Source organism: Pedobacter sp. G11 (assembly GCF_003860265.1).
Taxonomy (GTDB): domain Bacteria; phylum Bacteroidota; class Bacteroidia; order Sphingobacteriales; family Sphingobacteriaceae; genus Pedobacter; species Pedobacter agri.
The window spans coordinates 3,552,683-4,469,129 of the sequence record NZ_CP034190.1 but is presented as its reverse complement, the minus strand read 5'-3'; the positions used below and the strand labels follow the sequence as shown (position 1 = coordinate 4,469,129).

At 38.0% G+C, this 916,447-nt stretch carries 762 protein-coding genes, 5 tRNA genes, 2 other RNA genes, 1 pseudogene and 2 riboswitches; of the genes and pseudogenes, 347 read left to right on the top strand and 423 right to left on the bottom strand.

Going from position 1 to position 916,447, the window contains the following annotated elements; translation table 11 throughout:
* Positions 1-35 precede the first annotated feature (35 nt).
* The 6 genes from EA772_RS19220 to EA772_RS19195 all read left to right on the top strand — a co-directional run bounded on the left by EA772_RS19220 (position 36) and on the right by EA772_RS19195 (position 14,058).
* Complete coding sequence (locus EA772_RS19220; protein WP_124914575.1) at positions 36-8,312, top strand: Ig-like domain-containing protein; 8,277 nt, start codon at positions 36-38, stop codon at positions 8,310-8,312.
* Positions 8,313-8,372: 60 nt separating this feature from the next.
* Positions 8,373-9,344 carry a type IX secretion system membrane protein PorP/SprF gene (locus tag EA772_RS19215; protein WP_124914574.1) on the top strand — a complete coding sequence of 324 codons (972 nt, stop codon included), beginning with the start codon at positions 8,373-8,375 and terminating at the stop codon, positions 9,342-9,344.
* 44 nt (positions 9,345-9,388) lie between these two features.
* Positions 9,389-11,350 carry an OmpA family protein gene (locus EA772_RS19210; protein ID WP_124914573.1) on the top strand — a complete coding sequence of 654 codons (1,962 nt, stop codon included), beginning with the start codon at positions 9,389-9,391 and terminating at the stop codon, positions 11,348-11,350.
* Positions 11,351-11,512: 162 nt separating this feature from the next.
* Complete coding sequence (locus EA772_RS19205; RefSeq protein ID WP_124914572.1) at positions 11,513-12,574, top strand: AI-2E family transporter; 1,062 nt, start codon at positions 11,513-11,515, stop codon at positions 12,572-12,574.
* A 14-nt stretch (positions 12,575-12,588) separates the two neighbouring features.
* The gene (locus EA772_RS19200; protein ID WP_124914571.1) at positions 12,589-12,948 is read left to right on the top strand and encodes a PleD family two-component system response regulator; all 360 of its coding nucleotides are present in this window, start codon (positions 12,589-12,591) and stop codon (positions 12,946-12,948) included.
* A 105-nt stretch (positions 12,949-13,053) separates the two neighbouring features.
* Positions 13,054-14,058: an LLM class flavin-dependent oxidoreductase gene (locus tag EA772_RS19195; protein WP_124914570.1), complete on the top strand. Its 1,005-nt coding sequence runs from the start codon at positions 13,054-13,056 to the stop codon at positions 14,056-14,058.
* Between the two features lie 10 nt (positions 14,059-14,068).
* On the opposite strand, the gene EA772_RS19190 is transcribed toward EA772_RS19195, so the two are convergent.
* The 3 genes from EA772_RS19190 to EA772_RS19180 all read right to left on the bottom strand — a co-directional run bounded on the left by EA772_RS19190 (position 14,069) and on the right by EA772_RS19180 (position 15,685).
* A complete protein-coding gene (locus EA772_RS19190) occupies positions 14,069-14,764 on the bottom strand; it encodes a DUF421 domain-containing protein (protein WP_124914569.1) in 696 nt (231 codons plus the stop codon).
* Positions 14,765-14,930: 166 nt separating this feature from the next.
* Positions 14,931-15,341, bottom strand: coding sequence for a heme-binding protein (locus EA772_RS19185; protein WP_246833995.1), 411 nt, complete (start codon positions 15,339-15,341; stop codon positions 14,931-14,933).
* 143 nt (positions 15,342-15,484) lie between these two features.
* On the bottom strand, positions 15,485-15,685 hold the full coding sequence (locus EA772_RS19180; protein WP_116167999.1) for a hypothetical protein: 201 nt from the start codon (positions 15,683-15,685) through the stop codon (positions 15,485-15,487).
* 407 nt (positions 15,686-16,092) lie between these two features.
* Here EA772_RS19180 and EA772_RS19175 point away from each other — a divergent pair, with 407 nt between their 5' ends.
* Complete coding sequence (locus tag EA772_RS19175; RefSeq protein WP_124914568.1) at positions 16,093-16,632, top strand: hypothetical protein; 540 nt, start codon at positions 16,093-16,095, stop codon at positions 16,630-16,632.
* A gap of 8 nt (positions 16,633-16,640) precedes the next feature.
* Here the strand turns inward: EA772_RS19175 and EA772_RS19170 are convergent, their stop codons facing one another.
* On the bottom strand, positions 16,641-17,360 hold the full coding sequence (locus EA772_RS19170) for a DUF481 domain-containing protein (protein WP_124914567.1): 720 nt from the start codon (positions 17,358-17,360) through the stop codon (positions 16,641-16,643).
* A 123-nt stretch (positions 17,361-17,483) separates the two neighbouring features.
* On the opposite strand from EA772_RS19170, the gene EA772_RS19165 reads away from it, so the two are divergent.
* From EA772_RS19165 to EA772_RS19150, 4 genes are all read left to right on the top strand, one after another.
* A complete protein-coding gene (locus tag EA772_RS19165; RefSeq protein WP_124914566.1) occupies positions 17,484-18,338 on the top strand; it encodes an SDR family oxidoreductase in 855 nt (284 codons plus the stop codon).
* 28 nt (positions 18,339-18,366) lie between these two features.
* The gene (locus EA772_RS19160; protein ID WP_010601067.1) at positions 18,367-19,191 is read left to right on the top strand and encodes an ion transporter; all 825 of its coding nucleotides are present in this window, start codon (positions 18,367-18,369) and stop codon (positions 19,189-19,191) included.
* 366 nt (positions 19,192-19,557) lie between these two features.
* Positions 19,558-20,910, top strand: coding sequence for a putative sensor domain DACNV-containing protein (locus EA772_RS19155; RefSeq protein WP_124914565.1), 1,353 nt, complete (start codon positions 19,558-19,560; stop codon positions 20,908-20,910).
* A gap of 157 nt (positions 20,911-21,067) precedes the next feature.
* The gene (locus EA772_RS19150; protein ID WP_124914564.1) at positions 21,068-22,426 is read left to right on the top strand and encodes a PAS domain-containing protein; all 1,359 of its coding nucleotides are present in this window, start codon (positions 21,068-21,070) and stop codon (positions 22,424-22,426) included.
* Positions 22,427-22,716: 290 nt separating this feature from the next.
* On the opposite strand, the gene EA772_RS19145 is transcribed toward EA772_RS19150, so the two are convergent.
* Positions 22,717-24,801: a hypothetical protein gene (locus tag EA772_RS19145; RefSeq protein ID WP_124914563.1), complete on the bottom strand. Its 2,085-nt coding sequence runs from the start codon at positions 24,799-24,801 to the stop codon at positions 22,717-22,719.
* Between the two features lie 77 nt (positions 24,802-24,878).
* On the bottom strand, positions 24,879-25,130 hold the full coding sequence (locus tag EA772_RS19140) for a hypothetical protein (protein ID WP_124914562.1): 252 nt from the start codon (positions 25,128-25,130) through the stop codon (positions 24,879-24,881).
* A gap of 189 nt (positions 25,131-25,319) precedes the next feature.
* On the opposite strand from EA772_RS19140, the gene katG reads away from it, so the two are divergent.
* Positions 25,320-27,596, top strand: a complete 2,277-nt coding sequence (gene katG / locus EA772_RS19135) for a catalase/peroxidase HPI (protein WP_124914561.1) — start codon at positions 25,320-25,322, stop codon at positions 27,594-27,596.
* A 170-nt stretch (positions 27,597-27,766) separates the two neighbouring features.
* Entirely contained in the window at positions 27,767-27,949 is a 183-nt protein-coding gene (locus EA772_RS19130) for a hypothetical protein (RefSeq protein WP_124914560.1), read from the top strand.
* An 89-nt stretch (positions 27,950-28,038) separates the two neighbouring features.
* Here the strand turns inward: EA772_RS19130 and EA772_RS19125 are convergent, their stop codons facing one another.
* Together EA772_RS19125 and EA772_RS19120 are read right to left on the bottom strand one after the other, a co-directional pair.
* The gene (locus tag EA772_RS19125) at positions 28,039-32,865 is read right to left on the bottom strand and encodes a chemotaxis protein CheB (RefSeq protein WP_124914559.1); all 4,827 of its coding nucleotides are present in this window, start codon (positions 32,863-32,865) and stop codon (positions 28,039-28,041) included.
* Positions 32,866-32,869: 4 nt separating this feature from the next.
* Positions 32,870-34,399, bottom strand: coding sequence for a GAF domain-containing protein (locus EA772_RS19120; RefSeq protein WP_124914558.1), 1,530 nt, complete (start codon positions 34,397-34,399; stop codon positions 32,870-32,872).
* Between the two features lie 280 nt (positions 34,400-34,679).
* Between EA772_RS19120 and EA772_RS19115 the strand changes: the two genes are divergently transcribed.
* A complete protein-coding gene (locus tag EA772_RS19115) occupies positions 34,680-35,453 on the top strand; it encodes an SDR family NAD(P)-dependent oxidoreductase (RefSeq protein WP_246833994.1) in 774 nt (257 codons plus the stop codon).
* A 1-nt stretch (position 35,454) separates the two neighbouring features.
* On the opposite strand, the gene EA772_RS19110 is transcribed toward EA772_RS19115, so the two are convergent.
* Entirely contained in the window at positions 35,455-37,272 is a 1,818-nt protein-coding gene (locus EA772_RS19110) for a glycoside hydrolase family 15 protein (RefSeq protein ID WP_124914557.1), read from the bottom strand.
* 148 nt (positions 37,273-37,420) lie between these two features.
* Positions 37,421-38,512, bottom strand: a complete 1,092-nt coding sequence (gene mnmA, locus EA772_RS19105) for a tRNA 2-thiouridine(34) synthase MnmA (protein ID WP_116168011.1) — start codon at positions 38,510-38,512, stop codon at positions 37,421-37,423.
* Between the two features lie 475 nt (positions 38,513-38,987).
* On the opposite strand from mnmA, the gene EA772_RS19100 reads away from it, so the two are divergent.
* Positions 38,988-41,273, top strand: coding sequence for a GH92 family glycosyl hydrolase (locus EA772_RS19100; protein ID WP_168187603.1), 2,286 nt, complete (start codon positions 38,988-38,990; stop codon positions 41,271-41,273).
* A 144-nt stretch (positions 41,274-41,417) separates the two neighbouring features.
* On the opposite strand, the gene EA772_RS19095 is transcribed toward EA772_RS19100, so the two are convergent.
* Positions 41,418-42,605 (bottom strand): DUF1624 domain-containing protein, encoded by a 1,188-nt coding sequence (locus tag EA772_RS19095; RefSeq protein WP_124914556.1) that lies wholly within the window; start codon positions 42,603-42,605, stop codon positions 41,418-41,420.
* 440 nt (positions 42,606-43,045) lie between these two features.
* Between EA772_RS19095 and EA772_RS19090 the strand changes: the two genes are divergently transcribed.
* From EA772_RS19090 to EA772_RS19015, 17 genes are read left to right on the top strand one after another with little or no spacing between them, the layout of a single operon-like run.
* A complete protein-coding gene (locus tag EA772_RS19090; protein WP_124914555.1) occupies positions 43,046-43,654 on the top strand; it encodes a DUF4255 domain-containing protein in 609 nt (202 codons plus the stop codon).
* Entirely contained in the window at positions 43,651-44,745 is a 1,095-nt protein-coding gene (locus EA772_RS19085) for a hypothetical protein (protein ID WP_124914554.1), read from the top strand. The genes EA772_RS19090 and EA772_RS19085 overlap by 4 nt, the downstream gene beginning before the upstream one ends.
* Positions 44,746-44,763: 18 nt before the next feature.
* A complete protein-coding gene (locus EA772_RS19080) occupies positions 44,764-46,542 on the top strand; it encodes a phage tail sheath C-terminal domain-containing protein (RefSeq protein ID WP_168187602.1) in 1,779 nt (592 codons plus the stop codon).
* A gap of 3 nt (positions 46,543-46,545) precedes the next feature.
* Positions 46,546-47,976, top strand: coding sequence for a phage tail sheath C-terminal domain-containing protein (locus EA772_RS19075; RefSeq protein ID WP_124914553.1), 1,431 nt, complete (start codon positions 46,546-46,548; stop codon positions 47,974-47,976).
* Between the two features lie 21 nt (positions 47,977-47,997).
* Positions 47,998-48,432 (top strand): phage tail protein, encoded by a 435-nt coding sequence (locus EA772_RS19070; protein WP_124914552.1) that lies wholly within the window; start codon positions 47,998-48,000, stop codon positions 48,430-48,432.
* Positions 48,433-48,437: 5 nt separating this feature from the next.
* Positions 48,438-48,893, top strand: a complete 456-nt coding sequence (locus tag EA772_RS19065; RefSeq protein WP_010602701.1) for a phage tail protein — start codon at positions 48,438-48,440, stop codon at positions 48,891-48,893.
* Between the two features lie 5 nt (positions 48,894-48,898).
* On the top strand, positions 48,899-49,060 hold the full coding sequence (locus tag EA772_RS22170; RefSeq protein WP_157259010.1) for a DUF5908 family protein: 162 nt from the start codon (positions 48,899-48,901) through the stop codon (positions 49,058-49,060).
* A 2-nt stretch (positions 49,061-49,062) separates the two neighbouring features.
* Positions 49,063-49,785, top strand: a complete 723-nt coding sequence (locus EA772_RS19060) for a hypothetical protein (protein ID WP_124914551.1) — start codon at positions 49,063-49,065, stop codon at positions 49,783-49,785.
* Between the two features lie 3 nt (positions 49,786-49,788).
* Positions 49,789-51,516 (top strand): type VI secretion system tip protein VgrG, encoded by a 1,728-nt coding sequence (gene vgrG / locus EA772_RS19055; RefSeq protein WP_124914550.1) that lies wholly within the window; start codon positions 49,789-49,791, stop codon positions 51,514-51,516.
* A 2-nt stretch (positions 51,517-51,518) separates the two neighbouring features.
* Complete coding sequence (locus tag EA772_RS19050) at positions 51,519-51,794, top strand: PAAR domain-containing protein (RefSeq protein ID WP_010602704.1); 276 nt, start codon at positions 51,519-51,521, stop codon at positions 51,792-51,794.
* A gap of 2 nt (positions 51,795-51,796) precedes the next feature.
* Positions 51,797-52,216 carry a GPW/gp25 family protein gene (locus EA772_RS19045; protein WP_124914549.1) on the top strand — a complete coding sequence of 140 codons (420 nt, stop codon included), beginning with the start codon at positions 51,797-51,799 and terminating at the stop codon, positions 52,214-52,216.
* Between the two features lie 3 nt (positions 52,217-52,219).
* Positions 52,220-55,528, top strand: coding sequence for a hypothetical protein (locus EA772_RS19040; RefSeq protein WP_124914548.1), 3,309 nt, complete (start codon positions 52,220-52,222; stop codon positions 55,526-55,528).
* Positions 55,529-59,464, top strand: coding sequence for a hypothetical protein (locus EA772_RS19035; protein WP_124914547.1), 3,936 nt, complete (start codon positions 55,529-55,531; stop codon positions 59,462-59,464).
* A 12-nt stretch (positions 59,465-59,476) separates the two neighbouring features.
* Positions 59,477-63,142 (top strand): hypothetical protein, encoded by a 3,666-nt coding sequence (locus EA772_RS19030; protein WP_124914546.1) that lies wholly within the window; start codon positions 59,477-59,479, stop codon positions 63,140-63,142.
* 35 nt (positions 63,143-63,177) lie between these two features.
* The gene (locus tag EA772_RS19025; protein WP_124914545.1) at positions 63,178-64,635 is read left to right on the top strand and encodes a contractile injection system tape measure protein; all 1,458 of its coding nucleotides are present in this window, start codon (positions 63,178-63,180) and stop codon (positions 64,633-64,635) included.
* Positions 64,602-65,981, top strand: coding sequence for an ATP-binding protein (locus EA772_RS19020; RefSeq protein WP_210405053.1), 1,380 nt, complete (start codon positions 64,602-64,604; stop codon positions 65,979-65,981). The genes EA772_RS19025 and EA772_RS19020 overlap by 34 nt, the downstream gene beginning before the upstream one ends.
* Before the next feature lie 3 nt (positions 65,982-65,984).
* Positions 65,985-70,124 (top strand): DUF4157 domain-containing protein, encoded by a 4,140-nt coding sequence (locus EA772_RS19015; RefSeq protein ID WP_124914544.1) that lies wholly within the window; start codon positions 65,985-65,987, stop codon positions 70,122-70,124.
* Positions 70,125-70,133: 9 nt separating this feature from the next.
* Here EA772_RS19015 and EA772_RS19010 read toward each other — a convergent pair whose 3' ends face one another.
* Positions 70,134-71,129 carry an N-acetylmuramoyl-L-alanine amidase gene (locus EA772_RS19010; protein WP_124914543.1) on the bottom strand — a complete coding sequence of 332 codons (996 nt, stop codon included), beginning with the start codon at positions 71,127-71,129 and terminating at the stop codon, positions 70,134-70,136.
* A 487-nt stretch (positions 71,130-71,616) separates the two neighbouring features.
* Here EA772_RS19010 and EA772_RS19005 point away from each other — a divergent pair, with 487 nt between their 5' ends.
* From EA772_RS19005 to EA772_RS18990, 4 genes are all read left to right on the top strand, one after another.
* Positions 71,617-72,693: a glycoside hydrolase family 76 protein gene (locus EA772_RS19005; protein WP_246833993.1), complete on the top strand. Its 1,077-nt coding sequence runs from the start codon at positions 71,617-71,619 to the stop codon at positions 72,691-72,693.
* Between the two features lie 9 nt (positions 72,694-72,702).
* Positions 72,703-74,127: a glycoside hydrolase family 125 protein gene (locus EA772_RS19000; RefSeq protein WP_124914542.1), complete on the top strand. Its 1,425-nt coding sequence runs from the start codon at positions 72,703-72,705 to the stop codon at positions 74,125-74,127.
* A 156-nt stretch (positions 74,128-74,283) separates the two neighbouring features.
* Positions 74,284-75,471 carry a GAF domain-containing sensor histidine kinase gene (locus tag EA772_RS18995; protein ID WP_124914541.1) on the top strand — a complete coding sequence of 396 codons (1,188 nt, stop codon included), beginning with the start codon at positions 74,284-74,286 and terminating at the stop codon, positions 75,469-75,471.
* Positions 75,468-75,659: a hypothetical protein gene (locus EA772_RS18990; protein ID WP_029204424.1), complete on the top strand. Its 192-nt coding sequence runs from the start codon at positions 75,468-75,470 to the stop codon at positions 75,657-75,659. Before EA772_RS18995 ends, EA772_RS18990 begins: the two co-directional genes overlap by 4 nt.
* Here EA772_RS18990 and EA772_RS18985 read toward each other — a convergent pair whose 3' ends face one another.
* A complete protein-coding gene (locus tag EA772_RS18985; RefSeq protein ID WP_124914540.1) occupies positions 75,660-76,013 on the bottom strand; it encodes a nuclear transport factor 2 family protein in 354 nt (117 codons plus the stop codon). It lies immediately after the preceding gene.
* Positions 76,014-76,173: 160 nt separating this feature from the next.
* Between EA772_RS18985 and EA772_RS18980 the strand changes: the two genes are divergently transcribed.
* Positions 76,174-76,572: a hypothetical protein gene (locus EA772_RS18980; RefSeq protein WP_124914539.1), complete on the top strand. Its 399-nt coding sequence runs from the start codon at positions 76,174-76,176 to the stop codon at positions 76,570-76,572.
* 1 nt (position 76,573) lies between these two features.
* Here EA772_RS18980 and EA772_RS18975 read toward each other — a convergent pair whose 3' ends face one another.
* Genes EA772_RS18975 through EA772_RS18955 form a run of 5 tightly spaced genes read right to left on the bottom strand, consistent with a single transcriptional unit; the run spans position 76,574 to position 83,738 of the window.
* A complete protein-coding gene (locus EA772_RS18975) occupies positions 76,574-78,817 on the bottom strand; it encodes a DUF4838 domain-containing protein (protein WP_124914538.1) in 2,244 nt (747 codons plus the stop codon).
* A gap of 3 nt (positions 78,818-78,820) precedes the next feature.
* Positions 78,821-80,758, bottom strand: coding sequence for a YaiO family outer membrane beta-barrel protein (locus tag EA772_RS18970; protein ID WP_124914537.1), 1,938 nt, complete (start codon positions 80,756-80,758; stop codon positions 78,821-78,823).
* Positions 80,715-82,175, bottom strand: coding sequence for a glycosyltransferase (locus EA772_RS18965; protein WP_124914536.1), 1,461 nt, complete (start codon positions 82,173-82,175; stop codon positions 80,715-80,717). Before EA772_RS18965 ends, EA772_RS18970 begins: the two co-directional genes overlap by 44 nt.
* Positions 82,162-83,331, bottom strand: coding sequence for a HEAT repeat domain-containing protein (locus EA772_RS18960; protein WP_124914535.1), 1,170 nt, complete (start codon positions 83,329-83,331; stop codon positions 82,162-82,164). Before EA772_RS18960 ends, EA772_RS18965 begins: the two co-directional genes overlap by 14 nt.
* A gap of 23 nt (positions 83,332-83,354) precedes the next feature.
* The gene (locus EA772_RS18955; protein ID WP_010602578.1) at positions 83,355-83,738 is read right to left on the bottom strand and encodes a response regulator transcription factor; all 384 of its coding nucleotides are present in this window, start codon (positions 83,736-83,738) and stop codon (positions 83,355-83,357) included.
* A gap of 423 nt (positions 83,739-84,161) precedes the next feature.
* On the opposite strand from EA772_RS18955, the gene EA772_RS18950 reads away from it, so the two are divergent.
* Together EA772_RS18950 and EA772_RS18945 are read left to right on the top strand one after the other, a co-directional pair.
* On the top strand, positions 84,162-85,379 hold the full coding sequence (locus EA772_RS18950; protein WP_124914534.1) for a sterol desaturase family protein: 1,218 nt from the start codon (positions 84,162-84,164) through the stop codon (positions 85,377-85,379).
* Entirely contained in the window at positions 85,369-86,061 is a 693-nt protein-coding gene (locus EA772_RS18945; RefSeq protein WP_124914533.1) for a lysoplasmalogenase, read from the top strand. The genes EA772_RS18950 and EA772_RS18945 overlap by 11 nt, the downstream gene beginning before the upstream one ends.
* A gap of 315 nt (positions 86,062-86,376) precedes the next feature.
* Here EA772_RS18945 and pbpC read toward each other — a convergent pair whose 3' ends face one another.
* Both pbpC and EA772_RS18935 read right to left on the bottom strand, forming a co-directional pair.
* Positions 86,377-88,755 (bottom strand): penicillin-binding protein 1C, encoded by a 2,379-nt coding sequence (pbpC, locus tag EA772_RS18940; RefSeq protein WP_124914532.1) that lies wholly within the window; start codon positions 88,753-88,755, stop codon positions 86,377-86,379.
* A gap of 169 nt (positions 88,756-88,924) precedes the next feature.
* Positions 88,925-94,516 carry an alpha-2-macroglobulin gene (locus EA772_RS18935; protein ID WP_124914531.1) on the bottom strand — a complete coding sequence of 1,864 codons (5,592 nt, stop codon included), beginning with the start codon at positions 94,514-94,516 and terminating at the stop codon, positions 88,925-88,927.
* 302 nt (positions 94,517-94,818) lie between these two features.
* Here EA772_RS18935 and EA772_RS18930 point away from each other — a divergent pair, with 302 nt between their 5' ends.
* Positions 94,819-95,241 carry a nuclear transport factor 2 family protein gene (locus tag EA772_RS18930; protein ID WP_010602289.1) on the top strand — a complete coding sequence of 141 codons (423 nt, stop codon included), beginning with the start codon at positions 94,819-94,821 and terminating at the stop codon, positions 95,239-95,241.
* Positions 95,242-95,283: 42 nt separating this feature from the next.
* Here the strand turns inward: EA772_RS18930 and EA772_RS18925 are convergent, their stop codons facing one another.
* On the bottom strand, positions 95,284-95,688 hold the full coding sequence (locus EA772_RS18925) for a hypothetical protein (protein ID WP_124914530.1): 405 nt from the start codon (positions 95,686-95,688) through the stop codon (positions 95,284-95,286).
* Between the two features lie 87 nt (positions 95,689-95,775).
* Positions 95,776-98,340 carry a type I DNA topoisomerase gene (gene topA / locus EA772_RS18920; protein ID WP_124914529.1) on the bottom strand — a complete coding sequence of 855 codons (2,565 nt, stop codon included), beginning with the start codon at positions 98,338-98,340 and terminating at the stop codon, positions 95,776-95,778.
* Positions 98,341-98,943: 603 nt separating this feature from the next.
* Between topA and EA772_RS18915 the strand changes: the two genes are divergently transcribed.
* Positions 98,944-99,423 carry a glutathione peroxidase gene (locus EA772_RS18915; RefSeq protein ID WP_246833992.1) on the top strand — a complete coding sequence of 160 codons (480 nt, stop codon included), beginning with the start codon at positions 98,944-98,946 and terminating at the stop codon, positions 99,421-99,423.
* A 194-nt stretch (positions 99,424-99,617) separates the two neighbouring features.
* Here EA772_RS18915 and aqpZ read toward each other — a convergent pair whose 3' ends face one another.
* From aqpZ to EA772_RS18900, 3 genes are all read right to left on the bottom strand, one after another.
* Positions 99,618-100,325 carry an aquaporin Z gene (aqpZ, locus tag EA772_RS18910; protein WP_124914528.1) on the bottom strand — a complete coding sequence of 236 codons (708 nt, stop codon included), beginning with the start codon at positions 100,323-100,325 and terminating at the stop codon, positions 99,618-99,620.
* A gap of 256 nt (positions 100,326-100,581) precedes the next feature.
* Positions 100,582-101,418 (bottom strand): MBL fold metallo-hydrolase, encoded by an 837-nt coding sequence (locus tag EA772_RS18905; RefSeq protein ID WP_124914527.1) that lies wholly within the window; start codon positions 101,416-101,418, stop codon positions 100,582-100,584.
* A gap of 45 nt (positions 101,419-101,463) precedes the next feature.
* Positions 101,464-101,907: a MarR family winged helix-turn-helix transcriptional regulator gene (locus EA772_RS18900; protein ID WP_116168028.1), complete on the bottom strand. Its 444-nt coding sequence runs from the start codon at positions 101,905-101,907 to the stop codon at positions 101,464-101,466.
* 170 nt (positions 101,908-102,077) lie between these two features.
* Between EA772_RS18900 and EA772_RS18895 the strand changes: the two genes are divergently transcribed.
* Positions 102,078-103,307, top strand: a complete 1,230-nt coding sequence (locus tag EA772_RS18895) for an MFS transporter (protein ID WP_124914526.1) — start codon at positions 102,078-102,080, stop codon at positions 103,305-103,307.
* On the opposite strand, the gene EA772_RS18890 is transcribed toward EA772_RS18895, so the two are convergent.
* Positions 103,304-104,320: a LacI family DNA-binding transcriptional regulator gene (locus EA772_RS18890; RefSeq protein ID WP_124914525.1), complete on the bottom strand. Its 1,017-nt coding sequence runs from the start codon at positions 104,318-104,320 to the stop codon at positions 103,304-103,306. The genes EA772_RS18895 and EA772_RS18890 overlap by 4 nt on opposite strands.
* Before the next feature lie 340 nt (positions 104,321-104,660).
* Between EA772_RS18890 and EA772_RS18885 the strand changes: the two genes are divergently transcribed.
* The 5 genes from EA772_RS18885 to EA772_RS18865 all read left to right on the top strand — a co-directional run bounded on the left by EA772_RS18885 (position 104,661) and on the right by EA772_RS18865 (position 110,505).
* Entirely contained in the window at positions 104,661-106,490 is a 1,830-nt protein-coding gene (locus EA772_RS18885; protein WP_124914524.1) for a glycoside hydrolase family 2 protein, read from the top strand.
* A gap of 178 nt (positions 106,491-106,668) precedes the next feature.
* The gene (locus tag EA772_RS18880) at positions 106,669-108,147 is read left to right on the top strand and encodes a glycoside hydrolase family 30 beta sandwich domain-containing protein (protein WP_124914523.1); all 1,479 of its coding nucleotides are present in this window, start codon (positions 106,669-106,671) and stop codon (positions 108,145-108,147) included.
* Positions 108,148-108,167: 20 nt separating this feature from the next.
* Positions 108,168-108,992 (top strand): SDR family oxidoreductase, encoded by an 825-nt coding sequence (locus EA772_RS18875; protein WP_124914522.1) that lies wholly within the window; start codon positions 108,168-108,170, stop codon positions 108,990-108,992.
* A 25-nt stretch (positions 108,993-109,017) separates the two neighbouring features.
* Positions 109,018-110,187, top strand: a complete 1,170-nt coding sequence (uxuA, locus tag EA772_RS18870; RefSeq protein WP_124914521.1) for a mannonate dehydratase — start codon at positions 109,018-109,020, stop codon at positions 110,185-110,187.
* An 81-nt stretch (positions 110,188-110,268) separates the two neighbouring features.
* A complete protein-coding gene (locus EA772_RS18865; RefSeq protein WP_124914520.1) occupies positions 110,269-110,505 on the top strand; it encodes a hypothetical protein in 237 nt (78 codons plus the stop codon).
* Here EA772_RS18865 and EA772_RS18860 read toward each other — a convergent pair whose 3' ends face one another.
* Positions 110,506-111,666 (bottom strand): DUF4185 domain-containing protein, encoded by a 1,161-nt coding sequence (locus EA772_RS18860; RefSeq protein WP_124914519.1) that lies wholly within the window; start codon positions 111,664-111,666, stop codon positions 110,506-110,508.
* 171 nt (positions 111,667-111,837) lie between these two features.
* On the opposite strand from EA772_RS18860, the gene EA772_RS18855 reads away from it, so the two are divergent.
* The gene (locus EA772_RS18855) at positions 111,838-112,923 is read left to right on the top strand and encodes a metallophosphoesterase (protein WP_124914518.1); all 1,086 of its coding nucleotides are present in this window, start codon (positions 111,838-111,840) and stop codon (positions 112,921-112,923) included.
* On the opposite strand, the gene EA772_RS18850 is transcribed toward EA772_RS18855, so the two are convergent.
* Positions 112,924-114,066 carry a HAMP domain-containing sensor histidine kinase gene (locus EA772_RS18850; protein ID WP_124914517.1) on the bottom strand — a complete coding sequence of 381 codons (1,143 nt, stop codon included), beginning with the start codon at positions 114,064-114,066 and terminating at the stop codon, positions 112,924-112,926.
* 158 nt (positions 114,067-114,224) lie between these two features.
* Here EA772_RS18850 and EA772_RS18845 point away from each other — a divergent pair, with 158 nt between their 5' ends.
* The gene (locus EA772_RS18845; RefSeq protein ID WP_010601747.1) at positions 114,225-115,697 is read left to right on the top strand and encodes a glycoside hydrolase family 130 protein; all 1,473 of its coding nucleotides are present in this window, start codon (positions 114,225-114,227) and stop codon (positions 115,695-115,697) included.
* 71 nt (positions 115,698-115,768) lie between these two features.
* Here EA772_RS18845 and EA772_RS18840 read toward each other — a convergent pair whose 3' ends face one another.
* Entirely contained in the window at positions 115,769-118,039 is a 2,271-nt protein-coding gene (locus EA772_RS18840; protein ID WP_124914516.1) for a glycosyltransferase family 4 protein, read from the bottom strand.
* 137 nt (positions 118,040-118,176) lie between these two features.
* Here EA772_RS18840 and EA772_RS18835 point away from each other — a divergent pair, with 137 nt between their 5' ends.
* Positions 118,177-118,947, top strand: coding sequence for a Ku protein (locus EA772_RS18835; RefSeq protein ID WP_124914515.1), 771 nt, complete (start codon positions 118,177-118,179; stop codon positions 118,945-118,947).
* Between the two features lie 84 nt (positions 118,948-119,031).
* On the opposite strand, the gene EA772_RS18830 is transcribed toward EA772_RS18835, so the two are convergent.
* Positions 119,032-120,150: an alpha/beta hydrolase gene (locus EA772_RS18830; protein WP_124914514.1), complete on the bottom strand. Its 1,119-nt coding sequence runs from the start codon at positions 120,148-120,150 to the stop codon at positions 119,032-119,034.
* A gap of 143 nt (positions 120,151-120,293) precedes the next feature.
* Between EA772_RS18830 and EA772_RS18825 the strand changes: the two genes are divergently transcribed.
* Complete coding sequence (locus EA772_RS18825; protein ID WP_010601743.1) at positions 120,294-120,662, top strand: STAS/SEC14 domain-containing protein; 369 nt, start codon at positions 120,294-120,296, stop codon at positions 120,660-120,662.
* Between the two features lie 17 nt (positions 120,663-120,679).
* The gene (locus EA772_RS22165; protein ID WP_157258963.1) at positions 120,680-120,832 is read left to right on the top strand and encodes a hypothetical protein; all 153 of its coding nucleotides are present in this window, start codon (positions 120,680-120,682) and stop codon (positions 120,830-120,832) included.
* Between the two features lie 225 nt (positions 120,833-121,057).
* Here EA772_RS22165 and EA772_RS18820 read toward each other — a convergent pair whose 3' ends face one another.
* The gene (locus tag EA772_RS18820; protein ID WP_124914513.1) at positions 121,058-121,423 is read right to left on the bottom strand and encodes a response regulator transcription factor; all 366 of its coding nucleotides are present in this window, start codon (positions 121,421-121,423) and stop codon (positions 121,058-121,060) included.
* A gap of 146 nt (positions 121,424-121,569) precedes the next feature.
* Between EA772_RS18820 and EA772_RS18815 the strand changes: the two genes are divergently transcribed.
* The 4 genes from EA772_RS18815 to EA772_RS18800 all read left to right on the top strand — a co-directional run bounded on the left by EA772_RS18815 (position 121,570) and on the right by EA772_RS18800 (position 125,233).
* A complete protein-coding gene (locus EA772_RS18815; protein ID WP_124914512.1) occupies positions 121,570-123,780 on the top strand; it encodes an ATP-binding protein in 2,211 nt (736 codons plus the stop codon).
* Positions 123,781-124,200, top strand: coding sequence for a response regulator (locus tag EA772_RS18810; protein WP_010602583.1), 420 nt, complete (start codon positions 123,781-123,783; stop codon positions 124,198-124,200).
* A gap of 85 nt (positions 124,201-124,285) precedes the next feature.
* Positions 124,286-124,870 (top strand): biliverdin-producing heme oxygenase, encoded by a 585-nt coding sequence (locus EA772_RS18805; RefSeq protein ID WP_124914511.1) that lies wholly within the window; start codon positions 124,286-124,288, stop codon positions 124,868-124,870.
* 183 nt (positions 124,871-125,053) lie between these two features.
* On the top strand, positions 125,054-125,233 hold the full coding sequence (locus EA772_RS18800; RefSeq protein ID WP_010602585.1) for a hypothetical protein: 180 nt from the start codon (positions 125,054-125,056) through the stop codon (positions 125,231-125,233).
* Between the two features lie 326 nt (positions 125,234-125,559).
* Here EA772_RS18800 and EA772_RS18795 read toward each other — a convergent pair whose 3' ends face one another.
* On the bottom strand, positions 125,560-126,594 hold the full coding sequence (locus EA772_RS18795; RefSeq protein WP_124914510.1) for an HmuY family protein: 1,035 nt from the start codon (positions 126,592-126,594) through the stop codon (positions 125,560-125,562).
* Between the two features lie 23 nt (positions 126,595-126,617).
* On the bottom strand, positions 126,618-128,696 hold the full coding sequence (locus tag EA772_RS18790; protein WP_124914509.1) for a TonB-dependent siderophore receptor: 2,079 nt from the start codon (positions 128,694-128,696) through the stop codon (positions 126,618-126,620).
* Between the two features lie 101 nt (positions 128,697-128,797).
* On the opposite strand from EA772_RS18790, the gene EA772_RS18785 reads away from it, so the two are divergent.
* Entirely contained in the window at positions 128,798-129,730 is a 933-nt protein-coding gene (locus tag EA772_RS18785; RefSeq protein ID WP_124914508.1) for a helix-turn-helix transcriptional regulator, read from the top strand.
* Positions 129,731-129,753: 23 nt separating this feature from the next.
* Here the strand turns inward: EA772_RS18785 and EA772_RS18780 are convergent, their stop codons facing one another.
* The gene (locus tag EA772_RS18780; RefSeq protein ID WP_124914507.1) at positions 129,754-130,770 is read right to left on the bottom strand and encodes a LacI family DNA-binding transcriptional regulator; all 1,017 of its coding nucleotides are present in this window, start codon (positions 130,768-130,770) and stop codon (positions 129,754-129,756) included.
* A 156-nt stretch (positions 130,771-130,926) separates the two neighbouring features.
* Here EA772_RS18780 and EA772_RS18775 point away from each other — a divergent pair, with 156 nt between their 5' ends.
* From EA772_RS18775 to EA772_RS18735, 9 genes are all read left to right on the top strand, one after another.
* Positions 130,927-132,279 carry a Gfo/Idh/MocA family protein gene (locus EA772_RS18775; RefSeq protein WP_124914506.1) on the top strand — a complete coding sequence of 451 codons (1,353 nt, stop codon included), beginning with the start codon at positions 130,927-130,929 and terminating at the stop codon, positions 132,277-132,279.
* A 99-nt stretch (positions 132,280-132,378) separates the two neighbouring features.
* Positions 132,379-133,491, top strand: coding sequence for an MBL fold metallo-hydrolase (locus EA772_RS18770; RefSeq protein ID WP_124914505.1), 1,113 nt, complete (start codon positions 132,379-132,381; stop codon positions 133,489-133,491).
* 57 nt (positions 133,492-133,548) lie between these two features.
* Positions 133,549-133,911, top strand: a complete 363-nt coding sequence (locus tag EA772_RS18765) for a hypothetical protein (protein ID WP_124914504.1) — start codon at positions 133,549-133,551, stop codon at positions 133,909-133,911.
* Positions 133,912-133,955: 44 nt separating this feature from the next.
* On the top strand, positions 133,956-134,753 hold the full coding sequence (locus EA772_RS18760) for a hypothetical protein (protein WP_124914503.1): 798 nt from the start codon (positions 133,956-133,958) through the stop codon (positions 134,751-134,753).
* Positions 134,746-135,666: a tRNA (adenosine(37)-N6)-dimethylallyltransferase MiaA gene (gene miaA / locus EA772_RS18755; protein ID WP_124914502.1), complete on the top strand. Its 921-nt coding sequence runs from the start codon at positions 134,746-134,748 to the stop codon at positions 135,664-135,666. Before EA772_RS18760 ends, miaA begins: the two co-directional genes overlap by 8 nt.
* 120 nt (positions 135,667-135,786) lie before the next feature.
* Complete coding sequence (locus EA772_RS18750; protein ID WP_210405052.1) at positions 135,787-136,317, top strand: hypothetical protein; 531 nt, start codon at positions 135,787-135,789, stop codon at positions 136,315-136,317.
* A gap of 154 nt (positions 136,318-136,471) precedes the next feature.
* Complete coding sequence (locus tag EA772_RS18745) at positions 136,472-137,014, top strand: hypothetical protein (protein ID WP_029204472.1); 543 nt, start codon at positions 136,472-136,474, stop codon at positions 137,012-137,014.
* A 96-nt stretch (positions 137,015-137,110) separates the two neighbouring features.
* Positions 137,111-137,641, top strand: coding sequence for a DUF3347 domain-containing protein (locus EA772_RS18740; protein WP_124914501.1), 531 nt, complete (start codon positions 137,111-137,113; stop codon positions 137,639-137,641).
* 133 nt (positions 137,642-137,774) lie between these two features.
* Positions 137,775-139,064 carry a citrate synthase gene (locus EA772_RS18735; protein ID WP_124914500.1) on the top strand — a complete coding sequence of 430 codons (1,290 nt, stop codon included), beginning with the start codon at positions 137,775-137,777 and terminating at the stop codon, positions 139,062-139,064.
* A 65-nt stretch (positions 139,065-139,129) separates the two neighbouring features.
* On the opposite strand, the gene EA772_RS18730 is transcribed toward EA772_RS18735, so the two are convergent.
* The 5 genes from EA772_RS18730 to EA772_RS18710 all read right to left on the bottom strand — a co-directional run bounded on the left by EA772_RS18730 (position 139,130) and on the right by EA772_RS18710 (position 144,304).
* Positions 139,130-140,257 (bottom strand): DUF3667 domain-containing protein, encoded by a 1,128-nt coding sequence (locus EA772_RS18730; protein WP_124914499.1) that lies wholly within the window; start codon positions 140,255-140,257, stop codon positions 139,130-139,132.
* Positions 140,258-140,274: 17 nt separating this feature from the next.
* Complete coding sequence (locus EA772_RS18725) at positions 140,275-141,660, bottom strand: nucleoside permease (protein WP_124915092.1); 1,386 nt, start codon at positions 141,658-141,660, stop codon at positions 140,275-140,277.
* A gap of 174 nt (positions 141,661-141,834) precedes the next feature.
* Positions 141,835-142,449 carry a bifunctional nuclease family protein gene (locus tag EA772_RS18720; protein WP_029204471.1) on the bottom strand — a complete coding sequence of 205 codons (615 nt, stop codon included), beginning with the start codon at positions 142,447-142,449 and terminating at the stop codon, positions 141,835-141,837.
* Between the two features lie 65 nt (positions 142,450-142,514).
* On the bottom strand, positions 142,515-143,483 hold the full coding sequence (locus EA772_RS18715; protein WP_010602644.1) for an electron transfer flavoprotein subunit alpha/FixB family protein: 969 nt from the start codon (positions 143,481-143,483) through the stop codon (positions 142,515-142,517).
* A gap of 83 nt (positions 143,484-143,566) precedes the next feature.
* Complete coding sequence (locus EA772_RS18710) at positions 143,567-144,304, bottom strand: electron transfer flavoprotein subunit beta/FixA family protein (protein WP_124914498.1); 738 nt, start codon at positions 144,302-144,304, stop codon at positions 143,567-143,569.
* A gap of 130 nt (positions 144,305-144,434) precedes the next feature.
* Between EA772_RS18710 and EA772_RS18705 the strand changes: the two genes are divergently transcribed.
* Complete coding sequence (locus EA772_RS18705; RefSeq protein WP_124914497.1) at positions 144,435-144,770, top strand: tetratricopeptide repeat protein; 336 nt, start codon at positions 144,435-144,437, stop codon at positions 144,768-144,770.
* A gap of 53 nt (positions 144,771-144,823) precedes the next feature.
* Positions 144,824-146,041 carry a chromate efflux transporter gene (gene chrA, locus EA772_RS18700; protein WP_124914496.1) on the top strand — a complete coding sequence of 406 codons (1,218 nt, stop codon included), beginning with the start codon at positions 144,824-144,826 and terminating at the stop codon, positions 146,039-146,041.
* Between the two features lie 69 nt (positions 146,042-146,110).
* Here chrA and dnaB read toward each other — a convergent pair whose 3' ends face one another.
* The gene (gene dnaB, locus EA772_RS18695; protein ID WP_124914495.1) at positions 146,111-147,676 is read right to left on the bottom strand and encodes a replicative DNA helicase; all 1,566 of its coding nucleotides are present in this window, start codon (positions 147,674-147,676) and stop codon (positions 146,111-146,113) included.
* 360 nt (positions 147,677-148,036) lie between these two features.
* Between dnaB and rlmB the strand changes: the two genes are divergently transcribed.
* The gene (rlmB, locus tag EA772_RS18690; protein WP_124914494.1) at positions 148,037-148,810 is read left to right on the top strand and encodes a 23S rRNA (guanosine(2251)-2'-O)-methyltransferase RlmB; all 774 of its coding nucleotides are present in this window, start codon (positions 148,037-148,039) and stop codon (positions 148,808-148,810) included.
* Between the two features lie 63 nt (positions 148,811-148,873).
* Positions 148,874-149,622, top strand: a pseudogene (locus EA772_RS22340) (DUF5995 family protein).
* Here the strand turns inward: EA772_RS22340 and EA772_RS18675 are convergent.
* The gene (locus tag EA772_RS18675) at positions 149,619-150,710 is read right to left on the bottom strand and encodes a mannose-1-phosphate guanylyltransferase (protein ID WP_010600697.1); all 1,092 of its coding nucleotides are present in this window, start codon (positions 150,708-150,710) and stop codon (positions 149,619-149,621) included. The pseudogene EA772_RS22340 and the gene EA772_RS18675 overlap by 4 nt on opposite strands.
* 14 nt (positions 150,711-150,724) lie before the next feature.
* Entirely contained in the window at positions 150,725-151,693 is a 969-nt protein-coding gene (locus EA772_RS18670; protein ID WP_124914491.1) for an SIS domain-containing protein, read from the bottom strand.
* A 91-nt stretch (positions 151,694-151,784) separates the two neighbouring features.
* On the opposite strand from EA772_RS18670, the gene recQ reads away from it, so the two are divergent.
* From recQ to EA772_RS18655, 3 genes are all read left to right on the top strand, one after another.
* On the top strand, positions 151,785-153,974 hold the full coding sequence (gene recQ / locus EA772_RS18665; RefSeq protein ID WP_124915091.1) for a DNA helicase RecQ: 2,190 nt from the start codon (positions 151,785-151,787) through the stop codon (positions 153,972-153,974).
* A gap of 110 nt (positions 153,975-154,084) precedes the next feature.
* A complete protein-coding gene (kdsA, locus tag EA772_RS18660) occupies positions 154,085-154,897 on the top strand; it encodes a 3-deoxy-8-phosphooctulonate synthase (RefSeq protein WP_124914490.1) in 813 nt (270 codons plus the stop codon).
* A 1-nt stretch (position 154,898) separates the two neighbouring features.
* Entirely contained in the window at positions 154,899-155,615 is a 717-nt protein-coding gene (locus EA772_RS18655) for a YqjF family protein (protein ID WP_124914489.1), read from the top strand.
* 235 nt (positions 155,616-155,850) lie between these two features.
* Here the strand turns inward: EA772_RS18655 and EA772_RS18650 are convergent, their stop codons facing one another.
* Both EA772_RS18650 and EA772_RS18645 read right to left on the bottom strand, forming a co-directional pair.
* A complete protein-coding gene (locus tag EA772_RS18650) occupies positions 155,851-157,737 on the bottom strand; it encodes an OmpA family protein (RefSeq protein WP_124914488.1) in 1,887 nt (628 codons plus the stop codon).
* A 39-nt stretch (positions 157,738-157,776) separates the two neighbouring features.
* A complete protein-coding gene (locus EA772_RS18645) occupies positions 157,777-158,400 on the bottom strand; it encodes a 7-carboxy-7-deazaguanine synthase QueE (protein WP_116168067.1) in 624 nt (207 codons plus the stop codon).
* Between the two features lie 106 nt (positions 158,401-158,506).
* Here EA772_RS18645 and EA772_RS18640 point away from each other — a divergent pair, with 106 nt between their 5' ends.
* Positions 158,507-158,842 carry a Rieske (2Fe-2S) protein gene (locus EA772_RS18640; protein WP_116168068.1) on the top strand — a complete coding sequence of 112 codons (336 nt, stop codon included), beginning with the start codon at positions 158,507-158,509 and terminating at the stop codon, positions 158,840-158,842.
* Positions 158,843-158,970: 128 nt separating this feature from the next.
* Here the strand turns inward: EA772_RS18640 and EA772_RS18635 are convergent, their stop codons facing one another.
* The 4 genes from EA772_RS18635 to EA772_RS18620 all read right to left on the bottom strand — a co-directional run bounded on the left by EA772_RS18635 (position 158,971) and on the right by EA772_RS18620 (position 164,280).
* The gene (locus EA772_RS18635) at positions 158,971-159,852 is read right to left on the bottom strand and encodes a bifunctional 5,10-methylenetetrahydrofolate dehydrogenase/5,10-methenyltetrahydrofolate cyclohydrolase (protein WP_124914487.1); all 882 of its coding nucleotides are present in this window, start codon (positions 159,850-159,852) and stop codon (positions 158,971-158,973) included.
* An 83-nt stretch (positions 159,853-159,935) separates the two neighbouring features.
* Positions 159,936-161,723, bottom strand: a complete 1,788-nt coding sequence (gene lepA / locus EA772_RS18630) for a translation elongation factor 4 (RefSeq protein ID WP_116168070.1) — start codon at positions 161,721-161,723, stop codon at positions 159,936-159,938.
* Positions 161,724-162,142: 419 nt separating this feature from the next.
* Positions 162,143-163,567 (bottom strand): MATE family efflux transporter, encoded by a 1,425-nt coding sequence (locus tag EA772_RS18625; protein WP_124914486.1) that lies wholly within the window; start codon positions 163,565-163,567, stop codon positions 162,143-162,145.
* A 293-nt stretch (positions 163,568-163,860) separates the two neighbouring features.
* Entirely contained in the window at positions 163,861-164,280 is a 420-nt protein-coding gene (locus EA772_RS18620; RefSeq protein ID WP_168187601.1) for a thioesterase family protein, read from the bottom strand.
* A gap of 393 nt (positions 164,281-164,673) precedes the next feature.
* Here EA772_RS18620 and rpsO point away from each other — a divergent pair, with 393 nt between their 5' ends.
* Together rpsO and pnp are read left to right on the top strand one after the other, a co-directional pair.
* Entirely contained in the window at positions 164,674-164,958 is a 285-nt protein-coding gene (rpsO, locus tag EA772_RS18615) for a 30S ribosomal protein S15 (protein ID WP_010600685.1), read from the top strand.
* A 177-nt stretch (positions 164,959-165,135) separates the two neighbouring features.
* On the top strand, positions 165,136-167,271 hold the full coding sequence (gene pnp / locus EA772_RS18610; RefSeq protein WP_010600684.1) for a polyribonucleotide nucleotidyltransferase: 2,136 nt from the start codon (positions 165,136-165,138) through the stop codon (positions 167,269-167,271).
* A gap of 139 nt (positions 167,272-167,410) precedes the next feature.
* On the opposite strand, the gene EA772_RS18605 is transcribed toward pnp, so the two are convergent.
* From EA772_RS18605 to EA772_RS18560, 10 genes are all read right to left on the bottom strand, one after another.
* Entirely contained in the window at positions 167,411-168,133 is a 723-nt protein-coding gene (locus tag EA772_RS18605) for a LytTR family DNA-binding domain-containing protein (RefSeq protein WP_124914485.1), read from the bottom strand.
* Between the two features lie 141 nt (positions 168,134-168,274).
* On the bottom strand, positions 168,275-168,934 hold the full coding sequence (locus EA772_RS18600; RefSeq protein ID WP_124914484.1) for a hypothetical protein: 660 nt from the start codon (positions 168,932-168,934) through the stop codon (positions 168,275-168,277).
* An 11-nt stretch (positions 168,935-168,945) separates the two neighbouring features.
* Positions 168,946-169,404, bottom strand: coding sequence for a hypothetical protein (locus EA772_RS18595; RefSeq protein ID WP_010600680.1), 459 nt, complete (start codon positions 169,402-169,404; stop codon positions 168,946-168,948).
* A 59-nt stretch (positions 169,405-169,463) separates the two neighbouring features.
* Entirely contained in the window at positions 169,464-170,516 is a 1,053-nt protein-coding gene (locus EA772_RS18590; RefSeq protein WP_124914483.1) for a cellulase family glycosylhydrolase, read from the bottom strand.
* Between the two features lie 466 nt (positions 170,517-170,982).
* A complete protein-coding gene (locus EA772_RS18585; protein ID WP_124914482.1) occupies positions 170,983-171,552 on the bottom strand; it encodes a hypothetical protein in 570 nt (189 codons plus the stop codon).
* Positions 171,553-171,563: 11 nt separating this feature from the next.
* Positions 171,564-172,241, bottom strand: a complete 678-nt coding sequence (locus EA772_RS18580; protein WP_124914481.1) for a hypothetical protein — start codon at positions 172,239-172,241, stop codon at positions 171,564-171,566.
* A gap of 53 nt (positions 172,242-172,294) precedes the next feature.
* Positions 172,295-173,035, bottom strand: coding sequence for a hypothetical protein (locus tag EA772_RS18575; protein WP_124914480.1), 741 nt, complete (start codon positions 173,033-173,035; stop codon positions 172,295-172,297).
* Between the two features lie 76 nt (positions 173,036-173,111).
* Positions 173,112-173,786: a hypothetical protein gene (locus EA772_RS18570; RefSeq protein ID WP_124914479.1), complete on the bottom strand. Its 675-nt coding sequence runs from the start codon at positions 173,784-173,786 to the stop codon at positions 173,112-173,114.
* A gap of 39 nt (positions 173,787-173,825) precedes the next feature.
* Positions 173,826-174,572 (bottom strand): hypothetical protein, encoded by a 747-nt coding sequence (locus EA772_RS18565; protein WP_124914478.1) that lies wholly within the window; start codon positions 174,570-174,572, stop codon positions 173,826-173,828.
* Positions 174,573-174,779: 207 nt separating this feature from the next.
* On the bottom strand, positions 174,780-175,442 hold the full coding sequence (locus EA772_RS18560; protein WP_124914477.1) for a hypothetical protein: 663 nt from the start codon (positions 175,440-175,442) through the stop codon (positions 174,780-174,782).
* A 385-nt stretch (positions 175,443-175,827) separates the two neighbouring features.
* Here EA772_RS18560 and EA772_RS18555 point away from each other — a divergent pair, with 385 nt between their 5' ends.
* The 6 genes from EA772_RS18555 (at position 175,828) to EA772_RS18530 (ending at position 183,980) form a co-directional block, all read left to right on the top strand.
* On the top strand, positions 175,828-177,879 hold the full coding sequence (locus EA772_RS18555; protein ID WP_124914476.1) for a histidine kinase: 2,052 nt from the start codon (positions 175,828-175,830) through the stop codon (positions 177,877-177,879).
* A 422-nt stretch (positions 177,880-178,301) separates the two neighbouring features.
* Entirely contained in the window at positions 178,302-178,973 is a 672-nt protein-coding gene (gene rpe / locus EA772_RS18550; protein ID WP_124914475.1) for a ribulose-phosphate 3-epimerase, read from the top strand.
* Positions 178,974-179,047: 74 nt separating this feature from the next.
* Positions 179,048-181,468 (top strand): TonB-dependent receptor, encoded by a 2,421-nt coding sequence (locus tag EA772_RS18545; RefSeq protein WP_124914474.1) that lies wholly within the window; start codon positions 179,048-179,050, stop codon positions 181,466-181,468.
* Between the two features lie 54 nt (positions 181,469-181,522).
* Positions 181,523-181,723 carry a hypothetical protein gene (locus EA772_RS18540; protein ID WP_124914473.1) on the top strand — a complete coding sequence of 67 codons (201 nt, stop codon included), beginning with the start codon at positions 181,523-181,525 and terminating at the stop codon, positions 181,721-181,723.
* A gap of 165 nt (positions 181,724-181,888) precedes the next feature.
* Positions 181,889-182,962 (top strand): 3-phosphoserine/phosphohydroxythreonine transaminase, encoded by a 1,074-nt coding sequence (serC, locus tag EA772_RS18535; RefSeq protein WP_124914472.1) that lies wholly within the window; start codon positions 181,889-181,891, stop codon positions 182,960-182,962.
* A gap of 67 nt (positions 182,963-183,029) precedes the next feature.
* Positions 183,030-183,980, top strand: a complete 951-nt coding sequence (locus tag EA772_RS18530) for a D-2-hydroxyacid dehydrogenase (protein WP_210405051.1) — start codon at positions 183,030-183,032, stop codon at positions 183,978-183,980.
* A 67-nt stretch (positions 183,981-184,047) separates the two neighbouring features.
* Here EA772_RS18530 and EA772_RS22160 read toward each other — a convergent pair whose 3' ends face one another.
* The 3 genes from EA772_RS22160 to EA772_RS18520 form a co-directional block, all read right to left on the bottom strand.
* Positions 184,048-184,194, bottom strand: a complete 147-nt coding sequence (locus EA772_RS22160; protein WP_168187600.1) for a hypothetical protein — start codon at positions 184,192-184,194, stop codon at positions 184,048-184,050.
* Complete coding sequence (locus EA772_RS18525) at positions 184,175-184,693, bottom strand: hypothetical protein (RefSeq protein ID WP_124914471.1); 519 nt, start codon at positions 184,691-184,693, stop codon at positions 184,175-184,177. Before EA772_RS18525 ends, EA772_RS22160 begins: the two co-directional genes overlap by 20 nt.
* 246 nt (positions 184,694-184,939) lie before the next feature.
* Positions 184,940-185,719 (bottom strand): S-adenosyl-l-methionine hydroxide adenosyltransferase family protein, encoded by a 780-nt coding sequence (locus EA772_RS18520; RefSeq protein ID WP_010602258.1) that lies wholly within the window; start codon positions 185,717-185,719, stop codon positions 184,940-184,942.
* 103 nt (positions 185,720-185,822) lie between these two features.
* Here EA772_RS18520 and EA772_RS18515 point away from each other — a divergent pair, with 103 nt between their 5' ends.
* The 5 genes from EA772_RS18515 (at position 185,823) to EA772_RS18495 (ending at position 189,551) form a co-directional block, all read left to right on the top strand.
* Positions 185,823-186,782 (top strand): PhoH family protein, encoded by a 960-nt coding sequence (locus tag EA772_RS18515; RefSeq protein ID WP_010602257.1) that lies wholly within the window; start codon positions 185,823-185,825, stop codon positions 186,780-186,782.
* A 50-nt stretch (positions 186,783-186,832) separates the two neighbouring features.
* Complete coding sequence (locus EA772_RS18510; protein ID WP_124914470.1) at positions 186,833-187,111, top strand: hypothetical protein; 279 nt, start codon at positions 186,833-186,835, stop codon at positions 187,109-187,111.
* A gap of 109 nt (positions 187,112-187,220) precedes the next feature.
* Positions 187,221-188,165, top strand: coding sequence for a phosphoribosylaminoimidazolesuccinocarboxamide synthase (locus tag EA772_RS18505; RefSeq protein WP_010602255.1), 945 nt, complete (start codon positions 187,221-187,223; stop codon positions 188,163-188,165).
* Positions 188,166-188,200: 35 nt separating this feature from the next.
* Positions 188,201-188,578, top strand: a complete 378-nt coding sequence (locus EA772_RS18500; RefSeq protein ID WP_010602254.1) for an STAS domain-containing protein — start codon at positions 188,201-188,203, stop codon at positions 188,576-188,578.
* A gap of 67 nt (positions 188,579-188,645) precedes the next feature.
* Positions 188,646-189,551: a ribonuclease Z gene (locus EA772_RS18495; RefSeq protein WP_124914469.1), complete on the top strand. Its 906-nt coding sequence runs from the start codon at positions 188,646-188,648 to the stop codon at positions 189,549-189,551.
* Between the two features lie 77 nt (positions 189,552-189,628).
* Here EA772_RS18495 and EA772_RS18490 read toward each other — a convergent pair whose 3' ends face one another.
* The 3 genes from EA772_RS18490 to EA772_RS18480 form a co-directional block, all read right to left on the bottom strand.
* Positions 189,629-190,582, bottom strand: coding sequence for an MlaD family protein (locus tag EA772_RS18490; RefSeq protein ID WP_010602823.1), 954 nt, complete (start codon positions 190,580-190,582; stop codon positions 189,629-189,631).
* A 173-nt stretch (positions 190,583-190,755) separates the two neighbouring features.
* Entirely contained in the window at positions 190,756-191,532 is a 777-nt protein-coding gene (locus EA772_RS18485; protein ID WP_010602822.1) for an N-acetylmuramoyl-L-alanine amidase, read from the bottom strand.
* A 14-nt stretch (positions 191,533-191,546) separates the two neighbouring features.
* Positions 191,547-192,410 carry an N-acetylmuramoyl-L-alanine amidase gene (locus EA772_RS18480; protein ID WP_010602821.1) on the bottom strand — a complete coding sequence of 288 codons (864 nt, stop codon included), beginning with the start codon at positions 192,408-192,410 and terminating at the stop codon, positions 191,547-191,549.
* Between the two features lie 74 nt (positions 192,411-192,484).
* Between EA772_RS18480 and EA772_RS18475 the strand changes: the two genes are divergently transcribed.
* From EA772_RS18475 to trxA, 4 genes are all read left to right on the top strand, one after another.
* Positions 192,485-195,163, top strand: coding sequence for a putative LPS assembly protein LptD (locus EA772_RS18475; RefSeq protein WP_124914468.1), 2,679 nt, complete (start codon positions 192,485-192,487; stop codon positions 195,161-195,163).
* 3 nt (positions 195,164-195,166) lie between these two features.
* A complete protein-coding gene (locus EA772_RS18470; RefSeq protein ID WP_124914467.1) occupies positions 195,167-196,420 on the top strand; it encodes a competence/damage-inducible protein A in 1,254 nt (417 codons plus the stop codon).
* Between the two features lie 47 nt (positions 196,421-196,467).
* On the top strand, positions 196,468-197,811 hold the full coding sequence (locus EA772_RS18465) for a dihydrolipoamide acetyltransferase family protein (protein WP_124914466.1): 1,344 nt from the start codon (positions 196,468-196,470) through the stop codon (positions 197,809-197,811).
* A gap of 173 nt (positions 197,812-197,984) precedes the next feature.
* Complete coding sequence (gene trxA, locus EA772_RS18460; RefSeq protein ID WP_124914465.1) at positions 197,985-198,281, top strand: thioredoxin; 297 nt, start codon at positions 197,985-197,987, stop codon at positions 198,279-198,281.
* A gap of 149 nt (positions 198,282-198,430) precedes the next feature.
* On the opposite strand, the gene pdeM is transcribed toward trxA, so the two are convergent.
* The 4 genes from pdeM to EA772_RS18440 all read right to left on the bottom strand — a co-directional run bounded on the left by pdeM (position 198,431) and on the right by EA772_RS18440 (position 204,750).
* Positions 198,431-199,069: a ligase-associated DNA damage response endonuclease PdeM gene (gene pdeM / locus EA772_RS18455; protein WP_124914464.1), complete on the bottom strand. Its 639-nt coding sequence runs from the start codon at positions 199,067-199,069 to the stop codon at positions 198,431-198,433.
* Between the two features lie 99 nt (positions 199,070-199,168).
* Positions 199,169-201,646, bottom strand: coding sequence for a ligase-associated DNA damage response DEXH box helicase (locus EA772_RS18450; protein WP_124914463.1), 2,478 nt, complete (start codon positions 201,644-201,646; stop codon positions 199,169-199,171).
* A gap of 453 nt (positions 201,647-202,099) precedes the next feature.
* Positions 202,100-203,698 (bottom strand): ATP-dependent DNA ligase, encoded by a 1,599-nt coding sequence (locus tag EA772_RS18445; RefSeq protein WP_124914462.1) that lies wholly within the window; start codon positions 203,696-203,698, stop codon positions 202,100-202,102.
* Positions 203,695-204,750 carry a ligase-associated DNA damage response exonuclease gene (locus EA772_RS18440; RefSeq protein WP_124914461.1) on the bottom strand — a complete coding sequence of 352 codons (1,056 nt, stop codon included), beginning with the start codon at positions 204,748-204,750 and terminating at the stop codon, positions 203,695-203,697. Before EA772_RS18440 ends, EA772_RS18445 begins: the two co-directional genes overlap by 4 nt.
* Positions 204,751-204,905: 155 nt before the next feature.
* Between EA772_RS18440 and EA772_RS18435 the strand changes: the two genes are divergently transcribed.
* Positions 204,906-205,517: a SatD family protein gene (locus EA772_RS18435; protein ID WP_116168499.1), complete on the top strand. Its 612-nt coding sequence runs from the start codon at positions 204,906-204,908 to the stop codon at positions 205,515-205,517.
* Complete coding sequence (locus EA772_RS18430; RefSeq protein WP_124914460.1) at positions 205,517-206,227, top strand: DUF3307 domain-containing protein; 711 nt, start codon at positions 205,517-205,519, stop codon at positions 206,225-206,227. Before EA772_RS18435 ends, EA772_RS18430 begins: the two co-directional genes overlap by 1 nt.
* Positions 206,228-206,489: 262 nt before the next feature.
* On the opposite strand, the gene EA772_RS18425 is transcribed toward EA772_RS18430, so the two are convergent.
* The 7 genes from EA772_RS18425 to EA772_RS18395 all read right to left on the bottom strand — a co-directional run bounded on the left by EA772_RS18425 (position 206,490) and on the right by EA772_RS18395 (position 215,661).
* Positions 206,490-208,661 (bottom strand): S9 family peptidase, encoded by a 2,172-nt coding sequence (locus EA772_RS18425; protein ID WP_124914459.1) that lies wholly within the window; start codon positions 208,659-208,661, stop codon positions 206,490-206,492.
* 94 nt (positions 208,662-208,755) lie between these two features.
* A complete protein-coding gene (locus tag EA772_RS18420; RefSeq protein ID WP_039842112.1) occupies positions 208,756-209,439 on the bottom strand; it encodes a hypothetical protein in 684 nt (227 codons plus the stop codon).
* A gap of 22 nt (positions 209,440-209,461) precedes the next feature.
* Complete coding sequence (locus tag EA772_RS18415; protein WP_124914458.1) at positions 209,462-210,238, bottom strand: enoyl-CoA hydratase/isomerase family protein; 777 nt, start codon at positions 210,236-210,238, stop codon at positions 209,462-209,464.
* A 1-nt stretch (position 210,239) separates the two neighbouring features.
* Entirely contained in the window at positions 210,240-212,327 is a 2,088-nt protein-coding gene (locus EA772_RS18410; RefSeq protein ID WP_168187599.1) for a ComEC/Rec2 family competence protein, read from the bottom strand.
* A gap of 4 nt (positions 212,328-212,331) precedes the next feature.
* Positions 212,332-214,329: a helix-hairpin-helix domain-containing protein gene (locus EA772_RS18405; protein ID WP_246833990.1), complete on the bottom strand. Its 1,998-nt coding sequence runs from the start codon at positions 214,327-214,329 to the stop codon at positions 212,332-212,334.
* 22 nt (positions 214,330-214,351) lie between these two features.
* Positions 214,352-215,152, bottom strand: a complete 801-nt coding sequence (locus EA772_RS18400) for a hypothetical protein (protein WP_124914455.1) — start codon at positions 215,150-215,152, stop codon at positions 214,352-214,354.
* 173 nt (positions 215,153-215,325) lie between these two features.
* Positions 215,326-215,661 (bottom strand): MerR family transcriptional regulator, encoded by a 336-nt coding sequence (locus EA772_RS18395; protein ID WP_010600781.1) that lies wholly within the window; start codon positions 215,659-215,661, stop codon positions 215,326-215,328.
* 118 nt (positions 215,662-215,779) lie between these two features.
* Here EA772_RS18395 and alaS point away from each other — a divergent pair, with 118 nt between their 5' ends.
* Both alaS and EA772_RS18385 read left to right on the top strand, forming a co-directional pair.
* Entirely contained in the window at positions 215,780-218,395 is a 2,616-nt protein-coding gene (alaS, locus tag EA772_RS18390; protein WP_124914454.1) for an alanine--tRNA ligase, read from the top strand.
* 388 nt (positions 218,396-218,783) lie between these two features.
* Positions 218,784-219,383, top strand: coding sequence for a hypothetical protein (locus EA772_RS18385; RefSeq protein WP_124914453.1), 600 nt, complete (start codon positions 218,784-218,786; stop codon positions 219,381-219,383).
* Between the two features lie 36 nt (positions 219,384-219,419).
* Here EA772_RS18385 and EA772_RS18380 read toward each other — a convergent pair whose 3' ends face one another.
* Positions 219,420-219,926, bottom strand: a complete 507-nt coding sequence (locus EA772_RS18380; protein ID WP_124914452.1) for a hypothetical protein — start codon at positions 219,924-219,926, stop codon at positions 219,420-219,422.
* Between the two features lie 120 nt (positions 219,927-220,046).
* Positions 220,047-220,661 carry a hypothetical protein gene (locus EA772_RS18375; protein ID WP_124914451.1) on the bottom strand — a complete coding sequence of 205 codons (615 nt, stop codon included), beginning with the start codon at positions 220,659-220,661 and terminating at the stop codon, positions 220,047-220,049.
* 141 nt (positions 220,662-220,802) lie between these two features.
* Between EA772_RS18375 and gatB the strand changes: the two genes are divergently transcribed.
* The 5 genes from gatB (at position 220,803) to EA772_RS18350 (ending at position 226,971) form a co-directional block, all read left to right on the top strand.
* A complete protein-coding gene (gene gatB / locus EA772_RS18370) occupies positions 220,803-222,257 on the top strand; it encodes an Asp-tRNA(Asn)/Glu-tRNA(Gln) amidotransferase subunit GatB (protein ID WP_124914450.1) in 1,455 nt (484 codons plus the stop codon).
* A gap of 2 nt (positions 222,258-222,259) precedes the next feature.
* A complete protein-coding gene (locus EA772_RS18365; RefSeq protein WP_124914449.1) occupies positions 222,260-223,372 on the top strand; it encodes a TlpA disulfide reductase family protein in 1,113 nt (370 codons plus the stop codon).
* Positions 223,373-223,475: 103 nt separating this feature from the next.
* On the top strand, positions 223,476-224,165 hold the full coding sequence (locus EA772_RS18360) for a response regulator transcription factor (RefSeq protein WP_124914448.1): 690 nt from the start codon (positions 223,476-223,478) through the stop codon (positions 224,163-224,165).
* 215 nt (positions 224,166-224,380) lie between these two features.
* Positions 224,381-225,103, top strand: a complete 723-nt coding sequence (locus tag EA772_RS18355) for an RluA family pseudouridine synthase (protein WP_010600789.1) — start codon at positions 224,381-224,383, stop codon at positions 225,101-225,103.
* Positions 225,104-225,180: 77 nt separating this feature from the next.
* Positions 225,181-226,971, top strand: coding sequence for a chloride channel protein (locus tag EA772_RS18350; protein ID WP_124914447.1), 1,791 nt, complete (start codon positions 225,181-225,183; stop codon positions 226,969-226,971).
* Between the two features lie 178 nt (positions 226,972-227,149).
* Here EA772_RS18350 and EA772_RS18345 read toward each other — a convergent pair whose 3' ends face one another.
* From EA772_RS18345 to EA772_RS18300, 10 genes are all read right to left on the bottom strand, one after another.
* Positions 227,150-228,556, bottom strand: coding sequence for a sigma-54 dependent transcriptional regulator (locus EA772_RS18345; RefSeq protein WP_124914446.1), 1,407 nt, complete (start codon positions 228,554-228,556; stop codon positions 227,150-227,152).
* 304 nt (positions 228,557-228,860) lie between these two features.
* An RNA gene (rnpB, locus tag EA772_RS18340) (RNase P RNA component class A) lies at positions 228,861-229,238 on the bottom strand.
* 58 nt (positions 229,239-229,296) lie between these two features.
* Positions 229,297-229,719 carry a cytochrome c gene (locus EA772_RS18335; RefSeq protein WP_010603317.1) on the bottom strand — a complete coding sequence of 141 codons (423 nt, stop codon included), beginning with the start codon at positions 229,717-229,719 and terminating at the stop codon, positions 229,297-229,299.
* Between the two features lie 84 nt (positions 229,720-229,803).
* Positions 229,804-230,454 (bottom strand): SCO family protein, encoded by a 651-nt coding sequence (locus EA772_RS18330; protein ID WP_124914445.1) that lies wholly within the window; start codon positions 230,452-230,454, stop codon positions 229,804-229,806.
* Between the two features lie 108 nt (positions 230,455-230,562).
* Positions 230,563-231,018 (bottom strand): hypothetical protein, encoded by a 456-nt coding sequence (locus EA772_RS18325; RefSeq protein ID WP_124914444.1) that lies wholly within the window; start codon positions 231,016-231,018, stop codon positions 230,563-230,565.
* A 10-nt stretch (positions 231,019-231,028) separates the two neighbouring features.
* On the bottom strand, positions 231,029-231,979 hold the full coding sequence (locus tag EA772_RS18320; RefSeq protein ID WP_124914443.1) for a transporter: 951 nt from the start codon (positions 231,977-231,979) through the stop codon (positions 231,029-231,031).
* The gene (locus tag EA772_RS18315) at positions 231,969-232,979 is read right to left on the bottom strand and encodes a cytochrome-c peroxidase (protein ID WP_246833989.1); all 1,011 of its coding nucleotides are present in this window, start codon (positions 232,977-232,979) and stop codon (positions 231,969-231,971) included. The genes EA772_RS18320 and EA772_RS18315 overlap by 11 nt, the downstream gene beginning before the upstream one ends.
* Positions 232,980-233,007: 28 nt before the next feature.
* Positions 233,008-233,778, bottom strand: a complete 771-nt coding sequence (locus tag EA772_RS18310; protein WP_124914442.1) for an MbnP family protein — start codon at positions 233,776-233,778, stop codon at positions 233,008-233,010.
* A gap of 321 nt (positions 233,779-234,099) precedes the next feature.
* The gene (locus tag EA772_RS18305; RefSeq protein ID WP_124914441.1) at positions 234,100-234,528 is read right to left on the bottom strand and encodes a hypothetical protein; all 429 of its coding nucleotides are present in this window, start codon (positions 234,526-234,528) and stop codon (positions 234,100-234,102) included.
* Positions 234,529-234,719: 191 nt separating this feature from the next.
* Positions 234,720-236,456, bottom strand: coding sequence for a phospho-sugar mutase (locus EA772_RS18300; RefSeq protein WP_124914440.1), 1,737 nt, complete (start codon positions 236,454-236,456; stop codon positions 234,720-234,722).
* A 342-nt stretch (positions 236,457-236,798) separates the two neighbouring features.
* Between EA772_RS18300 and EA772_RS18295 the strand changes: the two genes are divergently transcribed.
* Positions 236,799-238,112, top strand: a complete 1,314-nt coding sequence (locus tag EA772_RS18295) for an aspartate kinase (protein WP_124914439.1) — start codon at positions 236,799-236,801, stop codon at positions 238,110-238,112.
* 318 nt (positions 238,113-238,430) lie between these two features.
* Positions 238,431-239,588, top strand: coding sequence for a diaminopimelate decarboxylase (gene lysA, locus EA772_RS18290; protein ID WP_124914438.1), 1,158 nt, complete (start codon positions 238,431-238,433; stop codon positions 239,586-239,588).
* Positions 239,589-239,658: 70 nt separating this feature from the next.
* On the opposite strand, the gene EA772_RS18285 is transcribed toward lysA, so the two are convergent.
* From EA772_RS18285 to EA772_RS18275, 3 genes are all read right to left on the bottom strand, one after another.
* Entirely contained in the window at positions 239,659-240,510 is an 852-nt protein-coding gene (locus EA772_RS18285) for an SDR family NAD(P)-dependent oxidoreductase (RefSeq protein WP_124914437.1), read from the bottom strand.
* An 89-nt stretch (positions 240,511-240,599) separates the two neighbouring features.
* Positions 240,600-241,433, bottom strand: a complete 834-nt coding sequence (locus tag EA772_RS18280; protein ID WP_124914436.1) for an SDR family NAD(P)-dependent oxidoreductase — start codon at positions 241,431-241,433, stop codon at positions 240,600-240,602.
* Positions 241,434-241,515: 82 nt separating this feature from the next.
* Entirely contained in the window at positions 241,516-242,427 is a 912-nt protein-coding gene (locus EA772_RS18275; protein WP_010600950.1) for an AraC family transcriptional regulator, read from the bottom strand.
* Between the two features lie 198 nt (positions 242,428-242,625).
* Here EA772_RS18275 and fabF point away from each other — a divergent pair, with 198 nt between their 5' ends.
* The gene (gene fabF / locus EA772_RS18270; RefSeq protein WP_124914435.1) at positions 242,626-243,876 is read left to right on the top strand and encodes a beta-ketoacyl-ACP synthase II; all 1,251 of its coding nucleotides are present in this window, start codon (positions 242,626-242,628) and stop codon (positions 243,874-243,876) included.
* On the opposite strand, the gene EA772_RS18265 is transcribed toward fabF, so the two are convergent.
* The gene (locus EA772_RS18265; RefSeq protein ID WP_124914434.1) at positions 243,877-244,527 is read right to left on the bottom strand and encodes a YceH family protein; all 651 of its coding nucleotides are present in this window, start codon (positions 244,525-244,527) and stop codon (positions 243,877-243,879) included.
* A 233-nt stretch (positions 244,528-244,760) separates the two neighbouring features.
* Between EA772_RS18265 and EA772_RS18260 the strand changes: the two genes are divergently transcribed.
* From EA772_RS18260 to EA772_RS18245, 4 genes are all read left to right on the top strand, one after another.
* Positions 244,761-245,384 (top strand): (2Fe-2S)-binding protein, encoded by a 624-nt coding sequence (locus tag EA772_RS18260; protein WP_124914433.1) that lies wholly within the window; start codon positions 244,761-244,763, stop codon positions 245,382-245,384.
* Complete coding sequence (locus EA772_RS18255) at positions 245,381-246,364, top strand: xanthine dehydrogenase family protein subunit M (RefSeq protein WP_124914432.1); 984 nt, start codon at positions 245,381-245,383, stop codon at positions 246,362-246,364. The genes EA772_RS18260 and EA772_RS18255 overlap by 4 nt, the downstream gene beginning before the upstream one ends.
* Before the next feature lie 2 nt (positions 246,365-246,366).
* Entirely contained in the window at positions 246,367-248,493 is a 2,127-nt protein-coding gene (locus EA772_RS18250; RefSeq protein WP_124914431.1) for a xanthine dehydrogenase family protein molybdopterin-binding subunit, read from the top strand.
* 84 nt (positions 248,494-248,577) lie between these two features.
* Positions 248,578-249,624 carry an NAD(P)-dependent alcohol dehydrogenase gene (locus EA772_RS18245; protein WP_124914430.1) on the top strand — a complete coding sequence of 349 codons (1,047 nt, stop codon included), beginning with the start codon at positions 248,578-248,580 and terminating at the stop codon, positions 249,622-249,624.
* Positions 249,625-249,701: 77 nt separating this feature from the next.
* Here the strand turns inward: EA772_RS18245 and EA772_RS18240 are convergent, their stop codons facing one another.
* The 4 genes from EA772_RS18240 to EA772_RS18225 all read right to left on the bottom strand — a co-directional run bounded on the left by EA772_RS18240 (position 249,702) and on the right by EA772_RS18225 (position 253,126).
* Positions 249,702-251,315 (bottom strand): S8 family peptidase, encoded by a 1,614-nt coding sequence (locus tag EA772_RS18240; protein ID WP_124914429.1) that lies wholly within the window; start codon positions 251,313-251,315, stop codon positions 249,702-249,704.
* Between the two features lie 151 nt (positions 251,316-251,466).
* Positions 251,467-252,063, bottom strand: a complete 597-nt coding sequence (locus EA772_RS18235) for a DUF4142 domain-containing protein (RefSeq protein WP_124914428.1) — start codon at positions 252,061-252,063, stop codon at positions 251,467-251,469.
* A gap of 58 nt (positions 252,064-252,121) precedes the next feature.
* Positions 252,122-252,571, bottom strand: coding sequence for a GNAT family N-acetyltransferase (locus EA772_RS18230; RefSeq protein ID WP_124914427.1), 450 nt, complete (start codon positions 252,569-252,571; stop codon positions 252,122-252,124).
* Positions 252,572-252,634: 63 nt separating this feature from the next.
* On the bottom strand, positions 252,635-253,126 hold the full coding sequence (locus EA772_RS18225; RefSeq protein WP_124914426.1) for a YajQ family cyclic di-GMP-binding protein: 492 nt from the start codon (positions 253,124-253,126) through the stop codon (positions 252,635-252,637).
* Between the two features lie 76 nt (positions 253,127-253,202).
* On the opposite strand from EA772_RS18225, the gene EA772_RS18220 reads away from it, so the two are divergent.
* The 3 genes from EA772_RS18220 (at position 253,203) to EA772_RS18210 (ending at position 256,986) form a co-directional block, all read left to right on the top strand.
* Entirely contained in the window at positions 253,203-253,910 is a 708-nt protein-coding gene (locus EA772_RS18220; protein ID WP_124914425.1) for a hypothetical protein, read from the top strand.
* Between the two features lie 128 nt (positions 253,911-254,038).
* Complete coding sequence (ppk1, locus tag EA772_RS18215; RefSeq protein WP_124914424.1) at positions 254,039-256,099, top strand: polyphosphate kinase 1; 2,061 nt, start codon at positions 254,039-254,041, stop codon at positions 256,097-256,099.
* Complete coding sequence (locus EA772_RS18210; RefSeq protein WP_124914423.1) at positions 256,099-256,986, top strand: exopolyphosphatase; 888 nt, start codon at positions 256,099-256,101, stop codon at positions 256,984-256,986. The genes ppk1 and EA772_RS18210 overlap by 1 nt, the downstream gene beginning before the upstream one ends.
* On the opposite strand, the gene EA772_RS18205 is transcribed toward EA772_RS18210, so the two are convergent.
* The 5 genes from EA772_RS18205 to EA772_RS18185 all read right to left on the bottom strand — a co-directional run bounded on the left by EA772_RS18205 (position 256,977) and on the right by EA772_RS18185 (position 261,983).
* Positions 256,977-257,336, bottom strand: a complete 360-nt coding sequence (locus tag EA772_RS18205) for a DUF5655 domain-containing protein (RefSeq protein WP_124914422.1) — start codon at positions 257,334-257,336, stop codon at positions 256,977-256,979. The two genes, EA772_RS18210 and EA772_RS18205, sit on opposite strands and share 10 nt — an antisense overlap.
* 1 nt (position 257,337) lies before the next feature.
* Positions 257,338-258,063: a 6-phosphogluconolactonase gene (pgl, locus tag EA772_RS18200; protein ID WP_116168141.1), complete on the bottom strand. Its 726-nt coding sequence runs from the start codon at positions 258,061-258,063 to the stop codon at positions 257,338-257,340.
* A gap of 100 nt (positions 258,064-258,163) precedes the next feature.
* Positions 258,164-259,678 carry a glucose-6-phosphate dehydrogenase gene (gene zwf / locus EA772_RS18195; protein ID WP_010600934.1) on the bottom strand — a complete coding sequence of 505 codons (1,515 nt, stop codon included), beginning with the start codon at positions 259,676-259,678 and terminating at the stop codon, positions 258,164-258,166.
* Between the two features lie 28 nt (positions 259,679-259,706).
* The gene (gndA, locus tag EA772_RS18190) at positions 259,707-261,122 is read right to left on the bottom strand and encodes an NADP-dependent phosphogluconate dehydrogenase (RefSeq protein WP_124914421.1); all 1,416 of its coding nucleotides are present in this window, start codon (positions 261,120-261,122) and stop codon (positions 259,707-259,709) included.
* Between the two features lie 102 nt (positions 261,123-261,224).
* Positions 261,225-261,983 carry an ROK family protein gene (locus EA772_RS18185; RefSeq protein WP_124914420.1) on the bottom strand — a complete coding sequence of 253 codons (759 nt, stop codon included), beginning with the start codon at positions 261,981-261,983 and terminating at the stop codon, positions 261,225-261,227.
* A 165-nt stretch (positions 261,984-262,148) separates the two neighbouring features.
* On the opposite strand from EA772_RS18185, the gene EA772_RS18180 reads away from it, so the two are divergent.
* The 8 genes from EA772_RS18180 to EA772_RS18145 all read left to right on the top strand — a co-directional run bounded on the left by EA772_RS18180 (position 262,149) and on the right by EA772_RS18145 (position 274,539).
* On the top strand, positions 262,149-263,369 hold the full coding sequence (locus EA772_RS18180; RefSeq protein ID WP_124914419.1) for a sterol desaturase family protein: 1,221 nt from the start codon (positions 262,149-262,151) through the stop codon (positions 263,367-263,369).
* Positions 263,370-263,886: 517 nt separating this feature from the next.
* Positions 263,887-267,222 carry a SusC/RagA family TonB-linked outer membrane protein gene (locus EA772_RS18175; protein ID WP_246833988.1) on the top strand — a complete coding sequence of 1,112 codons (3,336 nt, stop codon included), beginning with the start codon at positions 263,887-263,889 and terminating at the stop codon, positions 267,220-267,222.
* 12 nt (positions 267,223-267,234) lie between these two features.
* On the top strand, positions 267,235-268,812 hold the full coding sequence (locus EA772_RS18170; RefSeq protein ID WP_124914418.1) for a SusD/RagB family nutrient-binding outer membrane lipoprotein: 1,578 nt from the start codon (positions 267,235-267,237) through the stop codon (positions 268,810-268,812).
* 27 nt (positions 268,813-268,839) lie between these two features.
* Entirely contained in the window at positions 268,840-270,462 is a 1,623-nt protein-coding gene (locus tag EA772_RS18165) for a DUF5689 domain-containing protein (RefSeq protein WP_010603237.1), read from the top strand.
* Positions 270,463-270,593: 131 nt separating this feature from the next.
* A complete protein-coding gene (locus EA772_RS18160) occupies positions 270,594-272,006 on the top strand; it encodes a calcineurin-like phosphoesterase family protein (RefSeq protein ID WP_124914417.1) in 1,413 nt (470 codons plus the stop codon).
* Between the two features lie 3 nt (positions 272,007-272,009).
* Entirely contained in the window at positions 272,010-272,900 is an 891-nt protein-coding gene (locus tag EA772_RS18155; RefSeq protein ID WP_124914416.1) for a glycerophosphodiester phosphodiesterase family protein, read from the top strand.
* Between the two features lie 16 nt (positions 272,901-272,916).
* Positions 272,917-273,819 carry a glycerophosphodiester phosphodiesterase family protein gene (locus EA772_RS18150; RefSeq protein ID WP_124914415.1) on the top strand — a complete coding sequence of 301 codons (903 nt, stop codon included), beginning with the start codon at positions 272,917-272,919 and terminating at the stop codon, positions 273,817-273,819.
* A gap of 27 nt (positions 273,820-273,846) precedes the next feature.
* Entirely contained in the window at positions 273,847-274,539 is a 693-nt protein-coding gene (locus tag EA772_RS18145; RefSeq protein ID WP_124914414.1) for a GDSL-type esterase/lipase family protein, read from the top strand.
* 92 nt (positions 274,540-274,631) lie between these two features.
* Here the strand turns inward: EA772_RS18145 and EA772_RS18140 are convergent, their stop codons facing one another.
* Entirely contained in the window at positions 274,632-275,081 is a 450-nt protein-coding gene (locus EA772_RS18140) for a hypothetical protein (protein ID WP_124914413.1), read from the bottom strand.
* A 78-nt stretch (positions 275,082-275,159) separates the two neighbouring features.
* Complete coding sequence (locus tag EA772_RS18135) at positions 275,160-275,936, bottom strand: LexA family transcriptional regulator (RefSeq protein ID WP_124914412.1); 777 nt, start codon at positions 275,934-275,936, stop codon at positions 275,160-275,162.
* A gap of 134 nt (positions 275,937-276,070) precedes the next feature.
* Between EA772_RS18135 and EA772_RS18130 the strand changes: the two genes are divergently transcribed.
* Positions 276,071-276,421, top strand: a complete 351-nt coding sequence (locus EA772_RS18130; RefSeq protein WP_010603233.1) for a GIY-YIG nuclease family protein — start codon at positions 276,071-276,073, stop codon at positions 276,419-276,421.
* Between the two features lie 169 nt (positions 276,422-276,590).
* Here EA772_RS18130 and bla read toward each other — a convergent pair whose 3' ends face one another.
* The 3 genes from bla to EA772_RS18115 all read right to left on the bottom strand — a co-directional run bounded on the left by bla (position 276,591) and on the right by EA772_RS18115 (position 283,257).
* Positions 276,591-277,448, bottom strand: coding sequence for a subclass B3 metallo-beta-lactamase (bla, locus tag EA772_RS18125; protein WP_124914411.1), 858 nt, complete (start codon positions 277,446-277,448; stop codon positions 276,591-276,593).
* Between the two features lie 44 nt (positions 277,449-277,492).
* Positions 277,493-280,666 (bottom strand): peptidase MA family metallohydrolase, encoded by a 3,174-nt coding sequence (locus tag EA772_RS18120; protein ID WP_124914410.1) that lies wholly within the window; start codon positions 280,664-280,666, stop codon positions 277,493-277,495.
* Positions 280,667-280,806: 140 nt separating this feature from the next.
* Entirely contained in the window at positions 280,807-283,257 is a 2,451-nt protein-coding gene (locus EA772_RS18115) for a transglycosylase domain-containing protein (RefSeq protein ID WP_124914409.1), read from the bottom strand.
* A gap of 141 nt (positions 283,258-283,398) precedes the next feature.
* Here EA772_RS18115 and EA772_RS18110 point away from each other — a divergent pair, with 141 nt between their 5' ends.
* Entirely contained in the window at positions 283,399-284,277 is an 879-nt protein-coding gene (locus EA772_RS18110) for a polyphosphate kinase 2 family protein (protein WP_116168156.1), read from the top strand.
* Between the two features lie 46 nt (positions 284,278-284,323).
* Here EA772_RS18110 and EA772_RS18105 read toward each other — a convergent pair whose 3' ends face one another.
* The gene (locus EA772_RS18105; RefSeq protein WP_168187598.1) at positions 284,324-285,565 is read right to left on the bottom strand and encodes a serine hydrolase; all 1,242 of its coding nucleotides are present in this window, start codon (positions 285,563-285,565) and stop codon (positions 284,324-284,326) included.
* 263 nt (positions 285,566-285,828) lie between these two features.
* On the opposite strand from EA772_RS18105, the gene EA772_RS18100 reads away from it, so the two are divergent.
* The 6 genes from EA772_RS18100 (at position 285,829) to EA772_RS18075 (ending at position 289,923) form a co-directional block, all read left to right on the top strand.
* The gene (locus tag EA772_RS18100; RefSeq protein WP_124914408.1) at positions 285,829-286,419 is read left to right on the top strand and encodes a DUF6580 family putative transport protein; all 591 of its coding nucleotides are present in this window, start codon (positions 285,829-285,831) and stop codon (positions 286,417-286,419) included.
* 114 nt (positions 286,420-286,533) lie between these two features.
* The gene (locus EA772_RS18095; protein WP_124914407.1) at positions 286,534-287,475 is read left to right on the top strand and encodes an ABC transporter substrate-binding protein; all 942 of its coding nucleotides are present in this window, start codon (positions 286,534-286,536) and stop codon (positions 287,473-287,475) included.
* A 13-nt stretch (positions 287,476-287,488) separates the two neighbouring features.
* The gene (locus tag EA772_RS18090) at positions 287,489-288,175 is read left to right on the top strand and encodes a Sir2 family NAD-dependent protein deacetylase (protein WP_010601436.1); all 687 of its coding nucleotides are present in this window, start codon (positions 287,489-287,491) and stop codon (positions 288,173-288,175) included.
* Positions 288,165-288,890, top strand: coding sequence for a diphthine--ammonia ligase (locus tag EA772_RS18085; RefSeq protein WP_124914406.1), 726 nt, complete (start codon positions 288,165-288,167; stop codon positions 288,888-288,890). The genes EA772_RS18090 and EA772_RS18085 overlap by 11 nt, the downstream gene beginning before the upstream one ends.
* A 127-nt stretch (positions 288,891-289,017) precedes the next feature.
* On the top strand, positions 289,018-289,515 hold the full coding sequence (locus tag EA772_RS18080) for a YMGG-like glycine zipper-containing protein (RefSeq protein ID WP_116168161.1): 498 nt from the start codon (positions 289,018-289,020) through the stop codon (positions 289,513-289,515).
* Between the two features lie 75 nt (positions 289,516-289,590).
* Positions 289,591-289,923, top strand: coding sequence for a Dabb family protein (locus EA772_RS18075; RefSeq protein WP_124914405.1), 333 nt, complete (start codon positions 289,591-289,593; stop codon positions 289,921-289,923).
* Between the two features lie 348 nt (positions 289,924-290,271).
* Here the strand turns inward: EA772_RS18075 and EA772_RS18070 are convergent, their stop codons facing one another.
* Positions 290,272-290,523 (bottom strand): hypothetical protein, encoded by a 252-nt coding sequence (locus EA772_RS18070; RefSeq protein WP_124914404.1) that lies wholly within the window; start codon positions 290,521-290,523, stop codon positions 290,272-290,274.
* Positions 290,524-290,542: 19 nt separating this feature from the next.
* Positions 290,543-291,250 carry a DUF3291 domain-containing protein gene (locus EA772_RS18065; protein WP_124914403.1) on the bottom strand — a complete coding sequence of 236 codons (708 nt, stop codon included), beginning with the start codon at positions 291,248-291,250 and terminating at the stop codon, positions 290,543-290,545.
* A gap of 114 nt (positions 291,251-291,364) precedes the next feature.
* Between EA772_RS18065 and EA772_RS18060 the strand changes: the two genes are divergently transcribed.
* The 8 genes from EA772_RS18060 (at position 291,365) to EA772_RS18025 (ending at position 297,608) form a co-directional block, all read left to right on the top strand.
* Positions 291,365-291,841 carry a GAF domain-containing protein gene (locus EA772_RS18060; RefSeq protein ID WP_124914402.1) on the top strand — a complete coding sequence of 159 codons (477 nt, stop codon included), beginning with the start codon at positions 291,365-291,367 and terminating at the stop codon, positions 291,839-291,841.
* 13 nt (positions 291,842-291,854) lie between these two features.
* Positions 291,855-292,460 (top strand): DNA-3-methyladenine glycosylase, encoded by a 606-nt coding sequence (locus tag EA772_RS18055; protein WP_124914401.1) that lies wholly within the window; start codon positions 291,855-291,857, stop codon positions 292,458-292,460.
* Positions 292,461-292,514: 54 nt separating this feature from the next.
* A complete protein-coding gene (locus EA772_RS18050; protein ID WP_124914400.1) occupies positions 292,515-293,003 on the top strand; it encodes a pyridoxamine 5'-phosphate oxidase family protein in 489 nt (162 codons plus the stop codon).
* A 65-nt stretch (positions 293,004-293,068) separates the two neighbouring features.
* Positions 293,069-294,364 (top strand): kynureninase, encoded by a 1,296-nt coding sequence (gene kynU / locus EA772_RS18045; RefSeq protein ID WP_124914399.1) that lies wholly within the window; start codon positions 293,069-293,071, stop codon positions 294,362-294,364.
* Between the two features lies 1 nt (position 294,365).
* Positions 294,366-295,226, top strand: coding sequence for a bestrophin family protein (locus EA772_RS18040; protein WP_124914398.1), 861 nt, complete (start codon positions 294,366-294,368; stop codon positions 295,224-295,226).
* Positions 295,226-296,128, top strand: a complete 903-nt coding sequence (locus EA772_RS18035) for a histone deacetylase (protein WP_124914397.1) — start codon at positions 295,226-295,228, stop codon at positions 296,126-296,128. Before EA772_RS18040 ends, EA772_RS18035 begins: the two co-directional genes overlap by 1 nt.
* Before the next feature lie 23 nt (positions 296,129-296,151).
* On the top strand, positions 296,152-296,835 hold the full coding sequence (locus EA772_RS18030; RefSeq protein WP_124914396.1) for a pseudouridine synthase: 684 nt from the start codon (positions 296,152-296,154) through the stop codon (positions 296,833-296,835).
* A 38-nt stretch (positions 296,836-296,873) separates the two neighbouring features.
* Positions 296,874-297,608: a hypothetical protein gene (locus tag EA772_RS18025; RefSeq protein ID WP_124914395.1), complete on the top strand. Its 735-nt coding sequence runs from the start codon at positions 296,874-296,876 to the stop codon at positions 297,606-297,608.
* Between the two features lie 86 nt (positions 297,609-297,694).
* On the opposite strand, the gene EA772_RS18020 is transcribed toward EA772_RS18025, so the two are convergent.
* The 3 genes from EA772_RS18020 to EA772_RS18010 form a co-directional block, all read right to left on the bottom strand.
* A complete protein-coding gene (locus tag EA772_RS18020; RefSeq protein WP_124914394.1) occupies positions 297,695-299,050 on the bottom strand; it encodes an MATE family efflux transporter in 1,356 nt (451 codons plus the stop codon).
* Positions 299,051-299,169: 119 nt separating this feature from the next.
* Positions 299,170-299,796 carry an RNA-binding domain-containing protein gene (locus EA772_RS18015; RefSeq protein WP_010601420.1) on the bottom strand — a complete coding sequence of 209 codons (627 nt, stop codon included), beginning with the start codon at positions 299,794-299,796 and terminating at the stop codon, positions 299,170-299,172.
* Between the two features lie 6 nt (positions 299,797-299,802).
* Positions 299,803-300,288, bottom strand: coding sequence for a DUF4442 domain-containing protein (locus EA772_RS18010; RefSeq protein WP_010601419.1), 486 nt, complete (start codon positions 300,286-300,288; stop codon positions 299,803-299,805).
* A gap of 332 nt (positions 300,289-300,620) precedes the next feature.
* Here EA772_RS18010 and EA772_RS18005 point away from each other — a divergent pair, with 332 nt between their 5' ends.
* The 3 genes from EA772_RS18005 (at position 300,621) to hemF (ending at position 303,180) form a co-directional block, all read left to right on the top strand.
* On the top strand, positions 300,621-300,833 hold the full coding sequence (locus EA772_RS18005) for a hypothetical protein (protein ID WP_029204312.1): 213 nt from the start codon (positions 300,621-300,623) through the stop codon (positions 300,831-300,833).
* A 99-nt stretch (positions 300,834-300,932) separates the two neighbouring features.
* Positions 300,933-302,162, top strand: coding sequence for an MFS transporter (locus EA772_RS18000; protein WP_124914393.1), 1,230 nt, complete (start codon positions 300,933-300,935; stop codon positions 302,160-302,162).
* 124 nt (positions 302,163-302,286) lie between these two features.
* Entirely contained in the window at positions 302,287-303,180 is an 894-nt protein-coding gene (gene hemF / locus EA772_RS17995) for an oxygen-dependent coproporphyrinogen oxidase (RefSeq protein WP_124914392.1), read from the top strand.
* A 183-nt stretch (positions 303,181-303,363) separates the two neighbouring features.
* On the opposite strand, the gene EA772_RS17990 is transcribed toward hemF, so the two are convergent.
* From EA772_RS17990 to gyrA, 3 genes are all read right to left on the bottom strand, one after another.
* Positions 303,364-304,509 carry a lipopolysaccharide assembly protein LapB gene (locus EA772_RS17990; protein ID WP_124914391.1) on the bottom strand — a complete coding sequence of 382 codons (1,146 nt, stop codon included), beginning with the start codon at positions 304,507-304,509 and terminating at the stop codon, positions 303,364-303,366.
* 108 nt (positions 304,510-304,617) lie between these two features.
* On the bottom strand, positions 304,618-305,706 hold the full coding sequence (locus EA772_RS17985; protein WP_124914390.1) for a lipopolysaccharide assembly protein LapB: 1,089 nt from the start codon (positions 305,704-305,706) through the stop codon (positions 304,618-304,620).
* 25 nt (positions 305,707-305,731) lie between these two features.
* Positions 305,732-308,323: a DNA gyrase subunit A gene (gene gyrA, locus EA772_RS17980; RefSeq protein ID WP_124914389.1), complete on the bottom strand. Its 2,592-nt coding sequence runs from the start codon at positions 308,321-308,323 to the stop codon at positions 305,732-305,734.
* A gap of 281 nt (positions 308,324-308,604) precedes the next feature.
* Here gyrA and EA772_RS17975 point away from each other — a divergent pair, with 281 nt between their 5' ends.
* Positions 308,605-309,816, top strand: a complete 1,212-nt coding sequence (locus tag EA772_RS17975) for a TCR/Tet family MFS transporter (RefSeq protein ID WP_124914388.1) — start codon at positions 308,605-308,607, stop codon at positions 309,814-309,816.
* 2 nt (positions 309,817-309,818) lie between these two features.
* Here EA772_RS17975 and EA772_RS17970 read toward each other — a convergent pair whose 3' ends face one another.
* Both EA772_RS17970 and EA772_RS17965 read right to left on the bottom strand, forming a co-directional pair.
* Positions 309,819-310,571, bottom strand: coding sequence for a hypothetical protein (locus tag EA772_RS17970; protein WP_124914387.1), 753 nt, complete (start codon positions 310,569-310,571; stop codon positions 309,819-309,821).
* A gap of 41 nt (positions 310,572-310,612) precedes the next feature.
* Positions 310,613-311,965 carry a PhoH family protein gene (locus tag EA772_RS17965; protein ID WP_124914386.1) on the bottom strand — a complete coding sequence of 451 codons (1,353 nt, stop codon included), beginning with the start codon at positions 311,963-311,965 and terminating at the stop codon, positions 310,613-310,615.
* A gap of 723 nt (positions 311,966-312,688) precedes the next feature.
* Between EA772_RS17965 and EA772_RS17960 the strand changes: the two genes are divergently transcribed.
* Complete coding sequence (locus tag EA772_RS17960) at positions 312,689-314,872, top strand: FUSC family membrane protein (protein WP_246833987.1); 2,184 nt, start codon at positions 312,689-312,691, stop codon at positions 314,870-314,872.
* On the opposite strand, the gene EA772_RS17955 is transcribed toward EA772_RS17960, so the two are convergent.
* From EA772_RS17955 to EA772_RS17945, 3 genes are read right to left on the bottom strand one after another with little or no spacing between them, the layout of a single operon-like run.
* Entirely contained in the window at positions 314,869-315,309 is a 441-nt protein-coding gene (locus EA772_RS17955) for a hypothetical protein (RefSeq protein WP_124914384.1), read from the bottom strand. The genes EA772_RS17960 and EA772_RS17955 overlap by 4 nt on opposite strands.
* 3 nt (positions 315,310-315,312) lie before the next feature.
* Positions 315,313-316,308, bottom strand: coding sequence for a PorP/SprF family type IX secretion system membrane protein (locus tag EA772_RS17950; RefSeq protein WP_124914383.1), 996 nt, complete (start codon positions 316,306-316,308; stop codon positions 315,313-315,315).
* Positions 316,308-318,695 (bottom strand): gliding motility-associated C-terminal domain-containing protein, encoded by a 2,388-nt coding sequence (locus tag EA772_RS17945; protein ID WP_124914382.1) that lies wholly within the window; start codon positions 318,693-318,695, stop codon positions 316,308-316,310. Before EA772_RS17945 ends, EA772_RS17950 begins: the two co-directional genes overlap by 1 nt.
* Positions 318,696-319,148: 453 nt before the next feature.
* On the opposite strand from EA772_RS17945, the gene EA772_RS17940 reads away from it, so the two are divergent.
* Positions 319,149-319,559: an organic hydroperoxide resistance protein gene (locus tag EA772_RS17940; RefSeq protein ID WP_010601836.1), complete on the top strand. Its 411-nt coding sequence runs from the start codon at positions 319,149-319,151 to the stop codon at positions 319,557-319,559.
* A gap of 59 nt (positions 319,560-319,618) precedes the next feature.
* Here the strand turns inward: EA772_RS17940 and mgtE are convergent, their stop codons facing one another.
* From mgtE to EA772_RS17925, 3 genes are all read right to left on the bottom strand, one after another.
* Entirely contained in the window at positions 319,619-320,968 is a 1,350-nt protein-coding gene (gene mgtE, locus EA772_RS17935; protein ID WP_116168184.1) for a magnesium transporter, read from the bottom strand.
* Between the two features lie 73 nt (positions 320,969-321,041).
* Complete coding sequence (corA, locus tag EA772_RS17930) at positions 321,042-322,163, bottom strand: magnesium/cobalt transporter CorA (RefSeq protein WP_168187596.1); 1,122 nt, start codon at positions 322,161-322,163, stop codon at positions 321,042-321,044.
* 1 nt (position 322,164) lies between these two features.
* Positions 322,165-322,776, bottom strand: coding sequence for a WbqC family protein (locus EA772_RS17925; RefSeq protein WP_124914381.1), 612 nt, complete (start codon positions 322,774-322,776; stop codon positions 322,165-322,167).
* Positions 322,777-322,814: 38 nt separating this feature from the next.
* On the opposite strand from EA772_RS17925, the gene EA772_RS17920 reads away from it, so the two are divergent.
* Complete coding sequence (locus tag EA772_RS17920) at positions 322,815-323,687, top strand: lysophospholipid acyltransferase family protein (protein WP_124914380.1); 873 nt, start codon at positions 322,815-322,817, stop codon at positions 323,685-323,687.
* Between the two features lie 4 nt (positions 323,688-323,691).
* Positions 323,692-324,705 carry a glycosyltransferase family 2 protein gene (locus EA772_RS17915; protein WP_124914379.1) on the top strand — a complete coding sequence of 338 codons (1,014 nt, stop codon included), beginning with the start codon at positions 323,692-323,694 and terminating at the stop codon, positions 324,703-324,705.
* On the opposite strand, the gene EA772_RS17910 is transcribed toward EA772_RS17915, so the two are convergent.
* A complete protein-coding gene (locus EA772_RS17910) occupies positions 324,698-325,420 on the bottom strand; it encodes a TlpA disulfide reductase family protein (RefSeq protein WP_010602804.1) in 723 nt (240 codons plus the stop codon). The two genes, EA772_RS17915 and EA772_RS17910, sit on opposite strands and share 8 nt — an antisense overlap.
* A gap of 13 nt (positions 325,421-325,433) precedes the next feature.
* Positions 325,434-325,850, bottom strand: coding sequence for a type II 3-dehydroquinate dehydratase (aroQ, locus tag EA772_RS17905; RefSeq protein ID WP_124914378.1), 417 nt, complete (start codon positions 325,848-325,850; stop codon positions 325,434-325,436).
* A gap of 133 nt (positions 325,851-325,983) precedes the next feature.
* Between aroQ and xerD the strand changes: the two genes are divergently transcribed.
* Positions 325,984-326,883 (top strand): site-specific tyrosine recombinase XerD, encoded by a 900-nt coding sequence (gene xerD / locus EA772_RS17900; RefSeq protein ID WP_124914377.1) that lies wholly within the window; start codon positions 325,984-325,986, stop codon positions 326,881-326,883.
* Between the two features lie 10 nt (positions 326,884-326,893).
* Here the strand turns inward: xerD and prmC are convergent, their stop codons facing one another.
* Entirely contained in the window at positions 326,894-327,748 is an 855-nt protein-coding gene (gene prmC / locus EA772_RS17895) for a peptide chain release factor N(5)-glutamine methyltransferase (RefSeq protein WP_124914376.1), read from the bottom strand.
* Between the two features lie 81 nt (positions 327,749-327,829).
* Between prmC and ribD the strand changes: the two genes are divergently transcribed.
* Genes ribD through EA772_RS17875 form a run of 4 tightly spaced genes read left to right on the top strand, consistent with a single transcriptional unit; the run spans position 327,830 to position 331,236 of the window.
* The gene (gene ribD / locus EA772_RS17890; protein WP_124914375.1) at positions 327,830-328,882 is read left to right on the top strand and encodes a bifunctional diaminohydroxyphosphoribosylaminopyrimidine deaminase/5-amino-6-(5-phosphoribosylamino)uracil reductase RibD; all 1,053 of its coding nucleotides are present in this window, start codon (positions 327,830-327,832) and stop codon (positions 328,880-328,882) included.
* Positions 328,883-329,749: a DMT family transporter gene (locus tag EA772_RS17885; protein ID WP_124914374.1), complete on the top strand. Its 867-nt coding sequence runs from the start codon at positions 328,883-328,885 to the stop codon at positions 329,747-329,749.
* Complete coding sequence (locus EA772_RS17880; protein WP_010602810.1) at positions 329,736-330,350, top strand: YigZ family protein; 615 nt, start codon at positions 329,736-329,738, stop codon at positions 330,348-330,350. Before EA772_RS17885 ends, EA772_RS17880 begins: the two co-directional genes overlap by 14 nt.
* Before the next feature lie 25 nt (positions 330,351-330,375).
* Positions 330,376-331,236 (top strand): nucleoside phosphorylase, encoded by an 861-nt coding sequence (locus EA772_RS17875; RefSeq protein ID WP_124914373.1) that lies wholly within the window; start codon positions 330,376-330,378, stop codon positions 331,234-331,236.
* A gap of 39 nt (positions 331,237-331,275) precedes the next feature.
* Here EA772_RS17875 and EA772_RS17870 read toward each other — a convergent pair whose 3' ends face one another.
* Both EA772_RS17870 and EA772_RS17865 read right to left on the bottom strand, forming a co-directional pair.
* Positions 331,276-331,671, bottom strand: coding sequence for a DUF1398 domain-containing protein (locus EA772_RS17870; RefSeq protein WP_116168196.1), 396 nt, complete (start codon positions 331,669-331,671; stop codon positions 331,276-331,278).
* Positions 331,672-331,675: 4 nt separating this feature from the next.
* The gene (locus EA772_RS17865) at positions 331,676-332,722 is read right to left on the bottom strand and encodes an aldose epimerase family protein (protein ID WP_124914372.1); all 1,047 of its coding nucleotides are present in this window, start codon (positions 332,720-332,722) and stop codon (positions 331,676-331,678) included.
* 75 nt (positions 332,723-332,797) lie between these two features.
* On the opposite strand from EA772_RS17865, the gene EA772_RS17860 reads away from it, so the two are divergent.
* The 3 genes from EA772_RS17860 to EA772_RS17850 all read left to right on the top strand — a co-directional run bounded on the left by EA772_RS17860 (position 332,798) and on the right by EA772_RS17850 (position 336,040).
* The gene (locus EA772_RS17860) at positions 332,798-333,949 is read left to right on the top strand and encodes a galactokinase (protein ID WP_124914371.1); all 1,152 of its coding nucleotides are present in this window, start codon (positions 332,798-332,800) and stop codon (positions 333,947-333,949) included.
* Between the two features lie 48 nt (positions 333,950-333,997).
* Positions 333,998-334,528, top strand: a complete 531-nt coding sequence (locus tag EA772_RS17855; RefSeq protein WP_124914370.1) for an RNA methyltransferase — start codon at positions 333,998-334,000, stop codon at positions 334,526-334,528.
* A gap of 231 nt (positions 334,529-334,759) precedes the next feature.
* Positions 334,760-336,040, top strand: a complete 1,281-nt coding sequence (locus EA772_RS17850; RefSeq protein ID WP_124914369.1) for an OmpA family protein — start codon at positions 334,760-334,762, stop codon at positions 336,038-336,040.
* 163 nt (positions 336,041-336,203) lie between these two features.
* Here EA772_RS17850 and EA772_RS17845 read toward each other — a convergent pair whose 3' ends face one another.
* Positions 336,204-337,502, bottom strand: a complete 1,299-nt coding sequence (locus tag EA772_RS17845) for a DEAD/DEAH box helicase (RefSeq protein ID WP_124914368.1) — start codon at positions 337,500-337,502, stop codon at positions 336,204-336,206.
* Between the two features lie 339 nt (positions 337,503-337,841).
* Between EA772_RS17845 and EA772_RS22155 the strand changes: the two genes are divergently transcribed.
* The 3 genes from EA772_RS22155 (at position 337,842) to EA772_RS17840 (ending at position 339,421) form a co-directional block, all read left to right on the top strand.
* Positions 337,842-338,003: a hypothetical protein gene (locus EA772_RS22155; RefSeq protein ID WP_010600296.1), complete on the top strand. Its 162-nt coding sequence runs from the start codon at positions 337,842-337,844 to the stop codon at positions 338,001-338,003.
* 7 nt (positions 338,004-338,010) lie between these two features.
* Positions 338,011-338,082: transfer RNA gene (locus tag EA772_RS22150), tRNA-Met, on the top strand.
* A 316-nt stretch (positions 338,083-338,398) separates the two neighbouring features.
* The gene (locus tag EA772_RS17840) at positions 338,399-339,421 is read left to right on the top strand and encodes an LD-carboxypeptidase (RefSeq protein ID WP_124914367.1); all 1,023 of its coding nucleotides are present in this window, start codon (positions 338,399-338,401) and stop codon (positions 339,419-339,421) included.
* Positions 339,422-339,435: 14 nt separating this feature from the next.
* Here EA772_RS17840 and EA772_RS17835 read toward each other — a convergent pair whose 3' ends face one another.
* Positions 339,436-340,752 carry a hypothetical protein gene (locus EA772_RS17835; protein ID WP_010600294.1) on the bottom strand — a complete coding sequence of 439 codons (1,317 nt, stop codon included), beginning with the start codon at positions 340,750-340,752 and terminating at the stop codon, positions 339,436-339,438.
* Positions 340,753-340,946: 194 nt separating this feature from the next.
* Positions 340,947-341,381, bottom strand: a complete 435-nt coding sequence (locus EA772_RS17830) for an Hsp20/alpha crystallin family protein (RefSeq protein WP_010600293.1) — start codon at positions 341,379-341,381, stop codon at positions 340,947-340,949.
* A 67-nt stretch (positions 341,382-341,448) separates the two neighbouring features.
* Here EA772_RS17830 and EA772_RS17825 point away from each other — a divergent pair, with 67 nt between their 5' ends.
* On the top strand, positions 341,449-341,937 hold the full coding sequence (locus EA772_RS17825) for a thioesterase family protein (protein WP_010600292.1): 489 nt from the start codon (positions 341,449-341,451) through the stop codon (positions 341,935-341,937).
* Between the two features lie 22 nt (positions 341,938-341,959).
* On the opposite strand, the gene folB is transcribed toward EA772_RS17825, so the two are convergent.
* Entirely contained in the window at positions 341,960-342,328 is a 369-nt protein-coding gene (gene folB / locus EA772_RS17820) for a dihydroneopterin aldolase (RefSeq protein ID WP_124914366.1), read from the bottom strand.
* Between the two features lie 111 nt (positions 342,329-342,439).
* Here folB and EA772_RS17815 point away from each other — a divergent pair, with 111 nt between their 5' ends.
* From EA772_RS17815 to EA772_RS17800, 4 genes are all read left to right on the top strand, one after another.
* Positions 342,440-343,630 carry an acyl-CoA dehydrogenase family protein gene (locus EA772_RS17815; protein ID WP_124914365.1) on the top strand — a complete coding sequence of 397 codons (1,191 nt, stop codon included), beginning with the start codon at positions 342,440-342,442 and terminating at the stop codon, positions 343,628-343,630.
* A 34-nt stretch (positions 343,631-343,664) separates the two neighbouring features.
* A complete protein-coding gene (locus EA772_RS17810) occupies positions 343,665-344,045 on the top strand; it encodes an SRPBCC domain-containing protein (RefSeq protein WP_010600289.1) in 381 nt (126 codons plus the stop codon).
* Between the two features lie 153 nt (positions 344,046-344,198).
* Positions 344,199-344,879 carry a hypothetical protein gene (locus tag EA772_RS17805; protein WP_124914364.1) on the top strand — a complete coding sequence of 227 codons (681 nt, stop codon included), beginning with the start codon at positions 344,199-344,201 and terminating at the stop codon, positions 344,877-344,879.
* Positions 344,880-344,920: 41 nt separating this feature from the next.
* The gene (locus EA772_RS17800) at positions 344,921-345,133 is read left to right on the top strand and encodes a hypothetical protein (protein ID WP_116168206.1); all 213 of its coding nucleotides are present in this window, start codon (positions 344,921-344,923) and stop codon (positions 345,131-345,133) included.
* Positions 345,134-345,165: 32 nt separating this feature from the next.
* On the opposite strand, the gene EA772_RS17795 is transcribed toward EA772_RS17800, so the two are convergent.
* From EA772_RS17795 to mutS, 4 genes are all read right to left on the bottom strand, one after another.
* Entirely contained in the window at positions 345,166-345,771 is a 606-nt protein-coding gene (locus tag EA772_RS17795) for a thioredoxin family protein (protein WP_124914363.1), read from the bottom strand.
* Positions 345,772-345,778: 7 nt separating this feature from the next.
* Positions 345,779-346,246 (bottom strand): TlpA disulfide reductase family protein, encoded by a 468-nt coding sequence (locus EA772_RS17790; protein WP_124914362.1) that lies wholly within the window; start codon positions 346,244-346,246, stop codon positions 345,779-345,781.
* Between the two features lie 106 nt (positions 346,247-346,352).
* A complete protein-coding gene (locus tag EA772_RS17785; protein ID WP_124914361.1) occupies positions 346,353-346,859 on the bottom strand; it encodes a C40 family peptidase in 507 nt (168 codons plus the stop codon).
* A 68-nt stretch (positions 346,860-346,927) separates the two neighbouring features.
* Entirely contained in the window at positions 346,928-349,540 is a 2,613-nt protein-coding gene (mutS, locus tag EA772_RS17780; RefSeq protein ID WP_124914360.1) for a DNA mismatch repair protein MutS, read from the bottom strand.
* A gap of 324 nt (positions 349,541-349,864) precedes the next feature.
* Between mutS and EA772_RS17775 the strand changes: the two genes are divergently transcribed.
* A complete protein-coding gene (locus tag EA772_RS17775) occupies positions 349,865-350,179 on the top strand; it encodes an HPF/RaiA family ribosome-associated protein (RefSeq protein ID WP_116168211.1) in 315 nt (104 codons plus the stop codon).
* Positions 350,180-350,254: 75 nt separating this feature from the next.
* On the opposite strand, the gene EA772_RS17770 is transcribed toward EA772_RS17775, so the two are convergent.
* From EA772_RS17770 to EA772_RS17755, 4 genes are all read right to left on the bottom strand, one after another.
* Positions 350,255-350,995 carry a menaquinone biosynthetic enzyme MqnA/MqnD family protein gene (locus tag EA772_RS17770; protein WP_124914359.1) on the bottom strand — a complete coding sequence of 247 codons (741 nt, stop codon included), beginning with the start codon at positions 350,993-350,995 and terminating at the stop codon, positions 350,255-350,257.
* A 42-nt stretch (positions 350,996-351,037) separates the two neighbouring features.
* Positions 351,038-351,661: a histidine phosphatase family protein gene (locus EA772_RS17765; protein ID WP_124914358.1), complete on the bottom strand. Its 624-nt coding sequence runs from the start codon at positions 351,659-351,661 to the stop codon at positions 351,038-351,040.
* An 81-nt stretch (positions 351,662-351,742) separates the two neighbouring features.
* Positions 351,743-352,936: an aminofutalosine synthase MqnE gene (gene mqnE / locus EA772_RS17760; RefSeq protein ID WP_124914357.1), complete on the bottom strand. Its 1,194-nt coding sequence runs from the start codon at positions 352,934-352,936 to the stop codon at positions 351,743-351,745.
* 209 nt (positions 352,937-353,145) lie between these two features.
* Positions 353,146-353,640: a lipocalin family protein gene (locus EA772_RS17755; RefSeq protein ID WP_124914356.1), complete on the bottom strand. Its 495-nt coding sequence runs from the start codon at positions 353,638-353,640 to the stop codon at positions 353,146-353,148.
* 122 nt (positions 353,641-353,762) lie between these two features.
* Between EA772_RS17755 and EA772_RS17750 the strand changes: the two genes are divergently transcribed.
* The 4 genes from EA772_RS17750 to EA772_RS17735 all read left to right on the top strand — a co-directional run bounded on the left by EA772_RS17750 (position 353,763) and on the right by EA772_RS17735 (position 359,534).
* The gene (locus tag EA772_RS17750) at positions 353,763-354,878 is read left to right on the top strand and encodes a PLP-dependent aspartate aminotransferase family protein (RefSeq protein ID WP_124914355.1); all 1,116 of its coding nucleotides are present in this window, start codon (positions 353,763-353,765) and stop codon (positions 354,876-354,878) included.
* Between the two features lie 479 nt (positions 354,879-355,357).
* A riboswitch (SAM riboswitch) is annotated at positions 355,358-355,468 on the top strand.
* 290 nt (positions 355,469-355,758) lie between these two features.
* Positions 355,759-357,090: an O-acetylhomoserine aminocarboxypropyltransferase/cysteine synthase family protein gene (locus EA772_RS17745; RefSeq protein WP_124914354.1), complete on the top strand. Its 1,332-nt coding sequence runs from the start codon at positions 355,759-355,761 to the stop codon at positions 357,088-357,090.
* Between the two features lie 35 nt (positions 357,091-357,125).
* The gene (gene metX, locus EA772_RS17740) at positions 357,126-358,184 is read left to right on the top strand and encodes a homoserine O-acetyltransferase (RefSeq protein WP_124914353.1); all 1,059 of its coding nucleotides are present in this window, start codon (positions 357,126-357,128) and stop codon (positions 358,182-358,184) included.
* A gap of 105 nt (positions 358,185-358,289) precedes the next feature.
* Positions 358,290-359,534 (top strand): homoserine dehydrogenase, encoded by a 1,245-nt coding sequence (locus tag EA772_RS17735; protein WP_124914352.1) that lies wholly within the window; start codon positions 358,290-358,292, stop codon positions 359,532-359,534.
* An 82-nt stretch (positions 359,535-359,616) separates the two neighbouring features.
* On the opposite strand, the gene EA772_RS17730 is transcribed toward EA772_RS17735, so the two are convergent.
* Positions 359,617-360,387 carry a queuosine precursor transporter gene (locus EA772_RS17730; protein WP_010600273.1) on the bottom strand — a complete coding sequence of 257 codons (771 nt, stop codon included), beginning with the start codon at positions 360,385-360,387 and terminating at the stop codon, positions 359,617-359,619.
* 145 nt (positions 360,388-360,532) lie between these two features.
* On the opposite strand from EA772_RS17730, the gene EA772_RS17725 reads away from it, so the two are divergent.
* The 7 genes from EA772_RS17725 (at position 360,533) to EA772_RS17695 (ending at position 367,725) form a co-directional block, all read left to right on the top strand.
* Complete coding sequence (locus EA772_RS17725; protein ID WP_124914351.1) at positions 360,533-361,759, top strand: multidrug effflux MFS transporter; 1,227 nt, start codon at positions 360,533-360,535, stop codon at positions 361,757-361,759.
* A 158-nt stretch (positions 361,760-361,917) separates the two neighbouring features.
* On the top strand, positions 361,918-363,063 hold the full coding sequence (locus EA772_RS17720) for a methionine aminotransferase (protein ID WP_010600271.1): 1,146 nt from the start codon (positions 361,918-361,920) through the stop codon (positions 363,061-363,063).
* 21 nt (positions 363,064-363,084) lie between these two features.
* Positions 363,085-363,888, top strand: coding sequence for a nitrilase family protein (locus EA772_RS17715; RefSeq protein ID WP_210405050.1), 804 nt, complete (start codon positions 363,085-363,087; stop codon positions 363,886-363,888).
* Between the two features lie 65 nt (positions 363,889-363,953).
* A complete protein-coding gene (locus EA772_RS17710; RefSeq protein ID WP_124914350.1) occupies positions 363,954-364,988 on the top strand; it encodes a N(4)-(beta-N-acetylglucosaminyl)-L-asparaginase in 1,035 nt (344 codons plus the stop codon).
* Between the two features lie 47 nt (positions 364,989-365,035).
* Complete coding sequence (locus tag EA772_RS17705) at positions 365,036-365,908, top strand: YegJ family protein (RefSeq protein WP_124914349.1); 873 nt, start codon at positions 365,036-365,038, stop codon at positions 365,906-365,908.
* 12 nt (positions 365,909-365,920) lie between these two features.
* A complete protein-coding gene (locus EA772_RS17700; protein ID WP_124914348.1) occupies positions 365,921-366,661 on the top strand; it encodes a copper homeostasis protein CutC in 741 nt (246 codons plus the stop codon).
* 539 nt (positions 366,662-367,200) lie between these two features.
* A complete protein-coding gene (locus tag EA772_RS17695; RefSeq protein WP_124914347.1) occupies positions 367,201-367,725 on the top strand; it encodes a hypothetical protein in 525 nt (174 codons plus the stop codon).
* 520 nt (positions 367,726-368,245) lie between these two features.
* Here EA772_RS17695 and EA772_RS17685 read toward each other — a convergent pair.
* Positions 368,246-368,830 (bottom strand): Crp/Fnr family transcriptional regulator, encoded by a 585-nt coding sequence (locus EA772_RS17685; RefSeq protein WP_124914345.1) that lies wholly within the window; start codon positions 368,828-368,830, stop codon positions 368,246-368,248.
* Positions 368,831-368,836: 6 nt separating this feature from the next.
* Entirely contained in the window at positions 368,837-369,823 is a 987-nt protein-coding gene (locus EA772_RS17680) for a D-alanine--D-alanine ligase (RefSeq protein WP_124914344.1), read from the bottom strand.
* 211 nt (positions 369,824-370,034) lie between these two features.
* On the opposite strand from EA772_RS17680, the gene EA772_RS17675 reads away from it, so the two are divergent.
* The 5 genes from EA772_RS17675 to EA772_RS17655 all read left to right on the top strand — a co-directional run bounded on the left by EA772_RS17675 (position 370,035) and on the right by EA772_RS17655 (position 373,456).
* Entirely contained in the window at positions 370,035-370,805 is a 771-nt protein-coding gene (locus tag EA772_RS17675) for a PASTA domain-containing protein (RefSeq protein WP_010603403.1), read from the top strand.
* 6 nt (positions 370,806-370,811) lie between these two features.
* Complete coding sequence (gene mltG, locus EA772_RS17670) at positions 370,812-371,867, top strand: endolytic transglycosylase MltG (protein ID WP_124914343.1); 1,056 nt, start codon at positions 370,812-370,814, stop codon at positions 371,865-371,867.
* On the top strand, positions 371,867-372,280 hold the full coding sequence (locus EA772_RS17665; RefSeq protein ID WP_124914342.1) for a thioesterase family protein: 414 nt from the start codon (positions 371,867-371,869) through the stop codon (positions 372,278-372,280). Before mltG ends, EA772_RS17665 begins: the two co-directional genes overlap by 1 nt.
* A 3-nt stretch (positions 372,281-372,283) precedes the next feature.
* On the top strand, positions 372,284-373,273 hold the full coding sequence (locus tag EA772_RS17660; protein ID WP_010600901.1) for a YihY/virulence factor BrkB family protein: 990 nt from the start codon (positions 372,284-372,286) through the stop codon (positions 373,271-373,273).
* Between the two features lie 95 nt (positions 373,274-373,368).
* Positions 373,369-373,456: transfer RNA gene (locus EA772_RS17655), tRNA-Ser, on the top strand.
* Positions 373,457-373,602: 146 nt separating this feature from the next.
* Here EA772_RS17655 and glmS read toward each other — a convergent pair.
* The 9 genes from glmS to EA772_RS17610 form a co-directional block, all read right to left on the bottom strand.
* On the bottom strand, positions 373,603-375,441 hold the full coding sequence (gene glmS, locus EA772_RS17650; protein ID WP_124914341.1) for a glutamine--fructose-6-phosphate transaminase (isomerizing): 1,839 nt from the start codon (positions 375,439-375,441) through the stop codon (positions 373,603-373,605).
* Between the two features lie 26 nt (positions 375,442-375,467).
* The gene (locus EA772_RS17645; protein ID WP_124914340.1) at positions 375,468-375,764 is read right to left on the bottom strand and encodes a hypothetical protein; all 297 of its coding nucleotides are present in this window, start codon (positions 375,762-375,764) and stop codon (positions 375,468-375,470) included.
* 525 nt (positions 375,765-376,289) lie between these two features.
* Complete coding sequence (locus EA772_RS17640; RefSeq protein WP_010600898.1) at positions 376,290-376,718, bottom strand: hypothetical protein; 429 nt, start codon at positions 376,716-376,718, stop codon at positions 376,290-376,292.
* A gap of 113 nt (positions 376,719-376,831) precedes the next feature.
* Positions 376,832-378,766: a nucleoside-diphosphate sugar epimerase/dehydratase gene (locus EA772_RS17635; protein ID WP_124914339.1), complete on the bottom strand. Its 1,935-nt coding sequence runs from the start codon at positions 378,764-378,766 to the stop codon at positions 376,832-376,834.
* Between the two features lie 28 nt (positions 378,767-378,794).
* A complete protein-coding gene (locus EA772_RS17630; protein ID WP_124914338.1) occupies positions 378,795-379,856 on the bottom strand; it encodes a GNAT family N-acetyltransferase in 1,062 nt (353 codons plus the stop codon).
* 25 nt (positions 379,857-379,881) lie between these two features.
* Positions 379,882-380,919, bottom strand: coding sequence for a GNAT family N-acetyltransferase (locus EA772_RS17625; RefSeq protein ID WP_124914337.1), 1,038 nt, complete (start codon positions 380,917-380,919; stop codon positions 379,882-379,884).
* 30 nt (positions 380,920-380,949) lie between these two features.
* Positions 380,950-381,453 carry a GNAT family N-acetyltransferase gene (locus EA772_RS17620; protein ID WP_124914336.1) on the bottom strand — a complete coding sequence of 168 codons (504 nt, stop codon included), beginning with the start codon at positions 381,451-381,453 and terminating at the stop codon, positions 380,950-380,952.
* Complete coding sequence (locus EA772_RS17615; protein WP_124914335.1) at positions 381,450-382,409, bottom strand: hypothetical protein; 960 nt, start codon at positions 382,407-382,409, stop codon at positions 381,450-381,452. Before EA772_RS17615 ends, EA772_RS17620 begins: the two co-directional genes overlap by 4 nt.
* 21 nt (positions 382,410-382,430) lie before the next feature.
* Positions 382,431-383,234 carry a phytanoyl-CoA dioxygenase family protein gene (locus EA772_RS17610; protein WP_124914334.1) on the bottom strand — a complete coding sequence of 268 codons (804 nt, stop codon included), beginning with the start codon at positions 383,232-383,234 and terminating at the stop codon, positions 382,431-382,433.
* A 311-nt stretch (positions 383,235-383,545) separates the two neighbouring features.
* On the opposite strand from EA772_RS17610, the gene EA772_RS17605 reads away from it, so the two are divergent.
* Complete coding sequence (locus EA772_RS17605; RefSeq protein WP_168187595.1) at positions 383,546-384,184, top strand: DapH/DapD/GlmU-related protein; 639 nt, start codon at positions 383,546-383,548, stop codon at positions 384,182-384,184.
* A gap of 27 nt (positions 384,185-384,211) precedes the next feature.
* Here the strand turns inward: EA772_RS17605 and EA772_RS17600 are convergent, their stop codons facing one another.
* Entirely contained in the window at positions 384,212-384,649 is a 438-nt protein-coding gene (locus EA772_RS17600; RefSeq protein ID WP_124914332.1) for a glycosyltransferase, read from the bottom strand.
* 161 nt (positions 384,650-384,810) lie between these two features.
* Here EA772_RS17600 and EA772_RS17595 point away from each other — a divergent pair, with 161 nt between their 5' ends.
* Positions 384,811-385,164, top strand: a complete 354-nt coding sequence (locus EA772_RS17595; RefSeq protein WP_124914331.1) for a hypothetical protein — start codon at positions 384,811-384,813, stop codon at positions 385,162-385,164.
* A gap of 186 nt (positions 385,165-385,350) precedes the next feature.
* On the opposite strand, the gene EA772_RS17590 is transcribed toward EA772_RS17595, so the two are convergent.
* Both EA772_RS17590 and EA772_RS17585 read right to left on the bottom strand, forming a co-directional pair.
* Positions 385,351-385,743, bottom strand: coding sequence for a response regulator transcription factor (locus tag EA772_RS17590; protein ID WP_116168244.1), 393 nt, complete (start codon positions 385,741-385,743; stop codon positions 385,351-385,353).
* Between the two features lie 41 nt (positions 385,744-385,784).
* On the bottom strand, positions 385,785-386,549 hold the full coding sequence (locus tag EA772_RS17585; RefSeq protein ID WP_124914330.1) for a DeoR/GlpR family DNA-binding transcription regulator: 765 nt from the start codon (positions 386,547-386,549) through the stop codon (positions 385,785-385,787).
* Between the two features lie 157 nt (positions 386,550-386,706).
* Between EA772_RS17585 and EA772_RS17580 the strand changes: the two genes are divergently transcribed.
* The 5 genes from EA772_RS17580 to EA772_RS17560 all read left to right on the top strand — a co-directional run bounded on the left by EA772_RS17580 (position 386,707) and on the right by EA772_RS17560 (position 393,320).
* Complete coding sequence (locus EA772_RS17580; protein WP_168187594.1) at positions 386,707-388,302, top strand: glycerol-3-phosphate dehydrogenase/oxidase; 1,596 nt, start codon at positions 386,707-386,709, stop codon at positions 388,300-388,302.
* Positions 388,303-388,319: 17 nt separating this feature from the next.
* Positions 388,320-389,810 (top strand): glycerol kinase GlpK, encoded by a 1,491-nt coding sequence (gene glpK, locus EA772_RS17575; RefSeq protein ID WP_124914329.1) that lies wholly within the window; start codon positions 388,320-388,322, stop codon positions 389,808-389,810.
* A gap of 33 nt (positions 389,811-389,843) precedes the next feature.
* Positions 389,844-390,575 carry an MIP/aquaporin family protein gene (locus EA772_RS17570; RefSeq protein WP_010600884.1) on the top strand — a complete coding sequence of 244 codons (732 nt, stop codon included), beginning with the start codon at positions 389,844-389,846 and terminating at the stop codon, positions 390,573-390,575.
* Between the two features lie 114 nt (positions 390,576-390,689).
* The gene (locus tag EA772_RS17565) at positions 390,690-391,409 is read left to right on the top strand and encodes a 3'-5' exonuclease (protein ID WP_124914328.1); all 720 of its coding nucleotides are present in this window, start codon (positions 390,690-390,692) and stop codon (positions 391,407-391,409) included.
* A gap of 3 nt (positions 391,410-391,412) precedes the next feature.
* A complete protein-coding gene (locus EA772_RS17560; protein WP_124914327.1) occupies positions 391,413-393,320 on the top strand; it encodes a DUF294 nucleotidyltransferase-like domain-containing protein in 1,908 nt (635 codons plus the stop codon).
* A 61-nt stretch (positions 393,321-393,381) separates the two neighbouring features.
* Here EA772_RS17560 and rplT read toward each other — a convergent pair whose 3' ends face one another.
* From rplT to EA772_RS17520, 8 genes are all read right to left on the bottom strand, one after another.
* Positions 393,382-393,726 carry a 50S ribosomal protein L20 gene (rplT, locus tag EA772_RS17555; protein ID WP_010600881.1) on the bottom strand — a complete coding sequence of 115 codons (345 nt, stop codon included), beginning with the start codon at positions 393,724-393,726 and terminating at the stop codon, positions 393,382-393,384.
* Between the two features lie 72 nt (positions 393,727-393,798).
* Positions 393,799-393,999 carry a 50S ribosomal protein L35 gene (rpmI, locus tag EA772_RS17550; RefSeq protein ID WP_010600880.1) on the bottom strand — a complete coding sequence of 67 codons (201 nt, stop codon included), beginning with the start codon at positions 393,997-393,999 and terminating at the stop codon, positions 393,799-393,801.
* A 29-nt stretch (positions 394,000-394,028) separates the two neighbouring features.
* Positions 394,029-394,598 (bottom strand): translation initiation factor IF-3, encoded by a 570-nt coding sequence (infC, locus tag EA772_RS17545; RefSeq protein ID WP_051691975.1) that lies wholly within the window; start codon positions 394,596-394,598, stop codon positions 394,029-394,031.
* A 16-nt stretch (positions 394,599-394,614) separates the two neighbouring features.
* The gene (gene thrS / locus EA772_RS17540) at positions 394,615-396,540 is read right to left on the bottom strand and encodes a threonine--tRNA ligase (RefSeq protein ID WP_124914326.1); all 1,926 of its coding nucleotides are present in this window, start codon (positions 396,538-396,540) and stop codon (positions 394,615-394,617) included.
* A gap of 224 nt (positions 396,541-396,764) precedes the next feature.
* Complete coding sequence (locus EA772_RS17535; RefSeq protein ID WP_124914325.1) at positions 396,765-397,673, bottom strand: hypothetical protein; 909 nt, start codon at positions 397,671-397,673, stop codon at positions 396,765-396,767.
* Between the two features lie 198 nt (positions 397,674-397,871).
* Positions 397,872-398,609, bottom strand: a complete 738-nt coding sequence (locus EA772_RS17530; RefSeq protein WP_010600876.1) for a (Fe-S)-binding protein — start codon at positions 398,607-398,609, stop codon at positions 397,872-397,874.
* Between the two features lie 26 nt (positions 398,610-398,635).
* Positions 398,636-399,943 (bottom strand): MFS transporter, encoded by a 1,308-nt coding sequence (locus EA772_RS17525; protein WP_124914324.1) that lies wholly within the window; start codon positions 399,941-399,943, stop codon positions 398,636-398,638.
* Between the two features lie 65 nt (positions 399,944-400,008).
* Positions 400,009-401,901 (bottom strand): ATP-dependent DNA helicase RecQ, encoded by a 1,893-nt coding sequence (locus EA772_RS17520; RefSeq protein WP_124914323.1) that lies wholly within the window; start codon positions 401,899-401,901, stop codon positions 400,009-400,011.
* 72 nt (positions 401,902-401,973) lie between these two features.
* On the opposite strand from EA772_RS17520, the gene EA772_RS17515 reads away from it, so the two are divergent.
* On the top strand, positions 401,974-405,201 hold the full coding sequence (locus tag EA772_RS17515; RefSeq protein WP_168187593.1) for an amidohydrolase family protein: 3,228 nt from the start codon (positions 401,974-401,976) through the stop codon (positions 405,199-405,201).
* Positions 405,202-405,410: 209 nt separating this feature from the next.
* Here the strand turns inward: EA772_RS17515 and EA772_RS17510 are convergent, their stop codons facing one another.
* The gene (locus EA772_RS17510; protein WP_124914322.1) at positions 405,411-407,606 is read right to left on the bottom strand and encodes a radical SAM protein; all 2,196 of its coding nucleotides are present in this window, start codon (positions 407,604-407,606) and stop codon (positions 405,411-405,413) included.
* Between the two features lie 268 nt (positions 407,607-407,874).
* On the opposite strand from EA772_RS17510, the gene EA772_RS17505 reads away from it, so the two are divergent.
* On the top strand, positions 407,875-408,591 hold the full coding sequence (locus tag EA772_RS17505; protein ID WP_124914321.1) for an FG-GAP repeat protein: 717 nt from the start codon (positions 407,875-407,877) through the stop codon (positions 408,589-408,591).
* Positions 408,592-408,678: 87 nt separating this feature from the next.
* Here the strand turns inward: EA772_RS17505 and EA772_RS17500 are convergent, their stop codons facing one another.
* A complete protein-coding gene (locus EA772_RS17500; protein ID WP_124914320.1) occupies positions 408,679-409,869 on the bottom strand; it encodes an NAD(P)/FAD-dependent oxidoreductase in 1,191 nt (396 codons plus the stop codon).
* 254 nt (positions 409,870-410,123) lie between these two features.
* Between EA772_RS17500 and EA772_RS17495 the strand changes: the two genes are divergently transcribed.
* From EA772_RS17495 to EA772_RS17475, 5 genes are all read left to right on the top strand, one after another.
* Positions 410,124-411,263, top strand: a complete 1,140-nt coding sequence (locus EA772_RS17495) for a 5-(carboxyamino)imidazole ribonucleotide synthase (protein WP_124914319.1) — start codon at positions 410,124-410,126, stop codon at positions 411,261-411,263.
* 59 nt (positions 411,264-411,322) lie between these two features.
* Positions 411,323-411,805: a 5-(carboxyamino)imidazole ribonucleotide mutase gene (gene purE, locus EA772_RS17490; protein WP_124914318.1), complete on the top strand. Its 483-nt coding sequence runs from the start codon at positions 411,323-411,325 to the stop codon at positions 411,803-411,805.
* A 136-nt stretch (positions 411,806-411,941) separates the two neighbouring features.
* Positions 411,942-412,661, top strand: a complete 720-nt coding sequence (locus EA772_RS17485) for a TIGR04255 family protein (RefSeq protein WP_124914317.1) — start codon at positions 411,942-411,944, stop codon at positions 412,659-412,661.
* Positions 412,645-413,100 (top strand): hypothetical protein, encoded by a 456-nt coding sequence (locus tag EA772_RS17480; protein ID WP_124914316.1) that lies wholly within the window; start codon positions 412,645-412,647, stop codon positions 413,098-413,100. Before EA772_RS17485 ends, EA772_RS17480 begins: the two co-directional genes overlap by 17 nt.
* Entirely contained in the window at positions 413,100-413,486 is a 387-nt protein-coding gene (locus EA772_RS17475; RefSeq protein WP_124914315.1) for a hypothetical protein, read from the top strand. Before EA772_RS17480 ends, EA772_RS17475 begins: the two co-directional genes overlap by 1 nt.
* A 17-nt stretch (positions 413,487-413,503) precedes the next feature.
* On the opposite strand, the gene EA772_RS17470 is transcribed toward EA772_RS17475, so the two are convergent.
* Positions 413,504-414,067: a YqgE/AlgH family protein gene (locus EA772_RS17470; RefSeq protein WP_124914314.1), complete on the bottom strand. Its 564-nt coding sequence runs from the start codon at positions 414,065-414,067 to the stop codon at positions 413,504-413,506.
* Between the two features lie 46 nt (positions 414,068-414,113).
* Between EA772_RS17470 and pdxH the strand changes: the two genes are divergently transcribed.
* The gene (gene pdxH, locus EA772_RS17465) at positions 414,114-414,764 is read left to right on the top strand and encodes a pyridoxamine 5'-phosphate oxidase (protein ID WP_124914313.1); all 651 of its coding nucleotides are present in this window, start codon (positions 414,114-414,116) and stop codon (positions 414,762-414,764) included.
* A gap of 203 nt (positions 414,765-414,967) precedes the next feature.
* Here pdxH and EA772_RS17460 read toward each other — a convergent pair whose 3' ends face one another.
* The 6 genes from EA772_RS17460 to EA772_RS17435 form a co-directional block, all read right to left on the bottom strand.
* Positions 414,968-415,909, bottom strand: coding sequence for a DUF1735 domain-containing protein (locus EA772_RS17460; protein WP_124914312.1), 942 nt, complete (start codon positions 415,907-415,909; stop codon positions 414,968-414,970).
* Between the two features lie 18 nt (positions 415,910-415,927).
* A complete protein-coding gene (locus tag EA772_RS17455; protein WP_124914311.1) occupies positions 415,928-417,535 on the bottom strand; it encodes a SusD/RagB family nutrient-binding outer membrane lipoprotein in 1,608 nt (535 codons plus the stop codon).
* Positions 417,536-417,545: 10 nt separating this feature from the next.
* Entirely contained in the window at positions 417,546-420,644 is a 3,099-nt protein-coding gene (locus tag EA772_RS17450) for a SusC/RagA family TonB-linked outer membrane protein (RefSeq protein ID WP_246833986.1), read from the bottom strand.
* A gap of 1,090 nt (positions 420,645-421,734) precedes the next feature.
* A complete protein-coding gene (locus tag EA772_RS17445) occupies positions 421,735-422,577 on the bottom strand; it encodes a DUF1735 domain-containing protein (RefSeq protein WP_168187592.1) in 843 nt (280 codons plus the stop codon).
* A gap of 19 nt (positions 422,578-422,596) precedes the next feature.
* On the bottom strand, positions 422,597-424,189 hold the full coding sequence (locus tag EA772_RS17440; RefSeq protein WP_246833985.1) for a SusD/RagB family nutrient-binding outer membrane lipoprotein: 1,593 nt from the start codon (positions 424,187-424,189) through the stop codon (positions 422,597-422,599).
* 11 nt (positions 424,190-424,200) lie between these two features.
* Positions 424,201-427,308, bottom strand: coding sequence for a SusC/RagA family TonB-linked outer membrane protein (locus tag EA772_RS17435; protein ID WP_124914308.1), 3,108 nt, complete (start codon positions 427,306-427,308; stop codon positions 424,201-424,203).
* A gap of 636 nt (positions 427,309-427,944) precedes the next feature.
* On the opposite strand from EA772_RS17435, the gene EA772_RS17430 reads away from it, so the two are divergent.
* The 3 genes from EA772_RS17430 to EA772_RS17420 all read left to right on the top strand — a co-directional run bounded on the left by EA772_RS17430 (position 427,945) and on the right by EA772_RS17420 (position 431,632).
* Positions 427,945-428,841, top strand: a complete 897-nt coding sequence (locus EA772_RS17430; RefSeq protein WP_210405049.1) for a 3-hydroxyacyl-CoA dehydrogenase family protein — start codon at positions 427,945-427,947, stop codon at positions 428,839-428,841.
* A 31-nt stretch (positions 428,842-428,872) separates the two neighbouring features.
* The gene (ruvB, locus tag EA772_RS17425) at positions 428,873-429,895 is read left to right on the top strand and encodes a Holliday junction branch migration DNA helicase RuvB (protein WP_010600741.1); all 1,023 of its coding nucleotides are present in this window, start codon (positions 428,873-428,875) and stop codon (positions 429,893-429,895) included.
* Positions 429,896-430,123: 228 nt separating this feature from the next.
* Positions 430,124-431,632, top strand: a complete 1,509-nt coding sequence (locus tag EA772_RS17420; protein ID WP_010603007.1) for a bifunctional GNAT family N-acetyltransferase/carbon-nitrogen hydrolase family protein — start codon at positions 430,124-430,126, stop codon at positions 431,630-431,632.
* Positions 431,633-431,691: 59 nt separating this feature from the next.
* Here the strand turns inward: EA772_RS17420 and EA772_RS17415 are convergent, their stop codons facing one another.
* Positions 431,692-431,898 (bottom strand): hypothetical protein, encoded by a 207-nt coding sequence (locus EA772_RS17415; protein WP_010603006.1) that lies wholly within the window; start codon positions 431,896-431,898, stop codon positions 431,692-431,694.
* Between the two features lie 136 nt (positions 431,899-432,034).
* On the opposite strand from EA772_RS17415, the gene queG reads away from it, so the two are divergent.
* Positions 432,035-432,970 (top strand): tRNA epoxyqueuosine(34) reductase QueG, encoded by a 936-nt coding sequence (gene queG, locus EA772_RS17410; RefSeq protein ID WP_124914307.1) that lies wholly within the window; start codon positions 432,035-432,037, stop codon positions 432,968-432,970.
* A 70-nt stretch (positions 432,971-433,040) separates the two neighbouring features.
* On the opposite strand, the gene EA772_RS17405 is transcribed toward queG, so the two are convergent.
* Positions 433,041-434,906, bottom strand: coding sequence for a M1 family metallopeptidase (locus tag EA772_RS17405; RefSeq protein ID WP_124914306.1), 1,866 nt, complete (start codon positions 434,904-434,906; stop codon positions 433,041-433,043).
* A gap of 41 nt (positions 434,907-434,947) precedes the next feature.
* Positions 434,948-435,901, bottom strand: a complete 954-nt coding sequence (locus EA772_RS17400; protein ID WP_124914305.1) for an exonuclease domain-containing protein — start codon at positions 435,899-435,901, stop codon at positions 434,948-434,950.
* Positions 435,902-436,084: 183 nt separating this feature from the next.
* Between EA772_RS17400 and EA772_RS17395 the strand changes: the two genes are divergently transcribed.
* Positions 436,085-438,058: a transglutaminase domain-containing protein gene (locus EA772_RS17395; RefSeq protein ID WP_124914304.1), complete on the top strand. Its 1,974-nt coding sequence runs from the start codon at positions 436,085-436,087 to the stop codon at positions 438,056-438,058.
* A 1-nt stretch (position 438,059) separates the two neighbouring features.
* Positions 438,060-439,967, top strand: coding sequence for a DUF3857 domain-containing transglutaminase family protein (locus EA772_RS17390; RefSeq protein WP_124914303.1), 1,908 nt, complete (start codon positions 438,060-438,062; stop codon positions 439,965-439,967).
* A gap of 142 nt (positions 439,968-440,109) precedes the next feature.
* Here EA772_RS17390 and EA772_RS17385 read toward each other — a convergent pair whose 3' ends face one another.
* Entirely contained in the window at positions 440,110-441,558 is a 1,449-nt protein-coding gene (locus tag EA772_RS17385; protein ID WP_124914302.1) for an SDR family oxidoreductase, read from the bottom strand.
* Between the two features lie 216 nt (positions 441,559-441,774).
* Here EA772_RS17385 and EA772_RS17380 point away from each other — a divergent pair, with 216 nt between their 5' ends.
* A complete protein-coding gene (locus EA772_RS17380) occupies positions 441,775-442,560 on the top strand; it encodes a murein L,D-transpeptidase catalytic domain family protein (RefSeq protein ID WP_124914301.1) in 786 nt (261 codons plus the stop codon).
* On the opposite strand, the gene EA772_RS17375 is transcribed toward EA772_RS17380, so the two are convergent.
* Positions 442,557-443,000 (bottom strand): hypothetical protein, encoded by a 444-nt coding sequence (locus tag EA772_RS17375; protein WP_124914300.1) that lies wholly within the window; start codon positions 442,998-443,000, stop codon positions 442,557-442,559. The two genes, EA772_RS17380 and EA772_RS17375, sit on opposite strands and share 4 nt — an antisense overlap.
* Positions 443,001-443,162: 162 nt before the next feature.
* Between EA772_RS17375 and topB the strand changes: the two genes are divergently transcribed.
* Positions 443,163-445,013 carry a DNA topoisomerase III gene (topB, locus tag EA772_RS17370; protein WP_124914299.1) on the top strand — a complete coding sequence of 617 codons (1,851 nt, stop codon included), beginning with the start codon at positions 443,163-443,165 and terminating at the stop codon, positions 445,011-445,013.
* Here topB and EA772_RS17365 read toward each other — a convergent pair.
* From EA772_RS17365 to EA772_RS17345, 5 genes are all read right to left on the bottom strand, one after another.
* Complete coding sequence (locus EA772_RS17365) at positions 445,010-445,423, bottom strand: response regulator (RefSeq protein WP_124914298.1); 414 nt, start codon at positions 445,421-445,423, stop codon at positions 445,010-445,012. The genes topB and EA772_RS17365 overlap by 4 nt on opposite strands.
* A gap of 128 nt (positions 445,424-445,551) precedes the next feature.
* Positions 445,552-447,465, bottom strand: coding sequence for an AAA domain-containing protein (locus EA772_RS17360; RefSeq protein WP_124914297.1), 1,914 nt, complete (start codon positions 447,463-447,465; stop codon positions 445,552-445,554).
* A gap of 65 nt (positions 447,466-447,530) precedes the next feature.
* Complete coding sequence (locus EA772_RS17355; protein ID WP_116168275.1) at positions 447,531-447,914, bottom strand: DUF3037 domain-containing protein; 384 nt, start codon at positions 447,912-447,914, stop codon at positions 447,531-447,533.
* Positions 447,892-448,683, bottom strand: coding sequence for a HipA family kinase (locus tag EA772_RS17350; protein WP_124914296.1), 792 nt, complete (start codon positions 448,681-448,683; stop codon positions 447,892-447,894). The genes EA772_RS17355 and EA772_RS17350 overlap by 23 nt, the downstream gene beginning before the upstream one ends.
* 107 nt (positions 448,684-448,790) lie before the next feature.
* A complete protein-coding gene (locus tag EA772_RS17345) occupies positions 448,791-448,979 on the bottom strand; it encodes a hypothetical protein (protein WP_010601447.1) in 189 nt (62 codons plus the stop codon).
* Between the two features lie 102 nt (positions 448,980-449,081).
* Here EA772_RS17345 and EA772_RS17340 point away from each other — a divergent pair, with 102 nt between their 5' ends.
* Genes EA772_RS17340 through EA772_RS17330 form a run of 3 tightly spaced genes read left to right on the top strand, consistent with a single transcriptional unit; the run spans position 449,082 to position 450,435 of the window.
* On the top strand, positions 449,082-449,462 hold the full coding sequence (locus EA772_RS17340) for a hypothetical protein (RefSeq protein ID WP_010601448.1): 381 nt from the start codon (positions 449,082-449,084) through the stop codon (positions 449,460-449,462).
* 39 nt (positions 449,463-449,501) lie between these two features.
* The gene (locus EA772_RS17335; RefSeq protein WP_124914295.1) at positions 449,502-449,705 is read left to right on the top strand and encodes a KTSC domain-containing protein; all 204 of its coding nucleotides are present in this window, start codon (positions 449,502-449,504) and stop codon (positions 449,703-449,705) included.
* Positions 449,698-450,435, top strand: coding sequence for an endonuclease (locus EA772_RS17330; protein WP_124914294.1), 738 nt, complete (start codon positions 449,698-449,700; stop codon positions 450,433-450,435). The genes EA772_RS17335 and EA772_RS17330 overlap by 8 nt, the downstream gene beginning before the upstream one ends.
* A gap of 197 nt (positions 450,436-450,632) precedes the next feature.
* Here the strand turns inward: EA772_RS17330 and idi are convergent, their stop codons facing one another.
* From idi to EA772_RS17310, 4 genes are all read right to left on the bottom strand, one after another.
* Positions 450,633-451,157 (bottom strand): isopentenyl-diphosphate Delta-isomerase, encoded by a 525-nt coding sequence (idi, locus tag EA772_RS17325; protein WP_124914293.1) that lies wholly within the window; start codon positions 451,155-451,157, stop codon positions 450,633-450,635.
* 6 nt (positions 451,158-451,163) lie between these two features.
* On the bottom strand, positions 451,164-452,000 hold the full coding sequence (locus tag EA772_RS17320) for a squalene/phytoene synthase family protein (RefSeq protein ID WP_124914292.1): 837 nt from the start codon (positions 451,998-452,000) through the stop codon (positions 451,164-451,166).
* Between the two features lie 2 nt (positions 452,001-452,002).
* Complete coding sequence (locus tag EA772_RS17315; protein WP_010601454.1) at positions 452,003-452,890, bottom strand: MerR family transcriptional regulator; 888 nt, start codon at positions 452,888-452,890, stop codon at positions 452,003-452,005.
* Between the two features lie 137 nt (positions 452,891-453,027).
* The gene (locus tag EA772_RS17310; protein ID WP_010601455.1) at positions 453,028-453,306 is read right to left on the bottom strand and encodes a hypothetical protein; all 279 of its coding nucleotides are present in this window, start codon (positions 453,304-453,306) and stop codon (positions 453,028-453,030) included.
* Between the two features lie 295 nt (positions 453,307-453,601).
* Here EA772_RS17310 and EA772_RS17305 point away from each other — a divergent pair, with 295 nt between their 5' ends.
* From EA772_RS17305 to EA772_RS17265, 9 genes are all read left to right on the top strand, one after another.
* Positions 453,602-454,342: a LytTR family DNA-binding domain-containing protein gene (locus EA772_RS17305; protein WP_010601456.1), complete on the top strand. Its 741-nt coding sequence runs from the start codon at positions 453,602-453,604 to the stop codon at positions 454,340-454,342.
* Positions 454,343-454,441: 99 nt separating this feature from the next.
* The gene (locus EA772_RS17300; protein WP_124914291.1) at positions 454,442-455,521 is read left to right on the top strand and encodes a sensor histidine kinase; all 1,080 of its coding nucleotides are present in this window, start codon (positions 454,442-454,444) and stop codon (positions 455,519-455,521) included.
* Positions 455,522-455,679: 158 nt separating this feature from the next.
* On the top strand, positions 455,680-456,420 hold the full coding sequence (locus EA772_RS17295; protein ID WP_124914290.1) for a LytTR family DNA-binding domain-containing protein: 741 nt from the start codon (positions 455,680-455,682) through the stop codon (positions 456,418-456,420).
* A gap of 117 nt (positions 456,421-456,537) precedes the next feature.
* Positions 456,538-456,900, top strand: a complete 363-nt coding sequence (locus tag EA772_RS17290) for a two-component system response regulator (protein ID WP_010601459.1) — start codon at positions 456,538-456,540, stop codon at positions 456,898-456,900.
* Positions 456,901-456,910: 10 nt separating this feature from the next.
* Entirely contained in the window at positions 456,911-457,540 is a 630-nt protein-coding gene (locus tag EA772_RS17285) for an autotransporter outer membrane beta-barrel domain-containing protein (protein WP_124914289.1), read from the top strand.
* Positions 457,541-457,703: 163 nt separating this feature from the next.
* Positions 457,704-459,077, top strand: a complete 1,374-nt coding sequence (locus EA772_RS17280) for an exonuclease domain-containing protein (protein WP_124914288.1) — start codon at positions 457,704-457,706, stop codon at positions 459,075-459,077.
* 157 nt (positions 459,078-459,234) lie between these two features.
* Positions 459,235-459,588, top strand: a complete 354-nt coding sequence (locus EA772_RS17275) for an MmcQ/YjbR family DNA-binding protein (RefSeq protein WP_168187591.1) — start codon at positions 459,235-459,237, stop codon at positions 459,586-459,588.
* A gap of 81 nt (positions 459,589-459,669) precedes the next feature.
* Positions 459,670-460,086, top strand: coding sequence for a VOC family protein (locus EA772_RS17270; RefSeq protein WP_116168286.1), 417 nt, complete (start codon positions 459,670-459,672; stop codon positions 460,084-460,086).
* Positions 460,087-460,104: 18 nt separating this feature from the next.
* A complete protein-coding gene (locus EA772_RS17265; RefSeq protein WP_124914286.1) occupies positions 460,105-460,533 on the top strand; it encodes an SRPBCC domain-containing protein in 429 nt (142 codons plus the stop codon).
* A gap of 69 nt (positions 460,534-460,602) precedes the next feature.
* Here EA772_RS17265 and EA772_RS17260 read toward each other — a convergent pair whose 3' ends face one another.
* Both EA772_RS17260 and EA772_RS17255 read right to left on the bottom strand, forming a co-directional pair.
* The gene (locus EA772_RS17260; RefSeq protein ID WP_124914285.1) at positions 460,603-461,046 is read right to left on the bottom strand and encodes an NUDIX domain-containing protein; all 444 of its coding nucleotides are present in this window, start codon (positions 461,044-461,046) and stop codon (positions 460,603-460,605) included.
* Positions 461,033-462,019: a cation diffusion facilitator family transporter gene (locus EA772_RS17255; protein ID WP_124914284.1), complete on the bottom strand. Its 987-nt coding sequence runs from the start codon at positions 462,017-462,019 to the stop codon at positions 461,033-461,035. Before EA772_RS17255 ends, EA772_RS17260 begins: the two co-directional genes overlap by 14 nt.
* 112 nt (positions 462,020-462,131) lie before the next feature.
* Here EA772_RS17255 and EA772_RS17250 point away from each other — a divergent pair, with 112 nt between their 5' ends.
* Positions 462,132-463,328, top strand: coding sequence for a pyridoxal phosphate-dependent aminotransferase (locus EA772_RS17250; RefSeq protein ID WP_010601467.1), 1,197 nt, complete (start codon positions 462,132-462,134; stop codon positions 463,326-463,328).
* A gap of 206 nt (positions 463,329-463,534) precedes the next feature.
* On the opposite strand, the gene EA772_RS17245 is transcribed toward EA772_RS17250, so the two are convergent.
* Positions 463,535-464,779: an ABC transporter permease gene (locus tag EA772_RS17245; RefSeq protein ID WP_010601468.1), complete on the bottom strand. Its 1,245-nt coding sequence runs from the start codon at positions 464,777-464,779 to the stop codon at positions 463,535-463,537.
* 199 nt (positions 464,780-464,978) lie between these two features.
* Between EA772_RS17245 and queA the strand changes: the two genes are divergently transcribed.
* A complete protein-coding gene (gene queA, locus EA772_RS17240; protein ID WP_124914283.1) occupies positions 464,979-466,028 on the top strand; it encodes a tRNA preQ1(34) S-adenosylmethionine ribosyltransferase-isomerase QueA in 1,050 nt (349 codons plus the stop codon).
* Between the two features lie 74 nt (positions 466,029-466,102).
* Positions 466,103-466,768, top strand: coding sequence for a 2-C-methyl-D-erythritol 4-phosphate cytidylyltransferase (locus EA772_RS17235; protein WP_124914282.1), 666 nt, complete (start codon positions 466,103-466,105; stop codon positions 466,766-466,768).
* Positions 466,769-466,864: 96 nt separating this feature from the next.
* Here the strand turns inward: EA772_RS17235 and EA772_RS17230 are convergent, their stop codons facing one another.
* The 6 genes from EA772_RS17230 to EA772_RS17205 all read right to left on the bottom strand — a co-directional run bounded on the left by EA772_RS17230 (position 466,865) and on the right by EA772_RS17205 (position 469,962).
* A complete protein-coding gene (locus EA772_RS17230; RefSeq protein ID WP_010603502.1) occupies positions 466,865-467,023 on the bottom strand; it encodes a lmo0937 family membrane protein in 159 nt (52 codons plus the stop codon).
* Positions 467,024-467,193: 170 nt separating this feature from the next.
* The gene (locus tag EA772_RS17225) at positions 467,194-467,415 is read right to left on the bottom strand and encodes a DUF2795 domain-containing protein (RefSeq protein WP_010603503.1); all 222 of its coding nucleotides are present in this window, start codon (positions 467,413-467,415) and stop codon (positions 467,194-467,196) included.
* An 85-nt stretch (positions 467,416-467,500) separates the two neighbouring features.
* Positions 467,501-468,049, bottom strand: coding sequence for a cob(I)yrinic acid a,c-diamide adenosyltransferase (locus tag EA772_RS17220; RefSeq protein WP_124914281.1), 549 nt, complete (start codon positions 468,047-468,049; stop codon positions 467,501-467,503).
* An 81-nt stretch (positions 468,050-468,130) separates the two neighbouring features.
* A complete protein-coding gene (locus EA772_RS17215) occupies positions 468,131-468,889 on the bottom strand; it encodes an ABC transporter ATP-binding protein (RefSeq protein ID WP_116168293.1) in 759 nt (252 codons plus the stop codon).
* 55 nt (positions 468,890-468,944) lie between these two features.
* Entirely contained in the window at positions 468,945-469,235 is a 291-nt protein-coding gene (gene gatC / locus EA772_RS17210; protein ID WP_124914280.1) for an Asp-tRNA(Asn)/Glu-tRNA(Gln) amidotransferase subunit GatC, read from the bottom strand.
* Position 469,236: 1 nt separating this feature from the next.
* Entirely contained in the window at positions 469,237-469,962 is a 726-nt protein-coding gene (locus tag EA772_RS17205) for a 1-acyl-sn-glycerol-3-phosphate acyltransferase (RefSeq protein WP_010603426.1), read from the bottom strand.
* A 218-nt stretch (positions 469,963-470,180) separates the two neighbouring features.
* Between EA772_RS17205 and trpS the strand changes: the two genes are divergently transcribed.
* The 4 genes from trpS to kdsB all read left to right on the top strand — a co-directional run bounded on the left by trpS (position 470,181) and on the right by kdsB (position 472,968).
* Entirely contained in the window at positions 470,181-471,179 is a 999-nt protein-coding gene (gene trpS / locus EA772_RS17200) for a tryptophan--tRNA ligase (RefSeq protein WP_124914279.1), read from the top strand.
* A gap of 89 nt (positions 471,180-471,268) precedes the next feature.
* Entirely contained in the window at positions 471,269-471,883 is a 615-nt protein-coding gene (locus EA772_RS17195; protein ID WP_010603424.1) for a deoxynucleoside kinase, read from the top strand.
* Positions 471,884-472,000: 117 nt separating this feature from the next.
* Positions 472,001-472,195 carry a DUF5808 domain-containing protein gene (locus EA772_RS22330; RefSeq protein WP_124914278.1) on the top strand — a complete coding sequence of 65 codons (195 nt, stop codon included), beginning with the start codon at positions 472,001-472,003 and terminating at the stop codon, positions 472,193-472,195.
* A 5-nt stretch (positions 472,196-472,200) separates the two neighbouring features.
* The gene (gene kdsB / locus EA772_RS17185; protein WP_124914277.1) at positions 472,201-472,968 is read left to right on the top strand and encodes a 3-deoxy-manno-octulosonate cytidylyltransferase; all 768 of its coding nucleotides are present in this window, start codon (positions 472,201-472,203) and stop codon (positions 472,966-472,968) included.
* 63 nt (positions 472,969-473,031) lie between these two features.
* Here the strand turns inward: kdsB and EA772_RS17180 are convergent, their stop codons facing one another.
* Entirely contained in the window at positions 473,032-473,985 is a 954-nt protein-coding gene (locus tag EA772_RS17180; protein ID WP_124914276.1) for a bifunctional helix-turn-helix transcriptional regulator/GNAT family N-acetyltransferase, read from the bottom strand.
* 88 nt (positions 473,986-474,073) lie between these two features.
* Here EA772_RS17180 and EA772_RS17175 point away from each other — a divergent pair, with 88 nt between their 5' ends.
* The 8 genes from EA772_RS17175 to EA772_RS17140 all read left to right on the top strand — a co-directional run bounded on the left by EA772_RS17175 (position 474,074) and on the right by EA772_RS17140 (position 485,352).
* On the top strand, positions 474,074-474,637 hold the full coding sequence (locus tag EA772_RS17175; RefSeq protein WP_124914275.1) for a DUF3575 domain-containing protein: 564 nt from the start codon (positions 474,074-474,076) through the stop codon (positions 474,635-474,637).
* 48 nt (positions 474,638-474,685) lie between these two features.
* Positions 474,686-475,225, top strand: coding sequence for a hypothetical protein (locus tag EA772_RS17170; protein ID WP_124914274.1), 540 nt, complete (start codon positions 474,686-474,688; stop codon positions 475,223-475,225).
* Between the two features lie 51 nt (positions 475,226-475,276).
* Entirely contained in the window at positions 475,277-476,548 is a 1,272-nt protein-coding gene (locus EA772_RS17165; protein WP_124914273.1) for a hypothetical protein, read from the top strand.
* 70 nt (positions 476,549-476,618) lie between these two features.
* Positions 476,619-477,077: a hypothetical protein gene (locus EA772_RS17160; protein ID WP_124915081.1), complete on the top strand. Its 459-nt coding sequence runs from the start codon at positions 476,619-476,621 to the stop codon at positions 477,075-477,077.
* A 285-nt stretch (positions 477,078-477,362) separates the two neighbouring features.
* Positions 477,363-478,979: a CTP synthase gene (locus EA772_RS17155; protein ID WP_124914272.1), complete on the top strand. Its 1,617-nt coding sequence runs from the start codon at positions 477,363-477,365 to the stop codon at positions 478,977-478,979.
* Positions 478,980-478,999: 20 nt separating this feature from the next.
* Positions 479,000-480,799 (top strand): membrane protein insertase YidC, encoded by a 1,800-nt coding sequence (gene yidC / locus EA772_RS17150; RefSeq protein WP_116168305.1) that lies wholly within the window; start codon positions 479,000-479,002, stop codon positions 480,797-480,799.
* Positions 480,800-481,104: 305 nt separating this feature from the next.
* Entirely contained in the window at positions 481,105-483,966 is a 2,862-nt protein-coding gene (locus tag EA772_RS17145) for a prolyl oligopeptidase family serine peptidase (protein ID WP_124914271.1), read from the top strand.
* A gap of 114 nt (positions 483,967-484,080) precedes the next feature.
* Positions 484,081-485,352 (top strand): nucleoside recognition domain-containing protein, encoded by a 1,272-nt coding sequence (locus tag EA772_RS17140; protein WP_010602040.1) that lies wholly within the window; start codon positions 484,081-484,083, stop codon positions 485,350-485,352.
* A gap of 75 nt (positions 485,353-485,427) precedes the next feature.
* Here the strand turns inward: EA772_RS17140 and EA772_RS17135 are convergent, their stop codons facing one another.
* The 3 genes from EA772_RS17135 to EA772_RS17125 all read right to left on the bottom strand — a co-directional run bounded on the left by EA772_RS17135 (position 485,428) and on the right by EA772_RS17125 (position 488,823).
* Entirely contained in the window at positions 485,428-485,670 is a 243-nt protein-coding gene (locus EA772_RS17135) for a hypothetical protein (protein ID WP_010602041.1), read from the bottom strand.
* 101 nt (positions 485,671-485,771) lie between these two features.
* Positions 485,772-486,212, bottom strand: coding sequence for a PaaI family thioesterase (locus EA772_RS17130; RefSeq protein ID WP_116168308.1), 441 nt, complete (start codon positions 486,210-486,212; stop codon positions 485,772-485,774).
* Positions 486,213-486,366: 154 nt separating this feature from the next.
* Positions 486,367-488,823, bottom strand: coding sequence for a TonB-dependent receptor (locus EA772_RS17125; RefSeq protein WP_124914270.1), 2,457 nt, complete (start codon positions 488,821-488,823; stop codon positions 486,367-486,369).
* 199 nt (positions 488,824-489,022) lie between these two features.
* On the opposite strand from EA772_RS17125, the gene EA772_RS17120 reads away from it, so the two are divergent.
* From EA772_RS17120 to EA772_RS17085, 8 genes are all read left to right on the top strand, one after another.
* Positions 489,023-489,409 (top strand): MerC domain-containing protein, encoded by a 387-nt coding sequence (locus EA772_RS17120; RefSeq protein ID WP_124914269.1) that lies wholly within the window; start codon positions 489,023-489,025, stop codon positions 489,407-489,409.
* Positions 489,410-489,633: 224 nt separating this feature from the next.
* Entirely contained in the window at positions 489,634-490,260 is a 627-nt protein-coding gene (locus tag EA772_RS17115; protein WP_124914268.1) for an ABC transporter ATP-binding protein, read from the top strand.
* Positions 490,260-491,465 carry an FtsX-like permease family protein gene (locus tag EA772_RS17110; protein ID WP_124914267.1) on the top strand — a complete coding sequence of 402 codons (1,206 nt, stop codon included), beginning with the start codon at positions 490,260-490,262 and terminating at the stop codon, positions 491,463-491,465. Before EA772_RS17115 ends, EA772_RS17110 begins: the two co-directional genes overlap by 1 nt.
* Positions 491,465-491,908, top strand: coding sequence for a hypothetical protein (locus tag EA772_RS17105; RefSeq protein ID WP_124914266.1), 444 nt, complete (start codon positions 491,465-491,467; stop codon positions 491,906-491,908). Before EA772_RS17110 ends, EA772_RS17105 begins: the two co-directional genes overlap by 1 nt.
* A complete protein-coding gene (locus EA772_RS17100; RefSeq protein WP_246833983.1) occupies positions 491,905-492,354 on the top strand; it encodes a hypothetical protein in 450 nt (149 codons plus the stop codon). Before EA772_RS17105 ends, EA772_RS17100 begins: the two co-directional genes overlap by 4 nt.
* Before the next feature lie 11 nt (positions 492,355-492,365).
* Complete coding sequence (locus tag EA772_RS17095) at positions 492,366-492,803, top strand: Fur family transcriptional regulator (RefSeq protein ID WP_124914265.1); 438 nt, start codon at positions 492,366-492,368, stop codon at positions 492,801-492,803.
* A gap of 108 nt (positions 492,804-492,911) precedes the next feature.
* Positions 492,912-492,985, top strand: a tRNA-Arg gene (locus tag EA772_RS17090).
* 100 nt (positions 492,986-493,085) lie between these two features.
* Positions 493,086-494,285, top strand: a complete 1,200-nt coding sequence (locus tag EA772_RS17085) for a DUF763 domain-containing protein (protein ID WP_124914264.1) — start codon at positions 493,086-493,088, stop codon at positions 494,283-494,285.
* A gap of 457 nt (positions 494,286-494,742) precedes the next feature.
* Here EA772_RS17085 and EA772_RS17080 read toward each other — a convergent pair whose 3' ends face one another.
* Positions 494,743-496,209 (bottom strand): glutamate synthase subunit beta, encoded by a 1,467-nt coding sequence (locus tag EA772_RS17080; protein WP_124914263.1) that lies wholly within the window; start codon positions 496,207-496,209, stop codon positions 494,743-494,745.
* A gap of 3 nt (positions 496,210-496,212) precedes the next feature.
* Complete coding sequence (gltB, locus tag EA772_RS17075) at positions 496,213-500,712, bottom strand: glutamate synthase large subunit (protein ID WP_124914262.1); 4,500 nt, start codon at positions 500,710-500,712, stop codon at positions 496,213-496,215.
* A gap of 425 nt (positions 500,713-501,137) precedes the next feature.
* Here gltB and ffs point away from each other — a divergent pair.
* Both ffs and fsa read left to right on the top strand, forming a co-directional pair.
* An RNA gene (ffs, locus tag EA772_RS17070) (signal recognition particle sRNA small type) lies at positions 501,138-501,237 on the top strand.
* Positions 501,238-501,321: 84 nt separating this feature from the next.
* Positions 501,322-501,981, top strand: a complete 660-nt coding sequence (fsa, locus tag EA772_RS17065; protein WP_010602758.1) for a fructose-6-phosphate aldolase — start codon at positions 501,322-501,324, stop codon at positions 501,979-501,981.
* A gap of 108 nt (positions 501,982-502,089) precedes the next feature.
* Here the strand turns inward: fsa and EA772_RS17060 are convergent, their stop codons facing one another.
* Both EA772_RS17060 and EA772_RS17055 read right to left on the bottom strand, forming a co-directional pair.
* Positions 502,090-502,596, bottom strand: a complete 507-nt coding sequence (locus EA772_RS17060; protein ID WP_124914261.1) for an HAD-IIIA family hydrolase — start codon at positions 502,594-502,596, stop codon at positions 502,090-502,092.
* A gap of 89 nt (positions 502,597-502,685) precedes the next feature.
* Positions 502,686-503,984 (bottom strand): sugar MFS transporter, encoded by a 1,299-nt coding sequence (locus tag EA772_RS17055; protein WP_246833982.1) that lies wholly within the window; start codon positions 503,982-503,984, stop codon positions 502,686-502,688.
* A gap of 373 nt (positions 503,985-504,357) precedes the next feature.
* On the opposite strand from EA772_RS17055, the gene EA772_RS17050 reads away from it, so the two are divergent.
* Positions 504,358-504,430: transfer RNA gene (locus EA772_RS17050), tRNA-Lys, on the top strand.
* A 169-nt stretch (positions 504,431-504,599) separates the two neighbouring features.
* Here EA772_RS17050 and EA772_RS17045 read toward each other — a convergent pair.
* The 25 genes from EA772_RS17045 to EA772_RS16925 all read right to left on the bottom strand — a co-directional run bounded on the left by EA772_RS17045 (position 504,600) and on the right by EA772_RS16925 (position 523,301).
* A complete protein-coding gene (locus EA772_RS17045; RefSeq protein ID WP_124914260.1) occupies positions 504,600-505,643 on the bottom strand; it encodes an NAD(P)-dependent alcohol dehydrogenase in 1,044 nt (347 codons plus the stop codon).
* A gap of 231 nt (positions 505,644-505,874) precedes the next feature.
* On the bottom strand, positions 505,875-506,423 hold the full coding sequence (locus EA772_RS17040) for a hypothetical protein (RefSeq protein ID WP_124914259.1): 549 nt from the start codon (positions 506,421-506,423) through the stop codon (positions 505,875-505,877).
* Complete coding sequence (locus EA772_RS17035) at positions 506,423-507,136, bottom strand: energy transducer TonB (RefSeq protein WP_124914258.1); 714 nt, start codon at positions 507,134-507,136, stop codon at positions 506,423-506,425. The genes EA772_RS17040 and EA772_RS17035 overlap by 1 nt, the downstream gene beginning before the upstream one ends.
* An 11-nt stretch (positions 507,137-507,147) precedes the next feature.
* Positions 507,148-507,903, bottom strand: coding sequence for an energy transducer TonB (locus EA772_RS17030; protein ID WP_124914257.1), 756 nt, complete (start codon positions 507,901-507,903; stop codon positions 507,148-507,150).
* A gap of 258 nt (positions 507,904-508,161) precedes the next feature.
* On the bottom strand, positions 508,162-508,788 hold the full coding sequence (locus tag EA772_RS17025) for a hypothetical protein (protein ID WP_124914256.1): 627 nt from the start codon (positions 508,786-508,788) through the stop codon (positions 508,162-508,164).
* A 9-nt stretch (positions 508,789-508,797) separates the two neighbouring features.
* Positions 508,798-509,949 (bottom strand): hypothetical protein, encoded by a 1,152-nt coding sequence (locus EA772_RS17020; RefSeq protein ID WP_124914255.1) that lies wholly within the window; start codon positions 509,947-509,949, stop codon positions 508,798-508,800.
* A gap of 33 nt (positions 509,950-509,982) precedes the next feature.
* On the bottom strand, positions 509,983-510,804 hold the full coding sequence (locus EA772_RS17015; RefSeq protein ID WP_010600668.1) for a hypothetical protein: 822 nt from the start codon (positions 510,802-510,804) through the stop codon (positions 509,983-509,985).
* Between the two features lie 8 nt (positions 510,805-510,812).
* Entirely contained in the window at positions 510,813-511,259 is a 447-nt protein-coding gene (locus EA772_RS17010) for a hypothetical protein (RefSeq protein WP_124914254.1), read from the bottom strand.
* Positions 511,256-512,224: a hypothetical protein gene (locus EA772_RS17005; RefSeq protein ID WP_124914253.1), complete on the bottom strand. Its 969-nt coding sequence runs from the start codon at positions 512,222-512,224 to the stop codon at positions 511,256-511,258. The genes EA772_RS17010 and EA772_RS17005 overlap by 4 nt, the downstream gene beginning before the upstream one ends.
* A 14-nt stretch (positions 512,225-512,238) precedes the next feature.
* Positions 512,239-512,811, bottom strand: coding sequence for a YcxB family protein (locus EA772_RS17000; RefSeq protein WP_124914252.1), 573 nt, complete (start codon positions 512,809-512,811; stop codon positions 512,239-512,241).
* 47 nt (positions 512,812-512,858) lie between these two features.
* Positions 512,859-513,497 (bottom strand): hypothetical protein, encoded by a 639-nt coding sequence (locus EA772_RS16995; RefSeq protein WP_124914251.1) that lies wholly within the window; start codon positions 513,495-513,497, stop codon positions 512,859-512,861.
* Positions 513,498-513,648: 151 nt separating this feature from the next.
* Complete coding sequence (locus EA772_RS16990; protein WP_124914250.1) at positions 513,649-514,590, bottom strand: hypothetical protein; 942 nt, start codon at positions 514,588-514,590, stop codon at positions 513,649-513,651.
* 50 nt (positions 514,591-514,640) lie between these two features.
* Positions 514,641-515,711, bottom strand: coding sequence for a DUF6688 family protein (locus tag EA772_RS16985; protein ID WP_371683157.1), 1,071 nt, complete (start codon positions 515,709-515,711; stop codon positions 514,641-514,643).
* A gap of 1 nt (position 515,712) precedes the next feature.
* Positions 515,713-516,507: a hypothetical protein gene (locus EA772_RS22260; RefSeq protein WP_124914248.1), complete on the bottom strand. Its 795-nt coding sequence runs from the start codon at positions 516,505-516,507 to the stop codon at positions 515,713-515,715.
* Positions 516,508-516,538: 31 nt separating this feature from the next.
* On the bottom strand, positions 516,539-517,441 hold the full coding sequence (locus EA772_RS16975) for a hypothetical protein (RefSeq protein ID WP_124914247.1): 903 nt from the start codon (positions 517,439-517,441) through the stop codon (positions 516,539-516,541).
* Positions 517,442-517,569: 128 nt separating this feature from the next.
* Positions 517,570-518,412: a toxin-antitoxin system YwqK family antitoxin gene (locus EA772_RS16970; RefSeq protein ID WP_124914246.1), complete on the bottom strand. Its 843-nt coding sequence runs from the start codon at positions 518,410-518,412 to the stop codon at positions 517,570-517,572.
* Positions 518,412-518,774 (bottom strand): hypothetical protein, encoded by a 363-nt coding sequence (locus EA772_RS16965; protein WP_124914245.1) that lies wholly within the window; start codon positions 518,772-518,774, stop codon positions 518,412-518,414. The genes EA772_RS16970 and EA772_RS16965 overlap by 1 nt, the downstream gene beginning before the upstream one ends.
* A gap of 148 nt (positions 518,775-518,922) precedes the next feature.
* Complete coding sequence (locus EA772_RS16960; protein ID WP_124914244.1) at positions 518,923-519,582, bottom strand: hypothetical protein; 660 nt, start codon at positions 519,580-519,582, stop codon at positions 518,923-518,925.
* On the bottom strand, positions 519,579-520,220 hold the full coding sequence (locus EA772_RS16955; protein WP_124914243.1) for a hypothetical protein: 642 nt from the start codon (positions 520,218-520,220) through the stop codon (positions 519,579-519,581). The genes EA772_RS16960 and EA772_RS16955 overlap by 4 nt, the downstream gene beginning before the upstream one ends.
* A 103-nt stretch (positions 520,221-520,323) precedes the next feature.
* Complete coding sequence (locus EA772_RS16950; RefSeq protein ID WP_124914242.1) at positions 520,324-520,836, bottom strand: murein L,D-transpeptidase family protein; 513 nt, start codon at positions 520,834-520,836, stop codon at positions 520,324-520,326.
* Positions 520,837-520,883: 47 nt separating this feature from the next.
* Positions 520,884-521,630 (bottom strand): DUF2931 family protein, encoded by a 747-nt coding sequence (locus tag EA772_RS16945; protein ID WP_124914241.1) that lies wholly within the window; start codon positions 521,628-521,630, stop codon positions 520,884-520,886.
* 4 nt (positions 521,631-521,634) lie between these two features.
* Positions 521,635-521,943: a hypothetical protein gene (locus EA772_RS16940; protein WP_124914240.1), complete on the bottom strand. Its 309-nt coding sequence runs from the start codon at positions 521,941-521,943 to the stop codon at positions 521,635-521,637.
* Between the two features lie 12 nt (positions 521,944-521,955).
* Positions 521,956-522,531, bottom strand: coding sequence for a peroxiredoxin (locus EA772_RS16935; RefSeq protein ID WP_124914239.1), 576 nt, complete (start codon positions 522,529-522,531; stop codon positions 521,956-521,958).
* Between the two features lie 15 nt (positions 522,532-522,546).
* Positions 522,547-522,981, bottom strand: a complete 435-nt coding sequence (locus tag EA772_RS16930; protein ID WP_124914238.1) for a hypothetical protein — start codon at positions 522,979-522,981, stop codon at positions 522,547-522,549.
* 17 nt (positions 522,982-522,998) lie between these two features.
* On the bottom strand, positions 522,999-523,301 hold the full coding sequence (locus tag EA772_RS16925; protein ID WP_124914237.1) for a hypothetical protein: 303 nt from the start codon (positions 523,299-523,301) through the stop codon (positions 522,999-523,001).
* A 193-nt stretch (positions 523,302-523,494) separates the two neighbouring features.
* On the opposite strand from EA772_RS16925, the gene EA772_RS16920 reads away from it, so the two are divergent.
* From EA772_RS16920 to araA, 4 genes are all read left to right on the top strand, one after another.
* Positions 523,495-523,719, top strand: a complete 225-nt coding sequence (locus EA772_RS16920; protein WP_010600649.1) for a CDGSH iron-sulfur domain-containing protein — start codon at positions 523,495-523,497, stop codon at positions 523,717-523,719.
* A 212-nt stretch (positions 523,720-523,931) separates the two neighbouring features.
* On the top strand, positions 523,932-525,632 hold the full coding sequence (locus EA772_RS16915) for a ribulokinase (protein WP_124914236.1): 1,701 nt from the start codon (positions 523,932-523,934) through the stop codon (positions 525,630-525,632).
* Positions 525,629-526,327, top strand: a complete 699-nt coding sequence (locus tag EA772_RS16910) for an L-ribulose-5-phosphate 4-epimerase (protein WP_010600647.1) — start codon at positions 525,629-525,631, stop codon at positions 526,325-526,327. The genes EA772_RS16915 and EA772_RS16910 overlap by 4 nt, the downstream gene beginning before the upstream one ends.
* A 405-nt stretch (positions 526,328-526,732) precedes the next feature.
* On the top strand, positions 526,733-528,223 hold the full coding sequence (araA, locus tag EA772_RS16905; protein WP_116168341.1) for an L-arabinose isomerase: 1,491 nt from the start codon (positions 526,733-526,735) through the stop codon (positions 528,221-528,223).
* Between the two features lie 115 nt (positions 528,224-528,338).
* Here the strand turns inward: araA and EA772_RS16900 are convergent, their stop codons facing one another.
* The 16 genes from EA772_RS16900 to EA772_RS16825 form a co-directional block, all read right to left on the bottom strand.
* Complete coding sequence (locus tag EA772_RS16900; protein ID WP_124914235.1) at positions 528,339-529,355, bottom strand: zinc-binding alcohol dehydrogenase family protein; 1,017 nt, start codon at positions 529,353-529,355, stop codon at positions 528,339-528,341.
* 127 nt (positions 529,356-529,482) lie between these two features.
* Positions 529,483-530,271: an SDR family oxidoreductase gene (locus tag EA772_RS16895; RefSeq protein ID WP_010600644.1), complete on the bottom strand. Its 789-nt coding sequence runs from the start codon at positions 530,269-530,271 to the stop codon at positions 529,483-529,485.
* A 97-nt stretch (positions 530,272-530,368) separates the two neighbouring features.
* Positions 530,369-532,672 carry a DUF5703 domain-containing protein gene (locus EA772_RS16890; RefSeq protein ID WP_124914234.1) on the bottom strand — a complete coding sequence of 768 codons (2,304 nt, stop codon included), beginning with the start codon at positions 532,670-532,672 and terminating at the stop codon, positions 530,369-530,371.
* Between the two features lie 27 nt (positions 532,673-532,699).
* Entirely contained in the window at positions 532,700-534,127 is a 1,428-nt protein-coding gene (locus tag EA772_RS16885; protein ID WP_124914233.1) for a sialate O-acetylesterase, read from the bottom strand.
* Between the two features lie 80 nt (positions 534,128-534,207).
* Positions 534,208-536,193, bottom strand: a complete 1,986-nt coding sequence (locus EA772_RS16880) for a glycoside hydrolase family 127 protein (RefSeq protein WP_246833981.1) — start codon at positions 536,191-536,193, stop codon at positions 534,208-534,210.
* Positions 536,194-536,328: 135 nt separating this feature from the next.
* On the bottom strand, positions 536,329-539,745 hold the full coding sequence (locus EA772_RS16875) for a glycosyl hydrolase (RefSeq protein ID WP_124914231.1): 3,417 nt from the start codon (positions 539,743-539,745) through the stop codon (positions 536,329-536,331).
* Positions 539,746-539,848: 103 nt separating this feature from the next.
* The gene (gene fucP, locus EA772_RS16870) at positions 539,849-541,141 is read right to left on the bottom strand and encodes an L-fucose:H+ symporter permease (protein WP_124914230.1); all 1,293 of its coding nucleotides are present in this window, start codon (positions 541,139-541,141) and stop codon (positions 539,849-539,851) included.
* 117 nt (positions 541,142-541,258) lie between these two features.
* Positions 541,259-541,699 (bottom strand): MaoC/PaaZ C-terminal domain-containing protein, encoded by a 441-nt coding sequence (locus EA772_RS16865; RefSeq protein ID WP_010603407.1) that lies wholly within the window; start codon positions 541,697-541,699, stop codon positions 541,259-541,261.
* A 242-nt stretch (positions 541,700-541,941) separates the two neighbouring features.
* Positions 541,942-543,033 (bottom strand): Gfo/Idh/MocA family protein, encoded by a 1,092-nt coding sequence (locus EA772_RS16860; protein ID WP_124914229.1) that lies wholly within the window; start codon positions 543,031-543,033, stop codon positions 541,942-541,944.
* Positions 543,030-544,268, bottom strand: a complete 1,239-nt coding sequence (locus EA772_RS16855; protein ID WP_124914228.1) for an extracellular solute-binding protein — start codon at positions 544,266-544,268, stop codon at positions 543,030-543,032. The genes EA772_RS16860 and EA772_RS16855 overlap by 4 nt, the downstream gene beginning before the upstream one ends.
* Positions 544,261-545,424 (bottom strand): CaiB/BaiF CoA-transferase family protein, encoded by a 1,164-nt coding sequence (locus EA772_RS16850; protein ID WP_124914227.1) that lies wholly within the window; start codon positions 545,422-545,424, stop codon positions 544,261-544,263. The genes EA772_RS16855 and EA772_RS16850 overlap by 8 nt, the downstream gene beginning before the upstream one ends.
* Positions 545,425-545,742: 318 nt before the next feature.
* A complete protein-coding gene (locus tag EA772_RS16845; protein WP_124914226.1) occupies positions 545,743-546,894 on the bottom strand; it encodes a CaiB/BaiF CoA-transferase family protein in 1,152 nt (383 codons plus the stop codon).
* Positions 546,891-548,051, bottom strand: coding sequence for an ABC transporter substrate-binding protein (locus EA772_RS16840; protein ID WP_124914225.1), 1,161 nt, complete (start codon positions 548,049-548,051; stop codon positions 546,891-546,893). Before EA772_RS16840 ends, EA772_RS16845 begins: the two co-directional genes overlap by 4 nt.
* Positions 548,052-548,101: 50 nt before the next feature.
* Entirely contained in the window at positions 548,102-550,570 is a 2,469-nt protein-coding gene (gene galB / locus EA772_RS16835; protein WP_246833980.1) for a beta-galactosidase GalB, read from the bottom strand.
* Positions 550,571-550,612: 42 nt separating this feature from the next.
* A complete protein-coding gene (locus tag EA772_RS16830) occupies positions 550,613-551,716 on the bottom strand; it encodes a glycosylase (protein WP_124914224.1) in 1,104 nt (367 codons plus the stop codon).
* Complete coding sequence (locus EA772_RS16825; protein ID WP_124914223.1) at positions 551,717-554,470, bottom strand: family 78 glycoside hydrolase catalytic domain; 2,754 nt, start codon at positions 554,468-554,470, stop codon at positions 551,717-551,719. It lies immediately after the preceding gene.
* A gap of 275 nt (positions 554,471-554,745) precedes the next feature.
* On the opposite strand from EA772_RS16825, the gene EA772_RS16820 reads away from it, so the two are divergent.
* Positions 554,746-555,519, top strand: coding sequence for an IclR family transcriptional regulator (locus EA772_RS16820; RefSeq protein ID WP_124914222.1), 774 nt, complete (start codon positions 554,746-554,748; stop codon positions 555,517-555,519).
* A 97-nt stretch (positions 555,520-555,616) separates the two neighbouring features.
* On the opposite strand, the gene EA772_RS16815 is transcribed toward EA772_RS16820, so the two are convergent.
* The 21 genes from EA772_RS16815 to EA772_RS16715 form a co-directional block, all read right to left on the bottom strand.
* The gene (locus tag EA772_RS16815) at positions 555,617-557,791 is read right to left on the bottom strand and encodes an amylo-alpha-1,6-glucosidase (RefSeq protein WP_124914221.1); all 2,175 of its coding nucleotides are present in this window, start codon (positions 557,789-557,791) and stop codon (positions 555,617-555,619) included.
* 59 nt (positions 557,792-557,850) lie between these two features.
* Positions 557,851-559,440, bottom strand: a complete 1,590-nt coding sequence (locus tag EA772_RS16810) for a sodium/solute symporter (RefSeq protein WP_124914220.1) — start codon at positions 559,438-559,440, stop codon at positions 557,851-557,853.
* A 328-nt stretch (positions 559,441-559,768) separates the two neighbouring features.
* On the bottom strand, positions 559,769-560,854 hold the full coding sequence (locus tag EA772_RS16805) for a Gfo/Idh/MocA family protein (protein ID WP_010603118.1): 1,086 nt from the start codon (positions 560,852-560,854) through the stop codon (positions 559,769-559,771).
* Between the two features lie 112 nt (positions 560,855-560,966).
* Positions 560,967-563,555, bottom strand: a complete 2,589-nt coding sequence (locus tag EA772_RS16800; RefSeq protein ID WP_246833979.1) for a right-handed parallel beta-helix repeat-containing protein — start codon at positions 563,553-563,555, stop codon at positions 560,967-560,969.
* Between the two features lie 58 nt (positions 563,556-563,613).
* Complete coding sequence (locus tag EA772_RS16795; RefSeq protein WP_124914219.1) at positions 563,614-564,489, bottom strand: sugar phosphate isomerase/epimerase; 876 nt, start codon at positions 564,487-564,489, stop codon at positions 563,614-563,616.
* Positions 564,490-564,495: 6 nt separating this feature from the next.
* Positions 564,496-566,016: an acetylxylan esterase gene (locus tag EA772_RS16790; protein ID WP_124914218.1), complete on the bottom strand. Its 1,521-nt coding sequence runs from the start codon at positions 566,014-566,016 to the stop codon at positions 564,496-564,498.
* Positions 566,013-567,149, bottom strand: coding sequence for an exo-alpha-sialidase (locus EA772_RS16785; RefSeq protein WP_124914217.1), 1,137 nt, complete (start codon positions 567,147-567,149; stop codon positions 566,013-566,015). The genes EA772_RS16790 and EA772_RS16785 overlap by 4 nt, the downstream gene beginning before the upstream one ends.
* A 131-nt stretch (positions 567,150-567,280) precedes the next feature.
* Positions 567,281-567,946 (bottom strand): DUF3826 domain-containing protein, encoded by a 666-nt coding sequence (locus EA772_RS16780; protein ID WP_124914216.1) that lies wholly within the window; start codon positions 567,944-567,946, stop codon positions 567,281-567,283.
* Positions 567,947-568,050: 104 nt separating this feature from the next.
* On the bottom strand, positions 568,051-570,789 hold the full coding sequence (locus EA772_RS16775) for an alpha-L-rhamnosidase (protein WP_246833978.1): 2,739 nt from the start codon (positions 570,787-570,789) through the stop codon (positions 568,051-568,053).
* Between the two features lie 170 nt (positions 570,790-570,959).
* Complete coding sequence (locus EA772_RS16770) at positions 570,960-573,725, bottom strand: glycoside hydrolase family 2 TIM barrel-domain containing protein (RefSeq protein ID WP_124914215.1); 2,766 nt, start codon at positions 573,723-573,725, stop codon at positions 570,960-570,962.
* A complete protein-coding gene (locus tag EA772_RS16765; RefSeq protein ID WP_246833977.1) occupies positions 573,725-575,182 on the bottom strand; it encodes a sialate O-acetylesterase in 1,458 nt (485 codons plus the stop codon). Before EA772_RS16765 ends, EA772_RS16770 begins: the two co-directional genes overlap by 1 nt.
* A gap of 175 nt (positions 575,183-575,357) precedes the next feature.
* Positions 575,358-577,190: a six-hairpin glycosidase gene (locus tag EA772_RS16760; RefSeq protein WP_124914214.1), complete on the bottom strand. Its 1,833-nt coding sequence runs from the start codon at positions 577,188-577,190 to the stop codon at positions 575,358-575,360.
* Positions 577,191-577,531: 341 nt separating this feature from the next.
* Positions 577,532-578,458: a glycoside hydrolase family 43 protein gene (locus EA772_RS16755; protein ID WP_246833976.1), complete on the bottom strand. Its 927-nt coding sequence runs from the start codon at positions 578,456-578,458 to the stop codon at positions 577,532-577,534.
* Positions 578,459-578,699: 241 nt separating this feature from the next.
* Positions 578,700-580,100, bottom strand: a complete 1,401-nt coding sequence (locus EA772_RS16750; protein ID WP_124914213.1) for a glycoside hydrolase family 140 protein — start codon at positions 580,098-580,100, stop codon at positions 578,700-578,702.
* 3 nt (positions 580,101-580,103) lie between these two features.
* Positions 580,104-583,265, bottom strand: coding sequence for a DUF6298 domain-containing protein (locus EA772_RS16745; RefSeq protein ID WP_124914212.1), 3,162 nt, complete (start codon positions 583,263-583,265; stop codon positions 580,104-580,106).
* 234 nt (positions 583,266-583,499) lie between these two features.
* Positions 583,500-585,131, bottom strand: a complete 1,632-nt coding sequence (locus EA772_RS16740; RefSeq protein ID WP_124914211.1) for a polysaccharide lyase — start codon at positions 585,129-585,131, stop codon at positions 583,500-583,502.
* Position 585,132: 1 nt separating this feature from the next.
* Positions 585,133-586,788 (bottom strand): polysaccharide lyase family 1 protein, encoded by a 1,656-nt coding sequence (locus EA772_RS16735; protein WP_124914210.1) that lies wholly within the window; start codon positions 586,786-586,788, stop codon positions 585,133-585,135.
* 384 nt (positions 586,789-587,172) lie between these two features.
* Positions 587,173-588,159, bottom strand: a complete 987-nt coding sequence (locus EA772_RS16730; RefSeq protein WP_124914209.1) for a hypothetical protein — start codon at positions 588,157-588,159, stop codon at positions 587,173-587,175.
* 47 nt (positions 588,160-588,206) lie between these two features.
* A complete protein-coding gene (locus EA772_RS16725; protein ID WP_124914208.1) occupies positions 588,207-590,102 on the bottom strand; it encodes a RagB/SusD family nutrient uptake outer membrane protein in 1,896 nt (631 codons plus the stop codon).
* 10 nt (positions 590,103-590,112) lie between these two features.
* Positions 590,113-593,274: a SusC/RagA family TonB-linked outer membrane protein gene (locus tag EA772_RS16720; RefSeq protein ID WP_124914207.1), complete on the bottom strand. Its 3,162-nt coding sequence runs from the start codon at positions 593,272-593,274 to the stop codon at positions 590,113-590,115.
* 525 nt (positions 593,275-593,799) lie between these two features.
* Positions 593,800-594,468 carry a DUF3826 domain-containing protein gene (locus EA772_RS16715; protein ID WP_246833975.1) on the bottom strand — a complete coding sequence of 223 codons (669 nt, stop codon included), beginning with the start codon at positions 594,466-594,468 and terminating at the stop codon, positions 593,800-593,802.
* 349 nt (positions 594,469-594,817) lie between these two features.
* Here EA772_RS16715 and EA772_RS16710 point away from each other — a divergent pair, with 349 nt between their 5' ends.
* Positions 594,818-595,687 carry an AraC family transcriptional regulator gene (locus EA772_RS16710; RefSeq protein ID WP_124914205.1) on the top strand — a complete coding sequence of 290 codons (870 nt, stop codon included), beginning with the start codon at positions 594,818-594,820 and terminating at the stop codon, positions 595,685-595,687.
* A 146-nt stretch (positions 595,688-595,833) separates the two neighbouring features.
* Here EA772_RS16710 and EA772_RS16705 read toward each other — a convergent pair whose 3' ends face one another.
* The 7 genes from EA772_RS16705 to EA772_RS16675 form a co-directional block, all read right to left on the bottom strand.
* Positions 595,834-596,766, bottom strand: coding sequence for a dihydrodipicolinate synthase family protein (locus tag EA772_RS16705; RefSeq protein WP_124914204.1), 933 nt, complete (start codon positions 596,764-596,766; stop codon positions 595,834-595,836).
* A 49-nt stretch (positions 596,767-596,815) separates the two neighbouring features.
* Positions 596,816-598,384, bottom strand: coding sequence for a sodium:solute symporter (locus EA772_RS16700; protein WP_246833974.1), 1,569 nt, complete (start codon positions 598,382-598,384; stop codon positions 596,816-596,818).
* Positions 598,385-598,635: 251 nt separating this feature from the next.
* On the bottom strand, positions 598,636-602,124 hold the full coding sequence (locus EA772_RS16695) for a malectin domain-containing carbohydrate-binding protein (RefSeq protein WP_124914203.1): 3,489 nt from the start codon (positions 602,122-602,124) through the stop codon (positions 598,636-598,638).
* Between the two features lie 46 nt (positions 602,125-602,170).
* Positions 602,171-604,984, bottom strand: a complete 2,814-nt coding sequence (locus EA772_RS16690; protein ID WP_124914202.1) for a glycoside hydrolase N-terminal domain-containing protein — start codon at positions 604,982-604,984, stop codon at positions 602,171-602,173.
* A 3-nt stretch (positions 604,985-604,987) separates the two neighbouring features.
* Positions 604,988-606,580, bottom strand: coding sequence for a glycoside hydrolase family 28 protein (locus tag EA772_RS16685; RefSeq protein ID WP_124914201.1), 1,593 nt, complete (start codon positions 606,578-606,580; stop codon positions 604,988-604,990).
* Between the two features lie 15 nt (positions 606,581-606,595).
* Positions 606,596-608,149 carry a glycosyl hydrolase family 65 protein gene (locus EA772_RS16680; RefSeq protein ID WP_124914200.1) on the bottom strand — a complete coding sequence of 518 codons (1,554 nt, stop codon included), beginning with the start codon at positions 608,147-608,149 and terminating at the stop codon, positions 606,596-606,598.
* Positions 608,149-610,893 (bottom strand): hypothetical protein, encoded by a 2,745-nt coding sequence (locus EA772_RS16675; protein WP_124914199.1) that lies wholly within the window; start codon positions 610,891-610,893, stop codon positions 608,149-608,151. The genes EA772_RS16680 and EA772_RS16675 overlap by 1 nt, the downstream gene beginning before the upstream one ends.
* A 332-nt stretch (positions 610,894-611,225) precedes the next feature.
* Between EA772_RS16675 and EA772_RS16670 the strand changes: the two genes are divergently transcribed.
* The 5 genes from EA772_RS16670 (at position 611,226) to EA772_RS16650 (ending at position 615,362) form a co-directional block, all read left to right on the top strand.
* Positions 611,226-611,990 (top strand): SDR family NAD(P)-dependent oxidoreductase, encoded by a 765-nt coding sequence (locus EA772_RS16670; protein WP_116168383.1) that lies wholly within the window; start codon positions 611,226-611,228, stop codon positions 611,988-611,990.
* 25 nt (positions 611,991-612,015) lie between these two features.
* Entirely contained in the window at positions 612,016-612,870 is an 855-nt protein-coding gene (locus EA772_RS16665; protein ID WP_124914198.1) for a fumarylacetoacetate hydrolase family protein, read from the top strand.
* A gap of 1 nt (position 612,871) precedes the next feature.
* Positions 612,872-613,201 carry an L-rhamnose mutarotase gene (locus tag EA772_RS16660; protein ID WP_124914197.1) on the top strand — a complete coding sequence of 110 codons (330 nt, stop codon included), beginning with the start codon at positions 612,872-612,874 and terminating at the stop codon, positions 613,199-613,201.
* A gap of 9 nt (positions 613,202-613,210) precedes the next feature.
* Entirely contained in the window at positions 613,211-614,032 is an 822-nt protein-coding gene (locus EA772_RS16655; RefSeq protein ID WP_124914196.1) for an amidohydrolase, read from the top strand.
* A gap of 160 nt (positions 614,033-614,192) precedes the next feature.
* Complete coding sequence (locus tag EA772_RS16650; protein ID WP_124914195.1) at positions 614,193-615,362, top strand: alpha-hydroxy acid oxidase; 1,170 nt, start codon at positions 614,193-614,195, stop codon at positions 615,360-615,362.
* A gap of 393 nt (positions 615,363-615,755) precedes the next feature.
* On the opposite strand, the gene EA772_RS16645 is transcribed toward EA772_RS16650, so the two are convergent.
* Entirely contained in the window at positions 615,756-616,904 is a 1,149-nt protein-coding gene (locus EA772_RS16645) for an aldose epimerase family protein (protein WP_124914194.1), read from the bottom strand.
* Positions 616,905-617,035: 131 nt separating this feature from the next.
* On the opposite strand from EA772_RS16645, the gene EA772_RS16640 reads away from it, so the two are divergent.
* From EA772_RS16640 to EA772_RS16630, 3 genes are all read left to right on the top strand, one after another.
* Positions 617,036-617,707, top strand: coding sequence for an HAD family phosphatase (locus EA772_RS16640; protein ID WP_124914193.1), 672 nt, complete (start codon positions 617,036-617,038; stop codon positions 617,705-617,707).
* Position 617,708: 1 nt separating this feature from the next.
* A complete protein-coding gene (locus tag EA772_RS16635; protein WP_116168390.1) occupies positions 617,709-618,398 on the top strand; it encodes an NUDIX domain-containing protein in 690 nt (229 codons plus the stop codon).
* Between the two features lie 175 nt (positions 618,399-618,573).
* A tRNA-Lys gene (locus tag EA772_RS16630) sits at positions 618,574-618,646 on the top strand.
* Positions 618,647-618,769: 123 nt separating this feature from the next.
* On the opposite strand, the gene EA772_RS16625 is transcribed toward EA772_RS16630, so the two are convergent.
* The 4 genes from EA772_RS16625 to EA772_RS16610 form a co-directional block, all read right to left on the bottom strand.
* Positions 618,770-619,198: a hypothetical protein gene (locus EA772_RS16625; protein ID WP_124914192.1), complete on the bottom strand. Its 429-nt coding sequence runs from the start codon at positions 619,196-619,198 to the stop codon at positions 618,770-618,772.
* A 66-nt stretch (positions 619,199-619,264) separates the two neighbouring features.
* Complete coding sequence (locus EA772_RS16620) at positions 619,265-619,846, bottom strand: hypothetical protein (RefSeq protein WP_124914191.1); 582 nt, start codon at positions 619,844-619,846, stop codon at positions 619,265-619,267.
* 527 nt (positions 619,847-620,373) lie between these two features.
* Positions 620,374-620,586: a hypothetical protein gene (locus EA772_RS16615; protein ID WP_124914190.1), complete on the bottom strand. Its 213-nt coding sequence runs from the start codon at positions 620,584-620,586 to the stop codon at positions 620,374-620,376.
* Positions 620,587-620,763: 177 nt separating this feature from the next.
* Positions 620,764-623,169, bottom strand: a complete 2,406-nt coding sequence (locus EA772_RS16610; RefSeq protein ID WP_124914189.1) for a TonB-dependent receptor — start codon at positions 623,167-623,169, stop codon at positions 620,764-620,766.
* Between the two features lie 215 nt (positions 623,170-623,384).
* Between EA772_RS16610 and EA772_RS16605 the strand changes: the two genes are divergently transcribed.
* The 4 genes from EA772_RS16605 (at position 623,385) to EA772_RS16590 (ending at position 626,530) form a co-directional block, all read left to right on the top strand.
* Positions 623,385-624,362 (top strand): Gfo/Idh/MocA family protein, encoded by a 978-nt coding sequence (locus EA772_RS16605; RefSeq protein WP_124914188.1) that lies wholly within the window; start codon positions 623,385-623,387, stop codon positions 624,360-624,362.
* A gap of 111 nt (positions 624,363-624,473) precedes the next feature.
* A complete protein-coding gene (locus EA772_RS16600; protein ID WP_124914187.1) occupies positions 624,474-624,824 on the top strand; it encodes a hypothetical protein in 351 nt (116 codons plus the stop codon).
* A gap of 480 nt (positions 624,825-625,304) precedes the next feature.
* A complete protein-coding gene (locus tag EA772_RS16595) occupies positions 625,305-625,814 on the top strand; it encodes a PPC domain-containing DNA-binding protein (protein ID WP_124914186.1) in 510 nt (169 codons plus the stop codon).
* A gap of 68 nt (positions 625,815-625,882) precedes the next feature.
* On the top strand, positions 625,883-626,530 hold the full coding sequence (locus EA772_RS16590) for a phosphatase PAP2 family protein (protein WP_124914185.1): 648 nt from the start codon (positions 625,883-625,885) through the stop codon (positions 626,528-626,530).
* Here the strand turns inward: EA772_RS16590 and EA772_RS16585 are convergent.
* Positions 626,527-627,135, bottom strand: a complete 609-nt coding sequence (locus EA772_RS16585) for a Crp/Fnr family transcriptional regulator (protein ID WP_124914184.1) — start codon at positions 627,133-627,135, stop codon at positions 626,527-626,529. The two genes, EA772_RS16590 and EA772_RS16585, sit on opposite strands and share 4 nt — an antisense overlap.
* Positions 627,136-627,336: 201 nt before the next feature.
* Here EA772_RS16585 and EA772_RS16580 point away from each other — a divergent pair, with 201 nt between their 5' ends.
* Positions 627,337-628,002 (top strand): HAD family phosphatase, encoded by a 666-nt coding sequence (locus EA772_RS16580; protein ID WP_168187647.1) that lies wholly within the window; start codon positions 627,337-627,339, stop codon positions 628,000-628,002.
* Between the two features lie 49 nt (positions 628,003-628,051).
* Here the strand turns inward: EA772_RS16580 and EA772_RS16575 are convergent, their stop codons facing one another.
* Complete coding sequence (locus EA772_RS16575) at positions 628,052-629,224, bottom strand: aldose epimerase family protein (RefSeq protein ID WP_246833973.1); 1,173 nt, start codon at positions 629,222-629,224, stop codon at positions 628,052-628,054.
* A gap of 225 nt (positions 629,225-629,449) precedes the next feature.
* On the opposite strand from EA772_RS16575, the gene mgrA reads away from it, so the two are divergent.
* Entirely contained in the window at positions 629,450-630,439 is a 990-nt protein-coding gene (gene mgrA / locus EA772_RS16570) for an L-glyceraldehyde 3-phosphate reductase (protein ID WP_124914182.1), read from the top strand.
* A gap of 120 nt (positions 630,440-630,559) precedes the next feature.
* Positions 630,560-631,501: a cation diffusion facilitator family transporter gene (locus EA772_RS16565; protein WP_124914181.1), complete on the top strand. Its 942-nt coding sequence runs from the start codon at positions 630,560-630,562 to the stop codon at positions 631,499-631,501.
* 72 nt (positions 631,502-631,573) lie between these two features.
* On the opposite strand, the gene EA772_RS16560 is transcribed toward EA772_RS16565, so the two are convergent.
* From EA772_RS16560 to EA772_RS16530, 7 genes are all read right to left on the bottom strand, one after another.
* The gene (locus EA772_RS16560; RefSeq protein ID WP_124914180.1) at positions 631,574-632,752 is read right to left on the bottom strand and encodes a DUF3095 family protein; all 1,179 of its coding nucleotides are present in this window, start codon (positions 632,750-632,752) and stop codon (positions 631,574-631,576) included.
* A gap of 103 nt (positions 632,753-632,855) precedes the next feature.
* Positions 632,856-633,050, bottom strand: coding sequence for a hypothetical protein (locus tag EA772_RS16555; RefSeq protein WP_124914179.1), 195 nt, complete (start codon positions 633,048-633,050; stop codon positions 632,856-632,858).
* 103 nt (positions 633,051-633,153) lie between these two features.
* Positions 633,154-633,474 carry a hypothetical protein gene (locus EA772_RS16550; RefSeq protein WP_124914178.1) on the bottom strand — a complete coding sequence of 107 codons (321 nt, stop codon included), beginning with the start codon at positions 633,472-633,474 and terminating at the stop codon, positions 633,154-633,156.
* 171 nt (positions 633,475-633,645) lie between these two features.
* Positions 633,646-633,942, bottom strand: coding sequence for a Dabb family protein (locus tag EA772_RS16545; protein ID WP_010602555.1), 297 nt, complete (start codon positions 633,940-633,942; stop codon positions 633,646-633,648).
* 49 nt (positions 633,943-633,991) lie between these two features.
* Positions 633,992-636,691: a DNA ligase D gene (gene ligD / locus EA772_RS16540; protein WP_124914177.1), complete on the bottom strand. Its 2,700-nt coding sequence runs from the start codon at positions 636,689-636,691 to the stop codon at positions 633,992-633,994.
* 10 nt (positions 636,692-636,701) lie between these two features.
* Entirely contained in the window at positions 636,702-636,875 is a 174-nt protein-coding gene (locus EA772_RS16535) for a DUF3606 domain-containing protein (protein WP_010602552.1), read from the bottom strand.
* A gap of 100 nt (positions 636,876-636,975) precedes the next feature.
* A complete protein-coding gene (locus tag EA772_RS16530; RefSeq protein WP_168187589.1) occupies positions 636,976-638,088 on the bottom strand; it encodes a glycosyltransferase family 87 protein in 1,113 nt (370 codons plus the stop codon).
* A 412-nt stretch (positions 638,089-638,500) separates the two neighbouring features.
* Between EA772_RS16530 and EA772_RS16525 the strand changes: the two genes are divergently transcribed.
* Together EA772_RS16525 and EA772_RS16520 are read left to right on the top strand one after the other, a co-directional pair.
* Complete coding sequence (locus EA772_RS16525) at positions 638,501-638,722, top strand: DUF3606 domain-containing protein (RefSeq protein ID WP_010602550.1); 222 nt, start codon at positions 638,501-638,503, stop codon at positions 638,720-638,722.
* An 8-nt stretch (positions 638,723-638,730) separates the two neighbouring features.
* Complete coding sequence (locus tag EA772_RS16520; protein WP_124914175.1) at positions 638,731-638,931, top strand: hypothetical protein; 201 nt, start codon at positions 638,731-638,733, stop codon at positions 638,929-638,931.
* A gap of 38 nt (positions 638,932-638,969) precedes the next feature.
* Here EA772_RS16520 and glgX read toward each other — a convergent pair whose 3' ends face one another.
* The 5 genes from glgX to EA772_RS16495 form a co-directional block, all read right to left on the bottom strand.
* Positions 638,970-641,096 carry a glycogen debranching protein GlgX gene (gene glgX, locus EA772_RS16515; protein ID WP_124914174.1) on the bottom strand — a complete coding sequence of 709 codons (2,127 nt, stop codon included), beginning with the start codon at positions 641,094-641,096 and terminating at the stop codon, positions 638,970-638,972.
* A gap of 139 nt (positions 641,097-641,235) precedes the next feature.
* Positions 641,236-642,366, bottom strand: coding sequence for a serine hydrolase (locus tag EA772_RS16510; RefSeq protein ID WP_124914173.1), 1,131 nt, complete (start codon positions 642,364-642,366; stop codon positions 641,236-641,238).
* 36 nt (positions 642,367-642,402) lie between these two features.
* Positions 642,403-642,795 (bottom strand): VOC family protein, encoded by a 393-nt coding sequence (locus tag EA772_RS16505; RefSeq protein ID WP_124914172.1) that lies wholly within the window; start codon positions 642,793-642,795, stop codon positions 642,403-642,405.
* A gap of 204 nt (positions 642,796-642,999) precedes the next feature.
* Positions 643,000-643,734, bottom strand: coding sequence for a competence protein CoiA (locus EA772_RS16500; RefSeq protein ID WP_246833972.1), 735 nt, complete (start codon positions 643,732-643,734; stop codon positions 643,000-643,002).
* Between the two features lie 24 nt (positions 643,735-643,758).
* Complete coding sequence (locus EA772_RS16495; RefSeq protein ID WP_246833971.1) at positions 643,759-644,088, bottom strand: hypothetical protein; 330 nt, start codon at positions 644,086-644,088, stop codon at positions 643,759-643,761.
* Positions 644,089-644,582: 494 nt separating this feature from the next.
* Between EA772_RS16495 and EA772_RS16490 the strand changes: the two genes are divergently transcribed.
* Positions 644,583-646,694, top strand: coding sequence for an HRDC domain-containing protein (locus EA772_RS16490; RefSeq protein ID WP_124914170.1), 2,112 nt, complete (start codon positions 644,583-644,585; stop codon positions 646,692-646,694).
* A gap of 16 nt (positions 646,695-646,710) precedes the next feature.
* On the opposite strand, the gene EA772_RS16485 is transcribed toward EA772_RS16490, so the two are convergent.
* A complete protein-coding gene (locus EA772_RS16485) occupies positions 646,711-647,211 on the bottom strand; it encodes a hypothetical protein (protein WP_116168415.1) in 501 nt (166 codons plus the stop codon).
* A gap of 180 nt (positions 647,212-647,391) precedes the next feature.
* Between EA772_RS16485 and EA772_RS22140 the strand changes: the two genes are divergently transcribed.
* The 6 genes from EA772_RS22140 (at position 647,392) to EA772_RS16455 (ending at position 653,395) form a co-directional block, all read left to right on the top strand.
* Positions 647,392-647,676: a hypothetical protein gene (locus tag EA772_RS22140; RefSeq protein WP_168187588.1), complete on the top strand. Its 285-nt coding sequence runs from the start codon at positions 647,392-647,394 to the stop codon at positions 647,674-647,676.
* Between the two features lie 356 nt (positions 647,677-648,032).
* Positions 648,033-648,377 carry a hypothetical protein gene (locus EA772_RS16475; protein ID WP_124914169.1) on the top strand — a complete coding sequence of 115 codons (345 nt, stop codon included), beginning with the start codon at positions 648,033-648,035 and terminating at the stop codon, positions 648,375-648,377.
* A 164-nt stretch (positions 648,378-648,541) separates the two neighbouring features.
* Positions 648,542-650,887 carry a TonB-dependent receptor gene (locus tag EA772_RS16470; RefSeq protein WP_210405047.1) on the top strand — a complete coding sequence of 782 codons (2,346 nt, stop codon included), beginning with the start codon at positions 648,542-648,544 and terminating at the stop codon, positions 650,885-650,887.
* Between the two features lie 40 nt (positions 650,888-650,927).
* Positions 650,928-651,638, top strand: coding sequence for a DUF4625 domain-containing protein (locus EA772_RS16465; protein ID WP_124914167.1), 711 nt, complete (start codon positions 650,928-650,930; stop codon positions 651,636-651,638).
* Positions 651,639-651,648: 10 nt separating this feature from the next.
* Positions 651,649-652,137: a DUF4625 domain-containing protein gene (locus EA772_RS16460; RefSeq protein ID WP_124914166.1), complete on the top strand. Its 489-nt coding sequence runs from the start codon at positions 651,649-651,651 to the stop codon at positions 652,135-652,137.
* A 19-nt stretch (positions 652,138-652,156) separates the two neighbouring features.
* The gene (locus tag EA772_RS16455) at positions 652,157-653,395 is read left to right on the top strand and encodes a YncE family protein (RefSeq protein ID WP_124914165.1); all 1,239 of its coding nucleotides are present in this window, start codon (positions 652,157-652,159) and stop codon (positions 653,393-653,395) included.
* 39 nt (positions 653,396-653,434) lie between these two features.
* Here the strand turns inward: EA772_RS16455 and EA772_RS16450 are convergent, their stop codons facing one another.
* A complete protein-coding gene (locus EA772_RS16450; RefSeq protein ID WP_124914164.1) occupies positions 653,435-654,121 on the bottom strand; it encodes a DUF4142 domain-containing protein in 687 nt (228 codons plus the stop codon).
* 162 nt (positions 654,122-654,283) lie between these two features.
* Here EA772_RS16450 and EA772_RS16445 point away from each other — a divergent pair, with 162 nt between their 5' ends.
* Entirely contained in the window at positions 654,284-654,649 is a 366-nt protein-coding gene (locus EA772_RS16445; RefSeq protein ID WP_124914163.1) for a response regulator transcription factor, read from the top strand.
* Positions 654,650-654,678: 29 nt separating this feature from the next.
* On the opposite strand, the gene EA772_RS16440 is transcribed toward EA772_RS16445, so the two are convergent.
* The 3 genes from EA772_RS16440 to EA772_RS16430 all read right to left on the bottom strand — a co-directional run bounded on the left by EA772_RS16440 (position 654,679) and on the right by EA772_RS16430 (position 659,748).
* A complete protein-coding gene (locus tag EA772_RS16440) occupies positions 654,679-654,933 on the bottom strand; it encodes a hypothetical protein (RefSeq protein ID WP_124914162.1) in 255 nt (84 codons plus the stop codon).
* 197 nt (positions 654,934-655,130) lie between these two features.
* Positions 655,131-656,564, bottom strand: coding sequence for a SusD/RagB family nutrient-binding outer membrane lipoprotein (locus EA772_RS16435; protein ID WP_124914161.1), 1,434 nt, complete (start codon positions 656,562-656,564; stop codon positions 655,131-655,133).
* Between the two features lie 10 nt (positions 656,565-656,574).
* Positions 656,575-659,748, bottom strand: coding sequence for a SusC/RagA family TonB-linked outer membrane protein (locus tag EA772_RS16430; protein WP_124914160.1), 3,174 nt, complete (start codon positions 659,746-659,748; stop codon positions 656,575-656,577).
* Between the two features lie 336 nt (positions 659,749-660,084).
* Positions 660,085-660,188: riboswitch (SAM riboswitch) on the bottom strand.
* Between the two features lie 91 nt (positions 660,189-660,279).
* Here EA772_RS16430 and EA772_RS16425 point away from each other — a divergent pair.
* The 3 genes from EA772_RS16425 to EA772_RS16415 all read left to right on the top strand — a co-directional run bounded on the left by EA772_RS16425 (position 660,280) and on the right by EA772_RS16415 (position 665,273).
* A complete protein-coding gene (locus tag EA772_RS16425) occupies positions 660,280-661,584 on the top strand; it encodes a peroxiredoxin (protein WP_124914159.1) in 1,305 nt (434 codons plus the stop codon).
* Positions 661,585-661,910: 326 nt separating this feature from the next.
* Positions 661,911-664,625, top strand: a complete 2,715-nt coding sequence (locus EA772_RS16420) for an outer membrane beta-barrel protein (RefSeq protein WP_124914158.1) — start codon at positions 661,911-661,913, stop codon at positions 664,623-664,625.
* Positions 664,626-664,919: 294 nt separating this feature from the next.
* Positions 664,920-665,273: a response regulator gene (locus EA772_RS16415; protein WP_124914157.1), complete on the top strand. Its 354-nt coding sequence runs from the start codon at positions 664,920-664,922 to the stop codon at positions 665,271-665,273.
* Between the two features lie 79 nt (positions 665,274-665,352).
* Here EA772_RS16415 and EA772_RS16410 read toward each other — a convergent pair whose 3' ends face one another.
* Positions 665,353-667,842 carry a PAS domain S-box protein gene (locus EA772_RS16410; protein WP_124914156.1) on the bottom strand — a complete coding sequence of 830 codons (2,490 nt, stop codon included), beginning with the start codon at positions 667,840-667,842 and terminating at the stop codon, positions 665,353-665,355.
* Positions 667,843-667,944: 102 nt separating this feature from the next.
* Positions 667,945-668,484 carry a hypothetical protein gene (locus tag EA772_RS16405; protein ID WP_124914155.1) on the bottom strand — a complete coding sequence of 180 codons (540 nt, stop codon included), beginning with the start codon at positions 668,482-668,484 and terminating at the stop codon, positions 667,945-667,947.
* Between the two features lie 240 nt (positions 668,485-668,724).
* Between EA772_RS16405 and EA772_RS22135 the strand changes: the two genes are divergently transcribed.
* Positions 668,725-668,895, top strand: a complete 171-nt coding sequence (locus tag EA772_RS22135) for a hypothetical protein (protein WP_168187587.1) — start codon at positions 668,725-668,727, stop codon at positions 668,893-668,895.
* A gap of 48 nt (positions 668,896-668,943) precedes the next feature.
* Here the strand turns inward: EA772_RS22135 and EA772_RS16400 are convergent, their stop codons facing one another.
* Complete coding sequence (locus EA772_RS16400) at positions 668,944-670,020, bottom strand: calcium:proton antiporter (protein ID WP_124914154.1); 1,077 nt, start codon at positions 670,018-670,020, stop codon at positions 668,944-668,946.
* 27 nt (positions 670,021-670,047) lie between these two features.
* Positions 670,048-672,396 (bottom strand): mechanosensitive ion channel family protein, encoded by a 2,349-nt coding sequence (locus EA772_RS16395; RefSeq protein ID WP_124914153.1) that lies wholly within the window; start codon positions 672,394-672,396, stop codon positions 670,048-670,050.
* 366 nt (positions 672,397-672,762) lie between these two features.
* Between EA772_RS16395 and EA772_RS16390 the strand changes: the two genes are divergently transcribed.
* Positions 672,763-673,122: a response regulator gene (locus tag EA772_RS16390; RefSeq protein WP_246833970.1), complete on the top strand. Its 360-nt coding sequence runs from the start codon at positions 672,763-672,765 to the stop codon at positions 673,120-673,122.
* Between the two features lie 170 nt (positions 673,123-673,292).
* Positions 673,293-674,930: a glycosyltransferase family 39 protein gene (locus EA772_RS16385; protein WP_168187586.1), complete on the top strand. Its 1,638-nt coding sequence runs from the start codon at positions 673,293-673,295 to the stop codon at positions 674,928-674,930.
* A 123-nt stretch (positions 674,931-675,053) separates the two neighbouring features.
* Here the strand turns inward: EA772_RS16385 and EA772_RS16380 are convergent, their stop codons facing one another.
* Positions 675,054-675,248 (bottom strand): cold-shock protein, encoded by a 195-nt coding sequence (locus EA772_RS16380; RefSeq protein ID WP_010602952.1) that lies wholly within the window; start codon positions 675,246-675,248, stop codon positions 675,054-675,056.
* Between the two features lie 218 nt (positions 675,249-675,466).
* On the opposite strand from EA772_RS16380, the gene EA772_RS16375 reads away from it, so the two are divergent.
* Positions 675,467-675,736, top strand: coding sequence for a DUF3072 domain-containing protein (locus EA772_RS16375; protein ID WP_010602951.1), 270 nt, complete (start codon positions 675,467-675,469; stop codon positions 675,734-675,736).
* A 135-nt stretch (positions 675,737-675,871) separates the two neighbouring features.
* Here the strand turns inward: EA772_RS16375 and EA772_RS16370 are convergent, their stop codons facing one another.
* Entirely contained in the window at positions 675,872-676,570 is a 699-nt protein-coding gene (locus EA772_RS16370; RefSeq protein WP_246833969.1) for an RNA polymerase sigma factor, read from the bottom strand.
* A 323-nt stretch (positions 676,571-676,893) separates the two neighbouring features.
* Between EA772_RS16370 and EA772_RS16365 the strand changes: the two genes are divergently transcribed.
* From EA772_RS16365 to EA772_RS16345, 5 genes are read left to right on the top strand one after another with little or no spacing between them, the layout of a single operon-like run.
* Positions 676,894-677,988 carry a glycosyltransferase gene (locus tag EA772_RS16365; protein WP_124914149.1) on the top strand — a complete coding sequence of 365 codons (1,095 nt, stop codon included), beginning with the start codon at positions 676,894-676,896 and terminating at the stop codon, positions 677,986-677,988.
* A 13-nt stretch (positions 677,989-678,001) separates the two neighbouring features.
* Positions 678,002-679,024 (top strand): glycosyltransferase, encoded by a 1,023-nt coding sequence (locus EA772_RS16360; protein ID WP_124914148.1) that lies wholly within the window; start codon positions 678,002-678,004, stop codon positions 679,022-679,024.
* The gene (locus EA772_RS16355; RefSeq protein WP_124914147.1) at positions 679,021-680,085 is read left to right on the top strand and encodes a glycosyltransferase; all 1,065 of its coding nucleotides are present in this window, start codon (positions 679,021-679,023) and stop codon (positions 680,083-680,085) included. The genes EA772_RS16360 and EA772_RS16355 overlap by 4 nt, the downstream gene beginning before the upstream one ends.
* Entirely contained in the window at positions 680,078-681,106 is a 1,029-nt protein-coding gene (locus tag EA772_RS16350; protein WP_168187585.1) for a glycosyltransferase, read from the top strand. Before EA772_RS16355 ends, EA772_RS16350 begins: the two co-directional genes overlap by 8 nt.
* The gene (locus EA772_RS16345; RefSeq protein WP_124914145.1) at positions 681,099-681,932 is read left to right on the top strand and encodes a glycosyltransferase family 2 protein; all 834 of its coding nucleotides are present in this window, start codon (positions 681,099-681,101) and stop codon (positions 681,930-681,932) included. Before EA772_RS16350 ends, EA772_RS16345 begins: the two co-directional genes overlap by 8 nt.
* A gap of 92 nt (positions 681,933-682,024) precedes the next feature.
* Here the strand turns inward: EA772_RS16345 and EA772_RS22325 are convergent, their stop codons facing one another.
* Positions 682,025-682,987 (bottom strand): carboxypeptidase-like regulatory domain-containing protein, encoded by a 963-nt coding sequence (locus EA772_RS22325; protein ID WP_246833968.1) that lies wholly within the window; start codon positions 682,985-682,987, stop codon positions 682,025-682,027.
* A 747-nt stretch (positions 682,988-683,734) separates the two neighbouring features.
* Between EA772_RS22325 and EA772_RS16335 the strand changes: the two genes are divergently transcribed.
* From EA772_RS16335 to EA772_RS16310, 6 genes are all read left to right on the top strand, one after another.
* Complete coding sequence (locus tag EA772_RS16335; protein ID WP_124914144.1) at positions 683,735-685,279, top strand: cryptochrome/photolyase family protein; 1,545 nt, start codon at positions 683,735-683,737, stop codon at positions 685,277-685,279.
* A 125-nt stretch (positions 685,280-685,404) separates the two neighbouring features.
* Positions 685,405-686,514 (top strand): Gfo/Idh/MocA family protein, encoded by a 1,110-nt coding sequence (locus tag EA772_RS16330; RefSeq protein WP_124914143.1) that lies wholly within the window; start codon positions 685,405-685,407, stop codon positions 686,512-686,514.
* A gap of 123 nt (positions 686,515-686,637) precedes the next feature.
* Positions 686,638-687,057: a putative quinol monooxygenase gene (locus tag EA772_RS16325; protein WP_124914142.1), complete on the top strand. Its 420-nt coding sequence runs from the start codon at positions 686,638-686,640 to the stop codon at positions 687,055-687,057.
* A gap of 777 nt (positions 687,058-687,834) precedes the next feature.
* The gene (locus EA772_RS16320) at positions 687,835-689,607 is read left to right on the top strand and encodes a mechanosensitive ion channel family protein (RefSeq protein WP_124914141.1); all 1,773 of its coding nucleotides are present in this window, start codon (positions 687,835-687,837) and stop codon (positions 689,605-689,607) included.
* A gap of 191 nt (positions 689,608-689,798) precedes the next feature.
* Positions 689,799-690,632, top strand: a complete 834-nt coding sequence (locus EA772_RS16315; RefSeq protein ID WP_124914140.1) for an AraC family transcriptional regulator — start codon at positions 689,799-689,801, stop codon at positions 690,630-690,632.
* 150 nt (positions 690,633-690,782) lie between these two features.
* Positions 690,783-691,574 carry an SDR family oxidoreductase gene (locus tag EA772_RS16310; RefSeq protein ID WP_124914139.1) on the top strand — a complete coding sequence of 264 codons (792 nt, stop codon included), beginning with the start codon at positions 690,783-690,785 and terminating at the stop codon, positions 691,572-691,574.
* Between the two features lie 313 nt (positions 691,575-691,887).
* Here EA772_RS16310 and EA772_RS16305 read toward each other — a convergent pair whose 3' ends face one another.
* Positions 691,888-692,625 (bottom strand): DUF92 domain-containing protein, encoded by a 738-nt coding sequence (locus tag EA772_RS16305; RefSeq protein WP_124914138.1) that lies wholly within the window; start codon positions 692,623-692,625, stop codon positions 691,888-691,890.
* A 211-nt stretch (positions 692,626-692,836) separates the two neighbouring features.
* On the opposite strand from EA772_RS16305, the gene EA772_RS16300 reads away from it, so the two are divergent.
* Together EA772_RS16300 and EA772_RS16295 are read left to right on the top strand one after the other, a co-directional pair.
* Positions 692,837-693,217, top strand: coding sequence for a nuclear transport factor 2 family protein (locus EA772_RS16300; protein WP_124914137.1), 381 nt, complete (start codon positions 692,837-692,839; stop codon positions 693,215-693,217).
* A 363-nt stretch (positions 693,218-693,580) separates the two neighbouring features.
* On the top strand, positions 693,581-694,024 hold the full coding sequence (locus tag EA772_RS16295) for an SRPBCC family protein (protein ID WP_124914136.1): 444 nt from the start codon (positions 693,581-693,583) through the stop codon (positions 694,022-694,024).
* A gap of 557 nt (positions 694,025-694,581) precedes the next feature.
* Here the strand turns inward: EA772_RS16295 and EA772_RS16290 are convergent.
* Entirely contained in the window at positions 694,582-694,779 is a 198-nt protein-coding gene (locus EA772_RS16290; RefSeq protein WP_029204463.1) for a hypothetical protein, read from the bottom strand.
* Between the two features lie 528 nt (positions 694,780-695,307).
* On the opposite strand from EA772_RS16290, the gene EA772_RS16285 reads away from it, so the two are divergent.
* The 4 genes from EA772_RS16285 to EA772_RS16270 all read left to right on the top strand — a co-directional run bounded on the left by EA772_RS16285 (position 695,308) and on the right by EA772_RS16270 (position 699,769).
* Positions 695,308-695,538: a hypothetical protein gene (locus tag EA772_RS16285; protein ID WP_010602621.1), complete on the top strand. Its 231-nt coding sequence runs from the start codon at positions 695,308-695,310 to the stop codon at positions 695,536-695,538.
* Positions 695,539-695,850: 312 nt separating this feature from the next.
* A complete protein-coding gene (locus tag EA772_RS16280; protein WP_010602622.1) occupies positions 695,851-696,633 on the top strand; it encodes a 2Fe-2S iron-sulfur cluster-binding protein in 783 nt (260 codons plus the stop codon).
* 12 nt (positions 696,634-696,645) lie between these two features.
* Entirely contained in the window at positions 696,646-697,626 is a 981-nt protein-coding gene (locus EA772_RS16275; RefSeq protein ID WP_124914135.1) for a xanthine dehydrogenase family protein subunit M, read from the top strand.
* 13 nt (positions 697,627-697,639) lie between these two features.
* Positions 697,640-699,769, top strand: coding sequence for a xanthine dehydrogenase family protein molybdopterin-binding subunit (locus EA772_RS16270; protein ID WP_124914134.1), 2,130 nt, complete (start codon positions 697,640-697,642; stop codon positions 699,767-699,769).
* A 121-nt stretch (positions 699,770-699,890) separates the two neighbouring features.
* Here the strand turns inward: EA772_RS16270 and EA772_RS16265 are convergent, their stop codons facing one another.
* The 8 genes from EA772_RS16265 to EA772_RS16230 form a co-directional block, all read right to left on the bottom strand.
* Positions 699,891-701,051 (bottom strand): NAD(P)/FAD-dependent oxidoreductase, encoded by a 1,161-nt coding sequence (locus EA772_RS16265; RefSeq protein WP_246833967.1) that lies wholly within the window; start codon positions 701,049-701,051, stop codon positions 699,891-699,893.
* A gap of 19 nt (positions 701,052-701,070) precedes the next feature.
* Positions 701,071-701,829 (bottom strand): AraC family transcriptional regulator, encoded by a 759-nt coding sequence (locus EA772_RS16260; RefSeq protein ID WP_124914133.1) that lies wholly within the window; start codon positions 701,827-701,829, stop codon positions 701,071-701,073.
* Between the two features lie 450 nt (positions 701,830-702,279).
* Positions 702,280-702,816, bottom strand: coding sequence for a DUF3347 domain-containing protein (locus EA772_RS16255; RefSeq protein ID WP_124914132.1), 537 nt, complete (start codon positions 702,814-702,816; stop codon positions 702,280-702,282).
* A gap of 2 nt (positions 702,817-702,818) precedes the next feature.
* Positions 702,819-705,266: a zinc-dependent metalloprotease gene (locus EA772_RS16250; protein ID WP_124914131.1), complete on the bottom strand. Its 2,448-nt coding sequence runs from the start codon at positions 705,264-705,266 to the stop codon at positions 702,819-702,821.
* Between the two features lies 1 nt (position 705,267).
* Positions 705,268-706,698: a RagB/SusD family nutrient uptake outer membrane protein gene (locus EA772_RS16245; RefSeq protein ID WP_124914130.1), complete on the bottom strand. Its 1,431-nt coding sequence runs from the start codon at positions 706,696-706,698 to the stop codon at positions 705,268-705,270.
* Positions 706,699-706,702: 4 nt separating this feature from the next.
* Entirely contained in the window at positions 706,703-710,308 is a 3,606-nt protein-coding gene (locus tag EA772_RS16240; protein WP_246833966.1) for a SusC/RagA family TonB-linked outer membrane protein, read from the bottom strand.
* 44 nt (positions 710,309-710,352) lie between these two features.
* Entirely contained in the window at positions 710,353-711,492 is a 1,140-nt protein-coding gene (locus tag EA772_RS16235; protein ID WP_168187584.1) for a FecR family protein, read from the bottom strand.
* 61 nt (positions 711,493-711,553) lie between these two features.
* Positions 711,554-712,156, bottom strand: a complete 603-nt coding sequence (locus tag EA772_RS16230) for an RNA polymerase sigma factor (RefSeq protein WP_124914128.1) — start codon at positions 712,154-712,156, stop codon at positions 711,554-711,556.
* 846 nt (positions 712,157-713,002) lie between these two features.
* Here EA772_RS16230 and EA772_RS16225 point away from each other — a divergent pair.
* Entirely contained in the window at positions 713,003-714,121 is a 1,119-nt protein-coding gene (locus EA772_RS16225; RefSeq protein ID WP_124914127.1) for a Gfo/Idh/MocA family protein, read from the top strand.
* 787 nt (positions 714,122-714,908) lie between these two features.
* Here the strand turns inward: EA772_RS16225 and EA772_RS16220 are convergent.
* From EA772_RS16220 to EA772_RS16185, 8 genes are all read right to left on the bottom strand, one after another.
* Entirely contained in the window at positions 714,909-715,175 is a 267-nt protein-coding gene (locus EA772_RS16220; RefSeq protein ID WP_124914126.1) for a helix-turn-helix domain-containing protein, read from the bottom strand.
* 354 nt (positions 715,176-715,529) lie between these two features.
* On the bottom strand, positions 715,530-716,330 hold the full coding sequence (locus EA772_RS16215) for a PRTRC system ThiF family protein (RefSeq protein ID WP_124914125.1): 801 nt from the start codon (positions 716,328-716,330) through the stop codon (positions 715,530-715,532).
* The gene (locus EA772_RS16210; protein ID WP_168187583.1) at positions 716,327-717,037 is read right to left on the bottom strand and encodes a PRTRC system protein B; all 711 of its coding nucleotides are present in this window, start codon (positions 717,035-717,037) and stop codon (positions 716,327-716,329) included. Before EA772_RS16210 ends, EA772_RS16215 begins: the two co-directional genes overlap by 4 nt.
* Entirely contained in the window at positions 717,021-718,133 is a 1,113-nt protein-coding gene (locus tag EA772_RS16205; protein WP_124914123.1) for a hypothetical protein, read from the bottom strand. The genes EA772_RS16210 and EA772_RS16205 overlap by 17 nt, the downstream gene beginning before the upstream one ends.
* 49 nt (positions 718,134-718,182) lie before the next feature.
* The gene (locus tag EA772_RS16200; RefSeq protein ID WP_124914122.1) at positions 718,183-718,401 is read right to left on the bottom strand and encodes a PRTRC system protein C; all 219 of its coding nucleotides are present in this window, start codon (positions 718,399-718,401) and stop codon (positions 718,183-718,185) included.
* 17 nt (positions 718,402-718,418) lie between these two features.
* Positions 718,419-718,955, bottom strand: coding sequence for a PRTRC system protein E (locus EA772_RS16195; protein WP_124914121.1), 537 nt, complete (start codon positions 718,953-718,955; stop codon positions 718,419-718,421).
* Between the two features lie 255 nt (positions 718,956-719,210).
* The gene (locus EA772_RS16190; protein ID WP_124914120.1) at positions 719,211-720,296 is read right to left on the bottom strand and encodes a DUF932 domain-containing protein; all 1,086 of its coding nucleotides are present in this window, start codon (positions 720,294-720,296) and stop codon (positions 719,211-719,213) included.
* Positions 720,297-720,333: 37 nt separating this feature from the next.
* Positions 720,334-720,744 carry a single-stranded DNA-binding protein gene (locus EA772_RS16185; RefSeq protein WP_124914119.1) on the bottom strand — a complete coding sequence of 137 codons (411 nt, stop codon included), beginning with the start codon at positions 720,742-720,744 and terminating at the stop codon, positions 720,334-720,336.
* A gap of 826 nt (positions 720,745-721,570) precedes the next feature.
* Between EA772_RS16185 and EA772_RS16180 the strand changes: the two genes are divergently transcribed.
* The gene (locus EA772_RS16180) at positions 721,571-722,233 is read left to right on the top strand and encodes a DUF429 domain-containing protein (protein ID WP_168187582.1); all 663 of its coding nucleotides are present in this window, start codon (positions 721,571-721,573) and stop codon (positions 722,231-722,233) included.
* A gap of 211 nt (positions 722,234-722,444) precedes the next feature.
* On the opposite strand, the gene EA772_RS16175 is transcribed toward EA772_RS16180, so the two are convergent.
* On the bottom strand, positions 722,445-722,924 hold the full coding sequence (locus tag EA772_RS16175; RefSeq protein ID WP_124914117.1) for a hypothetical protein: 480 nt from the start codon (positions 722,922-722,924) through the stop codon (positions 722,445-722,447).
* 341 nt (positions 722,925-723,265) lie between these two features.
* On the bottom strand, positions 723,266-725,233 hold the full coding sequence (locus tag EA772_RS16170; RefSeq protein ID WP_124914116.1) for an ATP-binding protein: 1,968 nt from the start codon (positions 725,231-725,233) through the stop codon (positions 723,266-723,268).
* A gap of 264 nt (positions 725,234-725,497) precedes the next feature.
* On the opposite strand from EA772_RS16170, the gene EA772_RS16165 reads away from it, so the two are divergent.
* The 3 genes from EA772_RS16165 (at position 725,498) to EA772_RS16160 (ending at position 726,951) form a co-directional block, all read left to right on the top strand.
* On the top strand, positions 725,498-725,731 hold the full coding sequence (locus EA772_RS16165) for a hypothetical protein (RefSeq protein WP_124914115.1): 234 nt from the start codon (positions 725,498-725,500) through the stop codon (positions 725,729-725,731).
* A 39-nt stretch (positions 725,732-725,770) separates the two neighbouring features.
* The gene (locus EA772_RS22130) at positions 725,771-725,923 is read left to right on the top strand and encodes a hypothetical protein (protein ID WP_158549862.1); all 153 of its coding nucleotides are present in this window, start codon (positions 725,771-725,773) and stop codon (positions 725,921-725,923) included.
* 317 nt (positions 725,924-726,240) lie between these two features.
* On the top strand, positions 726,241-726,951 hold the full coding sequence (locus EA772_RS16160; protein ID WP_124914114.1) for a class I SAM-dependent methyltransferase: 711 nt from the start codon (positions 726,241-726,243) through the stop codon (positions 726,949-726,951).
* Between the two features lie 49 nt (positions 726,952-727,000).
* On the opposite strand, the gene EA772_RS16155 is transcribed toward EA772_RS16160, so the two are convergent.
* Positions 727,001-727,771, bottom strand: a complete 771-nt coding sequence (locus EA772_RS16155) for an NIPSNAP family protein (RefSeq protein WP_124914113.1) — start codon at positions 727,769-727,771, stop codon at positions 727,001-727,003.
* A gap of 348 nt (positions 727,772-728,119) precedes the next feature.
* Here EA772_RS16155 and EA772_RS16150 point away from each other — a divergent pair, with 348 nt between their 5' ends.
* Complete coding sequence (locus EA772_RS16150; RefSeq protein WP_124914112.1) at positions 728,120-728,713, top strand: RNA polymerase sigma factor; 594 nt, start codon at positions 728,120-728,122, stop codon at positions 728,711-728,713.
* 100 nt (positions 728,714-728,813) lie between these two features.
* On the opposite strand, the gene EA772_RS16145 is transcribed toward EA772_RS16150, so the two are convergent.
* Positions 728,814-729,176 carry a response regulator transcription factor gene (locus tag EA772_RS16145; protein ID WP_124914111.1) on the bottom strand — a complete coding sequence of 121 codons (363 nt, stop codon included), beginning with the start codon at positions 729,174-729,176 and terminating at the stop codon, positions 728,814-728,816.
* A 774-nt stretch (positions 729,177-729,950) separates the two neighbouring features.
* On the opposite strand from EA772_RS16145, the gene EA772_RS16140 reads away from it, so the two are divergent.
* Positions 729,951-730,322 carry a response regulator gene (locus tag EA772_RS16140; RefSeq protein ID WP_124914110.1) on the top strand — a complete coding sequence of 124 codons (372 nt, stop codon included), beginning with the start codon at positions 729,951-729,953 and terminating at the stop codon, positions 730,320-730,322.
* A 213-nt stretch (positions 730,323-730,535) separates the two neighbouring features.
* Here the strand turns inward: EA772_RS16140 and EA772_RS16135 are convergent, their stop codons facing one another.
* Entirely contained in the window at positions 730,536-731,291 is a 756-nt protein-coding gene (locus EA772_RS16135) for a DNA-formamidopyrimidine glycosylase family protein (protein WP_124914109.1), read from the bottom strand.
* A 1,804-nt stretch (positions 731,292-733,095) separates the two neighbouring features.
* On the bottom strand, positions 733,096-733,926 hold the full coding sequence (locus tag EA772_RS16130) for an LCP family protein (RefSeq protein ID WP_124914108.1): 831 nt from the start codon (positions 733,924-733,926) through the stop codon (positions 733,096-733,098).
* Between the two features lie 1,062 nt (positions 733,927-734,988).
* On the opposite strand from EA772_RS16130, the gene EA772_RS16125 reads away from it, so the two are divergent.
* Entirely contained in the window at positions 734,989-735,495 is a 507-nt protein-coding gene (locus EA772_RS16125; protein WP_124914107.1) for an RNA polymerase sigma factor, read from the top strand.
* Positions 735,496-735,828: 333 nt separating this feature from the next.
* Here the strand turns inward: EA772_RS16125 and EA772_RS16120 are convergent, their stop codons facing one another.
* Complete coding sequence (locus EA772_RS16120) at positions 735,829-737,262, bottom strand: DNA/RNA non-specific endonuclease (protein WP_246833965.1); 1,434 nt, start codon at positions 737,260-737,262, stop codon at positions 735,829-735,831.
* 335 nt (positions 737,263-737,597) lie between these two features.
* On the opposite strand from EA772_RS16120, the gene EA772_RS16115 reads away from it, so the two are divergent.
* Entirely contained in the window at positions 737,598-738,143 is a 546-nt protein-coding gene (locus EA772_RS16115) for a putative glycolipid-binding domain-containing protein (RefSeq protein ID WP_124914106.1), read from the top strand.
* Positions 738,144-738,368: 225 nt separating this feature from the next.
* Here EA772_RS16115 and EA772_RS16110 read toward each other — a convergent pair whose 3' ends face one another.
* The 3 genes from EA772_RS16110 to EA772_RS16100 form a co-directional block, all read right to left on the bottom strand.
* A complete protein-coding gene (locus EA772_RS16110) occupies positions 738,369-738,551 on the bottom strand; it encodes a hypothetical protein (protein ID WP_124914105.1) in 183 nt (60 codons plus the stop codon).
* A 312-nt stretch (positions 738,552-738,863) separates the two neighbouring features.
* Positions 738,864-739,226 (bottom strand): response regulator transcription factor, encoded by a 363-nt coding sequence (locus EA772_RS16105; RefSeq protein WP_124910851.1) that lies wholly within the window; start codon positions 739,224-739,226, stop codon positions 738,864-738,866.
* A 393-nt stretch (positions 739,227-739,619) separates the two neighbouring features.
* On the bottom strand, positions 739,620-742,007 hold the full coding sequence (locus tag EA772_RS16100; protein WP_246833964.1) for a carboxypeptidase regulatory-like domain-containing protein: 2,388 nt from the start codon (positions 742,005-742,007) through the stop codon (positions 739,620-739,622).
* Positions 742,008-742,446: 439 nt separating this feature from the next.
* On the opposite strand from EA772_RS16100, the gene EA772_RS16095 reads away from it, so the two are divergent.
* The 4 genes from EA772_RS16095 to EA772_RS16080 all read left to right on the top strand — a co-directional run bounded on the left by EA772_RS16095 (position 742,447) and on the right by EA772_RS16080 (position 745,957).
* Positions 742,447-742,926 (top strand): hypothetical protein, encoded by a 480-nt coding sequence (locus tag EA772_RS16095; RefSeq protein ID WP_124914103.1) that lies wholly within the window; start codon positions 742,447-742,449, stop codon positions 742,924-742,926.
* 198 nt (positions 742,927-743,124) lie between these two features.
* On the top strand, positions 743,125-744,003 hold the full coding sequence (locus EA772_RS16090; protein WP_168187581.1) for a carboxypeptidase-like regulatory domain-containing protein: 879 nt from the start codon (positions 743,125-743,127) through the stop codon (positions 744,001-744,003).
* A 165-nt stretch (positions 744,004-744,168) separates the two neighbouring features.
* Positions 744,169-744,771, top strand: a complete 603-nt coding sequence (locus tag EA772_RS16085; RefSeq protein WP_124914101.1) for a hypothetical protein — start codon at positions 744,169-744,171, stop codon at positions 744,769-744,771.
* 169 nt (positions 744,772-744,940) lie between these two features.
* Positions 744,941-745,957 (top strand): DUF6438 domain-containing protein, encoded by a 1,017-nt coding sequence (locus tag EA772_RS16080; protein ID WP_124914100.1) that lies wholly within the window; start codon positions 744,941-744,943, stop codon positions 745,955-745,957.
* Positions 745,958-746,074: 117 nt separating this feature from the next.
* Here the strand turns inward: EA772_RS16080 and EA772_RS16075 are convergent, their stop codons facing one another.
* Positions 746,075-746,515, bottom strand: a complete 441-nt coding sequence (locus EA772_RS16075; protein WP_124914099.1) for a hypothetical protein — start codon at positions 746,513-746,515, stop codon at positions 746,075-746,077.
* Between the two features lie 454 nt (positions 746,516-746,969).
* On the bottom strand, positions 746,970-747,791 hold the full coding sequence (locus tag EA772_RS16070; RefSeq protein ID WP_124914098.1) for a DUF1963 domain-containing protein: 822 nt from the start codon (positions 747,789-747,791) through the stop codon (positions 746,970-746,972).
* A 942-nt stretch (positions 747,792-748,733) separates the two neighbouring features.
* Between EA772_RS16070 and EA772_RS16065 the strand changes: the two genes are divergently transcribed.
* Positions 748,734-749,774: an IS110 family transposase gene (locus EA772_RS16065; protein ID WP_124914097.1), complete on the top strand. Its 1,041-nt coding sequence runs from the start codon at positions 748,734-748,736 to the stop codon at positions 749,772-749,774.
* Positions 749,775-749,995: 221 nt separating this feature from the next.
* On the opposite strand, the gene EA772_RS16060 is transcribed toward EA772_RS16065, so the two are convergent.
* Both EA772_RS16060 and EA772_RS16055 read right to left on the bottom strand, forming a co-directional pair.
* Positions 749,996-751,075 (bottom strand): GNAT family N-acetyltransferase, encoded by a 1,080-nt coding sequence (locus tag EA772_RS16060; RefSeq protein WP_124914096.1) that lies wholly within the window; start codon positions 751,073-751,075, stop codon positions 749,996-749,998.
* Positions 751,076-751,244: 169 nt separating this feature from the next.
* Positions 751,245-751,667: a helix-turn-helix transcriptional regulator gene (locus tag EA772_RS16055; protein WP_124914095.1), complete on the bottom strand. Its 423-nt coding sequence runs from the start codon at positions 751,665-751,667 to the stop codon at positions 751,245-751,247.
* A gap of 893 nt (positions 751,668-752,560) precedes the next feature.
* Between EA772_RS16055 and EA772_RS16050 the strand changes: the two genes are divergently transcribed.
* On the top strand, positions 752,561-752,833 hold the full coding sequence (locus tag EA772_RS16050) for a hypothetical protein (RefSeq protein WP_124914094.1): 273 nt from the start codon (positions 752,561-752,563) through the stop codon (positions 752,831-752,833).
* 38 nt (positions 752,834-752,871) lie between these two features.
* On the opposite strand, the gene EA772_RS16045 is transcribed toward EA772_RS16050, so the two are convergent.
* The 16 genes from EA772_RS16045 to EA772_RS15970 all read right to left on the bottom strand — a co-directional run bounded on the left by EA772_RS16045 (position 752,872) and on the right by EA772_RS15970 (position 769,074).
* Entirely contained in the window at positions 752,872-753,573 is a 702-nt protein-coding gene (locus EA772_RS16045; protein WP_124914093.1) for a sulfite exporter TauE/SafE family protein, read from the bottom strand.
* Positions 753,570-753,998, bottom strand: coding sequence for a FixH family protein (locus tag EA772_RS16040; RefSeq protein WP_124914092.1), 429 nt, complete (start codon positions 753,996-753,998; stop codon positions 753,570-753,572). The genes EA772_RS16045 and EA772_RS16040 overlap by 4 nt, the downstream gene beginning before the upstream one ends.
* A 64-nt stretch (positions 753,999-754,062) precedes the next feature.
* Positions 754,063-755,442 carry a cytochrome c oxidase accessory protein CcoG gene (gene ccoG / locus EA772_RS16035; RefSeq protein ID WP_124914091.1) on the bottom strand — a complete coding sequence of 460 codons (1,380 nt, stop codon included), beginning with the start codon at positions 755,440-755,442 and terminating at the stop codon, positions 754,063-754,065.
* Complete coding sequence (locus tag EA772_RS16030; protein ID WP_246833963.1) at positions 755,429-756,388, bottom strand: cbb3-type cytochrome c oxidase N-terminal domain-containing protein; 960 nt, start codon at positions 756,386-756,388, stop codon at positions 755,429-755,431. Before EA772_RS16030 ends, ccoG begins: the two co-directional genes overlap by 14 nt.
* On the bottom strand, positions 756,375-756,557 hold the full coding sequence (locus EA772_RS16025) for a hypothetical protein (RefSeq protein WP_124914090.1): 183 nt from the start codon (positions 756,555-756,557) through the stop codon (positions 756,375-756,377). The genes EA772_RS16030 and EA772_RS16025 overlap by 14 nt, the downstream gene beginning before the upstream one ends.
* Positions 756,558-756,560: 3 nt before the next feature.
* Positions 756,561-758,702, bottom strand: coding sequence for a cytochrome-c oxidase, cbb3-type subunit I (gene ccoN, locus EA772_RS16020; RefSeq protein ID WP_124914089.1), 2,142 nt, complete (start codon positions 758,700-758,702; stop codon positions 756,561-756,563).
* A gap of 73 nt (positions 758,703-758,775) precedes the next feature.
* Positions 758,776-758,955: a cbb3-type cytochrome oxidase assembly protein CcoS gene (gene ccoS / locus EA772_RS16015; protein WP_124914088.1), complete on the bottom strand. Its 180-nt coding sequence runs from the start codon at positions 758,953-758,955 to the stop codon at positions 758,776-758,778.
* Positions 758,952-761,336, bottom strand: a complete 2,385-nt coding sequence (locus EA772_RS16010; RefSeq protein WP_124914087.1) for a heavy metal translocating P-type ATPase metal-binding domain-containing protein — start codon at positions 761,334-761,336, stop codon at positions 758,952-758,954. Before EA772_RS16010 ends, ccoS begins: the two co-directional genes overlap by 4 nt.
* A gap of 13 nt (positions 761,337-761,349) precedes the next feature.
* Positions 761,350-762,723 (bottom strand): oxygen-independent coproporphyrinogen III oxidase, encoded by a 1,374-nt coding sequence (gene hemN, locus EA772_RS16005; protein ID WP_246833962.1) that lies wholly within the window; start codon positions 762,721-762,723, stop codon positions 761,350-761,352.
* The gene (locus EA772_RS16000; protein WP_124914086.1) at positions 762,696-763,124 is read right to left on the bottom strand and encodes a lactate dehydrogenase; all 429 of its coding nucleotides are present in this window, start codon (positions 763,122-763,124) and stop codon (positions 762,696-762,698) included. Before EA772_RS16000 ends, hemN begins: the two co-directional genes overlap by 28 nt.
* Before the next feature lie 196 nt (positions 763,125-763,320).
* Positions 763,321-764,352: a response regulator gene (locus tag EA772_RS15995; RefSeq protein WP_124914085.1), complete on the bottom strand. Its 1,032-nt coding sequence runs from the start codon at positions 764,350-764,352 to the stop codon at positions 763,321-763,323.
* Positions 764,353-764,362: 10 nt separating this feature from the next.
* The gene (locus EA772_RS15990) at positions 764,363-765,565 is read right to left on the bottom strand and encodes a PAS domain-containing sensor histidine kinase (protein ID WP_124914084.1); all 1,203 of its coding nucleotides are present in this window, start codon (positions 765,563-765,565) and stop codon (positions 764,363-764,365) included.
* A 56-nt stretch (positions 765,566-765,621) separates the two neighbouring features.
* Complete coding sequence (locus EA772_RS15985) at positions 765,622-767,403, bottom strand: hypothetical protein (RefSeq protein WP_124914083.1); 1,782 nt, start codon at positions 767,401-767,403, stop codon at positions 765,622-765,624.
* 189 nt (positions 767,404-767,592) lie between these two features.
* Positions 767,593-768,048, bottom strand: a complete 456-nt coding sequence (locus EA772_RS15980) for a pyridoxamine 5'-phosphate oxidase family protein (protein WP_124914082.1) — start codon at positions 768,046-768,048, stop codon at positions 767,593-767,595.
* A 298-nt stretch (positions 768,049-768,346) separates the two neighbouring features.
* Positions 768,347-768,736: a hypothetical protein gene (locus EA772_RS15975; RefSeq protein ID WP_124914081.1), complete on the bottom strand. Its 390-nt coding sequence runs from the start codon at positions 768,734-768,736 to the stop codon at positions 768,347-768,349.
* 158 nt (positions 768,737-768,894) lie between these two features.
* Entirely contained in the window at positions 768,895-769,074 is a 180-nt protein-coding gene (locus EA772_RS15970) for a universal stress protein (RefSeq protein WP_124914080.1), read from the bottom strand.
* 228 nt (positions 769,075-769,302) lie between these two features.
* Between EA772_RS15970 and EA772_RS15965 the strand changes: the two genes are divergently transcribed.
* On the top strand, positions 769,303-769,668 hold the full coding sequence (locus tag EA772_RS15965) for a hypothetical protein (protein ID WP_124914079.1): 366 nt from the start codon (positions 769,303-769,305) through the stop codon (positions 769,666-769,668).
* A 5-nt stretch (positions 769,669-769,673) separates the two neighbouring features.
* Here EA772_RS15965 and EA772_RS15960 read toward each other — a convergent pair whose 3' ends face one another.
* The 6 genes from EA772_RS15960 to EA772_RS22125 form a co-directional block, all read right to left on the bottom strand.
* Positions 769,674-770,885 (bottom strand): DUF3570 domain-containing protein, encoded by a 1,212-nt coding sequence (locus EA772_RS15960; protein WP_124914078.1) that lies wholly within the window; start codon positions 770,883-770,885, stop codon positions 769,674-769,676.
* Positions 770,886-770,900: 15 nt separating this feature from the next.
* Positions 770,901-771,131, bottom strand: a complete 231-nt coding sequence (locus EA772_RS15955; RefSeq protein ID WP_124914077.1) for a DUF4266 domain-containing protein — start codon at positions 771,129-771,131, stop codon at positions 770,901-770,903.
* Between the two features lie 2 nt (positions 771,132-771,133).
* Positions 771,134-772,027: an FAD:protein FMN transferase gene (locus EA772_RS15950; RefSeq protein WP_246833961.1), complete on the bottom strand. Its 894-nt coding sequence runs from the start codon at positions 772,025-772,027 to the stop codon at positions 771,134-771,136.
* A 45-nt stretch (positions 772,028-772,072) separates the two neighbouring features.
* Positions 772,073-772,501: a thioredoxin family protein gene (locus EA772_RS15945; RefSeq protein ID WP_124914075.1), complete on the bottom strand. Its 429-nt coding sequence runs from the start codon at positions 772,499-772,501 to the stop codon at positions 772,073-772,075.
* A 593-nt stretch (positions 772,502-773,094) separates the two neighbouring features.
* Positions 773,095-773,451 carry a cytochrome b/b6 domain-containing protein gene (locus tag EA772_RS22480; RefSeq protein ID WP_124914074.1) on the bottom strand — a complete coding sequence of 119 codons (357 nt, stop codon included), beginning with the start codon at positions 773,449-773,451 and terminating at the stop codon, positions 773,095-773,097.
* Positions 773,452-773,607: 156 nt separating this feature from the next.
* Entirely contained in the window at positions 773,608-773,847 is a 240-nt protein-coding gene (locus EA772_RS22125; protein ID WP_168187444.1) for a hypothetical protein, read from the bottom strand.
* On the opposite strand from EA772_RS22125, the gene istA reads away from it, so the two are divergent.
* Positions 773,776-775,350, top strand: a complete 1,575-nt coding sequence (gene istA, locus EA772_RS15935; protein WP_371683154.1) for an IS21 family transposase — start codon at positions 773,776-773,778, stop codon at positions 775,348-775,350. The two genes, EA772_RS22125 and istA, sit on opposite strands and share 72 nt — an antisense overlap.
* Before the next feature lie 11 nt (positions 775,351-775,361).
* Positions 775,362-776,093: an IS21-like element helper ATPase IstB gene (istB, locus tag EA772_RS15930; RefSeq protein ID WP_124910880.1), complete on the top strand. Its 732-nt coding sequence runs from the start codon at positions 775,362-775,364 to the stop codon at positions 776,091-776,093.
* A gap of 307 nt (positions 776,094-776,400) precedes the next feature.
* On the opposite strand, the gene EA772_RS15925 is transcribed toward istB, so the two are convergent.
* From EA772_RS15925 to EA772_RS15885, 9 genes are all read right to left on the bottom strand, one after another.
* Positions 776,401-777,657, bottom strand: coding sequence for a HAMP domain-containing sensor histidine kinase (locus tag EA772_RS15925; RefSeq protein ID WP_210405045.1), 1,257 nt, complete (start codon positions 777,655-777,657; stop codon positions 776,401-776,403).
* On the bottom strand, positions 777,654-778,331 hold the full coding sequence (locus tag EA772_RS15920; RefSeq protein WP_124914073.1) for a response regulator transcription factor: 678 nt from the start codon (positions 778,329-778,331) through the stop codon (positions 777,654-777,656). Before EA772_RS15920 ends, EA772_RS15925 begins: the two co-directional genes overlap by 4 nt.
* A gap of 76 nt (positions 778,332-778,407) precedes the next feature.
* Positions 778,408-778,989, bottom strand: a complete 582-nt coding sequence (locus EA772_RS15915; protein WP_124914072.1) for an HD domain-containing protein — start codon at positions 778,987-778,989, stop codon at positions 778,408-778,410.
* A gap of 234 nt (positions 778,990-779,223) precedes the next feature.
* Positions 779,224-780,258, bottom strand: a complete 1,035-nt coding sequence (adhP, locus tag EA772_RS15910; protein ID WP_124914071.1) for an alcohol dehydrogenase AdhP — start codon at positions 780,256-780,258, stop codon at positions 779,224-779,226.
* Positions 780,259-780,284: 26 nt separating this feature from the next.
* Positions 780,285-781,253, bottom strand: coding sequence for a universal stress protein (locus tag EA772_RS15905; protein WP_124914070.1), 969 nt, complete (start codon positions 781,251-781,253; stop codon positions 780,285-780,287).
* 437 nt (positions 781,254-781,690) lie between these two features.
* A complete protein-coding gene (locus tag EA772_RS15900; RefSeq protein WP_124914069.1) occupies positions 781,691-782,992 on the bottom strand; it encodes an NRAMP family divalent metal transporter in 1,302 nt (433 codons plus the stop codon).
* Between the two features lie 30 nt (positions 782,993-783,022).
* Positions 783,023-785,545 (bottom strand): cation-translocating P-type ATPase, encoded by a 2,523-nt coding sequence (locus EA772_RS15895; protein WP_124914068.1) that lies wholly within the window; start codon positions 785,543-785,545, stop codon positions 783,023-783,025.
* Positions 785,546-785,863: 318 nt separating this feature from the next.
* Positions 785,864-786,073, bottom strand: a complete 210-nt coding sequence (locus EA772_RS22475; protein ID WP_371683171.1) for a helix-turn-helix domain-containing protein — start codon at positions 786,071-786,073, stop codon at positions 785,864-785,866.
* A 207-nt stretch (positions 786,074-786,280) separates the two neighbouring features.
* Positions 786,281-786,844 (bottom strand): HdeD family acid-resistance protein, encoded by a 564-nt coding sequence (locus EA772_RS15885; RefSeq protein WP_124914067.1) that lies wholly within the window; start codon positions 786,842-786,844, stop codon positions 786,281-786,283.
* Between the two features lie 304 nt (positions 786,845-787,148).
* Here EA772_RS15885 and EA772_RS15880 point away from each other — a divergent pair, with 304 nt between their 5' ends.
* Positions 787,149-787,628 (top strand): universal stress protein, encoded by a 480-nt coding sequence (locus tag EA772_RS15880; RefSeq protein ID WP_124914066.1) that lies wholly within the window; start codon positions 787,149-787,151, stop codon positions 787,626-787,628.
* 474 nt (positions 787,629-788,102) lie between these two features.
* Here the strand turns inward: EA772_RS15880 and EA772_RS15875 are convergent, their stop codons facing one another.
* From EA772_RS15875 to EA772_RS15855, 5 genes are all read right to left on the bottom strand, one after another.
* The gene (locus EA772_RS15875) at positions 788,103-789,578 is read right to left on the bottom strand and encodes a L,D-transpeptidase family protein (protein ID WP_168187580.1); all 1,476 of its coding nucleotides are present in this window, start codon (positions 789,576-789,578) and stop codon (positions 788,103-788,105) included.
* Positions 789,579-789,679: 101 nt separating this feature from the next.
* Positions 789,680-790,402 carry a TIGR00730 family Rossman fold protein gene (locus EA772_RS15870; protein ID WP_124914064.1) on the bottom strand — a complete coding sequence of 241 codons (723 nt, stop codon included), beginning with the start codon at positions 790,400-790,402 and terminating at the stop codon, positions 789,680-789,682.
* A 190-nt stretch (positions 790,403-790,592) separates the two neighbouring features.
* Positions 790,593-790,832 carry a DUF2892 domain-containing protein gene (locus EA772_RS15865; protein WP_124914063.1) on the bottom strand — a complete coding sequence of 80 codons (240 nt, stop codon included), beginning with the start codon at positions 790,830-790,832 and terminating at the stop codon, positions 790,593-790,595.
* 403 nt (positions 790,833-791,235) lie between these two features.
* The gene (locus tag EA772_RS15860; RefSeq protein ID WP_124914062.1) at positions 791,236-791,613 is read right to left on the bottom strand and encodes a hypothetical protein; all 378 of its coding nucleotides are present in this window, start codon (positions 791,611-791,613) and stop codon (positions 791,236-791,238) included.
* 161 nt (positions 791,614-791,774) lie between these two features.
* The gene (locus EA772_RS15855; protein ID WP_124914061.1) at positions 791,775-792,647 is read right to left on the bottom strand and encodes a universal stress protein; all 873 of its coding nucleotides are present in this window, start codon (positions 792,645-792,647) and stop codon (positions 791,775-791,777) included.
* Positions 792,648-792,948: 301 nt separating this feature from the next.
* Between EA772_RS15855 and EA772_RS15850 the strand changes: the two genes are divergently transcribed.
* On the top strand, positions 792,949-794,052 hold the full coding sequence (locus EA772_RS15850; RefSeq protein WP_210405044.1) for a hypothetical protein: 1,104 nt from the start codon (positions 792,949-792,951) through the stop codon (positions 794,050-794,052).
* A gap of 229 nt (positions 794,053-794,281) precedes the next feature.
* Here EA772_RS15850 and EA772_RS15845 read toward each other — a convergent pair whose 3' ends face one another.
* Positions 794,282-795,334 (bottom strand): universal stress protein, encoded by a 1,053-nt coding sequence (locus EA772_RS15845; RefSeq protein WP_124914060.1) that lies wholly within the window; start codon positions 795,332-795,334, stop codon positions 794,282-794,284.
* A 34-nt stretch (positions 795,335-795,368) separates the two neighbouring features.
* Between EA772_RS15845 and EA772_RS15840 the strand changes: the two genes are divergently transcribed.
* The 3 genes from EA772_RS15840 to EA772_RS15830 all read left to right on the top strand — a co-directional run bounded on the left by EA772_RS15840 (position 795,369) and on the right by EA772_RS15830 (position 799,289).
* Positions 795,369-796,247, top strand: coding sequence for a universal stress protein (locus EA772_RS15840; protein WP_124914059.1), 879 nt, complete (start codon positions 795,369-795,371; stop codon positions 796,245-796,247).
* A gap of 334 nt (positions 796,248-796,581) precedes the next feature.
* Complete coding sequence (locus tag EA772_RS15835) at positions 796,582-798,234, top strand: PAS domain S-box protein (protein ID WP_168187579.1); 1,653 nt, start codon at positions 796,582-796,584, stop codon at positions 798,232-798,234.
* Positions 798,231-799,289, top strand: coding sequence for a response regulator (locus tag EA772_RS15830; RefSeq protein WP_124914057.1), 1,059 nt, complete (start codon positions 798,231-798,233; stop codon positions 799,287-799,289). Before EA772_RS15835 ends, EA772_RS15830 begins: the two co-directional genes overlap by 4 nt.
* A gap of 260 nt (positions 799,290-799,549) precedes the next feature.
* On the opposite strand, the gene EA772_RS15825 is transcribed toward EA772_RS15830, so the two are convergent.
* Complete coding sequence (locus EA772_RS15825; RefSeq protein WP_124914056.1) at positions 799,550-799,957, bottom strand: Hsp20/alpha crystallin family protein; 408 nt, start codon at positions 799,955-799,957, stop codon at positions 799,550-799,552.
* A gap of 373 nt (positions 799,958-800,330) precedes the next feature.
* Between EA772_RS15825 and EA772_RS15820 the strand changes: the two genes are divergently transcribed.
* A complete protein-coding gene (locus EA772_RS15820; RefSeq protein ID WP_124914055.1) occupies positions 800,331-801,167 on the top strand; it encodes a universal stress protein in 837 nt (278 codons plus the stop codon).
* A 63-nt stretch (positions 801,168-801,230) separates the two neighbouring features.
* A complete protein-coding gene (locus EA772_RS15815; RefSeq protein ID WP_124914054.1) occupies positions 801,231-801,479 on the top strand; it encodes a hypothetical protein in 249 nt (82 codons plus the stop codon).
* Between the two features lie 291 nt (positions 801,480-801,770).
* Here the strand turns inward: EA772_RS15815 and EA772_RS15810 are convergent, their stop codons facing one another.
* Both EA772_RS15810 and EA772_RS15805 read right to left on the bottom strand, forming a co-directional pair.
* Entirely contained in the window at positions 801,771-802,070 is a 300-nt protein-coding gene (locus EA772_RS15810; protein WP_124914053.1) for a hypothetical protein, read from the bottom strand.
* 174 nt (positions 802,071-802,244) lie between these two features.
* Positions 802,245-803,084 (bottom strand): universal stress protein, encoded by an 840-nt coding sequence (locus tag EA772_RS15805; RefSeq protein ID WP_124914052.1) that lies wholly within the window; start codon positions 803,082-803,084, stop codon positions 802,245-802,247.
* 343 nt (positions 803,085-803,427) lie between these two features.
* Here EA772_RS15805 and EA772_RS15800 point away from each other — a divergent pair, with 343 nt between their 5' ends.
* Positions 803,428-805,266 carry an LTA synthase family protein gene (locus EA772_RS15800; RefSeq protein WP_246833960.1) on the top strand — a complete coding sequence of 613 codons (1,839 nt, stop codon included), beginning with the start codon at positions 803,428-803,430 and terminating at the stop codon, positions 805,264-805,266.
* 797 nt (positions 805,267-806,063) lie between these two features.
* On the opposite strand, the gene EA772_RS15795 is transcribed toward EA772_RS15800, so the two are convergent.
* Genes EA772_RS15795 through EA772_RS15785 form a run of 3 tightly spaced genes read right to left on the bottom strand, consistent with a single transcriptional unit; the run spans position 806,064 to position 811,990 of the window.
* Complete coding sequence (locus EA772_RS15795) at positions 806,064-807,200, bottom strand: efflux RND transporter periplasmic adaptor subunit (protein ID WP_124914050.1); 1,137 nt, start codon at positions 807,198-807,200, stop codon at positions 806,064-806,066.
* Positions 807,201-807,202: 2 nt separating this feature from the next.
* Entirely contained in the window at positions 807,203-811,531 is a 4,329-nt protein-coding gene (locus EA772_RS15790) for a CusA/CzcA family heavy metal efflux RND transporter (RefSeq protein WP_124914049.1), read from the bottom strand.
* A 60-nt stretch (positions 811,532-811,591) separates the two neighbouring features.
* The gene (locus tag EA772_RS15785; RefSeq protein WP_124914048.1) at positions 811,592-811,990 is read right to left on the bottom strand and encodes a hypothetical protein; all 399 of its coding nucleotides are present in this window, start codon (positions 811,988-811,990) and stop codon (positions 811,592-811,594) included.
* A gap of 173 nt (positions 811,991-812,163) precedes the next feature.
* Here EA772_RS15785 and EA772_RS15780 point away from each other — a divergent pair, with 173 nt between their 5' ends.
* On the top strand, positions 812,164-813,228 hold the full coding sequence (locus EA772_RS15780; RefSeq protein ID WP_124914047.1) for a nitronate monooxygenase family protein: 1,065 nt from the start codon (positions 812,164-812,166) through the stop codon (positions 813,226-813,228).
* Between the two features lie 464 nt (positions 813,229-813,692).
* Here EA772_RS15780 and hxlA read toward each other — a convergent pair whose 3' ends face one another.
* On the bottom strand, positions 813,693-814,325 hold the full coding sequence (gene hxlA, locus EA772_RS15775; RefSeq protein ID WP_116170546.1) for a 3-hexulose-6-phosphate synthase: 633 nt from the start codon (positions 814,323-814,325) through the stop codon (positions 813,693-813,695).
* A gap of 39 nt (positions 814,326-814,364) precedes the next feature.
* Positions 814,365-814,970 carry a 6-phospho-3-hexuloisomerase gene (gene hxlB / locus EA772_RS15770; RefSeq protein ID WP_246833958.1) on the bottom strand — a complete coding sequence of 202 codons (606 nt, stop codon included), beginning with the start codon at positions 814,968-814,970 and terminating at the stop codon, positions 814,365-814,367.
* Positions 814,971-815,167: 197 nt separating this feature from the next.
* On the opposite strand from hxlB, the gene EA772_RS15765 reads away from it, so the two are divergent.
* Together EA772_RS15765 and EA772_RS15760 are read left to right on the top strand one after the other, a co-directional pair.
* Positions 815,168-816,025, top strand: a complete 858-nt coding sequence (locus tag EA772_RS15765) for an AraC family transcriptional regulator (protein WP_124914045.1) — start codon at positions 815,168-815,170, stop codon at positions 816,023-816,025.
* 117 nt (positions 816,026-816,142) lie between these two features.
* The gene (locus EA772_RS15760) at positions 816,143-816,838 is read left to right on the top strand and encodes a family 16 glycoside hydrolase (RefSeq protein ID WP_124914044.1); all 696 of its coding nucleotides are present in this window, start codon (positions 816,143-816,145) and stop codon (positions 816,836-816,838) included.
* Here the strand turns inward: EA772_RS15760 and EA772_RS15755 are convergent.
* Positions 816,825-817,394, bottom strand: a complete 570-nt coding sequence (locus EA772_RS15755) for a Crp/Fnr family transcriptional regulator (protein WP_168187578.1) — start codon at positions 817,392-817,394, stop codon at positions 816,825-816,827. The genes EA772_RS15760 and EA772_RS15755 overlap by 14 nt on opposite strands.
* Before the next feature lie 274 nt (positions 817,395-817,668).
* Here EA772_RS15755 and EA772_RS15750 point away from each other — a divergent pair, with 274 nt between their 5' ends.
* Genes EA772_RS15750 through egtB form a run of 5 tightly spaced genes read left to right on the top strand, consistent with a single transcriptional unit; the run spans position 817,669 to position 821,478 of the window.
* A complete protein-coding gene (locus tag EA772_RS15750; protein WP_124914043.1) occupies positions 817,669-817,890 on the top strand; it encodes a tautomerase family protein in 222 nt (73 codons plus the stop codon).
* Between the two features lie 39 nt (positions 817,891-817,929).
* On the top strand, positions 817,930-818,322 hold the full coding sequence (locus EA772_RS15745; protein WP_124914042.1) for a DUF4440 domain-containing protein: 393 nt from the start codon (positions 817,930-817,932) through the stop codon (positions 818,320-818,322).
* Positions 818,306-819,292, top strand: coding sequence for a zinc-binding dehydrogenase (locus EA772_RS15740; protein WP_246833957.1), 987 nt, complete (start codon positions 818,306-818,308; stop codon positions 819,290-819,292). Before EA772_RS15745 ends, EA772_RS15740 begins: the two co-directional genes overlap by 17 nt.
* A gap of 14 nt (positions 819,293-819,306) precedes the next feature.
* Complete coding sequence (locus tag EA772_RS15735) at positions 819,307-820,302, top strand: L-histidine N(alpha)-methyltransferase (protein ID WP_124914041.1); 996 nt, start codon at positions 819,307-819,309, stop codon at positions 820,300-820,302.
* A 9-nt stretch (positions 820,303-820,311) separates the two neighbouring features.
* A complete protein-coding gene (gene egtB / locus EA772_RS15730) occupies positions 820,312-821,478 on the top strand; it encodes an ergothioneine biosynthesis protein EgtB (protein ID WP_124914040.1) in 1,167 nt (388 codons plus the stop codon).
* A 293-nt stretch (positions 821,479-821,771) separates the two neighbouring features.
* Here egtB and EA772_RS15725 read toward each other — a convergent pair whose 3' ends face one another.
* Together EA772_RS15725 and EA772_RS15720 are read right to left on the bottom strand one after the other, a co-directional pair.
* Positions 821,772-822,896: a catalase family protein gene (locus EA772_RS15725; RefSeq protein WP_124914039.1), complete on the bottom strand. Its 1,125-nt coding sequence runs from the start codon at positions 822,894-822,896 to the stop codon at positions 821,772-821,774.
* 131 nt (positions 822,897-823,027) lie between these two features.
* Entirely contained in the window at positions 823,028-824,185 is a 1,158-nt protein-coding gene (locus EA772_RS15720) for a zinc-dependent alcohol dehydrogenase (protein WP_124914038.1), read from the bottom strand.
* Between the two features lie 579 nt (positions 824,186-824,764).
* Between EA772_RS15720 and EA772_RS15715 the strand changes: the two genes are divergently transcribed.
* Both EA772_RS15715 and EA772_RS15710 read left to right on the top strand, forming a co-directional pair.
* Entirely contained in the window at positions 824,765-825,130 is a 366-nt protein-coding gene (locus EA772_RS15715) for a response regulator (protein WP_124914037.1), read from the top strand.
* 585 nt (positions 825,131-825,715) lie between these two features.
* Entirely contained in the window at positions 825,716-826,063 is a 348-nt protein-coding gene (locus EA772_RS15710; protein ID WP_168187577.1) for a PleD family two-component system response regulator, read from the top strand.
* Positions 826,064-827,563: 1,500 nt separating this feature from the next.
* Here EA772_RS15710 and EA772_RS15705 read toward each other — a convergent pair.
* The 23 genes from EA772_RS15705 to EA772_RS15595 all read right to left on the bottom strand — a co-directional run bounded on the left by EA772_RS15705 (position 827,564) and on the right by EA772_RS15595 (position 873,351).
* Positions 827,564-828,529 (bottom strand): DUF4886 domain-containing protein, encoded by a 966-nt coding sequence (locus EA772_RS15705; RefSeq protein WP_124914035.1) that lies wholly within the window; start codon positions 828,527-828,529, stop codon positions 827,564-827,566.
* 74 nt (positions 828,530-828,603) lie between these two features.
* Positions 828,604-829,734 carry a glycosyl hydrolase family 28 protein gene (locus tag EA772_RS15700; protein ID WP_168187576.1) on the bottom strand — a complete coding sequence of 377 codons (1,131 nt, stop codon included), beginning with the start codon at positions 829,732-829,734 and terminating at the stop codon, positions 828,604-828,606.
* A 145-nt stretch (positions 829,735-829,879) separates the two neighbouring features.
* The gene (locus EA772_RS15695; protein WP_124914033.1) at positions 829,880-831,070 is read right to left on the bottom strand and encodes a glycoside hydrolase family 88 protein; all 1,191 of its coding nucleotides are present in this window, start codon (positions 831,068-831,070) and stop codon (positions 829,880-829,882) included.
* Between the two features lie 153 nt (positions 831,071-831,223).
* A complete protein-coding gene (locus tag EA772_RS15690) occupies positions 831,224-835,288 on the bottom strand; it encodes a hybrid sensor histidine kinase/response regulator transcription factor (RefSeq protein ID WP_210405043.1) in 4,065 nt (1,354 codons plus the stop codon).
* A 163-nt stretch (positions 835,289-835,451) separates the two neighbouring features.
* Entirely contained in the window at positions 835,452-837,650 is a 2,199-nt protein-coding gene (locus tag EA772_RS15685) for a glycoside hydrolase family 3 N-terminal domain-containing protein (protein ID WP_246833956.1), read from the bottom strand.
* A gap of 2 nt (positions 837,651-837,652) precedes the next feature.
* Entirely contained in the window at positions 837,653-838,420 is a 768-nt protein-coding gene (locus EA772_RS15680; protein ID WP_124914032.1) for a hypothetical protein, read from the bottom strand.
* Positions 838,421-838,433: 13 nt separating this feature from the next.
* The gene (locus tag EA772_RS15675; RefSeq protein ID WP_124914031.1) at positions 838,434-841,160 is read right to left on the bottom strand and encodes a sugar-binding domain-containing protein; all 2,727 of its coding nucleotides are present in this window, start codon (positions 841,158-841,160) and stop codon (positions 838,434-838,436) included.
* Between the two features lie 183 nt (positions 841,161-841,343).
* Complete coding sequence (locus EA772_RS15670; protein WP_124914030.1) at positions 841,344-843,128, bottom strand: glycoside hydrolase family 2 protein; 1,785 nt, start codon at positions 843,126-843,128, stop codon at positions 841,344-841,346.
* A 9-nt stretch (positions 843,129-843,137) separates the two neighbouring features.
* Positions 843,138-845,126, bottom strand: coding sequence for a glycoside hydrolase family 97 protein (locus EA772_RS15665; protein ID WP_124914029.1), 1,989 nt, complete (start codon positions 845,124-845,126; stop codon positions 843,138-843,140).
* An 8-nt stretch (positions 845,127-845,134) separates the two neighbouring features.
* A complete protein-coding gene (locus EA772_RS15660; protein ID WP_246833955.1) occupies positions 845,135-847,189 on the bottom strand; it encodes an alpha-galactosidase in 2,055 nt (684 codons plus the stop codon).
* A gap of 11 nt (positions 847,190-847,200) precedes the next feature.
* Complete coding sequence (locus EA772_RS15655; protein ID WP_124914028.1) at positions 847,201-848,790, bottom strand: DUF4832 domain-containing protein; 1,590 nt, start codon at positions 848,788-848,790, stop codon at positions 847,201-847,203.
* A 321-nt stretch (positions 848,791-849,111) separates the two neighbouring features.
* Positions 849,112-850,509: a sialate O-acetylesterase gene (locus EA772_RS15650; RefSeq protein ID WP_124914027.1), complete on the bottom strand. Its 1,398-nt coding sequence runs from the start codon at positions 850,507-850,509 to the stop codon at positions 849,112-849,114.
* Positions 850,499-852,202 (bottom strand): sodium:solute symporter family protein, encoded by a 1,704-nt coding sequence (locus EA772_RS15645; protein WP_246833954.1) that lies wholly within the window; start codon positions 852,200-852,202, stop codon positions 850,499-850,501. The genes EA772_RS15650 and EA772_RS15645 overlap by 11 nt, the downstream gene beginning before the upstream one ends.
* Before the next feature lie 2 nt (positions 852,203-852,204).
* A complete protein-coding gene (locus tag EA772_RS15640; RefSeq protein WP_124914026.1) occupies positions 852,205-854,493 on the bottom strand; it encodes an FAD-dependent oxidoreductase in 2,289 nt (762 codons plus the stop codon).
* 134 nt (positions 854,494-854,627) lie between these two features.
* Positions 854,628-855,662, bottom strand: coding sequence for a LacI family DNA-binding transcriptional regulator (locus EA772_RS15635; protein WP_010599841.1), 1,035 nt, complete (start codon positions 855,660-855,662; stop codon positions 854,628-854,630).
* A 277-nt stretch (positions 855,663-855,939) separates the two neighbouring features.
* Positions 855,940-857,679, bottom strand: a complete 1,740-nt coding sequence (locus EA772_RS15630) for a RagB/SusD family nutrient uptake outer membrane protein (protein ID WP_124914025.1) — start codon at positions 857,677-857,679, stop codon at positions 855,940-855,942.
* An 8-nt stretch (positions 857,680-857,687) separates the two neighbouring features.
* Entirely contained in the window at positions 857,688-860,804 is a 3,117-nt protein-coding gene (locus EA772_RS15625; protein ID WP_168187574.1) for a TonB-dependent receptor, read from the bottom strand.
* A gap of 78 nt (positions 860,805-860,882) precedes the next feature.
* On the bottom strand, positions 860,883-862,562 hold the full coding sequence (locus tag EA772_RS15620) for a RagB/SusD family nutrient uptake outer membrane protein (protein ID WP_124914023.1): 1,680 nt from the start codon (positions 862,560-862,562) through the stop codon (positions 860,883-860,885).
* A 10-nt stretch (positions 862,563-862,572) separates the two neighbouring features.
* Positions 862,573-865,404, bottom strand: coding sequence for a SusC/RagA family TonB-linked outer membrane protein (locus EA772_RS15615; protein WP_124914022.1), 2,832 nt, complete (start codon positions 865,402-865,404; stop codon positions 862,573-862,575).
* Between the two features lie 447 nt (positions 865,405-865,851).
* Positions 865,852-867,417, bottom strand: coding sequence for a DUF4832 domain-containing protein (locus EA772_RS15610; protein WP_246833953.1), 1,566 nt, complete (start codon positions 867,415-867,417; stop codon positions 865,852-865,854).
* A gap of 39 nt (positions 867,418-867,456) precedes the next feature.
* Positions 867,457-868,680: a SusE domain-containing protein gene (locus tag EA772_RS15605; protein WP_124914021.1), complete on the bottom strand. Its 1,224-nt coding sequence runs from the start codon at positions 868,678-868,680 to the stop codon at positions 867,457-867,459.
* A gap of 57 nt (positions 868,681-868,737) precedes the next feature.
* The gene (locus EA772_RS15600; RefSeq protein WP_124914020.1) at positions 868,738-870,381 is read right to left on the bottom strand and encodes a RagB/SusD family nutrient uptake outer membrane protein; all 1,644 of its coding nucleotides are present in this window, start codon (positions 870,379-870,381) and stop codon (positions 868,738-868,740) included.
* An 18-nt stretch (positions 870,382-870,399) separates the two neighbouring features.
* Entirely contained in the window at positions 870,400-873,351 is a 2,952-nt protein-coding gene (locus EA772_RS15595) for a TonB-dependent receptor (protein ID WP_246833952.1), read from the bottom strand.
* Between the two features lie 394 nt (positions 873,352-873,745).
* On the opposite strand from EA772_RS15595, the gene EA772_RS22255 reads away from it, so the two are divergent.
* The 3 genes from EA772_RS22255 to EA772_RS22315 all read left to right on the top strand — a co-directional run bounded on the left by EA772_RS22255 (position 873,746) and on the right by EA772_RS22315 (position 874,513).
* Positions 873,746-873,937, top strand: a complete 192-nt coding sequence (locus EA772_RS22255) for a hypothetical protein (RefSeq protein WP_124914018.1) — start codon at positions 873,746-873,748, stop codon at positions 873,935-873,937.
* Between the two features lie 100 nt (positions 873,938-874,037).
* Entirely contained in the window at positions 874,038-874,199 is a 162-nt protein-coding gene (locus EA772_RS22320; RefSeq protein WP_246833951.1) for a sigma factor, read from the top strand.
* Positions 874,200-874,339: 140 nt separating this feature from the next.
* A complete protein-coding gene (locus EA772_RS22315) occupies positions 874,340-874,513 on the top strand; it encodes a hypothetical protein (protein ID WP_246833950.1) in 174 nt (57 codons plus the stop codon).
* A 206-nt stretch (positions 874,514-874,719) separates the two neighbouring features.
* Here EA772_RS22315 and EA772_RS15580 read toward each other — a convergent pair whose 3' ends face one another.
* A complete protein-coding gene (locus EA772_RS15580; RefSeq protein WP_124914017.1) occupies positions 874,720-875,523 on the bottom strand; it encodes a hypothetical protein in 804 nt (267 codons plus the stop codon).
* 41 nt (positions 875,524-875,564) lie between these two features.
* The gene (locus tag EA772_RS15575; RefSeq protein WP_124914016.1) at positions 875,565-876,035 is read right to left on the bottom strand and encodes a nuclear transport factor 2 family protein; all 471 of its coding nucleotides are present in this window, start codon (positions 876,033-876,035) and stop codon (positions 875,565-875,567) included.
* Positions 876,036-876,254: 219 nt separating this feature from the next.
* Here EA772_RS15575 and EA772_RS22310 point away from each other — a divergent pair, with 219 nt between their 5' ends.
* Genes EA772_RS22310 through EA772_RS15565 form a run of 3 tightly spaced genes read left to right on the top strand, consistent with a single transcriptional unit; the run spans position 876,255 to position 878,103 of the window.
* On the top strand, positions 876,255-876,830 hold the full coding sequence (locus EA772_RS22310) for a hypothetical protein (RefSeq protein ID WP_246833949.1): 576 nt from the start codon (positions 876,255-876,257) through the stop codon (positions 876,828-876,830).
* Positions 876,831-877,379, top strand: coding sequence for a sensor histidine kinase (locus tag EA772_RS15570; RefSeq protein ID WP_246833948.1), 549 nt, complete (start codon positions 876,831-876,833; stop codon positions 877,377-877,379).
* Positions 877,369-878,103 (top strand): LytTR family DNA-binding domain-containing protein, encoded by a 735-nt coding sequence (locus EA772_RS15565; RefSeq protein WP_124914015.1) that lies wholly within the window; start codon positions 877,369-877,371, stop codon positions 878,101-878,103. Before EA772_RS15570 ends, EA772_RS15565 begins: the two co-directional genes overlap by 11 nt.
* A 618-nt stretch (positions 878,104-878,721) precedes the next feature.
* Here the strand turns inward: EA772_RS15565 and EA772_RS15560 are convergent.
* On the bottom strand, positions 878,722-879,297 hold the full coding sequence (locus EA772_RS15560; RefSeq protein WP_124914014.1) for a hypothetical protein: 576 nt from the start codon (positions 879,295-879,297) through the stop codon (positions 878,722-878,724).
* A 501-nt stretch (positions 879,298-879,798) separates the two neighbouring features.
* Positions 879,799-880,074: an AlpA family transcriptional regulator gene (locus tag EA772_RS15550; RefSeq protein ID WP_124914013.1), complete on the bottom strand. Its 276-nt coding sequence runs from the start codon at positions 880,072-880,074 to the stop codon at positions 879,799-879,801.
* A 293-nt stretch (positions 880,075-880,367) separates the two neighbouring features.
* On the opposite strand from EA772_RS15550, the gene EA772_RS15545 reads away from it, so the two are divergent.
* The 4 genes from EA772_RS15545 (at position 880,368) to EA772_RS15530 (ending at position 883,242) form a co-directional block, all read left to right on the top strand.
* Positions 880,368-881,486: a hypothetical protein gene (locus EA772_RS15545; RefSeq protein ID WP_124914012.1), complete on the top strand. Its 1,119-nt coding sequence runs from the start codon at positions 880,368-880,370 to the stop codon at positions 881,484-881,486.
* 87 nt (positions 881,487-881,573) lie between these two features.
* Complete coding sequence (locus EA772_RS15540) at positions 881,574-882,170, top strand: hypothetical protein (RefSeq protein WP_124914011.1); 597 nt, start codon at positions 881,574-881,576, stop codon at positions 882,168-882,170.
* 109 nt (positions 882,171-882,279) lie between these two features.
* Positions 882,280-882,708 carry a MauE/DoxX family redox-associated membrane protein gene (locus EA772_RS15535; RefSeq protein WP_124914010.1) on the top strand — a complete coding sequence of 143 codons (429 nt, stop codon included), beginning with the start codon at positions 882,280-882,282 and terminating at the stop codon, positions 882,706-882,708.
* Between the two features lie 147 nt (positions 882,709-882,855).
* A complete protein-coding gene (locus tag EA772_RS15530) occupies positions 882,856-883,242 on the top strand; it encodes a hypothetical protein (RefSeq protein ID WP_124914009.1) in 387 nt (128 codons plus the stop codon).
* A gap of 66 nt (positions 883,243-883,308) precedes the next feature.
* On the opposite strand, the gene EA772_RS15525 is transcribed toward EA772_RS15530, so the two are convergent.
* The 3 genes from EA772_RS15525 to EA772_RS15515 are packed head-to-tail and all read right to left on the bottom strand — an operon-like array spanning position 883,309 to position 888,519.
* Positions 883,309-884,670, bottom strand: a complete 1,362-nt coding sequence (locus tag EA772_RS15525) for a RagB/SusD family nutrient uptake outer membrane protein (protein ID WP_168187573.1) — start codon at positions 884,668-884,670, stop codon at positions 883,309-883,311.
* A gap of 11 nt (positions 884,671-884,681) precedes the next feature.
* Complete coding sequence (locus EA772_RS15520; protein ID WP_124914007.1) at positions 884,682-887,951, bottom strand: SusC/RagA family TonB-linked outer membrane protein; 3,270 nt, start codon at positions 887,949-887,951, stop codon at positions 884,682-884,684.
* Positions 887,944-888,519 (bottom strand): TlpA disulfide reductase family protein, encoded by a 576-nt coding sequence (locus EA772_RS15515; RefSeq protein WP_124914006.1) that lies wholly within the window; start codon positions 888,517-888,519, stop codon positions 887,944-887,946. Before EA772_RS15515 ends, EA772_RS15520 begins: the two co-directional genes overlap by 8 nt.
* A gap of 664 nt (positions 888,520-889,183) precedes the next feature.
* Here EA772_RS15515 and EA772_RS15510 point away from each other — a divergent pair.
* The 4 genes from EA772_RS15510 (at position 889,184) to EA772_RS15495 (ending at position 892,172) form a co-directional block, all read left to right on the top strand.
* Complete coding sequence (locus EA772_RS15510; protein WP_124914005.1) at positions 889,184-889,447, top strand: helix-turn-helix domain-containing protein; 264 nt, start codon at positions 889,184-889,186, stop codon at positions 889,445-889,447.
* Between the two features lie 95 nt (positions 889,448-889,542).
* Complete coding sequence (locus EA772_RS15505; RefSeq protein WP_124914004.1) at positions 889,543-890,274, top strand: LytTR family DNA-binding domain-containing protein; 732 nt, start codon at positions 889,543-889,545, stop codon at positions 890,272-890,274.
* A 238-nt stretch (positions 890,275-890,512) separates the two neighbouring features.
* Positions 890,513-891,619 (top strand): sensor histidine kinase, encoded by a 1,107-nt coding sequence (locus tag EA772_RS15500; RefSeq protein ID WP_168187572.1) that lies wholly within the window; start codon positions 890,513-890,515, stop codon positions 891,617-891,619.
* Entirely contained in the window at positions 891,609-892,172 is a 564-nt protein-coding gene (locus EA772_RS15495; protein WP_124914002.1) for a hypothetical protein, read from the top strand. Before EA772_RS15500 ends, EA772_RS15495 begins: the two co-directional genes overlap by 11 nt.
* A gap of 347 nt (positions 892,173-892,519) precedes the next feature.
* Here the strand turns inward: EA772_RS15495 and EA772_RS15490 are convergent, their stop codons facing one another.
* The 6 genes from EA772_RS15490 to EA772_RS15460 form a co-directional block, all read right to left on the bottom strand.
* Complete coding sequence (locus tag EA772_RS15490; RefSeq protein WP_124914001.1) at positions 892,520-893,203, bottom strand: hypothetical protein; 684 nt, start codon at positions 893,201-893,203, stop codon at positions 892,520-892,522.
* A gap of 801 nt (positions 893,204-894,004) precedes the next feature.
* Positions 894,005-895,093 (bottom strand): toll/interleukin-1 receptor domain-containing protein, encoded by a 1,089-nt coding sequence (locus EA772_RS15480; RefSeq protein WP_124913999.1) that lies wholly within the window; start codon positions 895,091-895,093, stop codon positions 894,005-894,007.
* Between the two features lie 73 nt (positions 895,094-895,166).
* Positions 895,167-896,423, bottom strand: a complete 1,257-nt coding sequence (locus tag EA772_RS15475; RefSeq protein WP_124913998.1) for a response regulator — start codon at positions 896,421-896,423, stop codon at positions 895,167-895,169.
* Between the two features lie 3 nt (positions 896,424-896,426).
* On the bottom strand, positions 896,427-896,876 hold the full coding sequence (locus EA772_RS15470) for a hypothetical protein (RefSeq protein ID WP_124913997.1): 450 nt from the start codon (positions 896,874-896,876) through the stop codon (positions 896,427-896,429).
* Complete coding sequence (locus tag EA772_RS15465) at positions 896,873-900,346, bottom strand: tol-pal system YbgF family protein (RefSeq protein WP_124913996.1); 3,474 nt, start codon at positions 900,344-900,346, stop codon at positions 896,873-896,875. Before EA772_RS15465 ends, EA772_RS15470 begins: the two co-directional genes overlap by 4 nt.
* A 423-nt stretch (positions 900,347-900,769) precedes the next feature.
* Positions 900,770-902,131 carry a DUF4236 domain-containing protein gene (locus EA772_RS15460; RefSeq protein ID WP_124913995.1) on the bottom strand — a complete coding sequence of 454 codons (1,362 nt, stop codon included), beginning with the start codon at positions 902,129-902,131 and terminating at the stop codon, positions 900,770-900,772.
* 167 nt (positions 902,132-902,298) lie between these two features.
* Here EA772_RS15460 and EA772_RS15455 point away from each other — a divergent pair, with 167 nt between their 5' ends.
* Positions 902,299-904,062 (top strand): UvrD-helicase domain-containing protein, encoded by a 1,764-nt coding sequence (locus EA772_RS15455; RefSeq protein ID WP_124913994.1) that lies wholly within the window; start codon positions 902,299-902,301, stop codon positions 904,060-904,062.
* A gap of 436 nt (positions 904,063-904,498) precedes the next feature.
* On the opposite strand, the gene EA772_RS15450 is transcribed toward EA772_RS15455, so the two are convergent.
* Complete coding sequence (locus EA772_RS15450; protein ID WP_124913993.1) at positions 904,499-904,720, bottom strand: cold shock domain-containing protein; 222 nt, start codon at positions 904,718-904,720, stop codon at positions 904,499-904,501.
* A 388-nt stretch (positions 904,721-905,108) separates the two neighbouring features.
* Here EA772_RS15450 and EA772_RS15445 point away from each other — a divergent pair, with 388 nt between their 5' ends.
* Together EA772_RS15445 and EA772_RS15440 are read left to right on the top strand one after the other, a co-directional pair.
* Positions 905,109-905,741 carry a Crp/Fnr family transcriptional regulator gene (locus tag EA772_RS15445; protein WP_124913992.1) on the top strand — a complete coding sequence of 211 codons (633 nt, stop codon included), beginning with the start codon at positions 905,109-905,111 and terminating at the stop codon, positions 905,739-905,741.
* Between the two features lie 163 nt (positions 905,742-905,904).
* The gene (locus tag EA772_RS15440) at positions 905,905-906,552 is read left to right on the top strand and encodes a Crp/Fnr family transcriptional regulator (RefSeq protein WP_124913991.1); all 648 of its coding nucleotides are present in this window, start codon (positions 905,905-905,907) and stop codon (positions 906,550-906,552) included.
* Between the two features lie 45 nt (positions 906,553-906,597).
* Here EA772_RS15440 and EA772_RS15435 read toward each other — a convergent pair whose 3' ends face one another.
* Positions 906,598-907,053 carry a RadC family protein gene (locus tag EA772_RS15435; RefSeq protein ID WP_124913990.1) on the bottom strand — a complete coding sequence of 152 codons (456 nt, stop codon included), beginning with the start codon at positions 907,051-907,053 and terminating at the stop codon, positions 906,598-906,600.
* Positions 907,054-907,071: 18 nt separating this feature from the next.
* Between EA772_RS15435 and EA772_RS22390 the strand changes: the two genes are divergently transcribed.
* On the top strand, positions 907,072-907,200 hold the full coding sequence (locus EA772_RS22390; RefSeq protein WP_256369996.1) for a hypothetical protein: 129 nt from the start codon (positions 907,072-907,074) through the stop codon (positions 907,198-907,200).
* Positions 907,201-907,352: 152 nt separating this feature from the next.
* On the opposite strand, the gene EA772_RS15430 is transcribed toward EA772_RS22390, so the two are convergent.
* Positions 907,353-908,075, bottom strand: coding sequence for a hypothetical protein (locus tag EA772_RS15430; RefSeq protein ID WP_124913989.1), 723 nt, complete (start codon positions 908,073-908,075; stop codon positions 907,353-907,355).
* 182 nt (positions 908,076-908,257) lie between these two features.
* On the opposite strand from EA772_RS15430, the gene EA772_RS15425 reads away from it, so the two are divergent.
* On the top strand, positions 908,258-908,710 hold the full coding sequence (locus tag EA772_RS15425) for a GNAT family N-acetyltransferase (RefSeq protein ID WP_124913988.1): 453 nt from the start codon (positions 908,258-908,260) through the stop codon (positions 908,708-908,710).
* A 171-nt stretch (positions 908,711-908,881) separates the two neighbouring features.
* On the opposite strand, the gene EA772_RS15420 is transcribed toward EA772_RS15425, so the two are convergent.
* Both EA772_RS15420 and EA772_RS15415 read right to left on the bottom strand, forming a co-directional pair.
* Entirely contained in the window at positions 908,882-909,619 is a 738-nt protein-coding gene (locus EA772_RS15420) for an AAA family ATPase (protein WP_124913987.1), read from the bottom strand.
* Between the two features lie 182 nt (positions 909,620-909,801).
* Positions 909,802-912,546 carry a DUF5695 domain-containing protein gene (locus EA772_RS15415; protein WP_124913986.1) on the bottom strand — a complete coding sequence of 915 codons (2,745 nt, stop codon included), beginning with the start codon at positions 912,544-912,546 and terminating at the stop codon, positions 909,802-909,804.
* Between the two features lie 684 nt (positions 912,547-913,230).
* On the opposite strand from EA772_RS15415, the gene EA772_RS15410 reads away from it, so the two are divergent.
* Positions 913,231-916,314: a beta-L-arabinofuranosidase domain-containing protein gene (locus tag EA772_RS15410; RefSeq protein WP_124913985.1), complete on the top strand. Its 3,084-nt coding sequence runs from the start codon at positions 913,231-913,233 to the stop codon at positions 916,312-916,314.
* Positions 916,315-916,447 lie beyond the last annotated feature (133 nt).

Below are 916,447 nucleotides of genomic sequence, written 5' to 3'. Positions count from 1 at the left end.
CGAATGTTACGGTAACAGTAGATCCTATTGCGATCGTGGCTAACGGTGATTCAGGTTCTGCAAATGGTTTCACTGGTGGTACTGCTGTACCAAACGTATTGGCAAACGATACTTATAATGGTGCACCAGCCAATTTAACTGAACTGACACTTACACAAGTTTCCACAACGAATACAGGTGTAACTTTAGATCCTGCAACAGGTGCTGTTAATGTAGCACCAAACACGCCTGCCGGAACTTACACGGTGGTTTATCAGGTTGAGGACAAGCTGAACCCTGGTCAGACCAAACAAGCTTCAGTAACGGTAACCGTAAATGCACCAGTAATGAATGCCAATACTGATACCGGTACAGCCAATGGCTTTACCGGAGGAGTTGCTGTTCCGAATGTGTTGACAAACGATACCTATAATGGTGTGAGCCCTGCAAGTTTGGCAAACGTAACCTTAACACAGGTTTCGGCAACCAACCCAGGCTTAAGCTTAGATCCGGCAACCGGTGCAGTAAACGTAGCACCAAATACACCTGCCGGTACTTATACTCTGGTTTATCAAATTGAAGATAAACTAAACCCTGGCCAAACCAAACAAGGTACTGTAACCGTTACGGTTGGCGTTCCTGCAATAGCAGCAACAGATGATGCTGCCGCTATAAACGGAATTTCCGGTGGTACTGCAATCGCAGATGTATTGGCTAACGATACTTACAATGGTGCTGCAGCAACACTTACAAACCTCAACATCACACAGATTTCAACAAGCAATCCGGGTGTTACTTTAGAGGTAGCAACAGGGAAAATCAATGTGGCTGCGGGCACTCCAGAAGGAACGTATATGCTGATTTATGAAATACAGGATAAACTAAATCCTGCCAATGTTGATAGAGCAACTGTTACGGTTACCGTAACAGCGGCGCCAATGGTTGCAGTTGAAGACAATGGTACAGTGAACGGATTTACCGGAGGTTTAGCAGTTCAAAATGTATTAACAAATGATCTATTTAATAACACACCTGCAACTACCAATGGTGTAAATATTAACCAAATTTCCACACAAGCCGGCATCCAGTTAAATACTACAACCGGTGCAGTAACGGTTCCAGCCGGTACACCTGCCGGAAATTATGTATTGGTTTATAGCATCACTGATAAAATTAATACAAATGAAGTGAGACAGGCCAATGTGTTGGTAACAGTAGCTGCGCCAGAGATGGCTGCGAATCCAGATAACGGCGCTATAAATGGCGTAAATGGTGGTGTAGCAATACCAAATGTATTGACTAACGACACTTATAATGGCATTCAAGCAACTACAGGAACGGTGACATTGGCTCAAATCACAACGACTAATCCAAATGTAAACTTGAACCTCGCAAATGGTGAAATCAGTGTAAATTCAGGAACAAAAGCCGGTACTTACGTAGTTACCTATGATATCATTGACACTTTAAACCCAACCTTAACTCAGCGCACAACTGCTACTGTTGTAGTCGATGCGCCAATAATGACCGCCATCGGCGATACAGGTTCGGCAAATGGTTTCATTGGTGGGGTAGCAGTTCCGAACGTATTGGCAAACGATATGTACAATGGGTCTCCTGCTACCATAAGCTTAGTAAATATCAAAGAGATTTCATCAGCTAACACCGGAGTGAAATTAGATCCTGCAACAGGTGCTGTGAATGTTGCAGTAAATACACCAGCCGGAACCTACAATCTGGTTTATGAAATTGAAGATAAAGTAAATCCTGGTTCAACCAAACAAGCTACTGTAGTGGTAACTGTTGGAGCACCAAATTTAGTTGCTTCAAATGATGCAGGTGCTGCAAATGGTTTTGCTGGCGGAACAGCTGTTCCGAATGTATTGGCGAATGACACATACAACGGAGCAACTGCAACTTTAACTAATATCAATTTAACAGAAATATCAAGTGATCAACCAGGGGTTAAATTAAACGTAACAACTGGCCAGGTAACTGTTGCAGCAAATACACCGCGTGGCACTTATAATTTGGTATATCAAATTGAAGATAAACTGAATCCAGGATTAACTAAACAGGCAACTGTAGTGGTTACCGTAAATGCACCAGTAATGGTTGCCAATGCAGATAATGGAGCAATTAATGGAATTACAGGCGGCGTGGCTATTCCGAACGTATTGGTTAACGATACTTACGATGGTGCGCAAGCTACCTTGTCTACTGTTAGCTTAGTTCAAAATGCTACAACAGACACGAACGTGAGCCTTGATGTGGCAACCGGTGAGGTTAAAGTAAATCCAAATACAAAAGCGGGTACCTATGTAGTCACATATGAAATTGTTGATCGATTAAATCCAGCATTAACTCAAAGTACCACGGCTTCTGTTACGGTTGACGCTCCGGTAATTATCGCTAATGGCGATACAGGTTCTGCAAACGGTTTTGTGGGGGGTGTAGCTGTTCCAAATGTATTGGCAAACGATATGTATAATGGCTCGGCGGCTACTTTAACAAACGTTAACCTTAAACAGATTTCAACAAGTAATCCAAAAGTTCATTTAGATGTAACGACAGGGCAGGTGGTAGTAGATCCAAATACACCAGCCAACACTTACACCGTAATTTATGAAATTGAGGATAAGATAAATTCAGGATTAACTAAACAAGCAACAGTAACAGTTACCGTAAATGCCGCAACAATGGTGGCATATGAGGATACTGGTTCAGCTAATGGTTTTACTGGTGGTGTGGCTGTTCCAAATGTATTGGCTAACGATAGCTACAATGGAGCACCTGCAACTTTAAGCAATGTTAATCTTTCAGAAATATCATCTACCAATACAGGAGTTAAATTAAACTTAACTACCGGAGAAGTGATGGTAGATCCAGGTACAGCTGCTGGAACCTATAGTCTGGTTTATCAAATTGAAGATAGCCTAAACCCGGGTACAACTAAACTTGCTACAGTAGTGGTTACTGTAAATGCACCAATAATGGTTGCTGTTGCAGATAACGGGGCAGTAAATGGTGTAACCGGTGGTGTCGCAATTCCTAATGTTTTGGTTAACGATACCTACAATGGTGGTCAGGCTACTATTGCCAATGTAACTTTATCTCAGTTTGCTACAACTGATCCAAAAGTTACCTTGAACATTACTAATGGCGCAGTTAGTGTAGATCCCGCAACAAAATCAGGTACTTATGTAGTTACTTATGATATCATTGATAAGTTGAATCCAACATTAACACAACGCACCACAGCAACGGTTGTAGTTGATGCACCAATAATGGTGGCTAACGCAGATATTGGTTCTGCGAATGGTTTCACTGGCGGAACAGCTGTGCCAAATGTATTGGCAAACGACTCTTACAATGGTGGACCAGCAACTTTAACTAATGTCAACTTAACGGAAGTATCATCTACTAACCCTGGTGTTAAATTAGACTTAACTAGCGGCGCAGTAATTGTTGAGGCAAATACACCTGCCGGTACCTACAATCTGGTTTATCAAATAGAAGATAAAATTACTCCAGGTATAATCAAAACGGCAACTGTTACCATAACTGTTGGTGCACCGGTAATGACAGCTGCAGACGATGCAGGTGCTGCAAACGGATTTACAGGTGGTACCGCTGTCGCCAACGTATTGGCTAATGATACCTATAACGGGGCGCCTGCAAGTTTAACCAATGTTACCCTTACCCAAGTTTCAACAGGTAACACCGGCGTTAAATTAAATACTGCTACGGGCGTAATCACTGTTGATGCGAATACTAAAGCAGGTACTTATAATCTGGTTTATACTATCACAGATAAACTTAATCCAGCTTTAACCGAGCAAGCTACCGTAATAGTTACAGTTAACGCACCAGAAATGATTGCAAATGCAGATAATGGCGCAGTAAATGGCTTAGCTGGTGGCGCTGCAATCACGAACGTATTAACCAATGATACCTATAATGGTGCTGCAGCTACTTTAGCAAATGTTAAGTTAACACAGGAATCAACAACTGATCCTAAAGTTACTTTAGATGTGGCAACAGGAACGGTTAATGTTTTACCAAATACCAAAGCTGGTACTTATACAGTAGTTTATAAAATCGAAGACCTATTAAATCCGGGTGTTACAAAAACAGCAACGGCAACAGTTGTAGTGAATGCACCTGTAATGGTTGCAACCGCTGATAACGGTACAGCAAATGGATTTACAGGTGGTACGATAGTAGAAAATGTATTGGCAAATGATACCTACAATGGTGCACCTGCAACTTTAAGTAATGTTAAATTAACACAGATTTCAACAGATAATCCGGCACTTACTTTAGATGCGGCCACTGGAAAAGTTTCGCTTGCGCCTAATACACCTGCAGGTACTTACACATTGGTATATCAAATCGAAGATTTTTTAAATCCTGGATTAACCAAAACTGCCAGTGTAACTGTAACAGTAAATGCCCCTGTTTTAGCTGCGAATGCTGATTCAGGAACTGCAAATGCTTATGCAGGTGGTACAGCTGTTGCAAATGTATTAGCGAACGATACCTATAATGGCAACCCTGCTACCTTAGCGAATGTTACTTTAACACAAGTATCTACCAGCAATCAGAATGTAACATTAGATACGACCACAGGAGCGGTGAAAGTTCAGCCAAATACACAGGTTGGAACTTACACATTGATTTATAAAATAGAAGATAAGTTAAACCCTGGTCAGACTCGAGATGCTACAGTAACTGTTGATGTTTTGGCTCCGGTGATGGTTGCCAATGCTAATACAGGAAGTATTAACGGTTTAACTGGAGGTGCAGCAATAGCTAATGTACTGGCAAACGATACTTATGATGGTGCACCTGCAACACTTACCCAGGTTAACCTTTCTCAGGTATCAACAAGCAATCCTAACGTTACTTTAAATGCCACTACAGGTGCTGTAAATGTATTGCCAAATACGCCTGCAGGAACTTATACTTTAGTATACAGAATTGAAGATAAATTAAACCCTGGTCAGTTTGTAACGGCTACTGTAACGGTAATAGTAACCGCACCAGATTTGATCGCTACCAGCGATACGGGTTCTGCAAATGCTACAAATGGTGGAACAGCCGTAGATAATGTATTGGCCAACGATACCTATAACGGAGCACCTGCTACATTAGCAAATGTAAATTTAAGCCAGGTTTCAACAACCAATCCGCAAGTTACTTTAGATGTAACAACAGGTAAGGTAAATGTTGCACCAAATACGCCTGCCGGAGTTTATACAATCACTTATCAAATTGAGGATAAATTAAATCCTGGTCAGACGAAAACGACCAGCGTGACGGTAACGGTAACTTCAGGTACAATACTGGCTAATGATGATAGTGGAACCATAAATGGCGCTGTTGGAGGAACAGCCTTAGCAAATGTTCTGGCAAATGATACCTACAATAATGGCGTTCAAGCCACTATCAATAATGTAACGATTGTACAGTTATCAACTACAAATAGTAAGATCAGCATCAATCCGTTAACAGGAGCGGTAAATGTTTTAGCTGGAACATTGCCTGGAACTTATACCTTGCAATATCAGATTACGGATAAACTTGATGCTGCCAAATCATCTACGGCAGTAGTAACCATTACTATCCAAAATTCTGCACCAATAGTAACTGCACCAGCGATTACAACCAATGAAGATACACCAGTAAATGGAAAAATCACCGCAACGGATGCTGATGGCGATCCATTAACCTTCACTTTGGTAACGCCGCCAGCACATGGTACTTTAGTATTGAACCCTGATGGAACTTACACTTATACACCAAATGCAGACTATAACGGAACAGATAGTTTCGTGGTAACTGTAAGCGATGGTAAGGGTGGAACCACTACGGTTACTATTAATGTAACGGTGACTGCAGTTAATGATGTGCCAGTGGCTACCACACCAGTGAATGTAACTACCACTAAGAACACACCAGTTACCGGTAAAGTTACTGCGACTGATGTGGATGGCGATCCATTAACTTACTCAGTAGGTACACCACCTGCTAACGGTACAGTTGTGGTTAACCCAGATGGAACATTTACTTACACACCAAACAATAACTATAGCGGAACAGATAGTTTCACAGTAGTTGTAAGCGATGGAAAAGGTGGAACAACTACGGTAACAGTTAATGTCAATATCGCACCAACTAATGTTGCACCAGTAGTCACCGCACCAGCGATTACGACCAATGAAGATACACCAGTAAATGGAAAAATCACCGCAACGGATGCTGATGGTGATCCATTAACGTTCACTTTGGTAACACCTCCAGCACATGGTACTTTGGTATTGAACCCTGATGGAACTTACACTTATACACCAAATGCAGACTATAACGGAACAGATAGTTTCGTGGTAACTGTAAGCGATGGTAAGGGTGGAACCACTACGGTTACTATTAATGTTACGGTGACTGCAGTTAATGATGTGCCAGTGGCAACTTCACCGGCTATTACCACGCCAATGAATACACCTAAAACCGGTGTTGTAACGGCGAGCGATGTTGATGGTGATTCATTAACTTTCACCGTGAGCACTGCGCCAGCGCATGGAACAGTTGTGGTGAATGCTGATGGAACTTATACATATACACCGGCAATCGGTTATACTGGAACAGATTCATTTACCATTACGGTTAGCGATGGTAAGGGTGGAACCACGACAGTTACCATTCCGGTTACAGTTACATTGGTTGCTGCACCAACCTTACGCTTAACAAAAGAAGCAACCAATACGGTGAGCAAAGTTGGTGATGTAATTAACTATAACATTATCGTAACCAATACTGGTAATGTAACCTTAACAAATGTAGCTGTTGCTGATGCAGGCGCCGATGCTGGATCTATTATTCCGGCAAGTGTAGCCAGTCTGGCACCAGGTGCGAGTGTTACGGTTACCGCCCGTCACACCGTTACTTTAACTGAAGTTAACAATGGTTCGTTTAGTAACCAGGCTAGTGTTACAGCGAATACTCCAGGTGGAGGAACCATTACCAAAGAGAAATCTGATAACCCTGCTACACCAGCCGTTGACGATGCAACGGTTACCGTGATCAGCCCTGCTTCAACCATTGCTTTGGTTAAAACAGGAACTGCAAGTGCAGATGGCAATAGCATTACTTACAACTTCAGTATTAGAAATACAGGAAATGTAACGTTGCATGTAATCACACTCGTAGATGCCAAACTGGGATTAACCAGAACCCTATCTGGAAATCTTGCTCCTGGAGCTTCGGCAACTGAAAGCTTCACTTATCAGTTAACCCAGGCAGATAAAGATGCCGGAAGTGTAACAAATACGGCAACGGTAACGGCCAGAACACCTGCTAACCTTCCGGTGAGCGATGTTTCGGGAACTGCAGAAAATAACGATACACCAACCGTAACCAACTTTAGCGTAAACGGTGCCATTGCATTAGTTAAAACGGCAACGTTTGATGGAAACAAAGTAACCTATACCTTTACCATTAAAAATACTGGTCCGGTTACTTTAAACACCATTACCTTAACCGATGCGAAATTGGGCTTAAACAATAAAGTCATTACAGTAGCAAATGGCTTGGCTCCAGGTGCGATCACCACTGCTGTAGAGGTTTATACTTTAACTCAAGCCGATAAAGATTTGGGAACAGTAACCAATACGGCAACTGTTAATGCTAAAACTATCGGTGGTGCTAACGTGACTGATGTTTCTGGTACGCTGGAAAACAATAACACACCAACGGTAATCAGTTTCCCTAAATCACCAAGAGCCGTTAATGATGATGGTGGTATTGTTTCAGGTTCACCAAAAACAATCATCGTGTTGGCGAATGATGATCCAGGTAACTCAACATTCGATAAGCTAACGGTTGAAATTGTAAGTCAGCCTAAGAATGGAAAAGTGGTGGTTAATGCTGATGGAACCATTACTTATACTGCCAACCCGGGATTCACTGGAGAGGACACCTTCACTTACCGAGTAAAAGATGCTTACGGATATTACACTAACGTGGCATCGGTAACTTTAACAGCAACATTTGTAAACATTTCAGTACCGAACTTATTTACACCAAATGGTGATGGAATAAATGATGTATTCGAGATCAGAGGATTGAATCAATATCAATCTAACGAATTACAAATTGTTAACCGTTGGGGTAATGAAGTGTTCCATGCCAAAGGTTACCAAAATAACTGGACAGGTGAAGGACTGAACGAGGGAACTTATTATTACCTACTGCGTGTTAAAAAAGCGGGAAGTGATGAGATGGAAGTATTTAAAGGATACATCACATTAATCAGAGCATTTAAAAATTAAGATAAGAGGCTTAGGGAAATCAGGCATCAAAATCTGATTTCCCTTTTAGATATTAAGACGATGAAGAAATTATTATTGTTAGTAGGCTGTTCCATTTTATGGTTTGCAAAACCAGTTTTTGCTCAACAGGATGCCCAGTATAGCCAGTACATGTTCAACGGCATTTACATTAACCCGGCTTATGCAGGTTATAAAGAGGTTTTGAATGTGCACAGTTTTTACCGTAGCCAATGGACGGGCATCACCGGAGCGCCGAAAAGTATGTCGCTTGCTGTTGATGCCATTGCCAACAGTGGAAATGTGGGTTTGGCACTTCAGGTATCAAGTGATAAACTTGGTGCACAAACCAACCTGGCCGTTTATGGTAACTATGCTTACCGGATTCGTTTAAACGATGATGGTAGCTCGAGACTGGCTTTAGGTTTAGGCGTAGGGATGGCGCAACTGGGTATTGATGGTTCACTGTTAAACCCGAACGATCCGGAACCATTTCAACCGGTAGGTGTTCAAAGCACTATTGTACCAGATGCAAGGGCAGGTGTTTATTTTGCAAATGATAAATTTTATGCAGGTTTCTCTGCTGATAACCTGATTGCCACTTACATCAATATTGATCGTTATGCATTTATTCCTCAACCAAAGCCGCACTACTATTTAACAGCTGGTGCTTTGTTTCCAGTCAATCAAGATTTTCAGGTAAAACCATCCTTCCTTTTGAAAGATGACCGGGGCGGACCAACCAGTTTAGATGTGAATGCTTTCTTGTTGATCAAAGAGTTTTTATGGGTGGGTGGATCTTATCGTACAGGAGTGAAACTTTATGATAAAAGCTATTTACAAAGAGACCTTACACCAAGGAACTCGGCAGTTGCTGCCATTCAAATTTTTCCTACAGAAAAATTAAGGATTGGTTATGGCTATGATTTTTCAATCGGCCCGCTGCAAGGTTACAGTGGTGGAACACATGAGATTTCAATATCATATTCTTTCATCAAACCGAACATCAGACTGGCCACCCCTCGGGTTTTTTAAGCCATAATAAATTAGTAATTTTGGGATCTATCCAACAATATATAATGAAGAAAATTTTACTGAGTTCATGCTTCTCTTTATATTGTTTATTTGCAGTGCAAATTGATGCGAAAGCACAATATGTGTTAAAAGATGCAGATAAGCAATACGAACTTTATAACTACGCTAAAGCTGTAGATTTATACGAACAAGCTTACAAAAAGAAAGAAAGTTTGCATGCTGCAGAGCGTTTGGCTGCTGCCTATGCTTATATGAATGATTATAAACAGGCAGAAAGCTGGTATGCCATTGCATCGAAAATGTCGGGAAGCAAACCAGAAAATATTTTGGGTTATGCAAAAGCACTGCAGAGTAATTCTAAATACAGCGAAGCCAAAGTCCAGTATCAGGCTTACATCGACCAGAAAAAGGATGTGACTGAAAGGCAAAAAGATGTTTGGCTTTCTTCATGTGATTCGGCAGTAAAATGGATGAAAAACCCTAAAAAAGTTGAATTGATAAATGAGAAAGCGTTAAACAGCACTCAGTCTGACTGGGGCGCTACCACTTATCAAGGTGGGGTAGTTTTCACTTCAGACCGAACCAATACCGATTTTGAATCAAAAGAAAGTTCTCCTTTTTTAAAGTTCGATGGTGCTAAAACACCTGATAAGAAAATTTACGGGTGGACTGGAAATGGCTATCTGAAATTATACATCAAGCCATCTCCAAAAGATAGTTTGGCCTTGTTCCCAATTAAAACCGGCACCAAATATCATGTCGGTTCTGCCACTTTTACGGCCGATGGAAATACCATGTATTTCACCATGACGCCAATTCCTGATGATCTGGAAAAAGTGAAAAATAAGCCGAGTACGGTAAATGTAGAAATTTACAGCAGCACAAAAGGGGCCGATGGAAAATGGAGTGAACCGGTTGCTTTTCCTTACAATGATGTAAATAAATATTCTGTTGGTGATCCATTTATTTCAACCAGTGGAACCAGTCTTTACTTTACTTCGAACATGCCGGGCGGTAAAGGTGGTACTGATATTTATGTTTCTTTAAAAACTGATGCAGGCGAGTGGGGAAAACCAATTAATCTGGAAGAAATTAATACTACTGGTAACGAACGCAGCCCGGTTTTTGATGCCAATAATAACTTATTTTTCGCCAGTGATGGTTATGTGGGTATGGGTGGATTGGATGTTTTCAGGGCATTAAGAGATGGTGCCGGCATCGGCAAAATTGAAAACATGGGTTATCCTTTCAATTCTCCTCAGGATGATTTCGGCTTCAGCTTGAATGAAAAAGGAGGCATTGCTTATCTTTCATCAAACCGCAACAATGGTTTAGGTAATGATGATATCTATAGCATCGATCAAAAAATGATTATTGCTTTCAAACTGGAAGGAACAGTGTTCGATAAGAAAACCAATCAGCCTATTCCAAATGCATTGGTAACACTTGCAAAAGTAAATGGTGGAACAGTAAAAACGGAAGCTGATGAAGATGGAAATTATCAATTCAATCTGGCAGCAGAAACGGAATACAATGTAATCGGGGAGAAGACAAACTACCGTTCAGATAGTGAGAACCTGGCTACCATCGGATTAAAAACATCAGAGGTGTTAAAACAAGATTTACATTTAGAGCCTGTCGAAATCAACAAAGCTATCAGATTGGAAAATATCTATTACGATTTCGATAAATGGAACATTCGTCCGGATGCAGCTGTCGAATTAGATAAACTTGTTAAAATCATGTTGGATAATCCAACCATTTGGATTGAACTTGGCTCGCATACCGATAGCCGTGGTAAAGATGCTTACAACTTATCATTATCTCAAAAAAGAGCGGAATCTGCAGTTCAGTACATCATCTCAAGAGGTGTAAACAAAAACAGAATTACTGCCAAAGGTTATGGTGAAACTCAATTGTTAAATAAATGTGCCAACAATGTTCAATGTAGCGATGCTGAACACCAGTTGAACCGAAGAACAGAATTCAAAATCGTTAAGCAATAATTAAAATTAAGGATAACAAATAGATTTATTTTTTATTGCCCCTGATGAAAATCAGGGGCATTTTTCGTTTGATCAACATTGTAATTTCAGTCCTTAAACAACGCCGTGATTACGATTGGATTTACTGATAAACATTTTAAGCTTTTCCATGTTAATTGAGGCATGGATAAACTTCAACTAAGCGTTTATATACTTTTACTAATTGCGCTAATTTTTGGAATACTTTACTTTGCGAGCTCATTTCTTATTCCATTAGCATTGGCCGCAGTTTTCTCCATGCTTTTCATCCGTCTGAGTAATTTTCTCGAGTCTAAAAAAATCAATAGGGCAGTAGCGTCACTAATTTGTATATTGATTTTCGTTGCTGCCATTGGTTTAATTGTGGGGTTATTGTACTGGCAAATGGGCAGTTTGACTGAGAACATTGATGAAATGAAATCAAGATTAACCAACATGATTCAGGATGTGCGTTCGTGGCTGAATCAAAGCGTTGGTATTGATAAAAATCAACAAAAAGAAATTATTAAACAGGGTAACAGCCAAACCGGTGCAGTAATTGCTGGCTTTGCCGTAAACCTGGCAAGTATTGGGGTAAGCACCATTTTAGTCTTGGTATATATGTATCTGTGCTTATATTATCGGGCACACATTAAAAATTTTATTTTGAAACTGGTTCCAGATAACCAGGAAGATAAAACAGCGCATATTGTGCATGAAAGTGGTTTAATTGCGCAAAAATATCTAAGTGGTTTAGGTGCAATGATCGGGGTACTCTGGGTAATGTATGGCATTGGTTTTAGCATTGTGGGTGTAGAAAGTGCGATCTTTTTCGCAGTGCTTTGCGGCATATTAGAAATTATTCCCTTTGTTGGAAACCTGACGGGAACGAGTCTGACTGTTTTAGCAGCAGTGGCGCAGGGAGGAGATTCGAAAATGATTATCGGCGTATTAGTGGTATACGCCGTTGTGCAACTGGTACAAACTTATATTTTAGAGCCGCTAATTGTAGGCGAACAAGTAAATATTAACCCCTTGTTTACCATCATGGCAATTGTTGGGGGCGAGTTTGTTTGGGGCGTTGCCGGGATGATTTTGGCCATTCCACTATTGGGTATTGTGAAGATTATTTGTGACCGTGTCCCTGTTCTTCAGCCCTACGGTTTTCTCATTGGTCCGGCAAAACCTGTAGTTAGAAAAAGTAATATATTTAAAAGAAAAGCATAGTTTATAAAATAGACATGAAGAAAAAAATACTTATCATAGATGATGATAATGACTTGCAGGAGATTTTTCCGCTGATGTTTCAGCACAAAGATTACGAGTTAAAATCGTTATTTGATGTGGAGCACATAGATCAGGTTATTAAAGATTATCTACCTGATTTGATCCTGCTTGATATCTGGATTGGAAAAATTGATGGCAGAGTAGTCTGTAATTATTTAAAGAGTCATGCAGATACTGTTGACATTCCCATTCTGCTCATTTCTGCTGTAGAGATTGATATTGATGATGTGCATTGCCAGCCCGATGCCATTATGCAAAAGCCATTTGAAATGGACGAATTGATCAGCACAATGGATGAGCTTTTGTCTGAATAGCCTCAGCAATATCTTTGTATAATCAAGGTCATATAATCGGGAAAGCAATACATGTCATCCATTTAAAGGATATTTTTGTGCTTTGATATTATACAAAGCCGTAACATGGATACCAGCACTTTAAAACATATTCCTTATTCAGTTCTCGATCTTGCCACCGTTTTAGATGGCTATACCGCTGCCGATACTTTTAAAACCAGTTTGGAAATTGCCCAACAATCTGAAGCGTTGGGTTACAAACGTTATTGGTTTGCAGAGCACCACAACATGGCAGGTGTAGCCAGTTCGGCCACAGCCATTCTTATTGGATTTATTGCCGGTGGTACCAAAAGCATTCGGGTAGGTTCTGGCGGAATTATGTTGCCCAATCATTCGCCGCTTATTGTTGCTGAGCAGTTTGGCACTTTAGCATCGCTTTATCCAAACCGTATCGATTTAGGCTTAGGCAGGGCACCCGGCACCGATCAGGTTACGGCGATGGCCATCCGCGGCGAAAATTTCCATGCTGCACATAATTTCCCCAAAGATATAGATCGTTTACATCAATTGTTCTCTGCCGATAATGCAGGATCAAAAGTGAGGGCCATTCCTGGTGAAGGATTGGATATCCCGATTTGGGTGTTGGGATCGAGTACTGACAGTGCGAGGTTAGCTGCCGAAAAAGGTTTGCCTTATGCCTTCGCCAGTCACTTCGCACCGGCACTATTTGAACAAGCCGTTTCTATTTATAAAAATAATTTCAGGCCATCTGAATTTTTGGATAAACCTTACGTAATGGCTTGCGTAAATGTAGTTGCTGCTGATACGGATGATCAGGCAGAATTGTTATCGAGTTCTGTGAAAAGAATGTTTTTGGGTGTAATTACAGGAAGAAGAGAACGTTTAAAGCCACCTGTTGAAAACATCAATTCTTATTGGGATCAGCTGGAAAAAGAGGCTGTAGAGCAGATGCTTTATTATTCTTTCATTGGAAGTAAAGAAACCATCAAACTCAATTTATCGGCATTTGTTTCCAAATTTGGTGTAGATGAAATTATGAGTACTTCGCATATTTATGATCATGAGGCGAAACTGTACTCCAATAAATTGTTTGCCAGCATTTTTGAATAATCTGTAGATCTTACTTTACCCGGTAGTTGTCTATAGCGATTACCCACTCATCGTGGCCGCATATTCCGCATTTAAGAGGTGCCTTTGTTTCCACATGGTCTACATTTCCACAGAAGGCGCACGCATAATGTTGATCTGGTGATGGTGTTTTGGTTTTATCGGCAAATAGTGCTGGCAAAATGGGTAAGCCATGGCGTACCTTCTCATCGGGATAAAAATAAATGCTTAAGGTGCCTGATGTTTCCAAAATAGCTGTTTCTACCTGGCCAAGATGCGAGATACTTTGTTGTCTCATTTCAGCAAAAAATTCATCTTGTGCCAACGCTTCTTTTTTAAATTCTTCAGTATTAAAGCGTCCGTCTTTGATCAGGTAAACACATTTGCCCTCAATCAAGTCGTCTAATTTTTCATTTTTAGCAGTAAGGTAGGTGGTTAACCGATAGGCACCTACAATAATGAAAAATATAATGACCGGTACCAGCAGGCCGATTTCTTTGTAAAACATCGGGTCGCCGGCTGCAGAACCTAAGCTGATAATCACCACCAGTTCGAAAACGGAAAGTTGCCTTACACCACGTTTCCCTAAAAGCCTTAAGCCAATAAGGATGATGAAATACATGATGAAAGTGCGGATTGCAATTTCCAGCATAAATTCCCAGTTTTCCTCTCCAATGAAGAAATTTTTCCAGTCGATGTTTAATATCATAGCCTAATTTATAAGGCTATAACAACCAGATCTGGAAAACGATTTGAGAATTAAGATAATTTTTATTTGGATGGCCTATTACGCCAAAATAATTCCAGATTGGAAACCTGGATTGTTGAATATTCGACATGCCTTTCAAAACATGTCGAATAGTTAAACGGAATGTTTAATATGATTTTAAAGCTTCTGAACCTGCAGTTGCAACTTCATGATCTTGATCAACCGTTCCGCCTGAAACGCCTATAGCACCGATGATGGTACCGCTTTCATCTTTCAATACTACACCGCCTGGAAACGTGATCAGGCCACCGTTTGAATGTTCAATATTATATAAGGGTTGTCCTGGTTGCGATAATTTTCCAATTTCTCCGGAATTCATATCAAAGAAACGGGCAGTTTTCGCTTTTTTTATCGAGATATCGATTGATCCCAGCCAGGCATTATCCATCCTGTGAAATGCTTTTAAGTTCGCACCTTCATCTACAACAGCAATGTTCATGGGTACACCAATTTCTTTTGCTTTGGCCTTAGCGGCCGACGATAATTTTTCTACAATCTCTAATGTTAAACTCATCATATTTATCTTGGTTAAGTGTATTTGATTAACATTATTCGCTGCTTATTGTTCTGATTATGAATGGTATTTAATATTCCAGATCAGAGTATTGATCAAATTCTTTTGTAAAAAAAAATCTCCGATAATTAAACCGGAGATTCATATTAAGCTTTAACTCTTTTCACTTTTCCTTCTGCTTTTTCAGGAATTTGAATCGAAAGAATGAGGTCGATGCTTTCTGAGTTTGTTTCATAGTCAGCAGCTATTTTTTCCCATCTCTTAAGCTCAATTTGCAGGTTTTCAATTTCTTTACCTAAAGATTCTATTTTGCTCTGAATTGATTTTCTAACGTTCGTATTTGCCATAACACAAAATTATGATTTGAATATTAATTTGATGTAGGTTGATCATTTTTTAATGAAGATAATTTACATTTCCACTGTATTTCAGTAAGTTATCCCTCTGTCGAATTTTCAACATTCCTGGCCATCAATTGTGAATATTTTTATGTACTGAAATACAGGAAGAACCATTCTCCAAACATTGATTTAGCTGGGATGATTTTGTTGCGAAAGCGCAAAATGTTAAATTTACGGTTCGAAGAATACGGATGAAGTATTCAACGATTAGGAACCGAACAATTTTTACTTTGCAACTCTCTATTTTATCTTTTCAGGAGGATCATCCCTGTGTCCTTACTGATCTTCGTTTCTATATTGCCGAAGCTGCGCATTATATTATGGCGCTAAATTTTCAGCAAGAATTCGAATTATTGTATATTGATTTAACGGCAAAACCTGAACACAAACCCGGAATTGTAGGCTTGAAACTTATTCGTGATGCAAAGAAAACCATGCATCCAAAAATTTATGATCATTTGGCCTTAATTAACATTTCTTCCGTTTGTGCGGCAACTATCAATGCTCATGGCAAGGATAAAGTACATCAGGATAAAAGTATGTATCCCGCTCAAGCAGAATTAATGGTAATCGAAGGCTGTATGGACGACTATGAAGCGTTTAAAAAACACTTATTGCCTGTGTCTCGGCAATTTTTATTACGCCCCATACATACCGAATGGAACACGATTTTAACAGCATTTGATTTCTTTCTGATGGATGGTGTTTGGGAAGCCGTTAGTTTTGTAGGCGAAATGCTGGCAAAGCATAAAAATGATGGCGGTGTCAGTCATGCACAATTATTTGATCAGCTTTGTAAGCAAGACTTTTATGCAATGTTGTGTGCTTCAATGGAAAACTTTTTAAATCAGCGTTATCCATTAAGTAAAGAAACATTAAAACTTAATTTTTAGAATCCTGATTAAAAGTATTTATCCAGGCTTAGTCCGTAGGTGAAATTTAAGTTTTCTCTACCGGTAATGTTTAATCTGTTATAGTTTAGGGCAGTGGTTAAACTAATCCACTTTCTAAGTTTTAGGCCAATCGTGGTCGACGACCGGATAATATAATCGCCCCGTCGTGAAAAGGAATTTTGTAAGAAATGGCTTCCATCAATGGTAATGATCTCTTTTACAGCGAAATGAAATTGAAGCCTAAGCGAGTTACGCAAGGTGTTATAACTTTCACCCACCACCAGGCTACTTTGATCGAATAAAACTCCATTGCTGAGGTTAATGTAAGCATTGGACTCATCTAAAAAGCTATAAGCGATTCCACCGCCTGCAAGTAATTGGTTTTTTAATTTCAGTGAATAACTGGTATTATAATTCACCAATCCCCAGTAATAGAAATGCTCTGGACCTTTAAATAAATTAAAGTTTAGTGTAGTAGAAAAATCGTTGTTGCTTAAACTTTTGTTTTGCTTTCCGTACAGCCAGCTGGTGGTGGAGTTTAGAACGAACGTTTCTTTTTTCATCCCGAAATTTAAACCGTTGTTGAGCAAATAAGCCCGCTGATCGTTTGTTCGGTTGATTGATCCTGTGGATGATAATAAAATATGGTAGTTTGTACTGTCGCTATATTGTGCATTGGCAGATAAATAGCAAAGGATCGTGAATAAGAAAAGTACAAATTTCTTCATATTAAGTTTAACACAATTACAACAAGTATGTTTAAGCAATCCATAAAAAGTACTTCTACGGTTATAAAACTTTGATCGCTGTTAAAATGTTATCGGTGGAAGATTATTTGATTAAACGTTATCATGATGAAAAAGCAAAAGACTCCAGCCAAGCAAAAAAAGCAACCCGGTATAGAATCAAAAATGAATCCCGCTCCGGAAGTGATTAAAAGTACCTATAAAGGCGCTGGCAAATTGATTGATAAAGTAGCGTTGATTACCGGAGGTGACAGCGGTATTGGAAGATCAGTTGCGGTACATTTTGCAAGGGAGGGTGCACAAATTGCGATTGTGTATTTTAATGAAGAGGGTGATGCAGAAGATACTCAAAAAATGATCGAACAGGAGGGAAGAACGTGTTTACTCATTAAGGGCGATGTGAAAAAGCCTGCTTTTGCCAGGAAGGCTATCAAGCAGGTTGTGAAGCAATTCGGTCAGCTTAATATTTTGGTTAATAATGCTGGCATTCAAGTACCACAAAAAGATCCTAAAAAAATTGATGATAAACAGCTGGAAGATACTTTTCGAACCAATATTTTTGGTTACTTCTATTTTGCTCATGAAGCCCTCGAGCATCTTCATCCGGGCGATAGTATCATCAATACTACATCGGTAACAGCTTACCGTTCATCGCCTAACTTAATTGATTATTCCTCAACTAAAGGAGCAATTACTTCCTTCACCCGTTCACTGGCAACCAATTTGGCCAAGTCGGGTATCAGGGTTAATGCTGTAGCACCCGGCCCCGTTTGGACACCACTTATAGTTTCTACTTTTGACGAAAAAAAGATTAAATCATTTGGTTCAGAAACCGCAATGGAAAGGGCAGGACAACCTTCAGAAGTTGGACCTGCTTACGTATTCCTGGCTTCAGCGGATGCATCATTCATAACAGGTCAGGTTATCCACGTCAATGGAGGAGAAGTGGTGAATGGCTAATGTGATTGCAAATCATTAATTTTACATCATGAAACCAAAACCATCTGAGCATTGGCGTTTTCGATTGCATGAAGTGATTTACGAATCAAACACACGTGCGGGAAAAGCTTTTGATGTTGGGTTACTGATTGCCATCTTTACCAGTATTATGGTGGTGATGCTGGATAGTGTGGTGAGCATACACCTAAAATATGGCGCATTATTCTACAAGCTGGAGTGGATATTTACAGGGCTATTTACGATTGAATATATCTTGAGGTTAGTTAGTATTAAGCAACCGATCAGGTATGTGTTTAGTTTACTGGGGATAATCGATTTAATTTCCTTATTACCTTCCTATTTGAGTATATTCTTTATCGGCGCACAATCGCTATTGGCTTTTAGGGCCTTAAGGCTGCTTCGGGTTTTCAGAATTTTCAAATTAGGTGAATTTTTAAGCGAAATCAATTTCCTTACACAGGCTTTAAAAAACAGCTTCAGGAAAATCAGCATTTTTCTGTTAACTGTACTCACCATTACGGTGATTTTAGGATCGATAATGTATCTGGTAGAGCAGAAAGAAAATGGTTTCTCCAACATCCCTGAAAGCATTTACTGGGCTATTGTAACCATCACTACAGTTGGTTATGGTGATATTTCTCCAATCACACCAATGGGGAAATTTGTTGCATCGGTTGTGATGCTGATTGGTTATGCGATCATTGCTGTTCCGACCGGAATTATTACACATGACATTGCAGTTGCAGCAAAATCAAAAAAGGAGATGCCCGAATCTTGTCCGAGCTGCAGTTTAGAAGGTCATGATGCCGACGCACTTTTCTGCAAGCACTGCGGCTCATCTTTGTTTAGATAATTGGTATTTATCTGATAAGAAATTTAAACAAATAATGCTCATCAGGTTTATTCTGCTTCACATTAAACAAATGTCCTTAATTGTTTGTATATTAATCAAGTTGAGCAGATTATCATGGTGCCATGCATTCCCCGGTAATGTATTAAAGAAGTTAGAAATTTAGGAAGCCATTCCTTTTTTCAAGATGCACAGATTTATACGGGGTAAAAAAGTAACGCCATGATAGCTGCATAACACTCTATCCCCACAATATTATACCAGGCATCAGCTGGTAAATAAAAAACATAAAACTTCCTGTGATAAAATTTAACAATCGGCTCGAAAAACTATTCAACTGCTCGGGTGTTTTATATTAAATCTTATCCTTTGGAAAATTCACGTCCCCAAGATCTTGCCTTACTGGTTCAAAATAAACTGAGATTGGCCAAAAACAGAACGACAGTTCCGGATATAGGTATTTTGGAAGCGCTCTTCGATTGCCTGTTCTTTTCGAGTATGTGCAAAGAAGAAAGTGATCTGATTCGGGTAACGGTAACGTTCATTGATCCCTCGAATCCTGACCCTACACCACCCAAGATAATCGTACCTGAAAGATGGAGCTTCGTTGCCTTCGAGCGGCCTATTGCCATGAGCACAAAATCTTTAGCTAAACTTTCTAAAGCAGCCGATCCGTCGTGCTCCTCGCTGGCCGTTTATTACAATGAACAAGGACAACTTTTTGTATGGGGCATGATAGACCAGGCGATGCATTATCAAAACTTTTTAAATTATGAGTCTGATACGCACTCTGAGCAACCTGGGCTTTTTCAGGTGGCTGTGAGCGACATTGGTACGCTCCATGTTTTGTTTGATTACGAACTTCTGGCTACGCTGAAACAAAACGTTTTGGTGAAGCGCTATCTGGATGTACTTACCATCGGGCCAATCTCAAAAATTTTAAAGAAAAATGCCGAGCTGCTAAAACTTAATATAAAAGAATATCTTACCGAGGCTTATCCTGAAGAAGCCTATGAAGATTGGGAAGAATATCTTGATGGACTTTGGATTCAAACCTTTTCGAGGTTGCTGCTGAAAATACAGAACTATCAACATGGCGGCGCAATACTCATTGCCGATGATCATGAAGACCTTGATATTAAATACAAAATTCACTACCAGCGTCTAACTAACGCAATGATTGCACATGCACGATCTGCGATTGATAACTTTTTTTTCGAACGTACGATAGATGAACAGCTCGAGGCTGGGAGACGTTCCATCAACAAGCGCCTATATCAACATGAAGCCTTGTCGATTAACACTAAAAAAGGAACTGGTGATGAGATTAGCGGAGCAATCAGCTTCATCGCTTCACAAAGCTGTGTTGATGGTGTGGTGCTTTTCGATAGAAATATGGTAGCCAATGGCTTTGGTACTGTACTTAGGGCTAAACGGATGCCACGTAAAATTTATGTTTCTGCTACCTCAACAGCATCATCAAAATCACTTACTGCTGATGATCCAAAACATTACGGAACGCGGCACAGATCGATGATTGCCTATTGCTGGAATCATCCAAACGCCTTAGGTTTGGTTATTTCACAAGATGGTGAGATCAGGGTATTTTCTAAAATTGAAGATAAATTAATCATGTGGGAGAACATTAAAACACAGCAATACATGACAAACAAATCTCAGCGGCAGAAAACTCAAATGCTTAAACCTAGTGGTCAGGCTTAATATTATGCCAACAGCTTAATCATTAGAAATAATCTAAATATGATTTGCTTTTTTTAGCGGATAATTTCATCAAAATACGATAAGTTTATATTTACATTCCTTTGCCGCTTGACATCAGTTTTACCAAAGCAGAAAAATAGCAGGCATAAACTTTAATATGATGAAAGTAAATGAACTATGGCTTAGCCGTGATGAAAGCACCAGATTAGCTACACTAAGCCGCTACAAAACCGTGTGCAGTCCTTCTGAACATGCGCTCGAAGATTTTGCGCAACTGGCTTGTGAAATATTTGATTTGCCCATGTGCCTGATTTCACTGGTAGATCAGGATAAGGTTTATCTAAAAGCATGTGTCGGTTTTACGGGATTGAAATCGCTACCCCGCACCGAATCGCTGCTTGGCCGGTTGTTGCCATCAAATCAAGTTACAATCGTGGATAGCCATGAAGAAACCCTTCAATTTTCCGGCTTACTAAATACTACTATTCTTTTTTGTGCCGGAGTGGCGCTTATCACACCCGATGGACATAACATCGGCTCCCTTTGGTTGATGAATGATCAGTCTACTGATTTTGAGTTAAAAAAACAATCTTTACTGATGAAGTTCGAACAGGTTCTTATCGATCGGATGGGCTTGTGGCTGGTTGCAGCTGAAGATGCAGCGATGCGGATACAGAATGTTAAACTCGTTTCAGAAAACGAAAGGGTAGTAGAGAAAATTTCGCACCTCATGGATTATCACCAGGAGATTTCAAATGCAAATAATGTACTGGAAGGTGTACTGGATAGCTTTGAAATGATTTTTCAGCAGGCACCCATCGCTATGGGTATTTGTTCGGGTGCTGATAAAAACATCTGGCAGGCAAATGCCATGATGGAGAAAAGTTTTGGAATAAATATTGTCGGCCAGCGGCTTCACCATTTAATCGTGGAAATAAACGGCGATGACTTCGAAAAGGTGGTGAACGATACTTACCAGCAGGCGAAACCTTTCCAGGCCAAAGAAGCAAAACTATTCATTGATTTGCCTGGTGAAAAAAAACATATCTATGCAAATTTATCGTTGCAACCTGTAGGCAGGATGGGAGATGAGCCGGATAACATCATGTTTATTATTGATAATGTGACCGAACAGGTATTCGAAAAACAGGTAATGGAAGAAGCAAATAATGTTTTGATTAACGCCATTGAAGATACTGACATGGGATACACCATTGTAGAGTTTGCCACAGGAAACATGAATGCGAATGCTAGGTTGAAACAAAACTATGGATATGCCCCGTTTGAAGCATTCAATTACGATGATTTGTTTGCTGCAATGCTGCCGGAATATAGAAGCGCTATTAAGGCTGCGGTAGAAAAAGCAATCGTAAACAGGAGTATCTATCAATCTGAATACCAGGTGCGCTGGCGTGATGGCTCAGTACACTGGATACGAGGTTATGGAAAACCCATCTACGATGCGAATGGTAAAGCCTCCCACATTATAGGTTTCAATAAAATTATTTCGAAATAGAACATTTATGATGTTCATTACGGGTACATATCTATTGGTTATTTGAGCTAAGTAATTTTGAGTTGGATAGCAACATTGCCATTTCAAACTGTGAGCATAAGCAGCGTTCGCAGAAAAAAATATTTAAAAAATGAGAAAGCCCCAAATTTCTAAGGGGCTATAAATTTTTGTTTTATCGACATCCATCTTTAAAACTAAACCAAACAAACTATATACCTAGACAACCAGATCTAAATATTGTTTTAAAAAAAAATAAATTTTCTAGATCGCCCTGCTGTTTTTGTTGATGATTACTGATCTAACCAAATCATTTGCGTAAAAGCTCCATTGGCTGCCACGTCCCAGGCTTCAACCCGAACCCATTTACGTCCGGCAAGCTTAACAGGCCAACTGAAAGTTTTCTTACCAAAGCTTTGCGTATCATTAAGGTTGATACGCTGGTGATAGATTTCTTTTCCATCACCTGATACAATATCAACAAAGTTTAATGGGAAGGTCCATTCTAAAGCCATGTTGATATTTGCGGTTCCAGCGGAAGTTAGCTTTAATGTTTCTCCAGATTTTTTGCCATTGATGCTGAAAGAAGGAATAAGCACTTCACCGGTAGAAACGAAAAATTTTCCCTTCCGCATGGCATCTAAAACACTTTGCCAGCCATGTTCATAGTTTGGCAAATTCGGCAACTCCAGATAATTTACGTTGAGGTGGGCATACATTTCGTTTTGATGGGTAATGGTAAAAATATCTGCTTCAGAGATGACATGTTTTCGAAGCCCCCAATTCGCCATATCATCGCCTAATTTTAAAACCCGTTGGCTTAAAGTTGGAATAGATAAATCTGCTGGAATGGCTTTCCAGGCGGCACCAAGAAAAGTTTCTGATTTAAAAAAATCTTCATCTTTATAAGCGTCCGGATAACCCGTTGAGGCTTTTGTACGGGCATGGGCTGTCCAGGCCAAACCTTTCTCCAGCTCAAGCAACTTTAACATTTCCTCTTTATTTCCTACGTGATAAACTTTTCCCAGTTTCGGATCGTCGACTACAAAAGATTCATTTGGTTTACGCGACATCACCCAATACACTGGCTTCGGAAAAAATGCCAACCAATGTCCGCCATAGAAGTTGTTCGCTTCTTCACCTGGCAAAAGCAGGAATTTACTGTCAGATAATCTTTTGGTTTGTTGAAATAAAGCACCCAGTTCTTTTAAGCGATCATTGTCGGGGCCTTTTGGATGCCCCGGCCCATGGAACTCTGCAAGTTTTACAATGTCCAAACCATGTTTTTTAAGCACATCAACAAATTCTGGCTTTTCCGGTACAGGCTTTCCAGCCAGTACCACATCCGAAATAAATTCATTATGAAAATGTGTAGCCATTGTTTTGTAACCAGGCACTGCTTTATATGAATCATTGTGTGTAAATTTCTTTACCTGCGCTAAAGCGGAAGTTGCATTGCCCTCATCCAGCAGGCAAAAGAAGTTTAACCTTTGTTGGGTTTTAGGGGGTGCATTAAACCAAGGTACGTATCTATTGTCGCCATAAGGATCCTGACGAATGCCCATCCCAAAACCTGGAATAAGTTTATGGAAGTTCTGGCCATACCAGGTAAATTTAAGGTTAAAGGCTTCATCCAAAGGATAGAAATACTGATGTGGCGCTGGAAATAATGCCAAACTTCCGCCAGGATTTTCACCAATGATGGTTCTATATTTAACTTCCAGGTTCCGGCTGGTATCTGTGGCAGATGGAGTAACCTGTTGCATCTGATCCTGAACATTTGCCCAGGCCATTGTTTTCCAAGTTGCTTTCTTGCTCACCAATCCGGCATCGTAAAGAATAGCTGTGGAATCGATTTCAGTTGACAATACCGCTGCAACATTGAAAAGTGGACTTCCATTGTAAAAAGTAATTTCAACATTTCCTTTGAAACGATCGGCATGAGCACCATCAATAGTTAATATAGTCTGCTGTCCATTGGTTCTTACGCTGGCATTCTGTTTACTTATTGTAACCGGATAGGAATGGAAAGGCTTTTTAGGAACGCGATCGAAAAATACATCCCAGCCACCACTTGATGGGCTTAGTGAGCGTTTGCCGATAGTAAGTACAAACGCAGGATCTAGATCAGATCCGATTTCTTTAAATATTTTTCCTTTAGCCAGCTGGATACTCTTAAGCATCGCATGATCATTTTCCAGATCGATAAGCATTTTGCCCGTTTGGTTGTTGCCAGCTGGCCAGGTCAAGGTAATAATCTTCTGATTAATGCGAACTTCAGATCCGTTTTTTTTAAACCCTGAGAGATCGACTTTTGATTCTTGTGCACCTGCATGTAGCGCAAAGAGAAATACATAGGTTAGAATAATTTTTCTCATAATAATTAAAAATAGAGAAAATAATTACCCCATTACCTTAGCTAAAGTAAAAATGATGATAGGTGTTTGAATAAGTTCTAAATCGATTTATCTTCCCCTTGCTCGTACCTGCCTTCCCCATATTTATCTTCATGAACGATAAGCGACTCTGGAGCAGCGCCGGCATTATTTGAGCCCGTTCCTGAAATTTTTGGAGTACTTAATATGTCGTTGTTATTTTGTTCGGGATGTTCTTCTACTGAAGTATTTCCTAAAGCCTTCTGGCTTAATTCTTCCTGGTCGTTTCTATCATTTTCCAGTTCAGGATTCTTGTTATCTGTATCTATCATAGCTATATTAATTTATTGAAGAACAACATTTCAAAATTAAAGTTTCGGAAAAATGTTATCTGGTAATAGATTTTGGCTATTGAAATATAGAATTAAATGATTGGGATTATCGCTATTAATCTCCTAATTTTATAATACTATCAAAACACATGGTTTGGGCATTTGTTCAGCCTATAAATATTTTAACTAATGGAAAAAGACTCAAACGACATCAGCAAATGCCCTTTTCACAATGGTAGCATGAAGCAAAATGTAGGCGGTGGCGGTACCCGAAACCGCGACTGGTGGCCAAATCAATTAAAGCTCAATATTTTACGTCAACAATCTGCTTTATCTGATCCGATGGATAAAGAATTTAACTATGCAGAAGCCTTCAATAGCCTTGATTTGGAAGCTGTTAAAGCTGATTTACATGCTTTAATGACCGATTCTCAGGAATGGTGGCCGGCAGATTTTGGTCATTATGGTGGCTTGTTTATCCGTATGGCGTGGCATAGTGCCGGTACATACAGAGTAGGCGATGGCCGGGGTGGTGCAGGTGCAGGCTTGCAACGGTTTGCGCCTTTAAACAGCTGGCCAGACAATGTAAGTCTTGATAAAGCAAGAAGATTACTTTGGCCGATTAAACAAAAATATGGTCGCAAAATCTCCTGGGCAGATTTGATGATCCTGACCGGGAATATTGCCCTCGAATCAATGGGTTTTAAAACTTTTGGTTTTGCAGGTGGCAGGGCAGATGTTTGGGAAGCAGACGAATCTGTTTATTGGGGATCAGAAAAAACGTGGCTTGGAGGCGATGTTCGTTACGCTCATGGATCAGACGGTGTTTCTGAAAGTGGTGGTGTTTTAGTAAGTGATGATGATGCCGATGGCGATGTGCACTCCCGTAATCTGGAAAAACCACTTGCCGCAGTACAAATGGGTTTAATTTATGTAAATCCTGAAGGTCCGGATGGTAATCCAGATCCGGTTTTAGCGGCAAAAGATATCCGAGATACTTTTGGTCGCATGGCGATGAATGATGAAGAAACTGTGGCATTAATTGCCGGAGGACATACATTTGGTAAAACACATGGAGCAGCCTCATCAGATCATGTAGGTAAAGAACCTGAAGCTGCGGGAATTGAAAGTCAGGGATTTGGCTGGCATAACAGTTACGGTTCTGGAGCGGGGAAAGATGCCATTACCAGTGGCCTTGAAGTAACCTGGACAACCACGCCAACGCAATGGAGCAACAATTTTTTTGAGAACTTATTTGCATTCGACTGGGAGTTGAGCAAAAGCCCGGCTGGCGCACACCAGTGGGTAGCTAAAAATGCTGATGCGATCATTCCGGATGCTTTCGATGGTTCAAAGAAACATTTGCCAACAATGCTTACCACGGATTTATCGTTGAGATTTGATCCTGCATATGAAAAAATATCCAGAAGATTTTTGGAAAATCCTGACCAGTTTGCTGATGCATTTGCGAGAGCCTGGTTTAAGCTTACGCACCGCGATATGGGTCCAGCGGCCCGTTATCTTGGGCCAGATGTTCCTCAGGAAGAATTATTGTGGCAGGATCCGATTCCAGCGGTGAATCATGCCTTGGTAAATGAAGCTGATGCAGAGGTATTGAAATCTAAAGTGCTGCAGTTAGGCTTAAGTGTTTCTGAACTAGTAGCTACTGCCTGGGCTTCGGCTTCTACTTTCAGAGGATCTGACAAACGTGGTGGTGCAAATGGTGCCCGTATTCGTTTAGCGCCTCAAAAAGATTGGAAAGTGAACAATCCTGCACAACTGCAAAAGGTATTAAACATACTGGAAGGCATTCAGAACGATTTCAATACTTCACAATTAGATGGAAAACAGATTTCTCTTGCCGATTTAATTGTACTTGCTGGCTCAGCAGCAGTTGAAAAGGCCATCAGCGATGGTGGTTATGCTAACAAAGTACCGTTTACTGCCGGTAGGATGGACGCCGCTCAAGATCAGACTGATGTGGAATCGTTTGGTTATCTGGAGCCACAAGCAGATGGTTTCAGAAATTATAGCAAAACAAAATATACCGTTTCTACTGAAGAATTATTAATAGATAAAGCACATTTACTTACCTTAACTGCGCCAGAATTAACCGTGCTGTTAGGTGGGTTGAGAACATTGGATATCAATTTTGATGGTTCAAAAACTGGTGTTTTTACCCACAGGCCAGGCCAGTTGAGCAATGATTTTTTTGTGAATTTGCTTGATATGAACACTGCATGGAAAGCACTTTCTGATGACAAAGAAGTATATCTGGGAAGCGATCGTAAAACCGGGCAGCCAAAATGGACCGCAACCCGGGCTGATCTGGTATTTGGTTCAAACTCAGAGTTAAGGGCAATTGCAGAGGTTTATGCCAGTTCGGATGCGAAACAAAAATTCGTAGATGACTTTGTTAAGGTTTGGACTAAAATCATGAATCTTGATCGGTTCGATTTAGCTTAAAATATCTTAACCTATAAAAAATGGCACCTTTTTGGGTGCCATTTTTTTTCTGTAGTTACTGATATTGCAATGGCTGAACGATGTCTTTCAGCAATATTACAAACCAAATTAAAATTGTAATAAACATTTCATTGCCATAGCTGTTAAAAATATAGTTCAACCTATTAGCTATGGATATCAATAAAGAAAATTATCACAATAACAGTCAGGAAAACGAATCAACAGTTCACCAAAACAATAAAGAGCAGAACCGCACTATTAGCGGCATAAATGATATCAGCAGATCATTCTGGGACGAGATTAATAACGAAATCAATTCGAATGATGTTCCCCTCTGGAGAATGTGGCGGTAGATTAGCGCTTGTTTTTATAAATAATAAAGGCCGATGCTTATTGTAAGTCATCAGCCTTAATTCGAATTTATGATGTTGTAGTAAACCTTTTATAGAGGTAACTCGAACCAAAATTCTGCACCTTTATTTTCTTCACTGTCCACTCCGATTTTTCCATTATGGCGATCGATGATTTCAGCGGAAATATATAGGCCTAAGCCTAAGCCGGAGAATAAGTGAGAAGACTCTTCCACTCTAAAAAATCTATCAAAAATATACTCAGACTTATCTTTGGGAATTCCGATACCGAAATCACGAACGGAAACTCTTAAAGCATTTTCCTTTAGCTCGGTTTTTATAACAATTTCATTAGCGTGTGGTGAGTATTTGAGTGCGTTAGACAGAAAGTTTGATACCACCTGCTCAATTCTATTTTTATCTGCATGCACCACCACATCCTTCTGAATATTCATGGTTACAGAATGATTCCCTAAACTTCCCTGCAAGCCATCAACAGATTCTTCAATCACTTCATTGATATTAAAGTTAGAAAAAGTGAAAACCATTTTACCTGCCTGAATCCGTGTTACATCTAATAAATCATCAACCAAAGATGTAAGTTTGCCGATCTGTTTGGTTGCCTTATCAATAAAGCCAGAAATATGTTCAAACTTTTCTTGCTGTGCCATTTTTAAAGCAAACTGCAAATAACCTTTAATACTGGTAATCGGGGTTTTTAATTCATGGCTGGCAATACTCATAAACTCATCTTTTTTGTTCATGAGGTCTTTAGTTGCTTTTTGAGCGATCATTAAATCGGTTACCTCGAAAGCGAAAAATGCAACACCATCAATTGCGCCACTATCTGAAAATACCGGGTTTAAAATGATATCAAACCAGCTATCTTTTGTTTTTCCTGTTTTCTCGTCCTTTTGCTGCAGTTTGTAAGAGTTAGCAACAAAGGTTTCTCCTGTTTGAAGTACCTTTTGCTCAATACTAATCAGCTCCTGGGTTTCGAACTGCGAACCATCTTTTAGCTGCTTTTTGCCAATATAATCACTTCCACCATCGAACTGAATAAAAGCTTCGTTTACAAATTCGTAAACAAGATCTTTCCCTCTCCGGATACTGATCAAAGCAGGTGCTTTTTTGAAAATGCTATAAAATTCGTCCTGTTGTTTTTTAATGAGTTTTTGAAGTTCAGTTCTCCGCTTCTCATTGTGCTTTTGCTTGCTGATGTCGATAATGTACGACACTGCATCTTTGCGATCTTCGTCGTCTAAAATTGCCGAACCCACCAATACATCAATGGTTTTGCCACTTTTGGTAATATATTGTTTTTCAAACGGCGGGCAGAAACCCTCATTTTTCACCAAATCTGCTGAGATCTTGCTAATTGGTAAAAAATCTGGAGGAGTAATGTCACCCCATTTAATTAAACCATCTTCCAGGTCTTTTGTGGTATAGCCCAGCATCTCAATAAAAACTTTGTTCGCCGTTTCAATTCTGCCGGTTTCCACATCAGAAAATATCATCCCAATTACGTTTGAATCAAATATTTTCCTGAATTTTTTTTCAGTAGAATTTAACTTTGTTTCCGTATCTATGAGTACAGTAATGTCAAGTATGGAGCCTACCATTCGGTACGGAATGCCGTTATCATCTAATAAAATGCTGCCACGATCGAGAATGGTAGCGTAACTTCCGTCTGCTTTTTGTAAACGATATTGTGAGGTCCACTGCGTTTCGGCATTATTGATGGCCTCATAAACACTATCTTTCACACGCTTGCGGTCATCAGGGTGAATGGTATCAAAAAAGAAAGAAATATTCTGGTTGTCCAGATTATTTTCATAACCAAACATCGTAGCGAAATTATCGTTTCGCCACATGGTGTTGTTCGCCAGGTTCCAATCCCAAATGGTATCATTTGTAGCTTTTGATACCAGGTTGAAACGTTCTTCGCTTTCAGAGAGTTTAACCGTACGTTCCAGAATTTTTTGTTCCAGTTCGGTATTTAGTTCCTTTAAATTTTCTCTGGTTCCAAGCAGTTCGTTATAGTTGCGTTTTAGTTTTTCTTCTGATAGTTTTTGTTTGGTAATATCCGTAATGGTTGCAGCAAATCCATCAGCCATTTTAACGGCAACAATTTCAATCCAAACCTTATCTGCCAGTTTAAACTCGAATTGTAGCGGCGTGCCTTTTTCCACTACACTAATGTATTTATTGAATAAATTACCTTCAGAAATTTCAGGAAGGTGTTCGAGCATTTTACCATTCAAAAGTTCTTTATGCTCTTTTTTAAGAATTCTTAATGAAGCATCGTTAAATGACAAACATTCAAAATCAGTAATAAAATGATGTTTATTTCGAACAGCTTTAAATGCAATCACACCGTTTAAACTGGCATTAAATACACCACTAATGATATTGCTCAATTCGGTAAGTTTCGAAATATCGACAAAAGTAACCACTACACCATCCGTTTTTTTATCTTTTCTGATGTAGGGCATAATGCGCATCAAACTGCTATTGCCGTTTTTAATTTGAACTTCTTTTTCTACAACATTACCTGTTTTTAAAACCGATTGGATATCGACGTTGAGATTTTCTGCCTTGATGTTGTTTGAAATGTGTTCAATGGAACGGCCAATATCAGCTTCAATCAAATTAACCATGCTGATTGCTGCAGCATTAAATTTCCGGATGAACATACCCGAATCAACAAAAATCTGCCCGATATCGGTACTCCGGAAATAATTATCTAAGTCATCGTTCAGTTCAATTAATTCCTTAATTTTTACCTGGTGCTCTGTATTTAGGGTATGTAATTCCTCATTCAGCGACTGAAGTTCTTCATTGCTTGATTGCAACTCTTCATTGGCAGAAAGCAATTCTTCATTGGTAGACTGAAGCTCTTCATTCGTAGTCTCCATCTCCTCAACGGCCAACTGCAGGTTATTCCGGGTTTCATTCAGTTCAGCCTCCAGCTCAAAAATGTATTCGTTTTGGTCGCCATCATGGTAAGCCACCATACCCAAATCATCCTTATCTGGAATAGTTTCCAGGGTACTTTCGCCAAAAATAATCATGGTAGAACCACTGGTATTCTTCTTTTCGGGCGGCTGTATAGAGATATTCAGATAAGTTTCTTTATTTCTATTCGCAAATCTAACACGTTTAAGATGAGTGCTTTTATTATCTTTCCAGGCTTTCCTTAATGCGGTATTCAAAATAATCGAAATTTCTTTCGGAACCATTTTTAAGATGTTGAGCTCAATTTTATCTTTTGGTAATGATAGAAACTGCCGGTAGTCGCCTATGGCATCTTGCATGATGTAAGATTTATCTACATATATGCCCACATAACCCAAATCCCGTGTTAGAAACTGGTTGAAAGATTTTTCAATCGGGCTAACAGAAAAATCATTAGCATGAGCATTTTTTTTATCCTGAACTGAGAGCGATCTCGAGCCCGTATTATAGGTGTTGTAAGTAGAATAATTGATTGTTCCAGTTTTCTGGTAAATCTTCCATTTGCTCGAAACTTCTGTTAATCCGGCTTTTAATGATGATGCTGTTTCACTCGAACCCAACATTAAGTAACCGCCGGATACCAGAGAAAAGTGGAAAATAGACAGGATTTTTTCCTGCAAAATGCTATTAACATAAATAAGCATGTTGCGGCAGGTTACCATATCATTTTTGATGAATGGCGGTGATTTAATCACATCATGTTTAGCAAAAACTACCTGTTTACGTATAGAAGCAACAACGCCATAAAATTTGCCATCCTGAGCAAAATATTTTTTGAAGTATTTTGCCGGAATCTCTTTACTAATATTTGATGGGTACTGGTTTCTTGAGGCAATTTCGATACTTTTCTCGTCGATATCTGTAGCGAAAATTTTAATGTCTATTTTCTTTCCTGATTTTGCAACACTTTCATTTGCGATAACGGCAACGGTATAAGCCTCTTGCCCGGTGCTACAGGCACAAACCCATATTTTTAAAGTATCACCGTCTGATTTTTGTTCAACGATGCGAGCAATCTGATCTGCAAATGCTTCAAAAGCGCCTTTATCCCTAAAAAATTTTGTAACACCTATTAAGAAATCCTGGCCCAGGATCGCCACTTCCTTTTGATTGCTTTTTAAGAAATGAACATATTGATCGAGCGTTCGAATATTATTTTCGTTCATTCTTCTGCCAATCCTTCTAATGATGGTTGGTGTTTTGTACAAGTTAAAGTCGTTTCCGCTTTGCAAATGAACCATTTTGAAAATTTCATCTAAAAGCTGCTCGTTTATTTTGCCATTTTCAAGTACTTTAATCGGCTCTTCATTTACATAATTGAAAAGTTCCTGATGCATTTCAGGAGCAGATAAAACATGATCGACATTGCCTGATGAAATGGCACTGTTAGGCATCCCATCGAACTTTGCGGTAGAAGGTTCCTGTGCGATAACCATTCCACCATATTCTTTTATGGCTTGAATACCTTTGGTACCATCAGTTCCCGTTCCGGAGAGAATGATTGCGATTGCTTTCTCTTTTTTATCTTCTGCCAGTGTGTACAAGAAGTGATCGATAGCGGTATTCGGAGCCTTAATTTGCGACTTTTCTGCCAGTTTTAGTCGGCCCTGGCTTACCGTCATTAGTTTGTTGTTGGGGATAATGTAAACACAATCCTGCTGAATGGCCATGTCATTTGCGGCTTCGAAAACCTTCATGTGGGTATGCTTGGCTACGAGCTCAACTAAAAGGCTTTTATAATCGGACGACAGATGCTGAATAACCACAAATGAGAAACTCGCATTTGTAGGCATATGATCAAAAAATTCATGTATGGCTTCTAAACCACCCGCCGAAGCTCCAATTGCAACAATGTATTTATCGTATCTTTTTGACGTCGCTTTAGTTACCTGATCAGTCATTCGTTTAGTTGTAAATTTGTTTCGCCTTAAATTCAAATAAGAAGTTTCTTAATGATTCGGCCATTTCAATTTCAGTTTTTTTCCAATCATCTGATTGGCCATAAATGGTTTGCATCCAGAGTTTAAATGAGTTACGGGGATGGTAGTTTACCCCATCTTTCTCAAATGTAATTGCCTGGTTCGGATCACCTCCCCACTTGATATTCTGAATAACCTCCGGTCTGAAACAGAGTAAGAAGTCACCTTTTCCGGCATCTATAGGGATGGCCAGCAATCCGCTTGCAACATTTGGATATGCTTTTGCTTCCTCATAAGTTTCGCCTAAATTCTGACTTGTAAATATTTTATTTATTCCTTTTCCTTCCAGCCACAGCGTCAGGTTTTCCAGTTGATCCATTTCTGGCACCATTCCGGTTGTTTTAATTTTCCCATTCAGGCTTAATGCCGCACCATTAGCATTAAACAACGAAAGCAGGTTTTGGTTTTCATCAGAAAAGATTCCTTTCATGATATCATCTTCAGCATAAATTAAGTCTGTAACTACCGTTCGTTGTTGTAGCAAACGGGCACTACTTATTAATTCTTCATGTTTGATAATGGATGAAATGCGATAAGATATTTCCAGGCTTAACCAATCAAAGATAGAACGGCTTTCGATGCTCAAATATTTGCTGGTAATATGATGGCAGGAAATTAAACCCCACAAAACACCATCAATAACCACACGTATTGACATCGAGGCTGTTACGTTCATATTGGCCATGTATTCCAAATGCACCGATGCTACGCTACGCAAATTACAGTCTGATAAATCTAAAAAACCATTGGTTATTGGATTAATTACGGGGAACAGCTTGATGGTTTTATAATTTCTGTTAGGGATTAACCTGAATGGGTTTTTAAGGTAAAGTGCCCTGGCTTGTTTCGGTACATCAGAAGCAGGAAAGGTTTGCCCCAGATAACTTTCCAGCTCTCCGGTTATTTCTTCGGCGATAACAGTTCCATTCCAATTTTTATCAAACTGATACATGCGGATGCCATCAAAGCCTGCTATTTTTCGAATTTCTTTAATACTGGCTTCACAGACTTCCTGCAGGTTATCGGTACTCTCCAGGGTAGAAATAAACGACCTTACGCCTTGAAATACTTCGGTAAAACTGCGCTCTGGCTCTTCATCAATTTTCTCTATTTCTAAAATGACTAAATCCTTTTTTACATGCGCAAGAATATTTACCGGAACAGTAGCTGTAGCAGAAACTAATGGAAATTGAAATGGTAAACGGGTTCTTATACCTTTATTAATTTCAAGTTTAAATCGGCTCAGGTCTTCTGCGGATACATAATCTTTAAAATTCGTTCCGATACTTTCTTTCGCAGATTTTGCAATGATCGCCTCTACATTTTCGCTCACCTGAATGATGTCAAGTGATGCAATTTCCAGAACGATCAGAAATCCGAAATCTTGTATCGAGTTGGTTTGATGAATGGCAAGATTTCCGCAAAATTCTGCGTCGTAGTTTTTATTTTGACTCATTTTAAGTTTTTATGCATTTCAAATTCCAGCAGTAACTAACCATTTATTTACTATTGAGAATATACAATTGAAAGGAGACATTGTAATCGCATAATAGAAATAGGGATCAGATTATCCAAACGCATAAAAATATACAAAACCGAAGTAAAAACCATTTTTTATAACGAAAATGCTACTCCTTTTGGGTGCTAAAAGGTCAATACATCATTAACCTGAGGCAGTTAGTTTTATATCCGTTAAAACATTCTCAGCTAAAATAACTTTATTCTTAAAAAAACTTATGATGAATCGTTTCGAAAATAAAATAGCATTAGTTACAGGAAGTAGTCAGGGAATAGGCGAAGCCTGCGCTTTACGTCTGGCAAAAGAAGGCGCAGACATCATTCTTAACGGGCGTAAATTTGACGAAAGAGGCGAGGAATTAATTGCGGAAATTGAAAAGATGGGTAGGAGAGTTAAATTTTTAGCTGCGGATGTAAGCAAAACTAAAGATGTAATCAAGCTTATTGATGATGCAGTAGCCGTTTTTGGATCGCTTGATATCCTTGTGAACAATGCGGGCCTGGAAAAGAAAGCCGATTTTTGGGAAGTAACCGAAGAAGATTACGACATCGTAATGGATACCAATTTAAGAGGCGTTTTCTTTGGCATTCAGGCTTTTGTAAAATATTGTAAAAGGGAGAAAAGAGCCGGTACAATCATCAACATGAGTTCGGTACATGAAGAAATTGTGTTCCCACATTTCTCGGCATATTGTGCAAGCAAGGGTGCCATGAAGATGTTAACCCGAAATCTGGCAACCGAATTGGCACCACTGAATATCAGGATTAATAATGTAGCTCCCGGAGCGGTGACTACACCGATAAATCAGGATCTGTTAAATAATAAGGAACAGTTAGAGAAATTGTTGGACAACATTCCAATGAGAAGAATGGGCAAAGTTGAAGATGTTGCTGCGGTAGTTGCTTTTTTAGCATCAGATGAGGCTGGTTACGTTACCGGATCGACATATTTCGTAGATGGCGGCTTAACCTATCATTACGAAGAACAGTAAGTTAAAGCTTACTTGTTCTTCGCCCGATCTGTTTGTTCAATTCAACCGCTGCACTAATTAAAGCCAGGTGCGTAAATGCCTGAGGGAAATTACCTAGATGCTCGCCTTTTTTACCAAGTTCCTCACTAAAAAGAAGCAGGTGATTGGAATACCCAATCATCTTTTCGAAGTTTTCCACTGCCCGTTCTACTTCTCCACTTTTGGCTAATGCTTCAATAAACCAAAACGAACACATGTTAAACGTACCTTCCTCTCCATCTAAACCATCAATTTTGGTCATGCCGTTATTATAGCGGTAAACCAGTACATCTACTAAAAGTTCTTCATCAATGGCTTTTAAGGTAGATAGCCAGCGTGGTTCAATAGGTGAAATGAAATGCGTAAGTGGCATTAGCAGAACGCTTGCATCAACATGTTCTGCACCCTTATACTGCACCCATGCGCCTCGTTTTTCATTCCAAAAGTTATGATAGATGTCGTTGTAAATATCGCTTCGAACCTGATGCCATTCGTTCTCCGGATAAGGGAAGGAGCGGTGTTCAGCAATCTTTATTGCCCGGTCCATGGCTACCCAACACATTAACCGGGTGTGCAGAAACTCTTTTTTCTCACTTCTGATTTCCCAAATACCATGATCAGGTTTTTTCCAGTTCTTAATTACCTGAACAATCTGTTTCTCTATCAACGTCCAGAATTCATAGGTAATAGGCTTATATGATTTATTATAGATGTAGATGGTATCGATCAGCTCACCGTAAATGTCAATCTGTAATTGCGTAGCCGCCTCATTTCCAATTCTTACCGGCTTTGAAGCACGATAACCTTCCATGTGTTTGAGTTCTTTTTCATGGAGTTTGGGATTTCCATCAATCTGGTAAACCAGTTGCAAATCAATTTTTTGACAAAGGTTAAAGATCCAGTCGATAAATGCCGTTGCTTCATCAAAGAAACCTAGTTTCAAAAATGCATACATGGTAAAAGCAGCATCACGAATCCAGGTGAAGCGATAATCCCAGTTTCGATTTCCGCCAATCGCTTCGGGCAAACCAAAAGTAGGTGCGGCTACAGCAGAGCCAAACTCGGCAGACGTAAGAAGTTTAAGTGTAATCGCCGAACGCCGTATTAACTCGCTATATCTTCCATCATAACTTGTTTTATTAATCCATTTTACCCAAAAATCTTTAGTTTGATGGTAGGCATCCTGCTGATAAAATTCCAGTTCTTGTCCTTGATGATCTTCCGGTAAAAATTCCAGAACGATCGTAGCCACTTCAGTTTCGTTCAGGGTAAACTCAGCATAACCATTCTTTTTTCTAACGGTAAGGGGTTTGTCCGATAACATCTTGATCTGAAGTTTTTCTTCGGCAGATGTAAATCTGATTTCTTTTTCAAGGCATTCAACCTCGTGATCACTTTCTGAATAACCAAATCGCGGTACACAACTTACCTTAAACTTTATACTTCCTCTAACTGTTTTAATTTGCCTTACAATAGCACTAGTTAGTGTTTTATTTCCTTTTTGAATTGGCATAAAATCGGTTAGTTCAGCTATTCCAGAATCAGAAAAATATCTTGTTAATAAAATTGCTGTTCCAGGTAAATAAAGTTGCTTGCTGGTGAAATTCTTCAAATCAGGTTCTACTGCAAAAAAACCTCCACGCTGTGAATCCAACATTGTAGCAAATACAGTTGGCGAATCAAATTTGGGCGCACACATAAAATCGATTGATCCCTGTAACGAAACCAACGCTACGGTTTTAAGGTTTCCGATAATTCCGTAATTTTCTATAGGTTGAAAGGGCCTGCGGCTATGATTCATGGAGTATTGCTTTTAAACTTTCATTTATAAAGGAAATTTTAAAGCTTTTTGTTTGATGAACTACAGAATAGGTTAGCGCAATATAGAATATGCAGGCAAAAAAAAATCCCAACCGATTGGTTGGGATGTATGTTATCTGCTAGAATACTTAAACCAGGAATCCGCCTCCTAGTAAATCGTTGCCTTCATAAAATACGGCCGATTGGCCGGGAGCAATCGCTGATACATTGTGATCAAAAACCACACGCATCCTGTCTTTTTCCTGAACGATGGTACTTAACATACCAGCATCTTTGTAACGAATCTTAGTAATCACATCGTTCATTGGCTCTTCAATGCTAGCATATTTGATCAGGTTAATATTACGAACCATGGCTTCTTTACGCTCCAATTCTTCGGCTTTGCCTAAAACAACGGTATTGCTTTCCGGTAAAATTTGAGTAACAAACATCGGTTCGCCAAAAGCAACGCCCAAACCTTTACGCTGACCAATGGTATAAAAAGGATAACCTTTATGTTGCCCTACAACCATTCCATTACTTAAAATGAAATTTCCGCCGGCAACCTTATCTTCTAAATCTTCAACTTTATGTTTCAAGAAAGCCCTGTAATCATTATCAGGAACAAAACAGATTTCATAGCTCTCTGATTTTTTTGCCAGTTCTTCCTGTCCCATATCTAAAGCCATTTGTCTGATCTCTGATTTCGCAAAACTGCCCAAGGGGAATTTAGTACGAGAAAGGTTTTCCTGAGAAACACCCCAAAGCACATAAGATTGATCTTTGTTTTCGTCTTTACCTTTAGAAATTACATAACGGCCACTATCTTGCTGGCGAATGTTTGCATAATGCCCGGTAGCAATAAATTCACAATCCAGTTTATTGGCACGTTTTAACAATGCTTCCCATTTAATGTGTGTATTACACAAAACACAAGGATTTGGTGTCCTTCCTGCTAAATATTCATCAACGAAATTATCAATTACATAATCGCCAAATTCATCGCGAATATCTAAAATATAATGTGGGAAACCATAATTTACAGCAAGTGTACGGGCATCATTTATACTATCTAAAGAACAACATCCGGTTTCTTTGCTGCTACCGCCGGCGCTGGCATAATCCCAAGTCTTCATGGTTAAGCCAATAACTTCATAACCTTGCTCATGCAACATTACAGCTGCTACCGAACTATCAACCCCGCCACTCATGGCAACCAGAATTCTACCGTGTTTACTCATTTTAAAATAATAGGATGCAAAAATAAGGTTTATTTACCTGAAATTATTTAAAGCAAGTCAGTTACTTGTAAAAAGCGAAAGTGAGTTCTGTTGGAAAGCAGAACCAGCATTGTTATTAATGTTCGTCCAGCTTTTCGCTCATACGCCTGCAGGCCTAAGGCTCATGGGCCGGTATCCGCTTCAATCTGGTTTAGCGCACCTAAAACGGTGCAATAAACTTTCAACCGTTGCAATCGTCTTTCGAGTTTTGGTTTTTCATCGGAACGCGGCAATCTTCTTTAGTAAACGATTGTGCAATGAGATTACTTCAATCGATGAAAAATCGATTTCGCAAAGGCGGGTAGCGTGGCTTATATTATTGCAACTTTGTATTTTTTATGTTGGTTAAACGATTTAGTCAAAGTTTATATGCACATTCGCATTTTAATTAATACCTTAGAATTTTAAAACAAAATACAATCAATTTTTTCAGAATATGATTAAAAAAATTATCCTGCCTTGTCTTCTTTTGTCATCATTCGTGGCATCGGCGCAGCAGAATTTGGTCCAATATGTTAAACCAATTATTGGAACATCGAAAATGGGACATACCTACCCAGGGGCAACTGTTCCTTTTGGCGCAGTACAATTAAGTCCTGAAACAGATACTTTATCTTACGAAGTAAATGGAAAATACAATGGTGATGTTTACAAATACTGTGCAGGTTATAAGTATGAAGATAAAACCATAACGGGTTTCAGCCATACGCATTTCAGCGGAACCGGTCATTCGGATTTAGGCGATTTCCTGATTATGCCTACGCAAGGAAAACTGCAGTTAAATCCAGGTACTGCCGATAACCCTAAAGCAGGTTACCGGTCAGCCTATTCACATGCCAATGAAAAAGTTGAAGCTGGTTATTACAAAGTAAAACTTGATGATGATAACATCACAGCCGAATTAACAGCGACCAATCGTGTTGGTATGCATCAGTACACTTTTCCTAAATCAGATCAATCGCATATCATTTTAGATTTGATGGCCGGAATTTATAATTATGAGGATAAAACGGTATGGACTTACGTTCGTGTGGTTAACGATACTTTGGTAACCGGTTATCGCCAAACCAATGGATGGGCAAGAACCAGAACGGTTTATTTTGCAATGAGTTTCTCAAAGCCATTTAAGAGTTATGGCAGAAAAAGTTATGATGCTAAACAGGCTTACCGCGGTTTTTGGGGCAAGTTTAACCAGGATCAAAACTTCCCGGAAATTGCCGGTAAAAAGCTTAAAATGTATTTTGATTTTGACACACAGGAAGGGGAGAAAGTGAAAATCAAGTTTGCTTTATCGCCGGTGAGTCAGGAAAATGCTTTGCAGAATATGCGTACCGAAATATCAGGTTGGGATTTTGAAAAAGTGAAAACGCAGGCTCAAACCACCTGGAACAAAGAGTTAAATAAAATCCAGGTTAATACATCAAACAATAATAAAATTAATTTCTATACAGCGCTATACCATTCGTTCATCAATCCAACTACCTATACCGATGTGAATGGTGAATACAAAGGTTTAGATCAGGGCATACACAAAGCTGAAGGTTTTACCAATTATACCACATTTTCTCTGTGGGATACTTATCGGGCCCTGCATCCTTTCTTTAACATTATGCAGCCAGGGCGAAGCAATGATATGGTGAAATCGATGATGGCGCATTACGATCAAAGCAGCCTGAAAATGTTGCCGATTTGGTCGCATTATGCCAATGATAACTGGTGTATGAGTGGTTATCACAGTGTTTCGGTTTTAGCTGATGCGATTATTAAAGGCACTTATAATGGCGATGCCAACAAAGCTTTAGATGCCTGTATAACAACTGCGAAACATCGCGACTATGAAGGAATCGGTTATTATATGGATAAAGGATATATTCCTGCTGAAAGAAGTGGCGTTTCTGTTTCCAATACGCTGGAATATGCTTATGACGATTGGGCGATTGCACAGCTGGCGAAGAAACTGAACCGTATGGATGTATATAATGAGTTTCTAAAACGTTCAAATAATTGGAGAAATAATTTTGATAGTGCTTCAGGTTTTATGCGTCCGCGTTTGGCTGATGGTAGCTTCAAAAAAGCTTTTGATCCAAAGGATACGGAAGGACAGGGTTTTATCGAAGGAAATAGCTGGAACTATAGTTTCTTCGTTCCACATGATCCGGCTTCTTTAGTTGAGGTAATGGGCGGCAAAAAGAAATTTGCAGCTCGCTTGGATTCATTGTTTAGTATGCACTTGCCGGATGAGTTTTTTGCCCATACGGAAGACATTACACGAGAAGGCATTATTGGTGGTTACGTTCACGGAAACGAGCCGGCACATCATGTGGCTTACCTTTACAACTGGACAGACGAAGTGTACAAAGGTCAGGCTCAAATCCGCCACATTTTAAATATGCAATACAAACCCACTGCCGATGGTTTGGGTGGAAATGATGATTGCGGCCAAATGAGCGCCTGGTACATGTTTTCGGCAATGGGATTCTATCCGGTTGCACCAGGTTCTGATGTATATTCATTAGGTAGCCCATTGGTTAACAATGCTGTAATTAATTTAGAAAACGGGAAAACATTTACCGTTGAAGCGATTAAGCAAAGCGATAAAAATGTTTACGTTCAAAAGGTTTTACTGAATGGAAAAGAAATCACCAACCATCAAATTAAACATGCTGATATTACCAATGGAGGAAAGCTTACATTTTACATGAGCGCAAAACCTAAAAAATAATATTTCAAATCATCCCGATTGAGGTATCGAACCGCTGGCATTTGTCAGCGGTTTTTTTTTGATTTATGCATGATCTTTGTTTTACGGGGATATTGCAATTCCTCGTCGATTTATACTCATGGCATACTATCATTAATTTCAATCTTAAACATATCTTAGCCACCACTGCTTATGTGTTTCCTTGTATTTTTTAAACCATTTGCAGGGTAAATACAGCGCTATGATAACAGCAATCCAAATCACATAAACCATGGTCAAACTAAATCCAAAATCACTTGGGCGAAACCAAAACGGAACCTGAACAATTTGCTCGTTGGTAAAGCCTGTAGCATAAAACGCAATGACTAAAATGGTGTGCAGAAGGTAGAAGTGAATCACATAGTAGAAAAAAGGCACTGCTCCATAAACAGATGTAATTCGGCTGAACCAAGTGCTCATCTTCTCTGTGAAAGCCAGAAATAACATGGCAGTTCCGATGGTCATGGCGGTATATTGCAATGAAGGTGGGTATTTACTCACGTTAAAAAATGACAGTAGATTTTTGAAAAGATCATCGTATTCTTTCCTCGGAGCAGGGTCGCCGTACAAATTTATGCATCTCAGGAAAAGGAATAGAAAAATAGTCAGCGAGCCAGTAATCATCAAATTTTGTTTCCTGATTTCTGTAGAAAATCCTTGTTTATACCATGCACCAATGCCGTAGCCGAGGAACATAATTCCCGTCCAGGGTAAGATGGCATAAAATACCCCAAGTAAATGATCCTGATTTAAAGGAACAACTGTTCCAAAAGCGGTAAAAAATACTTTAAGTAGCAAAGCCAAACCTTCACCTTCAGGTGGCGGGAAGAGGTTCAAAATGTTATGTCCAAAGACGATTATCAAACCAATAACTAAAACAGCTTTATGGGAAATTTTGCTCATTAAGCCCAATAAGATCATGCTCCAGCCAATTACCCAAATTACCTGCAAAATTACAAAGTTGTAAAAGGGATTAAAGGTTAAGCCAAGTGAAATGATAACGATTTCGACCACAATCAGCCAGGTGCCACGCTTAAAAAGAAAAATACTTGCTTTTGCAGGTGTTTTATGCTGTGACGATAGGTATGCAGATAGCCCAGACAAGAAAACAAAAATCGGAGCACAAAAGTGGGTGATCCATCTTGTAAAAAACAAAATACCTGTTGTTGTCTGTGGATCAAGTGGATTAGCGGTCATCGCTTCGATGTGAAAAAAATCGCGGGTATGGTCAAGTGCCATAATGATCATTACGATACCGCGGAGAATGTCTATCGACAATATACGCTTCGATTGGAGGGATGAATCAATATTCATGATAATAGGTCTTCTAGCCTAAATATAGCAATTCAATTTTTGGTCTTCTCTCTCTCAACTACTTTATCTAAACTTTAGGTTTAAAAAAAATCAATTTTGAGATAAATTGTAGTTAAAGTAATACTTTTAAAATGCTGATAAATAGATGTTTAGTGGGTTGTTTCGTTTTTTAAATTTTAACTTCTTGAATTCTGAAAGAATATTTTGCCCGTTTGAAAGATCATTCTTAATAGGAATATTCTTTCAAGTTGTTGATAACTAATGTTTTAATAGGTCGGAGTAATGGTTAAAACATCGCAGATATATTAAAATTTGACGATTTTGAATGTTTTCTTGGGTTGATAACTTTTTTTGAATTTGTTAATAACTATTGCTGATTTCGTTTATAAGTTTATGATAATCATTTACTTAATCGTCTAACCTGGAATATTTTTTTGTCTATGATTAATACCGCTCTAGATTTTCTTTCAAAAGAAATTAATAGTAATCTGAACAATATTGCCGGAACAACCAATGAAGATTTTATTGTTGTTTCAAGTATTGTTTACGACGGTAAATTAGCAATCCCTGACAAAACTTTAGGCTTAACGCTGATGAACATTGAAGAAGACAGGGTGGCTAAAGATCAGCGGATAACAGTACGGAATATGCAGGGCGATATTGAAACCAGAAATCCGGACATCTACCTTAATCTATTTGTTCTTATTTCAGCAAACTTTCATTATGAAGAAACTGAGTCTCCGCGACTGGATTATTTGGAAGGATTAAAAAGACTTTCACAAGTCATTTCATTTTTCCAAGGTAAAAGCGTGTTTACGCAAGCAAATTCTCCTTTACTTGCACTTACTGATAACAAAATCGAGCGATTGAGTGCGGAGCTTTTTAGTTTCAATTTCGAGCAAATGAACCATTTCTGGAGCATAATCGGACATAGTTATTTGCCATCTGTATTGTACAAAATCCGGATGTTAACCATTCAGGAAAATGTACAGTTAGCGCCCGACGGAATAATTGAAAGTATTGCATTACAAACTAAAACAAGATCATGACAGCCTATCGTAAATTATTTTCGGTTAACGTACTTCACAACTACTACGAAGATAGTTTGTGTCAGGATCTGGATTTTATACCGGCCAACAGTTCGCGGATACTCATGCGAAACCAACGTTGGATATACAAGGCGTTTGATACCGGCTTTAACCTGATTTGCGAAACTGATCAAGATCAAAAAGCGAAAATCAGAATAGGGGAAAGCAATTTGTACTTCGGAATTGTGTTAAAACAAGCCGCTAAATTTTTAGCCATTACCAATTTAAATGAAGCCAATCCCCAGAAAAACTTCTTAAGTAATAAAAAGATTTACTTAACAAATAATGGCTTAAATAAAAATCTTAAATACAGTATTCTCGATGCGATTACAGGTGATTTATTCAACTTTAATTTCGATTTGCCAGAACATGAGGAAGTCACTTTAAGATTGAAAACTGTATTGAAAAACGATTTGATAATTGAATACGATAGCAATGGAGCACCCATATCAAGTCCGTACAAAATCAAAAAAAATATTAATGAAACCTTTGGAAAGTTAATTGATCTTTCAAAACTACCAGACGGACTTTACATCATCTCCGTTAAAAATGCTGCTGATTCAGGAAATGAGTTATTAACCTATAAAGTTTTTAAAAGCGCCGAACTTCAGTCGCAAGCTACCTTTGGCATTTTGCATATCAGCATTCCAGCCAGTGAGGAGATTGTAGAAGAAACGAAATTTTCAATCAGTTTTACCAGGAAAGAAACTTTTTGGAAATACTATGTAATCAATCAAAGTGGTATCGATTTGGAAGATTTCGATCTTTTTGTAAAGGATAAAAGTACAGATGGCCATCCGGTTTACAAGAATTGCACTTTCGCTGGAAAACCAGTTCCAGCAGATGACCACGATCCCATCAATAAAATAGCTGATGCACCCATTGTATTATTCAAAAGCAATATAAAGATTCCGTTTTTCGAGAAAGTAAAAACCGGCTTGGAGCTGAGTAAGAAAGATGGTGCAACTGAAGTGATTCTTTCCAAAAATTTACCTAATCCAATGCCAGAAAAGCAGGCGGGCGAAGAGAGTAAAGTTTATGTATATGTTTAATAAATAAATCATTAAGATATGGCGCTGACATATAAACATCCAGGGGTGTATGTTGAAGAAATTTCGACGATTCCTCCTTCCATTGCCCAAGTAGAAACTGCGATACCAGGCTTTGTTGGTTATACGGCAAAGCGAGAGAAAAATGGAATCCCGTTTGATGTTAATGTGCCACAGCGTATTACCTCTTTACTGGAATTTGAGCAATATTTTGGCACTGCGTATCCAGAATTACTGGAAATCACTATCGAAAACCCCGAAAATGGCTCAGCGCTACCAAAAATTGTGGTTACGCCAGCAATAACTTTATCTGGCTACTTGCTTTATTACCACGTAAAAATGTTTTATGAAAACGGAGGTGGCCCATGTTTCATCGTTTCTATCGGGACGTTTAAAGCTGTGCCTGAGCTGGATAAAGCAGAGTTAAAAACCGGATTGGATGCCTGCGAAAAGGAAGATGAGATAACCTTGCTGGTAATTCCTGAAATTGTAGGTTTATCTTCTTCCTCCCAGATAAAGGAACTAAATGATGCCATGCTTGCCCAATGCGCTAGGCTGCAAGATCGGTTTGCCATCCTTGATGCACCACAGGCAAGCCTGACCACGCCAGTTTTGGTGGCTGATAAGTTTAGGAACGACTTTATCAGCTCAGATAATTTAAAATATGGTGCGGCTTACTATCCACAAATACAAAGTGGTGCAGTCTACAACCGTACCGCTGATCAAAATATTTTCATTGCAAGAGATAACCGCGGCGGTGACAATGCAGGTATTTATAAATCTGCAGGAGATACTAAAAAGCCAATTACCGATGTGGTTAAACCTGCAGCACAAGTATCTGTTGCAGCAACTACAAAAATTACGATAGAGACCGTCCCAACGGAAAATCAATCAATTAGCATCTCAGGCATTAGCCTGACATTTGGAACTAGTGGAATTGCAATCGACGGTAACACAACGGCGACAGCAAAAAGTTTAAAGGATGTGATTAATGCGCATAATGACCTCAAGTTGTTTGTCAATGCTCAGTTATCAGGCAAAGTAGTTACCATTACGGCTTTAGAAGCAGGGGCTACAGGAAATAATATTTCAATTGTGTATGACCCAAAAGGAGGTGCAATTGCTTTAAAGCTGGATTCCCCAACTTTAACCGGCGGTTTCGATAATGTAGATTTTGTTTTATTCAATCAGATTAAGGCTGCGCTAAACGCATTTACAGTTCCACTTTATCCATCCGGTATGATGGCAGGTGTGATGGCTAGAGTTGATAACGAACGCGGGGTGTGGAAAGCGCCTGCGAATGTGAGTGTAAGAACGGTAGATAAACCTGTAGTGTCCATAAGTGATGAAGATCAAGACTATTTAAATGTTGATCCAACCGGAGGTAAAAGTATCAATGCCATTAGGAAATTTGCTGGAAGAGGCACTTTGGTTTGGGGCGCCCGTACGTTGGCGGGAAACGATAATGAATGGCGATACGTTCCGGTGCGGAGACTCTTCATCATGGTAGAGGAAAGCATTAAAAAGGCAACTGAGTTTGTGGTTTTTGAACCAAATGATGCCAAAACCTGGTTGAGGGTAAAAACCATGTGCGAAAACTTTCTGAATCAATTGTGGCGACAGGGAGCCCTGGCCGGCGCAAAGCCGGAACATGCTTATTTCGTTAACGTTGGTTTAGGCATCACCATGACCTCACTCGATATTCTGGAAGGCAGGTTAATCATCGAAATTGGAATGGCTGCGGTGCGTCCGGCAGAGTTTATTATTTTAAAATTCTCTCATTTATTAGCAAAATCTTAACAAATGGCAAAGAACTATAAAACCCCAGGCGTTTACATTGAGGAAATCAGTAAACTTCCTGCATCTGTTGCTCCGGTTGAAACGGCTATACCAGCTTTTATGGGGCGAACAGAAATTGCTAAAGATGAAAATGGAGACGATATTTTTCCAGCGGTTGATAAACTTCCTACACCCATCCGGATTACTTCATTTTTAGATTATCAAAAGTATTTTGGCGGAGCAAAGTCTGAGGCTGATGTATTTAAAACAACGGGTTTACCAACTATTCAGGATGTAATTGTTGATGCCAAGGTGCAAAACAGAACCATTACCTGCAATGCCAGAAAAGAATCGGTAAGTGGAATGTACATGTATTATACTTTGCAGCTGTATTTTGGAAATGGTGGCGGACCCTGTTATATCATATCTAGCGGAAGCTATACAACAGATTTTGATAACCCGGAAGGTATTGCTTGTTTGGATGCAGTAGCAAAGGTTGATGAGCCGACATTACTAATCTTTACAGATAAACATAAAAAGAATACAGGTTCAAAATCGGGATATAAAGATTTGTATGATAGCGCTCTGGCTTTGTGCAATAAGCTGCAAGATCGCATTGCCATTTTCGATGCCTGGAAGCTGTCATCAGTTCCATACGATGATGCTAAAATTATCAGGGATGATTTAGGCACTGCCGATTTAAAATATGGTTGCGTTTATTATCCATGGTTACAGAGTACACTGAACTACGGTTACAACGAAAACGATATTCTCATTAAACACAATGGGGCTTATGATGGAAAAAGTTTATCGGCCATCAAAGCGATTGACCTGAATACCTACCGGCTTATAAAAGCAGAAATTGATAAAAATTTTATTGATTTGCCTCCATCGGGGGCCGTAGCTGGTGTAATGGCCCGGGTTGATAGTAACCGTGGCGTATGGAAGGCACCGGCAAATGAAAGTTTGAGGATGGTTACTGGCCCGTCGCTTAAGGTAACTGCCGAACAACAGGAAAATTTAAATATCGATCCGACTACAGGAAAATCAATTAATGTAATTCGATTTTTTACAGGTAAAGGAACGCTGGTTTGGGGTGCAAGAACCCTGGCAGGAAATGATAATGAATGGAGGTATATTTCTGTACGGCGCTTTTACAATTTTGTGGAAGAGAGTATCAAGAAAGCTACTGAATTTGTGGTATTCGAACCTAACGATGCAAATACATGGCTACGGGTTAAAGCCATGTGCGAGAATTTCCTCAATCAGTTATGGCGGCAAGGTGCATTACAAGGAGCAAAGCCAGATGATGCATTTTTTGTTCGAATCGGATTAGGCATTACAATGACTACACTTGATATTCTGGAGGGGAGGATGAATGTCGAAATTGGCATGGCCGTGGTTCGTCCTGCAGAATTTATCATTTTGAAATTCTCACATAAATTACAAGAATAACCTATTATAAATCTAAATATTATGGCAAATAATTATCCATTGCCGGTTTTTCACTTCCAGGTGGAATGGGGCGGCTCAAGAATTGGCTTCACGGAGGTTAGTGGTTTAACGGTAGAAACGCAGGCAATCGACTACCGTGAAGGTAGCTCGCCGGAGTATCATGTCACCAAAATGCCTGGTATGCAGCAATATACAGCAATATCAATGAAAAGAGGTATCACAAAAGGTGATAATGAACTTTTTCAATGGTTTAATACGGTAAGCTTAAATAAAATCGAGCGCAGAGATTTAACCATCAGCCTGCTTAATGAAAGCCACGAACCTGTTGTGGTTTGGAAAGTACGAAACGCCTGGCCTTCAAAGGTTGATGGGCCAACGCTTAATTCTACCGGGAACGAAGTGGCTATAGAAACGGTAGAACTTGCGCATGAGGGTTTAAGTATCGAATTTACTTAGCAGTTATGGTTGCGAAATATCCTCCGGTAGGTTTTCATTTCTTGCTTCGGATTGAAGGACTTGAACTTCAGTACCCGGGAATGCCGGATATCGGTTTCACAGATGTTACAGGTTTGGAAGCGAATATTGCGACAGAGGAATATAAAGAAGGTGGTGAAAATCGCTTTGCGCATAAACTACCAACGGCAATCACCTATAGCAACCTCACCCTTAAACGGGGCATGCTGATCGGTTCTTCAGCGATGAAGTGGTTTAAGGAAAGCGTCGAATCTTTTACGTTTAAACCCAGAGACATTACATTAATCCTTTTAAACGAAGACCATACGCCGCTGCAGGCCTGGAATTTTGTAAATGCCTACCCAATAAAATGGGCTGTTGAAGGTTTTAATGCCCAACAAAACGGAATTGTAATTGAAAGCATTGAATTTGCCCATCAGTATTTCAGACGAATTGATATTTAAAGATTATGCCAGTAGAAATAAGAGAGCTCAATATTACAGCCACGGTTACCAATAATGTTGCCGGCTCGGTGCAGGCAAGTCCGTCCGGACAAACAGCTACCGACCGGAAAATGAAAAAAGCACTAGAGGAATTAAAACAACAGATTAAAAATAAAAACGAAAGGTAATTATGGCACTTAGTCAGCTTTTTGGAGAACTTGGGAATTTAGAAAAACTCATAATTGATGTGTATACCACTGATAATTTTTCGGGTTCGCCTGTAGAAAGTTTTAAGGTTTTGTACAACCCAAATACTTATTTTATAGAATACAAAAACGAGTTAGATAACAGTGCCCCAGCCAATGCTGCAGATAGTGTTGGTCAATTTAAATCTTCTAGAGGACGGGAATTAAAGCTTGATTTATTGTGGGATGCGACTTCAGCATCTTATTCAGGTAATTCTGCTTTTCAATCTGATATTCAAAGGGATAAAACCGTACATAAGGTCATAGAGAAATTCATAGATACCTGTTTTAAAATTAAGGATGATACTCACCAGCCAAACTATTTAAAAATTCATTGGGGGGAATTAACTTTTCAGGGTATGCTCACTGCAGTAAAGGTTACATATACTTTGTTTGATAATACTGGTAAGCCTTTGCGGGCAAAAACAGACTGCACTTTTACCAGCTACACCTCTTTGGTGGAACAATCAAATGAACTGCAAAGAAACTCTCCGGATTTAACACACTACAGAAATGTTGAGGGCGATAGTCCTTTGCCATTGATGACATACAACATCTACAAAACGGATCGATATTATTTGGAAGTAGCTAGAGCGAACAAAATAAATAACTTCAGAAAGTTGCAACAGGGACAGCGTATTTCCTTTCCACCGATTGAAAAATTTTAAGATATGCCACAAAACACGGGAGTGCAGTCATTAAGTATCAAAATCGGAGGCCAGCCATTGTCTGATGCAATCGGAATATTGGAAATTGTGATAACCAATATTGTGAATACTATTCCTAAAGCCCGAGTGGTTGTAATGGATGGAAGTGCTGCTGCACAAAATTTTGAATTAAGCAATGGTGCCGATTTCGTTCCCGGTGCCGAAATTTCAATTTTAGCCGGTTATGATGGTAAAGATGAAGTGGTTTTTACGGGTTTGATTATCAGTCAGATGATTAAAGCTAATGAAGAAGGCAGCATCCTGGAAATAGAATGCAGAGACAAGTCGATTAAACTTACTGCCGGTAGAAAAAATAGAATTTGGGAAGAAGTGAGTGACGGAGATGTGATCGAAGAAATTTTAAGCCAAAGTGGACTCACTTATGATTTAAATGATCTTCAATTAAAGCATAAGCAACTCATTCAGTTTAATTGCAGCAATTGGGATTTCATAGTTACCCGAGCTGAGCTTAATAGTGCCTTGGTTATTGCAGATGCTGGAAAATTATCCATCGCCGGACCTGATGTGAATCAAGCGATAGCAGCAACATATACTTATGGTATTGATATTTATGATTTTGAGGCACAGATGGACGCCAGGACACAATACCCGGAAGTGATTACACAAAATTGGAATTACACCAATCAAGAAATTACAGAAAGCTCCTCAAATGCTAAATCTTTGCCACAGCAGGGGAATTTTTCTGGAGATCAGTTGGCAGAAGTTCTCGGATGGGAAAACAGCAGCTCCTTTCATTCAGGTAATTTGTCAGCCGAAGAATCAGCAGAATGGGCGACGGGACAACTGTTTAGGAGCAGGCTCAACCGGATAATCGGAAACTTTAGGGTTTTAGGCGATAATAAGCTTAAGCCAGGAATAATTGTGGAATTAAAAGGAATCGGCGATCGATTTGGTGGTAAATGCCTGGTAACAGGTGTTATTCATTCTTATTCTGGCGAGGCCGCCTGGTACAGTCACGTACAGTTTGGATTGGACAAAGCCCTTCATCATTATAAGTTTGATGATGTGGTCGAAAAGCCAGCTACCGGAATTATTCCGCCAGTAAACGGTTTGCAAATCGGTATTGTAACGCAGCTGGAAAAGGATCCTGAAGGCGAAAGCCGGATTAGGGTGAGGCTGCCTACAGTTGAAAAAAACGGAGATGGTATTTGGGCAAGGTTAGCCATGGTTGATGCCGGCAAAGATCGTGGTTGGGTTTGGAACCCTGAAATTGATGATGAGGTGATTATCGGTTTTATCAATGATGATCCCCGGGATGCAGTGATTTTAGGCAGGTTATACAGTAGCGCACATCCGCCTCACTTGCCATATCAGGATGACAACCATGAAAAAGGGTTGAAGACGAGAAGTGGCATTCAGATATTGTTCAATGATGAGAAAAAGATTGTCAGCATTGAAACACCTGCTGGAAACAAATTTACACTCAGCGAAGATGAAAAATCAATTACCATTGAAGATCAAAATGGGAATAAAATACAGACTAACGATAGCGGTATCACCATTGAAAGTAGTAAGGATTTGAAGATAAAAGCAAAAGGCGATATCAAAATAGAGGCAACCAATATATCAGTATCCAGTAATGCTCAACTTAAGTTAGAAGGAAGTAGCGGAGTTGAATTGAGTTCCTCGGCGATTACAAAAGTTAAAGGAAGTATAGTTCAAATTAATTAGAGATGCCAAATGCAGTAAGAACAACGGATGTTACCAATCATGGCGGTTTGGTAACAGGTCCTGGAGTACCAACCGTGTTAATCGGAGGCATGCCAGCTACAGTTATCGGCGATATGCATACCTGCGTGATACCACCACCAGGGCATATACCAGCCAGTCCGTTTGTAGCGGGCAGTGCAACGGTAATGATTGGCGGCAAGCCTGCGGTAAGAACCGGAGATGTATGCGGCTGTGGAGCGTCTGCCGTGGTAGGTTGTCCTACGGTAACTATTGGATAAGTATGGAAACAGAAAGTAGCTTTTTAGGAAAAGGTTGGGCTTTTCCGCCAAAAATTAACAAGTATTCAGATACAAATCGGTTTGCAACAAGCATGGCAAGTGAGGTATCGGATATTAACCAGAGCCTTGAAATATTATTTGGCACCGCCGTTGGAGAGCGGGTAATGCAGGCAGAATATGGCTGCAATATGGATGATATGTTATTTGAGCCAATAAATGTAACACTGGTTACCCGGATTACTGAACGAATCAGAAGGGCGATAATCTATTACGAACCCCGGATTAAACTAGATAAACTCGATGTATTTAAAAATGAAGAGCTTGGAATGATTAATCTGGTTGTGGAATATACGATTAGAAGCACCAATACGCGGAATAACATAGTTTATCCATATTATTTGAACGAAGGAACAAACCTTTAAACGATGAATAAAAACTGCAACAAAAATAGCGCACCAAGAAACGGCACTAACCGTTTAAATCGTTTGCCCAAAGCCTTGGATGCTTCTTTTGTTGCCATTGATGAACGAGATAAAGCGGCCCTTTATCAGTTCGCAGATCGTTTAAGTGCTTATGTGAATTATCATTATTACGATGATGTGGCGCATCAAAGCAACTGGAAGACAGTTTTTAACATCGATGAAATTAGGGATGATGGTTTGACCGAGCCACATCTGGCGCTTTTTGATGCATTTTTAGATCTTTATGCTATTGCACAGCAAGATCTTAATCAATTTACAGCCAAACATCTCGATTATTTTTATGAAACCGTTCTGGGTTTTGAGAAGAAAACTGCCTCGCCCGACAAAGTATACTTAACCATTGAACTGGCTAAACACATTTCGCAACATGTGTTAAAGGAAAAAACTGAATTTAAAGCTGGAAAAAACAGTGATAAAAAAGAGCAGTTCTATAAACTGCTTTCTGAATTTAGTTTTAGCCAGGCCAGAGTGGGTAGTTTGAAATCGATTCTGGTTGATCCTACTGAAAAATGCAACATCTGGATTTCGCCTGTAGCAAATTCAGGAGACGGTATTGGGGGAGAGATGATTAATCAGGATGGAAGCTGGGAAGCATTTGGTACCAAGCAACGAACAAAAGGAAATATCGGCTTTGCTATCAGCTCACCGCTATTTCGGCTTGCTGAAGGTCAACGCAAAATTATCATCCAAATCAATTATGCCGCAGGTAATAGCATAATACCAACGCTCACAAAAGCAAATTTTAAAGCTTTGGCTAGTGCGGAGAAAGGATGGGAAGAAATTAGTATAGATTCAGTTCGTCTCACAGGTAAATCCTTTCAACTGGTTTTGCTTGCGAACGAAAGCGTTCAAAAAATTATCGATTATAACCCAAAACTTCATGTAGAGCCGTACTCAACAACTTATCCTGTAATCCAAATAAAGCTGAATACAGCTGATGGACTTTATGAATCATTAATGTTTGCACCATTAGAAAATATCCAAATAAAAACTGATGTAAAAGGTGTTAAAAATCTTTTGGTTCAAAATAGTTTGGGTAAACTCGATGCTTCGAAGCCGATGGAAATTTTTGGGTCGATACCAACCATTGGTGCTAATTTCTATATTGGTAGTACTGAGGTATTTCAGCAAAAACTCTCCAGCTTAAAACTCAATTTTGAATTTTTGAATTTGCCGGCCATGGCATTCAATAATTATTACAAATCATACGCTGAACCGGCAAAATTATTTGAGTTTCTGCCTATCGTGACGGTGCAAAATGCTTCATTGGCATCGTCTTCCGATAAAAAAGAGCCCGCTTCACAAATGCAAAACGAGTCAGCCAAATCTGTAATAGATGTTCAACCAGTTTCGAAAACACTAAGTGCGAATGTTTCAGTTGGCAATCTCTCAACGCAAATGTATAGTGTAATACCTAAATATTGGCAGCAGCAAGAAATCCAGAAACTCTTCAGTAACTATGTAAATAACTCCAGTTTCAAAGGCGAAATTACTTTCTTAGATCACAGAAGTTGGATTTCGCTAGCGCCAAATACACCTCAGAAAGTTAATCTTTTTGGTGCCGGGGATTCCAGTGCTCCAATAGCTCAGTTCAATGCCGATATCAACATTCCCAACGAACTGGCAGCAGATTATAATACCGATGCAGGAGCAGGTTACGATCTAAACACAGAACGTGGCTTCCTGAAGCTGCGGTTTACAGATGGCAAATTCGGACATGCAGACTATCAATTAGCCTACAGTCGTGCCATTTTAAATAATATAAAAGAAGATTTATCAAGCATTGAACTGCCCAATTCCCCATACACGCCGCTTATTCACAATTTAAGTTTGGATTACACCGCAGAAGCTCAAATAGCTTTAACTGCTTCAGCCTTTTCTTCCGGTAATCAAATTCATAAATTATTCCATATTACACCATTTGGTCAGGCTGAAGTGCGGCCAACTCCAGACGAGGGTTCGGCTTATTTATTGCCAAAATTACAAAATGAAGGAGAGTTGTATATAGGGCTGGTCGATGCCATTGCGCCTCAAAATATCAGCTTGCTGTTTCAGGTAAGTGAAGGCAGTTCAAACCCTGACTACAACAAAGCCATTGTGAAATGGTCATACCTTCATGATGATACCTGGAAAGATTTCGAAGATGAAGCTATTCTTCGGGAACAAACAAACGGTCTTTTAACCACTGGAATCATTACTTTAAGGATTCCAGCAGGGGTGAATAGTACCAGTACCTTAATGCCTGGTGGCTATAGCTGGCTCCGGGCAAGCGTAGAAAAAGATGTACTGGCAGTTTGTGATATCATATCAGTTACCGCTCAGGCTGCCGAAGCACAATTCAATTCATACGACGATGTGATTCCAGAAAAGCTTTCCATTGAACCCGGAGTAATTAGTAAATTAAGAGAACCAGACGCCGCGGTTAAAAAAATAGCACAGCCTCTTGGTTCATTTGATGGCAAGCCAGCAGAACAAGGTAACGATTATTATTTAAGGGTTAGTGAAAGACTTCGGCACAAGGGTAGAGCCATCACATTGTGGGATTATGAGCGCTTGATTCTGGCTCAGTTTGCTGATGTTTACACCGTAAAGTGTATTGGCCATACCATTTTTAATGGCAATGTAGCCAGCTATAATGCTTTGTCGCCTGGTGTTGTTACCATTATTGCTGTTCCGGATATTTCAATTTCGAACGCTCCAAATCCACTGCAACCTAAAGTATCGAAAAACACGCTCAATGAAATTAAAAACTTTGTGAATCAGAGAAAATCATCCTTTGCGCAAGTGCAAGTGCATAACCCAGTTTACGAACAGATCAGGTTGCATTTTCATGTTAAGTTGAAGGATGGTTATGCAGATAATATTTATTTGCCACTTCTTAAAGAAAGCATAAAGTCATTATTGGCACCTTGGATAAATAATAGTGCTACCCAGCTCGAGTTTGGCGGTAAGATCGAAAAGTCGACACTGATATATCAATTAGAAAAGCTGAGCTATGTAGATTATATCACCTGTTTTAAAATGTATTTGATCAGACCGGCCGGGTTAGAAGATATATCAACAAAAGATATAGAACGAGCTGAAACTGCAACAGCTGCAAGCATTTTGACATCTTTTCCTGATCACAGCATCGTCAATATAAAAGATTTGCCTGGTGTAAAAAATCCTGATTGTTCATGTGCTGATTGCGATGACAATGTGATCAAATCAAGTAAACAATTTGTTTCTTTAAATGAATGTGGATGTAATTAAATGAGCAACTTAACAACCATATCAAAAAATGATTTGCCATTGGAAAGCATGCGGTTTGACAGGCTTCGGGAAATCGGTTTGAAAAGGATTCAGGAACTGAGCAAAACCATCTGGACAGATTATAACTTGCATGATCCTGGGGTGACTACACTCGAAGCACTTTGTTATGCGATTACTGATTTAGGCTACCGGCTTACTTTTGACATAAAAGATTTGCTTGCAAATGATCCGGAAACTGAAGGCGATGTTGATTTCAAGAATTTCTTTACTGCAAGGCAGATTTTACATAATGCACCTGTTACCCTAAAAGATTTTCGTAAGCTGTTAATGGATGTTGCGGTGGTGGCTGATGGGGAAATACTTGGGATCAAAAACGCCTGGGCATTGCCTTCCACAGATTCAGAGATGAAGCTCTACGTAGATAAGGTTAAAGAAAAACTTGATTATTTCCCAACCGTAACGGATGAAGATGGTTTTTTTATAAAAGGATTATATAATTTTTTATTGGAGTTTGATCAATCCATTAAACATGGCGATTTAAATTCAAATGCACTATCCGGAACCTATATCGTCCGCGACTTTACCGACCCATTGTTAAATGGAGTGGAAATAAAAATTAATGTTCATTTTTCACGTTGGGACGAGCCTGAAATCGACTTTCAAAATGATACATCCATCATCACTGCAATTAAAAACCTAAAGATTGAGTTTGATGAAATGCCAACTGGTTATTTGTTATGGAACAGCAACGAACCGAACTCAACTGTAGCACTAAAAGGCATTAAAACCATTTCAGGAGTTCCGGTAGATATTCCAGAGTTAAATCTATTAGATAATTTGATTAATCATTTCATTTTTGAAGATGCCGGTGGGATTTTACAGCGCTATAAAGCTAAAATTAAAATTATTAACAGCATTATTAGCAAGGCAGATGATCGTTTAAATGATAGCCGGCCGCTTTGCGAAGACTATTTCAACTCCAAGGCATTAAAGGTAGAGGAGATAGCCATTTGCGGCGATATCGAAATTGATCCTTTTGCTGATGCGGCGACTGTTGCTGCCAGAATTTATTTCGAAATTTCAAAATTTCTTTCTCCCGAGGTTTATTTCTACAGCTTGCCTGATATGAAAGCAAAAGGGAAGTCGACAGAAGATATTTTTGAAGGACCAGCTTTAGAACATGGCTTTATTGATGATGATGAACTAAGTGCATCTGCACAAAGGTGTACTATCCGCGTGAGTGATATCATTCAAATCATCATGAATACTGAAATCGATGGCAAAAAGGTTGTACGTTCTGCCAGCGGTTTACAACTGGCTAATTTTCCTGAAGATGATGATGGTGCGATTGCGCAAAAAAGTGTTAAATGGTGTCTATCGCTGGCAGTTGATCAGTTTTACGTGCCTAGGCTATCAACTATTGCTTCAAATTTATCTTTTTATAAGAACAGCCTTCCATTCGCTTTCGATCAGGATGATATGCAGCTGAAATTGAACGCTTTATTTGCAACAGCAAAAAAACGCTACCCGGCAAATGCGGTGTTAGACAAACCTTTACCAACTGGAAATTGGCGGGAAACAACAGATTATAGTTCCATTCAGCAAGATTTCCCATTAGTATATGGTGTTGGAGCTGAGGGTGTTCCCAACCTGCCAAAAGATGAAGCAGCCCGCCAGGAACGATTAACCAATGTAAAACAATTTAAGGGTTTCCTCTCTTTTTTCGATCAGTTGCTATATGGCTATCTTCAGCAAGTAAACGGCTTAAAATATTTATTTAGTTTAAATCAGGAGCTTGATGAGTATGATCAGCCATTACTTAATAAATCTTATTTCAGCGAGTCACTAAATGCAATACCAAATGAGGTGGTGCCAAATGCGCAAGATCAGCAGATATTTACGCCAGATTACGCAACAAAACTACAAGGTATTACCGAAACTAAAGGGGAATTTGAAGAAAGAAAAAACCGTTTCCTAGATCATTTGCTTGCCCGGTTTTGCGAGCAATTTAGCGACTATGCACTAATAGCCTATACCATTGATGGCCAAAAGGCAGGAGCTGAGTTAATAATAGATAAGCTATCATTCTTAAATGCCTATCCTGAGATTAGCAGTAATCGTGGCAAGGCTTTCAATTATAAAAATGAACTTTGCTGGTATTATGAAAATATTTCGGGTTATGAAAAACGCATCACATCACTTTTAGGTATTGATCCGAAAAAACCAGAATGTTTGTTTTTTTCTCCGGCATTCAGAATTATCAACGGCCTAACAGATTGTAGTATAGAAACCAAAGTTGGGAGTAAGGTTTATTTCCAGGGCACTCGGAGCCATGCTAATGTAGCGGCTGCGAAACTGGAAATGGAAAAGCTAATCAGTGCAGGCGTTCTTCTTAATAATTACCAAATTGTTGAAGGAAGTGTAGCGGGTAAATTCAAGGTAATACTTTTTGAAGACCGGGTTGCCCGTAAATCAATCGCCTGCAGCAAAAGTTTGAACTTCTCTATCACAGCAGCCAAAACATTAATTAAAGATCATATTGGCTTGTGCTATAATGAATTATGTAATCATGTTTTAGCAAGTCGAAAAAATTTAACACCTCCAATTAGAAATTATTTTGAGATCATCACTCATGAGGTAGACGCCACTTCTGTGCCTAGTTTACACAAGGTTAAATACCAACTGTTCGATAAACCAAAGGGAAATCAGGACAGAAAGATAATCTTTAAAGGAATACTTGAAGGTCCGGAGGTTCAAGGTATTGATGAAGCTGAAAAAATCAGCAATACCGAAATGAGTCTACTTTGGAAGTTTATCAAATTCGCTTCAGATGAAGATTATTACCGTTTCGAGCCACAAAATTCCATAAACTATGAACCTAACTACCATTTTGAAGTTTTCGATACCTATGGCAATACGGTTGGCGATCATCAGGGTAAAAATTACAATCAGCCATTAGCTGAAATAATCGAAGATAGCCCTTATTCAAAGCACTTTAAAATAATCAATTCTGCATCAAATAATGGTACCTACACCGTAAATAATACAGTTGCCACCGGTGCAAATATCAAAATTGAAATTGACGAAATACTTCCGAGCAATTTTCCTGATGGGAAAGTTTATTTTACGGAAACCTTTGCAGTCATAATACATGAGAACGGTCGAGAACTAACTGTTAATAATATTGATCTCACTTCCAGAATCAGTGCAGGCAATTCGTTAACATTCGTGATTTCGCCGGTTGTAATGGTCGATTTTAATGTGATAAAAATCGACTATCAAGGCAATAAAACAGTTATTGTTTCCTCTATTGCCTTGGATAAGGTAGACGGTTCTAAGATTTTATTTTCCAGGGTTTTTGATATAAAAAGTATTACTCCAAAAACAATCGTGATAAAGGCTGAACAAGAGAAGAAGGCGGTGCTAGATATGGTTAAATTTTTTAACGATACTTTTATTAACCGCGAAGGAATTCATTTGATTGAGCATTTGCTACTGCGGCCTAAGAACAATCTTGATAAGCTACTTAATATTCATACTGATGTTGACTGCGAAAGCTGCAAAATCACTGATACCTACAGCTTCGTAATGACAGCGGTGATGCCTTATTGGCCTGATCGTTTTAGAGATCGTAATTTTCGGGCTTTTATTGAGAAAACCTTACGCGAAGAAAGTCCGGCACATATTGCAATGAATATTTGTTGGGTAAGCCCTTTGCAGATGGATCAATTCGAAAAAGCTTACAAAAACTGGCTTATTCAAATTAATTCGGTCAACACAGACGATACTGAAAGGGTAAAAGCCCTTGAAGATTTTATAGAAATTATCCAGAACCTCCGAAGTGTTTATCCTTCAGGAAAATTGCATAGCTGTAATGAAAACGAGGTTCAAAAAAATACGCTAGTTCTCAATCAAACCAACATTGGCATTTTTTAATTACTCTGAGCTATGGAACTCATCAACACCACCACCGTTTTCGAAGAAAATCAAGTGTTAACTGCGGGGCAGTTAAATACGATGCAAGATTTCCTGTTGCAGGAGAGCAGACTCACCAGAACCAGATTAATTGGGCGTGGAATAGCTTACGGACTCGAAGTCGAGGTTAATGAGCATGTTGTTACAATTACTAAAGGCGTGGGTGTAAGCTCCTGGGGTTTCTTGATTTCTTTGGGAGAATGTACACTTACACATTACAAAGAATATAAACTCCCTGATGGCTTAATCTATCCATATTTTATGGATACCACTGGGAATGATGTTCCACTAATTGAGTTGGTGACCGGAGAAAATGCCCTGGTTAGCGGTGCCAAGCCAATAGATTCCGGGCTGATTTTAAGTAATTATATCGTACTGTTATTTCTCGAACCGGCAACTAAAAATTTACAAAGTTGCCTGGGTAAAAGCTGCGATGACTTAGGCATTGAAAAAACTTTTACAGTCAGGAAATTATTGGTTACCAAAGAAAATTTAAACAAAATTAACGTCGCAAATGCGAACCGCGGCGGGGCAATTTATCCTGGGTTATATCAGCTTGAAACGATAAATTATCCAAGGGCGCTGGTTACTTCTGTTGAAGCAAAGAGTTATGCAGATTTAATAAATTGTTATTTGAGTCCAGTAGCGGCAATTTTAGGCGATTTATTAAAACAACTGGAAACAATCTATAATGAGCTTCCTGTTTTACAAAAGAACTTTCCTGATTTGGATTTTGCTGCTGTAAATTCCATTTGGGAAAACAAATTAGTTACACTTTCTGCTAAATACCTCAGCGGCAAAGGTTACGGATTTCAATATATCTACGACGCTTTTGAGGATGTCATCAAATCTTATGAAGAACTTCGTTGTGCAGTCATGAACTTGAATAGTTCAACCTTGCCAAATGCTGATGCCTTTCCGATGCATTTAATGCTTGGTGTAAAAGATTGCCCGCCATCGCTTTTTCGTCAGGAGTTCGAATATTCGCCAATCTTTAATCAATATCAAGACTGGAATAGAAAAGTAATTTCCATTTTTGGGAGAACTGTAGCTATGCTGAATGGCTATTTGGATCCGGCTGAGGCAAACAGTAAAAATGGTGTTTTAGCAACTCCCAGCAAAGAAAAATGGCAAAACCTAAGTAAGCGGGCATTTCCGGTTTATTTTGATCCGGCAAATACAGCGTTCGAAAAATTTTGGAATGAATCAAACTGCCATGGATGTGACAATGGTAAGCCGCTAAGTTACCACTATCAACTACCAATAGAGGCACAAGAATACGCCTTAGGCAAATTGGCCGCACCGCTATATTATAATTTCAATGACCAAAATTTCTTTCGGTTGGAAGGCCATTTAGGCATGGATCATACCTCTGCAGTAAAACAATACGATCGATTGCAAAAGAGATTCAATTTGCCGTTCAGGGTACGATCGATATATATGGGTGTAGATGGAGAAATGGAAAGCAGTTGTCGTTATCCTGATCTGGATTCACAATACCTAGCCTGGCGCAATCTTATGCTATATTACCTGAACAACTTAATTAAGTACGGCAATATGGCAGAGCGTATGGCGGGGAAATTTGATGATGTTGTTAACGCCGCAAAAGATGCCTTTGATAATGTAATGGGCAATGATAAACAAGAAAATGTTGAGCCAACAGCCTCAGCAACTGCTCCACCGAGTACAGGTAGCAATAGACTTAAAACCTTTACAACACTGAATAAAAATTTCGTGAAGTTCGGAACGGTTTCGGAAAAAATTAATCGAACCGATTATGCAAAAATTACAACGATTAAGGTTAGGGCCGAAGATGCTCAAAATGAAATCGAAAAAGATGTATTGAACTGGATTGCAAGGTTAAATGAAAATATTGAAGACATTATTTTACTGTTACCACTTGAGTTTTCTAGTTTTAAAGAAGCTGATTTTAAAAAACGCTATGTAGGGTTTCTTGATTTATATGTTGATGCAATGAAAACCCTGGTCAACATAATCAATAAAGAAAAAGAGCGGGAATTACTTTCTTATCTAATGATTGGAAGTTTAATTCATAGAGCCTTAAATGTGCTCATGATGCGCCCATACGTAACTATTGGCACACTGACTGACATTAGGGATCGAAGAAACAGTAGTATAAAGGTTAATAAATCGTTGTCTGAGTATTTAAACGATCAGGCTGTTGAACATTTGGCTGGGGCAGAGCGGGGGAATACATTGTTGCTGCTCTACCATACAGGTAAAGAAAATGAAATTATTACCAGGTTGCCTGTTACACCAGGAACTAATAAGTTCGAAAAATTAACTGAATTGAAGCTGGCAGAAGATGCCATACACGCCACCTACAAGCTCAGACTCCAGGGTATTAAAGATGCAGTTGCTGAAAAAAATGAAAACATCAAACGGGCAGAGGTTGAAACAGAAAAAGCGCTTGAAGTTAAAGTTGCTGAAGTTAAAAATCGTGTGGTATTAACTGATGTTCAACTTAAAAAAGCCGAAAATGACCTCAACTCAGAATTTATGGTTCGAAAACGAAGTTTGCTTAGAACAACCAATAGTGAAACCATTGCTAAAGCTGAAGATTCACTCAACAAAGAATTTACGGATAAGATTAGTGTTTTACGCAAGAGTGCAGAGAAGGATGAGGCGAAAGAAATTAACGAAGTTTCAAAAGCATTGAAGCTTGATTTAGATCATAAACGTAAAGTTATTACTGAGGAAATTGATAGTAAGGTAAAAGAAGAAGCCGAAATTCAAAAAGAATATCAGAGCCGCCTGGATTTACTTGGTATAAAACGTAAAACTGTTGAGGAAGAGAAAGATGATGTGCCTGAAAAAATTACTTTAACATCTAAAAGAAAAATTCGCGATCGATTTATCAACGATTTTGAGCGTAAATTCAATAAGGAATTCGATACACTGGTAGAAAAAAATAAAGACAGCGGGCTTAAAAATTTAGGAGCTAACGTAATTGCCGATTTCACGGTTTATGAAGATGACAGCTGTTACGCTTGCGATACAAAAAATGTTAAGCATAAAGAACTGACGCCTTTGGCAATGCCAATTTCCAGAATCGTAGCCTACAATCAAAATAAGGAAACGATTTCTAAAGTGCAGATTTTAAATAATCTATACAATCCTGATTTTTTCGAAGTAGTGATTAATGCAGTGCCAAAATTCGGTTCCATTAAGTTCGAAGATGAGGTTTACGAACCCATTCCTAATAAGAAAGGGCAGGTGTTGGTTTATACTTTAGACCCGAAAAGATTAGATAAAAAATCTTTGACCCAAATGGTTGTGTTGGATGAATTTGATTATTTGGTAATTGAAAAAGAGAGCGGAAAAGAAATTGGAACATCCAAGCTGAGTTTTTTCATCGCCATTGGAAGCATAAGCAAGCAAGAATATGAACTAAGCGGCCGTGTGGTAGGCGTAAAGACGTTTACAATTACAGCCTACCAGGATAAAACTTTGGTTAAATCGCAATCATTTACAGGTTTATATTACAGCATGTTGCTACCGGCTGGAGATTATCAAATTACAATACTCCCAAGCAATACGCAATATCAACAGCAAACCAAAGCCGTAACCATTGGCGATCAGGATAATATCGCTGATTTTGCATTTGGTAAAATATAAATACGATGGGGAGCCACATTATTCAGACGCAGAAAATGATGCTGACTATCGAGCGTCAGCAGGATTGGGACATCGTTCAGGCGAAGATTGGCGTCTTTTGCAATCAGGAATTGCCGGCTCTGTTTGATGCTATATTCAATGAAGTTGCTGTTAATGATAGTATTCGCATCGATAAATTAACCCTCAATCTTGGAGATGTTCCCTTGGATAGATTGGAAGAAATAATGAAAGAACAAATCCTATCACAAATGTTTAATCAATTGAAAGAATATAAGTTAAGTAAGATTACGAAAGATTTTACTTCAAATAATGAGCAGCTTCAGCTATTTAAGAACGCAGGTAAGTTCACCCGCAGGTCGTTGCTGAATAGCAGTAGAGTGTCTGATCAAATTGAAACCCATATCAACGATTATGAAGCTTTGGTTTTTTACTGTGAAACCGGTTTAAAACCTTGGTGGATTACGGCGGCATCCCATTTTAAGCCGGCTGATATTCTGTTAGATATTTACAAATACAATTCTGTATTGTTTATACAATTTGTTAACTCCATTAGCAATGATTTTGTTGTCTACAATCGCCTAAGGCACCTCATTCATAAATCAATATTTTTCACTCAATATTTAAGCTTCGATAAAAATAATGATTTCTTAGTTTTCTTTAACTCTAATATCACGCCATCGTTGTATCAAAAAATGGTAGATTTTCGGCTGGCAGACATCAGCATTTCTAAAGACGAAATGCCCGATCAGCAGTTTCAGGATTGGTTAATTTTCTTTCTAAAGAAAAATCCATCGTTCAGGTCTGAAATAAGTACGATCTTGAAAACTTACACGGCGAAACGCAAAACAACCAAAATCCAGAATAAGCAATTCGATGGGTTATCAGGTTTTTTAGCTACAATTGAAGGAACGATCAGTGAACCATTAAACGGTAACATGAAGAAATCAAGAAAAGTTCCGTTAAGGAAACAGCAAAATGGAAAACTATTGCTTGAATCACTCATGGTGGAGAATGCGGGATTAGTAATTATTCATCCGTTTATAAAGCCGCTATTCGAAAGATTAGAATGGCTAGATGGAGATGCTTTTAAAGATGATCGCTCTCAGCAAAAGGCCATTGTTTATTTGCATTATTTGGTTTATGACAATTATCCTGAAGACGAGAGTCAGTTGCTGTTGAATAAAATATTATGTGGTGCAGCCATTGAAACAGTAATTAGTCTCAATGATATTATTTTTTCTGAGGATGAATTGAGTGAGGCAGATGAATTAAAAAAAGCTGTTATTGTTCATTGGAATGCATTGGGCAAAAGTTCGCCGGCTGCATTGATAGAAAACTTTTTCAAAAGAAATGGAAGCTTAAGCTATAAAGATGGTAACTGGAACCTCAATATTGAGCGGAAAGGAATCGATATTTTATTAGATCGGTTACCATGGGGACTTACAATGATAAAATTGTCATGGAACAAACATTTGATACAAGTAAATTGGTAAAACCGGGTTTACAAGCTAATGCAGCAGCTATCCAAACTGAACTCATTTGGTTTGAACAAGTGTTGCAACTTCGCAGTGCCATAAATTTCGGCAATGTACCCGCGGGCACTTCTATTTTTGATGTCCACCCACCTGATTTAAGTGCCTATCCTTCTAAGTATGCCGAATTTATCGCTCAAAATCAATTGAATTTCGAAGAACGATTGTTATTGTTTCTGGCAATGGTGAGTCAGGTTAAGCCCCAGTGTCTGGATATTTTTCTAGTTCAAAACTCAGCTACGGGCCAAATATTTACAGAGTTTGGTGGGAGGAAAGGCAATGTTTTTAGTGGATTTTTACCTACCGCAGAAACATTTTTATTTATCATCGCTGCAGATGATTTAGCGCTTAGATTTGATTTGTTAAGACTTTTCGATGCCAAACATGCGCTTTTTGCTTTGGATATACTGGAATATGAACCCCTTCCACCTGGTGAGCCCGTTTCAAGTATTCCGCTTCATATTAACAAAAATTGGTTTGAAGAATTTACAACCGGAGAAAGGAGCAGGCCTCGATTTTCAACAGAGTTTCCGGCACAGCTAATTGAAACTCAAATGGAACCTGATGATTTGGTTTTGCCGGCACATATTTTAGATCAGCTTGAATTAATTGATGCCTGGCTGGCACATAACGAGACAATGATGAATGAATTTGCCCTGAAGCGAAAATTAAAGCCGGGTTTTAGGGCATTGTTTTTTGGTCAGCCTGGAACTGGTAAATCTCTCGCGGCAGCTTTGTTGGGGAAAAAGCATGGTTTTCCAGTTTATAGAATTGATTTAAGCCGCATTGTAAGTAAATACATTGGCGAAACTGGTAAAAATCTATCAAAGGTTTTTGATGCCGCTGAAAACCAGCAGTGGATATTATTTTTCGATGAAGCAGACGCACTTTTTGGTAAGCGCACCAATGTGAGTGATGCCCGCGACCGCTACGCTAACCAGGAAACCAGTTATTTGTTGCAGCGTATAGAAGATCACAATGGACTGGTTATTCTGGCTAGTAACTTTAAACAAAACATTGATCAGGCATTTTTACGCCGGTTCCAATCTATTGTTGAATTTCCAATTCCACAAGCAGATCAACGTTTAAAGCTTTGGAAACAAAGTTTTTCTAAATTGACCAAGTTAGAATCAAAAGTAAATCTAAATGAAATAGCCAATAAATATGAACTTTCTGGTGGTGTTATTATCAATGTAGTGCGATATGCTACTTTGAAAATGCTTAAAGACGAAGCTGCCGAAATTAGGCAAAAAGATATTTTAGAAGGAATAAAGATTGAGCTTAAAAAATCAGGACGGACAATGTAAACTATGGGCGCTGCGTTGGCATATAGCAATCCATCACTTAAGTCGGTTACACATAACCGACCCGGCGCCAGCTGTATTCAAGCGAAGCTAAAGATTGGAGCTGTTAATGATCCTCAGGAACAGCAAGCCGATCAGGTGGCCGAAAAAGTGATGCGGATACCTTCAAATGCCGGTTTTGTGATGGGAGGAATAGGTACTGGTGCCGCCATGAATGTCCAGCGCCAATGCAAAAATTGTGGGAATGAAGAAAAAATCTCCCGTAAGGAAGAAGAATTAATAGGAATTGATCAGCCTGAAATTTTACAAGCTAAAGCCGGAGCGTCATTGGCCAGTGGAGGAACTGCTCCAGGAACTGTTCAATCTGGAATTGCCTCAACCAAAGGTGCTGGCACTAATCTTCCAGCTCATGTCAATTCTGATTTGGGCGGTAAAATGGGTGCTGATTTTTCTGGCGTAAAAATTCATGATAATGCCCATGCCGCAAAAATGACGGCTCATGTAAATGCCAGGGCTTTTACAGTAGGTAACGATATTTATTTTAACAAGGGAGAATATAATCCGAATTCATCGGGTGGGAAATTCTTGCTGGCGCATGAACTTACACATACTATCCAGCAGGGTGCAACTGTGCAGCGTAAAACTGAAGAAAAAGAAAAGGTTTTGCGCAAAGTTGAGGAGACAGAAAAAACAGATCGCTGTGCTTGTAGTGATGAAATAGTGCAGCGTTGGGATCTTGGTGATTGGCTAGCTGAAAGTGCCTGGGAAATTGTAGAAGAAATTGCCCCGGCAGAGTTTGTTCAATTACTTAGGGAAATCAGCAGCAAGGGTATTCTTGGCTTTTTACGAGAGAAACTCATGAAGAGTTTAAATCACCTGTTCGATAGATTTCCTGCTGTTGGCAATTTTGTAACCAATTTAATTTCGGTATTCTCACTGCTTTATGAGCGGGTTTCAGTTATTATGCAGGCACTAATTGCCGGCGATTGTGCACCATTATTGGCGGCTGTAACGGAACTTAAGAACGTAATTACCACTATTGCTACCGATGCATGGACTGGATTAACTGATTTTGTGAGGCCTATCGGCGATTTCTTCTCTGGTTTATGGGGCGCTTTTGGTGCACCTGTAGTAGATTGGCTCGGACAAACAGCAAGTGATGTTTGGGTTTGGATGCAAGGCATTGGCCAAAGAATCTGGGATTGGACTTTGCCCGTGCGTGAGTATGGCGCCATGGCATGGGATTGGGTAAAATCAACGCTGGGTATTGGCGCCGATAGTTCTGGCGCTGAAAATTCCAACGGCATGATGCAATGGGTAACAGGCAAAGCCGAAGAAGCTTGGACAGGAATAAAAGAAACCATTCGTCCGGTTATTGAGCCCGTACAGCAAATTGCTGAAAAGGTTGTGCGTATTTTGCCACTTAGCGCCATCATGAATTTGCGTGATACCGTGTCTAATTTTGCATCGGGTGTAAATGGTATGGCAGCTGCCATGGGCGATGATGGATCAGGAATAGCGGCACAGGCGCAACAAGCCTCTTTAAGAGATATCATTCTTCCTGCAGTGCAAACAAAAGTTGTTGAGGTACAGCAGGGAATTGCTAATGCAGGTTTATGGGTGGCTGAAAACGTTGGCGGTTTTGTTAATCAGATTACAGGGTTTTATAATTCTATAGCTTCAAGTTCTATATTTTCTTCCGCGGCACCTGCAATCGCATGGATAAATGATACTGCTTTAGGTTTGGGCAATTGGGTTCAGACTGGCGTGGTTAATTTATTTAATCTGGCCAGCAGCGGCTTGGGTTATTTAGCAGGTTTCATTACCCCGATACTTAATGCTTTGCAGCGAATCGTAGATACCATTGGCGATTTAGCTGGCAGGGCGGGGGATTTTATCTTAGGGCCATTTATGCTTATCCCTGAATGCATTCGAACCCCAATAAAAAACTTTCTGATTGAACAAATTCTGAATAGAATCCCACTTTTTAACCAGATTATGGCGATCGGCGATGTTTGGGCAAGAGCACAACAAATCGTCATGACGATCCTTTATCAGGTTTTTGTTGATGGCAATTTGCCGGGCGCCATGTGGACCTTCTTCAGGGAATTGTTAAGTCTGGTCGGCATTCCTCCAGAATTAGTAGTTTCAATTTTAGCTAATGCTTCTCAAGCAGTGGTCGATATTCTGGGAAATCCGGTCGGATTCTTCATTAATCTGCTTAGCGGTTTACAGCAAGGCTTTAGTCAGTTTTTTGGAAACATCGGCACGCATTTATTATCGGGTGTGGTAAACTGGCTAACCGCTGAAATGCAGGCGATGGGTATTACACCGCCAACTGATTTCTCTTTCGGATCAATATTTAGTTTCATCCTTCAGATATTAGGTGTAACCATCGACAATATTTTCAATCTGTTAGCAACTAGAATCGGAGAGGAAAGGGCGCAGCGTTTACGTGGAATGTTGGATATGGCTACCGGGGCCTGGAGTTTCGTAGCCGATGTGGTTGAGCGTGGGCCTGCAGCGATTTGGGAAAGAATTCAGGAACAGTTGAGTAACCTTTGGGATACCGTAATCGGAAATATTGTAACATTTATAAACGAGCGGATCATGGCGCAGGCAACAGCCTGGTTATTAAGCATGCTCGATGTTTCCGGAATTATGCCTGTTGTAAATAGTATTTTAGCGATATATCGTGCCATTCAAAGTTTTACCGAATATTTTGTGCCTATCCTTCGGATCATCAATCAATATGTAACCATGCTGGCAGATGTTGCCCGAGGTAATATTGCAGGAGCAGCGAATTTTCTGGAGAGTATCTTAGCGAACTCTTTACCGATTATGATCGGCTTCTTAGCTAACCAGTTTGGGTTTGGAAGAATTGCCACCCGCATGCAGGAAATATTAGAATCGGTGAAAGCCCGAATAGATGCTGGGATTTTATGGGTAATAGATCAGGCGATTAGGATAGGGGGAGCAGTTATGGATGCAGGAAGAGCAGCTGTTGCGGCAGTTAGAGAATGGTGGCATGCAAGAGTGAATTTTAGAGGTGGTGATGGACAAGAACATAGCTTATTTTTAGATGGATCTGAGAATAATGCGGTTCTAATGATTCAGAGTGAGAGAATGACATTTGTCGAGTTTATAAATGGAATTACCGACCATCCTAGTAAAGCACAAGCCAGAGCAAAGGCAACACAAATAGATGATTTAAAAAGAACAAAAACCGAAGGAGGTAAGCAATTGACAGATGAAGAACTGCTTACGGCTTTACCTGCTAAGCTCGTAGAGCTTAGAGATATTATAGCTCCAATGCTTGGGGGTGCAGCTATGCAAAGCGAAGATCCTATCTATACTCCTGGTAATCAAAGCACCGGTGGTTTCGCTATTAGCATGACTGTTACTCGTCTTACACATGCTGTCCCACCATCTGGTAGAGGAACAGCGCCCACATCCAGCAATGCAGGTACAATATATGACATTTTGAACAACAGGAGAACGGGTGAAGGCGGCGCAAGCTATTATATCAAAGGTCATTTATTAAATCAAGAGCTCTTTGGAAAAGGAATTTGGTCTAATATGACGCCATTATCAAGGGCAGGTAACGCTCAAATGGAACAGCAGGTAGAAAATAGGATGCGAAGAGCTACTGAAGCAGGGGATTCACTTACCGTTACTGTCGAACCTCTTTACAACGATAGAGGAAATAAAGCCAGCCTAAAAAATAGCATTGATGAGCAAGAACCCGATCCCATAAAAAGTGATTTGAAAAAGCAAATTATTGATGCGGAAAACTTTGTTCCAACAGCAGTGCATGTGGAAGCCAGAAGTTTAAGCCACAGCAGTAGCTTTAGCTTCAGCAGTAACATTTCAAATCCGATAGCTCAAACAGCAAATGAGTATAACTTAGGGCCAACGCCAAGGCCACCAGTTTCTAATGTTTCCAATAGTACCGATGCAGAATTAAGTGCCAGTGGCTTATCGCAGAGGGAAATAACTGCAATTTTAGCAAGACGATCAGCAGTAATCGGAGGAACAAAACGTGTTCGTTTCGCTTCCTGGGATGAATTTGAAGTTGGCCTTGGGTTAGCCTCTAAAAGGGCTATAAGGGCAAAAGAAAGAGCAGGGATAGTTAACCTGTATTAAATATGCGCCTTAAAACCTCAAAAACTCTTTTTTTACCCATCTGTTATCAGCATTTATTTTGCTCCAACCGTTATTCTCATCTCTAATAAATACTTCCTGGCCTTGGGTTAATGAAGCAACTTTAGGAAAAGTATTTCCAGCTCCGCTACGCACATTTAGAGTCGAGGCGTTAACCGTAGCACGGGTTACAGGCTTGGTATAAGCGCCATTTACCCAATGTTCTTGCGAACCAGATATCTTATACCAGCCATCTTTTTCTTTATAAACACGAAGAATTGAACCCAATAAGGCTGGTTCTCTATCGTCAGCTTTTTTTGCTTGCGAAGTTGCTGCTTCTCTGATATTTAAAGTGTCTGCGGTTACATAAACATATTTTAAAACATCAGTGTTCATTGTCGAAACGGAAGGAATAGTAACACCGTTTAGCGCTGCACTTACCAAAGGCAGAAAATTTTGCTCGCAATCATTTACTTTGTTTCCTCCAAAAAAGTTTGTACCCGGACATGTTTTATTATTCTTTGTTCCATTATTTCTAACGCCGCTGCTCAAATCAAACCAATGGTGATAGACAATTTTATTGCTGTTAACTTCAATTCCGAATTTCTTGCAGAGTGCAGCTGTCATTCTGATAATTGTATCTTTATGTGCAGCGGTCATGGTATCTTTCCCCTTATCAAAATTGCCAACATGTTCCATACAAACCGAATTCGAATTAAATCCTAAGATACATGCAGGAGTTTTCTCCATACTTCTGCCGGTAACAATAGAGCCATCAGCAAACGTACTGAAATGCTGCCCGATGTCGGCCCATCCGTTTTCGCCGACATGGTAGGCTTTCATATTTTTTTGCATTTCGAATTGGTTATTTCCTTTAAACTGAATATAACTCGGGCTCCAGGTATGATGCTGTTGGATGTACAAGATGGTTCGTGCAACACGTAAGTTAGCAAGCCAATTTTCAAATTCATCAATGCTCATTAAATTAAAGCCAAATTTAGTTGTCATGGTGGTTTAAGTTTTAATTGGTTAAGTGGCAAAATCAAGCAAAAGAGAGGTAATAGGGAAGTGTCGTATAGCGCCAACTAAATATAAGTAAATATTTTTGATAACTTTTTAATTATCAGATATTTACTTGATTTTAAGTAGTTTTATGATGGCTATTAACTTTGAAATAAGATTTAACTCAATCTGCTGTACAGGTCTGAACAATGATCTTTTAAACGAAAACCAATTTAATTTTTTTTCGATAATATTTTTTATGTCTCATAATATAGGCTTAGGTAAGTTATGCTCAATAGAAACGTTTTTTGTAATAAATTGAATAGATATTGGAAAATCGATTTAGGAATGCTTTAATTGGCTTTTCGATTTTGATATGATAGAAATAATATTAATATTTGTTTAGTTCTAACCAAATATCAAAGTCGAAATTAGCCATGTAGAAATAGTGTAGATGCTATCGCATGAGCTTTTGAATATTATTAATGTTTAAATGCGAGGTACACTTAACTTTTTGCTCAGCCTGTTATCAATCTTTTTGTTTACAGATTATGCGCTTGCACAACCAGCGCAAACTGAATATTTGAAAAGAATAGCCATCATTGAAAAAAATATCAATCAGTATTTTAGGGTAGCAGATAAGGCACTTTATCTGGAAACTATTGGCAAACATGAAAAGCCGTACTCTTATCTGTGGCCATTATGCGCCTTAATACAAGCCACTAATGAAACGGAAGCGCTTGGTAAACCGAAAATGATGGAGCCAGTCATTTCAGCAATTAACCAATATTATACCACTGAAAAACCTGCACCTTCGTACCAGTCTTATATAGATAAAAGCTCCAGATTTTATGACGACAATCAGTGGATCGCCATTGCCTATCTGGATGCTTATCAGAGAAACAAAGATGTAGACTATTTGGATAAATCAAAAGAGATTTATAAATGGTTATTAACGGGTTATGATAAAAAAGCTGGTGGCGGCATTTATTGGCAAGAGGATAAGAAAACATCAAAAAACACCTGCTCAAACGGACCTAATATTTTAATCTCTTTACAATTTTACAAAATTACCGGGGATAAAAAATATCTTGATACTGCGCTGTTGGTTTACAATTGGACAAATAAAATGCTTCGATCTTCAGAAGGTATATTTTATGATGCGATAAATGTCGAAAATCTGAAAGTTGATTCAGCTACCTATACTTACAATACCGGTACAATGCTTCAGGCTAACGCATTACTTTATCAACTCACCAAAGAAGATAAGTATTTAAAAGAAGCAAAGTTTATTGCCGCTAATGCTGAGCGGCATTTTTACAAAAACAATAGGCTTGGCGATCATTACTGGTTCAACGTTGTTTTATTACGCGGATATTTAGAATTATTTAAAGTTGAGAAAGACGCAAAAAGATTAGCGTTTTTAATTAAAGATGCTGAAAGGATCTGGAAAGACGAACGTGATGAAAATAATTTGCTCGGAAAACAAAAAAATAAATCATTGATTATGCAGGCAGCTATGTTGGAATACTACGCCCGCCTGGCAAAACTAAATTTAACCAAATTATAATCACACATAATGAAAAGAAGAACATTCATACAAAACACGGGTTTATTGGGCGCCGGGGTACTGGCTTCCAAATTTTCACTGGCGGGAGAATTGCTTCCTGATTTTCCGGTGGTAAGAGTAGCTGCAGGTAAAAGACATTTTCAGAGTAAAGCAGTAGATGCGGCAATTAAAACCTTTCAAGCCAAAGTGAAAAATCCGGAGTTGGCTTGGCTTTTCGAAAATTGCTTCCCAAATACGCTGGATACTACGGTATATTATGAAGAGAAAAACGGGCGGCCAGATACTTACGTAATTACCGGAGATATTGATGCCATGTGGCTTCGCGACAGTTCGGCGCAAGTTTGGCCATACCTGCAATTTGTTAATGAAGATGAACCACTCAAAAAACTAATCGCTGGCGTTATTATCCACCAAACCCAGTGCGTTTTAAAAGATCCTTATGCAAATGCTTTTTATGGCGATCCGAATAAAGTAGGTGAATGGAAAACCGATAAAACGAAAATGCAAGCGGGTGTGCATGAACGCAAATGGGAGATAGATTCATTGTGTTATCCTGTTCGTTTAGCCTATCACTATTGGAAAAAAACTGGCGATAAAACACCATTCGATGCTGACTGGAAAAAGGGCATTGAGGCAACATTAAAAACGTTTAAAGAGCAGCAGCGCAAAAATGACAGAGGACCTTATCATTTTCAGCGTGAAACCACACAACCAACCGATTCGCTGCCAATGGCAGGATATGGTTTTCCTGTAAATCCAGTAGGTTTAATTTGTTCTGCTTTCCGTCCGAGTGATGATGCAACTATTTTTCCGTTTTTAATTCCTTCTAATTTCTTTGCAGTTTCGAGTTTAAAGCAGGCAGCAGAAATGATAAAGGCTTTACAACCTGACAAAGCATTGGAAAGCAGCTTACTAAATCTTGCGAATGAGGTGAGTGCTGCATTGCAGAAACATGCAATTGTAAACCATCCAAAATACGGTAAAATTTACGCTTTTGAAGTTGATGGTTTTGGAAGTACTTATTTAATGGATGATTCCAATGTACCAAGCTTATTAAGTTTGCCATATCTCGGCGCTATGAAAGTTGATGATCCAGTTTATCAGAATACCAGGAAGTTTGCCCTTTCGAAGGATAATCCATATTTCTTTAAAGGTACTGCTGCTGAAGGGATTGGCGGTCCACATGTTGGGCAGGATATGATTTGGCCAATGAGCATAACCATGAGAGCTTTAACTTCAAAAGATGATGCCGAAATAAAATATTGTATTGATACCTTGCGAAAAACACATGCTGGCAAAGGTTTCATGCATGAATCATTTAACAAAGATAACCCGGCAAACTTTACCCGTGCCTGGTTCGCGTGGTCTAACACCTTATTCGGAGAGTTACTCTGGAAAACCTATCACGAAAAACCAGCGCTACTAAACTCCTAATATTATGCCCAGATTAGCAATAACCTGGGCATAATTGTTTAACATATGCTAGAGTTTCGGCAAAGAATGCTGTTATTGTAAAACAAATGTTAGAAGATAAATGTCTATTTCTTTCAAAAATTATTTTTTGTAAATTGTGCCATATTATCCCAAACATTGCAACACGATAACAACAAAATTCCTTTCGATTTCGAATCGATTAACAAAATTCCAGCGATAGCAAACATCTTGCAGATTGTTTGTAATACAACCGGCATGGGTTTTTCTGCTGTGGCACATGTAACCGTCGATAAATGGATAGCTTGTGCTGTGAATGATAAAATTGATTTCGGCCTGAAGCCAGGTGGCGAATTAAAGTTAGAAACCACCATTTGTAACGAAATCAGACAGCACCAAAAAATTGTGGTCATTGATCACGTTGCTGAAGATGAATTATTTGCCAATCATCATACACCGTTATTATACGGATTTCAAAGCTACATTTCAGTACCAATCGTATTAAAAAATGGCTCATTTTTCGGTACGCTTTGCGCTATCGATCCCAAACCTGCCCAACTTAACAATCCAAATACGATTGATACGTTTAAGATGTTTGCCGATTTAATTGCGTTCCATTTAGATGCATTAGAGCAGTTGGCTCTTTCAGAAGAACGATTACAGGTGGAGAAAGAAACATCAGAATTGAGAGAGCAGTTTATAGCCATTCTAGGGCATGATTTACGTAATCCGTTGAATGCCGTTTCAAATAGTGCGCAGCTTTTGGCTCGTTTCAATCTCGATGACCGGACACAAAAACTGGTGAAACTTATTAAAGATTCATCATTCAGAATGAATGGTTTGATTGAGAATATGCTTGATTTTGCCAGTGGCAGGTTAGGTGGTGGTATTAATATTTCTCCAACACCTGATGAAGATCTGGAGAAAGTGCTTTATCAGGTTGTGGAGGAAATTCATGCCATCTCTCCTGATAAAAAAATGAAATTAAATTTCGACTTTGAGCATCCTGTAGCTGCAGATGGAAAGCGGATCGCCCAGCTTTTTTCTAATTTACTTGGGAATGCATTAAGTTATAGTCCTCAAGACTCCGTAATTGAAATTACTGCTTCTACCAATGAAGAAGAATTTAACCTTTGCGTAGCAAATCCTGGTAAAAAAATTCCTGAAGCAGCCATGGAGCGGTTATTTCAGCCATTTTCTAGAGGGGAGGTCGAGCCCAACCAAAAAGGGCTGGGACTAGGTTTGTATATTTCTGCAGAAATCGCAAAAGCACATGGTGGAACATTAGATGTAAGCTCAAACGAAGAGAAAACTTGTTTTACACTTACTTTGCCAACTTTAAAATGATGGTAAGCGATAAAATGCCAACATCTGCTCTGCTCGAAATTAAAACAGGCGATCAAATTTCCAAAGATTCCATTCACGGAACAGTTTCAAAAATTGAAATTCAGGAAACTGATGAATTTCTTCAATTTATATTCAGTTTGGAAGGTGCTCAACAAATCGTGGTTAGAAAATTAAAACAAGTTTGTTAACTATAATATCGGCCTTGGATCAAATATCACCTGAAATGATTTGATGCGGTCATTTTCAATTTTATACCATCCAGCTGAAAATATTGTGCTTTTACCCATATTAATATCATACCACAACGAAACATCATTGCCATCGACAAACAGCTTTTTAACATCATATTTGAATTTCATCTTTTTCATGTCTTCCATATAAACATCGGCACCTCTACGTTCGCCCATTACACCTTTAAAAATCATGTCATCAGCAAGTTGCTCGCGGGCAGCTGCAAAGTTTTCAGCATTTAAAGCATTAATAAAGTCTCGAACCACAACCTTTGAATTGTGTTCGTCTAAGTTTTGAGTCTGTATTGCCATAATTTATCTTTTGAAATTATATTTAGCATTTTCATAGATTAACAAGTTCGTATTGCAAAGTGTTTGTGTAAAGAAATATGGTGTTTCATGTAAAATTATCATTTAGGAAATGTTCAATATTTAGCTTTGCAGCTTAGTTATTTAAACGCTTACTATTTGAATGAACGCTTACACTTCTTTTGTAAAATCTATTTCTACTGATCCAACTGCTTTTGAAAAGCATATTTACTTTTATTTAAGGATGGAACTGGCACTTTGTAAGTTTCAGATTTGTAAAGATTTATCAACCTATGAAACTTTGAAACTGGAATATAAAAGTAAATTTTCCCTATTAACCAATCACATCGTCGAAATCTCTTCTTCCAAAGCAAAAGAATTAAATTTAGATGCGGTTAATCAAGATTTACTTATCCTATTGCAAAATGATATTTTAAACAGTGGTTTTGACAAAATAGAACTAGATGCTCAGCTCGAAAAGCTGATTGAAATTTTTAAAACAATTTCTTCAACTCCCACGCTTAACGTTATAGATCCTAAGGTTTTAAGCCTTTCTGCTTAAATTAATTTACTTCAATTTCATCACAAAATAACCAGGGTTTCTTATTGGGATAATCTCTCCATTCTGGTAATTTACTTTGGTTGGTCGCTTTAACTTTAATATACCTTGCCTTCGTAGATTTTTTAAAATCTAGAGTCAGTCTATGGGTTTGCTTATCATAGTTTTCTATTGGGCTCGGTTGTATCAATTCGCTCATAGGTTGATAAACTTTATGATCAGTTGAAACAGAAATCATAATCTTGTTTGGCAGAAATGCCCAATGTCGTTGATCTTCAAGAAAACCGACTATAACCTGATTTGTGTTTTGAATGCTTCCCAGATCGATCACAACTTCCATGTCATTTCCTAACCATCCTAAATAATTATATTGAAAATTTTGATAGCCTCTCGAACCATCAGTTAATGTCTTGGTTCCTTTAGCCAAAAAATCAGTATTAAATGGAGTTAGCGCTTCAACATTTTTGTTGGTCGCTAAATGCAATAGCGGACCATCATTGAAAATTTTTTTCCATTCAGATTGATAATCGTCAATGGTAAAACCATCTTCAGAAAGCTGCTTGATTCCAAGTTGTTTGGCAGAAGCAATAAATCTTGATACTTTTTGTTCAAAACCAGGCCGCACTTTCCAGTTTTTCCCATTGGCGGTAAAAACTCCATGCTTTTCTAAACCGTAAAAACGGGCTTGCTGGAGAACAGCATATTCTAAAGGTAGCCTTTCAATTAAAATTCTATTCAATATAACCGGATCATTTCTAACCGCTTGTTCTGCCTGATCTAAAATACTACTGTAATGATCAATCTGTTCAGGTGTTAACCAGGTTTTCCACTCAGCAGATGGATCACCGTAAATATCTAAAATTCTATTCGATGATATTAAGTTTTTCTCCAGGTCAGCTACATAGGTTAAGATGTTTGGAGCTGCTTTTCCATAATAACTTGCCAGGAAGTTCTTCTTTTCTGCTTCTATATCTAAAATTGGGTTCCAGCTTAGTTTGGCTAGTAAGTAGGATTTTAAAGCTGTAAACTCACCAGTGGAGGCTTCACTACCTTGTATAAAAACGCCTTTAACATGATTGGTAGCGAAAAATTTCATGTTCTCTTGCAGCGTGTTTAGATTTGGGAATGGACTCACATAATTGGTGAACTGAACAACATAATCCCAAATCATTACATTGTCGCAAATAGTCGACCAACCTTTTAAATCGTTTTTGAAACCATTTGCTCTTGTGTTATTTTCAATAGGTTTCGATCTATCCAAATCAATTGTGGAAAGCATGATGCTAACATTTTTTAAAGGTTTAATTCCCACAGGAGGATGTTTTGAATAGAGATACGCCAAAGTAGAAATGGTTTGATCAGGAAAATTTTTCGCTACTTTGTTTACAAAACTGATTAGTGAGCCTTGTGGTCCGCCGAATTTTTGATCAGTAGCATTACACGCATCGCAGGTACAAAATCCAAAGCCATCATTCTGGCTAACCGACCAATATTTTTTTTCAGGATGAGCGGTGATTTCCTTTTTTAAGTTTTCAACTGTAATGCGATAGACATCAGGATTGCTTAAACACAGTTGAGAGGTTTTTCGATCTCCATTTACCAACGCATAATATTCAGGATGATCGTGGAAATACAGTTTTGCTGGTACCAATTTGTCAAATGTATGTCCCCACAATCCCCATTCATCTTCTAGTAACTGAAGTTTATGCCAGTTCCGGTATTGCTCGTTATATTGATCAGGATAATAAACTTGCCTGAACTTAAACTGTGGTTGTTGTAAATCGTTTATTGCTGAGAGTTTGATATTTGTTTGCTGCGGAATAAATTCGTGGTCAGCAGTATACATTTTACAACCCAGATAATGATCGAGGAAATGATAAACGCCGTATAAAGTTACCTGTTCATTCTGCCCATAAATAAAAATTTTATTTGCAGCTGTTTTAATTAAAAATCCATCATTATCGAATTGCTCATCAGAATGATTACGGTTGGTATTGCCAATAACAATTTCGAATTCTTTGGCCTTTAAATGATCCTGTACAATTGGAAGATCAGCCTTAGAAATTTTATCGATATATGATTTTAATACATCTGCAGCTTTTCGTTCTAGATTTGTAGCCCGTTTGCTAACTATAATCTGATAATTAGATTTGGCATTTTCAACCAAATTTATTTGGGCATAAGATTGATTGAGCATGGCAAATGCAATTATAGTTAAACTTATTTTCCATCCTAAAAATCCCATCATTTTTTAAAATTTATGTTGGAAAGAAATCTGTGCATCAAACTCATTCCTTTTTCTTCCGGGAATGTATTCCTGATTATTCCAGGTGCCGAACAAGCCAAGAATATTTCTTTTCCATAATGTACGCTGGTAACCCAATGTAAAACGAATGGATTCCAGATTTAAGCGTTCGGTGATGGCAAAGTTCCTGCCTCTGTCATCTGGAGAGAAACCATAGCCGGCAATTGCGGTAAAATAATCATCTGCAGATTCGTTGATTAAATATCGGCCAGATAGCACATAAGAGGCTGCCAATCGTTCACCATTTGGTGTAATAAATGTTTTTGCATTTATCCAAAAACTGCCGAAATACTTGCCTAATCCAGCTGTAACACTATAATAATTTAAATAGCTATTTAAATATCTTACACCCATTTCTGCTTCCCAACTTTTGTTGAACGGCAAAAAATAGGAATAAGCAAATTTAAATTTTGGAAAAATGATAGCATTTGAATATGCCAAATTGATGTAAGAATAACCAGTATGATGAGTAGGATAGGATTCGACTTCAAACTGATAACCCTTTGCATCTCTTCGATCTGCATAGTTTACCCTGGCAATTAATGATCCGCCTTTTTCTGTTCGCATGTAATATGCACTGTACAAATTCCAGGGTTTCCTGCCTTCTTGGTCAAAAGCGGTGATTCCATAATTTAAGCCAATTCTATTCTGCCTGGTTAAGGTATACAAATCATCATTGATCATTCTTATTTTTTCATCTTGAGGATATTTTTCAACCAAGGTTTTGGAAAGTTTATAAGCATTTTGATGATCACCATGTTCCTGAACGACACTCAGTTTCTTTAGCTGAAGACTTTGAGGATTATCGTAATATGCAACACCCTCATCAATGTATCGAATTGCATGATTTCTTTCACCTTTAGCAATAGATAAATTGATCAGTTGATTGCGGGAAAACGTATCGGTAGGATAGTTGACTAAAATCTTTTCATAACTTTTGAAAGCGTTCAGAGAATCTTGCTGTTGGAGCTGATCTTTGGCTTTTGAATATAAGATATCTTTATACAAAACTGCGATTTTTGGATCTCCTGGTTTTAGCCTTTTCAGGTTTTCAGCAACCCTTTCGGCTTGATCATATCGCTTCATCATTCTTAATAAATCGGCTTTACTTAATGAAATTTCAGTTTTACCGTTTCGCTCCAGCGTTTCGGCATAAACCAATGCTTTTTCATAGTTCTTTTTCTGAATATTTAAATTGTAAAGTGATGCTAAACTTTCGGTATGATTAGGTTGCTGGGCAACTACCTTTTCATATTCCATTATTGCTTTTTCGATTTCATTCTGCTTCTTATAATCCCTTGCGGCAGTTAGGTGGGCCTCAACATAAAGATTTTTAATGGCAGAATCATCAGGGTATTTTTGTGATAATTTTTGCCATGCCACATCCGCAATATTATAGTCTTTTAGTTCATATAACATGGATACATTCTTTAACTCCATTGATTTTTCTCCAGGATAATATTTTAGATACTGCCCTGCATATTTTAACGATTGAGTTAAATTTTTATCCTGATAACTTAAATTAACAAGATAATTCAGTGCATCCTTTTGATTGGGTTTTTGTTTCAAAACCATGTTCAATTCTTTTTCAGCTTCATCATTTCGGTTAGTTAAAATATATAGCCTTCCTAAAAGTACCCGGATGTCTAAATATCGAGGGCTAATTGCTAATCCTCTCTTAGCCAATTGAATGGCTTTAGGATAGTTTTTATTGATATTCGTTTCCCTAATTGCCTGTTTTAAAAGATCATCTGATGATATTTTTTGGGCAAAGGAAATATTTATATTGAGGCACATTAATAACAGGAGCCCAATTTTAAAAACTTTTGAGCGGTACATATTATAATTTCCTTTGTTCATAATTTGATAATTTGTTGTTTCCATTTTTAAAGCCGCTTCTTGTCATAATTCCCCAGTGCAATTTTCTTCCGGTTAGGAAAAACCAGTTTCCGCGTATAGAAAAGAATAAAACCAAAGGATGGTAAACGAGAGGCTCAATAATCGCTGCTGCGCAGAGCTTTAATACTTCTGATTTTTTCTGGTATTTCATTCCGGTGATTTCGTCCCACAAAACAGAAATAATGGTAATCATCACAGAGAATGAATAAATAAAGACCAGTAAAGCAATAGCATAAGGCCAGGTAATTTGTCCGGTAATGATGATGTAGATGTAATAAATAATGCCGCCAAATTCCAAAATGGGAGCAAGCCATTCGAAAAATACCCAATATGGGAAGGAAACCAAGCCAAAAATCTTGTACTTTGGATTTAGAAATACTTTTTTGTGGAACCAAAGGGTTTGTGCCAAACCTTTAGTCCAACGCGTTCTTTGCTGTGCATAAACACTGAGTGTTGATGGGACTTCTGTCCAGCACATGGATTCAGGAATATACTTTACTTTATATTTCTTTTTATTGTCTTCCATGTAAACCCGCATACGTGTAACCAGTTCCAGATCTTCTCCAAAAGATGCATGACTGTAGCCTCCGGCTTTCAACACAATTTCCTTGTCGAACAACCCCAAACCGCCTGATACGAGCATTAGCCCATTAATTCGAGACCAAGCCATTCTGCCCATTAAAAAGGCCCTAATATATTCCAACTCCTGAAATAAAGGCAAAAACTGTTTGGGTACCTTAACTTTTTTAAGGAATCCATTTTCTACTTCGCATGAGTTGCTGATTCGTATTACCGCACCAGTTGCAATTACACGGGTTTTCTCCTCCACGAAAGGTTTCACCATCTTAAGTAAAGTATCTTTATGCAAAATACAATCGATATCGGTACACAAAAACAGGGGATAAGACGCCGCATTAATCCCTGCGTTGGATGCATCAGCTTTGCTTTTTCCATTTTCCTTATCTATTACCATCAGTTTGGCATAAACCGGATTTGTAGACTTGTAAATTTTCTTTACTGGCTGCGTCACAATTTCCTCATGATACGCAAAATCAACTTCAACCAACTCATACTCATCAATAAGCTGTTGCAAAGAATCATCAGTACTTCCATCATTAATTACAATGACTTCAAATTTTGGATAATTCAAGGATAATAAAGTATGTACGCCATTTCGAATAACTTCTCCCTCGTTGTACGCGGGCGCTATGACCGAAATTCCCGGCGTATATTGTGAAGCCAACAGAGAATCATAACTGATAAAGCTGTTTTTTCGGCGATATTTTAAAATTTCTATGATACTAAATATGATGAGCATGAGATACGTAAACATGACGAAAATTCCGTAGTAGAATATTCCATGTTCAAATGTAAATCTGATGCCTTCTTTAACGTACTCCATGTAGCCTGATTAACGGGTCTTCAAAATGTTTAATAATTGCTTTTTGTTCTTCATCTAAATCTTTAAGGCTGGCTAGAATTTTCTCTTTAAGCGCAGTTGGATGTGACATGATTGCCGCTGCAGCACTTTTGAGAATTGTATAATGATCAGCTTTCAAAAACTTATCTTTTAAAAAATGAAGAGCGCTACCACTTGCGATTTCTCCGAGGGCCAATAAAATCTGAGTTTTATTTGGGTTGCGTTCGGTAGGATATATGGAAATTAGTTTTTGTTCAGCATCTTCCGCATCGAGAACACCTAAAGCGCAGATGGCTTCGCTTCGTAATTGCTCATTCTTGTTAGATAACAGTTTAATTAAGTCAGGAATAGCTTCAAATTGTTTGTAGTGAAGAAGCAGTTTGATACTTAAAATGACTATAGTCTTGTTTTCACTCGAAAGAAAATCGGCAAAATTAGGAACCACCGCATGTTCTGATTTTGTGATGGCGTCGAAGAGTAAAATCTGATGCCAGTTGCTCAGTTCTTCTTCTTCATTTTTAAGAAAATTAAACGAAGAATTGGTTTGAAGTTTTAATAATGCAGCATAGGCTTCAACCCGAACATCTAAATTTTTGTTTACTAATAACGGCTGAATAGTATCAGCAGAATTGTAATCATTAATATCCTGTAATTCTTTAAGACCCTGGGCTTTTGTAAACCAAAAAACACTTTTTAACTTGCTTAATGTGATCTCATTAAGCTTTAAATTAAAATAGGTAGCGGTGATAAGCCGGGTAATGTTACCCGTTAAATTATGCTTAAAATAAATAAGTAGTCGTACCAAAACATTTTGGAATATGACGCTTCTGTTTTTAAATTCATTGAGTTTTTTTACAGTTTCCTGGAGCTCATTTTCTGGCATCTCTTCAATCGAATCGTACATGAGCAAGTGATCATTTAGTTCTTCCAAAATCTGGTTTTCAGCTTCATATGTTTTACGCTGGTCACTTTGCCTCTTAGTTCGATTGTAAATAATATAAGTTAGCGTAAGAAAAATGGCAATAACAGCCAGTATACTTACAATAACAGCTATTTGAATTAGTAGCGGGTAATTGAAGAGGTTTATCTTCAAAATACTTAAACATAGCTTACCCGACAGATCAAAATTGTTCTGCATAAAAGATGATATTTAATAAGGGTTTAAGCCGCTGTTTTATTAAGCTGGATGAGTTGCTTGATTTTAGCCAATACAACATTAATTGAAAACGGTTTTATAATGTAATCTTGAGCGCCAATGGCGAGTACGTCAACAATTACATCATCAGCAGTTAAAGAAGAAAGTACCACAACAGGGGTTTCGTGATTGTATTCTGATTTTTTAATGTTCATAATTAATTCTACACCTGCTACATAAGGCAACATAAGGTCTGTAAGAATTAAATCATACTTGTTTTTTTTGATTTTTTCTACGGCTTGCATTCCATCAAAGGCGACATCAACATCCATATTTTCTTTAGATAATCTAGATTCTAGGAATTTGTTGATCAGGATTTCGCTATCAACGATTAAAACTCTGTCTCTCATATAAATTTAATTTTAGGTAAATGTTTTGAGATCGATAAATAAGATAGACAACTAAAACGTTTTTTCAAAAGCTATGCCTAAAAAATTTAAGAGTGGAACTTTGTAGGTTTAAAAAGTCAATTTGGGCAATTTAAGTAATTGAAAATTAGTTTTTTAGATTAATGGGTTAAACTGTTGATGTTATAGGTACGAAACGGAGCAAGATTCAAAACTGTATAAAATTTAAAACCATCTATCAAATGTCTGTGCGTGCCAATCTTTATAATTATTCTAAATAGCTATGTTAAATAGGATTTTTTTTGCAGTATTTAAATCGTTTAGATCACGAACAACTATTTAATATTGAGATAAGATATTTTGGGTATAATCCTGAAATTTTCTTATATTGATACTTCTAACCAAATATATTATTGTTTATTTTCTATGAAAGTAGATTATATCGCTTTATCTGTACCGGTGTTTTTTATTCTGATCGGGATAGAACTTGCATACAATTTTTATAAAAAGTTTAACTATTACAGATTAAACGATAGCATCTCTAATTTAAGCCAGGGTATAGGACAGCAGCTGACTGGCATTTTTATGAAGACAGCTTTGTTTTTTGGCTATAAATACATTTTCGAACACTGGCGAATATTCGAGATGCCAAAGTCGGTTTGGGTGTGGATTCTTCTTTTTATCGGTGTAGATTTTTTTTATTATTGGTTCCACCGGATGAGTCATCAGGTGAATGCACTTTGGGCAGCACACATTGTACACCATCAATCAGAAGAATATAATTTAACAGTTGCTTTACGCCAAAGTTGGTTTCAGGGCTGGTTTAGTTGGGTTTTTTATTTGCCGTTGGCATTTTTGGGTTTTGATCCAATTATGTTTTTAACTCTAAGTTCTTTTAATACACTATACCAATTCTGGATTCACACCCGAGCCATTAAATCGCTTGGGTTTTTAGAGTATATTTTTAATACACCTTCACATCACCGCGTTCATCACGGCTCAAATCCCAAATACATTGATAAAAACCATGCCGGTACGTTGATCATTTGGGATCGGTTTTTTGGAACTTTTCAAAAAGAAGAAGAAGAGGTTTATTACGGCATCACTAAACCCCTGGCAAGCTGGAATCCTGTTTGGGCAAATTTGCATTACTGGGATGATTTGATTAAAACTGCTAAGAGATCGCCTAAAATCACCGATAAGATTAAGGTTTTTATGAAACCTCCAGGCTGGTTTCCTCAGCATTTGGGCGGGTTCCAACATGCACCGGAAATTGATGAGCAGAATTATAGAAAATACAATCCTGAATATCAATCAAAATTGACTGGATATGTTTTGGTACAATTTATAATTGCATTGGCCGCTGGTTCCATCATATTATTTTCATACACAAAAATGGAGCGCTTATTAGTTATTTCAGGGGCCGCTTTCACATTGTGTACGCTAACTGCATGCGGTGCTCTTTTAGATCGGAAATCATGGCTTGTTAAGTTCGAATATTCTAGATTATTACTTAGTTTCCTATTAATTCTAATGCTAAAACTGCCGGTCGGCTATCAAGTTATATTTGCGGGCATGCAGTTAATATCCGTAATTTGGTTCTTCAATTTGAAAAAGGACAACCCACAACACAATGAAAACTAAATTATTCTCATTTATTTTTGCCGTCGTTTTTATTATTCAACTTTATGCCGAAACCGATGGTAACATTCAATTGCGTAATTTTTCTAAACCACTCATCGCGATTACGCTTTTAGCCTGGCTTTATTTTAGCACCAATCTAAAGGGAAGATTTCATAAACGCATCTTTACAGGTTTATTATTTGCGCTTGCCGGAGATGTTTTTTTGATGTTACAAACCAGTAATAATAGTTTTTTTACTTTCGGATTGATTGCATTTTTACTCTGCCATATCTTTTACATAAGGGCTTTTATTTTAGATCACAAATCGAATCCTGGACTTAAAAACAGTTTTTTTCTATGGGTTGTTGGGGCTTTGATTATATTTTGCGTTGGTTTATTCTTCTATCTCCAGCCGTTTTTAGGAAGCATGCAATTTGCGGTATTACTTTACGCTATTATCATCACATTTATGGCAATAATGGCTGTTAACCGATATGGTAAAGTTAATATTTTTAGCTACAAACTGATTTTATATGGTGCGCTATTTTTTCTCTTATCAGACAGTGCATTGGCCGTAAATAAATTTGCACAACCCATCCCGCAAAGTGGTGTGTTAATTATGGCCTCCTATATGATCGCCCAGTTTCTAATCGTTTATGGAACAGTAGAACGGAAATTATTGGTAACCAGAACGGAGATTTAAACGCTTCAAAGTTTTTTGGAAAGCAATGTTCTGCGGTAATCGGTTGTGATAGTCCTGCTATGTTGCAATCTTTTAAAAACATCCATTCTGCTGGGGTACGAAGTATCTGTTTAATAGCATACAGATGACAGGAACCGCTAAGCTTTTGCTGTTTAAAAGTATTTCCACTTTATCAGGTTTATTAAGTTCAGGATATCGCAAGAAATTTAATATGATATCGGTCATCAGTAAAAAAATCGACAGCTGTGAAGTGGGACGGCACAGCAAATTCGCACTTATTGCCATCTGTTTCAATAAGGGAAAACAACAATTTCTTTAGTTTTTCTTCTGCTCTTTGTCCATTACAGTAAAAACCTGCACTAATCTTTCGCCGTTTTCATCTACCAATGTTAAAGTATGCTTTCCGGGCATCGGGCTGATCGCGAACTGATGATAATTGGTAGTTGTTGCAATGTATTCGTTGTCAATGTGCCAGTATATTTTAGCGTTTTGATTGCGATGTGCTGCATTTAGAACTACTTTTCCTCTTGTTCCATCCAACTCTAATGGGATATAAACCACAGCGGCGTTTTTAGGGTATATCAATTCCATCACATTATTTCCGCCAGAGGTTTCACAACCAGGCATAAACGGAGGCAGACTCCTGTAGTCACTGTTTTTAATTTTATAATAATATTCCATTGCCGGTGGCAAAATAAACCAATTGCTGTGTTGCATGTTGGTCACGCTTTCACACTGATCAGTCACCCGATAGGTTCCGGTTTTATCCAAATGAATCAATTTATGGTAGGGACAAGCCGCGGTTTTTTCGCCTGCAGTTGGTACCATTTCATCGATAATCACCGGACAATTTTCGCCTGCTTTATAGCCACTTTGTTTGCAAACTTTCAGTTTTTTAAGTTTCGTTATCGGAGTTTCGAACCATTTTCCATTAGGTAACAGCTTAAAGATATCGAACAAAACAGGAGCAGCCGCCTCGATACCAACGAGTCCCGGACGACCTTCGCCATCGGCATTACCAACCCAAACACATACCACATAATTCGGAGTTAATCCAATCGCCCAGGCATCGCGAAAGCCGAAACTTGTTCCTGTTTTCCAGGCCACCCGCTGCGACGAGGAAAACTGTTCCCATAAACCTTCATCGCCGGGCCGCATCACTTCTTCCATTGCATTAAATGTTGCCCAGATTGAACCATGATCTAAAAACGAATTTCTTTGATAGTTTTTTTCTTCTTGTTTTTCAGAAGTAAAATAAGAGGCTGGCCTGTAATCTTCAGGGTTGTATAAGCCTTTATAGGTATTAAAATGGTTCAGTGTGCGAACCATACCCATATAAGTATTCGCCAAATCCCACATAGTTACTTCGCTGCCACCCAAAATTAATGATAATCCGTAGTGATCTGCAGGCTGGTTTAATGTGCCAATGCCTATTTTTTTTAGTTTATCATAAAACCGCTCATATTTATACTGTTGCAACATTTTTACTGCCGGAATATTTAATGAGCGACTTAAAGCCTTGTCAGCCGAAATAGCGCCATCATAGCCCAAATCGTAATTTTGAGGAGAATATCCTGCAATCTGAGTCGGAATATCTGGCACTAATGTATGAGGTAAAACAAAACCATCATTAAGCATACTGGCATACAACAATGGCTTAAGCGTACTTCCCGGACTTCTCGGAGCCTTAATCATATCTACATGGCTCTGTAAATCAGTAATTTCTGGTTGATAGACATTTCCAACATAACTTACAACCGAGCCGTTTTTAGCATTTAAAACCAAAGCAGAAATATTGTTAATGTCATTTGCTCTGTAGCGGTTATTGAATCGCTTTAAAATGGAATTAATTTTAATCTGTAAATCTTCATTTAAAGTTGATTTTATTCTGGTTGAATTGATTTCCAGACTTGCTCTTTCGGCTTTAAAACGGTTGAGCAGATGTGGTGCATTTTGCGGCAACGGAAGCGGTTTACCAGGAACAGGTTCAAGTTTAGAAAGATTGGCGGTTGATTGGTCGATATAACCAAGCTTCGCTAATTTGTCCAACAAATCATTCCTTTTTTTAATTAAACGTGTAGCGTTTTTGCCAGGGTGAACCAGTGAGGGACTATTTGGAAGAACAGCTAAAGTTGCCATTTCTCCCCATGAAAGCGTATTGGCATCGCGGCCATAGTAGCGCCAGCTTGCCGCCTCTAAGCCTACCACATTACTACCGAAGGGAGCATTGGCTGCATATAAGCCCAAAATTTCCGCCTTCGAATATTTAACTTCCAATCGCAAGGCCAGCAGCATTTCTAATAATTTCTGCCATATGGTTCGATCTTGCTTTCTAGATAAACGAATGACTTGCATGGTTAACGTACTGCCACCGCTAACAACACTTTTTGCTTTTAAATTTTGCCGCATCGCTCTACTCATCGCCAGAAAATCAATCCCGAAATGATGATAGTAGCGTTTATCCTCAAACGCAATGATGCAATCTTTAAATTTTACCGGAACGCTGTCAGCTACCGGGAAGCGCCATTGACCATCGCTTGCTATAGCTGCACTTAATAGATTTCCATTACTGGCTTCGACTACGAAAGACGTTGGGGATTTAAAGAGCTTTGATGGGAGTAGAAACAGAAACACCAGAAGCAATGCAACGCAGCAAATGTCAGAAATAGGGAATGCTTTTGGTGTATTGTTCATCGATTATTATTTCTTGCCTACGTTTATACACTCAAGAATCATTATAAGATTGCTTCGTACCTCGCCGTGGTGTGTATAACGGTCGTCATTTGCGAGGTAAGAAACAATCTTTATAATTCTCTGTATTAATGATTTTTATCGATTTTAATTAATGTAAAAACTTTATATCCTATCTCACCACCTGAACCCACTTACCACCCTGTGTTGCAGAAATATCATTGTTATACATCGCTTCGCATTGAACAGCTGATAAATAATATCGGCCCGTATAAGAAGCGTTCAATAATACTTTATAAACTAGGCTTTCATTTTCCCTGATATTAAAGTATGTGAAAACCCTATCATCTCTAATATCCTGATAAGTAAATGGTGATGATGCTAGAATACTTTGATTATCATTTACCCTTGTATTGATAATTTCCCAGCCGGATGGGAAGATTTGTGTCAATGCCATTTGCTCGTAATAACCCATTCTTCCCGGATTTTTTACCGTTACTTCAGCATAAAAATCTGTTCCTTGTTTTAAGGTTGTTGGATCTAGAATTGTGCCATTTAAGCGCTTGTAGGTAACGTTCATATCTAAAACATCTGGTCTGTTTGGCAAGAAGTTATTTTGACCTGCTACTGGCTGTCCTTCCAAAACCAAACGGACAAATAGTACTTTGTTTCCGTTATTGGTAACGGATGCCGTGTTGCCTTTAAAGTTTACAGCTGTGCTATTTAGATATTGATTTGAATTCACCGGCGCCGATTTTCCATCCAGCATATACTGGTATTGCAATTTATTTGATGACTGATTCGAACCACAAAACTTCCCGATGGCTAATAAACTGTAAGCTGTTGTCTGTGTACTATACCAGGTATCTTCACCAAGTTTTGCTGCCAAAGGCTGCAATAAACTAGCTGCTTTAGCTTTTTGGCCTAATAGGGTAAGGGTTTCCAGAATCATTGCGCCATCACGAACATCTGATCCATAGGTTCCGCCAAGCTGTTTATAAGGTTGAATGGATGTTTCTAACCCGCTAATCATATTTTGCGCAACGCTGTTTTGTCCTGCCAGTTTATAAGCCGCTGCCAAACGCCATTTTGCCGCCACAGAAAGATATTCAAAGGCTTTCAGGCGGTTCATTGCTGCCATTTCAGGTTTTTTGGCCAAGGCAAGCATGTATAAACGGTAAGCTTGAGATAGATCTCCGCCATAAAAATTATTGCTATTTGGCGCCCAGTTTGCCGCCTTCGTTTTTTGGTAACGCAACAATTCATCTAATAATCCCACAGGTAAGGTGTATCCTGCATTTTGTGCTTCCACCAGGAAATGACCTGCATAATTACTTCCCCATTCATCAGAACTTCCTTCACCTGGCCAATATGATAGTCCACCATCCGTAGTCTGGAAGCCTTTCAAACGTGTAATTCCAGCCTTGATATTTGATTCGGCTTTTGCTTTTTGTTGCTCAGTTAACGGACTCAATCTATCAAGAAACAATTGCGGGAAAACGCTTGAAGTAGTTTGCTCCACACATCCGTGAGGATATTGAATTAGATAACTCAATCGTTTGCCCAGGTTAATTGCAGGAATTGAAGAAACCTCGAGCGACCCACTATTTGTACCGGTCATGCCAATAGGCTGGTAATTCACCGACCACTTGGTATGTGGTTGCACCGTTGCAGAAACTACATTAGTAATATAAGGATTTGGATTTCGGATATCCATTTCCACATCGTAATCTGTTCTTTCGCTGCCACTTTGTGCAATTACTTTCACTTTGGCAATGCCAACTTTGTCAGGTGCTTTCACTTCAAAGTAAGCCATTTGCTCTCCGGTTTTTTGATAGTAAAGCTGCTGTTTATTGGTTCCTTGTAAGATTAAATTATTGGCCTGGAGCTGAACCGAAACATTTTTAAGGTTATTTTCCGTTGCAAAAACCGTAACAGGTAAAGTAAAAGTTTCTCCAGGACCGATTACCCTCGGCAGTGTTGCCAAAACCATTAAAGGCTTTTTAACCTGAACAGATTTTTCGGCAAAGCCATAAGCAGCGTCTTGTCCGGCAACCACCATGGCTCGAACAGCACCAATATATTGTGGTAATTTAAATTTGTGTGTTTTACTTTCGCCTTTGCCTAACGTAAATGGTCCCATAAATTTAACCACTGCTTTGAAACGATTTGCTTTGGCAGGGTTTAAGTTTTTATTGATACTTCCATCTCCACCAATGCTTAGGATGCGTTCCAGGTTACCGCCCCAGGCGCCTAATACGTAATCAAATAGATCCCAGGTTTTTACGCCCAAACCTTCTCGGGCATAGAATGCACCATGAGGATCTGGTGTTTTAAAGCGTGTTAAATCTAATAAGCCTTCATCTACCAAAGCGATGGTATACGTCATCGCCTTGCCGTTTTGCTCAGCAATAGTGATAGAATTTTCCGTTTCAGGTTTGATTTTATCCAACATTTTAATGGTTGGCTTTAAAATCGTTTGAGGGTCTTCGACCGAAATTGGGATCGCACCATACATCCTGATTGGCAAATCGTTAACGGTTTGTGCATGAGGCTGCAACAGCGTAACGTTCGCGAAAACGTTTGGAGCCATTTCTTTTTCTGCCTTAAATTTATATTGTGTTTGCCCAGCCTTAGTATCAACCCAGAAAGTTTTTAAAACCCTGCTTCCGTTTTCAATTGAAATTAACGCTCTTCCATCTTTACCCGTCGGGATGGTCAATGTAATGTCTTCGCCAACCGTAAATTTTTCTTTATTAGCAGTAAATGACAACATGGATGCCTCGGTAGGATTTGCACCTTGCTCACGCTGAGCCCAACCTGGCCAGTCTACATATACTGATTTTCCGGTGACGTGTCCGCCATTTAAATCACGAACAAGGATGAGGTAGCGTCCCCATTCTGGTTCATCAATTCTTAAATTCCAGCTACCTTTACCGTTTGATAAATTAACCTGATGTGTTTCAACCAGTTTATTGTATTGGTTTTGGGTGAAATTTGCATAAGTGTATTGATCATCTTGTTCCCACCACCAACGCCACTGTGTTTTATACACTTCTAACTGAACTGTTTTGCTTCCACTTAACAGTTTTCCATCAGTATTTACATTTACAATTTCAATTTTATGATCTTTTCCGGTTACCAGCCTGCCGCTTAGCTTATCTCCCTTTGCCGGACGAATACCTAAATAGCTGCTGTAAACATGATATGGAATACTGAGATTATCGATGCTGAAATTACCTCCAGGTTCAAAAACCTTTGTGGTAAAGTTTGCTCGCAAAACGCCTGGAGCAGTGTTATTTTCAATGAGGTTGGTATTAATTTGAGCAGTGCCAGCTCCATTTAAAGTTCCTTCGAAAATGGTTTTAACCTGCGACTCAAAACTTACTGTTGGATTATCAAAACTGAAACCCTCGAAACCTTTAAACTTAGTTTCAGTGGTGTTTAAGTTTACATCAACCTTTGCTTTTAAATTTTGTGCCGGCGTACCAAAGAGCCATTTTGCTGATAGGGTAGCAGGTGATGTTCCAGCACTTAGATACGTTCTGTTACCAACGTTAAAATCGATTTTCAAACGGTTTGGCATCACCGTTTCGATTTTTAATGTTTTAGTAAATGTTGCGCCACCGGCTTTTACTTTCGCCATCCAGTTTCCGGTAGGAGCAGTATTTTCTGTTGCCGTTTTGAAACTATAGAATCCGTTAACTGGTCTTCCATTAATTAACCGTTTATAAAGCTGACCTTTTGGATTATAAAATTCCATGGTGACAGGATAATTTGCAGGAAGCTTTTTCAGCTTATCTTCTAAAATAAAGGATACAAATAAACTATCGCCTGGTCGCCACACGCCGCGTTCGCCATATATAAAACCCTTAAGCCCACTCTGCACCACATCTCCGCCAACATCGAAACGGCTTAACGGTAAAGAACTGCCATCATCTAATTTTAAATAACCTCGTTCGGAACCATTTTTGGCAATCAGTAAAAACGGTTGGCGTTTCAAATCAAATCTGGCAAAACCATCTCCATCTGTTTTGGTGGTAAAGATAATTTGCTTTTGGTAATCCATAAGCTCTAAACTTACACCACTCATGGGTTTTGCGGTAAGTAAATCCGTAGCAACAATCAGCATGCTGTTATCGTTGCCGCGTTTCGCAACCAAACCAATATTCGATGCAATTAAATTTCTGCTTGCCCAACGTTGATTGGTGTAAAATGAAGGTGTGCAGGGATTATCTTTATCTGACCAGCGATAGTTTTGAGGATAATAATTATTGTATCGTTGCCAAAAATCATCATCTTCATCAATTTTTTCTCCGTAATAGCCACCTTCTTCATCATAGTAACCTTCTCCATCATCGGTAGCTTTTTCATCATTTGCTTTACAATTGTATGCATTATATTCTTGCCTAAATGCAATCGTTACCCGATACATTGCTCCGGGCTCGGTTCGGATCATCTTATCTAAATCCAATGTAAATCGGTTTTTCTTGTGCAGATTCAAGGCTTTATCCTCATCCAGACGAACTGTTTTCTGCAAAATTGGTTTGGCTACCCTACGCAACTCGTTTGCATCTTTATAACTATTGGTTTGAAAAAACTGAGGAATATTATTTTCGTAGATTTTAATTACAGTAACATCAACAGCCTTTAAATTGATGGCTTCGAAAGGTAAAACCAACTTACCAGAATTTGGCAAAATGGTTCCGCCTCCAGCAATAGTAACAGCAGGAAGTTTATCTTCGAAAACCAGATTAGCAGTTTTTCCTCCTGATAAAGTTTTTCCGTTAATATTTTCTACTCCGCTGTTCACGTTTAAAGTATAGTCGCCCTTTAATTCTTCGGCTGCGTAAACTTTTACCTGGCTGGCGTCAATGGTATAACGTAAATCGCTCAGGTTGCCTAATGAAATCATTCCAGTTAAATCCTGACCAACTCCAATAGGCTCCGAAAATTGCACTAAAGCATAATCTTCTTCACCCTGGATGGCCTTCATATCCAAAATTTCAAATTTATTTAAAGCAGGAATTCTAACATCTTCTTCACCTTTTTGTTCAGCATCGATGGCATCACCATCCCAATCAATTTTTAAAGTCTGGTCAGCGCCTTTCTTTTTTATACTATCTATGGTAAATTTGGAGATGTTTTTTGCAGGGTCATGTTGCCATTTAATTCTTAATTTCTGATCGAAATCAAGCTCGATTATCTTTTCAATTTTTGAGGTTTCCTCTACATCCGCGGTAGCTACTTCTCCAGTGAGTTTCATATAATCAAGGGAAGTATTGTTTTGAGAAACCAGGCCATTTTGAGAAAGCATAACGCCGGGTGTAATTACTTTAAATTCGAAGTCAAAATCCTCCAAACCTTTTTCTGTAGCAGAAACTTCTGATAATTTGAAAGATGCTTCATATTCCTTGCCGGATTTCAAATTCTCGTCAGGTCGAAATTCTACTGTTTGTGGATCTATCCAGTAAGTTTTTCCTGAGATAGAAGGCGAAAAATCGAATAGGTCGCGAGAATCGGGTTTACCTAAATCCTGCATTCCGGTAGCGGCGTTAGCCAGATGCACACGGATGTAACTCTTTTTTGAGATTGTGCCAGAAGTGTAGGCCTCGATATATTTCGCATAAGCCTGATTATCTTCATTCGATTTTTTCTTTCGATTGAAATAAAAAAACAATAAAGCTGCGATCGAAGCCGCTAATAAAACGATAAAAATAAATTTCTTTTTGGATGATGATTTGTAGGTAGAGGGTTGTTCCATTTTTGAAATTCTGATTAGATGTGATTCAAAATAAACTAAAAATCCCGTTAAAATAAACTATGTTGAAAATTAGCCTGTTGTGGGGATTTTGATTTATAATACTAAACCTATTGATTTTCTAATGGATATTTTGCGTTAATGTATATCTGTTTATAGTTTCCTTTTTTTTGCTGGTTCTTATCTATTATTTGTATTTGGCAGGGAAGTGATGCTGATCAAAAATAGCCCAATGAGCAGGTTTTATATTTGTTCCTTTGCAATGATTTGGATAAGTTTACAGATCAATCCCAATTCAACCAGATATGATTAAGAAACTATTGATTTTTTCAAGCCTGATTTTAACAGTTAATATTGGTTTTGCGCAACAGACAGATGTAGCGGAAGCAGTAAACCGGCTAACTAAGCTGATGATCTCTCCGGATAGTTTAGCGCTGAACAAGTTGGTATTGAATGATTTAAGTTATGGGCACTCGAGTGGTAAAGTAGAAACCAAGCAGGAGTTTATGCATGCATTGCTTTCTGGGGCTTCAGATTTTGTTGATATCAACTTAACTGATCAAAAGATCATCGTTCAAAATAAAACAGCTTTGGTGCGCCACACCTTAAATGCAAAAACAAATGATAAGAATATTCCTGGCACTGTAAAGTTACATGTTTTGCTAATTTGGAGTAAGGAAAAAGCTGGATGGAAGTTGTTGGGAAGACAGGCGGTTAAAGTGCTTTAATTGTGTTGTACTTTTTGTGTTCTACGTTTCCAAACTTATACACTACTTTATCATAACTCCAGGCCGGTTAACCAATGGAATTTTTATCAAATTGGAGTCAATAATACTTTCAGGAAGAAAGATGAATTTTTTGTCATAAATGGTAGAACCAATATAATAGCTTAACCAGTATTCATTTGTTAGGCCGAAAACTTCAGGGTCAATAGCCTCAACGCCTTTAAAATCATTGGCTTCCATATCGCCAATGAAATGTCTTAAAACAGATGTTTTAACTTGTTTGCCATCTTTCTCGCCATAACCTTTTGAACTAATTAAAACGTTTGTAATTGGCTCATTTTTTAGGTTGACTAGGTAAACCGTCCAGTTTTTCACTTCAGGAGTTTCACTCATGAGCACAACAGCCATTCCGATATCTTCTACGGTATTTTCTGGTAAATCTGCTTTCATTTTGACAGGGATAAAAGAGCAAAAAATAAGGATGATGAATTTCGATTTTTAAACAATAAACCTTAAATCCTTATTCGTTGTTCAAAATTACTTCTTCTTGGCTACAGCCTTTTTCGCTGCCGGTGCTTTCTTTTTTGCAGGCGCTTTTTTCTTTGTTTCAAAAGCATTCGGCACTTGCTCAACAATCATCTTTTTGATTACTTCCAAATCAACATCAGCCAACTCTTCAGCGGTATATTTTTGCTTTGTTACCTCGTTATTTCTCAACTTCAGCATCAATTTACCGAAACGAATAAAAGGTCCCCAACGGCCATTTTCAATTGAAATTTTTTCCGCATCCCAAACTTTAATGAATCGGTTAGCTTCTTTCTCCACTTTTTTACCAATCAAAGTCTCAATATCTGATTGTGTCAAATTATCGAAATCGTAACCCTTTGCCGGGATATTTATAAATAAATCGTTCCATTTAATAAACGGACCGAAACGTCCTTTTCCTTTCGTTACACCCAAACCTTCGTAATAGGCAATAGGCGCATCCGCATCCATTTTTTCTTGTATAATCTGAACTGCCCGTTCATAAGTTACCGAAAGTGGCTCTTCATTTTTAGGAAGTGAGATAAAGGCTTCTCCCCATTTCACATACGGGCCAAACCGGCCCACGCCAACCATTACTTCTTTGCCTTCAAAATCCGGCAGTTGCATCGGCAGCTTGAACAGTTCCAAAGCATCATCTAACTGAATAGTAGCAACCGATTGATTACGCATTAAACTTGCATAACGCGGTTTTTCTTCCTCATCGAGCTCACCAATTTGAACCAGCGGACCGAATTTACCAACTTTTGTATATACGTTTTTACCAGAAGCAGGGTCAACACCGAGCAAACGTTCGCCAGTAGCACGTTCTGCGGTTTCAAGAGTTGTTTCTACCTCAGTGTGGAAAGGGCTATAAAATGAGTGTAGCATTTTAGTCCACTCTTGCAAACCTTGCGCAATCTCATCAAATTCTTTTTCCACCTTCGCAGTGAAATTAAAGTCAACGATTCCTTTAAAATGTTCAACCAGGAAATCATTCACCACTTCGCCGATATCTGTTGGGAAAAGTTTTTGCTTTTCAGCACCTGTAATTTCTGATTTTGTGTTTTTTGTAACCTTTCCATCAGCTAAAATGATCGCTGTAAATTGGCGTTGTTTACCATCTCTATCTTCCTTAACAACATAGCCACGATTTTGAACCGTAGAAATGGTTGGGGCATAAGTAGATGGACGTCCAATGCCCAATTCTTCTAATTTTTTAACTAAGCTGGCTTCTGTATATCTTGCCGGCGGACGAGAGTAGCGCTCCGTAGCCTGCATTTCTTTTAAAAATAATTCTTGTCCCTTGGCTAATGGAGGCAAAATAGAACCGCCTTCTTTTTCATCACCTTCTTCATCATCAGTAGATTCTAAATAGACCTTTAAAAAACCGTCAAATTTTAATACTTCACCTTCAGCAACTAAATACTCTTTTCGTGTTGAAGCGGTAATCTGTGCAGTTGTTTTTTCAAATAGAGCCTCGCTCATTTGTGAGGCAATTGAACGTTTCCAGATCAGGTCATATAAACGTCTTTCCGAAATATCCCCGTCAACCGTGTGGCGATCAAAATAAGTAGGGCGGATGGCCTCGTGAGCCTCCTGAGCACCAGCCGATTTTGTTCTATAAACCCTCTGCTGGTGATATTTCTCTCCGTATGCTGATTTAATTTCGGCAGCAGCAGCAGTTAAAGCGGTTTCCGATAAGTTTACCGAATCGGTTCTCATATAGGTAATTTTACCGGCTTCGTATAAGCGTTGTGCAACCTGCATGGTTCTCGCCACCGGAAAACCTAATTTCCTTGAGGCTTCCTGTTGCAAGGTAGAAGTGGTAAAGGGTGCCGCCGGATTGCGTTTCGCAGGTTTGGTTTCTAGACTGGTGATGTCAAACTTGGCATTTGAACAATCCTGTAAAAATTTCTCGGCATCAGCTTCGCTTTCAAAACGATGAGGCAATTCTGCTTTTACAATCTCTTTACCTTTACCTGTAGAAAATTGTGCCGTGATTTTATAGGCAGCAGCTGCATTAAAGTTTTGTACTTCTCTTTCTCTATCAACAATTAAGCGCACTGCAACAGATTGTACACGACCAGCAGAAAGCGATGGTTTAACTTTTTTCCACAATACGGGTGAAAGTTCAAAACCCACTAACCGATCTAAAACCCGGCGAGCCTGTTGTGCATTAACCAGGTTGTAATCAATACTTCGTGGACTATCAATCGCCTTTAATATGGCAGGTTTCGTAATTTCATGAAAAACAATACGTTTGGTTTTCTCTTGTTTTAAGCCAAGCGTTTCAAACAAATGCCAGGAAATGGCTTCTCCCTCACGGTCCTCATCGGATGCTAGCCAAACCATTTCGGCTTCCTTTGCAAGTTTTTTTAATTCAGCTACGAGCGCTTTCTTATCTGCCGGAACTTCGTATTTCTGTGCGAAATCATTCGCAATATCAATCGCCATATCGCCTTTAGCCAAATCCCGAATATGGCCATAGCTCGATTTCACAAGGAAATCTTTGCCTAGATAGCCTTCTATAGTTTTAGCTTTTGCGGGTGACTCTACGATTAATAAATTTTTGGCCATGAAATAACGATTTTGTGCAAATAAAGCTATAATTAAAGTATAAAACCAAACGTGAACAGAATTTTATACAAATTTTTTTTCAAAATCTCGTCAAATTAGATGCGGTTTTGATGCCTTAATCTGTATTTTTTATAGTTCTTAAATTTTTGGAAAGCAATTTCAATGGTTTTAATTTCAGGCTTTGTCCCGCCCTATGTTTCAAATCCTCAACCTCGTACCTCGGTTTCCGGGTTTTTCACGCGGTCGGGTTTAGGTGGCCAGTGTAGTTAGGTTACAACAGCTGCAAGGCGTCTACCTATATAACCACTAAAAACGAAAACGCTTATTCGTTACAAGTTCGAATAACTGCTTTTGAAAAACTGCATGGGGTAAACTAAACCCGATTGTACGGATGCCATTTTTCATGGCAGGAGGGAAAGCGGGGCTATGATTGCCGATGCAGATATTGCGTTCGTTTCCTAATATCAATACTTTAATGAGCTATTCATCATTTTAGCATTTAATTTACAATCAAAACCTGTGGAGAAAACTATTTGTGCATATATTCGTATATAAAAAGAAAAAACAATGATCAGCACAATTTTAATTCTATTAAATTTTTTGATGCCTACGCCGCCAAAAAATGTTTACGATTTTAGCTTTAAAACTATCGATGGTAAAGAGGTAAAACTTTCGAAGTTTAAAGGGAAGAAAATTTTAATCGTTAATACTGCCTCTAAGTGTGGCTACACGCCACAGTACGAAGATTTGGAGAAACTTCAAAAACAATACGGCAAAAAGGTAGTGTTAATAGGGTTTCCAGCCGGAAATTTCGGCGGACAGGAGTTTTCTACTAATGCAGAGATTAAGGAATTTTGCACAGGAAAGTACAACGTATCTTTTTTATTAGCAGAAAAAAGCAGCGTTAAAGGTGATGATATCAGTCCTTTATTTAAATACTTAACTTCGCAAACCAATACCGAAGAACAAGGTGATATTAAATGGAACTTTGAAAAGTTTTTAATCAACGAAAAAGGGGAGTTGGTGCATCGCTTTCGCTCAAAAACAAAGCCGATGGATGAAGCAATTGTAAAGAATCTATAAATAGGCTGGAAGATGCGAGATGTAAAATGGAATAATTTTCTCTTGCATTTTCAAAAGCAAAAAAGGTAAGATGAATTGGATTTATTTTCAATTCATTTTACCTTTTTTTTTAAATTGAGATTTCGTGAGTATGGATGCCTAAGATTTTTTTAAATCCTGTCATCCAATTTACATCATCTTTTTCACATCTTCAGTTAGTTTTTCTCTAAAACAGTTTTCCAAACCACAGCGCTTAAAACTGCGCCAACAACCGGCGCTACGGCAAACAGCCAGATTTGTTTGATGGCTTCGCCGCCTGCTAAAACCGCAGGACCTATACTACGTGCCGGGTTCACAGAAACACCTGTAATTTTAATTCCAACAATATGGATCAGTACCAATGAAAGGCCAATGGCTAAACCAGCGAAACCACCGTTGATGTTTTTTGTTGAGGTAGCACCAAAAATTACCAGTAGGAAGATAAATGTAAAAACTGCTTCAGCAACAAAAGCTGCAGTAGAATTGTATTCTGCTAAGTAACCTTTGCCCCAGCCGTTAGAGCCTAAAGCCCATTCTTTCATCTCGAAGTTTTCCTGGTTACTTACGATTAAATAAAGTAAGCCCGCTCCTGCAATTGCGCCTAAAACCTGAGCAACAACATAATAAGCTGCCTCGCCAGCTTTCATTCTTCCGGCCACAACCATACCAATTGAAATTGCAGGGTTAATATGGCAACCCGAAATGTGACCTATTGCATAAGCCATTGCCACAACAGATAAACCAAAGGCAAAAGAAATTCCCAGTAAACCTACACCGGTTGTACCATTGTCACCGGCAATTACTGCGCTACCGCAACCCATTAAAACTAATACTAACGTGCCCAGAAATTCGGCACTGAATTTTGAGAATTTACTCGTCTCCATGTTATTTTTTATTAAAGATTAAAAAACAATAGGGGGAGATTTGCTGCAAATGTAAATGAAATATTACAATTTAAAAAGTCGGCATTTATTAACAAGAAACTGTTCAGCTCGAAAACTTGATGGAAAAAGAAAGGGGCTTAAACCTTAAGCCCCAAATAAACCAAACAAACTATTTATGAAGTAATTATATAACCAACATCTTCAAAAAATGTTTGAAAATATTTTACCGTTTAGCAATTTTCTTAATAATAAATATCTAGAAGAGGTTTAATTGATCTGGCTGATACGATGCAGGATCGAACTGATAAGTAGGGATTGCTGTGCTACTTTTACTTACATAGAACACCTCGGTCTCCTGGTATCGCGAAGCTACTTTAACAAAAGTATCGCCGGCTACATTTTTGAAAATACTTTCAACTAAGTCAGGGTCATTATTATCTTTCGATAAATGACTCAGCAACAAATGACTCATAAATGCAGGTTTGTGATTTTGGAAAAGTTCCAAAGCCTGTGTATTACTCAAATGCCCGTGTCCGCTGGTTATCCTTCTTTTTAAAAAGTATGGATAACTGCCATTGGCTAACATTTGTGTACAATAATTTGCCTCTAAAAATGCAGCGTGGCAGGTTTTGAATTGGTTGATTAACCGGTCGCAAACCGAACCAATATCTGTAAAAACACCTACTTTAACGTTATTACATTCAACCGTAAAACTATAAGGATCTGCAGCATCGTGGAATTTAGAAAAAGCAAAAATGTTAAGACTTCCTATTTTGATTTGCTGTGAGTGCGAGATCGGAAAAATGTTTTCTTCGTTTAATATGAGTCTGCTGCTTTTGTATGTTGGTGTGCTAATGTAAACCGGTAAGTGATGTTTCTTTGCGAAAACACTCAAACCCTTAATATGATCGCTGTGTTCATGAGAAATGAAAATCGCTTTGATTTTATCGATCGATAATCCTAATCGGTTAACTCTCAGTTCAACTTCTTTGCAAGTTAACCCAACATCAATTAAAATCGCCTCGTTTTCGTTGCCAACATAGTAACAGTTACCGTTACTTCCCGAGTTTATTGATGTAAAATATAATGCCATTTTGAAACCGCAAGTTACGGCTAATTTACATAATGATAAAGTAAATTAAACCTTAGTGCCGTTATATTCCACCAACCGCGAAAGTAAAGGTAGAAATGCCTGAATGAGTGCAATCTCTTCTGCTGAGAATATTTTTTCCATCGTTTGTACGAGCCATTCTTCTTTGATTTTTCTACTGGCTATAATATGTTTTTCTCCAAGTTTGGTTAAACTGATAAAAACTTTTCTCTTGTCGTCTTCACTCGGTTGTCGCTCAACACATTTTGCCTCAACTAACCGATTGATGATTTGAGAAATTGCCTGTTTGGAAACCCGCTCCATTTCAGCCAGTTCAGTGGAAAGTAACATGCCATGCTGTTCTAATAATGACATCGTGAGTAATTCTGCGTTGCTAAATTCAGAGCTCACATTCTGTTTTCGCAACTGCCGGGTAAGGCGTGTTACGGTACTTCTTAATTTTGCAGCAATTTCCTGAGTTGATGTTGGCATTTCTTTAGTAAATAAACTTTACAAATATAATGTTATTTTAATACAAAAGTATCTACCCAGTTACTGTTATACTTAATTTAATGAGTTTAAGATGATAAAATTTATAGTTATTAGCTTTATCAAGTCAAACAAAATTTATACTTTTGTAAAGTTACTTTACTATTTTTGATATGACAATTTTTCGTTCACTCAGACATTATAATTATCGCTTATTTTTTTCAGGTCAGGCTATTTCGTTAGTTGGTACATGGATGCAGCGTGTTGCAATTAGCTGGCTAGTTTACCGGTTAACGGGTTCTGCTTTTTTGCTTGGACTCGTAACTTTCTTAAGTTTAATTCCATCATTGGTTCTTGCGCCCTATGCCGGCAGTTATGTAGACAGGCATAATAAGTACAAGATATTGATTAATACACAAGTGATTTTGATGTTGCAGGCAGGTGCTTTAGCTTTAATGATTTGGTTTAAGGTTTATGATATATTTTGGATTGCTGCACTTTCATTGGTGCAAGGTTTGGTGAACGCATTTGATGTAACGGCCAGACAGTCGCTCATGGTTAATTTAATTGATGATAAGGAAGATTTACCGAATGCCATTGCCTTGAATTCATCCGTTTTTAATGCTGCAAGATTAGTAGGGCCAGCATTGGCAGGAGTAATTTTGAGTACTTTGGGCGAGGATATCTGTTTTCTGATCAACTTCCTTAGTTTTATTGCGGTGCTTGGTTGTATGGTGATGATGAAATTAAAATTAACAGCACATGCAAAATCAAAAGAAAATATCTGGATTGACCTTAAAAAGGGATATGATTATTTGAAAGCATCTCCAGATCTGGCATCAATGATTTTAATGATGGCTGCATCGAGTCTTCTGGTGATTCCCTTTACCACTTTATTGCCTGTTTTTGCTAAAGATGTTTTTAACGGAACGGCTACAACGTTTAGTTGGTTTGAAAGTGCTGCCGGTTTTGGGGCGTTTTTCGGAGCGATTTATATGGCAACTTTAAAAGTGAAACAAAATCTGCAAAAGATAGTGATGGTTTCAGGGGTACTTCTGGCGGTTTCTGTAGTGGCATTGGCCATTAGTCCATCGCTAATTTTGGCTCTAATTTGCACAGGTTTGGCAGCACTTGGTTTAATGGCGCAAACGTCATCTATCAACACTTACTTACAAACACATGCTGATGATCTAATGCGTGGAAGAACCCTAAGTTATTATATTATGGCTTACCAAGGGGTTTTGCCTCTTGGGAGTTTGCTTATGGGTTATCTGGCCCATCAGTTTGGTACACAAACCGTGGTAGCCTTTGAAGGTATAGCGGGTTTGCTTATTGTTGGAGCTTTTGTTTATAATGAAAAGCATCGTAATGAGGTCAGAAGAAATACGATTTCATTAACCTAATGAACCACCAACTTGCAATCAACCATTACTTTTTGGTAGTTCTGAATGTCAATGTCATCATTAATCAGCTGCAATAACAGTCTCATCGCATTTTCTCCCACAGATTCAGGGTTCTCTTCAACCGATGCTATCGGAGGAAAATCCAGATAGCTGATTAGCGAAGTGTTACCAAAACCGATACACTCGATTTTATCAAAGTTGGGGTGTTCAACTGATTTCAAATACTTAATGGCATCAAATAAGATGGGCTCCTTAAAAGCAACCAGTGCTGTTGGCGTGTTATCTGAACTTTTAAAAAGGCTTTGAATGGCAGTAATCGTATTTTCCCTATCAAAATCAGTATAGGCTACCAGATCAGATGAAAATGAAACGTGGTTATCTTTCAATGCATTAATGTAGCCATTAAATCGATCATGTGTAAAACTGATCATTTTCGGTCCACCTAGATATGCAATTTTTTGATGGCCTCTGTCAATTAAAAATTGTGTTGCCTCATAGCATCCCTGAAATGTATTGCCTAAAACCTTATGACAGTTCAAATTGAAACTTGGATTTCTGGTATAATAAACAACAGGTGTGCCCATGTTTTCAAACTGATCAAAATGGGAAAAATTTTGAGTTTGCTTCGATATGGCTACGATCAACCCGTCAACACGACTTTTAAGCAATCTATTTGCAGATTGAATTTCCTTTTCCAAATCATCATGGGTTTGACTGATGATGATATTGTATCCATTTTCCGTGGCGAATTGCTCAACCCCGTAAATGCTCCTCGTAAAAAAATGATCAAGCAGATTTGGTAGAATAACCCCTATAATCCGCGATTTCCGTTCTTTTAGGTTTATGGCCGATTTATTTGGGGTAAAACGTAACTCCTTCGCCATTTCCTGAACACGTTTTTTAGTGTACTCATTTATGGTTGGGTAATTATTCAGCGCTTTTGACACTGTTGAAACTGACATCTTCAGCTTTTCAGCGAGAAATTTCAATGTTATAGGAGTATTTTGCTTCATCTTGTCCAATCGCTATTGCATAGATAAGGAAAATTTCTCAATTATTTCAAACGTTTGAAATGTCCACGCGACTAGATTTATTGCCCTCTCGCTGTAGAATCAAGGGTTTTTAATCTGTAGTTTTTATAGATTCGCCAACTCAGGCATGGAGGGTAACCACAAACACACCTGTCAGAACTTTAAGGTATGAAACGGTTATGTATCAGTACTTCTGTGTATAAAACATTGATAATGAATTATATCTAAATTTTGCTCAAATTTAGTCGGGCGGTGGAAACACCGTCCGTTAATTAATTGTTAGTTTTGAAAAGATCAATTAATTAACAAAGCCAGATTATTTATGCTAAAATCAACCTATCGAATTATTTTAATCTGTTTATCGCTCTTCACATCAATGGGTTACGCCCAGGTTAGCACCATTCAAAATATTCAGGGTAGAAATATTCAAAGCCTGAATGGCAAATGGAATTATATTATCGATCCTTATGAAAACGGTTATTATGATTACCGGCATCAACCTTTCGATCAAACTAAAACAGGAACGGGCGGCTTTTTTGATGACCGTGAGCAGAAAGATAAGTCGGAACTGATTGAATATAGTTTTAGTGGTTCGCCACAGATGAATGTGCCGGGCGACTGGAATTCGCAGGCTGAAAAACTGGAGCTTTATGAAGGCACAGTTTGGTTGCGTAAAAAATTCGATGCCAAGCCCGAGAAAGGAAAAAAATATTATATCTATTTCGGTGCCGTAAATTATGAGGCTCATGTTTATCTAAATGGGAAAAAACTTGGCGTTCATAAGGGTGGCTTCACACCATTTCAATTTGATGTAACTAATAAACTTAAAATTGGCGAAAATTCAGTCGTGGTAAAGGTAGATAACACCAGGAAGCCTGATGAAATTCCAACAACTAACACCGACTGGTGGAATTATGGTGGCATTACACGAGATGTTTACCTGGCAGAATTTCCCGATCACTTCATTAGTGAGTACAAATTACAATTGGTTAAAGGCAACAATAACTTGATTAATTTTTCTTTGAGATTAGCAGATGCAACTGCAGGTCAGGAAATAACCTTATCAATTCCCGAATTGAAATTGGAAAAAAAGTACAAGACTGATGGCGAAGGGAAAATAGACGATGAATTTACGTGGAATAACTTAAGTCTTTGGTCACCAGAAAGTCCAAAGCTTTACGAGGCAAATATTAAATCTGATAAAGAAAATATCAATGATAAAATTGGTTTTCGTACGATCGAAGCGAAAGGCGATAGTATCCTGCTAAATAATAAATCTGTTTTTCTACGTGGGATATCACTTCATGATGAAAATCCATTAATCGCTGGTCGCTTACGCTCCAAAGGTGATATGAGGATGATGCTGCAGTGGGCTAAAGACATGAACTGTAATTACGTTCGACTGGCACATTATCCGCATAATGAAGATATGATTCGCCTGGCGGATGAAATGGGCTTAATGGTCTGGGCGGAGGTTCCCGTCTATTGGACCATTAACTGGACCAATCCAGCGACCTATGCAAATGCAAAGCAGCAGTTAACTGACCTCATTCTTCGGGATAAAAATCGTGCAAGTGTGGTCATTTGGTCGGTTGGCAATGAAACACCTTTAAGTGATGCCCGATTAAGTTTTATGAGCAATTTGGTAGAAACCGCCCGCAGTTTGGATGATACCCGATTAATTGCTGCTGCGCTTGAGGTGCACCGCGAAGGCAGTACCATGGTATTAAACGATCCGCTTGGTGAAAAAATTGATTTGGTAAGTTTTAATGAATATGCCGGTTGGTACTTTGGAGGAGTACCGAGTGAGATAACAAAATTTGATTTCAACATTAAATACAATAAGCCAGTAGTTATAAGTGAGTTTGGTGGTGATGCTCTAGCAGGTTTTCATGCTGATGAAAATACACGTTGGAGCGAGGAATACCAGGAAGCACTGTATAAAAATCAAATTACCATGTTATCTAAAATTAAATCACTCAGAGGAATTACGCCATGGATTTTGACAGATTTCAGATCGCCTCGCCGGCAGCACCCGATCTATCAAAATTTTTGGAACCGTAAAGGTTTGATTTCAGAAACCGGCGAAAAGAAGAAAGCCTATTTCGTGCTGAAAAATTTTTACAATCAAATGCAGGAAAAATATAAATAAAGCTGAAATATAATAAAGTAGTAAATGCTGAATGATAAACAGTTACCTGCGCTGTTTAAAAATGATACGTAATAATTATGTTTTTGTGACTTAAATGAATGATTTATTCGGAAATTCGAAGTTCAAAATAAAATGAGTTCGCCAGCCATCTGGCGTATTACGTAAATAAATAATAATAATGAAACAAAATTTGAGCATGTTATTGATTTTGGCAACTGCATTTACTGCAACTGCACAAAACAAAAAAAACGTAAGAACAGTTGCAAAAACTGTTCAAACGTATGCTGTAGGCAATAAAAAAGTAACGGTTTACACGACTGCGGAAAAATCTGATTATCGATTGAGCAGAACTGAAACCTTAAATTTTGTACAAAATAGGCAGCCTTTCGAAACAGAGCCAACCATCTTTGTTGATCCTACGATAAAATATCAAACATTAGTAGGTATTGGAGGTGCATTAACCGATGCTTCTGCAGAAACTTTTGCCAAGCTTTCGAAAAAAAATCAACAGGAATTATTGTCTGCATATTATAATAAAGATAAGGGAATTGGCTACACGCTTGCCCGTACCAACATTGCAAGTTGCGATTTCTCAAGCGGAAGCTATACTTATGTTGAGGATAATGATAAAGATTTGAAAACCTTTAGTGTGGCACATGATGAGCAATTTAAAATCCCATTAATTAAACAGGCAACCGCTGCAGCTGGTGGTAAGCTTACTTTATATGTTAGTCCCTGGTCGCCACCGGCATGGATGAAAGATAATAACAGCTTAATTAAAGGCGGACATTTATTACCTCAGTATCGTCAAAGCTGGGCAAATCACTATGTTAAATTCATTAAAACATATGAGGCCATGGGTATGCCAATCTGGGGCTTGTCAGTTCAGAATGAACCAATGGCAAAACAGATTTGGGAGTCATGTGTGTACACGGCAGAGGAGGAACGTGATTTTATCAAAAACTTCTTAGGCCCAACGCTTCATAAATCAGGTTTAGCATCTAAAAAATTAATCGCCTGGGATCACAACCGTGACCAGATCTTTCAAAGAGCAAGTACCATTTTAAACGATAAGGAAGCTGCGAAATACGTTTGGGGCATCGGGTTTCACTGGTATGAAACATGGACGGGTAGCGGAATGCAATTTGGAAATGTTCGCCAAACACATGAAGCCTATCCTGATAAGGCCTTAATTTTTACTGAAGGATGTAAAGAAAAATATGATGTTAAAAAGTTGGATGACTGGACGCTGGGTGAACGTTACGGATATTCAATGATAAATGATTTTAACGCCGGTACTGCAGCCTGGACGGATTGGAACATCCTGTTAGATGAAAATGGTGGGCCAAATCATGTTGGAAACTTCTGTTTTGCACCAGTACACGCTGATGTTAAAAATGACAAGTTAATTTATACCAATGCTTACTATTACATGGGGCATTTCTCAAAATTTATCCGTCCGGGTGCTAAGAGAATCGGTACGGCCTCTAGCCGTGATTTATTACAGTCTACTGCATTTTTAAATACAGATGGAAAGTTAGTCGTTGTGGTGATGAACCAATCAGATGAAAAATTAAAATACAGTTTATGGATCAAAGGTCAGGCTGCCACCACAACGAGCTTGCCACATTCCATAACCACCTTAGTAGTTGAATAACCGCATATAAATCTAAATAAATGATAAAAAATATCGAGAGCCTGTTTTCTCTAAAAGATAAGGTTGTTGTTGTAACCGGCGCAACTGGTGTTTTAGGAGAAGCATTTATTGCCGGACTTACTGCCGCCCAGGCAACAATTGTAGTTATTGGTAGAAATGAAGATGCAGCAAAACTTAGGGCCGATACTGTAGCCCAAGCTGGTGGAAAGGCAATTTACATCATCGCTGATGTGCTTAACGAGCAAAATTTGATAGCCGCGAACGCGGAAATCATTAAAACATTTGGTCGGATTGATGCACTGGTTAATGGTGCTGGTGGTAATATTCCCGAAGCTGTGGTTCAACCAACAAGTGGTATTTTCGATCTTAACATCTCTGCTCTGAAACAAGCTTTCGATTTAAATCTTTTTGGAACATTGGTTCCCACTCAGATTTTCGGTAAAGAAATCGCTAAAAATGGCGGAAGCATTGTAAACATATCATCCGTTTCGGCAACCCAGGCAGTAACCCGTGTTTTAGGCTATTCTCTGGCGAAATCATCCATTGATAGTTATACCAAATGGATGGCGGTAGAATTGGCCAACCGTTATGGTGATAAAGTAAGAATGAATGCGATAGTGCCCGGTTTCTTTATCACTAACCAGAACAGAGCGTTGCTGACTAATGAGGATGGCTCTTTAACAGCAAGAGGCGAGGCTATTATCTCTAAAACACCATTTAAAAGATTTGGTGATCCGGAGGAATTAATTGGTGCCTTAATTTACCTATTAAGCGACGCCTCAAAATTCGTAAATGGCGAAAACATTACTGTCGATGGTGGTTTCTGTGCTTTCTCCGGAGTTTAAAAATTAAAAATCTGAATAACCATATATGAACTACAAAAAATTAGAGCAAACCTGGCGTTGGTATGGTCCGATAGATCCGGTAAGCTTACAAGATGTTAAACAGGCTGGAGCAACTGGCATTGTAACTGCGCTTCATCATATTGCACATGGTGAAATTTGGCCTCTGGAAGATATACAAGAAAGAAAAGCCATTATTGAAGCTGCAGGATTGACCTGGTCTGTGGTAGAGAGTGTACCCGTTCATGAAGCTATTAAAACCCGCAGGAAAGATGCAGAACATTACCTCGAGAACTATAGAACCTCTTTGCGTAACCTTGCTCAATGTGGCCTGAAAACCGTTTGCTATAACTTTATGCCGGTTTTAGATTGGACACGCACCCAGCTGGATTTGGAAATGACGGATGGTTCGAAAGCCCTATATTTTAATTGGATTGATTTAGCGATTTTTGATCTTCATATTCTTCAGAGAGAAAATGCTGAGGCAGATTATGCCGAATCTATTTTAAAAAGGGCAAATGAAAAATTTGCTACCCTTACTGAATCGGAATTAGCCGATTTACGCGTAAATGTGCTCATGGGTATCCCAAATGAAAAAGAAATTGAACTCGAAACGTTAAGGGCAAGTATAAATGAATACGCCGCTATCGGCACTCAGGGATTAAAAGAAAACTTAAAATATTTTCTTTCTTCAATTGCTGATGTATGCACCGAAGAAGGCATTAAAATGACCATCCACCCGGATGATCCTCCTTATCCGATCTTAGGCCTACCACGAATTGCAAGCACACTCGAAGATTTTGAGTATATTATTAAAGAGGTTGATAAACCATTTAATGGCGTTTGTTTCTGTACCGGATCATTAGGAGCGGGAATGAAAAATGATGCTTTAGAAATATTTAACGCGGTGAAAGAGCGTGTTTATTTTGCACACTTACGCAATGTAACTAAAGATGAGGATGGAAGTTTTTATGAAGCTGATCATTTGGGCGGAGATGTAAATATGTATGAAATTATGAAAGCCTTGTCTGATGAAAATGCCAAACGCGACCAGGCAATTCCTTTCCGTCCTGATCATGGCCATCAAATGCTGGATGATTTGGCTAAGCAAACAAACCCTGGCTATTCGGCAATAGGCCGCTTACGCGGTTTGGCTGAATTACGTGGCTTAGAAGTTGGAGTAACCGGAAATTATTAATCATACCAAACAAAACCTGTTTATCGAACAGGTTTTGTTTTATAGTTTAAGTTATGGCTTGAAATTTGATCATTCCCGAACATGGATAACAAATCAACTCCCGGAAAACAAATTCTTAAACCTTCAGTCATTCATGATGATTTACCTGAAGTGAAGAAGCCTGAACATTTGCGGAAAACGATACCTGATCATAATGATTCATTACCTGAAAACCCAGAAAGAAATTACCATCATGATGAGCTATTTAAATCATCTACATCCAGCCATGATGAAATCAAACATGCTGACGATGATGTTTGGAATGGGGAAGATGCGTAACTATTTTAACTCAATATCAGCTTTCATCAAATAAACATTATAAGGTTCCCACTGAGACATGGTAAAGTATAATTGATCTTCATTTTTTCTCAGTGGATAAATATATGGACAGTATAAGCCTTTAAACTGGTTCACATCCGCAAGTATTTTTAAATCACTCCATTTTCCGTTAATTTCATTTGCATCGCGATAGGCCAGCGCATGAAATTTGCTTTTTGCTGAAGGGTCGTAGGCAGAATCATAGCTGTAAGCAATTATCCATTTCTTATATTTCTTATGGAAAATTAATGATGCTTCTCCAATCGGGCCAGGAATAACAACCGTTGCCTTGCTTTCATCTCCTTTTTCCCATTGATTAGTATTACCGTTCCAATATTCATAGCGGCTAAGATTTAGCATATCTTTTTCTTTAATCCTGGCAAGATAGCCGGGTCCGCCACGGCCAGATAAACTTCCGATCATAAAAACATAACCATCTTTTTTGGCATAACAAACTTGTGAAAATTTGCTGTCACCTTTAAAAGTTACCTCGTTTTTTCTCATCCAGGTTTTCCCATCATCAGTAGAAGCATACAAGGATGAGAAATTGGTTAACCATCGTCCGTTTCCGCCAGCCCAGTCGTAAATGTTCATGTAATGCACATAATCGGTGTTATTTACCCTGATTGCTGCAGTAGGGATGGAGGTATTGTATTTTTGAGGATTCGTCTTTCCACCTGCACAAATTTCGCGGGCACTTCCATTTTGATCAAGCGCCATCGAATCAATAGTAATTCCATCTTCTAAATGATCGTCGCTGGAAAAGGCCAGAACATTCGATCGCCAATTGGCACCATTGCCACCTCCTTTGCCACCTTTCTCCGCAACAAATTCCCTTCCATGTGTATCACCGAAAAAGATGCCAACTTTCGATCCTTTCATTTGCCAGAAAATACCCAAATCAGTTCCACCAACATCATAAGCTTTTGCGGTATTGTTCGGGCTGGGCAAATTTTCTGCCTCGAGCGGCGTTCCTGTTAATCGAGCAACTTTGGTTGCATTGGATAGCTGTAGGCCTTTTGGTTGAGCTACTTGTGCCAGACTAATAAAACTGAGCCCTAAACATAGTCCTGTAAATAAGATAAAAGGTTTTAGTAACTGAAGGGGTTGATTGTTTTTCATTTTAATGATACTTGGTTAGTTTTCTAAAGTAGAAATATTTGATCGAACAGAAACTTGTATAAAGTAAATGTTACTTAGCTGTGCGGTAGAGATAGTGGAGGGCTTAGCCAATAATTTAAATGAAACGTTTGCTGATATTTTTTGTTATTTTAACCACATCATTGAGATTTAATGCGGAAACTGCTTCAAAAACTATTAGGTAAGTGGGTAATCAGGCTATCTAACAAATTTGGCTCAAGACCTAATCAAAAACGCATTCACAATGCTCTGACAACCCTATACCATACAATTTCGAAGTCGCCGGGCAAACGAGGTATTATTCTCGAAGTTAAGCAAGCTGATAGATTTATCATTTTTTCCGATCAACATAAGGGAGCAAGAGATTACGCTGATGATTTTTCTCTTGCGGAACCAAATTATTTAGCGGCGTTGAATCATTATCGAAAAAATAATTTTCATTACATCAATTTAGGTGATAGTGAAGAACTCTGGGAAAATTTGATGGAAACCATTATCAAACATAACCAGGCAACTTTTGATGCAGAAAGAGCTTTTATAGAAGCCGGCGCCTTCACAAAAATCTTCGGTAACCATGATTTGTATTGGGATAATGATCCTTTAGCCGGTTTCAACCTGAACAGGATTTACGGACAGAAAATTCCAGTTTATGAAGGTGTGATCTTAAAAACAAAAGTCGATACTAAAACTTTAAATATTTTTCTTACTCACGGTCATCAGGGAGATTTGCAAAGTGATGGTAACTGGTTTAGCAAATGGTTTGTGAGTACCATCTGGGCACCTCTGCAATCATTTTTACGCATTAACCCAAATACCCCTGCTTACGATAGCCAATTAAAAACGGAGCACAATAGCATGATGTACAGTTGGCAGGCCGAGCAGATGAACACGTCGCTAATTACCGGGCATACGCATCAGCCGGTGTTTGCTTCTTTAACTCATTTGGAACGAATTTATCTTAAGCTAAAGAACGCAACGGCGGCGCATAATGAAAAAGAAATCGAGATGCTCAACCTGGAGCTTAGAAAGCGAATCAAGAAAGGCGATGAAGCGCCGGAGTTTAAGCAATACAAACCAGGATATTTCAACAGCGGCTGCTGCTGCTTTAATGATGGCGATATCACCGGAATTGAAATTGAAAACGATTTGATCAGACTTATCAAATGGTCGTTTTTAAAAACAGGAAGCCCGGAAAGAATTCTCCTGGAAGAAATGAAACTCGCTGAACTGCTAGATTAACTATTTAATAGGTAGCTGGATATAAACTGTTGTGCCCTTATTTTTACCTCCACTTTCTGCCCAAAGTTTACCTTTATGCATATCAACAAACATTTTAACAAGTGTTAGCCCTAATCCATTAGAATTTTCATTCTGCGTAGGCTGGGCGCTTAATCTGGCAAATTTTATAAATAACAATTCCAGATCTTCGGGTGTTAAGCCAACACCTTGATCTTTTACAGCAATAGTGATCAGATTATCTTCCGTTTGCTGCGAGAAGGAAATCTCCGTTTCAGGTCCGGAAAATTTAACAGCATTATGTATCACATGGTAAAATAAATCAGTGAGCTTTTCAGTATCACCAAAAATTTCAAGCCCGCTTTCTATTTCGAAGTTGATAGTTTGATTTTTCTTCTTTGCAAAAGATGCAAGATTTTGAGAAGCCAGCTTCACAATATAGCTTAAATCTACTTTTTCCTTTTTAGGCTTGAATGATCCGCTTACCTTTTTTGCAGAGCTTAAAATTTCATTCAGGTTGTCCACCATTCGTTTTGCTTGCTGATTAATTTTTGAAGCGATTAGTCCAGCTTTATCATCGATGTTAGGCATTCTGCTTACCAGCTCAGATTGCAGCGAAATTGTGGTCATTGGGTTTTTTAAGTCATGAATGAGTACATGAAGACGGTCATCTTGCGCAGTTAAAGTTTTTCTAATAGCAATGCGGGTTTCAAGCTTATCAATAACCAGTTCTGCCAATTGCATTAGCATTTTTTTCTGTTTTTCCGTTGGGTTTTTAACATCGGCCCCAAACGCATAAATTGCCCCAATGTTAAAACCGTCTGGAGATTTTATAGGTGCCGCTACTAAAGGAATGACAATTTGGTCGGTAGGTGTGTGCTCAATAACCAAAACCTCATCTTGTAAAATAGCTTGCGCTATTAAACGGTCATTTCTTTGTGTTGTAATCGAATCGCCAACTTCCGACTTTACAAAGATATCCTCATCTGTAACAAAGCAAATTCCGGCATTTTTAGCATCAAAGATATCTGCTGCTAGGGTGCTGATCCTGTCAAATGATTGTTCAGCAGAAGAATCTAAAATTTCATAATAAATAAGTTTTCTTAATCTTAAATCTTCGTTTGCCGGAATTATATTTTTGAACATGATATTGTTTTAGATTGATGAAGATTCGCTCTTGAGCGATTCTTGTTAAAGGTAAAGAATCTCAGCAAAACGATAAAAAATAGAAACAATTAAGTCGTAATTTAGTTAATATACTGTTGCTTAAAACAATCGAATAAACTATCAAAAATGCTTAAATAATGAGATTATACATAGAACGAAAACCCGTTAAAGTTCATCCCGATACGAAACGGGTTATTGCCCGTTTTTTTTTCAACGGAGAAGAAAGAGCACTTGAAGTGATCAGGAAAGTTTTGGAATTTTCTGATGATAAAGTTTTTAGTTTGATATCGCCTATTCTTCAGGAATATTCCAAACGACACAGGAACATCACCAAAATTTTGAACCGCCATTGCAAGAAACTTAAAAAACAGTTCGCCATACTGGGAACTGATATGGAGGATCTGGATCAATACACAAGATTGCTGATTGGCGCCTATTTTACTCATGAATATTCGATAGAATCAGCTGCTTTTTTTAACCCTAGTATTGTTGATGATCCAGACCAAACTGATTTGGTGGAAGGTGAAAAGCGTGTGATCATCAGTTTTAGAGCTGTTGGAGAAGGTCATATCTCTTCTATTGTTTTTCGCAGAGCGTTAATTGATAAAAATAATAACATTCAGGTGCTGCCGGTTGGCGATTATGTAGATGAGGCAGAGGTGGTTAAAAACGCCATATATGTCAAAAAGCTATTCTTAAAGAAAGCTGCCTACGCACAGATTGATCCTGCTGTTTTAGAAGAAATCGAAGCCCAGCTGGATGAAAAATTTGAGTATACCAGCTTAAGTAATATCATCAAAGATTCGAAAACTTTATATAAAGACAACCCGTCGAAACTGGTTGAGTTTGATAAAGTGCTTTGGTTATCTGATACTTATCATACCATTAGTTTTTCTAAAGATACAGACATTTCTGATCGTGTTATTTTCCCGATTTCGGAATTTGAACGCAAAGGGATTGAAGATGCCCGCTTTGTAAAATTTGTTAGAGATGATGGCAAAGCCGTTTATTACGCAACTTACACAGCTTTCGATGGATCTTTAATTATTCCTAAACTGGTACAAACTGAAGATTTTTATGAGTTTAAAGTGATTCCACTTTATGGCGACGGTGCACAAAATAAAAATCTGGCGTTATTTCCACGTAAGATAAATGGAAAGTATGTGATGATGAGTAGGATAGATGGGTGGAATAATTACATTATGTTTTCGGATAAAGTGAACGTTTGGGAAAATCCAATCCTTTTAAAGCAACCTCGATACGATTGGGAATTGGTACAAATTGGTAATTGCGGTTCTCCAATTGAAACGGATAAGGGCTGGCTTGTTATTACTCATGGAGTAGGACCGATGAGAAGATATTGTATTGGTGTTGTTCTTTTAGATTTAGATGATCCAAGTAAAGAAATAGGTCATTTAACCGAACCCCTCATTATTCCAAATAATGATGAACGTGAAGGTTATGTGCCAAACGTCGTATATTCTTGCGGCTCAATTATTAGCAACGGCGAATTAATTATTCCTTACGGATTGTCAGATTACAGTTCATCATTTGCCACAGTAAATCTTGAACTTTTATTAAACAGGTTATTAGAAAATAACGAGAAATAGCTTTCGCTTTAAAATAAAAAGGGGCTGATTCATTTTTATGAATCAGCCCCTTTTTATTTGCGAGACGGGTTTTAAGCTAGTTTATCCACTTCAACTAGTGGAGAAGCAAGTGTTACATATTCAGCCTCGGCAGCCTTTAGCACTGCAAGGTGCGAGATAAAATACGCCAATGTGCTTTCTGCTCCCTGATTTCTGTTTACGCTGTTGAACTGCAAACCATCGGCACAACCATTGGTTTCAAAATCATACAACGGAATATGTAGGCTGTTTTTCCCTAAAAACCATTCATAACTGGTATGCATCATGTTCAGGTATTTGATGTCTTTTGTTATTTCAAAGGTTTTTGCATACAATAAAACCATTGCCATCGTTTCAATAGCCTGTTGATCATAAATTGGGTTTTTACCGTGTTTTTTCATCCAGCCTGCATTTCCAACCGGATTTAAATATCCATTCTCAAATGAGAAACTATTTAAAAATTCAATGCTTTCCATTGCAATTTGATAAGACTCCTGGTTTCCGGTAGCCTCATAATGGTGTAGTAAAGCTAAAGGCAAAATGGCGTTATCATAAGTTAAAATGTCTTCGAACCAGTGCCAGTCACCGTCTTTGTTAGCATGATAAGAGGAAACAAGCGATTTTGCGAGCTGGTTAATTTCAGTAATTAACAGTTCATCTCCTTGGTGTACACTTAAAAAGTTAGCAATTCCGATAACGGTGTTAGCCTTTCCGCGTAAGTATTTCAGATCTTTAAAGTGGGTAACGGAATGAGAAAATAATTCTCTTCCAAATTCACGGTATGAGTTATTTGGTGCGACAGCAATTAAATATCCAAGTGACCAAATGGTGCGTCCAAACGAATCTTCGGAGCCTACTTCGTCGAGGTAATTTCTGTTAAAACTTAAAAAGTTTCTAAAATTTCCATCCTCACGTTGCATGTACTGAATAAAACTTAGATAAACAGGAATTAACTTCAGCGCTTTTTGATTTTTATCTTGTTCAAAAGCCATTAATGCCATAATCAATGCCCGGGCATTATCATCAATGCAATAACCTTCCTTTAAATTTGGGATTCCAAAGCGGGCATGTTGAATAATCCCGGTATCATCAGTTAGTAAATTGATGTGATTTAAATTTAATGCAGGCATACCTTCCACATCAATAATTGGAGGCACTGTTCTTTGGGGTTTATTTCCTGCTGCCAATGCATCTTCCAAAACGTTGATATATACGTTTCCAATGGCTGGCCAACGCAAATCTAATCCATATTGATAGGCATTTTGTTTAAGTTGCTGATGCTTATGCTCGTCACTCAATAACTCGTTCACAATTTGAGCCAGTTGCTTATCATTTTTGAAATCGAATAATTTACCTCGGTTGTCAGCTAGCAATTCTTGAGCATGCCAGTATGGGGTGGAAACTACAGCTGCACCTGCGCCAATGGCGTAAGATAATGTGCCACTGGTAATTTGTGCCTCATTTAAGTAAGGTGTTACATAGATATAACAAGCGGTTAAATATTGATGCAACTCTTCTTCAGAAACAAATTTATTTACAAAAGCAATGTTATTTTCAACACCTAAGTCCTTTGCTAAAGCCTTCAAACTATCACGATATTCTTCGCCATTATGTTTAACCACACCAGGATGCGTATTTCCTAAAATGACATACAAAACTTCAGGGTGTTCTGCAGCAATGCTTGGAAGTGCCTTGATCATCGTTTCCAAACCTTTGTTTCTGCTAATCAAACCGAACGTAAATAGTACTTTCCTGTTTTTGAATAGATCACTTTGTGCGACTTCATTATTTAAGATAGGTTCTAAGTCAGGAACGCCATGTTCGATCAATTTAATAGATGATTTCGGGATTTGATAAATGCTTGTTAAAAATAAAACAGCTTTTTTGCTCATGACCACAATTTTCGAAGATTTCAAAGCAATCTCTTTTATAATGGTTTGCTGCATAAAACTAGGCTCTTTCAACACTGTATGCAAAATGGTAATAAAGGGTTTCTTTAAACGATTAATTAACGATAAAAGAAAAACACCGCTATTTCCACCGAAAATTCCGAATTCATGCTCGATGATCACGGTATCAATATCGCTTTCATTAATAAAGTTGGCCGCATCAATATAATCCTGTTGATTTTGTTGTCGGATCACAAACTTGACTTCCTTTGGATATGCATGCTCATCAAGATTTTCCGATTCATTCATCGCAACAACAAAACTTTGTTGTGGATTGTAAGACGGATTTAAGCTTAAAGCGTTAACTAAATTCTGGTTGAATGTTGCTAACCCGCATTCGCGTGGAGGATAAGTGGAAATATATGCGATCTTCATAGGTACTCAAATAGATTAATGTATTTAATTAACATTATGTATTAGAAATGGTTTTGAATTGCACCATTTTTGGGTTATTATGACAAAACAATATGAAATCTGTGCTTGTTACCCTATAAAATTTAAACATAATAGCTATGAGGTCAATTTGGAAAGGCGCAATCGGGTTCGGTTTGGTCAACATTCCCGTTAAGTTATTCTCTGGAGTACAAACCACACATCTTGATTTTGATATGCTCGATGAACGTGATCACGAAAAAATTCGCTATCAGCGTGTAAATGAAAAAACCCACAAAGAAGTTCCTTTTGAAAAAATTGTGAAGGGATTTTTTCTAAAGGATAAATACATTATTCTGGATAAACATGATTTTGAAGAAGCATCACCAGAGAAAACTAAAATCATTGAATTGGAGAACTTTGTAGATATCAAAGAAATTAATCCGATTTATTATGAAACATCTTACTATACAGAGCCCGAAAAGCAAGGTAAAAAGGCTTATGCTTTACTTCTTAAAGCACTTGAAAAATCAGGTAAAGCTGGCGTAGCACGTTTTGTATTGAGAAATACTGAAAATCTCTGTGTCATTCATCCAATGGATGGTGTAATCGTGATTACGAAGATAAGGTTTGAACAGGAAATCAGGAGTTTATCAGAAATTACAAAAGTTACCGATATCACTATCACTAAAAAGGAAATGGATGTAGGGCTGGCTTTAATCAAACAATATAGTTCGAAATTTGATTTGAGTGCCTTTAAAGATGATTATAGTGATGAACTTTTAAAAATGATCAAAGCTAAGGCAAAAGGTAAGAGGGCTACGGTTAAGAAAATGAAACCACAGAAGGCAACCAGTGATGATTTATATGATCAATTGATGCAGAGTCTGGGTTCGAAAAAAGGTGCTTAGGAAAGAATTATAATAGCAAAGTATAAGGTAAAAATAATAAGGCCAGGAATTGATCTTCAATTCCTGGCCTTATTATTTATTTAATTATTTAAATGCTGCTTTTAATTGTTCAGCGGCATAAGCTTGTGCTGCTTTGGCTTCAGGAACAAGGATAGCCATCCCAAAGAATTCATGAGTTACGCCTTCATAATTTCTACTGTTAACTTTTACGCCAGCATCAGAAAGTTTGTTTGCTAACATCGTACCGTCATCATGTAATGGATCTATTTCCGCTGTAATAATAGTAGTTGGAGGTAGGCCTTTCAAGTTCGCATTAACTAATGAAATTTTAGGATTTTGAGCTTCGATCATCGTGGTTAAATACTTTTCAGTAAACCATCCCATCATCGCCTTGTTTAATGGCTTTGCGTTTGCATAAAGTTTATATGATTCTGTATTCATATTTGCCTGTGCAATTGGATAGACTAATACTTCATGTACAGGAATCATTATCTTTTTTTCGCGGGCAGCTATAGAAACATTGGCTGCTAAGTTTCCGCCAGCACTTTCGCCCACTACTGCTATTTTAGCCGGATCGCCTTTAATACTTGCAGCATTTTTTACTACCCATTCATAAGCAGCAAATGCATCATTGTGTGCCGTTGGGAATTTATTTTCCGGAGCCAATCTGTAAGCAACTGAAACTACCACTGCATTTACCTGCTCAGCTAATCCCTGTGCAGATGCATTATAAACATCAAGATCAGCAATAACAAAACCTCCGCCATGATAATAAACAATCACCGGAAAAGGTCCATTTCCTTCTTTTGGTGTATAGATTCTCACATGAACCTTTCCACCTGCTACATCAATATCTTTACCAGTTGTATCTACTTTTGAGGCAGGAATGGTGATATTGTTTTCCTTTACTAAATCCATCACAGCATCTGTAGGAGTGTGGTTTTTACGAGCTGCAGCCGGATCTAATGTTTCAATCGGCTTGTCGCCATAACTTGCAAGTTTCTCGATTACGGTCTGCATCTCAGGTTTAATGGTTTTTCCCCAGTCTGGCGCTGGTCCGGCTGGTTTTAAAGCTACTACTTTAGAAGTATCGGCCATTGTAGAATCAGTTGTTGTTGATGCCTTGTCGCCACTGGTACAAGCCGAAATGGAAATCGCTACTGCACAAACAGCAGAAGAGATTTTTAATAATTTGGTTTTCATAGGGTTAATTTTATTTTCTTAAGTTTTGTTTCTTATAACAGTATCAGCCATATAAGAGTTTTTCTGCGCTTACAACTTTTTAGAATTTTTGCGCTCCCAAACATCTACAGCATTTTGCTTGTTCTATTAAAAAATAACTACATATGTTGACAGAAATAACAGGATTACCAGACAATATTTTTGGTGTAAGAGCAACAGGTGAGGTAACGAGCGAAGATTTGAAAAATGTTTTGCTTCCAGGCTTAAAGCGTACAGCAGATCGGTTTGATGAGATCAGATATTTGCTTGTTTTGGAAACCGATGTTAAAAATTTCACGGCCGGTGCTTGGGTTCAGGATGCAAAAGCAGGTTTACAGAATTTCACCAAATGGAAGAAAATTGCAGTTGTAAGTCATGAGAAAGGCGTGGAGTGGTTTAGCGATGTATTTACGATTGCCACACCAGGTTCATCAAAAGGTTTTAAACCTGAAGAAATTGAAGAAGCGAAAGCCTGGTTAATAGCTGAAGATTAAATAATAAACAAAATACTATGAAAAACTCAAAAACATCGGCTGAAGATAGCAAGGCTACAGCGTCGAAAAGTGAAAAAGCAAAAGGTGCTGATGAAAAAGTAACTTCAGCAAAAGATGCAAAAAAAGTGAATGTTACCAAGGACGCAGATTCTAAAAGCAAGAAGAAATAGTCTAGCTATTTTGACATTTGCTAACTCGAACTGATTATTGGCGTTGCCTCATAAATAATATATCCATTATAGAAAATACTATTCTTTTCGATGGACTACCGGGAGATTGTTGGATGATACTTAGAACCTGTCCAGCAATCTCATCAGTCCATGCAAGTATTGATCGTATTGATAAAGTGAAAAATGGATAGAGATAATGTTCGGAGATGGCGGAGGATAATTTTGCTATTTAATCAAAGCATAAATTTTATCCATCAATTCGTCAATATTAAAAGGTTTAGCCATAAAGTCGTCTGCAGAGATGCCATCCAGAGTATAGTTAGTTGAATTGTAGCGGGCTGAAATCATTAACACCGGAATGTGGCTTGTCGAATCAGTTTCTTTTAATTCTTTTAAAAGTACTCTGCCATCAATGTCAGGTAGCATAATATCCATGATAATTACATCAGGATTGAATTCCTTAACATGAGCAATAAAACCTGCACCTTTGTTTAAACCGGCTACATTGAAAGCCTCGCTTTCTAAAATAAGAGTAATAACATCTAAAATTGCGTGGTTATCTTCGATAACCAAAATGTTTTTCTTTGCCAAGGTTTGGATAATTGTTTAAATTTTGAACAAATATAAAATAAAAAATATATCCGGAAATTGAATATAGCAAATTAGAGTCATTCTAAAAGACAGGTAATCTTTGTTAATTCGAAAAATCTGATATTTTTGTAAGACCTATTTTTATTATGAATAAATTTTCAGTCGATTTAACTAATTGTGACAAAGAACCCATCCATATTCCAGGTAAAGTTCAGTCCCACGGTTTTTTAATCGCTATCGATAAAAACGATCTTACCATCAAGTATTTAAGTGAGAATACTGCAGATTTTCTGAGTATTGTTCCAAGAGAATTGTTAGAGCAGCCAGTTTCAATACTTTCCGAATATATCAAACAAGAGCCAGTTTTCAATGTTGAGGATCTTTTAGCACTTGGAATCATTAGGAAAAGTTTTGATGCAATTAGTCCACATCCTGTAGATATTAACGGAGAGCCCTTTTACTTAATTATAAGTTCGTCATCAAACGACTGGTTGCTGGAGTTTGAACCAGTTACGCTTCAGTATGATATCCAAAGTTTAATCGGACGTTCAGCTTCAGTGATGTTGCAGGGCAAATCGGTTTCGGCTTTGCTTAAAGGTGCGGCTGTAGAAGTTAAGAAATTGATAGGCTACGATCGCATTATGATTTATAAGTTTTTGGACGATGGGCATGGAGAAGTTGTAGCAGAAGAGAAAAACGATAATCTGGAGCCATTTTTTGGATTACATTATCCGGCATCTGATATCCCAAAGCAAGCCAGGGAACTTTATAAACTTAACTTAACAAGGTTAATTGCGGATGTAAATACCGAAGATTCTCCTATTTTAACCTATCAGGAAAATACACCTCTTGATTTAACCAATGGTGGGTTGAGGGCAGTTTCACCGATCCATATTCAATACCTAAAAAATATGGGTGTTGACTCTAGTTTTAGCATCTCGTTAATTTGTAACGGAGAATTATGGGGTTTAATTGCCTGCCATAACTATAGTCCTAAATTTATAGATTATAAAGCCAGGGAAGGATCTAAATTAATTGGCGAAATCTTGTCGTCTGCATTAGAGTATAGGCAGGCCGAGGAAGATTCTGAGATGGTAGAGCATTTTAAAGATACTGCTTCAGTACTTTTAGAACATCTAAACAGAGATAAATATCTGGTTGATGCTTTGACAAAACATAGCAAAACCCTTCTTGATGTTACTAACGGGACAGGTGTTGCAATTATTTTTGAAAATGATTTGAGAACTCTTGGTCGTGTACCTGACGAACGTTCAATTTGGGAACTTGCAGACTGGCTTAAAGAAAATAATGATGAGTCTATTTATTATACCCATCGGTTATCAGAAATCTTCAATCCAGCCAAAAAATATAAAGACATCGCATCGGGCATGTTGGCATGTTCCATTAGTAAAGATCCTGATGAAGTTATTATCTGGTTCAAGCCAGAACAGATTTCTACCGTAAATTGGGCAGGAAATCCTGATAAACCAGTAAGCTCATCAGAAAATGGAGTAGCAAGTTTATCGCCAAGAAAATCTTTCGAAACCTGGTCGCAGGTAGTTAACAATACCTCTGATAAGTGGCTACCCGAAGAAATTACCTCTGTTTTACGGATTCGTGAAATCATAGTTACCTATATTAACAAGAAGGCTAATGAAATCCGCTTACTAAACGAAAAGCTACAAGCTGCTTACGAAGAATTAGATACCTTTAGTTATACCATATCGCATGATTTAAGAACGCCATTAACATCTATTAAAACATATGCAGAGTTAATGCTCAAAAACAAGAGCATTGACGAAAGTGGCCGAAAAATGTTAGACCGGATTTTACATGGTGCAGGCAAGATGAATTTCCTGATTAAGGAGATTTTGAATCTGGCAAGAGTTGGTCGCCTGGAAATTGTTTATGATAGTGTAAACATGCAGGTGTTGCTTAAAGAAATTAGTGCAGAAGTATGGGCGGCTTTTAAAGCAGACAACGCCGAACTAGTTTTAGGCCAACTCGTAGATATTAAGGGTGATAAAACCATGATTGCACAAGTATTTACAAATTTAATTAGTAATGCTGTTAAATACTCATCAATGGTTGATAAGCCGAAAATTGAGGTTTCAGCACATGTTGATAGTGGTGAAACTATTTATGCAATTAAAGATAACGGTATGGGAATTGATAACCGTTATTACGACAGGGTTTTTGAGCTTTTTAAGCGTATGGACAATGTTAAAGATATTGAGGGAACAGGAGTAGGCCTGGCAATTGTAAAGCGTATTGTTGAAAGACATAACGGACGTGTTTGGTTCGAAAGTAAACTGAATGTAGGTTCGACATTTTATGTAGCCTTTAAAAATAGATAAATGAATACACCAGATATATTTTACGTGGAGGATGATATGGACTATGCATTTTTTATGCAAAGTGCCGTACAGGAAGTTAAAGATACTTTAAACCTAAGTATTGTAGAAGATGGAACTGAGGCTTTGGAAAAATTGCAGGCATTTGCCAATACCAAAACAAAACCAAAATTAATTCTACTGGATTTAAACCTTCCTGGTTTATCAGGTTTGGACTTGTTGAAATTTATTCGAGATATTCCATATCTAAAATCTGTGCCTGTAATTCTATTTTCAACTTCTGATAATCCTGATGATGTAAAAGCATCAATCGAGTTTGGTGCAAATGCCTATTTAACCAAACCCGACGGATATGATAACTTAGTAAAATGTGTCCATTCTGTTCACGATTTTTGGTTTAACCAGCACTTACGGTTAAATTAATTTTGATAAACCACAAAAGATTCGAATTTGATAATTCGAATCTTTTCTTTTTAATAACCTTTTAAATAATAGATAAAATCCAAGTATGATTGCCAATTTATTGAGGACACAAACGGCAGGAGGCCATGAGTCATTAGAATCATTAATGTTTGTTAATGAGATTATGAACAATACGTTAAGTGTAGAAAACTATAAAAAACTCTTAACCATCAACTATATCATTCACCAAAAATTAGAGAATAAATTAGCAAACATGCTCGATGCTGATTTAGCGGCGCAGCTTGACATGAAAAACAGATTAAAATTGGCTGCACTTGAAAAAGATTTAGCCTACTGGGATATTGATCCATTAACTTTACCTGAACTCAATTTTGATTTATTTATACCTGGGCAGAATAATGCAGAGGTGTTAGGTGCGCTGTATGTGCTGGAAGGAGCAACACTTGGCGGTAATGTGATTAAAAAGCATATTCTTGCCAATCCAAATTTTACTAACCACGAAGATGGTTTAAATTATTATGGCGTTTACGGTGAAGAGTTAAGTGCAAAGTGGAAAAGTTTTGTTTCCATTCTCAATGAAAGTGTTACCGAGGCCGATTATGAACGTTGTATACATAGCGCAAACGAAACCTTTAATAATTTGATTTTGTTATCTAAACAGCTTGGTTAAATAGCCAAAATAGGAGTGAAGAATTACAAATATTACTTCTATAATACTGTCAGGGCATTTTTTCGATTGTTAGAATGTGCAAAACTTCTTCCAAATTAATATTTGCTTTCTGTTGTTAATTCAAGGTAAATATGTATTATTGAAAAAAATAAATTTTTTAAACCTTAAAAACATCAATTAGCGATGGAAAAATTCTCAAAAGTTAAAGCTGCTGTTGCTGCGATTGAAGCAGATGTGGAAAAATTTTATAATGCTGGCAATGCAGCTGCTGGTACTCGTGTGCGTAAAGCAATGCAAGATCTTAAAGTTTTAGCACAAGAAATCCGTGCAGAAGTAACTGACAAGAAAAACTCTGGAAAATAATATTTCGCGAGTATGAACGAAAAGGTCCCGACTATGGTCGGGACCTTTTTGCGTTTAAACGAATTTTATGAATATTTTGCAGATTACGCAGTAAAAAACTGTTAGCTAATATATTTTTATTAATCACTATGAGATCGGATGGCACAGTCTTAGATCTGTCACCAAGTGCAACTCGTTCTTTACGGCATCCGAGTTTGATGAATTACATCTTTAGGTTTCCCCAGAGCTATGTTTAATTTAAATTGCTATAAAAGATAAAGCTCCCCATCGCGGGGAGCATCTATCCAACTAACAAAACATATTTTCTTATTGAGAGCGCATTAAAACTATCCTTTTTTAACGAGCTTGTATTCAAACACGGGCTTGCCTCGTTCACCACCGTCGCTTCCAACACCCATACTAACAAATCTTAATTTGTAAATATTACCTGCACCATCTTTTACTACATAAAAGCGGTCGGTTTTAATACCAGTACCTGTGGTTGATCTCCATTTACTTCCAATTGCATCTCTTGTATTAAGGAAGGCTAATCCTGAAATATTACTTTCGACAAAAGTTGCGTAGGTTAAGGTGCTTGTGGCCACAACTTCAGCAGCAGAAACTCCTGCAAGATTATTAGTTGCAATATAATCCTGGAACCAATAAGGAGAACCTAAACCTGAATTGTAAGTGCCGTAACTCCAAGAAAAATCCCAGTCAGTTTTTTTAGGTTCTACAGTAACTGTTTTACTGTTTTCCAATGAAACAAAAACAAGGTTGAAGTCTGAACTCTTCGCCACATCTAAGGTTTTAATAGCGGTTTCAGATAATCTTGCATATTGTACTTTATAGCCTGTGCCATTACGTGTAATTCTTACTTTAAACCATTTGTCTTTATCTTTGCTTCCTTCAAAACTGATTAAAAAAACTTTGTTATCTGCATCAGTTGCGCTAATTTCAGGAATAGCTGTTTTACTAATATCACCATCCCAGTTATCTACTAAGGTTGCTGTCGAAGCATCAGTAATATCATGATTCAGATTTATAGTCGTTCCAGGATCAGCAACAGTAACGGTTGCAATATCTGTTTTTGAAGTAGTAACCGCTGTGGTTTGATAGGCGGCATTTAGTACTACTTTAAATCTGCTATCAGATGTTAAACCGAAATTAAAGCTCTTTCTATCAACGGGTGTCGATTTATCAGTGCTTAGATCTGCAAAAACAATATTTGCGTAGTTTGATTCAGCTGTTTTGCCACTCAAGGTTAAAGTTGCACCATCAGACGGCGGAACAACAATAATAGGCTCTTCAGTAGTTTTTTTACAAGCGGTAAAAGTGATTGCCAAAGCGGCAATTGCAATCATTGAGTTAAGTTTATTCATATTTTTATTTTGTGTTTTTTAAATTATTTATTCCAGTTAAAAGATACGCCAAGCACATATGAGCGGCCGTAACTATAGGGTACAGCGCCTCCGCCAGTGCTATGAGCACCTCCAGATGCAGTAGAAGTATTGCTCAATCGGGTTACATCAAATAGGTTTTTTACGCCAGCATTAATCGTAAAGTATTTATAGATGCTTTTATTCAACATTAAATCGGCTAAACTAAAACCGCCAATTTCTACAAGTTGGTAATCTGTAGTACTTGTGCCCACACTTTGATAACTTGGAACAGCACCAGAATATTTATAAAACAAACTGATGTTTGCCTTAATTTTCCGCAGGTTGTATAAGATGGTTGCCGTAATTTCTGGCGACCAGGCAAATTCAGGAATGGTTAAATCAGGATTGTTTTCCAGCTGATCATTATACCTGCCGATGTAAGATGCACCAATTGTGGCATTAAGGTTTTTATAAATGATGGTGTTGTCTAAAGTAAAACCTGTTGTTTTATACTTTAAAACATTAAATAAGGTAGTCATGGTCGCATCTTGTGATGATTGTGCAAACGTAATTCTGTTTTTAAATAGATTATAAAAACCAGCAAGCGTAGAGCGGAATTGTAATTCAGTGGTATTTATTCCTGTCCATGTTAATGAACCATTAAAACTGTTTGATTCTTCTGCTTTTAAATTCGGATTGCCGATAATGTTATGGCTGGCATCAACAAAATCATAGTATAGTTCTCTCAATGCCGGAGACCTGAAACCCCTTGCATAAGCTAATCTCAAATCAAAATAATCATTTAAAGAAAATTTCGTATTTAATGATGGAATGATTGGAGGCGCTGGATAAATGGAATTTTTGATCAATCTTAGTCCTGGTCTGATATTAATTCCTTTAATAGGTTTTATTTCTGACGATAGGAAGAAAGCATAATCATTAATCACAGGTGAGCCATTTATTCTTTGCCCGCTTGCAGCGTCTCTGTTATATTCAACTCCAGGCTGAAAGGAAACTTTTGGACTGACTATGTATTGTGCTGTTGCTCTGAAAATTGTTGAATTGAATTTTGCAGTATCCTGTTTTCCTTGTTCGGTACTTAAAACATCAGCACCGGTACTAAAATTGTGATTTATTGTTCGCGTTAATCGTGTTAAATCAGAATATCCGGCAATTGCAGTAATTTGTAATTGCGAATTTACGCTCCATTCTGATTGTAACTGATTGGTATATCGCTTGGTTTTATAAGTTTGCCATTCTGCAATATAGTTTAAGGTGTTCATCCCACCACGGCTGACGATTTCCTCATGCAAACCATCTAAACGATACCAGATATTAAAATTTTCATTTCGGTAACCAATTTTGGTATTGGCTAGCCACTGCTCCTTTGGTTTCCATCTGTTGCCGTTGGCTAAGTCTTGTTCTACAATTTCTCTTGAAGTAGTACTTGGCTTGATATTCCAGCCAGCAAAATCATTGTGCGTCAAACCAGCCACAGCACTCCATCCATTATTTCGCCAGCTTAAACCAACATTTTGAATATGATTTCCTTTGTCAGAAAAAGCGCCATATTCTTTTCCAACGGTTTCTTCCTGGATTCTTGCGGTAACATTTACAAGAGATTTTCCTGCTTGCTTGGTGATAATATTGATGACACCAGCCAAAGCATCTGATCCGTAAACCACTGACATCGGTCCTTCAACAATTTCGATCCGCTCGATAGTATTAATGTCAATCTGGTTCAAACTTTCACGGGTATCTGATCGGTCAATCATTGGTACACCGTCTAAAAGCACTTTTACATTTCTGCCTGTCATCCCCATAATTGTTACGTCGGTTGTTCCCAATGTCAAATCATTACTAAATCTAAAACCCAATTCGGTATTCAAAACCTGCTGTAAATTAACTGCACCACGCAACCTTATTTTTTCTGAACTAATAGTTCTAACATTATAAACTGAGCTTTTCATCGATTGCGGGCCAAATTGGCCAGTAACAACCACGTCTTTTAATTCGTTTGCTTTTATAGTATCTCTTTTAATTTCCTGAGCCACAGCTATGAATCCAAATAGGGATAACACAATGAATAAATATATCTTCATTTATTTAGACTAATTATAAATAATTATGCAAATTTGTGCATAATAAGAAAAACCAGATAACGCTAAACGGATAATTAATGCCGTAATACGGATTAAAAGAAATGGAAATTAAATTATCGGAACTGAAAACCGGAAAAATCCTTTATACCAATATATATGCAAGTAATTTCGAAACTGAATCAGATATTGAAGAGGTTGAGCGGGTATTTTCCGGAGCGGATTATCAGGTAAAAATACGCGAGAACTGGTTTGATGGAATTCATATTAATCTAACTGAGATCGAAACCGTAGGTGGTATGGATTTTTTGTACGATACTACTGCAGGCAATATTGGATTTTGTTATTGTCTCGATGGAAATATAAATTGTTATTACAAGAACGGAGGCAATGACATAAGTTCTATGGCATCAAAACAACAACATGTTAATGATAAAGAATTAAACAATGTTGTACTAAGTGTTTCGGAAAAAGCAAGGTATGTTTATATCCAACTTACAAAATCTTATTTTGATAAGATAGCCGATGCTGAATTCAAACTAGAAAACTTATCAGTTAAAAAAAATACTCCTCCTGAAATTGATTTATTACTACAGGCAATTACTAATTCACCACATACAGGCAGACTAAAACGCATATTTATTGAGTCAAAGATTTTCGAACTCATCATATTTTACATCAGCCAAAATACTAAAAAGGAAACTTTTTCACTGAAAAAAGTAGATATAGATAAAATTTTATTAGCGAAAAAAATTGTCGAGGGCAATTTGCAAAATCCAAATTCATTAATGGAACTTTCTAGAATGACTGGAATTAATGATTTTAAGTTGAAGAAAGGTTTTAAAGAAGTAACCGGATATACGGTTTTTGGTTATCTTTATAAAATAAGGATGGAAAAAGCTTATCAATATCTCACTGTTGATAAGAAGCCCGTTAATGAAGTATCATTTTTAGTTGGATACAAAAACCCTCAGCATTTTATTGCTGCGTTTAAAAAGTTATATCACATTCTTCCGGGTAGTTTAAACAGGAATTGATTTTACACAAACGTTTGGCTTTATTATTTATTTACTTCATTAACAATTAAATCAGATTCAACTATGGTATTAAAAAATGCCTGATTTTCAGGATTTGGGTTTGCCATCAAATCGAGGAGGATATTTGCCGCCTTTTGTCCCTGCAAATATGGGTATTGCTCCACAGAAGCAATAGGAGAATTATCTATATAACTGATAATTGGAAGATTAGCATAACTCACAATATCAAAATCGTTAATCACATTTAGCTTTTTGAAGTATTTAATTAGAAACAGCGCTACGTAATCATTAAAAGCAACAATTGCGGTCGGTTTTCTTTTATGATTTAAAAACTCATTTGCAGCTTCTATTGTTCCTTTTTCTGTTAAATCGCAATTAACAATAAGCGATGGATCAAATTTTAATCTATTAAAGCTAATGGCCTGTATATAGCCATCTTTACGTTCTTCGCTTGCAAAGAGCGTAGCTGGCCCATTAATCATTCCGATACTTCTATGGCCTTTCTTTAACAAATAATTAAGTGCCTTTACTGTAGCACTTTCAAGACTGCAGGCCACATAATGAACATTTTTAAATGGCGGGATACGATCGAAAAACACAACCGGAATATTAAAGGTGTTCAGTTTTTCAAAATGATCAAAATTTGAGGTGTCTTTGCTGATGGATACCAGTAAACCATCCACTCGTTGATTTTTCATTTTCTCAACGAGCTTAACTTCTTGCTCGTAATTATCATGAGATTGCGCAAAAATCACGGTGTAATTCTTTTTCAAAGCTTCATCTTCAATGGCCGATATAGCTGTTGAAAAGAAGTGCTCAGATAGCTCAGGCAGGATCACGCCAATAGTATAGGTTTTTCCCTTTTGAAATAAAATTGCAGCATTATTGGGCTGGTAATTTAGTGATTTTGCCAGCTGCTTAATTTTTTCTCTAGTAACAGCTCCGATGCTCGGATGATCATGTAACCCCCTGGATACGCTGGAAGGGGATATTTTCAAAATTTTGGCGATTTCCTTAATCGTTGTTGGTTTTGATTGCATTGCGCCGCTAAACTACTTTTTCATTTTGTAAATTACTAAATTAATCAAACGTTTGCGTGATATTTTTTCCTTCTTTTTTTCTGAAGGTATTTAAATATCGATACATTAGGTTAACAATATTTTTAAAATTAAACAAACGAGCAACAATTATAACGTATGAACAGAAGACAATTTGTGAGAAATGCAGGCTTAACAACTGCGGCTTTTGCGACAATTCCAGATCAATCCATTTTTGCCTCAACCGCTAGTACAAAAGTCAAGGTGGTGATGATTGGAGTGGGGTTGAGGGGCCAAAATCACTTAAGCCTGCTTTTAAACAGAAATGATGTTGATCTGGTAGCCATTTGCGATGTGGATGATAAAATGTTATCCATGAGTAAAGCCATCATAGCAAAAAGCGGTAAACCAATGCCTAAAATTTTTACGGGTGATGAAAATGCCTGGAAAAAGATGCTCGAACTAAAGGATATCAAAGCAGTCGTGATTTCAACGCCCTGGGAATTACACAAACCAATGATTTTGGGTGCCATTGGTGCTGGCATCAAATACATCGGCACAGAAGTAATATTGGGGATCAACTTGCAAGATCATTGGGATGTTGTCCATGCCGCGGAGGCGGGTGATGCACAGGTGATGATGTTGGAGAACGTTTGCTATCGCAGAGATGTTCTTGCTGCACTGAATATGGTACGCCAGGGTGTATTTGGCGAGATGATACATTTTCAAGGAGGCTATCAGCATGATTTACGAGAAGTTAAATTTAATGATGGAATCAATCCGTACGGCCACGGAGTTGAATTCGGTGATAAGGGTTTTTCAGAAGCCAAATGGAGAACAAACCATTCGGTTTACCGCAATGGAGATTTATATCCAACACATGGTATTGGCCCAATAGCACAATGTATTGATATTAACAGGGGTAACCGCTTTTTAAAGCTAAACTCTTTTGCTACCAAATCTCGTGGTTTACATAATTATATTGTTGAAAAGGGTGGTACAACTCATCCAAATGCAAAAGTTAATTTTAGGCTCGGTGATATTGTAACAACCACTATAGATTGTGCAAACGGGGAAACCATCATCTTACAACACGATACAAATTTACCAAGACCTTATTCTTTAGGCTTCCGTTTTCAGGGTACTAAAGGTTTGTGGATGGATGTAAATAAGAGCATTTATGTTGAAGGAGTAAGTAAGCCGCATGCGTGGGACAATGCTAAAGACTGGTTAGATAAATACGATCATCCACTATGGAAAAAATATGGTAATGATGCACAAGGGGCGGGACATGGTGGAATGGATTTTTTCGTCATTAATGCATTCATCGAATCTGCGAAACGTAATCTACCCACTCCACTCGATGTGTATGATGCGGCAGCTTGGAGTGCCATTACACCGTTAAGTGAGCAATCGATAGAATTAGGAAATGAAACAGTTGAATTTCCCGATTTTACTGGAGGCAAGTGGATGAGTAGAAAGCCAATATTCGCATTTAATGATGAATATTAAGTACTTATAAGTGTGTTGTAAAATTTAAGCTCCAGGTTTGGAGCTTTTTTGCTTTTCGCTGACTTGATTATTCGATACATAAATGTTCAAATATGTACATTGGCCAAAATTTTAATTTACATGATTGCCCTTTACACCATACTGATATTAACCGTTCTAGTTTTAATTATTACAAATCTTCCTGTATTTGGAAGATTACCTCGGGGATTGAGACTTGACAAAATTCATCACTTAAATAACTATCGTGATGGTGCTTTGCAGAACGAAAGCTTCACTCCAATGCAGCCTGAAGGCGTTAGTTTTTTCAAAGTGCTAAAAGCTTTTTTATTCGATAAGCATCCTGACAAAATTCCGTATAAAGCCTTAAAATTTACCCAGCCAGATCTCGATGGTAAACCATCAAGTGCCGCTCCGGAAATTATTTGGTTTGGGCATTCATCTTACCTGATTAAAATAAATGATACAAGAATTCTGGTTGATCCGGTATTCAGCAAAACGCCTTCGCCGTTTTCGTTTATCGGAAGTAAAGCTTTTCCAGGAACTTCTTTTGTTAAAGCTAAGGATTTTAAGAACATTGATGTGTTGCTCATTACTCACGATCATTATGACCATTTAGATTATGAAAGTATAAAAATAGTCGCTCCAAATGTAAAAGAGATTGTCACATCAATTGGCGTAGGAGCGCATTTAGAAAGATGGGGAATTGAAAGTGATAAGATAAAAGAATTGTGCTGGACTGAATCTGCTCAGGTTAATGCGAATTTAAAATTCACAGCTGTTCCTGCAAGACATTTTACCGGAAGAAAATTTAAGCGAAACCAAACGCTTTGGTCTGCTTTTGTTTTACAATACCAAGAATGGAAATTGTTTTTAGGCGGAGATTCTGGTTATGACACACATTTTTCGAAAATTGGAGAAGAATATGGACCTTTTGATCTGGCTCTATTAGAATGCGGCCAATATAATGCCTATTGGCCACATATTCATATGTTCCCTGAAGAAACGGTTCAGGCTGCTATTGATTTAAAAGCAGAAGTTTTAATGCCAGTGCATTGGGCTAAATTTAGTTTAGCCATGCACCCATGGAATGAGCCGATCAATAGGGTAGTCAAGGCGGCAGCTGAAAAAAACCTTAAAATAGCAACGCCGCAACTTGGCCAAACACTAATTTTAAATAGTGAAATGCCTGTGTCAAAATGGTGGACTGACTGATAAATTCGTAAACAATATTGACCATCTTGTGTTTACAATTTAAAATCAAATTACTTTATGAAAACTGATCTTGTAGAAATTTTTCAAACGATAAGAGCTGGTTTACAGCCATACGCAACTCGAGGTTATACTGTACATGAAAATTCTGAAACCGGGTACGATCTTTACAGCGAAAAAAATATCGAAAATGAAGGCGGTAAAACAACAGAACGATTTTTTGGCGGGATTTACATTAACGGGAATGCGGTAGAAGTGAAAGTAAATACAAATGAATTTTCAACTTCGAACCAGGAGTTGGTGCGCTTTGGTGATGATAAGTCGGGTTTAAAACTTACTGAACTTGATGACGTGAAATTGAAAGAAGTAGAGACACTAATTGAAATAATTCATGCGCACTTCAAAGAAAAGGAATGGATTTAAAGTTCTTTAGTTAATTTTGCCCAATATCACAATTACATAGATCATTGAGCAATTTAACAACAAAAGAAAATGCATGGCATCATCAAATAGTTTCAGCTTTGGCTGAGCTTAATTTGGGAAGCCATTTTTTTTTACTCGATCATTTTAGTCTACTCTCTATCAATAAACACCAGCTCATTATTCATTTAGTTAATGTAAACAACCACTTCAAGCCAGCCGAATTAATAGCGTTACAGTTAAACTATTCTTCCGAAGGCATCAAACTGATCCATTTATGGGAAGACGTCTGGTTTGTCAAACCCCGGCAGGCATTAGCAAGAATAATGTCGCTGTTGGGGTTGAATAAGAAAATACATGGGCGCAAAACAAAAATTCATAAATTAGATAAAGTTGCCACTGAAACTTTTTTAAATGAAAATCATTTGCAAGGTTACGTAAGCTGTAGGTATAAATTGGGATTATTCGAGAATGATGATCTTATTGCTGTGGCTACATTTTCAGCGCTCCGCAAAATGTCACACAGTATCGATTATAAATCAGCCGAACTTATTCGCTTCGCAGTTAAGTCTGGCTATTCTGTCTCGGGTGGTTTAAGTAAGCTACTGATGTATTTTTTCAAGCAATACAAACCCAATGATATCATGACCTATGCAGATCGCGATTGGTCAGCAGGTGAATCTTATCTTACTTTGGGATTTGATAAAACTGCTGAGTTAGCACCGCATTATTTTTCGTTGAATGAAGAAAAGGAAAGAAGCCTTGTTAAGGCACATCAACCAATGCAAATTAATGTCTTTAACACCGGAAGCTTAAAGTTTATCCTAAAAAATAAAAATGACTGATTTCAATCTCATCATTATTTTAGGTGCAACCGCCTCTGGTAAAACCAGGTTGGCCGTTCAGGTAGCCCATGCATTAAATGGTGAAATTATCAGTGCAGATAGCAGGCAGGTTTTTAAGAAAATGGACATCGGAACAGGTAAAGACCTTCAGGAATATAACTTTGACGACCAAAAAATTCCCTATCATTTAATAGATATCCTTCTGCCTGGAGAGCGATATCATGTAGACGCTTTTAAAAATGATTTCTACCGCGTATTCGAAGATATTTTGAGCAGGGGAAAAGTTCCTGTGTTATGTGGCGGGACTGGTTTATACATTCACAGCTTGTTGCAAAACCAGCGCTATACCGCTGTTCCGGTAAATGAAATGCTTAGGGCTAAATTGGAAAAGGAAACCAAAGAGGAATTAATTAGCAGGCTCCAAAAGTTTGAAAATACAGATTATGTGGATCTAAACTCAAAGAAGCGGTTAATCAGAGCCATCGAAGTCGCTCAATTTTTAAAATTTAATACAATTGAAACTGTTCCAAGATTAGAGATCAAACCGATAATTTTTGGATTAAAAAATGAAGTTGAAATCACCAGGGAGAAAATTTTAACAAGATTGGAGGAGCGGTTGAGCGGCGGAATGATTCAGGAAGTTCAGCATTTACTCGATGAAGGAATATCTAAAGAAATGCTGGTTTTCTACGGTTTAGAATATAAATTCATTGTTAATTATTTAAGCGGTTTGTTATCGGAGGATGAATTTAAGCTACGACTTGGGATTGCGATTTGCCAGTATGCAAAACGTCAAAACACTTTTTTTCGTAAGATGGAAAAGGACGGTGTATTGATAAATTGGCTTAATTCTTCGTTAACGCCAAACCTCTTAAAACAACAAATCTTAGATAAAGTTTTGAATAAAAATTAATTTATTGTAATGTCCAGATAATAATAAGTTTGTGTTGTACGCTTAAACAAAATAGCTCTTTTGGCACAGGTTTTGTAATTGTCGAGATATATTAGTTTAACTCAAAATTATTATCTTATAATGAAAACTCTTACTAAAATTATTGCTACCTCAGCAGCTGTTGTAGCTTTATTCTTTACAACAAACGTTAATGCACAATCACGAAAATTAGGTATAGGAGTAAATGTTGGTGCTGGTACAAATGATGCATATGGATTGGCTATCGGTGGTGATTTACGCTATCAATTTGATGTAGATAAACAATTATCTATTCCCGTAACTGCTGGATATACCCACTTAGTAGGAAAGGATATTGATGGTACAAATCTGAAATTTAGTGATTATGGTTATATCCCTGTAAAAGTTGGTGCTAAATATTTCTTCGACACAACTGGTTCTGGCCTTTATGGGCTTGCTGAAGTAGGTGCCGGATTTGGTATTACACCAAGTAACGCAGGAACAGGATTTATTTACTCTCCTGCAATTGGATACTCTTGGAGCAATGGAATTGATCTAAGTGCTAAATATGAAGGTAATACCGCTAAACCTGATTTTGCGGTTAACCCTCAAGGGTGGTTTGGTATCCGCTTAGCTTACGGCTTTAGCCTTTAATCCTCCAGGTAAATAATTCAAAAAAAGCCTCAACGAAAGTTGAGGCTTTTTTTATTAATAAAAATTTCTGAAAAAAATGAAAATTAAAAAATCTGTTCACCAGATATTATCGTATGTATATGCAAACCCTTTTATTAACTTAAATATATCTAACATGAAAACAATTACTAAATTATTCGCAACAGCACTTACTGCTTTTGCAATTTTCACTACAACAAATTTGAATGCTCAGGAGATGACTACAATGTCGACCAATAACGGTATGGCGTTTAAAGTAGGCGTTGGTTTAAACGGCGGTTTATTTAGAAAAAGCTCTCCAATGGAATACTCTTACGGAGCTGATTTAAAATTACAGTGGGATTTAACTAAAGATGTAGCAGTTACAGCATCTGGTGGTTATGCCAAATTGAAAGGTAGAAATAACGCTTTGGATTTTGATTTTATTCCTGCAAAAGGTGGTGTTAAAGTTTTTGCGATCGAAAGAATGTATCTTGCAGCAGAGGCTGGAGCAGGATTCGGAATAGAAGATGGTGCAAAAACTAATTTTATTTACACTGGCGGTTTAGGTTACGAGTGGAATAATGGTCTTGATATCGGCATCAGATATGAAGGTTATGTAAATGACAGCTCTTCGACTACCTATTTCAGACAGACTGGCCAATACGCTGTGAGATTAGCTTATAATTTCAAATTATAATTAAATCATCATATAATTCGAAAGCCTCGCAATTTGCGGGGCTTTTTTTATTGATTTAATATTAAAATTGCTATTTTGAGCCGAAAACCAAATACAATGAAAAAAATCCTAGGCATCGCCATATTAGCTACCATATTCGCCTGTAATCAAGCAGAGAAAAAATCGACAGCGGTTTCAGATTCAACAAATAGCAATACAACAAATGCTGCAACCAAAGTTGAAATTAAAGATGGGAAGAAGCTTGCGATTTTGACTGAATATGAAGATCTGAAGAACGCACTTGTTGCATCAGATGCGACTAAAGCACAAAAATCAGCATCGGTTCTTGAAAAAAGCTTAGCCAATTACGAAGGTTGTGAGCCTACCGCAGAAATTGCTGCTAAAATTGCGTCTAATAATGATCTTGTTGCACAACGGAAGAATTTCACAGTATTAAGTGCAGATGTGATCGCTTTATTTAAAACTACTGAGATTGAATCTGGTACACTTTACGTACAGCACTGCCCAATGGCAAATAAAGGAGATGGAGGAGACTGGCTTTCAACAGCAAAGGAAATTAGAAATCCTTATTATGGAAATGAGATGCTGGAATGTGGTCGTGTTGCGGAAGAAATCAAAGGAAAATAACCATAAAATGTACAAGTAATTAAGCATGATTGTTACGTCGGTTTGACTGATTATTCATATTAATTTAACAGATTTGTTATGCATGTATATTAATTTTATATAATTTAGAAAGCTATAAACACAATACAATAATATGTCAGATATTGCAGAGATTAAAGTTGATGGTAAGACAATAGAATTGCCAGTTATAACAGGAACAGAAGATGAAAAGGCCATTGATATTTCAAAATTAAGAGATCTTACAGGCTTTGTAACCTTAGATACTGGTTTTAAAAATACTGGTTCTACAAAAAGTAAAATCACTTTCTTAGATGGTGAAAAGGGGATATTGAAATATAGAGGCTATTCTATTGAAGAGCTGGCTGAAAAGTCGAGTTTCTTGGAAGTATCTTATTTAATCGTTTATGGTGAACTGCCAACTCAAACGCAATTAGATTCATTTCAAGCAGAAATTAGCAAGCATACATTAATTCATGAGGATATGAAGAAGTTTTTTGATGGTTATCCGTCAAGATCTCATCCAATGGGTCAGCTGGGTTCGCTAATATTCTCACTATCTACCTTTTATCCGGAGTGTTTAAAGCCAAATCAAACTGCTGAAGAACAAAACTTAACTATCATTAAGTTATTGGCTAAATTGCCTACGATTGTTTCTTTCATTTATAAAAAATCATTAGGTCATCCACTTATTTATCCTAAAAATAAATATGATTATGTGACCAATTTCCTTTGGATGACATTTGGCCAACGTACAGAAGATTACGACGTGAATCCAATTGTTGTAAGTGCGATGAATAAATTACTTATACTTCACGCAGACCATGAGCAAAACTGCTCAGCTTCAACAGTCCGCATAGTGGGTTCTTCTGATTGTAATTTATATGCTTCTGTTGCTGCCGGAATTGCGGCCCTCTGGGGACCGCTACATGGTGGTGCAAATCAGGCTGTTATCGATATGCTGGAATTAATCAAAGCAGATGGTGGTGATACTGAGAAGTGGATCGCTAAAGCTAAAGATAAGAACGATCCTTTCCGTATGATGGGATTTGGACATAGAGTTTACAAAAACTTTGACCCACGTGCTAAAATTATTAAAAAGGCTTGCGATGATATTTTAGAAAATCTAGGTATTGATGATCCGATTTTGGAAATCGCTAAAAAACTGGAAGAAGCTGCTTTAACAGATCAATATTTTATTGACAGAAAATTATATCCAAACGTAGATTTTTACTCGGGTATCATTTACAGAGCTTTGGGTTTCCCATCAGAAATGTTTACGGTATTGTTCGCATTAGGCCGTTTACCAGGATGGATTGCTCAATGGAAAGAAATGCATGAGAACAAAGAGCCAATTGGTCGTCCTCGTCAAATTTATGTTGGCGAAACCGATAGGGCTTTCGTTAGTATTAAAGATAGAAAGTAAATTACTTCGCATAAAAAAAAGCTTCAGGATTTCTGAAGCTTTTTTTTATGCCTGAATATTTTTATTTAAGTGGCTACGTAATAAATTAAATTCAACATCACCATTTCCGTCAGCTTTAACGATACGTAATAAAGAATGATAATTAAGAACATTTTTCCTATCACCTTTTTTCGCTGATAAAATACCCTTAAAGCATTAAACATGTACCAACAAATCCAGCATAACAGGCCAAGTTTAATAATGGTAGACATTATACTTCCGGCTCCAAAAACATACTTCATGACCGGCCTTGTAAATATTGACACAATGAAATAAGCCGTCATACCATGTATGGTAAATATTAAGTGATCAAGGTAATAGATATGATTTTTCCTAAAATTCCACATAACAAATAATGCCAGTAGAGGCATTAATAAGAAGTATTGTTTTGGCCTGTTGTGCTCTAATGTTTCTTGAATAACTTCCGATTTCTCTCCTATAGTGATGGCACGTTTCTTTATTAAACGATCAAACCAGTTATCCTGATCCTGTGGTTGCAGTTTTTTTTGTCTGGCTAGATATGCCGCATAGGTACTGTCATTACGGTCATCATGAATTTTGCTGAACTTTGAAATTACCTCCGTAAGGGAATCTGATTTATTAGCTTTATTATGTTTTTTAAGATTTTCCAAAGCAATTGTTTGTTCCTTAAAACTCAGGCTTTTGAATTCTTCACGATCCATATCTTCAGCAATCCGAGCCGTGGTTTCGTTCACTATGCCTGGGGCAGCGTTAGTTAAACCAGCTTCCTTGAGTTTTTTTTGTACACTATCTAGCGTGGCTTTCCTTTTTTGCGATTGAGCAGCTGTAAGTGGTTTGTGATTGTTTTCCTTTTCAACATGTTCAGGAGAATACGCAACTAAGAAATATACAATTGATACAAATATGTACATACTCACCGGATTGATATATCTTGCTCTTTTTCCTGCAAGGTAATCAAGCGTTACTTGCCCGGGTTTAGTTAAAAGTGGAACAAGCGTTTGGAAAAATTTATTGTCGAAGTGAAAGTAATGGGCAATACTGTGGCTAATGAAACCCCAGAAACTTTCTTTTAATTCTAAATTGGGTTGACCACAACTGCTGCAATAATGAGTTTCTACATGAGAACCGCAGTTCAGGCAATTATGTTCTTTTCTATACCTACCAGCTGACATAAAGGATTTCGAGATTGTTAATGAGTAATGGCATCAATAGCCTTTTCTTCGGCTTTGGTATGTTTGTGCTTAAATAGAATCGCAAATAAAATTGTAATTATCAGGGCATAAATGGTAAATGATAACCAGATGCTGTGCCAATCTTTCATATGGATGGTTTTATCAAATGATCCATTCTCCAAAATTGAAACGCCTTGAGTTTTAACAAAATTAAGCAAGTGACTATTGGTTGTTTCCGAACCTACAAAATCGGAAGTTGCCTGGATGTTATTGAAAGATTTGGTAAAATATTTGTCAATCATCCAGCCAGACACCAAGCTGCCGAACACCGCTCCGAAACCATTGGTCATCATCATAAACATTCCCTGGGCGGATGAACGCGTTTTCGCTGTTGTAGAGGTCTCTACAAATAGAGATCCTGAGATATTAAAGAAATCGAAAGCCATACCATAAACCACACACGATAAAATGATCATCCAAAGATTTCCTGCCGGATTACCATAAGCAAATAAGCCGAATCGGAAAACCCATGCAAGCATTGCAATAATCATTACCTTTTTAATTCCATAACGTTTTAAAAAGAAAGGAATGGCCAAAATGAAAAGGGTTTCTGATACTTGCGAGATTGACATGATGATGGTTGAATACTTCACCACAAAAGAATCAGCATATTTCGGGAAGTTCTTAAATTCATCTAAGAAAACGTCGCCATAAGCATTTGTGAGTTGTAGCGCACCACCTAAAAACATAGAGAAGATAAAGAACAAAGCCATTTTGTAATTGGCAAATAACTTGAAAGCCTCCAGACCTAAGGTTTGCATCAAGGAAGCTTTTTCTGATATTAATCTACTTGGTTTACATTTTGGAAGGGTAAACGCATAAATTCCTAATAATAAAGCTCCGGTTCCGGCAATATAAAACTGATATGCGCTTGCTTTATTCCCGGTTAGGTTGGTAATCCACATCGCGGCAATAAAACCAACAGTTCCCCATACACGGATAGGAGGGAAATCTTTCACAACATCTAGGTTTCCCGATTTTAATGTGGTGTATGAAATGGAATTACTCAAAGATATTGTTGGCATGTAAAAGCACATTGCCGCCAAAATTGTCCAGAAAAATGCATTTGGACTTTCTACTTGCGGCAGATAAAATAATACAGCCGCATATAAAATATGAAGTATGCCATAAAGTACTTCTGCATTTACCCATTTATCTGCAATAATACCAGTTAGTGTCGGCATAAATAAGGATGCAAAACCCATTGTTGCGAAAATGGCTCCAAACTGGGTGCCATCCCATTGTTTTGTGCCAAACCAATAATTTGCAATAGTGATAAGCCAGGCGCCCCACACAAAAAACTGCATAAAGCTCATCAAGGTTAAGCGAAACTTAACGTTCATCATATTTGTTTGTTTGATTTTTGAAAGTAAAGGCTGAATATAGAACTATTTTGAAACATAATTCAAAAATGAACCCAAATTATTTTAAACAATCTGGGTTCATTTTAAATTGTGGTATTGATGTAGAAATGCGTTGATAGATTGCTAATTCACAATCTATTTATTTTTCTAAGATTAAGATGTTCCTCTTTTATTTAACTCGTCTCTTAACCTCGCTGCTTTTTCGTAAGCCTCCTCTGCGATGGCTTCCTGAAGTTTTTGTTGTAACTCTTCAAGCGTTAAATCTCCAAAACCTTGTTGTTTAGATGAAGTTGGTGTAATATCTGCATCGGGTTCTTTAGCGATAGAATCCATATTTTCCAGAAATAGAAAATCGTTTCCTTCTATTACAATTCCGGCTGAAGCCAGAATAAATTCATAGGTGTAGATTAATGCATTAAACCGCACTGCAAGTGCAATTGCATCAGATGTTCTGGCATCAATTTCATGGGTATTTTTACCATCGCTACAAATTAGTTTGGCGTAAAAAACGCCATCCACTAAATTATAAATGATAATTTCCTGAATGTTGATATGAAAGGTATCTGCCATTGACTTAAATAAGTCATGTGTGAGTGGCCTACTGGGCGTCATTTTCTCAATTTCGATGGCAATGGCCTGGGCTTCGAAGGCGCCTATAATAATCGGAAGTCTTCGGCGACCATTCACTTCTCCTAAAACAAGGGCATAGGCACCAGATTGTGTCTGGCTGTAAGATAAACCTACAATATCTAATTTTACTTTCTTCATATTTCCAGATGTCATGCTGAGCTTGCCGAATCAATTTTTATTTCGGCAGACTCAGGTAGACATGATTATCCTTTGTGTGCTTTTAAAGCTTCAATTAATTTAGGTACTACTTCAAAAGCATCGCCAACAATTCCGTAGTCGGCAACTTTAAAGAAAGGCGCTTCCGGATCTTTATTGATTACAACAATCACTTTTGATGAGCTTACGCCTGCTAAATGTTGGATAGCACCAGAGATGCCAATAGCGATATAAAGATTTGGGCTAATTGCAATACCTGTTTGACCAACGTGTTCTGAATGCGGTCTCCAATCTGCATCAGAAACTGGCTTAGAGCATGCAGTTGCAGCGCCTAATAATCCAGCCAACTCTTCAATCATTCCCCAGTTTTCTGGTCCTTTCAAGCCTCTGCCGGCAGATACCACCAATTCTGCATCTGGTAACGACACTTTATCAGTTGCCCTAACAATGTCTTTGATAACAGTTCCCAAGTCTGATTGTTTAATGTCGGCAGAAAAGTTTTCAATAGCAACCTCTACAGCGTTTTCTTTAACACCAAAAGCATTTGGGTTTAACGCAATTACTTTATTTGCTGAAGTTAATTCGGTAACGGCAAATGCTTTTCCTGAAAAAGCCGTCTTTTTTATTGAAAATTTGCCATCGTTACTTGGAAGCTCAACCGCACCATCAGCCAAACCTGCTTTAAGTTTTACTGCAATACGAGGAGCGAGGCCCTTGCCAGAAAAGGAGTTGGACAATACCACAATATCAGCGGCTTCCTTTTCTGAAGCAGCGGCAATAACACTCGCATAAGCTTGATTAACGAAAGTTTTCAGTTGCTCGGCACTAACATTTAATACTTTAGAGGCCCCATATTTGCCTAATTCTTTCAATTCGTTTTCAGCAACATCGCCGATAGAAATGGCAGTTAAGTTTGTTGATTGTTGATCAGCAATTGCTTTTGCATAAGAAACAGCTTCAAAAACAGATTTCTTAAACTTACCTTCAGCTTGTTCTACATATACTAGTACAGACATATATTTATTTCTTTATCCTCAAAAAGGATTATGTAAACGATTTAATTACTTAATTTCAAATCTCCCTCAGGAGATTTATTAGTTTATATTACTTTGGCTTCGCTGTGAAGTAAGCCAATCAAAGATTCAGTTTGATCAGCCGGAATTAGCTTTACTGTTCCGCGTGGGGCAGGAGTTTCGTATTTGGTAATTTTAGTTACTTCTTCAAGTGCTACCGCGTCTACAACTGCTAAAGGTTTTGTACGGGCACTCATTATACCACGCATATTAGGAATTTTAGGTTCTGCAACACCTTCTGCACAGCTTGCTACGAATTTACCAGAAACCGTAACCACTTCCTTGCCGCCTTCAATTTCTCTCTCTACTGTTGCCGTATTTCCATCAACTTCTAATTTTTTGATAATGGAGATTGAAGGAATGTCTAAAAATTCACCAACCATTGCAGCAACCTGATTTCCATTATAATCAATTGATTCACGTCCGGTTAAAATCAAATCGAAATCTTTTTCTTTTGCATATTCTGCAATTTGTTTCGCAACAAAATAAGCGTCGCGAGGTGCTGCATTTACACGAACGGCCTCATCTGCACCTATCGCCAATGCTTTTCTAATGGTCGGATCGTTGGCAGCTTCTCCAACATTAATTACGGTTACAGTTCCTTTGCCACCTTCAGTTAGTTCAATTGCTCGAGATAACGCAATTTCGTCATACGGATTAACAATATATTGTACACCCGCAGTATTGAATTCGGTATTATCATTAGTAAAAGTTATTTTTGTCGTCGTGTCGGGCACGTTACTGATACAAACTAATATTTTCATATGTTAATAGTGGTTTTTAGTGAATATGAAATGCTCAGGGCTTAATGAAAAAGCTACCGATTTATCATATTAATTGTATTATTTATATAAGGTCTTTCTGCAAATTTAATTAAAAAAGCAAGGAAATAAAATGTCATCAAGCCGTTTAGCAAAGTTATTGGAGTTTTTAGAAAATGATCCTAATGATCCATTCATACTATATGCCTTAGCCACAGAGTATAACACTCAAAATGATAAGGGAAAAGCATATTCTTTTTACCTTCAGTTAACTGATAAGCATCCGGATTATGTTGGCACCTATTATCATTTGGGCAAGCTGTTAGAAAAAGATAATCAAAAAGAAAAAGCGATTGAGATTTACCAGAAAGGGATGCTTGTCGCCCGAAACAAAAGAGATATGCATGCTTTTTCTGAACTTCAAGGTGCCTACAATACAGCGGCAGGGTTAGATTATGAGGATGATTAATCTTTATAGTTATCATTCGCAAATAGACAATAATACAGCTATCATCCAATTTAATGCAAGCTAAACCCATCGCTGCGAAAAAGCAGTGGCTATTTATCAGAAACGTTGTGTTTTTTACATTCACTTCGTTTGGAGGTGCTCAAGCGCATCTGGCCTTATTGTTGAAATATTTTGTGCAAAGCACTAAATTTATTTCGGAAGAAGAATTGTTAGAACTCAATGCACTTGCTCAGGTTCTACCCGGACCAGCTTCTACGCAAACGCTAGTTGGTATAGCCTGGAAGGTAGGAAAGTTGAAACTGGCTATCATTACCTTTCTAATTTGGATTTTACCGACTGCCGCGATAATGACTTTTGCTGCAATAAGCTATGCACTTCTTGATCAAAAGCAGAAGTTTAATGATATCCTGGAATATATTCAACCTATTGCTTTAGGTATTGTAGCCTATGGTGCATGGAAACTTGGTAAAAAAGTGTTGTCATCGCAAGTTTCTATATTTCTGGCTGTCGGATCAGTGGTAGCAACTTTCGTGCTTAGAAACGCTTACGTATTTCCTCTGGCAATACTGGTTGGTGGAATTATTTCATCGGCAATTGAAACTCCCAGAGAGGAAACCGAATTAAGGGTGCGTTTATTTTCAAATTTAAATCCGAAGAAATTAATATATTTCCTGGGTGCTTTACTTCTTTTTGCTTTAGTTGGTGCCATTATTAACCGAACCTCTCCATTTAGTTTGCCGATTCGTTTGCTGGAGAATTTTTATCGTAATGGTATTCTGGTTTTCGGTGGCGGCCAGGTATTGGTTCCGTTAATGTTTACAGAATTTGTCGAAATGAAGCATTATTTGCCTTCTTCAGGATTTTTATCAGGTTTTGCCCTACAGCAAGCACTTCCCGGGCCGACATTTTCTTTTACCAGCTATTTGGGCGCTTTAAGCATGAGAAACTTCGGTTATGGCCTGTGGGGACAAATACTTGGCGGTTTAATCGGTGTGATTGGTATCAACTTACCTGGATTAATTTTAGTATTGTTTATTGTTCCATTTTGGGATGACTTGAAGAAAATCTCCAGAATCCGCCACAGTCTTTCGGGAATTAATGCCGTTAGCGTAGGGTTTATTATAGCCGCCTTTATTCTTTTACTAATTCCAATGGGTTTCAACCTGATATTTATAGGAATAATGATTGCAACTTTTTTGCTGTTAAATTTCACTAAAATTAGTCCACCAATTATCGTACTTGCAGGTATTTTAATAGGCTATCTGTTTTAGCATTTTTTTTTAAATATTATTCTATAAAAAAAGGGAAACTGATCGTTTCCCTTTCGAAGTATATTTTAATTAAAATGGTGGGTCATCATCACTGTAATCGTCCATTTTCGAAGGACGGATAATCACGTTGCTCTGTTTTTCAAAATCTTGAGAAGGATACATTCCTGCTGAAGGATCTGCTGCTGCAAATGATGTTGGCGCTGTAAAATCCTCTTCTAAATCTGTAAACTTCACAAACTTACCAACGAAACGTAATGGAACTATACCAGTTTCACCATTACGGTGTTTGGCAATGATTACCTCACCAATGCCTGCTTGTGATCTTCCTTGCTCATCTTCCGTAATACCATAATATTCAGGACGGTAAAGGAACAATACCATATCGGCATCCTGCTCAATAGATCCCGATTCACGTAAATCGGAAAGCATTGGCCTTTTTCCTTGTAAACCAGGTCTGCTTTCTACCGCACGACTCAACTGCGATAATGCCAGTACCGGCACATCGAGTTCTTTAGCTACAGATTTTAACGCTCTTGAAATACTACCAATTTCCTGCTCACGGTTACCGCCACCTTTTCCGCCTTCACCTTTACCATGCATCAACTGTAAATAATCGACAATAACGAGTTGAATATCGTATTGAGATTTTAGCCTTCTGCACTTGGCTCTAAACTCGAAAATATTTAAGGCCGGGGTATCATCTATTAATAACGGCGCTTCAGTTAAACGGCCGATTTTGCTATGTAATTGTTGCCATTCCCATTCCTGCAAATTACCTTTTCTAATTTTCTCCTGTTCAATTTCGGCTTCGCCGGATATCAGACGATTCACTAACTGAACGGATGACATCTCTAAGGAGAAAACTACAGTAGGTTTTTGGAAATCAACAGTCGCGTTTCGGGCGCAGGTAAGTACGAAGGCTGTTTTTCCCATCGCCGGACGAGCAGCAATGATTACCAGATCTTGTTTCTGCCAACCTCCGGTAATTCTATCTAATCCGGTAAAGCCGGTAGGAACCCCTGTCAAGCCATCTGTTTTAGTTCTTAGCTCTTCTAGTGTTGCTAAAGATTGTTTAATGATATCATCCATCTTTTGCGTATCTCTACGTAAATTATTCTGTGCAATATCAAATAATCCTTTCTCTGCATGATCCAGTAAATCAAAAATGTCCGCTGTATCTTCATAAGCGGTCGTAATAATATCTGTAGAAATTCTAATTAACTCTCTTTGAATATATTTTTGAGAAATAATACGGGCATGAAACTCAATGTTAGCTGCCGATGCTACTCGGTTGGTTAGGTTCGTAATGTAATAGGCACCACCAACCATCTCAAGTGCGCCCATCTGGCGAAGCTCTGCGGTAACGGTTAAAATATCAACAGGCTTAGATTTCTCAAAAAGCATATGAATAGCTTCAAAAATCTTTTGATGTGCCTCCTGATAAAAAACTTCGGGTTTTAAAATATCGATTACTGCCGAAAGAGCATCCTTTTCAAGCATTAAAGCACCCAAAACCGCCTCTTCTAAATCTAATGCTTGTGGAGGCAATTTGCCCATCGTACTTACGGTATTAGTTAATCGTGCTTTCCTCGCTGTTAAACTGTTTTTTCCGCCTTGTTCATTATCCATACTCATAATACAAAAGTAGGTAAAATTTGACGCGATTGTTTTAACAAGTTACTAGCTGTTTGTTAACAAATTGAAGTATAATCAGATTAAATTTTTCAACTTTTCTAAAAATCATCAATTTATAAACACTTAAATGTTGATAGGAAGTAGGGCACAGTAGATGAGGAAGGGTAGGTATTGGAATGGCAACAGGAATTTAAAATAGTAAAGCAACTAATCTATCTCCTGTTTTCAGTTTTGCGATCTTCATCAATCTATTTATGTTTCATATTCTTTGTTTGCAACCTCCATTAATTTAATCCTTAATATTTGCAATAGCAACAGATTTACCATCAAAACAATTACTTTTGCAAACAATTTCAAATCATGGATAATTTTAGAAGACCTCAGCGAGTAAAAGAAAATAATGAATTCGTATTCGGCATTAGAGCAGTAATTGAAGCGGTTAAGGCTGGAAGAGATATCGAAACCATCTATCAACAACGTGGTTTGGGTGGTGAGTTATTTTTGGAGTTAAAGGCGCTTCTAAAAGATACATTGATCCCTTTAAATTCTGTTCCAATTGAAAAATTGAACAGAATGTCGCAAAAAAACCATCAGGGTGTAATTGCAGTGATATCTCCAATTACCTATCAAAATATAGAAGACATCGTTCCAGCGGTTTTTGAAAAAGGGGAGGTGCCCTTAATATTAGTGCTGGATAGTGTAACTGATGTTCGCAATATGGGTGCGATAGCCCGTACGGCTGCATGCGTTGGCGTTCATGCGATTGTTGTGCCATTAAAAAATGCGGCTCAGATAAATGCTGATGCAATCAAAACTTCTGCCGGAGCATTATTTAGCATTCCCATTTGCAGGCACGCAAACCTCCATAAAACCTGTTTATTCTTGCAAGATAGTGGCTTGCAGATTGTAGCTTGTACTGAAAAAACCAGCGACTTGATTTATACACCCGATTACACCATGCCAACAGCCATTGTTATGGGTTCTGAAGATGAAGGTATATCAAATGATCTTTTAAGAGTAGCTGATCACTTGGCTAAGATACCCATGGCAGGAAAAATTGAATCTCTGAATGTATCTGTTTCGGCAGGTGTAATTTTATACGAGGCTGTCAGACAACGCACTACCGCCATGTAAATCTTAATTTGATTTCTAAATTGAAAATATAATTATGTATTTTTATTTAGAAATCAAACCTAAATGCTGCCTGCAAAAAACATTACTGAAGTTATTTCATGCCTGGATGAAATTATCGACATCAGCGTGGCAAAAAAATCTCGTGCAGGTTATTTTGCATGTTTGTATAGAAAGATGACTGTTGCTGTGCAAAATAGGATTAACAACGGGTTATTTGCAGATGGACCGAAAATGGAGAAGCTTATGTGATTTTTGCGAATCGTTATATCAGTGCCTATGTCTGTAATGCTAAAAACGCACCCTTAACATCATCCTGGAAATCCGCTTTTGTTGTAACAGCTCAACCATACACTGTAATTCAACATTTACTTATGGGTATGAATGCTCATATTAACCTTGATTTAGGGATCGCAGCAGCAGAAACCGCCAGAGGTGATGATATACAGCTAATTAAAAAAGATTTCGATCTGATTAATAATATTATTGGTAGCTTAATCAATATTGTGCAAAAAGATCTCGAAGAAATTTGTGCACCGATGAAACTGCTAAAATATGTCGATAACAGTAGTAAGGAATCAGTAATTAATTTTAGCATTACTGCAGCTAGAAATACGGCCTGGGCAAATGCACTTGCGCTTTCTGTAGTATTGCCAAATACGTACGATGGGTATATCAGTAATTTAGATAGTAAAATTGATATCGTGGCCCAGAACATTATTAACCCTAACTTTTCTCAAAGTATGATTTTAAGAACAGTTAGGGTTTTCGAACCAAAAGATGTTGGTGTAATTATTAAATTTTTACGCGATTAGATAAATTTATTACCAAATCTGGATTTTACTTCGGCCACAAATTCTTTTACTTTTTGTTCTTCGTTTCTTGGGCAAATCATGAGCATATTGTTATTTTCTACCACAATATAATCATGCAAACCCTGAAGGATAACCAGTTTATCTTTAGGCACATTCACCATGCAGTTAGATGAGTCGAACATAATCACTTGCTCCGAAGGGATAACAGCGTTTCCAACATAATCTTTTTCTGCCATCTCGTATATGGATGCCCAGGTTCCTAGGTCAGACCAACCGAAATCTGCAGGTAAAACGTAAACATTATCCGCTTTTTCCATGATACCAAAGTCGATGGAAATGTTCGTACACTGTAGATAAGCATTATTGATGAAATTCTTTTCACGGTCGGTGTTCATTTCTGATCTACCCAGATTGAAAATTTCATACATGTCTGGCAAATGTTTTTCAAAGGATTTTAAAATCGATTTCGCTGACCAGATAAAAATTCCTGCGTTCCAGAGAAAATCTCCACTTTGGATAAATGACTTTGCTAATTCAAGGTTAGGTTTCTCTGTAAAGGTCTTAACTTTATGTAAATCAGTATCAGTATTTAAAACATATTCCGTATGTTGGATATAGCCATATCCTGTATCAGGCCTGTTCGGTTTTATACCAAGCGTAATCAGACAATCATTTTTAGAAGCTGCATTTAAAGATTGACTTATGGATTCTATAAAGCCGTCGACATTTGCAATGGTGTGATCAGATGGCGCCACAACAATTGTAGCAGCCGGATTAAGCTCATAAATTTTTAAACTTCCATAGGCCACACATGGAGCCGTATTTCTAAGTAACGGTTCAGCTAATATCTGGTTGTCAGATAGTTCAGGTAATTGTTCCTTAACCAGATCAGAATAAATCTCATTAGTAACAATAAAAATATTCTCTGGTAAACAGATTTTTAAAAATCTTTCGTAAGTACTTTGAATTAAAGTTTTACCTACCCCAAAAAAATCGATAAATTGTTTAGGGTATTCAGTTCTGCTAACTGGCCAAAAGCGACTTCCGACCCCTCCAGCCATGATTAGTGCGTAATAATCTTTATTCATTTTATGTTTTAAAATTACACGATGCCTTCGTTCAAAAGATCATGCAAATGGATAATTCCAAAGTAAGTGTTTTGTTGGAGAACTAACAACTGTGTAATGTTATTTTCCTTAATTATGTGTAGTGCTTCTACGGCAAGTGCGTCGGCTTGTATACTTTTTGGTTGTTTACCCATAATGTCTTCTGCTTTTAACCCTGCAATACTCATGTTATTTTCAAGCATCCGCCTGATGTCTCCGTCGGTAATTACCCCTACAACCTGCTCCAACTCATCTACAACAGCAACAGCCCCTAAACGGTTTTTACTGATTTCAATTAACACATCTTTTACAGCTGCAGCGGGACTTATAGATGGTTTTTCATTGGAAAGTGCGAGGTCTTTTGCTCTGAGGTAAAGCTTTTTGCCTAGTGATCCGCCAGGATGATATTTCGCGAAATCAGATTCGTTAAATTCTCTGCATTCCAATAAACAAATAGCCAATGCATCTCCCAAAGCCAGTTGTGCAGTGGTACTTGTAGTAGGGGCTAAATTATGTGGGCATGCTTCTTTTTCGAAAGATGTATTTAGCACCAGATCAGCTTGTTCTGCAAGGAAAGATTCGAGTTCTCCAACCATACCAACCAGTTTGTTTCCGGCTGATTTTATTAGGGGTACCAACACTTTTATTTCCGGTGTATTTCCGCTCTTTGATAGGCAGATGATAACATCGTTACGCTGTATCATACCCAAATCGCCATGAATGGCATCTGCAGCATGCATAAATATTGCCGGAGTACCTGTTGAGTTGAATGTGGCGACTATTTTTTGAGCAATAATGGCGCTTTTTCCAATTCCAGTTACAATCACCCTGCCATCACATTGAAGAATGGTAGATACGACTTTTTCAAAATCATCGTTTATGTTTTTTGCAACATTTAAGATTGCTGCAGCTTCAAGCTCTAACGTGCTTATAGCCGATTGGATAATGTATTTTTTACTTTTCAAAGAGAAAATAATTGTTTGTTGATACTTGAAATTCTTGTAAAATTATGTTATTTTGGATACAAAAATAGCATCGCATATTTTATTACACAAAATGGACGTGAAAAAGTCGTTATTTGATAACCTGCAGAATTTTTTTGGGTTTGATAATTTCAAAGGTGATCAGGAGTCGATCATTACAAATATTTTAGAAGGCAATAACACATTTGTGATTATGCCAACGGGCGGAGGGAAGTCTATTTGCTATCAATTACCTGCTTTAATGAGCGAAGGAACTGCTATTGTGATTTCTCCGTTAATTGCTTTAATGAAAAATCAGGTAGACCAGTTAAGAGCATTTGGTGGAAATGATAGTATTGCACATTTTCTTAATTCGTCCCTAAACAAATCTGAAATTACTCAGGTAAAATCTGACCTCTTAAGCGGGCAGACAAAATTATTATACGTTGCTCCAGAATCTTTAGCCAAGCAAGACAATATTGAATTCTTAAATCTAATTAAGATCTCGTTTGTTGCTGTAGATGAAGCGCATTGTATTTCTGAATGGGGCCACGATTTCAGGCCAGAATACCGAAAAATTAAGCAGGTTATTGCTGGGTTAGGCAACAACATTCCGATTATAGCACTTACTGCCACAGCTACGCCTAAGGTACAACAAGATATTATGAAAAATCTTGGGATGACGGAGGCTACGCTTTTCAAATCATCATTTAACAGGCCTAATTTATTTTATGAAATCCGCCCTAAAAGGGATATTACGAAGGAAATTATCAAATACATTAAATCTAATCCTGGTAAATCAGGTATAATTTATTGTCTTAGCCGTAAAAAAGTTGAGGAAGTTGCTGAAGCTTTGAATCTTAATGGCATTAGTGCCTTACCTTACCATGCTGGCTTAGAACCAAAGGTTAGGGCAGAAACACAAGATAAGTTTTTGATGGAAGATGCGGAAGTAATTGTTGCGACGATTGCTTTTGGTATGGGGATTGACAAGCCAGATGTTCGTTTTGTTATTCACCACGATGTGCCAAAGAGTATGGAGGGTTATTATCAGGAAACTGGTAGAGCTGGACGTGATGGTGGCGAAGGTGTTTGCATTGCTTTCTATGCTCAAAAAGATGTAGATAAGCTAGCAAAGTTTATGAAAGATAAACCAGTTTCTGAACGTGAAATTGGTACACAAATACTAAAGGAAGTAATCGATTATGCTGAGTCAGGCGTTTGTCGTCGGAAACAGATTCTGCATTATTTTGGCGAAAACTTTAACGAAACCGGTTGCAATTGCATGTGCGATAATTGCAAAAAACCCAAGAAGCAGTTTGATGCCGAAGAAAATCTATCTACTCTTTTAAAATTTATTGATAAAACAGGCGAGAAATTCGATGATGTACATTTGCTAAATGTCTTCCTAGGTTTAGAAACTGCTCAAACTATTGCTTACGAGCACAGTAAGGTGCCGGAATTCGGAATTGGCAAGCAGGATGGGGAGTTACTATGGAAATCAGTGATCCGTCAGGCAGTTTTAAATAACTACCTTTTTAAAGATATTGATAATTACGGTTTACTTAAATTAACCAGGCAGGGGAAGGACTTTATCATTAACCCATATAGTTTAAAGTTCGTTCTAAATGAACTGATTGAAACTGGCGTTGTAGATGATGAAGATGATGTTAAACAGGGAACGGGTGCTTTAGATACGCACCTTCTTCAGTTGCTAAAGGATTTACGTAAGAAAATCGCGAAGCAAAAAAGCGTTCCTCCATTTGTAGTATTTCAAGACCCATCTTTGGAAGAGATGTGTACTCATTACCCAATTACAACCGAAGAACTTCGCCAGATTTCAGGTGTAGGGTCGGGTAAGGCGATGAAGTTTGGAACACCATTTATAGAGCTGATCAAAAAATATGTTGAGGATAACGACATCGAGCGACCAATTGATTTGATTATTAAAACTCAGGCCAATAAATCTCAGATGAAAGTTTCCATCATTCAAAATATTGATAGGCAGATTGGTTTAGAAGATATTGCTGATTCAAAAGGTATTACTTATGAGGAAATTCTGAAAGAAGTAGAATCGATTGTAAACTCAGGTACTAAGCTCAATTTAAATTATTTCATAGATGAGGTAATTGATGATGACAGACAGGATGAGGTTTTTGATTATTTCAGAGCTGCAGAAAGTGATTCGATTGATGAAGCACTTAACGAACTTGGTGAAACAGATTACACCCGCGAAGAAATTCAATTGATGCGAATTAAATTCATGTCGGAACTAGGAAACTAGCTTTGATGGATGATGGCAGATGTGAAATGGATGATGTTGTTCATTCGCGTTTGCCATCCACCATTTTCCATCATACATTATTCATCTTCCATTTTACATAACCCATTTACATGCTTAACTATTTAAACAATATAAAAAATACCGAATCGGGAAATTTCTTTCTAATGGCTGGTCCATGTGCAATTGAAGGCGAAGATATCGCCATGCGTATTGCAGAAAAAATTATCACGATTACAGATAAGCTACAAATTCCATATATTTTTAAGGGTTCTTACCGCAAAGCGAATAGAAGTAAAGGCAGTTCTTTCACCGGAATAGGCGATGAAAAAGCTTTACGTATTTTAGAGCGTGTTGGGCGAGAATTTGGCGTACCAACCGTAACAGATATACATGAAAGTGGCGAAGCTGCAATGGCTGCTGCTTACGTAGACGTATTGCAAATTCCTGCTTTTCTTTGTCGGCAGACAGATTTATTGGTTGCCGCAGCAGAAACTGGCAAAGTCGTTAATGTAAAAAAAGGACAGTTTTTATCTGCCGGTTCGATGAAATTTGCAGTAGAAAAAATTAAAGAGGCTGGAAATGATAAAGTAATTTTAACGGATAGGGGAAACACTTTTGGTTATCAGGATTTGATTGTCGATTATCGTGGTTTACCTGAAATGCAGAGTTTTGGCGTTCCAGTTGTGATGGATTGCACACATTCTTTGCAGCAACCTAATCAAAGTAGTGGTGTAACTGGTGGAAAACCGGAATTGATTTCGACCATCGCAAAAGCTGCAATTGCAGTTGGCGCCGATGGATTATTCATTGAAACACATCCCGACCCGGCAAATGCAAAATCTGACGGCGCAAACATGTTACATTTAGATTTATTAGAAGAAACGTTAACGAGATTAATCCGCATTAGGCAAGCAATTTTATAACTTGAAAAATTCAAAAGTATTCCTCACTGCCGAATGGCGAAAACTGGCTTTAGCCCAATATGCGGTTAATAAGGAAATACTTTTGAAATATCTACCGCCTCATACTGAGTTGGACGATTGGCAAGGGAAATATTATGTGAGCCTGGTAGGCTTTATGTTCGTTGATGTAAAATTGAGAGGTTTTAATATTCCTTTTCATACCAATTTTGAAGAAGTAAATCTTAGGTTCTACGTAAAGTATAAAGATGGAAAGGAATGGAAACGGGGCGTTGTTTTCTTAAAAGAAATAGTGCCGTTGCCAGCAATAACTTTTGTAGCCAATACCATTTACAAAGAAAACTACCAAACGTTACCAATGAAACACGTTTGGATAGAACAGGAGCATCAACTGGAGGTAGATTATCTTTGGAAGAACAAAACCTGGAATAAGTTTTCAGTAACGGCTTCAGCAAAAGCTGAAGAAATCGCGGTGGGTAGCGAAGAGGAATTTATTACCGAACATTATTGGGGTTACACTAAAATTGGTCCTAATAAGACTTCAGAATACGGTGTAGAACATCCGCGTTGGGAGGCTTATCCGATTAAAGATTATAAAATAGAAGTCGATTTTGGCGTAAATTACGGCAGTGATTTTGCATTCTTAAACAACGCGAAGCCAGATTCAGTAATGCTTGCCGAAGGTTCTGAAATAAGAGTTTTAAAAGGGAAGAAGTTTTAAGGATTACTCCACAATTAAATTTAGGAGATGTTTTAAATCGGTCTTCATTGCGAGACACGAAACAATCCTCCTCAATTAAATCGATAAATTGCTTCAACCAATAAAAATTGGTTTCAACCCTGGTAAGGACACGTCGATTGCCGTTTTCTAAAAATCATCAGATTTCTTATTAATTTAGTTTCCATCGCTCAGAGATTCATCATCGCGTTTAGAATAAAAATTTTGTTAACGGTATTTAAATTTTAGTAATCACAAACGAAGTTCTTCGGTTATTTTTTCTGCCTATCTCCGTTTTATTATCTGCGATGGGTTTGTTTGCTCCAAAGCCCTTAAAGGTTAATCTTTTTGTATCGATGCTATTCTGCAATAAATATTCGTACACCGCATTTGCCCTGTTTAGAGATAATTTTTCGTTTAATTTGTCATCGCCGACATTATCGGTATGACCTTGAATTTCAATATTGACACTTTCATTTTGATTTAAGAAATCGATTAGTAGCTTCAATTCTCTTATTGATGCGGGTAACAGGTTATATTTATTTGTATCGAAGAAAATATTTCTCAGTGTTACATTTCCACCTTGTTTAATTTTTTCGATGTATACTTCTATTTGATAAGGCTTATTAATATCTCCAGCTTTTAATTCAAAGTTCTCCGAATAAAATAAGTATCCCTCTGCACTAACATTAAAAAGGTAATCGCTTCCAATTGGCATTACTGCCAGAAATTGTCCTGTTTCCGGGTCTGTATAATCATCAAAAACAGTCTTATTTGATTTTAAATCAATCACCTGGACATTACTTTCGATTGTCTTTTTGGTGTCCTTATCTCTGACAATTCCTTTTACGTAGGATACTTTTAAAGGTTTAGCATTATCAGGAATTCCAAAACTGTAAATGTCTTGACCGCCGAATCCATCCTTAAGATTGGATGAAAACATGCCAGAATTCCCATCTGCGCTAACAATTAAGCCGCTTTCATCTTCAAAAGAATTGATTGGAAAACCGAGATTTATGGGTTTTTTAAATTTGCCATTTTCATCTAATCGACTATAATAAATATCTTTATTTCCAAATCCAGGCCATCCATCTGATGAGAAATACAGTGTTTTTCCATCGGCATGAAGAAATGGTGTGTTTTCATCGAATGGTGTATTCACTTCAGGGCCAAGATTTATAGCTGGTCCCCACTTTGCATCATCGGTAATGGTACTTTTCCAAATATCATAACCACCAGAACCGCCCGGACGATTGCTGATAAAATATAAGGTTCTTCCGTCTGGACTTATGGCGGGCTGTGATTCCCAATACTCCGAGTTAACGGGCTTGCCTACATTATAAGGCTCACCCCAATCTTTTCCTTCGCGATGTGAGACGTAAATATCGCATCTTCCTAATCCATCCGGGCGATTACATCCTGTAAAAAATAAATATTTTCCATCAGGAGAAATTGTCTGTGCACCCTCATTATATCTTGTTGTATTGATTTTGGCTGATAATGGTGTAGCCAAACTCCATGCATTGTTTTTAAATTGTGAGGTCCAAAAATCTTCGTTTCCATTTACCTGACGGGTAAAAATCATGGTTTCACCATCGGCGGTTAATGCTGGGAAATATTCTGGGTCAGCTGTATTTACCCCATCTCCAAGATTTACCGGACTATATTTTACGGGTTTCGCAATTCCTATCTTCGCAAAATCGCAATCAAGCAAATATTTTTTTGCTTTCCTTGCTCTTTCTGACGAAGCATCTATCGCCAAAAAATCGTTAAAAAGCTGTTTAGCTTTATCATAATCTTGCGTAGCAAACTCCACTTCTGCTAAACCAAACGTTACTTCCGGAGATACATTTTTATTAATCAAAAGTGCTTTCTGATAAGCAGATTTAGAATCAATGTATTTTTTCTGAATTTTATATATTCCTGCTAAAAGGATATATGCATTCTGAAATAAGGGATCTGCGTCCACAGCGGTTTTTAGCGCTTGTTCAGCCGAACTGTAATCTTGTTTATCAATATAAGGTCCGGCTTTTTCGAAAGATGCCTGCGCTTTCCTATTCGACGAACTTTGGGCAAAGCAGAAAGTAATGGATATGCTTAGGGATAAAAGAAACCAGTATTTCATTACATTAACATTTGGTTACTAAAGCTAATGTAAAACTATTTAAGGAATATTTAAAAATTTGTGCGTTTGTAAAGAAATTTCCCATTTTGGGTTGGCCATAACGTAGTCAATAATCATTGGTGTAATTTCCTTTGATTTTGACCACTCTGGCTGAAGATATAACTTACAGGTTGGAGAAACCATTGCTGCATATTCTTCTGCCCATTTAAAATCACTTTTGTTGAAAACAATCACTTTAAGTTCATGTGCAAAAGGCGTAATGTCTGGACGAGGCGCCTTAAATTTCTTAGGCGATAAACAAATCCAATCCCAGTTTCCGGAAAGTGGGTAGGCCCCAGAGGTTTCAATGAACGTTAAAATCCCTCTCTCTTTCAATTTGTTAGTCAAATAATCCAGATTGTAAATTAACGGTTCGCCACCCGTAATTACAACAGCCTTACCAGGAAATTGATTAGCATTTTCTACTATTACATCTGCCGGGGTTAATGGATGCATTTCTGCGTCCCAGCTTTCTTTAACATCGCACCAATGGCAACCCACATCGCAGCCACCTAAGCGAATAAAATAAGCCGCTTTGCCCGTATTAAATCCCTCGCCCTGTATTGTGTAGAACTCTTCCATTAAAGGAAGTAATGTGCCGTCTTCTGGTATATCTTGTTTCATTTTTGAGGATGCAAATATCCTAAAAAAATATGGTGTAAAAGTTCTGCTTGTAAAAATTAATACAAAGATGAAATAACACTGATATTTAAATAGTTATTTTAGCTACATGAAGTGGCTTAAAGCATTAAATAAAGTTCAAATTCCTACAGTTGGTGATATTAAAACTATCGAACTTGGAGGCAAACAACTTTGTATAATCAATAATGATGATGAAATTATAGCCACTCAATCCTTTTGTCCTCATGCGGGTGGCCATTTTTCTGGCGGTTGGTGCAAAAACGGACATTTAATCTGCCCAATTCATCGCTATGCGTACGATTTAAAAACCGGAAGAGGAGCGGAGGGGCAAGGCGATTACATTAATATTTACGCCACAAAAGTAAGAGAAGACGGATTGTACATTGGTTTTGAAGAGAGCTGGTGGAGTAAGCTTTGGGGTTGATGGAAAAAACAAGGAGTGAAGACGAAGGTTTAGTTTTCACAAAAAAAAAAGCAACTCAAATATTTGAATTGCTTTAAAACATTTTGAAAGATAACTCTTGCTTTAGTTTTGAGCTTTTATCTTTCAGCTTAATTATAAATTTCCTTCCTCGCAGATGCTAAAGTGTTTTTTAATAAACCTACTATAGTCATTAAGCCAACACCACCTGGAACAGGTGTAATGTATGATGAAATAGGAGCAACGTTTTCGAAATCTACATCTCCATAAAGTTTAAAGCCAGATTTAGTTTCAGTAGATGTTTCGCGGTTAATACCAACATCAATAATAATTGCACCTGGTTTAACCATATCGGCAGTAATAAAATTCTTTTTGCCGATGGCTGCAATGATAATATCTGCCTGTAAAACCTGCTCTTTTAAGTCTTTTGTACGTGAATGGGTAAGCGTAACTGTACAGTTGCCAGGGTTTGCATTACGAGCCATCAGGATACTCATCGGACTACCAACGATATTACTTCTGCCAACTACAACGCAGTGCTTTCCAGTAGTATCGATATTGTATTCTTGCAACATTAACAAAATACCGTAAGGTGTTGCAGGGATGAAGCAAGGCAAATTACGCATCATTCTACCCAAGTTTACTGGATGAAAACCATCAACATCTTTGCGATAATCTATGGTTTCGGTAACTTTTTCCGGGTCGATATGTTTTGGTAAAGGTAACTGAACAATTAATCCATCAACATCAGCATCTTGGTTAATTTCTTCAATTTTTGCCAATAGCTCAGCTTCGGTAACCGAGTTGTCATATCTATGAAGCGAAGATTTAAAACCTACCTTTTCACAGTTTTTCATCTTACTGGCAACATAAGTTTCGCTACCACCATCATTACCCACTAATATGGCTACTAAGTGCGGTTTACGACCGCTTTTGCTCAGAAATTCTGCAGCTTCTTCTGCAATCTGAACTTTAACTTTTTCTGATACGTATTTACCGTCTAATAATTTCATTCCTAAAGTATCGAGTAGTAAGTATCAAGTATCAGGAAGAGCAATTTATCTTGCTACCTGATACTTGTATCTTGATTCTATATCTAATCTAATTTCAAAACAGCCATAAATGCCGTTTGTGGAATCTCTACGTTTCCAACTTGGCGCATACGTTTTTTACCTTTTTTCTGTTTCTCTAATAACTTACGTTTACGAGAAATATCGCCGCCATAACATTTGGCCGTTACATCTTTACGTAAGGCACTCAGCGTTTCGCGGGCAATAACTTTAGCACCAATAGAAGCCTGAATTTTGATTTCAAATTGCTGACGAGGAATCAATTCTTTCAGTTTTTCGCAAATTTTCTTTCCGAAATCGTAAGCATTGCTTCTGTGAATCAACGATGATAGTGCATCAACTGGTTCATCATTAATCAACATATCTAAACGAACTAAATCCGATTTGCGATAACCAACCTGGTGGTAATCAAAAGAAGCATAACCTTTCGAAATTGTTTTTAGTTTATCATAAAAATCAAATACAATTTCGCCCATTGGCATCTCAAAAACCAGCTCAACTCGATCAGATGTGAGGTAAGATTGATTTACGATTGTTCCTCTTTTCTGAATACAAAGCGACATTACAGGGCCAACAAAATCTGCTTTGGTGATAATATTAGCTTTAATGTATGGTTCTTCAACCGAATCTAATTTACTTGGATCAGGTAAATCTGATGGATTATTTACAAAAATTTCATCGCCTTTGGTGGTATGCGCAATATACGATACGTTGGGAACGGTTGTGATAACCGTCATGTCGAATTCACGTTCCAAACGTTCCTGAATAATCTCCATGTGCAACATTCCTAAGAATCCGCAACGGAAACCAAAGCCTAAAGCAGCAGAACTTTCAGGTTCGAAAACAATAGATGCATCATTCAACTGCAGTTTATGCATGGCTTCGCGAAGTTCTTCAAACTCATCCGTATCTACGGGATAAATACCGGCAAAAACCATCGGCTTTACTTCTTCGAATCCTTGAATCGCATCTAATGATGGTCTCGCAGTAGTCGTAATCGTATCACCAACTTTTACCTCTCTGGCTTCTTTAATTCCAGAAATAATGTAACCCACATCTCCGGTTTTAACCACATTACGTGGTGCCATATCTAGTTTCAAAATACCCACTTCATCAGCTAAGTATTCTTTACCAGTATTAATAAATTTTACTTTATCACCTTTCTTAATTTCTCCGTTTACAACTTTATAATAGGCAATAATCCCTCTAAAAGAGTTAAAAACTGAGTCAAAAATTAGTGCTTGTAATGGGGCTTCCGGGTCGCCAACTGGTGCAGGAACGCGGTCTACGATTGCCTGAATAATATCAGGAATTCCCATTCCGGTTTTTCCCGATGCCGGAATAATATCCTCACGTTTACAGCCAATTAAATCAATAATCTGGTCTTTTACCTCCTCAGGCATCGCCCCAGGTAAATCCATTTTATTTAAAATTGGGATAATTTCAAGGTCGTGCTCTAAAGCTAAATATAAGTTCGAAATCGTTTGTGCCTGAATCCCTTGCGACGCATCAACAATAAGCAAAGCACCTTCGCAAGCCGCGATAGAACGCGAAACTTCATAAGAAAAATCTACGTGTCCCGGCGTGTCAATTAAGTTAAAATTATACTCAATATCGCCAACTTTGTAGTTCATCTGTATGGCATGACTTTTAATCGTAATGCCTCTCTCACGCTCCAAATCCATATTATCGAGCAATTGCGCCTGCGCCTCACGCTGCGAAATTGTCGCTGTATATTCTAATAACCTATCGGCCAAAGTACTCTTACCATGGTCGATATGTGCAATAATGCAAAAATTACGTATATGCTTCATCTTTGCGCAAAGATATAGTTTTTAATGGAAAATTTAACGTGTAAAAGATGGCTGGATTTCTAAATGTCTGAAAAGCAAAAGCAGTAGTTTTTCGGTTGCAGCAGTCCTGCTTTTCGTTGCAATCTTTTTGTCATTGTGTTCTGCTCAAATTCCCGTCATTGCGAAGAGGCACGCCGCGGCAATCCAATACTATCAATGAGCAAAAAGTATTTCCACTGCAATCAGGTTTACTTAACGAGAAGCTGAAGTTCTTCTGATGTTATCTTTCTAATCACCCAAATTATTTTTGCCTTGGAAACACAGAAATCACAGAAAGTTTAGTTCATGTACCATTCCAACACATCTGTGTTTATCCTGTTTATCTGTTGTTATTTTTTGAAAAAAAAATAATTCCGTGTTTCCGTGGCAACTGAAAAAAACTAAACCATCGTTTTTTTCCACTTACCTTTTTTAAATAGGATAAATGCCGCAACAGCAATACCAGCTTCGGCAGTTGGTATGGCGATGAAAACACCAGTCGGGCCCATTTCTAAATATTTCGCCAGGAAGTAGGCTAGGGGAATCTGGAATAACCAAAAAGCAAAAATATTGATTTTGGTTGGGGTCCAGGTGTCTCCAGCGCCGTTAAAGGCACTGCTAAAAACCATGGCCGCTCCATAAATCACGAAGCCAATACTAAGAATCTTCAAAGCACGACTCGCAATCTCAATCACTTTTACATCTGATGTGAAGAAAGAAGCAAACAAATGACCGCAGGTTAAGAATACTATGCTTACTACAGCCATGAAAATGATGATATACTTCAATGTCTGGAAAACCGATTTTTCGGCTCTGTCGATGTGACCGGCTCCTAAATTTTGACCAACTAAGGTTGCTGCCGCGTTGCTCAAACCCCAGGCAGGCAACATAAAAAACATCATTAAACGTAATGCCGTCTGGTAACCTGCCGAGCCCTCATCACCGCCAGTAGTGGCTACTAGTTCGGCCAAAAAGACCCAACTACAACTGGCAATCACGAATTGAAAAATAGCTGGTGCGGCAATTTTTACAATAGCTTTAATTTGTTCGAAATTAGGGATGAAATGGCTAATTCGAATTTTTAAAGCATTTTTACCGTTGAATAAATTATAAACTTGGTAGGTCACGCCCAAACCACGACCAATAGTTGTTGCAATAGCAGCGCCTGTTAAACCAAAAGCAGGGATTGGTCCGAAACCGTTGATGAAAATAGGGCAGAGGATGATATTTGCGATGTTGGCTATCCATAAACTTCTCATCGCAATTGCAGCATTACCAGCTCCCCTAAAAATTCCATTGATTAAAAATAGTAAAACGATAATGATACTTCCACCCATCATAATTTGAACAAAAGTGGTACCGTGGTTGGCCGTTTCAGTTGAAGCGCCCATTAACAAAAGGATATCCCTGGCGTAAATTAAACCTGCGATACTAATTAATATGTTCACCGCAACAGCTATTACGATGGTTTGCATTCCGGCTTTTGATGCTGCCTCTGGATTTTTTTCACCAATTCTTCTCGCAACAACTGCTGTTGCGGCCATACTTAAACCAATGGCTAACGAGTAAATTATAGTCAAAACCGATTCTGTCAAGCCTACGGTTTGTATCGCATGGCTGCTATTTTCCAGGTGACCAACGAAATATAAATCTACTAATGCGAAAACCGACTCCATTGCCATTTCCAACATCATTGGGATGGTTAATAAAATTATTGCTCGCTTAATGCTGATGGAAGTTAAATCAACTTCATGGCCTTTTAATGATTGTACAAGTAACTCAAAAAAAGAAGATAGTTTGCCCTGTGTCTTTACTGACTGTGACATATATTATAAAGTAAAATGTGATGAATAAACCATAAGATACGCAGCTAAGTCGCACATATCTAAACTGAAATGGAGGGAATCCTCGGTTGCTTAAAACCTCAAACGGATTGCAGATACTATCATGGTTCTATTCTTTTTGATAGCGTAAAGATAAATAATTTTTTTAATTGTCAAATTTTGATGACTGATATCTAATGTGTTGATTAATTTATTTGTGACAAAAAAACAGAAATAGCGCAACTAAATCTTTTCAGAGATTTCTTGGCTTCGCTCGAAATGAAGATTTGCCAATATTAAATACTATAGGCCTCAATCATCTCTTCGGTAACTTTTGTTCCACGGCCGGTATTCAAATCAATTAATACATAATCAAAAATACCATCAGAGGCTACTTTGCCGGTTTTTTTATTGATGATTTCGAACTGAACTGAACAACCCTTATCATGCATGGTTAAAATACCCGTTCTGATCAACATCAAATCGTTCATCAAAAGCGGGCGTTTGAAGTTGATATCTACACGACTAACTACCCAGCCCAAACCTTGTTTGGTGAAATGTTCCCAAGGCATGTTATAGAATTTTTCCATTTGCTCGTAACGGGCGGCGAGTACATAATCCAGGTATTTGCTGTTATGTACATGGTTAAACATGTCTATATCGTCAGGTCGTACACGTAATTCACTTTCGAAAATGCTGAATTGATTCTTTTCCAAGGGTAAAAGGTTTTGTGCAAAAGTAGGATATTTGTTTTGTTTGAACGATTGCAAGGAAAAACTAAGTTACTCCTTCTGCCTTATTTTCCTTAAACCCGACTTAGCGGAAATACTTTTAAAATTGCAGCAACCTTGAATATGCTGTCATTCTGAGGCACGAAGAATCTGCAAACGATGAAACAGATTCTTCGTGCCTCAGAATGACAGGAGTTTTTAAAAGATTGCAGCGAGGGCGGGGCAGGTGCAACCGATGTAAAGCGGAACTTTGTTTTCCAAATAATCAGGCTATTAGCTTAAACATTCTATCTGTAAATTACACTTGCTAATAATCAAAAATAGCTTTATCTTTGCGGCACAATTAATTAATTTTTATCGCTTTAATATTATTCAAGAATGTATTTAAGTTCAGAAAAGAAAGCCGAAATCTTTAAACAACACGGCGAAGTAGAAACCAACACTGGTTCTGCAGAAGGTCAGGTAGCGTTATTTACATACCGTATTGCGCACTTAACAGAACACTTAAAGAAAAATCGTAAAGATTTCTCTACTCAGTTGTCACTTCAAAAATTAGTAGGTAAACGCCGCGGTATTTTGGCTTACCTATACAAAAAAGATATTGAGCGCTACCGTGCTATCATCAAAGCTTTAGAGCTTCGTGATATCATTAAACAAAAATAAGCGAATTTTATCAGCGAAAGCCATTCTTTAGGGGATGGCTTTTTACATTTCCTGTTAAATATTTTAACGGGATTTGTTATAGATAGGCTTTTTAAATCTTATCTTCGTTTGCAAAAACAAAAACATATATAAACAACGGTGTGTAGAAAGAGGAAAACACACCATAATTCTATTTAAATGAATGTAATAAAAAAATCGTTCGATTTGGGCGATGGCAGAATTGTTGAAATTGAAACTGGTAAACTGGCGAAACAAGCTGATGGTTCGGTTGTAGTAAAAATGGGCGATACGATGTTGTTAGCAACAGTTGTATCTACTGTTGGTGCTAAACCAGGAACTGATTTTTTACCATTATCTGTTGATTATCAAGAAAAATATGCGGCTACTGGTCGTATTCCAGGTGGATTTTTACGTCGTGAGGCAAGATTATCTGACTACGAGGTTTTAATTTCTCGTTTGGTTGATAGAGCTTTACGCCCAATGTTCCCGTCTGATTATCACTCAGATACTCAGGTAATGATTTCATTAATTTCTGCTGATAAAAATATAATGCCTGATTGTTTGGCAGGTTTAGCAGCATCAGCTGCATTATCAGTTTCTGATATTCCTTTCAACGGTCCGATTTCTGAAGTTCGTGTTGCAAAAATTGATGGTAAATTGGTAATCAACCCATTGGCTAGCGATTTAGAGCGTGCCACTTTAGAATTTATGGTTGCTGGTTCGGCTAACGATATCGGTATGGTTGAAGGTGAGTGCGATGAGATTCAGGAAGATGAAATGGTTGAAGCTTTAAAATTTGCACACGATGCAATTAAAGTTCAATGTGCGGTTCAGGTTGAGTTAACTGAGGCAGTTGGTAAAACTGTAAAACGCGAATATAGCCATGAAGACCACGATGCTGATTTGAAAGCTAAGGTTTACGCCGATACTTACGATAAAGTTTACGCTGTTGCGAAATCTGGTTCTAACAAAGATGAGCGTAAAGTTGGTTTCACTAACATTATCAATGAATTTTTCGAGGCAATGCCAGAAGATACTGCAGATTTAACTAAGGCAATGGCTAAGCATTATTACCATGATGTTCAGTACGATGCGATTAGAAATCTTTTGTTAGATGAGGGTATTCGTTTAGATGGCCGTAAGACTACTGAAATTCGTCCGATTTGGAGTGAAGTTGGTTATTTACCTGCTGCTCACGGTTCGGCTGTTTTCACACGTGGCGAAACTCAATCTTTAACATCAGTTACTTTAGGTAGTAAAGATGATGAGCAAATGATTGATGGTGCTTTCTTCAACGGTTACCAAAAATTCTTATTACACTATAATTTCCCTGGTTTCTCAACTGGTGAAGTTAGACCGAACAGAGGTGCTGGTCGTCGTGAAATTGGTCACGGTGCTTTAGCGCAGCGTTCATTGAAAAAAGTATTGCCACAAGGTGAGGCAAATCCTTATACCATTCGTGTTGTTTCTGATATTTTAGAATCTAACGGTTCATCATCAATGGCCACTGTTTGTGCTGGTACATTGGCGTTAATGGATGCTGGTATCAAAATTAAATCTCCGGTTTCGGGTATCGCAATGGGTTTAATTACTGATGAGAAAACTGGTAAATACGCAATTCTTTCGGATATTTTAGGAGATGAAGACCACTTAGGTGACATGGACTTCAAGGTAACTGGTACTGAACATGGTATTGTTGCTTGTCAAATGGACTTAAAAATCAATGGTTTATCTTACGAAGTATTAACTAAAGCTTTATTACAGGCTAAAGAGGGTCGTTTACACATCTTAAACGAGATGAAGAAAACAATTGCTCAGCCTAATGAAGATATGAAACCCCATGCTCCACGTATTGTTTCTATCACTATTGAGAAAGAATTTATTGGTGCAATTATCGGCCCTGGAGGTAAAATTATTCAGGAAATGCAACGCGAAACTGGTGCTTCAATCTCTATCGAAGAAGTTGATGGTAAAGGAATCGTTGAAATCTTCGCTGATAATAAAGCAGCAATCGATGCAGCAGTTACCCGTATCCGTAACATCGTAGCTAAGCCAGAAATTGGTGAGGTTTACCAAGGTAAAGTAAAATCAATTATGCCATTCGGTGCATTTGTTGAGGTGATGCCAGGTAAAGATGGTTTACTACACATCTCTGAGATTTCATGGGAGCGTTTAGAAACTATGGACGGTGTATTGAAAGAAGGTGATAAAATCGAGGTTAAATTATTAGACATCGATAAGCAAGGTAAAATGAAACTTTCTCGCAAGGTTTTATTGCCAAGGCCAGAAAAACCAGCTGCGCCTAAAGCTTAATACGATTAGTTTATTCACTAATTACATCATTTAAAGCCCTTCCGGTAACACTGGAAGGGCTTTGTGTTATATTAGAAATAACATTGTACTAAGCAATCGCTTATGGTTGATGTTTCTAGCCGTCGTTTAAGGTATTCAACTAAAATAAACGTTGCAGCAGGAGGTCTTTCTTTTGCGGCGAAACTTCAATTTCTGAACCATCTGAAAGCTCTAAGGTTCCTCCGTCGCCTTTGCGATATTTCACTACGTAATCTAAATTGATGATTACAGACCTGTTAATACGCATAAAATGCTCGTCGTCTAATACGTTTTCGTAGTCTTTTAATGTTTTAGATACCACTATTTTTTTTGCATCGATAAGTATAAAGACGCTATAATTGCTCATGGCTTCCACTCTTAAAATATTTGATTTCTCTACAAGATAAACGCCTTCTGCAGTTGGTAGTGCCAAACGGTTGCTCGATTTTTTTGTTGACTTTATTGTTTTATACATGAGCTTTTCCGCTACGCGCTTCCTTAACCTTGTAATGGCGGTTTGTAAATCTTCTTGGTCAACCGGTTTTAGCAGATAATCTACAGCACTTATTCTTAAAGCATCGAGAGTATAGCTATCATAGGCGGTAGTGAAGATCACTTCGAAATTAAAAGTGCCCAAGCGTTCTAAGAATTGAAAACCGTTCATTCCTGGCATTTCAACATCCAAAAATAAGACATCGATGTTGAGTCCTATAATAGCATCTAAGGCTTTTGCAGGTTCGTCAAAGATGCCTACAACTTGCAATTCATCTTCAAAAATATCAAGTTTATGAGCAAGCAACTTACTTCCTCTTATTTCATCATCTAAAATTGCTGCTTTTAACATCGTTTGAAGTATTTAAATGAATTTACGTTATTTTAATGATTTTTTTAGTCTTGAGATTGCCATGGATCAGCATTTCGAAATTTTACTATTGGAGTTTGCTCAAACTACTGGGAGATTAATATAATAGAAATGAACCTAATCCTAATTCACCTGATCTAGAATTCCAAAGGTTGCACCTTCATTTTTGTTTCGGTAAATATTCATGACAACGAGCTGAGTTCCATATAAAACGAAAACTCGGTGTGATATCAATGACTTAATTCCGCCAAGTCCGCTCCATTTGTATCCAGCTAAATTTCCAACCAGTGTATAGTCTTCGTATAGCGATCCCTTCTTGTTTTCGTCGATTACACTAAACTTGCTCCCAATAAATTGATAACTTGTGCGAACGGCTACATTTGATTTTTCTTTATACAGGATGCCTGTGTATCTATTGCTTTTTAACCTATTGCCGAAAACTTTCTTTTCAAGCTTGGCAAAAGTTCGGTTATTTCGCGGAACGAGTGTAGCGCCATTAATCTTAAAATTATCTTCTCCGCCAACAAACTCAAATTTTAGGTTATCGTTAATAACAGTATATCTTCCTTCGTACAGCTTACCATCTACAGTGAGGTATTGAAAAGTATTATTTTCTCCCATATTAAATATAAATGGAGTTTTAAAAGTAGCCGTTGCAGAATTGGCATAGTAGCCTACCACACAATAATCTTTCAAGTCTATTTGACTGTTTGCCCTAAAGTGAACGAGTAGCAATAGAAAAGATACCATAACTGGTTTCACGCATTTTGTTAGATTTTTCATCACGATATTTATTAATCAATTACAATAGGGTGCGTATTGTCATAAACCGATATAGTTGCTGTACGGCCTTCGACAATTGCTTTAATAGTAAAGGTTTCTTCCCAATTTCTATTGGTTAAGTCAATATCCTTCAATTCCCAATAGCCAATATTATTGGCAGTTAATGGATAGGTTCTATTTATCCTATTTATCGGGCCTTTACCCTTACTAATGGTTTCTTTTCGAGTGTCAAATAGCTTTTCGTAATACGAGCTAGTTAGTTGTATTTTGAGTTTTGCATGAGGTTCCGCGTATCCGTAAATTGAATATCTGCCTCTAACTTTTTGTCCGTTTTTTGGAAAATAGATTTGAAGTCGGGGTATACGGTTAGCTTGTTGTATTTGAGTTATTTCGGGCTTTACCTTAATTTTTTCTGGAGTAGTTTGTAATACGCCAAATAAAATATAACTGATGATTATTAAAGTTTTCATATGCTTATGCTGAAATGATTAGTAAACTAATTGTATTAGCTTTTTCATAGGTTGATGATTTATTTGCAAACACGTTTTGATGTATTTTTGATACCATTCACATCATCTGTTGCTATTACTTTCCCGCCATTTGCTAAACCGGTGTACAAGCCATCATTTGTCATACTCAGTTGATTGTTAGCGCCTGGATTATTGTTGAAACCCCACCACCATGCGATGTAGCCAAATTCATTATCTTGGCAAAGTTTCATTAGCAATCTATAATTAATGTTGTAGGCAAGTCCGTTTTGAATGTCTGCCACGGCCAACTCACCAAATACGATTGGCAAACCGGTTTGTTTAAGCGCTACCAAATCAGCTGTAATTTTAGCATCAGAATAGTTGCCAAATGGCCCGTTGGTTGGCCAGTAAGCGTGTACGCTAAACATTAAATTATGTAAGGGGTCAGTATCCATTAAAGCCTTGCCCTGGTATAGAAAAAATACGTGATCTTTTCCCCAGTTTGGCGCATCTACCATTATTGGGCAAGTATAACCAGCATCCCTCAAAGTTTTTATTGCTGTTAAATTAGCCTCTCGATAGGTTGCATCAGAAGCTGAACCATTATCTGGCTCGTTCGCAATATTTAAGATGATCGACTGCTGGTATTTTTGCAGCATGCTTTTTATGCCGGCGCTTGTCCACCATTGAGCGGCTTGTTGCAGGTCTGCAGTTGCGTTTGCACTTCCGGTAAAATCATGCAGCTCTAAGATAGGGATCATTCCTTTGGCCAAACAACTGGTAATAATCGGTTCTATTTTAGCTGCCGTTAGGCCAGTTACCGCACCGCCGTTTGCCCAATCGGTATAGTTTCTTGTTAAAACAATGCGCACATTATTTGCACCAGTTTTTTCTATTTCTTCAAGCTCTTTTAAACCAAGATTTACCGCATAGATACTACCCATGTTTACGCCTCTAAGTACAATTTTGTTATCGCATTTATCGGCTAAATATTTTCCGTCTTTAATATGTAAACCTACTGCGGTATCTACATTTGGATTCTTATCTTTTTTGCAACTCATAAAAGCCAAAGAAGCAAATAGAAGTGTAAGTAAAAATTTAAAGTTTTTCATGATGTTAGTTTTGAATTAAAATGTTAACCAAAAGAACAACTCTTTATGCTGCAATTTTTTGAGAATGAGTGAATGGGTAATTTTAATGAGTGAGCAAGGTTATAGATTAGGGAAGCGAGATTTTGCTTGCACCGTTTCTGTATTGAAGCGCAAAGGCGGTGTGAAAATTAATGTTGGTCCCGCTTTTTGCTACAATCTTTTTTTGCTTTTGTCATGCTGAGGCACGAAGCATCTGCTTATCTGTCACAGATGCTTCGTGCCTCAGCATGACAGCATATTAGCGTCGCTGCGAAAAAAAGGATTTTCGCTGCAATCGGGGCTAGGATTTAAAGACGGTGCAAAGTTAGGCGCATAACTAGAAGGATGTACAAAAGAACCTCCGGCTCTGTATTATAAACCCGATTGCAAAGCGGGGCTGCAATAGCCAGGCACTGCTAACATTGTTTTTCAAATTCTGTTATAATTGCTACAAATTACTTTTTAGTTTCCTTTTAATCTCCTTTGGCGGAATGGGTTGCGGATTGAGAATTACTTTGTCTTTAATAGGAACTACTTTGGGTCCTAATTTTTGATCGGGTATTTTGTGGACTTGTACGTAGTTGGGCTGTATATTTGCATACCACATCGCCGATTTTTGACCCGTATGTATTTGATAAATCGAAAGCATGTATGTGGTTCTGTTGTGGTCTACGCTAGTGTTTGGTATAGAATTAGGCGAAGGTTCAATGCTTAACCCCGTAATTTCCCAGGCACCAGTCTTACTGTCGGGAACTACATGTTTTCTTATGGTATTAATTTGCTTACTATTAGATCCTTCCATATAATAGTTCATTTGCAAATCGGCGATAATAACTGAGGTTGGATACCATACACTTTTGGATATTTGTGTAAATGGAATACCCTTAACATTAAAAGGAAAATTAACTTTAATTGTGCTTGCGCTGAGGTAACCTTCTACTTGCGGAGGTGTTAAGTTTTGTGCAAAGCTGATGTAGCTTAAACACATTAAAATGAGATATAGAATGTATTTTTTCATGACTTTAGATATTAAACTAGTCCAAATTTGTAGAAGTTTGCGTCTTCACCTTTTATCAACAGAAACGATCTCATTATACCTTTGTAATGTTCTTCAATGGTTAAGGCAAAATAAGCTTTACCATCAAGCATACCTTTCCAGGCTCCACGAGAAATTTTTGTATATGTACCGTTATTAGCAGAAATGCCCCATCGCCAATTATTGGTATTTTTAATAAAGGTTAAACCATAAGGTCCATTCATATTTTCGTAGGTGTAACCGTAAATGTCAAAATCACCTTTTATATCAGATAATTTGGAAATATAACTGCCATCTATACTCATAGTTATATCTGCTTTATTGGTAACACTTACATTCTTAAAGCTTAAATTTCCGGTTACATCTTTCGCAAAACTAAATTTGTAAGTTATGTTGCCGTCTCCAAGTTCATCAAAAGTGAAACTATCGTTTTTAATAATTACCATTTGCGTTTTTTTAATATTTAAACCTTCTAGTGTGGCTGTAATTTCATTACCATTCTGTGTAAAATAAAACAACCGTAAGTCTGTACCCGTTTGCTTTTTAAGTGTTACTGCTAGCTGGTAGGTAGATAATTCACTTGCTGCAATGGTAGAATTATCTTTATCTTTTTTACAGCTCGTCATTATTACTAAAAATAATATGGGTAGCATTTTAAGTTTGTTTTTCATGATTTTTGATTTTAAATGTGATTAGAACTAATGTTTCTGAAAAAGTAATGAGTCTAATTGCACTTGTACTCAAATGTTCCTTTAATAGTAGAGTTGGTAGTTTGGGCACCTCCTTTGTACTCTGCAACTTGTGTTGAGTTAAGGATCCTATCATGCTCATCAAATTCGTAATTAAACACCCCATCTATCTGAACATTGGTTACATTATCTGTCATCGAACTTCTAGTGATAAGATTTTTGCTAATGAAAGGTTGTCTATCAATTAAGTCCTGATGGTGATGTAGGGGGTAATCACTAAGATTTTTTGAAATATTGTAGCTATAAGTCATTCTCCCTAACTGTTTGTTGTTATTGTCAAGATCAATTAGCGTCAAACTAGTTAAGTTGCCATTGTTGATGCTCATTTTCCAGAGATTTTTTTCCATTTTAAACGGAACGCTTTCATTTTTCCTGAAAGTTTGGGTGGTTGCAGTAGCATCGTAACCGTTACTAGTTTTTACGTGTTGGTAGTTAATCTTAGTAACCTCTCCCGAACTTTTATAAACAGCAATTAACTCTAAAATCTGTCCTTCTGGACCCAGTTTAAAAGTTTGGTCGTAATATCTATCGCTTGAATTTATGGTATTACCATTGTCTTGGTAAGTAATAGTGTAAGTGTTAATGTCTGTTTTTAGTTCGCTTAACTTACTATCTGTGTTATAGGAGAGTTGATAGAATTGACCTTGAGAGTCTACATAACTCGTTGGTTTTTTGCAAACTTCTTTTTGCCTTGTATTGTCTTTTTTGCATGCCATAAAGCTCATAAGCAATAATGGCAGTGCTGTTATTTTTAAGTTTTTCATGATATAAATATTTGAAGCCTAAATCATTTTATTGCGATGTAAGCACGCCGTAATAATGAGTGTAATTTGGGGTGCCAGCACCATTAACCTGAGAGTAGTAGAGTTTTCCGTCACCAATGGTCATGAGGTGTAAACGACCTTCGTTACCAGTTCTGGCAGTGGCTACGCCATTGTTTTGCAAAGTATAATCTGCACCAGTGCCAGTTTGCCCGAAACCATCAATACTTACAGTAAATTTTTTGTCGGTTGTGTATTTAATCAAGCACGATTTTCCGTTGGCCAGCCCGTTGGTAGCCACTGTGCCTTTAAATGTTTTACCCGCAAATGCATCGGCATCGGGTATTTTTTGCAAATGATAAGACCTGTAGCTTGCATTGCTACAGCTGGTGACTGCGTTGTTGGCTATGGTAAAAGTTAAATTGCCGATTTTTATTACGCCATCGGTGTAGGTGTAATTTGGGTTATCAGAATTGTAGCCCCCTTGCGAAGTGGAGTAGGTCTTAGCATTCGCAAAGAAACAGTACACATAACTGGTTGGTGATGAACCACCACCGATAGATGCTTCTTCTCCGGTAATATAATATTTTGTGGGATCAAGATTATCTTCAGGTTTCGCTTCCTTATCTTTTTTGCAAGAAGCAAATACTGCTAAAACAGAAAGTACCATTAGCGTTTTTGCGAATATGGTTTTAAAATTTTTCATATTTTATGAGATTTAAGATTTAAAATTTGAGCGTTACCTTTACTGCAACCAGGCCACCATTTTGGTGTACATTTTATCGGTCCAATCGCCGCCACAATGGCTGTTGCAACTGTTGTCGGTTACACCTTCGCTTTTAGCTTTAATTGGGGAATTGGCTGGGATTTGATCGTAAAGTGCTTTGCCATTAAAGTTTCCTTCATTATTGCCACTGCAGTTAATGGCAAAAATTGGAATTTTGAAGTTTTGTGCGTTCCAAGTTCCTGTTGCTCCACAAGCACCCAATAAACCTTTGGTGTAGCTTAGTGTAGGGTTTAAAGAAATATCGGTGAATAGCATAAATGAAGTATAAGAAAATCCAGCTAACACGGATTTGTTTTTATCGATGCCGTACTTGCTCGAAATCCCTAAAATCGCTTTATTAAAATCTTCGCCCATTAATTTGGCTCTGCTATTCCAATCGGCGCCAGCTGCTGGTTTTTGATATTTAACTATTGCTGCCGCATAACCATTGCTTGCTGCTTTTTCACATAATGCAGTTTCAGCTGCACCATCAATTGCACCTTCAGATGGATCATTCTCATCATTACCACTGCCTACAACTAGAATACCCTTGAAATTGGTTGTGTTTATACCTGTGAATATTTTATAGGTAATGCCATTTACGGTTTCAGTAACTTGTTTAATATTTCCTTTAACTACCTCTTTTTCTTCATTTGGAGTTTTGTCTTTTTTACAAGCTACAAAGGCAATAACAATGCAAATTGGGAGGATGAGTAATTTTTTCATGGTCTTAATATTTAGGTTGGTTAATATTTGCTTACCCAAACTTAGCTGCCATTTTAATTGCATTTTTTAACAATGATTGGAGCGTACCTTTAATTGAGCGAAGCATCACTACTCATGAGTGAACAGACATTAGAGGTTTACACAAAAACCATAAAAAAGGGTTAAACGCATCCACGCATAACCCCCAATTAACTAACCGTATAAAATCTAATTCTTATTGTACAAAATTTGCAAGGTACGTTTGTTATAAAAATCGGTAGGTGCAAAGCCTTCACTAGCTTTTGCCCCAACAATACCACCTACTGTAAAAGTTGCAGCAAGCGTACAATTTTCATCATAGTATTTAAAAGTGCTGGAGCAGTCTTTGCAATTCAATTTTTCTTTGGGCACAGCATGTTCAAAATGATACAAGATTTGGTCTTTGATGCTTACTTGCAAAACACGCACAACGCCAGCTTTATTTAAAGAATCTACGTTGGCAATTTTCATTTCAACACAAGTAGGCACAGGTGGTAATTGTTTTCTTGGTTTTAAATCACCATAAGCACCCTTGCCAAGCTCTAGAGCATTATAGCCATAGTTGATATGTGCCATTGGACCGCGGCCCATTACAAAACTGGCAATTTGGTTGCAGTTGTTGTCGTAAAAAACAGTCCCGTTTGGACAATCCATGCATTGTCGTTTACTTGTAATAGCAAACTCATAAACAACCCTGTTGCCCTTTAAATTTATTTGCCTAACAAACTTTATTGTGGTTAGGTCGTTCGCTTTATTTAAATTTTTAATGCAAGTTGGTAGTTCTTGTGCAAGACTAATATTGCCAGTCAACAAAAGCAGTAGACTAAATAGATTTAATATTTGCTTTTTCATGATAATATGTTTTAAGATGAAGTAGACTTGATTTATATTCTTTACTCAAACCTATGGACGTAACTCCTAAAAATTTATGCTAATGATTGGATAATGTGTTTCAGTGAGTAGGGCCTAGGTAGGGATGAGCAAAGTTTGTATAGATTATTTGGGTTTTGGTACTACTCGAAAAAGTGTTTAATGATTAAGGGGGATAGATATGTTGTGTATTAAAAAATGGGATATCTAGCCGCACTTTTATTGTTTTTTTTAAGGCGTTGAGCGAATGGGTAGTTTAAATGAGTGAACGCATCATCTGGGTTAGTTTAACTTAAGGATACTTGCTTTATTTATATGTTATTTTGAAAGACGTGATAAATCGCTCAATTTATAAAACATAATTGTAATGAAAGTAAGCAAGTTTTTAAAAGGAAAAATAATTATCCTACTAGTTATTTTTGTTTTTACAGCTGAAAGTTCTGTCATCTACGCACAAGATACAACTACATTGCAGAAACAGTTATTATTGGTTAAAACAGACACAGCTAGAGTAAAAATACTTAATGAACTTTGTAATCTGTTAGAAAATACAAATCCTAACAGGGCATTAAAATATGCTGAGACAGCTTATAAGTTAGCCAAAAAGGAAAAATATAAAAAAGGTGAAGCTAGAGCACTCATTAACATGGGAGCAATACAGATGTATTTAGGTGAACCTAAAAAGGCATTAAAAACGAACCAGTCACTTTACCAACTATGTAAACTAATGGGTGATAATGTGGGCATGATATCTAGTTTAAATAATATTGCTGCCGTTTACCAACGTGACAGCAAATCTACTGAAGCGGCAAAATACGCTTTCATCGCTTTGCAAACTGCTGAAAAACATAAAGATAATAGTCTAATTGCCATTTGTTTAATAAATATTTCGACATTGTTTACACAACAACGAGATTTTGAAAAAGCCATTGCTTATGCAAAAAAAGCACAACTAGTTTTTAAAAAAATAAATGAACCAGAAAACGAAGCTAAAAATCTTGAGGTTTTAGGTAACGCTTATGCTTTTAATGGCAATATAGAAAAAGCTAAACCATATTACTTAGCAGCATTAAAACTTTACCAGCAAACGGGAAATGAAATGGGCAACGCTGTTATTTATACACAATTAGTAGATATTTTCTCTGATGAGCCACTTAAACAGATTGAATATCTTCAAAAGGCTAAATTAATTTGGGAAAAAATTGCTCCACACCATATCAATGCAATTGCTAATACTGGAAATTATGGGTTTACACTCTTTCAAATTCTGAAAGATCCCGATAAACTAAAAATCGTTGAAGGAAAATTAGGTTTAAGCAAAAAGCAGATGCTTATTGATGCAGAAAATTATTTTAAAAAAGGCATTAAACTTAGCAAAAAAATTGGACATACGGAACTCATTTCTATGCTAACTATAGAATATGCTAAGCTATGTGAGTATAAAAGAAATTATAAAGATGCTTTATCTAATATTAAATTACATTATCAAGTACAAGACTCCCTATACTCTCAATCAAATAAAAACAAAATTGCCGAATTGGAAGCTCAATTTGCTTTCCAAAAAAAGGAAGACAAATACAAGCAGCAGCAGGCGCTTTCTAAAATTAAAACACAACAGATTTACCTTTACGCTGGCTTAGCGATTATAGTGGTGATTGCCATATTCCTTTACTTCTTAAATCGATATAGAATTGGTCAGTTACGATTAAAAAATAAACTTCAGAAAAGAGATGCAGAAGAGCAAGCAAAGGAATTATTGCATCAAAGCAAATTGTTAGAAAGTGAATTGAAAGCCATTCGTTCTCAAATGAATCCGCATTTTATTTTTAATGTACTTAATTCTATCGAGGCCTATATAATAGATAATGATAAGTATACGGCTTCGAGGTTAATACAAAAATTTGCCGCTCTTAGCAGATTAATATTGGAGAACTCAACCAGAAGTTTGGTTACTGCAGACAGAGAATGGAAGGCATTAAAGCTGTACACTGAACTGGAAGCTATGCGCTACAACAACGCTTTCAGCTTTAATTTCGAAGCTGATGAAAGTTTGCATTTAACAACATTACTCTTGCCACCAATGCTTATTCAGCCATTAATTGAAAATGCCATTTTACACGGTTTGATTGTTAATCCAAAACCTGGTGCGCATTTAGAAGTGCAACTTAAAAAGCATGAGCAGGGAATTTGTATCACTGTTGAAGATAATGGGAATGGCTTGGAGCATCAACCTGTTACGAGAACAAAAACAGGCGTTAAAGAAAAATCTATGGGGTTGGCATCTATAAAAGAAAGAATTGCCATGATCAATGCTCAAACAAATAACTACTTGGCGAGTTTTAAAATTATGCCTCGAGCAGAAGGTGATGGTACTTTTGCTACAATTCACCTCCCAAATTTTGATGGTACTGTGGTCTAATTACCTTAAATGAGCAATGATGTACACTTGATGACTTTTGATTAATCTAAGTTACCATTGCACATAGAGTTTCGATCTCAGCAGCGGACGCAGGGTGGGACTACTAAGATTTTTGCCCATCATGCCTTCAGCTTTTTTAGTTGTACAATTTTCCGACTTCTTTTGTAACTTGCGATATTAGTTTTAAAACACGGTAATAATAAAGTTGAAGAGACATTAGCTGCTTATAAAAAGCTGACTCAGTTATCTAGTTCTTATATGGAATACTTCATATTGTAGGAAGGCTAATGAAAACGAACATCATGCTGAAATTTAAATTTGTCCTCAAATTGTTTGATATGGATGTGATAGACAGCAGATCAATTTGGTATCATCAATTTAAAAAGTACCAAAAATTAACAGAAGATACAAATAAGAATTAAATGAAATACCTAATTGCCCCATCCATACTATCGGCAGATTTTGCCAATTTACAAAGTGATGTAGAAATGATTAATCAAAGTGAAGCCGACTGGTTCCATGTAGATGTGATGGATGGCGTTTTTGTACCTAATATTTCTTTTGGTTTCCCTGTAATGGCTGCGGTTAAAAAATATGCAACTAAACCTTTGGATGTTCATTTGATGATTGTCGAACCTGATAAATTTATTCCCGAGTTTGCCAAAGCAGGTGCAGATCGAATTACGGTTCATTACGAAGCTTGTACACATCTGCACAGAACTATTCAGCTCATTAAGGCATCTGGATGTAATGCTGGCGTTGCGTTAAATCCGCATACACCGGTTACACTGCTGCAAGATGTAATTGAAGATTTAGATTTGGTGCTTATTATGTCGGTTAATCCTGGTTTTGGTGGACAAGCGTTTATCCCAAATACTTACAAGAAAATTCAGGATTTGAAACGACTGATCCATGGCGTGAACGAAGATTTAATTATTGAGGTTGATGGTGGCGTTGGTTTGCAAAATATCGCTCATTTAGTATCAGCAGGCGCTAACGCTTTCGTGGCAGGAAATGCGATTTTTGCAACAGAAAACCCGACTGAAACAATTGCAAAGATGAAACAACAGACAATTGATAGTATAAGTATTTAATTGTTTATTCTTAAATTGTTTCAGCGATTTTTCTTCAATCTTGATACCTGATACGTTTATCTTGATACTAACTAATGCTCAAACTTCAGCTATTCTTTTTCTTTCTAATTTCTGGTTGCAGTTTAGCTGTGGCACAGCCATTAGTTAGGATTTCTGGAGTAGTTTATAACGAGGAAAAACTTCCATTATCGCAGGTAACCGTAATTGTTCAAGGTCAGGCACAATCTACTGTAACTGATGAACAAGGCGTTTACACGATCTATTCAAAATCGCGGACGTTTAGTATTAAATATTCTTTGCTTGGCTACCAGCCACAAACTTTAAAATTTAATGAACGTTCGGGTGCAAGGATTACACAACAGGTGAATTTAGTTGCCAATAGTAATGAATTAGAACAGGTAAACATTACGAACAAACAAAACCAGTTGAGTAATACCACTACGATTAATATAGCCGATATTGCTTCAATGCCACTGGTTTCAGGGAATTTCGAAACCATGCTAAAAACCTTACCCGGTGTTTCTACGAATAATGAATTGAGTGCACAATATAGCGTCCGAGGCGGAAATTTTGATGAGAATTTAATCTACATCAATGACGTAGAAATTAACAGGCCTGTCCTAATCAGAAATGGGCAGCAGGAGGGATTAAGTTTTATAAATTCTGAACTTGTGAGTAAAGCAAAGTTTTCTGCCGGAGGTTTTGAAGCCAAGTACGGAGATAAGCTTTCTTCGGTATTAGATATCCGATATGATAAACCAGATAGCAATCAAACTATTTTAAGCACCAGTTTTTTGAACACTTCATTAACAGCTAAGCGGATATTTAAACGTAGTTTCTTGGTTGCAGGTTTGAGGTATAAGAATAATTCCAGCGTTCTAATTAAGCAAGACGAAAAGGGGAGCTACAATCCCAATTTTGCTGATGCGCAGTTGCTGTATCAATATGACTTTTCATCAAAATTTAATATAAGTATTTTAGGAAACTTAAATCTTGGTCAGTTCAAATTAGAACCGACTAACCGCGAAACTCAGTTTGGAACTTTAAATACCACATTGCGTTTAAATGTAGACTATACAGGAAAAGAAATTGATGACTACCAAACCGTAGGGACAGCCGTTACTGCAACTTATTCACCAAAGCCCAATCAGGTCATTAAGTTTATCAACAGCTATTTTAATACTGTCGAACGTGAGCGTTTTGATATTAATGGTAGTTATATTTTCGATGAAGTTGACAATAGCTTTCCTATCGAAAACTTTGGACCAGTAAGTAAAAACAAAGGCATTGGTAGTTATTATAATTATGGTCGTAATAGTTTAAATACGCAGATTTTTGCTTCCGAAATTAAGGTTGACCAAAATTTCAACAATCACGTATTTTCCTGGGGACTGAAGTACGATCAATCGAAATATAATGACAGATTGAACGAGTACAATTATATTGATTCAGCCGGATATATTTTGCCTAACAATTCTAAAAACGTTGTATTGCAGAATGTAATTAATGTAGAAAATAACATCGATATAAAAAATTATAGTGCTTATATTCAGGATAGTTATTCGCTTTCAGATTATGCCGAACTTCAGCTGGGCGCTCGTGCAACTTATAGCTCGCTAAGCAAGCAGATGCTAATTAGCCCCAGAATGCTAATTGCGTATCGCCCCAATTCAAATAATAAAATTTTGAGGTTCACTGCTGGTGTATATAAACAGCCGCCATCATACCGGACCATTCGTGATTTTACAGGGAAGTTGAATATTACTCAAAAAGCACAAAGTTCTTACAATACTTCTGTAGGATATGATTATGCCTTCGATGCTTTTGGAACACGTTTGAAATTTACCTCCGAAGCATATTTTAAATATTCAGATAGGTTAATTCCTTATAAAATTGATAATTTGAGGATTAAATATTTGGCCAACGAAGTTTCGAAGGGTTATGCATACGGGGCAGATTTTAGCATCGGCGGCGAGTTTGTAAAGGATTTAGTTTCTTACTTCCGCATGTCGATAATGCAGGCAAATGAAGATATTGTTGGAGATAGTTATGTACAAAATGAAGCGACGGTTTTTCCTGGTTTTTTGAAAAGACCTACAGACCAAAGGCTTAATTTTTCAATTTTCTTTCAAGATAAATTACTTAACAGCCCAACTTATAAAGTACACCTAAATGCACTATATGGGTCGCGTTTGCCAATTGGTCCGTCGCAAACCCCAAGGTATTCAGATAAATTTTATATTCCATCTTACAAACGGGTTGATATAGGTTTTTCAAAAGATTTTTTAGATGACGCGGCTTTGCACAAACCAAAATTTCTTGATCGGAATTTCAACTCCGTTATCCTTTTCTTCGAGGTATTCAATATGCTGAATATTGATAATACCGTTTCTTATTTATGGCTTAAAGATGTAGATAATGTGCAGTACGCCATTCCTAACTATTTAACAGGCAGACAGTTTAATCTGAAACTGATTGTGAAGTTGAAGAATTGAACAGGATTTAAGGATTATTGGATTTTAGGATTTGTAGTTTTTTATCAAATAGAATTGGCAAAAGCCAAATATGATGTTTGCATTGATAACTATCCGAAGAACTTCCAAATTAAGTTATCTAAACCCGACAAAAGCGTAAATACTTTTGATCAAGCCATTAAAGGTTTTAAAACCTTTAATGGCTTGAAAAAGATTGCAGCGATTGGCGGGACTGCACTATCAAAAGAACCACTGCTTTTCCTTTTCAAATTATAAATAAATTGATAACTGTAGATTAAACGTTTTTAATTACAAAAGCCTTAATAAAACACTAAAAATCGTTTGGTTTTTTAACAAAATTTAATTTTTTATGATACGATTTTGTGGGCATAACTGCTTTAAAAATTTTACATTTACGGCCATAAAACATTATATAATAAGATGAAGCATAATTTCGGCGCAGGCCCTTGTATTTTACCTCAAGAAGTGTTTAAACAAGCTGCACAGGCAGTTTTAGATTTTAACGATGGATTATCGATTTTAGAGATTTCGCACAGAACAACCGAATTTGAGGCAGTTGTTGCTGAAGCAGATAAATTGGTAAAAGAGTTACTAAATGTGCCATCGGGTTATTCCGTTTTATTTTTACAAGGCGGTGCAAGTTTGCAGTTTGCTATGGTTCCGATGAATTTATTGGGCGATGGGCAAACGGCAAGTTATTTGGATTCTGGCGTTTGGGCAACCAAAGCCTTAAAAGAAGCCAAATTTGTAGGTAATGTTAATGTTGTTGCATCATCTAAAGATGCCAATTATACTTTCATCCCTAAAGATTTTGAAATACCTGCTGATAGCGCATATTTTCATTACACTTCCAACAATACCATTTACGGAACAGAACTTTTTAAAGTACCTGAAACAAATGTTCCGATAGTTTGCGACATGTCATCTGATATAATGAGCCGAGTTATCGATGTTTCAAAATTCGATTTAATTTACGCAGGTGCGCAGAAAAATGTTGGTCCGGCGGGCTTAACTATTGTGATTGTAAAAGATGAAATTTTGGGTAAAATCGATCGCAAAATTCCATCAATGCTAAACTATCAATCGCATATTGATAACGGTTCGATGTATAATACACCTCCTGTTTTCTCTATCTATGTTGCTTTATTAAATCTTCGTTGGTTAAAATCAAAAGGTGGCGTAGCCGAAATTGAAAAAGAAAATAAGCAGAAAGCCGAAGCACTTTACAGGGAAATTGATCGTAACCCACTTTTCAAAGGCACTTGCGCAGTAGAAGATCGCTCTAAAATGAATGTTTGTTTTGTAATGGAAAACGCTGAACTGGAGAAGCCGTTTTTGAAATTTGCAGAGGAGCAAGGTATTGTTGGTATCAAAGGACACAGAAGTGTTGGAGGTTTCCGTGCTTCAATGTACAATGCACTACCAATTACTAGCGTACATGCGCTAATTGACGCAATGCAATCATTCGAAGAAAAACAAGCAAAAATAAACTAGTTTAAATTGTAAATGAATTGATTCTCTTTTAAACCTGAGCAGTCAATTTAATCAGTGAATTCATATTATGATTAAAATATTAGCAAACGATGGGATAGACCCAATCGGAAAAGAATTATTAGAAAAAGCCGGTTTTCAGGTTGATACAGAAACCATTCCTCAAGATCAATTGGCTGAAGCGCTAAAAAATTATGATGCCATTACTGTTCGTAGTGCAACAAAAGTTAGAAAAGAATTAATTGATGCTGTTCCAAATATTAAATTAATTGGTAGAGGTGGAGTTGGGATGGATAATATTGATGTAGAATATGCTCGTAATCAAGGTGTTGCTGTTGTAAATACTCCTGCTGCATCTTCTTTATCAGTTGCTGAATTGGTATTTTCTCACTTATTTACCGGCATCAGGTTTTTGCAAGATGCTAATCGTAAAATGCCGGTTGATGGTTCAACTCAATTCAACAACCTTAAGAAAGCTTACGCAAAAGGAACTGAATTGAGTGGTAAAACTATTGGGATTATCGGTTTTGGTCGTATTGGTCGTGCTACTGCTAAAGTAGCTTTGGGTTTAGGGATGAATGTTTTAGCTTATGATTTATATCCGTCAGAATCTGAAATTACTTTAACTTTTCAAGGCGGACAATCAGTGAGTATCCCGATTAAAACAGTCTCTTTAGATGAAGTAATTGCCGGAAGTGATTTCTTAAGCCTGCATACTCCATTTGCCGATAAACCAATTTTAGGTGCAGATGAATTTGCCAAAATGAAAAATGGTGTAGGCATTGTGAATTGTTCTCGTGGTGGAACCATTGATGAACCTGCATTGATCGAAGCTTTGGATTCTGGTAAAGTAGCTTTTGCTGGTTTAGATGTTTTTAATAATGAGCCGACGCCATTGGCTGAGATTTTAAACCATCCAAAAATTTCATTAACACCTCATATTGGTGCATCAACTAACGAAGCACAGGAGCGTATCGGTACGGAACTCGCGACTTTGATTATTGAGCATTTTAAGAAATAGTATGATTATCATTATGAGCTTGTCGAAAAGTTAATCGGGTTTCGACAGGCTCAACATGAAGTCTCTGTTAATCTAAAGCATTGGTTGTTACCCAATAACGATAGCCCAGAATTGCTTTTTGAATATTTGTTAATTTATTCGGATCTTTCTTATACAAGCTTGGCAAAATAACCTTATTAATTTTCGCTAAAACTTTAAACAGTCCTTTTTTCATAATATTTTAATTTTTTATTGAAAAAATAAAAACCACCTATCATTACCAAAAGAAGAAATACAATAATATAGGTTGATAAACTTTGGTTATTCTTTTTAGCTAAATCTTTAGCTAGTTCTTCGTTTTGATCCTGCAGTTTTTTAATAGTCTGCATGTAATTTTCCATTCGCTCTTGCGAATGATCTGCCACGGCAACCTTCTGTTGATTTTGCAGATCCTTGTAATCCATCAAAACTTTCAACTCCTTAAAGATATTATTATCAGTTAGTACTACCTGACGGAGAATTTCATTTGAATTTTTGATATCTTTTTTGGTTTGCCATCCGAAAATTCCGGTACGCTGATTTAAGCTTTCATCGTACTGACCAAATTTTGAGCTTCTTTCTTCAAGCAATGTATTAACCTTTACTCTTTGTGCAGCGTAGGCAGTGGTATCTTGCTGGGCAAAAGTTTGAAAACCTATGCAGAGAATCGCCAGGAGGTAAAAATATTTCTTCATGGAATATAAACGTAGAAAAGATAAAAGTTGTTTGAAACTTAGTTCATTGCCATAAGTTGATTGGTTTGGAAAAAGTTTCGTTATTCGGAGGTATGGAGCGATCTGATTCGCTCGTCGAAAATGGAATTAATAATGTTACTTTGTGCCTCAGCGTGACTGCTGTTTATGTTAGGCTGGTATATTATAATTTACTATTCTGGCTGCCAGACAAATTGACTACTACACCTAAGAATTATAGAACTAAACTTAAGGATGAAACTCAACCCTAACAATATCGCCAAGATGTAATCCTAAAAGGCCACTTGCTTTTCCCTTGTTTATTGCAATCTCCAGATGATTACTAATGCCGAACAGGCAAAGCTTTTCACCTTCCTGTACTTCATTGTAATGCCAGCTCAATTGAGTAATGGTTTCACTCTTTCTGAAATACAATGTAAAATCACGATTTTTCTGGATTCTGGTAAAAAGGTCTTTAGTGATATTGGTAATTACATTACAAAAAGTATCAATATAAACTACACTTCCCCGAATGATATCTCGCTCAATAACAGGATGAAGAAGCATCTTTTGCTCAATTTCTGCTACAGGTAAACCAATATCCTTTAGCTTACCTCCCTTGGCCAGATGCGTAGCCGCTTTCACAAAAATATCAACCAATGGAAAATGCAAATATTTCAAATCCTGCATGATATTTAGTTCCACAACATCTTCAGGAATATCATCAAAAAGCAAAGAGAAAATACCGTTATCTGCACCAACGAAGAAATGGTCGCGATGTTTAACGGCGATATATTTCGTGTTTTCACTGTAAACCGAATCGATACCAATTAAATGAACAGTATTTTTTGGAAAATATGGATAAGCATTTTTTAAAACAAATGCGGCATATGAGATATTGAAAGATGGAACTTCGTGGGTAATATCAACTAAATTAACATTAGGCATAAGACTTAACAGGCTACCTTTAAGAGCGCTCTGGTAAAAATCTTTCGAACCTAAATCTGTTGTTAAAGTAATTATCCCCATTAAAAATTCATTATTATTGCTTATTCTTGCGTAGAGGCATAAGCGTCTGCAAATATTCAAATTTTAATTAATATACCCCGATAACTTTTTAAAATACTATAGTTTGAACGAATTAAAATTAACTCTGGATACCGTAAATCCTGCTCACTTTTGGGGGGCAAACAACGAGAATTACGAAATGATTAAAGGTGCTTTCGCTAAGTTAAAACTGGTTGCGAGAGGTAGTGATGTTAAGGTTCTCGGTGATGAACAGGAACTTAAGGCATTCGAAGACAAGTTTAACCAGCTTGTTGCACATCTTGAGAAATATAGCTCTTTAACAAATAATGATGTCGAATCCATATTGGGTGCGAAGGCAAATGGTGTTGCAAAAAAAGATGTAGATCAACCAACCGGTGGAGGTGGAGAAGTAATTGTTTTTGGTACCAACGGATTGTTGGTGAAGGCCAGAACGGCTAATCAGCGTAGAATGGTTAGCAGTATTGCAAAAAATGATATTTTATTTGCCATTGGCCCGGCAGGTACAGGAAAAACATATACTGCAGTTGCTTTGGCAGTTCGGGCCTTAAAAAATAAGGAAATCAAACGTATCATTCTTACTCGCCCGGCAGTTGAAGCAGGAGAGAACCTTGGTTTCTTGCCGGGGGATCTGAAAGAGAAAATCGATCCATATTTACGTCCGCTTTATGATGCCTTGGATGACATGATCCCGGCGGAAAAGTTAAAATTCTATATTGAAAATAGGACCATTGAAATCGCACCTTTAGCTTTTATGCGTGGGCGTACCTTAGATAATTGCTTTGTAATTTTAGATGAGGCGCAAAATGCAACTGATATGCAGTTGAAGATGTTCCTGACGCGAATGGGTCCAACGGCTAAATTTATCGTTACCGGTGATGTGACTCAGGTCGATTTGCCTAAAAAGCAAATGTCTGGCTTGTTTAACGGATTAAGAATTCTTGAAGATATTAAGGGCATCGATATTATTTACTTGAGCGGTGAGGATGTTGTTCGACATAAATTGGTGAAAGATATCTTAAAGGCTTATGGAGATATTCAGTAAAGTCAGAAGGTTATAGTGAATAGTTTGAAGATAGGTTCCGGATTTAGCAGATGGAAAGTATTTGTCTAGATAACAATTTTAAACTTTCTTTTGAAAAGTTGCCGCATACAGTAAGGTTAATTGTTTTAAAAGATGGTGAAGAATGGGTTTGCAGGAAGGAAAAACTTGCAAACCTGTTTTCTTTTATCGAAGCTGATCAACAATTTCTTTTTAAAGGTAGACTTCAACTATTCAAAAGAGATGATGAAATAGTTGTACAGGTTAGAAATACAATTATTGGCACATTTTCCAATCAAACTTTCAAAGAAGCTTTAAACAAACTAAAATAGTTTAAGCTTCGTAGCTACTAAACTATGTGGTTTGACATCTGTATATTATCTGCCGACTTATGCCTTGCCGCATCTAAATTCCGACTTTTTTTTCTATTTTTATGCCCTCATGAAAGCACAAAAAGAAACCAATTTTAATTTTCCAAACCAAAGCAATTTCTATAAAGGTAAGGTACGTGATGTGTACACCATAGCCGATAAATTAATGGTGATGGTTGTATCCGATCGTATTTCAGCCTTCGATGTCGTATTACCGGAAGCCATTCCTTTTAAAGGTCAGGTACTAAATCAAATTGCTGCTAAATTTTTATCCGCCACGCAGGATATCGTTCCAAATTGGGTTTTGGATGTTCCAGATCCAATGGTGACCATTGGCCGTATTTGCGAACCTTTCAAAGTTGAAATGGTTATTAGAGGTTATCTTGCAGGACATGCGTGGCGTGAGTATAGCGCTGGTAAACGTTCTGTTTGTGGTGTTTCATTGCCTGATGGGTTAAAAGAAAACGATAAATTACCTCAGCCCATTATTACGCCAACAACAAAAGCATCCGTTGGCCATGATGAAGATATATCTAAGGAAGATATTTTAGCCAAAGGAATTGTTTCCATTTCAGATTACGAGCAATTAGAAAACTATACCCATGCCTTATATCAACGTGGAACTGAAATCGCTGCTAAAAGTGGTTTAATTTTAGTTGACACAAAATATGAATTTGGTAAGGCGGATGGTGTTATTTATTTGATTGATGAAATACATACGCCAGATTCATCTCGCTATTTTTATGCTGAAGGTTATGAGGAGCGCCAAAATGCTGATGAACCGCAAAAACAACTTTCAAAAGAATTTGTAAGGAAGTGGTTAATCGAGAATGGCTTTCAGGGTAAAGACGGTCAGGTGATTCCGGAGATGACGCCTGAAATTGTAAATTCGATTTCCGAGCGATATATCGAGCTTTATGAAAAAATCGTTGGCGAAAAATTCGTTAAAGCCGATGCTGATGCTATTGGAAATCGAATTGAAAGCAATGTTCTAAAGGCTTTGGAAACACTTTAAAATTTTATACATTAGTAAAACAAAGATTAGAAGAGATGAAATTTTCAGTTGATAAACATGATAAATATGTAACGCTGAAGCTTAAGGAGCCGAAGTTTACAAATGATAATTCTCCTGGTTTGAAATCTGAATTATATTTACTTAATGCTGAAGGATTTAAGAATATAATCGTTGATTTAAGTCACGTTAAAGAATGTACAGATGCGCAAGATTTAAGTTGCTTATTAGTCGGTGATAGGCTTTGTAAATCAGCTGGCGGTTTATTTATCGTAACTGGAATTAATGATGAAATTGCTCCGATTATAGAATTGTCAAACATATTTCAATCTGTAACGTTTGTTAATACACTAGAAGAAGCAACTGATTTCATCTTTATGGATGAATTGGAAAAGGAATTTAGAGGCGAAAGATAAATACATTTAAATAAAATTTAAGCCTCGTAGTTTCTAAAATCTACGAGGCTTTTTATATCCTACCATTATGAAATTTGAAGTTACCATTCTTGGCAGTAGCTCGGCTACACCTGTATTCAACAGGAATCCGTCGGCGCAGCTTCTAAATTGTAATGAAAAATTTTATTTGATAGATTGTGGCGAAGGTACGCAGCAGCAGCTTACCAAATACAACCTAAAAGCTGCTCGCATTGATTATATTTTTATCAGCCATTTACATGGCGATCACTATTTTGGACTCATCGGCCTACTTTCAAGTCTGCATTTAAATGGCCGCGTTAAGCCAATGCAAATATTCGGTCCAAAGCCATTACTCGAAATCCTCGAAATCCAGTTTAAATATTCAGATACCACCTTGAGGTATTCATTAGAGTTTTTTCCAGTAGAAGCAGATGAATCACGCCAGATTTTTGAAAATCAGGATTTAATTGTGAAGACAGTTGTCTTAAATCATCGCATTCCCACTACAGGGTTTATCTTTCAGCAAAAAAATAGACAGCGGAAGTTGATCAAAGAAAAAACTGATAATATACCGATGGTTTATTATACTGCCTTGAAAAAGGGAATGGATGTAGAATTACCAACTGGCGAGATCTTAAAAAGCGAAGATTATACTACACCAGCTGATCCGCCCAGATCTTATGCATACTGTTCAGATACCAAGTTTGATGAGCGTTATTTTGAAACGATTAAAGGCTGCGATACACTCTATCATGAAGCTACTTTTATGCATGATCTTCTCGATCGTGCGAACGAAACCCATCATACTACGGCTTTACAAGCAGGTGAAATAGCAAAGATTAATGGAATAAAGAAATTACTGATCGGCCATTTTTCATCCCGTTATAAAACACTGCAAATGCTTTTAGAGGAAGCGCAATCTGCTTTTGACAACACCGACTTAGCAGTAGAAGGAAGAACTTTCCAATTATAAAAAGATCATCATTATGAACTAAAATAAAAAAGCCTGACAATTTCAAATTGTCAGGCTTTTTTATAGACTAAAATTTATTATTTATCTTTTTTGTTTCCGCCACCAAATACCGAGAAGTGTACGTAACGTTTAGGATTTGCTTTTAAATCTATCATCAATGCATCCAGATTTTTAGAAGCACTATTTAAATTGTCAGAAAGGGTTTTGTCGTTTAACAGTTGTCCCAAACTTCCTTTACCTTCTTTAATTCCTGAAATTACACTTTGAAGATCGGCAATTGCATTATTGGCATTATCTAAAGTCTGTTTAAAATTTGCAGCTGCAAACTTATCGGTAACGGTATTAATATTGGTTAAAATATCGCTAATTTTCTTGTTGTTATTATTTAAGTTGGCAGTAATTCCTTCAACGTTTTTGAAAATGGCCTCAATACGGGCACTTTCAGATCCCACCAAACCATCTACCTTCTTTGATGTATTTTCTAAAGAGGCCAATGTTCCCGCAATGCTGTTAAAGCTCTTATCTACATTCTTTTGGAAATTGGGATTTAAAATAGAATTCACACTGCTAAGTATTGAATCCATTTTACCGATAATTAATTCTGCTTTTTTCTGAACAGGCTGAACTTGCTCCATCAAACCTTTTTCTACATTGGCGTTTAATGTAAAGCCGTCTTCAGCCATTTTTTTTGAATTACCAAGAGACATCACAATCGCTTTGCTTCCTAATAAATCAGTGCCTTCTAAACGGGCAATACTGTTTTCAGGAATATCGTATTTACTATTGATACTTAGTGTTGCTAAAATAGTTCCTCCTGGTTCTAATTGCAGCTTTGCTACACGGCCGATTTGATAACCATTAATTAAAACAGGTTTTGAAACGGATAAACCATCTACTCTTGTATACCGTGCAAATAAAGTTGTTTCACTGGAGAATATGGAATTTCCTTTTAAAAAGTTGTATCCTATAATGAGTAATGCAATGGCAAATGCAGCTAATATACCTACTTTGGTTTCGTTCTTAATCTTCATGAGTGTTTTGTATTTGACGGATACAAGTGGCAAAATTAGTAATAAATACTTGTCCGAGGCGTAATTCTTTATTTTTAAGTGTAAATCATATTAGTTATTACATAATGCTTACACAGTTGTTTTTGTTTGATATGTGATACTATTTTGTCTGGATTTTAGATTTTTGATTATAATTATTTAACCTCGACAGATTTTTTGTAGTTTTTAATGGCAGCTAAAATTGATTCTGCGATCTCATTTTGCCCTTTTTCAGAATTGATATATTTCTCTTCTTCTTTGTTGGAAATGAAACCAACTTCAGTTAAAACCGCTGGCATACCACATCTTTGGAGCACTAAAACACCTTGTTCTTTCACCCCGCGACTTAAGCGCTTATCCCTGCTGATGTAACTGGTTTGAATTAGCTTCGCGAATTTAATGCTTTTATCCCGAAACGTATTCTTTAAGAGAGATAAAAGAATAAATGTAGCTGGATTATTAGGGTCATAACCATCATACTTGGTTTTGTAATTTTTTTCTAGCTTGATATCAGCATTTTCCCTTATCGCTGCATCTTGTTCTTTTAAGCGATGGGAGCCAGCTACCAGCGTTTCAGCGCCCTTAATGTGTTTGTTCCCGGCAGGCATAGAATTGCAGTGGATGGAAATAAAAAGATCTGCATTGGCGTCATTTGCAATCTCAGCTCTTCTATACAAATCCACGTCAACATCCTTTGTACGTGTATAAATGATTTTGATGTCTGGCAGCTCTTCCTTCAATTTAACACCCAATTTCAGCGCAACTTTTAAGGCAATTGCTTTCTCAGTAGAAAAACTTCCTGAAGCCCCAGGCTTTTTTCCGCCATGTCCCGGATCAATTACAATGGTTTTAATTTTATATCCCTGAGCTTGTAACTGTTTGGAAATAAATGGCGTTAAGAAAAATAGAAAGGCTAGAAGTTTTATCTTCATTTTTGGGGGATAGATTAGAATGATGTTTCTGCGATGCGCTTGTAATTTTTAATAGCTTTAATAATCCCGTTAACAATTTCTGTTTGCCCTTCAGGCGAGTTCATATAATCTTCTTCATCTGGATTACTCACAAAGCCGATTTCAGTTAAAACAGCAGGCATAGAGGCTCGGGCTAAAACGGCAAGGCTTTTCTCTTGTACACCACGATTAATTCTACCTGCGCTGATATATTCCTGTTGAAGCAATGAAGCAAACTTCAAACTTCTTTCCCTGTTGGTTTGCTTCATTAATGACAGCATAATATCATTTTCAGGCGTATTGGCGATAAAACCTTCGTAATTTTTCTGGTAGTTATCTTCTAAAAACATAGAAGCATTTTCCCTTTTAATTACCTCATCCTGTTCACCCAGGCGGCCCGTACCCGATACGAAGGTTTCGGTACCGCGTGTCGAAGTGCTTTTAGAAACTACTGAACGGTAAACCGGAACTTTTCTACCTTTAACTTTTTTGTAATAATCTACCACCTTCGATACCCTTACTGGCATATCATTTAAGTGAATTGATATAAACAGATCAGCCTTAGCATTGTTAGCGATATTGATTCTTTCATATAAAGGAATGAAAACATCAGTTTGTCTGGTATAAATAACTTTGATATCTTTTATACTATCCTGAAGAGCCTTACCCAGATTAAGTGCAGTTTTTAAAGCCACATCTTTTTCTTTAGAATAAATCCCGTGAGTAGCCCCGTCTTTGCCACCATGGCCGGCATCAATTACGATTGTTTTAATTTTATATTCCTGTGCAAAAGCTTGATTATCAATTGTATTGACTAAAGCAAAACAAATAATAAATGTTAAAATGGTTTTAAGATACATCAATGGTATATTTTTCACTAATTTTGAACGTTTTTGATTAAACATTTGTGCAAAAATAACATTCAAATACGAATTTGAAACTTCTTACTAGCTCTATTTTACTAATTTCTGTCATTTTATTAACACATGGTGTTGGTAAAGCTAACGCATTTTCTTCTTTTTCATTGCAACAAATTATTCAACAGGATACTTCAAAAAGGGATACATCCAAAAAAGAAGGAAAAAACAACAGTGGTTTAGATCAAAAGGTAGAGTACCGTGCCGATTCTGTTAAGTTTAATAAAACGAAGAGTGTTATTTTCATGTATGGCAATGCCCGTGTAAATTATGGTGATTTCGAGCTCGACGCCGATTACATTCGGTATGATTCGCAAACGAAAGTGATTTTTGCCAGTGGGAGAACTGATCCAAAAACCAACCGATATGTCGGTAAACCTATATTTAAATCGGGTGCTGAGGGTTCTGCAATTGCCGATTCACTTTATTATAACTCAGAAACCACGAGGGCGAAGGTATTTGGTGTTTTTTCCGAACAGGAGGGCGGTTACTTTTCTGGTGGTCAAAGTAAAAAACAAATTGATGATGAGCTGCACATCAAAAATGTGATGTACAGTACCTGTAATTTGCCTCATCCTCACTTCGGAATTTTAATTACAAAGGGTATAGCTACTGAAAAGCAAATTATCAGTGGACCAATGTATATGGTTTTTGAAGGCGTACCTACACCAATAGGCTTACCATTTGCTTTTTTTCCAAAACCAAATAAAAGAACATCAGGGATTATTTTGCCTACACCGGGAGAGGACGCAACCAGGGGATTCTTCCTGCAAAACGGTGGATATTACTTAGGGCTTAACGATTATTGGGATGCCAAATTTCTGGGTAGTATTTACACTAACGGATCTTATGAAACCAGCATGCTCACCAACTATATTAAACGTTACAAATACAGCGGAAATATTGGTTTGAGTTACAATAGTGTTAAAAATGGACTCGAAGGTACGGAAGCATTTAGAAACCCAAATAAAGATTTTAGTATCAGATGGTCGCATTCCCAAAATGCCAATGCCAATCCTGGATCTACTTTTAGTGCAAGTGTAAATATTACTTCGAGTAGTTATTACACTAATAGCCCGGCAAACCTGAATTATGATCTAAACGCCATAGCGAATAATACAACAAATAGTAGTATCAGCTACTCTAAAACATTTTCTAATAATATGAATTACTCGTTATCAATGACGAGTAATCAAACCCTTAGAACACGCGACGTTTCCATCAGGCTGCCTGATGCGACATTTAACGTACCAACGTTCAGTCCTTTTGATTCCAAAACCCGTGTTGGCGAGCAAAAATGGTATCAAAAAATTACGGTTGGTTATGCTTTACAGGGAACTAATGCTATCGATACGAAAGATAGCTTACTATTCCAAAACGATGGATTGAAAAGATTAAGATCAGGCTTTAGTCATAGCATTCCGGTTAACATGTCGTTTACAGCATTGAAATATTTAAATTTTTCGATGGGAGGAACGTACAATGAAGTTTGGAATTTTCAACATATCAATAAGAAATTCACCCTTTTCGATGATAAGACTGTTACGGAAAGAATTGATACTTTAAGTGGTTTTGAAAGAGCTGGAAGTTACAACCTGTCCACGAGTATGTCCACTAAAATTTATGGACAAAAAAAGTTTAATAACTTAGGGAATATAATGGCGATGCGACATGTAATTACGCCGAATGTTTCTTTTAATTACTCTCCTGATTTTACCAAAGCAGATCGTGGGCCGTTTTTGGCAATGGAAGATCAGAATGGTAACGTAATTAAAGATGTTCAGGGTAGAGAAAGAACTTATTCTATTTTCGAAGGCATGGCCTATCCAGGTTCTTTTGGTGGCCCGCAAGCTGCAATTGGTTTCGGCGTGGATAACACAGTTGAATTAAAGGTCAAATCAAGTAAAGATACTACTGGAACAGGCGAACGCAAAATTCCAATTATTCAAGGTTTAAGTATTTCTGGTGCTTATAATTTTCTTGCAGAAAGAAATAAACTTTCTACGTTAAGCTTTAACGGGCGCTCTCAGTTTACAGACAAATTGGGAATTAATTATAACGGTACATTCGATCCATATGATGTAGAGGAATCGAGAGATGCAAATGGTGAAATTATCAGAAATACTGACGGCTCTCCTGTTTTCGAAAGGAGCAATAATTATTTGTTAAGAAAGGGTAGGCTGGCAAGACTTACTAACATAGGTTTCTCTTTTGATTACAGTTTGAATCCCGATGCCTTAAAACGCAAGAACGATGCCAACGATAAGTTGAGTGAAACTGCAAAGCAAAAGGGTTTGTCTCCAATTCAGTCAGAACAATTGGCAGCGATCAGCAGAGATCCTAATGCCTTCGTAGATTTTAATATTCCCTGGAATTTTTCATTTTCATACAGCTTTCAATATAGCAGAAGCGATGCTGGAGTAAGTAACGTGAGCAACACACTTAATTTCAATGGCGATTTTAATCTTACCCCAAAATGGAAATTTACCTTTAACTCCGGTTACGACTTTCAAAACAACGGCTTAACGCCAATGAACATTGGTATTTATCGTGATTTGCACTGTTGGGATATGAGTATCAACTGGGTTCCGTATGGCGCCTACAAAAGTTATTCCTTAACGTTAAAGGTAAAAGCATCTATCCTTCAGGATTTAAAACTGAGCAAAAGACAAGGTTTCTACAATACCTACCAATAAATTATGCTAGCTGAAATTATAACCATTGGCGATGAAATTCTGATCGGCCAGATTGTTGATACCAATTCGGCCTGGATGGCTAAACAACTAAATTTGATTGGCGTATCTGTAAAACAGATTACCTCAGTTTCTGATGAGGAACAACATATTTTATCAAGTTTAGCAGAAGCCGAAAAACGTGCTGATATCATTTTGATTACTGGTGGATTAGGTCCGACGAAAGATGATATCACCAAAAAAACACTGGCCAAGTATTTTGGAATGGGTTTTCGTAGAGATGAAGGAGCATTGGAAATGGTGACTTCTATCTTTAAAAAATTTAACCGGCCATTACTCGATATTAATATTCAGCAAGCTGATGTACCTGATGGCTGCGAAGTAATCGTAAACCGAAACGGAACGGCACCTTGTATGTGGTTTGAGCAGAATAATAAGATTTTTGTTTCGATGCCTGGTGTTCCTTATGAAATGATGTATTTGATGGATGATGAGATTCTTCCAAGAATTAAATCCAGATTCCAACTTCCATCTATTGTTCATAAAACTATTCTTACCGCAAACATCGGCGAATCGTTTTTAGCTGCAGAAATTGAAGAAATAGAAGATAATTTACCTTCACATATTAAATTAGCCTATTTACCAAAGCTCGGGCAGGTGCGTTTACGTTTATCTGCCAAAGGTGATGATGAAAACGCTTTAAAAACCGAAGTAGAAATCTACGCACAACAGATTATTTCAAAAGTTAACAAGTTTGTCGTTATTGATGAGGATATTCCGCTTGAAAAAGCAATTCTGAATATGATGGATGAGCGTGGACTAACTTTATCTACAGCGGAAAGTTGTACGGGTGGCTACATAGCGCACCTGATTACGCAACACCCAGGTTGCTCATCCGTTTATTGGGGTGGCGCTGTAGCATATGCTTACGAACTCAAAGAATCCATTTTGGGAGTAAAAGAAGGTACTTTGGCTAAGTTTGGGGCAGTAAGCGAAGAAACTATTGTTGAAATGGCAGAAGGTGCGTTAAGGCATTTCAAAACAGACTATGCTATTGCAGTGAGCGGAATAGCCGGACCTGATGGCGGTACAGCTGACAAGCCTGTGGGAACTGTATGGATTGCAATAGCATCGAAAGCGAAAACGGTAGCTAAAGTGTTTAACTTCAGTAACAAACGCATTCAAAACATTGAGCGATCGGCTGCATCTGCCTTGGTGATGTTATTAAATCTACTTAGAGAAGACTTACACAAAGAATAAAAATAGTATTTTTGTCGTGTTACCAATATATAATACTGTAATTTAATATGGCTCAATACGAACTATTGTTACCAAAAATGGGTGAAAGTGTTGCCGAAGCAACTGTGATTAAATGGGTAAAGCAAATTGGCGATTCTATTGATTTAGATGATACCATTTTAGAGATTGCAACCGATAAAGTCGATTCTGAAGTGCCTTCACCTGTAGCTGGAAAATTGGTAAAACAATTATTTAAAGAAGATGAAGTTGCCCAGGTTGGGGATGTAATCGCCATTATTGAAACAGAAGCCGCGAACGACGTTGTTGAAGAAGAAAAAGCGCCTGTTTCGGCTCCGGTTATTGACGAAAAACCAGAAACTATTCCCGGTATAGCGCAACTCCCTGTAGAAAAACAGGCTGTTCAAACTGATTTTTCTTCATCTGAACGTTTTTACTCTCCATTGGTAAAAAGTATTGCCGCTCAGGAAAACATTTCATTGGCTGAACTTAATTCGATAAAAGGTTCTGGAGCTGATGGCCGTTTAAATAAAGATGATTTATTAAATTATATTTCAAGTAAAACAGGAACGAAAGCTGCTGTTAATACGCAAGAAAAGTCAGAAGCAATTGTAGAAGCAAAAGCTGAAGCGGCTCCTTCGCAAACACCAGCAGTAAATAAAACTACAACTACATCAGTTTCTGGTGGCGATGAAATTATTGAAATGGATAGAATGCGAAAACTCATTGCCGACCATATGGTGATGAGTAAAAGCACTTCTCCACATGTTACCTCTTTTGTGGAAGCCGATGTAACCAATTTGGTTTTATGGCGTAACAAAGTGAAAAACAGTTTCGAAAAACGTGAGAACGAAAAAATTACTTTCACGCCGATTTTTGTTGAAGCGGTTGCCAAAGCGATTAAAGATTTTCCGATGATTAATGTTTCTGTAAATGGAACGCAAATTATTAAGAAAAGTAATATCAATATTGGTATGGCTGCTGCTTTGCCAAGCGGTAATTTAATTGTTCCCGTAATCAGAAATGCTGACCAACTTAACCTTGTTGGTTTAACTAAAGCGGTAAATGATTTAGCAGCAAGAGCCAGGGTATCTAAGCTTAAACCAGATGAAACGCAGGGTGGAACATTTACCTTAACAAATGTAGGTTCTTTCGGAAATGTGATGGGGACGCCAATTATTAATCAGCCTCAAGTGGCTATTTTAGCTGTTGGCGCCATCAAAAAGAAACCAGCTGTTTTAGAAACTGAGCATGGTGATGTAATTGCGATTCGACACATGATGTTCCTTTCTTTATCATACGACCATAGAGTGGTAGATGGTTCTTTAGGTGGAATGTTTGTTCGCCGGGTTGCTGATTATTTAGAAAACTGGGATTTTAATAGAGTGATTTAAAGAATGTCATCCTGAGCCTGTCGAAGGACTTGCTAAATACTTTAAATAGCGTTTCGACAAGCCAACGTGACAGCATCGAGGATAATATAATTCTCTATCAATATTTCATTTGTTTAAACCAAATTATCTGTTGTCTGTTTTTGACTAAAGACTAAAGACTAAAGACTAAAGACATGGCTAAATTTTCAGAATTAATAAATGGCGATAAACCTGTTTTGGTTGATTTTTTTGCTGAGTGGTGTGGGCCTTGCAAAATGATGAAACCGATACTAGCGCAATTAAAATCTCAGGTTGGTGATTCAGTTTCAATTATTAAAGTAGACATTGATAAAAACCAATCGGCTGCATCAGCATATAGCGTTCAAAGTGTTCCAATATTAATGCTGTTTAAGCAAGGCAAACAAGTTTGGCGTCAAAGTGGTGTATTACAAGCCTCGCAGTTGAAGCAAATCATTGATTCGTTCGCTTGATTTTAACCTATTTTGACGAACAGAAGTTAAATAGCCATGATTGAACGAAAAGCCCGAAGTGTAGAGGGTTTGTGTATCTGGCGGACTTGAAGTGAAAGCAGGAGTGACGAATATAAATGCTTCTGCCATTGCGCTTCAAAAACAATAAATTATACTTCTAAAACCAAATTTGGTGTAACAGCGAATATCTGCTCGTTTGTTTTCGGATAAATATTATACAAGCCAGTGAACGTACTGAATGCCGGTAAAACCGCATACTCCTTACCGAAATAGAAGCACGGAAATTTTAAGCGTTGCTTCGCTTTACCTACAATGGTAACGCCAGGATGAATGTGTCCGCTGATTGGATACAGTTCCTCTTCAGTGCATTCTGGCGCATCATGTATGAAGCAGAATGGCCCCAGACAAAAACTGGGTTCGTGAATGTCAATCTGCATGGAGGCATAATCTGCGTTTGCCAATCGATCATGGTTTCCTTTAACCAACAGAAAATTTAGTCCGCTGAATTGTTTTCTCCATTGCGCAAATTCATCAATATCTGAATTTAAACCATGGTGAAACATATCGCCATTAATCAACAGAGTTTTAGGATTGTATTTTTCGATAAGCAAACCTAAGCGCTGTAAATCATTTTGAGCGATGGTTGATGGAACCTGCACACCGGCTGAACGAAAGTGCGCCGATTTGCCCAAATGCAAATCGCTAATGGCTAAAAGTTGATGTTCAGGTAAATATAAAGCCCTTTCTTTATCTAAAATCAGTTCTTCTCCGTGGCTTGTTATGGTCATTAATTTTTATCTAATATAGTCCGTCATTGCGAGGCACGAAGCTATCTTTTAGTTAAGATTGCTTCGTGCCTCGCAATGACGAAAGAGTTAAAGGGTAGTCTACTTAAACTTTTCTGATTCTGCTTTCATTCTTGCAATTCTTTGCTCCAACTCTTCCGAACTCATGTTTTCTCGCAAGCTATCAACTTTTATCGGAAAAGATAGCGGCGTAAAACTTTTAGGATTGGTAATTACCACCGCTCCATTCTGGATTCGCTCTAATGCAGCGGCCAAACGTGGTTCTTCCAGTTGCTGATAAAAAACTTCATCGTATGCCTGGCGCAAAAGTAAATTATGTTTGTCGTAATCGCTAAAAACATTAAAAAACAAACCTGCAGATGACTGGAGGTGCTTATTTGCAACGTATTTTCCAGGGTAACCCTGAAAAACCAAACCGGAGATACAGGCAATGTCACGAAATTTCCGGCGAGCCATTTCTGTCGAATTAATACTTAAGGTAATATCTTCAGTAAGGTTTTTAGGCGAGAAAACTTCATAAGCGATGGATTCATCCATCGGGATTTCTGTTTCACTCAGCAATTCAAATCCGTAATCATTCATCGCAATAGAAAAACTAATTGGCAACAGTTTGCTTAATCGATAAGCTACCAAAGCGGCTAAAACTTCATGAACCAAACGCCCTTCGAACGGATAAGCAAAAAGATGGAAACCCTCTTTGTTGTTTATCAATTCAATTAATAATTCATCATTTCGGGGTACATGCGAACGTTTTTCTTGTAATAGAAACAATGGATACACGACATCCAGTTCTTCATCCTGATGGGTTTTATCCAAAGCTTCATTATATTTTTTGCGCAAAACGGAACCTAAATTTGAAGATAGGGGCAATCTGCCACCATTCCAACTCGGCGAGATGGCGTTTGATTGTTTACTTACCCGCACAATTACCGTCATATCTTTAACGTGTATGAATTCCAAAACCCTGCCAGCCAAACGGAAATTATCGCCAGCTTTTAAACGGGTAACAAAATATTCTTCAACCATGCCAATGTAACCACCAGATAGAAATTTCACTTTTAGCATAGCATCGCTTACGATGGTGCCGATATGCAGTCGATGGCGCATGGCCAGCTGCCGGCTTTTTACTTTCCAAAGTCCATCTTCATCTTTGGTAACTTTTTTAAACTCATTATAAGCACCTAAGCTATCGCCACCTGAAGTAATAAACTGCATTACCCATGTCCACTCTTCGGGCAAAATCAATTTAAAGGCATGCGTATTTTTGATTTCTTCGTAGATGATTTTATCATCAAAACCATCACCAATGGCTAAGGTTACGAGATATTGAACGAGTAAATCGAAAACCATAATGAAAGGTTCGCGACTTTCTATGTTGTTAGTTTTTGCCGCTTCCTTTATGGCTGCCGCTTCCACCAGCTCCAATGCGTGAGTAGGCATGAAATAGATTTTAGAAACTTCGTGTGGTGAATGGCCTGAGCGACCAGCCCGTTGTAAAAACCTCGCCACACCTTTTGGCGAACCTACTTGTACAACGGTATCTACAGGTTTAAAATCGACACCCAAATCCAGTGATGAAGTAGCAATAACCGCTTTCAGCTGACCAGTATGCAAGGCATCTTCAATCCAGTTTCTTAGTTCAAAATCTATCGAGCCATGATGAATGGCAATTCTACCCGCAAGTTCAGGTTCAATGTTCAGCAAGTGCTGATACCACATTTCCGATTGCCCACGCGTATTAATGAAGATTAGCGTAGTTTTACTTTTCTCAATAATAGGAAGCAGTTTATAAGCCAGTTTTAAACCAAGGTGACCAGCCCAGGGTAAGGTTTCAATGTCATCGGGTAGAATAGATTTGATGAGGATTTTCTTTTCCAAATCTGCCTTAATGATGATTCTTTTGGCTTCTTGGTTAGGCTCCAAAACATCTAAAGCTTCTTCAATATTGCCAATAGTTGCCGAAATTCCCCAAACCCTTAAAAATTGTTGCTGCTCTAATTTTTGCAAACCTTTTATTCTTGAAACTGCAAGTTCTACCAACACGCCACGTTTGCTACCCAATAGTTCATGCCATTCATCAGCCACAATACATTTCAGGTTTTTAAATAATGTAGATGAACCTTTTTGAGCCAATAAAAGATGCAGACTTTCGGGTGTAATTAATAAAATCTCAGGCATCGATTTTTTTTGCTGCACTTTTTCTGCCTGCGAAGTATCGCCATTTCGAACGCCTACATGCCAATCCAATTCCAGTTCTGTCAAAGTTTCTCGCATGGCTCTGGCCAAATCTTTTGCCAGTGAGCGGAGCGGCGTAATCCAAATGAGTTGTAAACGGTCTTTAGCTTTTTTATTGCTCGCTTCAGACGCGTTCAAAGCCTCAATAACTACGGCTAGAAACAAAGAAAATGTTTTTCCGAAACCTGTAGGCGCATTTACCAAACCACTGTAACCGTTAAGATAATTTTGCCAGGCGTCTTCCTGAAATTGAAATGGCTTGCGTTTATTAGCCTTAAGCCATGCTTTTATCTTTTTATAACCTTTGGTTTTGGTTTGGTCCATGTAATCTCTAATATTTTTTTTGAAAAGCAATTGCAGTAATTCTTCGGTACAATCAGCCCCGCCATTCGTTGCAATCTTTTGTTAATGTCAGTCTGAGCTTGTCGAAGACCTGCAACAAAAGTATTTCCACTATTGTCGGGTTTAGGATAATAAAGTAAACCTAAGTAAAACAAATCTGACCGGCTTGACGGCATAGTAAAGCTACTGTTTTATAGGCTACAGTTAGTTCATAACTGCTATTCTTTATTTTTTACGTCATTGCGAGGCACGAAGCAATCTATGCTGATTAACATCTCCCTAATGAGATTGCTTCGTGCCTCGCAATGACGACCGCCTAATCAAAAACGATAATTCTATCAATTGAAAAAAGCCTGTCTGGCTAAGACAATTAAACACCCCGTTCTGGTGGCATCCTTTTAAAAAAAGAGAATGCAAATCGCAAAAAAAAACTTTCTACTCATTTATAAAAGTTGATGCCAGCAACTGCCTTAAATCCTCTAACGTATTAATTTCTGCAGCTTTTTTATCTTTTCGCCAGCGTAAAATACGCGGAAAACGTAAAGCTAAGCCTGCTTTATGTCGTTTACTTTCAGCAATTCCCTCAAATGCAATTTCAAAAACCAACTCGGGTTTAACGGTTCTAACTGGTCCGAATTTCTCAATTGCATTTCTGGTTACGAATGAATTTACTTCTTTAATTTCTTTATCTGTTAAACCCGAATAAGCCTTTGCAATGGTAACTAAATTTTCACCATCACGAACGGCAAAGGTATAATCGGTAAAAAAGTTTGCCCTTCTGCCACTACCTTTCTGGGCATAAATCATCACCGCATCAACAGTATAAGGGTTAATTTTCCATTTCCACCAGTCGCCACGTTTTCGGCCACTATGGTAATGCGAACTTAGCTTTTTGAGCATAATACCTTCACTGTTAATGGAACGAGAAGTTTGCCGTAATTCAGCCAATTCTTCCCACGTTTGACAATGAATAACAGGCGAAAGGATGACAGCACTTTCATCTAAACCACCAATAAGCTGTTCTAATATTTTTCGCCTTTCACTTAGTGGGTGCTCACGGAAATCATTTGCCTCAAACTCTAAAATATCATAAACGAAAAAGCCAATTGGCGCATCTTCTAATTGTTTTTTGCTTATCGTTTTACGGTTTAATCGCTGTTGTAAGGTGCTGAAAGATAATACCTGTTTATCTTGTACAGCCAATATTTCACCATCCAGTACAACGCCATTGGGTAAAACATCAATTAAAAAATGAAGTTCAGGGAACTGTTCTGTTACTAATTCTTCACCTCGGCTCCAGATGAAAAGTTCGCCATTGCGCTTCACAATTTGTCCACGAATGCCATCCCATTTCCATTCGGCTTGCCATTCTGAAATATCGCCCAATTTTTCGGGTTCTTGTTCTAATGCATAAGCCAGGCAAAAAGGATAAGGCCATGAATTATCGGTATTTACATGAGTTCCGTTAATCAATTCTGCAAAAGTGATTTCGTAAGGATTCCATTTACCCATAATGCTGTGCATAATCTGAGCACTATCTAAACTGCTTTGCTTGGCCAGGGCATTTACAAGCATTTTATTCGAAACGCCAATTCTAAAGTTACCCGAAATAAGTTTGTTAAAAATGAAACGTTCCTGCGTCTCCAGTGTATTCCATGCATTTAAAATGAAGTTTTTTTTAGTTTCATCATCTTTGCCTTCTAAATCATGTAAATTTTCAATCCATTTATGCAGTTGGAAATCGGATGTATTTTCTGCAGGAGGCAGGAGCAGGGCAATCGTTTCGCTTAAATCGCCAACGTTTGAGTAACTTTCAGAAAATAACCATTCAGGCGTTTGCGTAATTTCTATGGCCCAGTATTTTAATAAGGCAGATTTAATTGGTCGCCGTGGTTTCTTACCTGTAAATAAAGCAATTACCCAAATCTTATCTTTATCGTCAGCATAGTTGAAATAATCAACCAATGCTGCTATTTTATCATTGGTTTTATTGCTCAGTTCGAGCTGTTGAATTAATCTGGCGAAACGTTTCATACTGATTTTTGGTTTTCGGTTTCAGTATTTTGATTTTCGGTATCAGCCAAATCAACTTTATTTTCTTCATCATCTTCCTGCCCAAACTTCGTCATTACTTCTTCTGATTCAATGCCTTCATCATTTAAAAACCGGCTAAAGGCTGCCGTAAAACCATGCGTTACATAAACTTTTTCAGCTCCGGTTGCCGTAATGGCATCCATTAACCCTGTCCAGTCGGCATGGTCGCTTAGCGCAAAACCCGCATCAGCACTTTGCCAGCGGCGATGGGCCCGAACCTGCATCCAGCCAGAGCAAATGCCTGTAACAGGATGTGATAAGTTTTTAATCCAACGGCTATCACGCATTGCAGGTGGTACAATTACAATGCCTTTCTGCAATTCATCTTTAGTAGTTTCTGGCGTAATCCTAATCGTTTCTGGCAAGTTTACACCTGCATTGATAATTACCTCATTTAAGTTGGCGATGCTATTGTGAACATAAATTGGAACATCGCCGGCCAGGTTTTTAATTAAACGCTGTGCTTTCCCTAAACTATATGCAATTAATACACTGGTTTTTTGCTGAGGAATATTATCGCTTACCCAACTTTTAATTTTATCGAATACGATGTCTTGTTTCTGCCATTTGTAAACAGGTAAACCAAAGGTGCTTTCTGAAACAAATGAATGGCATTTCACGGGTTCGAAAACGTCGCTGATGCCATCATCTTCAGTTTTATAATCACCTGAGATTACACAGATTTCTCCTTTATATTCTAATCTAACCTGCGCCGAGCCGATAATATGTCCAGCGGGATAAAATGAAATATGTACTCCATTACGAACGATACTTTCGCCATAATTAAGGGTTTCTACATCTAAATCTTCGCTGATTCTACGTTTAATTATTGGTTTTGTTAAGGTATGGCAGAGGTAGTGTTTGTTACCAAAACGCACATGGTCGCTATGGCCATGAGTGGTAACGGCATAATCTACAGGCCACCATGGATCTACGTAAAAATCTCCTTGCTTACAGTAAATACCTCTTTTAGTAAATTCGATTAATGCCATGATTCTTTAAACAATAAATGCCCATATAAGTTTTAAGATAATATCGGGTAATTAGCCGATAATCTTAAATATCGGGTAATTAGCCGATAATTTGAAATATCGGGTAATTAGCCGATAATTTTTGAATGATGAATATAAAGGCTTATATTAGTGATATGATTTGCATTATAACTGGAGATATTGTTGGTTCAAGAAAGATAAAGGATAGTTGGTTATTAAGCTTAAAAACTGCTTTAAAAACAGTTTCAGGGCAGAATGGCAAATGGGAGATTTATCGGGGAGATAGCTTTCAAGTAGAGGTAGATGCAGAAGATGCCATTAAAACAGCTGCCTACATAAAAGCTTGTATCAGAATAAATAAGCCAGCTGATGTAAGAATGGGAATTGGTATTGGAGAAGTCAAAACTAAACGTAAAAAACTTTCAGAATCGAGCGGAGATGTTTTCGTGAATTCAGGTGCTGCTTTCGATAGTTTAAAACAAGCAAAAGTGAATCTTGCAATCAAAACTGAAAATCCGGACTTTGATGAGGAAATAAATGTTTTGATTAAACTATCTTTAATCGCGATGGACAGTTGGGGTGTAGTTGCTGCAGAAATGGTAAAACTAGCGTTGGAAAACGAGAATGTTGTGCAAAGCGAATTGGCAGTTATTTCAAAAAGAACACAATCATCTGTTAGTGAGGCTTTAAAACGAGCCCGCTATTCAGAAATCATGGAAATGGATAAACTATATCGTAAAAAACTGAATCAAATTCTTTCTTCATAATGGATATCATTTTAGTCAAACTCATCCTTGCGCATTTAATTGGAGATTTTTTTCTTCAACCTACATCGTGGGTTAAGGATAAGGAAAGAAAGAAACTTAAATCAGGTAAACTGTATTTACATGTTTTAATTCATGTGGTTTTAATATTTATTGTTTTTTTAAGCTTTAATGTTTGGAAAACAGCTCTATCAATTGGTGTGCTACATTTAATAATTGATGCTTCAAAATCGCTGTTTCAAACTAAAAAGAATGCTAGAATATTGTTTTTTGCTGACCAGGTTTTGCACTTTGGCTCTATTGTTTTTGTGTGGCATCTTTTTTTTAAAGGCTATTTAGATATTAGTTATTTAAATGATGTAAAAACCTGGTTTTTGATTGTGGGTGTATTGTTTTTATCTCTGCCGACATCGATAATTATGAAAGTAATTATTGCTAAATGGTTACCTGAAAGTGATGATGAAAGCCCAAAATCGTTGCAGAATGCAGGAAAATATATCGGGATTTTAGAACGGGTTTTAATTTTTGTTTTTATACTCACCAATCATTTTGAAGCGGTTGGTTTCTTATTGGCAGCAAAATCTATCTTCCGCTTTGGCGATTTAAAAGAAGCACACGACCTTAAATTAACGGAATATGTATTGATTGGAACGCTGCTAAGTTTCGGGATTGCAATAGTAGTTTCTTTTATGATTTTAGGTTTAGTAAGATAGTTTTAACGTGATTTTCATTAGGCATTTTGCCAGGGAAACGTTAAAAGGAGCGGAGCGCCCTGAAGTTTAAACCCGATTGTAGTGGAAATACTTTTTGGTGTACTGTCATCCTGAGCTTGTCGAAGGATTTATATTTGCAAGCGCTTCGATAAACCAATCATGACGACATTTATTAGAAGTAACATTCACAAAAAGATTGAAATGAAAAGCGGGGCTATCGAAACCGACTCCCCGCTGTAATTGCTTTTCAAATATTTACAATCTATCTCGCTCCTGGAGGGCAATTATCTTTTAAAAACTTGGTATAAGTAAGTGATAAATGCTCGCTGGTGCCCTCGCCTTCAGATATACTATGGGTACGATTTGGATAACTCATCAATTGGAAAACCTTTTTGTTTTTAATTAATTCATTGATGAGCATCTCTGCATTTTGGTAGTGCACGTTATCATCGCCTGTTCCGTGGATGTAGAGTAAATTACCTTTTAAATTTTTAGCATAGGTAATAGGAGAGCCCTTAACATAGGCCTCTTTACTTGGGAATGGTGTGCCCATGTAACGCTCCTGGTAAATGTTATCGTAAGTTAACTGGTTGCCAACTGCAGCAATTGAAATACCTGTTTTATAAATTTCAGGGTATTGGAACATCAAATTAAGGGTTGATGAACCGCCGCCACTCCAGCCCCAAACGGCTACACGGTCTTTATCCATAAATGAGTGGGTTGCCAATAATTTTTTAGCAGCCATGGCCTGGTCGCGGATATTGATTACGCCAATGTTTTTGTAAATACCTTTACGCCATGCAGCACCTTTTGGAACTGGTGCGCCACGGTTATCCATTGAAATGTAAATGTAACCATCTTTGGCCATATCACCTGCGTAAAGGAAATTTCTGCCTGCTCCATAAGTATCTGATGCGGTAGGTGAAGCAGGTTCGCCATAAACATAAAAAACAACAGGGTATTTTTTATCCGGATTGAAATTATCTGGTTTTTTCATCCAGCCATCCAGTTCCACACCATCTTCAGTAGTAACTTTAAAAAATTCCACTTTATTTTTAGGTGCTTCTTGCTTTGATAATTGTGTAGTGATGCTGCCATCCATAGTAAATGGATTTCCGGTAGTAAAGTTCATCCATTCGGTAATTGGCCTTACGGTAGAACTGTTGTAACTATGGCGGGCGAAGGCAGCATTTGGCGAAATATCATAACTGTGCGTACCCGGAAGTAGTGTAGATGGTGTAACTTGCTCTAACTTACCTTTACCATCTAATTTGGTTTTGTATAAATAACGTTGTGTAGCATTGTTAGGTGAGGCGATGAAGTATAAGTAATTATTATTGTCGTCTATTAATTTCACATCAACTACATCGTAATTACCTTTGGTAACCAAGATTTGCTTTTTACCATCGCGACTGATTCTATACAAATGATTCCAGCCATCTTTATCAGATGTGATGGTAAATTCCTGATTATTATTTAACCACTTCCATTCGTCCTGAGCATCTATCCAGGCTTTAGCTTTTTCGGTATAAACTGCTTTTGCTGTTCCGCTGGCCGCATCGCAAATAAAAACAATACTTTCGTTTTGCTCGCGATTTAGTTGTTGCAAGATAACTTCGTTGCTATTTGGTACCCATTGCATACGTGGAATGTAATGTTGAATATCATCACCAGGAACGTTTAACCATTTTGTTTTTGCGGTAGCAATATCAACAATACCTACTTTACAAGCTGACGGATTTTCGCCAACTTTAGGATATTCAACCGGAATGGTATAAGGATAAATAGAGTCTGTATTGTTAATCATCAAAAAGTTTTTGATTTTGGTCGCGTCAATTTGCCAGTAAGCAATTGATTTACCATCAGGACTCCATCTAAAACCATCTCTGCAATCGAATTCTTCTTCATAAACCCAATCGAAGGTTCCATTAATCATTCGATCGTTGCCATTAGTCGTTAACGCTTTTGAATTCGAACCATCAATATTTTCTACATACAGATTATGTTTGCTTACGTAAGCAACTTTGTTTCCATCTGGAGATAGTTTCGCAAACATTAAAGATGATGCAGGTTTATCTTTTCCAATTTGAGTGATTTTGTTTGCCGTTAAATCAGCCAACCAATAGTCGCCACGGGTATCATAGCGCCAAACTTTTTTGCTATTGGTATAAATTAAGGCTTTAGTTCCATCGGCAGATAATTGAAAACTGCGAACAGCAATAGGTGCATTTTTCCCAGCTGGCGTTAAAAGCGCTCTTGAAATAACAGTTTTTTTATCGCTCTTAGGCAATGTCACACTAATAATTTCTCCACTGGCGATTTGATAATAGGAGTTTCCATCCTTTGCCCAGTTTATACTTTGGGCCTGGGTATCAATAATTGCAAAAATGGCAATACAAGTAATTGATAGTTTAACGAGTAGGTTTTTAATCATAAAAATTAGTCATAAAAAAAGCTTTTTAACTTTCGGGCTAATTTAGATAAAAAGCCGGCGGTTAAAAAGCCTTCGATTGTAAGATATAGGTTAATTATTCACCACCACCTTGCATTTTCATTAATTCATCCATGGTAACTACTTCGTAGCCAGTAGGAACCTCTTTAGAGATTGCACCCACTTTACCTTCAGAAATTGATTTTAAAGTTGTTGTAGTTTCAATGCCGCGTTGAACCATTGTATATTTTACTGGGAAGGCGCCTAAACCTGGAAAATAATTTTGTGATCCTACATTTGGTAATTCAACATCTTTAGTTGCCCAAAGTTCGTGTGATGCACCTTTATCATCTTTGAAAGTATATTTTTCTGCGTTAAAACCTCCAACTGTTTGTTTTTCGCCAGTAGCTTTAAAATCTGAATATTTTGCGATGCCACCCATTGCTTTCTCTACATCTTCTTTAGATTGTTTCACTGCAAATTGTTTTTGTGCAATTGGCACATCAATTAATAACAAACCAGTTTTTTCATTGTTATCTGATACAATTCCGATCAAAGCTGGTCCTTGTTCCATTTCGATTTTCGTTAGGCCGTTATTAAACTTTACTTTAAGTTCTGCAGGTGGTTCCTGTCCGCCCATGGCTGCCTTTTGCTCATCAGTAAGTTTATATTCCAATCCATAAGTAATTGTACCTTCGGCAATTTTCTTCTGTGCGTGAGCAATTACTGCACCACCTACAAGGATTAAAGCGACAACGCTCGTTTTGATAGATTTTAACATGTTTTTATTTAAGTTTAGTTGTTTACCAGTTAATTTTTTCTTTATTGAGAAATGATGCAATACCTTTTTTAAAATCTTCGCTTTCCCGTACCCTGGCATTAATTTGGACAGCGAATTCCAAACTTTTTTCAAGGAGTGGGTTAGTGGTTTGGGTAATTAATTGTTTTGTAATCATTAACGAATTACCAGAACTTTCTTTACACAAACTTAAAGCAAATTCTTTAACAGTTTGATGAATTTCTTCTGAATTTGTTACAAAGTTGATTAATTTATATTCGAGTGCTTTTTCTGCAGAGAAGATCTTGCCTGTTAATAAAAGCTCTTTGGCTATCGTTTCGTTTACTTTTTGTTTCAAGAAACAGGATACGATTGCGGGAACAAAACCAATTTTAACTTCGGTATAACCAAAATTGCTTTCTGGTGTGGCAAAAACGATATCACAGATTGTTGCCAAGCCACAGCCACCGGCAATTGCATGTCCCTCGACCTGAGCGATCACAACTTTTGGCAGATAGTAGATTGTAGTGAAAAGTTTTTTCAGGTTATTGGAATCCGCCACATTTTCTTCGAAAGTATTATAACGCAATTGTTGAAGGTATTCTAAATCAGCACCAGCGCTGAAAACACCGCCAACGGCATTTAAAATAACTACTTTGACATCATCATCTTCAGAAGCACGAATAAAGTTTTCAGTTAGTTCGGAAATTAACTGGGGATTTAATGCATTTCGCTTCTCAGGTCTGCTAATAGTTATGGTGGCTATTCTTTCAGCTACATGATATAAAACCAAATTTGGCATATTATTGGGTTAGGTGTACCAAATATGCAGGATTTTTCTTTAAAATATGTGCTTGCACTTTATTATTATCTGCAAAAGTTTTAAACGTTGCTATTTTATAATCTTTATTTGTAGCATCGATAATCATGTTCTCGTATTCGAGTTTATCCGGCAGATTTTCAAGTTTAAATTTATGGTTACCTGTTAACCAAATACTTTTGAACTTTCCCGTAACCGCTAAATTTTTGTAATTCATTTTTTCGTTGAACAGAAAAATATTGTGGTCATCGAAAATTATTTGATTATCTTTTTTAATAAAATGACGCAAGGTCGTATCCGTTTTTAAACTGATGACATCGATTTTCTTAATTTGAGATTGCTCCAAAGCCGGAGCCACAAAAAACAGGTAGTTTTTATCAATTTCTGTTAAATCTGTAACCAAAACTGCCTCCCGACCTGTAATAAATGCCGCAGCATAATTTTTCCTCAAAGTGAAAAATATAATTTTCTTTTGATGAAGCACCTTCCAGTCATGATAGAATGTTAATGCAGAACAGATAAGATACACTGAAGCAGACGCCGTAACACATCTTTTATTTTTCTTCGCTAAGCCATAAACAAGTAAGCCCAAAGCTGCGCTTAAAAGGATGAATTCAGTGAGGCTGATCCAAACTGAAGAAAAAGTAGAAAATGGTAAATCAGCAATCCATTTTAAAACGGTATTTGTGGTGACAATTATCCACTCCACCAATGGAGAAATTTTATCTACTATAGGAATAAGAATCGCTATTCCCAAAAGCATAATGAGAAGAAGCGGGATGGAGATAAAAAGATTCCCTAACAAAAAATAAACAGGAAATTGATGGAAATAGTAAATACAAAGTGGGAAAGTAACTAATTGAGCAGCCAGCGAAAGTGCTATTAATTCCCAAACCTTATTCAGTATTTTGTTTTTAACATATATGCATTTGTATATTTTTGGCTGTAGATAAATTAAGCCAAATACCGAAATGTAAGAAAGTTGAAAGCCAACATCCCATATTAAAAATGGATTATAAACCAATTGACAAAATGCGGCAAAAGCCAGGGTGTTGTAGCTATTTTTGTTTTTTGCAAATGTTCTTGCCACAATGAAAATGTTTATCATAATCGCAGCCCGTACAACCGATGGAGACAAACCTGTAATTAAGGCATAGCCGCAAATTAAGCTGCATATTAAGACAAATTTGAATATTCGAAGCCATCGTTTTTTGTCCAAAAAGGCCAAACAGATATCTAACACAAAGAAAATTATCGCAACATGACTTCCAGAAACAGATAGTGCATGAATGGTTCCTGTTTTTGAATAAGCAGCCAATGTTTCTTTGCTTAAATCTGCCCGATAGCCTAATATCAATGTTGAAGCCACTGCAAAAGCTTCATCATTCTTAATCATCTTTCGATATTTCGCCACTTGTTTTTCTCTCAAATCAAGTGCGAATTTGATGATGCGATTTCCAATATTTCGATTGGTTTTCACCACATGGTTTTGATTTATAAATGTTTGTTGATAGATGTTCTGACTTGCTAACCAACTTTTAAAATCAAATTCTGCAGGATTGTAAGGCGGCTCAACCTCCAAGTATTTTGCTGACACCAATAACTCATCACCGTATTTTAAGTAAATAGGTTGAATACTATCTACCTTTAAGGCTAAAAGTAATTGTCCGCTAAGTTTAATTTGTTTAGAATTTTTATAACCTGAAACAACTCTTGCCTTGAACCTTACAATATCATTGGTTTGCTCAGGTTCGTCATTCACCCAGATTTTTAAAATCTTATAATTGTTCCTTGCGAAGTAGTCAGATTTTAGTGTTTCATTATTTAGTATAGAAAGGAAAGCGCCCAAAAAGAAGAAAAAAAGTAGGATTGAAATTCCGGTTAGACCTTTAAATTTATAAGCATTATGTTTCTTATAAGTGATGTTGATGAAAGATAGGGATAAGATAATTACAGCAGAGATGATTGCCAGAATAAAAATCATTTTTTCTGATGGGAAAAAATAAAATATCCCAATCCCAATGATAAAAGGAAGTAGAATCCTAGCGAAAATATATTCTGCCTTAAACATAATTTTAAAATTGATACCGCATTTGAACTTTGATCTCAGATTTCTTATTGCCCTGAATTTCATCTAAATATGAACCGACAGTTTCTGCATCTTTATAAATGAACATTGCATATCTTAACCAAATATTTAATTTTTCAGCAACATTATACTTTAGGTTTAGATAGGTTCGAAACCCTTTTCCGCTATACATACCAAAAGCGAAGCTGTATAATATATCATCTTCATAAGCATAAATTCTGCTATTATAACTTGGCGTATTAAAATAGGCAAGCCGCATGTTTCCTGTAATTTTAGAAAACATTGGAGAATAGTCTACATCCTGATAAATCAAATAGCCGAACTCACGGTTTGCATTACCTTTTTTATATTGAGAAACCTCCGCCCGGTTTTGAAAACTCCATTTTTTATTAATCTGCCAGCTTACTTCGATGCGGTAGCCTTCTTTTTTTACATCATCAAGAAAGTTGATCGGAACATCTAAATCAGTATTTTGCTGCTTGTTTTCAGTTTTGAATCTTGCCAGGGCTTTGAAGGTTTTGCTGGGTGTATAAATCGCCTGACCTAAAATTTCGTATCCCTTGGAAGGTGCATCAACTCTATATTTGAGCCATGGAAATTTAAAATAGTCGCCATAAGCAGAAAATGTCCATCGTTTATTTGGCGTGATATTTAAGCCTGCATACAACCCTTTTTCATTAACGGCCTCACTGGCTTCAGCAACTGCATGATTAAAAAAGTTATGGAAATCTTTTGCATAATTCCGATAGGTGATGGCTGCTGAAACGGCAGGAGTTAGACTAATCAGAGCACCATTAACATGAGCTAAGCCGCTATTGAGGCTTTTCCCGGCTTCGCCGAAAAAATAAATGTTTTTATAGGTATAATTATAATGAACACCAATATTGGTTAATGAATTTCCGGTGAAACTAAACCGGTCGTAAACCGCCGTTTGTGTAATGAAACTATTTCCGTATTCACTTTGATAAGCGACAGCCCCAATACCCAACTGATTTCTATTGTATTGCAGCGCCAAGCCATAAATTTGTTGTTTTAACGAACCCCTGTTCTCAATTTCTGTGGGTGTGCGGTGATAGCCGCTTTGATTAACTGTTGCTTGTACCAGGTTGCCACCAGCATCTAAATCCTGACTAGCATCCAGCTTTCTGAATGAAACAAAGGGTGTAATGTCGAAATTTTTATAAAGGTTAATTGTTGCCGATGCGCCTCTTAAAAATGAATATTCGTTTGCCGAAGTGTAAGGCCTTAGGCCCAAATCCTTTCTCGCCACACTTGTTACGTCTGGTCCTTTGCCAAAAGCAAAGCCCGACCACATGGTTAAACCCTGACCAAATTGTAACGTGTAATCGCCTATGATCAATTTCTTTACCTTGCCTAACTTAAAAAGCGCAATATTTCCCGAGTAAAAATCAAATGGCCTGCCAATAAATTTTTCACCAGCATCTTTATCTAGCGTTAGCGCTGCAGAAACAATTGTTCCATAATGATAACGATAACGGCTTTGAAATTTTTCTGGAGAACCTAAATAGCGATTGCCAGGCAAATCTGTAAAGCCTTTTTGCGTTTGTAAGGTTTGCCCAAATCGTATAAGCAAATCGCTTTCGCCTAAACTTAACAAGTTTTTGAATGTAAGTTTCTCGTATTCGGTAACAGTATTTAAAGTAACAAAGGGAAGCAAACTTTGAACAGTTTTAATATCGAAACCGTCAATACTTTGAAGCTCTAGCACATCAACAAAATTCCCGTTTTCTTTAACATAGGCAAAGAAGTTACTGATTTGCAACGGCGATAAAAACACAAGTGTTTTCAATTCATCGGGCGAGGTTTTATTTAAATTAATAGGGTGTTTTTTATATCTGGTCAACATTTCAATCAGCTCAGTCATGTCATAATCGTCTGGAAGATTTTCTGCTACACTTTCTATAATATCTTTCACATCTGTTTCTTGCTCGCCTATTTGGGCATTTGCGATGAATCCCATCATCACAATTGCCATTGTGATCAAACTAAAACGCATAGCCTACGGCAATTTGTGGTGCATAACCTAAATTGGCATCGTACGTTGTTGCCATATCTAATAAGAATTTCTTATAATTTAAACCGAAGCCTGCATATTGCTTAAAAGGCCTGGTACTTAAGCCACCTCTTAGGCTTAGCATTTCAATAATTTTATAATCGATTCCTATGTTTACATCAACAGATTGACCAAGAGATTTACTTAGGGAAGTTGCAATCAAGACTTTATCAGATGCAAGGTAACTTGCACCAGCATGGAACGTTGTTGGAATACTTAGCGATACCTCTTTGCTACTGAACTTTTGCTTTGATGGATTATTTACGAAAGCTCCAAAAGCAAATTCACTATTGAGATGGTAAAGTGCCCCAACATCGACGGAGAAACCGGAAGAAGTACCATAATTGGATATTTTTAACTGATGATAATTGGTGTTTATGGCAATAGATAATCTTTCACCAAACTGCTTTGCATACGCAAAGCCTACTTTACTTTCATTGTATTCAGCAAATCCATAGCGCTGAAAGCTTGCTCCGATAAAATCTCTCTTGATCGGCAAAACGAAAACTGAGGCCTGAGTACTGATCTCATCACTAAAGAGGTGTTTAATATAATTTATCGAAATTGTTGGCCTGGTGAGTGAAGCAATACCAGCCGGGTTTGCCTGTAAAGCCCAAACATCGGTAACGGCTGCACCATTGTTGCCCATGGCAGTAAGCCTTGGGCCCAAACTGTTTTGAGCAAATAAACAAAAAGGTGTGAGGGAGATTAACAATACAATCCATATCTTCATTTGAGGGCGTTAAAACCAGTAAATAAAAAATAGGGTGATTGTTGTTTGGTTATATTAAATATAGAAAATTATTTTTAATAAGTAATATCAAAAATTTAATCCATTTAAATGTTGAGCGAGAAGATCCTGAAAAAAATTCAGGGGGAAGAAATTTTATAACGTTGCAATAAGTTTTACAACTCCTGTGCTAAATTCATTAAAAACCCTTTTAGCTTTTCCAGAGAATCTATGATCTTTTGATTCTCCTTTACATCACCCTTATTGTTTTTTAAATGTTCTTTTGCACCTTTAAGTGTAAAGCCTTTTTCATCAACAAGGTTGAAGATAATTTTTAAATTTTCGATATCTTCAGGGGTAAATAAACGATTACCTTTTTTGTTTTTCTTAGGTTGGAGAATATCGAATTCCTTTTCGTAAAAACGAATTTGCGATGCGTTAACATTAAACATTTCAGTCACTTCGCCCATGGTGTAATACATTTTATTAATGTCTCTTTCTTTATATGGCATAATTGGCGCTTGATTATGAGTGTTTTACATCGATTAATTAAAGTATTCAAATGTAGCTCGATTTTTCCTTATTAACGCAATAAAATTTTAATTTTGTTCCTCCAATTAATAAAATGTAATGACAGCACAAGAGATTAGACAGGCATTCCTTAGTTTTTTTGAATCGAAACAACATCATGTTGTTCCTTCGGCACCAATTGTAGTTAAAAATGATCCAACTTTGATGTTTACCAACGCGGGTATGAACCAATTTAAGGATTTATTTTTAGGCGAAGCCGCGATTAAATATGCTCGTGTTGCAGATACTCAACGCTGCTTACGTGTTTCTGGTAAGCATAACGATTTGGAAGAAGTGGGTATCGATACTTACCACCACACCATGTTCGAAATGCTGGGTAATTGGAGCTTTGGCGATTATTTTAAAAAGGATGCGATTGCCTGGAGTTGGGAATTACTAACGGAGATTTATAAAATTCCAAAGGATAAATTATATGTTACTTACTTTGAAGGTGATGAAAAAGAGGGCTTAGAAAAAGACCAGGAAGCGTACGACCTATGGAAACAATATGTTGATGAAAACCACATTTTACCTGGAAATAAAAAAGATAATTTTTGGGAAATGGGCGATACCGGACCATGCGGACCTTGCTCTGAAATTCATGTAGATTGTCGTACTGATGAAGAAAAAGCTTTGGTAGATGGCGCCACTTTGGTCAATGCAGATCATCCTCAGGTGATCGAAATCTGGAACAATGTATTTATGCAATTTAACCGTTTGAAAGATGGTTCACTTCAAAGTTTACCTGCTAAACACGTGGATACCGGAATGGGCTTTGAGCGTTTGGTACGTGTGCTTCAACAAAAAAGTTCTAACTACGATACTGATGTGTTCCAGCCCATGATTCAGTTTATTGCTGACAAATCTGGAATTAAATATGGTGCTAATGAGAAAACGGACATCGCTATGCGTGTAATGGCCGACCATATTCGTGCCATTGCTTTCGTTATTGCAGATGGTCAGCTGCCTTCAAACAATAAAGCGGGTTATGTTATTCGTAGAATTTTACGTCGTGCTGTACGTTACGCTTACACTTTCTTGAATTTTAAAGAACCATTTTTAAACCAGTTGATTCCTTTATTAGCTGAGCAATTTAAAGGTGTGTTTGATGAACTGATTTCTCAACAGGATTTCGTTCAGAAGGTAGTTTTAGAGGAAGAAGTTTCATTTTTAAGAACCTTATCAACAGGAATTCAACGTTTCGAAAGATATCAGGCAACAAATAATACAGTAGAAGGAAGTTTCGCCTTTGAACTATCTGATACATTTGGTTTTCCAATCGATTTAACTGAGTTAATGGCTAGAGAAAAGGGTTGGAGTGTTGATTTAGCTGGATACGAACAAGCGCTTAAAAAGCAAAAAGACGATAGTCGTGCTGCTACCGCCATTGATACAGGCGATTGGATTATCGTTAATGCAGATGAACAAAGTGAGTTTGTTGGATATGATGACCTAGAAATCGAAACTGAAATTCTAAAATACCGTAAAGTTAAAGCAAAAGGGAAAGAGCAATATCAAATCGTTTTACGCCAAACACCTTTTTATGCAGAAAGCGGAGGGCAGGTAGGAGATACCGGACGTTTAGAAGATCATAGTAGACAGTTTTGGGTTGATATTACCGACACTAAAAAAGAAAATGGCTTAACCGTTCACTTCGCAGATATTCTTCCAGATAATTTGGAAGGAAAATTCTGGGCAGTAATTGATGAAGATAAACGCATTTTAACAGAGGATAATCACTCGGCTACGCATTTATTACATGCTGCTTTAAAGCAAGTTTTGGGTAATCATGTAAACCAAAAAGGTTCTCTTGTAAATGCTGATTATCTACGTTTTGACTTTTCTCATTTTGCTAAGGTAACAGATGACGAGCTGGCTCAAGTAGAAGTAATCGTTAATCAGAAAATCAGACAAAATATTAAGTTAAAGGAAGAAAGAGATGTGCCTTATCAGGATGCAATTGAAAGTGGCGTGACTGCGTTATTTGGCGAAAAATATGGCGATTTCGTTCGTATGATAACTTTTGATGATCATTTCTCGAAAGAGCTTTGCGGTGGTACACACGTAAAAGCAACAGGACAAATTGGTTCGTTTAAAATTGTTTCAGAAAGTGCAGTTGCGGCAGGTGTTCGAAGAATTGAAGCGATTACCGCCGACAAAGCAGAACAATATTTCTTAGACCAAAGAAAAGAATTAGGTCATTTAAAAGCATTATTAAATGGCTCAAAAGATTTATCAGCTTCAGTTCAGGCTTTGCTAGACGAAAATGCTAAACTTAAAAAAGAGATTGAAAAATCGACTTTAGAGCGGGTTAGTAATTTAAAACATGAAATCGTTCATCACGTTCGTGGTATAAATGGAGTTAATTTAATTGCTAAGCACATCGATTTACAAAGCGCTGATGCAGTTAAAAATCTTGCATTTTCATTAAAAGATATGATTGATAACTTGTTCCTGGTATTTACAACTGAAATTGATGGCAAACCTGGAATCACCGTAATGCTTTCTGATGATTTGGTAAAGAAAGGAATGAATGCATCGAACATTGTTCGTGAGTTAGGGAAAGAAATCCAAGGCGGTGGCGGTGGTCAGCCATTTTACGCAACTGCTGGTGGCAAAAATTCTGCTGGCTTACCAAACGTGTTAAGTAAAGCTGAGGGTTTTATTTCACAATAATTTACAAAAAACCGTTATTGCGAGGCTCGAACCAATTTTTTCATGATAGAGTTGCTTCGTGTCTCGCAATGACGATCACAATTATGAAACTGGACTAATTGTTAGTTTTTCATTAATAGGTGTATCATCTTTGCAATTTAAACCCGATTGAAGTGGAAATACTTTTAAAAAGTAGTAACCTTTAATATCTTTCATACTGAGGAACGAAGTATCTGCAAGCAATGAAGAAGATTCTTCTTTCCTCAGAATGACAGAAGTTTTTTTAAAGATTGCAACGAAAGCGGGACTGCTTTAACCTAAACATTACTGCGATTGCTTTTCAAATTATTTATCAAATCCTATTTTGGTTTAAAAACTAATTTATTAGTTTCGTTTGAAAAAAATCTAAATGAAAAAATCACTCTTAATGATCGTTTTCCTTGCCTCAATGAGCTGGTGTAAGGCACAAAGCAAAAACCCAGATAGCGTATCAAAAGCAATCGAATCGAGATCAAAAGCAATTGGCCATGGTGGCAATAATGAGATCAAGATTAATCTTTTTTATGCTGTTTTGGCTATTCCTGAAATTACCTACGAAAGAATTATAGAAGACAATATGGGTGCTGGAATTTCTGTTGCTATTGGCGCAACGAAGGAAAATGTTTTCGGAAGCAGAATTAATTATATCATTACCCCTCATTACCGATTATATTTTGGAAATAAGAAAGCGAATGGATTCTTTATAGAAGGGAATGCAGGAGTTATTTCATATAAAGAATATGATTATTCATCATTAGCTTATACCTCTTATCCGGCAGGATATAATTATACGCTACCAGAAATAAATTATACTTCTTTTGGGTTGGGTGCTGCCGCTGGTGCAAAATTTTTAACAAGAAATGGCTTTTTAGGAGAAGCTTATTTAGGTGTAGGCAGAGTTTTTAGCAGCAAGAATAATGCAATAGAAGCCTACCCAAGGTTTGGTTTAACCATTGGTAAAAGATTTTAATCACAAAAAAGAGGCTCTAAAGCCTCTTTTTTTATTCTAATGTCTGCCGTGTTTCTCCCGGTGTCCTTTTGAAAATAAACTGGAGTTTACTCTTCTGTCATGGTGTCGTTTATCAACTTTATACGATCTATAGTTATTTCTTCCGGGTGCGCTATATCTCACACGGTTTCCTCCACCATATGAAGACCTGTAGATGTTCGAACGATTTGAATATTTTGCACGATGTGTATTGTAACTTCTGTACGGGCTATGACCATAAACCACAACCTTTCTACCGCGGTGCAAATCGTAACCTCTGTACCTGGCCGGTAAATGTCTGTTTCTTACCCATCGGTTGCCGTTTAGATAAACAAACTGACGTTGCGGAACGTAATAGTAAGATTGCACTTCGGGCAAATAATAATAATTAACGTTTTGATAACCGACCGGAACCCAGGCAGGCTGTGTGCCAATGTTCACATTTAAACTTACCTGAGCGTTAGATTGATTTGATGTTAAAGCCACGATACCTACAATCGCGGAGATGATTAATAACTTTTTCATAATCGTTTCTATTTGTGTATACTGATAGAATTCAAACGCTGTGCCAAATTTTCTATTGTAACAGAGATATAAAAAAAGGGAGCTTCTTTCGAAAACCCCCTCTACACAACTAAAAAACTGCTATCCACGTCCTTTATCGTTATTTCTTTCAGGACGGTTATTAGACGCTTTTCTGTCATTCCCCGGTGCATTATTCCTGCCAGGTTTTGCTTTCTGATTTGGTTTTACAATAGTTAGCTGTGTGCGACTTGGGCGGTTATTGCTATTTTGTGAACGAACAACTTGCGCTGGTCTATTGCTACTATTTCCATTATATTTCGGATGACCTTTTACCACATAATATTTACGATCACGGCTATCTCTAATCACCGCCTGACGACCGTTGTAATTTTTGAATTTACTGTATTTTGCTACATAAATGTCGTTTCTTAAATATGGTTTTGGTTCGTTGACCACAACTTTATAAGCATTGTAAACATCAAAATTTCTGTATTGATTAGGTAAACTATTTACCCAAACCCAACGTCCGCCATTTGAATAAATATATTGGCTTGATGGAACATTGTAATAGGCGTCGATATCAGGAAAATAGTAATAGTCTACATGGTCGTAACCGGTAGGTCCCCAGGCTGGTTGTAAGCCGATATTGATACTTAAGTTAACTTGTGCTTTTGCATTGTTTATGCCGAATAATGAAACCATCAGAACTGCAGCAAATAATACTAACTTTTTCATAACTTTTTAATTTAAGGTTTCTTTTGTGTGTTAATTATTGAAATAGACAGAAGCATTACACAGTAGTTTAACTGTGGCAATTCGTTTTAACATTCTTTAACTATATTTGCCAAAGCAATACATAAAAGGCACAATTTTAATATGGGTTTAGGTACAAACCAAAGCAATTACGAACTCGTTTCAGGACTGGAAATACACGTTCAGTTAAATACCAATACAAAGATATTCTCCTCAGATAGTGCTTCTTTTGGGGCCTTGCCTAATCAAAATATTTCTACCGTATCGCTGGCCCTGCCGGGTGCTTTGCCAAAGCTTAATAAAGAAGTTGTGGCAAAAGCCGTTAGGATTGGTCTTGCCTTAAATTGTACAATCAATCAAATCAATCATTTCGACAGGAAGAATTATTTTTATGCTGATTTACCAAAGGGATATCAGATTACACAGGATAATCAACCTATTTGTGTTAATGGCTTTCTTGAAGTGGAATTATCTGATGGTTCCACGAAGAAAATTGGTATCAATAGAATCCATTTAGAAGAAGACGCCGGCAAGAGCATTCACGATCAGGATGATCATTATTCTTTAGTTGATTTAAACCGAGCCGGTGTGCCTTTAATTGAAATTGTTACCGAACCTGATATTCGCAGTGCAGAAGAAGCATCAGCTTTACTGAGCGAAATTAGAAAGTTAGTGCGCCACTTAGATGTAAGCGATGGAAACATGGAAGAGGGTAGTTTACGCTGTGATGCAAATATTTCTATCCGAGAAAGCGGAACAACGGAATTTGGTACCCGTTGTGAAGTAAAAAACTTAAATTCCATGCGTAACGTACGTAGGGCAATGGACTTTGAATTTGGGAGACAAGTAGAAGTAATTTCTGGTGGTGGTACAATTATTCAAAGTACATTAAATTTTGACGCAGATAAGGGCACAACCTCGCCAATGCGAACCAAAGAAGAAGCAAATGACTATCGCTATTTCTCTGATCCTGATTTACAGCCCATTTGTATTTCCGATGATTGGTTGGCAGAAATAACATCAGCGATGCCGGCTTTACCCAATGAAATTTCTAAACAAATGGTTTCAGAATTTGGTATTAGCAAAGCTGATGCAGCGCTATTTGCAGAAGATCTGGATTTATTAAATTATTTCAACCAGGCTTTGCCATTGGTTAACACGAAGAAAACTTTAATTAACTGGCTAATCGGGCCCATCAGAGCCGTATTGAGCGAAAAAGCTATCGGTATTGCTGATTACAAAGTCAAACCCCAACAATTAGCTGCTGCGATTAATTTGGTTGATGATAAAAAAATTACCCAACAAATTGCCATCCAACAATTATTGCCCGCAGTTGAAGGAACCGAAGATGATGTTGTAAGCCAGGCACAATCATTAAATCTGTTAATATCTGAAAACAGTGATGAATTAGGTGGGTTTATCGATGATGTATTAAGCAAGTTTCCGGCGCAAGTAGAAGCCTATAAAAAAGGTAAAAAAGGTGTATTAGGTTTATTTGTAGGTGAAGTGATGAAGCTGGCAAAAGGTAAGGCTGATGCCAAAAAATTAAATGAATTGATACTTGAAAAACTAAAATAATAATGAAATTAAAAAACTTAAGCCTGATCTTATTGATCGCAGTTGCTTTCACAGCTTGTAAACCAAAAGATAGCTTTAACATTGACGGAACTTTTCAAAATCCGGGTACGGACAAGAAGGTTTATCTGTACGGAATGCAAAGTAGCCAGATGGTTGCTATTGATTCAACAAATTTATCTGAAAAAGGGGAGTTTAAATTTATTCGTAAAACACCATCTGTAGACTTTTTCAGGGTTTCAATTGGTAATCATGAATTTATGTTAATTGCCAAAAATGGTGATGACATCAAGCTGGAAGCTGATTTAGCTGATAAAACAATGGCTTATAAAATCTCGGGTGCTAATGAGGTTGAAAAGTTATCAGAGTTAAATACGATTAGAAACAACTTCGCGAAGCAGGCAGAAAAACTCCAGGCCGATTTTGAAGCTAAGGTGGCTGAGCAACCTCAGAACAGGGCTAAGATTTTAGAAGATATGAGACCTCAGTATCAATCCTATATCAATCAGCTGAATTCGCAAATCATCAAATTTGCGAAGGATAACAAGGGAACGCTGGCAAGTTTCTATGCAATGAACACATTAAGTCCGCAAGAATATGAAGCCGAACTGGTAAAGTTTGCCGATGAAGTAAAGGAGGAGATTAAAGGAAATGCCACTGTAGATACTTTTGTAAAACAGATGGCGCTTTTAAAAACAGTGCAGGTTGGACAGATTGCACCTGCATTTACCATGAACACTGCAGATGGAAAGGCAATCAGCTTATCTGATTATAAAGGAAAATATGTGTTATTAGATTTTTGGGCATCCTGGTGCCAACCTTGCCGTCAGGAAAATCCAAATGTGGTTAAAGCTTATAATCAATACAAAACGAAAAATTTCGATATTTTAGGGATTTCATTAGATACTGATAAAGCAGCTTGGTTGGGCGCAATAAAGGCTGACGGATTAACCTGGTCTCATGTTTCGGAATTAAAAGATTTCAACGGAGAAACCGTAAAGAAATATCAGGTTCAGGCTATTCCAACATCTTACATTATTGATCCAAATGGTAAGATAGCTGCTAAAAATCTTCGTGGCGCAGAATTAGAAGCTTATTTAGCAAAAACGTTACGTTAAAAGAAACTCAATGTTAACCTAATTTAAGTCGTTAACAATTTCTTAACTTAGCCTTAACTAATAGTTACATCAGAGACAGTACTTTCGTAACAAATATTTAACTATGAATAACGCAGGTCAGAAAATATTAATTGTTGATGATGAACCAGATATTCTGGAATTGATTGAGTATAATCTGAAAAAAGAAGGTTATCAGGTTTTTACCGCTTCTAACGGGCAGGAGGGAATTACGGTTGCTAAAAAGGTTCATCCAGACTTGATTATTCTTGATATCATGATGCCAAAGATGGACGGGATTGAAGCTTGCAGATTGATGAGAGCTATTCCTGATTTCAAAAATACATTCATGGTATTTTTAACCGCCAGAAGTGAAGAATATTCAGAAATAGCAGGTTTTAATGTAGGTGCTGATGATTACATTGCGAAACCAATTAAACCACGTGCTTTAGTCAGCCGTATTAATGCAATTTTGCGAAGAAATACCGGAACGGAGGAAGTATCGGAAAACAAGTTAGAAATTGGCGATCTGGTGATCGATCGTGAGGCCTACTTGGTATTCCAGGGTGGAAACAAAGTGGTTTTGGCAAAAAAGGAATTTGAATTATTATATCTTTTAGCCTCAAAACCCGGCAAGGTGTACACTCGTGAATCTATCCTTAAAAACATTTGGGAAGATTCAGTAGTGGTAACCAACCGCACCATTGATGTGCATATTCGTAAACTCCGCGAAAAGCTTGGCGAAACTTATGTATCAACAGTAAAAGGTGTTGGTTATAAATTCGAGCTTTCTTAATAAAATATTTACCCTATTCAAACACAGATTAATGCAGATTTTCGCTGACAATTAATCTGTGTTTTTTTTTTGGTAACATTTTCAGTGGATCCAGTTTGCTTCTCCTGATTTGTGCGTCAGCCTATAATTAAATAACCCACTGAAATAATTTCGGGGTTACGACACCCTTAAAAGATAAAATCCGTATTTTTGTGCTTCATTAATAACTCTGCAGTTTGAAGTACCCAAATTTTAAAGACCTTATTCTTTTCGAAGACAACGATTTTATCGTAATCAATAAACCTCCGTTTTTAGCTTCACTTGATGAAAGAGGCGGTTCGGGTGAAACCAATGTATTACGTTTAGCCAAACAATACAGCGACGACGCACAGGTTTGTCACCGTTTAGATAAAGAAACTTCAGGCGCTTTAATAATAGCTAAAAATCCAGAGGGTTATCGTCATGCATCTATGCAGTTCGAGCGTAGAAAAGTGAACAAAACTTATCATGCGGTTGTAGATGGGCATGTAATTTTTGATAAGTTATTAGTGGATTTACCTATCCTTAACGATGGAAACAAGAATGTAACCATTGACAGGGCGGAAGGTAAAAGAGCTGAAACGATTTTCGACTCGTTAAAATACTACAAGCATTACACTTTGGTTGAATGTAAGCCGATAACTGGCAGAATGCACCAGATTCGTATCCACCTGGCAACTCAACGTGCTGCAATTGTTGGCGATGATATGTATAAAGGAAAACCGGTGTTTCTTTCTTCCATTAAACGTGGTTACAGATTATCAAAAGGAGAGGAAGAGCAACCTATAATGAAACGTTTTGCACTACATGCTAAGCATTTGGTATTTAAAGGATTAAACGATCAGGATATTGTGATTGATGCCCCTTATCCTAAAGATTTTGCAACATTAATTAAGCAATTAGACAAGTTTGATGTTTAAATAAGCGCTTAATAAATATCGCCATCAAGCTTTTTTATTACTTTTGGAATATTCGCCCTCTATTAAATTTAAATAGAATGTATATCCGCTTTGTAAATTATCTTGATAAGATTAATCAATACCGAAAATCAAAGATATCAAACCGTAATTTCCTGATTATTCTTGCAGTAGTTGTTGGAATCTTGGCGGGTTTAGCTGCAGCTGCGTTAAAAAGTTTAACACATCATATCGAAGAATTCCTCCAGTCAGATTGGCAATGGAAATACAAGTATTATCTGTACCTGCTTTTCCCAATGATTGGAATTTTTTTTACTGTACTATATATTAAATTTTTCATTCGGAAAAGTAAATTTGAAACAGGCCTGACACCACTTCTGTATGCCATTTCAAAAAAATCAAGTAGGGTAGAGCCACACAATATTTATTCGCAGATCATCACTGCGGCAATTACTGTAGGTTTCGGCGGTTCAACTGGTTTAGAAGCGCCTATCGTAACCAGTGGTTCGGCTATTGGATCCAATCTGGGGCGATTTTTGGGCTTATCTTATCGTGAAATTACCATGCTGGTAGCTTGTGGTGCAGCTGCTGGTATTGCTGGTGCATTTAATAGTCCTGTTGCAGGAATCGTTTTCGCAATTGAAATTTTATTGCCAGAATTTACCATTCCAGCTTTTATTCCGCTTTTGCTTTCTGCTGCAACCGCAGCCGTTGTGGCCAGGTTATTTTATACGCAACAATTATTCTTTCTGGTAACCGAAGGCTGGAAAATAAATGCGCTTTTCTATTATGTTATCCTGGCATTACTCATTGGTTTATTTTCGATCTATTTCACTAAGGCAAATTATGCCGTAAAGGGCTTTTTTTACAAAATCAAGCATCCTTACACAAAGATAGTTGTTGGCGGATTGATGCTTGGTGCGCTGGTTTTTCTTTTTCCGACACTTTATGGAGAAGGCTACATTACCATAAAAGGCCTGTTAAAAGGTGATTATTTAGCCGTAATCAATAACAGTATATTTTCTGATTATAGTACTGTTCCTGCTTTGGTAATACTATTTACCGTTGTAACCATTTTTATGAAATCAATTGCTACTCTGGTTACGTTAGGAGCAGGAGGTAATGGTGGTACTTTTGCACCCAGTTTAATTATGGGTGGATTGATCGGTTTCATTTTCGCCTATGTAGTTAATCTTTCTGGCATTGCACACCTGGATGTCGCTAACTTTATCGTGGCAGGAATGGCTGCCGCTCTCGGTGCCATTATGCATGCGCCTTTAACGGGTATCTTTCTTATTGCAGAAATTACGGGGGGCTATATCCTGATGGTTCCGTTGATGATTACTACTGCCATTTCTTACGCGGTGAACAGAAGTGCGCAAAAACATTCTATTTATACAAAGGTGCTCGCTGATAAAGGCGAGTTGCTTTCGCATGAAGACAAAGACACTACGGTATTAAGTCAAATGAAGCTGAAATACCTGATAGAAAAAAATTATCCTAAAGTGGAAATGAATGATTTGATTGCCCTGAGAATGAATGAAATTGTTCAATCTCATAAAAATATCTGTGCAGTAACAGATGAACTAGGGGATTTTAAAGGCGTAATTTATGTTGAGGAGCTTTTCAATGAATTAATGCAAAACGAAAATAAAGACTTGTTAATTGCATCCCACTTAGTTCAGCAAGCGCCAAATACCATTAATGAAAGTGATGATTTAAAATCAGTGCTTAAAAAAATGGAGCAGGAAAATGCATGGATTTTACCGGTTATTAATAACGAAAACCAGTACAAAGGTTTTGTTTCCAAAACCGCCATTTTTAATAAATACAGGGCTTTACTGATGAGGCAAAATGATTATATGGGTTAAGCCCCCAACCTCCTAAAGGGGGCTTTTGACTTTCTAATAGTCTTGCTAGGTTCAAAATATTGTTAAGTCAAAAAAAAAAGTTGGAATAAGATAAGAAAACTCTTTCTGTTCCAACTTTTATATTTTAAACCTCTCTTTATCCACCTCGTTGTTAGTTCCCATTCAGGGGGCAAGGGGGTTACTCCGCCCTTTTCAACCCAAACTTTTCAATCTTACTGTATAAATGACTGCGTTGAATATCGATTTCATCAGCAGTTTTGGAGACATTCCAATTGTTTTTCTCGAGTTTAAATTTAATAAACTCTTTCTCCGCATGATCTTTATAATCCTGGAAATTATTAAAGCTATCGAAAGATGATGACATGCCTGAACCTCCAGATGCGCCAGCAATTTGTGTGCTCGTTGCAGCGCCAATGTTCGTTCCACCTCCTGGGTTAGCGAAAGCACGAACATCATTTTCAGTAATTACCTTATCACTTAAAATAATCAATCGCTCAATCATGTTGTGTAGCTCACGAACGTTACCTGTCCAAGGTAGTGCTTGCAAAGCAGCCATTCCGCCATCGTTGATTTTTTTAACCGGCATACCGTAGTCATTGCAAATGCTTTCCAAAAAGTTTTGCGCAATTACCGGAATATCATCTGTACGTTCGGTTAAATGTGGAACGTGAATATTAATTACATTCAGTCGGTGGTACAAATCCATACGGAAATTACCATCCTCAATTTCTTTTAATAAATCTTTATTGGTTGCCGCCAAAACGCGAACATTAACTTCAATCTCCTTTTCGCCACCAACACGTGATATTTTATGTTCCTGCAAAGCACGAAGCACTTTTGCCTGGGCTGAAAGACTCATATCTCCGATCTCATCCAGGAATAAAGTCCCGCCGTTTGCCAGTTCAAATTTACCAATGCGCTGCTTTACAGCAGAAGTAAATGAGCCTTTTTCGTGACCAAACAACTCACTTTCAATTAATTCTGAGGGAATTGCCGCACAGTTTACCTCGATTAAAGGGCTGTCTGCCCGGTTCGATTTTTCGTGTAACCAACGGGCTACCAACTCTTTACCACTACCATTTGCACCAGTAATTAAAACACGTGCTTCAGTAGGTGCAACTCTTTCAATGGTTTCCTTAATTTTCGAAATACTCTCAGATTCACCTAAGATTTCGCGGGTTTTGCTTGCTTTGCGTTTTAAAACCTTCGTTTCAGTAACCAAATTTCCACGGTCCAAACCATTGCGAACAGTAATCAGCAAACGGTTTAAATCTGGTGGTTTTGAAATAAAATCGAATGCACCTTTTTTGCTGGCCTCAATAGCGGTTTCAACCGTACCATGACCAGAAATCATGATGAATGGTAAATCAGGTTTAATGATCTGTGCTTGTTCAAGCACTTCCATACCATCCATCTTATTCATCTTAATATCGCAAAGAACAAGGTCGAAATTACCTTTCTTAATCATTTCGAGTCCATCGATACCATTGTCGATATCTTCTACATCATAGTTCTCGTATTCTAAGATTTCGCGTAGGGTACTTCTAATCGCCCGCTCGTCATCAATAATTAATAGTTTGGCCATTTAGTATTTGTTTATTCTATTTGATATGCGAATATATTGTTTTTAAATTAATGTATAGTTTTTTATACAACGATTTCAGGCTATAAACGGGAAATTGATGAAAAGGTTTTATCAGATTTGAAATTTGCCAGCGTTGGGCGCTAAGTTTATTTTACAGGTTTGTGTTTCATAAACCTGATGTGAACGGTATACTTTTTTGAAGCTTCCTTCGATAAACTCAGAATGACATTCGCAAAAAAGATTTAGTGAGCAGCAGGGCTGAAACAACCCAAGCATTACTGTTTTGGCTTTTCAAAAAATTAAAAAAAAATGCAGGTCTGTAAGCCGGGTTCTGTTTCCTGATTGCTCAGAACTTCTATCATTAATCCACTGCAAATGTTGCCATTTACCTCTAACGACCTACCCACTAACATCGGACGGGCAGCCCTACATGCGTTAGCCTATTTGGTCTTTCAACTCCCGGGGTTTACAAACCACTGCAGTCGCCTGCAATGCTCGTGTGCTCTTACCACACGTTTTCACCCTTTCCCAACTTGCGCCAGGTGGTATATTTTCTGTTGCACTAATCCGTAATTCAGGTTTTCAATCCTAAATTCCTTTCCGTTAGAAAGCGAGATGCCCTGCGTTGCCCGGACTTTCCTCTCTCCCGATAAATCGAGACAGCGATAGAACAACCTGCATTTTCCGCAAAGATGGATTTTTTTAACTACAAAAGATACAAAACTGAAAGTTTTTTCAGTCTACCTACAATTCTGGAGCTGTGTAGAAACTTTTGAATAGGGTACAAATCCCTGATGGTTTCCGAAAGAATTGGTTACATAAACCATTACCTGCGCCACATCGATATCAGCCAATTCAGGGAAACCAGGCATTTTTTCCTGATAGTCTTTTCCGTGAATGGTAATTTTCTCATTCGTTCCGTTTTTAATGATGCAGGCTAAATTTTCTTTGTTGGTTTTCAAGAAAACAGAATCCGTTAGCGGAGGAGCAAGCTGACCTAAGCCTTCGCCGTTTTCACCATGGCAATTTTGGCATTTGGCTTTATAAATATCTTTTCCATTCGACATATAGTTTTGCAAATCAATCGTTTCCTGATTTTGACAAGAAATAATTACGGCTACAACCGAAAATAGAAATATTGAATATATGATGTATTTGCGCATTTATGGTTCGTTAATTTTTACCACGGAAACAGGGATATAAACGGAATTAATTCTATTTTTTTCGTGCTTCCGTGGCAATAAAATCTATTTCTTATACTCTGCCAGTAAAACTGGGATATCTTTCTTAAGCTGCTCTACCTGGTCTTCCTTTGTGCCATCATAAGCACCACGAATCCTTCTGTCTTTATCGATTAAAACCAAATACCCCTGGTGAATGTAACCGTCTTTGGCGGTGCTGTCTTCACCAACAGCAACTAAATAATTTTTTTCTGCTAATGTGTAAACGCTATCCTTGCTACCATAAAGAAATTGCCATTTAGCATTATCAACACCCAACTTTTGAGCATACTTTTTCAATACTGATGGTTTATCATACTTAAAATCGATGGTATGGGATACAAACATCACATCGGGATTGGTTTTGAAATCATTGTAGACCGTCATTAAATTGCGGTGCATAGTTGGGCAGATGGTACTGCAAGAGGTAAAGAAAAAATCGGCAACGTAAACTTTCCCATCTGTTGCTTTATTGGTTGTTAACACACTATCCTGGTTTAAAAATGCCCAATTCGGAATGGTTTGATAAACGGTGTCAATTTTTTCTACACCTGCTGCATCTTTTATGGTTTCTGCATAACGTTCGCCATAAAAAGGGAGTTTTTTTTCTTGCTGACAAGATGAAAATATGGTAACTGATAGCATGCCAATGGCTATCGAAGAAATAATTTTATTCATGTTATTTTGTTAAAAATGTAAATATACAACCTCTGCTCCTCAAATCCCTCTCTTTGAAGAGAGGGATAGTACAAATTGCCAAACTAATGACCTTGTTAGGAGGAATCATTAGTGCTTATGATTTTTCATTTCCATTATTTGAGATGGCGCAACATTGTAAATTTTTAAAACAGAATCTGATGCTCTGGTAACTTTGATGTAGCTATCTTCAACATTTCTTATTTTAACCATTTCCGATTTATAATAATTTAAGTTTTCTGTTTCATCTCTACCTTTAAAATCATCATTAAAGGCATGCATCCAGTCCATCATATTTTCATCAGCCTGGTTTAACTTTAAAACCAGATCTGCAATTTTTACGGAATCATCAACAGATTTAACTTTTCGAGATTTCAGTATTGAGTCTAACTTCATCTTGTTATTGATAACTTTTGCGCCATCAATCATCAATTTATCGTGTATGTTAAGCACTTCTTTTTTTACTGCTTCAGCATCAGGTTCAGTTTTGCAAGCGCTTAAAAGAAGCACGCTTATGCAAAATCCAATTGTTAGTGTCTTTTTCATATTAATCGTTTTAAAAATTATAAGTAAGTCCGAGATATACCTTTCCTGCACTCATGGGATGGTCGGTTTCAGCTTCCCAAATGTTTTTCTGAATTCCAGCATTAAGTGCAACATTTTTGTAAAAGATATCGGCACCAACGCCACCCATTAAGTTATTCATGATGTGTTCGCCCGTTTTAATGCCATTATATGTTTCTCCGGCAGAATACTCGTAAAAAAATTGTGCTGATGGCATAACTTGAATGTCTTTACCTATGCTTTGAGTATAGAAGATATTGAGGAAACTGGTGGTGCTGTTTGCGATTCCTTCGTTACGATTGTTGGTGCCGTTAAATTTATATGATGTATTTAAACTGGCGCCAAACTTGCCAAGGCCAACCATGTAATTCAGGTAAATAAAACCATCGGTACTGCCGGTACCTGCTTGCATTAAGGACGAATAACGAATGCCTTCGGTGTTCTTAAAATTATTTTTTCCTGTAGCAACTTTAATTCCTGCGCCGGCAATAAGCTGTTGCCTGAAATTATCTTCCAGTTTTCTGAACAGATGATAGCCTGCGTATACATTAATATCACCAACACCAGAGATCGAAGATGTGTACCCATTATAACGTTCGCTATTAGCAACGTATGGCAGAATTGCATTGATCTCCAATTTATTGGTGATAAAATACTTTCCTCTTACTTCTAGTGAGCGATAAAGCTCATAATCTTCAGGGTTTCCGGCATGACCTGTTATCGGAGCATTCTGACTTCTTGCCGGAATAAAAAACTTTCCACCATTTGGAAATAACGAATGTGACTGGCCTGCATAACCATTAAATGAGCGGTAGCGATACAGCACACTGATGTTGTTTCTGTTGAAGTATGGCGTTATGCCCATGAAGCAACCGCAAATATCACAGGCATAAGTGCTGCTGCTTAATAGTAAGAGCAGCAATACCAATAGCTTACGATTCACTGAATAATTTATTTTTGATAAATTCACTGTCTGTTAATGTTTTTAAAAATGATTTTACTTGCTCTTTTTCTGTTGAGCTTAACGGAATTCCATTTTTTAGGCGAGGATCCAAATTTGCCGATGCTTTTACACCAGAATTGTAGTGTTCTAGAACTTCATCTAAACTATAAAATCGACCATCATGCATGTAAGGTCCGGTGTATTCGATGTTACGCAATGTTGGTATTCGAAAAGTTCCGAAATCAGTTTTTACGCCTGTAATGTGCGAGCGGCCTTCATCAGTACTAACTAAATCTAAACCATTGCTTCGGTAAGTAAAATCAGTAAAAAGTGGCTCAGTATGGCAGGAACTACATTTTTCTTTAAAAAGATTATAACCAGCAAGTTCTGTCGATGTAAATGAAACGCCGTTTTGCTTTCTGATCACCTGGTCGTATTTGGAATTGCCAGAAACCAATACGCCCATAAACTGTGTGAGTGATTTTAAGATTTTCTGAGAATTGATTTCCGTTGTTCCAAACGCTTTTTTGAACATTTGTGGATAAGGAGCCGTGTTTTTTAACAGTGAAACTACAGTTTCCAGATCGGTTTTCATTTCGCAGGTATCTGTAAAGGCATTCAGGGGAGATGTTTCGAGGTTTTTTACGCCGCCATCCCAGAAGAAAGCCTTTTGCCAGGCGAGATTAAAAAGTGGGGGTGCATTTCGTTTTCCCTGGCAGTTGTCTACACCGTGACTCACCTTATGATCTAGATTTGCAAATGCTGCAAATTGTTGGTGGCAGCTTCCACAGGAAATACTTTTATCTGCTGATAAACGGGCTTCGTAAAATAGCTTTTTCCCAAGTGCAAAAACATCTTTTGTTAACTTATTATCTTCGAAATTGTAAGTTGGAGCTGGGAAATTAGATGGAACTATGAAAGATATTTTCTTTTCTTCCGGAGTAATTTCATCTTCGTTTTTACTGCAAGCATACATCAATGCAATGCTTAAAAAAAGCATTGCAAAGACTGTTAATTTGTTAAACATATTAATTATGAATATGATCTAAACGGAATAAACCTTTAGCATAATTATTGGCAACAATTACCGAATTGGCTCCACCCATAGTAAAGTTTAGCGTAGTAAAACTTACATCAGTTGTGCCTGTGAAGAGAGATGCTGCATTCACGATAAAGTGCATATTCGGTTTAGCATCAGTTCTAATTCTCAAAGGATTTGCTGCATTGATTTCTGTTGAATATGTTCTGATGGTATTATTCGGATCGACCACGCCTCCAATGTGAAAGGTTAAAAGGTTGTTTGCTGCTGTAGATTGTGGTGAAGTTCCTTCCAGTTTAACAAAGATATAACCACTGTTCCAGGTCCAGAACATACCATTTATAGGATCTAAGGCGCCAGTTTGTGCACCTGCGAAATTCCGGGCGTAGTCAACACCAATTGTGTATTCAATTTTAGTGTAATCACCTGTCGGAACATCATTGATGGTTACTAGTTTCGAAGCAGGTTTTGATTCATCTATCAACAGATAACTCTCAGGAATTAAATAGGTTGTTCCATCAGCTTTGCTGAGTTTAATATTGCTGACATAATATTTAAACACATTGATTTTAAAATCTTCGCCCTTGGCATTTTTGTAGGTTGTTGTATTTAATGCTAAACCAGCACCATTAACCTGGTGTTCAAATTCCAAAGTGAAGCTTGATTTTGTATCTGTAGAGATTTCATCTGCATCTTTTTTGCATGATGTTAAGCATATAAGAGGGCATAGCAATGCCAGTAAGTATTGTGATATTTTCATCTGTTATGTATAGTTTTTAATGGTGATGAAGCGATCATGGCCAATATTTTAAATTATAGGCAGCCACGATGGTTTAATTTTTAAAAATCGAATCTGTGAATTTATAGTCTTCTGTCATTCTGAAAGCAATGAAGAATCGGCAGCTAAAAAGCACTGTTTAAATGAATCCACTCATTCTCATGTAGGACAATTTAAAACCAGTAATCAATAGCTTGGAGATTTACTTCGTAACTGCTTCGCGGCCTTTGCTGTGCTCAAAATGACAAATAGCCTAAAAGACCCTGATATAAATTCAGGGCGATGATTGTAAATAAAATTTACTTAAACCGTTTTTGGTGGATGAAAAATAGATACAGAAAGATCTTTAACTGGCTTTTCGAGATAGCCACTTTCTGATTTAATAATGAAATAAGGAATTTGATGATTGATTGCTGTGATCTGAAATTTTGGTTCAGCTTCTACTATTCGTTTGAGATTTTCCTGAACTTGTTTATTCTTGCTATCCAAATCTTTCAATTTTTTGGCTAGGAAACACTGACCGTCGCAATGCAATTCAGGATGTTCTTTATTAATACAAAATACACTAGTGATGTATTCTTTATTCATTTTATAGCCTGAATAAACCACAAGTTGCATTGCTCCGTTTGAAACCGTGCAAATCACTAACAGGTATATCAGGATTTTTTTGAACATTGTATCTGCTGCAAAAGTATTAAAGAAATTGAAAGCGGCAAAAGAAATGCGAACCATTTTTAAACCGTTGATTGAAATCAACGGCAATGAATACCTAATAAAACGGAATATCTTGTGCAACATCTTTCAATTGCCAACAGAACGATTATAGTAAATGTTAATCCTTGCCGTCAGTTTCAACTGACGGGTATAAAAAAACACAGATGAATTTCTCCACCTGTGTTCCATTCTTAATTATTTTAAAGAAACTAAGCCTGTAAATCAGCCATCACAGCTTTAATCTTTTCGCCTAATTCTTCGTTGACTTTTGCAAAATCAGCTCTGTCTGCCAAAGTTGCGTTAACGCTGCAATAAAACTTAATTTTTGGTTCTGTACCACTCGGACGAGCTGAAACAATACTTCCATCTTCAGTGATAAATTGAAGTACATCAGAGGTTGGGTAATCTAATTTTGTTACTTTGCCAGTGGCCAAATCAGTTTCCTGACTTAGTTCATAATCTTTCAATACAGAAACTTTCGATCCGCCTAAAGTTGCAGGTGGATTTTTACGGAATTTTACCATCATCGCCTTAATTTCTTCAGCACCGGTTTTTCCTTTTTTGGTAAGCGAAACTAAATCTTCTTTGTACAAGCCGTATTCAACATACATATCCAATAGGGCATTGTATAAACTTGCGCCTTTATCTTTGTAGTAAGCCGTCATTTCAGAAATGAAAGCCGCAGAAACTACCGCATCTTTATCACGAACTAAATCGCCGATTAAATAGCCATAACTTTCCTCTCCACCACCAATAAAATATTTCTTACCTTCTAATTCAGTCATTAACTGACCGATGTATTTGAATCCCGTTAAGGTATTATAGTAAGTAACATCTTTCTTTTTAGCAATTTCTTCAATCAGGTTTGAAGTTACAATCGTTTTCACAATAAACTGATTTCCATCTAGTTTTCCGCTTTCTTCCCAGGCAGATAAAAGATAATTAATCAATAAACTTCCGGTTTGGTTACCGTTTAGTAAAACCCAGTCGCCATTATTATCTTTAACCGCAATACCCACGCGATCAGCGTCAGGGTCAGTTGCCAAAACTAAATCTGCATCAATTTCTTTAGCCTTATTCATGGCCAAAGTCAATGCATCTTTTTCCTCTGGATTTGGATAAACAACTGTAGGGAAATTACCATCAGGTTTACTTTGCTCTTCAACTATAGTAACATTGGTGAAACCAAATTGCTCAAGCGCTTTTGGTACCAGGGTAATTCCTGTTCCATGAATAGGAGAATACACAATTTTTAGATCGTGCTGTCTTTTAATGGCGTCAGGAGAAATTGAAAGTGCGGTGATTCCATCTAAGTAAAGTTTGTCTACAGCTTCGCCAATTAATTCAACATTTGCCTCAACTCTGTCAAACTTCACTTCATCAATGCTCTGGATTTTATTAACCTCGTCAATCACTAATTTATCATCAGGAGAGGTAAACTGACCACCATCGGCACCATAAGCTTTGTAACCATTATACTCTTTTGGGTTATGTGATGCAGTTAACATCACACCGCTTTTGCAACCAAAATGACGAACAGCAAAAGATAACTCAGGTGTTGGCCTTAAAGCTTCGAAAAAGTAAACATGAATGCCGTTGGCAGAGAAAACATCAGCTGTAATTTTTGCAAAGTAATCTGAATTGTTTCTGCTATCATGCGCAATGGCCACACTAATCTTTTCCCCTGGATATTTGTTATTTAAGTAGTTGGCTAAACCTTGTGTTGCCGTTCCTATTGTATATTTATTGATCCGGTTTGAACCCGCACCCATAATGCCTCGCAAACCACCAGTTCCAAACTCTAAGCTTTTATAAAAAGCATCTGTAAGTTCAGTAGTTGAATTGTTATCTACTAGAGATTGGATTTCTGATTTCGTTTTTTCGTCGTAATTTCCATTTAACCACTGATTTATTGTGGTTTGTGTTGATTGATCAATTGATTGCATTGAGCTGTATTTTTAATTTAATATCTGGTGTTGAACAAAATTTATTTCATGAAGTTTGGTGAAATTGAAATAAATTCAATTTGTTCCAAATTTTATTTTGTTGAGGATGTTGCTTTTAAGCTGCTTTTGCTTATTTTCACGCCCCGATACAATAATAAAGAAAATCCAGTATTAAAAATGAGACAATCACATTTTTTATATTCTGGTAAGCACGATGTAAATGGTGTTCTTTTTATTACAGCTAAAATAATAACTAATTAGATGAAGCCCTCATGTTTTTTTAAGTCACCTAGTGGATATAAAACTGATTGTTCCATCGCAAATTGAAACAAAAACAAATCGATGAAAATTTTAAAATTTGGGGGTACTTCAGTAGGTAGTCCCGAGCGCATGACGAAGTTGTTGGATATCATTAATCCAGATGAAGAGCAGATTGTGGTTTTATCAGCAGTGTCTGGTACTACGAATAGCTTAGTGGAGATTTCAAATTATTTTTTAGCTGGAGATAAGAAGAAGGGAAGCGTTGCGATTGAAAATTTGTATGCCAAATATAAAGACTTTGTTGTTGAACTCTTGCCCGCTGCAGATTTTCAGGAGATGGGAAATGAAGTGATCGACTATCATTTTAGCTTCCTTGCAGTTATTACAAACGATATTTTTACTTCAGTAGAAGAAAAAGTTGTTTTGGCGCAGGGCGAATTACTATCTACTACATTATACCATATCTATTTAAAATCAATTGGTGTAGAATCGGTATTATTACCTGCATTGGATTTTATGAAAACCGACGAGGATAATGAGCCAGATATTCCATTTACTACCAAACATCTAACACCTTTATTAGAACAACATAAAGGCAATAAATTATTTATTACGCAAGGTTTTATTTGTCGCAATAGTTTTGGAGAAGTAGATAACTTACGTCGTGGTGGAAGTGATTATACGGCATCATTATTAGGTGCTGCGATTATGGCCGAAGAGGTTCAAATTTGGACGGATATTGATGGTATGCATAATAATGATCCACGTATTGTAAAAGGAACTAAACCGATTGCACAACTATCGTTTGATGAAGCAGCAGAGTTGGCTTATTTCGGTGCTAAAATTTTACACCCACAATCCGTATTTCCAGCGCAGAAATATAAAATTCCTGTTCGTTTATTAAATACGATGGAGCCAACGGCTGCAGGAACCTTAATAACACATAATAGCGAAAAAGGCAAGATTAAATCTATTGCCGCTAAAGACGGCATTACGGCAATCCGCATCCAATCAAGCCGGATGTTATTGGCTTATGGTTTCTTACGCCGTGTTTTTGAGGTTTTTGAACGCTATAAAACGCCAATCGATATGATTACCACATCAGAGGTAGCTGTTTCGTTGACCATTGACGAAATCGGAAATCTTCCGAAAATTATTGAGGAACTGGAAAGTTTTGGAACAGTAGAAGTAGATACCGATCACAGTATTGTTTGCGTAGTTGGCGATTTCGGCTCAGAAAAACATGGCTTTGCTAGCAGAGTTTTAGAGGGATTAAAGCATATCCCAATCCGTATGATTTCTTATGGTGGAAGTAATTATAATGTTTCCCTGTTGATTTTAAGCGAATATAAAACGGAAGCTTTAAGAAGTTTGCACAACAGATTATTCGAATAAAAGATAGAAAGCGCCTAGGATGACCAGTAATCCTATAATGAAGTGAAAAGCTAAAAAGCTTGCTGGTAATAACTCATTTTTATGTTTCTTATAGGAATTAAACAGACCTAAAGTAATTATAACAATGATAAAAATGGCCGCTACTATTTTCATTTTCGTATAAATAAAAGAAATAATACGATCAGGAGAAGCACGATAAAAAATCGGATTTTTCCGTTGTATTGTTTTTGGGTAATTCTTCCATGCTTTAAATCGAGGTAATTACCCCAATAAATTAGCCCAAAGAATAAAATTAAAATTATAATAAGGAATTTGAACATGTTCGCCGATAAAGATATATCAAAGTTTAACAATATAGAAACGCCTTTTTACTATTACGATACTGATTTATTGCAGAAAACTTTAAACACCTGTGCCGAGGCTGCAAAACCTTATCAATTTCACATTCATTATGCGTTGAAAGCAAATTTCAATGCTGTTTTGCTGGAGCAGATTAAACAAATTGGCTTTGGCGCCGATTGTGTCAGCGCAGGAGAGGTAAGACGTGCAGTAGAAGTTGGTTTCGATAATAAAAAAATCGTATTTGCCGGTGTTGGTAAATCTGATAAAGAAATAAATGAGGCTTTGGATTTAGATATTTTCTGCTTTAATGTAGAATCTATTCAGGAATTGGAAGTTTTGAATGAGCTTGCCGCCGCGAAGGGTAAGGTTGCGCAAGTAGCCATTCGTATCAATCCCAATGTTGATGCGCACACGCACCACAATATTACGACTGGTTTAGATGAAAATAAGTTTGGCATTAATTCATGGGATTTGCCTGAATGTGCCGAAACCTTGAAATCTTCTAAAAATTTGAGATTCCTCGGAATTCACTTCCATATTGGTTCTCAAATTACCAATCTTGATGTTTATAAGAACCTTTGTGTTCGCGTAAATGAGTTTTGTACTTGGTTTGAAGATAAAGGTTTTGTTGTTGAAGTATTGAACGTTGGCGGAGGCTTAGGTATTGATTATCATCACCCTGATCACCAGATCCCAGACTTTCAATCATACTTCAAAATATTTAAAGATTTCCTGGAAATAAAACCTAATCAGGAAGTTCATTTCGAACTAGGAAGAGCATTGGTTGGGCAATCCGCATCGCTAATTACGAGGGCTTTATATATCAAAAACGGTAAAAAGAAAAACTTCGTGGTTTTGGATGCAGGTATGACTGAATTGATGCGGCCAGCTTTGTATCAGGCTTACCATAAAATAGAAAATTTGACACGGGGAAATGAAACTGAAATCGTAAAATATGATATTGTTGGGCCGATTTGCGAAAGCACTGATTGTTTTGGTAAAGAAGTAGAACAACCAAAATCGTTTAGAGGAGATATCTTTGCTATCCGTAGTGCTGGAGCTTATGGTGAAGTAATGGCTTCAAAATACAATTTAAGAGATGCCATCAGATCGGTTTATAGTTCTGAAATTTAATCTCATTCACAAAAAATAAAAAGCCGTAAGCGATAGCATCGCTTACGGCTTTTACCGTTTAATAATCAAGTTATTTCTCTGTATTATCAAAATTAGTTGCTGTTGCTAGCGCTTTCCAGTCTTCCATATCTTTTTGTACAGCCTTGATTTTTTCATCAGCCACATGATACGCATCAGGACCTAAAAATAAATGTAGCGGAGCATCTTTACTTTCAGCCGCAGCAATAATTACCTCAATTGCTTTAGCAGGATCACCTGGTTGTTGGTTATTAATATCATTTTGATGCGCAGCTTGCGACTCACGAACTTCTTTGTAAGCATCAATAGGGTTTTTCGGAACAGCTAATGATCCTGATGTTAAAAATTCAGTCCTAAAATATCCAGGTTCAATCACAGTGGCTTTAATGCCTAAAGATTTTACCTCAGCAGCAAGCGATTCTGTAAAACCTGCTACAGCAAACTTGGTTGCACAGTAAATTCCAAATCCAGGAAAGTTTCCTGAAAATCCACCGATAGAGGAGATATTGAAAATGTGTCCGGATTGTTGCTTTCTCATTTGAGGCAACGTCTTTCTAATTACATTTAACGAACCGAAAACATTAACATCGAAGTTTTCACGAGCTTCTTTATCGCTCAGCTCTTCCAATGCACCAAGCATTCCATAACCGGCATTGTTCACCACAACATCTAATTGTCCGAATTTGCTAATTGTTTTGCCTATTGCCGATTCAACGCTTTCTTCGTTCATTAAATCAACTGACAATGGTAGGAAGTTTTCAAATTCTCCAACAGCTTTTGATAGGTCATTTAAGTTTCTCGAAGTTGCCGCAACGTTATAACCGTTACTTAATAATTTTTTCACTAATGTTAGTCCAAGACCTTTTGAAGCTCCTGTAACAAACCATACTCTGTTATTTTCCATGATTTTTGTTTTTAAATATTCTATTTTTCAATGTTTAGCGAAGCAATTCTTCAAGAAGTGTGAAGATTTTATGCCTCGTAATGACGATTTTAATAGTCGGTCGAAATCGTAATTGCTTTCCAGTCTTGATATTCCTTTGTTAGTGCATCAGCTTTTACCATCGCCCTTTGTAAGGCGTCATTTCCTAACAGCAAATGAATTGGAGGATTTGGCATACTTACTAAGGAAATCATTGCTGCAGCAGCTTTTTCAGGGTCGCCAGCTTGAGCGCCATCCATTTTTAGGTATTTTGCATGTACTGACCGAACGTCTTCATAAGCATCGATTGGATTTTTTGCCAATGCCAAAGATTCTGGCGTTAGGAAACTGGTTCTGAATGCTCCAGGAGCAACTACCGTAACTTTTATTCCGAAAGCTTTTACATCTTCTGCTAAAACTTCTGATAGCGCAATTACGGCCGCTTTCGCTGATGAATACACCGCCCATCCGGTAGCGCCAACGATGCCCGCAATGGATGCAATGTTGATGATATGACCTGAGCGCTGTGCCCTTAAATGCGGACTTGCTTTTCTAATTACGTTTAGAGTTCCGAAAACATTTACATCAAAAGCACTTCTGGTTTCTTTATCCGTTAGTTCTTCAATACTGCCGCCAATGCCATAGCCTGCATTATTAATCACCACATCGATTTTTCCAAACTGCGCAACGGTTGCATTTATTGCTTGCTCAACACTGGTTTCATCACTTAGATCAACGGCTAACGGAAGAAATTTTTCAGAATTTGTATTTACAGCAGCAATTAAATCATTAACGTTTCTGGATGTTGCCGCAACAGATTGACCTGCTTTTAATAATTGGTTTACTAAACTTAGTCCTAAACCTTTGGAAGCACCAGTTACAAACCAAACTTTTTTAAGTCCCATATTTTTATCCTTTTTGTTAAGACAAAATTATATCGGGAATTAAAATTTAGTGTTACGCCAATCAAACTGATGATTACGAAATTCAAACAATACGGTAGGAGCTTGGCGTATGGTTGGTTAATTTTTTAAAGAAGTTGTTAAAATGTGTAGGTTCTTCAAAACCTAAACAATAGCCTATCTCAGAAATATTCCAGTCTGTATGTTTAAGTAACGCCATTGCTTCACTCAACAAGCGTTCGGTAATATAGTGTGTGGTAGTTTTACCTGTTGTTTCTTTTATCGCTCTATTTAAGTGGTTAACATGTACAGAAAGCTGTGTGGCATAATCTTTTGCGGAGCGCATGGTAAATCTCTGCGATGGGTTTTCAATCGGAAATTGCCTTTCCAGCAATTCGGTAAACACCGATGTAATCCTGGAGTTCGCATCAGGATGTTTGTACAAAACTTCTGATGGTTCTGTTTTTAATGCAAAGTGCGTAATTTCGGTAGTGTAGTTTCTTAGTAAGTCATATTTGTACATATAATCACCATTAATTTCCTCAAGCATTTTTTCAAAGATGGCCGAAACATGAGCGTCTTGTTTTTCATTTAACACATAGGCCGGTTTTCCGCCAACAACGAACATAGGTAAGTCGCCAATGTTTCCCCTAACTTTTTCCTTAAAAAATGCTTCTGTGAAAATGCAGAAAAATCCTCTCACGTCACTCATCTTTCCGCTGGCCAGTTCCCAGGTATAGGGTACTTGTGGATTGAAAAACATAAGTGCTGTTCCATTAATCTCCACGCTCTTATCAGCATAATGGTAAATATTATGACCACGATTTAAAGCAATCTTGTAATAATCTCGTCTGCTATAGTTCATCGGAGGTTTATCATCTCCAATACAATCTTCCATTCTGAAGACATTAAAATGCCCAATATCTTTTTGCAGGTTATCTGGTAAAAAATCAAATTTTTTCTGATAAAACTCTTCTATAGATTCCGACTTGCTCATAAATCAAAGTTACAAAATTCAAACTAATTAATTTTAATTATGAATAGATCGATAATTAAATGAAAATCATTTTTGCTTTCGATATGATTATTTTAACAATTGTAATGATCACCTTTGCGGCAATAAGCGTAAACGACAGGTAAATCATTTATTTATTTCAATCACCTGTGCGCAGGAATAAAATAAAAAACTAATAAAATGAAACGAGTAGTTGTAACTGGATTAGGCGCAATAACGCCTCTTGGAAACACTGTAGAAAGCTTTTGGGAAAATATTTTAGACGGTAAGAGCGGCGTCGGCCCAATCACTAAATTCGATACTTCTAAATTCAAAACACATTTTGCTGCTGAAGTTAAAGACTTTAATCCCGAATCTTTTTTGGATAGAAAAGAAGCCAGAAAATTTGATACGTTCACGCAATACGCCATCGCCTCCAGTGATCAGGCAATTACTGATGCCCGCTTAGATTTTAAAACAATGACTGACGACCAATTGGCGGAAGTTGGCGTAATCTGGGCTACAGGAAACGGCGGAATTTCAACCTTTGAAGAGCAACTGGCCGAATTTCATCAAGGTGATGGAACACCAAGGTTTAGCCCATTTTTTATTCCAAAGATGATTGTTGATATCGCTGCAGGTGCCATTTCTATTCGCCATAAACTCCGCGGCCCAAATTATTGTACGGTTTCTGCTTGTGCATCATCCAACACTGCAATTATTAATGCGTTTGATACCATTCGTTTGGGCAAAGCAACCGTAATGATTGCAGGCGGTTCTGAAGCAGCAATTACTGAGGCTTCTGTTGGTGGTTTTAGTGCCGCACAAGCTTTATCTAAAAGAAATGATAGTCCTGAAAATGCATCAAGACCGTTTGATGAAAGTCGTGATGGTTTTGTAATGGGAGAGGGTGCTGGAGCATTAATTTTAGAGGAACTGGAGCATGCTTTAAATCGCGGTGCTCATATCTATGCTGAAATTGTGGGTGGTGGAATGGCTGCTGACGCTTATCATTTAACTGGAACACCTCCAGATGGAATTGGCGCCACTCTGGGCATGAAAAAAGCATTAAACGATGCGAACATTTCTGCTGACAAAATTGATTACATCAATGCACATGCTACCTCAACAGGTTTAGGTGATTTAAGTGAGTTAAATGCCATTAAAAACGTTTTCGATGGTCTACCGGTGGTAATTGGCGCAACGAAATCTATGACCGGCCACCTACTCGGAGCTGCTGGTGCGGTAGAAAGCTTAATCAGTATTCTTGCTATAAGAGATGGCATTGTTCCTCCAACTATAAATACAGAGAAACTCGATGAGAAAATTCCGCAAGGATTAAATATTGTATTGGCAAAGCCGATAAAAAAGGAACTCAATTACGTTTTAAATAATACTTTTGGTTTCGGTGGACACGTAGCAAGCACTATCTTTAAAAAATACGAAGCTTAATTATTTATCCATCAATAAATTAACAAGTTCTTTTAATTCTTCAAGTTCTTGTTCCAATTTAGCAATACGATTTTCCAACACCTCATTGGGTTGGAAAATTGTTGTTTGTTGGGATTCCGGTTCTGCATCCTTAACCTCGGCTTGCTCACCCAATAAATGTACAAATCTTGCCTCTTTTTGCCCTGGTTTTTTTGGTAAGAGTTTCACAAAAGCAGGCGCCTCATCCGAAAGTTTTTTCAGTTGCTCTGAAATTTCTTCAATACTTTCAAATTCATAAAGCCGGCCCGAGTTACTATTAATTTCCCCAGGAGTTAGTGGGCCACGCAAAAGTAGCAAGCATAATATAGAAAGTTCTGATGGTACTAATGGATAAACTATCCCGAGATTATGTTTATATTTAATTACTCTACCGGAACCTCCTGTAGCCGTAGATATTAATCCTTTTACTTTTAATGAATTTAATGTAAGTGTAACCGTTTCTTCATCATAATTTACAACAGGATTTCTCGAACTTTTTTGGTTACAAGCCGCCGTCAAGCTGTTCAAAGTCATTGGATAATAATCGGGAGTTGTCCGGCTTTTTTCTATTAATGAACCTAAAACGCGTTGTTCTTCTGCTGATAAATCGGGTAGTGGCTTAATTTCTTCCATTTGATAAAAATAGAAATTGAGTTGATATTACTGAAATTATTTTTTGAGATAGGATGCCGTCACCCTGAATTCATTTCTGGGCTAAATGCAGGTGAGATAATTTAACATAACGAAGAGCAGAAGCTAGATCCTGAAAATTCGGCTTATTAGAATTATTCTAAATTCCTAAATGTGTGCTTTTTGCGGTTTAGATTGCCGAACTTTAAAAACAACAACATCTCAAAACATATTTTATGCAATCATCTGATCAGGAATCAAATCATGGCGATTCGAGGCGGGATTTTCTAAAGAAAAGTTCCTTAATTACGGCCATCGCCTTAACACCATCTGTAGCGGTTAAAGCTGCAGAAAATCAAGCCGATGAACGTTTCGCTGAACTTTTTGAAAAAATACCACTCAATATCACTGTAAATAATAAGAATTACAAAAGCGCTGTTGAGCCGAGAGTTACCCTTTTGGATTACTTGCGTGAAGAACTTCATTTAACAGGTACCAAGAAAGGTTGCGATCATGGTCAGTGTGGTGCATGTACGGTACATGCTGACGGTGAAAGAGTCAATTCATGTTTAAGTTTAGCAGTGATGAATGAAGGCAAGAAAATAACAACTATCGAAGGTTTGGCCAATGGAGAAGAACTGCATCCGATGCAGGCTGCTTTTATCAAGCATGATGGTTTCCAATGCGGATATTGTACGCCTGGACAAATCATGTCGGCTGTGGCTTGCGTTAACGAAGGTCATACCAATTCCAGAGCAGAAATAAGTGAATATATGAGTGGAAATATTTGTAGATGTGGTGCTTATCCTAATATTGTTGATGCGATAGTTGAGGTTTCGAAAGGAGGAATCAAGGCATGATCAATTTTCAATACCTGCGAACAACCACGGCTAAATCGGCCTTAACTTTACTATCAAAGGATAAGAATTCAAAATTTCTAGCGGGCGGAACCAATCTGATTGACTTGATGAAGAGAGGTGTAACTGCGCCTGAAAAATTAATAGATATCAACCATGTTCCTTTAAAGCAAATTGAACAGATTGGTGATAAGATCATTATTGGTGCATTGGCTTCGAACACAGCTGTTGCAGAAAATGCAATCATTAAAGAAAAGCTTCCCTTGCTGGCCATGGCATTAAATGCAGGGGCGTCGGCGCAATTGAGAAATGTAGCAACAGTTGGTGGAAACATGATGCAAAGAACCCGTTGCGGTTATTTTTACGATACCGAAATGCCTTGCAACAAACGTCAGCCAGGTTCTGGTTGTGGTGCTCTTGGGGGTTTTAATCGTATGCATGCAATTTTTGGAACTTCAGATAAATGTATTGCCGTTCATCCAAGTGATATGTGTGTGGCCCTCATTGCTTTAGATACAATTGTTGTTCTGGCAAGTGTTAAAGGCGAGCGCAAAATTTCATTTAAAGATTTTCATCGCCTGGCGGGAGATACTCCTCAATTAGACAATAACTTAAAAGCTGATGAGATGATTATTCGCCTGGAAATTCCAGTTAATAATTTAGCCAAAAATTCGTTTTATTTAAAAGTAAGAGATAGAGCATCCTATGCTTTTGCCTTGGTTTCAGTTGCCGCTGGAATGGAAATATCCAATAACAAAATTACAGATATTCGATTGGCGATGGGCGGTGTAGCACACAAACCCTGGCGTTTAACGGCATCAGAAGATTTTTTAAAAGGCAAAGAACCGTCAAAAGAAAATTTTAAGCAGGCTGCAAAATTGGCCATGACAGGTGCTAAAGGATTTGGAGAAAATGATTTCAAACTTCAAATGGCTCCAAATTCAATTATCGAGGCGTTAACCGTTGCAAAATCCAAAGCGTAACCATGGAAAATAGAGTTTTAAAAGATGCAAATGACCGTGTAGATGGAATTTACAAGGTTACGGGGAAGGCCAAATATTTTGCTGAATACGAATTGCCAGGATTAACCTATGGTGTTTTAGTAACCAGTACCATTACCAAAGGAAAAATTACTTCGCTTGATACCAAAGCAGCAGAAAAAGCCCCCGGTGTAGTTTCTGTAATTTCTCATATGAATAAACCATCAGCGCCGGCATATGAACAAGAAGGCGGTTCGCCATTTAAGATATTCTATACTGATAAAATTTTCTTTAACGGACAACCCATAGCGATAGTCGTTGCCAACACTTTTGAAAGAGCAACTTATGCCGCTTCATTAGTTAAGGTAACTTATGCTAAAGAAGATTTTAATACTGATTTTGAGAAGGCCGTCACCGATGTTAAGGCAAAGAAACTTCAAGGTCAGCCAGATTATAAACGTGGCGTTGAAAATGCTTATAAAACTGCTGAAGTAAAGATTGAAGCAAAGTATCACCTCCCAATTGAAACGCATAATCCAATGGAATTGCATGGAATTATAGCAGATTGGCGGCCAAATAATCAGGTAACGGTTTATGCGAAAACACAAGGAGTAAAGGCTACACAAGGTACTATTGCAAATGTTTTTAAAATCCCTATCGAAAATATTCAGGTAAATTCTGAATTTGTTGGAGGTGGTTTTGGTATGGCTTTAAGAACCTGGCCGCTTGAAATTGCTACGGTAATGGCTTCAAAACATATCGCGAAGCCAGTTAAATTGGTAATTACCCGGATGCAAATGTTTACCATGGTGGGTAATCGTCCGGCGGCAGTACAAACCATTGGTTTAGGTGCAAATAAGGATGGTACTTTAACAGGTATAACACATCGGGCATTTGGCGAAACTTCGGCTTATGAAAATTTTACGGAAGGTGTAGTAAACATGGCTAAATTCATGTATCAGTGCGATAATGTGAATACGCAGTATACCGTTGTGCCGGTTGATTTAGGCGTACCCATCTGGATGCGTGGACCTGGAGAGGCAACCGGCGCTTTTGCCTTAGAAAGTGCTATTGATGAGATGGCCCATGCTTTAGATATGGACCCGCTTGAGTTTAGGATAAAAAATGATCCTGAAAGAGACCAGCAACGAAACAAGCCGTTTTCAGATAAAAATATTAAAGAAGCTTATCGTGTAGGTGCTCAGAAGATTGGATGGAACGAACGTAAGAACAAGCCTGGAAGTTTGACTAATGGCCAATGGAAATACGGTTTCGGTGTAAGTATTGGCGTTTTCAATGCAAACAGAGGTAGAGCAAGTGTGAAAGGTATTTTAAAGGCCGATGGAACTTTGGTGCTGCAAAGTGCAACAAGCGATATCGGGCCAGGAACTGGAACCGGAATGACTTTAATTGCAAGCAAACTTTTAGGTATTCCAGGTGATAAAATCAAGTTTGAATTGGGCGATTCTTCTTTACCTCCGGCACCAAGCCAGGGCGGTTCAGCTACGCTTTCTACAGTTGGTTCAGCGGTCAATGATGTTTGTGTAAGCTTAAAATCGACTATTGCAGAGCTTGCCGCAAACTCAAACATGGATGCGACTTCCAATTTTGTAGATGTATTGAAGAAAAATAATCTTCCACAAATCGAAGTGACAAAACAAAGCCAGGCTGGTAAGGAGCGGGAAGATTATTCCATGTATTCCTTTTCTATCCATTTCGTAAAAGTAAAAGTCCATAGTTTAACCGGCGTGGTAAAGGTTGATAAAATCGTTTCTGTTGGTGATTCGGGTTCAATTGTGAGTCCGAAAACGGCCCGTAGCCAGATGGTTGGTGGTGCAGTTGGCGGTGTGGGAATGGCTTTACATGAAGAATCCATTATCGACCACCGTTACGGAAGATACATCAATAACAATTTTGCAGATTATCATGTTCCGGTCAATGCCGATATTCCGGAAATTGAAGTTCATTTTATTAATAAACCCGATCCGTATATCAATCCGATGGGCGCCAAAGGAATGGGCGAAATTGCCTTGATTGGTTTTTCTGCTGCCGTCGCCAATGCTGTTTTTAATGCTACAGGGAAAAGAATTAGAACTTTGCCAATTACTCCTGATAAAGTTTTAGCAGGTTAATTTTACAAACGATAAACCATTTAGATTGCTTCGATTTCAGCATTTACAAGTCGTTTATATAGCTTTGGCAAAAAATAATATAATATGATAGCTGCAAAAGGATACGCTGTTCACAGCCAGACCGATAAACTGGCTCCATGGAATTTCGAAAGAAGGAATGTTGGGCCGAAGGATGTTTTAATAGAGATTTTATTTAGTGGAATTTGCCACTCAGATATTCATCAGGTACGTAGCGAATGGGGGCCAGCCCGTTATCCAATGGTTCCTGGTCATGAGATTGTTGGGCGGATTACCGAAGTTGGTTCGGAAGTAACCAAGTTTAAAGTTGGTCAACTTGCTGGTATTGGTTGTATGGTTGATAGCTGTAAGGAATGCCCAACATGCAAGGGTGGACAAGAACAGTTTTGCGAAAAAGGAGAAACAGTTTGGACTTACAACAGCGTTGAACGTGATAAAAAAACACCAACGTATGGTGGTTACTCAAATAAAATAGTTTGTACCGAAGAATTTGTGGTAGGTGTTTCTGAAAAACTTCCGCTGGCGGGTGTTGCGCCTTTACTTTGTGCGGGCATTACAACTTATTCTCCTATAAAAAGATGGGGCATTACAAAAGGACATAAAGTTGCTGTTTTAGGTTTAGGCGGCTTGGGGCACATGGCCGTTAAGTTTGCTGTTGCCTTTGGTGCTGATGTTACTGTTTTGAGTACCTCTCCATCAAAAGAAGCAGATGCTAAAAAATTGGGTGCGCATCACTTTGTAATAACCAAAGATCCTCAAGAGTTAGCGAAATATGCTAATCATTTCGATTACATTATCGATTCTGTCTCAGCACCACACGATTACGAAACGTACTTAAAGCTATTGAATGTAAATGGTGTTCACATTTGTGTAGGTTTACCGCCGGAACCATTAAAGTTTCCGGGGTCTGCATTGATGCGTGGAAACAGAGCGATTACGGCATCAAGCATTGGCGGAATTGAAGAAACTCAAGAAATGTTAGATTTTTGTGCAGAACATGATATCGTATCAGAAGTAGAAGTGATTAATATCAATTATGTTAACGAAGCATACGAACGCGTTTTGGCTAGTGATGTGAAATACCGTTTTGTTATCGATATGGATACGGTTTAGGTATATGTTTTTTCATACAAGAAAGGCGAACCATTTGGCTCGCCTTTCTTGTTATGAATGAATGTTGATCACTGCGATTATTTTGCTGCAGTTTTTGCACCGTAAGTTGCAGCTAACTTTAATGCTTCGTAAGCATTTACGATACCACCACTGATACATAAATCAGAGAAAGGAACTGAAACAGATTCTGCATCTTCCTCATCACCTTTTTTGTAAGAAACATTGTGGTTCACTTTTGTCACTGATTTAACAATGATTTCTTTTACCTGCGCAGCAGATAATTTTGGATAATATGAACGAATTAATCCCGCTAAACCAGCCACAACAGGAGAGGCCATACTGGTTCCGTTAAGGTTTTTATATTTAGAACCTGGAACAGTAGAATAGATCTGCACACCAGGTGCAAAAACATCAACCTGCGTTTTACCAAAGTTTGAGAAACTTGCTTTTAAAGTTTCATCATCTTTCGGGCCAGAAGCACCAACAGTAATCCATGAGGCAATTGTCTTCGCGTCTAAATCTTTATGGTTAGGGAAGTTATTTTCTTTGTCAATGTCTTTGTTTTCATTACCGGCAGCCTGAACAATTAAAACATCTTTCGATGCGGCATACTTCATGGCTTCATTAACCACGGCTTTGTCCCAGCTATATGCTTTACCAAAACTCATGTTAATTACTTTTGCGCCATTATCTACCGCGTAACGGATGCCATTAGCTACATCTTTATCACGCTCATCTCCATTAGGTGTACAGCGAACGCCCATGATGGCAATATTGTCTGCAACACCCATGATACCCAGCTTATTTGTTCTATCGGCAGCGATGATACCCGCAACGTGAGAACCATGCATGGCATCAGGACCTGCAACGTCATTATTTCCGTAAAATTTCTCTTTAGGATCATTTGGATTATCGCCAACGATAGCACGAGGATCGTAGTCAACATTTAGATTATACTCCGCCTGACGGGTGTAGTAATCATAACCCTCTTTAATTTGATCTTCGTAAAAATCTGCAAAGCTTCCTTTTTCGAGTTGTTGAACTAAGATACCCTGAATGCGTCCTTCTATATCAGAAGATGGTTTAAAGTTTTTAAAATCTTCCAGCGTAGGATTTTCTTTGCCAATTTTTTTTACAACTGCGTCTAAAGCATTCTTGAAACCGGAAATTCCAGCCAAACCCTGTTTGGCTTCTGCCAGTTGTTTTTCCAAATCAGCTCTTCTGGCTTTAAATGCTTCATAATCTGCTTTGTCTTTTTCTGCTACATTTGCATCAGTAGTATTTGCAAAACGGGTTTGATCGCGGCGAACTAAACGGGTTAATTCCAGGGTTTCAAAGTTAATTGATTCCTTTGGGCCACCAATAAAATTCCATCCGTGAATATCATCAGCATATCCGTTTTTATCATCATCCTTTCCGTTGCCTGCAATTTCTTTGGCGTTCACCCACATGATTCTTTTTAAATCTTCATGTGTTGCTTCAACGCCACCGTCATTTACAGCTACAATAACTTTGGTCGATTTCTTACCTTTTAAAAGTTCTTTATATGCTTTTTCAGTACTGATACCAAACGTTGAATCAGTTTTTAAATCAAGGTTTTGCCAATTTGCTTTCTGCGCATTCGCTATAAATGGAACCGCACTCACTACAGCAACGCTAAGCAGCGCTTTAAAAATTTTACTCTTATTCATTTACTTATTTTTGTATTAAACGTCGAAAGTTAATTTTAATTTTTTTCATTCCTATAAAATGTATTAAAAATGATGCTTTTCACACATTTTCTAAAATAAAAATCCCGACCAGCTTAATGATCGGGATTTTTGTCACTAATTTATATCACAATTATTTTAAGCTTGAGGCAATCTCTTTCGCAGCAACATCATGCCCTTCAATTACCTTTAAAGTTTTTGTAGCCCAGCTTTTTAGTGAAGCATCACGATTTTGAGCACCTTCTTTAAAAAGTGTTATTGTTTTTTCATGGTCGGTAACCATCATGTCTATATAATGCTTGTCAAAAGAAGCACCGGTCATTTTTTTCATCTCGTCCAGATGAATCTGATCTTCAGCAGGTAAAGCATCTGGAGTAATTACTTTTTTCTCTACCGCGAGTGCTTTAAGTTCAGTATTGGCTTTAGTATGATCGGTCAGCATTTGAGCAGCAAAATCTTTAACTTTTTGACTCGACGCATTTTTTGCTGCAATTTTAGCAGCTTCAACTTCCATAATGCCACCAACTGCAGCTTTTCTTAAAAAGGTAGCTCCAGCTTCATCTAGTCCCGATTGTGTACTTTCGGCCCCTGTAACATGGTTGCCATTAACCATATTTGTATCGCCCGCAACACTGTCTTTTGTAGTTGCCGATTTTTTATCTGCGATTTGACAGGCCTGGAAACTTATCGTAAATGCAATTGCTGTAGATAGTAGAAATATCTTTTTCATGTGGATTCAATGTTTTGATGTGTATTGAAAACACGTAACCCAGAAAAAGGTTTTTGAATTAATCTTCAGCAGGTGCTGTGTAGGCATTAGGGATAACGATTCCCATTTGTCGTTCAGGATTTTGAATTGGCGAGAACCCAAACTGCTCATACAAACCATGAGCATCCAAAGTGGCCAATTGATAACGCCGCAAACCTTGAAGATCGGGATGGAAAATCATAAATGACATTAGTTTTTTTGACAATCCCTGACCACGATAATCGTTCTCAATATAAACATCACAAAGCCATCCAAAGGTGGCTTTATCTGTGATCCAGCGGGCAAAACCAATTTGCGTATTGTCTTTATAGATGCCAAAACAAAGTGAATTTTCAATTGATCTTCGAACAGTATCTAAAGAAATATTTTTTGCCCAGTAAGATTCTGTGCTCAAATAGTGATGAATGGAATCAACTTTAAGCAATTCCTTATTATCTGAAAATATAAATCCGTTTTCGCTTATTTCCATTATTGGTTAATCTGTAAATGATAAACTATTATTTGAGCTAATAATAGCTTATCAAATTAATTATTAGTTGCGCATATTAATGAACTGTACTGGCTGATCAAAATCCTCGCCACGGCATAAAGAGATAACCGCTTGCAAATCATCAATCTTCTTCGCGGTTACACGCACCTGATCATCCATTATGGAAGGCTGTACTTTTAAACCACTGGCTTTTATTTTAGCAACCACTTTCTTAGCAGCTTCTTTATCAAGCCCTTCCTTAATGGTTATTTCTTTGCGGATCATGTTGCCGGAAGCAATGGTCTCTTTTCCAAAATCCAAACTTTTGGGATCTAAATTTTGTTTCATCATTCTGGAAATAATCGAACCTTCAATGGCTTTCAAACGCATATCATCTTCGGTAACGATGGTTACCACATTGGTTTTCTTATCCAGCTCGATGGTACTTTTTGAACCATTAAAATCAAACCTGTTTAAGATTTCTTTTTTAGCGTTATTAATTGCATTATCAAGGGTTTGGGCATCAACTTTACTTACAATATCAAAAGAAGGCATGTTTTTAGCTTTAAATTAAAAAATTAAGTAGATTTAGTTGAAAATAAATCTCTCACACAAAAAAACGAAAAATAATATGAAAACCACTAAAGCGAAGTCTCAAAAAAAAGCCACCAAAAAAGAAGCTGCGAAACAACTAGAGCAATCTATTACTGCACAATTTTTAGATGTAATAAAAAGTTTAGGGCATGACGCCTCAGAGATTAGTACCGAGGTGGCCAAGGCAAGTAAACGTGTTGCAAAAAAACTCACAAAAAAATTCACGGTAATTAAAGCAGACGTTGGACATAAAATTGATGATTTATTAAAATCCTCAAAATCAAAAGCAAAGGAAGCGAAAAAACCAGTAGTTAAAACGATAAATAAAGCCGATAAATCTGCTGCCAAGGTGGTTAAAAAGGCTGTCTCCAAGGCGAAACCAATAGTTCAAAGTGTTAAAGTTGCAGCGATTGCTTCTGAAGATAAAGTTGAAAAAGTGTTGGCTAAACCAGTTGAGAAGATTAAAGATACAGCAGTAAAAGCAGCATCTGCAGTTAAACCCAAAGCTGCTGCCGTAAAAGATAATGTTACTAAAAAAGCAAACGCTGCAACTACGGCCAAAGCTCCGGTTAAAAGAATAGTTAGCAAAACGGCTTCTGCAGCTAAACCTAAAACACCATCCGTTAAACAAGTGGAAACCAAAACTACGGAAGCAAAAGATGATGCAAGTAAAGCTGAGGCTAAAACAGCTATACCCGCCAATAAATCAAAAAGTATTAAAAGCTTGCCTAAAAAACTGCTTTAAACATTTTTAATAAGTATAGATAATGAAACAATTTGTTAACGTGAACACCGTCATTTGTTAACATCAATTTAACAAATTAATTTGCAGATTTGAGCATCCCTGTTACGCAGGGATTTTTATTTTTTTTAATGAGCAAGAAGAAAATTCCATTTTTAAACAGAGAGATAAGTTGGTTGTATTTCAATGATCGGGTGCTGCAGGAAGCGGCCGATGAAAGCGTCCCACTTATTGAAAGGATTAAGTTTTTATCTATATTTTCTTCAAACCTGGAGGAGTTTTATCGAGTTCGGGTCGCTACCATGTCGCGGCTTACTAATTTAAATGATAAAGCCAAGGCATTATTAGGCTATAATCCGAAAAAGATCCTCAATGAAATTAAAAATATTGTTGTTAAGCAGGAGCGAAAGTTTGATTTGTTATTTCAGGCTACCTTAATAAATGAATTGGCTCAAAACAGGATTTTCATTTTAAATGATACGCAATTAAACGTAAGCAGGGGTGGGTTTGTGAAAAATCACTTCCGCGACAAAATCCTTTCTAACCTGGTTCCGATCATGCTGGATATGGATAAGCCGTTTCCGGAGCTAAAAGACCGTTACCTCTACTTTTTCGTTAAGTTGTCAAAAAAAGATACCAAGGTAAGGGAAAAGTATGCCTTAATTGAGATTCCCCCTAATTTACCCAGATTTTTAGTCTTACCAGAAACCAATGATTTAAAATTCATCATTTTGGCGGAAGATATTATTCGCTACTGTCTGGATGACATTTTTTATGTGTTTACTTATGATCATTTAGAAGCTTACTCTATCCAGCTTACGCGTGATGCCGAACTGGATATCGATAAAAATATTGATGATAAGTTTATTGAAGATTTAAAAAACAGCCTGGAAAAACGCAAAAAAGGAAAACCAATGCGTTTACTTTACGATTCCGCAATGCCTTTGAATATGCTCACGGTATTAGTAAACAAGTTAAAATTAGACGCCGACAGCCTAATTCCAGGTAATAGCTATCACAAATTTGGAGATTTTATTGCCTTTCCAAATGTGGGGAAGAAAGAACTGGAGTATGCACCAAATATTCCTTTGAAAGTACATGATTTACCACGAACGCAAAGTATTTTTAGTAGAATTGCCCGCCGTGATTATTTGGTAAACCTTCCTTATCAATCCTATGATTACATTATTCTGTTTTTACGTGAAGCAGCGATCGATCCTAAGGTAACGGAAATTCAAATTACACTATATAGACTTGCAGAAAACTCTAAGGTAATTAACGCCTTAATTAATGCCGCTAAAAATGGAAAATCCGTATCAGTGGTGTTAGAATTAAAAGCCAGGTTTGATGAACAGGCTAATATTTACTGGACAAGTCGTTTGATGGAAGAAGGTGTTAAAGTTAATTATGGTTTAACTGATTACAAAGTGCATTCAAAAATTTGCCTGGTGAAGCGGATGGAGAAAGAAAAACCGGTGTACTATGCTAATTTAGCTACAGGTAACTTCAACGAGAAAACGGCAGGTTTATATTGCGATCATAGTATTTTCACAGCGAAAAAAGAAATTACGAATGATTTGGTAAAGTTATTTGATGCCTTGAGCAAGCGAACGGTAACCAAAGGATTTAAGCATTTAATTGTTTCCCCGTTAGAAAGTCGTTCAAAGCTCATCAATTTTATTAACCGCGAAATTAGAAATGCCAAAGCCGGAAAGTTGGCTTATATTATGCTAAAAGTAAATAGTTTAGCAGATGAAGGCATCATTTCGAAGTTGTACGATGCGAGTAATGCCGGTGTTAAAATTCAGCTTATTGTTCGCGGCATTTGCTGTCTGGTTCCCGGAGTGAAAGGCTTCAGTGAAAACATAACGGCCATCAGCATCATCGATAAATTTTTAGAGCATGCCCGGGTTTACATTTTTAGTAACAATGGCAAAAACGATATGTATCTCTCTTCTGCTGATTTGATGAGTCGCAATTTTGAGCATAGGGTAGAAGTGGGTTTTCCGGTATTAGATTCAGATGTAAAACAAGAAATTCAGGATATCATTGATTTACAGTTGCAGGATAACACGAAATCTCGCCAGATTAATGCAGCAAATAATAACAAATACCACAAAAACAGGCTCATTAAAAAAATCAGAGCACAGGTAGATATTTACAACTATTTAAAAACCAAGCACCAATCATAATGTTAAGATACGCAGCGATAGATGTGGGATCGAATGCCGTTAGGCTGCTCATAGCCGACATCAGCAAACGGGATGGAAAATATAAATACAAAAAAAATACGTTAATCAGGGTTCCACTGCGTTTAGGCGACGATGCTTTCTTGGATCATCATATTTCTGAACGGAAAGCAGGTGATTTGATTAAAACGATGGCTGCTTTCAAAGGTTTAATGGATGTTTATCATGTTTCAGAATATCTGGCCTGCGCAACTTCAGCCATGCGGGAGGCCGGTAACGGACAGGATATTGTCAAACAAATTAAAGCACAAACGGATTTAACACTCGAAATTATTGAAGGTCAGCGTGAAGCCAATATCATATACGCTAACCACATTGAAGAAGATCTGGACGAAAACAAAACCTATTTGTATATTGATGTAGGCGGTGGTAGTACAGAACTTTCCGTTTTTGTAAAAGGTGTGCCGGAAGCATCTAGGTCGTTTAATATTGGAACCATCCGGATGCTCGACAACCAGGACAAGGAAGAAACCTGGGACGAAATGAAAGAATGGGTGAAGGAACATACCAAATCACAAAAACATTTGGCAGCGATTGGGACCGGTGGAAACATTAATAAACTTTTTAGAATGAGCGATGAGAAAGACGGGGCGCCGATGTCTATTCAAAAACTTAACGCACTTTACAATAGGCTCACCAGCTATTCTTTAAAAGAACGTATTCATGAACTTGGCTTAAATCCCGATCGTGCCGATGTAATTATTCCTGCAAGTGAGATTTATTTAACCTTAATGAAATGGACGGGTATAAAGCAAATTTATGTGCCCAAGGTTGGTATGGCAGATGGTATTATTAAACTGCTCATCGAAGAGAAACTGGATCAGGCATGATAATTTCCTTCGTAAGCGAGTTTTAAAAAATACATCACTTCATCATTGAAATCCTCGGCATTGTAAATCCTGAGGTGATGGTTAAACTGATTAGTTCCCGGAACATTTGCAATCTTACTGAAGCATAACTGATTGTCAAAAGGCTGATTGAAAGGTAATACGATATGAATAAAGTTCTTACCCAAGTGCGTAACATAAGCAAACTTCACTGTCGACTGTAATGCGATCATTGTTTTTGTGGCTTTAACCTCAAACATTCCCAAAGTATTCAGTTCATCAATAAAAAAACGGAATAAACTCAAGGTATATTCCGTTTTTCCATTTAAAAATTCTTTTAACTGATCAGCCATTTTATTCTTCTAACAGTCTCGTTGCAGCTTCATCGGTAAAAAAAGTAAGCTTTCCGTCAATGGGATCAATTAACTGAGATGGATATTGATCAAAGTCTTTTTGCTCATCGCCAATTACATGTTTGATAGCTTCCGCTTTGTTTTCGCCAAAAACCAGGAAAGCTACATTCTCAGCTTTATTAATCAAAGGTGCAGTAAAACTGATGCGATAAGTATTTAGTTTTTCTACAAAAACCGAAGCCACATTCACTTCTTCATCCTTTACTAAAGTAGTATGAGGAAAAATAGAGGCAGTGTGTGCATCGTCGCCCATACCTAAAAGAATCAGGTCGAAAACAATGTCTTCACCCTTAAAATGTTTATCGATCGATTTTTTATATTCAATTGCGGCCTTTTCAGGAGCAAGGGTGGTATTCACATAAAATATATGGTCATCTTTGATATTCAAGGGATCAAGCAAAGTTTTCTTCGCCATTAAGCCATTGTAATTTTCATCATCAGCAGCCACATTACGCTCATCACCAAAAAAGAAATACACTTTTTCCCAGTCGATTCTGTGCTCACACTTTTCTGCTAAAAACTGGTAAAGTGCTTTTGGTGAGCTTCCACCGGTTAAAACGAAATTGAAACGGTCGTTTTCTTCAATGGAAAATTCTGCAATCTTAATGATGTAATCAGCAAGATCTTCAGTAAGCTCATCGAGCGTTTTGTAAATTAATAAATTCATATATCTAAAATATTAAACGTCATTGCGAGGCACGAAGCAATCTTATCAATCAATTCCCAGAAAATAGATTGCTTCGTACCTCGCAATGACGAGTAGTTTACTATTCTTTATTTTTCAGTGGCAAATTAAACCAGTGGAAACCGTCTCTTGCAATAAGTGCTTCGGCTTCTTCCGGACCCCAACTATCAGCAGGATAGTTCGGGAAATTAATAGATTTTTTACTTTCCCAGGTATTTAAAATCGGCATCACCAGTTCCCAGGCAGCTTCTACCTGGTCGCCACGCATAAATAACGTTTGATCACCCATCATGGCATCAAGCAATAAGGTTTCGTAAGCCTCAGGTGTGTCACCTTCGTAAGTTCCTTTATAGTCAAAAACCATATCAACCGGATTTAAAACCATATCTAAACCTGGTCTTTTCGCCTGCACCTGCATACGAATGCTCATTTCTGGCTGAATGCTGATAACCAATCGGTTTTGCTGCCAGTTTTCGGTAACACCAGATGAGAAAATCTGATGCGGAACATCTCTAAACTGAATAGTAATTAATGACGATGTTTGATTTAGACGTTTTCCCGTTCTTAAATAGAAAGGAATGCCTTGCCATCTCCAGTTATCAATATGGAATTTTACCGCCGCAAATGTTTCTGTATTGGAATGAGGATCTACACCTTTTTCCTGGCGGTAACCCGGAACTTCTTTTCCTTCTACCCAGCCTTTGCTGTATTGGCCACGAACGGTATGGAAACGAATATCTTCAGCAGAGAAAGGACGCATTGCCCTTAAAACTTCTACCTTGCGGTTTCTGATTTCATCGGCATCGAAGTTTATAGGCGCCTCCATTCCGATTAAACATAACAGCTGCAGCAAGTGATTTTGAATCATATCGCGTAATGCACCAGCGCCTTCATAATAACCGCCACGATCTGCAACGCCCAATTGTTCCGTTACGGAAATCTGTACATGGTCGATATATGACCGGTTCCATAATGGTTCAAATAAAGCATTCGCAAAACGGAAAGCCATCATGTTTTGAACGGTTTCTTTACCAAGATAATGGTCAATACGGTAAATCTGCTTCTCTGTGAAAATTGTACTTAGCAGGGCATTGAGTTCCTTTGCTGAATCTAAATCATGACCAAAAGGTTTTTCAATTACAATTCTGCTGTTATCATCTGTTTGCGTGATTTTATATTTCTGCAGGCATTCAGCAATAATCGGGAAGAAGTTAGGTGCTACAGCCAGGTAAAAAATTACCTGCGTTTCTTTACCGTATTCTTTTTTATACTGATCTACCGAAGCTTTTAAGTTTTCGAAAGTTTTCGGATGGGCAAAATCAGTAGGGCAATAGTGAATGGTATTCCCAAAATCATCCCATTTATCTTTCTTTACTTTTCCTGTTCTCGAAAATTCATTTACAGCATCTTCTAAAGCACTTTTATAGGTATCATCCGTAAATTCAGTTCTGCCTGTACCAATAATTGCAAACTGCTCAGGCATGTAACCCTCAATAAATAAGTTGTATAAAGCAGGAGCTAACTTTCTTTTATTTAAATCACCCGTACCACCAAATATTACGAATACTGTTGGATTTAATGCGGTTTTGGTTTTCATTTTATATTGAAATTCTTGATCAAATTTATTATGATAATTTATTCCAGTCAGCATGGAAAACGCCGTCTTTATCTATGCGTTCAAAAGTATGTGCACCAAAGAAATCTCTTTGAGCCTGAATTAAGTTAGAAGGCATTCTAGCCGTGGTAATCGTATCAAAATAAGTTAGGGTAGAAGCAAAAGCTGGAATACCAATGCCTGCATTGATACATTCTGAGATGGTTTTCCGGGTGCCGTTGAGGGTAGATTTGATGATGTCTTGAATTCCTCCGTCACCAAATAAATGTTCTAATGAGTTATTTTTATCGTAAGCCTGATAAATATCTTCTAAAAATTTAGCCCTGATGATACAGCCACCACGCCAGATTTTAGCAATTTCCTGCAACTGAAGATGATATTGATATTCTTTAGATGCCTGAACCAATAAATGCATGCCCTGAGCATAAGCACTGATCATAGAAAAATAGAAAGCATTTTCCAGATCATCAACAGAAACATCAATTTTGTTCTCTTTCTTGCCATAAGCTTCTTCTAAAGAAACTCTTAAAGCTTTGAATTTTGATAAATCGCGGTTAGAAACAGCCTCATTAATGGTAGGAACAGGCAATTGTAGCTCCATAGAAACTTCTGATGTCCATTTACCGGTACCCTTTGAACGTGCTTCGTCTTTAATCTGATCTAATAAGTCGTTCTGTGTTTCAGTATCTTTAAACAGGAAGATTTCTGCTGTAATTTCCAAAAGGAAAGATTGCAGGCGACCTTCATTCCATTTTTTGAAAACCTGATATATTTCTGCGTTTGAATATCCTAAACCATTTTTTAGTACTCCATAAACTTCAGCAATAAGCTCCATAATGGCATATTCAATACCATTATGCACCATTTTTACAAAGTGACCGGAAGCACCAGGACCAATATAGGTTACACATGGATCACTACCCACTTTCGCTGCAACAGCATCAAAAACTTCTTTAACCACATTGTAAGCCTGTTTATCGCCGCCTGGCATCATACTAGGACCGAAACGGGCACCTTCTTCACCCCCGGAAATTCCCATTCCGAAGAAATGTAGGCCTTCTTTTTCCAGCTCATCAACTCTACGATTGGTATCAGTAAAGTGAGAATTTCCACTATCAATAATGATATCTCCTTTACTTAACAATGGTTTTAATTCGGCAATAACACTATCTACGATTGGTCCGGCAGGAACTAATAAAATTAACGTTCGTGGAGTTTGTAAACTACTGATAAATGCCTGAATATCATCATAACCTTTTAAGTTATGCGCTTTTCCCTCTTCTTCAAGTTTGGCAATCATTTTATGATCTTTATCATAACCTGTTACAGAGAAACCTTTATCGGCCATGTTTAACAATAGGTTGCGGCCCATGGTGCCTAGCCCTATCATTCCCAATTTGTAATTTTTAGACTCGTTATTTGACATTTTTTGCTTTTTTGCTTGTAACCCAAAATTAGGCTTTACATTTTAATATTAGAGATGCTGTTGTTAATTGATTGTAATAAAAAACCATCAATAGTGTAGTTTTTACACTTTCGGGTTAACCGTAAAGATATTGTATTTGTCGGCTAATTTCCAAAGCTTCGCACCGCCCTTTATTCCATCTCTATTGGTTACCAGCTTGATATTATCATCCAGTTTAAAATCGATTTCTTTGGAATTACCACCTCCGATATAAAGGAAATCATAATTGAAAACTGTTTTATAAGTTTCAATCACCTTCTTTAAGCGTTTGTTCCAACGCTCACCTCCGATTTTTTCGAATGCCTTATTGCCAATATAGTCATCATAATCTTCATCTTTATTTAAGGGAAAATGAGCCAATTCTAAATGGGGCAGAAGCTCTCCATCAAATAAAAGCGCCGTACCAAAACCTGTTCCAACGGTAAAAACAATTTCAAAACCTTTTCCTTCAACTACACCTAAGCCCTGTTGATCGGCATCATTTACCAATCGTACCGGTTTGTTTAAAGCATTTGCAACACGCTGAGCCAAATCAACATCAGCCCATTTGTTTTTAGCCAAATTAGGCGCTGTTTTCACAATTCCATTTTTTACATAACCAGGAAAACCAATGGAAACTCTGTTGAAGGTGTTTGGGATAGGTTTAATGAGTTCTTCAATACCAGTAACAATATCTTTCGGCGTTGCACCTTCAGGTGTTTTGCTCTTTAAATATTCTGATAACATGTTTCCGTTCTCATCCAGTAAAACTGTTTTGATGCTGGTTCCGCCAATGTCTATAGATAAGATGTTCGTCTGCTCGGTGCTATTTTGTGCCGCCATATTTATTTTATTATGCTATAACTGATTTTTACAAATTAATAGAATCAAAAAACATAAAACGAATAGAAAGTAAGATAATTTAAAATAGTAAACTACAAACTCTATGTAATTAGTAGAATATTATTAAGTTTGTGACGTTATCTTCAAAACAGAAAATTAAAGATTATGGGCTTAAACTACCTCGCATTTGCTATTCCTGCTTTTTTCATCTTTGTATATATCGAATATAAAATATCCCAAAATCAAAAAAGAACAACAGTTTTTAAATACGAAAGCACAGTAGCCAATTTCAGTATCGGTATTGCTGAGCGATTGCTTAATCTGTTTATTGCGGCCAGTTTTTATCAACTGTATGATTGGGTTTATCGCAATTATGCGCTTTTCGATATATCTTCGGCATGGTATGTATGGGTATTGATACTACTTGCAACAGATTTTGTTTGGTACTGGTATCATCGCTTAGGCCACGAAATCAATTTTTTATGGGCAGCGCACATTGTTCATCACCAAAGTGAAGAATTTAATTTATCTGCTGCCGCAAGAATAACAACCTTCCAGGCATTATTCAGAAATATTTTCTGGTGCGTTTTGCCATTTATAGGCTTCCACCCAACGATGATTATTACGATTCTATTGGTTCACGGTGCCTATTCTTTTTTTACGCATACCCAGTTGGTTGGTAAGTTAGGTTGGCTGGAACATGTATTTATCACGCCTTCTTTGCACGGCGTTCATCATGCAAGCGATGAAAAATACCTCGATAAAAACTACGGTGATGTATTTGTGTTTTGGGATAAACTTTTCGGTACCTTTCAAACAGAAGAAGAACCACCTAAATTCGGGTTGACACATCCGTTGAAAAGCTACAGCTTTTTGTGGCAGCACTTCCATTACTACCTTGAAATAGGCGAGGCTTATAAACGTGCGAACGGCTTCAAGGCAAAATGGAATGCCCTTTTTGGTAGCCCTGCACTTATGGATCAAAATATCAGACCAATTTTAGAACGAAAATTTAGGCAGGATAAAATTAAACAACAATCTAAACCTCGTTTTAAGTTTTATTTGAATACGCAACTCATTATTGTTGTGGCGATGCTTACCGGATTAACATTATATTTTAACCTGATGAACATTACAGATCAGCTTGCTATATTATTTTTCATCATCATCACATTAATCAACATCGGAGCATTATTAGAACAACGCAAGTGGATTTACTATTTAGAGTGCTTTCGTTTGATACTTGTATTGGCTTATTTGTTTTACAGTTTTAATATTTTTGGCCTGGTGGTTTTCCCAATAGCTGCATTGATTTTTCTGGAAAGAACAATTTCTTTAAGTAAAATTTACATAAAATACGTATTTGCCTATCAAAGTATTAAGTAATAATGTTTCTTTAAGTTTCGATTATGTCAGCACATAAAAGTTACATTAAAAACTTTCATTATGTTTAATAACGTTATTTAATATTTAAATTATGTTTAAAAAAATTAAATGTAATTAAAATATTACTTTCTATTGTATTCTGATAAAATAAGAATAATACTTCAGGTTTTATGACTTAAAAGTAGTTTAATCGCTTATTGCGATCACTTTTAGTAGCCTGCTAATTTGATGAATTTTAATTTTCAACTTTCCATATCCGGCAAACCGAAATAATAAAACTGAAATAATTTTTCAGATTTTCATAAATTGTTTTTAGTTTCGATTTGTTTTACTAGATTTAATTATCGAAACCATTAAAAATGGTAAAACCAACAATTCGTAATTTTATGAGCGTCACCATCGTTTTTTAACAGTTGCTTAACATGGCCTTAATCTCTACAGCCTTACTTTGCCGCTAATCCGAAGACGAAATAAAACGAAAATTACTAATTATTGAAACCTAATAACCGGATATAATATGAACAAACTTTTTACTAGAACAAGTTCCATGTTTTGGCGTGGAATAAAAACTGGCGATGCAATCCCTAAGCATCTTCAGGCAGATGAAAAGAAATCGTTCCTTCAGGTAGCGAGCCATTCTTTTTCATTTTACATCAAAATTTTTCTACTTGGTATTTTTCTATCATCAACCTTAAGCGTGTTGGCACAACAGCCTTCGCAACGGTTTGTAGTGAAAGGAAAAGTGCTGGATGATGAAGATGGGCAGCCGCTTGTAGGAACTACTATTAGTGATGGCGCTAAAAAGGTATTAGGGGTTACCAATGACAATGGAGATTTCTCTGTTACGCTTCAGGGAGCCGGATCAATTTCATTTAATATGGTTGGTTATACGGTTGTAACAAGAAGCATTAGCTCAAACCAAAACGGATTAATTATCCGCTTAAAATCATCAAACAGCCAGCTGAACGAGGTAGTAGTAACTGCTTTAGGGATTAAAAGGGATGAAAAGGCATTGGGTTATGCAACTACAACGGTGGATAGTACGCAACTAACCGAAGCGGTAGCCACTAACTGGACTGATGCCCTTTCTGGTAAGGTTGCGGGTTTAAATCTGGTAAGATCAAACAGTGGTCCTGGTGGTTCGAACAAAATTATATTACGTGGTGAAAATAACTTAACAGGCGATAATGAAGCCTTAGTGGTTGTAGATGGGGTTGTAGTAAGCAGTAGTGGCGGTCGCCGTACCGCAGCAACATCGGGAGGAGTTTACGGAACAGGAAGTGATAACATGCCTGCAGATTACGGAAGTACAATCAACGATATCAATCCGGAAGATATTGAAAGTGTAACTGTATTAAAAGGGCCTGGTGCATCAGCTTTATATGGTCAGCGTGGTGCAAACGGTGCGATTATTATCACGACCAAATCTGGAAATTCGAAACGTAAATCATTAGGGATTAAATTTACTTCAAATGGCTCATTCGAGGAAGTTAACCGTTGGCCTGACTTACAATATGAGTATGGTCAAGGGTTGGATGGAGCTTCGTATTATTCTTATGGAGCAAGTGCTGATGGTGCCAGTACCAGCGGAACAAGTTCTGCCTATGGTCCCCGCTTTGATCCGAGCTTAAGCTTTTTTCAATATGATGGTACAAGACAAAACGTAGGCTTAACGCGTACGCCATGGGTACCTTACACCAATCAGATCAGAGAATTCTTCAGTAAAGGCGAGAACTTAACAAATACGTTGAGTGTAGATGGAAAACTTGGAAAAACAACAAATTTCCGTACATCTATTTCTAACCAAAGCAATACCTGGATCATTCCACTTTCTGGAGTGGAACGTACCAATGCTTCATTATCGATTAACTCTGACATCACCAAGAAGTTGAAGTTAATGGCGAAAGTAAACTATGGTAACCGATATAGTGATAACCTTCCAGGTAATGGTTACGGAAATCAATCGATTATGTATTGGTTTATTTTCTGGCAGCCAAACGCCGATTTGGAATCAATTAGAAACTACTGGGTAAATGGTCAGGAGAATCGTTTAATCAAATATCCGTATAGCTCATTTCCAGAAAATCCTTATGCGGTTGTAAACGAATTTAAAAATAAACAACGCCGTAACAACGTTACCGGAAGTATTCAGTTAAGCTACCAGTTTACCAAAGAGTTAAGTTTGTTGGTTAGAACCAGTGTTGATTATGCAAAACAAAGACAAATGCAGGAACGTCCGTATGATGCAGGAAGTAAACTAATATTCGGATCTTACAGGGAGCAAAACAGCCATTCATCAGAAACCAACAGTGACTTCTTAATCCGATATGATAAAAAAGTAAGCAACGATTTTAGTTTCAATTTATCTGCAGGTGGTAGTCAGTTAAAAAACAGATATGACAGATCAGACATCAGGGCTGATGGATTAAGAGTTCCTAATATTTATGAATTATCAAATAATTTATATCCATTATTATCTATTCCTGATACTTCAAGACTAAACATCAACAGTTTTTATGGTATCTTATCAAATAGCTACAAAAACTTCTTATACCTTGATATTACGGCCCGTAAAGACTGGAACAGTGCTTTAGCTTCTTCTACCAGGACAGATAATGTTGGTTTCTTTTATCCATCTGCCAGTGCAAGTTTTGTAATGTCAGAAGTGGTTAAAATGCCGAAATTTGTTAATATGGCTAAGTTTAGGTTCTCCGCTTCACAGGTAGGGAGCGGCAGTTTGATCCCTTACAGAACGGCTTATACTTATGGTTTAGCTTTCAGTGGTTCCTATCCGGATAGCGCCCTGGTAAATCCAGGTTTATTGGCCAACAGCAATTTGAAGCCTTTGAGAACAACAACTTACGAATTAGGTGCAGACATCCGTTTATTTAAGAACAGATTGAATTTTGATATTGCAGTGTATGCTGGTAAAACAAATGACCAACATTTAACGCGTATTGTTGATAGAGCTACAGGTTACAATCAAATGTTGATCAACGCCGGACAGGTAAATAATAAAGGTTTAGAAATATCAGTGAATGGAAGCCAGATAAAAAGTAAAAATGGCTTCAACTGGTCTACTTATATGACATTTTCTACCAACCAAAACAAAATTATCGATATGAACGGCGATAGTTCGGTGGTATTAAGAACCGGACCGGTTGCGGGTGGACAGATTGTTGCTAAAGTAGGCGGCAGCATGGGCGATTTATATGGTAGAGGATATGTTCGTGATCCTGAAGGAAATGTTGTTTTTGATGCCACAACAGGTTTGGCTAAAATTACCAATGATGTGGTTTACCTGGGCAATACCATCCCAAGATTTAAAGGAAGTATCGGCAACAATTTCAGCTACAGACAGTTCAGTCTTAATTTGCTGTTCGATGCACAAATCGGTGCGGTAGCGCACTCTTTGTTAAACTATAAATTAGTAGAGCAAGGTAAAACTACTTCAACATTACCAGGAAGATATAGTGGTATTATCGGTAATGGAGTAGTGCAAAATCCTGATGGAACTTATCGTAAAAATGATGTAATTGCAACAGATATTGACGAATATTACCGTTCAAATATGGGGGCCGACAATGCCGAAGGAAGTACTTTTAGTACCGACTTTATCAAATTCAGAGAGGCAGCCTTAACCTATAAATTTAAACCTAGTTTCCTTAAAAAAATTGGTTTGAATTCGGCGTCATTCGGAGTTTATGGACGTAACTTATTCATTTGGTCGCCATGGCCAATGTTCGATCCAGAATTTGGTACCATCAGCGGTTCAGACATTGTTCAGGGTTTTGAAATCGGACAGTTCCCGTCAACCAGAACCTATGGATTTAACCTATCTATTGGCATATAACTAGAAAACATCATGAAAAATAATATAAAAAAGCTTGTTATTCTTTTAGTTGGCTCTAGCTTAACATTTAGCTCTTGCCAAAAGGATTTCATCGCAATCAATACAGATCCGATTAACATCATCGATACTACGCCTGATAAACTAATGGCCCCTGCGTTGGTTAATTCATTGTCGTTAGGGATGTTTCGTAACAGGAACTTTAACAATGAATTGATGCAGGTTACCGTAAACCAGGATGATGGAGATGCAACAGTTTTCCGGTATCAATACAGGCGTACCTTTGCTGATTATCTTTATAATGGTTGGTATATCCAGTTAACCAATTTTAAAGATATGTACAACAAGGCGTCTGAGCCTGGTAAATTGAATAAGTCGTATCAGGGTATTTCATTGGTCATGCAATCATGGCTTTACGCCAACCTTACCGATACTTACGGAGATATTCCATTCAGCGAATCAAATAAAGGGTCGGAAGTTACTGAGCCGAAATTTGATACGCAAAAGGATGTGTACTTAGGCATTTTTAAAATGTTGGAAGAGGCAAATACCTTATTGAGCTCAGGAACTGCAATTGCTGCCATCAGCGACCCGGTTTATAAAGGAGATATCGCTAAATGGCGTAAATTTTCTAACTCACTGTATCTTAGGTTATTGCTTCGGGTTTCAGGTAAAGCAGATGTTTCTGCGCAGGTAATTGCGAAAATTAAAGAAATTGCCAATACCAATACCACTCAATATCCAATCATTGCCAATAATGGAGAATCGGCTAAATTGCTTTGGAACGGAGGAATCAACGTTTCTGATCCATACACATCACCGCTAGTAAACGGTATTCGTGAACAGGATTACCGGGCACCAGCCATTGCCAGTTTCTTTATTGATCGTTTAGTGGCCTGGAAAGATCCGAGAATTGATATCTCTGCCGCTAAAGGTTACGCCAATGCAGGTATCAACAGGTGGGGAATTTCTCAAGGGCCTTCAGGATTTGCAGGAGTGCCAAGTGGCTATTTAGTTGGAGGGGGAGCACCAAAACAGGCTTACTTCTATTCGTTTGCACAAACGGTTTCAAGTGTAGCAGTGAATGCTCGGTCTTTACAGGCTAATCCGCTTACGGGTATTTTTATAAATTATGCAGAGGTGCAGTTTATTTTGGCTGAAGCAGCATTAAGAGGTTACATCACAGGATCTGCGGAAGCCTACTACAATACCGGAATTGCAAATTCAATTAATTACTGGGTGCCTAGTTTTACAACTTCAACTAATGCAGCAGAATTTTTAGATTATATTAACGAAGCGGATATTGAATGGGGAACTTATAATACCGGTCAATTTGTTGATAAATTGGAGCAAATTCATATGCAGAAATATTATGCACTGTTTATGGTAGATATGCAACAATGGTATGAGTACCGCCGAACCGGACATCCTTATTTACCTAAAGGTCCGGGGCTTGCAAACGGAGGTGTGATGCCCGCACGTATGACTTATCCGGTATATATTCAGTCTACCAACCCCACAAATTACCGTTTAGCTGTAGCCTCTATGGGTGGCGACGAAATCAATACACAAGTATGGTGGCAAAAACCATAATCTGTAAACAGCTTTAAAATTATCAACATGAAAAAAATTATCATATATAGCTTTGTTTTAATCTCAATTTCCGTTTGGATGATTGGATGTAAAAAGCAGAATTACCCTGGTGGAGAAGTAAGTCCTTATTTACCCATCTTCGATTTAAGAGGGCTTTACAAAGGATCGGATATTACGCTAAGTCCCGAAAATATGTACGGCTCCAGTAGCATCTCTGCAGTAGTGGTTTCAGATCATTCTGGAAAAAACCTTCCTGCCGGATTATTAATTGTTCAGGATAAAAAACGCTTATCTCAACTTAGGGGTATTGCCATTCCAATCGGTGCTGATGCAGCCAAATACGTACCCGGCGATTCAGTTGTGATCAATGTTACTGGTGGTGTTCTGGGTCGTGTAGATGGAATTTTGCAAATTAAAGGCATTTCTCCAGGCGCTGTAAACCGGGTGGCACAAAACAAACCTATCGCCAAAAACAGAGTACCAAGTAGTTTTATCCTGGCAGACCCAAATAAATATGAAAGTACGCTATTAGCAATTGTAAAAGGCGGGTTTAATCCGCTTCCAACACCTACAGATGTGTTATCGGGCAACAAAACGTTGAATGATGGATTTGCTGATATTACCTTGCACACCGAGGCAACAGCGACCTTCGCGAACAACCCGTTGCAATTCTCGGCAAATTATTACGGTATCTTATTTAACAAAGTAAGCTCAACAGGTACGCTAATTCCAGAACATCGTATGAGAACGGCCAGCGATGTTATTACTTTAAGTTCAACGCCTGAAATTCCAGATTTTATCATCTCGGGATGGATTCCTGATCCGAGAGGCACCAATGCGAACAATAACTACATTCAGTTTATTGCCACAAGAGATATCAACTTCGCGGTAACGCCATTTTCTGTAGTTACCACGAATAATGCGGGTGCTTCAACGCCTGCAGGTTTTCCTGCCAATGGATGGGCAACTGGAGGCTTGCGTACATACAAATTTAATTTGACAACTGGTTCTGTTAGAAAAGGTGGTTATTTTTATGTAGGTGGTACGGGTAGAACAATTAACAGTACGGGTTCAACGCCGATACCTACCGCTCAATACATCAGAGGAATTAACTATTCTACAACTGCAGGAGATGGTTTCGGTGCAATAACCAATACGTTATTGGCAAATAGTGGTAATGCTTATGGAATTGCCGCTTTTAGAGGTACTACCGTAACTGCAACAACCAGACCCATTGATGTGGTATTTGTTCACAATGGTGGAAGTTTATTTACACCAGGACCACCGGCACAAGGTTATCGTATTGCCAATAATGATTTTTACGATGTTTACGATCCATTAGAAGTTGATCCTGCAGATCCTAATAAAGGTTTTCAGCCTTTCTATTTACAGGGCACCAACACCATCAGATTTAATTATCATGATAACTCGGTTGCCGACCTTGGTTGGTTTTACAAAGCTGGTGGTATTTATAGCGTTACACTTGGTAAGTGGGTAAAAGCCAGAGATATGAAATATATTATCTTACCTAAAGATAATTCGCCGGCAAACATGTCGATAATTGAAGATGATAATATTGTATTACGTGTGAATGCTGCAACAGGTGTAGAAATTGGGCGTGACACTATACCGCCAACCAGAATTAGATAAAATTATCCAAATAAAAGTGATGCTCAAAAGAATAATAAGTTTGGGCATCATTTCAATCAAAACTTTCCTATCGTGGCTAAGCATAATTGCTTAGAAAACCAATTAATTCCACAATCATCCTTCAATAAACAATGAACAGAAGATCATTTATCCAAAAAACTGGTTTATTAACCACTACTTTATTTGTTAGTTTAAAATCTTATTCTGCCTTTTCTCTGCTAGATGCAGATGGTAAAATAAGCGGCCGAGTAACCAGTAAAGGAAAGGGCATTGCAAATGTTGTGGTTTCTGATGGATTCAGTGTGATCCAGACCGATAAAAACGGCGGTTACAACATTGAGGTTAATCCGTTAGCTACATTCATTTGGATCAGTACGCCATCCGGATACGAGTTTACCACTGATAGCCACCTGGCAAAATATTACGAAAAACTTGATGCTAAAACCGATCTAAATTTCGAGTTGAAGGAAATGAAGCAGAAAGATAACCGTCATAATTTTATTATCTGGGCCGATCCTCAGGTGAAAAATAAAACGGATGTAGAGAAGATGATGACGACTTCTGTTCCGGATACCAAAAAAGTAATCCAATCGATGGGTAATATACCCGTTCATGGCATCACGGTTGGTGATATTGTTTGGGATAACCATGCGCTTTTTGCCGATTATAACCAGGCTGTGAAAGATATGGGCATTCCTTTTTTCCAGTGCCTGGGAAATCATGATATGGATTACAGGATGGGTGGCGATGAAACTTCAGACAAAACTTTCCAGGAACATTATGGCCCAACTTATTACTCTTTCAATAGGGGTAAAGCACATTATGTTGTAATGGATGATGTTCGTTATTTAGGAGAAGATAGGAAATATGATGGTTTTATTAATCAACGACAGCTGGATTGGTTGGCAAAAGATTTAAAGTTTGTAGCCAAAGATGCGCTCTTGATCATCAATCTTCATATTCCAGTTCACAATTCAGTAAAAAACAATACTGATTTATACACCGTTTTAAATGGTTTTACGAATGTCCACATTATGTCTGGCCATACGCATTACAACAGAAATGTAATAACTGGTAATGTGTTTGAGCACAACCATGGTGCAGTTTGTGGTGCTTGGTGGACTGGCCCGGTTTGTGAAGACGGTACGCCAAGAGGTTACGGTGTATACGAGGTAGACGGCACTAATTTGAAGTGGTACTATCAACCTACCGGATTAAGCAGAAAAGAACAGGTGCATATCTATGTTGATGAATTAACCAATCAGAAAAGATTAATTGCCAATGTTTGGAATTGGGATCCGAACTGGAAAGTAGAATACTTTCTTGATGGAAAGGCGATGGGCGCAATGGAAAATCAAAAAGGTTACGATCCGCAAACAGTAACATTATATAAAGGTGCAACCTTACCCGCGGGAAGAACTTTTCCTGAACCACATTCTACAGAACATTTATTTGTGGCACATTTTTTACCTTCGGTAAAAGCCGTAAAGGTAGTAGCTACCGATCGGTTTGGCGAAAAGTTTGAGGCAGAATTTAAGGGTTAGGAAATGAAATTACCAGCTATATTATTGATTCTCTTTGCTGGCACTACCTCATTCACCAATCGTTACTCAAATAACGTTAAATATCCTGCGTTCAGTGCCGAAGCGCACCGTGGCGGCAGGGGATTGATGCCAGAAAATACCATACCGGCAATGCTTTATGCGCTGAAAAATAGCAAGGTTACTAGCCTTGAAATGGATACCCATATCACCAAAGATCTTGAAGTGGTGGTTACACATGATGATTATTTGAGCAGGTCGTTCACGCTAAAACCTGATGGAACTGAAATAGCTAAAGAAGAAGCAAAAAAATATGTGGTATATGATATGGATTATCAAGCTTTAAGCAAATTTATTGTTGGTTCGAAAGATTATCCCGCTTTTCCTGAACAGCAAAAAGTCAAAAGCTATATTCCACGGCTTGGTGATTTAATTGATTCTGTTCAACGCCATATCAAAATCAATAAGCTAAAACAGTGTTTTTATGATATCGAAATCAAATCATCAGAAAAAGGCGACGATATCACGCATCCAAAACCCGAAAAATTTGCAGATTTGGTTGTTGCCATTATCCGAAAAAAGGGAATAGCAAATTATACCATTATTCAGTCTTTTGACAAAAGAGCCCTTCAGGTGGTTCACCAAAAATATCCTGATATCAAACTTTCTTACCTGGCCAACAACGATAAAAGCTATGAAGAACATATTCATGATTTAGGTTTTAAGCCTTTCATCATAGGTTCTTCGTATAAAGGTTTTAACCCTGCTATCATCGCGAAAGCACATGCAGATGGTGTGAAAGTTTTAACTGCCACGGTAAATACTAAGGCAGAAATTGAAAAACTTAAAAAACTTAAAATAGACGGGATCATGACTGATTACCCAAACCTTTTTTAATAATTATAAAATAAATATGAAGTTTAAAATAGCAGTTACATTATTTTGCGCAGCAAGTATGTCTGCGTCAGTTTCCTTTGCACAACAAACGAAATTTCCAGCCTTCAGTGCGGAGGCGCATCGAGGAGGCAGAGGGCTTTATCCGGAAAATACCATTACGGCGATGTTGCAAACTATGAAAATTGATGGTATCACCACATTGGAAATGGACACGCACATCACTAAAGATGGAAAGGTGGTGGTTACCCATGATGATTATCTAAGTCCTGCTTTTATGCTTACGCCAGATGGCAAAGAAATTCCTGCCACCGACGCAAAAAAATATCCGGTTTTTGGTATGGATTATAACGATTTGAAAGCATTTGATTTGGGAAGCAAGTATTTCGATTCATTTCCAAAACAACAGAAATCTAAACAATACATTCCATTGCTTGCAACTTTAATCGATTCAGTACAGGCTGAAATTAAGAAGGCTAAGCACAAACAATTTTTTTATAATATCGAAACTAAATGCAGCGAAAAAGGAGATGGTATTACGAATCCTGAACCTGAAGTTTTTGTTAAATTATTAATGGATGTAATCGAGAAAAAGAAGATTACGCCTTTTGTGGTTATTCAGTCATTTGATAAAAGGACAATTCAAATCATCAATAAAAAATATCCTAAAGTAAAAACATCGTTTCTGGTAGCCAACAAAAAGTCGTACGAAGAAAACATTGCTGATTTAGGTTATAAACCTTTTATTCTAAGTCCGGTTTGGCAAATGGTAACGGAAGAATTGGTTAATAAAGCACACGCCGATGGGGTGAAGGTGATTCCCTGGACCGCAAACAATGCTGAAGAGATCAAGAAACTCAGGGCGCTGAAAGTAGATGGAATTATTTCTGATTATCCAGATGTTTTAGTTCAAACGAAGTAGTATTTTAGTTTTCCAAAATCAATCACTATGAAAAGAAATCTTTATAAGCACCTAATTGTCGCAGTTGTATGTTTGCTTCTAAATTTAGGTTATGCATCAGCTCAAACGGTAAAGTGGGATAGCACTTATCGACCTGGTAAATACGTTGAAATTGTAAATAAATTTAAAGCAGATCCCATATCCAAAAAGAACTTTGTGTTTTTGGGCAATAGCATTACTGCCGGAACAGACTGGGCAAAATTATTAGCTCTCCCGCAGGCAAAAAATCGTGGTATTTCAGGTGACATTACTTTTGGCGTATTGGAGCGGTTGCAGGAGATCATTGATGAAAAGCCGGAGAAGGTTTTTATCCTTATTGGTATTAACGATATCTCAAGAAACATTCCTGATAGTGTGATTTTAAGAAATTATAAAGCCATGATTTCGAGAATTCGCAAGGGTTCAAAGAAAACGCAAATTTACTTTAACACACTTTTACCGGTGAACAGTTCTTTCGGTAAGTTTAAAAATCATTATAATAAAGATGAGCACATTTTATGGTTGAATGATGAGATTAAAAAATTCACTGCTAAAAATGTTACCGTTATTGATTTGTATTCAAACTTTACCGATCAGGATAAACATCTTCGTGCTGAATTAACAAAGGATGGACTTCATCTGATTCCGGAAGGCTATAAAGTTTGGGCTGATTTTTTAAATAAAACAGGCTACTTAAAATAACAGGATTTCTAAAATCCTATGGCATAAAAAAAAGCGTTCCAATTTTCATTGGAACGCTTTTTTTATCGAATATTTAACCTTTGGATATCTTCTTAGCCTTGTGCTGGCGGATTTGAAACTACCGGAGCTTTATCTCTATCTCTTCTTCCCATTCCTTTTCTCATTTTCTCACCCTTCTCTCTGGCTTCTGCTCTTATTGCTTCCAGTTTAGTTTTTTGTTCTGCTGTTAATACGGCATCGATTTTAGCTTTTTGAGCCTGCATTGTTGCTCTGCCTTCTTTCATCTTTTCTTTCCTGTCTGCCTGATCTGCAGATCTAAAAGCATCAACCTTTTTGGCATTTTCTAACTCGATTGCATAAATCTTGGTTTTCTGATCAGCAGTTAAACTCAGTTCTTTTTCTAATCTCGCTGTTGCCTTTTCAGCCCGCTGTTCGGCAGTCATTTTTGGCATTGGTTTTCTAACTCTTTTTGTTGAGTCTTGAGCAAATGCAGCAGTTAAACCCATCACCGCAATTGCTATTGTTAAAATCGCTTTTTTCATGTCTATTTTTTTTATGTGTTTGTTTTATAATAGATATGAATTTTGCAAAACAGTTTAATCAGAATAAGTTAAAAAGTGTTAATTTTTATTAAGCTGCGAAATAGATTTTTGCATTTGCGCCATCATCTGTGTTAGGGTCTCCATCGTTGGGTCAGGTGCCGGTTCAGGTAGTGATGTGGAGATATAAGCTTTTGCTCTCCAGATTTCAAGAATGTCATCAGCCGCGATGGTGTAAGGATCATAGACCTTATTATCAGATATAAGTTTTAAATCTTTATTTTCTTTAAAACGATTGCCCGCTCTTTTATACACAACGCCTTCGTTTTTACTTATTACTACATAAGTTTCACCGGTTTTTACCTCGTTCCAGTTGTCGAGGTACTCACCAATAATTACACTTCCTGGTTGCACTGGTAACATACTATCACCCATAATTTCAAAAGCACGGAAAGTTCCCTGTCTTAATGCGGCTAAGGGAAGTTGAAATTTAGGAAGATCACTTATATAGTGTGGATCGGAGAAACCATTTAAGTAACCGGCACTGGCTTTAACTGGTACCAATTCAATGTTCTCTTTATCATTTTGATCAACAGAAATGCTGAGCACTCTTAAATTCGAACCAGAGCTTTTAGGCTTTGGTTTCCAGCTGTCGCTAATCTTTTCGTTGATAAATTCATCTATAGTTAGATCAAAATATTCTGCTATTTTTTTTAGTAATTCGTATTTTGGTTCTGCCCGGTCTTCTTCATAAGCGCCAATTAGCGAACGCTTAATTTCCATAATATCAGCGAAATTCTGCTGTGTGTGACCTTTTTTCTTCCTGAGGTACTTTAAATTATTTGAAATATTCGACATAAAAATAAATTTTAAAATAAATTTGGAATTACTAAAATAGTTAGTAATTTTATGCTCATAAAGTTAGTAATATTATTTTGAATTGCAAGAGGGTATACTAAATAGTTTAGTTTTAATTCGATAATCCGTTTTTTATGAAAAAGTTTGTTTACATCGTTACTGACAGAAACCGTACAAGCATGCATGTTGGTATGAGTTCTGATTTAATTAAAACATTAGATTTTTATAAGCAGATGCCAAACTTATTTTTTGATAATGGAAAGCAATTGACTCGTTTGGTTTATTTCGAGGAGTTCAAAACTGAAGCTCAAGCACTGGCCAGATTCAAAGTGATCAGCCGCTTTACCCGGGTGCAAAAGGAGAGATTGGTAAGGTCTTGTAATCCTGATTGGATAGATTTAACCATTGGTTTAGATTTCGAGAATATTTTGTTGCATAGAAATATCACTAACCAGGTGAAGTTGGCTTTTACGAGTTTGTCGTAAATAGATAAAATGATCTGGGCATTGTTTGTTATTGCCTTAATTTAGTTTTTATAAAAATCGTTATTGGTTTTCCAATTTTCATCGGAAAGTGGCAATATCATTCAGGTAATCATCTCACAAACGAAATTGCTTCAATAGATGAGAAGTCAATTACGCAATGATGGGAAAACTATTCTGAAACTTTTTTAAGAAAACTCTTTTCCAATTCATTAATCTTTTCAAAGTATTCGTTCTTATTCATGAAAACTTTTGGATTATAAACTGCGCCAGGTTTACGTTTATCATGAAGATTGAATTGGCTGGCATGTGATGCTACCCACAAATTGAAGTCAATATTTTTCATTCCTTTAAAAGTTTGAATGTAATCTCGCTCAATATTTGGATAATCTTTTATCTCTGAAAACTTTCTATCTATAATAACCGAAGGGAAATTAGCAATCAAAACTTTATAGGTTGAGGCTCCATCTTTTGTATTAAACAAAAAACTGCAAGATCCTTTAGTGTGACCGGGATGATGAAGCATAGTAATGATCGTACTTCCCAACTTGATTTGTTCGTTATCTTTAAGCAAACGATCTGGTATAACGGGTTTAAAGGTTACACCATATTTCCCCAGCTCATAATCAGATTTGCCACCTGTTTTGAGTTCGTTTGCATCTTTTTCATCAACAAAGAGTTTTGCGCCTGTTTCTTTTTTAATATTAGCCATAGCGCCCAAATGATCGAAATGCGCCTGAGTGAGCAACAAAATTTTGATGGCTTTATAATCAAAACCTAAACTTTTAATGTTCTCTTTAATAATAGGCAATGAATTGGCTAATCCTGTATTGATTAAAATATTACCTTGATTCGTTACAACTAAATAGGAAGCCAAATCATAAGTGCCAACATAATAAAGATTGCCTGCTATTCTAAATGGTTCGGTTTTTTGCGACCATTCTTTTGGATTGTTAACCGGCTCAGTTACATTTTGAGCCATTGACATCAGCCTAAAAGACATCAGAACTATTAAGGCAATCTTTTTCATATTATAATTTTCAATTTACAATGGCATTCACCATATCATAAAACTTACCAGCCAGGAGCGAAGGTTAAACCGAAAACACCAGTTTTAACATCTTTGCGTTGGAAAGGTATTGCATAATACGGCTCCAATACAAAATAACCAAACACGTTAACACGCAGCGAAATACCTACACTCATCGCCGGCACACGCTCATTGGTTGCCTGATAAGTAACCTGTTTTCCTTGGCTATCAACAACGGGAACACCGTTTGCATCTCTAACAACCTCTGTTGTGTATGTCGGTTCGCTTTTGAACTTCACTTTAGTATCGTTCGTCCATGCCAAACCTGCATCAAAAAATAGATTTAAATCACTAAATAATAATTTTGATGGAACTGCAGCCAATTTTTTAGGTCCGGTGAAGGGTAATCTCAACTCAAAATTGAATACAGCAATCTTACTTCCCGTTAATTGATTGATGTCAAAAGATTCTGAAGATTGCGCTGAGGTTGTTTTGTAGATTGAATTTGATTCATAACCTCTAATTAAATAAGGATAACCCACGTACATCGGATACAGGCGGTCAGCATCTTTACCAATTCTGAAAGTATTATAAGATCTGGCCGCAACGGTTACAGGCTTTAACCTCCAGTATTTTCTTAAATCTGCTGTAGCTCCTGCAAAATTATAGGTTCCAAAATATTTTTCTCCGGCCACCCGGTATCTAAAACCGTCTAAAGGTCCGGTTAAGCCAAATATCGAATTGTCGCCAACAAAGCCCGCATTAAGTTGATAAAGTGTAAACGACCTGAAAGGTACGCCATAATCTAAAGTAGCCTGATCATTATCTAACCGTTTTCGATCTGAACCAATGTAATAACCAGCGTTGTTGTAATAATTACTATACCTGTCAATCCTATAGCTATAGTGAGAAAATGCTCCCCCAAGTTCAAATCTGTGCTTTTTACTAAATGGGTAGGCTCCGAAAATTTGCAACTGATCTTCAAAAGTTCTGATGATATCTGTTCGCTCACTCAAGGCATCAATGCTTGTATTGTTGTCGGCGGGCAGCTTTTCGTAACCATAAGAACTAAATCCCGATACATAAGGGATATGCGAAATGGCGGCTCCCCAATTAATTCTGCTTTTTTGATTGATGTAACCTACCAAACCACCCGCATCATAAATTTCTCCGTTAACCGAGATATTGGCAATGATTTGATTGGTGCCTAAAATGTCACTGAACATTCCAACAATACCACCCGAAACACCTGTGCCAAATCTGCTCGTAGATACGCCTACACCACTGTTAGCCAAATAGTCTAACTTAAATTTTGGCCTGTAAGCAACGGTTTTCATCGAATCAGCAATGATTTTTTCGAACCTATCAAAGTTGTTCAAATTAGAGTTGATGATGTTTACACCGAAATTCTCCATCGGTGGTAAAATGGCTGCATCAAAATTTTCTTCCTGGTTACCAATTCTTTTGGCTTTGAAACTACTCAACGGAGCATTGTAAAGCGTGTAGCGCTGATAACGATAGTAGCTGTAAACAATATCATCTGTATTAGATACTGATATCGCTGGTGAAAATTCAGTGATACCACTAATACCTGTAAAATAATCGGTTAACTGATCTACCGTATTATCTGCAAAATTGTATTTGTAGAGGTTTCTAAATCCATCTCTGTTTGATAGAAAATAAATATTCTGGCTGTTGGCGGAAAACTGTGCATTGAGATTATTCGCACCTGGAAATACATCCAAATTACTTACGGCTTTCGAGGCGATATCATAAATCGCCAGATTAATAGGTAGTACCGCATTAATGTTTTTATTTTGAATGGCGGCACGATCTGAAGAGAAAACGATCTTTTTTCCGTCAGGGGAGAAGCTTGGTGCATAATCAGAGTATACATCATCGGTGATTTGCGTAATCACTTTTGTATCTAAGTTATAGGAAAAAATATCACTCTGTCCTTCCACCATGCCCGAGAACGCAATGTCTTTTCCATTTGGCGACCAGGTTAGGTTCCCAAATTGTTGTACTTGTTCCATCGCAGTTTGCGAAACAGTACTTCCATTTGCCACATTGATAATCATCATCTGGTTTTTACCATGACTAAAAATACTGAATGCAAATTGCTTACTATCCGGCGACCAGGCACCTGCCGATTCAATAAAATTAAAATCATCAATGTGCCCATTAGAAATTTGGCTGGTCAGCTTTCGGATAATTCTCCCAGTTTTCGCGTCAGCCAAAAACAAATCAATACCAAATAAATCTTTTTCAGACATGAAGGCCACATACTTTCCATCAGGACTTAAGGCAGGAGCCACATTCATGTTACCTGCGTTTTTATTATCGATGATCTTTGTTCCGGTAATCTTAATTTGCGAACTATCGGCTTTTAACATCGGCTTGTAATGCGCATCAATGGAATTTTTCCATAATCCCGATAATGTTTTATCATCGTAACCGAATGTATATTTAATGGCATTTTCATAACCGTATTTGGCTGTATTTTTAAATAACGGTACAATGGTTGTATCGCCATACTGCGAACCAATGTAGGTCCAGAAAGCTTGCCCGTAGCGATATGGAAAGTATTTGTTGGAGTTGGTCAGATCTTTTAACGATGGAATATCTCTGTTCAACATGGCATCACGCATCCACATAGAAGTGAATGCATCTTTTTTTCCAATAGATAGATATTCAGCCATACCTTCAACCATCCATAGTGGCGTTTGGCCAACATTTTCCAAGCTGATCGAATCTTTCTCCAATAGAATATGATACTGAAAAGCGTGAACCAACTCATGTCCTAATACATGGCGGGTTTGACTATTCAATTCCATAACTGGCATGATCACCCGGTTTTTCAGTGCTTCGGTTACACCTCCGGTTCCAATCCCAATTTCTCCCTGCAAGGCAGTAGTTTGCTGAAAATCTGGATGATTGTTATATAAAATGATTGGATTTTTTGTTAAAAATGTGTCCCTGAAAACCTCCTGATGCATTTTATACCAGGTTTCTGCATCTTGCGAAAAACGCTTTAACATGTTATCATTCTTCAGGTAATAATAAATTTCGAAATGTGGGGTTTGCAAAACCTTAAAATCAAGCTTTTTGTATCGAACCTTATTTTGTCCGAAATACTGTGCCTGGGCAGAAAAAGAAAGAATAAGCAAAAGCAATATTGGAATATATTGCCTAATATAAGTAGCGCCTATTTTCATAAATGTGTGTTTAGTTTGTATTCAATAATTACTATCTGGAAGCTGGATCGGAAAAATAAAAATAGTAATACTTTAAATTAGTATTTAAATTTTAACACTTTTTAAAGGAGTTAATACCCGATTATTCGCCGCCGAAATTTCTACTGGCCGCCATTTTCATTTTTTTTCTTTTCGCGTTCTTCCTGTCTTTGTTTTCTCCTTAATTCACGCTCTTCCTTTTTTGTTAGGGGAGCAGTTGTTGCAGGTTGATTTTGTGCTGGCTCAGGTTTTTTTTCTTCTTTTTTAACTTCTTGCTCTGTTGGTGTTGCTGGTTGTGCAACTTCTGGTTCCGGAACTTCGAAATCTGTAGAATCCACGACAACACTATCAATAGTGGTTGTATCTCTAACATACTGCGGACTCGGGCAGTTGTAAGTTCGGGTAATTTCTACAGTTGCTTTAGGGAAGGGACCATAAGTATAACCTGTTGATGAGTCTAAGTAAACTTTTTCCATAAATTTGGCAAAAATTGGCAAGGCAGTTCTTGATCCTTCACCTTGTTCGCCATTTTTAAAGTGGGCAGTTCTTTCATCGCAACCAACCCAAACGCCGGTTACTAAATCCTTGGTTAAGCCCATGTACCAGGCATCAACATAATCAGATGAAGTGCCGGTTTTGCCACCAATCTGGTTGTTCTTTTTAAACAGATTTGGCCATTCCCATAAAGCCTGCGATGTTCCTCTGGGTTCTTCCATACCCCCACGAAACATATAGGTCATTAACCAGGCAATCTCTTCAGATAAAACCCTTTTTGTTTTAGGTTTGAATTCCTCTATAACATTGTTATCCAAATCTGTGATTTTTTCGACCAGGATCGGATCGGTTTTAATGCCTTTGTTCATGAACGTAGCGTAAGCCTTAACCATTTCGTAAACAGTTACATCATTTGAACCCAGACTTACTGACGGAACAGATTCAAGATGACTGTCGATACCACATTCATGCGCATATTTTACGACGTTATCCCATCCAACTTTCTCGGTCACCTGAGCGGTAATGGTATTTACCGATCTGGCCATGGCCCAACGCAAACTCATTTCCTGATAGGTAACACTATAATCTGCATTTTTTGGTTCCCAGTATTTAGTCTGCCCTTTATCCTGAAAGGCAATTTTCACGGGCTTGTCCGTAAATTTATCACACGGACTCATGCCTTGTTCTAATGCAGTCAAGTACGCGAATGGCTTAAAAGTAGATCCCGCCTGCCTTTTGGCCTGATTCACGTGGTCGTATTTAAAGAACTTATGATCGATACCACCCACCCAAACTTTAATTTTACCACTGGCGGGTTCCATGGTCATCATGCCTGTATTTAATATTTTCCCATAGTAACGAATAGAGTCTAAAGTAGAAAATAACGTATCCCGATCGCCCTTGTACGTAAAGATTTCCATCCTTTTCTTTTTATTGAAGTAGGCGGTAACTGAATCTGGTTGGTTTGGAAATTTCTTTTGGAGCATCGCATAGATTGGAAGATTTTTCATGGCCCGGTCGGGATAATCCACTTTATTTTTTTCAGAATCATACCATGGATCTTCATTTCCCCAAACGCTGTAAAATCTACGTTGTAACGTTTTCATTTGCTCTGCTACTGCTTCTTCTGCATATTTTTGAAGTTTCGAGTCGATTGTTGTATAAATTTTTAAGCCATCTTCATTTAAGTCGTAGCCGTTTTCGGTGCACCACTTCTCCAGATATTTCGATACCGCAGCCCTTAAGTATGAATCGCCATCACTGCCATCCTCCATTTTACCTTCTTTTAGTTTGATGGGCTCTTTGGAAAGTATAGCCAAGCTATCTTTACTTAATTTATTGTTTTTGTTCATTTGGCTTAATACAACATTTCTGCGTATCAATGCCTTTTCAGGGTTTTTAGTAGGGTTATAAAGGCTTGTGCCTTTTAACATACCAACCAGCATTGCTGCATCGGTGGTTGCTAAATCCTTGGTTTCCTTGTCAAAATAAATCCTTGCCGCTGTTTTGATGCCGTAGGTGTTATTTCCAAATGATACCGTATTCAGGTACATGGTAATAATATCATTTTTTGAGTAGTTCGATTCCAGCTTAACTGCGGTTAACCATTCTTTTAGTTTCACAATTAAGGTTCTTACCAATGGAATTTTTACAAGAAAACCTTGCGATTTGTTATATCTGGTGCGATACAAATTTTTAGCTAACTGTTGGGTAATGGTACTGGCGCCACCATCTTTACCCATGCCTACAACTGCACGACCCACAGCCTGTGCATCTATTCCCCAGTGTTTGTAGAAACGAACATCTTCGGTGGCAACCAATGCATTTATTACACTAGGTGCGATATCGCCAAAACTAACAGGAGTTCGGTTTTCTTTAAAATACCGGCCAATCAATTTCCCATCAGAAGTGTATAGTTCGGAGCCCACACGCAAGGTTGGTGTTTTAATATCACGATAACTAGGAGAATAGCCAAATAGCCACAGAAAATTCAGTTGAAGTGCCGAAAAGAAAATAATTATAAAAAATATAAAGATTGTAAAATAACGTAAGTACTTGTTTTTTATCTCTTTGAACATATTAAATAGGCTGATATTTTGGTAAATGCTGTGGCGTTAAATATAAAAAACTCTCTATGCAAATTCACGTTTTTAATTTACTAATTTTTTAGTACTATATTTAAAACCTTGATGCTGAAATAATCTAAATTACTATAAAAGATGAAAAACGAATTTAAGGCGCTAATTGTACAGGGCGATAAAAAATTTTCGATCAAAAGTGCTAAAACTGATTTTACGGGAGATTACAATAAAGAAAAAGCTAAAGATGCCTTGATTAAATCAAAAATTGAAGTTAGCCATTTACAAGAGAAACTATATGCTTCAGCAACACATTCGCTTTTAATCATCTTTCAGGCCATGGATGCCGCTGGTAAAGATAGTGCCATTGAACATGTAATGAGTGGTTTAAATCCGCAAGGATGCCAGGTATTCAGTTTTAAGGTTCCAACATCAGAAGAATACAAACACGATTTTTTATGGCGACACATTAAAGCTCTGCCCGAACGTGGACGTATTGGCATTCACAATCGCTCGCATTATGAGAACGTTTTGGTTTGTAAAGTGCACCCCGAGTATATTTTAAGTGAAAGTATTCCAGGTTTTGATGAGGTAAAAAAAGTAAATAAAAACTTCTGGAAACAGCGCTACCAGAGCATCAGGAACTTTGAAGAGCATTTGGCCGCAAATGGAACAGTTGTACTTAAATTCTTTTTGAATGTTGGCAAAGACGAACAGAAACAAAGGTTTTTAGATAGGATAGAAGATCCCACTAAAAACTGGAAATTTTCTTCAGGTGATATCAAAGAAAGGGCTTTATGGGATGAATATATGAAAGCTTACGAAGATGCCATCAACGAAACCAGCACTAAAGAATCGCCGTGGCACATTATTCCGGCAGATAAAAAATGGTTTGCCAGATTAGCCATTAGTGAAATTATTGCCGACAAATTAAAAAGTTTAAATATTAAATTCCCTGTTTTAGATGAAACAGAGCAAGGGAAGTTACTGGAAACTAAAACTGCGTTATTGAACGAATAACGCAGTAACTGTTTGGTTCTATTGTTCAATTTTTTCTAAAATACTTTTAATAATTCAGCTTAAATTTGCTTAAATCTGGCTTGGGTTTCTTGCGATTCTTTTCAAACTCATAAATTGTTCTTCCGAGGTTTTTCATAAAAGGAAAGCACACGGTGTCATATTCATATTTGTTGTCATTAAAAATTCCGTCTTCGTTGCTCTGAATTACAGCAGTAAGCAAATATTCGATGCCCGTTTTGAAATCCACTAAATAAGCGTTGTCGATAATATAACCATAGCTGTCTCCGTATTTGTTGAAAATTCTAATGTTGGGATCTGGCGCTATACTTTTCTCCCTACCATAATACAGCATTTTTGCATAGGTGGGCCAAAATTCGTCCGCATTATATTTTGGATAATCACTCTCTGTTGGGTATTTACTCATGTACGTGTAAATCAAATGATAATCTGCTGATGTGAGATTAAATCTTTCCTTTGCCGGGAAAGCTTCAGGAAACATCAGCTTCTGCATTAGATGATGTTGATCATTAATAGCAAAGGCATTTTTATTTGCTAAACTGAAAGGTTTATTTACCAAACGATCAGCGCTGTCCAGGTATCCTTTACCCATGGTTAAATTCGTTAAATTCAATTTGTATTCCAGCGGATCAAACTGGGCTTTTTGATCATAAACCAATTGATCTTGATGATAAAATTGAATCGGATTCGTGTGCTTCGAGCTTTCCCCAGCATCACCGATAGCAAGTCTGTTTAAAATTCGACTGTTGTTGAAACCATATTTTTTCAGTTTTTGGTTAATTTCAGCACGACCGATAAATTCAAACAATCGGTTAAAGGCATCGTTATCGCTGGTGAGTAAAATTTTTTTAATATAGTGCTCTATAGTTGGATAGCCATTTTTGGCAGTGGTATCTCTGGTAACTTTTGTCTGTCCTCGAAAGGCACTATCGGTAATCATTTTGCTATTAACCGTTAGTCCTGTGCTTTTCAATCGGTTAACCTTCTCCAGAGCAAAAATAACGGCAGCAAGTTTGACTGTGCTGGCTGGATAGAAATAATGGTGCGGATTTAAATTAAAGCTATAGCTTTTAAAACTTGGTTTATTTTTGGTATCTCTTGTAATTTGTGTATATAAAATTTGCACCTGATTTTTGTCTGGATGGTTCAGCACTGAACTGAACAATTCTGGTCGGGATTCCATTAACTTTTTAAGAAAAGTTGTATCCGTTTTCTGAGCCATCGTAAATATGCTATTGAGTAATAAAATGATCAAAAAAGGGGTTCTCATGTTTTCTTATTGAAATATAAAGGTAAACTATTAATGTAAATGTGCCGTTACTCATCATTTATTTTACACCTATTGAAGATTCTTTATTGCCCAGGCATCAAAATGATTTGTCAAAGTTCAGTATGACTAATTGAGGTTAATTTAATATAGATTAGTAGTTTTAATATCCGCCAATAAAATTTAACTTTGCGTTAAGGATGAGTTTGAATTTTTGAATTCAAAAATCTTATTTATTACAGATACCAACTACTATATACCATAATATGTCTAATTTAAAATTTAATCCGCGTAATCTTATTTTGTTATTGATGATTCTGGTGATTACCTTATTTCGTTTATTGGTAACCTTCAACTCAGATGAGCTTCAATTCGCTAATTTTTCTTCGATAGGAGCAGTTGCACTTTTTGGTGGCGCATATTTTAAAGATCATTTGAAAGCGTTTGCTTTTCCGTTAATCAGTTTATTTTTAAGCGACTTCATTTTGGCCAATACAATTTTCAGTAAATACAGTAATGGTTTTTTATACGAAGGTTGGTATTGGACTTATCTGGCTTTTGCTTTGATGGTTTTAGTTGGAAAAGTTTTGCTGAAAAAGATTAATGTAGTAAGCTTACTCTCATCAACCTTAAAAATTGTTTTCATTCACTGGATTGTTACTGATTTTGGGGTATGGTTTCAAAACCCTTCATACACGCAAGATTTAGCCGGCTTTTGGTTATGCCTTGAAAGAGCAATTCCATTTGAAATCAGATTTTTAGAAGGCACGTTGATTTATGGCACCCTACTTTTCGGAGCGTTTGAATTATTGAAAGCGAAGTATCCGGTATTAAAGCTTCAAACGCAAAGCGTTTAGATTAACTTAGATATTCATTAATCCTCTTTTGATTATTCAAAAGAGGATTTTTTTTAACTTTATATTTTTACAGGCCATTAAACCCAAATATTTGTCATCCTTAAAATATTTCTAATGAAAGTTGTTTCTTTTTTACCTGCCGCTACCAAAATGATTTACGACATGGGCTTGCAGGAATATTTGTACGGCGTTACGTTCGAATGTCCTAAAGAAGCTGCAGCGCAACCTAAAGTGGTACGCTGTATTCTTGAAGGTAAAAACTATTCGAGCATTGAAATTGATCGGATCTTTTCTGCATCGAAAGCGCAGGGTAAAAGCTTATATTGGGTTGATGATGAACTTTTGGAAAGCATAGCTCCGGATATCGTTTTTACGCAGGATGTATGTGAGGTTTGCAATATCGATACCGTTTGTACGGAAACTGCCGTGATGAAGTTATCTAAAATACCCAAACTCGTTCCATTGTCACCAAACAATCTTAAGGATGTTTTTGAATGTGCCATCACCATTGCAAAAGCACTAGGGAAGGAAGAGGTTGCACTAAAATACCTGGCAAAGCTTCAAAAAGAAACAGATAATATTTTAGATCAACTGAGGGCAAATAAGGCTCCGCTGAAACGCGTAATGTTAATGGAATGGATAGAGCCTATCTATAACTGCGGACATTGGATTCCTTTTCAAATTGCAGCTGCTGGTGGGGTAGATATGTTATCAAATCCTGCCGGAGATTCAATTGTTACGTCATGGGAAAAAGTTGTTAAGTATAATCCTGAAGTATTAGTTATTGCACCATGTGGTTTTGATAAAGAGAGAACGCTGCAGGAAATCACTTTACTGTTTGCTAAAAGTAATTGGAGCGAACTCGATGCCGTAAAGAATAATCAGATATACCTAGCCGATTTTGATATGTTCACACAGCCAAGCATCGGCACTTTAGTGCAGGGAATTCAGGCGCTGGCTTGTATGTTTCATCCAGAAATTTTTAAAGCTGATGACACCACAAAAGGCAAATTCAGCAGGTTATCAGAATCCAATATACTGCAATCATCCTTTTAAATATTTAATCCTAATGAAAATAGTTGTTTTAACGGGGGCAGGCATAAGCGCTGAGAGTGGACTAAAAACGTTCAGAGATTCTGATGGATTATGGGAAGGTTATCATATTCATGATGTAGCAACTCCTGAGGCATGGGAGCGTAATCCTGGATTGGTTCAGGAATTTTACAATGAAAGAAGAAGGCAGGTGCTTGCTGCTCAACCTAATCAGGCACACCAAATTTTAGCTGAACTGGAGGCAAATTTTGATATCGAAATTATTACCCAAAATATTGATGATTTACATGAGCGTGCCGGCTCAACAAAAGTTACTCATCTACACGGCATTATTACCAAATCGCAATCCGATCGAAAGTCTAATTTAACTTACTCAATTGAGGGCTCTGACATTAATATGGGCGAATTATGTGAGTTAGGATCGCAACTGCGTCCACATGTTGTGTGGTTTGGAGAGGCTGTGCCTATGATTGAGGTCGCAGCTGATATTTGCCAGCAGGCAGATGTTTTCGTGCTTATTGGCACCTCTTTAGCCGTTTATCCTGCCGCAGGTTTAATCGATTTTATTCCAAAAGGCGTTACAAAATACATTATTGATCCCAGAACGCCTGATGTGAAAAGATATCAGAATGTAATTGCCATAGAAAAAAATGCTGTTCAAGGTGTAGCTGAATTAAAACATATGCTGCTAAATGCCAACTAAAAAACTTTGTATTTTTAACTGGAGTGGTGGCAAAGACAGCACTTTGGCACTTCACTACGCACTTCAGGATCCTACGATTGAAATAAAATACTTAATCACCACTGTTACTGAAAAATATAATCGCATATCAATGCATGGTGTAAGAGAATCTTTATTGATTGCTCAGGCCAAAAGCATCGGCATACCCTTATATCAAATTCGTTTGGGCGAAATGCCAGATATGAATTCGTATGACGAAGTGATGGAACAGCATTTGTCTAGATTTAAAAAAGAGGGGATTACTCATTCCATATTTGGTGATATTTTTTTAGAAGATCTTCGCACATATAGAGAGAGAAAATTAGCGGAAGTCGGATTGAAAGCTATTTTTCCACTCTGGAAATTAGATACTATGCAACTCATCAGCGAGTTTTTAAATCTGAACTATAAAACCATCATTGTTTGTACGCAGCAAAACTTAGAAGTTTTTTGTGGACAAATAATTACAAGTGACTTAATTGCAAGTTTGCCACCTGATATTGATCCCTGTGGAGAAAATGGTGAGTTTCATACTTTTGCTTTCGAAGGACCGATTTTTAAAGAAAACATTCCATTCGAATTAGGAGAGAAAGTTTTCCGGACTTATAATCAACCTAGAGATGTTGATGAAAGCAGCGGGAATGATAATACTGAAATTTCTTTAATAGGCTTCTGGTATATCGATTTAATAAATTAATCGAACTATCAAAACATTTTGGCATCATTTTTTCTTTACTACATATAATTAACTAAAATACACATCCTAATGAAACCTGTTTTGTGAGGTTAGGTAGCAAAGCAAGATTCATATAAAACAAAAAGTTATGAAAAAGATATTTGTAGTAATCGCATTGAGTTCAGTAATGTTCGCTTGTAATAACAAAGCAAAAGAAGAAGCAGCATTAAAACAACAAGAGGCTGAAAAGCAACTTGCCATTAAAGCCGTTAAAGATAGTTTAAGATTAGATAGTTTCAAAAGAGCTGAAACAGCTAAAATTGAAGCAGAAAAAGAAGCGCAACACCAAAGAGAGTTAGTTGCAGCTAGGCAAGCTGGAGCGGCATCATCTAAATCATCACGATCATACGCAAGTTCTGGAGGTAGTAGTTCAAGTTCATATGGTGGTACACAACCAACCGCTAAGAAAAAAGGCTGGAGTGATGGTGCAAAAGGTGCAGTAATCGGTGGTGCAGCTGGAGCAGTTGGTGGTGCGTTAATCGACAAGAAAAAAGGTAGAGGCGCTATTATCGGCGGTTTAGTTGGAGCAGGAGGTGGTTACCTGATTGGTAGAGGAGAAGATAAAAAATCTGGTAGAGTACAATAATCATCAAAATTATATTTATTTTAAAAGCGGCTATTCAATGGCCGCTTTTTTTATGCCTAAACTCAATTCGACAGCATGATTACTACAAATTCAAATAAAGGGAAGATTCAACACTTCGTATTGTTTTGGTTAAAACCTCAATTAACCCAGGTTGAAATTCAAAACTTCGCCAACTTTTTCGAAAGCCTCAGACCAATAAAACTGATCAAGAGCCTACATTATGGTTTAGCAGCAAATACCCCGGCCCGGGCAGTAACAGATAACTCATTTACCTATTCGCTTTCGATCACTTTTGATAATATTGAAGATCACAATGCCTACCAGGAAGACAAAATTCATCTCGATGCCGTAGAAAAATTTTCTAATAATTGGTATAGGGTGGTAGTACATGATACTTTTATTTCTTAAGTGATGAGTGGGAATTAAGCCACGTCCTCTCGCATACCTAAGGCATGATGATCGCACTTTGAGGCATGTTATGAGGAACTGAATTAGCTGCGTTTGAATATGGTTAATCAGATAACATGCTTTTTCAAAAAAAGAAATTGCTATCATTAATTTGGCAATAATCACCTGCAAAACAAAATTTTGTTTTTGATTATAATGGTCTTTTTGTCAGTTACTTATTTTGTCTGACTAAAACATATACATTATATTTAAGATTGATTTTTGAATTATAATACTCGAATTAGCCAAACAAAATTCTGGCAATTAATATATGTAATTAATAATCAATGTTTTATTTGATTTTATTAACTAAAACTGATGCCTTCTGTACGCAGCTGTGAAATCTGTTCGCATTGATTTAAATCGCTCAATAACCGAAGCAATAAATGTCTCATCCAGGATTTCAAAAACATCATTAACGCCACCTCCGCTCAAGTCTAATTCAGCAAGTTTATAACTCTGCTCAAAAGTACCCTGTTCAAATTTCACGATGTATTTTTGATTCATTGAAAAGATGCTAATCTTACATTCCGGGTGTGGAAGCTCTGCAATAACTCTCATATAGTTTTATTGATTTTATTTAGTAATCATTTATCTTATTGTTTGGGACTTCTTTTCCGTTTAATGTTCCCCAGCTTTTGATAATTTCAAATCGGGCAAAAAGCTCTTCTGAGTACCATTTTCGTTCTTTGGTGAGTCTAATCACATCAGCGTGGTCGTGTGATTTGTAGGCATAGTTTTTCATACTTTGAGCATCCTCCCATATGGAAAACGTAGCCTGATCTAAAAATGGATTTTCTCCAATTCCTGCTGAAAGTATGAAGCCGTCTGCTCGCCTCATCTCATTCGCAGCTCGTTTAATGTTGCTTCTAAATTCCTTTACCTTTTTAAATCTGATTGCTGCCCTGGTAATTACTGCGATTTTACCTTTCGTCGCATTGGTGCTTCTAGTGTATTCAAAAGGTTGTTTTCCAGACCATAAGCCATGAGAAGATAAAGGATTTAATAAGATTGTAAACTCCTCGTAGCCGAAAAACCTAAACCATTTCAACACAAAGGAGTTGTTGTAGAAGTGGTCACAATCTGACTGATTATTCCAGGTTGTTAAAATTGCCCAGTGTTTAAAATCAGGTGCCAGATCTACCTGAGCATCTTTGCCGCTCCCCATTAATTTCCAAAATTTACATTTCTGGTTTAACCACAATGGAACACGTAATACTGCCATTCCGATAAAGGCAAAGGGGATAGCAATTCTACTAAACTTCGTAATGGTTAATGCGACGATCATCTTTGGTGGTTATTAAATCCAAAACTAAGGAAATTAATATAGCTGATCATTCAATTTTTTGTCATTATCAATGCTTAACCCAAAAATCAGAAAAATCCTGATTAACTTTGGTTAATGGCAGAAGACTTAACAATAAATAGAACGGCCGCCAAGGCTGAGCAATATGAATCACTAATTCCGCAAATCAGCGCCCTGTTGAGTGGTGAGACCGACTTCGTAGCAAATATGGCCAATGTTGCCGCAGCGCTAAGAGAACAATTTAATTGGTTTTGGGTTGGTTTTTATCTGGTAAAAGGTGAAGAATTGGTATTAGGGCCATTTCAAGGACCTGTTGCTTGTACCAGAATTATAAAGGGCAAAGGTGTTTGCGGATCATCATGGGCACAAAATAAAACATTAATCGTTCCAAATGTTGATGAATTCCCAGGACACATCGCCTGTGCTTCAGCATCTAAATCCGAGATCGTATTGCCACTTGTAAAAAATGGAGAAGTAATTGGCGTTTTAGATGTGGATAGCGAATTTTTAGATCATTTTGATGAAACAGATCGTGTTTATTTAGAGCAGGTTATTTCAGTTTTATTAAATTAATAGTATAGCTGAATTGAAATTATCTCGGGGATATTATTTAAATGAAGATGTGCTACATCTTGCCAAAGATTTGCTTGGAAAAGTTCTTTTTACAAACGTTAAAGGTGAAGTCTCGGCAGGAATTATTGTTGAAACTGAAGCTTATTTCGGAATAAGTGATAAAGCTTCTCATGCTTATGGCGGGAGAAGAACTAACCGGACCGAAACTATGTTTAGTGAAGGTGGTGTTGCTTACGTTTACTTATGTTATGGCATGCATAATTTGTTTAACGTGGTAAGTTCAAAAATAAATGATCCTCATGCCATACTAATCAGAGCGATAGAACCTTTAATAGGTAAGGAACTTATGGAAGAACGCAGGAAAATGGTGTTTGCAAAGCCTGCCATCTCATCTGGCCCAGGCTCTGCTGCAAAAGCTTTAGGCATCGATAGGTCTTTTAATGCTAAAGACCTAACCGGAAACGAAATTTGGATTGAAGATCATCAAATCAGTATGGATGATAATGAGATCATGGCTGTTCCCAGAGTTGGAATTGCATATGCCCAGGAACATGCTGCACTGCCGTGGCGTTTTTATATTAAAGGCAATAAATATGTGAGCAAACCTAACAAGGTTTAGTTTAATTCAAACTTTTCATCCGTGTTGCTGTTTTTCTTTCAAATATCTACAATCATGAAAAACGAGAAAAATATAGAAATATTGAAAGAAATGGCAGAGAGTGTACGCACTTGTATGTTTACCACATTTTCTACTGGTGATGAATTAGGTAGCCGACCAATGGGTACCGCCAAAATAGAAGATGATGGAAGCATCTGGTTTTATACCAATGAATATTCTCTTAAATCGAAAGAAATCTCGAAAGAGAACAATGTGTTATTGGCATACAGTGATCCTTCAAAAAACACTTATTTAACAGTAAAAGGGAAAGCCGAATTGGTAGATGATCAGGTTAGGAAAGAAGCCTATTTTTCACCGTTTGTGAAAGCATGGTTTCCGGATGGTGTAGAGGATCCAAGATTGATTTTAATAAAGGTAACGCCTGATGAGGCTGAATACTGGGATGCCTCTTCGTCAAGAATTGTTGTACTTTTTAGTATGTTGAAAGCCGTAGTCACCGGAGATACTCCGGATTTAGGCAAACATGACACGATGAAATTTTAAATTCACATTGATCTTTTGAAAGCAGGTTTGGAAACAATACCTGCTTTTTTTGTAATATTGAGGCAATGAAATTGGAAAATACGTTAGCCTTCGCAAAAGAACAGGATGAAAGAGATGAACTTAAACATTTTAGGGATCAATTTCTGTTTCCTAAATATCAGGATAAATCTTTTATATACTTGTGTGGTAACTCATTAGGTTTGCAACCTAAAGTGGCTAAAGAGGTTCTTAATAGTCAATTGGATAATTGGGCTAACCTTGCTGTAGAAGGTTGGTTTGATGGCGAGGAACCCTGGATGTACTATCATAAAGAGCTAAAAAAGTTAATGGCGCCTATTGTGGGTGCGTTCCCGAGTGAAGTCTGCCCGATGAATACACTAACTGTAAACCTGCATTTGTTGATGATTAGCTTTTATCAGCCACAAGGTAAGCGATTTAAAATCATCATGGAAGGTGGCGCATTTCCTTCTGATCAGTATGCAATAGAAAGTCAGGTAAGGTTTCATGGGTTTGATCCGAGTGATGCAATTATCGAGGTTTTCCCAAGAGAAGGCGAGGAGATACTTAGAACGGAAGATATCGTTGCTAAAATCAAGGAACATGGAGATGAAATTGCACTGGTACTTTTTGGTGGAATAAACTACTACACTGGTCAATGGTATGATATGGAAAACATTACGAAAGCCGGGCATAGCATTGGTGCAATGGTAGGTTGGGATTTAGCTCATGCTGCAGGTAATGTTCCGGTTAAACTTCACGATTGGAATGTAGATTTTGCCTGCTGGTGTTCTTACAAATATCAAAATGCTGGTCCAGGTGGGATCAGTGGGATTTTCGTTCATGAAAAGCATTTTGAAAACAAAGCACTCAATCGCTTTGCTGGATGGTGGGGTTATCAGGAAAATAAGCGCTTCAAAATGGAAAAAGGTTTTGTTCCCGAAGCCGGAGCCGATGGTTGGCAGGTAAGTTGTACGCAGGTAATGCCAATGGCTTTATATCATGCTTCATTACAGATTTTTAAGGAAGCTGGCTTTCTGAATACCTTGAGAAATAAAAGTATCAGTTTAACCAATTATTTAGAATTTGTTGTGAATGAATTAGATATAGAATTGGAAAAAGAGCAATATAAGATTATTACACCTCAGAATTCAGCAGAAAGAGGCGCTCAATTATCCATTATTGCAGCTCGAAATGGCAAGGAAATTTTTGATGGATTATTAGCACATGGAATTCTTGGCGACTGGCGTGAGCCAAACGTAATTCGTTTAAGTCCGGTTCCACTTTATAATTCATTTGAGGATATTTACCAAACAGGCAAGGCATTATCGGAGGTAACTAGAAAGATATTAACCACAGCATAACATGATTCATTACAACCCGAAAGATTGGTTTACATTTATCTTCCACATTCATAAAGGCGATACTTTCAGAAAGTTGTGGCCATTGATGATCAGTATATCAATATTTTCCGCTTTTGTGGCATTTCTTGAACTAAACGTATTTAAGTTATCGAAAAGTGATTATGTGAGCAATATCGGGATGATGCACAGCCTATTGGGCTTTGTGATTTCTATGTTGCTCGTTTTTCGAACCAACACCTCTTACGACCGATGGTGGGAAGGAAGAAGGTTGCTGGGTGCACTAACAAATGTAAGCCGCAACTTCGCCATGAAAATCAAGGCACTTAATTTACCAGATGAGGAAGTAAGATTTTTCGAATATGGCATTCCAAAATATGCTTTCGCACTCAAAGAGCATCTTCGCGAAAAAAAATATTTCGGAAAGAATAGTTTCTTGATAGAAGTTGAGGAAAGCAAGCATATTCCAAATCAAATCGCCAGCAGCATGATTTCCCGTTTATATGAGCTAACCCGAAAAGGATATATCTCCCAGGAGCAGCTCATTGTATTAACAAATGATGTGAATCAGTTCACGGATATTTGCGGAGGTTGTGAAAGGATAAAAAATACGCCGATCCCATTTTCTTACAGCGTTTTCATTAAGAAGTTTATTTTCATTTATGTGCTAACAATTCCTATCGGATGGGTATTTAGCTTAGGTTATTACCTGGCTCTGATTGTTCCTTTTATACTTTATGTGTTGGCAAGTTTGGAGCTAATTGCCGAAGAGATCGAAGATCCATTTGGATATGATCCGAATGATTTGCCAGTAGATCAGATTTCGAATAATATCGAGAAACACATTGAAGAGATTTTGAACTGATGATCAAAATCGCCTGGCATCCCTTATACGCACATCCTTTGCCTGAGGGGCATCGGTTTCCGATGTTAAAATATGAGCTCATTCCAGGACAGCTTCTTCATGAAGGTACTATTTACCAAGATAATTTGTTTAGTCCGAACTTGGTTGATGAGGATATTATCCTGCTAACTCATGATGCGAATTACTGGAGGCAGTTGAGGGAACTTACACTTCCACCTAAAGAACAAAGGAGAATCGGTTTTCCACTTAATGCGCAACTGGTTGAGCGTGAATTACGAATAACGCAAGGAACGATTGACGGAACGGGCTTCGCTATTAAAAACGGAATAGCTTTTAATGCTGCAGGTGGAACCCATCATTCTGGAAGCAATTGGGGAGAGGGCTTTTGCTTACTTAACGATCAGGCAATTGCGGCTAACTATTTGATAAATAAAAATTTAGTTGACCGGATATTAATTGTTGATTTAGATGTACACCAGGGAAATGGCACAGCCGAAATTTTCCGTAACGAACCGAGGGTATTTACTTTTTCCATGCATGGCGATAAAAATTTCCCGTTCAGAAAGGAAATTTCCGATCTCGACGTAGCGCTGGAAGATCATATCGGAGATGATGAATATTTATTATTGCTTGAAGTCAATCTAAAACAAGCCTTCGAAAAATCAAATCCGGAGTTTGTATTTTATCTTGCCGGCGTCGATGTGCTATCAACCGATAAATTAGGTAAATTATCTTTAACTAAGGCTGCCTGTAAAGAAAGAGATCGCATGGTCCTTCAGGCATGTAAAAGCAAAGGTGTTCCGCTGCAGGTAAGCATGGGTGGAGGCTATTCCGCAGATATCAAAGATATTGTTGATGCGCATTGTAATACTTATCGTTTAGCTTTTGATTTATTTACTTGATTCAATATCCTTATCTTCGCCGCATGTTGGAGATTATTTATGAGGATGAACATTTGATTGCCATTAACAAACCACACGGTTTATTGGTACATCAATCTTCTATTGCAAGAGATGCCACAGAATTTGCTTTACAAATGCTACGCGATCAGGTTGGTAAACATGTAAGTCCGGTACATCGGTTAGATAGAAAAACCAGTGGAATCTTACTATTTGCATTTGATAAGGAATCGGAGATCGCCATGCACCAGCAATTTATGAACGCAGCCACTGAAAAAAAATATTTAGCGATTTTACGTGGCTTTACGCCCGATAAAATGGATATTGATTATCCTTTGGCTAAAGAGAATGGAACCATGCAGGACGCTTTTACTTCATTTATAACTCTGCAAAAAGCAGAAGTAGATGTAGCATTCGGTAAACATGCAACTTCCAGGTATTCATTGGTTGAGGCAACTCCAAAAACCGGCCGTATGCATCAGTTGAGAAGACATTTCAGTCATATTCTTCATCCAATTATTGGCGATAGAACTCATGGCTGCAATAAGCAAAATAAATTTTTCCTCGAACAATGGAATATGACAACGATGTTGCTCCATGCATCAGAATTGAAGTTTATTCACCCAAAAACCCAAAAAGAAATCCACTTAAAAGCAGATTTACATGATGAGTTTAAAAGAGTAATGGATTTCATGAAAATGAAGCTTTAACACAATTTTTATAACGAAAAACTGTTTATAAAACATCTATGAATAAATACTTACGTTTAGCTTTCCCAATTTTAGCGCTTTTTGCCAGCAGTTGTTCTTCCGTTTACATGCCTAATGTACCAAATACGCCAATGCTAAGTAAGCAGGGTGAATTTAGCGGTGGCGGCCATATTTCCCTAAAAGGTAATGCCAGTATTAACGGTGCCTATGCCGTTTCAAACCATATAGGTGTTCTGTTCAGCGGATCTACGATGAACAGTGAACGCCGATCGAAAGATTTCGGGCACAAATTGGTTGAAATAGGTGGTGGTTATTTTGATACTTTCGGGCCGGATAATAACCGCATTATAGAAATTTATGCCGGCGTTGGAAAGGGTTGGAGTGACATCACATTCAGAGATTTTAAAAATGATGTTTTAGTAAGTAGCGAACTTCAGGAAGTGGATTATAGAAAATCTTTCCTTCAGGTAAATTATAGTTCTAAAAAGAAAAACAATTTAAAGTTGTTCGGCAAAGATTTTCCAATCAATTATGGTACGGCATTGAGAATTAGTCATGTAAAGATGGATCGCTTCTTTTTAAATGGTGTTTTTCAGCCTAAAGAGGATAATATTTTCTTTGAGCCAATCTTTTTTACCAGAATGGGATTAAGTAAAACCATTCAATTACAGTATACAACAAGCAGTAATATTGGCCTGAAGAACAGAGACTATATGTCTGCCGGGAATTCAATTTTCACCATCGGGGTGGTGGTGAATGTTGGTGGGAAATAAAACAACTTAATGACTTTTCAAATCTTCATGAACGAGCGATGGGAGATGAAAGTTCATCTGTAAATACATTTAAATAAAAGCGCCAGTTATTGATTGAGGTTTCTTGTTTTGTTTTGAAACCTCAAAAACAATAGGATAGAGGCAGTTAGCAAACCAAAGGTGAGGCCATACCAAATCCCGTATACTCCTAACCCGAATGTAAATCCTAGTAGGTAACCTACCGGAATACCTACCACCCAATACGCTAAAAATGTGATAAATGTCGGCATATTCACATCGCCGATGCCACGCAATACCCCTAAACCTACCACCTGTGTTCCATCGAATAGTTGGAAAAAGCCTGCAATGATCAGCAACTGTCCGGCAATGGCTACAACTTTGGCGTCATCAGTATAGATGAACGGCATAATAGTATGCGCTACGATAAAGATGATCGCGGTACAACTCATAAAAAGTAAAATGACATGATAACTTGCAATGGCAGATTTGCGGAGATCATCAAAACTTTTTTTACCAAAATTATTTCCCGTTTTTATTGTTGCTGCAGAAGCAATACCGCTGGCAATCATATACGTCATCGATGCTAAACTAATTGAAATTTGATGTGCTGCCTGTTCTACAGCACCAATAGTTCCAATTAGAATAGCTGCACCGCTAAAAGCACTGATTTCAAAGGAATACTGCATCGCAACCGGTGCACCAATTTTAATAATTTTTGTGGCATAAACCTTATCAATAAACGTAGCCTTAAAGCCAATGAGGTACTTTTTAAAATGTTTCGACCGCAGTACATAAATCGCCATTACAACAGCCATCAATGATCTGTCTATCAGCGTACTTAAGCCAACTCCACTTACGCCCATCGGCTTGATGCCAAACAATCCTTTTACAAAAATAATCCCTAAAGTGATATTTAAAACATTACCCCAAATTGAAACATACATTGCCTGCTTGGTAAAGCCTAAACCTTCGGCAAACTGTTTAAAGGTTTGGAATACCAGTAAAGGAATGATGGATATGGATAGCAATCCGAGATACGGCTTAGCATAAGATACAACTGCTGGTGTTTGATTTAAATGATCGATTACCAGCAACATTCCAAAATGCACCAATATGTAAAGAAATACACCAACTAAAATGTTAATTATTAAACTGCTCGATAGAAGTTTTCCGCATTCCTGATCATTTTGGCGGCCATGTTCTTGCGCAATTAAAGGCGTTAATCCGTATGAAATACCTAAACCGATCACCATGATCAAAATAAAGATGCTGTTAACAAGCGATACAGCAGCAAGCTGTGTAGTGTCAGTGAAGTGGCCCACAATTACACTATCGGCCATGTGTACCAAAGTGTGCCCAACTTGCGATCCAACTATTGGCAATGCCAGGTGAAGATTTTCCTTGTAGTAGGGTTTGTATTTGGTGTAAATTTTAGAAAACATAAGTCTGCAAAGGTCAGCTTTTTTAACATGAAAAAAGATAGCTTTGATTAATTATGCGAAATAATTGCCAATTATATTGATGCGTTTCTCCTCCCTTCAACGGGAAAAAGATTGCGTCATTATACAGCTACAAAATATTCTTCCTTTTCTGAAGTATAGGCTTTAATTACGTTGGTGAGAATGAGATTCACCAGGATTTTCTGTGCTTTCCGATACGAGCAGCGTAATAACTTGCTCAATTCCTTCAATGTAATTCGCTGATTGCGATCTAGATATTCCAAAAGCTTTTTTTCATTATCAGAATAGGAAATCAAAATGCCTGCATCTTTATGATCATTTTTAAGTACTTCAACAATGATTTTGCTCGCCAGTACACTCTTATCGTCAATGCGGATATATGCCCACCATTTCTTATGTTCATCCAGTGCATAATGCGGCTTAGTATCGCTCTCCGGAATGTTGGCGACCAACACCAATTTTTCATCAACATAAATTTCTTCGAAATAAGGTTCAATGGCAGGCTTGCAAAACTGATGCGCAGCCGTTAGAATCATGTATTTTTCTTCTTCTTCCGATTTTACCCCTTTGATGGAGCCATCATCCGCTACGCCAATAAGTAATTTCCCACCTTTATTATTGGCAAAAGCAACTAAACTTTTAGCAATTTTTTCAGTGTTGGTAATCGTTTTTTTGAAATCGAGCATCACACCTTCGCCCTGTAGAATTAAATTTTTAATACTTGGCATAATAGATCAATAAGCAACAGTTGGCATTTCGCCTTGATGCAGGTTTCGGATATAAACTTCGTTCATTACGGTAGCACAAAGTACTCCGTTTTTATCAGTAATTTCCATAGGAAAAGCTTTCACAAATTTACCAACGGTTTTTAAAGCATCTTCGGCTTCAGCTATCATCTCATCGGTTACACGAATGGTGAAATATAAATTAGATCTTCCAGGTTTTAAATATTGAATAGATGCACTTTTTAACCACACCCGAACTTTAAACCCCCTTCTTTGCATGAGCTGATCAAATAGCAGCGCATAAAATGGGTCGGTGGCTGCATAAATGGTACCCCCGAAAATAGAACCATTATAATTTTTATTCAGGAAGCTTTTACTAAGCTTAACAGTGCAACTTCTAAAATCATCTTCAAATTTCTTCACCCAAATGCGCTGGAAAAATAAAGGTGGATAAAAGCGCATTACCCATTTCAAGGTGTTTTGAGAAATAATCATATTGCCTAATATCAGAAAGATTTAGCACCTTTTAAAGTTTTTACACCTGATGTTGAGTAATATTTCAGTAAATAAGGATGATGCATGACTCTTTTGGGAAAGCAAAATTAACTTAATTAGGTTGCAGCCAGTACTAAACATGATTATTTAATAAACTTGCAACTTATTTCCAGTAGGATCAACCTTTCAAGCTGGCTGAGATTCTAGTAATCATTCGTTATTGAAAATGCAGCTATGAATCAGCTACATATCTAAAAACGCCTATAGTTGATAACAAAATTAAAACTAAATGATTACAAGGTTGTTAAGTGTATAGATAACAATAAAAAACTATGAAAAAAATAATTTTAAGTCTTGCTTTTGCTGGCACATTGATGATTGCCACATCAGCATGCAATTCATCTAAGAATATGGCTGGTTCATCAGACAGTACTTCGATGGATTCTACAGCAACTACGGCGCCAATGGATACGACAAGAACCACACCGCCAGATACATCTAAAACTACACCACCGGATACAACAAAAACACCTCCGATGCAGTAATATAAATGCCACTCTAAATCAAGAGTGGCATTTATTTTTATAATCTGTTTTATTTATTTGTGCTAATTTGTACTTTCAGCAAATAAACCAAATATCGAAATGGATCCAAAATCTAAAGCAAACAATCGTAATGTTATATTTTTAGTCATCGTAGCCGCTCTAGGTTATTTTGTTGATATATATGATCTTGTTTTATTCTCGGTAGTTCGTGTTCAGAGTTTAACTGAAATTGGTGTTTCACCTGAAAATATGCAATCTGATGGTTTCTTGATCATCAATTCTCAAATGTTTGGATTGCTGCTCGGGGGAATTCTTTGGGGAGTATTGGGCGATAAGCTTGGCCGAATCAAAGTGCTTTTCGGCTCCATTTTGTTATATTCTTTAGCTAATATCGCGAATGGTTTCGTTACATCGGTAAATAGTTATGCTATTATCAGGTTTATTGCTGGTATTGGTTTGGCCGGAGAGCTTGGAGCGGGGATTACGCTGGTAGCTGAAACCATGGATAAAGAAAAGCGTGGTTACGGCACCATGATTGTTGGCGCAATTGGATTGCTAGGGGCAGCCGTAGCCGCAACGGTAGCTTCAAAATATACCTGGCAAACCTCATATTTCGTAGGTGGCGGAATGGGACTGGTTTTATTACTCCTTCGGGTTGGTACTTTTGAATCAGGAATGTTTAAACATGCCGCCGGTGCTGACGTTTCAAAAGGAAACATTTTTATGCTTTTTAACTATAAGAAGCGTTTTCTAAAATATCTCTATTGTATTTTAATTGGTATCCCATTGTGGTTTGTAGTTGGAATTCTAGTTACACTCGCTCCAGAATTTGGGAAGGCATTGGGCGCCACTGAGCCTTTAAAAGCCGGAACAGGAATTATGTTCACTTATTTTGGTATTGCAGTTGGCGATGTGGTTACGGGCCTGCTTTCTCAAGTGTTGAAATCCCGTAAGAAAACCGTATTCTTTTTCCATTTGCTTTCGGCAATCAGCGTGGTAGTTTATTTAACCAGTTATGGATTAACAAGTGATTCCTTTATCTGGATTTGTTTATTTATGGGCTTTTCCGTAGGATATTGGGCTACTTTCGTAACCATAGCATCAGAGCAGTTCGGAACTAATATTCGTGCTACGGTGACTACAACAGCTCCTAATTTTGTACGCGGTGCACTTATTCCGATTACTTTTTTGTTTGAATTTCTGGCAAAAAAATATGGTTTAATTTCGGCAGGCTATTTAGTTATGGGTATTTTAACCATCATCGCCATGTTTGGATTAAGTCAGTTAAAGGAAAGCTTTAGCAAAGATCTTGATTATCTGGAAGAATAATCAGCAATTTTGAACACAAAGTTCCTGATATAAAATTAGTATGTCAATCCAATGTACTATCTAAACATTTATCAATTTAGCTCCTTTAATAGCTTTAAATTTGTGCGTACTTAATCACACCACCATGTTTAAAGAAGAAGTTTCAGAACGTTATAAGCAAATACAGGATGAAATTTGCAGGGGATTAGAAATTGCTGACGGAAAGGGAAAATTTCAGGAGGAGCTTTGGGAAAGAAATGGTGGGGGAGGCGGTCGCACCCGAATCATGCAGAACGGCTCGATTATTGAAAAAGGCGGTGTAAATTTCTCTGCCGTATATGGAAAACTTCCGGAACCGGTAAAAAAAGCTTTCAATGTAACTGAAGATGATTTTTTCGCTACTGGAGTATCTATCGTTATTCATCCCAATCATCCGCTGGTTCCAATTATCCACATGAACATTCGTTACTTTGAGTTAAATGAAGAAACGCGTTGGTTTGGTGGTGGCATTGATTTAACACCGCATTATGTGTTTGAGAATGATGCCCGTTTTTTCCATCATAAATTGAAGCAGGCATGCGATGATTTTAGTGCCGATTTTTATCCGAAATTTAAAAATCATGCTGACGATTATTTTTTTATCAAGCACCGCGAAGAAACCCGTGGTATTGGTGGAATTTTTTACGATCGCTTGAAACCAGAAAATACCAATTTATCCTGGGAAGAAATTTTGGATTTTTCGATTAATGTTGGTGAAACATTTCTGCCAATTTACACAGAGTTGATTGACCGCAACCGCGATAAGGAATTCACCGAAGTTCAAAAAGAATGGCAATATCAGCGTCGCAGCCGCTACGTAGAATTCAATTTAGTTTATGATTCCGGAACCAAGTTTGGTCTGGAAACCAATGGCCGGATTGAATCCATATTAATGAGTTTGCCGCCACAAGCCAACTGGGGTTATAATGTTCAGCCAGCTAATCATACCGATGAATACAAAACACAGCAATTTCTGAAAAAAGGAATTAACTGGGTTTAACGATTTATTTACGCATTTATGATGGTTATCGAATTGGCTCATCTAAATTTTCAGTTTTTTGGTACAGCGTCCAATTTTAATCTGATAACCATCTTCTTAAAATATAGAATTTAAAGTCTTATAATTAATATTATGTTAAGTTTATGTTTCTGATAACTATCCTATTCTTGTAATTTTGCTATTCTATAGTTCCTGTAGTTTGCGATTCAGTTCCTGAACTTTGTCTGTTGCATTTTTTCTGGTATAAATGTCAACGAGTAACTGAACTGTTTTTTTATCGTTAGGATTGATTTCATTTGCTCTTTGTAAAGCAAACTGCGCCCGGTTAATTAGATTATTATATTTGCTCGCTTTGTCTGCTTCGTTTTTCGAGAGCGTTTCATTTGCGCTGTTGATATAAGCCAGACTTAACTGATAAAGTGCATCAAAATAATTTTGGTCACTATCAAGCGCTTTATCATAAGCTAGAATTGCTGTCGCATTATTTCCATTTACTTGCTGTAGATAACCGTACAAAAAGTATAATAATTTATTACCTTTTTCAACTTTTAAATTTCCCTCAATTAATGCAGCGGCCCTGGTATAATTCTCGGTATCCAAAAGCAGATTGATGTAATCGTTAGTTAGGTTCCTTTGAAATGGGTTTTTTACCAATCCATCTTCCAAAGTTTTGATCGCCGTTTCGTTATCGTATTTTGCTACATATAACTGTGCGAGTTTTTGAAACATTGCCGCATTCTGAATACCATTATCTTTCGCCCTTTTAAAGTAATTTATTGCTTCATCATAATTCTGGATGTTTAAAGCACAAATTGCCGTATTCAAAGCTAATGTAGTATCTGCAGGAAAACTGTCACTCACTTCTTTCAGGTCGGTGTAAGCTTCTGTAAAATCGTTATTAAAAAATGCTGAGTTAGCTTTCTCCTGTTTTTTGATTAAAATATTATGGTTAGAAGCCTTAATTAAGCCAGAGTTGTCTTCATACTTATCTAAACCCCTCGCCTGCTTAATTGCTGCATTCGCGGCCTCATAAAACTTATCAGAGTTGGCTTTATCAGTATCGATCAGTGATGCGAACGATGTTAAATATGATTTAATCGACCAGGTTTCTGCCCAGTTTTTTGTTTTGTTATCCTTCTCTGCTGATTCTATAGCTTTAAGACCTTCAGTAATAATTGAAAGTTGCTTTTTTTCATCCTCTTTATTGGCAATTGAGGCTTGAAGTTTACCTACCGCATTTCTGGCAATTAGTATCTGGCTTTTTTGAGCAACAGCATTAAATGAAACAAAAAATGAGAGGGCTAATATCAACTTTGAACCGTTATGCATAGGATAATCGTACGTTTAATTCGTAAAATGTTTTGGTAATGCCGTAAAAATAAACAAAAAAAAAGAGTCCCGAATTAATTCGGGACTCTTTTTTCAACTTGCAATATATTATTGCTTAGGAAGTGCATCTAAACGTTTTTTGATGTCTTCATAATTTTTAGTGTCATTTCTGAAACCATAAATTGTTTTTAAAGTTTCTAGCGCACCAGCATTTTTAGGATCAATTTCTAAAGCCTTTTTGTAAAAAGGTAAAGATTTATCTAATAAGCCATTCATTTTGGCGGTTACGTCATTAAATTCTTTAACTTTTTTAGCATCGATTTTATTTCTTTCATTCTGCAATTTTAAAGCTTGAGAGAAATAAATATTTCCTAATAAAACCTGATAATTTGGATTAGTAGGCTCTTTTGTTGCCAATGCATTTAACATTTGCTCCGACTTAGCAGCATCTCCCCTGTCGATATAAATTTGGGTTTCTGTTTTAATTAACTCTACATTATCAGGATATTTTGCTACCGCTTCTTTGATGATTCCTAAAGCAGCAGTGGTATCTTTTTGCTTACGTAACGTAATGTCAACCAATTCGTTGTATAATTCTGATGATTGTGGCGAGTTTAAAGAAATAACCTTTTTGAACTGCTGAACAGTAGCTGGCCAGTCTTCGGTATTTCTTGCTGCAATACCAGCATTTAAATACATCGAAGTATCCTGAGGATTAATTACTGTTGCCTGAACAAATTTGGTATATGCTGTCTTGTAATCTTTTTTGTTGTAAGCCATCACACCCGCATTTCTCACAGCGTTAGCAATATTCGTTTCAGCTAAAGCAAAATTGTCTTTTTCTGATCCTTTCGCATCAATTTTTTTGCCTTCAGTGATCGCTTCCTGAGCAATTTTGATGTTTGCATCTGCGTTTGCAGCATCCACAGTATCTAAAATTGCCGCTGATGAAGCAAACAAAGCACGATATGACCATGCTTCTGGCATTACTTTAGATTTCTCATCAGCAATTGCCTTATCCGTATTAGCTAAACCACTTTTAATAGTTTCTAATTTTTTTGCTAATGGCGTAGAAGCACCTTGTGAAGTCAGTTGAAAAATGCCCCACTTTTTTTTAGCCTCGTTAACCTCGCTTTTCTGAGCAAACGCAGCGCTTACAGTGCCTGCTAAAATTATACCTAGAAATACTCTTTTCATAATTTTTATTCTAATCTTAATTTAGTTAATTTTCTTCTTCCGTTTCGTCTTCTGAATCTGTTTCATCTTCTTCAGTGTCTTCTGTCTCAGTTGTGTCGGCTTCCAGCTCTTCCCCGTCAGTTACCACAACATCTGCTAAATCTACTGTTTCTTCTTCATCTTCTTCGTGATCGATTTTAGTTACTGAAGCAATTTCATCATCACCTTTTAAAGATATCAAACGAACTCCCTGAGTAGCACGCCCCATCACTCTTAAAGCAGAAACAGGTATTCTAATTACAATGCCTGATCTGTTGATGATCATCAAATCTTCGCTGTCTGTAACGTCTTTAATTGAAACTAATTGTCCTGTCTTTTCAGTAACGTTAATGGTTTTAACACCTTTACCGCCACGGTTTGTAACACGATAATCTTCAATATCTGTTCTTTTACCGTATCCTTTTTCTGATACTACTAACACCGTAACCTCCGGATTGTTTACAGCAATCATGCCAACAACCTCATCTTTATCATGTGCCAATCTAACCCCACGTACGCCGGTCGCCGTTCTACCCATCGGGCGAACAGTTTTTTCGTTGAAACGAATTGCCCTTCCTGAACGTAGCGCCATTACCACTTCGCTTTCGCCGTTGGTTAAACAAGCTTCCAATAAAACATCTCCTTCGTTGATGTTAATTGCATTGATACCGTTTACACGTGGACGAGAATATGCTTCCAGAGAAGTTTTCTTAATGGTACCTTTTTTAGTACACATGATAATGAAATTGTTCTCTAAATACTCCTGATCTTTAAGGTTTTTAACTTTGATATAAGCCTTAATTTTCTCGTCTTTTGGAATGTTGATGATATTCTGAATCGCCCTTCCCTTACTTGTTCTCGAACCTTCAGGAATTTCGTAAACCCGTAACCAGAAACATCTTCCAGCCTCGGTAAAGAATAACATATAGTTATGATTGGTTGCAACCAACATGTGCTCAATGAAATCTTCATTTCTTGAGGTGCTGCCTTTTGATCCTTTTCCACCTCTGCCCTGCGCCCTGAAATCGGTTGCTGGAGTACGTTTTACGTAACCCTCGTGAGAAATTGTAATCACCACTTCTTCATCATCGATAAAGTCTTCCATGCTCATATCTTCAGCAGAATGAACAATGGTCGTTTTACGTTCATCGCCGAACTTTTGCTTAACCTCTTCAAGCTCATCTTTGATAATCTTCATCCGCAAACCTTCATCTGCAAGAATAGATTTCAAGTATTCAATGGTTTTCATTAACTCAGCATATTCTTCTTTAATTTTATCACGCTCTAGTCCTGTTAAACGACGAAGCGTCATATCAAGAATTGCCCGAGCCTGGAGATCACTTAAACCAAATTTCTCCATTAAACCCAAACGGGCTTCTTCAGGTGTTTCTGAAGCACGGATTAATTTAATTACTTCATCCAAATGATCTAAAGCAATTAAATAACCCTCTAAAATATGAGCTCTTTTTTCGGCCTCTGCCAATTCATATTTGGTACGGCGAATTACTACATCATGACGGTGATCTACAAAATGTACAATTAAATCTTTCAGATTTAACATCTGCGGACGACCTTTTACCAATGCAATATTATTTACACTGAAAGATGTTTGTAGAGCCGTATACTTATATAAGTTATTTAAAACGATGGATGCATTTGCATCACGTTTAATTTCATAAACAATACGAATACCATCTTTATTGGATTCATCTTTGATGTTTGAGATACCTTCCAGCTTTTTCTCGCCAACTAATTCAGCTGTACGCTCAATCATCTGTGCTTTATTTACCTGGTAAGGAATTTCGGTTACAATAATTACTTCACGATCTTTAATACTTTCAATTTCGGCTTTAGCACGCATCACAATACGACCGCGACCAGTTTCAAAAGCCTCTTTAACACCATTATAGCCGTAAATAATACCACCTGTTGGAAAATCTGGAGCTTTAATAAACTTCATTAATTCTTCGATGGTAATATCTCTGTTATCGATATAGTTTATAATACCATCGATAGATTCTGTTAAATTATGTGGCGCCATATTGGTCGCCATACCTACCGCAATACCAGATGATCCGTTAACCAAAAGGTTAGGAATTTTTGCCGGCAATACTGTTGGTTCCTGTAGCGTATCATCAAAGTTCAGTTGAAAATCTACCGTATCTTTGTTAATATCAGCAAGCATTTCTTCAGCAATTTTCGAGAAACGTGCCTCCGTGTAACGCATTGCAGCTGGCGAATCACCATCAATATGTCCGAAGTTTCCCTGACCATCAACCATTGGGTAACGTAAACTCCAATCCTGAGCCATACGAACCATGGTGAAATAAACAGATGAATCTCCGTGTGGGTGATACTTACCTAAAACCTCACCCACAATACGGGCAGATTTTTTATGTGGTTTATTACTTGTTACACCAAGATCGAGCATACCATATAAAACACGGCGGTGTACCGGCTTTAATCCATCGCGTACATCAGGCAAAGCCCTTGATACAATAACCGACATTGAGTAGTCAATGTAGGCCGATTTCATCTGCTCCTCTATATTAATTTGGATGATTTTGTCGTTTTGTTGATTTTCTAAATCTTCTGCCATAAATTATTATTCTCGTTATCAAAAACGATATTTCAAAAAAAGGTGTTATTATAACCTTGCGAATTTAGCAAAAATATGCCGAAATAAGGCATTGTGGAAAAGTTTTGCCTATCTGTAAAGCTTTTCTGATGCTGCGTTTTTTTAATGTGCTTAAAGCGACATTTAAATGATTTTTCTTAAATCAACTAAGTTAGAGATTCGCATTGTTGATGTATTACGATGTGATACAATTGTGATTAGCTCATTCAAATTTCTATTTTTGTTTATAACCAAAAATTATAATGGCTAAACAAAAAAAGTCAGCGATGATTTTTATCATGATCACGCTGCTAATTGATTTTACCGGATTCGGAATTATTATACCAGTGTTGCCCAAACTGATTCAGGAATTTACAGGTGGTAGCGTTAGTGTAGCGGCCGATTATGGCGGCTACCTGATGGTTGCATTTGCATTGGCACAATTTATCTGCTCTCCAATTATGGGTGGCTTAAGTGATCAATACGGACGGCGACCAATTTTGCTATTCTCGCTCTTTGGCTTGGGTATCGATTATATTTTTCTATCCTTCGCTCCTTCTATATTTTGGTTGTTTATTGGTAGAATTATCGCCGGCATAACCGGAGCCAGCTTTACAACTGCTATGGCCTACATTGCTGATATCTCTGAACCAGAGAAGAAAGCTCAAAACTTTGGTCTTGTTGGTGCCGCATTCGGTGTGGGCTTTATTTTGGGGCCTGTAATTGGCGGTTTGTTCAGCACCTTTGGCTTAAGGGTTCCATTCATGATTTCTGCAGGACTTGCTTTGGTTAATTGGTTGTATGGATATTTCATCCTTCCAGAATCACTTGCCAAAGCTAAGCGTAGAGAGTTTTCCTGGAAACGGGCAAATCCGATTGGCTCATTCCTGAATGCTTCTAAATATCCGGCCATATTAGGGCTACTGGCAACCCTGTTACTCTTATATATTGCCAGCCATTCTGTACAATCAAACTGGTCATATTATGTAATCGAAAAGTTCCAGTGGGATTCTACCATGATCGGTTATTCATTAGGCGTAGTAGGTTTAATGGTTGCTATCGTACAAGGTGGATTAATCCGGTTCATCATTCCCAAAATCGGAAACCGAAAGGCAATTTACTTTGGCCTAATGTTGTATGTAATTGGTTTTGTGTGTTTCGCTTTTGCCAATACTGGTTTGATGATGATGATTTTTATCATTCCATATTGTTTAGCTGGTATCGGCGGACCAGCCATGCAAAGTATCATATCCAATCAGGTACCCGAAAATGCACAAGGCGAAATTCAGGGAATAACAACAAGTTTACAAAGTTTAGCCGCAATCATTGGCCCATGGTTGGCCAGCCATATTTTTGTTTATTTCATTCAGGATGGTACGCCATTATATTTTCCTGGTGCGCCTTTTATTCTAAGCGCCTTTTTAACGCTGATTGGTTTGTTTATCGCCATAAGGGCAATGAGAAAATATCATTAACCTCAAGCCCGAAGTATTTTAAATTCATTGTAAGCCATTACCACATTATAAACCATTAAAACCATTGCTTCAATTTTTAGGGTTTTGGATGTATCAATTTGCGCTAATGCAGAAAATAAAAATACTGCAGCAATCAATCCAATTGATATGAAAAAGGAAAGTTTAAACGAGCGGTAAAGCATTGATAACCTAAATAAGGTTTTTTTCTTGAACATTACCGGATCTTTGATCAATTGAATAATGTTGCTGAAAACAAAAAATAAAATCAGGATGATGGTGATGCCGGAAATGGTTCCTTGTTTTAAGCTTGGAATAACTAAAATTTGCTCGGAAACAAAATAAGCCACTATCAGGATGCAAGCTAGGGCTTTTAATAACTGCCAGTTTTTATCTCTAAGTAACCAACGCATCGCAGAAAACTTTTCCTGATCTGTAAGTATTTGCAGTTTAGCACGTGCTTCTGGAGAAAAGGAAACAAATGGATTAATAATACTGATGATAACGATAAGCAGGGTGCTTACAAATTGAAAAATACCGTCTGAAACCAGGACATGAATCCGATCATCTGTTAAGATGTTAGTGTTAAAAAAGGAGATTACAATTAAAACAATAATTACAAAATGAAATACAATAGGAAAATAGTTTTCAATATTTCCATTTTGTGTATTTGGGTTGTCTGCCAGTTTAAATTGATCATTATCGAGATATTTATTCATTAACCGAATAATTACCAGCAGAATAAAAAGTGAGAACATTTAGTTTGCGTTTGGTATAAGTTTAGGTTAGCAAAATAATATTATAATAGCGCATTTGCAAGATTAGCCAATTCGCTTCGCTCACCCTTTTGCAATGTAATGTGCGCATATAAAGGGTGATTTTTAGCATTTTCAATAAGATAAGATAACCCGTTGCTTTCCGAATCGAGATAGGGTGTGTCGATCTGATAGATATCTCCTGTGAAGACTATTTTCGTATGCTCACCCGCCCTCGAGATAATCGTTTTCACTTCGTGAGGCGTAAGGTTTTGCGCCTCATCAATAATGAAGAAGATCTTTGTTAATGTTCTTCCCCTAATAAAAGCCAGTGGTGCAATTGCAATTTTTTCAGTAGTAATCAACTCATCAATTTTGGCAGTCATTTTTTCATCGCCGCTAAACTGATCTTTAATAAAGCGAAGATTATCCCAAATGGGTGCCATGAATGGATCTGTTTTCGATTTGGCATCGCCAGGCAAAAATCCAATGTCTTTGTTGCTAAGCGAAACGATTGGCCGTGTAATATAAATTTGCCTGAACTCACGGCGTTGCTCCAAGGCACTCGCCAGTGCCAGAAGTGTTTTGCCGGTACCAGCATTTCCCTGTATGCTTACCAGTTTTATATTTGGATCAAGCAAGGCATGTATGGCGCAGGCTTGTTCAATATTTTTTGGTTTTATTTTAAAAATAGCATCGGTTGAAACCGCGGAAAGCGTTTTTAGTGCATAATTATAAAATACATTGACAACCTTCCGTTTGTTTTTCAATACATAAAAATGATTGCCCTCTTTTGCAGAAAGCGCTATATTTTCCGCCTCTATGAATTTGTTTTTTTTTACCTCATCAATAATTGATTCAGGAAAATTTGATAGTTCTGTTTTGCCAGCGTAAAGCTCATCAACATTTTTAATTTTGCCAGTTTCATAATCTTCAGCGTGTAAATCAAGTGCTTTGGCTTTCAACCGCAGGCAAATATCTTTTGAAACGAGCACAACTTTTTTGTTGACATATTCCTCTTTCAAAGTTAACGCGGCATTCAAAATTTTATGATCGGTTTTGCCCTTTCCAAATATTTCTTCGGCATCAATTTTTAAAGGCTGATCATTTAGAATGACCCTAAACTTACCAGCACTTTCTGTTTTCAGTTGAACCCAATCACTTATAAGTTGTTGTTTGGAGGTTTGATCAATTAACCTGATAAAACTTCTGGCTTCGAAATTCCGTGTATCATTTCCACTTTTAAAATGATCGAGTTCCTCCAATACCTGAATGGGAATAGCAACATCGTGTTCATGGAAGTTGTTTATCGCATCATGATCATATAAAATCACAGATGTATCTAAAACGAATATTTTTTTAGTGGGGTTAATATGGGTTTTACCTTTTTTAGCCATAAGGTAAATTTAATGTTTTAGATAGGATTTGCACCAACTACTGTGATCTTTTAACCACAAAGTAAAAAACGTTATAAATAAAAACGGGGTTCTTCTTCTTTCGATTCAGTTCCCCGTTTTAACCTTAAAAACAACCATAGTTGTATTAAAGCATCTCATTCTTGTTACTTTGATTTTCCGTTCTCGTTAGGTTTCGCAACTTTTACGATTCGTGAAAATTTATTTCCGACTATTCTGTTCGTAAACTTCCTAGTTTTCAATAAGCTCTGTTCGGGCCTGTGCGATTTTCATATAATCTATCTTTCGATGAGGATTATTTATATTCTTACTCGGTTTAACCCTTTCTGAAATTAATCGTTTCCCTGTGAACATATCCGAAATAACTCACTTTTCAGATCATTATTCCTTTTGGATTGTTTTATCAGAATTCAAAGTACTTCGTATTTGATATCATCTAATTTAGAACAAAAACACCCGTTTGTCAAGCAAAAATTAATGTAAATTATTAACATAGTTTTTAACCTAAAATTGCTGGTTATCAACATGATAAATGATTGTAATGTTGATTTTTTCTATTTATATGCATATTATTAAAGTTTATTAACATTCGTGCTTTGAAATATTATAAACATTTTATAACATTTTGGTAAACAATAGAATAGCTAATTTCTGCCTAGATTTTATAAAAAATCAAAAAACTTAATTTTCAGCGCAACAAAAAACATGGGTATTATGTTATTTTTGTACATGCAGATTAGGCAACCCATTCGAAATATTCAAGACTTTTTATTAAGTACTTACTTTGCGGATGGATTGCGAATTACAATAGGTGTTCTACTCCCCTCGCTTATATTGGCGCAATTCGGTATGCTAACCTATGGCATGACTTTATCACTTGGTGCTTTATGTGTGAGCGTGGTTGATAGCCCGGGGCCGATGGTTCACAGGCGTAACGCAATGTTCGTTACCACAGTGTTAATTTTCGTTTTTTCAATCATCACCGGACTTACCAATAAAAGCCACTATTTCATAGGCTTTTTACTGGCCATTTCGAGTTTTATATTTTCGATGTTTTACATCTATGGAGTAAGAGCGGCATCTGTTGGTACCGCCGTTCTGCTAATTATGGTGTTGAGTATCGACGATGTTCGCCCATGGCAAGAGGTGATTTCACATTCGCTGATGGTTTTGGCCGGGAGTTTATGGTATACAGGATTAAGTTATTTTGTTTATCGCCTTCGCCCCTTTCGTTTGGTGCAACAATCTTTAAGCGATTCTATTTTAGAGGTAGCAGAATTTCTGAGGGAAAAAGCTAAATTCTATCATCGGAACAATAACTACGATAAAACCTATGCAGATTTGTTGCAATTGCAGGTGTCGGTACACGAGAAACAAGATGCCGTACGCGAGCTTTTATTCAGAACAAGAGAAATTGTAAGAGATTCTAGTCCGGAAGGAAGATTTTTATTACTGGTGTTTGTAGATATGGTTGATTTGTTTGAGCAAGTGATGTCGACTTACTACAACTATCAGCAATTGCATGATCAGTTTGATAAAGCTGGTATTTTATCAGACTATGAAATGGCGATAAAACGTATTTCTTATGCTTTGGATGATATTGCCTTTGCCTTGAAAAGTGGTGGAAAGCCGGTGATTTCTAAGCGATTGCTTATAGAAATTGAACGATTAAAGATCAAAATCAATAACCTGGAGAAAAATAATACCAATCAGGAATATAGTACCATTGGGATTATTGCTTTAAAAAATATCGAAGTAAATATTGAGAATATTCTATCCAGGGTAAAAACGATCTTTAGTTACTTCAAGGTGCGAAATAATAAAGATATCCGTCAGGCGGAAGTGGATACTGAAAAATTCATTAAGCGACAGAAGTTCGATTTTGATTTGTTTAAGGAAAATCTCACCTACAGTTCTTCAACCTTCAGGCATTCGTTAAGGGTTACTGTGGTAATGTCGTTAGGGTTTATCGTCTCGCAGATGCTCGATTTTTCTCACAGTTACTGGATTTTGCTGACGATTTTAGTAATTTCCAAACCTGGGTTCAGTTTAACTAAAGAACGAAATTATCAACGTTTGATTGGTACAACCGTTGGCGCTTTCATCGGTATGGCTGTTGTTAGTTATATCCATGATAAAAATGCGCTATTTGTAATTTTGCTTATCTGTATGGTTGGTAGCTACAGTTTTCAGCGTAAAAACTATGTGGTAAGTGTTCTGTTTATGACGCCCTATATACTGATCTTATTTGATTTTCTTGGGATGGGTTCTATCGCGTTAGCCAGAGAGCGAATTTATGATACATTTATTGGATCAGGTATTGCATTGTTAGCCAGCTACTCGCTTTTTCCAACCTGGGAGCATGAGAAGCTCAAAGAAGCGATGACCGACATTATAAAAGCTAACAAAGCTTATTATGAACAGGTAGTAAGATTGTATTTTGAGAAAATTTATAACCGAACAGATTACAAATTGGCCAGAAAAGAAGTTTATGTAGCTACGGCAAACCTGGCATCATTGTTTCAGCGAATGTTCTCTGAGCCAAAAAGCAAGCAGTTGTTTATTAAAGAAGTGCATCAGTTTACAGCATTAAGTCATCTGTTGTCTTCTTACGTGGCCACCCTTTCGCTTTATAACAAAGAGCATGAATTTACCTTCGAGAACTTTGATGCCCTAAAACCTATCGCACAAAACACAGATTATTTGCTTGATACTGCAATAAACAATCTAATTGAAGGTAAGAACACGATTGAAAATGTTCCACTGATACGACTTGCAGATACAGGCTTAAAGATAGTTGAAGGCAAAGATTTAGTGCCAGAGCAATTTGACTTGATTCAGAAAGTTGCTTATGATATTTATAAGCTTACAGTTAAAATTAAAATTTAGTTTTTTGCAATAAATTCAATCACGCTGCAAGTGCTAAAAGGCAAAGTGTAAGTTGTTCCATTGTCTAACTTAAATACAATTTTTGCATCGCAGGGAAAATTCTTGTCTGCTAAATCTCTTGCTTCAAATATTATTGGATAAAACTTTTGTTCGGGATTATCTGACTTAACCGTCTCTTCCCTTAGTTTAAATTTTATTTTTAATTCTGCTTCTCCAGCTTTCAAATAAACTTTATCAATTTTTTTAAAACTCGAATTTGCGGTAAAATTAATCATTAGATGATTATCCATTCCGATGCTATTGTCTTTAAATAGTTCGAAGGCGTAGTAACTTTTATCGTCTCTAAAGTATTGGTAATCGATACTTTGCTTCGTTTGCTGACTATACGCAATAGTGCCAAATGCGATTAATGCGAAAAATAATAATGTAGTTTTCATAGCTTAAAACTTAGGGCATGGAACTTTAAAACCTTTAAAATTGTTATGTCTGTAAATAAATGATAGTTCATAAGTGCGGGGTGTTGCACTCAATAGTTTATTTCCATAAACCGTGTAGTTCAATCCGGCACTTACATCACCCATTGCTACGCCAACGTAAGGATAAAATGAGGCTTCGTTAAATTTAAACCACATGCCGAAATTTAGCTTCAAACGTGTTTCATCGTTAGGTTTGAAGCCTACAACTGTACCAAGAATAGTGTCTTTATTGTTTCTTTGAACATTATATACACCTGTAACATTTAAATCTACATAGTTGTTCAACAGATAAAGCATACCAAAATTAGCGGTCTGCCTTACCGGGACATATTCATTTGCGTTATTCAATAGAGTTTCTTGTGGTTTGGTGAGATGATAGTGTGCGTAACCCACAGCGAAACTCAATTGGTTAAAATTTGCAGCGAAATTAGCGCCGATGTTTACATCGAAATATGATGTTTTATCGTTTTTGAGGTCTAGATAGTTAGGCAGAGAATTATCAAAGCCACCATCGGTATATTGAGAAGCAAAGGTTAATTTATTGTAATCTAAAAATTTAGATACGTACGAAACTTGGGGGGCCAAACCAAACTTAAACCGATGTTCAACATCAAGGTATTGATAGTAAGACATACTGGCGCTGATGTATTGCGATTTTAAAGCCCTATTAAAAGATTCATCAAATAATCCGCTTAAACCTAAACTAAAAACGCTATTGGTAAAATTTTCATCCTCAACGAGTTTTATGTCGCCAGAAACACTATAGGTATTATAAGGATCGCCGAGGTTACCCCACTGCTGGCGGGTGTTTATTGCAATGCGATATTCTCCATCAAAAAAACCTGTATAAGCAGGATTTAGCGATAGCGGCGCAGCAAAATATTGTGAGAATTTAGGGTCTTGTGCTGAACAGTATAGTGTAATCATGCACAAAAATGAAGTGAGTAAAGATTTGTACATTATAATATAAGTATAGTTTTACCTGTAGACTGAAATTTTCCACCAAAGGCATCAATGCCTTCAGCAAACCATGAAAATGTTTCTAATGGCTGCATTTTGCTTTTAAACTGTCCATCCCAGCCATTCGATGCCAGATCTGTTTGATAAACGAGGATTCCCCATTTATTAAATACTTTGAAACTGGTTAATTTTTGGATGCTCACTAAAAACGGATATAATTTATTGTTGGTTTCCTTATGTGGTGTGAATGCTGTTGGCACAACAATTTTTGGTTGTGGCAATATATTAAGCTCAATTGGTGCCGATACGGAGCAGCCTTTATCATTTTGTAGCGATATATAGTAAATGCCAGCTTTGTTCATCCTGGTAGGATCTGCAATTGGCCGGGTAAGCAACGCATCATGGAAGTAACTAACTTTAGAAAAATCTTTACTTCCTTTTGTAATTTCGGCAGCGGTCAGATCAATAAAATCGTAGTCAAAGATTGCTTTTGGTTTATTAAGCACAATGGTTGGCAAGGAATTTATTGTGACATTGATTCTATCAGATACATAGCAACCAGATGCATTGGTTGCCTTTACGTAATAAATTCCAGATTTGCTTATTGATTTTGGATTGGATACTTTATCAGTGAGTGCTTCATCGCTAAAAAAAGAATAGCTCAATTTTTCTGAACTGCCCAGGTAAAGATTTTGATTGGTTAAATCTACCTTTTCCGGATAGCATACAGCCGCAGGATCTTTCACCGCTAATACAGGCAAATCGTTTACTACAACATCAATTTTACCATTAACAGCACAGCCCTGAGCATTGGTTGCAATAACAAAGTAGCTACCGGTTTTGCTGATATGTTGCGGATCGTGTATCGGATTTTTTAATGCTGCATCTTCAAAGAAACTGTATTTAAAAGTCGGATCGTTACCCACAAATATCTTACTTGAAGTAATATCAATTGTGTTTGGATAGCAAACCGCCACTGGATTACTGATGTTCAGAAGTGGTTTAGGACTAATAATTACCTGTACCGGAAGAATTTTATTGCAACCATAGTTATTGGCAAGGAGTACATAATATGTTCCTGACGTTTTAACTGCGTTTGGATTTGATAGTGGCTTCGATGCTTTATCATCAGTGAAATAACTTCTTGAAATTCCCTCTAAACTGGAATATAACTGATCATTTGTAATATCGACAGTTTGATCAAAACAGGCTATTAGCGGACTTTTAACCGACGCATTAGCCAGGTCAAAGACATTGATGTCAATTGTAGCTACACTTTCGCAACCTTTAAAGTTTGTTGCCTTGATATAGTACTTCGTATTTTGTTGAATTTTAACTAATCCTGTCAATTGCTGAGTTAAATCTTTATCCTGATAAACCAGATAAGTAAATTGATCACTCTTGTTTAAAATATAATTGCTGCTAGTCAAATCAATTTCTGCATTCTGACATACGGTGTTTTTCTCCAGTACCTGCATATGATAGTCTACGCTATGCACTACAGACGTGATTGAACTCGGGCAACCAAAGCCAGCATACGGAACCAGATCTAAGATAATTTTAGATCCCTCAGGTGGCGTAGGTTTGATATTGATTGATTGACCAGAACCATATTTAACAGATTTATCAGCATTGTACCAGTTGTAAAACTGAAAGCCACTTGGTCCGGAAATATTAAGTTCATCAGCACTTTTGCAAAAGGTATTTCCTACAATCAGGTCGCCGCATAAATTATCTACATCCACATATGCATAACCAAAATGCCCACCCAGTGCACAATCTGCACTTATAAATTCAATAAGTAACTGCTTTCCCTGATATCCGGATAAGTTTATGGTCACCGGTGTCCACTCCTTATAAATTATCGAAGCATTAACTTTTGATTTTTTAAATCCCGGTAAGGATGATGTTGCGACATATTCAAAAGAAGCACAGGGTATGTATTCATTTTTTTCAAGATCTTTTACCCGGGCTATAAAACGTGGCTGTTCTTCCAAAGGATGTGACGGATCTTCTAAAACAACGGCATACTGATAGGTTAGCGTAAACTCAGGGCGATCTGAAGGAACATTTAGCAAATATGAAACTCCATCAACCTGTGCACCAGTACCATTGTTTCCTAGTTTAACTGAAAAGTTTCCTCCGTTTTTCGGAATGAGATCAAATCCTCCATAATAATCTTTCTCAGCCTTATTGGTGATAATGCTATGTCTGCCTGGAGCTGGAGAGGCTACCTCATTAGTATAGATTACATTTTTGTTGCTATAAAGTGTAGTCAATCCTGTAAATAGCTTCCAGTTCCGAAAATTTCCATTTTCGAATCCAATGTTTTCCGGACAAGTTTGACCAACCAATTTTGAGGATGCAGCCAATATTGCTACACACATCAACAATAACAATTTATTACTCAACGGGACGATGAATTAAAAAGTGATACTGTAAAAATATTGTTTTAGTATATTGATGGATTTGTCGTCAAGCTGCAAAGCGGTTTTTTTACACGAAACCGGATAATGAAAATGAGTATAGATTAAGTTAACCGCATGTAGATTTAAAAAGATACATGATTGTATTTAATTAAATTACACGGTTATATCATGCTAATTACATTTATGTCGAAGTTTTTATATGGTTGTTTTTCTTGGTAAATTGAAGTAATGATTATCTAATCTAAAATTGTTTTTTTTACACGAAACTTGACAAAATTTTAGCTTAAAACGATTAATGATGATTGATTTGATGGTATTGAAGTAAAAAGGATTGCTACAAGTCGCTGATCATCGCTTCCAAACAAAGGCTGTTCGAATTTGTTGTTTGTACTTAAACAAAGGAATAATTTTATGGAAAAGCTATATACGGCTGAAGTTACAGCTACTGGAGGAAGAGACGGACACATCAAATCGAGCGATGGCATATTGGATTTTGAATTAAGAAAACCTAAAGAGCTTGGTGGACAAGGCGGTGCTACAAACCCTGAAGAATTATTTGCTGCTGCATGGGGTCCATGTTACTTAGGGGCTTTAGGTTCTGTTGCCGAACGCGAGGGTGTTGATGTAAGCGAGGCGAATGTAAAAGTTTTGGTATCATTCAATAAAGATGGAAATGCATTTTCTTTGTCTGCAGATTTAGATGTCCATATTCCAGGAATTTCACGTGAAGAAGCGCAAGCAATTGCTGATAAAGCACACAGGGCTTGCCCGTACTCAAAAGCAGTAAAGGGAAATATTGAAGTGAGGGTTACGGCCGTTTAAATTCTTAGCAAAATATGAAAGCGACTTCAGGGTCGCTTTTTTTATGCTCCAATATTTTATTACAGCAGAAGTTTACTGGCTAAACCTAAAATTAGCAGAAATCCAAAAACATCGGTAAAAGTGGTGATGATGATGGAAGATGCAATTGCCGGATCGATTCCGACACGTTTTAAAATTAACGGGATACCTGCACCAGTAACACCTGCAATCAACAGATTTCCTGTCATGGCTAAGAAAATTACTAAGCCGAGCATTGGGTTTCCATCAAAAAAGAATGCGAAAATAAAAACGATCAAGCCGTTGACAGCACCATTAATTAAACCAACCGTAAATTCTTTCAACACTGTTCGGTAGGCCTGTTTATCTGTTAAATCATAAAGAGAAATACGCCTTACTGTAACCGCAAGTGCTTGCGTGGCAGCATTGCCCCCCATTCCTGCAATGATAGTCATATAGGCAGCAAGTGAAGGAATTAGTTTGATTGTAGGATCGAAATATCGTACTACTGAAGAAGCCAAAAAGGCGGTGCCCAAATTGATGATTAACCAAGGTAAGCGAGATTTTACTGCTTCAACCCAGTTCCCACTTAATTCCTCATCTTCAGAAACCCCTGAAATTTTCAAAATATCTTCAGTACTCTCCGCCTCCATCACATCGATTACGTCATCGAAAGTAACTCTTCCTAAAAGTTTTTGATGTTCATCAATTACCGGGATACTGGTGAGGTTGTATTGAGAAATCAGATTCGCAACTTCTTCCTGATCGGTATCTGGATGAACATACACCGCATCCATTTTAACTAGCTCGGTAATTTGAGCATTGTGTTTCGCCTTGATAATATCTTTTAATGAGACAATTCCTTTGAAAATCTTTTCATCATCTACCACATAAATCGTGTAAAATTCCTCCATTTCCTCGCTCTGGCGGATAATTTCATCAATGGCATCTTTTTTAGTCAAATTGATGTTTACACAGATAATTTCTGTGTTCATCAAACCGCCAGCAGTTTTCTCGTCGTAGGTTAAAAGGTTTCTGATTTCAGATGCGTGTTCATCTTGTAAATCTTCGAGTATTTCGGCTTGCTCATGATCTTCCAGTTGCGAAATAATGTCAGTAGCGTCATCATAATCAAGTTCTTCTACAATTTCGGTACGTTTATCTGGATGAAGTTCGAAGAGGAGATTTTCAGGATGAGATTCCTCATCCATTTCAGAAATAATTTCAGATGCGATCTCAGCGGGCAGCAGGTTAATGATGTATCTTTGCTCCGATTTATCTAATCGCTCGAACAAAATGGCAATTTCTGAGGCATGATACTCCTCTAGAACCCCTTTTAGGGTTTCATCACCAGCTAAAATTGCATTTTTAACCTTTAATACATCGCTTTTATCTATCTCGAATGACTGCATCTATCTCTAAACCTCCTAAAATTGTTTAAAGCTACCAAAATTTTAAGCGCAATTAAAAGTTAATAGCATTAACTTACTTAAACCAGCCTTTTCTCCAAAAATATATTACCTGAATCACCGCGATTGCCCCCATTACAATCCATGTCCACATGTAGCCGTGGGGGCTATAGAGCTCTGGCATGTTATCGGGCATTACTTTACCGGTAACCGGATCTTCCCTGCTAAAATTCATCCCGTAAATTCCTGCAATAAAAGTTAAGGGAATAAATATTGATGAGATAATGGTTAACACCTTCATAATCTCATTCATTCGGTTACTGGTAATGGAAAGATTCATATCGATATTGGCAGATGCTATTTCCTTTAGTGATTCTATGAAATCAATGATCTGGATGCAATGATCATAAGCATCCTTCATATAGGTTTTAGTGAGATCGGAAATCAACGGACTATCAGTACGGATGATGTCGTTCAATTTATCGCGTTCTGGCCAGGCCACTTTCCTTATCGTTATTAATGATCGTTTGATGGCCTGGGTATCATACATAATCCTTCTATCCGGATGATCATAAAGCCGATCTTCAATGGCATCTAGCTCCTCACCCCAGAAATTTAATAAGGTAAAATAATTATCTACAATAACATCCATAATGGCATACATCAGATAGCTGCTTCCCCCTATCCTGATATTTCCTTTCCCGATTTCTAAACGCTTCCTTACCGGCTCAAAACAATCTGAGTAGGTTTCCTGAAAGGTAATTAATGTTCGTTCTGATAAAATAAAAGAGATCTGATCGTTGCATAGCACATCATCTTCACCTAGGTAAAGGTGCCTGCTAACAGAAAAAATGTATTTATCATTATCATATTCATCAAGTTTCGGACGTTGGTATGAACTCGTGATATCTTCCAAAACCAATCTGCTGATATCAAATTTAGCATAAAGCGTTTCAAAAATATTTGGATCAGCCAGGCCCTTAATATCAAACCAATAGTTAAAATCTTTATTTTCAACCAGTTTGTCGATATTATTAATGTTTTTCAATTCTTCCTTTTTATAACTTTTAGTATTATAAGTATGAAGAACGATAACGGGTTTCAAAGCTTCATCATCAATAGCATATAAACCAGGACTAGTGCCTGGAGCAGGGACTTTGTAATGTTTATGTCGATTACGAGGCTTATTCTTTCCCATTTTATAAATATAACTTGGCTTGCGGACCTTGGTTAAATAACAAATCAACAATGCTTAAATTGGGCAAAAATTGATGTCTGTCTTCAAAAACCTGATAATATGGCTTATTGTTTAAAAACTCATCACTTTTTTTCGGATTCATCATTCCTCTAAAATCAAGTTCAGGGAGAATATTATCCTCATAGGAAATTGTAGTTTTAAGCTCAGTGTTCAATTTAAGCTTTTTACTAAGCCACTCCATCAACTCCATGTTGTAGTCGAAAAGGAATTCAAATTTTTCTTGATAAAATCGCGAAAGCTCATCTTCATAATATTCAAAATAGGCCGAACTACGATAACAAGTTTCTAAACTCAACCAATGTAACCGTTGCCAGTTAAAGTCGTAGCTGATTTTAACATCCTTCATTTTGGTATGCGTTTTTGAGCCCTTAACCAATGGAACTGTTAAATCAAGCTTTCCGTTTGGAGAATAAATGCTTGCCCGATTTCGATAGGTTTGTTTTGCTAAATGTTCATGTTTCTCAATTAAAAAATCTTGTCCTTGTTTTTGTAATAAACTAAAATAGCCTACCGGAGGAAGATAAAATAATGGAAGTATAGCTGTATTATGCATTTGAAAATTTATGTTTGTAGCTGAAACAAATAAAAATAATGATTAAAAGAGGGTTTGCGCACCTTGGCGTATTTTTTTTATACCTGGTGTCGTTGCTTCCTCTGCCCTTTCTATTTTTTTTTGCAAGATTACTATATTATCTTCTTTATTATGTAATTGGCTATAGAAAAAAAGTTGTTCGTGAGAATTTACTTAAATCTTTCCCTGAAAAATCAGCCGATCAAATCATTAAAATAGAAAAAGATTTTTTTCTTTTCCTATCGGAATTGATTTTCGAAATCATTAAAATGACTACAATTTCAAAGCAGGAAACATTGAAAAGAGTAAAATTTACCGGGCTCGAACAACTTGAAAAACATTTCAATGCCGGAGAAAGCGTATTGGCTTGTACCGGGCATTATGGTAACTGGGAGCTTGGCACCTTGGCCTTAGGCCTAAGTATCTCTGCAAAAACAATGGTCATTTATAAGCCACTTACCAATAAGATTTTCGAATCCTGGTTTAACACATTCAGAACAAAATATGGAAATGTTTTTATCGCCATGCGCCAAACTTTAAGGGGAATGGCTGCATATAAAAATGAGCCTACATTATTATGTTTTGCCAGCGACCAGGCACCAACACGTGAAGAAACCAAGTATTTTGTAGATTTTTTGCATCAGCCAACTGCTGCACTATTAGGTGTAGAGAAAATTGCGAAAGCTACAAACCGGCCAATTTATTATTTCAAGGTTAATGTCGTGAAAAAAGGCTATTACCATGTCGATGTATTGCCGATGTGTTTAAATCCTGCTTCAGCAAATGAATTTGAAATTACTAATTTGCACTTTAAATTTTTAGAAGATATTATTAAAGAACAACCTCAATACTGGCTTTGGAGCCATAAACGCTGGAAGTTTAAACCCGAATAAAAGAATGAATCCCTCAGTAGCTGTTGTAATATTAAACTGGAATGGTAAGGCATTTCTAAAACAATTTTTACCAGGAATATTACTTTCTCAATATGATAATTTGCAAATCATTGTTGGCGATAACGCATCAACTGATGATTCTGTTACTTTTTTGCAGGAACATTTTCCATCAGTAAAAATCATTCAGAACGATTTAAACTATGGTTTTGCCGGAGGATATAATAAGGTGCTCGAACGCGTAGAAGCAGAATATTTTATCCTCTTAAATTCAGATGTAGAGGTTACGCCTAACTGGATACAACCTGTTATCGATTTAATGGAAAAAGATGACAGAATTGCTGCGGCGCAACCGAAAATTAAGTGGCAACTGAATAAAAACCAGTTCGAGTATGCCGGTGCTGCAGGTGGTTATCTGGATATCTACTCCTACCCATTTTGCCGCGGACGCTTATTTAATGTTTATGAATTTGATCAAGGGCAATATAACGAGCAGAAAGAAGTTTTTTGGGCCAGCGGTGCGGCATTTTTTATTAAAAGCAGATGCTGGAAAGAAGCTGGTGGTTTAGATGCCGATCTCTTTGCGCACATGGAAGAAATTGATCTTTGCTGGAGGCTAAAGAATTTGAATTACAAAATCATGTATTGTCCTGATTCAGAAGTTTACCATGTTGGTGGTGGAACGTTGCAAACTGAGAATCCATTTAAAACTTATCTGAATTTCAGGAACAACCTGATCATCATGCAAAAAAACCTTCCCGCCGGCGATGCTATTTTTAGGATAACAATCAGGATGTGGATTGATTTTGTAGCCTGGTGGCACTTTCTTTTATCAGGAAAGCTAAAGTTTACCATGGCTGTTAGTAAAGGCCACTGGCATTTTATTAAATCAATTGCCAAGACAAATAAAAAACGTAAAGCCATTCAAAAGCCTTACACTAAACATGCTGGCGTTTACAATAATAGCGTAGTTTGGGCTTTTTTTATTAAAAAGATAAAGTATTTCAATAAGCTTACTTAGTGCTTAGTGATTCATCTATCGACTTTTTAATCCAAAGAACGGTGTTTGCTGCTAATCCATAAGTACTAAATTTAACTTTTCCACCTTTATCTATTACAACATGTGTGGGATATGAATTAATAGAATATTGATTACTTATTGGGCGGCCATTAGCAATGATAGAATATTTATAAGGATTATTTTTTAAAAATTCCTGTAATCGAACGCTATCATCTAACGCAATTGCCAAAAAAATAATATCCTTGGTGTTTTTATAAGAATCAATCATTTCATTTAAAAATGGAATTTCAATTTTACAAGGCGGACAATTTATAAACCAAAAGTTTAATACAATAATTTTGCCTTTAGCCTCTTCTAGATTAAACTGGTTTCCATTTAAATCGGTTACCTTGAATCCATCAAACTTCTTCCCCGCAGGAAATGCTAAACTCTCCTTCGGCTTAGGCATGCTAGCAAGCATTGCCTGTGTTTGTTCTGTTGTTAGTTTGTATAGTAAAAATTCAGGTTTCCCTTTATTATCATTGGTGTTTAATGATTTAACTGAATATTTTCCAGAAAACCACATCAATTTCCATTCATCATAAGCGTATATTTTTCCGTCCTCCCCTTTTACTACCGATTTTTCATTAGGCTGTAAATTTTGTAAAGATTGATTTTGGGAATAACCTGAAATCGTAAATAATATTATTGTGAGTAAGAGCGATAACTTTTTCATAAATGTTAATTTTTTAATGTATTAAACTTTCAATTGCTAAGCGATAACCTTTCATTCCAAAACCTGTTAAAACGCCCTGGCAATTTTTGCCGGTTAATGAAACATGGCGGTATTCTTCTCGAGCATAAATATTTGATACATGCACTTCAACTACCGGAGTTTTAATGGCTGCGATAGCATCGGCAATGGCGACAGAAGTATGCGTGTAGCCACCTGCATTGAGTACAATTCCATCGAAGCTAAAGCCTACTTCATGTAATTTATTAATGATTTCGCCTTCTACATTGCTTTGAAAGTATTCAATTTCTATTGATGAATAATATGCTTTCAGTTCTTTTACATAATCTTCGATGCTTGTATTGCCATAAATTGATGGTTCACGAACACCCAGCAAGTTTAGGTTTGGGCCATTAATAATTTGTATTTTCATTTTTAACGTTCTTTGTGTTGATGATGAAACAATCGAGATTTCCGAGATTTCGAAAATTTGATGATAGTTCCATAGTGGTAATCATTATTAAATATTGTAACGTTGCAATGTTATAAAAAATCTCCATAAAAACATGCTTTGGCAATCATATATTAAAGGATTTAAAGCTTACTTAAAGTTAGAACGCTCACTTTCTAGTAATTCTGTTGATGCTTATCTTAATGATATCGACAAGCTGGCGCAGTATTTTAAGTCATTAGACGAAGAACCTGCGCTGAATAATATCAAAGCTGCTGACATTAAATCATTTATCAGCTGGCTGAATGAATTGGGGATGCAGGCAACTACTCAAGCCAGAGTTATTTCGGGCCTAAAAGCTTTTTTTACTTACCTGATGCTTGAAGAAGTTGTTGATAAAGATCCGATGGCTTTAATTGAAGGACCAAAGTTGAGTAGAAAACTGCCAGATATGCTGAACATTCATGAGATTAATCAACTTATTGGTGCTATTGATGCTTCGAAACCTGAAGGCATGAGAAATAAGGCGATTATAGAAGTGCTTTATGGCTGCGGTTTGAGGGTTACGGAGTTAACAGAATTAAAAATTTCGAATTTATATCCACAGATTGAATTTATTAAAGTGATCGGTAAAGGAAACAAAGAACGATTGGTTCCGATTGGTGGCGTTGCTTTAAAACTTTTAGATATCTATATTAATTCGATCCGTGTTCACATGAATATCAAAAAAGGCAATGAAGATTATATTTTTTTAAATCGTTTTGGGGCTAAACTATCAAGAATATCAATTTTCAATTTAATTAAAAGTTTAGCGGAAAGTATTGGTTTGAAGAAAGCGATTAGTCCACACACACTTCGCCATTCGTTTGCGACCCATTTAATCGAAGGTGGTGCCGATTTAAGAGCGGTACAGGAAATGCTCGGGCACTCGAGTATTACCACAACAGAAATCTACACGCATGTAGATAGAGATTATTTACGGGAAGTAATCACCCAGTTTCACCCCAGATCCTAGGTTAGGATAATTATTTAGTAATTGTTGCTTTAAGCATTCTATCCTTGCCCTGCATATCTCGCCTTAAAACAATATCGGTAAATCCTTTTTCTTCTAACATCTGCGTAGTTTCTTTGCTAAGATATTCATTAATTTCAAAATAAAGGTTCCCCGATGGCTTGAGATTAGTTCTAGCAAAATCAGCGATTACCTTATAAAAAATTAGCGGGTCATCATCTGATACAAAAAGCGCCAGGTGTGGTTCATGCAATAAAACATTTTTATGCATTTCATCCTTCTCTAAATTTCTGATATAAGGTGGATTACTAACAATTACATCAAATTTATCTTCACTTGAAAATGCTGCAATATCAGCTACGATGAAATTGATATTGGCATCCATGATTTGTGCATTTTCTTTGGCTACGGCAATTGCTTCTGAAGATATATCAAGGGTGCTTACTATAGCGCCTGGTAAATATTTTTTTAATGAAATCGGAATGCACCCAGATCCTGTTCCAACATCAAAAATAGATAGTTCGGCTTTCGGTTTTGTTTTGCAATCGGCGATAATCCAATCCACTAACTCCTCCGTTTCCGGTCGTGGAATAAGTACATTTTGGTTTACTTTGAAAACTGATCCATAGAAATGTGCTTCACCTAAAATATGCTGTATTGGTTTTCCAATCATTAAATCATTTAAAATGCTCAGAATTTTTTGGAGATGAACAAAATCTGTCTCAATATCTCGCATCATTTTTAGTTTAACAGGCGTTAAATTAAAAACATGTTCGGCTGCTAAACCAAAAAGTGCTTTGGCTTCATCCTGATCGTAAAGGGGTTCAAGTTCTAATGCGAAATGCTCTTCTAATTCTCCAATTTTCATTTGATGCAAAATTACCTATTTGTAACCGTATCAAATCTATTTTATTAAGGCTATGATTCATTTTTTACTATTTTTGCCCACATGGTGGATGAATTTTACATTAAACGTTGTTTGGAACTGGCCTCACTTGCCATCGGAAATGTAAGTCCGAATCCTATGGTAGGATGTGTGATTGTTCATAACGGTAAAATTATTGGCGAAGGATACCACCAGAAATATGGTGAAGCCCATGCAGAGCCAAATGCAGTTAAATCAGTTATTGAGCGGTTTGGCGCAGAGGCTGAAACATTACTTCGGGAATCAACCGCTTATGTCAACCTTGAACCTTGTGCCCACTTTGGAAAAACCCCTCCCTGCGCCGATTTATTTGTAAAACATCAGCTTAAAAAAGTCGTGATAGGAAACCGCGATCCGTTCTCAGGTGTTGATGGAAGAGGTATAGAGAAATTAAAAAACGCTGGAATTGAAGTGATTAGTGGAATTCTGGATGATGAATGCCGGGAATTTAACAGGCGATTTTTCACCAGGATTCAAAAACAGCGGCCCTATATCATATTGAAATGGGCGGAAACCGCAAATGGCTATTTCGCGACTAAAGATGGTCATCAAAAATGGATTAGCGGAGCTTTGGCAAAGCGACTGGCGCATAAATGGCGAACAGAAGAAGATGCTATTCTAGTTGGGAAACAAACTGCCATCATGGATAACCCCCAATTAACGGCGAGAGAATGGCCCGGGAAAAATCCGATAAGGTTGGTTATTGATAAAAATCTTCAGGTGCCGCAAAGCAACCATATCTACAATGCTGACGCTAAAACCATCATTTTTAATGAGGTTAAAACCGATGTTGCTGGAAATATCCACTACATCCAAATGGAAGACATGCACTTCTATCTGGCACAAAAAATAGCTTTTCAACTTTATCTGATGGATGTCCAATCGGTTATTGTAGAAGGTGGTGCAAAAATCCTAACTCAATTTTTAGATACTAATCTCTGGGATGAAGCCCGTATCCTTTCCTCATCTGAACGCTGGGATGATGGCGTTCCTTCGCCTGTAATCAACGGACATTTGAAAGAACAAATTCAGGTTGGATCAGATAAACTATCTATTTACAAAAATATTTTTAACTAAATGATATACATAATTTTAAGTATCTTTTGTAGTGTTACTGTCGCGGTATTATTAAAGCTGGCGAAACGTTATGAAATTAGTATTGTTCAGGCCGTTTCGGTAAATTATTTAGCAGCATTAATACTATGCTTCCTATTTTTTAAGCCTGATATCAGCTCGGTTTCTGCGAGTGCACCCTGGCCAATTTATATCGCTCTAGCCATATTACTGCCGGGTATTTTCTTAATCCTTGCTGCATCAATCAGAAATATGGGTATCGTAAAAACTGATATTGCCCAACGCCTGTCGTTATTTATTCCCATTCTTGCTTCGTACTTCGTTTTTCAGGAGAACTTCAACTCACTCAAAATAATTGGCTTAATCATTGGTTTTCCGGCCATATTTTTAACTTTTTTAAAGAAATCAACCGAAGCTAAAAAGGACGGCAGCTGGATTTATCCTGTTAGCGTTTTTCTTGGTTTTGGTGTAATTGATGTCCTTTTTAAACAAATTGCACTTTTCAGGGCATTGCCATACACCACATCGCTTTTTACTATATTTTGTCTGGCATTTATTGTTTCACTAATCATTGTAGTCATCCTGGCGTTGTTAAAAAAGATTAAGATACAACCCATAAACCTGGTTTGTGGATTAATTTTAGGTTTGTTTAATTTTGGAAACATCCTGTTTTACATGAAGGCGCACAAAGCGTTGGTTGAGAATCCTTCCACAGTATTCGCCGCCATGAACCTTGGTGTTATTGTTTTTGGAACTTTAGTGGGTGTAATAATTTTTAAAGAGAAGCTAAACAAACTCAACTATATCGGGATTATTTTAGCACTTATTGCCGTCATCATCATAACCCTTTCGCAAAATGCTGTTCGATGATGCTTATCAAACTATAGAAAGTGCCGCAGAAGGTATTTTCAGGGATAAAGGAAGTAAATTTATCGCCTACGCCTATCCCATCCGCATGGAAGAAGAAGTGAAACCAATCCTCATTCAACTTCGTTCGGAACATCCAAAAGCGAGGCATTGGTGTTACGCTTATCGCCTTACTCCAGATCGATCGATATTTAGAGTAAACGACGATGGTGAACCATCGGGCACTGCAGGCAGGCCGATCTTAAATTGTTTGTTATCTGCAGACCTTACAAATATCCTGATTGTAGTGGTTCGGTATTTTGGGGGCACTTTATTAGGTGTTCCGGGTTTAATCAATGCTTATAAAAATGCAAGTTTGGAAGCTTTGTCTGCCGCTTCTATCATCACCAAAACCGTTAATGACTGGTATGAAGTTCATTTTGAATATTTGCAAATGAATGATGTAATGAAAGTTATCAAAGATGAAAATCTTGAAGTTTTAAATCAGCAGTTTGACACCAATTGCATCTTGAAATTTGAGGTAAGAAAGGCGCAACTGAACCAGGTTTTAAGTAAGTTTGATAAAATTGAAGATATCAAGTTAAAATATCTTCAAACTGTTTAAATCAAAACGTAAAGCATTCTAACCAATGAAAATATCTGAAAGCGATTTAATTATTAATCCTGATGGAAGTATTTATCACCTTAATCTTTTACCAGACGATGTTGCAGATACCGTAATCACTGTAGGCGATCCTGATCGTGTGGGTGAAGTAAGTAAATACTTCGATAAAGTAGATTATAAAAAAGGTAAACGAGAATTCATTACGCATACCGGATACGTAGGTAGCAAAAGAGTTACCGTACTTTCTACGGGTATTGGAACGGATAATATCGATATCGTTTTCAATGAACTTGATGCACTGGTTAATGTTGATTTTGAAACACGGGAGATAAAACCAAATTTAAAATCACTGAACATTATTCGTATCGGAACTTCTGGTGCAGTTCAGCCAGATATTTCAATGGGCACTATCTTAGCTTCGAGTTATGGTTTGGGTATGGACGCTTTGATGAATTATTATATCCAGGAAGTATCTGAAGATGAAAAAAGTTTGAAAGATGATATTTCCGCTCATTTCGGACATTTGGGGGCGATAAAGCCTTACCTGACTGCGGCGAGCAGGAGCTTGATTGATACGATTGGAAAAGATTTGCCTAAAGGAATAACGATTACTGCGCCAGGTTTTTACGCACCGCAAGGCCGGCTTGTTCGAGCAAAAAATGCTGTTCCTGATTTTATTAAATTAATAAACAGCTTTAGGAGTAACCAGCATCGCATCACAAATTTAGAAATGGAAACGGCCGGGATTTATGCTTTGGCTAAAGTGTTAGGGCATCAGGCGCTATCTGTTAATGCAATTTTAGCTAGCCGGGTAAATTTCGAATTTAGCAAAGAGCCAAATAAAATTGTAGAAAGTGCTATAAAGCTGGTATTAGAAAGAATTTAATTTCAGGCCTCGATTTTTTTAAATACGAGGCCTGAATAATTAGGCTGTTGGTATTTTTTCTTTTACCAGTTCATTTCCTTCTGTATCCAGGTAAGTACAGGTCATATGACCTAAATCAATTACCCATTTTTCCACTCCTGCATCAGCGGCCTGTTTGCAAAAGGTAAAGTAATCGGTTTCTCCCTGCTGATGTATTTTCAAGGCGTGCTCCAGCTTCGCTGCAGAAGACTCATCGTTTACAATAAGTGATGGATATTCTTCAGGGCTGGCTTGCTGCGCATTATCCTCATCATCGAAATAGATTGATAAACCGTTGGATACATAAACATCATTTCTGACTACACCCATAGCTTTAATTTCCTGAATAAACTTCGGGAAATCTGCACCAGTTTTTATTTTCGATTCTGCTGCTTTTATTTCTTCAAGACTAAACATAAATTTATTTTGTTAATGATACTTTGTAAATCGTGGTTTGCGTGTAGAGATCTTCTGGTTTTAATACAGTAGTTGGGAATTCAGGAATATTGATTCCATTAGGATGGTGTTGTGTTTCAATACAAAACGCATCGTATCCTACATAATCCTTCCCTCCTTTTCCATTCTTAACATCTACATATTTTGCTGTGTATAAGTGCGCTACCGGCTCAGTAGTATACACATTTAAAGTCAGGCCACTTTCGGTTTCGGTTGTTTTGCTTGCTAACGTCAAATCCCCGTATGTTTTATCCAATACAAAAGATTGGTCATAACCCTCAGTTTCGTCCCAATCTCTGCCAATTTCTTTTAATTTAGTAAAATCCAGCGCTGTTCCTGTAACGGGTATCAGCTTTCCGGTAACACAATAATTTTCATCCTGTTCTAAATAGTTTGATCCAAATATTTGCAACTGATGATTTTTGATGTTTCCACCGGCGGGAGCTAAATTAAAATAGCCATGATGGGTGAGATTTATGGCTGTCGCTTTATCTGTTTCAGCTTCATAACTTAATATCAATTCATCATTATCTGTTAACTCAAAAGTTAAATCGATCACTAAATTTCCTGGAAAATTTTCTTCTCCATCCTCACTTTCATACTCTAAAGTAACGGTCGATTTTTCATTATCTACCTCCACGATATCCCAAACCTTTCTATCAAAGCCTACAACACCTCCGTGTAAAGTGTCAGCGCCATTATTTTGCGCTAACTGATAAGTTTTACCATCAATTGCAAAGGTGCCATTTTTGATTCTGTTTGCGTAACGCCCAATGATCGCTCCGAAATACGGATAGTTTTTTAGATATTCGGGGTTTAAGTACTGTGCAAAATCGTCGAACCCAAGTACAATATCTTGCATTTCTCCCCTGGCATTCTGAACAATGAACTTGTTTATGATCGCACCGTAGTTAAATATTTTAACATAAGTGCCTTTGCTATTGGTGAGTTCGATTGCGATAACTTCTTCGCCATCAATAAATTTTCCTGTTGATGTTTGCTGAACGCTCATAAATTGTAACTTAGGATTTTTGTTCCTGAAACAAACATACTATTATTAGTTGCTTTTAATAAATATTTTAACCAAATGAAAATTGAACTTGACCAAAAATTTGCAGAACAATACCACAAAAATGCCGATGCTATTTATTTTAGTCCAGGTCGCGTAAATCTGATTGGTGAGCATATTGACTATAACGGCGGCCTTGTGATGCCATGTGCAATTACATTAGGTACCTGGATTGCAATTGCCCCAAACAACGATCAGAAATACAGATTTAAAAGTTTAAACTTTGATGGTGATAAAGAAGTGGAAAGTAATCGCCTCCAGGAGAAAGATGGATCTTATTGGGCAAATTATCCCATCGGCGTAATCAATGAGTTCATAAAAGATGGTAAAGAGATAAATGGGTTCGATTTTTTATACTTTGGCAATATTCCAATTGGTTCGGGATTATCATCTTCTGCATCAATTGAAATCGCAACCGCCTTTGCCCTAAATGATTATTTAAATTTAGGTTACGATAAACTTGAACTTGTGAAATTGGCCAAGCGTGTAGAAAATGAATTTATCGGACTAAATTCTGGCATTATGGATCAGTTTTCGGTAGCTTTTGGAGAAAGAAATAAGGCCATTGTATTAGATTGCGAAACACTAAAATATAAAATGGTTGATGTTGATTTAGGCAAATATGTGTTAGCCATTATCAATACTAATAAACCACGCGAACTGGCCGATTCAAAATATAACGAACGGGTTGCAGAATGCCAACAGGCTCTAAGTGTGCTGAATAAGGAAATTACGTTGCATCATCTTTGCGAGTTAAATGCAGAAAAATTTGCCCTGCATAGTCATCTCATCACAGATGATACAGTTTTGAAACGAGCCACACATGTTGTTAAAGAAAATGATCGTGTCCATTTGGCCGCTAAAGCATTAAATAGTGGAAGCCTGGATGAGTTCGGCAGATTGATGTATGCTTCTCATCAATCGTTAAAAGAATTATATGAAGTAAGCGGAGAAGAGTTAGATGCTGTTGTGTCGTTTTGTTTAGGATATGATCATGTGATAGGCGCCCGAATGACTGGTGCCGGTTTTGGCGGTTGTGCTATTGCATTACTGGAGAAAGGTTTCGAAGAGGATTTCGCAAAACACTTAACAGACTATTATGTCGACAAGATTGGTTATCCTGCCGCAATTTATGTTAGTGAAATTGGCAGTGGGCCCGTTAAACTTTAGAATATAATTATACTTTCGCAGAATTATTTTATCTGCGACTACTATAACATGAGAAAATTAAAATTAGACGAGTTAAATCGTCCGGATATTGAGGAGTTTAAAGCACAGGAAAAACTGCCTGTTGTAGCGGTTTTAGATAATGTTCGCAGCATGCATAATGTAGGTTCTATTTTTCGAACCGCTGATGGCTTCGCTTTAGAAAAGGTAATACTTTGCGGTATTACAGCTCAACCGCCACATCGCGAAATCGAAAAAACGGCTTTGGGCGCTACGCAATCCGTAGACTGGCTATACTACCCTACTACAATAGGAGCTGTTGATACCTTACGTCAAGCAGGATATGAAATTATCGCCATCGAACAAGCGGAGAACAGTACGATGTTAAACACTTTTAAACCTGATCCTTCCAAAAAATACGCTTTAATTTTCGGAAATGAGGTGGATGGCGTTAACGATGACGTAATGTTAAAAATTGATGAATGTGTTGAAATACCGCAATTCGGAACCAAGCATTCCTTTAATATTGTTATCTCTGCTGGAATAGTTTTCTGGGATTTTTTTGCAAAATTGAAGCTTTAGGATATCCTTATTTTTTAATGCTAATCTAATTTTTGTATACAATTCTATACACCTAAAGTCTTGCAATTGGGGTTTAGGTAACTTTTTTGTGAAGTTAATTTTCGATCATAAACTTCTGATAACATGTGATTTGCGAAGCATTTATTGCTTTTGGCAAGGTTTTTTCTTAGTGGATGCAAAACAGTATGTTATAAAAACTGTTAAGAGACTATTATTTATAAAACGAAAAACATGAATTCGAGAATTACAAAATCAACAATGTTGGTTGCCCTGTTGGGATTATCATCACAATTATTTGCACAAGAAACACCTACTACAACCAGTAGATTTGGTAAACAATCTTTAAGAACCTGGAGTGTTGGTGCTCACGGAGGTATCTTAAGCCAAAATACTTTTTTAGGTGGTGGTAGTGTAGATGCGAGAGAATTTAAAAGTATCGGTTACGGTGCTTTCATCAAAAAACAAATCCTTCCGGCTTTAGGTTTACAAGCAGACTTTTTACGTGGAGAAATGAAAACTGCAAATGCTTTTGGAAGTTTAGAGCAGAAAAACAGCATCTCTTGGTCTGGATCATTAACAGCAGTATTAAACATTGCTAACTTCAGTTTAAATACGGAGAATGCAGTGTTAATCCCTTATGTTAAAGCGGGTGCTGGTTATATGTCTTCAGATTCACAGATTGGAACTACTGAAGTATTCAACGGTAGAGAAGGTTGGTTTATCCCAACTGGTGTTGGTTTTAAATTAGGTGTTGCAAAAGGAATTAACCTTGATTTTGGTTATGATATCAACTTCATCAAATCTTCTCCAACAGTTAAATCTGCTTACAACGAAAGCAGATTCTCTTATGCACACGCAGGTTTAGAATTTGCATTAGGAAACAAAGAAAATTCACAATTACAAAACTACAGTGCTATTGCTGATTTACGTAAACAAAGTGCTGAAGAAAGTGCTGAGTTAAGAAGAGCATTATCTACTGCTGAGCAAAATGCACAACGTGACAGAGATCAATATGCTAAAGATTTAGCTGATGATGATAACGATGGTGTTGCTAACAAATTTGATAAATGCCCTGGAACACCAACAGGTACTGTTGTAGATGGTTCTGGTTGCCCAATCAAAGTTCAACGTGAAATTATCAGAGAAACTAAAGTAATTACTGAAGAAGATCGTAAAGTTGTTAAAGATGCAATTTCTAACTTAGAATTTGATTTAGGTAAATCTACTATCCGTTCTAAATCATATGCTTCATTAAACAGAGTTGCTGGTTTATTGGTAGAGAAAAACTTTAGCTTAAAATTAGCTGGTCACACAGATAACACTGGTGGTAGAGAGTTAAACTTACGTTTATCTAAAGAAAGAGCTGAATCAGTAAAAGCTTATTTAGTATCTCAAGGTGCTAATGCTTCAAGAATCGAAGCTACTGGTTACGGACCTGATCAACCAATTTCTACAAACAAAACTGCTGCCGGTCGTCAAGAAAACCGTCGTGTAGAGTTTACATTATACTAGTCAATAGTTAAATGAAATAGAAAAGCCCCGATGAAAATCGGGGCTTTTTGCGTTGAATAATCTTTATTATCATCTTGAAGCGTGTCATGCTAGCCCGTCTAAGCACATTTAGTTATGTACCTTAACGAACTCAAGCAAGAAAATTACAAATGGGTTTTGAGGGTTAAGACAAGCCCTTTTTGTTTTTATAAGTCATTTTGGCTTTGGTACCAGCGCTGTAATTATAGTTTTTCAAATTACTAGCCTTCTTCTCATGAAAAGCTGCACCTCGATCAGAAGTATCTTCATCCTCATCTTTTTTCTTTTTCTTAGGCTTAGCTCCAGCATCAACAATTTTTAAATCTTCGGGCAACTCCATTATGTCCATACGTTGGCCAATGGCTTGCTCAATTTTCTTAACTTCGATCAGTTCGATATCAGTTGAAAATGTAATCGCAACTACCTCTTCCTCATCTTGCTTCACAATACGCTGAATTAGAGTTTCCTTTTGTTCCGGTAATTCGAAATGTAAAATGAATGGAATACCCTGGATATCTAAATCACCCAAATTTTCATTAGCTACAATTAAAACTCGGGCTTCAGGATTAGCTTTGAAGTCTTCAATATCATCATAACCTTTATCATCGAAAAACAAAGAACGATAAATACTGATTTCGCCCTCTTTAGGATTATTAAAGTTTTTATAAACGGTTTGAGCCGTTAACCGGGTATTGACAAAAACCACAACCTTATCAAAAAATTCCGCATCATTTAACAATAAGGTTAATAGGTTCAACTTTGTCCTGAAATTCGGAACATGGTATAGCATCTGCGGATAAACCTCTGCCTGCTTTTCACCAATTTCATCCACCTCAATAGTTGAGGTAGAATCTTTCATGAAAGGTGCAATCATATGATTTAATTTTTCATGCATCACCTCAGTAAATACAATATGTTGCGATTTGTAGGCGCTATTTGCCAGTTCGACCACCGGAAGCTGCAAACCTTTTTTTACGATGAGTTCGGCATTGTCTACAATAAATAACTGAATCTTGTTTGTGTTCAGTGCTAGTTTTAAATATAAAGCTCTGGCCCGATCTGGTACCGCAACTATAATATCACAACCATCAGTTATTTCATTCATTTGTGTATCTACAGCACCACGACTATCTATACCTAAAATCCGGAATGTGCTATTTCTATTTAATAACTTAAACTGTTCCAAAACGTGATCAACATGTTCAGCATCAGGTACTAAAATCAGGGCTCTTGGCGCTTCTTCAAAAGCGTATTTCAGCTTCATTAAAGTCGCTAAAACGTAAGTTGTTGTTTTTCCTGCCCCCTCTGGTCCTACCGCAATAACATCCTGGCCACCTAAAATTCGCGACATCGTTTTAGCCTGGATTTCTTTTGGGGTTAAAAATCCTGCCTCAGTCATGGCTGCTACAAGTGGTTTACTCAGTTTTAATTTTTCTAATGACACGCTTATATTTTTATGTTTTGAAATGCAAATATCCTTAAAATAATTAGCTTTCGAGAATTGAATTTTAAGGCTTCAAAATGATTTCAGCTTATAACTTATATTTGTCTGATCTTTAGATTTCGAAAGTTAAAAACCCTTTTCCGGTTGTGGAGTTGCTTCAGTTTAGTATTTGATTTTTATTGCGCCCGAGCATGTTAAATTTATTTACTTGATAATCAAATCATTAAATATAAATCTAAAATAAACCCTACTAATTCTATAGATATTATATACTTATTTATATATTTGCCTCAACATGAATCATTAACTAAAATATGTTGAACAATTAAACGCTAAATCATGTCAATCTATTTTCAATATCCAGCAATAGATGAATATCCAAACTTTAACTACCCGTTAAAAATTGAAGTTGACGATAAAAATATTTCAGTTGATGAAGATAAACTAAATCAAGAACATATTGCTGCATTGAAGGATTTTTTAGCGTTAAAACCAGTTTAGCATTTACGGCCAGTTGACCGATTGGAAGGTAGCGGTTTCATAAACCTGTAGATAATGGTTCGAATCCATTACTAGGCCGCAAAGTGTTCTCATAACACTTTCATCCTGACTCCTGCTCGAGATCAGGTAAGATTTGGTTATCTTATATTTGTTTTGTTGTTAGCAAAGGCTATCCGCGATGGGTAGCCTTCATTTTTTATAGTCGCCACCAATAAAATAAAAATATCAAAACATTCTAGTTACTTATCGGTTATTTACATAATTCACATTATACTAATCTTTTACAGATTAATTTGTTTGGTTTAAAAAAGGGATTTATGGATATAAATCCCTTTTCTTTTATCCCAAAATTTTATGTCTTATATTAGCCCCACTAATCATTATTCACCTTCTAAATGAACAGAAAACATTTTCTTTCTTCGTTTATTGCAGCTGCAAGCTTAGTCCCGTCGTTTAAAATTTTTGCTAATACTATAGAGAATGAAGGTCGGTCGTTTAAAGTTCCACCATATTTAAAACCTGGAGATACCATTGGGATCACCAGTCCGGCAGGATTTATCACTACGGAGCAAGTTCGACCATCTGTGTTGCAAATGGAAAGTTGGGGATTTAAGGTTAAAATAGGAGAAGCTATTGGGAAGCGTGATTTCACCTTTGGTGGTACAGACTTTGAAAGGCTGGCAGATTTTCAGAAAATGATGGATGATCCGAATATTAAAGCCATCATGTGTGCCCGCGGTGGTTACGGCTTTGTCCGCATTATCGATCAACTGGATTTTTCTTCATTTAAAAATAACCCGAAATGGATTATTGGTTTCAGTGATGTTACTGTTATGCACTGTCACCTATCAAGGAATTACGGCATCGCCTCCATTCATTCCAAAATGTGCAATAGTTTCCCTGATGATTGGGGAAAAGCCGAATCGATCCAAATTGAAACAATTCTTTCTATAAAAAATGCATTGCTTGGTGAACAAATGGGATATAAGGCCCCTGCCAATTTAAATAATAGATTGGGTAAAGTAGAGGGAATTGTGGTTGGTGGTAACTTGAGCATTATAGAAACGTTAGCCGGTAGTCACTCTGATTTAGATGCTAAAAATAGGATATTATTCATTGAAGATACAGGCGAATATTTGTACAGTATAGATAGGATGCTCTGGAACCTGAAGCGCAGCGAAAAATTAAAAAACCTAAAAGGGTTAATTATCGGAGGTTTCAAAGTTAAACCTGATGATGCCGGCGAAGAGTTTGGTAAAACAATCTATGATATAGTTCTGGAAAAGGTAAAAGAATATAATTATCCAGTTGCTTTCGATTTTCCTGTCGGCCACCAACGGAACAATTTTGCTTTAAAATGTGGGGTTACTCACGTTTTGGAAGTAAGCAATAGCGGTTCAATGTTGAGATCGGTTTAATACTATTCAAAACACTAAACTGTTTTTACCTCGTCATCAGCATAATCCTCAATATCAGTTATATATCCATTAATCAGTAGGAAATCGAAAAGCGGTTTAGCTTCAGGTGTAACCGGCATGTTAGAAGTTGTAACCACTTCATTCGTTTTTTTATCTAAAAATGGATAGGCAAATAAACGAACATTCGTATTAAACATATCATTTACATAACTTAACAGCTGCCCTGAATAATTTTCGCCTTTGAAATTTGTAGAGTTAAATACAAACTTAAGGTTGTTAATATTGGTAGCTAAGCCGACGCTTTTAGGTTTGCAACGAGCCAGATATTTTGCCAAACGATTATGACGGGTAAAGTTAGATACGATTACAATATTTCCGGTATCGCACATCTCCTGAGTACGTTTGGCAACCGACTCCAAATCGATATCATCAGGCGTTTCCTGGTCGTCAGTTAGCACATTGGTTAATAAAACCTCAATCATCACGGCCAAATTCCCGTCTTCAACCTTGTTAGTGCGCTTAAATTGATCGGTAGCCTTATTAAATAAATTGAAGTTAGGTAATGATTTCTGGCCATATTTGGTCCTTAAAATCATGATGTCTTTTTTGTACAGCAAATCTTTAGCCTGACGTGGATGGGCATCAGCATCAAAAATTGCCGCTGCCGAGAAATCCTTCATAATCATATAAAGATTAAGCAAGATATTGTCAACTTCAGGAAAGGCAGGTCCCTTAACAGAAATTAAATCAATTTCTACAGACCCAATAGTTAGGTTATCAGCTAAGGATTCGACCATTAACTTTGGATCCTGATAATGATAAAATGCTGCATAAAGCAGGTTTACGCCAATTATGCCTAAAACACGTTGCTGCATATTTACATCCGTATCGAGCAAGCGTACATGAAAAAATATCTCATTTGGATAACCGCCTGGTTCATTCTGGAAACGAAGTCCTACCCAGCCGTGAGGCTCATTTGTACGTTTGTAGTTTAAAGTGGTAACGGTATCTGCAAAAGCGAAAAATGTCCTGCTCTCATACTTTTCACCTGATAAACGTTCGTTAAGCAAGCCAAATTCATGATCAAGCATTTGCAGCAGTCGGTTTTGTGATACATACCTACCATTGGTTTCAGCGCCATAAATGGCATCGCTAAATGTCATATCGTATGCTGACATGGTTTTTGCTACCGTTCCGGATGCTGCACCAGCATTAAAAAAGTTCCTTGAAACTTCCTGCCCTGCTCCGATCTCAGCAAAAGTGCCATAAATGCGGGGATCGAGGTTTATTTTTAATGCCTTACGTTTAGTGTCCAGAATTTCTCTTACCATTCGGCAAAAGTACAAAAATCGTTTATTAGTTCCATTTGAAAATATCCCGTTTAAAAATTGGTCTAAATTTACAACCAGGGCGGTATGGCATATGAACTATTTGATGCAAAAAAATAAGGTTAATGCCATCCAGCATTAACCTTATAAAACCTAAACTTAAACTATTATGAAAACCCTCTTTCGAGAATATTTTGTTATGAAACTACGATTTCTTTATGTTGTAGCTTACTATCATCTTTTTTGCTGATGTTAATATTTAAAATGCCGTCTTTGTATTCAGCAGTAATTCGATCACCGTCGGCAGTATCAGGTAAATTAAACGACCTTGCAAATGAACTGTAGTCGAACTCTTTACGTGTAAAATCTTTAGCAACCTGAGTTTCATCTTTTTTAACTTCTGCCCAAACGGAAAGGGTGTCTTTCTTTAAGTTAATTTGGAAATCCTCCTTTTTTAGGCCAGGTGCAGCCAATTCAATGATGAAGGCGTTCTCGTTCTCGTAAATATTTACGTTTGGAGATTTATCAACCATTTTGTTTTTAGTTACCGCATCGCTAAACAATGAATCGAAAACATTGTTAAAGTATGGAGCTGTGTGGCGTGTTCTGTTGTTAAAATTTACTAGTGTCATATCTCTAATTTTTTATTTTTTATTTGATATTAACCTCTATTCAACTTATATACCAAACCAAATTTTTATGATTTTTAAGACATTATGGCAAAATATTTCAAAATCAAAAGACAAACTGGCAGATATCCGCGATTTTTCCGACAAGTTCAACTATAAAACGAATATCCACTTGCGCTTTGTAGATTTCGATATGATGGGTCATGTGAATAATTCTGTTTATTTTACCTATCTGGAAATCGCCAGGACAAAATATTGGGAAGAGATTGTGAACTGGGATTGGAAGAAAACAGGTATTGTAATCGCACATGCGGAAATTGATTATATATTACCGATCGTAATGAATGATAAGATAGCAGTGCATGTAAAAACTTCCAGAATCGGAAACACGAGTTTCGACTTGGAATATCAAATCGTAAAGATAAAAGGCAGTGAAGAAGTGATTTGCAGCAAAGGGAAAACGGTTTGCATCGCAGTTGACTACACCACGAGCAGGCCAACTACTATTCCAGAAGCAGAAAGACAAAAAATGCTTGGCTTCGAACAACTAAACAAATAATACTTATTGTAAAAGCTTTTTACTATTTTTCTGTTTGATAACTGAGTTGAACAAAGGAATGCCCCACCTGGCCAGGCATTGGCGGGTTAAGCTTTTTAATGCTTACCTCTACCCTTTCCACAAATGGGTATAACGCAATAACTTTATTGATGATATTATTTAGAACAGTTTCCAGAAGCTTTTGTGTGTTTCTCATTTCTTCCAGTATAATTTGGTTTAAGTCTTCATAGTTTACTGTTTGAGCCAACTCATCGTCAAACCCTATGGGCAAGAAAGTTGTTTCTAAATCGACAATAAAATGATTGCCCGTAAGCTGCTCTTCAGAATAGAAGCCATGCAACGCGAAACATTTCACATCTTTTAAAGCAACAGTTTGTTTGAATGGATTCATCTATATAATATATGGATCAAAATTAATTTTTTATCTGCGAATATAATGCTCATTGCTGTAAATTGTTACCTTTGAAATGAACGGATTTCTTAACCAGATAAAAGAACTTAAATGAGCATATCAACCAAAAAAGACCTATACGAAGCTCCAGACTACTATTTGTTAGATGAATTATTAACAGATGAGCATAAATTAATCAGGGATACGGCCAGGGAATGGGTGAAAAAAGAAGTGAGTCCAATCATTGAAGATTATGCGCAAAAAGCCGAATTTCCAAAACATTTAGTTAAAGGATTAGCTGATATTGGCGCATTTGGTCCGACGATCCCAGTTGAATATGGTGGAGCAGGTTTAGATTACACAGCATATGGAATTTTGATGCAGGAAATTGAACGTGGGGATTCTGGCATCCGATCAACTGCTTCTGTGCAAGGTTCGTTAGTAATGTATCCAATTTATGCCTATGGAAGTGAAGATCAACGTAAAAAATATCTTCCAAAGTTAGCTAGCGGTGAACTAATGGGCTGTTTCGGGTTAACTGAGCCTGATCATGGTTCAAATCCAGGCGGGATGGTTACCAATATTAAAGATGCTGGCTCGCACTATATATTAAATGGTGCTAAAATGTGGATCAGCAACGCACCTTTTGCTGATATTGCAGTGGTGTGGGCAAAAGATGAGTCGGGCAAAATTAGAGGTATGGTAGTTGAACGTGGAATGGATGGCTTTACAACTCCAGAAACCCATAATAAATGGAGTTTACGTGCTTCAGCAACAGGTGAGCTGGTATTTGATAATGTTCAGGTTCCGAAAGAAAATGTTTTTCCGGAAATTAGTGGCTTAAAAGGTCCATTAGGTTGTTTGAACCAGGCCCGTTATGGCATTGCATGGGGTGCTTTAGGCGCTGCTATGGATTGTTATGATACAGCTTTACGCTATTCAAAAGAAAGGATACAATTTGGGAAACCTATTGGCGGTTTCCAGTTACAGCAAAAAAAACTGGCTGAGATGGTAACGGAAATTACTAAGGGACAACTTTTAGTGTGGCGGCTTGGTGTGCTTAAAAGTGAAAACCGAGCCACTGCCGAACAGATATCAATGGCTAAAAGAAATAGTGTTGAGGTTGCGCTGGATATAGCCAGAAATGCCCGTCAAATGCTTGGTGGAATGGGTATTACCGGTGAATATTCTATTATGCGCCACATGATGAATCTTGAATCTGTAGTTACTTACGAGGGTACTCATGATATTCATTTACTAATTACCGGAATGGATGTAACAGGCATAAACGCTTTTAAATAAAATAGAACTAGAAAAATATTGAGATAAAGTATTGATGAAAGACTATAAAAAATATACTTATATACCAGCAAGCCCTGAAGAAGTTTATCTTGCGCTTACAAAAGACATCAGCATAAAACTCTGGACAGGTGCAGAGGTTGAGTTTGAAGAAACTCCGGGTACGGAATTTTCATTCTGGGATGGTGACATTGTCGGAAAAAATATCGAGTTTGAAACAAATAAGAAGATTGTACAACAATGGTATTTCGGTGAAGAAGGAGAACCTTCAATTGTAACCATTAAACTTCACGAAGATAAAAAGGGAACCTCTTTGGAATTTAAGCAAACCAATATTCCTGATGAAGATTACAAAGATTTTACTGAAGGAATTGACGAGTATTTTATTGGAGGATTAGTTGATTTCTTTGATGAATAACATTTAATACGAAAGAACTAGAACATCTCTAAATTTATGCGCTCTCTAAACATTCTACTCCTAATCGCATCATTTGCGATCACAATTTTTTCCTCATGCGGTGTAGTTAGCAAATTGCCTGTGTTTTATACACCTGCGGCAACATCAAATCACATGGCATATCTTCCAAAGCCCATGATGGCCGACAGTGTAAAATCAAAAAATTATATCAGTGCCAGTTTTGCAAACAACAGCCTTCCATTCGAAACCGGCGAAATGGTAATGGGATTTGTAAATTATAATCGTTCACATGTTATAGATAATATTAATTTTTCTTATGGGGCATTCACCTATTTTGGCGGAACCGGCAACGGATATGAAAACGCACAACGGATCGTCCTTAAAAATTTTTATGATCAAGGTTTTATCGGTCTAGGTGCCAGAACTTCAATCGGAATTGCTGAAAGATCAGGGAATACTGAATTTAGAATTATCAGCTGGGATAATGCTATTGTGTATGAAGGTGGCGGTTATACTTCATTTAGAAAAAATGTTAGGTCAACTAACGACTCACTTTCCATAAGCGCTAATCAGACCACAATGTTTACCACGGGTGGATCTACTGAAATTATTTGGCAAGGAAGCAAAAATAAAGATCGGCAATACGGTTTCCGATTATTTATTGGAAGTACCATTGGTTTAAAGCGCAATATTAATTATACAGATGAAAGAATTAATGGCTTGGCAACAGACCTATCCTTTTTCCTTAAAATAAGGAAGGTCTATGGCATATTTAGTAATGGAACAAATTTGAGAAACAACTCTGCCAAAATTACCTTAGGTTATTCCTTTTAAAACAATAATATGCTTAGATATGTTCGTAAAAGAAAAACATTATGAACAAATCTGTAGGACTTATATTAATTATAGTTGGAATAGCCATGCTCGTTTGGACAGGGTTTACCTATACTAAAAAAGAAAAAATTGTTGATGCTGGTCCCATCCAAATTTCGGCAGATAAAGAGAAATCTGTCAACTGGCCACCCTATGTAGGCGGAATTATCTTGGTAGCAGGTGTTTTTGTTTTTGTCGCTTCAAGGAAGAAATAATATTTTCTGGTTATAGATAAAGGATGCTTAAGTTATCCTTTCTTCCATTTTATGCTGCAACCCACGGCTTTCGTAAAAGAAACAGTTGGTTTTCTACCAGCAGATAATTCTTTGATAGCATTTTCTACATAGTTCACTTTATCCGGATTATCGCCTTCGGCGTCATTATCAATCGCACCGATATATTCTACAACATTACCATTGCCCGTTTTGCTCAACACAAAAACATGAGGTGTTTTTAAAGCACCAAATTGTTTAGTTACTACATGTTCCGGATCTAATAAGTATGGAAAACTGAAATTCTTTTCTTTAGCTAAAACTTGCATCTTTTCAAAACTTTCGCCCGGAACAGCACCGGCATCATTTGGATTGATGGCAATCACCGGATAACCTTTAGCCGCAAAAGTGTTATTCAAGGTCGAGACCCTTTCTTGATAGGCTTTTGCAACCGGACAAGTATTGCAGGTGAAAACCACGATATATCCTTTTGCGTTTTGATAATCAGCTAACGAAACGGTTTTGTTATTTACATTTTTTAATGAGAAATCTTTAACTACATCACCAACTTTATAACCGTTGGTTTGTGCAAACGCAACACTCGAAACCAATAGCAAGCCAATTAGAAATAGATTTTTCATAACGATCTTATTTTAAGTTCAATAAAGTGCTTTTTAATTCTTCTGCCGTAAATTCTTTCTCGTAAAAACGTCTAACCTTTTTGTTTACAAACAAGGTTGCAGGAATCGCACCTGACCATTTTTCGTCTATTCGTTCGATATATTTTTGCTGGTCTGGCTCATTCAAAAGATAAACCTCGGCTTTAATGTTATTATTATTGACAAACGGAATAACCTCTTTTTGTAATTTCGATTTGAAATCTAAACTTACTAAAAGTACCTTAAGCGGCTTCTTTTCATTTTCAGTGCGTAGCTTTTCAAAATGCGGTAATTCTGCCACACAAGGAGAGCACCAGGTAGCCCAAAAATTTATTACGTATGTTGTATCTTTTCCTTTGGCTACCCTTTTATCCAAATCATCAAGTGTAAGCAACCTAACTTGCGCATTTACAGAATAAGTAACTAAAGATAAGCAGATTATAAAAAATATACGCATAGACTTAAAACGAAATTTAATTAATTTTAGTTTGCGAATAATAATAATCTATACACACTGAATCGCATAGCCTGGAATGCTTCGCTTCATTCATAATTAGACTTGCTTAATTAACCGAACCTGATTTCACTAAAACCCTCTGATAGGCAGGTAAATTCAAATCATCAACAATTACGCCCCTATTGGTACTGGCATGTACAAAAAAACCGTTGTTAAGGTAAACGCCAACGTGGTCAACATCATTCCCTCCGAAAGAAAAGAAAACTAAATCGCCCTCTTTTAAATTATCAACGCTTTTTTTATTCACCGCTTTGGCTTGGTCGCGAGAAATTCTAGGTAAAGTTATGCCGTAGATTTCTTTCTCCAGCAGAAACGCAAAGCCTGAACAATCAATTCCGTTTTTATCTAATCCGCCGAAGCGGTACTTTACACCGGTCCAATCCGTTATAAACTTATAAAGTTGTTTACTCTTCAAATTCGACATTGCATCGGCTGCTTTTGCCGCTTTAGTTTCGCTCTTAACGGTATATTTTCTAGAGCTGCAAGAGGATAAAAATAACAAAACGGCTAAAAAGCCAAAGATGTAAGTTTTAAGGTTAAGGGTTTTTTCCATAATAAAACATCAGGTTAGGATATCGGTTAAAATCTCATGCCTTAACTGCGACACACTAAAAACCTATTTTAATTTTTTATCAGTCGTTGAATTTCATCCAATTTCAGTAATGCTTCTACAGGAGTCAAAGCGTTTACATCCAAATTATTTAGCGTATCACGAATTTTAACTAACACAGGATCATCAATCGCGAACATTTGTAACTGGTAAGCTTGATTTTGTACCTTTTTAATACTATCCTTTATGCTCTGCCCTTCCGTCCTATCGATCTCCAGTTTTTTCAATATCTCGTTTGCTCTTCCAATCAGTTTCGGCGGCATGCCGGCCATTTTAGCCACATGGATACCAAAACTATGTTCACTCCCACCCGGAACCAATTTTCTTAGGAAAATAACTTTATTCGTCATTTCCTTAACGGAAACATTGAAATTTTTAATGCGTGGCATTGTATTCGCCAGTTCATTCAGTTCATGATAATGCGTAGCAAACAAAGTTTTAGGGCGGGAAGTGGGATGCTGGTGTAAAAACTCAGCTATAGCCCATGCAATAGAAATACCATCGTAAGTGCTTGTTCCGCGACCAATTTCATCCAGCAAAATCAAACTGTTATCTGAAATATTATTTAAGATACTGGCTGTTTCATTCATTTCCACCATGAAAGTACTTTCGCCAGATGAGATATTATCAGATGCGCCTACGCGGGTAAAAATTTTATCCACCAAACCTACATCAGCAGCTTTTGCAGGCACAAAACTTCCCATTTGAGCCATTAAAACAATTAGCGCAGTTTGCCTTAAAATCGCCGATTTACCGGCCATGTTTGGCCCGGTGATCATGATAATTTGCTGCGAGTCACTGTCCAGATAAACATCATTCGTAATATATTCCTGCCCTACAGGCAATTGCTTTTCGATTACCGGATGGCGACCACCTTTAATATCAAGAACTTTATCTTTGTTTACTGTAGGTTTAACATAATGATTTTTTTCAGCCAATTGGGCGAAGCATAACAGGCAATCGAGTTGAGCAATTAAAAATGCGTTAAGCTGAATAGGTTTAATGTAACCTGCAGTTTCATACATTAGCTCATTATACAACCGAATCTCAATGGCCTGGATTTTTTCTTCAGCTCCTAAAATCTGTTCTTCATATTCTTTTAGCTCAGGTGTGATATAACGCTCCGCATTAACTAGCGTTTGTTTGCGAATCCAGCCTTCCGGAACTTTGTCTTTATGGGTATGGGTAACTTCCAGATAATACCCAAAAACATTGTTAAAAGATATTTTTAGCGATGGAATACCTGTGGCTTCCGCCTCCCGCTTCTGTATTTGTACCAAATAATCTTTACCACCAAAAGCAATTTTACGTAATCGGTCCAAATCTTCATCAACACCATCACTAATCACGTTTCCCTTCACCAATAGTGCTGGTGGTTCAGGCTGAAGTTCTCTTTCTATTCTCTCGCGTATAGCCAAACAAGGATTCAGCTGGTCGGCAATTTTAATAAGAAAGGTATTTTTAGAGTTCGCTGCGAGATTTTTCACAGCCTCTATATGAATTAAAGCTCGCTTTAACGCCACCAATTCCCTCGGACCAACACGTTGCAAACCCACTTTAGAAATCAATCTTTCGATGTCGCCAATCTGTTTGATATGCGTTAAAAATTCTTGCTGAATTTCCTCATTTTTTACAAAAAAATCTACCATGCCCAAACGTTCCTCTATGGGTTTCAGCTCCTTTAATGGCATAATAATCCATTTTTGAAGTAAGCGAGCACCCATTGGCGTAGAAGTATGATCGAGAATGTCGAATAGTGTTACGGCATTATCATTGGCAGAATTTACCAATTCCAGATTACGGATAGTAAACCGATCCAGCCACATGTATCGGTCTTCTTCAATCCGGCTAATGGAAGTGATGTGCTGTAAATTGCGGTGTTCTGTTTCACCCAGATAATGCAAAACCACCCCGGCAGCAACGATGCCACTCTGCAGCCGCTCAATTCCGAAACCTTTTAGTGAAGCTACATCAAAATGTTTGGTTAGGGTTTCTTCAGCGTAATCAGAAGTATAAGGCCACTCATCCAGGCCGAAAGTATAAAACCGATCGCCAAATTGCTCTAAAAAACTTTGGCGTTTTGATTTCTGAAAAATAACCTCCGTAGGTTTAAAACCTTGTAAAAGTTTGTCAATATAATCGCCATTTCCCTGAGCAATTAAAAACTCACCGGTCGAAATATCTAAAAATGAAATGCCAATCTGCGTTTTATCAAAAAAAACTGAAGCTAAATAGTTATTAGATTTTTGATTAACAATATTGTCACCATAAGCAACTCCCGGTGTAACCAATTCGGTAACACCACGTTTAACGATTGTTTTGGTGGCTTTTGGGTCTTCTAATTGGTCGCAAATAGCCACCCTTTGTCCTGCTCTAACTAATTTCGATAGGTAATTGTCTAAAGAATGATGCGGAAAACCGGCTAATTCCAAAGCACCACCATTCGGGCCAGTGCCTCTTCTGGTTAAAACAATTCCTAAAATTTGAGCGGTTTTTATGGCATCTTCGCCAAATGTTTCGTAAAAATCTCCAACCCTAAAAAGTAAAAGTGCACCTGGATACTTCGCTTTAATGGCGTTGTATTGTTGCATTAACGGGGTTTCTTTATTCGTGTCTTTAGCCAAAACTGAAATTAATTTGCAAAAGCTATAAAGATAGCACGATTACGCATTTTACCGCTGTTTTGTTGAAAAGTTGAAAGATTGTTATTTATTTAATCAGGTATTAAAATCGAATATTTAATAATTAGTAGAAAAACAGGGGTTCAACACTTTTTTGTTACTCCAGTCCTGCTATCCACTTTACTTCGTTGCACTCCGTGTTCGTTCCTACCAGGTTTATAAACAAAGTTGGCTCAAAGCCAAACACTTAAAAATTAAACGGGGATATTAAAAACGTTTCTTTACATTCTATGTTATTCCTATATAGTTTAACCTAAATTTTTAATTATGACGATTCAACTGAATACTGACAAAAACCTAACCATACACCAGGAATACGAAGACAAAATCAAAGGCTTAATTAATGATGGCTTATCTAGATTTGATGATTTAATTACCCGTTTGGAAGTTCATTTATCAGATGAAAATGGTAGCAAAGATGGTTTGGATGATAAGCGCTGTTTATTAGAAGCCAGAATTTCGGGCAAAGAACCTATTGCAGTTACGAATTTAGGTAACAACTATGATCTAGCCCTTAGCGGTGCAATAAGTAAATTGAAGAGCAAGTTAGAAACCATAGCCGGAAAACTAAAATCACATTAAAAGCGAAAGGCAATCCTCAACCAGGATTGCCTTTTTTTAACATTTATATTTTGCTTGAAACAGAATGAAAATCATTTAAACTGGCTCTTTTTCTAAGTGCTCAATATATTCTAAGAACAATTTCAGAGCCTTTTTTCTATCTGCTGTTACTTCAAATTGAAGTTTGCGATATAAATAATCTTCCAGGTCGAAATTCTCAATTCGAGGCAAATCTTTTAATACCTCTTGTCTATGGCTTAAGCCCAGTTTTAGGGCAGCATTAAATTCAGCTTTAAATTCCTGAGAGATTTCTTTGTTCGACACCCATACAGCATACATAAATGGTAAGCCAGTAAAGTTTTTCCACTCCTGGCCCATATCGTAAGCAAAAGCGAAATCATCCTTTTTGCCGAAAGTTCTGTCGCCGATTAAAACAATTGCATCAGTTTTTGCATTAGCATCTGTGGTAAATTCTACTTCTTTATTCCAATAAAATTTAAGCAGAACTTTAGCCAGATTATTTGACGTTCTGGAATGGGCATCTAGTCTCAAGGTTTTAATTTCTTCAACTGGAACATTGCTAAAAATGAATACTGAATTTACAGCACCATCGCTACCAATACAATAATCTGCCACGATATTTGCATTTGGAACCAACGGAATAGCAGCTACAGGCATTAAACCTATATCTACTTGACCACTAATTACTTTGGCAGCGCAATCTGAAGGGATATCTAAACTTAAATCAATCTTATTGATGATCTCAGAATGTTGTAATCCGTATATAAAAGCTTTGGTGTTGGTGTAAGCAACAGCCGATATTTTAATCTTACTCAAGGTATTTAATTGTTTAGTGCTATGTGTTTGGCATGAAGCGAATTATCCGATTACTAAACCATCCAAATGAACGGCACTATTAAATTCGAGAACGGTAAATTTCCCATCTTCGAATCCTAGTTTGTACAAAACAGTATTCTGATGTGGAAATTCGGTCATCTCACTTAATGGTTTGTTAAGCAATAGACAAAGGAAAACACGCATTGCCCTTCCATGCATGCAAAGTAAAACAGTTTCTTCATCTGGCCGGGTTGACAAAACTTCCATAGGCTGTTTTAAACGTTCATAAACATCCTGAACACTCTCCCCGCCCTCAAAATGAGCGGTGTAGTCGCCATTTTGCCAGGTTTCCAGCATTTCACGAAAAGCTTCCCGAGCGGCTTCAGAGTTTGGTTTTCCTTCCCAAACGCCCCAGGCTAATTCATCCAAACCAGAAAGTCTTTCCCACGGTAAACCAGAATCAATAAATTTTTGAACTGTTTGCCAGGTCCGTTTCAAATCAGATGTATAAATCTTATCGAAAGAAATGTCCTTATATTTTTGATAAAAGGCTTCTGCCTGCGCTCTGCCCGTATCATTTAAATCAGAATTTATACCTCTGCCTTGTACTATTCCTTGTCTGTTGAGTTCCGTTTCTCCATGGCGGATAATATAAATTTGCTTCATTTAATTATTGAATTTAAATTAGAGAATGATAGAATTTTGGATTGTGAATTATATACTCATTCAAAACTCATTCATTCAAAATTAATTTACGACTGGTAATTTATAATACTGTGGTTTCTTTTCTTCCTCGAAAACAACATTTTCAAAATCGGTAACCACATTATATAAAGTATCGCGTTCTATGGCTTTTCGGCCAACTTGTTTAATAAGATTAACCAACTCCCTGGTACTCATTGCGGGTGTTTGCTCTTCTGCACCAGCCATTGAATAAATTTTTGTGGTATCATCTAAGGTGCCATCGATATCATCAACTCCATAATTTAAAGATAACTGTGCAGTTTCACGACTAATCATTGCCCAATAGGCTTTAATGTGGTCGAAGTTATCCATGTAAATACGGGCAATGGCGTAGTTTCTCAAATCCTCAATTACTGATGACTCGGCAACATTGCTCATTTGGTTGTGTTGGTTACGGAATTTTAACGGGATAAAGGTTTGGAAGCCGCCTGTTCTATCTTGTAACTGACGAAGTTTTTCCATATGATCTACTCGGTGTTCGAATTTCTCGATATGACCATAAAGCATAGTTGCATTACTTCTCATACCTAATTTATGCCATTCCTCATGTATCGCCAACCATTGCTCGCCTGTACATTTATCCTTCGCAATTTGCTCGCGTATTTCAGGATGAAAAATTTCAGCACCGCCACCTGGCATAGATTGCAGGCCAGCCTCTTTCATTAATTTCATGCCTGTAGCATAGTCAATTTTCGCTTTCTTGAAAATATAATGGTACTCAACAGGTGTTAATGCTTTCACATGCAAATCAGGCCGATGTTCTTTAATCGCGGTAAACAAAGCTGAATAGAATGCCACATCATATTGAGGCAAAACTCCTCCCACGATGTGAACTTCTGTTACTGGCTCATCATCATATTTTTTAACAATGTCCAGCATTTGTTCCATCGTCAATGCCCAACCTTCTTCTTTCTGTTTAATCAAGCGGGAATAGGAGCAAAACTTACAATCGTAAACGCAAAGATTGGTAGGCTCTAAATGGAAATTGCGATTAAAGTAAGTTTTGTCGCCATGCTTTTCTTCGCGAATGAAGTTGGCAAGAACGCCCAAATAGCCCAATTCCGCATGCTCGTATAGGTATACGCCCTCACTAAAAGTAATACGCTCTTTGTTGAGGACTTTGTGTGCAATGTTTTGTAGTTCAGTTGATAATGAAGTATCAGCTAATATTTTTTCAACTTGTTCAGTTGTATTCATTCCTGATTTTATTTTGAACAAAAATACAATATTGAGGCGATTTGAAAATCATTTTCTTGTAACAAAGGAAAAGTTCGTTATTTGATTCTGCAGCCTAACCAACATGCTTTAACAATTTACCAATTAACTATCAAACAATTGAACCAATAAAAAAAGCACCTCGTTTAAAAGGTGCTTTTAATATGATGTTTTTCGTAGGTAGTTGGTTTCTAGTTTACTGCCGGAGAAAACGTTAATACGATATTAGCCGTTTTTCCGCCGAATTCGATAGGCGACTTCATGACCATATTGCCTTTAGAAAGTTGTGTTAAAACTAAACGGTAACCTTCAGTAACGTTTTTCGCTTTATCACCTTCATAGATTTTTTTGAACTGGAAAGTCTCGTCAGCAGGTGTAGCCGACCAAAAGATGGTTTGCATTACTGCGCCACAAGTGCTTGATGCAGGTAACGTATAAGACCCGTTTCCGCTATTGGTTAATTTCCATGTACTGCCCTGGAAACATTTGTATGATTTCTCTCCGAATAAACCTTGAACAGCCTGATCAGGTAAACCCTCTAATGCTACATTGTTTAATACCCAGGTTCCGGTGATTGTACCTCTACCGCCATTAATGCCTGATGCAGCATTTTTAGTTGATGAACAACTTTGTAACATTACTAAAGTAGAACATGCTATTGCGATAGCTATAAATAATCTTTTCATTTTAGTTTAATTTTATTTTCGGAAACTGATTACATAAATCTTGCCAAAACAATTACGAAGCTTAAATTAGCGGCGAATTATTAAATTGCATTGCAGTTCACCTGCATCAAAATCAAATCATCATGAAACCCGAAACCCTTGCTATTCACGCTTCTAATCTGGTTAAAAATATCACCGGAGATGTAACTCCACCTATCAACTTATCTACAACTTTTTTTCGTGATGAAAATGGAGGTTATCCTGGTGGGCACATGTATAGTCGTGTAAGCAATCCCAACCGGTCTGCTTTAGAAAACACTGTAGCTAAATTGGAGTACGGAGCAGATGCTGCAGCTTTTGCCTCTGGAAATAATTGCGGTATGAGTTTGTTCCAGGCGTTGAAGCCTGGAAGTCACATCATCGCACCAGATGATATGTACTGGGGAATTAAAAAACAGCTTTTAACCATTTTTAATGAAACACTCGAATTTGATTTTGTTGATCAAACAGACCTGGATTTAATCAAATCGAGTATAAAACCAAACACTCAATTAATCTGGATTGAAACACCATCAAACCCTTTACTAAAGGTTACCGATATTGAAGAAATTGGGAAAATAGCGAAACAAAACAATATTACATTTGCTTGCGATAGCACCTTTGCCTCTCCTATTTTACAAAACCCGATCTTGCTTGGTGCTGATATAGTGATGCACAGCAGTACAAAATATTTGGGTGGTCATAGTGATGTTCTTGGTGGCATTTTAGTGACCGCTAAAAAGGATGAACTTTGGGAAAGAGTTAAAAATATTCAACAAACAGGTGGAGCGGTTCCATCACCGTTCGATTGTTATTTACTTTGCAGAAGTATAAAAACCCTGGCTTACCGCATGAAGGGCCATTGCGAAAATGGGAAATTAGTTGCCCAGTATTTAGTTAATCATCCGAAAGTTGAGGCCGTTTTTTTTCCTGGATTAGCAACACACCCGCAACACGAAATTGCTAAAAAGCAAATGAAAGATTTCGGTGGAATGATGTCTTTCCTGGTTAAAGGTGATGTGGAGGAGACCAGCAGAGTGGTAAATAGCGTCAAATTATTTGCCCAGGCAACCAGTTTAGGCGGTGTAGAAAGTTTAATTGAGCACCGTTATTCGGTTGAAGGACCTGATAGTAAGACACCTAAAAACTTGCTGAGGATTTCTGTCGGCTTGGAGCATGTTGATGATATTATTGCTGACTTAGAACAGGCACTTAAGTAAATGGTAAAAAGTTTTTCCCAATAGACACACCAGTGCGAGGCAGGAAGCAATCTTACAATGAAGGTTATAACAAAACAATCTTTGTTTTTTAACCCGATTACAGCGATAGTTCCCGATTTTTCATCGGGGCTATAGCAAAAAGCGAGACTGAGAATTCCCAAGTTACAATCCCGCTCATATTCAAGCCTATTCAGCGTACAAGCAGTACAAATTCGTAATATCATTTCGATTCCTTTCCGCTTTCTTTTAATAGATTCGAATAGGTTGTACTAGTTTTAAATTATTAAAATGCTTCCCAAAAAAAATGGCAATTGCATTGGGTTTACTATAAACTTTTCATACTTACGATGGAAATTTCATTACTAGCTTACCATTCTAAAGCAAAAAATCAAAATTTAATTTTGTTGTTTGAAATTTAATTCAGACATTTGAAATATTATTTGGTAATTCACTAAATAAAAGTCAATCTTAATCGGATTGATTTATAAAGAAGTGGCGAGAGACAGGCTCCGCGACCCACTGGCAACCCTCAGAGAGAGAAGGTGCCAATTCCTGACCGGATGACATGGTGTTATCTGGAGATATAAATTATAACTGATGAATACGTTAAATTTTCCATCGCAAAGCGAGCCTAACTCAATCTTCAAAAAGATAGAAACTTCTTCTATTTCATTGATTTGTTGTGATATGCAGGCGATTACTTGTATGTGCTGTTGCATACAATAATTTAAAAATCTTCCTCTTTTGTTGCCTTTTCAAATTGGAAGGTCCTGATCGATCAGGATACGCCATTAATCAGACGATCAAAATATTATGGTTTTATTATCCGATTTTGATCACCCAAGCATTTAAATATTCACACCATTAATCACATTAGAAAATGTCAACATCATATAAATTTGAAACTTTGCAATTACATGCTGGCCAGGAAATTGATCCAACAACAGGTTCAAGGGCTGTGCCGATTTACCAAACTACATCTTATGGTTTTAATAGTGCAGAGCATGGTGCAAATTTATTTGCATTAAAAGAATTCGGTAATATTTATACCCGGCTAATGAATCCAACGACCGATGTTTTTGAGAAAAGAATCGCAGCATTGGAAGGTGGCGTTGCAGCGTTAGCCACGGCATCAGGTCAGGCGGCACAGTTCATCGCATTGCATAACATTCTTGAGGCCGGCGACAGTATTGTTTCATCAACCCATATTTATGGCGGAACTTACAACCAGTTTAAAGTAGCCTTTAAACGTTTAGGCATTCATGTTGATTTTGCAAATCCTGATGTGCCAGAAGAATTTGAGCAAAAAATTACAGACAAAACCAAAGCCATCTATTTAGAAACGATTGGTAACCCTGCTTTTAGCATTCCTGATTTTGAAAAAATCGCTGCAATTGCCAAGAAATACGATATCCCATTTATTGTTGATAATACTTTCGGTGCCGGTGGATATTTATTTAAGCCACTTGAGCATGGTGCCAACATTGTAGTAGAATCGGCCACAAAGTGGATTGGCGGCCATGGTACCAGCATTGGCGGTGTAATTGTTGATGGTGGTAACTATAACTGGGGCAACGGGAAATTTCCGCAGTTTAGCGAACCATCTGAAGGTTATCACGGATTGATTTTTAATGATGTTTTTGGTATTGGCGGACCATTTGGTAACATACAATTTATTATTCGGGCCCGTGTAGAAGGTTTAAGAGATTTGGGTCCTGCCCTTTCGCCCTTTAATTCATTTCTATTATTACAAGGCTTAGAAACATTATCACTTCGGGTGCAACGTCATGTAGACAATGCTTTGGAATTGGCGACATGGTTAGAAAATCATCCATTGGTTAAAGAAGTGCATTACCCAGGCCTGGCGAGCAGTAAATACAATAACCTGGCAAAAAAATATTTAAGCAACGGTTTCGGTGGTGTTTTATCTTTTGAGTTAAACGGTACGAAAGAAAATGCTACACAAGTTATCGATCATTTAAAACTGGTTACTCACCTGGCAAATGTTGGCGACGCCAAAACGCTGATTATTCAGCCATCGGCCACTACGCACCAGCAGCTGAGCGAAGCCGAACAATTGGCGGCAGGCGTAAAACCAAATGCATTGCGGGTATCGGTTGGCATTGAGCATATCGATGATATTAAAGCAGATTTTGAGCAGGCATTTTCTGCTATCGGAACTCACGCAACTGCAGAAAGTTTACAAGCTTAAAAGCCAGATTTTAGTTACGACAATACGATTTTATAATGAGCACAGCTTCAACATATAGTTATCCCAAACAATTTAAATTAGAAAACGGAAAAAAAATTCGCAACCTGCAAATTGCTTATCAAACCTTTGGTAAGTTAAATGCTAATAAAGATAATGTAGTTTGGGTTTGCCATGCTTTAACTGCAAATGCCGATGTTTTTGAATGGTGGGAAGGTTTGTTTGGGCCAAATGCATTATTCAACCCTCAGGAGCATTACGTTATTTGTGCAAATGTTTTAGGTTCAAATTACGGAACAACAAATCCTTTAAGTAAAAATCCGGTTACGGGTCAGCCATATTTTCTGTCATTCCCACAGTTTACCATTCGCGATTTTGTATCAGCACATCAGCTACTGGCGAATCATCTGGGAATTGACAACATCAAACTTTTAATTGGTGGCTCTTTAGGCGGTCAGCAAGCTGTAGAATGGGGAATTACTGAACCGAACAGGATTGAAAACCTCATTCTTGTTGCAACAAATGCTGTTCATTCTCCATGGGGAATTGCTTTTAATGAGAGTCAGCGATTAGCGATCACAACGGATAGAACTTTTTATGCCAACAAACCAGATGGTGGCAGTAAAGGTTTGAAAACTGCTCGTAGCATTGCGCTTTTAAGCTACCGAACCTATAGCGCTTATGGAAATACACAAGTCGAAAGTGTAAATGATAAAACAGATCAGTTCAGGGCATCATCTTACCAAAATTATCAGGGAGAAAAATTAATAAATCGCTTTAATGCTTATAGTTACTATTATTTAACTAAAGCGATGGATAGCCACAATGTTGGCCGGAATCGTAAATCAATAGCCGAGGCTTTAAAGCTCATAAAGGCGAACACCTTAGTAATTGGTATCGAAAATGATTTCCTTTTTCCGGTTTCTGAGCAGAAATATTTAGCTGATCATATCACTGACGCCGAGTTTGCAGCCATACATTCTGAATATGGTCATGATGGTTTCCTAATTGAAACGAATGCTTTGACGAACATCATCGGAAATTTCATCAAAGAAAGCAGAAACAAAAAGATTATTAAGTTGCAACATACAGCCTAAGTCAAAAGCTCAAAGCAGAAAGACTAAATTAAAACATAACAAAATTTAACAGCGAACACTCAAGCATTTAATCTTGATACTCGCTACTTGATACTATAAAATACCATGAGTAAAAATTTAAAAATCGGATTATTTGGTTTTGGAGTAGTTGGCCAGGGTTTACTGGATATTATCCAAAGTCAAAACCTCAATCTCGAAATCATTAAAATAGCAATTAAGGACCCAAGAAAGAAACGTACCCTTAACAAAGATTTGTTCACTACCGATAAAAATGAAATCCTGAATAATACGGAAATTAATACGATAGTAGAACTCATTAATGATGCTGATGCGGCTTACGATATCGTGACGACTGCATTAAAAAATGGGAAAAATGTGGTTTCTGCCAATAAAAAAATGATTGCCACACACCTGAAAGAACTTGTAGACTTGCAACAGAAACATGGCACTTCGTTACTTTATGAAGGTGCTGTTTGTGGCAGTATTCCAATTATCAGAAATCTCGAAGAATATTATGATAATGAGCTTTTCCATGCCTTAAGCGGTATCTTTAATGGTTCTTCAAATTATATTTTATCAAAGATTTTCAATGAAAATCAAAGCTACATTTCAGCATTAAAAGAAGCTCAGGATTTAGGTTTCGCTGAAACAGATCCAATTTTAGATGTTGGAGGTTACGATCCGAAATATAAACTAGCCATTGCAACAGCTCATGCTTATGGCTTGTTCGTCAATCCGGATGCAATATTGAACATTGGGATTCAAAATCTTTCTCAGCATGATATTAAATATGCTCGAGAAAAAAACTTCAAGATTAAGTTGGTTCCAACGGCTCGAAAAGTCAATACGAAAGATATCGTGACTTATGTGTTGCCCAAACTGGTAGCTAAAGATGATTTTCTTTACAATGTAGAAAACGAATACAATGCGGTAACCGTTCAGGCAGCTTTTGCTGATAAGCAGTTTTTCTTTGGAAAAGGTGCAGGTGGTCACCCAACAGGTGCTGCCGTACTTTCTGATATCGCGGCGCTTCGTTATGATTATCGCTATGAATATAAAAAATACCATTCTGAAAATGGTGTGAAACATACCGAAGATATTTTATTAGAAGTTTATTTACGCTATGCCGATGAAGACTTAATCAGCTTGCTGGAATTTGACAACATTAGCGAACGTTACGCAGCCAGTGAGTATAAGTATGTAATTGGTACTGTAAAATTGGAAAGCTTAATTAGAAACCGTGATTTGCTTTTAGATCAGGATGTATTTGTGGCTTACACGGGCAGACAGATCTACAAGCAGGAACAAGTTGCAGAAAACGTATACGCAGCTGAATTGGCTGTACTTTAAGATTTTTTTAAGGTTAATTTTTTTATTTGTTTTGTTGTTAAGCACAAAGGTCGGAGCGATTCCGACCTTTTGCGTTAAAATTCTAACCTCTTCCTGCCATTTCTGTTAGTTTTCTGGCTAAATCTTTACCAAGGTATCCATCAATAATGGCATGTACCACATACAATATTGGCGTCATTAAAATTGCTACAACGAATTTATAGGTGTAGTTAACCAAGCCAATAGCGGCAACCATTTGCCAGCTGTAATGATATTGGGGATTTAAATAGAAGGCGATGAAAATTACAACAAAACTATCAATCAGTTGAGAAACTACCGTTGAACCGGTTGCCCTTAACCATAGCGATTTCTCTCCTGTTATTTTTTTTATGCGATGAAAAATAAGGACATCGGCAAGTTGGCCGACAATAAAAGCAACGATTGAACCGACTATAATCCACATACCCTGGCCGAAGATACCTGCAAAGGCGTTGTTCATATTCAAATCTTCTCCATTTATATTTTGATGTACCCAAAAATCGGCAGCACTTAAATGCATCGAACCCCACACCACTAAAAAGGCAAACGCTATTAATATTGATGTAAGAATCGATAGGAATCGGACTTGCTTTACGCCAAAATACTCATTGATGATATCTGTCATGATGAAAATAATTGGCCAGGTGAGCACTCCAGCCGACATCACAAATGATAAATTTGGAACGCCAAACAAATTGATATCAAACTTTTTAAATCCCAGAGTTTCTTCAACGCTGAATAACTTAACCCCAATAAATTCTGATAGTATTGCATTTGCCACAAAAAAACTTCCCAGAATGAGAAGTAAACGGCTTTCTTTAGTTTTAAAAGTCATAGCGCATAAATCTAAAGATAAATCAAATCAGAATGATGTTTTTAGCTGTTAAATTTTACTTTCGATACCTTTTGACAATCATTCGACCTTAAAAATAGTTTAAGAACTTAAATCTCCCAATCTTTGCGCACGGAATTACTATAACATGGCTAATAAACAACACTTCTTTCTAATCCTCATTTTAGGTTCACTTGCAGCGCTCGGACCTTTTTCAATTGATATGTACCTGCCAGGTTTTGTAGATATTGCCAATGATTTAAAGAGTTCTGAATCTACAGTTGCGTTGTCGCTATCTAGTTTCTTTATTGGCATATCTGCTGGTCAGCTTTTATACGGTCCGTTGCTTGATAAGTTTGGCCGTAAAAAGCCACTTTATTTTGGTTTGGTACTTTATATTATCGCATCGTTTTTATGTTTGGCCGTTACAGATGTGAACCAATTGATTGTTTTGCGCTTTGTACAAGCCATAGGAAGTTGCGCAACTGCGGTTGCTTCGGTAGCAATGGTTCGCGATTTATTTTCGGTAGAAGAAAGTCCAAAAGTGTTTGCCTCACTGATGTTGGTTATTGCTGTTTCGCCAATGCTTGCACCAACTGCCGGCGGTTATTTGATAGCTGCACTGGGCTGGAAATATGTTTTTGTTTTCTTAGGGTTTATGGCGATCTTGATATTGCTAGCCTCAATTTTCAAATTACCAGAAAGCTACAAGCCCGATCCGAATTATTCTTTAAAACCAAAGCCAATTCTGAACAGTTTTTTAACAGTTTTAAAAGAGCCTCAATTTTCTACCTATGCATTAATTAGCTCGATCACCTTTTCTGGTTTATTTGCCTATGTTTCTTCTTCGCCACAAGTTTTTATGAAGATTTATGAAGTGAGTAAAACAGGCTACGGATGGATATTTGCATTATTATCCGTATTTTTTATTGGTTCGAGTCAAATTAACAGTTTAATTTTAAAGTGGTTTACCAGTAAACAAATTGTAACCTGGGCGTTACTGGCACAATGTGTTTTCAGTTTAATATTCCTGATTTTCGCTTTAAACGACTGGCTAAACTTATATTCAACAATAGGATTTATTGCATTATTTTTGTGCTGTTTAGGCTTTATTAATCCAAATGCAGCTGCTTTATCTTTGGCGCCATTTAGCAAAAATGCAGGCAGTGCCTCTGCGCTAATGGGTGCATTACAAATGGGATTAGGTGCATTGGCATCTGTAATGGTAAGTTTGTTTAGCGAACACTCCATAGTTCCGATGCCGTTGGTAATGACATTTGCAGCATTTACGGCCCTGATTTGCTTGTTAATCGGAAAAAGATTTATCAAAACAGAAATCGAGGCATCTGCAGATGTCGCTGTGGCGGGACATTAACTAAATTTAATTGCTTTCCGTTTGATATGTTAGTGTTCGACTTATAGTGTTATAAACGCAGACTAATCCTGTTTTTCAATATGCTTGTTTTCAAATCAGACGAATGAAAACCTGGTAATTTATTCCTTAAGGTTTTTTTTGCTATTTTCGCTTATAACATGTTGAATATACAATCGAAACTTCCAGGCGTAAGTACTACCATTTTCTCGGTAATGTCTAAACTTGCGGCAGAACATAATGCCATTAATTTATCTCAGGGTTTCCCGGATTATCCCTGCGATCCAAAACTGACTGAGTTGGTGAATAAAGCCATGAAGGATGGCTACAACCAGTACGCACCAATGCCTGGTAATAATTTTTTGAAAGAAACCATTGCTGAAAAAGTAGCTAAACTTTACCAGGTAGAATATAATCCCGACACTGAAATTACTGTTACTGCCGGTGGAACACAGGCCATATTTACAGCTTTAGCAGCTATAATAAATCCGGGCGATGAAGTAATAATTTTTGAACCTGCTTATGATAGCTATGCACCTACCATTAAACTTTTAGGTGGATTAGTTAAAACCTATGAACTTGCGCCCCCTAACTATGGTATAGATTGGGATATGGTAAAAAAGCTGTTCACTTCGAGTACAAGGATGATTATATTGAATTCTCCCCAAAACCCGACAGGTAGTATTTTATCAGAAGAAGATATGAAAGCGCTCATCAAGCTGATCAACGGAACGGATATTTTAATTCTCAGCGATGAAGTTTATGAGCACTTAATTTTTGATGACCAGAAGCACAAAAGCGTAATGCTTTTTCCCGAATTAAGGGAAAGAAGTTTCGTTGTCGCATCGTTTGGAAAACTCTTACACGCTACAGGATGGAAATTAGGTTATTGCCTCGCTCCTGCTCAATTAACGAAAGAATTTAGAAAAGTACACCAATTTAATGTTTTCAGCGTTAATAGCCCGATGCAGCAAGCTATTGCAGATTATATTAAAGAACCAGGAAATTATACTGGGATAACAAGTTTTTTCGAAGAAAAACGCAATTATTTCAGAGGGCTATTGGCAGAAAGCCGGTTTGAATTACTGCCTTGTAATGGCTCGTACTTCCAGTGCGCCAGTTACCATAAAATCAGCGATGAAAAGGATACAGATTTTAGCATCAGGCTGATTAAAGAATTTGGTGTTGCCACCATCCCAGTTTCGGCATTCTACCAAAAAGCAACTGACCACAAAATCATTAGATTCTGTTTTGCCAAAGAAAATTCAACCCTCGCAATGGCAGCAGAAAAATTAAAAAATGTTTAATCATCCCGTAAAACTAAACATATGAATACACCTGTTTACACTCAAATAGAGAACCTGAAAGTTACCGTATTTCAGGCTTATCTTTTTTGGGAAAACATAGAAAAAAACTTACAAAACCTCGCACTCCGCTTATCAATGGGTGTTCGGGAAAAGACGGATCTGATCATTTTGCCGGAAATGTTTAACAGTGGGTTTAGTATGAACTCTGAGGCTTTGGCTGAAGAAATGGGTGGCTTTACCATGCAGTGGATGCAGCAAATGGCCTATAAATATAATTGCGTAATTACGGGCAGTTTAATCATCAAAGAAGACGGAAATTATTATAATCGTTTAATTTGGATGGAGCAGAACGGCGATCATCAATACTACGATAAACGGCATTTATTTGGGTTGGGTGAAGAAGACAAAAACTTCAGTCCCGGCAAGGATAAACTCATTGTTGAACTTAAAGGATGGAAAATAAGATTAGCGGTCTGTTATGATTTACGCTTTCCCGTTTGGTTGCGTAATGTAGATGAAGAATATGATATCTTACTGCTGGTTGCAAGCTGGCCCGACAAGCGCTCATCACATTGGAAAGCTTTAATTCCGGCCCGTGCAATCGAAAATCAAAGTTATGTAATTGCTGTAAACCGTGTTGGCCACGATGGTAATCAAATTTATCACAGTGGACATTCGATGTGTATCGATCCTTACGGAAGTACCGTATATTACAAGCCTGAAGACGAGGATTTATATACTTTTAGTATCAACTACGAAGAATTGATAAAAATCAGACGTCAGTTTCCATTTCTAAAAGATGCGGATAAGTTCAGCATCAGTTGAGATATCTTGATTTAGTCCACACAACTTAACTTTTCCAATAATTAAAAAATAGAATATCCCTAAACATGTTCAACCGTCGTAAATTTTTAAAAGCCTCTGCCCTTTCTGCCGGATTAATAGCTATTGATAAAAGCAGCATGGCTGATGCACTTCCAGCTTCAACAAAAAAAACAGCAAGTTTTCCAATTGTTATCTCCACCTGGGATTTTGGTATTGCAGCGAATGCTGATGCCTGGAAGGTACTTTCGAAAGGAGGAAAAGCTTTAGACGCCGTTGAGCAGGGGGTTTGGGTGCCCGAGGCAGATGAAAATAACCAATCTGTAGGTTATGGTGGCTTACCGGATCGTGATGGTAAAGTAACTTTAGACGCCTGTATTATGGATGAAAATGGAAACTGCGGTGCGGTTTTGGCATTAGAACATATCAAACATCCAATTTCAGTTGCCCGTAAAGTGATGGAAAAAACACCTCACGTAATGCTCGCAGGTGATGGTGCGTTACAATTCGCATTGGAACAAGGTTTTAAAAAAGAAAATTTGCTTACCCCTTCAAGTGAAGCGGCCTGGAAAGAATGGCTCAAAACTGCGAAATATGAGCCAGTGATAAACATCGAAAACAAGCTTTATGATAAAGCAGCGCCTCAGAAACTTCCAGGAAATCAATATAATCATGATACCATCGGCATGTTGGCTATTGATGCCAAAGGAAATATATCTGGTGCCTGTACCACCAGTGGCATGGCGTACAAACTGCATGGCAGAATTGGAGATAGCCCAATTATCGGTGCTGGTTTGTATGTAGATAATGAGGTAGGTGGTGCAACTTCTACTGGCGTGGGCGAAGAGGTTGTTCGCAATGTTGGCTCATTTTTAGTTGTTGAGCTAATGCGACAAGGTTATGCTCCTGAAGCTGCATGCAAAGAAGCCGTAATGCGTATCATTAAAAAGAAACCGGAAACAGCTAAAAAGATTCAGGTTGGTTTTCTAGCCATCAATAAAAAAGGAGAATATGGCGCTTATGCCATCCAGCAAGGATTTAGTTATGCAGTTTGCAATGCTGAAAAACAGGATTTGCTGATCAAAGGAAAAAGCTATTATTAACAATAACATTTCATCCCAACCAAAATTCAAAACTTAAAAATTAAAGAATGGGATTACTCTCCAAAATTTTCGGTAAAAAAAACGTAGAAGAACGTCAGGGTGAACCGGATATGATGTACGTTTCAAATGAAGATGAACGTATGAATTGGGCTATTGAAAAAGCCAACTTAACATTATGGTATTTTGAAAAGAGTTTGGAAAATCCTCAAAGTCATCAGGTTTACTTTTCCATAAAGGTAAAAATTATTGATGGTGATAATGGAGAACATATCTGGCTAACAGAACCTCACTTCGACAATGAAGGACACTTATATGGCACCATTGGAAATGAGCCTGTTGATGTAAAAACAGTTAAATTAAACCAGAAAATTGGAATAGATCGAAGTATGATATCTGACTGGATGATTCTGGAAAACGGACGTTTGATTGGCGGCTATACCATCAGGGCGATAAGAGATGGCATTCCGGATAAAGATAAATCAGCCTTTGATCAAAACATAGGTTTATATATTGATGAAGGCGTTGATCATTTCAAACCCAATTTTGATACACCGGAAGGTGCAATTTTAGCATTGGAGCAGGCATACAATGATAAAAATTTAGATGCTGCAATCGCATGTAAAGATTTTAAAGAGGAGGCCAAAATGATGCTGACTTCAACCAGTATGCCTCAGGATGCGGAAATTGTTCAGCAAATGGCCGAAGTTTTGGAGTTGTCATTTGTTAATAATTTAGAGGAGCATGGATTTCCAGATTTTACTGGTTTGCAAAGCGCCTTCAAAAGAGAACGGGTAGATAATCACCACTATATCATTACTGAAATTTGTTGGTTTCCGGATGGTGGAAAATCAATCCAAAAACTGAATGTATTCAAATCAGTGAGCGGTTGGAAGGTTTTAGGACCTATTAATGAAGATTAAAACAACTTTAAAATGGCTGGAACTTTAGAAGTTTGTGCGAATGGTTACGAATCTGCTTTAAATGCCCAGATGGGTGGCGCTACCCGTGTAGAGTTTTGCGATAATTTAGCCGAAGGTGGAACTACACCAAGCTATGGACAAATTGCATTGGCAAAAAAAAATCTTAATATCGAAATTTGGCCAATCATTCGTCCACGAGGCGGAGATTTTCTTTATTCCGATCTCGAGTTTGACTTGATGAAGGAAGATATAAAGATCTTTAAATCATTAAATTGTGATGGTGTCGTGATTGGAATACTCAACCCTGATGGAACAATTGACCAGAAACGGTGTGCGGAGTTGATAGCTTTGGCAAACCCGCTGCCTGTATCGTTTCACAGGGCTTTCGACATGAGTAACGATATGAGCTTAGCCCTGGAAGACTTGATAGCACTGGGCATTGTTCGTGTGCTCTCCTCCGGTGGCGCAAATTCGGCAATTCAGGGAGCAGCAAAAATAGCACAGCTGGTAAAACAAGCCAATGGACGGATTTCGATTATGCCGGGCGCAGGGATCAATAGCAATAATATTCAAGATCTCATTGAAATTTCTGGTGCTGATACGTTTCATGCATCTTGCAAAACCTATGTATCAAGTAAAATGATATTCCGAAATAGTGAAACAAAAATGGGGAGTATTGATGATGAATACCAATATGAATTGACTAATATCGATCGCGTGAAGGAGCTTGTACACATCATTAATCACTCTTAAATCTTTGCTATTTTGAAGCCTCATTACTTCCTGCTATCATCAGCTATACTTTTTCTATTGGCTTCTTTTTTGATTTCGCCTCTCGACCTGACTTTGAATATAGTAGATACTTACTTTATTATTCCTGTTACTCATTTTTTGAGGTGTAGTGCAATAGGTCTACTCTTATTTGCTGCTTTTTATAAATGCTTCAATCATTATTTAATCTCAAAGATGTTGACCTGGATTCACGTTCTTTCTCTCCTTTTGTTCACATTGATTATCGCCTTAATGAGTTATAGTTTTAATAAATCTCTTGCCGTAGTCGAAATTTCAGATCAAGGTACTTCTAGCTTTTTTGGGAGACACCATAGAACAAACCACATAATCCTCTCAACTTTGATTGTAATGCAAATTTTGCCAGTGCTAAATATAATATTTGGAGTGGTGAACAGGCATAAAAGAAATATTAAATAGTGTGAAAATGTTTACATAATTACCTTATAATGATTTAGTTATCATATATTTTATATATTTAGATAACTAAACAATAAACTTTTATGAAAACAATCTCATCGCTATTTGTTATCGCGTTAATTGTTGCTGCTTGTCAGAATCATGACGCTAAAATATCTGAAACAACTTCGTCAGATACCACAAAATATCCTTATGAATTTAAAAAAGTCCAGGAATGGGAAATGAACAAGGATGCTAAAAACGGATTAACGACACTCAACGTGATTAAATCTTTCGAGAACATGGACACCTTGGCTATGGGGAAACTTTTACACGATAGCGTTTGGTTTAATCTCGATGGTTATAGATTTAAGGGAACCAAATCTCAATTTTTAAAGGATGTAACCGGGGAATTTGCGAGAATGCGTAATTTAAAAATCGAGATGGAGGATATGGAATCGGTGATAAATAAAGATAAAACTGAAGAATGGGTGAGCTTATGGTATAAACAGGTTACCACAACAAAAGATGGCAAAGTAGATACCATTCAGCTATACAACGATTTTAAGCTTAAAGATGGAAAAGTACAAGGTATGTCGGAATATGTACAACATCCTATGAAAAAATAAGAAAAGCCCATAAGGGCTTTTCATTTATCACTTTTCTCCGCTGCCTGGTACATAGTGTAATCCAGGAGTTAAATAATGCAAAAGGATTACCCGAGAATACCTGTAATTTATCGGGGAGCATAAAAACACTCCAAATAATATAAAGCCAACATAATACCATAAATTTTCATAGATCAGATCTAAACCCAAAACATATGATGCTACGCCAATAGTAATAATTTCTGCAACATTCATTGCATAACTTACAAACATCGCGACATAGAAGAAACCTGGTTCCCGCTCGAATTTCAGATTACAAACCGGGCAATAAATGTTTGTTTTTTGTAGCCTGAAAGAATATGCGCTGCCTGTGAAAATATCTCCCTGGCGGCAGCGTGGACATTTACATTGTATAAAAGATTGAAATTTAGATAATTCGGTCATATGTTTTTGCTAGTTAATGAGGCAAATTTAAAACTAATAAAAAGCCTAGTTTATGACCTACATCATATTTTGTCAGTAAATAGATTGAACTGCTGATTTATTTTAGCTTTATGATTTTGCCTTTATCAGTTTTAATAAATTCTTTTTCACGCAATGATTTAATCTCCCTGATCACCGTTTCCACTCTCAAACCAGTCATATCTGCGAGTTCCTGCCTTGTTACGTTTAAGCTATCACCAACCTCGACATCATCCATCAGGTAATTAATTATGGTTAAGAGCCGATGTTCAGCTTTTTCGTTCGCCAACTCCTCCAGCATCATCGACTTATAAAAGAGCCTGTTACTTAATTTTTGAATAAGACTCGTGCTAAAGCCTGGGGTGTTTTCTATTAAGTTAAAGAAATCCGTTTTATTTACCAGAATAATTTCTGATTGTTTACTCGCAATTGTATAAGCTAAATATCTTCTATTTACAATTAAAGCAGGTTCGCCGAAGTATTGACCAGCCTTAAAAATACCCTGGATAAATTCTTTGCCATGCTCGCTTACGGTAACCATCCTAACCTCGCCTGTTTTAATGAAGTAAACATACCTCGGTAACATGCCAGGTTCATAAATAAGTTTATCTTTTGGATATTCTTTTACAGCAAAGCCCCTCTGAATTAGTTCCTGAATATCCATTAAAGATTAGTTAAGCGTTTCTTTCATCAAATCTGTATAAAACTGTTTTAACGTTATGCCCATAGCGGCAACTTGCTGTGGGATAAAACTTGTAGCAGTTTGACCAGGTATGGTATTAATTTCGATGAAATAAAATTTGCCTGTTTCATGCTCCAGAAAATAATCGATACGAACTACTCCCCTGCAATTTAGTTTGATATAAACTTCTTTTATAATTTGATGAACTCTTGCATACTCCTCTTCGCTCATATTCCCCGGAGTAATTTCCTGAGTAGCACCAGGTGTATATTTGGCTTCGAAATCAAAAAATTCATTTGCAGGGATTACCTCTGTGGTTGGTAAAACTGTGATTTCTCCGTTAGCACTGTACACACCAATTGAAAATTCACGGCCACTTACAAACTCCTCAATTAATACCTGGGTATCTTCATGGAATGCCTTATCAAGGGCGCTCTCCAAATCATCAGCATGTTTTACTTTACTCATGCCAATACTGCTCCCGCCGCTATTTGGCTTAACAAAATAAGGTAACCTTAACTCCTGTTTAATTTTCTGTATATCGTACCTGCCGTTTTTGAAGATTTGTATTGATTTGGCCGTGTTTAGTTGATCAATTCCCGCTACAATAGCCTTGGTATATCCTTTATTCATTGTAATAGATGAGGTTAAGGCATTACATGTGGTGTAAGGTATGTTCAACATATCAAAATAACCCTGTAATTTGCCGTCCTCTCCAGGAGAACCATGTATCGCGATAAATACACCATCAAATTTGATTCGTCTTCCTTCTAGGGTTAATGAAAAATCATTTTTGTCAATTTCTATTTTTACGGAATCAGCAGGTTCATAAAACCATCCTTTATCATTTAGCATGATTTTATAAACATCATACAAATCAGCATCGATATTTTGAGCAATGGTTGCTGCACTTTTTACCGAAACAACCCATTCGCCTGTGGTACCGCCTGTTAACAATGCAATTGTTTTTTTCATTTGGAAAAACTGTTAATTATAATAGAATTTGATTATAAATATATCCTCAAAAATATAAATATCTTTGAGCATTGTTTAATTTTGAAGGATAGAATTGGTGATTGGTGGTATTATATTTGCTCAGGGCAATGAACCTGTTGATCAAAAATCGCTATCAATTATTAATTAACTACATTTGAGTTTGCATGCTTAACACCAGAATTTAAGATTCATGTCTAAATTTATAGATTATTTAAAAACAAAATCATTTAGGAACAACATTTTAGCTGCAGTTTTAACTGTTGTTGGCCTATTACTCATCGCATTTTTTAGCTTAAGATATTACACCAAACATGGCCAGGGATTGAATGTTCCTTTAGTTAAAGGTTTGGCATTTGAGCAAGCGGTGCAAAAACTCGAAGATGCAGGACTTAAGTATGAGGTAGATTCAGTTTTTATTATGGATCAGCCTGCAGGAATTGTGATTGATCAGGATCCCGATCCAAACACCTTTGTAAAAGACAACAGAACCATTTATCTGACCATAAATGCAGGGAAAACGCCGAATACAAAATTTCCTGACATAGCATTTAAAACCCTTCGGGAGGCGCAGGCTATTATCGAAAGTTCAAGACTAAAACTTGGAGATACTACGTATAAACCCGATGTGAGCAGAGATGTAGTTTTGGAAGCATCGTTTGGTGGTTCTCCTATTCAGGCTGGAGATATTATCCCCGTTGGCTCAAGAATCAATTTAGTGTTAGGTGATGGAAGAGGAAGTGAAGAGGTTGATGTGCCACAACTGGTTGGCCTAACGGTAGACGAGGCAAAATTCAGCTTAAAAGGTTCTAATTTGAGCCTTGGCAATATTTTATATGAAGGAAGTATTATAGACAGTGCTAATGCGGTGATTGTAAAACAAGATCCAATGCCTGCTGATTCAGTAACGAAAGTCGCTATCGGAACCAGAATTAACATCACCTTATCAAACAAAGAACAATAAATAACAATGACTGAAGTAGAAAAAAAGAATATGAGTACTGGGAAAAAGGTAGCGATTGCAATTGGTGTGGTTGTTATTTTAGTTGCCGGATATTTTGCACTAAACATTTACCAACTTTATTTCTCCCCTAATATTACTGAAAATCAAAAGTACTTGTACATCAAAACTGGCCAAAGTTATGATGAATTAATTATTGAGATTAAAAAAAGGGATATCTTAAAGAGTCCATCATCTTTCGAAGCAGCGGCTGCAAAAATGAATTTAGCACCGAATCTAAAACCTGGCCGTTACCGCTTAAAAAAAGGCATGACGAACAGAACACTTGTTAATTTGATCAAAGCAGGAAACCAGGAACCTGTGAAATTAAAGTTCCAAAACATCCGCAAAAAGGAAAATTTTGCCGCCTATCTGGCCAGTAACCTTGAAGCAGATTCATTAAGCTTTATTTCAGCTTTAGATTCCTCAGCCTTAATTTCAAAATACGGATTTAATCAGGATAATATTTACACCATGTTTATCCCGAATACTTATGAGATGTATTGGAACATTTCTCCTGTAGATTTTTTAGAAAGGATGCATAAAGAGTATGATAAATTCTGGACTACAGAACGCAAACAGAAGGCTGCAAGTTTGAACCTCAACCCTGCTCAGGTTTATACCTTAGCATCAATTGTTGACGCCGAAGCATTATTTGATAAAGAAATGCCGATTATCGCCGGCTTGTACTTAAACAGGTTAAACAAAGGTATTTTGTTACAGGCAGATCCAACAGTTATTTTTGCCAATAACGATTTTACTGTTAAACGGGTTACAGGAAAATTGTTGCAGGTGCAATCGCCATATAACACTTACAAATATGCGGGTTTGCCTCCTGGCCCTATCATGATGCCAAGTATTAACGCGATTGATGCAGTGCTAAATCGCAACCAGAATAATTACATCTACATGTGTGCAAAAGAAGATTTTTCAGGATATCATAATTTTGCTGAAACTAAAGCAGAGCATGAAATAAATGCAAAAAAATATCGTGAGGCGTTAAACAAGAAAAATATCTTCAGGTAATGTTTATACATGAAACTAAAGTGAAAGTTCGCTATGCTGAAACCGACCAAATGGGAGTTGTTCATCATGGAAATTATGCTTTGTATTACGAAATTGCCAGAACTGAATGTTTCGAAGCCTGTTCGGGTATCACTTACGAATCTATGGAGGCTGCTGGAGTGATGTTGCCACTGTTAGAACTGCAATCTAAATTCTTAAAGCCTGCGTTGTATAATCAGGTACTTACTGTAAAATGTATTGTGAGAGATTTGCCTACCGTACGTTTAAATGTAGAATATGAAATTTACAACGAGAAGGATGAATTAATCAATATCGGTAAAACAGTTTTGGTATTTGTTGATAAAAATTCAAGGAGACCATGCCATCCACCAGTTAACTTTATGGAAGGCGTTAAAAAACATTTTACAGCATAATAAATGGAATGGCTACACCGGCAATTATTACATCTTAAAATCTATTCGAAATTTATCGAATGGACTAAAGGCTGCGTTTTGCCTGGTTTTAGCCCATTGCCTTTGTATACCGTTGCAACATTCTTTTTTAGAGAGATTGGTAAAGATACCCTTGTAAACAAATCGTCATCTCTGGCCTACAGCTTTATGCTGGCAATATTTCCGGGTATTATATTTTTATTTACATTGATTCCTTTTATTCCGATTAAAGGTTTCCAGGATCAGTTACTCAATTTGATAGAACTGGTACTGCCCCATAATGCCTACAATGCGTTTGAATCTACGTTAAAAGATATCATTAAAAACCAGAACACCGGATTGTTGTCTTTTGGTTTTTTATCAGCAATATTTTTTGCAACAAATGGCGTAAAAAATTTAATGAAAGCTTTTAATAAGTCTTCCTTAATTATTGAAACCAGAGGGTGGTTGAAGCAACGTTTAATAGCTTTTATTTTAACTTCTGTGATTTGCCTTTCAATTATCGTTTGTATTAGCGCCATGGCGATCGGTGAAGTTGCATTGAATTATATCAAAGGAGAACTACACATTAAGGATAGCTTAGCCGTTTATGCTATTCAGTTTACACGCTGGTCGTTGCTAGCAATTTTATATTTCATTACGATTTCCATATTGTACAGATATGGCCCCTCGCATGCAAAAAAATGGAAGTTGTTTAGTGCAGGATCATGGTTGGCTACGATTTTAGCATTTATAACCATCTGGGGATTTTCTTTCTATATCAATCATTTCGCCTCCTACAATAAGGTGTACGGTTCTATCGGAACTTTGATTGTGGTCATGATCTGGCTTTACTTAAATTCCTTAATTCTACTAATCGGTTTCGAGCTGAATGCTAGTGTTGATGTGAGCAAAAGAAGTGTTAAAATCATCAGACCAACCTTCAATTTATTTAAAAAATCTGATCCTATTGAAGGTAACATTCAAAAAAAATAATTTTTTATACCTCTGTGTTAAGCAATTATCAATTTAATATAAAAAAAATGCTTTCATAGTTTGCAGTTTTAACCGGAGTTTGTACTTTTGCCCCCGGAGAGCTGGCAGAGTGGTCGAATGCGGCAGTCTTGAAAACTGTTGACTGTAACAGGTCCGGGGGTTCGAATCCCTCGCTCTCCGCCAGAAAAGGTTACCTTAAATGGTAGCCTTTTTTTGTTTATAAATTTTTTTTTCCAAAAAAAAGGCTACCCGTTAAGGATAGCCATCATATTACTATTCAGACTCGAGTTATTGTTTTAAACTAAAACCGCGAGTTTGGCCTAAAATCTCTATTCAACTGTGACTGACTTTGCAAGATTTCGAGGCTGATCTACGTTACAACCCCTCATTACGGCAATATGGTAGGAAAGTAGTTGTAGAGGAATTGTTGCCAAAAGTGGTAGGAATGTCTCGTTAGCGTCGGGTATCTCGATCACATAATCAACCATATCTTTTACTTTTCGGTCGCCTTTGGTAACTATCGCGATAACAATGCCTTTCCGAGCCTTCACCTCCTGAATGTTGCTAATAACTTTTTCATAGGATGAGTTTTTAGTTGCAATAAATATGACTGGCATTTGTTCATCAATTAAAGCAATCGGACCATGTTTCATTTCTGCCGCTGGATAACCTTCAGCATGGATATATGATATTTCCTTTAACTTTAAAGCGCCCTCCAGTGCAACCGGGAAACCACATCCCCTTCCTAAGAACAAGCAGTTAGTCGCATCTTTAATTTCGGTTGCAATATACTTTATCAACTCATTTGATTCGAGAGCGAGCGAAACTTTATCTGGAATTTCGTCTAGTGCCGTAAGCAGTTCTGTCAATTCAGCAGTGCCCAATGTGCCTCTTTGCTGCGCCATGTAAAATGCTATGAGCGTTAAAACAGTTACCTGTGCAGTAAAGGCTTTTGTAGAGGCGACTCCTATTTCTGGTCCTGCATGAGTATAAACACCTGCATCACTTATCCTTGGAATTGATGCACCTGCAACATTGCAAATACCAAAAATAGTAGCGCCTTTATCTTTCGCCATTTCGATGGCTGCCATAGTATCTGCTGTTTCTCCCGATTGAGAAATGGCAATTACCACATCTTTTTCGGTAATGATTGGATTTCGATATCTAAATTCTGATGCATACTCTACCTCTACGGGAATGCGAGCATAATCTTCAATTAAATATTCGCCCACTAATCCTGCATGCCATGATGTTCCACAGGCAACGATGATAATCCGATCAATATTTTTTAATTTATTAGCAAATTCTTTAATCCCTCCCAATTGAACTTTGCCCAGCTCAGGATATATACGACCACGCATACAATCCCTTATCGATCGCGGCTGTTCAAAAATTTCTTTCAGCATAAAGTGTTCATATCCCCCCTTTTCCAATATCTCCAATTTCATGTTAAGTTCCTGAATAGTTGGTGTTTGAATTAAATTATCTAAACGTTTAATTAATAATTCATCTTTATTGATAACTGCAATTTCGTTATCATTAAGGTAAATCACGTTTTTCGTGTATTCAATAATTGGTGTTGCATCAGAAGCTACAAAATGTTCACCATTGCCGACGCCGATAACGAGGGGACTTCCCTTTCTGGCGACATACAGGCGATCAGGCTGATTTTTATCCATCACCACAATGGCATAAGCTCCAACAACTTCATTGAGTGCTAAACGTATTGATTCAAGCAAATCGGTACCTTCTATGCTTTGAATTTCTTCAATCAAGTGAATAAGAACCTCGGTATCCGTTTCACTTGCAAATTGATGTCCGCGATTTAATAACTCTTCCCTTAAAGTTGCGTAATTTTCAATGATCCCATTATGAATGATAGAAAGGTTTCCGCTATTTGAAGTATGAGGATGAGAATTTCGATCTGATGGATGACCATGGGTTGCCCATCTAGTGTGACCCATTCCTACATTTCCTGAGCAGTCTAGCTCCTTTGCGAAATCTTCCAATACATTAACTTTCCCGGCTTTTTTGTAAATTTTCTGACTGAACGAATCCATCACCGCAATACCTGCACTATCATACCCCCTGTACTCCAGTCTTTTCAATCCTTTTAACACAATTGGCCAGGCATCGCGAGAACCAATGTAACCTACTATTCCACACATAATTAAAAAATTAAAATGATTTGAAACTAAATGATTTGTTTATCAAGGATATTATTGACACCGATCAAATCCATAAAAATAAATTTGATACCCTCTAGCAAGGTCTTCTTTTTGCTTACTAAAATTAAAGGAAACCAATCGTCATGATATAGTTCCACTACCTGGTTTTGAATTACATAATGCTTGCCTGTTTTAATGCGTCTTTTCTTTTTTGGCAAAACCTCTCCAGAAAGAATCTTTACTATGATTTTCACGATAAGCTTCGTGTACTTTACAGACTCCTCTTGCTTGCATTCAATAGAAAGAATCCATAATTCATTCATAGTATTATATTGAATACTGGCTTTCATTGAAAAAATAAAGTAATGTGTAAATACCTAACGAATAGTTATTGGTAAATCTTAAAGCAACCCTCAAGCCTATAGAATTATTATTACTATCGCAATCATCAAATTTGCTATCGCTTTCAAACCTTAAACTAACATCAATCTAATCACGGTCATGAATGTAGAAGATAATCTCTGCTTAAACTTTACCTGAATAGACACCCTGAGTGGACCTATTCTGTTTTCAAATAGCCCGTTGCTAAACCACCTTCAATTCAGGTACTATATCTTATTCGGATACCATTAGAAATTTGAGATTGTGCTCTTTATATTAAGCTACAAAGTAATAGCAATACAGCCAAAGAGAGTATTAATAGTTTTCAAGATAAAAATTTTAGAAGCATACACCGCCACCACCAAAAAAAAATTCAGTTTACGAGGTGTACAAGTTTTTATAATGGATTAGAGGAAAAGAGCTCAAAAATATTCGCAAGCTCTTTTATGATTGACTATAGCGCATCGCTATGGTAGAATGGGAAATTCTTTGATGTTATTACGAGGTTTTGAATGATTTAAAACAATGTCTTCCTTATCTGTTTGAGGAGATACTTGGCTTAGCAGTTCATTATATTTCTCTAATAAGTGAATGTACTTATTCATCCAAAAATATACGGAATTGCTATCAGCTTTAGAACTATCACTGCGCTGATAGGCATTTAATGCTTCATGAAGTCTGTTACCATGCTTGGTAAATGTTTCAGGAAGTTCAACAGAGAAGTCGTGACCAATTACAGCACCAACTTTCCAAATAATTTCGGGGTTTAAACTTTTTTGATCAAACCAGTTGTAGATAGTGCGTCTACTCACGCTCAGTTTTCTGGAAAGCTCACTGATACCCATGCGGTCCTGGCGCACTACACGCTCAAGTACCTGCCCTGCATTTAAACTCATGACTGTTAATTTAAATCTGAATTAGATATTTTAAATAGATCAACAACCGGGACGAATGGTAAGAGCAATTTATGAAAAAATATTATTAAATCAAATTTAGATGACTATGCCCATCAGTTAGCCACTAACAAATCTAGATCACCATATCTTGAATTATTGCTAATGTAATCAGGTACTATTTCTTTCATTTTTTTTACTATGGCAAAGTCGTCGCCATCATTGTTAAGTTCAATTAAATCATTTATTGCCTTATTCACATACAAATAGCTATAGCAAACTTTTTTTGAAATTTTTATTTTGGGATGATGAGTTTCAATAAGTTGTTCTTCTTGCAAAAGTAGCTCTTCATGCAGCTTCTCACCTGGCCTTAAACCTGTAAATTCTATTTTAATATCAACATTTGGAGTTAAACCGGCAAGCCGAATCATATTTTCTGCCAGGTCAACAATTTTAATTGGTTTTCCCATATCAAAGAGGAAAATTTCACCACCTTTGCCCATTGCTCCTGCTTCCATAACTAATTGTACGGCCTCAGGTATAGTCATAAAATATCTGGTGATTTCAGGATGCGTAACTGTTACTGGTCCTTTCCTTTCGATCTGATTTTTGAATCGCGGAATGACAGAACCATTTGAACCTAATACGTTTCCAAAGCGAGTGGTAACAAAACGTGTATTTTGTTCCCGATTTTTATAATGTTCAATTAAGTCATTATCAAAGCTATTATTGAGCGATTGTATATAGATTTCCGCAATCCGTTTTGATGCACCCATGATATTAGTTGGCCTAACAGCTTTATCGGTTGATATCATTACGAATTTTTCAACCTCAAATTCTATTGACATATCAGCGATATTTTTTGTACCTAAAACATTAGTAGAAATAGCTTCTGCAGGATTTCCTTCCATCATTGGAACATGCTTATAAGCTGCTGCATGGAAAACAATTTGTGGTTTATACACTTCAAATAAAGTTCGTAATCTGCTTTGATTTTGTACATCAGCCATAAATAATTTGATTTTCCCGGCCTGAAAGCTGTCTTCTAATTCAAGCTGTAATTCATGAAGTGGTGTTTCAGCCTGATCGCATAAAATTAACATTTCAGGTTGATATTGAATTGCTTGTCTAACAATTTCCGAACCGATAGAGCCTGCAGCACCAGTTACTAAAATACGTTTACCTTGCAAATCTGCTAATATGTTTTGCTTGTTAAGTTTAATTGGTTCACGCTCTAACAAATCTTCAATTTTTAAATCACGCAATTGGTCGGAGCTAAATTTACCATACAACCATTTGTTAGATGGTGGAACCATAATTACTTTCATGCCCGCACCTATGCAGGTGTCGATAATTTGCTTCCTATTTAAAGTGTTCGCGGAATTTTCAGCAAACAGGATCTTATTAATACCACATTTATGTTTTAAAACGGAAATTGCTGAGGAGTGATAAACTTTCTTTTGTTCCAGATATTTGTCGACACGATCTTTATTATCATCAATAAAACCAAATACATTTAAGTTAGACTCTTTATCATTCTCTATTGCTCCCTTAATCAATATTGCTTTCTTTTCAGCTCCATATATTAAAATGTTTTCGGCCTTTGTTTCGTTTTTCAGCTCCTTAAAAAACAGAAAGATGTTTTTAACGCAAATACGTAGGAAGATAAGAATGGAAGATGAGATGAAGAAGTTGAGAATAAGCGCTTTATCCATTTGTGTCCATGCTAATTGTAAACCTTGAGATAAGATTTTATTTAGACCGACAAAAAGAACACTGGTGATAAAAACAGCAAGAAAGACACGCATAATATCAGCTGTGTTCGAGTACCGGATGATGCCGGTATGAAGTTTCATGATCATAAACACGCATATGGCAATTGAAGAGTACAAGCCAACATAAGTATAGTTATGGAAATTAAATACTTTGGTAATATGTAATGTATTTGTTAGCAAGATTGATAAGAACAGTGTCCAAAATACGATCGATTGATCTATTAATAAGATTAGCCATCTTGAGTGTGCCTGATCGGGAAATAACAACTTTTTCATACTTGAGAATCATTAAATGTTAAATTATTTACTGGTTAGACATTCTATACAGTGGAAAAAAATCAACTTTATCATCAATTGAGTTTCCAGTTTGAAGAACGAGGTCGTTATATGCTATAGGATTGGCTATGTATCGCCAACTTTTGTAATCTAGCGTGAGATCTGAAAATCCTAATTTCCATTCAAATAAAGAGTTTTCTTTAAAACCTAAACCACCACCAAGATGATAGTAGCTCATTCCGATAGTGCGCCCAAGTAAGCTTACCTCATCAACTAGAAATTTTGCTGGCGAATATCGAAGGTATTGTGAGTTTGTGGCAATGAGATGTCCTTGAATAATTCCCTTGTTACACATAATTATGCTTCCGCAAATAATTTTATCACCATCATAAACTAAAATAAGCTTTGCCAGGTATTCGTCTGTATTTAAAAGTTTGGTAAAGTATTCTTCAGTAAAAAGGTAAAATTCTGATGCATTAATTCGGTGCATATTTTGCTGATACAGTAAAGTGAATGCAGCAATTTGTTCCTGGGCAGAACAATCTTTAATCTGAAAGCCCATTTTCCGGCATTTTTTAACACTGTCTAAGGTAGTTTGACGGTATTTCTTTCGCTGAATTTCTATCGGGTTTCTTAAATCGATGGCGACGGTTTTGCCGTTATCATAAAGACCATCAAATTGTTCTAACACAATTTCCTGCTCAAAAAATGGATGCATTTTAGAAAAAACCGAGACAATATTTTCAGCTTCTAAAAAGTTAAGAAATGAATTTTTAAATCTTGCTCTTAATTTTGACGGTATGTTCGCAAATGTAAAATTTGAAATTGGCCCAGAATAGCCATATACCGAATGTAAGTCAAAGTAGCTCGTTTTTGATATTTCGCGTTTTAATAATGGAAGCGCAATAAAATCATCTCTTTCCTGATGAACAAAAAGTAATGGTGTACCTGTTTTTGCTAAAGCATGATAGTGCCAGCTATGATAAAAATCAGTTTCTACCGCACGGTTTACTAAATCAACCCAATCACTTTTTTGATCGATTGTTAATGTGCGAACAGTTGCAGAAGCGTTATCTTCTATAATTGACATAACCCAAAAAATTAGCGCAAATTGATTAAGAGGCCACTTCTGAGATTCTATAAAGTGGAAAGAAATCTACTGTCGAATCTAAATCCAAGGATTTCTCGATAACAAGAGAATTATACAAATCATCATTTGCGATGTACCGCCAACTGTTGAATTCATAACACAGGTCAGAAAATCCCTTCTTCCAACCAAATAGTTTATCTTCTTTAAAGTTTACACCGCCTCCTAAATTAAAATACTTGTAGCCCAGTTTACGACCGATAACTGTAATTTCATCCGTTAGCAGTTTTGCAGGCGAGTCAAAAAGATAAGCATCTAGTGTAGCAAGTAAGTGTACCTGCATAATCTCATTTGTACAAACTACAATCGCCCCAGAGATAGCCTGGTTATCTTTAAACACTAAAAATAATTTTGTATCAAACTCATCAGCAGTTAATAGGTTAACAAAGTAGGCTTCATCAAACAAGTAATTTTCTCGTGCTCCAATTCGCCGCATATTTTCAGCATAAATTTTAGCGAAAATTTTAGCGTCGTTCAGGTCAGTAGATAGATGAACTTCATATTCTCTTTTGCGAAGACGCCTAATTTTTTCTTTAACACTTTTTCGATAACCAGCTCTTTGAGTTTCGATGGTAGTGGTAAGATCGATAGCTACAGTTTTGCCGTTGGAGTGAATGCCAGAAAATTTCTCCATCAAAAACTGCTGATCAAAAAATGGATGTAACCTTGAGAAAACGGTCACGTTCTTTCCGGTAGCTAAAAATTCAAGAAAGCTAGTTTTAAATCTTTCCATTAGGCCGTCATCCAAATCTCTAAAGTTTTTATTTGATATTGGACCAGCATAGCCATATACGGACGTGAAGTCGAAAAATTCTGAATTTGGGATTTGTCTTCTTAATAATGGAAAGGCTATGTAGTCTTCGTTTTCTTCAAAAACAAATAAGATGGCCACACCACTGCTATCTAAAGAATGGTAATACCAGGTGTGATAGAAATCATAGTGAAGGGCATTCTTCACGTACGCGGTCCATTCCGGTTTTTGTTGGATTGATAGAATTTTCTTCATTTGAGGAGTCAATTAATTATGTCTTAGAATTTAGGCGGTAAGGGTAATCGCTTTTAAAGATTTCGCGTCTATTCCCATCTTGATAAATTTGCCACTCTGCATGATAGGCTTAAAGCCTATTTTTTTGTAGATAGAAAAAGCTGCTAAATTATCGGAATGAACATCTAGAAAAATGCTATTTAATTCGAGATTGTAGAATGCGTACTTTAGCAAAAGTACTGATGCACAATAGCCTACACCTTTGCCCCAAAACTGCCGCTCGCCAATAAATAGATGAAACTCTGCACTCTCGGATGTAATGTTTAAAAGTTGGATATTGCCTATATACAGGTTAGTATTTTTCAGACATATTGCAAATCTCTTCTCATTTTTACGGTTAATTTTATCGAAAATCCATTGACGCTCCATTTCAGGAGTGATGTAAATTGATGATACGAATTTGGTAAAAACCCAAATTTCGGGGTCATTTCTCCACTTAGATGAGATTGTCGCATCTTCAATCGTTAATGGCCTTAAATAAATGTCAGCTTTCATAATAGAGATTTTACAACTTTCACAATCCTTTCCATATCTGCCAGATTATAACGATGATCAATGGGAAGTGCTATGAGGTTATTAGTGAGATTGTATTCAAAGCTACTTGGCGAAGTCCATTGGTAAACATTGGGCCAATACGTAGCAATAAAGATTTTTCGTTCTATTAATTTTTTCTTTAGGCTTGGGTCATCTATCAATAAGGGATAGACCATAGCTACATCATTTGAAGTGTAATTCATTTTTAGCAAATTGATATCAAAAAACTGTTCATGTAAATAGTCGAAATTGTTTTTTCGGGATGTTATACATTTTTGATAATTTGTACCCGCCAGAATAGACTTAGTAATCCGCGACATCTCCTTGATATCGTTATATACCAGGCTTTTGTTATTTTCAACATAATCAGCGTAACCTTTTTCTGTATTGATATCAACCCCTTTAATTAGATGTGAGAATCGATGTATCGATTCATCTTGATGCAGTTGCAATCGCTTATGTGATCCAATATGAAGATATGCCCCATCAGGTACTCCAAAAAATTTCCGACATGAATAAAACGTGTCAGCATTATTTATGGGTTTTGTGAAAAATGCCTGGGCATTATCAATTATGATATTCTTAATCTTACTGGTTAATGATGTAACTATATCCGTTTTTACACCAAAGTAATTTGTATACAACAAACAGCTTTGTTCATCAATAATGAAATCTATAATTGGACAGAGATTTTTGTCAAGACTATAATACCTATATGCAATCTTTAGTTTCCGAATTGGTTCTAGTAAAACTTCGCAAGTAAAATATGGTAAATAAATTGTCTTAAATTTTTTGATACGCAAAATATATTCAAGCGCATTTCTCCCGGTATTGAGTGCTATCAGATCCGGATAGTAAAGATCGCCATCATCCAGTTGCAGACCTATAAATCCACCTATTGGCTCTGCTAAATGCATTTCGAGTTTTATTTACAAGATTTAACCTTGATCGGATTTATACATTCTTTGCTCTACGGGCTGATAATATTCATGCAAACTCGCCGGAACCCTCGCATTATACCCAATAATTTGCCTTAAATCTGCAGCTAAAGTTTCACCAAACTCATAGCCTAAATAGCGAGGATAATCAAACTGTTGTTTAATATAAGGTTTTGTAAAACCGAGCGTCAGCGCACGACGAACCTTTCGGGTATAATTTATACCTCCTGCATGCCAAAGATTAGAATCAAACAAAATAATACTGCCTTTTTTAGCTATTGCTTGCTGAGCATATGATTTGAAGTATTTTTCGTCTGGCCGGCGATCTAATTTATGAGAACCTGAAAGAAAATGTGTTGCGCCATTGAACAGTGTGAAGTCATCAAGAACAACGATCATTTGAATCATAATTTTGTTCTCACTCGAAAATGTTCTCACATCTCTATGAATATTTTGAATATATGTTCTTGTTTTTTTAGAATTAATTACACCATTGATGCCATTCAAAATATAATTGCCACCAAGAAAATCTTTAAGCTCTCGATGGCAATAAAGTTTACTTAACAGTTCCAATGAGAAGTTGTCTTTTTCAAGCAAGTGATGTAATGTGCCTTCCATATTTACTTCAATGCCATTCAACATTTGAATCTCACGTCTTATATGGTAAGATGAATCGAAAGCTGCTGTAATATCAGATATTAACCTTTGACTGATTGCTTTTTCATAAACTACCCAGCCATATTCATCAATAGCCTGCCTGAAATCTGCTAGGGTTGCTCGTTTGTAAATAAATGTATTCTTCACAATTCAAGGAATTTTAAGATGATTAAATTGATTGATTTAGTCGATTGAGTTTATCTATATCATTTGGCTCCAATTTATTTTGGATAAAGTGTTATTAGCGAAACTGATAATTGCCAATGAACCAATGGATGGATTTACAAGGCTTAGCAATTGAAGCTTCAATCCATCTATTTCAAAGAAAACTATGATTTAATTATACTGACACCTCGGCATCTTCAAGCAATTATTAGTTTATTTCTTCAGCGTAAAAAAGAATCGAAATTCATTTATATTAGTGATGCATTATGAAACGTAACTTAAAGTAGATGGTTATGAATAAAAATTTCTCAAAAGTGATGAGTGTATTGCGTCAGAGTAATATTTTAGCAACGTTGTGGCATAACATTCTATTAGGATATTTTCCTAACATTTTACTGATCATCTGTAAGCGTACAAAGGTTGTCATTCATCGAACCGCTCAGGTAACTATAAAAAATAAGATTCAGGTTGGTTCTGCCTGGGAAGGTACCAACCATAGCTTTTCAACTTTAATGGTTGCTGAAAATGCTAAAATGATCGTTCACGGAAACTTTGATTTTCACACGGGAATTTTCATTGCCGTTAATAAGAATGCCATACTTGAAATTGGAAGCGGATATACTAATAATGATGTTGATATTTCGTGTTTTAAATCTATTAAAATTGGAAACAATGTTGCCATCTCAAAAGGGGTAATTATCAGAGATTCTGATAACCATGAAATCGGAAACGACGGAAATGATATCAGTAAGCCTATCGAAATCGGCGACAACGTTTGGATTGGATTACGAGCAATTATTCTAAAAGGTGTTAAAATAGGAAACGGATCTATCATTGCCGCCGGTGCCTTAGTTAATAAAGATGTTCCGGCAAATTGTTTGGCAGCAGGAGTTCCAGCTAAGATTATTAAGGAGAATATTAGTTGGAGATAGAATGCAATTAGTAAAAATATAAATTATTTAGGAAGCAACCTTCATTATTTTCAGCATTTGAGCATTAACCAAATTCACATCGAACTTTTTTTCGGCGAACAATCTTCCGTTCCGGCCATTTAAAATAATATCAGTTGGATTGGAGAGGTAGTGCATCATCGAACCTGCCAGTGCTGCAATATCCCTAACAGGTATCAGAAAGCCATTCCTATTATCAGGTAAATCGGTTACAGTTTCCCTACAGCCGACAGAATTACATGTTATTACAGGTCTTCCCATAGCCATGCCTTCCAGTAAACATCGTGGTACTCCTTCTCCATAATATGAAGGTAAAACAATTACTGATGCATCTCTAATATAAGGCTTCACATCATTTACCAATCCTAAATAGTTAATAACCTCACCAGATTTGATTTTATCAAAAAGATCCTCAGAAATTGAATCTATATTGTTATAGTGCGGCATTATTTCAATGTGATTATATATGCATAGGTGCTAATGGAAAATCCAAGGCTATAATTGGTACAACGGCCAGCAAACTCATAGTTGCATCACCCGTACCAGTAGTAAGTATTCCTAGTACACGATCATCTAAAAAATTGACTCAGGTGTGTTATGCCAGCAACATGGTAAATTATCGAAAAGAAATCAGAAAGGTAATCACTTTCGCGGAGCCACTGGATGCCTCGATAATTATGTTGCATATTGTTAATGCAAAAGAAAATCTTCCGAAAGCAATAGCAATAGAAACCAAACTTTTAAAAAAAACGGAGCGAATTGTTAAGGTAAAATATTTAAAACGAAATTTAGAACAGACTTTATGTGACGATATTAATACCGCAGTAAAAAAAATTAAACCAGGACTTATGGTATTTTTTATTCATCGGTCGCAACCCTATTGGAATGCCATGTTTCATCCATCCAATATTAAGCCCTTTTCCTTTTATGCAAAAATTCCGATTCTGAGTTTCAAAAAGTAATTACTTAGAGATAGCCGGATTTAATGATGAGTCGATTTTATCAATTAGCTAGATGATCAAATGCCCTCAGCCGAAATTAGACGAAACAGTCTGATTCTTTTTGTCATCAAAACCGAAAATTATGCGTCATGTTTCGATATAAAAAAAGAGGCTTATGCCTCTTTCTTGTATTCATCACAGCACATACTACGCTTTTGTTGCGCTATTTTCTGAGCTAATTTTTAATTGCTTGTTTATGCGCTCCAATACGTCGTCGATATCAAAAGGTTTACTGATATAGTCATTCGCAAAAGCAGCTATAGCTTTTTGTTCACTATTATTTTGAGCAGACATTACTATAATCGGAATGTGCTTGGTAAAAATGTCTGTTTTCAAATCTTCACAAATTTCAGCACCATTACCATCAGGCAACATTACGTCTAATAAAAAAAGATCAGGCATCGCATCCTGAATGTTTTTTTTCAATTCGGCAAATGAAGAAGATAGCTGTAATTCAAAACCTTCCTCTTTTAATAAAATTTCAATTACATTTCTTATTTCCTGATCGTCTTCTAAGATGTGTATTCGTTTAGTTTCCATATTCAAATTATATCGTTTTGGTTTATGTGTACTTTTCAATTCTACACAATAGTTACAGTAACACCTAAACTTTCTAAATGTTTTACTATTTGTTCAGAAATTCCTTTATCGGTTATGATATGGTCTATTTCATCAAGACCGCAAATCTTACCGAATCCTCTTTTTCCAAATTTTGTTGAATCCGCAAGCACAACTGTTTTTTGAGAAGCATTAATCATTTTTCGATTCAAATGGGCCTCCATCGCATTTGTGGTGGTAAGTCCGTAATCCAGGTCAATTCCATCAACGCCCAAAAATAATTTGTTGAAATAAAAATCGCCTAAAACCTGCTCTGCATATGAGCCCATAACAGACGAGGAACTTTTTCTTAGTAAGCCGCCTAGTTGTATAACTTCAATACTTGGTTCACGCATCAATTCTAAAGCAACGTTCAAAGCCGAGGTTACAACAGTTAAAGTTGTACCAGATGGAATATTTTTAGCGAAATAAAAAACCGTAGTTCCAGATGCAATTACTATTGAATCGTTTTCGTTTAGCAAGGAAACAGCGGCTAACCCTATTTTATTTTTTTCAGTAGATTGTATTTTTTCCTTTTCGTTTACCGGCCTGTCTACTGTATATGGATTGTTTATAGTTGCACCCCCATGTGTTCTAAACAGCAATGTCTTATCTTCAAGAAGTTTTAAATCCTTTCTTATTGTTACGGATGATACTTTCAACTCCTTACACAAATCAACAACATTGATGTATTGATCTCTCTGTAAGCGATTTAAAATAAACTGGTGCCTTTCAGCTAAATTCATCATAAACTATACTCTTTATTTAAGCTGCAAAATAGCAAATTAAATTCTCAAAACGGATTGTGTGAATTATTTAATCTTTTTTTAACATAGTTATTGTATTATTTCGAAAAGGATTATTTATACTTGCGTATTGTTTCGTTTTATTATTTTTATAAAGTAAATGAAAAGACTACACCAATACAACCTTACAAATAACGGCATGTGGGACATCATCATTATTGGTGGTGGCGCTACGGGACTAGGTACAGCACTCGATGCCGTTACCCGAGGTTTGAAAACTTTATTAATCGAACAATCGGATTTTGCTAAAGGAACATCAAGCCGGAGTACCAAACTTGTTCACGGTGGTGTAAGATATTTGGCACAGGGTGATATTGGTTTGGTTAAACATGCACTTCTTGAAAGGGGGTTGTTGCAAAAAAATGCCCAGCATCTGGTAAATAAAGAAGAATTTATTATCCCGTGTTATGATTGGTTCTCAGTTGCCAAATATTTAACCGGACTAACTATCTACGATTGGCTGGCGGGAAAATTTAGCTTCGGAAAATCGAAATACTTTTCCAAAAAACAAACTTTGAGCATGATGCCCGGTATTAACGAAAAAGGTTTAAAGGGCAGTGTTCGTTATTATGACGGAAAATTTGATGACGCCAGACTTGCCATCAACATCGCACAAACAGCGATTGAGCAAGGCGCTGTATTATGTAACTATACGAAAGTAACGGCACTACTCAAAAATTCTGATGGCGGAGTGAATGGTGTAGAGCTGCTCGACACAATTACAGGCGAAACATCGCAACAACATGCAAAAGTTGTAATTAATGCCACCGGAGTTTTTGTTGATGATATCCTGAAGATGAACAATCCAAATTCCAAAAAAATGGTTCGGCCAAGTCAGGGTGTACATGTTGTTCTGGATAAAAGCTTTTTAGAAAGCGAATCGGCACTTATGATTCCTAAAACTTCTGATGGCAGAGTGCTTTTTGCAGTGCCCTGGCATCAACATCTATTAGTAGGCACTACTGACACTCCCCTGAATGAACATAGTTTAGAGCCAAGAGCATTAAAAGAAGAAGTAGACTTTATTATGGCAACTGCTGCTTCATACTTTAAAACAAAACCAGTAGAAACAGATATTTTAAGTGTGTTTTCAGGATTACGGCCCCTTGCCGCCCCTACCAATGGTGATAGTAGCAGTACCAAGGAAATTAGCCGGGATCATAAATTGGTAGTGTCAGCCAAAGGTTTGATTACAATAACCGGTGGCAAATGGACTACGTATCGAAGAATGGCAGAAGAAACTGTAGATCTGGCGATAATGCATGCTAATTTAAGCGCCAATCCTTGCATTACGAAAACATTGAAAATTCATGGTAGTACGGAGACCAAAGGAAATCATCATCTTGATATTTACGGAACAGATAGGGCAAATATCGAAAAGCTGGGTCAACAGGAACCTGAACTAAATGAAAAACTTCATCCAGCTTTTCCTTATATTAAAGCAGAGGTGGTTTGGTCTGCAAGAAATGAAATGGCAGAAACAATCGAAGACATTTTAAGCAGGAGATTAAGAATACTATTTATAGACGCCTACGCTGCTAAAGAGATGGCACCAGTTGTGGCTTCGCTTCTCGCCAAAGAACTTAAGCAACAAATTAGTTGGGAAAACGATCAGATCAATAATTTTAATAATTTAGCCAATGGCTATATATATCAATCTGTAGAAATTGAAACACAACCGGCTTTAGCCAAATAAAACTAACCAAATCAATTATGAGCAAGTATATCATGTCCCTTGATCAGGGAACCACAAGTTCGAGGGCGATCATTTTTAATCATAACGGCGAAATTGTTGCCATTGCACAGAAAGAATTTACCCAGATTTATCCTCAGGCAGGCTGGGTAGAACACAATCCGTTAGAGATTTGGTCTACCCAATTGTCGGTAGCAGCAGAAGTGATTGTTAAAGCTGGTCTTTCAGCTACAGATATCGATTCTATAGGGATCACTAATCAACGGGAAACTACCGTTGTCTGGGATCGGGAAACCGGCCTACCTGTTTATAACGCTATTGTTTGGCAAGATAGAAGAACATCAGCTTATTGTGATGAGATTAAGGCCCAGGGTTTAGCAAAAAAAATTCAGGGTAAAACTGGTTTGATTATCGATTCATATTTTTCTGCGACCAAAGCAAAATGGATACTGGAGAATGTGGAAGGCGCAAGAGAGAAAGCCGATGCCGGCAAACTCGCTTTCGGCACCATAGATTCGTGGCTGATATGGAAATTAACTGGCGGCGAGAAGCATGTCACTGATGTTACCAATGCCTCTCGCACAATGATCTATAATATTCATAATTTGGCCTGGGATGATGAATTGCTAACACTATTTGGTATTCCTAAAAGTATGCTGCCTGAAGTTAAATCATCAAGCGAAGTATATGGGGAAACAGCTGGTAAAATTTTAGCAGCAAAAATTCCGATCGCAGGTATTGCTGGCGACCAACAGTCTGCATTATTTGGACAAATGTGTACTGAAGTAGGGATGGTAAAAAATACCTACGGAACAGGATGTTTTATGCTTATGAATATCGGAACAGAGCCAAAACTTTCTGCAAATAACTTGCTTACCACCATTGCTTGGCAGATCAAAGATCAGGTTCATTATGCGCTAGAAGGAAGTATATTTATTGGTGGTGCTGTTGTTCAGTGGCTGAGAGATGAAATGGGTTTGATATCGAAATCGGCAGATGTAGAAACATTAGCACAAAAAGTTAAAGATACTGATGGAGTTTACGTGGTTCCGGCTTTTGCAGGTTTGGGTGCGCCACACTGGAACCAGCATGCCAGAGGAACGATCACCGGATTAACGCGTGGCACTAATAAGTCGCATATTGCCCGGGCAGCTTTAGAGAGTATTGCTTTCCAAACCATGGATGTGTTAAAAGCAATGGAAGCTGATGCCGGTGTAAATATTGCTGAATTACGGGTAGATGGTGGTGCTACGGCGAATAACTTATTGATGCAGTTTCAGGCAGATCTGCTTAACTGCAAAGTTATTCGCCCGGAAATTACCGAAGTAACCGCTCTAGGGGCAGCCTATTTGGCTGGTTTAGCGACGGGCTTTTGGGATAGCATTGATCAGATACGTTCTCAGTGGAATGCCGATAAAACATTTGTAGCAGAAGATGGAATTGATAATACAACTCGTATTAAGGGATGGAACAGAGCTATCAAAGCAGCAAAGGCAAGCGCTGAAGATTAATTTTTTAGTTTAGATTTTAACCAAGTATTCATCATGACAGAATTTGTTGCAGAATTTTTCGGCACAGCGCTACTGATCCTTCTTGGAAACGGTGTTGTAGCAAACGTTGTGCTTACAGGCACGAAAGGAAATAATAGCGGCTGGATTGTAATTACGACGGCCTGGGCGCTAGCGGTATTTGTTGGTGTTGTTATTGCAGCGCCATTTAGTGGTGCACATTTAAATCCGGCGGTTACCATTGCCCTGGCAATCGCACAAAAATTTCATTGGGTAAAAGTTCCATACTACATTTTAGCACAGCTTTGCGGTGCTATGGTTGGTTCATTTTTAGTTTGGGTGATGTATAAAGATCACTTCGATGCTACGGATGATAAAGGACTTAAAGCAGCGCCGTTTGCCACAGCTCCAGCAATAAGAAATTTGAAATCGAATTTATTTTCGGAGATACTGGGAACCTTTGTGCTGATTTTTGTGATCTTCTATTTTACCAACGCCGAAATGGGAAGCGATAAAACGCCAATTGGTTTAGGTTCACTTGGTGCAATTCCCGTAGCGTTCCTGGTTTGGGTTATCGGACTGGCGCTTGGCGGCACTACAGGGTACGCAATTAATCCCGTTCGTGATTTAGGCCCACGTATTATTCATGCCATTATTCCCATGAAGGGCAAAGGCTCCAGCGATTGGGGCTATTCATGGGTTCCGATTGTTGGGCCAATTATTGGAGCCACACTTGCAGCACTACTATACCTCTCCTTAAATTTATAGAACGAAAAACTCCATTGCAGCAAACAATGGAGTTTTTCATTTAAATTGAGGATGAACAAAAACTTAAATAGTATCGATAAGCAACTAATCGAAAACAGCGTTTAATTATTATATTTGGATATATATCACAATTCGTTTTCTAATCAAACATCATTCATCTTGCAAGATTATTTCCTTTTTATAGATACTGAAACCTCAGGCTTGCCCAAAAGCTGGAAAGTATCTTATACTCAGGATAAAAATTGGCCCCATATCATTCAGATCGCATGGGTGGTATATGATAAAAATTTCATTGAGGTAGATCGGAAAAACTATTTTATTGAAAATGATGGCTTCAAGATCGAAAAGTCATCTCAAAAAATACACCACATCACTACAGAATATCTTCAAGCAAACGGAAAGCCGAGAGCATTCGTTATGAATGCATTTCATGAGGATATCAAAAAATATAAACCATTGATCGTTGGTCATTTCGTGGAGTTTGATTATCACATGATAAATGTAGAATTCCAACGATTGGACATTGTTAATGTGCTGCAAAACCTAACTTTATTTTGCACGATGAAAGCGAGCAAACCTTATGTTAGAAATCCTGAAGTTGAACTTTTGAAGCTTAACCAGTTTTATTTCGAACTGTTTAACGAAGAACCTAAAGATTTTCATAACGCATTATTTGATGCATTAAACACTGCAAAAATTTTCTTTCATCTATTTCGAACTGGAGAAGTTAACTTCGAAAAAATTGAGGCGCAACAAGAGGAATTTGCGATACCAGGCGCTTCTGATAAAAATAACTCTGTTAAGAAACTGATTAGTCGATTATTTTCTATTTAATTTATGAGCGATAAATTGACATTTCTAAAAAATACTGCTCCCTTTAATGGATTGCCTGAAAATGTGCAGGTTGAAATCTCTACTCTTTTAGAAGAACGCTCCTATCCTATTGAAACGAAAGTATTTGAACAAGGAATTCAAAAACTCAAAGGTATTCAAATAATTGAAACGGGTAATTTCGAGACTTTTTTTCTTGATCATAATAAAGCCAAAAGAAAACCAGAAACTTATTTGGCCGGCTCAATCTGTGGCGGGATTTCAATTTTATTTAACAAAAGAAAGTCGTTAAAAACCGTAATTGCAACAGCCGGAACCCACACCTATTTTTTACCTCGGAAAGATTTTAAAAGAATATGTACGGAATATGAGGAGTTTTTCGATTTTTTTGCCAACGATTTCGGCAAGCGAATGCTTGATGATGAGTATGCTCATTTTTACCGGAATAACAACACTTTAGAGGATAATTATTTGGTTGTTGATCAACTGTATTCCTCTACTATAAAAAGTGTGAGCTACAGAAACATCATCGAAAGCCATGAATCTACCCCGATTTTCGAGGTAGCAAAAAAAATGGCCGAGCAAAAAACAAGTTGCCTGTTTGTTACCAACAACGAAAACCAGTTTATCGGCTTTGTTACTGATATTACTTTACGAGATCGAGTGATTGCCGGACAAATTAGCTCCAAAGAACCGATTAGTAGTGTAATGGATCATGAAATCGTTAGCATATCTGCTGATGCTTATGTTTATGAAGCTATTTTATTGATGTTTAGTAGTAAGTCTAGATATTTACTAGTGGAAGATGACGGGAAGTTTGTTGGCTTTTTAAGCCGAAACAGATTGCTCAGTGAACAAACAAAGTCCCCACTGGTATTTATTCAATCCGTAAAATCGGCTACTACCATTGACGAGCTAAAATCCAAATGGCAAAAAGTTCCAGGCATAGTTGCCCAATTATTAGAAAGAGGTGTACATGCCGAAATCGTCAATCAGGTGATTACAACAATTGCTGATACCATCTCCAACAAAATTATTGAAGATGTAATTCGTAAAATTGGTCCACCGCCGGCAAAATTTGTATTTATGGTTTTAGGAAGTGAAGGAAGGAAAGAACTTTCGCTTAAAACAGATCAGGATAATGCGATTATCTACGAAGATACATCAGAAGATCAAAGGGCTATGGTACGTACTTATTTTCTAGACTTTGCCACACAGGTTTCAGATAAGTTAAACTACGTTGGTTTCGTATATTGCGATGGCGACTACATGGCAACCAATCCGAATTGGACGCATTCATTATCACACTGGAAATACAATTACAAAAATTGGATTGAAGAAGCCTTACCAGAAGCTGCTGTAAAGTTTGCTGCTTTTTTTGATTGCCGGGCGATTTACGGAGATTTAGAAATTATGCAAAACCTCAGGGAATTTGTTGATGAAGAACTTAAAAAGCCAATTGAAAAATTCTACGTGTATCTGGCAAAAAATGCGCTTCTATATGAACCACCATTAACCTATTTCAGGAACATCAAAACGCAGAAGATAGAGCGTAAGGAGGTATTTGATATTAAAACAGCAATGACTCCAATTGTAGACTTGGTTCGTGTTTATGCCTTGCAGAACCGAATTTTTCAACGTGAAAATACAGGTGAAAGATTAAGGCAACTGAAGGATTTAGGTGTGTTTAATCAAACGCAGTATAACGAGCTAACGCAATCCTATTATTATTTGATGGGTTTAAGATTGAAAAACCAGGCCGATCAGATTATCAAATATCAGGTAAGCCCGAATAATTTAATTGAGATCAATAACCTTACAAAAATTGAAAAGGTAACCTTGATTGAGATTTTCAAAACCATCCTGAACTTCCAAAGTGGTATCAAGATGAAATTTACCAATAGCCTCATTTAACAAAAAAGGGAACCAAATTGGTTCCCTTTTTTAATATCATAATCGCCGATGGCGAGAATTTCTATTTTACTGCATCAATTACAGCTTTGAAAGCTTCTGGGTGATTCATTGCTAAATCAGCCAATACTTTACGGTTTAAACCGATTTCTTTTGAAGCAAGTTTACCGATTAATTGAGAGTAAGAAATACCGTGCTGACGTGCACCTGCATTAATACGTTGGATCCATAATCCGCGGAATTCTCTTTTCTTAACTTTACGGTCACGGTATGCATATTGCAAACCTTTTTCTACTGTGTTTTTAGCAACCGTAAAAACTTTACTTCTTGCTCCCCAATAACCTTTTGCAAGGTTAAGGACTTTTTTCCTTCTTCTTCTCGAAGCTACTGCGTTTACCGAACGTGGCATGTTGTTGTTGTTTTTTGGTAAGCGGCGTTCATTTAAGAATCTTTAATGCCTGATACCTGGTGAATTAATAAATTACTTTCCGATACAAAGCATACGTTTAACGTTACCTGAATCTGCATCTGTTACAATTCCTGCATTTCCAAGAGCACGTTTACGTTTAGTACTCATCTTTGTTAAGATGTGACTTTTGTATGCTTTGTTTCTTTTGATTTTACCTGTTCCAGTAAGCGAAAAACGCTTTTTAGCACTGGAATTGGTTTTCATTTTTGGCATAACCTGTTTTTTAATTTATAAACCTATTTTTATTTTTTTGCTACTTTAGGCGCAACTGTAAGGAACATACGTTTACCTTCTAACTTTGGTAATAACTCTACTTTTCCTACATCTTCCAAAGCCTGGGCAAACTTTAATAATAAAATCTCACCCTGCTCTTTGTAAACAATTGCTCTACCTTTAAAATGCACATAAGCCCTAACCTTCTCACCATTCTCTAAAAAGCTTACTGCATGTTTTAGTTTAAACTGGAAATCATGGTCGTTTGTATTCGGACCAAAACGAATCTCCTTAATTACAGTTTGCTTAGCATTGGCTTTAATTTCCTTTTGCTTTTTCTTTTGCTCGTAAACGAACTTACTGTAATCGATAATTCTACAAACGGGTGGTACTGCATTTGGAGAAATTTCTACCAAATCCAATTCCAGTTCATCAGCAAGTGCCAAAGCTTTTGCCAAAGGATAAATCCCCGGTTCAACATTATCGCCAGCCAAACGCACTTCAGGCGATTTAATGTACTGATTAATGTTATGTTCTGCTTCTTTTTTCTTAAAAGGCGGACGTGGTCCCCTGTTAAATCCTGGTCTTCCTAATGCCAAATTTGTATTATTTAATTTAAACTGTTATTTCTTTTCTTAATAAATTGTTGAATTCCTCCAACGTCATTTCGCCCAAATCACCCTCACCATGTTTACGAACTGAAACTTTATCTTCAGCCATCTCTTTATCGCCGATAATGAGCATATATGGGATCTTTTTAACTTCAGCATCGCGGATTTTTCGTCCGATTTTCTCGTCACGAAAGTCAATCAGCCCGCGAATATCGGAATTATTTAGTTCATCTAAAACTTTTTTTGCATAATCTTCATATTTTTCTGAAATAGGAAGAATGATAAACTGTTCAGGACTCAACCATAATGGGAAATTTCCGGCACAATGCTCAATTAAAACAGCAATAAATCTTTCCAGTGAACCAAAAGGCGCCCGGTGGATCATTACAGGTCTATGCTTCTGGTTGTCGCTACCAGTGTATTCTAATTCGAAACGCTCTGGCAAGTTATAATCAACCTGAATGGTACCTAACTGCCATTTTCTACCTAAAGCATCTTTCACCATAAAATCTAGCTTCGGGCCATAAAAAGCCGCTTCGCCATACTCTACAACAGTATTTAGGCCTTTTTCGGCAGCTGCTTCGATAATTGCATTTTCAGATAATTTCCAGTTTTCATCAGAACCAATATATTTCGCTTTGTTCTCCGGATCTCTTAACGAAATCTGAGCAGTATAGTTTTCAAAACCTAAGGATTTAAATACGTAAAGCACTAAATCTATAACTTTCTTAAACTCTTCTTTCACTTGTTCTGGCATACAGAATAAGTGTGCATCATCCTGAGTAAAGCCGCGTACACGGGTTAAACCATGTAATTCACCGCTTTGTTCGTAACGATATACGGTACCAAATTCTGCAAAACGAACCGGAAGATCTTTGTAAGAACGCGGTTTTGTTTTATAAATCTCACAGTGATGCGGGCAATTCATCGGTTTTAAGAAGAACTCCTCTCCCTCTTGCGGGGTTTTTATAGGCTGGAATGAATCTTTGCCATATTTTTCCCAGTGACCAGAAGTTACATATAGGTTTTTGTGCCCGATGTGTGGCGTTACAACTTGTTCGTAACCAGCCTTTGCCTGTGCCTTTGTTAGAAAGTTCACCAAACGTTCACGCAAAGCAGTTCCTTTAGGCAACCATAATGGCAAACCCATTCCAACTTTTTCCGAAAATGCAAATAGTTCAAGTTCTTTTCCAAGTTTACGGTGATCGCGTTTTTTGGCTTCTTCGATCATCGCTAAATATTCAGTTAGTTCGCTAGCCTTAGGAAAAGTTACCCCGTAAATGCGTGTCAACTGTTTTTTAGTTTCGTCACCTCTCCAATAAGCGCCGGCCACGTTCATCAGTTTCACTGCCTTTATAAAACCGGTATTTGGAATGTGCGGACCGCGACATAAATCGGTAAACTGACCTTGAGTATAGAAAGTGATTTTTCCGTCTTCCAGACCATCAATCAAATCCAATTTATACTCATCGCCTTTTTCTGTAAAATATTTAACTGCATCAGCTTTGCTTACGCTTTCACGTACAAAAGTTTCCTTTTGTTTAGCCAACTCAATTATTTTAGTTTCAATTGCTTTGAAATCATCTGATGAGAATTCTTTATCGCCAAAATCTACATCATAATAAAAACCGGTTTCAATTGCCGGACCGATACCAAATTTAGTACCTGGATAAAGCGCTTCTAAAGCTTCGGCCATTAAGTGGGCAGATGAATGCCAGAATGTTGATTTTCCAGCGGTATCATTCCAGGTTAATAATTTTACTGATGCATCTGACTCAATTGGGCGTGTGGAATCCCAAACTTCGCCATTTACCTCGGCAGCTAAAACGTTTCGGGCTAAACCCTCAGAAATTGATAATGCAATTTGATGGGCGGAAGTGCCCTTCTCGTACTGACGGACAGATCCATCAGGTAATGTAATATTAATCATCTACAACTATGATTTGTTCCTTGTTCTTTTGTTTAAGATTCGGAACGGTTTAAAAAATAATTAGTTCTAATCACATACAAAGTGATTTTTAATTACCGCGAAGATAGGGAAATTTCTTCTACGAATTAATCGCGTATTTAATTTTATCCATGCCAACTCCTTCTGAAATCAAAAAAGCCTGTCCGATAAGATCGAACAGGCTCAAAATAAGTTAAATGTGATGTTTAAAATGGTCCACCGCCAATTACAACAGCTCTGCCACCACCAAAATTACCGCCTGGTCTGTTATTTCTGAAACGTTTCATCATGTTATCCATTTTCGTTTTGTAGTCTGCCTCGGTAATCAACCTAGCCTTTTTAGGCGCAGTAACATCTTTAGCACTTACGCCTCTATACTCAATGCTTTTTGCTATCGTACTATTACCTCTACCTTCAATGGCTAATACCGCACCTTCAGTCCACATTTTTGGGTTTGGTGAAAAATTGAAACCCAAATCATTGGTATACCAGATGTGGGTTTCTTCGGTTACATCTCGCTCTACATCTAAAATCTTTACCGATCTGGTTGATTTAACAATGACTTCTTTACAATCGAAACCAATGATTTTTTTTGTGGCATCCGTTTTAACAACTTCAATTCTTGGAGGAACAACGGGTTTAGCGTTTGCGGTATCTCCGGAATTTCTACCACCCATTCTAAACGAACCAATAGGACCAGAAGTTGATAATTCCAGTTTACTTGGCATATAATAAGTTGTATCGTTTAAATCAAAAACCTCACTTAATTTCTGATCAGCAAAAGAATAATAATATTCTCTATTGCCACCAGCTCCGCCAAAGCGCATCATCATCCGGCCCATTCCGCCGCCGCTACCTCCACCGTTGCTATCTTCAGTTTCTTCGACAGGCATGTAGCTGGCATTAGTTGCATTAAAAAGCAATTCGAAATTCGATTTACTGCTTGAAGGCATTCTTGCTTTCATTTGGTCTGGAATCTGCATTCCACTTGCAGCAGCCATCGCTGCAGGGTCAACAGTATTTTCAAATTGAATAGCTCCCGAAGTTTTCTTTTGTGCATCTGCAACAGATACCAAAGTGAACACGCTAAATAGCGCCAAGAATATTTTTTTCATCTTTTTTATATTTGATTTTTGGGTGATGAAGCCCTCATGGCTTTATTTAAAAGTTAATTTTTATAAACCATAATGGTTTCATTGTTTTATGTTTTGTTCGTGTTTGAATCAAAATTTTGAAAAAGGTTTAATAAGGGTATAGATTTAACATAAATGTTGTTAATATCGTTGGCCAACAGACCATAAAACTTACTAAGCCTAGTACTCAGTACTTTCTAACCAACCATTGCATAAAACATCGGCAATATGCATGGTTTTAATTGGGAGCTTATTTTTATCGATGTAACCCTGAAGATGTAAAAGACAAGATAGATCTGTAGAAATAATATAATCGGCTTGTTGAGCAAGCGCATGATTTACTTTTTGCTCTGCCATGGCAGAAGAGATTGCATCGAATTTCACAGCGAATGTACCACCAAAACCACAACACATATCATTATCGGCAAGTTCGAGCATTTCCAAACCATGTACTTTTGATAAAAGCTGGCGAGGTTCATCTTTGATTTTGCACTCGCGTAAAGCGCTGCAAGAATCGTGATAAACGGCTTTACCTTCTAATTCTGCTCCGAAATAATCCTTTTTAGCTACGTTAATTAAAAAATCTGAAAGCTCCCAGATGTTTGATTGCAGACTGCGACACTTATTATGAACGATTGTATTGGTAAATAAATCGTTATAACCGCCTTTTACCATTCCAACACAAGAAGCTGAAGGTGCAACCACGTAAGTGTTTTCTGTGAAATCATTCAAAAATTTAGTGCCAACTTCTTTGGCTTCATCCCAGTAACCAGCGTTGTAGGCCGGCTGACCGCAACATGTTTGCTTGGAATTGTATTCCACTTTACATCCTGATTTTTCTAATAATCTTAACGTATTAAAAGCGGTTTCGGGATATAATTGGTCTACAAAACAGGGAACAAACAATTCTACTTTCATCAACAGGTATTCTTTAGCCTACAAACTTACACTTTTACTATTTCTTTGCGTTCGATTTTTTTCAAGAGCGCTAAAAACACCAAGCCAACTATAAAAAATGATGCCAAAGCGATAATAGAATAACGGATATTCCCGGTTAAATCTTCAATGTATGCAAAACTAAATAGACCGATTACGATGGCAAGCTTTTCAGTTACATCATAAAAACTAAAAAACGATGTACTGTCTGGCGTGTTTGCTGGCAGATATTTCGAATATGTGGAACGTGACAACGACTGGATTCCGCCCATGATTAAGCCTACGATCGCCGCTAGGGAGTAAAATTGATATTCGTTGGTAATATTGTAGCCATAAATGCAACAACCAATCCAGATCAACACCACCATTATTAATACATTTACATTTCCCCATTTTTTTGCTAAAAATGACATCAGTAACGCACCCGGAATAGCTACCAACTGAATAATCAGGATCACAGCGATTAGTTTAGCAGTTCCTAATTTTAATGTTTTTTCTGCGAAACCGGCAGCTGCTAACATAATGGTTTGAACACCCATAGAATAAAAGAAAAATGACAGCAAAAAACCTTTCAATTTCTTTATCAACTTTAGTTGTTTCCAAACTTTAGTTAATTCGCTGAAACCATCTTTGATAATATTAGTCTTTACTTTTCCGGTTTGAGGCGTCCCATCGGGTAGCACCGCAAATGGTATTTGTGAAAAAGCAATCCACCAAAGGCCAACCAATAAGAATGATAATCGCGGTGGAAATGATGCATCAACAATTCCAAACCACTCAGGTTTAAGTACAAAAAGAAAACAAATCAATTGAAGCACCACTGAGCCCACGTATCCGTAAGAAAATCCTTGTGCACTCACTCTGTCCTGGTGTTCTTCAGTTGCGATTTCCGGCAAATAAGAATTACTAAAAAGCACTCCGCCTATATAACCCATTGCTGCCAGTACAAAGAACAAAATACTGATTTGCAAAGTATCCAGCTTGAAAAAACACAAAGCCATACACGATAATCCACCCATGTAGGTAAAGAATTTCATGAACGATTTTTTATTGCCTCGCCGATCTGCAATAGATGATAATATTGGCAAGGCTAAAGCCATCATGAGATACGCAAACGACAATGCATAATTAGATAAAGAGGTATTTACAAATGTTCTGCCAAGAAAAGTTACCTTATCGCCATGTTCTTTTGTTGTAGTGATGATGGTGTAATAAGCAGGGAAAATTGTTGAAGTGATAACTAAATTATAGGCTGAATTTGCCCAGTCGAAGAAAGCCCAAGAACGTATGGTTTTCTTATTGTTTTTCTCTATCATGGATAGGTTTTGAAAGTTGAATTTTTGGTATTGATAGTGTAAAATCGTAATTCGTAAATCTAAAATCAAAGATAATATTTCTTCCCGTCAGTTTTTATCTTACCCGCATCTAATAATTCTCTAATCGCATCTATCCTTTCGTTTTCCACACCATTTTTGATATGATTGACCAAATCGTCTAAACCTAAGGGTTGTTGCTGAAGTAAAGAAATGATTTCATAAGAAATTTCGTCACTCAATTTCGATTCATGCTCTGCTCTTTTTTCTGCAAGGCAAATATCGCAAACGCCACATTTCGTTGCATTATGTTCGTCGAAATAATTTAATAGCTGAATACTTCGACATTTACGCGATGTAGTATACGACACCACGGCATTGACCTGCTTTAGCAAAATCTCTTTTCTGAGTTCGAGGTATTTTACGTCCAGATCAAAATGATCCATATCTACCCTTGCACGAACGTATTGCAGTTGTGGTTGATCAGTTTGTTGAATGTATGTGAGCATTTCAATGGATTGGAGTTTGTTTAGCACAGCGATGATATCTTTAAAAGAAATGCCCAGTTTCTTGGCTAAATCTGCCTCATTAATTTTTACAAACCCATCAAATGCACCGCCATGAGATCTTAAAATAGTTTTAATCACGCCATCATAAGCTTTATTTTCAATTTGAAAGCGATAAACATCTTCATGCCCAACAATAAACATCAATCGGGAAGGTAAAAACACACTTTCAGATAAAGTGATGTAACCGTCATGCTCTAAAAATTTCAACGCAGAAATTGTTTTTAACACACTAATGTTAAAACGCTTACAAAAATCAGCTATATCAAAAGTAAAAGTGATTCCCTCTCCTGCTCCAAATGCCAATTGAAAATAATTTCCTAAATAATGATAAACTTTTCTGATTTCATCTGGCGACGGAAAACTGTTAATGTAGCGAGATTCCAGACTTAGAACATCAGATTGATTAGCAAGTAAAACGGCATAACTTCGTTTCTCATCGCGACCAGCCCTTCCCGCTTCCTGATAATAGGCTTCCAAACTTTCAGGCAAATCCAGGTGCACTACAAAGCGAACATCAGCCTTGTCAATACCCATACCAAAAGCATTTGTAGCCACCATAATTCGGGTTATATTTTGCTTCCAATCTTCTTGTTTCTGGAAACGAATATCGCGTTCTAATCCCGCATGGTAAAAATCAGCTTTGATTTGATTGCGGTTAATAAAATTCGACACCTCAGCTGTTTCCCTGCGGTTACGAACATAAACTAAGCCTGTACCCTTTACGTTTCTACAAATTTCTATCAACTTTTTGTATTTATCTTCCTGCCCGAAAACCACGTAGCTTAAATTATCTCTGGCAAAACTTTTAACGAAAATCTGAGGATTTCTCATCTCCAGTTTTTCTATGATATCTTTGCGAACAAATTCTGTAGCTGTAGCGGTTAATGCCAAAATAGGTACATCTGGAAGAATTTCTCTTAGTTTGGAAATCTGCTGATAAGGAGGCCGAAAATCGTAACCCCATTGCGAAATACAATGTGCCTCGTCAACAGCGATAAGATTAACGTTCATATAAGAAATGCGGACACGAACCAAATCAGATAATAACCTTTCTGGCGACAAATAAAGGAATTTGATTTTCCCATAAATGCAATTATCCAGCAGTATATCGATTTCTCGTTTTCCCATACCTGCATAAATAGCAATGGCTTCAATTCCTTTTGATTTCAGGTTTTCTACCTGATCCTTCATCAAGGCTATCAATGGTGAAACAACAATGCAGATTCCTTCTTTCACTAATGCCGGAACCTGAAAACAAATAGATTTGCCTCCGCCAGTTGGCAACAATGCCAGGCTATCATTTCCTTCCAAAACGGAAGTTATGATATCTTGCTGTAATGGTCTGAAAGCCTGGTGTCCCCAATACTTTTGTAAAATCTCTATTGCTGTCATAAATCGGCGGTATCAAAACTATAAAAAAGCTTGTTATATTACTAAATTGCGCCACAATTAATCAACTTTTAAATGAAGCAACTCTACTACCTGTCTGCGCTTACACTTTTATTTCTTACCACAAATGCCCAGGAAAAAAAATGGGATGTAGAGAAATATCAGGGTACAACCAAAAACTTCACTTTAAATACCGATGAAGGTACCTGGATGAATCTCGACGTAAGTCCGGACGGACAGGAAATTGCATTTGACTTATTGGGTGATATTTACACAATGCCAATCGCCGGCGGACAAGCAAAGCTGATTAGTGGTGGAATCGCTTACGATGTGCAACCAAGATTTAGTCCGAATGGGAAATACATTTCTTACACCAGTGATAAAAGTGGCGGCGATAATATCTGGATCATGAATCGTGATGGTTCAGGCAAAAAACAAGCTACTAAAGAAAGTTTTAGGTTGTTGAACAACGCGACATGGATGCCAAACAGCGAATATATTGTAGCACGTAAACATTTTACAGCTGGCCGGTCTTTAGGTGCTGGTGAAATGTGGATGTACAACATTAATGGTGGCGACGGCGTACAGCTAACCAAACGTAAAAACGATCAGCAAGATGCCGGAGAACCGAATGTTTCGCCAGATGGCCGATTTGTTTATTTTAGTGAGGATGTTACGCCTGGACCAAATTTCGAATATAGTAAAGATCCGAACGGCACAATTTACGCCATTCGCCAACTGGATCTAACGACAGGAAAATTGATAACATTAATTAATGAGCAAGGTGGCGCCTGCAGACCTCAGGTATCTCCTGATGGAAATTTAATTGCTTTTGTAAAGCGTGTCAGATTGAAATCTACATTATACGTTCAAAACATTAAAACTGGTGAGGAGTGGCCTGTTAACGAAGATTTATCTCACGATCAGCAAGAAACCTGGGCCATCTTTGGCGTTTATCCAAACTTCGCCTGGACTCCTGACAGCAAAAGTTTGGTGTTTTATGCAAAAGGAAAAATCAGGAAAACAGAACTTGGATCGTTGATTACTTCGACCATTCCCTTCCAGGCAAATACTGTTCAAACCGTTCAGCAAGCCTTACATTTCGAACAACAGGTTTTTAATAATGATTTCTCTGCCAAAATGTTAAGGCAGTTAACTACATCGCCAGATGGCAAAACAATTGTATTCAATGCTGCCGGATATCTTTATAAACAGGAATTGCCAAACGGCACACCTGAGCGCCTAACCAATGGTTTGGATTTTGAGTTTGAGCCTGCTTTTAGTCCGGATGGAAGATTTGTAGTTTACGTTAACTGGAGCGATGAACTTCGTGGGTCGATTAAAAGAGCGGATTTAAAATCGGGCAAAACCATAACTTTAAGTGATGAAAAAGGATTTTATTATTCACCGCAATATTCTACCAAAGGCGATAAAATCGTTTTTAGAAAAGGAAGTGGAAATGATGTTTTAGGATATAATTATGGCCGCGGAACGGGCATTTTCATAATGGCTGCCAATGGCGGTTCAAAAACATTGGTATCAGATAACGGAATAAAGCCATCATTCAATAATAGCGATACCCGAATCTATTTTCAAAGTTATGCCGATGGCAAGAAAGCTCTAAAAAGTATTGATTTAAATGGTGCCAATGAGAGAACGCATTTTACTTCTCAATATGCCAATCAGTTTGCAGTTAGTCCGGATAATAAATGGTTAGCTTTTAATGAGCTTTTTAACGTGTACATCACGCCAATGATAAATATAGGTGCGGCTCAAGATGCTTCGGCTGGAAATAAAGCCATTCCTGTTGCAAAAGTAACTACGGATGGTGGAACTTATATGCAATGGAGTACAGACAGTAAAAACCTACATTGGACTTTAGGCCCAAAATATTTCACCATTGATGTAAACAGTGCATTCAATTTTGATGGTTCTAAACCTAAAACTCAGGCCTCTTCCGTTGATATCAATTTAACTTTAAAAAGCGATGTGCCAACAGGAATTGTTGCGCTGAAAGGTGCCAGAATTATTTCGATGAAGGGCGATGAAGTGATCGAAAACGGAACAATTTTAACAGATGGCAATAAAATTACCTCAATTGGCAAAGTTGATGCAGTATCTATTCCTGCGAACGCAAAAGTGATTGATGTACATGGCAAAACCATTATGCCGGGAATTGTTGATGTTCATGCGCATTTGCGCACCAGCCCCGATGGAATTTCGCCACAAAACGATTGGAGTTATTTGGCAAATCTGGCTTTTGGTGTGACCACTTCTCATGATCCATCAAGCAATACAGAAATGGTTTTCAGCCAAAGCGAAATGTTAAAAGCCGGGCGTATGGTTGGCCCTAGAGTTTATTCAACTGGCGGTATTTTATATGGAGCCGATGGCGATTTTAAAGTAGTGATTAACAGTTTAGATGATGCTTTGGCAAACCTAAAACGCCTAAAAGCTGTTGGCGCATTTTCCGTGAAATCGTATAACCAACCTCGTAGAGAACAACGCCAGCAAATTTTAGAGGCTGCCCGTCAGTTAAAAATGGAAGTTGTACCTGAGGGCGGTTCAACGTTTTTCCATAACATGAATATGGTTGCCGATGGCCACACCGGAATTGAACATAGTATCCCGGTTTTACCGGTTTATAAAGACGTAACTACGCTTTGGAACAATACTACTGTTGGTTATACCCCTACTTTAATTGTGGCTTATGGTGGTCAGTGGGGCGAAAATTATTGGTATGACAGAACGAATGTTTGGGAAAATGAAAAGTTGATGACTTACACACCACGTTCGATTATTGATTCGAGAGCAAGACGTAGAACCACTTCTGAATACAGCGATTACAACCATATTGATATTGCAAAAGCAACCAAACAGATTGCTGATGGAGGAACAAAAGTAAATCTTGGTGCTCACGGACAAATTCAGGGTTTAGGTGCACACTGGGAACTTTGGATGTTTGTTCAAGGTGGTTTTTCGCCACTACAAGCCATTAGAAATGCAACTTTAAATGGTGCACATTATTTAGGCATGGATAAAGAAATCGGTTCTTTGGAGGCTGGAAAATTGGCTGATTTAGTAATCATGGATGCAAATCCTTTAGATGATATTCGCAATTCAGAGAAAATTAAATATGTAATGATTAATGGCCGTTTGTATGATAGCGCAACGATGAATGAAGTAGGAACACGGGAGAAACTTCGCGGCAAATTGTGGTTTGAAAGTGCAAAAGGAACTGGTTATATTATTCCAAATGGAGAATCAGAAACCTGGACATTTACTGTTCCACATTGTGATTAATTGAATTTTCAGTATGTAAGGAATGTAAGTTTATGTAAGCACAGAATCTTATATTTTCTTACGTTCCTTATTTAACTAATTATCCTGTAATAATCTTTGTTTTGAATTTGTATTACGCGAAATGTCATCCTGAGCTTGTCGAAGGACATTTAACAATTAATGTAAGGGCGTTTCGACAAGCTCAACGTGACAATATCTTCTGAATATGGTTAAAGTACCAACAACCCAAATCCCCTCAGGGTATTTACCGGTTTCGAATACCAGAACAATTCGAAGTTTTCCATTTCTGCTTCAAAATCTGTTTTAACTTCAGCGAAAGAAAAAACCTTTTCATTGGATATATGGATTTTTTCTAAAATAGATGCCAACCATTCACCTTCAATTTTATTGGTTTGAATGGTAAAGCTTTCTTTTTTATCATGAAAAGTTAAGGAAGCCATTTCCCAGGTGTTTCCTTTTTTCGATTTAGTGAAAAATTCTGTTGATGGTTTTCCTCCTATCCACACTACTTTAGCGGTCGGTTTAGTATTGAAATTATGATCATCATTTAAAGCTTTTTCAATAAAATCAGCTGCAATTTTTGTTCTTGGAATTTTAAAATCGAACCAGTCTTGCAGTTCATAATCAAAACATATTCCATGCATAAAATTGAATAACGATTTTTTCAACCCGTAGCTAAATTTATTATGGTCGATGCCCGTTTTGTCGATGTAATTAATATCGTTATTAGCGAACGTTCCAATGGCTTCTGTTTCTTTAACTACCCCAAATTTTTCAGGATACATGCCCACCGGACTATGAGCCGTCATGGCGAACTGATGCCAGAAACCAGATTGTAAAATTCCTGCTTCAAACAACTGACGAACCATTTCCAAACTATCAACTGTTTCTTGAATAGTCTGTGTTGGGTAGCCATACATCAAATAAGCATGAACCATGATGCCTGCAGCAGTAAAATTTCGGGTAACTTTTGCCACCTGCTCCACCGTTACGCCTTTATCAATTAATTTCAATAGCCGATCGGATGCCACTTCTAAACCACCAGAAACGGCTATACAGCCAGAAGCTTTAAGCAACAAACATAAATCAGCAGTAAAGCTTTTTTCGAAACGAATATTGGTCCACCAGGTAACCGCCAACTTCCTGCGAAGGATCTCCAACGCTACTTCTCTCATTAAAGCGGGTGGAGCGGCTTCATCTACGAAGTGAAAACCATTCTGACCAGTTTTGGTATATAAATCTTCAATCCGATCTACAATTTGCTTCGCCTGAACGGGCTCATAAACTTTAATATAATCTAGCGAGATATCGCAAAAAGTACATTTCCCCCAGTAACAGCCGTGTGCCATTGTCAGTTTATTCCAGCGCCCATCGCTCCACATCCGGTGCATGGGGTTTACAATTTCGATTACAGAAATATATTGATCCAAAAGTAAACCAGAATAATCAGGAGTACCCACATCAGCTTGTTTGTAATCTTTTCTAAACGAATCGTTTTTATAGACCACTTCTTCATTTTCGAGCAAAAAAGTACGTTTGTACATTTGCATCTCTTTTGGTACCGTTCCGCTAATGTTTTGAATCAATAATTCAATTGGTAATTCGCCATCATCCAGGGTGATAAAATCGAAAAACTCGAAAACCCGTTTATCAGAAAGCGAACGCAATTCGGTATTTGGAAAACCGCCACCCATTGATATTTTTATTTCCGGGTGATTTGCCTTTAACCATTGCGCACACCGGAAAGCGCTGTATAAATTCCCAGGAAAAGGCACAGAAATCAAAAATAGTTTCGGCTGAACTGTTGCTATTTTATCCTGCAAGATTGAAATTAGGATTTTATCGATGTAGGTCGGCTGTTGTTGTAAAGCAGTATAAAGTTCATCGAAAGAGTTTGCGCTTCGGCCCAAGCGCTCTGCATACCGACTAAAACCGAAATTTTCATCGATGCATTCTACAATATAATCGGAAATATCTTCGAGATAAAGTGTGGCCAAATGTTTGGCTTTATCTTGCGTTCCCATGGCGCCGAAAGCCCAATCCAACTCTTCTAGTTGCGCAAAGCGAGATGCTTGCGGTAAAAAATCATCTCCACAAATTTGCAGTGCCAAAGTTGGATTTTTGCCCTGCAGAAATGCGATTACGGCATCAATTGTTTTTAAGTACTCATCTTTCAAAGCTAAAATGCGCTTTGTATTATCGCTTTTAGGCTTCTGATTATTAACCTCAAATAAATCGGTTAAACCTTTTTTGGAGAATAATTCTAAAATCACTTCAATGCCTAAATCAGCCTGTGTTGAAGAAATATTTTTGGTATTCAAAAAACCTTTGATGTATGCCGTGGCTGGATAAGGAGTATTCAGTTGGGTAAATGGTGGCGTAATGGCGAAGATTTCCGTTTTCAAAAGAATTATTTTTCTGCAAAAGTAAGGGAATTTTAAGACTTCTAAGCTTATTAATGTCCGGCAGTCATTTCCAGCATTGGTGTCAATCTTGGCACAGCGAAGAATCTGTAACGGATTAGCTCAACCTTAAGTCGCCTATTAGTTTATTGGTAATGTATTTCAGCAATTTGCTATGTCATGAGATTCTTCGTACCTATGAATGAGATGCTAGATAAACTAAAACCTAAATCCAAACGTTTTACAAATACATCACACCATTTTTATCTAAATGAAAATCTTTAACTTCTTTATGCTGATGCTCTTTGTGCAGGTGGGTTTTGCACAAAAAACGTTTTTATTCCCTAAAGTAAAGCCTTCAGGTAGTTCTGTTGAACAACTTACCCCAAATAACTGGACAGTAATTGAAACTACGACTGGCGATTTGAACGGTGACGGACGTGATGATGTAGCGGTAATTTACGAATCGGATAAAATTACGGATGAAGCCAGAACCTATGGAGACAACAATTCTGAAATTATTAAAGAAACGCAGAAGCCACGTATTCTGGCCATTTACTTTAAGGATAAAGTCACTGGAAGTTATCGGTTATCAACCCAAAACAATGATTTCATTTTACGTTCTGAAGAAGGTGGAAAACTTGGTGACCCACTAAACCAAATCGGAATTAAAGACCAGCAATTGTATTTGCGGTTTCAGGGCGGTGCCGAATGGCGCTGGGAAATGGGTTATACTTTCAAGTTTGAAAATAAAGATTGGTTTTTAACCAGTGCCATTAACCTATATTTCAACCAAAATACAGGCGACATGACTGAACGTGTTTATGATTTTAAAACCCGTGAACTGTTTACAACCGTTGGCAATTTACACCGTAGAGACGTGGCCAATCGCAAAACGAGTGAAGTGTTATACTTTTCTCAACTAAGGACCTTTAAAACGTTCAAAAAGCCTTGGGCTTGGGAAATTATGCCGAATGTTTATTTATAGTTTGCCACAGAAACACAGAATTCACGGAATGTTTCATTTTTTAAAGTGGCCGTAATTCCTCGGAACGAAGTGATTGTAAAGATAAACCTATATATTCTGAGCAATTACAAATCCGCTTGCCCAGGCCCATTGAAAATTATAGCCACCTAACCAGCCCGTAACATCCAGACATTCTCCGCCAAAAAACAAACCTGGAATTTTCTTACATTCCAGAGTTTTGGATGAGATTTCGTTGGTATCGATACCGCCACGCATTACTTCAGCTTTATCGTAGCCTTTATCGCCGGCAGGTTTTACCTTGAATTCGTGTATGGTTTGTGCTATTAACTGTATTTCAACACTTGTTAGTGATGCAACAGGCTTGCTTGAAGGTAAAAACTTACCTAATGCATCAGTAAATTTCTTGGTATAAAATCTATTCAACAAAGTTGATAACAATGTTTTGCCATTGGTTTTTCGTTCATCATCCAAGAGCGAAACAATATTCTGATGTGGCAATAAATTAAGATTAACCACCTCACCCCTTCTCCAGAATGAAGAGATTTGTAAAATGGCTGGACCGCTTAACCCCCAATGTGTAAATAGAATATTTTCTTCGAAAGAAATTTCATCATTGCTCACTTCGCAAAAAACTGAATTGCCTGACAGTTGCGCAAACCATTCTTCGTCTTTTCCGGTAATGGTAAGCGGAACTAAAGCCGGCGCTGTTTCTACAATTTTTAAATTTTGTTTGCGGGCAAAGCGTAAGGCAAAATCTGTTGCACCCATTTTCGGAATAGGTAATCCGCCAGTTGCGACAACAAGTTTTTCAGCCGTTAAAACATTTTTTTTTCCATTCTTTTCATAACTAACCTGAAAGCCATTTGGTAATATCTCAATGTCTTTAACATCGGCGTTGCAACGAATTTCCTGACCGAAATCTTCGCAAATTGAAGTGAAAACCTGCACTACATCCTTAGCATTTTTATCATCCGGAAATAATTGTCCTAACGTTTTTTCCTTCCCTTGAATACCATAAGTTTCAAAAAAAACAATGGTGTCGTCAACCGTCCATTGTGTAAAAGATGATTTAATGAAATGTGGATTTGCTGATATAAATTGTTCTGCTGAAGCAAATTGATTGGTGTAATTGCAGCGGCCGCCACCAGAAATCAAAATCTTTGCTCCGGGTTTTTCATTTTTTTCGAGTACAATTACCTTTTTACCCAAATAGCCAGCTTGTACTGCACACATCAATCCGCAAGCACCCGCACCAATAATTATTGCATCAGCATTCATGTAGCAAAGTTATAAGTTTTAGGTTTATAGTAGTGTTAGTTTCATAATAGCCCTGATTGTAGTGGAATACTTTTTGTTGCAGGTCTTCGATAAGCTCAGACTGGCAATTGCAAAAAGATTAAAACGGAAAGCGGGACCGAATTTTAAAAATTGCAATGCCTTTGCGCTTCGAAATTTAAGTGATACAAATTAACGATTGTGCCTTTATCCTTGTTCTTTTTGCTATTTTTGCATCTTAAAAATCTATCTCATTGATGGCAAAACAGATTAGCGAATTAAAACTAGGGATTTTAGGTGGCGGACAATTAGGCCGAATGCTCATTCAACAAGCGATTAATTATAATGTAAACTCGTTAGTTTTGGACCCTGACCCTGATGCACCTTGTAAACACATTGCAAATTATTTCGAGAACGGTTCGATAACAGATTTTGATACCGTTTATAACTTCGGAAAAAAGGCCGACATTATTACGATTGAAATAGAAAAGGTTAATATCGAAGCTTTAGAGCAGCTGGAAAAAGAAGGCAAACAGGTTTTTCCACAATCGAGGGTGATTCGTTTAATCCAGGATAAAGGCGTGCAAAAGCAATTTTTTAAAGAAAATGATATTCCGACCTCTCCTTTTCAAATCGTAAACACGAAGGAAGATATGGAAAACAGCCATATTCCTTTTCCCTATATTTTGAAACTCAGAAAAGATGGCTATGATGGTAAAGGTGTAATGAAAATTAATACTGCTGCCGATTTAGATAAAGCCTTTGATGCGCCTTGTATTATCGAAAAACTGGTCGATTTTGAAAAAGAAGTGGCCGTAATTGTTGCCCGTAACTCGAATGGAGACATGAAAACTTTCCCGATGGTCGAAATGGAATTTAACCCGGAGGCAAATCTGGTTGAGTTCTTGATTTCTCCATCTACTTATGCAGAAAGTTTACAGCAGAAAGCAGAAAACATCGCGAAGAACATCGCTTCATCTATGAATATCACAGGAATTTTAGCTGTTGAAATGTTTGTTTGCAGGGATGGCGAAATTTTAGTGAATGAGGTGGCACCTCGCCCACATAACAGCGGTCACCAAACTATTGAGGGTAATTATGTTTCTCAGTTCGAACAACATTTACGTTCTATTTATAATTTGCCATTGGGCGATACCACCAGCATCACCAATGCAATTATGATCAATTTGCTTGGTGAAAAGGGTTCTGAAGGGGTAGCTAAGTATGAAAATCTCGAAAAGATTTTAGCCATTGATGGTGTGTTCGTACATCTTTATGGTAAAAAATATACCAAACCTTTCCGCAAAATGGGTCATGTAACCATTGTTGATATCGACCGAGAAAAAGCTATTGAAAAAGCAAGATACGTTCAAAAAACATTGAAGGTTATTGCTTAGCAGAAAAAAGAGCAAAGAATAAGGAATAAAGATAAAAGAACTAAAGATTAGGATATAAAATGAGTGCTAAAGTAGGTATAATAATGGGCAGCAAATCTGATTTGCCCGTAATGCAAGATGCTGCTGACGTTTTAAAAGAATTTGGAGTTGACTACGAAATTACGGTTGTTTCTGCCCACAGAACACCCGAACGCATGTTTAACTATGCGAAAGAAGCACAAGCAAGAGGTTTAAAAGTAATTATTGCTGGTGCTGGTGGTGCTGCACACTTACCGGGAATGGTTGCTTCGATTACCACATTACCGGTAATTGGCGTTCCCGTAAAATCTTCTAATTCTATTGATGGCTGGGATAGTATTTTATCCATCCTGCAGATGCCAAATGGTATTCCGGTAGCAACGGTAGCTTTAAATGCAGCCAAAAATGCAGGTTTGTTAGCTGCTCAAATTTTGGCTACGGCTGATGAATCTTTGACTGTAAAAATGCAGGCTTATAAAGATGAGCTGCGAAGAAAAGTTGAGGAAAGTGCTGAGGAAATTTAACTTTAAATATATTCAAGCAACTAAATATTTGATTAATAACTTCACAATCAATATATTTTTAGTTACTTAGATCAAACAATATTGCTATTGTTTAGCTTTATAAAAAGTATAACTTTGGCAAACATCAAAAACCAAAATGAATTTAGAAAAATCGCCTTTAGTTGAGGCTTTATTTGAGGTAGCTTTTAAAGATGAATCAAAAGAATATGACCCTACATTACCTGGGCTATTTTATTCAAAAATTGAATCTGACTTTCCAGAAAAAAGCGAGGTATCAAACTTCGAATATTGGGTTGAAACGAAAGACGGTGCACGTAGAAAGATTACTGCACCATTATCTAGATTTTCAAATAGTGATGGAAGCATAATTCAATTGACAAAAGATTTCATAGTCTTTAATAAAATTGCTCCTAATATTAATTGGTTATCTCTCAAAGACAGTATATTAGAAAAACTCGAACAATTTATTCAAGTAAACAAAAACCAAAATATTATAAGCTATAGCTTAAAATATTTTAATATAATCGAAATTCCAACTGACGAAGCAATGGAAGATAATTTTACTTTTTCTTTGAGTTTTCCGAAAAATATTAATTACAAGTTAAATGGTTTTTTATCTAAAGTTCATTTTGAAACTGATGGAATGATGGTTAGAATGAATATTGAAAGCTTAGAATCAGAAAGTGAAGACTCCAATGCTATAGCACTAGAATTGATAGTTACTGGTAATGAGGAATTTGCGTACAATAAGGAAGTTTTATCTGAATGGTTAAAAGAAGCTCATGATTTAATTTGTAGAGTGTTCATAGAATCTTTAAATGTTAAATTGAAAGAAAAATATGGAGATAAAAATTAAGTTTCAAAGTGGAAATAATTATGATAGTTTTCATAATTTTTCATCTAGGGGTTGTAACAAAAATATAACAACCAGTTTTTACATGAATTCATTTAATGAAGTTCATTTATTAATATCGAAAATATCTTCTATAGATTGCGAATCGATGAAACTATTTTCAAAAAACGATGAATTTAGATCTTTTATAAAATATAGTTTAGATATTTTTGAACAAGAAAGTAAACTTCATCAAGTAAAACTTGAAAGAATTTTTTTAGATGACTGTGAAGAATTAAAATTTAGAATGACTTTTTATATCCCTTCAAAAAAATTCATTTCTTTCTTTGAAGAAAAAAAGTATGTTCCTGAAAGAATTGTGTATAGAAATTTATTGAAAAACCTTTTCACTCGTAACAAAGAACTAAGAAAATTAATTGTTATAGATGAACGAGTTTTATAATGGCATTTGATTGGATAAAATATTTAATTGTTGCTGAAAATCTTAAATCTTCTGGCACTGAAGAATCTTGTAGATCAGGTATATCGAGAGCTTATTATGCCGTCTTTGGAAGAGCAAAGATTTTTTGCATAAACCAATCTATCGTTAAAACGAAAGATTTGAACGACAATAGAAACAAAATTCATAGTTTTCTTATAAATTCTTTAGTAGAATCAGATCATCCTGAACTTTTTGAAATTGGTAAAAATATAGAAACACTTCGTGTAAGACGAAATGATGCTGACTATAATGCGGATTGTAAAGAGTCAGGAAAAATTAGTGTACTAGAAGATTCTATTTTAATAGTTAATGGGGTTTTGAAAAAAATCAATGACTATGAGCCATAAATAATCGTTATTTAAATTTAATTTAAACTTGGGTCTGTAGGAAAATTGCTTACATGCGCATACTTCGGACCCAGGTTTACAACAACATCTCTCCAAAGTTTTTCATCATCATTATTAAAAATTAAATCGGGGTGCGAAATGTCGCCGACCATCCATGCGTTTTGCTCTAGTTCTCGGGTCAATTGCCCATCATCCCAACCAGAATACCCCATAAAAAATTTTATCTCATCTTCCTGAATGGCATTTGAATTGATTAGAATTTTTAACGTTTCAAAATTTCCACCCCAATAAATGCCATTGCCAATTTCTTCTCCACTTTGTAGTTTATCGTAAGCACGATGAATAAAATGTAAAGTATCTGCTGCAACTGGACCTCCAAAATAGATATGATTGTTTGCATCCCATAAATCTTGAATAACATCTTTCAATAATAAATTTCCAACCTGATTCAGAATATAACCTACAGTTCCATCAGCTCCATGTTCTGTTAATAAAACTACAGAGCGCTTAAAGTTAGGGTCAGCCATAAAAGGTTCTGAAATTAATAATCGACCGGTTTTTGGTTTTATATTGTTTAGCATGACGATAATCGTTTGTAGCACCATAAAAGATGCCTATTTTTGTTAAATGCAAGTTACAAACGAATTTCTACAAAACCTGCGCCAAGATTATAAAAGCGCCACGTTAGACGAATCTGACGTAGATAACAATCCTATTACTCAATTTAAAAAATGGTTTGATCATGCTGTGGAAGCACAGGTTTATGAACCAAATGTAATGACTTTGGCAACTGCTGATAAAGCCGGTAGACCTGATGCCCGTATTGTATTGTTAAAGGGCGTTGATGAAGATGGCTTCAGATTTTTTACTAATTATCTAAGTGCCAAAGGAAAAGAATTGAAACGCAACCCTTACGCTGCTCTGGTTTTCTTCTGGCCTGATCTGGAAAGGCAAGTGAGAATTGAAGGAACTGTAGAAAAATTAGATAAAGAAACTTCTGAAGAATATTTCGTTACACGTCCGGCTGCCAGTCAGATTGGAGCGGTAGCATCTCCTCAAAGCCAGATTATTCCGAACAGAGCTTTTTTGGAAGAAAAATTTGAAGAATTAAAAAATAAAAGTGATGGAAAGGCAATAGCTAAACCTGCACATTGGGGCGGTTATATTGTAAAACCAACCAGAATTGAGTTTTGGCAAGGCCGAAGAAGCCGTTTACACGACAGAATAAATTTTGAATTGGTAAAAGGTAGCTGGGTAAAAAGCAGGTTGGCGCCATAATAATTCTTTAAAAGTGAAAAGAGATCTGCTATCCAGCCAGACCTCTTTTCAAAAGAATCATTTAACTACCTAATTTTAGGAAGTTTCTTTTCGATCTGAATTCACTAGCTGGAAAAGTGAAAGAAAACGCTTTTACTTCTAGCTGAACAAGATCAATTCAGCAACCAGCTGTTCGGCTGGTTGCTGAAAATAGTTGAGCAATTTTACGGTCTTGGACCAATGTATTTCAAAACCAAATTCATTTGTCTTGGCGCTGTAGTTTGGTTCCAATCGAAATTAAGCGTGAATGTCCTGGTAGCGGGATCGTAAGCATTTACTAACCCTGCCCTATTGGCAAGTGTTGCATTTCCTAAAGCGTTCATGGTTATTGCATTTGTGGTTGTATTAATGGTAGCCCTCGTATTATCAATACCAGCTACACTAGATGAACCACCAAACCACCTCATGTTCTGTACTTCAACTGTATTGGCGCCTGTTGTAACTAAATTAATATTAGGGTTTCCAGCGAGTGAACCATTTAAAGTACTTGGATTTTCTACTACGCCCACTGCTGTAAAACGTGTTACCTGACCCGAAACCACTTGATAAATACCATCCCATTGGTTTTTCGCAGACATAATGAATACTCCTGTACCAAAGTTACCACTTACAATACCTGCAGAACTCGAAAGGATTTTAATACCCAAAGCATAAGTTAATGCAAAATTGAAAGCCGAAGCTCTAACTTTTACAATCATTGTTGCTTTCTTTTGTCCTTTTGGAATAATCAAGGTGTTATTTGGTATAGTATACAGTGATGTTGGCAATATGGTTAAAGGTGCCGCTGTAGTACTCATCGATGTTACGGCATCATTGAATATTCCTAATTGAATGGTTACATCAGATGGCGCCCCATTAACTCCGGTATAATTAACCGTAATAGGCACATCAACCTCTGCAGCAGCATCAAATGATTTTGTTACTGTAGTGTATGTAACAGTTGGAATACCAGCAGTTCTTGTCGGAGGCAAGTCTCCTAGTTCTACAAGTGCACTTTCACCACCATTTCCATCATCGGTAAAAATATTTTCTTCTTTTGCGCATGAGGTAAACAGACAAATACCAAATGCTAATATTGCGGTATATAGTTTCGATTGAATTTTCATCTTTGTTTTATTTAACTATTAATTATTATCCCAAAATACTTTTGTTGTAAAAATGTTAATTCCAGATACTGGAGGAACGTTAGGATTTAAGTTATACTCAGTAGTAGGATATAAATTTCTTACCGGCAAGCGATCAGGTGTTGGTGCAACTGATTCTATGGAAACAAACGTTGTAGCTGCTGCTGTTCCAGATATTCTTGGATAACCAGTACGTTTGTATTCTTGCCACGCTTCGTAACCTTCTATAAAGTTAAGTGCAATATATTTTTGAGTAATGATCGCTTCAAGTCTCTGAGCATTCGTAGTAGCAAGGTTATAATTTACCAGGTAATTAGTGTTTGCATTGGTTGTGTTAGCCGTTTTATAAGCATTCAAATAATTATCCAATACTGTAGCAGATTGCGATGCTGTTGATGTTCCTGTTTTAGCTAAATAATTATAAGATGCTTTAATACCATTTTCAAAATTAGCCAACGCAGTACCTGGCAAGCTACGTCCGTTTAATGCAGCTTCAGCCAGTAGGAAGTAAGTTTCCGAAGCAGGAAAAATACACAATCCCATTACTCTACTTTTAAGCAAACCTGCTGCCTCGGTCGAATTCAAACCTGTTCCGGTTCCAACATACCAGTTTGGTCCGCCAGAGTTTGGATTATTTGGTGCGCCAAGCTGGCCTCTAGGTGTAGTGCCTGCCGCAAATAACCTGTAAGTTAATGCACCTCTACCCGCATCAGTTAATTTTGTTCCATTATAAAATGAATACATCCAGGTAGTTGGGATGTAGGAAGTACCGGTTATTGTACCTGTATAAGATGATTGATAAGAATCCCAAACCGGATTTTGACGGGCACTTGTACTCACATAACCTGGCTGAATTAAAACATCTTCTAATAAGAAACCTTCTGATGAAAATGTTCCGAAAGCAGTATTTACGAAACCCGATAAAGGACCAGATTGCGCTCTCGTTAAAATTCTTAATTTAATATTATTAGCAAATTGAATCCATTTCGTAACGTTACCAGCAAATACAATATCAGCACCATTAACGGTTAATTTGGTAACAGTAGACGAAGATGCATTTGCTTTCAAAACAGCGATAGCGGCGTCAATTTCAGTTACCAATGATTGATAAATAGCCGTTTGACTATCGTATTTAGGCGTTACATTATCAGCTCCAGTTAATGCTTCAGAATAAGGAACATCTCCATATTCATCTACCAAACGTTGATAATAATAAGACTTTAAGATTCTGGCAACGCCATTGTATAGTGCATATTGCGGAGCTCCGGAAGTGCTGTTAATTAAATATTGGATGCTACGCAAATCTGAAAAGGCAGCTGCAAATAAGCCGGTATTACTACCACTATCAAAATTATAGGTGATCGTTGTATTTCCTACAAAAGATACACCTCCTGCATTGGCCATGTAACCTACAATTCTTCCGCCATAGTTAAAATAGTTCATAAAATTGCTCGACATGTTATTTAACAGTGCGGGCAATACCAATTGTGGCGTAGATGAGGTAGCTGAATTTGGATTTTCATTAATGTCCAGGTAAGTTTTCTTACAACTTGCCAAGCTGAATACCAGTGCAAGTAATAGCGTTGTTATTTTATAATATTTTTTCATCGTAGTAATTTTAGAAGGTTAATGCTAAAGTTCCACCAAAATATCTGGTTGGAGGAGTTTGAGATAGTGAAGTTATACCCACAGCATTGCTATCAGAACCATTGCTACTTGTTTCTGGATCGCCTAATTTATTTGAATTCGGTACCCAAATAAATAAGTTACGTCCTTGTGCACTTAAGGTAGCTGTTTTAATAAATTTAATGTCTTTCAATACTGATGAAGGTAGGCGGTATGATATTGAAAGCTCTCTTAATTTCCAGAAATTTCCTGAATAAATATAGTTACTGGTTGTTCCTCGAAATTGACTGCTCGACCAAAATCCTGAATTACCAGTTGAAACTGCTATATTTTCGTTTGCTACATAGTTACCACTTGCTGCATCGAAATATGACGAATTAGGGAAAATGAATCTTTCTCTGTTATAGTAAACAGAACGAATACTCGATCCAGAGAATTCGAAAGTACTACCCGCACTTGAATACTGAACAAAATCACCTCTGTATTCAAATAATCCCGATAATGTTAAACCCTTCCATGATAAATTGAAATCTAATCCTAATCTATCTTTAGGCTGTGTATTGCCTAAAACATTTCCTGTGGTGGTTCCTACCGGATTACCAGTATTGCGATCTACAACTACTCTACCTTGTGAATCACGAATATAGTCTGTGCCAATTACGATTGGATAAGTTTGAACATTAACATCTCCGAAAATAGTGCCACTATTTTGTACGCCAATTCGTGATAAACCTGGAGTTAGTGATAATAATTTATTTTCGTTATGCGTATAATTACCACCAACTTCAAGTTTCCAGTTACCTTTGTTATAAGCTACTACATGTAAAGTACTTTCCAAACCGGCGTTGGTTAGTTCTCCAGCATTAAGAAGATAGGTTGTAAAACCACTTGTTGGTGCTATCTGTGCATTGATCGCTTGTCCTGTTGATCGGGTTTTGTAATAGGTTACATCACCATAAATGCGACCATTAAATAATCTAAAGTCTGCACCAAATTCATAACCGTTGGTAATTTCCGGCTTCAAATCAGGTGAAACTATCGAAGCACTTGGCGTATAGCCTGTACCATAGTTATAGCCAGTTTGCGATCCAAAAGTTGAGCGTAATGCATAGGTATCAACGTTTACGTTACCCACTTTTGAAATACCTCCCCTTAATTTCAAATAATCTAGTACTTTACTTCCTTTTAGCCATTCAAATGCATCCGTTGGAATAAACGAAACATCAACAGCTGGATAAAAGAATGAACGATTTGCTGGCGCCAACACCGAAACCCAGTCATTTCTGCCAGTTACATGTACATACAACCATTTTTTATATCCTACTGTAAAATCACCCCAAATACCATATCTTCTGGTATTTTCAATATTTTCTACTGCGGTGGGTGTACCAGTAATGTTTCCAAGATTATATAAATATGGTACTTGTAAACCACTTCCTGTAGAGGCCATATTTTTATAATTATAGCTTCTTAAGTTCGCACCAGCCAAAAGGTTGAAAGTGAAATCTTTAATATCTTTCTTTACATTAGCAATGAAATCGGTATTGAAGTTACTGTTCTGAAACATACGTTCTGAAACATTACTCGCTGAGTTCGATTTATACGATCCCGAACCCAATACGAAATCTGTATAAGTAAAACCATCAGAACCGGTTTTGCTTTCGTAATTACGATTACTTAAAGAGGCCCTGTAAATAAAACTTAACCAGTCTGTTGGATGATAATTCAACTCAGCTAATCCAGTAATATATACGTTCTTTTGATACTGACGGGCATTATCAATAGAAAAATATGGGTTAGCGTAATAATCATTATAGTAATTATTCGGGTTTGCCCAACTGCGAAGATCCTGCCAGTCGGTATAGCTTAAAAGCGGAATCTGGGCTGGAGTATTTAACAGGTTATTATAGATACCTGCGGTATTCGGTGTGGTATCGTATTTGTTTTGAGTAAAACTGATATTATATTTTGCTGAGAAATTCTTTGTGATATTCCTATCTCCATTAAATCTTAGTGCTATCCTGTTATATTCATCTTTTGGAGTGGTTCCTTTTCCGTTAAGATATTGAGCTGACATATAAGTAGATGATTTTTCGTCACCGGATGATAGCGAGAAGTCTGTTTGATTGGATAATCCAGTATCCCAAAAATCATATTTATCTCTATTAGGAGAATATTGTACCATTTGGGTCTGCCCGAATTGATTAACCCTACCTATTGGTCTCATGGTACCATCGAAAGCAGGACCATATTGTTGATTTTCAATTGGCTCATAAGTAACAGGATAATCGTCTGTACCAGAACCAAATCGGTTTTGTAACTCCGGATAAAAACTGATTTTTTCTACAACAGTAGTGTTTGAAAGTTTAATAATCGGCGCACCTTGTTTACCACGTTTCGTGTTTATAATCAAAACACCATTGGATGCATCTGAACCATACAATGCAGCACCACTTGCTCCATTTAATACAGTTAGTTCATCAACATCATCCGGATTGATATTTCCAAGCAATTCGTTTGGAACGATAGCTCCGTCTAATACGATTAGCGCCTGGTTATTTCCAGTAATGGAGCGGTCACCTCGCAGCACTAATCTATAAGATGGATTTACACCTGTACCTACAGCGTTAATTTGCAAACCTGCAACCTTTCCGTTTAATCCCCCAGCAATAGTTGGAGATTTACCTGCTGTAAGTTTTTCAGCATCAATCCTTGTAGATGCATAACCTTGTTCTCTTGCAGCCCGTTTGATACCCCCAGCCGCAATAACAACCTCATCTAATGTGCTCGCATTTGGATCCATAACCACATCAATAGTTTTAGATGATGTACTGATTTCCTTCGCGTTGTAGCCTACAAAGGTAAAAACTAAGAAATCTTTTTCGGATGACGGAACATTAATGCTATACAACCCTTTAGCATTTGTGACCACGCCCCGAGTGGTTCCTTTTAGCTTCACGCTTACACCAGGTATGGGCAGTCCATCGTCCTTAGCGGTTACCAAGCCCGTAATTGTTTTGTCTTGTGCATAGGTTTTCATACCAGATAGCACAAGAAAGAATAACAAACATTTAAGTAGTTTTCTTTTCATTTAAGTTTAGTTAATAGTGAATGATTAATAAAAAATATATCAAAGCCATAAAATTATAGCTGTAATATGCTAAGCAACATTTATAAATGAGGTAGAAATAGTTTGTTTGTTTTGTGAAAACCCAGTATTATGGATTTTCAAATCACTTCTTCAGTGTTTAATCAATAGAATTTCACTAGGGATAGATAAATAACAAAAATTAAACAATTACTTAACACAATAATATCTCAAAAATACGTTGTGTCAAAATTTATTTATCATATCATGTTGATTTTGATAAATTAACATACAGATGTGTTAATTTTGCATAGATATATCGCAATAAAATAAAAATTAATTGGTGTTTTTATATTTGAAGTATATTTATCAATCAATAAGCATTAAGAAAAATTAAAATATGTTGCTTATTGCCTTATTTAATGAAGTATTCGATAAATAAATTCTGTCACTTATATATTTCAAAGGAAATAACATGAAATACATTGAATAAATTCCAATTTCAAGGAATACGATATTTAATTATACTGTTTTTGGAACTGATGAGTCAAACGCTTACAAAAGTTGCATAGCAGGAAAAATTAGTTTAGCCTTTGAAAGCTACCGTAAAAATAAATAGAGATACGCCATCCAGCCATATCTCTATTTTAACTAATCATTAACTAACCTAAATTTACTAGGAAGTACCTTTATAAAAACGTCGTTGTCATTACACTTCGACGGCTATTTTCTTTTATTTATCAAGCAATTAAAAAGCCTTTTTGTTTTCTTGATGAATCAAATTTCCGTCAAAAAACCTGATAAAAAAAGTTTGTATCGATGAATATCGGCTTTGTATCGATTAATCAAGTGATTAATAATTTTAACATTTCATTTAACATATTTTAACTTTATATTTTTGTTAATCAGCATTTTAAATATTAATAATTACATTAAAATATCACCTTATTTTAGACGATAATAATGACATCAATATTATGCGAAAACTATGTAGATCATAGCAGGGATTTCATCGAATGAATTCTACAACTTAAATAAAATAACAAAGGCTTCACCATTTACGGTAAAGCCTTTCTCTATTTTTTTCGGTCATTTATCTTGACCCAGTATAGGTAAAAGTCTCTTCAAATGTTCTTGCACCATTTGCTTGTTTCCAAAATACCGTCATAACTTTAGTAGTTGGATTCCAGTTACTTCTTGTATCCTGTGGAGTTTGCACACCTAACGATGGACAAGTTACGGTAACTAAATTCGTTACCGGATCAACTGTATAGGTTACGACATTAGTATAGTTAGATAATAATCCTGGATCGATTTGCACAGTATATTGTCCAATAGTTACCAATTTTGTACTCACTGATCTGTTTGGCAATAAGGATGTTGCTGCTGATGTTTTATAAGCATACACACCGTCATAATCATTTTTGGCAATTATTCTAAATAGTCCTTTTCCATAATTACCACTAATTGTTCCTGCTGAAGAAGATTTTATGATTATACCTAAAGCATAATTTTTAGTAAAATCAAAGGCAGCAGTCTTAACTTTGATATGCAATGTGGCTTTTTTTTCTCCTTTCGGAATAACTACCGTATACGTTGGTACGGTATAAAGCGAAACATCTAACACGGTAAGCGGTACCGCTGTAGTAGTCATGGTACTAACAATAGTTGGATCGAATGCCAAAGTAACGGTAACGTCTTCTGGAGCAGCATCTGCTCCGGTATAATTCACAACTATTGGACAATCAACCTCAGCTTGCGCCGCAAATGATTTTGATGAGGTTGCATAAGCAGTAGAACTTGCTCTTGCAACTAAATCGGCAAGTTCAATTATACCTGAAGAGCCGTTTTCAGCATATATTCCGTCTTCTTTGGTACATGATGATATGCCAAAAAACAAAATCATCATGGCTAAATATATTTTATAAGTTTTCATTTCTTTATGCTTTATTGATTTAATTAACATCCCAGAAAATCTTCGAGGTATATGCGTTCAACCCTGTCGGAACATTTGGATTTAAGTTATATTCAGTAGTTGGATATAGGTTTCTTACCGGGAGGCGATCGGCCGAGGTTGCTGAAGACTGTAGCGAAACAAAAGTGGTTGTTGCCGCTGTACCTGATATAGCTGGATATCCCGTTCTTTTGTATTCCTGCCAGGCCTCATAACCATTCACAAAATTTAATGCGATGTATTTTTGCGTAATAATCGCTTCCAGTTTTTGTGCATTGGTTGTGGCGAGTGAATAATTCACCAAATAACTTGCCGGATTCGCTGCCTTATAAGCGGTTAAATAAGTAGTTAAAGCAGCATCAGTTGCCGATGTAGTGGTCGTGCCAGACTTCTGAAGATAATTATAAGATGCCTTTATTCCATTTTCGAAGTTGGTTGCAGCATCTCCTGATAATAAGTGGCCATTTAATGCAGCTTCCGCCAAAAGAAAATAGGTTTCTGCAGCTGGCATAATTAGCTGACCCATTACCCTGCTTTTTATGATGCCTTGTGTTTCCGGAGCATTTAATGCTGTACCTACACCGATATACCAAGCAGGATAACCAGAAATCCACGAAGAAACACCTGTTTCATTTCCCAATTGATTAATTGGGGTGGTCCCAGCAGTAAAGTTTTTGTAAATCAATGCGCCACGACTTGCATCAGTTAATTTTCCTCCGTTATAAAAAGCGTAGATCCATCTGGTTGGAATTTGCTGGGCGGCGTAGCTTCCATTGCTCCCTGTATAAGTAGAATGATAAGTGTTCCAGATTGGATTTTGTCTTGCACTCGTACTTACGTAACCTGGATTTATGCTTATATCTTCTGTTAGAAAACCTTCTACAGAAAATGTATTAAAACCAGCAGCTGCATAAGACGCCAATGTTCCAGCCTGTGCCCTGGTTAAAATGCGGAGTTTGATGTTGTTTGCAAATTTGATCCACTTGGTTACATCGCCCTTAAACATTACGTCGGCACTACCTAAAGCTGTTACCACAGAACTTGATCCATAAGTTTGAAGATCTTTGATGGCCGCATCTATTTCTGTAACAAGCGACTTGTAAACTGTAGCTGCATCATCATAATGTGGAGTAAGATTATCAACACCGGCTAAACCTTCAGAATAAGGTACATTACCGTATTCATCTACCAGAATCTGATAATAATAAGATTTCATCACCCGGGAAACCGCGTTATATAATACAAACTTATTTATTCCGGTGGTAGATGTAATGATGTATTGATAACTTCTGAGATCAGAAAATGCAGCATTAAATAAACCATTATTTGTTCCTGAATTCCAGTTGTAAGTAAAGAAAGTTGAACCGGTAAATGAATAGCCACCTGCATTTGCTTGATAGCCGGCCATCCAGGCACCATAATTGAAATAGGTAACAAAGTTTGATGCAGTATTATTTAATGCTGCCGGCAAAACCAGATTTGGAGAAGATTCAGTTGCCGAGTTTGTATTTTCGTTTATATCCAGGTATTTCTTACAACCTAAGGCTGTAAAAATGATGACCGAAAGGATAGTTAATTTTAAAATTCTTTTCATAATTCTTGTCATTAAAAAGTTAATGATATAGTACCACCATAATATCTTGTAGGAGGCGTTTGAGATAGTGAAGTAATACCAACCGCATTGCTATCAGCTCCATTATTACTGTAATCAGGATCTGCGTATTCATTTGATTTTGGCATCCAGATGAAAAGGTTTCTGCCTTGTGCACTAATGGTTGCCGATTTAATGAACTTTACATTGCGAAGTACTGATGAAGGAAGTTTGTACGCCAGTGAAAGCTCCCTCAACTTCCAATAGTTTCCTGAATAAACATAATTACTGGTCACACCAGAATAAAGGCTACTGCTTGTCCAAAAACCTGCACCACCATCAGATACCGTAATGCTATTGTTAGCCACATAGGTTCCTGATGTAGAATCATAGTATGAAGAGTTAGGGAAAATAAACTTTTCTCTGTTATAGTAAGCACTTCTGGCAGATGAACCAGAGAAATCATAAGTTGATCCGGCGGTGCTATACTGAACATAATTTGATCTGTATTCAAATAATCCTGAGAAAGTTAGCCCTTTCCAGCTTAACTGAAAATCCAATCCCAATCTATTTTTGGGAATTGTATTTCCAAGGATATTCCCTGTAGTCGTACCAACGGGATATCCTGTATTCTGATCAACCACTACTCTACCTTCAGCATCCCTGATATAATCAGAACCAATAATAACAGGATAAATCTGACCCACCTGACCATAAATTGTAGTACTATTGCTTACTCCGATGCGGGTTAAATCGTTTGAGAGTGAAACCAGTTTGTTATCGTTATAGGTATAGTTACCGCCTACCGTTAATTTCCAGTCGCCTTTTCTAATTGGCGTAAAGTGTAAAGCTGTTTCTAAACCCTCATTCGTTAACTCTCCGGTATTTAAAAGATAATAGCTATAACCTGTTGTTACCGGTACACCAGCAGTAATGGCCTGGCCAGTTGAGCTGGTATTATAATAGGTTACGGTACCATCAATTAATCCATTTAACAATCTAAAATCAACACCACCTTCATACCCTGTAGTAATTTCTGGCTTTAAATTATTAGAAACCAATGTATTATTAGGCGTATAACCTGTACCATAGCCATAACCGGTCTGCGAATCAAAAGTAGATTCCAAAGCGTAAGCACCACCATTTGTAGTATTACCTACGTTTACGTTACCTACTTTTGATACACCTGCCCTGATTTTCATATAATCGATTACTTTGCTGTTTTTCAAAAAAGAAAAAGCATCAGTTGGAATGAATGAGATATCTGCAGCAGGATAAAAGAAAGAACGGTTTGCGGGTGCTAAAACTGATACCCAATCATTTCTTCCTGTTAAGTGCAAGTACAGATACTTTTTGTAACCTAATGTTACATCTGCCCATACACCATACTGGCGTGTATTATAATTGGTTTCGCTGGCTGATGGCGTTCCGGTAATGTTACCTAAATTATAAAGTTCATTAACCTGCAAACCACTTCCTGAAGCTCCAAGATATTTGTAATTGTAGCTTTTTAATGAAGTACCTATTAATGCATTAAGTGAAAAATCTTTGTAATCTTTCTTAATATTTGCAAAAAAGTCTGTACTGAAGTTACTTGTCGTTAATGTTTCATCAGATACGCCACTGCTTTCATTTGTTTTAGCAGAATGATCTAGTGTATACTGCGTATACGTATAACCCATTGTGCTGTTTTTATTCTTATAATAACGGTTACTGATTGCCGCTCGGTAAGTAAAATCAATCCAGTCAGCAGCTTTGTATTTTAACTCTAATAATCCAGTTAGATATTCATTTTGAGTATTCTGTCTGTAGTTATCAATAGCCCAATATGGATTTTCGTAATAATCATTGTAATAATTATCAGGATTTCCCCAGCCAGAGGTATTCTGCCAATCTTGATAAGATAACAGCGGAATCTGCGCTGGTGTATTTAAAAGGTTGTTATAGATTGTAGATGTAGCACTGGTAATATCATATTTGTTTTGCGTATAACTTGCATTGTAATTAGCACTGAAGTTTTTAGTAAAATTTCTAGATCCGTTATATCGCAATGATGTTCTGGTGTACTTATCTTTAGGTGTTGTACCTGATCCATCTAAATACTGAGCCGATAAATAAGTTGAAGATTTTTCATCAGCTGAAGAAATAGAGAAATCGGTTTGATTAGACACTCCTGTATTCCAGAAATCATATTTATCATCCGTGGCGGAGTATGTAGCATATTGTTGTGTGCCATTCTCTAATAAACGCCCAATTGCCTTGGTTGAACCATCGAAAGCTGGTCCGTATTGTTGATTTTCAATTGGATCGTATATCTGCGCATCAGAAGTTGAACCTGAACCAAAGGTATTTTGTAATAAGGGATAAAAGCTTACCTGTTCTAAAACTGTTGTATTCGAAAGTTTGATCACCGGTGTACCAACTTTTCCTTTTTTAGTGGTGATGATTAATGCACCGTTTGACGCATCAGATCCATACAACGCAGCCCCACTGGCTCCGTTTAAAACCGTGATATCTTCAATGTCATCAGGATTAAGATTACCAAGCAATGCATTGGGAACGACAGCACCATCTAACACAATCAAAGCCTGATTATTTCCTGTGATAGATCTGTTTCCCCTTAGCACTAAGCGATAGCTTGGATTAACACCACTACCTACAGCATTAATTTGTAAGCCTGCAACTTTACCCACTAAACCTCCTGCAATAGTGGGCGATTTTCCTGCTGTTAACGTTGATCCATCAATCCTAGTCGATGCATAGCCTTGTTCCCTTGCGGCCCTTTTGATACCACCGGCAGCAATAACAACTTCATCCAATACACTAACATCAGATTCGAGAACCATATCAATAGTTTTAGCATTGACATTGAGTTCCCTTGTTTTGTAGCCAACAAAGGTAAACACGAGTACATCGTTGTTGGTGGTTTTAATGGAATAGGCTCCGTTTGCACCAGTTGTAACCCCATTGTTTGTTCCTTTAACTTTTACGCTTACCCCAGGAATTGGTAATCCGTCTTCTTTGGCAGATACCACCCCCGTAACAATTCTTTCTTGTGCGGATACCCTGGTAACCAGTAGAACAATAAAGAACAACAAACACTTTAGTAGTTTTCTTTTCATTTACATTTAATTTTAGTTTAATAGTTGATAATGTTTGTTGAAGAATTAATCATAACAAGGCCGCGACAGTACTGGAGAGGTACGCCCAAATGAACTTGTAAAATGATTAGTTTAATTTTTCATCGTATTAGGAAAACTTGAGGAGATTTCCAGTTCGTTGCGAACAAGTGCGATGATTAACAATTCAGCCTCTAAGAAATGGCAACGAAAAAAAATAAAATGTTAAGTATCGATAAAACCAACTATTGTATCGATCAATCATTTTAACAATGTTAAAACTAAATAAATCTGATTTTATCTGATAAATTTTACTATTACAGCAAGAAAAATGGCTGATAAGTTATTTTTTATTTAACATTCTTAGCGAAACACTAAAATAGTTTCCTGTAAAGATGAAGTGGTAATACATAAACAATTCTCTAAGCGATAAATATTGCACGATGGATCAAAACATCAGGCTAAATGGCTTTTCTCTGCAGATGCAGAGCGAAAATCACAAATATCAGGATACATTTTTACTTATTTTAATAAAATTAGCAATATGAAAACGATGATCATTTTTTGGAGACTAAACAATATCTTTGAAAGCCTCGTAAAGAGATTTAAGTTTATGAGCTAAACAAAATCATTTTCGTCATGATTAAAAATATTTCAGTAATTGGATCAGGTACAATGGGAAATGGGATTGCGCATGTATTTGCTCAGTTTAATTATCAGGTAAATCTGATCGATGTCAATCAAGAAGCGCTTGATAAAGCTATTTTAACGATCACTAAAAATCTCGATCGACAGATTGCAAAAGGAACATTATCCGAAGAACAAAAGCTAATTACGTTAGGAAACATCAAGACTTTTACTGCAATGAAAGATGGCGTTCAACATGCAGATCTTGTTGTTGAAGCTGCAACAGAAAACATCGATTTAAAACTTAAAATCTTCAAAGATTTAGATCAGTTTGCACCATCCGATGCAATTTTAGCCTCAAATACTTCGTCAATATCTATTACGCAAATTGCAGCGGCTACCAATCGTGGCGATAAAGTAATCGGCATGCATTTTATGAATCCTGTTCCGTTAATGAAGTTGGTGGAAGTGATTCGGGGTTATCAAACAAGCAACGAAACAACAAAAACCATCATGTCACTTTCTGAAAGCCTGGAAAAGATACCTGTTGAGGTAAATGATTACCCAGGTTTTGTAGCGAACAGGATTTTAATGCCAATGATTAACGAAGCCATTTATACTCTATATGAAGGTGTTGCGGGTGTTCATGAAATCGATACGGTGATGAAGTTGGGCATGGCACACCCGATGGGTCCACTTCAACTGGCTGATTTTATAGGTTTAGATGTTTGTTTGGCAATATTGAAAGTATTGCATGATGGATTTGGAAATCCTAAATATGCCCCTTGTCCGCTATTAGTAAATATGGTTACTGCAGGAAAAAAGGGTGCAAAAACCGGAGAAGGCTTTTACAAATACACCGCTGGATCAAAGGAATTAATTGTGGCTGATAAATTTAAAAAATCCTAATTTTTTTAGCATTTAATTTTATATTTGCTCTATGAATGAAAATCTTGATCCAGATGCAAGCAACTTAACACCTACCGATAGAGATATTGAAAGGGTTTTAAGGCCACAAGCTTTTGAAGATTTTACCGGACAGGAGAAAGTGATGGAGAACCTGAGAATTTTTGTTCAGGCGGCTAAACTTCGCGGCGAAGCACTTGATCATGTGCTGCTTCACGGCCCTCCGGGATTAGGAAAAACAACGCTTTCTTACATTATTGCCAATGAGATGGGTGCTGGAATCAAAGTTACGTCTGGTCCGGTATTAGATAAACCTGGTGATTTAGCTGGCTTACTTACGGGGTTAGACACGGGCGATATCTTATTCATTGACGAAATCCATCGCCTCTCTCCTTTGGTTGAAGAATATTTGTATTCGGCCATGGAAGATTTCAAGATTGATATCATGTTGGAGACAGGTCCAAATGCCCGTTCCGTTCAAATTTCCTTAAATCCATTTACACTGGTTGGCGCAACTACACGGTCGGGTTTGTTAACAGCGCCTTTGCGGGCTCGATTTGGTATCAATTGCCGTTTAGCTTATTACGATGCAAAGCTTTTAACCACTATTGTGTTGCGCTCATCTGATATTCTGAATACACCTATTGATGATGAAGGTGCTTATGAAATTGCCCGAAGAAGTAGAGGTACGCCTCGTATTGCAAATGCATTGTTACGTAGAACAAGGGATTTTGCACAAATTAAAGGTACTGGTAACATCGATCCTGAAATAGCAAACTATGCTTTAAACGCATTAAATGTAGATGAACATGGTTTGGATGAAATGGACAATAAGATCTTGGTTACCATTATCGATAAATTTAAAGGTGGTCCGGTGGGCTTAAAAACCATCGCTACGGCTGTAGGGGAAGATGAAGGTACGATTGAAGAAGTTTATGAGCCCTTTTTAATTCAGGAAGGTTACATTATGCGCACTTCCCGCGGACGAGAGGTAACAGAAGCAGCATACAAACATTTGAAGAAAAATTTCCCTGGCCAGACCGGGAAATTGTTTTAGTTTTTTTCGTCGCAGATGTTAAATTGTTTATTTATATCTATTTAAAACGCTATTTCTCCAATAATATCTGGCCATATATTATCTGCTCATGATCACATTTGCATCGCTATCGTTATGATAGTTCTTAAAGGTCATTGCACATCAAACTAGGAAGACGCTTGGTAGAAACCTTAAATAATATGAACATTTAGGCCACTTTTCTGTTCATCAATGTAGAAATCAAACATTATGAATATAGAAATACGAAAATTAACGCTGGAAGACTATGCCGATTTAAAAGAATCAATGTTGCAAGCGTACGATAGCATGGGCGGTTCTATTTGGCCCAAATCAAGTATTGCAAAACTTCTAAATATTTTTCCTGAAGGCCAGCTTTGTATTGCCGTTGATGATAAAGTAGTGGCTTGCTCACTTTCTATTATTGTGGAATATGACGAATATGGAGATCGACATACCTATAAATTAATCACCGGAGATTATTCTTTTACCACTCACGATCCAAATGGTGACACTTTGTATGGCATCGAAATTTTCGTGCATCCCGAATTCAGGGGTTTAAGGTTAGGTCGCAGGCTTTATGAAGCAAGAAAAGAACTCTGTGAGAGTTTAAACCTCAAAAGCATCATCGCCGGGGGAAGAATACCAGGTTATCACCAATATGCCCAAACCCTTTCTCCAAGGCAATATATTGATAAAGTAAAGTCGAAAGAGATTTATGATCCTACTTTAACCTTCCAAATTTCAAATGATTTCCACGTAAGAAAAGTATTAAAAAATTATCTTCCTGGAGATAAAGAATCGAAGGAATATGCAACTTTAATTGAGTGGAATAATATCTATTATCAGGGTTTAGATGCTTCAGCACGTTCGGCTATGACCATCCGCTTAGGGCTGGTTCAGTGGCAAATGCGTTTGTTTCCGGATATGGAATCATTTTATGAGCAGGTAGAATTTTTTGTAGATGCGGTAAGTGGATACAAATCAGACTTTGTGATGTTTCCAGAGTTATTTAATACACCTTTGCTGCAGCCCTATAATCATCTACCGGAAATTGAGGCCATGCGGAAACTGGCTGAAAAAACAGAAGAAATCGTCGCCAAAATGCATGAATATGCATTGAGTTACAATATCAATATTATTACCGGAAGTATGCCCTTACTAGATGGCGGTAAACTATACAATGCTTCTTACCTGTGCCATAGAACGGGCAAGATTGATGAATTCCGTAAAATTCACATCACGCCAAACGAACAAAAATATTATGGTATGGTAGGTGGTGATAAGGTTCAGGTTTTTGATACAGATTGCGGTAAAGTTGGTATTTTAATCTGCTATGATGTCGAATTTCCAGAATTAAGTAGAATTTACTCCGATCAGGGCATGCAGATACTTTTTGTACCTTTTTTAACAGATACACAAAACGGATATACCAGAGTTCGGCACTGTGCCCAGGCCCGGGCGATTGAAAATGAATGTTATGTCGCCATTGCGGGCTGTGTGGGTAACCTTCCTAAGGTTAATAACATGGATATTCAGTTTGCACAATCTGCCGTGTTTACACCATCTGATTTCGCCTTTCCCACCAATGCAATCAAAGCTGAGGCCACTCCGAATACTGAAATGGTTTTATTAGCCGATGTAGATCTTCATCTGCTGGATGAGTTGCACCACTATGGAACAGTAAAAATATTGAAGGATAGAAGAACGGATTTGTATCAAACCAAACTTTTAAAATAACACAGCATAAAAAACGCCGGTCGCATCAACAACCGGCGTTCATTATAAACTAAAGCTAACTATTTTTTCATCGCAAACCATACGATCAGGCCGATAACCACTGCAATTGGGATGATCCATTTTAAAACTGATCCTGCTCCGTTTTCATCTTTTTCTGTTACGGCAGGTTGCGCCGGTCCGGGATCTTCTTTATGACTTTCGTAATCTTTTTCTATCGGCTTAGGAGCTTCTCCCGATTCCGTATGTTTTGGATCTATATTTTCCATAAGTATTGTTGAGTAAGGTTCTTTTAATCCAGTTCTTTGAATGTTAAAGAACTGCAATTAATTAATTTAGTTTTCTGTAAATAGAACAAGCGATTGTTAAAAAGGTTTTGGTTCTTAAGCCTTATCTTTGCATTTCGTGTACAACAATGCTGTAAAATATAGCCAACTCATAAAAGATGAAGCCATTAGGCTCGGCTTCCTGTCGTGTGGTATTTCAAAGGCCGAATTTTTGGAAGAGGAGGCGCCGCGGTTGGAACAATGGTTGAATAAGAATCATCACGGCGAGATGAAGTATATGGAAAATTACTTCGATAAACGTCTTGATCCCCGCCTGCTTGTTGATGGTGCAAAATCAGTGATTTCTCTATCCTTAAATTATTATACTGAAGAAAAACAGGCAGATCCGAATGCGCCTAAAATTTCAAAATATGCATACGGACAAGACTATCACCATGTAATTAAAGACAAGTTAAAGGCATTAACTCATTTCATTGAAGAAAATATAGGAGAAGTATCTGGCAGGGCCTTTGTTGATTCTGCACCGGTGCTCGACAGGGCCTGGGCAAAAAAATCAGGCATTGGCTGGGTTGGGAAAAACTCTAATCTCATCAGTAAAACCGATGGCTCATTTTTCTTCCTGGCCGAGTTGATTATAGATCTGGAGCTGGATTATGATCACCCCTTTCAAACCGACCATTGCGGAACCTGTACCCGATGTCTTGATGCATGCCCAACAGATGCGATCATTGCCCCACAGGTGGTTGATGGAACAAAATGCATCTCTTACTTAACCATTGAGCTAAAGAATGAGATTCCAAACGAGTTTAAAGACAAAATGAGCAACTGGATGTTTGGCTGTGATATTTGTCAGGACGTATGCCCCTGGAATCGCTTTTCGAAAGTCCATTCGGAAGCAGCATTTAAAGCTGAAAACGGTTTGCTGGATTTAACTGAAAAAGATTTGACAGAGATAACCGATGAAGTTTTTAAAAAGGTTTTCAAAGGCTCAGCAGTAAAGAGAACGAAGCTAGCCGGCTTAAAAAGAAATATAGATTTTTTAAAAACGGAGTAATCCGTCATTGCAACATAAAAGGCATCTGTTTATAAAGATTACCGTATGAAATGCAATGACAGATACCTTATTAGTTCACATTAAAGCTGTTGTCACTTTTAACTTTATCGGGTACATGGCTACTTCCCATTACCACCCTACTCAATTTTTTATCAGTTTTAATTTTTATCTCTACCTGCTTTGTAGCATTTTCCCAAATACCGATGCTGCTGTGACGCGTTTCTTTTGAACCATCACTGTAAGTTAATGTCAAGTCTATCGGCAGTGCTTTAACGCCTTTATTTTCTACTGTTACAGTATATCCGACAGAATTTTTTTCAACAGATTTTATTGCCATATCTAAAACGCCTCCTTCAAAAAACCATGGTTTCCAAAACCAGTTCAGGTTTTTGCCACTTCCTTCATTTATGCTGTTAAAGAAATCATACGGCATTGGATGTTTTCCATTCCAGTTCTTAATGTAGTGATGAAGTGCTTTGGTAAATAGTTCATCACCTAAATAATCTTTAACATATAAATAAGCTAAGCCAGGTTTGGGATAAGAATTAGTAAAACTTCCAGATCCTTTCAGATCGGGTGTTAATGTCATGATTGGAGTGTCGTCTTTGCTTCCTGATGATGAAGCGGTTGGCTGAATACCATATTCATCCACAATAGTCGAATCAATCATTGGAGAAATCAGCCACTCACCTATGGTTGCCCAGCCTTCGTCCATCCAACCGTATTTGGTTTCATTTATCCCCATATAAAACGGGAACATGGTATGGAAAATTTCATGATCAGTTAAGGTGATGGCATCTTCTCTGTTATCTACAGGGTTATCATTTACCATCATCGGATATTCCATTTGATCTAAACCATCAAAAATAGTTTCGTGGTTATAAGGAAATGGCCATTTAGGAAATTTGTAACTCATCGATTCAACTGTTTTCCGGGCAAAGTCAATCACTTCATAATAATCTCTATGTTTTGGATTAAAAACTGCATCAACCCGTGTTCTGCGTTTTGTTTTCGGGTCAACAACTAAACTGGTAGATTTCCAGAGATAATGGTCACTTAACGCAAAAACAAAATCCGTAACATTTTTAGCTTCGAACTTAAACGTATTGAAGGTATTGGGTTGCGTTACTTTTTTGCCTGTTAAATCCTCATTGGTAATCACATCTACAACAGCATCGTTTTTTTCAGCATTCAATAACCTCGATACAATCTGTTTCTGGAAAACATCATCAGGATTTGTTAAATCTCCAGTAGCCCAAACACTATATCCAGCAGGTACCTTAATTTGAGCCTTAAACTGATCGAAATCATTATAAAACTCTTCGGCACCAGTGTAAGGATATTTATTCCAGCCATCCACGTCATCATAAACAGCAATTCTCGGAAAAAAATAAGCAATGAAATGAGAGCCTTCGTCCACCTGTCCGGTGCGGACATGCGATCCTTTATTGACGGTATAGTTGTAATTGAATTTGAATTTAATTGTTTTACCAGGCAACAAAGGCTGGATGGCGATTTGCATGTTAGTACCATCAATTTGCAAATGACTGAGTCCAAGTTGTTGATCGTTCTGCAAGACCGAAGTAATTTTCACGCCTTCACCCAAGTCTGATTCAGAAATTTTTGATTTCCTTGGTGTTCCTTTTTTATACAGATTAGGATAAAGTTTAAACCAGATTTCTTTCAAAGTATCAGGACTGTTATTGGTGTAAACTACCTCAGCTTGTCCTTTCAACAATCGCGATACAGGATTGAAATCAACTACCAGATTATACTTTGAAGAATTTTGCCAATACTGCTGACCAGGTTTACCTGAGACTGAACGGGTTCCCTTTTCATATGTATTCTGAAACACTGGTTCAATGGGAAGCTGAACCTGTGCATTTGCACAAATTGCAGTGAACAGCAAAATGCCTGCTATTTTTATTGATTTCATTCTAAATGATTGACTGACAACTATTATGACAGATGCTGAAATTACTTACCAAATTTCATCTTTAACTGCTCCAACATATCTGTATTTATAGGCTGAGCTGGTTTTTCAGGCTTAGGCTGTGGCTTTTGTTGATATTGTGGTCGTTGCGCTGGCGCATTTTGTTGCGGTTTTGCTGCACGGTTTTCATTTTTCTTTGCGTTAAACTTCGCCCACTCTTCGTCTAATTTTTTCTTGGTGTAAAGCGGGAAATCGCCCTGTTTCATCCAGGCATAATAACTTGGCTCTACGGCAAACACCTGTGCTGTAGTTTTACCTTTATGTTTACCAAAGTTAAAGCAAACTTCATTTTTATCGTTATAAACCATTCTTCCCGCAAAATCTACAGGTTTGTGAATATTGGTGAAAATATGCAAAGCCTCAACATCGTTTACAACCGGAATACTCTTGTTTCCTTGCTTATCTTCAAATTCCTTCTCCTTATACATTTCAAGCTGACCAAGCAAAACTTTGTAAGTTGCGATTACATCAGCTTCAGCAGCATGGGCATTCACTAAATCTTCCTGACAATAAAATTTGTAGGCTGCTTTTAATGTACGTTGTTCCATCTGGTGGAAAATATTTTGCACATCAACAAATTTCCGTTCGTTCATATCAAAATCGATGTCTGCCCTCAAAAATTCTTCTAAAAGCATCGGTATATCAAATTTATTAGAGTTGTAACCGGCTAAATCGCTATCTCCTATAAACTCGGCAATTTCTTTTGCCAAAACCTTAAAAGTAGGCTCATTTGCAATATCTTCATCGTAAATACCATGAATTAATGAAGTTTGCAAAGGAATTGGCATTTCCGGATTCACCCGCCAAGTTTTAACTTCTTCAGTACCATCTGGCATCGCTTTTAAAATGGCTATTTCTACAATTCTATCAGCGCCTACATTTATACCGGTAGCTTCTAAATCGAAAAAGGCTAGCGGACGTTTTAAGTTTAATTTCATTTTATTAGATATGAGAAAGATGACATAGCATAACACTAGGTCGATTTTATATGTTTATTCAAAAGTGCTAAAAAGGATTGATTAGTTTATAAAACCGCTAATTAAATTCAAAATATAATTTTCAAATTATTTCTGAATATTAAATCCTAGCTTTAAATTGCCATAAATTAAACAACGCCCTCCATGAAGAAATTCCTGTTCCTCTTTCTATCATCTATTCTATCTATCACTGCTTTTTCACAAAACTTCGATTACGGTGCCATCACCTATGATGATTATGAATTTGATAGAAAAAAAATAGACAGTAATGCCAATGCGGTTGTGCTCAAAGAGTTTGGTACCGCAAGAATTGATATTGATGATGCTACTGGCCGTTTAGAACTTGTTTTTGATTACCATGTGAGGATAAAAATCTATAACAAGGAAGGCTTTGACAACGCTAATGTGATTGTTCCACTATATAAAGATGATACGCGTGAAGAAACCATCAATGACTTAAAGGCGTCAACCTTTAATTATGTGAGCGGAAGATTTGTTGAAACTGCTATGGATAGAAAAGCTACTTTTTTTGAAAACAGATCCAAGTATACTAAACTGCTAAAATTCACCCTGCCTAATTTATCTGAGGGGTCAATTATTGAATATAGTTACCGCTTAAAATCTCCAAACCTATTTAACTTCAAAACGTGGAATTTTCAAAGTAACATCCCGAAGGTAATTAGTGAATACCAGGTACTTATTCCTGGGCTCTATAATTACAATGTTTCGCTTCGGGGTTATCAGAAACTAACCGATCAGAAGGTGGAATTGTTACGCGAATGCTTACGCTTGAACGGAGCCACTATTGATTGTTCAAAGATTACCTATCTAATGAAAAATGTGCCTGCTTTTATCGAAGAAGATAATATGACAGCACCGAGCAATTTTAAGTCTGCCGTTTATTTTGAACTTTCTGACGTGGTTAATCCTTCGGGTGCGAAAACATCCTATACCAAAACATGGAAAGATGTTGATTATGAGCTTACCAGCGATAAATCTTTTGGTTCGCAAATGAAACGCAAAGATGTTTATAAGGAATTAATTCCAACCATTATCAAAGATGCTACTGATGATTTAAATAAAGCTAAAGCGGTTTATAATTATATCAAAAAACAGGTAAAGTGGGATAATTATTATGGTATTTACAGCGTAGATAATATTAAAAAATCTTTAGAAAACCGATCGGGATGCGTTGCAGATGTAAACCTTAATTTAATTGCTGCACTTTCTGCTGCAAATCTCGATGCTGAAGCGGTTATTCTGTCTACCAGGGAAAACGGTACCATAAACAAACTTTATCCCGTAATTTCTGATTTCAACTATGTTGTAGCTAAGGTTAACATTGACGATAAGAGCTACATGTTAGATGCTACCGAACCCTTACTGCCTTTTGGATTATTGCCCTTGCGCTGCATGAATGATCAGGGACGTGTGATTAATCTGAAAAAGCCATCTTATTGGATTGATTTAAAAGCCAGTCAGAAAACAGTAACCAATTATATTTTAAATGGAAAACTTAATCAGGATGGTAAAGTGATCGGAACCTTAAGCACAATTTCTCAGGGTTATGCTGCATATAATAAGAGAAAAGAAATTAAACGATACACTTCAGCTGATGAATTTGTAGAGAAATTGGATGATCGATTGACAAAAATTAAGATTGTGAATCATACCATTGATAATCTGGATAGCGTTGAAAACCCGCTTACAGAAAATTACGAAATTGAATTCACCGTAACTGATGGTTCCAATAACAACAATTTCTATTTAAGTCCATTTTTCATCAATGCAATTACCATAAACCCGTTCAACTTGAATGTAAGAACCTATCCTGTTGATTTAGGTGTTGCATCTGATGAGCGGATCATCATCAACATCGATCTTAATCAGCATTATAATCTGGTAGAAAAGCCAAAAGATATGGCCATCGGACTTCCAAATAATGGTGGAAGATATTTGCTTCAAACGCAATTAGACGGAAAAACGCTATCATTAAGTCAGATTTTGCAGTTTAATAATGCCATTTACGAACCTGATGAATATCCCTATCTGAAGGCCTTTTACAGTAAGATTATTCAAAATCAGAAAACGGAATATTTGTTGAAAAAGGCTGATTAATATGAAGATTAAATTAATATTCCTTTGCATTTTAGGTTTGGCTAATAGTGCTGTTGCACAAGATAATTATGATGTTGATCTAATCGCCAGCAGTTTGAAAAACCGGGCCAATGCCTGCATCAGGATTAACGAAACCGTTGTAGATATGCGTGCACCCGAAAATGTGATGCAAACGGTAAAAAAAGCAATAACAGTGTTTAATGAAAATGGCGAAGATGAAGCTCGTTTGGTTTTGCATTATGATAAAAATACATCGATAAAAAGCATCAAGGGTGAAGTTTATAACTCAGTTGGTAAACCAATAAGCAAATTTACACAGCATGATTTCTCCGATATCAGCGTAGCGGATGGATTTTCCTTATTTATTGATAGCCGGATTAAACATTATTTGCCAAATGTAAATCAATACCCTTACACCGTTGTTTACTATTACGAAATTAGAAACAAACAAAATTTAGGCGTCCCCAGATGGCGACCAAAACCCGCTGATGATGTTTCAGTTGAGCAAAGTTCATATACATTCATATCCAAACCAACTGATGAGGTTCGCATTAAAACGCTTAATTACAAGGGGGCGCCAGAAGTTGTAACCGATGAAAAGCAGAAAAAAATGATTTGGAGAGCTGGCAATTTGCTGGCTGTTAAATCTGAGCCGTATAATCCTGATCCTGAAACTTACCTAACCAGTGTTCAGATAGCACCTACTCAATTTACCTATTATAATTACAAAGGCAGTTATCAAAACTGGGAGGAATTAGGTAAATGGGTATATAACAATTTGATTAAACAGCGAAATACCTTATCGCCCGAAACCATTGCCATGGTTAAGAATTTAGTTAAAGATGAGAAAACAGATAAGGATAAGGCAAAAAAAATCTATCAATATTTACAAAGTAAAACGCGTTACATCAGTGTACAGATAGGTATTGGAGGTATTCAACCTATTTCAGCGACTGAGGTTGATCGTTTAGGTTATGGCGATTGCAAGGCCTTAGTCAATTATATGCAAAGCCTATTAAAAGCCGCTGATGTTGATTCTTACTATTGTGTTGTTGAAGCAGGAAGCCAAAAGAAAAGCATGGACCCGAAGTTTGCGGATATGTCGCAAGGGAATCACATCATTTTATGCCTTCCTTTAAAAAACGACACCACCTGGCTGGAATGTACGAGTCAAAAAATCCCCTTTGGATTTTTAGGAGACTTTACTGACGATAGAGTCGTTTTTGCCTGCACACCTGAAGGGGGTAAGTTGCTGAGAACACCAAAACTAAGCGCACAAAGTAATTTACAGGTACGCAAAGCGAACTTAAAAATTAATCAGGATGGAACGCTTTCAGGAAACATGAGCACAGTTTTTTCCGGAGCACAGTATGATAACCACGAATCGATTATCAGCAAACCGATTGCCGAGCAACATAAAGCGCTAAAATCATCTTACAACATTGATAATATTAACTTTGAAAAAGTTGTTTACACCCAAGAAAAAACATCAGACCCGAAGATAACTGAAGTTTTACAGGTTAACATCGGGCATTATGCCACAATTAATGGAGATAAGTTATATCTGCAACCAAACGCATTTAATATTGCAAGGTCAATCCCGGAGGTAAAAAACAGAGCATTACCTGTTTATATTAACAGAGGATATACAGATGAAGATACCATTTCTTACCAACTTCCTGACCAGGTATCAACAAACTTCATTTTGCCAAATGATAAAATTTTCAAGAATGATTTTGGATTTTATGAGGCGAAAGTAAGTTTTGTAGGAAACAAGGTAACTTACTCTCGAAAAATCAGAATCAATGATGGAACTTTTCCTGCGGAGAAATATGCAGAGTTCTCAAAATTTATGAATGAGGTAAATGCTGCTGATCATTTAAAACTGGTGCTTAGCTTAAAAAAATAATTCCTAAGCCAATTCCAATAATCATGATCAAATACATTAATATTTCGGTACTGGCGAAACGTTTATATTTGGTCCAAAAGGAATAATCGTGATCTTGATTCGGCATTTTCATTGATGTAAACATCAAAGATAATAAATTGACTTAATTATCGGGTTTATACGTGGTAATCTCTCTGGCCATGCCTTTAAACAGCACAATATGAAAGGGCCACATGGCGTACCAGTACAGGCGTCCCCATAAACCTTTAGGCCTAAAAGTAGCAATCTGCGAAAGAAAGGCCTTACCATGAAACTCTACCAATTTAAGTTCCAGCCAAGCCTCGCCAGGCACTTTCATTTCGGCATATAGCAATAATCTTTTGTTTTTCCGATCGGCTAAAAGCACCCTCCAAAAATCGAGTACATCTCCAGCCTGAAGATCAATATTACTTGTTCTTCCGCGTCGGGTACCTACACCTCCGAAAATTTTATCTAAAAAGCCCCTGAGCTGCCAAAGCCAATCCATAAAATACCAGCCTCTGCTCCCACCTATACTCCAGATATTTTCAAATACTTCTTCTGCCTTGCGTTCAAAAGGCATTTTTACCTTGTATTGTAATGTTCCGTTTTGTGGCACCTTAATCTGATCCATAAAATCAGTTTGTAAATATCCCCTGTTTAAAGCATCCTTCCAGCTGGATACAATGGAATTCTGATCGATCTTTTCGAAAGCCAAATGCAAGGCTTCAGCGTAGGTTAAACACTTTCTGGGCACCACACTTTTAATACGATCATCTTTACAAACCACTTCGTTTTTCATGCTGTCTACCAAACTTTTGGCAAGCGAGTATGGAACCGGAGTGATTAAATTAAGCCAAAGAGATGATAACCTGGGCGTAAGAACCGGAACGGTAATGATCCATCTTTTCAAGCCTCGTTCATTAGCATAACCCAACAACATATTTTTATACGTCAGGATATCAGGTCCGCCAATATCAAATGTTTGATTAAAGGCTTTTTCGTTATGTAGTACCCCAATTAGATAGCCTAAAACATCGCGAATACCAATCGGCTGACATTTGGTTTTTACCCACTTTGGCGCAACCATTACCGGAATTTTCTCGGTCAAATCTCTAATGATTTCGAATGAGGCGCTTCCAGAACCAATGATTATTGCCGCCCGTAAAATGGTACAGGCAATGCCTGAAGATTTTAATTCTTCCTCAACAGCTAAACGGGAACCTAAATGTTTTGATAAGTGTTCATCATTTGCAATCCCGGTAAGGTAAATGATTTGCTTACAATTGGTTTTCTTAATGGCATTTGAGAAATTTTCTGAGGATTGCCTTTCCATATCATCAAAACCACTATCGCTTGATGACATTGAATGAACCAGATAATAAGCGGCATCGATATCAGAGGGAATTTCATCCAATGTATCTGCTTTGAGCAAGTCGCCACTGATAATTTCTACTTCCTCACTTAGATCAGATTTTGCAGCAAATCTACGCTCATCCCTAACCATACAAACTACCTGATGACCTTCTTCCAATAGCAGCGGCAATAACCTTGTTCCAATATAACCGTTTGCGCCAGTAAGCAGTATTTTCATGATGATCAGTTTTAAATTACAACACCTTACAATCGTATTTGTTATTGATTATCAGTTAGATTAAAGAAAAATAACATTCCCGCAAGCTATATTTTCATCGATAATCCGTCATATTGCTGTAAAACAGTCCGTATTATTAAAACTACACCGGCACTTGCACAACAATTACTCATAAACTCCGTATTATTATTTCAGAAATCAACCAAACATCCCTTAATGAAGAAAATCTTTTTAGGCATTGCCGCGATTGTTTTAGTGAGTATGAGCATTGTCGGAACAAGTTGGAAAGCAGAAGAGCTTCCACAAACACAGCAACAAACAGTTAAAAATATTGCTGCTGATAGTATCTACAATCAGTTCATTTCAGATATCTATTATGCTGCTCATCTGGATTCTGCAGGTTTAAACCAACAGGTTTTTGAAAAAGCACTTACCGGCTTTTACAACATGAAGTATTCCGGTTTGCTACATTCCAAATCTATTTTAACCATTGCTGATTTCGATCAGGAAAGCAGCAAGAAACGTCTTTTTATTATTGATTTGGCGCAGAAAAAACTTATTTTAAATACCTGGGTGGCACATGGGCAAAACAGTGGTGGCGATAAACCCACCTATTTTTCCAATACGCAGAATTCAAATCAAAGCAGTTTAGGTTTTTATCTAACCGGAGAAATTTATTACGGCAAACATGGTCGTTCGCTTAAATTAGATGGTATGGACCGAGGATTTAACAACCATGCGAGGGAACGGGCGATTGTTGTTCATGGTGCCGATTATGTCTGCCAGGAAACAATTAATCAACTCGGAAGATTGGGCCGAAGCCAGGGTTGCCCGGCAGTACCAACTAAACTAGCAAATAAAGTGATTGATGCCATTTCAGACCGCACTGTACTGTTTATTAACAACTCTGATCAGCAATACCATTCTTCGTTTTTGAACGAAACACTCGCAGCCAGCTACGCTTTAAAACAAGAGGAAGTTTTGGCCGCTCAAATGGATTAATGTAGTTTGAGATTTGTATCACTTAAATTCCGGGGCAATATCTTGATAAAAAATCCTTTTAGGGGGGCCAGAGTATCCCAGACCCAACGGTTGGAGTCTTTGGCCTTTTCGCCACAATCCACTACTTCTGCCCTTTCCAATAACTTATTTACAAGCTTATTAAGCGGCTTAAATTTCACCAGTCGGTTAAATTGCAAACCTAAATAATCACAGTAAACATGCACCAAAATTTCCACAATGAGCGATCGGTCTGTAATCTGTAATGGACGACCAAATTTCTGCAGGTAATCATCTTTAATGGTTTTTACCAATAAAATAAACCTTTCATCTGCTTTACCATCCAAAAAGCGCCAAAGTTCTGCGTTGCCGTACACCCGTATGATACCCTCATCTAAATGGACTTTGATAGTGCAATTTTCTAAATTGTAATGGCTATTCATTAAATTTTAGATTTTAAACTCGATTATTTGTTACTGAATAATGCAACCGTAACACTAAAACAGCGAAAATGTTTAATCATCAGGTGTTTAGTGTGTGAGTAAAATTTTGATTTTTGAATCAATATTTTGAGCATCTTTGAGGTTTTAAAATAAGCCCAATTCATGAAGATTGTTATTGCAGAAAAGCCTTCAGTTGGCCGCGAACTTGCTAAAGTTTTTGGTGCAACTACCAGAAAAGACGGATATATCGAAGGTAAAGGATATTCGTTTACCTGGGCATTTGGGCATTTATTGCAATTGGCACCTCCACAAGATTATGGTTTTATTGGCTGGAGAAAGCAGCACTTACCCATGTTACCAGCTAAATTTAAATTGGCAGTTCGCAAAATCAAAACTAAAGACGGCTTTGTAGAAGATCCGGCAGTTAGAAAACAACTTGATACAATAAAAAGACTTTTCGATGAGGCTACAGAAATTATTGTAGCTACGGATGCCGGGCGTGAAGGCGAGCTGATTTTCAGATATATCTACTATTATCTGAAATGCAAAAAACCATTTAAAAGATTGTGGATTTCCTCACAAACTGATGAAGCTATAAAAGATGGTTTTAGAAATCTTAAGCCTGGCACCGATTACGATACGCTATTCAATTCCGCACATTGCCGATCTGAATCTGACTGGCTTGTCGGCATGAATGCAACACAGGCTTTGAGTATTTCTGCGGGCAACCGAACTGTATTGTCGCTTGGTAGAGTTCAAACACCTACCCTTGCCATGATTTGTGCCCGCTTTTTAGAAATTAAAAATTTTGTACCGCAGATTTATTACCAGATCAGCATCCAGCTGGTTAAGGATGAGCAAAGTTTTAAAGCGGTTTCGACTACAAACTATAAAGAAAAGGAAGAAGCTGAAAAGCTTTTTGCTTTAGTAGAAGATGTGGCATCCGGATTCCCAACTGGTGGAAATATCACAGCAGTTGAAGCTAAACCCCGTAAAGAACCACCACCGCTTTTGCATGATTTGAGTAGTTTACAGCAGGAAGCGAATAAAAAGAAGGGATACACGGCTGATCAGACCTTGAATATTTTACAGAATTTGTATGAAAGCAAACTCGTTTCTTATCCTCGTACAGGATCAAGATATATCGGCGATGATGTTTTTGCCGGTGTTCCGGATTTGATTACCAAATTTGTTAACCATCCTGATTTTGGTAAACAGGCAGCTTTCCTTCAAACCATTAAACTAAATAAACGTAGTGTCAATGCAAAAAAAGTAACCGATCACCATGCCGTTTTACCAACTGGTGTAGAGGCCTATGGACTTAGCAGCGATAAACAGGCTGTGTATGACATGGTAGTTGGACGAATGATCGAGGCCTTCCATCAGGAATGTTTAAAAGAAATTACCAAAATCACCATCCAATCTGGACTTACTTTTATTGCTAATGGAACCGTTATTCGTTCTGCCGGATGGCGTTCGGTTTTTAATGAAAGTGAAGACGATAAAAAAGATGAGGATAACGCGGCTTTGCCAAAGGTTATCGTAGGTGAACAATTACCAATTACAGAAAAATCCTTACTAGAGAAGCAAACAAAACCAAAATCAATGTACAATGAAGCGTCTCTTCTGAAAGCACTGGAAACCTGCGGTAAAGAAATTGAGGATGAGGAGTTGCGATATGCGATGAAAGATAGTGGTTTAGGAACGCCCGCTACTCGAGCTTCTATTATTGAAACCTTAATCACCAGAGAATATATTACCAGAGAAAAACGGAATCTGGTACCTTCAGCCAAAGGATTGGCGGTTTATGAAGTGGTGAAAGATAAACAAATTGCTCAGGCTGAACTTACAGGTCAATGGGAAAAACGATTGGAAGAAATCAGATCGGGATCGTCGGTAAAAGATTTTAAATTTGAAATTACCGAATATACCAAAATGATTACCAACGAATTACTCATTGCCGGCGCAAGTATTTCGGGTAAATTGCAGGAAAACAAACTAGAAAAGGTTTAGCCGAAAGCTATCTTTAGGGCATCTTCAATCGCTAAACCCATATCTTCATCTTTTTGGATAAAGGCTATTGCCCCTGCTTCGGTATATTGTTTCTCGAGCGTGGTTTTATCATTACCGGTAAACATGCAAACTTTTATTTCGGGCTGGATAGCATGAACTTTTCGTACCGTATTTGGATTACTATCGCCCCTTGGCATATTGATATCCAACAGTAAAAAATCAAATTTTTCACGGTTTAATAACTCAAAAGTATCAGGAAGATTTGTAGTTTCAAATACCTCAGACGAAGGTATTAATTTCCGAAAATAGCCCTTCATTACCATTCGCATCAATTCATTATCGTCTGCGATTAAAACCCTTGCACCTTCTTTCATTTTGTTGTTGTATTGGTTAGCTTTATTAACGGTCATCGCGTAACCTGTTTATACAACATAACTAAAAACAAAAAAGTTCATGGTTTTGCTAAAGAAATAAGGCAATCAGGATGATTTATTCAAATATAGACATTTCTTTGAGGTTTAAGCGTTTAGATATCTGATTATACGTTTATAAACTCCCAGGCACTATGGTAAGCGTTAAGTTTTTCGGCATAGGTAATAAAATCTGCATAAAACTTAGCCTTCGAAAGTGTTGCACTATCCCCTATTACCACTAGCTTCTTCCTTGCCCGGGTCATGGCTACATTCATTCTTCTGGTATCAGCTAAAAAGCCGATGGAGCCGTCTGCATTGCTACGGGTTAAGCTGATGTATACAATATCCCGCTCCTGCCCCTGAAAACTATCGATAGTATTAACAGAAATTTTATCTTGATGGGCCATTAACAATTCATTTTCTTCAACCAACATCTTGAGAATTCGAACTTGCTGTTTGTATGGAGAAACGATGGCGATTGACGGAAAATCAACGATAGTTTCTTTTGATTCAAGTTCCTGAATTAAAGTACTCAAATGCGTCACTAAAAAAGTGGCCTCATCAGGATTTGTAGTACTGTTTCCATCTAATTTTTCATCAAAACTACATCCGGCTGTGTCTATGAAAGCAAGCGGCTCATCATCAGCAAAAACTAAATGTCGGGCAACAGCAGGATGGGCATGGAGCTGACTGTTATAGAAAACCTGAGAAGAATATCCCATGATACTTTCATGCATCCTGTATTGTTCATTGAGAAGCACAACAGATTCAGGATGAAGGCTAACTGACTTTTCCAGTAAAGTTTTACTTAATCCGTTTCTGCCGGCTTCGCTGGATTTTATTGTTGGCGCTAACTGGAAATGATCCCCTGCAAGTACCACTTTTTCTGCTTTTAAAATGGGGATCCAACAGGCGGGTTCCAAAGCCTGTCCGGCTTCATCGATCACTACCGTATTATATTTTAAATTGCGAACAGTATAATGGTTTGCGCCTACCAATGTTGCCGTTATAACCTGCGCCTTACTGAACAGATTATCCATAATATACTGTTCCGTTTTTTCAACTTCTTTGCCAATTTTGTGTGCTTCATCAAATAAAGCCTTGCGTTGATCGCGTTCAGCTTTCCCGAAACTTCGCTTATATTTATGCGCCATGTTTTTGAATTCGTTGGCCTGCTTTTTTAGAGATTTAACAGACTTCATGTCTGGATGATCAGCCATTTTATGCTCTAAAGTTGATGCCAACAGCCTATTTGAAACACGGGCCGGATTACCTATCCGAATGACGTTAAGCCCTTCTGCTGCTAGTTTTTCAGTTAATAAATCTACTGCGGTATTGCTTGGTGCAACTACCAGGATCTTTTGATTGTAATGCTTCGTCAGCGATTTTATTGCATGTACCAGTGTTGTGGTTTTGCCGGTACCAGGAGGACCATGTACAATTGCTAAATGATTGGCCGTAACGATTTTATGAACAGCCTGTCGCTGTGATTCATTTAGTTTGTTCGGAATGAAGAATTTCTCCTCATTCTGAAATGAAGGTTTTTCCCCCCGTGTTAGGATGCTAATCAATTTATTTTCCGATTGATGGTCTGCCAGATTTGAAGCCTGCTTCAACGCATTTTGCATTTCATCGTAACTGTTGTTATCGAAAAGCAAATCAACCCCTAATTTGCCGTCACGGCTCCAATCTGGTAATTCATCAACCCTGAAACTAATTTTCATTTTATTCCCGGTTTGATGTGTAATGGTTCCCTCCAGCCTATCTTCCTTTGCATCGTGGTTGGAGAATAAAACCACAGAAGATCCAAATCTAAACGGATGAGAAATATCCTGATGAGTGGTACGTTCCAATTCAACAGTCAGGTAATCGCCCCGGCCAATTTCACTGTTGCGAATAGCAATGGGATACCAGGTTAATCCTAATAATCGGCGGTCTGCAGCCGAAGTATTTTCAGTAAGTTTTAAATATGCTTGTAAATCTTCATCACGCTCTGTAGTAAGTAGCTCCTGAAGTTTTTTAAAATATTCTTTCGGCAAGGATAGATTGATTAATTGCTATAATAGCTGATTTCTCTTGATTAAAACGAGTTCTTGACTTACAGTTACAAAACCAGTTCATTATGAAGTCTTAGCATCGTTTCGTAAGGATCTGTACTAAAACCAGGATGCACTTTTGAACACTGCACTACAGTACTTCTCGTTGCTGTTAACCACCTGAATCGCGAAGCCTGATCATACTGGCCAATCGGGCCACCATTTTTTGCACCAGCGCTGATCCGTTCGAATGCTGAAAGATTCGCATGAATGTCATCCATATCAATTTTACCTGCTATGGCGCTGATCTTTTGCTCGTCTACTACGAAAATGCTTTGTAAGAACTTCTTCTTAGCGCAATAAAGGATAATGCCTACATTAATAAATTCCTCCCGTTCTACCCTCGGCATCACGCGGATCACGGCATACTCAAATAAGAATCTCTCTTGCATGCTGTGCTTCTTTTAAAAATGTTTCAGAATTTGCTAAACGCGTTTCCAGGAAATAAGCATAAGCTTTTCGATGCGATTCCTTACTTTCAAAATTTGTTTCGCCTTCCAGCCAATCATCTGGAATGATATTGATTACTGCCTGAATTTTCTCAGGGTTAAGAATTGAACGAAATTCCTGATCTACCGCTTCAAGTTCAGAAGCCCAGGGTAGTAACACATGATCTTTAACAAGAAAAAATGGTCGTGTAGCCTGTCCTTCCCAATTTTGCCAGGAATGATGAAAGTACAACGATGCGCCATGATCAATTAGCCAAAGTTCCTTGTGCCAAACCAGCATATTGGTATTGCGGCATGTGCGATCCATATTGGTTAAGAAGCAATCTAACCAAACAATTTGTGAAGCTAATTTAGCATCAACGGCGGTAACTGTAGGATCAAAGGTAATGGCTCCGGATAGATAATGAAGGGCTAAGTTTAAACCCACACTCGCTTTTAGTAAATCCTGAATCTCTTCATCGGGTTCGGTTCTTCCAAAAGCCTCATCTAAATGGGCAAATACCAATTCAGGTACGCGTAATCCCAAAATTCTGGCGATTTCTCCACCAATTAATTCAGCAATCAACGCTCGGGTACCCTGGCCAGCGCCTCTGAATTTAAGTACATACAAAAAATCGTCATCAGCCTCGGCGATAGCTGGCATAGAACCACCTTCACGTAAGGGCGTAACGTAGCGGGTAACATTAACTTCTCTAAGCTGGATATTGTTCATAAGAAATATTAGAAACCATACATCACATAATGGACTTTCTAATTCAGCTGCAAATTTAGAACAATATTGTTAACTTTTTCCGTAAAGATTTTTGATTGATGCAGCACTTAATCGTGACCTAGATATGCATTTCCTGCAGGAGTCATTACTGCCGCCCATTGAACAGATTCGCGGTTGATTTTAACCAGGCCCATACTTTCCAACTCCTCATAAGCTTCCTCCATTCCTCCTAAAATTGGAGAATTAACTTGCTGATTAATGACCTCAAGTAGAGATACAATTTCTGATCTTTCCATAACGTTGGCTTTTGGGTATTAAACAGCTATATCGTTAAAATGTTTATCTCATAAGTTAAACATTTTACTTGCTAAGAGGTTGTATTTAAAAGAGCTAATTTCATGGAATCGCACATTTACTATTTATTCGTTTTAGCATTGCCCGTTGCCTGTATTGCCTGGACAGTTACCAAAGAAGAAATTTTTAGGGAGGCGAGGGAATTTTGTGTTGACCGCTCAAAAAATTGTAACAAGCTAATCAAACGGAAATTTTTCTATGTGTTTACATGTGAATATTGTTTCAGTCATTATGTAACGGTAATTATTTTATTTATCACAAAATACACATTGATTTATGCCAGTTGGAGGGGTTACCTCATAGCTTTTTTTGCCATTGTGTGGATAGCGAATGTTTACATGAGTTTGTACAACATCATCAGGATTGATTTAAAGAAAGAGAAAATCAGGGTTGCTAAAGAAGAATCAGAACTAAATGGTGAGTAAAACCATATCAAAATTCTACTGTTAAATTGATTAAATATTATGCCATCATCTGTAATCGATCATTTCAGTTATGATGCTAATAAAAAGTCACTTCAAATAACTTTTGTTAGCGGATTAGTTTATCTGTACCGAAACGTGCCGGAAAAAATTTTCAATATGCTCAAAGCTGCAGGTTCGAAAGGCAGATATTTCAATCAGCACATCAAAAATCATTTTAAATTTAAAAAATTAGAAGATGCCTGAAGGACCATCAATTGTAATATTGAAAGACTTGATCAGCGACCTACATTTGGGTAAACCAGAGGTATTGGAAGTTGCCGGAAACGTGAATACCATTGATAAGGAAAAACTTCTTCACAAAAAAATTCAAGGTTTCAAAAGTTGGGGTAAGCATTTTTTAATTTGTTTCGATGATTTTACTATACGTATCCATTTCATGCTTTTTGGCACCTACCTCATTAATGAAACGAAGAAGACGCCATTAAAACTTGGCTTAACGCTGAAAAATGATCAGTTAAACTTCTACACCTGCAAAGTTGATTTGTTGGATGGTGATGTAAATGATCACTACAATTGGAAAGCAGATATCATGTCTGAACATTGGGATCCAAAACTCGCATTGGAAAAACTGAATGAAACGAAAGAAACCTATATATGTGATGCTTTATTAGATCAGGATATTTTTGCTGGCGTTGGCAATATTATCAAAAATGAAGTACTGTATAGAAGCCAAGTTCATCCGCTGAGTAAAATAGAAAACATTCCTACTGCTAAACTCAAAGCGATTATCAAAGAAGCGCAGCGGTATAGCTTCGATTTTTTAAAGTGGAAAAAAGAAAACACATTAAGTAAACATTGGGAAGTTTATCAGCAAAAAATTTGTGCCCGAGAACACAAGGTAACCAAAAAAGCACTCGGAAAAACAAACCGGCAAACCTATGTTTGTAATGATTGTCAAAAAAAATATAAATAATTTTTTCCAGAGAAAAATCTTCAAAAATCTAGAAATCAATACATTGCTTCACATGCAAGCAATGAAACTAAAAAGTTACCTTAATTTGAACGTAAAAGAAATGTTAAACTACTAGGAATTGTACAAACAAGTGCTATATTTGTCCTCGAGAGCGTTAATTTAGATACGGGTATATGGCTTAGGCTGTATGCCCGTTTTTATTTTACATCATTTGAAATATGGCTGATTACCTTGTCTAAACAGATTTTTAGCCATGGCGTGTATGCAGTTGGATTGACGTCGATATCATTTCTCAAATCCTCAAGTTTGATATACTTGAAATCCTCTACCTCTTCATTATTAATTACTGGCTTATCATTAGACGTGCCAAAAAAAACATGATCTAATTCATGCTCCGTTAACCCGTCATCGAACACTGCCTTATATAAAAAATTAAAACCATAAGCCAGATCGCAGGTCATGCCCATCTCCTCTTTTAATCTTCTTTCTGCAGCGGCCAGATTACTCTCGCCTTCACGAGGATGGCTGCAACAAGTATTTGTCCATAATCCACCAGAATGATATTTACTTTTGGAACGTTTCTGGAGCAAAAGTTCTTGATGATCGTTAAAAATAAAAATTGAAAAAGCACGATGTAATAATCCCTTTTGGTGAGCCTCCATTTTTTCCATCTTACCCTGAGGCAGGTCATCTTTATCAACTAAAATTACATGTTCTTCCATTGCTGCTTAAATCGCGTTTAACTTATGGCGTATCATAGAATCGAACATCAAGCCAATTTTATGATGGTTTGGAATGCGAATGCGTTCGGTCATTATTTTTTCGGCGCTCAGATTTTTGATCTTATTAAATAGTTTTCTATAATAGATGTAAGATAGGTAAACACCGTTTCTGGATGTGGATGGCAGCATTTTTATTCCTAATAAAGCATCTTTAAATTCGTCTTCTATCTCCTCTTCTATCTTGCGTTTTTCCTGATCACAGAAGACAGTTAAATTCACATTTGGAAAATAGTTGCGGTTTAGTGATTGATGATCTGCCTTTACATCACGAAGAAAATTTACCTTTTGAAAAGCGGAGCCCAACTTCATAGCAAAGGGTTTTAATCTGTTGTATTCTGCTTCATCCCCATTGGTAAATACTTTTAAACACATTAAACCAACTACTTCTGCCGATCCTAAAATGTATTCCTGATATAAATCTTCCGTAAATAATTGATCTTCCAGATCCATTTCCATGCTTTTCAAAAACAATCTAATTAATTCGTGATCGATTTGATATTCGTTTACGACTTTTTGAAAAGAATTAAGAACAGGATTTAAACTAATCCCTAATTCGATGGCTTCAAAAGTATCCTGTTTAAATTTCTCTAATAAATACTTTTTGTCGAAATTATGAAAGCTATCTACTATTTCATCTGCAAGGCGGACGAAACCATAAATAGCGTAAACGGGTTGTCGCAGTTGTTTTCCCAGAAAATAAATTCCGAAAGAAAAACTTGTGCTATAACTCGTTGTGGTTAGTTTACTGCACCTCGCCGATAACTGATCAAACATTTCTTTCATCGTTAATTTGGGTTTTGAATGGATTTTTCAAATTCTTCAAGCGTTTTAAACCAATTGATATGATCTATATTTTTTAATTTTTCAATCACCAAACCATTTCCAGCCAGGTGTATTTTTGCAGATTTGCAAACCTCAGATAATTGTGTAATATATTTTTGTGCACCAGCCTCTAATCTTGCCCTGACCATAAAAAGCAAAACATGATCAACATTTATACTCGAGATTACTTCTTCGATAGAATCTAGTGGAACTTTGCTTCCCAAATAGATTACTTTTTGATGGTTCAACCGAAGCATATAATTTGCAAAGATTAATCCGATGTCGTGATCTTCATCTTCAGGCAGAAAAAGCAACCAGGTTTTTCCACTATCGGAAGCTGATTCGGTATTATTAATTTCGGAGAAAAGTTTTTGACGGATCAAACTGGAGATGAAATGTTCATGAGCAGGACAAATCTCATCTTTTCGCCACATTAAACCTAGGCGTATAAGTAAAGGATATGTTACGCGACGATAGGTATCGGCAACGCCTAACACTTCCACACAATCGTTAATTAAATTGGTAAATGCAGCATCATTAAAATCTAAACCATATTTGATTAACCTTGTAATGTAGAATTCAGCTAATTCATCATCAGATCGATAACTATATTTTTGATCCAGTAATTCTTCTACAGCCTCATCGGTTAAACTACAAATTTTCGAAATTTTTAATCCGGATTGATTGAGGCTCACAATATTTAATAGCCGTTTTAACTGGTTATCATCATATAGCCGGGTATTTCCTTGTGAGCGTTGAGGTTTTAACGCATTATACCGTTGCTCCCAGATCCTTATCGTATGAGAATGAATGCCTGACAGCTGTTCCAGATCAGAAATGGTATAAGTCATTTTTGTTTAAATATATCGAATAAAATTTAAACAAGAAGAATGATTAATAGTTTTAAGTACGCATAAAATTATTAAGATTTGTCTAGACAATTTTTTTGAAAAGATACACCAAGCCATGCTTAATGTATCTTTCGTAATTAATTATATGCTTTTTCGGTTAGCAACAATCCCTGCTCGCCGTTACCGGTAACAATTTTATGTACATGTTTGTACGACTGGCTGAAGAAATCGTAACCATGCTCCGTTGCTTCAATGGACACGGAACTCATTGGATACTTTCTATTGGTCTGCATGCATAGCAGGCTGCCGTTGGCCAGTAAAAGAAAATCGCAATCGTATCCTTTTTCCTGCAATTCGATCACTTTTTTGGTAATGGATACATTTAACCTGTTGGTTACACGGGTTCTGTTTTTCATAAGATTAGGTTTTAGGTAAATGAATTGCCGCTAATCTGCAATATCATATATTTATTTACGGTAATAAATACAATATATTGTAATCCAAGCAATTAAAAAAGAATAGTTTTGTTCATTTGTGATCCAACCTCTTTATTCATTTTTATAGACTAGATTATGGTTTGATCATAGTGACTAAAACTAAACAAACGCTATCACAAACTTGATGAATATGCTCAATACCTTGACCAACATTATAAATTTTAATTTTTGCGAATCATAGCGTAATTTGCCATCCATCTTCTCTATCTATCAAATGAAATTAAAATGTATCGTGATTGACGATGATATTCATGCTATAAATGGCATTAAATCTTATCTGAACACACTATCCAATATTTCGCTTTATAAGGCATATACCGATCCGTTGCAGGCGCTTACAGACATTACCGGCGGAGCAAATGTTGATGTTATTTTTATGGATGTAGACATGCCCATGATTTCGGGAATCGAGCTGTCAAAGGCTATACGTCATAAAACAAGCAAACTGATTTTTACTACATCTCATTCTAAATACGCTTATGAGGCATTTGAAATGAATGCCAGTGCATACTTGCTAAAACCTTATACTTTTGCTCGTTTTGCGGAAACCCTAAACCGGCTATTTCCACAAAGCCCCAGCCTGCCAAATATTTCTATTCAGCAAGAAGAAGATTATTTCTTTGTACGAAATAAGAATGAAAAAAATAGTTTAATAAAAGTTAGGTACAGCGACATAGTTGCGGTGGAGAGTTTACAAAACTATGTCAGGATTTACACCACTAACGAAACCATAGTCACTTATATCGCTTTATCAGAGATTAAAATTATACTGCAGGATTACCCAAACTTTGCACAGGCACACCGATCATTTATCATCGCCAAAAACCATATTGAGAAAGTTGAGGGAAACACACTGAAAATGGTTAATAATTTAACTGTAAATGTTGGAAACAGTTACCGCGAAGGAATACAGGAGTATATTAAAGAAAAAACAATCAGAACGAGCAGATCCTAGCAAACCCTGCAAAATGCATCAAGGTTTAAAATTTTTATGCAATTTTGCTTTTTGAAACATCATTACCAGCAGATACCCTATTAACAAGCTTTTTCCTCAATGATTAACATCAAAAAATCACCGCCTTTCATCCGCATTCAAAACTGGCTGGTTTCCAAAAAATTCCACATCATCATCTGGCTGGTTTTTATGCTGTATGAGTCTGTAATAGTAGGCCTGTTTAGTGGACAGTTTGGAAACCTCATTAATTACATTCTGTTTTATTCTTTAAACATCTCCATGTTTTATGTACATACGCATATTATTTTAGAGAGCGGTTTAAAACGTAAAAATCAAATCTGGTGGAAGCTTCCGTTTCTTTTATCACTGGAGTTATTAGTTTATCTCATGATCTACATTGGCTTTGACTATCTGATCACTGATATACTGAAATATTTCCGGCCGAGAAAGATTGGAACGACTATGCAATACATCCTCGGGCCGGTTTATCGAGCCATTTATTTCATGTTTTTCTCTACAGGTTACTACTTTTTACTCAAGTTTTTGAGCGAGAGGAAGAAGACCGAGGAATTGGAGCATCAGCGATTGAATAATATGATCCAGATTGCGAGATCAGAGAATGCTTTCTTAAAGGCACAAATCCAGCCACATTTATTATTTAACACACTTGATTTTATCTATCAGAATGCTCGTGATCATTCTCCTATAGCAGCAGAAACCATACTCTCGCTTTCAGAAATGATGAGATATTCGGTGGATAGCAATAAGGATAAAGATTTCATTTCACTTGGTGAGGAAATTAACCAGGTAGAAAACTTAATTAATTTGCATCAGCTACGCAAACACCACCAATTGCAAATTCGGTTTTGGTATGATGATTACATTAAAAAAGTGGAAATTATACCTTTGATTTTAATTACGTTGGTTGAAAACATATTTAAACATGGTGACCTGCTTTCTCAATCTCACCCCGCAGAAATCAAATTGTATTTACAAAATAATGATTTGATTATCGAAACGTCAAATCAGATAGCAAAAGTGAAAGAAAAACCTGGCTTTAACTCCGGCATAAAAAATATTACCAAGCGGTTGGCCTACGCTTACGGAGACCAGTCGACATTTGAAAGTGGTACAACTGAGGATAACTATTACAAGGTAAGGGTAACAATTAAGCTATAACATACCGATGATTAAAATTGACAACTACAAACAATTACTTCAATAAATACAAATAAACACTACAAAGCTATAGTGGAGAATAAAAAAACCTTTTACAAAATATTTTTTTTCTTTTTTAGCTGTTTTAGTTGTATTTTGCATCGTCTAAAACTCGAAAAATGTCAATAAATTGCATCGCAATAGACGATGATCCACATTCTTTAGAAAATCTAATTGCTTACATGGAAAAGTTGCCAGAATTAAATCTTGTGCAAACTTTTACCGAACCTTTGCAGGCTTTGGCAGAAATTTCGGTGGCTTCTCCTGTAGATATTATCTTTTTAGATGTGGAAATGCCGACACTTTCCGGGATTGAACTTGCAGGATTACTAAGACAAAAAGCAAAGCACTTAGTTTTTACTACTGCACATCCAAGATATGCACTTGATGCCTTCAAAGTTGATGCAGATGCTTACCTGTTAAAACCATATTCTATATTACATTTCGCCAAAACTATAAACAACCTATACCCGGCTGGTTCCAGCGAACAGCAACCGTTTTCAATTTTTGATGATCATTTTTTCTATTTGCCGCTTCAAAACGGCAAAAGTGAACTGGCCCGGATTGATATAAATGAATTGATTGCTGTAGAGGATCACCAGGAAGATGTTAGGTTTATCACCACAAAAAATATTTTTACAACAGCCAAGGTAAACTTTGTAAAAATGATGAAGATGCTAAAACAACACCCTGGATTTATCCAGATTAGTGCTGCGGGCATTATTTCCAAACAGCATATTAGAAGTGTTTTAGGAAATCAGGTGTTATTATCCGGTGAAGTTTCTTATGCCGTAGCAGATAGCCATAAATCGCTTTTTGCCGCTTTTATTCAAGATAACTTACTCAAAGGAAAGTCATAAAATCGATTGCATTTCCGCGGTTAAAGTAATTTTAAGTCATTTCTGCTGCCAAGCAAAACATTCTTCGTATTACTTTGTATTAGCATTAGTTTATTATTTATTTATTGATTAACCATTTTGAAAAGAATATTAGTTGTAGATGATGACCCCGATATATTGGAGGTTTTTCAGATGGCACTAGAAACTGAGCGTTACCGAGTATACCCTTTATTATCACCGAGATTTATTTTTAAAACCATTAAAGAATTTAGTCCAGATTTAATCATTTTGGATATTATGTTGAATGGCATGGATGGAAGAGCTGTTTTCAGGGAATTGAAATTAAATCCTGAAACAGAAAATATTCCGGTTATTATGGCATCGGCTAGATATGATGAAAACTATATTATCTCACAAAGATTAAATCCAGACGACTATCTGGAAAAACCTTTTAACATCACCGATTTACTTCAAAAAGTAAATAAACTAACCGCCAATTAAAAATAAAAATATGCAACTAAGATTACTAACTCCAATAATATTGCTTTGCGCAGCAATATCTATCAAGGCAAGCGCACAAAGCAGCCGTCCAGATAAACTTTATTCCATGAGTGGAATTGGTTTTGCATTTCCTATGGGAGAAACATCAGACTATTTTAAACCTAAATTCTCTACCTCTTTAGGTGTAAATCTAGCCGTTGGCAATGGTGGATTTTTCGTGTACCCAAAAGTGAGTTTACATGCTTTTACTTTTAACCAGCAAATTGCTGATGCCGGTTACAGCTATACTATCCAGAAAGGAAGATCAACTACGTATTTATTAAATATAGCTTTAGGCTACAGAAAAATTGTAGAAAAATGGGCGTTTTACGGATTTGCAGGCGCCGGTGGTGGTTTCATTTTAACACCTCAGGCAGGTGTAAATGCAAGTACTTTACAAGTAAATATGGATAACAAAACAAATAGCTTAGGTATTGCTGAAGGCGGTGGTGGTATTGAATATAATATTGGAGGTGCAAACCTTTTTATCGAAGCCAGCTACATGTATGGCTTTGGAAAAATTCAAAATCGAGTATTTAATACTGTGCCTATTAGTATTGGTATTAAACCAAACTTGAGTAAATTATTAAGCAAACTTTAAGCTTTTGTATACTTGATACTGAGCGACTGCGTTATAACGTAGTCGCTTTTTTTGTTTGTACGTTTACCAAAATAATTTCACTAAAAAAACTATCAAAAATTAACGAAGCATTATTTTTATTACTAACTATTTTAGCATAGATTTGTAGTTGTAAAATTTATCAATGTTATACGCAGTTGTAGATATCGAAACTACCGGAGGCCACGCTTCAGCAAATGGAATTACTGAGGTTGCCATCAATATTCATGATGAAAATAAAGTGGTCGAGTCATTTACCACATTGATAAATCCTGGCCAATCCATTCCTGTTTATATTACAGCCTTAACAGGAATAGATGATGCAATGCTGGTTGATGCACCAACCTTTGCAGATGTAGCATTACAAATTTACCAGTTGCTGCATGATAAGATTTTTGTTGCACACAACGTCAACTTCGATTATTCATTTTTGAAACATCATCTATCTGCAGCTGGTTATGAGTTAAATTGCCGGAAACTCTGCACCGTTAGGATGAGCAGAAAAATCATCCCCGGGAAAGCATCGTATAGTCTCGGAAAGTTATGCAGTGTATTACAAATTCCTATTCATAACCGTCACCGGGCCGCAGGTGATGCTGATGCAACAAGTATATTGTTCAACATGTTATTGGAGGCAGATCATGAAGGTATTATCGCTGAAATGATGAAGAAAACTTCGAAGGAACAGGTTTTACCACCACATTTAGATCGTGCTTCGATATTAAGATTGCCAGATCAGCCAGGTGTTTATTATTTTAAAGATAATAAGGGTAAAATTGTTTATGTAGGCAAGGCTAAAAACCTAAGAAAAAGGGTAATAAGTCATTTTACAGGAAACAAGCCAAATAAACAAAGACAGGATTTTTTACGCACAATTTATAATGTTGATCATGTGGTATGTGGCACGGAGTTAATGGCATTGATTTTAGAAGCAAACGAGATTAAAAGACTTTGGCCAGAAAATAACAGAGCCATGAAACGATATGAACATAAATATGACTTATACGTATTCGAGGATCAAAATGGCTACATGCGCCTGGCGATAGATAAGCATAAAAAAAATAATAAATCTTTACAAAGTTTTAATAGCTTACTGGAAGGCTACAATTTCTTAAACCACCTTATCGAGAAATATCAGCTTTGCGCAAAATTATGCTATCTTCAAAAAACAGCAACAAAATGTAAGGCACATGATAATGGACAATGTTTTGGCGCCTGCAGCAGCATTGAAACTGTAGCCGTTTACAACAAAAGACTGAGCAATGCTTTAGATGATATTCAAAGTTTACAACCTAGCTTTGCATTAATTGACGATGGCCGCGAGGAAGAAGAATTAAGTTGCCTGGTTGTTGAAAATGGTAAATTCTATGGTATGGGATATTTCAAGGATAAAGCTTATCTCGAAGATGGCTTAGCCCCTATCAAAAATGATTTGTCCATCTATCAGTCGAACAGCTACATTCTTAATTTAATCCTGACGCATGCTGAACAGTTTCCCCAAAAATTGTATAAATTGTAAATGATATTGTCCTGCCGATCAATTGAAGTCAAGTTAAACCTTTTATGTTTTAATAAACCATGGAAAATCTCAAACTTATAATCAAAATTGATGTAAGTTTGTCTTTTAAAGTCACTCAATAATTAGTATGTTGAGGCATTACATTAAAACCAGTATTATGATATCCCCTGATTCTTTTAGAGCACTTGCCTTATCTTTCGAAGAGGTAGTTGAAACACCAAACGCAAATAAAAACTCATTCAAAGTTGACGATAAAATTTTCATTACCGTTGACAATGCTAACCTGAAAGCTGTTTTTCGGTTATCACCAAAGGATCAAAGCAAGTTTTCTGATCTAGATCCTTCCGCAATTTACCCGGCACAAGCTGGTTGGGGCAAACAAGGGTGGACGATCTTTGAACTAAGTTTTATTGAATCAGAAGTATTGGAAAATGCGCTTAGGCTATCATATTGTACGGTAGCACCAGAAGAGCTGGCGAAAAAATATAAAAAGAAAACGAGCAAAAAATAAATTTGTTATACTATTTTGCTTTCATGTTTTTGCCAGTCTATCTCGCTTAAAACATTTAATATTTAAATCAAACATCTGAATATGATTAAGTCACTTTGGGTAAACCTACCTGTAAAAAACGTAAAAAATTCTAAAGATTTTTTTACTAAAATTGGATTTCAGTTGAATTTAAAACACGGCGTACGTGACGACTCCGCCTGTTTTATGGTTGGCGATGACAACTTTATCATTATGTTTTTTGAAAAACCATTGTTTGAAGATTTTGTAGCAACTTCAGTTGCCGACAGTCGTTCAGGAAGCGAAGTCTTATTTTCTTTTGATGCCGAAAGTGCGGAAGAAGTTGATGATTTGGCTAAGAAGGTGGTTGAAGCAGGTGGAACCTTATATGCGGCACCCGGTTACAAAGATGGCTGGATGTACGGATGTGGTTTTATCGATTTAGACGGACAGCGTTGGAATATTCTCCATATGGATCTGGGCAAAATGCCGCTTGGGTAAACCAAATTTTAAATGCATATGAACACAAAACCATTAATTATTGAAAGCGTTTACTATGTAAGCGTTGAGAAGGTATGGGAGGCTCTTACTCAAAATGAGCAATTGAAAAAGTGGTATTTTCAATTAGATGAATTTAAACCAAAAGTTGGATTTAAATTCGATTTTATTGGTGGAACCGATGAAGGACCAAGATATTTGCATTTTTGTGAAATCGTGGACGTTGTAGCGCACCATCAAATCACCTATACCTGGAAATATGATAACTACCCCGGAAATTCAACGGTTAAATGGGAAATTTTTCCGACTGATAAAGGGACAAGAGTTCAATTAACACATACAGGCATTGAGAGCTTTGAAGAAAACGGAAAAGATTTTACCAGAGAAAGTTTTAAAGCTGGCTGGACTTATTTCCTTCATGAGGCATTGAAGAAATTTCTTGAACCATAAAATTAAAAATACAAAGTTCGTTGAAAAACGAACTTTGTATTTTTAAAATAGATGTGATATAGAAATTACTTACAGATAGGACTGCTTTAATAGTTCGACTACTGTTTTATCAGTCTTAAAAGTTATTTCATTTATGTCTAAATCACGTATAGCTACCCAGCGAAAAGCCTGAAGTATTTCGCCTTCGGCGTCAAAATCAAATATTTTTGTTTTAAACGCTAACGTTAACGGCGCTAATTCGCGAACAATGTAATATACGCTAATCACCTGACTGTCGTTAAAGGAAGATTTTTCAAAAAAATCTGTGGTATAAAAATGCGATAAAACTTCGATTTCGGCGTTGCATTCTTCCATAAATTCCCGCTTTAATCCGTCAATTAAACCTTCCCCAAACTCTAATCCACCACCTGGAAATTTGCTAAAACGGAAACCATACTCCTCTTCATCACTAACCAGAACTTCTTCATTTGCATTGATAAGCAGACCGTAAACACGCACATTAAAATAACTCATTCTCGAAATGTTTTTTGTTTTTAATCACTATTTCCGGGGTCCAGACAATTTCCTTTTTAAAGGCTTCTGCCCTAACCGGGCACTCACTCATGTGGCAGTAGTGGCAACATTTTGGTAAACAAGGATCAGCATGAATGAACAATTCTGCTTTTCGAAATCCATTTTTATTAATGAGTTCATCTATTTGTGAAATTTCACGATGTACCTGGTTTAAGTCGAAATAGTAAGGAAGGGTAACATGGCAATCAATGTGAAATTCTGGACCATACTGCTGCGTACGAAGGTTGTGTACATCAATCCATGGATTATGCCTGTTGTGCTGGAGTACTTCCACGACCTCTTCTACCAGAGTAAAGTCACTTTCATCCATTAGGCCACCAACAGAACCGCGTGTAAGTTGATAGCCGGAATAAATAATATAAAAGCCAACCAAAACAGACAATAAGCTATCTAACCAAATAATATTTGTCAACTGAATTAAGATCAGGCCAACAACAATGGCAACACTGGTATAAGTATCTGTCAATAAATGTTTTCCATCGGCCTGCAAAGTTACAGAATGCTCCTCCTTACCAACCTTTATCAGATACAAGCCAACGAATAGATTAATCAATCCTGTGCTACCGATAATGATTGTTCCTTCTAACAGCTGACCAACTGCATGTGGATAAATAAGGTTGTAGGAAGACTTAAATATGATGATAACCCCAGCCAAAAGAATTAAAATTCCCTCAACAAATGCGGAGAAAAACTCTACTTTTCCATGTCCGTAAGGATGATTTTCATCTCGCGGCTGAGTACTTAAATAGATGCTATAAAAGGCAAAAGCACCTGCTATAACGTTTACAATACTCTCTGCAGCATCGGTTAGAATAGCATTTGATCCCGTTATAAAATATGCGATAAATTTGGCTAACATTAGCATAACGCTAACAACCAATGAAATTACAATTGCTTTTTTTTTAACGGTCACGAGATCTTTTTTACAAAAATACGCTTATCGCATAAATTTAATGAGAAAAAGTATCGCTTTTTTAGTGCAGAATAATATTTGGTTTATATATTTGCGCTCAAAGTAATTAACCATGAGCACCTTATCTAAAAGAATCAACAGTTTATCAGAATCCGCAACCCTAAAAATGACCAAATTAGGCCGCGAATTAGCATCTAAAGGCATTAATATTATCAGTTTAAGCGTAGGCGAGCCTGATTTTAACACCCCTGATCATGTTAAAGACGCTGCTAAAAAGGCGTTAGACGACAATTACACACGCTATTCACCAGTTCCAGGCTACCCTGATCTGCGTCAGGCAATCGTTAATAAGCTGAAAACTGAAAACAATTTAGATTATGATGTTTCTCAAATTGTAGTATCTACAGGTGCAAAACAGTCATTATCAAATGTCATTTTAACACTGATTGACCCGGATGATGAAGTTATTATTCCTACACCCTATTGGGTTTCCTATTCTGAGATGGTTGTTTTAGCTGAAGGTAAATCCGTTTTCATTGATACTGATATTGAGAGTAATTTTAAAATTACTCCAGCGCAATTAGAGGCTGCAATTACACCTAAATCGAAGTTGTTCATGTTCTCTTCTCCATGTAATCCAACCGGTTCGGTTTACAGCAAAGAGGAATTGGCCGCTTTGGTTAAAGTTTTTGAAAAATATCCCGATATCTACATCCTTTCTGATGAGATTTATGAGCATATAAATTTTGTTGATCAACATGAATCTATAGCGCAATTTGACAGCATCAAAGATCGTGTGATCATCGTAAATGGTTTTTCTAAAGCCTTTGCCATGACCGGATGGAGATTAGGTTATATCGCAGCAAACAAAGAGATTGCTGCCGCTAATGATAAATTACAAGGTCAAACTACCTCAGGCACATGCTCAATAGCCCAACGTGCTGGTATTGTTGCCTATGAGCAAGGTTTGGAAAGTGTTCTAAAAATGAAAGAAGCATTTCTACGCCGCCGTGAACTGGTTTATAATTTGTTAAATGAAATCCCTGGTGTTAAAACCAATCTTCCAGATGGTGCGTTTTACTTTTTCCCTGAAATCAGTTCATTCTTTGGTAAAAAAGATGCTGACGGAAATGTAATTAAAGATTCTTCAGACCTAGCACTTTACTTATTAAATGTTGGTCATGTAGCTACTGTTGGCGGTGATTCATTCGGTAATAATAACTATATCCGTTTATCTTACGCTGCTTCTGACGAAAGTTTGGTTGAAGCTTTAAGAAGAATTAAGGAAGCGCTTGGAAAGTTAGCATAATATAAATTCAGGCAAAATAAAAAATCCTCGTCAGCTAATAAGTGGCGAGGATTTTTTATTGATTTTTTTTTAAAAATATAGGTCAATTCTTATCGGTGATAGCAGTCCTTCTTTCTGCTTTAAGTCCTAGTCCAATAAAAAATTGGGCTTACGAGCTTGCCGCTTCAATTAGGTTTAACCTCAACAGTTTGTTGCAAGACCCTAAACTAACTTCTTATTGCTTCAACAGGATCTAATCTTGATGCTGAAAATGCTGGCCAGAAACCGGAAATGGTACCAATTACAATCGAAATCCAGATGCCTAGCAAGATATTATTCAATCCTAAAATAATATAAAACCCGCTTACTGCACCAATTAATAACGAAACAAGATATACCAACAGCAAGCCGAGCAAGCCCCCCAGAATACATAAAGATATGGATTCGAAAATAAACTGGAGCAGAATGAAATAGTTTTTAGCACCAAGTGATTTCTGAATGCCGATAATATTGGTTCTTTCCTTAACGGAAACAAACATGATGTTAGCAATACTAAAACCGCCCACTAGAATTGAAAATCCACCTATTATCCAGCCTGCCCAATTCACCATAGTAAACATCGAATCAAGTTGATTGGAAATAATTGTTGTTTTGTTTAGTGCGAAATCTTCTTCCTGGCCTGGCCTAATGCGATGAATAGACCTCATTAAACCCTTTAATTCACTTTCTACTTCTTCCAACGAAACATTATCATTTCCCCGAACCGTAATTTGAGGACCATAGCGTTCATTTTGAATATCCAGCACGCTCTTGGCAAAATTAACAGGAACATTAACATTTTTATCCAGCGATGTTCCAAGCATGTCTTCTCCCTCTTTTTTGAAAACACCAATTACGGTTAATCTTCTTCCTAAAACTTGTACTTGTTTTCCTATCGGATCATCCCCGTCAAATAAACCATCTGCAATATCAGCACCCATCAACAATACAGGCGCACCATTGTTGCTCTCTGTTTCAGTGAAATATCTACCTGCTTGCAATTCGAAATTCCAGGTTTTATCAAAATCATGTGATGCTGCAGAAACGTTTATTCCTTCTACCGAATTGCTTCTGTATTTAATCGTTCTATCGCTGGTAGAAATCTCAAAGGTAATGCCCTGAGCGTTTTCCATGCGCTCTCTTAAGGCTGCAAAATCTCTTAATGAAGGCTGTGGCCGATTCATATACTTCCACCAGGGATAATTATCGCCAAAACTCCATGGCCATTTTTGAACATATATGGTATTCGACCCAAGCTTGTCGACACTCGACTGGAGTTTACCGCGAAAAGTATCCACCGCTGAAAAGACAGCAATGATGGTAAAGATACCTATTGTAATCGCCAGGAGCGATAACATTGTGCGCATTTTGTTTTGGCGTAATGCATCAAAAGCAAAACGAAAACTCTCACCTATTAGCCTAAAAATTATCATAATTACAGGTTAGATGCAAAGCGCTTAAAAAGGTTACAAGTCATTTTCAAAACTAATTATTTTTATATCGATATATCGAACGCATCCATATTTTTCTGTTAAAAACTGATTAAAACATAATATACCTTAAATGCGTTTGATAAAATACGGAAAAGAAAAATTAAATTCGTATTTTTGCACCTCAAAAAATTCATCAAGAATGAAATTATCACAATTCAAATTTAACTTACCAGAGTCATTAGTAGCTAACAATCCAGCCGAACAACGCGACGAAGCACGTTTAATGGTTTTACATAAAGACAGTGGTGAAATTGAGCATAAAATTTTTAAAGACGTACTAGGTTATTTCGATGACAAAGACGTAATGATATTAAACAACACTAAAGTTTTTCCAGCCCGTTTATATGGTAATAAGGAGAAAACTGGTGCTACCATCGAGGTTTTCTTGCTTCGCGAATTGAATAAAGAATTACGTTTATGGGATGTTTTGGTAGATCCAGCTCGTAAAATCCGTGTTGGTAACAAATTATACTTTGGCGATGACGATTTGTTAGTTGCTGAAGTTGTAGACAATACCACTTCACGCGGACGTACCATTCGTTTCCTATTCGAAGGTACTGATGAAGAATTTAGAAGAAACGTAGAAATTTTAGGCGAAACGCCACTTCCAAAATACATCAAACGTAAAGCAACTGCTGAAGATAAAGAGCGTTACCAAACGATTTTCGCCAAGCATGAAGGTGCCGTTGCTGCTCCAACCGCTGGTTTGCACTTCAGTCGTGAGTTAATGAAACGCCTTGAACTTAAAGGTGTAGAATTTGCTGAAGTTACATTACACGTTGGTTTAGGAACGTTCAGAACGGTTGAAGTGGAAGATTTGACCAAACACAAAATGGATTCTGAGCAGTTTATCATTGAACAAAAGGATGCTAACATTGTAAACAAAGCAATAGAAGAAAAAAGAAGAATCTGTGCCGTTGGTACTACTTCAATGCGTTCAATTGAATCAGCTGTTTCTGCTAACAGAACATTAAAAGCTGCTAACGATTGGACAAGTAAGTTTATCTTCCCACCATACGATTTCAGCATCGCAAATTCAATGATCACCAACTTTCATACTCCTGAGTCTACCTTATTAATGATGGTTAGTGCATTTGGTGGTTACGAAAATGTAATGAATGCCTATGAAGTTGCAGTGAAAGAAAAATATAAATTCTACAGCTATGGCGATGCCATGCTGATTATATAGATATTAGCAATATGGTATTTAGTATTTAGACAAATTTCATCTAAATACTAAATACTATTTTCTAAATACTTCGAATGAAATACTACGCTATAATTGTAGCAGGCGGTTCTGGAAATCGGATGCAGACGGAAACCCCAAAACAATTTTTGTTGCTCAATAACCTTCCGGTCTTGATGCACACCATTAGAGCTTTTGCCCAAAGCAATGCCCAACCTAAAATTTTATTGGTTATCAATACAGAACAGCAAGGTTACTGGAGAAGACTTTGTGAAGAGTTTAATTTTAGAATTCCTCATGAGGTTATCGATGGCGGGTCAGAACGTTTCTATTCAGTAAAAAATGCTATTGATTTTATTGAAGAAGATTGTGTTATAGCAATCCATGATGCTGTTCGTCCTTTGGTTTCAAAACAGTTAATCGATCACTGCTTCGCCGAGGCAGAATTTAAAGGAAACGTAATTGCGGCAGTTCAATCAAGTGATAGTGTACGGACGCTAAAAAACAATAAAAGCGCTGCTTTAAAACGTGATGAGATTTACCTGGTACAAACACCACAAACTTTTAAATTCAGCATCTTAAAAGAAGCCTACACACAAGATTTTATTACCTCTTTTACTGATGATGCCAGTGTTGTTGAGGCTGTTGGATATGAAATAAATATTATTGAAGGAGAAAGAAACAACATCAAAATTACCTACCCTATTGATTTGGAATTAGCCGAGTTGTTATTGAAAAGATAAAAGAAAAGCTGCTTCATAACAATGAAACAGCTTTTCTAATTCATCCGTTTTATAAGATCTCCTTTTGAAAATTGATGAATGTTCGCTTAATATATTTTATGTTGCTCTTCCAATAACTTTAAGCAAGATTGCAATAACTGCGATTACTAATAAAACGTGAATGATGTTACCTACATCGCCGAAGCCGTGGAACAAAAAGCCGATCACCCATAGTATTACCAATACTACTGCGACTAAATACAATAAATTTCCCATAGTGTTAATTTTTAAGTAAATGTTGATGTATTAACACATGGCCCATAGTTTTGTTTAAAAAATGTAAATTATATTGAAGATAATTATCAACATTTAAACAAACAGGTTGTAAATCAGCGCATAAAAAAACCTTCCAATTTTAAAATTGGAAGGCTTCTTATTTTGATTTTCTAATATTCATCCTCATTAAAGAAGAAATCTTCTTTCGTTGGATAGTCGGGCCAAATTTCTTCAATTGTTTCATAAGGCTCTCCATCATCTTCCAATGCTTGTAAGTTCTCAATAACTTCTACTGGGGCACCAGAGCGAATGCCATAATCAATTAACTCATCTTTAGTTGCAGGCCAAGGTGCGTCTTCCAAGTGCGATGCTAATTCTAATGTCCAATACATATCTTCAATTCTATTAAATTCTTGTTCTTAACAATGCGCAAAGTATATTAAAATTTTTGAGCAAAACAAACTTATTTTTCAACTATTAAACACGAGGTATCCATATGTTTTCCTCTACGCTAAAATCCATGTTCAGTTTTCGTGCCAAAACAAATAAGTAATCACTCAAACGATTCAGGTAAACACTTACACGCTCATCAACAAAGCTCGATTCAGCTAGTTCAACCGTTAACCTCTCTGCTCGTCTGCAAACGCATCTGGCAATATGACAGTAAGAAACAATGGTATTTCCACCAGGCAAAACAAAATGTTTTAACGCAGGCAATAGATCATTCATCGCATCTATCTCTGTTTCCAATAGCGTAATATCATGCTCATGCAAATCAGGAATTTTCATCTTAGATTTTTCAGGATCTGCCGCCAGTGAAGCACCAACTGTGAACAGGCGGTCTTGAATTTCTTTAAGCAGCTGCTTATAATGATTGTCAATATCCTGACACATGATTAATCCGATATACGAATTTAATTCGTCTACGGTTCCATAAGTTTCAATTCGAAGATGGTATTTCGGAACACGTGTACCGCCAATTAACGAGGTTTGGCCTTTGTCTCCTGTTTTGGTATAGATTTTCATTTTAGAAAGTATTAGGTAATAAGTTATACGTTTTAAGTATGTTCTACACGTATAACTTATAACCTACAACTTAAAACTTCTTTAATTTATTTTTTCCCAGTCGCTGCCGCTGTCATTTAAGGCCTGCAAACGTGGAGATACGTTTTTAATATCCGTGTTGATGTAATCGTTTTCAATCAAACCATCACGCATTCGCACAATCCTGTGGGCATGTTGCGCAATATCTTCCTCGTGGGTAACCAAAATAATGGTATTTCCTTTACTGTGAATTTCTTCTAAAAGGCCCATAATTTCGATGGAAGTTTTGGTATCTAAATTTCCAGTCGGCTCATCTGCCAATATGATTGATGGGTCGTTAATTAACGCCCGTGCCACTGCAACACGTTGTCGCTGACCACCTGATAATTCGTTAGGTTTGTGATCCATACGATTACCTAAATTTACATTTTCCAATGCTTTTGCCGCTCTGGCTTCACGATCTTTTTTACTGTTACCAGCGTAGATTAAAGGAAGGGCCACATTATCTAATGCAGTTGAACGAGGCAAGAGGTTAAACGTTTGAAAAACGAAGCCAATTTCTTTATTACGAACTTCAGCCAAAGCATCGTCGCTCATTTGACTAACGTTAGTTCCGTTTAAGATGTAGGTTCCGCTCGACGGCGTATCTAAACAGCCTAAAATATTCATTAAAGTAGATTTACCTGACCCTGATGGCCCCATTAAAGCTACAAATTCCCCTTTGTTGATATCTAAAGAAACTGATTTTAAAGCATGGATAACTTCCGATCCGATTACGTATTTACGGCCAATTTCTTTGATGGTAATAAGTGGTTTCTCCATGTTTTTTCTTTTTTAGACAAGCGTAAAGGGTAAGATGTTACAAGCACGAAGAAAATTACTTTTCAATAATTTTAGGCACCATAAAAAATTGGTCGCTGTGTTTTGCAGCATTTTTCAAACCGTCAGTAGTAGATATTTCTTTTTTTACCACATCTTCTCGCCAAACATTTGTAGCTTCATTCATATAAACCAACGGCTTAACATCTGATGTATCCAATTCATTTAATTTTTCCATAAATGAAAGGATTTTATTCATCTCGGGGATTAATGTAGCCACTTCTTTTTCATCAATATGAATTCTGGCCAAATCGGCGATTTTATAAATGGTTTTCTCGTCTAAATTCATATTATACTAATTTACTATCAATAAGCTGAAAAACCCTATCTTTCAATAAGTCTGAATCAACATCGGCTAAATCAGCGGTACTGATGGGTTTGTGGACGTAAATATCGCAAATTCCGGGCTTACTTCCATATTTTGAACCATCATCCCAGTTTATTTTCCAAACGTTTGTAATACTTACGGGTACTAATGGTACATTTTTATCTATTGCCAACCGGAATGGCCCGTTTTTAAATTCTCCGAGTTTTGGCGGATAATGATCATCAATCTTTCCTTCAGGGAAAATAATTAAACTCATTCCTTTTTCAAGATTTTCACCTGCTTTTTTGAAGGCTTTAAAAGCTGAAATTTTACTATCACGATTTACCGATATATCAATCGTCTTGAAGAAAATACCCAGAACAGCATTGTTTAACAACTCATCTTTACCCATAAAGTGAAATTTACCATGGCACATGATGCAAAAAACCATGATATCTAAATTGGATGTATGATTGGCGCAATAGATATAAGTCTGGTTATAATCTAACCTTTGTTCATATTTAAAACGATACCAAATACCTGATAGAAAACTACTTAAAAAGCTGTTTGCTTTTCTACAGAGATTCAAAATTTCGTAATATTTCGGATCACGTGAGGTGAGGTAATACAGCGGATAAAACAAAATGAAGAAAAAAAGTATCCAGAATAAAAACCATACCCGGTGTACCTGCCTTAGAAAGTGAATCATAGATAATCAAAAATATAAAATACTTCGATAAATTTTATCTGAATAAGTAAGTTAAGCATGTGATGGTGCTTTTTCATTCAAACCTATTTCTTTCGAACTCAATTTGCCGGGTTAAAAACGGTTTAAACCTGAAATTTTAACTGGTGTTTTTAAAAACTTATGATTAAATTAAATCGGTTTGCGCTTTGCATGTAATTTATTTTTAATTTCGTGCCATTATGAAAGAAACCGTGGTGAGTGGCATCAGGCCAACAGGAAAGCTACATTTAGGAAATTATTTTGGTGCAGTAACCAATTTTGTGAAGATGCAGTATGATTATAACTGCTATTTTTTTATTGCCGATCTCCATTCATTAACAACACACCCTACCCCTGGCGATTTACATGGCTATGTTCGTCATGTTTTGGTTGAATATTTGGCTTGTGGAATAAATCCAGAAGAAACAACTATATATGTTCAGTCTGACGTACCTGAAGTTTCAGAACTTTATCTGTACTTAAATATGAATGCTTATTTAGGTGAGCTTGAACGCAGTGCATCTTTTAAAGAAAAAATAAGAGCTAACCCTGATAACGTTAATGCAGGTTTACTCACCTATCCTACCTTAATGGCTGCTGATATTTTAATTCACAGAGCAACCAAGGTACCTGTTGGTAAAGACCAGGAACAGCATTTAGAAATGACCCGTAATTTCGGAAATCGTTTCAATAGAATGTACAATGCTGATTTTTTCCCAGAATCTTTTGCTTTTAACTACGCTGAAAATTTAGTGAAAGTGCCAGGCTTAGAAGGAAAAGGAAAAATGAGTAAATCGGATGGTGATGGAAACTGTATTTATCTAGCTGACAGTCCGGAAATTATTCGCAAAAAAGTGGCCAGAGCCGTTAGTGATAGCGGTCCAACGGAAGAAAACCAGGAAAAACCAGAAGCCATTCAAAATCTTTTCGATTTAATGAAAATTGTTTCTACACCTGATACTGTAGCGCACTTCGATGGCCTTTACAATAAAATGCAAATCCGTTATGGCGACATGAAAAAACAACTTGCGGAAGATATGATCGTCTTCAATTCGCCAATTAGAGAGCGAATAGAGGAGTTATCGAAAGATGATTTGTATTTGCGTCAGGTGGCAAAACATGGGGCACTAAAAGCCCGTGAAAGTGCACAGAAAACCATCAAGGAGGTTCGTAATTTAATCGGTTTTAAAAGTTTTTAATTAATAAATAGATTTGAGAATGGATATATGAGATTTCAGATAATTCCTCAGTCTCCGATCCAATGTCTCATATCTCATATCTAAAATATATGCACATAGCAATCGTAGGAAACATAGGCGCTGGCAAAACAACTTTAACTGGTTTACTAGCAAAAAATTATGGATGGGAAGCTTTATACGAAGCTGTTGACAATAACCCATATCTGGAAGACTTTTACAGTGATATGAAACGCTGGAGTTTTAATCTTCAAATTTACTTCCTTAATAGCCGATTTCAGCAGATTACAGACATAGAGGTAAATAAAAGAAACGTTATTCAGGATAGAACCATTTATGAGGATGCGCATATTTTCGCAGAAAACTTGCATGACATGGCCTTAATGACGACCCGCGATCATGATAACTATCGTGCTATTTTCGACAATATTACCTCGTTTATAAAACCGCCGGATTTACTGGTCTATTTACGAGCATCCGTTCCCACTTTAGTAAATAACATTCAACGCCGCGGACGTGAATATGAAGCCGGAATACGAATTGACTATCTGTCGAAACTTAATGAAAAGTACGAAGCCTGGATAAAGGGTTATAATTTAGGCAAACTCTTAATTCTGGATAAAGATAAATTGGATTTTACGAATAATCCTGAAGATTTAGGTACAGTAATTCAAGCAATAGAAGCTGAAATAAACGGATTATTTTAATTTATATAATTGTCAATAGATCAATTTTGAATATTTTTCATGTCTAATCAAGAAAGAAAAACCAAATTTTCGAATCTTGAATTTGGTTTTTCATAACGTTTTTGTTATATTTTGACTATGATGAAACACAATTTTGATCATGGAGAATACTCAAACTGGAAGCTAGGTCTTTTCTATTTCAATAAAAAAGACAGTCGTTTATTTGTACCAAAACGTATTAAAATTTTAGGCTGGACATTAAATTTTGCAAACCCATTATCTTATCTTGTTATGGGCCTAATTTTCTTGTTAGCCTTTATTTTGAGCAATTAAATAAAATGATAAATAACTCAAACTTAGCCATTGGGATCATACCTGCCCGTTACGCTTCTACCCGTTTCCCCGGAAAACCATTGGTTGATATTGCGGGCAAAACGATGATTCAACGCGTTTACGAGCAAGCATCGAAGGCTAAAAGTTTATCAAAAGTGGTTGTTGCAACTGATGATGAGCGCATTGCAGATGAGGTAAAAAGATTTGGAGGGGAATACGTTTTTACAGGTTCACAGCATCAAAGCGGAACAGACCGTTGCGCAGAAGTGATTGAAAAACTTCCGGATTATGAAATCGTAATTAATATTCAGGGGGATGAACCTTTTATAGAACCTGCCCAAATTGATTTGCTGGCAAGTTGCTTTATCGAAGAAAAGGTGCAGCTGGCTACGCTTATTAAACCCATTCAAAGTCAGGAAAGTATTTATAATCCCAATAGCCCAAAAGTTGTGATTGATATTAATGGCAGGGCAATGTACTTTAGTCGCAGCCCGATACCTTTCATTCGAAATGGTGAGCCAGGTGTTTGGGCAGAGAAACACCAATTTTATAAACACATTGGCATTTACGGTTACAGAACGGAATCGTTAAAGGCCATTACCAAACTGCCCCCATCTGCATTGGAAATTGCAGAAAGCCTTGAACAACTACGTTGGATCGAAAATGGATTCTATATCCAGACCAAAGTAACCGATTTGGAAACGGTTGCTATTGATACACCAGAAGATTTATTGAAGCTAAATAAATTACTCGAAGCCTTAAAATTAGAATAATTCAAGTAGCCCAAGATTGGCAAATCTGAATAAAACGTTCAAATCTGCCAATCTTTAGCGTTACTAGGTTATGATCAATTCCATTTGAATATTGCAACGGCTATAAGGTGTAGGTTTCCCAGCTATTTTCTGAAAACCTAATTTATGATAAAGATTGATAGCGGGTTTTAATATGGTGTTGCTTTCCAGATAAATTTTGGAGGCACCTAAAGATTTTGCTCGTTCTATAATAGCTGAAGCCAAAATAAATCCAATATTTTTACCTTGTGCTTTTGGCGAAACAGCCATTTTAGCCAATTCAAAATCGTATTCGCCATCATTCATTTTAATTAAGGCACATACGCCGAGGGGTTCATCCTCATACAATGCTACCAAAATCGCTCCCCCCTTATCCAAAATATATTCTTGTGGATGATCCAAAGCCTTAAAATCAGATTCTTCCATAACAAAATAGGTAGAAATCCATTCCTCATTTAATGATTTAAAAGCCTGTTTATAGGCTGGAGCATAATCAACAATATTCACTTTTAAACTATCTCTTTCTTTTTTCTTTTCCATTACTCTTCTTAATAATGTTTTCTGTTCTAAAAGGAATTCCCATTCTTCAATGGCTTCCCATAATTTATTTTGAGTTTGCGCAGATAAATCTTCTATTGCAGCTGCGACATCGATAAGCTGGTTATCAATTTTCGAATAAATCTCCTTCCCTTTGGACGATAAGCTGATTACGTTTCTCCTACCATCCAATCTATCTTTACGTTCTGCAACATAGCCCTTCTTTAACATTTCACCAATCATTTTACTAACCGAAGGATGTGAGTGTCCAATGTTTTTCGCTAGTTCTGTAATTGTAATTTCTTCTCCTTTTGATAATGAATAAAAAATTGGAAACCATTTAGGTTGTACATCGATGTCATACAACTGATATATTTTAGCGGCATCTTCTGTCACTTTATCGGTGAGCATCCTTAGCCTACTGCCGATAGCAACCTTTCCGGTTTGTTGAAAAAACTTCATGTTAATTAATTACGTAACTGATTACGCAAATATAGTAATAATTGTATTTTATGATAGATAAATATTATTTTTATTTAAAATACTAAGCATGAAGTATATTCTTACGTTAATTCTGATTTTATCAGTTGCTACATTGGTCCGGTCACAGGAATATTTAGGCATTGCTGTAAAAACGAATTTATTAAATCTGGTAGCCCAGCGACCTTCATTTTCATTAGAAAAAACATTTAACCAGCGATATGGATTGGAGTTTTCATACTCAACAGGCGAATTAAACATTGGAAGAGCGTATGAATATAGCGGCTTTTTGTTACGAGGCAAAAAGTACGTTTATGAAATAAAGCAACGTGAGATTACACCTTTTTTTGGAGTTTATGTCGGTAATCTAAACAAAACGATTGTTTCCAACAATGCATATGTACACCCTACTGGGTTTTTATCGTTTGGCAATAACAGAAACTTCAAGGCAAATTCTTTCCGTTCGGGTGTAAACCTTGGTTTCGTTTACATCCCGGCAAAAAGATTTCTATTAGAAACCACTACAGGTTTGGGCTATGGTAAATATTTTAACGTAGAAACATTTCAGGCAACAAACGCTCCAAAAGGATATTTAGACTTCCAACTATGGTTATCAGTCGGCTATCGGTTCTAATTTATTATTTAAATATTTGATAGAAAGTTAAAATTTGTATTTTCGAGAATGCGAAAATTACTGCTCATAGCTTCAATTGTCACCTTATTTATGGCTTGCCAAACTGATAAGAAGGAAGAAAATGGTTCCATCGAATTTAAAAACGTGAATCAAAGTATCGCTAAGTCATTCTCTGACCTGGACAAACTAGATACTTTTAAAATTGAACTAACGGGAAGGAAGCCCGAGGAGATGGTACTATCATTTACCATTAAGAATTTTGCAGGCAAAGAAATTTACAAAGCTAAGTTAAACGGAAAAGATTTACTAGGCAGTACTGATCCTAATCTAGATTTATCAAAAGAAAAAGCGCAAATTGTATTCTTAAAAACCATTGCAGATGACTTCTTTTCCGAAGATAATTTTCTGGAGCCTGCAGTAATGCCTGAGGATAAAGCAGACAACTATGTTCCTGATAAAGCACTTTATGAAGAGCTTAAAAAATCTGGTTTAAACGGTTTTAAATATCGCCTGGGCAAAGAAAACAATCTTTATATCGCCTGGAGTGAGAAAGAACAAAAGGTGAAGATATATTACAACTGCTGCTAAAATCTCTATTCATTTTAAACATCCCTTTTAATAAAGATTAATTTATCTATTATGAGAAGAGTGATATTAGTATTTTTTTGCGCTACCCTTTCAATAGCGTCTTATTCGCAAAGTGTTTTTTTAAGAGCAAAACCATCCGGAGAAAAATCGGCTGTGAGTTTTACAGAGCCTTCGCCTAGTGCAGTCTTTTTTGGGGCTGATGATGACAGCCAAGGCTTTAAAAATCATAAACAAAAAAGCAAGGAAGTTAATGCTTACTTCGGCTCGGTATACACCAGTTTTCCAATTTTTAATATCGGTAAAGAAAATGTTGTTGAATACATCAATTCATACGGTAAATTTGTTTTCTATCGGCCAAATGCAAGAAAAGCTTTTGGTATGATTCTGTCCAATGGCAAAGATCAGCCAATTTTAGTTACCAATCCCGATCAATATTTAAAAACTATAAAAACTTACTTGAACATTGGCAATGCAGATTATCTGGTTCCTAAAACGCTGGATGAGCGAGATGAACGAAATGCTCAACTAGACATGCAAGCTGTACTGAAGATAAAATTCACAACAGATGAATCTTATGCCAAAAAATTAATTAAAAATGCGAATTCAGTTCACTACAGTAAAGTTTACAATGATGGCAGTCCGAAAATGACTTGCACAAAAAGAGTTTTTGAAATGTTTAGCGATAGTTTAATGACCACAAAATCTCCATATGGCGGGTATTATTTGTATAATGAAAAAAACGAGATGGTATCATTGAATAATACGCTGAATGGAAAAACAAATGGCTATTCAAAGTATGTTAGAGATGATAATGGTTTAATCAAAAAAATTATCAGTGGTGATGATAATTCAACGGATTCTACTGTTTTCATTTACGAAAAAGACAAATATCATACGGTTAGCTTTAGCGGTTCAAGGCCTTATTCATTAGAAACCTTTTTCTTAAACGATCAAATGCAATGTGTTCGTCGACTTTCTAAAAGAGCCGATCAATCTATTGTGACAGATATCACCTACGTCTACGATAAAATGGGCCGAATTATTCGCGAAGGACAATTGGACAGCGAAATGATTTACAGTTACAAAACTGATTCTGATGTAATCTTTTCCGGCTTCAAATCTTATAAACTAAACCCCAGAAAGTTAGAACTTCAAAATGAAGTAGTTAGAGAAAACAACAAGCAAACTTATATTGGAAAAAACGGAACCGGAGCACAAAATTTTAAATCAGTTACATATGTAGAGAAAGATGGGTCAACTAAAACTTACTCTTACGACAAGACGAATAAACTAACTAGTGTAGCCGTGATGCGCTGCTTATAATAATTAATAACTTGTGATAAAACATATAACATTTAGCATTTCGATAACCTTTATTTCCTGGATTGTAGGCATGATCATTAATGCCTTCTTGATAAACACATCTTTCTACAAGAAAAAATTAACGGATTTAAATTTTATTAGAAGTAAAAAGCTGAACAGATTAATAGGGATTGGTGCAATTAAATGGATTATAAAAAATACTTTCTTTAAGTTCTTCAATCCGAAGCTGAAAATGAAAAGAAAAGTTGATCAAAACGAATTGAATATTTTACGCAAAGAAATGACGCTTGCCGAAATCAATCACTTGATCGCTTTTATATCAGTAATTATATTCACTTTGGTTATGGTTTTAAAAGAAAGGTACCTGGGTGCCTTAGTGATGACGATTGTAAATATGTTGATGAATCTGTACCCAGCATTGCTGCAGCAAGAAAATAAAAGAAGGATTACTCAATTGGAGAAAGTCCTTAACCGAGAGCGGCTGACCAGTTTTGCAACTGAAGTTAGAAGCACATCAATTGCGAATTAAACCTGGTTGCAGCGGTATACTTTTTGTTGCGCCATCTTTAAATTGCTACCACCGAATACAAAAGAGATATAGCGAAAAACAGGACTAATGTTGATTAGCGAAGCAGGTTTTGCTCTCTCAAAACTTATCAGTTAAAGTTCCCCTTGTGTTAATTTTCTGATAAACATCACATTATCATTTTTAAAATATCTAAATTTTAAATCAGCAGAAACGAGGAATTTTCTTACCTTTGTATCCCGTACAAAAAGCGGCAATATTTACCATTTGCCGTAAAAAATCACAAACATGACTAAGTATATTTTTGTTACGGGCGGTGTTACTTCCTCATTGGGTAAGGGCATCATTTCCGCATCTTTAGCTAAACTTCTACAGGCACGTGGCTACCGTGTAACCATTCAAAAATTCGATCCTTACATTAATATTGATCCAGGAACACTGAATCCTTATGAGCATGGCGAATGTTTTGTTACCGAAGATGGTGCCGAAACCGATTTGGATCTTGGTCACTATGAGCGTTTTTTAAACGTTCCAACTTCACAAGCAAACAACATTACCACTGGCCGTATTTATCAAAACGTAATCAACAAAGAACGTAAAGGCGAATACCTGGGTAAAACCGTACAGGTTGTGCCGCATATTACCGACGAGATTAAACGCAACATGCGCATTTTAGGCGAAAGTGGCGAGTATGATATTGTAATTACTGAACTTGGCGGAACAGTTGGCGATATCGAATCTTTACCCTTTATTGAGGCTGTTCGCCAGTTTAAATGGGAAGAAGGAAGTTCAAATGCAATTGTAATTCACTTAACTTTAGTGCCTTATTTGGCAGCGGCAGGTGAATTAAAAACTAAACCCACTCAACACTCAGTAAAAGCATTATTGGAATATGGTATTCAACCAGATATTTTAGTTTGCCGTACCGAACACCACATTTCTGCTGAAATCAGAAAAAAAATTGCACTTTTTTGTAACGTTAACATCAACGCAGTTGTCGAATCTATGGATGCATCTACTATTTATGATGTTCCGTTATTGATGATGAAAGAACAGTTGGATAAAACGGTTTTAACAAAATTGAAACTTCCAGCTAAAAACGAACCAGACATGGAGAGCTGGAAAGAGTTTTTAGGACATTTAAAAAATCCTACAGCTGATGTTACCATTGGTTTGGTAGGTAAATATGTGGAACTACCGGATGCTTATAAATCGATTATCGAATCATTTGTACATGCGGGTTCTAAAAATGAGTGCAAAGTTCGTGTAGAATATATTCACTCTGAAGGCATCTTCCCTGATAACGTAAAAGAAAAATTAGGCCATTTACATGGCGTATTGGTTGCTCCAGGTTTTGGTAGCCGTGGTATTGAAGGAAAAATTGATACCATTAAATACGTTCGCGAAAATAATATTCCTTTCTTCGGTATTTGCTTGGGTATGCAATGTGCGGTGATCGAGTTCGGACGTAATGTTCTAGGCTTGAAAGATGCACACACTACTGAAATCGAAGCTGATGCTAAAAATCCTGTGATCAACATGATGGAAGAACAGAAAAATATCGTAAACATGGGTGGTACGATGCGTTTAGGTTCATATCCTTGCGATATTAAAAAAGGTACAAAAGCTTTCTCTATTTACGGTAAAGCACACATCAACGAGCGTCACCGCCACCGTTATGAATTTAACAATGATTATTTAAAGCAATATGAAGAGGCTGGAATGATTGCTTCTGGTATTAATCCACAAACAAATCTGGTAGAAATCGTGGAGCTTAAAAACCATCCATTTTTTGTGGGCGGACAATTTCACCCAGAATTAAAATCAACAGTTGCTAATCCTCACCCACTTTTTGTTAAATTTGTCGCCGCTGCGATGGAGTTTGCGAAAAAGAAAACGAATTAAAAGCAGTACAAACAAATATAATGGATAGAAATACCTTTACAGGATTATTCCTGATTATGATCATCTTGGCAGGATCATTCTACTTTTTTGGGCCAAAGGACGCTGAAATAAAAAAAGAAAATGCCAGAATCGATTCAATAAAAAGAGCTGATTCACTACAAAAAGCTGGAATTCAACCAGCGCAAAAAGATACTACAGCCGTAGCTAGTACACCGACTATTGATTCATTGGCTTTAAAAGGTCCTTTTGGTTCTGCAATTACAGGAACAGAAGCAAACACCGTTTTAGAAAATGAAAATTTATTAATCAACCTAAGCAATAAAGGTGGTAGAATTTCATCAGTAGAAGTTAAAGGACAAAAAACGTATGCAGGCAAACCATTAATTTTATTTGATGGGAACGCCAACAAATTTGGCCTGACTTTAAATGCAGCTGGTAAAGTTATTAATACCAACGATTTATATTTCACTCCTACTAAAACTGGCAATACAGTAACCATGCGTGCTAATTATGGTGCAAATGCTTACGTGGAATATGTTTATGATTTAAAATCGGCAAGCAACAAAGTTGGATTCAACATTAACTTAGTTGGTTTACAACAGGTGATTGCCGGAAACAACATCGCTTTAAACTGGCAAACCATCTTATTACAGCAAGAGAAATCATTAGAAAGTGAGCACCGCTATTCGGCACCATACTACAAATATGTAGATGGCGATGTAGATCACTTAAGTGTTTCCAAAGATGAGAAAGAAGAATTAGCAAAAGGTAAAATTCAATGGTTTTCTTTTAAACAGCACTTCTTCTCTGCTACCTTAATTGCTAAAGAAGGCTTTGAAAAAGGAAGTTTGGAGGTTAAAATCCCTACGGCTCCCGGTCAGGTTAAGTTTTATGATGCCAATATGCAATTGCCTTATACGCATCTTGCAAACCAAGCATACAGCATGGAGTTTTACTTCGGTACCAATAAATTCTCTGCTTTAAAAGATCAGGGTTATGATTTAGAGAAACAAGTAGATTTAGGTTACTGGCCGTTAAAATACATTAACCGTTTCATCGTGTTACCGGTATTTAATTTCCTTAACAATTTCGGTTGGAACTTCGGTTTAATCATCCTTGTATTAACGATCTTATTAAAAGTTGCACTTTCTCCATTAACCTATAAGTCATATTTATCAATGGCTAAAATGAGGGTTTTAAAGCCTGAGATGGATGAAATCAAAGCAAAGGTTGGTGAAGATAATCCAACATTGGTTCAACAGGAATACTTAAAACTTTACAAAAAAGCAGGAGTGAATCCTTTGGGTGGATGTTTACCAATGGTTTTACAGCTACCACTCGTGATGGCATTTTTCTTCTTCTTCCCTAACCTTTTCGAACTACGCGGAGAGAGTTTCTTGTGGATGAAAGATTTATCAACCTATGATGAGTTTATCAAATTCGGATTTAAAGTTCCATTTATTGGCGATCACTTGAGTTTGATGTGTGTGTTGATGACGGTTTCGACCTTAATCATGACTTACTTTAACAATCAGGTTTCTGGTGCTACTGGTCAAATGAAATACATTGGTTATATCATGCCAATCATTTTCCTGGGTGTATTAAACAGTTATCCGGCAGGTTTGAATTATTATTACTTCTTAGCCAACTTAATGACTTTCGGACAGCAGTTCTTAATCCGTAAAATGGTTGATGATGATAAAATTCATGCTTTAATCCAACAGAATAAAGCGAGACCAGCTGATGAGAAAAAGAAAAAATCTAAATTTCAACAGCGTTTAGATGATTATATGCGTCAGCAACAACAAGCTAAAAAATAATTGAAGTTATTTTATTATGAATCCCCGACCATTCAGTTGATCGGGGATTTTTTTTGCAGTTTAGGTTGATGAGACAGCAAACCGATAAATCACATTATTAGCCGTGTTTCTCGGCTGATACTCATTGCCGTGATTCTGAGCACAGCGAAGAGTCTCTTTCTTACTATATCTTAGTCGAAAGTTCGATTCATCAGTCATAAAAACCCCTTCAATTGTAATATTTGGCGTACAAGTTTTCAAATCAGCTAAAAATTTCCAATTTTAGAAGATTAAATCTCAACCAACAAATTAATTCATTTTAGAAAATGCAAAAGAGACTAACTATTATTCTATTTTTCGTTGTCAGCTTTGCTTATGCACAGAAAAAACCTTTGGATCATACCGTTTATGATACCTGGGAAACTGTGGGCACAAAGCAATTATCAAATAATGGCGCCTGGGCAATGTACAGTGTGACTCAGCAAGAAGGCGATGCGCAACTCTACATCACAAACCTTAAAACCAATGCTAAGTTAAACATACCAAGAGGCATGAATTCCCAGTTTAGCAATGATTCTAAATTCGCTGTTTTTAATATTCGCCCTTTCAATAAAGATCTCCGTCAGGCAAAAATTAAAAAAAAGAAAGCTGATGAAATGCCAAAAGATTCATTGGGTATAGCCAACTTAACTACAAATGCCATTACTAAGGTGGCCAGAGTAAAGTCGTTCAAATTTCCCGAAGAAGGAACAGGTTTTGTTGCCTATTTAACCGAGAAGCCTGATACCGCTAAAAAAGCGACTAAGCCAGCTGAGAAAAAAGATTCGGATATGGATTTTGCAGATGATGAGCCAGCCGGAAAAGGTAAAACTGAGGAAGGAACGGATTTAATTGTGAAAAATCTGCTTACTGGAGTTGATAAAACCTATAAATATGTTACGGATTATTCTTTCAGTAAAGATGGTAAACAGTTAGTATTCGCTTGCAGCGGATCTAAAAAAGATAAAACAGCCCCACAAGGCGTGTTTTTATTGAACACTGAAAAAGGAACGCTTAAAACTTTGATTAAAGGGAGAGGAAGTTTCAAAAATTTTGCATTTGATGAGGAGAGTGAACACCTTGCCTTTGTAGGCGAACGAGATCCGGAGAAACAGGAAATTAAAAATTATAACGTTTATTATAACTCGTTGAGCTTAGACACTGCGCAAACCATTGTTGATTATGATATGCCAGGTTTACCAGCAAAATGGTCGGTAAATGGCGATGGAAGAGTGAGTTTTAGTAAAGATGGTAAGAAATTATTTTTCGGCATCTCTCCTATTAAAAAAGCTAAAGACACCACAATTGTTGATTTCGAAGTAGCAAAGGTTGACGTGTGGAATTACAAGGATGATTATTTGCAGCCAATGCAATTGAAAAATGCTGATCGTGATAGTAAGAAAAGTTATCTTTCAGTTATCGATGTTTTTAGTAGCGATCCTAAAGTGATTCCTTTAACTGATCTAACGCTACCAGATGCTAATATGGTTGCTGAAGGAGATGCTGCTTTTGTATTGGCCTCAACAGATTACGGCCGTAGAGTAGAATCTCAATGGAGCGGTTCTACATCAAAAGATTATTATCTGGTTGATACGAAAACCGGTCAACGGAAAAAAATCATCTCTGAATTAAACGGATATGCTATGGCTTCGCCGGGTGGTAATTACGTTTTATATTTTGATAGAAAAAATGGAAACTGGTACACTTACGTGGTTGCAAGTGGCAAAACTGTTGCCTTAACCGAGAGCTTGAATGTAAAGTTTGTGGATGAAGATAATGACGTTCCTGATCTTCCATCAGCTTACGGTATAGCCACCTGGACAGAAGGTGACAAAGCTGTATTGCTGAATGATAGATATGATATCTGGTCTTTTTCTCCAGATGGAAAATCGCAGCCAAAAAATATTACGGCCGGTTTTGGAAGGGCAAATCAAATTACTTTCCGTTATGAACGTGTAGAACAAGACAACAATCCATTTAACAGAATGGTTGATAATAAATTCGTGAAGGCAAATGAACTGGTTTGGCTTGATGGTTTCAATAATGTTACCAAAGAAAACGGTTTTTACCGTACAAATATTGGAGCAGTTAAAGCGCCTGAATTGGTGGTAATGGCAAAATATAAATATTCAAACCTGGCAAAAGCTAAAAATGCTGATGTGTTCATCTACGACAAGGCGAGCTATACAGAATCGCCGAATGTTTATGTTACCTCTGATTTCAAAACCGAAACCAAATTAACCAATACTAATCCTCAACAGCAAAGCTACAACTGGGGAACTGCAGAATTGGTAAAATGGACTACGCCAAAAGGCTACAAAGCTGAAGGTATTTTATACAAGCCAGAAAACTTTGATCCAAACAAAAAATATCCAATGATTGCATATTTCTATGAGAAATTGTCTGACGGTTTATATACCTATCAGGCACCTGCACCTACTCCATCTCGCTTAAATATTTCATTCTTTGTGAGTAATGGTTATTTGGTTTTCGCACCTGACATTAGCTATGAAACTGGCCATCCAGGTCAATCAGCTGTAGAATATATCAATTCAGGAGTAGAAAGTTTAAAGAAAAATAGCTGGGTTGATGGAAGCAAAATTGGTATCCAGGGTCAAAGTTGGGGTGGTTACCAGGTGGCTTACCTGATTACTCAAAACAATATGTATGCTGCTGCATGGGCAGGTGCTCCAGTAGTAAACATGACATCGGCTTACGGTGGTATTCGCTGGGAAAGTGGAATGAACCGCCAGTTTCAGTACGAAAAAACACAAAGCAGAATCGGTGCTACTTTATGGGAAAAACCGGAATTGTATACAGAAAATTCACCTTTATTTATGTTCCCTAAGGTAAATACACCGGTTGTTGTAATGGCCAACGATGCTGATGGAGCAGTGCCTTGGTATCAAGGCATTGAAATGTTTACTGGACTTCGCCGTTTGGGCAAACCAGTTTGGATGTTAAATTATAATGGAGAAGCACACAACCTTGTTCAACGCCAAAACCGTAAAGATATCCAGATTCGTGAACAACAATTTTTCGATTACTATTTAAAAGGTGCAAAAGCTCCGGCATGGATGACCACTGGAATTCCGGCAACTGAAAAAGGAAAAACCTGGGGTTTTGAATTAACAGACGACAAACCTTAACTAAGTAGGAAATCTCCAACCGAAAGTCCATAATTCATAGTGTTCAAACTATGGATTATGGACTTTCAAGTAAAACACCTATTTTACAACTTCAAAACAAACTAGAAAACCCTAATGGCATTAAGTAGAATTTGGTCTGGATTTATTGTTATCGCTATTCTTGTGGCAGCGGTAAAGTGTTTCTTTTTCGGACAGTCTGAAATTTTCAGTTGGATGGTAATTGGTAAAGCTGATGATCCCACAAATTTGACCAAGGTAAATGGCATCATTGAAACCTGTTGGACTTCTGTTGAACTGTGCCTGAAACTGATTGGAATTCTAGCGTTATTTATGGGTTTCATGAGTATTGCGGAAAGAGCCGGAGGCATTCGGTTACTCTCAAGAATCGTTGGTCCTTTTTTCTCGAAGCTTTTTCCAGAAATCCCAAAAGGACATCCATCAATGGGGCACATGATCATGAACTTCTCTGCCAATTTACTCGGCCTGGATAATGCCGCAACGCCTTTCGGGTTGAAAGCCATGGAAAGTTTGCAGGAATTGAATCCCAGTAAAGACACCGCGTCTAATGCCCAGATCATGTTTTTATGTCTTCACGCAGCTGGCTTAAGTCTTATTCCGGTGAGCGTAATTGCTATCCGTGCTTCACAAAATGCCTCAGATCCTACTGATGTTTTTATTCCTTGTTTGATTGTAACCTTTGTGGGTACTATGGCCGCTATGCTTATTGTGGCTTTTAAACAAAAAATCAACTTATTACAACCTGTTATTATTGGCTGGGTTTTTAGCATCTCTGCCGTAATTGCGTTGCTGGTTTTTTATGTTACTTCGTTAAATGCTGATGGTATTAAATCATTCTCAGGCTTACTAAGCAACGGTCTCATTCTATTTGTTTTCCTGGTAATTGTATTGGGTGGACTGTACAAAAAAATTGATGTTTTCGATGCATTTATCGATGGCGCTAAAAATGGCTTTGATACTGCTGTTAAAATTATTCCTTATCTGGTAGGGATGTTGGTTGCCATCAGTATGCTCCGCACCAGCGGAACTTTCGATGTGGTAATTCTGGGCATTAAAAATATTTTTGTTTATCTGGGTGCAGATACCCGTTTTGTTGAGGCACTTCCCACAGCCTTGATCAGGCCATTGAGCGGTGGTGCAGCCCGGGGAATGATGGTTGATACCATGACCGCTTATGGCGCAGATTCGTTTCCTAGCAAGTTATCAGGTATTTTTCAGGGTGCTTCTGATACTACTTTCTACGTTATCGCCGTGTACTTCGGTTCCGTGAGCATCAAAAATACACGTTATGCGGTTGGCGCCATGTTACTAGCCGATTTAGTGGGCGTTTGTACCGCAATTAGTTTGGCTTATCTTTTCTTCGGATAAGTCTATCCATAAAAAATCCCTGCCTTAATTATTGCATTAGGCAGGGATTTTTTCTGAGCATTATTCGATGTAAGGTTAAGAGACTTGAGGACGAGGCGATATCCTATTGATAATTTCATCAATCGCATCTGGATCAATAGCAACGTTTTTTGAAGCACACCATTTCTCATTTTTATTATCTAACCAGATACAAAAAGAATGGTATCCATCTAAAACAACAGCATAAGTTTCATGAAAGTCATCTTGAATACGCATGCAAAATCCTTTAAAAATCTTGCCTCTAACAATAAATTGCAGTGTGGAATAATTTTCTAACATGGCTCATTATATTTTTGGTTAAGTTACAACAATGTATTAATGAGAATGTTTCGCTAATTTAAAGGAATTAACAAATTATTTTAAAGCAATTAAAAAATGTGTTAACCTATGTTTAACATGTTCGAATAACCTTTAGCTATTAAACGCTTTTTTGAAGGTAAATATATTTCGCATTGAAGATTTAGTATCGTCTTTCCGCGTTTAACAATTGAGGTTTCTGCTACAATTTCGTCACCTTCATTTGCTGGCGCAAAGTAATCGATATAATTATTTACTGTGGTATAACGATCATTTAAACCCATTGTAAATACCGTCGCCCCGATCAAATCATCAATTATACCAGCTGTAACACCTCCATGCAATATTTGATATGGATTAGTCATTTCTTTACGAATGGTATATTTACACACTAAAATCCCGCTTTCGGCCTTAACCAATACCGGAGCCAGCCAATTCATAAAATTTGAAGGAGATTCCGTAATGATTTTGCCTATTGATTGCCTGAGAAAATTTAATCTTTGCTCGCTTAATGTTGCTTCCATTCGATCTAAAATGTATTAATCTATCTCATAAAGATAATAATTATGGAAGTGGATAATGGAACAAATTTAATGCTTGATGAAATTTAAGATAAAACTCCTTTCAATCTTATTAATTCCTTTCATACAGCTCATCCATTTTTCATTTTACCTTTGCCTAAAAGGGCACTACAACTTTAAAACTCATATTTCTGCCCATATTATAAATTCCCGACCGACCATTGGGCGAAGCTTCATAGTATTCAAAGTATTTCAAACGATTAAGGTGAGATTGATAGGCCACATTAAAGATATTATCAACTTGAACGAAAAGATCCAAAATAGTTTTACCAGACTTTGATTTTATTGCCGAGCCTACTCCTGCGTTAAATAGCGTGTAGCCTTTAGTAAAAGTTTCGGTATTGTCTAAGGCATAAAATTTATTCTGATCGGCAAACAATACAGCGTCAACTTTAATATAAGGTTTGCTAAAAACGCCAATAGATTTTTGTGCCGTAGCCTTCAATTCAGATCTGATTTGCAGAGGTGGAATAAAAGGTAAGTATTTTGCTTCGCTACCATGCAACCTCAGTAATTCTTCATTTTTGTTTAATCCGACAACATAGGCAAAACTGTTATTGAAGTTTAACCATTTAGCTGAAGCCGGGTGTAAATTAACCGACAATTCGGCACCATACAAGCGGGCTTTGGATTGTTGATACTGATAGGTTAGGTTGCCAGGCACCACTACTACCGGATTTCCATTTTCGTCGGTTAACCGCGATTGATAAATATAGTTTTGAATGTTATTGTTAAAAATTTCAAGACTGATGTCTGCATCTTGCAGGTAAGCAATTACACCAATATCTTGCTGCAGATTAAATTCAGGCTTAAAAGTTCTGTTTCCTAAATACACAATGTGAGCACCAGGATCCAATCCGTTCGATCCAATTTCCGTAATATTTGGTGCTCGATAACCACGTGCTATATTGGCTTTAAATAAGAATTTCTCAGAGAGATTATATGTAAGCCCAACGCTACCAGAAAAACCATAATAGTTCCGATTAAATGATGGAAATTGTAAATCAGCCATTTCATCTGATACATCAGATTTGCGGCCAAAACCTGTTTGTGCATCCGTTCCGACATAGAAATTATTCCAGTTAATGTTTCTTCGATCCATTCGAACACCTCCGGAAATATCAAGCTTGCCAAAAGATTTTTTTGCGAAATAAAAAGCTCCAATATCGAAAAGATCATAATCAGGAATAGGGAAATCTGTGGCATCTTTACTTCGGTTACTTTGGTACATTCCGTTTACCCCAAGTGTACTTTCAATACCCGCAAAATCAGGAAGATTATATTTAACATCGTAGTTTAAAGTATTTAAAACTACATAAAGGCCAGCCTGTTTAGGTGCAGTGGGGTGATTGTACTCCCTGCGTACACTCTGCTGACCACCAATTAAGATATTTAAATCACTTGATCCGAACTTGAACTGACTGGCATTGTAAAACCGGTAATGCTGTATGTGTTGATGTAAAGGATTAATCGAATAGCGTTTCAAATCCTGGTCTGAAACCAATGGCCTGTTCTTGATATCATCGCCATCATCCAAAACCTGCCTGGTAAATCTTCTGCTAAGCGAATCTCTGCTTCCATCAGGAATTTCCATCAAATTGTTGTAGTAGGTTATTGCGGTTTTCGAATATCCCCATGATTTATCTACCCTTGCGCTTGCAGATACATTGTATTCTCTAAATGCAGTTCCAAATACATACCCATCAACTTTGTTATAATAGTTATGCGCTGCTTTTCCGCTTGCCCTGAAACTGTACTTCCAGTCATTTTTGATGTAGGCTAACCCTAACGATGCGCCAACCATACCATTGTTACTTTGAAAATTTGTTGTAAAATCTCCTGTAAGTTTTCCATCTTCTTGCATTGGCGTATAAGGAATCATATTGATCACCCCAGCTAATGCATCAGAGCCGTACGTTAAACTGGCCGGACCTTTTACTACTTCTGCCCTGCTAATACCATACTCATCAACTTCAATACCGTGCTCATCACCCCATTGCTGACCTTCCTGACGTAAGCCATCATATAATGTCAAAACCCGGTTATAGCCTAAACCTCTGATAAACGGCTTCGAAACATTTGGTCCTGTAGTAACCGCAGTTACTCCTGGTACACCTTTCACAATGGCTTCAATAAGATTCGTATTCACATTTTGATCCATTGTCTTTTTGGTTAGCACAGCAATCGGCACCGGGCTTTTTCGTAATGCAGTAGCTCTATTTACTCCTGTAACAACAACTTCGTCTAAATTCGACTCCAGGCTACTAAGATCAGTTGATATCATTAACGTATCACTTTCTACCATCGTTTGTATTCGTTTCGTTTTGTAAGAAACACCAGAAAATTGCAATTCCAGGGCGCCAGTGGGAAGATTTTTTAATATGTAGAATCCTTTCTGATCTGACTTAGTCATCTGATTTCTTCCAACAACTTTAACAGTGATGTTTGGGGCGGGACTTCCATTTGAGGTGATAGCGCCCTTAATAAAGCCATTTTGTGCAGAAGCAACCAAGCCAAAAATCAAAAAAGTGAACGATAAAAGTAGAAGTTTCATGGGATGCGGTATTTATCTAAATATATTTTTAGACAAATCTAAATTTATTTTTAAATATATCAAATTATAATTTTAAGCTGAGGTAATAAACCTTTCAAAGTATGAATATATCACGTAAATGCAATTTAGTTGCAAATAACTAGAAAAAGTATTCAAATGCAACAAAATTGCTTTTATATTTGTTGCATAATATTTCAAAATGAAGAATTTCAAAACAATTAATCTGGACAAAATTGGGATTACGGCTTCAACAGCCTGTGCAATACATTGTGCGGCATTGCCATTTTTTTTAACATTGCTCCCACTTTGGGGATTAGAATTTCTGGCTACTCCCTTTTTAGAGATGAGTATGATTTTGTTATCGCTGATCCTCGGCGTATGGTCATTAAGTAAATCTTATCGGCAAATTCATCGCAATCCTTACCCAATTATCACTTTAGCATGCGGCTTCATGTTTATTCTGATTGGTCACTTATCAGAGATAGATTTAATTGAACCTATACTTATCCCAATTGGCGGTTTTACAATTGCCGGAGCACACTTTCTTAATCTGAAGTTAAGCAGAAGTTGCAAGCACCATCATTAACTGCGAATATTAGGTTTGTATCAAAACCATTGAAACAATTTCTCCACTACAAAAGGATTATATATTTGTACCATGCAAAAAAAAATTAAACTGCTATTTATTGTTTCGCTTTCTTTTATTTGCACCATGAATCCCGCTTGCAAACATTCGACCAACAACGCTCAAGAACTTTATCGCAATTATGCAATCAAAAATATTCAGTATATCAAAACATTAAAAAAGCTATGATTAGCATTCAGTCTTTAACACATCAATATCAGAATGGTCCGAATCTAAATTTTACCGACTGGGAAATACAGGATGAAGAGCAATGGCTATTACTCGGCGCTTCTGGAAGCGGAAAAAGTACGCTCCTGAATATTGTTTCGGGTTTACTGAAACCCACATCAGGATCGGTAAAGCTTAATGGAACTGAGATTTATTCATTATCATTGAAAGATATGGACCGCTTTCGCGGAAAGAATATCGGAATCGTTTTTCAGAAACCTCATTTAATTAAAAGCCTGAATATTTATGATAATGTGGCCCTGGCTTCCTCATTAGCAGGTATTAAACTTGATAAAGTCCGTATATTTAGTCTGTTAGCATCATTAGGTTTAGAGAACAAGAAGCGGAATTTCCCAGATGAATTAAGTCAGGGCCAGTTACAAAGGGTTTCCATTGCCAGAGCCTTACTTAACAATCCCTCATTACTCATTGCCGATGAACCAACATCAAGCCTGGATGATGAAAATGCGGAGAATGTAATCGATATATTAACAGAACAGGCAAAAGAAAATCATGCTTCACTTGTTATCGCCACACACGACAAACGAGTTAGGAATCGAATCAGCAAGGAATATCTACTGTAATGAACATACTAAAACTAAGTACTAAAAACCTGTTAAGAAACAAACTTACCACGTTTCTTAACATCATTCTGGTAGCATTTGGTATCGCGATACTTTCGATCCTCTTTCTGGCATCCACGCAAATTGGAAATAAACTAGAACAGAATGCGAAAGATATTGACTTGGTTGTCGGTGCAAAAGGAAGTCCGCTTCAATTAATTTTGAGTAGCATTTATCATATTGATTTTCCAACAGGCAATATTCCCTTAAAAGATGCTACAGAGTTGATGCAGAATCCTATGGTGAAAAAGGCGGTTCCTTTAGCGCTGGGTGATAATTACCAGGGTTACCGCATAGTTGGCACTGATTCTGGCTTTGTAGGATTATATGGTTTAAAACTTTCAGCTGGAAAATTCTGGAGTAAGGATTTGGAAGCCACGATCGGCAGCACGGTTGCAGCAGAAGCAAAATTAAAAGTTGGTGATAAGTTTTTTGGTGCACATGGCTTAAGTGATGCAAGCGATGAACATAAACACCATGCATATACCGTTACCGGCATTTTGCAGATACAAGGAAATGTTACGGATAATTTGATATTAACTAACATTGGAAGTGTGTATAAAATGCATGAGCCAGATCATGATGACCATGATGTGCATTCAGAAGAAGCTGAAATTGATAATAAAGAGATTACTTCCATTCTTATTCAATACCGTTCTCCAATGTCGGTGGTGATTTTTCCCCGAATGGTGAATCAAAGTACCAACATGCAGGCCGCATCGCCAGCAATGGAAAGCGCCAGACTCTTTTCCTTAATTGGCGTGGGTATCGAAACCTTAAAATGGTTTGCCGTTTTGATTATGGCCATATCGGCAATGAGTGTATTCATCAGTCTTTATAATTCAATGAAAGAAAAGAAATACGATTTAGCCATTATGCGCTGCCTAGGCGCTTCAAAATCCAAACTGTTTTTCTTAGTGATGATCGAAGGATTGCTGATTACTGTAAGCGGTGCAATTTTGGGGCTCTTTATCGGGCATCTGGCCATACAAATTATCGGTATGTATCAGGAATCAGCTCAAGCCCGTTTAACTGGTTTATTTTTTGTAAATGATGAATTTTACCTCATCATCGCCGGGCTATTTATTGGAATTATCGCTTCCATTATTCCGGCGTTACAAACTTACCGTGTAGATATTGCCCGCACACTTTCAAAAGATAAATAATGAAAAAGGTAACAATCATCTTCATTCTAAGCCTGACTTCGGTCTTTGTAACGCAAGCGCAAGTTAAGGTGCATAAAGATATGCGAACTGCTACCTGGAATTTAATAGGCTTGAGATACGAAAAACAGGTTGAGCCTTTGAAATGGGTAAGCATATTCCCACCAGAACTGTTGGCTTTAAATAACAAGGTTATTGAATTACCAGGCTATATTTATCCAACAAAAGTTGGTTCAAAGTTTTCTGAATTCCTGCTATCTATCGTTCCGATAGAATCTTGTCCATTTTGTGGTACCGGCGATATTCCCTCAATGGTGGAAGTAAAAATGGCTACACCATTACCGTTTACGGAAAAACCAATTAAAATAAAAGGTAAATTTGTAATTAATAATTCTGGAGATAATAGGTCAGAATTCTTTTTACTGGGTGCCACGCAAGTAAGATGAGAATACTATCAATCCTTTTGATGCTTTTTATTTACCTTGGAGCAGCTGGTCAAACTAAAAAACATAATGTTAGCGATCAGATAAAATCATTAAACTGGGATGTAATCGGAACGGTTAAGTTTGAGCTCAATGAAAAAAATGAATTACTTCCTATTTACGGAGAAACTATAAATAGATTTAAGAACAAAGAATTTGATTTGAGAGGTTATTTAATTCCCATCAAAAATAGCCAGAAACATCAAAAATTTTTATTGGCGACATTACCGATAAATCAATGTTATTTTTGTGGCCAGAATGGTGTTCCTATTATGATTATGATTGAAATGGAAAATGCCATTTCATTTACGGAGAAGCCGATTAGAGTGAAAGGAATTTTAAAACTCACCAATGATAATGCTACGTATCAACCGCCGGTTTCGATTGTAAATGCAAAATTGATTATTTAAATTGAGGTATTATGAACGAAATTGAAATACAAGGATATGAAGATCTATTAGTCAGAAATGGCTTAAAGAGAACTGGCGCAAGGTTGCAGGTTTTAGATGTTTTATCTCACCGAGATTCTGCAACATCACAGCCTTATCTCGAGAATGTAATTGGAAAGGATATCGACAGGGTTACGCTTTATAGAATTTTGAAAACTTTCGAAGAGAAAGGAATTATCCATCGTGTTTTGGATAAACAAGGAACCGCAAATTATGCCATTTGTTCAAATTCTTGTACAGCGCATCATCATCATGATGAGCATGTTCATTTTAATTGCAACAACTGTTTACGCGTTTATTGCCTCGATAGTGTTAAAATTCCAACACTAAAAATTGAACAGGGATTTAAAATTGAAGACATGAACCTAATCGTTTCGGGTATTTGTAAAGAATGTAATGAAGCTAATTAATTAGTTTTTAAAGCTTTAAAATACGGGGCAAAAAATCAGCATAAATAATTAAAATTTATTTTTGCTTATTCGATAGAACTTCTATATTTGCAACTCGTTACAAAACGGGCCTCGGTAGCTCAGTTGGATAGAGCAACGGTTTTCTAAACCGTGGGTCAGGGGTTCGAATCCCTTCCGGGGTACATCTAAACCTTCAACTTTAAAAAAGTTGGAGGTTTTTTCTTTTGTATCATTTCCAATCTGAACACGCTTTAAATATTTTTTTTACTAAATTTGTTAGCATTGAAAAGATCAGGAAGCGCAGATTTACCTTTACATTATGGCCAGGTGCCGCCGTGGCTGGTGCAACGCATGGCTAAACTCGGCTTGGCAATTACAGAATCTATCTTAATGGAGTATGGCACTGCAGAAGTTGTTCGCAGATTAAGCAATCCCTTTTGGTTTCAAAGTCTTGGCGCTGTAATGGGAATGGATTGGCATTCTTCGGGCATTACAACCGCTGTAATGGGTGCATTAAAGAGAGCCATCAATCCACTTTCAAAAGAACTCGGTATTTATATTTGTGGTGGAAAAGGAAAGTTTAGCAGAGAAACCCCAAATGAATTGCTGCGAATTGGAGATCAAACAGGGTTAGATGGAACGAAACTGGTTAGGGCAAGTAAATTGAGTGCTAAAGTGGATAATACAGCCATTCAAGATGGTTTTCAATTGTATCTCCATAGTTTTATTTTAAATAGTGATGGAGATTGGGCGGTGGTTCAGCAAGGCATGAGCGATGCAAACTCAACAGCCCGACGTTATCATTGGCATTCGGAAAACCTCAAATCATTTGTAGAAGAACCACATACCGGAATTTGCGGTATCAATCAAGGAAACATCCTCAATCTCACGGCAAACGAAGCCGACCTGACCAGAAAGACAATAATGGACATGACCGAAGAATCGCCGAACCATATGATTGCAGAGATACAAAAATTAGTGATGCCGAGACACCACGACGTGAAATCAAAAGATGTCGACCTGAAAAGATTAGGCAGTATTTTATGGCTGACCCAGGAGAAGAAACCTGCCGATTTTGAGGAATTATTATTATTGGAGGGAATGGGCCCGAGAACCCTTCAATCGATGGCTTTGGTCAGTGAAGTGATTTATGGCACAGCTTCACGTTTTTCTGATCCTGCCCGTTATTCTTTTGCAAATGGTGGGAAAGACGGACATCCTTTCCCTGTACCCGTGAATGTTTACGATGAAACGATAAGCGTTTTGAATAAAGCAATTGAAAAGGCTAAAATCGGGAATACTGATAAAAAAGAAGCGATCAAAGCTTTACATCAGATCGCTAAAAATGCAGAAAAGGATTTTGTTCCAAATATGGATTTTGATAAAGTTATCGCAAAAGAAAAGGCTGAAAGCTGGAAATATGGTGGCAGAACGGTCTTCGGAGAAGAAAAAAGGCCATCCGAACAATTAAGTTTGTTTTGATAGGTCTTGTCAGAATGATGAAGTAATTTCAGCGTATCGTTAACTTTTCATCGTTGCGAGATCGATTTTTCAATGATTAAAGTAATCTCATTCATGATATTATTTGCTAAAATGAGATTGCCACATTCCGATGAAAAATCGGAACTCGCAATGACGATGGGCCTACATCATTACACAAAGTCATTTTATCGATTAAATTTATCATTGACGAAGTTCAGAATTGAACTTAAGGTAGTTTACTTAACCACTTCGTCATCCTGAATTTATTTTAGAACCTTAATAACAACAACACTAACGGAATAAATGCTAAAATAAATTCGGTATAACGAACGTTTTGAACCCATTCCGAGCGTTCTGTGTTTCCGTGGCGAAAAATTAATATAGATTATTCTGGCTACAAAAAAAAGTCGTGGCAAAAAACCACGACTCTAAAATATAAAAATTAAAAACCTGCTAATTACGCATAGGCAACTGCATCACGAGATGCAAGTTTTGTAACCCCCATTAAGTATTCATCTACTTTACGGGCTGCTTCCCTACCTTCAGAAATTGCCCAAACTACTAATGATTGTCCCCGGCGAACATCACCTGCTGCAAAAATCTTTGCAATATTGGTTTGATAGGTATGTTCCGATGCTTTTACATTTCCTCGGTTATCCAATTCAACGCCTAATTTTTCAATTAATCCTTCTTTCTGTGGATGCAGGAAACCCATTGCCAGAAATACCAGTTCACATGGCAGATCTCTTTCCGTTCCGGCAACCTCCTTGAATGAAACCGGACGACCCACAGCATCAATCTCCCATTCTACGTCAACAACTTTTAATGCTTTCAGATTTCCGTTTTCATCGGCTATAAAGTTTTTTGTATTAACAGACCAAGCTCTTTGTGCACCCTCTTCATGCGAAGAAGTATTTTTCAAAAGCATGGGATAATTTGGCCAAGGCATATTCGCCGTACGTGCCTGTGGAGGCATTGGCATAATTTCAAACTGGGTTATCGATTTTGCGCCTTGACGGTTTGAGGTTCCAATACAGTCAGAACCTGTATCGCCACCACCTATCACAATCACATTTTTGCCCGTTGCAACTATTTCTTCTGCAACAACTTCTCTGTTCGCTACACGCTTGTTTTGCTGTTTTAAGAAGTCCATAGCAAAATGAACGCCTTTAGCTGAACGACCGTCAATCGGCAAATCGCGGGGAATGGTCGAACCTCCTGCTAAAACGACAGCATTAAAATCTCTCAACAATGTACTAATTTCAACGTTTTCGCCAACATTAGCGTTGCATCTGAAAATAATTCCTTCTTCTTTCATTAAATCAATGCGGCGATCGACCACATTTTTCTGCAATTTAAAATCAGGAATTCCGTACCTTAATAAGCCACCTGGAGCGTCATCACGTTCGAAAACGGTAACCTCATGCCCCACCTTATTTAATTGAGCAGCAGCTGCTAAACCTGCCGGACCTGAACCAATTACCGCAACTTTTTTACCGGTTCTAATTAACGGTGTCTTGGCTTTAATAAAGCCTTTTTCAAAGGCAATTTCGATGATGTGTTTTTCAATTTCCTCAATGGAAACCGGAGGGCGATTGATTCCTAGTACACATGCAGATTCGCAAGGTGCAGGACAAATTCTACCGGTAAATTCCGGAAAGTTATTGGTGCTTAACAAAATGTTGGCAGCTTGCTCCCATTTTGCTTGATAAACGGCATCGTTAAATTCTGGAATCACATTACCCAAAGGGCAACCCGATTGACAGAAAGGAACGCCGCAATCCATACATCGGGCTGCCTGATTATTTAATTCTTGAGCGGGTAATTCATTTAAAAATTCCCCGTAGTGTTTTACACGAGTTTTAGCCTCTTCTCTGGTGGGCGCAACTCTGTCGTATTCTTGAAATCCTGTTACTTTTCCCATGGCTTAGTGTGTTTTTACTTGTTGATTACGTTTTGCTAAGACTGCTTTGTATTCTTTAGGGAATACCTTCACAAAATGGTTTGATTGAGTTTTCCAATCACTTAAGATAAATTCAGCAACTTTGCTATCAGTCAAACGAATATGTGTTTTAAGCAAAGCTAATATTCTCTCTTCATCCTCGGCTTGTAAAGGATCAAGATCAACCATTTCCTTATTGCATTTACGGGCAAAAGTTCCGTTAGCATCATAAATCCAGGCCACACCGCCACTCATACCAGCAGCAAAATTACTTCCGGTATCACCAAGGATTAACACCTCTCCACCAGTCATATACTCACAACCGTGATCGCCTACGCCTTCTACCACAGCTGTTGCGCCGGAGTTACGAACTGCAAAACGCTCGCCAGCTTTACCACGGGCATATAATTCACCAGAAGTAGCGCCGTAAAGTGCAACGTTGCCAATGATGATATTTTGCTCAGGAATGAAAGTTGAATTTGAGAAGGGATAAATGGCTAAACGAGCACCTGATAAACCTTTACCCACGTAATCATTTGCTTCACCTTCAAGAGATAATGTTACCCCACGTGTGTTGAAAGCACCAAAACTTTGTCCTGCAGATCCTACAAACTTAAAGTTGATGGTATCTGGTGGCAAGCCTGCACCTAAATGAACTTTAGAAATTTCATTCGATAACATTGTACCTAATGAACGATCAGTATTTTTAACGTTGAAACTTGCAAAAACAGGTTCATTATTATTTATTGCTGGCTGTGCAGCTGCAATTAACTGATGATCCAATACATGCGTTAATCCATGATCCTGTTCTTCGGTATTAAACAATGGCAAACCATTATCTTCAGCTTTGAAAAGAATTGCAGATAGATCTAAATATTTCAGTTTCCAATCCTCTTCAGGCAATTCGCGTACTTTTAAGATATTTGCCTGACCAATCATTTCATGAATGGTCCTGAAACCTAGTTCAGCCATAATTTCACGTAATTCTTCTGCTAAGAAATGGAATAAATTTACCACGTGGTCTGCATCGCCGCTAAATAATTTACGCAATTCTGGGTCTTGTGTAGCTACTCCAACCGGGCAAGTATTTAAGTGGCATTTACGCATCATAATACAGCCAGCAGTTACTAAAGCTGCAGTTGCCACACCCCATTCTTCTGCACCCAATAATGCCGCAATAGCAATATCTCTACCTGTTTTTAATTGACCATCCGTTTGTAAAACAATGCGGTTACGCAATTTATTTTTAACCAAGGTTTGGTGTGCCTCTGCTAAACCAAGTTCCCAAGGTAAGCCTGCATGCTGAATAGAAGTTAAAGGCGATGCACCTGTTCCACCATCAAAGCCGGAAACCAAAATTACATCTGCATGTGCTTTTGCTACACCTGCCGCGATAGTACCCACACCAGCTTTAGAAACTAATTTTACATTAATTCTAGCCGCACGATTGGCATTTTTCAAATCGTAAATCAACTGAGCCAAATCCTCAATTGAATAAATATCATGATGTGGTGGAGGTGATATTAAACCTACCCCTGGTGTAGAGTGACGAACTTTTGCAATCCAATCATCCACTTTGTGGCCAGGCAACTGTCCGCCTTCACCAGGTTTTGCACCTTGAGCCATTTTAATCTGAAGCTCATCAGCATTGGTTAAATAGTAACTGGTCACACCGAAGCGAGCAGACGCAACCTGTTTAATGGCCGAACGCATGCTATCGCCATTTTCCATTTTGGTGTAGCGCATTTCATCTTCACCACCCTCGCCGGTATTACTTTTACCACCAATGCGGTTCATTGCAATAGCCAGGGTTGAGTGTGCCTCATGGGAAATGGAACCAAACGACATCGCTCCGGTTGCAAATCTCTTTAAAATTGCTTCAGTAGATTCTACCTCGTTTAAAGGAACAGATGGACGGCTATAATTAAAATCAAACAATCCGCGAATGGTATAAGCTTGCTGTGTTTGCTCATTTACCAGTTTCGAATATTGCTTGAAAATGTTGTAATCATTTTTCCGTGTTGCATTTTGCAGCAAGTGTATCGTCTGCGGGTTAAACAAATGTGCTTCACCCCTACGACGGAATTTATATGTTCCACCGGCTGGCAATAAGTTTTCAGTTTGCGTGGCTGGTCCGAAACTGCGATGATGTTTAATCAAGGTTTCCTTCGCAATTTCATCCAAACCTAAACCACCAATCCGGGAAACCGCACCAGTAAAATAAGTATTTACCACTTGTTTGTTCAAGCCTAAAATTTCAAAAATCTGCGCACCTTGGTAAGATTGCAAAGTCGAAATTCCCATTTTAGAGAAGATTTTAAGCAATCCGCTATTTACCGCATAAATGTAATTTTTGGTTAGTTGTTCTGCTGATAAACCAGATTCTTCCTGAAAACCATTAATGGTTTCTAAAGCTAGGTAAGGATTGATTGCAGTAACGCCAAAACCTAATAAGGTAGCAAAATGATGCACCTCCCAAATATCTCCACCTTCAATCACAATACCCACCGCACCACGATAACCTTTGCGGATCAAATGGTGATGTACTGCTGAAACCGCCAATAACGATGGCATTGCGGCATGTTCCGAATCGATTGCCCTATCCGTTAACACAATAACCTGGAAACCATCTTCCACTGCATCAACTGCATAACGGCATAAGCGATCTAAGGCTTTCGCCATCGCACCCGGCTTTCCATCCGCACGAAAATAAGTTTGCAATGTTTTAGCCTGGAAAACCCCTGTATCAATACTTCTCAGTTTTTCCAGTTCCTGATTCGTTAAAATCGGATGTTTAATGGCTACACAGTGTGATTGCAAAGGATTTTCCTCTAGCAAGTTCCCATTACTTCCCATAAAACTAGCCAAACTCATGACCACTTTTTCGCGGATAGGATCAATTGGCGGATTGGTTACCTGAGCAAATAACTGTTTAAAATAGTTAGATAAATGCTGAGGACGTTTTGATAAGATAGCAAGTGGCGTATCTGTACCCATTGAACCAATTGGTTCTTTAGCTTCAACAGCCATTGGCTTTAAAAGCAGGTCGATATCTTCTCTGCTATACCCAAATACTTGCTGGTATTTAAAAATAGATTCTTCTGAAAGTCCGGTAAACATTACACGAGGCTCAGGCAATTCCTCCAAACGGATTTGATATTGATTGATCCAATCGGCATATGGACTTTTGCTGCAAACCTGGGTTTTGATTTCATCATCACTGATGATTCTACCCTGTTCCATATCCACTACGAACATTTTCCCAGGTGTTAACCGACCTTTTTCGATGATGGTGCTTTGATCAATGGCTAAAGCACCAGCTTCAGACCCCATGATCACACGATCATCTGAGGTGATGGCGTAACGTGAGGGACGTAAACCGTTTCTATCTAATGTTGCACCAATTAATTTTCCATCCGTAAAGGCAATTGCCGCTGGCCCATCCCATGGCTCCATTAAAGTAGCGTGAAATTCATAGAAAGCTCTTTTAACCGGATCCATGTCTTCGTTACCATCCCAAGCCTCAGGAACCAACATCATTAAAACATGAGGTAAAGTTCTTCCTGCATGCAGCAACAATTCGATCACATTATCCAGGCAGCCTGAATCAGAGTTGGTTTCATCAATTACAGGCAACAACATATCTAATTCTTCTGGTGTAAAATAAGCAGAAGCAAAGGATTTTACGCCAGCCCTAAACCAGTTTAGATTTCCTTGCAGCGTGTTAATCTCACCATTGTGTGCAATGAAACGGAAAGGCTGAGCCAATCTCCACGACGGAAAAGTATTTGTAGCAAAACGTGAGTGAACCAAACCAAGCGCTGAAACCACACGTTTGTCACTTAAATCAGTAAAATAAGTACGAACTTGTAAAGAGGTTAGCTGACCTTTATATATAATGGTCTGTGCTGAAAGTGAAACAATATAAAAATCTTTACCACCGTGAACTGTATTGGTAATGAGTTTGATAAGGTAATTTTTGAAAACATAAAGTTTACGTTCAAAATCTGCACCTGCAGCAACTGCATACGGTCTTGCGATGAAAACCTGCTCAATTTCCGGCTCTACCGAAAGCGCCATATTTCCGATGTCAAATGTATCGGTTGCTACTTTTCTAAAACCCAAAATCTCCAAGCCAAGCTTTTCAGCGGCACGATAAATCAGTTCGCGACACTCTTCTCTCGATCTGATATCCTTAGGCATAAACAGCATACCTACACCATAATTATTGGTTTCAGGTAAACTGAAGCCTGCTTTAAGGCATTCATCGTAAAAAAATTCGTGGGGAATCTGAATCATGATACCGGCACCGTCGCCTGTATTTGGTTCTGCTCCACATGCCCCTCTATGATCTAGATTTTCTAAAATAGTAAGTGCATCGGAGATGATTTGATGCGATTTTCGCCCTTTCACATGTGCAACGAACCCAATACCGCAGGCATCGTGTTCAAATTGCGCATCGTACAATCCACTGTTTGGTTCCATTCTTTGCTCGTTAGTTGTTAGTGTATAGGAAACACTAAGATACAAAAAACGAATATTAAATTACAGAGTTGTTATGCTTTTTAGGATTATTCTAGTTTATAAGCAAATTTAAGCCCATATAATAAAACATTATCAACATAACGCTTAATATTTTATCAAATTTATAATCCAAAATTATACTGAAAACCCATGGTTTTTACCGATAAAATTTAATAAATCGTTTTAATCAAAATATTTATATATAAAATAGGTATTTATAAATGAACAAATATTCAATGATTAGATAACGAATTCTCGTATTTTAAAATTTTATCAAAACAAAGGAAATAAATTTTATTAATTTACTAATCAGTTAGATAGCCTAAATGACTGAAAAATTAGCAAAATGCATTTCGCAAAACAACTTCTTTTTCTACCTTTGTGCCGGGCAAGTCTTTTACGACCAGCTCCCTTTGAACTCCCCCAGGATGGGAACATAGCAAGGGTAGAAGGTTGTAGCGGTGCGATAGAAGGTGCTTGCCCTTTTTTTTTACCCCCTAACCCCCTGAAGGGGGGATATTAAATTCTTCAGGGTTTATCAAAAACTCAAACATTTAAGAATTTATAACCATGAAATTTTTTATTGACACAGCTAATCTTGATCAAATCAAAGAAGCGCAAGATCTTGGCATTTTAGATGGCGTAACCACCAACCCTAGCTTAATGGCTAAAGAAGGTATTACTGGCGAAGAAAATGTAATTAACCACTATAAAGCAATTTGCGATATCGTTGATGATAATGTTAGTGCTGAAGTAATTTCTACAACTTTTGACGAAATTGTTAAGGAAGGCGAAGCATTAGCAGCATTGAACCCAAAAATTGTTGTTAAAGTTCCAATGATTAAAGATGGTGTAAAGGCCATTAAATATTTCTCTTCAAAGGGAATTAAAACCAACTGTACTTTAATTTTTTCTGCAGGACAGGCTTTATTGGCAGCTAAAGCTGGTGCAACTTACGTTTCTCCATTCCTGGGCCGATTAGATGATATTTCGAGTGATGGTTTAGTTTTAATCGAAGATATCAGAACTATTTTTGATAACTACGGATATGAAACACAAATTTTAGCTGCATCGATTCGCGGACCATTACATATTGTAAACTGTGCTAAATTAGGTGCTGATGTTATCACTGCTCCTTTAGCTGCAATTGTTGGATTATTAAAACACCCATTAACAGATAGCGGTTTGGCAACTTTCTTAGCCGACCACGCTAAAGCAGCTGGTAAATAAGGTATTAATCTTCAGCCCTAGAGCTGGGGTCTAATAATGAAAAAGTCCTAAGTATGGAGTTGCATAACTCTTACTTAGGACTTTTTTTATTGGAATTGACCAAAGATTCTAAACTAGTGATTCACGACTAAGTACATCTTTTACCAATTGGTAATTAATTTGCTCATCAGGTTTAATTAAAATCCCTTTCACCCCTGCCCCATTTGCAGCTTCTACATCTCTGGGTTTATCACCAATCATTACCGATTGAGCAGGATCAATATCATACATATCAATAGCATCTAAAATCATTCCGGACGCTGGCTTACGGCATTTACACTCTCCTCCAACGGTTGGGTGATGCGGGCAGTAGTAAAAGCCTGCAATATCTGCACCCTTCGCCACAAAGGCATTTCTAAGCATTTGATGCATGATTGCCAGTTCTTGTTCAGAATATCTTTTCAATGCTATTCCACCTTGATTGGTGATCACGATCAATAAATATCCCTCATCATAGAGTTTTTTCAATACCGGGATTTGGTAATCTAAAATCTTAAAATCTTCAACACGACAGATATAGTCGTAAATTTCGTGGTTTAAAACCCCATCACGATCCAGGAAAATTGCTTTATTCATATAATATTATGTAGAAAATTTGGCGCAAGATAGGTTAAAAATGAAGAAATAAAAAAGGCCAGCGATAAACCTGGCCAATAGCTAAGGCTTTATTTCTTCATCCCAACCCGATGTCCTTTTATCGCAAAATAGATAATGTATAAATAAGCTGGAATCATGGCTAATAAAAAAGCATGTTGGAAATCGATGTGCATCTTATCTTTTAAAAAGCCGTAAACCAATGGCCAGATGGCGCCTCCTGCTATTCCCATAATCATAATGGCAGAACCTGTTTTTGTGAATTTGCCCAAGCCCTTAATTCCGAGGGGAAAAATTGCTGGCCACATTAAGGAATTTGCCAGACCTAACAGTGCCACTGAATAATAGGAAACATAACCTGCTGTGAATGCAGATACAATTGTTAATAGTACACCCGAAAGGGCACAAATTCTTAGTGCCATTTGTTGCGAGATAAATCTGGGAATGGTTGCTATTCCTAAAACGTAGCCCACAAGCATACAGATCAAAGTAAACGAGGTAGAAAATCGCAATATGTTGGCATCGATGTTCAATTCTCGGCCATAGGTATTTATGATATCGCCGGCCATTACCTCTACCGCAACACAACAGAAAATCGCAAATGCACCTAAAAATAAATGAGGATATTGGAAAATGTTGTTTTTAGCAGCTGTATACTTTACATCATCATTTTCAACTACTGCTTCATCATCTTCTGCATTTATTTCTGGCAAGTGGACAAATTTTATGAGCACTGCAAAAAGCACAAACACTACTGCCAACACAATGTAGGGAGTATGTACACGATGCAAGAGTTCATCTAAAATAGCATTTTTAGCAACGGGATCAGTTGTTGCGTCTAATTTCGCAGTCACCTCTTTCGCATTATCTAAAAACAATAGTCCGAAAATAATAGGCACCATTACGCCGGCTCCTTTGTTGCACAAGCCGGCAATGGAAATTCGTGCAGCAGCACTATCTATTGGCCCGATGATACTTAGATAAGGATTTACTGCTGTTTGTAGCAATGCCATAGCTGATCCCTGAATGAAAATACCCGTAAGGAATAATCCGAAACTTCTATTATCTGCTGCCGGAATAAAAACAAGCGAACCTAAACCTAATATCACCATGCCGAGTACCAGGCCGTTCTTAAAGCCCAATTTTTTCAAAATCCATGAGCTTGGTAATGCCAGAAAGAAATAGGCGATGTAAGAAGCAAATGTGACAAAGAATGCTTGTAAGTCGGTTTTTAGGTTGAGTGCTAACTTCAGAAAAGGAATCAGCGTTCCATTTGCCCAGGTGACAAAACCAAAAATAAAGAAAAGTGCACAGCAGATGATCATGGGTAACAATGCTGTCCTCTTTTGAGTTGCAGGTGAATTAATCATTTTAAAAAGTAAGTTTAGTTGGTTTGTTCAGTTGATACGACCAAACTAAGCAAATAAAATCTATTTTTTTCACTCAAACGTTTGCGTGATTTTTCAATCTTGAGAAAATTAATAAATCGGATATGAACCATTCAGTAAGATTAGCCATATATGGAGATGAAAACGGTAATTCCGCAGAGCATTACCTATGTAATTCTCCAAATTAGAAACCCCGAAAATTATGAATACTATCAAAAATCAGCTCCATCAATAATTAATTCCCTTATAAATCAATACAGTAGCACTTTTCGCATATTTTTATTTGCAGGAGATATATTTGAACCCTATATTTGCATCACTTTAAAGGAAACGGACAACGTTTTTAAACAAAGTAGATTCCGTAGCTCAGCTGGTAGAGCATTACACTTTTAATGTAGTGGTCCTGGGTTCGAATCCCAGCGGGATCACAGAAAGCCTCACAGAAATGTGGGGCTTTTTTGTTGCAAGCACCGTTTTTAGCAGAGTCAGGTGGCCTATGGTTTCCAAGACCTGAATGGAGGTTGATTCAAAAAGCATTTAAAATAAGAAAGCCAGCAAATATAAATCTGCTGGCTTTTGTCTTGATGGAGTATTATTCTACAAAGTCGCCATATCAATGACGAATCTGTATCGAACATCGCCTTTTTCCATGCGGTCGTACGCTTTGTGGATATCTTTCATGTCGATCATTTCTATTTCAGAAACAATGTTATTTTCTGCACAGAAATCAAGCATTTCCTGAGTTTCGGCAATTCCTCCTATACCAGAACCTGCGAGGCTTTTTCTGCCACCTAATAAACTGAATGCAGCAATTTCTGCTGGTTTAGGTGGTACACCAACGCAGATATGCGTTCCATCGGTTCTTAATAATGATAAGTACATATTGAAATCGTGTTCTGCAGAAACAGTATCCAAAATGAAATCAAAAGTTCCTTTGGCTGCTTTTACTTGTTCAGGATCTTTAGTTACCACAAAATGATGTGCACCTAGCTTTTTAGCATCTTCTTCTTTTTTAGGTGAAGTGCTTAATACGGTCACCTCGGCGCCGAAGGCTACACCAAACTTTACGGCCATGTGGCCCAAGCCGCCTAACCCAAGCACAGCAAGTTTATGTCCCTTCCCTACTTTCCAATGCCTTAAAGGAGAATAAGTAGTTATACCGGCGCACAACAATGGTGCAACCGCAGCCAGATTTAGTTTATCAGATACATGAAGTACAAACTCCTCTCTCACCACAATCGAATCTGAATAACCTCCATAAGTAGGAGTTTTGCCATCTCTTTCTAAACCGTTATAAGTTTGGGTGTTTCCCTCCAGGCAGTATTGCTCCAGGTCTTGTTTACAATTTTCGCAAACCTGACACGAATCAACCATACAGCCTGTTCCTGCTAAGTCGCCAACCTTAAACTTCTTAACGTGATCACCTACTTTAATTACCCGACCAACAATTTCATGACCTGGAACCATTGGAAATATACCAGGAAACCAGTCATTTTTAATTTGGTGAAGATCTGAATGGCATACGCCGCAGAATAATATTTCAAATTGAACATCATGTGGTCCAACTTCACGACGCTCAAAATTCCAAGGTGCTAAGTCTGTACCTGGATCCTGTGCTGCATATCCTTTTGTTGCTATCATTTTATAAATTTTATTTAGTTATACTTCAACAAAATTAATTGGTAATAGTTCAAAAAATATTACAACATTCAAAGCATTCATTACAAAATTCAAACAATTACCAAGATCAGCAATAGCGCAATTGATCCCTTCCCAATGTTGCATTGCTTATTTAATAGCAGTACATAAACGATAGTCGATATTACTACATTTAAAATAGGTTTTAGTTATATAGATAGATTTATAGGAATTTTATTTCGGTGGTAATTGATAATCCAATAAACCATATTTTTTAATCAGTGTTCCCGAGCCAGACTCTTTTTCGTTTATTTTTTCATAACCGCCGCCCCTGCATTCACAAGAACCAACAGGACCGAACATCCCGTAATTGTAACCTGCAGTGTAGCTAAATCCTGATAATACGTAAAAACGTTTGCCTACATAAACGATGATTTTATCGTTAATGTTAAAATTTTCAAATGGCATGATAATGGTTTGCAAATCTTTATTATCAGGTTCTGCGCTAACAACAGTATCTTTTGTTAACACTTTATCTTGCTGAAGGTAAAAGTGAATTTTCTGGAGTTCTTTCTTATTGAAACCGTCTAAATAAATGGTGAATTTTCCGTCAACAGTTTTTATAGTATCACATACTTCCTTTTGCATACGAATGGCTTCCTTCTTTGAACTATATTGGTTCCACTCCACACTACCCCAAACAAAAGCAACTAATAGCAAAATCAAAGCGATAATTACCGCGATAAAAATTGCTATGACCTTAAAAATTTTCCTTGCTGTCATTATTCCGTTGTTTTAAAACTTATTGGCATTGTAAAATAAGATTTCACAGATTTACCTTTAAGTATAGCAGGCTTCCATTTCGGCATACTTTTTAGCACACGAATCACTTCTTCATCGCAACCATAACCCAATTTCTTTACAATATCGATGTTGGTTAAAGAACCATCAACTTCAATCGTAAACTTGGCTTGCACGGTTCCATTCACACCATGTTCAACAGCCTTCTTTGGGTATTTTAAGTTGTTGGCAATAAACTGCCTTGCTTTGTTTATCCCACCAGGAAATTCTGCTACTGTTTCTACTTGTTCTTGCTTAGGCTGACCGTAGTTGTGGTAAGGTGGCGTCGGCTCGATTGGAGCTGGTTTTAAAGCATCCTGAAATGAATAAACCTTAAGTATAGTTGCTTCGTTTTTTTCATTCCGATCAAAAAATACCCGATTATTGACCACTCTATAACTACCACTCTTAATCGTATCGCCAGTATTTCTGTTCACAATATGTTTGATTTCTTTTGCAAGTAACTCGGGTTTTCCATACCTGTAAAAATTATAAAACACTGTATCGTATTCAGCTTTTGTACTTCCTTTACTCAGGTTCACAAAATAAGTGGTGTTCTCTAGTTTAAAGGTAAAATCAGGTCTTTTACCTTGCGCAAAACTTAGCGTAGTTATACCGAGAAATATTGCTAATGTCAGTGAAAGTTTCATCATCATTCATAAAAAGGTTAATCGGTTGTCCTAAAACTCACCGGCATGATAAAATACGACCTCACAAATTTACCGTTTAGCTTTGCAGGTGTCCATTTTGGCATCCGTTTTAACACACGAATTACCTCTTCGTCACAGCCGTAACCTAACTTTTGCACAATTTGAATATTGCTGATAGAACCGTCAAGCTCAATGGTAAACTTTACACGTACTGTTCCGTCAACACCCTCTTCAACAGCTTCATCTGGATATTGGACATTGTTGGCAATAAATAGTCTTGCTTTGTTTATCCCGCCAGGAAACTCTGCTGGTATATCAACTTTTTCAGGATTTCCTGTATTGTCGTAGGGTGGCAATGGCTCAATTGGCGCTGACTTTGGAGGTGCTACAAAGGTAGAAACCGCCCTTTGTACCGAAAGTAAGCCCTTATTGTTCTGGGTGTAAAGTTTCAAGACATTAGCTTTGTTTTTCTCTTTTTGATAGAAAAAAATTTGATTTTTAATCACCTCGTAACTTCCGCTTATAATCGTATCGCCAGTTCTTCTGTCTACAATATGTTTAATCTCTTTACCAATCCTTTGGGTTTTACCAAATCTGTACAAATTATAAAATACCGTATCGTTTTTTGCTTTTGTGTTACCTTTGCTCAAGTCCATAAAGTACCTCGTGCTACCAAGTTCAAAGACAAAATCTGGTGTTCTACCTTGAGCAAAACCAGCCAACGAAAGCGTCAAAAAAACAAGAAGTAACTTAATTTCTCGTCTAACATCCATGTTAATTTTAATTAGGTAACTAAACTAATTTATTAGCAGCAGATATTTTTTTGGCTTTATTATTCGCTAAGTAAAACCTCTCATTCGTTATCAGTGAGTTATTATTTGCATGGCACAAGACAATCAAGCAGGTATTTCATTGCATGTGCTAGCCCTGCTATCCACTTTACTCGCCTGTGTTCCAAGGCTCATGCTCGCTACTATCAGGTTTAAAAACAAAGGTTTGTGTTCATAGCAACCATTTCAAAACCCGTCGCCTTATGTTTTCTTCAAAAAAGCTGCAGCCTCAATTTTCTCGAATTCCTTTTTATCCTCATCCCATAAATAGGCTTTGTAGTAAACCTGTTTAGCTTCGAGATTTTCTTTACATACGCCCGCAATAAAAAGGCGACTTGTGGCATTACCCAAAGCTCTATCTTCCGCAAAAAGACATGAATTCTCTTCGCCCAAAGGTAAATCGTAAATTTTGCCATCTCTTACATCCACCATAAAACCCATAATACAACTTGCACCGCAACCAAATATTGAGGTTACATAATGACCGCCAAAATTGACATCACTGTTTTTGTAAGCTTCAGTTATCCTCGTTCTAAAATCTCCAGCTTCGGGATAACTACTCCAGTCAATGGGCGCATTTTCTATTCTTTCTTGAGGACTAACTTCATATTTTTTAAAATCAATGCTATCGGCAAAACTAATTTCTGTTTCCTCTTTTATTTCAGGTGTTTTAGCTACAGTATCAACAAAAATGGTATCAATTTTTGCAGTAATGAGCGTATCCGAGACACTTGTATCGGCAAGTTGTGGGCCAGTTTTGCTATTATTATTGCATGCGTAGCCTGTTATTATTAAGATTGCGAGGATGTATTTTATAGTATTTTCCATGGTCAGCAATTAAATCAGCGTAATACCCAATTCCTCGAGGTATGCTTTCGGCAAATAAATCTCTCCAGTTATAGGATTGTAGTTGAATTTGCTATCTTCTTTACCAGCAATTTTAATGGTGATCTCATTTCCTTGCTCGTACAATTTTACAGTAGATGTAGCTTTAGCTTCGAAGATTCGCTTACTAATCTGCTCTGTTTCCTGCAATGCAAAAATGGTATTTCCGCTTTCTAATTTTTTGATGTATAAATAAGGTTTAAATGGTTTCTTCTCTTCAGATTCCTCATAGGAGTTTTTCACTTTGCCCATGCCTGGGTCCATCGTTGGTGGAACGCTTACGAAACCACCCTCCCGGTTTGCCTTTGTACTGAAGTTAACCTTTATTAATTTTTCGGCAAACGCTTTTAATTTTTCATCATCGGCATTTGCCAAAACAAAGGCTTTTACCAATGCCATCTTAGCATTATATAATTTATGATTATTTCCCTGGCTCAATACGATGTAATCAAAATTTGGTTTTTTATTGAAATCTTCAAGCTTAACGCTAACCATTTTTACAATTCCATCATCTTCTTGCTGTTTTTCGGTTTGATAGAGTGGCAAATATTTGTCAAATCCTCTATCTAAAATGGTTTTAAAACTTTCATCGTTTGCCAAAACCACAAAATGCGTTTTAATCTTTCTGATTTTAGGAGGCAATGGAATTCCGTTTTTATCTGTTCCTCCAGAAACGAAAGGCTCCTGTTCATCATAATCAGCAATAATATATTGACCAACTGTTTTAAAATCATTATAATCTCTTGTTATCGGAATCGTTTTATCTGTTTCCTCGCTTAATAAGAATTTCTTTCCTTTATTGCTAATGATAGAATATGGAACTCCTTTTATTTGCACCTGATTACTGAATATGGTTTCGTAAAGCTGTTTTGCGCCGGTTTTTGTATTAAAAATGATATCCATCTTATCGCCATAATCTTTTAGGTGGATTTGATTTTTAGCGGGTACTGATATTGCAGAGGTGTAGATAGGCTTAATGGTTTCTTTCGCTAAGTTATCGACAATGCCGTATTTACCGTTAATGCTAAAAGCATAAAATTTATGCTGAGAAAAGGCAAAATTAGCCGTAGCAAAAAGTAAGAGTGTAAGAACTATTTTTTTCATAATTTAATCGTTTTTTAAAATCAAGGTTATTGATTAATATCCTGTAACTAATAAGTTTCTCGCCGCTTTTTGGCTACATTTCTGGAATTTACTGTAGGCCACTGCGGCTTTGCTACGAGCCTGTTCAGCTGTTCCGCCACTTACGTAACTACTCAGGGCATCATGTAAAACATATGCCTCAGGTGCCATCAATCCGGTGCTCCATACAATTGGATTTGCTTTTGCCTGCACTAAATGTGGAGCGAAATACTTTTTGCTGATGCAGGCCAGAATAATCGCGTCACGCTGTTTGCCATCTATATTGCTAAAATTTTCATTCAACTGAAAGTCCATTAAACCATCATGACCGATATAAGCTACCATTTTTGCATTACCGTTAATACCGATGGTTGTTTTGTTTATTCTGATGGTATCTTTTAATTGTCCGGCTGCACTATATAGAAAATCGGTTGTAGTTTTTTTAATGTATTGTCCATCATAAGCATCGGCAACGAGGTAATAATTTTTCCTGGTGTGTTTAAAAACCAAACGTTCCATTCTTATTTTATCCAGTTTCTGCGTTTTCAACAACTTCCACTCTGTACTCTTTTTAAAGTAGCTTTTAATGCCATACGCACAACCCCAATACAAATTATTTGCAGGATCTTGCCCGTTACCGATTGCTTTTGGAACAGGCACAATGCCTTGATATTTGTTATCGCAAAGCGCTACAAAAACGTGAATGGTTTTTGTAGTTTCATCAAAATTCGATACGTTTTTTGATGTGTTTTTCTGCCCGCTTTTTGGTTTTGGTTCGCTGCTGCAGCTTGAAGCCAACAGTCCGAACAAAAAACACAGCGCTAAATATTTTTTCATAAGCTTTATTACATGCTATCATTGTTTGCAACCTCATTATTACCAATGTGCAACATCCCTGTAATTGCAGCCAAGGAAACCGCTAATGGTAAGTAAATCTCTATAGCGAAATTAAAGAAGTAATTAATGTACTCACTAAAATTATATTGCTGAAAAGCCTCTAAAACAGGCTCGGTGCCTGTATTTACGCCTATCCAGATGATGAAAGAAATCATTAAAAATGGAACCAAAAACCTGAAGATGAAATGAGGTGCTAACAGCCCTGCATGATCGAGCACTTTAATGATATAACAGTACACAATGATACCAATTAGCACAGCAGGACTAATACTTAAAAAGAATAGCCCGGCATAACCGCTATTTAATTCTGGATTAATAAATACATATATCAAAAAACCTATGGTAATGATTAACGCAATAATGAATGCTTTTAAAAACGGTAACTTTATTTTCATAACTGTTTTCTTGTTTTAATGATATAATAATTATCATCCTGAGCAATAAGGGCATAAGGCAAGCCATCGGGTTTAAAGTAACCCATATTATAGGAAGCATACTTTCCGAGGTTGTTTATAGGCTTTTCATTTTGAGTCAGCTTTGCTTTTATTTTTATTGTATCTGTTTTATAAAGCAGATTAATGTAGGCCAAACCATTCCACTCGCTTTCTTTCACACGGTTTGTTTTTTGAAAATCGGCAACATAAGCAATTGAGTTAGGTTGATCAAAACTGCTGTCATCAGGTATTAGATTTGGTAGTGTATGATCTGGAAGGTCATTTAAATCTACATAGAGATTTTTTCCATATAATGCATACCATATGCCATTAATTAAAAACACTGCTTTATCTATTTTACTTTCGTTTCTTGGATCGTCATAATCCCACAAGCTTTCGTATTTAAAGTAAAAAACATCTTGTGCGCTACGCTTAAGACGATCAAATTCGTTTTCAACTTTATCTTCAGACCAATTTGTACCAGCATTGACTTCTATGTAATTTTTCTTTGTGGTATCCCCATCAATTATCCAGCTAGAATAGGCTTTGTTTTGCAATATGTAATCTCCAAAAATAATTGTGCTATAATCTTGACTGAATGTAATGCTGTCAACCAAATTCCCTTGACTGTCTATTTTATAAAATGACTGCTCGCTCTTGTCTCTATAGCCATTAAAGACGACAACTTTGTGTTGTGGAAAATAATAAGGTCTCGAAAGATTGACTGAATAGTCATTTTTAAACAGTTTCGAAATACCATACCTCTCTGTTTTAATTCCTTCAGTGATCATTTTATATTCAAGATCTTTCGCACTAAAACTAGGCTGATCGATGAAATTCCGAAAGCTGTATCCGTAGGCAATGCTTAATACAAAGCCTAGAATTAATGATAAAATTAATAAGCAGTTTTTCTGATAGATATTCATTATTTATTTGTTTATCAAATTTCTTTACCGTTAAATTTCTTTGATTTTATATGTGTTTGTGTAGCTAAAAAGGCCCTAAATTCTTCCAGCTCTGCTTGATTTGTAAATGATGCCTTAGGTATAATGGAATGTTTTAGGCCTATGAATAAAATGATGAATTCCTCGTTTTCTGCTTTTTTAGTAAATGCTTTCCAACTTACAAAACCATCTGCTTCATGTCGGTTATTTTGCTCAATAACCAGTTGTTTATACGCCAAACCTTCGGGCAGCAAATTAACCGTAAAATTACCTTTGTAGTGCGGGCTTTTTTTGAATGCGTAAATAGGCAAATAATAATAATTTAGTGCAATAGCCAGTAACACTGAAAACCAAATTAAACAAGCTGCAAGCACAATGTTTTTTGATGCGGTTAAAAGCAATGCATTTATTTTTATTGGTTCCCAGAGCCAAAATAATACGCCAACACCGAAAATAACACAGCTAAAAAAAAACAAAAAAAATTTCGCTTTCGGTGTAGGAAAAACATCGAAACGATAGGCTCTTTTAAGTTGATCTTGATTGTAGGTATAATTTAAGGTAATTTGCATTGGATGTGGTTTAATAAGTATAAAGTAACATCAGGGTAAGCTACGGTCTACTTTACCTCCTGCCATTTCATTGATAATTTAGCTAGATACAAGCCAAATTGTTGTTTTTGCTCTGGTGATGATAACTTCTGAATTAAATCTGCGGAGTTTTCATTCCATTCCATATAAGCACTTTCCTTTGCGATTATTTCATGCTTATTTTTATTTTTGTATGCCGTTTTATATTCGGTTAACAGTTTCTCAAAAGCTGCAAAATGAGCATCAATTTCCGGGTTGTCGAAATCTGGTTGCTCAGCCGACTGAATTTGTTCAATCCCTTTCGCCCTACTTTCCTCACTTGCTTTAGCTAATTCTTCGGGTGTAGCCTTTTTACCTGTGAAAAATAAAATAGAGAAGAAAATTGCAAAGGACGCAATGGCAATTGATAAAAAAACACCGGGTTTGCCTGCAGCATTTTTCCATTTATTAAACCCCCAGAAAGCTAAACCTAAGCCCAAAATCACCATGGCTACGGCTAAACCCACATTGCCCAAAAGCGAAAAAACTGGGTATAAAATACGTGGAATGTTATAACTGCTTTGTGCTTTAAAATAAAAAGTACCCTGACTAAAAATTCCGGCGCCAATGAAGGCTATTGCCACTGCCTTAACTTTTTCGGCAACATTTAACGTTTTATTATTTTCCATCTGATTTTTAGAATTTAGATGAAATATACAGCTTGTTAATGCAGTAATTATCTTGTATTAATTATTCGTTTATATGTAATATAAATTTGTAGACTTCGATTTATTATTCGTTAAACAGCATTAATCAACCTCTAAAATCTGTAGTTTCTGGTTACTTTCTCTTTTCTGTCTTAACTAGAATAGATTTTCCGTTTTCGATTTTGTAATAGGTATAGTGCATATAACTATCGTTCTCATAAATCCGTTCTTCCTTTACCAGAAAGAGCTTTCCATTTTGCCAACGGAAATACCTAGTCCCTTCGTTACCGCTCCCATCGGCATCTACGGTTTGAGCTTCCTTTTTAACGGCATCGAAAAAGACCACACCCATTTCATTCAATTGTTTACTTTGGATGAAACCCCTATTTTTTGGATCATAGATAAAATATAAATAAGAATAGTCGCCTTTGGCTAAACCAGGATAATAAATTGGAACTTTAAAATCGAGGTAGCCATCAAAATTCAAATCCTCCAATTGGATCTCTGCTTCTTTAGTAAAAACATCATTAAAACCTGTGAAAGCCCAGCGCATGCTTTTGTTGATGAAAACTTTTAGTGAAATTAAGTCGAAATAATACTGCGCATCAGCAGGAATATAATCCAATTTTGCCCTGTTTCTGACATATTGAAAAACGTAGTTAGATGGATTGAACGCCTTCAAATTTTCTCTTGCGGATAACTTAACAGTTAAGTATGATGCATTTTTACCGGGTTTTTGCCAGCTTCCGTTTAAATAAATTTGATCTATGTAGTTAAGTTTGAAACTTCCAGTAGTTTCATATTTGCGTTTTGCTGCGTTGTACGCTCTTTCTTGCAAGTTTAATAGGCCGTCATTTAACTTGCCTTCGAGAATCATTTTATTCACATTTCCATTTTTCTTGTAAAAATATTCACCAGCTACACTATCGCTCTTTTGATTAATTTCCAATTTCATTTCTATCGGATATTTGTCTATCGAGCCTGTAAAATTGATGATTGAAATAATTTTAGCTTCCTGAGCTTTTAACTCAAAAACACAAATTATCATTAGCAACGAAATAAATATTTTCTTCATCGTGTGTTTCTCTGTATTATCTAAACTTCATAACCAGAATGGTTTTCTCATTAAATAGCATACTGTTTATTGATTTTCTCTTCTGGTTTTAGGCTACACAAATACAGCACTATCAAAAAGAAATACTCTAAAGGTTTCATTAAAAGATAAACTGTATTCGAAGCTTTTGGAGTCGTAATTTTTCGCGATAGCGGATAACCATACTTATCATAAAAACTTCTAACCACCTTGTGAAAAGCAGGTGCGTTTTGCTGTATCAATTCTTCAAAAGCATTGGCTATTAATAACTGACGATTGACAACAATTTCGTGCCCATGTCTTTTTCCGAGACGTAAAGGTTTTACAATTGAAGGCGTTCCACAAACGGCAACGGTGCAGAGATAATGTCCTTCGTGCCCTAAAAATGGCGGATGTGTTTTTTGGGAAAATGTCCAGGTAGTGGTTTCGGTAAATACTTTCGTGATCGAGTTAGCATCCTGGCCGAAAAGCATTAAGATCGCCATGATGATTGCAAAGACAGGAATGAGCATGGCAAGAATCCACAGGGAATGGTTTTCTGTTTTGGCTAATTTCCGATTTAAATAGTTTAAAAATTTATTTCGATAGGTTTTTGTGTTTGCCTCTCCGGCCTCCGCAATAACTAAACTCACTAATACGGTGATACTCGTGATCATGTAAGCTATTGGAAGCAATGCAAATAGAAATGTTTCGCCACTTTGCTCTGTATTGGTACTGGTTTGTATAATAACCGCTGCACTTATTGGAATGCCAATAATTACAAAAACTATGCAAAGTGAAAATAGCAAGGGTGGCAGTGACTTACCTTTGTACCACAATTTAATAAGTCCGAAAACAGCAAGCACAAAAAACACGATCAATGTTGGTAAATGTTTAGATGCAAATGGTGTGTAACCTCCATCTACGATATCGATGGCGGTATAATAGTCATCGCCATTAAATAGCCATACTAAACAGAATAAACACCCAGACAAAACAAAAAAACTTATGAAAACAAATTCCCAGATTACAGTTATAGGTTTTGTATTTTGCCTTAGCATCTTATAAAAAAAGTAACCCATCACAGGGTAAGTAATAAAAAATAAAATGATGAATACTGTCATTTTAATTCGCCTTAGTTAGTTTCATTTGATACAAATCCACATCAGAAACATGATATTTTCCGGTAAGTTGTTCAATCTTACCTGCGTCCAAAATCATTTCGGAGTTATTCAAAATCTGATAACTTCCTCTCGTATTTGTAGTATCTGGTGGTCGGTTTGGACCATCGAAAGTGCTGATGTATTCGCAAATCATATTTATTTTTACAGGCGATTTTTCTGCTTCAAATCTTACATCTATCGATCTTCTAATCATTCCCTTTGGGAGATTTTTAGCACCAGTATAGGCGTTGTCTACAAGCCCTTCATATTCGCTGTAAAACGGGCTACATCTATCTGTTTTGCACCATTCTCTGAAACCATTTTTAACTAGATAAATGGTATCTGCAGATTTATTAAAGCCTATTTTCCAATCACTGTCTTTCAGCAAAGTTGCGATGTTAAACGTTTGATTAGTTTTTCTTAAAAAAATAGTATCGATATTGGTTTTCGCACCTTTTCTACGTCCGCCACCCCATTTATGAAAAATAGAAATTGCATCTTTTTCAAAGCCTTCCTTTTCTACTGGCTCAAAAACCATTAAGGGAGGAGCTTCCATTGCAAATATTTCCGTTAAAAAGAATGCATTGTAACGTTGTTCGGCAAGTTTAAACTTTCCGTTCTGATCTGTTAAAGTTTCGCCAACCTTACAATTGGCAATGGGGTTTCGATCGTAATCTACAATCACCCCGGTGATCTCTGGTCGCCTTAGCCGTGAGATGCAAGATTGAGCGCCCAGTAAAATGCAACTTAACAGCATGAAACAAATATTTACGTTAAGCTTTCGCATATTAGTCGTGATCAGTCAATTCCAATTCATCCAAAGATGCTTTTGTTTCTTTAAGTACTTTTATTTCTTCATTCAGCTTTTTTATTTCAGCATCGAAATAAGCCGCATCTGTTTTGGGCCTAATGATTACGCCGTCTTTTTTTGTTGTGATTTTACTAGCGTAAGCTTTAATTACCAAATCGTACGGAGCGAAATCAGTGATTGGATATTTCGCAGTTTTCCAAAGGTTACTGTGAGCCACTGCTTCGCTGAATAAGGGTTGATGATAGTCATAAGTTTCATTGGGCTTAATGGCATAATCGTCGTTAAAGGTTCCTCCACTACCTTGAGCAGCTATTTTCTCTCCAGTTTTTTTCGAGTAAATTTCAATATTAAACATGTATTCGCCAATTAAAGCTTCGGTGGAAGTATTTGTGAAAACCAAGTCCAAGTAAGGTGATTTCGGGTCATCCGAAAAAAACTGGTCTTCGCTGATGGAAATTTTAGTTAATTTAAAAGCATCTATCTGCTTATTAACTTTGGCAACCTTAAGTTTATCTTTTTCTAAACTATCAATCTCTGCTGTTTTTTTGATAATCTTTTCATCTCTGTCAGCAGCTAAAAAGTCTTCAGCAAAGCTGATGATCGCACTATAGCTCTTACCATCGATCATTTCCATCGAAATTTTATCAAATGATTTGCCTTCATATTTTTCCGGTGAATTCCACTTTTCTTTCATTGCTTTTACCACGATGAGTCGAAAAGCTTTTTCCAGATTTTCTTTTTCATTTGCATCTAGTTTTTCTTCCATTTTGGCTCTGGAAGTTTTAAAAGATTGTTCGTCTTTCCCAGAGATTTTGGGTCCGCAAGCAGATATTAGCAAAATGCTGCAGGCAATTATTAGCGTTGAATAAGTGTTTTTCATTTTGAGGTATTTATTCAATATTGAGAACTGTTCAATCGTTACTTTTTCACACATATTATCGCGTTGAGCGTAGCCGAAATGTATTAAAAATTACTAGACTACTTTTAAAATGAGCGCAATAGATAACTCTATTTCTTTTGTGACTGCCTATAAATCGTCTCCGTTACCTTTTCGCCATTGAGGTAATAATGTGTAAAAAGTACGGTTCCATCAGGTTTGTACATGTGTGACACTCCATGACGTTTACCATTTACAAACTCAGTATCCATATTTTTCTTACCGAGTGCATATGTTGTCGACAAACCATTTTGTAAGTCATCTTTATAATTGGCTTCTGACATGATTTCTCCATCATTAAAAACCCGATAAAAACCATTTCGCTTATCATCCTTGTAGTTGGCTTCAGTAGCAAGCTTTCCATCTAAACTGTAGGTTTTTGAAGTTCCGTTTTTCAGATCGTTTTCATAATAAGCTTCAGTTAGAACCTGGTCGCCAGAGAACGTTTGAGACAAGCCATGCTTTTTATCAGCCTTATAAAGTGATTTGTTTACCAATTTTCCATTGCTGAACATCTCACTAACACCATTTTTTTTACCGTCTTTATAATCCTGACGCAACCAAACTTTGCCTTGGTTGTCGTAATTTTCTTTGACCCCGTTGCGAACACCGTTTTTATAGTGAAGTTTACATTCTAATGTTCCGCCCTGCGAATACCAAAATGCTTCACCCGTAATTACGCCCGCTTTGATGTTGTAAAGTGCAAAACCGCCTTCATCAAATGGAATTTTGTATTTCCCCTGTAAAAGTTTGTTATTTAAACTCAATACTAACTGACTGCTATCTGAACTATAATTTTTTTGAAGATGTTTCCATTTGATTTCTTCTGGAAGTTGGGCAAATACCGAATTTGCGATTAAACATATTGTTACGATGAGGTAAAATTGGGAAGTTCTTTTAAACAGTTTCATCATTAATATAATTTATCACGCTGTTCGTTCCATTTTTTTGCCAACACATCCAAAAGTGCGAGGTAATCCTTTTTCTCCTGCCCTTTTAATTTGTCTTCAATTTTAAGTGAAGTGATAGCCCAATCGGAAAATGAAATACTTAATTGAGGTGCGTTATCTTTTGCATTGTTGGTAACTGAGGTAAGCACTAAATTATACAGGTTTTTATATTCATTGAGATGATTGTTTATGGTTTCATCACTAAATTTTGGAATTTTAATATCCGACTTGGAGAAATAATCTACACCATCACTTTTAAGTGAATTTGAACAGGCAAGAAGAGCGCCCACAAGAAATAAAAGACAAAAGATTTTAATATTTTTCATAAATAATAAAGTTTTATGATACCAATTTATCGGTTTTTCACTCACAAAAATTTACCCTTTATTATTCGCCAGCTTTGATTTATTATTCGTTATTGTTTGCCAGATATTATTAAATTTATAAGAGCTATCGCTGATTTAACCTGATCATTTATCCGGCAAATACGATTCGTTGAAAACGCAGCTTTTTGCCGTCAAGAATATCAAACACATAAATCTTGTTGTGTTCTCCTTCACTCACCGGATCTCCATTTTCATCTACGGCATTATTGGAATAACTAAGGTTTAAGTGCAGTGTGGTTTTATCTTCCTCATAATAGTTTGCTAATAATTTGAAGTTAAAATCGCCTTCATTAAATTCTTGGGTTTCTGCCTGATGTTTTTGAAGAAGACTTGCCGTTTTTAGCTTCATGATAGATTTTAGCAGATCCTTATCGAAAATTTGGTCATAGTAGCGTTCAAAGTCTTTTTCGTACAATAAACTGGGATTTGCGTATTTAGCTTTTCGTTCTTTAAGCTCGTCCGCTGTAAACTGAACCGGATATCCCCAGTTATCATCGCCGACAGGAAAACTAAAGTAGGTTTTTAGCTTAGTGACATCTTTGCTGTACAATGCCTGCCGAAGATCTTTCAAATCATCAACCCATGAAGTATTGCTTTTATTTTCTGCACTGATGCCCATGACTGTTTTGCTCAACTTAGATGTATCATTTTTAGCAGCTAGATCTGATACAGGAGTTGACTGATCTGGTTTGCTCTTACAAGAACTTACTGCAAACAACAACATCAATATTAAAATTTTATTTTTCATTTTATTTTCTCCTCTTTCAAAATCTTTAAGATTTTTTGATCCAATATATCTTCATCTCCTTCAAAATCATCTTCAAAACTCTCGCCAACCTGAAAAACTTTGTGATTTGCAACCTTGTAAACACTATAGTAATTCTTCCCGGCATACCCATAAGATAAGATCACCTGGTGTTTTTGATCATAACTTGGATTTACCACATCATCAAAGCCCTGAACTTTCGTTACCTGCTTTTTCTGTTGATCAATCAGATAGAGATAATGATATTCGTTACTTCCGCGGGCGCTGGTTTCTTTAAAAATCAGTAAATCCTCAATACCATCGCCATCAAAATCTTCATATTTATGTGTTCCACCGCCGTTTGGCTGAACAAAGATATTTTCTGCCCAAATAATTTTATCAGTTAATCCCCTATCTATTCCGAAATATACACGTGTATTCTTCTCCTTTTCTATGTATTCTTCACCACAGTTTTGAATCGCAATTACGTAAGTACTGTCAGCAAATGGATGGTAATACTGCCATACACAATTTGGATCGCATTGATTAAAAACTTTGCTATCACGGGTATTGCGGAGAACTTGATTAGCAGATTCTTCTTGTTTTACTTTTTGTTTAACCGAGGTATCATTTTTAATCACGGGTAGTTTTTTTGGTGCTGAGTTGCATCCAAATATCAAGAGTAAAAGAAATAGCATAATTGTATTTCTCAATGCTAAAAAATTTGTTTCACACCTCATTGAATCACGGATTAATTTGAATTTTGGATCCGATTTTCACTGACTGATACAATTCATCAACTTCGGTATCTGTTAAAGCAATGCAACCATTGGTCCAGTTAAACCACCTTTGAAATTTGTTGATTAAACCCAAACCATTTCGCAAGCCATGAATCTTAATATCACCACCCGGTGATTTTCCAATTGATTTTGCATGTTTAATATCTTGTGCATTCGGATAGGAAATGCCTAAATTTTTATGATAGCCACTTTTATCATTTTTGGCATTGATGGCATAAATGCCTTCAGGTGTTTTCTCATCACCTTCAAATTCTTTATGCCCTGTTGGGCTATTCCCAAATGAAACCTGATATGTTTTGAGCAATTTTCCTTGCTGATAGGCTAGCATTTTATGTTGAGATTTAAAAACCACCAAAGAATCTATCTGCGTAGTTGTAGCAAGTTTAGCTTCCGGGTAGATATTGTAAATCAAAGCAGCCATCAATATTAAAACCATTAGCAGCAATAACTTTTTCATTTTTTATTTTTTAATAGATTGGAGCCTTGATTAATTCGAAAAGTCTACTACTCTATGAATCCATTCTTCTTCTGGTATTCCCACAATTCTTTGTTTTTATCAATATAGTGCGTTGGTGTGTCGATGTAATTTGCTTTAATATCAAAGCCGCTATCCAGTTTAAGTTTCAGACTATCGGGCAAGTCTTCAAAACGTTTTTCTATGTATTCAGCTTTCGACAATCGTTTTTCGTAGTAAGTTTCATCGCCCTGTGGTTCTTTCGAAGTTAACTTTTGTTTCAAGATTAATTTTTCCAAAAAAACACCCCGCAACCATACCGCCACATTTCCGTCATTAGCAATACCTACCAAAAATGTAAGACCTTTCACATCCCCTGAAGGGTTGAATAAGTTTGCTACCTGTTTATTTTGGAAGGCAGATTTAAAAACTTGCTTGATTTTCTCTTTTGGCAAGTTTAAAGTGTCACTGTAAAATTTTTTATCCCTATATGAAACATATTGTAAAACCAGTTTTACGGGTAACCGTTCCCGCCGATTGCTTTCAGCGAAATAGTAGTCTTCGCCCCATTTAGAAGTATAATTTTCTACAGCCTCATCTTTTATGTATCCCAAATCCCCATCAGCCAAAATAAAATAAGAATTATGGATAGCTATTGGATAACTTTCTGGTGCGCAAACGCTCGAAAAATAGTGATACCGCTCCCAACCTTTGTAACTAAAAGTTTTAAAAACAATTGCCACAGCTAATACCAAGGTTACCGCGATGTATAATTTATTGACAAAATTGAGCTTCATAATATTAATGTTGAAATGCCTTTGCTAAGCCTGCGGAATACAACAATAAGCCGATTAATAGTGCGCTAATTATTAACGAGGCGGCAAACAGCCATTTCGCTATTCGATAACCTCTGCCGTGGTAACTAAAGGCATAAAAGCCCAATAAAACTGTTGTGCCGAAAGATAAGTAACAATAATTTACGCTAAGCTCATCGTCTAAACTATCACCAATATTTGCAAAAATGAGTAACAAAATTAAGTTAACCAAGATAAGCAATATGGATAGATTGCTGTTTTTTTGCTTGTTTAACTGCAATTCTTTGTTTTCCATATCATGATATGATTACATTCTATTGGTTCTAACTAAGCTGTCTAGCAATGCATCAAAGGTTTCTGTTTTGCCGCCGCATCCATTATAAACTACTTTTCCTTCAGGGTTTATTAAAATTTTAGCGGGTGTGCAATAAACATTTTCGTTGATCACCTCATCCTTTTCAGGCCCCTGAGTATTGTCAATTTGTTTAAAATTGAATCTAGCTTCCAATATGCTTTTTGTCATCTCCGTTGCATCGTCAGAAAATCCATTTACAATGCCAATCATTGGAAAATGTTTACCATATTTTTGATGTGTAGCATTCAATTCTGATACCAAATCGTAACTTTCTGACTTGTTGAGGTAGCTATTTTGGTAAACAAAAACCACCCAGTATTTCCCTTTATTTTCTGCTGATTTAAATAAGCTTCCATCAACTGTTTTTACCGAAAACTCTTTAGGACTACTGCCAAGGAGTAAATCGATAGCTGTTTTATTTGCCGCAACCACCTCTTTGATTTTTTCATCTTTCATTTTCTCCTGCGATTCACCGTTGCATCCAAACAAGGCAATTATCATCAGGCTTAACATCATTAACTTTTTCATAAATAAGGTATTTGATTAACAATCGTAGTTTTCATAGTGTGTTCGTTCGAGATCGGACTCAATAACTTCTTTCTCTTTAACTGAAAGATTGATCTCTTCTAATGCAACTTTTAATTGCGTTTTACCATCCGGACTTATCCAAACCCCATTCAGGCGATTACCATTCTTTTTTACGATCATCACGCCAGAAAAATTGTATTCAGTTAAGCAGAAATTTCCTTTCCCATTCGTAGATACAGAAAGTTCTATCCAGTTTTTTCCTTTCCCATATTGATATATGCTTTCATATATGTTCATCATGGAACCACCACATTGGTTGCCTCGCTCTTTTAAATATAAGCGCACTGTCCGGTTATTGACTGTACCACTGTATAAAGTTGTTTTAATATCCTGAGCATTAGCTGCAGTAAAGGTTATTAGAATTAAAAATAGGCCAAGTATGATTTTCATAGTTTTGATGTAAGTGGTTAATATTGATGTTCTACATAAAGGCTGACAATAAATATCATTCCGAGTAATAATGCTGCATAGATACTCATCAAGCCATCTTTTATGCGGTGTTTTACAAATAGTATTAATGCTTCTACAATTAAAAATGTCTCCCAGGCAATAAAGAAAGTCGCTGGAACAAACTTTCCGAGATTAATAGACATGCCACTATTTTCGCTTTCTCTTGCTGTAAACAGCGCCACAATAAAAAAAACCAATGGGACAATACCAATAATCAGCCTGATTAAGAAACGTTTTTGCAACTCTCTTTTTAGATTCATTTTATTAAAAATACATTTATTCAGTGCTTAGGTTTCGCAAGATTCATATTCGTTAGGGATGGTTCACTATTCGCATGTAATCACTTACTATTTGCAAAGCAAACAAGTTCTACACGGAACGTTTCTAAACTGTAAACAAATTCTTTATTTCGTTTCCATTTGAATTAATTTTGGGGCATACTAACAAAACATTATGTCTAAAACGAAACTAACGATCAATAACAATGGATCGGTAAAAATTGAAGGCGATTTCGAAATTGTGGATAGAAACGGAAACGTTTATGGTTTACAAGGAAGAGAAGTACTTTCAATCTGCCGTTGCGGTTTATCTAAAAACAAACCTTTTTGCGACGGTGCACACAATGGTCACTTTGAACATGAGGCAATTGCTTTTGATTTACCTCCAAAAAAGGTATAAATCCTAAATTTAATATTTTTCAGAGCCTTGCAAAATGCAGGGCTTTTTTGTGTAAAAAGGATATTAAAATAATGTGATTAATTCGTTTATCAAATAGTCTAACCGGCCACTAACCACTTAACAGGAATATTTTTCTAAATTGTGTATTAAAAAAATATTTAAAATTTTTTAGTTTAAATAAATAAACGTTAATTTGACGATTATTTATTGTTATGAGCACAGCAAACTATGTAATTGGTGTAGATTACGGGACGGATTCTGTTCGGTCCGTTCTGGTAGATACCGCCAACGGAAAAGAGATATCGGCTTCCGTTTTTCTTTACCCACGATGGCAAAAGGGTTTATACTGCAAGCCGTCCATTAATCAATTCAGACAACATCCTTTAGATTATATTGAAGGTTTAACCCACACAATTAAAGATTGTTTGGCAAAAGCTGGCGAATCGGATATTGCGCAATTGGTTAAAGGAATTTCGATAGATACTACAGGCTCTAGTCCGGTTGCAGTTGATGCAACAGGAACGCCCCTCGCATTAACGCCAGGTTTTAAAGAAAACCCAAATGCCATGTTCGTGCTCTGGAAAGATCATACAGCGGTTAAAGAAGCTGCTGAAATTAATGAACATGCCACTAAATTTCCGGTTAACTATTTAAAATATGTAGGTGGAATTTATTCTTCGGAATGGTTCTGGTCTAAATTGTTGCGCATTTTAAGAATTGATTCTTCAATTAAACAAAATGCACAATCATGGGTTGAGCATTGCGATTGGATTCCATTTTTACTCACTGGCGGAACAGATGTTTCGACCATGAAACGTAGTCGCTGTGCTGCCGGGCATAAAGCGTTATGGGCAGAGGAATTTGATGGCTTACCTCCGGAAAACTTCTTCAGTAGCCTTGATCCGCTTTTGGCTGGGTTTAGAGATAAACTTTTTGTAGACACCTATACTTCTGATGTTTCAGCCGGAACATTAAGCGAAGAATGGGCAAACACGTTAGGATTAAATACTAATGTAGTAATTGGCGTTGGCGCTTTCGATGCCCACATGGGTGCCGTTGGTGGCCAAATAGAACCTTACTATTTAAGTAAAGTAATGGGCACCAGCACTTGCGATATTTTAGTGGCACCCAACCAGGATTTGCATGGGAAATTGATCAACGGAATCTGCGGGCAGGTAAACGGATCTGTTATCCCGGGTATGGCTGGCTTAGAAGCCGGGCAATCAGCTTTTGGTGATGTTTATGCCTGGTTTAAAAACTTAATCAGCTGGCCATTAAATCATTTACTAACTGAATCTGATTTAATTGATGAAGCAACTGCCATTGCGTTAAAAGATGAACTGGAAAACAAAATCATTGCTAACTTGAGCAAACAAGCAGAAGCATTGGAAGATGACGACTATGCAGAATTAGCGATAGACTGGCTTAACGGCAGACGTACGCCTGATGCCAACCAGGAGCTTAAGGGTGCGATAACGGGTTTAGGTTTAGGTACCGATGCACCAAGATTTTTCCGTGCCTTAGCTGCTGCAACTTGTTTCGGAGCAAAAGCAATTGTCGATCGTTTTAAAGAGCAAGGCGTCCCGGTAAAAGGAATCATTGGCATTGGTGGTGTAGCTAAAAAGTCATCCTACATTATGCAAATGATGGCCGATGTTTTAGAAATGCCGATCAGAATCCATCGCTTTGAACATACCTGCGCTTTAGGTGCAGCCATGTTTGCCGCTGTTGCAGCAGGCATTTATCCTACCATAGAAGATGCTATGGCCGCAATGGGAACCGGGTTCGAAAAAGAATATACGCCAAATGTTAAAAAGAAAAAAATGTACAGAATGCATTATCAGCAATATTTAGGCTTAGGCAGGTACTTAGAGCGTTATAATAAAAAAGACGTAAAACCTTATTTATCATGAGCAACTATCAGGATATAAAAGAGCAGGCTTACCTGGCCAATATGGAATTACCTAAATTAGGATTGGTATTGTTTACTTTTGGAAACGTAAGTGCGGCTGATCGGAATAAAGGCGTTTTTGCCATCAAACCTAGTGGGGTGCCTTATCCGGAATTATCGGCCGACAAAATGGTGATCGTAGATTTCGATGGCAATACTGTCGAGGGAAATTTGCGCCCATCATCTGATACCAAAACTCACGCTGTTTTATATAAACATTGGGAAGATGTTGGTGGCATTGTTCACACACACTCAACTTATGGAACAGCCTGGGCTCAGGCTCAAAAAGCCATTCCAATTTACGGAACCACGCATGCAGACCATTTAACGGTTGATATTCCATGCGCACCGCCGATGGATGATGCCATGATTAAAGGTAATTATGAATACGAAACCGGTTTTCAAATTATGAACCATTTTGAAAACCTTGGACTAAGCCATAAAGAGGTGGAGATGATTTTAGTAGGCAACCACGCTCCTTTTACCTGGGGAAAGACAGCTGAAAAAGCGGTTTACAATAGCGCCGTGTTAGAAGCGGTAGCGCAAATGGCGTTGTTAACGCAACAGATAAATCCGCAGGCGCCGAAGTTAAAAGATTCTTTAATTGAAAAGCATTATGAGCGAAAGCATGGTTCAAGTGCTTACTACGGACAGTAATAGTAAAAACTTTTATCATGCTGAGGCACGAAGCAGTTTAACAAAATAGGTCGTCCAAAAACTCAGACTGACAGTTCTTTTAAATATTGAATAGAAAAGAATAACAAGTTGAAAAGCAAGTGTGGTGATACTTCGGTTACGAAAGTCCCGCCATTTGCTTTAGCCCAGCAGAAAAAGCTGGGGCTGCCGCTCCTGTCGGGTTTAAGATTGTATGGTTTACCTAAGTTAAACAAACCTGATTGAAGTGAGCATGAAGTCCCAACCTTTGGTTGGGCGAAATAAAACGGAAAGCAGGACTATCTTGAGCTATGAAACCAGAAACCTGCTTTACAAAAAATGAATAAAATTTAGTTAGCTGTTATTTTAGTTAACCGATAAAACAATAAGCAATTAAACAAGTATAAAATGATTGATTTAAAAAAATTACAAGTTTGGTTTATAACGGGTACACAACATTTGTACGGTGAAGAAACCTTAAAACAGGTGGCAGACAATGCACAACAAGTAGCAGACTCATTAAACCAGAACGGAAATATTTCGGTCTCGGTAGTTTTTAAGCCGATTGTAAAAACCACAGAGGAAATTTTTGAGACTTTACAACAAGCCAATATTGATGAAAATTGTATCGGGGTAATTACCTGGATGCACACCTTTTCGCCCGCAAAAATGTGGATTAGAGGCTTGAATGTTTTACAAAAGCCTTTGTTGCATTTGCATACGCAGTTTAATCGTGATATTCCGTGGAACACTATCGATATGGATTTCATGAATTTAAACCAAAGTGCTCATGGAGACCGTGAATTTGGTTTTATGGTTACGCGTATGCGTAAAGATCGTAAGGTTGTGGTTGGACATTGGCAAGATGAAGAAGTAGCAAAACAAATTGATACCTGGTGTAGAGCGGCAGCTGGATGGAACGATTGGCAAGGTGCAAAATTTGTTCGTTTCGGCGATAACATGCGCTTTGTAGCGGTTACTGATGGAGATAAAGTTGAAGCCGAGATGAAATTTGGGTTCGCGGTAAATACTTATGGCATAGGGGATTTAGTAGCCGTAATTAATGCAATACCTGAGGATGCCATTCAAGGTTTACTGAATGAATACGAGGAAACTTATGAAATGGCTGAAGATTTAAAAGCTGGTGGTGCCAGACATCAATCGGTTTATGATGCAGCTAAAATTGAATTGGGTTTACGGAAGTTTTTAGAAGATGGTGGCTTTAAAGGCTTTTCTGACACTTTTGAAGATTTGCACGGCATGATTCAATTGCCAGGAATTGCAGCGCAGCGTTTAATGGCTGATGGTTATGGGTTTGCAGGCGAAGGCGATTGGAAAACAGCGGCATTGGTTCGTGCCTGTAAAGTGATGGGTGCTGGCTTGCCTGGCGGAAATGCCTTTATGGAGGATTATACATACCATTTCGATCCTGCTAATTCAATGGTTTTAGGTTCGCACATGCTAGAAGTGGATGCCAGTTTGGCATCAGGTAAAGCAAGTTTGGAAGTTCATCCATTGGGCATCGGCGGAAAAGCAGATCCAGCCCGTTTGGTATTTAACGTTTCCGGCGGTGACGCTTTAAATGCATCTTTGATTGACATGGGAAATCGTTTCCGCTTATTAGTCAACGAGGTAACTGCTGTTGAAGCTGAAAATGATTTACCTAATTTGCCAGTTGCCCGTGTGCTTTGGAAACCACTTCCAGATATGAAAACAGGTTGTGCGGCCTGGATTTATGCTGGTGGTGCTCACCACACTGCTTACAGCCAGAATTTAACTACCGAACACCTATTGGATTTTGCAAACATTGCAGGTTTAGAATATGTGAACATTGGCGCCGATACCAAAATCAATCAATTCAGAAACGAATTGCATTGGAATGAAGTGGCGTACAAATAAAATACAAGCTCTCAATTAAATCTTAAAAGCCGATAGTTTTTTCAAATTATCGGCTTTTTTATTTTTTAAAAGAAGTTGCATGAAGCTGGTCGTTGCGACGTCATTCCGCAGAAATTTAGTCAATACTTACCATTGCTTTAATTACACCATTTTTTGGATCCAACCAGGTTTCAAATTCATCCTTTACTTGGTCAAATTTTACCTGGTGAGTAATGTAATTTGTAGGATTTACCAAACCAGCTTTCATTGATTTGATCACGTGTTCGAAATCTTCAATAGTTGCATTTCTGCTGCTCATTAAAGTTGATTCGCGTTTATGAAATTCCGGATGATTGAAAATTAAATCTCCTTTCTGCAAGCCGATTAATACAAACCTTGCACCATGCGCCATGTAATTAATTGCATTGTTAATTGCCTTTTGATTTCCAGTTGCATCAATTACCACCGTTGGCATATCACCGTTGGTAATTTTGCTAAGTTGTTCCGTAACATCAGCTGAAAGCGCATTTACCACATGCGCCACCTTTAACTTGTCTTTGCAAAAAGCCAGGCGGTCTTCGTTAATATCTAATGCAATTACATTAGCGCCGGTAATTCGGGCAAATTCCATGGTTCCTAAGCCAATCGGGCCGGCGCCAATTACCAGAACAAATTCGCCAGCTTGAATATCCGCTCTTCGAACGCCATGCGCACCAATAGCTAAAGGTTCAACTAAGGCTAAATCGTCGAAACTTAAACCGTCGCCATGTAAAAGTGTTCTCGACGGCACCTGAAGATACTCACGCATACCTCCGTCCACATGAACGCCACAAACCTGCATTTTAACACAGCAATTTGGTTTATTCATACGGCAGGCAATGCATTCACCACAATTAAAATATGGGATAAAGGTAACGGCCTCTCCTATCTTAAAACCCTCGGCACCATCAGTTTCCACCAGTTCACCAGATAACTCATGTCCTAAAACTCTCGGGTAGTTAAAAAAAGGTTGTGTGCCCTCAAAGGCATGTAAATCAGTCCCGCAGATCCCAATTCGTTTGATTTTTATAATAGCGTGATCTTTTTTCAATTCAGGTTTCTCAGTTTCTGAGTATTCAAAGGTACCGGGAGTTGTACAGGTAAGGGTTTTCATTATTAATGATAGAATTTTGAATGATAGAATGAATGATTTTCGTCATTGCGAGGCACAAAATAATCTCATAAGTTTATTAATGAGAGATTGCTTCGTGCCTCGCAATGACGACCGCCAATTAAGTATTTTATGCGTTTGCCAATGCTCTGTCCAAATGAACATAACCACCATCGACATGGATAATTTGTCCGGTGGTGTGGCTCGATTTATCAGACATTAAAAATGCAGTCATATTTGCGATTTCTTCAGCCGTAGTCATTCTGTTTTCCAAAGGAATTTTCGAAGTGATTTCATCGAGTTTTGCCTGAGCATCGGATAAGGTTTCAATCCAGGTTTCGTAAGCGGGTGTCCAGCATTCTGCTACCACAACGGCATTAACACGAATGCCGTATTTTAGTAATTCAACTGCCCATTCGCGGGTGAGTGCATTTCTACCACCATTTGCTGCAGCATAAGCTGAGGTATTTCCTTGTCCGGTTTCTGCGGTTTTAGAGGTAATGTTTACGATTGCACCTTTGCTTTTGATCAACTCAGGCAAGGCATGATGTGCCATTAAATAATAATGTACCACGTTTTTATGGAGTGAGGCCATGAAATCATCATAATTACCATTTTCTAAACCTACACCATCGTTTACACCAGCGTTGTTCACTAAACCATCTATCCTACCGAACTGATTTATGATTTCGGCAACAACTTTTTTGCAATCATCTGGATTAGATAATTCTGCCACAAACTGAGCTGCTTTACCACCTTGTTCTTCAATTGCATCTACAACTTTTTGATTATCGTTGGCTTTTCTACCTACAATAACAGCAACAGCATTTTCTTTTGCAAAAACTTCTGCAATGCTTCTACCAATGCCTTTTGCTGCACCAGTGATAATGATTACCTTTTCTTTTAAATTTAAATCCATATCTTTTTTAATTATCGCCTCGTCACCTTGATTTTTTTTTCAAAATCTTTTTATTAAGATGCTGAAATGAATTCAGTATTAAGACTTGGCCAGTCATTTATTTAATCATATTTATTACATCTGCCTTTCTAAATTCCGGAAGGACTTTTAAACTTTCTATTTTTCCGTTTTTCAATTCTACCTCAACAGTGGTTTGATATGGTGCATGTAATTTGAAATGCACATCCCAATCCGCAGGCCAGGCAGGAAACAACATAATCTTCTTACCATCAACCTGCATTAACATTTCCTGCAAACCAATCATGCCCGAGCCGCCCCAATTATGGTCAGGTGTCCAATCGAAACCCGGTCCCCAAAATGCTGGAAATCTTCTGCCGGAGTCTTTCAACTTTGCAGTCGTCAATTTTGCAGCTTCTTCGGTTAAACCTAATCTTGCGGCAAAAATGTTATCTTGTTTCCAGCCCACATGACTTCTAAATTTTAAAACATCGGTATCTAATTGATACGTATTTATTGCCGTATCTAAACCGGGCTTGCCCAAACCATAAATCCCCCATGGATACACCGGGTACAATTGCGGACTTTCGGTATTGTTGATGCGCTCCCAAAGTTTTGCTGGTGCGATGGTTGATTTTCTCCCGGATTCTCCATCAAACTCGCGAAAGCTAATTGGTGGAATGGTTCTGAGCATCTCTTCCCAATCACTCTTTTGTTTTGCTGATAAACCAGGATGTGCAATCAATCTTTCTAAAACCGTTTTTAAGGCTGCAATTGTGGAGGTTGAGTTGTAAGCCATCTTATAGGTTTCCGCTCCCGAACCTGGATAAAGAACCAAATGGCCATTAGCATCCAAAGCTTTAGCACCCCGCTGTTTAGCCAGATAAGTATAATGTTCTTTGAAAAAAGTCAATGAGCTTTCAATCAAAGGAAGGTATTTTTCAATATTCGCTCCACCGTATCTTTCTGTTTCCAGAATCATCATGCAAAACTCTAAAACGGTATCCCACTCATATTCCAGCCAGGCGTTGTATTCCATGCCTTTGTTAAAATCAGCAGGACGCTTCCATCCATATTCTGCAGGATTTGGCAAGCCGAAGTTTTCCAGTTGCTCCGTAAAACTAGCACCCTTATGCCCCCAAGCCGATTCGGTTCTGATTTCCGCATTTTTTAATAAATCAAGATAGAAATCAAACTGAGGCTTCATCATATCGAAATCGCCACTTTTTAGCATGGGCCAGTAGACTAAACGTTGATTTTGAGCGGTATGGGTTCCACCTCCCCAATTTCTAAAATCAGGTGTATATTTTAAAGCAGTATCTGTGAGTTGAGGATCAAATGTAAATAACCCACCGTTAAATTTGGTTGGGTATTTACCGAAGGCATTGCAACCCAACATGTATCGAAACAGCTGATAATTTTCTGATGACTGATTGGCTAGCTCGCTTTTCGAATTGATGTAAACAAAACTTCTTTTCCAGTAATCGTTCCACCATTTTATGCTGGCTTTTTGGGTTGAATTTCGTTTTATTGAATACAGTTCCTTTTCCCAATTTTGAATACCAGCTTTGCTTATATTTAAAGCAATAGTGATTTCTTGCGATTGCGATGGCATTTTACTTTTTAATTTCCACGATTGAAAAGGTGTACTCAAATAAGTTCCAGCCTCATTTCCCGCTGAAACCATATTCTTTCCCTCCATCAATCCTCCAAAAATCAGGTTTCTTATAGGGTTGTACAATTCGGCTTTTCTATCTGCTAAACCTTGCTGATTTACGGCAACATCAAAAACGGTTTCTGCTTTGTTTTGATGATAAAACTGAATGCCATTATTTTCAAAAGCAATTTCATCTTTTGCCGTTTTCACGAGGCCTTGAGGCGCCCATTTGTACGAATTTTGATTATTTTCTTTACCCTTTGTGATTCTATCTTCAAAACGCCAACTTTCATAACTTGCCTCTGTCGTAATTTTTTGCTTAGATTTTACATTTACGTGGATCACCGGATTAAAAACATCAACCCAAACCTTAATTTGAATATCTGATCCATCAATTTGGGCATAACCATCTTTCAGAATCAGTTCTTGTTTAAAAGTTTTCCCCTCAAAAGGGTCAGAACTGAATTTTAGCTTTACCCGACCGAGTTTGAGCAATGTATTATTTTCATCAAATGTTCCGCTTCGAGATAAATAAAGATAAACCTCGCCTTTTTCTACCCAAAGATTTAAACCAATATCGCCACCTCCAACAGGCATCGATTCTGATGATTTTTGGCTTTGCGTGTTCCATATAACGTTTTGTTGTGCCTGAGTTGTTGGAATGAACCACCAAAACAAAATGAACACAAAAAAGAGATTTACATTCTTTGTGAATTTTAAATATTTGAAAACCGTGTTTTTCGGCATTATTCTCTTTATTTCAATTAAGTTTTGTTAATTATCCCAATCATCCGTACGAAATGAGGAAACCGGCAAACCATCATTTCCAAATAGATCGCCAACTACGAAATCTTTAAACGCATAACGTACTGCAACCGGGTTTTTCACCTGTTCAGATGTTACAGTTACGCTGCTTCCTGTTATTGCAGCTTTCGCCGGGTAAAATTTCTTGTCTGTGCCCGCCACCTCAAACAAATTAAGTTCTTTACCGAATGAAGTTAACCCATTTTGTATATTTTGAAACTTTATAACGGCTTTATTTTTATCAATGGTTAGAGATTCGTAAGTTGGACTTAACGCACCGAAGCCTTTAATCCCGTAGGTTTGTGCCAAAGCAAGATAAGCCAGTCTTTCTCCTCCTTGTTTTTTACCTGCCGGATGAATTGATTTTTCTTCACCAATATCCATTAAAACAGCCATGCCTGAATTTGGGATTTTCGATAAAGATTTTCGCTGCGCATCCCTTAAAAAAGCTGAATTGAATTTGCCTCCCACGTGATAAGGTGGCAACTGAGCATAATTGTAAGGGGCAATTTGGGCATAAAAGAATGGAAATTCACCATTATCCCAATTTTTCCGCCAGGAAGACACCATCGCAGGAAACAATTCTTCATAACGATCTGGTCTTTCATAATTAGATTCACCCTGGTACCAGATGGCTCCTTTGATTCCATAACCTATTACCGGATAAAGCATCCCGTTGTAAAGCGTTGTTGGCGTTCTGCTTACTTCTTTAATGGTATCTCCTTTTGAGGGGATTTTAACTTCAGGAAACGCTTTCAAATCTTCGGGCGACATCCAGGCCTCGATAGAAGATCCACCGTAGCTATCATTGATAATCCCGATAGGAACATTTAACATCTCACTCAACAAAGAACCAAAATAATAAGCAGTGGCGCTGAAATTAGAAACCGTTTCAGGTGCTGCCTGTTTCCATGCTGATGGCTTACTGTTATCTTGGCGCTCGGTAATCGAAGAACGTGGAACAGTATATAGTCTGATGTTGTTATTGGCAGACTTTAAAATCTTTTCATTTGAACCTATAATCGGTTGACTTTTGAAACCTTTCATGGGCATCTCCATATTCGATTGGCCGCCACAAAACCAAACCTCACCAATTAAAACATCATTTAAAATTAACTTCTCCCCATCATTGAATTCAATACGATAAGGTCCGCCAGCTACAGGAGTAGCCACTTTAATCTTCCATTTCCCATTCTGGTCTGTAGTAACCGAATAGTTTTCTTTATTCCACGAAGTGATGATTTTTACCTTGGTTGAGGGTTTTGCCCAACCCCAAATGGCGACATTGCTTTGTTGCTGCAAAACCATGTGGTCAGTAAAAATAGATGCCGGTTTAACTGTTGCCGATGCTATGATGCAAAAAGCAAAGTTCAAAAGTATCGTTAGTCTTAATTTCATTTATCTTTCTTTTTTCGTCATTGCGAGGCACGAAGCAACCTTTTCAACTATTGCTTTGTGCTCGCAATGACGATTTACTTTTATTTACTTACTGGCAACCAAACCGACATTTCCGAATGGCCGCGATTGCCCCATGCAAAATAAGGCACCAATTTAATTTCAGCTTCATTATTATTGTTATTAACCGGGCGATACAAGACATTTTTCCAACTATCCGGCTCAACAATTTTAGCATTTCCTACCAAACTCATCATTTCTGCACCATCGATGCTAATTGGCTTTGCTTCAAATTTTGTTGATGTTGGGATGAATGCATTAAAAATACTTTTACCAGGCAAATCAGTAGATTCCAGGCAGTACACAATCGGTCCGCGTTTTACCGCAATTTGATTTCTATTTTCTTCAACCAAAGGATTAGCTTCAATCAAATTAGCCTCCATCGGGAGATTTAATTCTATTACATCGCCTTTTTTCCAAACACGATTTATTTCTGCGTAGGTTCCTGAAATCGCTTTGATATTTTCTGGTTTTCCATTGATGCTGATTTGAGCATTCTGAGTCCAGGCCGGAATTCTAAGAAATACTGAATACGGTTTATTTGCAATTTCTTTTACCGAGATTTTAATATTACCATCCCAGGGATAATTGGTTTCTTCGGATAAAGAAATTTTACTCCCATCAGCTAATTTAGTAGTTAAGTTATTTCCGCCATATAAATTGAACCACAAACCTTTATCAGAAACACTGTAGGCATAATCGCTTACTTCGGCAATTGTTCTCACTACGTTTGGCGGACAACAATTTGATAGACCAATATATGGCACTCTATCTTTCGACCAGCGCTGTTTGAAGGGCAAATCATTCGACTGCGCCAATGGATTAGTGTACAAAAAGTTCTTTCCATCCAGGCTGATCCCCGATAAAACACTGTTATGCAAAGCCAATTCCATTACGTCTGCATATTTGGCGTCGCCGGTAATTTGCAGCATTCGCCAGTTCCAAAGCACGTTTCCAATGTTAGCGCAGGTTTCATTATGAGCCGTGAAATTCGGCAACTGGTAATCGCGACCGAATGCCTGGTGAATTTTCTGCACATCTACTGGATTGTATGAAGTTCCATCAGGAGATGTTCCATCGTATAAAGAGCCTAGGCCCCCTGTAATGTACATTTTATGGTTTTGCACATCATTCCACATCAAGTTCAATGTATTTAGAAGCGAATCTTTGCCTGTTTCTGCATATAAATCGGCAACGCCCGCGTACAAATAACTTGCCCTAACAGCATGCCCCATTGCTTTTGTTTGTTGCAGAAAAGGAATTCTATCCTGATTATCATCTGTTCCATCATCAATCTTACCCTTAATGGCAATTAAATGTTGGGCCAGTTCTAAATAACGAGGGTCGTTAGTAGTACGGTACATTTCTACAACGCCCATGTAATGAGATGGACAAATGGCGTTTCTAGCCAATGTTGGCGATGCGGATTTATAAAAATTATAAAGATAATCCGTAGCTTTTTTGGCAATGTTTAATAGCGTTGTTTTTCCTGTTGCCCGATAATGGATGCAACCGGCCGTCATTAAGTGTCCAATATTATATGATTCAAAACTTAACCTATCCTGAAATTGATTATTCGAACCTGTTTTTCGTTGTTCTATCATCGCTTTAGTGTAGATGTAACCATCTTCACGTTGAGATTTCCCAATAACGACGATAGCCTTATCCATCATTTCATTCAATTTTGGATTTTTTGTCGAAGCATATAGACTCGCAACAGCTTCTAAGATTTTATAATAATCTCCATCGTGGAATGAAGGGCCAGAATGTGAACCCGTATCTAATCCAGCTGCAATTTCGAAGTTTTTAAAAGCATGACTAATTTTTGGGTCGTTATAAATTGCCCACATATTCGGCACCATGGTTTCAGTTGCTACTTTAAACCTATCTGCCCAAAATCCTTTAGTCCAGATTACATCGCTCATGTTTACGCTATGCAGCTTTGCGTATTTACTTTTAGAAGTATTAACAAGCGCCTTATCTTGTGCATTAACCAGCATAAATGACATGTTTAAAAAGATTATGAATGCAAACTTTATATTCATCCTATTGAGTTATATATTTTTTATTGCTGTCATTGCGAGGCATGAAGCAATCTCCTTTATCGAAATAGATTGCTTCGTACCTCGCAATGACGATTAGTTTTACTTCTCCTCCAACTGTATTACAACTGGTCCAAATAAACCTGCGGGATTTAAAGGTTTACCCTCTAATCTAAATGGTGCTGTTGTTTTTGTAAGTCTTTTATTTTCTGGCAATTTACTATCGCCAATTAAACGATTTGCCCAGGTATTTACCATTTCAATTGTAATTTTATTTTCGCCTTTTTTGATGGCTTTGCTAATGTCCAATCTGTGCGGAGCTGTCCATAAAGTACCACAAGTGATACCGTTAATTTTAACTTCAGCCATACTCGAAAACCCACCCAAATCAATCCAGGCATTTTCTATTTCTCCTTTGTATGTGAAACTTTTCGAATAAATAGCGGTTCCAGAGTAATATTTAATTAAACTATCTGAATGTTTAGTCCAATCGATTAGTTCATTAAAAATAACAGCCTTAGATGGACCACCATAAGCAGCATCGAATTGAACCTGCCAGTTATTAGAAATATCCTGAACGGTCTTAAATTTATTGGAATTTAGCCCAGCTTGTAATTGTGTTAACTCTGTTTTATCTTCAAAAATTACAAATAGAGAACCGTTAGCTGGCAATTTTAAATTAAAAAAAGTTCTGCCATCTTTAATCGACCAGCTTTTTAAAGCTGCTGTATCATTGGTTACCGGGTTGTAGATTTTAGGCACCATTCCGTTTATCCTAAATGAAAAATTAAATTCTCTTTCTTTAGCCTCTTGATTTGAGATAAAGTAGATATCTGAATCAGCAGTTTTTCTGTGAGTGAATGTTACATTTTTGGTTGGGGGAATTACGGAGTTTAACATTGAAGAAATTTCATTTATATCCAAATCCTTTTCCAATCCCAAGCTGTTAAAATCGTTACCCTCGAAAGGAGCTTTATATACCTGCCCTAAACCAATGTTCTTAACATAAATTGGTTTACCACCACTTTTAAATGAATCAAAGTTACTTCCCCAAATTTCTTCAACCAAACTATCAAATTCTGATGGTTTAATTTGTTTTAAACCAGATTGATACAACGGCTTATCTCCAACAATTACTTTAGCCCCAGCTTTTATCAAATCGGAAAGAATCTTCACCACCTCATAACTCATATATTGATAATTTGGGTTCATTTTCATCGCTCCTGGAATCACCAAAATTTTATAAGCTGCACCACTTTCAAAAACCACATTACCATCTTTAACAGTAGCAGTACTCAATACATCTGGATTAAAACTATCATAGGCATAGCCACGAAGTGGGTTTACCCAATTTTCCGGGTCGGCCATGTTTGCGGAATGGGTAACACCTGCCGGGATTTGCCTTAACGGTTCTCCTGCATTTGCTAATCGTTTCTTTTCGGCTTCAACAACATCATTACCAAAAATCCCAGGTAAAGTTTCTACTAATCTATCAGGCAAAACCGAACGACGAGGCAATTCTTCGCCTGTAAAAACGGCAATATCTACAACAGGGTTTCCTTGCTGCAATAGGTTTTGTGTTCGCTCTGCATAATCAACCCAAGCTTTCCCGAGTTTCCACCAGGTTTGGTCGCGTTGAAAGTACAAACCCACCCCATCTAAAGTTACACCAGGTTTTCTATCGGTAAAAGGATTTTGAACGAAAACGTGATATACCAACTTGTTAATTCCAAGCGCATAATTTCTATCCTGTAAGGTTTTCATATTCGCCGGACTTTCATTCCAATCCATTCGAACAGTAGTAAAAGCCTCTGCCTGAATAATGTTTTTGCCGTAAATATGTGCGCCAGAAATGGCGTCAAGCATATCATTTGGTTTATCATGTGTTGGGCTGTTTAACCAAAACTCACCCATTGGAACATCAACAGTTTTATAATGCATTAAACCATCGCTCATCATGGTTGGTGCAATACTTTCAGCAGTAAAGGTTACACCTCGCTCCTTTGCCAAAGCAGCCAAAATTTTATAAAACTGGTCAATAACCAATTCTGAAATCGTCTTTCTTACATCATACAAGAAATCCTCAGATACTTGTACGCTTTCTACAGGTAATCCAGTCATGATTGGCAGGTAAGGCGTTAAATCATAACCTCTGCGTTTTAAAAACTCAGCTTTAAATAAAGGCGACCAATTCTGACTACCACATTCCCAGCTATCGACATGGAAAGCACTTAAAACTTTCTTCGCAATTTCTGGTCCACCGTGTTTAAGTGCTTCACCATACCAACTATCAAATTGCAACTTAACTGCCGCAGGATTAAATTTATCGCATTCTAGTCCTTTACCTCCGCCAGCTGTAGCATTGGTATGCCCTGTTGATGTATGTCCGACTCTTAAAATTGTCCAGTTTCCTTTTGGGGCTTTCCAATTCAAAGTTCCATCAGGATTTAATTTATCAGTCAGGTTGATGATTTTATTTAACGGAACACATAGATTTTTAGCGATTTGCTCGTCTGTGCTTCTTTTGCTTATTCTCCAGACCGAACCATTTTTACCTTCAAACTGATTGATTTTTGCCTCTCCAGATAATTCGAGATTAACCAGTTTTAGTGATGGCTTCCACTTTGCGGCATCTAAATCTTCCGCACCGGGTTCGGAACCCTTTTTATCATAAATAAACCTGAAATATTTCGCGGTTGTCGGCACGATAGAATGCGTCACATCTTCATCAGTATCTTGCCATCCGTGGCGTGGCGCTTCCAATCTACCAATAGAGCGAAAGTTTTTGCCGTCATCACTCACTTCTATAGCCAATCTTTGTGCCTGGTAATTATTGCCGCTGATTTTGATGGTCACTGTACGGCAAGTAAAAGGTTTTTCAAATTCGTATTGAACGTAGCAAGGTTCATTCGAACCAAAGCTTTTTTTATTTCCAACCTGAACCAAACCTGTGGCATCAGCACCGTTACTCGCCGTAATTTTGGGAACAATTGTTCTTGTTGAAACATTAATATCAACAGGCGATGGATAAGCGTATACCGCTATATCTTGATAATAATTTTCTTGATGCTCTGGTTTAGGTAAGTTTATTTTACCAATTGAATGATTGACATTTAACTTAGACCAAACTACTTTTTGCATCGAGAGTTCGGGAGTTATCCAAGGCCCACCTGCAAGCGCAAAACCATCGCTTACATGCATCCCGATTTTCAGGTTCAAACGTTTGGCTTCATCCATGGCAAACTCTACCAACTTCCACCATTCTGGTGTTAATTGAATTGCTGGAGGAGCATAAACTGGGGTTTTATCTGGCCCTTGAATACTCATTAAATAAGCACCTGCAATTCCATTCGTTTTCATGGCTTCTAAATCGGCTGTGATGCCTGCTTTAGAAACCGCACCCTTTACCCAATACCAAAATACCCATGGTTTTGAATTTTCGTTCTGTTGCGCATTAAGCGTAAAGCTGAAAGCACAAAGTAGAAAGAACAAGAAGATTTTTTTAAGTATTGGTTTCATTATTATTTTTTTTCTTCATTGCGAGGTACGAAGCAATCCTAAAGTACTCGCTATAAACTAGAGTTGTAAGATTGCTTCGTACCTCGCAATGACGATTTGTGATTTATTTATGAGCTATTTTATAACCTCGCAACCCGAAATACAAAATAATTAAATAACAAACCAAAGGGATGCTATAGCCGATTTGGATGTTATCTCCATACATATCGATTAGCGAGCCCATTCCAAAGGGTAATATTGCACCGCCTACAATCGACATAATTAACCATGAAGAGCCTGGTTTGGTGTCTTCTCCAATGCCGTCTATTCCTAATGCAAAAATTGTTGGGAACATGATTGACATGAAGAAGCCTAATCCACCAAGCGCATAAACGATAACTACACCACTTCCAGTAATGGCAACGATACTTAACAAGACTGAAATGACCGCGTATATAGCCAATAATTTGTTTGATGTGATAAACTGTAAAAGTGCTGTGCCAGCAAAGCGGCCAACTGTGAACAACAAACCGTAAATAGCCAAATATGATGCAGCTGTTTTTTCATCAAAACCACCACCTTGCTGCGCCATCCGGATAAAAAAACTGGTTACACAAACCTGTGCACCAACATAGAAAAACTGAGCAATTACAGCCCACCTTAAGTGCTTGTGGCGTAATGCGCCAAAAAAACTTCCTTTCGCCTCGCCATCAACGCTTTTAGTTTTGATTTCTGGCAGATGAATGAAATAGAATATCACCGCAATAACCAGCAAAATTATTCCCAGGGTGATGTATGGGGTTTTAACAGATGCTGCCTCTTCAAGGAAATAATTGTTTCGGCTGGCTTCTGTCATTGCTGCGAGCTCTTCTTTCGTATGTGATTTTCCTGAAAGAATAAAAAGGCCGCCAATTAATGGCGCCACCATTGCGGCCAAACCATTGAATGAAGCTGCCAAATTTAATCGGCTAGTAGCTTTCGATGGATTACCTAAAACTGCAGCATATGGATTAGCAGAAGTTTCGAGCATCGTTAATCCACAGCCAATGATAAAAAGTGCAATTAAAAAGGTGATATAGGAGAGATTATTTGCTGCAGGAACAAAAAGAAAAGCACCAAAGGCAAAAGCCAGCAACCCAGAAATCATGGTGGCTTTATAGCCCCACTTTTTTAAAATCATACCAGCTGGTATCGCCATTAAGAAATATGCAAAGAAAACAGAAGTATCAATTAATGTTGATTGACTATTGCTTAGGTTACATGCTTTCTTCAAATGTGGAATTAAAATTGAATCTAAATTATGTGCCATTCCCCACAAGAAAAACAAGCTCACGACCAATATAAATGGCAATAAATATTTCTTTCCTGATGATTGGTCGCCTTCAGTAACGATTTCGGGTAATGTATTGTGGTTCATTATATTTGGTTTATTTTGGTTCAGTGGTTTATTTGTTCAATAGTTCACTAGTCATTAGTTAGCGATGTATTATCTAATAATCTAAGTCATTAGTTTAGTTATGCATCTCGACTAGAACTATTTCTTCTTAACTACAAGCAAATGGTCGCAGACTAACACAACCTCTCCGTGTTGGTTAATGATTTCTACGTGTTCAGTAACCGTTCCGTATTCAGGTCTTTTGCTTTCTCCTTTTTCCGAAATTGTGATTTCAGAATGAATGGTATCGCCAATAAAAACAGGTTTTACGAAACGTAGTTTATCATATCCTTTAGACATGGCTTCAGGATTAATTTCTGATGCCGTCAAACCGATGCCAATGCTAAAAATCATTGTTCCATGGGCAATACGTTGTTTAAAAGGTTGCGTTGCACACCATTCTGCGTCCATGTGGTGCGGAAAGAAATCGCCTGTATGACCTGCGTGAACGACAAAATCGGTTTCCGTTATTGTGCGCCCCAAGGTTACACGTTTATCTTGCAATTGGTAATCTTCAAAAAAAGTTGATTTGAAATACATAATTTTATTCTTAATAGCTCGGTATGTTACAACCATTTATTTTTTTGTCTTAGCCAGACGGGCTCTTTTCTTTTGACCGCAAAAGAAACAAAACTCCCAGCTTAAAATTTTTCTATTAAAGGAACTGCGTTGGCTTTGAAATTGCATTCCGAAAAATTTGTTAGGCTGGATTTTAGTAGAACGATTTTTAGTGCTTTGGCCTTTCAATATGCAAATAGCGTGTGCACCCAAACTTTCAACCTTTAACCTTTAACTTTCAACTCAAAACCCGAAACCTTAACCCCTCCAATATCACTCGATTTATAGGCACTTTCTACAACCGCCATCGTTTGTATCACATCTTCGACGCTGGTTTGCAGCACGGCTGCGCTTCCCTCATTGAATCGCATTAGATTTGCCATTGTTCCAATAAAAGCTTCAGGAAACCAGGAGCCATCTAACTTTACCGTTTGCCACTCATGCGCTTTCCCCTTTTCAACAATACAATATTCAAAAACATCGGGAACGCCATGAGGATAATCCATCAACAAACCAATTTTTGCTACGATTGCGCCATTGGTTCCCTCCCATTTGATATAACTTTCCTGGTGGTTCGGACCAAAATCATGGTCGTGGTTGGTGTTGATGACCGCATGCATCGTATCGCCATAATCAAATAAAATCGTAGAACGGGATGACGATAAATCTTTTGCTGGATGCTTTAAGGTTTTCGCCAAAACACTTTGCGGATTGCCCAAGAACGAGCGAATTAAATCTACATAGTGAATGCTGTGGTATTGAATTTCCAATCTCGGATGAATGATGACATGAGGAAAAATTTCCCATGGCGTTTTAATGGTTACGCGAACTTCCATATCATAGAGTTCACCGATTAAACCCTTATCAATCAAATATCTCGCAGCACTTACAAACGGTGCGAAACGCAGCTGAAAGTTTATTGCTGCTTTTAAATTTTTCACCTTGCATAATTCCAAAATTTCATTGGCCTGAGCAAAATCATCGCCCATTGGCTTTTGAATTAAAACCGCACTACCATCAGGTAACTGATTTAAAGCATCAATATATTGTGCAGGCATGGTAGTTAAATCGTAAACTGCGTTTACCGGCGCATTGGCTACAGCTTCAGCAACTGTATTGAATACGTTTGGAATGCCAAAGGTATCTGCTAATTTTTGCGCCCTTTCTCTAGTTCTGTTTACAATTCCAAAAACTTCAAAACCTGCAATTTTATAAGCTGGCAAATGCGCATCGGCAACAATTCCGCCTGCTCCAATGATGATAATGGGCTGCTTCGTTTCTGGTAATTCTGGCTTATATTTTATATCAATACTCATTTATCAATTTCGTTAATTTGGTTTTGGGCAAGCTGAATCAATTCCGAACTTGGCGTATCGGTATTGATGGCCTGCAAAACCATTTTATCAATTATCGCTGCAATAGCAGCCCAATTCTGTTTTTGAGGAAGTGTTTTTGCCACTTCATGAAGCTGTTCTAGTTTATGATAATAAGGTATGGCTTTGTTAATTTCATTATCTTTCCATGTTGAGATTCTGCAACCAATTCCACCCTCCAAAGTCAGCTGCTTGTCTTGTTCTTCAGCCAGTGCGAAACGAAGAAAATCGTATGCGATTGCTTTATTTCTACCGCCTTTGGCGATGGTATAAAGCCAATATACATTTAAAGATGCTGAGTTTTTACCAGCTACAGTTGGCAGTAAATCAACATCAATTTTACCTTTAACTTTTGAATTTTCATCTACTTCGCACATTGCGGCAAAACCAAACCAGTTAATCATCATCGCTGCTTCGCCTTGCGAGAAAGCGATCCCAGCCGCTACTGATTCAAATTCGGCAGATTTCGGATGAACAGCGGTTTTATCATTTACAATTTCCCTATAAAAATTTAAGCCATCAATTGCAGCCTGTGTATTGATTTGGATAAAACCATTTGTATCAACCAAACTTCCTCCCCTGGTCCACAGTTGTAAACAAAAATCGAAAACAGCATTGTGACCGTCAGGATAACAGGCAAATATGCTTCCGTATAGGTTATTTGCAGGGCGATTAAAAAACTGCGCAACCTGATGAAAGTCTTCCCATGTTTTTGGAACTTCTAAGGCTTTGCCAAATTTTTCGAGATAATTTGCTTTTTCCGTTTCATGCTCAAATAAATCTTTCCTATAAATGAAACATTCAGGCCCATCGTGAAAGGGTAAACCCACCACTTCCCAACCAAATCGCTGCAAACTCAAAAGAGATTTGCTCCATCCCTGTGGGAAATCTTGTGGCTTATTCCTATTGATGTAAGGATTTAAAATTTCAACATCTTGGTTCGAATAGGTTTCCAGAATCCAATCGGTGCTGATGTGAGCAACATCGAAATTACCATTAGCCAAACCTTTTTGTGTTATGGTTGCATCATAAAGTTCATGTAAATCCATCACCACCATTTCCAGCTTCAACTTACAGCCCGAAAACGCACAAAATTTGTCCCAGAATTTCTGCATTGCAGACTCAAAAGGAGCAAACTTGCGAACGGCAATCCTGAAAGTTTCAACCTGGTTATGCATTTGCAATGGTGTTCTGTGTGATAAATTCTTTAATGATTTTTTCGTTATCCTGCCCTAATTTCGGCGAACCCTTTGATGACGTTAATCGTTCGCCATCAATGCGAATCGGGCATCTGGTTGTTTCATATTTATAGCCATCAACCATTTCTACTTCCTGTATCATATTTAAAACCTTGAAACCATCGTGTTCCATCAAGGCATTCCAATTTAACACGTCAGCACACCATATATCAGCTGGCTCTAAAATAGAAAGCCAATTTTCAGTTGTGTTTAATAAAAGATGTTCAGCTAAAATCGCCTTAATTTCATCACGTTTATCAAATGCCTCACTTGGCTCTAAATAATCTTCCAGCTTTTCACAACCTAATAACTTACCAAGTCGCGGAATGGAACCCATCGCCAAAGCTAAATATCCGTTTTCTGTTTGATAAATTCCGTATGGCGCCCCCAAATAAGCGTTTGCATTGTTGTTTTTCGAACGCTCTGGCAATGCGCCACCATCGTTCATAAAAGTAGTAATGGTTTCAAACTGAAAATCGTAAGCCGATTCCATCATACTTACCTGCACAAAACCACCCTCATTTTTTATCGCTTTGCGATACAAACAAGCTAAAAGACCTTGCGCTAAATGTGCGCCAGCCAACATATCAACAATGGATAAACCCATTGCAACAGGGCCGCTATCGGCATTTCCAGTTAGCGAAGTTAAACCTGTAACTGACTGTAGCAACAAATCCTGACCAGGTTTATTTTTCCATTCTGTCTCCGTTCCATAGCCCGAAATTTCGCCATAAATAATTGATGGATTAATAGCAGTTACGGATTGATAATCGAAACCTAAACGTGCCATTACGCCCGGACGGAAATTGTGAATCATTACATCTGCTTTTTTAAGCAGTTCGCGAACCATTTCGCAATCTTCCTCATCCTTTAAATCAACTTCAAAGCTTTCTTTATTTCTATTGATGGCATGAAAAACCGATGATTCACCATTCATAATCAAGTTTGAGGTATATAGCGTACGGCAGATATCGCCTACACCTAAACGCTCAATTTTGATTACACGGGCACCCATGTCGGCTAAGCGCAAGCTCGCCGATGGCCCAGAAAGAAACTGGCTGAAATCGATAACTAAATAATCTTCAAGCGGTCTCATATATTTTATTTTTTTGTTAAAACCTCGTCATGCTGAAATCATTTCAACATCTTTTTGCTTAAGGCCCTGAAATAAATTCAGGGTGACGGCTGGATTTATTTTATTTCATTCTAATTGTCATTCTGAGCTTGTCGAAGAACTTTTATTGCGTTTCGACAGGCTCAACGTGACAATTAGCTTACTACTAACTCCTTATTTTACTATTTACATTCACACCTCGTCATTGCGAGGCACGAAGCAATCTCTTCTTTTTGTGTAAACTGTAAAAAGCATTTTTTAAATGAAATTGCTTCGTCGTACCTCCTCGCAATGACGGACTTAAGTTAATTCAAACTCTTTATTAATCTCTTCTGTATTAAAACCCAATTTTGGTGCAGCTTTTGCAGCAAACAATTTTTCATTATCCAATCGAATTGGGCTAACTGTAGTTTTGATTTTAACACCTTTCCCTAAATCCAAATGTTGCTCTATCTCTAATTTTTTATAGGTATTCAAAGCAGTAGCCGTTTGGTAATTCAATACTTCTGCACACCAAATTCCATTACTTTCTAAAAGATTAACCCAAAACCCAGTATCATTTTTCTTGAACGTTTCCGCCAATCGGATAATCAATTTATCGCGGTTTTCGAACGCAGAACCCGCTTCGACATATAAGTCATCGATGTCACATTTGATTATGGCGCAAATATTTGGAAGATTACCCATTGCCATGGCGATATGTCCGTTTTTGGTTTCATACATTCCGTAAGGTGCACTCAGGTAAGCATGTGCGCTACCTTTCGCTCCACTTCTATCCGGAAGTTTTCCTCCATCATTCAGGTAAGTGGTAATTACTTCAAACTGAACATCTAAAATAGATTCTAGCAAACTCACCTCCACCAAAACACTTTTATTGATTTTTGCTCTTTTAATTAATGCTGCCATAATCCCCTGAGCCAGATGGTTTCCACACATAATATCAGAAACTGAAAGCCCGAACGGAACAGGTCCATCGGTATCCAGGCCTGATAAAAAAGTTAGACCTGAAACCGATTGCACCAATAAGTCCTGACCTGGTTTATTGCGCCAAGGCCCGTCATTTCCATAACCAGTAACCATTCCGTAAATAATTTTCGGATTAATTTGCTGAACATTATCGTAATCCAGACCAATTTTTTCCATTACACCCGGACGGAAATTATGCGTCATAACATCAGCTTTGCTGATTAATTTCTTCAACTTTTCTAAATCTTCAGGATTTTTTAAATCTGCGGCGTAACTTTCTTTATTGCGGTTAATGGTATGAAACAGCAAACTATCGTCATCAACAAAAAGATTTTTGATGGATAATTGGCGGCAAGCATCTCCAGTTTTTGGTCGCTCGATTTTAATTACACGGGCACCTAAATCAGCTAATTTTAATCCAGCCGATGGACCTGCCAGAAACTGGCAGAATTCTAAAACCAAAAGTCCTTCTAAAGGTCTGTTCATGATAATACCAAAGTTTTAGATTTACGGTACAATTCGTTCATTTGATTTAAAACCTGGATTTCATCGCCACCATTCATTAAATAATCACGAACGACATCGCCTGCGTGGTCTTGAAAATACATGGAACCATGGTAACGCGGACGAAGAAATGCCCTCTGCAAAGCTGGTAATGTATTGTAAAAATAATTCTGGCTTTGGCGATTAACTTCATCATTTTTCCATGCGGTTAAATGTCCTGGCTGTCCACCGTTTTCGAAAAATAACGTTGACTGACACGCAGGTGAACCTACAAATTCTACATATTTGGCTACGACATCAAGTTCTTCGCATTTAGAGGAAATAGCCAATCCTGTTCCGCCCAAAGTGCTTCGTAGATTATTTTTTCCATCCAATGAAATCATGTCGTGGAAATGCAAAACTTTACGGGCATAACCGTTTCTCGAGTAATTTGAATAGCCGTAAGCAAATGGACAGTAAGCAATTTCATCCGTTTTAGTCATTGCTTCATAAACCTGAATTGGATTTCTATCGAAATTTGCTTTATCTATTTTGGAAGCCAACTCCCGGTACATTTTCAAAACTTTAATACCTAAACTTTGCGAAACCACCTCTTCGTCGTTTTGGCAAGGGTCTTCGCCTGATGAGCAGCAAAGTGTGTAAAAGTTCATTAAAACATCTATCGGAATACCTGCGAATGCAACCAATCCTTTATCGGCAAGTGCTAATAAATCTTCAAATGATTTCGGTAATTCTAATCCTTTTTCGGCTAACAAATCTGGTCGCGATGCCGCTACAGGCGTTGCCGCATCAATCGGCAATGCCCACAAATGCTCATCGTAAAAATAGCTTTCATAAGACTGACCAACCGAATTCCTTTCCTGGTCGGCCAGATAATCATCAGAAAGATAAAAATCCAAAGGAACAATGGATTTTGTTTTCGCTGCAAAACCCGCCCAAGGATGGTCGATCACCAACAAATCAAATCGCTCTGCTAATTCCTGGATGGAGAAATCAGCAAACTGCTGCAAACTTCTTTTCTCCCAGGTAATGTTAACATTTGGGTACAATTCAGAAAATCGCTGTGCCGTTGCCACCATTGGCAAAAGCCCACGACTGTGGTTCCATGTTATTCCTTTTAAATTAATCGTCTTCTCCACTGATCTTAATTTTATATCTTTTTAGTTCCCAACCACTATATTGATCGGGATTATTTTGTTGTAATGGTTATTGATGAACTTGCCAAACCCTTGGCGTTTGCCGTCAGTTTAATACTTCCGGCCTTTTCCGTTGATTGAAGAATAGCCAAACATAAACCGTGAAATGCTTTGCGGTAATTTGCTTTAAATGGTTCCAAACTTGCCTGAAAGCCGTTATCTACGCCGGCAATAAAACCATTTCCTTCTATCTTAAAATCAACTAAGTTATCTGCATTTGGAACCACATTTCCAGCCTCATCCAAAATGCGAACGGTGATGAAAGATAAATCCTTGCCATCGGATTTAATGTTTTTTCTATCCGCAATTAATTCAATTTTTGCAGGTGCTCCTGCAGTTCTTACCTCGCGAACCAAAACATCTTTTCCGTTTTTACGAGAAACCGCTTTTAATGTTCCAGGCTCGAAATTTACATTCCAAAGCACATGTAAATCATCATTCTGTTTTGACTTTTTGCCTAAAGATTTACCGTTTAAATAAAGTTCAACCTCGTCAGCATTGTTGTAATATGCCCAAACTTCTACTGATTTTCCGGTTTCCCAGTTCCAGTGTGGCAAAATGTGTAAAACCGGTTTGCTGGTCCACTCACTTTGGTACATGTAATAAGAATCTTTTGGAAAGCCCGCCAAATCTACAATTCCGAAGTACGAACTTCTGGCCGGCCATGGATAAGGTAATGGTTCACCTAAGTAGTCGAAGCCTGTCCAAACGAACAAACCTGAAACATGGTCGTATTTCTTAGCTTCTTTCCAGGTTTCTTCATGGGTAGAACCCCAGTAAGCAGAAACATTATCGTATGATGATGCAGACCATTCTTTATTTCCTTCGGTAAATTTGGTTTTACCGTCTCTTGGCCAGCGGCGAATGGTATCTGCAGTATCGTAAAAACCTCTTGTTTCTAAAGCTGATGTAGTTTCAGTAGCTAAAAATTTAACTCCAGGATAGTTTTTAGGAAAATCAGCATATTTCTTGTGGTTGTAGTTTAATCCATAAATATCTAAAGCTTTAGCTTGATAAATGAAGTTTTTAGTAGAATCAGTTTCTGTTAAAGCCGAAATAACCGGACGGGATTTATCCAGATTCTTCACAATGCCAACCAGTTCTTTCGTAATTGCAATGCCGGTACTATCAAACTGCTCCCGAATTTCGTTACCAATGCTCCATAAAATGATTGATGGATGGTTTCTGTCGCGAAGAATCATATCCTCCAAATCGCGCTTGTGCCATTCGGGATAATTTAAATGATAATCGTTTTTAGTTTTTTTCTTGGCCCACATATCAAAAGCCTCATCCATAACTAATAATCCCATTTTATCACATAAATCTAAAAACTCTGGTGCTGGCGGGTTATGAGCAGTCCTAATTGCATTCACGCCCATTTCTTTCATAATTTGCAATTGACGTTCCATCGCCCGAACATTTACCGCAGCACCTAAAGCGCCTAAATCGTGGTGTAAACAAACACCCAGAAGCTTCATCGGCTTTCCGTTTAATGAAAAACCTTTTTTAACATCGAAATTGAACGATCGAATACCAAATTTGGTTTCATAACTATCAAGTATTTTTCCATCCTGAACAATTTTGGTAACCAACGTATACTGATATGGGTTTTCGACAGACCATAAAACGGGATCCTTAATATCAAACACCCTATCTATCTCTAAACCAGAAGTATCTATTTTCACATTCTGTTGTATTGCGTTTGCAATCAATTTTCCGCTGGCAGTAAACACAGAGTTGGTGATAACAACAGTTTGCATTTTTAATGTTTTGTTTTGAATCTGAGCCTGAAACTCTACCCTGCCCGATTGATCTGCTGTTACAAAGGTCCCCCATTTTGCGACGGCAACTTTCGCTGTAGAAGTTAACCAAACATTCCGGTAAATACCTGAACCGGAGTACCAACGAGAATCTGGTTGTGCAGAATTGTCAACTTTAACTGCAATAATGTTTTTTCCAGCCTTTAGAAACTTACTGATCTCGTAAGAAAACGATGCATATCCATACGGACGTTTGCCTAAATATTTACCATTAACCCAAACTTCTGAGTTTTTATAAACGCCATCAAATTCGATGGTAATTAATCTAGATGCGAAATTTGCAGGTGCTGTAAATTCTTTTCTGTACCATCCAATTCCAGTAGGCAAACCGCCACCCTCTGGTTTTGCGGGGTTTTTCTCATCTAATTTACCCTCAATGCTCCAATCATGTGGCAAAGTTAGTTTACGCCATTTTGTATCGATAAATGCAGGCGATTTTGCGCCAGGCTCATCACCTAAAAAGAATTTCCAGTCTTTGTTGAAGCTGGTTCGGGTGCGAGTTTCTGTTGTCGGATATACTGTAGTGGTCGTCATTGCGAGGCACGAAGCAATCTTAGTACGGTAGCCATCTAAACCTCTAGTTCGAAGATTGCTTCGTGCCTCGCAATGACGAGATGCGAATATCATAGATACTAAAAGCATCAAACTTAAAACCTTAAAACAACCTTGCATCTTCATATCTTACTATTGGACAAAATTCACTTTACTTTTACCTAAATCTTTCGATGTTGCTACTGCAATACCTCGTTGATCTTGTTTGTTAACCGCACAGTAAAAATGGTAAACCACACCTTTATGCTTTAGTACAAAAGATTTGTGTGCGTACAATTCATCATATTTTTCTGATGATTCAATCAGGTTATTGCCATTCCAATCCGTCCAGTTTACCAAATCTTTAGAAACGGCAAATCTATTAAACGAACCTTTTCTATCTTGCCAAAAAGCACCAAAATAAAACATCACATAATTTTTTCCAATTTGTTGAATTACGGCATCACCAGTAATTCCAACCGGATGATGAACCACTGGATTTTTCTGAAAACGTTTCCAGTTTATCATATCATCAGAAACTGCCATTCCAATTCGCTCGTACCAACGTGTTTTTTTATTATTTGTTAAAGAATCGCCAACCGCATTATAGTACATCACAAAGCGATGCCCTGTTAACCGGCTTTTGTCTTCAATTACAGTGCTTTTAAATAATTTATTGCGATTTTCCCACCAGCGCACATCTTGATCCGATGAACTTAGAACTGGTTTAGCTAATCTATTCCACTCCTGAACAATTGATGGGTGTTTTGGAGTAGAAGCCATCCCGATGGATAATGGTTCCACTTCATAACCTTTTTCTTTGCCTCCGAAATACGACATCCAATATTTACCATCAAATGTTTTAGCGTGGTAACTTCCACCCCATTTCATATCCAACAAAGCATTGTATCCCGCTTTTTGATTATCATCCCATTTACCAGAATCTTCAAAAGACATAAGTTTTCCAAGATTCTCCCAATGCAGTAAATCCTTACTTTTTGATAACCAGGTTTCGTAACCACGACCGCTGAAAATCAGGTAAGTCATGTACCAATCTTTGCCTTTTCTAAAAATGGTTGGGCAATCCATTTTATGGTCTTTATCAGTTGGAACCATAACCAAACCATATTTATAAGGTGTTCTTACTTCCTGATAAATTTTTTCCATTTCAGTTTGAGAAACAGGATTTTTAATCTCCTGAGCAAATGCAGAAAAGCTTGATAACGCAACAAATATGTATATCCAAATCGCTCTCATCTATCTCACATTAAATTTATAAGTTCCCGAACCGATAGAAATTTTTGTCTTTCCATTTTCAAAACCAATAGTTTGGAAAGCGACATTATTTGTCTCATTAACTTTTTGATTAGCCGAAACAGGAAGATAGACCACAGCTGTTGTATTCACAGGAATTTTTACATCAATCTCGAAACCATTATTCACTTTTTTCCAGGCGGAAGAAATTTCACCATAAGAGGAGTTGTAGCTTACATTGGCCGAGGTTAAATTTCCGACTACTTCTGGTTGAATTCTTATTTGCTTAAAAGCAATGGAATTTTCATCCTGACGGATACCGCCGATGCCACTATATAGCCATTCCATTAGATGTCCTAACATAAAATGATTATTTGAAACGGTTGGCAAAGCTGCCCAGCTTTCGGTTAAAGCTGTAGCGCCTTTTGCTATTTGCATTCCATAACCAGGTACATCCGAACGACTGTTCATATCAAAAATCACATCTGATTTTCCTGCATCTTCCAAAACTCTTAACACGTAGCGGTAACCGATGTCGCCAGCTGTCAAACTGTTTTTCCGATCTCTGATATCTTTCACCAGATTGTCAATCACAGCATTTTTATCTTGATCCTCAACTAAACCCATGTAAATAGCCATGGCATTTGCTGCCTGAGAACCCGTTGCGTACTGTTTAGTTTTACTATTGAAAAACTTATTGTTGAATGATTTTCTAACTTCTACCGCCAGGTTAGCGTAAGTTATTGCATCTGCTTTTTTACCTAAAAGCGTTGCCATTTTCTCTAAAATCTTTAGATCGTAATAATAAATTGCAGTTCCGGTTACGCCCATGGGTGTTAACTGAGAAACGCCAGGTGGCTTCGGACCTAAATCATACCAATCTCCTAAACCTTGTGATAGGATATGATTATCAGCCTTGGTGGCTAAATAGTTGATATAACGTTGCATCATTGGGTAATAATCAACCATTGCCTGCCTATCTCCATACCACTGATATAAATACCAGGGCAATAAAATACCACTGCTTCCCCATTCTGGAGAATCGCGAAACATATCGCCGCCCCATTCGAATTTCACATATTCGGGTGCTATTTCAGGAATCAAACCGTTTGGCAACTGAGAATTTTTCATATCCGCTAAGGCTTTTTTGAAAAGCGGCGCTGCATCGTAATTGTAGCCAACAGAATTCCCCATTAAATGCAGTTGCTCTAACCAACCTAATTTTTCACGGTGCGGACAATCGGTAAAAACGCTTACCATATTGCTCTTAATCGACCAATCTATCAAGTTAGAAGTTTTGTTGAATAGTTCGTTCGACGTAGAGAATTTCCCAACTTGATCAGCAGCATTTCTAACATGGAGTGCAACCAGATCTTCAATAACAGCTTTGCCTGATGTATTTTCTTTTCCTTTAGGATTGCCACCTCTAACCTGTAGATAGCGAAACCCTGTATAAAAGAATTTTGGTCGCCAGGTTTCTAATCCATCGCCTTTCAAAATATAAGTGAAGTACGATGGTCCGCCAATATTTTTTTGTGTAACTGAACCATCTTCTTTAATTAGTTCGGCTGGTGTTATTCTAATCGTATCGCCTTTTTTACCGCGAACTTTTAATTCTATGATGGCTGATGAATTTTGACTCAAATCGTAAACCCAATCTCCATTCATTGTATTGATAATATTTTTTGGAGAAAATTTATCAAAAATTTTAACAGGTTCTTCTTTCTGAGCTTTCAGCTGTGGCCCATCTACAATCAGCGCTGGTTTCCATTTACTATCATTGAAGCTAGCGATATTCCACCCTTTTTGCTCGAGATTTGCATTATAATCTTCGCCGCCATAAATGCTTGAAAACGTGACTGGAGATTTATCGGTTTTCCAAGTCTGATTGCTGATGATGTTATCAGATGTGCCATCAGTATATTCAACCAAAACTCGGCAAATCATCTTCGGGTAACCATAAGCTACCTTTAATTTTCTGTATCTATCTTTTACTGGCGGAACATAATAAAAGCCGTTACCCAGCATTATGCCAATGGCATTTCCGCCTTTTTTAATTTGCTTCGTTAAATCATAAGTAACATACAAGGCCTCTTTATCGTACTTCGTCCAGCCTGGTGCAAGAAAATCATCTCCAACTTTTGTTCCGTTAAAACTCATCTCGAAATGACCTAAACCAGAAATAAAAGCTGTAGCTTTTTTAACCATTTTAGTTACCGAAAAATCTTTACGAAACATTGGCAAAACATTGTTGGCGTTGTATTTATCTTTCTTTCCATCTGTTGGCAGGATATTGACATTTGAATCGACTAACTTTTCATATGCAATCCATTTTGCCCCTTTCCAATCCTCCGTATTTAACAAACCCATTTGCCAGAAAGCAGTTTTACTCCAGGCCGACTCATTGTTGTAATTGTTCCAAACCCGAACTTTCCAATAATAAGTTTTAGTGGATAAAAGTTTGGCACCGCTATATTTCACCTGAATAGATTGCGATGAAATTACTTTTTTAGTGTCCCAAACCTCTCCAATGTTCTTCTCCAAATTAGCTTGACTGCCTGAAACCAGAATTTGATAAGCAGTTTGCATCACATTGTGTTTAGATGATTGCAATTTCCAACTCATGCTGGGTGAAACAAAATCTATCCCGATCGGGTTATTTCGATAACCACAACTCAAATGTGCAACTTTAATATCCTGTGCAAAAAGCGGAATACTTAGCAAATACAACCAAGAAAAAATTACGACTTTGCTCATGAATTGATTTACATCTATTGCCGATGTTTGTTAGGTTTATAATTTGGTTATCATCACAAAATATCAATTAAAATTATCTCCAAAATCAAACTAATAAAGCCTGAATTATTTATTAACTTTAATTTTTATGTGTAATTCAAATATAAATATTTTTTTTAAATATGAAAACATATTATCTTGTATAAAATTATAGAATGTGTTCTAATCGCTAAATAAGAAAGCATTTTGTATGTTTGAAATTGTAAAAAATACGCTACGACCAAATTTAAACCTGTATGAACGAAAAGGAATCAAAATATCAAGCGCCAGCCTTAGATAAAGGCCTTGATATATTGGAATATTTATCCGCACAATCCATTCCCCTATCTCAAACTGAAATTGCTATCGGTATTGAAAAAACACCGAACGAAATCTACCGCATGTTAATGAGTTTGGAGAGTCGTGGATATATTTTGCGTGATGAAGTTTCGGGTAAATACAGGCTTTCTTTAAAGCTTTTTTACCTATCTCACAGGCACTCGCCGATGGATGAATTGCGTAAAGCTGCTCAATTTCCATTGGAAGAATTGTCAAATACCATACGTCAATCTTGCCACTTGAGTATTTTGTATATGAACCAGGTGATGGTGATTATCCATGCCAAAAGTCCGGGGCCGATTGCGCTTTCTATTGAGGAGGGAAATCTTTTTCCATTGCCTTTAACTGCTTCTGGCAAGGTTTTGTTGGCTTACATGCCAGATGCGGAACGCAATGCAACTTTGAGAAACAACGCTATTTTTAAGAAGTATCCTAAACCACAACAGGAAGATTTTATTAACTCTTTAGAGGATATTCAGAAAACAGGTTCATATGTTAAAAACAGTGATTCAGTTTCGGGTGTAACTGATATTTCTGTTCCTATCGGAATTGGGGGCAACAACGGCATTATTGCTTGTTTAACCATTTCAATGTTAAATGCTTTAAATGCAGATAAGGCGATCGAAAATGATGTGATTCTTGCCGAAGCAAATAAATGCGTTAAAAAAATTGAGCAAAGGATTGGGGTTTAACCCCCAACCCCTAAAAGGGGCTTTTGACTTTCTATAGTTTAGCCACCTATTTTAAAATAACCAGCTACAATTTCCATTTTGCTTTTCAGCTCCCCCTTTAGGGGGTTGGGGGGTTATATTTTACCAAATATTCCTTACCCTTTTCTATCCTTATTTCATAAGTTCCTTTTGAAATCTCTTTAACTTCTGCGCCTTTAACAGCTGGTTTCGATTTACTTTTGATTTTAAGCGTACCAGTTCCAACTGCTGAACGCACTTTGACTTCTTTCTTGTTCATGTAAACAGAAATATCGCCATTGGCAGTCGGCACTTTACCTTCCATCCATTCTAAACCACCTAAACTTGGCTCAATGGTATAAGTTTCGTAGCCTGCGGTCACCGGACTTACGCCAAGATAGTATTTGCCCAATAAATAAATCGGACTAGCACCCCAGGCATGGCATAGACTTTTTCCATAAGGGCGGCCATACATTTCCAAATGTTCCACCCCTTGTTTATCAGGATTATATTCTTCCCAGAATGATGTAGCCCCAAGTTTTAACATCCCGCCCCAATAGTTTTTCATTTCTTTTAATACATAGGACTGTTCGCCCATAGCGCATAATGCTTCTAACTCGTAAAAACGCATGTAAGGTGTAGTAATTTTAGCTACCTTATTATTTAGCAAAACATTAGTTTTTACGCCTAATTTTTGTTCAGGCGTAAAATAATTGAAGAAAATTCCGAACATATTTGCATAGCGGGTAACGTTATCGGTTTGCTTATCGTTAATTCTGCTGTGGACCAAGGCATTTTTACTCTGATTCCAGTACAGTTCGAATATTTTAGCTTTAAGCTCTTTCGCCTGCTTGTCGTATCTGGCAGCGCCATCGGTATCATTTGCCAGTTTAGCACACAGCGCCATCGTTTCTAAACTTCTGGAATATAACAATTGTTCGAAACTCACTTCGCCATCTTTGCTGAGTTTATCAGCCCAATCAATAAAAATCCAATCGCCTGGCATCCATTCCAGCAAACCGTTTTTGTTTTTTCTGCCATCAATATAAGTCATAAGCGATTGCATTCTTGGATAAATATCCTGTACAAATTTTTGGTCGCCGGTAAACTTATAGTAATCATAAATCCCTAAAAACCAATAAAAAGAGTAATCCATAATGGTATTGATGTGCGCAGTTACCGGGTCTTTACCACGCTGAGCAAGTAAAGTTCTTTTTACAGTTGGCGCATCGAAAAATGAATAATAATTCATCAGATAACTTTGATAAGCATCACCACTCCAAACCCAACGGTCGCGTTTTATTCCATCAATAAAAAACTCACGCGTGTTTAAATGAAAAGTATATTTTGCCACATCATAAATTTTGTTCAGTTCCGCATCTGATGATTTGAAACTTCCACGTTCCGTTACAGGCGCATACTCGTAAAGCATGGAAACAGAATCTACGGAAACACCACCATTAGCTTGGTAATTCACATAGCGGAAAGCCTTGGAAAGTGGCATAATTGAATCTTTTTTCTGAGCCAAATCGATATCCAAATGGTCTAACGTTTCACATTTATCTGTTGATGAAGCTTCCTCGGGAGATTCTCCATAATAGAGACTTGCTCTTCCCTTTCCTTTTAATCCATGCAGCTTAATAAAGCCAAAGGTTTCTCTACCGAAATCGTAAAGGGCTCCAGCTTCTGCTTTCTTTTTGGAAACTGCCTGTAGTGGTTTTGTAGGTAACTTAAATTGCGATGGCAACTTTGTTGGGTCGGTTAAATTCCATGAACCAGCCGTTACAAAAGTGGTCCCAGATTTGTCTGAAACCTTACCACTTTGGTCAATCCATTCCTTATCTTCAAAAGTGGTTAACCAGGTTTCATCTGAAACCACAGTTTTTCCCTGCACAAAAATTGCAGGAACTGCCCCCTGGCTATATACTTTTAAGCTTAGCTTATGTTTTCCGGCAGGGATATTAACAGTTTTCGGAAAACCTGAAACGGCCTGACCATCAATTTTTACGTTGTAAGTTCCCTCCACAAAAAGTTTAACTTCTTCAGGTTGGGTCAGTGAAAATTCTTTATGAAAATCGACCAAAACATAATGGCTATCCATTTTCCAAAATACCGGAAAAAACGAACCGCGTTCCGTTCGGCGGTTTTGCATCACATTACTCATATAGATATCGAAATCACCAGGATACCAAATCCAGGATGCCTTTTGGGCAAAAGTTGGAAGAGAAAAGCAGCTAAAAAGCAGTAGTAAAAGTATTTTGTTAAAGTTTTTCATAATATCTGATTAAAAAGTACTGAATAGAGATGGCTTCGTGCCCCGCAATGACGTAAATATTAATGCCCGTTAAAGAAAATATAAAGGCCAATCATTACTAAGGCTAGAGCTGCCCACGAAACCCAAACCATTTTATCTGGTTTTTCGATATTGGATTGATGCGCTTCGTTTATTGTATAAATGCTTGGCGACCTATCCAATAATGAAATTAACATGGCGATGGCCAATAATCCTGCAAAAATGTAAAAGGAAAGCATTAAATAGTGCGGCCAAAATGTGTATTCACTTGATGGTAAAATCCATAAGTAAGTTACACCTACACCCAAGCTTAGAATCGACCCAACCGAAAGCGTAAAATTAACGGCTTTTCGGGTTGTTCTTTTCCAGAAAACAGTTAACAGAAACACAACTGAAAGTGGAGGTGCAATGAAACCCAAAACTGACTGAAAGACATCAAATAGGTTTAGTCCCTTAATATTATCAATTGCCAGCACAACTATGACTGCAAAAATACAACCGGCTACTACTGCCCATCTACCAATACGGATTATCTGCTTATTGCTAGCCTGAGGATTGATTTTCTTCACATAGATATCCATCGTGAAAACGGTGCTCAACGAGTTTAGCGAAGAACCGATGGTTCCAACCAAAACCGCGATTAAAACCACGATAACCAAACCATTCATCCCCGGAGGAAAAAGACTGGTCACCATGGTCATGTATGCTTCGTTCGGGTCTTTCAGATTTGGAAAGAGCACATAGCAAAGTATTCCCGTTCCGATAAATAGCGGCAAGGAAAGAATTTTTAACCAACCGATAAAGCTTACGCCTAGTTGACCTTGTTTTAAATTTTTTGCACCCAAAACAGACTGAACCATAGATTGGTCTGTACAGAAAAAGGCTACTGCGGCAACCGGATAACCCAGTAAAATGGCATACCACGGATATTTTGGGTCGCTGGCGGGTTGAATTAAATTCCAAAAATGGTGTGGCGTTTTAGCATATAAGGCTGAGATTCCGCCTACTTTATTTAAGCCTAAAAGCATTAACGAAAGCGAAACCGCAATTAACAGTATCATTTGGAAAACATTCACTTTAGCAATAGCTTTTAATCCACCAAAAAAAGTAAACAATCCTGCGAAAGCGACTAAAACTGTTACAGATTGCCACATCGGGATTCCTAAAATCTGGCGGACTAAAAAACCTCCTGCGAACAATCCAAGCGATAACCAGGATATTAAAATTTTCACAAGCGCATACCAGGCCAAGATATTTTGTGTAGAATCGCCATAACGATTTCCCATAAACTCAGGCATGGTACTCACTTTCGCAGCCAGATATTTTGGAGCAAAAACAATCGCCAGCAGGAATAAAAAGATAAAGGCATACCAGTCGAAGTTTACAGCAACGATACCCGTACTGTAGCCGATACTCGCAAATGCCAGCAACATAGACGGACCAACATTGGTACCCCACATGTTAAAACCAATGCTCGACCAGCCCAAGGATTTATTAGCCAAGAATAAAGTTTCATCTTCGCTATTCTTTTTCGAGAAACTGGCTCGATACCCAATGATGACTAAAATAACCAGGTACGCCACTACAATGAGGTAGTCTAAGCTGGTTAATCGTTCTACAATATTGTTCATTTTAATTTGGTTAGTACTGTCCTTGCCGGACGGGCTTTTTTCTTTTGACAACAAAAGAAACAAAATTGCCGGCTTAAAATTTTTGTATTAAAGTTTCTGGATAGGCCTTGACAATGCATCCCCAAAAATTTGTTAGGCCGGTTGAGAGTTTAACGTAGAAACTGTGCTTTGGCCCTTCTAGGCGCACCCGTCATTGCGAGGAACGAAGCAATCTTAATGCGCCAATGAATAGCAATAGTTTTAGGACTGCTTCTTACCTCGGATGACGGTCTTTCTTACTTTTATTTCACACTCATTCCGTGTTCATTCGTGTTTCCGTGGCAATAAATTACAAGCCTATTGATTCCCTGGTAATATTGTTGGCTTTCAAGATATCATCAATTTTAACCGGCAAACCGATTTCCATTGATTTATCCATCGCTTGCAATAGCGCCACTGTTCCAATTCCCTCTTTTAAATCAGGATAAGCCGTAAATTTATTGTTAATGCTATCAGCAAAATAATCCAGGTAGTTCTGGTATTCTCCGGCGTGATGGCTTTGCCCCTCGAAACGGAAATAATGTTTCAGGGTAGCATCGCCCCAGGTAATAATTTTTTCCTCTCCTGTTTTAGTGGTTACAGAATAACGCAACTCGTGGTAATCAGCCTGGCTTGCACCCTCTGTTCCGCGGAGAATACAACTCATTCCACTATCGCGACTTGCAGGTTGCGTAGGGCCTGTATAAGCACCGCTTACACGAGCAATTCTGCCATCTTTGGCCTTAAAAATAAAATGCATTGTATCCTGGTTTTTTATTCCGGCTTTTAAACCGTTAGCACTCAACATTCCGTAACCCATCACTTCTTCAATATCGGGCATGTACCAACGAATAAAATCTACAGGGTGACTTAAACCACCATATAACCATTTAAAAGACTGTTTTAGCGACCAGCCTTTCTCTAGAAACCAGCGATGGTCGGCATGGTAATAACTTTCTATGGTAATTAATTCGCCGATTAATCCTTTATCAAAATCTTTCTTTTGACGCATTGCAGGTTCAAAGAACCGTGAACTTTGTCCTACAAAAATCTTTTTTCTCGATTTTTTAGCCAATTCCAAAAGTTCATTTGCCTGCGATAAATCATCAATAAAAGGTTTAGTACAAACCACATGTTTTCCATGCAAAAGCGCTTGTTTAATGTGCTCAAAATGCATATGGTCTGGCGTGTAAATCGCAATCATATCGATTTTATCACTGGTTAACATATCTTCATAATTGGTTGTCCAGTTTTGGAAATCGAATTCCAAAGCACGTTCTTCGCAAAGCTTTTTATTGGCATCACAAATTTGAATGAGCTTAAATTTTTTGCTCGCCAATGATGCAGAAATTGTACTTCTGCCCTCTCCTAAACCTAAAATCCCTAATCTTAACATGATATTATTTTTTAATTTCTTTAAGTCGCCATTGCGAGGAACGAAGCAATCTCTATTCTCTAGTGAATAGCCTTAATTTTAAGATTGCTTCGTGCCTCACTAGGACGAGTGTCTATTCTATCGGTTTGAAAAACACCCAAACCTCATCGGCTTTCGTGCCTTCAATCCCTTCCTGATATTTTTTCATTATTGCATTCCATTCATCTACCTTAGGATTATTCAAGGTAGTTTTCGGATTCAAATCATCTAATTTTTTCCCTTTCGGGATACTAATAATCAGCATTAATTGCCTATCCTTTTTGAAAATTGCCAGGCGCTGAAATTCTGCATTGCAAAATCCTTTTGATATTTGCGGCCATTTCTCAAATTGCGTTTTATGGTAATCCAGATATTCATTCTGCATCTTTTCATCATCAACTAAATTGGCCGATAAAATGATGTTATCCCATTCTGATACGGGTTTATTTCCACAATTTTTTTCACGGGTAAAATCGTAAAAAAGATTATCGTAAAGCTTAATTTCTGAAGCATTTAACCGTTTCAAAGTCTGTTGCAAACTCTCTACTTTCAAACTAGAAGTATAAATCACCAGGCGACTATTCCATTTGTAAATTGAGCTTGCCAGCAGATTATTTTCCTTTGCAAAAACTTCCAGGCTTTTATCTGCAGGCAGCTTATTATCTTTAAAAATCAATTCAAAAACAACCGATTTATCTTCCGACAGATTAATTCCACGATTAGCATAAACGGCTTTCTCTTTTAACAGATGCTGAAATGGCTTTTCTAAACCTGCCCTTTGCTTAATCTCCTGAGAAACTTTTGGGCCGTTATTATCCCACAAATTATCTGGTCCGTTTGCATTTTGAAGATATTTTTCACTGGGTGTCCAATTATTTTTTATGGTAAAATAAGACGAACCCTCATCCGTGTAAAGATAAAACCAATGCTCTGGAAGATGGGCATAAGGCGCCTTATAAATGCTATCCACTACATTTTCTGTGATAAAGGATTCAGGTTGAGCTGATAACGTGTAAATCCCAGCCACATCATACATGTGTTTTCCGTAATGATGTATTTTATTTGCGCTGATGGTATTGTTCTTCATCGCATTTTGGGTTTTAGTCCAACCCCAGCCCATGCTGATGCCTGAATATGAAACATCGCTGATTTCGTTATGCAGAATTTTTATGCCCTGAACGTAACCTGCGCCAATGCCTACTGCACCCCAATCTTCATTGGTTACATCGGTAATGAGGTTGTTTTCAATTCTATCATTCGTTGAAATTTCTCTTTTATCTGATGGATGGTAAGGCAGGTGAACTTCGGTAGCTTCATCAGAAAATGTTCCGATTAGGATTGCCGAACCGCCAATATCTTTGAACAAATTACCCTTAACAACATTGTCTGAAGTTCCTTTTTTATAGTCTAACCCTGTTGAGGCGAGGTGCTCAAAACGACAATTTTCAAAAAAAGTATGATTGGCATAGGTTATTTCAACAGCTGATGCAGGTCGGCCAACCCAAGCCTGATTTTCCAAAGCGGCTTTATCGGGTGTTCCCGGAGTTTTAAGTTTGTAGGCATCAAGCATATACATCCCCGCCTGATGAGGAACATGACCAAATTTAGATGGCCTTAACCAGGTTGAATGCGCAAACGATACGCCCTTAAAATTTACAAATGAGACAGGATTGTCAATCGTTCCCTCTATTTTTAAGAGATTTTCGATTGACGGTACTACCACATCAGCGTTAAGCATATTTTCTGATGGTTTCGGCCAATAATAAAGTTTATGATTTTTTAAATCTTCAAACCATTCTCCTGGTTCATTCAAAAACTGGATGGCATTGGAGAGATAAAAAGCTGAGTTGCCTGTTTTATCTGAAATCCATGGAGCAGGCCAAGGATGCTCTGACTGAATTCTGCTTTCAGGCTGCATAAAAGAAAGTTCAGCTTCATTTCCAACTACTGTGACAGATTTAACTCGAAGATTTGCAATTGCCCACCACTGGTGAATGAGCATTTCAATGCCTTTTATATTTGCTAAATTGATATTCTTTTGTAACGGGATTTTGCAGGTTTGCGTTTCTTTATTCCAGGATAAAATCCTACCCATAGCATCACCATTGTAGTTTTTAGCTCGAGTAGCCTTATTGCCATTCACCCAAAGCTGACGAAACAACAAATCACTTCCGTCGAAATTTGGAATATCAGCAACCCAAACCTTTCCTGTTGATTCTTTTGGCAAACCAAGGGTTGCTCCTGTAAGTTTTTTCCAGCCAGTAATATTTATTCCTCCGCTTAAAACAACTTTTTCTGTGGCAACAATTTCGGTCGGGCTATCCTTTGTACCTGAATCTTCAGGGCGAAGCACCACAGGCTCGAATAGTTGATAAACACCTTTATCAATGATAATCTTAATCCCACCCTTTATAGAAGCATCATTTAAACGCCTCAGCTCGCGGGCTTTTCTAATTGCCGCATGGAGTGTACCAAGCGGTTTATCTTTATTTCCAATATTAGTATCAGAACCATTTTTTGCGACATAAATATCTGCTGCATCTGCTTGAAAGTGTAAGAAATTCAAAATCACCAACAAACCAAAAAATAAGCTGAATTGTCTTATTACTGGAGACACAAAAAGTGGCAAAAGGTAATTTTTCCAATTTGCATGCTGCATTCCTATAGTAATTTGTCTCTCCATATTCTGTCTAATAAGATTGCTTCGTACCTCGCAATGACGAATTTGCAATTTGAAAAACTTATTTCAGATAGCTGGTATTGGCACTGAAATTATATTTTACGTTTGTTGGCTGAGTGGCATCCCTACTTCTTTCTACAACTAGCCAGCCTTTCCACCCCATGTCATCAAGGGTTTCTTTTACCTTGTTCAAATTGATTTTAGGGTCGTTTTGTAACCAAACGCCATCTTCATTGGTTGCATGGATTTGAACAATATTCTTACGACCTAAAATTTTTAGCTCCTGATGTAAATCTCTACCATTTTTAATCGCATTGGAGAAATTGAAATAGCTTTTCACATATCTGGAACCAATTTCTTTTAATAAATTTAATTCACCTGTTGCATCTAAGGATGTTTCAATTCCAATCACGATACCCGCTTTTGAAGCCATTTTTCCAGCCACCTTTAATCTTTCTACAATAGGTCCACGTAATTCAGGGTTTTTGACTAAATCTCCTTGAACACCCAAAGGAAGAAAAACCACTTTCAAGTTCATTGCCGTTGCGGTGTCCAAGCAATCCTGTATCATTTTTTGATAAGTTGGTCGCGTTGCAAAAGATTGTGCGTAAAATCCCGTCATCGCCAGGGAACAAATTTCGAGGTTTAATTCTTTGGCTTTATCTAAATACTCCTGTCTGATTTTTGAGTCGGCCAGTTTATTATCAAACGTTTCCCTGTTGCCCAAACCTCCCATATCAATTTCCAAACCATCGGCACCAATTTCTTTGGTTAATGGTAGCGCACTAATTTTCTGACGTTTTAAAATCATCAAATCAATGACAGCAATTTTATACCTATTCTTTTTCTCTGCAGCTAAAAGCAATTGATTAGGGATAAATAAAGCACCTGCAAGTAAAGTAGCATTTGTAATAAAGGTTCTTCTGTTTTGTTTCATGCTTTCTTATTTCATTGCCGATAATGGAAATAATTTCTCCAGATTTTCGAATCCCATCACTGCATTTTTAGGTAGCTTTTCGCCTTTATCGCCAAAAACATATAAGGCGTTTTCCTTTTCTATTGTAACTTTACTTTCATCATATTTGCCGGCTTTATCCTTTACGGCGGCAGCATTTAGCTTGAAGTTTTTGATTAAAAAATCGTACAATGCAATGCGTTTGTTGATACCGAAATCGTGTTTTTCATCAGGAAGATGAACATTTTCAACCTTATCTTTCACACCATAATAACCATACATTTTTTGCAAATATGGAAAATCATGTTGTGGCGTGTGAGCCGTCCAATCGCTCCCGTCGGACACCAATAATTGTGGTCGTGGAGCAGCCATTGCAGCTAATTCTACATTATCCGTTCCGCCGCCGCACTGATGAATTGGCATCCCGCTTTCGCAAGGGCAACCACCATAAAAGTATGAGGACATGGCCACGACTGGTGCACTTAATTTAATTCTATCATCCATTGCCGTCATTAAAATGGAATGACTTCCGGCACCTGAGCCACCACTAATCCCAATTCTGTTGATATCAGTTTCATTTAATGAAGAGAAATAATCTAAAATTCTTATTCCACCTAAAGTTTGAACTGTTTGGGCTAAACTTCTTCTATGGTCTTCATACTTAAACTGGAGCATAGATTCTCCCCAGGCAAATAAATCGTAACTGAAAGCCATGGCTCCCATTCTGGCAATTGTTGCACAACGAAGCTGACAATCAGCTCTGTATCTTTGTTTCTCCCAATGTCCATCAGGACTCAAAATCACAGGAATTTTTCCTTTTGCAGTTAGCGGCTTATATAATGAACCATTAATCCATACACCAGGTAAAATCTCTAGCGCAATATTCTCTACAGAATAGCCATCGAAAATTCTTTTAGCTGTGATAATCGGCTTTGAATTAACCTTCGCTGGCAACGGAGATAACAACAAGGCTTTGTATAATTCTGGCTTAATTTCCGTTTTGCGTTTTTCCCAACTGGCCTTGTCGTGGTATTTTGTTGCTAAAGTATCGAGATAAGCCCAACCATCCTGAACTTCCCAACGGTAATATTCATACTCTTTTAGTTTATAAACACTTGGCTTCTCTTTGTTCACTTTCATATCCAAAGGCGTGAGCACGTTGGCTAGCGTTTCATCCACATTGGCACGAAAACGCCAATCGGCATAGTTTACCCATTTATCTTTTACTTGAGGTTCTGAGTATTTAATCTGAACCTTGAAACGCGTTTGAATTTCTTTTAAAACATCTACGAGAGGTTTTTTGTAAAGATTATCGGAGTTTTGAGTTTGTGCAGATAGGTTGCATACAGATAACAAATAAATAGTAAAAAGTACACCAACATATTTGAACAGCTCCCCGGGAATTGAATAGCCAGACTTCAAATAGCTATAGCCAATTGACTCCTTCGAGTGCAACGGCTTCGTACCTTGCAATAACGACGAGCAGAAAAAACGCTTCATATTTCTCATGGTTCTTCGTTCTTAGTTTCCGTAATTACCGGAGCGGTATAACCATTAAGCTTCGGCCAAACACCATTTTTAATTTTTTTCAATTTTAACTTCGATGGGTCTACAACCACGTGTTTGATTTTTTCTCTTCTCCAGGTGTAGATGAAATGCAACATACCATCAGAAGTTTGAATAACAGCCGGGTATGAATACTGGCTAATTGGTGAATCCTCTAAAATTAACGCGGCTGACCAGTTTTTCCCATCTTTTGATACAGAAACATTCAACGGGGTTCTTGGTCCTTTAGCTAAATCGCCTGGAGGCAAAACATGGTTATAAACCAGCACATGGCGACCATCTTTCATCGTTACGGCATCCGTTCCGGAATTGTTATTGGGTAAAGAGGTTTTAGTCAATGGAGACCAAGTTTCACCATTATCTTCCGACCAGGATTCTACAATTGCCCGGTTTGCTGTTCTAGCTAAAATTTGAAGTTTACCATTTCCATGCTGTAAAATACTCGGCTGAATAGCTTTAATACCATTTTCTGGTAGCGGGCCAACAGTGCGCCAGGTTTTGCCATTATCTTTTGTTACCTCGAAATGAATCTTCCAGCCATTGCCTTCTTTACTCGATGGTGCGAAAAGATTTCCGTTACTTAATAAAACCGGCTTATTTTTAACAGGTCCGATATAACCATCTGGCAATTTTGTCGCTTCAGACCAGGTAATTCCACCATCTTTTGAGGTTTTCATTAAGCCCCACCATTCAGATGGTTTCGGTCCGATTTTGTAAAACAACAATAAATCCCCGCCCGGTACCTGATATAATACCGGGTTCCAGGTGGGTAATCTTTTACCATCAGGCTGAATGCCGTTTGCCACGGGAACCGGCGCTAACCATTTGCCATCAATAAAACGGCTGATGTAAATTTCTACATCAGGATTTCGTTCTTTAGTGCCTCCAAAAAAAGAGGCTACCAAACCGGTTGGTGTTTCGGCAATGGTTGCTGAGTGACAAGATGGAAACGGTGCTTTATCGTAAAGAAACTCCTGTTTTACAACGCCTGTCTGCCATTTTTCAACCTGAGCTTTAGCGTTTATGGTAAGTGCAATAGCAAGTCCTAGTGTAATGTATATTTTTCTTTTTAACATAATTATATTTAATCAACTATATAAACAGTCATCATCAAGAGGCACGGAGCAACCTCAGTACGGTCGCTACAAAGTTATAACAGTAAGATTGCCTCGTGCCTCGCAATGACGAAGAGACGAAGCAAAACGCTTCATTGCTTTACCTTATTAGCCTTTTCTTCTTTTATCTTTTTTGTGTAGGCACTATAAAGTGCTCTCCAGCTGCGTCCGTTATTATTTAGCATTTGCTCTGATTTCGTTTTATAAATCTCAAAGATGGCCGAAATCTGTTTCATGTTTTTATAATCGACAGCTTGTTCTCGAGCTTGCTTCAAAAAAGCCAAAATTTTCGCCTCTTCATCGGCAGTTAAATCAGGAACAATAGCCTTATAACCTTTCATTGTGAAATCAACCTTAGCAATCGTGTATTTATCTAAAATGATTTCTACTTGTTCTGGCGATAAATTTTTCTTTAAGCCATCCATTAAAGCCAGATGAACGGTTGTTGGAATTGCTGAATCAGCAATAATCTGCTTATCTAAGTCACTTAATTTATTTCCCGTAACCGGATTAATTCCATCAGGTACCGTTGAGGATGGGTGCGAATTATGCCAATCTCTAATCGTAGTTAGATGAACAGCAATAACATTTTCAACTGCTGACTTTTTTGTTGCATCATTTAAGTTTAATGCTGAAACCCATTCTTTCGATTTTGTTAATGCTTCTTCTGACACCACAACATCTTTCGTTTGGCTGAATACATTTACCGTGGTGAGCAGTAAGATGAATAGCGTTAGTGGTTTTAAAATCTTTCTCATAATTGTATTTTAGTTTTTCGTCATTGCGAAACTGATTTTTATCAGTTGAAGCAATCTCTTTTAATAAGATTGCTTCGTGCCTCGCAATGACGGCTAGTGTAACATTATTTCCCTTCCACTACAAATGAATAATCTCCTGAGCCAACTTCATAAATTGCTCTGTTATGCTCCATTTTTATGAATTTTAAATCTTTTATCGATTTCAATTTCTCTGTAATTTCATTTTTATTATTTGCAGGAATATAAACCAAAGCGCTTGTGTTTGCAGGAACCGTGATGTTCCAGTTGAACTGCTTTGCTGTTTTTGTATAACTGCTTTTGATTAATCCATAAGCTGAATGGTAACTTGCGCTAACCGAATTCAAACTATTAATCATCTCCGGTTTCATGATGATTTTTTTGAAAGCCTGACTTTCAGATTTAATTCCTGCCAGGTTTTCATAATACCAGATTAATAAATCGCCAAGCATCATTACATGGTTTTGAGAATTCATTTTCGGGTCGGCGGTGTTGCCGTTCCATAATTCCCAAATGGTTGTAGCACCATTGTCAACCATGTAGCCCCAGCTTGGATATGTTTTTTTAGTTGCGATGGTGTAAGCTAAATCTGGTCGGCCATAATCATTTAAACAACGCATTAACCACTGAATACCAACCAGTCCGTTACTTAAATGCCCCTTATTCGTTACCTCTATCGTGTAAGTAATATTCTTAAAAACCTCCTCCACTTTGTTTTGAGGAACCATACCAAAGTAAAGCGGAATGATGTTGTCTGTTAAAGCATTGGCGGCGTAATAACCTTTTTCATTATAATATTTCTGGTTGAAAGCATTCTTAATTTTGTCTCCCAAAGCCTGGTAATCTTTAACATCCGTTTCGTTTCCAATCGCTTCTGCAAACTGAATCATCAACTGTGTGAAATGATAATAATAAGCGGTCGAAATTAAGGCTGACGGATATTTTTTATCGGCACTTTTTCCGCGACCAAACTCAATGGTAATCGGTGGCATACACCAATCGCCATAGCTATCTTTCGTTAAAATGTAATCTTGCATGTAGCGGTCTTGCATATAAGCCAGCCATTTTTTCATTGCCGGATAGTTGTCGTGAACTGCAGACACATCTCCCGTTTGCTTGTAAACCATTTCCGTAACCAAAAGCATTGCTCCCGGCCAAGTCATATTATCGCTGTAATATCTCCAGAATGCTGGCGCAACATCAGGAATCGCACCATCTTCTTTCTGCGAATTTCTAATATCCTGCAACCATTTGGTATAAAATCTGCCGTTATCGAAAACGAAATTTTCACCATAAGCTACTGCACCCCTATCACCTAACCAAGGCATACGCTCATTCCGTTGCGGGCAATCGACCGGAATCCCTTTGTAACTTCCTGCAATTCCCCACCAGGCGTTTTTAAAAATCTGGTTGGTTAAGGCATCAGAAGTTTCGAAAGTTCCGACGGTTTTAATATTGTCGTATATCATCTTACCAACAAAATCATTAATACCTGGCTGATAAGTATACCCCGAAAGCTCTACATATCTGAAACCACGATAGGCAAAAGTTGGTTCCCAGGTTTCTTGTTCGCCACCTTTTAACGTATATAAATCGGTACATTTCGCATTGCGAAGATTGGCTGTAAACAATTCGCCATTATCCTGTAACGATTCTGCAAAACGCATTTTAATTTGCTTTCCTTTTAAACCTTTTACCTTGATTTGAAGCCAGCCCACCATATTTTGCCCCATATCCAAAAGATATCTATCGCCAGAGATTTTTTTGATTGATACAGGTTTTAGCGTATTCATCACACGCATATTTTCATTCATTTGCGCTTCGATTACGCCTGTTGGCTCCTGCACAAATTCGGCTTTTGCCCATTTACTATCATCAAAACCAATAGTATTCCAACCCGTTAAATGTTTCGTCGCGTCATATTCTTCGCCGTCATATTCATTATTGGTTCTGATTGGCCCATCAGCAGTACCTTTCCAACTATCATCCGTATCGATATTTGCAGTTGTTCCATCTGTATAAACGATATTGATGTTCATCAGCATCTTCGGAAAGCCAAAGGTTTTAATTTTATAAGGTTTTTCATTTTGGCGCATGGCGAAAAACCGACCATTACCTAAAATAGTACCTACTGCATTTTTTCCATTTTTAATATATGAAGTAACATCGTAGGTATTGTATTTCACATTTTTGGTGTAATCTGTTGGCGAGGGAGACAAAACATCCTCCCCAACTTTTTTGCCGTTGATGTAAAGCTCATATAAACCTAAACCAATGATAGATGCTGTAGCAGATTTTATGTTTTTGGTAGCTTGAAATTCCTTTCTGAAATACCTTGCCGACAAACGCGAATCGGTTTTAATATTATCCCAGGGGAAGGCTCTATCGAAACCTATCCAACCTTTTGGCCAATCTTTATAATACAGCAAACCCATCGAGAAATAATTATTCGCTGACCATTCGCTTTGCCCGGCGGTAGTCCAAACTTTAACTTTCCAATAAGCTTTTAACCGGCTTTTAAGCTCTTTTCCACTGTATTTTACATGAATAGATTCAGCAGAATTTACTTTTTCAGAATTCCATAAATCGCCTTCGTTGGCATTTAATTTTTCTATTGATGAAGCAACTAAAACCTGATAAGCCGTTTGCATTACATTTCTTTCTTTTGAAATAATTTGCCAGGCAAAACGTGGTTTCTGAAAATCAATTCCCAGCGGATTTTGAAGCATTTCGCAAGTGGTATTTTGCAAAGAAACTTGCGCAACCACTTTGGTAAGTGGCAGTAGCCAGATGCTGATTATCAATATGTATATTCTAATGTTCATTTACGCTTTGTGGTTGATTACACCAATTTCTATATTTTTTATTTTGTCCCGCTGATTTTGGAGATGTACGCAGATTTCTAATCTCTTTTCTGCGTATATCCGCGTGATAAATCTTTTTTCCTATCATCTCACTAATTAGATAGCTTCGTCGTGCCTCCTCGCAATGACGACTATCGAATTGAAAAATCAAAATACAACGTCATATCCAAAGCCCTGCTCGGGTCTTTATCAAAATCATAATAAATATTTTTCATCCCCATTGGTCCGGTTGTTTCAGGTTTTTGGGTTTTTGTACCAATTGCCGAAATCCCATTCATAAATGAAATATCTCCATTTGGGAAAGTCGGACTCATATTGTCATATTCTGTATCCTTAGATTTCTTTGGCGTAAATAATCGCAAGAAAACATCCTCTCTATCGGTTACTACTTTAAAGCTTTGAGATTTGCCGATAAATTCACACCAATACATGTTCGAGTAATATCCTTTAAATTCCGGATATTGCCAAGCCGGTTCTCCTGTTGCCGAATCATTGTAATCCTTTTTCCAGATACCAAACTGTTGTCCTTTCATCCTGTTTTTCCAAACTCGGTACGGTCCATTACCTTTATATTCAACTGATTTTATTTCACTTTCAGGATAAGAAAAGTTTAATCCCACGAATGTGGTGAAATATTCAGCAGGGAAATATTTGACTTCCATTTTTAACCATCCAGATGGGTAAACTGTCCATTGCAAGGTATTCCAGCTTTCTTTTTTATCATAAGTTGATGAAATAACCAGATTTTCGCCATCGGTTTTAGCGGTAAAATTTTTAAAATTATTCACACCTTCCTGTAAAATCGGACCGTTCGAAAACGGAATCACACCTTTTGCATTTTTAGCTTTTTGTAACAATCCGGAGATTTTGTCAAAAGTTAAATCAATGCCATTTGCCGAAACCTGGTAAACTTTTGCATCTTCTTTTAAGGTTACTTTAGACGATGCTGTTTTTGTTACGATTTTCGCTGCATCGGCTGCAGGTAATGTAATTGGGAAACTCCAGGTAAAAAGTTCTTTTCCATAAAAATCCTTTGCTATTAAATATAAAACATCAAAACTTCTCCAATCTGTTGGAAGATTTACTTGTAATTTTCCTTTCTCAAAAGGTTTAATATTTGGCGCATCAGCTTTTCCAGCCTTGAAAGCTGCATCATCGCCAGCTTTAAGTTTTTTCAACTTCCATTCGAAAGTACATTGGTTGAGGTTGGTAAATGCATACCAATTTTCCAATAAAAATCCCCCATCAAAACCGGCGGTCATTTCTCTTTTCTCTACAAAAACCGGGCTCCAAACTTCTTTAATGGTAAAGAAACTTCCCTCTTTCTCATGGTAAGGTCCAACAATTCCATCCGGACCGTGATTTCCATCGGTATCCAATTCGCCATTTTTATCGGTACGGACAACGGCCTGGTCGGCAAAATCCCAAAGGAAACCACCGGCAGACTGTGGGTTGTTCCACATCGCGTTCCAATAATCTTCAATGCCTGCTCCATGACCGCCGTCCCACATGCCATGCAAAAATTCTGTTGGCATTAATATGTTGTGGCCATGGTCGTAGTTTCCAATTCCATAGTTAAATTCACGGTAATGTGTGGTTTCAAATCCATTAAAAACTTCCCAAGGATGGATTAAAGGGCGTTTTTGAATATCTTCTTCAGCGAAAAGATGGTCGAGTTCACGGTTGTGCCCGCCCTCATTTCCGTTTGCCCAAAATATAATCGATGGATGATTTTCATCATTAACCATCATTTCTTTCATCAACTTTGTTCCCGTTGGGGTATCATAGGTTCCATGCCAGCCGGCGAGCTCATCCATCACGAATAAACCAAGCGAATCACAAACATCCAAAAAATGCCCATCAGGCGGATAGTGTGACATTCGCACGGCATTCATGTTCATTTCTTTCATCAGTTCAACATCAGCAATGCTTATTTTTTTACTTGTTGTTCTGCCAGATGTTGGATAAAAAGAATGGCGATTTACACCTTTGAACTTCATTTTTACACCATTTACGTAAACGCCGTCGCGTTCCTTCACTTCAACGGTTCTGAAACCGATTTTTTTTGAAATTTGATGAATGGTTTTGCCATTTTTGATAAGTGAAATCGTTGCGGTGTAAAGGTTTGGAAACTCTGAAGACCAAAGTGCAGGGTTTTTAAATTCTTTTTCGATATTGGTAGAATTAGCTGTTATTTTGGTTGAAAAATCACTTCCAAATTTCTTTCCTTTTGCATCTACAAGTTCTACATTAATTTTATCTGCCCCGCCGGAAGTGAAAACATTAGCTGTAAAAATGCCATTGGCTTTGGCATCAATTTTTATTCTATCGATATGAGTTTGTGGTAAAGATTCAAGATAAACAGGTCTGAAAATGCCACCAAAAATCCAGAAATCAGCTTTACGCTCTGCTTCATTAACTGATTGATTCGCAGAATGCTTGGAAACTTTTACTTCAAGTAGATTTTCACCTGAAATTAACAGTTTAGAAATATCATATCTGAAAACATAAAATGAGCCTTGATGAACTTCTCCTGCCAATTTCCCGTTAATCTTAACTTCCGTATCGGTCATCGAACCTTCAAATACAATATTGATTTTTTGATTCTTCCAAGCGGTTGGAACTGTAAATTTGTATTTGTAAAGTCCTTGTTCCCTGCCTTTGTTCGTTTCTTTATTAAAACCATAGTTGTACTTCCCGAAACCTTGCAACTCCCAGTTGGATGGCACTGCAATGGTGGTCCATTTTCCTGCATTCATGCCCTCGGTACAAAAGAAATCCCAATTTACGGTATTGTCGTTTCCAGTTCCTGAAAGATATAGTTTCTCTGCTTGTTGAGCCTCTACACGGCCAAACATGATAATTAAACAAAAGAAAAGTATAAATCTGGTTCTCATTAATTGGTTTTAAATTGTTTGGTTAAAGGATTATCGGTACGGAAAGGGAGCACTGGTAATCCATTACTGTATAAATTTCCTGTTGGATTTTCCGTCCAGTTATAACGAACAGCGGTTGGTTTTGCAATTTCTTTTGAGGAAACGAAAACCTTGCCGTCTTTCAAAACAGCATCAGCATTTACAAATTTGCCACTAGCATCTGCAATTGTGAACCCGGTGATATTTGTAGCGTTCGCTGATTTTAAATAATCGAAATCTAATAGCGCTTGATTATTTCTAAATGAAATCGCTTTAAAAACCGGTCCAGAAAAATCTATTTGTTGATTGTAGGTTTTACCTAAAGCCATTAGCGCTAATCTCCTTCCTACTTCCCATTTATAAGTGGGGTGCAAATCGCCTCCGTTATCATTTAAATCATTCGTAGAAATCATTCCTGTTTTGGGCAAACGCAAAACTTGTTGCTGTGCCTCCCAAAATTTTGGTTGTGTTTCTGTTGTAAGCACAACCTTATCACTTTTTTGCTTACTGTAATCGTAAGGTGCAATTTGTACACAATAAAACGGCAAATCTTGTTCGCCCCAAGCTTTTCGCCAAAGGTTTATTAAGGTTTTCATTTTATAAGCATAGCTGATATCTTCATTTAGAAAGCAGTTTGTTTCGCCTTGATACCACAAAAAGCCACGAATTTTAAACTTCGAAAGTGGCTCAATCATCGGTGTATAAAATTTACCAGGGTCGTTACCAACTTTAGTGTTTTTGAAATATGGTTCTTGCGCAAATGCTTCCGGAGAAACCCATGGCTCAATTGCACTACCCGAAACGGATGAAGAAATCATACCGACAGGAATACCTAATTTTTCCTGAACTTCTTTAGCGAAAAAGTAACCAACAGCAGAAAAAGCTTTCAAAGCCGAATCTTGTGCTACCGCCCAACTTTTATGTACAGAATCTGGCTTTGCTAATTGTTTACGGTTAACCAGGAAAATTCTGATTTGTGTATTTTTTGCCTTTTCCACTTCATCAGCCGGGAAACCCAGTTTTTCATTTTTCGGTTTTGGGATTTTTGCCAATTTACGCATTTGGTATTCCATGTTCGATTGACCGGAACACACCCAAACTTCACCCACCAAAATATTAGTTAATTCGATTTTATTGGAGCCAGCAATGATCATTGTTTGCGGTGTTGCTGATGTTTTCAAAGGCATTAAAACCACAGACCATTTCCCGTTTTTATCGGTTACCGTCTGCTTTTTTTGTCCCGCGAAAGTGACTTCCACTTTTTCAGTTGGCGAAGCGTAACCCCAAATATTGATGGGTTTCTCACGCTGTAAAACCATGTTGCTTGATAATATTTGCGGCAAAAGAACTTTAGCGTTGGCAGAGAAAGAAAATAAAGTAAGGACTAACATCAAAAGAGATTGCCTCTTACCTGATAATGACGATAATAGTTGCTTCATGCTATGCAATAACATTCTACTTAAACGCAATGCAGGTAAGGCGGTCGTTATTGCAAAGCTGGGTTTGTGCGAGCTGAAGCAATCTAACTTATTGAATGAAATTGCCGTGTCGTTCCTCCTCGCAATGACGGTTTTATAATCCGAAATGACAATATGATTTGCAAAATCCCTCACCTTAAAACCCCTCCGTTTTTAAATACTTAATCGAATAAACTGCCTCCTTTTTCTCTGACTCGCCTGCATTTTTTAAGTCGTAAGTTTGGTCAGCAGGTGTATCCACGTTGGGAAAACGGCGGATATCTCCGGTTCGGAAAACAATACGGGAAACATCAGCCACTGGCTGAAAAGCTAAACTCAATGAAAGTTCTTTGCCATTAACCGTGAGCGAATAAAACCTGGTGTGGGCATCTAATTTCAACTTAATATCATAGCTTTTGCCAGCTTCATATTTCATGAAATTTTTATAACGGGCGCCGGCTTTTCCGCTAAAATTTCCAGCAGTATCAAAGGTCAAACGAACGCTTGCCATTCCTTTTGCATCTTGTAATTCAATTTCCAATAAGCCAAAATCGTTTTGCTTTGGTGTAACAGAAAAAGAAGTGATTATTTTTTTCGATGCCGGGAATAACCTTTCTGCTTTTGCGTAATCAAACGGGTCTTTGTCTTTCAGGACTAATGTACCGTCTTCTACTTTTACAGGTGCCCAAAGCGGACTATAAATATTCCACTGCTCCAATTCTTCACCTTTTGGCAACTTCCCGAAATCATCATTTACATGAGCTGAGACTTTATCATTAACAGGTAGCGGAAAAGACGAAACCCAGATATCTTCTTTGTTCATGCTGTAGGTTACCCATAATTTGCCATCCGCTGGTTTTCCATTTCCTTCTTCAATACCTCGAACGTACTGCGGACCGTAAGATTTATAATTTCCACCATAACGCATAGGCGTGATTTCTCCATTTACCAACAATAAATTAGTATAATCCAAACCATTTTTACTGGTTGAAATGGCCAGCGGCCATCGGTATTCTGATGGATTATATACCGTTGCAAAATTTCCATCAGCTGTTTTCTGCCCCCAGATTTTTGCGTTACTATTCACAAAACCAGGTGCCCGAAAAGCACTTTCCGGCCAGCTTTTACCATTATCGGTGCTGATAGCAGTTAATGCATTCTTCCAGAGTCCAACTACTCTTCCATCGGGTAAATGATAATAGCTAAATGCTTTGTACTGCTTTTGCAATGTGATTAAAGGGTCTTTTCTGTCGGCTTCTTCATTCCATTGCTGCGTCATTAACTTATTCGCTAACAATTCTTTACAGGCCTCAACAAAAGCTTTATTTTTACTTTTGGTGAAGTATGGATATTTTGTGTTTTTTTCTGAATAACCCGGATTGTAATGGATGAAATAAATTGGTCCATATTTACCATCAGCTTGTATTTCGCGAACAGCTCTGCCAATTCCATGCCCATCATTCGGGTCATCTTTTGCATCGAAACTGATGGCATAAAAACCTAAAACCAGAAATACATTTTTGGTAGAAACATAAAATCCCATACGCTGATGCATCACGGCATCTAAATCTTTTGCTACATCGGTTCTACCCTCTTTTGTAGTACCATCAGCAATTCTGTAAATCGGAAAAATTACATCTGGCTTTGTCCAGTTGTAACCATCAGGTGAAGATTGTAATAAAGTTTGTCCTGGCGGAATGCTTTCTCCAACCTGATCACTTAAATATTCTACGTAGAATTTGTTATTCCAGTAAGCCAACATGGGAGCATGATTATACGTCCAGCCAAAATTCTCGGCTAATTCAGGATGCTCTCTATTTGCCCGAAAAGTCTGGATATTGTGAACGCCAACTACAGGCGTTAACTGCCCATGGTGGTAATCTGCATTGACCAAAGTTTTTCCTGTATAACGTACCGTATCTTGCGCCTGCGAGGTTGATAGTGCAAGAGCAAATGGCAGGGTTAAACTTAGTATTTTAAATATTTTCATTCTATTTCTTTTATTCTCATCGTTATTGCGAGGAACGAAGCAACCCCATTATTTAAGTTGAGTTAAAACCCAACGCTTTAATTTTGCTTAGTGCCTCGCAATGACGAGATGGTTATTTCATTTCCACTTAGCTAAGCCTGAGTACACAACCTCCGTTCTACTCAAATCCGACCTAACAAATTTTTGGGGATAAACCGTGTAAGCCTACCCACAAACTTTAATACAAAAATTTTCAGCCGGCAATTTTGTTTCTTTTGTTGTCAAAAGAAAAAAGCCTGTCCGGCCAGGACAATATTTCTCTCTAAAGGAGATTGCTTCGTGCCTCGCAATGACGTTTACCCTTATTTTTTCAATCCTTCAATCACTTTCTTTTTCACTTTTATTATCGTTCCATGTTTATGCCCTTCCGGTATGGAAACTTCAGCTGTTACATCTTTAAAACTTTTAAAATCTGAAGTCTTATATGCAGAATAAATCTTCTGTCCGTAAGCATCGAAATAAATCAGCCAATCGTTTTTCACTTTCACAACTGTTGGTCCTTCGGTTAACTTCGGACTAAATGTTTCTGAAACGTTTGTATACGGACCTAAAGCATCGTCTCCGAAAGCCACTTTTAAATTTCTGTTTGGGCGAGTATTATCTTTTAGAACTAACACATAATCTTTCGCTGCTCGTTTCACTATAACAGCATCGATTACACTAAAACCTGGGTCTAAAAATAATTTTGGTTTAGAGAAAGTAACGAAATCCTTTGTTGTGATGCTATACATTCGATGGTTGTTTTCTTCCTCCTCCATTCCTTTAGCAAATCGAAAAGGTATGGTTGAAGCCCAGATGATTACAAACTCATTCTTTTCATCGTCATAGAAAATCTCTGGTGCCCAAACATTTACTGTTTTAGGTTCGCTTTCCATTACAGGAAGAAATTTTTGCTCACTCCAGGTTACCAAATCTTTGGAGCTTGCATAACCGAAACCTTTATCACCTTTCCAGCTGCACGTCCACACCAAATGGAAAGTTCCGTCTGGTCCTTGAACGATTGATGGGTCACGCATCACTTTTTGTGTACCAATTTCAGGCTTTAAAAATGTTTTGTTCAAATCAGTCCAATGGTAGGCATCGTAACTGTATAAAAATCTCAATCCTTCATTTGCTGGTTCGTGAAACGAAGTAAACACATAAGCCTGTTTAGAGCAAGATGTTAATCCGCATAAAGCCAGGCCAATGATGGCTAAACGAAATAATGATATGAATTTTAATTTACGCACTTTATTTGTAATAGTTATTTTTCTTTGTTCACAGTTAGGTTTGTCATTCTGAACACAGTGAAGAATCTTCAACCCATAAGCACAATCAACAATTACCCAATGTCTTAAAGCAACATAATATATGCTCGGGCAGTGTTAATCGGCTTCAGGTTCTTCGTGCCTCAGAATGACAGCAATATTAATGCTTGCTCTAATTGAGATTGCTTCGTGGTTCCTCTTCGAAATGACGACATACCTTATTTTATACCTTATCCAAAATCAACACCCAGTCGTTGCCATTTGCTGGTTCTCCTGGTGGATTAAATTCTTTGATCCCTTTATTTTCGAATTTCCCGATGTCCGTTGTTTTCCCCGTTTTTGGGTTAAACCAGGTACCTTTAACATCATCGCCATCGGTTTTGCCTAACTGAACACTAAAATTCTTTCCTGTATAAGTATAAAACATGGCGTATTCTTCACCACGGGTGGCTAAAACCCGCTCATATTTTTCTCCGTTTGAACCAGCCACCAAAGTTTGGTCCGGCACACGGTCGAAATACGAACGCGATAACATTAAATCTTTCAAATATTTCATCTGTACTGCACCGGGCGCATTTATTGCAGTAATCCACTGGTCTTTCGGACCGTAAGCAGGTTTTAAATCTGTTTTCTTATACATCTGCATCACCGAATTATGTCCGTAAGTATAACCAAAAGCGCCAGCAAAAACCGACCAATAGCCATATCTTCGCACGTCAGCATCTGTCCAACGAGGTTGCTTTATATCATGCAGACCTTGGGGAATATCCTCATAAGATGGCTCTCCATCAATTGTCGGTTTAGTTGGTTTCAGCTTATAATCAGATTCGATATATTTCCAGTTATCTTCCCCATAATGCAGTTTTTCTTTCGCAGAAGTATCTTGCGCATAACTTCTATGTCCCGATTGAATCATATCAAAATCATTCCACGCTGAATTATGGAACCAAGCCGAAGAAGCAGTTCTTCCACGTGGGTGAAAGGTCATCAAATGATGTGGGTCATTTGCTCTTATGGTTTCGCCAATGGTAGTCCACACTTTTAAGCCATCACTGCCCTTAATATCGCCACCATTTAACCAGATGATGTTCCATTTATCCTTATATCTATCAGCTAAAAATTTAGCATAAACTTTTGCTTGCGCTTCGTTAACTTTTTTCTCTTTCACATTTGTACCCCAAACCGGAACCAAAGCCATATAAAGTCCTTTTTCAGCAGCTTTATCTACCACATAATCAATGTGGTCCCAATAATCATAAGCGGTAGAATCTCTGTAATCATTCTTGTCAGTTACCACAGGTTTTGAAAGATCTTTACCTACAAGGGCAGAATCACCATAGATATTTTTAGCCGCTACATCATGCAAAACCATTACCTGAATCACATTGAATCCTTTTTGCTTTCTGTCTTCGAGATAGGTATTGGTTTCTTCGCGGTTAAGTCGACTAAACAATAACCATCCTGTATCACCTAACCAGAAAAAAGGCTTTCCATCTCCTGTGGTAAAATATCTTCCATTTTCAGAAACTAAAAGACTTTTATCGCCGAAATGAGGTTTATCCTTGCAACCGAAAATGGTTAAACACAAAAATGTTAAAAGGTAAAATGCAGATTTTAAAGTCATATTTTATATTTTGTTAATGAAGATTAATTCATCTCCAGTACCCACTTTGTTTATTTTCGCAATAGCACTACCGTTAACTTTTTCTTCTTTAATGATGGCCCCAGTTTTACTATTTAATATTTTTACATTGAATTTCCCGGCAGTTTTGGTTAAATCTACACTGATGGCTTCTGCCGATGCATTGTAAAAAAGATAGGCTTTCCCTACATTCTCCAAACCGTATTGTTGTTTGTTTTTACCTATCGGGATGATGGGTTTCAGCGTTGAAATTGCATTTGATAGGGTTTTATCAAGATTTTGAACATTTGATAAAGAACCTCCAGCCATTAAAACAGACCAGCCAAAAGCATCGAAATTATCGCCGGAATAAATCACAGCTTTTTCTGGGAATTTAGTTTTGTATTCGGAAACCGCATGATAAACCTCTTCGAAAGAAGTTTTCTTCGGCTTAAGCAAACGGGCGTGTTGACGAGGTGCTAAATTTTGTCCGCCTTGTGGTGCATATGCTGTTCCATCAGCTTGGTAATGCCAGTATCTAATGTCAATTAAATCAATTACATCAGCTCTTTGTTTATCTGCTAATATTGCATCCTGAACATCTTTGGTAACACTCAAACCAATAATCGGATGTTTGCCTGTTTCCTTTTCCCACTCTTTAATGGTATCAATCCAAAACTGAACGAAGTGTAACGGACCAGTAAATTCGGCACCAATCAGTTGAATCACACCAGAGTTTCCATCAAAATTTTCTAAACATTTTCTGATGTAAGCTCTGTGTATCGCCTTGCGATTTCCGTTGCTGATATCGTAAAATTGCTCGGCCATAAAAATGCGTTTATCGCCAGCATAAGGTACAGGTTCTGGGAAGCCTGTATTATTGATGTTATTTGCAGTTCGCCATGGGAAATCGGCATAATGTGCTCCAGCTTCAATGATATTGTGTTGGAAATAATTCTGATGAATTAGCACCAAACTTTTTTGGTCGGCCAGGTTTGCGAATTGTTTTAACCTATCCCAATACCAAAGGTTATATTTCGTGATGTCGTATTTACTCAGCCCATCCCATGCTTTATCTTGTCCGCTACGGGCAAAGGGCAGCTCGTAAAATGGTGCCCAAACTTCCCCATCAATTCTGCGGATACGCTCATGGTCATCTCTTCTTCTATCATACCAAAGGCCATAATTATGGTCTAGAACTTTAACTGAACCATTTTTCATAGAGTCAGTTATCTCTTCTAAATCATCAGTTAAGCCATTGCCTTCACGGCCAGGTACAAAACGGGTTACATGAAATTTAGTTTTCTTTAAACCATGCGGACGAGCACTGCCATTCCACCACGGAACATCCTGACGATTACCAACAACGATTTCATTACCTCGAACCAGCCAGCCATTTTTAATGGTCATTGCATCGGCTTTTGCTGGCTGATTAACTTTATCCAACCCAATTTTATCAATGCTTTTAGCTTGATTTACGTTTAGAGAAACTTTGTTCCTTTCTGATGCTGCATCTATGTATTCTGCAACAGTTAACGCTGGTTTAACAGCAAGTTTTGTTAGTTTCTGGGCAACATCAACAGGTGGACTACTTGATGCTTCAGTTTCTACAGGTAAAACAAAAGCTCTGGAATCAATTTCATTTCCGACTCTATCTTTCAGTTGTGCGTAATATAAACTACGTGGCTGAATTTGCTCGTTCGACATATCCCAATAACCGTTTCCTGAAAATTGCGCCCAGGTACCAAAGGCCCAGTTTTGCGCTGTTGGTGGCTGTGGATTATCGACTCTTGCAGCGCTACATTGCCAGAAAACACTGTTCGCAGCACTCCAACCCGCTCCTTGTCCATCCTGACCACGGTTTAAATAACTTAAGGCATTTCCATCGATGTTTACAATATCGAACAACACACCGGATGCCCAGCTATCAATTGTACCGCTAAAACTAAATGGCAAATAAGATTGACATTGCACAAAAACATTTGGTCCGGGCGCACAGAAACCCACTGCAAAATCATGGTAACCAAATTCCGAATACAATCGTTGAAAAAGTGTTTGTTGTCCTGTAGTGTAAAAAGTATTGCGGCGTTCACCTCCGATTTCGGAAATTGGTGCCAAGGATTTACAATCTTCAACGGTAATTCTTTTTGCTGTTTCCAGTACATTTACCGCAGAACCTGCAAAATGCTCAAAAACAACCTGACGAACCCAGGCATCTTCTATATTTTCTAAAGAAATGGCCGTCCAGCGGTGGTATTCATCTTTAATATTTTCTTTATGATAATCTGATTCAAGTTTTAGATTTTCTACACCAGAATTCGAAATTCTTCCATCCCATTTGTATTTTGATATTGTTGCGCCACCAAATTTAGCATCTAAAGCAGTGGTAATCGGTGCATCAAAAGTAATTGTCGAACCGCTTATTGCTGTTATCTTTCTATCCCAATGAATATCCCTGGTTCCAAGTTTCCAACCTAAAGCACTTTCACCCCCACCAAATTCAACTGTTTTAAGGGTTTCAATCCATTCTTTAGTTGATGGACGATTAATGATAATTTTGTCCCCAACCTTGAAGCCACTAGTATTTGATAAGTTTATTTTAATCGAATTTACCGGAACATAAGAATCACTGATGGCGATGGGAGTTTCTTCAACCTTATTATTTTTACCCAAAATTCGGATAACTCCTATCCGATCTAAACCCGTTGCAAAAATCTTAGTACCGTTTTCGCCCATTCCACTACCGCGAAGTACAACACCCGAAGCAGAAATTTTCAACGTTCCTGCAACTTCATAAGTTCCCTTTTCTAATAAAACCGCACCGCGTAAGCCATCCTTTCCAACGGGTAATTTCGAAACATAATTAATGGCCGATTGAATCCTTAGTGTGGCATCTCCCTTTGAAACCGGAACGACAACTTTAATTGTCGCATCTGGAATGGCTTTTTCTCCAGCCATATATCCTGCGTAAGAAAAATCAGGAATACGGTTTCCTTGCTCATCGGCTGTATAAGCCAGCTTACCATCCTTACCTTTAAAAATTGGTTTTGGTGGCTCTATTGGCTTTGGTTTTTGAGCATAAGAAAAGTTTGCAACCAAAAGCAAAATTATCAGGAGTGATAAGCTTTTTAGTTGTTTTACTTTTGATATATGGTTAGTACTTGGCATTTTTATTTTGTTATACTTTCCGTCATTGCTAATGAGTTACTTGAGGTATGCTCCCCGTCATTGCGAGGCACGAAGCAATGTTACAAAGCGGGCTTTCCGATTAGGATTGCTTCGTGCCTCGCAATGACGAACTGGTTAAGCAATGTGCTTAGTATTTCAGCTTTAGTCTTTCACTTTCAGCTTTTCACTTTCAACCTTTCACTTTCAACCTTTCACTTTCAACTTTCAACCATTCTACGGCCTTACTTTACTCACATCCACTAAGCTATTCAAATAAACTTCGATATTGGAATAACCAGATTTCGAAATTTTAGCAGCATCTTTTGCATCTTTTGGATTCAAACCATTTTTTATTTCCCAGGCATCAGGGATACCATCATTGTCAGTATCTACATAAGGCTTTCCTTTATATTCCGGATAACCACCAACTTGAGCAATATCTGAAATAATGCCTTGTTTATAAGAATCAGCAGGTAAACGACGCTTTACATAATTTTGTGGAGTAGGCAATTTCCCATCTTCAACATGTTCAATTTTACCAGTAGCAACCTGTTTAACGATACGCTGATCAACAGCATCGCGAACGGGTAATGATGCACCCGCATTTGCAAGCACATAATCGTATGCTTTTTTGGTATCGATGATTGAAATTTTCGCCATTGGTAAAGGCTTATCTGTACGGATAGAATCCAGTAATTTCTGCTTGTCGCGTTTACTTTCCGGCTGAACACCGCCATCCCAGTTATTTTTGGTTACTTTCTCGTTCCCCTCCACGATGTTCCCGGTTACGTAAGCACGACCGAATTCATTTGTGTATCTTTTATCTCTGCCAGATTCTGGTTTTAAGATTCGATAAGAAATTGGCTCTCCGGCCGGAGTAATTGGTCCGGGTTTGTAATAATTGTTTACGAAACTATAAAAGGAAGCATTATCACCACCATCGGCACTCCTGTTCCACCAATTAAAAACTACATTATTGGCAAAACCAAAATCGCCATACATTCCAACAGAAGGATTTCTGGCAATGTTCGAGGCCCAAAGATTGCGCATGAAAGTAGAATTTAATCCACCAATGGTACTCCCGAAGGCATGGTTGTACGTATCTAAAGCTTCAGAAAAAATAGAATTTTGGATGGTTACGTTTACTGTTGGTAGTTTTTCGGGCTTAGAACCATCTTTTTTATCGTAAACATGGCGGTAAATCGACATATTTTCATCCAGTCCCCAGCTTGCGGAAACGTGGTCGATAATAATATTTCCTACTGGATTACCACCAATGGCATCATCCCTACGGGTTACGTCAGTAGCGCCACGACGGAAGCGCATGTAACGAATCACCACATCGTGGGTATCAATCCAGATGGATTCGCCTGCAATACAAACGCCATCACCTGGTGCACTTTGACCTGCAATGGTAATGTATGGCGCACGAATACTCAATGGAGATTTTAAACGAATAATTCCGGCAACATTGAAAACAACAATTCTTGCTCCACCCTGTTCACAAGCTTCACGCAAGGTTCCCTTGCCAGAATCTTCCAAACTGGTTACCACATAAACTTTACCGCCACGTCCGCCAAAAGAATAGGCTCCGCCACCTTCAGCACCCGGAAAGGCCACCATTTTTGATTGTGGTAGATCGCTCGGTTTTGCTGCCCATGGAATATAAGGTTTACCTGCTTTAGCCTCGGCATCAATGATTGGCTTAACTTTTAAAAATTGTTGGTCTGCTCTGCTTCCAAGCTTTGCCATTAATGAGTCAGCCTTTTTTTCCATTGCCTCAGGGATCACAGGATATTGCGCAAATGCAACATTTCCGATTCCACAAAGCGCAATAATGCCTAAAAATGAATTCCAGTTACGCATATTAGTTAGGTTTTACAGTTGAAACGGAAACTACACTGTTTAAATAGTTTTCGATATTCGAATAACCATTTTTAGTGATTTTTGCTGCATCGGATGCATCTTTTGGGTTTAAACCATTTTTTAATTCATAAGCATCAGGCATACCGTCGTTATCTGAATCTTTGTAAGGCGTTCCTTTATAATCCGGATAACCACCTACCTGAGAGACTTCCGTAATAATGCCTTGCTTGTATGAATCTCCAGGTAATCTGCGATGTTCAAATTGAAATGCCGATGGTTTCGCATCAGGGTGAACTTCAATGATTCCAGTTCTTACCTGTTTAACTATTCTTGTGTCAACAGGGTCTCTTTTTGGCAAAGTTGCGCCTACATTTGTAAGTACAAACTCTTTAGCTTGAAGTGTAGGAATGATAGATATTTTCGGCATTGGAAAAGGTTTTTTTGCTCTCATTGCTGCAAAATATGGCGATGCTTGCTCGAAACTCATCAAACTTCCTTTTTTATCTTCAAGCTGTACACCACCGTTCCAGTTATCTTTGGTTACTTTATCGTTACCTTCTATGATATTTCCATCTACGTAAGCTCTTCCGAAAACAACATAAGGCAATTTACTACGTCCAGACTCGGGTTTTAAAATACGGTAAGAGATCGGATCCTTAAGCTCAGTAACAGGTCCTGGTTTATAATAGTTATTGATAATATTATACTGTGCGGTATAATCACCGCCATCTGTAGAACGATTATTCCAATTGAAAACTACGTTGTTTGCAAAATTAAAAATACCATTCCAGCCGATGGATGGATTACGAGCGCCGTTGTCTGCCCAAAGGTTACGAACAAAAGCACAGTTTTCGCCACCCAATGTAGAGCCAAAAGCATGGTTCCAATAATCCAAAGCTTCAGAGAAAATAGAATTTTGAATGGTGATGTTTACTGTTCCTAATTTATCTTCGATTTTGCCGGTACTATCATTGTACATATGGCGATACATCGACATGTTCTCATCCAATCCCCAACTTGCCGAAACATGGTCAATCATGATATTTCCTACTGGATTACCACCAATGGCATCATCGCGACGACCTACAAAAGTTTCACCTCTACGGAAACGCATGTAGCGAACAATCACATCATGCGTATTTAACCAAACCGATTCACCTGCAACACAAACGCCATCGCCTGGTGCGGTTTGACCGGCAATAGTAATATATGGCGCACGAATAATTAATGGCGATTTTAAGCGAATAATCCCCGCAACATTGAACACCACAATTCTGGCTCCGCCTTGCTCACAAGCATCACGCAAAGAACCCGGACCACTATCATTTAAATTTTTTACAACGATAACTCTACCACCACGGCCACCAAAGCTGTAAGCGCCACCACCCTCTGCTCCCGGAAATGCCAATAGTTCAGATTGAGGTAAATCTGTAGGTCTGCCCGCCCATGGAATATACGGTTTGCCTTGCTTCGCTTCGGCTTCCATAATTGGCTTTGCCTTTTCCCATGCAATATCTGATTGACGAGTAGCTGCCTTCATAATCGAGTCAGACTGTTTTTTTACATCATCAGGAATTTTTGGATATTGCGCAAAAGCTGAACCAGCTGAGAGAATTAATGCTGATGAAAATAGCAGATTTAATAAGTTCTTTTTCATTTGTGTTTTGCTCGTAAAGAAAACGAAGATTTTACCAAGAAAATTAACTGTGAAGAATTTCAAAAAGTTAATTTACAAATTGCGGCTCATTCTTTAGTATTTCTTGGTTATAAGTTTTGGTTAGAAAGTATATTATTTCAAATCTAAAAGGCTTCTGAAAATAATTAAATATAACATTTTGTCTATATTATATATCATCTTATCATAAAGGAAATCAACTTATTTTAAATCAATCTGCTTTAAGAAGCTGCGATACAAGATAGAAAAAAATTTCATATATAAATGTAACATTCTTAAATGAAAAAAGGAAGCAATCGCTGCTCCCTTTTTTTCAAACCAAATATATATAAAATTGTAGCGGTGCAAACCGCCGAGAAAAGCATTTTATCGTTGTACTTTAATGCTTACGTTGATGAATGGTCTCTTCTGCAAATCAGCAGTAACGGCATTAATATATAACATTCCATATTTACCTTCCGGTGTAAGGAAAAACACGGCATTACCCGCTGCCAATCCATTGGCCGGCGTAGTTTGCGTAGTTTCATTAAATGTTATTGCCCTTGCTTTTGCTAATGCCTCAATAGAAGAACCAGAAATTGCTGTGGTAAGGAAAGCATTCGCTTGTCCGGTTACTGGCTGGCTAAATTTAGTTGTTCTTTTTGGACTAAAGCCGCTGATATCGTAAACCGTTAAAGGATTCGTCGCCACACTTGGAGAATACAAATTAACTACCCAGGTTGGCGTTTGAACTGTTGAGTTAGAACCTGGTTTTCTGTAAATACCAAAATCTATTTTTGCGGCATTGGTTGCTGCATTATTATAACTAAATCCGGTTGCGTCATTAAGAGAGAAAAAGCTTGGTAAAGATTTGCCAACGGTATCTGGCAAATAGATGTCGCGGTTAGCATAAATCATAAAACTTGGATTAACATCAACCGTTACTTTTTTGTAACCATCACCAATATAAATTCCTTTTTCATTCAGCGCACAAATGCGATAACTTTGTTTACCATCACGAAGTGCAGCTGCAGGAAAGGCAGAATTTGGCAATTTAATGATTGAAGAAAAACTTCTACGTTGAGCTGGATCAGTAATGTTAACCGTATAACGCGTGGCCTGAGCTGTACCAGCAGACACTTCAAAAATGTAAGAATACATATCTTCTTTGGCAGAATTGATGGTGAAATCGATCCACACCTCTTCTTTATCGTTAATTACTTTATAATCGGTAACGCAACGCGGATCGCTATTGTTGAAGGTTACGGTTACATCTCCAAACATATTAAATATGTTTGCCGACTCCTTTTTACAGGAGGCGAAAACAATAACACATAACGCGATGAATAACTGATGAATATATTTAGTTTTCATTATTTTAATTTTTAATCAGATTTACTGAAACGTTTATGCTTTAAATATTAATCAAGTGGATCAAACGTACCACCTGCCCAACCTATCGTTGGAAGAATTTTATTACCGAAACTCACAAAATCATTGTGGAAGGTATAGAAATAGTGAAACTCGGGTACATTGTATGGCAAATATGTAGTATTTGTAACGATAACATTTTTAAAGTACTTTGTATATACCGCTTTATCATTCACATTTAAAGTTTCTCTGAATAATGTTGTCCCACCAGGAACAGTTGGATCTTCCAACACTTTTTTATCTTTCTGATCTGAACCTGAAGGCGGGTTTACCAGCTGCACCTCTAACTTAGATAAATTGCCTGTTAACAGATGCATGGTACGAGACCTTCTTAAATCAGAATTACGTTTGTTTTCGAAAGCAAATTCAATTTGTCTTTCATTTAAGATCAGGTTACGTAATTGAGCGGTGCTTCCAGCCAATGCAAGTCCGTAATCTGAATCACCCGCTACCACTCCTGCTCTTACTCGTATTTGTCTAACTAAATCTTTCGCACCAGAAATATTTCCTGTTTCATTTAAACAGTCGGCATAATTTAACATCACCTCAGCAAACCTGAGTTCTATCCAATCCATGCCACTACCACCACCAATAGAGGCATTATAAGTAGATGCACTTGCTGTTAAGGTTGGTGTAGAAAAACGTTTCACATAAACTGGAACGCCACTACTTTCGCCAACGGCTAGGTTGTAGGTCCATTGTTTTCGAGTTGCATTTCCACTCAATGGATATACGGATCCATTCGTTGCAAAAGTAGCTTCGAATCTAGGATCTCTATTTTGCCAAAACATGATTGGATCATAAGGAAAAGCCGTTGACGTATTCAATGGTTTTCCATCTCTCATTGGATAGGCATCTAACATTTTTGTAGTGGGTAAGAAATAAGTATTTGGAAAACCAGTACTTCCACCCTCTGATTGCGGCCTAACTCGAGTCTCCGTGTTATTGCCTCTGTTTGGAACGGTACTTGAATAAGTTCTTACTAAAATCGCCTCAGTATTGGCTGTACCTTCTACACGGAAAATGTCTAAATAATTTGGCATTAGTCTTTTTCCAGCCGCAACACACATATCATAAGCCTCTTTATTAGCAGTTAGCGCATCTGCCCATCTTGAAGCCTGATAAGGATGTTTGGCATCATTTATTGGATTAAATTGAGGACTAGCCCAATACAATAATACTTTAGCTTTTAAACAGGTCGCTATTAATTTGGTTATTTTACCTCTTCCATCTGCATCGCCCGGATTAAATCCTTCTAATAATACAATTGCATTATTTAAATCGCTTAATATAGCCGCTATACATTCTTTAGCTGGTCTTCTTCCTTCATCATAAATCGTATCAGCACCTTGTGGTGTTAATGGTAGCGGAACACCACCATAAACTTTAACCAATTCAAAATAGGTAATGGCTCTTAATGCGTAGTACTGTCCAAGTAATTCATTCTTTTTAGGCGTAAGCATTTTACTTCCAGGAAGATTGGCAATCGCGTCATTACATCTGGCGATATCCCAATACTTATTATTGCCCGGGTTACCACCATAAGTATTACCCGTGTACCTCACATCGTTATTTCCCAATACGCCCTGTAATCCTAAAGCGGCTTTAGCGTTCGCATCACCATCTGGAAAATAGTTTTCATCACTTGCATAATGAACACCATAACGGTCAGGAATTAACTGTAACGGAAATTGATACATGGCCACATCATAAACCCGGTTTAGGTGTAATTGTACGGAACCATCATTATCCCAAATGGCCTGATCGATACCGCCTGTATCAGGTAGTAAGAAAAACTCATCTTTATTTACGCAGGCTGGTAATAGTGTAGCTAATGTTAAGATAGCAACTGCCTTTTTTATATTGTTTTTTATTTGCTTAATCATTGCTCAAATATTATAAGTTAACACTTAATCCAAGAGATATTGTTCTCAACATTGGGTAATCCCATGCACCTGAAGTATATGGATCTTTGAAAGGTAAAGGATTTACAATGGTCCACAAGTTATTTCCTGTTAATAGGATTCTTGCTCCACCAATTCCTAGTTTATTAGCGAATGCAGTTGGCGCTTTATAACTCAATGTCATAGTATTTATACGAATCATCGTGCCGTCAACAGCCCAAAAATCAGAGTTAATACCTAATGAAGGATCGTCAAATCTTGGAAATTTACCTTCCATTGGATTATCTAACGTCCAACGATCTGTCCAAATATCTAACGTATTTCTCGTTCTCGACGGAGCTGTTTTTGATCTGCTATCATAGAAAACTTTACCGCCAAATCTTGCGTTGATGTTGGTATTTAAACTAAAGTTTTTGTAGGTTAAATTAAGTGAAATACCTGAAGAGAAAAAGGCGTTTGTATTTTTATAAAGCGGTGCTAAATCACTATCAGATATAACGCCATCTTGATTGGTATCTTCGTAATACAACCAACCTGCTTGTGGAATTCGATCATAAATCCTGTAATTAGGATATTTTGCCATCCAAGCATCTACATCGCCCTGCGTTCTAAACATACCAAGGTTTGTTAAACCATAGTTATTTGTACTATACCTGCGGGGATCGGTACCAAATAACTGTAAATTAGGGAAAGTATTGTTAATTAAGTTTCCTTGAGTATATAAAACCCTGTCTGTAACTGAGTTACCATAAGAAAAGTTGATACTCGTACTCAAATTCCAGTCTTTTGCAAGTTTTGCTTTGTAGCCAATACTAAACTCTGAGCCCCAGTTGTAAAGTTGTCTGTAATTTAAAACCGGCGCCGGTGTACCAAAATATTGTGGGTATTGATTATTTGCGCCCAGTTCGAAACCATCGTAAGTATAGTTTTGGAAAGCTTCGATACTAATATCTAATTTGTTGTCAAACATTGATGTTTCTAAACCAACGTTAATTGTTCTTTTCCTTTCCCAGGTAATATCAGGATTAGCTAAACGATTTCTGTTTAAACTGTTTCCGTTAGCGTTTCCATAGATATATCCGTTGGTTACATCAATCAAAAATCTGTCTTGCCACAAACGAACGCCAACACGATCATCACCAGTTACACCAACGTTTGCCTTAATTTTAAAGAAGTTAATGAAGCTAAGGGCATCGATATTTTTAAAGAAATTTTCCTGACTCACCACCCACCCTACTCCAATATTTGGCGATACCCCCCAACGGTTGCCTAATGCGAAGTTAGATGATGCATCAATACGGGCAATACCTTCAATAAGATATTTTTTATCGAAATCATAACTGAAACGTGCAAAACCAGAACGTTTGGATACTGCAGTTCTATCTAAGTTAGATGCTACCAACGTATTGATATCATAAGCAAAATACTGGTCTACACCAGGAATTAATTGATTGGTATAGCGAATTTGTGACTGTTGACTATTACCTTCACTCTGCTCAGCACCGGCTAATAAACTAAAACTGTGTTTTCCAATAGTTTTGTTATACTGCAATGTTAGAAAAAATTGATAGCTATTATTATCAATTAAGCCCGGTGTGAAAGTTGAATTTGTAGCGCTTGTTGGTTGAAATGTGCCTGATGTAGCTGTGGTTAACTGATCGGTAAATAACTCCTGATTATTACCTCTTTTCACAAAATTATATAATGTAAAAGGTGGTACATATTGTGTGTTTTTAGAAGATCCGCTTGATTGCGAAACCTGACCCCGAATTACCAGGCCTTTTAAAAACGTTGGCTCATAAGTTAACGAGGCATTAATACGGTACGATTTATTTGAACCATTATTGTAGTAACCAGATTCCGAAATGGCTAATGGATTGTTATTAGCAGGATTAACTCCATTAACGTTATAGTTAACAAATTTTCCATCAATACTAATTGGAACCCATCTTGGAACAGTAATCAGTCTTTCAAAAAAGAGAGCATCATTTTCCTGGGCATTGTGGTGAAGTTCTTTTGTACCATAATCAACGTTAAAGTTAACATCAGCTTTCAAACCGTTGGCTACTGTTGCAACCACACCACTTCTGAATGAATATTTATTATACTTCATTCCAGCATAATTGCCATTTTCACCTTGGTAACTGCCTCCCGCGAAGAAGGTAATTTTATCGCTACCACCAGAAATACCAATATTATGGCGTTGTGTGGTAGCTGCCTGCCATACTTCATCGTACCAGCTTTTATAATCCAGTGTTTTAAGATATTCTAAATCTTCCGGGGCGAAATATTCAGATGCAGCAGCACCCACAGAACGATAAGTGTCGTTCAGTAAAGATGCGTGTTCAAAACCTGATAACATTTTAGGAACTTTAATGGCATCAGAAATACCTAAATAACCATTATAAGTAATACTTGGCTTTCCGATCTTTCCCTTTTTTGTAGTTACTAAAATAACACCCTTAGCTCCGGCAGCACCATAAATAGCAGCAGATGCATCTTTTAGAAAGGTTAAATTTTCGACCATTGAAGCGTCAATATTATCGAAAGCTTCTCTCGTAACCGTAATATTATCTACAACATAAAGCGGCTCGTCTGTAGTACCAGCGGCTGCAGTAGTTGTAGTAGCACCCCTGATGTTGAATGTAATTGGCGAACCTGGCTTACCGGAAACCTGACTTACACCAACACCAGCGATTCTATTTCGCATTGCACCAGCTAAGTTTGGCGCAGGAACATCCTGAATTTCAGCCCCTGTAATAGTGGCCACGGCACCCAAAATTTCTGATTTCTTTTTTGTAGCATAACCCACAACCACAACAGCGTCATTATCCAATGTTTGTGCATCTTCAACGAAACTAATTGTGAGGTTTGTTTTCCCTGCTAAGGGCACTACCTGCCTTACATAGCCTATATAAGAAAAAACCAAAGCATCAGTAGCCGGATCGGCGATTAATGCAAAGTCTCCCTTATCATTGGTACTCACATTGTTTGTTTTGCCACGTATTCCTACAGTCACTCCAGGAAGCGGTTGCCCGTCCTTTTTATCAACAACTTTACCAGTAATTTGTCGCTGCTGCGCAAACAACGAAGTACTGATAATTGTCAAGAGTGCGAATACCCAAGATAATTTGCGTAAAAATTTTAAGTTCATATTTATTATTTGGTTAGTTTTTAATACTAATTATATGCAATTGTGGGTCGACCAAACCTATACTGATGTGATCTTTTTTATACAATCTATATTAAAGCTTCATTCAACTTTAAATAGCCTAGTTAATATTAGTTATCCGTTCTAGAAATGAGTGTTTGCTTTGATCAATTGATATTCCCTACACTTGTGAGTTAAACAAAGGGAGCGGTATTCTGCATAAATGCAATCACACCTCAATTTGTTTTAGTAAAGACGGCTCATATCTTAGTCTATTTGTTTATTATAACTGTTTGGTTAGACACTATAATTTATGTTTTAAGAATTCACAAATTATAGTTCTTTATTAAATTTAAATTCGATTGTTATATGATTCCAGCAAAAAACTGTAACCATATTAACCTAAAGTATTTACATTTTTAATTAGGTTACAAGATAGAAATAAAATTCATATATAAATGAAATATTCTTAAATAAAAAATGTTAAAAAAATTTGGCTGCTAATTTTGATATATTAACAGCCAAGAACTAATTATTCTCAGCTTTCGCTTTTCGTCTTTTTTCCCATTCTATCCCCTCTTTTTTCAGGTCGTAACCAGCAGCAGAAAGGTAATTGTTAATTCTACCTTTATATTTCCCGAACCAGGCATGCTTTTTATCTGATGATTCAGCATCCATCGCATATTCTCGGGCTTCAGTAAGCCAAACTAAGATTTGTTTCTTTTGCGCCTCTGTTAGGGTTAGAATTTCTTCCTGATAAGCTTTATATGTGATAGGTAATACATTATAAGTCATGCCATTTTTCACCAAATCAATTTGTTCTGGCGTTAAGTGTGCAGAAAGTTTACTGATGTATTTGTTATGCAATTTCGCCAAAGATTCCATTATGCCCCTATTTTGCTTAGCCAGAGCCGAATCCCTTTCAACTTTATTACCTTCAAGTTTGCTTTTGATCTCCTTTGCTTTCAGGTCTCTGACACTGTAGATATCGTTCAGATTGCTATACTGATCTCTGATGATATCCCTAACCTTTTCAGCTTTCTTTGCATCAGCAACGCCTAAATTAACCACTATCTTATCGGCACGCCCAGTAATTGCCTTAACGTATTTATCTTTTTCTTCTGCTGTCATTTTCTGTGCAAAAGTTGTCGCAACGCCTGAGAACATTAATAACAAGGCTAAAATTGGTAATCTCATAACTTTCTTGAATAATATTTGGTTAAATGTAATCGCTTTGAAAAGCCTAATCTCAAATGACTTAGCGTTTTCATTGATAAGCAAAAATAACAGAATTTCCTTTTGTTTTATCTATCTTGATAATTTATTAATAAATAAAAAATTTATATAGAAATAATTGAATATTCTTGGTTTAGAAAACATGAAGGCCTCTGTGTACAAAACTCAACAATCAAAAATGACATTTTATAATATTTTTTATCCAATTTTTGTATCATATTATCATCAAACTAACTAACTTTAAGCCGATTGCCAGTATGATTGCGCAATTATAAAAAAGAAGGTTGACCAAATATTTTATTCCTATTACATGAAACCTCACTTCCACAAAGTTCCTGTTACGCTGCAAAGCTCCTTTAGTATTCGTCATGACATTAATCCTGATTTCGGAAACATCTGGCACTATCATCCTGAACTGGAATTACATTATGTGATTAAAGGCGAGGGTGTGCGTTTTATCGGAGATAACATCAGCAATTTCGAGCCAGGTGAAATGATTCTTTTGGGCGAAAACTTGCCACACACCTGGCGTTGTAAGGACGAATACTTTCAAAATAATCGTGATTTAAATACTGAAGCAATGGTTATTCATTTCTTACCTGATTGTTTGGGAAAATATTTGTTAAACCTACCTGAAGCCTACCTGCTCCCTAAATTATTTGAAAAAGCGAAAAGTGGCATGGTGATTAATGGCGATACCAAAGATAAATTGGTGACGCTAATGCAATCGGCAATTCATGCCACAAATTTAGACCGTATTATCATTCTGCTATCTATATTGAAAACATTGGCAGAAACGGATGAATATGCCACTATCGTAACCAGCAAAAACACTTTTTACCAATCAAATGAATCAGAAACCTTAAGAATTAATAAAATTTGCAACTACACCTTGAGCAATTATAAAAAAGACATTACGCTTGAGGAAGTTGCCTCGCTCAGTAACCTAAGCATCACCTCGTTTTGCCGATATTTTAAGTTGATGACCAAGAAAACTTTCTACGATTTCTTAATTGAGATTAGGGTTAGCCATGCCTGCAGATTACTGATTGAAAATAAATTACCTACCGAGATGATTTGTTTTGATTGTGGATTTAATAATGTTTCCAACTTCTACAGGCACTTTAAGAAGGTTACAGACATGACGCCGCTAGACTATAAGCGTAAATATTTGAATTAGATGATTTGACGTGAAACACAAAATTAATGTTTTCTAAACAATCCAATAGGAAGTTACTTTGAGCGCTTTTTTACGGCGAGGCAAAAAGCAGTGCGCTATAGAGATTGCCTCGTACCTCGCAATGACGAGATTGATACATCTTTAAATCAGATGTAGACCTGAATATTCAGATCACTTCTCAAAACTGTATAGTCATCATACAATTTTTCGATGTCTTTGACGATGCCTGGAGTAAAGGCGCCCACATTCCGCCTGGTAAAGGTGGAAATATCCAATCCCCTTTTTTGTAAAAAGTACTTAGATACAATGGGATAAACATGATGCATTACATCCATATTGTCGATTATAAATTGCTGAACAATTGCCACTTCATGTTTCAGAAGTTCGTTATCGTGATGGTCGCAGAGCCAAACAATCAGTTCCGGAAAGTAATTCCCCTGAATGCAGGACAGACCTGAAGAACCCGCTTTTAGAGATTCTACCGCATGAGCCATGTATGCATCGTATAAACCAAAGGCATGCCCCTCAGTTAGGCTTAGTTTAGCTTTTATCTGGCCGAGATCCAAACAAGTATCTTTGTGATAAATTACTCTACCTGTAGCAACAAAATCAGCTAACTGTTGCGGTTTTAGCAAACGTTTATAAGGTACCGGGCACTCATAAAACCCTATTGGAATATCTGGTGTTTGATCAAGCAAATCGAAAACACGTTCATTAAATACATCATCTGTTTCATTTTCATTAGCCAACAAACTGGTAATCGCAATCACTGCTTCCACGCCCAAATCACTGATTTTCTTTACAAAATCGGCTTGTTTGGAGATCGCACCTCCAAAAGTTCCGGTGGCCACTACAGGAACAGCACCATCTGTAATTTTAATTACATGTTTAATAGCTTGAATACGTTCCACATCAGACAACTCAAACATTTCACTCGATAAGCAATTCGCAAATAAACCTGAAGCACCAGCCTGTAAATAAATTTCAGTTAACTGCGTTAGCGCCGGATAATCGATATTTCCATTGCTCAGAAAAGGCGTGAGCATAACCGGAATGAAGCCTTTTTGTCCGTTTTCCATCTGTTAGATAAATAAGTTTGTAACTATTGTTAATGGTATAGTGCTGTGTTTAATTTTGCTTTTTAAGCTTTGTCAAGAAAATCCCCACCAGAAATATGGTTAAAGTTCCAACTACAATGATCATGTTTTTATGCAGCGGATTACGAAAAGCTTCATATTCGGCTGGGAGAAGTGATGAAAATGTCATCCAAATAATGACAACAATACCGATAACGGTAGCCATAATTGCCTCGTGATTTTTGGTTTGCTTACTCACTATTCCAAGCAGAAATAGCCCGAGCATACCTGCTGCAAAAATCCCTGATAGTTCCCACCAAACATCCAGGATACTTTTTACGCCAATCATGGCAATTCCTGCAATCATGCCAAGTAAACCAAAGCCTACGGTTGCAATATGGAGCATGGATAGGTTTTGCTTTTCGGTAACGTTAGGTTTAAAATATCTTTTATAAATATCAACCGAAAATACTGTTGCTGAAGCGTTCATTCCTGAACTGATGGTACTCATAGCCGCAGATAAAATCGCAGAAACAATTAAACCAACTAATCCGGCAGGAATTTTCGTCACCATAAAATGAGGCATGATCTTATCACCGTAATCTGATGGAAGAAGTGAATTTTGCAATTTCAAAATCTCTTTAGCCGAAGCCCCTGGTGGAAGTCTCTCTATTGCAACCTGATGTTTGATCGATTGAACCAAATCGGGATTAACTTCGTAATAAGCGAACAAGCAAGATCCGATTATAAAAAAAAGTAACGAAGCTGGAATATATAACCAAACGCATAACCAGATTGATTTTGATGCCGCTTTGCCTGACGATGCCGTATGATATCGCTGGATATAATTTTGGTCCATACCAAAGTTGTTCAGGTTAATAAAAAAACCGTAGAGCAACACTACCCAAAATGAAGAACCTGCAAAATCAAATTTGAAACTTCCTAAACTAAACTTATCAGCTGTCTTTCCAATCTCTACAATTTTAGTTACACCGCCTGGCATATTACTAATGATCAAATAAAGGATGAGTAAAGCACCCAGTGTTTTTACAACTGCCTGTACAACTTCTGTCCATATTACAGCCTCAATTCCTCCTAAAACAGTGTAAAAGATAATGCATACGCCCATCACAATCATGATCATCTGCATAGAATATCCTGTTAGCGCTTGTAAGCTTAAGGCGATGCCAAAAAATATGGAACCCATCCTGGCGAGCTGGGTAAGCAAAAAGCAGATTACGGCATAAACCCGTGCCCAGGCGCCAAAGCGTTTTTCTAGATGGGTATAGGCTGATATTTCGCCTGTACTTCTATAGAAAGGAACAAAATATTTTGATGCTACCCAAGCCGCCAAGGGCATGGAAATACTAAATACAAAGGCATTCCAATTTCCACCGAAAGCTTTCCCGGGAACACCCAAAAAAGTATTGCTGCTTAAAAATGTTGCATAAATGGATAAACCTATTGCCCATCCGGGAATGAGGCCCGAAGCTTTTGTGAAAGCTTCAGAGTTTTTATTTTTTCTTGAAAAATAAACTCCAACTAATATCATCCCAACGAGGTAAATGAAGATAATCGCAAGATCGAAAATCGGAAGACCTTTCATTACTTGTTGGCTCATTATTAATTTGGTTAAAACAAATATGCATTTCTAAACATCGCCAATTGTATAAGATTTTGGCTTAATGTTGTATGTTCTTTTCTTGTTGTAGATTAGGATTGAAAGTTGCAGGTTAAAGATTGAAAGTTAAATGTTGAAAGTTAAAAGTTACAGGTTGCAAGTTTTAAGTTCAGCAATAAGAAAAACTTCATATTCAAAATCCTGTTTCCAGCGTTTATTAATATCTAAAACTCACAACTTCTAACCATAAACTATTGTACATCCAGCGCATCAACAGCTAAACCTTTGGCTTCTATTGCTGTTAAGCGTACTTTATAACTCCCTGCATTAATCATACTACCTGTACTCGTGTTCAGATAATTCCATTTTCCAGTCTTCGTTGGCGCAAACTCAGCCTGCTCAGTCCGCATTAACGTTCCATCGGCAGAAAAGAACTCTATTTTTGCCTTTAAAGGTTGAGCTATTGGGTTGTGATATTTTATCGTAAGTGAATAGGTATCGGCAACGCCCACACCAATTGACCATTCTAAAATACCACCTACATTTTCTTTAAAAATCACACGAGGTTTATCCATCAAATCCTGACGAACAATACTTTGCCCCATTAATTTAGCATCTGTAGCTTTATAACTCGTTACTGTTTTTAAATCGTAGGCTGGCTCGAGTTCGCTTGGTGAAGCAACCGCTAATGCAACTATTCTGCCATTCAAGACTACTTTTTCATTTGCCTTAAATCTTTTTCTATAAATATTAGTCTTTTCTCCTGCACTATTTTCAATCTGCATTTTAGTATCCTCCATTGATACTGGCTGTTGCCCGCCGGCAGAGAAACCGACAAAAACATCGGCTTCTGTATTAACACTAAAGGTTAATTGCTTTATATTTTTGTTAACCTGAATGTACTCTGCCCCGTATAGATTTGATGGCAATGCAGTAAATGTTTCTGGTGAATCTGTAAATTGTTTGTCACCAATATCCATCCAACTGTTCAATTTATAATCATTACTTGGTTGAATATTGACGATCGAATTGCTCTGATCTTGTGGCATTTTAATATGATCTAAACTGGCAATCGCAATGGCAGAAATTATGGCTTGCCCAACTTTAACCTGAGGAAATGAAACTACCAACTGTCCTGCTTTACTGTAAGCTTTTATGGTTTTTTTCAGGAGTTTGTTCGCCCCAACTTCCTTCCAAATATCTAAATCTTTTAAAACCGTTTTATCGTTGATAGCCACATCAAATATTCTCATTTTTTCAGCGTTCATACCTCCACCGATACCTAACCAAGGCTCGATGAAATATAATTCGACTAAGTATTCACCATCTTTTGGAACAGGAAAGCTAAACTTTAACTGATCTCTTCCATATCTGAAAGATTGAAAAAGTTTCCAATTAGCACTTCCACTAATGGGAGAAAATGTTCTCCGCTGACTGGCAAAGAAAGCCGGCACACCAGGAAATTCCGAGGTCCACGAAGTGGAACCATAGTGATTATTATTAGCAGATAATTGCTGATCAGCAAGCCACTGATTGCCTAAATGATCCTGGTAAGTCGGACCCCCACAATTTAATCTATACAAGTAATGATAATTTTTTTCTGCTGCTAAAACGTTTGTAGCTTCAATTAAACGTTCAAAATTTGGTGATTTAGGCAAACTATTTAGCACGATCTGATCTTTAGCAACCACTTTTCCATCAACATAACCTACTGCATAAAGCACATTGTATTTGATGTTTGGCTTGTTCCATTGAAAATGCGTTCCAATCACACCACGTTTTTGCTTCCCTAAAGATTGTCCGTCTACATCATTAAACAGTTCTACTTCATCACAATTTGAATAAACAACCACGCTATCTTTTATTCCGGGCTGGTTCCATCGGCTTGGCCAGGTATGCGATACAATGTAAACCATTGGCTCTGTTTTCTTCGGTGCATAATTGGCCCTGAACATATAGAAAACATCAGTTGGTTCTTCCCAGGGCGTAAACATCCCTTTATAATTCACCGGACCAACGCGATCCAGATCACGTAAACCCTCGCCACCTTGTACACGACCAGGATTATCATGCGAACTGTAAAGCCAGAAAAAATGTCCTGCTGTTTGATCCTTAACGGTTTCTGCCAAACGCACTTTAGTTTCCATCAAATCGGTCATTTTATTTTCCGTGTAACCTTTTCCATTTGCATCAGCCTCATGCAAATCAATTGTTCGCCATGCGCCATACTCTCCTACCAATACCTGCCTTTTTAAATCTTCACCATAAGTTAAAGGGTTGCCACCATAAGTCCCAGTCCAGTTTTGAGGCACATCCCAATCGGTGCCCTTACCTCCATTACAGGTGGTCACTTTTCTTTGTGATGACGCAGTCGGATCAAGCTTGCGAATGAGTTCCGTACATTCTTTAGCAAAATCTTCAGGCAATGTGCTTTCATTTTCCAAACCCCACAAAACTACCGCCGGACTATTCCTGCGTTCTTTTACCCAATCCGTGAGAAGTGATTTGAAATTTTTCCTGAACTCAGGTGTATCATACCAAATATGTGCGGCCATCTGTGTCCAGCATAAAATACCTTCTTTATCCCAATAGTCAGAATATAACAGATTATGCGGTTGATGAGCATCGCGAAAAGCATTAAAACCTGCGGATTTAATTTGCATCACCCTAGAATGAATTTGTTCATTGGTAAAGGCATGGCTTTGTCCAATAAGATGTTCATATTCAGCTATACCATTTATGAAAACTGGCTTTCCGTTTAACAGGAATACTTTTTGATTGGCCTGATCACCAATCGGCCAACTGATCCATCGGATACCATAAGGCGTTCTCAATACATCAACTACTTTTCCATTTTCTATGATGGAGGTTTTTAAAGTATAGAGATATGGATTTTCTAAAGACCACAATTTGGGATTTAAAATTTTATCTGTTTGCTGTGTAACATCTAAGGTTTTTCCTGCCGGAAGATTGATTTTTTTAGATAACGACTTCTCAGTATTTCCTTTAGCATCCAGTAACTGATTGAGCACCGTAAGGGATCTGCTATTCGCAGAATAATTTTTTAAGGTAGTTACAAAGTTTAAGACAGCTGATTTTTCGGAGATCTGCTTATCATTCCAAATGTGAATGCCAAATGGTTCGATACGTACATCATTGGTGATAACTAAATGCACCGGACGAAAAATGCCCATTGGCTGAGAGCCTTCAGAAAATCCACGTTCGGTTGAGCAACCACCATCTACCCAAGGCAAATCCTGAATATTTGCAGGATGATCTGCCCTTACTGCCAAAAGGTTATCCTCATTATTCAACTTAATTGTTGCGGTAACATCCAATGTAAATGTTGTTCTTCCGCCGGCATGATAACCGATTTGTTTTCCATTGAGCCAAACCGTTGCATATGAACCTACGCCTTCGAAATAAAGAAAAAATCGTTTACCTGATTTCGCTTCATTGCTTTTAAAAGTTTTTCGGTACCAGGCGTAACCATGTTTATTGCCATGAAGCTTACGTTGATAGCCTTCGTATTGATCCCAATTATGCGGCACATTTACCTTTTTCCAATTGGAAATTTTAAAGCCAGAAGATTGAAAACCATTATAAGCTGCGATGTTTTTTTCATCAGCAATGGTTTCCCAGTTTGCGTTAAGAGAAATATCTTTCCGAAGACTTTGCGCATAAGTATTCGATAGTAAACACAGAAAAAAGATGGTAAATAATGTCTTTTTGTTCTTCATAAAACAATCCTCTGCCGTTAATAATTTTTTGGCAATATTGAGTCGATTAAAATTTCAATGCTCCGTTCAATTTATAGCTTCCTCCAGCTTCTGTATTGAACTCAATTTCTTTATCAAGATATTTCATCTTGCATTTTTCTCCTCTAAGTGATTTAAGAAGAATTGACTTCAACTTTCCTCCACCCCAAATCAAATCTACTTCAAAACCACCTCTAGCCATTAATCCACTAACATTTCCATTCGGAATTTCGGTTGGTAATGCAGGCAAAATATCGATGTAACCCTGATGACTTTGTAAAATCAGCTCTGCAATTCCGGCAGCGCCCCCGAAATTTCCATCGATTTGAAATGGAGGGTGGGCATCAAATAAATTAACGTAAGAACCAGCACCACCATTCGCAGGCTTCATTAGCATTTTAATTAACTTCATGGCGTGATCGCCATCTTTAAATCTGGCCCAAAAATTAATTTTCCAAGCCAGGCTCCAGCCAGTAGCTTCATCGCCACGATAAAGCAACGATTGTTTCGCAGCATCCATCATCTTTGGATCACTCTTCCAGGTAATATCATCGCCAGGATAAACGCCCCACAAATGTGAAACATGGCGGTGCTTATTTGTAGTATCATCTTTATCTTCCAGCCACTCTTGCAATTGCCCATATCTACCAATCTGATTAGGAGCAATTTGCTTCATCTTAGCTTGCAAAATCGTACGAAAATCAGCATCAACGTTTAAAATTTCCGTGGCAGCAATGCAATTCTTAAATAATGATCGTATGATTTGATGGTCCATCGTTGGTCCGGCAACCAATCCCCCATTTTCAGGAGAATTTGAGGGTGTACTGATTAGCCAACCAGTTTTTGGATCTTTTATCAAAAAGGCATCGAAAAACAGCGCAGCCTGTTTCATCAAAGGATAAGCTTCATTTCTTAAAAAAGTCTGGTCGCCAGTAAAGGCATAATGCTCCCACAAGTGCTGACTGAGCCAGGCCGCACCGGTAACCCAGATGCCGTGGTTGGAAGCGTTAATTGGCGCTGTCCCATTCCATAAATCGGTATTGTGGTGCAATACCCAGCCAGGAGTATTATAATATTCTTTTGCCGTTTCGGTTCCAGTTTTTGCTAATCCTGTAATTTTATTGAATAATGGCTCGTTTAAAGCCGACAGATTTAAAACTTCTGCAGGCCAATAATTCATTTCCATGTTGATATTGGTTGTGTATTTACTACCCCACGGTGGAGTTAATAAATCATTCCAAATACCTTGAAGATTGGCCGGTTGTGTACCCGGCCGCGAACTTGAAATAAGTAGGTAACGGCCATACTGCATGTATAAGGCTGCAAATCCGGGATCATTTGAAGTTGCAAACTTATTCAATCGCTCATTTGTAGGAAGATTTTCGTTACCTGATTGGCCAAAATCTACATGGAATTTATTGTAATAACTTTGGTATTCCTTAATGTGTTTAGTTTTAATTTCAGCATACGTTTTACCAGTAACGGTATTCAAAGCGTTTATATTGGCAGCAGCCGGATCTCCGGATACATCCTGGGCATTGATAAAATTGGTTCCGGCAGTGAGATAAAGCGTTACTTCATCAGCTTTGCTGATACTAATTTTATTGTTAAGCACCTTTACGGCACCATTTTTTATTATAGCGGTTAAGCGGCTTTCGCCCTTTAATGCACCATCTTTTACCTGTACGGAAAGTGAAATAGTGTTTTTCCCCAATGCCTTTATAACTGATTGCTGATGCAGACTTGACAAGGCTGCAGTTAAACTGATTGATGCTTTTTTATCGGCACTGTGATGAATCACGATCGCCTGATTGGGCTGGCTGGCAAAATACTCCCGGGTATAATTTACGCCAGCAATCGTATAGTTGGTACGGGCAATGGCGGTGGTTAGATCTAAGGAGCGTTTGTATTTAGTAATCAAACCCTTGTGCTGAAATGCAAGGTTTAAATCGCCAAATGGCTGATAACTGGCCTGATATTGTGCGACCGCTGGAGGACTTTGATTTTGGATTTTATATTTCCATGATTTGACAAGCGATACTCCCTGCTCCACTTTTGAACCAACGGTATAGATTCCGATTTTTTTGGTGGTATCTTTATAACCGCCAATTCCACCACGATCGTAATAATTTAGCACCTGAATGGCAATTACATTCTTCCCAGGTTTAACTAATTTGGCTGGAATGGTATATTTTCTAGCTTCTGTACCATCCGTGTTGCCAACCAACTGCCCGTTAACATAAGTAAAATCCTGATCAAAAATTTTGTTTAAATCAAGCACTAAATCTTTGCCAGTCCAGTTCTGAGGCGCATCAAAAGTGGTTCTAAACCAAACTGCACCATCAATATTCTCTAAGCCAACTGTTTCCCAACCTTCGTAAGATGGAACGGCAATTGTTTTCCAAAGTTTGTCGTCAAAATCAGTTGAGGCAGGATTTCCAGAAATTCCTGTTCCTGCTTTCATTTCCGCAATCCAGGCTTCCCGATTCCCAGGTTCACTTTGTAAACCCATAAATTCTTTTTGTGCCAGTACTTCTGCTTCCTTCTGTTTTCCCTCAAAAAGTAATTTTCTAATTTCCGGAAGATATTTATAGGCACCTTTGCGATTGTAATTTCGAGGTTTCCCTGTCCAAAGTGTTTCTTCGTTAAACTGAATATGATCGTTTTCTACACCAGCAAAAACCATTGCGCCTAACCTGCCGTTACCAATCGGTAAAGCGTCTGTCCACTTTTCGGCAGGTTGATTATACCATAATTGCTGATTGCTATTTTGAGCCCTAAGAGATAATGCAAGCGTAGATATGGTAACAGCAACAATAAAAAACTTCCAATTAAACCTCATCAATTACTGCCCTTTATCTCCAGAAACATAATCGATAGATTCAAAAACATCTTTCTCTTTCTTCACACCCACTCTCGCGTTTCTGAAGTTATTATTGCCTAAAGAAATATTTTTTGTTCCCGCACCGCTCAATCTTAAATAATTTGCTGTACCCGAAATCGGGAATGAATTATACAGAAACAAATCACTTACATTTTTTAAATCGATAACTGCAGCATTATTGTGCGGTGTATAGGTTTTTAGTCCATCAACCACCAAATTGTTTACTCTTGACGCTTTAAGAGATGGACCTAATTCAGTGTTTACCTGAACATTATGAAATTCTATTCTGTTCGAAAAACTGATATCAAAACCGGTTTTAGCCTCCATATTAATATCATTGAATGTGATATTTTCAATTGGCATTTCCTCCAGACCATTTAAATAAGCAGCTTGGTTAACTTGCCCGGTGATGTTACTGAAATGGATATTTCTGAATTTGGGTGTACGATCTGAAACTGGCTGAACATTGGTTTTGGCATACTGCATATCCAAAACAATGGCCTGCTGTTTAATATCTTTCATGATGATATTGCTCACGCGAATTTCTTCTACAATACCACCTCTGCCTCTTGCTGTTTTAATCCTGATTCCGCGATCAGTTCCATCAAATACGCAATTTGAAATCGTAATTTTACGAACATCGCCAGACATTTCGCTGCCAATAACTACTCCACCGTGGCCTGATAACATTGTACAATTAGTAATCACGTAGTTTTCTGCTGGTATAGCCATCCTTCTGCCGGGCTCGTCTTTTCCTGATTTAATGGTGATGCAATCATCTCCTACGCTAATGTGGCAATCAGAAATGTGAACGTTTTTACAAGACTCCGGATTAATCCCGTCCGTATTTGGGGAATGAGGATTGTTAATGGTCACGGCATGAATTTTAACATTTTCACTAAATTCCGGATTAACCGTCCAAAAAGGAGAATTCCTGATGGTGATTCCATCAATTAAAACATTTTTGCAAAACATGGTTTGAATAAAAGGTGGACGAAGAAAACCACGTTTCATCTGCTTCGGATCATCAGGCAGAACAATGTCTTTATTCAGCTTATCAAACTCATACTGCCATTTGGAGCGGGCCTGACCTTCTTTATAGCCTTCAACAAAATCCCACCATTTTTTACCATGCCCATCTATAAGTCCACGACCGATAATCGAAATATTCTCAGCTTTGTAAGCGTAAAAAAAGGGTGAAAAACTTTTCACATCAACTCCCTCATACCTGCTTTCAACCATTGGCAAATAATCATCAAAGTTATCGCTAAAATGCAATTCAGCTCCAGCGTCGATGAAAATGGTTATGTTACTTTTTAAATGAATGGCTCCCGTTAGATATTTACCTGCGGGAAAATACACGGTTCCGCCCCCCGCCTTTGAAGCTGCATCTATTGCTTTTTTAATGGCTACGGTAGCTAATTTACTGCTATCATTTTTTGCGCCGTATTTGGTAACATTGTAATATGACTGTGCCTGAGCTGAAGTAAAAATTACAACCAAAACAATTAAGGTTGACCAGAATTTCACAGCACTTACTAGATTTTTAAACATGGTAATTTCTTTTTACTAACTGATTGGAACTTTTACAGGTTTTAATCCACTGGAACGATAGATTTGCTTGCCATCCAAGAAAATCATAAAACCTTTTCCTTTATTATATTTTTTCCCGTTTTTATCCCAAATTAAGGTAACTATTTTATCGTGATAAGTCAAATTATCCAAAGCAAACCAGTCCCATTGGTTTTTCGGAATTAGAGGATAGATTTCCAGAATATTGTCTTCACGTGGCTTCAGGCCAATTAAATCATTTATAATTAAATCATTAAATGTAGAGTGATTATAAAAACTACTTCGCGGATTATCGCCTTTTAACCATTCTCCTGTTTTTTCGTCCTGATATTCACCGATGTAAGGTTTGCCATTTTTAACATGAGATGCGGCATACTGATGCAATTTTTTATAGAAAACCTTCGCATTCATCTTGCCATGATTTTTGTAATTTGTTAGCAAATTTGCTAGCCCTTTTAAGGTTTGTGAACTGGCGAAAGGCCAAAGTGCGCCATCCCATTCGCAGCTGTGTCCGGTGCCACGGGTTCTGAAAGTTGGTTCTCTCCGCTCTGCGGTAGTTAAACCCCATGGCGCTTTGAAGCCCGCTGTATCAAGCAATTGATTCCAGGCTTTCGCATATTCAGCTCTATCATCTGGTAAATTAAAATCCCAGGGGGTAAAACCGATTGCTTCACGCACATTGGATGAACCGCCTTTTGCTTTTCTGGTTTCAAAAAAAACTTCAGAGGAATTCCAAAGGCTATCCTGAACGAGTTTTTTAACAGATGCAGCTTTTGCCTGGTATTTAAAAACCAAAGCCTGATCGTTAAACATCTGGCCAATTTTCGTTAAAGCGATGGCGTTCCCATACATGTAACTGTTAATCGTTGGCCTTTGATTCTGGTCTCTTCTCGAACCACTCACCGATTCTTCCATCCCATCTTTTACATCGTGCTGCCAGAATAAACCATTTTTAAGCTGTCTTTCTGTTTCCCATTTTTCGTAATCTTTATCTAACGCAGGGAGAATTTCTTTTAAAAAGCCCTGATCAGGTTTGACCAGATAATTTTGATAAACGGCATCATCCACCCAGCTGCTAAACTGATGAAAACGCTGTTTCGACTGACCAACATCGGCTTTATACAGCCAGAATTTAATGTAATCTTTCAGGTAGCTATTATCTTTTAGCCAGCGGCCTTCGTAGATGTGATGCCCTAAAGCACAGCTGATGGAATTATATTTACCAGCATGTTTTACCGGCTCAATAAATTCTGTGAAAATGAATCCTTCAGGACATTTGACTAAATGTTTACGGAAAGTCCACCAACGGTAATAATAGTTTTGTTCCAATACCGAATCGGGGCATTCGAAAACAGGTGCCTGATCGGCCAGCCAGTTAAACGCCTCAGCATTTGGAATATAATTCTTTACAGCTTCATCATCAATAGAATTGAAATAAGTAACATATTTATTTAGTTTCTCATTACCAATGATTGATTTCTGCTGTGCAAAGCCGGTTAATGCCACAACCGACAATGAAACCGTTGCTATTAAATTTCTTGTATTTCTCATTATTCGAATAACCAATCTATATCTTTACCTCTACCATCTAAACCAGCATTGAAGATACGCAGTTCCTGTTTATCATCAATAAATCCTAACACCAAACATTCTCCCTTGCCTAAATTTAAAGTATGTGTTCCGGCATTGAAAGAATACGCATGGATATTTGCTGGTGGAAATCCGTTTAATACTAAAGCATTTGAAATTTTAATTTCGGATTGTCCATAATTATTGGCGCTTGCATCAGTTTCCAATTGAGGTGGTGCCAAATATTTCGCATTTTTTTGAGTAAAAAATCCTACCAATAATTTAACAGGAACTTTTGTAGAAAACTTAATTTCTGTGCCAACTTTAACCTGTTTCTCTTTTGAGATTTTAATTCCTTTTAAACCCACCAGCTGCTCGGCAACTTCTTTAATTTGAACACTGGTATCAGCAAAAACTTCAACATTTTTGTTAATGAGATAAGTTCCGGTTTCGTTTAAGATCTTAACATCTGCTGGTTGATAAGGAATAATTTTCGCTGCAGTAGCGCCATTTAAAGATTTCAATGAATCAATGCTTTTTTTGAAATGATTTAGCTCTTTGGTGAAAACCGGCAACATTTCTTTCCAGTGAATAAAAGTTTTATCCACACCCCTCATCGGGATTTTTCGCTGCTTAGTCTGCATGCTGTTGGCATATAAATAATTATCTTCTGTTAGCTTAACCAGCTTCGCATAATGATCTACACTTTTTTGTAGAAATGGCAAAGCTTGTTCTAAATCTGCCACTTGGTTAGAATATTTGAAACGTAATATCCAAAGCGCTGATTTTACTTTTTCAGCATAGAAGTTAGCCATTTCATCATAGCAATACATGTCGTTTTTCAGGCGGTTAAACTCTTCAACATCTTTGGTGGCTTTTACCTTTTCAATAGATGCTAAAGCTTTTTTACCATGTTCTACAACTTCTTTTGCTACCTGAACCGGGGTTTCGCCAATGTGCCCCTGCTTTTTCCATTCCTTCTCTGCATACTCAATAATCATTTCACCTTCAGGCGCTTCCGATTCGTACATTAAAGTAAATAAACCGTAACGGAAAGGATTGATCAACTGGGTCATCAACATGCCCAGGGTAAGCGTTTGACGGTTACCATCCGTAATTCCATACCTCCGTAAAAGCTTTGGCGAAATTTCTCCTGATTCTTCGTATGCATTCAGAATCGATTTTCCATCCGCAAGGCTTGAACCATATTTATCTGCAAGTTGCTTACCCCAATAGTTAATTTCTAGAGGGCGCTCTCTTTCCGATTTCCAGGCGTAACGGGCCCATTCTTTGTACCAAATCCAATCGCGATCTACCTCTAAGATTCTTCCTTTCACATCATCGGCAGCATAAGGCCAATCCCAATAACTATGTTGCGGATACAAATGCAAACCTTTGGCGTTGTAAATTTTATTCATCGCTTGCACTGATTTTTGTATAAAATCAGCAGAGCCATATCTGAAAGGCTCCAGATTAGCCAAAATATGAACGTTAGAAATATTTACGGTGCCAATAGCGGCAAGTTTTCTGTTCAGATCTGCCCAGGCGCCACGTGGTCCGTAAGTAGTTAGTGCCTCTCCGTTAAATTTATTTTCGGTATAAAGATTTTTATAAAACGGCAAAGCGGCTTTCATTACGGCAGGTGCATCGGTATCATGAGCACGTAAAACGATTGGTGGCTCCTCTTTAATTCCAGCAACCTTTAATCCATCCTTTACACCAGGAATAATGGTTTTGGTGAACCAGTCAATATCGTCCTGACCAACACCTTCCATCGCCTCACCTAAAGCAACCATTAAACCTACGTTTGGATATTTTGCCACAAAAGCAGCGATTGATTTCTGTGTATAATCCGCAATTAAAGGAATAATCGGGCGATTACGATCCTGTGTTTTCAATCCATGTTTATCCGCAAATGGTTTTGGTATGATGATGTTGTAAAACATTTGAATTACCCAGATGCCCCGTTTATCAGCCTCTTGAGTTAGGAAACGAAAAATTTCTTCATTTTTTTTCAAGGTTGCATCATCAACCTCCACAGCATAAGGATATTCTTTAAGCCTAAGTAAAGAAGAAAACGGATGCCCGTTCCATAGATAAAGTGAATTATAACGGTTATCCACCATCATATCCAAATACTTTATCCACAGCTTTTTATCGTATAACCAAGGGAAAGACTCCTCGGTATATGGGTATTCATAAACATCATGACCGGGAAGGTAATCGGGCTTTTGCAAGCCAATACAAGTACCCCTCAATACCATTTCAGGATGATCGGTTACTACTAGTTTAGCTGGCAGACTTTTACTTTCAGCAATTCTGTCGATTAAATCAAGGCAGCCGTATAAAGTACCAGAATGGTCGGCACCTACTAAATAAAAGTTACCATTAACATCAGTTGATATGGAAAATCCCTCTTTCCCTGCGGTTAGCGCCTTCTTTTTAATATCCTGGGGAATTTGTGCTGAGAACACTTTATCATCAGCCGCAGCGACCACAATACTGTTTTTAGATTGAGGCAGCTTTTGCTTATAATCTACTACAGTTAGCTTGACGGTATATCCATTTTTTTGAAGTTCCTCCATTAAGCGCTTTGCGCCAAATAACACTCGTTGTCCGCTTTGCGATGAAACATAAATGGTTTTGGATGGTGCTAAAGATTCTGCCGATTGTACAATGGTTTGATTAATAAAAAACAGGAAAATAAAAATCAGAAAATTTCTCATTCAATTTGGTGATTGTAGAAACCTTGTTAAATATGGTTTCTGATGATATTTGGTTAAATTGTTTATTTAAATATAAATAAATTATTCAAATATAAGTAATATAGCGTTTTGATTTTGTAATATTTCTGCAAGGTAAACCCTGAAAGAAGCCAATCAGTTAGGTTATGATAAGATAAAGCAATGTTTAGACAATAATCGAAAGTTTTTAATCAAGATTATCTGCTTAATTTGTATGTTGATAATTTAAATGCATCTAAGCAAGACATAGATGATGTTTTAAAATCATCAATCTTTTAACCAAATGATCAATAATTTCAACCGAATAAAAATATATGTTTTCATTACAAAATAAACGAGCTGTTGTTACCGGAGGCGGTAGCGGAATTGGCAAAGCTATAGCAACAATTTTAGCCCGGCAAGGTGCCGAAGTTCATATTATTGAACTAGGAAAAGAACAAGCCGAAACGGCTTTAGCTGAAATTGAAAACACTGGCGGAAAGGCCTTTAGTTATGCATGTGATGTTTCTGATCATGAAGCAGTTAAAGATGTATTCAATCAGATTGGGCAAATTAATATTTTGGTTAACAATGCCGGCATTGCGCACATCGGTAAAGCAGATACAACGGAAGAATCTGATTTTGATCGCGTGATGCGTGTCAATGTTAAAGGTGTTTACAATTGTTTATATGCTGCCATTCCAAAGCTTAAAATGGCCGGTGGAGGTGTCATCATCAATATGGCTTCCATTGCAGCTTTAATTGGTTTGCCCGATCGTTTTGCATACAGTACGGCTAAAGGCGCTGTGAAAGCCATGACCATGAGTGTTGCAAAAGACTATATTGGCGAAAACATCAGGTGTAATTCTATTTCGCCGGCTCGTGTGCATACGCCTTTTGTAGATGGATTTTTGCAAAAAAATTATCCTGATAACATCGATGAAATGTTCGAAAAATTATCGAAAACGCAACCTATCGGCAGGATGGCCAAACCTGAAGAGGTTGGCGCACTGGCGTTGTACCTTTGCAGTGATGAAGCATCTTTTATTACGGGATGCGATTATCCTATTGATGGCGGTTTTACTACTTTAAACAACTAATACAACTTTATAAATACATATAAAAATGAAATTAATACGATTTGGCGAACCAGGAGCTGAAAAACCAGGAATTATTGTAGATGGAAAATATTTCGATGTTTCATCATTAGTAACAGATTACAATGAAGCCTTTTTCGGTGGTGATGGTTTGGAAAAACTAAAAAAAGATATTGACTCCGCTGACTTACCAGAGGTTGATCAAAATGTTCGTTTAGGTGCTGCACTAGCTCGTCCTTCAAAAATTATTTGCGTAGGATTAAATTATAAAGATCACGCTGCAGAAACCAATGCACCAATTCCTGCTGAACCAATTTTGTTTTTCAAGGCTACATCGGCTATTGTTGGTCCGAATGATTATTTAATTATCCCAAAAAACAGCAAAAAAACGGATTGGGAAGTAGAATTAGCCATTGTAATCGGTAAAAAAGCAAGTTACGTTTCTGAAGAAAATGCTTTGAATCATATTGCTGGTTATGTTTTGCATAACGATTACAGCGAGCGTGAGTTTCAACTGGAAAGAAACGGCCAATGGGTTAAAGGAAAAAGCTGCGACACATTTGCCCCTATCGGACCATTTATCGCCACACAAGATGAAATTTCTGATGTACACAACCTTCGCCTTTGGTTAACCGTTAACGGTAAAACTTTACAAGATGGAAACACCTCGAACTTAATATTCAACGTTCCTTTCATGATTTCTTACATCAGCCAGTTTATGACTTTATTACCTGGTGATGTAATTACCACCGGAACCCCAGCTGGTGTAGGTTTAGGACAAAAACCAGAACCATGGTACCTAAAAGCCGGCGATGTAGTTGAATTAGGTATCGATGGGTTAGGAAGCAGTAAACAAGTTGTGAAAGCTTACAGCGAAAATTAATATGAAAAGATACTGCTTTACGCTCGATTTGATCGAAGATGACGAACTTATTGCTGCATATAAGCAGTATCACGAAGCCATTTGGCCTGAAATTGTAGAAAGTATCAAATCTTCTGGGATAAGTGACATGGAAATTTACCTTTCTGGAACCAGATTGTTTATGATCATGGAGACAAATGATACCTTCTCATTTGAGAATAAGGCAAAAGCCGATCTTGAAAATCCAAAAGTTCAGGAATGGGAAACATTGATGTGGAACTACCAAAAAGCTTTACCCAACGCCAAACCTGGAGAAAAATGGCGTTTAATGGATCAAATTTTTAAACTATAAACTATTTTTATGATTGATGCTCACGTACATTTCTGGAATTTTGATCCGGTTAGAGATAGCTGGATTACCGATGAAATGAATGCCATACAAAAAGATTTCTCTCCAAAAAATCTGATTCGAACCTACAATGATCTTCAAATCTCAGGATGTGTGGCAGTTCAGGCCAATCAATCAGAAGAAGAAAACGAATTTCTACTCACGCTAGCGGAGCAGAATGAAATGATTAAGGGAATTGTTGGCTGGATAGATCTCAAAAATCCAAACTTACAGGGAAGATTAAACTACTGGAACAATTTCAAAAAAATTAAAGGTTTTCGCCACGTACTCCAGGCTGAAACAGCTGAATTTATTCTGGATCAAGATTTTATTGCCGGCGTAAAACAACTAAAAGATGTCGGTTACACTTACGATTTACTTTGCTACCACAACCAGTTAGACAGCATCATTAAGATGGTTGACCAGATCACTGATCAACCTTTGGTTTTGGATCATTGTGGTAAACCTGATGTAAAATCACAAGACTTAAAAAGCTGGACGGCGAATATTAAAATCCTTGCTCAAAATCCAAATGTGCTTTGCAAGGTTTCTGGATTATTGGCCGAAGCGGACTGGAAAAACTGGAAAGAGATTGAAATTTTTAACTGTTTTGATGTCATATTCGAAAACTTTGGTTGCGAACGGATCATGTACGGAAGCGATTGGCCGGTGATGTTAATCAGTCGCCCCTATCAAGATTGGTTTAATCTTGTTTGGAAATACGCAGAAAGGTTTAGTGAAACTGAAAGAAAATTAATTTTCGGCGATAATGCCAAGACTTTTTATAAACTGTAATAACCATTCTGTAGCGAGTTCAAGCTCATTGCTGACGATCGAGTAATTGGCTACCTTATCTTAAGATCAAAACATAGCAGATAGAACAGGACGGATAATCTAAATTTAAATGTTAGTTTTCGCTTCCAAAATAAAGATCTGACCAATATAATATTTACATATGAGTAAAAAGATTGCATTCCCATACCATCCACAATACCCATCCGTAGCCGACTTAAGAAAAAAAGCGAAATCAAGAATTCCGAAATTTGCGTTTGACTATTTAGAGGGTGGTTGTAATGAGGGACTTAATTTAGCCCGAAATGAAAACGATTTCGACAATATCTACCTTAAACCAAACTACTTACGTGTTGGTGGAGATATCGACATGTCTGTTGAATTATTTGGCCGTCGTTACAGCGCACCATTTGGCATATCGCCAATCGGTTTGCAAGGTTTGATGTGGCCAAATGCTCCTGAAATTTTAGCAAGAGCTGCCGCTAAAGCAGATATTCCTTATACATTAAGTACCGTATCTACCAGCAGTATCGAACGCATTGCCGAGGTATCTGATGGAAAAGCCTGGTTTCAGTTATACCATCCAACAGAAAATAGTTTACGAGATGATATTTTAAATCGCTTGAAAGCTGTCGAATGTCCGGTATTAGTTGTCCTGGTAGATGTACCTGCATTCGGTTTACGTTACAAAGAAATTAAAAGCGGATTGTCGATTCCACCTAAAATGTCAATCAATAATATTTTGCAGGCTTTTGCACGTCCCTTGTGGGGAATTAAAACCTTGCAACACGGCATTCCATCGTTCGCTACATTAAAACCTTACATGGAAAAAGGAATGGATATGTCGCAATTGGGACAGTTCATGAACAAAACTTTCACTGGAAAGGTTGATATTGAAAAGGTTTCAGCCATTCGAGATCTGTGGAAAGGGCCTTTGGTATTAAAAGGAATCGCAACTGATGAAGATATGCAGGCGGCCATTCAAATTGGTGCTGATGGCGTAATTGTTTCCAATCATGGTGGCAGACAAATTGATGCAGGCGAATCCTCCATTAATTCACTCATTAAGTTGGCTAACAATCCGTTATACAAATCGAAATTGAAGATTATGTTGGATGGTGGTATTCGTTCGGGTGTTGATTTGGCAAGAGCACACGCTGTTGGCTCTGAGTTCAACTTTATGGGCCGACCTTTTATGTATGGCGTTGGCGCTTTAGGCAACGAAGGAGGAGATCATACCATTAACATGTTTAAAACTCATTTATACCAGATCATGCAGCAATTAACCATTGAGAAGGTAACGCAATTCCCTGATCGTTTGTTGGAGCCATAGAACCCCTAAATCCCCTAAAGGGGACTTTCCATGGAGCAGATAGCATCTGCAACAAAATGAGATTGCTTCAATCGATGAAAAATTGATTTCGCAGAGCCGAAAATTCCAAAGAACCCCTAAATCCCCTAAAGGGGACTTTGCAAAGCGCAGATAGCATTTTCAACAGAATGGAGATTGCTTAAAGCGATAAAAAGTTGATTTTGCAGAGCCGAAAACGCCATAGAACCCCTAAATCCCCTAAAGGGGACTTTGCAAGGAGCAATATGATATTAGAAAAACAAAAAAGCAAGACCAGCAGTCTTGCTTTTTTGTTTGTTTCAATTTGGAACGAATGGTGACCCGTTTAGGAACAGCCATCTTGCCTTTAAACTCCCCCTTTAGGGGGTTGGGGGGTTATTTAAACTTATATGTCGTGCTGGTTTTATACGTTTCGCCCGGCTTCAGTATTGTTGATGCAAAATTCGTATGATTTGGTGCATCAGGGAAATGTTGCGTTTCTAAACAAAAAGCAGAACGGTGAGGATAAGACTTGCCACCTTTACCATCCTGATCTTGTCCAGTTAAAAAGTTCCCACTATAAAACTGTAAACCTGGTTCAGTAGTATACACTTCCATCACAATTCCTGTTACGGTACTTTTTACGGTAGCCACAGGTGTTTGATCATCATGTTTCTTTAAAGCGAAATTATGATCGTAACCTTTACCAAATTTAAGTTGTTCCTCTTTTGCATCAATGGCTTCACCAATGGTTTTTGTTTTATTAAAATCAAATGAAGTTCCGGCTACAGCCTGCAACTTCCCTGTCGGAATTAAGGTAGCATTTACAGGCGTAATGGAATCAGCAGCAATCGTTAATTCATGATCCAATATGGTTTTATTTCCCTCGCCATTTAGGTTAAAATAAGCATGATTGGTTAAATTAACTATTGTAGTTTTATCAGTAGTAGCTGAATAATCAATTTTTAAAGCATTATCATCTGTTAAAGTATAGGTTACTTTCACATCCAGCTTGCCAGGATAGCCGGCTTCTCCATCATTTGATACGTAACTTAGTTCCAGCTTTTGAGCGTCAACTTGTTTGGCTTCCCATACTTTCGAAAAGAAACCATCTGTTCCACCATGTAAAGTATTCAAACCATCATTCAACTGTAGCTGATAGGCCTTACCATCCAACGTAAACTTACCCTTCCCTATCCTATTGCCATAACGACCAATTAAAGCACCGAAAAATGGTTCACCTTTTTTACGGTAAGAAGCAATACTATCATACCCTAACACCACATCAACCCATTTATGATCCTTATCCGGAACAAGTAGAGAAACCACTCTTCCTCCATAATTGGTAATTGAAACTGATGCACCTGATTTATTTTTCAAGGTAAACAGCTTCACACTTTTTCCATCAATAGTGGTGGTATATTTTAATGAGTCATTTTCAACTTTGGTTTCAGTGGCCTGATCACTTTTTGAATTACAAGCAAATAACGTTGCCGATAAGCAGATTGCGGCAATTGGAAAGCCTTTTAAAAATATTCGTTTCATATAGATTTATTTCTGGTTGAATGCTAAAGTATGAAAAATAAATTACCGTTATCATAACGATTATCATTTTATTTCGGTTAATATTGAGCGGATTTACCTACATCAGAAAAAATCACATAATTTAGCAACCTATGGAAGATTTGAATTTCAAACCCAAAGCCATTATTTTTGATTTGAACGGAACCATGATCGATGATATGAAATATCATACCCTGGCCTGGCATTCAATTATGAATGATGACTTAGGTGCCAACTTAGCCTACGAAACCGTTAAAAAGGAAATGTATGGTAAAAACCATGAAGTTCTGGAACGGGTATTTGGCAAAAATAAATTCAGTGTGGCAGAAGTAGAAAAATTATCTTTTGACAAGGAAAAACGTTATCAGGAAGGTTATTTCCCACATTTGGCTTTAATTGATGGGCTTGCTAACTTTCTTGAACGGGCAAAAGAAGATAACATCGCTATGGCAATTGGTTCTGCAGCAATTCCTTTTAATATAGATTTTGTGGTAGATGGATTAAATATCAGGAATTATTTAGCCGCGATTGTAAGCGCCGATGATGTACTGACGAGTAAGCCAGATCCTGAAACCTTTTTAAAAGCGGCCGAAGCGCTGGGCATTAAACCTGATGACTGCCTGGTTTTCGAAGATGCGCCGAAAGGTGTGGAATCTGCATTAAATGCAGGAATGAAATGTATCGTTTTAACCACCACTCACAAGGTTGAAGAATTTGATGAATACAGTAATGTTTTGGCTTTCATCGCTGATTATCATGATGAAAAATTAAACTCTCTTTTTTAAAATGGCAAAGTATTTAAATCAAAAACCCGTACTGGTAGCTGTTGATTGCATTATTTTTGGTTACGATGGCGATCAGCTTAAACTTTTAGTAATCAAAAGAGCCATTGAACCCGTAAAAGACCAATGGAGTTTGATGGGTGGTTTTATTGGTGAAAACGAAGACCTGGATGGTGCGGCGAAAAGAATTCTTTTAGAACTCACCGGCTTGCATGATGTTTACCTGGAGCAGCTTCATTCTTACGGCAGTCCAAACCGTGACCCTATTGAACGTACCATTTCTGTGGTGTATTTCGCCTTAATCGATATCAATAAGTACAGCCAACAAATTAACGATCAATACCATGCAGAATGGTTTAAGCTTAAAGAGGTACCCGAGCTGATTTTTGACCATAACGAAATGGTTAAAGCTGCGATGGATAAAATCCGCTATCAGGCAGCCCTCCATCCTATCCTGTTCGAGCTGTTACCGAAAAAGTTCACCATCCCGCAATTACAAGCTTTGTATGAGCAGGTGTACGATTCTCCTATTGATAACCGAAACTTCATCAGAAAAATTACGGCAAGTGGGCTTTTAATAAAACAGACGGAGAAAGATAAATCGAGTTCGAGGCGTGGTGCTTTCTATTTTAAGCTGGATAAAAACAAACACAAGGCACAATTTCAGTCGTTTTTAAATTTTATACCTAAGTAATATTTTTTTTTAAAAAAAATTAACGGTGCACAGAGCGGATACAAAATTATAAATCAAGCACTTGACTTAACATTTTTTTAACACGGATAAATACCCCTTAAATAATTTTAAAAAAACATTTGCACGATTAATTATTATCTCTATATTTGCACCTCCTTAAACAACAAGGAAAAATGATTCCGTAGCTCAGCTGGTAGAGCATTACACTTTTAATGTAGTGGTCCTGGGTTCGAATCCCAGCGGGATCACAGAAAGCCTCACAGAAATGTGGGGCTTTTTTGTTTAAAAGCTGTTTCACTAACAATGCTAAAAAAGCCTCTTCAGCGAAAAGGCTTTTCTGTTTGTAGCAAATACAAGTAAATTAACCTCTACTACTGATGTGCCTGGGCAACGATGTCTTGGGCAATTTTATTTCCATACTGCTCAAACTTTACTTTATCCTCAGCGGTCATTTTCGCTTTCAATGCTACTATTTTTTCTTTCCAGGGCGCAAATTTTTCACCCATTTCTTTGCCTATCTGTCTCATTTTAGCCTGATCTCCATCGGCTAATTTTGCTTTTTGCTTCGCTTCTTTCATTCCCTCGCTAAAATAAGAGAACCATTCTTGCGCTTCTTTTTGGATTTCGGGACTGGAAAAGGTTGGCACACCTTTCATCGCTTTATCTATATCTACTTTATTTACCTCTACTTTGGAGCTTGTCTTACTTGTAATATCTTGCGAAGCTTTTTCATCATTATTGCAAGCCGTTAGTGCAACTACAGTTGCCAGCGAAAAAAGAATGGTGTTTATTGTTTTCATGATTTTTAGATTTTAAGTATTTGAGATTGATATATTAAGTTTAAGCAGCTTAGTACTCTTTTAATTCTATTTATTTGCATGGAACTTTTCATATTTCGCGATGCATTTTTTCTGGTAATCGAAATTGATCGCATCGCCAAACGTTTCTAAAAAGGTTTTTGGATAAATAATCTCGGAATTAATAAATGTTTTTACTGTCTTGCCTTTCACTTCTCTTTTAATCACACCCAAATATTGATTTGTTATTAAATTGATACTGGACTCAAAAAGTCCTTCATTTGGGTTGTCTCTGCCAAGTTTATCGTCCGTTCTTCGCATTTGCACCAATTGCATTTGTTTAGCTGCTTTGCTGTATTTGAACACACTGATAAAACCTGAACGATCGTAATTATTCCAAAATTCAAATCCACTTTTCGTAACCACTAACGTATTCCCGAAATTCAGATAGTGTATTGGTTTGCTTTCAACCTTTCGGTACTGCTGACTAGATAACCACAAAATCAAAACTTTCTTATCATCATCTATCCAAACACTATCTTTTTTGAGATCGCCATCAAAATCCTTTACAATTTTTCGGGTGGTTTGTGCAGAAACCGTGACGGTTAAAAACAGCAAAAAAAAGAGAGAATGATATTTGAGTTTTTTCATAAGCGTCTTGTCTTCATTAAAGATCAGATTTATATTTTTTTTATTTCTTACTGATTGATATTTGTAAGGGAAAGCTTATTATTCGTGTGATGCGGTGAGATAAGCGTATTCATTGAAAATCTTCCGTTACGGTTTCGAGAAATAAAAAAGGTGAGTTATAAGTCTCAAATATTAGAGAAACAGTATTTGCTATATGCTAATGATGATCTCCTACTGGAGTACCTTTTATAGTTCGCGGATTAAGCATACCTAACGCTCCTGAACTTTAGGACTATAAAACTGTTCATTTGCCATTATCACATGGCTGACACAAACAAGCTGGAAATGTTGATTTTAAGATATCTATCCAATGAATTATTTTCTAATAGCTATATTTAAGTGTTACGGAATCATGAAAATTTATCGAGCCCCGGGTAGCCTCACACGAACAGTGAACATTATGCATCACAACAGTTTATAACCTTTTAAAATTCTCAGTAAAAAAAAAGCCCCGGATAAACCAAGGCACAACTTTCAATCATTAATTTCTAATTCAGCGTATCAATCGTATTCAGATGCGCCTCTGCTATTAAACGCTTTTCTAATTTCCTTATTCCATCAAGCACCGAATGCTTCAGCGCAATTGGTGCATTTGATTCATCTACCCACTGTCTCATTCGGGAAATTTTTTCTTCAATTTCAAAAAATCTAAACTGTATTCGGGCAGTTTCTTCCACCATTTCCACAAAACTGTTTCTCATAACTTTTTAGTTTAACTCCATCCCTACGGAAGAATTTTTTAATTTAATAACGTTTTAAAGAGCTGATTGTTTTGCAATTAGCCAAATCGACCTTTCAGTAAACAAACATTATTCCACATTTACATAATAAAAAAATGCCACATGATTTCTCATGTAGCATCTTATCATTTTTTTCGGTTAGAATCGATAACCGATACTTCCAGAAAATGTTCTCGGACGCATTGGTTCAAGTGTGGTCCAACCTTTATAATATTCTTTATCGGTTAAATTATCCAGTTTCAAACCAAAAGTAAAAGCTCCTGTTGCGTATGATGCCGAAGCATTTAAAATGGTGTAAGATGGTAATGTGAACACACCTACAGTTGCGTCATTTACGATACTGTTTTCGCCAGCATAGTTTCCACCAAAGCCAAATCCTAAACCTTTAGCAGCACCATGGCTAATTTTGTAGCTTAACCACAAGTTTACCAAATCTTCAGGACCAGCGGCAACTGGTCTTCTACCTTGCACATTCGCACCTGCATTGGTCAGCTTACTTTTATTTTTAGAATAACCGGCGATGATATTAAATCCATCGAATGGATTCGCAATAATCTGCGCTTCGAAACCTTTGCTATACTGATCACCACCCTGAGTATATTGGTTTAAGCCGGTGCTCAATACGATGTTCGAAACCTTAATATCATAATAACTTAATGATCCTGATAACTTTCCGTCAAACAAATCTGATTTAATACCAGCTTCTAATTGGTTGGCATGTTCAGGATCGAAAGTGGTAATCACATTGGCACCACCAACTAACTGATTAATTGGCGCAACATTTTTGAAACCATTCATGTAGTTACCAAACACCGATAACTGATCTTGAATCACCTGATAAACCAATCCGAATTTTGGCGACAATGCGGTTTGTCCGTATCTGTTTGCTGCTACAACACTTAAACCTGCATTTCTAAAATGATCGATACGTAAACTTGCCATGGCAGATAGAGCTGGTGTAATATTAAAAACATCAGACACATAAGCACTGTATATCGACTGCGTTGATCTGGTATTACCACCATAGCCTGCTGTGGCGATGGCATTATCTGCAGCCTGGCTGGTTAAATTTTCAGCTGCCGGAACCAAAGGATTAACCGATCCGAAAAGCGCATAATTCGAACTATTGTTGATCGAAGTGGCCAGGTAATAATCTAAGCCGGCAACGATTCTATTGCGCATATTGCCAATTTTGAAATCGCCGGTAAAGTTCTGCTGAATATCTGTTGTTTCGGTAGTAGAATTCTGGTTGGTAATGTACCTCGAGAAGATACCATTGCCAGATACCGGAACATTATTTACCGAAGCTACCCCTTCAAATAAATAGGTGTAATAGCCTTTTGATTTTGCGGTACCTCTGGAAACAATGGTTTGTGAATTCCATTCATCAGAAATTTTATAATTCATTTGGGCCTGCACCGTAGTAACCGGATTACTCATCGAAAGTGCATTACTGGTGTATGATTTTCTGTTATCATAACCTAAACCATCTAATGTAGTTGTTCTCAACGGATAGCTTCTGTTAAAGAAAAGCATAGTTGGGTTAGTGCCATCAGAAATTAAAAACTGGGCATTGAACAAAAACGATAATTTCTCATTCACCTTGTAAGCTAGGGATGGCGCAAAAAATCTTGATTTCCTGAAGCCTGCATCCTGAAAACTACTTTCATCGTGGTAAGCAGCATTCATTCTGAACAAAACCTTATGATCAGCATCTAGCGGTGTATTTACATCAGCTGTTATTCGGTTTAACCCGTAACTTCCGGCAGTATAATTCACCTCTACCATTTTATTATCAAAAGGCTGTTTGGTAACAGTGTTAATCAAACCACCGTATGAAATTAAACTGCTGCCGTATAAAGTACCTGACGGGCCTTTCAAAACTTCAATTCTTTCCACGTTTGAAACATCCAGGCTTCCATTCGTTAAACCTGGTAAACCATTTACCAAAGTTGGCTGAACCGCGAAACCTCTTAGCGAGAAATAGCCTGCACCATCTCCGCCTCTACCTGATGATGACCAAAGCTTATCAATCCCAGGAGCATTTCTCAATGCATCATCAAAATTAGTTACCAATTGATCAGCTAATAATTCTTTTGCAATAACCGAATAAACCTGTGGATTTTCTAAGTTATTCAATGGCATTTTCGAAACGAACTGACTCTCTTTTGCGAAATATTTATTTTTCTTTCCGCCACTAACCACAACTTCTTTTAGCTGTTGGTTAGATGCTTGTAAGGCTAAGTCTAACATAGCGGTAGATCCTGCAGTTACTGTAACCTGACCTGATGCTGGCGCTAAGCCTACTAATCTGGCTGTAACTGTATAGGTACCTGCAGGAACATTTTTAAGTGTATAATTACCAGACTTGTCGGCCGTAGTATTTGCAATTCCTTTTATGGTCACCTCAACGGCTTCAGCAGAAGCGCCATCAGATGTTTTAATTGTTCCTTTTACTGTACCAAAATTAACCTGTGCAAGAGCTGTAAGGCACATGAATAGCAATGCAAACGTTGAAAGATAAAATTTGTAAATTTTTAACATATTATTTAGAATGATTATAAACGGCAAACATACAAGAAGATATGTCACTGAAGCAAACGTTATTTATAATGATTACAAATAATACATTATCATGACATTCACTATTTATTGTCTTTGCCCTGTGACTTTTGAAATTGTTTTTTCTGATGTAATAAATAGGTGATCGTATTCAATAACGGGTTGCTATTGTTAACTTCGGGTTTAAATAATTGCTGATGAATACAATTAAATGGGGAATTATTGGTTGCGGCGATGTGACCGAAGTTAAAAGTGGCCCAGCTTTTAATAAAGTTCCAAACTCATCATTAGTAGCGGTGATGAGAAGAGATGCTGTTAAGGCAGAAGACTATGCCAAACGTCACCATGTGCCGAAGTGGTACGATGATGCCAGTGCATTGATTAATGATCCTGAGGTAAATGCCATTTACATTGCCACACCGCCCCTACAACATGAAGAATATACGTTACAATCGCTGGCCGCAGGTAAGCCGGTTTACGTAGAAAAACCCATGGCGTTAAATAGCGATGCCGCTAAAAGAATGGCTGGCGCAGCTGAGCAATATGGTGTAAAATTATGTGTGGCACATTACCGCAGAGAACAGCCACTTTTTCTGAAAATAAAAAAACTACTGGAAGAGAAAGCGATTGGAGATATTCGGTTTGTGGATTTGAAAATGCTGCAAAGCAAAAAAGCTGATGTAATTGCAAAATCAGAACACAACTGGAGGTTAGATCCAGGCATTGCCGGAGGTGGTTTATTTCACGATTTAGCGCCGCATCAATTGGATTTAATGCTTTATTTTTTTGGTAATCCGATAAAGTCTCATGGAGTATCGCTTAATCAGGCCACAGTAGAAGGCGTTGATGATTTGGTTAGCGGACATATTCTATTTGATACCGGTGTAATCTTTAACGGAACCTGGTGCTTTACCGTTTCTGAAGGCGAAACTAAAGACAGCTGCGAAATATATGGATCGAAGGGTAAAATCAGCTTCCCGATGTTTGGGCATCAAATTAAAATCATTACCGATGGCCAGGAAGAAACTATCGATTTTGCACCTTTAGCACATGTAGAACAACCGATGATCCAAAAGGTTGTCTCCTATTTTCTTGGTTTATCCGAAAATCCATGTAGCGGAAATGAAGCAGTTAAAACCATGAATTTGTTAGATCGTTTTACAGAAAAAGATTAAAGAAGTTGGTTTGGTATTTACAATAATACATTGTTTCTGTAAAATTCATTTTACTTTTGTGATGCTAAATCAAAATTTCATCCGTTTGTAAAGCAAAAATCTTTCATCACTATGAAAAAATTATCTCTCATCCTATTTTTCAGCTTTGCCTCAATTATAGTAAAAGCTCAAACCCTTATCTTGGCAAAAGATGCAGCGCAGTATATCGGTAAAACTATTAGTGTTTGCGATTCGGTTTATAGTACCAAGGCTTTGGATAAATTGAGTTTAATTAATCTTGGAGGTGCCTATCCAAAAGAATTATTAACCATTGTAATCAATAAGGAAGACCAGGCCAAATTCACGGCTGAACCTTCAAGTATGTATATGGGAAATAACATTTGCGTAACTGGTGTGGTGACTGAATTTAAAGGCAAACGCCAAATTATAGTGACTGATCCAAAACAAATTGTCGTAAAATAATTCAGCTTTTTCCCAGATATCCAGGTATTGTTACCCTATCCTATTTTACAATCGATCACTGTTGCAGATTAAGCCGCATTCAAAATATTCTTTGCTGCCAGTTTGCTCCTCGTTGCATCATCAAAATGACAAATTGATTAAGGTTAATAACTAAAGGGAAATCAACCTGATTGCCTCCTCGCTTTAAGGAGGACAATTTTGGTTGGAGCGTTAAACTGGAAATATGATCTAAATATTTTCGACTCGAACAGAAAGCCTTTTTAGTTGGCAAATAATCCATTTGCCAACCATAAAAGCATAGATATCCTTATTATCTGATGTGAAGATGGTAAATCGATTTAATTTCTCCTAACCGATTATACATAAAGCCTTTTTTCCGTGATGGAATAGGAACTTTCCTTTATGAATTTTCCTGATAATACCGCAATCAAACCTTTCTCTTGTTTGAGATGTTACCAAAAGACACTTCAATCTATTTAGATGAAAAAAATAGCTTACTTTTCACTTTTATCACTAGTAATTTTAAGTTTTAGTTCAAAAGCACAAAGTACCAATGCCGAGACGACCAAACGATACATTAAAACACCTACCGGTTTTTTTATGGTACTGAGACTGGGTGATGATGTATTGGCCCAGTTGGAAAACATTGCTATGATTGAAAAAATTCCAAGTGCCAGCTACTCCGGAATGGGTTTTGTAAATGCAAAGTTTGGCTTTTTTAATTTTAAAACAAAAGAATACGAGCCCAAAGAATTCGATAGTGTAGAATTGGCCAGCATGAATGGTTCAATTGCCTGGCAAAATGGAAAAGTTTCTCTCCATACACACGGAACGGTAACAGGTAAAAATTTTAAGGCTTATGGCGGCCACCTATTGGCAGCAACTGTCGGTACGGGTTCCGTTGAAATCACTATTGTGGTTCATCAACAAAAATTAGAGCGGATAAAGGAAGAGCCCCTGGGCGCCAACGTATTAAATTTAGGTAATTAAGATTTTGCAAAAATCATCGCGGGCAATGCTTAGAAAATGATAGTTTTGAAAAATTCATTTTATCATCAATGCATATAAAACGCAATACCCTCCTTATCATACTTACGCTGCTGATCATCGCTTTTACCTCACTAAGCGTTTTCATCGCTGGTCATCCAATACTACAGTTTGATATCAGAGCTTCTCTGTTTGTTCAACAATATCAGTCAGATTGGCTAGATAAGCTGATGCTTGCCATTAGTTTTTTTGGGGAACTACCCTGGTCATTGCTTTCTATCTTAGTGGTGGCGGCTATTTTTTACTGGCAGAAATTCAAACGCGAAGGCTTGTTTATGGCCTCGATACTGCTTTCCGGTCTAATTATTTTGGGGATAAAAAACATGATCAATCGTCCGCGTCCAACAACCTTTTATGTCCGTTTAGTAGAGGTTAACCGGTTTCAAAGCTATCCGAGCGGCCATGTATTGTCTTACGTACTTTTTTTTGGTTTCCTTATTATTTTAATGGATCGTTTGGAAACCATTCCAAAAATAACCAGAAACATCGTTACCTATTTATCTGCTTTTTTAATGATATCAATTGCACCTTCAAGAATTTATTTGGGTGCGCATTGGTTTACTGATACGCTGGGTGGGTTTTTATTGGGTTTGATATGCCTCTTTCCGCTGTGTTATTTTTATTTTAAAAAAGATTCCTCACAAAGTGAAAACAATTAGGCCGCAGATCCTAATTTTTCTTTTTTTCTGATTCTGCTTAGGGTTTCTATTCTCATCCCGAGATAGGTAGCTAAAAACTTGATGGGAATGCGGTTCTTCAGCGTTGGGTTTCCCGCTCTGAATTGATTATATCTCGCCTCTGCCGAGGGGATTCTGGATAAAATTGCCCGTTCTTGTGATAAATTGAAGTGAAGCGCCAATAGTTTGCGGGCCAGGATATTCATCTCCGGAAACTTAACATACAGATGATCGATAAATGAATAACGCAACACAAGCAATTCCGAATCTTCAAGCGCCTGAAATTTTTCATGGTAAAGTGGTTTGAGCGTATTCGGATTACGGACATGTCCCACAATATGGTTTTCATCAGTAATTAGGGTGGTGATGTCTTTTCCTTCATCAACAATAAAGCCTCTGAACAAACCTTTCAAAATAATGAATACGCAGTCTTCTTCCTCATTATCAGTACAATTCACTACCTCATTCTTTTTTACTACAACCTGATAAGTTTCCTTTCTTGCTAAAGTAATTATTTGTTTAGATAGTGGATGGAGGCCGTTTAAAAACTGAATAAGATGCTCACCGTCATCTTTTACTGAACTCATAAATACAAAATTTATATCTGGAATAACTACATGCAATGTATTACTTGTCAGCAAATTTTCCAAATAAAAAAGACTAATATGATGAGTTTTCGGACGATTAAAAATCCCGGTAAACTGAAGACCGTTCTGATATTTTAAAATTGATTTTAATCATTAAACTATTTAACATTAACCTTGAAAAATTCTGATAATTTTGTGGCTATGACGACTAAAAAACCTAAAGCATTTCTCTTCGATTTGAATGGTACGATGATTAACGATATGGAATATCACAACCATGCATGGCATTCCATATTAACTAAAGATTTGGGCGCAAGTATTAGTTTCGAGGCTGTAAAGAAAGAAATGTATGGTAAAAATCAGGATCTGCTGGAACGTGTTTTTGGGGTTGGCCATTTCTCACAAGAACAAATTGATCAAATATCTATTGAAAAAGAACACCGTTATCAATCGGCCTACAAGAAACACTTAACGCTGATTCCAGGATTAGCTGATTTTTTAAACGAGGCAAAAGAATTGGGTATTTTGATGGCGATAGGCTCTGCGGCCATTCCCTTCAACATTAATTTTGTGCTCGATAACTTAAATGTTCGCTCTTACTTTTCGGCTATTGTAAGCGCTGAGGATGTTCAAAATAGCAAACCAGATCCGGAAACGTTTACCAAGGGAGCCAATATTTTAGGTGTTCAGTTCGATGAATGTGTGGTTTTCGAAGATGCGCCGAAGGGTGTTGAAGCGGCACAAAATGCAGGTATGAAATGTATTGTATTGACTACCATGCACACAGCCGATGAATTTTCTGCCTACAACAATATCATCGCTTTTATTGAAGATTATAACGATCCTATTTTAAAGAATCTGCTTTAAAAAATCAGGGTTGCAAATGCAACCCTGATCTTACTTTGAAAATATTAGATTAGTTCGAAAATTTATAAATCGAACTCGTTTTATAAACTTGCCCTGGCTTTAGCACCGTTGATGGAAAAGCTGGTTGATTCGGCGAATCGGGAAAGTGTTGCGTCTCCATACAAAATGCCGTTCTAAAATCATCTTTCGATCCACCTTTGAAAGTATTTTTACTTTGCATGAAGTTACCGCTATAAAACTGAAGTCCAGGCTCTTGTGTGTAAACATCCATCGTAATCCCGGTTTTGTCGCCCTTAACACTGGCTGCCTGATACATGCCCATACCTTTTGTTTTATTTAATGCATAATTATGATCATAACCTTTTCCGAAAGTTAATTGCTCATTTTTATCATTGATTCGAGCACCAATAGTGTTTGCAGTAGTGAAATCAAAAGGTGTATTTTTAACTTTATCGATTTTACCGGTAGGAATTAATGTAGAATCAACCGGGGTATATTCATCAGCAAATATTTTAACTGAATGATTTAATACATCGCCACTGCCCTCTCCATTGAGATTAAAAAAGGCATGGTTGGTTAAATTTAAAACAGTTGTTTTATCAGTCGTGGCCTGATAGTCCATTTTCAGTTCATTATCATCTGTTAAGGTGTAAGTAACCGAAACCTTTAAATTTCCAGGAAAATTCTCGTCTCCATCTTTTGATAAATAGTCGAACTGTATCGTGTTTTCATTTATTTGTTTAGCATCCCAAACTACATATTGAAAACCTTTTTTACCACCATGTAAGGTATTTTGGCCATTGTTGGTAAATAACTGATATTGCTTTCCTTCAAGTGTAAATTTGCCCTTTGCAATTCGATTACCAAAACGGCCGATTGTAGCACCAAAATAAGGTTCAGTTGACTTTTCGTAGTCGCCCGCACTCTTAAAACCTACCACCACATCTACCAGTTTTTTATCTTTATCAGGAACCAATAAGCTTATTAACCTGCCACCATAATTTGTAAAAATCGCCTGGGCATTGTGTTTATTTTTTAATGTATAGAGCCCCGTTTTCTTACCATCGATCTCTTTTTGAAAAGAATCGGCTACCAATTTTACACTAGCAACGGAATCAACAGATGAACTGCTTTCAGTTTTCGATTTTCCATTTTCAGACTGGCAGGAAACCATTCCAATGGTGGCAATGGCACAGAGGCTTGCTAAAGATTTTATTTTCATCGTTTTAATATTGGGTTAGAGTGCCGGCAATTCACCGACTTTTTTTAAAGTTCTGAATACAAATAAAACGATTTACAATTAAATTGCGGTTAATTACTGAAGTATTTATTGCTGATGGGATGATAACATACCGGAAAGCCACTACTTTTATGGTGCCTTTCTCTGCCGGAGAATAAAAAATCAAATGGAGAAAAAACTTGTTAATTTGCCTTTAATAAAATAAAGATGACTAAAAATATATCAGAAAACCGCTATGACAATATGTTGTATAATCGTTGCGGAAACAGTGGATTGAAACTCCCTGCCATATCATTGGGATTATGGCATAATTTCGGGCATGTTAATGTGTTTGAAAATAGCAGAAATCTCATTTATACCGCTTTCAACAATGGCATAACTCATTTTGATCTCGCTAACAATTATGGTCCGCCGCCTGGCTCAGCCGAAGAAGTGTTTGGTAAAATTTTACGTGAAGATTTTAGCGGCTATCGCGACGAAATGATTATTTCGAGCAAGGCTGGTTATACCATGTGGGATGGTCCTTATGGTGACTGGGGTTCGAAGAAATATTTGATTTCGAGTCTCGACCAAAGCTTAAAGCGAATGAAGCTCGACTACGTTGATATTTTTTATCATCATCGTCCTGATCCGGAAACGCCATTAGAAGAAACAATGGGTGCACTAAGTTTACTGGTGCAACAAGGAAAAGCCCTATATGTTGGTATTTCAAACTATCAGGCAGAAGAAGCCGAAAAGGCCATTCAAATTTTAAAAGCAAATGGCACACCTTGTTTAATTCATCAGCCTAAATATTCGATGTTTGAGCGATGGGTAGAAAACGACCTGTTAGATGTTTTGCAAAAGAATGGCGTAGGTTGTATTCCCTTCTCTCCACTTGCGCAAGGATTATTGACTGATAAATACTTAGGTGGCATTCCGGCAGACTCAAGAGTTGCAACCAGTGGAGTATTTTTGAAGGAAAGCAGCATCACTCCAGAAAAAATTGAAGTCATTTCGAAATTAAATGAGATTGCAAAATCGCGTGGGCAAAAATTATCGCATATGGCATTGGCGTGGATCCTAAAAGATAAACGCATCACGACCGTGCTTATTGGCGCCAGTAAGCCTGAACAGATTACAGATTCAATAAAAGCTTTGGACAACACAAATTTCAGCGATGAAGAAATTAAGCTAATTGACAACATTTTACAATAACATCAGCGTAAACATAGATTGCCTTTTAATCGCTGTTTACTTTTAACATTTACAATTCATCACTTTTCAAACCAAAGCAGTATAAAATGGTTTAGATAGCATTCAATACGTTACTAAACTATGGCAAGAGCCAATAAATCAATTTATAGTGCACTGGCTGCAAATTTACTGATCGCAATTACAAAATTTGTTGCAGGTGCTTTCACCAACAGCTCATCGATGATCGCTGAAGGGATACATTCTACAGTGGATACCAGTAATCAGCTTTTACTTTTATATGGGTTAAAACGAAGTGTAAAACCAGCCGATAAATACCGTCCGTTTGGTTATGGTAAAGAATTATACTTCTGGTCGTTTATTGTTTCGATTATGGTTTTTGGCCTGGGCGGTGTGGTTTCCATTACGCAGGGAATTGAACATATCCGTCATCCGGAAACGCTGGTAAATCCCGGATGGAACTACGTGGTACTGGCACTCTCTTTTGTTTTTGAAGGTGCATCATTAATTGTTGCCATTAAAGAATTTAATAAAACAAGAAATGGACTGCCTTGGTGGAAAGCCATCATCAAAAGTAAAGATCCATCAGGATTTTTAGTTCTTTTTGAAGACGGAGCTGCAGTGATGGGCCTAATCATCGTTTTTGTTTTAATGGTTTTAAGCCATAACTTAAACATGCCATTTTTGGATGGTTTAGCTTCCGTGCTGGTTGGCTTATTACTAATTTTTGTATCGTTTATTCTTGCGAGAGAAAGCAGAAGTTTGCTGATGGGAGAAGGATTAAGTCCAGAAACTCAGCAGAAGTTAAAGGAATTAATTGAAGCCGACAAAGATGTGATTACGGTTAAAAGTATTTTATCAACCTATCAATCACCTAAGGAAGTTATACTGGTTCTCATCATTACCTTCCAATCTGACTTAGATACTGAAGAATTGACAGCAGCCATTGACCGGCTACGGAGCGAGGTAAAACAGAAATATACAATCATCCGGTTTGTAATTATTCAACCACAATCTGCAAATATCGAAGAAGGGAACCAATCGAAAGATATATTTTTAGCATAACGAAATCAATAAATAATCTCTGAATTTCAAATAAATTTCAAAACGATTTATTTCTTGATTTACAGTTGATTACTATGAATTCGATGGCGAGGCAGATACTTTGGTTCTGATTTTTTCTTTTAAAACGGCTGCTGCTTCTGTATAGCCACCTTCGCCCCCATCAACAAAATGAATGTGATCATCTTCTAAATCACGAACATAACATGACATAACTGATTCGCCACTTACATAAATGCCATATAAAATTTCGTCATTACGTTCCATCTGATCTAAACTTTTTTGAAGTTGTAATCGCTGATGACCTGTTCCGGTAATTACGGTATTAATCCGCCCATCAATCACTAATGTATCAGACATTTCTACCAACTGGTTTAGGTATTTTTTACCACTCTCGGTTCTGAAATAAATATAGCCGTAGGCATTAATGAACCAGGTTTTAATAAGTTCCAGCCATTTAATTTTACCCAGCCGGTGTCGCATCTCCCTACCTAAATGATTGAAGCTTGTTCTAAAGATTAGTTTAGGAATTGATATTGGCTGACGTTTTTCAGGGGCACCATAAATTTTATCTAATTGTGCAATCACCTTACTAAACACTTCTGCCTGTTTATTGCAATCTTGTGCAATGGCGATCAACGTAACTACTTCTTCGCTGTTTTCTGGCGGCTGAATTTTATCCCAACGGCATTGCATGCCAGTTAAATCCAATTCCTCATTCTCTTCATCATGATCGGAGAATAGATAATTTTCTCCTTTGATAATTTTTTCGGCATAATCCAGGCCATCTCCTAAAATTATGGGGATGGAAAACTGCTTCGAGATACTGAAGCGGCTAATTTTTAAGTGATGCTTACCTTCGTAAATTTCTTTTACAGAGACAATTCCTGCCCGCAAATCGAGATTGAAATTTTGTAAGCTGTTCCTGTGATAAACCATCAATGCTTTCATTGCCTGATCTACGATAACAGGTGGTACAATAAATGTTGCACCATCGCCGCCGAAGAAAAAAGGAACAGATAAATTTGCCTTAAAAGCTATATTTAACACCGTAACGATACTCCCGGTGGCAATCAGATTTACGTTTTGATGAAGGCCTGATTTTACCGCATTGGTTGAATTTTTGATATCTGTAATGATCACATACCAATCACTGGGAACCTCATGAAAAAGTTCTTTGCTGATCAATAATTGGTGCAGCGGTATTTTGTTTACCGGCAAATTAGCAAAAAAATGAGCTCCGTTGGCAGACATATTGATCCCTTAGTATCATTTATATACGAAATTGATTCCAAAGGGTTTTAAAAAATCATGTTTTCCTGTACGAAAAACATCCTTATCACTAATCCTAAGAAAACTAAACAATAAACATAATGGTTTTGCTCTGATTTAAATAGAAATAATAGAAAGATTGCTTTTGTCGGAAAATTTTTTCAATCCCCAAAACTTTCCCTGATTTACCAAACTCATCTGCAATAAAGTCTCCAATCTTAATATTGTCAAGTTGGCGACTGTCAACAGCAGCTCTCTTAATAAGTTTTAACTTGTTCATGATTACGTTATTTGCAATCATTTACGACGTTAAACTGGCGGCAGATTTTAAAATTAGCCGATTACCAATTTTTGAGTAGTGCAGATACTACAAAATATTAAATTTATGAATGAACAAGTTCATATACCCGTTTCATATACAAGGCTTCATCGATAATAATAAAAAAGTCTGCCCATTCATCACGTGTAAAAACCAAACTGATATCAGGAAATGGTGTAGAAAGGATTACCACTTCTTTTCCATCAGGTCTGTTTTCCAGATAATCGTCGAATTGAAGTTTTTTAGTAGCCAAATAAAAGGCGTCGAACTGCTCAAACGAGAAATTCATTAATACACCCGATCGCCAGATATTCAAGACCTTGCAATTATTACATTGCGCAATGGTAATATTTTGATTTTGAGCCAGCACAGTTGTTTTACACATAAATCTTTCTTTAACATTCACACTCAATGATATTCACAAAGATCATATTATTTAGAATAATTCCAAATAATATTTAAGATTAGCTGATTTATCTTAAGGGAGTCCTTTCTTTTTTTATCAAAGAGGCCCAGAAACAAACAAGGCCAGATTCATCTGGCCTTGTTTGTTTTCTTAATTTGCATCGTAAATAATCACCTTCTCAAAGTAAATCCTGAATTCATCAAGGAATGCCTTGTGTAGTGGATGCACCTGATATACATCGTGTGCAGCTAAATCTTCAAAGAACAAAATTAAGCTAAACGTATAAGTGGTATCAACTACTGCTCTTTCAATCGGTGCTGGGATTCCGATATGAAAATTTTTAACAACTTCAATTTGTTCAAGTGTTTGCAGGCTTTTACGGAAAGCAGCTTTTTGTTCGTCAGTGGTATCGGCTTTTAGCCAGAATAAAACGTGGTGGGCTATCATCTTTATTTTTTTTTCAAAGATAATGAAAGACATAATAGTTCATCCGCATTTAACCAAAAACACTTTTAGCTTTGCTAATAGCTTTTTTCAAATCAATCCCTTTCCCTAAAACACCTTTAAAAATGTCGTCTTCAGCCTTCAATCGGTCAATGGCATTAAAAATATTAAAATCTATCATTTTTAACCCTGGTTTCACCTCATCCCAATGTAGGGGCATGGAAACTGTTGCTCCCGTTTTTGGCCTTAGGGAATAAGGCCCTGCAATGGTTGCTCCCGGCCTGTTTTGTAAAAAATCAAGATACATTTTACCTTTTCTGGCAGAAATCATTCTTTCAAGCGAAGTATATTCAGGTATTTGCTCATGAACCAGATTCACTACAATTTTGGCGAACATCTGACTTTGTTCATAACTGTATTTTGCATTTAATGGAATGTAAATATGCATTCCGGTTGAACCCGATGTTTTACAGAAACTAGGTACATCAATGGCATCGAGCACCTTTTTGGTTTCCAGTGCCGCTTCCACAACCTGATCAAAGGTATGTTTGTCAGGATCCAGGTCAATCACACAATAATCCGGATTGTCAGGACTTTGCACCCTGCTAAACCATGGATTCATTTCTATGCAACCCAAACTTGCCATCCAAAGTAATGAAGCTTCGTCGGTACCAACCAGATACTCCTTCTTTTCGCCTTCACCATTTTCATAAGGAAAAGTTTTCGCCCAATCTGGTGCTTTTCCTTTCACATCCTTTTGATAAAAACTAGGTCCATGTATGCCCCCTGGAAAACGGTTTAGCGATTGCGGCCGGTCTTTCAAATAAGGAAGAATATATTCGGCTACCTGATAATAGTAGTTAAACATATCACGCTTGGTAACTTTATCTTCAGGCCAGTAAACCTTACTCAGGTTGGTAAACTTGAGCTCATGTCCTTTTATTTTCCGAACCTGTGTTTCATCTTTCGGGTTTAATAATGTTTTCTTTCCTTTTTCGGAAGGTGGTTTAATCGCAGTTTTATGTTGATCTTCAGTTTTGGTTACTTTATCCACGACGGTGTCAGTCGCAACTTCTTTTTCTCTTTTGACGTCTTTGGCTTTTTTATCATCACGCATTCCTTGAAATGAAGGATGACGAAATACACCATCATCGGTAACCTCTGTAAATGCCACTTCACAAACCAATTCTGGTTTTAGCCATGTAGCTTTCGCCTTCGGCGGATTGGGCCTAAACCGCGATGGTTTGTTAACATCAGGTAGTTCATCGAAAGGGCTTTTGTTAATCACCAAAGGCTCAAATTGTTTAACCATTTCCTTTTGCACCTTATCAGAAAAACCTGTTCCAACTTTACCAACGTATTGTAGTTTGCCTTTCTCGTACACGCCCAATAACAATGAGCTGAACGATTTTGACGTATCTTCATTTTTGGTATAACCGGCAATGACCACTTCCTGCCGCTTGTGAACCTTAATTTTCAACCATTCTTTCGATCGGCGATCTGTAGCGTAGGTACTGTTTATTTTCTTAGCAATAATTCCTTCGAGCCCCATTTTTTCAGCAGCCGCAAAAAAATCAATGCCACTAGCTTTAAATACCTTGCCAAGGCGAATACGATCATCATCAGTAGGGAGAACACTGTTCAAAATTGCCTGACGTTGCACAAGTGGAAGATTCATCAGATTTTTACCTTCATACCAAAGCAAATCAAAAACATAAAACACCAGTTCTCCATCTGCTTCGCTGCGCCAGTTTTGTAGAGCACCGAAATTAGAAATACCTTTTTCGTTTAAAACAAGAATTTCACCATCGAGTACAGCATTTATTTTCCATTCTTTTAAAAGATCATAAATTGGATAGAATTTTTCATTAAAAGATTTATTGTTTCGTGAAAGGAGATCTATTTTGCTTTTATTGATGAAAGCCAACGCCCGGTAACCATCCCATTTAACTTCATATTGCCATTCATCATCGTCAAACGGCTCGTCGACTAAGGTGGCGAGCATGGGCTTTATATTTTTAGGAATAGTAGATTTTGGCGCTTTTTTGAGGATAGCCTTTGGATTAACCTCAGTTTCCTCACCTACTTCACTCACTTCCTTTTCTTTACTTTTTACCGGACTTTTTTTTTCAGGCTTTATTTTTTTTGCTTTACCATCTTCCCACACTTTCTCTGAGGTTTTAGCCATTGCCGCAATGGTTTTACCCGAAAGAACAGATTTCTCTTCTTTGGTGATATCCTTCACGGACGCAAAATCATCTTTATGTTTAATCAGTAACCAGCCATTCTCGCCCATTCCGTGAGTTTTTACCAATGCAAATTCTCCGTTAAGTTTTTCACCATGAAGTTTAATTTTGAGTGAACCCTCTTTAAGCTGTTTGAGCAAATGCTTTTCCTGAGCGGCTTTGCCTTTAATGGTTTCGATTGGCTCATAAGTTCCTTCATCCCAAACAATGACAGTACCTCCACCATATTCACCTTCCGGGATAATTCCTTCAAAATTGCGGTAATCGAAAGGATGATCTTCTACCATCATCGCCAGTCGCTTTGTTTTTGGATCTGTAGACGGACCTTTTGGAACAGCCCAACTTTTTAAAACCCCTTCCATTTCAAGTCTAAAATCGTAATGTAAACGAGATGCATCGTGTTTTTGTATCACGAACATCAATTTGGTTTTACTCTTACTCCGTCCCGCTTTCGGTTCAGAAGTTTTAGAGAAATCTCGTTTAGAAGCATACTTTTCCAGACCCATAAATCAGATATTACTTTGTTAAAAATTCTTCAACTTCAGCAGCAGATGTACCTACCGTTTGCACGGCAGCTTTTAATTTATCTTTGCTTACGCCAAATTTGTTAGCCCAATAATCTACCTCATAACTTTCGTTGATGTTGATTTTAGTCCGATCAGCACCACCGGTTTTTGTTTTATCATCCATAATACGATTTGATTAGATATTCGTTAAACAGCTTTAAAACAAAAAAGGTTTTGATAACCATGTGTATATCAAAACCTTTGAATGAGGTACAAATTATTTATTAAGCGGTGACCATTTCGGCTTCATTTTCTTCGATAGTCTCATGCCCAACCTGGGTGGCCAGGTAAAGCACCCTTAGCCAAACCAAGAAATATGGCAAACTCAAAACAGAGAGTGATAACGGGTGTGACTTTGCAAAAACAGGAAAAAGCAACAGCGGAAAATTACAGGTTATAAAAAGCAATACAGGTAGTAAAACATTTTTAGCAGAGCGATTTTGCTCAAAAACATACCACAAGCCAACAGCTGCGATAGAAATAATGTAAGTACAATCTTCAGCTCCTGTGCTAAACAATACCGGAAACAGTAAAACTGAAGACAGGATCATCAACTGAAACTTTTTGTTTTTGTAAAGGTGTATAAACCGAAACGGAAGAAGAAACAACAAACTTCCAATTGCAATGAAAAGCAAATTAGATAATTGACGAATATGCAACAACTTCCGGAAAAAACCCATTATAGAAATATCGCCAGCCGCTCCCATAATATTGCTTAAGTTTTTCTCTATTAAAGAGTTTTTCCAATCGATATAAGAGCGGGCAACGAATTGAGGAGAAGCAAATAACATCGGCAGTAAAAAGAAAACAATCGACCAAAAAACCAACCACCCGATGAACTTAGTTTTCTGCTTTGAAAAAAAGAAAAATACTAAGCCAACCACACCATAAAGCTTAACGAATGTGCCCAGCACAATACACATCGCCGACCAAAAGCCTTGTTTCTTATTAATTTGTGTATAGCTTAAAATCATTAATGCGCCAGCAGTTGCATTGAATTGCTGGTTTAACATCGATTCGATTAAACATGGTATAGCGATATATCCAATAATTACTTTTTTTTCTGTAGATAAAGGCAAAGTCTGGATGGCCTTAAATAATACTATACAGTTAAATAAGTTCCAAAATAGTAGCCCTATCCAATTATGTAACATGGCAAATGGAGCAATCAATATGCTGAAAACTGGTCCGTAGTGATTGGTATCATTGTGGAAATTTGGATATGCCGCATAAAGTGATTGCTCTTTGAGCAGATTGCGAAAGGTATTCTCAAAAATTAAATAGTTATTGAAAGGATGTGTTGCCCATGAATCGACAACGAAGATAAGTGTGATCAAAACCCAAATCGATAAAACAACCCGATTGTTGTTAAAAAAATTTTGACGCAATAATGCCATGAAGAAATTGGTTAGAGGTGATTAGTTTGTTTGTACGTAATAATTTTATTACATACAATAATACATCACAAAAATGTGCCCGCAAAATACATGTAAAATAATTGTTACTCTTATTTTGTTTAACAAACTTAACCCGTTTATTTTCAATAATTTAAATCAAAATCTAAATTGTTAAATGCTTAAGTTTTTTACTTTAAGCTACCGAAATGCTCTTGCAAACTGACTACTGATTATTCTATAAAATTGTAATCTTCCCATAAAAATTAAACTCAAGAATAAATAATCGAAATTTTTAAAAACCAAAATAATTAAACAGGTGTTTTTATCTTATTTGTAACCAAATTATAAACCGATGGAATACCAAAACATTTCGACAACAGCAAGGAAAGAAGTAGTTGAGATCGCCGACGAAAAGGATCGCAATTACTGGGCAACAAGATTAGGAGTAAGTAGTGAAAAGCTGAAATCTGCAGTTAAGGCGGTTCAAAGCATGGAATTCTCTAAATTGAAAGATTATATCAGCATGGAGAAGATTAAATCTGCCAGCACTTATCAGCGTTTTGCAAATCAATAAACCTTAAGATGAGCAAAGGAATTGTGAACGAGCATGATGGGCTAATGGTGGATAACACCATTGTAGATTGTGCCCATCTAATTGACTTACCAGCATCTGGAGGTACTTTTTCCCATAAATTTAAAGGTGGTGTAATTAGTAACCCAAAAGCGACTATTAAGATATTATCCATTCAATACCCAAAGAATGGCTTAACCAATTTACTTTAATTGGTTTCAAAAGCTCGGTTTCAAAACTCGAGCTTTTTTTATTCCTCAGATTTCAATACCAATACCGATCTTCCTGCAACACCAATATCCTGAGCAGCTTCATAAAGCTCCAGCTCGTTTTTTGATATTTCACCGCTTGCCGTATCTAAAATTTTTCGCCATTTTTTGCTGTAGTCAGATTTTGGAAGTTTATACGACAGTGCTTCGTAATGCGCATTAAAGATGATAAAAAAGTGATTATCTAAAATATCCTCACCCATAGGCCCTTTACTTTGTATCCCTTCACCATGGAAATAAATTCCGATGGACCTGGCAAAATCTTTCTCCCAATTATGACCTTTCATTGGATTACCGTCGGGCGTAAACCAGGCAATATCCTTTACACCATCCCCTACTTCTAAGCCATTAAACCACTTTCTACGCCTCAAGCTCGGATGATTTAAACGCAAACGAATTAATTCTTTGGTAAAGTGCAGTAAAGACTGATCTGCGTTTTCCCAGTCAATCCATGAAAGTTCGTTATCCTGACAGTACGTATTGTTATTTCCATGTTGTGTTTTACCAATTTCATCGCCCGAAACCAGCATTGGAATACCTTGAGAGAGAAATAACGTTGCCAGGAAATTTCGCTTTTGCTGCATCCTTAAACTGATAATTTCTTTATTATCGGTTTCTCCTTCTATACCACAATTCCATGATTTATTGTGATCTTCTCCATCGTTATTGTCGTCTAAATTAGCCTCGTTATGCTTATGGTTATAGGAAACTAAATCATGAAGGCTGAAACCATCATGTGCAGTAATGAAGTTAATACTCGCTGTCGGCCTGCGGTAATCGCCTTCATATAAATCCGGACTTCCCAGGAACCGTTGCGCAAATTCGCCTAACATATTCGGATTTCCACGCCAATAATCACGCATTACATCGCGGTACATTCCATTCCATTCCGCCCAGTCAGGCGGAAACTTGCCCACCTGGTAACCGCCTTCCCCAACATCCCAGGGTTCGGCAATTAACTTCACCTGAGATATTACCGGATCCTGATGGATGATATCAAAAAAAGCACTTAGCCGGTTAACTTCATGTAATTCTCGGGCTAAGGTTGAAGCTAAATCGAATCGGAATCCATCTATATGCATCTCTAAAATCCAATACCGCAAACTATCCATGATAAATCGAAGTACATTTGGCAGCCTCGAATTCAGCGTATTTCCCGTACCGGTATAATCTGTATAATAGCGCTTGTTTTCTTCCAGACGGTAATAGGAACTATTATCTATCCCTTTAAAAGATATTGTTGGGCCAAGCTGATTACCTTCTCCGGTATGGTTGTAAACCACATCCAGAATGACTTCGATGCCAGCTTTGTGCAAAGCCTTAACCATATCTTTAAATTCTCTAACCTGTTCTCCACGGATATCGGATGAAGCATAACGGGAATCAGGGGCAAAAAAACCAATGGTATTGTAGCCCCAATAATTGGTTAAGCCTTTTTCTTCCAGATGATGATCTGAAATAAACTGATGAACCGGCATCAGTTCAACTGCAGTGACACCTAAATTCTTTAAGTAGCTTATAGCAACAGGATGTGCCAGGCCTGCATAAGTGCCGCGAATATTTTCAGGAATATCGGGATGAGTTTTGGTAAAACCTTTGACATGCATCTCGTAAATTACTGTTTGGTTGTAATTAATTTTGGGATGTTCATCATTTTCCCAATCGTAGGCAGGGTCAATCACCACCGATTTGGGGATGAAGGCTGCATTATCTGCCTCATTAAAACTTAAATCAAGCTCATCTGAACCTAACTGATAACCAAAAAGTGCTTCGTTCCATTTAATGTTTCCGGCAATTGCCTTTGCATATGGATCTAGTAAAACCTTATTTCCATTGAATCGATGGCCTTGGCTTGGACGGTAAGGTCCGTAAACGCGATAACCATATAATTGCCCGGGTTTAATTTCAGGAATGTAGGCATGCCAGATTTGATGCGACCTTTCCTTAATATTGATTCTGATGGTTTCCGTTTCGGCATGTTCATGATCAAAAAAACATAAATCAACAGCGGTAGCATTTTCGGCGTATAAAGCAAAATTGACTCCGCCTCCATTCCACGTGGCTCCTAAGGGATATGCTTCTCCAGGAAATTGTAAATATTCAGGCATTCTATAGGGGTTGAACGTGAGTTTAATCGTTATTTCCTTGTCGCCTTATAAATCATTTAGACTGATAAAAGTTTTAAAAAAGAAAAAATGAACAATAAACGAAATGCTCCCCTATATAAAACCGCCAAGCTATAAACCGCTACTTTTTTATAAAACTCTGGTATAAGCTATTAATGGCTGCCCTGCTGAAATCTGGAAAATCATCTGTGTAGGTAGCATTAATTCCATTGGTGATAATCACGATACCAAATTTCTCTTTCGGATTAAAAAACATTGTGCTATATAACCCATAAGCAGAACCTGTGTGGCCTTTCAGTGCTACGCCAGGTATTAAAGTATTGGATCCTCTGATAGCCAGGCCATATCCTTCATCATCAGTTAAGGCGGTTTGCATCAATTTTGCGCTTTTCTTCGAAATAATTTTTACGCCATTTGATGTTCCAAAGTTCATGTGCATCACCATGTATTTTGCCAAATCAGTTGCCGAAATTTTCATTCCACCTGTTGGAGAGAATATTGGTGTACTGTAGCCCATAACATAGTTTTGAATTTCCGTTCGTCGTGGTGCATAAGCCATAGTGGCAAGCGTAAAGGTTTTGTCAGTAGCATTATATTCATAAAGTTTGGCAAATCTTGCACTGTCTAGCGAATCTACACAATAACCTCCATAAAGCCCGAGCGGCTTCAGCACATGGTTTTTCACATAATTATCAAATCTTTCTCCCGATTTTTTTTCGATGATGGTACCGATAATATTAAAGTTTAAGTTGCAGTAATTGAATTTCGTTCCAGGTGCATAGTCGTTATAACATTTTGCCCAATTGGGGTTCTTGTCCGGATTAATCAGATCGAGGTTAAGGTAACCTTGAGAATCATTTAAACTTGATGTATGTGAAAGCGCCATTTTCAAAGTAATTTTTTGATCTGGAAATTTTGGATTTCGGATTTTGAATCCAATTAAATCTCCAAAATCATCATCCAATGATAATTTCCCTGCTTCTACCAACTGCATAATCGAAGTTGCAGAAAACGACTTTGAGATAGATGCAATTCTAAAAATATCCCGATCAGATAACTCAGTTTTATTTTCCAAATCTTTTAAACCAAATGAATGCGTGTAAACGATTTTTCCTTTTTTAACAACTGCAACTGAGGCCCCTACGGCATTGTACTTTTGCATTACAGCTTTAAAATCAGTTTCAGCTTTTTCAGTTTGTGCAAAAACATTTGAGCCAATTAGCAATAATGCGATGAGTATATTTTTTTTCATATGAGGAATAGTTTTGAATATAAATAGCATCTTATTTTATTGTTTCGCATCATTTACTTCCAACCAGTGTCCATCAGGATCTTTGAAGTATATTTGCTTCACTCCATCTACACGTAAATTTATAGCGCCTGCTTTACCGGCCCAGTCTTCAAATTGAATATTTTTGCTTTTCAGAAGCTTGATAAATTCATCAATAGATGGAACACTAAAACACAAATGATCATTTCTATCAAAGGTTTGATTGTTTTTTGCGCCCTCAATTAGGTGAAGTGCGCCTGCCTTCCCTAAAGTAAACCAGGTATGTTTTCCATCCTTAAATGGCTCAGGGATAATTTTTAGGCTAAATACACTTTGATAAAACGAGGTTGATTTATTTAGGTCGACAACATACACGGCGATGTGGTTTAATATTGCTGGGGTTTGGGCCATAGATTTTTGAAGAGTAAATATTGACAACAGGAAAGTAACTAAAGCAATTTTTTTCATTCCTAAATATCATCAAATATGTTTAATAAGCACCAAAACAGTGGAATTTATTATGCAACAAAATTATAACGAAAACATATCGATGCCTGTAAAGGAAGCTTGAATTCACTTACAAATACAGAAAAGGAATTGAATTAAAAATGCAGTTTAGCGACCACTATATTTTTTTATGAAATCCTTTTTACTTACAAGCTGTAAATAACTGTAATTTGAAGAAATTTGATGTCTCTTTCTCAGACGGTATAAAAAATGGCCTCCTAAATCAATAAAAATCGGGCATGATGCGTTTAACCAGGATTGATGTGGATTTCTCCAGCTAAAAGAATAGAATGCTGTAGAAAACGGGATATTGTTTAACTCTTCGTGGTAAAAGGTAAGTATTTCGGGAGGAGATTTTTCGGTCAAAATATCTTTTGTACGCATCAAAGAAAGGTGTTCTGAAATACAGAATTCATAATGCTGCAACAAAGGATCAAGTGGATTTGGAATAGATTTTACGACTTTAAAGCCTTTAAACTTCAATCCATTTACAATCCAAATCAGTTTTGGGTAAAAGCGTTCTCTCGACTGGAGTTCATCTGTATTAATTGCAGAATTTTGAAGTTCAATGGTGATGCCGTTGCTTGTATGTATATCTGCCCGGTGGAATTCTTGACTTGTCTCATCATAGAAACTAACCTCACGAAATTCTGGCGCAAAGCCTTCTTTCCATTCACGATGCCATAAAGTTTCGCTCTCCCACCAGGAATCGCATTGACTGAGTGAAACATGTGCCCAATGGTGAATCTTAACTGCGCCACATTTTGCAATAACTTTCTGCTTGCAGCCAACACAAATTCCAGTTTCACCCTTAACCGCTTCCTTACGCTCTCCATTTAACAACGCATATTGCATATGGACCTGTGTCTATTCGTTCCCCTTAAAAATGTTCATTACAGCGGTTTTCCATTCAATGTAACCTAAATCACCACAGGTTTTGGCAACAAAACCTTCTACGTCATTAGGCACATCATTAACAATACGCCAACGAATTTTATATTTTGGATTATAACTTATGTAAACCACTACATCATCGGTACGCTGCCCAACAGTTTCCAGTGCCTGTAAATGTATATCTCTTAAATCTTCAGCGGCAACCTTCAATCTTTCGTTCATGATTTTACCTAAAGAAAGATCTGGTTTAAAATCCGTTTCCAATATCGCTAAAACTGTAACAGTCATATCACTCCTCTTCATTTGAAAGCCTTAAAAAAGCTTTCCTGCTTAATTATTTAATGTTTCGCATATCGCGAATCAAACAAATTTATACTAATATAATTAGCAAACAAAAATAAAGAACGATATTTTTTTTAGTGAAAGAAGCCGTATTTTTAAACATACTGATTACCAGAACAATAACAATAATCTCCAAATAACATACAATAAAAAAGAGATAAATTTTACATTAATCTCGCTTTCGCTAATCAACATCATCTGTTTGATTTCATTCAACTATCAATATGAAAGGCATCAATTATTCGATATAAGACCTACCATTTTCTATTAATTGCATATTAAATATGAAAATTACTATCATTTAACCCTCGGGATAGACGATCCATTCATCCTGCAATTAGTGATTGTATAAAATGTGTATAAATCACACTCTATTTTGCGCAATGTTTAAACGCTTTCTGCGCATCTTTGTACAAACCATAACGATTTTTAAAGAAAGATTTCGCTGAACAAAGATGAACCCAACAAGCCATACCGATCAAGATAATCAACTTATTCACGACTTCATTAAATTTACCAATCAACCAATTTTTTTAACCGGTAAAGCTGGAACAGGAAAAACGACTTTATTGAGGAAAATTAAAGAAACTACGCAAAAAAACTTTGCTGTGATTGCGCCTACGGCTGTAGCAGCCATTAATGCAGGTGGAGTAACCATTCATTCTTTTTTCCAAATGCCATTTGGGCCGATTATTCCCGTTGCCGGCGATCAACAGTTTAAAGAAGTAAAATATAACGAAGAAAAAACCAAGCTTTTGAAATGCCTCGAATTACTAATCATTGACGAAATTAGTATGGTGAGGGCTGATATGCTCGATTTCATTGACCAATCATTGAAAAAAGTAAAAGGCTCCAGCATGCCTTTTGGTGGCGTACAGGTGTTAATGATTGGTGATTTGTATCAGCTCTCACCTATCGCCCATGATGCCTGGCATATTTTAAAAACATACTACTTAAGTCCCTATTTTTTTGATAGCCATATTCTAAAATCGATCTCGCTTATCACTTTTGAACTGAAAAAGGTTTTCCGACAGTCGGATTCGTTGTTTCTGGATATTTTAAACCGGATCAGAGAAAACAACTTAATTCCTGAATTGCTCGCAAAATTGAATGAGCATTTTGATCCCAGCTTAAATGAGGTTTGGAAAGATGAATACATCACATTAACAACACACAATAATCTGGTCACACAAATTAATCAGGATTGTCTGCACAAACTGGATAGTGAACTCCACGCTTTCACTGCCAAGGTAACTGGCGATTTTCCAAAAGATGCTTATCCTGTAGATGAAGTTTTGCAACTTAAAGTTGGCGCCCAGGTGATGTTTATCAAAAATGACTCATCAGGCAAAAAACAATACTATAATGGAAAGGCTGCAAAAATTGTTAGCATCGCAAATGATCGGGTGAGTGTTCAGTTTTTAGATGATTCTGCACATTTTGAAGTAGAGCGGGAAGAATGGCAAAACCTTAAATACAATCTCGATCAGCAGGAAAACAAAATTGAAGAAGTAAATACCGGATCCTTTTCCCAATACCCATTTAAACTGGCCTGGGCAATTACCATTCATAAAAGTCAGGGTCTAACTTTTGAAAAAGCAATTGTAGATATAAGCTCATCTTTCACCCACGGCCAAGCCTATGTTGCCTTAAGCCGCTGCAAGAACTTGGCGGGTTTGATATTGAAATCTCCTGTAAAGATGGAAAATATCATTACAGATAAACGCATAATTGGATTTACAGCAGATGCGGTAAGCCAAATTCCTACTGCTGAAAACCTTGAACGATATAAAAAAGAATACGCCTGGAATTTGATCGATGATTTATTTGATTTTACATCGTTAAAAGCAAGCTGGACAAGTATCGGGCAAGCCAAATTTAGCGCATTTGATGAAAATGCAGCTTTCAAAACCATGCTTGATCTTACCACCAACATTCTGAACAAAGAATTAATTAATGTGGCGTTAAAATTCAGGATTCAGGAAGTGGCTAAAATTTCAAAAGACGCAATCCTGACTGATGAAAAACTATTTCTTGAACGCTTAGTTAAAGCTTCAACCTATTTTAGCCCAAAAATTACGCTGGTGATTTCAGAGATCTCAAAATTTACCGCTTTAAAATTACTAGCCGACGAAAACTCAGAAAAAACCGTGGCCACATTAATTTCAACGCTAAATACTTTAAACGTAAAATTGGCTTTATTTAATTTCGACTGGAGAAATTTTTCAATTGGGGAATATACACATACCTATTTAGAAGCCGGTAATAAATACGAAATAACACCAAGAAAAAACTTCACGAGCAAAATAGAACTTCCAAAAGAAATTGTTAATAAAAAATTATATCAAAGCCTGGTTAACTGGCGAAGTAGCGTAAGCAAAAAAAGAAATGTGCCGGAACATACCGTTCTTTCTGATGTAGCTTTATTGAATATAGCTTCGAAACCTCCTAAAACCACAGATCAATTGGCAGCAATTAGAGGGGTAGGAATCGGGAATGCAGTTGATCTGGGAGGCGAAATAATGCCAATAGTAAATGCTTTTCTTGGTGCTAGTACATTGTTCTAATCGCTGATGCGATAGTTTAATGCAGAAAAATAAAGTAACAGGCAGTTAGCATTATTCCAAGCAACAAAAAGCCGATACGGCCCAGCCACATATTTAAGATGTTTTTTCCCTGTTCGGTGATACTTTGTTCAAGATTTTTCAACAATTTTTCTTGCTGCTCTAACTTTTCTTTAAGATCAAGATTTTCGTTCTTCAAATCAAAGATGCTTTTACCCGTATCTTCTTCGAGTTTATTCAGTGCATAACGCCTTTTAAAACCACCTTCGCTGATAAACATATCAACCCCGGCTTGCTTGCCTACCATAGCTGGCAATGGTACGCCATCTACCTGGCCGACTAAAATCACCAGGTTCATCTGAACCAAAAGATCCAGATAATCTGAAGCCAGAGTACCATTTCCTCTGAATATTTTGAGCACCCGATCGGATTTGATGTATACTTCTTCATCAAACTCGTTAAGGATATTGTCCAAAAGCTCACATTTAGCTGGAGTTAAACTTATGGAGAGATTTTTCATTTAGGCGAACGTAAATTATTCGGCAAGAAAGCAAAAATAAATCTAACCTAAAAGTTTTATCTAAAAATAACAGCTAATTAACATTACAATGTTGTAAATACTATTCTATCTAATATTGTTTTAATGCTTTAAAAAAAACTTATTTCCAAAAGGTAATGTTGTAAAAATAAAAATCATACTATGAAAACTCCAGATCAAGAACCACAAGAAAACGAAGAAATTCAAAACATTGAACAATTTCAGATAGACCGTTCAAGCGCAAAATCAGCTGAGGGTTATGCGGATGAAGAAGATGACACTTTTTCTGCTGAAGAACCAGATGAGCTAGAAGAAGATGATGATGAATTGGAAAATGATGATGAAGGTTACACGGAAGAGGAAATTCCATTTGCAGATGGCGAAGGTACTCAACTCGCTGAAGCCATTGACGAGCAGGACGAAACTGAAGAGGATGAAGAAATCTAAAATGAAAAAAGAGCGTTCAATAATTGAACGCTCTATTAATGTTAATCTAAATCGTCCCGTTGATTTAATTCTAACATCTCAAACTTGTAACTTTTTTACAGTTTAATCAATACGTATCAGAGTGTAATTTTTATTAGTACGACATTGTCTACTAAATAAGTATCCAGTAAAACTTAAAACACTACCGATCAACCAAATAACTAAACAACAGCCTGTAAATTTTGCTTAATTGTGGTGCAACTGGTCGTGATAATCAAATAATTATCAAGTCTGGAAAATAAAACCTTTATAAAATTTTCATTTTTTCCAGGGTAACATTTGTATTTTCAAGAATTAAATGCAACTTTGTGGCGTAAATGAAAATCAAAAAGTTAAATCAGGTAAATACATGGGCAAAAGCAATCAGCTTTTTATTGGTATTTACCTTTTTGTTTATTTCATTTATTCAAATCATACATGCGCATAGTAAAAACGATATTGAGCATGTAACTGATCAAAAAGAAAACATTACCTTTTCTGAAAAATGTTCCGTTTGCGATTACATTTTTCACAAACATGGAAAAGATATCGTGCTTCCACTACCCTTTTCTATCTCTTTTCCTCTTCCAACAGGAAACATAAGCAATACTGGCGTATTTGTAGGCAATTATAAATTCACGTTGCAAGGCTTTACCAATAAGGGTCCGCCTGCAATCGCCTAACAAGCCCCATTGGCACTTAGCCATCTTCCTAGATCATTTTCTTTAATTTTTAATGCGATGAGTTGCAATTAACCTGATTGTGCTGATCACTTAGCCATTGGCTCCGGCCATTTGTAATGCGTAAAATTCTTTTTTTATTTCTCTGCCTTATTGGGGCTAAACAATTGTATGCCCAACAATTTCAACTTAGCGGTACGGTTTTAAATGGCCAAACACCAGTAAAACATGCCACGGTTTATATTGAAAATACTCTGTACAAAACCATCACCGATGAGGGTGGTAAATTCAATTTTGAAGCCTTACCCAAAGGCTCCTATAAATTAATAGCCAGTGCAGTTGGGTATAGCAAAACCATAAGTAAAGTTGAAATCAATGGTCAGCATGTAGTTAAAAATCTGTCAATTAATAAAGAAATCAGGCAACTGAATGATGTGACCATAAAAGATGAGCATGTTGAGGACCGCAGGAAAGCAGAATCGATGAACATTGAAATTGTGAATCAGGATTTTATTCAAAGAAACCTAGGTGGTAGCCTGATGAAAAGCTTAGAACGCCTTCCGGGAATTAAAACTATCGGCATTGGTTCTGGGCAGTCAAAACCATTAATAAGAGGTTTAGGCTTTAACCGGGTGGTAGTGGTTGATAAAGGTGTTAAACACGAAGGGCAACAGTGGGGCGCCGATCACGGGCTGGAAATCGACCAATTTGCTACCGGCGAAATTGAATTGATTAAAGGTTCTGCCTCATTTATTTATGGCTCTGATGCCATTGGAGGAGTTATCGATATTCTTCCGGTATCTATTCCACCGCTGAACAGCATTGGCGGCTCAGTCGATTTAATTGCGAAAAGCAACAACAACCTTTATGGTACATCAACCAACATTTATGGCAGAAACAAAAGGTGGTTTTTCGATTCGCGATTTACTTATCAGAACTACGGCGATTATCGTGTACCCACAGATCAGGTTTTTGTATACGATTATGCCGTAAAATTATATCAAAATCATTTACGCAATACTGCAGGGCGTGAGACGGGAATCCATTTCAATACAGGATATGTTGGCGAAAAGTTCCGATCCGTATTTTACCTCAGCAATACTTTTGCCAAAAGCGGCTTCTTTGCCAATGCACATGGACTTGAACCACGGCGTGTAAATGAAGATCTTCACGACAGTTCAAACAGAGATATTTTACACCCTTATCAATCGGTTAACCATTTTAAATTGATTAACCGATCCAGCTATCAGTTGCCGAATCAAAAAATCGAATTTGAATTAGGTTATCAGAAAAATTACAGGCAGGAATTTAGCCAATATGTAAATCATGGTTTTATGCCTTCAACTTATCCCGCTACTTTACCAATCCCCATCGATCTGGAAAGAGAATTTAATAAAGTTGTTTATTCAGGCAATTTACGAGATAGGATAACAATTAATGCACATGAGCTATCTGTCGGAATAAATGCGGAGGTTCAAACAAATGACATTAATGGATGGAGTTTTCTAGTTCCGGCTTTCAAACAGAAAACAATAGGAGCTTTTGTTTATGATAAATTTAAGATCACTGATAATTTACTACTACATGGTGCATTACGTTATGATCGCGGACAAATCAACATGTTTCAGTACAACGATTGGTTTCCATCAGATATTACAATAAACGGATTGGTAACACAGCAAAACCTGCAACGTGCCGCTAATTTAAACCGAACATTTAACAGTTTGGTCTGGTCTGCCGGACTAAACTACAATCTGGAAAAATTTGGTTTAAAGTTTAACCTGGGCAAGAGCTTCAGGATGCCGATTGCTAAAGAGCTTGGTGCAAATGGCGTAAATTATCACTATTTCAGTTATGAGAAAGGAAATCCAAATTTATCGCCAGAAAAATCATATCAAGCCGACTTGAGCCTGGCCTGGAATGATGAGCGGTGGTCTGTTCAGTTAAGTCCGTTTTACAATTATTTCCCGAACTACATTTATTTAAATCCGACCTCCGAACATGATTATGCTTATGGTGCCGGCAATCAAATTTTCGAATACGCACAAAGTAGCGTACAGCGATTTGGAGGCGAGCTTCAGCTTAAATATGAAATTTTTAAAAACTTAAGCACGCAGTTCTTAGGAGAAATTTTACAGGCTAAACAGCTATCAGGAAATAAAAAGGGTTTTACGTTACCTTTTTCTCCACCCGCTTCTGCCCTGATCAATTTAACATATTCTCCGAAAACAGGCAGGCAATTGTCTAATACTTATTTCTCCATCGATTACCGCTTAACGAGTAAACAGGATAATATTGTTCCACCAGAAAAGAAAACTCCTGGTTACCAGATAGTAAATATACAAGCCGGCACAAAGCTTTCCTTGTATGGCAATCCGCTCCAGTTAAGTCTGCAAGTTCAAAATCTGTTTGATACAAAATATCTCAACCATACCAGTTTTTACCGTCTTATCGAGCTTCCTGAAGCAGGAAGAAATCTTGTGCTTTCGTTAAAAATCCCTTTTGGAAAATAATACAGTTTAATTACACCCATCAACAAAAAAAACATCAACAATGAACAAAATTACAAAACCCCTTTTAGCCCTGCTGATTACGGCAGCAACATTTACAGCCTGTAAAAAAGATGAAGTGATTACAGACCTGCCAACGATTACAAATCTGGAGGTGGGAATGAATAACAATAAAACTGCCTATCCCGGAACCGACATTCATTTCGAAGCCGATCTTTTTGCTGCGAGTAACTTAGCCAGCGTTGATTTAAATATTAAACCAAAAGCAGGTACCGGCTGGAACTTCAACCAAAAATATACTGAAGGCTTTGCAAATGTAAAAAATGCAAATTTCCATAAACATATTGATGTACCCACAAACGCGGCACTGGGTAGTTACATCGTAACGATTAAAGTAACTGATCTGTTGGGGAGAACAACTGAAATCACCAGTGATCTGGAAATCAAATACGATCCAACACTGCCTAGCGCTACAGGATTTGAGGTGGGTTTGAATACTGCTGGAAATGATCTGCATGTTGAAGCCACAGTTGCTGCGATTAATAAAATTGCCAGAATTGAAGTTGAAGTTCATGGTGCTGCATGGGAAAAAGATTTTCTGTTTACCGATGCTGCCATGGTGGGTTTAAGCACCTATAACTTTCATAAACACCTGGATGTTACTGCTGCGCCTAAAGGCCACTATCATGTTCACCTGAAAATTGTAGATCAGTTGGGTAAAGAAAATCAATTTGAAGAACATTTCGACAAGTAAATCAATAATTATGAAAAATAAATTCAATCCAGTTAAAACAGGCTTTATTGGCTTATGTGCATTATCCGTTTTATTGCTCAGCAATTGTAAAAAGGAAACGGAAGACATTGACACTACCTACCCTGAAATTATTTCAAGCGCCACTTCTTTTCCGCAGCAATGCAGCGTAATTAAACGCGGAGAAACATTTACGTTTAAAACGCAGGTAAGCGACAATGTCGAATTGGGATCAATGAGCATCGATATCCACCACAATTTTGATCATCATTCACACAGTACCGAAGTAAATAGTTGCAATATGGAAGCCATCAAAACTCCCGTAAAGCCTTTTCTGCTCATTAGAGAGGTGAGTATCCCGGCAGGGCAAAAAAATTATGAAGCCACGGCCTCAGTAAATGTACCTGCAGATATTGATCCCGGCGATTATCATTTTTTAATCAGGATAACGGATAAAGCAGGATGGCAAACCATCAAAGGAATTAGTATAAAAATTAATTAATCACTAAAAATCAAACCTAATGTTATCTAAAAACAATTTTAAAAAAGCAGCATTGATTGTTGCTGTTGCTGCTGCATTTGCAGCTTGTAAAAAAGACAGCTCACAACCTGAGGAAACACCCACAACAGCGGCCAAAGAATTTAAGTATGTAAGGTTGCTTACTTCAGATGAGACGTCGAACAAGCTTACTTTGGTAGATCCATCAACGGCGGCAGTAACTGTTTTCGATGCTAAATTTCCTTTAGCTAATCTTTACGCAACATCTTCAGGCAGATATGCTACGGTACTTTATGGCGCACAAAATTTAGTGGAAGTTTTTGATAGCGGTCTTGCTTCTCACGTAGACCATGTAGATGTGCTAAATAATCCGAAATGGGCAAACATTACTGCTACAGGCATTAAGCCAACTCATTTTAAAACCAAAGCCAATGAAAGTTTAATTTTTAACGATGGAGATGGAACGTTGAGCCGGGCCGTAGAGAGCGATTTTAATACTGCCGGGGCAAAGTTTGCCACTGTTAACGCAGGTTTGTTACCCCACCACGGTGCAATGGCACAGTTTACAAACGGAACCTATGCCGTAACATCAACAGCAGTTTCCGGAGCATCTCCAAATCGTGTGCTCGTAATCGATAAAACAGGTAAAACCGTTTATGCTTCTACGCTTGAAATTGGCGCCATTCATGGTAATGCAAGTGATGGAACAAACGCAGTATTTGGTGGCTTTAGCAGTTCTGCGGCAACCGCCGGAGGTGTTTTGGTAGTTAAATCTACAGGAGAGCAAAGATTAATTCCTAATCCTGATGGTTTTGGTGCGTTTAGGTTGGCCAGTATTTATTACGCTGAATCGGCGAAAAAGTTTATTGGATATGTAGCAACAAAAGGTGCTTACTTAATAGATATTGCAACGGATAAAATAACCCCCATTTACAGCGGAGCTGATGCTTTTCAATGCAAAGTTGATTTTGCAGGAAAAAACTTATTGATTTTGACGCTAGATGGAAAACTAAGAGTATATGATTTAACCACCGGCACATTGAAAAAAGAAGGGTCGGTGATTTCTGCAACATCGAGCACAGATACTTATAAGCCTGTTCTAGAAGCAACTGGCAAATTTGCCTACATCGCGATGCCAGCGTTGGGTGAGGTACATCAAATCAATCTATCAACTTTTGCTGTAATAGCAAAACATAAAGTTTCTGCTAAGCCGGTACGTTTAGCAATTTTTGGCTTTGAAAGCGATGCTTCTCATAACTAACTCTTAATATTCAAGGCAGTTGGTTAACTGCCTTGAATATTATTTTGCCTTTGCCATAGCATTTAGCTGCGTTAAATGTGTTTTGAATTTAGGAAGATATTTTCTAGCATATTTCTTTACCGCAGCATCAGATGATTTTGAACCTGCTTCAAAAAGTACAATTAAATTCTGGTGATCCTGAATACTGGAAGCAATGTATGCCTGATCAAAATCCTGCCCTTTTGCATCCTTTAACTTATTTACTGATTGTTGAATATCAGCATTGCGAAGCATTGCAAATCCATTTAACATGACACCTTTTGCCTGACCGGTATTTCCGGCTTCTCCCTGATTTTGGTTTCTAGATGTATCCTGCAATGTTGTTGGAGCCGAATCAACCCTGCCGTCTGGTCTTTGCCCTTCTTCATTTTTACTTGCCGTTAAAGTGATGTTTTTACTTTTGGCTAAAGCTAAAAGTTCTGTATTGGCCTGAGCATGTGCATCAAGTAACGTTTGGGCAAATCCCTTCAATTTCGGACTTCCATTTTGCGCTGCTATCCCACTCATTTGCGTCGCCTTTAATCCATAAAGCAAAGCTTGATTCATAAACACTTCAGGTGGTAAAACCTCCTGTAACATGCCCGATTTAGGCTGAATTGGTATTCCTCCTAAAATATCATGTGCGGATAAATTAGTTCCTAAAGAGATTGTCAAAAGAAATGCAAATGCTGTTTTTATATTTTTCATGGCTTTAATAAATGATGTTATTAATCAACTGTAAAAGCACCACAAAAGTTTGCTTTATTTCTATTTGATTCCGCAAAAAGTTAATAACTCGTATCGTGTGAAAAACTTAGCTAAACATCTGATAACGATAGCCGTTAAACCTGTATACAAAACATAAAGCGTATGAAAAAGTGCATATATGTTGTAGAGGATAATCCAAGTATCAGAGAGATTATCGAGTTTTTGCTTACTGAAGAATTGTATGAGGTGAAAGCTTGCCGAAATACCAGCGACTTTTGGCTACAAATGCAGCAAAGCATGCCAGATATGGTCATCCTCGACATTATGCTGCCTGATGGAAATGGAATTGATATTTGCAGTCAGCTGAAAACTAATATCAAAACACATGATATTCCCGTGATGATGATGTCGGCAAATAATCATTTAAATGCTGTTAAGGCAAAATGTACTGCCGAAGATTTTATCAATAAACCTTTTGATTTAAATGATTTTGCGAGCCGTGTAGAACGTTATTTACCCGCCAATTAAGTTGTTAAACTTGGTAAGCTAAAAACGATCTAGGCTTTTCTTGAAGCGATCACCTTTTTCAAGGAATTGAAATTGAATAGTAAGGGAAGTAATGTTAATGGAGATAAACATATCGGTATAAGTGCAATTGAAACCTTACTTAATCCTTTTGTAACCGCCAGATAGATCAGGATGCCAAACGCGACAAGATACACCAGACCCAAACCCAACATCACACCTTTTAACAGATCTTTTCTTTTAATTAGCGCTTCAACACTTTCCGGTTGTTTTATATTTTGTTCCATTAATACGTTTGCTTGGAATGATTAATTAGTTCTTATTTTCAGAAAGCCATTCGCCATTGGCATCGAATTACAATCTTCTGCAATTTGCAATTTTTTAGGTTCATGAACAAAAAAAAGCAGGTTCAAAGCTACATCATAAAAAAAAATGCCGCTGAAATAAATTCCAGCGGCACTTTTAGCTATTCTTTTAAGCGCTATTAATTCACATCAAACCAAAGCTTTGTGGTTAAAAGGTCAGCACCCTGACTAGCCACCGCGTTTTTATAACTTTGTCCGTTTAACGATTGCTCCGTTCCGGGATAAATGAAACGCACCGGAATCTGGCCATTTAATACTGTATTTACTGATGCCGAAAGCTGTGGATAATCTAAGCGGCGACGCTCTGCCCAGGCTTCCAAACCCTGGCCAAACAGTGCCAGCCACTTTTGCTCACCAATTGATTTTTTATAATTTGCGGCATCATACTGAACTGATGCCTGTGCAAGATAAGTGGTTGCAGCAGCATCTGACAGGCCAAACTGTTTTAGCGAGGCTGTTACACCCTGCTTATAAAGTTCAGCAGCATTTTCTGTTGTCAAGCCTCTTGCAGCAGCCTCTGCCCTGTCGAACAATAATTCCGCATAGCTGAAAATTACAGCTGGAGATTGCGGCGTTAAAAAATAGGCTCCCGGTTTTGAGGTTCTTGCGAAACCCAGATTACTGGCCTCTGAATTGGTTAATCCGTTCGGTAAACCAATATACTCCTGAGGGGTTGCGGTTTGTGTTTTACTGGCATAAATTGACAAACGTGGATCATTCAGTACAAACAATTTATCAACGATGGTTTTACTAATCCGATAATCGTCACGGGTATCAAATTGTGCACTCACAGGATTTTGTTGTGGAGAGATCTGATAAATCAACTGAGCAATATCAGCATTATCACTAATATATAAATCGCCATCCGCCTTAATCTCATCTAATACCTGTTTGGCTTTAGCTGGCTCTTTATCTGCAATTCTTAAAGCGATTCTCAGCCTCAAGGCATTGGCAAACTTTTTCCATTTGGTGATATTTCCGCTGTAGATAATATCGCCTGCAATCGCTTTCCCAGCAGGATCAAGCGTATTCTTAGCTGTTTTCAAATCTTCTAGCAAACCGAAATAAACGTCTTTTTGTTTATCATAAGCGGGTGTTATAAACTCGTTTAGCTTTCCTGCCTGACTATAAGGAATATCGCCATAAGCATCGGTAAGCAAAAGAAACGACCAAGATCTTAGCGTTAGAGCCACCCCACGATAATTCGGGTGAGCAGTGGTATTTCCAATTTCGATAATTTTGTTAAAACCGGTGATACTTTGCGAATACAGTGTAGACCATAAAGAGGTAAAACTACTGTTTGAATAAATAAAGCGGTCTTCTTCGGTGTATTGAACCTTTGCCCAATGCTGCACAAAAAGCAAACTGGAGTTCATATTATTCGTAGTTCCCCAATACGCATCGGCTGTATTTTTGATTGCAGCCGTAAGCAAATAATCGGGTTGTGCATTTTCTGTTGCATTCGGATTGATGTTTACTTCATCGAGTTCTTTACTGCATGATGCTGCTAAAAGCGAAACAAAAGCAGTGATGTATAGAAATTTCTTTTTCATGGCGATAGGATTAAAATCTGATATTTAAGTTGATACCATAAGTACGGGTAGTTGGATTCGAAAGGCTTTCTAAACCCTGGCCGTTGCCAGTGTTAAAGGCTACTTCCGGATCAATATCGGCTACATTGCGATGTAAGATGGCCAGGTTTCTACCTACTAGCGACACCGAAACACCCTGCAAACTTAACGGCCGAACCCATTTTGCAGGAAGATTATAACTCAATTTAATTTCGCGGAGTTTTACGTATGAAGCATCAAATATATTGGCCTCATCAATGGTACGAAACGATTTGTAATAGGTTTGTGCAGGAAGTATTTTTTCATTGCGTTTTCCATCGGTTGTTACGCCATCGAATATGATACCATCGTCGTAAACAGTTACACCTGCCGGCGCCGCAGCACCATCAGCCAATCTTACTGTTCCGTTTGCTTTTACATTTCCCGGATAGTAATAGGAAATCCCACCAAATTCTGCCGCTCTTCCAGGTAAAGTTGAGGCCAAAACGCCTGTGTAAGTTCCTGTTGCATAAGTACCGTTGTAAATCGATCCACCAAAGCTGGCATCAATTAAAACACCTAAACTAACGCCTTTATAAGTGAAAGTATTTGATATGCCTCCAATCCAATCTGGTGTATATTTACCCAAAACTCTTTTGGTAGGATCGGTTTGTGGTGCACCAGTTGCATTCACTACGATATTTCCGTTGCCATCTCTTAGAAATGCATTTCCAAAAAGTGTTCCGTAAGGTTGACCAACAGCTGCAATTACCTGAGCAGAATTGGTCGCCACTACATAATTTTGCAATAAACCCGCTTTATCTAATTCGATTACCTTACTTCTGTTTGCCGCATAATTCACATCAATATCCCAGGTGAGTTGTTTTTTAACTGGTGTAACTCCCAGCTGAACTTCTATACCTTTATTGTTGATCTTTCCAGCATTCAGTAATTTAGATCTGAAACCTGTACTTTGGCTCACATCAACACTTAAAATCTGATCGTAACTGTTTGTATTATATAAACTCACATCAAAACGAAGGCGTTTTTTAAATAGAACTGCCTCTGCTCCCAATTCGGATGATGTGGTGGTTTCAGGTTTCAAATCAGGATTCAAATCTGTAGTGGATGCTGTGAGTTGAGGGTTGCTTCCAAACGGAGCGCTGAAAGAAAAAGTGTTAATCAAACGATACGGATCGGCATCCTTACCTACTTTAGACCAACCTCCGCGAATTTTGGCATAATCCAACACATCGCTTTTGATGTCAAAGGCTTCCGTCAATACCAAACTTCCGTTAAATGATGGATAAAAATAAGATCTGTTTTGTGCCGGCAACGTTGATGACCAGTCGTTACGGGCGGTGATATTTGCAAAAAGGTAATTTCTAAATCCAATTTGTGCCGATGCGTAACCGCTATATGATTTCAGTTTACTGTAATTATTAGAGGAAGTCAGTGGATCTCTCGAATTGCTTAACGTGTATAAACCCGCAACCGCAAGTCGTGGGGCGCTTTGATCATTTTGTTCGATATATCTCGAGCGGATATTCGTTCCAAGCAAAGCCTCTAAACTGAAATCATCATTAAGCTGTTTGGTGTAGTTCAGCGTTGCATCGGTATTGTTTTCATTTACGGTAAAGGCACTTTCGCTGTATGATCCAAACGGGGTTCCGTTGGTGCCATATGCAATTCTGATTTTACGACGATCGTTGTAGTAATCTGTTCCTGAACGGAAATTGAAATTTAACCCGTCAGTAATTTTATAATTCAGCCCAATATTCCCAATGATCCGGTTTCGGTTTTGTGATACCGTATTTTCATAAGCCACCCAGTATGGATTACTATAATAGCTGTTGTTCCAGTTGAAAGTATTCCCGTTCTCGTCGAGATAGTTTTTCAGTTGGTTGATATCAACCTGCCTTCCAAACCAGGTAAACTGAAGCATGGTGCTTGTCGACCGTGAACCACCCGTTCCAGGCAAATTGTCTGAACCTAGTTTACTGTAATTTGCATTGGCCGTAAGGGTTAATTTTGGTGTAATCCTTAACGTAGTATTTAAAGCGAATGAATTTTTGTCTTGCCCAGAATTTGGCACTACCCCAACCTGTTTTAGATTATTATAAGATAAGCGATAATCGAATTTCTCTCCGGCATCTTCAACAGCAATACCATTCGAAAGCGAATAACCGGTTTCAAAAAAATCACGCACATTATCAGGATTGGCTACAAATGGAACAGCCACCCCTTTAGAAAAAAACTGAGGAATCAATCTGCCATCCATTCTCGGGCCCCAGCTTTCATCCACGCCATCATTTGTACCAGCACCTTTACCGTCTACATAGCTGAATTTACCTTCAGATCCCTGACCAAAAACATCCTGATATTTCGGGAGGGTAAGTAAACTTTCAATAACCCCGTTAGAATTAAAAGTAACCCCTAAGCCCTTTTTTGATTTTCCCGATTTGGTTTTAATAATAATAACTCCAGCCGCCGCTCTCGATCCATACAATGCAGCAGCATTTGGTCCTTTAAGCACACTGATCGATTCGATATCATTTGGATTGATATCCGAAATGGTGTTTGCATAATCTCTTGCGCCAGCTGAATTGAGTTGTGAGTTATCCACAGGAATCCCATCCACTACAAAAAGCGGCTGGTTATTTCCTGAAATGGAAGTTTCACCACGAATAACCACCCGGGAAGACCCCATATCGCCCTGGCTATTGGTTACGCGAACACCGGCAACTTTTCCTGCCAGTGCATTTACCAGATTGCTTTCCCTGGCTTCTGTCAAGCTCTCCCCCTTGAGCTCCTGAACCGCATAACCCAGAGATTTCTTTTGTCGGGATATGCCTAATGCGGTAACGACTACCTCATCTAATGCATTATCGCCGTCATTTAAAACCACATCCAGCACTTTATTATTTTCTGATACCTCTACCTCTTTCGTGGCAAAGCCGATATAGGAAAATACCAACGTGCTTTTGCCCGCAACAGTAATGGAAAAATTTCCTGTTCCGTTACTCGTTACCGCTTGTTTAGTACCTTTTACAAAAATAGATACGCCAGGCAGCGTTTCTCCTGATGAACTTTTTACCGTGCCCGAAATTGCAAGATTTTGTGCTCGAACGAATGGTGAAAGCAATAGCAAAAATAGTATTGCTGGTAGCTTAATTTTTTTAAACATAATAGGTTAAATTGATGATTAGTTAAAACTGATGTGAAAAATTTAGGCAAAGCAATTCCACCCCGCTTTTAGCGATTTTTTTAAACACCTTGATATTGATAATTTTAGTTGGAGATGGTATATGATGAATTTAATTCAAACACATACCCTTACACATTCGGCCTCGCCAATACATGTTAAAATTGTTGAACTGGGTAAATTTTTGCTCGTTAGTCTTTTTCATTTATTTTTTCTGATAGATCAATACTTATCAATTGTGGAAAATCAGCCTACAAAAAAAGCACTCCTGTAAATCAGGAGTGCTCTCATATATGATTAATGATTTGGCCTTCAACTGACTTAACTACCCCAAACAACTCTGGGATGGAATTAGCACCATACCCTGAGGGCTGGTTGCTAAGGTTTCACAGGGCCATTCCCTCCACCTTTCTTGATAAGTATTTTAAAATAACTGGCGCAAAGATAATATAAAAATCATAATGTCTACAAATTCTATAGATTTTATTGAAATATTTTTTCTTAGCCAAAATCATGTCTACATTTGCTTTCTCAATTGAACATCATCCCATGAAAATAAAATATATTGCAATACTAATAGCCGGATTGTTAACCCAAAAAGTTGCCGCCCAAACAAAGATTAAAACATACACAAAAAACCTAAAGCTCCAAAACACCTTTCAGGCGAGTGGAATTTGGAGAGGTGTTTTTAACCTAAAGCCTGGCGTTGAGGTTCCTTTCAATTTTGAAATCAAAAATAAAAACGGGCAACCCTACCTCAGTTTTTTAAATGCCGATGAAAGCTTCGACGGCGGATTTGTAAAACAGAAAAATGATTCATTATGGATTAACCTCGATCAGTTCGACAATGTGCTGGCGTTTAAAATCCAGAAGGATTCGCTTGTGGGTGTATTGAAAAAACAAGATGGATCTGGCAAAGCACTTCCGCTATCAGCCAGCAAAGCGAATCAATATCGTTTCAAAACAAATGATCAAACACCTGATGCGGATTTTTCCGGAAAGTATGACATTGTATTTAAATCACAAGATGGCAAAAATGAAAATGCGGTCGGACTTTTCAAACAGGTAGGAAATAAAATTACAGGTACATTTCTCCGCATCACCGGCGATTCCCGCTATCTTGAAGGCAGTGTAGATGGAAATCAATTTTACCTTTCGGGTTTTATAGGTTCCAGCCCATCTTACTATAAGGGTACATTCTCAAAAGATGGAATAATTCAGGGAGAAGCAGTTAGTGCAAGAGGAAATACGCCATTCACCGGAAAACAAAACGAGAATGCGGCCCTCCCCGATGCTACCAAATTAACCTTTTTGAAAGAGGGCTATAAAACGCTGAACTTCTCTCTCCCCGATGTAGATGGCAAGAAAATTTCATTAACGGATGATAAATTTAAGAACAAGGTCGTGATATTAACCATTACCGGCACCTGGTGCCCTAATTGTGTGGATGAGGCATCATTCATTTCGCCTTGGTATAAGGAAAACCGTAACCGTGGCGTAGAGGTTGTTGGTATCCACTACGAGCGCCAGCTTGATTCAGCTTATGTAAAAAAGGCATTAGGCAGATTTCGTGATAAGTTCGACATTCAATATGACCAGGTAATTGCAGGTAAACCTGATAAAAAGCAAGTTGCCGAGTCACTTCCGGGTCTGAATAATTTCTTATCCTTCCCAACGATGATCATCATCAATAAAAAAGGCGAGGTTGCGCAAATCCATACCGGTTACAGCGGACCCGCAACAGGAAAATATTACACTGATTTTGTAAGCGCATTCAATGCGGAAATTGATGGATTGCTGAAACAAACCAATCTGTAGCGCAGTGCTATTTCCTCTTTAATATCTCAACCCTAACTATTTTGCAATATCATCCTGTTCGTATATTGGTCGATCGGGATGATCTTCTTTGTTCTGCGGCCACGAAATAACACCTGTTTGTTAACTGATCTTTTCGGCTGTAGCTAATTTTATTCTTGTAACAAATATTTTTCATTGCAATTTCCTACCTGAGAAGCAGTCTTCAATATTTTATTTATCTTGGTAAATCGTTTTAACATCGCTCAACATCGGGTATCTAATTGGAAATGTTGTTGAGCTGTTAACATTTAACTAAACAAACCCCTTAACCTCTCATCAACATCTAAATGCTCAAATCAATTTTCTCGCTGCTCCTCGCATTCATTTGCTTGCAGGCTTTGGCGCAAAACAAAACAACTGTTAAAGGAATTGTTGCCGATTCTGCATCCAAAGCACCAATGGAATTTGCCACTGTAGCCGTTGTTAATGCGAAAGACACTTCGTTGGTATCTTATACTTTAACTGATAAAAACGGAACCTTCAAACTTTCTGGTATCGCTGTGGATAAACCTGTCAAAATCATCATTTCTTTTGTAGGTTATAACACCATCCGCCAAAACCTGCATTTACAAAAAGAATTAATTACAGATTTAAAAACCATCTACTTATCTGGTAATACCTTAATGGATGTGATCATCTCGGGTGAAAGATCACCGGTAACAGTTAAAAAAGACACCATAGAATTTAACACTGAAGCCTTTAAAACCAGGCCTAATGCAGTAGTTGAAGAACTGTTGAAAAAGCTACCTGGCGTACAGGTAAATGTTGATGGTTCGATTCTGGTCAATGGAAAATCGATAAGTAAGTTGCTAATTGACGGAAAACAGTTTTTTGGCGATGATCCTAAAGTGGCCACCAAAAACCTGGATGCGGATTTGGTTGCGAAGATTCAGGTTTATGATGACCGGGAGAACGATCCTGATCATTTGGTGAGTAATTCTGAAGTGAGCAAAATTATTAACTTGAAACTAAAAAGTAAGATTAAGAAAAGTACGTTGGGCAAAGTTTATGCCGGTGGCGGAAGCAGAGATCGCTATGAAGCGGGAGGAATTTTAAGCAATTTCAGAGATACGCTCCAGGTAAGTTTAATTGGTTTGGCCAATAACTTGAACCGCACTGGTTTTTCCGGTCAGGAATTATATACTATGGGTGGTTTCGACAGATCTGGCGGTGGCGGACAAATCTATGATGGCACTTTTGGTGGCCGGGGTTATGGTGGCATTGAAAGTGTGGCTTCGGGAGGTGTCAACATCAACAATAACTATGGCAAAAAACTTAAGCTTAACCTTACTTATTTTTTCACCCACAGCGACAACCTTTACAATGGAACAAATTATATCGAGCAAACTGTAGCGAATACTACTTTAATTAATAACTCCAGAAATATGAGCAATAATAAAAGTAATAAACATGCTATAGGCGGCTTGGTGGAATGGGTTCCTGACACGATGATGCGCATCAGGTACGAACCAAAGTTAAACCTCAATTATCAAAATAACAGAAACGAAAATAGTAATAGCAGTTCTAACTCGTTGTTGCCCCGTTTAAGTGAAAGCGCCGGGCTTAATACTTCAAATGCTAATAATAGTGGTTTCTCACATAACTTTATGTACTACCGAAGGCTAAAGAAAAAAGGAGAATCGATTAATATTACACATTCGCTGCAGATAAACAGCAACAATAATGAAGATTTTAATAAGTTCCGGCTAGAATCTTTTTCTACGGAAGTGAAATCAGAAACACAGGATCGATTTAGAGAGGGCTGGAACAAATCCAATTCTGGGGATTTGTCTGTAACTTACAATTATCCTTTAAGCAAAAAGCTAACATTGGAACTGAATTCCGGAACACGTTTTTACAGCAATACGGATCTGGCAAGTACATTCGAATACAATCCATCTACAATGCTTTACGATTTTTTTCTTACCAACCTAAGTAACGATTTACAGCGTAATGTTTTCATTCAAAGCCTTCGTCCGCAGTTGTTTTATAAAATCACTAAAGATTATAGCTTAAGGGTATCTGTCAAGGGAGAATATCAGGATGTACGTAATGAATTTAATTTCGGTTATGAAGATATCAATCGTAAATATTATAACTTTTATCCATCTTTCAGGTTTGATGCACCAAGTTTTTCACTGAGTTATGATGAGCGTTTAGACCTTCCCGGAATTTCTCAGATGCAACCCATTGCCCGCCAATATAACCAGCTATACACGGCTATAGGAAACCCTGATTTGAGGGCAAACCTGGTACGCACATTAAATCTAAATGTATACAAATACATCCCTTCCAAGCAGATTAATTTCAATTTATATTCTGGCTATATCTTTAGTAATAACGGAGTTTTACAACGTAGTAATGTGAATAGCGCTGGCGCTACTGTAGCCAGCTTTGTTAACCGTAGTGGTTACAGAAATGGCTACCTTGGCATGAGTGTTGGTAAGCAGTTTAAAAAATCGCAGAAGTGGCAAGTTGGTTTAAATACCTCGGCAAGAACAAACCTCAACCAAAGACCTTTTATCCTTAATGCTGACGAAGGTTTTCAAAATTCACTGGATATTGGTTTTGGAGAAAACATCAACCTAAATTATGGCGACTTGCTTAGCCTGAATGCTAAATATGATTTCTATAAACAGATGACCCGCTACAAAGATGTAGATTTTGCAAAAGTGAATACTTACACCCACTCTGCCGGTGGAGAATTTAGCCTGAGGTGGCCAAAAAGGATTATTTTAGACGCTAATTATACGTATTTTTACAATCCTCAAATCGGGCAGGGTTTTCAACGCAGTTCACATCAACTTAACCTTGCGCTTTCCATTCAAATGCTGAAAAAAGATCGCGGGCAGCTCAAGCTTTCGGTTTATGATTTATTTGATCAAAACATTTCGATAAATCGTTACGCCTTTAATAACGCAATAGGCATATCCGATCGAAATATCCTTCGCCGTTATTTTCTGGCCACTTACCAATACAAATTAAATGTATATAAGAAATAAAGCATTTATTTTCCGCTAGGCGATAACTAAATTCCTTTAAAAGTAATTATAATACGTTGCATCTTTTGCTTAATGATAAACATTGAAGTTTTTCATCATCAACAAACCAAAATAAGTAAAAGATGTTTATACTTATAAAATCGAAAACCCTTGTACTAAAATCCCTATTAAAAAATCAATGGAGCAATCATCTCAGCCATTTTTTTACCTTTTCATAAGGTATTTCCTAGATTTTAGCTGCTGTTTAAGATTTTACATCAAAGAAATTTAGAAAATAAAAAATCAGTCCCACACATGCGTAAAGTTTTAATTATTGAAGATGACATTGACATTTTGAACGTAATGACCACAATTTTGAAAGACTCTTATCACGTACTTCCCATTTCTTCTCCCCGCCAGTGGAAAAACGATGTGGAAGAATTTCAGCCAGATATTGCCATTATTGATGTGCACCTTGGAGATGAAGATGGAATTAATATTTGTAGAGAATTAAAATCAAATTCAAAAACTTCACACATCAAACTTGTGGTAACAAGTGCTCTGGTAATTCAGCCTGAGCGTTTAAAAGAATACTGCGATGCTTATTTAGAGAAACCTTTTGAGATTGATAATTTTACCGAGATTATTGAAGATGTACAATTGAAATGATTTGATTAGTAAGATAATGCAATAGTCACATTGATGAACCTCAAAAAGAAATTCCTGGAAATATTGGCCTGTAAATTGTTCAGGAGTTAAGTGGTAAAGAAACATAAAACGTTGAACCTTCACCGCGTACACTCTCTACCCATATTTCCCCAGAATGACTTTTAATAATTTCTGCTGAGAGATAAAGGCCAATTCCAAATCCTGCAATATTGCGGGCTTCCACATTCTGAACCCGGTAGTATCTATCGAACAAATGCGGCAGGTCTTCTTGAGGAATACCTTCACCTTCATCCTTCACACTGAAGGTAAGTGTATTGTTAGCTTTTGTGCAAGACAATAATATTTTGGAATGGATTGGTGAATATTTCACCGCATTGCTAATGAGATTATTTACAACGTGTCCAATTTTATCACGGTCGCCGATCAGGATGATCTCTTCTGACGAAGTGAACTGGATGTTATGAGTGGAAACAATATGTTTGTACTCATCTTCGATATCAGCTAAAAGTTCAGAAAAATTAAAGCGTTGCCGATCGAGGTGAATTTTTCCAGATTCCAGCCGGGAAACATTCAAAAAGCCGTTAATCATGGTAGTCATTTTGGTTAACTGCCGCCCCATCTTATCAAGCACTGAACCGGTAAAATCATCGCCGGTGTTTTTGAACAAACGCTGCAATACTTGCAGATAACCTGTTATTGATGTTACCGGTGTTTTAAGTTCGTGGCTTACCATGGCGATGAAATCATTTTTCCGTTGTTCATCTTCTTTTTGAGGCGTAACATCCATGACCACCGCATACACACTTTCATTTACGCCATGAATATCCTGGTTTACTTTACCTACCACCCGCATCCACCTGCGTTCACCGCTTATTAGATGGCGGATGGCGTAAGTACTATCAACTGGACTACCAAATTTTACCGCATTTTCTAACACTTTATTTACCTCGGGTATAAAATCCGGCTCAACAGACTCCAGTACCATTTCCCAAGTAATTTCACCATCTACGGGAAGACCGTAAAGCGACCGATATCTGCCCGACATATCGGCAATACCGGTTTTTAAATCTAAACTGCAACTGCCAAGTTCCCCTGCATTAAATGCCGACTGCAGGTTTTCCTCGCTTAGTTTCAGCTTATTATTTGCCTGCTGCAACTTTTCATTTATAAGAAACTGACTTTCGTTGGCTTCGATCAATGCTTTATTAACAGACTGAATTTCTAACAAATATTGCTTTTCTTCCGTTACATCTAAACTTGAGCAAATAAAGCCATCAAAATTTCCCGATCCATCGAAAATCGGATTTCCTTTGATTCGTAACCAACGGTAATTCCCTACCTTGTCGAGTATTCTAAATTCATTAAAGAATGAAGAGTGAGCTGTTAAAGCACTTGCGAAAATTTCTTCAACTTCAGCTCGTTCATTTGGATGAACAAATGATGACCAGTCAAAATCTTTCAAATCTTTGGTTTTCCATCCCGTCAGGTTTACCCATGCATGGTTCAGATAATTTAAATTTCCTTTCGCATCATTCGTTGATATTAAAATATCACTGGCCTCGGCCATGGTACGAAAACGTTGCTCGCTCGCCGCAAGCGATCGTTGTGAACTTACCTGGTGGGTAACATCGAGTGCAATACCCAAAACGCCAGATATTTTCCCCAGTTCATAAACAGGCCGATATATTACATCGTAAAAACCGACAATTTTCTGGCCGTTACGTTCCAAAATAACCTCCTCTCCCATAAGTTCAAATGGAACTCCGGTGCGATAGACATTATACAAAACATCAACAATCGGCTGCCCTACAATCTCCGGTACGCCTTGGAATAAAGTTTTACCAATAATATCTGGCTCTTTACCTAAAAAGGTTAACATTGCTTCATTAACAACCTCGAAAACCATATCTTCTCCACGAAAAACCTGCATTGCTACCGGACTTTGTTCAATCAGGTTGCGGTATTTTTCTTCGCTAAGCTTCAATGAATCCGTACGACGTTTAACCTTTTCTTCCAGATAGAGATTTGTTTCTCTAAGTTCATTTAACGTTTTGGTAAGCTTTTTATCCATCAGCTCCCGCTCACCGTTAAGCTGTTCGATTTCAATGAGGCTTTTCTGCTGATCTACCTTTTGCTGCTTCACCAGGTTACTCTCCAACACAAGTTCAGTAACTTCTTTTACCAACTGTATAATGTAGCTTAGTTGCCCGTCTGCATCAAAAACCGGTGTGTGGCTAATGCTCCAATATCGCTCAACAAATTGATGAGTATTCAAATCTTCGAGATCATATCTAAGTATGGGCATGGCATTCGCGGAATTCGTTTGAACCACTTCAGATAATGCCGCCCTTAGTATTTCAACTGCTTCAAATCCGGAATCATCAGGATTGTTAGGAAAGATGTCAAAGATGTATTTACCTTCAATTGCCATTCTGGATCGATAAGTTGAAGATAAATAAAGATCACTTGCAGTAAGAATATGGAAACTTGGTGATAAAACCAGGTACATTTCAGGTAAAGCATGGAAAGTATTTAAAGTGTCTACAGACGGCGGGGAGTAAATTTTCATTGAAATACCTGGTTATAAGCCTAACAAAATTAAATATTAAATACCAGGTACGGGGTAGTTTCTTTACAACTAATCGTAGTTAGAAATAACATACTGATCAATTTAAAATACACGAACCACAAAATCCTCATTGAAACTGAAATCATAAACTTTAAACTCAATCGGCCATTCGTCTTCTACCAGATGCCCTATATATTCAGCAAAAAATCTTTTAAAACTGGTGAAATTAATTCCTGGAACAGTAACTATTATATATTCACTATCATTTTTAACCAAAACTTCTGCCACAAAGTCTTCCCAGTGTTGTTTAATTTTGGCAGGCAAGCGATTAAAGTTTTGCTGATCGATAAAGTCACCAATTTTACAAATACTATCCACATCAAGTTTCGCTTCATTAAGCGCCAGCCATCGCCCATCGGTTTTAGTAAGTGTTGCAACAGGTGAACCGCCGGAGAGCACCTGCCATGCCCCTCCTTCGGCTAGCCTTACCAACTGATAAGCCACTAACTGATCTTCCTGATTAAAAAGATAGTCTAGCATCATCATGTTAGAGCCTGCCACCAATTCACCATTATAACTACCTTTATTATCTTCCATGCCCAAATATTCGATTTGTTTCACCTGTAAAGTGATATACTGCATTGATAACCAGTTAACGCATTTTATGGTTTTAATTATTGAAAAAAACCTGCGAAATTTTGATGTGGTACTGTGATTTATTTTAATTTCGACAGAAAACTTAACTTATTGGAAATTTGAACAATAAAAGTTAAAAACTGACTTTTTAAGTAGAAATGTCAGGACAAAGAAATATTGAATACTAAATTGTTTCAAATGCGTAAAATGGATTAATTTTTGAATTGATTTTCGAAAGTCATCCATATGAAAAAGTTTATCCCATTTTTATTTGCTACCGGAATTTCGATTATTGCCATTTTATCCTCCTTTACACTTGATGATCCTGAATTAGGCTTATCAACCGCAGTTTTAAGCTGGATAGCTTGCTTATGGCTTGTTTCTGGAAAAAATGATTGCCAAGGATGCTTATCTTAAGCTTCAAGTATAATTTATATTTTTAAATAAACCATCCGGTTGCCCTCTTTAAGGTACAACTGTGTAAAAAAGATAAGAGGCAAATATTACCAGCAACACAACCCCTTGTTGCACATTGGTTTTTCCTGTAGCCAGCGAAAACATTATGGTAATCATAGAGAGCAGCAGCAGAACAGTAGAACTCATATCAATTCCTAATGTAATGGGCATTTCGAAAATGATCGATACCGCAGCAACAGCCGGAATCGTTAACCCGATGCTGGCCAATGCAGAACCTAAAGCCAGGTTTAAACTGGTTTGCAACCGATCTGATTTAGCTGCCCGATAAGCGGCCAAACCTTCTGGTAGCAGCACAATTGCCGCGATAATTACACCAACCACCGATTGAGGTGCACCCAAATCGATAACCATCACCTCGATATCTTTAGAAAGTAACTTAGCCAATACAACAACCGAAAACAGGCTGATCAATAACAAGATCAAACTGGCGATGGCTGTTAGTTTAGTTGGCGCTTCCATGTGTTCATCTTCTGAGCTTGTATTTTTAGGCAGAAAATAATCTCTGTGCCTAACCGTTTGCATGAAAATAAAACCGCCGTACAAAACTAGTGATACCAGCGAAACAAAGATAAGCTGGCTAATGGTATATTCACCCACTTTCGCACTTAATGTGTAGTTGGGAAGAATTAGTGTAAGCACCAAAATAGATGCAAGCGTAATCAAAGCCGCATTTACACCCTGAAGCTTGTAGAGCTGTTCTTTAAATTTAATTCCACCCCTGAGTAAACATATGCCAACAATCGCTGTCAGGATAATCATCACGGCAGCGAAAACGGTATCTCTGGCGAGTTCGCGGGTACTATCGCCGCCTGCTAACATCAGTGAAACAATTAAACCAACCTCAATGGTGGTGATGGCCAAAGCCAGGATTATGGTACCATATGGTTCACCAACTTTATGTGCAATTACTTCGGCGTGATGCACTGAGGCTAAAACGCTGCCGATTAAAAGCGCAGCAAGTATAACTTTTACGATTACACCAGAATCAACACCAGTAAAAAAATAGGCTACCGCACTAATTATTGGAAGGGCAATAGTCCATTTTGGTAAGTCAAGATTTTTCATATTTGTTAGTTTTCGCAATTTATAAATTTATACAAGCTTAATGCCTGCTTGCTGAAAAGCGGTCATCAAACGAAGTAGCGTATCGCTTTTAAAAGCCGCCTCTACATAAACATTATTAATCCACACCAGAATTTTAAGTTCGATGCTATCAGCAGCCAGGTTATTAACGAGTATTTCTGGTGGAAGATTGGTAACCGTATGCGCTGAACCTTTAATCACCTCGGCAATAATTTCCTGTAATTGTTGCATATCAACCGAAGAACCAACTTTAAACAACAATTCAGATTTGAGGTAATCATTACTCAACGTCCAGTTCACCAATCTTCCGGAAAGTAAATCTCCGTTAGGAATGATCACTTCAGAGCCCTGGGGCGTTAGTAATTTGCTCGACCGGATGCCTATATCCTGAACCTTCCCTTTCTTATCCGCCAGTTCGACATAATCCCCAATTCTAAAAGGTTTCTCAAAAATAAGAATGATCCCTGAAACAAAATTATTTACAATATTTTGCATACCTAAACCTATACCAACACCAAGTGCCCCTAAAACAACTGTGAGTTTATCCATCGGAAGTCCGGATGCTGTAAATGCAAGTAACAGGCCGATCACAATGATAATCAATCGAAACAATGCAACCTTTGAGCCTTTGTGATCACTTGCGCCATCAAAACTGATCCGTTGCTCGCCAAAAAGTATAGGTACGTGTTTTTGCAGTTTATTGGAGATGTAAATGATCACTACAAAAAACACCACATTGCCCAAAGAGAAATGAATACTGCCAAAAGTTCGCTCTTTGGATAGTAAAGTATTCATCAAACTGGTTATACCGGAAGTCATACCCAGATTGTTAAATAATACCATTAACCAGATGATGAAGCTAAATATGGCCAGTACCTTTTTGAATTTGGACTTTAAAGTATCAGGATTAAGCCTGGAGAAAAAACCTTTATTACAAGCGCTGATCTTGATCTGAAGTTCCAGCGCATCAATCATAACCTGGGCAAAAACCGCTAAAGAGATGATCTGCGTAAGGCTTATTACGCCCGCCAGTCCAAACGCTTTGGCCAAACTAATTCTTCCAAAAATATTGAGAATGACAGCCAGCCCGGTCATGAACACTAAAACAGCCGTTGCTATTTTAAAAAACCTTTTAGGGAATTGGGGGATTTTCACAGACCGATACATCTTGATGCCAAGCAGTAAAAAAAGCAGATGGATGCTTAACAGAATTATTCTTGGTAAAAAAGCTTCGCTGATCAGGCTGGAAGAAAATATCAGAAAGATAAAGGCGCCTAGTATTAAAAACCAGGTATTTAGTGCTTTTTTTGATAAAACTTTTCGCAAATGAATTGTAATCACTACCATTAGTACCAGTTGCACCAATTCAATATATATAGAAGGCGCATCTGGCTGAAAAACGGGCAATATGCAAAGCAAAACAATAGTGCTGGCCATCACAGGATAGGCCCTTAAATAGTCGAATTTGATTTCTCCTATTTTTCGTTTAACCGATAAACGTCTGGAGGTAATGAAATTGCGATGAACCCATACAAAAAAAATCGCTACCAGTATCAGCACCAGCAAACATATATCCCATGTGGAGTTTAGAAAGTATTGAAGAATTTCTCCCTGTCCAAAAAAAGCATCTGACAACCTTGCACTGATCTGGCTTAAGCTAAAAAGATTCCACGGTGCTGCCCAGATGTATGGCACCTCACGGTTGGCGGCGATTCTACCGGACTTTTCCAACTGCTCATCGAGCGCCACCTGCAAATCATTTACTTCAATCCCCATGGATGAGGCTTTTGCCAGTAGTTCGCCAACTTTTGAGAGATTTTTCCCGGTAACCTCGCCCACATCCTGTAAACGAAGTTTAATTTGCGACAATTGAGGCTTATATAATGCTTTCTGCGCATCCTGGTCATCGATCAAGAGCAATGAGTCAGCACTGAGATCAACTACCTGCTGAGACATTCTTTGTAGTTCGGAGTTGCTTTTCATCAACCTTCCCGAAAGTGATGAAAGTTCAGTTTGAACATCCTTCAGAATTAATTTATAACTCATCAGGCTCCTGTTCTCCGTACTCTGCTTACCCGTATTTAAATCTCTCCTTACTGAAGCAATGCTTGATGCAAGCATATTCAATCGCTCCTGTACCTCAAGCACCCCGTAGCCCTTTTTGTTGGCCGCATTAACTTCTGTAATAGCCGCCTGCGCAGTTTGAATTCTAAAAAGTAAGGTATCCGGAATCACCTGTATGGAATCCTTCGCTCTTTTTAATGAATCCTGTGACCTTACTGAACCAGTAAAAATCAACATGGAGAAAATAAAGATAAAAACCGAACGTACGTAAAGCAAGGGAAAAAAATTAAACATATTTCTAAAAGGATTTAACTTAAAATAGTATTACAGCCAAATTCAATGCCAGGTAGCCAAAAACTTTCTAATTCTTTATTAATGAGAAAAGACCTACTTTTTTGCTAATCATTTCTCAGTTGAATAAAGATGTTCGTCTTCAGCATTTAAGTTACCTGTGTTTAACACATAGCTGGGCGATTGGTTTAAATATTTGTTGATTAATCCGAATTACACGACAGGCTGAGCAACTAAATAGCTGCTTAAGATGACTGATTTATGCGAAATATATCAACGCTGCACACATTGAAAAAGATTAAATATGCAAATAAAATCAAAACTTTCCGGCCCGATTATGGCTTGTTTAATAACACACAAATGATAATTATGGCTAAGAGAATATTTTTATTGGAAGACGACGAGGGCATTAGACAGGTAATTGAGCTGATTCTAAATTTGGAGAATTACGAGGTAACCAGTTTCGAGAATGTAGAAAAATTCATGGCTGCAAATCCCTATGATGTTCCAGATCTGTTTATATTAGATGTAATGCTACCCGATGGCAACGGTATTGAAGTTTGTAAAGAGTTAAGTACTTTACAAAAAGACGTTCCGGTAGTGATGATGAGTGCCCATCTTACATCAGCAGATATTGCTTTATCTTGCTCGGAAGCATCATTCATTCCAAAACCCTTCGATCTTAATACTTTAATCAATACGGTAAAACGCCTCATGAAGGATGAATAAGCTAATGGTGACTACACTGATGCAAATGGAATTTGTAATTTGATGGAGCATATTGGTTTCTCAAATCAATTTAAGTTTATTTTTGTTAACCAATTGAAGATATCTATTCCGAAATACGCGATTAGATTTCAACATACAACACACATTTCATCAACATAACTCAGCTGCATTTGACAACAGGTATTCGCACAACTGAATTTGAATCAGAAGACAGGCAACAGCTTAATTTAATCATATTAGGTTTTGGATTGCTTAAATTCTTGATTCATCTTTTTACGTTAGAGGGCTACGGACTTCATGCTGATGAGCTCTATTATATCGAGCTGAGTCGGCATCTTTCCTGGGGTTATCTTGACATTTCGCCATTTGTTACCTGGATCTCATGGATATCGGAAATCCTTTTCGGAAATGCTACCTTCAGTTTTCGTGTTCTCCCCTGCCTCTTTTCTTCAGCAACAGTGATAGCAACAGGTTATATTACCAAACTTTTGGGCGGAAAAAGATTAGCCGTAATAATTGCTTGTTCCGCATTAATATGCTCCCCATCGTTTTTGGCAACCTCGTACCTGTTACAACCTGCAGTTTTTGATCAATTTTTCTGGACACTACTTATCCTTGCCGTTATTGCCTATCAGCAGCACAAAAAAACATCGTGGTTGTACTTAGCCGCTTTGGCGCTTGGAATTGGGATGCTCAATAAATATAGTATACTGTTATTGGCTGCATCAATTCTTTTGGCTATTCTGATAATTACACCAGCATCAATTGGTCGCCATGTAAAAAAGCTCTCGGGTCCGGTCTTGCTTTGTGTGTTCATCATTCTGCCAAATTTAATCTGGCAGTTTTTTCACGGCCTCCCTATTCTTCACTATACCGCTAGTGTAGGTAAAAATAATTTCGAAATCGATCTTTGGGATTACTTGTTGCAACTCTTTTTCTTTCACGGGGCAAGTGTAGCCATTTGGACTGCCGGATTAATATATTTGTGGTTTGAGCGGAAAGACCTCGAACAACTGAAATATTGGACCATCACATTTCTGATTGTTACCATTTCTCTCACTTTTTTAAAAGGAAAACTTTATTATGGGCTAGGTATTTTTCCGCTACTTTTTGCTGCAGGTGGCCACTGCTGGGCGCAAATGTTGACGAGAAAATCAATCTCCATGAATATTTTTTTTATCGGTATGATTTATTTTTTCGCATTGTTAAGCCTACCTATCGTGATTCCGATTTTTTCAGTCGAAACTTGCAGGGCATACAGTAGAAAAATGATTGCACTGACTGACTTTTCCAGGCCTTTACGTTATGAGGATGGTAGCCAAGGGGGTATTCCTCAGTTCTTTGCTGATATGACCGGCTGGCAAGAATTAACATCAAGGGTTAATAGCATAGCGAATACCCAAATTTCTGAAAATAAGAAGGGTATCTATATCCTTACCAACAATTACGCCATCGCCGGAGCGCTTAAATTTTATGGAAAACCGGGTATTCCGAAAGTTATCTCTCCTGATAATAGTTTTTTGTTGTACTCCCCTGATCAGCTTAACATGCGTACCATTATTTATCTTTCCAAAGATTCGCCCCAGATGGTGGATAGGCTGGCAAAAAACGTGAAACTTCTTGGCAAACTCAGCACAGAAAATTCTCACATTAACGGACTTTATATTTATAGACTGATTATCCCATCATTAGCTATGAAGCAAAAATATGTGATGGATCGGATCAAATTTTATCCCGATTACGGTAAAAAAATAAACCTTTTTCAGAATATATCATCCTCCGGTTCATCTTCATTTCTCACGAATTAAACATGCTTCTGCACTCGCCAGGATATGAAAATATACGCAGCAAAATAATAGCGCCCTGCCAGATTTTTTTTAAATTGATAAAGAATGCGGCAAGCAAACCTGCCGCATCCATCTAAAGCTTAATTAGTCAACTGCTATTCTAACATCAACTGCATTTACGCCTTTTTTGCCATCTTTAGTTTCAAAAGTTACTTCATCGCCTTCTTTAATGTTGTGTACCAAACCGGAAGCGTGAACAAAGATTTCCTCACCTGTACTTGACTTGATGAAACCAAAACCCTTAGTTTCATTAAAAAATTTTACTGTTCCTTTTTGCATTAGATTTTTTCTACTAAATAATATTTTACTGTAACCTGAAGATCAAACAAAATTCTCAATAGAGAAAATTTTATAATAAAAAAATATAATCCTACAATGCCTTTTTTCTATCCCGAAATTCCAAAAGTGCAAACACAGGTCAAATCAACTCTTAAAAAGAGTAAGGCTAAACAGGATTGATTTTGAACTGTTGGTATAGGAGAACAAAAACTAAGAAGATGATAGATAACAAAGATGACAAGACGCCACAGCAGCAACCATCGAGCTCAGCTGGCGAAAATGAACTGAAAGGCTCTAACACTGTAAAAAATCCGGATGATTGGACTACTGGCGATGAACCGATGACCGGTGCGCAGAGTTCTTATTTAAAAACATTATCTGATGAAGCCGGAGAACCTTTTGATGAGCATTTATCAAAAGCAGACGCTTCAAAAAGAATTGATGAATTACAGCATAAGACCGGGCGTGGTTTAGATACAGAAAAATAACCCTAATCTGGAATTGAGAACTTTTCAATTCCAGGTTTTTACGCCTTTTTCCGTTTTACTTCGAGCCATTCAAATACAACGCTCATTGAAATTCAACCTATATTATGGTCAGTAATGAGTTTTAGACCACCTTGTCTAGCATTTTCCAAATATGTTTCTCAACTTAATAATGGCTTGTCGTAAAGTTGTTTTTACGCTCCCTACAGGCATATCAAGTTTTTCGGCAATCTCCTCATGCGTATAGCCCTGGTAATATGCAAGATCCAAAACCAGCTTTTGCTTCGAGGATAACTGTTCTAAAAGTTTTTTTATTCCTATTACATCGGTATTCATCGAAAAAGTATGATTTTCGAGTTCCGTTCCAACATCTTCCAGTATCACATTTGCTTTATCCTGTCTGTATGACTTTTTACGTAAATGATCAAGTGCAGTGTTACGGGTAATATTAAGCATCCAGGTGAAAAGACGAGATTTTTTCTCATCATAAGTATGGAGTGATTTCCTGATTTTCAAAAAAACCTCCTGAAGCAAATCCTCAGCAGTTTCTTGTTGATTGACAATTTTCATGATTACTCCCATCAGGTTTGGTGCATACATTTTGTATAATTTATTAAAAGATGATAGATCATTTTTCAATAAATCATTTACAAATAAATGTTCTGCAGTAACAAGCGACGGGACATCGATTATTGTTCTGGTATTGGGCTTGGTTAGTATAAATGCAATCATAGAATTTTGATTCAAACCAATAACATCATCCGAATCAATAAGTTTACAATATTCCAGAAAGCTATCGCTTTGTGATGAAGGGCAGTACCATGCAAATGAATTCATCAATTAAAGACAGCTTGATAAATTGGTTTAAATATATAACAGCTGTGACTAAGGCAATTCCATCATCATAAACTCCTACAGGCTTATCGCTGTAATCCACTATAAAAACTTCTTAAAACTTTTGAGATTTTAGAAAGTTATAATAGACAAGTTAGTTGATGGCAATAAATGCTAACCAGTTTCTGAGCACAAGAATTGGAATAACTTACAATCTATTTCTAAAGCTTTAAATTCATGTATTATTCCAAAATTCTGCCTTTTGCCAGGCAAATATTATCTATGTCAGAAAAGATTTTTTTTAAAGCAATTGGAACAATTAATTTATGAGAATTTTACTTGTTTCAGGTCCCGGAATTTCACTTAAAGAACCCTTTGATAGCGGTATAGAAGCATTTATGGTTTCATTTGCTAACCAATTAATTAACGAAGGACATATTGTAGACATTATCGCCGCTGAAGCGGATGTCGATTCGAAATTTACGCTTATAAACCCGTTTATTGAATCAACTTCAGATACCCCAAATGCTCTCGAATGCATTAGAGAAGAACGACAGTTTAGAGCGATGCATATTGATCAATATGATCTCATCCATTACAATATGTTTTATCCGCATTTGTTAAGCGCAGGACTGAATTTTAATAAGCCATCATTTTTGACGCTACATTCACCAGCCGATGAAACCCGAGTGTCGACCTACAAGCAGTTGTCTAGCAATGGAAAATTGAAACTCGTTGCCATATCAGAACGAATTAAATCTCAATGGGATGAAGCATTAGGACAAGATATCCCATTGATCAATAACGGTATTAACATGGATATTTGGCCCGCAAAAAATTCAGCCAAGCGTGAATATTTACTTTGGTCAGCAAGAATTAATCAGAAGAAAAACGTAGCAGATGCCATCAAATTGGCAAAACATATGCAATTGCCGCTTAAAATTGCCGGCAGAATTGTCGATCAATCTTATTTCGACGATGAGGTTAGGCCTCATCTTGGCAATCAAATCAAATATGTTGGGCACCTGACACAATCCGAACTAAGTAGATTAAGTCATCGGGCATCCGCCTATCTTGCTACGGCTACCTGGCAAGAACCTTTTGGATTAGCTGCCCTTGAAATGTTGGCCAGTGGAATACCTGTTGTTGGTTATAATACAGCAGTTCCACCAAATTGGGCAAATGAAAGCGTCTTTACAACAGATTCATTGCGGTGGCAAGACCTTATAAGATTAGTAGAACAAAGTTATAGCATCAGTTCCGAAACATGTAGAAAATTTGCTTCCTCCATGAGTATCCAGCAGATGACTGTTGACTACATAAAATTATATCGCGAAGCACTTTCACAGGAAGCCAATGGCGACGAAATAGTCGGAAACCATTCGTTGCCGGTTTCGCTATCAAATCCTCAAACATTATAGCAACTTATAGTATATGAAGATTGCTGTGATAGCCAAAACCAGACTTCCGGTAGCTGAGCCATTTCGTGGAGGGCTTGAAGCTTTTACCCACGCTTTGTGTACAGAATACATCAGGCAAGGCCATACCATTACCGTATATGCCCATTCGGGGAGTGATCCAAAACTTCATATTAAAGGATTTTACGGTGATGAGCATCGGGAGAATAGATATTACGAAATCTATGAGCATGATGAATACCTTTCGATATTGAATGATATTGAAAAAAATGAATTTGATGTTGTTCATAACAACTCCACGCATGAGCTTCCTATTTTATGGGGTGTAAAGGCATCAATTCCAGTAATTACGACATTACATACTCCCCCTATTAGCAAATTAAAAGCGGCAATAAAGATCTGTTCCAGCGCTCAAAACCTTCATTTTGTTATGCCTTCAAAAACATTCGAGGCAACATGGCGGCCATACCTGAATAAGGATGCTAAGATTATTTATAACGGTGTGGATTTAGCTAAATGGCCTATGATTCGAAACCATCCGGAATATCTCTTCTGGTTCGGAAGAATTGTTCATGCTAAGGGGCTGGATATTGTACTTGATGCGGCACATGAAATCAATATGCCTTTAAAGTTTGCCGGACCACTTGATGATAAAGAGTACTTTGATGAACACATTACTCCGCGTATGAGTAAAAACGATACCTACCTTGGCCATTTAAACCAGTTAGATATACATGCAAACATGAGCGGCGCTGCCGTGGCAATTAGTGCTGTCCGCTGGGAAGAACCCTTTGGCCTCACCAACATCGAAGCGATGTCATCGGGCGTACCCATTGCTGGGTTTAACCGGGGGGCTTTTCCGGAATTAATAGATACAAACAGCGGAGTAGTTGCAGATCAAAAAAATGTGAAATCACTTGTCAAAGCAATAATGCATGCTATACCACTTGAAAGCAATAAGGTTCGATTACACGCCGAGAAGTTTTCTTTGACAACAATGGTTAAGGAATACATTAACTATTTCAAGGAACTGATATGAGAGTACTATTAGTTGCCGGACCATTTATTTCCCTTCGTGAACCTTTTAATGGTGGAACCGAAGCATTCATTGTTGCACATGCAAACCAACTGGTGCAAATGGGGCACACCGTTGATGTGATTGCAAAAGACACGGATGAAAGAAACCTCTTTAATGTAATTGAACTCCAGGAAAGCCCTTTAAGCATGAAAGATGACGCCTATCGTCCCTGTCCGGAGTGGCTTGGACAACAACACTATCAGAGTTTACAATTCGGAATGCTTGACGTAAATAATTATGACATCATCCACTACAATTCATTTATACCAGAGATTTATGCCGTTGGCGCCCTGCTTAACATCCCAAGCGTATTAACATTGCATTTGCCACCTACGGAAAAATTTGAACTGATGTACAAATTTTTCTTAAAACATGCACCCGCTTTGCCTATTGGCATTTCTAAACGAATGAGCAAAAGATGGGCATCACCATTAGGAAAAGATATAGACGTTATTTTGAATGGAATTGTGCTTCATCAATGGAAATTGAATCATCGAAATAATAATGGTTACCTTTTATGGAGCGGAAGAATCACCAAAGAAAAAAACGTTGAAGCCGCAATTCATTTGGCTAACCACCTAAAGCAGCCACTTAAAATCATTGGCCCTATATTCGATCAGGAGTATTTCAGTAGCCATGTTGAACCAATACTTAGCGAAAGGATTCAATACATTTCCCACGTCGATCAGCAGCAATTAAACGAGCTGGCCGGAGGTGCTTCAGCTTATCTGGCCACCGCCCTATGGGAAGAGCCTTTCGGCCTAAGCACGTTGGAAATGCTGGCGTCTGGCCTGCCGGTTGTGGGATTTTACACCGCAATCCCTCCTGAATTAAGGGATAAAAAAGTATCTATTGCAGTTGATTCAGATGACTGGCGTGACTTAATCAAGCCGTTAGAGAAAGCTATGCATGCTACTCCACAGACCTGCAGAAACTTCGCTCATTCATTTGACATGCAGAAAACTTCGGAGGCATATGCTGAGGTTTATCATCGTTTATCAAAAACACCATGTCATGAGTAAACCGGTGATATTCTATTTTGTACATGCACATGGCAATGGCCATCAGGCAACCTTTAGTATGCTGTACCCAGAATTGTCGGTCTTTTTTGAGGTCATTGCGATCACTACAAATACCAGTATCATCAACCGTTTAAAAAACACATACCAGGTACAAGTCATCGAATTGCCATCCAAGTATCCAGCAAACTACGAAATCCCCGAACATACCTTTTCAAAAGCTTTCGAAGTTACACCATACGTTCAGGAGGCTGCAGAGCGAGCCAAATCAATGGTTGATGCAATATTGCTGCATAAGCCGAAAGCATTTTACTGCGATGGCGTTCCTGAATTAGCAATTTTGGTCCGAGGAATGGGAGTACCAGTTGTTTTAGTTCACTTACCGGGAAATATCTCTAACGACCCAACCCAGGTATTTGCACATGAGCTAGCGGACCACATCATTGCTCATTTTCCTTTCATAATTGAACAATCCGACTATAAATATTCCACCAAAACTTTTTACAGTGGATATATGTCAAGGTACGATTGCAGCAAATTCAATCGAAACACCTCTGCAAATATTCATCAGGTTTCCATATTGTTAGGCTATGATAATTGGGATCAGGCTATAGTTAAAAAAATGACGCACGATCCGGATACCCGATTTACCATTATTGGGAACAAACAACGTTATGATCTTGAAAAAAATTGTAACCAGCTCGGAATGGTAAAAGATATCAGCCAAGCTATAAAAGGAGATCTTGTGATATCGGCAGCGGGGCAAAATACCGTCGCAGAACTATTATCAATGAATAAACGACTGATCCTGCTTCCCGAAGCCCGGCCGTATGAGGAGCAAGAGGTGCATGCTCGCATATTATCTGATCAGAAGATCGCCCTTTTAGGCGAGGAAAATTTTAACGCTGAGCAGTGGCAAACGCTGCTCCAACGAGCGAAAGCATTTACCCCAGCTGATAAAAATTTAGTAAACATTACTGCGGCGGCAGATGTAGCACAAAAAATGCAAGAATGGTATGGTTGAATTTAGTATTGTAACTATTGTAAAAGGAAGGAGAAAGCAATTGGCAAATCTCCTTGAATCTATCAGGTTGTCGGTTGTGCTTCCATTCGATGTTCAGGTGGTTTGCATGGATGACTTGGAAGAAATGCCTGTATCAAATGGTCTGAACATTAATTTTCATAGGATCAAACAAACGCATGAATTGCCATTGGCTGCCGCTAGAAATGTGGGGATGAATGCCACCAAGACCACCAACATCATATTTATTGATGTTGATTGTATTGTTTCGCCAACGCTGTTTTCAAATTTGCTGAAAGATTTAATGGCAAAAAATATCGTAACAGCCTACCCGCTTTATCTGCCCATACTTCCAGATTCAGGAAATTATACTGACCTGAAGTATCATGCTGTACCGCATCCAAACAGAGAAGCGATACCCAGCGGAGCGCCTGTTGGACATTTACATTTCTGGTCTTTAATATTTGCGATTCAAAAACCAACATTCGAAAATATCGGTGGTTTTGACGAATCCTTTACAGGTTATGGTGCAGAAGACACAGATTTCGCCATGATGTTTCATCAAGCTCACATTGACTTAATTTTCGTTCGCGATGATGTCCTTCACCAATACCACGACAAATACGATCCACCCTTAAATTATTTCGATTCGATTATTGAAAATGCAATCCGTTACCATCAAAAATGGAAAGTTTTGCCTATGCAGCGTTGGTTAAAAGCATTTGAAAAAATGGGCCTAATCAAAATTGACTCGGCCGATTGTATAACTGTGTTTCAAAAACCTTCCGCCAGGCAAATAAAAGATAGTCTTTCGCAGCATCCTTATTGAAAGATATAGCGTTTTCTATTCGATAAATTGAACTGACAAGTCACCCCAAAATTTATAAATTGTAAAAGTGGGATTGGTTATAACAAACATTTTTAAGGTTTGCTCATTTGCCATGCATCTGAGTTTGTTGTACGATATTTTTCTTCAGCGTCAATTTCAGCCATGTCAGAAATTTGCTGTTCGAGTTTATTGAAATTTAACAGGCGTAAAAGAAAAGCGCTCATCAACATCATCAAGGCAAACAACGCAAAAGATACTTCCCAGCTAAAAAAAGATTTCACAGGCGCAATCAGGGCAGCACCAACCATTGATCCTAATGCGCCGATGGTCATATAAAAGGTAAATTGACTCGCTGAAACCTTTTTCGAGCAGCACTGCATCGCAATTGCAAACACTCCGATTTTCGCAAAGGCGTTCACCCACCTGTAAATGATGATAAAGCTGTACAGAAACGGAACATTAGTCCAGTATTTACTCAGAAAAACGAGCAATAATGTTTCAAAGAAAATGAATAGCGGTTGCGCATTCCCATTAATGGTATTTTGACCCCGGATTTGTATATAACCACCCGAACCCGGATCGCCACCATTTCTGGTAATTAAAACTCCTGAAACTTTACTGCTGATACCTGTTAATAAACTGGTTTCACCAGAACTGGCAATAGCTGCGCCTTTCACCGTAGAAACGGAGGAGCCAAACTTATCCCGCTGGGTTTCAACCCCAATGGCATTGATAATAACTTCTGATAGTTGTCTGGAATCGGCTTTCAGCAATACATTAATTGATGTTTTGCTTCCGATAGGTTCTTTGTACGCTATCATACCAACTGCAGAAAACAAAATAAAAGCTGCATTATCAGTTACAGCTATTTCATAATATCCATTTTTATCTGTTGTTGTTGCTTTTGTTGTTCCTGCTATACTTACTGTAACGCCGGGAAGAACGAGGTTTGTTTCTGCCTCTTTCACCGTTCCGGAAATGATTCTGTTTTGAGCGATTACAGGACAGGAATAAATAGATAGCAGGAAAGCTATATAAAGTAGCGCTTTAGTCATAAATGAATTTAAAATGATAGGGATATTGTTTGCACATCGGGAATACCAATGCGAATTACCAGGATAAATACAACGATTTATTTACTAATAAATTTAGTTAATACGTCATTTAGATCATGTAAATCGAACAAACTTAGCATTTAAAGATTATATTAATAATAGCGCATATCATATATCCTACTCCTATTAGTTCTAAAATTCTCTTACAGATGAAAATAAATCATCATTGTATTTTGATTTTAAAAGATAAGACAGAAACAATCATAGCTTCTAATTAGACTGCGGCAAACATTTAAGTATTTATGGCAAAAAAGTACGAATCAGTATGATTTGAATTTTACTGTAAACAGTTATGATAAGCAAACATAATTGTTACAGTTCATAGTATAGATTTGAATGGATTTTTTTCGTGATATCTTCAAACGACAATAATCTTTGTTGAAGAAAATCAAATCATAGTCAATACCTTCCGATAGCCTAATCTGAGCGAAAAACGAGATCGATCTCTACTCTGGTTGAATAGATTGTTAAATCCCTTTCACTTCTTTCTGATTATGTTCTGAAAGCGATCATCATGACAAAAACTTTTACCTTTTTATAAAGTTTTATTGCAGGATTGTAATTCGTTGGCAGGCAATTTTAAGTCATATAGTTATAACCTCATGTTCTGCTCGTTACCTGAACGAATGAGCGTATCATTTATACAACAAATTCCTGATGAGGAGTATTACATTTTAGTCGATAGTTATGCAGCATAAATACAAAACACTCCGATTGATACTGGGTGACCAACTTAATCTCCTACATTCCTGGTATAACGAACGGGATTCAACAGTGCTGTATGTAATTATGGAGTTACGTACCGAAACCGATTATGTATGGCATCATATCCAAAAAATTTGTGCGTTTTTCGCAGCAATGGAAAATTTCGCCGATCTGCTTAAATCTGAAGGTCATGAGGTATTATATCTTAAACTTGATGATCCCTCCAACAGGCAAAACTTTGAAGATAACAGCGAAGACCTGATAAAGAAATATAATATACAAAAGTTTGAATATCAGCTCCCAGATGAATTTAGGCTGGATAAAGATCTCAAAACATTTTGTAACAAATTGCCAATAGCAACGCAAGCTTATGATACCGAGCACTTCTATACAGACCGGGAGGAATTAGGAAGTTTTTTCTCTGGAAAAAAGGGATTATTAATGGAAAATTTCTACCGGGAAATGCGAAAGAAACACAACATACTTATGCATGGTGAAAAACCAGTGGGAGGAAAATGGAATTTTGATGAGGAGAATAGAAGCAAATTACCTAAAAAGCACAAGCCCAATGCGCCAATATTGTTTGATAATAATGTTCAGCAACAATACAATCGAATTATAGAAGCAAAAATTAAAACGATAGGCACCATTAATCCTGCACACTTTTTTTGGCCGATTGACCGCCAGCAAGCAATTGAAATGTTAAATTATTTCACCAAATCTTGCCTCCCATTGTTTGGTACCTTTCAGGATGCGATGCATACTGACGAATGGGCCATATATCATTCCAGGTTATCTTTTGCAATGAACACTAAAATGCTTTCCCCAAAAGAAGTCGTAAACGCTGCTATCGACAGTTGGGAAAAATCTGAAAAACACATCACCATTAACCAGCTGGAAGGATTTATCAGGCAGATTATTGGATGGCGTGAATACATGCGTGGAATCTACTGGCTAAAAATGCCGGATTTTGAAAAGATGAATTATTTTAACCATCAAAGAAAATTACCAGGTTGGTATTGGACGGGAAATACAAAAATGAATTGCCTCAAGCATAGCATCAAACAATCATTGGACTATGCCTATGCTCATCATATACAGCGACTGATGATTACCGGGAATTTTGCACTTCTTGCTGGCATCAACCCTGATGAAGTAGACTTTTGGTATCTCGGAATTTATATTGATGCTATTCAATGGGTGGAAATAACCAATACCAGGGGCATGAGCCAGTACGCAGATGGTGGTATTACTGGATCTAAACCCTATACTGCCAGTGCCAACTATATCCATAAACAAAGTAACTACTGCGAAAGATGCCATTACGACCGAAAGGAAAAAACCGGCGACAATGCTTGCCCGTTCAATAGCCTTTACTGGAATTTTCATGATCTTCATCGCGATAAACTGAGCTTAAATTTTCGCTTGTCTGGTGTGTATCGTATATGGGATAAAAAGTCATCTGAAGAAAGAGAAGCCATCTTGAATCAAGCGGGCTATTACCTTGATCATCTGGAAGAATTGTAGATATTTTTAATTATGATCTACATTTAAGATCAGCTCACTCCGTTACTGATTTTACAAAAAAAGAAATTCGCTCAACCTGCACAACTTAAAATACATAAAGGTAAATTGCAATAAAACCCACATACATGAATCAAAATTTCTTCCCAACAATTCATTCGCTCGCTATAAGTCTAATCTTAATACTATGTTGCACCACGGTACATGCTCAGAAAAAACTGAATGTGGTGGTGGCCGGCCTAAACCATGACCATGTTTATCAAATAATGAACAGTTATGAAAAAGGCGAGGTAAATATTGTAGGCATTTCAGAAAGCGATGCTAATTTAATTATGCGTTTCAAAAAGCGCTATAACTTTCCCGACTCATTGTTCAACCAGAATTTATCCTTGCTCTTAAAAGCAAAGAAACCGGAGGTAGTATTGGCATACAATGCTATTAATGATCACCTCGCTGTCGTTGAGGCCGCTGCACCCTTGGGAATCTCTGTTATGGTAGAGAAGCCATTGGCTACAACTGTTAAGCAAGCCGAACGCATGGCACAACTTGCCAGGCAATACCAGATTCACCTACTAACCAACTACGAAACTACATGGTATGCAAGTAATCAGGAGGCGTATCGCAAAACAAAAGCCAATAATGAAATTGGAAAAATCAGAAAGATGTTGGTTCATGATGGACACCAGGGGCCAAAAGAAATAAACGTAAGTTCCGAATTTTTAAACTGGTTGACCGACCCAGTTAAAAATGGTGGTGGTGCAATTGTAGATTTTGGTTGTTACGGCGCTAATTTGATGACCTGGTTAATGGATGGCAAAGCGCCAGTAGCTGTTACCGCCATTACCCGACAATTAAAAAAAGATGTATATCCGAATGTAGATGACGATGCAACCATTCTACTGGAATATCCTGAAGCTACCGGAATCATCGAAGCTTCCTGGAACTGGCCTTTTTCGATTAAAGACTTGGAAATTTTTGGTCAAACTGGTTATATCCAGGCGGTCAATCCAACCTTACTGCGAGTAAAAGAAAAAGAAGGTGCAACTTATAAAGAAACCACTGCAGCCACACTTTCCAGAAACATCAGTAGTCCGCTAAATTATTTATCAGCATTATTGCGAAATGAAATTCATCCTGAGCAGGATCTGACTGGTTTGGAAAACAACCTTATTGTAGTGAAGATCCTCGAAGCTGCTAGAATTTCTGCCAAAACTGGCCGGCGTGTGCTAATTAAATAAGCCTTTGAAAGCTTAATTCGTTACTTAGATGAAAATGCGGAACAAGCCTAATTCAGGAACAATCATATTCAGTACTATTCAGTCTTAAAATCATGATCGCAAAAAAATAAATACATACCCATAATGAAGAAATCTAAAAATAAAATCTATCAAATCGTTTATCTGTTTGCGCTAACGTTTTTCGCCACAATCATCCCTGGAGTTGCTCTAGCCCAACAGGATGCCAGAAAATTTAGAATTGCGAAAATAGAAGTATATCCAGAATACCTGGAACAATATAAATCAGCATTGGCTGAACACGCGAAAGCCGCCGTATCTTTGGAACCTGGTGTTATCGCACTGCAAGCGGTATATGACAAATCAGATTCACTAAAAGTTACTGTATTTGAAGTATATGCCAGCGAAAAAGCCTACTCGCAACATTTGCAAGCCAAACATTTCCTGAAGTACAAAAATGGCACAATAAAAATGGTTAAAAAACTAGAGCTGATTGAGGTTGCCCCGATCGCTATTGAATTGAAAAATCTCCTTTCCAATCATTAATAACGATCATTAGGAGTTAATTACATCAACTATGAGAAACAAATTGACATTGATACTTCAATAAACACCTCTTTTTAACTTCCGAGAGATAGCGATCAGACCATCAGGCATCTCTTCGTTATTAAACGAAAAAAAAGCCCGCAAACATTTCGTTGGTCAGTCGGTTTATAAACTGATGAATAACAAAATTGTCCTTGCACTGCTCATATTGATCTCCATACTTATTTTTCTAATACTGGGTATAAATTACTTTTCTCTATATCAGTTACTTCCGATATTCATATTTTATTTTTTTCAGGTAAAGGTGTTTAGCAAAGTGAAGGGAACTACCAATTTCGTCTTTTATCTATTGGCTATTATATCACTCGTTTTGTTTCCACTATTGGCAATTGTCAGTTGGTATTTTGACATCAACCAGTTGGCTTCACGATCTTCAACAAGTGCCTTACTTTTTGTTTGGCTACCAATATATGCAACAATACCTGGCCTTCTGATTTGTTTGATCGCCTGGATGATTAAAACAAGGCGTTGATATTTTAAAGCTGATGGTGTGCGGCACTATTGAGCAACCTAAAAACTTCAGAAATGATGCGCTGGCAACAAACTTCCCTATCCCCGATATGTTGATAGGTAATTAAGGTTACACCAGTTATGATGCAGAATACAATTGCCCCGAACCGTTCTGGTTGTTCACTAAAAATATACGGTCAGAAGTTGGTACAGTAAAGTTAAATTTAATAGCTTTCCCAGTCCAAGTCAGAAAAAGAAAATTTAAAAATGCGTATCATTATCAAACAAATAATTTTTGCCTGCAGCTTTCTACTCACTGGAAATTATCTTTCAGCACAGCAAACCGATTCTGTGACCAGTGAAAATTTATCGATTAATGAGGTAAAATTAATTAAAGATCAACAGCAGAAACAAATTGATTCACTGGTAAAGATCCAGCTGGAAGCACAATTGCGTGATGCCATTGGCGACAAATCGAAAACCCGTGAACTGGAAGCAAAACTTCGCGAAATTGCCGTTAATGACTCGTTAAGAAGCATTCAACAAGCAGCCGAAATAAAAACGTTAAAGGTTGATGCGAAAGCATATCCAGTCATTTTAAATCACGATACACTCTTTAATATTTTTACCAGAACGGGCTCTTTCAGTGCTCGCGAAAGGGCATTGGCCATCACAAAAAAAATTAATAGCCTGTACGACGATGCATTTTATTCTCCAGACTCGTTGAAAATAAAGTCGGCGACGGATAATTTCGACATCATTTATAAAAACCAGGAAATTATAATGACCGTTTCTAATCTGGACGGGCTTTGGTTTGGAAAGACAAATGCAGACCTGGCTCAAAGTTATTTACAAACCATTAAACAGACCGTTCAAAGAGAGCGTGAATCACATAGTTTAACCAATTGGGCGAAACGCATCGGTCTGGCGGTTTTGATTCTTCTGTTATTAATCTTCATGGTAGCACTGATTAACTGGGCTTTCAGGCAAAGTAAAAAGTACATCATGTATCGTACACAAAAAATTAAAGCTGGTTTAAAACTTGGAACCGTGAAAGTTATCCCTGCACAGGATTTGGCGTTGATATTTTTAAAAATAAATAGCGCTTTACGGCTTATCGTCACTTTACTTCTGATCTACCTATCTTTACCTTTACTTTTCAGTGTATTTCCTGAAACAGAAAGCTGGACCAGCACCCTTCTGAACTGGATTTTAGGCCCACTTAAAGTGGCATTAAATGGAATTGTGGCGTATCTGCCGAACCTTTTTACGATCCTTGTGATTTACCTGATTTTCAAATTCTCACTCAAAGCAGTAAGATATTTTTTTAAAGAAGTTAAGCGGGGAAATATTCAAATCAACGGCTTCCACCCTGAATGGTCGGTACCGACATTTAATATCATCAGGTTTATTCTTTACGCTTTTATGCTGGTGATTGTGTTTCCTTATCTGCCAGGTTCAGGATCTGCTGCATTTCAAGGTGTTTCGGTTTTTCTGGGGATTTTGATTTCCCTTGGATCATCAAGTGCGATCACAAATATTGTAGCTGGCTTGGTAATTACCTACATGAGGCCTTTTCGTATTGGCGATAGGGTAAAAATTGGTGAAGTAACCGGTGATATTATCGAAAAAACAATGTTGGTTACCCGAATCAGAACGATAAAAAATGAAGACGTTACTGTACCTAATTCCATGGTGCTTTCCAGCAGCACTGTAAATTATTCTAGCCAGGCGAAAACGAGTGGATTAATTGTTCACTACGAGGTAACGTTAGGCTACGATGTGCCTTGGAAAAAAGCTTATGAGATCCTTATCTCAGCAGCGCTCAAATCCGATTTTATCCTGCAAGAACCCCGACCTTTTGTGCTACAAACTCGTTTGAATGATTTTTATGTATCTTACCAAATTAATGCTTACACCGACCAGGCAGGCAAACAAGCGCTAATTTACAGTAGCCTGCTCGAACATATTCAAGACGAGCTTAATGCAGCAGGCATAGAAATGTTATCGCCAAGTTATAACGTAATAAGGAAGGAATAATGGCAATTCCTTTTGAAAAAGGCATTCCTGATAGATCAGAAAACAACTAAGATGAAATTGATGTAAAAAGTGTGATTGGCTTTCAGCAGATTTTTCACTTAATTTTGATTGAAATGAATTGCAAAAGAAAAGAAATAGCTTGGTAGATATATATATATCATTTTAAACCCAAAACTTTATATTTAAGAAACATGAGGGAAAAAGAAATGCTACCTGTACATGTTCTTCCAAATACCCCTTTTATGGTATCAGAAAAAAAGGTGGCATTTGGTCAGCATTTTCTTCATCACCGCATTCATTTTTATGCGATCATCTGGTTTACTGAAGATCAGGATATACACTATATCGACTTCGAACCTTTCCCAATAAAAAAAAACACCGTATTTCTCATAGCAAAAAATCAGGTACATGCTATTCCATCGCAAAGCCTGCCAAATGCAAGAGTAGTCGTTTTTTCCGAAGAATTTTTTCACGCGATAACGGAAACGGCAATCAACCAACTTTTTCTGCCTTTCGAAAATAAGGGAATAGCAATTCCAAAAGACAAGCTAACTGAACTGAAGCAATTATTTTTCCTGCTGCAAGCTGAATTTCAGGGAGAATGTGACATGAAACTACTGAAAATGTATACCAAAGCTTTTCTCCTAATCCTTCATAGATTCACTAACGCACTACCCCTCAGCTTCTCCCATAAAGACGAAAGAATAATTCGTTTACTGCAACTGATAGAATCAAATTTCAAGACACAACAGCCAGTCACATTTTATGCCGCTCAAGTTGGATTGTCACCAAAAAGGATGAATGAGATACTGAAAGAAAGTCTTGGGTTTACCCTGAATCAACTTTGTAATCAATTGCTGTTGCTGGAAAGCAAACGATCGCTACAGGATGTGGGGCAGTCCGTCAAACAAATCGCATATCAGCTTGGATTCTCTGACCAGTCTTATTTTTCAAGATACTTCCGTAAAAACACCAATATGAGTCCTGAACAATTCAGGGAAAGTACAACCCGAGGTGCCTTGTAGCAAGAGATTGCACAAATGTTCAAATTATACCAATAAAACTCCTGAAAGTGCTAATCTTAGCGCCTCACTTTCTTCAACTTTGTGAATTAAGGATTGTTTAATATCCTAAAACAGGAGAATGCTTTGGCACATTCCCTAAAGTATAATCATATGGAAAAATTAAAGAATAAAGTTATCATCATTACCGGTGCAGCAATGGGTCTCGGACTCGCAAGTGCTTTGGAAGCAGCAAAAAATGGCGCCTTATTATCTCTGATAGATTTTAACCAAGAATCATTAGAAAAAGCAAAAAATGAAATTAAGTCCAGCTATCCAGACATTCAGATTCTAACCACCGTCGCCGATGTTTCAAATGAGGAATCGGTTAAAGGTTTTGTAGAAGATACGGTTAAGGCATTTGGCCGTATTGATGGTTTTTATAATAATGCCGGCATTGAGGGAAGGCAAGCACCTTTGGTTGATTATGACCTGGATGTATTTAAAAAAGTTGTTGATATCAATTTAATGGGTGTTTATTTCGGATTGAAGTATATTATTCCTGTGATGCAAAAACAAGAATATGGCCGCATTGTAAATGTTGCATCGGTGGGCGGAATAAGAGGTGTAATGAATCAGACACCTTATGTTGCCACCAAACATGCAGTCGCCGGCATCACCAAAACAACAGCATTGGAGTATGGAAAATTTGGTATCCTGGCAAATGCTATTGCGCCGGGAGCAATCCTAACCCCGATGGTAGCAGAAGCTTTCAAACAAGTTAACCCGGGTAACCCACAGGCAGCCGAAGATGAATACGCGAAAGCCAATCCAACAAAAAGACTTGGCCGACCAGAAGAAGTTGCAAAGCTTGTTATCTTCCTGCTTAGCGAAGATTGCAGTTACGTTAACGGACAGGTAATCGCCATTGATGGTGGTCAGTCAAATTCCTATGGAAATGTTTAATCATTAAGCGATCAATCATTTATAGTCAGAATAATTTTTCGGCGTATGTTATTCTCACAGTTTTGATTGATGATCACCATAATTTATGTCAACCCCATTCTAAATCTCAAGATTTGAATGGGGTTAGGTATTCAAACACCTTTGCAAATCATACTTGATCCTAATCTACAAAGGAAAATTTTGTAATAGATGAACGAGGATAATCCACGGGCTCAACATCGCCGAATCAACAAGAATTTATCCAATTGATGTTAAAATTGGGTGACGCGAAGCCTAAATCTTTACTTGAAACATGAAGACAAGAAAGGGTATATTAAATTAATGCTCCCAAAAGCAGTGCAATTATCCCCGCTGATAAGGTGCTGAAAAAGTTTACTGCATCGTTGCCTATTAATCCTCTTCGTTCAAAATAAGCACCTAAAAATGAATCTGTTAGGTTACCAAATGTTCCGGCAAGCACAATCCAAAAAAAGCCCAGTTGAAAGCCGTAGCCTATTGCATGCACCAATGCAATCAGGCAACAGCCAATAAAACCTATTACCGAACCCTCCATACTGATCACCCCATCCCTGCCGCACTCATCCGTTTTCAGCGTTTTCACATTGATACATTTGATCCCGTAAAGTATTCCAAGCTCAGATGATAATGTATCGGCGGTGGCAGAAGCGAAGGCAGCCGCCATCACCAGCAAAAATAGATTTGTGAGCTGAGGGAAAACAAAAATTGACAGACCGGCCAAAGCTGAAACACCTGCATTGGCCAAAACCTGAGAAGCTTTTCTACCGGTTTTATTTCCATGGTTATCGGAAAATTTATTTTTACGGTCTTGTTTCCAGGAAGTGGCGAGGGAGCCCATCAGAAAAAAGGCAGTCATCATTGCTACCCCAGTTAGCCCGGCAGCCATAAATATGGTGATAGCGATTACCACTCCAGTACAAGCAGCAGGCACAGTTAGTTTTTTTGCCAGAATACTATAAGCCATACCACATATAATGATAATTAGCAATAGCGTAATTTCAACTGCGCTGCCCATAAAAATATTAGCATTCATTCCTCAAATCTAGGTTTTTCAACGTTGGCATAAGATTAAATCATCTGATATCCAAAAACATTCTCTTCAACAATTATAGGGGCGAGAATTCTCGAATTGGAAATATAATGACTGGCGATCATTTCATTATCATTCAGCATATTTATTTCTTAATTTCACAACACTAGAATAGCGAGCGGATTATAATTGGTAAACATTTAATTTTTCAATAATGAATAATATTTTGATCACAAAAAACAACATCCTAGCCCATGAAGAGCAACTTTATGGTGCAATGAAAAATGGTAATATCAATGTTTTAGATGAACTTCTGCACAATGATCTATTATTTATTGTTCCCAGTGGTGATGTAATCACTAAAAAGATTGATCTCGATACCTATCGTGAAGGAAAATTAAAAATTATTGAACTTTTCCCGAAGATCGAAAATTTAAATATAATCAGTGACACAGCGGTAGTAACCGTAGTTATGGAGATAAAAGGAGAATATGAAGGAGGAAAATTTGAGGCAAAATATCGTTACATCAGATTCTGGAAACAGTTTGACGATGGTGTAAAAGTGATAGGCGGAAGTGGAATAGCCATTGATTAACTCAAAAACCCGGAAGGAAAAGTCTTTTAGATTTTGAGTTTTTAAAGTTTATAAATGTTGACATAGAACGATTGATGGGCAATGGCATATCTTCATATGAAACATATCCCTGATTAAATGCTTATTCCGCAATTAATCCTGAACAGCTTCTTAAAAAATTCTTTGTCAAATCGAATGTTCGTTTTGTAAAAACTGTAAACCGGGTTAATGAATATTAGTTATTCTCAGCGGAGCTAATTTGGTGGAATAAGCTTTGAACAAAATGTTAAGCATCGAGGGATCAAACAATTTATCAATTGATTATCAGGGAAAAAGGGAACATTTTAATATTAATGCTGTTGTATATATAAATCCCTATCAATTATGAAAAATGAACCTATTACCATAACGAAGAATTTTAAGGTTAGTGCCGCTGAACTTTTTAAGGCCTGGACAGAAGAGTCTGCATTGAAATCGTGGTGGAAACCCGCCGGCCGAACTTTAACTATGCTAGAGAATGAAATTGAAGACGGTGGCAAAATACTTTACAAATTTGGAGACGAGTCGCAGGAAGGACAACTTACCATAGAAGGTGAATATCAGAGTGCTTTGCCTGAAGAAAAACTAGTATATAGTTGGAATTGGATTATGGATGACCAGGCCCTGGAGAATGGAAATTATCTTTTAACCGTAGAATTCAAAGATGCGGAGGATGGGTCTCAGCTCATTGTCACACAGGAAAATCAAAGCGAGCAGGAAGGAATACATCCCCATGAGGAAGGCTGGGAAGATGCACTAAGTTCTCTTAAAAATTACCTGGAAGATTAGACCACAAAATCTCATCTGATGAATCCGAGAAAGGCTGATCTCAAAGCGTGAAGATGACACGAAAAGAAACACAGTTGTTCTTAAAGCACTTCCAAAATAAAAAATCACTGTTTTTTAAGGAACGATGATACTAAGTAAGTGTCGTATTGCATTTGCCAGGATTTATGATATAATCCACAACATAAAAAACCCCTCTAAATTAATATTTAAAGGGGTTTGATACAATCTGTATTGGTTGCTTTCAGCATCCGCAATAGCTGCGTAAAAAAGGAAATTGTCCTATTTGGCTTCCTGAAGAATTAAAAGAATTTAATCAATGAAACTTTTTCGTTTTTGAGCTTAATCCAGGAAAAACTTTGGTTCTATTTCAGATTTGGTAACAAGATACATGATCGTTAAATGATAAATTTTCATCGAAACTGGATACCTGTCAATACCTATTTACTTAATAAAACTAAAGAAATCTATCTGATGGCAAAGCATTGAAAGACTTGTATTTAACCCTAAAAAAAAGGTTTCTGCTTTCAACAGAAACCTTTTGGAATACGTTATGAAAATTACATCTTACTCATGGTGTCTTTCATTGTCGTATCAGTCATCATGGTATCTTTGGACATCGTATCTTGCATCATGGTATCAGTCGATGTAGAATCCATGCTGGTTGAATCAGCACCATCGGCTTTTTTTTCTGAACAAGAAACTATTGATAAAGATAATGCGAAGGCCAGGAAGCCTAATTTGAATAAATTTTTCATGTGGTTTTGTTTTGAGGTTAACATTGTTTGCCTTTTATACCACGAAATTTATTAAGGTAACCTACTAAAAGATAGTAATTTAGTTAATATTCCCGCAGGTGGTAAGATATATTAAAACCATTATCTATTCCCTTAGGTCAACAAATCGTTGACTTACGATTCTGGATGTAATCCTGCAAATAGTTGAAGTTAAAAATAATACCATTTATTAATTTATGCCTGGCTGAGATATGGTGACTTTAATTGCAAGAGCGATACACAGACTTGCGTTTGTTGAATGATAAAGCCTTACATTCAATTTATTAAACTTTTTATATGACACAAAAGGGCTATATAGCATCCAGGCCGCAACGATTAGTTTTGATTACTTAATCTTTCCGGGGCGATAGATTGATAAAGCGCTCTGCAGTTAGATGGCAGAGCGCTTGACAAATTAGATTTAAAATATTGAATGCCCTGCTAATGTGGGGCTTTTTTATGGGCAAAACTTTTCTTTCGATTACTAAAATTATTAGCAATATTTGCTTTATGAATATTAAAGCAGCAACAGAAAAGAAAGAAATCAAAATTGGTCCAGACTTGATTACCATCGAACCCGTTAAAGGCGATAAAAACCTTTTTAGAATATGGGTTAACAATGCTTTTAAAGGTTATGTAATCAGGAAGGGTGAGGAATATTCAATGACTGGAGAGAATAAAATACACACCTTGATTTACGCTAGAATTATCGATTGTATCAAAAACGGCTTATGTGCTTAGCATCAATATCTATTATTGGTGCATTTCCGGATGGTGATAAAAAAGTAAGTATTCCTCACCTAATGGTTGTGGAGATAGAACCTATCATTTAATCGGTTGATAATTGCACATGATTTCCGGGATTTCAAAATTATTTTATTATCTCGGGGCTTTACTGAAAACCATTCCAAAAGATGCATCGGGCAGATGATCATTTGCAATTCGAACAATTTTTAGGTGATTATAAAACCATAACCCCTGCCCTGTGTTTAAAAAATAGCATCCAGCTGCCAGTCAGCAGGATACTAACTGTTTCCACCTCAAAACAGCAACATGAAACATAACAAAACACAGCTTACCCCTGAAGAAAAAAAACTCTTCGGCGATCTCATGCCCGAAGAATTAGAAGAAGTTATTCAATCCGGATTCAACAGGAGACATTTTATCAAGCTGATGGGTCTGGCTACAGCCGGTCTTTTAGCCAGCCACGCCATTGGCGCAGAGCAGCTCTTTGCCCGAAGCATTGAAGATGAAGCCATTGCCGATCTTATTCCAGCGGCGGTCGAAAACGGTATTACCATCAACTTTAAAGTGAATTCGGGAGTAAAAAAAGTGCTTATTGATTCCAGAATGACCCTGCTAGATACTCTTCGCGAACGAATCGGGCTCACGGGTTCCAAAAAAGGTTGTGATCATGGGCAATGCGGCGCCTGCACAGTGATAGTCGATGGGCAGCGGGTACTCTCCTGTCTGACCCTGGCAGCGACCTGTGAAGGAAAATCAGTGATTACCATTGAGGGGCTGGCAAAAGATAATGTGCTGAATCCCATGCAGGCAGCTTTTTTAAAACATGACGGATTCCAATGCGGGTTTTGTACTCCAGGTCAGATCTGCTCTGCTGTGGCGCTGATGAAAGAAGCCAAAGAAGGTAACCTGAGTTATTTGACAAAAGAGATCAGTGGTGATGCAACACCAGTAATGCTTTCAAATGAAGAAATCGCAGAACGCATGTCAGGAAATATTTGCCGTTGCGGCGCCTACCCTAACATTGTTGCTGCGATTAAGGAAGCTCAATCCGGCAAAAACATTACGCAAAACTGGCTTTTCGCAGGCTAAAACCCATTCCATATGAATCCTTTTAAGTTTATTTCAGCAAAAGATACAAATGCCGCCATTGCGGCACATCACCAAAATAACCAGGCTGCCTTCCTTGCCGGAGGAACCAATTTGATGGACCTGATGAAAGAGCATGTTGCTCTACCAGATGAAGTGATTGACCTGGGCAGAATAGGCCTAAAGGAGATTAAGGAAACCGATAACGGTATTTCTCTTGGCGCCCTGGCGAGCAATACCCTAACGGCCAACCATATTCTGGTCCGGAAACATTTCCCACTGCTAAGCAAGGCCATTCTCGCCGGAGCTTCTGCCCAGATCAGAAATATGGCTACAAATGGAGGAAACCTGTTGCAACGTACTCGTTGCAGCTATTTCTATGATATTTCAATGCCCTGTAATAAGCGTAAGCCAGGTAGCGGCTGCGCTGCGATGGAAGGCTTTAACAGGATGCACGCCATATTTGGCTGGTCAGATCAGTGCGTGGCCGTTTACCCCTCCGATATGGCGATCGCACTCAGTGCGCTGGATGCCCGAATAAAAGTGAGCGGTAATGGATCACAGCGGGTGATTGAAATGAGGGACTTTCACCTTTTGCCCGGGTCACACCCTGAGAAAGATAATAGCCTGTCTTCAGGAGAGCTCATCACTTCAATTGAACTTGCAAAAAACAGTTTCGGCAAAAATTGGGCTTATGTTAAGGTCAGGGACAGAAATTCCTATGCGTTTGCGCTGGTATCTGTTGCCGTAGGTTTGCAACTGGATAAAAACACCATTCAATCGGCTAAAATAGCAATGGGTGGTGTTGCACACAAACCCTGGAGGGCGCTAAACGCTGAAGCATTTTTGAAGGGTAAAAGTGCAACAAAAGCGAATTTCATCAAAGCTGCAGAAATGGAAATGGCCGCAGCAAAAGCCCTTTCACACAATCAGTTCAAAATAGACATGTCCAAAAACACACTGGTTAGCGCAATGGAAGTTGCACTCAAAGGTTAACAAAGAAATCGTTATGGAAGAAAATAAAAAATCAGTTGGAAAGGGCATCGACCGGATTGACGGAATACTTAAAATCACCGGAAAGGCGAGTTACGCAACCGACTACCCAGCCGTCAATCTGGCTTATGCAGTTTTATTTAAAAGCACCATCGCAGCCGGAGAGATAAAAGAAATTTTGACAGCTGAGGCCGAGAAAGCTCCAGGCGTATTGAAAGTGATTACCCATCAGAATGCCCCTAAGCTAAACATAAAAGGTGGTTTACGTGGCGGCGCACTCTTGCAGGGGCCTGAAATTACTTTTCACGGACAGCACATCGGCATCGTAGTGGCGGAAAGCTTTGAACAGGCCACCGCAGCCGCACACCTGATCAAAGTCAGCTATAACCATAAAGATGAAAAAATTGATTTTGAAAAACTTTCCAAAACCCCTGAGCTTCCAAAAGGAAAAGAACTCGCAGACCAGGTTCGTGGTGCAGGGAAATCAGCCCTGGCCAGCGCTGAGATCAGAGTTGAAGAAAAATATGAAACCCCGATAGAACATCATCACCCTTTAGAGCCGCACTCCACTTTAGCGGTATGGGAAGGCGAAAAACTGACGTTATACAACGGATCGCAAATTATCAACGGGGCACAGGGAGCTGCTGCAGCGACACTGAATTTAAAGCCCGAACAGGTGAGAATCATTTCTCCATTCATTGGAGGCGGATTCGGATCAAAAGGAGGACAATGGGCCAATCTGGTGCTCACCGCAGTTGCAGCTAAAATGACCGGCCGCCCGGTTAAGCTCGCCCTCACCCGCCAGCAAATGTTTAATTCAGTGGGCATGAGACAAAGGAATACCCAGCAGATTAGTCTGGGGGCAACAAAGGATGGAAAGCTTACCACCCTTTCGCACGAAACCATTTCACATACTGCTGTGGACAGTGAATACATAGAGCCCTGTGGCGACTGTTCTAAAATTATGTATGAGGTTCCCAATAGCCTGATCAGCTACCGGGTTGTACCCATGAATTTGATTTTACCCACCTATACGAGGGGGCCAGGAAAATCTACAGGCAGCTTTGCTTTAGAGTCCGCCATGGATGAGCTCGCCCACAAATTAAAAATGGATCCCATTGAACTCCGGATCAAAAATGAGCCAGCGAAAGATCCCTCAAACGGGAAACCCTGGTCATCGAGAACAACTATAAAATGTTTGCAGGAAGGAGCCAAAGCTTTTGGCTGGGATAAAAGAAAACCCCAGCCCGGAACAAACAAAATTGGTGACGATCTTATTGGGTACGGCGTAGCTTGTGGCACCTATCCGGCGAGGCAACGCGACAGCTCGGCAATCATCAAACTTAGCATGCGCAATTCAAAAGTATTTGCCATAGTCGAGATTGCGGCATCTGATTTGGGTACAGGAACCAATACGATTCTTGCTCAGACCGCAGCCGACGGTTTAGGCTTAAGTGTTGACCGGATTACCGTTAGGCTTGGAGATTCTAATCTGCCACCAGCGGCGGGCTCTGTAGGCTCCGTTGGCGCTTCGAGCTTTGCCAATGCAGTGAACGATGCCTGCACTAAAATCACAGACGAACTGCTGGCCAAATCCGGAAAACAATTTTTTGTCCGCCCCAGCGCATCCGAGCTGATGATCTCTGAAAATATCACTGCTTTTCAAACCCGCTCTGATTCCAAAGCACCTGAAGAAGCAGAAAAATATTCCTCACACAGCTTCAATGCAAATTTCGCAGAAGTTAGGATTAATAGCATAACCGGAATGATCAAAGTTACCCGTTTTCTGGCAGTCACCGGTGCCGGAAAGATTTTGAATCCAAAAACTGCCCGTTCGCAGATCATCGGCGGAAATATATGGGGGATTGGGATGGCTTTAAGTGAAGAGTCGGTGATTGATCCCAGATACGGAAATTTCGCTACCAGATCTTTTGCAGATTATCACGTACCGGCTAACCTGGACATTGGGGAAATGGAGGCAATTTTTATTAATGAAAAAGATGTCATCCCAAACAAAATGGGCGTAAAGGGCATCGGGGAAGTCGGTATCGTTGGGGTTGCTGCAGCGGTGGCCAATGCAGTTTTTAATGCCACAGGAAAAAGAATCAGAAGCCTGCCGATCACGCCTGAAAAGTTGCTTGGATAGCAATAAAATCAACTTTCGTGAACAAACCACCACATTTGATTGTGGCACCACAAGATACGAGCAGGCTACGATCATTTCGATGGCGTGCTCGTATCAAAAATGCACAACATCTTAATGATGATTAAAAAAAGCCAGCATTGTTTTTTAATGCATTTCCAGCATGCATGTTCTCACCATTTTCAAGCGATTTTTTCGCTGCATTTGCTGCCCTTTCCCACATTTTTATTTCGTAAGCTAGAATAGCTTCCTGAAGAGAGCCATAGTCAGCAGAAGTCAGACATTCACTTAGTTCAAGCGCATCAAGCATCGCCATATTTGCACCCTCCCCTGCAAAAGGTGGCATCACGTGAGCAGCATCACCGATCAGGGTCAGGTTGGAAAGCGTTTTCCAGTTTTGATCTAATGGTGCACAATAAATCGGACGGGGAATAAATGGCGTAGCTGCTTTCTCAAATATTTCATACCAGACACTACTCCAGTTGGGATATTCTCTTTTAAACCACTCCAGCACCGCCGTGCGATCTGAGAAGTCGACATCGATTTCTTTTGACCAATTTTCATTAGCTTTAAAACTCAGATAGAATCCAAGATCACCTCCTCCTTTCTGTCCCATGAGAATATTTTTTCCGTTTCCGAAAGCCATGATTTTTCCGCCGTTAATCAGTGAATACATCTGCGGCACCGCTTTCTTAGCATCATAAACATTACCTTCCAACATCGTGATGCCAGAATAGAAAGGCTTTATTTCAGTAAGATAAGGTCGGATTTTAGAATTTGCACCGTCCGAACCAATGACGAGATCTGCATAAACCGACAGGCCGTTTTTAAAAAATAGCATCCACCCTTGATTATGCCGTTCCATAGAGATAAAATGACTGTCCCAGACAACAGTATCTGGCGCTAAAGACGCTAACAATATCTTTCTTAACACACCGCGATCAATCTCAGGACGAAAGTTTTCGTTACCAAAATCTTCTTTGAGATTTTTTTCATGATCACTGAAGTGAATTTCCGCCTGTTCGTTTAAGATCAACGTTTTATCTGCACCCGGCATGAAGTTATTTTTAAACTCGGCTAAAAGATCAGCTTTAATCAAAGCTGCCATCCCGGATGCTTCATGCATGTCGAGTGGTGCGCCCTGCACACGTGCATCTTTATCAATATCTCTTTCGTACACCTGCACATCTGTTCCTTTCAGCTGTAACAGCCTGGCTAAAGTCAGGCCGCCCGGACCGCCGCCAATCACTGCTATTTTTTTATCTTTGATTTGCATATTTTTCATCGTTTTGAACGATGCTAAATTATGCCGTCCTGAAAGAAGATAATAGTATAAATCGGTCGTTTTTATTTTTAAAAAGTTCTTTAGGAACTACCCCGGAAAACTTTTTTATTTCTTTGATAAAATGGTTTTGATCTGTAAAATTCAGCTCCGGGAAAAGTTTTCCCTGTGCAATATGTTCCAGCGAGGCTCGGAAGCGAAGTAAATTGCAAAATAACTTCAATGAAATGCCGAATCGCTGATTAAAATACCGGTTCATTTGCCGGCTGCTCCATCCAACTTTTTCAGAAAGCTCCTTTACGGTAACAGAACCATGTGTATGATAGATAAGATCAAATAATTTCTTTTTGCGAAGATCAATTTCCTTTGGAATACGAGAGCTTATTATTTGTGATAACCTTTCGCAAAAGCTTTCAAAATCATTGAGATCTTGAAGATTAATTTCCCAAAAATCATGAGATAATGTTTTTCCCTTATCAACAATATCTGAAATGCTTTCATGGAAGACATATTCCACGGCAAGCAGCTTGAAACTTACTGCAAATCTTGAACTTTTCGCAGGGATAATTCCTTCATCATGGTATTGTGTACCCAAACCAAGAAGTACAATCCTAAACGGTTGGTTGTCTGACTGGATAAAAAATAAATCTATTCGTCCGTCAGGTAATCCGACCGTTTTCTTATCTTGCTCCGATTCATTGCGCAGCACCCAAAAACTCTCCACAAAGTCTGAAAGTGATTCATCAGGTTTAACTTGTTTATAGTAGATGCTGCTGTCCATATTTGCTTCAAGTAATCTGCAGGTACGAAAGTGTTTTTTTATTTGGAATACCATTCAAATCTAGCATTATCAATACGAGAAATAACCAATCGCTACATCTTTTCATCGCCTTTAACTTTTTAAGCTAGAATTTGCTAGATAGAACAGCTCAAACCAGAACTTTGAGTCTTTCATACCGCAAAAAAAGCTGCGGTATTTTTGCAATATCCATTTAGCCTCTTTAAACACAAACTTCTCCAATAATTTGCTTGTTATTTATACTATTCGTTAACATATCTATATAACCTTCGGCTAGAAAAAATGATTGCTTAAACATTTATTCAGTTCAAGTGCATGTCATATTATTCAACCGACTCACTATATAAAACTTGGTTAAGAATCAAGCATAAAATAAGCTGCAAGAAACATCCGTTATCCTGCAGCTATCAATCATTAACTATAATTAAGTTCTTATTTTTCTGCGATCACTTCACCGCAGGTAAGCATATTCTTTGGATAATACGGGTTTTCAATCTTCTTATCATCACTAACCCATGTAGTACCCATCATCGGACATTTTTGCTGGTAAAGCATCATATTTTCAGGTTTTACCTTCTCTACGATTGACCAAAATTGAATGGATAACTTTTCAAATAACTTCCGCTGTTCATTTATTGATGATGAAACCACAATACTGTCAGCTAATGCTTTGATATCTTTACGGGCAGTGGTAGCTGTATTCATTTCTTCCAACGTCAATTTTTTAAATTTAAATTTCCCAAAAGCGGTAGAAAATTCTGATGCAGCCGTAGCTGTTTTTTTTAAATCGGAAACAACCAGGCTGTTTTTCATGGCTAAATAATGAGCAACCACTCTTTTCTTCAGCTCTTCTCGTTGTTGAGCCAGTTCTGGTGTGGCTACTTCTTGCGCAGATGTTTTAACCTGAGCACTTGTATTGAGGTTAACTGCAATTATTAAAATTATTGCAGCGATAATGTAATTCTTCATTTTTAAGGGTTTAAGCTTGTTTTCTTTAAAATTTTATCTATATCTATAGTTATATCTTGAAGATGTAGCTGATCGATTCCTGAAGTTAGTGAGGTGAGCTCTTCTACCTTTTTTCTAATGGCTTTGATATGAGCAATGGCTTCCAACCTGACATCACTACGCTGGGCATTACTCATCATCTTTCCGTCAGCAACATCTTTTGGATTGATCAACATACCTAATTTTTCTATGTAAGATCGTTGTAAACTCCTTAGATAAGTATTTTGCTGAATGTCAGGCGAGTTTTTTTTCCAAACTGTTGGCAATAAATCATTTAAGAACTCGCTAACTGGGTACGGATCGGTAGAATTTAACGCTTTCTGGCTCAAGTTATACAGCATGCCAGCGCTCAAAAACATGTTTAACATCTGCGATTGCTGATCAGAAATTTGCTCCATGGGTTTCAGATCAATAAATTTTGAAATTTCTGCAGGATACATCCACAGGGGTGCTTCAAAAACCTGCCGTCCCACGTATCCCACTACGCTTTTAACTTTCGCTTTCGGAACCTCCCCATAAACCACTCCTTTCTCATCCACACTTCTTTTGGTTACATAGCGACTGCCGATATTTTTCATTACATGATACAAATAACGGCTATATTGCTTCACCACGTCCTTATGCAATTCTTCCAGATTATTGTACTGGTCGCCAGGCTCATAAGTCCACTGATTCAAATTAGCCACTACCCTTTTCAGGTTTTTGATTCCATATTCACTTGCAGCAATTGCATCATCTCCCAAATCTTCAGATTGACTTCTCGGATCTTCATCTTTTCCTTCCCCACCAAACCATAATCTTGGATTTTTAGTCAATGTATCTGTTGTAATCTTCGCCAATAGTTTTTCTTCTTCGTACTCATCTTCTACTTTATCAAAATAGCGGTAACCCCAGTTAATTGCCCATTTGTCGTAAGCCCCTATTCTGGCATAAATTCCTTTAGGCGAAATATTATCTTCAGGCTGCGCCACATAATTAAATCTGGCATAATCCATAATAGAAACGGTATGGCCGTTTTTCTCCACCCAGGCTTTGTCGCGTAATTTCTCAACAGGTGTCTGGCTGCTCGCCCCCATATTGTGCCTTAAACCGAGGGTATGTCCGAGTTCATGTGAAGAAACAAAGCGAATCAACTGCCCCATCAGTTCATCGTCAAACTGCATTTTCTGCGCCCGTTTATCTATTGGCCCTGCCTGAATCATATACCAGTTGTGCACCAGTTTCATCACATTGTGATACCACCCTACATGGCTTTCCATAATTTCCCCACTGCGTGGATCACTGATTCTTGGTCCGTAAGCATTTGGTGTCTCAGAAGCATAATACCTGATTACAGAAAAACGGGCATCCTCCAAACTCATTGTGGTATCATTAGCTGGCCACTCCTTTCCGATGATTGCATTTTTAAAACCAGCCTGCTCGAAAGCTTTTTGCCAGTCATTTATTCCTTGAATTAAATAAGGGCGCCATTTTTTTGGTGTTGCCGGATCGATATAATAAATAATTTGCTTTTTTGGCTCTACTAAAACTCCCCTGTTGTATTTTGCCAAATCTTCTTTTTTCGGTTCCAAACGGTAGCGCTGTACAATATATTTTGTTTGCGTACGTTGATAATCTTCATCAAAAAGAATGTACTTGTTATTAAAATAGCCCACACGTTCATCAGATAAACGCTTTCTCATGGGCGCCTTTGGCAATAAAATAAAAGATGTGTTTAACCGTAAGGTTACCGCTCCAGTTAACGCACCTGCTGGAATACCAAGTCCAGCGCTAGCATAGGTTTTTGTGGTTTTGATTTCAGTGTTTAGAGGATAACAGGCAATACGCTCAATGAAAGAACGGTCATCAGCTAAACTGTTTAACTTTTTGGATGACTTCTCATCCGCAGGAATAGAAACCACCGGGATATCTTTTTTGAAAAAATCAGTCACATCGATTACATAATTTCCAGTTACTGGATTTTTTGCTTTGATATCAAAACTTGCCACAATAGGACTTTCCTGCGATTGCATCACCGCCTGATAAATTGGTCCATCCGTATTTTTAGTTTCCTGGCGGTAAACAACTCCTTTTAAAAAGAGGTTATTATTGTTTCCTTTTTGAAAGTAAAGCGTCTGTTCATTCACTTTCTCCCCACCGAAACTGCCAAAGCCCTGAGGTGTGGTAATGTAGCGGGTAACGGCAAGTAAGTAACGGCCTAACAAAGTATCAGGCACCTCGAAATACCATTTCTGATCTACCTGCCGAACATTAAAAAGCCCATCTTGTCCAATTGCCGTTGCCGGAATTACCTTGGCATATTCTACAGGTGCTTTTTTCGCAGAACTGTCAGGTTTTGTAACCGGTTTCTGACCAAATGCTGTTAGCGAGAGCGCAAATGAAATCGGAAATAAAATTTGTTTAAAATTCATCTTAAAACGGAAGGGTTTCGTTGGTATTTAATGTTAGATTAGGATTCTTTTTCAATATGCTAAGCGGAAATGGAATCACATATAACCGTGATGTAGGCAATAGCGTATAAGTTTCTTGAGGAACGGTTTTATTCACAATCGGATACTTACGAACCACCGTTTTTGCATATTCCGATTCTGTATTTAATCGTTTTAAGTCAAAGAACCTATTGAAACCCAATACCATTTCTTTTCTACGTTCATTAATGATAATTTCCATTGTTTCTTTTCTGGTAGCCGGAACAGGTAGTGCAATTGTTCCTGAAAGAATTCGCTTCTCACGAAACTTATTTACAATTGCCATTGCACCGGCTAAATCATTTTGACGAGCCAAACATTCAGCCTGCATTAAATAAACTTCGGTAGTTTTTAAACCCACTGTTGGATAGAAAAAACGTGTATAAGCGATACTGTAATATGCAGCGCCAGAACCAATATCCAAAAAGCTTGCGCTTGTGGTATTGAAAAACATGTTAAAACGGGCATCATTAGTTCCAAATAAATTCCGCAATTCTGGACTAATTAACCATGTATAACCAAAGTTGGTTTCGTTATAGCCTTGGATATATTGATAACTTAAAACCTCAGGATTGTTAGGTGCAATGATTGGTGTAACAGATGGTCCGCCTTGCGTTGTGGTGTATTTTACCAAATCAAAAATTTGATTATTATAAGAAAGCGATTTTTCGCAAGCTTCTTTTGCTTGCGAAATTTCTCTTTTAAACAAATGAATTTTCGCTTTCAATGCCCAGGCAAACGCGAGTGATGGATGATATGGATCCGATGGTTGTGCCTGAAGAAAAGGGATGGCTTCATCGATATCTTTCTGGATAAAATCATAAACCTGTGCAACTGTAGATTTTGTGGGTTGTGCTTCGAGATCGTATTTATCCATGATGCAAATACCACCATCTGTTGCTGCAGTTGCCGGATTATAAGCTTTTGCATAAACGTTAACCAATAAAAAATGATCAAAAGCCCTGAATGCTTTAGCCTCTGCCTTAGCCAAGGCTTTTACATTATCATCTCCCTTGCTCGCATCAACTGATGAAATGATGGTGTTCCATCGGTTGATATAAAGATAAGCACGATCGTAAAAGTTTGATGAATTAACCATCGATACTCGATCTAAATTTTCGTTGAACGTGAAATGTACCGTGTTAATATTCGGTGTTAGTCCGATAAAATTTGACTCCTTCAACCACATATCATCAACCAAGTATTGGAAATTGCTAATTAGGTAAGCCCTATTTGGGAAAGAAACCAATTCATAATAATCTTGAGCCGTTTCTACAACTTGCACTCCACGTGGTGTAAGATCTGTATATTTTTTACATCCAGAAACCGCAATAGCGATTAAAAATGATGCGACGATTGCTATATTTTTTTTCATGATGCTAAAAAGTTAAGTTAATGCCCAATACAAATGATTTAGGATTTTGCAGCGTTCTGGTACCCGAATTAAGCGAATAAGATTCTGGATCAATATCGTCGCCAGCAGCACTTGCATACCATAAATTATTTACTTGTGCCGTAAATTTTGCAGAAGGAATATTGAATTTTTTTATAAAAGATTTTGGCAAATTATAGCCTAGAGAAATACTTCTAAGTTTAACATAATCAGCCTTCACTACATTCACATCAGCTTTCTGCCACATGGTTGAAATAGATAAAGCTCTCGGAATCATTGCTTCTGAATAATCAACAAGAAGTCTTGGTAATTCTGGCGTAATTCCGTTTTTATAACGTTGAGTGATATCTAAATCAGAAATATCATTACTGCCAAGAGACGTAACATCTTTCCGCATTACATTACCACCAGAGAAAACTAACAAAGCACTCAATTCGAAGTTTTTATAAGAAACACGTTGCGAGAATGAACCATTATAAGTTGGTATTAAAGTGCCCATGCTTACTAGGGCTGCATAGTTGTTAATATCACGACTACTTGATACAACCGGGTTTCCATTTCCATCAAACTCAAGCGTTGCTCTACCATTCTCATCTAAAAAGTAAGGATAACCATTCGTCATTCCGCCGTAACGGTAAGCATATAAAGTATTGTAATTGGTTCCTTCAGTATAATATGTAGATGGTGAAGAAACATAATTGTTAGCTGTGGAGAGCCCTCTGTTCACTTTACCAATTTTGCTTCTGTTAAAACCCAGAACGAATGTAGAACTCAGCATCAGATCGCCTGATTTAAGCCAGTCGCCATTTACTGTAAACTCAATCCCTTTGTTTCTTAAGATACCATTATTAATCACTAATGATGCTGTTCCAACAGTTGGATCTAAATCGGTAGTTACCAATAAATCAGTACTTTTTCTATCATAAAAATCTATAGTTCCGCGTAGTCGATTACCCAAGAAAGCCAGATCTAAACCTATATTGTAGGTTTCTGTTTTTTCCCAACGCAATTTAGGGTTTGGTAGCCCAGTAATATTTAGATATTGTAGGGAAGTGAATAAGTTATCGTTCACTCTTCTAGCCGTTAAGAATTTTGTAGTTTCAGTGTTCTGGTTCCCATTAACTCCGTATGTTGCTCTTAGTTTAATTAAATTAATCCATCCAAGAGATTCAAAAAACTTCTCATTACTAGCATTCCAACCTAAACCAACGGACCATAATGGCCTGTTTTTAAATTCCGGATCAGCACCAAAAAAATCCGCTTGATCAATCCTGAAACTCCCTGTTACGTTATATCTGCTTAAATAGGTATAACTGGCATTTGAAAAATAAGAAAGATTTCTATGTTTTGTTTCCTGAAACGATCGACCTGCAATACCAAGGGTTTTATTGGCGCCAAAAATATAACTTGGCAAACCTGTTTGACTAACTGTTTGATTGTTAATTATGGTTGAGGTTAATGTTACCGGATCATAGCCGTATCTAATATCCATCATTCCGATAGGCGAAAAAGTTTGACGCATTTCTGTACCTGCAATAGCGGCTATTGAATGTTTACCATCGTTAAAAGATTTATCAAAACTCAATTGATTTCTAAAGGTATAAGCATTGTTTTGTTGCATATTCTGGCTTATCCTGCCGCCCGTAGGTAATCCGTAAGTATAAACATTTGTAGCTGGCGTAAAACCTACCAAGGCATTGTAAGCAGCTCTCATTTTGTAAGAATTTACATCGTAAATCTGCTCAGCCTTTTTCGTTCCCATCTCATATTGAATCTGACTTGAGAAATTCAGACCATCAATGATTTTAGCTTGAATGTTAGCAAAAGCCCTTAAGGAAACGGTGTTAGACTCAATTAAACCTTCATTTAATGATTCCAAAATGTTAAAACGGTATGATTTATACTGTGGTGTATTAACCAATGAACCTGCTACTGCACCATTAATAGGCGACCCAGCTATACCATCTGGTAAATTCACATAATTAGCATAAACCAAACTTCCATCAGGATTTACTATAGAAGTATAACGAGGCGATATAGCTGTATAAGAATCGTAATCAGCATCAGTTGATGTAGATGCAGAATATGCACCATTGAAGCCTAAATTTGTAGACAACCATTTTTTAATGTTGTAGGTATTTTTAAAATATAAAGTTACCTTTTGACTAATGTTTCCTATTACCCTTTCTGCAGAACGATCATAATTAATGGATGCAAAAGTATTTGATTTTGAATTCGCCGAACTAAGTGATAAATTATAGCGCTGACGAAAAGCGTTCTGCCATACATTGTCACGATATTGCTCGTAGTAATCAGTATTTTTGAAATTTCCAATTTGTTGGTTAAACTGATTAGTTGTAATCTTTCCTGCATCTCTATCGCGAAATAATTGATAAAGCGGACTGTAATATTTGATATTTCCATTTGCCACAGTGCCGTAAGCCGCAAACATCGTTTCGGTATTGGCATACCTTGCTCTTTCTCTGCCATAAACATCCGTTTCAAAATCAACAATATCAGCAGGTGAAGCATAATGCATGCTTTCGAAAGTCGGCTTAGTATCGATAAAGAAATCGGTATTTAAAGAAATTTTTAAAGGTGAATTCCCTTTTTTAGTGGTTAAAACGATCACACCATTTGCTGATCGTGAGCCATAAATAGAAGCCGCAGCCCCATCCTTTAATACAGTTATTGTTTCAATATCGTAAGGGTTAATTTCATTTAGTGGTGTTTCAGTTGGCAAACCATCAAGCACAACTAGCGGAGCATTTCCACCCACCAATGAAAATGTGGCCTGACCTCTCAATACAGGTTGATCTGCTCCTAGGCCAAATGGATTTTTGTTATAAACTAATCCCGCCACACGGCCCTCTAAAGCGCTTAAAATGTCGATGTTGATGTTTTCGTTAAGTTTTTTTTCATCTAGTATGGTCGCGGCGCCAGTTGAACGTTCTTTACTTATCGTTTGAAATCCATTTACTACCACATCAGCCAGTAATGATGAGTTTGCCATCAGTTTAACAGTGACAACTTTCAAAGCAGCATCTTTATCAAATTTTTGTGTAGCGGAAAGGTATCCGATATAATTAATATCCAAAGTATTAAACTGGCTGTTTAGGTTCACGTTAAAGTGACCGTTTCCATCTGTGGTTGTATATCTATTTGTACCTTTGATTTTTACAGATGCCCCCGGTAATGGCCCGCCCAGACTATCGGTGACCATACCATGAAGCATGTAGTCCTCCAGATTTTCAAGAACAGCTTTTAATACAATCGTTCTGTTGTTACGAATTTCATAACTAAAAGCCTGCCCTTTAACTACCGCATCCATCAATGTTTTAATATTTGATGTGCTTAGGCTCAGATCAATCGGCTTAGCTTTTTTTACCAATTCAGCATCATAAACAAATTCGTAGGATGTTTTTGTTGATATCTCTGAAATAACACTGTTAAGTGGCGCTTTGTTAAAGTTGTACTGGGTATTTTGCGCATTTACATCAAACGAAATTAACATCGTTATTAATAAAAATGCAGACCAGTTTAATAAATAGCCGCATCCCGATCGGACGAAGCGAAAGTAGTGGTTTGTCATAAAAATTAGTTTGGTTGGTTGTTAGTTGACGACGACGGGGAATCTTACTCTTCTAATACAATTTTATTCGCTTTCAAATTAAATTCCAGGCCTGTAGCTTTTGAAATGTTTCCCAGCACCTCATCAATATCCGCCCTGCGGGATATTTTCATGTAGAGATTTTTCTGCGGTAAAACCGTCAAATCTACTTCGACATCATACCATCTGGCTAACTTCTGCATTACAACAGCCAATGGCGTATCATTAAACAAAAATTCGCCTTTGGTCCATGCGCTAAAATCCTCAGCAGAAACATTACGCACATTTAATGTACTGTAACCTGCAATTACCTGCTGATTTGGTATTAAAACAACTTTGCCGCTTGTGTTGGAGAATTGAATACTGCCCTCCAATAAAGTTGCTTCCGTTCCTTCATTTTCAGGATAGCTGCTTACGTTAAACTGTGTGCCTAAGACTTTAATTTCACTGCCACCGATGGCCACAATAAAAGGTTTCTCAGGATTTTTTGTTACGTTAAAGAAAGCCTCTCCTTCTACATAAACCTTCCTTTCCGGTCCGCGAAAATCCATCGGGAAGATTAGTTTTGAGCCGGCATTCAACATCACAACCGAGCCGTCGCCCAGTGTAATCCTGTACTCACCACCATTTGGCGTTTCCAGGGTATTCAATTTAGAAGCAGTTGTAGCATCAGCATTTACGGTCATGTAAACGATTGAACCATCCGCCTTCTTAATAATCTGAATACCACCTTGCGCATAAATCACTCCCTTTTTAACTGCTCCAAGTTTAGCTTTTGCACCATTAAAACTTAAGGTGGCGATAGCAGCACCCGGAACGACGTTATGGGTGGGATTCAAAAACTTAAAGATCATCAGGCCAATTGAAAAAAACACTAAAATGGCAGCGGCAATTTTTACTATTTCAGACCTAAGTACTTTGAGCAATTTGCTTTCCGGCTTGGCAAATAGCTGTTTCGTGAGATTTGAATAAATCAAATCAAGTCTCGGCTGATCAGTTTCGCTTAAATCTTGTGTGTCCTTCTTAAATTCAGCACGGATCAATCTTTCCAACTCCTCCTGATCAGCATTGCCGAAGTAATCAAAAAGTTGATTCAATTGGGCAGCACTGCTTTTCTCAGCAAGAAATTTTCCGAATAATTCTGGTTTTGAAGTGTTTTCTTCCATCGTTGTCATAGTATAATATGCACGAGATTGCGAAACACACTATTCATGCTTTGTTTTTTTTTTATTTTTTGAGGTAAGCCGCAATGCAAAGCAGAATGAATTCCTGAGCGTGAAAAAAGACATATCGTTTGATATATTTGGTAGCACTGACCAGTTGATTACTCACCGTTGATGGACTTAAAGACAATATTTCTGCGGCTTCCTGGTAGCTCTTTCCTTCTATCCTACAAAGCTTAAAAATTTCTTTACGTTGTGCAGGGAGCTTTTCTATCGCTTCATTCAACAAGGAAAGACGTTCCTTATTGAAAATATAATCTTCTGTTTGATTGTAGAATTCCGCAAAAGTTTCCAGAAGATGCCTTTGCATTTTGATATCAAGCGCTAATTTGCGATAATAGGCATAGATGGTATTCTGAGCGATGGTAAAAATCCAGCCTTTGAATGATTTTTCGAGATCGATTTCCGATTTATTTAGCCAGACTTTTAAAAAAACATCCTGCATTAATTCATCAGCAATTTCACTTGATTTAATCATTCGCTGCATCTTTGGAAGCAACATTTTACTATATCTAGCATAAATGAAATCAAAAGCATCCCTTTTCCCAACTTTTAAGTCTTCGAGGTATCTTAATTCTTCGCTATCGTTCAGATTATCAAAGGGCATTTACGCAAAAATACAAATTAAGCCTATAAAATCTTAACATTTACCTATCCATGGCGCAGAATAATGGTTTTTAAATGATTCCAAGATTCAGAAAACTACAAAAACAGCAAAGCCAAACCAGTTGATTTAACGATTTAGCTTATAACTAATACTATTTTTTCGACTTCCAAATAAAAGATTAATTAATCCGACTATTAAATAGCAAATTTCTTAATATCTTTTGATGAGTTTAATTGCTATTGAAGCAAAAGGCTAGTCAAGTATTTGATGCTTATGGGCTTCATACGACTTTATTTATTTACAAAAGAATATTTTCGGCTATTATGAACCTTTGATAGATAATTGATACCCTTCCTTCCCGGTGGCGGATGACACCAGTTAATAAATCTTTCTTCCCAGGAGGTATGCCATGACTCCAGTTTTCCCGCGAAATCCCAAGACAGCCCAAAGCACATCGTAAATATATATAGCGATTGGAACGATTGCTCTAGTTGCATTTCTGCTCATCGAAAGAAATTTATATTCATCTTATCTAAATAACTTACTGAAGATGAGACAGATATACCTATATAATGAAGCATTTATTTTTCATTCAAAAATGGTAGACAACTTTAGATTACCCGACAAATAGGCAATGCCTTCAATTAATTTTGTCGTAAAAAGATTGCCAACAGATAAAATAAAATGAACAAGATCCTGTTATGTTGGAAATAATAACAATCGAACGTGAAATCATAAATACGCCTACTGAAATAAACGAAATTGGAATTTTTAAAATTTCATATAATGAACGAAGGTCAAACCATATCTTTATATAATTAGATCCATCCTTAATTAGTGCTGACTATGAATACCAGAAGAGATTTTTTACGAAATATAGGTGCATCAGCCTTGATGCTGCAATTGAATTCATTAACAACATTTGCTGATTCTTCAGATCATCATGAACAGCCATACCAAGGAAAAGTATTGAGGGTTGCTATCATGGGATTGGGCGGATATGGCACCCGCGTCGCTGAAGCGATGAAAGACTGCACTAAAGCTAAGCTGGTGGGTGTTATCAGCGGCACTCCTTCTAAAATTAAGGACTGGCAAGCGAAATACAATATCCCTGAAAAAAATTGCTACAATTACGACAACTTCGATCAGGTTAAAAACAATCCGGATATTGATGCGATTTATGTGATTACACCAAATGCATTGCATCATAGTCAGGTAATCCGTGTAGCCAATGCCGGAAAACATGCGATATGCGAAAAACCCATGGCGCTAAATGCAAGAGAGGGAAAAGAAATGATAGACGCCTGCAAAAAAGCAGATGTAAAATTGCTGGTTGGCTACAGGATGCATTTTGAGCCACGCACATTGGAAGTGATTCGGATGCGAAACGCAGGAGAATTTGGTAAGGTGATGTTTTTCCAGGGGCAATGTGGTTTTAAAGCAGGAGACCCTAAACAGTGGCGTTTAAACAAAGCGCTAGCGGGAGGAGGATCAATGATGGATATTGGAATCTATGCCCTTAATGGAGCGAGGTATATGGTGGGTGAAGAGCCGGTTTGGGTGACCGCTCAGGAAACTAAAACCGATCCCGTAAAATTTAAAGAAGGTGTTGATGAAACCATACAGTTTCAACTCGGTTTCGCCAGTGGTGCTGTAGCATCCTGTTTATCCAGCTACAATATCAATCATCTGGATAGATTTTTTCTGAGTGGTGACAAAGGATTCGCAGAAATGCAGCCCTCAACCGGTTATGGTCCAATACTAGGAAGGACACATCAGGGAGAACTTACGCAACCAGTAACCATTCACCAAACGGTACAAATGGACGAAATGGCTGACATTATCCTTACCAATAAAAAGCCGGTAGTTCCTGTGAACGGTGAAGAAGCTTTGAAAGACCTTAAAATTATCGATGCCATTTACCAGGCGGTGAAAACAGGAAAAAAACTTTCCCTGACTAACTAAAGAAAGTTTATTAATCGACTTGCCTAGCCTTCTTTAAAACGCTATAGTTTTGACGGATTGCTGCGTAACATCACAGCTTTCTGTAAAATTCAATTAATGGTAATAAAGATTTATTCTTATGCTACTACTATCTGCTGGGCCATAAAAAAATATTTCATCTCATTTGCCACTTTCTTCTGTATAAACTTCAAATAAATCTACGTTGTTTTAGTTACGATTTGGTTGCAAAATGTTTGATATATATTGCCCCATAATGACCTATCTTAAAAAACAAAACCCCCTAAATTCACCATTTAGAGGGTTTTTGATACAATCTGTATCTGTATTCGTCGGGATGGCAGGACGACATATTATTCCATAACCTACACATTTACAAATACTTGTAACACCTTTAAATTTCTTGGTTACTAATTGGTTGCTTTTATTTTTTACTGTTTTTAAACCAAATTTCAATAAAAATTATGCTCTTCAAAAGCGAAAAATATGCTGTTTTAGTAAGTTAAAAATATCAAAATTTTCTTCAACAAACAAATCACAATCACCCCTAACGATGCAATTATCATGAAGAGAATTTAGGAAAGGAGATCTTAGTTGATTCTGAATTAGTTAACTTTTCTTCAAGATATCTAGACATACCGTCAGCTAAGAATGCGATAAAAGGTTCATCAGATGATTCGTCTCACACTTGATAATTTTCTCGATATACATTTTGATATAGTCAATATTTAGAATTTGAGAAAAGATTGGTGGACAATCATAAAGTAACCAGATTAATAGATTGCTCATGTTATCTATTGTCCATCAGTACAGCAATATCCTCATACTTATAATACATCAACCCACCAATTCTCGTATACCGCAATGTTCCGTTTTGCCTATATGTACTTAGCGTTCCTTTAGAGATTGATAAAAGTTGACAGACCTCATAACTTTTCAACCACTGTTTATTTACCGAAAGTTTTTGGCCGTGAAACCTGATCCTATTTAACTCTGCAAAGATCTCCTCTTTTAGCTTTTCTATATCAGCTTTGGTCACAATTTGTGAAATGTCCATATCATCTATCTTTTAAATTCTGTATAAAAGTAATAATGATAAACAGCCTCAAAATTTATAGACCGAATTGGGCTCAATTGAGCCCAAATTGAACTGACTATGGCCTGGCGAATAATGACAACTGACAGCCTGACATGAACCGATTGATTGAAAATTATTAAAAGATTAAAGAAATTTACAAATTTGATAATTATTTTCATAAATAATTTATAATCAATATTTAAGGTAATCTAACCTAAACAATAGATGAAACTTATTTATTATGGAGTCTGTTCAATACTGCATCTGAACAGCCGAGTGTTTGCAGAACACGAGGCTTCGGGCCGTCCAGTGGACGGCCAAATTTTAAATGAATTAGATTGGGATAGGTTGGGTTCGGTAATCCGCAAGATTTAAAAAAAATCCTCTACTCATAAGCATTCCCTCTTTAAACATTTTCCATAGTAAAGATGCCCCGATGTTGACAAGTGCGGAGTTAATAAAAAGGTCTTGTTTTTCTAAGGCCTCCGCTAAAGAGCAACTCGGTGTGGGATCGTTATCCTCTGACTCCTCTAATAATGACGAATACTCCTTGCGCCATGAGGGCAATACCCCAACTGTATTAAATTCTTTGGATTCTGGCTGCGCTATCTCACCTATGGTTGAAAGCAGAACCTGCCCTGTTTCTTTGCTATTCCCAAAATCAAGAAGGTATAAATTACTATCCCGTTGTGCGCTTTTGCGCTCGGCAGCACAAAGCAATGCCTCAATATTGATTCGGGATTCAACCGTATCCACACAGCAAACCGTAATATTCGCCATTCGATTTTCACAAAGTTTCTTGTCGGTGTGCTCAAACCTTTGGGGAACTGCTTTCCAATTTGTACCAAAAAACCTGTTAATGCGGTTAATCAGCACCACGGCTTTGTTCAGTCCGATCTCTTGAGAGGTAAACAATTGCCTGGCGAGATTAGCCTGTTGGACAACATCATCATCAAAAACATTCACCTGTAATCCTGCATGACCAAGCGCAATCAATGCCTGATTGATTCGGGCGAGGGCAGTCAGCATCTGACTACCTGTTCCTCCTGCCCCGATCAGATTCACAGAAACAGGATTGGTCGGACTAATTAAGTATGGGTAAACAATATGCACCCTTTTCTTTGCTGCATTCATCTAATAATATCCTTTAATAATTTTGGAAACTTTTTTAACTGCCTTAGGGGAAATGGATTTTCTGTATTGATTTGCTGTTGCCAAAGCTCAATGATGTTACCTTTTACAGGAGAAACGCCTTGCAGTAAATGACTGAAAGCTGAACCAAAGTAAAGCTTCTCCCAATGCAACATAAAGAAATCAAGGTCAACATTTAAAGAAAATTTAATATCAACATTTCCCATGCAAATCCTGCCATCTGAGTAAATATTAAAAAACGGTGCTTGATACAGTGTGGTTTCTAAAGTGGGTCGATCATTATTGGCCAAAGCCCATAGGGACAAACCATTTTTTGATGCTTTCCAAAGCAAAGGAGGTACACGAGTTTCTCCATCAGAAATTCCCAAATCGCTTTTAAAGATCAGATGCCTTTTCATCTCCGGGGTATACCAAATGACAATACCATCCCCGCTCCTGTCAATATACAACACCCGATCGGATATCAGTCCCGCTGTACAAAGAAAACCGTCCGCATTTTCCTGCTTTGATTTCATCGATTCGGATAGTGCGTTACTTTCCCTTTGCGACAAAGGGTGTGCGTTAATTGGTCTGCCAAATGCATCCATATCATAGGATTCCACATAAAGGTGATCCTTTTCGTTTTGATAAAAAGGCAAAGCCTTGAAAGGCATATAGCTTTGTGAAAATAAATCAGTGATGTTTTTCATGTGCGAAGTCATATAGGTTATCGGATAAATCGTTGAGCAGATCAAAAAATTCTTGCTCATAACTCATGTTATGCGAGATTTGATTTTGCGGTTTATCAAATAGCTGTATACTCATCGGCTCATCGATCTCATTATATTCCTGCAGTTCGCAATTGACTGTTTCCATCAACTGATCATACAAACAATCTTCACCACTCCAAATAAACGAAAGGTAATGCTCAGCGGTAATCCTCCCTTCTCCATCAATACGGTTTAGATCATCCGGAATACTGTCCAAAATGGAGCGGCCTGGGTAAATATTAATTAGGGTAGATACACGGTAAGCAATAGCTTTCAGATTATCTTCGGTTTTTGTTGTCGGGTAAAATTTGCTTACCCGATCATCCAATAAAGCCAACTGATCTTTATCGCTTAAAGATTTAAGTAAATTGCTTGATTCCCTTTTTATCAATTGAATATGATCTATTACATGCTGATAATCTTTAGGATATTCGCAAATTTCTTTATCGCTATACCATTCATTAATCATTTGATAAACATCGTAGAGATAACTGCTGTTCTCTCCAAAATATGGAATGCCACCAATCTGATAAAAATAGCAAAGTACTGATAGTAAAAGCTGTGCCGCTGGCTTTCGGTCCCTTTGTTGAAGCAAAAAATGCAACGGTTCAATAGGCAGGTAGTAAAGTGTTGTTTTGGTATCAAAAAATTTTGTAATAGCAAGGGTTGGAAGATTGAACTCCCGTGTAATTACAAGCACATTGGCATCGTGATCAATTTCACCGATTTGCTGCTGCAGGTCCGCAACCAACTTTGCCACATTCTGCGGATATATGAGATGTTCATAGTCCAACAGTTTTATCCCATAGAGATCACAGAGGTTTCGGGCAGCACACAAAATACTATTCGCTACTTTACTACCTGCATTGATTGCCTTTGAGTAACCATTTACCAGTGGCGCAAAAGAGTGGCTTAAAAAACCATTTCCACTAGCGTCGGTGGTGCGCTTTTTCGCTCGTGGCTTATCACTTCCGAGAGATCGGCTCTTTTGTTTAAGGATTGGGCGAACTGCCCTAACATTTGATGTAGCCGCCATGCTTTGCTGTAAGATTTGATCCTGATACATTTTGCTTTTCCTTTCATGATTATCCCTTCGTTCCAAGAGTGGTAATAAATCTATATTCTATTTCATCCCCCTTAATCTCCGGGCCTTCAATCTTAGCTGTGGTCAGGATGGGGTATGTACCCGAATAAAAGTTCATGACTTCTTCGGGAGTCATTTTGTTGGAAGGATCAGAAAGCCTGACCTCATTATCTCTGTCCTTAAAACTAAATACTCTTGGTAATACGCTAGCTGTTAACATAATAAATGTCGTTATTTCTACAATAAGGTTAGTTGTTTCAATCTCCACTCCAGGTCAATCCTGAGTTTTTCAATCTCTGCCTTTTTATCGGGATAATCTTCTACAGCGGGAATCATAACTACAGCTTCTGCATATTTACAGGCTGCATTGAGTACATTTATTTCTTTCAGAATATCCTCAAACTTTGGCTTATTAGAAATCATTTCCGCAGGCTTTAGCTTTTCTGTATTCACAGTTTGCTTTTCGGCTTTGGGTTTAACGACTATTTTTGACTTTGCTTCTTCAAGCCCCTTGTTGTAGGCGGAAATATTGACAAACAGCGACCTAGTTTCCGCAACAGGTTGAATTAAGCCGTCGAGAATCCCCTCGTCAATCTCCTGCGCTGTGCCTTTAAAAACCATTGGAGGTAATTGATTATTTTTAAGACTATCCCTATCCTGCGATTTCAATACCACAGAAACGATCAGTTCATTTCCTGAGGAAAAGTTCACGTTGATTACCCATGCGCCTGCATCATGCAAACGCTGTAATGCTTGAAAAAAATTAGTTCTCATCGTCTTTGTTTGATTAAATAAGTTCCCCTTCGCTTAGAAGTTCGCACCTCATATCCGTTATTTTCAATAATGCTTTTAATAATATGCTCGGCGTGTCTGATACGCACGGCATCCCCTCCCGACATTTGAAGGAAGTCTAAATTGGAAAAAAAACGGAGTGATCTGGAGATTTCCTGTAAAGCTTTTCTTTCGGTGGTTTCGGCCAATATACTCATGATGTTTTATTTATGGGGCGGCATGACCGCCCCTTGTGAATTAGTTGAACTGAAAAGAAATGTTATCGTTTGTGCCTAGGTCTAAACAAAGATCAAAAGCTACCTGTCCCCTCTGCTTGGCTGTCCCTTCAATGATGGATTTGAATTTAGCTTCATTGTCTTTAAACTTGCGCATGTTCTGAAAATAACCCGTCACCGCATTGTATGCCCCAAACAAAGTGCCTTTGGTGGTATCAAGCAATTGTGAAGCATCGTTCATAGCGTAATCAAACACATCATCCACCATATTTTTATACGCGCTTGAGGTTTCATCAACTGTACCATTGCGCAGCTTATCCAATACTTCCTTATTTGGTGCCATTGCCAACTGCACTAATTTTTTCACTTCAGTATCACTGATGCGCACCTTTGCCCAATGATTGAAAATCTGCTGCACTTCATCTCCGATCCTCCCCGAAATACCCATAAGTGTATGGGCTTGTTTCAATCTTTCGCCTGCGCCCGAAGAATGGCGGATTCGTATGGAACTTGTAGAAGAACGCAATGCAGCGTTCAAAGTATTGTTACAAACGATCCTCACAGGCGTAAAAGCAGCGGTAATACTGCCAAATCCATCATGTGAAGTAGTCAGGAATAAATATTGTTCAATGAGATCATCCTTTCCCACTTTGATATAAGAAGGAAGCTTTGCCGTGATAAAAATCCGTTCGCCTTTGCCCAAAGCACCTGCTGTTTCATACAGGATGCCCTCGCCACCGCCAACAATGCTATCAAAAAAAGTGAAAGCATCACGGTTCTGCACCACGCCGTAATCCTTGCCCACTACCCCCAAAACCGTGTCGGAATCAGTGCGCACCGTGGCAAAGTAATTAGAAACGGGAATGTCAGAAGAAGCCCCGAACAAAATCGCATCGGGATCGGGTTCATTAAGCAAGCGCAGGTTTGCACTATCGACAGTAAACAGGGGGCGTTTCTCCACTGAATAGTCAAGCCCCGCAAATTGCAGCGCTTCTGCTGCCGTTGGATAGTCTTCCACAATAGTTCCCAATCCATGCCATGCTTTTTCCCGTACCGAGAAAAAGCTGTGTCTGTCTGTTCTTTGGTTATAAGCTAAATTGTGTGCCATAATCGTATCGTCTAAAAATTAAAGAATCAGTTAAAAGTTAAAATGGCAGATCCTCATCAATGCCTTTAAAAGTTGAATTAGCTTGTGCTGCAGCAATCGTTTCCACTTCCTTCGCCACCACGTTCGGCAGCTCTCCACTACGGGCAGTACCGCCCAATAACTTAATTTCCGAAGTGTGAAACGTGAGCGACGCTTTGGCTTCATTATTCCCACTCATGTAGGCGTTCACACCGATACGCCCGTAAAGCTGCACCCAACCTCCTTTTTTCAGGTACTCCGCAATCCCCGTATTCAGCCAATATGAGCAGTCAATAAAAGTGGTGATCTTCTTTTGCTCCCCGCCAGAACGAAATGTGTCATTGATTGCAATAGAAAAGCCTACAACCTTTCTGTCTTCGCTTACTGTTCTAACCACTGCATCAGCGGTCAATCTTCCTGTGATTTCCATCGTTAAAAAATTAAGTTTTACATTTTTTTAGTTCCTTTCCCTTTCCCAAAAAATCTTTTCAAAAGAAAAAACGGAAAAAAAGAAAGTCCGGAAAAACGGGTGCAAAGCACGCGAAGTGCTATAAGTCCCGGAGGGTGATCAAGGCGAAGCCTCGATCATTATGCGCACGCAGCAAGCGGAGCGCCCGAAATTCACGGCCTTTTTATCCGTTTCGTTGAAAATTTTATATGCGTTATTCCGGCAACACGCCTGTATTCAACTCAGCCAGACCTAAGTCCAAACAAATGTGACCGCTCATTAATTATCCGCCTTAACTAACCGCACACATCAGTCCATACAGACCGGGCCGTCGCCTGCCCCTGCGCTTTCATATATTGATATCATCTCAACTTCACAGGATTTTCCGCTCCTCGCAGAATAATGCTTCATTCCCAAATGTCAAAGATCCAATTGACCACGGTTAAAGCAGCTTGTGCTATTACCTCCGATAGGCCTATATCTAACTAGCAGCGAAATCAGCTAACTAAGTGTCTCGACACAAACCTATTCACGAATTGAATGATTGAAAATTTTTGAACTATATTGGGCTATATTGAACTGTAAATGAACTCAATATGAACTCGGATATTTTAATATTCAGGATTATATGATTAATTAAACCTTTAAAAAAGAAAAAGCTATCTGCGGAATTGTTGGAAATCCAATATTCTCAGCCTGATGTTAACAATACGAGTGCTGGGTAGCATCGATCAGTAGTTTTGAAATCTGAGGACTTTTTTATGTTATATTTACCGTCACAAACAATCTATAAATTTCGATTGGCACTTTGGTTACAGATAATAAAGCAATTCTGGAAAGACTCATTAAATTAAACAACTCGGCAGTTGTTGGGATTGATTTAACAGGATCAGAAAATAAAGCTTCAGGATGGGCAGTCATTCAGAATGGAGATGTGAGTACGAGAAAAATCTTCAAGAATGATGAGCTGATTGAAGAAACTGTAAAGATGAATCCTGGAATTATTGCGATTGACTCTCCCCTCTCACTGCCAAGAGGTCGGATTTCAGTCTATGATGATGATCCTGGAAGGCAGATTTATGGGATCACAAGGGCTTGTGAACGTGAGATGTTAAAAAAAGGAATCAGATCTTATCCGCCATTGATCCAAAGTATGCAAAAGCTTACCTTAAGAGGCATTAACTTAGCAGGCGAGTTCAGGATATTGGGCTATCAAGTGATAGAAAGCTTTCCAGGCGGCGTTCAGGACATACTTGGTCTTCCCAGGAAACAGAAAGATCTTAAGCAATTGGTAACAGGGCTTGCTGAGATGGGTCTGAAGGGCGCATTTTCCAAAGCCCGGATCAGCCATGATGAGATTGATGCTATAAGTGCTGCACTTGGTGGACTTTTCTTTGTCGCTGGAGAATATGAAGCGGTTGGAGATCATGAAGAAGGCTGTGTGATACTCCCAAATGTTAAACACAGCTAAGCTATGTGTAGTGTCAGAAGTGAACGTTAAATACAAAATTTTAGCAACAAAACGATAATGGTTGCTGGTCAACTTTCCTGAACTGATCAAGATGTGATGGACCCGCTATTATATGAGGAAAATATGTCTTTGGCATACTCAGAAAAGCATACTCATATTTGCGAACACGAAAAATTTGTCTGGATAAAGCAAACTTAAAATCAGCTGACTTTTACACCGAACGCAGTTCCTTCTTTGCTTTCACTTCAAGCTTATAAGTGAAGTCTTCCGCGAAATTATAACTGTACACCGTTAAATTCATAGCAATATCCTGTTGGAAAATCAGCTTCACATGCTTACAGAAAATAGATTGGAAGGTTCTCAGGTTCACCTGAGGTTTGCAAACAACGGAGATTTCATTATCTGATTTCTTTTCCACCGTACTGATGATACCTGGCCAGCGTTCCTTGATCCGAAGCGGAACTGAATCATAATGATATTGTTGAATAAAAGTACCTGCTGCCTGGATGAAACCGTTTGGCAACACTTCACCCGACAATTGCCGCCATACCCCATTTAGCCTGGAAAAACGGGCGAGCAATACATTTTCATCACGCACACACCACAGGTCATCACCCGGGTTCTGAAAAAGTATAAAGTGGCGGAAGTTTCCATAAATATCCTTGAAGTGGTAATCGAGTGCTATCATCATGTTTGGTGTACGAAATTAGGAATCCCTCGGAAAGTGATCAATATTTTCTATCCACAATTTGTTGGCAAAAAACTGAGGAGATGTGCACATACATGCTAGTCACCTGAGAATGACATTTTTATTGAATCAATCAATTCTGCCGTGTTAGGCGCCATTTAGGAATTATCTAAACCAAACAGTGCATACTTCGTACGGTAGTTATCAGCAAATACTTCAGTATATTAACCAACTTAGGATCAGCCAGACGAAATCAAATCTTGGTACAACTACAACCGATTTAAGCGTCTACAATTTCTTTAGCATCCAAACACAACTGTTTTTGTTCAAGATCAGCCAGATGATCACAAAGGAAGTTCCAGTGTAAATGCAGATCCTTTATTGATCGTGCTTTCCACAATAATTCGTCCCTGATGAAGCTCAGCAATCTCTTTGCATAAGTAAAGACCGATGCCAAAGCCAGCGATAGACCCAAGCTGTGGGTTTTTGATCCTATAGTACCGTTCAAATATCTGCTCCTGGTCTGCTTCACTAATGCCCATTCCCTTATCCTCAACCGTGATGCTCACCCTTTCATTGATGATGCTGGAGGATGATATGGTTATAGCGGTATTCATAGGGGAATATTTAACCGCATTGCCTATCAGATTGTGGAGCACCTGTGCGATTTTTTCCCTGTCCGCGTTTAGCTCTACGGATTCTACCTTTTCGAAAAAAATCTGGTGAGTGTGAATGATGGAAAGCGTTTCTTCTTCAAGCTCCTTCATTAATAATCCCAGATCAAAAGGCGTTTTGTTAACAAGCATTCTTCCCGAATCGAGACGTGAGATATTTAGAAAACTGTTAATCATAGCTGTCATATTACGTACCTGCCTGGTCGACTTTTCAATAATATTTTGCTGTGTGGTATTACCTGTGAGCATTGCGGTATGCTGCATCAGTTGGAGGTAGGCATTCAGGGAGGTTAACGGGGTTTTCAGCTCATGGCTAACCATGCCCATAAAGTCATCTTTGCGCTGTTCATCCTTTTTCTGCTCAGTGATATCCCTCAAAGTGCCGTTCAAAGTGGCTTTTCCATTGTGATTATAAAACACCTTTCCGATTGCCTGGACTAGCCTGCCTTTGGGGTCACCCGGATGATAAATACGGTATTCAATAAAATAATGCCCGTCACTGCTATTGAAAGATTGTGTGATGGCTTCTGCTACCCGCACTCTGTCTTCCTCGAAAATAGCAGAAACAGCAGTCTCCAACTCCATATTGTTTTCGCCAGACAGACCAAACCAGGATTTTAAAAGATCGTTGCCTGAAAATTGGTTGGTCTCCGGTTCATAGTAGAATGTAGCCAGTTCGCCGGCGACGGTAGCCATGGTAAGCATCTGTTGATCTTTTTCACTGGCACGGCGATCCAATACCTGCTGGGTGATCTCATCCAGGATGACCAAAACTCCCGTAACTTTTCCATCTGAGGAAAATACAGGTTGGTAAATCGAATTGACAATAGCCTCACGTAAACCATCCTTATCTAGTAACCTCACCAGAAATTCATCGTTTTTACGTCTTTTGCCTGTCTCAAACACTTCCGTTAGCCATCTGTTGACAGGTTGTCCAATCAGCTCGGGGCGGGCAACAGCGTGCGGGAGCCCCTTCACTTCAGAAAGTTTACGCCCCCAAATTTTAAGAATCGCCGGATTAGCGATTTCAATAATATGCTCCGGTCCTTCAAGTACGGCGATGCCTACCGGAGCTTGTTCGATAATCGTTTTCACATGCTCGCGGCTCTCCCCTAACAATTTTAATGACCTGTTCAAATCCTCATTAGTCGAACTAAGTTCTTCCATCGTAGTGGCCATCTCTTCAATCAGCGCCTGCTCATTTTCTTCTTTATGCTGAATTTTCTGCAAATACTCCCTTCTTGAAGTGACTTTTCGGGCGGTATTTAAAATACACCAGGTTTTGCCCTTCTCATCCCGAAGTGCCCTGTATTCGTAGTCGTAAAAATCCAATGTGGATATGCCATTCTTCAAAACCCGGACCGGTGCATCCTTTACTGAATAGGTTTCACCTGAATGCCATACCTTCTGCAGCAGTGCAAAAAAAGGCTGGTCCTCAAGTTCAGGCAGCGCCTCCATTAAAGGTTTGCCTATCACCGCGGCAGTTTTGCCCCAGACCCCCAGCATGCCTTCATTCGCAAAATGGATGATCATATCTTCACTGGAGTAAATGGCTGTAGCTTCGGGAGAATAGGAAAGGGCCTGGATAATCAGCTCAAGGCTAAACCCCGCATCCGGAAATTGTTTGTCAGTATTCATTCAGAATCCAAACATAAAAAAAATGGTTGAAACTTCGTAGTGGCCGAACTTTTTGCGAATAGGAATCAGAGCGGACTTACCCTACAATTGAATCAGAAAGCATCACTCCCTAACCAGAATCACTCTCATGGCTATCTTTGCATGAAGGCGCATCTAAATTTCTTTAAAGTCCTGTCCTACAAACTGATCATGTCAACAGTATTAGGTTTTTAACAAACCTTTTTGAGTCATTTATGTCTAACTAATACAGAAAAGATAACTGATATGGAAAATAATAAATCAAAAGAAGAAATAATTCAGGAACTTAAGGAATTTCATGAAGGTGTCGCTAACAATCCTGCAAAAAACTACGATAGCAATGAGGTGGATGACACCATAAGTGATCTTGATGAACAAATCAGTGGCAGTGATGCAGACAGTGACCAGTCACTTAATCCCACATCTGACGAAGCTGAAAAGCAGAAACAAAGCAAAGGAAGTGATGCTGCAAAAGCTTAAGTAGCAAATTGACAAATAGACGAACTAAAAAACATACCTATGTCTACTCAAAAAAAAACCAAGAAATCAGAAGATCGTCCAAAACCAGATGCGCAACAGAAAGCTAAACCAGCCGCAGCTGGCAAGGACACGAAAAGTAATACCTCCACAAAGGAAGCCAAATTTGAGAATCCAAAAGATGATCCAGCCTGACGCTGCATCAATCAGTCGGAAAGTAGGATTATTCCACCTTCCAACGGATGCATTCCTTTCCGTCTGAGCATGAAAAATGATTAAATGCTTCAGCTGAAACTGCTGAAACTTATTAAATAATCAATAAATCAAACGAATGTCTGTACCTGGCTTGTATCCACTTTAAATACATATAATAGTCAAATCCGACCCCACAACACCCACAAATAAGCCATAAGATTGCCTACTAAAAACCATTCCATCATTGTGGAGTTGAATCAGCAACATTCTTAAACTTTGATGCCTTGCTTTTTGTTGCTCCTAATATGCCTATCACTATGAAACTATCATCTCTTCTTTTTTCAATTTACCTTTTAACAGCTGTTCAGATCACCGTTGCACAGGAACAGTCTACATACACTTTTAAAAAACCCTCGGCAAACGGAACCGGCAAAGTTTATATGGGTAGAGAGATTGCCCATGTGATGAGCTTTGAGGGAGTGGAATGGCTAGAGCGGAACAGCCGGGTAAAAGAAGAAAACACCAATTTGGCGGTGGTTTCCCTGCCGCTGAAAAATAACAGCATTGTAGCAGACATTGGTGCGGGATCCGGCTTTTACACTTTTAGGGTTGCGCAGCGGATTCCAAAAGGAAAAATATATGCGGTAGAAATCCAGGATGAGGCAATCACCTTTCTCAAAAAAAAGGCATCCGATGACCGCTATGCCAATGTAACAGTGATAAAAGGTAACGAACAATCACCAAATTTACCAGCCAACTCCATAGATTTGGCCTTCATGGTGGATGTTTATCATGAACTGCAATATCCTGCAGCATACCTGAGTGCATTAAAAAAAGCACTCAAGCCCAATGGCCAGCTACTATTGCTAGAATATAAAGCGGAAGATCCCGCGGTAGCCATCAAACCTGAACACAAAATGAGCGTCACACAAGTCAAAAAAGAACTCTCGGCTAATGGCTTTAAGCTCGTCAAAAATGGCACTTTTCTACCCCTACAGCATTTTTTGCTATTTGAAAAAACTGACTAAATGCAGGTTAACTTATTACTGCAGGAAAGATAAACCATTATCATAAAACTTAAATATCAGAATAATCGGCGGGATACAAGAACAAGGTTACATTTTTTGAAACGTTATGCTGATACTGTGGCAGACCACTAATTTTTTTGTATTCAGGACCAAAAGCCGCCCAGTGACTATCCCGATCCGCCTTATTGTTGAATGTCGTTAAATACATTAAGTTGGGCATTTTACTTCCTGAAATGACCTGCCCGTAAAAAACAGCGTTAAAATTCAACTTTGAAAAAATGTCGACTTCATAATCATTAAACATTCCAATTTTGTTAAGAGAAAGATCTTCGGTCGAAGCTTCATAACTTCTTAATTCATAAACCCGTTCATTTTTAGGCGTAGTAAGTTTTGGAAGCGCATATTCCGGCATCGCAGCGAAAGCCTTCAGTAAGATAGATTCGATACGGGTATACGGTGCATCGTTATATGGTGCCTCCAGATACGGTTTTCCACTTTCAACATAAGCTCCATCTTTGCTCATCGAAACTTGGGTTTTATCCAAATCAATCAGCTTTTTAAGCGGTATAAATACATAGATAACCCTGTCTGAAGTATCCTGAAGGATCGGCTTAAAAACACCGACATCCTTAATGCCTGAGCGGTGCAAAGCCGGCAGATAGGCCGATTTTAAATAAGCATCAATTGTATTTTCCTGCGCAGCAGTTTTAAAATGATAGATCTTAATCTGATAATAATAGGCCGGCTTGACAGCAAAAACATGTGTTGTCAAAAGAATTAAAGCAACTGTAGAAAGCAATATTTTATTTAGGGAAGACATCAAGATATATTTGGTTTAAATGAACTATTCCATCTTTGTGAAATAGGGTGTAATCAAATTTAGCATTATCCTAAGTTAAAAAACATTTTTACAAAATTGATACTCCTTGATAATGTATCAGATTTTACCATCTAGAACAGCATATGCAAAGACTGTATATTAGCATTAATGTAAATCCAGTACGATTTCAAAACTTAGCATCACATTTATGGATTGTGTCATTGGAAAACAAAAATATGACTATCAGTATTAAAGGTTCCCGAAGCGGTTTTGTGGATAGCGCATAGCTCACAGGAATATTCCAAACATAATATTGTTGTATATTGTTAAAAGGGAAATTAGCATTTCATGTCCCCTGCTCCCAATATTATTTTTCTTAACCCATCTGTATCCAAGGCCGAACGGGAACTCATCACGGGCTTGAAGCTCGGTGAGGTGTCCGCTTTCAACCAGCTTTACAACATGTATGCCTCTAACCTGTTGGGGGTCCTGACACAGATCGTTAAACAGAAGGAAACTGCAGAAGATCTTTTGCAGGATTGTTTTACGAAGATCAGCCAAAACATTTCTCGTTATGATCCAAATAAATCCAGGCTTTTCACATGGATTTTGAATATTGCCAGAAACGGCGCAATTGATCACATCAGAAAGCGCTCGTCGCAAAATCAAAAATACACCTACGAGCTTGAAAGTGTATGCAATGAAATTGAAAACTGCTTCACTCAAAGCATGAATACCGATACGATAGGCATGAAAAAAATTGTGGCATCTCTGTCGCCAAAACAAAAGAAAATTGTTGACCTGATTTATTTTCAGGGATACACCCATACAGAAGTTGCTCAAGAACTGGAAATTCCTTTAGGCAGCGTGAAGACCTCTCTTAGAAATGCAGTGGTTAAACTTCGCAGGATTTATTGTGCTACTCAAAATTGGGCGGCATAGCTACGATAATTATTTGAATCTATTTTGATTTATCAAAGTTTCTTATTATTCGGGAAGGTTCTTTTCATCCTATCATCTGCCCTATTTTTAAAACCCGTATTTATCTTAGAATTTGAGCATTTACTTTAATTAAAAGGTCATTTACATCGAATGGTTTTGCTACAAAATCATCGGCCATACATGCACTTTGAACATCAGCAGAACTTCTTGCAGCGCTCATCATTACAACAGGTAAATGTCTGGTGAACTTATTCGTCTTCAATAAATCACATACCGTTAAGCCACTTCCATCAGGCAGCATGATGTCCAAAAGAAATATGTCAACATTGAGATTGTACATTTCTGGCAGCATAGCTTCAACGCAGCTATAACCAAATACATCATAATTTTCATCAGTAAAAAGAAAATGCAGAACATCCATTATTCCCTCATTATCCTCCAACACACATATCCGCTTCTTCATAATTAATTCTGCAACTTATTGTTATCCTGCATTATGAACAAAAAAATCCATATTTGTTTAGATCCAAATACATTAAAAAGTAGTCAAGAAAGAGATGAGAAGCGACAACATCCATTGAACGATCTAAATTCATACCTATTTCCCTAAAAACCGCTATTTTAGAAATTGGACAAGTTGAATTACCAGATGTACAATGCGTATTTTTGACTGACAGAAATCAGTAATAAGAGATGATAAAACACCTTTAAAACAAGATTACATATTGATCGGCAGGCTGAAAGCAAACCGTGACCCCAAAAGATCTTAAAGCACTTCCAATCGCGAGTTTGGAAGGCTATCAACCCTTTATCGTCTGACAGACTCGACTGTGATTGTAGGATTTTTTCACTTCTTCTGCAATCTTCTTTGCTTTTACTATTTCCTGCTCATCTGATGAGCGATTTTAAAAAAGAATCAGTTCATTAAAAATCAGGATTTGTAGCAATAGTGGTTTCACCCGAATCTCCATTAATATTTTTTCCCACATGAGTAACAACAGCCTCAAATGTTTTCCTAAACGGATTTACTCCCGCTGCACTCGCTTTCTTTGTGCTACGATCCTTTCTTTAAGTGTGACAAAATATGTTCTGTAATTCGCTAAGTTTTATTCGTTATTTACTTATATTACAACCTGTGGGAATTTGCTTAGTATAAAACTAGAATTACCTATTGGATTTAGGGTGGTAAACCTTAACGCCCCCCATAGGCTAAATAATCTTATCTTTGCATCGACTTATGAAAAGAATAATAATTGTAGAAGATGATGAGGCAATCTCAGAAGCGACCACGTTGGCATTAGAAATGAGCGGCCATGAAGTTGTCGTAACGAATGAAGTAGATTCGCTGTTTCAATTGATTTACAAATTTGGGCCTGATATAATTCTGATGGATTATAGTATAGGAAATGCAAACGGAAGAAAGCTTTGCGAAGAAATAAAGCTTGAACTTAAATATGATAACATTAAAATCTTGTTATTTTCTGCTGCTGTAAGTGATGAAAGTGAATTTAGAAATCCATTATTCAAGTACTTTGACGGATTTGTTCCAAAACCATACGATCTTGAAGATCTTCTGTCCAAAATTGATGGACAATATGAAGTGAACTAATTTAAATATCATTCTCAATTTTTAGCTTCATTTGCTAAAGGTACAAAATGAAAAGGCTTTTTTGCATCTGATTTAAAGCTTAACAGCATGAAACTAAATTCCATAATAGATCCTAATTAGTTACTTATACTGCGGTATTTAAAAACACTGGCATACCTGGACGTCACCCATTTTTGAACCACTCATCAAGTTGTCTTACTTCTGTAGCTGTTATTACCTGTACTCCTTCTGGCCCGCAACGTAATACGATTTCCTGCTCCCTTTATTATCGACAATTATCGTCTCTCCATTTCTCGTCTGATCTGTTTTAGGTAAATGAATTTTCATAAACTCCCGGTTCTCACCAGTGATGTAGTCAGGGTTGGCCTTACTGATTTTATCAATCGCGTCCTGCAATACATCAATCATTGACCTATACAATTTATTTGCTGGCACTTTGTTGGCTACCGAATGTGGAGCGATACAAGCATCATAAAGGATTTCATCAGCATAAGCGTTGCCAATACCTCTTATTGACTTTTGGTCGAGCAATACGGTTTTTATATCGCTCTTTTTCTTGATTAGCAACTCAGCAAATTGCCTTTGCGTCATGTCCAATGCATCCGGCACTGTCGATTCCTGTGGATTTAATATGGGGCGAGCCTGAGTTTGAAAATCAGTAAGGTAAAGCGATTCCTTCCCAAAATTTAAATGGAAGATTGGAAACTTCGGCGGATCTCCATCGACTATCCTCAACTCGCCATGCAACATCAAATGGAGACCGAGCATCATATTGCCAATCTTAATTCGCAACTCCTTTCCTTCTCTGGTAACTGACTTCACTTTCTGAGCTACAAGCGCACCAAACAATTCTTCTTCAGTAGCCAATGTTTTTCTGGATATGTGAAGTTCCAGAGATTTGACAATTTTGCCTTCAAGTTTTTTCATTAGGTTTTTCGCCATTACGGCTAAGTCTGGGAGTTCTGGCATAATCACAAATCTACGGAAAAACCAAAGTGTATACCATTGTCTTGTGAATAGCTTTTACGAACTTGTTTATGAAATAGTTACATTGATTCCTTACGTTAGGGTAACCAAGCATCGAGCAATAGCTTAGCTACTAGGTACGGCTCGCTCATCCTGTGTGCTTGGTATTACTATGAAAATTCACCTCTTACCCATCCTTATCCGGCAGCATATATGGTGGCAAATAGGATTTGACTATTAACTGGCAAACATCAATTCAACCCAACCTCCTAGGGTCGACCTTGTTGAACGTTAAGATTTTGTAATCGTTGATGGTTTAACGCAAGACTTCCATTCGATATTTGGGATCCAGAAGAACCTACTAAAATAATCATACATTCCAACATGCTTTATTGCTTATGGACGATTAAAAAATAAGATGGTCGTGATAATGCTAACGTAGATTTGAAAGGTCCAAATGAAGTGAATTATGCGGCGCAGCAGGCCCTCATCATCCAAAGGGATTATAAAAATATCCAAAGGCAGCCGAAGCATCATCACAAATGCTATTGCAAATTACATCAAACAACCTAAGTATCAGGCATTGTCCCATTGGCTAAGATATCACGTGAACAAAACATTGCTGAATTTGATGCACAGTTTTATACCTCAAGGAAGCATAAGTAATGCCGGTTAACATTTTTGCGCTTCAAAATATCACAATTATTTAAATTGATACATCAAAGTAAATAACATAACTTTGAAACGTTGATCATAAAATTTGTTTAGTTTATCGATCATCTAAGGGTTACCATTCTTGGTGGCCCTTTCTTAATAGAATTTTCGTTTGATTAATAATAAGGTGGGCTGTCTTAAGATGGCTTTTTTTTAACAGAAAAAGTTTTCATTTTGCGTTATTTGTTTGCTGAATGCAGGCACTGCATTCAGATTGCGTAATGGCGGTTAGAAATGGATGCTGGAACTCCCCAGTTTATTTTATCAGCTCAATGGATGATTACATGCCCTTCGGATACTTAGTCATCAATCTCATTCATTTTTTTATAGGGTATTTATACTTACAACATCTTCACTACATTTACTATAACCTTAAACTAGTGGGATGACATTTACTAGTGGTGTTGTACCTTGCCATGGATGTGGCAAGGTATATACTTAATATACTTATGTATGAGTATTGGTTTTACTGCCAATATTATATAATATTGCAACAGACAATGCTGTCTTGAGAATCAATGGATGACGAGTCTCATTCTTTCGCGATGAAAGTCAATCCCCTGTTATTAACTTAACAGGGGATATTTACAACTCACTTACCAGGCCAAAGCGGTTGAACAACTATTCTATCTTTTTTTTACGAACAAAAATTATCCCAGTGAGTTATTTTTACGCCGCCGTCATGAACGGCATGTTAATTAATGAATGAAGGGCGGTTAAAGACGGATGTTTTTAATCGCTTGTTTTTTGTCCAGATAAATAGCTGACATCACAAACTATCTGGTGGTAAATACTTATTAAATAGACAGTTAATATCATTCCACTTCGCTCTTTCAAGTCAAGCGGTGGTTTCCACTAATCTGGTATTTACAGGGAGACAAATTAATTAGGATGTACGCATGACATTGTCTTCAAAATACTGGGTCTAACAAATTACCATTTAAATACATCTACAATATGGATTAACTGGTGATGGAAAGATCGATAAGGTCGAGCTGTATTCTGTAATGGTTATTTGTAAAGGAATGGCCCAGACTGTAATTTGAATTAAATGCGATACGTTTCTGGGTAGCATGATCAGCATTTGGTTGCACTAGTTTATCATACTATTCAATTCAACTGAAGCTTTCCTAAAATCTTTTAATTTTAAAACCAACCCGACATTTGGAATCCTTTCATTAGTGTAGGCCTGATAGTTTGGAAAAATTTGGGATTTTGGTATTTTGGGTTTGTTTAAAAATGTCTTGCAAATATCCCAGAAAACCGAAATACTAATATCTGTATCAATCAATGACCATAAATCATAAAAATATCTCGCTGCCTGGGTTTTATGTTGCATAGCAAAATTTAATACTGCTTTGATCACATCTTTTTGTCTTTCAACTCTTGATTGATCATTATACATGGTTCCGGCAACTCTTACCCTCGCGTATGCTAGTGCCTGGTCACCAGTCATTTTTATGTTCCCAGTTCTCGTCAACGGCAAAAGTGATATTCCTTTCAATGATGCTTGCTCATCGATATAACGATTAACATATTGATGGATACCCTTATCAATGTGCAAATTCACTCCGCCAAATTTATCGATTACGTCTGCTGTATTACGAAAGTCTGTTATTATAGTCTGAGATAGATTTGTTTTAAAATTTGCATTGATAGTGCTCAGCAATAAATCTTTTCCCCCCAGTCGATACGTTGCATTTAATTTTCCATTGCCATATCCTTTGATGTAGACATAAGTGTCTCTCAAAATTGATGTGAGCTTTATTTCATTTTCTTTAACGGTTATGACCATTATTACATCTGCATTTCCTCGCTTGCCTTGCTCCCTAGAATCCGATCCAATTAAAAGTATTTGACTTGCAAATGATTGCACTGTATAATAGATTAAAAACACCGTGAGAAATAAAAATTTTTGAGGCATGATATACTAATGTTTAAATACAACTTGGGGATTCAAAAATAAACACAACATGTTACCTGTTATATAGCCTTTTTCAGCTACATGTAGTTACTGTAATGCGCTAAACAAATCACAGTTAACTTCATGTAGCCATTTAAGTCTCCAGGTAGACAAAGCATCTTTTTCTAAAACCTCAACCAAACTAAGTAATTAGTGAAGCGCTGGATGAGGTGGATGTTTATTCCGGTTGCGTTTCCTGTTAGATCGAACCTGATACAGGTTGGTAGTTTTATTAACTTTTTTATTTTTGCCGGATGAAACTAAAAATTTCAAACTATCCGGTTTTTTATATATTTATTTCCATATCCTTAGTCACGGTTTTTACTTGTTTGATCGGCTTGTATGCCCCCTTTGTGAAAAGGACGATCACAAAAACAGAGCTAAAAGAACAGTGTAATGGATCTGCAAAATGCAAAAGTCTTTATAAGCTGATGCGCTATGAAGTTATAGAATGACTCCAAACAAACCCCAAATATTCTTATTGTAATACCATGTCACCATTCAAAGCAGGTATATTTGAAGGCGTAACAATTGGCCTGGTTTCGTTCATTGGTATCAAGTTATCACCGACCCGTTAGTTTATAGCGGTTATTTACTTAAAGATTATCTATTAATTTGGCATCTGTGGTGTTATTTTCTTAAATCTCTAATGGATACGGAGGACCTCTTCGTATTCCGTACTATGACAGGCTCATTCTTACCATCTTAATAATCAGGTCTTCAGTTTAATATCACGCTTTCTTTTTTCAGTTGGGCTCATCCCGCGTGATCCTACGGTTAAATAGATTTGAGATCCATATCGATTCTCACTGAAAAACTCTTTTGAATAAGCTTTTAAAGATCCAGGAGTAGACTGGTAAGTGTAGATCATCCCATTTCAGCAAACCCCATACTGAGAGTGGACTTTAATCATTCCATCTTATTTTTCATCTGTAGTAAATCCGATAGTTATACTGTTTTTTCAAATGATGCCAAACCATTATTGAACTTATTCGTTCAAATAAAACCTTAAATCTACTAGCCATGGATCAATCAGAATTCTCACATATGATTAGTAAATACTCCAAACATTTATACGATCATGCATTGAAGTTCACCAATGATGAAGACGATGCCAAGGATTTAGTTCAAGAAACGTTAATCAAAGGAATGAGGTTTTGCAATAACTTTGATCGAGGCACAAACCTTCGTGGCTGGCTTTATGTGATTATGAAAAATACCTTCATCAACGAATTCAGAAAAGCTGCAAAAACAAAAAAACTCATCACTACAGATGATGAAATCAGTGATGCCAACCTGACTAAAAGCGCCGCCACAAATACCGCCAATTCTACTTTTGCTATGGAAGATATCAATAGAGCGATGGCGTCAATTAAACCGGAATACAGCATTCCTTTTCAGCTCTATTTTGAAGGATATAAATACGAAGAAATAGCTGAGCAGCTGGATATACCACTAGGAACAGTAAAAACTCATATCCACCAGGCGCGCCAAGGGCTTCAAAAGTACCTTGCATTGTACAGGAGATAGACAAACCCAAACAATTAGCTCTCGATGCGTAAACATTCAAGACCCATTTATATTCGCCTTATTTATAGAGTTGGTATATTTTAGCCTACATCCCCAGTTAGCGCATTCAACTTCGATTTGTTCTTACGGGATTATAATTTTGGCAAAGTGCTTGGTTAAATGGAAGATTCGACTCAACCTTTCTTACCGTCAAAGACAATAAAAAGGCGTAGCCCTTATTCAAATTTCCTTCAGGAAGTACTAATAAAAATGGGGGAAGCTTTTGACATTCCCCCATTTTTATATTTATTAGTTATTGTTACTCGGATCAATTAATTCCGTTCAATAGGTTGATTAGTTCCCACTATCTTTCACCTTCTCTACCACGTCCTGGATGTTTTGTGATAAGTTGGAGAGCAGGTTGTAACCTGTTGCAGCTTCAATGTCGCGAACGGAAACAATATAATCTTTCCAGCTCGCACTGGTGCTGTTAATGTTAGGTGTATTGATGGCAATTACCCGCGTGGAAGATGTCACCCGGCTTAAATCGTTATCGCCTGTTTTTAAAAGTACCGCCACCTTCCAAACGTTTGCCGGAACCGTTACTTTTCCATTGTTAATGCTATTCACTACCGATGCACTCGCTGAACCAATGCCACCGGTACCATAACTGCCCATGATCACATAAACCTCATAACCGTTCAATGCCTGGCCACGAAGGTAACTTTCGAAAGACTCCCAGGTTTTCTGGTTGTTGTTTGGAGCCTGAGGGATCATATTGGTCATTAGAAAAGTTGCTGAGTTAGCGGTACTGGAACTGGTACGGTCGCCACTCGGACAATTGTGCCCCCTATCGAAACCTGAGCCTGAATAGCTGTTGCTTTGCACCTGGTACCAGTTGGCTGGCAGGCCGGTGAATGCAGCGAAATCATCTTTTCTGCTTGCGGCACCATTGAAGTTATTTGGATCTAAGTGCCAGCTTACCCAGTTTGGAATGCCACGGGTCATGCTGTAACTTTCTACATAATATTTCTGATCGATCAGGTAGTTCTCCGCTGAAACCACTGTCGCCATCGCACCTGAAGGATTGCCAAATAATAGATTTGAATTGTCTCCACCTGCCGGGGGCGCATCTGCACCTGCTTCGGGTGTTCCTCTTCCGGGTGTTGGATTGGTGGAGTTTCCATTATCCACAGGATCGGTATCTGGTGCACCTACCGTAATACCCGGATCGCCAGCGCCCTTGAAAATAATGTCATCGATGTTGATCCTGGTGGTGCCTGCCTTCTTAATCTGGAAACGGATTTTACCGGTGCTGCTCACTTTGAACGAATCGGTTACTAAAGTCGTACTGGTTTCGCCAATATCTGAACCGAGCTGAGCATAGGTTTTACCACCATCCGTGGAGGCCAGAAGCTGCCAGGTAGAATTCGCGTCTGTGCCGTATTTGGCATGAGACACATAGATCATTTTCGCACCCGCTACGTCAAAATTCATAGACAGGTAGCCTGTTCTCAACCTGACAGATTTTGCACCATTTTTAGCATCTGCAGCAAGGTTGCCGATAAGGGCATCACTCATGGTCCATTTTCCGGTTAACAGCTGAACACTGTCTAAAGCATAGGCTCCTTTCGTACCCGATTCGAACGTTTCAGTAATGGCATAGGCCGTAGGTGCTTTTGGTGGCGTGACAGGTGTTTCTTCTTCAACCGCTGTTTTTTTTGAACAAGCCGATAGCGACAGGATTCCAACGAACCCCGAATAGATAAGGATGTTTTTAAATGTCATTTTTTTAAATGTCTTAGGGTATGCACTATTCAGATCTTTTAAAATGAAATGCGAAGGTATAAAGAAATGGCGATTGCAAGGTTATATTATTGCTAACAATTCGGGAGGGGCTCCTGCGCTTATAAGGGTTTTAAAAGGCAGCTCTAAGGCTGATTGATTAGTAACCCAATTAAAGTTTCGATAGAACCTGATTCAGCGCTATTGGTCAAACAACAGTTGGAGAATCTGTGTTTATTTTCAAAAATCGTTACAGTAACATTTAGACCAGCAGGCTAGCGTGGTTCCGGCCGAATCTAAAAACGCAAAATCAATTTCATTCGATAGCAATCAATACTATGAAAACAATCATTTGGAAAGGAATTTACTATAAGGCTCTTGAATATTTCCAGTTGTCTGAAACGCATCAGAACTTCACGGTGAAGTCAACAATTATAGGAACTTTTGAAGATAAATTCTATTGGGTAGATTATTCATTGGTTATTGCGAAAGATTGGACATTAACCAGTTTTAAAGTAGAGTTTGAGGTCAATAACAATAAAAAAAGGATAGTGGGAGAAAAAATTAATAGTGATTGGTCAATAAACGGAGAAATGAAGCCGCTATTCCGAAACTTCGACTTTATGGATATTTCATTGACACCCTTCACCAATACACTACCAATCAATCATCTGCATTTTAGTGCTCATCAAAAAAAGATAATCGAAGTGATGTATGTTGATATTCTTAAAGGGTCAATTGAAGCAGTAAAACAAAAGTACAGCAAAAATTCTGACCTTAATTATCACTACGAAAACATTCCAAAAGATTTTGAAGCAGACCTTGATGTTGACGACAGCGGATTTGTCAATCTTTACCCCACTTTGTTCGAAAGGATAGTTTAGCAACTAACAGAATTTGAACCTGCTCTGCAAAGTATCTCTTAACCTAAATTAGTTGGGGTTTATAATTTCATTCGCTTTTTATGTCTATCAACATAGATCGGTGATGATGTCAATTTTAATGATTTAATATTCACTTAAAACTTCTAATGGTTTATACTTAGTAAATGATTTACAGATACCGCCTTCCTGGAGCATGTGAAAAGCAAAATAGCGTAACCCCTCCTGCTACTTTAACTTATAATTGATGCCAAACCTTAAATAATTTGCATTTACCTGATGGTTTGGGTTACCAACGATCCCATCCTGATAGTTTTTTGTTCCAACTGAATATGCCAAGTAAAAGCCATAGTTTTGATAAGTTAGGCCAAATTGTGGTCGTGGTCTTAAATCAAAATCAATCGTTCCCATTTTTCTATCAATGCTTAATGTTGAACCATTGATGAAAATTCAAACTTTTAAATAACAATAAAGTGTTTTGCATTTCAATAATGATTTGCGTTCAAAAAATTTTTATTTGGATAAAATATTTTTATACGCTGGCATTGATGTTTATCATGACAAGCAAAGGCCTTATTAAGGGTAAAAGCAAAGGTTCGTAATCCATTCCAATCTGCCCTAAAGCATAGTATAGGGATGGTTGCTACCTGCATGAGTCAAAAACCTAATGCCTGAAATAATTATTGATAAACAATAAATAGGAAAAAACTGATGGGGCAAAATTTATGATGTAGGCAGAAGACTATTAACTGTCCGAGCGAGCTCATCATAATCGAATGGTTTTAGCATCACTTTATCAGCAACAATCGGAATAGTATATATTTGGGATTCTAACATAGCAGTAATGAGTAATATCGGAATGTGCGCAGTCTTAATTGATCTCTTCAAATCAAAACAAAGCTGTCTTCCATCACATTGATCGAGCAAAATATCCATTACAATAAGTTCCGGATGGAATTGATCAATCATCTTCTCTAATAAGGCGGCATCATTAATTGTTTTCACCCGATGCAATTGTTCTGTTAATTCCAAATGCAGCACGTTAGCATTTCCGGCGTCGTTTTCAACTACTAATATCTTGGCCATGATTACTTTTTAATTGCCCTAAATTTACAGAAAATCCACACAATTTCAATTAACTCATCACTGAGCAAAGACTCAGGGCATTCAGGGGTGCAATCAAGCGACGGAAGATCAAAAATATATCTACACCAATTTAAACGTGTATTTCTGCTAACAGACTTGCTTTTCTCTGTTTTGAATCCATACGAAAGCAATCACTTAATGACAGCGTATTATTGATTTTACTTTCCTGATAAAGGTTTCGTTGACTAAATTGATAACGATCGTATACTGGGTTTGACTTAGGATTATGGATACAAGAGTTTTATATGCCAGTGATTACATCCTTTACATGATCTTTCAAATAAATAAAATCAGGATTTACGCTTCTCAATAGTTTTTAAAGCTATACCTCGTCTACTTTACAGTAAAAAATGCCACTTCCCGCGTAATTTGACCATTGATGCCAATCCCCTCTAACGTCACCTGATACCTGCCTTTTTCATCAGCAGTATAAAAGTCTACTGTTGCCATGCCTTCTTTGTCTGTAATGATATCAGGTTTCCAAAATAAAGGATCACGAAGATCTTTGGCAATGTCGTCTTTCTTAATCGCATAGTTAGGACTAGAAAAAGCTTTAGGAGCAGCAAAACCTGGAATCTTTTTTCGAATGATACCCGTAGTTTGCTCAGTAACCTTTGCGAAGTTTGGATTATGATGATTGGAGGTAAGAAAGATTATGCCAAAGCATACTCCCTGACCATACAAACTTTCGCCAAATTGGTTTGCCATGCCCGCTGCTGTCACACCACCTTTGATAATTTGTACCCCAGTTAGCGATCTTGGATCGATGAAAGATAAATCCTCGATATTTTGACCATTTAATAAAATAAACATTGGGCCTTCTTTTCCTTGGCATGTGCCGATAACTTTATTATTAATTATCCTGACCCCAGCAAACCTGCTTCTGAGATAATCTGTCAAACTGATTATCTTGTGCAGCTCTTCAGCTTCTATGGTATAATCTGGAGGTGCAGCCGCGAAAGGATAAACCGAACCAGGAATGACGGGTCGACGTTTGGCGGCAATTTCAACTGTTTTTAATTTATTAACTTTCTCTTTTGATTGGATAGGATGAGGTTGGTTTTGATTTGATCCTTCGCTTTTTGCTGCTTTGGTTCCGTTCGCGTTTGGTAAATAAGTGGCTTCATCTTCAATGCTACCTACTTCCTCTTCCAATATAATCTGAACATTTTTTTCATTGCCCAGGTTGGTTACCCTGATCACTACCTCCGTACTATCTAAAACGCTGAAGTTTTCAAATTTGAAGATGCCATTTTCATTGGCAAAAGTATCAATCAGCATCATATTTTTTGCCGCAAAAAGGCTCAGTTTTGCGCCAGCCATCGGCATGCCATCTGTTTTCAGTACCTTTCCGCCAATGGATAAGCTTCGTTCTGCTGTAAATTGGGACGGGGGTTGGTTGTCTGTAAATATTTCATCCCAGGAAAAGGAACCCAACCTTTGTGTAATGAGATGCATGTCGAGCGCAGCTTTTCCCGTTTGCGCCTGAGGATCAAAATCAATGCTTTGGTCTTTATTTGTTTCATTGAGAATCAGGCTTGACCAGATTGACCGTCGACTGTTGTTTTCCTCGAGGGGTTCATTTACTTTGGCTACAGCAATAGAATAGCCTCCTACAAGCCCGGCACCCGTGTCATCAGATATGTTGAGCTTGATTTTAACGGGTTCACGGGTACCATATTCATTTCGATCCAGGAATAATGGCTTCGATGATTTCTTTTCTGGTACAAATAAAAACCGGTTCGCAAGCAAAGTATTCTCCATTGAAAAAAGGGCTACCTCATTCAAACCCGAAGGCAGTAAAGCTTTTGGGATTTTGAGTGCTGATGATCCTGAGACAATCGATAGGGGTGTAACATGGTATATATTTCCATTGGCTTGAAAAACCACTCGCACTTCATCCTGGCCTGTCATCGTTTTGGATATCCTTACCGTTAAAGTATCTTCATTAGTGCTGTTTACAGCCAGTATATAGCCCTTATCCTTTACTTTTGGCAGTTCAAAGCGCCTGTTTGCAACTCTTTTTTCTAAAACTGCGCTGTATTTTCCTTGCTGTTTGGGCGATAATGCAAACATGCCCATCCCGGATTCTCCAGTCGCGAACTCGGCAACTTTATAATTTCCTTCGTCTATCACATAGCCATTTGCCGGTATAGGATTACCCCGGGCATCCTGGCTTTTGACCACGACTTTCGACCTCAGCCCGGCAACCAACGTGCCACCTTCAGGATAGAATTGAAGTGAAGCAACCTCACTGGAAGCAGTTGGCAAATTTGCATTTTCTTTTATGCCAATATTTAAATTAAAAGTATAAATCTTCTGAGCGCCATGCTCCATCAAACGGGTATGAACATTAAATGGATAGCTTCCTTGCTTAAACTTTTGAGGGCTTAAAACCAAATGTCCGTTTGCCATACCGGAATTTACCGGAAGCCGTAATTTTTGACTTTGGCCTTCACCGCTTGCGATTTCAACATGCACGAGCTTACTTAAAGCAGATAACTGGTTATTGTAGCCATTAACAAGATAAATTTTATACCAAACGGTATCGCCAATCGCGTAGATTGTTTTATCAAAGTGGACATGAACTTTCTCTTTCGGGTGCTCCTGAAGAAACCGCTCCAGTTTTAAACTTAAATCTTTGTGATGATTAGATTCAATACCATCTGCAAGCGTGGGTTGCTGACCAGCAGAACTTGCAACATTTAATATAATGATCAATAACAACAGGTAATAACATTTGATCATGAAAGCGTTTGTTTTTTAGTATTACTAAGCTAAACACTTAAAGTTAGGCTTACAAGTTTTTCTACAATAGGATAGTGTTGGAGCCCAAATTCACAGATCTTTATCGGGCTGGCAGCTTAGCAGTTATATTTCCAAATCAAAGGTAGTTTGTGTAATTGATGACAAGCTGCACTTTTATGAAATACGTTGCATCAATCAAATTCTCCGAAAGTATTTTGATCTAAAAGTTATGCTGATTAGAAGAAGTATACAAGACCATTCGGATAAGGTTTAAACACGTCAGATATGAGTTGACTAGAGAAAAAATGCTTTACATGAGAACCCACGTAAGATATTTTGTAACAAAAACCCATAAATAAAGTCTTTAATATATGCTGATGGGTAAATGTCTGATTAATAGAATTGTATCGATATGATTAAAAGTTCCTCACGGTTTACGCTTACAGTCCTTATTTCAGGTTTCTTTTTAGCAACAAGTTGTAATAGGGTAAATAATGATCATCATATAGTATTGCTTTTAGAAAAGGAAGTGTCAAGAAATATCGGGGGAAAGATTGAACTTGGAAAGCTAATAAACTTTAAATGGGATAAACTGCTTATCCTTCCTCCGTATACAAATATTAGTCGTGTTGAAAAAACTCATCATATCAGTTTGAACCCCATTAAGCATTCCCGTATTGATATTCGTGAAGACATTAATCAAATTGTGTTTTTCGAAGAAAATAAAATTATCAAAATGATAGAGTTTCCAAGGTCAAGTGGAGACTTCGAAAACGCTCGTCAATCTGAATTGCTTACAAGAGCTAACGCTAATTTTAAGATTTTTGCAACGAACCCACCTCAAAATACACCAAATTCAAAACCTTGGATTATATTAAAAAAAGATCAGTAAATTTCATGGATGGTTAAAAGGTATATTGAATTAAAGCTATATGATTTACAGTTTAAGGAAATCTTTGCCCCAAAATAATTGCCCTCTTTGAAAAATTAATTAACGGAGCATGGTAATTTTTACTATATTCAAAATAACATGTAGGTCTTGATCATTAGCCTTGCATTAACCTCCGAAATCACAACGTTGACCATGCGAATGCAACTCAGATTTTTTTTAAGAGCCCTAACATTTCTATATATCCTACCATTTATCTCGCATGCCCAAATAAGTAATAGATACGGAACAATAGTTGATATAGGCAGTCGTTCGGGTATACCTTATGTATCAATAGGAATTAAGGGAAAAGCGTTGGGTACTGTAGCCGACTCTACTGGCAAATTTAAATTACTTTTGGATAATACGGTAGCACCCTCTGATAGTGTAATTTTTATGAGGGTGGGATACCATACCCTTGGAAAGACCATTTCCGAACTAAAGGATTCCCCATGGGCAATAACCATGGAAGCCTCATCTGTACTATTAAATGAAGTATCCATAAAAGCCTCTAAACAAACGATAGAGACCTATGGACGTACCCCTGCATCCATATACCTAACCCCCAAAGCTTATATGAGGGTTCCAAGAACCAGTGATGTTAGTGGACTTGAACAGGCTACAATTTTAGATATTAACAATCAAATATTGTTAAAGGAAGTTGACTTTTTGTTGATTAGAAATAATTTTGCTAATCTTAAATACCGTATAAACTTATATTCTGTAAAGAATGATCTGCCGGATAAAATCATTCCGACTAAGGATATCATTTTTGAAACATCTGAAACCAGGGGATGGAAAAAAATTGATTTGGAAGACTACAATATTGTGCTAAAAAATTATAAAAAAGTTGCAGTTTCAGTACAATTGCTTGATGCCAAACTAAAGGATGACGATGTAAATAAAACCTTACTCCTTGTCCCATCATATCCATCACCCTTTAAAAAAAGTTTTTTCCGAGAGAAAAGCGAAAGTGAATGGACCCCATTAAAAAACACTTTTTTGTATATTAATTTCCAGGCTTATAAATTAAAGGATTAAGCGGTAGAGAGTTTTGCCAACAAAGGCAAAAGAAGCTATGTAAGATAAAATACAATCCATTAACCTCATGCCACCTTAAATTTAATCATTAATCACCAATCAATTATATACTTAACGGAACAGAGTAAATAAATTGTAATAGATAAAGACCAATCACTTCGTAACATGCTTAAGAAACTGATAATTTTCATCTTAACTTTAACAATATATGACTTGAATGCACAAGTTCTAAATTGTAAGATATCCGGATCTTTTAAAGAAAAAACTGACTATGAATTTGCTCATATAAGTAATCCGGAAACAAAGAAAAACTTAATTACCAGAATAAATGACGGCAAATTTAATTTTACCGTTGCTAAGCCTCTGGAAATAGAAGTTTGTTTCCTTTATTTCGATAAAGATTCAGTGAGTGATTATGAAGAGTTAATAAAAAAATGGGAAGGTCTCCAAAGGCCAAAAATGATCGCAATTGAGGATGCGAAGATTTTCGTCAATAGTGATGCTAAAACTTCAGTTGTAGAAGGTGGAGAATTTAACACTCAAATTTCAAAATTCAACCAAGCTACTCGAACAAGAGATTTGAAAATCTTCTTAGATGTCTACCCTGATTCTCCCCTAGCTATAACCTTATTAAGAGCTAATGTAATCTTACTTAAGATGCCAGAATATTATGACGAGAACGAACCTAGCGTACCCTATAATAAATTATCTGAACGTTTAAAAAATTCACCTCAGGGAATGAAAATTAAAAAAGACCTTCGACTTTAGCAAACGACGGTCATATTCAAATTATTTTAGCCGATATCATTTTAAAAGCCTCTTATAAAAAAACTTATACAGCCATTTTTCGGTTTCAAAAAAAACGAAGAAAAAAATTCTAAATTTAATCAATACCGCAATCCACACCATTTAAACTTAATAGGTAAAATAAAATAACATGCGCCACTATGTAATATTGATATTTTCAATTTTCTTTTGGAATTCGGCCGCTTACGCGAATAGGATTGATGATTTGATTACTGATTCCGATGTAAATACTTTCGTAAAGTCGGAAAATCCCGACTTTGCAAAAGATAAATTCGGAAGGTTTCAAGTACAACCAACGGATTCACTCTTAAAAAATCTTAAATGTGATGGCATACTTGCCAACTGGAATATCAAAAATTGGGAGAAGGCAGATGTTACCAATGATGGTTTAACCGACTTGGTTTTTATTGCATATTGGTATGATTACATCAACTATGTTTTCATAGATAAAGGAAATAATAAATTTCAACTTTTTAGATTTTCTAAGAATTCATTTGAAAACTGTGAGCTGATAAAGCCCATAAAAATTGGCACAAAAAACTATTTAAGGCTCTTTCGCAAAACCCAACAACCTGACTTTGAAAGCAAAATTCCTTTTTCCTATAAGGAGGTGCTGATTACAGACACGCTAGTTTTCAAATATAACAGCTTCATTGAGTTGGAAGTACCTGTAAACGATAATGTAAAATCTATCGAAATGAATGCTTCAGGTTGTTTTGGCAATTGCCCGGTATTTAATTTAACGCTGTATCATACTGGTAAAGGTGATTTCGAGGGGATTGCATTTACCAGAACCAATGGCAAATCTTCAAAAATTTTATCGTTGAATACATTTAAAGAATTATGTGACTTGGCAAATTACATCAATGTAAAAAAGTTAAATGATCAATACCAGGTGCCATGGACTGACGACCAAACAGCCACCTTAACGATAATCTTTGAAAATGGTTTTAAAAAAAACCATCAGAGATTATGGCATGCAAGGAACATTCGGATTGAGCGCTTTGTATTCAAAAATGACGGCTCTTGCAGTAACCTGGTGATGGATGAAAACTATGTTTTAATATTAAATGAACTTCCATCACTGTTAATTCCATCCGAGCAGATACTTTTATTGAAGAAATTAAATGTTCAAAGGCTTTGCTGAACTGGTTTCTTTTTTATTTATTGAAAATCACCTTTTTCATTTCAAATGGAGAAAATTGCTTCACAATCTGACATGAAGTGATATGGAATGAGGTTTGGGTTAACAATAAATTTAAGATTAATCCTCAAAAATTTCAATCATAGGAATTTTATCAGTAATGATATTAACAATAATATTTTGAGCATATACACAATAATGTTTAAGGTTCTGTAAGCTAAGGTCATCAAAAAAGATTCGAAGATCAGTCCACTGATTCAAATACTCCATATATTTAGAGCCTAATAATTCTTTTAGTATAAGTGATTTGAATTCATTTGAATACTTTAACCCTTCTCTGGTTTCATCTGGAAGATTTTCTTGCATTACCATATACGACTGAACACTTGTAAATGAGAATTTATAGGTAAAGTTTTTAGCCTTATAATGCGACAGAGATACACTAGGTATCTCAGTGTTTAATGGAAATTTTATTTGAATAACTCCAAAATCTCCCCCATTTTTTTGAGCAGTAAATCTATGGAATATATCTTCCTGCATTTCTTGTAATGATACGATCATCAATAATCAAATTAGATACTAAATTACTTTTCTATAAATGAAATAGACCAGTTTGATCTTAGGATCATAAACGATAATTTTAAAATTACACTTATTGTTCAGGATAAAAATTTTCAACCAATTTTGGATTTGATGATATCACACACGCAATAAACACCTGTCTTTTGTAGGTACCGATCCATTCACCTTTTCTATGACTTTGGAGTGCGCAACCGCTTAACAGAAGTGTCGGAATAATCAACATTAAATTTATTTTGTTTTCCATAAACGAATTCCCATACATTAATGTAAGCCACCCCTGTTTTCTATTTTGTGGTCAACAAAATAGCATTATTATCTTTAAAACTATATATATATCCAAAGAAATGGATGGGTTAAAAAAGGGGTTACCATCCCTTTCCACGCAGTCAGCGGCTAAGGGCTAGACAGGCCCAACTATGGTATAATCTAATCACTAGGTAGTTTGCATCACCAGGATCACATTGTCAAAATTCTCTTTAGCTAAATCTTCTTCATGGATACCGAAGTAAGCAACGCTATCTCCAAAATGATCAATGCCGATTTTTGGATCGCTAAAATCCAACTGAAGCAAAAGTACAAACTGATCTTCCACCTGGTTAATGCGATCCATTTGCTCCTTGGTGATAGCATCAATGTGATCAATACCTAAATATTTCGCAGCCCACCAAAACCTTACTGTACCTTGAACAGCGTTTGGATGCCCTAATATTTGATGCCCGATATCAGTCAATGCCGATGGGGATTGAAGTTCCATTTCAAGCAATTCCATAAAAAATAAATCTTCATCACTAATATTATTTTTAACAATCAGATTTTCCTGATAAGAAGGAAAGGCATAATGTTCGACAAAGGAAATAGGCAATGCTGGAATTTCCTCACTTTTTCCATTAACATTGCCTTGTATCGTACTGTTGACAAACACCACTTTAAATTCATTTTTTTGGTCAGGATAACGGTTGCCAATATCATTTAAGAGTATAAAAAAACATAGCAGGCCACTCTTAGGTAATAATTCATTCAGGTAATGAATATCATTTAAGGAAATTTGTGCTAGAAAGATTAAGGGAACATTATTAAATAATGGATAGTGCTGATCAAAGATCGTGGGCGCTCCTCCAATCTGCGACCTTGATTGCTTTATTGCAGCAGACTCATCCAAACTGAATTTTAAAGTGGGTAGTAATAATGATATTATTTTTTGCCCGTTTCCAGCTTTTGTATTTTCTATAAGTTTAATAATTTCTACTTTCTCCATCAATTTAGAAAATTAAATCATTTAAGTGAATGTAGCATGATTGATTAAAGCTTGTTTTGCACCAATAATGATATTCGTCACATTCGTAAATATAGCATCAAACATACTTTTAATAAGTCATTTACTGAATTGTTATTTGAACTGTTTAACGCTTCGTTTTTAGGACAATATGACAGGGAATTTTCAAATAATTGTAAGGAATTTCTGATAACACCATACTGTATGAAGCCAAAACGTTTACAGTAGCCAAGTGATGTGATTAGCACATTCAAAAAAAGAAAGTTTATCTAAAAAAGGCCGGTAAGCAGTTATTGAATTTTAAATTTGTGAATAGATATTTAAAGCATATCAAATCTCAAAAACGAAGATATCCCTCCCCTATTAGCTAAGCTTATATGCAGTATTTCGCAAATAGAAAATTGTAGCATAAAAGCGAACATTTTGCCTGTCTTGAACCTCATAATTTTGGAGTCACTATATGTTGAACCAAATAGCTGATTAAGTCATCTCACACAAATATTAAGGGACTTAAAGACCGAAGTATTTTGCCAGTGCATAAAATTGAAAAAATGACGTTTCTTCATTGAGGCGATGAGCAAAAATACTTGCATCAGTCAACGAACAAAAAAAGCTTATGTTGGTATAAGTTAAAATAAAAAAAAACAAGTGGATTTGTGATGAGTGTAATTCCTTAAAATTTGTCATCACAAAATAATTAGACTTCAAAGAAAAATGTCCCTTAATGCGAAGTAATTATTGAAATGCAATGAGTTAGAATGACCTATGTATACCATCAAGACAAAGACTTACGGCATGATTAAGGATTTTAAGTTTTGCAGGAGATAAGTATAAACATTCAGTTGGGTTGAATCAATATCAAAATGAGGATCAAGACCTATATTACGATGAGATGCCCAACTGTCAAGGGACAACTATTTAAACATGAAACGATATAAATACTTTATTGGAATTGATGTTAGTAAATTGACCCTTGACTTTGCAATTATGAATGTAGAAAAACTGATCTATCATAAAAAAATCGCAAATGACGACACTGCAATAGCATCGATGCTCGTTGAGCTAAAAGAAATTAATGGATTTAAGCTATCAAATTCAGTGTTTGGAATGGAACATACCGGAATTTATTCCAATAAAATCCTGAGTATGCTAGAAAGGAAAAAAGCAAATATTGTCTATGAAAACCCCACTCATATCAAAAACTCACTAGGTAATTTAAGAGGTAAGAACGACAAGCTTGATTCCATAAGAATTGCCACTTACCTCAAAAAATTAAAGGATGATTTGAGGTTATGGCAAGGAAAGCGAAAAATCATTCAGGAGCTTGCCAGCTTAGTCGCATTGAGAGACAGGCTTGCAAGAACAAAAAGAGCACTAAAAACGCCATTGAAAGAAGATCTTTTATTTATTAGCACCAAATTTGCAATTCAAAACGAAAAGTTTTCATCAAGAACCATAGACGCCTTAGAGGCTGATATCCATATCTTAGATGAAACTATTAACTTATTATGCTTGTCCGACCCTAAGATTAAAAGAATGATGGATATTATCACATCAATTCCTTGCGTTGGGCACTTTACGGCGTTACAGATGATCATAACTTCCAACGAATTCGAAACCATCAGTAGTCCTAAACAATTTGCAGCTTATGCAGGTTTGGCTCCCTATCCAAAACAATCAGGAACCGGGCTGCAAGCCAAGAGTCATGTCTCAAATATTGCTAATAAAAAAATGAAAACACTTTTGCATACATGTGCAATGCTATCTAATCGTTTTGTGCCTGAAATTCAAGCTTACTTCAAAAGAAAAACTGAAATAGAGGGAAAACCGAAGATGCTTGTTTTTAATGCCATCAGATCAAAGCTCGTCTTAAGGGTATTTTCCTGTATTAAGCAGGATAGACTGTATGCAAAAGATTATCATTACAAAAGTGAAAAATTAGATTTAATGACAAAAAAAACATAATGTAGCATCTAGCTGCGCCTTGGAGAAAACAGTAGCCCGGATCGGAAATTTGAATAGACCTACGTCAAGAAAACCTGATTGCAGGGCTTCAGTTCTCAATGAATTTGATGTTACCTACTGGAACAATCACGCAAATACAAGTTTATTAAAAGAGAGTGAAACGCACCTTACAATCGTAATTTAAATTGATTGCTATCCAATATTATTGTGCGCTTATATCATTAGAAATCACTGAGGTTTGAACCTGGCAACTCACCAGAAGACAAAATGATACCTTTGGTATTTGGAGGAGTTCTATATACCGGGAAAAAGCCTGAATTCCGATCTTGGCGCTCTGCAAGTTGGTTATAAGCGTCTTTATTGGCGATAAAGCACCAAGTGTAATCTTGTAAAGTCAGTGGAGAAAATGAAGCTTTAAAACGGAACAAAGAATCCTCTTCACCACCAACTCCACCACCCATATGAAAATACCTCATTCCTAATTTCCTTCCTAAAATGCTAATTTCATCAGTGAGTAGCTTACTAGGAGATTTGCGTATATGAGATTCAATTGTGGCCGACAGATGGTTTCGGATGATATTGCGGAAGTATAACACGATGGAACCGCAGATCATTAGCCCATTATCGAATATAGCGATAAGCTTACTACCTGACTGATTATTCTTTAATAAGGCTGTGAAGTATTCCTCACTATAAAAATAACTGGCATCCGCTTGCAAACGTGTCATATTTTGGTTGTAAATCATTGTAAAAGCCTTGATATCATCGGGTGATTGTGTGTCTCTGATTGTATATCCTTCTTTTCGTAACTGACGAATCTGCCTTGCCAACCTTTTTTCATACCCTGCCCTTTGTTCGTCTAGAGAAATAGTCAGATTCACATAAACAGTTCTACCATTATCACCTGGCTCAGCTAAATCGGTTAAGAACGGTCTTTGTTCTAAAAAAGGATTAAGCCGGGAGAAGACACAAACGCACTTGTTGACAGACATGAATTCTGTGAAAGCGACTTTGAAATTTTTCACAAAAGACATGCTCAGCTCTGCAATTCTTTTACTCGATACAGGACCTCCATAACCATAAGTAGTCGTTAAATCGAAATGTTTAGAGTTTTCAATTGCCCTTTTTACCAATGGAAACGCTATAAAAGCATCCTTATCTTCATAAACAAATAAAATTGGCTCTCCCCCCTTTTCTAAGGTGTGGTAATGCCAAGTATGGAAAAAATCAGCATCAACTGCATTATTAATGTAATGGATCCACTTGCTTTCTTGCTGAATGGATATAACCTGATAGCACATGATTTATATAGGGATTAATTGTTACAAGCAAATCGCTGCTCATTTTTAATCTGAGCTCTTGTATGGTAAAGTTTGATAAATAAGGTCTAGTTGCTCATAATATCCAGTACTTTTATAATATATTGAAATGGGCAGAAAAATATTTTGTTTGAAACAGAATTGAGATACGCTATTTCACTCTTTTTGAAAGAGTTTCATTATATTTTTCCAATAAAAGTATATATTTAAGTATCCAATGATCTACGTCTTTAGATTCATCAGGATGACAATTTTTAAAACTTTTATTTACATTACTTTCAACTTTCATATGAAATAATTCAGGGAATTCTTCGCTGAAATCATGGTTGATAAAAGTGCCGATTTTGAAAAGCACATCTGAAGGCAGGGACTCTTTTTGAAACCAATGATATATTGTACATCTGCTAATGTTCATATATTTGGCTAATTTACTAATGTTGTGGCCACGCCTCCGGATTATAGTTTCGATGATATTGCCTCCGTGCCGGTGGTTTCGCGGAGCAGTTACTACCTCTCCAATTTCTTTGTTTGATATAACACCCGGATAAACTCCATTTGACATAGTAATACTCATAATTGTCAAGAATTAAATAATTCAATATAGATTTGATAATAAAGTTCATACAAAGTTCATATTGTGATGATGATCTTTGTCATACGAATCGATGATCGTGATTGGAGCTTTATAAGGTAACAATAAATAATAAAATTCTATACAGTGCTAGCTAACTTCACAAGGAGGATAACCTTTCATTGAACCTTTACTGCACCGCATTTCCTAATCTTATTGCAAGCTTCAATCATCTAAGGGCGCTCAATTATCAGAGCGGTATCGAAACGTAAACAATTTACTTGAGGAGGAACCAGACAGAGTAACAATTATTATATGCTATGACAAATGTCATCAATAACTGTCTTTCGACGAGATCGATTTATCACTTGAAGTAAAATGATGAAAAAAATTTTGATTGCGACCGGTTTTTTTGTCAATTCTGCGCTGCGATTCGACTTGGTCATAATGTTGCGTGTCAAGAGATCAAATCTTGTAATTGTCCATATCTCCTAGTTAGAAAAACCTTGCACTTGGCGAAACATTTGTCAAGGGAAATTTCGAAAACACCATTATGTCAGGATATGTATATTGCGGTCAAAATTAAAATCTACAATGATTGTTATTTTTATCCGCAAAAGAAAAACATATGGAAAAACTATATTTGTCCCCGACGATAAAAAAAACTTCATCTTTTTATTCCAAAATCTCGGTCATGAGTTTTAAAAAATAACTGCAACTTTTTTGCTCAAATCTTTATTACCAATCACATTCACATTTCCGCATTGTCCAAATTGCAACCTTTACCCATTATAAACCTGAACTGAACTTTAATGAGTATTGCCATATTTCAGACAATACATAGGCTTTTGAATTATTAAAACTTCCTTATCAGCAGGAACCTACCGGAAGTATTGATGAAGATCGGTAAGTGCGAAACCAAATATGGGGTCAAAGTGCTCTCTACAAATGACAGGATTGATCTGGACACCTCTGACCCTAATGTAATCATTAAACGTGCCTTTGAATACATGATGGCCAACAAGAAGTTGTTTAATATTCCAAAACGTGCAATGTATCACGATTTAACCAGAACAAACAGGTACGCTAGACATGAACTATTAATAAATTGTGTCAATGGTAGACTGATCAGCGTTCCACCTTTCAGAGACTTCCACAGAAATTTGTAAAGTCCATTCATTCCTTTCAGGTTTTATCAGCGATATTTTTATCGGCAGTCTTTTGCGTGGCCATACGTACTGATAGTCCTTGGGGATATAAAGGGAACATCCAAATCGGCCGACCTCAAGATAAGTAAGGTACCCATAAAAAACATAAACCAGGGAATAAGCCTATTGGTATTAAAACAAATGTATTTTCTTAGGAAGATCCCCCCTAGGGAAATCATGAGCATCAGTGGTGTGGTACCCAATCCAAAAAGAAGCATAAAAGTACCACCAGATCTAGTACTACCAGTATTTAAAGAAGTTGCGAGTGCCAAATAAACCATTCCGCAGGGGATGATGCCGTTAAGCATTCCGGCAAACAATCCCCATAATGGCATATTAATTACTTTTCCCATAAGCCAGCTCAGCGGATTGAGCGCCTTTAACTGAAGCTTTGAAAAGCTATTTCTATAAAGGTTGCTAAACTGTAGCACTGTAAATAAAATCAGTATAGAACCGATTAAGATACTCAGCGTTTTCTGATCGCTAAAAATGCGAATACTGCTCCCTAAAGCACCCACTAATAATCCTAATACGGCGTACACGGTAATTCTGCCGAATTGGTACAATAAAAGCTGTAATCCACCTTGAAAAAAATTCTGTTTCGCGAATGGCATACCCAGCATAATCGGCCCGCACATTACGGCGCAATGAAGGCTTCCGAAAAGCCCCATTAAAAATGCTAATGGTAAAAAATCCATCATAGGGTGATGTTACTTTTAAACAGATAATCTTTTCCTAGGGAGTGCCATTGAAGGTTTATAAACCACATTCCTTTGGGCATTTTCGTTTTATCAACCAGAATAAGATTTGCCGTGCCTGAAGTCCGTCCGTTTATCTTAACATCATCGTTGCTATTGGCAGGCCGCATTAAAACAAGATCGTATTTTGAACTATCTTTTACCTGAATGATAATCTGAGTTTTTGTAATGGTAATTTTGGGAATGGCATCATCTTCTAGAACGTTCACTTTGGCATTGTATTCAACATTATAATTGATTCCCTTTTCGTAATAATTTTCTTCGATCAAAGCATCCCTGCCGTGAACATGAAACATATAAATAACCATCCCCACAATAAACATCATGAATGTAAGCATGCCCAACACTATTTTTGTTCCCCAGTTCATATCTCTTTCGTTATTTTCAATTCTCCACTTCTTAGTCTGTACAATCTTTCAACTATTCCTTGCTTCAATTCTGAATCCCTTGCGGCTGTGCAAAGAAACTTGTAGTACCTGTGCTCAGAACTTTGCCATTGGCAATAATTTCGAAAACAACATCTGTTTTATATTTTTTGATAGCAGTATTTCTCCTGATCAGAAAAAAAGTAAGATGTGCCGAACCTTCTTTTGGCAAAACCTCGGCCTTTTGGATGAAATTAATTTCATCTCCCGTTTCCTTTGATCTGAAAGTAAATCTTAAATCCTTATTGGTTTTGTTGATCAGCTCTGCATTGTAAAGGTTGCTGGTTTTATTTCCTTCCATGTTCTGGTATAAGGTACCGCTGGCTCTTAATACCGTGGTCTGGATATCTTCTCTTTTATAGATCAGTGAAGAAAAAACCAACATGACCACAAACAGCACCGCAGCGTAACCGTAAGATTTTAAACCAACTTTATAGGGTTTACGTTCGTTGATAAAATTCTGATTGAAGAAACCGATCAGACTTTTAGGCCTGTTTATTTTAAGCATTACCTCGTTGCATGAATCGATACAGGCAGTGCAGTTTACACATTCGAGCTGTGTACCTTCGCGAATATCGATACCCGTGGGGCAAACCTGCACGCAGAGTCCACAATCGATACAGTCGCCGGTTGTTAACGCATTAGCATTTTTTTGAAGATGCCCCCGTGGTTCGCCCCTTGTGAAATCATAGGCTACCACCAAACTTTGATTATCTAACAGAACGCCCTGTAACCTACCATACGGACAAATTATCGTACATACCACTTCGCGTACATAGGCAAATATCCCATAGAAGATTAAGGTAAAAAGCCAGATGGATATAAAGCCTGAAATATGACCTGAGATGGGCTTCGTGATAATTTTAAAGAGTACATCCGAGCTGACCATGTAAGCCAGAAAGGTATTCGCAATGGCAAAAGAAATCACAAGGAAAATAAAATGTTTACTTGTTTTTTTGACTATTTTATCAGCATTCCAAGCGCCATCGTCTAGTTTTTTCTGTTTGTTCGCATCGCCTTCAATCCAGTATTCGATCCTACGGAAAACCATTTCCATAAAAATTGTCTGAGGGCAGGCCCATCCACACCATAGTCTGCCAAGAACTACTGTAGAGCCCACAATAAACATAATAAAAATGAGCATGGCAAGGGCAAAAAGGTAAAAATCCTGTGGGGTAAATATAAATCCGAAGAAAACAAATTTCCGCGCTATGAAATTGAGGAGTACCAGCTGCTCGCCGTTAAGCTTTAAAAATGGACAAGAAAACAAAAACAACAGCAGCGCGTAGCTTACCCATTTCCGGTAGGTATATAACCTGCCCGATGGCTTTTTGGGATAGATAAAATTTCCACCCCTACCATTATTTTCTTTTTTATTTGCTGACATCGGCTTTGTTCACACTGTCTTTCGGCGCTTTCATCTCATTGTCCTTCAAATCCTTTGCCTCATATTTTTCACCTTGAGGTGTTTTGCCGCCTGCTGGGCTTGTTCCTTTTAAGGAGAGAATAAAATTGGCAACGGCACTAATCTGTTTCGGGTTCAGATTTTTCTCCCAACTAATCATTCCCTTCTCAGGTATTCCATATTTTATAGTTTTGAATATATTGTTTACACCTCCACCATGCAACCAGTACTCGTCGGTTAAATTTGGACCAATAATCCCCTGCCCTTTATCGCCATGGCAAACCACACAGTTTGTATTATAAATAGTTTTACCATCCGCTAGCACCGTTGGCGTATTATCAAACTTTACCGAGTTTTCATCAATGGTATTGGCCGATTTTTCAAGATAGGCTGCTTTCTCTATCTGCGCTTTCGCCATTTCATTTTCGTATTCTTTATCCTGCAAATCTCCATATCCACCAATGTGGTAGTAAAAAAGATACGCCACCGCGAAAATCATGGTACCGAAAAACAGGAAGTTAAACCAGGCTGGCACAGGATTGTTCAGTTCTTTAATGCCATCATAGGCATGATCGATTACCAGATCTTTCTCCTCTTCAATTGGCCTTAGGCTTAAAAGTCTTGTCCAGATTGATGGTTTATCATTCTGCCGTTTTAACCAGGTGGCATAGTCCATAACCGGCTCTTTTACAGGCTTGGTGTATGGCATAGGATTTGACTGTTCATTATCTAGTACCTTTAATGCATTTAACAGGGTTAGGGAGACAAAAAGCAGCACAACCGCAAAAGCCAAGAGAATGATGATCAACATTTCCGACTGTTTTAGCCCAAGCCCTGCCTGAGCAGGTGTTTCGGTTTCTGCGGTATTCGCAGCGAAGGCGGTAATACAGATAAACAGCGATAAGAGCAATAGTTTAATCTTCTTCATATGCAATAGGTTGATTGTCTTGAATGGGAAGCTGGCTCATCACTTCAATATGCTTTTTGTTGAGTTTGAGCAGGTAAATGCCCACGATCACGAAAAACACCATGAACATGAGCAGAGAGGTGATGAGATATATTTCACCACCGGCTAAATTTTTGATCTGGTTGAACATCTTTTATGGATTTGAAGGAATGGTTTCTTTGTTTGCTTTTATATCAGTACCCAAACGTTGCAAATAAGCAATAATGGCTACTATCTCCCTGTCACTTTTAACCTTAATGTTATTCTCCTTTAGGTCGAGCGCAATCTTTTCGGCCTGAACTTTTAAATCATCGTTAGCACGTCTATCATAACCATCAGAATAAGGAACGCCCAATGTCTGCATTGCCCTGATCTTACTTGCTGTTGTGGTAATGTCCAGTTTTTGTTCAGTAAGCCAGGCATAAGGCGGCATAATGCTTCCTGGTGACATTGAAACGGGATCGACCAGGTGATTGTAATGCCATGCATCAGAATACTTCCCGCCTATACGATGAAGATCAGGTCCTGTTCGTTTACTCCCCCATAAAAAAGGGTGATCGTAAACAAACTCTCCTGCTTTACTATATTCTCCATAACGCTCCGTTTCTGAACGGAAAGGCCGCACCGTTTGCGAGTGGCAGTTTACGCAACCCTCTCTGATATACAGATCTCTCCCCTGAAGTTCGAGCGCCGAATAAGGTTTTACGCTTGTAATGGTAGGCACATTAGATTGAATGGTGAATGTTGGCATCATTTCAACCATGCCCCCGATTAGGATGATGATGAGTGATAATACCATAAATTTCATTGGCTTACGTTCCAGAACCCTGTGCCAGGCCTTGTCCGATGAAGAAGTTTCGATAATCACTTTGCTTAAGGGCATGGCCTCAGCCGGTTCGTTGGCAACCAGTTTAGCGCCCAACATGGTTTTGGCCAGGTTATAAGTCATGGCAATAACCCCTATTAAGTAAAGTGCACCGCCAATCGAGCGCAGAACGTGCATCGGGATGATCTGCAATGTGGTGGTCAAGAAATTCGGATATTTCAATAAACCTTCGGACGTAAATTCTTTCCACATCAGCCCTTGGGTAAATCCTGCCCAATACATTGGGATGGCATAGAAGAGTATACCCAACGTACCAATCCAGAAATGAAAACCAGCCAATTTTTTAGAGTATAATTCCGTTTTGTAGATGCGCGGAAGTAACCAGTACAGGACACCGAATGTCAAAAAACCGTTCCAGCCCAAAGCGCCAACGTGCACGTGGGCAACAATCCAGTCAGTAAAATGTGCTACACCATTAATCTGTTTCAAAGATAACAATGGTCCTTCGAAAGTGGCCATACCATAAGCGGTAAGGGCAACCACCATAAATTTAAGGGTAACATCTTCCCTTACCTTATCCCAGGCACCGCGTAAGGTTAACAAACCGTTGATCATACCGCCCCAGCTTGGTGCAATTAGCATGATCGAAAATGCCACCCCCAGTGATTGTGCCCAACCGGGCAATGAGGTATATAATAAATGGTGCGGACCTGCCCATATGTAAATAAAAATAAGCGACCAAAAATGCAGAATACTTAATTTATAGGAGTAAACAGGTCTTCCAGCCATCTTAGGTAAGAAATAATACATCATGCCCAAATAAGGTGTCGTTAAAAAAAATGCCACCGCATTATGCCCATACCACCATTGCACCAATGCATCCTGTACGCCGGCATACACGTAATAACTTTTCATGAAAGAAATGGGTAGCTCAAAAGAGTTTACGATGTGCAATACGGCTATGGTAACAAAAGTGGCAATGTAAAACCATATGGCTACATATAAATGACGCTCTCTTCTTTTAAATATGGTACCGAACATGTTCATGCCAAAAACCACCCATATGATAGTAATGGCAATATCAATCGGCCATTCGAGTTCGGCATACTCATGTGAGGTAGTAAAGCCGAGCGGCAGGGTGATTACTGCCGATAAAATGATCAGCTGCCAGCCCCAAAAATGGATTTTGCTCAGCACATCGCTAAACATCCGTGCTTTTAACAAACGCTGAAGGGAATAATAAACGCCCATAAAAATGGCATTGCCAACAAAAGCGAAAATTACGGCATTGGTGTGCAGCGGCCTGATGCGGCCAAATGTGGTGTACTGACTGCCCATGTTCATTGCGGGTTTAAACAGTTGCATGGCTGCAAGCAAGCCAACGGTCATTCCTATAATTCCCCATACCAGGGTGGCAATACCAAAGTTTCGAACAATCTTGTTATCGTAAGTATATTTTTCTAACTGCATAAAGGAAGCTGAATTTTTGTTTGTTTTGTGTGCCAAAGGTATTCTCCAGTGGACAGAGAAAAGATGATGATGCTTAGCTAGAAAAGTGATCTTCTTCACTTTTTTCAGCAAGAAATTCATCATCGAAGAGCATACGGATGCCGGGGGTATGCACATCATCGGTCTGACCGGTTTTATAGGCCCAGAAAAACGCAGCCAAAAAAATGAGGGCCATTAAAACGCTGCAGCCGACCAAAAAGTAAAGGATGTTCATATCAGTTTATTTTTACGGGCAAACCATCTGGTTGCCAAAGTGGTAAAGGAGATAATGGTAACCGTACTAATTGGCATCAGTACTGCGGCCACCAAAGGATAAAGTGTACCCTGCACGGCATAATAAATACCGATACAGTTGTACGCGATGGCTATTGCAAAGCTTGTTTTAATGATCTTCAGCCCATCTTTACTTAACTGGATAAAATCTGGCAGATAATTTAAGGCGCTGCCTTTAAGAATGGCATCGCAACCTGGGCTGAAGCTGTTAATATTGTCGGTTATTGCAATCCCAAAGTTGCTCTGTTTCAGCGCTCCAGCATCATTTAAACCATCGCCCAACATCATTACTTTATTTCCTTGCTGTTGAAGCAGCAGAACAGCATTCAGTTTTTGGTGCGGACTCTGGCGGAACCTAATCGTTGTTTTTTCGGTGAATATCGTATCCAGCATCCAGCGATCTTTATCGGTATCGCCGGATAAAACCTGCAAATTATATCGAGAAAGTTTTAGAATCATTTGTTCCAGCCCTGATCGCCAATGTTGCCTGATATCAAAACATCCTTTATATACATGATCGATTAAAATATGCACACCGCTCTCCCCAGCAGACGCTACTTGGACCGGTAGCATTGACAGATGCCCCGCATAGATACTTTTGCCGTTAATTTTGGCCCTTAAACCTTTCCCAATCACCTCTTTATAATCGCTGAGCGAATAAAACCGGTCAACATTTAAGACTTTTAAGATATGTCTGTTCAGGGGATGTATAGAATTGCGCAACAAAGAGGCAACAATAATCTTTTCTTCATCGCTTATCGTTCCGCTAAAGATAATCTCTGCTTTTTCATTACTGGTCAGCGTACCTGTTTTATCAAAAATAAGAGTATCGCATTTGGCAAGTTCTTCAACAGCATCTGTATTTTTTACATAAAAACCCTTCTTATCAAAGACCGATAAAATTGTGGATAAAGTAAATGGTGCGCTCAAAGCCAGTACGCATGGACAGGCTACAATAATTACAGCAGTAAATGCCGACCAGCCCTTGTGGCTATCGTTTTGAAGCAACCAATACCCGGTAGCGGCAAATGCAATTAGGAAAACACCTAGGCTGAAGTACTTGGCTACGCTATCGTTAAAATTCTGTTTTTCGGAAGTGTTTTTATAATTATCGTTGTTCCATAAACCGGTTAAATAACTCTGCGAAACAGGTTTAATTACCTCAAGCTCTATGGCCTCGCTGGTTTGTCTACCCCCGGCATAAATAATTTCGCCCAAAACTTTATGTACAGGATCAGACTCACCTGTAACAAAACTCATGTCCATCCAGGCCTCACCTTTCATCAGAATGGCATCAACCGGAACCAGCTCGCCACTCCTGATCCATAGCCGGTCGCCGATCTTGACTTCATTAATAGCAATTGGTTTTTCTTTGCCGTTAAGCAGTGTAGTTACTGCAATCGGGAAGTAGGAACGGTAATCGCGATCAAATGAAATGTGATGGTATGTGCGCTGTTTGAGCCATTTGCCCATTAAAAGCAAAAACACCAAACCGGTTAAGGTATCGGCAAAACCCGGGCCTGTACCAAAAACAATTTCGAAAGCAGTACGCAAAAAAAGCACCGCGATAATTAATGCTAAGGGGGTATCGAGGTTAATATGCCTGTGTTTAAGGCTTGTTATGGCTGAGGTAAAGTAATCGCGGCCACAATAAAAAGTGGCAGGAATAGCGAAAGTAAGGTTTAGCCAGCCAAAAAGCGATTGAAATTGTTTCTCGAAACCTGATAAACCAAGATATTCCGGGAAGCTAAAGAGCATTACGTTGCCCATTAAAAAACCAGCAACGGCTATTTTTAATATTAAAGCTTTATCTACCGAACTACTGTGTTCCTGTATTACATCCTGAAGACTGATCAAAGGCTCGTAACCAATCTGGTTTAAAGTTTCTACCAGCTGCCTTAACGAAATTTCGTCGTGATTGAAACTTATGGTAACCTGTTTTTTAAGAAAATCGATCCGTGAGCTGAATATAGCGGGGTTGATTTTATAGAGGTGCTCTAGCAACCAGATGCATGAGCTGCAGTGAATGGCCGGAATATAAAATGTAATGATGCTCGAACTTTCGTGTTTATAATCGAGCAGCTGATCAATGATTTTTGGCTCGTCAAGATATTCTAAATGACATTCATTTTTAAATTGTCTGCCTGGGTTGTTATTGTACACATAATAATTGCATAAATTATTCTCCGAAAGGATCTTGAAAACGGCCATACAACCTGCGCAGCAAAAATCTTTATCTTCTACCTGATATTTTATCCTGGGCAGATCTTCGCCGCAATGATAGCAAAGGGCCTGTGTTGCGGTTTTATTTTGATCTTCCATTTTTAACCTGTTCTTAAATTGATGAACTGAACAATTGGGTTTTGGGTTTTTTAAGCCATAGTTTCTCGTCGAAAGCCATGCACACGTTTCGTAAAAAAGATCGCCCTTTGGTGGTAATCCTGATTTCTTTTTCGGTTACCCAGATCAGCTTATCGCGTAGTAAAGGCAACAGCCTAGCGTATACTTGTTCTGGAATGCCTTCGTTGTACACTGTACTTTCCTTACACATGAGATTAAGGATATGTTTTCTTACCTCAAGATCTTCATCGTTAAGGAAATGGCCTTTTTCTACAGCAAGTGTACCTTGTTCAATTTTGTTGATATAATCTTCTACCTTTTTCGGGTTTTGTGCAAAAGCTGTCCAGCTATCGCTGATGGATGATACGCCCAATCCGATAAGTAAAGGGGTATGCTGATTGGTATAGCCCATAAAATTGCGGTGCAGCTTCTGTTCAGCCATCGCCTGAAACAAAGAATCACTGTCCAGTGCAAAATGGTCCATCCCTACGTCTTTATATCCTGCGGCATCAAGCAATTGTCTGCCCAATTGGTAGAGCTCAAATTTTTCGTCTCCCAGGGGAAGATCCTTTTCGGAGTAATGTCTTTGGCTGGGTTTTAACCAGGGCACATGGGCATAACTGTAAAAAGCAATGCGGTCTGGCTTCATATCTATTATCGCTCCTATTGTATCCGCTAAGCCCGGAATTTTTTGTCCCGGAAGACCGTAGATCAAATCGAAATTAACAGAGGTATAACCGATTTCCCTTGCTTTTGCGGTAACTATGGCTACCTGCTGAGGCGTTTGAAAGCGGTTAATCAGAAACTGCACTTTAGGATCAAAATCCTGGATGCCCAGGCTTAATCTTTTAAAACCAAGACTGTACAGCATTGTTAAATGTTCACTAGTGGTATTGGCTGGGTGTGCCTCAAAAGAAAAATCTGCATCAGTAGCTAAAGTTGAATTTTGCAGAATGCCATTGATCAACAATCCCAGGTTTTCTGCACTAAAAAAAGTAGGGGTCCCACCACCCAGGTGCAGTTCCTTTAGTTTAGGTTTCTCCCTCAAAACTTCCACATACATTCTCCATTCTGCTAGTACAGCATTTATATACGGTACTTCTACATGATGGTTTTTCGTTATCCGGGTATTGCAGCCGCAATAAGTGCACAGGCTCTCGCAAAACGGAAGGTGGATATAAAGACTGATCCCTTCTTCCCTGTATATAGCGTAGGTACTGGCCACGCTGCCCATCCAACCATTTGCATCGAAATTTTCAACATTCCAGTAAGGAACAGTCGGATAACTGGTGTACCTTGGTGTGGCAACATTGTATTTTTTAAGTAGTGCAGCAGTTTTCATCATTTCAGCACTTTTATGGTAGAACATTCGTTTTGACAGCAGCATGCGCTACCTACGCATTTACCAGCAGCCCACTGATCGAGGTTTTTGATCACCTGTTCCATCCGCTGTTTAGCGTCGGCATCGCCGGATGCCAGAGGAACGTTTGCCACTTTAATCCCGGCAGAACCTGCAGCTTTTAAATCAAGATGATCTGTTTGGAATGATGAGGTTGCGATGTATTTTATACCAAAGGCTTTTAGTCGCAGAATCATCCCCTCGCTAAGTTCATCGTTATTAAAAACCAATAGGGCTTCCTTTCCAGTTGCAAATGAAAGCGTATCAATAGTTAAACTATTAGCAATTATGGTAATGTCGTGTTTTTTATAATTGGCCAATACCAACCATTCCTTTTCATCGGGTTTGATGTTGTAAGCTATAGCTTTCATATACAGAGTTTATGCGTACAAAACTATAGTGGAATTGGGTGGAAACAGGTGAGAATGCTTAGAGAAAAATATGATCTTTGTTACATTTCTTCGTCTAGCTTTTGATATTTGGAGGCAGTTAACTATTTACCATCCAGCTATTGACCAATTAGCAGGGTCAATTGGGCATTTGGAGTCAATTAAAGTAATGAACAATTTACTGTTTAATATTTCGGAGTCTTTCGATTGAGCGGATATTTATGGCATTGCCGGTTTTATCGATTAGCTTTTCATTTTTAAAATCAGCGAGCATTCTGCTTACCGTTTCACTAGCCGTACCTACCAATGCAGCAAGATCATCCCGTGAAATCCGGATGGTACAGCTATCTGAAGTACCATCACCAAATTTACTTGCAACCTCTAGCAGTGCTTCTGCCACACGTTTTCTTACCGAAGAGTAGGCGAGTTGAAGCATCTGCTTTCCCTTATCGCGCACATTTCCAGACAATAAACTGATAAAAGCTTTTGATACCGTCTGGTGATTGAGCAAGAATTCCATAAAATCTGCCTTCGGGATCTGGATAATATCAGATTCAATTAATGTCGCTGCATTGTCTGTGTATATCTCGCCATTGCATAAACTTTCATATCCAAAAAAATCACCGTCTCGATACAAGCTAGAAGAAAGTTCTCTACCGTCCTTGAAACGTCTGTAGGTTTTAACCTGACCTTTAATCAAATAATAAAGATGGGTCGGCTCATCCCCTTCCACATAAATAATCTGTTTGTTGGCAACTGGCCTTGATTTACCCTTTTTTCGAAGTTCTTCCATTACAGTCTCGCTATTTCCTGTGCCTGAATTAAAGCTGGATGATTGCTGTTTTTTCTTAAACCTGCTTTCTATCGCCTTAAAGACTTCAATATCATCAAATGGTTTAGTGAGATAATCATCTGCACCCATTTCCATGCCTTTTCGCATGTCTGCCCGCTCGGTTTTTGCGGTAATAAAAATAAAAGGAATGTTCGCAGTGTTCTGGTTCTTGTTCAACAGGTACAAAACCCCATAGCCGTCCAGTTCAGGCATCATGATGTCGCAAAGGATTACATCAGGCAAATGTTTCAATGCCATTTCTATCCCTAGTCTACCATGTTTGGCAGTAAAGGTTTCATAACCGGCCAAATCAAGTACCTCGGCTGTACTTTCCCTGATATCATCATTATCTTCAATAATCAAAACTTTCTTGTTCATGGGATGGGTCCTAGTTTGTGAAATTATTTCTGAAGGAAAAGGCGAGCGTAAAAACAGTACCCGAGTTTTGTTCGCTCTGGCAAGCTACCGTGCCATCCATCAGCCCCATATATCTTTTAACAATGTTCAGACCTAAACCTGTGCCAGGGATATCGCCTGTATTATGTGCTCTAAAAAAAGGTTCGAACAGATTCTGCTGATCGACTCTCGGGATTCCAATACCATTGTCTTTAACCTCCAAAATAAGTTGATTGTCTTTTAAAATTGAATTGAACTGGATCAAAGTATCCGGGCCTGAGTATTTTATCGCATTGGAAATCAGATTTATCACACAGTTTTTCAACAGGTTCGGATCGAGGTAAACTTGGGCGGTTGTACCAGTATGTTCATAAATTATATGCTGGTTCTCTTTGGTCATCATCTGCATTTCTTCTGCTATTTCTTCTGCAAAGCTGATGATACTGAAAGATTGTGCCGATGCCTCTATCTTCCCTGCTTCTAGCTTTTCCAATGAAAGGAAATCGTTCAAGATCGTAGTGAGGTTATTGATTGAATTTTTGATTTTCAATGTATGCTTCTCTACACTTGCCGCATCCTGTTTGGTTGTGTATTTGTCAATTAAAGAAGCCGATAACTGAATGGAACTCAGTGGTGTCCTAAACTCATGCGAGGCCATGGAAACAAACCTTGTTTTGAGCTGATTGAGTTCCTTCTCTTTCTGAAAAAGTGCCTGCATATTTTCTTTGGCCATCTCCAGTTCTGAGACCAGTTTAACCAGATCGTGTGTACGTTCTTTGATCTTACCTTCTAATTTTTCGGTGTAGCTTCTGATCTGTTCTTCATTGGCTTTTTCTTTACTTAGATCGTGGATAAAACCGGTGTAAATTTTACGGTCGCGAAATTTTATTTCGCTAACGCCCAATCTAAAAGGAAAAACCAATCCGTCTTTTCGCTTTCCAGAAACCTCCCTACCAGTTCCGATAATGTGTCTCTCACCGGTGTGTTCATACCTGGACAAGTATCCATCATGACGCGAATGATCGGGCTCTGGCATTAAGACCGATACATTTTTGCCCACCAGTTCTTCCCTGCTATAGCCAAAAAGTTCAAGCGCAGCAGGATTTAAGTGTTCAATGAGCCCTCTGTCATCAATGGTAATAATTCCATCAATGGCATTTTCAATAATTGCATCCAAAAATTTAGACCTATCCATTTCGCTTCAAGTATATTTTTGTAAATATAGAAAAGTTATTACCGATCTTTTTTCTCTTATTCAACTATCAATCCGTCCAGTTTATCTTTCGACTTTGCCAGCTGCTCATATAATTCCTTTAGCTCACCCGATGCCTGATCGGCAATTTCGCTGAAGAGTTTTTTATAATAATTAATACCATCGGCCAGCTGCTGTTTAAATCCGTTTAATTGTTTTCTTTTTTTATCACTGAAAATCTGAAGCTGCTGTTTGATATCTTCCTGAAGATAATCTATATAGAGGTTAAGTTCTTTGATAAATACATGTGGCCTTTCCACTTCTCTCAAAAGATTAATTTTTCCGTAAATATGGCCTACCATTTCATCAAATGAATATACATCAGAAAAATAGGCCAGGTTTGGTCCCGGGCAAATGGCTACCGCGATATTTTCTTTGGCTTTAGCTATATTATATTTTAGATAGGTGGAGGCGCATAAACCTTCACAAAGGCAAACTTTTTCGGTTACCAGATTAAACTGCTTTTGGTATTCATCAGCGGATAATCCTGCTGTTTTTAGGCTCTTGATTTTTAAGTGCTGATATTCCCGGGATGCGGTACAGATGGCATGCTGGGTAAATTCGGTATTGTTGCAGAGGTATTTCTTGGTACATGGGCTTCCAGGCCTGCCCCTTTCAATCCGCTCGGCGCGTTGGAAGTCTATTGTAGTGTTTTTAAAATTATTAAACTGGATACCAAGTGGCGAGGCTCCACTGAGATAAAAATCATTTTCTCTAGAGCTGGCCAGCTGTGCCAATGTTTTTGCATCTACATTGGTTACCTCGGGTACCAACAAAAAAGGGCTTCCCCATCCTGTGGCATCGAGATTATAGTATTGAAGGAGGAAATCGTGTTCTGCCGCTGTACCAATCCCACCCTGGACGCTGATCCTTTGCTCGGGCTGCTTTTCTAGTTGAATTCCCCTTTGCACCAAGGCAGATTGGTACATTTTAAAAAGCTCAATAAGCATATTGTTTTTTTTGAGCTTAAATTCTTCCAAGATCGGCCCCAATAAATACCCTTCTGTTGCAAATGCATGGCCGCCACAGTTCAAGCCCGACTCTATCCTGAACTCTGAAACCCACAGACCTTTTTTTGCCAGAAATTTAGCCTGAATCAGTGCCGACCTGAAATCGCTTACCTTTAAAGTGATTTTCTTTTTCAGCTTGCCATTTTCATCTGGAAAAAAGTCTTCAAAATTTTCCATATAACTGTATAATTTTGGGTTCATGCCAGCAGACAGCACAACTGAGGCTGAAAGTTTACTTTCGGCAAAACCGCGTAGCGCACTCAATGCATCGGTATTAAAATCACCAGAATATTCGCCATCTACATAATTCATTTTATCTACCTTGGCCATGATGTTCACATCAATAGCCCCCATACGCATTGTATTTTTTAAAAGTGCCTGGAAGGTCTGTTTGGTTTCACCTTCAGGATATTCCAGCATCAGTTCGTAACCATGTTTTAATTTAGAAGTATCCGGGAGTAGCTCAAAGTAGCGGCAGATATCGTTCCCAGCATCAAAACCCTGTTGTTTTAATGCTTTAAAATCGTCGGTTATGATCTCCAGCAACAAGTTGAGGTAGGCAGTGATGCGTTTACTCCGGCTGTCTGTTTCATCTTTCGGAATCGCCTTAAATTGAACCGACCTGCTTATTGAATGATAAGCACGCATGCGCTCAATCAGATCATCATCAACAATAGACAGCACGGATGAAATACCGTACCTGGCAACTTTTAATGGGGTATCGATAGAATAGCCTAAGCCCAATACGGGGATATGGAATGAATGTGGCATGGTGTTTAGTTAAGTAAATTAGGCTTTCAAAAGTGTGAAATGCTAAATAGTTCGAGAGCAAAACTATCGAAGCTGAACCAACAAGACCATGATGCCTGTCAAAACTAAAAGTGAGTGAGATCACTTTTTAACAATTTATAATACACCATTTGAAAAGTTGAAGTTAACTTATTGTTTATTTAAAACTGCTTACTCAACACTATCATTTATCTCGAATCTACCTGTTTTAAGGTGAAAGATAATTTTAAACACAATAATACCTTCATCATAAGAATCTGTTTTTCCTGTTCCATGCGATGGTTGCTCAGAAGGGGTATTAGTTAAAGGCATCATCTGATGGATAATCCCCTGAAGTACTCTTTGTTTTTCTGCAGCATCTGTGACTTCTTCAAATTTGCCCCAGCACACCACACTCTTCCAATTAAAAGTATCACGTATCTGGTCGGTCTGAAAGCATACCTGAGGGTTACTTTTCATCATCCGGATTTTTTGCCCGGGAGCAGAATGGGCATACACCGTCCCACTGTTGTACACATAATTGATGGGCACGATGTAACTTATGCCATGGGCATAGCAGGCCAAACGGCCAATATGTTGTTCTTTAAGGAGTTTTTCGATTTCCCCTTCTTCCAGTTTTCCTAACATTTTATAAGAGTTAATGTTGAATTTTTTAGTTAATTTCTATGGCTAGCCGCCCTCCATATGCATGGACAAATGCGGCTTTCATCGTTTTAGCGTACATTTATTTTATTCAACAATAGGTTATAGGAATTAATCTTATGTAATGATCGGCTGGTTAAATTGGATCGCTGTGTTCGGGTGGCAAAACCAAAAGCGGGATCTGAATATGATCAGACATGCTTAGTGTATAGCTGCCCTTAAGCAGGCGATGAAAAAAACTGTGCTTCCGGTGCACCATTGCCAGAATATCTATATGTCCATTTTATACGATCCAATCTAAACCATCCTTGATCCGTTCACTGTATATGTTCCTATGGTAGATATTTCTATAGTTGACCTTGTCGGCAACCCTGTTTAAAAAATCTTCGGTTGTATGTTTACTAACTACAGCGTCTGACTTTGAATCACCGGTATGTGTAATGAGTATATCGGCGTTAAAAGGTTTTGCAAATTCGGCAAGTTCACATAGAACCGGGATATCAATATGGCTAAAATCTGTCGCAAAAGCGATTTTTTTAGGTTTCTTGAACCGATATCCCGCAGGTATTAGCAAAACAGGTATGTCCTGCTCGATGATTTTTCTGGCAACACTGCCCATAAGTGTTTTGGTTAATTTATCTGCACGGTTTAGCCCCGCCACAACGAGGTTCATTTTACACTCAGCAAAATATTTACTGATCTCTTGTTCAACCTCGCCACAAACAGGTCTCCCAAATACTTCTGTTTTAAAACCAAACTCATGATGGGCCTTTTTATATTTTTCTTCAACTTTTTCAACCAGTTCGCATAAAGCTTTTTTAGCACCGTCTTCTATGAGCCTATATTCATCAAGCGGCCATACCAGAAATGCGGCAGCAGGAGAAAATTCGGGAACTGGAAAACATTTAAAAGTTCTACTCTGGCACCAATACCATGTGCCAGATCAGTTGCATAATCAGCTGCGTTCTCTGCCGTTGCAGAAAAATCAACAGGAACCAGAATTTTTTTCATATTGAGCTCTGTTTAATTAAGTATAAAACTTGTAAAAACCGCGTGTTAAAAATATGAGTAGCATCAGTTATTAAAATGATTGTCTCCCAATGCTGTCACCTAAAAGGCTCTACCACTATAACAATATGCTAAAGGGATATTTAGACTAATTATCATTACCACAAAAAAGATCGGATTTATTATCCTTTCTGTAATTTAAGTGTTTTAAAATTATACCATTATAAAAAAATGAGTGTACATATAGGCTTAATGATCTGGAAGGAAATGAAGCAAAATGATATCTCTGTTTCAGATATTGCTATGGCGCTTGAGATCAGCAAAACAAAGGCACAGGAAATGCTGAATACAGTAACCATCGATATCCTTACCCTGGTCCGTGTTAGTGAAATCCTGAACTATAACTTTTTCAGTTATTACGAAAGCGGAAAGGTTTTCTCGAAGATAGAGTTAAAGGAAAAAAACCAGCTAACAGCAGAAGTTGACCGGTTGAAGGCTTTGCTCAATGAAAAGAACAAAGCCCTCGAACTTCAGGAAAGGTTAAATAAAATTCAGCTCAGTACGATCTCACTATTGGAAAAAGGACAGTTTAGATAACCGACTTATTTAAACTTGAGGTTTAACGATACGATATCGGAAACCAGACTTGTTGACCGGGAATAATGACCATATCGCAGTTCAAGCATATTCAACCGCTGCCAGCCAAAAACACCTTTAGGTGGAGCAAAACGGATGCCTGCACCATAAAAATTACTGTTTAGTGTTGATAGATCATAATCACTGGTAAAATATTGTTCTGAAGGTGAATGCTGGCCGTAAGGTGCAAAATATTTGGTTCCAACCTGGTTATTATAACGATAGAAAGGACTTATAGAAAAGAACGAATTGATCTTAACAGGAATTTCAAGTTCTGCAGTGTGTGCTCTTATGCCCCAGTTATCCATATAATATCGGTAAAATGTGCGGATCACAAAACGGTCATCCAAAAAGTAGTTCATGCGCAGCGCGATGGGAAGCTTATAACGTTTATTGGGCAGGGTTTCTGAATGCAGCGAGCCGTCCGTGAAGTAATCCCGTTGATACTTGGTGGCCAGCAATCCTTTTTGATAAGATGGCTCCAAAATCAGCGAAGCCTGAAATTTTTGATTGATAACCTGTGAGAGGGAAAAGGAAGCACTAAAGGAATTCCTTGGCTCGGTATCGTACTGTTCTCCGCCCCTGCCGGTGTTTCCGGTTCTTAGCTCTATGGGTAAGATTACCGTCCATTGATCTAAAAAGGCCTGAAGCTTGAAATCAAACTGTGTGTTTTTGTCTTTTGATAACCGTGTCAGATTAAAAGCCGCACCCATCGACTGATAATCGAACTCCGTTGAATAAGATCCTGTAAAACCAAAGGAATTCCCGGTTTCTTCATTGGAATGGGTCCAGTTCAAAGAAGGATAAATACGGGTATCAGCAGAAGAGGCCGAAGAAATGGTACTCGGATCGATTTTATCAGAAGAAGCCGAAGTATAGTGATCTATACCAAGTTCGAAAAGAAAGGTGTTTTTTTTCCCTCTTTTATTGAACTTCGACATCTGCAGATCGATGGTATTGGCGAAATCACTCAGTTTTTCGGTGCCGATACCACCAGTTACTGCAGAGTTGTTACCTTCCTGATGATAATAGGCAGAAACGAGATTAATCTCGTCTATTTTTAACTTGCGCGACTGGTATTTGCTGCTATCTACCTTTACGGGTTCCGGTCTGGTTTGTGCGTAGGTACTTAATATTCCGAAGTACATGAAAAGCACATGAAGATATATTTTTTTCATTTTCTAATCACCCTGTTAATTACAGCCACAACCACCGCCGCTTTTGCCTCCGTTGGCACCCGAGCCACCCTCTCGGTAAAGCTGAAAACCCTGTTCAAATTTCTGGACCTTTCTGGCTGAAAGGGTCATGTCGGCATCGTTGAGTTTACTTTTTTGATAGGGTTTTACACTACTGCAGGCACTTAGCATGCCGGTCATCGAAAACGCCATGATTGCCAGGAGGAAAAATGTTCTGGAACTTTTCATATTTAAATCACATTAATATTGTTTGAGGTAAAAACCTGATCATGATCATCGATTACAATACAGGCCACTTGTTTAATCTGGTTGATTAGTTCGAGTCCTACATTTACGCCCATTACCACAACTGGCGTGGCCAGGGCATCAGCCAGCTCGGCACTGGGACAGATAATGCTCACGCTTTTCACACCACTTACTGGGAGTCCCGTTTTAGGGTCGATCGTATGCGAGTAACGCTTGCCGCCTACAGTAATATATTTTTCATAACTGCCAGAGGTGGCAATCGCCATATTGCTGATCTTAAGCGAAGAAAATGGCCTACCGGTCTGTTCCGGATCTGCAATTCCTACCGTCCACGACTGTCCACTGGCTTGAGTACCCCAGGTAACCAGATCGCCTGCAGCATTCACAATCCCACTGTTTATTCCCATTTGTTGTAGGACGAGTTTGGCTTTATCAGCTGCATAGCCCTTTCCAATTCCACCGAAACCAATCCTCATACCTTTCCTTTTGAGCAGAACGGTCGAGCATTTTTTATCTATTATTATGTTCCGGTAATCGATCAGCCCAACTGAGGCCAATGCGGTTGCTTCATCAGGCAAACTGGTCATGTTCTGATCGAAATTCCAGAGCCCCTTATCTATCGATCCATAGGTAATATCAAAAGCACCATCGGTAATCTCTGATATCCTGATTGACCGTTCAATAAGGCCCATAACTTCGTCATCTACTTTTACAGGCTTTAACCCTGCGTTTTCATTGATCAAACTGGTCAGGCTAAGGTCACTGAAAGTGGTTAGCAGATGTTCTATTCGCCTCATCTCTGCTATTGCAGCATCTATCGCCTCATTACCTGCCTGCACGTTTTCAGCGATGACAGTAAACTCAAAGTGGTTTCCCATAAGTTTTAGTATCCGGGTTACAGAAACGGGGTTAGCCATATGAAGTTATTTTTTTAATTTATCGATTTCAGAAACGAAAGCCTGTGCACTCTCGTTAGGAAATCCATCCCAGCTTTTGAGTACTTTTCCATTTTCATCTAGCAGAACCGTGTAAGGAAACTTGCCATCCTTGTTATATAGTTCTGCTAATGATTCGTTGAGTTTGATCTGTTCTTTTGAAAGCTGATTTTTCTTCTGCCTTGGAAAATCCGCCCTGACCAATAAAAGATTGGTAGCGGCATATTGTTCAAAACTTTCAGATTCTAAAATCTCTTTGCGTAGGCGAATACATGGACCGCACCAATCAGAGCCAGAAAAATTGATCAGGATCTGTTTATGCGTAGCTTTAGCCTGTTTCTGCGCTTCTGAAAAATTCCCCATCCAAAATATTGGAACGGCGAACAGCCCAAAAAGGGCAACAAAAAGTAATTTCATAATAAAGAATAAATTTTTAAAGTTGTACCTGTTAGCTGGGTCGCACAAAGTCTAATGAGTCGAAAGCTGGTTTATCCCATAATCTTATATTTTTAGATAAAGGTATTCCATGCTTAAGGCAGTCAATCAATGCAAAGGGAGTAGCAGTAATCTTTAAGCTTATTAATTTCTTTTTGCTATTCATGATTTTTTTATAGTGAATATGAGCAATACATCAACATACTTAGGCAATGTCTCGACAGATAACCGTTAGATAATGACGAGCAATGGCAGAAAAATATTTGTAAAATTCTATTCTATAAAAAGTGTTTAGCTTGCTTAATACTTAAAAATTTTAAATTCAACTAGGGCATCAGCGTGAAAACCTGATCTATTGTAACAAAACTACAGACGAAATCTGAAGACATTCTGAAGTTCTGTATTACAATGTGTTAATATTTGTTAATAATTAATATCAGAAGGTTTTTGGCACTAATCTTTTTGGAACTTCCTATTTAATTGTTTGATCATTAACTGCAGCAACTCATAGCGTTATTTCTATCCACCTCCATTGATCATATCAGAAACAATTCCTTTCCCGTCTTTACGCTTACCTAAGAACACTCCAACCAGATGGAGGACAATAAACCGAGTATCAGGTACATGCAAAAGCCATGGAATTCTTTTATGCGATGGTTAATATTTTCCGGGATGCCGGTATAATCCTCAAAAGCAAGCAACAGACCGGTGAGAACCATAATACATAATAAAAGATAAAAAATGAGATAAAGTCCTTTTACCACCAGCTCATGTTTTGCTGCCTCGTGTTCTTTTTTAGCATAAAATAAGCCTGGTAAACTTTTTGGGGCCTGGGTATGAGTTTTTGCGCAGTTGACATAGAAAACTCGGCAATTAACCTGAAAAGAAAAAGAGCAGCTAGGGCATAACCAAAATAAATGTGTATACCCCAAATATGGTCCTCCAAACCATGTATTACCGCACCGGCCTGCTTATTACTTACAGATGCTCCGGCATTTGGATATTCCGACCCATACTACACCACCCATTCCGAGGCATAGTACACCAGTCATTCCGAGCCAAAGTACACCAGTTTTTGTTTGAGCTAATTAAATATTCCGAGGCAAAGTGCGCCATTTTTGGTTCATTTCAGGATTATTTTTCTCTGCCATTCCGACACATACTGCACCATTATATTTAACCATATTACGCAATTGGGCATAGTTTAACCCGCCAATTATATAGGTTTGGTAAGCATCAAGCTTACCCCTGTAGATATGGCGAACAAACTGCTCAGCATGAATAAGATTAGACAGATACTCATTTTCCTGGATCAGGGTGTCTCCCAACGGAAAATAGAAAAAGAGGTCAGGGTCAACAGGCGTACCATCGCGAGTTACCTCGAAAAGTTCAGATCGACAGGTTTGACTTTTGGTGGCTTGCTAAAGCTCTCTGATAGGGACATCGATGAGATTCTTGGCCTTATAAACGAAGAGGTAATGGAGGATGCTGACCCCAGGCGGGTTCATTTTCTTGAACATTTAGAATATCACAATGAACAGCTCGCCACCAAAGAAGGCGTAACCAGGTTATTGCTGTGGGAAGAGTATATTACCAATTATCCGGAAGGGTTCCAGTATTCCAGATTCTGTGATCTGCTGCAGGAACATAACCGGGCCTCGAAGGCCGTTATGCATTTTGAGCATAAGCCAGCTGAGATGATGCAGGTTGATTTTGCCGGTGCGCCACTGCATTATCTGGATACTTCTACAGGAGAACTGGTTAGCTGTCCGGTGTTTCTTGCCATTCTTCCCTTTAGCGGTTACGGTTACGTGGAAGCACTTGTAGATGCAAAGTTGCCTCAGGTTGTATCGGCACTGAACAAAGCACTCATCTATATCGGTGGTGTGCCCAAAGGGGTAAAATCGGATAATATGAGGCAATGGGTATCCAAAAGCTCAAAGTATGAACCTGTCTTTACCGAGATGCTGGAGCAATGGGCTAACCATAATAAGATTGCGCTCTTTGCTGCACGCCCGTATAAGCCAAAGGATAAACCAAGCATAGAGAACTTTGTGAGGATAGCCTATATGCGCATCTATGCCAAACTTAGGAACCAGACCTTCTACAGTCTCAAGGAATTGAATGAGGCAATCAGAATTAAGCTTAATGAACACCACCAGCTTAGTTTTCAACGCAAAAGTTTCAGCCGCTATGAGCTATTCCACAATAATGAGTCTGCACTTTTGCAACCACTTCCAGAAACATCATTCTCTATCCAGCACTACACCAGGGCAAAAGTTCAGAAGAACTATCATGTCGTCGTAGGTGAAGACTGGCACTATTACAGCGTTCCCTTCAGATATATCGGCAAGGAGGTCAGGATTTCATATTGTATGGACAGCGTTGAAATCTTCCATAATTGCACCCGGATTGCCATACATGTCCGGAGTTTCAGAAAACACCATTTCACAACCGTAAGGGAACATATGCCTGAAGCTCACCAATCCTTTTCGGATGAAAAGGGATGGGATCCTGAATATTATCTGAAACAGGCTGAAAAAGCAGGTCAGAACACTTATGACTTTATTCAAAAGCTGATGCAGAGCAATCCCGTCATCCATCAATCATATGCTGGCTGCGCCGGACTGATGCGGCTCTTGAAAGCCTACGGGGCGGCAAGAATGGAAGCTGCCTGCAAAAGAGCACTCACCGGACACAGGTTTAAATATACTGTGATAAAAAACATTCTTGACAACAATATGGACATGGTCGAGGAAATAGAACAGAAAGAATACAGGACACCGCTACACCAGAACGTGCGAGGAGCTGAAGCATACAAAACCAACTAATAAAGATCAATATGAATACACAGAACACAGTAGACCAGATGAAAAGCCTAAGGCTGGGCGGAATGGCAAGGCGCTATGAGGCAACGCTACAATTGCCAATACACGAAATCCAGGACCCACATTCAATGCTCGCTATGCTTATCCAGGCAGAAATCGAGTACCGCGAGTATGCAAGAACAGAAAAATATCTCAGGTACAGTAAACTTAGATATCATGCCCTTCCCGAAGATATACTCTGTACTTCCGAGCGTGGCATTACCCGCGAACAGGTACTAAGACTCTCGGACGGCACTTTCATTGAACGTGGTGAAAATGTGCTTATTACCGGCGCTACCGGGTGCGGCAAAAGTTTCCTTGCCTGTGCACTGGGACGCAGTTCCTGCCTACTTGGATTCCGTACGCTATATTTCAGTATGAATAAGTTTCTGGATGCTCTTGCCCAGGCAAGGCTCGATGGAACTTACCTCCGATGGATTAAGGGGATATCCTCAAATAGGCTACTGATATTAGACGACTTCGGGCTTAAGCCCCTGAGCAATGATGCCAGGATTGCAATACTTGATATTCTGGAGGATAGATATGGCAACGGTGCGACAATAATAACCTCACAGCTGCCAGTAGATAACTGGTACAACTTTATAGATGAACCTACACTTGCAGATGCAATTATGGACAGGCTGTCAGCATCTGCTCACAGAATTGCACTCACGGGCAAATCCATGAGAAATAAAAAAAATCATTAAGTTTACAGAATATCGCTTTGTCCAAAAGTGATATGGTTAAAAGTTAGTGCTAAAGCCAGAACCAAACTGGTGCACTATGCCTCGGAATGTGGTGTACTTTGTTCGGAATAATCAGCATTCATCAATTCACTTCTGACAAAGCTGCGTTGTGCGCGATCGAAGCGTGCGGAGTTGATCAGCACCGTGAGCAGCGATCCTGAGATTAGGATAAAATTTATCCAGTGCCAGAAGCGCACAGAAGAATGTTTCTTTCCTTTTCTGTCACTTCGATTTCTGAATTGGTAGGTTCGATAATGACCATATGATTTTATTGAGCGTTAAATTTTATGGTGAAGGTGTGCAAGTCCTGATGATAGGAATAATCAAGCTGATAATGTTGCCGGTTGCAGATCTGCTTCAAGATAGCAAGTCCTAAACCAGTCCCTTCTGAGGCATTATCCTTATAGAAACGGTCAAATATTTTTTCTGGATCAAGTGCCTTGTTGTGACCGGTATTGGCAAATACTATTTCCCTCCCCCCCAAACTGATCTCAATTTTTCCTCCACCATAGTTATGCCTTATCACATTGCTAAATAAATTATTGATCAATATTTCAAGCAGCTGCCGGCTGGCAAAAATACTTACATCGGCTACGTTGGTTTCTACAGAAATATTCCGCTCGGTAATTAGTTCCTGAAAGTAAATTTGCTTTTCCTCAATAAGCGATTTTAAGTGAATCTTTTCCTCGTCCTGCAATAAATTGTTATCAATTTTAACCAAAAGCAAAAGCGACTGGTTAAGCTTTGTTAATCGAGAAGTCGCCTTGTACAGCTCTACCAGTGTTTCTCCATCCTCTTTACCTAAAACATTAGACTGAAGCATATTATCAAGCTTCGAATTGATCACGGCCAGGGGCGTCATCATTTCGTGGGAAGCATTTTCGGTAAACAGTTTAATCTCGTTGTAATCAGACTTCACCTTTCCCGAAAGCTCGACCAATACCTGGTTAAGCTGCCTGAATTCAGCAACGGGCATTTCAACGGGCTCGTATGGTCTTTCATGATTAATATTGAATGCTGTAATATTTTTTAAGAGCTGCTCAAAAGGAGTCCAGATTTTTCTGAGCAAAATCCTGTTCACCAGTAACACCAGTGCAAAAAGCAACATCACCGGTATCAGGATAATCAAACAGATGATCCTGATCTGCTCCTGCCGTTCAAATTTAGAGGCGATGACCAGGACCTGGTAAGGTTGCCCAACCAGTTCGAGTTCGGTTTTGAGGTACCTTGCGGTTTCTTCCCGGTGCTTAAGGGGATTATAGAATAGCGTATCAGCGTAACTACTGGAAGGACTGGCCTTCTTTATTTTTTTATATTGAACAACAAGGTCCTCAAATTCATGCGGCTGATAAAAATTTCCTTTTGCTGAAAATTCTTTTACCTCCATAACCTCTTCCACCAGGTCATGATCGATCTGCCTATCGATGTAATAGACTAGCATCTGGTAAAAAAGAAACCCGATCAGCAGCAATCCGAAAAGACTGATGATCATCAGTATCCTGTTATATCTGGTAAACAGCTTCATACCGTCGTAAATTTATATCCAATGCCATATACCGACTGAAAATAATCCCTGCTCCCTGCATCGATGAGTTTTTTTCTGATATTCTTAATATGGGTATAAATAAAATCAAAACTATCGGCCATATCAGAATCATCTCCCCAGATGTGCTCTACGGCAGCAGATTTAGAGATGACCTTGCCTTTATTGGAAACAAAATAAAGCAGGAGGTCAAATTCTTTTTTGGTCATATAGACTACCTTGCCCTTTACAAGCACCTCTTTAGCGTCAAGGTCTACACGTATTTCATTAAATTCAATATGCCGCTCCCCATGTGCACTCTTCCTTCGCACTATAGCTAGAATCCTGGCATTGAGCTCCGAGAGGTGAAAAGGCTTCACCAGGTAATCATCAGCACCAAGGCCCAGTCCCTCAATTTTCTGGTCGATAGAATTTCTAGCAGAGACAATAATTACCCCTTCTTTTCTATCCATCCTTTTGAGATAGTTTAAGATCTGAAGTCCCTCACCATCAGGAAGTGTCAGATCCAGCAGTATGCAATCATACTCATATGAGCCCAGCCGTTCAACTGCTTCAAGATAGGTTGAAGCCATGCTGCAAAGATTACCCTCAGCCATTAGGTATTGGCTGATATTGCGCTGAAGGTCTTGCTCGTCTTCTATAATGAGGATTTTCATGATAGTCAAATATGGTATAAGATACTGAAGACATCTTGAAGTTGGATAAAAAACAGGTCCAAACTTTTAAAAGTGCTCAGACAGCGGATAACCTATGAATATTAAGTTCTTTTCCCTCTCGAAACTTATTTCTGGAATAGGGGGAAAAATATTCATGGTTGCACAGTAGACTAAGATTTAGCGCATCCCATTGCTGTTTATCATAAGAGCGTTTCAGCATAACCTCCCATTCCCTTTTTAGGTTTTCTGCAAAAAGAAGGTAATCATCGAGCGAAAAATGATAGAGGTCAGCATCGCATAGGATCATGCTCAGTTTTTCGGTGGGCGATTGTGGAAATCCGGTCGCGAGAATACAACTGCAGACCGAATCAATGACTTCCTGACCGACATCTTCCTGTCTTAAAAAATCAGCTGCAATCCGCATGCTTTCCTCTTCGTGTCCGATATACTTTCTAATATAACCGGAGTCATGAAACAGTGCGGAAAGCTCCAGTATATATTTTTCCTGATCATCAAGCCCGCTGTGGCTTCCGATCTCCTTGACAGTCTTTAGCGTCCTAAGCGTATGCTCCAGGTTATGGAAATACATGGTCTTTGGAAGACAGTCCGAAAATAATTTTTTAATGTAAGCACTTGCCTTTGCTATCAGTTCTTCCATAATGTGTTCCCTCTTTAAAAACGCAGTGATAATAGCCAACAAATCTAAAGACACTTTGAAGTTGTCTCAAACAGTCGATTATGCCCCGCGAAAGATACATTCAAAAATAATGGGATCACTTTTACAACTGTTTATTTTCTTAAGCGGACTTTTTTAGTAACAGGTTCTAGTGACCGGACATTCTGCCATGAACAATACCTTAAGTTAGAACACCGAAGCCCATGAGCAAACACCCTACTCATTTGCAATTTCCAGTACAATACGCCCACTGATATCTCCCTTTTTCATATTGTCAAATACCTGATTGATGTCTTCCAACTTTGCGGTATGGATACATGCATGGACTTTTCCGTCTACGGCAAAATCAATGGCTTCCTGCATATCTTTCCGGGTACCGACAATGGATCCCCTGACGGTGAGTCTTTTCAGAACCGTTTCAAAGATGGGAAGATCAAAGCTACCGGGCGGAAGCCCGTTAAGCGAAAGGGTTCCTTTTTTTCTAAGCGCGGAAAGGCCCTGTGAAAAGGCGATAGGAGATACCGCGGTAACAAGCACGCCATGCATACCTCCTGTCTGCTTCTGCAGAACTGCACCTGGATCCTCTTCGCTGGCGTTGACAGTGATATCAGCACCAAGCTTTCTTGCCAGTTCCAGCTTATCATCCGCAACATCGATTGCAGCGACCTGAAAACCCATTGCCTTGGCGTACTGAACGGCAAGATGTCCAAGCCCGCCGATGCCTGATATCGCAACCCATTCCCCTGGCTTGGCATCGGTTTCCCTAAGCCCCTTATACACCGTTACCCCTGCACAGATGATGGGAGCCATTTCAGAGAAATTAATATAGGAAGGAAACCTGGCTACATAGCGGCTATCTGCGACCACATATTCGGCAAAACCTCCGTCAACGCTATAGCCGCCGTTCTGCTGGTCATCACAAAGGGTTTCCCAGCCGGTAATGCAGAATTCGCAGCATCCGCAGGCACTAAAAAGCCATGGTACGCCCACCACATCGCCTTCTTTCATATTCTTTACACCATGGCCCAGAGCTGCTACCACCCCGATGGCCTCATGCCCGGGAATAAGCGGCATCTTGGCCTTGACGGGCCAGTCGCCGCTACAGGCATGGAGATCGGTATGGCAAACCCCGCAGGCAAGCACTTTCACCAATACCTGATATTCTCCGGGTTCTTTGACCTTGACCTGCTCAATCTGCAGGGGTGATCCAAAGCTGTGGATCACGGCCGCTTTCATTGTTTTTGGAATCATTTTGAATATATTTAGCCTAGAGATTTTTAACAGACAACGGCCTTATGTCCCTGGGGAAATACGAGCAGCGGGAGTTCGGTAAGCCTGGCCATTTTTTGGCTATGGCTACCCACTAGCACCCCGTCGAGAAAATCATGCGGACGATGTATCATGGCGAGGCAATCTACTTGCCCGTGTTCACTAAGCCATTCCAATCCTCCCTCGACATCCTTATTGTATACATTTTTGTAATAGATCTTATCGTAGTTGATGTTCGTCTTAAGCTCGGCAATAAAGTCATTTATCTTTCCTGTTCTTTCGGGCCCCGCCCCATTTTCGACAACATGGACGATAAGCAGCTCTGCATTGAATGCTGCCGCCAGCCCCACAAGGGACTGAATGGCCTCGAAGTCCGCTATGCTCAGATCGGTTGCCAACGCGATTTTGGTAAGGGGGCTGAATTTTACATTTTTCGGTATGAGCATCAAGGGTAGCTGCGCAGCATCTATCATGTCCCTGGTACTGCTGCCCAGAAAAAACCTCCGCATATCCCCGGCACCGGAAAGTCCCATCACTGCCAGATTAACCCTAGCGGTCAGAACTGCTTCACGCACCAGATCCGAGAGGTCACCCACCTCTGCTTTTACAGAAACTTTGGGAAACGCTTTATCGGGGAGACCGCTGGTATCAACGATCAGATTGGCACAGTCCTTCAGCGCTCTTTTGCTCTGGCTAATGACCAAATCATAATCCATCGGCCAGACCATTCCTCCTGGGATGGGCTGTGAGAGTGGAACGGTAATGGCATTGCACAGTATCAGGTTAGCCTTAACCCTTTTTGCAAGTTCGAATGCATAATGTGACGCATTTTCAGCAGATTCTGAAAAATCGGTCAAAGCAAGTATTGTTTTCATCATTTTCGCAATTAGTCGGTTTTTAGCCCCAGTCTTTATGTCCAGAAGAAATGATGTTCGAAGATCAATATTTCCGGGATCTGTGCCAATGACGGTTGTCATCACTATAAGAACTCCTGATCATTATTTAAACGCCAATTGAATACTCAGTAGATTGCAACATTGTGCTTTTCTAACGAGCAGAATATCTATCTCGACAAATTGTTTAGCTAAAAAATAATGCTTTATTCGCAAGATGCCTATCCTCTGGGAATAACCATTGAACCATGCCTGATGGCATTAACTACATGTATAATTTTTCGGCTATGCCCTTAATATTAACCGCAACCATAATCTAACTCAGCACCATCTTTTTTCAAGAAAGATTTCATGGCATCACTTCCTCCTCTCTTTAAGTCTGTATTTTCAGCCAAAGCCATTTTAGGAAATAACATTTTCTTTGTGCTCTAAACCAACTCGAACCAGCCCGCCATTGAGAGTAGCGAACGGGAATATCGAAAAGCCCCTTTCGCTGTTGCGTATTAAAATGAAAGAATAGATCACTTGAAAACAGTATAAAACATTGCAATCGATGCTGCTGACATAGCAAAAAAGGTAACCAATAAAAGTATATTGGAACACCAGCCATTTTTATATTCTTTCATTATTGTATCCTGTCTGGCTATATTAAAAATCAAAAACAACAACGGGACTGCGGCAACTCCGTTCAGGACCGCGGCATAGATTAGCGCCTTGACCGGATCTACGCCAATAAAATTCATCACCAGACCAATAATGGTTGCTGCGCAGATTATAGCATAGAAAGCCGGTGCTCTCTTCAGTTTTAGGTTCAATCCCGATTTCCATTCAAATGCCTCACAAACGGCGTAAGCGGCTGACCCGGAGAGAACCGGTATTGCCAATAAGCCCAGACCAATGATACCAAAGGCGAAAATCAGCTTGGCTAACAAACCTGCATGGGGAAAAGTGTGGACAAGCGGCTCTATGGCTTTCGCTGCATCTGCAGCAGTTTTAATATCTTTAACACCGCTGCTATGAAGCACGGTTGCACTTACAATTATTATACTCCAAGCCGTAAATTCTGAAAAAAGCATGCCCACAGTATTGTCAATACGCATGCGCCTGATCTGGGCCCAGCTAACCTGGCGGCCCCTCTTTAAGACCCTGTCCCGCTGTTTCTGCTCTTCGACTTCCTGTGATGCTTCCCAGAAAAACATGTATGGCGAGATGGTAGTCCCCAATACTCCGGTAATGATAAACAGAAAAGTGAAAGAAAACTCAAAGTGCGGTATTATGGTAGCCTTAAAAATAATTGTCCATGGCTGATTGATGATAAGCAAAGTAAACGGATAGGCAATTAGGGCAAGGGATAGCCATTTCAGTATCTTGGAATATAACTTATATGAGGCAAATAACTCTAAAATAAGAATTATAGTAGTAAAAAGCAATGTTAGAATAATAAAAGGCAATGGCAGCAGCAATCTCATCGCCGCTGCCATTGCCCCAATATCCGCACCAATGTTTATGGTATTGGCCACCACCACAAGTCCGACTACCAAAAGCAGTACTGTACGGCTATAATGTTCCTTTATGACGGCAGATATTCCCTTTCCGGTGACCAATCCTATCCGGGCACATGATTCCTGAACAGCTATCATAAAAGGCAGCATGTATAATGCCGTCCACAACTGACCATAACCGAACTGAGCTCCGGTCTGAGAATAGGTGGCAATTCCGGAAGGATCATCATCTGCGGCCCCAGTTACAAATCCCGGACCCAAAATTTCAAGCAAACGGCGGATTTTAGTCTTGCGTTTTTTGGCAGATTGTCCTCTATTCATCTTATTTGATAACTTAAAATTTTTATTTAATTACTTATTTATTCCTCTGTTGGTCTTCACTAGCCGGTTTCTCAGTTTAACAACTTCAAACCAAACGACAGAAACAAATCCCAAGATAATGCTAATCAAAAGTCTAGATAAACTAAGGGGTTGAAATCCGAAAAACGATGCCACGGGCGGCACGTAAATCAATGCACTTGAAATAGCAACGGTAATGGCTATCATGATTGGAACAAGGTTATTCTTGTACCTTATGGTAGTAAAAAGCGAGTAGAAAAAAGAGCGGTTGACCAGCGTGAGCGATATATTTGCCGATATCAGACAGCTGAAGACCATGGTGCGGGTGATGGCCTCATCAGCCTCATCCCTAATCGCATACTGATAGGCAGCAAGGGTTCCAGCAGTAATAAACAATCCCTGAATGATGCTCATGGATAATTCTTTCCAGCTAAAAAAGGTTGCAGTCAGGGGCCTGGGTTTTTGCAGCATTGTATTTTTCTCGATCGGCTCATTCTCATAGATTATCGAACAGGTTGGGCCCATAATAAGCTCTAAAAAGATGATATGAACAGGTGAGAAAATATTGGGGTAAATCCAACCCATTGCCAATGGTATAAACACGGCTAATACAATGGGAATATGAATGGATATAATATACTGTATAGCCTTTTTCAGATTGGCATAAATGCGCCTGCCCATCGCAACCGCATCAACCATCTTGGATAAATCATCCTCGAGCAATATCAATGAGGATGCCTGCTTGGCAATTTCAGTTCCTTTTCTACCCATGGCGATACCGATATGCGCTGCTTTCAATGCAGGTCCGTCATTCACCCCGTCTCCGGTCATGGCTACTATTTCCTTATTGGCCTTGATGGCATTGATGATCTTTAGCTTGGCCTCAGGAAACATCCGGGTGAAAATATTTACAGATTTGACTTTTTTACCAAGCTGCGCTAAAGATAGCAGCATCAGCTCATCGCCGCCTATGCAATCTTCAGCACCCTTGAAACCAATCTGCCTTGCGATGGCACCAGTGGTCTGTGCATTGTCCCCTGTGATAATCTTAACAGCGATACCCGCTGCGTAAAAGGCATCCAGTACAGCGCTGATATTTTTCTTTGGTGGATCATAGAAGGCAAGGAGACCTTTAAATGAAAACTCATATCCTTGCTGATTTGTTGGAAAATTATCCCCTTCAAAGCTGGCCTGTCCAACCGCCAAAACGCGGTACCCCTCTTTAGCTAGCGAAAAAATCGCTTCATTGACGTTTTGTTTTTGAATCCCACTGAGATGACTTACCATCATAAGCGCTTCCGGTGCCCCTTTTGCTGAGATAATCCGCTGTCCATAGGAGTTTTCAAACAGATGAGTCATCATCGGAGGCTTCCCTCCCAGCGGATACTCATGAATCATATGAAATTCAGGACGCTCGTCTTTTGCTGAATTTTTAAGGTATGCATCATGTAGGGCGACTTCCATCGGATCGAAGGGTATGGGTTCACTGGCCCACATGCCCAGGGTTAAGATTTCCTGGGTGGCCGAATCGAAAAGATGACCTTCGACATTATTGATTTGATTGGTCTGCAGGGCATATATTTTTGTCAGGCTCATGCGGTTCTCAGTCAGGGTTCCGGTTTTATCGGTACAGATCACTGAGGCACTACCAAGGGTCTCAACGGTTTTCATTTGCTTGACAATGATCCCCATGTTCATCATGCGCCAGGCGCCCAGTGCCATAAAGGTTGTGAATGCCACAGGGATTTCTTCCGGCAAAATGCTCATTGCCAGTGTCAGGGCCTTGATCAGGCTGTCCAGGATATGCGGAAAGCGGAGGTAGTTTATTAACCACACGGCGAGAAATACAATCCCGCCAACCATTACCATTTTTTTAACAAAACTGTTTATCTGCAGCTCAAGTGGCGTTTCTTCTTCTTCTATAGACTCCAGGCTTTTCCCGATCACGCCCAGGCGGGTTTTATTTCCTATTGCCTGTACTGTGGCAATAGCAAGGCCGCTTGCTACGGTGGTTCCGTGAAAAATTAAATTTTCCTCTGACGAACTGTCTTTGTAAACGGCAAGGGACTCACCTGTGAGTACGCTTTCATTGACAGAGAAATCATTGGAATGAACAATCACTGCGTCAGCCGTTATAGATTTCCCTTCTTCAACCATCAGGCAGTCCCCGATGACCAGGTCTGCTGAACTGATCACCATCACCGTCCCGTTTCTGATCACACTGCATTTGGGCTGCGAAAAATCCTGTAATTTTTCCAGGGCATTTCGGCTCCGCGAATCCTGATAAAGCGAGATGGCTGCCACAACCACCACGGCAAGGGAAAGAAAGATACCGTCACCGGGTTTCCCGGTGAGAAAATAAATCAGGGAAGCGGCCAACAGCAAGATAACCATTGGCTCTTTTATAATTCTTTTCAAGGCATCCAGGAAAGCATTTTCCTTTTTATAAGACAAGGTATTTGTGCCATACTTTTCCCTGGAGGCCTTTACCTGAATATCGCTCAAACCACTAAGCCCAAAAGTATTTATCTTCATTATCGGTGAATTATTTTTGCAAGGTTATATAACATTATTTTATTCAGATTAAAAACGCCATGATCTGCTTTACCCTGCCGCTATTCAGCTACGTGTTGGGTTTAAAGAAGCGGAACACGCAATAATCAACTAAAGACAGACTAAGCATAATGACATTGAAAAGAAGGGCGTTTCAGGGGATATTCAACAAACCTTGCCCATTTTTTTTTTGTATTTTTTTACTCATTAACACTCCGTTGTATTTTTCTAATAATCCGATGTGGCGCTCTACCCAGTACCTGACTTCCATATCTTCTACGACCGGTGAAGCACATATATCTAATTCAGAATCATAGATCGGACTGAAAACCCGTATATTTCCTCTAAAGCCATGGCAGAATTGATTCCGATGGTATTTTCAATCTTTATGATGGTCAAGGCATCAAGATTTTCTTCTCTGAACCATTGATATACCGTTGGCCGGGATACATTTAACCTGCGCGCCAGTTTGGATATCCCAAAACCGCTCCTGCGTACACTCCGTTCCAGCAGAGCCCCGTAATTTTTGGCTATAATTATTGAAGTTTGATTTAGCTGCCTTAGTCCGTAACAAAAGGTATGTCATTTCAAATTTATCGCTTGGGTAAAAAGGAAAGGATGACCTAAGTCATTACAACAAATGATTTCAATATCAAGCGTTTAACCCACCAGGAATAAGATCCATAACACCGGCAATCTGCTTCAGATTTTAAAAAATTAGCGAAGCGCATTTGCAGCGTTGAATAACCTAAACGAAAAAAAAATTCTCAACAGACCTGAGGTAATGAATAAAAGAGCCATCCAGGAGACAACGTTGATCATGCCCATAAGCGGATTATCCAGGATTAAAAAAGAGAAAATGAGGATGATAAGGCCGGGAAATAGGAAAACAAACCAATGCCGTCCTGAATAGGCTGTAGTATTCAAGGACCTTCCGATCTCCATAAAACCGTTCAATAACAGCCAAATCCCAATCAAAACAGGTAAAAGGATCATGGTCAGCATAGGGAAATAAAACAGATAAGCTGCTAATGCAATATCTATGATTGCCCCGCTCAGCAGCCATAACCAACCGGAAATCCTTCTGCGAAATGTAAATGCCAGATATAAATGAAAAAAACCGGATAACCCTAAGCCCATGGCCAATACCAGGCTTAATGAAAAGTATGCCTCTGATGGACTTATGAGTACATAAACACCTATAATAATCATCATTATTCCTGAAATCAACATCATCGGAAGAATTGGCATTATGCCCCTTGTTGAATGTTCGTTTTTCATATATTATAAATTTTAAGCCCCTGGTGCCGAAGAAATATACATATGGGAGCTCGGGTATATAATAAGTTTTTGCCAAAACTGACTATTGAAAAAAATCCGGAATCGCGGTCACAATAATGATCGTAAGTAAACCTTTGACAGGTCATTATGAATTTACCGGGGGTTTATCAATAAATCCTAAAGCGTATACAAAATTACTGCATCTGCCCGGACCAGCTATGATTCTGATCAACCGGGGGTATGATACCGGTCAGCATTTGGGACATTATTTTTAGCCATATTTATTTTATAAAACAGGAAAATCATGAACACCAAGAAAAAAGCATCCACAAAGATGATCCTAACGCTGACAGAATTCAGCAACAGGGATAAAAACGCTACAGATGCAGCACTAAAACTGGCTGCGAAACTTGGGCTGAACCTGATGCTTTTGCACGCCTACCCCATAACTGGCAATGAGCAGTCAAATGCCCGGATGGAGAATACTAAATACCTATCAGAGATCGATAAACATTTTGAAAGTGAAAAGGAAAGGCTGCTGGAGATATTAAAAATAAATCAAGGGGGCGTTTTCCAGCCCATCATCAAAAGCTGTTCGGGTGAGGGCAGTTTGTCGGACAACGTCTGCGGAATAATTGAAAAAGAAGATATCGTCATGATCGTTATGGGGGGACGCCCTGCCAGGGATAATGACTACCTGTTCTGCACAGAAATCGACGAGATACTCTATAAAACACATCGTCCGGTGCTCATCATTCCCGAAAAGATGGGCCTGGAGATTTAATTGTTGGTGGAATGAGAAATTTATTGCACCCTTTTAACGACATAGTCACTGAAGAATCTGCTGTGCACCCATAACATGAGGATTTGTAGCTGATGTTTCCCACTGCGATTTGCAGGCATCTGAGCGCTGGCTTAAAGCGCCATTGATTTCCCGGTCATGTTACGGGTTTTGTTCTCTGACATCTTTGCTTTGCAAGAACAGCTTATCTGCATCGAAAGGCTGATTCATTCCGTACAGCAATATAGGCATTGTTTCCGGCATCAAGATCTGAGCTAGGCGACTTTTTTAAAACCCCGGAATTTGGACAACACGGATAGGCAGCAGCGGAAATTCACACTTTTCTATGGTTGATCTTAACGTACTTCCGCCAATTATTATATTTGCACTCGATGCCTTGGTTATGTCCAAGACAACAAGGTCCATTTTTTCTGCATCAACACCTCATCGATCACATCTCCCCTCGATCCGCTTCCGCTATTTTTTGGTTCCTGCAAGCTGAACCTTCGAGGGAAACATCATTTGTTCCAGGGCAGCATCCCTTTTATAGATGTCAGGGTAAGACCTGAACATGCCATCATCGATCTCACACGTAAAATAAGTGATCTTTATAGGTACGGGATGAGTTAAAGCGAAAGTTCTTCTTTGCATTTTTTCCAGTGATTCGTTCATCTTCGGAATCCTGCCGGCCGGTCCATCATATTCCAGAAGTAACCTAGCCAGGCGGTCTGCATTTTCCACCCGAACACAGCCGTGACTGAAAGATCTTGACTCTTTTTTGAAAAGTTTTTGTTCTGGTGTATCATGCAGGTAAATATCAAAACGGTTCGGAAATCTAAAGACAATTTTTCCCAGTGCATTATCACATCCCGGTGACTGCTTCGCAAGATAAAGACTGGGTTGCGCGGATATTTCCTGCAGTTTTTTCCGTGTAATGACAATATAATTACCTTTTAGGTCATAAATCCCATAGTGGTTGTTGTTCAGGTAACTGGAATCCTTTAACGCTTTAGGCAACAGTTCTTTTGCAAAAATCTTTTGGGGAACTTTCCATTCAGGCGCCGTGGTCATGTAATTGACTTGGCTTTCAAGCTCTGGTGTCGGCGTGGAAGGCTTTCCTACCACAGTCTTGAAAAGTATGATGCTATCCCCGCGCAGAAGTTTAAGTGAATATGATGGAATATTAATGTGGATATAATAGTCCTCGCCGGAATTTATCCAGCGCATCCTTTCCATATTGAGCGCCATTTTCCTGGCATCACCTTCGGGAAATTCATAGCAATCGTCGATGTACTGTCCTTTTACCAGATGGAGATAATCCTGCAAAAGCCTATACATTTGCATTTTAGGTTGTGCCGAGACTACCACTTCCATGAAATCCCTTGAATGAAGAGCACCGGTTAAATGCGCCACCGGATCGAAACCGCTCTGCCTTCCCCCGTCCATAACCTCCGAGGTGTACACGGGATTAAACTTACCATAGTGCAGATGGATGACCAGGGTAATGAGCGCATCGGTTAAATAAACATCAAAATTAGCTTTATCCTGTCGATTTGACCGTGCCTGAACCAGTGGCTTTAAAAGATTATAGGTCAGTTTACCGGGATGAAAATCATCTCTGTTCAATCCGAACTGAAGTACACAGTCCATCAGAAGCATCGATTTGTAAATCTCCGACTTCACGGTGTCCGGTTTCACCCAGATAATGGAAAATCTCCAATTTTTGTAGAACTGCTTAACCAGTTTGGGATAGTTCAGCTGGGGTGATATTTGAGAAAGTGCAGTTTTGACATAAGGTGAATCAGCGAGAGATATTTCAGGTTTTGAGTAGTTGCTATCCCTTACCGATGGTGCGAATGCAGCCATTGAAGCTGAGAAGCCGCATAAAAGTGTAAGGAAGATAATTGTTTTCCTTAACATATTTTTCAGAAAATAAAAGTTCTGGGTTTTCATAATGAACTGTGTTATGTAGTAAAACTCCAAAGAATCCGCTTTATAAATAATGATCTGGGTCATCACGAGTACTGATTATCGACACTATAAGGAAAAGGCTATCATTGCCGCTCAAACAGCCAGCTTAAGGGACGGTGTTTTTTCACTTTTTGAAGGCCGAATTTTTTGATGCTATGCAGTTTGATAAACTCTTCAGCCTGGGAAATATCGTCGGTGATCAGAAGAAGGTTGAAATCAGCTTCGCTTATTGTCCTATTCTCCCTCATTTCAGCAATATGTCTCAATAGGTTCTTGTGAAATTCTTTTCCGAATATGATTACCGGAAAATCATGGATTTTGCGGGTCTGGATCAAGGTAAGGGCCTCAAAACACTCATCAAGTGTACCATATCCCCCGGGAAGGACAACGAAAGCAAAAGAGTACTTTACAAGGAGCACTTTACGGGTAAAGAAATGATTCATGTTGACCCACCTATCCAGGTAAATATTGGGTTTCTGTTCCCTGGAAAGAGAGATATTGCAACCCACTGAGCGGCCAGCTACGTCTTTTGCGCCCCGGTTCGCCGCCTCCATCAGCCCCGGTCCGCCTCCGGTCATGATGGTAAAACCAAGCTTTGCAAAAACGGAGGCTGCTTTTCTGGCAAATTGGTAGTACGGATGATCCTGGGAAAAACGCGCCGAACCAAAGAAGGTAATACAGGGACCAACAAAATGGAGGCCTCTAAACCCTCTCACCAGATCGACCATTGTCCTAATGACAAAAATAAATTCCTTTATTCTGGAATGCGGACCTTCCAGAAATTCGATCTCGGATTTACTGTTCATATTTTTGGTTAAATGAAAGGCGGTCAATTCTATTAAAAATGGTACAGGTCACTCTTTGAACTACCTGAAATTATGGAGAAAATTGTAGAAAGAAAATTTTCAGGATAAGCGGTATATATTTTTGCAGTAGCCCGACCAGAATCATTTAATTGCCTACGATTTTAATAAAAGTAACTTTGGGCGAAATTTTTTACCTATGCCTATTGGTCCGGATATCGAGGGCCATGTACAAGGGGCAAAATCCGAATATTCCGGTCCACAACAATATACCTGCAATACTGATCAGCGCCAACTCGGCACTTGCATTAAAAATACCAAGGATGTATGCCAGCAAAATTGCAATTGCCAGCAGGGTCCTTAACGCCCTATCTAATAGTCCCATATTTGTTTTCATTTCCATCGTCCTAATTTTTACAAGACACTTTCCCATTACTTCAGGAATTTTATTTGCTTAACGCTGAGACAAATCAAAGTCTGCAGCGGATTTCAAAAAACAATATACCCCCCTTCGGCTGATCACCAAATTCACTAAAAGTACTTAAAGCCCAAATGAGCCAAGTCATGTGTGATGATGATTGTTGATCTGTCAAAGAGAGGCTATAGAGAAAACTGAAGACTTCAGCTAACGCCAATCATTAGTGCATATGACCCAGATCAGCTGAGCGGGTGGCTGGTATTACTAGCTTTAGAAGTATAATCAAATTAAGCCAATGCAACATACTTTTAATTCCCAAGCGGACGGTTCAACAGAAAATAGTAGCGGTGTCTACCTTGCATCCTTCGGTGCGGCACAGACCGTGACCGGGTCAAAACATGTCCTTGATACCCCAGAATTAGATAATCGTCCTGATTGCAGTCTTTTCCAGGGGATCTTTCATTGCAGTTGACACTATAAAAGCGGAATTGCAGCGCTTAAAATCTATGCCCTGTTTTTTTTCCAGATAAATGCGCCCGGGGTTTTTCATGATTTTACCCGTTCCCAGGATCAGTGAATCCCCTTTCTTCAACAGCGGCAGCGGATTGGTGAAAACGGCATTTGCAGGTTTATCCGCGCGAAACCTGTAGGTAACAAAAAGCGTATCCCCCTGGTAGCTACCGGTAACTCTACCCTCATTTTTTTTGTGGTTGGAATAGCGAATCCGAAGATGCCCGCTCACCGCATTTTTTCCTGAGGTACTGATTTTTAAAAAAGCTGAATCTTTGCCATCCACTGCCATAAAACAGTCCCAGCTGGGCAGTGATTGTACGAGTTGTTCAATATTCTTATTTTCCGGGATATTGCGGATACATCATCAATACCGGAGGAGAGAGGATGAGCAGGTAAGTATATTTTATCTTCATGGTTTGTATTTTTAAGGTTGGGCGTAATTTATCATGCTTTTTTTTCAATATAGTCTGGAGGAAATACCAATAAGGGTGTAGTGGTATACCTTGCAAAACGTTTGGTTCTGCTTCCGCTGAATATTTTGTCGAGTATGTTATGCTTCCTGTGGAGCATCGAGACAATGTCTATATCTTCCTGTTCCGCTATCCATTCCAGCCCCTGATCAATATCATTGTTCCAGACCGGTTCATAACGGATTTTATTGTAGCCTGTAAGTATTCTCATCTGGCCGATAAAATCCTCACCGATAGCCTGCATACCGCTGTTGAGATCCTTTCTCATCTCAATGATGTGCAGCACGCAGACTTCAGATTTAAACCATGATGCAAGTTTACAGAGGTATACCAATGGTTTTATATCTTGCGGAGTGAGTGACCCGACATATACGATTTTCTTTATCCCGTGGTATCGGGCACCGAAAGGGATAAGAAGTACTGGGCGATCACCTTTTTCTATAATCGCCATGCTGTTACTGCCCAAGATAAAATTTACAAGCCCGCCCGCTCCGGACAACCCCATTACGACCAGGTCAGGATCAATCTGTCCGGAAATCTGTTCTATCACAGCAAGTACCGGGCCTTCAGCGCAACGGTAATTGACCATAGGACAATTGGCCGGTTCATCCGAGCAGGAATCATCCAGTAGTTTGTTGACCATGCGGTCGAGTTCACCACCGATAATCCCTTCAAGCTCCGCAGTATCGATAACCGGCCATAGACCGCTTTCCGATACAGTTACGGGAAGGATAAAAGCATTAACGATAGTTAACCGAGCATCCAACACCTTCGCCATGGAAATGGCATATTTTGCCGCACTTTCAGCGGGGGCCGAAAAGTCGGTCGGAACAAGGATTTTTTTCATTTCTTATTGCTTTTTTTCGGTAAAACCGATTCAAGATTATCTGCCATGGTCCATTTATTTTCCATCGCTATATTCACCATAATGCAGGGCTTTTCCAAAGTTAATACCTGAAGGGAAAGCCGGGAGATGATCTGGGTTAGTCAAAAGAATGATTTAAAACATTCAGGAAAGAAAAAATAAGCGCGGATCACCTAAATCCCATTATCACACAGATTACTTTTTAGGAAGACGGGAAAATTAAAAAACTGCTGCCCGAGCCATTAGGAGTGATTTGGATCAGTCTCTCCACTAATTATGCTCATTGAACGGGCATCTCTGCCAGAATAACTTTATAAATATGGCTATAGCCTATAAATCCCATATCCATAAAATAATGATAGAGATCCGGAAGGAAGGAGTTCTGCTCTACCCTACAGATCAGCCCTTTGAATCCAGGGCGGTACTTAACCCTGCAGTACTTCGGGAAGGAGAAAATATGGTGATGCTGTACAGGGCCGTTAATGCATCCGGCATCTCAACAATTGGTAAATGTGTATTTAAAGGCCCGCTCGAAATCATTCAGCGAGATAAAGCACCACTTCTAATTCCCTCAGGCGAAGAAGAAAGTACCGGAATAGAAGATCCCAGGCTGGTAAAAATAGATGGCACATATCTTTTAAGCTATACCGCTTTCGACGGAATGAATGCACTTGGTGCTGTTGCAGTATCTTCAGACCTGGAGACTTTTGAGCGTTATGGCGTCATTGTCCCTAAAATTGTCTTTCCGGCATTCAGAATGCTCGCGGAACAATCTGGGGTATTGAATCCAAAATATGCCAGGTATGCTCATGACAAGACCCTTGCCAAGGACAATAAACCTCTTCTGGTCTGGGATAAAGACCTGGTTTTCTTTCCAAGAAGGATCAATAGTAAACTATATCTCATGCACAGGATAAAACCGGACATACAACTGGCGAGTGGGGTCAATCTTTCGGATTTTGACAAGCCATTTTGGGAAGATTATCTAAAACATTTTGAGACACATATCCTACTTCGTCCGAAGTTCGCTCACGAGGTAAGTTATATTGGTGGCGGGTGCCCTCCGATCGAGACCGAATGGGGATGGCTGGTGATCTATCACGGGGTATGTGATACACCCGATGGCTACCAGTACAGTGCATCCGCTGCGCTGCTTGAGCTTGACAATCCTGAGCGGGAAATCTCCCGTCTGCCCTATCCGCTATTTTATCCCGAAGAAAATTGGGAATGTGATGGCGAGGTTAATAACGTCTGTTTTCCTTCCGGGGCGGCAATATTTTCAGGAAGGCTCTACATTTATTACGGTGCTGCAGACTCTTGCATCGCTTGTGCTTCAGTTGATCTCAAGGCTCTTTGTGTGGAGCTCTGGCATTTCCATGATCTATAGAAATCATGATAATACAATTTGACAAATGCCCATACCATTGACCTATTTATTTTTACTATGTTGAAATCTTGCCTTAGACAGGAAACAGCTTTTGCTGTAAAATGATTGGATATTAAATTTATTATTGTAAACACCTGCCTCATAAAAACCTAATTCCTTAATACCGCGAACCCTGGTCAGCCCGGTAAAAACGCGTTTGCCGGTAATTGAATAAAATTCCCCGGAACGTTTAATTATGCAATTGCCTTTCGCCTAAGCTGGCGGGACCGGGGCTGGTAGTGAAGCCCTGGGGAAATATAATCAAGGGCACCCGGGTCCTGGAAATCATTTTTAAAGTTTTATCTCCCCCGAGGAGTTCTCCTATCAAACTGTGCTTTTTGTGTACCATTGCCAGCATATCCGCTGCACTATCTTTTTCCAAAACCGCTAATGCCTCCTCAATTGTATCCTTTTGTTTGTGCCTGTAAAAAACCTTAGGGTAATCAATTGCCTGTGCTACCTTGTCCAGAAATCTTTTCTCTTTCCGCAGGAACCGTCGTCCCTCCTCAGCGGATTTCCTGTTATGAAAAATAAGCAGATCTGAATGATAAGCAGACGCGATTTGAGCTAAAAAATCAAGTGCTGTGATCTCACTATCCCCCAAGTCAGTAGCGAAAACAATCTGCCGGATCGGTACAGGAGGAAAGCTCATGGGAACAAGCAGCACGGGCACACTGGTCCATTTGATCAGCTTACGGATCGTACTTCCGGGCAAAGTTCCCAAATATCTTTCCTCAGGCTTGATCCCCATGACAATTATACTCATATCCTTCTGGTTGAAAAAGGATATTATACCGGCCGCAGGAACACCGATTGTTGAGAAAACCTCGATAAGCGGCTTAAACCCATCATTGCACAACTGCTCTGCATCTTGGTTAAGTTTCGCCTCCAGTGAAGACAATCTTCTTAATGAATCGTTTTCGGCAAGGTCATATAAGCTGTCCTGTGAAACCGTGGTCTCCTCTGCTACCATTGGTAAGCCAACCGAGTAGATGTGAACAATGGAAAGGTTCATTCCGCATGAGCATGCTATCCGTAGCGCATAATCTGCCGCAGAAGCTGCTGCCCTAGAAAAATCTGTGGCAATCAATATTTTATACATAACAACTATTCTATTTTGAATAGATAAATCTGATAAAACCAAATTTTGGAGCAGGTGAGGGAAATCAGCGGTACCGATGATACTGGAAAAAAAATTACAGAAGCCATGGGCAGGATTATTACCGGAGCTGACCGTGGTCATCAAATAAACAAGGTCCTTCCCCTAGCTTAGCCAGATGAAAACAATATTGGTCATGACCAATTTTTCCAGAGCCGCTAAAATTGCGGCTCAAACTGCACTAGGGATTGCGGAACATTTTGGGGCTGAGCTACTGCTGCTGCACAGCTATCACCTGCCCCAAATTATTCTCGCTGAACCTTTAAAAATGGACTATAAGGAAATTGAGGAGAAGGCTGCAGTTTCGCTTAAAAAAGAAAAGGAAAGACTTTTAAAACTAATGAAAACCCGCCAAGGCTGTATCAGAATCCACACGATAAACACCATTGCCCCGATATCTGAGATACTATACGACATCCAGCAGGGCGAAAAAGTCGTACTCGCTGTGATGGGCAGGCACAAAGCACATAAAAGTAATTTTCTTTTTGCAAACCATATCCATATTGCCATGCGAAACAGCGATTGTCCGCTGCTTATATTATCATCCAGTGAATTCCTTCCGGACAGATGCAGGATAAATTTCGCTTCCGACCTCAATGAGAAGGACATCACGCTGCTTGAATCCATTGATAAGATCCGCAAAGCGTTCAAGGCCAGTGTTTCGCTCAGTTACGTATTGGAGAGTCCAGGGCTAATTGCTGATTTTAACGAAGAAGATCGTATAGTATCCTTTCAGCGTGCCTTGCGGAAAGATAAATTCAGTGATATACCGTTTAATATTTTAAAATCTGCTTCGATCACACATAAAATCGACCGTATGTTTCCTCCATCTAAAGATAATCTTTTACTTCTTGTCAACAGGACCCATGGGTTGCTTCATGAGATTTTTCATTCCTCTCACTGCCATGCAATTATTAAAAAGCACCGTGGGGCCATCTTGGTCTTGCCTGAACATTGGAAACCGACATGTGGGCCGCTTGCAGGCGATGGAGCATAGTTACAGTTTTAAACCTGGTGGCTTGATCCTGCCTATACGATTTCGAAGCCGATTAAATCATTGCTTCATCCACCCCGGAAAAAAACTAAGTAATGGTGGTAGCTCGCTCAAATCAAATCCCTTTCAAAAACAATATGACAACCGTCATTTACCCGAATGATCATTATCATTAATTAGTGTAAAAAAAAGAAACAATTTTAGCTATTAGTAGCTATCTGCATATCATCAGTTGAATAAAAACTGTGTATGAGCGGACGATTTACACCTCACAGGAATCCCGGTGATTAATTTTTGTATATTTATGATGTAGGCTAATATGTCTTTCAACCAAAAGATGAACAAAACCACGGGAATTGGTTTCGACCCCTTATTTGACAATGCCTCCATGGGTATTATTGTTGCCAATGATAGCGGGCATATTGTGATTACCAATCCATTTTTAGAAAAACAGTTTGGCTATGGTCCGCAGGAACTTAGCGGAAAGCCGATTGAAGATCTTATTCCGAGCAGGTTTACAGACAGGCACCAGCATCATGTTGAGGGCTATATCAAACAGCCCAGGTCACGGCCTATGGGACTGGGACTCGATCTTTTCGGACGTAGAAAAGATGGAACTGAATTTCCCGTCGAGGTTAGCCTGAGCAGTTACCAGACAGATCAGGGAAAATTTGTCATCGGTTTTATAAGTGATATCTCAGCAAGAAAAAAAGCGGAGCTGGAGCTTAAAGACTTAAACGAACAGCTGGAGGCCAAGGTCTTAAGTAGGACACGCTCACTGACAAGCACGGTAAAGCAGTTAGCGGAGCTGATCACTGAAACCGAGCTGAAGGATGCCGAGCTCAACAGGGCAAACACTTTTTTGCGGAGTATTTGGGGCCATGCAGAGGTAATCCTATATGTTACCGATTCAGGCGGAACGATAAAGATGTTCAATCCAGCTGCCGAGCGGGAGCTGGGATATGTTGCCGAAGAAATCATCGATAAACTTAGTCCCTCAGTCTTTCATTCTGCCCAAACACTTAAGCAAAGTGCCGACGAACTTACCAAATCAATTCAATTAACTGTTGCTGCCGACTTTGAGGCCCTAAAAATAAAAACTGATCTAGGATTGGTGAATGAATGGGAAATTGAATACCTGAGAAAAGATGGGAGCCGTTTTCCTGCCTCACTTACGATAACAGCGATGCATACAGCAACCGGGGATATCGAGGGCTATCTCGGGATTGCGATGAACATTTCTAAGCGTAAGAAAGCTGAAGAAGAAATTCTCCAGAGCCTGAAAAAGGAAAGGGAGATGAGTGAGTTCAAGTCCAGGTTTGTCTCAATGGCTTCCCATGAATTCCGGACCCCTTTGAGTACGATACTCTCTTCTGCCTATCTGATATCAAAATATACCACTGAAAATCAGCAGCAAAGGCGGGAAAGCCATGTTAACCGGATAGCCTCCATGGTACAGTCTTTGACCGATATATTAAACGACTTTCTATCCCTTGAGAAAATTGAGGAAAACAAGGCAGAACCACATTACAGTAATTTTGAGCTAGCGGACTATATCAAAAACGTTATTACTGAAATTGAAACCCTGAAAAAGAAAGGCCACCTCATCCGGGTTTCTCATCAGGGAGAAACCTGTGTGTATTTAGATCAGGTCATGCTCAAGCACATCATCATCAATCTTCTTTCCAATGCCATCAAGTTCTCCCCTGAAGACAGCCACATTGATATATGCAGTTCAGTTGACCAAAACCAGATAACCATTAAAATTAGTGACAAGGGATTAGGCATCCCTGAGCGGGATATGCATCATCTCTTTGAAAGGTTTTTTCGCGGAAGCAATGCCAACAATATCCAGGGTACGGGCCTGGGGCTGCATATTGTATCAAGATATGTTGATTTAATGGGCGGAAAAATTTCCTGTAAAAGTGAACTGGGATCGGGAACGGAATTTACTATAGAATTTGTAAAAACAAACCAGACCGAATTATGAAGAGGATTTTAGTTATCGAGGATAACCAGGACATCAGGGAGAACCTTTCAGAGATCCTTGAGCTGGCCAACTATAAAGTCGACCAGGCTGAAAACGGAAAGCAGGGTGTAGAAATCGCGCTTCAGCGAAGGCCCGATCTAATACTTTGCGATATCATGATGCCCATTCTGGATGGCTACGGCGTACTGCTCATGCTTCAAAAAAACCAGGCAACTGCAAACATCCCTTTTATTTTCCTTACAGCAAAGTCTGAACGTATTGAGGTGAGAAAAGGCATGGAAATGGGCGCGGATGATTATATTATAAAGCCTTTCGACGGAACCGATGTAATCAATGCCATAGACGGGCGGTTGCGTAGGTCGATGTCCCTAAGGGAAGAGATTGTTACAGGAATAAACGGCATGGACAGGCTTATCACCCTTAACGGTGGGAAAGACCATCTTGATCTGCTCAAAGAAAACCGCACCCAGAACCATTACAAGAAAAAACAGATTATTTATACTGAAGGAAACCTTCCTTCCAAGTTATTTTATCTGAGTAAAGGAAAAGTCAAGACCTACAAACGGAACCAGGATGGAAAGGAACTCATCATGGGGCTTTATAACCAGGGTGATTTTTTTGGGTATCTGCCTTTGCTTGAGGGGAGAAATTACAAAGAATCGGCCGAGGCTTTAGAAGATACCGAGCTTGCGGTGATTCCCCGCGCTGAGTTTGAGCAACTGATGGGCAGTAACCCACAGGTGATGAAAAAATTCATTTCTGTCCTCGCAAAAAATCTGATTGAACGTGAGGAACATCTACTGGCCACTGCATATAACTCCCTGCGTAAAAAGGTTGCAGATACACTGGTCACCCTTTATGAAAAATACAATCCCCAACAGCAGCAAACCTTCGAAATTGACTTGACAAGGGAGAATCTGGCAGCTATTGCAGGTGTTGCCAAGGAGTCCATGATCAGAATGCTTGGTGAGTTCAAGGATGAACAGCTCATCAGCATTGCAGATAGTGTAATCCATATAGAACAGATCGATAAATTAAGACACATGCACAACTAATCTTCGGTCCGGGCATAATGTATCAATGAAGATACTTTAAATATTTCTTTTGCCTATGTGCCAATTGCTTACTCGCAGCGAAAAAAGATCTTTACAAAACTGCGCACCCTGTGCAAACAAACCCCTAAATAAGCAGCTACCGGAAGACCGGAAGCTGCGCTGATTGTTCATTTTGGGTATCTGGATATCAAAGCTATATTATAACTATCATTCAATGGCTATCTGCCTTTTAGCTGAAGCTGGCTTAAATTATTGGATGTTCAGAAAATCTTGACATGCTTTTTCACTGAAGAAAGCTTACCGGTTTTTCTGAGTGTCAATGAGAGAATACCATCCTTGTATTTGCCTCTTATATGTTCGGGAGAAACATTTTCAGGAAGGCTGAACGCCCCGCAGAACGATGAGCGAGAGAATTCTCTTCTCAGATAATTTTCCTCATCGCCCGCTTCGTGTTCGGCAAGGATATTGAGTACCCCGTTTTCAGCATTTATAGAGAAATCTTTTTTCCGAAACCCGGGAGCGAGCACCTCGATTTTGAATTTGGTATCCCTTTCTATAACATTTACGGCCTTCTTTGGCTCATTAAGCTCATCAAAGAATTCAGAATCCCAAAAATCCTGTACCATGGAGCCTATCTCTTTTTTGTTTAAATTTTCTGTGACTGACATAACGTTTTTTATATAAAGTTAACCTGCCTGAAACCGGGTTTGATTGATACCCGTCATTAACTGCTATGAGTTTGCTCATCGGCCGCAATACTAGCTGCAAATTTTCGGCAAGGGAAATTAAAGGATGCCCATTCTGTAATCCGAGAAAAACCCGCTATCGAGTATACTTCAAAACACACCATTCTTTTTTAAGGCTTTGGAATTAAAATGAAGATAGACCATGTGATGATTTTTGCGCATATCTTTTCAGATCAGGATCATTGAGGGACATGATATAAATCATCAAAGTATAGAGATAAACTCCTGAAATTGATGTTGATCCGGGGCACTTTAAAAGGGAGAAAGAAGCTGCGTTAAAAACCAGGAAAAAAAGGTGAAAAAAATTATGGTAAGCACTGATTTATCTGACAATTCAAAGTCAGCTGTACGTATGGCATTGCGGTTGGCTAAACTTAAAGGCTGTGCCTTAAGTGTAGTACAGGTAAATAATATCCCCAAACCTTTTAGCTGGACGCAGGAGGCTTATGGCAGGTTTTTAAAAAAGAGGATGAATAAGCTCACCGGAGTACTCGCCGCCTTTGTTTCTGCAATCTGCCATTCCATCGATCTGGAACCTTTCAGGTTCAAATCTGTGGTACTTAATTCAACGGAGGTAGTTGACGCCTTAAGTGATTATGCACGGACAGAGAAATTCGAGTATATCCTGATTGCTACCCGCGGAGCAGGCACGCTAAAAAAACTTTTCGGCACCCATACCAGCAGACTGTTGGCCAGCTGCAAAATCCCCGTGATCGTAGTGCCCAGCAGATACCGCCACAGGAATATAAAAAACGTCATCTATGCAACAGACCTTCAGGATATTGAGCGCGAGCTGCCGGATCTGGTTGATTTTGCATCTCCCCTGGGTGCAGAAATCCAGATGCTTTATATGAAACTACCGTTTGAAGGGATGGGTAGCCCTGCGGAACTTGAGTTGAGGGTGAGAGAAAAATATAGTTATCCGATAACATTCATCCAGGTTAAACGCAACATAGAACGGTCGATAATAGAAGATATCGACAGAACCATAAACAAAGGGCATAACTCCATTCTTGCGCTTTTCTCCCATCACGGCCGCTCCGGTTTTGACAAACTCCTCTTTCCCTCCAATGCCGAACAGTATTCATTTTATGCAAAGATACCCATATTGGTTTTTGCCAAGCATGAATAATTTTTAGCTGTACAATGAAAGCCTTATTGAGAAGATGTCATTTACCCAGAACGTCAAAACACGATGTTACCAGAACCAAACGACGAGCAGATCGAAAACCTTATGAGCAGTCAGGTTACAGGCAGTAATAACGGCGCTCCGTATATTGTCCCGATAAACTATTATTACGATAGAGAGAAAATCATTGCAAATTGTGTAGATGGGAAAAAGATTTCCATCATTCGCAAAAACCCTGTGGTATGTTTTCAGGTTGACCATATCACAAACATTTTCAATTGGCAGAGCCCTGACCACACTTTACATGGGCTTTAGAAAGAGCGGAAAACCTGGGTTTGCATCTGCAGCTCATTTTCTATAAAATTGTGCTTGTCATGAACAGCGGCCGCTTTGAGAACAGCTCATTGAGAAATTTTCAGATCCCGATAACCACCAAATACAATCTGATCAATACCTGATATAAATTAATACGCAAGGCCAAACGACAGCTTTATCCCAAAAAAACTATATGAAGTCCCATCAACAACAACGGCGGCATTTCTATAGAATACCAGCCCTGCTTCTGCAATATTCCTTCCAGGAATAGCTACACGTTAACCCAGTTCATTAGAGAAGACCAACCGCCGTTCTGTCAAAAGAAGCAGGCGTGTTATTAAGTACAATGGAGCCCCCCAAGTCAACCCGTAAATAGATCTGTTCACCGGGTAAAAATTTTAAGCCCATATTCAGTGGCAGGATCTTTGGATTTTTCAGGGTTGAAGATGCTTTGTTCTCCCGGATAAGCACCTTATAGGCTGTATTTACGGTCAAAAAGACAACCCTCTGTTTGACTGGAAAATCAATCTGGATAGCGCTCCCGAAAAGAAGTTTATACACCCCTATGATATTACCTAAAGGCAATGTCATGGGCCCTAAGTGAATTTATCCAGGGTTTGCCTGCTACTGTCGTGCTGCGCTCCGGCGGCAGAGGGTTGTGATAGGGCAAGAATCAAGAATAAAAAAATGAGTATCTGAAGTTATTCATCTCTAAAGGTTCTTATTCTGTAGCAGATCTTCCGAAATATCGGGGCATCCTCTTCCTTACCGGTTGTGCGCAACCAGCAGCGAAGACTTGCATTGGGTAATCAGGCCGTCTGCTATGCTGGGTATAAACCAACGTGATGTACTTCCCCTACCATATGCGCCCGCTACAGTCAGCGTCCCCGGACCAAGTCCCTGCACGTAATCGATGACTGACTGCTTCTCCGGCCCGGATATGCAGGTATAAATTGCACCCGGGCGATGACATTCCACCAGGGCTTTAATTTTTTCAAAATCCGGAATTTCCGCCTTCTGATCTGAACTTGTAACATACAGGACTTCTGTAGATGTATCCTGTTCTGCGGCGAAAAGTGAAAAAAACAATTTGATGGCATATACCGATCCGGGTTTGCCGTCGTAGAGAAGTACAACACGGCCGGGATTTTCAATGCGTTCATCAAGGAGCAGTACGGGACATCTGGAATCTGAAAGCAATTGTCTGGTAAAGATTGAAGGCAGCTGTGTCCCTATGGTGCTGAACCTTTCGTCCTTAGCGATGAGGATCATATCGGCGAAAGTACTTTCCTTTAACACCTCGTCAATAGTAATACCCTCGGGGTGGCTAATGGAATAACTTATCTTTGCCTTTTTACATCCATCGGCAAACAGCTTTCGTGACCTAGCCCTTTTTTCGGCCTCCTTCATAACGGCATGCCTGATTTTTACTGCGGAAATGCCGTTCTTCCCAAGCAGTTTAGCAAAATCATACTCATGATAAAGAAAAGATTCCGGAAAAACACCCACCAGGTGCGCCTCAGATTTCTTACAGTACCCGATAGCGAAGTCCATGGTCGATCCTGCAAAGTCCAAGCCATCAAAAACAGCAGCAATTCTTTTCATAGCTCTTATATTTTTGATTAAAGATAGATTCCGCAAAAAAGAAAACTAATGACCGCTGTCATGCCCGGTAATGATCATTAGGATAAAAACGGAAACTTATTAGCCTTCTTTTGGTCGGTTTTTTTAAATATTTTTTTTTCAAACCTTAAATTGACAGGATCATCGAACCGTCTCGGAGATTTGCCTTCAGAATTGCTACAGATTTGGGCCTTACATTCGTGCAAATTGATTCAGATAGCTCTAGAAATCTCTTGTTTCGTTGATGATGAAAATACTAAAATTTTTTAGTCACAGGTTCTCACCTGTACTTCTTGCAGTGATGTTATTGTGCACTGCTTCTCTAATGACCAGAATCGCACTGATGATATTTTCTGCTCACAACTTAGACTGGTCAATAGCCAATGTCGTGAGAATATTCCTGTTAGGATTTTTATATGATATCGCAGCTGCTTCATTCGCATCCATACCGATCATTGTATATTTGTGGATTTTCCCAACCAGGTGGTATCGTAAAAAAGCCAGCAAGATATTGCTGTTTGCATATTTCTTTGTCGCTCTACTTACGCTCCTAGTTAACGCCGTATCAGAATGTTTCTTTTGGGAAGAGTTTTCAGTTAGATATAATTTCATAGCCGTAGATTACCTCGTTTACACCACAGAGGTTATTGGAAACATCCGTCAATCCTATCCGATAAATACTATACTATTCATTATGATTGTGCTTGTTGCGGCACTACTATTCCTACTCCGAAAATTGATATGGCCGGTAAACTATGTTGAGCAAGGATTCAAAAAACGAAGTTTATACGCGATTTTACTCTTGACCCTGCCCGTTCTGATCTATTTTAGTCTAAGCCATAAATGGAAATACTTCAGCGGCAATCAGTATGTCAATGAGCTGTCGGGTAATGGCATGTATGATTTTGGGTTCGCTTTTTGGAATAACCAGCTTGACTACAACACATTTTATAAAACGTTACCGATATCAGAGGTACTGTCTATCATCCAGCCCATCCTCGGTAAAACACCAGATAACAAAAGATATAGCTATACATCAAGAATGATAGAGCATAAACAGCGGGAAAACAGAATGAATGTGGCGCTGATCAGCGTGGAGAGTTTAAGTGCTGAATTTTTGGAAAGCTTTGGCAATAATCAACACATCACACCTGAACTAGATACCCTGGCAAAAGCTGGCATGCTATTTACCAACCTCTATGCTTCCGGTACACGCACGGTAAGAGGACTCGAAGCGCTTTCCCTTTGTATTCCTCCAACCCCAGGACAATCAATTGTGAAACGTCCGGATAACCAAAACCTTTTTACCGTGGGCAGCGTTTTTCGTTCCAAAGGATATCATTCAAGATTTATCTATGGCGGCTATGGGTATTTTGATAACATGACAGAGTTCTTTTCCAATAACGGCTATGAAGTAACCGATAGAAGTGCACTGAATGATTCTGAAATACATTACTCCAACATCTGGGGTGTAGCAGATGAAGACTTATTTACACTTTCGATACGCGAACTGGACAGAGACTATCAAAATGGGAAACTCTTTTTTGCACAGATCATGACCGTTTCCAATCATCGCCCTTACACCTATCCTGAAGGAAGGATAGACATTCCCTCCAAAACAAGTAGAGAAGGTGCGGTGAAATATACGGACTACGCGATTGGAAAATTTATTAGGGAAGCCAGAAAAAAGCCATGGTTTTCAAATACGCTGTTTGTCGTAGTGGCGGACCATTGCGCATCCAGTGCAGGAAAGGTCCAACTGCCGGTAGATAAATACCATATTCCAATGATTTTTTATGCGCCTGGCCATATTGCACCATCAAAATTTGATAAGCTTACCGCACAGCTTGATATTGGACCCACTATTCTCGGGTACCTGAACTTTAGCTATCGAAGTAAGTTCTTTGGCCATGATGTTTTAAGAATGGAAGATACGGAACAAAGGGCATTTATCAGCACTTATCAGAGTCTTGGGTACCTGCGAAATGGCAAACTAGTAGTACTTGATCCGAACAAAAAAATAAATACGTTTCGTCCGGATTTCAAAACAGGTGGGTCTACAAAAATTTCTAATGATAAAAAGCTAACCAATGAGACGATTTCATACTATCAGCTGGCTTCGTTTCTCTATCAGAAAAAACTTTACCTACAGGAAAAAAAATAACAATTAACAATTCAGTACTTTATTCAGTAACACTAGATCAATGTGCAAATTACTTCAAATTGAAAAGTTTAGTTTTCCGGCAGAATTGCCATGGACGTTTGCACATTCGCTATGTTTAATTTATAATTTTTTATTTATATTTTGTCTATTCGTTATGCATAGTATAGCAAATGATCTGGATTGAGCGGAATCAAAAACTGGTTAGTTTAGTGAATCTTTCCTCCCATTTGTTTAATGATTTACTTCATCTTTGCGAACCTCACAATGCCATTTCTATGACCCGTAATAACTACCATTCGAGTTAACCTGACACCTCATGCGTAGTTTGTTATTCCGGAACCAAATACTAATAGCATAAAGAGTTTGAGTCTTGCTGATCGATTCTAATAGCGCTAAAAAATGTTACAATAATTTAGTCTCAATGGAAGAAAAACCTGTCGCTGAATTCAACATATATCCGATAAAAAATCAAAAAGCATATGTAAAGTAGTTTTAAATCTAAAATATTTAACCCCAGCCTTATCAGACCTAAATATTTCAGAAATTATTAGATGTAATTCATGAGCGTTTCAAAACATAGCACATTAAATATTTAAAAAATTTAGAAAGTGCAAAGATATTGTACAATCGTGAAATCCAGATACCTCATAACATTTTTGGTTATCTAATTACCTAGACCAAACACCGGTTTTATAGCTGTTCAAACAATGTAAGTACTATCCAAATTCTTTCACATAAGCTAAAAATTTGAATAGCACTTAGCATCGAGGACGTTTCCATAATTCCTCTTATGAAAGTTATTCAACTGTATTTTTTAATTTCATTAATAGCGAATAAGCACCTCTCAACACGACCTTCTTCCCATCCAGCCCCCCTCCAACTACAGTTTGGTTATTTTCTGATATGCCTTTTTGCAAAGGAGTCATACGAAAACTGGAATCGCTTTCTTTAACAAACACATAATCCTTGTTTTCAAAATTCACGATGGCATCATTTGGTATCACTTTTTCTCTTTTAGCATTCAGCTTAATTTCAGCATTCATATACATACCTGGCGTCAGGCTTTTATCATCCAGATCGAAATGACAGTGTACCTCGGCACTTCTGTTTTCATTTAATGAATGGCTAACCAAAATAATACTGGAGTTAAACTTCTTATCCGGGTTGTTATTGGTGTATGAAGTTACCCTTTGTCCGATGGAAACCTTATCGAGATCTTTTTCATAAACCGTTAAGTTTAAATGAATATCCTGAGGATTGATGAGCTCAAACATTACATCTGAAGGGGTTACATATTTGCCAATATTCATGTTTACTTTACTAACATAACCATTGATAGGAGAATAAATTCTGATGGTACGCGAAATATTTCTAGCCGTTAAAGTCCTACTGTTGATTCCAATCATGCTCAGCTTTGCTGCCAATGCACCGGTTTCGACATTCAGGTCTTTCAGTTCACTTTCTGCTTGCTGAAGCACCTTGTCGCTACTGGCCTTCGTACTGTTTAATTCGCGTTGGCGTTCATATTCTTTAATGGCAAACCCCTGTCTGTTACTCGCCCGCAGGTAATCTTGTTGGAGTTGAATGTACTGCGGATCTTCCATTATTGCCAATACCTGTCCTTTGCGTACCCTAGTTCCAGGCAACATGTCTGTAGATTTTAAGTAACCACCCAAAGGGATGCTAACTGAAACCAGATTCTGAGGTGGAACATCTATTTGCCCACTTAATTTCAGCACATTGCTCACCTCTTGTAATTTCGTTTCGCCAACTTCCAGGTTGATGTTTTTGGCCTGTTTTGCATTCAAATACACTACGTCACCATTTCTATTTTGAGGTTCCGCTGTTACTTTGTCTTCTTTGCTATTACAAGCAAACAGGCATACAGACAATACTCCAAGGATAGAAAACCGTTGATATAACTTAAAATTCATTGTTATTTTGATAAAAGATAATTTAAATTAATAATGCTATTGTTCAGGTTATTTACAGCGTCGAAATAATCGAGTTGCACCTGTAAAGATTGTTGATTAAGAATCGTCCACTCCAGATAGTTAATCTCTCCATTATTGAGCTGCCTGTCTAATGTAAGCGTTACGGCAACAGCGTTTTTTAACGCGGTCTTTTCATATTCATTCACAATATCCTCATACTGCCCTACCTGCATTATTGCACTTTCAAACTCTGTATGAAGTTGTTTCCTTCGATAATCCGTATCATTTTTTGCAATTAATTGTTGTGTTCTGGCCGATTTTATCCTCGCCCGTTGGGCACCTGCGAAAACTGGAATTTCTACACCAAGCTGCACAGACTGAAACCGGTTTCCGCGGTTATAAAGAATGCCGTCCTGCAGGCTCATATTATTATAGGCCAATGAAATGTCAGGCAAGAGCCTTGCACCTTCCGCTTTGAGGGATGCAGCTGCAACATTTTCCTGCTGGCGCTGCCAATTCAAATAAGGATGTGAGGCCAAAGTCGAACTGTCAGCTTGTGGTACCTCCAGCTTTAATTTGTCCGAAACAGGTATAAGTTTTTCTTCAGTATTCATCAGGAGCATCAGTTCGCGTGTTCGTGATTCCTTTTCATGTATAAGATTTTTCTCTTGTATCTTTAATTGCGACAACTGATTTTCCGCAGATGCCTTTTCGAGCATATTGGTTTCCCCTGCCTTAAGTCGCAGCGTGGCAATCCTTAAAAATGCAGTATAGGCCGAGTCCATCCTTTTTAGCAATTTGCTTTTTTCAGCTATCAGCAACAGTTCATAAAATACAGCCCTGGTGACTTTTTTAATTTCCGCCTCTTTCACATCAACCTCCAGCAGAATCGCCTTCCATTCCTCGCTCAACTGCTTTGTTTGCCTGTTATACACGGACGGCAAGCTGAAACTTTGGGATATGCTGAACTTATCATCAGTAAGTGGACTATTGAAATTTCCATACTCCGCCCCAATAATAGTTTTTGGAAGATTGCTTCCTGATTTAATGAGCAGTTTGGCTTGTTCTGCCCTCAAGTATCGGTTTTTGATCAATAAATTATTCGCCACCGCGGTTTCCACGGCTTCATTGACAGAAATTTTTCGCTGAGCGCCAGCCGGTAAAAAAGCCATCAAAGCTAAAATCGTGACGATAACAGGTTTCACAACTTTTGCTTTGATTCCCTTTTCAAAGGCAATGTAAAGAACAGGTAGTACAAATAAAGTCAGTAGCGTGGCAATCATCAATCCTCCAATGACTACCGTGGCTAAAGGCCTTTGCACCGATGCACCTGCGCCATTACTTAAAGCCATGGGCAAAAAACCAAGTGAGGCTACAAAAGCGGTCATCAGTACGGGTCTTAAACGGGTAACTGTACCTTTGGTTACAATTTTTCTCAAATCAGTTTCCCCTGAATTTTTGATCTGGTTAAATTCTGCGACCAGTACAATTCCATTGAGTACGGCAATTCCAAAAAGTGCGATAAAACCTACGCCGGCGCTGATACTGAAAGGCATACCCCGCATGCTGAGCAGAAAAATTCCGCCTATTGCCGAAAGCGGAATGGCGGTGTAAATGAGTAAGCCATATTTGATGGAATTAAAAGCGAAATATAAAAGCAAAAATATCAGTACCAATGACACCGGAACAGCGACAGATAAGCGTGACTTCGCCTCATTTAAATTTTCAAACGATCCGCCAAAGCTCACCGTATAACCTGTGGGCAGTTTAATTTTGGCGGCTACTTTCTCCTGAAGTTCCTCCACAATACTTTCCACATCCCTGCCGTTTACATTAAAACCAACCAATATCCTACGCCTTGTGTCCTCACGCTGAATCTGGCTTGGGCTATCTACGAGGGTCACTGAAGCCACCTGGTTTAAAGGAATTTGTATCCCTGCTGGCGTTGGAATCAGTAAATTTTGAACATCCTGGATGTCCTTTCGCTGATCGTGCTGCAAGCGAACTACCAAATCAAACCTTTTCTCCCCTTCAAACACCAAACCTGTACTTTGACCCGCAAAAGCAGCATTAATGTTCCTGTTGATTTCCGAAATATTCAAACCGTATTGGGCGATGGCTGCCCGGTTGTATTTAATCACAATCTGCGGTGTACCGGTAATCTGCTCCACATACAATTCTGTAGCCCCATCTACAGTTTTGACCAGATTTCCCAGCTGTTTGGCAAAAATCCCAAGCGTATCCAGGTTTTCTCCAAAAATCTTGCACACCACATCCTGCCTGGCGCCTGTCATCAGCTCATTAAACCTCATCTGTACCGGAAACTGAAAACTGGTGGTTACACCCGGAACTTCGGTAGCCGCTGCGCCCATCTTTTCGGAGAGTTCATCAAAAGACTTAGCCGTTGTCCATTCCGATTTGGGTTTCAAATTGATGATCATATCCCCCATATCCATCGGTAAGGGTTCGGTGGGCACCTCACTGCTACCAATTTTGGTTACGACGTTAATGACTTCCGGAAACCTCGATTTTAAAATTCCTGCAACCTTTTGTACATTTTCCATTGTGGTATTCAGACTACTACCGGAAAGTACTCTGGTTTCAACCGCATAGTCACCTTCTTCAATTGATGGAATAAATTCGCCACCCATCCTGCTCAGCAGAAAAACAGCCATCACAAATAAAAGAACCACAAAACTTATGATGATTTTTGGGATTCTCAACGCCCTTACGAGCAAGGATTGATATCGATATTCGATTTTAGCCATTACCCGATCTGAAAAATTTTGCCTGCTCTTAATCTTTTTACTCAGGAAAATACTGCTCAGCATCGGGATGTAACTTAAAGAGAGGATAAATGCGCCAAGCAATGCAAAAGCAACAGTTTGAGCCATAGGCTTAAACATCTTGCCTTCGATACCCTGTAAGGCAAAAATGGGCAGATAAACAATCAGGATAATGATTTGTCCGAAAACTGCGCTGTTCATCATTTTAGCGGAAGCACTGTTTACTTCTTTATCCATTTCCTGCTGAGAAAGCATGCTCAGGCCGGCAAAACGTTTGTTATGGCTAAGCTGATGCATGACGGCCTCTACGATGATGACCGCTCCATCTACAATCAAACCAAAATCCAAAGCACCAAGACTCATCAAGTTACCACTAACTCCAAAAAGGTTCATCATGATAACAGCAAAAAGCATTGACAAAGGGATCACAGATGCTACCAATAAACCAGCCCTGAAATTCCCCAGAAACAATACAAGCACAAAAACTACAATCAATGCACCTTCCAGCAAATTAGTCTGTACCGTGCTGATCGCATTGGATACCATATTGGTACGATCGAGAAATGGTTCAATCACCACACCTTGAGGTAATGTTTTCTGGATTTCAGCAATCTTCTCCTTGATGCTTTTAATTACCACGTTGCTATTTGCGCCTTTCAGCATCATCACAATAGCACCAGAAACTTCACCCTGATTATTGTACGTCAGTGCGCCGTATCTGGTGGCAGCACCGATCACCACTTCAGCAACATCTCTGATCAATAAAGGCGCTCCATCCTTGTTGCTCCTGATGACCACATTCTCAATATCTTCTTTGTTGCCAATCAATCCCTCACTCCTGATGTAGAGTACAGTTGATTGTTTTTCAATGTAGGCGCCACCTGTATTTTGGTTATTACTTTCCAGCGCATCAAAAATATCGGCAATGGTTATTCCATGCGATTGCAACTTGCCAGGACTGATAGCGACTTGATATTGTTTGAGCTTCCCACCGAAACTGCTTACCTCAGCTACGCCTTTTACGCCCAGCAGCTGGCGGCGAACCACCCAGTCCTGAATGGTGCGAAGTTCAGTGATGTCATACTTACCCTCATAGCCTTTTTCCGGCCTTACCACATATTGATAAATTTCGCCCAGCCCGGTGGAAATAGGACCCATCTCTGGTTTCCCTATTCCATCAGGAATGGATTCCTGTACTACAATCAGTCGTTCCGAAACCTGTTGCCTGGCCCAGTAAACATCCACATCATCATTAAAAACCAACGTAACCAGCGACAAACCGAAACGGCTGTAACTCCTTATTTCCTTGATCCCTGCAATATTGCTGCTGGCCTGTTCTACAGGAAAAGTAACCAATCGTTCAATATCAGTTGCACCGTATGAGGGTGCCACAGTAATAATCTGAACCTGATTATTAGTAATATCAGGCACAGCATCTACCGGCAATTTAAAGAGTTCAAAAACTCCATATATAATTAGGGCGATGGTAAACAACGCCACAATGAGTTTATTCTTTACAGAAAACCCAATGATTCTATTAAGCATAAAAAATGAATATGATCTTTCTCAATTAAAAAAAGGAATGACCACAAAAAGGGGCATATCCTAGACCTCGATTAAGGAAATGCTTTTGGGCGGTTGCCAGATTTTGCCCCCGTCCGGACTTGGGATATGACTTTCGGTATAATGGAAAGCATCGTTCTTGACAATTATTTTAACCGCCTTTTCGAAATTGTTTAAATGCGTAACAGGAATTGCAGGCGTTAAAAAGCTGCTCATATCAATCGTTTTGAACGGCAGCTGATCATCTCTTTCCTGATCATTATCAGTGTGTGGTACAGAATTATAATGATCGTAAATGAAGCCGAAAAAGCTTAACTGGTGGTTGAGCTGCTTATGCTCATTGAAATGTTGAAACAGCACAGGAAGTTTCAGTATCTCCCTAAACTCAGTAGTTGAGAATAAATACAGCACCAGGATCGTAAAGGTAATGCGCTTTTTCAATGCGCCAAAGTTAGCCAAAAAGTGTTTACAACAAAAGATTCGTATCTCACGTTTGTGTTACATCATTGGACCAGTCTTTCGAATGAAGATGGTTTGATCGAATGAAGTTTTCACTAATCAGATACATAAGCTTAACTTTGAAATTAGTGCTATCATTATAGAAATCACCCGGTATGAAATGGAAAAGTAGAATTACGCAATTGTTAGGCATCGATTATCCCATTGTGCAGGCACCGATGTTTGGGGTAACAACGCCTGAAATGGTTGCTGCCGCCTCCGGCAAAAGCTGTTTAGGCTCGTTAGCGTTAGCAGACCTTGACGCTGAAAAAAGCATTGAACAAATCCAGTTAACAAAACAACTCACGAACAAGGCCTTTGCTGTAAATATTTTCGTACATAAAATCCCTGTAATCACAGAAGAACTCCGAGCGGAATATGCTAAAGCAAAAACCTTCATTGAGCAGTTAGCGAAAGAAAGCAATTTGGAATTAAACATTCCAAACATCGACCAATTAAAAGTCAATACCTACCACGAACAAATTGACGCCATCATTTCTCAAAACTGTAATATTGTAAGTTTCACCTTTGGCAACCTCGACATACAAAGCATTGATAAATTGAAGCGCAACGGAGCGATTCTGATTGGCACCTGCACGTCGGTACATGAAGCAATTACTTTAGAAAAATCGGGAATTGACATTGTTTGCGTACAAGGCTTGGAAGCAGGAGGACATCGAGGAAGTTTTACTTCGGAAGACATTCCTAAAATTGGAGGGTTATCACTATTGTCACAAGTAAGCGAAACCATAAAAGTTCCTATTATTTACGCAGGTGGGATTTATAATGCAAAAACATTGCTGGCATCAAAAACATTGGGAGCAAGTGGTTTTCAAATCGGAAGTTTGCTTCTGGGTTCATCAGAAAGTGCGCTATTAGATTTTGAAAAAGACCGGATAAGAAACGTTAAAGAGGCTGATATAATGTTGACAAAAAGTTTTTCAGGCCGTTATGCCCGAGGAATAAGGAATACATTCATAGATGCAATTGAAAATTCAGGAATCATATTGCCCTATCCATACCAAAATAAGCTGACAGCCGAATTACGACGAGTCGCTAAACTCAAAAGAAATCCAGAGTTTTTAAACCTCTGGATGGGACAATCTATCAGTGAGTTTAAAGAACATTCAACGGCAGATATTATAAAAAACTTAATCGAACAAACGGAGAAGTTTTCCTAATTTTAGCAACTAATGCCTCATTACTGTAAGCGTTGATATGATTTTTTGAGCGAATCGATTTCTGATTTCAAGTGTGCTTTTGCGCTGAAAGTATTGAAAGCATCAGCATTAAGCATATTGGAAGTGCGGACGAATCTATTTAACGGTTTTTAAATAATTTTTGTGTCGTTATTGAAGATTCAAAATTGCATATGAAAGCACCGAAAGCAATTAATCTACGATAGCAAAAAAGCTTAAGATAGGTTAGTTATTGGTTTTAAAAAACGGAAAAAATCATAGCTAGATGTATTTTGATCAGAAGAAAGCCTGTGTGTTACCTGAAACACGAATCTGTATAAATACTCCAAAAGAGGTTATGCTTTGTAAAAGTTCTACTGCTTGAATCTATCATGAGGATGAAGAAAAGCTACATTCAAACAAAAGCAAAAGAGCTTCGAAGAGCTCTTTTTTGCTTATAATAAACCTTATGCGGCATCGATAGCCTCACGAAGAGCTTTTGCTGCTGCCGCTGGATCTTCAGCGCCATAAATTGCTGCGCCTGCCACAGCAACCTGAGCACCAGCTTTAATTACTGCGGCTATGTTATCAATGTTTACCCCTCCTGCAATTGAAACCGGCACACCAGCTCTTGCAGCCTCATCAATCAACACCTGGATTGAGTACCCTGTAGTCCACTGTTCATCAAGTCCAGCATGCAGTTCAACAAACTCAACACCTAACTCAATTACCTCCTGTGCTCTCTTTACACGGTCAGGATAACCAATCGTATCTACCACAACCCCTTTGCCGTGTGCTTTTGCTGCTTTAACTGCACCAATAATGGTTGCATTTCCTGCCGCACCCATCACAGTTACTAAATCTGCACCGGCCTTGAATGCGATATCCGCTTCCAGTTCTCCTGCGTCAGCGGTTTTTAAATCAGCAAAAACCAGTTTGTCCGGATGTGCATTTTTCATTGCCGTGATGACTGTGGAGCCCATGTTTTTGATCAATGGAGTACCCAATTCTATAATATCCACATATGGAGCAACTTTCGCTGCCAGTGCCAATGCTTCTTCTGTTGTCAATAAATCTATTGCTACTTGTAATTTTGCCATGATTGTGTTTTGTTTATAATTTAATATTCGATTAATTTTTTATTCGAGGTTTGCGTGCCGTTCCCAGAGCACTTCTGCTGGCGTTCCATCTATTTTCCAGAGCGACTGGAAAACCACATCCATTAAAAGAAATAGGAATTGTTCAAAAAGACTTCCTGCATATTGTTTGGATTTACCACCTTTAAAATCCTGTTTTCCTGCAGCAGGTATCAAAACGGTATGAAAAGCTAGTTTCGATAGCACTGCTTCTGGGTCGGTGGTTATTGCAATTACCCTTGCACCGGCTGACGCAGCTTTCTGCGCAGCCCTTACCATTGTTGCGGTGGTTCCGGATCCCGAGGCCACAATAAGCAGGTCTTCCTTTTTGATTGCCGGGGTGGTCGTGTCACCAACAAAATAGACGGTAAGTCCTAAATGCATCAAACGCATTGCTGCACCCCTAAGCGCAAAACCGGACCTACCGGCCGCGATCAGAAAGATCCTCTCCAGGTGCTGGATGGAATTGATCAGCGGGATGAGGTTTTCGGTATCTATATTCTTGGCAAGCTTCAGGTTTTCCTCGAGCACTAAATCCAGGTTCATCTGTAATTCCCAATTCAGTCGCTGAAAATCCAGGCTTTTAAGTTCAATTCCTTCTGTGTTCATAATCTTATTTTTCTGTCCAAAGGTAGGTTTGGATGGGAAGCCTATCATTATACAAACAGCGCATTTAGGGGTACTATCTGGAAATTCGGTAGATTAAAAGTCATAATAATCCATCATTTATTTACCCATTTCCGAATTGTCCACCATAATTATCCATTTGTCCAATAAGGATAATGTGAACAATATATCTTTGTAATATGAATCATGAAAATACCCTTGGATTGGAAAAGGCGGTGCTTTACATACGCAATCTAAATAACTGTCCGCCAAGCTACCTGAACGATCCCGGTAGAAAGGATTTTTTTGAGATCGTATGGTTGAAGAATGAGGATCCCTTGCATGGAATTTCCGATCCGGCCTATAGGATTAAGGGAGACTGGATTTACCTGATTCCGCCATATAGGGTTCACCAACTCAATAAAGCCGGGAAGAATGGAGAATTAATTTCCTTTAAGCGTTCGATGCTAGAAGAAGAAGATAAGGATTTTCTGCTGGATCTATTCCGTATTTTCAATGTACAGGGCGAGTTCTCCTGCCTGAGGCTTGATGAGGATGCATCCAAAGCACTTGGCAGTATCTATAGTATCATGGAAAGTGAATATCAAAAGGAGCACAACTATGGAATGATGAAAGCCTTGCTCAAAGTGCTTCTTTTAAAGTTGATATCCGTTAAGGACCTTGAGTTTACCTCCCATGATATCCATCAAAAAAGGGTTTATGAGTTTTTGATGCTTTTAGAGAGTAATTTCCATTCGGTAACCAATATTGATTTCTATGCCGGAAAACTAGGTATAAGTTCAAAAAGGCTCAACCAGATTTTAAAAGAAAAACTAAGTAAAACTGGCACACAGATCATTCATGACCGGATTGTATTGGAAGCTAAGCGAAAAATTATCCACAGCGAGGTCACCATCAAGGAGATTGCATATGACTTAGGCTTTAGTGATCGGCCGTATTTTAGTAGGTTTTTCAAAAAACAGACCGGACAAACGCCGGAAGAATTCCAGAAAATGGCACGGGCACATATTGAATCTAGCAAGAATACATTGATTTAAGCCCGCCATAGAACACAGGTTAGCAACTTCTTGTCATAGTTTAAGAATTTTACTTGAACTATGTTATTGACAGTTGCGAAGTAGATTACTGAAATTTGCATTTCAAAATCACTAGCTATGAAAAAAAACATCACCAATTTGATCCTGATGATCACCTTGAGTACCTCATTTGCATATGCCCAGAAAATTTCGCTTAAAAAAGAAAATCTTTCTCCACACCTTGTCCAGGTTTCTTTTGATGGACAGCAGGGGAAAAATGCGGTACGCATAGTAAAGTCACCAGAGGTTATCAAAGTGGATGAACCCACCTATGTAAAAATCAAGAACTTTAACTTCGGTGAAGGAACCGTTGAACTGGAAGCCATGGGGAAATTGTTGCCCAACGCACCCGATAGTGCCAGGGCATTTATAGGACTGGCCTTTCACATCAATAGTGATGATTCAAAATTTGAAGGTATCTATCTTCGACCGACCAATGCGGTTGCCGAAAATCAAATCAGGAGAAACCGATCTGTGCAATATTTTTCATATCCGGATTTCAAGTTCAATCATTCCAGAAAAACCAATCCCGGAGAATTCGAGACCTATGCCGATATTGCGCCAAATGAATGGATCAAAATGAAAGTTGTCGTTAGAGGTGACAGTGCAAAGCTTTACATTAATGGTAGTCAAAACCCTAACTTTATTGTTAACAAAATGAAAATGGGCGCTAACCAGACAGGAAGCTTAGGTTTGTGGGTAGATATAGGCACTGAAGGGTATTTCAGAAATGTGACAGTAAGGAAAAATAAGCAGGCTGCTATCTCCCGATGATTTTCCTTTTGATCTTACTTAAAAACTCGGAAGTGATCCCCAGGTAAGAAGCGATCTGCGTTCCAGGCAATCTCTGAACCAGGTCAGGGTAGTTCTTCTGGAACAACTGATAGCGTTCCTCAGCTGTATAGCTGATGTTTTGCAATACCCGATCCTGAAGTTCAATGAATTTCCGTTCAATTACGATCCGAAAGTTCCTGTCAAACCTGGGATAATGAGTGTATAGATGAAGCAGGTCATCATGTTCAATCTGCAAAACTGTACAAGGTTCAACGGCTTCAATGTAAAGCTTACTTGGACTTTGTTCATAAAAGCTGTTAAAATCTGCGATCCACTGATTTTTCACCGCGAACTGAAGGTTGTGTTCAATCGCATTATGATCTACAGCATAAAGCTTTAAGCAACCCGAGATCACGAAAGTGTAAAAGCGGCAGACGTCGCCCTGTTGAAGCAATAACCCTTTGCGCTTATAGTCACGCAGGCTGAATACCTGCTTCGCTGCCTCCGCGGCTTCTTTGTCCAGTGGAAAAATACCGTTAAAAAAACCGGTTAACATGTCGTGCGCATGGTTGGTCTTTATTGCTATTGAATCTGACAACATTCTGTATTTAATTTGTAAATATAGGAAAATACGGATTCATCAAAACTTTATTACGGATAATGACAAATCCTCCTAAAGATTGTCCCGATTTTAAGTACAAAATCTTAAACTAGTTCAATGATATTTCTTGTACTGGTTCATATCCTTATATCCCGGAAGTTCCGGAGATTTGCAATCATCAGACAACGCTGGATAATCCAGCCATTTCAAAACATCATTATAACTCAACATGCCATACGTCACTATCAAAACCTATCCGGACGTAACTGAAGCGCAGAAACAGGAATTAACAAAAGCAATCATCGACAATATTGTGAGCATCACCGGAAAAAATGAAGCCGCAATCTCTATTGATATCATTGAGGTTCCGCAGGAAGAATGGATGGACAAAGTTTATGACACCGACATCAAACCCAATATCGAAAGGTTGTATAAAAAACCGGGGTATTAAGAGCCGGGGTTATCAGAGCAGAAACTAACTAACAGCACTATGAAATACCAAGATCAAAAACAGCAATTGAGGCAAGCTATTGATGGATTTGCCACTACGCTGAATACTGCAAACGGCACCTTGATTCAGGCCTTTTTTACGGATGACGGGAAATTTATGCCGCAAGGATTCGAAACTTTAAGTTCGCAGCAACTTGAAGCCAGTGCAAACAGCTTTCTGGCCGCTAATGCGTTTCACATCGCTTTCGAAATTCAAGATATTAGTATCGACGACGATTTTGCGACCGTAATTGCAAAGGCAACAACTTCTCAAAGGAAACCAGGTTCAGCTGCAGCGATACAAAAAACGAGCAGGGATTTTTTCGTCTACAGGAAAATTGATAACGCCTGGAAAATCCATCGTTACATTTTTAACAATGTTATCCTCCACTAACATGAAGGCAGCCGTGCTCCATCAGCCTGGCAGTGCTGAAAATATCAGGATTGAAGAGAGAAAAGTACCTAAACCCGCAGAAGGCGAAGTATTGGTCAGGATCAGGTCTTTCGGATTGAACAGGTCAGAACTGATGACGCGAAAGGGCTTTTCGCCGGATGTAAGCTTTCCAAGGGTACTTGGTATAGAATGTGTTGGAGAGGTAATCAATGATCATTCCGGAGATTTTCAGCCCGGAGAAAAAGTGGCAGCCTTTATGGGTGGCATGGGCAGGCAATATGATGGCAGCTATGCAGAATATGCGATACTGCCTAAAAACATATTAAGTCCATTTGAAAGCAGCTTGACCTGGGAGATCCTGGGTGCTTTACCAGAGATGTTCCAAACCGCTCATGGCTCGCTCAATCTGGCTTTAGGAATACAGGCAGGAGAAACGCTGCTCATTAGGGGCGGAACTTCTTCAGTCGGCCTGCTTGCAGCACAACTCGCAAAGCTTGCAGGGCTCAAGGTTATTTCAACGACCAGAGATCAATCCAAAATGAATTTGTTAAAAGATAATGGAGCAGACGAAGTATTCATTGATAATGGGCATCTTTTTGAGCAACTAAAAGAAAAGTCAATACCTTTGGTTAATAAAGTTCTGGAACTTGTGGGCACACCTACCCTAAAAGATTCCCTGGCCTGTACGGCAGCATTTGGAAAAGTTTGTATGACCGGTATGCTGTCCGAACAATGGTCCATTCGCGACTTCGATCCAATGGGTTATATTCCGGCCACGGTAAGTTTAACGGTTTACGACAGTGGACAGATCCGGGTAGAACATGCAGCGTTCCTAAATTTCATCAAACAGATTGAACAAGGCAAAATCATCCCGCCAATTAAAAAAATATTCCATCTCGATCAAATCGTTCAGGCACACCAGTTTATGGAAAGCAATGCCGGAGGTGGAAAAATTGTGATCACAACCTAATTAATAATAAAACAATGACGTCAGGTCTGGAACCGGGATTGCTATCTCAACCTAATAAAATTGAGGCTGCAGAGCGGCAGTTTTCGAAAGATGTAAAAGCTGGTCTTTCTGCTTACCCAAAAAAACTTTCATCTAAATACTTGTATGATAAAACCGGCGATGCGCTTTTTCAACAGATTATGCAGCTTCCTGAATACTATCTCACCAAATCAGAACTGGACATCTTTCAGAACAAGACCGCCGATCTTGCCAGCACTATTGGGAAAGGCCCCTTCGACTTGATCGAACTTGGCGCAGGAGACGGATCGAAAACCATTCATCTCCTTAGATTTCTTACTGAAAGAACAACGGAGTTTACCTTTATGCCGATTGATATTTCGGGTAATATATTAGCCTGCTTAACCAACCAACTCATAGCACAAATGCCAGAAATTTCGATAAGGTGCCTGGAAGGTGATTATTTCGATATGCTAGACGAAGCGGTAAAGATATCAAAGCACAGGAAGGTTGTTTTGATGCTTGGGGGTAATATTGGAAATATGAATAAAGATGAGGCTACCGCCTTTTGCCGAAACTTATTTCAAAGGCTTTCTCCCGGGGACATGGTAATTATGGGCTTCGACCTAAAAAAAAATCCAGCAACCATTCTAAAGGCATACGATGACAGTCAAAGGATTACGGCCGCTTTTAACCTGAATCTTTTGCACAGAATTAACCGCGAGCTTGGAGCAAACTTTAATCTTGATCAATTTGAGCATTACCAAACGTATGATCCAATTTCTGGGGATTGTAAGAGCTATCTGGTAAGTAAGGAAAAACAGCAGGTCAAACAGGGTGAGAACGTTTATCTTTTTGAAAAAGACGAGGTCATTTTTATGGAAGTATCCAGAAAGTTTGCTCCTGCTGAAATTGAGGAACTCGCATTGACTTCGGGATTTGTTTGTTCAAATTTCATTTTCGATTCAAAAGGATGGTTTAGTGACGTGGTATGGGAAGTACCAGCTTATTAAAATAAATCGATGGTCAACAAAAGTACTGAAATCATCGCCCGTTATCAGGCAATTAGGGCGCACTCTGAAAAGATTTGTGTTTCGCTGGAACTAGAGGATTATGTGGTTCAGCCCATTGCAGACGTTAGTCCGCCGAAATGGCATCTAGGACATACTACCTGGTTTTTTGAAACCTTTATTTTGAAGGCCTACCAACCGAATTATAAGGATTTCGATTCCCGTTACAATTATGTCTTCAACAGCTACTATGAAAATCTAGGAGCCAGGATTTTAAGAACGGATCGTGGAAATCTAAGCAGGCCCTCGGTGTCGCAGATTTACCTTTACCGCAGGTACGTAGATGAACAGATGATGATCCTGCTCCAACAAAATAATGAAAATCAGGATTTTTTCAATCTTGTTGAACTTGGACTCCAGCATGAGCAGCAGCATCAGGAGCTCCTCGCCACCGACATTAAATTTATCCTAGGTCATAATCCGTTGTTTCCCTATTATACGGATGAACACGTGAATGACTCCCGGTCAGACGATTCACAAGAATTTATTTTCCTTAATGAGGGAATATATGAAATAGGACATCAAGGCAGAGGTTTTTGTTTCGACAACGAACTCGGACGGCACAAGGTTTATCTCCAGCAATTTGAAATTGCGACGCAGTTAGTCACGAATGCAGAATACCTGGAATTTGTGGATTCTGGTGCTTATACCGACTTTCGCCACTGGCATGCCGAAGGCTGGGATTGGGTCAAGCGAAATTTGATTAGCGCCCCACTATACTGGCATCAGGTTGACGCACAATGGCACTCCTATACCTCATCCGGACTTAATAAAATTATTGGAACTGACCCGGTATGTCACATCAGTTATTATGAAGCTTCCGCCTATGCTTCATGGAAAGGAATGCGCTTACCAACTGAAGCTGAATGGGAAGTTGCTATTGAAAAGCTATCCTGGGGATTACGATGGGAATGGACCGGAAGCGCGTACCTGCCCTATCCGGGATTTAAAAGAGCAACCGGTGCCATTGGGGAGTACAACGGAAAGTTTATGGTAAACCAGATGGTACTTCGCGGTGCATCTGTAGCCACACCGCCCGGACATAGCAGAGCCAGTTACCGAAACTTTTTTCATCCACATCAGCAATGGCAATTCTCAGGAATCCGGCTAGCCAGGTGACAGAGATTCATTATTTTAAAAAAATCTTCATGGACTGTTTGCACGGATATTATTTACGGGTTCAGTATCCTACTGCGCTTTTGCCGGAGAGAACACATTAATATTACGCTTTAAAATAAAACTGCAGGTTACTTTTGCGTAATGATACGACACAGTATTCAGACGTCACAAATGGAAAAAGTAAACAACCTTTTACTCCAAAGAAAAGATAAAAACAAATAGAAATCTCAATCTTCTAGCAGGATGGCCTGAAGATTGAGACTAATGGTAATTGTTGAAGACCTAGTCAAAAATTAATCCGGAAGCTCATCAATGCTTTTGGGTTCAACCCTTGGCGCAGCATTCATATGATGACGGTATTTTGAGGAAGTTTCATAAGCTAACCTGCGAACCCTCATGATATTACCCAGCGGTCGGTGAGCAGGAAGGCAGTGAAATGGATTATAACTTAGCACATCATCACCATATACCCGTCTTTGCGGACTAAAAGTATCCTGAGGAATAATGGTTAGGCTCGCAATCGGCTGGTAAGGGCTATCCTCTTCCATCCACTGTACAGAACCGTCCTCTACCGGCATTTTTTTCAGGTCCTTACACAATTGTGCCGAAAGCTCATAAACCGCAGTTTGATCCTTAAAGAAATTCTTCACGATGGTGGTCAGAAAGCTTTCCGGTTCATCTTTTTGGAGTTGCTCATCCATATCTTTTCCGTGAAGGGCAGCTACATTTTCAGACTTCGGCCCGATAGAAATCTTGGCTACATAATCACCATAACGAATCGCAGCCATAGAAAAATACCGGTCCCCCAGGATGTGCGAACCTGGAGTGCTGAAATTATTTGGCTCCTCCTCCTGACCAAGCAGGTTTTTAATCTTCCGCCCTGCAACCAACATCGCTCCCTGAACAGTTTGAAAAAGATCCGGCGTATTGATATAGTCCTCAATCTTTTTCTGCTGATCAAGATAATCCTTGACAGTTCCCGTAGGGATAATGGGATAATTAACCAATAGAAAATCCTGAGTCAGTTCATTTTTCTCCTCAGGAAGAAATTTTTCTCCTTCTACACCAATGATTTTAATCGCCATTCCACGTTGGGAAGATTTTTTATCCGGCTCAATCATGCCCGGAGCCGTTGAAAAACGAATGATCACCGGATATTTTTTTGGTTGCTTAAAGAGGCCCTGAGCAAGATGTTCAGGAAGATTATCATAGACCTCAAGCTCCCCCCGCAATATACCATGGTTCTTTGCATGGGCATCACGAATCGCATGACGATAATGTTCAAACATAATCTTGTTTACCCTTGCCATTGATTCGACCACAGCTCTGCTGTCTTCATCTTCGTTAGGCTGCTTGACCTCAATGTCGTCAGAGTACCTGATGTATTCATTTTGGTTGGGAGATTTACTTTCTTCCATTTTTTTTCTGTTTAATTTATTTTAAATTTTTATTCAGACTTACCGTAGCGCACAAGCGGAACGGCATTGTCACCGTGATCTAAAGGGCAGAACAATCTTAGTTTTCTGCCCCACTAAAAGATTTCTAGCACTCAGGGCTTGAGCACAACCTTTACGCAGTCCTCCTCTTTCTCATCAAAAATCTTATAGCCATGCGCAGCATCTTCAAGGGGAAGCGTGTGTGTAATGATATCGTCCAGAACAACTTTATTATCGTTCACCAGTTCAATCAGTTTATCAATATAATTCAGTACCGGAGCCTGTCCCTGTTTGATGGTAATGCCCTTATCAAATATTCTATACATCGGGAAATTATCATAAGGAGAACCGTAAACGCCGACAATTGATACGGTACCCATTCTTCTCACCGCCTCAAAACATAACTCAAGAACCTTAATTGATCCTTTTTCAAAATTGATTGTTGCCTTCAGCCTGTCAAATAAAGATCTTTCCGGCTCAAAGCCAACAGCATCAACACATACGTCTGCCCCACGGCCCCCGGTCATTTCACGAATTGCTTCCACAACATCAACTTGATGGGGATTTAAAATATCAACATTATTGACGGCTTTTGCCTTCGCCAGTCTGTAATCTAATGGGTCAATGGCAATTACGCGACTGGCACCATTAATCCAGGCAGCCTTCTGGGCCATCAGTCCTACCGGGCCCGATCCAAAAATAGCTACAACTTCCCCACCTTTGAGTTGCGCCCAATCAATAGCAGACCAACCTGTGGGAAATATATCAGTTAAAAACAGTGCTTTCTCATCACTTAGATGCTCAGGGACGATTCTCGGGCTGATATCTGCATAAGGTACCCTTACATACTGCGCCTGTCCCCCTGAATACCCGCCATACAGATCTGTATAGCCAAAAAGCGCACCACCTTTCTGATCTGCAACATTTCCAGCAGGACCATAATTTTTATAATTTGAACTGTCACAAGCCGGTGAGGCCTCATGGGTACAGAAAAAACATTTCCCGCAAGAAATTGGAAAAGGCACAACAACCCGATCACCTTTTTTTAAATTAGTGATTGCAGATCCCACTTCCTCTACAATACCCATAAATTCATGTCCCATCACCATGGGGTCTTTTTGAGGAACCGCTCCACTGAGAATATGCAGATCAGAACCGCAGATAGCTGTTGAAGTTACCTTCAGAATTACATCTCTGGGATCTAAAATTTCAGGATCAGGTACATTGTCCACCCGGATATCGCCAGGCTTGTGAAAAACTGCTGCTTTCATTTGAATAGGTTTTAGTGAAATTAAGTATGCTCAACACTTCTAAAAATTCTGTTTGGTGAATGATCTCTACTCACAAAATTTCCTAGGGATGATGCAATTTAAGAACATTGCCTATTCGCGATTGGTTTAGTTAAAATGATTTTTAGATTTCTTGGTTGTGAAAAATTCAATTCTGTGTATGGCGCACCTAAGTGCCGAGGTGCAATCGTTTCTGATTTTAACTGGAACCATTCTTGATACTCAGGTTTCAACAGCATAAGCGAATCAGAAGATAAATGGAAAATATTTGTGACATTTGGAAATTTTACCCATGGTAGATGGGGAACTACCGGAAAGCCTAAATTCATCGTAAATATTTTGCCACGGGAGCATCCTTCATCTTTCCCGCCCTACCGCTCAAGGCAGTAAATCCTGATTATTATGAACAGATGGGGAAGTGAATTAAATTCTTTATAAAAAAGGCTTTAAAGAAAATAACTTTCAACAATATTGCAATTCATATGCCTAAATGGCTTATGTCCTATCGTAAAAAACTTATTAGAAGATAATTAGATAACAATAATATTATAAGTTTGCTAAATGTCTAAAATCCTTATTTTTGATGATGACCGGGATACACTTGAGCTCATGACCATCATTTTACAAGAAACTCATCAAGTATACGCAGTAAGTGATGCGATGAATTGGATGCCGCAGATTAGTAAATTCGAACCGGAATTAATACTTATGGATGTTCGCTTGGGAAATGAAGATGGAATCAAAATTTCCAGAATCATTAAATCCAACCCGATCATGGCACACATTAAGATTATACTTACCAGTGCTGCCATTTTAAACCTCGGCCACCTTGAAGACTGTTCCGACGCATATTTGGAAAAACCCTTTGCTATTGATGCGCTTCATCAATTAGTTGAAGACTTATTGGCTAATGGTAATCGTTTGTGACAATAAAAAGTTCAACTATTTATTCGGAATAATGCAAAAATCAAATAAGGAGTTTAGCTTAAAATAAAGCATTGAAACAAGGGAAATTAAACATTCTCAGCGCTTTCGTTAAGTAGGACTTGCAATCCACTGATATCATTAAATCCCAGAAATTGAGCTAGGCTGTTTAATACAAAAGGAGATGTTTTAGTCCGAGACGGATAAAATCCGAAAAACCTCTTGAGGTTAGATTCTGAAATATAATTTCTAGTCTCTTCAAAAATCTGTTCAGACATTAAGCGGCAGTCCGCCGGGCATAGATGGTTAATCTCGCGTTTCAATAAGACCATTTTTTTCAATTCCAACTCCAGGTCGTTCCGGTCCATCGTAAAAGCATTAGTAACGTTAAGTCAACAACAAGGTTTAGAGGTAAATGTTTGCAACATAGCTGAAGTAACCTAACTAAAGCAAAAAAAATGTATTAACACTGCTTTTCTCCATTAAGTCACTGTCTGGCAGCATTATTGCAACATCATCAACAACTGAACAAAAGCCATACGTAAGCTGGCGAAGAAAGGGATTTGGTAAGGTATGCAAAAGAAAATCATGATCATTGATAATGATCATCAAACAAGAGATAAGATTAAAAAAACATTAAGCAAATTTGGATACATTATTGAAGTCATTCTGAACTTTGAGGAAATTTATGCTGCGCTCAGCCGCTTCAAACCTGACGTATTCATCTTAGACATCAATTTAAGGGGAGGTGACGGACGATCACTTTGCAATGAACTCAAAGCGAACTTTTCCCATGCACATATTCCAGTCATCCTGCTTACTAGCATGCGTTTCGATCAGATTGGAACAATTGATTGCGAAGCCGATGCCATTTTAGGCAAGCCGATTAATATGGATAATCTACTCCTTACCATCAATGGGCTACTGTCGACTTAGGATTTTATTTTCATTTTTTGGTAGTAGACAGATTGACCATACCGTTATTACTCAATAGCAATCGAAGAAGGTAGATATGTTTCAGATGATAACCTGTGTTTGATTTATTTTGACCATTCTATTAATAAAAATTAAGTTTTTAAACAAAGGCGTAGCATTTTGGTTTATACGATTAACTATGAAAAATACGATCATAAACTTTGGTTAGTTGACCGATCAAAAAAGGGCTTGCAACACCTTGTACGCCCTTTCCTAAAGAATTTGTTTGTTTGGTTTATAATAATTTAGGCTGTCGGGAGATAGCCTTTTTTGTTACAAACAAGATTTTGTCTCAGATGGTTATTATTCTACCGCTGTCATGAGTGGTAAGTTTAATTAATGAATGTAGGTGGTTTGAGATGGATGTCTTAAACCGCCTTATTTTATCATCCAATAATTTTTCCTTTAGTCTGGTTTTAGTGTGACGTAATTAACTCTCTTTTACACTGTTTGTAGACATTAGCATCTCCCTTAACGATCAGTTGATAACTTCAACACCTGTATAAACTTATTTAGACTATGATTAATAGCAAACATTGCAGCTTATATTTCCAGCGTTCAATGATACAAATACAACAAGGTTAATTAACGAAGGGTAAGATTAAAGGATTTCTTTTGTTTAAGATGAGTTAATTTAGTAACTCTTTATAAGAAATTTTCTAAGATGCCATATCAACTTGCATTGCGTGAAAAGCATAATTGCCTATTCTTCTGGAATAGTAAACCGATGTCTTTTAGTCCATATTGCTTTGATACTTGTAGTATAGTCAAACCAATTATCTGTATCTTCTAAAAAGATCATAGATGTATGACGGCCTTCTCCCTTGATCCCCAATAGACCATCCTTGGGCACTTCCTCACTCATCTTTCTAAATACATCCTTTAAGTTGACACTAATTCTATGTTTGACGTTATAAACAGCAAATAAAACAATTCCCCTCGGTCGTCATCTGGCTCAAGAAACTTGATTAAAGCAGCCTCTTCATATACAGATCTTGGATCATTAATATTCTCGCTTGCAAGTAGTTCTGACTTCTCCCAGTATCATACGGACGTTACGACACCAACTGTTTCTTCTAATCCAATCGCACGTCCATCGGCAGATTATAGGCAGATTTCTCGAGTTAAGTCGATCCGTATTCCATGGATGCGGTTCAAGTATCTACCTAATAATATTCCGTGCAATATAGAGTTTTTACTTGTTACGCAACATCACCAACATCAATTCGGCTTAGATTTTTCCTGTTAGTAACCCATATGGCGTCAGCTACCTTCGGATTCGCAGTCGCCAATAACACCGAGGCTAATCGCTAGCAATCCTACTGCAATTTGCGTTCGGAATTATATCCTAAAACTGATTACTAAGCATAACACATGACAAGAGCGGATTAAAGTAACTTAATCTGCTCTTGTCACCTCGCATGTTGCTGTAATTAAACCATATTTTATGGTAGAACATGATTATTTAGTTTTTTTAGCTGAAGTTTTGACTACATTTTTTGCCGCTGTTTTCAAAACTTTAGCAAATTCTTTATCGATACCTTGAGGTAAAAATTTTATTTTATTGGGATCACCATCAAACAAAAATTGATACCAAACCAATCCTGCTAAATAGCACCCAGCATCATTTGCATGATTGGGATCGAAAGTTAACTTTTTATTTTTATCGTAATGATAACCTACGTTGAGCGAATGGGTTTGATTGGGTAAATTTGGATACTCAGCTGATTCATAGTTAAAAGTGGTGTCTATTTTGAACCCCCATTTAGGATTTGTATTAACACGCTGAATTGCATCACCAACCGGTACAATTCTCAATTTCAATGTTTGCGCCAAATGATGATAGGCCGCTCTTGATTTCATCCACATCACGTTTTGATCTTTTGCTCTTTCCTCCCCTGCTATCTTACCAAAATTTTTAGCATCTGCCCGGTAAGCCCATGTTTGGTGAATCACTACTTCAGCATGGGGCTGTAACTGCTTGATCAATTTATAAAGATTTTGCGCATATGGCTGATACGTATTTGAATCGCCTGATAACAATGAATACTGCTGGATGGTAACAACATCCCAATTGCCAGATGATAACAATTCTCGCAGCGACTTCCCTGCATATGGTTTTCCCTTTGGGTTGGATGCATCCTGATCGTTAGTAACCACAGATTCCCAATGTCTTTTTAACTCGCAACCAGGCAATTCAGCTCGGCCGATAACTAACTGATGTCCACCTGACTCGCTAATTTCAGGTAAAAATTTACTTGCATTTTGAGAGAAACTATTACCGATTAGAAATAACCGCAGCGGTTTTTGTTGACCAAAAACATGAAGCGTTGTAGTGAACAGTAAAAGGGTAATAATAAAAAATTGGGCCGACAAATAATTGCTTATCAAACTATCGACTATATTTGATTTGTTGTTTTTACTCATTATTAAATGTTGATTTGTTTAATGTGCTAAAGTTCTCTGCAGATGCTTGCTTTTAAGAAAGGATTGGAGATCAATTAAGGTTTAACATTCTTTACATTATCCACCACCACCATATTGCTTTGCTGGACATCTATCGCATCACCCTCTCCGATATAAAAAATATCTCTAAAGCAAGCTTCGGTTATTCCTTTAGCCTTTAGCTGATGATTACTTACCAGGTTTCTAACAAATAGGCCTTTGATGTTCTCCGCAAATTCAGCTTCCAATCCTTTTTTAGACAAAGGGCTGATAATCATGTTTTCGATAAATACATTCCTGATCCTTAATCTACCAACAGGCATAATGCGAATGGCCCGATGTGAAAGTGAATAGAAATCCTGCCAGTTTTGAAGGTAGATATTAGATATATTATCTTCCTCGCCAGCATAAACGGAACCACTTACCACATTCACATTTTCTTTTCCGGCTTCTATACCAGTATCTGTCAAACCGATATTAATAAAATCGTCACCACTTTTTCCTTTAATATTAGAGATGATGATGTTTTTACAGCCAAAGCGTACACCCATTCCGTCCTGGTTAAGGATTTGTTTTTTTATTCCGGCAACATTGACAGCTTGTCGCACATCGAAAGTAATATCTTTGACCACACCATTAGTACTGCGCTCCATGACCAAACCGTGACCGTGGTAATCTTTTAAAGTTATGCCACTGATCTGGAAACCATCCACGTATGCTAAAATGATCGCATGATTTCTCCATCCACCTTTTTGGTTCTCGTTTGGTTTGCCTGCATCAGTGCCAAAAGATTGGCCAAAGCCAACTGGATTTAATGACAACGTCTTATTGTGATCTCCTGTAGCACGCGGATTGCTGGCACCTTCCAACAAAACATTACCGACACCGACCACTTTGATATTTTTTAACGGAGCAATATCCTTAACTCCTAAACCTGAATTGGCAGAACGGATAAAATTATCTCGGCATTTATCTGATAGTTTGATTTTACAGTTATTAAGTTCCAGTTCGAAATCACCAGGCAGCAAGATTGCCTGATCAATTAACCAAACATCCATTTTGGTAATGACATCAAATCTTGGAATTACTACTTTTCCCGTGGTTTTCTTGGCATCTTTGATGGCCCTCTGAATACGTTCTGATTGAGTACCAGACTTATAATTATTCGGACTGATATAAATATCCACGGCCTTAACATTTAGCTTTGCTGATAAAAAGTGGATACCGCAAAATGAAAAGCAGATCGTGAATAATGCTTTCTTAAAGATTGACATTGGTGTATTTGTAAAGATTAAAAATTTGAACGGAAGAATACCGTGTTTGTACTATTATTTAAAGCCTTTTCTTCAATCTTGATAATGCTTCCAAATAATAATAATCCGCATAGGTTAAAGGCGCATCAATTTCTGATTTAAAAGGGAAAGCGCCTGTACTGTGTTTCAAGATGAAATCTCCATTATCGCCTAATTTAGCAGTATACTCATCCGAAGCTAAGGTTCTAATTTGGGTATCGACTACTTTCATGTATCTCTTTTTTAAATCTGCATCAACAAAATCGCTAAGCTCTATCAATGCTGAAGCCATAACAGTTGCCGCAGATGCATCACGCGTTGTATTCGGAATTTGAGGTGCATCATAATCCCAATAGGGAATAAAATCTTTGGGCATTTGTGGATGATTGATTAAGAAATTAGCGATGTTTTTTGCTTGTTCCAGATAGCGTTTGTCTTTAGTTTCTCTGTAAAGGTAGGTATAACCATATAAACCCCATGATTGTCCGCGGCTCCATGCCGAATTATCTGCAGCACCTTGATGGGTCTGTTTTTTATGCGGCAAACCTGTTTTTTTATCGTAAGAAACCACGTGGTACGAACTAAAATCAGGCCTGAAATGGTGGATCATGGTATTATCCGCATGCGAAATCGCGATTTTCCTGAAGTTTTCATTTTTGGAATAAGTCGCGGCCCACAACATCAGTTCCAAATTCATCAGGTTATCAATAATCACAGGGTATTGCCAAACGTTAGTGTTATGATCCCAAGAACGGATCAAACCTACTTTGGGGTCAAAGCGGGTAGCTAACGACTTTGCTCCGGTCAATAGTACTTCTTTATAACGTTCCTCGCCGGTCAGTCGCAAGCCGTTTCCAAAACTGCAATACAACATAAAACCTACGTCGTGATTATCAGTGGTATATTTTTCTCGTTCTACCCTATCAGTATACATTTTAGCATAATTAAGGACTTCCTGATTTTTATTATTTTCGTACAAATACCAAAGCGAACCCGGAAAAAATCCACTGCACCACCACCTGGAGTCTGATGAAGTGTCTTTGTTGCCTTCAAAAGATTTTGGCAATCTGCCTGGTTGATTTTCGTATTTCTTCGCCATTAACAAACTTTGTTGCTGTGCGTGTTCAAAAGCTTTATCAATTACTTTTTTTAAAGATTGAGCCTTGAGCTGATCCACGGTAGTTAATCCGATTAGTAATAACAATGAAATGTATCTTCTTTTTTTGTTCATTTAATCTAGGTTTATATTTGGTATCTCCAAAACTAAACAAACCCTTAATGTGGAAGGTCTATTTTTGTACGGAAATGGTTTGCTTTTGTACTTTTGGTGATTTCGACATCCTCTCCTGGATGCATGATGAGCAAGAAACGCTGAGTAAAAAAGTTATTTCTTAGTGCCAGCCGTTTTCCTTTTAAAATCTGAAGGACTTAAATCAAACTGCTTTTTGAAGCACACACTAAAGTACTTTGCATTATTAAAACCCGTTTGATATGCTACTTCTGCTACAGTTAAGTCTGATTTTTCCAATAAATAAGCACTTCTTTTTAAACGGATGTTCAAGATAAATTCTTTGATAGACATACCCACAATATCATTGATTTTTTGATATAAAATAGTTCTACCTACGTTCATGTCTGCTACGAAATCCTCAACCGAATAATTGGCATTGGCAATATTTTCTTCAATTACCTTCATTGCTTTTCTCAACAACTCTTCGTCCATAGAAGTAACCGTTACATTAGACGGATCTACCTGAATACGCTTACTGTATTTTTCCTTTAATTCCTGCTGATTTTTAAGTGTTGTTTCTGTTTGTTGCAACAAGTACTCAATATCAAAAGGTTTATCAATAAAAACGCTTGCACCATACTCTAGTGCTTTAATCTTATTTTGGTTGTCATCGCCGTTACCAGAAATCATGATAATTGGAATATGACTAGTCTTAAAATTATGCCTTAAACTCTTACAAACATCTAAACCATTTTTGTTTGGCATAATCAAATCTGTAATAATTAACTGCGGATAGATTTTCTCTGCTTTAATCATACCTTCTGCTCCATCACTCGCGGTGTAGACATTGTACTTCTCTGCTAATCTCTGTTCTAAATAAGCACGCAATTGCGGATCATCATCAATCAGCAAAATACTGTCTGCTTTTCTTATTCCAGTAGGACCATTTTCTGGCTCAACTGTATCTTGCATCACAATATCGTCAATCTCGGAAATGGTATAATCGTAAACGGTAGACTGCATATCTCCAGAACCTGCTTGCTTTTTCAATGGCAACATAATCGTAAATGAGATCTTATCGGCCTTGTTAACCATCCAAATTTTCCCGTTCAATACATCAACCAATTCTTTTACAATCGCCAAACCTAATCCAGAACTTTCCTCAAAAGTTGGTCGGTGAGAAGACAAGCGGTTAAAAGAAGTGAAAAGTTTGGCAATCTGTTCTTCAGAAAACCCATCGCCACTATTTAAAACTTCGACAGAGACATATTCTGTTTCCAGTTTGTCTAATTTTTCCGCTAACCTCTCCTTTTCTTCATCTGTTGAGCTATAAATACGCACGCCAACATAACCTTTGTTTGGTGTATATTTTAGTGCATTGGAGAACAGGTTGGTCAATATTTTTTCGATCACATCATCATCAAAAGCAACCATTAAATTGTCTCTGTGAGCGGCAATATTCGTTTCAATTTCTTTCTTATTGGCATAAAGCTCAAACAGACCAAAAATATCTTTAACAAAGTTGATAAAATCTCCAATTTGCGGATTAAGCGTAATTTTCTGGCTTTCAATTTCACGGAAACGTAATAGCTGACTGATCATCCGCTGTATTCTAGACACATTTTTCTCAATCAAACCCATGTAACCAACGGCGCTATCGTTAGCGGCTAAAGTTTCTTTTAATTGCTTTAAAGGCTGAATAACTAGCGTTAGTGGCGTTTTTAAATCATGAGAAATATTGGTAAAGAAATCGGTACGAGCTTGGTTCAACTCACGCATATTTTGCTCTTTCAATTCTTCTAAAGCCAACCTTTCTTTGAAAACCTTTTTATTGGTATAGTATCTGGTGATGAAAAAAAGTAGAGAAAGAGCGACAGCAAAATAAAAAAAATATGCCCACCAAGAAAGGAAAAAAGGTGGATCTAAATGGATGTACAACCGAGATATTTGATCGCTCCAAACACCATCGTTGTTAGACGCTTTGATTTCAAAAGTATAATCACCACTTGGCAAATTTAGAAATTGAATAGATTTCTGTTTGGTATTTATGGTCTGCCATTTATCATCAAGCCCTTTCATACGATAGGCAAACTGATTTTTGTCTGCCGAAAGGTAACTGTTTGCAGAAAAGCGAATTTCTATGTTTGATTGATCGCTCTTTAGTTTGATTCTATTTTCCTTTTCGTTAGATAGACTGGAAATATCTTTAGCTAAAGGTGAATTTTTTTCCTGGCTAGTGATTTGCTTGTTGTTCACAAACAGACCAGTAAAGAATACCTTAGGCTTTTGAGGATTTTTATTGAGGTAAGATGGATCGAAAAGTACAAAACCGCTAGTGCCACCGAATAGCATCTCCCCTTTTGACGTTTTATAAGCAGAACGGATGTAAAATGACCCACAGCTATTTTCTTTGTAGAACCTAGCTTTAATAAATTGCTTCGATTTTACATCAAAATAATATAGCCCGTTGCCTGTACTGAACCAAATATTTTTAGAAAAGCTATCTTCTAAAATACCGAACACCATTTTTGCTGGCATTCCGTTATGTACACTGTAATTGGTATAAGTACCATTTTTTCTAAGTACATTCACACCTTTGCCAAAAGTACCAAACCAAATATCACCATTAGCATCAATTAAGTAACTACAGAGGTAATTGGCTGTGTAGGAATCATCCTTAATTAAATAATGTTTGATTACTTTTAAAGTTTTTCGGTCTACGATAAAAAAACCCTGATGCGTAACTAAACAAAGTCGATCTTGTTCATCTAGATAACTCTCTTCAATTTGTAAATTGATAGGCTTACTCTTATCATCTAAGATCTTTAACATTTCGATACCGCCGCCCGGCTTTTTCCTATAGAAAAATGGTCTATCGGGATCTGTCATTAACCATGTGCCTTGCTTGTCTTTAATAAAGCTGTAAACAGTTAAAGGCTGCTTGCTTTCTGGAGAGTTAAAATTAAGACTGGTAAAAGTTTTACTGGTTAAATTATAAGAAGTAACACCACCGCCAAAGGCAGATATTAACAGATTTTTATTTTCTGCATCGAACTTGAGACATTTGATCATGTTGGAATTTGGCGAGTTGCCCTGCGACTTCATATAATGACTGAACGTATCGCTGTTCCTGTTCCAATAGTTTAGTCCACCACCCTCTGTACCAATCCAAATATTACCTAAATGATCTTCCTGAAAACTACTTACGATAGGATGATTTAGACCTCCAGGAGTGGGGTTAAAATAACGAACACGCGAATCGTATAAAGAACAATAAGCAATTTTACCACCATACGTTCCAATCCAAGCCCCTTGGTCTTGATCGGCATAAATGGTCCAGATGGAGTTGTTAGGCAAGGCGTAGGCATCGTTTAAGTTCATACGGAGCACACGACTATCTTGCGTGCTTGGATCGTATAGAAAAAGCCCAGCTTGAGTAGCCACCCACATTACGCCAGACTTGTCCAAGTATATCTTCTTGGCCAATACAGCTTGTTTTCCATAAGTAACTGGAATATGCTGTTTCTTAACTCCGGTTTCATCTGTTACCTGTATTCCTCCACGTTGTGTAAGGAAATAAAAAGAGCCATTATGGGCCAAAGCATCAGCAACCTGATTGGCAGATGAGCCAAAATCTGCAAATGGTAGTAACCTACGTTTTGCTATATCTACCTTGTACAGCAGCGCATCTTGGGTAAGAAAAACATTGCCCTTTAAGCTAATTAACGTACTAAAAAAATTGTTTTTTGGTAATGGAAAGCCAATCGTTTTGTTCTTTTCTTGATCATAACGCACCACACTATCGCCTGCAAGCAAAAAAAGTTTACCATCGTTAGCCATAGTAATGGAGCGTATCCTGCCTGGAACAACAATATCAAATGAAAACTTTTCGTAGTTGAATTTTAGTAAGCCGTGACCAGTTCCTAAAAACAGATTTCCCTTTCTATCCCTTAATAAAGAGCCGTACCCCCATTTCAACTTTGGCTGAATAGCGAAAACAATATCATTTAATTGATAAAAGCTGTTGCCGTCGTACATGAAGAGCGCATCTGGTCCTGTGTACCACATCCTTCCTAAGCTGTCTTTGGCAATGCTCTGAATGCCTCCGTAATAGGAAGTTTCGGGCATCACGTGAAATCGATACTTAGAAATATCGATTGCAAAAACATTTTGAAAAAGTAGTGTAGCTAAAAAAGCGACAAGAACGTATTTCTTCATTTACCAAAAAAGCTGTTCATCAAATTTCTTAAGTTTTAAATTCCAACTATACCTTTTGTCAGTCTGAGCTTGTCAAAGACTTCTTATAACGAGAATGTTTCGACAAGCTCAACATGGCACCAGTGTTTTTATATGAAATTTAAAAAATCTACATTGTAGAGCGTTAATCTACGATTTCTATTTTAATTTTCTTATTCTTAACAATGATATTGTAATCTCCGGCCTCTAAAAAGCGCTTACCATCTCCATCAACAAAGCTCAAATCACGTTCTAAGTCTACTTCAAATTTATACGTTTTGGTTTCCCCTTTTTTCAGCAGTTGCTTCTCAAAATATTTAAGTTCTTTAATAGGCCTAGAAATTGTAGAAACTGGATCTTGAATAAACCAATGTACGGTCTCCACACCTTCTCTATCTCCCACGTTTTTCACCGGAATTTCTACCGTTAATTTTTCGCCACGTTTTAGTTTCGTTGAAGAAACTTTTAAGTCGCCATACTCGAAGGTAGTGTAGCTTAAACCGTGGGCAAACTCATATAACGGCGTACTCTGGATATCTTGATACTTGCCTTGATGAGGGCGAGCACTTTGTCTGTAATTGTAATAAATAGGGATTTGACCTGTGGAGAACGGGAAAGTCATGGCCAATTTACCAGATGGATTTACACGACCAGACAACACACCCGATAATGGTCTACCGCCTGGTGTTCCTGGCTGCCACATGGTTAAAATAGCATCACTGATAGGCTCCAATCTGTTCAATTCCAAAGGACGACCGCTAGATAATACTAAGATGATAGGTTTACCTAATTTCTTCAACTCGATAGCCAATTCTTCTTGTATCTGCGGCAAGGCAATGGTTGAGCGAGAAGCATTCTCACCGCTCCAGTCCTTCTTTTCACCCAAGCAAAGTACTATTACATCAGATTTCGCAGCCAATGTTTTTGCTTCTTCAAAACCTTTTTTATCCTTTCCATCGAAATCACTACCTGCAACATAATTCACTTCAGCTTTGCCTTTATATTCTGCTTGCAAAGCGTCGCTAATGCTAATGATATCGTCAGACTTACCTTGGGCTGCCCAAGAACCTAATAAATTCCATTGGCTTTTTGCCATTGGGCCGATCACTGCAATTTTAGAGACGTTATTTAGAGGTAATGCCTTATCCTTATTTTTAAGCAAAACGATAGACTCTTCTGCCAATTGTTCCGCAATTTTCAAGCTCTCTGGACGGTAAAAACGTTGTTTTTCTGTAGTGGTTGGTGTGTAAGGGCGATCAAATAATCCCAATCTGAATTTCACCCTAAGTACTCTTCTTACAGCATCATTCAACAAGCCTTCAGACACCTTACCTTCTTTTACCAGTTCAGCAAGGTGATTGTCATAAGCCCTATTCATCATATCCATTTCTACACCAGCCGTAAATGCTTTCAAAGCCGCTTCTTTCTTGTTAGCAGCTACACCTTGCGGACGGAGTTGTTCTATAGATCCCCAATCTGAAACCACGAAACCATCGTGTTTCCAACGTTTTTTCAATACTTCTGTTAATGTGTAATGGTTGGCAGAACCCGGTGTACCACTGATATCGTTGAACGAACTCATCAAAGTTACGGCTCCTGCCTTTACGCCCGCTTCATAAGGAGCCATATAAGTATCCCAAAGGGTTTGATTAGAAATTTCCGAGTACACATAATCGCGTCCAGCTTCTGATGCACCATAGCCGATGTAATGTTTTAAACAAGCAGCAACGTTTTTATCGCTAGACAAATCTTTACCTTGATATCCTTTAACCGAAGCCACGGTAAAAATGGCGTTGGTGTAGGTATCTTCGCCGTAACCTTCTGCTACTCTTCCCCAACGACCATCTCTGGCCACATCAATCATTGGCGAGAAAGTCCAATCTATCCCCGACATTCTTGCCTCCTGCGCCGCCACACCACAGGCTTTTTCTACCAATGCTGGGTTCCAAGAACAAGCTTGCCCTAAAGAAATTGGATAAATGGTACGGAAACCATGGATCACATCATAACCGAAGATGATTGGAATACCCAAGCGGCTTTGTTCCATCGCTTTTTTCTGTATTTTGTTGCGCAAATCGGCATTGCTACCAAAGTAAATCAAAGAACCAATTTCTGCTGGAATACCGTTTACTGGATCTGCCATGTTATTGGCGTTATCATTGCGTCCCAGTGTATATTGGTTCAATTGCATTACCTTTTCTTGTAAATTCATGCGAGCCAATAAATCGTCTATGCGTTTTTCTATTGGTTGCTTTGCATCTTTGTACAAAGGTTTTTCTTGTTTGTAACTCGAAAATAAAGTACTAGTTAAAACAGCTAACACTAAAATAGCTTTCTTCATCATTTCTATTTAAAAACTGGTGTTTGCGATAATTTCATTGTTTTTTGTTGGTTGTTCTTGAGTTCGAAAACAACAATTTCATTTTTTCCTTGTACCAAGTCGGCTGATGGGATTAAGATGGATCTTTGTTTTTCTTCTTCCCAGTAAGAGCCCACGTATTTTTGGTTTACCCATACTTCTCCCATTCCCCAACCAGTAATGTCTAGATAGTTGCTTCTTGAGGTATTCAACTCAAATTCGCCTTTGTAAAAACCTGGGCTCTCTGTATCCTTACGATCTTCGAAAACTAAATCTTTGATAGGATATTTTTTAACATTGAGCGGTATCATTTTCCATTGCTCCAAGTCATTTCCATCTAAAGTAATTTCGCCAAACAAGCCTTTAGCATTATCCGTAATCTCTGGTCCGTAGGTAATTCTTCCGATATTCTCTACATAAATCTGTAGCAAATATTTGCCTGGATTAGTCTTAATGGTGATTTTTTTATGTTTATCGGTTACTCTTCCCTGCAACTTCCCATCTACGTAAACCGCAGCGTAATCTCGAACATTTTCTAGTTCCAACTCCTCGCTGTCAGATTGGGTAGTAATTTCAGATTGATAAAGTACATAGCCAAATTCCACATTCAAATCATTCATAGACAATAGCCCATCAGCTTCAACCGGCTTTTTATAAACCTGTTCTAAAGCAGCTTTTTGATTGAAGACAATTTCCTGCGCAGATAAAGTTTGTCCTGCAAGCGTCAGTAATCCTAATACAATTTTTCTCACCATCACATTACCTTTCTTATTTCGTTAGAAACGATTGGATAAAAGTCTCCTCCACTTGTACCTGTGGCGAAAATTTATCACTCTTTACATAATTATCTATACTATACAATAACTGTTGTGTAGCTGGGCGTTTATCTAAATCAGTTTTCGTATCCACAGCCAACACCAATAGCTTTCCGCCATTCACCTTAGCTTCAAAACCAATCCCTAGTTTTTGGTTATGATCATAGCTATCTATCACTTGAATAAATGGGCGAAGTTTTTCTGGGGTATTTTGCATTTCGATCACTTTGGCATTATTCAAAATGTCCCACCATTGCCAATCTGTATGGTAAGAAGTAGTAAAATCTTTAAATACTGGTTGTTCGTTGTGTACCAAGTTCCCGATCGTCATAGGTGCCCAAGCAAACATGATTGGGTTCCAAAAGTGGTTATGAAACATCGATTTACGTCCTTTTACATTCTCTGGAGCAGGATAAAGCACTACCGATTTACCTTGGGCCAATTGCTTTTTAGCGGCATCGTCATAAACATGAGTATACAACACATCGCTGTTAGATTTCATTAAATTTTCGTGGGCCGGATATACCCAAATATCCCAACTGTTTTTAATCTTGTCGTTAACTGAAAAGTGCACCGTTAACTTTTGCGAAACCGCTATATTTTTCAAAGCAATTGAGAATTCGCCAGCTGGCGATACATTATCATTAGCAATGTTTTGGCTTTTTAGATTTCCTTTCTGCAACACTTTGCCATTTGCATCGGTTAACCACCATTTCAACTTCGCATTTTTGATAGCTGCGTTGCTGAAATTGTAGACTTCGGCTTTCCCAGTAAAGGTTTCGTTATTGAAATAGCTGCTTTTTTCGTAACGTAATAAGGCTACGGTAGGTGCGCAAAATTCCCTAAACTTTTCTGGCGTTACCAAACCTTTTGAGTCCCAAAATGGATCTAAAACACCCACAGGTGCATAACCTTGTCCAGGGAAATCATTGATGGACAATAACTGGAAACCAGCAGATTTAGAAGAACGTAATAAGGCTTCGATTACCGCTTTGTACTCTAAAACCGTCAAAGCTCCAGATGCACGGAAGAAGTCGTTGGCCTGATCTAGCATACCATTCTTCTGTAGCATATCTCTAAACACCCCAAAATTTCGTGCTTCTACAGGGCTGTTTGCATATTTTTTGATTTCTTCGAAATTAGGATACACACAACGTTGTCCCGATTCGTGAGAAATTACGGGTACATCTACGTCAGATTCCATGCTCCTGTCCCAATCTGTATTTGGTAGCCCTTCATAAACTTTTACCGGTCCTTTGTTGGTTTGCTGCGAAACATAATACTGATCTGATTTTACACGCGTACGAGCTGTAGAACCACTAAATAAATGACGAGGATCTAACTTGATGGCGTCAGCTGTTAGTTCTTCAATAAAATCGAAATTTCCAGTGATTTCATTACCGTTGCAATACAACACAAATGAAGGATGGTTGCCATATTCTTTCAAAATGGCTCTCATTTCCCTACGGAAGAAATTGTATCTGTCCTCATCTGGCTCAGCATCTTTACCCCACATTGGCATTTCTACCTCAAAGTAAATTCCGTGCTTATCAGCCATACGGAAAGCTGCTTTTGGTGGACACCAAGAATGGAAGCGTAAGTGGTTCATGCCATAGTCTTTCATTAACAGCATGATACGCTCCCAAGAAGCATCATCAACTGGAGCATAACCCGTTTTAGGGAATACGGCATTTTCTACGTTACCACGCAAATGAACTGGGCGATTATTGATCACGACATGATTTTTGCCTTGCTTTACTTCTCTTAATCCAAAAGTGGTTGCTTTTTCATGTTGGTAGTTGGTTTTACCATCAGAGGTGTTTAACTGAGCCGTGATTTGATAAACATTTGGATTAAATTCATCCCACAATTTGGCATTTTTACCCAAAGGGATGTTAGCTTCAACAAAAGTTACCGAATCGTTGCTAACAACCGTAACTTCATTTTTCAAGGTATAATTGGTTCCGGCAATGGTAAAGGACGCGTTTCCTTTGAATTGTTTCTTGGTTTCGTTATTCACTTGCAAACGCACTTTTATAGATTTATTTGCAATGTTCGGGTATACTTGAAGATCTTCTACATAAACTGGATCTACCGCCATCAGTTTCATTTCCCCCAAAATACCGTTCCAATTGATTTGGGTAAACTCGGTATGTGCGTGGTTCCATTTATGGGTTTTATACTGAAACCTGTTATCGATGCAAACGGTGATACGATGTGTTTTACCAGGCTTAACGAAGCTGGTTAAATCATGATTATGTGGTACACTGATGTAATCGATACTACTTACTTCTTTGGTATCTACATAAATAGAACTTAACCAATGCGTACGTTCAAAATACATGAAAATTTTCTTGCCTTTCCAAGCTGCCGGAATTTCAATATCACGTTGATACCAAGCTGGCCCCATGTATTCGTATTTTCTCGTTAAACGATCAATGTATTGGTACGGAACTTTGTATCCAATCTGCTTGTCATCAGTAATACCAGGAAGCTGAATTTCTTCTTGTAAAACGTGATTATACCGTGGCGATAGGGATCCCCTGCGGAAATCCATTACATCTGTTTGGAATTTCCATTTACCCGATAAATCTAGTGATACGGTCTGCGCTTTTAATGCATAAGACTGCATTAAAAACAGCATTAAAAGTAGGTGTTTTAGGTTTTTATATAGGTTCATTTGTGTGTGTGTTAATTGTATATTTAAAGTTTTCTTTGAGGAGAATTCATCCCTCTATCCCCCCAAAGGGGGAAATGCATGATGACTAGCCATCGTCAACTAGACAACTATGTTTGTCCCCCTTTTGGAGGAAGTGCGCCGGCAAGAGCGTAGGCTGGGCGAGGAAATTTCACCATTAACTGTCTACTTGCCATCGTAATATTCCTTCATTAAATACCAAGCTTTCTTTCTGTAACCTTGATCAGAAACCAAGCCTTTTCGGTTCCAATCTTCTTGGTTGGTTGGATGGAAACGGAATGGCGAACGAAAATCGAAAAGTACCCAAGGCGAAGTTCCTCTTAGGTTAGGGATATGTTTGAACATCTCTAAATTTTCTCTGTACAAAGTTGCTTGGTAGTCTTCACTCCATGAGCTTACCACATCGGCATCGCCCGTTTTACCATAAAGTGCTTCGCCACCAAATTCCGAAACAATTAAAGGCTGACCTTTAGCTACATCCCAAATCGATTTATCTGGCGTAACTGGCCAAGGGTGATACCAACCCATGTATTTATTTATTGCTACGACATCCAATTCTTTGATAAAAGGATCATCCATGACAAAAACCTGTCTGTCTTTGTTGAAACGAACTAAATCAAATGCTGCTGTAATTAATCTGGTAGTGTCTATAGATTTTGTGATTTCAATTAGAGATTTGATGAACGCATTACGAGGTTCCGATGGTTGTGTTTCATTCGCCACTCCCCAAAATGTTAATGCAACGCGATTTTTATCACGCATAATCATTTCACGCATCATTTTACCCGCCTTTGCTTTGGTCGCTTCGTTTTTGAAATCAATACCTTGCCAAATCGGAATTTCTTCCCATAATAAGAAGCCCATTTTTTCAGCTAACCTAACAATGTATTCGTTCTGCGGATAGTGTGCCAAACGGATCATGTTACAGCCTAAAGCTTTGGCTTCAGACAATAGCATTACCGCATCTGCTTCTGAAAAAGCTCGGCCTTTACGTTGTGGTATTTCTTCATGAAACGAGATTGACTTTAAGAAGATAGGCTTATCATTCAAATAGATATCCTCTCCTTTTACCCAAACATTACGGAAACCAATTTGCTCTTCAACTTGATCGTTTTCGCTTGATACTTTTACTTTATACAAAGTTGGCGAGCTAGGTGACCAACGCTTTATTTTCTTTGAAGCAAAGGAAGTTTTTACTTCTCCATTTACATCTGTTTTAAGCGTTTGCTTTAACTGCAATTCAGGAATTTCGACGGTTACCGATTGGCTAATTTTTTCAGATAGTTTGATGCTGGCGTTAATTTTATCAGCCTTGGTTTTATCCAACTGGATGAAATAATCTTCGATAAATACTTTGGGAGTACTCACCAAAAAAACATCACGTGTAATGCCGCCATAATTCCACCAATCAAAAGCCATCGCCGGAATAGCATCCACTGTACGCGTATTATTTACCTCAACCGCTAAAAAGTTATCCCTTTCCTTTAGTGCATCGGTCACATCAATTTGAAATGGTGTAAAACCTCCTTCATGCTGACCGATTTCTTTTCCATTTAGGTAAATTCTACAACGGTAACTTACCGCTCCAAAATATAAAAATGTTTTTCCGGTATGCTGCTTTGCTGCATCAAAACGACGAGCGTACCAAATCGTACCCTCATAATATTTAAGTTCGGGCATTTGGCTGTTCCAGTCTGAAGGAACATTTAAACGATAACCGTGATCAAAAGAATATTCGTAGAAATCAATTTTCGTTTCTGGTTTTTTATTGAGATAGATCTTGTTCTTTCTACCTTGATCGTACAAATCAATAATGGCATCCCATTTTCCGTTTAACGATTGCACATTTCTTCCATAAACGTTGGTCATGGTTTGTTGTGCGATGGAATTTGAAAAAATCAAACTTAAAAACAGGGATAACGCTAAATAAAAGGTTCTCGGCTTCATCATAAATATGTGTTATTTCTTATAAATTTTCATGGCTAAACCACCGCCTTTAGCCATAGAAAGGCTCATTTTACGGTTAGCAGGAATAGTAATTGTTTCTTTTTTATAGTCGGAGGCAATACGATTGGCATTGGCACCATCTCTGTAAAGCTCTGCAACGTAATTTCCTTCACCCAAGAAAGATAAATCGAGTTCTAGTTTTCGAGCATCCCAATTGGTCATTGACCCTACATACCATGTTTCTGCTTTTTTACGGGCAATAGCGATGTATTTACCGATCTCTCCTTCAAGCGCAATTGTTTGATCCCAAACCGTTGGAACAGCCGAAATAAAATCGGTACATTCTTTCTCTTTTTCATAATTGGTAGGGCTATCGCAAAGCATATTCAATGGCGATTCGAAAATGACGTACTGTGCCAACTGTCGACAACGCGTGCCCTGGCTCATTGGTTCGTCGTTAATACCACGATGCGTTCTTTTGGTGGCATTGCGCATGGCACCTTGCGTATAATCAATTGGGCCAGCTATCATCCGAATAAATGGCATCGTCACATCATAAGTTACCTGATCTAACTCTGGACCAGTCCATTTCATCTGCTCTAAACCATGTACAGCTTCGAAATTGATCACATTAGGATAAGTTCTATTGATACCCGTTGGCTTATACGTTCCGTGAAAATCTAGCATCAATTTGTACTTGGCGGCTATTTCTGCCGCACGATAATGGAAATCTACCATTTGCTGGTCGTCGCGATCCATGAAATCAACCTTAAAGCCCTTTACACCCATTTCTGAATAATGCTTGCATACACGCTCCAAATCTCTGTCAAAAGCATAGTAACCAGCCCATAGAATGATGCCTACGTTTTTAGCCTTTGCATGAGCAATCAATTTCTTCAAATCTATTTCTGGCACTACCTGGAACAGGTCAGCTTTTTTGTTCACCGCCCAACCTTCATCTAGAATTACGTACTCAATGCCGTTTTTAGAAGCAAAATCAATATAAGCTTGATAGGTTTCTGTATTTACACCAGCTTCAAAATCTACATTTGAAATGCCCCAATGGTTCCACCATTCCCAAGCTACTTTTCCCGGTTTAACCCAAGAAGCATCTGCTATTCTCGATGGAGCAGCCAATTTATAGACCATATCATTATCTGCCAATTGTTTATCGTTGGTAGATACAATCACAATGCGCCAAGGGAACTTAGCTTTGGGTTTACTTTTAGCCAAATAAGGCTGACGAGCAGTAACTAATTGCTGTAACTCATTATGCCCACCTTGTTGCGTTGCTGTTGGATAGGCTGCAAAGCTAGATTGCAACGAAGTAGAACCGTTAGTGTTGGCGAGGTACATCCCTGGATAACTTTCCAAGTCAGCCTCTGCTAAACAAACCTTTTTTCCATTGTCTAAACTCACTATCAAAGGAGATAACGCCAACTTAGCAGCGCTGATTTTACTTAATGGGGTGTAGGTGTATTCGTTTTCAAATGAGTTAAAATATTGGCTTTCGATATCCTTAAATTTTCCTTTTACATAAGAAACATAGGCGTTAAAATCTTTCGAAAAGTTGAATGTAGCCTCTTCATTTTTAACCACAATAGCTTTATCGCTGGTGGATACAAAGCGGTAAGCTATACCTTCGTTGTAAGCTCTAAAAATGAGACTGAAGTTTTCTTTAAAGCTTAAAACCAGCTCATTATAATGATCATCAATTTGGTTTCTTTTATAAAACAGAGCGTTAATCTGTTGATGATGGGTATTCGCTTTTGCATTTTTCAATTGAGAGTTTTTGCCCCAAACAGTGCCGTTATCTAGGCTCATGTTTAAGACAGAAGGTTTTAAAATGGTATCTCCCTGATGGGTGATCGCATAGCTAATCTTTTCGTTCAAAGAAATAGCAACTGCCAATTTTCCATCTGGGGATTTCAATTGATGTTTTTTTTGTCCCCAAGAGCTGATGGTAAGGGCTAATAAAAATGTAGTAAGTATAATTCTCATATATGGTCTCATTTGGTGATTTCGTACCGATACATCACGAAGTCGTTTATTTTTGGGAGTGTAACTTCGATGGTGCCGTTTTTAGCGATGGTGGTATTGATGTTTTTTCCGTTACCTAATACTGGCGTACATTTCAATTTCGTTCCAGAAGGCAGCCACGTTTTCACTGCGCCAGTTGCTTCCGCTGTATTTTCTCTATAAAAAATGAAGTAACCTTTGTTTCCGTTCAGCGATTGAAAACCAGTCCAAGACCTGCCAGAAGGTTCATCTCCTATTGGCAAAATGGTGCCTAAATGGAAATCGTGTTGTATTTTTCGATAAGACTTGATTAAATCTTTGATTTTTAGTGCTTCTTCAGGCAAACCTGTACCTTCAAACCATGCCAAAGGTTGGCCAGCCATCGTAGTCGCAAATAAATACTCGAAAGAGTGATTGTTAGGGGCAAAAATGTCTTTACCATATTTATCTGCATTTCTCCATTTATTCAAGAATTCGATTTGCAATTTCTCGGCAGGTACATATTTAGATAGTTGCCATAGGTTTCTCAAAGTCCAATACGGATAATAGTTCTGCCAATCGGTGTAACGGTTTTCCAAGAATACATTTCCATATTCATTGAAGGTGTAATAACCTGCCCTTCTACCAGCAGTAGCATCTAAATTAAAGACCACTTCGTTATTAGTTTCTTCCAATACACCATCGAAAAGCTTACGTAGATTAATCTCTGATTGTTTAGTTGGAATGGCTAAACCATCGATTTTGAAAGTGCGGATACCGTACTCCTTGTACAAACTCACCAAAGCATTCACGTCTTTTTCCCAATCGGCATAATCATTTTGCACACTTGGATTAAACCAAAGGCATATCTCCACGCCTAATTCTTTACCTCTTTTTACTATTGGATGCAGGCCGTTAGGATATTTCGCTGGATCTGGTTTCCAATAATCTGGGTTATCCCAAATATTTTTGAAAGAACCTTTAGCCAAGGCAGAATTGGGGCTTTTTCCTACCTGCCAACCATCATCGATCTGAAAATGAGAAATACCTAACTCTGCTGCTTTTTCAACTTCCAACAAACTAAATTTCTCATTTACTTTAGCGTCTTGACTACGATCTCCCCAAGTATTCATCATCACCATTTCATCGCGTTGTGGCAATAACCTGCGGAAGTTTTTTTGGTAGTTACGTAATGCAGTAAGCTGCTGTAATTCTCCTCCGCTATACATACCAATTACGCTGCTATAAGCCTTGGTCCATTCCTCAGTTTTGATATCTTTAGCTGTTAATCCCAATCCGCTTATGGTAAAATGGCCGAAATCAGTGGTAAAATCATGGCCCTGATAAGCTAGCTGTACGCTAGATGTTGGGGCTTCCTTCAAAAAGAAAAAACCTTTATTATTTTCATTGTTATGCGCTAACAGCAAATTACCTCTGTAATTGGTTTTGCGGTAAGGAATAATATTTCTCTCTTGAATAAGGTTATTATTCCAATCAGTAACATCGAAAAACTCCACAATTTTAGTTTGCCAATGAAAGCCATCTAGCTTGATTTGATCTAAAATGGCGGTCATTTGCTGAGACTTCATATCTTCTACAAACTCGATGTTTTTTCTATCAGCTGCATTTACGGCTTTAGTATCTAAAGCTAAATCGATGCTACCTTTTAAATAAATATCACAAGCAATTACAGGACTGTCTTCATAAACTCGATATACCTTTTTAACAGTTAAAGTACCTAAAGAAACGTTTACTTCTACAGCCAAATAATTGGGATGGATGGTGTTTTCTTTAACTTCCTTCGATGAGTAAGTTCCATTTGAAGCTGCATCTTTGGTCAGCTGAAAATCAGGCGTTTTTAACCTGTTCAACCAAATTTGGTTAGTTGCTTTATCGGTTAAACTATAGGTAATCACGTTGCCGTCATTCCACAGAAATTTTCTTTCTATCCACTTATTGCCAACTACCAGGGTGTCTTTTTTAAATTTGCAATAGGTGCCCTGTTGTGCCTGTACAGAAAAGCAAGAAGTCATGAAAGAAAGTAGCAGAAATCGTATTCTCATCATCAAGAGGTCATTTATTGCACTTCTAAATCTTTCAACTTCACCCATCCGTCTTGCGTAACTTCACTTGTTATAGCTAATCGTATTGCGGGTTGGTTATTCTCTGTTCTATCGACAATGGCTACTGCCCAAGTGTATTTTCCAGCCGGAAGTACTACTGTGACTTTTAAATCATTAACTATTGAATTACCCAGCAGCCAATTGGAAGGTTCCGTTTTTTGATCTACAAAAACTTGTTTCACTTTATTCTCTGCGTCCAATAAGGCAAAAGCGACTTTGTATTTGTAGTTCCACTGCGGAATGTTATTAGGGAAATATCCCCAGCCCATGTTTTTCCAGGTGTGCTGGATGTTAAAGGCGCTTTTTGCATGCAATTGCTGAGGAAGTTTGATTTCATCTGGATACAAACGATAGCCGCCTTGAGCACTAAAACCCTGCACTAGCGAAAATTCCTGAAACCAGGATTCGGTATCACCCACCCTAAAATCCATCATATTGACATGGGCTTCTTTCGATGCCTCAAACTCCCCTTTTCTCACATCTTCCGGATGGCCTTTTCTGTATTTCCCACTCGGATCAATCCAATAACTGTGCGTTTTAGAGGTAATCCAGCCACCTTCCATAATAATGGGGCGCTTATAATTCCATTTCTTGGCAAAATCTTTCTCCCAACCTTGGTAATAGCCAGTCATTCCAAAAGCGTCATGTCTAAGGCTATAACCTTTTGCTATTGCTTTTTCTAATAATCTTTCACTATTCAGATTAGCTGGCGCCCAACTTTCTGGATGACCAACCAAACGGTGATAATTAATTACCAAAGGGATTTGAGTGAAGGTTCTTGCATACAAATCAGTCACCCAAGTCAATACCTCCTCTTTAGTTTTTTCGATATCTATTTTCTCTGCAGATTCAGGGTCTTGATAAACGACATAATGGGCTTCGCCCCATTTGCCTAAGCCATAGGCATCAATAAAAGAAGTGCGTTGCGGGTCATTAAATTCTTTAGCGAAAGCCTCGATAAATTTGGCGTAATATTTTCTGAATATTGGATCTTGTGGATAAGGCGTTTGTCTGTCTGGATTTCTTGGGTTTTCCAGGTAGAATTTTGCGCCAGCGTCAAATACAAACTTGGGCGTATTTTGTCCTTGGTCACGACCATCGACCACAATTCGAAATGCTATTGGCAATCCTCTTTTTTCGGCACCCTTAATCAGCTTTGCTATTCTCGAATTCGGGTCGTTCCAGGCGTAAACACCATCTTCAGGATTTAACGAAGACCAACTGGTACGGATATAGCAGGCAGAAGCGTAATCTATTGCTTTTACCTTTCTATTAAGTTCCGGTGCAAAAAATTCAGTATCCCAATAAGTTTCATCTGCATTACGAGGGGCATACATTACCCAACCATTTAAAGGATTGCGTAACACCGTTTTGCCATCATAAATAGTATGGATTACTTGGTATTGCACCTGTTTTGCTGCTTTATAAAAGGTATTTCCCTGAGCACTTACAAGTAGCGAGGTTTGAAGTAAATAAAAAATTAAAACGATTTTAAAAGGTATTGGTGTACGCTGGCGTTTAAAAAGGGAAAAGTTAATTCTCATAATGGTTTGGTTAGACTTAGTTGACTGCCTTTACTGAAAGCTTAATACAATTTCTGCTGGCCATTCAGTTCTGTTACGAAGCAAAAGTAACTATCAGATGGTGCTCAGATGGTACGTATTTGTTCAGAAAAGGTTTGTTTTTGTACAAATAAAGTGGTTTTAACGTATGCAGTCAGGACATTTGGATAAGTAAAGTTTAATTTAGCTTTTATAAAAAATACAATGATGCTGGAAACGGTTAACGCTGATGGAAATAAACTTACCTGTCGTTGAAAACCCATTGGGCTTATGAATCAAAGAATTCTATATTGAATAGGTTAATTACCAGTTATCAGTTCTAAATGGTGATGCAGGTAAACCCTCGACGCTATAAATTTCTCCTACGCACCAATTTTTAAAAGCGTAACGTACTGCAACGGGCTCTTTCACGGCTTCACTAACAACAATCACTTTATTATCTTTTATTTTAGCCTTCGCCTGATGAAATACCTTATCGCTTCCAGCAACTTCAAATTGCGTAATCGGTTTTCCATAGCTAGTTATTCCCAAAGGAATACCAGAAAATTTAATGTTCAGCGTATCACCTTTAATCTGTAAACTTTCAAACTTCGGCCCAACAGATGCAATGCCTTGTTTATGATATGTTTTTTCAAGCGCTAAGTAGGCTAACCGTTTAGCTACAAGCGTTTTGTTTGCAGGATGGATATTATATTCTTCGCCACCATCAATGGTAATCGCCATACCCGTATGGGATAGACTATCTGTTAATTGCAATTGGGCTTCCCTGAGCAATGGAACGGCCAGCCTGGATTCGTTAGCATAGGCCATTGGTGCAATCTGTACTCCAAAAAAATCCCATTGACCAATATTCCACTGTTCTCGCCACAGATTTATCATGGCTATCTGAAGCGCAAGATAATCTTGATGATTGTGCCTGTTTTGTTCTCCCTGATACCAAATTACTCCTGCAATATGATACCCCACTAGTGGTTTAATCATTGCATTATACAAATTTCCTGGTGTTTGATGATTTGCTTTCGAAATTGCACGATTGAAATTTAATCGATCGCCGAGTAGATTTTGCAAAACATTTTTATCTGTCCATGCTTCAATAGGCGAACCACCCCAGGTGCTTTGAATAATGCCGATCGGTACGCCCAAATGTTTTTGCAATAAACTGGCAAACTGGTAACCTACAGCACTAAAATCACCTGCTGTTTCGGCATCAGCATGCCTCCAGAGCCCCTTAACATCATTTTTAGGTGTTGTTGAATACGCTTTTTCAACATGAAATAACCTTAACTTCGGGTTGACAGATTCTACCAAAATATCTAAGGAATTAGTGATTGGTAATCCTCCATACCCTTTCATTGGCATATCCATATTCGACTGCCCTGAACAAATCCACACCTCGCCAATCAACACGTCGTTTAGCGTAATTTTATTTTCCTGGTTAATTTGAATCGAATATGGTCCACCAGCGGTGGGTGTATTTAAATAACTATCCCAAGTTCCATCATATTTGGTGTTTGCCTGATAGGTTTTATGATCCCAGGAAGTTGTAATGGTTATTTTTTTTGATCCAGTTGAAAAACCCCATATTTTGACACTTGATTTTTGCTGCAAAACCATCCCGTTAGAAAACAAAGCTGGTAGCTTCACTTCGGCCATAGCATTAAAGCCGAAAATAGAGAGTATAAAAAATAACTTAAATTTCATCGTTTTGCTCCTTTTGTTTAGACTGTACGGTTGCCTGATAAATAGCCAGTGCAGCAAGCAGAATTAAAATTCCAACAGCAATAATCACAAGGGAATAATCATCTGCCATGATGCCTAAAAACGTAATGCCTAAACCGACTACGGCCATAGATATGGCAATGACACGGATTCCAAAAATATTTTGCTTTTCGGCTGCAAAATGTGCAGAGGCATCAATCGCTGACTTCACTTGATCCTTAACATCTTTGTTTTTGATCATACTCATCGCTTTCTCAGAAATAAAGCCCCTGTTTGCGTAATAAAGTTCAAAGACCGCCAAAAGAAAAATTGGAATCCCCATTCCCAAAACTGTTTCCATAGTTCTGCTTAACTTAAAATCGAGTAATGCAGGTGAAATCACCTTGAAAAATAGATTTATGACCAATGCACTGATGGTTATCGTAACCACCGAAAAACCTGTTTGTCTTTTTGAAAAGAGTGTCCAGATGATGGGTGCGAAAAGTGCACCGCCGGCTATTGACGCAGTACTCAAAACTACCTCGACAATTCCACCAGCACTGGGTATCCACATGGCCACAAGAATGGTTAGCACTCCAAATAAAAGTGTGAATAGTCGAGCCATCCAGATTACCTGTTTTTCCGAGGAAGAAGGACGCAGGAGATTTTTATAAATATCCTGTGCGAATACCGTTGCTGCCATATTAATGGTGGTATTGGCTTTACTTGAAGTTGCAGAGACCATTCCGGCCAGAACCAATCCAATCAAACCTGCAGGCATTACCTTTTGAATCAGCATCATGTAAGCATCTTCCGTTTGCAGACCTTGTAAATCAGGATTAATCACCCTGTAAATCATCGGTGGAAGCATCCATATTACCGGACTAATAAAATAGAGTATTGTAAATATTCCTGCAACTTTTTTAGCATTTTTTTCATCCTTAACGCTAGTGTAACGTTGTACATATGACCAATTCCCACCAATGTAAAAGGTTTGGTATACAATGAAGGCCAACATAAAACCGAACGTATAATCACTATTGAAAGGTTCGAAAAAGTGTGCCGGCGCTTTCTTAATCAAGTTGTTAAAACCACCTATTTGTCCAAAGGCAATTGGTATCACAATCACTACTGCAGCAGAAAGAATGACAAACTGAACCACATCAGTAACTAATACCGCCCAAAGTCCGCCAGCAGCGGTATATAGGACAATAATTAAACCAATAATGAAAATGCAGGTATTAACCGGTAAATCAGTTGCCACATGAACCATTTTCCCTACCGGATAAAGCACGGCGGCAGTGGTAAACAAGCTCAATAGCAGAGTCATATAAGTATAAAACTGTTTTTCTTTGGCACCAAAGCGCTTACCGATAAATTCGGCAGCAGTCGATATGCCTGTTTTCTTCCATTTGGCTGCAATAAATACCATCACAATAAAACCACTGATGGCCATAGTAAGCTGAATAGCATTGGCTACCACGCCATACTTGTATGCAATAGAGCCCCAAACAACAAAAGTTCCTGCAGAGAAATAACTGATGAAGAGCGATAGCCCATTAATCCACCACGGGGTTTCGCCGCCAGCTTCAAAAAAAGCCTGACCATTTTTACTGCCCACTCTGGTGAAAGTTAAGCCGATGGCAAATATCAATAGGGCGAAAATGCCCATCACTATGAAATCTAATTGTACCATAATTAAAGCTTAACTTCTGAATAACAACGAACCGCAAATACAGCTGCTGGTACCAATTCAGAAGGATGTTCTACCTCAATAGTAAGTTTTCTCGTCTCCATTGCTTCATCTAATATAATACGCTGATGACTTTGAAAATTATCAGTTTTCTCAAATAATATCTTACCTGACTGATCCTTAACTACATATTTTCTTACACAAAAAGGCATGACCGTTTCTGGATGTCCCATAAGCACAGATTCCATAGGGTGATCAAAATCTGTATCAAACCATAAGTCAATTTGTTTAATTGTCTTCACCTCATCCCATTCAAAATTTAAACTTGGCGAAGCATCAGCAGGATCTGCCACCCAAGCATTGGGCTGACGAACGGGCCTATCAATCCCGCTGGTCAGGTTTGATTTATCGAAAACCGGTTGAGATACAGCTAGGGAAATCGCTAAATTTTGCCCCTGTGGTCTACGTTGTGGACACCAGAACTCGAATTCATCAACACCTGCATCTGCCGGAGGCATTTGCCTACCAAAATTGGAAACTGCTTTGTTTATTGAGTTGAATACCGACAGAATTCCGGTAACCCGTTTTTCTGTAAAGCCGAGTTGGATAGCTTCATTTGCTTCAAAAACTATAAAGACATAGCTCGCTTTCGACAAATTTAAGCCAAAATTAAGGTTGATATCTTGTTCACCCGGTTGAATTTTAATTTCCTTCGTGGCTAAAGTCTGATCTGGCGTAAAACCTCCCGGTCTTTTACTAACTCTTAAAGATGCTTTTAAGGTTGTTGGTTTGATTGCATTTACGGCAACGTTAAATACTGGTAATTCGCCGTTTACCATAGGAAAAAGCTGTGCAGAAGGAGTTGTTAAAGTTTTCCAAAGATCGACATGGTCAAATCCTTTGAAATCTAGCGTACTTGAAACGGAAATCTCGCTTCGTGGAATTAAATCTAAAGCGTCGTTGATCGATACGCCCGGAATGTATTGCCCGTTTAAAGATAATTTTTGCTGTAATTCTTGGATGTGTCCGTTGGTCAGCACGTCCCTTGGCAGCAGTCCGCCGTTTTTACATAATACCGCAGCCATACCGATCGCCTGACCAATATAAGCACAAGTGGCCATTACACGAGTTGCACCGAAAGCCACGTGGCTTACACTGATAATACGACCAGCGATAAATAAGTTATTGATATTCCTGCTGTATAATGTACGATATGGAATTTCGAAAATTCCTTTTCCATGCCATTGATTACAACCCGGTCTTTCGCTGTAGACACCATCCGCCGGGTGCAGATCTATCGACCAGCCACCGAAAGCAATCGCATCATCGTGGTGACGTTGTTCAACCAAATCTTTCTGTGTCAAGATATAATCACCTTCAAAGCGTCTACTCTCACGCTTGCCGGGAATGGTGCCCACCCACTCTAATGTCAAATTTTCTGCTTCAGGGAATTCTCCAGAATTTTTAATGTGGTTCCATATGCCGTAAACAACTTTCCAAAGTTCCCATTTAATTTTTTCAGTATCATGAACGGTGTCTAATCTGCCTCCATATTCTACCCACCATAGCTTACAACCAAACTCATTTGCATTAAATTGTTTAAAACGCGGGATCTCCTTGATATCACTTAAGGCAAAATTTGGCGGTGTGAATTTCACTGGCCGGCCAGTATCTTTACTGTAGAAATAAAGAGAGTGCCCCAACAACTCTCCATATTCTGCAGTTGGCGCCATGCCTTCATCAAACTCATCTTTACTTTCGGCGCCCATTCGAAATGCAGCACCAGCGAGAAAACCGACAATACCATCGCCTGTGGCATCGCAAAACAAGGGTGCCTCCAGCTGATACAAAGTGGAGTTCTGGCTGCAAAAAGCAGTAATCGATTTGATTTGATCCGCTGTTTTATCAATCTCAAAAACAGCCGTATTTAAAAGCAGTTGAATATTCCTTTCCTTAATCACCTTATCCAATAAGATCATATCCAAAATCATTGGGTTTCCCTCCGGATTTTTGTAGGTATTTTCAACTAAAATTTCATCAATCACACCGCCTTCCCTAGCCCATCGGTTGTTATTGCCCATGTGCGATGTTGCACCTAAGATCCACAACCTGACCTCACTTGATGAGTTGCCACCCAAAACGGGTCTATCTTGTAACAGAAGTACCTTTATACCTTGTCTGGCAGCTGTAATTGCAGCACACACACCCGAAAGTCCGCCGCCTGCAACAACTAAATCTGCCGTTAAATTGATTTTTTTTAAATCTCGTTTCGCCGAAGCCTGCTCTTTTTTCATTACTAGTTTAGGGCAATAGTTATCAGCTCGAAGATATTTTTTATTATCAACAGATCGGTGCTTGGGAAAACTGAAAATATGATGGGAACGCTCCCGAAAATTGGGAACGTTCCCTACGATAAGGGCCTAGTATCTTATTGCTCTAGCACCTGCTTTACGGTAGAATTTCTAACAACCAACTCAGTATCAAGCGTTTTAATTAACGGCTTCCATTCCGAAATATCTTTATCCATTAAACCTAACAATAATTCCATCGCCGTTTTCCCAATTTCTTTAACTGGTTGAGCAATCGTAGTCAGGCTTGGCTCGATAAAGTTTGAACCATAATTATCACTAAAACCCACTACTGCAATATCCTCGGGAATGCGTTTGCCTGATTGCTTGATGATCTGAATGGCTTCAATAGCCGTTGGGTCATTCACCGCAAATATCGCATCAGGCGGATTGGTCATCCCTAACAAATGCTTCACGTACATTTTCACTTTAGTGAGGTTCAAGTCGAACTCAATGATCAGATCTTCATCTATAGGAATGTTATTTTTAATCAGCGCATCGCGATAGCCATTCATTCGCTTGCGGCTGATCACTAATTGTGCTGGTCCTGCCAAATGCGCAATTCTACGTTTACCGATTGAAATGAGGTGTTTTACCGCCTGAAATGCGGCATCATAATCGTTCACCACGACTTTTGGCACCATCATCTCCTCGCACACGCGATTAAAGAACACGACTGGAATTTTCTTTCTGATAAAAGCTTTCCAATGATCGTAATTTAGGGTTTCCTTCGTTAGGGATACCATTACTCCATCTACCCTATTGGCCAGCATTACCTTCGAATTGGCGACCTCGGTTTCATAACTTTCATTGCACTGCGACACGATGACACTGTAACCTTGCCTGGCGGCTTCTTCTTGGGCACCTACCACCACCTGTGGAAAGAAAGATGTAAAGAAATCGGGCAGGACAATACCAATGGTTTTCGTTTTATTGGTAATTAAACTGATGGAAAGCATATTTCTTTGGTAATCAAGTTTCTCTGCTAGTTCGGTTACTTTGGCTCTTGTTTCCGGTTTAACATTCGGGTGGCCAGTAAGTGCTCTTGAAACCGTAGATTTTGACATCTTTAATTCGTTCGCAATATCTACGATAGTTACTTGATTACTCTTCATACAATTTAGTCTATGGTTGAACTACAAATAAAGAAATTCGAATGAAATTTACAATTTAAATCATTAAAATTAAACGCCGCTAAAACCCCATACATTGTTTTATCATCACAAAGAAAAACCAAGGCGCCATTTTAAAACTATACATTTAGGCTTACTTTTTTGATGATGAAAATAATTGCAACCTGCTATGATCTATACCTTCAATTGTTTCAAAAGCAAAAGGCAACGTTAATACGTTGCCCTTGCCATCTTTCAGAGATATAAAACTGACCAAAAATTAGTAACCTGGGTTTTGCTCCATCATCGGCATTTTCTGTATTTCAGATAGCGGAATAGGCAGAAGATACATGGCATCTCTAAAATTTAATGGTCGAGGTGCCCTCGAGACAGTATGCACAAACGTGTTGGTGCCTGTACGTGTAATGATATCAATGCTATTGAAGCCTTTAAGTACAGCAGACGCTATTTTCCATCTTCTAATATCATTAAAACGGTGGTCTTCAAAAGCCAATTCAATTCTACGCTCATTTTGAATTAACGTTCGCAGTTCAGCAACCGATATACCTGTTTTAATACCATATCTGCCATCTGCACCCGGCAAGATTCCCGCTCTATTTCTCAATAGCACTAATTTTTCTACAGCTTTTTCTGGTTGTCCCACCTCATTAATCGCCTCCGCATAATTTAATAAAATTTCAGCATATCGAATTAGCGGCCAGGCTCTTTCAGTAGTTGCCGATAAACCATTCGAAATGTTTTCATCACACATTTTCCGACCGAAATACCCCGTAAACTGATTATTCGGCGTATAAGCATCCGCAGTGGTATTTGCAATGGTTGAGCCAGTACTGGTGTAGGTGTACACCACCGTTTTTACTGAACTATTATTGATGTAGGAAAGTCCATTGTAAATAATAGAATATTCAAAACGAGGATCTCTGTTCACATAAGGGTCGTTTGGATTGTACGTGCTGCTTTCACTGATTGCTTTACCGTCTCTCATCGGAAATGCTTCTACCAAGCTTTGAGTAGGTTTCATAATCGATGCGCCCGTACGGGTTGGCGGCAAATAATATGCTTCGAATTCTTTTTGTGCCGGGCGGTTGTATTGGAAAATGTATTCAGTATTCACACGCTTTAAAAATACCTGATAAAATCCATTTCCTGGTCGCGTAGTGTTATCTACATTTAAGCTATACAGGTTCGTATTGATTAAAGCTTCGGCAGCATCGGCAGCTTGTTGCCACCTGTTTGCATTAAATGCTGGATAGCCAACTACCGCACTTTTGGTCGTCCCACCACCATTAAAGAGCGAACTAGCTGCATACAACAACACCCTGGATTTTAAGGCCAAGCAAGCACCTCCCGTAACCCGGCCAAAATCAATATCTTTATAAGTAACATTGGCTAAATCGGCTGCTGCTGCATCCAACTCTGAAACCATGTATGCAACGCAGTCTTCGTAAGAACTTCTTGGCAGGTTAATAATATCATTGATCCCAAAAACCTGATCGCCAATCAAAGGTATTCCCCCAAAGGCGATTACCATATGTTGGTAATAAAATGCTCTTAAAAATCTGGCTTCCGCACGCATTCTTTTTTTGGTTGATTCGTGGAAAGGTGCACCACCAATTTTCTCTAGTAAAAGGTTAACCCTACGGATGTTTTTGTATGGTGTAGTCCAAAAATCTTTATCAGTACCAAAACCGGTTAAAACATTCGATGGACCAATAGTTCCTTGTGCATAGGCATTTCCCCATACTGAAAGGTTATTATTTCCTTCAGCGTTATCAGTTGCCAATTCTGTATTTCCAGAACCTCCTGCCGAATTAAAACGTGATGGCCCAAAAGTATAACCGGCATCTAGATAAATTCTGTTTAAAAAATTGTTCGTTTGAACGCTATCGGTAAAGACAGCTTCTTCGGTTAATCCTGTAGTTTTATCTTCCAAACCTCCTGATTTCTTGCAGGCTAAGAATACCAAAGGAAGCATCGCTGTAATTAATATTTTTTTCATGGTACAAATTAGAAAGTAACGTTTAAACCCATGTTGATTATTCTTGTTGGCGGATATGGCAAATCGCCGGCAGACTCCAGTACTTCGGGATCTAAGTTGTATAGCCTATCCAGCTTGGTAAAGGTTAATAAATTGTACCCATTGGTGTATAATCGCAACCCTTTTACACCTAATTTCGACAATAGTTTCGGACCAGCGCTATAACTCAATTCGGCTGTTTTCAGACGTACATAATCGCCCGGAATTGCCCAAAAATCTGAGTAAAAATCTCTCGGACTTTGGCTCAATGCTGTTGTATATAATTGAGGGTATTTGGCATTGTTACCCAAAGCTGGTGTCCAGTGTTGCTGGTGAATTGGCAACTGGTTACTGGCATTGTGGTGAATAACTGCCCCTTGTGCACTGGCAACGAAATCTAAAGCGGCCTGGAATAAAACACTAAGTCTGAAATTTTTGTACCCTACTCCCAAGGTAATCCCTGCAATAGTTGTAGGTAAATTGGTACTTCCAAAAAACGATCTGTCATTGGCATCTATCACCCCATCGCCGTTCAGATCCATGTACTTGATGTCACCTGGTCTTCCGCCAATAGTTGGTTTTGGAACAGCAGGGTTAGCGATATCTTCCAGTGTGTAAAATTCACCGGTCCATTTGTATTTCAACACAGATCCAATGGCTTGTCCGGTTTCTCGTTGATAAGGGTATAAAGTTTCTGCTTCATCTCTAAAAGTAATTTTATTTTTAGCGAGTGAATAAGTGCCCTGAATAAAGTAATTCCAATCTTTGGAGATCTCATCTCTAAAGCTGATTTCAGCCTCAAAACCCCTATTATTCGTTTTACCGATGTTTACCAATGGTAAATTCTGTCCGAATACAGCAGAAATGGTTCCACGGTTAGTAATGATATCGTATCGGTTATTATTGAAATAATCCAGTTTAGCAGATAGTTTGTTTTTGAAGAAAGCCATATCCAGACCAATGTCTAACTTTTTATCTTTCTCCCATGTTACCTCATTGTTGGCTAATGTACCCTCAGTTACCGTACCATATCCATTATTCGTGGCCAGGCCAAACAAACCACTTCCCGATCCTGTTGCCCAATTCTGCAGGTAAGCATACACACCACCTGTATTATCTGCGCCTACAACACCATAAGAACCTCTTAATTTAAACTGATCGATGAAATGTAAATTGTCTTTAACGAAGGTTTCTTCGGCAATATTCCAACCTACAGATGCAGCAGGGAAAAACCCCTTTTTCTTGCCTTGCGCAAAACGATCGGAACCGTTATAGGCACCGCTGAGTTCAATTAAATATTTTTGCCTGTAATCGTAACCAAACCTTGCAGTAATACCGCTAAATACTTCTGGAATAAAATTGTACAAATTTGAGTTAGTGGTATTTTGAGCTCTCTTATCATTTGTATTATACAAAATCAACCCAGAAACATTGTGATTTCCAAAACTTCTGCCGTAGTTTAACATGGCCTGCATGGTCAGTGCACTCGCAGTGCTTCCGGATGAATAACTTAAGCCAGGCGTACTAATCCTAAAGATATTATCACGTTGACCAAAGCTGTATGAATCAGTAACCGGATCGTATACGTAAGAAATGAAACCAGTTCCTGTTACCGGCCTGGAAAGAGAGCGACTGTAAAAGTACAGGTTGCGATAAGCCAATACACCTTTTATGGAAAGTCCTGAAGTGATGAAATCTAATTTCTGATTAGCTGACGTGGATAAATTGATGTTGTTATTAAATGTACGGTAGTAACCATTGTACATTAAACGACCCACAATATTATTATTATTTCTGCCAGATGCGGTTCTTTGCCAAACACTGTAACCTAAAGTTCCGTTTGGATTGTAGACAGGATAGTTAAACGGTGCTGTTTCGCCCAAACGACCCAAATCACTAAAGATGGTATTATTGGCAGTAGCATTATTAGCATTATTTTCATCTACATTCCCGAACAGGTCAAATTTTACATCAAGTGTTTTAGTTACTTTCAAATCGATGTTAGAGCGATAATTGTAACGTTTGTAATAAAATTTACTATTTAAATCTTCACTAAAATCTTTCAGCTGACCACCTTGATTTAAATAACCAATCGAAACAAAATACTTTGCCTTTTCTGTACCACCGTTTACATTAAAGTTGGCTTTAGCTTGCGGTGCAAATCTTTTTAAAAGGATGTCAGACCAATCATTGTTTGGATGTCCATAAGGATCAGCACCGGTTCTATACAATTCTAAATCGTTATCAGAAAAGGTGCGCACAAAACTTGGGTTTGGATTTAAGTTATTGGTATTCACCTGCGCTTCATTAATTAGTGAAGCGGCTTCATATGAACCTAAGGCCTTTGGTGTTCGTGTGAGCTGGCTCAATCCATATTCAACCAATAAACTAATCCTTGGCTTCCCTACTTTACCACGAGTGGTTGTTACTAAAATCACCCCATTTGCACCTTTAATACCGTAGATTGAAGTAGTTGCCGCATCTTTCAAGATACTTACCGATTCTACCTCATTGGCGCTCAACTGTGAGAACTGATCATATGTGAATTCAATATCATCCACTAAAATTAAAGGATTGTTACTCGCACCTGATACATAAGAACTCACCCCACGGATGTAGAATCTTGCTCCATCAGCACCCGGCTGTCCACTGATTTGTTGAGATGAAAAACCAGTAATCCGTCCGGCTAGCGAGTTTTGCAAACTTGGCGATGGACTTTGCCTAATCTCATCTCCACCTATACTTGCTACCGCACCTGTTAAGGTCTTTTTCTTTTGTGTGCCGTAACCTACCACCACTACATCATCCAGGTCGGTCTTATCTTCATTTAAGGATATGGTGATATTCGTTTGCCCGTCGATATTAATTTCTCGGGTAGCATAACCGATTAACCGAATCACAAGGGTATTGCTACTCACACTAAGCGTAAATTTTCCATCCTGGTTTGTGGTGGTTCCGTTGGATGGATTACTTTTTTCGACCACCGTTGCGCCAGGCAAAAGCCCGGATTGATCGCTAACCACACCCGTGATTTGCTTTCGCTGTGCATAGGCAGCTATGCTCAGGAGCATCATGAAAATGCAGCATAAATATGTTATTTTTTTCATCTTATAATTTTTATTGAATAGCCGCATTATCTATTGCTGGCGTTATCACCGGTGTTTAAATTCAATCCCTGAGTTGGGTTAGAAATAACCTTCATTTTGAACCAACTTATTATTCCTGATTATTTCTGAGTATGGAATGGGCATGTAATAATATTTAGGCTGAAACGCCATCGTGTGCACATTTTTGAGTACATATAATGGGTCATTTTGAGTGATGGTTAACCCTTGTAAAGTAGCACTCAACTCATTACTCATTTTCCACCTGCGCAAATCCCAGAAACGATGTTCTTCAAAGCTTAGCTCAATGCGTCTTTCATTCTTGATCAGGTCGCGAAGCTGAGCTTGACTAACACCAACTGGTACACCAAATCTGTTTCCCGTACCTGCAGCAATACCCGCCCTGGCACGTACCAAATTCAGTTGGCGAACAGCATCTTCTACCCTTCCTACCTCATTCAATGCTTCAGCGTAGCTCAATAAAACATCAGCAAAGCGGAAATATGGGAAGTTGTGACTTTGGTTTGAATAAGTAGCAGAGGTAGAAAAATCGGCCATAAATTTTCTTAAATAATAAGAAGTTTTGGTTTGCGTTTTAAAAGCCTGGTTAGGTTTATCTAAGCCACCTTCATATGTCTGCACTGCCCTACCTAACCATTGTACGCCATTGTAAAACAAAATGGCTTTCAACCGTGGATCGCGGTTTTCATATTGCGATGCAGAAGTAGTAGTCCCTGTATAAACTGTTCCATTCATATTATTGAAAGCATTTACAAAGTTTTGAGTCGGGCTATTTCTTCCGTTACTGGTTGTAGGAGCTACATAACCTACCGGCGCATTTGCATTTTCGATTACAGTAGAATTTGAAGATTGGTTAGATAAAATAATATCGGTATTGATTTTCGTTGTAAACACAGCTGTGTAAGCAGCAGTTCCGGTTCCTGCAGGTAATTTATAATAACCTTTGGCAATTAATGCTTCAGCAATGGTAATTACACGTTGCCATCTGGCCGGATCATTTGTGGGATAACCTGTAATCGATTTTAACTGCGGATTGCTTTCAAAACCACCGCCATTGAACAATGGACTGGCAGCATACAAATACAATCTACATTTCAAAGCCATTGCCGCTTCAGATGGAACACGGCCAAACTCAGTAGCCGCAACGGCAGAACCATTAGGCAGATCTGGCGTAATAGCATCGCATTCTGCGGCAATGTAATCTACACATTCTGCGAAAGTATTTCGAGGTAAGTTTAAATCACTGTTTAGATCAAATACCTGATTACCCACCAAAGGAATACCGCCATAACGTTTCAGCAATTCGAAGTAGGCGAAGGCACGCAGAAAACGAGCTTCGGCAACCTGTCTTTTCTTTGTTGCGTCAGGAATAGGCACCACACCTATGTTATTTAAAAACACATTGCTTCTCCTAATGAGGGTATAACTATTTGCCCAATTATTATCAGGATGATTAGTTGCGTTGAGTTGTCCATTGGTGAACAACATAATTGTCGATCGCTCCGAAGAAGGAACCGCATCATCGGTTGCCGCATCTAAAAAATCACCGCCAATCCGGTTAAACCCATCTGGCAAGAAAGAATAAATACCTAATAAATAAGCGGTTGATTGAACACCCATTTGATCTGTAGGATCAAATACATCTGTTTCCAGTACCCGCTCTTCAGGTTCATTTTCGAATTTTTTACATGATTGGGCCAGCACCGATACGATGATTAATAAATAAAGTACACTTTTCATATCTGTAATGCTATAATTGAATATTTACACCGAAGGAAAATATACGCTCAATCGGATAATTCCCATTGAAGTTTTCTGGATCGGCACCGTTAAATGTTTTCGAACTTAAAGTCCATAGGTTTAGCCCGTTCGTGAATAAGCGGGTAGATTTTAGCCCCACTTTTTGAGTAAGCCTAGCTGGAAGTGTGTAACCCAACTCTACATTCCTCAGCCTGACAAAATCGCCATTTCTTAACCAGAAGGACGAGCTTACAAAATTGTTGGTCGCACCGTTTCTTGGGCCCGAGTTGGTAGTCAACCTTGGATAGGCTGCTGTATTGGCCGTGGCTGGCGTAAATCTATTTAAATGGGTTTGGTAAGCCTGCGCTGTTCCACCTTGAAACTCCCAATAGCTATTGTCCGACAGGTAAACTTCCTGATTAATCACACCTTGAACCAAAGCGCTCACATCAAAGCCAACAACATGAAATCCTAACTTGGCCCCTAAAAACAAACTGGGTTTTTGCGAGCCGATGGTTGTCTGGTCATATTGGTTGATTACTCCATCGCCGTTTAAATCCCTGTATTTGATGTCACCAGGTTGGGGCGTGTACCCCTCGATGGTAGGATAACCAGTAATTTCCTGCTGGCTACGAAACAAACCTTCGGCGATGTAACCATAGGTTTGCCCAACAGGGTGACCTGTACGCTGCATCCAGCTATATCGTTGGTTGGCTTCTGCACTGTAAATGAGTTTACTCTTCTGTAAACTGGCATTCAATCTCACAAAATAACCCCATTTTTTCTTTTGTTCATTCCAGCTTAACTGCGCTTCCCAACCATAATAATTTTGTTTTCCAATGTTTTCATTCGGATAAGAAATGCCCAATAATGAACTTCCATTTCCCCTCATAATACTTAAATCAGCAAAATTATTTTTGTAATATTCTACATTTAAACCAAGCCTATCGTTTAGAAAACCTGCATCAATACCGATATTCAGCATCTTCGCATATTCCCAGGTAATGGCTGGATTCGCCAGAAACGATTCGCCAATAGTTGTGGCTGTACCCGCACTGCTTCCGAAAATTGCACCAGGTGAACCATTATAAACTTGCTGATAAGTGTAGTAAGCGCCATTGTCTCTGCCTACTTTTCCATATGAAGCGTACAACTTCAGCTGATTAAGCCAGCTGTTTTCTTTCAAAAAATCCTCTTGTTGGATATTCCAACCTAAACCAAGAGCTGGGAAAAAGCCATATTTAAATCCGCCTTTATCCGGATAACGGTTGGCGCCACTTTGTGAAAAAGAAACTTCAGCAAGGTATTTTTTATCGTAATTGTAAGATATGTGACCGGAAATACCCTTAATGGCGTAGGGTAAATTCGACCCATTGATTAAGTTATCTCTATTGGCCAGTATTACAGCATCAACACCATTTAAACCGAAATCACGTTGGTAGCCAAAAGATAATTCCTGAAAATCTGATCTGTTCTGGAAGGCAATGTTGTTACCATTTGCCTGGTCAGTATTGTTATTATACTGACGATAAACGGGAGATAAAGTACCAAAGCCACTTATTTGCTCAAATACCGCAAAAGATTTGTTCCTAATATAGTTTTCTGCCAGATTACTAAAGAATGATGCCCTTGCTTTTACCCATAAACCTTTAGATAAATCGTCTAAATTATATTTCAGGTAAAAGTCGGAAAGAACCGTTCGGGTGTTAGTTTTAGAATAACCCGCACTCACACCCTGGGCTACAATATTATTTTGAAACTGAGCAGAACCGCCGTACGTGCCGTTGGCATTAAAAATAGGGTAAGCACTATTTGGCGTAGCCTTTAGAGCATTAAAAATACTTTGAGTTCCAGAGTTGCCGGGACTGTTATCGGTTAAAATTCGCCCCTGAACATAAAGGCCAGCGCTTAATTTGTCGGTCAGATTAACATCCACATTCGAGCGAATGAAATAACCCACAAAATTCGCATTGGTTGAATATTTGGTGTTGATATCGTCTCTTGTTTTCAGTAAACCATTTTGTTTAAAATGCTCCAGATTCACAAAAAATCGAACATACTGATTACCACCACTGGTATTTAAATTGTACCTGGCAACGGCTGCTGATTTTCTTAAAACTTCATCGGCCCAATTTACATTTGGATAGCGGAGAGGATCGCTACCTGTTTGGTAGGCATTGATAGCGGATTGGCTAAAACCATTATTGGCAGCTGAAAGTCCGTCGTTGGTTAATGCCTCGTTATATAATGTGGCATAATTGAAAGCATCTAGGGGCTTTGATATTAAATTCTGAATTGGCTGTTGAATACCCCATTGCCCGGTGAAACTGATTTTCTGTCCGGCGACCATCCCTTTTTTTGTTACAATTGAAACTGCACCATTTGCTCCTCTAACACCCAACATGGCTAAAGAAACAGCATCTTTCAGCACCGTAACCGATTCTATTTCCTCTATTCCAATTTCTGAAACCGAACGTGGAATACCATCAATAAAAATTAAAGGACTTTGCCCCCTTAGGCGCATGCTATATCCCTCGTTGAAAGGTTGTCCGCTGTTTTGACTTGTGGTTAAACCTGCCAACCTACCTGCTAAGGCAATGGGGTAAGACGCCACTAAAGTACTGGTAAGTTCAGCACCTGGAATAGCGGTTGATGAAACTGTTGAAAGTGTTTTTGGCGTATTAAAGTAGATAAGTTTTTTGAGTTTCTTATCCACCAGCTGCATGGTATCCTGCTTTTTGCTGATCGTATCTGGAACCTGCTGGGCATGTAGCCTTGATGCCTGATTAATAAATAAGGCACAGCAGGCGAATACCCTCAGCGGTTTAATGAAAACTGACATGAGTGGTTTATTTAGGTTTAAAAAGAGGTTAGGCTATAAAGGCAGCGATCGACTTGATCCATGCCGCAAAAGTAATAACTTATGCGCCCTTCAATAAATGTAGTGTAGATTTATTCTGCATATTAATTTGGTTAGGATTTGTTATTGTATATGATTACACTCAAATATATCTACGTTTTGAGTCTTACCCTCAGGAAGAGATATCTATTTTTCATGGAAACGTTCCCAATTTTTGGGAACGTTTCCATGAAACAACAAATGAGGACTATACCTCTTTAGTATACCACCCTTAGCTTGTTAAATTGTCATTTTTCCTTCAAAAATTGCTAATGAAATCGCCATCCTCCAGGACACGTCGCTTTGTAGGCGGATTGATCGTAAAATAAAAAAAACTTCCTGTGCACCAAAAAGGCAGCAGGAAGTTTAAAAGCAATTAACGTAAAAATATTATTGAACCTGAACGTTGATCAGTTTGCACCAACCATCAGTAGTCATATCGCCGTTTACAGCTAATCTGATACCTGGCTTATTATCGTTGGTTGTGTCAACAATAGCTACAGCCCAGGTATAGGCTCCAGCAGGCACATCTAGCTTTGTCTTCAGTTCGTAGGTGGTGGCACTGCTTTTCAACCAGGTTGATGGTTCTCCATATTGATCTACAATTATTTTCTTTACGGTCCCAGAGCCATCTAACAAAGCAAAAGCAACTTTGTATTTATAATTCCATTGTGGTATGTTATTAGGGAAATAACCCCAGCCCATGTTTCTCCAGCGATGGGTAATGGTGGTTTCAGTATTAGCGCTCACTTTTTCTGGTACATACACCCGCTCCGGGTACAAGCGATAACCACCTTCTGAAATAAAACGCTGCACCAATGTAAATGACTTAGTAAACCAGCTTTCAGTATCTCCAACGCGGAAATCCATCATATTTACGGCTGCTTCCAATGAAGAATCAAACTCCCCTTTTCTTACATCTTCAGGATGTCCTTCCCTGTATTTTCCACTTGGATCGGTCCAATAGCGGTGCGTTCCGCTGGTAATCCAGCCACCCTCCATCAATATCGGGCGCTTGAAATTCCAGGTTTTAGCGAATGCTTTTTCCCAACTCTGGTAATAGTCAGTCATACCAAAAGCATCCTGGCGTAATATATAGCCTTTATTAATCAATTTCGTTAACAAACGATCTGAATTTGGATTGGCCGAACCCCAACTTACCGGATCGCCTACCACTCGGTGGTAGTTTATCGCCAAAGGTATTTTGGAGAAATTCTTCACATAAAGATCTGAAATCCAATCCATCACTTCTTCTTTTGCTTGTTCAATTTTATCTTTTGGTGCATTAGCAGCCGGATCAAAATAAATCACATTGTGGGCTTCTCCCCATTTGCCCAAACCGTAAGCATCAATAAAGGAAGTTTTCTTTGGATCATTAAAATCCTTTGCCAACTCTTCGATAAATTTAGCATAATGCTGCCTGAAAATTGGATCTTGTGGAAGGGGCGTTCTACGATCTGGAAATTTTGGATCTTCGGTGATGTATTTTGCACCTGCATCAAAAACGAACTGAGGCGTATTCAGGCCCTGGTCACGACCATCAACTACAATACGAAATGCAATCGGCAGACCTCTGTCTTGAGCGCCTTTAATCATTTTATAAAGCGCTGTACTCGGATCTCGCCACGCATATACGCCATTTGAAGGGTTAAAGTTTGCCCAACGCGTACGAATATAGCAAGCTGAAGCATAATCTATAGCCTTCACTTTTTTACCCAAATCAGGAACATAATATTCTGTATCCCAATATCCTGGCTGGACAGTACCTGAACCATACATTACCCAACCATTAAGCGGGTTACGGAACATGGTGTTTCGGTTGTAGTTTGGTTTAACCAACGTACCTTCCGCTTGTTTTTCGGTTTCATTATTGTTCTTTTTACAGGCAAAGGCGAGCATACACAAGGCAGCGATCAGTATTTTGCTACCAATCATTTTATAGTTCATTTTTTTCATTTTTAGCGTCAGTTAAAATTTTTTAAAACGTGATTATTGCTAGCGTTTCTGGGCCAATATGGTGTTGTTTCGCAAATCGAAAATCAAAACATTTGTCGTTGCTGGTATATTAAGGTAAGCGTTTCTATGTTCGCTAGATGAGCCCCCTGCTAGCGTTAAAGCTGTTCCAAGCACTAAATTTTGATCTTGACGCAAACCTGCGTCGGTAAGCGGACCTACAAAAGCATAAGATAAATTTTTATTATTATCGCTTCCGCCATACACAATGAACTTAGCTTTGCCTACCCTTCCACCGGTGTAAACCAGTACTTGCGGATCGGCCAGACTTACTTTCAAATCCATTTTAATTGGGTTGCCCCAATTGTTAATGGCACCATGCATGTATAATTCTGTTACTGTGGTATTTTGAGCAACGCCACCTTCACCATTCCATGAAACTACACGAGGTGTAAGAGCTGTCGCTGGCGAGTAAATCGTTGCCGATGCTTTCTGCATATTTACCACTACCCGGTATGCACCAGCTGTTTCAATTTTGAAAGCAAATGGATTTTCTCGAAGTCTGATTGGCACGGCTTCGCCATCCTGCAGGACAGTATTGGCACTGGTAGGCACTACATAATTGGTAGCTCCTCGAAATTCTACCGGAATTTCGAGGTTACCAGGCTGTAGATTCAACACAAAAGCATATTGGTTAAGGTTTTCCAGTGTTTTTGGCATTTCTATTTTATTAATGCCTGTGATGGCTGATCCACCCAAGAAAACTTTATCCGCATCAAAAACTACGGTTTTGATTGGAGTAACCTCTACCCTTGTGGTTTTAACTTCAGGGGCCTCAAAACTTCCGCCGCCTTCCCACTCGGCCACTACCCTAAACTCCAGGGTAAAAGACTTATTGGCCGGAATTCCCCATTTTTCGTTCGCCCAGTTTTGAAGCTGCTCTGAACTAAAGCTTTTACTGTAAATGCCATCATCTTCAAATGTCATAATGGTTGTAGCGGTTCCAAAATTATTTCCTACCACATCCAACCGGGTGGTGTAAGTCACCATATGGTCATCAGATTGCGGTCGTGCTGGGGACCAGCTAAAGGTAACGATGTCTTTCGACGGGTTATTTTCATCTAAGGCTACGTTGGGAGATGAAACCCTAAGTTCCATCTTCTCCTGAACTTTATCAATGTCGTTAATGCCTTTTTTGCAAGCCGAAAGGCAAAACAAAAAACTAAAGGGCAATAATATTTTATATAAATGGTTGCTTTTTTTCATGATGTTTTGAGATCAAATCACTTTCTATTTTAACTCCAGTAACTTAAAGATGGCTTATTAATAGCCAGGATTTTGGGGGAATGGTGCCCCAGTATTGGCGTCTCTAATCGACTGTGGAATTGGCCACAACGCATAATTTTCATTCACTTTAACAGCAATAGCGGGGTTATACTGTTTTACACGGTCAACATATTTCTTTGTACGAACCAAAGTAAATCGACGACTTTCCTCTCCTACCAGTTCCCTGATGCGTTCATCCAAAAGAAAATCCATGTTCATATTTGCTGCAGCTACATCTGTAGCACCTGCTCTTCTGCGCACTTCGTTTACGGCATCAGCTGCTTTAGCTGGATTGTTTTGTCCTAAATAAGCTTCTGCCAACAATAGATAAGTTTCAGCCAAACGAAACTTCATCCGATCTTTGTAACTTCCGGTTAAACTTAAATTCTCTGGCCGACCATAGAAGAATTTTGTAACCGCCGGAAATAAAGTTTTAGTAGTAAACCAGGTTTGCTCAGTGATTGGTGCCTTTTTGCCCACCAAAGAGCTTTCGTTAGGATTATTATAGTACCAGTCACGTTTAATATTGAAGTTTGAATTACGAATATCATTAGCCGTGAAGATGCCGGGCACGTTACCACTGGCATTCGTGCGGGCAGTACCAGTCCACCACTTCATTGGCACCAATTGCGCCAAACCACGACCACCAAGCGTATCGGCTAAAACGAAGCCAGTGATTGAAGAATAATTTGGAATCCATGCCCTACGTGTCCAATCATCTGAATTGGTACCGCCGCCTACTACATTAAACTGGAACTGCAATACCCAAATGCTCTCCTTATTTGCAGCCGAACCTAATCTGTTTTGGTTATTTTCTAGAAACATATCGCTAAAAACATCCCCAGGTTTGTCTTTACTTACACCAAACCTGGTTTTCATCAGATTATAATATCCGCTATTAATTACCGCCAGTGCTGCCTGTTCTGCAGCTGCATAATCGCCTTGTAACAACTGAACTTCGCTGAGCAAGTGGCTTGCAGCCCATTTGGTTACTTTCCCGTCTTTTACCTGATCTGGGTTTGAGGGCAGATTTTGTACTGCAAATTTTAGGTCATCAACCATGTGGCCAATTACCTCTGCTTTTGGCGTACGCGTAAAGTTTAATTGAAAATCATAAAGAATTGTTTCTACGTACGGAACATCGCCATATAAATAAACCAGTGTACGGTAAGCGTAAGCCCTAAAAAAGCGTGCTTCTGCCTGAAAGCGGACTTTATCAGATGGCGAATCCCAAGTGGTATTTTGATCTGAATACACCAGCATTAAGTTGGCTGATGAAATTAAACTGTAAGCCCAATTCCAATAAGTACCTACAAAACGTTCGGTTGGTGTAAGGGTTAAATTAGCGAAGGCCATCAAAGAAGCATCACTGTTGATCACATCAGCAATGTCTGTTGCCGCCTGCAAGGCTTCATAAGGCGCAGCGCCATTATGGATATAAGCGCCGCCCTCTCCATAAGTATTATATTCAGAACGAGCGAGGGCATAAAGACCCGCACTACCTACTTCAAATCCGTAAGTACTGGTATAAGTATTGGTTGGCGCGAGCTGATTTTTCAAATCCTCCTCCAAAAACTTTTTACACCCGCCTAATGAGATGATTATGATAAGCGCTAAGCTTGCATTAATAATATTTTTCATTTTCGTGTTTGTATTAAATTAGAAATTTACGTTTAGGCCAAACATGTAGGAACGTGCCGTCGGGAAAGAAGCCATCCATGAGTTATCGTAATTGAGTACCTGTCTGATATTAGAGAAGGTATGTAAATTATTTACACTTGCATTGACATCAATACCACTTAAGCCTAGTTTTCCTGTGATATTTTGAGGAACCCGATAACCCAAGGTGATGTTCCGCACCTGAACATAGTTTACTTTTTTATAGAAACCATGTCCTTGCGTATTGAGGTAACCTGGGGAAACAATAGTTGCATTCGGGTTTTCAGGTGTCCAGTAGTTGGCACCGTGAACATAGTTGGTGATTCCGAAAGTCCAGGAACCAAGGTTAGCCATGTGGTCATCACGCCAAACGCCAAACACGCCTGTCACCAATGCCGAAGCGTAAAAATTCTTGTAGCTTAAGCGATTGGCTAATGAAGCGGTATATCTCGGATTTTTCGAACCAATTACTTTTCTATCAGAAGTATTGATGATACCATCACCATTTACATCTTCTAATCGGGCAGCGCCGGCAGCAGCTCCTGGCTGCATACTGTAGTTTTCACCACTTTGCCAAATTCCAATCATGTTAAAATCATAAAATACACGCAGTGGTTTTCCGATAAACCAGTTGTTATTGATGTCATCTTTTCCATCACCCCTCAGCTCTACGATTTTATCACGATTCAATGAGAATACTGCTGTAGAACTCCACTTAAAATCTTTTTCGTCTATATTTTTTGTATTTAGCGTTACTTCAATACCTTTATTTCTGGTTGAGCCAATGTTATCATAAATACGGCTGTAACCATTCATAATTGGCACTGTACGGGTCATCAATAAATCTTTGGTATTTGATACATACCCATCAATCGTACCGGCTATTCTATTCTTTAATAACTGGAAATCTAAACCCAGGTTAGTAGAATAAGTGGTTTCCCATTTCAGATTTGGATTACCGATACCATCACCGGCTAAATAGGCGGTATTCACAGGAACACCGTTATCACCCCAAATATATTTTACATTGGAGTATAAACGGTCCAAGGACTGATAAGGAATTATGGCCTGGTTTCCGTTTGCGCCATAAGAAACACGTAATTTCAAGAAATCCAGCCATTTTATATTATCTTTCAGGAAATCTTCCTCACCAATATTCCAGGCCAATGCGCCACCTGGAAAAAATGCGTATTTATTGTTTCTTGCAAAAACAGAAGCACCGTCGCTACGTCCGGTAAACGTGAGCAAATATTTCCCTTTATAAGCATAATTTAAGCGTCCCATATAGGAAAGTAATGCCTTATCTTCCTTACTTGAGCCAATAACAATATTACGGGCAGCGGTGCCCATCATGAAATACTCGGTATCATCAGTTACAAAACCTTCACCACTTTGATTGGAATTTACAAGGCGATCAGCCTGCATACTGAATAAACCTGTCACGTCAAATTTATGATCACCAATTTGCTTTTCGTACTTTAACAAGTTTTCCCAGGTGTAATCATGATAGTGAGAATTGCTAACAGAAGCACGGCCACCCACTAAACCTGCCTGCTCTCTTCCATCAAAAGTATTTCTGCCATAGTAAGTTCCATTGAACCCACTTCTATAATTATATCCAAAATTAGATCTTGCCGATAATCCTTTAACAGGTAGTACGATATCGGCATAACCCGATAAAAAGAAATTTCTGTTCAACCGATCCTGGATTGCATTTACATTCCTCATTGGATTGGCAATTAATGAATACTCCATCGGCTCGGGTACATAATTCCCTGCGGCGTCTCGATAACTACCGTAAGGGCTTTGCTTGATGGCATGCTCAATATTTGGTTGGATCCCACCATCACTTCTTTGTGTAAATTGCATGCCTACACCAATAGTCAACCACTTATTAAAAGTTTGGTCTAAATTAGCAGTCATATTTAAACGTGATAATGTGGAATTGTATACTACACCATCCTGATCCAGTGCCGATAGTGAGGCAATGTATTTAGTACTTTCCGTTCCACCAGAAATGCTTAATTGATGATCCATGGTCATCGCTTTTCTAAAAATGTAATCTTGCCAATCGTGGGTAATTCCTTGCTGATAATTGCCCCGCTCTGTTACACTAATGATGTCGCCGGCAATAGGATCTAAAAGATAGCCGGTATAACCCTGCCTCAATCGACCAATGTCCTGCTGAAAGCGGATATATTCATTCGGACCCATTACATCAATACGCTGCATTGGCTCAGCCATCCCTAACTGCCCACGGTAAGAAACACTGGCCTTGCCTAGCTGCCCTCTTTTGGTTTGGATTAAGATAACTCCATTCGACCCTCTCGATCCGTAAATCGCTACGGCTGAAGCATCCTTTAACACTGTTAAGTTTTCAATATTGTTGGGATCTAGATCTGCCAAAGATCCGCTATAAGGAATTCCGTCTAGAATAATTAACGGGTTGTTACTAGCAGACAGCGAGTTTTCTCCACGGATAAGTAAGGTTTGATTGGCTCCAGGTGCTGCATTACCTGAGGTAATACTGAAACCGGCTACCTGCCCTACCAAACGATCCATTAAATTTGGCGTAGACACCATATTAATTTGCTCTTTTCCAACCACTGCTAAGCCGCCGGTAAGGTCTTTTTTCTTGGCCGTTCCATAGCCCACCACTACAACCTCGTCCAGCTGTTTATCTCCACTTAACTTTACGTTGATTGTTTTGGAATCCGCTTTTATTTCCTGGCTATCAAACCCAACATAAGAGAATACTAAAATGGCCGCTGGCGCTGCCTGTAACGTATAATCTCCATTTTTATCTGTCGATGTTCCGGTATTGCTCCCTTTTACTTTGACCGATACGCCTACCAGTACCTCGCCTTTATTATCGGTTACCTTTCCCTTAATTGAAATAAGATCCTGTGCATAACCCATGTTTACTGCAAAGAGAAGCAGGACAACAGCCATGAGACTGCTTTTGAGCATTTTGTGTATTTTTATTATCATACAAGTTTATAAATGGTTAGTATTACGATGATTATTTATTTACTGCGCCAGTAAATCACGACGGATGTAAACTTCGCTGCTCATATTTTGCTTTGATATACATGTATTTGATTATTTATTTTTATGAAAAAGGAGAGAGATACGAGTAGTCGTAATTTCTTCTCTCGGCTGGAACACCGACGGACTCAACTTCCAGCTGTTTGTTTTGCTGATTAATTCTCATGTGCTGCATTATATTTGGTTGATACAAAACTAAGCGCAAATCAAAATTAAGAGGGGCTGTTTTTGTACGGAAATGGTTTGCTTTTGTACAATTAAAGGCTTTTAGCAGAATTTTTCGAAATTAAGATAGCTAATGAAGGATAAGCTATTTATTGCTCATTCAGGATGTTTTAGAAAACAAAAATTATATGGCTATGATCAGGAGAAAAAAAAACAAGCACCTATCCATAAGGAAAGAAGCTCTATTTCGGGGAATTTTAAAGACATTAAAACTGCGCGAAAAAAAACTAGAACAACCATAAATATCAATGCCTGGGATCTCTGATTGGCCCATATGAAAAACTTATGAATGCAAACGATTGTAAACTGCAGATTTATGCACATGCGCATGCAGTGAAGAACTACGCTTTAAAGTTACTAATGATTTGAAAGATGCCAATGATCTTTTCCAAGATACCATAGTCAAGGCCATTCGATTTTTTTATAATTACGAACAAGGCACGAATTTAAGGGGTTGGTTGTTTGTCATCCTGAAAAATACTTTCATTAACGACTACAGGAAAAATCGAAAAAAAACGAGATCATAACACAGGAGGAAGAAATCTCATCGGGAAACTTATTAACCACTTCGCAAAGTAATGGTGCTATAGGTTCATTTTTTGTCGGGGACATTACGAAGGTTTTAAAAGCCTTACCTACTGCATATTCCATCCCATTTACGAGATATATGGAGGGTTATCAATATGAGGAGATAGCAAACGAACTTCAAATTCCATTGGAAACTATCAAAACGAGCATACGCCCAGTTAGGGAAATACTAAATACCGCTTCACAATTTATAAAAATAGAACAAAGTAATTATAGAAGCTCCCTAACTGAAGATTTAGGATTCGTTAGCTAGGTGATTCCATGCCGGACTGACAAGCATAGGATAAGACATCACTTATCCATTAACTTATTATTTATTAATCTGCTGGAGGTGATTGGTTTTTACCAAAAGATACTGATTTAAAATTCCGAAATGATATCGTCAAAGCTACCCAAATCCTTTATATCAAACATATCCAAATATCCCAGCATAAACTGATCCAGCTAGGCCTACCGGCTTCAATTCGGTTGCCTGATGAGCCATGGGGTAACGCCTCTTGGTCCATTCCATGGAATGGTGCTTAATGAGGTGGTGATTCTTGGGCCCTGGAAGTCATAGGCATCTACATACAGGATTGTGCCATCGCTGGAAAGCACGCCATAATAAGGGATATAGGTGTGCATATTGGGCGTGACGACCGGGTTAACACCAAAGAACCTGATGCATGAGCCGTCCTGTTTATAGCTTTGTCTATATAAAATCTTGTCATCATAAACAAAATAAACCGGTTTGCCGCCCTGGTTGTATGTAGTGGTCCCGGCTTTTTCAAAAGTTATTGCGTTGACGTCGGGGAACCAGTCAGGATGCCCGGGCTGCGCCCATAGGCCAACAATGCTGGGGGCATTTATTGGAAAAAGCTTCATATCCACCATGGAAATGATTGGCGTGCTGCCGCCGGTAATGCTTTTTTTCTCGGCAGAAATGATATAAACCTGAGGTGAGTTAAACTGTTCATCCCCTGGAAGCTCAAACATTATGGTGATCTTGGTTTGCCCCTGAGGCTGCTGTTCTACTTTGGTTATTTTTCCCTTAACATCTCCCCTTCTCCAAACGCTTAAAGTGAGGTGCGACCAGGCGGTGACTTCATCTGCTGCACCGAAGCGCAGTGACAGGGGCCTTGGGAAATAGTGGTTGCCTACGTTGGCCAGGCCCGTGTACTCGGTATTGGAAAAACTGTATGTGCCTTTGCTGTCTTTATCCGGATCCAGCTGAGATTGATCTTTTTTACATGCAGTACTACTCGATAAAATAAGCACAATCATTACTTTTAGCGATTGGTATATTATCTATTTCATGGCCTTGGTTATTGGGGTCTGTTGCCGGCATCAATAGGAAAAAGCCCTTCATCTACCTGGGTACCCTGTCCCGCCACCCGGCACCAGTTGCCCAAGCGTTTGTGGTAGACTTCCAGCCGGCGGACTTTGATGCTGATGTCCTGGCCGTTGACCAAGAGGTTTACTTTAATCAGCAGGTTCACCACGGCGATGTTGCCCTCATAGATACGGATGTATTCATTACCCGGAACTGGCCTGACGGACTTGAAGGTAAGCTTTTCTTTTTGCTGCACGGCTAACCATTGCTGGCGAGAAAAAGAGATATCCCCTTTTGGTCCCACAGCTATCATGTCGCTACAGTCTGTTGTCACTCCCGGTTTTTGGCTTCGCAAAACTTGCCTGATTTCTGCCCGTTCTTTGGGATAGCTTGTCGTATCCATCTGGGCGGTGACATGAAGATAAAAGAATGACAAAAACGTGAATAGCAAAACTGTTTTCATGGTTGATTTTTTGTTTAAAGGTAAAGGCATGGAATATTGATGGAATAAAAAGTAGCCTAAGTTACTCCGGGGAAAGACACACAATCATTTCTGGTCTATGGAATGATTTCGTCGTCGATAAAATGCTTTGATAGACGTGATACCCGGCTTGGTCGAATATCCGGCAGCGAATGGGATTAGCAGGGAATTGATTTGTATATTAGAGCTGAAATCAGATCCATGATGCAGCAACTTCCTTTTCTTTTCGCGCGTGAGGGAGGCTGGCGCCTTGCCCGGCACCTGAGTTTTTGGTCCGCATGGTTTATTTTTCAGCTGCTGTTATACTCCTTTTCACCTTCCCCGGTGCTCCAACATCAGGCTTTCCTTAACCGGATTTTAATTACGCTGCCCGAAACGCTAATTTTCCTGATTCCGAGCATGTTCCTGGCCTACACGCTGATGTATTGGGTTATCCCCAGGCAGGTGATTCCAGGGGATTATCTTTGGGCGGTATTAAGCTCGATATTGCTAATGGTGCTCACTTCCGCCTTGTCCGCTGCTTTGTCGATGAGTCTGGTGGATTACCTGCGCCATAGAAATGGAGCGGGCTTATCGCAACGGATTGCTACTGAGCGGCATCCAGCCTTTTACATCCAGCTGGGCACAGCTATGCTGGCAGGTCTTCGGGGTAGTATCACCGTAGGCGGGGTTGCCGCGGCAATTAAGCTAATGAAGTGTTTCTATCAAAAGCAGGAAGCTGCACTGCGATTAGAGAAGGAAAAGGCGAACGCAGAACTTCAGATGTTGAAAGCATAGTTGCACCCCCATTTCCTCTTTAATACCCTAAATAATATATATGCTTTCACGCAGGAAGTTTCCCCGAAAGCATCGGCTATGGTCATAGGACTCTCCGAGCTATTGCGTTATATCTTATATGATTGCAATAAGCCATTGGTTCCGCTTGATCAGGAACTTAAAATGATCCGAGATTATATTCAGCTCGAATCCGCGCGCTATGGGGAGGGTCTCGATATTTCCCTTCAGTTGCCAAGCGGCGGTGGCTACCGCATAGCCCCCCTGATCCTTTTACCTTTTGCTGAAAATGCTTTCAAGCATGGGGCTAGTCAGCTGACTGAGCGGCCCTGGATAAGCATCGATGTTTCGATGAATGTTGACTGGCTAACAATGAAACTCATTAATGGAAAGCCCGGACAGCTTAAAAAAGGAATGCCGGGCATCGGAATTGAAAACGTCCGCAAGCGGCTTGAGCTCCTCTACCCCGGACTGCATGCGCTAAAAATCAGTGATATGGGGGAAATGTATATTGTTGACCTGGAAGTTAAGCTATCTGATCATGGAGAATAATGTAAATTACAATTGCCTGATTGTGGATGATGAACCCCCGGCAAGGGCAGTTCTGAAACGCTACATTGCCCAGCTTCCCATGTTGCACCTGGCAGGTGAATGCAGCAATGCCCTACAGGCGGCTGCAAGGCTAAAGTCCGAGCACATCGATATCCTGTTTCTTGATATCCAGATGCCGCAACTGAGCGGGTTGGAGCTGATAGGCGCACTCATCAATCCGCCAAAGATCATATTAACCACCGCTTTCGGGCAATACGCGGTTAAAGCTTTTGAACTGGAGGTCACAGACTACCTGCTTAAACCGGTAAGTTTCGAGCGGTTTTTAAAAGCGGTGATGAAAGCTTTGCCTGATCAGGATTCTGCGCAGCAGGCACCAGTGAAAACAGGTACAGCGGATTTTTCCAGCCCTGCATTCCTTTACTTTCGTGCGGATCGTAAAATGATTAAAGTCCAGTTAGATGATATTCAGTACGTGGAGAGTTTAAAGGATTATGTCAAAATCCATACGACCAGGGGCACGGTGATCACCAAATTTACAATGGCCTCAATTGAAGCCATGCTCCCCGCAGCTGCTTTTCTAAGGGTGCACCGGTCTTACCTGGTGGCTTCTGATAAGATAGATTCTTATACGCCAGATGAAGTTTATATTTCAGCCCGCGAAATACCGATTGGCGCCAAATACCAAATGCAGGTTCTCGCGGCCTTAAAGGGTGTAAATAGGTGATTTATTAAAAAGCCAGTTTCAATCATCAACGGAATCTAATGTGATTTGGCTTGCCATAGTTTATTCCCCTGTTAAATAAATAAATGGATAATAGTAGAAATAACAGTTAAAACAGACCTAATACACAGGCAAAAAGATAACTATGGTACATTCAAAATTGACTTTAGATCTGTCGCCTGCATTAAAAACAAAAGATGCACATGGTTGTAAATTTCGGCTTCTTTGACCAGACGATTCCGTTGTGGATTGACCAGTATCAAATTGAAACCGACTTATCTCCATCATGTCACTAATCAACCTGTTGAGATGATCATTTTAGACCGAACAAACTGAATTTGATTTCCGAAATAAGTTGATCACTGCTAGCGAAATCTCGAAATCAGCTAAAGAAGGTGTCGACCGACTTGCCAAGCTTAAGCCATCATTAGCGCGGTTAGACCCTCCAACCGACCACACCAGAACGTACCTCTCTACTAATTTCTTATGTAAAAATGGCAAATTTCGGAGAAATAGGTGGCAAATGTGGTGTAGAGTTTATTCAAAAAGCTTTATATGACTTGACTTCAAAAAAAGAGCAAAACCGGAGGATAAAGTCAACATACTTAACGCTGTAAGTTATTACTTGAAATCTTGATCTATATTTGCCAGCTGGTAATGAATGGACAGGATAGCCAATCTGCGGTCCCTTCCATAAATTGGACTAGTGATAATAAAACTATTACCACTTTGGATATTCAGTCTCGCTGAATCTGTTGAGAGGAAGCTAATATTATAAAAAGTGGAATACAGATGTCCAATCTCTGACTTTTTACTTGAAGCTATGATTATTCCGTAATTATCAATCACGGATGCCTCCTGCAAATTCTCCATGGTCATAAGCTGGTTAAGATAAGTATTTACAGCTTTCCTATCCCCTTTCAAAAGTTCAGTGCGGATTGCCCAGAACAATGGCTTGCTAAATACCAGCAATTGGTTTTTTAATGAAGCATCTAACTTAGCAGAAATTTTGTTTTTATAAAACTGGCTCTGCCTTTGACTTTTCTGAATGATGGACTTCCGTTCTATTGATTTCCATGCCCAAAGTGAAAGAATGACAAGAATACTTACAGCGATTGAAATTAAAAAAGTTTTAACGGAGATGGTAGATTCCTGCCTTCTGTGGTTTTGAATATGTCTATTTGCTGAAGTGGCCATTGATGTAAACCTATTTGTCTACAATGTCAAAAATGGTGATTTTGTTTTCACCTTCGACGAAAATTAACAAATGCACGCCTGTGTATAAAATAGGGGAAAAATACAAAATGTCGGACTGAGAAAACCTGTCGAGTTACCTATAAAAAAACGATATTAAAATTACTCCGTTGCATTTGAAAATAATCTTCTCAAACTAGTTTGTTTAGAAGTGTAAATAATTCGTCAAGGACTGTTTTTACTAATACGCTTGGAAATAACAGCGGCAGACTAATACCTATTGCTAAACAAACAGTAATCAATTTATCAACCTAACTGGTATGACCCGGGACGCGTGCAAATGACTTTTAGGGCTTTAAGATTATTTGTGTGATTAAATTAATTATAAGTTTATAAACAGATTAAGCATACGCAAATTCAATAAACTGCCTGACCGCCTTCTTTATCTCTTCCTGACCCGAAACTAGCTGCAAGTCTATTCCGCAAAAAGGGTTTTCCTGCATGCTAAACCCTTCCCCGCCTTTTACTCTCTTTCAACTCCTCCCTCAATTCACTTTTATAAAAGCGGTCCCCGCCAGGAAATTTATAAGGACGCAACTGACCATTTTTCACCTTTCTTTTATAAGTGCTTTCACTGATTCCCAAATAATCCTTCACCTCCTGTCTGGACAACAACTGATCCTCCGGTAAATTAACTTTTCCATAGTTAATGGTATAGATCATTTGAATAATCTCATAAATCTTCACTAAAACATCCAGTAATTTATCAAGTCTATTCATAGTCTATTTAGGATTAGCATTAACAATAAAAGCTTGTAATATTCGGAACAACAAAATGAGCGAACATCATCCAAAAAGTCAAGTTTAACGAAGGTGGTACAAAATGCCACCGTAAAAAAACGCAAGAAAAGGCGCTTCCAATTGATAACAACAACCACCTTCCCAAAAGCATTCATCCAGCCCCAGCAGACATTCATCCTCCCGCAACTATCCCAGGTGTAATAACTTTAATTATCTTGTTTTTCGGTTATAATTTAGGGGTAACAACCACCGTAACCCTAAATGATCACATCATGAATTACGAACTCGATTATTTTGACCAAATCCTGAACCTGGTTAACCAGGGCATCGCGATCCAGCTCACAGACATTGACATCGAAAGTGAATTAAGCGGAGAACTATTCCGGATCAAACAGCGCATAGACGCTTATGTTCCTTTGCAGGACATTCCACTAAAAGATTATATTAACTATCAGCTCAGCTGCTTTGAGCGGTTCAAACTGAAAGCAAACCAGTTGGTGTTTTCACCGCAAAACCAACAAGGCAAAGAAATCTTGGAACAATTTGAGACCGCGATGGATGAGCTGATTGACCACATGTATCATCATTACCCAAATGAATTTAATCTCAAGACAAAAGCGACTTCATCATACCTTTTAGATTACCAGAAACAATACGGAATACACGAAACAGCGTTTCTTAAAACACTTGAAACTCCTCCGATCGATCCGAAGTTGAAGTTAATTGTGGAGAACATTCTAATCAGCAACCCAACGCATCATCCCACCTATTTGGAGATTGAATTTAAAAAAATGCTGTTGGATCATTTGGCGCTTATCCGTCAAGGCTCAGCTTTAAATAACCAGATTGCCCTATTGCTGATTGCCTTGAGATACAATCACCCTGATCTTTATGCCTACCATCTGGACACCCTTCATCAAAGACAACAAAAAGCCATTAGTGCAGCAGAACAGTTCAGGGATCTCATTCTCTACCGAAAAGAACTTGATCAGTTGATGGAACTCCGGGAAAAGGATTTCTTCTTCCAGAACCCAAATCTCAAATCCATACTTTTAAAGGCGATAGATGCCGAAATCAACTTCCTGAAGGATCTGGATTTTCTTAATACCGAACTCATCCACTCGGGAATCCTCGACTCCAGCTATAAAGTAGGACTGTCGGTAAGACAACTGGCTTTCTATATTTTTCTCAATGTGGAATGCGGCGTGATCACCGAAAGAAAAGCCAAAACCGTTCACCAATATATCGTCGCCAATGTGAGCAGCAAAGAAGCGGAACAGATATCCGAAAAAAGTTTCAGTAACGCCTATTATGTTCACCATCCCGAAGACATTCGAAGAGTGAGTGAATTTCTGGCAAAAATGCTGGCGATGGCACAAAAACTTTATTAACTGAATCTGTTTCATAGCATGGGCCAAGGTGGTAACATCTACCACTTTACGCGGCATTACAATTTGGTTTTCTTTGCCGAAAAAAACATGGAAAATGAAAACCTTTACCTCGAAATGGAGCGCTACTGCCCGATAAGTCCGGCATTGAAAGCCTATCTCAACGTTGCCCTAATCATCATAGACATCCCAGCGAACCATCATTTGGAAGACAGCTTTTTACAGCAGTATCCAATCCTGTTTATTGAAAATGGCACATGCAAAACCACCCTCAAGAGCCGTAAAGAACCCGATCAATCCTTACTTACGCTACACCTCAAAAACACTTTTCTGACCGGATCGCGGGAAACCAATCAAGAGGATTTTAGTATAAATACCGTAAGCCTGTCCCAAACCCAACTCACCGGAGTTCCCGAAAAACACATCCATCACCTCTACCGACTATTCCCAGAATTCATCACATTTAACCTATTGCTGCATCAGGCGCGACAAAGCGCACTGTTCCATCTGGCATTCAATATCAGATACCTTAGTGTAGAAGAACGGTTCAAGCAACTCATCAGCATTCATCCAGACCTCTTCCAAATGGCATCCTCCATGGATATTGCCGCATCCCTGGGCATTCATAGCCATACCTTAAGCGCCTTAAAACACCATTACTTTTCCAGAAAAGACCGGAGGCCGTAAATGAATTCCTTCAACCGAAGGTTGCATCGATCGAAAACAGCTCCTTATACCCCACCAGGAACCCTGACCGACACATCTTCTCGACAACTTTGATTCATAAAACAAGTCCATGAAGAATCTACTTTATCAAACCGGCATTTCTTTATTAATTATTCTCTGGATATATGCAGCGGGATCCAAGTTATTGGAATACAACAGTTTTAAACATCAACTGACCCTGCAGCACTTCCCGTTTAAAATCGAAAATACCATGGCCTGGCTTTTACCATCCATCGAGATCCTCGCCGCGATCCTATTGACTATTCCCAGAACCATCCGATACGGTCTCTACACCTCTGTCATACTGCTGACCTTATTTACGCTATACATCATTTTCATCCTAACCGGTATCCACAACAAAGCGCCATGCAGTTGTGGCGGTGTACTCAATATGCTAAGTTGGAAAAGCCACCTGGTCTTTAATCTGATCTTTCTCTCCATTAATGCCTGGACAGTTCAAGTGTTTCACCAGAAAAGAAAGGAGGCTGAAAATAAATAAATAAATAGATATAGAAATGATCAACAGCCTAATCTGAAAAGCAGCTTTTCAGCTGGCAAAACAACACCGGTGCGAAGCACCACAAACACGTTTTTTATTCACTAAACTTTTTCGCTTGCTTTTTCAGTGCAAAAAGCATTCTTAAACATGAAAAATTTAAAAAAAATCAGCTTCGGCGTATTCGCCTTTCTATTTGGATTAAGCATTGTATTCACCCAGTCCGCCTTCAAAGGAGACGTAGTCAAAAACTTTAAACGTTTACCGGTTACACTTTACTACCATGGCCCGGATTTTTCTTCCACTGAAGTGGTAAAACCCGAAAACTGGAATGATGATGCGCCTGAAGATGCCTGTTCACCGGCACAACAACAAGCCTGCTCCATCACCATCGATGATGCCTTCGTACAAACCGTTGGCGGCAAAAGAGAGCTGAACAATAGTGCCGCACTTACTGCCGATCCCAATGGATCCACCTATTACATCACCGGGTCAGCCGATGAATCGATGACGATCGTCAATTCTGAAAGACCATAACACAAAGGCAGGGCCATCCGGCCCTGCACTTTGCTCATCACTAAACCTATATTTTAATTACTCTCATTAATTACTTTCAATTCCAGTCAGCTGGATGATATCCACAGGAATCGGCAAGGCATAATACGGAGCATAAGGAGCCAGTTCATACACCTTGCCATTAGCCGCCCTTCGAGCCGTGATGTTTGCACCCTCCATATTCAGCCTTTTGATATCCGTGAATCTGGTCTGCCGCATCAAAAGTTCTTTCCGCCGTTCCGTTCTCACTTTTTCCAGGGCGTCCAAAGTATTCAAAGCCACCACAGGGACATATGGAACCGTATTTCGCCACCTGGTCCGCAGCAATACATTCAGATCCTCAATCGCCCCGGTTAGATCACCCGTCTTGGCACGCCCTTCTGCCCTGTTCAATAACATTTCATCCACCGCCAGACCACTGAACAGCAGTGTCGGTGATGAGGCATAGCTCCCTTTAAACTGCTGGTAACCTGAAACCAACCTGAAATAACCCGTCCGCCTTAAATCATTAACATGATAACTGCTATATAGATTCGAGTCCACACGGGCCCGGGTTGGAGAATTGATATCATAATTTGTCGTTCCCTCCGTATAAAAAATAGTTTCTTTATTAAACCTTTTAAAAGGAATATTCAGCGTCAGTCCAAGTATATCCGCATCACTATTGAAATTCATAAGCGAAGACTTGATTTTCAGGCATTCATCCGCATTGACCATCGCCTTCTGATAGTCCCGCATATAGAGATAGGTTCTGGATAGAAGCCCGTAAGCTGCTGCCTTGCTGGGACGCGTGGTTTGCGCACTGGAGTTTGGCAGTAACCTTACTGCCTGATCCGCATCCGAAATCACCTGCGAGAAACACTGCTCCCCTGTAGCCCTTGTGGCTTTAACATTAAAGTCAGAAGCAAGTCTCAACACCACCCCCAGATCACTTTTGGACTGATTCACATCATAGGCTTTGCCATAGTTCATCGTCAATAGCGCATAATAGTAGGCCCTGAAAAAAAGTGCAGATCCCTTCACATTGTCCCAGGCAGTAGCATTCAGTGCATCCCTGGGCACTTTTTCAATCAGCTCCAACACCAAGTTCGCATTGTAAATGGGCTGATAAGCCGCCGACCAGTCATTGGCAAAACGGTTTTCAAATGGCTGCCACAGATAAATTGCCCGCCCTGTTTCCTCCCGTGAGGCAAATATATCCGGCGGCAGGAAAAAGTCATCCGCTACACATTCACCAAGCGTAGGTGTTTTCATAAAATTCATCCTGTCCGGATCATCCAGCAATCCCTGTAAATCCGCCAATGTTGATGGAATCACCAACCTTGCGTTAGGCTTAACCTCTAAAAACTTTTTACATGCCCCAAGCCCCAAAACAGCGAGCAGCATCATCACTAATCTTAAATTTTTCATATTGATATACATTAAAAACTCCCCCTGAACCCAAATGTGAACCCTTTAGATGGCGGTACCGTACTGACATAATCAGGATCAATGTTGTACTTATTGGCTTTCCATAACATGCCCAGGTTACTGGCATTCGCGAAAACATCCAGCGTCCGGAAGGGAAAGCGCCAGGTACTGGCATTCACACTGTAAGATAAATTCACGTAATCCAGCCTGAGGTTATCTCCCCGGATCATATTTACCTCCGAAAGCGAATAAAAAACATCCCGTGCCTGATTAAGCGGATAAATGAACGAAGGAACATTTGTCCGGAGCTCATCGCCCGGCACCCTCCAGCGGTCCGCATAATCATGATGACCTATCCCGTCCGACGCAAAGGAACTGTAGTGCATGCTTCGCTTCTGCCGGAAATACCCCAGGCGGTAACTCAGGTTAAAAGAAACCGCAAACCTGTCCAAAGAAAAAGTATTGATGAACGATCCGAAATGCGTCGGACTCGATGGCCCCACATACACCAGATTGTTACTGCTCGTGCTGCCTTCATTAGCAATCGCCGTGTAATTGGTGCTGAGTTCGCCGTTAAGATAACCCTGGGGATTTCCCTTCGCGTCCAGACCACCCCACTTATAAGCCACGATGCCATACAACGGCTTTCCGACAATCGGACTGATCGAAGTCCCCCCGCCCAGCTGCGCACTTAGCCCCCTGTCCGCAGCGTAATAATATTCCGTCGTTTTGCTCTCATTGAAACTGTAATAAACATCCGAAGACCACCTGAACTTCCCAAACCGAAGCCCGGCAAAATGGACCTCCGCATCCAGTCCCTTACCGCTCATCTTCGCCACATTCCTGGTGATCTGAGAAAAAGCCCCCCATCCCGTATAATCATAATTGGAAAGCCCGTAAAGATCAGATCCCTTCTTCACATAAAAAGACATCGCTCCCCGCAGCAGATTCTTGCGCAAGGCAAAATCCACCTTCACATTCACCTGAGAAAGCTGCTCCCATTTCAATTCGGGATTATTGAGCGCCGAGATCCTCACCATCGGCAGACCCGTCACCTGGTTGGTCCCATAGCCACCTACCGCAGCAGCAGTTTTGCTTAGGTCCACATTCCCGCTGTACCCATAAGTCCCCGTTAAACGCAATACCGGAAGCCAGCTGACGTCATAAAAGCTTTCACTGGAAAGATCCCAGCCCAAGCCCGCCGAAACCAGCGGCTTCCATTTGTCATTGGTATTGGCCCCAAAAATATTCGATCCGTCCCTGCGCACACTCGCCGTCACCCTGTACCTGCCCTTATAGGCATAAGCCGCATTGGCATAAAGACTGATAAAGCGGTAATGCAGATTCGTCAGGTTTCCTCCCGGAGGGATCTGCACACTGTTCCCGGTGATAAAGTCCGAAAAGCGGCTTACATAATTCGCGTCCACATATTGAAGCGGATCAGCCTTATAACCATACCTGACTACAGCTGATCCTAAAGTCTCCACATCACGTGCTTCCATACCGGCAATCGCATTGATCGAATGCACACCAAAGCTTTTGTCAAAGTTCAGCTGCGCCCTTCCCGTGGAAGAATTTACCTTATCCTCACCAACCGCTCTGATCCCACCCAAAGGCACATTATAAGTCACCACACCCGTCGCCCTGTTCAACTGCGAAAAACTATTGATCATCATCCTTGCATAATAACTCTCCACCGTATTGGTCGTGATGTTCTCCGTTCCCTGCTGCTGAAACTGGTAACCCAGATCCAGCAAAAGCGAACCCGTAATCCTATACCTCAGATTCGCCGTCCCATAAATCTCCTGCCTTTTATTTTCGGTAAAAGTATATTGATGGTTATCCGCAGGATAATAATTCCAGTCCAGTAACCTGCCCCCGCCTAGCGTATCCAGAAAGGCAGCACTGTAAGCCTGCGCCATCGCAACCGCCCGCCCCTGATCATCCGTAAAACTCAGATAAGAAGGCTTTCTCGCTGCACTGGTCAGCGTGCCATACGAAGCCCTTCCCGAACGGTTCCCATTCGACGATAAAGAAAACGAAGTCGCCATGGTCAACTTATCACTGATCTTATAATCCTGACTGAAACGGAGATTGATCCGGTTGGATTTTCCAAAAGTTTCCCCTAAAGAGCGGTCATAAGCCCCTGCAATACTGTAAGCCAGTTTATCCGTTCCCCCGCGAAGGTTCAGCCCATACTGCTGCAGCAGCGCATGGGTATAAAAATCCTTCAGGTAAGACTCCCGCACATCCGTCGAATGCAACACATCCAACCTCCGGTTCGCCTCCTCCACCGAAATCCTGCCCTGCCTGCGCAGCAGCATCACCTCCAGCGCCGGCGTCAGCGAAAGATTTGTAGCAATCCGGTTATTATACTGCCCATTATCAAACAAAACCTGCTCCAGCTCAACATAATCCGCCGAAGGCATAAAAGGCAGACGGCTCAGATCCGGCAAAGCATTCAGCGTCGTATTCGCATTAAAAGAAATCACCGGCGCACTGTTCAGCTTCGCCTTTTTCGAAGTCAGCACAATCACCCCATTACCAGCCCTAGCTCCCCAGATTGCCGCCGCCGCCGCATCCTTCAATATCGACACATTCTCAATATCAAAAGGATTGATATTATTGATATCCCCCTCATAAATAAACCCATCCAGCACAATCAAAGGATCCAGCGGCCCGTTGATCGTACCCAATCCCCTCACCGAAAGATTCGTTTTACCCTGCGCAGTCGTGACGTTCCTTTCCGTATTCAGCATCAAACCCGAAGTTTGCCCGATAATCCTATCCAGGATATTCGTGCCCGTCCTCGCGCTCAGCTTCTTCTCATCAATCACCGACACATCCCCATTCACCTCATTCGACTTCAGCTTCTGATAACCCGTATTGATCAACACCTCCTCCAGCTCCTGCACCGCAGGCACCATCTTCACCGACAGAAATTTCGGTACCTCCTCCGCCCGGCGGAACACACGGGTCACCGTATGGTAACCCAAAGCCCTGAAACGCACCGTATCGGGAAAACGCTTCAACAAAAAAGAAAAAGAACCATCACTGCCCGCCGTAATCGTCCCCACACTCTTCGATCCGATCAGTATCTGCACCGAAGGCGAAAACTCATCCAGCGACACCTTCCCTTTCAGCGGCACCGGATCCGAGCCAGATCTCACACCAGAACCCCCAACCGCACCTGTACCAGTCTGCCCCCTTCCCTTCAAACAAAACAATCCCAACAGAATCAACACCAGCATCAAAAACCTCAAAAAACACATCCTAATCATCCTTCCCTCCCTTCACCGGCAAATTCAAACTTAATCCCGCCACCAGCCTTTTCACATTCTCCTCCTTCACCGCAGACGCTCCCGTAATCGCCTTCACCCTGCCATCCAGACCAATCCATACATAATGCGGAATCGCCTCCCTCGGAAACAAATCCCGCAACACCGTATCCTGATAAATTACCGGCGTCACAAAAGCCCGAGCAGTCCCCTCCTGCTTCAACACAAAAGCCTCCACCTTCTCCCTGGAATCCCGCATCGAACCATTCACCGCAATTACCTGCAACCCCTCCCCATACTTCCGCTGCAAAGCCATCACCTCCGGCAAATGCGCAATACACGAACCACACCAGGTCGCCCAGAAATCCAGCAACACCGCCTTCCTCTTAAAATCAGACAAGCGCAATACCTGCCCCCTATAATTCATTACATTATTAAACACCAGATCCGGAACCCTGTCCCCGATCAGCAAAGCCCGCCGCGAAACAGCAGACCCCCCGCCCACCTGTCCATTCACCCTAAAAAAAAGGCAAAGCACAGCCACAGCGATAAAAAATATCGTTTTTTTCATTGATTTAGTTAGTTGATTAGTTTAGGTCAAAAGCCCCCCGTACACCATAAAGCACACCTATCATACCAATAGCATACCCATACCATACAGAAGACAAAAAGAAAGCAAAAACAAAAAACCCACAGGCAGCAAGAACCAATACTTAAAAAAGATTGACCACCTGCAGGTCCATAAAATAAAACATCATTCAGGATTTTTAGGCTTCAACGCATACATCCTGTCGAAAGGACAAGCGCACAAAGCAGCGGAAGGAAATAAAACAACAGATAAAAAACCAGGCACAACACAACACCAGCCATTTCCGTAATGACTCTCACTAATCAAGAATGTTAAATTGTTGTTGTTCATACCCGTATTGGTTATACGAGTCTTGAAGGGATGAGTTCAATAAATGTGAGAACTACAAACCGTGGTGCAATAAAGTTTCTGACGCCTTAAGTGACACGGAATTACAGCAGTTCCCACATCTATTTCGAAAAAATACAAATATATTATTTCTACACATAGATATGGGTATTAATCTGCTGTCCTACGTCACGGCGTCAGAATATGCGACCGCAAGACTCTTATTAATACCTATTTAATATTCCAAATATAACTAAAAAACTTTAAACCCTACTATAGTAGGGTATCGATTTTTTTCATATTTCTTTACTTAGTTTTAATGGGTAAAGCATCTGAAATCGAACAGTTTGTGATTGATAAAGTTAGGGAAATCAGACTTTTAAAAAATGTTGGACAAAAGCAACTTTCTTTAGAAATGGGCTTAAGTGGGAAATTTATCGGAAATGTAGAGAGTACTAAGACACCAGATAAATATAATCTCAATCACTTAAATAAAATTGCCGAAATCCTAGAATGTTCAATAAAAGATTTCTTCCCTGATAAACCAATACCAGGTGAAATAGATAGGATTTATCCTAAATAGTACTTAGAGATTGATGGCGCACTTTTAATTTAACTATAACTTAATTAGAAAAGATAACAATGTAACTACTAAATATTCATCTAAACCCTTGGCTTATGAAACATAAGATCAGATGCGTGATCATCGACGATGAAAAACACGCCATTACGCTTCTCACACACTACATCAGCTCAATGCCAAATCTTGAGCTTTACAAAGCCTACCAGGATCCCCTACTCGCCCTGTCCGAAATCACCAAAGATGATGACATCGACATCATCTTTCTCGATGTAGAAATGCCAAATATTTCAGGACTTGATCTCGCAGTTGACATACGCGGAAAAACCAATTCCATTATCTTCACCAGCGCCTATGATAAGTATGCGCTAGAAGCATTTGACGGACGAGCAAACCGTTACCTGATCAAACCAATCAAACAAACAAAGTTTACCCAAACTGTCATTTCAGTAATCGAAAACGAACTTGATAAATTTCCACATCCAGGGAGCGATATGGCATTTTTCATGACAGGAGAAAGGGGAAAGCTCAGCAGGATTAATAAGCAGGAAATCCTGTACTTCGAAAGCGCAAAAAACTACGTCAACATGGTTACCAATGAAAAAGGAACATTGGTCTATCTTACGCTAAAGGAAATCGAAAAGATATTAAAAAGAGACCTCTTTTGCAGGGTACACCGTTCACACGTCATCAACCTTAATAAGATTCAAAAGGTTGTAGGCAATACCATAAATCTTGGGGAAGGCATACATATACAGATTGGAAATGCTTATAAAGCAGAACTATTGAAATTTTTAAAAGGTAAAACGTTTCTAACCGGCCGGATTTAGAAATCATACCCTACTGAACACTCGTGCTGGTGACCGTAATGGTCAAGCTACTAGTCGTGGGGTCAGTACTTAAGGGATGTCGGTCCTTAGCCGCTCTGAAGATAAAAACTGTTTTTTTCTTCAGCTTGCTCTGATGCTTTTTCATAATAATTATCATGAAACTAGCGCTTGCAAACAGCCTAAGGAAACTTATTACACCGCGGATTATTCCCAAAGGATGAACCAAAGCATTACCGTGATGAAGTATTTAAGAAAATATCTCAATCCCTACAAAATCCACATCATCTCCTGGGTAATTTTTATACCCTCTGAAGTTTTCATCGTTGGTTTGGCAACAGGCAGATTTGGCACCCCACTCAGTTATGCAACACATTATTTCGTTAATATTGTACTATTTTATTTCTGTTCCCTGAAAATCTATCCTATTGTTTTCTCTAATGGAATATCATGGCTATGGAAACTACCACTATTGGCAAGTCTGACTTTTGTACTCTATCTAGCTGTAAATTATTATATCGATTCTAACTATTTTGAGCACATCACCATTTACAATCTCGAAAAAGTCAGACTGCAACCAAGCTATATTTTTGGAGTTCTTTGGAGGGCATTACAATTTATGGCCTTTGCAGGATTTCATTTTTTATTCCTCCTACATCTTGAAGAAACCAGACAAATAGAACAAGCAAAAACCGAAAAATGGGAAAGTATGGTCGCAGAAAAAGAAATGCAGGTCCAACTGGTACAGGCACGCAATTCCTATTTAAAAGCTCAGATCAATCCACACCTGCTTTTCAATACCTTAAATTTCATCTATACCGACACCTTGCTTTCATCACCCAAAGCGGCCGAGGCCATCATGACCCTATCAGATGTAATGCGTTATAGTGTAAATTGTGAATTCCGTTCAGACCAATTACCATTAAAAGAAGAAATTGAACAAGTGCATAACCTGATTAGGCTTCACCAAACCCGTTATGATGAAAGACTGGCCTTTATTTTTGAGGTTGGTCCAAACGTAAAAGAAATAAGTTTCATTCCCTTAGTTCTGATCACCATTGCAGAAAACATTTTCAAACATGGAAACTTCCGAGATCATTACCATCCAGCTATTTTGAGTATACAGATACATAAAGGACTACTTTCCATCCGATCACAGAACTTACCAAATAAAACGAAGCTTGTTCCAAGTTTAAATAAAGGAATAAGAAATATCGAACAACGCTTATTGATCGCCTATCAAGACCGAGTTGAAATCAACTATGGTATAAAGAGCGAATTTTTTGTCCTAAATGTAAATGTGAATTTAAATCATCGAACATCTAACGTACTATCTTATGAAAGTTAAAGCCTACCCAATACTCCTATTTATCATTCTTATAACTTCATCCCAAGTTTCTTACGCACAATTACCTCAAACAAAATTCGACCTTAATGGTGATCTGAGAACGGTTGAATCGGGCATGCTCATTGTGCCTCCTAAAAACAAATACGATAAACTCACTGATAGCCTAGAAAAAAATCTAAAACAAAATCCTTCCGACACTACCAGCTTATTTTATAGGGCATTATTATACTACAGTTACAATCAAATGTTGGCTGAGCCAGCTCAACGAACGAAAGGCACCCTGGAAAACCTCACAGTTGGAAAAGATATGATTGAAAAAGCAATTCAACTAAACATGACAGATTTCAGAGCACTTCTGCTTCGAGCTCAAATCTATCATGAACTCTGTTATCGGTTTTCAGGTGATGAAAGATGGATGTTTAGCCCCGGTGAAGTAGCAAAGCGGAAAAAACTATTTGAGAATTATAAGGGTAAAACCAATAAATATTATACCGATCTTATTAAGCTCGATGGTAGCAAAGAATATTTATATAATAAGAAAAAGATCACTTAGGAATATCCAATAAGATAGTTGCTGATAATGGACGAAAAATTTATGTGAACCTTTAGAAAGTGGGGCCACTGCTCAACTTCCGCTTGCTAAGCCTCGAAAAGGCAACCGACTACATAAACCGCCTTTCTACGCCAATCACCGCACCCTTGAAAGCGCCAAACATTTTTTTGGCAGTAGAGAATTAGCTGCTGTGCCAGTGGTTTTTCTTACACATAAACCATTGTTATATGGATATGTGTATGTTATTATATAGATATGTCTCACAAAAATAATTCTGCTATAAAAATCTTATTTATGAATTGGTTATTATTTTGGTAAATTAGAGTCAATTTAATACGTAAATAAAACTATTTCACTATAAAATCAATATTTTGCTCTTTCATAGCATCTTCTCCAGTAGTTTTTCCGGCATTATAAAATTGGTAGAAATCTCGAGGATCCAAGGGATTCTTATTATTTTTTTCACGAACTTGTGGATTAATCAACTCCAAAGTTCCTTTACGTTGGACCATTTCAAACGAATATAACATACCACTATTATTCCAATTTAGCTCTATCTGGAAAAGCCTATTTTCTTGAAGTTTGGCTCCATCAATAATAGTTCTGTAAATCTCAGTTCCATTATTTCCAGGAATAGTTCCAATTGATATTTTTTGCGGCGACAGATATAGATTGTCATCTTTTATAGTATCGACCGTAGATTCTTTTCTGGCTTCTACTTTTTCCAAAGTAGTGGCCAAATCAAATAGCGAAGCCCTCACGTCTTGTAGTGCAGAACTACCATTATTCTGTAGTTGCAACCACAATAAGTATTGATTTGTATCCTTATCTTTAGGAAGTGTTACTGAATTTACAGTAAGCGAGGGTTTATTATTCTCTTCTAAGTAGGCCTTAAAGCCAAGCCCCAGGGCGATGAATAATAAAAAGAAGGCTGAATAATAGCTAATCTTTTTGTATGAGACTTCCGATAAATGATAAGCAGCGACAGAATTGACAAAAGCGATTAATGCAATGATGAGCGTAGTAATCATAACTTTAGGTAAAATTATCCGCAAAAATAAAAAATTTTCACTGGTACACAAGGCGGCAATCCTTGGTGGTTAGTTACCCTTTTGATAACCAATAACCTAATGACATTGCAGTGGAATTTTCAACAGGACGCGATGGTATATCCAATGAGCCACCGCCATCAAAATATTTAACTAAGTTCTTAACCTGTTTATTAAGTTCAGCTATGTTTTTATGAATGTCTTTCGAAGATTGTGATTTCTTTATTGGAGCTTTCTCGTATCGAGTTAATTGTATTAGCCATTTAAATTTGTCATCCAAGATTTTTTTATCTGGCTGATTATTAAAGGTTTACCACCCTCCAAAGCTCGATTTAGACCGCGAATAATATCCATTGAGGATTGTTTCTGAATATTCATTTTTGATAAACGAAGTAATCCAGTTAAAGGACACCTGATTACCAAAAACCTGATCGAGAAGGGCCAGGCAAGGCTTCCCATCTATACCTGCAAAGAAGTGGCCCTCAATTTCTGATTGATTAACCAAAGTCAAGATATAAGCTTACAATGTATTTCAATAAGCAAGTCCCGTAATTAAAGAAAAGTTGTTATAAGACATAATTTCTTCAAAAAGCATTTCAGCAGCATTTTCATCTGGCTTTCCTCCAGTAATAAATTCATGTTTGCACCTATTATAAAAGGTATGGTAAGTCCTGAATTATTTTCCTTAATTACCCAATGTTCTAACAATGAAAGCCAATATGGGAGCGGTCTTGAGTCGGTTGTATTCATCGATTGATGCAATGCATTATTTTTGTAAGTCTATTATTGAATTAAATTAACCAATTTATTATTCTGAACTTTTACCAACGTTGTAAATTCTTCACGCTGCTCATTTTGATAACTTATCTCTAATACCAGTCCTTCAAGTTTTTGAGGAATTTTAAATTTCATAATTTCATCAGCTACCTGATGGTTACTTTCTATCATTTGCAAATAATCCGCCTTGAGGGCAATATTTTGAAAAGGCTGAATATTATTCACTTCGGGTAATTTTTCCAAATATCGGAAATGCGCAACACCAACAGATTTGATAAGGATATTGACCGCGGGAAAACTAGAACTGTTATGCACTACAAAGTCAAAATGCCAATCCAATTGCCAGTGAATGATCGGTTTGCTACCTGCTCCAATGCTGGCAACCAGTCTTCCTGTTTCATCAACCTTTGTAGGATTTTTATCACTATAACCTTTCGGTGCCCTGCCTCCCCTGTGCCAGATAAGTTCTGCTTCAATTTTTGGTATCGGACCATAGTAATTTAAATCCGGCTTGATACTTAATGGCACTGTTTCGACGGGAAGTGTGATGTTTTCTTCTGTAGACTGTTCATTCATAGCATCCATTTTCTCCATTGCAATCCTGTATTTCTCTGGGATTTTTCCCAATGGTGGTGCTACATTTCGAATGCCTAAAAGGGTTTGCACAAGCTCATCGAAGTTATCTTCGTATTTAGAATCATCTGAAAAATCAAGATAATATTTTCCTGAAAGCCATGAAGGGATGGCTGTTTTACTATCTCCAGAACGTATTAAAGGAATAAATTTTCGTTGATCGGCATTTTCCAGAACTTCTGCAGTCATGATATCACCTTCGTATCCAACTCCACCAATCCGGGATTCCGATTTTTCCTTGTATTTTTCTGAACCAATGATTAGGACAAAATTATTTTCTCTGACAGCTCCCTCCATAAAAAGAGCCGTTCTATCGCCAGGTATTAACGACCATTGATCAAGCGTTACATCAATTCCAGTATTTCGTAAATGTGTGCTAAAATCTAACACCCATTGCTTTATCGCGTCATTTCCCCAGGCGTAAGAAATAAAAACTCTTGGACTAGGGTATTCATTACTCATATAAAATATTTAGTTGCCAAATATATTTAACTTATGTAAAACAGCCCAATTGGTAAATGTTGTTGAGTCATAATTAGTTGTCAAAATCTATATAATTTGATGCAAACTCGCAGAAAAAATTAGCACTAGTAAACGCCGCATAAGCCTGATGCTCATCCTTATGGGGATTATTTTTATTCGAATCGCCGAAATCAGATATTGATTTAATCATAAATGGGATAGGCTTAGGCTTTATACTATGCGTTGCTGAATAAAAGATCGAATAAGATTCCATATCAAAACCAACAAGTTGACCATGTTGTGATTTTATTGACTCTACTATAGATTCATTCGCAATCACTGCAGAACCAGATGCAAATGGTCCCATTTTTGCATTTAGCATAGGGTAATTTTTCTTTTGTGATTTTTTCTGAATTTCAGCTACGAATAAATCATCTTCGATAACCTTAGTAAATGCGGTCATTAAAGAAGTTTCAAGCGGAAGCTGGTTTATGTATGGCTTAAATACCTGCGTCCCGTTAGAATCATTTTTTTCAATAACGTGTTTTCCACTTCCATAATCCCAAACCCTATCGGCAATAATTGGGTCTCCGATATTCACCTTACCCTCAATTCCGGCACAAATACCAACCATACTAATATATTTAGGCCTATATCTGTTAATTACTTTCATGCTTATTGCAGCCGCAGCGCACATTCCCATGCTGTTGTTTGTAGATGTTGCCACAACTTTTATCTTCCTCTTTCCTTTAAAAAAATAACCAGTGTAATAAAAGTTATCATCATTCTTAAACTTTTCTTCAGTCCAATTCCAAGGTAGTTCTCTTACATACTTAAGTTCTAAACTTAGCACTGTAACCACTGCTAAATCATAATCATATGGGTTATTGGATGGCGCTTTTAATTCGGCCTGGGACTTAACAAGATACTTAGTGAAATTTGTTAACTGGTCTTTCCATTCAGAATAACTTTCGTTATAAACTACCAAATGCCAGAGATAATTTGAAAATGCAGCACCGTGTTCATGAAGTAGATCAGGATATTCAGTTAATCCAATGATATGAAATGGCACTAAAAACTCCTCGTCCATATTTATCTCCTTTAAAAAATCTACCCCTCCCTGTTCATTGGGTTGGTCGCCAAATCTTTCTGGTAGGTTAATATCCAGCACCATCAAATCAAACTGAAATTCCAAAAGCGCTTGTTTAGCGGAATTTCTATCATTTACAACCGTTATTTCCTCTTCAGAAATAGAGGGTATTTTGATAAGTACATCCTTTATGTATCTTATTTTTAGAGGCGAATCATCAACAATAAGTATTGAAATCATATACTAAAGTGCATTTTTTAAAAGGTTAGTTAAATCTATTTCCCAATTTGTTTCATCAACACTATAAAAGACAGTTCCCAAATATACTTCAGCATACTCCTGCTGCCATGATTCCTTTAATTCGGTCAATGTTCTTTCCCCAATTATGTCATATTGAGTTACAATAATTGTTTTGGTTATAATATCATTCCAAATCATTTCCTTCAAAATATCTTCACCCGCAAACTGCATAAATTCACCACCAGTTTCATTAGCTGTTTTATCAAATGTATACATGCTCATATCAAGTAGTATAAGATCATATTGATTTTCCAAAATTGCGTTTAGTCCAGTTTGATATGATTTTTTCACTTCAATTACGTGTTTAGGTAATTTTACATCTCCAGTCCTAAGATATCCCAAGATTTCCTTAATCTTATTATCATCATCTTCTACAAATAAAATTTTTTTCATACGCTAACTTTTTCTAAATCAATTTCAATGATAATTTTAACTTTTTGGTCATGTTCAACACTAAAAGTAAAGTGGTTGGTTTCACTTAAAAGATTTGTACTTAAAATTTTCTTAGCCTTATAGAATCCTGTTCCACCAATTTCCGTTTTAAGCAGCCCCATATCCCAAACGTTTAATTTAAGTTCTGCTCGCCTTTGAGAGAAAAAATCTTCAAGCGTCTTAAGATCATAATCATCTGCTAGATTATTTGATATTTCGATAATCAATTTGCAATCTCTCTCAAAAGCTTCAATCTCAAGCCTTAATTCAGAAGGTTCTAATCTGGAATAACTTACTGCATTTTCGAGAAAAATTCTAATGATGTCAAAAAAGTGGATGAAAAACTCCCCTTTTAACAGTCTCTCACTGGCGTATTTTGCTTGTACGTTAATACTGCTTATTTGAGAAATTTTCTTGGTGATTTCAATACTTGTATCTACCACCTTGTCAATAGAGAAATCAGAGGTAATATTTTCCCTTTTCTTGAACCAGTCAGCAATTTTATCAATTTCACTAATTATGTTGGTTCTACAGTTTGCAATATTATTTGTCAGTTCCTGAATACTGCTTACATCTATTACTGATTCCTTTAATTCTTTCTCTAGTTGGATAAGGTTTTCAATTATTTCATTTTTAATTTTTCTACTAATAATATTTTGTATGATTTCGAGATTTGTTTTCGTTCTTTCCCAAATTAGTGCTAACACCCAAGCAACAAATTCATGATACTCATTGATCCGGATAAAAAAGTTTTCGAAAAAATATCCAAGTTCCTGATCGGTGAAAAGGTAATCGAAAAGTCCATTGCTAGGCTTTAGCTCGGTTTTAATCTGGATGTGACTTTCTTTCAGTTCATTTGCGAGATGATCTATTTTGGCTGAAAAATCAGCAAGTAGCTTTTGTATACGTTCAAGACTTTCCGGCCCCAAATCCAGCCGCCCCTCCCAATAACTGTTTCTGTAATATTCGTCTGTAGTTTTATCTTTCTGAGTGATAAGATATTGTTTCTGAAATTCACTTCTCAACTGGCCAAGAAGTGTTCCATGCCTAATCCTTGTACTTAAGTATGAATCTAAACCATATTGGTTGCTGAACAAAAATTTATCTAATATTTCATAAAAAAGCTCTTTAAACAATGAAAACTTTATATTTTTTGACATTCGAACCTTTTCAATGTCTTCAGCGCTTAAATTTAAATCCAATGCTTGCAATAGAATTTTCCTATTTGAGAGAATATCTACAAAATAAAATGGTTTTTCCCTAATCAAATTTGTTATCTCAATGTACCTATTGAAATTGTTCTGTATTTCCGAAAATTCATTATTAATAAGTCCTTTCTCGTCAACATAAATCTTGCTTTCATCAACCTGTCTGACACCTTCCATTATTGCCAGATTTTGACTCAATCTCCTTATTTCCTGCTTATACAGCTTTGTATCCTTGGCGTTAATTTGAGCTAGCATCTGAAAGATTTCCAATCTTTCGTTTAATATATCCTTAGTTCCAGCAAAATAGGTTGAATATTTGAGAATTTCTGGAATACATACATTAAACAATAGCTCAATCAACAAACTGGGCTCGAACATTTCGCCAAATTCTATGAGCTCTGGTGGTCTTTTAATACCCATACTTCTTAGAAAAACCCTCAATGCCACATTCGTTGAGTGGTTATCTTGCTTAGTAATGAAAAAGAAAATAGGCAAATATATTGTCGATGACACATTTTTAAATTTGGCTCTTTCTATTTCTTTTGTTATTACGCCAAGTTCATACCGCAGAATATTATTATTGTTTTTAATGTAATTCTCAACATACAATATGATACACTTGTCATAATCTTTCGTGACTCTATAACAATGGAACAAGTTGAGCGTTACCTCTTCCAAAAATAATGGGTTGGATGTATTGCTAGCTAGTTCCTCATAAATAACTATGGCTTTATCAAAATTTCCCTTCGCCTGATAAGAACTTCCCCTGTAAAATTGTATTCTATCATAAGGAATTGAAATATCCTCTATTAAAGAAGCATGTCCATTAATATCCTCCAAATAGCTTTTTAAGAATCTCAATGTAACGGAATCTGAATACTTACCAAGAAGATTGGTTATATATGACTCCTGTTTAATAGGGTCGGAATACTGTTTAAAAAACCATGGATTTATAACCATAGAATTAATATAATTGGGAGGTTGAATTTGATTGTTAATCTTATCGGGCGATAATCCCTGAACAAAAGAAAATAGCTGCGGCGCTAATGAAAATGAGTCAAGCATGTTTGTTGTTTTGACCAACTTGGAGACTGACATTGTAGTACTAGCATTTTTTTGATAAATATTAAATAGGTCTTCGACTATTTCATTCATTACAGCTTTATTGTTATTAATTGGCGAAAAATCTAAGCCAAGCTGAAAATGGCACTTTATGTATAACTCATATAGACTCAATTCCTGCGGACATTTATAAATCAAAGTCTTTGCTACGAGTAAAGCTTTTTCATAATTTCCAGTGGTGTATAGATCCAAAAGAGCAATAAGTTCTCGATCAAGTGGGTTTTCCAGCACTTCAACGTCAATATCCTGAAATAGAAGCATTTTTGCTAAAAGCGGGTCTTGGATTTTTTTGTAAAGGACTTGAATCCTTTCAAATATAATTTTTTTCTGATTATCATCACCATTTAAAGTAATCCACTGGCAAAGCCTAACAAAGGTTAAATATCTATCGATAATTGAGGATTTATTATCATAGATAAGAATGTCGGAAAATTCAGAAAAATGGGAGGTATTATAGAAATTCAGTTTGATTGACCAAAACTCTTGGAATCCCTTATCTAAATTACGGACAAATTCTGCCAAGAGAGAATTATATCGTGCAGAGGAAAGCTTCCTTTCAGCCTTATTGCTATAAAAATCAGCAAAAAGTGATGATAATATTTCCAATTGCTCCTTATTTAAAATACTTAGCAATTCTTTATTTTTTTCCAATCCACCTGATAGCTCTTCGACCAATAAACTATTTTCAATACTCCACAAAGAAAAGGAAAGTGCGTTGTTAATTTCGGCAATTTTATCTTTAGCCATCTGGTATTGGCCAGTCAATAACAATTGTTCAAAGTTTAGTTTCTCTTCTAGAAAGCTATTAATTTCTAAACTAAACTTGGTTAAGCTTAACATCAGCCAGTCCAGCTCTTTTTCAAAATCAGAGCGATAAGTGTAATTTCCGCTTCGAAGTTCTTTATAAGACTTTGGAAATGGGATTCCATATATATAGCGCTTTGCAACAGGGTGATTTACTATGTGTGGTATTATCTTTTTAATTTCGGCGATCGGATGACTATCCTTCAAAATATGCAGTGAACCTAATTTATTGTTAATTTTTCCACCTTGGAAAACTGCATTTTTAAAATATTGTATGTGTTTTGAGAGAGGGTTCATTAATAACTATTCGATTAGACCGTAATGTATAATTAACTTTTTAGAAATTAAAATATTCTGATGAGATGATATAAGATGGTATATGTTTTAATTAAATAGTCATGTGTGGCGAAACTGGATTAAACTTTGAACTTAGATTTCCAAATATCACGCTTAACTCCATTATTACAGACTTTTTTTTATACGTTTATAAACTATTATAGCGCAATTTGATTTATATATATACTTTTAATGAAAACCTACTACCATGAGATTTAAAAATAAAAATATTTTTGTTGTCGGCGGAAGTTCAGGAATTGGGCTTGATGTAATCCATGTGTTATCAAATGAGAATGCAAATATCTTTACGATAAGTAGAGACAAAGCCTTATCGTGATCATCAAGGGTAGACTTTAAAGAGAGGGATGTTCTTGACTGCTATAATCACCCACTTATCCTTATCGCCGACTGAAACCTCCCGATCTGTTTCAGATAACTCCCAAACCCATCAAACGCACCAATCTTAGAAGTACAAATCACTTCATTCACCCCCGTCACTGAACGCAAGGTATACTCAGAATATAAACAAATCGGAATTTGATGGTTGTTACTGAAACGCCTGTCCGGACCACCACTCTTGTTCACATACTTCCAGGTATAATCCACAATCCTGGCATCAGATGCCACCGCCTCATCCTCAATGAAACGCGTCGTGCTGTGATCAATAACCAGATTCTTATAAAACACCGCCGCAAATTTATTTGCCCTCCGAACCAATAACCTTTCCGGCAGAAAGAACAAATCTGTGTTGCGAAGCTTAATGTGCGGGATCTGAACATTCGTTTTAAAAAACTTAACCGGAACCTGATGCATGTCCACCCCATCAATACCCACCCTGTTAATCAGCTTTCCAGCACCCGCATTCCGTTTCCAGTCATGGTTTCGCTGCGCATGCAAATACTGCCACTTTCTTTTTGAAGCATTGAAAGCAGCAAACTGAGTTGAGAAAGAATCATAAACTTTGGCCATCTCATTGTCCATCTCATAATAAAGTTCCATAGACAACCTTTTTCTATCCAGTTTGATAAGAGAATAGATCAGTCCTGCAAAGCCCAGTAAGCCCGACCCCAGCATCCAGAAATAATAAGGATTGGTCAGGTACAGCTGATCACGAACCTCCCTCGGATCCTCAACGGAATCAACCCTGGCCAGTTTTTTGGATACATAACCAACCGAATCATTAAAACCAATCTTAAGCCACTTTTTATCTGATTCATCAAGCAGTGTAAACTGCTCCGCATCACTGGCTGTTTTTAGCACAGTAGAACCCGCATCCGGCAGCGACCTGATGTTCAGGCCGACCTCCGAATGGATCACTGCAACCTTCCTCAAACCACCAGCATTCACTATCACCTCTTTACTATCTATCGAATATACCAACAGCACGATCACAAAAATAATCATCGGCCATATGCCCAGCCAGGTAGTCAATGAAAGTTTTGCCGCCTTCTCACTTAGCTCATCAATAAATACCCTCGAGTCTACATCCGTCAGCTGATCTATATCCCCGGAAGTAATCGTGTGCATATCCGGCTGGCTGACCGGAACAGTTAGCGGATTCCGGTTGACTGGTTTCCCGATACGCTGCCTGTAATAAATTCCGTGTGCACCCATGGTTACATAAGTCCCCTTCCGACCCTTACTGATCCTGGCGCCCCTTACTCCTGCGGAATAACTTACCTCGCTATTAGAGAAATTAATCCTCAATCCACCGAAGCTAACCGATTTGCGAAAAAATAATCCCATGGCTTAAATTCCTTAAGCCACTAAGTTCAGGAATTACCCACTATCAAAATTACGGTTTCCCGTATCAACAACTCAGGCCACCGGTTGAAAAATAAAGACCGCACCAATACGCCAAAATCCGTATTCTTGCAGCATTACAAAACCCAAACAGAATACACCCTTTGAAGATGGAATGGACCAGGCAGCAGAAAGATATCATAAATTCAACTGGTCACATTAAAATAAACGCAGTTGCAGGATCAGGAAAAACAACCACCATCATTGAGTATGCCAGGACAAGACCGTCCAATTCCCGGATCTTATACCTTGCCTTCAACAAAGCCGTAAAAGTAGAAGCCGCCGGAAAATTCGCTGCAAAAGGTTTACAGAACGTTGAGGTGGAAACCGCACATTCCCTCGCCTTTCGCAACATTGTCATGCGCAGTAAATACCAGGTTAGAAACCAGGATTATAGCACAAACGAAATTGTCGGCATCCTTAAATTAAAAAGTACAGGTGAAAAGCATAGCGAATATGTAATCGCCAACCACATCCTTAAACTCATCTCTTATTTCTGTAACAGCGACAAGCCGAAAGTCCAGGACTTAAACTACCTAGACCTTATCGCGGATGAAGCGGCTAAAACACTTATCGCCGAATCCTATGAATACATGGTTTCACAGGCACGTACTTTTCTAGCCAAAATGGACCGCGGTGAAATCGAAATCACACACGACTTTTACCTTAAAAAATTCCAGCTTCAGCATCCCCAGCTTGGTTTTGACTACATCCTGTTTGACGAGGCACAGGATGCCTCCCCTGCCATGCTGGATATCTTTTTAAAGCAAAATGCTACTAAAGTTGTTGTAGGCGATACCCACCAGCAAATATACAGCTGGCGTTATGCCGTCAGCTCCCTAGAGAAAGCTCATTTTAAAACTTACCACCTCTCCACCAGTTTCCGTTTTGGACAGGACATTGCGAACCTTGCCATGGAAACTTTGCGATTGAAAAATCTCCTGGAGCCCCATCGCCCAATGACCATCCTGGGAAAAGGCGGCGGAACAAAAATTAAAAGCAATGCCGTCATTGCACGCACAAATCTTGGACTGCTCATCAAAGCCATCGAATATGTGACCGAACGGAAAAACATCAGGCATATCTACTTTGAAGGCAACATCAACTCCTACACCTATGCAGACGAAGGCGCATCACTATATGATATCCTGAGTTTGCACAATGGAAACCACAATCAGATCAAAGACCCGCTGATCAGTGCCATGCGTGATATCGCAGCACTGAAAGACTATGTCGAGCAGACAGGAGATAAGCAATTATCGATGATGATTGAACTGGTGGAAAAATACGGTAATGCCATACCGGGGATGATCAAAGCCATAAAGGGAAAGCATGTCGAAAACAAAGATAAATCAAAGGCTGAAATCGTCTTTTCCACCGTGCACCGCTGTAAAGGAATGGAATATGATGCGGTGCTCCTCGCCGATGACTTTGTAACCGAAGAAAAAGTAAGGAGGCTAAGGGAAGACAAAAATGCCCTCCCTGAACATTTTAACCGGATGAACGAGGAAATTAATTTATTGTACGTTGCCATCACCAGGGCCAAAACCGGTCTTTATATCCCGGAGGCTTTGGTTCCAAAACATTTTCCCGCCTCCCCACAAATATACCTCATCGCAGCCCCAAAGGAATCAAAAAATAACCCGGCGGCATCCCGGAGCGATCAAAAAAAGACGGTCAATACCAAATCAGCAAACCCTGAAAAACAGGGACACTCCGCCAATCAATCCTGGACTGTGGAACTGGATAATGAACTCACCATCATGTTTGCCGATGGGTACAGCCCGGGTGACCTTGCGCTGCATTTTGGCCGCTCCCGCTCCGCAATCAGTATGCGGATTAAAAAACTGGGATTGGAAGATTTATTTTATTAATCCACTTGGCTAAATACTAAACTTCTGCTTTCAATTATTTAGGTTAGATTTTAACAAAGACCGTTCTTCAATAAGGTATTATTCAACATTGAACAACCAAAAGTTGTATACTTAAATCCGGTATTGCACTTAAATATGCAGTTTTACAGTTATTAGTAAAAATGAATATAACAGGTTTGTAGCCAAAAAAAAACACTATCCTGAACAACTGGGAGCTAAAACTTTTGAACTAAATTCTTCCTATATTGTAGTTATGATATCTACCCTCTGGTTTTTTCTGACATCCTGTGTATTGATGGCACATTCCGGTGTTGGCAAAATCATAAGGCATTACGATACACCAGAGGAATGGCAGGAAGCTACATGAAGAGGTATGGTTGTTATAGTTCTTATTTTAGCTAGCACTGGGGCGGTCCAATGGTATTTTGGAGAATGATTAATTGTGTTTATCAACTTTGCTTTGATTACGGCATAACATGATGATATTCACTGCACAAGGCCTATTTTTTATCACCCCAATCGCAAACTGAACCAAGTCTCCTACATTTAAAATTACCAGATCATCGTCATTGTAAAATCGAATTTTTTGACCATTCAGATCTCTGATGAACCCGTATTTAACATCTTTGTTATAAGACAAAACTATTCCCTTTCTCATATATCTCTATTCTAGCTTTCATGAACTTAAAGACCGGGACGTAGTGTAATTACGTAGATTCCATGGTTTAGGATTTTGAAATCATTTTCTACAGTTGAAACAACATAAAATGTGTGGGTAGATTAACTGCCGATAGTTCTATGCTACGAATGCATTATTTTGTTTCTTTGGATCGCAATATCCTCACCCAAGCAATTTCCTATGCTAAATCTTTCTAAGTAGAATGTGTTAACGTAATTTTTTTTTAAATAAAATATAATCAAAGTCCTGATCGAAAAGTAGACATCTTTCTTACCCGTTAAAGTTAGTTGTGCTGCATTGAACAACCTTAAGTTGTATATGCAGGTATCTTATTGCACAAAATATGCAGTTTTATATTTTTGCATAAATGAACTTAAAAAATGAATTCGGGGATCATAAATGGGATAATTTCGGCGGCATATCGCCGCTGATCGCAGTCTTTAAATCCTTTCATACGCTCAGCCCGGAAATCGAGCAAATCATCAACGAACAAACATTCCCCGTTGCTTTTGCAAAAGGCAAACACCTCGCCTCCCCACTCAAACGCAACCGTTATATATTTTTAATCATCAAAGGCGCTGTGCATGGATATATCAAAGCAGGAAACCAAAAGATCACGACCTGGATCGCCGCAGAAGCTGAACTCGCAGGAAGCATCCGGAACCTCTGGAAAGAAGTAGATTCTGATGAATACATCGAAAGCATTGAACCTGTTTTGGCTATTGCCGTTCCTCATTCCATGTCGAGATATTTATACGATCATTTTTCAATTGCCAATTATGTCGGTAGAAAAATGACCGAGATCTATTATCAGGGTGCCTCAGAACGTGCCTTTATTGCCAGGCTTCCAACAGCTGCGAAACGCTATCAAAGGTTCCTAGTAAGCTACCATCATCTGCTGGAGCGGGTACCCCTTAAATACATTGCTTCTTTTTTAGCCATGAGACTGGAAACCCTGAGCAGGATCAGAAGTGCCGCCAGGGAGGATACCAGAAAGTAGCGATCAGAATACATAATCCATAGCGCTGTTAAAAATCTCCTCTCATTTTCAACAACCGAAATTAGCCAGACCGTCCCCTAATAAAGTCCTTTCATAATTGACGAAATACCGTTTTAAATGAAATGAGGCCGAAACATTATGGATAAGACTTGATTTTAACATCTTGAACCAATCCAGATTATTTTTTGAATTTAATACAGAAAACATTATCCTTGCCCTACCCAATAAGAAAAACATGGTCACACCCTTTATCAGCTATTGCAAGGCAAATCATACCCTTTCTCCTAAGTTTATCAAACTGATCCGATCAGATGCCTATATCCTAGAGGTGAGCCGTCATCAGGATCTTACTCAAATATTGCAGGATACGGATAGCACATTCTTTTTGTCTTCAGGACTCATCCGTAAATATATCGAGCACCAGGGAAAAGATATTACCCTGGATTTTCTGAGTGAAGATAACCTGCTGGACTCTGACCTGTTTAAATACCAATACCTTGAAGGGCGAGAACTTCGGCTGAAAGCATTGGAAGATAGCAGATTGATCGTGATGCCACACGCATTGATCAACAAACTATTGCGTCATTGCCCGGAATCTGGTTTCATATTGAAAACGCTCATGACCAGGAAAATATACCAGCTCAATGAGCAGGCAGCCCTTTCCAGGATACCTGATGCTTCCTCGAGATATGAAATATTCTGTTCACTATTCAGCAATCCAAAAAGAATACCTGGTAAATACCTGGCGAGCTATCTGGGAATGCGCCAGGAAACACTAAGTAGAATTAAAGCCAGCACAGAGCTGAATTGATTCAATGCCGCTTCAGATTTTTGTCAGTTTCGCTAGGCTGAAAAGTTACATCATCCCCTCATCCCCGAAACTATAATAACCATATGCGGAAACAATAATATGATCAAGTACCTCAATCCCCAGCAGCTTTCCGCCCTCCAGCATTTTCCTGGTTAACCTGATATCCGCTTCACTCGGACTGAGCTCCGAGCTTGGATGATTGTGGCTCAAAATAATGCCACTCGCACAGGCCTTCAACGCCGCGGAGAAAACCACCTTCGGATCAATCATTACCTCAGAAAATCCACCTTGCGCCACATTCAGCAAACCCAAGACCCGGTTCTGCCTGTTCAAAAGCAGTACCTTAAACTCTTCCAGCAGCTCCATTTTATTATGATCCCAACTTTGATCCAATATGCCATAGGCGATGTTCGACGAAGTGACCTTTGGTCTTTCTGACAGCTTAAATGCCGGACGATAACTGATTTCAATCTCTGAAACTTTAAAAACCTGCTTTTCCATAATATTTAAGATTTAATTATGGTGCATTTAAAGGTTCAGTCTCCTGCGCCAAAGCAAAAGGAGGAACGGAATAAATGGAACAGCGTTGAAAAGGCCACAGGTGGGTTTATGCCGGAAATTCCTTTGCGTGCCGCAGCTGAACCTTAAATTTGTATCAGAATTGGATTGATACGCTCTCTTAAACCCTATCCAGCCAGGCCCTCCAGAAAATCATTACCATAGCCAGTCCCCAAAAACCAATTCCCACCTAAGGCGTAACGGCTATACCGGAATGACTGATGAGCCAACCAACGGAATAATTATGCTTTTCCGTATAACCCTTCTCTTATGCCGCCATGGAGCCATTCGACAAGATTTAAATGGCTAGGCTTAAACTCAATTCCGGTAAGTGCAAGCACTTCTACTGCCTGTTTGAATCTCTCGGAAACGAAATACCCAACACCGCCATCTACCCTATCTAAAACAAATAGATCTACATTCGTTTGCGGCAAAACATTTACCTTTTCAACTGTGATATTCCACCTTTCATTAGGCTCTGTAAGCGCTATCAAATCATTAAATTCTTTTAAGCTATTAATAGGAACAATACTCTGAATGGTACCGCCTTCCGGTTTGCTTTTCCGTATTAGTGTTTCTGAACGATTGAAGTCAACGAAATCCCATCCTGTCTCCAACGGACTAGCTAACCAGTATTCGAAATTTATACCTTGTTTCCCAATATCACATGAAAAGAATTGAAAGAGTGAAGGGGCAAGATTATAAACTAAATCCTTTAGTGCGCTGGAAACCAATAATTTCGGTGTAAACCCTACCGGCACAGTGCTCAACAAATCTGTTAATTTAGCTTTCTTGTGTAAGATACCAATAGCGGTCAGCACTCCTCCATTGAACTTACTAAAAGAAATATTCTGTACAAAGTTGGGTTTACTATCCCATCCATCCGGCGGTATAGAATCTATAATTTGGCAAAATTTTCCAACAATTTTATTATCTAGGCTATGTTGTATTCGGTAAAACGTCATGAACGGTGCGAGGTTATCTTAGATATTTGCTTAAAATTTTCCTTTATTATCAAGGTTAGGAATAATAATACCTGTGGGACTAAAATTTCTTATACATCTTCGGGAATGAATAAAATCCAGTATAAATCCTTAAAACTTTACCCATGGAAAGATAGTTATTTGCTTTGAATTTATTAATATCCATGGCAACTATCACTCCGAATACAGCTTACCAGTATAAATTAAACATTGATCTCAATGAAGTTGATTGGCAAAGCGTGTTAAATTTATTCAAAGCCGTAGCATGGAAGCACAGGAAAGCTGACGAAATTGAAGGCGCATTCAGAAATAGCACCAATACAATATTCATTTATGATCATGACAATATTATCGCTTTTGGCCGCGTGGTTGGTGATGGCAGATACTATGCGATGTTAGCGGATATCGTGGTTGACCCGGATTACCAAGGGAAGGGTCTTGGCAAGTACCTTGTAAAGGCGCTCAATGATCAATTATTGGATTATCATTTTGTGAACCTTACCGCAGCTCCCGGCGCTGACAGGTTTTATAAAAGTATTGGTTGGAAAAAGCAAACGACCTCCTATATCTGGCCACAAGGACCAAAGCAGTTGCGGCAACATTGTGAGGCGGAGTAATAACCGCAGCGAATGCAGTATTTAGATCATAGATGATATTTATTAGATCAGTAAATCCCTGATCTGGAGTGAGATTCGCACATACACCATCAAACTTGCTTTCAATAAAGTTATTACGCATTGTAGTTGGACTGGTTTCGCCACAAAGCCACAGGAAGACCAGTTAAAGCATCATATTTTTTTAATCAAATGTCTCAGAAACAAATTAGGGTTGTCCAGAAAAGATTTTGTTAAGACGAAGTGTTCTGTACTTTCATAATCGGTTTCTGAAATACCATTTTCATCAAACTGAAAAATAGCAGCACCTGGATAGCAAATTAGAATTGGCGAGTGTGTGGCAATTAAAAATTGCGCACGTCCACTACTTTCCAGCTCATTAATTACCGCCATAAAAGCAAGAATTCTGGCAGGAGACAGTGCTGCCTCAGGCTCATCAAGGATATAGATGCCGGATTCAAACTGATTGCTAAACAATGATAAAAACGATTCACCATGAGATTGTGCATGTAAAGATTTACCGCCATATGCATTTAATATCCTCCTATCATCCTTGGCCAGTTCATCGATATAGCTTGCAAAGTTGAAGAAGCTTTCAGCCCTCATAAAAAAGCCTTCCGAAATCCTCCTCGGATTCCAGGACAACTTGAGGTATGGAGCCATTGCCGATTCGTATCCCCCAAATCGATGCCCGGTATTATGATTATGGTTCCGATTCCCTCCTCTTAGGCTAAATTCACAGTGCTCTGCAATAGCTTCCAGTAAAGTAGATTTACCCGAGCCATTTTCACCCACAAAAAAGGTTACATTCCTTTGGAGGTTTAACTGAATACCGTTATGAAAACTAGGAATTCCCTGCAGGTATGGATGATCATTAAAGCCAGTGGCAGATAAGGAAGTTAAAAACGGCACGTAAAATAGTTAAAGTTAGACTAATACTAAGTTAATATAAATGCTTTTTACAACTAAAATAGATTTTCAATTTTATGAGAGATTACGAATTCGAATTATAATCATCGTAGGTTCAAAATCTATGAAGATCGAATTAAGAAAGCACCGCAACTGGTGAGGCTTTCAAAAGAAACAAATGATATTTATCTACTGATGATCACTTCAGTGGCAGAATTCTGAGAGAGCTTAATTACCGTAGCTCCTCGTTTTTGCAGGCCTTGTGCTTTAATCTGGTAATTACCCACTCCTGAAAGTTTGGCGGGTTGAGTAATTCTGATTACCGCATCAGGTGTAAAAGCATCGGCTTTCTGGAGTTTTAAGGATACTGCTCCTGTTGAAATAATGTAGTCTACCGATTCAATTTTACCTGCATCCAGGGTTACCCACAAGCCTATCGGTGCGAGGTAAACAGACGATTGAGCAGCCGTTGTCAAAGCTACATGAACAACATCACCTTTGGTTTGTAAATTTCCGCCGAATGCCAGCCAGCCAAATTCTTTATGCTTTAATATATAGGATGAGGTATTGACTGCGTACCCAAAAAATCCAGATCCATAATCGCCTGTAATGCCATCATTTTTTAATGTTGATGGATAAGCATGAAAGGCAGCAGGCGCAAATCCGTCTTTGGTAATATTAGAAATCGATCCCATTAAACCGCCGTATCCAGTACGAAGCAAGTAAAAATTGTCCGGGTTTTTTCTATAATCCATCAACACCGGAATTGCATTCAATGCTGATCCGTAATGATGGATCATCCGTTCAACACGTTGCAATTTACCTCCGTAAAGAAAATCCCAGTAGCGGCGGGCATTACCGTTGTAAGCCCAATGAGGCAATACAGGCATATAGGCTAAAATCGCATCCAGCGTGACTTTTGCTTTATCATCAAAGCCAAAATAGTTGGACCATACATAAACTTCTTCCTGGCCGGTAGAATCCCAAGGCATTTCGCTACCAAAGGGATATTGCAAAGAACGCCAGTGATTAGCACGCTTTTTCATAGCCTCCTCCAGTTCCATTGCTTCCAGAGATAAACCTTCATTTTTTAAATCTGTTAAGATCAGATAGAAAACCGTTCCTTCCATCTGCCCGAATTGCACATAGTAAGGCGCTATATTCACCATCGCCATGCCCGTTTGTGCCGCGTCAATCAAATGTTGTTTCCAAGTGGATTCGTTAACCAATCCTTTATAGTTCCGTGACAGGCGATACAACATCCAGTGTGCTGCTGCAACGTGCGGATAGTTATATGATCTACCTAAATTATCAGCTTCTTTTTTAGGCCACGCCGACCAGGTTTTAAAGTTGATATCGGTAACGTAAGTGTTTATCGGCAAGGAATCTGGTGCATAATAGAAAAGACTTTTCTTAACGCCATATTTTTTAGGTCCATCTTTTAATTGTATTTCTCCAAACATTACGGTATCCACAAATTTTTGCAGCTTATCGATTTCCGTCTTGTCTGGCTGTACCAACTGCTTCATGATGGCACCTAGCCATGAACCGGCCCCACCCTCATCACTCAGTCCGGCAATCCACGCCCGATTATCCTGCAACACCTGTTTTTGCTTTTCATAATCATAAGTAATCACCGATGGAGAACGTTTAAAAATATTATCCGGCTGGTTAAACCACTGCTTAGTGGTCAAAAAATTCCCGTAACTGGCAATTACTTCACTTTCTGGTGCAATAATTTTGTAATGAATGGTTTGTTCCAGGCCGTCCTGATAAGTCACGGTTAATTTTGCTCTACCCCATATTTTACCTTTTATTTCATAATTTTTCCAGCCTGCCTTAGTCGGTGGCAAAACCTTAAAAGTTAAAGCACCTTCTGGAAAAGAGGTAATGGACTTAATTTTCCTGGGGTAATTAATGAATAGTTTTGCGTCAACATTTTGGGCCAAGACATAACCTGGAACCGATATTGCAACTGGCTTTTTATTTTCAATCAAGGTTTTTTCTGTATCCTCAGCCCTGCCAGACAGGAGAAACTGCAGGGAATAGGTTTTTGTTTCACCTGCCTTGATGACTATGGCAGTAGGCTTGTTCCATTGTTCTGCGGTTTTCCATTCATTTTCTGCATATGCTTTGCTATGCACCATCCATTCGTAAAAACCTTCAAAGGCGATTCCTCTCGGTGTTCTGTCATCATTTAGAGGATTATAGGCTTCGAAAGGCGTTTTGCCTAGTGGCGCAACAATTAATGATGGTGGATTACCACTTAGCCGTGTCACTTGCAAATAGCCTGCACCATTCCCGATATATGGGTCGTAAAATACATTTTTAACATGCGTTTGCTCCAGCGTCCTTCCTTCTAGGATATTATCAAAAATCATGGGAATGCCTAATGCCCCGATCTCAATGTTATTATTGGTTTTATTTTTGAGCGTGAACTTTAGCGAAAGTTTACCGTTAACCATTTCCCAGCCCCGGATAATTTGTAGCGGAATGTCTGCGGGCAGTGTTGGCGATAAATCCGCAGCAGCTAAAACCTGACCTTTTACCGTGATGGCATTCACAGGCATCCGCTTGGTTGCGGTGCTGTAGCTTTTCCAAGATTCGGCACCAACATCACGAATTCGTAAGTTTATATCTCCAAGATGATAAAGGCCATCAGAACTTCTTACTTTTAAACTATCACCTGGAACGAAATCAAAATCCTTTACATTTTTAGGCATTAAGCCCGCAACAGTTTGGGATGATTTTACCAATTTTAAATGAAATGCGCCTGCATCACATTCAACAAAACCATCAGCTAAGTTTAATGTTGATGGTTTCTTTGACAAACTTGTCCAGGGAGATTGAGCCCTGGAAGAAAAAACCGATATAATAATTAAACAGGTCAGTAAATATGCCTTTGGCACACCGATGTATATATTCATCATTATTTTTGGTTAAGCAATGTTCAAGCTAATACAACCAAAAATATATTATAATATTAGAAGGATGAAATCAGAAACAGATTTAGGCAAAATAAATAGCTAATCTGCTTAATTATGTTCAATTTAAACTAGCGGTAACTGATGCTATTTAAAGCAATTTTTAAACTTTGATGGTTTTGTTTCTCAGAACATTCCTCACACAGAAAGAAATTTTTAAAGCCTTCATTTCATGTTTTTAAAAAAACCGGTAGACACTTCAGTTTCTAAATATTGATTTTTTTCTTCAAAACTTTGATATGATCCATATTCTCAGCTCTTATCATGCCAAATAGCAAATAATAAATTCATGCACATGATCTCATGATTCTTAGATGCTCATGCTAAAATATCAAAACTTTGAGGTTGGTTGAGCAAAAAGCCGCTCAACCATTTGCTAATCATAAATTACTTCAAATGTGTTTAAATTAATAACTATAGAATTAATGCTATATTTTTTACCTAACACCCTTCAGCCAGCAGATTGAACTTGTTAATATTTTGCAGTTATTAACTAAAAAAGATACATGCACTAATAAGTGTTCTTTGTAATTTTATATTTCTAAATCATAACCTATCATATTAAGGTAGCGTACCTGACAAGTTGCTAATTTTAAAAACGACTTCAGAGACTATTAAATTCATCAAGAAATGAACAAAGGAGCATCATCAAAAATTAAAAGCAAACTATATCATATAGCTTCTTTCGCACTTATAACCCTCGCATTTTTTAATACTGCTGATGCGCAAAGCGGAGATCAGATATTAGATGGTATCGGGGAAACAGGATTAAGCGCCAGATACATCTTTGATGGCAATTTGAAAGACTGGTCGAGAAATAAGTTTCATGGGACATCACTACCTGGTGGAGTAAATTTTGTTAATGATGCCCGTTTTGGAAAAGTACTTTCACTTTCTGGTGATGCTGACGCCTTTATTAACTTACCGGATGCTGCTTTAAACGATCTGGAGTCCATAAGCCTATCGGGCTGGATTTTTCTTCATTCTAAACAGGCGGGCCAGCCTGTGTTTGACTTTGGCATAAATGGCACTAAACACTTTTATACCCTCACTACCTTAAAGAATCAGACTGCCGGCTTAACAACCGCTATTGTTTCTGAGAAAAATCTGATAACTGCCGTCTCCCCTTCAACTGAACTGAACAACTGGATTCATTTAGCCGTTGTCATTGACATTCCCTCCAAAACATTAATTACTTATATCAATGGAAAGCCAGCAGGACAGGCGGTTGATTCGATTGTCGATCTATCTGAAGTCATTGCATCGTCCCAGTCGAAAGATAAAAACAAACTTTACATTGGCAAATCATTCATTAAAGGAAGCCCTAATCTAAATGCCAGGCTACATGATTTTAGAATTTATCGAGTTGCGTTGAGTGGTAAACAAGTTGACGGCATTTTCCGTAATGCCGATCAGGGCAGTAACGGCCAGGTGAGCACTACCTCCAAGCCTGAGGATGATCTGCCTCACTTCGCCATGAGCCAGCCGCAACTTTACAATGCTGGCTTGATTAGTGTTTCAGATATTACGGTAAAGACCACTGTTGGTACACTTCCGCGTTTACCTGCTTTCATAGATGCCGTTTACAAAAACAATGCGATCGGACCAAAAGTGCGGGTAATCTGGCCAACGCCAATTGATAACTCTTCCGTTTTGAAACCAGGAACCTATAGTGTTACAGGTCATATCCCCGGCACCAGTTTCAAACCAAGAGCTACGGTGAGTATCGAAACATTGTCATCAACATCCCCACCAAAGCTGAAACTTACTGCTTTTAAGCTTAATCAGGTTACGTTAAAAACAGATGCTGACGGTCATGAAACTAAATTTATAGAAAACAGAGATAAATTTATCAATACGCTGGCGAAAACTGATCCGAATTCATTTTTATACATGTTTAGACATGCTTTCGGGCAAACACAACCTGATGGAGCTCAACCGCTCGGCGTTTGGGATACAGAAGACACCAAATTACGTGGCCATGCAACCGGTCATTACCTTTCTGCAATCGCTCAGGCTTATGCCGGAACGGAATACGATCCGGAATTACATAAAAATTTTGCAAATAAAATGGATTATATGGTAAACACCTTATATGATTTGTCTCAACAATCTGGAAAACCTCAAAAAACAGGAGGAGCTTTTAATGCTGACCCTACAAAAGTACCAGTTGGTCCCGGAAAAACTGATTTTGATTCAGACTTAGCAACAGGGAGCATACGCAACGACTATTGGAATTGGGGAACTGGTTTTATCAGCGCTTATCCGCCAGACCAGTTTATTATGTTGGAACGGGGTGCAAAATATGGTGGTCAGAAAAATCAGATATGGGCACCTTATTACACCCTGCACAAAATTTTGGCAGGCCTGATAGACGTTTATGAAGTGAGTGGAAATAAAAAAGCATTAGCCATAGCAACAAATATGAGCGACTGGGTATTTGCCAGATTAAATCATTTGCCTCAGGAAACTTTGATTAAAATGTGGAACACCTACATCGCTGGTGAATATGGCGGGATGAATGAATCCATGGCGCATTTGTATCAAATCACAAAAAAACCCGAGCATCTCAAAACGGCACAATTATTCGACAACATTAAAGTGTTTTATGGCGATATAGCTCACTCACACGGCCTGGCTAAAAACGTCGATATTTTTAGAGGCTTACACGCCAACCAGCACATTCCACAAATTGTGGGCAGTATAGAAATGTATCGCGCTTCAAACAATCCGGAGTATTACAAAATTGCCGATAATTTTTGGCATAAAATGATCGACGGCTACATGTATAGTATTGGAGGGGTGGCCGGTGCACGGAATCCTGCAAATGCCGAATGTTTTATTGCCCAGCCAGCAACCCTGTATGAAAATGGTTTCTCAGAAGGTGGACAAAATGAAACCTGCGCCACTTATAACATGTTAAAATTAACCGGAGATCTTTTTCTTTATGATCAAAGCGCAGAATTAATGGATTATTATGAACGTGGTCTGTACAATCATATCCTGGCTTCAGTAGCCGAAAATAGTCCGGCAAATACTTACCATGTTCCACTCAGACCCGGATCATTAAAGCAATTTGGCAACCCTGATATGACCGGTTTTACCTGCTGCAACGGTACAGCGATAGAAAGCAGCACCAAACTTCAAAATTCAATCTATTTTAAAAGTAAAGATAACCAGGCGCTATTTGTGAACTTATATGTTCCATCGGTTTTGGATTGGACAGAAAAAAAAATACAGATTGAACAGATAACGGATTTTCCGAAGAAAGATGAAACCAAACTGATCATTCGGGGAACAGGAAAGTTTGATGTCAATGTACGTGTACCAGGTTGGGCAAGCAAAGGTTTCTTCGTTAAGATAAATGGTTTAACACAAAAAGTTGATGCTAAACCTGGTAGCTACATCAAATTAAGCCGCAACTGGAAAAACAATGACATCATTGAGCTGAAAATGCCATTTACCTTTTATTTAGACCCGGTGATGGATCAGCAAAATATTGCCAGTTTATTTTACGGACCGATTTTATTGGCAGCACAAGAACCAGAATCCAGAAAAGACTGGCGAAAAATAACGCTTGATGCAAACGACATCAGTAAAAGCATCAAAGGAAATCCTGAAAACTTACAGTTCACGATTGGTAACGCTGTTTTTAAATCATTTTATAATACCTACGGCCGCCACTCTGTTTATTTAGATGTAACGTTGGAATAAGCTGTCAAAAAAAGGAAGAATTCTCGACTAGAAATGGGCTGATCAATTACTCAAAAGTTTCTATGGGCAATGTCGCCGTAAAATGCTTGCGATAAACTAACATTCAGTGCGCTATCTGATGCACAATTAAATA

Bases quoted from the DNA above. Each gene is read 5' to 3' on its own strand.
- EA772_RS16145 (WP_124914111.1), bottom strand. From the start codon at position 729,176: ATGAAGAAGCGGATATGTGTGTTGGAGGATAATGAGGGAATAATGGAT.
- araA (WP_116168341.1), top strand. From the start codon at position 526,733: ATGATTGATTTAAAAAAATTACAAGTTTGGTTTATAACGGGTACACAA.
- EA772_RS22310 (WP_246833949.1), top strand. From the start codon at position 876,255: ATGATGCAGCAACTTCCTTTTCTTTTCGCGCGTGAGGGAGGCTGGCGC.
- EA772_RS15480 (WP_124913999.1), bottom strand. From the start codon at position 895,093: ATGAGTAATGAATACCCTAGTCCAAGAGTTTTTATTTCTTACGCCTGG.
- EA772_RS16175 (WP_124914117.1), bottom strand. From the start codon at position 722,924: ATGATGATAGCACTCGATTACCACTTCAAGGATATTTATGGAAACTTC.
- EA772_RS18490 (WP_010602823.1), bottom strand. From the start codon at position 190,582: ATGAAGATTAAGAACGAAACCAAAGTAGGTATATTAGCTGCATTTGCC.
- EA772_RS16235 (WP_168187584.1), bottom strand. From the start codon at position 711,492: ATGGAAGAAAACACTTCAAAACCAGAATTATTCGGAAAATTTCTTGCT.
- EA772_RS15695 (WP_124914033.1), bottom strand. From the start codon at position 831,070: ATGAACAAAAAAAGAAGATACATTTCATTGTTATTACTAATCGGATTA.
- queA (WP_124914283.1), top strand. From the start codon at position 464,979: ATGAAATTATCACAATTCAAATTTAACTTACCAGAGTCATTAGTAGCT.
- EA772_RS17005 (WP_124914253.1), bottom strand. From the start codon at position 512,224: ATGAATATCTATCAGAAAAACTGCTTATTAATTTTATCATTAATTCTA.
- rpe (WP_124914475.1), top strand. From the start codon at position 178,302: ATGAAATACCTAATTGCCCCATCCATACTATCGGCAGATTTTGCCAAT.
- EA772_RS15545 (WP_124914012.1), top strand. From the start codon at position 880,368: ATGAATTACGAACTCGATTATTTTGACCAAATCCTGAACCTGGTTAAC.
- EA772_RS17600 (WP_124914332.1), bottom strand. From the start codon at position 384,649: ATGCCGCACTATAACAATATAGATTCAATTTCTGAGGATCTTTTTGAT.
- EA772_RS15470 (WP_124913997.1), bottom strand. From the start codon at position 896,876: ATGAAAAAAATTTTATTTGTAGAAGATGATGATAATAAGATTAAGGAA.
- EA772_RS18750 (WP_210405052.1), top strand. From the start codon at position 135,787: ATGAAAACTCTTACTAAAATTATTGCTACCTCAGCAGCTGTTGTAGCT.
- EA772_RS16880 (WP_246833981.1), bottom strand. From the start codon at position 536,193: ATGTCATTTATGCTGGTTAATGCACAAGATAAGGCGCTTGTTAATACT.
- EA772_RS16885 (WP_124914233.1), bottom strand. From the start codon at position 534,127: ATGAAATTAAGACTAACGATACTTTTGAACTTTGCTTTTTGCATCATA.
- EA772_RS17985 (WP_124914390.1), bottom strand. From the start codon at position 305,706: ATGAAAAGAGTATTTCTAGGTATAATTTTAGCAGGCACTGTAAGCGCT.
- EA772_RS16140 (WP_124914110.1), top strand. From the start codon at position 729,951: ATGAAAAGAATAATAATTGTAGAAGATGATGAGGCAATCTCAGAAGCG.
- EA772_RS15540 (WP_124914011.1), top strand. From the start codon at position 881,574: ATGGAAAATGAAAACCTTTACCTCGAAATGGAGCGCTACTGCCCGATA.
- EA772_RS18345 (WP_124914446.1), bottom strand. From the start codon at position 228,556: ATGGCCAAACTATTAATTATTGATGACGAGCGGGCGATTAGAAGTACC.
- EA772_RS18900 (WP_116168028.1), bottom strand. From the start codon at position 101,907: ATGCCAACATCAACTCAGGAAATTGCTGCAAAATTAAGAAGTACCGTA.
- EA772_RS19205 (WP_124914572.1), top strand. From the start codon at position 11,513: ATGGATAAACTTCAACTAAGCGTTTATATACTTTTACTAATTGCGCTA.
- mgtE (WP_116168184.1), bottom strand. From the start codon at position 320,968: ATGCAGTCATTCGAGATAGATAAAAGCGATGTATTAAAGGTTAAAAAT.
- EA772_RS17725 (WP_124914351.1), top strand. From the start codon at position 360,533: ATGGCTAATAAACAACACTTCTTTCTAATCCTCATTTTAGGTTCACTT.
- EA772_RS16990 (WP_124914250.1), bottom strand. From the start codon at position 514,590: ATGAAGAAAATATTTATTTCGTTGCTAATGATAATTTGTGTTTTTGAG.
- EA772_RS16595 (WP_124914186.1), top strand. From the start codon at position 625,305: ATGAAAAAAATAGCTTACTTTTCACTTTTATCACTAGTAATTTTAAGT.
- EA772_RS18310 (WP_124914442.1), bottom strand. From the start codon at position 233,778: ATGAAAATATCACAATACTTACTGGCATTGCTATGCCCTCTTATATGC.
- EA772_RS16695 (WP_124914203.1), bottom strand. From the start codon at position 602,124: ATGAAGAACAAAAAGACATTATTTACCATCTTTTTTCTGTGTTTACTA.
- EA772_RS16845 (WP_124914226.1), bottom strand. From the start codon at position 546,894: ATGAACAGACCTTTAGAAGGACTTTTGGTTTTAGAATTCTGCCAGTTT.
- EA772_RS16635 (WP_116168390.1), top strand. From the start codon at position 617,709: ATGGCAAAGTATTTAAATCAAAAACCCGTACTGGTAGCTGTTGATTGC.
- EA772_RS16995 (WP_124914251.1), bottom strand. From the start codon at position 513,497: ATGGAAAATAATAAAACGTTAAATGTTGCCGAAAAAGTTAAGGCAGTG.
- EA772_RS15505 (WP_124914004.1), top strand. From the start codon at position 889,543: ATGAAACATAAGATCAGATGCGTGATCATCGACGATGAAAAACACGCC.
- EA772_RS15945 (WP_124914075.1), bottom strand. From the start codon at position 772,501: ATGAAATTACTTTTTGTTGCCCTTTTTGGGCTGTTCGCCGTTCCAATA.
- uxuA (WP_124914521.1), top strand. From the start codon at position 109,018: ATGAACTACAAAAAATTAGAGCAAACCTGGCGTTGGTATGGTCCGATA.
- EA772_RS19060 (WP_124914551.1), top strand. From the start codon at position 49,063: ATGGCACTTAGTCAGCTTTTTGGAGAACTTGGGAATTTAGAAAAACTC.
- EA772_RS15725 (WP_124914039.1), bottom strand. From the start codon at position 822,896: ATGGAAGAAAGTAAATCTCCCAACCAAAATGAATACATCAGGTACTCT.
- ccoS (WP_124914088.1), bottom strand. From the start codon at position 758,955: ATGAACATCCTTTACTTTTTGGTCGGCTGCAGCGTTTTAATGGCCCTC.
- topB (WP_124914299.1), top strand. From the start codon at position 443,163: ATGAAGATTGTTATTGCAGAAAAGCCTTCAGTTGGCCGCGAACTTGCT.
- EA772_RS18960 (WP_124914535.1), bottom strand. From the start codon at position 83,331: ATGCAGAACAATTTTGATCTGTCGGGTAAGCTATGTTTAAGTATTTTG.
- EA772_RS16680 (WP_124914200.1), bottom strand. From the start codon at position 608,149: ATGAGAAATACAAGAAATTTAATAGCAACGGTTTCATTGTCGGTTGTG.
- EA772_RS16525 (WP_010602550.1), top strand. From the start codon at position 638,501: ATGGAATACCAAAACATTTCGACAACAGCAAGGAAAGAAGTAGTTGAG.
- EA772_RS22260 (WP_124914248.1), bottom strand. From the start codon at position 516,507: ATGCTGTTAAGTTGCATTTTACTGGGCGCTCAATCTTGCATCTCACGG.
- EA772_RS16920 (WP_010600649.1), top strand. From the start codon at position 523,495: ATGTCTAAAACGAAACTAACGATCAATAACAATGGATCGGTAAAAATT.
- EA772_RS15645 (WP_246833954.1), bottom strand. From the start codon at position 852,202: ATGGTACAATTAGATTTCATAGTGATGGGCATTTTCGCCCTATTGATA.
- EA772_RS18105 (WP_168187598.1), bottom strand. From the start codon at position 285,565: ATGAGAACCCCTTTTTTGATCATTTTATTACTCAATAGCATATTTACG.
- EA772_RS18635 (WP_124914487.1), bottom strand. From the start codon at position 159,852: ATGAAATTATTAGACGGTAAATACGTATCAGAAAAAGTTAAAGTTCAG.
- hemF (WP_124914392.1), top strand. From the start codon at position 302,287: ATGTTTAAAGAAGAAGTTTCAGAACGTTATAAGCAAATACAGGATGAA.
- EA772_RS16780 (WP_124914216.1), bottom strand. From the start codon at position 567,946: ATGAGAAAGATTTTAAAACCACTAACGCTATTCATCTTACTGCTCACC.
- EA772_RS16550 (WP_124914178.1), bottom strand. From the start codon at position 633,474: ATGTGTAAAACAACTGTGCTGGCTCAAAATCAAAATATTACCATTGCG.
- EA772_RS17620 (WP_124914336.1), bottom strand. From the start codon at position 381,453: ATGAAAGCTGACATTTATTTAAGGCCATTAACGATTGAAGATGCGACA.
- EA772_RS19110 (WP_124914557.1), bottom strand. From the start codon at position 37,272: ATGAATCATAGCCGCAGGCCCTTTCAACCTATAGAAAATTACGGAATT.
- EA772_RS19020 (WP_210405053.1), top strand. From the start codon at position 64,602: ATGGAACAAACATTTGATACAAGTAAATTGGTAAAACCGGGTTTACAA.
- EA772_RS15805 (WP_124914052.1), bottom strand. From the start codon at position 803,084: ATGAAAAGAATTGCTGCTGTTTTTGATGGCTTGGACTTTGCAGGATCG.
- gltB (WP_124914262.1), bottom strand. From the start codon at position 500,712: ATGGAACCAAACAGTGGATTGTACGATGCGCAATTTGAACACGATGCC.
- EA772_RS17145 (WP_124914271.1), top strand. From the start codon at position 481,105: ATGCAAAAGAGACTAACTATTATTCTATTTTTCGTTGTCAGCTTTGCT.
- EA772_RS15765 (WP_124914045.1), top strand. From the start codon at position 815,168: ATGAATCATGAAAATACCCTTGGATTGGAAAAGGCGGTGCTTTACATA.
- EA772_RS15510 (WP_124914005.1), top strand. From the start codon at position 889,184: ATGGGTAAAGCATCTGAAATCGAACAGTTTGTGATTGATAAAGTTAGG.
- EA772_RS16580 (WP_168187647.1), top strand. From the start codon at position 627,337: ATGACGACTAAAAAACCTAAAGCATTTCTCTTCGATTTGAATGGTACG.
- EA772_RS18795 (WP_124914510.1), bottom strand. From the start codon at position 126,594: ATGAATAAACTTAACTCAATGATTGCAATTGCCGCTTTGGCAATCACT.
- EA772_RS16945 (WP_124914241.1), bottom strand. From the start codon at position 521,630: ATGAAGCTCAATTTTGTCAATAAATTATACATCGCGGTAACCTTGGTA.
- EA772_RS16750 (WP_124914213.1), bottom strand. From the start codon at position 580,100: ATGACTTTAAAATCTGCATTTTACCTTTTAACATTTTTGTGTTTAACC.
- EA772_RS18880 (WP_124914523.1), top strand. From the start codon at position 106,669: ATGAAACAAAATTTGAGCATGTTATTGATTTTGGCAACTGCATTTACT.
- EA772_RS18240 (WP_124914429.1), bottom strand. From the start codon at position 251,315: ATGAATAAGAGTAAAATTTTTAAAGCGCTGCTTAGCGTTGCTGTAGTG.
- EA772_RS16895 (WP_010600644.1), bottom strand. From the start codon at position 530,271: ATGGATTTAAATTTAAAAGAAAAGGTAATCATTATCACTGGTGCAGCA.
- EA772_RS16450 (WP_124914164.1), bottom strand. From the start codon at position 654,121: ATGAAAAATATAAAAACAGCATTTGCATTTCTTTTGACAATCTCTTTA.
- EA772_RS15825 (WP_124914056.1), bottom strand. From the start codon at position 799,957: ATGTCAGTCACAGAAAATTTAAACAAAAAAGAGATAGGCTCCATGGTA.
- EA772_RS16535 (WP_010602552.1), bottom strand. From the start codon at position 636,875: ATGGATGATAAAACAAAAACCGGTGGTGCTGATCGGACTAAAATCAAC.
- EA772_RS18765 (WP_124914504.1), top strand. From the start codon at position 133,549: ATGAAAACTGATCTTGTAGAAATTTTTCAAACGATAAGAGCTGGTTTA.
- ccoN (WP_124914089.1), bottom strand. From the start codon at position 758,702: ATGCAGTTAGAAAAATATACTTACGATAACAAGATTGTTCGAAACTTT.
- ruvB (WP_010600741.1), top strand. From the start codon at position 428,873: ATGAATGAAAATCTTGATCCAGATGCAAGCAACTTAACACCTACCGAT.
- EA772_RS17950 (WP_124914383.1), bottom strand. From the start codon at position 316,308: ATGTACAAATCTTTACTCACTTCATTTTTGTGCATGATTACACTATAC.
- EA772_RS18400 (WP_124914455.1), bottom strand. From the start codon at position 215,152: ATGAAGATATGGATTGTATTGTTAATCTCCCTCACACCTTTTTGTTTA.
- EA772_RS17925 (WP_124914381.1), bottom strand. From the start codon at position 322,776: ATGCATAATACAGCTATACTTCCATTATTTTATCTTCCTCCGGTAGGC.
- EA772_RS18135 (WP_124914412.1), bottom strand. From the start codon at position 275,936: ATGTCGAATATTTCAAATAATTTAAAGTACCTCAGGAAGAAAAAAGGT.
- EA772_RS18805 (WP_124914511.1), top strand. From the start codon at position 124,286: ATGATTGCCAATTTATTGAGGACACAAACGGCAGGAGGCCATGAGTCA.
- EA772_RS17990 (WP_124914391.1), bottom strand. From the start codon at position 304,509: ATGCATAACGGTTCAAAGTTGATATTAGCCCTCTCATTTTTTGTTTCA.
- EA772_RS15680 (WP_124914032.1), bottom strand. From the start codon at position 838,420: ATGGTGAGAAAAATTGTATTAGGATTACTGACGCTTGCAGGACAAACT.
- EA772_RS15610 (WP_246833953.1), bottom strand. From the start codon at position 867,417: ATGAAAAAAATGAACTATAAAATGATTGGTAGCAAAATACTGATCGCT.
- EA772_RS18175 (WP_246833988.1), top strand. From the start codon at position 263,887: ATGAACAAACTTTTTACTAGAACAAGTTCCATGTTTTGGCGTGGAATA.
- EA772_RS17430 (WP_210405049.1), top strand. From the start codon at position 427,945: ATGATTAAAAATATTTCAGTAATTGGATCAGGTACAATGGGAAATGGG.
- EA772_RS15430 (WP_124913989.1), bottom strand. From the start codon at position 908,075: ATGACGTTTTACCGAATACAACATAGCCTAGATAATAAAATTGTTGGA.
- EA772_RS17130 (WP_116168308.1), bottom strand. From the start codon at position 486,212: ATGGAAGCAACATTAAGCGAGCAAAGATTAAATTTTCTCAGGCAATCA.
- EA772_RS17815 (WP_124914365.1), top strand. From the start codon at position 342,440: ATGAGCATATCAACCAAAAAAGACCTATACGAAGCTCCAGACTACTAT.
- aroQ (WP_124914378.1), bottom strand. From the start codon at position 325,850: ATGAAAATACAAATTATTAATGGCCCAAACCTAAACTTGCTGGGTGTT.
- EA772_RS18830 (WP_124914514.1), bottom strand. From the start codon at position 120,150: ATGAAAACCAAATTATTAAAAATCTCTTCTGCTGTTTGTGCAGTAGCG.
- chrA (WP_124914496.1), top strand. From the start codon at position 144,824: ATGCAAGCTAAACCCATCGCTGCGAAAAAGCAGTGGCTATTTATCAGA.
- EA772_RS15425 (WP_124913988.1), top strand. From the start codon at position 908,258: ATGGCAACTATCACTCCGAATACAGCTTACCAGTATAAATTAAACATT.
- EA772_RS18945 (WP_124914533.1), top strand. From the start codon at position 85,369: ATGAAAACTAAATTATTCTCATTTATTTTTGCCGTCGTTTTTATTATT.
- EA772_RS17835 (WP_010600294.1), bottom strand. From the start codon at position 340,752: ATGGTAAGAGAAATTCTGGACACTAAACGTAAGGCATTAAAAATAAAC.
- EA772_RS18675 (WP_010600697.1), bottom strand. From the start codon at position 150,710: ATGAATAAAGATTATTACGCACTAATCATGGCTGGAGGGGTCGGAAGT.
- EA772_RS18595 (WP_010600680.1), bottom strand. From the start codon at position 169,404: ATGAAAACTTTAATAATCATCAGTTATATTTTATTTGGCGTATTACAA.
- EA772_RS18930 (WP_010602289.1), top strand. From the start codon at position 94,819: ATGATTAAGAAACTATTGATTTTTTCAAGCCTGATTTTAACAGTTAAT.
- EA772_RS15925 (WP_210405045.1), bottom strand. From the start codon at position 777,657: ATGAAGCTGTTTACCAGATATAACAGGATACTGATGATCATCAGTCTT.
- EA772_RS15495 (WP_124914002.1), top strand. From the start codon at position 891,609: ATGAAAGTTAAAGCCTACCCAATACTCCTATTTATCATTCTTATAACT.
- EA772_RS15435 (WP_124913990.1), bottom strand. From the start codon at position 907,053: ATGGAAAAGCAGGTTTTTAAAGTTTCAGAGATTGAAATCAGTTATCGT.
- EA772_RS16705 (WP_124914204.1), bottom strand. From the start codon at position 596,766: ATGGAAAACGGACAAAAAGGCTTCATTCCGGTTATGCTCACGCCTTTT.
- EA772_RS18305 (WP_124914441.1), bottom strand. From the start codon at position 234,528: ATGGTTCGCATTTCTTTTGCCGCTTTCAATTTCTTTAATACTTTTGCA.
- EA772_RS17020 (WP_124914255.1), bottom strand. From the start codon at position 509,949: ATGAAAAAAATAGTTCTTACACTCTTACTTTTTGCTACGGCTAATTTT.
- lysA (WP_124914438.1), top strand. From the start codon at position 238,431: ATGTTCGCCGATAAAGATATATCAAAGTTTAACAATATAGAAACGCCT.
- EA772_RS18985 (WP_124914540.1), bottom strand. From the start codon at position 76,013: ATGGCAATACAGACTCAAAACTTAGACGAACACAATTCAAAGGTTGTG.
- EA772_RS16375 (WP_010602951.1), top strand. From the start codon at position 675,467: ATGATAGATAACAAAGATGACAAGACGCCACAGCAGCAACCATCGAGC.
- EA772_RS17125 (WP_124914270.1), bottom strand. From the start codon at position 488,823: ATGAAACTTCTACTTTTATCGTTCACTTTTTTGATTTTTGGCTTGGTT.
- EA772_RS18275 (WP_010600950.1), bottom strand. From the start codon at position 242,427: ATGAGCAAGTCGGAATCTATAGAAGAGTTTTATCAGAAAAAATTTGAT.
- EA772_RS17315 (WP_010601454.1), bottom strand. From the start codon at position 452,890: ATGACTTATACCATTTCTGATCTGGAACAGCTGTCAGGCATTCATTCT.
- EA772_RS16360 (WP_124914148.1), top strand. From the start codon at position 678,002: ATGAAGATTGCTGTGATAGCCAAAACCAGACTTCCGGTAGCTGAGCCA.
- EA772_RS19015 (WP_124914544.1), top strand. From the start codon at position 65,985: ATGGGCGCTGCGTTGGCATATAGCAATCCATCACTTAAGTCGGTTACA.
- EA772_RS16860 (WP_124914229.1), bottom strand. From the start codon at position 543,033: ATGAGTATTGATATAAAATATAAGCCAGAATTACCAGAAACGAAGCAG.
- EA772_RS17295 (WP_124914290.1), top strand. From the start codon at position 455,680: ATGTCAATAAATTGCATCGCAATAGACGATGATCCACATTCTTTAGAA.
- EA772_RS18730 (WP_124914499.1), bottom strand. From the start codon at position 140,257: ATGTCAGCTGGTAGGTATAGAAAAGAACATAATTGCCTGAACTGCGGT.
- EA772_RS16395 (WP_124914153.1), bottom strand. From the start codon at position 672,396: ATGTTTAATTTTTTTCCCTTGCTTTACGTACGTTCGGTTTTTATCTTT.
- EA772_RS16045 (WP_124914093.1), bottom strand. From the start codon at position 753,573: ATGATGGATTTTTTACCATTAGCATTTTTAATGGGGCTTTTCGGAAGC.
- EA772_RS16685 (WP_124914201.1), bottom strand. From the start codon at position 606,580: ATGTTTAAAAATCTAGTAAGTGCTGTGAAATTCTGGTCAACCTTAATT.
- EA772_RS18715 (WP_010602644.1), bottom strand. From the start codon at position 143,483: ATGTCTGTACTAGTATATGTAGAACAAGCTGAAGGTAAGTTTAAGAAA.
- EA772_RS18560 (WP_124914477.1), bottom strand. From the start codon at position 175,442: ATGAAAAAGCAAATATTAAATCTATTTAGTCTACTGCTTTTGTTGACT.
- EA772_RS19035 (WP_124914547.1), top strand. From the start codon at position 55,529: ATGAGCAACTTAACAACCATATCAAAAAATGATTTGCCATTGGAAAGC.
- EA772_RS17630 (WP_124914338.1), bottom strand. From the start codon at position 379,856: ATGTCAATTATAGAAGATAACGCTTCTGCAACTGTTCGCACATTAACA.
- EA772_RS16315 (WP_124914140.1), top strand. From the start codon at position 689,799: ATGAGGGAAAAAGAAATGCTACCTGTACATGTTCTTCCAAATACCCCT.
- EA772_RS15885 (WP_124914067.1), bottom strand. From the start codon at position 786,844: ATGAAAAACGAACATTCAACAAGGGGCATAATGCCAATTCTTCCGATG.
- EA772_RS15690 (WP_210405043.1), bottom strand. From the start codon at position 835,288: ATGAAGAAATACGTTCTTGTCGCTTTTTTAGCTACACTACTTTTTCAA.
- EA772_RS17530 (WP_010600876.1), bottom strand. From the start codon at position 398,609: ATGAAAGTAGAATTGTTTGTTCCCTGTTTTGTAGACCAATTATATCCC.
- EA772_RS17275 (WP_168187591.1), top strand. From the start codon at position 459,235: ATGATATCCCCTGATTCTTTTAGAGCACTTGCCTTATCTTTCGAAGAG.
- EA772_RS19130 (WP_124914560.1), top strand. From the start codon at position 27,767: ATGGATATCAATAAAGAAAATTATCACAATAACAGTCAGGAAAACGAA.
- EA772_RS18470 (WP_124914467.1), top strand. From the start codon at position 195,167: ATGCTAGCTGAAATTATAACCATTGGCGATGAAATTCTGATCGGCCAG.
- EA772_RS17215 (WP_116168293.1), bottom strand. From the start codon at position 468,889: ATGGAGAAACCACTTATTACCATCAAAGAAATTGGCCGTAAATACGTA.
- EA772_RS17115 (WP_124914268.1), top strand. From the start codon at position 489,634: ATGATTAGCATTCAGTCTTTAACACATCAATATCAGAATGGTCCGAAT.
- EA772_RS18590 (WP_124914483.1), bottom strand. From the start codon at position 170,516: ATGAAAAACTTTAAATTTTTACTTACACTTCTATTTGCTTCTTTGGCT.
- EA772_RS17365 (WP_124914298.1), bottom strand. From the start codon at position 445,423: ATGACCGTTAATAAAGCTAACCAATACAACAACAAAATGAAAGAAGGT.
- EA772_RS18980 (WP_124914539.1), top strand. From the start codon at position 76,174: ATGAACGCTTACACTTCTTTTGTAAAATCTATTTCTACTGATCCAACT.
- EA772_RS18970 (WP_124914537.1), bottom strand. From the start codon at position 80,758: ATGGAAACAACAAATTATCAAATTATGAACAAAGGAAATTATAATATG.
- EA772_RS16130 (WP_124914108.1), bottom strand. From the start codon at position 733,926: ATGCCTCAAAAATTTTTATTTCTCACGGTGTTTTTAATCTATTATACA.
- pdxH (WP_124914313.1), top strand. From the start codon at position 414,114: ATGCAAGTTACAAACGAATTTCTACAAAACCTGCGCCAAGATTATAAA.
- EA772_RS16655 (WP_124914196.1), top strand. From the start codon at position 613,211: ATGATTGATGCTCACGTACATTTCTGGAATTTTGATCCGGTTAGAGAT.
- EA772_RS17720 (WP_010600271.1), top strand. From the start codon at position 361,918: ATGTTGAATATACAATCGAAACTTCCAGGCGTAAGTACTACCATTTTC.
- EA772_RS17435 (WP_124914308.1), bottom strand. From the start codon at position 427,308: ATGAAAAGAAAACTACTAAAGTGTTTGTTGTTCTTTATTGTTCTACTG.
- EA772_RS19140 (WP_124914562.1), bottom strand. From the start codon at position 25,130: ATGATAGATACAGATAACAAGAATCCTGAACTGGAAAATGATAGAAAC.
- zwf (WP_010600934.1), bottom strand. From the start codon at position 259,678: ATGAAAACCAAAACCGCATTAAATCCAACAGTATTCGTAATATTTGGT.
- EA772_RS18020 (WP_124914394.1), bottom strand. From the start codon at position 299,050: ATGTTTTCTAAAATTTACACCAAATACAAACCCTACTACAAGGAAAAT.
- EA772_RS17030 (WP_124914257.1), bottom strand. From the start codon at position 507,903: ATGGATGTTAGACGAGAAATTAAGTTACTTCTTGTTTTTTTGACGCTT.
- EA772_RS16070 (WP_124914098.1), bottom strand. From the start codon at position 747,791: ATGGAGAAAGTAGAAATTATTAAACTTATAGAAAATACAAAAGCTGGA.
- EA772_RS16720 (WP_124914207.1), bottom strand. From the start codon at position 593,274: ATGAACTTAAAATTTTTACGCAAATTATCTTGGGTATTCGCACTCTTG.
- EA772_RS15605 (WP_124914021.1), bottom strand. From the start codon at position 868,680: ATGAAAAAAAGCAACCATTTATATAAAATATTATTGCCCTTTAGTTTT.
- EA772_RS17415 (WP_010603006.1), bottom strand. From the start codon at position 431,898: ATGGAAAATATAGATCCAAAACATACGGAATCGGGAGAAGCTCCTAAG.
- EA772_RS18440 (WP_124914461.1), bottom strand. From the start codon at position 204,750: ATGGCATTAATCGAATTTACTAAAAGAGGTATTTACTGTAAGCAAGGA.
- EA772_RS17320 (WP_124914292.1), bottom strand. From the start codon at position 452,000: ATGAAAGAAATGTTTGATCAGTTATCGGCGAGGTGCAGTAAACTAACC.
- EA772_RS17560 (WP_124914327.1), top strand. From the start codon at position 391,413: ATGAGCGATAAATTGACATTTCTAAAAAATACTGCTCCCTTTAATGGA.
- EA772_RS16910 (WP_010600647.1), top strand. From the start codon at position 525,629: ATGAGCAACTATCAGGATATAAAAGAGCAGGCTTACCTGGCCAATATG.
- EA772_RS16510 (WP_124914173.1), bottom strand. From the start codon at position 642,366: ATGAAAAAAAATATACTCATCGCATTATTGCTAATTGGCTCAAATGTT.
- EA772_RS17755 (WP_124914356.1), bottom strand. From the start codon at position 353,640: ATGAAAAGATTATTTATAGCTATCGCAATAGCATGTTCTACTTTAGTA.
- EA772_RS15490 (WP_124914001.1), bottom strand. From the start codon at position 893,203: ATGATTACTACGCTCATCATTGCATTAATCGCTTTTGTCAATTCTGTC.
- EA772_RS19210 (WP_124914573.1), top strand. From the start codon at position 9,389: ATGAAGAAAATTTTACTGAGTTCATGCTTCTCTTTATATTGTTTATTT.
- EA772_RS17495 (WP_124914319.1), top strand. From the start codon at position 410,124: ATGGCAAAACAGATTAGCGAATTAAAACTAGGGATTTTAGGTGGCGGA.
- EA772_RS17710 (WP_124914350.1), top strand. From the start codon at position 363,954: ATGTTCAACCGTCGTAAATTTTTAAAAGCCTCTGCCCTTTCTGCCGGA.
- mltG (WP_124914343.1), top strand. From the start codon at position 370,812: ATGACTGAAGTAGAAAAAAAGAATATGAGTACTGGGAAAAAGGTAGCG.
- EA772_RS17395 (WP_124914304.1), top strand. From the start codon at position 436,085: ATGAAGAAATTCCTGTTCCTCTTTCTATCATCTATTCTATCTATCACT.
- EA772_RS16610 (WP_124914189.1), bottom strand. From the start codon at position 623,169: ATGTTAAAAATTTACAAATTTTATCTTTCAACGTTTGCATTGCTATTC.
- EA772_RS16310 (WP_124914139.1), top strand. From the start codon at position 690,783: ATGGAAAAATTAAAGAATAAAGTTATCATCATTACCGGTGCAGCAATG.
- EA772_RS18060 (WP_124914402.1), top strand. From the start codon at position 291,365: ATGGCAGAAGACTTAACAATAAATAGAACGGCCGCCAAGGCTGAGCAA.
- EA772_RS16650 (WP_124914195.1), top strand. From the start codon at position 614,193: ATGAGTAAAAAGATTGCATTCCCATACCATCCACAATACCCATCCGTA.
- EA772_RS16355 (WP_124914147.1), top strand. From the start codon at position 679,021: ATGAGAGTACTATTAGTTGCCGGACCATTTATTTCCCTTCGTGAACCT.
- EA772_RS22315 (WP_246833950.1), top strand. From the start codon at position 874,340: ATGGAGGGTTATCAATATGAGGAGATAGCAAACGAACTTCAAATTCCA.
- EA772_RS16670 (WP_116168383.1), top strand. From the start codon at position 611,226: ATGTTTTCATTACAAAATAAACGAGCTGTTGTTACCGGAGGCGGTAGC.
- EA772_RS17615 (WP_124914335.1), bottom strand. From the start codon at position 382,409: ATGCATTTAGCAGAGCCAATAGGTGGATTTATAGGTCTGCAACTGGAT.
- thrS (WP_124914326.1), bottom strand. From the start codon at position 396,540: ATGATTAATATTACATTACCTGATGGATCTGTCCGTCAGTACGAGAAG.
- EA772_RS18835 (WP_124914515.1), top strand. From the start codon at position 118,177: ATGAGGTCAATTTGGAAAGGCGCAATCGGGTTCGGTTTGGTCAACATT.
- EA772_RS17785 (WP_124914361.1), bottom strand. From the start codon at position 346,859: ATGGAAAAAACCCTTAACCTTAAAACTTACATCTTTGGCTTTTTAGCC.
- EA772_RS17245 (WP_010601468.1), bottom strand. From the start codon at position 464,779: ATGATAATTTTTAGGCTAATAGGTGAGAGTTTTCGTTTTGCTTTTGAT.
- EA772_RS15750 (WP_124914043.1), top strand. From the start codon at position 817,669: ATGCCATACGTCACTATCAAAACCTATCCGGACGTAACTGAAGCGCAG.
- EA772_RS16825 (WP_124914223.1), bottom strand. From the start codon at position 554,470: ATGAGCAAAGTCGTAATTTTTTCTTGGTTGTATTTGCTAAGTATTCCG.
- EA772_RS16090 (WP_168187581.1), top strand. From the start codon at position 743,125: ATGCAACTCAGATTTTTTTTAAGAGCCCTAACATTTCTATATATCCTA.
- EA772_RS18430 (WP_124914460.1), top strand. From the start codon at position 205,517: ATGGATATCATTTTAGTCAAACTCATCCTTGCGCATTTAATTGGAGAT.
- EA772_RS17975 (WP_124914388.1), top strand. From the start codon at position 308,605: ATGGCTAAACAAAAAAAGTCAGCGATGATTTTTATCATGATCACGCTG.
- hxlA (WP_116170546.1), bottom strand. From the start codon at position 814,325: ATGGCAAAATTACAAGTAGCAATAGATTTATTGACAACAGAAGAAGCA.
- EA772_RS17400 (WP_124914305.1), bottom strand. From the start codon at position 435,901: ATGAAATTAAACTTAAAACGTCCGCTAGCCTTTTTCGATTTAGAAGCT.
- EA772_RS17175 (WP_124914275.1), top strand. From the start codon at position 474,074: ATGAAGTATATTCTTACGTTAATTCTGATTTTATCAGTTGCTACATTG.
- EA772_RS16240 (WP_246833966.1), bottom strand. From the start codon at position 710,308: ATGACAAACCACTACTTTCGCTTCGTCCGATCGGGATGCGGCTATTTA.
- EA772_RS16460 (WP_124914166.1), top strand. From the start codon at position 651,649: ATGAAAAATAAATTCAATCCAGTTAAAACAGGCTTTATTGGCTTATGT.
- EA772_RS18220 (WP_124914425.1), top strand. From the start codon at position 253,203: ATGAAAACCACTAAAGCGAAGTCTCAAAAAAAAGCCACCAAAAAAGAA.
- EA772_RS15835 (WP_168187579.1), top strand. From the start codon at position 796,582: ATGAACAAAACCACGGGAATTGGTTTCGACCCCTTATTTGACAATGCC.
- EA772_RS16025 (WP_124914090.1), bottom strand. From the start codon at position 756,557: ATGTTCAACCAGATCAAAAATTTAGCCGGTGGTGAAATATATCTCATC.
- EA772_RS16220 (WP_124914126.1), bottom strand. From the start codon at position 715,175: ATGGACATTTCACAAATTGTGACCAAAGCTGATATAGAAAAGCTAAAA.
- EA772_RS18170 (WP_124914418.1), top strand. From the start codon at position 267,235: ATGAAAAATAATATAAAAAAGCTTGTTATTCTTTTAGTTGGCTCTAGC.
- EA772_RS22170 (WP_157259010.1), top strand. From the start codon at position 48,899: ATGCCAGTAGAAATAAGAGAGCTCAATATTACAGCCACGGTTACCAAT.
- EA772_RS16810 (WP_124914220.1), bottom strand. From the start codon at position 559,440: ATGAACAATATTGTAGAACGATTAACCAGCTTAGACTACCTCATTGTA.
- EA772_RS18600 (WP_124914484.1), bottom strand. From the start codon at position 168,934: ATGAAAAATCTAACAAAATGCGTGAAACCAGTTATGGTATCTTTTCTA.
- EA772_RS17855 (WP_124914370.1), top strand. From the start codon at position 333,998: ATGAGAAAATTAAAATTAGACGAGTTAAATCGTCCGGATATTGAGGAG.
- EA772_RS19095 (WP_124914556.1), bottom strand. From the start codon at position 42,605: ATGAATATTGATTCATCCCTCCAATCGAAGCGTATATTGTCGATAGAC.
- EA772_RS16710 (WP_124914205.1), top strand. From the start codon at position 594,818: ATGAAACCTCACTTCCACAAAGTTCCTGTTACGCTGCAAAGCTCCTTT.
- EA772_RS17120 (WP_124914269.1), top strand. From the start codon at position 489,023: ATGAAGAATTTCAAAACAATTAATCTGGACAAAATTGGGATTACGGCT.
- EA772_RS17250 (WP_010601467.1), top strand. From the start codon at position 462,132: ATGAGCACCTTATCTAAAAGAATCAACAGTTTATCAGAATCCGCAACC.
- EA772_RS19190 (WP_124914569.1), bottom strand. From the start codon at position 14,764: ATGATATTAAACATCGACTGGAAAAATTTCTTCATTGGAGAGGAAAAC.
- EA772_RS18865 (WP_124914520.1), top strand. From the start codon at position 110,269: ATGGATAACAAATCAACTCCCGGAAAACAAATTCTTAAACCTTCAGTC.
- EA772_RS17180 (WP_124914276.1), bottom strand. From the start codon at position 473,985: ATGAAGTTTTTTCAACAAACCGGAAAGGTTGCTATCGGCAGTAGGCTA.
- EA772_RS16725 (WP_124914208.1), bottom strand. From the start codon at position 590,102: ATGATTAAGCAAATAAAAAACAATATAAAAAAGGCAGTTGCTATCTTA.
- EA772_RS17810 (WP_010600289.1), top strand. From the start codon at position 343,665: ATGAAAGACTATAAAAAATATACTTATATACCAGCAAGCCCTGAAGAA.
- EA772_RS15955 (WP_124914077.1), bottom strand. From the start codon at position 771,131: ATGAAAAGTTCCAGAACATTTTTCCTCCTGGCAATCATGGCGTTTTCG.
- EA772_RS17800 (WP_116168206.1), top strand. From the start codon at position 344,921: ATGAACAAATCTGTAGGACTTATATTAATTATAGTTGGAATAGCCATG.
- EA772_RS15455 (WP_124913994.1), top strand. From the start codon at position 902,299: ATGGAATGGACCAGGCAGCAGAAAGATATCATAAATTCAACTGGTCAC.
- EA772_RS17055 (WP_246833982.1), bottom strand. From the start codon at position 503,984: ATGATTAATTCACCTGCAACTCAAAAGAGGACAGCATTGTTACCCATG.
- EA772_RS17635 (WP_124914339.1), bottom strand. From the start codon at position 378,766: ATGAAAAAGTTGTTATTTCCCGATCAGGCACACTCAAGATGGCTAATC.
- EA772_RS16270 (WP_124914134.1), top strand. From the start codon at position 697,640: ATGGAAGAAAATAAAAAATCAGTTGGAAAGGGCATCGACCGGATTGAC.
- EA772_RS16165 (WP_124914115.1), top strand. From the start codon at position 725,498: ATGGAAAATAATAAATCAAAAGAAGAAATAATTCAGGAACTTAAGGAA.
- EA772_RS17775 (WP_116168211.1), top strand. From the start codon at position 349,865: ATGACGATTCAACTGAATACTGACAAAAACCTAACCATACACCAGGAA.
- EA772_RS19100 (WP_168187603.1), top strand. From the start codon at position 38,988: ATGATTAAAAAAATTATCCTGCCTTGTCTTCTTTTGTCATCATTCGTG.
- EA772_RS15675 (WP_124914031.1), bottom strand. From the start codon at position 841,160: ATGAACCTATATAAAAACCTAAAACACCTACTTTTAATGCTGTTTTTA.
- EA772_RS16575 (WP_246833973.1), bottom strand. From the start codon at position 629,224: ATGAAAATAAAATCTTTAGCAAGCCTCTGTGCCATTGCCACCATTGGA.
- EA772_RS17280 (WP_124914288.1), top strand. From the start codon at position 457,704: ATGTTATACGCAGTTGTAGATATCGAAACTACCGGAGGCCACGCTTCA.
- EA772_RS19120 (WP_124914558.1), bottom strand. From the start codon at position 34,399: ATGAGTCAAAATAAAAACTACGACGCAGAATTTTGCGGAAATCTTGCC.
- miaA (WP_124914502.1), top strand. From the start codon at position 134,746: ATGACTGATTTCAATCTCATCATTATTTTAGGTGCAACCGCCTCTGGT.
- EA772_RS18010 (WP_010601419.1), bottom strand. From the start codon at position 300,288: ATGATTATTTCTCAAAACACCTTGAAATGGGTAATGCGCTTTTATCCA.
- EA772_RS16545 (WP_010602555.1), bottom strand. From the start codon at position 633,942: ATGATAGCCCACCACGTTTTATTCTGGCTAAAAGCCGATACCACTGAC.
- trpS (WP_124914279.1), top strand. From the start codon at position 470,181: ATGAAAGAAACCGTGGTGAGTGGCATCAGGCCAACAGGAAAGCTACAT.
- EA772_RS17195 (WP_010603424.1), top strand. From the start codon at position 471,269: ATGCACATAGCAATCGTAGGAAACATAGGCGCTGGCAAAACAACTTTA.
- EA772_RS18520 (WP_010602258.1), bottom strand. From the start codon at position 185,719: ATGGGGATAATTACTTTAACAACAGATTTAGGTTCGAAAGATTTTTAC.
- EA772_RS18410 (WP_168187599.1), bottom strand. From the start codon at position 212,327: ATGTTTAAGGCAGAATATATTTTCGCTAGGATTCTACTTCCTTTTATC.
- EA772_RS18300 (WP_124914440.1), bottom strand. From the start codon at position 236,456: ATGCAATCAATTGATCAATCAACACAAACCACAATAAATCAGTGGTTA.
- EA772_RS17745 (WP_124914354.1), top strand. From the start codon at position 355,759: ATGTCAACATCATATAAATTTGAAACTTTGCAATTACATGCTGGCCAG.
- EA772_RS17525 (WP_124914324.1), bottom strand. From the start codon at position 399,943: ATGATAGAGAAAAACAATAAGAAAACCATACGTTCTTGGGCTTTCTTC.
- EA772_RS17910 (WP_010602804.1), bottom strand. From the start codon at position 325,420: ATGAAAAAGTTATCGCTCTTACTCACAATAATATTATTTACGATTTCA.
- EA772_RS18435 (WP_116168499.1), top strand. From the start codon at position 204,906: ATGATTTGCATTATAACTGGAGATATTGTTGGTTCAAGAAAGATAAAG.
- EA772_RS15445 (WP_124913992.1), top strand. From the start codon at position 905,109: ATGAACTTAAAAAATGAATTCGGGGATCATAAATGGGATAATTTCGGC.
- EA772_RS17850 (WP_124914369.1), top strand. From the start codon at position 334,760: ATGAATTCGAGAATTACAAAATCAACAATGTTGGTTGCCCTGTTGGGA.
- EA772_RS15855 (WP_124914061.1), bottom strand. From the start codon at position 792,647: ATGAAAAAAATCCTTGTTCCGACCGACTTTTCGGCCCCCGCTGAAAGT.
- serC (WP_124914472.1), top strand. From the start codon at position 181,889: ATGAAGCATAATTTCGGCGCAGGCCCTTGTATTTTACCTCAAGAAGTG.
- EA772_RS15880 (WP_124914066.1), top strand. From the start codon at position 787,149: ATGAACACCAAGAAAAAAGCATCCACAAAGATGATCCTAACGCTGACA.
- fabF (WP_124914435.1), top strand. From the start codon at position 242,626: ATGAAACGAGTAGTTGTAACTGGATTAGGCGCAATAACGCCTCTTGGA.
- EA772_RS19080 (WP_168187602.1), top strand. From the start codon at position 44,764: ATGGCGCTGACATATAAACATCCAGGGGTGTATGTTGAAGAAATTTCG.
- EA772_RS18100 (WP_124914408.1), top strand. From the start codon at position 285,829: ATGTCTAATTTAAAATTTAATCCGCGTAATCTTATTTTGTTATTGATG.
- EA772_RS16065 (WP_124914097.1), top strand. From the start codon at position 748,734: ATGAAACGATATAAATACTTTATTGGAATTGATGTTAGTAAATTGACC.
- metX (WP_124914353.1), top strand. From the start codon at position 357,126: ATGAGCACAGCTTCAACATATAGTTATCCCAAACAATTTAAATTAGAA.
- EA772_RS18525 (WP_124914471.1), bottom strand. From the start codon at position 184,693: ATGAAGAAATATTTTTACCTCCTGGCGATTCTCTGCATAGGTTTTCAA.
- EA772_RS22160 (WP_168187600.1), bottom strand. From the start codon at position 184,194: ATGAAAAAAGGACTGTTTAAAGTTTTAGCGAAAATTAATAAGGTTATT.
- EA772_RS16855 (WP_124914228.1), bottom strand. From the start codon at position 544,268: ATGCATAACCAGGTTGAAACTTTCAGGATTGCCGTTCGCAAGTTTGCT.
- EA772_RS17380 (WP_124914301.1), top strand. From the start codon at position 441,775: ATGAAGAAAATCTTTTTAGGCATTGCCGCGATTGTTTTAGTGAGTATG.
- EA772_RS17730 (WP_010600273.1), bottom strand. From the start codon at position 360,387: ATGACTTTTAAAACTAAAGAAAGCCGTTTACTTCTCATTCTGGGAAGT.
- EA772_RS17885 (WP_124914374.1), top strand. From the start codon at position 328,883: ATGATATACATAATTTTAAGTATCTTTTGTAGTGTTACTGTCGCGGTA.
- trxA (WP_124914465.1), top strand. From the start codon at position 197,985: ATGGCTAAATTTTCAGAATTAATAAATGGCGATAAACCTGTTTTGGTT.
- EA772_RS19200 (WP_124914571.1), top strand. From the start codon at position 12,589: ATGAAGAAAAAAATACTTATCATAGATGATGATAATGACTTGCAGGAG.
- EA772_RS16085 (WP_124914101.1), top strand. From the start codon at position 744,169: ATGCTTAAGAAACTGATAATTTTCATCTTAACTTTAACAATATATGAC.
- EA772_RS17790 (WP_124914362.1), bottom strand. From the start codon at position 346,246: ATGCGTATATTTTTTATAATCTGCTTATCTTTAGTTACTTATTCTGTA.
- EA772_RS16770 (WP_124914215.1), bottom strand. From the start codon at position 573,725: ATGAGAACCAGATTTATACTTTTCTTTTGTTTAATTATCATGTTTGGC.
- EA772_RS18740 (WP_124914501.1), top strand. From the start codon at position 137,111: ATGAAAAAAATCCTAGGCATCGCCATATTAGCTACCATATTCGCCTGT.
- alaS (WP_124914454.1), top strand. From the start codon at position 215,780: ATGACAGCACAAGAGATTAGACAGGCATTCCTTAGTTTTTTTGAATCG.
- EA772_RS16280 (WP_010602622.1), top strand. From the start codon at position 695,851: ATGAAACATAACAAAACACAGCTTACCCCTGAAGAAAAAAAACTCTTC.
- EA772_RS18160 (WP_124914417.1), top strand. From the start codon at position 270,594: ATGAACAGAAGATCATTTATCCAAAAAACTGGTTTATTAACCACTACT.
- EA772_RS17940 (WP_010601836.1), top strand. From the start codon at position 319,149: ATGGAAAAGCTATATACGGCTGAAGTTACAGCTACTGGAGGAAGAGAC.
- EA772_RS22135 (WP_168187587.1), top strand. From the start codon at position 668,725: ATGAAAAAGTTTATCCCATTTTTATTTGCTACCGGAATTTCGATTATT.
- EA772_RS16890 (WP_124914234.1), bottom strand. From the start codon at position 532,672: ATGCCGAAAAACACGGTTTTCAAATATTTAAAATTCACAAAGAATGTA.
- ppk1 (WP_124914424.1), top strand. From the start codon at position 254,039: ATGAGCAAGAAGAAAATTCCATTTTTAAACAGAGAGATAAGTTGGTTG.
- EA772_RS17225 (WP_010603503.1), bottom strand. From the start codon at position 467,415: ATGTATTGGACATTAGAATTAGCATCGCACTTGGAAGACGCACCTTGG.
- EA772_RS18775 (WP_124914506.1), top strand. From the start codon at position 130,927: ATGAACAGAAGACAATTTGTGAGAAATGCAGGCTTAACAACTGCGGCT.
- EA772_RS16400 (WP_124914154.1), bottom strand. From the start codon at position 670,020: ATGAAAAATCTTGACTTACCAAAATGGACTATTGCCCTTCCAATAATT.
- EA772_RS22325 (WP_246833968.1), bottom strand. From the start codon at position 682,987: ATGACTAAAGCGCTACTTTATATAGCTTTCCTGCTATCTATTTATTCC.
- EA772_RS16600 (WP_124914187.1), top strand. From the start codon at position 624,474: ATGAAAAAATTATCTCTCATCCTATTTTTCAGCTTTGCCTCAATTATA.
- EA772_RS15865 (WP_124914063.1), bottom strand. From the start codon at position 790,832: ATGGGAAAGTGTCTTGTAAAAATTAGGACGATGGAAATGAAAACAAAT.
- pdeM (WP_124914464.1), bottom strand. From the start codon at position 199,069: ATGACCATAACAAGCCACGGAGAAGAACTGATTTTAGATAAAGAAAGG.
- gatC (WP_124914280.1), bottom strand. From the start codon at position 469,235: ATGAATTTAGACGAGAAAACCATTTATAAAATCGCCGATTTGGCCAGA.
- EA772_RS17570 (WP_010600884.1), top strand. From the start codon at position 389,844: ATGACAGAATTTGTTGCAGAATTTTTCGGCACAGCGCTACTGATCCTT.
- idi (WP_124914293.1), bottom strand. From the start codon at position 451,157: ATGGAAGAACATGTAATTTTAGTTGATAAAGATGACCTGCCTCAGGGT.
- EA772_RS18140 (WP_124914413.1), bottom strand. From the start codon at position 275,081: ATGAAAAAAGCGATTTTAACAATAGCAATTGCGGTGATGGGTTTAACT.
- EA772_RS18500 (WP_010602254.1), top strand. From the start codon at position 188,201: ATGAAATTTTCAGTTGATAAACATGATAAATATGTAACGCTGAAGCTT.
- EA772_RS18555 (WP_124914476.1), top strand. From the start codon at position 175,828: ATGAAAGTAAGCAAGTTTTTAAAAGGAAAAATAATTATCCTACTAGTT.
- EA772_RS15920 (WP_124914073.1), bottom strand. From the start codon at position 778,331: ATGAAAATCCTCATTATAGAAGACGAGCAAGACCTTCAGCGCAATATC.
- EA772_RS16785 (WP_124914217.1), bottom strand. From the start codon at position 567,149: ATGTTAAAAAGAAAAATATACATTACACTAGGACTTGCTATTGCACTT.
- EA772_RS15600 (WP_124914020.1), bottom strand. From the start codon at position 870,381: ATGAAAAATATTATTAATGCAAGCTTAGCGCTTATCATAATCATCTCA.
- EA772_RS16760 (WP_124914214.1), bottom strand. From the start codon at position 577,190: ATGAAAATATTTAAAATACTAAGTTTAACCCTGCCATTTGCTCTTGCA.
- EA772_RS18210 (WP_124914423.1), top strand. From the start codon at position 256,099: ATGTTAAGATACGCAGCGATAGATGTGGGATCGAATGCCGTTAGGCTG.
- EA772_RS15900 (WP_124914069.1), bottom strand. From the start codon at position 782,992: ATGAATAGAGGACAATCTGCCAAAAAACGCAAGACTAAAATCCGCCGT.
- EA772_RS18065 (WP_124914403.1), bottom strand. From the start codon at position 291,250: ATGATCGTCGCATTAACCATTACGAAGTTTAGTAGAATTGCTATCCCC.
- EA772_RS15450 (WP_124913993.1), bottom strand. From the start codon at position 904,720: ATGAGAAAGGGAATAGTTTTGTCTTATAACAAAGATGTTAAATACGGG.
- EA772_RS17640 (WP_010600898.1), bottom strand. From the start codon at position 376,718: ATGAGTTTAAATGCAGGGCAGGTACTTGAGCGTGTAGTGCGCCAGGAC.
- EA772_RS16300 (WP_124914137.1), top strand. From the start codon at position 692,837: ATGAATAATATTTTGATCACAAAAAACAACATCCTAGCCCATGAAGAG.
- EA772_RS16490 (WP_124914170.1), top strand. From the start codon at position 644,583: ATGAACCCAACAAGCCATACCGATCAAGATAATCAACTTATTCACGAC.
- EA772_RS18015 (WP_010601420.1), bottom strand. From the start codon at position 299,796: ATGCCAAGTATTAAAAATTTAATTCTACAGGGCGAAGGTGTGATGCTC.
- EA772_RS18070 (WP_124914404.1), bottom strand. From the start codon at position 290,523: ATGAGAGTTATTGCAGAGCTTCCACACCCGGAATGTAAGATTAGCATC.
- EA772_RS15985 (WP_124914083.1), bottom strand. From the start codon at position 767,403: ATGCCACATTCATTCCATATCCCCGTATTGGGCTTAGGCTATTCTATC.
- EA772_RS15465 (WP_124913996.1), bottom strand. From the start codon at position 900,346: ATGAACCCTCTCTCAAAACACATACAATATTTTAAAAATGCAGTTTTC.
- EA772_RS18260 (WP_124914433.1), top strand. From the start codon at position 244,761: ATGCAATCATCTGATCAGGAATCAAATCATGGCGATTCGAGGCGGGAT.
- EA772_RS22390 (WP_256369996.1), top strand. From the start codon at position 907,072: ATGGTGCATTTAAAGGTTCAGTCTCCTGCGCCAAAGCAAAAGGAGGAA.
- galB (WP_246833980.1), bottom strand. From the start codon at position 550,570: ATGCTTTTAGTATCTATGATATTCGCATCTCGTCATTGCGAGGCACGA.
- EA772_RS18280 (WP_124914436.1), bottom strand. From the start codon at position 241,433: ATGGGACTTAAAAAAGTTTGGTTTGTAACTGGTGCTTCCAAAGGTTTA.
- EA772_RS16250 (WP_124914131.1), bottom strand. From the start codon at position 705,266: ATGAATTTTAAACAAATTTTATTTCCGATTTCATTTGCGCTCTCGCTA.
- EA772_RS16370 (WP_246833969.1), bottom strand. From the start codon at position 676,570: ATGAATTCATTTGCATGGTACTGCCCTTCATCACAAAGCGATAGCTTT.
- EA772_RS18090 (WP_010601436.1), top strand. From the start codon at position 287,489: ATGAAAATAGTTGTTTTAACGGGGGCAGGCATAAGCGCTGAGAGTGGA.
- EA772_RS17475 (WP_124914315.1), top strand. From the start codon at position 413,100: ATGGCATTTGATTGGATAAAATATTTAATTGTTGCTGAAAATCTTAAA.
- EA772_RS19045 (WP_124914549.1), top strand. From the start codon at position 51,797: ATGGAAACAGAAAGTAGCTTTTTAGGAAAAGGTTGGGCTTTTCCGCCA.
- mgrA (WP_124914182.1), top strand. From the start codon at position 629,450: ATGACTAAAAATATATCAGAAAACCGCTATGACAATATGTTGTATAAT.
- EA772_RS16775 (WP_246833978.1), bottom strand. From the start codon at position 570,789: ATGAACATTAGAATATACATATTGATAATCAGCATCTGGCTACTGCCA.
- EA772_RS15905 (WP_124914070.1), bottom strand. From the start codon at position 781,253: ATGACAACCGTCATTGGCACAGATCCCGGAAATATTGATCTTCGAACA.
- EA772_RS15520 (WP_124914007.1), bottom strand. From the start codon at position 887,951: ATGATTAGGATGTGTTTTTTGAGGTTTTTGATGCTGGTGTTGATTCTG.
- EA772_RS18350 (WP_124914447.1), top strand. From the start codon at position 225,181: ATGTATATCCGCTTTGTAAATTATCTTGATAAGATTAATCAATACCGA.
- EA772_RS15735 (WP_124914041.1), top strand. From the start codon at position 819,307: ATGACGTCAGGTCTGGAACCGGGATTGCTATCTCAACCTAATAAAATT.
- EA772_RS17205 (WP_010603426.1), bottom strand. From the start codon at position 469,962: ATGATTCACTTTCTAAGGCAGGTACACCGGGTATGGTTTTTATTCTGG.
- EA772_RS18425 (WP_124914459.1), bottom strand. From the start codon at position 208,661: ATGATTAAAAACCTACTCGTTAAACTATCAATTACTTGTATTGCCATT.
- pgl (WP_116168141.1), bottom strand. From the start codon at position 258,063: ATGAATTTATTAATTTACAAAACGCTCGATGAGCTTACTGAAGATCTT.
- EA772_RS19075 (WP_124914553.1), top strand. From the start codon at position 46,546: ATGGCAAAGAACTATAAAACCCCAGGCGTTTACATTGAGGAAATCAGT.
- EA772_RS16305 (WP_124914138.1), bottom strand. From the start codon at position 692,625: ATGAATGCTAATATTTTTATGGGCAGCGCAGTTGAAATTACGCTATTG.
- EA772_RS18890 (WP_124914525.1), bottom strand. From the start codon at position 104,320: ATGAAGCAAAATACTCCTATAACATTGAAATTTCTCGCTGAAAAGCTG.
- EA772_RS15635 (WP_010599841.1), bottom strand. From the start codon at position 855,662: ATGAAGAGTAATCAAGTAACTATCGTAGATATTGCGAACGAATTAAAG.
- EA772_RS16185 (WP_124914119.1), bottom strand. From the start codon at position 720,744: ATGGAAATCACAGGAAGATTGACCGCTGATGCAGTGGTTAGAACAGTA.
- EA772_RS17660 (WP_010600901.1), top strand. From the start codon at position 372,284: ATGGAATGGCTACACCGGCAATTATTACATCTTAAAATCTATTCGAAA.
- EA772_RS19145 (WP_124914563.1), bottom strand. From the start codon at position 24,801: ATGAGAAAAATTATTCTAACCTATGTATTTCTCTTTGCGCTACATGCA.
- EA772_RS18315 (WP_246833989.1), bottom strand. From the start codon at position 232,979: ATGCTTTTTTTAAGCATTGCATTGATGTATGCTTGCAGTAAAAACGAA.
- EA772_RS16200 (WP_124914122.1), bottom strand. From the start codon at position 718,401: ATGTTAACAGCTAGCGTATTACCAAGAGTATTTAGTTTTAAGGACAGA.
- EA772_RS18035 (WP_124914397.1), top strand. From the start codon at position 295,226: ATGATCAAAATCGCCTGGCATCCCTTATACGCACATCCTTTGCCTGAG.
- EA772_RS16030 (WP_246833963.1), bottom strand. From the start codon at position 756,388: ATGAAGAAGATTAAACTATTGCTCTTATCGCTGTTTATCTGTATTACC.
- EA772_RS16495 (WP_246833971.1), bottom strand. From the start codon at position 644,088: ATGAAGAGGAGTGATATGACTGTTACAGTTTTAGCGATATTGGAAACG.
- EA772_RS16620 (WP_124914191.1), bottom strand. From the start codon at position 619,846: ATGAAAAAACTCAAATATCATTCTCTCTTTTTTTTGCTGTTTTTAACC.
- EA772_RS16225 (WP_124914127.1), top strand. From the start codon at position 713,003: ATGAATACCAGAAGAGATTTTTTACGAAATATAGGTGCATCAGCCTTG.
- EA772_RS17440 (WP_246833985.1), bottom strand. From the start codon at position 424,189: ATGAAAAGAATTTTAAAATTAACTATCCTTTCGGTCATCATTTTTACA.
- EA772_RS15565 (WP_124914015.1), top strand. From the start codon at position 877,369: ATGGAGAATAATGTAAATTACAATTGCCTGATTGTGGATGATGAACCC.
- EA772_RS17590 (WP_116168244.1), bottom strand. From the start codon at position 385,743: ATGGAAACTAAACGAATACACATCTTAGAAGACGATCAGGAAATAAGA.
- EA772_RS16800 (WP_246833979.1), bottom strand. From the start codon at position 563,555: ATGGAGAGACAAATTACTATAGGAATGCAGCATGCAAATTGGAAAAAT.
- EA772_RS19030 (WP_124914546.1), top strand. From the start codon at position 59,477: ATGGAACTCATCAACACCACCACCGTTTTCGAAGAAAATCAAGTGTTA.
- EA772_RS17695 (WP_124914347.1), top strand. From the start codon at position 367,201: ATGAAAACAATCTCATCGCTATTTGTTATCGCGTTAATTGTTGCTGCT.
- EA772_RS15515 (WP_124914006.1), bottom strand. From the start codon at position 888,519: ATGAAAAAAACGATATTTTTTATCGCTGTGGCTGTGCTTTGCCTTTTT.
- EA772_RS16380 (WP_010602952.1), bottom strand. From the start codon at position 675,248: ATGCAAAAAGGAACAGTAAAATTTTTTAATGAAACTAAGGGTTTTGGT.
- EA772_RS17025 (WP_124914256.1), bottom strand. From the start codon at position 508,788: ATGGAAAATACTATAAAATACATCCTCGCAATCTTAATAATAACAGGC.
- EA772_RS17795 (WP_124914363.1), bottom strand. From the start codon at position 345,771: ATGAAAAATCTATTTCTAATTGGCTTGCTATTGGTTTCGAGTGTTGCG.
- EA772_RS17140 (WP_010602040.1), top strand. From the start codon at position 484,081: ATGGCATTAAGTAGAATTTGGTCTGGATTTATTGTTATCGCTATTCTT.
- EA772_RS16820 (WP_124914222.1), top strand. From the start codon at position 554,746: ATGAACGAAAAGGAATCAAAATATCAAGCGCCAGCCTTAGATAAAGGC.
- EA772_RS18640 (WP_116168068.1), top strand. From the start codon at position 158,507: ATGAAGTGGCTTAAAGCATTAAATAAAGTTCAAATTCCTACAGTTGGT.
- EA772_RS16665 (WP_124914198.1), top strand. From the start codon at position 612,016: ATGAAATTAATACGATTTGGCGAACCAGGAGCTGAAAAACCAGGAATT.
- EA772_RS16850 (WP_124914227.1), bottom strand. From the start codon at position 545,424: ATGAGACCGCTTGAAGATTATTTAGTTATCGATTTCAGCCAGTTTCTT.
- EA772_RS17840 (WP_124914367.1), top strand. From the start codon at position 338,399: ATGAACAGAAAACATTTTCTTTCTTCGTTTATTGCAGCTGCAAGCTTA.
- kdsA (WP_124914490.1), top strand. From the start codon at position 154,085: ATGCTTAACTATTTAAACAATATAAAAAATACCGAATCGGGAAATTTC.
- EA772_RS18225 (WP_124914426.1), bottom strand. From the start codon at position 253,126: ATGCCTTCTTTTGATATTGTAAGTAAAGTTGATGCCCAAACCCTTGAT.
- EA772_RS16900 (WP_124914235.1), bottom strand. From the start codon at position 529,355: ATGAAAACCCTTACCTGTACAACTCCCGGTACCTTTGAATACTCAGAA.
- EA772_RS15760 (WP_124914044.1), top strand. From the start codon at position 816,143: ATGAAAAAAAACATCACCAATTTGATCCTGATGATCACCTTGAGTACC.
- EA772_RS16795 (WP_124914219.1), bottom strand. From the start codon at position 564,489: ATGAAACAAAACAGAAGAACCTTTATTACAAATGCTACTTTACTTGCA.
- EA772_RS15410 (WP_124913985.1), top strand. From the start codon at position 913,231: ATGAACAAAGGAGCATCATCAAAAATTAAAAGCAAACTATATCATATA.
- EA772_RS17520 (WP_124914323.1), bottom strand. From the start codon at position 401,901: ATGACAGCAATAGAGATTTTACAAAAGTATTGGGGACACCAGGCTTTC.
- EA772_RS18530 (WP_210405051.1), top strand. From the start codon at position 183,030: ATGATTAAAATATTAGCAAACGATGGGATAGACCCAATCGGAAAAGAA.
- EA772_RS18505 (WP_010602255.1), top strand. From the start codon at position 187,221: ATGAAAGCACAAAAAGAAACCAATTTTAATTTTCCAAACCAAAGCAAT.
- EA772_RS18720 (WP_029204471.1), bottom strand. From the start codon at position 142,449: ATGAAGAAAGTAAAATTAGATATTGTAGGTTTATCTTACAGCCAGACA.
- EA772_RS17805 (WP_124914364.1), top strand. From the start codon at position 344,199: ATGGCATATCTTCCAAAGCCCATGATGGCCGACAGTGTAAAATCAAAA.
- EA772_RS15715 (WP_124914037.1), top strand. From the start codon at position 824,765: ATGTCTAAAATCCTTATTTTTGATGATGACCGGGATACACTTGAGCTC.
- EA772_RS16325 (WP_124914142.1), top strand. From the start codon at position 686,638: ATGAAGAAATCTAAAAATAAAATCTATCAAATCGTTTATCTGTTTGCG.
- EA772_RS18185 (WP_124914420.1), bottom strand. From the start codon at position 261,983: ATGGCGGCACAAAATAGCACCGAGCAGACGAACATCTTATCTATAGAC.
- EA772_RS18925 (WP_124914530.1), bottom strand. From the start codon at position 95,688: ATGAAAGCAGATTTACCAGAAAATACCGTAGAAGATATCGGAATGGCT.
- EA772_RS16875 (WP_124914231.1), bottom strand. From the start codon at position 539,745: ATGAAACCAATACTTAAAAAAATCTTCTTGTTCTTTCTACTTTGTGCT.
- ligD (WP_124914177.1), bottom strand. From the start codon at position 636,691: ATGGGTCTGGAAAAGTATGCTTCTAAACGAGATTTCTCTAAAACTTCT.
- EA772_RS19160 (WP_010601067.1), top strand. From the start codon at position 18,367: ATGAAACCAAAACCATCTGAGCATTGGCGTTTTCGATTGCATGAAGTG.
- EA772_RS19050 (WP_010602704.1), top strand. From the start codon at position 51,519: ATGCCAAATGCAGTAAGAACAACGGATGTTACCAATCATGGCGGTTTG.
- EA772_RS18800 (WP_010602585.1), top strand. From the start codon at position 125,054: ATGGAAAAATTCTCAAAAGTTAAAGCTGCTGTTGCTGCGATTGAAGCA.
- EA772_RS17765 (WP_124914358.1), bottom strand. From the start codon at position 351,661: ATGAAGCAAATTTATATTATCCGCCATGGAGAAACGGAACTCAACAGA.
- EA772_RS18480 (WP_010602821.1), bottom strand. From the start codon at position 192,410: ATGTATCTTAAAACCATTTTAACATTTATTATTTGTTTTGCTTTAGTC.
- EA772_RS17265 (WP_124914286.1), top strand. From the start codon at position 460,105: ATGAACACAAAACCATTAATTATTGAAAGCGTTTACTATGTAAGCGTT.
- pnp (WP_010600684.1), top strand. From the start codon at position 165,136: ATGAATGTAATAAAAAAATCGTTCGATTTGGGCGATGGCAGAATTGTT.
- EA772_RS18895 (WP_124914526.1), top strand. From the start codon at position 102,078: ATGACAATTTTTCGTTCACTCAGACATTATAATTATCGCTTATTTTTT.
- EA772_RS15705 (WP_124914035.1), bottom strand. From the start codon at position 828,529: ATGAGTAAAAACAACAAATCAAATATAGTCGATAGTTTGATAAGCAAT.
- EA772_RS16930 (WP_124914238.1), bottom strand. From the start codon at position 522,981: ATGAAAATCATACTTGGCCTATTTTTAATTCTAATAACCTTTACTGCA.
- EA772_RS18810 (WP_010602583.1), top strand. From the start codon at position 123,781: ATGAATACACCAGATATATTTTACGTGGAGGATGATATGGACTATGCA.
- EA772_RS18230 (WP_124914427.1), bottom strand. From the start codon at position 252,571: ATGGAAATAAGCGAAAACGGATTTATATTTTCAGATAATAAGGAATTG.
- EA772_RS18050 (WP_124914400.1), top strand. From the start codon at position 292,515: ATGAAAAACGAGAAAAATATAGAAATATTGAAAGAAATGGCAGAGAGT.
- EA772_RS18570 (WP_124914479.1), bottom strand. From the start codon at position 173,786: ATGAAAAATTTTAAAACCATATTCGCAAAAACGCTAATGGTACTTTCT.
- gndA (WP_124914421.1), bottom strand. From the start codon at position 261,122: ATGTCAAATAACGAGTCTAAAAATTACAAATTGGGAATGATAGGGCTA.
- EA772_RS16585 (WP_124914184.1), bottom strand. From the start codon at position 627,135: ATGAGTTCAGTAAAAGATGACGGTGAGCATCTTATTCAGTTTTTAAAC.
- EA772_RS15665 (WP_124914029.1), bottom strand. From the start codon at position 845,126: ATGAGAATTATACTTACTACATTTTTATTAGCCCTTACCATCAGCTCT.
- EA772_RS16615 (WP_124914190.1), bottom strand. From the start codon at position 620,586: ATGAGAAACAGTTTTGTGGAAATGGTGGAAGAAACTGCCCGAATACAG.
- EA772_RS17000 (WP_124914252.1), bottom strand. From the start codon at position 512,811: ATGCAAATTACCTTAAATTATACCTACAATCAAGATCAACTTAAAAGA.
- EA772_RS18075 (WP_124914405.1), top strand. From the start codon at position 289,591: ATGATTACTACAAATTCAAATAAAGGGAAGATTCAACACTTCGTATTG.
- EA772_RS15650 (WP_124914027.1), bottom strand. From the start codon at position 850,509: ATGAAATTTAAGTTATTTTTTATACTCTCTATTTTCGGCTTTAATGCT.
- glmS (WP_124914341.1), bottom strand. From the start codon at position 375,441: ATGTGTGGAATAGTAGGTTACATTGGTTCTCGCGATGCCTGGCCAATT.
- EA772_RS17945 (WP_124914382.1), bottom strand. From the start codon at position 318,695: ATGTGTGTAGCAATATTGGCTGCATCCTCAAAATTGGTTGGTCAAACT.
- EA772_RS17535 (WP_124914325.1), bottom strand. From the start codon at position 397,673: ATGAAAAAAATATTCTTGGCGCTATTTAGCGTGTTCACTTTGGTATCT.
- EA772_RS16060 (WP_124914096.1), bottom strand. From the start codon at position 751,075: ATGTGCTATCAGGTTATATCCATTCAGCAAGAAAGCAAGTGGATCCAT.
- EA772_RS18330 (WP_124914445.1), bottom strand. From the start codon at position 230,454: ATGAATAAAATTATTTCTTCGATAGCCATTGGCATGCTATCAGTTACC.
- EA772_RS15995 (WP_124914085.1), bottom strand. From the start codon at position 764,352: ATGAACAAGAAAGTTTTGATTATTGAAGATAATGATGATATCAGGGAA.
- EA772_RS15755 (WP_168187578.1), bottom strand. From the start codon at position 817,394: ATGTTAACCGGTTTTTTTAACGGTATTTTTCCACTGGACAAAGAAGCC.
- EA772_RS15970 (WP_124914080.1), bottom strand. From the start codon at position 769,074: ATGAAAAAAATTCTGGTTCCTGTTGATTTTTCTGCAACGGCAGAGAAC.
- EA772_RS16160 (WP_124914114.1), top strand. From the start codon at position 726,241: ATGAAACTATCATCTCTTCTTTTTTCAATTTACCTTTTAACAGCTGTT.
- EA772_RS16790 (WP_124914218.1), bottom strand. From the start codon at position 566,016: ATGAGAAATATGAAGCGTTTTTTCTGCTCGTCGTTATTGCAAGGTACG.
- ccoG (WP_124914091.1), bottom strand. From the start codon at position 755,442: ATGTCAGCAAATAAAAAAGAAAATAATGGTAGGGGTGGAAATTTTATC.
- mqnE (WP_124914357.1), bottom strand. From the start codon at position 352,936: ATGAATACAACTGAACAAGTTGAAAAAATATTAGCTGATACTTCATTA.
- EA772_RS16170 (WP_124914116.1), bottom strand. From the start codon at position 725,233: ATGAATACTGACAAACAATTTCCGGATGCGGGGTTTAGCCTTGAGCTG.
- EA772_RS18735 (WP_124914500.1), top strand. From the start codon at position 137,775: ATGTCAGATATTGCAGAGATTAAAGTTGATGGTAAGACAATAGAATTG.
- EA772_RS16190 (WP_124914120.1), bottom strand. From the start codon at position 720,296: ATGGCACACAATTTAGCTTATAACCAAAGAACAGACAGACACAGCTTT.
- EA772_RS16290 (WP_029204463.1), bottom strand. From the start codon at position 694,779: ATGAAAAATTTATTCAAATTAGGCTTCCTGGCCTTCGCATTATCTTTA.
- EA772_RS18405 (WP_246833990.1), bottom strand. From the start codon at position 214,329: ATGATGGGATTCATCGCAAATGCCCAAATAGGCGAGCAAGAAACAGAT.
- rplT (WP_010600881.1), bottom strand. From the start codon at position 393,726: ATGCCACGTTCGGTAAACGCAGTAGCTTCGAGAAGAAGAAGGAAAAAA.
- EA772_RS19010 (WP_124914543.1), bottom strand. From the start codon at position 71,129: ATGACAACTAAATTTGGCTTTAATTTAATGAGCATTGATGAATTTGAA.
- EA772_RS19195 (WP_124914570.1), top strand. From the start codon at position 13,054: ATGGATACCAGCACTTTAAAACATATTCCTTATTCAGTTCTCGATCTT.
- EA772_RS16080 (WP_124914100.1), top strand. From the start codon at position 744,941: ATGCGCCACTATGTAATATTGATATTTTCAATTTTCTTTTGGAATTCG.
- rlmB (WP_124914494.1), top strand. From the start codon at position 148,037: ATGGATAATTTTAGAAGACCTCAGCGAGTAAAAGAAAATAATGAATTC.
- rpmI (WP_010600880.1), bottom strand. From the start codon at position 393,999: ATGCCAAAAATGAAAACCAATTCCAGTGCTAAAAAGCGTTTTTCGCTT.
- EA772_RS16195 (WP_124914121.1), bottom strand. From the start codon at position 718,955: ATGAGAACTAATTTTTTTCAAGCATTACAGCGTTTGCATGATGCAGGC.
- EA772_RS18605 (WP_124914485.1), bottom strand. From the start codon at position 168,133: ATGTTAAAAGCAGCAATTTTAGATGATGAAATAAGAGGAAGTAAGTTG.
- EA772_RS15810 (WP_124914053.1), bottom strand. From the start codon at position 802,070: ATGACATTGCCTTTAGGTAATATCATAGGGGTGTATAAACTTCTTTTC.
- EA772_RS18875 (WP_124914522.1), top strand. From the start codon at position 108,168: ATGATAAAAAATATCGAGAGCCTGTTTTCTCTAAAAGATAAGGTTGTT.
- EA772_RS17355 (WP_116168275.1), bottom strand. From the start codon at position 447,914: ATGCAAGAGAGATTCTTATTTGAGTATGCCGTGATCCGCGTGATGCCG.
- EA772_RS18495 (WP_124914469.1), top strand. From the start codon at position 188,646: ATGAAATTTGAAGTTACCATTCTTGGCAGTAGCTCGGCTACACCTGTA.
- EA772_RS18645 (WP_116168067.1), bottom strand. From the start codon at position 158,400: ATGAAACAAGATATACCAGAAGACGGCACATTACTTCCTTTAATGGAA.
- EA772_RS17405 (WP_124914306.1), bottom strand. From the start codon at position 434,906: ATGAAATCAATAAAAATAGCAGGCATTTTGCTGTTCACTGCAATTTGT.
- EA772_RS18095 (WP_124914407.1), top strand. From the start codon at position 286,534: ATGAAAGTTGTTTCTTTTTTACCTGCCGCTACCAAAATGATTTACGAC.
- EA772_RS15415 (WP_124913986.1), bottom strand. From the start codon at position 912,546: ATGATGAATATATACATCGGTGTGCCAAAGGCATATTTACTGACCTGT.
- EA772_RS16110 (WP_124914105.1), bottom strand. From the start codon at position 738,551: ATGGGAACGATTGATTTTGATTTAAGACCACGACCACAATTTGGCCTA.
- EA772_RS22155 (WP_010600296.1), top strand. From the start codon at position 337,842: ATGTCAATCTATTTTCAATATCCAGCAATAGATGAATATCCAAACTTT.
- EA772_RS16640 (WP_124914193.1), top strand. From the start codon at position 617,036: ATGGAAGATTTGAATTTCAAACCCAAAGCCATTATTTTTGATTTGAAC.
- EA772_RS16605 (WP_124914188.1), top strand. From the start codon at position 623,385: ATGAATACAATTAAATGGGGAATTATTGGTTGCGGCGATGTGACCGAA.
- istB (WP_124910880.1), top strand. From the start codon at position 775,362: ATGAATACACAGAACACAGTAGACCAGATGAAAAGCCTAAGGCTGGGC.
- EA772_RS15655 (WP_124914028.1), bottom strand. From the start codon at position 848,790: ATGAGAATTAACTTTTCCCTTTTTAAACGCCAGCGTACACCAATACCT.
- EA772_RS15620 (WP_124914023.1), bottom strand. From the start codon at position 862,562: ATGAAAAGTGTACTTTATTTATTAATCATCGTATCGGTGCTGGCCCAA.
- EA772_RS16555 (WP_124914179.1), bottom strand. From the start codon at position 633,050: ATGAACAAGTTAAAACTTATTAAGAGAGCTGCTGTTGACAGTCGCCAA.
- EA772_RS15580 (WP_124914017.1), bottom strand. From the start codon at position 875,523: ATGATTGTGCTTATTTTATCGAGTAGTACTGCATGTAAAAAAGATCAA.
- EA772_RS15550 (WP_124914013.1), bottom strand. From the start codon at position 880,074: ATGAATAGACTTGATAAATTACTGGATGTTTTAGTGAAGATTTATGAG.
- EA772_RS16465 (WP_124914167.1), top strand. From the start codon at position 650,928: ATGAACAAAATTACAAAACCCCTTTTAGCCCTGCTGATTACGGCAGCA.
- EA772_RS15530 (WP_124914009.1), top strand. From the start codon at position 882,856: ATGAAAAATTTAAAAAAAATCAGCTTCGGCGTATTCGCCTTTCTATTT.
- corA (WP_168187596.1), bottom strand. From the start codon at position 322,163: ATGGGAAAGAATAAGCCTCGTAATCGACATAAACATTACAAAGTCCCT.
- EA772_RS17335 (WP_124914295.1), top strand. From the start codon at position 449,502: ATGCCATCATCTGTAATCGATCATTTCAGTTATGATGCTAATAAAAAG.
- EA772_RS17260 (WP_124914285.1), bottom strand. From the start codon at position 461,046: ATGAGTTATTTTAATGTGCGTGTTTACGGTCTGCTTATCAATGCAAAT.
- EA772_RS17220 (WP_124914281.1), bottom strand. From the start codon at position 468,049: ATGAAAATCTATACCAAAACAGGAGACAAAGGCCAAACCTCGTTAATT.
- EA772_RS18625 (WP_124914486.1), bottom strand. From the start codon at position 163,567: ATGTCACAGTCAGTAAAGACACAGGGCAAACTATCTTCTTTTTTTGAG.
- EA772_RS18395 (WP_010600781.1), bottom strand. From the start codon at position 215,661: ATGCCATATAAAGAAAGAGACATTAATAAAATGTATTACACCATGGGC.
- EA772_RS18130 (WP_010603233.1), top strand. From the start codon at position 276,071: ATGAAAAAGTTTGTTTACATCGTTACTGACAGAAACCGTACAAGCATG.
- EA772_RS18000 (WP_124914393.1), top strand. From the start codon at position 300,933: ATGGATCCAAAATCTAAAGCAAACAATCGTAATGTTATATTTTTAGTC.
- EA772_RS16335 (WP_124914144.1), top strand. From the start codon at position 683,735: ATGCAGCATAAATACAAAACACTCCGATTGATACTGGGTGACCAACTT.
- EA772_RS15475 (WP_124913998.1), bottom strand. From the start codon at position 896,423: ATGATTTCAATACTTATTGTTGATGATTCGCCTCTAAAAATAAGATAC.
- EA772_RS16520 (WP_124914175.1), top strand. From the start codon at position 638,731: ATGAGCAAAGGAATTGTGAACGAGCATGATGGGCTAATGGTGGATAAC.
- EA772_RS18250 (WP_124914431.1), top strand. From the start codon at position 246,367: ATGGAAAATAGAGTTTTAAAAGATGCAAATGACCGTGTAGATGGAATT.
- EA772_RS17170 (WP_124914274.1), top strand. From the start codon at position 474,686: ATGCGAAAATTACTGCTCATAGCTTCAATTGTCACCTTATTTATGGCT.
- EA772_RS17035 (WP_124914258.1), bottom strand. From the start codon at position 507,136: ATGATGATGAAACTTTCACTGACATTAGCAATATTTCTCGGTATAACT.
- EA772_RS16365 (WP_124914149.1), top strand. From the start codon at position 676,894: ATGAGAATTTTACTTGTTTCAGGTCCCGGAATTTCACTTAAAGAACCC.
- EA772_RS18150 (WP_124914415.1), top strand. From the start codon at position 272,917: ATGAAGTTTAAAATAGCAGTTACATTATTTTGCGCAGCAAGTATGTCT.
- EA772_RS18975 (WP_124914538.1), bottom strand. From the start codon at position 78,817: ATGATGGGATTTTTAGGATGGAAAATAAGTTTAACTATAATTGCATTT.
- EA772_RS16275 (WP_124914135.1), top strand. From the start codon at position 696,646: ATGAATCCTTTTAAGTTTATTTCAGCAAAAGATACAAATGCCGCCATT.
- EA772_RS16205 (WP_124914123.1), bottom strand. From the start codon at position 718,133: ATGGCGGCTACATCAAATGTTAGGGCAGTTCGCCCAATCCTTAAACAA.
- EA772_RS16245 (WP_124914130.1), bottom strand. From the start codon at position 706,698: ATGAAAAAAAATATAGCAATCGTCGCATCATTTTTAATCGCTATTGCG.
- EA772_RS16255 (WP_124914132.1), bottom strand. From the start codon at position 702,816: ATGAAGAATTACATTATCGCTGCAATAATTTTAATAATTGCAGTTAAC.
- EA772_RS19090 (WP_124914555.1), top strand. From the start codon at position 43,046: ATGATTAATACCGCTCTAGATTTTCTTTCAAAAGAAATTAATAGTAAT.
- purE (WP_124914318.1), top strand. From the start codon at position 411,323: ATGAGTGCTAAAGTAGGTATAATAATGGGCAGCAAATCTGATTTGCCC.
- EA772_RS16735 (WP_124914210.1), bottom strand. From the start codon at position 586,788: ATGAAAAAGAACTTATTAAATCTGCTATTTTCATCAGCATTAATTCTC.
- EA772_RS18380 (WP_124914452.1), bottom strand. From the start codon at position 219,926: ATGAAAAAGTTATTAATCATCTCCGCGATTGTAGGTATCGTGGCTTTA.
- kdsB (WP_124914277.1), top strand. From the start codon at position 472,201: ATGATAAATAACTCAAACTTAGCCATTGGGATCATACCTGCCCGTTAC.
- pbpC (WP_124914532.1), bottom strand. From the start codon at position 88,755: ATGAACAATACACCAAAAGCATTCCCTATTTCTGACATTTGCTGCGTT.
- EA772_RS15980 (WP_124914082.1), bottom strand. From the start codon at position 768,048: ATGTTAGGAAAACTGGAAGAAGGGGAAATCGAAAAACTCCTTAAAGAA.
- EA772_RS17705 (WP_124914349.1), top strand. From the start codon at position 365,036: ATGGGATTACTCTCCAAAATTTTCGGTAAAAAAAACGTAGAAGAACGT.
- EA772_RS15720 (WP_124914038.1), bottom strand. From the start codon at position 824,185: ATGAAAGCAGCAGTTTTTCACAAGCCTGGCGATATCCGGGTGGACAAT.
- EA772_RS17420 (WP_010603007.1), top strand. From the start codon at position 430,124: ATGAATATAGAAATACGAAAATTAACGCTGGAAGACTATGCCGATTTA.
- EA772_RS15800 (WP_246833960.1), top strand. From the start codon at position 803,428: ATGACCAGAATCGCACTGATGATATTTTCTGCTCACAACTTAGACTGG.
- EA772_RS16645 (WP_124914194.1), bottom strand. From the start codon at position 616,904: ATGAAACGAATATTTTTAAAAGGCTTTCCAATTGCCGCAATCTGCTTA.
- EA772_RS17595 (WP_124914331.1), top strand. From the start codon at position 384,811: ATGGTAAATTATCGAAAAGAAATCAGAAAGGTAATCACTTTCGCGGAG.
- aqpZ (WP_124914528.1), bottom strand. From the start codon at position 100,325: ATGGAGACGAGTAAATTCTCAAAATTCAGTGCCGAATTTCTGGGCACG.
- EA772_RS16215 (WP_124914125.1), bottom strand. From the start codon at position 716,330: ATGAATGCAGCAAAGAAAAGGGTGCATATTGTTTACCCATACTTAATT.
- EA772_RS16445 (WP_124914163.1), top strand. From the start codon at position 654,284: ATGAAAAAGTGCATATATGTTGTAGAGGATAATCCAAGTATCAGAGAG.
- EA772_RS18295 (WP_124914439.1), top strand. From the start codon at position 236,799: ATGAAAATTTTAAAATTTGGGGGTACTTCAGTAGGTAGTCCCGAGCGC.
- EA772_RS16345 (WP_124914145.1), top strand. From the start codon at position 681,099: ATGGTTGAATTTAGTATTGTAACTATTGTAAAAGGAAGGAGAAAGCAA.
- EA772_RS17515 (WP_168187593.1), top strand. From the start codon at position 401,974: ATGAAGCAACTCTACTACCTGTCTGCGCTTACACTTTTATTTCTTACC.
- EA772_RS16050 (WP_124914094.1), top strand. From the start codon at position 752,561: ATGAAGATCGGTAAGTGCGAAACCAAATATGGGGTCAAAGTGCTCTCT.
- EA772_RS22330 (WP_124914278.1), top strand. From the start codon at position 472,001: ATGATGAAACACAATTTTGATCATGGAGAATACTCAAACTGGAAGCTA.
- hemN (WP_246833962.1), bottom strand. From the start codon at position 762,723: ATGTTCTACCATAAAAGTGCTGAAATGATGAAAACTGCTGCACTACTT.
- EA772_RS17480 (WP_124914316.1), top strand. From the start codon at position 412,645: ATGGAGATAAAAATTAAGTTTCAAAGTGGAAATAATTATGATAGTTTT.
- EA772_RS18110 (WP_116168156.1), top strand. From the start codon at position 283,399: ATGAAAAACGAATTTAAGGCGCTAATTGTACAGGGCGATAAAAAATTT.
- EA772_RS17040 (WP_124914259.1), bottom strand. From the start codon at position 506,423: ATGACAGCAAGGAAAATTTTTAAGGTCATAGCAATTTTTATCGCGGTA.
- bla (WP_124914411.1), bottom strand. From the start codon at position 277,448: ATGAAAAAGATTGCCTTAATAGTTCTGATGTCTTTTAGGCTGATGTCA.
- EA772_RS16330 (WP_124914143.1), top strand. From the start codon at position 685,405: ATGAATCAAAATTTCTTCCCAACAATTCATTCGCTCGCTATAAGTCTA.
- EA772_RS15845 (WP_124914060.1), bottom strand. From the start codon at position 795,334: ATGACCACGGTCAGCTCCGGTAATAATCCTGCCCATGGCTTCTGTAAT.
- EA772_RS17965 (WP_124914386.1), bottom strand. From the start codon at position 311,965: ATGGCTAAAAAAGGTAAAACCCATATTAACCCCACTAAAAAAATATTC.
- EA772_RS18850 (WP_124914517.1), bottom strand. From the start codon at position 114,066: ATGTTCAAAAATATAATTCCGGCAAACGAAGATTTAAGATTAAGAAAA.
- EA772_RS16425 (WP_124914159.1), top strand. From the start codon at position 660,280: ATGTCTACATTTGCTTTCTCAATTGAACATCATCCCATGAAAATAAAA.
- EA772_RS15660 (WP_246833955.1), bottom strand. From the start codon at position 847,189: ATGATGAGAATACGATTTCTGCTACTTTCTTTCATGACTTCTTGCTTT.
- EA772_RS17875 (WP_124914373.1), top strand. From the start codon at position 330,376: ATGAAAATATCTGAAAGCGATTTAATTATTAATCCTGATGGAAGTATT.
- EA772_RS16415 (WP_124914157.1), top strand. From the start codon at position 664,920: ATGCGTAAAGTTTTAATTATTGAAGATGACATTGACATTTTGAACGTA.
- EA772_RS17915 (WP_124914379.1), top strand. From the start codon at position 323,692: ATGAATCCCTCAGTAGCTGTTGTAATATTAAACTGGAATGGTAAGGCA.
- EA772_RS16265 (WP_246833967.1), bottom strand. From the start codon at position 701,051: ATGAAAAATATGCAAATCAAAGATAAAAAAATAGCAGTGATTGGCGGC.
- EA772_RS16105 (WP_124910851.1), bottom strand. From the start codon at position 739,226: ATGGCCAAGATATTAGTAGTTGAAAACGACGCCGGAAATGCTAACGTG.
- EA772_RS18375 (WP_124914451.1), bottom strand. From the start codon at position 220,661: ATGAAAAAGTTAGTATTATTTGCTGCAGTTCTGATGGTTTCATTATTC.
- EA772_RS17060 (WP_124914261.1), bottom strand. From the start codon at position 502,596: ATGAATAAAGCAATTTTCCTGGATCGTGATGGGGTTTTAAACCACGAA.
- EA772_RS18575 (WP_124914480.1), bottom strand. From the start codon at position 173,035: ATGGCATGCAAAAAAGACAATACAAGGCAAAAAGAAGTTTGCAAAAAA.
- EA772_RS19070 (WP_124914552.1), top strand. From the start codon at position 47,998: ATGGCAAATAATTATCCATTGCCGGTTTTTCACTTCCAGGTGGAATGG.
- EA772_RS18030 (WP_124914396.1), top strand. From the start codon at position 296,152: ATGTTGGAGATTATTTATGAGGATGAACATTTGATTGCCATTAACAAA.
- EA772_RS16940 (WP_124914240.1), bottom strand. From the start codon at position 521,943: ATGGAAAACAAAGAATTGCAGTTAAACAAGCAAAAAAACAGCAATCTA.
- EA772_RS17165 (WP_124914273.1), top strand. From the start codon at position 475,277: ATGAGAAGAGTGATATTAGTATTTTTTTGCGCTACCCTTTCAATAGCG.
- ribD (WP_124914375.1), top strand. From the start codon at position 327,830: ATGGTGGATGAATTTTACATTAAACGTTGTTTGGAACTGGCCTCACTT.
- EA772_RS16805 (WP_010603118.1), bottom strand. From the start codon at position 560,854: ATGTTAAGATTAGGGATTTTAGGTTTAGGAGAGGGCAGAAGTACAATT.
- EA772_RS18705 (WP_124914497.1), top strand. From the start codon at position 144,435: ATGTCATCAAGCCGTTTAGCAAAGTTATTGGAGTTTTTAGAAAATGAT.
- EA772_RS16295 (WP_124914136.1), top strand. From the start codon at position 693,581: ATGAAAAATGAACCTATTACCATAACGAAGAATTTTAAGGTTAGTGCC.
- istA (WP_371683154.1), top strand. From the start codon at position 773,776: ATGGCGAACAAACTGCTCAGCATGAATAAGATTAGACAGATACTCATT.
- EA772_RS19040 (WP_124914548.1), top strand. From the start codon at position 52,220: ATGAATAAAAACTGCAACAAAAATAGCGCACCAAGAAACGGCACTAAC.
- recQ (WP_124915091.1), top strand. From the start codon at position 151,785: ATGGACGTGAAAAAGTCGTTATTTGATAACCTGCAGAATTTTTTTGGG.
- EA772_RS15965 (WP_124914079.1), top strand. From the start codon at position 769,303: ATGAGTGTACATATAGGCTTAATGATCTGGAAGGAAATGAAGCAAAAT.
- topA (WP_124914529.1), bottom strand. From the start codon at position 98,340: ATGGCCAAAAATTTATTAATCGTAGAGTCACCCGCAAAAGCTAAAACT.
- EA772_RS17750 (WP_124914355.1), top strand. From the start codon at position 353,763: ATGAAACCCGAAACCCTTGCTATTCACGCTTCTAATCTGGTTAAAAAT.
- egtB (WP_124914040.1), top strand. From the start codon at position 820,312: ATGGTCAACAAAAGTACTGAAATCATCGCCCGTTATCAGGCAATTAGG.
- EA772_RS19180 (WP_116167999.1), bottom strand. From the start codon at position 15,685: ATGGCAAATACGAACGTTAGAAAATCAATTCAGAGCAAAATAGAATCT.
- EA772_RS19065 (WP_010602701.1), top strand. From the start codon at position 48,438: ATGGTTGCGAAATATCCTCCGGTAGGTTTTCATTTCTTGCTTCGGATT.
- EA772_RS22255 (WP_124914018.1), top strand. From the start codon at position 873,746: ATGAAGGATAAGCTATTTATTGCTCATTCAGGATGTTTTAGAAAACAA.
- EA772_RS16965 (WP_124914245.1), bottom strand. From the start codon at position 518,774: ATGAAAAATATTAAAATCTTTTGTCTTTTATTTCTTGTGGGCGCTCTT.
- EA772_RS17390 (WP_124914303.1), top strand. From the start codon at position 438,060: ATGAAGATTAAATTAATATTCCTTTGCATTTTAGGTTTGGCTAATAGT.
- EA772_RS18935 (WP_124914531.1), bottom strand. From the start codon at position 94,516: ATGGAACAACCCTCTACCTACAAATCATCATCCAAAAAGAAATTTATT.
- EA772_RS17160 (WP_124915081.1), top strand. From the start codon at position 476,619: ATGATCATTAATGCCTTCTTGATAAACACATCTTTCTACAAGAAAAAA.
- EA772_RS19215 (WP_124914574.1), top strand. From the start codon at position 8,373: ATGAAGAAATTATTATTGTTAGTAGGCTGTTCCATTTTATGGTTTGCA.
- EA772_RS18420 (WP_039842112.1), bottom strand. From the start codon at position 209,439: ATGTTAAAATCTATCAAAACGAGCGTTGTCGCTTTAATCCTTGTAGGT.
- EA772_RS15670 (WP_124914030.1), bottom strand. From the start codon at position 843,128: ATGATGAAGCCGAGAACCTTTTATTTAGCGTTATCCCTGTTTTTAAGT.
- EA772_RS17870 (WP_116168196.1), bottom strand. From the start codon at position 331,671: ATGTTTAGTCTTGAAGAAATAAAAGCAGCAGAATCGAAAATAAAAACT.
- EA772_RS17105 (WP_124914266.1), top strand. From the start codon at position 491,465: ATGAAAAAGGTAACAATCATCTTCATTCTAAGCCTGACTTCGGTCTTT.
- gatB (WP_124914450.1), top strand. From the start codon at position 220,803: ATGGGTTTAGGTACAAACCAAAGCAATTACGAACTCGTTTCAGGACTG.
- EA772_RS16285 (WP_010602621.1), top strand. From the start codon at position 695,308: ATGAATATTAAAGCAGCAACAGAAAAGAAAGAAATCAAAATTGGTCCA.
- EA772_RS15710 (WP_168187577.1), top strand. From the start codon at position 825,716: ATGATCATTGATAATGATCATCAAACAAGAGATAAGATTAAAAAAACA.
- EA772_RS15975 (WP_124914081.1), bottom strand. From the start codon at position 768,736: ATGAACCTCGTTGTGGCGGGGCTAAACCGTGCAGATAAATTAACCAAA.
- EA772_RS18360 (WP_124914448.1), top strand. From the start codon at position 223,476: ATGAATAACGCAGGTCAGAAAATATTAATTGTTGATGATGAACCAGAT.
- EA772_RS16055 (WP_124914095.1), bottom strand. From the start codon at position 751,667: ATGAGTATTACTATGTCAAATGGAGTTTATCCGGGTGTTATATCAAAC.
- EA772_RS18650 (WP_124914488.1), bottom strand. From the start codon at position 157,737: ATGAAATACTGGTTTCTTTTATCCCTAAGCATATCCATTACTTTCTGC.
- EA772_RS18785 (WP_124914508.1), top strand. From the start codon at position 128,798: ATGGAAATTAAATTATCGGAACTGAAAACCGGAAAAATCCTTTATACC.
- EA772_RS18165 (WP_010603237.1), top strand. From the start codon at position 268,840: ATGAAAAAAATTATCATATATAGCTTTGTTTTAATCTCAATTTCCGTT.
- EA772_RS17505 (WP_124914321.1), top strand. From the start codon at position 407,875: ATGAAAATCTTTAACTTCTTTATGCTGATGCTCTTTGTGCAGGTGGGT.
- EA772_RS18855 (WP_124914518.1), top strand. From the start codon at position 111,838: ATGCGGAAACTGCTTCAAAAACTATTAGGTAAGTGGGTAATCAGGCTA.
- EA772_RS15460 (WP_124913995.1), bottom strand. From the start codon at position 902,131: ATGGGATTATTTTTTCGCAAATCGGTTAGCTTCGGTGGATTGAGGATT.
- EA772_RS17585 (WP_124914330.1), bottom strand. From the start codon at position 386,549: ATGATGAATTTAGCTGAAAGGCACCAGTTTATTTTAAATCGCTTACAG.
- EA772_RS16410 (WP_124914156.1), bottom strand. From the start codon at position 667,842: ATGAAAATTTACTCCCCGCCGTCTGTAGACACTTTAAATACTTTCCAT.
- EA772_RS18025 (WP_124914395.1), top strand. From the start codon at position 296,874: ATGAATAAATACTTACGTTTAGCTTTCCCAATTTTAGCGCTTTTTGCC.
- EA772_RS17605 (WP_168187595.1), top strand. From the start codon at position 383,546: ATGAATAAAAATTTCTCAAAAGTGATGAGTGTATTGCGTCAGAGTAAT.
- EA772_RS18710 (WP_124914498.1), bottom strand. From the start codon at position 144,304: ATGAAAATATTAGTTTGTATCAGTAACGTGCCCGACACGACGACAAAA.
- EA772_RS17445 (WP_168187592.1), bottom strand. From the start codon at position 422,577: ATGAAAACTTATAAAATATATTTAGCCATGATGATTTTGTTTTTTGGC.
- EA772_RS17825 (WP_010600292.1), top strand. From the start codon at position 341,449: ATGATTTTTAAGACATTATGGCAAAATATTTCAAAATCAAAAGACAAA.
- EA772_RS17500 (WP_124914320.1), bottom strand. From the start codon at position 409,869: ATGAATGCTGATGCAATAATTATTGGTGCGGGTGCTTGCGGATTGATG.
- EA772_RS16040 (WP_124914092.1), bottom strand. From the start codon at position 753,998: ATGAACTGGGGAACAAAAATAGTGTTGGGCATGCTTACATTCATGATG.
- EA772_RS18950 (WP_124914534.1), top strand. From the start codon at position 84,162: ATGAAAGTAGATTATATCGCTTTATCTGTACCGGTGTTTTTTATTCTG.
- EA772_RS18255 (WP_124914432.1), top strand. From the start codon at position 245,381: ATGATCAATTTTCAATACCTGCGAACAACCACGGCTAAATCGGCCTTA.
- EA772_RS16405 (WP_124914155.1), bottom strand. From the start codon at position 668,484: ATGCAGTATATCACTTTACAGGTGAAACAAATCGAATATTTGGGCATG.
- EA772_RS18365 (WP_124914449.1), top strand. From the start codon at position 222,260: ATGAAATTAAAAAACTTAAGCCTGATCTTATTGATCGCAGTTGCTTTC.
- EA772_RS16970 (WP_124914246.1), bottom strand. From the start codon at position 518,412: ATGATGAAACTGTTTAAAAGAACTTCCCAATTTTACCTCATCGTAACA.
- EA772_RS17455 (WP_124914311.1), bottom strand. From the start codon at position 417,535: ATGAAAAAATATTATAAAATAACAACGCTATTACTTGCACTGGTATTC.
- EA772_RS15830 (WP_124914057.1), top strand. From the start codon at position 798,231: ATGAAGAGGATTTTAGTTATCGAGGATAACCAGGACATCAGGGAGAAC.
- EA772_RS22165 (WP_157258963.1), top strand. From the start codon at position 120,680: ATGAAAAACTCAAAAACATCGGCTGAAGATAGCAAGGCTACAGCGTCG.
- EA772_RS17485 (WP_124914317.1), top strand. From the start codon at position 411,942: ATGAATTTAGAAAAATCGCCTTTAGTTGAGGCTTTATTTGAGGTAGCT.
- EA772_RS17045 (WP_124914260.1), bottom strand. From the start codon at position 505,643: ATGATAGCAACAAAAGGATATGCAGCACAGGATCCAGGTACAGACTTA.
- EA772_RS16865 (WP_010603407.1), bottom strand. From the start codon at position 541,699: ATGTATTTCAAATCAACTTTTTTTGAAGATTACCAATTGCAAGATAAA.
- EA772_RS18745 (WP_029204472.1), top strand. From the start codon at position 136,472: ATGAAAACAATTACTAAATTATTCGCAACAGCACTTACTGCTTTTGCA.
- EA772_RS17865 (WP_124914372.1), bottom strand. From the start codon at position 332,722: ATGAGCGTTCAGCAAACATCAACAGGAAAATTTATTGATGGCGAAGAA.
- EA772_RS16505 (WP_124914172.1), bottom strand. From the start codon at position 642,795: ATGGCCCAAACCCCAGCAATATTAAACCACATCGCCGTGTATGTTGTC.
- prmC (WP_124914376.1), bottom strand. From the start codon at position 327,748: ATGAAAATTGGAGAATTAGAAGAGCATTTCGCATTAGAACTTGAACCC.
- EA772_RS18955 (WP_010602578.1), bottom strand. From the start codon at position 83,738: ATGAGAGACAGAGTTTTAATCGTTGATAGCGAAATCCTGATCAACAAA.
- EA772_RS16745 (WP_124914212.1), bottom strand. From the start codon at position 583,265: ATGCCAAGTACTAACCATATATCAAAAGTAAAACAACTAAAAAGCTTA.
- EA772_RS16675 (WP_124914199.1), bottom strand. From the start codon at position 610,893: ATGAGAAATTTTCTGATTTTTATTTTCCTGTTTTTTATTAATCAAACC.
- EA772_RS16150 (WP_124914112.1), top strand. From the start codon at position 728,120: ATGTCCCCTGCTCCCAATATTATTTTTCTTAACCCATCTGTATCCAAG.
- fsa (WP_010602758.1), top strand. From the start codon at position 501,322: ATGAAATTTTTTATTGACACAGCTAATCTTGATCAAATCAAAGAAGCG.
- EA772_RS18585 (WP_124914482.1), bottom strand. From the start codon at position 171,552: ATGAAAAAATACATTCTATATCTCATTTTAATGTGTTTAAGCTACATC.
- EA772_RS18385 (WP_124914453.1), top strand. From the start codon at position 218,784: ATGAAAAAATCACTCTTAATGATCGTTTTCCTTGCCTCAATGAGCTGG.
- EA772_RS18780 (WP_124914507.1), bottom strand. From the start codon at position 130,770: ATGCAATCAAAACCAACAACGATTAAGGAAATCGCCAAAATTTTGAAA.
- EA772_RS16660 (WP_124914197.1), top strand. From the start codon at position 612,872: ATGAAAAGATACTGCTTTACGCTCGATTTGATCGAAGATGACGAACTT.
- EA772_RS18965 (WP_124914536.1), bottom strand. From the start codon at position 82,175: ATGGAGTACGTTAAAGAAGGCATCAGATTTACATTTGAACATGGAATA.
- folB (WP_124914366.1), bottom strand. From the start codon at position 342,328: ATGAATCCATTCAAACAAACTGTTGCTTTAAAAGATGTGAAATGTTTC.
- EA772_RS16815 (WP_124914221.1), bottom strand. From the start codon at position 557,791: ATGAAAAACTTTAACAAAATACTTTTACTACTGCTTTTTAGCTGCTTT.
- EA772_RS15595 (WP_246833952.1), bottom strand. From the start codon at position 873,351: ATGGCTGTTGTCCTGCTTCTCTTTGCAGTAAACATGGGTTATGCACAG.
- EA772_RS16320 (WP_124914141.1), top strand. From the start codon at position 687,835: ATGCGTATCATTATCAAACAAATAATTTTTGCCTGCAGCTTTCTACTC.
- EA772_RS18915 (WP_246833992.1), top strand. From the start codon at position 98,944: ATGCCTACGCCGCCAAAAAATGTTTACGATTTTAGCTTTAAAACTATC.
- EA772_RS22130 (WP_158549862.1), top strand. From the start codon at position 725,771: ATGTCTACTCAAAAAAAAACCAAGAAATCAGAAGATCGTCCAAAACCA.
- EA772_RS17680 (WP_124914344.1), bottom strand. From the start codon at position 369,823: ATGAAAAAAACAATTGCATTGTTAACAGGCGGTACCACAGGCGAATGG.
- EA772_RS22140 (WP_168187588.1), top strand. From the start codon at position 647,392: ATGAAAACTCCAGATCAAGAACCACAAGAAAACGAAGAAATTCAAAAC.
- yidC (WP_116168305.1), top strand. From the start codon at position 479,000: ATGGATAGAAATACCTTTACAGGATTATTCCTGATTATGATCATCTTG.
- EA772_RS15615 (WP_124914022.1), bottom strand. From the start codon at position 865,404: ATGTCAGTTTTCATTAAACCGCTGAGGGTATTCGCCTGCTGTGCCTTA.
- EA772_RS17665 (WP_124914342.1), top strand. From the start codon at position 371,867: ATGTTTATACATGAAACTAAAGTGAAAGTTCGCTATGCTGAAACCGAC.
- EA772_RS15560 (WP_124914014.1), bottom strand. From the start codon at position 879,297: ATGGCCACTTCAGCAAATAGACATATTCAAAACCACAGAAGGCAGGAA.
- EA772_RS18285 (WP_124914437.1), bottom strand. From the start codon at position 240,510: ATGGAAAATAACAGAGTATGGTTTGTTACAGGAGCTTCAAAAGGTCTT.
- EA772_RS16960 (WP_124914244.1), bottom strand. From the start codon at position 519,582: ATGAAAAATAAAATTTTAATATTGATGTTGTTGTTTGCAGTAAGTTCT.
- EA772_RS17735 (WP_124914352.1), top strand. From the start codon at position 358,290: ATGAGTAAAAATTTAAAAATCGGATTATTTGGTTTTGGAGTAGTTGGC.
- EA772_RS16120 (WP_246833965.1), bottom strand. From the start codon at position 737,262: ATGACATTTAAAAACATCCTTATCTATTCGGGGTTCGTTGGAATCCTG.
- EA772_RS17080 (WP_124914263.1), bottom strand. From the start codon at position 496,209: ATGGGAAAAGTAACAGGATTTCAAGAATACGACAGAGTTGCGCCCACC.
- EA772_RS19185 (WP_246833995.1), bottom strand. From the start codon at position 15,341: ATGATGAGTTTAACATTAGAGATTGTAGAAAAATTATCGTCGGCCGCT.
- EA772_RS16730 (WP_124914209.1), bottom strand. From the start codon at position 588,159: ATGAAAACTAAATATATTCATCAGTTATTCATCGCGTTATGTGTTATT.
- EA772_RS16155 (WP_124914113.1), bottom strand. From the start codon at position 727,771: ATGTCTTCCCTAAATAAAATATTGCTTTCTACAGTTGCTTTAATTCTT.
- EA772_RS17010 (WP_124914254.1), bottom strand. From the start codon at position 511,259: ATGAAAATAAAGTTACCGTTTTTAAAAGCATTCATTATTGCGTTAATC.
- EA772_RS15575 (WP_124914016.1), bottom strand. From the start codon at position 876,035: ATGAAAACAGTTTTGCTATTCACGTTTTTGTCATTCTTTTATCTTCAT.
- EA772_RS16435 (WP_124914161.1), bottom strand. From the start codon at position 656,564: ATGAAAAAGAAATTTCTATACATCACTGCTTTTGTTTCGCTTTTAGCA.
- gyrA (WP_124914389.1), bottom strand. From the start codon at position 308,323: ATGGCAGAAGATTTAGAAAATCAACAAAACGACAAAATCATCCAAATT.
- EA772_RS15915 (WP_124914072.1), bottom strand. From the start codon at position 778,989: ATGGAAGAACTGATAGCAAAGGCAAGTGCTTACATTAAAAAATTATTT.
- EA772_RS16420 (WP_124914158.1), top strand. From the start codon at position 661,911: ATGCTCAAATCAATTTTCTCGCTGCTCCTCGCATTCATTTGCTTGCAG.
- EA772_RS17860 (WP_124914371.1), top strand. From the start codon at position 332,798: ATGAAAATTGAACTTGACCAAAAATTTGCAGAACAATACCACAAAAAT.
- EA772_RS15840 (WP_124914059.1), top strand. From the start codon at position 795,369: ATGAAAACAATATTGGTCATGACCAATTTTTCCAGAGCCGCTAAAATT.
- EA772_RS17345 (WP_010601447.1), bottom strand. From the start codon at position 448,979: ATGGAAAGATCAGAAATTGTATCTCTACTTGAGGTCATTAATCAGCAA.
- EA772_RS19165 (WP_124914566.1), top strand. From the start codon at position 17,484: ATGATGAAAAAGCAAAAGACTCCAGCCAAGCAAAAAAAGCAACCCGGT.
- EA772_RS16475 (WP_124914169.1), top strand. From the start codon at position 648,033: ATGAAAATCAAAAAGTTAAATCAGGTAAATACATGGGCAAAAGCAATC.
- EA772_RS15790 (WP_124914049.1), bottom strand. From the start codon at position 811,531: ATGCTTAATAGAATCATTGGGTTTTCTGTAAAGAATAAACTCATTGTG.
- EA772_RS18085 (WP_124914406.1), top strand. From the start codon at position 288,165: ATGCCAACTAAAAAACTTTGTATTTTTAACTGGAGTGGTGGCAAAGAC.
- EA772_RS18815 (WP_124914512.1), top strand. From the start codon at position 121,570: ATGAATAAATTTTCAGTCGATTTAACTAATTGTGACAAAGAACCCATC.
- EA772_RS18120 (WP_124914410.1), bottom strand. From the start codon at position 280,666: ATGAAAATAGGCGCTACTTATATTAGGCAATATATTCCAATATTGCTT.
- xerD (WP_124914377.1), top strand. From the start codon at position 325,984: ATGCTTTGGCAATCATATATTAAAGGATTTAAAGCTTACTTAAAGTTA.
- EA772_RS19170 (WP_124914567.1), bottom strand. From the start codon at position 17,360: ATGAAGAAATTTGTACTTTTCTTATTCACGATCCTTTGCTATTTATCT.
- EA772_RS17350 (WP_124914296.1), bottom strand. From the start codon at position 448,683: ATGAACAATATCCAGCTTAGAGAAGTTAATGTTACCCGCTACGTTACG.
- EA772_RS18325 (WP_124914444.1), bottom strand. From the start codon at position 231,018: ATGAAAAAGACACTAACAATTGGATTTTGCATAAGCGTGCTTCTTTTA.
- EA772_RS19115 (WP_246833994.1), top strand. From the start codon at position 34,680: ATGATGAATCGTTTCGAAAATAAAATAGCATTAGTTACAGGAAGTAGT.
- EA772_RS19025 (WP_124914545.1), top strand. From the start codon at position 63,178: ATGATGCTGACTATCGAGCGTCAGCAGGATTGGGACATCGTTCAGGCG.
- lepA (WP_116168070.1), bottom strand. From the start codon at position 161,723: ATGAAGCATATACGTAATTTTTGCATTATTGCACATATCGACCATGGT.
- EA772_RS18840 (WP_124914516.1), bottom strand. From the start codon at position 118,039: ATGAAGATCGCATATATTTCCACTTATCCTCCACGCGAATGCGGGTTA.
- EA772_RS16430 (WP_124914160.1), bottom strand. From the start codon at position 659,748: ATGTTTAAAAAAATTAAGCTACCAGCAATACTATTTTTGCTATTGCTT.
- EA772_RS18790 (WP_124914509.1), bottom strand. From the start codon at position 128,696: ATGAAGATATATTTATTCATTGTGTTATCCCTATTTGGATTCATAGCT.
- EA772_RS18580 (WP_124914481.1), bottom strand. From the start codon at position 172,241: ATGAAAAACAAACTTAAAATGCTACCCATATTATTTTTAGTAATAATG.
- EA772_RS18825 (WP_010601743.1), top strand. From the start codon at position 120,294: ATGTTGACAGAAATAACAGGATTACCAGACAATATTTTTGGTGTAAGA.
- EA772_RS18205 (WP_124914422.1), bottom strand. From the start codon at position 257,336: ATGGCTGATCAGTTAAAAGAATTTTTAAATGGAAAAACGGAATATACC.
- EA772_RS16485 (WP_116168415.1), bottom strand. From the start codon at position 647,211: ATGAAAAATCTCTCCATAAGTTTAACTCCAGCTAAATGTGAGCTTTTG.
- EA772_RS17955 (WP_124914384.1), bottom strand. From the start codon at position 315,309: ATGAAAACTACATTATTATTTTTCGCATTAATCGCATTTGGCACTATT.
- EA772_RS17580 (WP_168187594.1), top strand. From the start codon at position 386,707: ATGAAAAGACTACACCAATACAACCTTACAAATAACGGCATGTGGGAC.
- EA772_RS15535 (WP_124914010.1), top strand. From the start codon at position 882,280: ATGAAGAATCTACTTTATCAAACCGGCATTTCTTTATTAATTATTCTC.
- EA772_RS19005 (WP_246833993.1), top strand. From the start codon at position 71,617: ATGCGAGGTACACTTAACTTTTTGCTCAGCCTGTTATCAATCTTTTTG.
- EA772_RS17715 (WP_210405050.1), top strand. From the start codon at position 363,085: ATGAATACACCTGTTTACACTCAAATAGAGAACCTGAAAGTTACCGTA.
- EA772_RS15870 (WP_124914064.1), bottom strand. From the start codon at position 790,402: ATGAACAGTAAATCCGAGATCGAATTTCTGGAAGGTCCGCATTCCAGA.
- EA772_RS18725 (WP_124915092.1), bottom strand. From the start codon at position 141,660: ATGAACGTTAAGTTTCGCTTAACCTTGATGAGCTTTATGCAGTTTTTT.
- EA772_RS18245 (WP_124914430.1), top strand. From the start codon at position 248,578: ATGATAGCTGCAAAAGGATACGCTGTTCACAGCCAGACCGATAAACTG.
- EA772_RS17095 (WP_124914265.1), top strand. From the start codon at position 492,366: ATGAACGAAATTGAAATACAAGGATATGAAGATCTATTAGTCAGAAAT.
- EA772_RS17470 (WP_124914314.1), bottom strand. From the start codon at position 414,067: ATGCTAAACAATATAAAACCAAAAACCGGTCGATTATTAATTTCAGAA.
- EA772_RS16390 (WP_246833970.1), top strand. From the start codon at position 672,763: ATGGCTAAGAGAATATTTTTATTGGAAGACGACGAGGGCATTAGACAG.
- EA772_RS17135 (WP_010602041.1), bottom strand. From the start codon at position 485,670: ATGTTAGAAAATTATTCCACACTGCAATTTATTGTTAGAGGCAAGATT.
- EA772_RS17460 (WP_124914312.1), bottom strand. From the start codon at position 415,909: ATGAAAATTCAATCGAAACTATATACCGCAATATTAGCATTTGGTATT.
- EA772_RS18485 (WP_010602822.1), bottom strand. From the start codon at position 191,532: ATGAAGATAAAACTTCTAGCCTTTCTATTTTTCTTAACGCCATTTATT.
- EA772_RS16740 (WP_124914211.1), bottom strand. From the start codon at position 585,131: ATGCGTAACTGGAATTCATTTTTAGGCATTATTGCGCTTTGTGGAATC.
- EA772_RS16210 (WP_168187583.1), bottom strand. From the start codon at position 717,037: ATGAAAAACATCACTGATTTATTTTCACAAAGCTATATGCCTTTCAAG.
- EA772_RS18510 (WP_124914470.1), top strand. From the start codon at position 186,833: ATGGAAAGTATTTGTCTAGATAACAATTTTAAACTTTCTTTTGAAAAG.
- EA772_RS17015 (WP_010600668.1), bottom strand. From the start codon at position 510,804: ATGAAAAAATATTTAGCGCTGTGTTTTTTGTTCGGACTGTTGGCTTCA.
- EA772_RS18445 (WP_124914462.1), bottom strand. From the start codon at position 203,698: ATGAAACGTTTCGCCAGATTAATTCAACAGCTCGAACTGAGCAATAAA.
- EA772_RS16690 (WP_124914202.1), bottom strand. From the start codon at position 604,984: ATGAGGTTTAATTGGAAGTTTTTTATTGTTGCTGTTACCATATCTACG.
- EA772_RS18005 (WP_029204312.1), top strand. From the start codon at position 300,621: ATGAAAAAAATAATTTTAAGTCTTGCTTTTGCTGGCACATTGATGATT.
- EA772_RS17625 (WP_124914337.1), bottom strand. From the start codon at position 380,919: ATGAAGAAAATTCTATCAATCCAACAAAAACCGGAATGGACCGCGTAC.
- EA772_RS17305 (WP_010601456.1), top strand. From the start codon at position 453,602: ATGAAATTAAAATGTATCGTGATTGACGATGATATTCATGCTATAAAT.
- EA772_RS16260 (WP_124914133.1), bottom strand. From the start codon at position 701,829: ATGGACAGCAGCATCTACTATAAACAAGTTAAACCTGATGAATCACTT.
- EA772_RS17230 (WP_010603502.1), bottom strand. From the start codon at position 467,023: ATGGGAAATTTATTGTATTTAGTCGCAGTAGTATTGGTAATACTATGG.
- EA772_RS15960 (WP_124914078.1), bottom strand. From the start codon at position 770,885: ATGAAAAAAATATATCTTCATGTGCTTTTCATGTACTTCGGAATATTA.
- EA772_RS18080 (WP_116168161.1), top strand. From the start codon at position 289,018: ATGAAAAAGATATTTGTAGTAATCGCATTGAGTTCAGTAATGTTCGCT.
- EA772_RS17385 (WP_124914302.1), bottom strand. From the start codon at position 441,558: ATGAAAATACTGCTTACTGGCGCAAACGGTTATATTGGAACAAGGTTA.
- EA772_RS16975 (WP_124914247.1), bottom strand. From the start codon at position 517,441: ATGAAAAACACTTATTCAACGCTAATAATTGCCTGCAGCATTTTGCTA.
- EA772_RS17100 (WP_246833983.1), top strand. From the start codon at position 491,905: ATGAGAATACTATCAATCCTTTTGATGCTTTTTATTTACCTTGGAGCA.
- EA772_RS16715 (WP_246833975.1), bottom strand. From the start codon at position 594,468: ATGAGATTACCAATTTTAGCCTTGTTATTAATGTTCTCAGGCGTTGCG.
- EA772_RS16590 (WP_124914185.1), top strand. From the start codon at position 625,883: ATGCATATAAAACGCAATACCCTCCTTATCATACTTACGCTGCTGATC.
- EA772_RS18565 (WP_124914478.1), bottom strand. From the start codon at position 174,572: ATGAAAAAATTACTCATCCTCCCAATTTGCATTGTTATTGCCTTTGTA.
- EA772_RS18860 (WP_124914519.1), bottom strand. From the start codon at position 111,666: ATGAAAAACAATCAACCCCTTCAGTTACTAAAACCTTTTATCTTATTT.
- EA772_RS16115 (WP_124914106.1), top strand. From the start codon at position 737,598: ATGAAAACAATCATTTGGAAAGGAATTTACTATAAGGCTCTTGAATAT.
- EA772_RS16765 (WP_246833977.1), bottom strand. From the start codon at position 575,182: ATGAAGCAACTATTATCGTCATTATCAGGTAAGAGGCAATCTCTTTTG.
- EA772_RS17310 (WP_010601455.1), bottom strand. From the start codon at position 453,306: ATGAAAAACAGAACCCGTGTAACCAACAGGTTAAATGTATCCATTACC.
- EA772_RS18465 (WP_124914466.1), top strand. From the start codon at position 196,468: ATGGCTCAATACGAACTATTGTTACCAAAAATGGGTGAAAGTGTTGCC.
- EA772_RS15625 (WP_168187574.1), bottom strand. From the start codon at position 860,804: ATGAAAAAAATAACATATTTATGCTGCATTTTCATGATGCTCCTGAGC.
- EA772_RS19125 (WP_124914559.1), bottom strand. From the start codon at position 32,865: ATGACTGATCAGGTAACTAAAGCGACGTCAAAAAGATACGATAAATAC.
- EA772_RS18335 (WP_010603317.1), bottom strand. From the start codon at position 229,719: ATGCGCAAATACATCATATATTCAATATTTCTATTTTCGGTTGTAGCC.
- glpK (WP_124914329.1), top strand. From the start codon at position 388,320: ATGAGCAAGTATATCATGTCCCTTGATCAGGGAACCACAAGTTCGAGG.
- EA772_RS15740 (WP_246833957.1), top strand. From the start codon at position 818,306: ATGTTATCCTCCACTAACATGAAGGCAGCCGTGCTCCATCAGCCTGGC.
- kynU (WP_124914399.1), top strand. From the start codon at position 293,069: ATGAAATTGGAAAATACGTTAGCCTTCGCAAAAGAACAGGATGAAAGA.
- rpsO (WP_010600685.1), top strand. From the start codon at position 164,674: ATGTATTTAAGTTCAGAAAAGAAAGCCGAAATCTTTAAACAACACGGC.
- EA772_RS16125 (WP_124914107.1), top strand. From the start codon at position 734,989: ATGGATCAATCAGAATTCTCACATATGATTAGTAAATACTCCAAACAT.
- EA772_RS16700 (WP_246833974.1), bottom strand. From the start codon at position 598,384: ATGAGCCAACAAGTAATGAAAGGTCTTCCGATTTTCGATCTTGCGATT.
- EA772_RS16625 (WP_124914192.1), bottom strand. From the start codon at position 619,198: ATGAAAACAATAAACACCATTCTTTTTTCGCTGGCAACTGTAGTTGCA.
- EA772_RS16455 (WP_124914165.1), top strand. From the start codon at position 652,157: ATGTTATCTAAAAACAATTTTAAAAAAGCAGCATTGATTGTTGCTGTT.
- EA772_RS16350 (WP_168187585.1), top strand. From the start codon at position 680,078: ATGAGTAAACCGGTGATATTCTATTTTGTACATGCACATGGCAATGGC.
- EA772_RS18235 (WP_124914428.1), bottom strand. From the start codon at position 252,063: ATGAAAAAGATATTTCTACTATCTACAGCAATTGCATTTACGATAAGT.
- EA772_RS18155 (WP_124914416.1), top strand. From the start codon at position 272,010: ATGAAATTACCAGCTATATTATTGATTCTCTTTGCTGGCACTACCTCA.
- EA772_RS15525 (WP_168187573.1), bottom strand. From the start codon at position 884,670: ATGAAAAATTTAAGATTAGTGATGATGCTGCTCGCTGTTTTGGGGCTT.
- EA772_RS17700 (WP_124914348.1), top strand. From the start codon at position 365,921: ATGGCTGGAACTTTAGAAGTTTGTGCGAATGGTTACGAATCTGCTTTA.
- EA772_RS16560 (WP_124914180.1), bottom strand. From the start codon at position 632,752: ATGTCTGCCAACGGAGCTCATTTTTTTGCTAATTTGCCGGTAAACAAA.
- katG (WP_124914561.1), top strand. From the start codon at position 25,320: ATGGAAAAAGACTCAAACGACATCAGCAAATGCCCTTTTCACAATGGT.
- EA772_RS18450 (WP_124914463.1), bottom strand. From the start codon at position 201,646: ATGGACCAAACCAAAACCAAAGGTTATAAAAAGATAAAAGCATGGCTT.
- EA772_RS18990 (WP_029204424.1), top strand. From the start codon at position 75,468: ATGATGGTAAGCGATAAAATGCCAACATCTGCTCTGCTCGAAATTAAA.
- EA772_RS19085 (WP_124914554.1), top strand. From the start codon at position 43,651: ATGACAGCCTATCGTAAATTATTTTCGGTTAACGTACTTCACAACTAC.
- EA772_RS17300 (WP_124914291.1), top strand. From the start codon at position 454,442: ATGATTAACATCAAAAAATCACCGCCTTTCATCCGCATTCAAAACTGG.
- EA772_RS17330 (WP_124914294.1), top strand. From the start codon at position 449,698: ATGCCTGAAGGACCATCAATTGTAATATTGAAAGACTTGATCAGCGAC.
- EA772_RS15640 (WP_124914026.1), bottom strand. From the start codon at position 854,493: ATGAAAAAAGAGCAGGCTTCGGCGAAACGAGATTTAAAAAAAATCAAT.
- EA772_RS16830 (WP_124914224.1), bottom strand. From the start codon at position 551,716: ATGAGAGCGATTTGGATATACATATTTGTTGCGTTATCAAGCTTTTCT.
- EA772_RS15895 (WP_124914068.1), bottom strand. From the start codon at position 785,545: ATGAAGATAAATACTTTTGGGCTTAGTGGTTTGAGCGATATTCAGGTA.
- hxlB (WP_246833958.1), bottom strand. From the start codon at position 814,970: ATGAACACAGAAGGAATTGAACTTAAAAGCCTGGATTTTCAGCGACTG.
- EA772_RS16440 (WP_124914162.1), bottom strand. From the start codon at position 654,933: ATGGAACAAAATATAAAACAACCGGAAAGTGTTGAAGCGCTAATTAAA.
- EA772_RS15745 (WP_124914042.1), top strand. From the start codon at position 817,930: ATGAAATACCAAGATCAAAAACAGCAATTGAGGCAAGCTATTGATGGA.
- EA772_RS15685 (WP_246833956.1), bottom strand. From the start codon at position 837,650: ATGATGAAGAAAGCTATTTTAGTGTTAGCTGTTTTAACTAGTACTTTA.
- EA772_RS17970 (WP_124914387.1), bottom strand. From the start codon at position 310,571: ATGTTCTCACTTTTTATTCTGCTGGTAATTATTCGGTTAATGAATAAA.
- EA772_RS16075 (WP_124914099.1), bottom strand. From the start codon at position 746,515: ATGATCGTATCATTACAAGAAATGCAGGAAGATATATTCCATAGATTT.
- mnmA (WP_116168011.1), bottom strand. From the start codon at position 38,512: ATGAGTAAACACGGTAGAATTCTGGTTGCCATGAGTGGCGGGGTTGAT.
- EA772_RS16915 (WP_124914236.1), top strand. From the start codon at position 523,932: ATGAGCACAGCAAACTATGTAATTGGTGTAGATTACGGGACGGATTCT.
- EA772_RS17920 (WP_124914380.1), top strand. From the start codon at position 322,815: ATGATTAAAAGAGGGTTTGCGCACCTTGGCGTATTTTTTTTATACCTG.
- EA772_RS18845 (WP_010601747.1), top strand. From the start codon at position 114,225: ATGAGATTATACATAGAACGAAAACCCGTTAAAGTTCATCCCGATACG.
- EA772_RS18115 (WP_124914409.1), bottom strand. From the start codon at position 283,257: ATGTTCAAAGAGATAAAAAACAAGTACTTACGTTATTTTACAATCTTT.
- EA772_RS17285 (WP_124914289.1), top strand. From the start codon at position 456,911: ATGCAACTAAGATTACTAACTCCAATAATATTGCTTTGCGCAGCAATA.
- EA772_RS17685 (WP_124914345.1), bottom strand. From the start codon at position 368,830: ATGGATATTCAGGAACTAATTCAGAGGGGCTTTGCTGTAAAAGAATAT.
- EA772_RS17340 (WP_010601448.1), top strand. From the start codon at position 449,082: ATGGAATCGCACATTTACTATTTATTCGTTTTAGCATTGCCCGTTGCC.
- EA772_RS18905 (WP_124914527.1), bottom strand. From the start codon at position 101,418: ATGGCATTATATTTTACATCAATAAACTCGGGAAGTAACGGTAACTGT.
- EA772_RS15875 (WP_168187580.1), bottom strand. From the start codon at position 789,578: ATGAAAACCCAGAACTTTTATTTTCTGAAAAATATGTTAAGGAAAACA.
- EA772_RS17155 (WP_124914272.1), top strand. From the start codon at position 477,363: ATGACTAAGTATATTTTTGTTACGGGCGGTGTTACTTCCTCATTGGGT.
- EA772_RS17645 (WP_124914340.1), bottom strand. From the start codon at position 375,764: ATGAATGAATTATGGATTCTTTCTATTGAATGCAAGCAAGAGGAGTCT.
- EA772_RS15780 (WP_124914047.1), top strand. From the start codon at position 812,164: ATGAAATGGAAAAGTAGAATTACGCAATTGTTAGGCATCGATTATCCC.
- EA772_RS19000 (WP_124914542.1), top strand. From the start codon at position 72,703: ATGAAAAGAAGAACATTCATACAAAACACGGGTTTATTGGGCGCCGGG.
- EA772_RS16010 (WP_124914087.1), bottom strand. From the start codon at position 761,336: ATGGAAGATCAAAATAAAACCGCAACACAGGCCCTTTGCTATCATTGC.
- fucP (WP_124914230.1), bottom strand. From the start codon at position 541,141: ATGAACCACAATACATTACCCGAAATCGTTACTGAAGGCGACCAATCA.
- EA772_RS17960 (WP_246833987.1), top strand. From the start codon at position 312,689: ATGGGTATTATGTTATTTTTGTACATGCAGATTAGGCAACCCATTCGA.
- EA772_RS16935 (WP_124914239.1), bottom strand. From the start codon at position 522,531: ATGAAAAAGTTAATGATGTTAAGCCTGATGATAATTGCCTTGTTTGGA.
- EA772_RS16985 (WP_371683157.1), bottom strand. From the start codon at position 515,711: ATGACAGTATTCATCATTTTATTTTTTATTACTTACCCTGTGATGGGT.
- EA772_RS18415 (WP_124914458.1), bottom strand. From the start codon at position 210,238: ATGCCAAATTTGGTTTTATATCATGTAGCTGAAAGAATAGCCACCATA.
- EA772_RS16000 (WP_124914086.1), bottom strand. From the start codon at position 763,124: ATGAAAGCTATAGCTTACAACATCAAACCCGATGAAAAGGAATGGTTG.
- EA772_RS18545 (WP_124914474.1), top strand. From the start codon at position 179,048: ATGCTCAAACTTCAGCTATTCTTTTTCTTTCTAATTTCTGGTTGCAGT.
- EA772_RS16565 (WP_124914181.1), top strand. From the start codon at position 630,560: ATGGCAAGAGCCAATAAATCAATTTATAGTGCACTGGCTGCAAATTTA.
- EA772_RS15795 (WP_124914050.1), bottom strand. From the start codon at position 807,200: ATGAATTTTAAGTTATATCAACGGTTTTCTATCCTTGGAGTATTGTCT.
- EA772_RS17270 (WP_116168286.1), top strand. From the start codon at position 459,670: ATGATTAAGTCACTTTGGGTAAACCTACCTGTAAAAAACGTAAAAAAT.
- dnaB (WP_124914495.1), bottom strand. From the start codon at position 147,676: ATGAGTATGGATAATGAACAAGGCGGAAAAAACAGTTTAACAGCGAGG.
- EA772_RS16135 (WP_124914109.1), bottom strand. From the start codon at position 731,291: ATGCCAGAACTCCCAGACTTAGCCGTAATGGCGAAAAACCTAATGAAA.
- EA772_RS17375 (WP_124914300.1), bottom strand. From the start codon at position 443,000: ATGAATAGCCATTACAATTTAGAAAATTGCACTATCAAAGTCCATTTA.
- EA772_RS16950 (WP_124914242.1), bottom strand. From the start codon at position 520,836: ATGAAAAAGTTATTGCTGCTAATGGTTTTAATATTGATGGCTGCTTTG.
- EA772_RS17110 (WP_124914267.1), top strand. From the start codon at position 490,260: ATGAACATACTAAAACTAAGTACTAAAAACCTGTTAAGAAACAAACTT.
- EA772_RS16230 (WP_124914128.1), bottom strand. From the start codon at position 712,156: ATGCCCTTTGATAATCTGAACGATAGCGAAGAATTAAGATACCTCGAA.
- EA772_RS18040 (WP_124914398.1), top strand. From the start codon at position 294,366: ATGATTCATTACAACCCGAAAGATTGGTTTACATTTATCTTCCACATT.
- EA772_RS16095 (WP_124914103.1), top strand. From the start codon at position 742,447: ATGATTAAAAGTTCCTCACGGTTTACGCTTACAGTCCTTATTTCAGGT.
- EA772_RS15815 (WP_124914054.1), top strand. From the start codon at position 801,231: ATGTTACCAGAACCAAACGACGAGCAGATCGAAAACCTTATGAGCAGT.
- EA772_RS17830 (WP_010600293.1), bottom strand. From the start codon at position 341,381: ATGACACTAGTAAATTTTAACAACAGAACACGCCACACAGCTCCATAC.
- EA772_RS17450 (WP_246833986.1), bottom strand. From the start codon at position 420,644: ATGAAAAGAAAACTACTTAAATGTTTGTTATTCTTTCTTGTGCTATCT.
- EA772_RS18180 (WP_124914419.1), top strand. From the start codon at position 262,149: ATGGGCTTAAACTACCTCGCATTTGCTATTCCTGCTTTTTTCATCTTT.
- EA772_RS15500 (WP_168187572.1), top strand. From the start codon at position 890,513: ATGAAGTATTTAAGAAAATATCTCAATCCCTACAAAATCCACATCATC.
- EA772_RS17880 (WP_010602810.1), top strand. From the start codon at position 329,736: ATGCTGTTCGATGATGCTTATCAAACTATAGAAAGTGCCGCAGAAGGT.
- adhP (WP_124914071.1), bottom strand. From the start codon at position 780,258: ATGATTCCAAAAACAATGAAAGCGGCCGTGATCCACAGCTTTGGATCA.
- EA772_RS16925 (WP_124914237.1), bottom strand. From the start codon at position 523,301: ATGAATCTAAAAAGAGAGTTGCAAAAACGTTTCTTAATCAGGCTGATT.
- EA772_RS17675 (WP_010603403.1), top strand. From the start codon at position 370,035: ATGTCTAAATTTATAGATTATTTAAAAACAAAATCATTTAGGAACAAC.
- EA772_RS15950 (WP_246833961.1), bottom strand. From the start codon at position 772,027: ATGGGAAACCACTTTGAGTTTACTGTCATCGCTGAAAACGTGCAGGCA.
- EA772_RS18885 (WP_124914524.1), top strand. From the start codon at position 104,661: ATGCTAAAATCAACCTATCGAATTATTTTAATCTGTTTATCGCTCTTC.
- glgX (WP_124914174.1), bottom strand. From the start codon at position 641,096: ATGCCTGAATATTTACAATTTCCTGGAGAAGCATATCCCTTAGGAGCC.
- EA772_RS18265 (WP_124914434.1), bottom strand. From the start codon at position 244,527: ATGGAAGAAATTAAGCCACTACCCGATTTATCAGCAGAAGAACAACGC.
- EA772_RS19150 (WP_124914564.1), top strand. From the start codon at position 21,068: ATGATGAAAGTAAATGAACTATGGCTTAGCCGTGATGAAAGCACCAGA.
- EA772_RS17235 (WP_124914282.1), top strand. From the start codon at position 466,103: ATGAAATACTACGCTATAATTGTAGCAGGCGGTTCTGGAAATCGGATG.
- vgrG (WP_124914550.1), top strand. From the start codon at position 49,789: ATGCCACAAAACACGGGAGTGCAGTCATTAAGTATCAAAATCGGAGGC.
- EA772_RS18145 (WP_124914414.1), top strand. From the start codon at position 273,847: ATGAAAAGAAATCTTTATAAGCACCTAATTGTCGCAGTTGTATGTTTG.
- EA772_RS15630 (WP_124914025.1), bottom strand. From the start codon at position 857,679: ATGAAAAAAATATTAATTACAGCGATGCTTCCTTTGGTATTCTTAGCC.
- EA772_RS15990 (WP_124914084.1), bottom strand. From the start codon at position 765,565: ATGGATAGGTCTAAATTTTTGGATGCAATTATTGAAAATGCCATTGAT.